This window comes from Micropruina sp., from assembly GCF_047602385.1.
Lineage (GTDB): Bacteria > Actinomycetota > Actinomycetes > Propionibacteriales > Propionibacteriaceae > Micropruina.
The window spans coordinates 1-703,388 of sequence record NZ_JASGHL010000003.1; the positions used below are offsets into that span (position 1 = coordinate 1).

The 703,388-nt window shown below is 69.3% G+C and carries 685 protein-coding genes, 2 tRNA genes, 3 rRNA genes, 35 pseudogenes and 2 riboswitches; of the genes and pseudogenes, 293 read left to right on the forward strand and 432 right to left on the reverse strand.

The features are described from left to right. Nucleotides 1-220: hypothetical protein (locus QM711_RS09430; RefSeq protein WP_415098656.1), on the forward strand; the 220-nt coding region annotated here is incomplete at its 5' end. Between the two features lie 323 nt (nt 221-543). Here QM711_RS09430 and rrf read toward each other — a convergent pair. The 5 genes from rrf to QM711_RS09455 all read right to left on the reverse strand — a co-directional run bounded on the left by rrf (nt 544) and on the right by QM711_RS09455 (nt 8,759). After that, nucleotides 544-660, reverse strand: a 5S ribosomal RNA gene (gene rrf / locus QM711_RS09435). Nucleotides 661-733: 73 nt separating this feature from the next. After that, nucleotides 734-3,855: ribosomal RNA gene (locus tag QM711_RS09440) — 23S ribosomal RNA — on the reverse strand. Nucleotides 3,856-4,182: 327 nt separating this feature from the next. Then, a 16S ribosomal RNA gene (locus tag QM711_RS09445) occupies nt 4,183-5,696 on the reverse strand. The 16S, 23S and 5S rRNA genes sit together here, the layout of an rRNA operon. Before the next feature lie 508 nt (nt 5,697-6,204). Further along, nucleotides 6,205-7,542, reverse strand: coding sequence for a tyrosine--tRNA ligase (gene tyrS / locus QM711_RS09450; RefSeq protein ID WP_415098658.1), 1,338 nt, complete (start codon nt 7,540-7,542; stop codon nt 6,205-6,207). Nucleotides 7,543-7,640: 98 nt separating this feature from the next. After that, nucleotides 7,641-8,759, reverse strand: coding sequence for a hypothetical protein (locus QM711_RS09455; RefSeq protein ID WP_415098660.1), 1,119 nt, complete (start codon nt 8,757-8,759; stop codon nt 7,641-7,643). 347 nt (nt 8,760-9,106) lie between these two features. Between QM711_RS09455 and QM711_RS09460 the strand changes: the two genes are divergently transcribed. The 7 genes from QM711_RS09460 to QM711_RS09490 all read left to right on the forward strand — a co-directional run bounded on the left by QM711_RS09460 (nt 9,107) and on the right by QM711_RS09490 (nt 17,114). Continuing rightward, nucleotides 9,107-10,336, forward strand: a complete 1,230-nt coding sequence (locus QM711_RS09460) for a lipopolysaccharide biosynthesis protein (RefSeq protein WP_415098662.1) — start codon at nt 9,107-9,109, stop codon at nt 10,334-10,336. Further along, nucleotides 10,329-11,270, forward strand: coding sequence for a glycosyltransferase (locus tag QM711_RS09465; protein ID WP_415098664.1), 942 nt, complete (start codon nt 10,329-10,331; stop codon nt 11,268-11,270). The genes QM711_RS09460 and QM711_RS09465 overlap by 8 nt, the downstream gene beginning before the upstream one ends. Nucleotides 11,271-11,488: 218 nt before the next feature. Next, nucleotides 11,489-12,688 carry a right-handed parallel beta-helix repeat-containing protein gene (locus tag QM711_RS09470; RefSeq protein WP_415098666.1) on the forward strand — a complete coding sequence of 400 codons (1,200 nt, stop codon included), beginning with the start codon at nt 11,489-11,491 and terminating at the stop codon, nt 12,686-12,688. Next, a complete protein-coding gene (locus QM711_RS09475; RefSeq protein WP_415098668.1) occupies nt 12,678-13,970 on the forward strand; it encodes a nucleotide sugar dehydrogenase in 1,293 nt (430 codons plus the stop codon). The genes QM711_RS09470 and QM711_RS09475 overlap by 11 nt, the downstream gene beginning before the upstream one ends. 3 nt (nt 13,971-13,973) lie before the next feature. Continuing rightward, on the forward strand, nt 13,974-15,122 hold the full coding sequence (locus tag QM711_RS09480; protein ID WP_415098670.1) for a glycosyltransferase family 4 protein: 1,149 nt from the start codon (nt 13,974-13,976) through the stop codon (nt 15,120-15,122). A 13-nt stretch (nt 15,123-15,135) separates the two neighbouring features. Further along, entirely contained in the window at nt 15,136-16,059 is a 924-nt protein-coding gene (locus tag QM711_RS09485; protein WP_415098672.1) for an NAD-dependent epimerase/dehydratase family protein, read from the forward strand. After that, entirely contained in the window at nt 16,041-17,114 is a 1,074-nt protein-coding gene (locus QM711_RS09490) for a hypothetical protein (protein WP_415098674.1), read from the forward strand. Before QM711_RS09485 ends, QM711_RS09490 begins: the two co-directional genes overlap by 19 nt. Nucleotides 17,115-17,183: 69 nt before the next feature. Here QM711_RS09490 and QM711_RS09495 read toward each other — a convergent pair whose 3' ends face one another. After that, nucleotides 17,184-17,813 carry an acetyltransferase gene (locus tag QM711_RS09495; RefSeq protein ID WP_415098676.1) on the reverse strand — a complete coding sequence of 210 codons (630 nt, stop codon included), beginning with the start codon at nt 17,811-17,813 and terminating at the stop codon, nt 17,184-17,186. A gap of 274 nt (nt 17,814-18,087) precedes the next feature. On the opposite strand from QM711_RS09495, the gene QM711_RS09500 reads away from it, so the two are divergent. Beyond that, nucleotides 18,088-18,963, forward strand: coding sequence for an LCP family protein (locus tag QM711_RS09500; protein WP_415098678.1), 876 nt, complete (start codon nt 18,088-18,090; stop codon nt 18,961-18,963). A 19-nt stretch (nt 18,964-18,982) separates the two neighbouring features. Here the strand turns inward: QM711_RS09500 and QM711_RS09505 are convergent, their stop codons facing one another. The 8 genes and pseudogenes from QM711_RS09505 to QM711_RS09540 form a co-directional block, all read right to left on the reverse strand. Next, the gene (locus tag QM711_RS09505) at nt 18,983-20,401 is read right to left on the reverse strand and encodes a hypothetical protein (protein ID WP_415098680.1); all 1,419 of its coding nucleotides are present in this window, start codon (nt 20,399-20,401) and stop codon (nt 18,983-18,985) included. 156 nt (nt 20,402-20,557) lie between these two features. After that, nucleotides 20,558-21,996 (reverse strand): annotated as a pseudogene (gene argH, locus QM711_RS09510) (argininosuccinate lyase). A gap of 1 nt (nt 21,997) precedes the next feature. Then, the gene (locus QM711_RS09515; RefSeq protein WP_415098682.1) at nt 21,998-22,498 is read right to left on the reverse strand and encodes an arginine repressor; all 501 of its coding nucleotides are present in this window, start codon (nt 22,496-22,498) and stop codon (nt 21,998-22,000) included. Beyond that, nucleotides 22,495-23,700, reverse strand: a complete 1,206-nt coding sequence (locus QM711_RS09520; protein WP_415098684.1) for an acetylornithine transaminase — start codon at nt 23,698-23,700, stop codon at nt 22,495-22,497. The genes QM711_RS09515 and QM711_RS09520 overlap by 4 nt, the downstream gene beginning before the upstream one ends. Further along, nucleotides 23,697-24,620 (reverse strand): acetylglutamate kinase, encoded by a 924-nt coding sequence (gene argB, locus QM711_RS09525; protein WP_415098686.1) that lies wholly within the window; start codon nt 24,618-24,620, stop codon nt 23,697-23,699. Before argB ends, QM711_RS09520 begins: the two co-directional genes overlap by 4 nt. Then, the gene (gene argJ, locus QM711_RS09530) at nt 24,617-25,771 is read right to left on the reverse strand and encodes a bifunctional glutamate N-acetyltransferase/amino-acid acetyltransferase ArgJ (RefSeq protein ID WP_415098688.1); all 1,155 of its coding nucleotides are present in this window, start codon (nt 25,769-25,771) and stop codon (nt 24,617-24,619) included. The genes argB and argJ overlap by 4 nt, the downstream gene beginning before the upstream one ends. Then, complete coding sequence (gene argC, locus QM711_RS09535) at nt 25,768-26,823, reverse strand: N-acetyl-gamma-glutamyl-phosphate reductase (RefSeq protein ID WP_415098690.1); 1,056 nt, start codon at nt 26,821-26,823, stop codon at nt 25,768-25,770. Before argC ends, argJ begins: the two co-directional genes overlap by 4 nt. A 451-nt stretch (nt 26,824-27,274) precedes the next feature. Then, nucleotides 27,275-28,054, reverse strand: coding sequence for an HAD-IIA family hydrolase (locus tag QM711_RS09540; RefSeq protein WP_415098692.1), 780 nt, complete (start codon nt 28,052-28,054; stop codon nt 27,275-27,277). A gap of 120 nt (nt 28,055-28,174) precedes the next feature. Here QM711_RS09540 and hemC point away from each other — a divergent pair. The 7 genes and pseudogenes from hemC to QM711_RS09575 all read left to right on the forward strand — a co-directional run. Continuing rightward, nucleotides 28,175-28,945, forward strand: a pseudogene (hemC, locus tag QM711_RS09545) (hydroxymethylbilane synthase); the annotation flags it as partial. Between the two features lie 261 nt (nt 28,946-29,206). Next, nucleotides 29,207-29,911 (forward strand): uroporphyrinogen-III synthase, encoded by a 705-nt coding sequence (locus tag QM711_RS09550; protein ID WP_415099948.1) that lies wholly within the window; start codon nt 29,207-29,209, stop codon nt 29,909-29,911. Continuing rightward, nucleotides 29,908-30,892, forward strand: a pseudogene (gene hemB, locus QM711_RS09555) (porphobilinogen synthase). Before QM711_RS09550 ends, hemB begins: the two are co-directional and overlap by 4 nt. After that, on the forward strand, nt 30,889-32,187 hold the full coding sequence (gene hemL / locus QM711_RS09560) for a glutamate-1-semialdehyde 2,1-aminomutase (RefSeq protein WP_415098694.1): 1,299 nt from the start codon (nt 30,889-30,891) through the stop codon (nt 32,185-32,187). The pseudogene hemB and the gene hemL overlap by 4 nt, the downstream one beginning before the upstream one ends. Next, complete coding sequence (locus QM711_RS09565; protein WP_415098696.1) at nt 32,184-32,435, forward strand: hypothetical protein; 252 nt, start codon at nt 32,184-32,186, stop codon at nt 32,433-32,435. The genes hemL and QM711_RS09565 overlap by 4 nt, the downstream gene beginning before the upstream one ends. Next, nucleotides 32,432-33,163: pseudogene (gene cobA, locus QM711_RS09570) on the forward strand (uroporphyrinogen-III C-methyltransferase); the annotation flags it as partial. The gene QM711_RS09565 and the pseudogene cobA, both read left to right, overlap by 4 nt. 156 nt (nt 33,164-33,319) lie before the next feature. Beyond that, complete coding sequence (locus QM711_RS09575; protein ID WP_415099950.1) at nt 33,320-33,691, forward strand: GNAT family N-acetyltransferase; 372 nt, start codon at nt 33,320-33,322, stop codon at nt 33,689-33,691. A gap of 52 nt (nt 33,692-33,743) precedes the next feature. Here the strand turns inward: QM711_RS09575 and QM711_RS09580 are convergent, their stop codons facing one another. The 11 genes from QM711_RS09580 to QM711_RS09630 form a co-directional block, all read right to left on the reverse strand. After that, nucleotides 33,744-34,424 (reverse strand): sugar transferase, encoded by a 681-nt coding sequence (locus QM711_RS09580; protein WP_415098698.1) that lies wholly within the window; start codon nt 34,422-34,424, stop codon nt 33,744-33,746. Then, nucleotides 34,421-35,560 (reverse strand): DegT/DnrJ/EryC1/StrS family aminotransferase, encoded by a 1,140-nt coding sequence (locus tag QM711_RS09585; protein WP_415098700.1) that lies wholly within the window; start codon nt 35,558-35,560, stop codon nt 34,421-34,423. Before QM711_RS09585 ends, QM711_RS09580 begins: the two co-directional genes overlap by 4 nt. Then, nucleotides 35,557-37,356 (reverse strand): polysaccharide biosynthesis protein, encoded by a 1,800-nt coding sequence (locus QM711_RS09590; protein WP_415098703.1) that lies wholly within the window; start codon nt 37,354-37,356, stop codon nt 35,557-35,559. Before QM711_RS09590 ends, QM711_RS09585 begins: the two co-directional genes overlap by 4 nt. 433 nt (nt 37,357-37,789) lie before the next feature. After that, nucleotides 37,790-40,327: a phenylalanine--tRNA ligase subunit beta gene (pheT, locus tag QM711_RS09595; protein ID WP_415098705.1), complete on the reverse strand. Its 2,538-nt coding sequence runs from the start codon at nt 40,325-40,327 to the stop codon at nt 37,790-37,792. Further along, nucleotides 40,324-41,427, reverse strand: a complete 1,104-nt coding sequence (gene pheS, locus QM711_RS09600; protein WP_415098707.1) for a phenylalanine--tRNA ligase subunit alpha — start codon at nt 41,425-41,427, stop codon at nt 40,324-40,326. Before pheS ends, pheT begins: the two co-directional genes overlap by 4 nt. 58 nt (nt 41,428-41,485) lie before the next feature. Next, nucleotides 41,486-42,313 carry a TrmH family RNA methyltransferase gene (locus tag QM711_RS09605; protein WP_415098709.1) on the reverse strand — a complete coding sequence of 276 codons (828 nt, stop codon included), beginning with the start codon at nt 42,311-42,313 and terminating at the stop codon, nt 41,486-41,488. A gap of 118 nt (nt 42,314-42,431) precedes the next feature. Next, a complete protein-coding gene (rplT, locus tag QM711_RS09610; protein WP_415098711.1) occupies nt 42,432-42,797 on the reverse strand; it encodes a 50S ribosomal protein L20 in 366 nt (121 codons plus the stop codon). Between the two features lie 75 nt (nt 42,798-42,872). Continuing rightward, the gene (gene rpmI / locus QM711_RS09615) at nt 42,873-43,079 is read right to left on the reverse strand and encodes a 50S ribosomal protein L35 (RefSeq protein WP_298132259.1); all 207 of its coding nucleotides are present in this window, start codon (nt 43,077-43,079) and stop codon (nt 42,873-42,875) included. A 46-nt stretch (nt 43,080-43,125) separates the two neighbouring features. Further along, the gene (gene infC / locus QM711_RS09620) at nt 43,126-43,833 is read right to left on the reverse strand and encodes a translation initiation factor IF-3 (RefSeq protein ID WP_415099952.1); all 708 of its coding nucleotides are present in this window, start codon (nt 43,831-43,833) and stop codon (nt 43,126-43,128) included. Nucleotides 43,834-44,263: 430 nt separating this feature from the next. After that, complete coding sequence (locus tag QM711_RS09625; protein ID WP_415098713.1) at nt 44,264-44,560, reverse strand: putative quinol monooxygenase; 297 nt, start codon at nt 44,558-44,560, stop codon at nt 44,264-44,266. 251 nt (nt 44,561-44,811) lie between these two features. Then, nucleotides 44,812-45,321, reverse strand: coding sequence for an SseB family protein (locus QM711_RS09630; RefSeq protein ID WP_415098715.1), 510 nt, complete (start codon nt 45,319-45,321; stop codon nt 44,812-44,814). Nucleotides 45,322-45,476: 155 nt separating this feature from the next. On the opposite strand from QM711_RS09630, the gene QM711_RS09635 reads away from it, so the two are divergent. Continuing rightward, on the forward strand, nt 45,477-45,899 hold the full coding sequence (locus tag QM711_RS09635) for a hypothetical protein (RefSeq protein WP_415098717.1): 423 nt from the start codon (nt 45,477-45,479) through the stop codon (nt 45,897-45,899). A gap of 132 nt (nt 45,900-46,031) precedes the next feature. Here the strand turns inward: QM711_RS09635 and QM711_RS09640 are convergent, their stop codons facing one another. From QM711_RS09640 to QM711_RS09655, 4 genes are all read right to left on the reverse strand, one after another. After that, nucleotides 46,032-46,523 carry a PH domain-containing protein gene (locus QM711_RS09640; protein ID WP_415098719.1) on the reverse strand — a complete coding sequence of 164 codons (492 nt, stop codon included), beginning with the start codon at nt 46,521-46,523 and terminating at the stop codon, nt 46,032-46,034. Then, on the reverse strand, nt 46,520-47,365 hold the full coding sequence (gene hisG / locus QM711_RS09645) for an ATP phosphoribosyltransferase (RefSeq protein WP_415099954.1): 846 nt from the start codon (nt 47,363-47,365) through the stop codon (nt 46,520-46,522). The genes QM711_RS09640 and hisG overlap by 4 nt, the downstream gene beginning before the upstream one ends. An 80-nt stretch (nt 47,366-47,445) precedes the next feature. Further along, on the reverse strand, nt 47,446-47,712 hold the full coding sequence (locus QM711_RS09650) for a phosphoribosyl-ATP diphosphatase (protein ID WP_415098721.1): 267 nt from the start codon (nt 47,710-47,712) through the stop codon (nt 47,446-47,448). Between the two features lie 77 nt (nt 47,713-47,789). Beyond that, complete coding sequence (locus tag QM711_RS09655; RefSeq protein ID WP_415098723.1) at nt 47,790-51,278, reverse strand: BTAD domain-containing putative transcriptional regulator; 3,489 nt, start codon at nt 51,276-51,278, stop codon at nt 47,790-47,792. 108 nt (nt 51,279-51,386) lie between these two features. On the opposite strand from QM711_RS09655, the gene QM711_RS09660 reads away from it, so the two are divergent. The 3 genes from QM711_RS09660 to menC all read left to right on the forward strand — a co-directional run bounded on the left by QM711_RS09660 (nt 51,387) and on the right by menC (nt 54,801). Beyond that, complete coding sequence (locus tag QM711_RS09660) at nt 51,387-52,703, forward strand: glycosyltransferase (RefSeq protein ID WP_415098725.1); 1,317 nt, start codon at nt 51,387-51,389, stop codon at nt 52,701-52,703. 176 nt (nt 52,704-52,879) lie between these two features. Then, complete coding sequence (locus QM711_RS09665) at nt 52,880-53,686, forward strand: GNAT family N-acetyltransferase (protein ID WP_415098727.1); 807 nt, start codon at nt 52,880-52,882, stop codon at nt 53,684-53,686. A 5-nt stretch (nt 53,687-53,691) separates the two neighbouring features. After that, nucleotides 53,692-54,801 (forward strand): o-succinylbenzoate synthase, encoded by a 1,110-nt coding sequence (gene menC, locus QM711_RS09670; protein WP_415098729.1) that lies wholly within the window; start codon nt 53,692-53,694, stop codon nt 54,799-54,801. A gap of 341 nt (nt 54,802-55,142) precedes the next feature. Here the strand turns inward: menC and mshC are convergent, their stop codons facing one another. Next, a complete protein-coding gene (mshC, locus tag QM711_RS09675; protein ID WP_415098731.1) occupies nt 55,143-56,369 on the reverse strand; it encodes a cysteine--1-D-myo-inosityl 2-amino-2-deoxy-alpha-D-glucopyranoside ligase in 1,227 nt (408 codons plus the stop codon). A 209-nt stretch (nt 56,370-56,578) separates the two neighbouring features. Between mshC and QM711_RS09680 the strand changes: the two genes are divergently transcribed. Beyond that, entirely contained in the window at nt 56,579-57,412 is an 834-nt protein-coding gene (locus QM711_RS09680) for an undecaprenyl-diphosphate phosphatase (RefSeq protein ID WP_415099956.1), read from the forward strand. A 98-nt stretch (nt 57,413-57,510) separates the two neighbouring features. Here the strand turns inward: QM711_RS09680 and QM711_RS09685 are convergent, their stop codons facing one another. The 4 genes from QM711_RS09685 to QM711_RS09700 all read right to left on the reverse strand — a co-directional run bounded on the left by QM711_RS09685 (nt 57,511) and on the right by QM711_RS09700 (nt 62,607). Next, entirely contained in the window at nt 57,511-58,476 is a 966-nt protein-coding gene (locus QM711_RS09685; RefSeq protein ID WP_415098733.1) for an aldo/keto reductase, read from the reverse strand. A gap of 68 nt (nt 58,477-58,544) precedes the next feature. Further along, complete coding sequence (locus tag QM711_RS09690; protein ID WP_415098735.1) at nt 58,545-59,861, reverse strand: M20/M25/M40 family metallo-hydrolase; 1,317 nt, start codon at nt 59,859-59,861, stop codon at nt 58,545-58,547. Between the two features lie 145 nt (nt 59,862-60,006). After that, nucleotides 60,007-61,353 carry a DUF3100 domain-containing protein gene (locus QM711_RS09695; RefSeq protein WP_415098737.1) on the reverse strand — a complete coding sequence of 449 codons (1,347 nt, stop codon included), beginning with the start codon at nt 61,351-61,353 and terminating at the stop codon, nt 60,007-60,009. Between the two features lie 24 nt (nt 61,354-61,377). After that, the gene (locus QM711_RS09700) at nt 61,378-62,607 is read right to left on the reverse strand and encodes an amidohydrolase (RefSeq protein ID WP_415098739.1); all 1,230 of its coding nucleotides are present in this window, start codon (nt 62,605-62,607) and stop codon (nt 61,378-61,380) included. 391 nt (nt 62,608-62,998) lie between these two features. Here QM711_RS09700 and QM711_RS09705 point away from each other — a divergent pair. Beyond that, a tRNA-Leu gene (locus QM711_RS09705) sits at nt 62,999-63,084 on the forward strand. A 143-nt stretch (nt 63,085-63,227) separates the two neighbouring features. On the opposite strand, the gene QM711_RS09710 is transcribed toward QM711_RS09705, so the two are convergent. Together QM711_RS09710 and QM711_RS09715 are read right to left on the reverse strand one after the other, a co-directional pair. Then, nucleotides 63,228-63,494: a Txe/YoeB family addiction module toxin gene (locus tag QM711_RS09710; RefSeq protein ID WP_415098741.1), complete on the reverse strand. Its 267-nt coding sequence runs from the start codon at nt 63,492-63,494 to the stop codon at nt 63,228-63,230. Continuing rightward, nucleotides 63,491-63,742, reverse strand: coding sequence for a type II toxin-antitoxin system Phd/YefM family antitoxin (locus tag QM711_RS09715; RefSeq protein WP_415098743.1), 252 nt, complete (start codon nt 63,740-63,742; stop codon nt 63,491-63,493). The genes QM711_RS09710 and QM711_RS09715 overlap by 4 nt, the downstream gene beginning before the upstream one ends. A gap of 413 nt (nt 63,743-64,155) precedes the next feature. On the opposite strand from QM711_RS09715, the gene QM711_RS09720 reads away from it, so the two are divergent. Together QM711_RS09720 and QM711_RS09725 are read left to right on the forward strand one after the other, a co-directional pair. Beyond that, nucleotides 64,156-64,536 (forward strand): hypothetical protein, encoded by a 381-nt coding sequence (locus QM711_RS09720; protein WP_415098745.1) that lies wholly within the window; start codon nt 64,156-64,158, stop codon nt 64,534-64,536. A gap of 410 nt (nt 64,537-64,946) precedes the next feature. Next, nucleotides 64,947-65,552 carry a hypothetical protein gene (locus QM711_RS09725; RefSeq protein WP_415098747.1) on the forward strand — a complete coding sequence of 202 codons (606 nt, stop codon included), beginning with the start codon at nt 64,947-64,949 and terminating at the stop codon, nt 65,550-65,552. A 488-nt stretch (nt 65,553-66,040) separates the two neighbouring features. On the opposite strand, the gene QM711_RS09730 is transcribed toward QM711_RS09725, so the two are convergent. Next, the gene (locus QM711_RS09730) at nt 66,041-67,204 is read right to left on the reverse strand and encodes a helix-turn-helix domain-containing protein (RefSeq protein WP_415099958.1); all 1,164 of its coding nucleotides are present in this window, start codon (nt 67,202-67,204) and stop codon (nt 66,041-66,043) included. A gap of 323 nt (nt 67,205-67,527) precedes the next feature. Further along, on the reverse strand, nt 67,528-69,051 hold the full coding sequence (locus tag QM711_RS09735) for a gamma-glutamyltransferase (RefSeq protein WP_415098749.1): 1,524 nt from the start codon (nt 69,049-69,051) through the stop codon (nt 67,528-67,530). A gap of 133 nt (nt 69,052-69,184) precedes the next feature. Between QM711_RS09735 and QM711_RS09740 the strand changes: the two genes are divergently transcribed. The 3 genes from QM711_RS09740 to QM711_RS09750 all read left to right on the forward strand — a co-directional run bounded on the left by QM711_RS09740 (nt 69,185) and on the right by QM711_RS09750 (nt 70,464). Further along, a complete protein-coding gene (locus QM711_RS09740; protein ID WP_415098751.1) occupies nt 69,185-69,412 on the forward strand; it encodes a ribbon-helix-helix domain-containing protein in 228 nt (75 codons plus the stop codon). Beyond that, nucleotides 69,412-69,759 (forward strand): type II toxin-antitoxin system PemK/MazF family toxin, encoded by a 348-nt coding sequence (locus tag QM711_RS09745; protein ID WP_415098753.1) that lies wholly within the window; start codon nt 69,412-69,414, stop codon nt 69,757-69,759. Before QM711_RS09740 ends, QM711_RS09745 begins: the two co-directional genes overlap by 1 nt. A gap of 315 nt (nt 69,760-70,074) precedes the next feature. Continuing rightward, complete coding sequence (locus QM711_RS09750; protein ID WP_415098755.1) at nt 70,075-70,464, forward strand: hypothetical protein; 390 nt, start codon at nt 70,075-70,077, stop codon at nt 70,462-70,464. Here the strand turns inward: QM711_RS09750 and QM711_RS09755 are convergent. Further along, nucleotides 70,455-70,781 (reverse strand): hypothetical protein, encoded by a 327-nt coding sequence (locus tag QM711_RS09755; protein ID WP_415098757.1) that lies wholly within the window; start codon nt 70,779-70,781, stop codon nt 70,455-70,457. The two genes, QM711_RS09750 and QM711_RS09755, sit on opposite strands and share 10 nt — an antisense overlap. A 306-nt stretch (nt 70,782-71,087) precedes the next feature. On the opposite strand from QM711_RS09755, the gene QM711_RS09760 reads away from it, so the two are divergent. The 5 genes from QM711_RS09760 (at nt 71,088) to QM711_RS09780 (ending at nt 74,964) form a co-directional block, all read left to right on the forward strand. Continuing rightward, nucleotides 71,088-71,510 (forward strand): hypothetical protein, encoded by a 423-nt coding sequence (locus QM711_RS09760; RefSeq protein WP_415098759.1) that lies wholly within the window; start codon nt 71,088-71,090, stop codon nt 71,508-71,510. Beyond that, nucleotides 71,464-71,871, forward strand: coding sequence for a DUF5615 family PIN-like protein (locus tag QM711_RS09765; protein ID WP_415098761.1), 408 nt, complete (start codon nt 71,464-71,466; stop codon nt 71,869-71,871). Before QM711_RS09760 ends, QM711_RS09765 begins: the two co-directional genes overlap by 47 nt. 50 nt (nt 71,872-71,921) lie before the next feature. Continuing rightward, nucleotides 71,922-72,608: a type 1 glutamine amidotransferase domain-containing protein gene (locus QM711_RS09770; RefSeq protein ID WP_415098763.1), complete on the forward strand. Its 687-nt coding sequence runs from the start codon at nt 71,922-71,924 to the stop codon at nt 72,606-72,608. Between the two features lie 28 nt (nt 72,609-72,636). Then, nucleotides 72,637-73,563 carry an NAD-dependent epimerase/dehydratase family protein gene (locus tag QM711_RS09775; protein WP_415098765.1) on the forward strand — a complete coding sequence of 309 codons (927 nt, stop codon included), beginning with the start codon at nt 72,637-72,639 and terminating at the stop codon, nt 73,561-73,563. A gap of 234 nt (nt 73,564-73,797) precedes the next feature. Further along, the gene (locus QM711_RS09780; protein WP_415098767.1) at nt 73,798-74,964 is read left to right on the forward strand and encodes a lactonase family protein; all 1,167 of its coding nucleotides are present in this window, start codon (nt 73,798-73,800) and stop codon (nt 74,962-74,964) included. Nucleotides 74,965-75,100: 136 nt separating this feature from the next. Here QM711_RS09780 and QM711_RS09785 read toward each other — a convergent pair whose 3' ends face one another. Beyond that, entirely contained in the window at nt 75,101-76,111 is a 1,011-nt protein-coding gene (locus tag QM711_RS09785; protein ID WP_415098769.1) for a sensor histidine kinase, read from the reverse strand. Beyond that, entirely contained in the window at nt 76,108-76,794 is a 687-nt protein-coding gene (locus tag QM711_RS09790; RefSeq protein ID WP_415098771.1) for a response regulator transcription factor, read from the reverse strand. Before QM711_RS09790 ends, QM711_RS09785 begins: the two co-directional genes overlap by 4 nt. A gap of 195 nt (nt 76,795-76,989) precedes the next feature. Between QM711_RS09790 and moeB the strand changes: the two genes are divergently transcribed. Next, nucleotides 76,990-78,090: a molybdopterin-synthase adenylyltransferase MoeB gene (gene moeB, locus QM711_RS09795; RefSeq protein ID WP_415098773.1), complete on the forward strand. Its 1,101-nt coding sequence runs from the start codon at nt 76,990-76,992 to the stop codon at nt 78,088-78,090. 65 nt (nt 78,091-78,155) lie between these two features. Here the strand turns inward: moeB and QM711_RS09800 are convergent, their stop codons facing one another. After that, nucleotides 78,156-79,013 carry a DUF5808 domain-containing protein gene (locus QM711_RS09800; RefSeq protein ID WP_415098775.1) on the reverse strand — a complete coding sequence of 286 codons (858 nt, stop codon included), beginning with the start codon at nt 79,011-79,013 and terminating at the stop codon, nt 78,156-78,158. After that, a complete protein-coding gene (locus QM711_RS09805; RefSeq protein ID WP_415098777.1) occupies nt 79,010-79,351 on the reverse strand; it encodes a PadR family transcriptional regulator in 342 nt (113 codons plus the stop codon). The genes QM711_RS09800 and QM711_RS09805 overlap by 4 nt, the downstream gene beginning before the upstream one ends. Before the next feature lie 110 nt (nt 79,352-79,461). Then, a riboswitch (cobalamin riboswitch) is annotated at nt 79,462-79,675 on the forward strand. 461 nt (nt 79,676-80,136) lie between these two features. Here QM711_RS09805 and nrdH point away from each other — a divergent pair. The 4 genes from nrdH to nrdF all read left to right on the forward strand — a co-directional run bounded on the left by nrdH (nt 80,137) and on the right by nrdF (nt 84,401). Beyond that, nucleotides 80,137-80,376, forward strand: a complete 240-nt coding sequence (gene nrdH / locus QM711_RS09810) for a glutaredoxin-like protein NrdH (RefSeq protein ID WP_415098779.1) — start codon at nt 80,137-80,139, stop codon at nt 80,374-80,376. A gap of 156 nt (nt 80,377-80,532) precedes the next feature. Continuing rightward, nucleotides 80,533-80,952 (forward strand): class Ib ribonucleoside-diphosphate reductase assembly flavoprotein NrdI, encoded by a 420-nt coding sequence (gene nrdI / locus QM711_RS09815; RefSeq protein WP_415098781.1) that lies wholly within the window; start codon nt 80,533-80,535, stop codon nt 80,950-80,952. After that, nucleotides 80,919-83,075 (forward strand): class 1b ribonucleoside-diphosphate reductase subunit alpha, encoded by a 2,157-nt coding sequence (nrdE, locus tag QM711_RS09820; RefSeq protein ID WP_415098783.1) that lies wholly within the window; start codon nt 80,919-80,921, stop codon nt 83,073-83,075. The genes nrdI and nrdE overlap by 34 nt, the downstream gene beginning before the upstream one ends. A gap of 351 nt (nt 83,076-83,426) precedes the next feature. After that, the gene (gene nrdF, locus QM711_RS09825) at nt 83,427-84,401 is read left to right on the forward strand and encodes a class 1b ribonucleoside-diphosphate reductase subunit beta (protein WP_415098785.1); all 975 of its coding nucleotides are present in this window, start codon (nt 83,427-83,429) and stop codon (nt 84,399-84,401) included. A 51-nt stretch (nt 84,402-84,452) separates the two neighbouring features. Here the strand turns inward: nrdF and QM711_RS09830 are convergent, their stop codons facing one another. Continuing rightward, nucleotides 84,453-85,145, reverse strand: a complete 693-nt coding sequence (locus QM711_RS09830; RefSeq protein WP_415098787.1) for a GAP family protein — start codon at nt 85,143-85,145, stop codon at nt 84,453-84,455. A gap of 215 nt (nt 85,146-85,360) precedes the next feature. On the opposite strand from QM711_RS09830, the gene QM711_RS09835 reads away from it, so the two are divergent. From QM711_RS09835 to QM711_RS09860, 6 genes are all read left to right on the forward strand, one after another. Further along, on the forward strand, nt 85,361-86,680 hold the full coding sequence (locus tag QM711_RS09835; protein ID WP_415098789.1) for a metal-dependent hydrolase family protein: 1,320 nt from the start codon (nt 85,361-85,363) through the stop codon (nt 86,678-86,680). Between the two features lie 65 nt (nt 86,681-86,745). Further along, complete coding sequence (locus QM711_RS09840; protein ID WP_415098791.1) at nt 86,746-88,302, forward strand: SLC13 family permease; 1,557 nt, start codon at nt 86,746-86,748, stop codon at nt 88,300-88,302. Between the two features lie 173 nt (nt 88,303-88,475). Further along, nucleotides 88,476-90,029, forward strand: coding sequence for a LuxR C-terminal-related transcriptional regulator (locus QM711_RS09845; RefSeq protein WP_415098793.1), 1,554 nt, complete (start codon nt 88,476-88,478; stop codon nt 90,027-90,029). A gap of 228 nt (nt 90,030-90,257) precedes the next feature. Then, nucleotides 90,258-91,634, forward strand: a complete 1,377-nt coding sequence (locus QM711_RS09850; RefSeq protein ID WP_415098795.1) for a threonine/serine exporter family protein — start codon at nt 90,258-90,260, stop codon at nt 91,632-91,634. Next, the gene (locus QM711_RS09855) at nt 91,631-92,950 is read left to right on the forward strand and encodes an amidohydrolase family protein (RefSeq protein ID WP_415098797.1); all 1,320 of its coding nucleotides are present in this window, start codon (nt 91,631-91,633) and stop codon (nt 92,948-92,950) included. Before QM711_RS09850 ends, QM711_RS09855 begins: the two co-directional genes overlap by 4 nt. A gap of 109 nt (nt 92,951-93,059) precedes the next feature. Next, nucleotides 93,060-93,878: an HAD hydrolase family protein gene (locus tag QM711_RS09860; protein WP_415098799.1), complete on the forward strand. Its 819-nt coding sequence runs from the start codon at nt 93,060-93,062 to the stop codon at nt 93,876-93,878. A 13-nt stretch (nt 93,879-93,891) separates the two neighbouring features. Here the strand turns inward: QM711_RS09860 and QM711_RS09865 are convergent, their stop codons facing one another. From QM711_RS09865 to QM711_RS09885, 5 genes are all read right to left on the reverse strand, one after another. Next, nucleotides 93,892-95,058 carry a pyridoxal phosphate-dependent aminotransferase gene (locus tag QM711_RS09865; protein ID WP_415098801.1) on the reverse strand — a complete coding sequence of 389 codons (1,167 nt, stop codon included), beginning with the start codon at nt 95,056-95,058 and terminating at the stop codon, nt 93,892-93,894. A gap of 49 nt (nt 95,059-95,107) precedes the next feature. Next, a complete protein-coding gene (locus QM711_RS09870) occupies nt 95,108-95,356 on the reverse strand; it encodes a DUF1272 domain-containing protein (protein WP_415098803.1) in 249 nt (82 codons plus the stop codon). Between the two features lie 217 nt (nt 95,357-95,573). Next, nucleotides 95,574-96,698 carry a DNA-processing protein DprA gene (gene dprA, locus QM711_RS09875; RefSeq protein ID WP_415098807.1) on the reverse strand — a complete coding sequence of 375 codons (1,125 nt, stop codon included), beginning with the start codon at nt 96,696-96,698 and terminating at the stop codon, nt 95,574-95,576. Beyond that, nucleotides 96,685-98,229, reverse strand: a complete 1,545-nt coding sequence (locus QM711_RS09880; protein WP_415098809.1) for a YifB family Mg chelatase-like AAA ATPase — start codon at nt 98,227-98,229, stop codon at nt 96,685-96,687. Before QM711_RS09880 ends, dprA begins: the two co-directional genes overlap by 14 nt. After that, on the reverse strand, nt 98,226-98,591 hold the full coding sequence (locus QM711_RS09885; RefSeq protein WP_415098811.1) for a YraN family protein: 366 nt from the start codon (nt 98,589-98,591) through the stop codon (nt 98,226-98,228). Before QM711_RS09885 ends, QM711_RS09880 begins: the two co-directional genes overlap by 4 nt. A gap of 199 nt (nt 98,592-98,790) precedes the next feature. Here QM711_RS09885 and QM711_RS09890 point away from each other — a divergent pair, with 199 nt between their 5' ends. Genes QM711_RS09890 through QM711_RS09900 form a run of 3 tightly spaced genes read left to right on the forward strand, consistent with a single transcriptional unit; the run spans nt 98,791 to nt 101,571 of the window. After that, a complete protein-coding gene (locus QM711_RS09890) occupies nt 98,791-100,749 on the forward strand; it encodes a histidine kinase (RefSeq protein ID WP_415098813.1) in 1,959 nt (652 codons plus the stop codon). Further along, nucleotides 100,691-100,936: a sensor histidine kinase gene (locus QM711_RS09895; RefSeq protein WP_415098815.1), complete on the forward strand. Its 246-nt coding sequence runs from the start codon at nt 100,691-100,693 to the stop codon at nt 100,934-100,936. Before QM711_RS09890 ends, QM711_RS09895 begins: the two co-directional genes overlap by 59 nt. After that, nucleotides 100,933-101,571 (forward strand): response regulator, encoded by a 639-nt coding sequence (locus tag QM711_RS09900; protein WP_415098817.1) that lies wholly within the window; start codon nt 100,933-100,935, stop codon nt 101,569-101,571. The genes QM711_RS09895 and QM711_RS09900 overlap by 4 nt, the downstream gene beginning before the upstream one ends. 20 nt (nt 101,572-101,591) lie before the next feature. Here QM711_RS09900 and QM711_RS09905 read toward each other — a convergent pair whose 3' ends face one another. From QM711_RS09905 to rpsP, 14 genes are all read right to left on the reverse strand, one after another. Next, nucleotides 101,592-103,055 (reverse strand): multicopper oxidase family protein, encoded by a 1,464-nt coding sequence (locus QM711_RS09905; RefSeq protein WP_415098819.1) that lies wholly within the window; start codon nt 103,053-103,055, stop codon nt 101,592-101,594. A 1-nt stretch (nt 103,056) separates the two neighbouring features. After that, nucleotides 103,057-103,533, reverse strand: a complete 477-nt coding sequence (locus QM711_RS09910; protein ID WP_415098821.1) for a hypothetical protein — start codon at nt 103,531-103,533, stop codon at nt 103,057-103,059. A 47-nt stretch (nt 103,534-103,580) separates the two neighbouring features. Then, nucleotides 103,581-104,282 carry a hypothetical protein gene (locus QM711_RS09915; protein WP_415098823.1) on the reverse strand — a complete coding sequence of 234 codons (702 nt, stop codon included), beginning with the start codon at nt 104,280-104,282 and terminating at the stop codon, nt 103,581-103,583. Between the two features lie 165 nt (nt 104,283-104,447). Next, nucleotides 104,448-104,759: a DUF2469 domain-containing protein gene (locus QM711_RS09920; protein ID WP_415098825.1), complete on the reverse strand. Its 312-nt coding sequence runs from the start codon at nt 104,757-104,759 to the stop codon at nt 104,448-104,450. After that, nucleotides 104,756-105,502: a ribonuclease HII gene (locus QM711_RS09925; RefSeq protein WP_415098827.1), complete on the reverse strand. Its 747-nt coding sequence runs from the start codon at nt 105,500-105,502 to the stop codon at nt 104,756-104,758. Before QM711_RS09925 ends, QM711_RS09920 begins: the two co-directional genes overlap by 4 nt. Before the next feature lie 7 nt (nt 105,503-105,509). Next, nucleotides 105,510-106,262 (reverse strand): signal peptidase I, encoded by a 753-nt coding sequence (gene lepB / locus QM711_RS09930; RefSeq protein ID WP_415098829.1) that lies wholly within the window; start codon nt 106,260-106,262, stop codon nt 105,510-105,512. Nucleotides 106,263-106,307: 45 nt separating this feature from the next. Next, nucleotides 106,308-106,658, reverse strand: coding sequence for a 50S ribosomal protein L19 (gene rplS / locus QM711_RS09935; protein WP_415098831.1), 351 nt, complete (start codon nt 106,656-106,658; stop codon nt 106,308-106,310). Between the two features lie 266 nt (nt 106,659-106,924). Then, nucleotides 106,925-107,683 carry a succinate dehydrogenase/fumarate reductase iron-sulfur subunit gene (locus QM711_RS09940; RefSeq protein WP_415098833.1) on the reverse strand — a complete coding sequence of 253 codons (759 nt, stop codon included), beginning with the start codon at nt 107,681-107,683 and terminating at the stop codon, nt 106,925-106,927. Continuing rightward, entirely contained in the window at nt 107,680-109,698 is a 2,019-nt protein-coding gene (locus QM711_RS09945) for a fumarate reductase/succinate dehydrogenase flavoprotein subunit (RefSeq protein WP_415098835.1), read from the reverse strand. The genes QM711_RS09940 and QM711_RS09945 overlap by 4 nt, the downstream gene beginning before the upstream one ends. Next, nucleotides 109,695-110,330 (reverse strand): succinate dehydrogenase cytochrome b subunit, encoded by a 636-nt coding sequence (locus QM711_RS09950; protein ID WP_415099960.1) that lies wholly within the window; start codon nt 110,328-110,330, stop codon nt 109,695-109,697. Before QM711_RS09950 ends, QM711_RS09945 begins: the two co-directional genes overlap by 4 nt. Nucleotides 110,331-110,616: 286 nt before the next feature. Next, on the reverse strand, nt 110,617-111,318 hold the full coding sequence (gene trmD, locus QM711_RS09955) for a tRNA (guanosine(37)-N1)-methyltransferase TrmD (protein WP_415098837.1): 702 nt from the start codon (nt 111,316-111,318) through the stop codon (nt 110,617-110,619). Between the two features lie 24 nt (nt 111,319-111,342). Continuing rightward, the gene (gene rimM / locus QM711_RS09960; RefSeq protein WP_415098839.1) at nt 111,343-111,867 is read right to left on the reverse strand and encodes a ribosome maturation factor RimM; all 525 of its coding nucleotides are present in this window, start codon (nt 111,865-111,867) and stop codon (nt 111,343-111,345) included. Nucleotides 111,868-111,932: 65 nt separating this feature from the next. Beyond that, nucleotides 111,933-112,190, reverse strand: a complete 258-nt coding sequence (locus QM711_RS09965; protein WP_415098841.1) for an RNA-binding protein — start codon at nt 112,188-112,190, stop codon at nt 111,933-111,935. A gap of 2 nt (nt 112,191-112,192) precedes the next feature. After that, nucleotides 112,193-112,612 carry a 30S ribosomal protein S16 gene (gene rpsP, locus QM711_RS09970; RefSeq protein ID WP_415098843.1) on the reverse strand — a complete coding sequence of 140 codons (420 nt, stop codon included), beginning with the start codon at nt 112,610-112,612 and terminating at the stop codon, nt 112,193-112,195. Nucleotides 112,613-113,114: 502 nt separating this feature from the next. Here rpsP and QM711_RS09975 point away from each other — a divergent pair. After that, nucleotides 113,115-115,901 carry a TIR domain-containing protein gene (locus QM711_RS09975; protein WP_415098845.1) on the forward strand — a complete coding sequence of 929 codons (2,787 nt, stop codon included), beginning with the start codon at nt 113,115-113,117 and terminating at the stop codon, nt 115,899-115,901. 54 nt (nt 115,902-115,955) lie between these two features. Here the strand turns inward: QM711_RS09975 and QM711_RS09980 are convergent, their stop codons facing one another. The 3 genes from QM711_RS09980 to ffh form a co-directional block, all read right to left on the reverse strand. After that, on the reverse strand, nt 115,956-117,053 hold the full coding sequence (locus QM711_RS09980; RefSeq protein WP_415098847.1) for a DNA glycosylase AlkZ-like family protein: 1,098 nt from the start codon (nt 117,051-117,053) through the stop codon (nt 115,956-115,958). A gap of 124 nt (nt 117,054-117,177) precedes the next feature. Continuing rightward, nucleotides 117,178-118,344, reverse strand: a complete 1,167-nt coding sequence (locus QM711_RS09985; RefSeq protein ID WP_415098849.1) for an amidohydrolase family protein — start codon at nt 118,342-118,344, stop codon at nt 117,178-117,180. Between the two features lie 457 nt (nt 118,345-118,801). Continuing rightward, complete coding sequence (gene ffh, locus QM711_RS09990; protein ID WP_415098851.1) at nt 118,802-120,394, reverse strand: signal recognition particle protein; 1,593 nt, start codon at nt 120,392-120,394, stop codon at nt 118,802-118,804. A gap of 133 nt (nt 120,395-120,527) precedes the next feature. Between ffh and QM711_RS09995 the strand changes: the two genes are divergently transcribed. Next, entirely contained in the window at nt 120,528-121,157 is a 630-nt protein-coding gene (locus tag QM711_RS09995; RefSeq protein ID WP_415098853.1) for a hypothetical protein, read from the forward strand. A gap of 19 nt (nt 121,158-121,176) precedes the next feature. Here QM711_RS09995 and QM711_RS10000 read toward each other — a convergent pair whose 3' ends face one another. The 10 genes from QM711_RS10000 to QM711_RS10045 form a co-directional block, all read right to left on the reverse strand. Continuing rightward, nucleotides 121,177-121,719, reverse strand: coding sequence for a dihydrofolate reductase family protein (locus QM711_RS10000; protein WP_415098855.1), 543 nt, complete (start codon nt 121,717-121,719; stop codon nt 121,177-121,179). A gap of 79 nt (nt 121,720-121,798) precedes the next feature. Next, nucleotides 121,799-122,920: a signal recognition particle-docking protein FtsY gene (ftsY, locus tag QM711_RS10005; RefSeq protein WP_415098857.1), complete on the reverse strand. Its 1,122-nt coding sequence runs from the start codon at nt 122,918-122,920 to the stop codon at nt 121,799-121,801. 58 nt (nt 122,921-122,978) lie between these two features. Continuing rightward, nucleotides 122,979-123,482, reverse strand: a complete 504-nt coding sequence (locus tag QM711_RS10010; protein ID WP_415098859.1) for an SRPBCC domain-containing protein — start codon at nt 123,480-123,482, stop codon at nt 122,979-122,981. A gap of 22 nt (nt 123,483-123,504) precedes the next feature. Further along, nucleotides 123,505-123,789: a hypothetical protein gene (locus tag QM711_RS10015; protein ID WP_415098861.1), complete on the reverse strand. Its 285-nt coding sequence runs from the start codon at nt 123,787-123,789 to the stop codon at nt 123,505-123,507. A gap of 99 nt (nt 123,790-123,888) precedes the next feature. Continuing rightward, nucleotides 123,889-127,446, reverse strand: coding sequence for a chromosome segregation protein SMC (gene smc, locus QM711_RS10020; RefSeq protein WP_415098863.1), 3,558 nt, complete (start codon nt 127,444-127,446; stop codon nt 123,889-123,891). Between the two features lie 3 nt (nt 127,447-127,449). Next, on the reverse strand, nt 127,450-128,016 hold the full coding sequence (locus tag QM711_RS10025; RefSeq protein ID WP_415098865.1) for a GtrA family protein: 567 nt from the start codon (nt 128,014-128,016) through the stop codon (nt 127,450-127,452). Nucleotides 128,017-128,140: 124 nt separating this feature from the next. Then, on the reverse strand, nt 128,141-128,527 hold the full coding sequence (locus tag QM711_RS10030; RefSeq protein WP_415098867.1) for a PIN domain-containing protein: 387 nt from the start codon (nt 128,525-128,527) through the stop codon (nt 128,141-128,143). Nucleotides 128,528-128,568: 41 nt separating this feature from the next. After that, nucleotides 128,569-128,808 (reverse strand): AbrB/MazE/SpoVT family DNA-binding domain-containing protein, encoded by a 240-nt coding sequence (locus QM711_RS10035; RefSeq protein ID WP_415098869.1) that lies wholly within the window; start codon nt 128,806-128,808, stop codon nt 128,569-128,571. Nucleotides 128,809-128,847: 39 nt separating this feature from the next. Next, entirely contained in the window at nt 128,848-129,777 is a 930-nt protein-coding gene (gene mutM / locus QM711_RS10040; protein ID WP_415098871.1) for a bifunctional DNA-formamidopyrimidine glycosylase/DNA-(apurinic or apyrimidinic site) lyase, read from the reverse strand. A gap of 27 nt (nt 129,778-129,804) precedes the next feature. Continuing rightward, nucleotides 129,805-131,085 (reverse strand): MFS transporter, encoded by a 1,281-nt coding sequence (locus QM711_RS10045; protein WP_415098873.1) that lies wholly within the window; start codon nt 131,083-131,085, stop codon nt 129,805-129,807. A 68-nt stretch (nt 131,086-131,153) separates the two neighbouring features. Between QM711_RS10045 and QM711_RS10050 the strand changes: the two genes are divergently transcribed. Then, nucleotides 131,154-131,756 carry a TetR/AcrR family transcriptional regulator gene (locus QM711_RS10050; RefSeq protein ID WP_415098875.1) on the forward strand — a complete coding sequence of 201 codons (603 nt, stop codon included), beginning with the start codon at nt 131,154-131,156 and terminating at the stop codon, nt 131,754-131,756. Between the two features lie 108 nt (nt 131,757-131,864). Here QM711_RS10050 and QM711_RS10055 read toward each other — a convergent pair whose 3' ends face one another. The 7 genes from QM711_RS10055 to rsmD all read right to left on the reverse strand — a co-directional run bounded on the left by QM711_RS10055 (nt 131,865) and on the right by rsmD (nt 135,936). After that, nucleotides 131,865-132,527, reverse strand: coding sequence for an NADPH-dependent F420 reductase (locus tag QM711_RS10055; protein WP_415098877.1), 663 nt, complete (start codon nt 132,525-132,527; stop codon nt 131,865-131,867). A 348-nt stretch (nt 132,528-132,875) separates the two neighbouring features. Beyond that, nucleotides 132,876-133,553: a ribonuclease III gene (gene rnc, locus QM711_RS10060; protein WP_415098879.1), complete on the reverse strand. Its 678-nt coding sequence runs from the start codon at nt 133,551-133,553 to the stop codon at nt 132,876-132,878. 11 nt (nt 133,554-133,564) lie between these two features. Further along, a complete protein-coding gene (rpmF, locus tag QM711_RS10065) occupies nt 133,565-133,756 on the reverse strand; it encodes a 50S ribosomal protein L32 (RefSeq protein ID WP_298130948.1) in 192 nt (63 codons plus the stop codon). 3 nt (nt 133,757-133,759) lie between these two features. Beyond that, complete coding sequence (locus QM711_RS10070; protein ID WP_415098881.1) at nt 133,760-134,344, reverse strand: YceD family protein; 585 nt, start codon at nt 134,342-134,344, stop codon at nt 133,760-133,762. A 74-nt stretch (nt 134,345-134,418) separates the two neighbouring features. Beyond that, on the reverse strand, nt 134,419-134,889 hold the full coding sequence (locus QM711_RS10075) for a hypothetical protein (protein WP_415098883.1): 471 nt from the start codon (nt 134,887-134,889) through the stop codon (nt 134,419-134,421). Then, nucleotides 134,882-135,361, reverse strand: coding sequence for a pantetheine-phosphate adenylyltransferase (coaD, locus tag QM711_RS10080; protein WP_415098885.1), 480 nt, complete (start codon nt 135,359-135,361; stop codon nt 134,882-134,884). The genes QM711_RS10075 and coaD overlap by 8 nt, the downstream gene beginning before the upstream one ends. Continuing rightward, complete coding sequence (gene rsmD, locus QM711_RS10085) at nt 135,358-135,936, reverse strand: 16S rRNA (guanine(966)-N(2))-methyltransferase RsmD (protein ID WP_415098887.1); 579 nt, start codon at nt 135,934-135,936, stop codon at nt 135,358-135,360. Before rsmD ends, coaD begins: the two co-directional genes overlap by 4 nt. A gap of 69 nt (nt 135,937-136,005) precedes the next feature. On the opposite strand from rsmD, the gene QM711_RS10090 reads away from it, so the two are divergent. Next, complete coding sequence (locus QM711_RS10090) at nt 136,006-136,419, forward strand: pyridoxamine 5'-phosphate oxidase family protein (RefSeq protein ID WP_415098889.1); 414 nt, start codon at nt 136,006-136,008, stop codon at nt 136,417-136,419. A gap of 71 nt (nt 136,420-136,490) precedes the next feature. Here the strand turns inward: QM711_RS10090 and QM711_RS10095 are convergent, their stop codons facing one another. Next, the gene (locus QM711_RS10095) at nt 136,491-137,414 is read right to left on the reverse strand and encodes an RNase H family protein (RefSeq protein WP_415098891.1); all 924 of its coding nucleotides are present in this window, start codon (nt 137,412-137,414) and stop codon (nt 136,491-136,493) included. A 28-nt stretch (nt 137,415-137,442) separates the two neighbouring features. Then, the gene (locus QM711_RS10100; protein ID WP_415098893.1) at nt 137,443-139,644 is read right to left on the reverse strand and encodes an ATP-dependent DNA helicase RecG; all 2,202 of its coding nucleotides are present in this window, start codon (nt 139,642-139,644) and stop codon (nt 137,443-137,445) included. Nucleotides 139,645-139,703: 59 nt separating this feature from the next. Between QM711_RS10100 and QM711_RS10105 the strand changes: the two genes are divergently transcribed. Beyond that, on the forward strand, nt 139,704-139,946 hold the full coding sequence (locus tag QM711_RS10105; protein WP_415098895.1) for a hypothetical protein: 243 nt from the start codon (nt 139,704-139,706) through the stop codon (nt 139,944-139,946). On the opposite strand, the gene QM711_RS10110 is transcribed toward QM711_RS10105, so the two are convergent. The 3 genes from QM711_RS10110 to QM711_RS10120 form a co-directional block, all read right to left on the reverse strand. After that, on the reverse strand, nt 139,943-141,181 hold the full coding sequence (locus tag QM711_RS10110; RefSeq protein WP_415098897.1) for an alcohol dehydrogenase catalytic domain-containing protein: 1,239 nt from the start codon (nt 141,179-141,181) through the stop codon (nt 139,943-139,945). The two genes, QM711_RS10105 and QM711_RS10110, sit on opposite strands and share 4 nt — an antisense overlap. Nucleotides 141,182-141,306: 125 nt before the next feature. Then, the gene (gene rpmB / locus QM711_RS10115; RefSeq protein ID WP_415098899.1) at nt 141,307-141,492 is read right to left on the reverse strand and encodes a 50S ribosomal protein L28; all 186 of its coding nucleotides are present in this window, start codon (nt 141,490-141,492) and stop codon (nt 141,307-141,309) included. Between the two features lie 136 nt (nt 141,493-141,628). Next, nucleotides 141,629-143,311, reverse strand: coding sequence for a ribonuclease J (locus tag QM711_RS10120; protein ID WP_415098901.1), 1,683 nt, complete (start codon nt 143,309-143,311; stop codon nt 141,629-141,631). Between the two features lie 71 nt (nt 143,312-143,382). On the opposite strand from QM711_RS10120, the gene QM711_RS10125 reads away from it, so the two are divergent. The 3 genes from QM711_RS10125 to QM711_RS10135 are packed head-to-tail and all read left to right on the forward strand — an operon-like array spanning nt 143,383 to nt 147,020. Further along, on the forward strand, nt 143,383-143,916 hold the full coding sequence (locus tag QM711_RS10125) for a GNAT family N-acetyltransferase (RefSeq protein ID WP_415098903.1): 534 nt from the start codon (nt 143,383-143,385) through the stop codon (nt 143,914-143,916). A 50-nt stretch (nt 143,917-143,966) separates the two neighbouring features. Next, nucleotides 143,967-145,952 (forward strand): hypothetical protein, encoded by a 1,986-nt coding sequence (locus QM711_RS10130; RefSeq protein WP_415098905.1) that lies wholly within the window; start codon nt 143,967-143,969, stop codon nt 145,950-145,952. A gap of 33 nt (nt 145,953-145,985) precedes the next feature. Further along, nucleotides 145,986-147,020 (forward strand): glutathione S-transferase family protein, encoded by a 1,035-nt coding sequence (locus QM711_RS10135; protein ID WP_415098907.1) that lies wholly within the window; start codon nt 145,986-145,988, stop codon nt 147,018-147,020. 274 nt (nt 147,021-147,294) lie between these two features. On the opposite strand, the gene sthA is transcribed toward QM711_RS10135, so the two are convergent. The 3 genes from sthA to QM711_RS10150 form a co-directional block, all read right to left on the reverse strand. Then, the gene (gene sthA / locus QM711_RS10140; RefSeq protein WP_415098909.1) at nt 147,295-148,704 is read right to left on the reverse strand and encodes a Si-specific NAD(P)(+) transhydrogenase; all 1,410 of its coding nucleotides are present in this window, start codon (nt 148,702-148,704) and stop codon (nt 147,295-147,297) included. Between the two features lie 170 nt (nt 148,705-148,874). Further along, a complete protein-coding gene (gene dapB, locus QM711_RS10145) occupies nt 148,875-149,609 on the reverse strand; it encodes a 4-hydroxy-tetrahydrodipicolinate reductase (protein WP_415098911.1) in 735 nt (244 codons plus the stop codon). An 80-nt stretch (nt 149,610-149,689) separates the two neighbouring features. Beyond that, nucleotides 149,690-150,637: a ribose-phosphate diphosphokinase gene (locus tag QM711_RS10150; RefSeq protein ID WP_415098913.1), complete on the reverse strand. Its 948-nt coding sequence runs from the start codon at nt 150,635-150,637 to the stop codon at nt 149,690-149,692. 156 nt (nt 150,638-150,793) lie between these two features. On the opposite strand from QM711_RS10150, the gene QM711_RS10155 reads away from it, so the two are divergent. Continuing rightward, complete coding sequence (locus QM711_RS10155; RefSeq protein WP_415098915.1) at nt 150,794-151,555, forward strand: EAL domain-containing protein; 762 nt, start codon at nt 150,794-150,796, stop codon at nt 151,553-151,555. Here QM711_RS10155 and QM711_RS10160 read toward each other — a convergent pair. The 4 genes from QM711_RS10160 to QM711_RS10175 all read right to left on the reverse strand — a co-directional run bounded on the left by QM711_RS10160 (nt 151,536) and on the right by QM711_RS10175 (nt 158,470). Further along, nucleotides 151,536-153,767 carry a diguanylate cyclase gene (locus QM711_RS10160; protein ID WP_415098917.1) on the reverse strand — a complete coding sequence of 744 codons (2,232 nt, stop codon included), beginning with the start codon at nt 153,765-153,767 and terminating at the stop codon, nt 151,536-151,538. The two genes, QM711_RS10155 and QM711_RS10160, sit on opposite strands and share 20 nt — an antisense overlap. Then, a complete protein-coding gene (locus QM711_RS10165; protein WP_415098919.1) occupies nt 153,764-155,905 on the reverse strand; it encodes a glycosyltransferase in 2,142 nt (713 codons plus the stop codon). Before QM711_RS10165 ends, QM711_RS10160 begins: the two co-directional genes overlap by 4 nt. 249 nt (nt 155,906-156,154) lie before the next feature. After that, nucleotides 156,155-158,071, reverse strand: coding sequence for a sensor histidine kinase (locus QM711_RS10170; protein WP_415098921.1), 1,917 nt, complete (start codon nt 158,069-158,071; stop codon nt 156,155-156,157). Between the two features lie 18 nt (nt 158,072-158,089). Then, nucleotides 158,090-158,470 carry a hypothetical protein gene (locus QM711_RS10175; protein ID WP_415098923.1) on the reverse strand — a complete coding sequence of 127 codons (381 nt, stop codon included), beginning with the start codon at nt 158,468-158,470 and terminating at the stop codon, nt 158,090-158,092. A gap of 98 nt (nt 158,471-158,568) precedes the next feature. On the opposite strand from QM711_RS10175, the gene QM711_RS10180 reads away from it, so the two are divergent. The 3 genes from QM711_RS10180 to QM711_RS10190 all read left to right on the forward strand — a co-directional run bounded on the left by QM711_RS10180 (nt 158,569) and on the right by QM711_RS10190 (nt 161,514). Next, nucleotides 158,569-159,219, forward strand: coding sequence for a response regulator (locus QM711_RS10180; RefSeq protein ID WP_415098925.1), 651 nt, complete (start codon nt 158,569-158,571; stop codon nt 159,217-159,219). A gap of 99 nt (nt 159,220-159,318) precedes the next feature. Beyond that, nucleotides 159,319-159,894, forward strand: a complete 576-nt coding sequence (locus QM711_RS10185) for an RNA polymerase sigma factor (protein WP_415098927.1) — start codon at nt 159,319-159,321, stop codon at nt 159,892-159,894. Nucleotides 159,895-160,077: 183 nt separating this feature from the next. Beyond that, entirely contained in the window at nt 160,078-161,514 is a 1,437-nt protein-coding gene (locus tag QM711_RS10190; protein ID WP_415098929.1) for a S8 family serine peptidase, read from the forward strand. A 581-nt stretch (nt 161,515-162,095) separates the two neighbouring features. Here QM711_RS10190 and QM711_RS10195 read toward each other — a convergent pair. The 3 genes from QM711_RS10195 to cobT form a co-directional block, all read right to left on the reverse strand. Further along, nucleotides 162,096-164,291: a polyribonucleotide nucleotidyltransferase gene (locus QM711_RS10195; protein WP_415098931.1), complete on the reverse strand. Its 2,196-nt coding sequence runs from the start codon at nt 164,289-164,291 to the stop codon at nt 162,096-162,098. A gap of 309 nt (nt 164,292-164,600) precedes the next feature. Continuing rightward, nucleotides 164,601-164,864 carry a 30S ribosomal protein S15 gene (gene rpsO / locus QM711_RS10200; RefSeq protein WP_415098933.1) on the reverse strand — a complete coding sequence of 88 codons (264 nt, stop codon included), beginning with the start codon at nt 164,862-164,864 and terminating at the stop codon, nt 164,601-164,603. A 185-nt stretch (nt 164,865-165,049) separates the two neighbouring features. Next, nucleotides 165,050-166,081: a nicotinate-nucleotide--dimethylbenzimidazole phosphoribosyltransferase gene (cobT, locus tag QM711_RS10205; protein ID WP_415098935.1), complete on the reverse strand. Its 1,032-nt coding sequence runs from the start codon at nt 166,079-166,081 to the stop codon at nt 165,050-165,052. A 180-nt stretch (nt 166,082-166,261) separates the two neighbouring features. On the opposite strand from cobT, the gene QM711_RS10210 reads away from it, so the two are divergent. The 4 genes from QM711_RS10210 to QM711_RS10225 all read left to right on the forward strand — a co-directional run bounded on the left by QM711_RS10210 (nt 166,262) and on the right by QM711_RS10225 (nt 169,338). Next, on the forward strand, nt 166,262-166,618 hold the full coding sequence (locus tag QM711_RS10210) for a YciI family protein (protein WP_415098937.1): 357 nt from the start codon (nt 166,262-166,264) through the stop codon (nt 166,616-166,618). After that, nucleotides 166,615-167,856 (forward strand): RNA polymerase sigma factor, encoded by a 1,242-nt coding sequence (locus QM711_RS10215; protein WP_415098939.1) that lies wholly within the window; start codon nt 166,615-166,617, stop codon nt 167,854-167,856. The genes QM711_RS10210 and QM711_RS10215 overlap by 4 nt, the downstream gene beginning before the upstream one ends. 602 nt (nt 167,857-168,458) lie before the next feature. Beyond that, nucleotides 168,459-168,722 carry a hemerythrin domain-containing protein gene (locus QM711_RS10220; protein WP_415099962.1) on the forward strand — a complete coding sequence of 88 codons (264 nt, stop codon included), beginning with the start codon at nt 168,459-168,461 and terminating at the stop codon, nt 168,720-168,722. Between the two features lie 208 nt (nt 168,723-168,930). Continuing rightward, nucleotides 168,931-169,338, forward strand: coding sequence for a DUF2809 domain-containing protein (locus tag QM711_RS10225; protein WP_415098941.1), 408 nt, complete (start codon nt 168,931-168,933; stop codon nt 169,336-169,338). 320 nt (nt 169,339-169,658) lie between these two features. Here QM711_RS10225 and QM711_RS10230 read toward each other — a convergent pair whose 3' ends face one another. Together QM711_RS10230 and ahcY are read right to left on the reverse strand one after the other, a co-directional pair. Next, nucleotides 169,659-170,987, reverse strand: coding sequence for a DUF222 domain-containing protein (locus QM711_RS10230; protein WP_415098943.1), 1,329 nt, complete (start codon nt 170,985-170,987; stop codon nt 169,659-169,661). 983 nt (nt 170,988-171,970) lie between these two features. Continuing rightward, entirely contained in the window at nt 171,971-173,386 is a 1,416-nt protein-coding gene (gene ahcY / locus QM711_RS10235; RefSeq protein WP_415098945.1) for an adenosylhomocysteinase, read from the reverse strand. 117 nt (nt 173,387-173,503) lie between these two features. Between ahcY and QM711_RS10240 the strand changes: the two genes are divergently transcribed. The 4 genes from QM711_RS10240 to QM711_RS10255 all read left to right on the forward strand — a co-directional run bounded on the left by QM711_RS10240 (nt 173,504) and on the right by QM711_RS10255 (nt 176,988). Beyond that, entirely contained in the window at nt 173,504-174,649 is a 1,146-nt protein-coding gene (locus tag QM711_RS10240; protein ID WP_415098947.1) for an NAD(P) transhydrogenase subunit alpha, read from the forward strand. Beyond that, complete coding sequence (locus QM711_RS10245; protein ID WP_415098949.1) at nt 174,646-174,951, forward strand: NAD(P) transhydrogenase subunit alpha; 306 nt, start codon at nt 174,646-174,648, stop codon at nt 174,949-174,951. Before QM711_RS10240 ends, QM711_RS10245 begins: the two co-directional genes overlap by 4 nt. Before the next feature lie 5 nt (nt 174,952-174,956). Next, the gene (locus QM711_RS10250) at nt 174,957-176,336 is read left to right on the forward strand and encodes an NAD(P)(+) transhydrogenase (Re/Si-specific) subunit beta (protein ID WP_415098951.1); all 1,380 of its coding nucleotides are present in this window, start codon (nt 174,957-174,959) and stop codon (nt 176,334-176,336) included. 163 nt (nt 176,337-176,499) lie between these two features. Then, the gene (locus QM711_RS10255; protein WP_415098953.1) at nt 176,500-176,988 is read left to right on the forward strand and encodes a GNAT family N-acetyltransferase; all 489 of its coding nucleotides are present in this window, start codon (nt 176,500-176,502) and stop codon (nt 176,986-176,988) included. Nucleotides 176,989-177,147: 159 nt separating this feature from the next. On the opposite strand, the gene QM711_RS10260 is transcribed toward QM711_RS10255, so the two are convergent. From QM711_RS10260 to QM711_RS10270, 3 genes are all read right to left on the reverse strand, one after another. After that, a complete protein-coding gene (locus QM711_RS10260) occupies nt 177,148-177,633 on the reverse strand; it encodes a hypothetical protein (protein ID WP_415098955.1) in 486 nt (161 codons plus the stop codon). A 111-nt stretch (nt 177,634-177,744) separates the two neighbouring features. Further along, nucleotides 177,745-178,668: a bifunctional riboflavin kinase/FAD synthetase gene (locus tag QM711_RS10265; protein WP_415098957.1), complete on the reverse strand. Its 924-nt coding sequence runs from the start codon at nt 178,666-178,668 to the stop codon at nt 177,745-177,747. Between the two features lie 209 nt (nt 178,669-178,877). After that, complete coding sequence (locus QM711_RS10270) at nt 178,878-179,243, reverse strand: hypothetical protein (protein WP_415098959.1); 366 nt, start codon at nt 179,241-179,243, stop codon at nt 178,878-178,880. Between the two features lie 109 nt (nt 179,244-179,352). On the opposite strand from QM711_RS10270, the gene QM711_RS10275 reads away from it, so the two are divergent. Then, entirely contained in the window at nt 179,353-180,363 is a 1,011-nt protein-coding gene (locus tag QM711_RS10275) for an aldo/keto reductase family protein (protein WP_415098961.1), read from the forward strand. A gap of 290 nt (nt 180,364-180,653) precedes the next feature. Here the strand turns inward: QM711_RS10275 and QM711_RS10280 are convergent, their stop codons facing one another. Beyond that, the gene (locus QM711_RS10280; RefSeq protein WP_415098963.1) at nt 180,654-182,054 is read right to left on the reverse strand and encodes an APC family permease; all 1,401 of its coding nucleotides are present in this window, start codon (nt 182,052-182,054) and stop codon (nt 180,654-180,656) included. 245 nt (nt 182,055-182,299) lie between these two features. On the opposite strand from QM711_RS10280, the gene QM711_RS10285 reads away from it, so the two are divergent. Genes QM711_RS10285 through QM711_RS10300 form a run of 4 tightly spaced genes read left to right on the forward strand, consistent with a single transcriptional unit; the run spans nt 182,300 to nt 188,289 of the window. Further along, entirely contained in the window at nt 182,300-183,097 is a 798-nt protein-coding gene (locus tag QM711_RS10285; protein ID WP_415098965.1) for a TetR/AcrR family transcriptional regulator, read from the forward strand. A 1-nt stretch (nt 183,098) separates the two neighbouring features. Beyond that, nucleotides 183,099-185,747 carry an ABC transporter ATP-binding protein/permease gene (locus QM711_RS10290; protein ID WP_415098967.1) on the forward strand — a complete coding sequence of 883 codons (2,649 nt, stop codon included), beginning with the start codon at nt 183,099-183,101 and terminating at the stop codon, nt 185,745-185,747. Further along, nucleotides 185,744-187,534 (forward strand): ABC transporter ATP-binding protein, encoded by a 1,791-nt coding sequence (locus QM711_RS10295; RefSeq protein ID WP_415098969.1) that lies wholly within the window; start codon nt 185,744-185,746, stop codon nt 187,532-187,534. Before QM711_RS10290 ends, QM711_RS10295 begins: the two co-directional genes overlap by 4 nt. 32 nt (nt 187,535-187,566) lie before the next feature. Further along, a complete protein-coding gene (locus tag QM711_RS10300; RefSeq protein ID WP_415098971.1) occupies nt 187,567-188,289 on the forward strand; it encodes a hypothetical protein in 723 nt (240 codons plus the stop codon). Nucleotides 188,290-188,318: 29 nt separating this feature from the next. Here the strand turns inward: QM711_RS10300 and truB are convergent, their stop codons facing one another. The 9 genes from truB to QM711_RS10345 form a co-directional block, all read right to left on the reverse strand. After that, nucleotides 188,319-189,206, reverse strand: a complete 888-nt coding sequence (truB, locus tag QM711_RS10305; protein ID WP_415098973.1) for a tRNA pseudouridine(55) synthase TruB — start codon at nt 189,204-189,206, stop codon at nt 188,319-188,321. Between the two features lie 70 nt (nt 189,207-189,276). After that, complete coding sequence (locus QM711_RS10310) at nt 189,277-191,274, reverse strand: FUSC family protein (protein ID WP_415098975.1); 1,998 nt, start codon at nt 191,272-191,274, stop codon at nt 189,277-189,279. Nucleotides 191,275-191,341: 67 nt separating this feature from the next. Next, nucleotides 191,342-192,574 carry a D-arabinono-1,4-lactone oxidase gene (locus QM711_RS10315; RefSeq protein WP_415098977.1) on the reverse strand — a complete coding sequence of 411 codons (1,233 nt, stop codon included), beginning with the start codon at nt 192,572-192,574 and terminating at the stop codon, nt 191,342-191,344. Nucleotides 192,575-192,612: 38 nt separating this feature from the next. After that, entirely contained in the window at nt 192,613-193,203 is a 591-nt protein-coding gene (locus tag QM711_RS10320; RefSeq protein WP_415098979.1) for a GNAT family N-acetyltransferase, read from the reverse strand. Nucleotides 193,204-193,413: 210 nt separating this feature from the next. After that, the gene (locus tag QM711_RS10325) at nt 193,414-193,605 is read right to left on the reverse strand and encodes a hypothetical protein (RefSeq protein WP_415098981.1); all 192 of its coding nucleotides are present in this window, start codon (nt 193,603-193,605) and stop codon (nt 193,414-193,416) included. A gap of 104 nt (nt 193,606-193,709) precedes the next feature. After that, nucleotides 193,710-194,147, reverse strand: a complete 438-nt coding sequence (gene rbfA / locus QM711_RS10330) for a 30S ribosome-binding factor RbfA (protein WP_415098983.1) — start codon at nt 194,145-194,147, stop codon at nt 193,710-193,712. After that, nucleotides 194,147-197,113 (reverse strand): translation initiation factor IF-2, encoded by a 2,967-nt coding sequence (gene infB / locus QM711_RS10335; protein WP_415098985.1) that lies wholly within the window; start codon nt 197,111-197,113, stop codon nt 194,147-194,149. Before infB ends, rbfA begins: the two co-directional genes overlap by 1 nt. A 159-nt stretch (nt 197,114-197,272) precedes the next feature. Continuing rightward, nucleotides 197,273-197,524 (reverse strand): YlxR family protein, encoded by a 252-nt coding sequence (locus QM711_RS10340; RefSeq protein WP_415098987.1) that lies wholly within the window; start codon nt 197,522-197,524, stop codon nt 197,273-197,275. A gap of 475 nt (nt 197,525-197,999) precedes the next feature. After that, on the reverse strand, nt 198,000-198,602 hold the full coding sequence (locus QM711_RS10345; protein WP_415098989.1) for a hypothetical protein: 603 nt from the start codon (nt 198,600-198,602) through the stop codon (nt 198,000-198,002). A 151-nt stretch (nt 198,603-198,753) separates the two neighbouring features. Between QM711_RS10345 and QM711_RS10350 the strand changes: the two genes are divergently transcribed. From QM711_RS10350 to QM711_RS10360, 3 genes are all read left to right on the forward strand, one after another. Then, nucleotides 198,754-199,254: a hypothetical protein gene (locus QM711_RS10350; protein WP_415098991.1), complete on the forward strand. Its 501-nt coding sequence runs from the start codon at nt 198,754-198,756 to the stop codon at nt 199,252-199,254. Between the two features lie 72 nt (nt 199,255-199,326). Beyond that, the gene (locus tag QM711_RS10355; RefSeq protein ID WP_415098993.1) at nt 199,327-201,333 is read left to right on the forward strand and encodes a hypothetical protein; all 2,007 of its coding nucleotides are present in this window, start codon (nt 199,327-199,329) and stop codon (nt 201,331-201,333) included. After that, complete coding sequence (locus tag QM711_RS10360) at nt 201,330-201,875, forward strand: hypothetical protein (protein WP_415098995.1); 546 nt, start codon at nt 201,330-201,332, stop codon at nt 201,873-201,875. Before QM711_RS10355 ends, QM711_RS10360 begins: the two co-directional genes overlap by 4 nt. A 4-nt stretch (nt 201,876-201,879) precedes the next feature. Here QM711_RS10360 and nusA read toward each other — a convergent pair whose 3' ends face one another. Both nusA and rimP read right to left on the reverse strand, forming a co-directional pair. Further along, the gene (gene nusA / locus QM711_RS10365; protein ID WP_415098997.1) at nt 201,880-202,848 is read right to left on the reverse strand and encodes a transcription termination factor NusA; all 969 of its coding nucleotides are present in this window, start codon (nt 202,846-202,848) and stop codon (nt 201,880-201,882) included. Between the two features lies 1 nt (nt 202,849). Then, the gene (rimP, locus tag QM711_RS10370; RefSeq protein ID WP_415098999.1) at nt 202,850-203,326 is read right to left on the reverse strand and encodes a ribosome maturation factor RimP; all 477 of its coding nucleotides are present in this window, start codon (nt 203,324-203,326) and stop codon (nt 202,850-202,852) included. 80 nt (nt 203,327-203,406) lie between these two features. On the opposite strand from rimP, the gene QM711_RS10375 reads away from it, so the two are divergent. Next, complete coding sequence (locus tag QM711_RS10375; protein WP_415099001.1) at nt 203,407-204,348, forward strand: hypothetical protein; 942 nt, start codon at nt 203,407-203,409, stop codon at nt 204,346-204,348. Nucleotides 204,349-204,358: 10 nt separating this feature from the next. On the opposite strand, the gene QM711_RS10380 is transcribed toward QM711_RS10375, so the two are convergent. After that, nucleotides 204,359-205,156: a sulfite exporter TauE/SafE family protein gene (locus QM711_RS10380; RefSeq protein WP_415099003.1), complete on the reverse strand. Its 798-nt coding sequence runs from the start codon at nt 205,154-205,156 to the stop codon at nt 204,359-204,361. Nucleotides 205,157-205,172: 16 nt separating this feature from the next. After that, nucleotides 205,173-206,951 carry a proline--tRNA ligase gene (locus tag QM711_RS10385; RefSeq protein ID WP_415099005.1) on the reverse strand — a complete coding sequence of 593 codons (1,779 nt, stop codon included), beginning with the start codon at nt 206,949-206,951 and terminating at the stop codon, nt 205,173-205,175. A gap of 63 nt (nt 206,952-207,014) precedes the next feature. Here QM711_RS10385 and QM711_RS10390 point away from each other — a divergent pair, with 63 nt between their 5' ends. Next, on the forward strand, nt 207,015-208,883 hold the full coding sequence (locus tag QM711_RS10390) for a cation:proton antiporter (RefSeq protein ID WP_415099007.1): 1,869 nt from the start codon (nt 207,015-207,017) through the stop codon (nt 208,881-208,883). 31 nt (nt 208,884-208,914) lie between these two features. Here the strand turns inward: QM711_RS10390 and QM711_RS10395 are convergent, their stop codons facing one another. Further along, nucleotides 208,915-210,369 (reverse strand): hypothetical protein, encoded by a 1,455-nt coding sequence (locus QM711_RS10395; RefSeq protein WP_415099009.1) that lies wholly within the window; start codon nt 210,367-210,369, stop codon nt 208,915-208,917. Between the two features lie 84 nt (nt 210,370-210,453). Between QM711_RS10395 and QM711_RS10400 the strand changes: the two genes are divergently transcribed. From QM711_RS10400 to QM711_RS10420, 5 genes are read left to right on the forward strand one after another with little or no spacing between them, the layout of a single operon-like run. Continuing rightward, complete coding sequence (locus tag QM711_RS10400) at nt 210,454-210,831, forward strand: YidH family protein (protein ID WP_415099011.1); 378 nt, start codon at nt 210,454-210,456, stop codon at nt 210,829-210,831. Then, nucleotides 210,831-211,178, forward strand: a complete 348-nt coding sequence (locus QM711_RS10405; RefSeq protein WP_415099013.1) for a DUF202 domain-containing protein — start codon at nt 210,831-210,833, stop codon at nt 211,176-211,178. Before QM711_RS10400 ends, QM711_RS10405 begins: the two co-directional genes overlap by 1 nt. A 51-nt stretch (nt 211,179-211,229) precedes the next feature. Continuing rightward, nucleotides 211,230-211,652, forward strand: coding sequence for a hypothetical protein (locus tag QM711_RS10410; protein ID WP_415099015.1), 423 nt, complete (start codon nt 211,230-211,232; stop codon nt 211,650-211,652). Continuing rightward, nucleotides 211,649-211,957 (forward strand): winged helix-turn-helix domain-containing protein, encoded by a 309-nt coding sequence (locus tag QM711_RS10415; RefSeq protein ID WP_415099017.1) that lies wholly within the window; start codon nt 211,649-211,651, stop codon nt 211,955-211,957. Before QM711_RS10410 ends, QM711_RS10415 begins: the two co-directional genes overlap by 4 nt. Before the next feature lie 56 nt (nt 211,958-212,013). Continuing rightward, complete coding sequence (locus QM711_RS10420) at nt 212,014-213,285, forward strand: APC family permease (protein WP_415099019.1); 1,272 nt, start codon at nt 212,014-212,016, stop codon at nt 213,283-213,285. Nucleotides 213,286-213,441: 156 nt separating this feature from the next. Here the strand turns inward: QM711_RS10420 and QM711_RS10425 are convergent, their stop codons facing one another. The 14 genes and pseudogenes from QM711_RS10425 to dxr form a co-directional block, all read right to left on the reverse strand. Continuing rightward, nucleotides 213,442-214,428 (reverse strand): Gfo/Idh/MocA family protein, encoded by a 987-nt coding sequence (locus tag QM711_RS10425; RefSeq protein WP_415099021.1) that lies wholly within the window; start codon nt 214,426-214,428, stop codon nt 213,442-213,444. A 122-nt stretch (nt 214,429-214,550) separates the two neighbouring features. Further along, nucleotides 214,551-215,606 (reverse strand): L-ascorbate 6-phosphate lactonase, encoded by a 1,056-nt coding sequence (gene ulaG, locus QM711_RS10430; protein WP_415099023.1) that lies wholly within the window; start codon nt 215,604-215,606, stop codon nt 214,551-214,553. Between the two features lie 50 nt (nt 215,607-215,656). Then, on the reverse strand, nt 215,657-217,033 hold the full coding sequence (locus QM711_RS10435; RefSeq protein WP_415099025.1) for an MFS transporter: 1,377 nt from the start codon (nt 217,031-217,033) through the stop codon (nt 215,657-215,659). 34 nt (nt 217,034-217,067) lie between these two features. Beyond that, on the reverse strand, nt 217,068-218,015 hold the full coding sequence (locus tag QM711_RS10440; protein WP_415099027.1) for a sugar kinase: 948 nt from the start codon (nt 218,013-218,015) through the stop codon (nt 217,068-217,070). Beyond that, nucleotides 218,012-218,677: an L-ribulose-5-phosphate 4-epimerase gene (locus QM711_RS10445; RefSeq protein WP_415099964.1), complete on the reverse strand. Its 666-nt coding sequence runs from the start codon at nt 218,675-218,677 to the stop codon at nt 218,012-218,014. The genes QM711_RS10440 and QM711_RS10445 overlap by 4 nt, the downstream gene beginning before the upstream one ends. A 42-nt stretch (nt 218,678-218,719) precedes the next feature. Further along, nucleotides 218,720-219,565, reverse strand: a pseudogene (locus QM711_RS10450) (L-ribulose-5-phosphate 3-epimerase); the annotation flags it as partial. 17 nt (nt 219,566-219,582) lie between these two features. Beyond that, on the reverse strand, nt 219,583-220,239 hold the full coding sequence (locus QM711_RS10455; protein ID WP_415099029.1) for an orotidine 5'-phosphate decarboxylase / HUMPS family protein: 657 nt from the start codon (nt 220,237-220,239) through the stop codon (nt 219,583-219,585). A gap of 333 nt (nt 220,240-220,572) precedes the next feature. Then, nucleotides 220,573-221,577, reverse strand: coding sequence for a sugar-binding transcriptional regulator (locus QM711_RS10460; protein ID WP_415099031.1), 1,005 nt, complete (start codon nt 221,575-221,577; stop codon nt 220,573-220,575). Between the two features lie 25 nt (nt 221,578-221,602). Continuing rightward, nucleotides 221,603-222,454 carry a GNAT family N-acetyltransferase gene (locus QM711_RS10465; protein ID WP_415099033.1) on the reverse strand — a complete coding sequence of 284 codons (852 nt, stop codon included), beginning with the start codon at nt 222,452-222,454 and terminating at the stop codon, nt 221,603-221,605. Between the two features lie 16 nt (nt 222,455-222,470). Further along, complete coding sequence (gene ispG, locus QM711_RS10470) at nt 222,471-223,622, reverse strand: flavodoxin-dependent (E)-4-hydroxy-3-methylbut-2-enyl-diphosphate synthase (RefSeq protein WP_415099035.1); 1,152 nt, start codon at nt 223,620-223,622, stop codon at nt 222,471-222,473. Between the two features lie 55 nt (nt 223,623-223,677). Continuing rightward, nucleotides 223,678-224,895, reverse strand: a complete 1,218-nt coding sequence (locus tag QM711_RS10475) for a pyridoxal phosphate-dependent aminotransferase (RefSeq protein WP_415099037.1) — start codon at nt 224,893-224,895, stop codon at nt 223,678-223,680. 67 nt (nt 224,896-224,962) lie between these two features. Further along, nucleotides 224,963-226,213 carry a glycosyltransferase gene (locus QM711_RS10480; protein ID WP_415099039.1) on the reverse strand — a complete coding sequence of 417 codons (1,251 nt, stop codon included), beginning with the start codon at nt 226,211-226,213 and terminating at the stop codon, nt 224,963-224,965. Continuing rightward, entirely contained in the window at nt 226,210-227,496 is a 1,287-nt protein-coding gene (locus QM711_RS10485) for a M50 family metallopeptidase (protein ID WP_415099041.1), read from the reverse strand. The genes QM711_RS10480 and QM711_RS10485 overlap by 4 nt, the downstream gene beginning before the upstream one ends. Next, nucleotides 227,493-228,663 (reverse strand): annotated as a pseudogene (gene dxr, locus QM711_RS10490) (1-deoxy-D-xylulose-5-phosphate reductoisomerase). Before dxr ends, QM711_RS10485 begins: the two are co-directional and overlap by 4 nt. Before the next feature lie 186 nt (nt 228,664-228,849). Between dxr and QM711_RS10495 the strand changes: the two are divergent. After that, a complete protein-coding gene (locus QM711_RS10495) occupies nt 228,850-229,563 on the forward strand; it encodes an NlpC/P60 family protein (protein WP_415099043.1) in 714 nt (237 codons plus the stop codon). On the opposite strand, the gene QM711_RS10500 is transcribed toward QM711_RS10495, so the two are convergent. Continuing rightward, nucleotides 229,544-232,099 carry a CHAT domain-containing protein gene (locus tag QM711_RS10500; RefSeq protein WP_415099045.1) on the reverse strand — a complete coding sequence of 852 codons (2,556 nt, stop codon included), beginning with the start codon at nt 232,097-232,099 and terminating at the stop codon, nt 229,544-229,546. The genes QM711_RS10495 and QM711_RS10500 overlap by 20 nt on opposite strands. Nucleotides 232,100-232,252: 153 nt before the next feature. Here QM711_RS10500 and QM711_RS10505 point away from each other — a divergent pair, with 153 nt between their 5' ends. The 3 genes from QM711_RS10505 to QM711_RS10515 are packed head-to-tail and all read left to right on the forward strand — an operon-like array spanning nt 232,253 to nt 234,488. Then, entirely contained in the window at nt 232,253-233,488 is a 1,236-nt protein-coding gene (locus QM711_RS10505; RefSeq protein WP_415099047.1) for a hypothetical protein, read from the forward strand. Then, nucleotides 233,485-234,039 carry an RNA polymerase sigma factor gene (locus QM711_RS10510; protein ID WP_415099049.1) on the forward strand — a complete coding sequence of 185 codons (555 nt, stop codon included), beginning with the start codon at nt 233,485-233,487 and terminating at the stop codon, nt 234,037-234,039. The genes QM711_RS10505 and QM711_RS10510 overlap by 4 nt, the downstream gene beginning before the upstream one ends. Then, complete coding sequence (locus QM711_RS10515) at nt 234,039-234,488, forward strand: hypothetical protein (RefSeq protein WP_415099051.1); 450 nt, start codon at nt 234,039-234,041, stop codon at nt 234,486-234,488. Before QM711_RS10510 ends, QM711_RS10515 begins: the two co-directional genes overlap by 1 nt. Nucleotides 234,489-234,498: 10 nt before the next feature. Here the strand turns inward: QM711_RS10515 and QM711_RS10520 are convergent, their stop codons facing one another. The 12 genes and pseudogenes from QM711_RS10520 to rpsB form a co-directional block, all read right to left on the reverse strand. Beyond that, nucleotides 234,499-236,001, reverse strand: coding sequence for a hypothetical protein (locus QM711_RS10520; protein WP_415099053.1), 1,503 nt, complete (start codon nt 235,999-236,001; stop codon nt 234,499-234,501). A gap of 171 nt (nt 236,002-236,172) precedes the next feature. Next, nucleotides 236,173-236,538 carry a fluoride efflux transporter FluC gene (locus QM711_RS10525; protein ID WP_415099966.1) on the reverse strand — a complete coding sequence of 122 codons (366 nt, stop codon included), beginning with the start codon at nt 236,536-236,538 and terminating at the stop codon, nt 236,173-236,175. 39 nt (nt 236,539-236,577) lie between these two features. Further along, a pseudogene (locus QM711_RS10530) lies at nt 236,578-236,949 on the reverse strand (CrcB family protein); the annotation flags it as partial. Continuing rightward, the gene (locus tag QM711_RS10535; protein ID WP_415099055.1) at nt 236,940-237,479 is read right to left on the reverse strand and encodes a universal stress protein; all 540 of its coding nucleotides are present in this window, start codon (nt 237,477-237,479) and stop codon (nt 236,940-236,942) included. The pseudogene QM711_RS10530 and the gene QM711_RS10535, both read right to left, overlap by 10 nt. A gap of 47 nt (nt 237,480-237,526) precedes the next feature. Next, nucleotides 237,527-239,098 (reverse strand): succinic semialdehyde dehydrogenase, encoded by a 1,572-nt coding sequence (locus QM711_RS10540; RefSeq protein WP_415099057.1) that lies wholly within the window; start codon nt 239,096-239,098, stop codon nt 237,527-237,529. Nucleotides 239,099-239,150: 52 nt separating this feature from the next. Next, nucleotides 239,151-240,305, reverse strand: a complete 1,155-nt coding sequence (locus tag QM711_RS10545; RefSeq protein WP_415099059.1) for a cation:proton antiporter — start codon at nt 240,303-240,305, stop codon at nt 239,151-239,153. A 48-nt stretch (nt 240,306-240,353) separates the two neighbouring features. Beyond that, nucleotides 240,354-241,484, reverse strand: coding sequence for a 23S rRNA (adenine(2503)-C(2))-methyltransferase RlmN (gene rlmN / locus QM711_RS10550; RefSeq protein ID WP_415099968.1), 1,131 nt, complete (start codon nt 241,482-241,484; stop codon nt 240,354-240,356). A 118-nt stretch (nt 241,485-241,602) separates the two neighbouring features. Beyond that, entirely contained in the window at nt 241,603-242,487 is an 885-nt protein-coding gene (locus QM711_RS10555; protein WP_415099061.1) for a phosphatidate cytidylyltransferase, read from the reverse strand. Then, on the reverse strand, nt 242,487-243,041 hold the full coding sequence (gene frr / locus QM711_RS10560) for a ribosome recycling factor (RefSeq protein ID WP_415099970.1): 555 nt from the start codon (nt 243,039-243,041) through the stop codon (nt 242,487-242,489). The genes QM711_RS10555 and frr overlap by 1 nt, the downstream gene beginning before the upstream one ends. Before the next feature lie 31 nt (nt 243,042-243,072). Further along, entirely contained in the window at nt 243,073-243,783 is a 711-nt protein-coding gene (gene pyrH, locus QM711_RS10565) for a UMP kinase (protein ID WP_415099063.1), read from the reverse strand. Between the two features lie 85 nt (nt 243,784-243,868). Further along, on the reverse strand, nt 243,869-244,681 hold the full coding sequence (gene tsf, locus QM711_RS10570; protein ID WP_415099065.1) for a translation elongation factor Ts: 813 nt from the start codon (nt 244,679-244,681) through the stop codon (nt 243,869-243,871). Nucleotides 244,682-244,713: 32 nt separating this feature from the next. Beyond that, nucleotides 244,714-245,676 carry a 30S ribosomal protein S2 gene (gene rpsB / locus QM711_RS10575; protein WP_415099067.1) on the reverse strand — a complete coding sequence of 321 codons (963 nt, stop codon included), beginning with the start codon at nt 245,674-245,676 and terminating at the stop codon, nt 244,714-244,716. A gap of 313 nt (nt 245,677-245,989) precedes the next feature. Between rpsB and QM711_RS10580 the strand changes: the two genes are divergently transcribed. Further along, nucleotides 245,990-246,916 carry a peptidoglycan DD-metalloendopeptidase family protein gene (locus tag QM711_RS10580; protein WP_415099069.1) on the forward strand — a complete coding sequence of 309 codons (927 nt, stop codon included), beginning with the start codon at nt 245,990-245,992 and terminating at the stop codon, nt 246,914-246,916. A 9-nt stretch (nt 246,917-246,925) separates the two neighbouring features. Here QM711_RS10580 and QM711_RS10585 read toward each other — a convergent pair whose 3' ends face one another. Further along, entirely contained in the window at nt 246,926-247,840 is a 915-nt protein-coding gene (locus QM711_RS10585; protein ID WP_415099071.1) for a tyrosine recombinase XerC, read from the reverse strand. Between the two features lie 269 nt (nt 247,841-248,109). On the opposite strand from QM711_RS10585, the gene def reads away from it, so the two are divergent. Both def and QM711_RS10595 read left to right on the forward strand, forming a co-directional pair. Beyond that, a complete protein-coding gene (gene def, locus QM711_RS10590) occupies nt 248,110-248,700 on the forward strand; it encodes a peptide deformylase (RefSeq protein ID WP_415099073.1) in 591 nt (196 codons plus the stop codon). 32 nt (nt 248,701-248,732) lie between these two features. Next, a complete protein-coding gene (locus QM711_RS10595; protein ID WP_415099075.1) occupies nt 248,733-249,215 on the forward strand; it encodes a YbjN domain-containing protein in 483 nt (160 codons plus the stop codon). Between the two features lie 5 nt (nt 249,216-249,220). On the opposite strand, the gene QM711_RS10600 is transcribed toward QM711_RS10595, so the two are convergent. From QM711_RS10600 to QM711_RS10610, 3 genes are read right to left on the reverse strand one after another with little or no spacing between them, the layout of a single operon-like run. After that, nucleotides 249,221-250,642, reverse strand: a complete 1,422-nt coding sequence (locus tag QM711_RS10600) for a serine hydrolase domain-containing protein (protein ID WP_415099077.1) — start codon at nt 250,640-250,642, stop codon at nt 249,221-249,223. A gap of 10 nt (nt 250,643-250,652) precedes the next feature. After that, nucleotides 250,653-251,555, reverse strand: coding sequence for a DinB family protein (locus QM711_RS10605; RefSeq protein WP_415099079.1), 903 nt, complete (start codon nt 251,553-251,555; stop codon nt 250,653-250,655). A gap of 38 nt (nt 251,556-251,593) precedes the next feature. Beyond that, nucleotides 251,594-252,391: a TrmH family RNA methyltransferase gene (locus tag QM711_RS10610; protein ID WP_415099081.1), complete on the reverse strand. Its 798-nt coding sequence runs from the start codon at nt 252,389-252,391 to the stop codon at nt 251,594-251,596. A 57-nt stretch (nt 252,392-252,448) separates the two neighbouring features. Here QM711_RS10610 and QM711_RS10615 point away from each other — a divergent pair, with 57 nt between their 5' ends. Beyond that, nucleotides 252,449-253,408 carry a bile acid:sodium symporter family protein gene (locus tag QM711_RS10615; RefSeq protein WP_415099083.1) on the forward strand — a complete coding sequence of 320 codons (960 nt, stop codon included), beginning with the start codon at nt 252,449-252,451 and terminating at the stop codon, nt 253,406-253,408. A 7-nt stretch (nt 253,409-253,415) separates the two neighbouring features. Here QM711_RS10615 and QM711_RS10620 read toward each other — a convergent pair whose 3' ends face one another. The 5 genes from QM711_RS10620 to fabG form a co-directional block, all read right to left on the reverse strand. Next, on the reverse strand, nt 253,416-254,594 hold the full coding sequence (locus QM711_RS10620; RefSeq protein WP_415099086.1) for an SPFH domain-containing protein: 1,179 nt from the start codon (nt 254,592-254,594) through the stop codon (nt 253,416-253,418). A gap of 2 nt (nt 254,595-254,596) precedes the next feature. Further along, the gene (locus tag QM711_RS10625) at nt 254,597-255,049 is read right to left on the reverse strand and encodes an NfeD family protein (protein WP_415099088.1); all 453 of its coding nucleotides are present in this window, start codon (nt 255,047-255,049) and stop codon (nt 254,597-254,599) included. Nucleotides 255,050-255,056: 7 nt separating this feature from the next. Then, entirely contained in the window at nt 255,057-255,842 is a 786-nt protein-coding gene (locus QM711_RS10630) for an ABC transporter ATP-binding protein (protein ID WP_415099090.1), read from the reverse strand. A gap of 67 nt (nt 255,843-255,909) precedes the next feature. Continuing rightward, the gene (gene fabI / locus QM711_RS10635; protein ID WP_415099092.1) at nt 255,910-256,680 is read right to left on the reverse strand and encodes an enoyl-ACP reductase FabI; all 771 of its coding nucleotides are present in this window, start codon (nt 256,678-256,680) and stop codon (nt 255,910-255,912) included. A 45-nt stretch (nt 256,681-256,725) separates the two neighbouring features. Next, the gene (gene fabG, locus QM711_RS10640; protein ID WP_415099094.1) at nt 256,726-257,451 is read right to left on the reverse strand and encodes a 3-oxoacyl-ACP reductase FabG; all 726 of its coding nucleotides are present in this window, start codon (nt 257,449-257,451) and stop codon (nt 256,726-256,728) included. A 56-nt stretch (nt 257,452-257,507) separates the two neighbouring features. On the opposite strand from fabG, the gene QM711_RS10645 reads away from it, so the two are divergent. The 5 genes and pseudogenes from QM711_RS10645 to QM711_RS10665 all read left to right on the forward strand — a co-directional run bounded on the left by QM711_RS10645 (nt 257,508) and on the right by QM711_RS10665 (nt 260,206). Then, nucleotides 257,508-257,831 (forward strand): DUF3099 domain-containing protein, encoded by a 324-nt coding sequence (locus QM711_RS10645; RefSeq protein ID WP_415099096.1) that lies wholly within the window; start codon nt 257,508-257,510, stop codon nt 257,829-257,831. Nucleotide 257,832: 1 nt separating this feature from the next. After that, the gene (locus QM711_RS10650) at nt 257,833-258,621 is read left to right on the forward strand and encodes an SURF1 family protein (protein WP_415099098.1); all 789 of its coding nucleotides are present in this window, start codon (nt 257,833-257,835) and stop codon (nt 258,619-258,621) included. Between the two features lie 10 nt (nt 258,622-258,631). Further along, nucleotides 258,632-258,790: pseudogene (locus QM711_RS10655) on the forward strand (SDR family NAD(P)-dependent oxidoreductase); the annotation flags it as partial. Nucleotides 258,791-258,860: 70 nt separating this feature from the next. Further along, nucleotides 258,861-259,391 (forward strand): SDR family oxidoreductase, encoded by a 531-nt coding sequence (locus QM711_RS10660; RefSeq protein WP_415099972.1) that lies wholly within the window; start codon nt 258,861-258,863, stop codon nt 259,389-259,391. Beyond that, the gene (locus QM711_RS10665; protein ID WP_415099100.1) at nt 259,388-260,206 is read left to right on the forward strand and encodes a putative RNA methyltransferase; all 819 of its coding nucleotides are present in this window, start codon (nt 259,388-259,390) and stop codon (nt 260,204-260,206) included. The genes QM711_RS10660 and QM711_RS10665 overlap by 4 nt, the downstream gene beginning before the upstream one ends. On the opposite strand, the gene QM711_RS10670 is transcribed toward QM711_RS10665, so the two are convergent. Continuing rightward, nucleotides 260,203-260,844, reverse strand: coding sequence for a TetR/AcrR family transcriptional regulator (locus tag QM711_RS10670; protein WP_415099102.1), 642 nt, complete (start codon nt 260,842-260,844; stop codon nt 260,203-260,205). The genes QM711_RS10665 and QM711_RS10670 overlap by 4 nt on opposite strands. 58 nt (nt 260,845-260,902) lie before the next feature. On the opposite strand from QM711_RS10670, the gene QM711_RS10675 reads away from it, so the two are divergent. Then, nucleotides 260,903-261,535, forward strand: coding sequence for a class I SAM-dependent methyltransferase (locus QM711_RS10675; protein WP_415099104.1), 633 nt, complete (start codon nt 260,903-260,905; stop codon nt 261,533-261,535). 71 nt (nt 261,536-261,606) lie between these two features. Then, nucleotides 261,607-262,809 carry a M20 metallopeptidase family protein gene (locus QM711_RS10680; protein ID WP_415099106.1) on the forward strand — a complete coding sequence of 401 codons (1,203 nt, stop codon included), beginning with the start codon at nt 261,607-261,609 and terminating at the stop codon, nt 262,807-262,809. A gap of 5 nt (nt 262,810-262,814) precedes the next feature. Here the strand turns inward: QM711_RS10680 and QM711_RS10685 are convergent, their stop codons facing one another. The 14 genes from QM711_RS10685 to QM711_RS10750 form a co-directional block, all read right to left on the reverse strand. Continuing rightward, entirely contained in the window at nt 262,815-264,896 is a 2,082-nt protein-coding gene (locus QM711_RS10685; RefSeq protein ID WP_415099108.1) for a right-handed parallel beta-helix repeat-containing protein, read from the reverse strand. Nucleotides 264,897-265,011: 115 nt separating this feature from the next. Then, a complete protein-coding gene (abc-f, locus tag QM711_RS10690) occupies nt 265,012-266,613 on the reverse strand; it encodes a ribosomal protection-like ABC-F family protein (protein ID WP_415099110.1) in 1,602 nt (533 codons plus the stop codon). Nucleotides 266,614-266,649: 36 nt separating this feature from the next. After that, the gene (locus QM711_RS10695; RefSeq protein WP_415099112.1) at nt 266,650-267,765 is read right to left on the reverse strand and encodes a ScyD/ScyE family protein; all 1,116 of its coding nucleotides are present in this window, start codon (nt 267,763-267,765) and stop codon (nt 266,650-266,652) included. A gap of 246 nt (nt 267,766-268,011) precedes the next feature. Next, nucleotides 268,012-268,491 (reverse strand): MarR family winged helix-turn-helix transcriptional regulator, encoded by a 480-nt coding sequence (locus tag QM711_RS10700; RefSeq protein WP_415099114.1) that lies wholly within the window; start codon nt 268,489-268,491, stop codon nt 268,012-268,014. Nucleotides 268,492-268,565: 74 nt separating this feature from the next. Continuing rightward, nucleotides 268,566-268,943 (reverse strand): metal-sulfur cluster assembly factor, encoded by a 378-nt coding sequence (locus tag QM711_RS10705; RefSeq protein WP_415099116.1) that lies wholly within the window; start codon nt 268,941-268,943, stop codon nt 268,566-268,568. Beyond that, complete coding sequence (gene sufU, locus QM711_RS10710; RefSeq protein ID WP_415099118.1) at nt 268,943-269,392, reverse strand: Fe-S cluster assembly sulfur transfer protein SufU; 450 nt, start codon at nt 269,390-269,392, stop codon at nt 268,943-268,945. The genes QM711_RS10705 and sufU overlap by 1 nt, the downstream gene beginning before the upstream one ends. Then, entirely contained in the window at nt 269,389-270,648 is a 1,260-nt protein-coding gene (locus QM711_RS10715) for an aminotransferase class V-fold PLP-dependent enzyme (protein WP_415099120.1), read from the reverse strand. The genes sufU and QM711_RS10715 overlap by 4 nt, the downstream gene beginning before the upstream one ends. 37 nt (nt 270,649-270,685) lie before the next feature. Continuing rightward, nucleotides 270,686-271,450, reverse strand: coding sequence for a Fe-S cluster assembly ATPase SufC (gene sufC / locus QM711_RS10720; protein WP_415099122.1), 765 nt, complete (start codon nt 271,448-271,450; stop codon nt 270,686-270,688). Nucleotides 271,451-271,455: 5 nt separating this feature from the next. Continuing rightward, entirely contained in the window at nt 271,456-271,788 is a 333-nt protein-coding gene (locus tag QM711_RS10725) for a non-heme iron oxygenase ferredoxin subunit (RefSeq protein WP_415099124.1), read from the reverse strand. After that, nucleotides 271,785-272,933: a Fe-S cluster assembly protein SufD gene (sufD, locus tag QM711_RS10730; RefSeq protein WP_415099126.1), complete on the reverse strand. Its 1,149-nt coding sequence runs from the start codon at nt 272,931-272,933 to the stop codon at nt 271,785-271,787. The genes QM711_RS10725 and sufD overlap by 4 nt, the downstream gene beginning before the upstream one ends. Beyond that, nucleotides 272,933-274,375, reverse strand: a complete 1,443-nt coding sequence (sufB, locus tag QM711_RS10735; RefSeq protein ID WP_415099128.1) for a Fe-S cluster assembly protein SufB — start codon at nt 274,373-274,375, stop codon at nt 272,933-272,935. Before sufB ends, sufD begins: the two co-directional genes overlap by 1 nt. Continuing rightward, nucleotides 274,372-275,082 (reverse strand): helix-turn-helix transcriptional regulator, encoded by a 711-nt coding sequence (locus QM711_RS10740; protein WP_415099130.1) that lies wholly within the window; start codon nt 275,080-275,082, stop codon nt 274,372-274,374. The genes sufB and QM711_RS10740 overlap by 4 nt, the downstream gene beginning before the upstream one ends. 575 nt (nt 275,083-275,657) lie before the next feature. Then, nucleotides 275,658-275,963 carry a hypothetical protein gene (locus tag QM711_RS10745; protein ID WP_415099132.1) on the reverse strand — a complete coding sequence of 102 codons (306 nt, stop codon included), beginning with the start codon at nt 275,961-275,963 and terminating at the stop codon, nt 275,658-275,660. A 67-nt stretch (nt 275,964-276,030) separates the two neighbouring features. Beyond that, on the reverse strand, nt 276,031-276,180 hold the full coding sequence (locus QM711_RS10750) for a hypothetical protein (protein WP_415099134.1): 150 nt from the start codon (nt 276,178-276,180) through the stop codon (nt 276,031-276,033). Nucleotides 276,181-276,586: 406 nt separating this feature from the next. On the opposite strand from QM711_RS10750, the gene QM711_RS10755 reads away from it, so the two are divergent. The 4 genes from QM711_RS10755 (at nt 276,587) to QM711_RS10770 (ending at nt 282,464) form a co-directional block, all read left to right on the forward strand. After that, entirely contained in the window at nt 276,587-277,678 is a 1,092-nt protein-coding gene (locus QM711_RS10755) for a sensor histidine kinase (RefSeq protein WP_415099136.1), read from the forward strand. Beyond that, the gene (locus QM711_RS10760) at nt 277,675-278,286 is read left to right on the forward strand and encodes a response regulator (protein WP_415099138.1); all 612 of its coding nucleotides are present in this window, start codon (nt 277,675-277,677) and stop codon (nt 278,284-278,286) included. The genes QM711_RS10755 and QM711_RS10760 overlap by 4 nt, the downstream gene beginning before the upstream one ends. Nucleotides 278,287-278,424: 138 nt before the next feature. Then, a complete protein-coding gene (locus QM711_RS10765; RefSeq protein WP_415099140.1) occupies nt 278,425-281,010 on the forward strand; it encodes a sodium-translocating pyrophosphatase in 2,586 nt (861 codons plus the stop codon). 179 nt (nt 281,011-281,189) lie between these two features. After that, nucleotides 281,190-282,464: a glycoside hydrolase family 32 protein gene (locus QM711_RS10770; protein ID WP_415099142.1), complete on the forward strand. Its 1,275-nt coding sequence runs from the start codon at nt 281,190-281,192 to the stop codon at nt 282,462-282,464. A 55-nt stretch (nt 282,465-282,519) separates the two neighbouring features. On the opposite strand, the gene QM711_RS10775 is transcribed toward QM711_RS10770, so the two are convergent. From QM711_RS10775 to QM711_RS10785, 3 genes are read right to left on the reverse strand one after another with little or no spacing between them, the layout of a single operon-like run. Beyond that, a complete protein-coding gene (locus QM711_RS10775) occupies nt 282,520-283,356 on the reverse strand; it encodes a carbohydrate ABC transporter permease (RefSeq protein WP_415099144.1) in 837 nt (278 codons plus the stop codon). 7 nt (nt 283,357-283,363) lie between these two features. Beyond that, nucleotides 283,364-284,296: a carbohydrate ABC transporter permease gene (locus tag QM711_RS10780; protein ID WP_415099146.1), complete on the reverse strand. Its 933-nt coding sequence runs from the start codon at nt 284,294-284,296 to the stop codon at nt 283,364-283,366. After that, entirely contained in the window at nt 284,296-285,678 is a 1,383-nt protein-coding gene (locus QM711_RS10785; protein ID WP_415099148.1) for an extracellular solute-binding protein, read from the reverse strand. Before QM711_RS10785 ends, QM711_RS10780 begins: the two co-directional genes overlap by 1 nt. Before the next feature lie 208 nt (nt 285,679-285,886). Here QM711_RS10785 and QM711_RS10790 point away from each other — a divergent pair, with 208 nt between their 5' ends. The 3 genes from QM711_RS10790 to QM711_RS10800 are packed head-to-tail and all read left to right on the forward strand — an operon-like array spanning nt 285,887 to nt 288,188. Beyond that, nucleotides 285,887-286,588, forward strand: coding sequence for an ABC transporter ATP-binding protein (locus QM711_RS10790; RefSeq protein WP_415099150.1), 702 nt, complete (start codon nt 285,887-285,889; stop codon nt 286,586-286,588). Further along, nucleotides 286,585-287,280, forward strand: coding sequence for an ABC transporter permease (locus QM711_RS10795; protein ID WP_415099152.1), 696 nt, complete (start codon nt 286,585-286,587; stop codon nt 287,278-287,280). The genes QM711_RS10790 and QM711_RS10795 overlap by 4 nt, the downstream gene beginning before the upstream one ends. Further along, a complete protein-coding gene (locus QM711_RS10800) occupies nt 287,268-288,188 on the forward strand; it encodes a COX15/CtaA family protein (RefSeq protein ID WP_415099154.1) in 921 nt (306 codons plus the stop codon). The genes QM711_RS10795 and QM711_RS10800 overlap by 13 nt, the downstream gene beginning before the upstream one ends. Here QM711_RS10800 and QM711_RS10805 read toward each other — a convergent pair. Further along, nucleotides 288,137-289,051 (reverse strand): heme o synthase, encoded by a 915-nt coding sequence (locus tag QM711_RS10805; protein ID WP_415099156.1) that lies wholly within the window; start codon nt 289,049-289,051, stop codon nt 288,137-288,139. The genes QM711_RS10800 and QM711_RS10805 overlap by 52 nt on opposite strands. Before the next feature lie 135 nt (nt 289,052-289,186). On the opposite strand from QM711_RS10805, the gene tal reads away from it, so the two are divergent. Genes tal through pgl form a run of 4 tightly spaced genes read left to right on the forward strand, consistent with a single transcriptional unit; the run spans nt 289,187 to nt 293,508 of the window. After that, the gene (tal, locus tag QM711_RS10810) at nt 289,187-290,278 is read left to right on the forward strand and encodes a transaldolase (protein ID WP_415099158.1); all 1,092 of its coding nucleotides are present in this window, start codon (nt 289,187-289,189) and stop codon (nt 290,276-290,278) included. Beyond that, nucleotides 290,232-291,839: a glucose-6-phosphate dehydrogenase gene (zwf, locus tag QM711_RS10815; protein ID WP_415099160.1), complete on the forward strand. Its 1,608-nt coding sequence runs from the start codon at nt 290,232-290,234 to the stop codon at nt 291,837-291,839. The genes tal and zwf overlap by 47 nt, the downstream gene beginning before the upstream one ends. Nucleotides 291,840-291,847: 8 nt before the next feature. Next, nucleotides 291,848-292,777, forward strand: a complete 930-nt coding sequence (locus QM711_RS10820) for a glucose-6-phosphate dehydrogenase assembly protein OpcA (protein ID WP_415099162.1) — start codon at nt 291,848-291,850, stop codon at nt 292,775-292,777. After that, nucleotides 292,774-293,508 carry a 6-phosphogluconolactonase gene (gene pgl, locus QM711_RS10825; protein WP_415099164.1) on the forward strand — a complete coding sequence of 245 codons (735 nt, stop codon included), beginning with the start codon at nt 292,774-292,776 and terminating at the stop codon, nt 293,506-293,508. The genes QM711_RS10820 and pgl overlap by 4 nt, the downstream gene beginning before the upstream one ends. A 201-nt stretch (nt 293,509-293,709) precedes the next feature. Here the strand turns inward: pgl and QM711_RS10830 are convergent, their stop codons facing one another. From QM711_RS10830 to uvrA, 14 genes and pseudogenes are all read right to left on the reverse strand, one after another. Beyond that, on the reverse strand, nt 293,710-294,066 hold the full coding sequence (locus QM711_RS10830) for an RNA polymerase-binding protein RbpA (protein WP_415083752.1): 357 nt from the start codon (nt 294,064-294,066) through the stop codon (nt 293,710-293,712). A gap of 48 nt (nt 294,067-294,114) precedes the next feature. Continuing rightward, nucleotides 294,115-294,393 carry a preprotein translocase subunit SecG gene (gene secG / locus QM711_RS10835; protein WP_415099166.1) on the reverse strand — a complete coding sequence of 93 codons (279 nt, stop codon included), beginning with the start codon at nt 294,391-294,393 and terminating at the stop codon, nt 294,115-294,117. A gap of 53 nt (nt 294,394-294,446) precedes the next feature. Next, on the reverse strand, nt 294,447-295,229 hold the full coding sequence (gene tpiA, locus QM711_RS10840; protein WP_415099168.1) for a triose-phosphate isomerase: 783 nt from the start codon (nt 295,227-295,229) through the stop codon (nt 294,447-294,449). A gap of 1 nt (nt 295,230) precedes the next feature. Beyond that, nucleotides 295,231-296,442, reverse strand: a complete 1,212-nt coding sequence (locus QM711_RS10845; protein ID WP_415099170.1) for a phosphoglycerate kinase — start codon at nt 296,440-296,442, stop codon at nt 295,231-295,233. A 41-nt stretch (nt 296,443-296,483) separates the two neighbouring features. Next, on the reverse strand, nt 296,484-297,488 hold the full coding sequence (gene gap, locus QM711_RS10850; RefSeq protein WP_415099172.1) for a type I glyceraldehyde-3-phosphate dehydrogenase: 1,005 nt from the start codon (nt 297,486-297,488) through the stop codon (nt 296,484-296,486). A gap of 198 nt (nt 297,489-297,686) precedes the next feature. Beyond that, nucleotides 297,687-298,673, reverse strand: a complete 987-nt coding sequence (gene whiA / locus QM711_RS10855) for a DNA-binding protein WhiA (protein ID WP_415099174.1) — start codon at nt 298,671-298,673, stop codon at nt 297,687-297,689. A 37-nt stretch (nt 298,674-298,710) separates the two neighbouring features. After that, the gene (locus QM711_RS10860; protein ID WP_415099176.1) at nt 298,711-299,658 is read right to left on the reverse strand and encodes a gluconeogenesis factor YvcK family protein; all 948 of its coding nucleotides are present in this window, start codon (nt 299,656-299,658) and stop codon (nt 298,711-298,713) included. Further along, on the reverse strand, nt 299,655-300,524 hold the full coding sequence (gene rapZ / locus QM711_RS10865) for an RNase adapter RapZ (protein ID WP_415099178.1): 870 nt from the start codon (nt 300,522-300,524) through the stop codon (nt 299,655-299,657). The genes QM711_RS10860 and rapZ overlap by 4 nt, the downstream gene beginning before the upstream one ends. 8 nt (nt 300,525-300,532) lie before the next feature. Beyond that, nucleotides 300,533-302,479: an excinuclease ABC subunit UvrC gene (uvrC, locus tag QM711_RS10870; protein WP_415099180.1), complete on the reverse strand. Its 1,947-nt coding sequence runs from the start codon at nt 302,477-302,479 to the stop codon at nt 300,533-300,535. A 55-nt stretch (nt 302,480-302,534) separates the two neighbouring features. After that, nucleotides 302,535-302,861, reverse strand: a complete 327-nt coding sequence (locus tag QM711_RS10875) for a hypothetical protein (protein ID WP_415099182.1) — start codon at nt 302,859-302,861, stop codon at nt 302,535-302,537. Nucleotides 302,862-302,872: 11 nt separating this feature from the next. After that, nucleotides 302,873-303,283: a hypothetical protein gene (locus tag QM711_RS10880; protein WP_415099184.1), complete on the reverse strand. Its 411-nt coding sequence runs from the start codon at nt 303,281-303,283 to the stop codon at nt 302,873-302,875. Between the two features lie 51 nt (nt 303,284-303,334). Then, nucleotides 303,335-303,988 carry an SRPBCC family protein gene (locus QM711_RS10885; RefSeq protein ID WP_415099186.1) on the reverse strand — a complete coding sequence of 218 codons (654 nt, stop codon included), beginning with the start codon at nt 303,986-303,988 and terminating at the stop codon, nt 303,335-303,337. Then, a complete protein-coding gene (locus QM711_RS10890; RefSeq protein WP_415099188.1) occupies nt 303,988-304,395 on the reverse strand; it encodes an ArsR/SmtB family transcription factor in 408 nt (135 codons plus the stop codon). The genes QM711_RS10885 and QM711_RS10890 overlap by 1 nt, the downstream gene beginning before the upstream one ends. Before the next feature lie 70 nt (nt 304,396-304,465). After that, nucleotides 304,466-307,400, reverse strand: a pseudogene (gene uvrA, locus QM711_RS10895) (excinuclease ABC subunit UvrA). 76 nt (nt 307,401-307,476) lie between these two features. On the opposite strand from uvrA, the gene QM711_RS10900 reads away from it, so the two are divergent. Next, nucleotides 307,477-308,187 carry a maleylpyruvate isomerase family mycothiol-dependent enzyme gene (locus tag QM711_RS10900; protein ID WP_415099190.1) on the forward strand — a complete coding sequence of 237 codons (711 nt, stop codon included), beginning with the start codon at nt 307,477-307,479 and terminating at the stop codon, nt 308,185-308,187. Next, a complete protein-coding gene (locus QM711_RS10905; protein ID WP_415099192.1) occupies nt 308,184-308,807 on the forward strand; it encodes an MBL fold metallo-hydrolase in 624 nt (207 codons plus the stop codon). The genes QM711_RS10900 and QM711_RS10905 overlap by 4 nt, the downstream gene beginning before the upstream one ends. 75 nt (nt 308,808-308,882) lie before the next feature. Here QM711_RS10905 and QM711_RS10910 read toward each other — a convergent pair whose 3' ends face one another. The 7 genes and pseudogenes from QM711_RS10910 to rpsA all read right to left on the reverse strand — a co-directional run bounded on the left by QM711_RS10910 (nt 308,883) and on the right by rpsA (nt 317,587). Continuing rightward, nucleotides 308,883-309,878, reverse strand: a complete 996-nt coding sequence (locus QM711_RS10910) for a TerC family protein (RefSeq protein ID WP_415099194.1) — start codon at nt 309,876-309,878, stop codon at nt 308,883-308,885. A gap of 167 nt (nt 309,879-310,045) precedes the next feature. After that, nucleotides 310,046-312,124: an excinuclease ABC subunit UvrB gene (gene uvrB, locus QM711_RS10915; RefSeq protein ID WP_415099196.1), complete on the reverse strand. Its 2,079-nt coding sequence runs from the start codon at nt 312,122-312,124 to the stop codon at nt 310,046-310,048. Nucleotides 312,125-312,276: 152 nt separating this feature from the next. Beyond that, nucleotides 312,277-313,302, reverse strand: a complete 1,026-nt coding sequence (locus tag QM711_RS10920; RefSeq protein ID WP_415099198.1) for a hypothetical protein — start codon at nt 313,300-313,302, stop codon at nt 312,277-312,279. Beyond that, the gene (locus tag QM711_RS10925) at nt 313,299-314,465 is read right to left on the reverse strand and encodes a PrsW family glutamic-type intramembrane protease (protein WP_415099200.1); all 1,167 of its coding nucleotides are present in this window, start codon (nt 314,463-314,465) and stop codon (nt 313,299-313,301) included. Before QM711_RS10925 ends, QM711_RS10920 begins: the two co-directional genes overlap by 4 nt. 164 nt (nt 314,466-314,629) lie before the next feature. Further along, nucleotides 314,630-315,367, reverse strand: a complete 738-nt coding sequence (locus QM711_RS10930; RefSeq protein ID WP_415099202.1) for a hypothetical protein — start codon at nt 315,365-315,367, stop codon at nt 314,630-314,632. Between the two features lie 25 nt (nt 315,368-315,392). Further along, nucleotides 315,393-316,019 (reverse strand): dephospho-CoA kinase, encoded by a 627-nt coding sequence (gene coaE / locus QM711_RS10935; RefSeq protein ID WP_415099204.1) that lies wholly within the window; start codon nt 316,017-316,019, stop codon nt 315,393-315,395. A 109-nt stretch (nt 316,020-316,128) separates the two neighbouring features. Then, nucleotides 316,129-317,587, reverse strand: a pseudogene (gene rpsA, locus QM711_RS10940) (30S ribosomal protein S1). Nucleotides 317,588-317,852: 265 nt separating this feature from the next. Here rpsA and QM711_RS10945 point away from each other — a divergent pair. Continuing rightward, nucleotides 317,853-318,587, forward strand: coding sequence for an NAD(P)-binding domain-containing protein (locus QM711_RS10945; RefSeq protein WP_415099206.1), 735 nt, complete (start codon nt 317,853-317,855; stop codon nt 318,585-318,587). Nucleotides 318,588-318,834: 247 nt separating this feature from the next. On the opposite strand, the gene QM711_RS10950 is transcribed toward QM711_RS10945, so the two are convergent. Then, a complete protein-coding gene (locus tag QM711_RS10950; protein WP_415099208.1) occupies nt 318,835-320,184 on the reverse strand; it encodes a dicarboxylate/amino acid:cation symporter in 1,350 nt (449 codons plus the stop codon). Between the two features lie 328 nt (nt 320,185-320,512). After that, on the reverse strand, nt 320,513-321,577 hold the full coding sequence (locus QM711_RS10955; protein WP_415099210.1) for a class I SAM-dependent methyltransferase: 1,065 nt from the start codon (nt 321,575-321,577) through the stop codon (nt 320,513-320,515). 162 nt (nt 321,578-321,739) lie between these two features. Here QM711_RS10955 and QM711_RS10960 point away from each other — a divergent pair, with 162 nt between their 5' ends. Continuing rightward, nucleotides 321,740-324,064 carry a BTAD domain-containing putative transcriptional regulator gene (locus QM711_RS10960; protein ID WP_415099212.1) on the forward strand — a complete coding sequence of 775 codons (2,325 nt, stop codon included), beginning with the start codon at nt 321,740-321,742 and terminating at the stop codon, nt 324,062-324,064. Then, entirely contained in the window at nt 324,042-324,680 is a 639-nt protein-coding gene (locus QM711_RS10965) for a hypothetical protein (protein WP_415099214.1), read from the forward strand. Before QM711_RS10960 ends, QM711_RS10965 begins: the two co-directional genes overlap by 23 nt. Nucleotides 324,681-324,697: 17 nt before the next feature. On the opposite strand, the gene QM711_RS10970 is transcribed toward QM711_RS10965, so the two are convergent. The 5 genes from QM711_RS10970 to QM711_RS10990 are packed head-to-tail and all read right to left on the reverse strand — an operon-like array spanning nt 324,698 to nt 328,997. Beyond that, nucleotides 324,698-325,159: an RrF2 family transcriptional regulator gene (locus tag QM711_RS10970; protein ID WP_415099216.1), complete on the reverse strand. Its 462-nt coding sequence runs from the start codon at nt 325,157-325,159 to the stop codon at nt 324,698-324,700. 19 nt (nt 325,160-325,178) lie between these two features. Then, on the reverse strand, nt 325,179-326,186 hold the full coding sequence (locus tag QM711_RS10975) for a sulfate/molybdate ABC transporter ATP-binding protein (protein WP_415099218.1): 1,008 nt from the start codon (nt 326,184-326,186) through the stop codon (nt 325,179-325,181). Next, nucleotides 326,183-327,061, reverse strand: a complete 879-nt coding sequence (gene cysW, locus QM711_RS10980) for a sulfate ABC transporter permease subunit CysW (protein WP_415099220.1) — start codon at nt 327,059-327,061, stop codon at nt 326,183-326,185. The genes QM711_RS10975 and cysW overlap by 4 nt, the downstream gene beginning before the upstream one ends. After that, entirely contained in the window at nt 327,058-327,963 is a 906-nt protein-coding gene (gene cysT / locus QM711_RS10985; protein WP_415099222.1) for a sulfate ABC transporter permease subunit CysT, read from the reverse strand. The genes cysW and cysT overlap by 4 nt, the downstream gene beginning before the upstream one ends. Continuing rightward, on the reverse strand, nt 327,960-328,997 hold the full coding sequence (locus QM711_RS10990) for a sulfate ABC transporter substrate-binding protein (RefSeq protein WP_415099224.1): 1,038 nt from the start codon (nt 328,995-328,997) through the stop codon (nt 327,960-327,962). Before QM711_RS10990 ends, cysT begins: the two co-directional genes overlap by 4 nt. A gap of 259 nt (nt 328,998-329,256) precedes the next feature. Here QM711_RS10990 and QM711_RS10995 point away from each other — a divergent pair, with 259 nt between their 5' ends. Together QM711_RS10995 and QM711_RS11000 are read left to right on the forward strand one after the other, a co-directional pair. After that, nucleotides 329,257-329,823 carry a maltokinase N-terminal cap-like domain-containing protein gene (locus QM711_RS10995; RefSeq protein WP_415099226.1) on the forward strand — a complete coding sequence of 189 codons (567 nt, stop codon included), beginning with the start codon at nt 329,257-329,259 and terminating at the stop codon, nt 329,821-329,823. A 64-nt stretch (nt 329,824-329,887) separates the two neighbouring features. After that, nucleotides 329,888-330,610, forward strand: coding sequence for a hypothetical protein (locus QM711_RS11000; RefSeq protein ID WP_415099228.1), 723 nt, complete (start codon nt 329,888-329,890; stop codon nt 330,608-330,610). A gap of 6 nt (nt 330,611-330,616) precedes the next feature. On the opposite strand, the gene polA is transcribed toward QM711_RS11000, so the two are convergent. Continuing rightward, nucleotides 330,617-333,298, reverse strand: coding sequence for a DNA polymerase I (gene polA, locus QM711_RS11005; protein ID WP_415099230.1), 2,682 nt, complete (start codon nt 333,296-333,298; stop codon nt 330,617-330,619). An 88-nt stretch (nt 333,299-333,386) separates the two neighbouring features. Between polA and QM711_RS11010 the strand changes: the two genes are divergently transcribed. Further along, nucleotides 333,387-333,788 carry a PaaI family thioesterase gene (locus QM711_RS11010; protein ID WP_415099232.1) on the forward strand — a complete coding sequence of 134 codons (402 nt, stop codon included), beginning with the start codon at nt 333,387-333,389 and terminating at the stop codon, nt 333,786-333,788. Next, on the forward strand, nt 333,785-334,546 hold the full coding sequence (locus QM711_RS11015; RefSeq protein WP_415099234.1) for a putative protein N(5)-glutamine methyltransferase: 762 nt from the start codon (nt 333,785-333,787) through the stop codon (nt 334,544-334,546). The genes QM711_RS11010 and QM711_RS11015 overlap by 4 nt, the downstream gene beginning before the upstream one ends. Before the next feature lie 235 nt (nt 334,547-334,781). Here QM711_RS11015 and QM711_RS11020 read toward each other — a convergent pair whose 3' ends face one another. Both QM711_RS11020 and QM711_RS11025 read right to left on the reverse strand, forming a co-directional pair. After that, nucleotides 334,782-334,961 carry a hypothetical protein gene (locus QM711_RS11020; RefSeq protein ID WP_415099236.1) on the reverse strand — a complete coding sequence of 60 codons (180 nt, stop codon included), beginning with the start codon at nt 334,959-334,961 and terminating at the stop codon, nt 334,782-334,784. 127 nt (nt 334,962-335,088) lie between these two features. Next, a complete protein-coding gene (locus tag QM711_RS11025; RefSeq protein ID WP_415099238.1) occupies nt 335,089-335,706 on the reverse strand; it encodes an ANTAR domain-containing response regulator in 618 nt (205 codons plus the stop codon). A gap of 117 nt (nt 335,707-335,823) precedes the next feature. Here QM711_RS11025 and QM711_RS11030 point away from each other — a divergent pair. From QM711_RS11030 to QM711_RS11040, 3 genes are all read left to right on the forward strand, one after another. Further along, a tRNA-Leu gene (locus QM711_RS11030) sits at nt 335,824-335,906 on the forward strand. A 71-nt stretch (nt 335,907-335,977) separates the two neighbouring features. Beyond that, nucleotides 335,978-336,628 carry a GntR family transcriptional regulator gene (locus tag QM711_RS11035; RefSeq protein WP_415099240.1) on the forward strand — a complete coding sequence of 217 codons (651 nt, stop codon included), beginning with the start codon at nt 335,978-335,980 and terminating at the stop codon, nt 336,626-336,628. Then, nucleotides 336,625-336,936: a hypothetical protein gene (locus QM711_RS11040; RefSeq protein ID WP_415099242.1), complete on the forward strand. Its 312-nt coding sequence runs from the start codon at nt 336,625-336,627 to the stop codon at nt 336,934-336,936. The genes QM711_RS11035 and QM711_RS11040 overlap by 4 nt, the downstream gene beginning before the upstream one ends. On the opposite strand, the gene QM711_RS11045 is transcribed toward QM711_RS11040, so the two are convergent. From QM711_RS11045 to QM711_RS11065, 5 genes are all read right to left on the reverse strand, one after another. Beyond that, entirely contained in the window at nt 336,902-337,888 is a 987-nt protein-coding gene (locus QM711_RS11045; protein ID WP_415099244.1) for a DMT family transporter, read from the reverse strand. The genes QM711_RS11040 and QM711_RS11045 overlap by 35 nt on opposite strands. Nucleotides 337,889-337,896: 8 nt before the next feature. Continuing rightward, nucleotides 337,897-338,670, reverse strand: coding sequence for an amino acid ABC transporter ATP-binding protein (locus QM711_RS11050; RefSeq protein ID WP_415099246.1), 774 nt, complete (start codon nt 338,668-338,670; stop codon nt 337,897-337,899). Between the two features lie 3 nt (nt 338,671-338,673). Beyond that, complete coding sequence (locus tag QM711_RS11055; protein ID WP_415099248.1) at nt 338,674-339,525, reverse strand: amino acid ABC transporter permease; 852 nt, start codon at nt 339,523-339,525, stop codon at nt 338,674-338,676. A 30-nt stretch (nt 339,526-339,555) separates the two neighbouring features. Next, nucleotides 339,556-340,440, reverse strand: a complete 885-nt coding sequence (locus QM711_RS11060) for an ABC transporter substrate-binding protein (protein ID WP_415099250.1) — start codon at nt 340,438-340,440, stop codon at nt 339,556-339,558. A gap of 65 nt (nt 340,441-340,505) precedes the next feature. Beyond that, nucleotides 340,506-341,003 (reverse strand): hypothetical protein, encoded by a 498-nt coding sequence (locus tag QM711_RS11065; RefSeq protein WP_415099252.1) that lies wholly within the window; start codon nt 341,001-341,003, stop codon nt 340,506-340,508. Nucleotides 341,004-341,158: 155 nt separating this feature from the next. Between QM711_RS11065 and QM711_RS11070 the strand changes: the two genes are divergently transcribed. From QM711_RS11070 to QM711_RS11080, 3 genes are all read left to right on the forward strand, one after another. Next, complete coding sequence (locus tag QM711_RS11070) at nt 341,159-341,623, forward strand: VOC family protein (RefSeq protein WP_415099254.1); 465 nt, start codon at nt 341,159-341,161, stop codon at nt 341,621-341,623. Between the two features lie 31 nt (nt 341,624-341,654). Beyond that, complete coding sequence (gene pruA, locus QM711_RS11075) at nt 341,655-343,283, forward strand: L-glutamate gamma-semialdehyde dehydrogenase (protein ID WP_415099256.1); 1,629 nt, start codon at nt 341,655-341,657, stop codon at nt 343,281-343,283. Nucleotides 343,284-343,387: 104 nt separating this feature from the next. Continuing rightward, nucleotides 343,388-344,881, forward strand: coding sequence for an FGGY-family carbohydrate kinase (locus tag QM711_RS11080; RefSeq protein WP_415099258.1), 1,494 nt, complete (start codon nt 343,388-343,390; stop codon nt 344,879-344,881). Between the two features lie 204 nt (nt 344,882-345,085). Here the strand turns inward: QM711_RS11080 and pyk are convergent, their stop codons facing one another. From pyk to mraZ, 22 genes are all read right to left on the reverse strand, one after another. After that, on the reverse strand, nt 345,086-346,495 hold the full coding sequence (gene pyk, locus QM711_RS11085) for a pyruvate kinase (RefSeq protein WP_415099260.1): 1,410 nt from the start codon (nt 346,493-346,495) through the stop codon (nt 345,086-345,088). Nucleotides 346,496-346,554: 59 nt separating this feature from the next. Further along, entirely contained in the window at nt 346,555-347,472 is a 918-nt protein-coding gene (locus tag QM711_RS11090) for an RluA family pseudouridine synthase (protein WP_415099262.1), read from the reverse strand. Further along, a complete protein-coding gene (locus QM711_RS11095; RefSeq protein ID WP_415099264.1) occupies nt 347,469-347,966 on the reverse strand; it encodes a signal peptidase II in 498 nt (165 codons plus the stop codon). Before QM711_RS11095 ends, QM711_RS11090 begins: the two co-directional genes overlap by 4 nt. A 32-nt stretch (nt 347,967-347,998) precedes the next feature. Next, on the reverse strand, nt 347,999-348,433 hold the full coding sequence (locus tag QM711_RS11100) for a TraR/DksA family transcriptional regulator (RefSeq protein ID WP_415099266.1): 435 nt from the start codon (nt 348,431-348,433) through the stop codon (nt 347,999-348,001). Nucleotides 348,434-348,584: 151 nt separating this feature from the next. Beyond that, nucleotides 348,585-349,064, reverse strand: coding sequence for a hypothetical protein (locus tag QM711_RS11105; RefSeq protein WP_415099268.1), 480 nt, complete (start codon nt 349,062-349,064; stop codon nt 348,585-348,587). Nucleotides 349,065-349,170: 106 nt separating this feature from the next. Next, entirely contained in the window at nt 349,171-349,641 is a 471-nt protein-coding gene (locus QM711_RS11110) for a DivIVA domain-containing protein (RefSeq protein ID WP_415099269.1), read from the reverse strand. Between the two features lie 104 nt (nt 349,642-349,745). Then, nucleotides 349,746-350,036, reverse strand: a complete 291-nt coding sequence (locus tag QM711_RS11115) for a YggT family protein (protein WP_415099271.1) — start codon at nt 350,034-350,036, stop codon at nt 349,746-349,748. Nucleotides 350,037-350,096: 60 nt separating this feature from the next. Next, nucleotides 350,097-350,615, reverse strand: coding sequence for a cell division protein SepF (locus QM711_RS11120; protein WP_415099273.1), 519 nt, complete (start codon nt 350,613-350,615; stop codon nt 350,097-350,099). A 53-nt stretch (nt 350,616-350,668) separates the two neighbouring features. Beyond that, nucleotides 350,669-351,403 carry a polyphenol oxidase family protein gene (locus tag QM711_RS11125; protein ID WP_415099275.1) on the reverse strand — a complete coding sequence of 245 codons (735 nt, stop codon included), beginning with the start codon at nt 351,401-351,403 and terminating at the stop codon, nt 350,669-350,671. Between the two features lie 6 nt (nt 351,404-351,409). Further along, nucleotides 351,410-352,603 (reverse strand): cell division protein FtsZ, encoded by a 1,194-nt coding sequence (gene ftsZ / locus QM711_RS11130; protein WP_415099277.1) that lies wholly within the window; start codon nt 352,601-352,603, stop codon nt 351,410-351,412. Nucleotides 352,604-352,787: 184 nt separating this feature from the next. Then, on the reverse strand, nt 352,788-353,510 hold the full coding sequence (locus tag QM711_RS11135) for a cell division protein FtsQ/DivIB (protein WP_415099279.1): 723 nt from the start codon (nt 353,508-353,510) through the stop codon (nt 352,788-352,790). Beyond that, nucleotides 353,507-354,907, reverse strand: coding sequence for a UDP-N-acetylmuramate--L-alanine ligase (gene murC, locus QM711_RS11140; protein WP_415099281.1), 1,401 nt, complete (start codon nt 354,905-354,907; stop codon nt 353,507-353,509). Before murC ends, QM711_RS11135 begins: the two co-directional genes overlap by 4 nt. Then, nucleotides 354,907-356,019, reverse strand: a complete 1,113-nt coding sequence (gene murG, locus QM711_RS11145) for an undecaprenyldiphospho-muramoylpentapeptide beta-N-acetylglucosaminyltransferase (RefSeq protein ID WP_415099283.1) — start codon at nt 356,017-356,019, stop codon at nt 354,907-354,909. The genes murC and murG overlap by 1 nt, the downstream gene beginning before the upstream one ends. 36 nt (nt 356,020-356,055) lie before the next feature. After that, nucleotides 356,056-357,315, reverse strand: a complete 1,260-nt coding sequence (ftsW, locus tag QM711_RS11150; RefSeq protein ID WP_415099285.1) for a putative lipid II flippase FtsW — start codon at nt 357,313-357,315, stop codon at nt 356,056-356,058. Between the two features lie 6 nt (nt 357,316-357,321). Beyond that, nucleotides 357,322-358,827, reverse strand: coding sequence for a UDP-N-acetylmuramoyl-L-alanine--D-glutamate ligase (murD, locus tag QM711_RS11155; RefSeq protein ID WP_415099287.1), 1,506 nt, complete (start codon nt 358,825-358,827; stop codon nt 357,322-357,324). Further along, nucleotides 358,806-359,879, reverse strand: coding sequence for a phospho-N-acetylmuramoyl-pentapeptide-transferase (mraY, locus tag QM711_RS11160; RefSeq protein WP_415099289.1), 1,074 nt, complete (start codon nt 359,877-359,879; stop codon nt 358,806-358,808). The genes murD and mraY overlap by 22 nt, the downstream gene beginning before the upstream one ends. Beyond that, nucleotides 359,876-361,300 carry a UDP-N-acetylmuramoyl-tripeptide--D-alanyl-D-alanine ligase gene (locus QM711_RS11165; RefSeq protein ID WP_415099291.1) on the reverse strand — a complete coding sequence of 475 codons (1,425 nt, stop codon included), beginning with the start codon at nt 361,298-361,300 and terminating at the stop codon, nt 359,876-359,878. Before QM711_RS11165 ends, mraY begins: the two co-directional genes overlap by 4 nt. After that, a complete protein-coding gene (locus QM711_RS11170) occupies nt 361,293-362,792 on the reverse strand; it encodes a UDP-N-acetylmuramoyl-L-alanyl-D-glutamate--2,6-diaminopimelate ligase (RefSeq protein ID WP_415099293.1) in 1,500 nt (499 codons plus the stop codon). Before QM711_RS11170 ends, QM711_RS11165 begins: the two co-directional genes overlap by 8 nt. Before the next feature lie 12 nt (nt 362,793-362,804). After that, nucleotides 362,805-364,640: a peptidoglycan D,D-transpeptidase FtsI family protein gene (locus QM711_RS11175; protein ID WP_415099295.1), complete on the reverse strand. Its 1,836-nt coding sequence runs from the start codon at nt 364,638-364,640 to the stop codon at nt 362,805-362,807. Then, on the reverse strand, nt 364,637-365,302 hold the full coding sequence (locus QM711_RS11180) for a hypothetical protein (protein ID WP_415099297.1): 666 nt from the start codon (nt 365,300-365,302) through the stop codon (nt 364,637-364,639). Before QM711_RS11180 ends, QM711_RS11175 begins: the two co-directional genes overlap by 4 nt. Next, nucleotides 365,299-366,264: a 16S rRNA (cytosine(1402)-N(4))-methyltransferase RsmH gene (gene rsmH, locus QM711_RS11185; protein ID WP_415099299.1), complete on the reverse strand. Its 966-nt coding sequence runs from the start codon at nt 366,262-366,264 to the stop codon at nt 365,299-365,301. Before rsmH ends, QM711_RS11180 begins: the two co-directional genes overlap by 4 nt. Nucleotides 366,265-366,413: 149 nt before the next feature. Next, entirely contained in the window at nt 366,414-366,842 is a 429-nt protein-coding gene (gene mraZ / locus QM711_RS11190; protein WP_298131917.1) for a division/cell wall cluster transcriptional repressor MraZ, read from the reverse strand. 188 nt (nt 366,843-367,030) lie between these two features. Here mraZ and QM711_RS11195 point away from each other — a divergent pair, with 188 nt between their 5' ends. Genes QM711_RS11195 through QM711_RS11205 form a run of 3 tightly spaced genes read left to right on the forward strand, consistent with a single transcriptional unit; the run spans nt 367,031 to nt 371,326 of the window. Then, nucleotides 367,031-367,981, forward strand: coding sequence for an AAA family ATPase (locus QM711_RS11195; protein WP_415099301.1), 951 nt, complete (start codon nt 367,031-367,033; stop codon nt 367,979-367,981). A 10-nt stretch (nt 367,982-367,991) separates the two neighbouring features. Then, on the forward strand, nt 367,992-369,188 hold the full coding sequence (locus QM711_RS11200; protein ID WP_415099303.1) for a DUF58 domain-containing protein: 1,197 nt from the start codon (nt 367,992-367,994) through the stop codon (nt 369,186-369,188). Then, entirely contained in the window at nt 369,185-371,326 is a 2,142-nt protein-coding gene (locus QM711_RS11205) for a transglutaminaseTgpA domain-containing protein (RefSeq protein ID WP_415099305.1), read from the forward strand. The genes QM711_RS11200 and QM711_RS11205 overlap by 4 nt, the downstream gene beginning before the upstream one ends. Before the next feature lie 5 nt (nt 371,327-371,331). Here the strand turns inward: QM711_RS11205 and QM711_RS11210 are convergent, their stop codons facing one another. From QM711_RS11210 to QM711_RS11225, 4 genes are all read right to left on the reverse strand, one after another. Then, nucleotides 371,332-371,703, reverse strand: a complete 372-nt coding sequence (locus QM711_RS11210) for a DUF3040 domain-containing protein (protein ID WP_415099307.1) — start codon at nt 371,701-371,703, stop codon at nt 371,332-371,334. 156 nt (nt 371,704-371,859) lie between these two features. Further along, entirely contained in the window at nt 371,860-373,074 is a 1,215-nt protein-coding gene (dinB, locus tag QM711_RS11215; protein ID WP_415099309.1) for a DNA polymerase IV, read from the reverse strand. After that, nucleotides 373,071-373,532 (reverse strand): SAV_6107 family HEPN domain-containing protein, encoded by a 462-nt coding sequence (locus tag QM711_RS11220; protein ID WP_415099311.1) that lies wholly within the window; start codon nt 373,530-373,532, stop codon nt 373,071-373,073. Before QM711_RS11220 ends, dinB begins: the two co-directional genes overlap by 4 nt. A gap of 174 nt (nt 373,533-373,706) precedes the next feature. Beyond that, nucleotides 373,707-374,597 carry an aminoglycoside phosphotransferase family protein gene (locus QM711_RS11225; protein ID WP_415099974.1) on the reverse strand — a complete coding sequence of 297 codons (891 nt, stop codon included), beginning with the start codon at nt 374,595-374,597 and terminating at the stop codon, nt 373,707-373,709. 112 nt (nt 374,598-374,709) lie between these two features. On the opposite strand from QM711_RS11225, the gene QM711_RS11230 reads away from it, so the two are divergent. After that, nucleotides 374,710-376,044: an FAD-dependent oxidoreductase gene (locus tag QM711_RS11230; protein ID WP_415099313.1), complete on the forward strand. Its 1,335-nt coding sequence runs from the start codon at nt 374,710-374,712 to the stop codon at nt 376,042-376,044. 37 nt (nt 376,045-376,081) lie between these two features. On the opposite strand, the gene QM711_RS11235 is transcribed toward QM711_RS11230, so the two are convergent. The 4 genes from QM711_RS11235 to QM711_RS11250 all read right to left on the reverse strand — a co-directional run bounded on the left by QM711_RS11235 (nt 376,082) and on the right by QM711_RS11250 (nt 380,067). Then, entirely contained in the window at nt 376,082-376,453 is a 372-nt protein-coding gene (locus QM711_RS11235) for a DUF1707 SHOCT-like domain-containing protein (protein ID WP_415099315.1), read from the reverse strand. A 280-nt stretch (nt 376,454-376,733) separates the two neighbouring features. Then, complete coding sequence (locus QM711_RS11240) at nt 376,734-377,576, reverse strand: transglutaminase family protein (RefSeq protein WP_415099317.1); 843 nt, start codon at nt 377,574-377,576, stop codon at nt 376,734-376,736. Next, complete coding sequence (locus tag QM711_RS11245) at nt 377,573-378,520, reverse strand: alpha-E domain-containing protein (RefSeq protein ID WP_415099319.1); 948 nt, start codon at nt 378,518-378,520, stop codon at nt 377,573-377,575. The genes QM711_RS11240 and QM711_RS11245 overlap by 4 nt, the downstream gene beginning before the upstream one ends. Next, on the reverse strand, nt 378,499-380,067 hold the full coding sequence (locus QM711_RS11250; RefSeq protein WP_415099321.1) for a circularly permuted type 2 ATP-grasp protein: 1,569 nt from the start codon (nt 380,065-380,067) through the stop codon (nt 378,499-378,501). The genes QM711_RS11245 and QM711_RS11250 overlap by 22 nt, the downstream gene beginning before the upstream one ends. Before the next feature lie 182 nt (nt 380,068-380,249). Between QM711_RS11250 and ctlX the strand changes: the two genes are divergently transcribed. From ctlX to QM711_RS11265, 3 genes are all read left to right on the forward strand, one after another. Next, nucleotides 380,250-381,182: a citrulline utilization hydrolase CtlX gene (ctlX, locus tag QM711_RS11255; protein ID WP_415099323.1), complete on the forward strand. Its 933-nt coding sequence runs from the start codon at nt 380,250-380,252 to the stop codon at nt 381,180-381,182. Between the two features lie 145 nt (nt 381,183-381,327). Continuing rightward, the gene (locus QM711_RS11260; protein ID WP_415099325.1) at nt 381,328-381,576 is read left to right on the forward strand and encodes a hypothetical protein; all 249 of its coding nucleotides are present in this window, start codon (nt 381,328-381,330) and stop codon (nt 381,574-381,576) included. Continuing rightward, on the forward strand, nt 381,573-381,902 hold the full coding sequence (locus tag QM711_RS11265) for a type II toxin-antitoxin system PemK/MazF family toxin (RefSeq protein ID WP_415099327.1): 330 nt from the start codon (nt 381,573-381,575) through the stop codon (nt 381,900-381,902). The genes QM711_RS11260 and QM711_RS11265 overlap by 4 nt, the downstream gene beginning before the upstream one ends. 36 nt (nt 381,903-381,938) lie before the next feature. Here the strand turns inward: QM711_RS11265 and QM711_RS11270 are convergent, their stop codons facing one another. From QM711_RS11270 to rpsJ, 27 genes and pseudogenes are all read right to left on the reverse strand, one after another. After that, nucleotides 381,939-382,433, reverse strand: coding sequence for an SUKH-4 family immunity protein (locus QM711_RS11270; protein WP_415099329.1), 495 nt, complete (start codon nt 382,431-382,433; stop codon nt 381,939-381,941). Continuing rightward, on the reverse strand, nt 382,430-382,933 hold the full coding sequence (locus QM711_RS11275; protein ID WP_415099331.1) for a DUF2087 domain-containing protein: 504 nt from the start codon (nt 382,931-382,933) through the stop codon (nt 382,430-382,432). The genes QM711_RS11270 and QM711_RS11275 overlap by 4 nt, the downstream gene beginning before the upstream one ends. Nucleotides 382,934-382,936: 3 nt before the next feature. Further along, nucleotides 382,937-383,773: a type I methionyl aminopeptidase gene (gene map / locus QM711_RS11280; protein ID WP_415099333.1), complete on the reverse strand. Its 837-nt coding sequence runs from the start codon at nt 383,771-383,773 to the stop codon at nt 382,937-382,939. A gap of 3 nt (nt 383,774-383,776) precedes the next feature. After that, nucleotides 383,777-384,352, reverse strand: a complete 576-nt coding sequence (locus QM711_RS11285) for an adenylate kinase (protein ID WP_415099335.1) — start codon at nt 384,350-384,352, stop codon at nt 383,777-383,779. 22 nt (nt 384,353-384,374) lie between these two features. Further along, nucleotides 384,375-385,685, reverse strand: coding sequence for a preprotein translocase subunit SecY (gene secY / locus QM711_RS11290; RefSeq protein ID WP_415099337.1), 1,311 nt, complete (start codon nt 385,683-385,685; stop codon nt 384,375-384,377). Nucleotides 385,686-385,884: 199 nt separating this feature from the next. Beyond that, entirely contained in the window at nt 385,885-386,613 is a 729-nt protein-coding gene (locus QM711_RS11295; protein ID WP_415099339.1) for a FadR/GntR family transcriptional regulator, read from the reverse strand. Nucleotides 386,614-386,772: 159 nt separating this feature from the next. Beyond that, nucleotides 386,773-387,217: pseudogene (gene rplO, locus QM711_RS11300) on the reverse strand (50S ribosomal protein L15). 1 nt (nt 387,218) lies between these two features. Next, entirely contained in the window at nt 387,219-387,401 is a 183-nt protein-coding gene (rpmD, locus tag QM711_RS11305) for a 50S ribosomal protein L30 (RefSeq protein ID WP_415099341.1), read from the reverse strand. Then, entirely contained in the window at nt 387,401-388,006 is a 606-nt protein-coding gene (gene rpsE, locus QM711_RS11310; protein WP_415099343.1) for a 30S ribosomal protein S5, read from the reverse strand. The genes rpmD and rpsE overlap by 1 nt, the downstream gene beginning before the upstream one ends. Before the next feature lie 22 nt (nt 388,007-388,028). Next, a complete protein-coding gene (rplR, locus tag QM711_RS11315; protein ID WP_415099976.1) occupies nt 388,029-388,400 on the reverse strand; it encodes a 50S ribosomal protein L18 in 372 nt (123 codons plus the stop codon). Between the two features lie 12 nt (nt 388,401-388,412). Continuing rightward, nucleotides 388,413-388,955 carry a 50S ribosomal protein L6 gene (gene rplF / locus QM711_RS11320; protein WP_415099345.1) on the reverse strand — a complete coding sequence of 181 codons (543 nt, stop codon included), beginning with the start codon at nt 388,953-388,955 and terminating at the stop codon, nt 388,413-388,415. Nucleotides 388,956-388,970: 15 nt separating this feature from the next. Further along, complete coding sequence (gene rpsH, locus QM711_RS11325; protein WP_415099347.1) at nt 388,971-389,378, reverse strand: 30S ribosomal protein S8; 408 nt, start codon at nt 389,376-389,378, stop codon at nt 388,971-388,973. A 148-nt stretch (nt 389,379-389,526) separates the two neighbouring features. Further along, nucleotides 389,527-389,712, reverse strand: coding sequence for a type Z 30S ribosomal protein S14 (locus tag QM711_RS11330; protein WP_415099349.1), 186 nt, complete (start codon nt 389,710-389,712; stop codon nt 389,527-389,529). Between the two features lie 5 nt (nt 389,713-389,717). Continuing rightward, nucleotides 389,718-390,374, reverse strand: coding sequence for a 50S ribosomal protein L5 (gene rplE, locus QM711_RS11335; RefSeq protein WP_415099351.1), 657 nt, complete (start codon nt 390,372-390,374; stop codon nt 389,718-389,720). Continuing rightward, a complete protein-coding gene (gene rplX / locus QM711_RS11340; RefSeq protein WP_415099353.1) occupies nt 390,374-390,745 on the reverse strand; it encodes a 50S ribosomal protein L24 in 372 nt (123 codons plus the stop codon). Before rplX ends, rplE begins: the two co-directional genes overlap by 1 nt. 1 nt (nt 390,746) lies before the next feature. After that, entirely contained in the window at nt 390,747-391,115 is a 369-nt protein-coding gene (rplN, locus tag QM711_RS11345; protein ID WP_298130340.1) for a 50S ribosomal protein L14, read from the reverse strand. A gap of 7 nt (nt 391,116-391,122) precedes the next feature. Beyond that, complete coding sequence (gene rpsQ, locus QM711_RS11350; RefSeq protein ID WP_298130339.1) at nt 391,123-391,404, reverse strand: 30S ribosomal protein S17; 282 nt, start codon at nt 391,402-391,404, stop codon at nt 391,123-391,125. Nucleotides 391,405-391,409: 5 nt separating this feature from the next. Next, a complete protein-coding gene (rpmC, locus tag QM711_RS11355) occupies nt 391,410-391,640 on the reverse strand; it encodes a 50S ribosomal protein L29 (protein WP_415099356.1) in 231 nt (76 codons plus the stop codon). After that, nucleotides 391,640-392,059 carry a 50S ribosomal protein L16 gene (gene rplP, locus QM711_RS11360; RefSeq protein ID WP_415099358.1) on the reverse strand — a complete coding sequence of 140 codons (420 nt, stop codon included), beginning with the start codon at nt 392,057-392,059 and terminating at the stop codon, nt 391,640-391,642. The genes rpmC and rplP overlap by 1 nt, the downstream gene beginning before the upstream one ends. 2 nt (nt 392,060-392,061) lie before the next feature. Next, complete coding sequence (gene rpsC / locus QM711_RS11365; RefSeq protein ID WP_415099360.1) at nt 392,062-392,874, reverse strand: 30S ribosomal protein S3; 813 nt, start codon at nt 392,872-392,874, stop codon at nt 392,062-392,064. Between the two features lie 2 nt (nt 392,875-392,876). Then, complete coding sequence (gene rplV / locus QM711_RS11370) at nt 392,877-393,269, reverse strand: 50S ribosomal protein L22 (RefSeq protein WP_415099362.1); 393 nt, start codon at nt 393,267-393,269, stop codon at nt 392,877-392,879. A gap of 23 nt (nt 393,270-393,292) precedes the next feature. Then, on the reverse strand, nt 393,293-393,574 hold the full coding sequence (gene rpsS, locus QM711_RS11375; protein ID WP_415099364.1) for a 30S ribosomal protein S19: 282 nt from the start codon (nt 393,572-393,574) through the stop codon (nt 393,293-393,295). 22 nt (nt 393,575-393,596) lie between these two features. After that, nucleotides 393,597-394,433, reverse strand: coding sequence for a 50S ribosomal protein L2 (gene rplB / locus QM711_RS11380; RefSeq protein WP_415099366.1), 837 nt, complete (start codon nt 394,431-394,433; stop codon nt 393,597-393,599). Nucleotides 394,434-394,452: 19 nt separating this feature from the next. Beyond that, a complete protein-coding gene (rplW, locus tag QM711_RS11385; RefSeq protein ID WP_415099368.1) occupies nt 394,453-394,761 on the reverse strand; it encodes a 50S ribosomal protein L23 in 309 nt (102 codons plus the stop codon). Then, nucleotides 394,758-395,414 carry a 50S ribosomal protein L4 gene (gene rplD / locus QM711_RS11390; RefSeq protein ID WP_415099370.1) on the reverse strand — a complete coding sequence of 219 codons (657 nt, stop codon included), beginning with the start codon at nt 395,412-395,414 and terminating at the stop codon, nt 394,758-394,760. The genes rplW and rplD overlap by 4 nt, the downstream gene beginning before the upstream one ends. Beyond that, a complete protein-coding gene (gene rplC, locus QM711_RS11395) occupies nt 395,411-396,070 on the reverse strand; it encodes a 50S ribosomal protein L3 (protein WP_415099372.1) in 660 nt (219 codons plus the stop codon). Before rplC ends, rplD begins: the two co-directional genes overlap by 4 nt. A gap of 11 nt (nt 396,071-396,081) precedes the next feature. Next, nucleotides 396,082-396,393: a 30S ribosomal protein S10 gene (rpsJ, locus tag QM711_RS11400; RefSeq protein ID WP_020488540.1), complete on the reverse strand. Its 312-nt coding sequence runs from the start codon at nt 396,391-396,393 to the stop codon at nt 396,082-396,084. A 362-nt stretch (nt 396,394-396,755) separates the two neighbouring features. Between rpsJ and QM711_RS11405 the strand changes: the two genes are divergently transcribed. Both QM711_RS11405 and QM711_RS11410 read left to right on the forward strand, forming a co-directional pair. After that, on the forward strand, nt 396,756-397,145 hold the full coding sequence (locus QM711_RS11405; RefSeq protein WP_415099374.1) for a VOC family protein: 390 nt from the start codon (nt 396,756-396,758) through the stop codon (nt 397,143-397,145). 316 nt (nt 397,146-397,461) lie between these two features. Continuing rightward, nucleotides 397,462-398,397 carry an SDR family oxidoreductase gene (locus QM711_RS11410; protein WP_415099376.1) on the forward strand — a complete coding sequence of 312 codons (936 nt, stop codon included), beginning with the start codon at nt 397,462-397,464 and terminating at the stop codon, nt 398,395-398,397. A gap of 243 nt (nt 398,398-398,640) precedes the next feature. Here the strand turns inward: QM711_RS11410 and malQ are convergent, their stop codons facing one another. The 4 genes from malQ to QM711_RS11430 all read right to left on the reverse strand — a co-directional run bounded on the left by malQ (nt 398,641) and on the right by QM711_RS11430 (nt 403,807). Further along, nucleotides 398,641-400,815: a 4-alpha-glucanotransferase gene (gene malQ, locus QM711_RS11415; RefSeq protein ID WP_415099378.1), complete on the reverse strand. Its 2,175-nt coding sequence runs from the start codon at nt 400,813-400,815 to the stop codon at nt 398,641-398,643. Nucleotides 400,816-400,922: 107 nt separating this feature from the next. After that, nucleotides 400,923-401,420, reverse strand: coding sequence for a MarR family winged helix-turn-helix transcriptional regulator (locus QM711_RS11420; protein WP_415099380.1), 498 nt, complete (start codon nt 401,418-401,420; stop codon nt 400,923-400,925). A 20-nt stretch (nt 401,421-401,440) separates the two neighbouring features. Continuing rightward, nucleotides 401,441-402,796, reverse strand: coding sequence for an MFS transporter (locus QM711_RS11425; protein ID WP_415099382.1), 1,356 nt, complete (start codon nt 402,794-402,796; stop codon nt 401,441-401,443). Between the two features lie 27 nt (nt 402,797-402,823). Continuing rightward, nucleotides 402,824-403,807, reverse strand: coding sequence for a chorismate-binding protein (locus tag QM711_RS11430; protein WP_415099385.1), 984 nt, complete (start codon nt 403,805-403,807; stop codon nt 402,824-402,826). Nucleotides 403,808-404,115: 308 nt separating this feature from the next. Between QM711_RS11430 and QM711_RS11435 the strand changes: the two genes are divergently transcribed. Then, on the forward strand, nt 404,116-404,367 hold the full coding sequence (locus QM711_RS11435) for a DUF3039 domain-containing protein (RefSeq protein ID WP_415099387.1): 252 nt from the start codon (nt 404,116-404,118) through the stop codon (nt 404,365-404,367). A gap of 6 nt (nt 404,368-404,373) precedes the next feature. Further along, the gene (locus tag QM711_RS11440; RefSeq protein ID WP_415099389.1) at nt 404,374-404,868 is read left to right on the forward strand and encodes a SixA phosphatase family protein; all 495 of its coding nucleotides are present in this window, start codon (nt 404,374-404,376) and stop codon (nt 404,866-404,868) included. 2 nt (nt 404,869-404,870) lie between these two features. On the opposite strand, the gene QM711_RS11445 is transcribed toward QM711_RS11440, so the two are convergent. The 10 genes from QM711_RS11445 to QM711_RS11490 form a co-directional block, all read right to left on the reverse strand. Then, a complete protein-coding gene (locus QM711_RS11445) occupies nt 404,871-405,887 on the reverse strand; it encodes an SIS domain-containing protein (RefSeq protein WP_415099391.1) in 1,017 nt (338 codons plus the stop codon). A 3-nt stretch (nt 405,888-405,890) separates the two neighbouring features. After that, nucleotides 405,891-406,076: a Trm112 family protein gene (locus QM711_RS11450; protein ID WP_415099393.1), complete on the reverse strand. Its 186-nt coding sequence runs from the start codon at nt 406,074-406,076 to the stop codon at nt 405,891-405,893. Beyond that, complete coding sequence (gene manB / locus QM711_RS11455; protein ID WP_415099395.1) at nt 406,069-407,430, reverse strand: phosphomannomutase/phosphoglucomutase; 1,362 nt, start codon at nt 407,428-407,430, stop codon at nt 406,069-406,071. The genes QM711_RS11450 and manB overlap by 8 nt, the downstream gene beginning before the upstream one ends. A 29-nt stretch (nt 407,431-407,459) precedes the next feature. Beyond that, nucleotides 407,460-407,804, reverse strand: a complete 345-nt coding sequence (locus QM711_RS11460) for a DUF3499 domain-containing protein (RefSeq protein WP_415099397.1) — start codon at nt 407,802-407,804, stop codon at nt 407,460-407,462. 90 nt (nt 407,805-407,894) lie between these two features. Continuing rightward, a complete protein-coding gene (locus tag QM711_RS11465) occupies nt 407,895-408,341 on the reverse strand; it encodes a metallopeptidase family protein (protein WP_415099399.1) in 447 nt (148 codons plus the stop codon). Nucleotides 408,342-408,402: 61 nt separating this feature from the next. After that, on the reverse strand, nt 408,403-409,218 hold the full coding sequence (locus QM711_RS11470) for a YhfC family intramembrane metalloprotease (RefSeq protein ID WP_415099401.1): 816 nt from the start codon (nt 409,216-409,218) through the stop codon (nt 408,403-408,405). Between the two features lies 1 nt (nt 409,219). After that, nucleotides 409,220-413,455 (reverse strand): DUF5719 family protein, encoded by a 4,236-nt coding sequence (locus QM711_RS11475; RefSeq protein WP_415099403.1) that lies wholly within the window; start codon nt 413,453-413,455, stop codon nt 409,220-409,222. 32 nt (nt 413,456-413,487) lie between these two features. Further along, nucleotides 413,488-413,751 (reverse strand): WhiB family transcriptional regulator, encoded by a 264-nt coding sequence (locus tag QM711_RS11480; protein ID WP_415099405.1) that lies wholly within the window; start codon nt 413,749-413,751, stop codon nt 413,488-413,490. 217 nt (nt 413,752-413,968) lie between these two features. Then, nucleotides 413,969-414,679 carry a hypothetical protein gene (locus tag QM711_RS11485; protein WP_415099407.1) on the reverse strand — a complete coding sequence of 237 codons (711 nt, stop codon included), beginning with the start codon at nt 414,677-414,679 and terminating at the stop codon, nt 413,969-413,971. Next, a complete protein-coding gene (locus QM711_RS11490) occupies nt 414,672-415,751 on the reverse strand; it encodes a mannose-1-phosphate guanylyltransferase (protein ID WP_415099409.1) in 1,080 nt (359 codons plus the stop codon). Before QM711_RS11490 ends, QM711_RS11485 begins: the two co-directional genes overlap by 8 nt. Nucleotides 415,752-415,788: 37 nt before the next feature. On the opposite strand from QM711_RS11490, the gene QM711_RS11495 reads away from it, so the two are divergent. Beyond that, nucleotides 415,789-416,481: a TIGR03089 family protein gene (locus QM711_RS11495; RefSeq protein WP_415099411.1), complete on the forward strand. Its 693-nt coding sequence runs from the start codon at nt 415,789-415,791 to the stop codon at nt 416,479-416,481. Nucleotides 416,482-416,488: 7 nt separating this feature from the next. Then, nucleotides 416,489-417,382, forward strand: coding sequence for a serine hydrolase (locus QM711_RS11500; RefSeq protein ID WP_415099413.1), 894 nt, complete (start codon nt 416,489-416,491; stop codon nt 417,380-417,382). A gap of 82 nt (nt 417,383-417,464) precedes the next feature. On the opposite strand, the gene QM711_RS11505 is transcribed toward QM711_RS11500, so the two are convergent. Next, nucleotides 417,465-418,505 carry a LuxR C-terminal-related transcriptional regulator gene (locus QM711_RS11505; protein WP_415099415.1) on the reverse strand — a complete coding sequence of 347 codons (1,041 nt, stop codon included), beginning with the start codon at nt 418,503-418,505 and terminating at the stop codon, nt 417,465-417,467. A gap of 77 nt (nt 418,506-418,582) precedes the next feature. Between QM711_RS11505 and QM711_RS11510 the strand changes: the two genes are divergently transcribed. Beyond that, a complete protein-coding gene (locus QM711_RS11510; RefSeq protein ID WP_415099417.1) occupies nt 418,583-418,882 on the forward strand; it encodes a hypothetical protein in 300 nt (99 codons plus the stop codon). Between the two features lie 62 nt (nt 418,883-418,944). Here the strand turns inward: QM711_RS11510 and QM711_RS11515 are convergent, their stop codons facing one another. The 3 genes from QM711_RS11515 to QM711_RS11525 form a co-directional block, all read right to left on the reverse strand. After that, entirely contained in the window at nt 418,945-420,414 is a 1,470-nt protein-coding gene (locus QM711_RS11515) for an LCP family protein (RefSeq protein ID WP_415099419.1), read from the reverse strand. A 523-nt stretch (nt 420,415-420,937) separates the two neighbouring features. Further along, a complete protein-coding gene (gene purE / locus QM711_RS11520) occupies nt 420,938-421,432 on the reverse strand; it encodes a 5-(carboxyamino)imidazole ribonucleotide mutase (protein ID WP_415099421.1) in 495 nt (164 codons plus the stop codon). Then, a complete protein-coding gene (locus QM711_RS11525) occupies nt 421,429-422,571 on the reverse strand; it encodes a 5-(carboxyamino)imidazole ribonucleotide synthase (RefSeq protein WP_415099423.1) in 1,143 nt (380 codons plus the stop codon). Before QM711_RS11525 ends, purE begins: the two co-directional genes overlap by 4 nt. Before the next feature lie 66 nt (nt 422,572-422,637). Here QM711_RS11525 and QM711_RS11530 point away from each other — a divergent pair, with 66 nt between their 5' ends. Next, on the forward strand, nt 422,638-423,354 hold the full coding sequence (locus QM711_RS11530) for a Type 1 glutamine amidotransferase-like domain-containing protein (protein ID WP_415099425.1): 717 nt from the start codon (nt 422,638-422,640) through the stop codon (nt 423,352-423,354). Nucleotides 423,355-423,359: 5 nt separating this feature from the next. On the opposite strand, the gene QM711_RS11535 is transcribed toward QM711_RS11530, so the two are convergent. Then, the gene (locus QM711_RS11535) at nt 423,360-423,788 is read right to left on the reverse strand and encodes a GtrA family protein (protein ID WP_415099427.1); all 429 of its coding nucleotides are present in this window, start codon (nt 423,786-423,788) and stop codon (nt 423,360-423,362) included. Next, nucleotides 423,785-424,270 (reverse strand): PH domain-containing protein, encoded by a 486-nt coding sequence (locus QM711_RS11540; protein WP_415099429.1) that lies wholly within the window; start codon nt 424,268-424,270, stop codon nt 423,785-423,787. Before QM711_RS11540 ends, QM711_RS11535 begins: the two co-directional genes overlap by 4 nt. 32 nt (nt 424,271-424,302) lie before the next feature. Between QM711_RS11540 and QM711_RS11545 the strand changes: the two genes are divergently transcribed. Both QM711_RS11545 and QM711_RS11550 read left to right on the forward strand, forming a co-directional pair. Then, the gene (locus QM711_RS11545) at nt 424,303-424,938 is read left to right on the forward strand and encodes an alpha/beta fold hydrolase (RefSeq protein WP_415099431.1); all 636 of its coding nucleotides are present in this window, start codon (nt 424,303-424,305) and stop codon (nt 424,936-424,938) included. Nucleotides 424,939-425,298: 360 nt separating this feature from the next. Beyond that, on the forward strand, nt 425,299-426,522 hold the full coding sequence (locus tag QM711_RS11550; RefSeq protein ID WP_415099433.1) for an MFS transporter: 1,224 nt from the start codon (nt 425,299-425,301) through the stop codon (nt 426,520-426,522). Here the strand turns inward: QM711_RS11550 and QM711_RS11555 are convergent. From QM711_RS11555 to QM711_RS11565, 3 genes are all read right to left on the reverse strand, one after another. Next, a complete protein-coding gene (locus QM711_RS11555; RefSeq protein ID WP_415099435.1) occupies nt 426,498-427,016 on the reverse strand; it encodes a mycothiol transferase in 519 nt (172 codons plus the stop codon). The two genes, QM711_RS11550 and QM711_RS11555, sit on opposite strands and share 25 nt — an antisense overlap. 10 nt (nt 427,017-427,026) lie before the next feature. After that, a complete protein-coding gene (locus QM711_RS11560) occupies nt 427,027-427,986 on the reverse strand; it encodes a DUF808 domain-containing protein (protein WP_415099437.1) in 960 nt (319 codons plus the stop codon). Nucleotides 427,987-428,103: 117 nt separating this feature from the next. Further along, a complete protein-coding gene (locus QM711_RS11565; protein ID WP_415099439.1) occupies nt 428,104-428,871 on the reverse strand; it encodes a biotin--[acetyl-CoA-carboxylase] ligase in 768 nt (255 codons plus the stop codon). 137 nt (nt 428,872-429,008) lie between these two features. Here QM711_RS11565 and QM711_RS11570 point away from each other — a divergent pair, with 137 nt between their 5' ends. The 3 genes from QM711_RS11570 (at nt 429,009) to QM711_RS11580 (ending at nt 431,934) form a co-directional block, all read left to right on the forward strand. Next, entirely contained in the window at nt 429,009-429,650 is a 642-nt protein-coding gene (locus tag QM711_RS11570; RefSeq protein ID WP_415099441.1) for a Maf family protein, read from the forward strand. Between the two features lie 172 nt (nt 429,651-429,822). Beyond that, on the forward strand, nt 429,823-430,725 hold the full coding sequence (locus QM711_RS11575; protein WP_415099443.1) for a decaprenyl-phosphate phosphoribosyltransferase: 903 nt from the start codon (nt 429,823-429,825) through the stop codon (nt 430,723-430,725). 147 nt (nt 430,726-430,872) lie between these two features. Next, a complete protein-coding gene (locus QM711_RS11580) occupies nt 430,873-431,934 on the forward strand; it encodes a hypothetical protein (RefSeq protein ID WP_415099445.1) in 1,062 nt (353 codons plus the stop codon). On the opposite strand, the gene QM711_RS11585 is transcribed toward QM711_RS11580, so the two are convergent. Beyond that, nucleotides 431,922-432,866, reverse strand: coding sequence for an EamA family transporter (locus QM711_RS11585; RefSeq protein ID WP_415099447.1), 945 nt, complete (start codon nt 432,864-432,866; stop codon nt 431,922-431,924). The two genes, QM711_RS11580 and QM711_RS11585, sit on opposite strands and share 13 nt — an antisense overlap. After that, nucleotides 432,863-433,447, reverse strand: coding sequence for a TetR/AcrR family transcriptional regulator (locus QM711_RS11590; RefSeq protein ID WP_415099449.1), 585 nt, complete (start codon nt 433,445-433,447; stop codon nt 432,863-432,865). Before QM711_RS11590 ends, QM711_RS11585 begins: the two co-directional genes overlap by 4 nt. A 406-nt stretch (nt 433,448-433,853) precedes the next feature. Between QM711_RS11590 and QM711_RS11595 the strand changes: the two genes are divergently transcribed. Together QM711_RS11595 and QM711_RS11600 are read left to right on the forward strand one after the other, a co-directional pair. Beyond that, the gene (locus QM711_RS11595; protein ID WP_415099451.1) at nt 433,854-434,363 is read left to right on the forward strand and encodes a SigE family RNA polymerase sigma factor; all 510 of its coding nucleotides are present in this window, start codon (nt 433,854-433,856) and stop codon (nt 434,361-434,363) included. After that, nucleotides 434,360-435,448, forward strand: coding sequence for a hypothetical protein (locus tag QM711_RS11600; protein ID WP_415099453.1), 1,089 nt, complete (start codon nt 434,360-434,362; stop codon nt 435,446-435,448). Before QM711_RS11595 ends, QM711_RS11600 begins: the two co-directional genes overlap by 4 nt. Nucleotides 435,449-435,577: 129 nt before the next feature. Here QM711_RS11600 and QM711_RS11605 read toward each other — a convergent pair whose 3' ends face one another. Together QM711_RS11605 and nac are read right to left on the reverse strand one after the other, a co-directional pair. Continuing rightward, entirely contained in the window at nt 435,578-436,576 is a 999-nt protein-coding gene (locus QM711_RS11605; RefSeq protein WP_415099455.1) for a magnesium transporter CorA family protein, read from the reverse strand. A 7-nt stretch (nt 436,577-436,583) separates the two neighbouring features. Then, entirely contained in the window at nt 436,584-437,483 is a 900-nt protein-coding gene (gene nac, locus QM711_RS11610; RefSeq protein WP_415099457.1) for a nitrogen assimilation transcriptional regulator NAC, read from the reverse strand. A 109-nt stretch (nt 437,484-437,592) separates the two neighbouring features. Here nac and QM711_RS11615 point away from each other — a divergent pair, with 109 nt between their 5' ends. The 5 genes from QM711_RS11615 (at nt 437,593) to QM711_RS11635 (ending at nt 442,485) form a co-directional block, all read left to right on the forward strand. Next, entirely contained in the window at nt 437,593-438,372 is a 780-nt protein-coding gene (locus QM711_RS11615) for a LamB/YcsF family protein (RefSeq protein ID WP_415099459.1), read from the forward strand. A 1-nt stretch (nt 438,373) separates the two neighbouring features. Continuing rightward, entirely contained in the window at nt 438,374-439,081 is a 708-nt protein-coding gene (locus QM711_RS11620; protein WP_415099461.1) for a 5-oxoprolinase subunit B family protein, read from the forward strand. Beyond that, nucleotides 439,078-440,121 (forward strand): biotin-dependent carboxyltransferase family protein, encoded by a 1,044-nt coding sequence (locus QM711_RS11625; RefSeq protein ID WP_415099463.1) that lies wholly within the window; start codon nt 439,078-439,080, stop codon nt 440,119-440,121. Before QM711_RS11620 ends, QM711_RS11625 begins: the two co-directional genes overlap by 4 nt. Before the next feature lie 123 nt (nt 440,122-440,244). Further along, complete coding sequence (locus QM711_RS11630) at nt 440,245-440,997, forward strand: SDR family oxidoreductase (RefSeq protein ID WP_415099465.1); 753 nt, start codon at nt 440,245-440,247, stop codon at nt 440,995-440,997. Nucleotides 440,998-441,120: 123 nt separating this feature from the next. Then, nucleotides 441,121-442,485: an MFS transporter gene (locus QM711_RS11635; protein WP_415099467.1), complete on the forward strand. Its 1,365-nt coding sequence runs from the start codon at nt 441,121-441,123 to the stop codon at nt 442,483-442,485. Nucleotides 442,486-442,596: 111 nt separating this feature from the next. Here QM711_RS11635 and QM711_RS11640 read toward each other — a convergent pair whose 3' ends face one another. Both QM711_RS11640 and QM711_RS11645 read right to left on the reverse strand, forming a co-directional pair. Further along, the gene (locus tag QM711_RS11640; RefSeq protein ID WP_415099469.1) at nt 442,597-443,271 is read right to left on the reverse strand and encodes a 4-carboxy-4-hydroxy-2-oxoadipate aldolase/oxaloacetate decarboxylase; all 675 of its coding nucleotides are present in this window, start codon (nt 443,269-443,271) and stop codon (nt 442,597-442,599) included. 17 nt (nt 443,272-443,288) lie between these two features. Beyond that, the gene (locus QM711_RS11645) at nt 443,289-444,491 is read right to left on the reverse strand and encodes an aspartate transaminase (protein ID WP_415099471.1); all 1,203 of its coding nucleotides are present in this window, start codon (nt 444,489-444,491) and stop codon (nt 443,289-443,291) included. Between the two features lie 723 nt (nt 444,492-445,214). On the opposite strand from QM711_RS11645, the gene QM711_RS11650 reads away from it, so the two are divergent. Together QM711_RS11650 and QM711_RS11655 are read left to right on the forward strand one after the other, a co-directional pair. Continuing rightward, nucleotides 445,215-446,780 (forward strand): acyl-CoA carboxylase subunit beta, encoded by a 1,566-nt coding sequence (locus tag QM711_RS11650; RefSeq protein WP_415099473.1) that lies wholly within the window; start codon nt 445,215-445,217, stop codon nt 446,778-446,780. Continuing rightward, a complete protein-coding gene (locus QM711_RS11655; protein ID WP_415099475.1) occupies nt 446,777-446,977 on the forward strand; it encodes an acyl-CoA carboxylase subunit epsilon in 201 nt (66 codons plus the stop codon). The genes QM711_RS11650 and QM711_RS11655 overlap by 4 nt, the downstream gene beginning before the upstream one ends. Nucleotides 446,978-447,023: 46 nt before the next feature. On the opposite strand, the gene QM711_RS11660 is transcribed toward QM711_RS11655, so the two are convergent. Further along, nucleotides 447,024-450,905, reverse strand: coding sequence for a PKD domain-containing protein (locus QM711_RS11660; RefSeq protein ID WP_415099477.1), 3,882 nt, complete (start codon nt 450,903-450,905; stop codon nt 447,024-447,026). A gap of 169 nt (nt 450,906-451,074) precedes the next feature. Between QM711_RS11660 and QM711_RS11665 the strand changes: the two genes are divergently transcribed. After that, nucleotides 451,075-452,829, forward strand: a complete 1,755-nt coding sequence (locus tag QM711_RS11665) for an acetyl/propionyl/methylcrotonyl-CoA carboxylase subunit alpha (protein WP_415099479.1) — start codon at nt 451,075-451,077, stop codon at nt 452,827-452,829. 25 nt (nt 452,830-452,854) lie between these two features. Here QM711_RS11665 and QM711_RS11670 read toward each other — a convergent pair whose 3' ends face one another. The 3 genes from QM711_RS11670 to QM711_RS11680 are packed head-to-tail and all read right to left on the reverse strand — an operon-like array spanning nt 452,855 to nt 455,151. Then, nucleotides 452,855-453,298 (reverse strand): hypothetical protein, encoded by a 444-nt coding sequence (locus QM711_RS11670; protein ID WP_415099481.1) that lies wholly within the window; start codon nt 453,296-453,298, stop codon nt 452,855-452,857. Nucleotides 453,299-453,306: 8 nt separating this feature from the next. Continuing rightward, entirely contained in the window at nt 453,307-454,497 is a 1,191-nt protein-coding gene (locus tag QM711_RS11675; RefSeq protein WP_415099483.1) for a signal peptidase I, read from the reverse strand. Nucleotides 454,498-454,518: 21 nt separating this feature from the next. Continuing rightward, nucleotides 454,519-455,151: a SipW-dependent-type signal peptide-containing protein gene (locus QM711_RS11680; RefSeq protein ID WP_415099485.1), complete on the reverse strand. Its 633-nt coding sequence runs from the start codon at nt 455,149-455,151 to the stop codon at nt 454,519-454,521. Between the two features lie 297 nt (nt 455,152-455,448). On the opposite strand from QM711_RS11680, the gene QM711_RS11685 reads away from it, so the two are divergent. Beyond that, entirely contained in the window at nt 455,449-456,087 is a 639-nt protein-coding gene (locus tag QM711_RS11685; protein WP_415099487.1) for a hypothetical protein, read from the forward strand. A gap of 10 nt (nt 456,088-456,097) precedes the next feature. Next, nucleotides 456,098-456,775, forward strand: a complete 678-nt coding sequence (locus tag QM711_RS11690) for a hypothetical protein (RefSeq protein WP_415099489.1) — start codon at nt 456,098-456,100, stop codon at nt 456,773-456,775. A gap of 18 nt (nt 456,776-456,793) precedes the next feature. Here the strand turns inward: QM711_RS11690 and QM711_RS11695 are convergent, their stop codons facing one another. After that, nucleotides 456,794-458,206, reverse strand: a complete 1,413-nt coding sequence (locus QM711_RS11695) for an NAD(P)H-quinone dehydrogenase (protein ID WP_415099978.1) — start codon at nt 458,204-458,206, stop codon at nt 456,794-456,796. A gap of 51 nt (nt 458,207-458,257) precedes the next feature. Between QM711_RS11695 and QM711_RS11700 the strand changes: the two genes are divergently transcribed. The 5 genes from QM711_RS11700 to QM711_RS11720 all read left to right on the forward strand — a co-directional run bounded on the left by QM711_RS11700 (nt 458,258) and on the right by QM711_RS11720 (nt 461,915). Beyond that, a complete protein-coding gene (locus tag QM711_RS11700) occupies nt 458,258-458,707 on the forward strand; it encodes a hypothetical protein (RefSeq protein ID WP_415099491.1) in 450 nt (149 codons plus the stop codon). A 199-nt stretch (nt 458,708-458,906) separates the two neighbouring features. Beyond that, a complete protein-coding gene (locus QM711_RS11705) occupies nt 458,907-459,695 on the forward strand; it encodes a hypothetical protein (RefSeq protein WP_415099493.1) in 789 nt (262 codons plus the stop codon). Continuing rightward, complete coding sequence (locus QM711_RS11710; RefSeq protein ID WP_415099495.1) at nt 459,692-460,168, forward strand: phage holin family protein; 477 nt, start codon at nt 459,692-459,694, stop codon at nt 460,166-460,168. The genes QM711_RS11705 and QM711_RS11710 overlap by 4 nt, the downstream gene beginning before the upstream one ends. Further along, the gene (locus tag QM711_RS11715) at nt 460,165-460,782 is read left to right on the forward strand and encodes a DUF3618 domain-containing protein (protein ID WP_415099497.1); all 618 of its coding nucleotides are present in this window, start codon (nt 460,165-460,167) and stop codon (nt 460,780-460,782) included. The genes QM711_RS11710 and QM711_RS11715 overlap by 4 nt, the downstream gene beginning before the upstream one ends. An 86-nt stretch (nt 460,783-460,868) precedes the next feature. Beyond that, on the forward strand, nt 460,869-461,915 hold the full coding sequence (locus QM711_RS11720) for a YihY/virulence factor BrkB family protein (protein WP_415099499.1): 1,047 nt from the start codon (nt 460,869-460,871) through the stop codon (nt 461,913-461,915). A 5-nt stretch (nt 461,916-461,920) separates the two neighbouring features. Here QM711_RS11720 and QM711_RS11725 read toward each other — a convergent pair whose 3' ends face one another. Further along, a complete protein-coding gene (locus QM711_RS11725; protein ID WP_415099501.1) occupies nt 461,921-462,637 on the reverse strand; it encodes a TetR/AcrR family transcriptional regulator C-terminal domain-containing protein in 717 nt (238 codons plus the stop codon). Between the two features lie 67 nt (nt 462,638-462,704). Continuing rightward, a complete protein-coding gene (locus QM711_RS11730; RefSeq protein ID WP_415099503.1) occupies nt 462,705-463,145 on the reverse strand; it encodes a hypothetical protein in 441 nt (146 codons plus the stop codon). Nucleotides 463,146-463,226: 81 nt separating this feature from the next. On the opposite strand from QM711_RS11730, the gene QM711_RS11735 reads away from it, so the two are divergent. Beyond that, nucleotides 463,227-464,018 carry a purine-nucleoside phosphorylase gene (locus QM711_RS11735; RefSeq protein WP_415099505.1) on the forward strand — a complete coding sequence of 264 codons (792 nt, stop codon included), beginning with the start codon at nt 463,227-463,229 and terminating at the stop codon, nt 464,016-464,018. Nucleotides 464,019-464,190: 172 nt separating this feature from the next. Here QM711_RS11735 and metG read toward each other — a convergent pair whose 3' ends face one another. Continuing rightward, the gene (gene metG / locus QM711_RS11740) at nt 464,191-465,978 is read right to left on the reverse strand and encodes a methionine--tRNA ligase (RefSeq protein WP_415099507.1); all 1,788 of its coding nucleotides are present in this window, start codon (nt 465,976-465,978) and stop codon (nt 464,191-464,193) included. Between the two features lie 151 nt (nt 465,979-466,129). On the opposite strand from metG, the gene QM711_RS11745 reads away from it, so the two are divergent. Both QM711_RS11745 and QM711_RS11750 read left to right on the forward strand, forming a co-directional pair. After that, entirely contained in the window at nt 466,130-467,350 is a 1,221-nt protein-coding gene (locus QM711_RS11745; protein ID WP_415099509.1) for an inorganic phosphate transporter, read from the forward strand. Continuing rightward, a complete protein-coding gene (locus QM711_RS11750; protein ID WP_415099511.1) occupies nt 467,350-467,631 on the forward strand; it encodes a hypothetical protein in 282 nt (93 codons plus the stop codon). The genes QM711_RS11745 and QM711_RS11750 overlap by 1 nt, the downstream gene beginning before the upstream one ends. A gap of 98 nt (nt 467,632-467,729) precedes the next feature. Here the strand turns inward: QM711_RS11750 and QM711_RS11755 are convergent, their stop codons facing one another. Then, the gene (locus QM711_RS11755; RefSeq protein WP_415099513.1) at nt 467,730-468,380 is read right to left on the reverse strand and encodes a YczE/YyaS/YitT family protein; all 651 of its coding nucleotides are present in this window, start codon (nt 468,378-468,380) and stop codon (nt 467,730-467,732) included. A gap of 61 nt (nt 468,381-468,441) precedes the next feature. Between QM711_RS11755 and QM711_RS11760 the strand changes: the two genes are divergently transcribed. Then, the gene (locus QM711_RS11760) at nt 468,442-469,869 is read left to right on the forward strand and encodes a PLP-dependent aminotransferase family protein (protein WP_415099515.1); all 1,428 of its coding nucleotides are present in this window, start codon (nt 468,442-468,444) and stop codon (nt 469,867-469,869) included. A gap of 49 nt (nt 469,870-469,918) precedes the next feature. Here QM711_RS11760 and QM711_RS11765 read toward each other — a convergent pair whose 3' ends face one another. The 10 genes and pseudogenes from QM711_RS11765 to QM711_RS11810 all read right to left on the reverse strand — a co-directional run bounded on the left by QM711_RS11765 (nt 469,919) and on the right by QM711_RS11810 (nt 482,411). After that, the gene (locus tag QM711_RS11765; protein WP_415099517.1) at nt 469,919-470,917 is read right to left on the reverse strand and encodes a phosphotransferase enzyme family protein; all 999 of its coding nucleotides are present in this window, start codon (nt 470,915-470,917) and stop codon (nt 469,919-469,921) included. Nucleotides 470,918-471,016: 99 nt separating this feature from the next. Then, the gene (locus QM711_RS11770) at nt 471,017-471,148 is read right to left on the reverse strand and encodes a hypothetical protein (protein ID WP_415099519.1); all 132 of its coding nucleotides are present in this window, start codon (nt 471,146-471,148) and stop codon (nt 471,017-471,019) included. Nucleotides 471,149-471,242: 94 nt separating this feature from the next. After that, nucleotides 471,243-472,259 (reverse strand): methylmalonyl Co-A mutase-associated GTPase MeaB, encoded by a 1,017-nt coding sequence (gene meaB / locus QM711_RS11775; RefSeq protein WP_415099521.1) that lies wholly within the window; start codon nt 472,257-472,259, stop codon nt 471,243-471,245. Nucleotides 472,260-472,510: 251 nt separating this feature from the next. Beyond that, a complete protein-coding gene (gene scpA, locus QM711_RS11780) occupies nt 472,511-474,700 on the reverse strand; it encodes a methylmalonyl-CoA mutase (protein ID WP_415099523.1) in 2,190 nt (729 codons plus the stop codon). Continuing rightward, nucleotides 474,697-476,550 (reverse strand): methylmalonyl-CoA mutase small subunit, encoded by a 1,854-nt coding sequence (gene mutA, locus QM711_RS11785; protein WP_415099525.1) that lies wholly within the window; start codon nt 476,548-476,550, stop codon nt 474,697-474,699. Before mutA ends, scpA begins: the two co-directional genes overlap by 4 nt. Nucleotides 476,551-476,678: 128 nt before the next feature. Continuing rightward, nucleotides 476,679-477,908, reverse strand: a complete 1,230-nt coding sequence (locus QM711_RS11790) for a phosphotransferase (RefSeq protein WP_415099527.1) — start codon at nt 477,906-477,908, stop codon at nt 476,679-476,681. Beyond that, a pseudogene (locus tag QM711_RS11795) lies at nt 477,901-479,273 on the reverse strand (hemolysin family protein). The gene QM711_RS11790 and the pseudogene QM711_RS11795 overlap by 8 nt, the downstream one beginning before the upstream one ends. A 62-nt stretch (nt 479,274-479,335) precedes the next feature. After that, the gene (locus QM711_RS11800) at nt 479,336-480,109 is read right to left on the reverse strand and encodes a dihydrofolate reductase family protein (protein ID WP_415099529.1); all 774 of its coding nucleotides are present in this window, start codon (nt 480,107-480,109) and stop codon (nt 479,336-479,338) included. 55 nt (nt 480,110-480,164) lie between these two features. Further along, a complete protein-coding gene (locus tag QM711_RS11805) occupies nt 480,165-481,205 on the reverse strand; it encodes a glycosyltransferase family 2 protein (RefSeq protein WP_415099531.1) in 1,041 nt (346 codons plus the stop codon). A 21-nt stretch (nt 481,206-481,226) separates the two neighbouring features. After that, nucleotides 481,227-482,411 (reverse strand): AAA family ATPase, encoded by a 1,185-nt coding sequence (locus tag QM711_RS11810; protein WP_415099533.1) that lies wholly within the window; start codon nt 482,409-482,411, stop codon nt 481,227-481,229. A gap of 200 nt (nt 482,412-482,611) precedes the next feature. Here QM711_RS11810 and QM711_RS11815 point away from each other — a divergent pair, with 200 nt between their 5' ends. Next, complete coding sequence (locus QM711_RS11815) at nt 482,612-482,860, forward strand: S1 RNA-binding domain-containing protein (RefSeq protein WP_415099535.1); 249 nt, start codon at nt 482,612-482,614, stop codon at nt 482,858-482,860. Nucleotides 482,861-482,913: 53 nt separating this feature from the next. On the opposite strand, the gene QM711_RS11820 is transcribed toward QM711_RS11815, so the two are convergent. Further along, nucleotides 482,914-483,399 carry a MarR family winged helix-turn-helix transcriptional regulator gene (locus QM711_RS11820; RefSeq protein WP_415099537.1) on the reverse strand — a complete coding sequence of 162 codons (486 nt, stop codon included), beginning with the start codon at nt 483,397-483,399 and terminating at the stop codon, nt 482,914-482,916. A 122-nt stretch (nt 483,400-483,521) separates the two neighbouring features. Between QM711_RS11820 and QM711_RS11825 the strand changes: the two genes are divergently transcribed. The 4 genes from QM711_RS11825 (at nt 483,522) to QM711_RS11840 (ending at nt 488,813) form a co-directional block, all read left to right on the forward strand. Next, complete coding sequence (locus QM711_RS11825; RefSeq protein ID WP_415099539.1) at nt 483,522-483,893, forward strand: DoxX family protein; 372 nt, start codon at nt 483,522-483,524, stop codon at nt 483,891-483,893. Between the two features lie 137 nt (nt 483,894-484,030). Continuing rightward, on the forward strand, nt 484,031-485,029 hold the full coding sequence (locus QM711_RS11830) for an aldo/keto reductase (protein ID WP_415099541.1): 999 nt from the start codon (nt 484,031-484,033) through the stop codon (nt 485,027-485,029). 197 nt (nt 485,030-485,226) lie between these two features. After that, nucleotides 485,227-487,452, forward strand: coding sequence for an NADP-dependent isocitrate dehydrogenase (locus QM711_RS11835; protein WP_415099543.1), 2,226 nt, complete (start codon nt 485,227-485,229; stop codon nt 487,450-487,452). A gap of 509 nt (nt 487,453-487,961) precedes the next feature. After that, a complete protein-coding gene (locus QM711_RS11840) occupies nt 487,962-488,813 on the forward strand; it encodes a formyltetrahydrofolate deformylase (RefSeq protein WP_415099545.1) in 852 nt (283 codons plus the stop codon). A gap of 59 nt (nt 488,814-488,872) precedes the next feature. Here QM711_RS11840 and QM711_RS11845 read toward each other — a convergent pair whose 3' ends face one another. From QM711_RS11845 to QM711_RS11860, 4 genes are all read right to left on the reverse strand, one after another. Beyond that, on the reverse strand, nt 488,873-489,391 hold the full coding sequence (locus tag QM711_RS11845) for a DinB family protein (RefSeq protein ID WP_415099547.1): 519 nt from the start codon (nt 489,389-489,391) through the stop codon (nt 488,873-488,875). A 13-nt stretch (nt 489,392-489,404) separates the two neighbouring features. Continuing rightward, nucleotides 489,405-489,911: a phosphoribosyltransferase gene (locus tag QM711_RS11850; protein WP_415099549.1), complete on the reverse strand. Its 507-nt coding sequence runs from the start codon at nt 489,909-489,911 to the stop codon at nt 489,405-489,407. Nucleotides 489,912-489,989: 78 nt separating this feature from the next. Continuing rightward, the gene (locus QM711_RS11855) at nt 489,990-493,442 is read right to left on the reverse strand and encodes an alpha-amylase family glycosyl hydrolase (RefSeq protein ID WP_415099551.1); all 3,453 of its coding nucleotides are present in this window, start codon (nt 493,440-493,442) and stop codon (nt 489,990-489,992) included. Between the two features lie 90 nt (nt 493,443-493,532). Continuing rightward, the gene (locus tag QM711_RS11860) at nt 493,533-494,153 is read right to left on the reverse strand and encodes a histidine phosphatase family protein (RefSeq protein WP_415099553.1); all 621 of its coding nucleotides are present in this window, start codon (nt 494,151-494,153) and stop codon (nt 493,533-493,535) included. 128 nt (nt 494,154-494,281) lie between these two features. Here QM711_RS11860 and QM711_RS11865 point away from each other — a divergent pair, with 128 nt between their 5' ends. Beyond that, nucleotides 494,282-495,268 (forward strand): malate dehydrogenase, encoded by a 987-nt coding sequence (locus tag QM711_RS11865; RefSeq protein WP_415099555.1) that lies wholly within the window; start codon nt 494,282-494,284, stop codon nt 495,266-495,268. A gap of 64 nt (nt 495,269-495,332) precedes the next feature. Further along, complete coding sequence (locus QM711_RS11870) at nt 495,333-496,145, forward strand: hypothetical protein (protein ID WP_415099557.1); 813 nt, start codon at nt 495,333-495,335, stop codon at nt 496,143-496,145. Nucleotides 496,146-496,277: 132 nt separating this feature from the next. Here the strand turns inward: QM711_RS11870 and lysX are convergent, their stop codons facing one another. Continuing rightward, nucleotides 496,278-499,538: a bifunctional lysylphosphatidylglycerol synthetase/lysine--tRNA ligase LysX gene (gene lysX / locus QM711_RS11875; protein WP_415099559.1), complete on the reverse strand. Its 3,261-nt coding sequence runs from the start codon at nt 499,536-499,538 to the stop codon at nt 496,278-496,280. Nucleotides 499,539-499,703: 165 nt separating this feature from the next. Between lysX and QM711_RS11880 the strand changes: the two genes are divergently transcribed. Together QM711_RS11880 and QM711_RS11885 are read left to right on the forward strand one after the other, a co-directional pair. Beyond that, nucleotides 499,704-500,771 carry an alpha/beta hydrolase gene (locus tag QM711_RS11880; protein WP_415099561.1) on the forward strand — a complete coding sequence of 356 codons (1,068 nt, stop codon included), beginning with the start codon at nt 499,704-499,706 and terminating at the stop codon, nt 500,769-500,771. 47 nt (nt 500,772-500,818) lie between these two features. Continuing rightward, on the forward strand, nt 500,819-501,658 hold the full coding sequence (locus QM711_RS11885; protein WP_415099563.1) for an SGNH/GDSL hydrolase family protein: 840 nt from the start codon (nt 500,819-500,821) through the stop codon (nt 501,656-501,658). 123 nt (nt 501,659-501,781) lie between these two features. Here QM711_RS11885 and QM711_RS11890 read toward each other — a convergent pair whose 3' ends face one another. From QM711_RS11890 to QM711_RS11910, 5 genes and pseudogenes are all read right to left on the reverse strand, one after another. Further along, complete coding sequence (locus QM711_RS11890; RefSeq protein WP_415099565.1) at nt 501,782-502,189, reverse strand: PIN domain-containing protein; 408 nt, start codon at nt 502,187-502,189, stop codon at nt 501,782-501,784. Nucleotides 502,190-502,243: 54 nt separating this feature from the next. Then, nucleotides 502,244-502,543, reverse strand: coding sequence for a DUF3017 domain-containing protein (locus tag QM711_RS11895; protein ID WP_415099567.1), 300 nt, complete (start codon nt 502,541-502,543; stop codon nt 502,244-502,246). A gap of 31 nt (nt 502,544-502,574) precedes the next feature. Continuing rightward, nucleotides 502,575-504,123, reverse strand: a pseudogene (gene purH / locus QM711_RS11900) (bifunctional phosphoribosylaminoimidazolecarboxamide formyltransferase/IMP cyclohydrolase). Then, entirely contained in the window at nt 504,120-504,698 is a 579-nt protein-coding gene (purN, locus tag QM711_RS11905; RefSeq protein WP_415099569.1) for a phosphoribosylglycinamide formyltransferase, read from the reverse strand. Before purN ends, purH begins: the two are co-directional and overlap by 4 nt. A 61-nt stretch (nt 504,699-504,759) precedes the next feature. After that, the gene (locus tag QM711_RS11910; RefSeq protein ID WP_415099571.1) at nt 504,760-506,061 is read right to left on the reverse strand and encodes a DUF6350 family protein; all 1,302 of its coding nucleotides are present in this window, start codon (nt 506,059-506,061) and stop codon (nt 504,760-504,762) included. Between the two features lie 102 nt (nt 506,062-506,163). Between QM711_RS11910 and QM711_RS11915 the strand changes: the two genes are divergently transcribed. Next, a complete protein-coding gene (locus QM711_RS11915) occupies nt 506,164-507,885 on the forward strand; it encodes a hypothetical protein (protein ID WP_415099573.1) in 1,722 nt (573 codons plus the stop codon). Between the two features lie 84 nt (nt 507,886-507,969). Here the strand turns inward: QM711_RS11915 and sucD are convergent, their stop codons facing one another. Together sucD and sucC are read right to left on the reverse strand one after the other, a co-directional pair. Beyond that, nucleotides 507,970-508,857 carry a succinate--CoA ligase subunit alpha gene (sucD, locus tag QM711_RS11920; protein ID WP_415099575.1) on the reverse strand — a complete coding sequence of 296 codons (888 nt, stop codon included), beginning with the start codon at nt 508,855-508,857 and terminating at the stop codon, nt 507,970-507,972. Between the two features lie 14 nt (nt 508,858-508,871). Next, nucleotides 508,872-510,044 (reverse strand): ADP-forming succinate--CoA ligase subunit beta, encoded by a 1,173-nt coding sequence (sucC, locus tag QM711_RS11925; RefSeq protein WP_415099577.1) that lies wholly within the window; start codon nt 510,042-510,044, stop codon nt 508,872-508,874. 318 nt (nt 510,045-510,362) lie between these two features. On the opposite strand from sucC, the gene QM711_RS11930 reads away from it, so the two are divergent. Further along, nucleotides 510,363-511,145, forward strand: a complete 783-nt coding sequence (locus tag QM711_RS11930) for a M23 family metallopeptidase (RefSeq protein WP_415099579.1) — start codon at nt 510,363-510,365, stop codon at nt 511,143-511,145. A 110-nt stretch (nt 511,146-511,255) separates the two neighbouring features. Here QM711_RS11930 and pcrA read toward each other — a convergent pair whose 3' ends face one another. The 4 genes from pcrA to QM711_RS11950 form a co-directional block, all read right to left on the reverse strand. Then, a complete protein-coding gene (gene pcrA, locus QM711_RS11935; protein WP_415099581.1) occupies nt 511,256-513,676 on the reverse strand; it encodes a DNA helicase PcrA in 2,421 nt (806 codons plus the stop codon). Between the two features lie 229 nt (nt 513,677-513,905). Beyond that, entirely contained in the window at nt 513,906-514,745 is an 840-nt protein-coding gene (locus tag QM711_RS11940; RefSeq protein ID WP_415099583.1) for a PRD domain-containing protein, read from the reverse strand. Between the two features lie 58 nt (nt 514,746-514,803). After that, nucleotides 514,804-516,261 (reverse strand): glycoside hydrolase family 1 protein, encoded by a 1,458-nt coding sequence (locus QM711_RS11945; RefSeq protein ID WP_415099585.1) that lies wholly within the window; start codon nt 516,259-516,261, stop codon nt 514,804-514,806. Continuing rightward, nucleotides 516,248-518,173, reverse strand: a complete 1,926-nt coding sequence (locus QM711_RS11950) for a beta-glucoside-specific PTS transporter subunit IIABC (protein ID WP_415099587.1) — start codon at nt 518,171-518,173, stop codon at nt 516,248-516,250. The genes QM711_RS11945 and QM711_RS11950 overlap by 14 nt, the downstream gene beginning before the upstream one ends. Nucleotides 518,174-518,296: 123 nt before the next feature. On the opposite strand from QM711_RS11950, the gene QM711_RS11955 reads away from it, so the two are divergent. Next, nucleotides 518,297-518,437: a hypothetical protein gene (locus QM711_RS11955; RefSeq protein ID WP_415099589.1), complete on the forward strand. Its 141-nt coding sequence runs from the start codon at nt 518,297-518,299 to the stop codon at nt 518,435-518,437. 45 nt (nt 518,438-518,482) lie between these two features. Here QM711_RS11955 and QM711_RS11960 read toward each other — a convergent pair whose 3' ends face one another. Further along, entirely contained in the window at nt 518,483-519,148 is a 666-nt protein-coding gene (locus QM711_RS11960) for a response regulator (protein ID WP_415099591.1), read from the reverse strand. Then, complete coding sequence (locus QM711_RS11965; protein WP_415099593.1) at nt 519,145-520,404, reverse strand: PspC domain-containing protein; 1,260 nt, start codon at nt 520,402-520,404, stop codon at nt 519,145-519,147. Before QM711_RS11965 ends, QM711_RS11960 begins: the two co-directional genes overlap by 4 nt. Before the next feature lie 247 nt (nt 520,405-520,651). On the opposite strand from QM711_RS11965, the gene QM711_RS11970 reads away from it, so the two are divergent. From QM711_RS11970 to QM711_RS11990, 5 genes are all read left to right on the forward strand, one after another. Then, nucleotides 520,652-521,908 (forward strand): PspC domain-containing protein, encoded by a 1,257-nt coding sequence (locus QM711_RS11970; protein ID WP_415099595.1) that lies wholly within the window; start codon nt 520,652-520,654, stop codon nt 521,906-521,908. Continuing rightward, the gene (locus QM711_RS11975; RefSeq protein WP_415099597.1) at nt 521,905-522,093 is read left to right on the forward strand and encodes a hypothetical protein; all 189 of its coding nucleotides are present in this window, start codon (nt 521,905-521,907) and stop codon (nt 522,091-522,093) included. Before QM711_RS11970 ends, QM711_RS11975 begins: the two co-directional genes overlap by 4 nt. Continuing rightward, nucleotides 522,090-522,374, forward strand: coding sequence for a PspC domain-containing protein (locus QM711_RS11980; protein WP_415099599.1), 285 nt, complete (start codon nt 522,090-522,092; stop codon nt 522,372-522,374). The genes QM711_RS11975 and QM711_RS11980 overlap by 4 nt, the downstream gene beginning before the upstream one ends. A 231-nt stretch (nt 522,375-522,605) precedes the next feature. Continuing rightward, nucleotides 522,606-523,829: a NupC/NupG family nucleoside CNT transporter gene (locus QM711_RS11985; protein WP_415099602.1), complete on the forward strand. Its 1,224-nt coding sequence runs from the start codon at nt 522,606-522,608 to the stop codon at nt 523,827-523,829. Between the two features lie 28 nt (nt 523,830-523,857). Beyond that, the gene (locus tag QM711_RS11990) at nt 523,858-524,817 is read left to right on the forward strand and encodes a nucleoside hydrolase (RefSeq protein WP_415099604.1); all 960 of its coding nucleotides are present in this window, start codon (nt 523,858-523,860) and stop codon (nt 524,815-524,817) included. Nucleotides 524,818-524,928: 111 nt separating this feature from the next. Here QM711_RS11990 and QM711_RS11995 read toward each other — a convergent pair whose 3' ends face one another. Beyond that, nucleotides 524,929-526,428, reverse strand: coding sequence for an FAD-binding oxidoreductase (locus QM711_RS11995; RefSeq protein ID WP_415099606.1), 1,500 nt, complete (start codon nt 526,426-526,428; stop codon nt 524,929-524,931). Between the two features lie 110 nt (nt 526,429-526,538). Continuing rightward, nucleotides 526,539-527,489, reverse strand: a complete 951-nt coding sequence (locus tag QM711_RS12000; protein ID WP_415099608.1) for a ribokinase — start codon at nt 527,487-527,489, stop codon at nt 526,539-526,541. A 107-nt stretch (nt 527,490-527,596) separates the two neighbouring features. Between QM711_RS12000 and QM711_RS12005 the strand changes: the two genes are divergently transcribed. Further along, nucleotides 527,597-528,643: a TolB family protein gene (locus QM711_RS12005; RefSeq protein WP_415099610.1), complete on the forward strand. Its 1,047-nt coding sequence runs from the start codon at nt 527,597-527,599 to the stop codon at nt 528,641-528,643. Nucleotides 528,644-528,737: 94 nt separating this feature from the next. Next, nucleotides 528,738-529,586 carry an alpha/beta hydrolase family protein gene (locus tag QM711_RS12010; RefSeq protein ID WP_415099980.1) on the forward strand — a complete coding sequence of 283 codons (849 nt, stop codon included), beginning with the start codon at nt 528,738-528,740 and terminating at the stop codon, nt 529,584-529,586. Nucleotides 529,587-529,720: 134 nt separating this feature from the next. Here the strand turns inward: QM711_RS12010 and guaA are convergent, their stop codons facing one another. Then, a complete protein-coding gene (gene guaA, locus QM711_RS12015; RefSeq protein WP_415099612.1) occupies nt 529,721-531,274 on the reverse strand; it encodes a glutamine-hydrolyzing GMP synthase in 1,554 nt (517 codons plus the stop codon). Between the two features lie 95 nt (nt 531,275-531,369). On the opposite strand from guaA, the gene cysK reads away from it, so the two are divergent. Then, nucleotides 531,370-532,299, forward strand: a complete 930-nt coding sequence (gene cysK / locus QM711_RS12020; protein ID WP_415099614.1) for a cysteine synthase A — start codon at nt 531,370-531,372, stop codon at nt 532,297-532,299. Between the two features lie 13 nt (nt 532,300-532,312). Then, a complete protein-coding gene (gene cysE, locus QM711_RS12025) occupies nt 532,313-532,870 on the forward strand; it encodes a serine O-acetyltransferase (RefSeq protein ID WP_415099616.1) in 558 nt (185 codons plus the stop codon). 658 nt (nt 532,871-533,528) lie between these two features. Here cysE and QM711_RS12030 read toward each other — a convergent pair. Next, nucleotides 533,529-534,140: a TIGR03086 family metal-binding protein gene (locus QM711_RS12030; protein WP_415099618.1), complete on the reverse strand. Its 612-nt coding sequence runs from the start codon at nt 534,138-534,140 to the stop codon at nt 533,529-533,531. Nucleotides 534,141-534,202: 62 nt separating this feature from the next. Here QM711_RS12030 and QM711_RS12035 point away from each other — a divergent pair, with 62 nt between their 5' ends. Beyond that, complete coding sequence (locus QM711_RS12035) at nt 534,203-535,177, forward strand: helix-turn-helix transcriptional regulator (RefSeq protein WP_415099620.1); 975 nt, start codon at nt 534,203-534,205, stop codon at nt 535,175-535,177. Between the two features lie 402 nt (nt 535,178-535,579). Here QM711_RS12035 and QM711_RS12040 read toward each other — a convergent pair whose 3' ends face one another. Beyond that, nucleotides 535,580-536,572: a GNAT family N-acetyltransferase gene (locus QM711_RS12040; protein ID WP_415099622.1), complete on the reverse strand. Its 993-nt coding sequence runs from the start codon at nt 536,570-536,572 to the stop codon at nt 535,580-535,582. Between the two features lie 86 nt (nt 536,573-536,658). Continuing rightward, nucleotides 536,659-536,946: a chorismate mutase gene (locus QM711_RS12045; RefSeq protein WP_415099624.1), complete on the reverse strand. Its 288-nt coding sequence runs from the start codon at nt 536,944-536,946 to the stop codon at nt 536,659-536,661. A gap of 262 nt (nt 536,947-537,208) precedes the next feature. On the opposite strand from QM711_RS12045, the gene QM711_RS12050 reads away from it, so the two are divergent. Together QM711_RS12050 and QM711_RS12055 are read left to right on the forward strand one after the other, a co-directional pair. Beyond that, nucleotides 537,209-537,466: a hypothetical protein gene (locus QM711_RS12050; RefSeq protein WP_415099626.1), complete on the forward strand. Its 258-nt coding sequence runs from the start codon at nt 537,209-537,211 to the stop codon at nt 537,464-537,466. Next, a complete protein-coding gene (locus QM711_RS12055; RefSeq protein ID WP_415099628.1) occupies nt 537,463-537,840 on the forward strand; it encodes a type II toxin-antitoxin system VapC family toxin in 378 nt (125 codons plus the stop codon). The genes QM711_RS12050 and QM711_RS12055 overlap by 4 nt, the downstream gene beginning before the upstream one ends. A gap of 152 nt (nt 537,841-537,992) precedes the next feature. Here the strand turns inward: QM711_RS12055 and QM711_RS12060 are convergent, their stop codons facing one another. The 3 genes from QM711_RS12060 to QM711_RS12070 form a co-directional block, all read right to left on the reverse strand. Beyond that, a complete protein-coding gene (locus QM711_RS12060; RefSeq protein WP_415099630.1) occupies nt 537,993-539,099 on the reverse strand; it encodes a GuaB3 family IMP dehydrogenase-related protein in 1,107 nt (368 codons plus the stop codon). Between the two features lie 29 nt (nt 539,100-539,128). Next, nucleotides 539,129-540,652 carry an IMP dehydrogenase gene (gene guaB / locus QM711_RS12065; protein WP_415099632.1) on the reverse strand — a complete coding sequence of 508 codons (1,524 nt, stop codon included), beginning with the start codon at nt 540,650-540,652 and terminating at the stop codon, nt 539,129-539,131. A gap of 146 nt (nt 540,653-540,798) precedes the next feature. Beyond that, on the reverse strand, nt 540,799-543,129 hold the full coding sequence (locus tag QM711_RS12070; RefSeq protein WP_415099634.1) for a TIGR01777 family oxidoreductase: 2,331 nt from the start codon (nt 543,127-543,129) through the stop codon (nt 540,799-540,801). A 141-nt stretch (nt 543,130-543,270) separates the two neighbouring features. Between QM711_RS12070 and QM711_RS12075 the strand changes: the two genes are divergently transcribed. Continuing rightward, nucleotides 543,271-544,167 (forward strand): hypothetical protein, encoded by an 897-nt coding sequence (locus QM711_RS12075; RefSeq protein ID WP_415099636.1) that lies wholly within the window; start codon nt 543,271-543,273, stop codon nt 544,165-544,167. 71 nt (nt 544,168-544,238) lie between these two features. Here QM711_RS12075 and QM711_RS12080 read toward each other — a convergent pair whose 3' ends face one another. The 3 genes from QM711_RS12080 to groES form a co-directional block, all read right to left on the reverse strand. After that, nucleotides 544,239-545,486, reverse strand: a complete 1,248-nt coding sequence (locus tag QM711_RS12080; protein ID WP_415099638.1) for a cytochrome P450 — start codon at nt 545,484-545,486, stop codon at nt 544,239-544,241. Nucleotides 545,487-545,583: 97 nt separating this feature from the next. After that, nucleotides 545,584-547,185, reverse strand: coding sequence for a chaperonin GroEL (gene groL, locus QM711_RS12085; RefSeq protein WP_415099640.1), 1,602 nt, complete (start codon nt 547,183-547,185; stop codon nt 545,584-545,586). A 14-nt stretch (nt 547,186-547,199) separates the two neighbouring features. Beyond that, nucleotides 547,200-547,496: a co-chaperone GroES gene (groES, locus tag QM711_RS12090; RefSeq protein ID WP_415099642.1), complete on the reverse strand. Its 297-nt coding sequence runs from the start codon at nt 547,494-547,496 to the stop codon at nt 547,200-547,202. Between the two features lie 207 nt (nt 547,497-547,703). Here groES and QM711_RS12095 point away from each other — a divergent pair, with 207 nt between their 5' ends. Further along, the gene (locus QM711_RS12095; protein ID WP_415099644.1) at nt 547,704-548,372 is read left to right on the forward strand and encodes a class I SAM-dependent methyltransferase; all 669 of its coding nucleotides are present in this window, start codon (nt 547,704-547,706) and stop codon (nt 548,370-548,372) included. 42 nt (nt 548,373-548,414) lie between these two features. On the opposite strand, the gene QM711_RS12100 is transcribed toward QM711_RS12095, so the two are convergent. From QM711_RS12100 to QM711_RS12115, 4 genes are all read right to left on the reverse strand, one after another. Next, nucleotides 548,415-548,825 carry a hypothetical protein gene (locus tag QM711_RS12100; RefSeq protein WP_415099646.1) on the reverse strand — a complete coding sequence of 137 codons (411 nt, stop codon included), beginning with the start codon at nt 548,823-548,825 and terminating at the stop codon, nt 548,415-548,417. Between the two features lie 115 nt (nt 548,826-548,940). Further along, entirely contained in the window at nt 548,941-551,148 is a 2,208-nt protein-coding gene (gene treS / locus QM711_RS12105) for a maltose alpha-D-glucosyltransferase (protein ID WP_415099648.1), read from the reverse strand. Between the two features lie 31 nt (nt 551,149-551,179). After that, complete coding sequence (locus QM711_RS12110) at nt 551,180-551,590, reverse strand: thiol-disulfide oxidoreductase DCC family protein (RefSeq protein WP_415099650.1); 411 nt, start codon at nt 551,588-551,590, stop codon at nt 551,180-551,182. 40 nt (nt 551,591-551,630) lie between these two features. After that, nucleotides 551,631-552,401: a transglutaminase-like domain-containing protein gene (locus tag QM711_RS12115; RefSeq protein ID WP_415099652.1), complete on the reverse strand. Its 771-nt coding sequence runs from the start codon at nt 552,399-552,401 to the stop codon at nt 551,631-551,633. Between the two features lie 163 nt (nt 552,402-552,564). Here QM711_RS12115 and QM711_RS12120 point away from each other — a divergent pair, with 163 nt between their 5' ends. The 4 genes from QM711_RS12120 to QM711_RS12135 are packed head-to-tail and all read left to right on the forward strand — an operon-like array spanning nt 552,565 to nt 555,335. After that, nucleotides 552,565-552,927 (forward strand): VOC family protein, encoded by a 363-nt coding sequence (locus tag QM711_RS12120; RefSeq protein WP_415099654.1) that lies wholly within the window; start codon nt 552,565-552,567, stop codon nt 552,925-552,927. Continuing rightward, nucleotides 552,924-553,310: a hypothetical protein gene (locus QM711_RS12125; protein ID WP_415099656.1), complete on the forward strand. Its 387-nt coding sequence runs from the start codon at nt 552,924-552,926 to the stop codon at nt 553,308-553,310. Before QM711_RS12120 ends, QM711_RS12125 begins: the two co-directional genes overlap by 4 nt. A 28-nt stretch (nt 553,311-553,338) precedes the next feature. Next, nucleotides 553,339-554,643 carry an alpha-amylase family glycosyl hydrolase gene (locus tag QM711_RS12130; protein WP_415099658.1) on the forward strand — a complete coding sequence of 435 codons (1,305 nt, stop codon included), beginning with the start codon at nt 553,339-553,341 and terminating at the stop codon, nt 554,641-554,643. Then, complete coding sequence (locus QM711_RS12135; protein WP_415099659.1) at nt 554,640-555,335, forward strand: MOSC domain-containing protein; 696 nt, start codon at nt 554,640-554,642, stop codon at nt 555,333-555,335. The genes QM711_RS12130 and QM711_RS12135 overlap by 4 nt, the downstream gene beginning before the upstream one ends. Nucleotides 555,336-555,415: 80 nt before the next feature. On the opposite strand, the gene QM711_RS12140 is transcribed toward QM711_RS12135, so the two are convergent. Continuing rightward, entirely contained in the window at nt 555,416-556,591 is a 1,176-nt protein-coding gene (locus QM711_RS12140; RefSeq protein WP_415099661.1) for a THUMP-like domain-containing protein, read from the reverse strand. Between the two features lie 118 nt (nt 556,592-556,709). Between QM711_RS12140 and QM711_RS12145 the strand changes: the two genes are divergently transcribed. The 4 genes from QM711_RS12145 (at nt 556,710) to QM711_RS12160 (ending at nt 560,329) form a co-directional block, all read left to right on the forward strand. Continuing rightward, nucleotides 556,710-556,985 (forward strand): hypothetical protein, encoded by a 276-nt coding sequence (locus QM711_RS12145; RefSeq protein ID WP_415099662.1) that lies wholly within the window; start codon nt 556,710-556,712, stop codon nt 556,983-556,985. A gap of 26 nt (nt 556,986-557,011) precedes the next feature. After that, nucleotides 557,012-558,151, forward strand: a complete 1,140-nt coding sequence (locus QM711_RS12150) for a glycerate kinase (protein WP_415099664.1) — start codon at nt 557,012-557,014, stop codon at nt 558,149-558,151. Nucleotides 558,152-558,349: 198 nt separating this feature from the next. Beyond that, on the forward strand, nt 558,350-559,237 hold the full coding sequence (gene mmuM, locus QM711_RS12155; RefSeq protein ID WP_415099666.1) for a homocysteine S-methyltransferase: 888 nt from the start codon (nt 558,350-558,352) through the stop codon (nt 559,235-559,237). Between the two features lie 306 nt (nt 559,238-559,543). After that, entirely contained in the window at nt 559,544-560,329 is a 786-nt protein-coding gene (locus tag QM711_RS12160; RefSeq protein WP_415099668.1) for a transposase, read from the forward strand. Between the two features lie 155 nt (nt 560,330-560,484). Here the strand turns inward: QM711_RS12160 and QM711_RS12165 are convergent, their stop codons facing one another. The 9 genes and pseudogenes from QM711_RS12165 to QM711_RS12205 all read right to left on the reverse strand — a co-directional run bounded on the left by QM711_RS12165 (nt 560,485) and on the right by QM711_RS12205 (nt 567,832). Beyond that, nucleotides 560,485-560,976, reverse strand: a complete 492-nt coding sequence (locus tag QM711_RS12165) for an NUDIX hydrolase (RefSeq protein ID WP_415099670.1) — start codon at nt 560,974-560,976, stop codon at nt 560,485-560,487. After that, the gene (tsaD, locus tag QM711_RS12170; RefSeq protein ID WP_415099672.1) at nt 560,976-562,019 is read right to left on the reverse strand and encodes a tRNA (adenosine(37)-N6)-threonylcarbamoyltransferase complex transferase subunit TsaD; all 1,044 of its coding nucleotides are present in this window, start codon (nt 562,017-562,019) and stop codon (nt 560,976-560,978) included. The genes QM711_RS12165 and tsaD overlap by 1 nt, the downstream gene beginning before the upstream one ends. Nucleotides 562,020-562,024: 5 nt before the next feature. Continuing rightward, the gene (locus tag QM711_RS12175; protein WP_415099674.1) at nt 562,025-562,528 is read right to left on the reverse strand and encodes a GNAT family N-acetyltransferase; all 504 of its coding nucleotides are present in this window, start codon (nt 562,526-562,528) and stop codon (nt 562,025-562,027) included. Further along, the gene (gene tsaB, locus QM711_RS12180; protein WP_415099676.1) at nt 562,528-563,175 is read right to left on the reverse strand and encodes a tRNA (adenosine(37)-N6)-threonylcarbamoyltransferase complex dimerization subunit type 1 TsaB; all 648 of its coding nucleotides are present in this window, start codon (nt 563,173-563,175) and stop codon (nt 562,528-562,530) included. The genes QM711_RS12175 and tsaB overlap by 1 nt, the downstream gene beginning before the upstream one ends. Continuing rightward, nucleotides 563,172-563,996, reverse strand: a complete 825-nt coding sequence (gene tsaE / locus QM711_RS12185; RefSeq protein ID WP_415099678.1) for a tRNA (adenosine(37)-N6)-threonylcarbamoyltransferase complex ATPase subunit type 1 TsaE — start codon at nt 563,994-563,996, stop codon at nt 563,172-563,174. The genes tsaB and tsaE overlap by 4 nt, the downstream gene beginning before the upstream one ends. 570 nt (nt 563,997-564,566) lie before the next feature. Continuing rightward, nucleotides 564,567-565,142: a hypothetical protein gene (locus tag QM711_RS12190; protein ID WP_415099982.1), complete on the reverse strand. Its 576-nt coding sequence runs from the start codon at nt 565,140-565,142 to the stop codon at nt 564,567-564,569. Then, a pseudogene (locus tag QM711_RS12195) lies at nt 565,140-565,559 on the reverse strand (hypothetical protein); the annotation flags it as partial. The gene QM711_RS12190 and the pseudogene QM711_RS12195, both read right to left, overlap by 3 nt. 25 nt (nt 565,560-565,584) lie before the next feature. Next, a pseudogene (locus QM711_RS12200) lies at nt 565,585-565,713 on the reverse strand (mannitol-1-phosphate 5-dehydrogenase); the annotation flags it as partial. Continuing rightward, the gene (locus QM711_RS12205; protein WP_415099680.1) at nt 565,706-567,832 is read right to left on the reverse strand and encodes a PTS mannitol transporter subunit IICBA; all 2,127 of its coding nucleotides are present in this window, start codon (nt 567,830-567,832) and stop codon (nt 565,706-565,708) included. The pseudogene QM711_RS12200 and the gene QM711_RS12205, both read right to left, overlap by 8 nt. 250 nt (nt 567,833-568,082) lie before the next feature. On the opposite strand from QM711_RS12205, the gene QM711_RS12210 reads away from it, so the two are divergent. Continuing rightward, complete coding sequence (locus tag QM711_RS12210) at nt 568,083-569,090, forward strand: sugar-binding transcriptional regulator (RefSeq protein WP_415099682.1); 1,008 nt, start codon at nt 568,083-568,085, stop codon at nt 569,088-569,090. Nucleotides 569,091-569,257: 167 nt separating this feature from the next. On the opposite strand, the gene QM711_RS12215 is transcribed toward QM711_RS12210, so the two are convergent. From QM711_RS12215 to glmS, 4 genes are all read right to left on the reverse strand, one after another. Next, nucleotides 569,258-569,914, reverse strand: coding sequence for a PTS sugar transporter subunit IIA (locus QM711_RS12215; RefSeq protein WP_415099684.1), 657 nt, complete (start codon nt 569,912-569,914; stop codon nt 569,258-569,260). 94 nt (nt 569,915-570,008) lie between these two features. Next, entirely contained in the window at nt 570,009-571,544 is a 1,536-nt protein-coding gene (locus QM711_RS12220) for an NAD(P)H-hydrate dehydratase (protein WP_415099686.1), read from the reverse strand. A 4-nt stretch (nt 571,545-571,548) separates the two neighbouring features. After that, the gene (locus QM711_RS12225; RefSeq protein ID WP_415099688.1) at nt 571,549-571,896 is read right to left on the reverse strand and encodes a holo-ACP synthase; all 348 of its coding nucleotides are present in this window, start codon (nt 571,894-571,896) and stop codon (nt 571,549-571,551) included. Further along, nucleotides 571,893-573,737, reverse strand: a complete 1,845-nt coding sequence (gene glmS, locus QM711_RS12230) for a glutamine--fructose-6-phosphate transaminase (isomerizing) (protein ID WP_415099690.1) — start codon at nt 573,735-573,737, stop codon at nt 571,893-571,895. The genes QM711_RS12225 and glmS overlap by 4 nt, the downstream gene beginning before the upstream one ends. Nucleotides 573,738-573,867: 130 nt before the next feature. Here glmS and coaA point away from each other — a divergent pair, with 130 nt between their 5' ends. Next, nucleotides 573,868-574,857, forward strand: a complete 990-nt coding sequence (gene coaA, locus QM711_RS12235; protein WP_415099692.1) for a type I pantothenate kinase — start codon at nt 573,868-573,870, stop codon at nt 574,855-574,857. A 75-nt stretch (nt 574,858-574,932) separates the two neighbouring features. On the opposite strand, the gene QM711_RS12240 is transcribed toward coaA, so the two are convergent. The 9 genes from QM711_RS12240 to QM711_RS12280 form a co-directional block, all read right to left on the reverse strand. Beyond that, nucleotides 574,933-575,766, reverse strand: coding sequence for a metallophosphoesterase (locus QM711_RS12240; protein WP_415099694.1), 834 nt, complete (start codon nt 575,764-575,766; stop codon nt 574,933-574,935). Beyond that, nucleotides 575,763-577,646 carry a putative nucleotidyltransferase substrate binding domain-containing protein gene (locus QM711_RS12245; protein ID WP_415099696.1) on the reverse strand — a complete coding sequence of 628 codons (1,884 nt, stop codon included), beginning with the start codon at nt 577,644-577,646 and terminating at the stop codon, nt 575,763-575,765. The genes QM711_RS12240 and QM711_RS12245 overlap by 4 nt, the downstream gene beginning before the upstream one ends. A 2-nt stretch (nt 577,647-577,648) precedes the next feature. Continuing rightward, nucleotides 577,649-578,530, reverse strand: a complete 882-nt coding sequence (locus QM711_RS12250; RefSeq protein WP_415099698.1) for a glutamate ABC transporter substrate-binding protein — start codon at nt 578,528-578,530, stop codon at nt 577,649-577,651. Then, complete coding sequence (locus QM711_RS12255; RefSeq protein ID WP_415099700.1) at nt 578,439-580,085, reverse strand: amino acid permease; 1,647 nt, start codon at nt 580,083-580,085, stop codon at nt 578,439-578,441. The genes QM711_RS12250 and QM711_RS12255 overlap by 92 nt, the downstream gene beginning before the upstream one ends. A gap of 198 nt (nt 580,086-580,283) precedes the next feature. Beyond that, on the reverse strand, nt 580,284-581,636 hold the full coding sequence (glmM, locus tag QM711_RS12260; protein WP_415099702.1) for a phosphoglucosamine mutase: 1,353 nt from the start codon (nt 581,634-581,636) through the stop codon (nt 580,284-580,286). Between the two features lie 7 nt (nt 581,637-581,643). After that, the gene (rpsI, locus tag QM711_RS12265) at nt 581,644-582,174 is read right to left on the reverse strand and encodes a 30S ribosomal protein S9 (protein ID WP_415099704.1); all 531 of its coding nucleotides are present in this window, start codon (nt 582,172-582,174) and stop codon (nt 581,644-581,646) included. Then, entirely contained in the window at nt 582,171-582,614 is a 444-nt protein-coding gene (gene rplM / locus QM711_RS12270) for a 50S ribosomal protein L13 (protein WP_415099706.1), read from the reverse strand. Before rplM ends, rpsI begins: the two co-directional genes overlap by 4 nt. 140 nt (nt 582,615-582,754) lie before the next feature. Next, nucleotides 582,755-583,405 carry a hypothetical protein gene (locus tag QM711_RS12275; protein WP_415099708.1) on the reverse strand — a complete coding sequence of 217 codons (651 nt, stop codon included), beginning with the start codon at nt 583,403-583,405 and terminating at the stop codon, nt 582,755-582,757. 77 nt (nt 583,406-583,482) lie between these two features. Beyond that, on the reverse strand, nt 583,483-583,830 hold the full coding sequence (locus tag QM711_RS12280) for a PadR family transcriptional regulator (protein ID WP_415099710.1): 348 nt from the start codon (nt 583,828-583,830) through the stop codon (nt 583,483-583,485). Nucleotides 583,831-584,059: 229 nt separating this feature from the next. Here QM711_RS12280 and QM711_RS12285 point away from each other — a divergent pair, with 229 nt between their 5' ends. The 3 genes from QM711_RS12285 to QM711_RS12295 are packed head-to-tail and all read left to right on the forward strand — an operon-like array spanning nt 584,060 to nt 588,371. Next, entirely contained in the window at nt 584,060-586,141 is a 2,082-nt protein-coding gene (locus QM711_RS12285) for a glycosyltransferase family 39 protein (protein WP_415099712.1), read from the forward strand. After that, nucleotides 586,138-587,379, forward strand: a complete 1,242-nt coding sequence (locus QM711_RS12290; RefSeq protein ID WP_415099714.1) for a dolichyl-phosphate beta-glucosyltransferase — start codon at nt 586,138-586,140, stop codon at nt 587,377-587,379. The genes QM711_RS12285 and QM711_RS12290 overlap by 4 nt, the downstream gene beginning before the upstream one ends. Nucleotides 587,380-587,417: 38 nt before the next feature. Beyond that, on the forward strand, nt 587,418-588,371 hold the full coding sequence (locus QM711_RS12295; protein WP_415099716.1) for an asparaginase: 954 nt from the start codon (nt 587,418-587,420) through the stop codon (nt 588,369-588,371). 450 nt (nt 588,372-588,821) lie between these two features. Here the strand turns inward: QM711_RS12295 and QM711_RS12300 are convergent, their stop codons facing one another. Continuing rightward, nucleotides 588,822-589,553, reverse strand: a complete 732-nt coding sequence (locus tag QM711_RS12300) for a hypothetical protein (RefSeq protein WP_415099718.1) — start codon at nt 589,551-589,553, stop codon at nt 588,822-588,824. 103 nt (nt 589,554-589,656) lie between these two features. Here QM711_RS12300 and QM711_RS12305 point away from each other — a divergent pair, with 103 nt between their 5' ends. Then, entirely contained in the window at nt 589,657-591,747 is a 2,091-nt protein-coding gene (locus QM711_RS12305; protein WP_415099720.1) for an elongation factor G-like protein EF-G2, read from the forward strand. Between the two features lie 100 nt (nt 591,748-591,847). Here the strand turns inward: QM711_RS12305 and QM711_RS12310 are convergent, their stop codons facing one another. Together QM711_RS12310 and QM711_RS12315 are read right to left on the reverse strand one after the other, a co-directional pair. Further along, on the reverse strand, nt 591,848-592,705 hold the full coding sequence (locus QM711_RS12310; RefSeq protein WP_415099722.1) for an endonuclease domain-containing protein: 858 nt from the start codon (nt 592,703-592,705) through the stop codon (nt 591,848-591,850). Nucleotides 592,706-592,860: 155 nt separating this feature from the next. Beyond that, entirely contained in the window at nt 592,861-593,271 is a 411-nt protein-coding gene (locus QM711_RS12315) for a YccF domain-containing protein (protein WP_415099724.1), read from the reverse strand. Nucleotides 593,272-593,475: 204 nt separating this feature from the next. On the opposite strand from QM711_RS12315, the gene trmB reads away from it, so the two are divergent. From trmB to QM711_RS12375, 12 genes are all read left to right on the forward strand, one after another. Beyond that, on the forward strand, nt 593,476-594,204 hold the full coding sequence (trmB, locus tag QM711_RS12320) for a tRNA (guanosine(46)-N7)-methyltransferase TrmB (RefSeq protein ID WP_415099726.1): 729 nt from the start codon (nt 593,476-593,478) through the stop codon (nt 594,202-594,204). Next, a complete protein-coding gene (gene truA, locus QM711_RS12325) occupies nt 594,201-595,034 on the forward strand; it encodes a tRNA pseudouridine(38-40) synthase TruA (protein WP_415099728.1) in 834 nt (277 codons plus the stop codon). Before trmB ends, truA begins: the two co-directional genes overlap by 4 nt. Further along, complete coding sequence (locus QM711_RS12330) at nt 595,031-595,654, forward strand: class I SAM-dependent methyltransferase (RefSeq protein ID WP_415099730.1); 624 nt, start codon at nt 595,031-595,033, stop codon at nt 595,652-595,654. The genes truA and QM711_RS12330 overlap by 4 nt, the downstream gene beginning before the upstream one ends. A 50-nt stretch (nt 595,655-595,704) precedes the next feature. Beyond that, entirely contained in the window at nt 595,705-596,190 is a 486-nt protein-coding gene (locus QM711_RS12335; protein WP_415099732.1) for a hypothetical protein, read from the forward strand. Nucleotides 596,191-596,231: 41 nt separating this feature from the next. Then, a riboswitch (cobalamin riboswitch) is annotated at nt 596,232-596,361 on the forward strand. Nucleotides 596,362-596,440: 79 nt separating this feature from the next. After that, nucleotides 596,441-598,027, forward strand: coding sequence for a hypothetical protein (locus tag QM711_RS12340; protein WP_415099734.1), 1,587 nt, complete (start codon nt 596,441-596,443; stop codon nt 598,025-598,027). Further along, entirely contained in the window at nt 598,024-598,893 is an 870-nt protein-coding gene (locus tag QM711_RS12345) for a hypothetical protein (RefSeq protein WP_415099736.1), read from the forward strand. Before QM711_RS12340 ends, QM711_RS12345 begins: the two co-directional genes overlap by 4 nt. Continuing rightward, nucleotides 598,872-600,017, forward strand: a complete 1,146-nt coding sequence (locus QM711_RS12350) for an energy-coupling factor transporter transmembrane component T (protein ID WP_415099738.1) — start codon at nt 598,872-598,874, stop codon at nt 600,015-600,017. The genes QM711_RS12345 and QM711_RS12350 overlap by 22 nt, the downstream gene beginning before the upstream one ends. After that, entirely contained in the window at nt 600,014-601,603 is a 1,590-nt protein-coding gene (locus QM711_RS12355; protein ID WP_415099740.1) for an ABC transporter ATP-binding protein, read from the forward strand. Before QM711_RS12350 ends, QM711_RS12355 begins: the two co-directional genes overlap by 4 nt. Next, nucleotides 601,600-602,490 carry an ECF transporter S component gene (locus QM711_RS12360; RefSeq protein ID WP_415099742.1) on the forward strand — a complete coding sequence of 297 codons (891 nt, stop codon included), beginning with the start codon at nt 601,600-601,602 and terminating at the stop codon, nt 602,488-602,490. The genes QM711_RS12355 and QM711_RS12360 overlap by 4 nt, the downstream gene beginning before the upstream one ends. A gap of 44 nt (nt 602,491-602,534) precedes the next feature. Next, nucleotides 602,535-603,149 (forward strand): superoxide dismutase, encoded by a 615-nt coding sequence (locus QM711_RS12365; protein ID WP_415099744.1) that lies wholly within the window; start codon nt 602,535-602,537, stop codon nt 603,147-603,149. 348 nt (nt 603,150-603,497) lie between these two features. Beyond that, nucleotides 603,498-604,613 carry a ubiquitin-like domain-containing protein gene (locus QM711_RS12370; protein ID WP_415099746.1) on the forward strand — a complete coding sequence of 372 codons (1,116 nt, stop codon included), beginning with the start codon at nt 603,498-603,500 and terminating at the stop codon, nt 604,611-604,613. A 28-nt stretch (nt 604,614-604,641) separates the two neighbouring features. Further along, entirely contained in the window at nt 604,642-605,400 is a 759-nt protein-coding gene (locus QM711_RS12375) for a transglycosylase family protein (protein WP_415099748.1), read from the forward strand. A 211-nt stretch (nt 605,401-605,611) separates the two neighbouring features. Here QM711_RS12375 and QM711_RS12380 read toward each other — a convergent pair whose 3' ends face one another. From QM711_RS12380 to infA, 8 genes are all read right to left on the reverse strand, one after another. Further along, entirely contained in the window at nt 605,612-606,127 is a 516-nt protein-coding gene (locus QM711_RS12380; protein ID WP_415099750.1) for a phage tail protein, read from the reverse strand. A 376-nt stretch (nt 606,128-606,503) separates the two neighbouring features. Then, nucleotides 606,504-607,070 (reverse strand): 50S ribosomal protein L17, encoded by a 567-nt coding sequence (rplQ, locus tag QM711_RS12385; RefSeq protein ID WP_415099752.1) that lies wholly within the window; start codon nt 607,068-607,070, stop codon nt 606,504-606,506. Between the two features lie 23 nt (nt 607,071-607,093). Next, nucleotides 607,094-608,098, reverse strand: coding sequence for a DNA-directed RNA polymerase subunit alpha (locus tag QM711_RS12390; RefSeq protein WP_415099754.1), 1,005 nt, complete (start codon nt 608,096-608,098; stop codon nt 607,094-607,096). Nucleotides 608,099-608,210: 112 nt separating this feature from the next. After that, nucleotides 608,211-608,816: a 30S ribosomal protein S4 gene (gene rpsD / locus QM711_RS12395; protein WP_415099756.1), complete on the reverse strand. Its 606-nt coding sequence runs from the start codon at nt 608,814-608,816 to the stop codon at nt 608,211-608,213. 27 nt (nt 608,817-608,843) lie between these two features. Further along, nucleotides 608,844-609,260 (reverse strand): 30S ribosomal protein S11, encoded by a 417-nt coding sequence (gene rpsK / locus QM711_RS12400; protein ID WP_105186150.1) that lies wholly within the window; start codon nt 609,258-609,260, stop codon nt 608,844-608,846. Between the two features lie 40 nt (nt 609,261-609,300). Further along, nucleotides 609,301-609,675, reverse strand: a complete 375-nt coding sequence (gene rpsM / locus QM711_RS12405; RefSeq protein ID WP_298131259.1) for a 30S ribosomal protein S13 — start codon at nt 609,673-609,675, stop codon at nt 609,301-609,303. Between the two features lie 216 nt (nt 609,676-609,891). Beyond that, nucleotides 609,892-610,005 (reverse strand): 50S ribosomal protein L36, encoded by a 114-nt coding sequence (gene rpmJ, locus QM711_RS12410; RefSeq protein WP_002514836.1) that lies wholly within the window; start codon nt 610,003-610,005, stop codon nt 609,892-609,894. A 98-nt stretch (nt 610,006-610,103) separates the two neighbouring features. Further along, nucleotides 610,104-610,325, reverse strand: coding sequence for a translation initiation factor IF-1 (infA, locus tag QM711_RS12415; RefSeq protein WP_298131262.1), 222 nt, complete (start codon nt 610,323-610,325; stop codon nt 610,104-610,106). A gap of 212 nt (nt 610,326-610,537) precedes the next feature. Here infA and QM711_RS12420 point away from each other — a divergent pair, with 212 nt between their 5' ends. After that, the gene (locus QM711_RS12420; protein WP_415099758.1) at nt 610,538-610,729 is read left to right on the forward strand and encodes a hypothetical protein; all 192 of its coding nucleotides are present in this window, start codon (nt 610,538-610,540) and stop codon (nt 610,727-610,729) included. Continuing rightward, nucleotides 610,705-611,124, forward strand: coding sequence for a hypothetical protein (locus QM711_RS12425; RefSeq protein WP_415099760.1), 420 nt, complete (start codon nt 610,705-610,707; stop codon nt 611,122-611,124). The genes QM711_RS12420 and QM711_RS12425 overlap by 25 nt, the downstream gene beginning before the upstream one ends. Here the strand turns inward: QM711_RS12425 and QM711_RS12430 are convergent. After that, the gene (locus tag QM711_RS12430) at nt 611,020-613,590 is read right to left on the reverse strand and encodes an AAA family ATPase (RefSeq protein ID WP_415099762.1); all 2,571 of its coding nucleotides are present in this window, start codon (nt 613,588-613,590) and stop codon (nt 611,020-611,022) included. The genes QM711_RS12425 and QM711_RS12430 overlap by 105 nt on opposite strands. 66 nt (nt 613,591-613,656) lie before the next feature. Next, the gene (locus QM711_RS12435) at nt 613,657-613,932 is read right to left on the reverse strand and encodes a DUF4242 domain-containing protein (protein ID WP_415099764.1); all 276 of its coding nucleotides are present in this window, start codon (nt 613,930-613,932) and stop codon (nt 613,657-613,659) included. A gap of 269 nt (nt 613,933-614,201) precedes the next feature. Between QM711_RS12435 and QM711_RS12440 the strand changes: the two genes are divergently transcribed. Further along, nucleotides 614,202-615,389 carry a hypothetical protein gene (locus QM711_RS12440; RefSeq protein ID WP_415099765.1) on the forward strand — a complete coding sequence of 396 codons (1,188 nt, stop codon included), beginning with the start codon at nt 614,202-614,204 and terminating at the stop codon, nt 615,387-615,389. Nucleotides 615,390-615,415: 26 nt separating this feature from the next. Here the strand turns inward: QM711_RS12440 and QM711_RS12445 are convergent, their stop codons facing one another. Next, nucleotides 615,416-616,264 carry a formate/nitrite transporter family protein gene (locus tag QM711_RS12445; RefSeq protein ID WP_415099767.1) on the reverse strand — a complete coding sequence of 283 codons (849 nt, stop codon included), beginning with the start codon at nt 616,262-616,264 and terminating at the stop codon, nt 615,416-615,418. Nucleotides 616,265-616,425: 161 nt separating this feature from the next. Between QM711_RS12445 and QM711_RS12450 the strand changes: the two genes are divergently transcribed. From QM711_RS12450 to QM711_RS12470, 5 genes are all read left to right on the forward strand, one after another. Beyond that, nucleotides 616,426-617,997, forward strand: coding sequence for a shikimate kinase (locus tag QM711_RS12450; protein ID WP_415099769.1), 1,572 nt, complete (start codon nt 616,426-616,428; stop codon nt 617,995-617,997). 254 nt (nt 617,998-618,251) lie between these two features. Beyond that, on the forward strand, nt 618,252-618,695 hold the full coding sequence (aroQ, locus tag QM711_RS12455) for a type II 3-dehydroquinate dehydratase (protein ID WP_415099771.1): 444 nt from the start codon (nt 618,252-618,254) through the stop codon (nt 618,693-618,695). Nucleotides 618,696-618,702: 7 nt separating this feature from the next. Beyond that, nucleotides 618,703-619,755 carry a Gfo/Idh/MocA family protein gene (locus QM711_RS12460; RefSeq protein ID WP_415099773.1) on the forward strand — a complete coding sequence of 351 codons (1,053 nt, stop codon included), beginning with the start codon at nt 618,703-618,705 and terminating at the stop codon, nt 619,753-619,755. 166 nt (nt 619,756-619,921) lie between these two features. Continuing rightward, nucleotides 619,922-620,173 (forward strand): AbrB/MazE/SpoVT family DNA-binding domain-containing protein, encoded by a 252-nt coding sequence (locus tag QM711_RS12465; protein ID WP_415099775.1) that lies wholly within the window; start codon nt 619,922-619,924, stop codon nt 620,171-620,173. Beyond that, entirely contained in the window at nt 620,170-620,580 is a 411-nt protein-coding gene (locus tag QM711_RS12470) for a type II toxin-antitoxin system VapC family toxin (RefSeq protein WP_415099777.1), read from the forward strand. Before QM711_RS12465 ends, QM711_RS12470 begins: the two co-directional genes overlap by 4 nt. Here QM711_RS12470 and QM711_RS12475 read toward each other — a convergent pair. After that, on the reverse strand, nt 620,531-621,472 hold the full coding sequence (locus QM711_RS12475) for a LysR family transcriptional regulator (RefSeq protein WP_415099779.1): 942 nt from the start codon (nt 621,470-621,472) through the stop codon (nt 620,531-620,533). The genes QM711_RS12470 and QM711_RS12475 overlap by 50 nt on opposite strands. Nucleotides 621,473-621,548: 76 nt before the next feature. On the opposite strand from QM711_RS12475, the gene QM711_RS12480 reads away from it, so the two are divergent. The 17 genes from QM711_RS12480 (at nt 621,549) to QM711_RS12560 (ending at nt 638,666) form a co-directional block, all read left to right on the forward strand. Next, complete coding sequence (locus tag QM711_RS12480; protein ID WP_415099781.1) at nt 621,549-622,499, forward strand: ketopantoate reductase family protein; 951 nt, start codon at nt 621,549-621,551, stop codon at nt 622,497-622,499. Further along, entirely contained in the window at nt 622,496-622,882 is a 387-nt protein-coding gene (locus QM711_RS12485) for a VOC family protein (RefSeq protein ID WP_415099783.1), read from the forward strand. The genes QM711_RS12480 and QM711_RS12485 overlap by 4 nt, the downstream gene beginning before the upstream one ends. Before the next feature lie 2 nt (nt 622,883-622,884). Further along, on the forward strand, nt 622,885-623,349 hold the full coding sequence (locus tag QM711_RS12490; RefSeq protein ID WP_415099785.1) for a MaoC family dehydratase: 465 nt from the start codon (nt 622,885-622,887) through the stop codon (nt 623,347-623,349). Next, nucleotides 623,349-624,560 (forward strand): CaiB/BaiF CoA transferase family protein, encoded by a 1,212-nt coding sequence (locus tag QM711_RS12495; RefSeq protein ID WP_415099787.1) that lies wholly within the window; start codon nt 623,349-623,351, stop codon nt 624,558-624,560. The genes QM711_RS12490 and QM711_RS12495 overlap by 1 nt, the downstream gene beginning before the upstream one ends. Continuing rightward, nucleotides 624,557-625,015, forward strand: a complete 459-nt coding sequence (locus QM711_RS12500; RefSeq protein WP_415099789.1) for a hypothetical protein — start codon at nt 624,557-624,559, stop codon at nt 625,013-625,015. Before QM711_RS12495 ends, QM711_RS12500 begins: the two co-directional genes overlap by 4 nt. Continuing rightward, nucleotides 625,012-625,386: a hypothetical protein gene (locus tag QM711_RS12505; protein ID WP_415099791.1), complete on the forward strand. Its 375-nt coding sequence runs from the start codon at nt 625,012-625,014 to the stop codon at nt 625,384-625,386. Before QM711_RS12500 ends, QM711_RS12505 begins: the two co-directional genes overlap by 4 nt. A gap of 47 nt (nt 625,387-625,433) precedes the next feature. Beyond that, nucleotides 625,434-625,661, forward strand: coding sequence for a hypothetical protein (locus QM711_RS12510; RefSeq protein ID WP_415099793.1), 228 nt, complete (start codon nt 625,434-625,436; stop codon nt 625,659-625,661). Nucleotides 625,662-625,745: 84 nt separating this feature from the next. After that, entirely contained in the window at nt 625,746-627,074 is a 1,329-nt protein-coding gene (locus QM711_RS12515; RefSeq protein ID WP_415099795.1) for a DUF222 domain-containing protein, read from the forward strand. A 745-nt stretch (nt 627,075-627,819) separates the two neighbouring features. Further along, complete coding sequence (locus QM711_RS12520) at nt 627,820-629,259, forward strand: aldehyde dehydrogenase family protein (protein WP_415099797.1); 1,440 nt, start codon at nt 627,820-627,822, stop codon at nt 629,257-629,259. An 8-nt stretch (nt 629,260-629,267) separates the two neighbouring features. Then, nucleotides 629,268-630,212, forward strand: coding sequence for a citryl-CoA lyase (locus QM711_RS12525; protein ID WP_415099799.1), 945 nt, complete (start codon nt 629,268-629,270; stop codon nt 630,210-630,212). A 22-nt stretch (nt 630,213-630,234) separates the two neighbouring features. After that, on the forward strand, nt 630,235-632,001 hold the full coding sequence (locus QM711_RS12530) for a thiamine pyrophosphate-binding protein (RefSeq protein WP_415099801.1): 1,767 nt from the start codon (nt 630,235-630,237) through the stop codon (nt 631,999-632,001). A gap of 9 nt (nt 632,002-632,010) precedes the next feature. Beyond that, on the forward strand, nt 632,011-632,871 hold the full coding sequence (locus QM711_RS12535) for a sugar phosphate isomerase/epimerase family protein (RefSeq protein ID WP_415099803.1): 861 nt from the start codon (nt 632,011-632,013) through the stop codon (nt 632,869-632,871). Beyond that, a complete protein-coding gene (locus QM711_RS12540; RefSeq protein WP_415099804.1) occupies nt 632,868-633,863 on the forward strand; it encodes a shikimate dehydrogenase in 996 nt (331 codons plus the stop codon). Before QM711_RS12535 ends, QM711_RS12540 begins: the two co-directional genes overlap by 4 nt. Nucleotides 633,864-634,032: 169 nt before the next feature. Continuing rightward, nucleotides 634,033-635,424: an MFS transporter gene (locus QM711_RS12545; RefSeq protein ID WP_415099806.1), complete on the forward strand. Its 1,392-nt coding sequence runs from the start codon at nt 634,033-634,035 to the stop codon at nt 635,422-635,424. Between the two features lie 114 nt (nt 635,425-635,538). Further along, complete coding sequence (locus QM711_RS12550) at nt 635,539-635,730, forward strand: hypothetical protein (RefSeq protein ID WP_415099808.1); 192 nt, start codon at nt 635,539-635,541, stop codon at nt 635,728-635,730. 59 nt (nt 635,731-635,789) lie between these two features. Next, nucleotides 635,790-636,467 (forward strand): TetR family transcriptional regulator, encoded by a 678-nt coding sequence (locus tag QM711_RS12555; RefSeq protein WP_415099810.1) that lies wholly within the window; start codon nt 635,790-635,792, stop codon nt 636,465-636,467. Between the two features lie 36 nt (nt 636,468-636,503). Continuing rightward, entirely contained in the window at nt 636,504-638,666 is a 2,163-nt protein-coding gene (locus tag QM711_RS12560) for a HelD family protein (protein ID WP_415099812.1), read from the forward strand. Here QM711_RS12560 and QM711_RS12565 read toward each other — a convergent pair. After that, nucleotides 638,590-639,537 (reverse strand): methylenetetrahydrofolate reductase, encoded by a 948-nt coding sequence (locus tag QM711_RS12565; protein WP_415099814.1) that lies wholly within the window; start codon nt 639,535-639,537, stop codon nt 638,590-638,592. The genes QM711_RS12560 and QM711_RS12565 overlap by 77 nt on opposite strands. 54 nt (nt 639,538-639,591) lie before the next feature. Here QM711_RS12565 and QM711_RS12570 point away from each other — a divergent pair, with 54 nt between their 5' ends. Next, nucleotides 639,592-640,680: a polyprenyl synthetase family protein gene (locus tag QM711_RS12570; RefSeq protein ID WP_415099816.1), complete on the forward strand. Its 1,089-nt coding sequence runs from the start codon at nt 639,592-639,594 to the stop codon at nt 640,678-640,680. A gap of 2 nt (nt 640,681-640,682) precedes the next feature. Here QM711_RS12570 and QM711_RS12575 read toward each other — a convergent pair whose 3' ends face one another. From QM711_RS12575 to QM711_RS12600, 6 genes and pseudogenes are all read right to left on the reverse strand, one after another. Beyond that, entirely contained in the window at nt 640,683-641,090 is a 408-nt protein-coding gene (locus QM711_RS12575) for a hypothetical protein (RefSeq protein ID WP_415099818.1), read from the reverse strand. Further along, nucleotides 641,087-641,746, reverse strand: a pseudogene (locus QM711_RS12580) (ABC transporter ATP-binding protein). The gene QM711_RS12575 and the pseudogene QM711_RS12580 overlap by 4 nt, the downstream one beginning before the upstream one ends. A gap of 47 nt (nt 641,747-641,793) precedes the next feature. Next, nucleotides 641,794-642,129, reverse strand: coding sequence for an ABC transporter permease subunit (locus QM711_RS12585; RefSeq protein WP_415099820.1), 336 nt, complete (start codon nt 642,127-642,129; stop codon nt 641,794-641,796). Next, nucleotides 642,069-642,701, reverse strand: coding sequence for an ABC transporter permease (locus QM711_RS12590; protein WP_415099822.1), 633 nt, complete (start codon nt 642,699-642,701; stop codon nt 642,069-642,071). The genes QM711_RS12585 and QM711_RS12590 overlap by 61 nt, the downstream gene beginning before the upstream one ends. Continuing rightward, complete coding sequence (locus QM711_RS12595; protein WP_415099824.1) at nt 642,701-643,690, reverse strand: formylglycine-generating enzyme family protein; 990 nt, start codon at nt 643,688-643,690, stop codon at nt 642,701-642,703. Before QM711_RS12595 ends, QM711_RS12590 begins: the two co-directional genes overlap by 1 nt. Next, entirely contained in the window at nt 643,687-645,123 is a 1,437-nt protein-coding gene (locus tag QM711_RS12600; protein WP_415099826.1) for a sulfatase, read from the reverse strand. Before QM711_RS12600 ends, QM711_RS12595 begins: the two co-directional genes overlap by 4 nt. A 155-nt stretch (nt 645,124-645,278) precedes the next feature. Here QM711_RS12600 and QM711_RS12605 point away from each other — a divergent pair, with 155 nt between their 5' ends. The 9 genes and pseudogenes from QM711_RS12605 (at nt 645,279) to QM711_RS12645 (ending at nt 652,638) form a co-directional block, all read left to right on the forward strand. After that, nucleotides 645,279-646,286, forward strand: a complete 1,008-nt coding sequence (locus QM711_RS12605) for a LacI family DNA-binding transcriptional regulator (RefSeq protein WP_415099828.1) — start codon at nt 645,279-645,281, stop codon at nt 646,284-646,286. A 350-nt stretch (nt 646,287-646,636) separates the two neighbouring features. Next, nucleotides 646,637-647,602 (forward strand): ABC transporter substrate-binding protein, encoded by a 966-nt coding sequence (locus QM711_RS12610; RefSeq protein ID WP_415099830.1) that lies wholly within the window; start codon nt 646,637-646,639, stop codon nt 647,600-647,602. Nucleotides 647,603-647,606: 4 nt separating this feature from the next. Continuing rightward, nucleotides 647,607-648,410 (forward strand): ABC transporter permease, encoded by an 804-nt coding sequence (locus QM711_RS12615; RefSeq protein ID WP_415099832.1) that lies wholly within the window; start codon nt 647,607-647,609, stop codon nt 648,408-648,410. A gap of 110 nt (nt 648,411-648,520) precedes the next feature. Further along, entirely contained in the window at nt 648,521-649,366 is an 846-nt protein-coding gene (locus tag QM711_RS12620; protein ID WP_415099834.1) for an ABC transporter ATP-binding protein, read from the forward strand. A 99-nt stretch (nt 649,367-649,465) separates the two neighbouring features. Further along, entirely contained in the window at nt 649,466-650,125 is a 660-nt protein-coding gene (locus QM711_RS12625; protein ID WP_415099836.1) for a hypothetical protein, read from the forward strand. 781 nt (nt 650,126-650,906) lie between these two features. Further along, complete coding sequence (locus tag QM711_RS12630; RefSeq protein ID WP_415099984.1) at nt 650,907-651,281, forward strand: sensor histidine kinase; 375 nt, start codon at nt 650,907-650,909, stop codon at nt 651,279-651,281. Then, nucleotides 651,278-651,616: pseudogene (locus tag QM711_RS12635) on the forward strand (response regulator); the annotation flags it as partial. The gene QM711_RS12630 and the pseudogene QM711_RS12635, both read left to right, overlap by 4 nt. A 211-nt stretch (nt 651,617-651,827) precedes the next feature. Next, nucleotides 651,828-651,965: pseudogene (locus tag QM711_RS12640) on the forward strand (sigma 54-interacting transcriptional regulator); the annotation flags it as partial. 55 nt (nt 651,966-652,020) lie between these two features. After that, the gene (locus tag QM711_RS12645; protein ID WP_415099838.1) at nt 652,021-652,638 is read left to right on the forward strand and encodes a sigma 54-interacting transcriptional regulator; all 618 of its coding nucleotides are present in this window, start codon (nt 652,021-652,023) and stop codon (nt 652,636-652,638) included. A 281-nt stretch (nt 652,639-652,919) separates the two neighbouring features. Here QM711_RS12645 and dsbG read toward each other — a convergent pair whose 3' ends face one another. The 4 genes from dsbG to dsbD all read right to left on the reverse strand — a co-directional run bounded on the left by dsbG (nt 652,920) and on the right by dsbD (nt 657,248). Continuing rightward, nucleotides 652,920-653,558: a thiol:disulfide interchange protein DsbG gene (dsbG, locus tag QM711_RS12650; protein WP_415099840.1), complete on the reverse strand. Its 639-nt coding sequence runs from the start codon at nt 653,556-653,558 to the stop codon at nt 652,920-652,922. A 110-nt stretch (nt 653,559-653,668) separates the two neighbouring features. Continuing rightward, nucleotides 653,669-654,508 carry an alpha/beta hydrolase gene (locus QM711_RS12655; protein WP_415099842.1) on the reverse strand — a complete coding sequence of 280 codons (840 nt, stop codon included), beginning with the start codon at nt 654,506-654,508 and terminating at the stop codon, nt 653,669-653,671. Nucleotides 654,509-654,793: 285 nt separating this feature from the next. Next, nucleotides 654,794-655,402, reverse strand: coding sequence for a DsbA family protein (locus QM711_RS12660; RefSeq protein ID WP_415099844.1), 609 nt, complete (start codon nt 655,400-655,402; stop codon nt 654,794-654,796). Nucleotides 655,403-655,448: 46 nt separating this feature from the next. After that, a complete protein-coding gene (dsbD, locus tag QM711_RS12665) occupies nt 655,449-657,248 on the reverse strand; it encodes a protein-disulfide reductase DsbD (protein WP_415099846.1) in 1,800 nt (599 codons plus the stop codon). A 115-nt stretch (nt 657,249-657,363) separates the two neighbouring features. On the opposite strand from dsbD, the gene QM711_RS12670 reads away from it, so the two are divergent. From QM711_RS12670 to QM711_RS12690, 5 genes are all read left to right on the forward strand, one after another. Then, a complete protein-coding gene (locus QM711_RS12670) occupies nt 657,364-657,846 on the forward strand; it encodes a response regulator (protein ID WP_415099848.1) in 483 nt (160 codons plus the stop codon). Next, the gene (locus tag QM711_RS12675) at nt 657,846-657,935 is read left to right on the forward strand and encodes a hypothetical protein (RefSeq protein WP_415099850.1); all 90 of its coding nucleotides are present in this window, start codon (nt 657,846-657,848) and stop codon (nt 657,933-657,935) included. Before QM711_RS12670 ends, QM711_RS12675 begins: the two co-directional genes overlap by 1 nt. 89 nt (nt 657,936-658,024) lie before the next feature. Beyond that, on the forward strand, nt 658,025-658,474 hold the full coding sequence (locus tag QM711_RS12680) for a hypothetical protein (protein WP_415099852.1): 450 nt from the start codon (nt 658,025-658,027) through the stop codon (nt 658,472-658,474). Nucleotides 658,475-658,566: 92 nt separating this feature from the next. Next, a complete protein-coding gene (locus QM711_RS12685) occupies nt 658,567-658,947 on the forward strand; it encodes a histidine kinase dimerization/phospho-acceptor domain-containing protein (RefSeq protein WP_415099854.1) in 381 nt (126 codons plus the stop codon). 104 nt (nt 658,948-659,051) lie between these two features. Further along, complete coding sequence (locus QM711_RS12690; protein ID WP_415099856.1) at nt 659,052-659,408, forward strand: sensor histidine kinase; 357 nt, start codon at nt 659,052-659,054, stop codon at nt 659,406-659,408. Nucleotides 659,409-659,551: 143 nt separating this feature from the next. On the opposite strand, the pseudogene QM711_RS12695 reads toward QM711_RS12690, so the two are convergent. The 9 genes and pseudogenes from QM711_RS12695 to QM711_RS12735 all read right to left on the reverse strand — a co-directional run bounded on the left by QM711_RS12695 (nt 659,552) and on the right by QM711_RS12735 (nt 666,182). After that, nucleotides 659,552-661,104 (reverse strand): annotated as a pseudogene (locus QM711_RS12695) (chloride channel protein). Between the two features lie 178 nt (nt 661,105-661,282). Next, nucleotides 661,283-661,462 carry a hypothetical protein gene (locus tag QM711_RS12700; protein WP_415100003.1) on the reverse strand — a complete coding sequence of 60 codons (180 nt, stop codon included), beginning with the start codon at nt 661,460-661,462 and terminating at the stop codon, nt 661,283-661,285. Between the two features lie 64 nt (nt 661,463-661,526). After that, nucleotides 661,527-661,895 (reverse strand): annotated as a pseudogene (locus QM711_RS12705) (aminotransferase class IV); the annotation flags it as partial. Continuing rightward, nucleotides 661,894-662,205: pseudogene (locus QM711_RS12710) on the reverse strand (aminotransferase class IV); the annotation flags it as partial. The pseudogenes QM711_RS12710 and QM711_RS12705, both read right to left, overlap by 2 nt. Before the next feature lie 33 nt (nt 662,206-662,238). Then, complete coding sequence (locus QM711_RS12715) at nt 662,239-663,012, reverse strand: amino acid ABC transporter ATP-binding protein (RefSeq protein WP_415099858.1); 774 nt, start codon at nt 663,010-663,012, stop codon at nt 662,239-662,241. Between the two features lie 28 nt (nt 663,013-663,040). After that, nucleotides 663,041-663,706, reverse strand: coding sequence for an amino acid ABC transporter permease (locus QM711_RS12720; RefSeq protein WP_415099860.1), 666 nt, complete (start codon nt 663,704-663,706; stop codon nt 663,041-663,043). 11 nt (nt 663,707-663,717) lie between these two features. Further along, nucleotides 663,718-664,383, reverse strand: a complete 666-nt coding sequence (locus QM711_RS12725; RefSeq protein WP_415099862.1) for an amino acid ABC transporter permease — start codon at nt 664,381-664,383, stop codon at nt 663,718-663,720. 228 nt (nt 664,384-664,611) lie between these two features. Next, the gene (locus QM711_RS12730; protein WP_415099864.1) at nt 664,612-665,349 is read right to left on the reverse strand and encodes a transporter substrate-binding domain-containing protein; all 738 of its coding nucleotides are present in this window, start codon (nt 665,347-665,349) and stop codon (nt 664,612-664,614) included. Between the two features lie 110 nt (nt 665,350-665,459). Beyond that, nucleotides 665,460-666,182 (reverse strand): GntR family transcriptional regulator, encoded by a 723-nt coding sequence (locus QM711_RS12735; protein WP_415099866.1) that lies wholly within the window; start codon nt 666,180-666,182, stop codon nt 665,460-665,462. 90 nt (nt 666,183-666,272) lie between these two features. Between QM711_RS12735 and QM711_RS12740 the strand changes: the two genes are divergently transcribed. Next, complete coding sequence (locus tag QM711_RS12740; protein ID WP_415099868.1) at nt 666,273-666,404, forward strand: hypothetical protein; 132 nt, start codon at nt 666,273-666,275, stop codon at nt 666,402-666,404. Nucleotides 666,405-666,489: 85 nt separating this feature from the next. Here QM711_RS12740 and QM711_RS12745 read toward each other — a convergent pair whose 3' ends face one another. Next, nucleotides 666,490-667,044 carry a LysR substrate-binding domain-containing protein gene (locus tag QM711_RS12745; protein ID WP_415099870.1) on the reverse strand — a complete coding sequence of 185 codons (555 nt, stop codon included), beginning with the start codon at nt 667,042-667,044 and terminating at the stop codon, nt 666,490-666,492. Next, nucleotides 667,005-667,487: a LysR family transcriptional regulator gene (locus QM711_RS12750; RefSeq protein ID WP_415099872.1), complete on the reverse strand. Its 483-nt coding sequence runs from the start codon at nt 667,485-667,487 to the stop codon at nt 667,005-667,007. Before QM711_RS12750 ends, QM711_RS12745 begins: the two co-directional genes overlap by 40 nt. A gap of 79 nt (nt 667,488-667,566) precedes the next feature. On the opposite strand from QM711_RS12750, the gene chvE reads away from it, so the two are divergent. The 20 genes and pseudogenes from chvE to QM711_RS12850 all read left to right on the forward strand — a co-directional run bounded on the left by chvE (nt 667,567) and on the right by QM711_RS12850 (nt 678,275). Beyond that, entirely contained in the window at nt 667,567-668,634 is a 1,068-nt protein-coding gene (gene chvE, locus QM711_RS12755) for a multiple monosaccharide ABC transporter substrate-binding protein (protein ID WP_415099874.1), read from the forward strand. A gap of 92 nt (nt 668,635-668,726) precedes the next feature. Then, nucleotides 668,727-669,161: pseudogene (locus QM711_RS12760) on the forward strand (ATP-binding cassette domain-containing protein); the annotation flags it as partial. A 511-nt stretch (nt 669,162-669,672) separates the two neighbouring features. After that, nucleotides 669,673-669,945 (forward strand): annotated as a pseudogene (locus QM711_RS12765) (ABC transporter ATP-binding protein); the annotation flags it as partial. Nucleotides 669,946-669,981: 36 nt separating this feature from the next. Then, on the forward strand, nt 669,982-670,248 hold the full coding sequence (locus tag QM711_RS12770; protein ID WP_415100005.1) for a hypothetical protein: 267 nt from the start codon (nt 669,982-669,984) through the stop codon (nt 670,246-670,248). A gap of 285 nt (nt 670,249-670,533) precedes the next feature. Continuing rightward, nucleotides 670,534-670,989, forward strand: a complete 456-nt coding sequence (locus QM711_RS12775; RefSeq protein WP_415099876.1) for an ABC transporter permease subunit — start codon at nt 670,534-670,536, stop codon at nt 670,987-670,989. Beyond that, entirely contained in the window at nt 670,899-671,462 is a 564-nt protein-coding gene (locus QM711_RS12780) for an ABC transporter permease subunit (RefSeq protein ID WP_415099986.1), read from the forward strand. The genes QM711_RS12775 and QM711_RS12780 overlap by 91 nt, the downstream gene beginning before the upstream one ends. A 398-nt stretch (nt 671,463-671,860) precedes the next feature. Then, nucleotides 671,861-672,421, forward strand: coding sequence for a hypothetical protein (locus QM711_RS12785; RefSeq protein WP_415099878.1), 561 nt, complete (start codon nt 671,861-671,863; stop codon nt 672,419-672,421). A 90-nt stretch (nt 672,422-672,511) separates the two neighbouring features. Then, entirely contained in the window at nt 672,512-672,835 is a 324-nt protein-coding gene (locus QM711_RS12790) for a hypothetical protein (protein ID WP_415099988.1), read from the forward strand. Next, nucleotides 672,745-673,050, forward strand: coding sequence for an SDR family NAD(P)-dependent oxidoreductase (locus QM711_RS12795; protein ID WP_415099880.1), 306 nt, complete (start codon nt 672,745-672,747; stop codon nt 673,048-673,050). Before QM711_RS12790 ends, QM711_RS12795 begins: the two co-directional genes overlap by 91 nt. After that, nucleotides 673,016-673,198 (forward strand): SDR family oxidoreductase, encoded by a 183-nt coding sequence (locus QM711_RS12800; RefSeq protein ID WP_415099882.1) that lies wholly within the window; start codon nt 673,016-673,018, stop codon nt 673,196-673,198. The genes QM711_RS12795 and QM711_RS12800 overlap by 35 nt, the downstream gene beginning before the upstream one ends. A 105-nt stretch (nt 673,199-673,303) precedes the next feature. After that, nucleotides 673,304-673,744: a dihydroxy-acid dehydratase gene (locus QM711_RS12805; RefSeq protein WP_415099884.1), complete on the forward strand. Its 441-nt coding sequence runs from the start codon at nt 673,304-673,306 to the stop codon at nt 673,742-673,744. A 96-nt stretch (nt 673,745-673,840) separates the two neighbouring features. Further along, nucleotides 673,841-674,215 (forward strand): annotated as a pseudogene (locus QM711_RS12810) (dihydroxy-acid dehydratase); the annotation flags it as partial. 109 nt (nt 674,216-674,324) lie between these two features. Beyond that, a pseudogene (locus tag QM711_RS12815) lies at nt 674,325-674,375 on the forward strand (hypothetical protein); the annotation flags it as partial. Between the two features lie 79 nt (nt 674,376-674,454). After that, nucleotides 674,455-675,021, forward strand: coding sequence for a dihydroxy-acid dehydratase (locus tag QM711_RS12820; protein ID WP_415099886.1), 567 nt, complete (start codon nt 674,455-674,457; stop codon nt 675,019-675,021). A 177-nt stretch (nt 675,022-675,198) separates the two neighbouring features. Beyond that, complete coding sequence (locus QM711_RS12825) at nt 675,199-676,020, forward strand: aldehyde dehydrogenase family protein (RefSeq protein WP_415099888.1); 822 nt, start codon at nt 675,199-675,201, stop codon at nt 676,018-676,020. A 112-nt stretch (nt 676,021-676,132) separates the two neighbouring features. Then, nucleotides 676,133-676,483, forward strand: a complete 351-nt coding sequence (locus tag QM711_RS12830; RefSeq protein WP_415099890.1) for a hypothetical protein — start codon at nt 676,133-676,135, stop codon at nt 676,481-676,483. Between the two features lie 118 nt (nt 676,484-676,601). Continuing rightward, nucleotides 676,602-676,988, forward strand: a pseudogene (locus tag QM711_RS12835) (hypothetical protein); the annotation flags it as partial. Between the two features lie 73 nt (nt 676,989-677,061). Beyond that, nucleotides 677,062-677,499: pseudogene (locus tag QM711_RS12840) on the forward strand (2-dehydro-3-deoxygalactonokinase); the annotation flags it as partial. Next, the gene (locus tag QM711_RS12845) at nt 677,496-677,765 is read left to right on the forward strand and encodes a hypothetical protein (protein WP_415099892.1); all 270 of its coding nucleotides are present in this window, start codon (nt 677,496-677,498) and stop codon (nt 677,763-677,765) included. The pseudogene QM711_RS12840 and the gene QM711_RS12845, both read left to right, overlap by 4 nt. A 39-nt stretch (nt 677,766-677,804) precedes the next feature. Continuing rightward, nucleotides 677,805-678,275, forward strand: a complete 471-nt coding sequence (locus QM711_RS12850; protein WP_415099894.1) for a hypothetical protein — start codon at nt 677,805-677,807, stop codon at nt 678,273-678,275. Here the strand turns inward: QM711_RS12850 and QM711_RS12855 are convergent. Then, nucleotides 678,264-679,121 (reverse strand): MATE family efflux transporter, encoded by an 858-nt coding sequence (locus tag QM711_RS12855; protein ID WP_415099896.1) that lies wholly within the window; start codon nt 679,119-679,121, stop codon nt 678,264-678,266. The two genes, QM711_RS12850 and QM711_RS12855, sit on opposite strands and share 12 nt — an antisense overlap. On the opposite strand from QM711_RS12855, the gene QM711_RS12860 reads away from it, so the two are divergent. Further along, the gene (locus tag QM711_RS12860; protein WP_415099898.1) at nt 679,120-679,398 is read left to right on the forward strand and encodes a hypothetical protein; all 279 of its coding nucleotides are present in this window, start codon (nt 679,120-679,122) and stop codon (nt 679,396-679,398) included. The two genes, QM711_RS12855 and QM711_RS12860, sit on opposite strands and share 2 nt — an antisense overlap. 115 nt (nt 679,399-679,513) lie before the next feature. On the opposite strand, the gene QM711_RS12865 is transcribed toward QM711_RS12860, so the two are convergent. The 11 genes from QM711_RS12865 to QM711_RS12915 form a co-directional block, all read right to left on the reverse strand. Beyond that, complete coding sequence (locus tag QM711_RS12865) at nt 679,514-680,056, reverse strand: peroxidase-related enzyme (protein WP_415099990.1); 543 nt, start codon at nt 680,054-680,056, stop codon at nt 679,514-679,516. A 41-nt stretch (nt 680,057-680,097) separates the two neighbouring features. Beyond that, a complete protein-coding gene (locus QM711_RS12870) occupies nt 680,098-680,607 on the reverse strand; it encodes a hypothetical protein (RefSeq protein ID WP_415099900.1) in 510 nt (169 codons plus the stop codon). Then, a complete protein-coding gene (locus QM711_RS12875; protein WP_415099902.1) occupies nt 680,604-680,912 on the reverse strand; it encodes a DsbA family protein in 309 nt (102 codons plus the stop codon). Before QM711_RS12875 ends, QM711_RS12870 begins: the two co-directional genes overlap by 4 nt. Nucleotides 680,913-681,273: 361 nt before the next feature. After that, nucleotides 681,274-682,638: an NAD(P)-binding domain-containing protein gene (locus QM711_RS12880; RefSeq protein WP_415099904.1), complete on the reverse strand. Its 1,365-nt coding sequence runs from the start codon at nt 682,636-682,638 to the stop codon at nt 681,274-681,276. Between the two features lie 483 nt (nt 682,639-683,121). Continuing rightward, nucleotides 683,122-683,583 carry an ATP-binding cassette domain-containing protein gene (locus QM711_RS12885; RefSeq protein WP_415099992.1) on the reverse strand — a complete coding sequence of 154 codons (462 nt, stop codon included), beginning with the start codon at nt 683,581-683,583 and terminating at the stop codon, nt 683,122-683,124. Beyond that, entirely contained in the window at nt 683,480-684,253 is a 774-nt protein-coding gene (locus QM711_RS12890) for an ATP-binding cassette domain-containing protein (protein WP_415099995.1), read from the reverse strand. The genes QM711_RS12885 and QM711_RS12890 overlap by 104 nt, the downstream gene beginning before the upstream one ends. A gap of 29 nt (nt 684,254-684,282) precedes the next feature. Next, a complete protein-coding gene (locus QM711_RS12895; RefSeq protein ID WP_415099906.1) occupies nt 684,283-684,522 on the reverse strand; it encodes a hypothetical protein in 240 nt (79 codons plus the stop codon). 83 nt (nt 684,523-684,605) lie between these two features. Beyond that, nucleotides 684,606-685,454 carry an ABC transporter permease gene (locus QM711_RS12900; RefSeq protein WP_415099908.1) on the reverse strand — a complete coding sequence of 283 codons (849 nt, stop codon included), beginning with the start codon at nt 685,452-685,454 and terminating at the stop codon, nt 684,606-684,608. A 204-nt stretch (nt 685,455-685,658) separates the two neighbouring features. After that, nucleotides 685,659-686,270, reverse strand: coding sequence for an extracellular solute-binding protein (locus QM711_RS12905; protein ID WP_415099910.1), 612 nt, complete (start codon nt 686,268-686,270; stop codon nt 685,659-685,661). 9 nt (nt 686,271-686,279) lie between these two features. After that, entirely contained in the window at nt 686,280-686,567 is a 288-nt protein-coding gene (locus QM711_RS12910; RefSeq protein ID WP_415099912.1) for a hypothetical protein, read from the reverse strand. A 279-nt stretch (nt 686,568-686,846) separates the two neighbouring features. Continuing rightward, complete coding sequence (locus QM711_RS12915) at nt 686,847-687,452, reverse strand: LysR substrate-binding domain-containing protein (RefSeq protein ID WP_415099997.1); 606 nt, start codon at nt 687,450-687,452, stop codon at nt 686,847-686,849. Here QM711_RS12915 and QM711_RS12920 point away from each other — a divergent pair. Continuing rightward, nucleotides 687,451-687,741, forward strand: a complete 291-nt coding sequence (locus QM711_RS12920) for a hypothetical protein (protein ID WP_415099914.1) — start codon at nt 687,451-687,453, stop codon at nt 687,739-687,741. The two genes, QM711_RS12915 and QM711_RS12920, sit on opposite strands and share 2 nt — an antisense overlap. A 640-nt stretch (nt 687,742-688,381) precedes the next feature. Here QM711_RS12920 and QM711_RS12925 read toward each other — a convergent pair. Continuing rightward, nucleotides 688,382-688,552 (reverse strand): TIM barrel protein, encoded by a 171-nt coding sequence (locus tag QM711_RS12925; RefSeq protein ID WP_415099916.1) that lies wholly within the window; start codon nt 688,550-688,552, stop codon nt 688,382-688,384. A gap of 7 nt (nt 688,553-688,559) precedes the next feature. Here QM711_RS12925 and QM711_RS12930 point away from each other — a divergent pair, with 7 nt between their 5' ends. Then, complete coding sequence (locus QM711_RS12930; RefSeq protein WP_415099918.1) at nt 688,560-688,952, forward strand: hypothetical protein; 393 nt, start codon at nt 688,560-688,562, stop codon at nt 688,950-688,952. A 26-nt stretch (nt 688,953-688,978) separates the two neighbouring features. Here the strand turns inward: QM711_RS12930 and QM711_RS12935 are convergent, their stop codons facing one another. From QM711_RS12935 to QM711_RS12975, 9 genes and pseudogenes are all read right to left on the reverse strand, one after another. Beyond that, nucleotides 688,979-689,602, reverse strand: a complete 624-nt coding sequence (locus tag QM711_RS12935) for an NAD-binding protein (RefSeq protein WP_415099920.1) — start codon at nt 689,600-689,602, stop codon at nt 688,979-688,981. After that, nucleotides 689,589-689,699, reverse strand: a pseudogene (locus tag QM711_RS12940) (NAD(P)-binding domain-containing protein); the annotation flags it as partial. The gene QM711_RS12935 and the pseudogene QM711_RS12940, both read right to left, overlap by 14 nt. Before the next feature lie 97 nt (nt 689,700-689,796). After that, a pseudogene (locus QM711_RS12945) lies at nt 689,797-690,153 on the reverse strand (NAD(P)-binding domain-containing protein); the annotation flags it as partial. Then, nucleotides 690,087-690,629 carry an ABC transporter permease subunit gene (locus tag QM711_RS12950; RefSeq protein WP_415099922.1) on the reverse strand — a complete coding sequence of 181 codons (543 nt, stop codon included), beginning with the start codon at nt 690,627-690,629 and terminating at the stop codon, nt 690,087-690,089. The gene QM711_RS12950 and the pseudogene QM711_RS12945, both read right to left, overlap by 67 nt. 259 nt (nt 690,630-690,888) lie before the next feature. Next, complete coding sequence (locus QM711_RS12955) at nt 690,889-691,857, reverse strand: ABC transporter permease (protein WP_415099999.1); 969 nt, start codon at nt 691,855-691,857, stop codon at nt 690,889-690,891. Continuing rightward, nucleotides 691,854-692,600: an ATP-binding cassette domain-containing protein gene (locus QM711_RS12960; RefSeq protein WP_415099924.1), complete on the reverse strand. Its 747-nt coding sequence runs from the start codon at nt 692,598-692,600 to the stop codon at nt 691,854-691,856. Before QM711_RS12960 ends, QM711_RS12955 begins: the two co-directional genes overlap by 4 nt. 319 nt (nt 692,601-692,919) lie before the next feature. Then, a pseudogene (locus QM711_RS12965) lies at nt 692,920-693,375 on the reverse strand (ATP-binding cassette domain-containing protein); the annotation flags it as partial. 564 nt (nt 693,376-693,939) lie between these two features. Beyond that, nucleotides 693,940-694,242 carry a substrate-binding domain-containing protein gene (locus tag QM711_RS12970; RefSeq protein ID WP_415100001.1) on the reverse strand — a complete coding sequence of 101 codons (303 nt, stop codon included), beginning with the start codon at nt 694,240-694,242 and terminating at the stop codon, nt 693,940-693,942. A gap of 100 nt (nt 694,243-694,342) precedes the next feature. Next, complete coding sequence (locus tag QM711_RS12975) at nt 694,343-694,552, reverse strand: hypothetical protein (protein WP_415099926.1); 210 nt, start codon at nt 694,550-694,552, stop codon at nt 694,343-694,345. 165 nt (nt 694,553-694,717) lie between these two features. Between QM711_RS12975 and QM711_RS12980 the strand changes: the two genes are divergently transcribed. The 12 genes and pseudogenes from QM711_RS12980 to QM711_RS13035 all read left to right on the forward strand — a co-directional run bounded on the left by QM711_RS12980 (nt 694,718) and on the right by QM711_RS13035 (nt 700,227). After that, nucleotides 694,718-695,755, forward strand: coding sequence for a LacI family DNA-binding transcriptional regulator (locus QM711_RS12980; protein ID WP_415099928.1), 1,038 nt, complete (start codon nt 694,718-694,720; stop codon nt 695,753-695,755). After that, nucleotides 695,724-695,897: pseudogene (locus QM711_RS12985) on the forward strand (hypothetical protein); the annotation flags it as partial. The gene QM711_RS12980 and the pseudogene QM711_RS12985, both read left to right, overlap by 32 nt. A gap of 67 nt (nt 695,898-695,964) precedes the next feature. Then, nucleotides 695,965-696,042 (forward strand): annotated as a pseudogene (locus tag QM711_RS12990) (hypothetical protein); the annotation flags it as partial. Between the two features lie 46 nt (nt 696,043-696,088). Continuing rightward, a complete protein-coding gene (locus QM711_RS12995; RefSeq protein WP_415099930.1) occupies nt 696,089-696,289 on the forward strand; it encodes a four-carbon acid sugar kinase family protein in 201 nt (66 codons plus the stop codon). Continuing rightward, on the forward strand, nt 696,267-696,389 hold the full coding sequence (locus QM711_RS13000; protein ID WP_415099932.1) for a hypothetical protein: 123 nt from the start codon (nt 696,267-696,269) through the stop codon (nt 696,387-696,389). The genes QM711_RS12995 and QM711_RS13000 overlap by 23 nt, the downstream gene beginning before the upstream one ends. 124 nt (nt 696,390-696,513) lie before the next feature. Then, nucleotides 696,514-696,822, forward strand: a pseudogene (locus tag QM711_RS13005) (nucleotide-binding domain containing protein); the annotation flags it as partial. After that, a pseudogene (locus tag QM711_RS13010) lies at nt 696,809-696,856 on the forward strand (hypothetical protein); the annotation flags it as partial. The pseudogenes QM711_RS13005 and QM711_RS13010, both read left to right, overlap by 14 nt. A 145-nt stretch (nt 696,857-697,001) precedes the next feature. After that, a pseudogene (locus QM711_RS13015) lies at nt 697,002-697,725 on the forward strand (class II aldolase/adducin family protein). A 200-nt stretch (nt 697,726-697,925) separates the two neighbouring features. Continuing rightward, on the forward strand, nt 697,926-698,153 hold the full coding sequence (locus QM711_RS13020) for a LacI family DNA-binding transcriptional regulator (protein WP_415099934.1): 228 nt from the start codon (nt 697,926-697,928) through the stop codon (nt 698,151-698,153). Then, a complete protein-coding gene (locus QM711_RS13025) occupies nt 698,083-698,964 on the forward strand; it encodes a substrate-binding domain-containing protein (RefSeq protein WP_415099936.1) in 882 nt (293 codons plus the stop codon). Before QM711_RS13020 ends, QM711_RS13025 begins: the two co-directional genes overlap by 71 nt. A 353-nt stretch (nt 698,965-699,317) precedes the next feature. Continuing rightward, nucleotides 699,318-699,782: a Gfo/Idh/MocA family protein gene (locus tag QM711_RS13030; RefSeq protein WP_415099938.1), complete on the forward strand. Its 465-nt coding sequence runs from the start codon at nt 699,318-699,320 to the stop codon at nt 699,780-699,782. After that, nucleotides 699,712-700,227 carry a Gfo/Idh/MocA family oxidoreductase gene (locus tag QM711_RS13035; RefSeq protein WP_415099940.1) on the forward strand — a complete coding sequence of 172 codons (516 nt, stop codon included), beginning with the start codon at nt 699,712-699,714 and terminating at the stop codon, nt 700,225-700,227. Before QM711_RS13030 ends, QM711_RS13035 begins: the two co-directional genes overlap by 71 nt. A 368-nt stretch (nt 700,228-700,595) precedes the next feature. Here the strand turns inward: QM711_RS13035 and QM711_RS13040 are convergent, their stop codons facing one another. Beyond that, nucleotides 700,596-701,384 (reverse strand): hypothetical protein, encoded by a 789-nt coding sequence (locus QM711_RS13040; protein ID WP_415099942.1) that lies wholly within the window; start codon nt 701,382-701,384, stop codon nt 700,596-700,598. Nucleotides 701,385-701,589: 205 nt separating this feature from the next. Here QM711_RS13040 and QM711_RS13045 point away from each other — a divergent pair, with 205 nt between their 5' ends. Continuing rightward, entirely contained in the window at nt 701,590-702,162 is a 573-nt protein-coding gene (locus tag QM711_RS13045) for a TetR/AcrR family transcriptional regulator (protein ID WP_415099944.1), read from the forward strand. A gap of 99 nt (nt 702,163-702,261) precedes the next feature. Continuing rightward, nucleotides 702,262-703,185 carry an MYG1 family protein gene (locus QM711_RS13050; protein ID WP_415099946.1) on the forward strand — a complete coding sequence of 308 codons (924 nt, stop codon included), beginning with the start codon at nt 702,262-702,264 and terminating at the stop codon, nt 703,183-703,185. The last annotated feature ends 203 nt before the right edge of the window (nt 703,186-703,388 follow it).

The following is a 703,388-nucleotide window of genomic DNA, read 5'->3' on the forward strand; positions in this document are numbered from 1 at the left end:
GCGGGCGTCCCTGCCCGTCCTGGACCCGGTCCGGCCGGCCGCCGCGCGCCCGGTCGTCACTGCGGCCCGCGTTGCTCTTCTCGCCACCGCGGTAGTCCGCAGCGCCGCCGGCCTGCCGATCGGCCCTGCCGTCCGTACCGCCGCGCCGCCCGTCTCGCGCTGCACCGCCCCGACCGCCGCTCGGCGCCCCGCGGGTCCCCCGAGCGGGCCCGGGTCGTGATCCGCCCGTGCCGCGCTGGTTGCCACGCTCACCGCGGCCGGACGTCGAGCCATCCGGACGTCCGCGTCCCCCGGCTCCCCAGGACTCTCGTTCCTGGCGGTTGCTACTGCGACTTCCCGGGCCGCCCTTCCGCTCACCAGCTGGCCGGTTGGCCCGATCGCCATTCGCCTTACGCACTGGCCCGCCACCGCCTCGGGACGGACGTCGCTCGCGCTCGGACGGGTGTCTTTGGTCGGTCACTCGCCCAAGTCTGCCGTTCCACCAACCGGGACGCAAAACACCCCCGTGGTGATCATTGCTGATCACCACGGGGGTGTTTAAATGTCCGGCGATGTCCTACTCTCCCACAGGGTCCCCCCTGCAGTACCATCGGCGCTGAGCAGCTTAGCTTCCGGGTTCGGAATGGAGCCGGGCGTTTCCCGCTCGCCATGATCACCGTAACTCTATGGAGTTGTCGATCGGTTCCCGACCGTTACTCAGGAACCGCACAGTGGACGCGTAACATCTTTGTAGAAAAACAAGCCCTCGGCCTATTAGTATCGGTCAGCTCCATGCATTGCTGCACTTCCACATCCGACCTATCAACCCGGTGGTCTTCCGGGGGCCTTACCAGATTAACTCTGTGGGAACCCTCATCTTGAGACGTGCTTCCCGCTTAGATGCTTTCAGCGGTTATCACTTCCAAACGTAGCCAACCAGCCGTGCTCTTGGCAGAACAACTGGCACACCAGAGGTTTGTCCGTCCCGGTCCTCTCGTACTAAGGACAGCCTCTCTCAAGATTCCTACGCGCGCAGCGGATAGGGACCGAACTGTCTCACGACGTTCTAAACCCAGCTCGCGTGCCGCTTTAATGGGCGAACAGCCCAACCCTTGGGACCGACTCCAGCCCCAGGATGCGACGAGCCGACATCGAGGTGCCAAACCATGCCGTCGCTATGGACGCTCGGGCAAGATCAGCCTGTTATCCCCGGGGTACCTTTTATCCGTTGAGTGACGGCGCTTCCACGTGCCACCGTCAGATCACTAGTCCCGACTTTCGTCCCTGCTCGAGATGTCTCTCTCACAGTCAAGCTCCCTTGTGCACTTACACTCAAAACCTGATTGCCAACCAGGCTGAGGGAACCTTTGGGCGCCTCCGTTACATTTTGGGAGGCGACCGCCCCAGTCAAACTACCCATCAGGCACTGTCCCTGATCCAGATAATGGACCTAAGTTAGATAACCAGAACGACCAGAGTGGTATTTCAACGATGACTCCACAAGAACTGGCGTCCCTGCTTCAAAGTCTCCCACCTATCCTACACAAGTCGTACCGATCACCAATACCAAACTATAGTAAAGGTCCCGGGGTCTTTCCGTCCTGCTGCGCGTAACGAGCATCTTTACTCGTAATGCAATTTCGCCGAGTTCGTGGTGGAGACAGCGCCCAAATCGTTACTCCATTCGTGCAGGTCGGAACTTACCCGACAAGGAATTTCGCTACCTTAGGATGGTTATAGTTACCACCGCCGTTTACTGGGGCTTAAGTTCAGTGCCTCGCTTGCGCTAACACGTCCCCTTAACCTTCCAGCACCGGGCAGGAGTCAGTCCGTATACATCGTCTTTCAACTTGGCACGGACCTGTGTTTTTAGTAAACAGTCGCTTGGGCCTGGTCTCTGCGACCCTCAATGCTCGAGGAGTAAATCCCGTCACACATCAGGTCCCCCTTATCCCGAAGTTACGGGGGTATTTTGCCGAGTTCCTTCACCACGATTCTCTCGATCGCCTTGGTATTCTCTACCTATCCACCTGTGTCGGTTTCGGGTACGGGCGGCTCACAACTCGCTCACGAAGATTTTCTAGGCAGCATAGGATCACCCACTTCAGGAGCCGTAGCTCCAAAAGGCATCATGTCTCAAGCACATGGGATGCGGATTTGCCTACACCCCGCCCTACACACTTACCCCGGGACAACCATCGCCCGGGATGGGCTACCTTCCTGCGTCCCTCCGCAGCTTGCCTAATACAATCGTGGGTCACAGACTCAAACCGGCTTGGACCGAAGTCCGCCACCAGCTCTCGCGTGCTTAGCATTGACTGCCTCGGCAGGGTCGTTGTTTCGCCGGTACGGGAATATCAACCCGTTGTCCATCGACTACGCCTGTCGGCCTCGCCTTAGGTCCCGACTTACCCAGGGCAGATTAGCTTGACCCTGGAACCCTTGGATATTCGGCGGACGGGTTTCTCACCCGTCATTCGCTACTCATGCCTGCATTCTCACTCGTGTGCTCTCCACGGCTGGGTCACCCCGCCGCTTCACAGCGCACACGACGCTCCCCTACCCATCCGCGCACCTGGACCACAAAGGCCTGGTTACAGCGCGAATGACACAGCTTCGGCGGATTGCTTGAGCCCCGCTAAATTGTCGGCGCAGAATCACTTGACCAGTGAGCTATTACGCACTCTTTCAAGGGTGGCTGCTTCCAAGCCAACCTCCTGGTTGTCTGTGCAACTCCACATCCTTTTCCACTTAGCAATCTCTTAGGGGCCTTAGCTGGTGTTCTGGGCTGTTTCCCTCTCGACTATGAAGCTTATCCCCCACAGTCTCACTGCCGCGCTCTCACTTACCGGCATTCGGAGTTTGGCTGATTTCGGTAAGCTTGTGGGCCCCCTAGACCATCCAGTGCTCTACCTCCGGTAAGAAACGCGCGACGCTGCACCTATATGCATTTCGGGGAGAACCAGCTATCACGTAGTTTGATTGGCCTTTCACCCCTATCCACAGCTCATCCCCTCGGTTTTCAACCCAAGTGGGTTCGGGCCTCCACGACGTCTTACCGTCGCTTCACCCTGGCCATGGATAGATCACTACGCTTCGGGTCTAGAGCACGCGACTATGTCGCCCTATTCGGACTTGCTTTCGCTACGGCTCCCCCACACGGGTTAACCTCGCCACGTACCACTAACTCGCAGGCTCATTCTTCAAAAGGCACGCCGTCACCCCCATACCAAAAGGCACAGCAGGCTCCGACGGATTGTAGGCAATCGGTTTCAGGTACTATTTCACTCCCCTCCCGGGGTACTTTTCACCTTTCCCTCACGGTACTTGTCCGCTATCGGTCATCAAGGAGTATTTAGGCTTAACGGGTGGTCCCGCCAGATTCATGCGGAATTTCAGGGGTTCCGCATTACTTGGGGTGACGCACGAGAGAGAGCGGCTTACGTCTACAGGGGTATTACCTTCTGTGCCGGAACTTCCCAGAGTCCTTCGACTTCAACACTCTTTTCTTACTCTCTGACCGGTCAACAGCCCGGTCGGTGCGGCCCCACTACCCCCAACATGCAACGCCTGTCAGCTATCACACATGCTAGGTTTGGCCTCTTCCGCGTTCGCTCGCCACTACTTACGGAATCACGGTTGTTTTCTTTTCCTGTGGGTACTGAGATGTTTCACTTCCCCACGTTCCCTCCAACTACCCTATGTGTTCAGGTAGAGGTCGCCGGACATTACTCCGGTTTCTTTCGAGGTTTCCCTATTCGGAAATCCACGGATCGAAGCTCGTTTACCAGCTCCCCGTGGCTTATCGCAGGTTACAACGTCCTTCATCGGCTCTTGATGCCAAGGCATCCACCGATTGCCCTTAGTAGCTTGTTATTTCACTACAAAGATGCTCGCGTCCACTGTGCAGTTCTCAAGAAACGGGCGGGCCCAGCTCAATCACCGACTTCCACCGGCAACCTCAACTGATCCGCTCTGTTGAAGGTGTTGCAGACGCAACCGACCCTTCAGGACCCAACAGCGTGCTCTCAGGCTTCGCTCCAGCAAAAGATGTTCCACTTCCCTTTCGGGACTGTACTGACTCTCCTGGTGACTAGGCTTCAAGTCAATGTTCCACTAGTAGCCTGCCGGCCCCACGAACACTCGCCGTGGCAAACCGTGCGCTTGGACGAGCTGATTAATTCTCGCCAAAAGGCTCCTTAGAAAGGAGGTGATCCAGCCGCACCTTCCGGTACGGCTACCTTGTTACGACTTAGTCCTAATTACCGGTCCCACCTTCGACGGCTCCCTCCACAAGGGTTGGGCCACCGGCTTCGGGTGTTACCGACTTTCATGACTTGACGGGCGGTGTGTACAAGGCCCGGGAACGTATTCACCGCAGCATTGCTGATCTGCGATTACTAGCGACTCCGACTTCATGGGGTCGAGTTGCAGACCCCAATCCGAACTGAGACTGGCTTTATGGGATTCGCTCCACCTTGCGGTATCGCAGCCCTTTGTACCAGCCATTGTAGCATGTTTCAAGCCCTGGACATAAGGGGCATGATGACTTGACCTCATCCCCACCTTCCTCCGAGTTGACCCCGGCAGTCTCCTATGAGTTCCCGGCCGAACCGCTGGCAACATAGGACGAGGGTTGCGCTCGTTGCGGGACTTAACCCAACATCTCACGACACGAGCTGACGACAGCCATGCACCACCTGTATACCGACCTTGCGGGGCACCTGTCTCCAAATGTTTCCGGTATATGTCAAACCCAGGTAAGGTTCTTCGCGTTGCATCGAATTAATGAACATGCTCCGCCGCTTGTGCGGGCCCCCGTCAATTCCTTTGAGTTTTAGCCTTGCGGCCGTACTCCCCAGGCGGGGCACTTAATGCGTTAGCTACGGCACGGAGAACGTGGAATGTCCCCCACACCTAGTGCCCACCGTTTACGGCGTGGACTACCAGGGTATCTAAGCCTGTTTGCTCCCCACGCTTTCGCTCCTCAGCGTCAGTTAATGTCCAGAGAACCGCCTTCGCCACTGGTGTTCCTCCTGATATCTGCGCATTCCACCGCTCCACCAGGAATTCCGTTCTCCCCTACATTCCTCAAGTCTGCCCGTATCGAAAGCAGGCTCGGGGTTAAGCCCCGAGTTTTCACTTCCGACGCGACAAACCGCCTACGAGCTCTTTACGCCCAATAATTCCGGACAACGCTCGCACCCTACGTATCACCGCGGCTGCTGGCACGTAGTTAGCCGGTGCTTCTTCTGCAGGTACCGTCAGTTTCGTCCCTGCTGAAAGCGGTTTACAACCCGAAGGCCGTCATCCCGCACGCGGCGTTGCTGCGTCAGGCTTTCGCCCATTGCGCAATATTCCCCACTGCTGCCTCCCGTAGGAGTCTGGGCCGTATCTCAGTCCCAGTGTGGCCGGTCGCCCTCTCAGGCCGGCTACCCGTCGTCGCCTTGGTAAGCCATTACCTCACCAACAAGCTGATAGGCCGCGAGCCCATCCCTGACCGTCGGAGCTTTCCAACCTCCCAGATGCCTAAGAGGTTCATATCCGGTATTAGCAGCTGTTTCCAACTGTTATCCCAGAGTCAAGGGTAGGTTGCTCACGTGTTACTCACCCGTTCGCCACTGATCAGAAAAGCAAGCTCCTCATCACCGTTCGACTTGCATGTGTTAAGCACGCCGCCAGCGTTCGTCCTGAGCCAGGATCAAACTCTCCGTTGAAAACTTTCAGCACCGACCGAAGCCGGCATGTGCTGTCAAAGGATTGCCTGACACTGACAGGATCCATTGCTGGATCTATCAATAATCAAAGGAATCACGTCCAAGAGACAACAGCCTCAAGGGACGGGATATTCGTTGTTCGCACACCCCGAAGGGTGCACATTGCATTGACTTTCAAGCACGCTGTTGAGTTCTCAAGATTCGGGTGCGCACCACGCCTCAGCCTCACGACCGCCGCTTGGGGCAACTCGACCTACCTTACAAGGGCTTGTGCTCGGTGTCAAACCAAGCTATCCTGCCCCACCCACCCCACAACAAACACCAGGCCTAGGCGGCTCCTGACCTGGAGACACACCGTACCCGCACTGCTCTGGATTGGAATCCCTCCGGCCCGTCCGCCCCGAATCTCTCCAGGCCGTCCGTCTCACCGAGAAGGCTTGGTAAACACTACGGAGCCGGCCGCACGCGGTCAAATCCGGCCCGACGCCCGGGCGTGTCTGCCTTCTGGCTAGGGGTGCAGCGGAGTCTGTGGCCGCAGGACCGCCGACACGGCGTCCGTAGGCGCGATCCGATCGGTGAGGCCGACTTCCACCTTCACGGCGCCGACGGTGCGACGTCCGCGGCGAAGGACCACCAACCCACCGGCCAGCACGTCGTCCGCGGTCAGCTGCATCGATGGATCGGTCACCTTCGCGTTGTTGAGGTAGGCGCCGCCCTCGGAGATCGCCCGACGGGCCGCCGACTTGCTGGCCACCACCCCCGACGCCTCCAGCGCGTCGACGATGCTGGGCAGCCCCTGGTCACCGGGCAGCAGCCGGGCCCCGAGCTCGTCCCCCACCGCACGCAGGGTGTCAGCCGGCAGACCGGCAAGTTCGCCGCGTCCGAAGATGGCCTGGGCCGCCGCCGTCGCAGCCTCGCGCTCGGTGACCGAGTGCACCAGGTCGGTGATGTCGTCGGCCAGGGCGCGCTGGGCGATCCGCAGGTGCGGCGCCTCGGCGGACCGTGCGGCAATCTCTTCGAGTTCCGCCCTGGGTCGCTCACTGAACACCTTCAGGTAGTCCAGCACCTTGGCGTCCTCGGAGTTCAGGAAGAACTGGTGGAACGCGTAGGGCGAGGTCATCGCCGGATCGAGCCAGACCGTTCCCGACTCGGTCTTGCCGAATTTGGTGCCGTCGGCCTTGGTCAGCAACGGCGTCGCCAGGGCGTGCACCTTCGCCGCCTCGGACCGGCGGATCAGCTCGACGCCTGCAGTGATGTTCCCCCACTGGTCGGAACCGCCGGTCTGCAGGGTGCAGCCGTGCCGCCGGAACAGCTCGCGGTAGTCCAGCGATTGCAGTAGCACGTAGGAGAACTCGGTGTAGGAGATCCCGGACTCGAGGCGGGCCTTGACCACCTCGCGATCGAGCATCCGGTTCACCGGGAAGTGCTTGCCGACGTCGCGCAGAAAGTCCAGCGTCGACAGCTCGGCCGTCCAGTCGTAGTTGTTCACCACCACCGCGCCGTTGTCGCCGTCGAACGAGATCAGCCGGCTGACCTGGTCGCGGATCCGGGCCACCCATTCGCCGACCAGCTCCCTGGGGTTCATCGAGCGCTCGCCGGCCTGTTTCGGGTCACCGATCAGGCCGGTGGAGCCGCCGACCAGCAAGATCGGGCGGTGCCCTGCTCGCTGTAGTGCCCGGGCCACCATGATCTGCACCAGATTGCCCATGTGGATGCTGGGTGCGGTGGGATCGAAACCGACGTAGAAGGTGATCGGTCCGGCGTCCAGGTGCGCGCGCAGCGCGTCGGCATCGGTGGAGTGGGCGATCAGGCCCCGCCAGGACAGCTCTTCGAATACGTCGGTCACGCTGGGTAAGCGTAGCGAAACGGGCCACTCCGCCAGCTGTCCGGACCACTGCCACGCGACCCCGCCGCAACGCAGCGCCCGTCTGGCGCCGTCACCGCTCAGGCCTTGGCGGCAGACACGGGGGTGCCGGCGGCCACATCGGTGTGTGCGCCGGAACCGGGAACCACCCGCTGGGACGTCCGTAACACCAGCGCCACCAGCATGCCCCACACCAGCCAGATCAACGGCCGAAGCAGATTCCCCTCGAAGCTCGACTCCACCGCGAACGACAGCAGGACGGCGGCCACGCCCACGCCGACGATCCGCTGCAGGACCGGCCTGGTGCTCGGATTGCGGCGAACCCACCACACGCCGGTCCAGACCAGGACGGCCGACAGCGCGAGCCCGGCCGGCACACCGAAGGCAAGGACCTGCTGCGCGTAGGTGTTGTGCACGTCGACACCGGTTCCCGCCCCGGCGCCCAGCAACCAGCCCCGACCCAGGTCTGCCCAGAAGCCGGCCAGCAGGTCGAAGCGCGCGTCCACGTTCGCCATGCTGAGCCTGGCCAGCACCAGCCGGCCCATGGTGGGATTCACCGCCGTGACCACGCCGGCCAGGACCACCACCGGGACGAGCCAACGCAGCGCCCGCAACACTCCCCGACGCCAGGCCTTGGTGGTCAGCAGATAGACGGCGGTGACCAGGACCAGCGCGACCAGCGCCCCGCGGCTGAAGGTGAGCACCAACGCGACCGCGGCGGCCAGGGCACAGCCGATGTCCCACGCCTTGCGGGTCCGCATCGCCCAGCTGACCAGGGGCACCAGCAGCAGCACCAGCAGCGTGGCCAGATTGTTGGACCGGCCGATCCACGGATGACTCAGCCGCACGTAGTACGACCAGTAGTCGCCCGAGCGAGGGACCACCTCACTGGGCGGTTGAAAGCCGGGCACGTGCAGCCACAGCAACACCCCGGGAACGATCAGCAGCACGAGCAGCAGCTGCGCCCACCGGTGCCAGGACCGGTCCCGCACCGAGCGCAGGAAGGTCACTGCATAGGCGAACACCAGGAGCGACTCGATGCTCACCACGATGTGGACCACGGTGTCGCCACGATCGACCGTCCAGAGCAGCGAGACCACCCCGAGCACCAGCATCGACAGGCCCAGCACCAGATAGGGTCGCGGCACCCGCGGCCAGCCCTGACGCCGGACCAGGAGCAGCCACGGAACGAACAACACCGCCACAGCCAGGTCAAAGATCGATATGGAACGACCCAAAGCGGGCACCCCGAACCGCACCGGTAAGGCGGCACAGACAAGCAACACCAGCAATGCGTAGGAGTGCGCGCCGAGACCGGCGAAGAAACGCCAAACGGCAACGCTGATCGACACTAGACGGTGTCGAGAACGTTCGATAAGCGGGGCAGCATGGGGGTGCATAGATGTGGAAGTATAGGACATGGCCCCCACCATCCGGGGCTACCATTTTCGCCGATGCATTGGACCCAGCGCTCCGAAGACAAGGGGAAAGGCATGATCCCGGCCGATCGCAGGGCAGCGGAATTCCCGCCGCTCGACGCAGCGTCGTGCTGAGGAGGCTGCGCTCGGCGATTTCGGACGATGTCATCGACCTGTTCGCCTCGCAGTTGATCGCCGTGTCGGCGTCCATGCTGCTGACGCTGTTCACGGCGAGCACCCTCGGCGCCCACGGCCGCGGGGTGTTCGCGCTGGTCATCGGAACCGCCAACCTGATCGCCCAAGCGGTGTCGTTCAGCCTGCACGTCGGGGCGGCGAACGCCTACCGGTCCGGCGACGGCGGCGCGATCAGGCACCAGCTCAAGGTGGCCGCGCTGCTCGCCCTCGCCGTGCTGGTGGTGGGGGTGCCGATCAGCCTCGCCCTGCCGCAGGGCACCACGCTCGGCCCGGTCGAGGGCGTGCTGATCTGCGTGCTGGCGGCCGTGCTGCTGATCCAGTCCTTCGCCACCGGAACCATCCAGGGCGTCGGCCTCGCCGCCGTGTACCGACGCCTGGTGACGATCAATGCCCTGCTCGGGCTCGCACTGGGCCTGATCAGTGCCTTCCTGACCCGGTCGCCGACGCCGGTGCTGTTGAGCTGGGCCGCGGCCTCGGTGGTCACCTCGCTCGCCGCGCTTCCGGTGCTGCGGCGGCTGAGTCAGGACGGCGGCACCACGATCCCGGTGCGTTCCGTGCTCACCGACTCCGCCGCCGCCCATGTCGGCAGCCTGGGCCAGCAGCTGCTCTTCCGAGCGGACATCCCGATCCTCGGCGCCTTCGCACCGATCCGGGAGGTCGGCCTCTACTCCGTCGCGTCCCCGGTCGCGAACGTCGTCTTCCTGCTCGCCCAGACCGCCAGCATGGCCACCTTCGGAGTCGGACGCGAGGGCAACTCGCTGCCCGCCCACGAAACCCGACTCCGTCGGATCCTCGGGATCTATCTGGCCGTCGCGATACCCACCGCGCTGCTGCTGATGGCCGGCGGCGCCTGGCTGATCCCCCGCCTGCTCCCCGAGTTCACCCAGACACCGCTGTTGATCGCCCTGCTGGTGCCGGGCACCGTGGTCCAGGGAGTGGCCCGGATCGGATTGGCCAGCCTGTTCGCCCGCTCGGACCAGCGGTCGTCGATGATCGTGGGCATCGGCTCGGCGCTGCTGTCGCTGGCCTACTTCCCGGCCATCATCGGGGCCGGCGCGGTCGGTGCGGCGGTCGCTTCGTCGGCCATCTACTGCGCCCAGGCCGCGCTGGTGGGCCTTGTGCTGAGGCGGACCCGGACGCCGGTGGTGAGCGCCGATGAGTGAGATCGCCGCGGTCGTGGTGGCGCACAACTCGGCCGACACGATCGGCGCCTGCCTCGAGGGCATCCTTGCCGACCCCGCCGCGCGGGTCTGCGTGGTGGACAATGCCGGCGACGCCAGAACAGCCGCGATCTGCGCGGCCCTCGCCGGGGACGGCCGGGTCGATTACCTCGACCCGGGTGCGAACCTCGGCTACGCGCGAGCGGCCAACCTTGGGCTCGCCGGGCTGGCCGGGGCCGGCTACGTCGCCGTGGTCAACCCCGACGTCCGGCTGACCAGGACGCTGTCCGACCTGATCGCGGTGGCCGACCCGGGCAGCCGCAACGTGGTGGCCGGGCGGCTGGCCTCGCCCAGGGACGCGCGCGGCGTCAACGCCCGGCCGGCCACCACGTTCCGGCGCGAGGCGGCGAAGGCGCTGCTCGGTTCGCGTGCCTACCGACTGCGGCCGGCGCCGGCCGGAACGATACGACCGGTCGACCAACTGGACGGCGCGCTGATGGTGATGAGCGCGTCGCGCTGGCGCGAACTGGGTGGTTTCGATGAACGCTTCGAGCTGTATTACGAAGACGTCGACCTGTGCTCCCGGATCCGCGCGAATGGCGCCTGCCTGCTGGTGAATGCGCCGTGGGGCGAACACGTCGGCGGGCACAGCTTCCAGCGTTCCTCCGGAACGGCGTTCGTAGCCCAACGAGTCAGCCGGGTCCGCTATGCGCGACAATGGTGGCGGCCATCCATCCTGTCCGGTGCGGCGGTGTTCGGCGTCACATTCCTCGAACTCGCTGTACGCTCGCTCACTCACCAATCCGAAGGCCAGCGAACACGCACCCGTGCGGCGCGCCGCGTGTTAGCCGAACTACATAAGCCCGGCAGCCAGACCGTGCTGATCGCCGCACCACCCCCGACCCAAACCCAGACCCCAGGGAAAAACGAACGTTGAATACCCCCATTCATCGCCGGACACTGCTCGGATTCGGTTCGCTCGCGGTACTCGCCGGATGTACCGCGGCGCTGCCGATTCAATCGACCACGCCCGCTGCGTCGCCGTCGGAATCCCCCGGCCTTGGGCCGGGCAGCCCCCGGCCCAGCGGCACGGTACCCGCCAGCCCGGCTCCGCGGCCGCCAACGGCGTCCGCGCCGCCGGCCGGGCCGCGTACGGTGCCCCAGCCCCGGTTCGCCCTGGCGAAAGCGCCGGGCGGCGGCATCGACGGCGACCGCCTCGATCGCGCCCTGGCCGCGCTGCCGCCGTTTCGCGGTGGCGCCCTCCGCCGGGTCGTGGTCCGGCCTGGGACCTACCGCAGGCGGACCGTGCTGCGGATGCCGTCCGGGGTCCATCTGGTCGCGGCCGGTGCCCGGTTCGTCAGTGACGTTCCGGGAGCCCAGGAGCCGCTGGTCGCGATCAGCGGAGCACGCGATGTCCGGATCGAGGGCGGCATCTGGGACGGCAACGCCAAGCAGGTCCGGGTTGCCACCGAGTGGAAGCACGTGATCCGCGTCCACAACTCACGACGCATCACCCTCACCGGCCTGATCACCCAGAACGCACGCGGCGACGGGATCTATCTGGGCACCCACACCACCGCCTGCCAGGACATCACCATCCATTCGGTGAAGAGCCAGCACAACTATCGCAACGGCATGTCGATCACCGCCTGCACCGGGCTGACCTGCACCGACTCGATCTTTTCCGCGAACGGGCGGACGGCACCGATGGCCGGCGTCGACATCGAGCCCAACGACCCGCGGGCGCCGATCCGGGCCCTGGAGTTCACCCGGTGCGCGTTCACCGGGAACGCCGCCCGCGGCTTCCTGCTGGTGATGCAGCGCAGCAGCCCTGACCTGCCGGGCTCGGTCCGGCTCGATCAGTGCACGGTCGAGAAGAACGCGATGCCCTCGGGCAACACGTCGCTGTGGGCCGGGATCACGCTGATCCGACCGCGCGGCGTCCTGATCACGAACAGCCTGGTGACCAGCAATCACGTCGGAGTGGCGGTGCAGAGCCGGCGTGGCACCGACCCCGCGTCCCAGCTGAATCGCGGAACCGTCGAACTCGACCGGGTGGACGTGGTGGACAGCAACCGGGAGGGTCTGAGGCTGCTCAGCGGCGTCCGGCGGCTGCGGGTGAGCCGAACCCAGTTCCTGTCCAACTCACGGGAACCGGACGGCTTCTTCAGCGGCATCCTGCTCGGCGGCGGATCGGATATGACGTTCACCGAGTGCAGTTCGCGGGGTGCCCGCAGGTTCGGGCTGCAGGCCGCGTCGACCGTGCGCAAGGTGCGGCTGACCCGCTGCGACCTGAGTGGAAACGAAGAGGGGGAGCTCGACGCCCCCCGGACGGGAGTGACCGTTGTCCAGTGAGCGAGTGCTGCCCAGTGACCCACCCACCCGGCTGGTCGTGATGGGCCAGGGCTATGTCGGGCTGCCGATGGCGCTGAGGGCCGCCGAGACCGGCATGACGGTGACCGGATTCGACACCAACACCTCCGTCACCGCGGCCCTCCAGGCGGGCGAGTCACATATCGGAGACGTCGGCCCGGACCAGCTCGCCGCCGGGCTGGCCAACGGCTACCGCGCGACGTCCGACCCGGACTGCCTGGCCGAGGCCGATGTGGTGCTGGTCTGTGTGCCGACCCCGCTCGGGCCGGGTGGCGGCCCCGATCTCGGCGCGGTGGAGTCCGCTGCGGACCTGATCGGCGCCCGGGTCCGTCCCGGCACCCTGTGCGTGCTGGAGTCGACCACCTACCCGGGCACCACCGAGGAGGTGTTCGCGCCGCGAGTCTGCGGCGATCGCCTGGTGGTCGGCTCGTCGGTGCACATCGCCTTCTCGCCCGAACGGATCAACCCCGGCCAGACCGAGTACGGGGTGCGCAACACCCCCAAGGTGGTCGGCGGACTCACGCCGGAGTGCACCAGCCGCGCCACCGAGTTCTACCGCCGGTTCGTCGACCAGGTGGTCAGCGCGAAGGGCGCCAAGGAGGCCGAGATGGCCAAGCTGCTGGAGAACACCTTCCGGCATGTGAACATCGCCCTGGTCAACGAGATGGTGCGGTTCAGTCGCGAGCTCGACATCGACCTGTGGGACGCGATCGACTGTGCCGAGACCAAGCCGTTCGGCTTCATGGCTTTCCGTCCCGGACCGGGCGTCGGCGGGCACTGCATCCCGGTCGACCCCTCGTACCTGAGCCACCGGGTCCGGGCATTGCTCGGCTACTCCTTCCGGATGGTCGAGCTGGCCGAGGAGGTCAACCACGCCGCCCCGCTGTACGTGGCGCAGCGGGTGGCCGACGAACTGAACCGGCGCGCACTCCCGGTCCGCGGTTCGCACGTGCTGTTGCTCGGCGTCACCTACAAGCCGGATGTGGCGGATCTGCGTGAGACGCCGGCCGCTCCGCTGGCAGCGCGGCTGATCCAGCAGGGCGCCCGGATCACCTATCACGATCCGCTGGTCACCGGCTGGACGGCCGGAGGCGCGGCGGTGGAGTCCGTGCCGGATCCCTATGCCGCCGCGGCCGGCGCCGATCTGGTGGTGCTGCTCCAGGCACATGCCGCCTACGACCTCGGCCGACTGGTCGCCAGCGGCGCCCAGCTGCTCGACACCCGCGGCGTCCTGGACGTGGGCGGCACAGTGACCAGGCTCTGATCGATGACCGCACAGACCGTCCTCTACGGCGTGACCGTCGGCACCAGCGTCCAGACCCTGCTCCGGGGCCAGTTGGGCTGGCTGGCCGCTCAGGGCTGGGACGTCCACCTGGCCTGCTCCCCCGGTCCCGGCCTTGATGCCGGCGCGGCCAGGGAGGGGTGCACCGCGCACCCGGTGCGGATGGCGCGCACACCGAGCCCGCTGCGCGACCTCGGCGCCTTGCTGGCCTGGTACCGGCTGATCCGCCGGGTGCGGCCCGAGGTGACCAACGTCAGCACCCCGAAGGCCGGCCTGATCGGCTCGCTGGCCGCGTGGCTGGCGCGGGTGCCCCGGCGGATCTACGTGATCCGCGGGCTCCGCCTGGAGGGCGCCAGCGGGCTGTCGCGGCGACTGCTGTGGCTGACCGAGCGGCTGACCATCGCGTTGTCGAGCGAGGTGATCGTGGTCAGCCGCAGCCTCGGCGCGGTGCTGAGGGGGGAACGGCTGCTCGGCGGCACACCGGCCCGGCTGATCGGCGACGGCAGCAGCAACGGCGTGGACGCGGCGGCGATCGCCGCCCGCGCGGCCGCGGCCGACGCTCCGGAACTGCGGCGTCGGCTCGGCCTACCGGCCGACGCGCTGGTGGTCGGATTCGTCGGCCGGCTGGTCGCGGACAAGGGCATCGGCACCCTGCTGGACGCCGTCGGCAGCGCCCGGGTCCCCCGCGCGTTGCTGCTGATCGGCAGCGTGGACGAGCCGTCGATCGCGGCGGCCCTGGCCGGGTGCGAGGTTCCCGTGGTCCACGTGCCCTGGACCGACGACGTGGCCCCGTATTACGCGTGCATGGACGTGCTCTGCCTGCCGACCCTGCGCGAGGGCTTTCCCAACGTCGTGCTCGAGGCGGCCGCGGCCGGCGTCCCCAGTATCGCCAGCGACGCCACCGGTGCGGTGGACGCGGTGGTCCACGAGGTCACCGGGCTGACCGTGCCGGTCGGCGATGCCACAGCCCTGGTCGAGGCGATCGACCGGCTGGGCGCCGACCCCGGCGAACGGGAACGCTTCGGCGCTGCGGCCGCCGAACGCGCCCAGCGGGACTATCGCCCCGAACGAATCTGGTCCGGGGTGTCCGCCGCCATGCGCGGCCACTGGACCACCGATACCGAGCTAGTGTGAATCGAGAAACGACGTGAGACTGCTGATCACCGGCGGCGCCGGCTTCATCGGATCCAACCTGGCCCGGATCGCGCTCGCCGCGGACGCCGAGGTGGCGATCATCGACGACCTGTCGACCGGGTACCGGGAGAATCTCACCGGTCTCGACGTCGAGTTCATCGAGGCGTCCATTCTCGATCCCGGACCGCTGGCGCGCGCCGTCGCCGGCGCCGACTCGATCGTCCACCTGGCGGCGCTGGGCAGCGTGCCGCGCAGCATCGCCGACCCGGTGACCACCCATGAGGTCAATGCGACCGGAACGCTGGCCGTGCTGCGGGCGGCCCGGCGGGCCGAGGTGGCGCATGTCGTGGTCGCCTCCTCATCGTCGGTGTACGGACTCAACCCGGCCCGGCCCAAGCACGAACGGGAGTGGGTCCGGCCGCTCAGCCCCTACGCGGTCAGCAAACTGGCCACCGAGCAGTACGCGCTGGCCTTCCAGCAGTCCTTCGGCCTGGACACGCTCGCCTTCCGGTTCTTCAACGCCTACGGACCCGCCCAGCGGGCTGGTCACGCCTATGCGGCAGTCATTCCGATCTTCATCGACAAGGCACTGCGGGGCGAGCCGCTGCCGGTCAACGGCGACGGGCTGACCTCACGCGACTTCACCTTCGTCGAGACGGTGTGCAGGACCCTGCTGGCGGCGGCCCAGCGCCGAGCCACCCATCCCGAACCGGTCAACCTGGCGTTCGGAACGAACACCTCGTTGAACGAACTGATCGCCGAACTGTCCCGGATCCTCGGCCGATCGCTGACCGTGCAGCACGGCGCCGAACGGGCCGGCGACGTCCGGCACTCGAAAGCCGATCCGGCCACCCTGCACCGGCTCTTCCCCGAGATCGAGCCGGTGCCCTTGGTCACCGGCCTGGAGAGGACGGTGGAGTGGTTCCGGAACCTCTGACGAGCACCGCGGACGCCGACCTGGTCGCGCTGTCCAGTTACTCGGTCCGCGCGGGCAGCACCCGGGTGCGACTGTACGACTGGTTCGCCCATCTCGGCCTGCGGGCAGAGGCCCAGTGTTACGCGGGCCTGCCGAACGGCCGCCCCGGCACCCTGGCCCGCCATCTGCCCCAGGTACTGGCCGCCGAGCGACGACTACGCCGGCTGGACCTCACCGGGCGCCGGGTGATCCTGTCCCGGTCGGCCAGCCCGCTGAGCCGCGGCGGCATCGAACGGCGACTGCTGGGGCAGTCCGCGCACGCCGTCTTCGACTTCGACGACGCCATTCACCTGGTGGTCAACTGGCGCGACCGGGTGGCTGACGCGACGGCGAAATTCGAGACCTGCGTACGTGCCGCCGATGTGGTCATCGCCGGCAACGATCTGCTCGCCGAGGTCGCCGCCGACCTGCACGACAACGTGGTGATGATCCCGTCGTGCATCGAGCCCGATGACTACCTGGTGAAGACCGACTGGTCGCTGGACGCCCCCGCCCGGCTGGTGTGGATCGGCTCGATGGCCACCGAGCGCTACCTGTTGCCGGTGCTGCCGGCGCTGGACCGGCTGCACCGTGAGCTCGGCGTCGAGCTGAAGGTGATCAGCACGGGTCGACCGAATCCGGGCTTCGGGAACCGCGACTGGATTCGCTACGTGCCCTGGACACCGGCCAGCGCGGCGTCCGAACTGAATGCCGCCGACCTGGCCATCGCGCCGCTCAGCGACACCCCTTTCGCCCGCGGGAAATGTGCGTACAAGGTGCTGCAGTACGCCGCCACCGGATTGCCCATCGCCGGATCGCCGGTCGGTGCGAACAGCCTCGCGCTGGAGCGTTTCGGCGGCCTCAGCGTCGCCGCCGACTGGTACCGGCCGTTGCGCTCGCTGATCGAGGCGACGGCGTCCGAGCGGGCCCGACTGGGCGTCCGGGCGGCGGACACGGTGCGTAAGCACTACTCGTTCGCCGCCTGGGCCGGCCAGTGGCGGGCAGCCCTGGATCTGCCCATTCTCGACGCTCGCTGAGCCCGTCCGCTCCGGCCCGAGGCGGAGCCCCCGATCCCTGGCCGGCGTCCACTCCCCGGAGTCACCCGGTCATGGCCAGCGGGCCGGCACACCCTTGGCGACCGCCTGGTCGGGCACGTCCCGGGTGACGCAGGCGGCGGCTCCGATCACCACATCGCTGCCGATCCGGAGGCCCTGCAGGACGACTGCGCCGGCACCCACCAGGGTGCGGGCGCCGATCGAGCAGTCACCCGACACGATCGCGCCGGGGTTCACCGAGGCGCAGTGGCCCAGCCGGGCGTCGTGGCCGATGGTCGCCTGGGGATTGAGGTGGACGTGGCCGCCGACCTCGACGCAGTTGGACACCGCGACACCGGCGCAGACCACGGTGCCCGCACCGAAGGTCGTGCTCGCACCGACGGTCGCCGACGGATGGATCAGCGTCGCCGCCCGCAGGCCGGCGGCCTCCAGCCGGGCGGCGATCCGCTGACGGGTGGCCGGCACTCCGATACCGACCACGAACCACTCCGCCGCAGGAGCGGCCGAATAGTCGTCCAAGCCGCCCAGAATGGGGACGTCCCGGGCGGCCAGCCGCAGACGGTTGGCGGCGGAAGGGGCATCGTCCACCACGCCGAGCACATTCCAGCGCCCCGGGCTCGCCCGATTGATCGCGGCCACCACATCGAGGGTTTCCCGGCCGAATCCCGCGGCCCCGACCACGATCAGAGAATCGCTAATCGTTCCTCCCGCTGGTGAATCCGGCGCCGGTGTAGGCGGCAGCGTCGTGATGAAACCCTAGTGCAACGCCCGGGCGGCGCCCGGGTAGGATCGGACGACCTGTAGGACGAGAGAAGGACCGGCCTTGCCCCGCCCCGGTGCGACAACTCCCCACCCCCCGACCGGTGCAGCCCAGCCATCGGCCCCTGGAGCGCCTGCCGTCACGACTCGCGCCCGACGGCGTTTCCCGATCTGGCTGCGTGTGGTCGCCGTCGGCGTGGGGGTGGCGCTAGTGATCGGCGGCTTCTACCTGACCCGTGGGCTGCTGGCGCTCGGCCAGCTGAAGCGGGATCCGGGGCTCGCCACGGACTACGACGGCCGCCCGGTCGCCGGTAAGGGGCAGAACTTCCTGGTGCTCAGCCGGTCCACCAGCGATCGCACGGACGTGGTGATCGTCGTCCACCTGAACCAGGAACGAAACCAGCTCCAGCTGGTATCCCTGCCAAGGGACCTGGAGATAACCGTGGGCGGAATCCGGGACCAACTGGCAGATTTCTCGGCGGCCGACCGCCCCGGCGTCCTGCGTGCCGTCGAAAGCCTGCTCGGAGCCCGGATGGCGCACGTCGCCCAGGTGGACATCAAGGGTTTCGTCGGCCTCACCGAGACGCTGGGCGGCGTCACCGTCGACAACCCGTACCGTTCCACCACCCCGACGGGGATCACCTTCGAACGTGGGGTGATCACCGTCCGCGGCGAAACCGCGCTCGCCTTCGTCGGCGACGACTCGGCGATCCCCGACCGTGACCGGGTGCTTGCCGAACGCCAGCGCTCGGTGCTGCGCGGGGTGGTGCTCAAGGTGCTCCGACCGGAGACCCTGGCCAACCCGGTGACCTTCAGCGCGGTCGCCGATGAACTCGTCCGCTACGTCATCGTCGACGAATCTCTGACCACAGCTGCGCTGTGGGACTACGCGACCACGACGCGGCTTGGCGGTTCCGCCGACATCCGCGCGGCCCAGCCACCGGTCCGGGGCACCAGTTCCACCCCGACCGGCGATGTGATCACCCTGCTCGACCGGGCCAAGCTGGCTGAACTGGGCGACGCGCTGCGATCCGACACGATGGCCGCCTACCAGGCCAGGTATCCCGCCTGAGCCGGTCGTGACGAGCGGGTCAGCCCATCACCAGCGTTCGCACGAATCGTGTCGCTGAGATCAGCCGCCGGCCCGAAAGCAGCAGATAGCAGACCCAGGCCAGGCCGTACCAGCCGGCCGCCGGCCACGCCGGCACCACGACCGCCACCACGACGAATACCGCCGTGACTGCGAGTTCGGCCAGCAGCCCGGTCCATGCCGAGACTCGGAGGATCCGCCACAGCACCAACTCAGCGACCGTTGCCCGCACCACGATCAGCCCGAGGATTGAGCCCACCGCGAGGTTCAGGTCACCCAGCCAGCCGACCGTCACCAGCGCGGCCGCCACGGCGAGCAGCACGCCGCCGGCGTTCACCAGCAGCAGGCTGCGCTCAGCCCGCAGGTCCTTCAGGAACGAGGTGATCAGCAGGGCCATCCGGCCCTCGAACACGAAAGCGGGGAACAGCACCGCGAGGTAGGCGAGCGTCTCGGCGTAGTCGGGCAACCAGGCGGCCAGCACCACCCGGAGCGGGAAGAAGACCAGCAGGGCCGCCAGCGCGGCCACCATGTAGACGCACCGGAAAGCGAGGAAGAGCTGGGGCTTGCGGGCCGGGTCCAGCCTGCGCAGGGTCGGAAAGACGACCACACCGACGGCGTTGACGAACACCATGAAGATGTTGCTCAAGCTCAGCGAGAGCGACACCTTGCCGAAGACCACCACGCTCCAATGCCGTTCGATGGCGAACCGGACCACACCGATCATCAGGATGCTGGAGAGATTTGCCAGCATCAGCTTCACTCCGACGACAATGCTGCGCCAGGCCTCCGGCAGGACCGGCTCGCCGCGCGGGACCCGTGCCAGGACGAGATCGCGGCACCAGACGGAGGCCAGCACGAACGACCCGCCCTTGGCGATCAGGTCGCACACGATCAGGGCGCGAAACCCGGTTCCGCCGAACCCGAACCACGCGGTCACCAGCGCGATGAACAGGATCGACTCCACGGCCAGGATGCGGGCGTACCGGGCGATCAGATTCGTCGCCTGGCACAGCAGCAGCAGGAAGCTGCGGCCGCCCAGCAGCAGCGTGGCCACCCCCGTCATGCCGACCACGAACGCCCGCTCGGGCTCCGGGGCGAGCCAGGCCGCGGTCGCCGCGAGCGCCCCGCCGACCAGCAGCTGCGTCGCGATCAGCAACCGGAACTGGCCGGCGAAGACCCCGCGGTCGAGGCTGTCGTAGTGTCGTCCGCCGTAGCGAAGGTACATCCCGTCGTTCCAGCCGAACTGGAGCACCCCGACGTAGCCGATATAGAAGACGTAGAGCTGCCAGTAGGAGAAGTCGGTCACGCCAAGCAGCCGCGGGAACAACAGGGTGCCGCCCACCGAGACCAGCGCGGCAAGCACGTTGGTCGCACCCGACTGGGAGGCGCTGATCAGGAAGTCGCGGGCGCCATGCCTCACCGGCCCGTCCGATCGCGGGCGAGGTCGGCGACTGGCGGCATCCGGACTCCTAGCTCGGTGGGGTGACGCGTGATCGCGTCCGGCAGAGGTCTACGCCGCGAGCGTAGTGGGTGTCGGTGTGGGAGCCGTCCGGACGTCCCGATCGGGGCCTCGCCGTCAGCTGCCCTGGGCCAGCCCGGCGACCCTCTCGCGGAGTTCGGCCAGCTGCTCGGCGACCCGGACGGGGGCGGTGCCACCGCGTCCGTCCCGGGCGGCGACCGAGCCTTCCACGGTCAGCACCTCGAGCACCTGGGCGGTCAGCGCCGGGTGGATTTCGGCGACCTGCTCGGCGGTCAGGTCGGGCAGGTCGATGCCGCGGGTCTCGCAGTACCTGACCGCGGCGCCGGTGATGTCGTGAGCCTGGGCGAACGGCACCCGCTGGCGGACCAGCCAGTCGGCCATGTCGGTGGCCAGCGAGAAACCGCGCGGCGCGAGGTCGGCCATCCGGTCGGTGTGGAAGGTGAGCGTGCCCACCATGCCGGCCACCGCCGGCACCAGCACCCGCAGCTGGTCCAGGCCGTCGAAGATGGGCTCCTTGCCTCCTGCAGGTCGCGGTTGTAGGCCAGTGGCAGGCCTTTGAGGGTGGCGAGCAGTCCGGCGAGATTGCCGATCAGGCGTCCGGCCTTGCCGCGAGCGAGTTCGGCGACGTCGGGGTTCTTCTTCTGCGGCATGATCGACGAACCGGTCGACCAGGCGTCGTCGAGGCTGGCGAAGCCGAACTCGACGGTGCACCAGAGGATGACCTCCTCGGCCAGCCGGGACAGGTCGACCGCGATCTGGGCCAGCACGTAGGCGGCCTCGGCGACCAGGTCGCGGGCGGACGTCCCGTCGATCGAGTTGGCCACCGAGCCGGCGAAGCCCAGGTCAGCCGCGACCGCTTCGGGGTCGAGGCCGAGTGAGGTGCCGGCCAGCGCGGCCGAGCCGTACGGGCTCTGAGCGAGCCTGGCGTCGAGGTCGGCCAGCCGCTGCAGGTCGCGGACCAGCGGCCAGGCATGGGCCAGCAGGTGATGCGAGAGCAGCACCGGCTGGGCGTGCTGCAGGTGGGTGCGGCCCGGCATCACCGCACCGAGATGCCGCTCGGCCTGGCCGGCCAGCGCCTCGATCACGCCGCCGAGCGACCCGCCGAGCACGCTGAGTTCGTCGCGCAGGTACAGCCGGATCAGGGTGGCGATCTGGTCGTTGCGGGACCGGCCGGCGCGCAGCCGTCCGCCCAGTTCGGGGCCGACCCGCTCGATCAGGCCGCGTTCCAGCGAGCCGTGCACGTCCTCGTCGGTGGGGGCGGCGACGTAGGCGCCGGAGACCACATCGGCCTCGAGGGCGTCCAGGCCGGCGATCATCCCGGTCAGCTCGTCGTCGGTGAGCAACCCTGCCGCGTGCAGCGCCCGGGCGTGCGCCCGGGAGCCGGCCAGGTCGTGCCGGGCCAGCCGCCAGTCGAACTGGGTGGATACCGACAGCGCGAACATGGCGTCCGCGGGGCCACCGGCGAACCGGCCGCCCCACAGGCGTCCGGCAGCCTCCGCGCCGTCGGTCGTCGGCTCGGCTGGGGGGTTGCTCATCTCACTCCGTTCGTGGGTTGTGGCTCATCGCCAGCATGGCCTCGGCCAGCGCGGGGCCACCGGTGGGGTCGCGGGTGATCACCGCGATGGTGTCGTCCCCGGCGATGGTGCCCAGCACCTCGGGCAGCGCCACCCGGTCGATCGCCGAGGCGAAGTACTGCGCCGCGCCCGGCGGCGTGCGCAGCACGGCAAGGTTCGCCGATCCCTCCGCCGAGACCAGCAGCTCGGCGCAGAGCCGGGACAGCCGGACGGTGGCGGCCGAGGAGTCGCCAGGAGTCTCGCCGGCCAGCAGGGCGTAGCTGAACTCGCCGTCCCCCTGCCGGATCCGGATGGCGCCGACGTCCACCAGGTCCTTGCTGAGGGTGCCCTGGGTGACGGCGACACCCTCCGCGGCCAGCAGCGCGGCCAGTTCGGTCTGGGACCGCACCGGCTGGCGTCCGATCAACTCGACGATCCGGGCCTGCCGGGCGGTCTTGGTCGGCGGCAGCCGCGATTCGCTCACCCTGCCTCCAGCAGCCTGGGCAGAGCGGCGACGAAGGCGTCCAGGTCGGCGTCGGAGATGATCAGCGGCGGTGCCAGCCGGAGCACGTTGGGTCGCGGTGCGTTGATCACGAAACCGGACGCCAGCGCGGCGTCGGCGACTGCCGCGGCGATCGGCTCGGTGAGCACCACGCCGCGCAGCAGGCCCTGGCCGCGCACCGTCGCGACACGCGGGTGATCGAGGTCGAGGATGCCGCGGGCCAGCCGCTCCCCCGCCGTCCGGACGCGGGCCAGCAGGCCGTCCCGTTCGATGATGCCGAGCACGGCGAGCCCGGCCGCCGCGGCCACCGGGTTGCCACCGAAGGTGGTGCCGTGCGCGCCCGGTCCGAGCAGGGACGCCGCCGCCCCGGTCGCCACGCAGGCGCCGACCGGGAAGCCGTTGCCGAGGCCTTTGGCGAAGGTGACGATGTCCGCGGTCACCCCGGAGCTCGCGCTGGCCAGCCAGTCACCGCAGCGTCCGATACCGGTCTGCACCTCGTCGACCCAGAGCAGGGCTCCGGCTGCCTGAGTTAGTTCGCGGACCTTCGCGAGGTAGCCGGACGGCGGCTCGACGACCCCGTTCTCGCCCTGGATCGGCTCCACGACCACCGCGGCCACCCGGTCGTCGAGGACGGCGGCCAGCGCGTCGGCGTCCCCGTACGGCACGAAGATCACTTCGCCGGGCAGCGGCTCGAACGGCTCCCGGTAGGCGGGGTTGCTGGTCAGCGCCAGCGCGCCGAGGCTGCGGCCGTGGAACGAGCCCTCCATCGCGACCAGCCGGGTCCGGCCGGTGCGCCGGGTGATCTTGAAGCCGGCCTCATTGGCCTCGGTGCCGGAGTTGGTGAAGAACACCCGGGCTTCGCGTCCAGGGTCGTTGGCGGTGGCGAAGGCCGCGAGTTTCTCGGCCAGCGCGATCTGGGTCGGGGTGGCGAAGAAGTTCGACACATGTCCCAGGGTGGACAGTTGCGCCGAGATGGCGCCGATCACCTGCGGGTGGGCGTGGCCGAGGGCGTTGACCGCCAAGCCGGCCAGCAGGTCCAGGTAGCGGTTGCCGTCGGCGTCCCAGAGATGGACGCCCTCGCCGCGGACGAAGACCCGTTTGGGGGCGCCGAAGGTGTTCATCAGCGCATGGCTGTAGCGCTCGGTGAGCTGGGCCTGGCTGGAGTCGTTGACCGAGATGGTCATGCCGTCACCTCGCCGGACTCGTCCTCGCGGACCACCATGGTGCCGATGCCTTCGGTGGTGAAGATCTCCAGCAGCAGGCTGTGGGCCACCCGGCCGTCGATGATGGTGGCCCGTCCGACGCCCTCGCGGATGGCCTGCAGGCAGGCCTCCATCTTGGGGATCATCCCGGCCTCCAGGGAGGGCAGCATCGCTTCCAGCTCGGGCGGCGTGATCTGGGCGATCACCTCTTCGCAGGTCGGCCAGTCGGCGTACAGGCCCTCGACGTCGGTCAGCACCACGAACCGCTCGGCGCCCAGTGCGACAGCCAGCGCGGCCGCGGCGGTGTCGGCGTTCACGTTGTGCACGTTGCCGTCCTCGTCGGGTGCGACGGTGGCGATCACCGGGATCCGTCCGCCGGCGATCAGGTCGAGCACCGTCTCAGGGCGGACGGTGGTGACATCGCCGACCAGGCCGATGTCGACGTGCTCGCCGTCGATGGTGACCCCGCGCCGGGTGGCGGTGAACAGCCCGGCGTCCTCACCCGACAGCCCGACGGCGAGCGGGCCGTGCGCGTTGAGCAGGCCGACCAGTTCGCGTCCCACCTGTCCGACCAGCACCATCCGGACGACGTCCATCGCTTCGGGCGAGGTGACCCGCAGTCCGCCGCGGAACTCGGACGGGATGCCGAGGCGTCCGAGCATCGACGAGATCTGCGGACCGCCGCCGTGCACCACCACCGGCTTCAAGCCGCAGCGGCGGAGGAAGACGATGTCGTCGGCGAAGGCACGCTTCAGCTCGTCGTTGACCATCGCGTTGCCGCCGTACTTGATCACCACGATCTTGCCGGCGTAGCGCTCCAGCCAGGGCAGCGCCTCGATCAGCGTCTCGGCCTTGTCGACCACCCCCGCGAGCGTCGCCCGGGTGCGTGTGGTGGGGCTCATGTGGAGTACTCCGCGTTCTCTTTGACGTAGTCGTAGGTGAGATCGTTGGTCCAGATGGTGGCGGTGGCGTCGCCGGCGTGCAGGTTCACGTCGACGGTCACCTCGCGTCCGGTGAGGTCGACCTCGGATCGGTCGGCGCCGAGCTGGCCGTCGACGAAGACGCCCACGCCGTTGAACGACACGTCGACGTGGTCGGGATCGAAGGCCGCGGCGACCGTGCCGGCGGAGGCCAGCACCCGGCCCCAGTTGGGGTCGTTGCCGAAGACCGCGCATTTGAACAGGTTGCTGCGGGCGACGGCGCGGGCGACGGCCAGTGCGTCGGTTTCGTTGGCCGCGCCGCTGACGGTGACCTCAATGTCGTGCGCCGAGCCTTCGGCGTCGGTGAGCAGCTGTCGGGCCAGCGAGTGGCAGACCCCGGTCAGCGCCTCGGTGAACTCCTCCACGTCGGCCTCCACCCCGGACGCCCCGCTGGCCAGCAGGATCACCGTGTCGTTGGTGGACATGCAGCCGTCGGAGTCGGTGCGGTCGAAGGTGAAGCCGGTCGCGGTCCGCAGTGCGGCGTCCAGCTGGTCGGGAGCGAGGATGGCGTCGGTGGTGAGGACCACCAGCATCGTCGCCAGCGCGGGGGCGAGCATGCCGGCGCCCTTGGCCATCCCGCCGATCGCCCAATGGTGGGGCGAGTGGTAATCGGCCTCCTTGGCGACGGTGTCAGTGGTCATGATCGCCTCGGCGGCCGCCGGCCCGCCCTCTTCGGAGAGATCCTGGGCGGCCAGTTCGATGCCGGCGAGCACCTTCGTCATCGGCAGCCGGACGCCGATCAGCCCGGTCGAGCAGACCGCGACATCGTCGACCTCGCAGCCGACCGATGCCGACGTCCACTCCGCCATCTGGCGGGCATCGTCGAAGCCGGCGCGTCCGGTGCAGGCGTTGGCTCCGCCGGAGTTCAGCACCACCGCGGCGAGGCGTCCGTTCGCGACGGCCTCGGCGGACCACAGCACCGGGGCGGCCTTGAAGGCGTTGGAGGTGAACACGGCGGCCGCGTGGGCGTCCGGACCGTTGTTGACCACGATCGCCAGGTCGGGGCGTCCGGATTCCTTGAGCCCGGCGGTGACACCGGTCGCGGTGAAGCCCTTGGGGGTGGTGACGCTCACGGCGCAACTCCGATCGTCGACAGGCCGGTGGTCTCGGGCAACCCGAGGGCCAGGTTCATGGATTGGACGGCGCCGCCCGCCGTCCCCTTGGTCAGATTGTCCAGGGCAGCGACGGCGACCAGGCGATTCGCGGCATGATCGACCGCGACCTGGACCTGGACGGCGTTGGAGCCGAGCACCGCCTGGGTCTGCGGCCAGATGCCCTCGGGCAGCAGGTGGACGAACGGTTCATCGGTGTAGGCGTCCGCATAGACGGCCCGCACCCGCTGGTCGAGCCCCGGTTGGTCGAGCTCGTCGAGACCCTTCCCGTCCAGCGGAGCGGTGACCGTCGCCAGGATGCCGCGCGCCATCGGCACCAGCACCGGGGTGAACGACAGCGTGGGTACCTCGGCGCCGAGCCGGCGGAAGTTCTGCAGCATCTCGGGGACGTGCCGGTGCACACCGCCGACCCCGTAGGCGCTGGCGTTGCCGAGAAGCTCGGCGGCGAGCAGGTTGACCTTGAGGCTCTTGCCCGCCCCGGACGGCCCGGTCGGGGCGACCACGACCACGTCCCGGCCGTCGGTAAGTCCGGCGGTCAGCGCCGGCAACAGGGCCAGCGTGACGGTGGTCGGGAAGCAGCCGGGGACGGCGATCCGCTTGGTCTCGGCCAGGGTTTCGCGTTGGCCGGGCAGCTCCGGGAGTCCGTAGGGCCAGGTGCCGGCGTGCGGCGTCCCGTAGAACTTCTCCCAGTCGGCGGCGTCGGTGAGCCGGAAGTCGGCACCGGCATCGATCACCAGCACGTCGTCGCCCAACTGCTCGGCGACCGCGGCGGACGCCCCGTGCGGCAGCGCCAGGAAGACCACATCGTGGCCGGCCAGGTTGTCAGGAGTAGTGTCGAGCACCTCGACGTCCGCCAGCGGCAGTAGGTGCGGGTGGTGTTCGATCAGCCGCGAACCCGCGCTGGACTTGGCCGTCAGGTTGCCGATGGTGACCTCAGGGTGCTGCAGCAGTAGGCGCAGCAGCTCGCCTCCGGCGTAGCCGGTGCACCCCGCGACAGCGATCCGAACAGACATAGGCATTACTATGCCGAACATGGAATGAATATTCCAATCAGGACGCTCTGGGATGTCGGGATCCCGCGGCCGGAGAACGTTCGGCGCCTCGGCGCGTTGGCTGACGATCGCGCCGCCCGTCGCCACGATCCCGAAAATTGCCTACTCGCTCGGTAGCCCCCAGGCTCAACGAGGCGGGCGGGTCCCAACGAGTGTGCAGTTTTCGGGATCGCCGGCGGATCCACGGGCACCGGTGGCCCGCGAGAACCCCGGTCCGCGGTGACAGACCCCACGATCGGGAGCTCGGGCCGGCCGTGAAATGGCGCGTGATCCTGGGCGCAGTGCACCGAGGCCGCCGGCCGAGGGCGTCAGATCACGCGCCATCTCACCGACACGCCAGCAGGGGTTGGATCGACCGCCGGCAAGCGGGTCGACCAGCCGAGGCGCACCTCGCGAGCAGCCCGGGCCCGGCTCAGACCTGGTCGATCAGTTCGTTCACGCCGCCCAGGATCTGATTCGGCCGGAACGGGTACTTCACGACGTCCTCGGTGGTGGTCAGTCCGGTCAGCACCAGCACGGTATGCAGGCCGGCCTCCATGCCCGCGATGATGTCGGTGTCCATCCGGTCGCCGATCATCGCGGTCGACTCGGAGTGTGCCTCGATCTTGCGCATGGCAGACCGGAACATCATCGGGTTGGGCTTGCCGACCACGTACGGCCGGCGATTGGTGGCAGCGGTGATCATCGCCGCGACGGCGCCCGCCGCGGGCAGCAGGCCCTCGCGCGACGGACCGGTGGTGTCGGGGTTGGTCACGATGAAACGCGCACCTTTGGTGATCAGCCGGATCGCCTTGGTGATCGCCTCGAAGGAGATGTTGCGGGTCTCGCCGAGCACGACGAAGTCGGGGTCGGTCTCGGTGAGGATGAAGCCGGCGTCGTGGATCGCGGTGGTGAGGCCGGCCTCGCCGATGACGAAGGCGGTCTTGGCCCCCGGCTGCTCGGCGAGGAAGGCACCGGTGGCCATGGCGGAGGTCCAGATGTTCTCCTCGGGGATCCGCAGGCCGGAGCGCTCAAGACGCGCGGCGAGATCGCGAGGAGTGAAGAGAGAGTTGTTGGTCAGGACCAGGAAGCGCTTGGACGTGTCCACCCAGCGCTCGATCAGTTCGGCCGCACCCGGGAGAGCCTGCTCCTCGTGCACGAGGACGCCGTCCATGTCGGTGAGCCAGCATTCGATGTCGCGAACCTTTCGCATACACCCATCGTAGCTCTTATTAGTCCAAACCACTAAAATATTCTTCTATTGCTTGCCGGAAGCCCATCAGTCCGACCAGTCACCGGAAGCGGGCGTCGGCGGCGTCCGCGGTGCGGCAAGATCGGAGGGGTGCAGATCAGGCTCGCGACCCGCGGTTCCCGACTCGCGCTGGCGCAGTCGGGAATGATCGCGGACGCCTTGCGCGGCCTGGGTGCCGAGGTCGAGTTGGTGCCGGTCAGGACCCTCGGCGATGTGTCGACCGCGCCGCTGTCCAGCATGGGCGGAGTGGGGGTGTTCGTGGCGGCCGTCCGTGAGGCGGTGCTGGACGGTCACTGCGATCTGGCCGTGCATTCGTTGAAGGACCTGCCCACCACCCCGGCCGTTGGGCTGGCGTTGGGTGCGATCCCCGAGCGGGAGGATCCCCGGGACGCCCTGTGCGCCCGCGACGGTCTCGGACTGTGGGGACTGCCGCGAGGCGCGAAGGTAGGGACCGGCTCCCCTCGGCGAGCCGCCCAGCTTCGGGCCGCCCGCTGGGATCTGGAGATCGTGGACATCCGGGGCAACGTCGACACCAGGCTGGGCCGGGTCGGTGCCGATCTGGACGCGGTGGTGCTGGCCGCTGCGGGTCTGAATCGGCTGGGTCGCGCGGACGCGATCACCGAGTACTTCGAGCCCGAGGTGATGCTGCCGGCACCCGCGCAAGGCGCGCTTGCCTTGGAATGCCGCGGCGACGATGCCGAACTGCTCGCACTGCTGGCGCGCCTCGATCACCTCCCCACTCGGATCGCGGTGGAGGCCGAGCGGGAGTTGATGCGGCTGGTCGAGGCGGGTTGTGCCGCGCCGTTCGGTGCACTGGCCGAGATCACCTCGGACCAGGACCCGACCCCCGGTGGTCGAGCTTGTCGAGACCCTGGCGAGACTGGTGGCGACGAGGGGTTTCGACAAGCTCAACCAACGGTGGCGCGGCTGCGACTGCAGGCTCGGCTGGCCGCCCCGGACGGGATGACGACTCTGGCCAAGTCGATCCGGGTCGGGAGCGGACCGACAGGGCTACCCCCACGCTCGCCCGACCCCCGAACTGTCGGCACCATCAAGGAGATCGTCGCCACCATGGCGCAGGACCTCGCGCCGCTGGTCGGGCTGCGGGTGCTGATGCCGCCGTCCAGGCTCGCCGAGGCGGTGGCCGTCCGGGGCGCCCAGGTGACGACGGCGACCTTCACTCGGCAGACGACTGTGACCGATCCCCGGCTCGGCGAGCGGATCGACGAGCTCGCCGCCGGTCGCTACGACTGGCTGGTGCTGACCTCGGCCCGGACTTTGGTCGCGTTCCGCGACCTCGGCGTCGACCTTGCCGCCGCCGTGCCAGAGGCCACCAAGGTCGCTGCCGTCGGGCCGGCGACCGCGGCCGCTGCCCGCGAGGCTGGGCTGCCGGTGGACCTGCTGCCTTCCTCGGGTTCCGGTGGGGCCGATCTGGCGGCGTCCTTCCCGGACGAACCCGGACGGGTGCTGGTCCCGGGAGCGGCCGACCCGGCCGCGGGGCTGGACGCCGGCCTCACCGCCGGCGGATTCCAGATCGACCGGGTCGGCGTCTATCGGACCGAGCCCGTCGACGGCCTCGATGAGGAGGTCCGCCTAGGCTGGCCGGACGGCTTCGACGCGTTCGTGGTGACCGCGCCCTCCGTGATCCGGGCCGCCACCGAGCTGCTCGATCGGCCCGGTCCCCCGGTCGTCGCACTGGGTCAGACCAGCGCGGCCGCCGCCCGGAAGGCCGGATTCACCGTGGTCGCGACCGCCGCCGAGGCAACCCCGGCCGGGCTGGTGAGCGCCCTGGCCACCCTGCGAAAGGAAGACCGATGATCGTCCGTCCCCGCCGGCTGCGCACCACGCCGGCGATGCGCGCTCTGGTGGCTGAGAACCCGCATCCACCCTGGTCAGCTGGTGCTGCCGATGTTCGTCGCCGAGGGGCTGGACGCCCCGCGTCCGATCAGCTCGCTGCCGGGGGTCGTCCAACACACCGTCGGTTCCCTGGTCGACGAGGTGCGCCGGTCCGTCACTCTCGGCTTGGGCGGCGTGATGCTGTTCGGCGTCCCCCGGCCTGAGGACAAGGACGCGGTCGGCTCGGTCGGCTCCGCGCCGGACGGCATTCTGAACCGAGCGTTGACCGCCGTCCGGGACGCCGTCGGCGACGACATCGTGATCATGGCCGATACCTGCCTGGACGAGTTCACCGACCACGGCCACTGCGGGGTGCTGGACGACCGGGGCCGGGTCGACAACGACGCCACCAACAACCGGTACGTGGAGCTGGCGCTCAGCCAGGCCCGGGCCGGCGCCCATGTGGTGGGGCCGTCCGGAATGATGGACGGGCAGGTGGCTGCGATCCGCGACGGCCTGGACGCCGCCGGCTTCGCCGATACCGCGATCCTCGCCTATGCCGCCAAGTACGCCTCCGCCTTCTACGGACCGTTCCGCGAGGCGGTGAACTCGTCCCTTTCCGGCGACCGGCGAAGCTACCAGCAGGATCCGGCGAACCGCCGCGAGGGCGTCCGGGAGGCTGATCTGGACGAGGCCGAGGGCGCCGACCTGCTGATGGTGAAGCCGGCCGGGTACTACCTCGATGTGCTCGCCGACATCGCCGTCCGGTCCCAGGTCCCGGTCGCGGCGTATCACGTCTCGGGCGAGTACGCGATGGTGTGCGCCGCCGCCGAACGGGGTTGGCTGAACCGGGACGCCGCGCTGGCCGAGGCGGTCACCGCCATCCTGCGGGCTGGTGCCGACATCGTGCTGACCTATGCGGCGTCCGAGTTGGCGGAAACTGCGATCGGGAGCAAGCGATGAGTCTCTTTCAGCGGGCCTGCCGGGTGATCCCCGGCGGCGTGTCGTCGCCGGTCCGGGCGTTCGGATCGGTGGGTGGCGATCCGGTGTTCATCGCCCGGGCGTCCGGGCCGTACCTGTACGACGCCGACGGCCGCGAGTACGTGGACGCCGTCGGCTCGTGGGGTCCGGCTTTGCTCGGCCACGCGCACCCGGAGGTGGTGGCCGCGGTGCAGGCCGCGGCGGCGCGCGGACTGTCGTTCGGCGCGCCCACCCAGGCCGAAGTGGAGTTGGCCGAGGCCGTCCGGAGCCGGGTGCCGGAGGCGGAGAAGGTGCGTTTCGTCTCCACCGGGACCGAGGCGTGCATGACCGCGATCAGGCTGGCTCGCGGCGCCACCGGCCGCGACCTGGTGGTGAAGTTCGCCGGCTGCTACCACGGGCATTCCGACGGCCTGCTGGCGGCCGCCGGCTCGGGTGTCGCCACCCAGGGCCTGCCCGGCTCGGCCGGGGTCACCGCTGCGACCGCCGCCCAGACGATCGTGGTGCCCTACAACGATCCGGACGCACTGGAAGCGGCGTTCGGCGCACACCCGGACCAGATCGCCGCGGTGATCACCGAGCCTGCGCCGGCGAATATGGGTGTGGTTCCCCCGCGGGACGGATTCAACGCGTTCCTTCGCGAGATCACCCGGCGGCACGGCGCGCTGCTGATCTTCGACGAGGTGCTGACCGGTTTCCGGGTGGGTTACCGGGGCTGGTGGGGGCTGGAGCAGTCCGGCGAGACGCCGCTGGCTGAGGCGCCCGATCTGTTCACCTTCGGCAAGGTGGTCGGCGGCGGTATGCCGCTTGCCGCGATCGGCGGACGTGCCGAGCTGATGGAGCTGCTGGCCCCGATCGGCCCGGTCTATCAGGCGGGCACACTGTCCGGGAATCCGCTCGCGACGGCAGCGGGCATCACCACGCTGACGCTGGCCGACGAGAGTGTTTACCAGCGGGTGGACGCCGCGTCGTCCGCGCTGCGGGTGGCGATCGGTGCGGCCCTGGATTCGGCCGGGGTTCCGCACCGCGTGCAGGCGGCCGGATCGTTGTTCACCGTCTTCTTCGGCGAGTTCGACGGCCCGATCGACAACTATCCGGCCGCCCAGCAGCAGGACTCGGCGGCCTTCGCCCGGTTCTTCCATTCGATGCTGGACGCCGGGGTCGCCCTGCCCCCGTCCGGCTACGAGGCCTGGTTCCTGTCCGCGGCGCACGACGACGCCGTGCTGAACCGGATCGTGGACGCACTGCCGGCAGCCGCCCAGGCAGCGAGTCGATCGTGACAACGCTGCTGGTCGAGCTTGTCGAGGCGCCCAGCCAACCGCTGGTCGAGCTTGTCGAGACCCCCAAGGAAGCGCCGACTAGTCCGCACTCTCGCTGGTTGAGCTTGTCGAAACCCTTCGCCACAAGGGTCTCGACAAGCTCGACCGACGATGACCAGCGCTCCTGGAGCCAACCGTGGGGCGAGACCTGTCCGCCGGGCTTCGACAAGCTCGCCCAACCCAAGGTCACCCTGCGAGGTCCGCGGTGACCGGGCGGGTCACCCTGGTGGGCGGAGGTCCCGGTGATCCCGGGCTGCTCACGGTCGCCGGACTGGACGCGCTTCGTAGCGCCGATGTCGTCCTCTACGACCATCTGGCGCCGCTGGCCTGCCTGGACGAATGCCCGCCCGGCGCGTTGCTGATCGACGTCGGCAAGATCCCAGGTGGACGGGCGACGTCCCAGCAGCGGATCAACGAGCTGCTGATCGAGCACGCCCGGGCCGGACGGCACGTCGTCCGGTTCAAGGGCGGCGACCCGTTCGTGTTCGGACGCGGTGGCGAAGAGGTGCTGGCCTGTGCCGAGGCCGGGCTCGGCGTCGCGGTGATCCCCGGGGTCACCTCGGCGGTCGCCGGACCGGCGCTGGCCGGCATCCCGGTCACCCACCGTGGCGTCGTCCAGGCGTTCACCGTGGTCTCGGGACATGTCCCACCGGGCCACCCCGCCTCGACCACCGACTGGACGGCGCTGGCACGTGCCGGCCACACCATCGTGGTGCTGATGGGCGTCGCGAACCTGGGCCCGATCTGCGCCGAGCTCGTCGCCCAGGGACTCGCCCCCGATACCCCGGCGGCGGTGATCGCGGACGCCTGGCTGCCGACCATGCAGACCGTTCGCGCCAAGGTCACTGACATCGCTGAGCGGGCGAAGCAGGCCGGAATCCATGCGCCGGCGATCGCCGTGATCGGTGACGTTGCGGCTCAGGAACTGCCGGTCACCGCCCTCGCAGCCGGGCCGGCTCCGAGCGGGACCGAAGAAGCGATCACCGATCAACTCCGGCCCGCCCGCGTCGAGGACGCTGCCGAGCTGCTGGTCCTGCAACGTGCCTGCTGGGTACCGGACGCCATCGTCAACGACACCTTCGAGATCCCGGCGCTGCACGAAGACCTGGCCACCGTCCGGGCGAACGTCGCGACCTACGAGACCTGGGTGCTACGACGCGGACCGCGCCTGATCGGTGCGGCGCGCGGAGTTCTGCGCGGCACCGATTGGGAGGTCGGACGCCTCATGGTCGCCCCCGACCTGCAGGGCCAGGGACTCGGACGGCTGCTGCTGCAGCACATCGAACGCCAAGCGCCCCCGTCCGCGCGTCGACTGTGGCTGTTCACCGGCAAACGCAGCGCGGCGAATATTCGCCTCTACACCCGGGCCGGCTACCAACTCGTCCCGGACGACGACGATTCGCTCCCCCACGTCCCGCAGACCGTCCGTCTGGTGAAGTCCCAGGCCGGGGACCAGCAGGCCTGATCTCGTGGCTGGACGCCGCGTCGAGGGCCGGCAGACCTTCGTCGGGCAAGGCTCAGCGAGCCTCGGTGTGCTGCTCGACGACGTCCCGGTGAGCGGAGCTTCGGTCCGGCTGCACACCCCGGAACACCGGCATGGTGGCGTGCCCGGCTGCGCTGATCCCGTCACGACGCAGCACCGCGGACACCGTGGCGGCGAGAATCCAGCCGTCCAGCCGCGCGCACCTGCGATCGACGTACTCGACGTCGAGTCGCAGCCGCTCGGCCCAGTCCACCGCGTTGCGTCCGTGCACCTGGGCATACCCGGTGATGCCCGGCCGCACCTCGTGGCGGCGAGCCTGCTCCGGGGTGTAGCGCCCCAGGTATTCGGGCAGCAACGGCCGCGGGCCGACCAGGCTCATGTCCCCGCGAATCACGTTCCACAAGGTCGGCAGTTCGTCGAGACTGGTCGAGCGCAGCCACCGCCCGAACGGCGTGAGCCGATCGGCGTCCGAACCAGGGTCCGCGAAGGATTCCGGGACCCGCATGGTCCGGAATTTGTACAAAGTGAAGATCCGGCCGTCACGTCCGGGCCTCTGCTGGGCGAAGATCACCGGGCGTCCGTGCCGGCTGGCGACAGCGACCGCGGTGATCGCCAGCACGGGCAGGCTGAGCACCAGCGCGCCGGTGGCGGCGACCAGGTCGAAGACCCGCTTGCCGGCGTCGTAACGCGTCGGCCGACGCCGGCGCGCGGTCACCGAGTGCCGCTCGCCAGGAAGTCCGCGATCGTGCCCATCACCAGCCGGCGCTGCTCGTCGTCCAGCGACGAGCCGCTGGGTAGTGCCAGCCCGGTCCGGAAGAGTCGCTCGGCTGCGCCGGTGATGGTCCCGCGGCAGCCGGCGAAGACGGGCTGCAGATGCATCGGCTTCCAGAGCGGGCGGGACTCGATGCCCTGTGCGGCGAGCGCCGACGACAGTTGAGCGGCGGACCAGCCGGTCACGGCGTCGTCGACCAGCACCGCGGTCAGCCAGCAGTTGTCCCCGTCGTCGTCGGCAGCCCCGAAGATGGTCGCGCCGTCCACCGGGGCGAACAGTTCGCCGTAGCTGCGACGCAGCTCGCGCCGACACCGGATCATCTCGTCGAGCCGGCCGAGCTGGGCCCGGCCCAACGCGGCCAGCACGTTGCTCAGCCGGTAGTTGTAGCCGATCTCGGTGTGCTCGTAGTGCGCCGCCGGCTGCCGTGCCTGGGTGGCCAGGTAGCGGGTCCGCTCGGCCAGTTCGGCATCGTCGGTGAGCAGCATGCCGCCCCCCGAGGTGGTCATGATCTTGTTGCCGTTGAACGACAACACGGCGGCCCGACCGAAGCTTCCGGCCGGCCGCCCGGCATGTCGCGCACCCAGCGACTCCGCGGCGTCGGCGAGCACCGGGACGCCGAACTCCTCGGCGATCGGCGCAATCGCGGTGTAGTCGGCGGACTTGCCCAGCAGGTCGACCGGGATGATCGCGGACGCCTCGCGTCCCGCCGCGCGCAGGCCGCAGAGCGCCTCGCGCAACAGTGCCGGGTCGATGGTGCCCGTCTGGGGTAGGCAGTCGACGAAGTAGGGTTCGGCGCCGGTGTAGACGATCGCGTTCGCGGTGGCCGCGAAGGTCATCGTGGCGGCGATCACCACGTCTCCCGGCCGCACCCCGAGCCCCAGCAGTCCCAGGTGCAGGGCGGCCGTGCCCGAACTGAGTGCGACACCGCAACCGACCCCGACGCGCTCGGCGACCTCACGCTCGAAGGCGTCCACTTCGGGGCCAAGGGGCGCCACCCACCCGGAGCGGAGCGCGCGGAGGACCGCGGCTTCTTCGGCCGGACCGACGTCGGGGGGTGAGAGGTAGATCGGGGCCGTCACGCGGTCCTGCCCGCCGCGGTCGCGGCGAGCCGCAGATGAGGCGCCGGGCTCCGCCGTCCCGAACCCGCTGAGGTCCGGACCAGGGCGGGATCGACCGGCGGCACGCACACTCGGGAGATCAGCGGGTGCGCCGTCGTCGAGGAGACCTCCGAATCGCTGAACAGCACCTCGTGCATCTTCTCGCCGCGCCGCAGGCCGGTGAAGACGATCTCGACCCGCTTGCCGGACTCGGCGATCAGCCGCCTGGCCACGTCCACGATCTTGACCGGCTCGCCCATGTCCAGCACCAGCACCGATCCGGGATCGCCGATCGCGCCCGCCTGGATGACCAGTTGGCAAGCCTCCGGAATGGTCATGAAGAATCGAGTGATCTCCGGATCGATGACAGTGACCGGGCCGCCGCGGGCGATCTGCGCCCGGAACGTGTGCAGCACCGAACCACGTGATCCCAGCACATTGCCGAACCGCACCGACAGGTAATGGCCGTGTCCCTCGGCCGCGAACCAGGAGGTGAGCTCCTCGGCCCGGCGCTTCGTCCGACCCAGCACGCTGGTCGCGTCGGCGGCCTTGTCGGTGGAGATGTTCACGAAGTGGCGCACCTTGACCGCCGCCGCACACTCCAGCACGTTGAGGGTGCCCAGGACGTTGGTCTTCCAGCCCTCCTGCGGGTATTGCTCGAGCATCGGCAGGTGCTTCAGCGCAGCCGCGTGGAACACCACATCGGGCCGGTGAAAGTCGAACACCTCCTGCAGCGCCTCGCGATCGCGGATGTCGCAGAGCACCATGTCCGGAGTGTCGAGCAGCCCGGTTCCGTAGATCGACAACTGCACCGCATGCAGTCCCGACTCGTCACGGTCCAGGCAGATCAGTTCCCGCGGACCGAAGCCGTGCACCTGCCGGGCGATCTCGGCCCCGATCGACCCGCCGGCACCGGTGACCAGCACCACCTTGTCCCGCAGGTACCCGGCGATCGTGCCGAGGTCGGCCTGAACAGGATCGCGGCCCAGCAGATCGCCGACCTCGAATTCGTGCAACTGGTCCAGGCGCACGCGTCCACCGACTATGTCGCGGACCGGCGGCAGCACCAGCAACTTCAGCTGATGTGCCTCCAACTCCTCCGACAACGCGGCGAGGAATGTGGCGGGGGCGGACGGCATCGCCAGAATGACTGTTCGGACGTCTCGCTTCCGGGCGATCTCGGCGAGCGATTCCCGACCGCCGACGACTTTGCCGAAATCGAAGGAAAGGTAGCGTTTCGACGGATCGTCGTCGATCAATCCGACCACACGGTAGGGCGCGTCCGGATCGCCGAAGATCAGCTGACCCAGTTGGCGGCCGGCGTTGCCGGCACCGTAGATGAGAACACCCTCGCGCGACGCCAGGGGTGCCCGGCGCAGCGATCGCACAACAGTGGCCCGGCCGGCGAAACGCGCGGCCGCCATAAGCGCGAGCGCACCGATCGGCACCGTGATCACCACACCGCGGGGAAAGTCACGGAAGCCGATGAGCGCGAGCAACCCGATCGCCACGCCGATCACGCCGACCACCTTGGTGACCAGCACCGCCTCGTTGAAACTGCCCACCTGGGCGGCGCCCCGGTACAGCCGGACGCCGTAACCGACGGCAAGCTGCAGCAGGGCGGCGGTCACCGCGTAGAGACCGACCTGCCACCAGGTGACCCGGCCCAGGGTGAAGTCGTAGCGCGCCGCGACCAGGATCGTCGCGGCCAGGAACCAGCACGCCACGTCGACGCCGGCCAACCATCGGCGGGTGCGCAGGGATTCCAATGTGCGCACCAAGGAATCGCCGCGCCGGAAATGGTCGCGGGCGGCTTCGGCCGGGCGGCTACACCCGGGAATCGAAGCCGGTCCAGAGCTTGCCGGAAGCGGGTTTGTCGCAACACGCGACCTGATTGACGTGGCACTCATCGATACCTGCCGACCTGGGGGGAAAGTGGGCAAATGCCGCAGCCACCACCGAGTCCACAAGTGAATGCTTGGTTCCGCGACGGCCACGAAAGGTCGCATCAGTACGGAAGTTGGGCAGTCTATTGGGGGGTGGCGCCCGACTGGTTCACAGTACCCACAACGGCCAGCGCAGGGCAAACCGTCCAAAATAGCCGGAATCTCGGGCGCGAGCAGGCATGACACGGCGCATCGCCAGTGTCTTGTTCGAGGCTATCGATGCCCCACGTCGGCGCCGCCGCAGGCGGTGGGACCGCGACCGACCTCAGGTGCGCTGAACCGCGTGGAGCCTCCGCACCGCCTCGGCGACCGCGGCGTCCCTCGCACCGGCGATCTCGGCGTCCTTCAAGGTTCGGTCGGGAGCCCGGAATCGGAGGGCGAAGGCCAGCGACTTCGAGCCGTCCGGGATCTGCGAGCCGCGGTAGATGTCGAACAGGTGGATCGACTCCAGCAGTTTGCCGGCACCGGCGACCAGGGCGTCGGTGACCTCACCGGCGCCGACCGTCTCGGCGACCACCAGGGCGACGTCCTCCTTGGCGACCGGATGCTGCGAGACCGGGTCGATGCTGCCCGGTCCAGGCGCCACCGCGAGCAGCACATCGATGCTGATCTCGGCGGCCGCCGTCCGGGCCGGTAGCCCGAACGCCTTGCACACGCTCGGGTGCAGTTCGCCGGCGTGTCCCAGCAGCACCTCGTCCCCAGCAGCATCGAGAACCAACAGTTTCGCGCAGCGTCCCGGGTGGAACGGGGGGTACGGATCGGCCTCGCGCCGCACGCTCACCCCGGCCGCCGCCGCGGCGATCTCGGCGAAGGCGATCGCCTGCTTCCAGGACGCCGGCTCGGCCGCGCCGTCCCAGCCGGCCGGACGCCAGGCGCCGGTCAGCACCACCGCCAGGTGCCGCGGCTGGTCCGGCAGCGCGGCCTCGATCGCGGCCAACTCCTCGTCAGAGGGACGCCCGTCGACGCCGGGCACCGGGGCGGCGGCACCGCTCCCGGCGCGGAACACCGAGCCGGACTCGAACAACGCCAGGTCGTCGTTGCCGCGGGAGGTGTTGCGCTGGACCGCGGCGAACAGGCCCGGCAGCAGCATGGTGCGCAGGTACGGGCTGGTCTCGGCCAGCGGATTGGCCAGCCGGACCAGCGCCCGGCGACGGTCGTCAGCAGGCAGTGCCAGCCGGTCCAGATCCTCGGCGGACCCGAACGGCAGGGTGAGCAGTTCGGTGAAGCCGTTGTCGGCCAGCGCCCGGTTGATCGCCCGCCGGGTGACCTGGCCACGGGTCAGTCCGCGGCCGGCCGGCGGCGTCGGCAGGACGGAGCCGATGGTGTCCAGCCCGATCTTGCGGCCGACCTCTTCGACGTAGTCGTAGGGGTCACGCAGGTCTCGGCGCCAGGTCGGCGGCAGCACGCTCAGCTGGCCGTCGGACGTCACATCGACGGTGATCCCACCGGCGCGGAAAATCTCCGCCACCCGCTCGGCGGGCACCTCGACACCGAGGATCTGCGACGGCAACTCGACCCGGATCCGTTGCGTCGGCATGGTCGGAACAGCACCGGTCACGGTCTCGGCACCCGACAGCACACCGCCACCCAACTCGACCAGGTAGTGCGCCACCAGGTGCGCGGCCGCGTAGGTCGCCGCCGGGTCGGTGCCACGCTCGAACCGCTTGGACGCCTCGGACGGCAACCCGTGCCGCCGCATCGACCGCGAGATGGTGGACGGGTCGAACGCGGCCGCCTCGATCACGATGTCGGTGGTGGCGGCGTCGCATTCGGTGGTGGCACCGCCCATCACACCGGCGATGCCGATCGGACCGGAGTCGTCGGTGATCAGCAGGTCGTCGACTGACAAGGTGCGTTGCGCGTCGTCCAGGGTGACGATGCGCTCCCCCGCGGACGCCTTGCGCACCCGGATCGGTCCCGACAGCTTGGACGCGTCGTAGGCGTGCAACGGCTGGCCGACTTCGAGCATCACGTAGTTGGTGATGTCCACCGGCAGCGAGATCGGCCGCATGCCGGCCATGGTCAGCCGCTGCTGCATCCAGCGCGGGGACGGCGCGGTCTCGTCCACGCCGGTCACGGTCAGCGCGACGAACAGCGAGCAGGCCGGATCGTCCAGGACGACCGGGTAGCCGTCCGCCACCGGCGCCGGCACGGCTCGGTCGACCACGTCGGTGAAGGGAACGCCGAGCGCCTGAGCAGCCTCGCGGGCCAGGCCGCGGATCGACATGCAGTAGGCCATGTCGGGCGACACGTTGATGTCGAGCACCTCGTCGCCCAGCCCCAGGTACGCCGACGGATCGTCACCCGGCGCGAGCCCGGCGTCTGGGGGGAGCACGATGATGCCGTTGTGGTCGCTGCCGATGCCCAGTTCGTCTTCGGCACAGATCATGCCGTCGGAGAGGTGGCCGTAGGTCTTGCGCGAGGTCAGCGTGAACCCGCCGGCCAGCACGGTGCCGGGCAAGCCGACCACGACCAGGTCGCCGACGGCGAAGTTGTGCGCGCCGCAGATGATGCCGCGGACGCCCTCGGTCACCGGACGCCCCTCCACCGGGGCCGGCGGACGGTCCGGGGCAAGAGCTGCGCCGACGTCCAGGTGGCACCAGCGGATCACTTTGCCGTTCTTCTGCGGCTGATCGACGAAGTCGACCACGCGTCCGACCACCAGCGGACCGACGCCGGCGCCGAACTGCTCGACGGTCTCCACCTCGAGTCCGGCCCGGATCAACACCTCGGCCAGCTCCCGGCCGGTCAACCCCTCCGACAGCGCGACCCAGTCGCGCAGCCAGCTCATCGGCGCCCTCATCGAGCAACCCCCTTCAACATGCGGCTGAATCGGACGTCACCCTCGACCAGATCGCGCATGTCGGCGAGGTTGTTGCGGGTCTGCAGGGTGCGCTCGATGCCCATCCCGAAGGCGAAGCCGCTGTACACCTCGGGGTCGACACCGGCGGCCCGCAGCACCCGCGGATTCACCACCCCGCAACCGCCCCACTCGATCCAGCCCTCCGACTTGCAGGTCCGGCAGGGCCGGTCGGGGTTGCCGACCGAGGCGCCGCGGCAGACGAAGCACTCCAGGTCGACCTCGGCACTCGGCTCGGTGAACGGGAAGTAGTGCGGACGCATCCGGGTGCGGATGCCCGCCCCGAACATGGCCTGGGCGAAGTGGTCCAGGGTTCCGCGCAGGTGAGCCATCGAAATGCCCTTGTCAACGGCCAGTCCTTCGATCTGGTGGAAGACCGGCAGGTGGGTGGCGTCGTACTCGTCGGCCCGGTACACCTTGCCCGGACAGACCACGTACACCGGCAGCTCGCGTTCCAGCAGCGACCGGATCTGCACCGGTGAGGTGTGGGTCCGCATCACCAGATGGTTGCTGACCGGCTCGACGAACAGGGTGTCGGTTTCGCCGCGGCTGGGATGGTCGGGGCCGATATTGAGGGCGTCGAAGTTGAGCCACTCCGATTCCAGCTCGGGTCCCTCGGCGATCTCCCAGCCCATGCCGACGAAGACATCGCTCATCAGGTCGATCAGCCCGGTGATCGGATGAATCGCACCAACCGGGTGCAGCTCGACCGGCAGCGTCACGTCGACCGCTTCCTCGGCGAGCACCCGGGTCAGTTCGGCGGCTTCGACCTCGGCGGTGCGGGCGGCCAGTGCGGCCTGCACCCGGCCACGGGCCGCGCCGAGCAGCTGACCGGCCTGCTTGCGGTCGGCGGGCGGGATCGCGCCGATCGCCCGGTTGGCCAACGCCAGCGGGGAACGGTCCCCGGCGTGCGCCAGTCGGGCCTCCTTGAGCGCGGCCATCGAGTCGGCCTCGGCGATCGCGGCCAGGGCCTCGGCGACCAGCGCGTCGATGCCCTCCGGGCGCAGCGCGTCCACCGGATCGGGTTGGTTCGGGACTGACATGCGTCTGTTCTCCGTGTCTATGAGGTCTCGACAAGCTCGACCGGGGTAGCCATCGCCGCTAGCCGGAAGCGTCCCGGGTGTGCTGGGCGCTGGCCGAGGCGTACAGGCAGACGGCTGCCGCGGTGGCCAGGTTGAGGCTCTCGGCCTGGCCGTAGATGGGGACGGCCACGGTGGTGTCGGCGAGTTCCAGGTGTTCGACCGGGAGTCCCCAGGACTCGTTGCCCATCACCCAGGCCGTCGGCTCGGCGAGCCCATCGGCCAGCTCGGTGAGTTCGGTGCCCGACTCGCCGTCGGTGGCGAACACCCGCAGGCCGGCGGCCCGGCAGGCGTCGATCGCCTCGGCCAGCTCGACCCCGGTCACCACCGGCAGGTGGAAGACGCTGCCCGCACTGGCCCGGACAGTCTTGGGGTTGTAGACCTCGACCGAGTCCGAGGACAGGATCACGGCGTCGGCACCGAAGGCGTCCGCGCACCGGATCACCGTGCCGGCGTTGCCGGGGTCGCGGATCTGCGCGCAGATCACCACCAGCCGGACGCCCGGCGTGACCGCCTCGGCCAGCGGGACGTCCAGCGTGCGGCAGACCGCGACCACCCCCTGCGGCGTGACCGTGTCGGAGATGGTGGCGATGTTCTGCTCGCTGACCGCGTAGTGCCGGACGCCGGCCTCGCGGGCGGCGGTCAGCAGGTCGACGTGATCGTGGACGGCCGCCCAGCGGAAGAACACCGACTCGACCACCTCCGGCTGCTTCAACGCTTCGCGGACCGCCTGCGGACCCTCGGCCAGGAACCGCCCCGACGCCTTGCGCTCCTTGCGGCGCAGCAATGCCCGGGCGGCACGCAGCACTGCCTGGGACGGCTCGGGTAGCTCCAGACGTTCGGGGATCATCGGCGATCGCCTTTCAGATGCGATGGCTCAGCGAGTGCGATGGCTCAGCGAGGGGTAGGACGGAACAGCGCGACACCGCGAGGATTCGCGGTATCGCGCTGACCTGCCGGTGGGTTGGTCAGGCGGTGGCGCCGGCGTTGGCCTTCGCCAACTCGACCAGCTTGCCGAACGCCGGGACGTCGTTCACCGCGAGCTCGGCGAGCATCTTGCGGTCGACCTCGACGCCGGCAGCCTTCAGGCCGCTGATGAAGCGGTTGTAGGTCATGCCCTCGTTGCGCGCCGCGGCGTTGATCCGCTGGATCCACAGCGAGCGGAAGTCGCCCTTGCGGTCCTTCCGGTGCGCGTAGTTGTAGGTCATGCTGTGGAGCAGCTGCTCCTTGGCCTTGCGGTACAGCCGGGAGCGCTGACCCCGGTAGCCGGACGCCTGTTCGAGGACTTCGCGGCGCTTCTTCTGGGCATTCACCGAACGCTTGACGCGTGCCATGGTGGGTTACTCCTTGTGGTGTTGATGTCGGTCCGGTGGCCGGACCGCGCGCAGTCGGGCGCGGGTGGTTGAGGTTCAGCGGGCCTTGTAGGAGCCGAGCAGCTTGCGGGCCTTCTTGGCGTCGCCCTTGGCGACGACGGCGTCGCCGTCCAGCCGCCGGGTCCGGGTGGTCGGCTTGTGCTCGTTGAGGTGCATCTTGCCCGCCTTGCGGTGCATCACCTTGCCGGAGCCGGTGAGCTTGAACCGCTTCTTGGCGCCCGAGTGCGTCTTCATCTTCGGCATCGTGCCGCTCGCTTTCTTTTCGTGGATCTCACAGCTGTGAGAGGTCTTACAGGTCGATGTCGGGGTCCATGTTGTCGGCCGGGCCCCGGCGCTTCTTGAGGCTGACGCCGCCCTGGTGGGAGGCCCGGTGCTCGGCCTCGGCGGTGCGTTCGGCCTCGGCATCGGCGGCGCGCTGAGCCATCCGGGCTCGCTTGTTCGCCTCGGCGTCCACCCGCGCCTCGGACTTCTTCTTCGTCGGCGACAGCACCATGAGCATGTTGCGGCCGTCCTGCTTGGGCGCCGACTCGACGAAGCCGTCCTCGGCCACGTCGTCGGCGAGCTTCCTCAGCAGGTTGAAACCGAGTTCCGGACGGCTCTGCTCGCGGCCGCGGAACATGATGGTGATCTTGACCTTGTCGCCGCCCTTGAGGAAGCGCACGACGTGACCCTTCTTGGTCTCGTAGTCGTGGCTGTCGATCTTGGGTCGCAGCTTCATTTCCTTGATCACGGTGTTGGTCTGGTTGCGCCGGCTCTCGCGGGCCTTCTGGGCGGCCTCGTACTTGAACTTGCCGTAGTCCATGAGCTTGGCGACGGGTGGACGCGCCATCGGGGCCACCTCCACCAGGTCGAGATCGGCCTCGCGGGCGAGCCGCAGGGCGTCGTCGAGCCGGACGATGCCGACCTGTTCGCCGGCAGGCCCGACCAAGCGCACCTCGTTGGCGTGGATGCGCTCGTTGATCCGTGGTTCGCTGATGTTTCCTCCAGTGTGTCGCAGCGTGACGGTGCCGACCGAAGCGAAAAGGCCCCCGCCGATGCGGAGGCCCACGGAGGAACCGGGCCAGCCTGCGTTGCGCAGCTGGCCGGTTGGCGACCCGCCGGCCGAGGGCCGGAACGGGTGGGAGTGCGGGACCCCACTTCGGAGGATCAGCCGAGACGGCCGATCGACGCTCGTCATCGTACCTTGTGCCGCGCCGTGATGCCCAATCGGGGCTACCCGCGGGGGTGTTCCCAGGAGGTCCGCGGGCGCCGGAGACAAGGATCCGGATCGGGCTGGTTCATTCCAGCCCGATCCGGATCCTTGAATTGACGTGCTGATCATCGTTGGCCGAGACAGCTTCTCCAGACCCGACCTTGCGGCTGGCAAGGGGTTCCGACAAGCCCAACCAGCGAAACGCTTCCTTCGCGCCCGTGTTGAGCAGTCCGCGTTACTCGGCCCGATCGCCCTCCCAGAACGCCCACTCGTAGTCGGACGTCAGCGCGCCGTCGCCGACCAAGCGCAACACCTCGGCGACCTCGGACTGGGCATTCTGCCGATCCAGCGCCTCGCGGTCCTCGAAGACCTCGAGGACGACGAAGGAGTGGGGATCGGTCACGCTGCGGGCGGTGTCGAAATGGATCACCCCGGGCAACTTCCGGCTCGGTGCCTCGACGGCTGCGATGGCCGCAGCCATCTCTTCGGTGCGTTCGGGTCTGCATTGGACCCTGAACCGGGCGAAAATCATCGCGCCTCCTCGGGTTGGACCTCGGCGAATTCTACGACCGCAAGGGCAGCATGGAGCCGGCCGGCCTTGGCTGAGTGTGAATCGAAGCTCTTCGTCGGCCGGGGTCTCGACAAGCGCTCTTTGTCAGCTGGGGTCTCGACAAGCTCGACCAACGGGGGTGAGCTCGACCAACGGGTGTGAGCTCGACCAACGGGTGTGAGCTCGACCAGCGGGTGTGTGAGCTCGACCAGCGGTGAGACCGGCGGCGAGGATCAGCGGTTGCCCAAGGGGTCGGCCAGGCTCAGCCAACCCCACCCGTCCTGCAGTCGCATCAGGCGGTTGCCGGTGGCCAGCGGCCGGATCAGCTCGCCCTCGATGGCCAGCAGGTGCGGTCCCGCGACATCGACGACGATGGCCCTGGCCCCCACCTCGACCGCGGTGGCGGCGACCTCGTCCAGCGTGCAGGGCACCGGCCGGGCTGAAGGGTCGAAGGCGCGTAGGGCGTCCAGGCCGGTGAACGCCAGGACGCCGCTGGAACCGTCCGCGGCGCTCATCAGCACGGCGGACATCTCGGCGTGCCGGCTCGGATCGGGCTCGCCGGACTCGTCGCCATCGGCCACGATGGGCAGCAGCAGCCGGGCGCCGCACAAGGCTGCGACGCCGTCCAGGTACGCCTCCGGGTCGTCCGATCCGGAAGCCCGCGCCAGCACCGAGCGGAGTTCGGCGTCCGGCTCACCGCGGTCACCGGCCCAGGCGGCATTGACCTGTCCCAGAGTTCGCACGGCACCAGCCAACCACACCCGGCTTTCGATGCCCGAACCGGGCGCTCGCGGCCCGAACCAGCCGGCCCGGTGCTGCGGGGAAGGCGCCGGCGGAACTATGCCGTCGCCCCGGCGCGGCTCTGGCACCCGAAGGGCGATGCTGGCACGCTGCTCGCATGGAACTCTCCCTGTGGGTGATGATCGTGGCGATCGGCTGGACGGTGCTCGGCCTGGTGCTGGTCGCCGTGCTGTGGTCACGAGCGCCGTGGAAGGCAGTGCTCGCCTGGCTGGGCATCACGCTGATCCCGATCGGGCTCTGGCTGGCCGGACTGTCGCAGGCTGCGATCGACGGCTGGAACACCCTCGCGCTGTGGTGGCAGGGCCTGGACTTCACGCTGCCGGTGCTGGTCGGAGTGAGCCTGCTCGGCCTGGCCGCGCTGTTGCTGGTGGTGTCGCGGCTGACGCCGAACCGGCCGCGCCGCCGACGGGATTCCGGCGAGGTCACCCCCGCCGCCGCGGCACCGGCGTACCGTCCGGCATCGCCGCGCAGCGAGTCCGAGCGGACGATGATCCTGCCGGAGAACCGCCCGAACCCCTGATCTGCCGATCATCGGCGGGCTCTTCAGATTCTGTCTGGTAACCGGTTTCGACAAGCTCAACCAGCGAATCGACAGGCTCCGCCGGCGAATCGACCGGCTCAACCAGCGAAACGGCGCATTGATGCCGTCGGTTCAGGCGTTGCCGTCGTCCGGCTCCGGCGGCGTGCCATCGGCGATCTCGGAGCGGTCCACGCCGTAGGCCTGCGCCAACCGTGCCCGCAGGTCGGCGACGTGCTCGTGCGCCAAGTCACGATCACTGCGCTGGATGCCGAGCAGCGGACGCTGCTCAATGGCTCCGCGGACGACGACGAACGGCCAGGGATCGCCGTCGCGGTACCGGAACGCCTTGATCTCTGCCCACGGCACCAGATGGGTCCGGACGCCGTTTCGCAGGGTGAGCCCATCGTCGTCGGCACGGACGTAGCTGAAGCCGAGCGCCAACGCGGTGACGATCATGATCGCCAGGAACGCCAGCAGGGTCAGCACCTGCACCGGGGTGAACAGGTTGCGGACGTAGACCGGCGTCATCGTCCAGCCCAGCACCGAGGCGAACACCAGCGACGCCGACAGCGACACCGCCATCCGCATCGCCGCCCTGGGCCGGAAGGTGATCGGCTCGCTCATAGCCGGCAGGCGACGATGTCGGTGACCAGGATCGCGTCTGCACCCACGTCCCAGAGCCGGTCCATGATCTGTGGCGCCTCGGTTCGCGGGATCATCGCCCTCACCGCCACCCAACCCGGTTTGGCAAGGGGGGACACCGTGGGCGCGTCCAGTCCCGGAGTGACTTCGCAGGCCGCTTCCAATGCTGTCTCGGGCACGTTGTAGTCGACCATGTAGTAGCTGCGGGCGGTCAGCACACCGGTCAGCCGGCGCAGCAGCCGGTCCGTGCCCTCAGGGTCGGGCGCACCCGCCCGCCGGATCAGGATCGCCTCCGAAGTCAGGATGGAGTCGCCGAACAGCTCCAGCCCGGCGCGTTTCAGCGTGCTGCCGGTCTCGACGACGTCGGCCACCGCGTCCGCGACGCCGAGCCGCACCGAGGACTCGACCGCGCCGTCCAGCTTGATCAGCCGGGCCTGGATTCCTTCGGCGGCGAGCCAGCCACCGACCAGACCGGCATACGAGGTGGCGATTCGCTTGCCGTGCAGGTCTGCGGTGGTCCACTCCGCGCCGCCCGGCGCGGCGAACCGGAACCGGGTGCCGCCGAAGCCGAGCGCCAGCACCTCTTCGGCGTCCGCCGCCGAGTCGATCAGCATGTCGCGTCCGGTGATGCCGAGATCGAGGGTGCCCTCTCCCACGTAGACCGCGATGTCACGCGGGCGCAGGTAGTAGAACTCGACGGAGTTGTCGGCGTCGATCAGGACCAGATCCTTGGAATCGTGCCGCTGCCGGTAGCCCGCCTCGCGGAGCATCTCGGTGGACGCCTCGGAGAGGGAGCCTTTGTTGGGGACGGCGATCTTCAGCAACGGACGCTCGGACACTGTGGTGACTCTACTGGGCGCCGCGGACGGTTCGCGCACGCTCCCCGGCACCGGACGGACGGCGGTCACAGGTGGCTGTAGACGTCGTCGAGGTCGATGCCGAGCGAGACCATCAGCACCTGCAGGTGGTACAGCAATTGACTGATCTCGAGCGCGGCGTCGTCCGTGGTCTGGTATTCGGCCGCCATCCAGACCTCGGCCGCCTCCTCGACGATCTTCTTGCCGATCGCGTGGACGCCGGCGTCGAGCGCGCGCACAGTGCCGGACCCCTCGGGACGCTCGGCGGCACGCCGCTGCAGTTCGACGAACAACTCTTCGAAGCTCTTGCTCACGGGCAGGCAGTCTACGGCGCGAGCCATGCCTCCGGCGCCGCCGGTCCGGCGGTGGGCCGGCGTGGCCTCGCCCCGGGTCAAGCGGCGGCGAGCGCCAGCTCCTGCTGCCAGGCGGCGGCCGCGCTCAGCAGCTGCCGGCGTTCGGCGGCGGACTCGGCACCGACCGGCAGGATCTCGCTCAGCGCTTCGGCCGCGTCCGCGGCGATCGGGACGAGTCCGGCTGCCCCCGCCTGGTGCAGCGCCGAACGCAGCAGCCGGCGGGCGGCCGGCAGGTTGCCGACCACCACTTCCAGCCGGCCGAGGTAGTAGTCGACCGGACCGAGCCACAGCATCGACCCCCACACCGCGTGCCGTCCCGAGTACGGCCGAAGGAAGGTCAGGATCCGGGCCGCGGCCATCGGATCCGCGAGTCCGGCCACCGCTCTGGCCTGGACACAGCTGCAGGCGAGCCAGCCCGACCAGCGCGGGCCGCTGACCGCGTCCATCACCGTCTCGGCACGTTGCCGGGCAAGGTTCGTCTGGCCGCCCTGCAGCAGCACTTCGACGCCCAGCCAGCCGGTGTGCAGGCCGACACTGTCGCCGATCGCGACGATGATCGGGTCCCAGGCGGCCAGCCGTCCGAGCCGCCGGTCGATCTCGGAGGCGGTCACCATCGAGTACGACTCGCGCTGGTAGAGCTGGGTGCGTTCGGTCTGCTGAACGGCCGACACGGCCAGTTCCCGGGCCCCCGCGATGTCACCACGCCCGGTGGCGATTCCCACCTCGGCCCACAGCAGTTGCGAGACGGCACCGGCCAGCCGGTGTCTGCGGGCCAGCTCGAGTGCTCGGCGGATGTCGGCGGCGCTGTCATCGACCTGGCCGTGCGCGCTGCGGCCACAGGCGCGGATCGCCAGGCCGACCAGTCCGGCCAGCGCCCAGCGCTGCGGGTCGACCCCGGGTCGGGGCTGCCCGACCAGATCAAGCAGCCGCTCGGCCACCCTCAGCTGCTCGTCCAGCACGCCCGCCTGCCAGAGCACCCGTCCGTGCTGGCCGAGTGCGGACGCCAGCGCGCCGGCGTCGCCGCTGCGCTCGGCCAGGTCGACGGCTTCGGCACCGAAGAGCAGGGCTCGCTCAGTGGCTGCGTAAGTGAGGCCCACCGCCTCCGTTCCGCGCAGTCGGGCCCGCACGGCCAGGCTCTGCGGATCGTCGGACTCGCCGAGTTCCGCGCGCGCCGCGGCCAGCCGCTCGAGCAGCTGTTCGTCCACCGAGCCGAAGGCGACCCAGTGCCAGATCCCGCCGCTGATGTCCAGAATCTCGGTGAGTTCGGCATAGGCGGAGCGCCGGCCAAGGGCAACGGCCAGGTCGAACGCCTCGATCAGGCACTCGCGCAGCTCCTGCAGCGCGCAGGCGAGCGACAGCGCCAATGCCCGCCGGGTCAGCAGCTCGAGCCGTCGCTGCCGGTCATCGGCCGGCAGAACCGCCAGCGCGCGGGCGAACCAGTACGCCGCGGTGTCGTGGGTCCGCGACGCCAGATGAGCCTCGGCGGCCGCCGCCGCTGCCCGGATCGCTGCCGGCCGGTCGGTCAGCGGCAGTCCTTCGACCAGGTGATGCGCCAACGCCGGCGAGTCCCCCGAGCCCGACAGGGCCTGGGCGGCGCGCAGGTGCCAGCGCCGGCGGGTCAGCGGTCCGGCGGCGTCCAGCACCGCCTCCCGGACCACGGCGTGGCTGAAGACCAGGCCGTCCGAGCCGGCCGGCTCGGTCAGGATGGCGAGGTCGACTGCCTGTTGCAGGGCGTCCAACAGCTCGGCTCCGATGCCGTCATCGGCCTGCGGCTCCACCACGGCCGACAACAGCTCGAGATCGAACCGCTGGCCCAGCACGGCCGCCGCCCGCAGTACGGTACGGGCCGCCTCCGGCAGCAGCTGCAGCCGGCGCTGGACGACCGCGCGAACCCCGCCGGGCAGCCCGTCGCGGTCGCCGGCGGCGATCAGCCGGGCGGTCTCGCCGACGAAGAACGGGTTGCCGCCGGCTCGTTCGACCACCAGGTCCAGGTCACCCGGCGACAGGTCGCCGCCGATCCGTGAGGCGAGCGCGCGGGCGTCCGGGGCGTCCAGTTCGGCCAGGTCGAGCCGGCGGAACCACGGTTGCCGGGCGAGGGTGGAGAGCAGGCCGACCAGGCCGGGGCTTTGCTCGGGCCGCGTGGTCAGCACCAGGGTGACCGGCGCCTCGGCCAGTTCCACGGCCAGGAAGCCGAGCAGCCGCAGCGTTTCGGCACCGGCCCAGTGGACGTCCTCGACGGTGAGCAGCAGCGGCCGCAGGCCCGACCGCTCGCGCAGCGCCGCGACGATGGACGGCGCCGCGTCGGCAGGACCGGCGCCGAGTTCGGCCAGCGCCGACTGCACCGGCCACAGCGCACCGACGTCGGCGTCCTCGTGACAGCGGCCGACGCCGACCGCGACCCCGGCCGCCGCGGCCCGGCGAGCCAGTTCCTCGGCGAGCGTCGATTTGCCGATGCCGGCCGGCCCGGTCAGCAACACGATCCCGGCGCGGCCCCCGATCGCCGCGCTCACCACCTCGTCGACCACGCCGAGTTCGCTGTGCCGGCCGAGGATGGCGCCGGCCGGTCGGGCCACCCGGGTGGTCGCCGGGGCAGCCGGTTCCGGCGCGGGGACTGCTGCCGCGGACGCCGTCGCCTGGGCCGGCGCCGAGGGGGCGTCCGATGCTGCGGGTGCGTCCGATGCTGCAGGGGCGTCCAATGCTGCAGGTGGGTCCGTGACCGCCGGTCCGGACGGCGTGACCGACGGTGCCACCGCCGGTGCGGCGAGCTCGGGGTCCTGCCGCAGCAGCCGTTCCAGCAGTTCGGCGAACGCCGGACTCGGATCGAGGCCCAGCTCGTCGGCCTGGGTCTCGACGAACGTCCGGTGTCGGCTCAACGCGTCCGCCGTCCGGCCGCTGCGATAGAGGGCCAGTACGAGCAGCCGCCAGACCGTCTCGTCATGGGGTTGCGCCCGGGCCAGGGCTTCCAACTCGCCGAGCACCTCGTCGTGCCGGCCGAGCGCAACGGCGGACTCGGCCCGGATCAGCTGGGCCGCCACCCGCTCGTCCTCCAGGCGATAGGTCGCCTCACGGACGAAGGCCACATCGAGTGCTCCGGCGAACGGCGTCCCCGACCAGAACTGCAATGCGTGGGTGGCGGCTGCCGCTGCGCTCGCGTGATCCCCGGTGGACCGCGCGGCGCGCGCGGCGGACAGTGCGCGCCGGAAGTCGTCCACGTCGAGTCTCGCCTCGGCCGGCAGCACCAGCCGGTAGCCGGGCAGCTGGGTCCGCAGGATCTCGGCATGCCCGCGGGGTCCGCGGTCGGGCTCGATCGCCCGGCGCAGGTGCGACATCATCGCCTGGATCGAGGCCTCGGGCCGGCTCGGCGGCTCCGCCTCCCACAAAGCGTCGACGATCCGGTCCACCGAGACGGTGGAACCGCGGTGCCAGGCCAGCAGCGCGAGCAGGGTGCGGCGCAGCGGCGGGCCCAGTGGCACACCGACCCGGTCGGATCGCACGCTGACCGGGCCCAGCAGTTCGAACCGCAGCACGCTCCCCCGCTTTCTGCGCCAACTCAGTATCAAGCCGGCACCAAGCCGAGTCTTGCAGAGTCGGAGCCAGCACCACCACGACCTCCTACCCAAGGAAAGAAGACCCACATGTCTCGCATCCTCGTCGGCTGCCTACCCGCGGCCGGCCACCTCCGTCCCGCGCTCCCGATCGTCACCGACCTGGTGGCCCAGGGACACGACGTTCTCTTCTACACCGGCGCCGCCTATCGCGCCCAGGTCGAGCGGACCGGCGCCACCTACGCACCGATCGTGCACGGCATCGACGCCGACGAAAGCGCCGACATGGCCGAGATATTCCCTGAGCGGGCGAAGCTGAAGCCCGGCCTGGCCACCCTGGTCTGGGACATGGAGAACATCTTCGTCGGCGGAATTCCCGCCTACGTCCAGGACCTGGAAGCACTGGTCGAGGAATTCCGGCCGGACGTGCTGGTCGGCGACTTCGGTTCGCTGGCGCTGACCGTGCTGGCCGAGCGGGACTCGCTGCCACTGGCGATGTTCGGCATCACCGCTCTGACCACGTCGAGCATCGACACCGCACCGTTCGGCTTCGGGCTGGCCCCGTCGTCCTCGGCGCTGGGACGGCTCCGCAACCGCGCCCTCAACGCGTTGATGCGCGACCAGGTGATGGGCAAGGCGCAGCGGGCGTTCAACCGGATCCGGGCGAGTTACGGTCTCGAGCCGGTCAGCCACTCCTTCCTGGACCATCCGGCCCACGCGTCCGACGTCTACCTGCAGTCGACGGTGGCCGGATTCGAGTACCCGCGCTCGGACCTGCCCGCGTCGGTGCGGTTCGTCGGTGCCGCCAAGCTGCGCGGTGTGGACGACTGGACGCCGCCGTCCTGGTGGGCGGATCTGACGCCGGACCGGCGCGTGGTCCTAGTTACCCAGGGCACCGTCGCCACCGATCCGGACGAGGTGATCCGGCCGGCGGTCAAGGCCTTGGCCGGCGAGGACGTGCTGGTGATCGCGGCGACCGGCATCGACCCCGAGGTCGCCCTGCCCGTCGCCGACCGGCCCGCCAACGTCCGGGCGGAGGCGTTCATCCCGTTCGACCGGCTGCTGCCCCTGGTGGACCTGATGATCACCAACGGTGGCTACGGCGGTGTCAGCCAGGCCCTGGCCGCCGGGGTGCCGCTGGTCGTCGCCGGCAAGTCCGAGGACAAGGTCGAGGTCAGCGCACGGGTCGCCTGGAGTGGCGCCGGGATCAACCTGAAGACCCAGCGACCGACGCCGGAGGCGATCCTGCGGGCGACCGATCGGGTGCTGTCCGACGGCTCCTACCGCCGGGCCGCGACGCGGCTGGCTGCCGAGTTCGCCACCCACGACAGCGCCGCCGAGCAGGTCGAAGCCATCCTCGAACTGGTCGCCAACCCGGCTCCGGCCGCCTCGGTGGGAGCTCGCTGAGCTGACTGCCGCTGTCCGCCCGGGAGTCAGGGACGTGCTGATCGCGGGTTGAGCTTGTCGCGTTTCGCTGGTCGAGCTTGTCGTGACCCAGTGGTGCGCTCCCGGCAAGGGGTCTCGACAGGCTCGACCCGCGATGAGCGGCGCTTCCCTGGCCGCGCTGCGGCATGCTGTCGGGCATGGAGTCGCAGCGACAGCCCGGGGTCGAGATCGGCGAGCTGACCAGTCATCGTGACCGGACCGCCGCAGCCGAACTGCTGGCCGAGATCTGGGGCGTGCCGCCGGCGGAGACACCGGTACCCGCCGACCTGCTGACCGCCCTCAGTCACGCCGGCGGCTGCGTGCTCGGCGCCTGGACCCCCGAAGGCACGCTGGCCGGGGTGACGATCGGCTTCGCCGGCGCGCCGGGCTCGGAGCGGGTCTACTCCTACATCGCCGGAGTAGTGCCCGCGTTCGCCGGTCGGGGCCTGGGGCGGCTGCTGAAGCTGGCGCAACGCGACTGGGCGCTGGCCCGCGGCGCCACCGTGCTGGTGTGGACCTACGACCCGCTGATCCGCCGGAACGGTCACTTCAACCTCAACCGGCTCGGCGGCCGGGTCACCGAGTTCGTCCGGGACTACTACCCGCCGATGCTGGACGCGGTGAACGCCGGCGACCTGCCGGACCGGTTCGTCGTCGAGTGGACGCTGACCGAAGAGCCCGGTGGACGCGCGCTGTCGGCCGGCTCCGCGTCCGCACCGGCGGTGCTGGAGCGCGGCGAGGGCGACGAGCCGGTGATCCGGCGTCCGGAGCGGGGCGGGTGGGCCGCCGAGGCCGTCCGGGTCTGGGTGCCGTCCGACATCGAGCGATTGCGGGCCGCCGACCCGGCGCTCGGACGCCGCTGGCGGATGGCCGCGCGCGAGGTGTTCGGCGAGCTGTTCGCCGACGGGTTCCGGCCGGTCGGGATGGCCGCCGACGGGTGCTACGTGCTGGTGAAGGAGTCCTGAACCGAATGTCCGCCACTGTGACCCTGCGCCGGCTGGCGATGCCGCTGGTCCGTCCGTTCCGCACCAGCAAAGGCGAGGAGACGGTCCGGGACGTCCTGGTGGCGTCCTGGACCGAGGACGGCGTCACCGGCTGGGCGGAATCTGCCGCCGACGCCGAGCCGATCTATTTCCCCGAGTACATCGACGGCGTCCGGGGCGCCATCGAGCAGGTGCTGCTGCCGCTGGTGGCGGGGGTTTCGGGAGTGTTGACCACCGGCGCACTGCGCCGGTCGTTCGCCGGCGTCCCCGGCAATCAGCTGGCGCGGGGGCTGCTCGAGACCGCCGTCCTCGATGCCGAGCTGCGCCGGCACCAGATGCCGTTCGTGGACTTCCTCTGCTCGGTGCGCCGTCCGATCCGGGTCGGGGTGTCGGTCGGAATCCCCGGCGACCTGGACACCCTGCTGGCCTGGGTGGCCGGCTATCTCGAGGACGGTTACCGGCGGGTGAAGCTGAAGATCGCCCCGGGCTGGGATCTGGCGCCGGTGCGGGCGGTGCGCGAGGCGTTCGGCGACGATCTGCCGCTGCAGGTGGACGCGAACCAGGCCTACACCCCGGCCGACATCCCCTTGCTGAGCAGGCTGGATGAGTTCGGACTGGTGCTGATCGAGCAGCCGTTCGCCCGGCACGAACTGCTCGGCCACGCGAAGCTGGCCGCCCGGCACGGCACGCCGGTCTGCCTGGACGAGTCGGTGCTGTCGCTGGACGACGCGATGACCGCGATCAGGCTGGGTGCCGCCGACGTGATCAACATCAAGCCGAGCCGGGTCGGCGGCTATGTCACCGCGCGGCAGATCCACGACGTGTGCCTGGCCAACGGCGTCCCGGTGTTCTGCGGCGGCACCCTGGAGACCGCCGTCGGCCGCGCCGCCAACCTGGCCCTGGCCACGCTGCCCGGCTTCACCCTCCCCGGCGACATCTCCGCGACGTCCCGCTACTACGCCGCCGACATCGGCCCGTCCTTCGAACTGGACGCCGACGGCTGCCTGACCCCGCCGTCCGGCCCCGGATTCGGCGTCGAAGTAGACCTGGACGCCGTCGACGAGTTCACCGTGGAGTCCACCACCCTGTCCCTCTGACACCCGGGGACGGTTCTTTTCGTTCGAATCTCGCACGTCCGGGGACGGTTCTTTACGTGCGGAAGTCGCACCTCCGGGGACGGTACCTTGGCGAGCTTCCGGAGTCAGCGGTCCCGCGAAGACTCACGCCGGAGAACCGTCCCCCGATGTTCGAAACTCGCACGGTCGAAGAACCGTCCCTATCCCACGGTTCTCGAACGAGAAGAACCGTCCCCCCTCGCGCGGTTTTCGAACGTAAAGAACCGTCCCCGGACGTGCGACTTTCGCACGTAAAGAACCGTCCCCGGACGTGCGAGATTCGAACGAAAAGAACCGTCCCGGGCGGGTCGATCCCTGGCGGGTCAGAGCCGGACGCCGAGGAGGGCGTCGACCGCTTGCACCACGGTTGCGCCCGCGTCCGGGTCGGCCCCTGGCTGCTCCGCCCAGGCGTCCATCGCGGCCAGCGCGGCGGGCGCGTCCAGATCGGTGCGGAGCGCGGCACGCAGGGCGTCGATCAGCGAGTCCGCGGACGGCGCGGCCGACCGGGCCACGGCGTCCCGCCAGCGTGCCAGGCGCTGCTGCGCCTCCCGCAGCGAATCCGCCGTCCATTCCCAGTCGTCGCGATAGTGCTGCGCGAGCAGCGCGAGCCGGATCGCCGTCGGGTCAGCACCCGAGGACCGCAGCCTGCTGACCAGGACCAGATTGCCCTTCGACTTGCTCATCTTCTCGCCGTGCAGACCGACCATTCCGGAATGCACATAAGTCTTCGCGAACGGCTGCCGGGTCGCCACCGCGCCCTCGGCCGCGCACATCTCGTGGTGCGGGAAGATAAGGTCCGATCCGCCACCTTGGACGTCGAACGCGGCGCCCAGGTGCTGCAGCGCGATGGCGGTGCATTCGATGTGCCAGCCGGGACGTCCCCGGCCCAGCCGCGACTCCCAGGACGGCTCGCCCGGACGCTCCAGCCGCCACACCAGGCAGTCCAGCGGATGCTTCTTGCCGGGACGCTCCGGGTCGCCGCCGCGCTCGGCGAACACCGCGGACGCCTCGTCGTCGCTCAGCTTGGACAGCCGTCCGAAACCGGGGGCGCGATGCACCTCGAAGTACCAATCCGGGTATTCAGCGTCGTCGACCTGGTAGATCGCCCCGGTCAGTTTCAGGGATTCGATCAGGTCGACCACGGACGGGATCGCCTCAACCGCGCCGACGTAGTGCTGCGGTGGCACCACCCGCAGTGCCGTCATATCCTCGCGGAACAGGGTGATCTGACCCTCGGCCAGCTCCTCCCAGTCGACACCGGTCGCCTCGGCGCGCTCCAGCAGCGGGTCGTCCACGTCGGTGACGTTCTGGGTGTAGACCACCCGGTGGCCGCAGTCCAGCAGCACCCGATACATCAGGTCGTAGGCCACATAGGTGTTGGCGTGTCCGAGGTGGGTCGCGTCGTAGGGGGTGATGCCGCAGACGTAGAGCCGCGCCTCGTTGTTGTCCGGCTCGATCTCGACCAACTCGTCCAGCGCGGTGTCGTGGACGCGTAGGCGGCCGCCGCGGCCGTCCAGGGTGGGGACGTCTGGCGCGGTCCAGGCTCTCACCGATTCCTCCTCGTTGGCGCGACCTCACTGGCCGGACGCCAGGGTATCGGTGTGCTCCGCTCCTCAACCGCCAAGCCCATCGGCGCATTCCAGCGCGATCGGGACGGGCCCCCCGGCGGGTTGCGGTCCACCGGGCAACGCCCCAGGGGAACCGGACGGAGCGGCGGCTAAGCTGACCCGCGGCAATCTCGCCTGGAGGGGAATCAATGATCAGCTGGTGGCAATCGATCGTGCTCGGAATCGTCGAGGGCATCACCGAGTTCCTGCCCATCTCCTCGACCGGCCACCTGACGGTCACCGAGAAGCTGATGGGCCTGCCTATCGACGACGCCAGCGTGACCGCGTACACCGCGGTGATCCAGGTCGGCGCGATGATCGCCTCGATCGTCTACTTCTGGTCCGACATCGTGCGCTTCGCCGGCGCCTGGTTCACCGGGCTGCGGGACGCCACCAAGCGCGGCCCCGACTACCGGATGGGCTGGGCGATCATCGCCGGCTTCATCCCGACCGCGGTGATCGCGCTGATCGCCGAGCCGCTGATCACCGGGCCACTGCGCAGCATGTGGGCCGTCGTGGTCGGCCTGGTCGGCTGGTCAATTGTGATGTTCATCGGTGACCGGGTCGGCAAGCAGACCCGCGGCGAGGACTCGATCACCATCCGCGACGGCATCATCCTCGGCACGTTGCAGTCGCTGGCCCTGGTGCCCGGGGTGTCCCGTTCTGGCGCCACCATCACTGGTGGCCTGTTGCTCGGCCTGGACCGGGTGGCAGCCACCCGGATGAGCTTCTTCCTCGGCATTCCGACGCTGGTGGCGTCCGGGCTGTACCAGGCGGTCAAGGAGGCCAAGCACATCTCGGACGGCGTCGGCTGGGCGTCCACCCTGCTCGGCACGGCGGTTTCCGGCTTGGTCGCCTACGCCTCCATCGCCTGGCTGCTGCGCTACGTCTCGAAGAACAACTTCACCGGTTTCATCATCTACCGGGTGCTGCTGGCCGCCGTGATCGTGGTGCTGCTGGTGACCAACACGATCAGCGCCACCTGAGCCGTCCGGATCGCTCGAACGACCCACCAGGGCCCTGCCTAACTAGTTCTGCCCTCCCGCATGTGGGAGGGCAGAACTAGTTAGGGAGGGCCTTGGGGCTAGGGAGTACGGCCGGCGTTCGGACCGCCGCTGACGTCGTCCAGGGCTGCGGTGATCTCGGCCGGCAGCTCCAGCTCCTCGGTCTCGAGCAGGTGCTCCAGCTGTTCGACGGTGCGAGGGCCGATCAGCGGTGCGGAGACGCCGGGGGCGTCCCTGGTCCACAGCAGCGCCACCTGCGCGCAGGACAGGTCGAGGCCGTCCGCGGCCGTGGCCACCGCCTCGACCACCGAACGGGAGCGTGCCTCCAAGTAGGGCTCGACGAACCAGGCGAAGTGGGCCTGACCGCCACGGGAGTCGCGCGGTACTCCCGTCCGGTACCGGCCGGCGAGGACGCCCCGGCCCAGCGGCGACCAGGCCAGCAGTCCCACCCCGAAGGCCCGAACGGCGGGGATCACTTCCACCTCGGCGCGACGCGCCAGCAGCGAGTACTCCACCTGGGTGCCGACGATCGGGGCACGTCCGGGGAACGCGGCTTGCCAGGTCGCCGCCTGCGCGGTCTGCCACCCGACGAAGTTCGACACCCCCGCGTAGCGGGCCATGCCCATCGACACGGCATGATCGATCGCCGCCAGCGACTCCTCCAGCGGAGCACTCCCCCAGGCGTGCAACTGCCACAGGTCGACGTGGTCGGTGTGCAGCCGGCGCAGCGAGCCGGCCAGGTCCGCCAGCAGCGCCGTCCGGGAGGTGTCCACCACCCGGTGTCCGTCCCGGACGCCGAAGCCGCCCTTGGTGGCGATCACCAGGTCCTCGCGGGCCAGGTCGGTGTGGATCGCCCGGCCGATGATCCGCTCGGCGTCCCCGTTGCCGTAGGCGGCGGCAGTGTCCACCAGGGTGCCGCCGGCTTCGGCGAACCGGTTGAGCAGGGCACGTGCCTGGCTGGGCGGGATGTCGCGTCCCCAGGTCAGGGTGCCGAGACCCAGTCGCGACACCTGCAGGCCGCTCTCCCCCACGGCACGACGATCCATGACGGTCACCCTAGGGCCTGCCCGCTGACGGACCGGGGTTGCCCGCGAGCTGCCGTGCGGGGTGAGGGTTAGGCTTGGTCGAGGAAACGGTCGAGTACCCGCGCACCGAACTCCAGCGACGCCGTCGGCACGCGCTCATCGACGCCGTGGAACATGGCGACGAAGTCGAGCTCCGGGGGAAGTTGCAGCGGCGCGAAGCCGAAACAACGCACCCCCAGCTTCGACCACGCCTTCGCGTCCGTCCCGCCGCTCATCAGGTACGGCACCGCGCGGCCCTGCGGATCCTCGGCCTCAATGCACGACCGCATCGCGTCGACGAGTGCCCCGGAGAACTCGGTCTCGACCGCGTCGTGATGGCTGGCAACCTCATAGCGCACCTTGTCACCGAGCAGCTCGGCGATGGTGGCGAAGAACTCGTCGGCATGCCGGGGGATGAACCGTCCGTCGATGCCGGCGACGGCCTGGCCGGGGATGACGTTCACCTTGTAGCCGGCTTTCAGCATCGTCGGGTTGGCGGTGTTGGCCATGGTCGCCCCGACCATCCGCGCCACGGTGCCGAGCCTGGCCAGGGACTCCTCCACCGAGTCGGCGTTGATCTCGATGCCAAGGGCGTCCTCGACGGCGTCCAGGAACGCCTGCTGGGCGGGATGGATCCGGTGCGGCCACTCGTGCGTCCCGATCCGGGCAACGGCCGCCGCCAGCGCGGTGACCGCGTTGTCGGCGTTGCGCATCGAGCCGTGCCCGGCGGTGCCGTCCGCGATCAGGTTCAGCCAGGCCAGCCCCTTCTCGGCGGTCTGGATCAGGTAGAGCCGCAGGTCGTCGCGGACGGTGAGCGAGAAGCCGCCCACCTCGCCGATCGCCTCGGGGCAGTCGGCGATCAGGTCGGGATGGTTCTCCACCAGCCAGTGCGCGCCCAGCCCGCTGCCGGCCTCTTCGTCCGCGGTGAAGGCGAACCGGATCGGACGCCGCGGCGCACGTCCGGTCCGGACCCGGTCGCGCACCACCGACAGCACCATGGCGTCGAAGTCCTTCATGTCGACCGCACCGCGTCCCCAGACACAGCCGTCGGTCACCTCGCCGGCGAACGGGTCGACCCGCCAATCGGACGCCTGCGCAGGCACCACGTCGGTGTGCCCGTGGATCAGCAGCGGTGGCAGCGAGGCGTCGCAACCCTCCGGCTCCCAGTGCGCGACCAGGCTGGTCCGGCTCGCTTCCGGTTCGTACAGCTGCGAGTCGATGCCGACCTCGGCCAGCTTCTCGGCGATGTACTCGGCCGCTCCGCGCTCGCCCTTGGAGCCGTCCGGCCCGAAGTTGGAGGTGTCGATCCGGATCAGCTCACTGCACAGCTGGACGACTTCGGCTTCGGGGGCGCTCTGCACGGTCATGGGATCATCCTGCCGCAACCCCACGGCTTCGTGCCCTTGGGTCGCGGGACGCGACGGCGTCCGGCATGCAGAACCACCGGCTCGACGCACGAAAGCCGGCCCGGCACCCCTTGCAGGGTGCCGGGCCGGCTCTCGCGGTGGAAGCTCAGCGACCCCAGGCGCCGAGGGCGAACTCGGCGACGACTGCGGAGAGGATGAACGACGATGCGATCGCGACGATCCCGGTCGGGATGATCTTCCAGCCGATGCTCTTCAGCAACGGAAGGTCCTTGCCGATGCCGAGACCGGCGATGGTGAGCATCGCGGTGATGATGGACAGGAAGTTCACGCTCTCGGCGGTGTGCGACAGCCACTTGCCGATCGGCGAGATGGGCGAGGTCGCCAGTGCGCCGAGGGTCATCCCCGAGACGATCGCGGGGATCCGGTGCTTGGTGATCTTGCTGAGCCAGATGCTGAGCGCGACCAGTCCCGACAGCATGGCGAAAGTCAGGACCATGTCGAACGAGAAACTCTTCTTGGCGATCATCGCGACCAGCAATCCCGCCATGCTGAAGATCAGCAGCGAGGTGCCCAGCGGCACCGACGTCCGGGTCTCCAGCAGGCTGGCCGTCGCGGCCTCCATCTCGGCTGCGTTGCCCGCCTTCTCCTCCGGCTGCTTCCAGCGCTTGGACAGCGCCTTGTACATCTTGTCCGCGACCGGCAATGCCACCCACACGCCCACGTACAGACCGAGCACGTTGGTGATCAGGTTCGATGCCGCCGAGAGCGCCAGGACCTGCTGCTGCATCTCGGGGTGCCCGGCGATGATGACGGAGGCTGCGGCCGCCATCATCGAACCGGAGCCGACGCCGGCGCCCATCGCCAGGGCGAGCGGGTCGAAGATTCCGAGCGAGGTGGCCAGGGACGCGATCAGGCTAACGATGATGGCGCCGAACACGGTGCCGAACACGTACATAGACAGCACCCCGCGATACTGCGGCGAGTCGGAGCCGTAGCGTTCGCTGACCATGGCGAAGGAACCCTCACGGTCGATCGAGAAGGTGGCGCCGACGGTTGCCGGCCCCATTCGCAGCAGGACGGCGAGCGGCAGCGCGAGCAGCAGCGTGCCGAACAGGTGGCCGACTTCCTGCAGCAGCAGTGCCGGGCCGGCCTGCAGCAGCAGCGGGATGCTGGGACCGATCTCCAGGGACAGCCGGGCGCCCAGGAAGAGCACTGCCACGCCCATGATCGAGGTGGCGGCGTCCTGCAAGTCGCGGCCGAGCGGACGCCAGCGCTGGCCGGAAATGCCGCCGGCGAGAATCAGGCCCCAGATCATCGGCAACAGGGTGACCGAGGCGATTCCGAGCGGAATGACCGCCGGGCCGATGGCCTGGGCGATACAGGCGATGACGATGGTCAGGCCGACGATGATCCACAGCCGCGGGTTGCGGAGGGTCATCACGGCCTTCTTGGCGGTCGTCGGCGCGTCGCCGACGAGAGGTTCACTGGACATGGCGGGACTCCCGGATGGTTGGGTTCAGGCTTCGAGGGTGATCTGGGTGGATCCGGCGGGACGCTCGGCGCGGCGTTGCTTCAGGTCGGCGCGAACCTCCGGGTCGAGGGCGGCGTCCAGCGTCGTCCAAGCGAGCAGCACGGCACCGTCGAGGGCGGCGTCGTCGGCCGCCGGCGTGGCCGCGGACGCGGTGAAGTTCGGGTTGTGCGCCGGGCCGGTCTCGCCGAGGAAGGCGATCAGCGGATGGATCGCCGGGACGACCTGGGACACGTTGCCCATATCGGTCGATCCACCGCTGAGCGCGCCCGGGAGTTCCACGATCGTCCGCCCGCGAGCGAGAACGTTTTTGTCCCAGAACGCAGCCAGGGCCGGATCGGAGTTGACCGGTGCGTAGGGGTATTCGGTCGGAGCCCAGTCCCAGGTGCAACCGGTCGCGATCGCGGCGCCCTCGAAACAGGCCAACACGCGCTTCTTCAGCGCCCGCCAGATATCGAGGTCGAAGGCGCGCAGTTCGACCTGCACGATGACCTTGTCGGGAATCACATTCGTAGCCTCGCCACCGTGCGAAATGAAGGCGTTCATATTTGTTGCCTTGGGCACGGTCTGGCGCAGCAGACCGATCGCGGTGAGCGCCAGGGTGGCCGCGGCCGCGGCGTTGATCCCCTGCTCAGGCATCGCCGCCGCGTGCGCGGTAAGACCGTGAAAAACCACTTCGAACCGGTCGACGGCCGTGGACGGCATCGCCGCGGCACCGATGTCGACGCCCGTCATGCCGTGCACCATCATCGAGAAGTCGACGTCCTCCCAGGCGCCCGCCTTGAGCATGGCGACCTTGCCGCCGCCGTGCTCTTCAGCTGGCGTGCCCAGCAGCTTCACCCGTAGTCCGGCCTCATTTGCAAGCGGCGCCAAGGCGAGTGCCGCACCCACCCCGGCAGTAGCGATCACATTGTGACCGCAGCCGTGACCGATCCCCGGCAGCGCGTCGTACTCCGCGCAGATCGCCACCGTCAGATCACCATCGCCGATCACCGCTTCCACCGCCGTCTCGACCCCGTAGGCACCCAACTCGGTGGTGAACCCGGCGGCGCTCATGGTGTCGGCGACCAAGGCGGACGCCGCGTACTCCTTCCACGAAAGTTCGGGATTTGCATGGATCGCTCGGCTCAACTCCAGCAACTGCTCGCGGCGGGACGCCACCTCCTCAGCTACCCGCTGCTTCAGCAACTCGCTCTTGGTGCTAACTGCACTGCTCACCGGCCGTCCTTCCGTGGGGCCACAAAATGGGTCTGGCAGATTATGTACCCCTGATTGCTACGCTGGTGTTACGTGCGGAGGACAACTTCCCGAGACGTTCACGGAGCGCTCCGCTCACACTAAGTCGTCGCGATGCGCGCATTCTCGGGCAGTTTTGGCTCAGATATCCGGGCCTACCCCTCAACCGATTGAGTTGACGGCGGGGTGTCGAACGGCGCCGGACGGCCACGGCGGACCACGGGGAGTGGTCAGCTCCGGCCCCGATGTGGCAAGTCGATGTCTGGACGTGCCCAGCAGTGCGGTTCGAGACCCGGCGAGCCGCCGAGTTGAGGAGGTGCAGCCTGCCCCGATATGCTGACGTGGTTGCCCGGTGCACCCGGGTAAGCACCCTGTCCGGGTGGCGGAATAGGTAGACGCGCTAGCTTGAGGTGCTAGTGCCCGTTATAGGGCGTGGAGGTTCAAGTCCTCTCTCGGACACAATTTCTCAGGTCGCTCTGACCAGGCAAATATCTTCTGACTAGGTGTTTCACCTCCACCCCTGCTGGACAGGTATGGACAGGTCTGCCCGTTTTGGGCTCTCAGTTCTGTCCAGACACTTCCACTCGGGACCTCGCGGCCGACTACTCGTAGTGCGTCCACATCCGCAGGACGTGCACCACGTGTTCTTCGTCCAGGACTTCGTAGAGCAGGCGATGCTGAATGTTGATCCGTCGGGAGTAGCACCCCGCGAGGTCGCCGACCAGCTTCTCGTAGCGGGGCGGGTTCGCGAACGGATCCGCGGCGATGACCTCGAGCAACTCCTCGGCCTTGCGCCTCAGCCCGGACGCCGCCAGCTTCTTGGCGTCCTTCTCAGCCAGCCTCGAGTACACCAGTCGCCAGGAAGTCACCATTCGACGGTGTCCGAGCCCGCCTCGATCCCCTCGGCGCGGGCCTGTCGCACCGACTCGGTGAAGCCGGGCAAGCCGGCCAGGAACAGGCTCTCCTGAATCGCGCGCCAGTCGTCCTCACCGATCAACACAGCGTTGCCGCGCTGGCCGGTGATGGTCAATGGCTCCGAATCCTGGTTGACCTGATCGATCAGCCGGTACAGATTCGCCCTCGCTGATGTTGCACTCACAGCCGTCACGATGAACACCTCCGCAAGCAGCGTACGTGATTCCGTACGTGCAGCCAAGCGGAGTCTTGCGGGATCCGAATCCTCGTCGCCAGTCGCGTGTGGGATCACGCGCCGCACGTGGTCTTGGCCCAGCCCGAGTTGCCTCGGATCACCACCAGATTCTGCGGCGTCGACACACCTTTGACCATAAGCGAGCGACCCCGCCTCGCAGCAACGGCCCCAGAAGCAGCCGCGCCTTCCTTCCCAGATCATCCGGCGGTCGCAGAGACCACTGGCTATGACTCAAGGAGACGTTTGAGCGCCGCGCCCGTGGAGGCGTCAGAGACGCCAAGCACGTGATCAGTACATGCCTCGCACGCGTCGGTACTGTCATCGACGTGGGCAGAGAATCAAGCGACGAGGTGTACGTCCTGAACCTATGTGATCGCGCCATGGACGAAGCCGGTTCCCGTCAACACCGATTCAAATGGCTGCTCGGCGACCCTGGCAAATCGGGCCGACGTGTGCGGCTCCCGGTAGACGCCTACTGGGCATCAGCAAACCTCGTGGTCGAATACCGCGAAAGGCAACACGACCAGCCCGTACCCCACTTCGACAAGCCCGAACGACTCACCGTGAGCGGCGTTCATCGCGGAATCCAACGCGCACTCTATGACGCACGCCGCGACGAACTCATCCCCCGTCAAGGCATCCGGCTGGTCGTCATCACGCCCGCCCACCTGGACGCAACGCCCCGAGGGCGCCTCCGCCGCAACGAGGCCCACGATCTGCCCGCGATCCGTCGAATTCTCGGGTCCAGGCTTGGAAGATGAACGCCTCGCCGACGAACCGGACGTTTGAACTCGAGTAGCGAAGTCGTGAAGGGGATGGCCCGAGCGTGAGGACGCTGGGGCGGCGCCCTGCTCAGGTGACTGCCGCCGCAGTCATTCTGCGAGTTGGCGGATCCTGCGACCAAGCTCCTCAACCGCGGTCACCTCACCCCAGCCGCTCGCATCGCCTCCCCAGGGCCATCAGCTTTGCCTTCGGGGTCAACCCACCCCGCCCGAGTTGATGGATGTCCTTTTTACGGGACGAGACCCGGACAGCTTGTTGGCGCCACACGGTGGTCGCGGGCTCCGACAGGGGCCGTGGATACGCTTGCCGCGTGTGCCCGTTGATCAGGGTTCCGTTCGGATCCGCCCTCTGGCGAGCGCGGCATGCCCTCCGTTGGAGGTGGCTAGCGTTGCGAGGCCTGACCGGAGAGTTCGACGAGCCTGAAGACAGCGATCGATGTCGGGCACTGACGGCCGCCTGGGCGCGCAACTGGCCGGACGCCGACCCGGTCGGCCATCGACTAAGGGTCGCCTATGCCGATCGTTGGGTCCGGTTCCACAACCTGCCGGAGTCGAAACGCTATGCCGAATCCCCCGAGGAACACGCCGAGATCATCCATCGGCAGCGCACCGTCCTGACAGAACTGTTGGACGGCGTCGCGCTCGAGCACTTGGTCGTGCTCGCAAAAGATTGGGGTCCACAGGATCTGGCTACCGGCCGGTCACGTCGGTACGTCCGGGGCGCGTGGCCGTGGCGTCGCGTCGACGACGACGATCCCGAACTCGGCTCCGCGTACCTGTGGGCGCGCACAGAGCTGGACGGTCCCCACTTGGACGCACTGCTCCTTGCGATCGCCGACGACCAGGCCGTCGCGATTCTGGCCGGACCGGACCTAGGTTGGCTGTTCTGCCCCTACGACGGTGGCGTGGACATCATCCTTCCGGGCTCTGAGGCCCGTGACGCACTCCGCGACCGACACACGGAATGGCTCTCGGCCCAACCATCCGGACTCTGATCCACACAATCGCTCCACAAGACCGGCACCTGAGCGAGAACTGGCTCAAGTGTCTCGCCGATACTGACCGAACTCCGAGCCGACTCGCGAACCAAACCACCTGGCTGCGGCAGATGAGGTCGTGCGCTCGGGAACCGGAGCCGGAGGCCACCCTCGCACACTCTGCGCGGCAGTTGAGGATGTTGTCAGTCGGCCGGATGGTCAGTGATCCGTGGGCGGCGGCTCCGATCACGACTCACCTTCACGCGTTGGGTTGGAGGGACCAATCATGCTGGAGTCCTGGGTCTTATGGTCAGTGCATGGAGGCGATTCCGCTGACCGCACTCCTTCCGGCAGACCTAGACCCGTCAGCGTTCAAGGTCCATTTCGCCGTGTGGAATGGGATCACTCAGCCTATGGATGCCCTCGCCACCAGTCGGGAACAGTGGCAGGCCTGGCAAATGTGGCGCGGCGCGAAGGACGACTTTAACCGTGACTTCATCTTCTCGCTAGCCCAGGACAAGAACGACCTGACCCTGTGGCTCTTCGGCGGGATCTGGAAAGTTCTGGCACGCCGACCCGAACCTAAAGCCGACTCGTACACCGTCGAGCTCTGTGAGGATCTGATGGGGCCGTTCATTCGCCGGCTCATGATCCGCCACAAACTGGTGGGCAGGAACCGACGGCGATCGATGGAAACGGTCCTCCCCGCCATGAGCGTCTCCTCGATCCTCGAGGAACCCTTCGCCGGTGACCCTTTTCCGGGGCATGACCGGATCAACCACAGCCTGGCTGACCTGCAGGCGGTTGTTGCTCAGGGGCGCGCCGATTGGCGAATCGCACTCGAGAGCATGAAAGGCGTCTACGTCATCCACGACAGGGAGACCGGACAGCGCTACGTCGGGTCCGCCTACGGAGATACCGGCATCTGGCATCGCTGGGCGACGTACGCGACCACACTCCATGGCGGCAACGTCGGCCTGCGCGAACTCGTTGCGTCGTTCCACGACACCCTTGGACTCGGGATCCCGGGGCGGTAACAGGACCAGCCGGGTCGCCAGAGTGCCCATGAACGCCGGCACCCCCTCCGAGCGGTGCCGGCCTCGGCCAATGCCCCGCTCGTTGTCCCAGATCAGGCGGCGTGGAACGCGGCCGAGTTGCTGCAGCAATAGCCACATGCCCAGCAGCAGATCCTCGGTGGTCTTGGTCGGGATCATCCGACCCAACACGAACCGGGAATACGCCAACGTGATCACCAGCACCGGCAACAGGCTGCTCGTGCCGTTCTCCAGCGGGATCCGCTTCGGCGGGAACCACAGGTCGCACTGAGCGGCATCGCCGGCCTCCCACACGATCCGGTCGGCCGGATCCCGCGGCTGGTAATCCGGACGGATCCTGGCCACGTTGTCACGCAACCACGACGACGACCCCGTCCAGCCCACCCGCTCCGCGATCACCGTCGCCGGCATGTCCGCAGTGTCGGTCAACAAGCCACGCACCCGCGTCTCGACCGCCGCGAACGATGTCACAGCCAGCGTCCGCTCGTACTTCGGTGGCCCCTCCGACTTCACCGCCTTGATCACCGTCGTCCGCGAGATGCCCAGCCGGCGCGCGATCGCCGCGTGCGGCACTCCCTCCGCGGCCAGCCTCCTAATCAGTGCCCAGTCCTCCATGGTGATCACCCTTCGATCGTGTCGGGGTGTTCACTTTTCACCGGCGAAACTGTTCAGTTTTCAAGCGGCGTCGACACTGCGTGGTGTACTCCCAGCGCCGGCCGGTGCGATCGAGTTCGGCCTGAGTGTGGACACACCACTTCACTCCAAACTCCGCACTGAGAGCGTCCGAGGGCCAGGATCATGGGGTCGTAACGCAAATGGGCTTGAGTCAGCGTCACGGTCGGTCGGCGGAAAAGTCGCATCAGCTCAGCGGCGCTCTTGACCCTCTCGAAGAACGACACATGGCCACTATTCCACGGTGTCCGGTCACGACAGCTAGCTCACGCGACGCCCACGTGCGCTTCTCGGCGGGTGTCGCCGGCCGCCTGCAGGGTGCCGTCCTCATGGCGTAGCGCGGCGCCTACGCCACCGAAGTACATGTGCGGCTCGCCGTACTCGTGGCCGGACAGCCCGAGTTCGGTGATGGCCGCGGCGATTCCCGCGTCGGGTTCATGCTCCACCACTAGGCCGTCGTCGGTGTGCCGCACGTGCAGCCGGGGGTTGGCGATGGCTTCGGCAAGTTCTTTGCCGTGCAGGCAGCTCTGGCCCAGCACGAGCATCAGGGCGGTGGTGATTCGGTCCGCACCGGGTGATCCGATGGCCATCACCTGACCATCGTCACTGCGTCCCACGGTGGGGGCCATATTGGACGCCAGCCGGGTCCCCGGTGGTGTCGCATGGAGCCCGAGCCGGTTGAGTTCCACCTCGCCCAGTGCGTTGTTCAGCAGCACCCCGGTGCCGGGAATGCACAGCCCGGCGCAGTATCCGCTGCTCATGGTCACGGCGCAGGCGTTGCCGTCGGCGTCCACCGCGGAGATGTGCGCCGTGGACGACGACCCCCGCAGCGCGGAAAGTCCGTATCTTCCCACCGAATCGAGCAGGCGTAGACCGTCCGCCTCGAGGTCGTGCGACAGGTCGTGGGTGGTGAGCCGATACGACAACACCGCCCGCTGAATTTCGATGGCGTCGCGCCAGTTCCAGTTGCCGATCCGAGCCAGCTCACCCAACATCACAGCCAGCATCGGGCCGCCCACCGCCGGCGGCGGGTTCATGCCGATCCGCCAGCGGCCCACCTTCGAGACGTGCGCCGGCCGGCTCACCGGACGGTAGCCGGCCAGGTCGGACGCGGTGATCAGCCCGTCCCGGTCGGCCATTTCCGAGGCCAGCGCCTGCCCCACCGCCCCGGTGGTGAACAACTCCGGACCCTCAACGGCAAGCTGATCGAGCACCGCGGCCAGGTGCGGATTGCTGGTCGACTCTCCCGGACCGAGCAGGCTGCCATCAGCCCTGGTAACCAGCGCATGAGCCTCAGCATCGGTGGCGAACAGGCTGTCCGCGGTGAAGGCAAGGTAGCGGGCCGCCGCCGCCCCGATCGGGTACCGACGGGCGGCGCCGGCCGCGGGTCCGACCAGATCCGCCCAGGGCAACCGGCCGAAGCGGGTTTGCGCAACACCGAACGCGGGCACGATGCCAGGGGTGGCGACCGAGCCGTGGCCGGCGTACATGGTCACCCCACCGCCGTAGGAGGTGACCACCCGGCGCAAGCCGTGACCGCGGCGTCCCGGATCACCCTCCCGACCAGGCATTTCGACATTGCCGTCGATCATCACCGGAGCACCACCGGCCGGCCAGACCGCGATGTAGCAACCACCACCCAGGCTGACCATGCCCGGTTCGGTGGCCATCGCCACCATCGCGGCGGCGAGCGCGGCGTCGACGGCGTTGCCGCCACTCCGGCCGATCGACAGGCCGGCCTCGAGGGCCTGAGCGCCCGTGGCGGAGACAGCGATGGTGGGCCTGGTCACAGCGCTATCTTGACGCAATCGCACGGCGATCACTCGATCAGCAGTCACCGTCGCACCACATCAGAGCGGCAACCCGCCACTTCAGCAGGTTCCTCCTTACCGCTAGTAGCTACACGAGTACTACCCTGGTGGCATGACCCAGGTGAAGTTGAGCGTCAGCTTGTCCCCGAGCGAGGTCGAGGCGCTCGACAAGTACGCACGCGCTACCGGCCTGAAGTCCAGGTCGGCCGCGATCCAGCAGGCGATCAAATTGCTCGGGGATCCCGAGTTGGAGGACGCCTACGCCGAGGCGTGGCAGGAATGGGAGTCGTCCGGCGACGCCCGGGCGTGGGCAGCCAGCCTCGCGGACGGGCTCAGCTGATGCTCCGAGGCGAGATACGCCTGACCGACCTGGAGCCGGCGCGGGCCAGCGAGGCCGACAAGCGGCGGCCCGCGGTCATCGTGAGCAACGACCGGGCCAACACCGCTGCGGCCAGACTGGGCAGAGGTGTAGTCACGGTGGTGCCGATCACCAGCAACACCACTCGGGTCTTTCCGTTCCAGGTCCTGCTCCCCGCCGACGAGACCGGCATCCGAACGGACTCAAAGGCGCAGGCCGAGCAGGTCCGCGCCGTGTCGGTGGAACGCATCGGACCGGTGATCGGCCGACTGCCTGCGCGGCTGATCAGTTCGCTTGATGACGCACTCCGACTGCACCTGCAACTCTGACCCGCGCAATCAGCGGCAGCAGCGGACGTTCGGATGACGGAGAGTGAGAGCGCATCGCTGGCGGCTCGGTCAAAGGACTATGACGGGCACCACGGCTGAATGGGGATGCGGGTGCTATCCGAGTAGATGTCCCATTCGATGTTTCCGCATCAAATAGCAGCGAATGCCGCCGAGTGATTCTCGATTCCTTCAGCCTGAGGCCATGACGGCGCCCCAATCAAGGCAGGAGAAGGAGCCGCGCCGATCAGTGGGTAGCCCAATCAAGACATGCGGAGGCGAACGCCACCCGCTTCGATGCCGGAGAAACTCGTTCAGATGGTGGCACGGCAGGGCTGCGGGCCACCCGACATCATCGAGCGCCTGCGACGAAACACCTGCCAGACTGTGGCGATGGCCGCCGTCCGAGGAGTCGTCACCCGCTGGTTGGACGACGCCTTTCCGGGCTGGGTCGAGTTCGCGCTGACCGACGTCGAGGGAATGGTTCACATCTTCCACGAGAAGGCCCCGGTGCTGACCCTTGAGTTGCTGCTCGCCTCGGACCCCTACCCACGAGAACTGTGGGTTGTCTGCGAGGTGCTCAGCCAGGGAGTCACCGAAGCACGTCTCCGCCTGTGGGACGGCATCGAGTCGGTTGATGGCCGCGACGAGCTCACTCTTCCGATCCAGTCGGTTCGCGATGACGACTGGACGGCTCGTCAGACCTGAACCTCGAGAGCACCGATGCTCACCACGAAGCAGTGGTCGTTCGGACAGATCCAGGCAGCGTCCGCGACCACGACCGTGGCTCGCATCGGATGACTGTCGGGGTGCCTGGGACAGACCGGCCAGTTCGTCGGCCTCCCCTCGCTCCACAACTGTTCCCACGCCCATTCCTGGACCTGCTCGGCAACCCAAGCGATCTGCTCGGCCGACGTCTCCTCAACCCGGACGCTCACGCCCATCGCGCTGCCGCCTGCACTCGCCAGCATGGCGGACGCGGTCGCGGGATCGCCGACCCAGTCGGTCTCGTCGATCCTCGGCACGGGACCACCGGTGCTTTGCAGGTCCCGCAGAACAGGGGGCCAGCGCCAACCAGACCACGTCCGTCATCGCGCCATGATGCCAGCGGCCCGAGTCTCAGCCGCAAGGGGAAACTGTCACCACGTACGGCGCGGCCCGGCCACACGGATTAGCCTTACGGCGTGACTGACGCCCTCGACAACGGTCCCTTCTTCCACGGCACTGCCGCCGAACTGCAGCCTGGGGACCTGGCGTGATGTGCTGATCTCCAAGAAGCCCGCCGAGCGAGGCGAGATCCTCAACTAAAAGGCCACGCTACGATGTAGTGCATGGTAGCGCCCACGAACATTAGGTTCACCGAACCGACCCAGGAGTCCTTGGCTCACTACGTCCGCCGGACCGGCCAGACGAAGTCCACCGTGATCAACACCGCAGTGAGCGAGTGGCTGCGCATGCAGGACCACCCAGGCGTCCGATTCGTCGTGATCGAGACCGGGGAGCGACGCGCGACCCTGGTCGACGGCCCGCAGGTGTGGACCGTAGCCGAATCCTGGCTGGCACATGACGCAACGCAACGCAACACTCAGCGCATTGCAGAGGCGGTCGGCATTCCGGCGTCCATGGTGGACGCCGCACTCAAATACTGGGCCGACTACCGCGACGAAATCGACGAGATACTCGAGCGCCAACGCGTCGCTCAAGACGATGCCCTCGCGGCGTGGGAGCGGCGCCGGGCGCTCACCAGTGCCTGACCGCGGAATCAGGCTGCTGCTCGACGAGCACTACCCCCGTTGGCTCGCCGCAGAGCTAGTCGCAGGCGGAATCGACACTCAGGCGGTAATCGAGCGCGATGACCTGCGGGGATCCACCGACACCGCCGTATTGCGTGCGGCCGCGACCGAGACGCGGGTTGTCGTAACCGAAGATGTCAGCACCTTTGCGATCGCCATGGCTGCTGTGCCCGAACACTCGGGTGTGATCTTTTGTCATCACGCCCGTTTCCCCCGAACTCGGCCGGGTCTGGTCCGGCTGGGACATTCACTGATCCGGCTCGCCCACGAACAGCCGGCCGGGCTCGGCAATCCTGGCTTCGTGTGGTGGCTGAGTCCATGACCCCCGACCGAACTCGCCCGCTTCCCACCACTGAACCAGGAGGCAGAATCATGCCCAAGCGCATTCTTTTGATCGTCACCAACGTCGATCATTACCAGACCGACCCAACGCATCCGACCGGGCTCTGGATGTCTGAACTGAGCCATGCCTACGACGTATTCGCCGAGCACGGATTTGAGCAGACCATCCTCAGTCCAGCGGGCGGAAAGGTGCCGCTCGAGCCGCGGTCGCTGAAGTTCCCCAGCTTCGACTCCTCGGCCAAGGCCTGGCACGACGACGCGTCCCGGATGGCGCTGCTCGATGACACCGTCAGCCCTGACGACATCGATTCAGCGGACTACGACGCGATCTACTTCACCGGCGGCCACGCGGTGATGTTCGACTTCCCCGCCAGCATCGGACTGCAGCGCCTCACCCGCGAGATCTTCGAACGCGGCGGCGTGGTCGGCGCGGTCTGTCACGGCTACTGCGGACTGCTCGACGTGACGCTGACGGACGGCAGCTATCTGGTCGCCGGACGCCGCCTCACCGGCTTCTCCTGGCATGAAGAAGTGCTGGCCGGCGTGGCCAAGCTCGTCCCGTACAACGTTGAGGAACGTATTCAGCAGCGCGGCGCACAGTATTCCAAGGCGCTGCTGCCGTTCGTGTCGAATGCGGTCGTCGACGGCATGCTGGTCACCGGTCAGAACCCCGGCTCAGCAAAGGAGACCGCGACGAAGGTCGCCGCCTTGCTCTGATCCGGACCCACTATTCGAAGGACGCCTCATGCAGACAGTGCTCGGAGCGAACGGTCAGATCGCCGAGGAACTCACCCGCGAGCTACACCGCACTTTCACCACCGACATCCGGCTGGTCAGCAGGCACCCTCGCCGAGTCAACGACACTGATGAACTGGTGCCGGCCGACCTGATGGACGCCGCCGCCACCGCCGCGGCCGTCGAAGGCAGCGAGATCGTCTACTTCACCGCCGGCCTGCCGATGGACTCCGGCCTGTGGGAGCGGCAATTCCCGACCATGATGGCAAACACCATCGCCGCTTGTCGCAGGCACACCAGCAAGCTGGTCTTCTTCGACAACACCTACATGTACCCACGGACGCCGGTGCCGCAGACCGAAGACACCGCGTTCGAGCCGACCGGCCGTAAGGCGACGGTACGCGCCGAGATCGCGACCATGCTGCTCACCGCGATGGACGCCGGCACGATTGATGCGGTGATCTGCCGAGCGCCGGAGTTCTACGGTCCCGGAAAGACCAAAAGCCTCACCAACTCGCTGGTCTTCGACCGGATCAGGCAGCGGCGCCGGCCACTGGTGCCGGTGAGTGCCCGCACCCTGCGGACACTGATCTGGACGCCGGACGCCAGCCGCGCGATGGCCCTGATCGGCAACACCTCGGACGCGTACGGCCAGACCTGGCACCTGCCGGTCGACCCGAATCGGCTGAGCTACGCCGGACTGATCGGGCTCGCCGGCGCGGTGATGAACCGAAAAGTCCGCTACACCACGGTGCCGCGCTGGGCGTTCACGGTCGGCAGCCTGATCAGCCCCTCGATCAAGGAAGCGGCCGAGCTGCTCCCCCGTTACGGCGAGGACAACATCTTCGAGGCGACGAAGTTCACCGCGCGATTCCCGGATTTCCCGGTGACGCCCTATTCAGAGGGGATCGCCCAGCTTCTCGCTGGCGCGAAGTGATGGCTGCGCGGGAATAGTGGCCCGGACTAATTGGTGTCGGTCGCCGTGGACGCGTTGGTCGACGCCCGCCTGCGCCACGAGCTTGGCGTCCGCTCGCTGCTCAACGTCCGGGAGCTTTAGCACGCGCTGATCGGACGTCAGATCTTCGTAAGGTCCGGTAAGCCCAGGGTCATGGAGAGCCGAGCGTCGGCCGCGTTGACTTCGATGCCAGGAACACCAACCACAGGAGGCATCGTGATCCGACGCATTTCCATCCTCGTCGCGGCAGCAACCGCCGCGCTCTCGTTGGCCACAGTGGCGCCGCCGGCGCAGGCCGCGCCCGCACCGGCGAACCAACCCGCCCCGACCGCGCAGGTCAATCGCCATGCCGGCGCGGTCTTCGTCCAGACCAATGACCTGAAGGCGAACAGCATCATCGCCTTCGATCGCGCGGGTGACGGGCAGCTTCGCCGCGCCGGCAGCTACCACACCGGCGGCAAGGGTGCGGTGGTGGCCGGTGCGGTGGTCGATCCGCTGGCGTCCCAGGGATCGCTCACCCTGGACCGGCGGCATCACCTGCTGTTCGCCGTCAACGGCGGCAGCGACACGGTCACCGTCTTCGGGGTCGACGGCAGCAGGCTGGTTCGCCGGCAGATCCTTTCCAGCCACGGCGACCTGCCGGTCTCGGTCAGCGTCGCCGGCAGTCTGGTGTACGTGCTGAACGCCCGCGGCGGCGGTTCGATCAGCGGTTATCGGGTCGCCGGACGCACGGTGGTGCCGATTCCGCACAGCACCCGGCAGCTGAAGCTCACCCCGAACGGGAACCCGGAGTTCCTGCAGTCGCCCGCGCAGGTGGCCGTGACCCGTGACCACCGAGCGGTCATCGTGTCGACCAAGACCCACGGCACGCTGCTGACCTACCCGCTGCTGCACGGCGTCCCCTCACCGAAGCCGGCTGTCACCAAGTCCGGGACGGTTCCGTTCGCGCTTTCCTTCGACCGCGCCGGACGGCTGCTGGTGGTCGACGCGACCGGGCTGGCGACGTCCTATCGGGTGCACAACAACGGCACCCTGACCCAGCTGTCCCAGGTCGGGCCGACCGGACAGCAGGCGGCCTGCTGGTCGGTGGTGATCCGCGGCACCCTGTACGCGGCGAACGCCGGTTCGAACAGCATCTCGTCGTTCCGCGTCCGGGCCGGCCGGCTCAGCGTGCTGGACGCGACGGCCGCGGCCACCGACGGCGGGCCGGTCGATCTCGCCGCCTCCCGGCACGGCCGCTACCTGTACCAGCTGAGCGGTGCCGACGGCACCGTGGACGCCTACCGGGTCGGCCGGGACGGGGCGCTGACCCGGATCGGCACCACCCACACCGGCCTCGGTGTCGCGAACGGCAAGCCGCTGGAGGGCATCGCGGCCAACTGATCGAGCTCGTGGGGGGCGAGCCGACGAACGCGGCGTCCGGGTCACTGACCCGGACGCCGCTGCCGCCTGTCCGGGCTGATCGCTGCTTGCGGCCTGGCGCTCACTGCGGAAGCGGCGCTTCCCGAAACTCGAGCGCCTATCCAGCCGCCGGGAGCTGAACGGTGAAGCAGCAGCCACCGGGAATGTTCCGGACGGCAACGGCGCCACCCTGCGCCTCGATCAAACCCTGGACGATCGCCAAACCGAGGCCCGCACCCGGGCTCAGCTCGGAGGTCTCGGGCGACCGCGCCGCAGTACCGCGGAAACCCAGGTCGAACACCCGGCCGAGGTCTGCCGGGGGAATGCCGCCGCAGCCGTCCGAAACCGCGACCCACGCCCGCGTCCCGGTCATCCCGCCGCGGATGCTCACCGTGCCGCCCGGACGGGTGTGCCGGACCGCGTTGGCCAGCAGATTCACCACCACCCGTTCCAGCTCCCGGCCCGCACCCATCGCGGTCAGCTGGGGCAACTCGACGCTCAGGCCTACGCCGCGCGAGGTGGCGATCGGGCGCAGGCTGGCCGCGAGTTCGCGCACCAGCTCGTCCAGGGCGATCGGTTCCAGTCGCAGATCCAGGGCGTCGCTGCTGATCCTGGAGAGCTCGAACAGATCGTCGACCATACCGCCGAGCCGACCGGCCTCACGCCCGATCCGGGCGCCGTAGCCGCTCACCTCGGCGGGCTCGTCGACGACCCGGTCCTCCAGGGCCTCGGCCATCGCCCTGATCCCGGCCAGCGGCGTCCGCAGGTCGTGGCTGATCCAGGCGATCAGATCCCGGCGGGCGTCCTCGCCGGCGCGCTCATGGGCACGTCGTGCCTCCAGCGCCAGCGCCCGTCGGGTGAACTGCTGCCCGAGCAGGACCGACGCGGGCACCAGCATCACCCCGACCAGCGCACAGGTGGCCAGCGTCCAGCCGAGTTGCTCGGTGAACATGAACCCGCTGATCGCCACCACGAACGCCAGGGCGGCCATCAGCGGCACCGACACCACCAGGGCGAGCGACATCGCCGGGTGCCCGCTGAGCCGGCGCAACAGCAGCCAGAGCAACGCGACCGTCGCCGCGCAGGTGAGCATCGCCCACGGCGCGATGTGCAGCAGCGGCTCGCTCATCGATCGCCTCCCGAGGGGTGATACCGATAGCCGACGCCCCACACCGTCTGCAGGCGCCGCGGCCGGGACGGGTCGGCCTCGACCTTCTCGCGCAGCCGCCGGACGTGGACGGTGACCGTCGAATCGTCCCCGAACTCCCAGTCCCAGACCCGCCGCAACAGCTCCGCGCGGCGGAACGCTTCGTCGGGGTGGGCCAGTAGGAAGGCCAGCAGGTCGAACTCACGCGACGTCATCGCCAGCTCGCGTCCCGCTCGGCTCACCCGGCGAGCGGAGAGGTCCACGACCAGCTCGCCGTCGGACAGCACGGTCGGGGTCCGGACCGGTGCAGCGCGGCGGAGCAGCCGCTCGGCTCGCAGGGTGACCTCGCGCGGCGAGAACGGTTTGACCACGTAGTCGTCCGCGCCCTGCTCGAGGCCGACCACCCGGTCGGACTCGCTGCCCAGCGCGGTCAGGATGATGATCGGCACCTCGCTGCGGCTCCGGATCCGTTCGCACACGTCCAAGCCATCGATGCCGGGCAGCATCAGGTCGAGAATGACCAGATCCGGGGGTGCGGTGAGGAAGGCCGACATGCCCTCGGTGCCGCTGGCCGCCTCCACCACGTCGATGCCCGCGCGGGTGAGGTAGCGGCGCAGCACCTCGCGGGTGGTGGGGTCGTCCTCGATGACCAGGATGCTCGCCACGCCGACCTCCTCAGCCCCGTCCTGCCGGCCGAACCCGCGGCGCGGTCGGCCCAGGGACCCGCGGCAGTCGCTGCGGTTCGGCTCGACGGTAGTCCTGACCAACGGACGCGGCCACCCCGCAGCGGGAATCGAAAGACTTCGGTAAGACGCCGCACCCCGATCCACCGATCGGCCGAGCCCTTCTAGGGTTGGTCCATGACGATGCCTCCGCTTGTGCCACCCGCCGGCGGTCTGGACGCCGACGCACTGGCGCGCTACTCCAGGCAGCTGCTCCTGGGCGAGATCGGGGTCAGCGGACAGCGGAGCCTGGCCGCGGCCCGGGTGCTGGTGATCGGTGCCGGCGGACTCGGCGCCCCGGTGCTGCTGTACCTGGCCGCCGCCGGCGTCGGCACCATCGGCGTGGTCGACTTCGACGTGGTGGAGAAGTCCAACCTGCACCGGCAGGTCGTCCATCGCGACGCCGACATCGGACGCCCCAAAGTGGACTCGGCCGCGGATGCGGTCGCCGCCCTGAACCCGTCGGTCACGGTGCGCACGCACCACGTCCGGCTCGACCAGGACACCGTCGGCGACCTGCTGGCCGGCTACGACCTGGTGATCGACGGCAGCGACAACTTCGCGACCCGCTACCTGGTCAACGACGCCTGCGTGGCGGTCGGCAAGCCGCTGGTGTGGGGCTCGGTGCTCGGGTTCGCCGCCCAGGTCGCCGTGTTCTGGGATGCCGCCCCGGACGGCAGCGGCGTCCAGTTGCGCGATGTCTTTCCCGAACCGCCGCCGGAGGGATCCGTGCCGTCATGCGCCGAGGCGGGGGTGGTCGGCGCGCTCTGTGGCCAGGCGGGCTCGGTGCTGGCGATGGAGGCGATCAAGCTGATCACCGGCATCGGACGTCCACTGCTGGGACGCGTTCTGGTGATCGACGCCCTTGCCGGGCGCTGGGATCAGGTGGAGATCCGCCGCGGCGACCCCGGGCCTGGCAGCTCGGCACCCGTCGCCGTCACCCCGCCGGTGCCGACGGTGAGCCCGATCGAGGTCGACCTGCCCGTCGCGGGGTCGATATTCCTGCTCGATGTCCGAGGACCGGACGAGTTCGCCGCCGAACGGGTGACCGGCTCGGTGAACCTTCCACTGCCCGACCTGCTGGCGGGCGATCTGGACGGCGTCCCCGACGATAGGCCGATCCTGGTGATCTGTCGCAGTGGACGGCGCGCCGAGGTCGCCGCGGCCAGCCTGGAGGCACGTGGTTACCGCGACGTCCGCGTCCTCGCCGGTGGATTGGATTCGCTCGCCCCGGCGTGATCCCGGGCACCGGCCGTGCTTCCCAGGTCTCCACGCGAGACGGCAGCGGGATGGCGCCCTCGAGTTCACCCGGGCCGTTGGACGGCGAGGTCACGCTCGACCTCAGCCCGCCGTCCGGCCCTGGCCAGGCCGAGCAGTACCCCGCCGACGCCGACGCCCAGCTGGCCGAGCAGGGACGGCATCAGCCACGGGCTTCCGCGACGCGGCCGCGCGACGGCGAGGCAGGCGCCGAGCGAGCCTGCCATGGTGGCGCCGGCGAGCGCGCCCGCACGCGTCGGACCCGGGCGATCGGCGGCGAACGCCCATCCGGCCAGGACGGCACCGCCGGCGGTCAGCGCGATGTCGACCAGCGCCGCCTGTCCCTTCGGCACCCAGCGATCGGGGTGGCCGGCGGCGTCCCAATGGGCTGCCAGGCGAGGCGGCAGCGACCGCCCGCGGACCAGGTAATGCAGCACGGTGGCGCCGGCCAGGACGACCGGGACAACCGCCGCCACCCGAAAGGCGGCATCCGGTGTGGAGGCGAACGGCACGGCTTCGGCGTCCGGCTCGATCAGCTTCAGCCGGACGGCCACGGCGCCGAGATTGACGTCCCAGCCCAGGCCGACGGCGCGGGGCAGGAGCAGCCGGGGGTCGCTCGGACGCCACCAGGTGTCGGCGATCCGGTCGAACACCCCGCGCGGCCGCAGGCCCGAAGGCCAACCGCCCCGCGGTCGTCCGCCACGATCGTCCGAGCCGAGCCCGGCCACAACCTGCTCGACGTCGCCGGGGGACGCATCCGGCGCCAGCCGTTCGCACAGGTGAGCGCTCAACTCGGCGCGCAGCTCGGCGCGTCGACCCCGCCGGGCGGCCCCGGTCGCCGCGTCCAGGAATCGCTGGGCGACCGCTCGCGCGTCCGGACGCAACTCGTCGATGGTGCGGATCATGATTCCTCCTTCAGGATGTCGCGCAGCGCGGCGGACACCGCCGCGAACTCCTCGGCCATGGCGTCCAGCCGGCGGCGGCCGGCCGCGCTGAGCCGGTAGTACTTGCGGGGCGGACCGACCGGCGACTCCCGCCAGGTCGTGGTGACCAACCCAGCTTTGGCCAGCCGGGAGAGCAGGGGGTAGACGGTGCCCGGGGTGACTGCCAGGCCCGGACGACCGGCGAGATCGTCGACCAGACTCGAGCCGTAGCGTTCCTGTGTCGCCAGCAGGCCGAGGACGGCGAGTTCGAGCACGCCTTTGCGCAACTGCGGACCCCAGTTGCCGAGTTCATCGGGCACACGTTGATGATATGACCAGCTACCTTGCATAACAAGTGAGCGCATTGGGGCGATATCGGACGCCACGCCGCGACACGCCGGTCGATCGTGTCGTCGAGTCCCGCTGTCGTAGAGTCAGGCCCGCGACTGGTTCTCCGCCGTCCCCGGACTGTGGAGAGGCAAGAGGGAACCCGGTGAGACTCCGGGACTGCCCCGCAGCGGTAATCGGGAACGACCTCCGTCATCAAGCACTGGGCCGAACAGCCTGGGAAGCGACGGACAGTAGGTGGATCGGCAGATCCGAGCCCGCGAGTCCGAAGACCTGCCAGCGCCCGGGAGGCGACCGCCGACCGGAGGCACGACCGCCAGGGACGGTTCCGCCTGACTGCCAGGGCCTACGCCCGGCATCGACGGTGACCCATCCTTCGCGGACGGCAACAACTCGCGAAGGAGAGTTGGATGACCACCAGGCGACCGCCGCACCATCGCCCCACTGCTGAGGACAGCTCCACCAGCTGAACAGTCCCGCACCGATCCGAGTCTCGGCAAACGGATGCCGAGACACCGCAAGCCCTTCCCCAATCGGTACCGCCACAGCGGGCCCCGGACCCACGCCGCACCCCGTCGCGCGATTGGTTCGGTAGTCGCTCCGGCGGCTCCTCGTCATGCCCGGAAGTCGCCCCGAACAGCAGCCCAACACAACATGTAGTGGTTGTTGCCAAGGCTGACCCATATGTGTAGTGTCCATGACTGACACCGATGGAACTACACCGGTGTAACCCACAGCCCCGGAAGGACCCGCCGCCATGACGATCACCGTCTTCAGCAAGCCATCGTGCGTCCAGTGCACCGCCACCTATCGCGCGCTCGACCGGGCCGGCCTTCCCTACGACGTGGTAGACCTCTCCGCCGACGAGCGCGCCCTCGCCCAGGTGATGGAACTCGGCTACCAGCAGGCGCCGGTGGTGTTCGCCGGCGACGAGCACTGGGCCGGCTTCCGTCCTGACCGGATCAAGGCGACCGCCGCCCGCGTCCAGGCCGCCTGACGCGTCGACACCGACCGGTTGAGCTTGTCGAAACCGTCCGCTGGTTGAGCTTGTCGAAACCGTCCGCTGGTTGAGCTTGTCGAAACCACAGGTCTCGCCAAACCAAGCCGCTGACAAACCCGCCCACCACCACGACACCAGAGTGAGGAGCCGACGATGGTGCACATCGTGTACTTCTCCTCGACGTCGGAAAACACCCATCGCTTCGTGGCCAAGCTCGGCTTCGAGGCCCAGCGGATCGGGCTCCGCGCCGGCGATCCACGGCTGCGCCTCGATCGTCCGTTCGTCCTGATCACCCCCACCTACGGCGGCGGGAACGGCCAGGGCGCCGTCCCTAAACAGGTCATCCACTTCCTCAACGATCCGGAAAACCGGGCCCAGCTGCTCGGCGTCATCTCGGCCGGAAACACCAACTTCGGTGCCGCCTATTGCCTCGCGGGCCACATCATCGCCCACAAATGTGCGGTTCCCCACCTGTACCAGTTCGAACTCATGGGCACGCCGGACGACGTCCGCGCCGTCCAGGAAGGGCTTGCCTCGCTATGGCAACGACACTGCTCACCGATACCGGCGTAGAGACCGTATCGACCGAGGTCGACTACCACGCGCTGAATGCGCTGCTGAATCTCTACGACGCGGACGGCAACATTCAGCTCGAAGCCGACCGTAAGGCGGCGCACCAGTACTTCCTGCAGCACGTGAACACCAACACGGTCTTCTTCCATTCGCTGAGGGAGAAACTCGACTATCTGGTGGAACACGGCTACTACGAGGAGCAGGTGCTCGACCAGTACGGATTCGACTTCGTCAAATCGCTCTTCAAGCGGGCCTACGCGGTGAAGTTCCGTTTCCCGACCTTCATGGGCGCCTTCAAGTACTACACGTCGTACACGCTGAAGACCTTCGACGGCTCCCGCTACCTGGAACGGTTCGAGGACCGGGTCTGCATGGTGGCGCTCACTCTGGCCGCCGGTGATCGCCAACTCGCCGAACGGCTGACCGACGAGATCATGTCCGGACGGTTCCAGCCGGCCACCCCGACCTTCCTGAATGCCGGCAAGGCGCAGCGCGGCGAACTGGTCTCCTGCTTCCTGCTGCGGGTCGAGGACAACATGGAGTCGATCGCCCGGGCGATCAACTCGTCCTTGCAGCTTTCGAAGCGCGGCGGTGGAGTGGCGCTTTCGCTGACCAACATCCGCGAGGCCGGCGCGCCGATCAAGAAGATCCAGAACCAGTCCTCGGGAGTGATCCCGGTGATGAAGCTGCTCGAGGACTCGTTCTCGTACGCCAATCAGCTGGGCGCCAGGCAGGGGGCGGGCGCGGTCTATCTGCACGCCCACCACCCCGACATCATGCGGTTCCTCGACACCAAGCGCGAGAACGCCGACGAGAAGATCCGGATCAAGACGCTGTCGCTGGGTGTGGTCATTCCGGACATCACCTTCCAACTGGCCCGCGACAACGAAGATATGTACCTGTTCAGCCCGTACGACGTCGAGCGCGTCTACGGCGTGCCGTTCACCGAGATCTCGATCACCGACAAGTATCGCGAACTGGTCAATGACCGGCGGATCACCAAGTCGAAGATGAACGCCCGCAAGTTCTTCCAGACGCTGGCCGAGATCCAGTTCGAATCGGGCTACCCGTACATCGTCTTCGAGGACACCGTGAACCGGGCCAATCCGATCGACGGCCGGATCACGATGAGCAATCTGTGCTCGGAGATCCTGCAGGTGTCGACGCCGTCCCAGTACGGCGAGGATCTGTCGTATGCCGAGGTCGGCAAGGACATCTCCTGCAATCTCGGCTCGCTGAACATCGCCAAGGCGATGGATTCACCGCATTTCGGCGTGACCGTCGAGACCGCGATCCGGGCATTGACGGCGGTGTCGGACCAGTCGAACATCGCCTGCGCGCCGAGCATCGAGCGGGGCAACGCGATGAGCCACGCGATCGGCCTGGGTGCGATGAACCTGCACGGCTACCTGGCCCGGGAGTCCATCCACTACGGCTCGCCCGAGGGCCTGGACTTCACCAATATGTACTTCTACACGGTGACCTTCCACGCGATTGCGGCGTCCTGCCGGATCGCTAGGGAGCGCGGCCAGACCTTCGACGGTTTCGAACGCTCGACGTACGCCTCGGGCGAGTACTTCGTCCGCTACATCGAAGGCGATTGGACGCCACGCACCGAGAAGGTGGCCGGCCTGTTCGCGGGTGCCGGGATCGCGCTGCCCACCCCGGCCGACTGGCGCGCGCTGGCCGCCGAGGTGGCCGAGTACGGCATGTACAACCAGAACCTGCAGGCCATTCCGCCGACCGGTTCGATCAGCTACATCAACCATTCGACGTCCTCGATCCACCCGATCGTGGCCAAGATCGAAATCCGCAAGGAAGGCAAGATCGGACGCGTCTACTACCCCGCGCCGTACCTGACCAACGACAACCTGGAGTACTACCGGGACGCCTACGAAATCGGCCCCGAGGCGATCATCGACACCTACGCCGAGGCGACCAAGCATGTCGACCAGGGCCTCTCGCTGACCCTGTTCTTCCCCGACAACGTCACCACCCGTGACCTCAACCGGGCCCAGATCTACGCCTGGAAGAAGGGCATCAAGACGCTGTACTACATCCGGCTGCGGCAGCTCGCCCTGGAGGGCACCGAGGTCGAGGGCTGCGTCAGTTGCGCGCTATGACCGGTGACCTTGGGGACGGTTCTCCCGGTCACCAGGAACGGTTCTCCCGGTCACCGGGGACGGTTCTCCCGGTCACTCACGAAGAGCTGGCTCCCGCTCCCAGTGACCAAAGGAACCGTCCCCGGTGACCAAAGGAACCGTCCCCGGTGACCAAAGGAACCGTCCCCGGTGACCAAAGGAACCGTCCCCGGTGACCAAAGGAACCGTCCCCGGTGACCAAAGGAACCGTCCCCGGTGACCAAAGGAACCGTCCCCGGTGACCAAAGGAACCGTCCCCGGTGACCGGGAGAACCGTCCCCGCCATGCGAGATTCGCACCAGAAGAACCGTCCCTCCGTACCAAGGAATACCGATGACTCAGAAACTGACACTGCTACGCGGCGTCCAGGCGATCAACTGGAACCGGATCGAGGACGACAAGGACCTTGAGGTCTGGGACCGGCTGACCGGCAACTTCTGGCTGCCCGAGAAGGTGCCGCTGAGCAACGATATTCCGAGCTGGCGGACGCTGAAGCCGCACGAGCAGCTGATGACCACCCGGGTGTTCACCGGGCTGACCATGCTGGACACCATCCAGGGCACGGTCGGCGCGGTTTCGCTGATACCGGACGCCCGGACGCCGCACGAAGAGGCCGTCTACACCAACATCGCATTCATGGAGTCGGTGCACGCCAAGAGCTATTCGTCCATCTTCTCCACACTGATCTCGACCGCGGAGATCGATGACGCATTCCGGTGGAGCGAAGAGAACGAGCACCTGCAGCGCAAGGCGCAGATCGTCCTGGACTTCTACTACGGCGACGACCCGGAGAAGCGCAAGGTCGCCTCGACCATGCTGGAGTCGTTCCTGTTCTACTCCGGCTTCTACGCCCCGATGTACTGGTCGAGCCACGCCAAGCTGACCAACACCGCCGACCTGATCCGGCTGATCATCCGCGACGAGGCGGTGCACGGCTACTACATCGGCTACAAATACCAGGTCGCCTTGCGCGAGGCGTCCCAGGCGAGGCGCGACGAGTTGAAGGACTACACCTTCGACCTGCTCTACGAGCTGTACGACAACGAAGAGAACTACACCGAGGATCTCTACGATCCGCTCGGGCAAACCGAGGACGTCAAGATGTTCCTGCGCTACAACGCCAACAAGGCGCTGATGAACCTCGGCTACGAGCCGCTGTTCCCCAAGCAGGCCACCGCGGTCTCCCCCGCCATTCTGGCCGCGCTCTCCCCCAATGCCGACGAGAACCACGACTTCTTCTCGGGCTCAGGATCGTCCTATGTGATGGGCAAGGCAGTGAACACCGAGGACTCCGACTGGGACTTCTGAGATCGTCGGCACCCGTGATGCCGGCCGGCCCGTGACCGGAAAGTGAGGGACTCAGTCGAGGATGCCCAGCCCCTGGCCGAGGAAGTACCCACCGAGCACCAGTAGCACCACGATCGTGATTGCGGACATGTTGGCCTCAAGCCAGGTGCGCAAGCTCCGCAGTCTGTCATCCAGGCTGGGGCCGCCGATCAGCGCGACAATCAGCGGAACCAAGACGCCCAGCGCTGAGATCAGCGCGAACAGCACCATCGCGATGACAGCCTCGCCGCCGTGCAGACCGGCCTCACCCAGTCGAGCGCCGGCGCCCAGGGCGAGCGGGATGTTCTTGATCACGATGAAGCCCTGCGCCAAGCCGACCCCCAGGGCGCCGAGCACGCTCAATCCATCCAGCCGGTCCAGCAGCTTCGACTTGGCTGGTTCAGCCCCTTCGGAGGCACCGTCCTGACCCTTCGGTCGCTTCACCCACGAGAGACCGGCAAGCACCAGGAAGAGCGCCGCAAAGGCGAGCTGGACGACGTCCACGCCCCCGGAGGCGTACTCCTCAGAGACCTCTTCAGCGGCTCCGACCACCCAGAACGCAATAGCGACAATCGTGAGGATCGCGGCGAACCAGCCGAGTCCGAACATTGCCGTCTTCAGCCGGCCCTTGCTGCCCAACAGCAAGACAATTCCGGTGACGATCGCAAAAGGACTCAACGCGAGGCCCATTGCCAACGGCAGGGTATCGCCGATCGACGTCCACATAGGATCCCCTTCGAATGCACGGGCGGGCACGAACGAAACCCGCCCTCATCGACGCGGTCCGGTCGCTCCAGTCTGCCGGAGGCAATGCGTCGTCGCTATTCTTTCACCCTCCCCTTCACCCTCGTGGTCACCCTGCAAAGGCAGTCGTACCTTTGTCGGCCAGGTTCGCTTCGCAGACCTGCCTGCATACCTGCGGAGTGGGGCAGACTGAGCCCATGAGCACGCCCTTTTCAGTCAGCGGTGTCTCGGTGCTGGCCACCGACGGCACCGAGACCGTCCATACCGGCTGGACCGTCATCGTGGGAGCGATGGGGACCATCGAGTACGCCGGACCGGACGCCGACGCGAGTGTTCCGGCGGGCTACCGTCGCCTTGACCGGACCGGAAAATACCTGATCCCCGGCCTGATCAATGCCCATGCGCATCTCTTTTCCGACGGCCGTCCGCTGGCCAAGATCTACCTGCGTCCGGATACCAAGGTCGCCGTCGCCAAGGTGCTGCGCAGCCGGCTCGGCCAGGTGATGATGCGGCGACGGGCGACCAACAACGCCACCACCCAGTTGCATACCGGCGTCACCACTATTCGGACGGTGGGCGATGTCGCCACCGAGGTGATCGCGCTGCGCGACCGGATCAGCCGGGGCGAACTCCTGGGTCCCCGGCTGTTGCCGTCCGGACCGCTGCTGGCCATCACCAACGGTCATGGGGCGCCGCAGATCGCCCGGGTGGCCGATACCCCCGAGCAGGCGTCGGCCGGCACCCGTGCCAACCTCACCGACGGTGCCCGGTCGATCAAGATCTCGGCGACCGGCGGGGTCACCGACGCGAAGGGCATCGGGCATGCCGGCACCCCCGAGATGAGCGAAGAGAGCATGCGGGCCGTCTGTGCCGAAGCCCACACCAAGGGGGTCCTGGTCGCTGCCCACGCCCAGAGCACCGAGGGTGTCCGGAGGGCGTTGCGGGCCGGCGTGGACACGATTGAGCACGGCAGCAGCCTTGACCAGGAGTGCATCGAGTTGTTCCTCGACAACCCGGCTTCGCTGCGCGGATGGTCGGCGTTGATCCCGACGCTGCAGGCCTGCCTGCCGCTGGTGAAGCTCGACCAGTCGATCACCGGAGTGGACGACGTGGTGCGCGCCAACGCCACCCTCGTCCTCGACGAGATGGTCGCCGGGATCGGAACCGCTCGTCAGCACGGCATCGCGGTGGGTATGGGCACCGACTCGGGAGTCACCTACGTCAGCCATTCGAACACCTGGCGTGAACTCGACCACCTGGTTCGCTTCGGTGGCCTTACCCGCGCGGAGGCGCTACAGGCCGCCACCCGGATCAACGCGCGGATCCTTGGGATGGAGGCCGAGATCGGCTCCGTCGAGGCCGGCAAAGCGGCTGACCTCGTCCTGCTCGATGAGAATCCGCTCGATGGTCTCCGGGCCCTCGAGTCGCCCCGCACGGTCGTCGTGCGTGGCACGCTGATCGAGTCGCCGGCGATCAACCGACTGCCGGAGATCGACGCTCAGCTGGACAGCTTCTGACCCGCCGCTCGGCGGGGTCCGGCTCGCTGGGACGGCATCGGTCGGAGATCTGGAGGTAGGACGCCATGGATGCGCTGGTCGCGACGACGACCATTCTGATCGCGGCAGTCATCGTGTTCATCTGGAATCGCCTCCCACCGCCGATCGTGGCCTTGGGTGTGACGATCGCCTTGTTCTTCACCGGCGCGGTGACCTTCGAGCAGGCGATCGCCGGTTTCGGCGATCCGATCGTGATCTACCTCGCGGGGCTCTTCGTGGTCAGCGAAGCCCTCGACGCCACCGGTGTCACCGCCTGGGCCGGCCAGCTTCTGACCCGCCGGGTCGGCGAGAAGCGGTCGGCGGTGCTGATCGCACTGATGCTGCTCTCGGCCGGGCTGACCGCGCTGATCAGCGTGAACGGCGCGATTGCGGCCCTGGTGCCGGTCGGCGTCATGTTGTCGGCCCGGCTTCGCCAGCCGCCGTCGCAGCTGCTGATCCCGCTCGCGTTCGCCGCCCACGCCGGTTCAATGCTGACGCTGCTCGGCACGCCGATCAATCTGATGGTTTCCGACTGGGCCGTCGAAGCCGGGGCCCGGCCGTTCGGCTTCTTCGAGTTCGCGATCATCGGAGCGCCGCTGCTCATCGGCGTGATCCTGATCACGCTGCTGCTCGGGCCCAAGCTGTTGCCGCACCGCTACCCACCGAACGCCCCGCGCGACCTCGGGGCGTATGCCGAGACCCTGGCGCACCACTACTCGCTGGACGCCGGCGAGACCGCCCTCGGCTATGAGGGCGGTGCCACCGAGATCGTGATCCCACCCCGCTCGCCCTTCATCGGTGACGAGGTGCACCCGGGGATGCGAACCGAGTCGGGCGAACTCATCATCGCCGCCGTGCAGCGCGGCGGCGTCCCGCTGGAGCGCGCCCGGTTGGCCGCTGGCGATGTGATCGTGCTGCGGGGGGCCTGGGACGCCTTGGAAAGGCAGGCCGCCAACGCGGGAGTGCTGCCGGTCGACGCGCCGGAGCGGGTGCGCAGGCAGTCGGTGCAACTCGGACGGCGCTCCTACACCGCGGTCGGGATGCTCGCCGCGATGTGCCTGCTGCTGGCGCTCAATGTGCTGCCTCCTTCGATCGTCGTGCTCGCGGCCGGTGGCCTGCTGGTCGGCTGCCGGGTCGTCACGGTGGCGCAGGCGCAGCGTTCGATCTCATTGACGACACTGCTGGTGGTCGCGGGCATGGTGCCACTGTCGACAGCCATCCAGACCAGTGGCGCCGCAGATCTCGTATCGACGTGGCTGGTGACCAGCTTCGGAGAGCGTTCCCCGCACCTGCTGCTCGCCGTGATGGTGCTCATCGTGTTCGTCCTGGGCCAGTTCCTCAGCAACCTGGCGACCGTGCTGATCGTTGCCCCGGTCGCACTGGCGGTCACCGAAGCGGCCCAGTTCTCACCGCTGCCCATGATGATGGGCATCACGATCGCCGGGGCGGCGTCCTTCCTCACCCCGGTCGCCACCCCGGGGAACCTGATGGTGCAAGAGCCCGGGGCCTACCGGTTCGGCGACTACTGGAAGCTCGGCGCGCTCTGCATGCTTCTGTTCGGGACTGTCGCGGTCGGCGTGGTGCCCCTCATCTGGCCGTTCTGAGCAGCCGGCGTGCCCGCCGGCCATCGGCGCGGATCGCTGCAGGCGCGGCACGACGGATGCACGGTCTCCGCGGCCCACCGGTCGGGCCGGCATGCGCCGGTAGCATGCGCCCATAGCGGCCGTGACAGGCTCGGCGCGGCTGATTTCTCGGCCGGGCGAGAGAAGGTGGGGAAATGGATTTCGCACAGGCTCGCGGCCAGCTTGCGGATGCGGTCGCCAGCCAGGACCCGGTGCGGATCGCAGAGTTCGCCTCGCGGCAGATCTTCCGGCTGTTCTGCGGCGACTACGCCGGGCTGCTCCGGGCAGTCCAGCTACTGCCACCCGAGGTACTCCAGCAGTATCCGGCGCTGTGCCTGGTCCAGCCCTCCGCCGGGGTAGTGGCCCGCTCGACCCGGCCGGTGGACCTGTCCGCCTTCGACTCCTACCGCGGGGTGCCGGGCGAGGAGCAGGCGATCGCGGTGGCGTTGAAGATGATCGCGGCGCGCGCCGGGGGAGACATCGTCACCGCCGTCAGCTACGCCAAGCACCTCGCCGAGCTGGTCCGGTTGGGGCGCGGCGGCCATTCCGGCGACCCGACCGGTCCACTGTGGTTCCTGCACGAGCAGATGGGTTCCACCCTGTTGTGCGCGGGAAGCACCTCCTCAGCCCTGCGCGAATTCGCCACTGCACGCCAGTACGGCGAGACCCTGGACAGTATCGACGCTCGGCGGACGACAGAGGGTCGCGCCGCCGTCGCGCTCGCCGTGCGAGGATCGATCGAGGACGCCGAACGGTCGCTTCGCGCGGCGGTCGGTTACCCGCCACTGTCGGACGCCTTCCATCGCAACGCGCTGAGCACCGAACGCACCGCTGCGGCGCTGATCGCCGTGGACCGGATGAACGCCGAAGCGGCGCAACGGGTGTCGGAACTGGACGAGGTGGACGTCTACGACGTGATCTGGCCGTTCATCTTCCTGGCCCGGGTGCGCTATCTGCTCGCGATCCATCGCGCGGAGGACGCGCTGGAGACGGCGCGGACCACCGAGGCCGCCCACGTCGTCCAACCCGGGACGTTCGCCGCCGACGTCCTTGCCGCCCACCGGGTGTCCGCTCACCTCGCGCTGGGCGACGTCGGCACCGCGGCGTCCGTCGTCGAGTCCCAGGCCCGGCCCGGGCCGGCCACGCAGTTCTCGCGCCTGAGGATGAACATCCATTCCTCGGACTTCGCCGAAGCCAGCCGGGTCCACCGGGCGTTGTCTTCGAGTTCCTGGCTCGCACCGGCGCACCGGGCCGAGTTGCATCTGCTCAAGGCATTCATCGAGATCCTTCAGCTGGGCGAGGTGAGCCCGGCGGTCGCGACCCGGATCGCCACGATCGCCGAGACCGGGCACTTCCGGCGGCTGTTCACCTCGGTTCCGGCCGAGGTGGTCGAACGGGTCCGCGAGCAACTGGACGACAGCCGCATCGGCAGCTTCGACGCGGGACTCGCCGGGCTCGGATTCCTGCCACGCTTCCAGCCACGACCTCAGCTGACCCGAGCCGAGGGCCGGGTGCTGGGTGCGCTGCAGACGGCCACGACAACGGCGGAGATCGCGGGACTGCTCGGGGTGTCGGTCAACACGGTGAAGACGCAGCTGCGCCGGCTGTACCGCAAGCTCGGGGTCAGCTCCCGGGTGGAGGCGATCGCTGCGGGTGAGCGTCACGATCTCACCACCTGGCTGCCCGACGATACGGCACCGACACCCTGAACACCGGTCCCGCGAGCCATGCCGCCAGGCGATCGAAGGCTCGTCATGACCGGTCACTCGGACCCGCCACTCCCCCGCATCGCGCCGCACCGTCCGGCCCGCATGTCGCCGGGTGACCCGCGGGGTGAGTGCCCGGGTGACAACGGCAGCATCGGCCCCGGACGCCGTGGCAATCTGGCGACGAGCCCGGCAGAACTGCCTGCGGCGCCGATCGAAACTAGGGAGCCGATGCCGACGCAGACGAGCGGCGACCCGGCCGGGAGCGAGGCCCAGTCCCGGCTCGCCGATGTCGGCGTGCTGCTGCTGGATGCGGGCCTCTCGGTCACCGACACCCGGGGTGCTCTGGTGCGGGTGGCGGCCGCGCAGTCACCTCGGGCCGGCCTGGAGTTCATCGTGCTGCCCACCACGGTGCTCGTCGGCGGACGCCAGGGTGCGGCGCCGCTGGTCGGGGGGCGCGCGGCAGCGGGTGACTTCTCCATCGTCCAGACCGCCGCGAGCCTGCGGCTGCTGAGCTCCCTGGAAAGCTGCGAGGAACTGATCGAGGACGTGGGCCGGCGCATCGCCCAGATCCGGAAGCTGGGCAGGCCGCTGGCCGGCCTCCGCTGGATCGCGGGCAGCGCACTGATCGGAATCGGGCTGGCCATCCTGTTCCGCTGCCCGTGGTGGGCGATCGCGCTGTCGGCACTCACCGGCGCCCTCGTCGGGGCGATCTCGGCGGCGATGAACCGGGTCGGCGCCGCGTCGGCGATCGTGCCCTTCGTCGCCACCCTGGTCTCCACGCTCACCGTCGGCTGCGCCGCGGCATGGCTGGGTCTCGGTCCGGTGCCACTGTTCGCGGTCTGCGCGCCGATTGCAATCCTGATTCCGGGCGCGACGATCACCAACGCGTTGCTCGAACTCACCTCCGCCGACATCGTCACCGGATCGGCCCGGCTGATCGCCGGCCTGGTGGTGCTCGGCTTCATGACGGTCGGCATCCTCGCCGGCTCGGCGTTGACCGGGCTGCATGTCGATCCGGGCTCCGCCGCGCTCATCGGGGACGTGCCGCTGCCGCCGTCGGCGAGTATCGGATGGTCCGCCCTGCCGCCGGCCTGGGCGGCGTGGACAGGCGTGGGCGCGCTCGCCTGCGGGGTGGGTGTCGCCTTCGGCGCCGGCCCTCAGCTGGCCGCGATCGGCGTCTGCGCAATGGCGGCCACCTACGCGCTGCTGGAGGTGTTGAGCCCGCAGGTCGGCAGCGTGGTCGCAACCGGCATCGCCGGCGCCACTCTCTTCGTCGCCTCCCGACTTCTCGAGCGGACCCGGGCCGCCGTCCCCTCGGCCGTGTCGTTCCAGCCTGCCTTCCTGCTGCTCGGCCCGGGCACGGTGGGGCTTGTCGCTTTGACCACGCTCGAACCGACGTCCTTATCGGCGGCGCCGCTCGCCTTCGTCAGCCTCTGCATCGGCACCAAGGTGGGCTCGGTGATCGCCGACACCGACTGGTTGCCACTGCCCCGGCGGGCTCGGTCCGCACCGTCGAGCCTGGACCGTCCGGACGCCGCACCCCACTCCGTCGACCCTCACCACAACCACCGCCCTGCCAGCAACGAAAGCGAGCCGTCCCCATGACCACACCCTTCGCGTTGACCCACGTCACCATCGTCACCGGCGATCGCGCCGGAACCACCCAACCGGATCAGACCGTGCTGGTCGACAGCACCGGCACCATCGCCCAAGTCGGGCCGTCCGCCGAGATCCGGGTGCCGTCCGGTCAACGGGTGATCAATGGCACGGGGCAATTCCTGGCGCCGGGACTGATCAACGCCCACGCCCACCTATTCGCCGACGGCAAGCCGCTGCCCGCCGTCCTCACCAGCGAATCGGCCGAGAAGCTCGTATCGACCTTCATGCACAGCCCCTTCGGCCACCGGATGCTGCGCAAGCGGACCCGCACGAATGTGGTCACCCAGTTGCACAGTGGTGTCACCACGATCCGCAGCCTCGGCGATGTCGCCTACGAGGTGGTCGAGACCCGCGACGCCATCGAGCGCGGCGAGTATGTCGGCCCGCGGCTGATCGCCTCCGGCCCGCTGATGGCGATCAGCGGCGGGCACGGCGCACCGCAGATCGCGTTGATCAGCGACGATCCGTGGACTGCTCGGCGCAACGTGCGGATCAACCTGCGCAAGGGGGTCACCGCGATCAAGATCGCGGCGACCGGCGGGGTGACCGATGCCCGCGCCATCGGTGAGGCCGGACGTCCGCAGATGACCGAGGAAGAGATGACCGCGATCTGCGACGAGGCGCACAACGCGGGCATTCTGGTCGCCGCGCACGCGCAGAGCCCGCAAGGCATCACGGCGGCGTTGCGCGCCGGGGTGGACACCATCGAGCACGGCAGCCACATGACTGACGAGATGGTCGAGCTGTTCCGGGACAATCCTCGCTCGCTGCACGGTTCGTCGGCACTCATCCCGACCCTGCAGGCCTGCCTGCCCCTGGTGAAGCTGGACCAGTCGGTGACGGGTGTCGACGACATCGTCCGGGCGAACGCCGAGATGATCCTCGACGAGATGCTGCAGGGAATCCGGGATGCGCTGGCCGGCGAGATCGCGATCGGCATGGGCACCGACTCCGCCCTCACCTACGTCACGCACTACAACACCTGGCGCGAGATCGACTATGTCGCCCGGCACGGGGGGCTCGGCAACGCGCACGCCTTCCATGCCGCCACCCAGGCGAACGCGCGCATCCTCGGCATCGACGGGGTGACGGGATCGATCGAGGCCGGCAAATCGGCCGACCTGGTGCTGCTCGGGGAGAACCCGTTGGACAATCTGCGGACCTTCGACCAGCCGCGGCTCGTTGCTGTCCGTGGCGAACTCATCGAGCAGCCGACGGTCACCCGGTTCCCCGAGATCGACGAGAAACTGGATTCCTTCTGAGCGGCCGTGCTGACCCTCGGTGCGCTCGATTCGGCCCGACTCGTCCCTGGCTGCCAAACCGGCATAGACTCGTTAGTTGAAACGTCTAATTTCAGGAGTTGCTTCGCCCGTGGGCAAGATCGTGTTCATCGATTTCGACGGAACCATCGCAGACCGAGGCGTGATCCCACCACAGCATGTCGAAGCCGTCCGCGAGGCCCGGCGCCGGGGGCACCGGATCGTCTTGTGCACCGGACGTCCCCGGTCACTCGTCACCGACCAGGACCGGGCGCTCTTCGACGGCATGGTCGGTGCCGCAGGCGGCTATATCGAGGTCGATGGCCAAGTCCTCTCCGATCGCCGCTTCCCGGCCGCACTGGGCGCCCGGGTCGTCTCGATACTCGATGCCCACGACGTCGCCTACATCCTCGAAGCTCCGGACGCGGTGCACGCCCGTCCGAGCACGCCGGCGAGAATCGCGTCGCTGATGCACGTGGATCGCGACGAGGCCTCGACCGGTCGCACCGGGCTGGACATCCTCGGCGCCCTGCAGGTGGCCGACGATCTGAAGGCCGTCTCCTTCAGCAAGGTCGCCTGCTTCGACGCCGACCTGCCGATGGCGGACGTCGCCAGCCGGCTCCCCGCCGAGGTCGGCTTCCTGCCGAGCTCGCTGGCGACTCTGGGTGAGCGGGCCGGCGAACTGCATCTGGCCGAGGTGAACAAGTCGGTCGGCATGCGGCTGGTCGCCGAACACTTCGGCGTCGACGAGGCCGATGTGGTGGCGATCGGCGACGGCTACAACGACCTGGAGATGCTGCAGGAGGCGGCCACCGCGGTGGTCATCGAGGGCGCCCCCGAGCCGGTGCTGGCCACGGCCGACCTGGTGGTGCCGCCACCGGAACGATCCGGCCTGGTCGACGCTTTCGCCCGGCTCGGGCTGACCGGCTGAGCCTGGGCGAAGATCAGCGCGGCCGCAGTCCGTCGAGCCGCCGGACCGCCTCATCGATGACCTCGTCGCGCTTGCAGTAGGCGAACCTGACCAGGTGGCGGGCGCCGGCCGGGTCGTCGTAGAACACCTGCATCGGCACCGCCACCACCCCGCACAGACCGGGCAGTGCCCGGCACAGCTGGTAACCGTCGTCGAAGCCCAGGCTGCGGGCGTCCGCGACCACGAAGTAGGTGCCGGACGGCCGGAAGGTGGTCACTCCGGCGGCGGTGAGCCCGTCGATCAGCCGGTCCCGCTTGGCCTGAAGGGACGTCCGGAATCCGTCGAAGTAGGCATCCGGCAGGGCCAGCGCCTCGGCGATGGCGGGCTGGAACGGTGCGCCGTTGACGTAGGTGAGGAACTGCTTGGCCGCCCGGACGGCGGCAACCAACTCAGCGGGGCCACTGGCCCAGCCGATCTTCCATCCGGTGGCCGAGAAGGTCTTGCCCGCCGAGGAGAGCGTCACCGTCCGCTCGGCCATGCCGGGGAAGGTGCTCAGCGGCCGGTGTCGGATGCCGTCGTAGGTGAGGTGCTCGTAGACCTCGTCGGTGACCACGATCAGGTCGCGCCGGACGGCAAGATCGGCGATGAACGCCAGGTCGCCGGCGTTCAGGACGGCGCCGGTCGGGTTGTGCGGTGTGTTGATCAGCAGCAGCCGGGTCCGGTGGCTGATCGCCGCGGCGAACGCGTCCCGGGGCAGCGCGAAGTCCGGTGGCTCGAGCCGGACCGGACGCCGGACGCCGCCGGCGAGCGCGATGGTCGCCGCGTAGGAGTCGTAGTAGGGCTCGAGCAGCACCACCTCGTCACCTGGTTCCAGCAGGCCGAGCATCGCCGCGGCGATGCCTTCGGTGGCGCCGGCCGTCACCAGGACCTCACTGTCCGGATCGAGTTCGGCGCCGTAGAACCGCTTCTGGTGGGCAGCGATCGACCTCAGCAGGGCCGGGTCGCCGGCACCCGGCGGATACTGATTGACCCCATCGGCGATGGCTTGCCGTGCGCGCTCGAGCATGCTCTGGGGACCGCCGAAATCCGGGAACCCCTGACCGAGGTTGACCGCGCCCGTGCGTGCGGCCAAGGCCGACATCTCGGCGAAGATGGTGGAGGTGAACCCGCTCAGCGCCCGGTTGAGCGGCCCTCGTGTCATGGCGACACCCTAGCGGGCGCTCCATCCGTGGTCACCGGCCACCCGCGGTTCAGGCGCTGCGCGCCAACAGCCGGCGGGTCTCCGAATGCGGTTGGACGGTCGGCACGTGCATCCGCCGGCTGAAGGAGCGGACCGGCCGCAACTGGAGACTGCCGCCGCAGTTGGGGCAGCCCCCGCTCGGGAACGTGGCCGCGCAGCCGGCGCACCAGGTGCACTCGAACGAACAGATGTAAACACGGTCATCACCGACCGCGAGTTCGCGGCCGCAGCATTCGCAACTGCGGCGATACTCCAACATGGGTCTCGTCCTCTCGTACCGTCGACCTCGAGTCGGACGAGCACCCCAGGCCCCGCACACCGGCCACGGACAGTCGCCGACGACGTCCGGGTAGGTGGAAAAGCTGAAAGCCGCAGCTGGCCGAATCGCCCCGCTCCCCCCGGACTGGAGCGATTCGGTCAACAGCGTCTAGATGTCCCCCCGACGACGATGACTTTAGCGGCACTTTGCTGCCACATCAGTCACCCGCGGGAGTGACAGCCCTCGGGGTGAGCCTCCAGCCAGAACCGCTCGACTCGATCAGGCCGGATTCGGAGATCCGGTCCAGAATCGCGAGGCAGCGACCCAGGCCGAGCCCCGCCCGCAGTGCGACCTCGCCGGCGTCAAGGTCGCCACGGGCGGGAAACGCCTCGTAGACCGCCAGTTCGTCAGTCGAAAGCGCGTCGAGCCGGCGGTGCTGATCGGGTCTGGACGGCGGTTGGCGTCCCAGTGGTCCGACCAGTTCGAGCACGTCGGCCACACCGGTACACAACACCGCTTCGGCATCACGGATCAGCCGGTGCGGGGTGGTGGAGGTGGCGCTGTGCACCGGACCGGGTACGGCGAGCACCACCCGACCACAGGCACTCGCCCAGCTGACGGTGTTGCGGGCGCCGCTGCGCCAGGCCGCCTCGACGATGATCGTCGCCGGGCAGAGCGCCGCGATCAGCCGGTTGCGGGCCAGGAACCGGGCCCGGGTGGGATGCTCCCCCGGCGGTAGCTCACTGATCACCAGTCCCTGCCCGGCGACCCGTTGCAGCAGCGTGGCATTGCCGGGTGGGTAGGGCTTGTCCAGTCCGCCCGCCATCACGGCGACCGTCGGCGCCTCGGTGGCCAGCGCGCCGGAGTGTGCGGCGGCGTCGATGCCGTAGGCGCCACCGCTGACCACACTGATGCCGTGACCGCCCAGACCCGCGGCGAGATCGGACGCCACCGACTGCCCGTAGGGGGTGGCGGCCCGCGATCCGACGATGGCGACGCCACGGGCGGAGGCCTCGGCCAGGACGGCATCCCCTTTCACCCACAGCCCGAACGGTGGACCGCCCATCTCCTGGACGGCGTCCGCCGTCGCCAGGTCGCCGAGCGCCGCGGGCCATCCGTCGTCGCCCGGGATCAGGAAGCGGAGCCGGTTGCGCTCGGCCGACCGCTGCACCAGGGTCAGGTCGAGGGTCTGCGCCCGCCGCGCCCACCGTGACCGGGAGGCCGAGCGGCGCAGCCCGGCGAACACAGCCGATGCTCCATGTTCGGCCACCGCGGCGGTCATCGCGAGATTGCCCGGCTCCACCGCGCAACACAGCGCCATCCGGGCGTCACGCTCGTCCACTTCCCACCTCCGTCAGATCGAGTCCGTGCCGCATGGCCAGGGCGGTGTGCAGATGGTCACGCTCGGGCCGATCGACCCCGGCCAGGTCGGCAAGGGTCCACGAGATTCGGATGACTTTGTCGACGCCGCGAGCCGACAGCCGGCCCCGCGCGACCGCCTCGTCGAGCAGGTCGCTGCCGTGCGGCAGCGGCAGCCGGCGCCGCAGCGCGGGTCCGGGCACCTCGCCGTTGGTGGACCAGCCGTACGGGGCGAGCCGGTGGCGTTGCCGGTCCCTGGCTTCGGCCACCCGCGCCGCCACCACCGCCGAGGGCTCGCCGCCACCGAGTGCGGCCTTGAGGTAGCTGCGCGACATCGGCCGGAGGTGGTGCCGGATATCGATCCGGTCGAGGATGGGGCCCGACACCCGCTCGCCGTAGCGGCGCACCGCCATCGGTGCGCACACGCACTGGGTGCCGGGAGTACCCGCATTGCCGCACGGGCACGGATTGGAGGCCAGAACCAGCTGGAAGCTCGCTGGATACGTCGCCTGCGCGAGCGCACGTCCCAGCACCACCCGGCCCGACTCCAACGGCACCCGCAAGGCTTCGAGCACCCGCGGAGAAAATTCGGGTGCCTCGTCCAGGAACAGCACGCCGCGATGGGCGCGGCTGATGCTGCCCGGCTGGGCGATCCGGGCACCACCGCCGACGATGCTGGCAAGGGACGCGGTGTGATGCGGGTCGGCGTAGGGCGGACGCCGGATCAGGCCGCCGTCGAGCGGCAGCCCGGCAAGTGAATGGATCGCGGACACCTCCAGCGACTCGGCCTTGTCGAGGTCGGGCAGGATGCCCGGCAGCCGTTCGGCCAGCAGCGTCTTGCCCACTCCCGGTGGTCCGTGCAGATAGAGGTGATGGCGTCCGGCGGCGGCGACCTCGACCGCCCACTTGGCCGCCAGCTGGCCCACCACGTCACTTAGGTCTTTCACACCGGCCGGCTCGGCGGCAGCGGACGGCTCGGTCGCCGGCGGCGGTTTGGGCGGCTCGCCGACCAGCACCGCCACCAGGTCGAGCAGGTCGTTCACACCCCACAACGTGAGCCCGTCGACCAGCTTGGCTTCAGCCAGCTGGGCGGCCGGCACCACGGCCGTCGCGAAGCCGGCGGAGAGCGCGGCCAGTAGGGCCGGCAGCAGCCCGCGAACCGGCCGGACCCGGCCGTCCAGACCCAGCTCGCCGAACAGCACCATCCGTTCCAGGACGGCCCGGTCGAATTTGGCGTCGGCGGCGGCCACCGCGGCGACGATCGCCAAGTCGAAGTGTGAGCCCGCCTTCGGCAGCGTCGCCGGCGAGAGGTTCACCGTCACCAGCTGAGCGGGCCAGCCGAGGCCGTGCGCATGCACCGCGGCCCGGCAACGTTCCCGTGCCTCGGCCAGGGCGGCGTCCGCGAGGCCGACGATCACCATCCGCGGCAGCCCGCCACCGATCGCCGCCTCCACCTCGACGATGGTGCCCTCGACGCCGACCAGCGCGACCGAGAAGGCGCGGGCGGGCGTCATTGGCCGACTCCTTCCAGGTGGGTGATCCGGGGACGGCCGTCGCGCGGCAACAGGACGCCGATGGCGTCCAGCCGATACCGCGGCACCCAACTCGGCTGCTCGCCCAGCCAGGTCAGCGCGAGCCGGCGCAGCCGGGCGAGCTTGTCGGCGGTGATCGCCTCGAGCGGGTCGCCGAACCCCGTCCCGGTGCGGCATTTGACCTCGCAGAAGACCAGCACCGGGTTGGGTTGCCCGGTATGGGCGATGATGTCGACCTCGCCGAGGGAACATCGCCAGTTGCGTTCCACGATCGTCCAACCCCGGCCCACCAGATGGTGCACCGCGGCCACCTCACCCGCTCTCCAGACTGCGCTTCTCTCCACGCCTTCAGGATGGGCACCTCGGCGCGAAAGTGTTCAAAATCGTCGCGGCCTGTGGATGAAGCGCTCCTCGGCGCGTGACGAAACCTGGCAGCCCTCGCCACCAGCGCGCCCATCTGGCATGGTGACCTCGACCGGGAGGGAAGCCGTGGGGCCATCGCTGCGAGCCCAGAGTTCCCAGTGGGACGCGCTGGTGATAGCCGTGTTCGCGCTCGTGTCCGCGATGATCTTTCTCGGCGGACGGCTGTCAACACCCGCCGAATGCGCCTGGCTGTCGCCGCATGCGAGTTCGTTCACGGTGGCCGGCGTGGTCCCGCGCGCGGCGGACGGCTGCCCCGTCCCGGCCGGAACCCTGGTGGTGGACGCGCAGGCAGCGGACGGGCACGTCCGCTACCTGGTGCAACCCGGCGACCGCGCCCTCGAACTGGCCCTGAGTTCGGATCGGCGTCCGCTCGCCCTCCGGTTCTGGCACGCGGCCGGGACGCTGCTGTTCGTCGCCGCCCTGTTCGGCCTGTGCGGCTATGCCCTCAGCCGGCGACGCCATGACCCCTCGGCAGGCTCCGGCCTGGTGTATTCCGCAGCACTGCTGGGCAGCACCGTCGTCACGGTGATCGGGCTGCCGCCCTCGGCGGCCTTCGACGGACCGATGCGCTGGCTCTTCGTGGTCAATGTCGGGTTCGTCTACAGCCTGGCCTGGGGAGCGATGACAGCCTGGGCACTCCAGTTCCCGGCGCCGCTCTCGCCCCGGCTGGCCGGATCGCGGGCGCGGATGGCACTGACCTGGCTGCCCGCGCTCGCCTGGGCCGCCGCGGCGGCCGCGCTGGGAGCCGGACGGCCCTACCCGGCCTGGATGGCGACGGCGGTGCCGGTACAGAACGGGATCACCGTCGCCTGCCTGGCTGTCATCCTGACCGCCGTCACGCTCCAGCTGGCCCGCAGCCGCAAGCCCGACAGCGATCCGGTGCAGCGGCAACAGCTGGTCTGGCTGGGCGGGTCGGCCATCATCTCCGGCCTACTGGTCCTGGCCCTGTGGGCGGTGCCCAGCCTGCTGCTCGACGGTCCGTTGCTCCCCGAGGACCTGATCGGGGTCCCCGGGCTGATCTTCGTCGCCGGGCTGAGCGTGGCGATGCTGCGCTATCGGCTGTTCGACCTCGACGTCGTCCTGGCCCGCACGCTGGTCTACTCCGCGCTCACCTTGGCAGCGGTGCTGATCTACCTGACAACGGTGAGCCTGCTGACCGGCTTCGTCGCTGAGCAGCCGGGCGGCATCGCGGTGATCGGCACGGTCGCCGTCGCCGTGGCGGTGAACCCGCTGCGGGTGGGCTTGCAGCAGGTGGTGAATCGCGCCCTCTACGGGGATCGCGACGACCCCTACCGGGCGCTGACCCGGCTCACCGACCTGCTCACCGCCCGAGAGGTGGCCTGGGACGAGGTGGCTGGGGCGCTGCGCGGCGCCCTGCGCGTCCCTTTCGTGGCTCTTGCCGATGACGCCGGCTCCGTGGTCCGCTCGGGAACGGCACCGGCGGACCCGGACCGGATCCTGATCGAGCCGTTGCGGCACGGGGACGCGACCCTGGGCCGGCTCGAAGTCGGCACCCGGGGCCGCGGCGAACGGTTCACCGCGGCCGAACGGCGGCTGCTGCAGGAGCTTGCCGTCCAGATCGCCGTCGCGCGACGCGACGAACTGCTCGACCGCGAGGTCCGGGCCTCGCGCGAACGCCTGGTCCTCGCCCGGGAGGAGGAACGCCGGATGCTGCGCCGCACGCTGCACGACGAGGTCGGGCCGACCATTGCCGCACTCTCGCTGCGGGCCGAGACGGTGAAGAACCTGATCGCCGGCCCCGAGGCGTCCGAGCAAGCCACCCAGGTGCTGGACCGGATCGAGCAGGACGCGACGCACGCAGCCGAGATGGTGCGGCGGCTCGCCTACGATCTGCGTCCGCCCAGCCTGGACGAGCGCGGCCTGGCCGATGCACTCCGCGAGCAGTTCGCCGCCATCGCCCGCCCCACCGTCCACCTCGCGGCCGATCCGCTGGGCACCGACGGCGCCCCGCTGCCGGCCGCGGTCGAGGGCAGCCGCCTACCGGATCGCGATCGCCGCGGTGGGCAACGTCGTCCGGCACGCCGCCGCCAGCACCTGCTGGGTGCGGCTCGGTCGTGAGCCGGGCGGTCTGAAGGTCACCATCGCCGACGACGGGACGGGGCCGCCGGCGGACCTGCGCGCCGGAGTGGGCATCACCGCGATGCGGGAGCGCGCCGCCGAACTCGGCGGCACCTGCACCGTCGCGGAGCGTCCGGGCGGCGGCACGCTGGTCCGCGCCGTGCTGCCGATCGGTGGACCGCGATGACCGGGGAGCCGCTCACCGTGCTCGTCGCCGACGACCATCCCCTCTACCGGGACGGACTGGTCGGGCTGATCGAGACCACCGGCATGGTCGTGGTCGGGCAGGCGTCCGACGGCGCGGAGGCGGTGCGGCTGGCGGCCGAGTTCAACCCCGATGTCGTGGTGCTGGACGTGAGCATGCCGGTGCTGGACGGGATCGAGGCCACCCGGCGGATCGTCGCCGCGAACCCTCAGGCCCGCGTCCTGATCCTCACCATGCTCGAGGACGAGACCGTGATCGAGGCGGTGCGCGCCGGTGCCCGCGGCTACGTGGTGAAGTCGTCCAGCCCGTCGTCGACGCTGGCCGCCATCGCGTCGGTGGCTGCCGGCGACGTGACCTTCTCGGCCGCCCTGGCGCCACGGCTGAGCGAACTGTTCGCCGCCGGCACCCGGCCCCGATCGCCGTTCAACTCGTTGACTCCGCGCGAGCACGAGGTGCTGGAACTGCTCGCCCGCGGCTGGGACAACCCGCGGATCGCCACCCGGCTCGGCATCGCCGACAAGACCGTCCGCAACCTGGTCGCGGCAATCCTGGTCAAGCTGCAGGTGTCGGACCGGGTGGCCGCGGTCGAGGCGGCCCGGCGAGCCGGGCTGGGCTGAGGACGAGCCCAACGACAAGGCTATTCGGGATGGTTGGCGTGCTCGCCGCCGACGATGAACGGGGTGCGGTAACCCTCGTACATCAGATGGGTCATCAGGCCTTCGGCGGCGTGCGGCAGGTTGTGGCAGTGGTCCATCCAGATGCCCGGGTTGTCGGCGACCATCGCCACCTCGTAGCTCTCCCCGTTCTCGACGTTCAGTGAGTCGACCAGCCAGGGGCTACCCGTCGCCCGGACGCCGTCGCGGGCCAGCACCAGCAGGTGATGTCCGTGCAGATGCATCGGGTGCACCTCGCCGCTGACGTTCGACACGCTGAACCGCACCACCTCGCCGACCCGGACCACGAACATCGGCACGTTCGGGAACATGCCATCGTTGATCGTCCACCAGGACCCGGGACGACCGTTCAGCAGCCCGAAGCGGCGTCCGATCCGGTAATCGAACCTGCGGTCCGGCCGGTCGGGGTCGAAGCGGGGCGGCAGCGGGCTGCCGTAGTGCAGCAGGTCGACGAACTCGCGCGGCGCCGGCCCGGACGGCGCCCCGTCCGCGCCCAGCACGATCGATGCCCCGGCGACCTCGACCCGTGCGCCGCCGTCCGGCACCCGGAGCTCCAGATCGGCCCGTCCGCCGGCGGTGACGAGCATCGCCCGGCCGGAGACCGGCGGCGGCTGATTGACCGTGCGGCCGTCCACCGCCACCACCCGGTAGGCGGCGCCGGTGACCCAGACCGGCATGGGCCCCTGATCGGTGTTGATCACCCGGACGCGCACTGTCGCGCCGGCGCGGGCCGACGAACGCACCACGCCGGGGACGCCGTTGATCGTCCTCAGCCCGCCGTAGAAGTGCACCAGCGCCGGCACCTCGACGCTCCGCGGCACGGCGTCCGCGGGGGCCACGATCAGTGCGCCCAGCAGGCCGCCGGTGACCTGCGGATGGGAGAGCTGGTGGGAGTGATACCAGTAGGTGCCCTCCTGCGCGACGAACCGGTAGACGTAGGAACCGCCCAGCCGGATGGCGTCCTGGGTCACCCCGGCCACGCCGTCCATGCCGTTGGGCAGGTCGACCCCGTGCCAGTGCAGCGTGATGCCGCCGGGCACATTGTCGTTGGTCACCCGGACCTCGACCAGGTCACCGGTGCGCGCGTTGATGGTCGGACCGGGCGTGCTGCCGTTCAGCGTGTAGCCGTCGAACTCGGTGACGCCGGGAAGGTTTACCCGCTGGGCCCGGGCCACCAGGTCGACGCGGACATCGGCCGGACGCGCCGGGTCGGGAACCAGCTGAGTGACCGGAATCCCTCCCGCCGAGTGATCGTGGCCGTGCGGCGTCGGAGCGGACGGCCCACCGCCGTAATCGGGGTATCCCATCGAGGTCATCGGATAGCTGCCGGGCAGCAGGCTCGCCGACCAGAACCAGGTGGCGCCGGCCAGCACGATCGCGGCCGCCGCGACCGCCACCCAGCCGGGGCGGCGCGGCCGTCCGGTCACCTCAGGCCTTGGCCAGGTCGCTCGCCTCGGCGTCCGAACCGGCGAGCACCACCGGCGGCCGGACGACACGAGCGGCAACGATTGCGCAGCCGAACAGGATCAAGGCGTTCAGCCCGTGGAACAGGGCGAGCAGTGGCAGGCCGTGGCCTTCGTAGCCGAGGGTGATCTGGATCGCGACCACCACCAGGACGATCACGGCCCAGCGGACCGCACCCTTGACCCGGACGAAGAAGGACACCACCAGCAGGGCCAGCGCGACCGCCGGGATGACCATTCCCCCGTTGATGCCATGGACGATGAAGCCCACCACCTCGGGGAAGGGCGGCGGGCCGCCGATGTCCTCCATCATCGACTTGTCCACCACTCCGCCGTTGGCGATGAAGAAGCCGATGCCGGCGGACGCCCAGGCGTGCGAGGCGGCCTGCACCCCGACCAGGACGGCGATGGCGTAGGCGAGGATCCGGTAGGTCGTGATCATCGGGTGGTCCTTTCCGGGACCGGACGCCGCGGCGTCCGGAAGTGGGATCAACGCGCGGCGTCGGTGCGCCGCAGGTGCCGGCCGAGCAGGATGTACCAGAGCGGCCAGACCAGCCAGGCCACGCCGCCGCAGGCGACGCCGGGAATCAGCAGCAGGTTGGCCGCGGTCGAGCCGAACGGCAGCAGCAGCGAGGCGCCGACCAGCACCATTCCGGCCAGCAGCGCGAGACCCGTGGTGAGGCCGAAGCGCCAGATCGCCGCCGGCACCCGCGGGTCACGGGCCCAGGTACGACTCAGCCACAGCATCCAGGCGCACTGCAGCACGATCGCGACCATCGAGATCGCAGTCGACGGCTCGAACGGCAGCACCCTCACCACCAGCAGCAGGCCGGAGACCGCGCTGACCAGGCTGGCGACCGCCGTCGTCCGGACGAAGCCGCGTGCCAGCCGGGAGCGTGCCGCATTCCGGCTGATCCGGGGCAGGACGAGAGTGAGCAGGATGTTGCCGGCAGCCGCCAACGCGTCGTTGATCGGGCCCCAGGGCGCCGTGCTGCCGCCTTGGGCGAGCGAGACGAACATCACGATCAGGAAGCCGCCGGCAACCAGGTTGACCACGCCCAGCGCCACCGAAACCTTGCCGGTGGCCCGATCCGGCGCCGGGCCGAGCACCATAACCACGACCGGCTCGGGACTCTGTTCGTCGGGCGCGTCCGAGCCCGTGGAAACTGTGGGTTGCTCGGCTGTGTTCATGGCATCCACCATCGGACGGCGATGTCCCGGGCGTCACGGGACATCCGTCCCGGGGGTTCAGGAAGTTTGCTCAGGTCGATCCGGTGACGGGGTTCGACAAGCTCGACCAGCGGCGCTCGCCCGGGTCCTCGACACGCTCGGCCAACGGAACGCTCGGCGGTGCCCTCAGAGGCTGTCGGGCACCTTCAACTCGCTGTGCGCGATCTCCTCGATCGAGACGTCGCGGAAGGTGAGCACCTTGGCAGACTTCACGAACCGTGCCGGGCGGTACATGTCCCACACCCAGGCGTCCCCCATGGACACCTCGTAGTAGACGTCGCCGCCCTCGGTGCGCACCTTGAGGTCGACCGCGTTGCAGAGGTAGAAGCGCCGTTCGGTCTCCACCGCGTAGGTGAAGATCCCGACCACGTCCTTGTACTCCCGGTACAACTGGAGTTCGAGTTCGCTCTCGTACTGTTCAAGATCCTCGGCGCTCATAGCGTCGCCACTCTATCGCGAATGAGAAGGTTGCCGGCTGAGGCCGGTTCCGCGGTCCGGGACCACGCCGGAGCCTCGTCCCCGTCCGGCCGGTCACCACGGCCCGCACTGGCCGCCGCCCGCCGGACGTTCTCGAACCTCCAGCGGTGGATCTCGCAGGGACCGTTGGCGTCCAGGTGCTCTTGGTGCAATGGCGTGCAATACCCCTTGTGGACGTCGAAACGGTAGTGCGGCCAGCGTTGATGGGCAGCGGTCATCAACCGGTCTCGGGTCACCTTGGCGATCACGGACGCCGCCGCAACGCAGCCCGCCACGGCGTCCCCTTTCCAGACCGCGAGCGACGGCGCGCCGAGGCCGTCCACCCCGAAGCCGTCGGTGAGCACGAAATGTGGCGCCACGCCCAGCCGCCAGACCGCCCGCCGCAGCGCCTGGATGTTCGCCACGTGCATGCCCAGCCGGTCACACTCGCCCGGCTCGATCAGCACCACCGACCAGGCGACAGCCTTGACCAGGATCTCGTCATAGCAGCGTTCGCGTTGGGCCGGGGTGAGCAGCTTGGAGTCCTTCAGCCCGCTCACCTGGGCGCCGGGGGTGCTTCCGAGGATCACCGACGCGGCCACCAGCGGTCCCGCGCAGGCCCCGCGTCCGGCCTCATCGGCCCCGGCGATCAGGCCGAAGCCGGCCCGGCGGAGCGCCCGCTCGTAGCCGTACAGCCCTGCGTCCCTGCGCACCACGAACGGCATCGCAGGCTCAGCAGACGGGTATCGGCCCGGTGATGACCGGTCGGTCCGGTGCGGGCGAGGTGGCGGCGGGCACCGTGGCGAAGGTGTCGGGGCGGGACAGTCCCCGCCAGCGGTCGAACGGGAAGACGATTGCTATGGCCGAGCCGACCACATCCGCGCTGGGCACGAAGGCGGCGAGACCGCCGGTGCCCTCGTTGAGGTGGCAGCGCGAATCCTGGGAGTTGTTGCGATGGTCGCCCATCACCCAGATCCGGTCCTTCGGCACCACCACATCGAAGGGCATGGTCGATGGCTCCACGGTCTGCCCGCCCTCGGCGTACAGGTAGGTTCCCTCGTCGAGAGGCTGGCCGTTGACGGTGACCCGGCCTTGGGCGTCGCAGCACTTGACGTGGTCGCCGGGCAGCCCGATCACCCGTTTGATCAGGTGATTCGAGCTCTCGTCCGGGGCCAGGCCGATGAAGATCAGGGTTTTGCGGACCGGATCGGTCTCTTCTTCCGGATCGGCCAGCCAACCCTGGGTGTCCCGGAACACGACGATGTCGCCGCGCGACCAGCCGGCGACCTTCTGCACCATCACCCGGTCCCGGATCAGCAGGGTGTTCTCCATCGATCCGGACGGGATGACGAACATCTGGGCGAGGAACAGCCGCAGCAGGGTGGACGCGATCAGCGCTCCGACCACCACGATGGCGATCTCCTTGGCCCACACGCCGACCACCCGGCCGGCCGATGGCTTGGCCGTGGGGGTGGACTCACTCACCGCGGAACTCCTGCCTCTGATCGTGCCCGCAGTACCAGGGACGGCTCAGCGGTCGCGCTTTTCCTTGATCTTCGCAGCCTTACCGCGCAGGCCGCGCAGGTAGTACAGCTTGGCCCGGCGGACGTCGCCGCGGCGCTCGACCTCGATCTTGTCGATGATCGGGGAGTGCAGCGGGAAGGTCCGCTCGACGCCGGTGCCGAAGCTCACCTTGCGGACGGTGAAGGCTTCGCCGATGCCGCTGCCGGTACGGGAGATGACCGCACCGGCGAACACCTGGATCCGGGAGCGGTTGCCCTCGACGACCTTCACGTGCACGCGGACCGAGTCGCCGGGACGAAAGTCCGGGACGTCGGAGCGCAGGGAGGCCTCGGTGATCTCGGCAACGAGCTTGTTCATGTCTTGTTTCCTCGCCGGTGCCACAGGACACCTCGTGGTTGATTCGGAGTGTGGTGCGGAGGCCTTCCCCCTGTGGCAGGGGCGTCCGGCACCGAGGGTCAAGTCTGCCACAGCCGCTCCCCCGGTCCGAAATCGGCCTCGGGGATCCCCGCCCCGCCCACTCACCGCTCGCCGAACCATTTGGGCTCGCTGAGTTCGGCGAGCCCCAAATAGTTAGGCGAGCGGTGGGGATGGAGCGGGCCGAGCGGATGGGGGTGCGAAGCGGGCTACTTGTCGCGCTTGAACAGCGAGGTCATCAGGTCGCGGTTCAGCTGGCTGATGGTGTCCAGCGGGATGCCCTTGGGGCAGACCGCCGCACATTCGCCGATGTTGGTGCAGTTGCCGAAGCCCTCGATGTCGTGCTGGGCCACCATGCCCTTGACCCGCGACCAGCGCTCCGGCTGGCCTTGGGGCAGCATCGCCAGGTGGGTGATCTTGGCCGAGGTGAACAGCATCGCCGAGCCGTTCGGGCAGGCCGCCACGCAGGCGCCGCAGCCGATGCAGGTGGCGGCGTCGAAGGCGCGGTCGGCGTCCACCTTGGGCACCGGGGTGGCGTTGGCGTCCTGGGCGGCGCCGGTGTTCACCGAGATGTACCCGCCGGCCTGGATGATCCGGTCGAAGGCCGTCCGGTCGACCACCAGGTCCTTGATCACCGGGAAGCCGCCGGCCCGCCACGGCTCGACGTCGATGGTCGCGCCGTCGGCGAACGAGCGCATGTGCAACTGGCAGGTGGTGGTCGGCACCGGCGACGACCCGCGTCCGTGCGCCGAACCGTTGATCACCACACCACACATGCCGCAGATGCCCTCGCGGCAGTCGTGGTCGAAGGCCACCGGCTCGTCACCCTCGATGGTCAACTGCTCGTTGAGCAGGTCGAGCATCTCCAGGAAGGACATGTCCGGGCTGACGTCGGCCAGCTGGTAGGTCTGCATCGCGCCCTTGGCGCCGGCGTTCGCCTGCCGCCACACCCGCAGAGTGATGTTCACTTGTAACTCCGTTGCTTCAGCTCGATGAACTCGTAATCCAGCGGTTCCTTGTGCAGCACCGGGACGTCTCCGGTGTACTCCCAGGCCGCGACGTAGAGGAACTGGTCGTCGTGCCGCAGCGCCTCCCCGTCCGGGGTCTGCGATTCGGCCCGGAAGTGGCCGCCGCAGGACTCCCGCCGGTGCAGCGCGTCGATGCACATCAGCTCGCCCAGTTCGATGAAGTCGGCGACCCGTCCGGCGCGCTCGAGGGTCTGGTTGAACTCCTCGTTCTGGCCGGTCACCTTCACATCGCGCCAGAACTCCTCGCGCAGCTCACGGATCAGCCCGATCGCCTTCTTCAGGCCCTCCTCGGTGCGCTCCATGCCGCAGTACTCCCACATGATGTGGCCGAGCTCTTTGTGGAAGGAATCCACGGTGCGGCTGCCCTGGATCGACAGCAGCGTGTCGATCCGCTCCTCGACGCTGCGCACCGCAGCCACCACGTCGGGGTGATCGGGGCTCAGCTTCGGGAACGGCGCGGCGGCCAGGTAGTCGTTGATGGTGTTCGGCAGCACGAAGTAGCCGTCGGCCAGGCCCTGCATCAGCGCGGACGCCCCGAGCCGGTTCGCGCCGTGGTCGGAGAAGTTGCACTCCCCGGTCGCGTACAGCCCGGTGATCGAGGTCATCAGGTCGTAGTCGACCCAGACGCCGCCCATCGTGTAATGCACCGCCGGGTAGATCCGCATCGGCACCTCGTAGGGGTCCTCGGCGGTGATCTGGGCGTACATGTCGAAGAGGTTGCCGTACTTGGCCGCCACCGCGTCCTTGCCGATCCGCTTGATCACCTCGGCGAAGTCGAGGTAGACGCCGCGGCGGACCATGTTCACCGAGCCGTCCGGCTGCTTCTCGGCGACCGCCGGGCCGACGCCGCGTCCCTCGTCGCACATGTTCTTGGCCTGCCGGGACGCGATGTCACGGGGCACCAGGTTGCCGAACGCGGGGTAGATCCGCTCCAGGTAGTAGTCGCGGTCCTCTTCGGGGATCTGCCGCGGATCCTTATCGCAGTCCTCGGCACGCTTCGGCACCCAGATCCGCCCGTCGTTGCGCAGCGACTCGCTCATCAGGGTCAGCTTGGACTGGGTTTCGCCGTGCACCGGGATACAGGTCGGGTGGATCTGGGTGTAGCACGGGTTGCCGAAGTAGGCGCCCTTGCGGTGCGCCCGCCAGCCGGCGGTGACGTTGCAGCCCATCGCGTTGGTGGAGAGGAAGAAGACGTTGCCGTAGCCGCCGGTGGCCAGCACCACCGCGTCCGCCAGGTGGGTCTCGATCTCACCGGTGACCATGTCGCGGGCGACGATCCCCCGGGCCCGGCCCTCGGCGACGATCAACTCGAGCATCTCGTGCCGGACGTACATCGTCACCGTCCCGGCCGCGACCTGCCGTTCCAGCGCCTGGTAGGCGCCGATCAGCAGCTGCTGGCCGGTCTGGCCGCGGGCGTAGAAGGTGCGCTGCACCTGGACGCCGCCGAACGACCGGTTGTCGAGCAGTCCGCCGTACTCGCGGGCGAACGGGACGCCCTGGGCGACGCACTGGTCGATGATCCGGGCGCTCACCTCGGCCAGCCGGTAGACGTTGGTCTCCCGGGCCCGGTAGTCGCCGCCCTTCACCGTGTCGTAGAACAGCCGGTAGACCGAATCGTTGTCGTTGCGATAGTTCTTCGCCGCGTTGATGCCGCCCTGCGCAGCGATCGAGTGGGCGCGGCGGGGGCTGTCCTGGTAACAGAAGTTCAGCACGTTGTAGCCGGCCTCGCCCAGGGACGCCGCCGCCGCACCGCCGGCCAGGCCGGTGCCGACGATGATCACCGTCAGCTTGCGCCGGTTGGCCGGGTTGACCAGCTTTGCCTCGAACTGCCGCTTGGCCCACTTGCCCTCGATCGGGCCGGCCGGCGCCTTGGCGTCACGCACCTCGGCGCCCTCGTGCCAGTAGTCGACACCGGCGGGTGCCAGGTCACGCTCAATGGTCTGGGTCGCCATCACTTCACTGCTCCGAACAGCACCGCGACGGGTGCGATCATGAATCCGACGTACAACAGGATCGCCACCGCGTAGGCGAGGATGTTCCACCACGTGCGGCTGGTCGCCGAGGTGTTGGCGCCCAGCGTCGCGAACGCGCTCCAGAACCCGTGCCGGATGTGCATGCAGACGGTCACCATCCACAGCGCGTAGGCCAGCACCAGCCACCACAGCTGGAACGACAGGACGAACATCTCATACGGGCCGGACTCGCTGGTGAATCCGGTCTTGATGGTCTGGGAGGTGAACTGGAGCAGATGGAAGACCAGGAACCCGGCCAGGATCACCCCGCCCCAGCGCATCGTCCGCGCCGAGTAGGTCTGCTGGATCGGCTTCGAGGTGACGTACTTCGAACCCCGCGCCCGCCGCGCCCGCACCGTCAGGGTCGCCGCCGACCAGATGTGCAGCACGATCGCCGCCAGCATGAACGCCCGGAAGATCCAGATGAACCAGCCCGAGGGAACGATCGGATAGAGGATGTCTCCCTTGAGCCAATGGGCGTAGTGATCGAAGGATTCGGCACCGAAGAAGACCTTCAGGTTGCCGTACATATGCATCAGCAGGAACCCGATCATGATCAGGCCGGTCACCGCCATCAGGAGTTTCATCGCCACTGACGAGCGAACCGCCCGAGCACGTGGGGAAAGAGTCGTCGTCGCCACGGAAGCCACCCTATTCCCCTTGCGACGGCCGCGTTGGCCGGTACGTCAATGTCGTCGGGACTGAGACGCACGGTCTCGTGACTCGACCAGTCGCGGCGACCGGGAGCCTCTCAGCGGGCAGCAGGCCGTGGCGTCCGGACAGTTCGTGTCCCGGTGCGGGAGCGGGCCCATGCCCGGCCTTACCGCGTATCGACGCGTGGCGCCGGCGGAGCGGCGCGGCTCAGAGCAGGTCGGGACGCCGGTCGCGGGTGAGCTCCTCGGCCCGGGCCCGCCGCCATTTGGCGACCTCGCCGTGGTGACCCGACAGCAGCACCTCGGGCACGCCCAGCCCACGCCAGGTCTCCGGCTTGGTGTAGGTCGGGTACTCGAGCAGGTTGTCGTGTCCGGGGGCGTGCGACTCCTCGATCAGTGACGCCGGGTTGCCCAGCACCCCTGGGAGCAGCCGAACCACAGCTTCGACGATCGCCAGCGCGGCCACCTCTCCCCCGTTCAGCACGTAGTCGCCGAGGCTCACCTCGGCGGTCCGCATCCGGGTGGCAGCGTGCTCGACGACCCGGGCGTCGATGCCCTCGTAGCGCCCGCAGGCGAAGATCAGCCGGCGCTCCGCCGCCCACTCGTGGGCGATCGACTGGCTGAACGGCGTCCCGGACGGCGTCGGCACGATCAGCACCGGCTCGTCCGCCTCGTGCCCGGGCAGGGCCAGCAGCTCGTCCAGCGCCTCGCCCCACGGTTCGGGCTTCATCACCATGCCGGCGCCGCCGCCGTAGGGGGTGTCGTCGACGGTGCGGTGCCGGTCGTGGGTCCATCGGCGCAGGTCGTGCACGGCGGCGTCCACCGTGCCGGCACGGATCGCCTTGCCCACCAGCGACAGCTGCAGCGGTGCGAAGTACTCGGGGAAAATCGTGACGATGTCGAGCCTCATCAGCCCTCCTCTTGTCCGTTGCCGCTATCCGTCTTCGGTCGCCCCGGAATCGAACAGTCCGGGCAGATCGACCACTTCGACGAAGCCGCCGGTCAGGTCGACCACCGGCACCAACTCGGTCACGAACGGCACCAGATGCTCACCGGTGGCCGAGCGGACGACCAGCAGATCCTGCGCCGGGTTGTGGACCACCGAGGCTATCCGACCGAAAGTGGCTCCGCCGACCCGCACCTCCAGACCGGTCAGCGCCGCATCGTGGAAGTCCCCGGAGCCGTCCTCGCCGGGCTCCACCCGTGCCCACAGCTCGGTGCCGCGCAGCGTCTCGGCCCGAGACCGGTCGGCGTAGCCGCGGAAGGCCACCAGCAGCACGCCGCCCTGCCAGCGACTGGTGACGACGTCCAGGTGGCCGCCCTCCGTGCCCGTGCTCAGCCGGGCACCGGGCGCGAACCGCTCGTCCGGGAAGTCGGTGTGCAGCCGGATCGTCAGTTCGCCACGCAACCCGTGCGGGCGTCCGATCGTGCCGACCACCACATCGACGGTTGCGGCCATCACTCCTCCTGCGGAGAACCGGGAACGCCCCCGAGCAGGCTCGGGGGCGTCCGGATGGTTATGGATCAGCGGCGGCGCTGACGCTGGCGGCGGTCGACGTCGACGAAGTCGACCCGCACCGTCTCGCGTCCGGCCAGGGCACCGACCACGGTGCGCAGCGCCCCGGCCGTCCGGCCCTGGCGTCCGATCACCTTGCCGATGTCCTCGGGGTTGACCCGCACCTCCAGGGTGCGCGGACGGCGCCGGTCGGAATCGGAGACGCGAACGTCATCCGGATTGGCGACCAGGCCGCGCACCAGGTGCTCCAGTGCGTCGGCGAGCACGATCAGGCCTCGTCGGCGGCGTCGGCCGCGTCCGAATCGGCCTTCTTCTTGCCCTTGCTGATCGCGCCGGACGCCGGGGCGTCGTCGGCCTCGGCCAGCGCGGCGTTGAACCGGGCGACCTTGTCGGCCTTCTCGGCCTGCGGCGCGATGCCGGACTCCGAGGCGTCGCCGGTGAACTTCTGCCAGTCACCGCTGCGCTTGAAGATGGTGACGACGGCTTCGGTCGGCTGGGCGCCCACGCCGAGCCAGTACTGCGCCCGCTCGGAGTCGACCCGGATCACCGACGGGTCGTTCTTCGGCTGGTAGAGGCCGATCTCCTCGATCGCCCGGCCGTCGCGCTTGGTGCGCGAGTCCATGACGACGATGCGGTAGTGCGGCGAGCGGATCTTGCCGAGCCGCTTCAAACGAATCTTGACAGCCACGTGTGTGGTTTCTCCTGTGGGAAAGCCTGGGCAACGTCTGCCAGGCTGGGCGGGTGAGGCCGGCGTCCATCGTGGGGAATGGCTGCGAGTCTCGGGTGGACCGTCCGAACCGGCGATGAGAGGGCACCGACGCGGACGACGCGCCCAACATTGTGCCAGATCGCTCCCGGAAACCGCGAACCGGTTCCTCGACGCCCGGGGACGGTTCTCCGGCGTCCGAGGTTCGCATGCCCGGGGACGGTTCTTTCCGTTCGAACCTCGCACACCCGGGGACGGTTCTTTCCGTTCGAACCTCGCACGCGCAGAACCGTCCCCCGAGGTGCGAGAACCGCACGCGCAGAACCGTCCCCCGAGGTGCGAGAACCGCACCGGAAGAACCGTCCCCCGAGGTGCGAAAAGCGCACCGGAAGAACCGTCCCCCGGCATGCGAGTTGCCGGGGTGGGGTCCCGGGCCCGGCGTCCACTCGGATATCTTGTGGCCGATCCGGTGAAGGGTGATGCCATGGCGCAGTGGGACGCGTTCATCTCCTACGCACGCTCGGCGTCCACGCTGGAAGCCCAGAAGCTGCAGACCGCGATCCAGACCTTCGCCAAGCCGTGGCACCGGCTGCGGGCCGTCCGGATCTTCCGCGACGACTCGTCCATGTCGGCGAACCCGGCGCTGTGGTCGACCATTGAGCAGGGGCTGCGGGAGGCCCGCTGGCTGGTCGTGCTGCTCAGCCCCGCCGCCGCGCGTTCGGAGTACGTGGCGAACGAGATCCGGTGGTGGCTCGAGCACAAGGACGCCGCCGCGATCCTGCTGGTCCACGACGAAGGCACCCTGGCCTGGGACCGGGTCCACAACGACTTCTCGGACGCGACCGATTGCGTGCCGGCGCCACTGCGGGGAGCCTTCCGAGAGGAGCCGCGGTGGAGCGACCTGAGCTGGTTCGACGAGCCCGGGTCCTCCGGTCCCGCCGATCCCCGGTACCGCGAGCGGGTGGCGGATCTGGCGTCGGCGATCCGCGGTGTTCCGCGCGACGAACTGCTGGGCGACGATGTCACCCAGCACCGGCGCAGCTGGCGGCTGGCGAAACTCGCGATCGGCGGCCTGAGCCTGCTGCTGATTGCGTCGGTGGTCGCGAGCATCATCGCCATCGCCCAGCGCAACGAAGTGGCCCGGCAGGCGAACAGCCTGCTCGCCCGGCAGCTCGCCGCGACCGCGGACACCCTGCTCACCCGGGATCTGCGTCGCGCCCAGCTGCTGGCCGTCCGGGCCTACCGGACCGACCCGACCACCACTACCCGCTCGGCACTGCTGCGGGCCGGTCTGGCCAGTCCTGCCCTGCGCCGGGTGGTGCCCTTCGACGCACAGATCAGCACCGTCGAGGCGTCCGCCGACGGCAGCTTCGTGGCAGTGGGATTGATCTCCGGCGAGGTGTTCGGCTGGAATCTCGCGGCCGCCGCCCCGGTCGCACGGTTCCGGATGCCGAACCGGATCCTGGCCGTGGGCGTCAGCAACGACGGCACCGTCCTGGCCGCGACCGACGGAAGCTCGGCCTACGCGACCGCGGCCTCGGGGCTGGCCAGCGTCGCCTTGCCGCCCGGACGACGTCCGCAGGCGATCGCCGTCAGCCCGTCCGGCACGGGTGTTGCGGTGTCCACCATGGCCGACCAGCAGCGGGAGATCACTCTGGTTGACCTGCCCGCCGGGCGGCAGAGCACCGTCCCCGACCCGCTCGCACGGCTCGGTGCCGGCACCGATGAGCTTCGGTTCCTGGCCGATGACCGGCTGCTCGCCGAAGGCGGCAGTGGCGTCGAGGTACGGAGCTTTCCGGGCTTCGCCCGGCAGGTCCGTGGCGAGTTCAGCTACGGCAACCATCAGCTGCGTGGACGCCTCTCCGGTGACGGCCGCTTCGCCACCGCGACCAACGGAGAGGCCGAGGTGCCGGTCTGGTCGGTGACCGGCGATCCGAACCGTCCGACCCGCTACGCCTACCTTCCGATGACCAACACCGCGGCCTCCGCGCTGGATCACGACGCGGGCCTGCTGGCGGTGGCGGACGCCGACGGCATCCGGATCGCCACGGTGCGGGAAACCCGCGCCCCGGCGGGCTTCGGGCATCCCGTCGCCCCGCCGATCACCCTCGTCGGGCTGTCCGAGGCGAACTGGCGAGGGCTGATCTTCCTCGGCGGCACCCGGCGGCTGCTCGCGGCGTCCGGCTCGGACCTCAGCCTGTGGGATCCGGATTCAGTAGGCCGAAGCGCCACCTCGGACGCGATCGAGCTGCCCTTCTCGTGCGTCGCCTGCCAGCCGCCGATCGTCCAGCTCTCTCCCGACGGCGGCGGCATCGCCGTGCTGGACGGGCTCACCGGCACCACCGCGGTCCGGAACGTGCCTGGCCAGTCCGGTGCCCTGATCGGCCGCTACGCCCCCGGCACGCCGGTCGGAAGTCTGGCGCCACCGCTCTGGCTGGCCGATGACACGGTGCTTCAGCTGGCCTCCGGCAGCCGCAGCGGGGCGCTGGACGGACCGCTGCCCGGGTTACCGGAGGGTTTCACCGGCTGGGCGATCGGACGTCCGGACGCCCCGATCGCGGCCCTGCGGGCGTCGCCGGACGGGGCAACCGTGCTGGTGGTCGCCGGCGACGGCTGGATCGGGCGGTACCAGGCCCGCACCGGGCAGTTGCTGGCAGAGGCCCGGATGCCCGGCGCCGACCTGGTCGACGACGTCGGCATCAGCCCTGATCTGGCAACGCTCGCGGTTCGGCGTCGGGACGACTCCGCCATCGTCGTCATCGACGCCGCGACGGTCGCGGAGCGGTTCCGGGTGGGGTCCGCCACGCGGGCCGCAGAAGATGCAGTGTTCGGCGCCGGCTCACTCTGGGTCCGGTACGCCGGCGGCGAGGTCGAGAGTGTGGACCCGCGCACGGGCACCCTGCAGCGGCGGCTGCCGGGACGCTTCTTCGGCTACGGCGCCCCGGTGGCCTCCGACACCTTGCTGGCGATCCCGACCGACGTCGGCGTCAGCCTCTACGACATCGCGGACGGCGCTCCGCTGGGCACCGTCGACTTCCCGGCAGACCGGCGGGCCAGCAAGCGAGGAATCGGCTTGAGCGCCGACGGCTCCCGGCTGGTCACCGTCTTCGAGGGATCCGGAGACGACGACCACGGGCTTGTGGTCGGCACGGTGCTCGACCCCGAGAACCTGGTGGCGACGGCCTGCCGGACCTCGGGCGGCAACCTGGGCCTCGAAGACTGGCGGCTGCTGGTCGGCGGCGATCCCCCGGCAGACCTGACCTGCCGGTAGGAGATCGCTCACGGCGACGGTCGTCGATGTCAGCAGGCCGGGCCGCGGCCCTGCTTACCCCTCGGCCTCGACGACCTCCAAGCCGAGCCAGTCGGCCAGCGCGACGATCTCGGCGCGAACAGCGGCAGCTGTGTCCGCCGTCCAGTCGCCGTCGGCATGGACGCGAAACACCCGGAGCACGCCGGCCTTTCGGTCGGCCTTGGCGTCCAGCTTTCCGATCAGGGCGTCGCCGTGCAGGATCGGCAACGCGAAGTAGCCCCAGCGGCGGTTGGCGGCCGGCTTGTACATCTCCAGCACGTGCTCGAACCCGAACAGGGCCTCCGCCCGGGCCCGGTCGAAGACCAGCCGGTCGAACGGCGACAGCAGGGCGGTGCGGCCGACGAACGGACGCGTCAGGTCGTCCAGACCGACCGGATCGACCCGCCAACTGCCGGGGACTCCGTCGACCACCGCCGGCTCACCCGCCGCGCCGACGTCCATCCGCTCGAGCGGCACCTCGGTCTGCTTCGCCCGGGCGATACCGAGGGACTGCAGCCGGCGTTGGTCGCGCAGGTCATCGACCTCGGCGTCCGCCACCTCAGCGACGTGCGGGTACCAGCGCTCGGCGAGATCCCACCAGCGCTCGCGGCCGGCGCGTCCGGCGATGGCGACCTCGCCCAGGCGGACCAGCAGTTCGAGCATCTGGGTCACGTTGCGGTTGTTGGTCCAGCCGGTGGAACCCCAGGGCCGTTGGGCGGTGTCGGGGATCTCACTGGTGCGCAGTGGACCTGCCTCGCGCAGCCGGACGAGGACGTCGCGGCGGAAGCCGTCGTTGGCGACCATCCAGTCCCTCGTCTGCTGATATTTCAGCGGGCGCCGCATGATCGCCCAGTACAGCGGCAGGTCGGCGATCGCCCGGTACATGCCGTCGTACTCGAACACCGATCTGTCGGTCTCGACTGCCACCTGCAACTGCGAGTGCTCGTAGCCACCACCCAGCCTGGCCCAAAGAATATGGTCCTCGCTAGGGGCGATGGCATTCGTCGGGTCGATGTTGACCACGGTGAGCTCATCGACCACCTCGGCGACCAGCGCCGGCCGCTCGGCGTCCAGCAGTTGCGCGCGGATCGCGATCCGGCGGGCGTCCCGCCGGCTCAACCGGTGCGGTTCCATCCCCGGACCCTAACGGTCGCAGCGGAGAACCCACCATCGGATGAAATACCGATTTCCGCGCTCGATCTCGATCGTGGCCCGACTCAAACGCTTGAGTTCGCATCGAGCGCGGAAATCGGTACCTCTACGGGTGAGGAATCGATTGTCGCGCGGCCGAGCCGCCCACGACTCGTCCGTTGAGGATGATCAGCACCGGTTCGCGCACCACCGAGATGCGTTGGCGCGGGTCTTCGGCGAACACCAGCAGGTCGGCCGGCGCGCCCGACTCGATGCCGGGATGACCCAGCCAGACGCGGGAGTTCCATGACGAGGCACCGAGTGCGAACTCGTTGCCGCCGACCCGCGCCAGCAATTCGATCTCCGAGGCGATCAGGCCGTGGCCGTGGACGCCGCCCGCGTCGGTGCCGGCGTAGACCCCGATCCCCGCGTCGACGGCCGCGCCGATGGTGTCGAAGCGGCGGGCGTGCAGGTCGCGCATGTGAGCCGAGTAGCGCGGGAATTTGGCCTCGCCGGCGGCGGCGAAGGTGGGGAAGTTCTCCAGGTTGATCATGGTGGGAACCAGCGAGACGCCCAGCTCGGCCATCGCGGCGATCGTTTCGGGCTCCATCCCGGTGCCGTGCTCGATGCAGTCGATGCCCGCCTCGACGAGTTCCCGCACGGACTGCTCCTCGAAGCAGTGTGCCGTTACCTGGGCGCCGTGCTCATGCGCGGCCGCAATCGCCTCGCGGGCGGCGCTCGCCGGCCACAACGGTTTCAGGTCGCCGGCGGCACGGTCGATCCAGTCCCCCACCAGCTTGACCCAGCCGTCCCCGCGCTCGGCCTGGGTGATCACTTCGCCGACCAGGCGGTCGGGTTCGATCTCCTCGGCGAAGTTGCGCAGGTATCGCTTGGGCCGCGCGATGTGCCGTCCGGCCCGGATGATCGTCGGCAGATCGTGGCGGCTCTGCAGGAACCGGGTGTCCAGCGGCGAGCCGGCATCGCGGATCAGCAACGTGCCGGCGGCCCGGTCGGTGAGGGCGTGCTCCAGGGCACGCTGCGGGGACACCGCACCGTGGGCCTCGAGCCCGACGTGGCAGTGGGCGTCCACAAAGCCGGGCATGATCCAGCCCTCGGTTGCGACGGTGACCGCATCGGGCACCGGTTCGTCGCCGATCACGCCATCGTGCAACCAAAGATCGCGCTCGACTCCGTCAGGCAGCACCACGCCGCGCAGGTGGACCGGGCCTGGGGCGTCCGTGGGTCCCTGGTGGCTGATCAGGGCGGCAGCCCGTTCGTCACGGCTTTGGGTCATGGTTCGATCCTGTCACTCCGGCCGTGACGCCGGTCGCTGTTTGGTGATTGGGGCCACGGACGTCGATCGAGAGCGCGAGGATGCTCGTCCGTCGGAACGCCGGCCGTGGCTACCGCGAATCGCCCTGCGCTCCAGACCGGTCGGGATGTCGAGATCGCTTCCCGATCCAGGGAAACCCGCCCGCTTTCGGGTCACGACACGAAATCGGCGAGATTTCCCACCATCGGACGGCGATGTCGAGATCGCCACAGCGGCGAGGTCGAGCACGGGCGGCTCGGCCTGCGTGTGCAAAGCAGATCGATCATGGCATCCAAACCGAGGTCGAGTGACCGAGAGAACCGTCCCCGCGTACCGGTACGGCAGATCGATCACGGCATCCAAACCGAGGTCGAGTGACCAAAAGAACCGTCCCCGGCGTACCGGTACGCCGAAGGACGGTTCTTTCGGTCCACTCAGGTCAGCGGGGGCCCTGGTTCTTCTGGTTGAACATCTTCTGCAGGTCGGGCGGCAGCTGGAAGTCCCCCAGCGCTTTCGCCAGTTCGGCGTCCGAGGGCTTGCCGCTGCCACCGAGGCCGAAGGCGTCCGCGGGGTTCCACTCGGGCTGCTGTTGGGCTGCGGGCAAAGCCGCCGGCCCGGCGGCGCGCTTGGCGGGGTTGCCGGAGACGCCCTTGCCGCGCTTGGGCTTGGCGACCGCGCGCTGCGGCTGCCGGCGTCCGCCACCGGGCAGGCCGGGCATGCCACCCATCTGGCCACCCAGTTGCTGCATCATCTTGCGGGCGTCGAAGAACCGGTTGACCAGGCCGTTCACGTCGGTGACGGTGGTCCCGGAGCCCTTCGCGATCCGGGTCCGGCGCGAGCCGTCCAGGATCTTCGGGTTGGCCCGCTCGGCCGGGGTCATCGACTTGATGATCGCCTCGAGCCGGTCGATCTCACGCTCGTCGATGTTGTTGATCTGGTCCTTCATCTGGCCCATCCCGGGCATCATGCCCAGGATCTTGCTCAGCGGTCCCATCCGGCGCACGGCCTGCATCTGCTGCAGGAAGTCGTCCAGGCCGAACTCGCCCTTCCCGCCCAGCAGCTTCTCGGCGGCCTTCGCGGTCTGCTCGGCGTCGAAGGTCTTCTCGGCCTGTTCGATCAGGGTGAGCACGTCGCCCATACCGAGGATGCGGGACGCCATCCGGTCGGGGTGGAAGGCGTCGAAGTCCTTCAAGCCCTCGCCGTTGGAGGCGAACATGATCGGCTTCCCGATCACCTTGGCGATCGACAACGCGGCACCACCACGGGCGTCGCCGTCCAGCTTGGTCAGCACGACGCCGTCGAAGCCGACACCCTCGGCGAAGGCGTTGGCGGTGTTCACCGCGTCCTGGCCGATCATCGCGTCGACCACGAACAGCACTTCGGTCGGGTTGACCGCGCTGCGAATGTCGGACGCCTGCCGCATCAGTTCGGCGTCGATGCCCAACCGGCCGGCGGTGTCGACGATCACCACGTCGTAGAGCTTGCTCATCGCGTGCAGGATCGACGTCCGCGCCACCTGCACCGGGTCGCCGACCCCGTTGCCCGGCTCGGGGGCGTAGACGTGCACCCCGGCCCGCTCGCCCACCACCTGCAGCTGGTTGACCGCGTTCGGGCGCTGCAGGTCGGCGGCCACCAGCAGCGGCGAATGGCCCTGCCCCTTCAGCCACAGGCCCAGCTTGCCGGCCAGGGTGGTCTTACCCGAACCCTGCAGACCGGCCAGCATGATCACCGTCGGCGGACGCTTGGCGAACTGCAGCGGCCGAGACTCGCCACCCAGGATCGCGACAAGCTCCTCGTTGACCAGCTTGATGATCTGCTGGCTCGGGTTGAGCGCCTTGTGGATCTCGGCACCGAGGGCTCGTGACTTCAGGTTGGCGATGAACTCCTTGACGACGCCCAGGTTGACGTCGGCCTCGAGCAGCGCGAGCCGGATTTCGCGCGCGGTGGCGTCGATGTCGGCCTCGGACAGCCGGCTCTTGCCGCGCAGATTCTTGAAGACCTCGGAGAGCCGGTCTTGCAGGGTGTCGAACAACGGGTTTCCTCACGCAGTCGGATTACCGGGTCACTCTACCGGCTGGGCCGAGCTGGGCGTCCGGCCCACCCACCGGGGAGGGGGCGCCAGGGCCGTCGAATCCCTAGACTGGCCGGACCGAAGGAGGTCGTCGATGTCCCAACCGATCCATCCCGACAACTCCCGCCCCTGGGATTCTCAGCCGGCGAGCGCACAGAGTTCGGACGAGCCCGGCGCGTCCTACGGTTACGGCCAGGCTGCGGGCGGGCCGTCCGGCTACTCCTACCCGGCCTATGGCGATCCGCGTCAGCAACCGGGCCCGCCGACCGGCTACCCGCAGAGCGGCGGATTCCCCCCGCCCGGGCAGCCTGCGGAACCCTTTGGCCAGGCGGCTCCGGAGTACGGCCAGAATCCTCCCCCCTTCGGCCAGCCCGCGCAGCACGGCCAGGCTCCGCCTCCCTACGGCCAGGCGCCGCAGCAGTACGGGCAGCCTCCGCAGCAATACGGCCAGGCGCCGCAGCAATACGGGCAGCCGGCCTACGGCCAGGGCGGTTGGGCCCCCCAGCAACCAGCGAAGCGCCCGGTCTGGAAGACCGTCGTGGGCTGGATCTTCGCCAGCCTGGCGATCCTGTTCACCTTGAGCGCGGTCAGCCAGCTGGCCACCGGACGGATGCGGCTCGGCGGGGGCACCGCCGCCTACAACGTCGGCTACCTGCTCGGCATCGTGCTGATGATCGGGGTGCCGGCGCTGGTGGCCTGGCTGCTGCTGCGCCGCAAGAAGTGAGGCGCCAGGAACTCCCTGGTCAGCGGCGCGGCAGGTAGCTCAGGTAGCTGACGGCGCCGAACCGGCGCTGATCGGCGAGCTCCAGCCGGCACGCGTAGCCGTCCGGGAAGAAGCGCCGGCCCCTGCCCTGCAGGTAGGGATAGACGAACATCCGGTACTCATCAGCCAGATCCTCGACGATCAGCAGATGGGCCAGCGTGATGCTGCCGGTGAGCACCATGTCGTTGCCGGGGGCCTGCTTGAGTCGGCGGACCTCCTCGATCGGATCACCGGCCAGCAGGGTGGTGTTCTGCCACCCCGGCTCGGTGAGCGTCGTGGTGATCACATACTTGCGCACCCGGTTCAGCTGATCGGCGACGCCGGTGGTGTCGTCGGTCTGCTGCGGCCAGTAGCCGCGGAAGTCCTCGAACGTCTGCCGTCCGAGCAGGACGGCGTCGCAGGATTCATCCTGCCGGCGGGTCTCCGCGGCCAGTTCCGGGTCCTGGTCACCGGGATCGAACCAGTCGTCCAGCATCTCGACGGCTCCGTCGGCGGTCACGTTCTGGGTGATGACGAGTCGCATCGGGTCTCCTCTCCCTGACCATCACCACCCTGCCGCGGGACGCCGGCGGGCCGCTACGCCCGCAACGGCGTTGCGCGACTCACTCGCTGAGCAGCGCGTCCACGAAGCCCTCCGCCTCGAACGGGACCAGGTCGTCCACGCCCTCGCCGAGCCCGATCAGCTTCACCGGGACGCCGAGTTCGCGCTGCACCTGAACGACGATGCCGCCCTTGGCGGAGCCGTCCAGTTTGCTCAGCACGATGCCGGTGATCTGCACCACCTCGGCGAACACCCGGGCCTGAATCAACCCGTTCTGTCCGGTGGTGGCATCCAGCAGCAGAAGCACCTCGGTGACCGGGGCCAGCTTCTCGATCACCCGCTTGATCTTGCCGAGCTCATCCATCAGGCCGGTCTTGGTGTGCAGGCGTCCGGCGGTGTCGACGATCACCACGTCGGCTCCGTCGTCGATGCCGCGCTGGACGGCCTGGTAGGCGACGGCGGCCGGGTCACCGCCCTCGGGCCCGCGGACTGTGGGCACGCCGACCCGGTCGCCCCAGGTCTGCAGCTGCTCGGCGGCAGCGGCGCGGAAGGTGTCCGCGGCACCCAGTACCACCGACTTCTCTTCGGCGACCAGCACCCGGGAGAGCTTTCCGATCGTCGTGGTCTTGCCGGTGCCGTTGACGCCGACCACCAGGATGACGGCCGGTTTGCCGTCGGCACCCTGCACGTTGAGCGAGCGGTCCAGGTCGGGGCCGACCAGGCTGAGCAGTTCGCGGCGCAGCACGGCCTTCGCCCGCGCCGGGTCGCTGACGCCGTCCACCACCAGTTCGCGACGCAGCGCCTCGGTCAGCTCCTGGGTGGGCCCGACGCCGAGATCGGAGGTGATCAGGGTGGCCTCGAAGTCGTCCCACACCTCGGCGTCCAGCCGGTCCGAGGACAGGATCGACAACAACCCCCGGGCCAGCGGGTTGTTGCTGCCGGCCAGTCGGCGGCGCAGCCGCGCCATCCGGGTGGTCGGGGCCTCCGGCCGCTCGAGCGTAGGTGTCGCTACCGCCGCGCCAGCCGGTTCGTCGACGGTCGGGGCAGGCTCGTCGGGGGCACTGGGCAGCACCGGACGCCGCGGACCGCGCGGCAGCGCCTGTCTGCGGACGAGGAAGATGGTGCCGGCGATGACGCCCGCGAAGGCGATCAGGCCGACGATGAGCCAGATGATCAGATCCACCGGGTCATGCTACGGGGGACCGGTGACAGCCTGGTGGCCGTTCTCGCATCCGCTGCCCTCAGCCGGCCGCCTCGACGCGCCGTCGGTACTCCGGAAGCAGTTCGGCCCATCGTTCGTCCCAATCGGGGACGGCGGCGCCATCGAGTTCCGCGGCCAGCGCCTCGGCATAGGCGTGCCAGCCCGCACCGTAACCGGCGGCCATCGCCTCGGGCAGCCCGTCATGCCGCAACCGCAGCTCGCAGCCGGACGCCGTGCCGGCCAACGCGGCGGTCACGGTGGACGTCCCGGCACCGTGGATCTCCCAGCTGACGCTCAGATGCAGTGGCGGGCGGCATTCGGCGACGGTGCCGTGCACCTGTTGTGCCGGATCGTCGGCGTCGAAGTCGATGCGGTACCGCCCGCCCGGCCGCAGGTCGCCGCGCACCGGAGCCAGCCAACGGACGAGCCGCTCGGGGTTGACCAGGGCGTCCCAGACGTCGCCGGCCGCGGCCGGGAAGCTACGACGCAGTTCCACGTCAAGCTGCGACCCGTTGCGCAGCAGGTCTGCGTATTCGTCGGACATGGTCACGCAGCGGTCGCCGTGGTCACTTCGCCGAGGTTGCGGACTTCGCCGAGGTTGCGGATTTGGCCGACGCCGCGGTCTTCGCGGAGGCGGCCGAGCCGCGACGGGACGGGATCTCTTCGAAGAACTCGACCAGGCCCTGCGGGGGCTCCGCGTCGCCGTTCAGGTGCCGGGCGGTCTCGGCCATCGCGTTGGCCAGTTCAGGCGCCCGCTCGCGGCCGGCGCCCTGCATGCCCATCGCCACGATCGCAACGACGGCGATCGCGATGGCGAGAATCACCACCATCACCAACAATGCGACAGCCACGTCTGAGAACCTTCCGGAGGATGGGTCCAGTATGCAACATCGCAGCGGGCCGTCCCGCATCGGGCGCTCGCGGATGGAATCGCCGGAGACTTCGACGCTTCAGTCGCGCAGTCGCTGGCTGATCACCGCGGAGACGCCGTCGGCGCGCATGGTGACTCCATAGAGGGCATCGGCGATCTCCATCGTCCGCTTCTGGTGGGTGATCACCAGCAGCTGGGAATTTTCCCGAAGTTCCTCGTAGATCTCCAGCAGCCGGCCGAGGTTGACGTCGTCCAGGGCGGCTTCGACCTCGTCCAGGATGTAGAACGGGCTGGGCCGGGCCTTGAACAGGGCGACCAGGAAGGCCACCGCGACCAGAGAGCGTTCGCCACCGGAGAGCAGCGACAGCCGCTTCACCTTCTTGCCGGCCGGACGCGCCTCGACGTCGACCCCGGTGGTCAGCCACTCCCCCGGCTCGGTCAGCACCAGTCGTCCCTCACCGCCGGGGAAGAGCCGGGAGAAGGAGTGCTCGAAGGCCTTTTCGACGTCGGCGTAGGCCGCAGCGAACACTTCCTGCACCCGGGCGTCCACCTGGTCGATGATCTCGGCCAGGTCGGCGCGGGTCTTGCGCAGGTCGTCCAGTTGTTCGGCGAGGAAGGCGTGCCGCTCCTGCATGGCGTCGAACTCCTCCAGCGCCAGCGGATTCACCTTGCCCAGGACGCCGAGGTTGCGTTCCGCAGTCCGCAGCCGCTTCTCCTGTTCGGCGCGGACGAACGGCACCGGCGGAGGCACCTCGTCGTCAGGCCCCAACGCGGAACCGTCGTCCCTGGTCAGCACGGGGATCAGCTGATCCGGACCGTACTCGGCGACCAGCACGTCGGCGTCCAGGCCCAGCTCGGCCAGCGCGCGCTCACCCAGCGCCTCCACCCGCAGCCGCTGTTCGGCCCGGGCCAACTCGTCGCGGTGCACGTGGGCGACCAGGTCCTCGAACTCCTTGGCCAGCTCGCGGCCGCGGCGTCTGGTCTCGGTCAAAGTGGCCTCGGCGGCCTGCCGCTCGGCTTCGGCGGCGGCACGCTCGGTGGCGGCCAGCTGCTGGGACGCCTCGATCCGGCCGAGCAGCCAGGTCGCGGCCTCGCTGACGGCGCGGGCGTCGGCGGCTTCGCGGCGCAGTTGCTCGCGCCGGGCCGCCGCCCGGGCCCGGGCCTGGCGTTCAGCGGTCGCGGCGCGGATCAGCGAGTCGGCGCGTCCGGCCAGTGCCCGGGCGCGTTCCTCGATGGTGCGCAGCGCCAGCCGGGCCTCCATCTCGGCCCCGCGAGCGGCCCGCTCGGCGGCGCTCAGCCGGTCGCGTTCGGACGGGTCCGCTTCGGTCACTTCGGTCTGCGCCGAGGCCAGTTCGAGGCGCTGCTCCAAGCCGGCCAACACCGTCCGGTTCTGCTCGCGGGTGGCCTGAGCGGCGGTGATGGACGCCTCCAGCCGGGCCGCCTCGCCCTGCGCCGCCCGGGTGGTCTGGCTGAGCGTCGCCAGTTCCTCGGCGAGCGCGGCGTGCTCGGCGTCCGACTCGTTCAGCCTGGCCAGCGCCGCTTCGGCCCGCCCGCGAGCCGCCGACAGCTCGCCGTCGGCCTGGGCGAGCGCGAACCGGGCACGCTCCAGCTCGGCCTGCACGGACGCCAGCCGGGCCTCGGCTTCGTCCACCGCGGCCTGCACTTCGATCAGGGACGGCCTGGCTGAGGATCCGCCGGCGGCGAACCACTGGCTGAGCACGTCGCCGTCGCGGGTGACCGCGGTGACGTCGGCCAGGTCGGCGACCAACGCCCGGGCGGAATCCAGGTCGTCGACCAGGGCCACCTTGTGCAGCATCCGGACCAGAGCCGGCCGCACCGGCTCGGCGCAGCTGACCGCGTCGATCGCCCAGAGTCCGCCGGCCGGAAGCTCCGGCCAGGTGTCCGCGGCGGGGTGGACGGAGCCGCCCAGCAGCAGCCCGGCGCGTCCCAGGTCCTCGGTCTTGAGATGGCCGAACGCACCCACCGCGGCGTCCAGGTCGGCCACGGCCACGGCGTCCGCCGCCGATCCGAGGGCCGCCGAGACGGCGGTCTCATACCCGGAGCGGACGCCGATCAGGGTGGCCACCGAGCCGAGCAGCCCGCCGACGGCGTCCCCGGCGGCCAGCAGCGCGGCGGATGCGTCCTTGCGCTCCAGTCCGAGCGCCAGCGCGTCCAGCCGGGCGGCCAGGGTGGCCCGCTCGGTCTGCGCCTTCGCCTCGGCCTGCCTGGCCGCGGCCAACCCGGCTTCGATCCGCTCGACCTCGGCGGCGGCGGACTCGTAGGCGGCGTCCAGCCCCGACTCGCCGTCGCTGACCCCGGCGATCCGGGTCTCCAGCGCGGCAAAGGACCGGGTGGCGGTCGCGGCCCTAGCCAGGGCGTCGTCGCGGGCGGCAGCGAGGCGTTCGATCTCGGCGCCGGCCGCCTCGGTGCGGCTGCGCAACGTGTTCACTTCGCCGGTCAGCCGGGCCAGTCCTTCGCGCCGGTCGGCGATCGCCCGCAGTTGCGCGGCGTAGCTGCGTTCGGCCCGCTCGTGGGCTTCCTCGGTCTGCTTGAGCAAGGCGGTGGCGTCGGTCAGCGCCTGCGCGGACTGGGCCACTTCGACGTTCAGCGCCTCCTCGGCCTTGCGGATCTCGGCGGCTTCGCGCTCGATCAGTTCCGGGTCGCGTCCCGGTCGTTCGCCGTCCCCGGACGCCTCCGCGTTGCGCACCCGCTCGCCGGCGATCGTCACCGTGGACGCCAGCCGCTCCCGCAGCCCGGCCAGCCCGTACCAGGTCTCCTGGGCGGCGTTGAGCCGCGGCAGGGCGTCCCGGGCGGTGGTCTCGGCCTCCGCCTCGGCGGCGCGGGCGGCGTCCAGGGCCGCTTCCACCGAGGCGCGACGGGCTTTCAGGTCGGCTTCGACGGCCAGGTCGGATTCCAGCGCCAGGGTGGCCATGATGTAGTCGTCGGCGACCAGCCGAGCCTTGGCGTCGCGCAGTTCGGCCTGGATCACGGCCGCCTTGCGGGCCACCTCGGCCTGGCGTCCGAGCGGTTTGAGCTGGCGGCGGATCTCGGCGAGCAGGTCGTTCAGCCGGTTCAGGTTGGTGCCGGTCGCCTCCAGCTTGCGCAGCGCCTTCTCCTTGCGCTTGCGGTGCTTCAGGACGCCGGCCGCTTCTTCGATGAAGCCGCGGCGGATCTCGGGGGTGGCCTGCAGGATCGAGTCCAGCTGACCCTGGCCGACGATGACGTGCATCTCGCGTCCGATGCCGGAATCGGAGAGCAGTTCCTGGACGTCGAGCAGTCGGGCGTTGTTGCCGTTGATCTTGTAGTCGGAGCCGCCGGAGCGGAACATCGTCCGGCTGATCGTGACCTCGCTGTAGTCGATCGGCAGCGCGCCGTCGGTGTTGTCAATGGTCAGCGTCACCTCGGCGCGACCCAGCGGCGCGCGTCCGGACGTGCCGGCGAAGATGACGTCTTCCATCTTCCCGCCGCGCAGGGATTTGACGCCCTGCTCGCCCATCACCCAGCTCAGGGCGTCCACCACATTGGACTTGCCCGAACCGTTCGGCCCGACCACACAGGTGATGCCCGGCTCGAAGGCCAGGATCGTGGTGGACGCGAACGACTTGAAGCCGCGCAGGGTCAGTGACTTCAGATGCATGGGCTACGGGGTCGCGACCGGGGTTTCGGACGCGGCGTGCCGGCGCCGGACGTGACGGAACGTCCACAGCTTGTTGACCAGGAAGTTGATCGGCGTGGTGATCACGATGGTCAGCAGTTGCGCCCAGTATTCGCGCGAGCGGAGGCCGGCGTTCTCGTGGAACCAGGGCTCGGGCAGGTAGAACGGCGAGGTGGGGTTGGTGAAACCGATCTTGATGAAAATGCCGATCAGCGCCGCCGCGCTGCCCACCGCGAGGAAGGGCAGGAATTCCTTCATCCACGGCGCATGATTGCCGGCCTTGAAGGTCCAGTGCCGGTTGAGCTGGAAGTTGAACAGGTTCGCCACCAGGAAGGCGACGATCCAGACCAGGATCGTGAAGCGGAAGTTGAACGGGGTGCCGGGAATGCCGAACAGGATGTTCTGGGCGTTGATCGTGCCGCCGTTGAGCTTGTTCATGACGATGGCCACCAGCATGTTGACCACCACGCCGGCGCCGCCGACCAGCCCGAATTTCACGAACTGCCGGCCGACGTAGGCGTAGCGACGGACGAACGAACCGGCAGAACTCACGAGGGGCACCTTATCTCGCCCCACCGCATCGACGGCTGTGCGCCACGAGGACGCACGGCGCGGCGAGCCGTTGCCTCGGGATGGGTGGGCTCGTCCTCGTCTACTTGGCCGGCGAAGCGCTTCCCTACTCGGCGATCAGTTCCGCCTGCACTCCGAGCGCCTGGTAGGTGGGCAGCGCTCGGGCATCCCTCGTAGCCAGCACGACGTCGTGCGCGCGAGCCGCAAGCGCCACCAGGGCGTCGTAGGACGCACCGCCCGCAACCCCGCGAAGCGCCAGTTCTCGGTGCGCTTCTCGCGCGGCGGCGCCGCTCAGCACCAGCGGATCGCCGAAGGTCGCGTCCAGCAGCGTGACTGCATCCGCCGGCTGCAGCCGGGCGTCGCCGGGCAGCCTGGTCAACACCGAGTAGCTCTCGATCGCCGCGTGTCCGCTGAGGTGCAGGGTACGATCCGACGCCCACTCCGACACCTGCCGGTGGGCGTGATGCGAGAGCAGCAACAGGGGAATGGCCACGCTGGTGTCCACCGCCCTGCGGTCGGCAGGATCCGCCACGCTCACCGCCGGCCCGCGTCCAGCAGCGAGAAGATGGTGCTGTCGGTGACCACCGTCGTGCTCTGGGCCACGAGCCGTCCGTCGACATCGTGTACCAGCCGCGCCGTTCGGCCACCGGGGGTGATCTGCACGCCAGCGCCGTAGGCGGAGACGTCGACCTTGCTGCCGGGCGCAAGCCCGAGGGCGTCGCGCAACGCTTTCGGCAGCATGACGCGTCCCATTGCGTCGATCGTCGCTTCCATGGGAGGACGTTACCAGTGAGTTCCCAGCCGGCCGCGAGCTCAGATACGAGAGTTGCGCTGCCGCTGGCACCAGCGGCAGCGGAACGACGACCGGTTCATGAACGGCTCCCGGACGATCGGACGTCCGCAGCGCAGGCACGGCAGCCCCTCGCGTCCGTAGACCGCCAACGAGCGCTCGAAGTAGCCCGAGCTGCCGTTGACGTTCACGTACAGTGAGTCGAAGGACGTGCCGCCCTGGCCCAGGGATTCGGCCATCACGTCCCGGGCGTGGCCGATCAGCTCGCGAAGTTTCACCGGCGTCAGGCTCTCGGCGGGACGGTCGTAGTGCAGCCTGGCCCGCCACAGCGCCTCATCGGCGTAGATGTTGCCGATGCCCGAGACGACCGTCTGGTCGAGCAGCACCCGTTTGATACCGCTGCGCTTGGCGCGCATCCTGCGCACGGCGGCCGCCAGGTCGAACGCCGGGTCGAACGGGTCGCGTCCGATGTGGGCAAGTTCGGTGGGCAACTCGGCGCCGCCCGGACTGAGTGAGAGGCCGCCGAACATCCGCTGGTCGACGAACCTGAGCTGGCTGGCGCTGGCCGAACTGGTCGAAACCCCATCGAGCGGACCGGCTGCCGATGTGGTGTCGACGGGCTCAGCCGACGGAGCAGCGACCCGACTCAGGTCGAACAGCACCCGGGTGTTGGGCAGCAGCGGGGCGTCCGGCTCGTCGAACCGGAACTGACCGCTCATCCCCAGGTGGGCGAGCAGGGCGTCCCCATCGACGAACGGCAGCCACAGGTACTTGCCACGCCGCCGTGGCTCGGCGAAGGTCCGGCCGGCCAGGGTGGCGGCGAAGTCGTCCGGACCGCCGACGTGGCGCCGGACCGGGCGGGGGTGCAGCACGGTGACCGCATCGATTCGGCGTCCGGTGACGATCCCGGCCAGGCCGGCGCGGACGGTTTCGACTTCGGGCAGCTCGGGCACCCGGCGATTCTGCCACCCCGGCGCGGGCTACTCGGCTGCCGTCACCGCCTCCTCGGCCCGGTCGGACGCGGTGCGCTTCGACGGGCTGGCGAACGGGACGCGGCCGAGCATCACGACAGCGCCGATCATCATCGCCGCCCCGAGCCAGTACGGCGCCGAATGCGTCAGGCTGGCGTAGAGGACGCCGGCCAGCACCGGTGCGAGCACGTTGACGCCGGTGTTCAGCGACTGCATCACTCCGGCGATCCAGCCCTGCTCGTCGTCGCCGGCCTGGTTGGACAGCACGCCGTCCATCGCTGCGGTCGCGGGGCCCTGACCGGCGCCGAGCGCCAGTGTGCCGATGATCAGCAGCCACGGTTGGGCCAGCACCGAGGCGACGATGGCAAGGGCGAGCACGCCGACGGCCTGGGTCACCACGCCGGCCACGATGACTCCCCGTTCGCCGATCCGCGGCAGCAGCAGCTGCATCAGGCCGCCCTGGATCGCGATGTCGAGGATGCCGATCGCCGCGGTGAGCAGCCCGATCTGGGTCGCCGTCCACTGCAGCTCGTCGATCGCCAGCACGCTGAAGTTGTTGACGAACATCGAGAACGGCACGCCGATCAGGATCAGCGCGATCAACAGTCCGCGCAGGTTCGGCCGCGCGAAGGCGGTGCGGAACACCTGCACCGGGTGCAGCTGCTCGAGCTGCAGGGTGGGCGTCCGGTTCTCGGGCTTGAGGCTCTCGGGCAGGAAGAAGAAGCACAGGACGGCGACCAGCAGCGCGATGCCGGCGGTCACGAACACCGGCAGGTCGACGTCCACCGCGGCGAGCAGCCCGCCCAGCGCCGGACCGACCATGAATCCGATGCCGGACAGCGCGCCGAGCAGGCCGAACCGCTTGGCTCGTTGCTCGGCCGGGGTGATGTCGGCCGCGTAGGCGAACAGGGCCGGCATATCGCCGGCGGTGACGCCCTGGATGATCCGGCCGGCCAGCAGCACCCAGATCGAGCCGCCGATCCCGAAAGTGGCGAAGCCGATCGCCGCGCCGAAGGCGGCCACCACGATGACCGGGCGGCGTCCGAACCGGTCGGACAGCCCGCCGAACAGCGGCGCGACCAGGAAGGCACAGAGCGCGTTGACGGTTTCGAGGACGCCGACCCAGATCGCGAGCTGGGACTGCTCGGGCACGTAGCGGGCGACGACGAAGGGCAGAACGGGCAGCACGACGGTCATGCCGACGACGTTGAGCATGGTGATGGCGATCAGCATGGCCCAGGCCCGGCGCGGGCTGGTGTGCTGGCTCTGCTTGAGGTTCGATGAAGTCACACCAGAACTGTACTCATACCACTTTTATTGTCAACCCAACTTCTGATCGATACCGCTAAGCTGGTTGTATGGCAACGACGCACACCCCAGGCCGCCGTGAGCGGAAGAAGGCCGCGACCCGGAAGGCGATTTCGAACGCGGCGACCCTGCTGTTCTTCGAGCGGGGCTTCGACAACGTCAGCATCCGCGAGGTCGCCGAGGTCGCGGACGTGTCGCCGACCACGGTGTTCGCCCATTTCCCCTGCAAGGAAGCACTGGTCTTCGATGAGGACGACGAGCAGCGCGACCTGCTGGTCGCCACCGTCCGGGACCGCCCCGCCGGCACCTCGATCTCGGCGGCGCTGTACGGCTACTACCGCGCGGAGCTGCTGCCGCCCTTCGACCACGACGGCACCATGCGCCGCGAGTTCCTGGCGTTCATCGACCGGACGCCGGCGCTCAGCGACTATGCCGCCCGGATGTGGCTACGGCACGAGGACGCCCTGGCCACGGTGATCGCGGCGGAGTTCGGCCAGGCCGAACCGAGCGACGAGGTGCGGACCTACGCCCGGTTCGCGCTGCAGATCCAGCTGCTGGTGAGCGCCAGTGAGGCGCCGATCCCGATGCTGGAAGCCGGCTTCCGCATCCTCGATCAGGGCTGGGAGCGCTACGAGGCCGGGTTGGCGCGCTGACGACTGGCTGGCGCTTGCGGGTTGAGCTTGTCGAAACCCCTTGTCGATGCTCCGAGTCAGGGTCCGCAAGCTCGCACGCGCCGGCAAGCTCAACCGACGGGCGATGGGTCAGACCCGGTCCACGGCATTGATCGCCCAGTTGAACCGGGCGGCGTCGGCGCCGCGTCCGATGGTGACCCGCATCCACAGCGGCATCAGCAGTTCCTGCGCCGCCGCCGTCTCGATGGTGCCCAGGTCGATCAGCTGCGCCGGCCGCCACCCCATCGCCTGGAGCAACTCCCGCACCTGGTCCTTGGCGGCATCATCGTCGCCGCTGAGGAACGCCACATGGTCGCCGGGAACCGTGGACGGCCGCGCCATCACGCTGCACGCCATCGTGCACAGCGATTTGACGACGCGAGCGGAGGGAAACGCGCGCTGCAGCCGCTGCCCCACCGAATCCTCAGCACTGACCACCGGGGTCGGGAAGCCACCGGGGGCGGGCGCCAGCGCATTGGCCAGGTCGAGCACGGTCAGGCCGGTCAGCGCCGGTTCGCCGACAGCGGCGAGCGCGTCCACCGAATGCAGCCCGTTGGTGGCGTTGATCAGCAGATCGGCTCCGGCAGCGGCGTCCGCGAAGGATCCGACGTCCGCGCCCAGCTCGGCGGCGCCGCCCAGACTCGAGGAGTCGGCGCTGCGGGCGCCCACGGTGACCCTGAAACCCAGTTCCAGCAGGCGCTCGGCCAGCGTGCGGCCAACCTGCCCGGTGCCAAGAATCCCGATCGTTTCCATCACATCTCCGATCGCCGAATGCCGCAAGCGTACGCCGGTACCGACCCTCGGCGGGCCGCTCTAGGTGCCGCCGCTCTCGGTCAGATAAGCCGGTGGAACCTGGTCGACCAGCCACACACCATTGGCGGACCTGAAGAACTCATGTCCCAGACCGGTCCGCACCGTCACCACCTCCGCCCAGCCCCCGCACTCAAGTGCGCGCCGATGCTTCCGGGATCGTGGCGCAGCACATACGAGAGCCGCTTGGAGATTCGGGTCCGAGCCGACCGGGTGGGTCCGCCGGCGTCCGAGTCAGTGGCCGTCACGACGTCGTCCGCGTTCTCCGGGGCGCCACACGATCGGGAATCGTCACTCGCTCAGCGTGTCGAAGGCGGCATGCGCGGCGCCCTGCTCGGCTTGCTTCTTCGATCGACCCTCCGCGGGTGCGAAGGTGCGGGCGCCGACCACCGCCACTGCCACGAAGCGCTTGTCGTGGTCGGGTCCGGACTCGGTGACCGCATAGATCGGGGACCCGAGTTCCTGCAGGGCACAGAGTTCCTGAAGGCTGGTCTTCCAGTCCAGGCCGGCGCCCAACCCGTTGGCGGCCTCGACCAGCGGATCGAACAGGGTGTGCACAAAGGCGTCGGCGGCGTCGCGTCCGGCTGACAGGAACAGTGCGCCCAGGACGGCTTCGAAGGCGTCCGCGAGAATGGACGACTTGTCCGCGCCGCCGGTGGCGATCTCGCCCTTGCCGAGCCGGACCAACGATCCCAGTTCCAGCCCGCGGGCGACGTCGGCCAGGGCGAACGCGTTGACCACGGCGGCGCGCAGCTTCGCCAGCCGTCCCTCGGGCAGGTCGGGGAACCGCAGGTACAGGTGTTCGGTGATCACCACGCCCAGAACGGCGTCGCCGAGGAACTCGAGCCGCTCGTTGTGCGGAATGGCGCCGTTCTCGTAGGCGTAGCTGCGATGCACCAGGGCAAGCTCGAAGAGCTGGGGATCGATCGTGATCCCCAGCTCAGCGAGTTGGTCGTGGATGCGGCTCATGGCCGCCGGTGTCAGGGCTCGAGGATCTGACGGCGGGCGGCGCGAGGCCCGTACTGGCCACACTCCGGGCACGCGGTGTGCGGCAGGTGCTTGGCCCGGCAGGCGGCGTTGGCGCAGGTGACCAGGGTGGGCACGGACGCCTTCCACTGGGAACGGCGGTGCCGGGTGTTGCTCCGGGACATCTTCCGTTTGGGAACGGCCACGGCTCACTCCTTGTTTCTGGCCATTGCGGCCTCGTCTTCGTCGTCTGGTGCTGCCGTCCACCCCGACAGGCCGGCCCAGCGCGGGTCGATCCGGTCGCCATGCGTATGGCCGGGATCGGCGTTCAGGTCGGCCCCACAGTCGGGGCACAATCCTGCGCAGTCCGGCCGGCACAAAGGCGTGTACGGCAGGTCGAGCACCACCGTGTCCCGTAGCAGGGGCTCAAGGTCGAGCAGGTCGTCCTGAAGCCGGCTGGCCTCCTCGTCGTCGGGTTCCTTGTCGGGATAGAGGTACAGCTCCTGAAGATCGACTTCCTCCGATGAGGAGATCGGCTCCAGGCAGCGCGCACACTGCCCCGTCAACGTGACCTCGGCGGTTCCGGTGACCAGCACCCCCTCCACCACCGATTCGAGGCGAACCTCGATGTCGACGGGGGATCCGGGCGGCACTCCGATCACGTCCGTGCCCACACCGTCCGGCGCCTCGGCGATCCGCTGGATCTCCTTCATGGCGCCGGCTCGTCGGCCCAGCTCGTGGGCGTCGAAGACGAGCCCGGAGCGGGGATTCAGGTGGCGATGTGACATGGTCATGACCGAAGGGAGACTTTACCGGGCGCGCTACGTCTGCGCCAATCGGCCGCCTCTTCCCTCGCCCGCCTGCGCTGTCAGGCGTCGGCGTCCAGCCCGGAACGCGAGGCAAGCCGCGAGCGCATGGTCTGGATCTGGCTCAGGGTCTTCTGCAGGCCGGCCTCCAGCGCGGCGACCCGGCCGTCCACGTAGACGTCGGCTTCCCGACGCAGGGCGTCGGCCTCGGTCTCCGACCGTTGCTGCAACTCCTCGGCCGCCCGGTGCGCGGCCTGCAGCACCTCGCTGTCGCTGACCAGGCGTCCGGCCCGCTCCTCGGCGTCTCGGACGAGGTCGGCCGCCTGCTGCTGGGCTCGCTCGAGCACGGACGGGGTGGCCTCGGCCTGTGCCCGGGTGGACTCCAAATCGGCGCTGAGGGCCGCCCGCGCGGCGGTCACCAGCGCCACCGCTTCGGCCCGGTTGATCACGCAGGACGCCGACATCGGCACCGCTTTGGCCTGCTCGATCAGCCGCTGCAGGGCGTCCAGTCGATCGGCGGTGGACTCAGCCACGGGCGTTCCTCTTCTGCTCGATGCGCTCGGCGACCAGGGCCGGCACGAACGCGGAAACGTCGCCGCCCAGCGAGGCGACCTCGCGGACCATGGTGGACGACAGGGTTCCCCATTGCGCCGAGGCCGGCAGCAACACGGTTTCCAGGCCGGTGAGCGAATGGTTGATGTGCGCCATCTGCAACTCGAAGTCGAAGTCGGACGCGAACCGCAGCCCCTTGACCACGACCTCGGCGCCCTGCGCGCGGCAGAAGTCGACCAGTAGACCGGACAGCACCTCGACCCGGACGCCGGGCAGGTCCGCCACCGACGCACGGACCATGTCGACCCGCTGATCGGTGTCGAACAGGTAGTTCTTGGCGGAGTTGCGGCCGACGGCGACGATCACTTCGTCGAACAGGGCACCGGCGCGCCGGACGATGTCGAGGTGGCCGTGGGTGATCGGGTCGAACGATCCGGGACAGACGGCCCTCATGCGCTACCTTCCGTCGCGAGAAACAGCGTCGTCTCACCGTAGCGACGTTCCCAGCGATCGCCCAACAGCTCCGGCCAGGCGAACGGCTCGCCGCGCCGGGCCCGCTCGACCACCACGATCGCGCCGGGCGCCAGCCAGCCGTCGACCAGCCGGTTCAGCACCGTCTCGACCGTGCCGTTGGCCAGCCGGTAGGGCGGATCGAGCCAGCAGATGTCGAAGGCGGTCGGTTCCTGGGCCAGGTACTTCTCGACGCTGCTCGCCACCACCCGCGCGACCAGACCCGTCTCGCGGACGTTGCGGCGGATCACGTCGGCGGCTCGCCGGTCCTGCTCGACCGCCACCACCGAGGACGCCCCGCGGCTCGCCGCCTCCAGCGCCACCGCCCCGGAACCGGCGTAAAGGTCGAGGAAGGCACGGCCGGCCAGCATCTCGCTGGCGTCACCGGCGCGTCCGAGTTCGGAGGCCAGGACGCCGAAGGCGGCCTCGCGGACCCGGTCGGACGTGGGGCGGGTGCCGTCGCCGCCCGGGGTGTGCAGTCGATGACCCTTCCGGCTACCGGCGATGATCCGCGACATGGAGTTGACGCTAGCTCATGCGGGCGACGCATCCCGGGTCGACAATGAGACATGACCCAGCAAGCTCCGGTGACCAGGCTCACGGCCGACGAGTCCTGGCAGTTGCTGCGAAGTTCGCCGGTGGGACGCCTCGCCACCGTCGTGAACCGTCAGCCGGACATCTTTGTCGTCAACTTCCTCGTCGAGGACTCGACGGTGTTCTTCCGGACGGCAGAGGGCTCGAAGCTGCTGCAGGTCACGGTGAACGCACGGGTCGCTTTCCAGGCCGACGACTGGACCGCCGCGTCCGGTTGGAGTGTGGTGGCGAAGGGTGCCGCCGCGGAGATCGACGACGCGGACGAGCGCGACCGGATCGAGCGGCTGCTGCACCCGTGGGTGGCGACGGTGAAGACCCGGGTGATCCGGATCGACGTCGACGAGATCGAGGGACGCCGGTTCGTCTTCGGTGACGAGCCCGAGCCGGAAATCTCCACGGCCTCGTGAGGACTCAGTGAATAAGGATCCGGATCGAGCTGGTCTGTTCCGGCCCGATCCGGATTCTTGTTCCACGATGGTCAGGGCTCTGCGGTGCCCTGGTGGAATCGTTGCCGCCAGTCGGTGTCCTTGACCCACAGTGAACTGCGCAGCGCCGATCCCTGAGCGCCGATCGAGCGCCAGAGCAGCAGGATGGTCCGGGCGTCCACCTTGTCGGCCGAGATCACCTCGAGCCGGATGGGCTCCGGCAGCGGCTCGAGCTCGGCCAGCGCGTCGGCGCGGCTCCACAGCCGTCCCGACCGGCCGACCTCGCACCAGTCCGGATGCAGCAGTGCCGCCACCGCCGCGGAATCGGCCCGGACCTCGTCGGTCAGCAGTGCCCGTTCCAGTGCGATCACCCGGTCGAGGTCGGACGGCTCCGGCTCGGCGAGTGTGTCCGCCATCGCCGAGAAGAGATCCTCCGGCTCGTCGGTATCGGCCCGGCGGCTCCGCCTCGGCAGGTCCTCCGCGGGCGCACGACTCGCGGTGGGTGCGGCCGACGCAGCGCCGAGGCCCGGCCCTGCCTGCGGGGCGCATCCCTGGCTGAACGCGACCGCGGCGGCATTGGCCAGTCGGTCGGCCTCCTCGTTCAGCGGGTGCCCGGAGTGCCCCTTGACCCATTCGAACCTCACCCGGCGTCCGGCCAGTGCCGCGTCGAGCTCCTTCATGATCTCGACGTTGAGTACGGGTTTTCCGTCGCCCTTGCGCCAGCCTTTGCGTTTCCAGCCCGGCATCCACTTGGTCACCGAGTTGATCACATACATCGAGTCGCAGTAGATCAGCAGGTCGTCGTCGAAGCCGGCAGTCTGCCGCAGCAGGTCGAGCACAGCGGTCAGCTCCCCCATGTTGTTGGTGCCGTGCGGCCAGCCGCCGCTCGCCCAGCGATCGGCGTCGATGTACCAGGCCCAGCCGGCCGGTCCGGGATTACCGAGGGCAGAGCCGTCCGCTGCGGCGATCAGGGTCACCGGGTCATCGTGCCAGAGCCCGCCCGGTTCAGCTGAGTTCCAGGAAGTCGCCCGCCATCAGCTGCTCGGTTGCGGCGACCGCATCCGCGAAGCCCGGCGTGGCGCGTTCCGGGTCGCGGCGGACGGCCTCGGCGGCGATCTCCTTGGCCTGGGTGATCACCTCGGCGTGCTCCAGCACCCGCAGCAGCCGGAGGCTGGACCGCGTCCCGGACTGCTCGGCGCCCAGCACGTCACCCTCGCGGCGCTGCAGCAGGTCGAGCTCGGCGAGCTCGAAGCCGTCACTGGTGGCGGCCACCGCGTCCAGTCGTTGCCGGATGGTCTCTTCGGCCAGTGCGGACGAGATCAGCAGGCAGACCCCTGGGTGCTCGCCGCGGCCGATCCGGCCGCGCAGCTGGTGCAGCTGGGAGATGCCGAACCGTTCGGCGTCCCAGATCACCATCATGGTGGCGTTCGGGACGTCGACGCCGACCTCGATCACCGTGGTGGCGACCAGGACGTCGACCTCGCCGGCGGCGAAGGCGGCCATCGTGGATTCCTTGGCGTCGGAGGCCAGCTGTCCGTGCAGCACCCCGACCCGGACGCCGGCCAGCGGCCCGGTACTGAGCCGTTCAGCAAGCTCGGTGACCCCGACGCCCTCGTCGCTGGAGTTGATCCGGGGCACCACGACGAATGCCTGCCGGCCCTGCGCCACCTCTTCGGCGACCCGCTGCCAGGCCCGCTCGACCCACGCCGGACGCAGTGCGGCGTCCACCACGACGGTGCCGACCACCTGGCGGCCAGCAGGCAGTTCGGCGAGCGTGGAGATGTCCAGGTCGCCGAAGATCGTCATCGCCACCGAGCGCGGGATCGGCGTCGCGGTCAGCACCAGCACGTGCGGACGCGCGGACGCCTTGTCGGTCAGGGCGCCGCGCTGCTCGACCCCGAACCGGTGCTGCTCGTCGATCACGATGAATCCCAGGTCGGCGAACTGCACCTTGTCGTTGAGCAGCGCGTGGGTGCCGACCACGATCCCCGCTTCACCGGACGCCGCCCGCAGCAGCGCCGACCGCTTGGCGGCGGCCGGCATCGACCCGGTCAGCAGCACCACGTCGGTCGCCACGTCGGGGGAACCCAGCAGGCGTCCGCCGGCCAGGTCGCCCATCAGCGCCCGGATCGTCGCGTAGTGCTGCTGGGCCAGCACCTCGGTGGGTGCCAGCAGCGCGCACTGGCCGCCGGTGTCGACCACAGCGAGCATGGCGCGCAGGGCGACGACCGTCTTGCCCGAACCCACCTCGCCCTGCAACAGCCGCTGCATCGGACGGGCCCGGTCGAGTTCGGCGAACAGGGTCTCGCTGACCGCCTGCTGGCCCTCGGTCAGGGCGAACGGCAGCCGCGCGTCCAACGCGTCGAGCAGCCCGTCCGGGGCCGCCCGCCGCCGGGTCGCGGTGTGGGTGGCCACGTCCGCGCGCCGGTAGGCCATGGTCAGCTGGGTGGCGAACGCCTCGTCGAACAACAGTCGCTGGGCACCCGCCTCGGCCTCGGCGATCGTGTGCGGTTGATGGACGGCGGCGAACGCGTCGGCCTGACGCATCACGTCGGCCTCGTCGAGCACCCAGTCCGGCCACGGATCGTCGGCGCCGCTCAGCGTCGCCAAACCCAACCGGCAGCACTCGGCCACCTTCCAGGTCGGCAGCTTCGCCGTCGCCGGGTACATACCGACCAGCCCCGACCGGCTCATGGTGGCCAGCCGTTGCTTCTCCTCCGACGAGCCGACGATGGCGCCAGAGGCGTCCAGCATGACGAACTCGGGGTGGGTCAGCTGCAGCTGATCGCGGAACCGGCCCACCTTGCCGACGAAGATGCCACGGACGCCCTTGCCCAGTTCCCGCTCCCAGTACTCGACCAGGTGGTCGCGGCCGAAGAAGGTGACCGCGAGGTAACCGTGGCCGTCGGTGAGGGTCACCTCGAGCCGACTCGGCCGTCCGCCGCGCCGGGACTGAGCCGGGCCACCCGAACCCCGGATGACGTTGGTGCGACTGACCCGGGCCATCACCGCCACGTGCTCACCCTCGTCGAGGGTGGCCAAATCGGTCAGTTCGGTGCCGGAGAGGTAACGCCGGGGCAGGTGCCGCAGCAGGTCGCCGACGGTGTGCACGCGGAGCTTCTCGAACTCTTTCGCGGTGCGGGCGCCCAGCACGTCGGCCACCGGCGTATGCAGTTCGCGGTACGCCTGCGTCCGCCACATCACCATGAGCGGAAGCCTAACGGGAGGCTCCGACACGATCGGCGACGCACCACTAGTCTCCTGTCATGGCCATCGCGCGGGACGAACTGATCCGGATTCTGGCCGAGGCCGACCCGGTGGGACTGATCGCCGACGGGGCTCCGGACGACGAGTACGCCGCCGAAGCGGACGCCATCCTGGCGCTACGCGGCGTCCCTCGGCTCACCGAGATCACCGGGATCTTCGGCGTCAGCTTCGCCGATCCCGGAGCCTGCACCCGGGAGACGGCCCGCTGGATCGTCGACGAGATGGGACGCCGCGCCGGCTAGTCCGGGACGGTGATGTCGGGCATGTTCGCCAGGATCCACGCTTCCGCCTCCGGCGACCACAACCCGTCGTGAGCGGCGAGGATGCCGCCGAGCGGGCTCGCCGGATCGACGGCGTCCAGGTCGATCCGGTCGAACGCCTTGTGGGTGTAGACCAGCTTCTTGCCGCCGCCGATCACCGGCTGGTCCTGGGTCGTCTCGGCGACCGCGTCGAGGCCGAGGACATGGGTGACGACCTTCGCGACGTCCAGCCGTCCCTCGGCAACGAGCTTCGCGGCCAGCGCGGCGCTGTCGGGGGTGCCGCCGGAATTCCCGACCACCCGGACCAGGTTGTAGTGGACGTCGTAGAGGTTGATCGGCACCGTGAAGGACGCGTCCTGCGGGCCGGCGAACTGGTTCAGGCAGCCGTCCCGGTTCAGCAGCCCGGCCGCCATCGCCAGCACGTCGACGACCGAGACCATCGAGATGACGTCGTCGAAGCCGCCGCCGCCCAGCCTCCGCAGTTCGGCCGCCTGTTCGTCGACGGACATGCCCGAGACGTTGACGAAGTGCACCTCGACCTCGTCGGAGGGGTACAGCCGGCGCGCCCGCTGAAGTTTCTCCTCGCCGCGTCCGGTCACCACCAGAGTCTTCGGTTTGCGGTCGGAATGCAGCGCATAGTCGACGGCGAGCAGCCCCATCGGTCCGGTCCCGCCGATCAGCAGCAGGCTGCCGCCCTGCTTGATCCCGGACACCGGCGTGTAGGTGTGCGGAATCAGGTGGATCTGGGCGTCGAACGCCGAAATGACGCAACTCAGCGGTTCGCACAGCGAGCCCTCGTAGTACGCCCTGCCCTCGAACGGGATCAGGCAGTCGAGGTCGATCACCTCGGCCGGCACGATCACGGCAGTGGAGTTGCCGCCGATGTAGCGGTAGGAGTATCCGGGGACGAAGGGGCTCTCGCGCGGCAGCGCCGGCTGCACGATCACCCGTTGTCCGGCGCTGAATCGGTGCGCCCAGGCCGCCCCCACCTGCAGGATCTTCCCGCAGAACTCGTGCCCCAGCATGACCGGGTTCGTGGCCAGGTCGGCCGGGGCCTTCTTGTGACTGCCGCCGGCCTGCAGCAGCTTCCACGACGACATGCACATGGTGTCGGTGACGATCTCGGCCAGCACCTCGTGGTCGCCGATCGGCGGAAGCTCGGTGCTCTCCAGCCGTAGATCCTGCTTGCCGTACAGATTGACCGAAATGGCCTTCATCGAACCTCCTGATCGCCGGCGCCGATGCCTGGCAGACCATTCGGACTCTAGTGTCCCGTCAGGTTGAAGCGGTGCACCAAAGCAGAAGGACCCGCCGCAGCGGGTCCTTGCTCATGCCGGTCGGGTCAGCGGGTGACCTTGCCGGACTTCAGGCACGAAGTGCAGACGTTCAGCCGTTTCGGCGCACCGGCCACCACCGCGCGGACGCGCTGGATGTTCGGGTTCCACCGACGGTTGGTCTTCTTCTTCGACCAGGGCACGTTGTGGCCAAAGCCTGGGCCCTTGGCGCAGATGTCACACACGGCAGCCACTGGTAACTCCTTGATTGCTTGGGAACGGCCCCGCGACGAGGGCCTCGTCAACGATACCCGAGAGCCTGCCGGGCCACCTAATCGGGTAGTCGCTCCGCCCGGACGTCCTGGTTGAGCCCTGCGGACGACCCGATGCTCAGGCCGCGACGACCACCGGCAGGATCATCGGACGCCGCCGGTAGGTGTTGCTCACCCAGCGGCCGACGGTTCGGCGGACCACCTGCTGCAGCCCCCGGACGTCCTCGGAGCCGTCCGACATGGCATCGATCACCGCTTTCGCGATCTGTCCCTTGACCCCGTCGAACACCGAATCGTCCTCGACGAAACCGCGGGCATGGATGTCCGGTCCGCTGACCAGGCTCATCGAATGCAGGTTCACCACCACCACGACGCTGATGAAGCCGTCCGCGCCGAGGATCTTGCGGTCGCTCAGCTCGGCGTCGCCGATGTCGCCGACGGTGGAGCCGTCCACGAAGATGTAGCCGCAGTCCAGCTTGCCGACCACCCGGGCCCTGCCCTTGGCCAGGTCGACCACTCCCCCGTCCTCGACCACGATGGCCCGCTCGCGGGGAACCCCGGTGGCGACGGCGAGGTCGGCGTTGGCGATCAGGTGCCGGATCTCACCGTGCACCGGCATCGCGTTGCGCGGCTGGATCAGGTTGTAGCAGTACAGCAGCTCGCCGGCCGAGGCATGGCCGGACACGTGCACCAGCGCGTTGCCCTTGTGCACGACGGTGACCCCGTTGCGGGAGAGTCCGTTGATCACCCGGTAGACCGAGTTCTCGTTGCCGGGGATCAGCGAGGACGCCAGCAGGACCACGTCACCCGGGCCGGCCTTCACCACCGGATGCTCGTGGTTGGAGATCCGGGACAGCGCCGACAGCGGTTCGCCCTGCGATCCGGTGGAGACCAGGACGACCTTGTCGTCGGGGTAGTTCTCGAGCTGCTTGAGTTCGATCAGGGTGTCGGCCGGCACCTTCAGATAGCCGAGCTCTTGGGCGACGGTCATATTGCGGACCATCGAGCGGCCGATGTAGACGACCTTGCGGCCGTGCCGCACCGCGGCGTCCAGCACTTGTTGGACGCGGTGCACGTGCGAGGCGAAGCAGGCCACGATCAGTTTCTGCTTGGCAGCAGAGAAGACCCGCTCCATGGCTGGTTCGATGTCCCGCTCGTGGGTGGTGAAACCGGGGGTTTCGGCGTTGGTGGAGTCGGCCAGGAACAGGTCGACCCCCTCTTGGCCGAGCCGGGCGAACCCGCGCAGGTCGGTCAGCCGGCGGTCCAGCGGGAGTTGGTCCATCTTGAAGTCGCCGGTGTGCAGCACCGTCCCGGCCGGCGTCCGGATCGCGACGGCCAGGGCGTCCGGGATGGAGTGGTTGACGGCCAGGAACTCCAGATCGAACTCGCCGACCTTGATCCGGGCGCCCTCGGCGACCACCCTCAGATCGACATCGCGCAGCCGGTGCTCGCGCAGCTTCTCCCGCAACAGGGCAAGGGTGAGCCGGGACCCGATCACCGGAATGTTCGGACGGCTGCGCAGCAGGTACGGCACGGCACCGATGTGGTCCTCGTGCCCATGGGTCAGCACCAAGGCCTGGATGTCGTCGAACCGCTCCTCGAGCAGGTGCAGGCCGGGCAGGATCAGGTCGACCCCGGGGTGGTCGTCGGAGGGGAACAGGACGCCGCAGTCGACCAGCAGCAGCTGACCGTTCATTTCGAAGCTGGTGCTGTTGCGGCCGACGTCGCCGAGACCCCCCAGGGGGATCACTCGCAAGGTGTCTCGCGCCAGCTTGGGGGGTGTCTTCAGGGACTCACGCACAACGTTCACCCTAGCGCCGTGGGCAGCCGGGCCGGACGAGGTGCCCGGCTGCGCGGCGTTAGCATGAGCCGGTGATCCCCGACTCCGTCCGATTGGCCCTGCCCGTCGAGGCCGCCCAGATCGCGGCCATCCAGCGGCGGGGCTGGTCGCAGGGACTGCCCGCCGAGGTGGCTGAGTCGGTGCTCACCAGCGTTGACCTGGACGCGATGACGCGGTCGTGGCATGCCGCGATCACCCGTCCGCCGCTGGCCCAGTTCCGGGTGCTGGTCGCGGTGACCGACGATCGGGTGGTCGGGTTCGCGGCGCTCGGACCCAGCGACGACCCGGACGCCGAACCCGGCGAGGACGGCATCGTCGCCGAGTTCGCCATCGATCCGGTCGCGCAACGCAGCGGACACGGGTCGCGGCTGCTGAACGCCTGCATGGACACGCTGCGCGCCGACGGCTTCGGCCGCGCCACCTGGTGGGTGCGCTCCACCGACGACGCCCTGCGCCGGTTCCTGACCGAGTCCGGCTGGGCACCCGACGGCGGGCACCAGGAGATCGGCACCGGCGAGGACGCCCGGCTCAAGCTGGTCCGGCTGCACACCGACATCTCGGCCTGACCGGCGTCCGGCCCGGCGAATCAAACCGCAGTCGAGTTGCTCCGCCAGGCATGACTGAATCGGAGATCGATGAGCGGACCGGTCGTGGGAGCAGGTCCGGCGATGGTGCCGCAGCGGCTCGCCCGGACGGCAGCTGCAGCGAGTGCGGCGAGCAGAATCCGCCGGGAGCCCGCTTCTGTGCGCACTGCCGCAGCTATCTGGGCTGGAGCGAGTCGGCGTCCGGCGGCGTCGGCGAGCACCTCGACCGGACGCCGGCTTCGCACCCCGGCCCGGCTTCGCCCCCCGGCCCGGCGGCCCCCGATCCCGCCGAGCCCGCGCCCAGCCGGGATCGATTCCGGCTGAACGCGCCGTCCGGCCCGGTCGACGTGCCGGCGACCGGAGAACCGGCTGTGCTCAGCATCGGGGTCACCAATCTCTCCACGATCGTCAACGGCTATCAGGTCAGGCCCATCTCGGCACCGAACTGGCTCGTCGTCGAAGCGGAACAACTCCGGCTGCTGCCGCAGGCCGAGGGCACCCTGACCATCCGGCTCCGGGCGGTCTCCCCCAGCCTGGTGATCGCTCAGCGACTACGGGTGCTGCTGGTCGTCCGGTCGCTGAGCGAGGCGCCGGCCCGGCTCGAACTACCGGTCGAGATCACCGTTCCGGCGGTCGATCGACCCCTGCGGTTGCGCGCCGAACCCAGCCTGCTGCGGCTGCGCGACGACGCACCGGGCAGCTTCATCGTCCGTGCCGACAATCCCAGCAACCGCACCGTCCGGCTCCGGCTCAGCGGCTCGGACCCCGAGCTTGCGGTCCGGTTCGGGTTCGTGCCTGAGGAACTGCAGCTCGGGCCTGGGGCGTCCGGCTCGGTTCAGGTCACTGCTCGTGCCCCCGGACCGCAGGACCAGGCGGAGATCTCCCGGCAGCTGTTGATCTCGGCCGGCGACGGCCGGGTGTCCGCGGAGGTGCCGGTGACGATGCAGCAGAGTCGCGGGGTGTCGGCGATGACGACGCTGGCCGTCCGGCTCGAGCCGAGCCTGATCCGGGTGCGCGACGCCGACGGTGCCGACGTCACCGTGGTGCTGGACAACCGGCGCGGTCGCGAAGGGCTGCGGGTCGCGCTTGAAGGACGGGATCCGGAGCAGGCGATGCGGCTGTCGTTCGCGCCGTCGGCGATCGACGTGCCCCCGGGTCGGCAGGTGCCGGTGCGGCTGCGACTGGACGCGTGGCGGCCCCAACCCGGTCACGAGGTCAGTCGGTCCTTCACCGTGGTGGCCAGCGATGGACGGACGGCGCTCGAGACCACCGGCACCCTCGTCCAGTCGTCCTCCCGGCCGGCGATCGAGACGCTCGGCCTCCGGCTCGAACCAAGCGTGCTCAGGCTGAACGGGCGCGGGCGTGGCACGCTCACCGCCGTGGTCGACAACCGCGGCGGCGCCCAATCGGCGCGCGTCCGGCTGACCGGCAGCGATCCCGAGGGTGTTTCGCGTTTCGCCTTCACCCCGGTCGAACTCGACGTGCCGGCCGGGCAGATCGGCCGCAGCACGGTGGCCCTCCGTTTCCCGCAGCCGCCGACCGGGCAGCAGCTCACCCTTCCGTTCGCCGTGATTGCCTGCGACGGAAGCTCGGAAGCCTCCGCCAACGGCTCCGTGGTCGTGACCGGGGGCGCGCGGCGCTCCGTTGCCCGGGTGATCTGGACGCTGCTCGGCGGGATCGCGATGATCGCCGGAGCGTTCGGCACCTGGTTGGCGGAGGCCCAGCTGACCGGAACCGACCTGGTGCCGGCGACGTTCGGTGTGCACCGCGGGCTGGGAGGCCTGTCGGCCGGTCACGCCCTGGCGGCGCTGGGGCTGGTCGCGGTCCTCGGGATCGTCGGGGCGACGGGCCGGCTGACCCGGGTCGCGGCGATGCTCGGTTTGATCGGTCTGGTTGCTGCGCTGCTGCTGTGCGCCGCACAGTTCGGCGGCGACGTCCCCGGCCCCGGCGCGATCGTCGCCGGGCTGGGATGCCTCGCCGCCTACGCCGGCGGACGGCGGGCCCACCGCGGACCGTGAGGCCTATTGTTGGGCCCCGGAAGGGAGTCGGCGATGAGCGAGCGAGATGAGCACTCCAAGGGTGGCAGCTATTCCACCTCCGGCCAGGAGTTCGTCCGGGACACCCGCTACATCACCGATCGGATCGTGGCCCGCCCGGACGTCCCCGGCGAGTGGCAGGTCGAGGCTGGTCGCTACCGGCTGATCGCGGCGCGGGCCTGCCCGTGGGCGAACCGGACGCTGATCGTCCGCCGGCTACTCGGTCTTGAGGACGTGCTGCCGGTCGGCCTGCCCGGCCCCACCCACGACGCCGACTCGTGGACCTTCGACCTCGACCCGGGCGGCGTCGATCCGGTGCTGGGCATCCACAAGTTGAAGGACGCCTACGAGAAGCGTTTCCCCGGCTATCCGCGGGGCATCACCGTCCCGGCCATCGTCGAGGTCGCCACCGGCGAGGTGGTGACCAACGACTTCGACCAGATCACCCGGGATCTGGCGTCGGAATGGACCGAGTTCCACCGCTCCGGCGCGCCCGATCTGTGGCCGGCCGCCCTCCGCGAGGAGATGGAGCAGGTGATGCGCCGGGTGTACACCGAGGTGAACAACGGCGTCTACCGGTGCGGCTTCGCCGGCAGCCAGGACTCCTACGACGCCGCCTACGACCGGCTCTGGACGGCGCTGGACTGGCTGGAGGAACGGCTGAGTTCCCGGCGCTTCCTGCTGGGTGCGACGATCACCGAGGCCGACGTCCGCCTGTTCACCACACTGGTGCGGTTCGATGCGGTCTACCACGGGCACTTCAAGTGCAACCGGACCAAGCTGATCGAGCTGCCGGCGCTGTGGGGTTACGCCCGCGACCTCTACCAGACGCCCGGCTTCGGCGACACCATCGACTTCGTCCAGATCAAGCAGCACTACTACGTCGTCCACCGCGACCTGAACCCGCACAGGATTGTGCCGAAAGGCCCCGACCTGTCCGGCTGGCTCACCCCGCACGGGCGCGAGGCACTGGGCGGGCGACCGTTCGGCGACGGGACGGCCCCAGGCCCCGTACGGCCCGCCGACGAGGTACCCAACCCACTCCCCTGATCGACCCTGGGGGGACGGTTCTTTGACACTGGGGGACGGTTCTTTTGGTCACCAAGAACCGTCCCCGGTGACCGGGAGAACCGTCCCCGGTGACCGGGAGAACCGTCCCCGGTGACCAAGAGAACCGTCCCCGGTGACCGCGAGAACCGTCCCCGGTGACCGGGAGAACCGTCCCCGGTGACCGGGAGAACCGTCCCCGGTGACCAAAGGAACCGTCCCCGGTGACCGGGAGAACCGTCCCCGGTGGTCACCGCGGGTCGACGAAGCTACCGGCTCAGACGGCGATCTCCTGGAACCGGCTGAGTGCCCGGAGCTTGTTGGTGGCGTCCAGGGCGGCCACTTTGTAGGCCTCCGACAGGGTCGGATAGTTGAAGACTGTGTCCACCAGGTAGTCCACGGTGCCGCCGCAGCCCATCACGGCCTGACCGATGTGCACCAGGTCGGTGGCGCCGGTGCCGAAGACGTGCACTCCCAGCAGGGTGCGGTCGACGCTGTGCACCAGCAGTTTGAGCATGCCGTAGGAGTCGCCGACGATCTGGCCGCGGGCGAGCTCGCGGTAACGGGACAGCCCGGTCTCATAAGGGATGGACTCGCCGGTCAGTTCGTCCTCGCTCTTGCCGACGTAGGAGATCTCGGGGATGGTGTAGATCCCGATCGGCTGCAGCGGGGTGATCGCGCCCGGCTTCTCGCCCATCGCGTGCATGGCTGCCAGCCGGCCCTGCTCCATCGACGTCGCCGCCAGCGCCGGGAACCCGATCACGTCGCCCACCGCATAGATGTGCGGCTGGCTGGTCCGGAAGTGCTCGTCGACGGTGATCCGGCCGCGCTTGTCGGCCTCCAGGCCGGCGTTCGGCAGCGCCAGATCCGCGGTCGCGCCCTGGCGTCCGGCCGAATACATCACCGTCTCGGCCGGAATCCGCTTGCCACTGCGCAACGTCGTCACGGTGCCGTGCGGGCTGCGTTCCACCCGCTCGACGGTCTCACCGAAGCGGAACGTCACCGCCAGGTCCCGCAGATGGAAGCGCAGCGATTCGACGATCTCGGCGTCGCAGAAGTCGAGCATCGAGGGCCGCGCGTCCACCACGGTCACCCGGGTGCCGAGGGCGGCGAACATCGATGCGTACTCGATGCCGATCACCCCGGCACCGACCACGACCATCGTTCCCGGCACGCGCTGCAGATCGAGAATTCCGTCGGAGTCGACCACGTTCTCGTTGTCGAACTCGACATTGTCCGGACGGGCCGGCTGAGTCCCGGGCGCCAGCACCACCTTCGCCGCGGTCACCGTATGCCGGTCGAGGCCCTCGATCCGGACGGTGTGCGGATCCACGAAGGACGCATCGCCGACCAGCACCGCGACGTGGTTGCGTAGCAGTTGGTTGCGGATGATCTGGGTCTCCCGGCCGATCACGTGCTGGGTTCGGGCGGTCAGGTCGGCGATGGTGATCTCGTCCTTCACCCGGTAGGAGGCGCCGTAGAGATCGCGCTGGTGCATGCCGGTCAGGTACAGCACCGCCTCACGCAACGTCTTGGACGGAATGGTGCCGGTATTGATGCAGACCCCGCCCATCATCTGTTTGCGATCGACGATGGCTACCGAGCGACCCAGTTTCGCCGCGGCGATTGCGGCGCGGTGGCCGCCGGGACCACTGCCGATCACCAATAGGTCGTATTCGTACTTCATGATGGGTTCTCCGTCCCTGGCACTGTGCCCGAGTATGGGCGGCGACAAGGACGAATGACAATGCCCGGGATGTCACGGTCGAAAGAATTCGGTGGCCTGCCCGGCCGGTTCGGGCGATCCCGGCCGGGTCGGCCCTACCGCCCGGGGGCGGGGCCGGTGGCCGGCCGCTTTCAGGCCAGGCCGAGGATGGACTCGATGCCGACGGTCAAACCGGGAAGGGCGGGGACGGCGCGGACGGCCGCGATCACCCCGGGCATGAACGACACCCGGTCGAGTGAGTCGTGCCGGATGGTCAGGGTCTCCCCCTCGCCGCCGAACAGCACCTCCTGGTGGGCGATCAGCCCGCGCAGCCGGACGCTGTGTACGTGGATGCCCTGCACCTGCGCACCGCGGGCTCCGGGCAGTTCCTGCGCGGTGGCGTCCGGCACCGGGCCGAGGCCGGCGTCCGCGCGGGCGGCGGCGATCTTGCCCACCGTGGTCGCCGAGGTCCCCGACGGCGCGTCCACCTTGTTCGGGTGGTGCAGTTCGATCACCTCCACCGACTCGAACAGCCGGGCCGCCTGGGCGGCAACGTGCATCATCAGCACCGCGCCGACGGAGAAATTGGACGCCACCACGACCCCGGCGCCGCCGGCCCCGGCCAGTTCGCGGACCTGATCGAGGCGTTCGTCGGTGAAGCCGGTGGTTCCGACGACGACGTTGATCCCGCGCCGGGTGCACCAGGCGATGTTGTCCAGCACCACGTCCGGGTGGGTGAAGTCGACCACCACCTCGGCAGCCTCGACGGCGTCCCGGTCGTCGCCGGCGTCCACGGCCGCGACGAGTTCCAGGCCTTCCGCGGCCTCCACCGCCCGCACCACCTCGGAGCCCATTCGTCCGCGCGCACCGAAAACGGCTACCTTCATCGCTCTCTCCTCCACCGGGTTTCGTCCGTGCTCACCCTACTGACCGGCCTCGACCAGCTCGACCGGCGGTGGACCTTGGCTCAGGCGTCGAACAGCGACGAGATCGACTCGCCGCTGTGGATCCGCCGGACGGCCTCGGCGAACAGCGGCGCCACCGACAGCACGGTCAGCCGTTCGAGTTCGCCGGCCACCCGGGGCGGGACGGTGTTGGTGCAGACGATCTCCTTGAGGTCGGCCTGAGCGTTCAGCCGCTCGACCGCCGGGCCGGTGAACAACCCGTGCACACAGGCCGCAGTGATCGAGTTGACGCCCACTTCGCGTAGCTTGTCGAACAACTCGATCAGCGAGCCGCCGGTGGCGATCTCATCGTCGAGGACGATCACGTCCTTGCCCTTGACGTCGCCGACGATGCTGTCGATGACCACCCGGTCGTCGGTGAGCCGGCGCTTGGCCCCGGCCGCGACCGGAACGTCCAGCAGCCGGGCGAAGTGGTTGGCTTCTTTGACGTTGCCGAAGTCGGGTGACACCACGACCGCATTCGACAGGTCGCCGTTGCTACGGAAATGCCTGGCCAGGACGTGATTCGCACTCAGATGGTCGACCGGCATCTCGAACATTCCGTGCACCTGCGGGGAATGCAACGCCATCGTCACCACCCGCTGGGCGCCGGCCTTGTGCAGCAGGTCGGCGACCAGCCGGGCGCCGATCGAGATCCGCGGCGCGTCCTTCTTGTCGCTGCGCGCGTAGGCGTAGTGCGGCATCACCACGGTCAGATGCCCCGCCGACGCGCCGCGGGCGGCGTCCAGCATCAGCAGCAGTTCGACCAGGTTCTCCTGCACGGGCGGCACCAGCGGCTGGACGATGAAGACGTCCCGCTTGCGGCAATTGCCGTCCAGATGCACCTGCAGGCAGTCGTTGCTGAATCGGGTGGTCTCTGAGGGCGACAGCGGGCTGCCCAGCAGGTCGCACACCTCCTCGGCGAATGCCCGGTGCGCGGAACCGGAGAACACGATGATGTCGTCGGTCACGGAAGGTGACCTTAACGGACGCCGCCGCGCTCGGATTGCACAGACCACGATGGCTGGTGGAAACGGCCGCTTCTTGTAGCCTTCGGCCATGTCGGATTCCACCCCCACGAACCGGCCCGGTCAGCCAGCGCGAATCAGCCGAACGGCCCTGAGCCGGTGAGCGTCGATGCCGGTGAGTTGCGCCGCGCCGTCCGCGCCGGCGAAGTCATCCCCTGGTACCAGCCGATCGTCGAACTCGCCACCGGAACCATTCAGGGCGTCGAGGCCCTGGCCCGCTGGCCGCGTCCCGACGGCATGGTCCCGCCGGACGCCTTCATCCCGGTCGCCGAGGCCGATGACCTGATCCTCGAACTCGACCTGGCGGTGACCCGGCAGGCCCTCGCCGACCTGAGCCGGTGGCAGCGCTTGCGTCCCGGCTTCGAACTGAACGTGAACCTGTCCGGACGCCGCCTCGACTCCGACGCCGGGGTGGCCGACCTGATCGCCGCCGTCGATGCCGCCGGGGTGACCCCCGGCACGGTCTGCGCCGAACTCACCGAGACCGCGCGCCCGGTCGCCGCCGACGGGGGCGCCGCCGCCCTCGACCGGTTGCGCGCGGCCGGCCTGCCGATCTGGCTGGACGACTTCGGCGCCGGCCACACCAGCCTGCAGGACGTGATCCGGCTGCCTCTGGACGGGATCAAATTCGACCGGAGCTTCGCCGGCCAACTCGACCTGCCGCGCGCCGAACCGTTGCTCGGTGCCCTGACCGCAGCCGCCCACCGGATCGGCCTCCGGGTTTCCCTGGAGGGCATCGAGACCGGCGCCCAGGCCGAGGCCGCGCGCCGGCTGGGCTGCGACCTGGGGCAGGGCTTCCTGTGGTCGCCTCCGGTGCCGGCCCAGCAGGTGGACGGCTGGCTCAGGGCCTCGGACGGGTAGCCGCGAGTTCGGCGTACAGCGACCCGAGCCCCAGTTCGCAACCGGCGGCGGCGAAGACCTCGGCCTCCGACCGGGTGCTGGCCTCGGGCGCGATCACCCGGTAGCCGAAGGCGTTGGCGGTCTCCACGGTCAGCCGCACCAGGGTGCCGCCGGCCATGGTCAGCAGCCGCCGGTCGAGCCGCACGTAGTCGAACGGCACCCGTGCCCAGCGGTCGGTGCCGCTGTCGTCGGCGCCGAAGCTGTCGGCGCAGATCCGGACGCCGAGCCTGCGGAGCTGCGCCAGGCCGTCCGACACCCGGACGTTGCCGATCTCGTCGGCGGGCACCAGCAGCATCAGCCGCTCGGCCGCCAGCCCGGCGGCCAACGCCGACGAGACGTCGGTGACGAGCGTGCCCTGGGCGAGTTGGCGTCCGGTGACCGGGACCAGCAGCACGCCGTCGCCGGGCCGTGCCGGCGCGCCGGTGTGCACCATCCAGCTGTCCAGGTCGCAGAGCTTATCCGTCCCCCGGGTCAGCGGCAGCATGTCGTGGCGCAGCCAGAGTTCGCCGTCCGGGCCGGGCACGGCGACCTCGAGTTGCTCGCCCGCCGGCCGTCCGGTCGCCAGGTCGATGATCGGGCTGGTCTCGACCGTGGCGGTGCCGTGCCGCAGCGCTCCCGCGATCGCACTGCCGACCGCCGCCCGGCGTTCCACCTCGGCCCGCAGCGACGGGGCGTAGACCTCGACCCGGCCGCGGCCGCCGGCCTTGGCCCGGAAGACGGCGTGGTCGGCCTCCTGCATCAACCGGTCCGGGTCGAGGGTGGCGTCACTGTTGATCGTCACGCCGATGCTGGCGCCGATCCGGGCCTCCCGGCCGGTGCTGAGCCGGATCGGCTCGGCAATAGCGGCGATCAGGCGTTTGGCCACCCGGACCGCGCTCACCTCGTCATCGACGGGTTCCAGCAGCACCACGAATTCGTCGCCGCCGAGCCGGGCCACCACGTCCCCGCCGCGGACCGCCTGCTGCATCCGGGTGCCGGCGACCACCAGCACCTCGTCGCCGGCGGCGTGGCCGAGGATGTCGTTGACCTGCTTGAAGCCGTCCAGGTCGATGAACAGCAGGCCGACGATCTCGCCCGAGCGCCGCGCCCGGCTCAGCGCGGCGCGCATCACCTCGATCGCCTGCGCGCGGTTGGGCAGGCCGGTGAGCGGGTCGTGGGTCGCCTGATGGGCGAGCGCGACCAGCGCCCGCTCGCGTTCGGCCTGGGTCTGCTCCATCGCCCGGACGGCGACGCCGATCCTGGCCATCACCAGCCCGCTGGTCAGTGCGCCGCCGAGCACGATCGGCCAGACCTGGATCGGCTGCCCGGTCAGCGCCTTCACCGCCAGCAGCGCACCCGGCATCAGCAGTGCCACCGCGAGCGCGGCCAGTCCGCCGCGGCTGAACGAGCGTCCGGCGTCCGGCACCGACTCGGTCGGCGGAGCCATCGAGGGGTGCAGTGCGGACGCCGCCCAAAGCAGGTACGAGGCCATCCAGACCACCTCGAGGCTGTCGCTGGAGTCCCAGGTGAGCTGCTCGAAAGCCGAAGCCAGGACGTCGGCGATCAGCAGGGTGCCGAGCGCCGCGGCGAGCAGCCAGAACGACGGCGTCCGGCCCCACGGCGTCGGCACCAGCCGGACCAGGAAGGCGGCCAGCACCACGTCGCCGACCGGGTAGGCGAGACTGATCACCGCCCCGGCCGTCGAGACGTCCAAGGCGGCCAGGGTGGGCTGGGCCAGGGCCACCCAGGTGAGGAGCCCGAGGGCTGCCACCAGGATCGCGCTGTCCAGCACGCCGGCCAGCCCCCGGCGCAGCCGGCGTCCGTTCAGCAGCGCCAGCCCGAAGGCGACGATCGGGTAGCCGGCCAGGTAGATCGCGTCCGCCGGGGCCGGGAAGGTGTCGTGGCCGAGCAGATCGCTCTCGATCGCGCCCACCGTGTCGGCCACCGCCCAGACCAGCTGGCCCAGGGCCATCAGGTACCAGGGCAGAGGGTGCACCGGGCGGTGCATCCGCACGCCCACGACGATGCCCACCGCCGACAGCACACCGAACAGCTGGAACGCCAGCGAGCGTGGCATCCCGTCCGGCAACAACCGGCTGGCCAGTGCGAGGACCGTGCCGACGGCGAGCAGCAGCCACCACCCGCGGGTGCTCCATCCCGGTGCGGCGTGCGGGGCTGCGCTCCGCCCGGTCACGTCCGTCCTGCCCCGGGTGCCGATCCACCCAGGCCGGTCCCGTACTGGGCCACCAGCGTGGGGACGCCGGCGGGACGGCGGCCGGCCGGGCGCAGGGCGACCGCGGGAGTCCCGTCCGGGAGTCCGTCGATCACCCCGGCAGGCGTGTGGAACAGCCACAGCGCGATCCCGCGGTAGGCGTCCCAGTCGCCGAAGCGGACCCGGAACGAGGCGATCTCGGCGCTTCCCACGCTGCGCACCCGGACGGCTTCCAGCGGGATCGGCCGCTGCTGGCCGGGCAGCACCAGGGAGATCTCGGAAGCCGGCGGCAACGCCCCGGTGGGCACCGACACCGCGGCCCCGCCGAGCGACAGGTCGACGAGTTCGCCGTCCGCGCCGTTGACCGTGATCGGTGCCCGCACCGCCACCCGGTAGGCGTTTCGCCGGGAGGTGGCGAACTCGACCGCCTGGATCCGCCGGATGCCCATCATCAGCACCACCCCGGCGAGCACCACCCAGGCACCGGCGGTGACGGTGGAGGACGGCGAACTCTGCCAGGGCACCAGCCCGGCGACGCCGACGCCGGCGTACAGCACCACGGCGACGATCAGGCCGAGCAGCCACCACAGGATCGCCGGGACGTGCCCCCGCCGGCGCTCCTCCGCGCCGGCCTTGGGGGTGACGTCGAAGTCGAGCGAGCGCCGGGTGAGCAGCCACCACAGGCAGGCCAGCCCGACCGGGATCCGCAGGATCCGCAGCGCGAACGCGGTGGCCCAGTGCAGGTGCCCCCGGTACAGCCGTCCGGCCCCCCACAGCCGGATCACGAACAGCGCGGTGAAGAAGGTCAGGAACAGCCACGGGTTGGCCGTGGAGACCTGGGCGCCGCTGAGCAGCACGATCACCGGGACCAGGAAACCGAGCACGGTGGCGACCCCCTCGAGCCACCACACGGTGGCGTCGAGGTACTCGTAGTAGCCGCGCCAGGACAGCCAGCGCTTGGCCGCCCACAGCCGCTCCTTGACCAGCACCTGCATGCAGCCCATCCCCCAGCGGCGACGCTGCAGCAGGTACTGCTCGGGGGTCGCCGGGGCCAGGCCGAGGGCCAGGACCTGGTGGTGGTAGGCGGTTTTCCAGCCGGCCCGGACCAGCAACATCGTGGTGTGCATGTCCTCCACGATCGTGTCGGTGGCGATGCCGCCCACCTCGGTCAGCGCGCTGACCCGGATCAGCGACGTCGAGCCGCACCAGGACGTCCCGGCGCCGGCCCGGTCGCGGGCCGGCAGCTGGACATGGAAGAAGACGCCCTGCTCGCCGGTGTCGCCGTCGTCGTCGAAGGCGCCGGAGTTGTAGTAGTTCTGCGGCGCCTGCACCAGGGCGATCTCCGGGTCCCGGAACCAGCCCAGGCTGGCGGTCAGGAAGTGCGGCAGCGGCACATGGTCGCAGTCCAGGACGCCGATCACGTCGATCGGCTCGGCACCCGCGGCGACCTCGGCGGCGAGCAGGTCGAGCGCGTTGTTCATGTTCCCGGCCTTGGCATGAATGTGCTGGTCGCGGCGCACATAGCGGGCGCCGTAACTCTCGCAGAGCTCACGCACCCAGGGCCGGTCGCCGTCGTCCAGCACCCAGGTCTGGTGGGCGGGTTCCAGAGCGCAGGCGGCGGCGATGGTCGGAGCGATCACCTCGACCGGTTCGTTGTAGGTGGGGATGAACACCGCCGCGCGCAGCCCGGGTGCGACCGAGGTCACCGGCTCGGGGCCGGAACAGTCCAGATTCCACAAGTTGACGGCGCGGATCACCAGGCCGGTGACCGGGAGCACCTCGAAGGCGACCAGGAACCAGGCCGCGACCAGGTTCCAGCCGCCGAGCGGCATGGTGAACATGATCCGCCAGGTGCCGTAGACCACGATCGCGGTGATCGACACCAGCACGCCGATGTGCGCCCACTGCCGGGACCGGGCAGTCTCGGTGCCGAGCAGCCGCAGGCCGGGAGCCCAGCCGGCAAGACGAGTGCCGGGCGCAGTCGCGACCCGCCGGACGTCGGCCCGGAACGACAGCCGGCGCAGGGTACGGGGACCGCGTTCGGCACCGTTGGGTGACGGGGTCGGGTGATCGGCCTCGACGGACGGATCGTCGAGCGAATCGGGCCGCTGGTGATACACGAGTGGGGTCTCCTCGGGTCGCCAAAATGGACTCCCCCGAGTGCGCCCCAGCCTAGATGATCCGGGCCGCACAGCGGACGTCGCGGCCAGCATCCGGCCCACGAGTCACCCAGGGGAAAGCTGTCGGCCCTCGCTGGGGGTGCGGGTTCCGCTGATCGGGCTTGTCGAAACCCCGTCGCCAGAGTCTCGACGAGCCCGACCAGCGATGATCGGCGCTTGCCCGGCCGGCGCGTCGGCACCGCGGATCCGTCAGGACCGTGGCTCCGGGCCGGCGAAGGTGGCGGTGACGACAGTCCCGTGCGGGACGGCCTCCTCGACGGTGAAGCTGCCGCCGAGCTCTTCGCAGCGCTGGCGCATCGACTCGCTGCCGACCCCGCCCGGACGCGGTCCGGCGTGGCCGCGTCCATCGTCGGCGACGGCCAGTGCCAGCCCGGTCTCCGTCCGCCGCACCTCCACCGTCACCCGGGTGGCGGCGGCGTGCCGGACGCAGTTGGTCAGGGCCTCGTCCAGCACCCGGTAGAGCGCCACTTCGACGGCTGCCGGGACGTCCTCCAGCCGGTCCGGGAGGGCCAGCTCGATGGCCAGCCCGGTCTGCAGATGCCGGTCCACGACGCCGGCCAGGGCAGCAGCGAGCCCACGATCCAGGGCCGGCGGACGCAGCCCCTCGATGGCCCGCCGCAACTCGGTCGAAGCCAGGCTCAGATCCTCCTCGATGGCCCGCATCGCGGAGTCGTTCGGGACCGGACCGAGCGCCGAGACCGCTGCCCGCAACTGCATCCGGGCTCCGCTGAGCGCGGGCCCGACTCCGTCGTGGAGATCCTTGCGCAGCCGGCGGCGCTCCTCCTCGCGGGTGGTCACCAGGCGCTCACGGGCATGCTCCAGATCGCGGATCAGCCGGACGGTCGCCGCCGGCGCCGCGACCTGTAGCGCCAGCCCGTCCAGCAGGCTGCGCTCCCGGCGGTTCCAGGGCTCATCGGCGGCGCGCTGCTGCACCACCAGGTCGCCGATCCGGGCACCCTGGTGAACCAGCGCCAGTGAGGTGACCGGCCACGGTCGCTGGCTTCCCGCCGTCCGCTCGGGCCGCTCCCCCGGCTCGAGCAGGACCGCAACGTAGGGCACCCGCAGGCCGGTGGCGATCCCTTCGACCACTTCGGTCAGCATGTCGTCGGGGGTGAGCGCAGTGCCGATCCCGCGGGCCAGCGCGGTGAGCAGCTCCATCGGACGTCCGCTGGCCCCGTACAGCCAGCGGTTGAGCAACCGCTGCAGCCAGGTCCGCAACGGCAGCACCGCGACGACGGCGGCCGCGGCGGCGAAGGCTTCGGGCACCACCGCCCACCGGGTCGCGACCACCAGCGCCGTCACCGCGGCGTAGACGCCCGCGACCACCAGGGTGAGGGTGCCGTAGAGCAGCGATCGATGCACCACGGTGTCGATGTCGTACAACCCGTACCGGGCGATCGCGATCACGCCCGCCGCCGGGAACACCAGGGCCACCATGATGGCGGTGTAGGGCACATTGACGGCCTCCAGCACCATTCCCAGGATCAGCAGCGCCGTGGAGGCCGCGGCCCAGATCAGCGGACCGCGCTCGACCGGGGCCGCCCGTTTGATCCGCACCACGATGGCGGCCAGTGCCAGCAATGCCGCCGCCGGTACGGCGAGGATCCCGACGCCGGCGAGGAGCTGATCCCAGCCCGGCGTCGCGCGTTCAGTGATCGGCCGGCCAGCAGTCCGGGCCATCAGGGCCCCCAACCCCACCAGGCCGCAGCCGAGCGCCGTCACCACCACCAGCACCATCGGACGCCAACGCGCTGACGGCAGCTTCCCGTCCGGAATGAAGCAGCCGCTCAATGCAAGCAGGGCGTAACTCGGAAATGAGGCCCAACTGGCGATCACCAGCGCTGGCCCCGAGGTGGCCAGCGACAGGCCGACGGACGCCGCGGCGAGAACGCCGACCAGCAGCAGAAGCCATCCATAGCGGTTGTCGGGCGCGTGACTGGCGATCCGGGCGCCGACGATGAGCATCGCGACCGCGAGCACACAGTCGCGAATGGCAATCTCCCCGCCGCTGAGCTGATCGACGATCAGACCACCGAGCGCCACCACTAGGCCAGCGCCGGCGGTCAGCCAGGCCAGGGTCGGGGCTCGCCCCGCCAGCACGGCCATGATCGGGTGCCTAGCCGATCAGCAGCCGAACACCGCGCACCACCACCGCCACCCCGGATTCCCGGTGTTGGCAGGGCCGTCCCACTCAATTCCATCCAGCACCGGGAGTCCCATCGTGGCGATAGACCACACATCGTCCTCGGTGCTGAAGGCGCGGTCGACAGCTCGCCAGACCGCAGCCACGGTGACCACCACCGTACCTTCGGGCAACTCCACCGGGTGCTCGGAGTCGGGTCCGGAGATGACAGGCAGCAAGCCATAGAACTCGTCGACCCAGGCTTGCAGCGCAGGCGTGGCATCGACCACCAGGCAACGGCCGGCAGTCCCCACAGGCGCCGCCGGCACCGGATCGGGGGCCGGATCGGGTTGCGGGACGGGGTTCAGGTCTTCGTCGGCCATGGTGGCTCCTCTGTAGTTCGTGACCGCACAGTACGGCCCTTCGACCCAAGGTCGGCCAGACGGCTGACATTGATACGTAGTTTTCCTACGCTTGCGCCATGGCAACGGACGCGGGGGCGGCACTGGTGCTGCTGGTCGACGACCATCCCGTCGTCCGGCGCGGCCTGGCGGCCATGCTCAACGGCGAGTGGTGGGTGTCCCGGCTGATCGAGGCCGGATCGGTCGCCGAGGCACTCAAATTCGCGGTCATCGAGAAGCCGGACGCCGCGGTCGTCGATCTGGGCCTGCCGGACGGCGACGGGGTTAGCCTGATCCGCCGGCTGCGCCACGCCGTCCCCGGCTGCGCGGTGTTGGTGCTCACGATGACCCAGGACGACGCCACCGTGCAGGCCTGCCTGGCTGCCGGCGCCACCGGGTACCTGCTCAAGGAGTCGGCCCCGGACGCCCTGCTGCCGGCCCTGCGCACGGTCCTCGACGGCGGACTGGTGCTCGGCCCCCAGGTCGCCAGCAGTGCCCTCAGCGGTGTGCGACGCGACGTTCCGGAACCGTTCGACCTGCTCAGCCCGCGCGAGCTGCAGCACGTCGGGCTGCTCGCGGCCGGACTCTCCGGCGTCCAGATCGCCGCCGCGCTGAACGTGACCGAGAAGACCGTCCGCAACCAGATGGCGGCCATCCTGGCGAAGTTGGGCATCGCCGACCGGGTGCGGGTTGCGCTGCTGGCCCGCGACGCGGGGCTGCACCAGCGGTGAACCCGGTCCGGCTGGGCCGCCCGCGCAGCCGGGCGTTCTTCCCGCCGATGGCGGGCGCATCTCCCCGCCGCCGGCCAGCCTGTGACCACACCATGAAGCATGACCTCACAGACCCTCAGCCCGGTCGAGAACCGGCAGCGCCACGAGTGGCCCGACGACCTGCTGCAGCGCCTTGCCGCCGGCGAGCCCGGCGTGTGGGACGACGTGACCCGCGCTTTCCGGCCGTGCATCCTGGCTCGCGCCGCGCAGGTGGGACTCAAGCCCTGGCAGCGGCAGGATCTGGAGCAGCGGGTCTGGCTCACCCTGTTCCAGCACGCCACAGCGATTCGCGACCCTGCCTGCCTGCCGGGCTGGCTCTCCACCACTGCCCGCCGGACGGCCTACAACCTGTTGCGCGAGGAGGGCCGCGAGCTGGTCGTCGACCAGGTGCCCGACCGGGGAGGCGAGACCGGCCGCAGCGAGGTGGAGGACCGTTGCCTGGACGCGCAACGCCACCGCGAGCTCAAGGCGGCGATCGCGCAACTGCCCGCGAGTCAACGCGCGGTGGTCCGCGGCCTGTTGCACGACCTGTCCTACGACGAGGTCTCCGCTCTGCTGGGCGTGGCGATCGGCAGCATCGGGCCGACTCGGCAGCGCGCTCTGAGCCGGTTGCGGGTCGTGCTCGAGGCGGCCTGAGCGATCTCGATCCACCGCCGATCGAGCTCGACCCAGCGCCGGTCGGGCTTGTCGAGATCGCGGGTGCCGCGACCCGGCCGAGGCGGTCTCGCCACCGTCAGCCCCGCGACTGCGCGGTCGTCCAGCCCGGCACATCGACTCTGTTCTTCACCAGCCACCGCAACTCTCCGAGAGGAACCCACCGTGCCCCAGGATCCCGTACCGACCGACACTCTCTATCAGCGACGCCGACCCTTCCGGGTGATCGTCCGGCTCAGCCGAGAGATCAACACCGACGCCTACACCGATCTCGCTGAGGCCGCCGAGGCGTCCGGCCTGCGCGAACTCGCCGAGACCCTGGCCGCCTACGGGGTGCGCGGGACCCGGCTGATCGACTCGATCTCGCCCGGCCAGCTCCGCGAACTGGAGCAGCAGAACCCGCCCGAGGACCCCAGGCAACCCAGCCTCACCCAGTACTGGCAGATCGACCTGAGCGGCAGCGAGGCCGATCCCGAACAGGTCGCGGGCCGGCTCAGCGCCCTGCCGGGTGTCGAACTGGCCTATGTCGAACTGCCGGTAATCGACGCCGGCGGACCGGACGGCGAGCCGGCGCCGGCAGCCGCGGCGGCGGTGCCGGCCAGTCATCTCGATCCGGGACCGATCGGCAGCAACGTGCGCTGGGCCTGGGAGCAGCACGGGGCGTACGGCGCGGACGTCCAGGTGCTCGACGTGGAGTCGGGCTGGATGTTCGACCACGAGGCGCTCGTCCCGCTGAAGCTGGCCATGCAGGGCGGCGTCAACCAACACGGCGTCGGCAGCTTCCGTGGCAGCCACGGCACTGCGGCGGTCGGCATCGTCGCCGGCAGCTATGTCGCGCCGCGCGGCGTCCGCGGCATCTGCACCGCCGCGGCGGTGCTGGTGGCGTCCCCGTTCAACGGCGGGGCGCCGCCGCGTCCGCTGGCATCGGTCTTGGTGGGCGCGTTGCCGGCGCTGCGGTCGGGGGACGTCGTGCTGATCGAGGTCGCCGCATTGGAAGGGGGCATCAGCACCCGGTTTCAGCGCCCGGTCGAGCGTGAGGTGGCCGTCCGGGACGCCATCGGCCTGCTCACCCGATTCGGGATCGTGGTGATCGAACCTGCCGGCAACGGCAACACCGGGCTGGACGGCCTGGGCACCGCCAACGGCCGCTGCCAACTCGACCCCGGCGGTGCCGGCTACGTGGACTCGGGCGCGGTGTTGGTCGGCGGTGCCTTCGTGGACATCTCGGCGCCGGCCGGGTCGACACCGGCACGCTGGGTGAGCGCCGACGAGCCCGCCGTCGGGTCGAATTATGGACGCCGCGTCGACTGCTACTCCTGGGCGCGGCGGGTGTACACCAGCGGCTGCCGTCCCTGGGGAAACTGCAAGCCGGCCACCAGCGCCTACCAGAACTTCAATGGGACGAGTTCGGCGAGCGCGATCATCGCCGGTGTCGCGGTCCTCGTCCAGACCATGCTCAAGTCCGCCGGGCGACCGCCGCTGACGTCCGGGGAGTTGCGCCGGATCTTCGCGGACGCCGGCAACGGCACCCCGTCGCCCCCCGGTTCCGGGATCGGCACGATGCCCGACCTGAGGCTCGTCGGCGCCGCGCTCGGTATTTAGAGACGTGCTGATCATCGTTGGTCGAGCTTGTCGAGACCCCTCTGGCAACGGGTTTCGATACTCAACCAGCGAAACTCAGCACGCATCGGCGTTTCCTTCGGAAAGCGCTGATGATCGTTGGTCGAGCTTGTCGAGACCCCTCTGACGCGGAGATTCGCCGGAATCGCCCATCCCACCATCCGCGCGCGAAGCCGCGGTCAGCCGCTGGCAACAGGTTTCGACAGGCTCAACCAGCAAACCCGCACTGATCAGAACTTGCTTCGCGAGGTGCTGGTGGTCCGTGGGGACGGACCCCACGGACCGGCTGCTGATCGAGCTGACCCTGCCGAGCGTCCGGCCCCGGTGGACAGCCAGCCGTCACGATCTCGGGATCGTCCCAGGGTGCCCAGCCAGGTCGATGATTTCGGGCTTGGACGCGAAATCGTGCGCCGAAGCGGGAATCGTGTGACGATCCCGAGATCGTGACCTTGCCGTGCCGTCACCGGACACGTCCGGGACGCGCTCAGCGGCGGCCTCACCCGTCCACAACGCCAGCGGCGCCGCACCCCGAGGGAGTGCGGCGCCGCTGGTGATGACGACGATCAGGCGTCGACCTTCTCTTCGATCACCGGGACCAGCGACAGCTTGCCGCGGTCGTCGATGTCGGAGATCTCGACCTGGATCTTCTGACCCACGCTGACCACGTCCTCGACGTTCTCCACTCGCTGGCCGTTGTTCAGCGCGCGCAGCTTGGTGACGTGCAGCAGGCCGTCCTTGCCGGGCAGCAGCGACACGAAGGCGCCGAAGTTCATCACCTTCACCACCGTGCCCAGGTAACGCTCGCCGCGCTCGGGCATGGTCGGGTTGGCGATGGCGTTGATCATCGACCGGGCGGCGTCGGCGGCCTCGCCGTTGTCGGCACCGATGTAGATGGTGCCGTCGTCCTCGATCGAGATGTTGGCGCCGGTGTCGTCCTGGATCTGGTTGATCATCTTGCCCTTGGGGCCGATCACCTCACCGATCTTGTCGACCGGGATTTTGATGGTGATGATCCGCGGCGCGAACGGCGACATCTCGTCCGGGGTGTCGATGGCCTCGCCCATCACGTCCAGCAGGGTGTGCCGGGCGTCGCGGGCCTGCTGCAGGGCACCGGCGAGCACGTCGGACGGGATGCCGTCGAGCTTGGTGTCCAGCTGCAGGGCGGTGACGAAGTCACGGGTGCCGGCGACCTTGAAGTCCATGTCGCCCAGCGCGTCCTCGGCGCCGAGAATGTCGGTCAGCGCGAGGTAGCGCATCTGGCCGTCGATCTCGTCGCTCATCAGGCCCATCGCGATGCCCGCGACCGGCGCCTTCAGCGGCACGCCGGCGTTCAGCAGCGCCAGCGTGGACGCGCACACCGAGCCCATCGAGGTCGAACCGTTGGAGCCGAGCGCCTCGGACACCTGACGGATCGCGTAGGGGAACTCCTCGCGCTTCGGCAGCACCGGCACCAGGGCACGCTCGGCGAGCGCACCGTGGCCGATCTCGCGCCGCTTCGGCGAACCCACCCGGCCGGTCTCACCGGTGGAGTAGGGCGGGAAGTTGTAGTTGTGCATGTAGCGCTTGGTGGTCTCCGGCGCCAGCGAGTCGATCTTCTGCTCCATGTCGAGCATGTTCAGCGTGCTCACACCCAGGATCTGGGTCTCGCCGCGCATGAACAGCGCCGAGCCGTGCACCCGCGGGATGACGCCGACCTCGGCGGACAGCGTCCGGATGTCGCGCGGCCCGCGGCCGTCGATCCGGATGCCGTCGGTCAGGGTCTTGGTGCGGACCACCTTCTTGGTGAGCGCCCGGTAGGCACCGGTGATCTCCTTCTCGCGGCCCTCGAAGGTGCCGCCGAGTTCGCCGTGCAGGTCGGCCAGCAGCGCCTCGGTGGAGGTCTCGCGCTCATGCTTGCCGACGATGGTCATCACCTGCTGCAGCCGCTCGGACGCGGCGGCGGAGACGGCCTGGTAGACATCGGGCTGGTAGTCCAGGAAGACCGGGTAGTTGCCCACGCTCTTGGGGAACTTCGCGGCCAACTCGACCTGCGCGTCGCACAGCGCCTTGATGAACGGCTTGGCGGCTTCGAGGCCGGCGGCGACGATCTCTTCGGTCGGCGCGGTGCGGCCGGAGCGGACCAGATCCCAGGTCTGCTCGGTGGACTCGGCCTCGACCATCATGATCGCGACGTCGCCGTCGGCGAGCACCCGGCCGGCCACCACCATGTCGAAGGTGGCGTCCTCGAGCTGGCTGTTGGTCGGGAAGCCCACCCAGGTGTCACCGATCAGGGCCACCCGGACGCCGCCGACCGGGCCGGTGAACGGCAGGCCGGCCAGCGTGGTGGACGCCGAGCCGGCGTTGATCGCCAGCACGTCGTAGAGCACGTCGGGGTTCAGCGCCATCACCGTGATGACGACCTGGACTTCGTTGCGCAGGCCCTTGACGAAGCAGGGACGCAACGGCCGGTCGGTCAGCCGGCAGGCCAGGATGGCGGCCTCGCCGGGACGCCCCTCGCGACGGAAGAACGAGCCGGGGATGCGGCCGGCGGCGTACATCCGCTCTTCGACGTCGACGGTGAGCGGGAAGAAGTCGATGCCCTCACGCGGATTGTTGGACGCGGTGGTGGCGGACAGCAGCATGGTGTCGCCGTCCAGGTAGACGCTCGCGCTGCCATTGGCCTGGCGAGCGAGCAGGCCGGACTCGAAACGGACGACGTGCTTGCCGTGCGCGCCGTTGTCGATGATGGCCTCGGTGTACTGCAGATCGGGTCCCTCCACGGGACCTCCTTTCGGGTTTGACCACCGCGGCGGCGACACGGCCACCCTTCAGCTAGCTACTGAGGCGGCGACTTGAACCCGGTCTTCGATCGAGGCCCGCGGGGCGTTGACGACCCGAGAGCCACTACCGAGGACCGAGGATTCACATGCGTTCGCGCGGTGGACGGTGGTGTGGATATTCAGTTGTTTCCCGGCGGTCGAGATCTTGGTTGAGCTTGTCGAAACTCTTCGTTGGTTGAGCTTGTCGAAACCCTGTCGAAACCCGGGAATGGGTTGAGGGGAGCAGCCGGAGCCACTCCCCTCATCAAGTCAGCGACGCAGGCCGAGCCGCGCGATCAGCGCACGGTAGTGCTCGACGTCCTGCTTGGCGACGTAGTTCAGCAGCCGGCGGCGCTGGCCGACCAGCAGCATCAGGCCACGGCGGCTGTGGTGGTCGCCCTTGTGCACCTTGAGGTGCTCGGTCAGGTGGGCGATCCGGCGGGTGAGCAGCGCGATCTGCACATCCGGCGAGCCGGTGTCGCCCGGCTTGGTCGCGTACTCTTCGATGGTCTTCTTCTTCAGATCAGCGTCCATGAAGGGTGCTGCTCTCCTCTCGGTTTCCCGTTGCGCGGCGCTGCCCTGCCGTTCGGCACGATTTCCTGGGGAGATCGGTGGGCGGCTCTTCGGAGTCCGCGGGCGTCCTGACGCCAACATCAAACTTTACCGCAGCCACTCAACCAGGGCGAATCGGCCCAGTCGGCGTCCGAACCGCTCGGCCGTCAGGCCAGGTCTGACAGCTGCGCGATGTCGCGCAAGGCCGCGACCGCCGCGCGGACGATCGGCACCGCGACGACCGCGCCGGTGCCCTCGCCGAGGCGCATCCGCAGGTCGAGCAGCGGCTCCAGCCCGAGCCTGGTCAGCGCCAGCGACTGCCCGGGTTCGCTGGAGCGGTGGCCGGCCCACAGCCAGGGCCGCACCTCGGGATGCATGGACGCCGCCACGGACGCCTCGGCGACCGCGATCAGGCCGTCCAGCAGCACCGGGACGCCGGCCGCCGCGGCGCCCAGCAGGAACCCGACCCCGGCCGCCATGTCGGCCGAGCCGAGCGCCCGGAGCCGCTGCCGCGGATCGCTGGCGCGACGACCGGCCCGGACCAGCGCCCGCTGGATCACCGCCACCTTGCGGGCCAGGACGACGTCGTCGACGCCCGTGCCGCGGCCGGCCACCGCCGCCGGGGGGAGGCCGAAGGTGGAGGCGATCAGGGCGGCCGCGACCGTCGTGTTGCCGATGCCGAGATCGCCCGCGATCAGCAGCTGGGCACCATCGGTGGCCGCCTCCGTCGCGATCCGCTCCCCCGCGGCCAGCGCGGCGTCCAGTTGATCGCCGGTGAGCGCGTCCTGGATCTCGATCGAGCCGGAGCCGCTGCAGACCTTGAACCGGCCGACCGCCGGGTCGAGATCGGTGAGGTCCGCGGCGACGGCGATGTCCACGATGTCCACCCGGACGCCGTTCGCGGCCGCCAGCGCCGATACCCCGGCGACACCCGCGGCGATCCCACGCACCATCGCCGGCGTGATCTCCGCCGGGTAGGCCGACACCCCGCTCGCCGCCACGCCGTGATCGCCGGCGAACACCACCACCCGGACGTCCTCGAGTTGTCGCGGCGGGCACCGTCGCTGGCAGCCGGCGACCCAGGCGGCGAGATCCTCCAGGACGCCGAGCGAACCCGGTGGCTTTGCCTGCCCCGCGCTCAACTCGCGGGCAGCGGCGATCGCAGCCTCGTCCGGCGGTTCGATCGTTCGGCGAAGCATCGGCTCTCCTGGTTCGTCGGATCGGGCGGACGTCCGATCAATCTGCCACGTCACCCCTCGCGACGGGTCCGCGCAGCGAAATACCGGACGCGGGCACCCGCAATCTTCTCGACCGCTGTCGATTCCGGTTCCCCTCGTGCGTTATCGGGGTGCACGCTGTTACCGATCCGAGGAGGAACCATGAAGTACGTGCTGATGTACGCCACCGATCCATCTGCCCAGACCGACATCGACCCCGAGGTAGCGCAGGAGGTCTACGGCCGGATCTACCAGTGGTTCGGCACCAACGCCGCCGTCATCACCGACAGCGGAGCCGAGCTGCTCGGACCCGACACCGCCACCACCGTCCGCTCCGGCGGCGTGGTGGTCGACGGACCGTTCAGCGAGGCCAAGGAAGTGATCGGCGGGTTCAGCGTGATCGACGTCGCCGATCTGGACGCCGCCATCGCGCTCGCGAAGACCTGGCCGGCGCTCGACCTGCCCGGGGTGAGCATCGAAGTCAGGCCGATGGTCGTCGACTACTCGCAGTTCGAGTGACGCCACCGGCCGCGGACACCGCACTGGCCGACCTGCTGCGCGAGCAGTCCGGTCGGCTGGTGATGCGGCTGAGCCGCGTCTTCGGCGACTTCGCCCTCGCCGAGGACGCGGTGGCCGCGGCCGTCGTGGAGGCGCTCGTCGCCTGGCGCCGGGACGGCGTCCCACCCAACCCGGCCGGCTGGCTTGCGCTGGCCGCCCGGCGCAACGCGCTGGACGCGGTTCGCCGCCGGGGCCGGACCAGCGCGCTGCCCGACGGCTGGTCGCCTGCGGCGACGGGGAATGAGGACGAGGATTCGTTGGGGTCGCGTACCGACGACCGCCTCGGCCTGCTCTTCGCCTGCTGTCACCCGGCGCTGGCCATCGAGGTCCGGATCGCGCTCACCCTGCGCGCCGTGACCGGCCTCACGACCGCTGAAGTGGCCCGGGCCTTCCTGGTCAACGAGGCCACCCTGGCGCAGCGGATCGTGCGGGCCAAACGCAAGATCGTCGCCGCCGGCATCGCGCTGGACGTTCCGGACGCCGCCGCCCTGCCGGCGCGACTGTCGGATGTCCGGACCGTCATCTACGCCTGTTACAACGAGGCGTTCGTCTCCACCACCGGCACCCAGGACCGGGTGCTCGGCGCGGACGCCCTCTGGCTCGCCGAGCTGGTCGCGCACGCCTTTCCCGACGACCCGGAGAACTGGGGGCTGGCGGCACTGCTCGCCACCCAGCACGCCCGGGCCGCAGCCCGGTTCACCGACGCCGGCGATCTGGTGCCGCTGCGCGACCAGGATCGCCGACGCTGGGACGCCGACCTGCTGGAGCACGGCCGGCAGCATCTCTACCGGGCGGCCGCGGCGCGACGTCCGGGGCCCTTGCAGCTGCAGGCTGCGATCGCGGCTGTGCACGGCGAGGCGACCACCTGGGCCGAAACCGACTGGGCGCAGATCGTCGGGCTGTACGACCTGCTGCGCCGGCTCGACCCGAGCCCGGTCGTCCGGCTGAACCGTGCGGTGGCGCTGGCCGAGTTCCTGCCGTCCCGGACGGCGGCGGCGCTGGCCGAGCTGGACGCCTTGGCCGAGCCGCTGGCGAAGTACCACCCCTACCACGCCGCGCGGGCCGAACTGCTGCGCCGGCTGGGTCGTCCGGACGAGGCCGAGGACGCCGACCTGACTGCGCTGCGGCTCACCCAGAACGATGCCGAACGACGACTGTTGCGCAGCCGGCTGCGGCGCGGCGCACTGAGTGAGGAGTAGTCCGCGCTACCCAGTGGCCGGTCGAGCTATCGAACCTGGCGCCCACCGACGTCCAGCCCGTCGAGACCCCCCATCACCACCGGTCGAGCCCGTCGAGACCCCCCATCACCACCGGTCGAGCCCGTCCAGACCCCCACCACCACCGGTCTAGCCTCTCGAGACCCCCCACCACCACCGGGCTAGCCTCTCGAGACGCGAGCACCGCCGGTCGAGCCCGTCGAGACCACGGTCCACCGCACTGACAACGGGATTCAACAAGCTCTGCCCCGATGCAACCCGTCGGGCACCTGCTCGGGTAGTCCCAGACCAGCGTCGCATGCTGGCGGCAGACAGCGTCAGGCATGGAGGCGTCGAACGTGAAGGAGACGACGATGATCACGTCGACCCCTTCGCCCTCGCGTGACTGAGGGCGACAAGTCCAGGCTGATCGCCTGGAGCCACGAGATGCGCACTGCCCATGAACGACTGCGCGAAGCCTTGCGGTTGACCGCATCGCGCTGGCCGGCCGTGCGTCCACCGAACCTGCCCAGCCCAACCTGCTGCTGTTCTGCCACGGCTTCTGTACCGCGCTGACCGGCCACCACGAAGGCGAGGACCGGGAACTGTTCCCGGCGATCGCCGCGGCCCATCCCGAACGTCGCGATGTACTGCGGAACCTGCAGCAGGATCACTCGACGATCGCGTACCTGCTGGGCGCTTTGCAGGCGGCGGTCGACCGGACGGCGCCGGTCGATGAGTTGGACCGGCACCTCGATGGCGTCGAAGCCATCATGGAAAGCCACGTCCGCGACGAGGAACGCAGCCTGGGCGTAGCGCTGGCGCTTGAGCTCGACACTGATCCCGGGCAGGTTCTCGGCCCGCTATGAGTCGCGGCCTCCCGGCTTCCCTGTCAGTCCGGGTCGGGCCCGCCACGTCACGGTGCCTCGGCCCCGACTCGTGCCGGCGCGCGATCCCGGGGCTCGCTCCACCCGGTCTCGCACAAAGGAGCCCGCCATCGCGCACCCCTTTCACCGGAGCGTCCGACTAGCCTGTCGAGGTGCTCCCGAGTCAACCGGATGCTCCCGGCAATACCCGATGACGACGGTCGGACGCCGCAGGCTGATCGCGGCCGGACTCACCGTGGCCACCGTCGCGGCCGGCTTGGCAGTGCGCTTCGCACTTCGCCGTGGCGCCGCGTCCGACGTCGCCGGCGATGGTCTGTACGCCATCCTCATCTACCTGATCGTCGTCGTCCTGGCGCCACGGGCTCGTCCCGCAGTGGCCGCCGTCGTCGCCGGCTCGCTCTGCGTGGCGATCGAGTTGTTCCAGCTCACCGGCCTCCCCGTTGCGTGGGCCGCAACCTTTCCGCCCATCGCCCTGGCGCTCGGCACCGGCTTCGACGCCCGCGACATCGTCGTCTACCTCGTTGCGGTAGCCGGAGCCGCCTTCCTGGACCAGGCCATCGGCGCCCGATTGAGTTCGTCAACTCAACTCCCCCGCTGAAGCGGGACGCGCTGCGCGTCGTGCACCCCTCCGTCGGCGCTCGGACTCACCCGTTCCCGACGTTGCGGACACCCTCCTGTCGACGTCGGTCGAGCTATCGAGACCTGTTTCGTCCTCGTCATCCCGGACTTGATCCGGGATCTCCGCAGAGCGACTCTCCGATTGCGGAGATCCCGGCGTCCGCCGGGATGACGTAAGCACTGAGCTTGAGCTTGTCGAAACCCTGCCCCGCCACCGTCGGTCGAGCTTATCGAGACCCATCCCATGCAGGCGCACATTTCTGGCTGAGGTCCAACCCGTGCACCCGCAATTCTCCCCGGCTATTCGGGTGGTCGGAATCGTTGATGACAACGTGGTCGTCGACACTTGTCCACGAAACGCGGCGGAATCACCTCCGCAATCCCATCGGCCGAGATTCTGATCTGCCACTGCAACTCCGGCGCCCGTTTCATGTCAGGTTCGAGCAGGTTGTGATGATGTTTACACAACAAACACAGATTCGACAATGACGTCTCGCCACCTTGGGCCCACGGGACGATGTGGTGCGCATCGCAATCAGCAGCGGGACGGTCACAACCAGGAAACACACAACCCTTGTCCCGCACATGCAGAGCATGGCGAATATCAGGAGTGACCAGGCGCTGTTCGCGGCCCACATCGAGCACCCCGGAGGGGCCGCCCAGAATGATCGGCAGGATGCCCGCATCGCAGGCGTACTGGCGTAGCTGCCCGGCGGTCAGCATGGTGCCGTCGGCCAGGCCGGCTGCGTGACAGTCACCGAGCAGATCGTCGTAGTCGATCAGCACCACTACATGGGGACGGCCACCACCATGGCGTGGTGCTTCTCGGTGGATCGCGACCCGGCGGGCCAACTCCACCAAAGCATCAGCACGACGTTGCGGCCACGACGGCTGCACCACACCCGAATCCCGTAGCTCCAGGGCGGTGCGGTGCATCTGCTGGGCGAGCGCTTCGATCTGTGCCTTGATCAACGCCGCATCAGCGGTCGGTAGGGAGCCTTTGATGGTGGTGGAACCATGACCGTCGTCGGCAAAGTTCAAATGCCGGGCCTGCTTCGCGTCCCGTAGTTCACGTTCCTGTCGTTTCGCTTCGGCTTCCTCGGCGACCTCGGGTGCGACAACCTCCAACAGGTGCCGGGAGAGACCAGCAAGTTCGTGGCTGTTGAACTCCTCGCAGAACCCGACCATGGTCGCCTGAGCCTTCGCTTCGGCTTCCACACCCAGCTCGGTCGGTAGCTTCTTCAGCACTTGGGTGATGGCTTGTGCTTGCCGGTCGTTGGCGACACCGTCGCGCAGTGCGTCGCCGATTTGGGAGAACCGGGACAGGTCGTTGGCGTGGTGCAGCATCGCAGCGGACTGACCCCGGGTGTAGCACAACTCTGACGCCAACCAGCTGACGGTCGGGACACCGTGAGCCGTCATCGCCGCTTCGGAACGATCAACCTGGCCGAGGACGGTGTGCACCACGCCCGACAGCCGCGACTGCACTTGCAACAACTCAGCCACCAGGTCGAGTTGTTCCCGATCGGCCAGTAGTGGCACCTTGTCGTAGTCGAGCTCATCGAGCAGGCCAGCCACGACAGTGGCGAAATCCGCCACCGCCGTCCCCGGCTCCACCGCGATGCTCATACCGATGACCCTAAACGCCACCACTGACAAAACCCGACCACCAGCCGGCTAGGACAAATCCCGTAGCCATACTAGTGATGCGATTCATGAAGACCACGATAGAGGCCGGGTCTGACACTTTTTGTCAGTGAGGTCGGCATCGGGCGACGATTCTGAAACTGACAACACCAGGGCGGTTTCTGACAACACTGTGACAACACACCTTCATGTCGCCTGGATCGAATCGAGAGTGCCGCTGACCATGAGTCTCGACAAGCTCGACAAACGGACTGTCGAGTGATCGATTGGCAGTTCGGTGCAAAGATTCGGGGTGTGTCGATGTCGAGATCGCTCACCGATTTCGGGAAACCTTCCGGATTTCGGGTCATAGGACGAAACCGAGACATTTTCCCGCCAGCAGTCACCGATGTCGAGATCGCTGTCCGCACCACCGTCCGTCGCTGAGATCCCGGCATCCGCCGGGATGGCGGACGCGCACGTGAGTTCGGCCACCAGCGCGAGCTCAGAGTGGGACGAAAAGAACCGTCCCCGCGTCCCAACGGCAGGGTCTCGACCGGTCGCGCTCGGCACAAGGTCGACCACCGGGTGGTGGGTCCGGCAGAGACGCAACCGGAAAGCGGAGTGGGCTGCACCCCGTCCGGGTATCGTCGCTTTGCTCCTCAACTCCGGTCGCAGAGCGACCTCCGTATAGGTCGGGCGTAAGCGCGCGAGCCTCGCCCAAGGGCTGAAGGACGAGAGCAGAGGTGGCGAGCTGCGCACGGGCGGGACGGGGTGCAGCCCACTCCGCGGAACAGAACCCAACCATCACGACCCGACCACAGAACAGGGTCTCGACAAGCTCGACCAACGGAGTCGCGGCGGTGACCAAGAGAACCGTCCCCGGTGACCAAGAGAACCGTCCCCGGTGACCAAAGGAACCGTCCCCGGTGACCAAGAGAACCGTCCCCTCGGTCCCTCGGTCTCGACCGGGGGACGCCGTGAGGTCAGTAGCGGTAGGCGTCCGGCTTGAACGGACCCTGCTCGGGGACGCCGAGATACTCGGCCTGGGCGGGCGTCAACTCGGTGAGCCGGACGCCCAACGCCGCCAGGTGCAGCCGGGCGACCTCCTCGTCCAGTTCCTTGGGCAGCGTGTAGACGCCGGTCGGGTAATCGGCGGTCTTGGTGAACAGCTCGATCTGGGCCAGCACCTGGTTCGTGAACGAGTTGCTCATCACGAACGACGGGTGCCCGGTCGCGTTGCCCAGGTTGAGCAGCCGGCCCTCGGAGAGCACCAGGATCGAATGCCCGTCGGGGAACGTCCAGCGGTCCACCTGCGGCTTGATCACCGTCCGCTCGATGCCCGGGTAGGTCTCCAGCCCGGCCATGTCGATCTCGTTGTCGAAGTGGCCGATGTTGCCGACGATCGCCAGATGCTTCATCTTCGCCATCTGATCGGCCGTCACGACGTCGCGATTGCCGGTGCAGGTGATCACGATGTCGGCGACGTCGAGCACGTCGTCGAGCCGAGCCACCTGGTAGCCGTCCATCGACGCCTGCAGCGCGCAGATCGGGTCGATCTCGGTGACGATCACCCGGGCGCCCTGTCCGGCCAGCGCCTCGGCGGCACCCTTGCCAACATCGCCGTAGCCACAGACCACCGCGGTCTTGCCGCCGATCAGCACATCGGTGCCACGGTTGATGCCGTCGATCAGCGAATGCCGGATGCCGTACTTGTTGTCGAATTTGCTCTTGGTGACCGAGTCGTTGACGTTGATCGCCGGGAACAGCAGCGAGCCCTGCCTGGCCATCTCGTACAGCCGGTGGACGCCGGTGGTGGTCTCTTCGGTGACGCCGCGCAGCTCGTTCGAGATCGCCACCCAGTCCAGCGTCGAGGAGCGCAGTTGCTGCAGCACCACCGCGTACTCCGCAGAATCCCCGGCACCCGGCTCCGGCACCGCTCCTGCCTTGGCGAACTCGACGCCCTTGTGCACCAGGAGGGTGGCGTCGCCGCCGTCGTCCAGGATCATGTTCGGACGCCGGTCGCCCCAGTCCATGATCTGTTCGGTGCACGCCCAGTATTCGGCCAGCGTCTCACCCTTCCAGGCGAACACCGGCACCCCCTGCGGATCCTCGACCGCGCCGTTCGGGCCGACCACCACCGCGGCCGCGGCCTGGTCCTGGGTGGAGAAGATGTTGCAGGACGCCCAGCGCACCTCAGCGCCCAGCGCGACCAGGGTCTCGATCAGCACCGCGGTCTGCACGGTCATGTGCAGCGAACCGGCGATCCGGGCTCCGGCAAGGGGTTTCGAATCCCCGTAGCGTTCCCGCATCGCCATCAGCCCCGGCATCTCGTGCTCGGCGAGCGCGATCTCCTTGCGTCCGAAGTCGGCCAGGTTCAGGTCCGCCACGCGATGATCCACCGGAGAATCGTAGTGCACGACACTCCGCTCCACGCCTGATGTGACAACGCCACCGCACCGGGGTTGGATGGAAATCATCACCGTCTGACAACGTCGACAGCAGGGAGAGCTGCAGCCATGGGCTTCGTTCTCGGTATTCCGGCCAGCGCCGATCCGGCTGAGCGGCGCACTCCGATCGTGCCCGATGTGGCGACCAAACTGCGAGCGATGGGGGCGACCCTGGTGATCCAGAGCGGAGCCACCGATCGGGCCCACATCACCGAGTACTCACTCGGCGAGGTCACCTGGGCGAGCAGCACCGCCGAGGTAGTGACCGCGGCCGATGCGGTCTGGACGATCGGGCCGCCGTCCGCGGAGACGCTCGCCGGACTGCGGCCGGGCGCCATCCTGATCGGGACGCTGGCGCCGTTCGCCGACCCGGGCCGCGTCCGCACGCTGGCCGAACGCGGCATCGACTCGTTCGCGATGGAACTGCTGCCCCGCATCTCGCGCGCCCAGTCGATGGACGTGTTGTCCTCCCAGGGCGCGGTGGCCGGCTACCAGTGCGCGCTGATCGCCGCGGCCCGGTGCCCCAAGTTCTTCCCGATGCTGACCTACGCCGCCGGCACCGTCCGGCCGGCCCGGGTGCTGGTGATCGGCGCCGGCGTGGCCGGCCTACAGGCGATCGCCACCGCCAAACGGCTGGGTGCGATCGTCGAGGGCTACGACGTCCGGCCCGAGACCAAGGAACAGATCGAATCGCTGGGCGCCAAATTCGTCGACACCGGGGTGAGCGCGGTCGGTTCCGGCGGTTACGCCCGCGAGCTGACCGAGGCCGAGAAGGGCGCTCAGGAGGCCAAGCTCGGCAAGGCGATCGCCCAGTGCGACGTCCTGATCACCACCGCGGCCGTTCCGGGCAGACAGGCCCCACGGATCGTCAGCGAGATGATGGTCGCGGCGATGCGTCCCGGTGCCGTGGTGGTCGACATGGCTGCCGAGCAAGGTGGCAACGTGGCTGGCACGGTTGCCGGCTCCGAAGTGCGGGTCGGCTCGGCGCATGTCGTCGGCCCGGTCAACCTGCCCAGCCGGATGCCGGTGCACGCCTCGGAGATGTTCGCCAAGAACCTGTTCAACTTCACCGCCCCGATGGTCGCCGACGGCACGCTCGCCATCGACACCGCCGACGAGGTGATCGCCGGCACCGCCCTCACCCTGGACGGCAAGGTGGTCAATCCGCTGGTGCGGCAGGCATTCGGCTTCGATCAAGGAGAGGTCCCCGCATGACCGACCTGCTCTACCTCTACATCTTCATGCTGGCCGCGTTCACCGGCTACGAGGTGATCTCGCGGGTGCCGGTGATCCTGCACACCCCGCTGATGTCGGGGTCGAACTTCGTCCACGGCGTCGTGCTGGTCGGCGCCATGTACGCGCTCGGCCACGCCGAGACGCCGCTGCAGATCGTGTTGGGCTTCCTGGCCGTGTTGCTGGGCGCCGCGAACGCCGCCGGCGGCTATGTGGTCACCGAACGGATGCTGGCCATGTTCGCGCCCAAGAAGAAGCTGCCCGGTCCGGGTCAGGGGGCCTGATCAGCATGGAATGGATCGTCAACGGGATCTACCTGTTGGTCTCGGTGCTGTTCATCGTCGGCCTGAAGGCGATGGCATCGCCGGTGAAGGCCCGGCGCGGCATTGCCTGGGCCGGGGTCGGCATGGTGCTGGCCACCGCGGCCACCTTCTTCGTGCCCGGGATGCGCAACCTGGCGCTGATCGCGGTTGCGATCGTGCTGGGCGGCGGGGTCGCCTGGTGGGCCGGACGCGTGGTCAAGATGACCGACATGCCGCAGATGGTGGCCATCTACAACGGCATGGGCGGCGGCGCCGCGGCCCTGATCGCGGCGGTCGAGTTCGCCCGCGCCGAGGTGCACGGACCGGTGGTGGGCACCCTGGCGGTGCTCGGTTCGCTGATCGGCTCGGTCGCCTTCAGCGGCTCGGTGATCGCCTTCCTGAAGCTGCAGGGCATCATGAACAAGGCCATCCGGCTGCCCCTGCAGAACCTGGTCAACATCGCTCTTGGCCTGCTGACGGTCGCGCTCGGGGTTTGGATCGTGCTCGCCTCGATGGGCACCGGCACGGCCAACCCCTTCCTGCTGGTGCTGTTCTTCCTGCTCGCGCTGGCGCTCGGTGCGGTGGTCACGATGCCGATCGGCGGCGCCGACATGCCGGTGGTGATCTCGCTGCTGAACGCGTTCACCGGCCTGGCCGTCGGCTTCGAGGGCTACGTGCTCGGCAACCCGGCGCTGATCATCGCCGGCATCGTGGTGGGCGCGTCCGGTACCCTGCTCACCCAACTGATGGCCAAGGCGATGAACCGGCCGATCCTGGGCGTGCTGTTCACCCCGATCAGCGGCGAGGCGCAGGCCGGCGGAGCGATCGAAGGCCGGCTCAAGGAGCTCACCGCCACCGATGCCGCCGCGCTGATGCGCTACGCCGAGAAGGTGATCATCGTCCCCGGCTACGGCATGGCGGTGGCCGGCGCCCAGCACAAGGTCTGGGAGATGGCCAAGCTGCTCACCGACGCCGGGGTGGACGTGTCGTTCGCGATCCACCCGGTGGCCGGCCGGATGCCCGGGCACATGAACGTGCTGCTCGCCGAGGCCGGCGTCCCGTACGAAAAGATCTTCGACCTGGACGAGATCAACGCCGAATTCCCGCAGACCGACGTGGCTTTGGTGATCGGTGCCAACGACGTGGTGAACCCGGTGGCCCGCACCGACGAGACGTCCCCGATCTACGGCATGCCGATCCTGGACGCCGACAAGGCCCACAACTGCATCGTGATCAAGCGTGGGCGCGGTGCCGGCTATTCGGGCATCGAGAACGCCCTGTTCTATGCCGACCACACCTCGATGCTGTACGGCAGCGCCCAGCAGGCGGTCGGCGACGTGATCGGCCAACTCAAGGAGCTGGAGTGAGCCGCTCAATGCCGGGCCACGATGATCGGGCGATCCCGACGGCGCGGCGCCAGCAGCCTTCACCCACCGGCGTAGGCTTGCACCGGTCTGGCAAGATGAGTCATCCGGTGGACGCGAGCCAGATCAGGCCGACTCGACCCCATCCCGATCTGCGGAGGTATCTATGACAGAGCCCATCGTGGTGCGGCTGTGCACGGCCGATGACCTCGCCGCGTTGGGACGACGAGAGCCGCATCCCAACGCGCACTACGCGCAGGGGCACTACGAGCGGCAACTCGAGGGGGACTATTACTTCGCCATCGCGGTCCGGGGCGAGGCCGAACTCGGCACCAGCGTGCTGGACTGCCGGCCGGACCCGCTGCAGCCAGAACTCAAAAGCCTGTGGGTGTACCCCGAATCCCGTCGCCAGGGTGCGGCGCGCGCGCTCACCGAATTCCTCGAGCAGCAGGCCATCGAGTTGGGCTTCGACGAGATCTTCCTGCGGGTCGACCCGCAGAACGCCGCCGCGATCCCGATGTACATCTCCCTCGACTACACCCCGACCGGCGACCACCGGCTGACCACCTACGAGTACGTGGACGGCCTGGGCAATACCCACTCCCGCGAGGAGATGGACGCCGTCTACCGCAAGTCGCTACGACTGATGCGCTGAGCATCGCTGCCCACGCCCGCGACGCCGCATTCACGACTCCGCACCGCTTTGCGGTCATCGCACCGGTTAACACCTGTGCAATGACGCGAAACGGGTGCGAGGTGGGTTCCGCCGCCCACGATCGAGGCGCCTGTTCCTACTGTGCTCGCGCGGGTTGGTTCAGTCGGCCTGGTCGATCCCGACCGCGAGGACGCTGGCGCGACCGCGTCCCCATTCGAGGTCGAGCACCACTCGGCTGTCCTCGGCGTGGTAGTCGCAGACCCGCACCTTGTGGGTGATGGCGGTGACCGCGAGCTGGCCGAGGTCGCCGACCTGGCGTCCGCGCACCTGCAACGTCGTCCCGTCGGCGAAGCACATCCGGGCCAGCCCTCGGGCCGGCCCGGGGCGGATGGCGCTGAGCGGCACGCTGCGCCGCACCACATTGCCGACCCGGTGCAGCAACACCTGGACCGGCGCCACGCCGAACTCCTGCTCGACCCGGTGACCCACGGCGGACAGCTCGGCGAGATCTGATTCGGCCAGTCCGAGGTCGGGGATCGGCAGTACCCGATCGGGCAGCCAGCGGGACGACTTGGGCCGGCGCATCAGGCCGACCACGATTCCCACCAGCGCCCCGACCACCGCGAGTGCGACCAACCCGGTCATGAACCAACTGTGCGCGCCGCGACGGCGGGACGCAAGAGTGGTGCCGATCATGCCCTACCGGGAGCTCGGCGGCAGCGGGTCAGCCCGCTGCTCGAAGCCCTGCCGCGGCGGTCAGGCGTCCAGGATCTGGTAGCTGCGGCGGACGTCCTCGCTCATCTGGTCGACCAGCGCGGCTATTCCCTCGAAGCGGACCTGTCCGCGCAGCCGAGCGATGAACTCGACGGCGATCGGGGCCCCGTACAACTCGAGATCGGTTCGGCCCAGCACGTACGACTCCACTCGGCGCTGGACGCCGTCGAAGGTCGGGTTGGTGCCCACCGAGATGGCGGCCGGCCAGCGTGCCGGCTCGTCGTCGCCCGGCAAAGCTGCTCCGTGTCCGTCCCGGCCGTCCAGCCGGGTGACCCACCCGGCGTAGACCCCGTCGGCGGGGCAGGCGAGGTCCCGGGGAACCGGCAGATTCGCGGTCGGGAAGCCGAGCTCGCGGCCGCGGTGATCGCCGTGCGCGACGATGCCGGCGAACCGGAAGGGACGTCCGAGGTGTTCGGCCGCGTGCGCCACGTCGCCGACGGCGAGGGCGTCCCGGATGATGGTCGAGCAGGTCTCCTCGTCGCCGAACCGGACCAGCCGCAGTGCGTCGACCTCAAAACGTCCGCGGCCGAGTTCGCGCAGGGTGTGGACGGTGCCGGAGGCGCGGTGCCCGAACCGGAAGTTCTCCCCCACCACGACCAGCGCCGGGTGGAGCGGCAGCAGCACGTCGGTGACGAACTGCTCGGGGCTGAGCTGTGCGAACTCGCGGGTGAAGTTCACCACCTCGACCCGGTCGGCACCGGCGGCCCGCAGCAGCGCGATCCGGTCGTCCAGCCCGGTGAGCAGCATCGGAGCCTGCTGGGGACGCAGCACCCGCACCGGATGCGGCCAGAAGGTGACCACAACGAGCGGCAGGTCGGGGCGTCGGTCCTGCGCCTCACGCAGCACTTCGACATGGCCGGGGTGCACACCGTCGAAGTTGCCGATGACCACCACCGTTTCGCTCACGAGGAGCCAGCCTAACGCCCCGCTGGTGAGGTGGCATCATCGCCCGGCCGGGATGCGCCGACTGACCCGTGCCGGACTGGCCGCAACGCTCGTAACACCTTGTCAGAGTCGAGTTTCCAAGCGTTCGGCGAGTTCGGCCGGCACAGTCGCGCTCCGGGCGGCGACCGTGAGATCGCCACCCGGAGCCGTGTTGCTCGACTGCCGGGCGGTCAGAGATTGAGCTCGACCCGCAACTCGGGGGCGTTCGCCTGGAGCAGTTCGTCACTCGAGCTGCGCAGTAGTCCGGCGAACTGCTCGCGCAGTTCGGGTGCCTCGAATCCTTGGACGAGTTCGCTGATCGCGACGATCCGGGTGATGTCCCGCGACCAGGCGCCCTGCTCGACCCCGGCCAGCCGGATGCCGTCCAGGATGTCGGTTCGTCCGCGCCATGGGTCGGGCTGCGGTCCGGCGATCTCCTCGAGGAAGTCCCTGAACCACTCCGGCGGGTCCGGCGGCCACTTGAACTTCCTCACCAGCCGCGGGATGTCCAGGCAGATGTAGGTTCCGTTGATCTCCAGATAGCGCTCGCAGGCCATGGCGGCCGTCCCTTCGTGCAGGTCCGCCGGCGATTCCGGCGGCGTTCGATGGACAGACCGGAAACTGGCCACGATTGATACATCGGGCGCTCCTGGTTGGATGGGGTGCATGGAGTTTCGTCATCTGGGTAGCTCGGGGCTCAAGATCTCCGAGATCTGTTACGGCAACTGGCTCACGCACGGGTCGCAGGTTGAGAACGAAGCAGGGCTGGCCTGCGTGCGGGCCGCTCTGGACGCCGGTGTCACCACCTTCGACACCGCGGACGTCTACGCCAACACCAAGGCCGAGACGGTGCTCGGCGAGGCGTTGGCCGGCCAGCGCCGGGAGTCGATCGAGATCATGACCAAGGTGTTCGGGGCGACCGGTCCGCGCGGGCCGAACGACAGCGGACTCAGCCGTAAGCACATCATGGAGTCGATCCACGGCTCGCTGAAGCGGCTGCGCACGGATTATGTGGACGTCTACCAGGCCCACCGCTACGACGTGGAGACCCCGCTGGAAGAGACCATGCAGGCCTTCGCCGACGTCGTCCGGTCGGGCAAGGCGCTCTATATCGGGGTCAGCGAATGGAGCGCGGAGCAGATCCGGGCAGGTCAGGGACTCGCCCGGCAGCTGGGCTTCGCCCTGGTCTCGAACCAGCCGCAGTACTCGATGCTGTGGCGGGTGATCGAGGGCGAGGTCGTCCCGGCTTGCCGAGAACTGGGACTGTCCCAGGTGGTCTGGTCGCCGATCGCGCAGGGCGTGCTGACCGGAAAGTACCTGCCCGGGCAGCCGGCGCCCGAGGGGTCCCGGGCCACCGACGAGAAGGGCGGCAAGGGCGCCATCAGCCGCCTTATGGACGACGCCATCCTCGAGCGGGTGCAGAAACTGCAACCGATCGCGTCCGACCTGGGGTTGAGCATGGCCCAGTTGGCGGTCGCCTGGGTGCTGGCCAACGACAACGTGGCCTGCGCGATCGTCGGCGCGTCACGTCCGGAGCAGGTCGCCGACAACGCCGCGGCGGCCGGGGTGAAGCTGTCGGCCGACGTGCTGGAGGCGATCGACGCGGCCCTCGGCGACGTGGTGGTCTCCGACCCCGCGCTGACCAAGGACAGCACGCCGGCGTCCCGGCCCAGCTGACCGGTCGGACCCGTCCGTCGAGCTGATCCACAGGGGCCCTCCCTAACTACCTGTGCCCTCCCGCATGTGGGAGGGCACAGGTAGTTGGGGAAGTGCTGATCAATGCTGTTCCGAGCGAGGACGTGCCCGGCGAGATGAGCGACGGCGCCCAGATCTTGTGGGCGTGTCGGGTCATACAGCGCAAGAGATGGGGGTCGTCGATCGCTCGTCGGGTGCGCCGCAGCCGGGACATGATTGATCAGCGCTTCCCTTAGGGAGGGCCTCGTGGGTCGCGGGACTGGCGGGACGGCTCAGTGCGGGCCGGTGGAGAGATCGTCGGGGTGTTGGAACTGGGTCTGCTTGTGCTGGCGCTTGTTGAACAGGAACACCAACAGGCTGAGCAGCACGCCGATGCCGATCAGGACGGCGGCGATCCAGTACTGCTCGGTGGAGCGTCCGGACCAGGGACCGACCAGGTAGGCGCAGCTGAGCGCACCGAGAATCGGCAGCCAGCTGGGTGCGACGAAGTGCTCGTGTTCGACCGAATCCCGGCGCAGCACCAGCACGGCCACGTTGACCAGGGTGAACACCCCGAGCAGCAGCAGCGCGGTGGTGCCGCCGAGCTCGGACACCTCACCCACGAAGGTGATCAGACCGACCGCGAGTGCGGTGGTGAACAGGATCGCCACCCACGGCGTCCGGCGTCCGGGGAGCACCTTGCCCAGCACCGGCGGCAGCACGCCTTCGTTGGCCATCCCGTACAGCAGCCTGGACGCCATCAGCATGTTGATCAGCGCCGAATTGGCCACCGCGAACATCGAGATGAACGGGAACAGTGCACCGATCGGCAGGTCGGGCGCGCCGGTCTGGACGACCAGCAGCAGCGGCGTGGCACCCTCTTTCGACAGCTCCCCCGGCGGCACCAGGGCCACCGCCGAGATCGACACCAACACGTAGATCAGTCCGGTGATGCCGAGCCCGGTGAGCATGATCTTGGGGAAGATCCGGGCCGGTTCCTTGGTCTCCTCGGCCATGTTCACCGAGTCCTCGAAACCCACCATGGCGAAGAACGCCAGTGAGGTCGCTGTCGTGACCGCCAGGAACATGCCCTTGTCGGACGGCGTTTCGAAGACGGTCACCCGGCTGAAGTCGGCGCGTCCCTCGGACATCGCGAAGACCGCGACGAAGATCACCAACAACAGTCCGGACAACTCGACGCAGGTCAGCACCACATTGGCCTTGACGCTCTCGCCGACGCCGCGGATGTTGACCGCAGCCACCAGCAGCATGAAGCCGATGGCGACCACCATGGTCAGCCCGTCGGCGGTGTCCATGCCGAACCCCTTCTGCAGGTTCTCGGCGAACGCCCGGGCCGCGGTGGACGCCGAGGTGATGCCCGAGGTCATCACCGTGAACGCCACCAGGAAGGTGAGGAAGTGAATGCCGAACGCCTTGTGCGTGTAGAGCGCGGCGCCCGCCGCCTGCGGGTACTTGGTGACCAGCTCCAGGTAGCTGAAGGCGGTGATCATGGCCACCACGAAGGCGATCAGGAATGGCAGCCAGACCACCCCGCCGACCTCTTCGGCCACCACCCCGGTGAGCGCGTAGATGCCGGTGCCGAGGATGTCGCCGATGATGAACAGCAGCAGTAGTCCCGGCCCCATCACCCGCTTGAGTTCGTTGGGTCGCTCCGTCGTGGCTTCGGCAGTCATCGCGATACCTCCGGTTCGGATGCCTCACCATGCCCCGACGCCGTCCGGACGGCAAGACCCCAAGGGAGGGTGCGTGCGGGGCCGCGGCCGACGCCCGCCCACGCCCTGCCCGCCAGGGCCCTCCCTAACTACCTGCGCCCTCCCACCTGCGGGAGGGCAGAACTAGTTAGGGAGGGGCTTGGGGGTGGGACGACCGGGTGGCGGACGGACTTAGGTAACCCTTAGTTATGGGGTATAACTGCGTCGTGGCGACAGTGCGGGTGAACCAGGGCGGACGGCCTGCGACCGTGACCCAGGCGTCCATCGTGGCCGCCGGACGCGAACTGGGGATGGCCGCGCTGAGCGTCGCGGCGGTCGCCGGCCGGCTCGGGGTCAGTCCGGCCGCGCTGTACCGGCACGTCCAGAACCGCTGGCATCTGGAGCGCCTGGTCGGCGAGAGCCTGCTCGCCGACCTGAGCCTGGACGCCGCAGTCGCCCCCGGCGTCCCGGACGTCCCGGACGACCTGGAGACCCAACTGCTGCGATTCGGCCGGGTGCTGCACGACTTCGCCGCGGCCCGTCCGGGGCTGGCGGACTATCTGCTTACCCTGTTCCCGCGCGGCGAGACCGGCCTGCGGCTGATGGAGACCGAGGCCGCGGCGCTGCGGGCGCACGGGCTCAGCGACGACGCCGCGGTCGCCGCCAGCAACGCCGTCGCGTCCACGGCGTTCGCCCTGGTCGCCGCCGAGGAGCGCCGCCGGGACGCGGCCGCAACCGATCACGACGGCGGGTTCGCCGCAGAACTCCAGGCCGCCACCGACCGGTTCGAGGCCCAGCCGTGGCTGGCCGCGGTCGTCCCCGCATTGCCCGAGGTGAGCGGCGAGGACTACGGACGGCTGCTGCTCGCGACCTTCGTCCGCGGCCTGGTCGCCACCCTGGGCGCCGAGCCCGGCGCCGCGACGTCCGACAGCATCGTCGCCGACCTGAGCGGCCGGCTGGTCCGGGCCGGCGAGCCACCGATCGACCCGCACCCCCGAACGACTCCGAACCCGTTGGAGGGCTGAGATGTCCCGAGGATTCCAGGGCGCGCTGATGCGCGGCTTCGGCGCCCGCGACCACGTCGCCACGGTCACCGGCACGCAGTGGCTGGCGCCGCACTTCCTGCGGTTGCGGCTGACCTCGCCGACGCTGTTTGACGACATCGAGGTCGAGACGACCACCTGGCTGCGGTTCTGGTTCCCCGATCCGGACGGCGGCGAGACCGAGTACCAGCGCGCCTACACCCTCACCGAGGCCGACCCCGACACCGGCGCGTTCGCGGTGGATTTCGTTCTGCACACCCCGGCCGGCCCGGCCTGTCTGTGGGCCGAGCGCGCCCAGCCCGGTGACACGGTGCCGGTGATGACCTCGCTGACCGCGGGCTTCACCGTCCCCGAGGAGTTGCCGGCGGGATTCCTGCTGGTCGGGGACGCCGCGTCCATCCCGGCGATCAACAGTGTGCTCGGCGCGCTGCCCGCGCAGGTTCCGGTCGAGCTGTACCTGGAGCGGCACAGCGCCCACGACGAGGCGATCCCGCTGGGCGGCCACCCCCGGCTGCGGGTTCATTGGACCGACCGCCGGGACGCCGGGTCGCTGGCTGCCTCGATCGCGGCGTCCGACTGGTCGGACTGGTACGCCTGGGCAGCACCCGAGTCGGGGTCGCTGAAGGCGCTGCAGACCCGGCTGCGGGACGAGTTCGGCTTCCCCAAGCGCGAGATCCACGCCCGGGCGTACTGGATCGAGGGCCGCTCGATGGGCAAGGTCCGCGGCAATACCGCCGAGACCAGCCCGGCGACCACAGACGCCGCAGTTGCCGGGACGCCGAACGCGCCGGTGGCCACCCCAGTGACCACGGTCGAGCAGCAGGCGGTTCCGGCACCGGAGGTTCCGGCCGCCGAACCGGCGGCGCCGTCCACCCCGGGCCGCTGGCGCTCCCAGGCCGCGGGCACGTTGCTGGCCCCGCTGAAGTCGCGGCTGATCGTCGCCGGTGTGCTGCAGGCGCTGGTCACCCTGCTCGAACTCGCCCCCTACCTGCTGCTGGTCGAACTGGCCCGCCGGCTGCTCGCCGGGGACGGTCCGGACGCCCTGTGGCCGCTGGCCGTGGGCGCCGTGGTGCTGCTCGGCGCGGGTGCGCTGCTCGGGGCCGGACTGTTGCTCTGGCTGCACGTCGTGGACGCCCGGTTCGCCCGCGATCTGCGGCTGAAGCTGCTCGACAAGCTGTCCAGGCTGCCGCTGGGCTGGTTCGCCGACCGCGGATCGACTGGGGTGAAATCCCTGGTCAGCGACGACACGCTGGCGCTGCACTACCTGGTCACCCACGCGATCTGCGACGCGGTGGCCGCCGCCGTCGCCCCGCTGGCGGTGCTCGGCTACCTGTTCGTCGCCGACTGGCGGCTCGGCCTGGTGCTGCTGCTTCCGGTGCTCACCTACCTGGTGACGATGTGGATCATGGTCGTCCAGTCCGGCGCGAAGATCGGCGCCGCGCAACGATGGGCCGAACGGATGAGCGGTGCCGCCTCCGGCTACCTGGACGGCCAGCCGGTGGTCCGGGTGTTCGGCGGTGCGGCGGCGTCCGCGTTCACCCGCCGGCTGGAGGGCTACCTGAGATTCCTCAACGAGTGGCAGCGCCCGTTCACCGGCAAGAAGACGATGATGGATCTGGTCACCCGGCCCGGCACGCTGAGTTGGCTGATCGCCGCCGCGGGCACGCTGATGGTGATCGGCGGCGGGCTCGACGTGGTCGGGCTGCTGCCGTTCCTGCTGCTCGGCACGGCGTTCGGGACGCGGCTGCTGGGTATCGGCTACGGCCTCAGCGGGCTGCGCGGCGGCCTCATCGCCGCCCGTCGGATCGGGATCGCGCTGACCGAACGCGAGCTCGACACCCGTCCCTCCGCCAGCCCGGACGCCGTCCGTCCCGCCTGCGGCACCGTCGAGTTCGACCGGGTCAGCTTCGGCTACCACCCCGGCGTCCCGGTGATCCGCGAGGTGTCCGCGGTGCTCCGGCCGGGCACCGTGACCGCGCTGGTCGGGCCGTCCGGGTCGGGCAAATCGACGCTGGCGGCACTGGTCGCCCGGTTCCACGACGTCGACTCGGGAGCCATCCGGATCGACGGCGACGACCTGCGGACGCTGGACGCCGACGAGCTGTACCGCCGGGTCGGGTTCGTCCTGCAGGACGTGGCGCTGGTCCACGGCACCGTCGCCGAGAACATCGCACTGGCCAGGCCCGACGCGTCCCGTGAGCAGATCGAGTCGGCCGCCCGCGACGCCCAGATCCACGACCGCGTGCTCAGGCTGCCGCAGGGCTACGACACCGTGCTCGGCGACGAGGTGGCGCTGTCGGGCGGCGAGAAGCAACGGCTGACCATCGCCCGGGCGCTGCTGGCCGACACCCCGGTGCTGGTGCTTGACGAGGCGACCGCCTTCGCCGATCCCGAGTCGGAGTACCTGGTGCAGATCGCGCTCGACCGGCTCACCGCCGACCGGACGGTGCTGGTGATCGCGCATCGGCTGCACACCATCGCCGGTGCCGACACGATCCTGGTGCTGGACGCCGGTGCGGTGGTCGAGTCCGGCAGCCACGACGAACTGCTGGCCCTGGACGGCCGCTACCGCAGCCTGTGGCAGGCCGGCGGGAATCCGCTGGCCGAGGACCGGATGGAGGTCCGGGCATGATCCGCACGCTGATCGCCCTGGTGCCGGCCACAGCTCGCCGCACCCTGCTCGGCTACTTGGCGCTGACGGTCGGTTCGGTGCTGCTGCGGGCGATCTCGACGGTGCTGCTGGTGCCGCTGATCGCCGCCCTGGCCGGCGGCGACTCGCGACTTGCGCTGTGGGTGCTGGCCACCCTGACCGGCAGCACCGTGCTCGGCTGGGTGGTGGACGCCGCGGCCTCCCGGATCGGCTTCGCGCTCGGCTTCGAGGTGCTGGACACCGCCCAGCACGGCATCGCCGACCGGCTCACCCGGATCCGGATGGCCTGGTTCACCGCAGCCAACGTCGCCGACGCCCGCGCGGCCGTCGCCGCCACCGGACCCGACCTGGTCGGCCTGATCGTCAACCTGGTCACCCCGATCATCGGCGCGGTGCTGCTGCCGCCGGCGATTGCCCTCGCCCTGCTCGGGGTGTCGCCGCCACTGGCGCTGGCCGCGCTCGCCGGGGTGATCCCGGTGCTGGGTGCGCTCTGGCTCGCCGGACGCACCACTCGCCGCGCGGACGCCGCCGCCGAGGCCGCCAACACCGCCCTCACCGAGCGGCTGGTCGAGTTCGGCCGCACCCAGCAGGTGTTGCGGGCCAGCCGGCGCGCCACCCCGGCCCGCAGCCAGGTCGCGCAGGCTCTGGCCGGGCAGCATGCGGCGACTGTGCGGCTGGTGCTGATGCAGATCCCCGGACAGCTGATGTTCGCCGTCGCCAGCCAGCTCGCGCTGCTGTTGCTGGCCGGCACCACCGCCGCGCTGGTGCTGCGCGGCGAACTCTCCGCCGGCGCCGCGGTCGGGCTGATCGTGGTCATCGTCCGCTACCTGGAACCGATGACGACGCTGGCCGGACTGGCTCCGGCGCTGGAGACCACCCGGCTCGCCCTGGCCCGGATCCGCACGGTCCTGGACGCCCCGCTGGCGCCGTCCGGACCCGACGAGTCGCGACGGACGCGGTCGCCGCGGATCGAGTTCCGCGACGTCGAGGTCCGCTACGGCGACGACCCACCGGTCGTCACCGGTCTCGAACTGACCCTGGAGGCTGGCAGCACCACCGCGATCGTGGGGCCGTCCGGTTCGGGGAAGACGACGCTGCTGTCGCTGATCGCCGGCCTGCTGCAGCCGAGCCGCGGACGGGTGCTGCTCGACGGCGTGGACGTCGCCGGGCTGACCCCCGAGGCGCACCGGGCCGCGGTCAGCGTGGTGTTCCAGCACCCGTACCTGTTCGACGGCACACTGCGCGAGAACGTGCTGGTCGGCGATCCGGCGGCCGGTGCCGAAGAGGTGGCCGTCGCCACCGGACTGGCCCGAGTTGACGAGATCACCGCCCGGCTGCCCGGGGGCGACGCGGCCGCTGTCGGCGAGGCCGGCGGCAAGCTCTCCGGCGGCGAACGCCAGCGGGTGAGCATCGCCCGCGCGCTGCTCAAGCAGGCCCCGGTGCTGCTGGTCGACGAGGCCACCAGTGCCCTCGACCCGGAGAACGAGCGGGCCGTGGTCGACGCGCTGACCCGTGACCCGCTGCCCCGCACCCGGGTGATCGTGGCCCACCGGCTGTCCAGCATCCGCACCGCCGATCGGGTGCTGTTCCTGGAGAACGGCGCCATCGCCGAGGACGGCAGCATCGACGAACTGCTGGCCGCCGGCGGCCGGTTCGCGGCGTTCTGGGAGCATCAGCGGCACGGCGCGACCTGGCGGCTGGGCGCCGAGCAGGTCAGGGCGTCCAGCATCCCCCGCAGCGACGAGACCCAGTCATCGTCGGCACCGTGACGACCTCCGGAGCGGCCCCGCAGCAGCCGGAGGTGCCGCTGGTCGACGAATCGAGGCTGGTCGGCGGCGAGCCCGCTTTCGGGCCCTGGCAAGTCGCCACCGCACCTGGGCTGCTGGGCCTCCTCGGGTATCCCGGGGCGGTCGGACGCGGCCCGGACTCGCCGTTCATCCTCGCCATCGACGGTCGCGGCGCCGGCGGCAAATCGACGCTGGCGCGGACGATCGTCGACGCGACGCCGCAATCCGCCCTTGTTCACACCGGCGATCTCGCGTGGAACGAGCCCTTCTTCCAGTGGGCACATCTCCTGCGCGAGGTTCTGGAGACGCTGCGCGCGGGCAACTCTCTCAATCTGCGGCCTCCGGCTTGGGAGCGTGAGGGACGTCCGGGCGCAGTGGCCTTGCCCGCCGGACTCAGCCTCGTCGTCGTCGAGGGGGTCGGGGCGAGCCAGTGCGATGTCGTCGAGCTTGTCGACGCGGTGATCTGGGTGCAGTCCGACTTCAGCGTCGCCGAACAGCGCGGAATCGAGCGCGACATCGCCGAGGGCGTGAACGGAAACCGCGACGAGACGATCACCTTCTGGCACGAGTGGATGTCGCACGAACTCGCGTTCCTGGAACGCGAGCGGCCGTGGGAGCGTGCCGCCGCCATCGTCCTGGGCACCCCCGCCAGCGGCGTGGTGCCGCCCGGGAAGCTCGCCGTGCACCTCTCTCCCGGTGCGCGCCGCTCGGCCGGCAACCGCGACTCCGGAACCTGAACGGAGGCGGGTGACGGGGACGGCTCCGCTCAGACCAGTACGGCGAGGGCGACGGCGCGTCCGGCGTCCGGCCGGTAGAGGGCGAGCAGGCGTCCGTCGTACAGCAGCGCGGTGGGATCTGCGGGCAGCGCCAGCTGCAGCGGACGTCCGTACCCGACGTCGACGGCCTGGTCGTCGCTGAGTTCGACGTGGGAGAAGCAGCGCCGCGCCACCTCGGCCATTCCGATCACGGCCGGGGTTCGGGGTGGGTCGGCGGTCAGTTCCTCGGGGGTCAGCGCGCCGTCCAGTTCGAAGCCGCCGACCCGGGTGCGGCGCAGCGCGGTGAGGTGTCCGCCGGTGCCGAGCGCGGCGCCCAGGTCGCGGGCCAGCGCCCGGATGTAGGTGCCGGAGGAGCAGTCCACGACCACGTCCAGGTCGGTGACTGCGAGGCCGCCGGCATCGGTGTCGCGGCGTCCAATGATGTCGAAGCGGGAGACGGTGACCGCCCGTCCGGCCAGCACGACGTCCTCGCCGCGGCGGGCCCGGGCGTAGGCGCGCTGGCCGTTGATCTTGATCGCCGACACCGTCGACGGCACCTGCACGATGTCGCCGCGCAGCGGGACCAGCGCCCCCTCGATCTCGGCATCTCCGACGCCGCCCGCACCGGAGGCCGTCGTCACCTCGCCCTCGGCGTCGTCGGTGACGGTGGCCTGGCCGAGCCGGATGGTCGCCGTATAGGTCTTGGTTGACAAGGCCAGATGCCCCAGCAGCCGGGTGGCCTTCTCGACCCCGATCACCAGCACTCCGGTCGCCATCGGGTCGAGGGTGCCGGCGTGTCCGACCTTGCGGGTGCCGAGCAGCCGCCGGCACCGTCCGACCACCTGGTGCGACGTCCAGCCGGACGGCTTGTCGACGACCAGGATTCCCGAGTCGGGCATTGCTCTCCTCTGCTGCGGACGGCGGCCCGAACAGGCTACGGCACCACTCGGCACGGTCGCCGTCAAAAGGTCAGCCGGCGACTGCCGATCGGCGAAGTGCCTCCAGTTGGGCCACCGCGCCGGACGTCTGCTCGACCGCCACACGAGTGTCGGGCGCCACGTCACCGTCGGTCAGCGCGTCACTGTCGGGCGTCCGGCCGTCGCCGGTCACCGCGTCCCCAGCCAGGACCCCGTCCCCCACGTGGACGGCACCCTCGGCGCCGGGCTGCTCGGCGCAGGCGAGGACGAGCAGCTCCCCGGCCAGCCCTTCCGTCGCTGAACGGACGCCGACCCGCTCGGCCTCGCTCCAATAGGGCGCCAGTGCGGACAAGGCGGCGATCTGGCGGCCGACGGTGGTGACGGCGTCCGCCGCCGGGGTCAGCGCCGCATCGTCCCAGCGGCCCTGCGGGTGCGGCGGCTCGCTGCGGGCGCTCCGGATGGCGCCGAGCAACTCCAGCCGCACCACCCTGCTCAGCACACTCGCGTGCGCGACGGCGAGCCGGCGCTCCTCGCTCTCCCCTGACCACAGCTGGTTGAGCGCCACCAGTCGGTCGGCCTCAAACCGTGCCCACTCGGACAGCAGATCGTCCAGCCGGCGGCGTTGCCAGGTGGGAAAGAGCAGATAGGCGGCGAAGCCGATCAGGCAGCCGATCACGGTGTCGATGCCGCGGGTCGTCGCGGCGAGCGGTCCAGCCATCAGCGACGAGATCCAGGCGACCAGGAAGAGCATCGACCAGGGTTGGCCACAGGTCCGGAACACCTGCAGCCCGATGTAGAGCAGCAGCAGCACAACGGTGTGCAGCAGCGGATCGGCGGGCAGGAACGAGAGCGCGATGCCCAGCAGTGCACCGGCGATGGTGCCGATGGTGCGGCCGATGCCGCGCGCGAAGGTGTCGCCGTAGTCGGGGAAGACGATCAGGGCGATGGCGACCACCACCCAGAATCCGTGGGCGGCGAAGATCGCATCCTTACCCAGCCAGGCGGCGACCCCCATGCCGACCAACTGTCCGACCACACACGCGATCGCCAGCCGGAGCGCGTGCCGGAAGATCGGCGATCCGGGCCGCAGCTCGTCGCGGACCAGCTCCGCCGACGACGGCGTCCGGCGCTGGTCGGACGCCGCCGGCGCGATCTCCCCCGAGGCAACCTGTTCGGCGATCCCGACCACCCGGCGCAACGCCTGCTGGACCCCACTCGCCGGACCCGTCGGCCAGGGAGCCGGCGACGATTCCTCGGGACCATTGGGTCGCGCGATCCGGGCGGCAATGCTGGACAGCCGCGCCGACGCCGCCTTCTGCCACTGCTCGGCCGACTCCGGACGGTTCTGCAGCGCGAGTAGCAGTTGCGCGGCCTCCTCGCCCCGCTCGACCAGCTGGACGAACCGGGTGAGCTGATCGTTGCCGTCGGCCCGCAGCAACGCCAGGCTGCGGTCGGCCGCGAGCAGCGTGGCCGCGGTCGGCGTCCCACTGGCGAGCGAGCGGTAGAAGACGCTGACCGCCGTGCGCTGGGCGGCATATCGCGGCTCGTAGGGCGGGAAGAGCTGGACGGCGAGCATGATCGCGGCACCGGCCAGGAAGCCCAGCGCGACGGTCAGCGGCAGAGCGTTCAAGCCCCGTCCCATCTCGGCGAAGGCCAGGAACAGGATGCTCATCAGCACCACCCGGATACTGATGCCGACCGCTACCGCCCGCAGCATGCCGGACGCGAAGAAGCCCAGGAAGGCCAGCACCAGCACCACCCACCACTGGCCGGACAGCGTGACGCCCAGATAGAGCCCGAACGCCTGAGCCAAGGAGCCGACGCCGGCCGCCACCAGCCGCGACCGGTTGTGCGGCAGGGTGAGCGAGACCCCGGCCAGCAGCGCCCCGACGGTGAGGATGACCTGGGTCTGCGGGCTGTGGGTCGCATATCCGACGACGGAGGCGATCACCATGCCGATCACCAGCCGGAGGATCATCGGTGGGTTCTGGAACGGACGCCCCGGGGTGAGCCCGCGGACGGCGGCGCGCTTGATGCTGCTCAGGTCCATGTCCCCCGCTCCCGGCACCGTCTCCCCTCAGGCGCCAGCGCCGATCATAGAAGCCCGGCTCCCCCGATCAGCTCCCGCCGACGTGGTGTTCCAGGAAGTTGTTGGCGAACTTGCCGTCCGGGTCGTGGCCGGCGACCAGGTTCCGCCAGTCGGCCATCCGCGGGTAGCGGCCGGCGAGCACGTCGGCGCCGGCATGGAACAATTTGCCCCAGTGCGGACGGGCGTCGAGCGGCAACAGCCGTGCCTCGATCTCGGGCAGCACCCGCGCCACCCCCTCTGGGTCGCGGTGGAAGGTGAAGTGGATCGCCAGGCTGTCACGTCCGGTGGCCGGCGACAGCCAGAGCTCGTCCGCAGCCACGGTGCGCAACTCCGACATCGCCAGCACGGCATCGATCGGCTCGCCGATCGCACGCAGCGCGCCGATCGCCTCGACGGCACGGTCGCGGGGTACCAGGTACTCGGTCTGGATCTCGGCACCCAGGCTCGGCACCCGATCGAGCCGGAAATGCGGCAGGCAGGCGCACCACGGCCCCTCCACCCCGAAGGGATTCATATTGTCCGGGGTGTCCCCGGGAGCGGGTCGGACGCCGAGCTGGTCGGCGCTGGCGATCGGGCCGCTGACCAGCGATTTCACCCAGATGTGCTCGACGGCCGGAGCCGTCCACCGGGTCAGCAGGCTGACGCTGTAGCCGGCCGCGAACACGGCGTCGAGGTCGTCGGTGAGCCGTTGCCAGGGCAGGTCCAGGTAGGCGTCCTGGCGCATCCGGTACGAGGGCTGGACGGCCAGCGTGACCCGGGTGATCGGGCCGAACGCGCCGAGCCCGACGACCATGCCCGGCAAGGCCGGATCGTCGGCACCGATGTCGATCAAGTCACCGGACGGCCCGATCAGCTGCAGGCCACGGACGGCCGAGGACAGACTGCCGAGGCCGTCCCCCGAGCCGTGGGTACCGGTCGAGATCGCCCCGGCGACGCTGATGTGCGGCAACGAACCCATGTTGTGCAGGGCCAGCCCGTTGTCCTCCAGGTGACGAGCGACGACTCCGTACCGGGTCGCGCCACCGACCGTGACGGTCATCGCGTCGGTGTCGATCACCGGGTCGGGCGGCAGCGACCCGAGGTGGATGAGGATGCCGTCGGTGTCGGGCAGCCGGTTGAACGAGTGCCGAGTACCCAGCGGCCGTATCTTGGCACTGGACGCCACCAGCCGCTGCGCCTCCTCGAGGGTCTCCGGGGCCGCGATCTGGGCGGCTCGGTAGTGGACGTTGCCGCCCCAGTTGTCCCGGTCGACGCTCACCATCGGACGTCCCTCCTCGGTGCCGGCCCCGGGGTCGGTGTTCAGCCGGACCGGGGCGCGACGGTTCGGCGCATGATGCAGCGGAACTTACCGAGATCCGGGCCGCGGGTGAAGCCGGCCCCTTCGAACATGCCGATCGAGCCGCTGAACAGGAAGGACGCCGACATCTTCCGCTCGCCCACGTCCACCCGCGGGTAGCCCTCGACGGTGCCGCCGCCCGCGGCCGCGATCAGGTCGAGGGCACCGTGCAGGGCCAGGGTGGCCACACCGCGGCGGCGGTGATTCCGGTCGACGAAAAAGCACGGCAGTCGCCATCCGGTGGGTTCGAAGCCTCGGCTTTCGTACTCCTTGCGGTGATAGATCCGGGGCAGCTCCGCGGGGGTTCCGTATTCGCACCAGCCGACGGCGGCGTCGGCGTCCATCACCAGCGCGTGATGGGTGCGGCCGAGCTCGACCAGCCGATGCTTGGCCGCTTGTCCGCCGCCGTGGCCGTCGCGGTCGGCGTCCGGCTGGAACCACATGCACCAGCAGCCGCCGAAAATGCCGTTGTGCTTGGCCACCAGCGCCTCGAACGCAGGCCAGGTCGCGGGCGTCAACTGCTCCACCCGGTACTGCGATTGTGTCTGTGTCATAGCTGCCCCCGATCGGTCCGGCACCCATGCTAGGAACGGTCCCGGACGGTATCGCTCCGGAATCCTGCGGCTCCCCGGCGGTCAGCCGACCGTACCGCCGGGTCCGCGCCCGCCCAGCGCGACGTAGCCGTAGAGGTCAGTCTGCCGCTCGTTGACCCAGATCGGCTCCCCGCGGCCGGACGATCGACCAGCAGGGTGCGTCCCTAGGACTCATCGACCACATTGCAGGTTGATGCCGGCTGCTCCGAGCCGTTCGGCCAGCGCGTCCACATCGCCGTCGTGCTCGAAGGAGAGTTCCGCGTTCGGTTCGTCGCTGCTGTCGTGGACGGCCGCCAGTCCGCCGCCGTCCGCGGACGCCTGGAACCAGCCCCCGCTCTCGCTGCGCAAGCAAACCCGACCCACAAAGGGCCCTCCCTAACTAGTTCAGCCCTCCCGCATGCGGGAGGGCTGAACTAGTTAGGGAGGGCTTTATGGGTCGGGAAGACCCGGGCGGGGGAAGACCGGGCCTACTCAGCCGGGTCGTCCTCTTCGCCGGGCTTCTTGTACGGGTCGGCCTCACCGGCGTACGTGGCGCCGGCGGCCTGGGCCGCCACCGCCTCGTCAGCGGCGCGGGCCCGGGCCAGCACGTCCTCGATCTGTGCGGCCGACTCGGGGACGGCGTCCAGCACAAAGGCGATCGTCGGGGTGAACTTCATCCCCAACTGCTTGCCCACCGTGGACCGGATCAGTCCGCGGGCCGACTCCAGCGCCTGCGCGGTGTCGGCACGCGACTGTTCGTCGCCCAGCACCGTGTAGAACACCGTCGCCTCCCGGCCGTCGCCGGTGAGCCGGACGTCGGTGAGGGTGACGAAGCCCAGCCGCGGATCCTTGATCCGCCGTTCCAGGAGTTCCGCCACGATCACTTTGATCTGCTCGGCGACCTTGATGTAGCGCGGGTTACCCATCAATCCCTCGGCTTCTCGACCATCTCGAACGTCTCGATGACGTCGTCGATCTTGATGTCGGAGTAGTTGGCCAGCGTCATGCCGCACTCGTAGCCCTCGCGGACCTCGGTGACGTCGTCCTTCTCACGCCGCAGCGAGGCGATCGAGGTCTCGGCGACCACGACACCGTCGCGCAGCAGCCGGGCCTTCGAGTTCCGCCGGATCGAACCGTCGATGACCATACAGCCCGCGATGGTGCCGAACTTGGACGACCGGAAGATCTCCCGGATCTGCGCCTGACCGCTGACCTTCTCTTCGAAGATCGGCTTCAGCATGCCCTTCAGCGCCGCCTCGACATCGTCGATCGCCGCGTAGATCACCGAGTAGTACCGGATATCCACGCCGGCCGAGTCGGCCATCTGGGTGGCCTTGCCCTGCGCCCGGACGTTGAACCCGATGATCACCGCGTCGGACGCCTCGGCGAGCGACACGTTGGTCTCGGTGATCGCACCGACACCGCGGTCGATGACCCGCAGGCTGACCTCGTCGCCGATGTCGATGTTGGCCAGCGCGTCCTCCAGCGCCTCGACCGAACCGGCCGAATCGCCCTTGAGGATGAGCTTGAGCTCCTGGGTCTCGCCCTTCTCGAGCTGCTCGAACAGCTGGTCGAGGGTCTTGCGCCGGGTGGTCTTGGCCAGCAGGGCCGCCCGCTGCCGGGCCTCCCGCTTGTCGGCGATCTGGCGTGCCATCCGGTCGTCGTCGACGACCAGGAAGTTGTCGCCGGCCCCCGGAACCGAGGTCAGACCCAGCACCTGCACCGGCATGGACGGCGGCGCCTCGGCCACCTGCTCGCCGAGATCGTTGATCATCGCGCGGACGCGGCCGTGGGCCGAACCGGCCACGATCGAATCCCCGGTGCGCAGCGTGCCGCGATGCACCAGGACAGTGGCCACCGGGCCGCGACCCTTGTCCAAGTGCGCCTCGATGGCGACACCCTGGGCAGGCATGTCCGGGTTGGCCCGCAGGTCGAGCGACGCGTCCGCGGTCAGCACGACCGCCTCGAGCAACTCGTCCAGACCCAGCCGCGCGGTGGCCGACACGTCGACGAACATGGTGTCGCCGCCGTACTCCTCGGGCACCAGGCCGTACTCGGTGAGCTGGCCGCGCACCTTGGTCGGGTCGGCGCTCTCCTTGTCGATCTTGTTCACCGCGACCACGATCGGCACCTCGGCCGCCTTGGCGTGGTTCAGCGCCTCGATCGTCTGCGGCATCACACCGTCGTCGGCGGCCACCACCAGAACGGCGATGTCGGTCGACTTGGCACCGCGGGCACGCATGGCGGTGAACGCCTCGTGACCCGGGGTGTCGATGAAGGTGATCTTCCGCTCGAGGCCGTCCACCTCGGTGGCCACCTGGTAGGCACCGATGGCCTGGGTGATGCCGCCGGCCTCGCCCGCCACCACGTTGGTGTTGCGGATCGCGTCCAGCAGCTTGGTCTTGCCGTGGTCGACGTGACCCATCACGGTGACCGCCGGCGGACGCGGGGCCAGGTCTTCCTCGCCGCCCTCGTTCTCGCCGAACTCGATGTCGAAGCTCTCCAGCAGCTCGCGGTCCTCGTCCTCGGGCGAGACGACCTCGATCGAATAGTTGAGCTCGGCACCCAGCACCTGCAGCGTGTCGTCGGCCACCGACTGGGTGGCGTTGACCATCTCGCCCAGGTTGAACAGCACCTGCACCAGCGACGCGGGATCGACGCCGATCTTCTCGGCCAGATCGGTCAGCGAAGCGCCACGACGCAGCCGGACGGTGGATCCGTCACCGGAACGGATCCGGACGCCACCAATGGTCGGCGCCTCCATCTGGTCGAATTCCTGCCTGCGCTGCTTCTTCGACTTGCGTCCGCGACGGGCCGGCCCACCGGCGCGACCGAACGCGCCCTGGGTGCCGGAGCCACCGCGTCCGCCACGGCCCCGACCACCGCCGCCACCCGCGGGCGCACCGCCGGGACGACCGGGTCCGCTGCCGAAACCGGGACGGCCACCGCCACCGGCGCCGCCGGGACGACCTGCACCGCCACCGAAACCGGGACGGCCACCGCCGCCACCGCCACGGGCCGGGGCGCCGAGCGAGGGGTTCGCCTGGCGCGGCATCATCGCCGGGTTCGGACGCGGCATGCCGGGAACCCCGGGCCGGGCGCCGGGACGCGGCGCGCCGCCGGGACCCGGACGCGGAGCGCCGGTGCGGGCATCGCTGCGCCCGGCCGGGGCTGCGCCACCCTCGGGACGCGGCCGGCGCACGCCCATGCCCTGGCTGGACGAGAACGGGTTGTTGCCCGGACGGGGGGCACCGGGACGGCGCGCTCCGGCGCCGGGCAGGCCGCCGGTGCCACCCGGACGCGGCATCGGCCGGGGAGCCCCCGGGCGAGGCGCGGCGCCACCGGGACCAGCCGCCGGACGCGGCGCCGGGGCGGCGCCGTCGCCGGGAGCTGCGGGACGCTGCTGCGGCGGGGCGGCCGGCCGAGGCTGCTGCGGCGCCGCCGCGGACCGTGCCTGCGGAGCGGCCGGCCGAGACTGCGGGGCGGCGGCCGGTCGGGACTGCGGGGCAGCGCCGGGACGGGGCTGCGGGGCACTCGGCCGGGCCTGCGGAGCGGAGGGCCGCGCCTGGGGTGCATTGGGCCGCGGCTGCGAAGCAGCCGGGGGCCGCGGACCAGGAGTGGCCGCGGCGGACGTGCCTTGCTGGGGTGCGGACGGCGCCGGCGCCGATGGGCGCGGCGTCGGGGCACCGGGCTTGGCCGCCGGGGCCTTCGCGGGCGCAGCGCTGCCGGCCTTGTCGGCCGACATGCGCTCGCTGAGCCGCCGGACGACCGGGGGCTCGATGGTGGACGACGCGGACCGGACGAACTCGCCCATGTCGTTCAGCTTCTTGAGAAGATCTTTACTTTCGAGTCCGAGCTCTTTGGCGAGCTCGTAGACGCGGACCTTGGCCACTACTCTCCTTCAGGTCCGCGGGGCGCGCGGACCAGCTAGTTCTTGTTGCTCATTTCGAGGTACTCATCGAGTGGTCATGAGCGTTAGCCCACTTTCTGGTTGGGATCCGCCGGGAGTCGGCGGAGGCGCACCGGAGAGTCTATCGCTGCGTGCCGCGATTCACCCAACCGAGTGGCCGAGCAGGATGTTGCCGACCAGAGCGTGGTCGATACTGCGGCGCAGTCCGCGTCCGATCGCCCGCGTCTTCAGCGCCCGTGGCGCACACTCCGCATGCAGGTAGACCCCGCGTCCGGGGAGCCGCTGGCGCTCGTCGATCAGGACGCCGTCGCCGCCGTCCCAGACCAGTCGCAGCAGCGTGGGCTTGTCCGCTCGGCCGCGGCAGCCTGCGCACATCCGCTGGGGGGACGTCATGCCGCTCAGGGTAGCCGGGCCGGACGGCTCACAGGCGACGCACAGTCCGCGTCCAGCCCGCTGCCGGAAACCGCCGGTTGAGTAGTGGCCATGGACGACGCAACGAACCTCAGCACCGGCCGGGCCGCGCAGTCCGCCGGCCGGGTCGCTGGGAAGGGAGGCTGCCGCTGACCCGACCCGGAGCGACAAGATTCCTCTCCCCTACCCGGCCGTCCCAATGGGCGGCCGGGTCCCCGCCGTCCGGACGCCGCCCGACGACGCAGGGGAGGAAGAAGTCGGTGCCGGGCTGGGAGCGCCTCTCGGCGCGTGGCCGCTCGCGGCGGCAAGTGTTGGAGCCCGGGGCTACCTCAGCCCGACACCGATCGACCATCATAGGTGCCGCCGCCGAGATGCCCAACTCGCCGGTGACGCGGGTCGGGCGTCCGCCAGTTGGGGTGGATCGCCGGTGACCGAAAGAACCGTCCCCGGGGTGCCGCTAGCGCAGGTCGCCGGCGCGCCAGAGCAGGGCGCCGGCGGTCAGGTCGGCCGCCATCTCCTGCAGCCTCGCCGCTCGGGCCAGCGGCTCGATGCCGTGCAGGTCCGCACTGCCCGCGGAGGTGACCAGGCAGAACGCGGCGGCGCGCTCCAATGCGACCGCGAAGTCGCCGGTGAAGGCGCCCCGCATCAGGTCGTCGGCGACCCGCCGGACGTCGTCGGGCCGCGGCGGCTCGATGCCGGCCACCACGTGGTTGGGTTCGGTGAACCGGACGCCGGCCGCGTAGCAGCGAGCCACGCCCTCGGCGTCGGTCCGCATCCACTCCCGGAGGAAGTACAGCCGCCACAGCGCGCCGGGCAGGGTCCTGGCCGGACGGGTGGCCCACAGGTCGGCCAGCGTGGACAGCCCGATCTCGCCGACCAGGTCGACCAGCCGCTCGGTCACCGACGGGTCCCCGGACGCGCGTCCGGTGTGCAGCAGCACCGCCGCCGTCTCGTGGGCGGCGTGCAGCTGGGCGATCGGGTCGGAGCCCTCACCCATCAGTTCCAGGATCATCGGGTCCCGGAACGCGGGCCGGCGGGGTCGGCTGTGGTCGGACGGCACCCGGACAGGGTAGCCGGGCACCTCCGCCGATCCAGAGCAACGACGCGGGAGCGAACTCATAGCCCGCCGACAGGCCCCGACCAGCCGGACGCCAGCGGCGTCCGGCTCACTGGAATCACCAGCAAGTCCGACCAGAACTCGAAGGAGACAGATGAACATCAAACAGAAGACCGGCGTCGCCGTCGGCGCGGCAGTGATCGGCGTCGGCGCCGTCCTGGGCGTGGGGTACGCCATGGCGGGAACCTCACTTCAGTCACAGCCGCAGGCCAGCCAAAGCGCGGACGGCACATCGCCGGGCGGCGCACCGGGCGGCGAGAACGGTGCTGCTCCGGGCGGGCCGGGCGGCCAGCGCGGAATGGGCAATCTCGCCGCGTCACTCGCCGAGAAGCTGGGACTCGACGAAACCACGGTCAGCCAAGCTCTGCAGGAGGTCATGCAGGTGAACCGGCCGGACGGCAACGGTGGCACTGGCCGGACCGACCGGGACGCCACCACCGCCAAAGCCCTGGCCGAGAAGCTCGGCGTGGACGAGGCCAAGGTCACCGCGGCACTGGCCCAGATCCGCTCCGAACAACAGGCCACTCGTCCCGGCGACACCGGACTCCCCGGCGGTGGCCAGACGGCCCAACCTTCCCCGAGCACCAGCGCCTGATCCGTCGGCGGCGGCTATTGACGCTCCGCGGAACGGCGAGAACACTGACCCCCACCGTTCTTGGGAGTCACCGTGACCGAAGCCGCCGCCGATCCCGTCCCCGCCGGCCCCACGGTCAGCCCCGACGAGGAATGCTCGCTGGTGATGAAGGGCGGGATCACCAGCGGCGTGGTCTACCCACCCGCGGTCACCGAACTCGCCGCCGACTACCGGTTCCGGCGGATCGGCGGCTCCTCGGTGGGCGGGCTGGCCGCCGTCCTCGCAGCGGCGGCCGAGTATCACCGATCCAGCACGGGGACGCCGGCCCCGGTACCCCCGCCGGCCGGCGCCGGACCCGTCCCCGACGAGTTGCGGTGGGATCCCGCCGCGGTCGGATTCGACCGGTTGCGGCGGCTGCCCGACCATCTCGGCAGCCAACTGCCGTTGCTGTTCGAGCCCTCCCCCGGCACCAGGGGCCTGTTCCAGTTCCTGATCGCCTGGATCGAGCCCGGCTGGTCGATCGGCCACAAGCTCGCGGTCTCCGTGGGCCGGCTGGTCCGCTGGGGCTGGCCCGCGTTCCTGCTCACCACCGCCGTTCTGCTGCTACCGGCGTTCCTGTCGTCCGCCGCTCTGCTGGGCGGGTTGCGGGACGAGACCTGGCTTCCGGTGCTGCGGGCCACTGCGCTCTGGCTGCCGCTGGCGGTGCTCGGCGGTTTGCTGGCCTCGTTGCTCACGCTCGGCATCGGCGCCTGGCACGCCGTCAACCGCAACGGGTTCGGCATGGTCAATGGCCATCGGCCCAACCCGTCCGGCAACCCGGAGGCCGATCACTCCAGCAATGCGCTGACCGACTGGCTGACCCGCGAGATCAACATCACCGCGGGCCGGGATCCGCGCGGCGCGCCGCTGACCTTCCGCGACCTGTGGGGAGCCGAGGCGACCGAGAAATTCCGGGAGCTGTTCACCGAGCAGCGTTCGCTGCCCGACCGGCCGGACCTGCCCGGCTTCTGGCGTTACAAGCGCAGGGCTCCCAGCATCGGTTGGGGGACGCTCGACCCAGACCTGGACCTGCGGGTGATGACCACCTGCCTCACCCACCGGATCCCGCGCAGCTTCCCGTTCTTCGACGATTCCCTGGCCTATTGCCCGAGCTGCCTTGCCGACTACTTTCCGAGGACGGTCTGCGCCCAGGTTGAGGCGACCTCGCGGGCGATGAACGCCGATCCCGCGGCGCCCGTCCGGCTCCGCTGCCCCACCCATGACGAACCGCTGCGGCGATTCCCGTTCGCACCCGACCTGCCGGTGGTGATGGCCGCCCGGCTGAGCCTGAGTTTCCCCGTGCTGATCAGCGCCGTGCCGTTCTACTACCTGGACGGCGGCCGGATCCCGGAATCCGCGGATCAGGAGCAGGAGCTGACCGTCGTCACCGCCTGGTTCTCCGACGGCGGGATCACCAGCAACTTCCCGATGCAGTTCTTCGACGACTGGCTGCCGCGGCGTCCCACCTTCGGGATCAACCTCGCCGCCTTCAACCCGCACTACCACCGCGGACAGGTCGACCTGCCCGCCGCAACGGTCAGCGCCCAACCGGTGGAGACGCCGATCGATACCGTGCTCGGACTACTGACCACGATGGTCACGACCATGCACGACTGGCCGGATCAGTTGCAGATGGACGCCCCCGGCTTCAAGGACCGGATCGTCACCGTCTGCACCACACCCGGCGAGGGCGGGCTCAACCTCAAGATGGGCGTGGAGCAGATCGCCGGACTGAGCCGGAAGGGCACCGAGGCGGGGGTCAAGCTGCGCGACGACTTCGAGTTCCCGCTGCACCGCTGGATCCGGTTCCGGATCGCGATGAACGGCCTCAGCCTGGCCCTGGACCGGTTCCGGCAGGATCTGCCTTCGTTCGAGCAAGCCGTACCACCGCCGTGGCAGGGCAGCTACGAGTTCTCCGCCGATCGCGAAGCACAGGTACGCCAGCAGGCGGACGCCCTCGCAGCGCAGGCCGACGGCTGGGCGACCGCGGGTTGGCCGGCCAACCGCGACAACCCGCCCCGCCCGGAGCCGACCCTCCGCTTCGGATCGACGACCCGATGAACGCCTGGGCCTGGCTGGCGCCCACCCTCACCTGGGTGGCCGGTCTCGCAATGGTGGCCTGGGCCTGGCGCGGCATGGCACCCGCCATGAAACGGCTCGGCAGGCCGACGATCGTCGAGCTGCAGCGGGCCGGCAACGCCGAGCAGGTCGAGCGGATCAAGGCGGCGTGGACGGGGAAGGCGGGAACGCCCGGTGAGAATCGGACGGCCGCCGCCCGGCAGAGCCTCGCCTGGGACCTGCCGCTGATCACCGGCTACGTCCTGTTCCTGGCGGGTCTGGCCTGGTGGTCGCTCGATCCTGCCTACCGGACGCTGGGCGGCTGGGGCGCGGTGTGGGCCGGCCTGGCGATCCTGGCGGCGCTCGCCGCCGGCGGCTGTGACCTGGCCGAGGACAAGCTGTGCGGCAGCCTGCTGGACGAGCCGGCGACGGACGCCCGCGCCAAGGCCGTGAAGAGACTCGCCATGGCCAAATTCGCACTGCTGGCGTTCGCGGTGGCGATGCTGGTCTTCGTCCTGCTGCCGATGGCGGTGGTCGCCGGGTAGCCGCCTATGCCTGGGTGTCCGGGCGGATGTCGATCCGCCACCCGGTCAGCCGCGCGGCCAGCCGGGCGTTTTGGCCCTCGCGTCCGATCGCCAGCGACAGCTGGTAGTCGGGGACGATGGCCCGGGCGGCCCGGGCGGTGGCGTCCGTCACGATCACCTGGCTCACTTTCGCCGGCGACAACGCTTCGCGGACGAACTTCGCCGGATCGTCGGAGAAGTCGATGATGTCGATCTTCTCTTCGTTGAGCTCGTGCATGACGGCACGGACCCGCTGGCCCATCGGGCCGATGCAGGCACCCTTGGCGGAGACGTCGCGATTGTGCGAGAGGACGGCGATCTTGGTCCGGTGCCCGGCCTCGCGAGCGATCGCCTTGATCTCGACCACCCCCTGCTCGATCTCGGGCACCTCGAGCCGGAACAGTTTCTGCACCAGGTTCGGGTGGGTCCGGGAGACGACCACCTGCGGTCCGCGCAACTCACGGCGCACCGACACCACATAGACCCGCAGCCGCTTGCCGTGCGAGTAGTCCTCGCCGGGCACCTGCTCGGCCAGCGGCATGATCGCCTCGATGCTGCCCAGGTCGACCCGGACGGTGCGCGAATCGCGGTCCTGCTGGACGACGCCGACCAGGATGTCGCCCTCGGCCGCCGAGAAGTGGCCGAATTTCTGGTCGTCCTCGGCCTGCCGGATGCGCTGGTAGATCACCTGGCGCGCCGTGGTCGCGGCGACTCGTCCGAATCCCTCCGGGGTGTCGTCGTACTCACCGATCTTCTCGCCCTCTTCGTCGAGTTCGGGCGCGAACACGGTCACGTGGCCGGTCTTGCGGTCGAGTTCCACCCGCGAGCCGGGGACGGCGCCGTCGGTCTTCTCGTAGGCGTTCAGCATCGCGTCCTCGAGCGCGCCGACCAGGATGTTCATCGGGATCTCGCGGTCGCGTTCCAGGGCCCGCAGGGCCTCCATGTCGATGTCCATGTCACTGTCCTTCGTCGTCGATGCTGCGATTGAGTTCCACCTGGACCACGGCCCTGGTGAGTGAGTCGATGGGCAGGGTGCGCGAACTGCCGTCGATGTCGAGGGTCACCTCGGTCTCGGTCGCCCCCAGAATCCGGCCGGTGATCGCACCGTCGTCGGTGCTGGCGGCGATCAGCCGTCCGGTGTTGCGCCGGAAATGCCGGGCAGCGGTGAGCGGACGGCTCACCCCGCGGGAGGAGACCTCGAGCGTCCACGGCCGCTTCCCGAGGGCCGGGGCGTCGTCCAGGACGCGGGAGATGGCGCGGGTGGCGTCGGCGATCTCGTCGAGGGAGGGTCCGCGGCCCTGCGGCCCGTCGCCGTCGAGGTAGATCTGCACCACCCGGCGGTTGCCGGCCGCGATCACCTCGACTCGGTCGACTTCCAGCCCACGCGGGGCGACCACGGGCGTCACCAGATCGGAGATGGTTGTTGAGTCCATGGGTTCTCCTCGATCCGGTTTTGTCCTGCAGTTGTCGGCCGGTGCGACCGTGGGGCAGTTTACCCGGTACCGTCGGGGCCGTGATCGGACGCCGGCTGCTGCTGCTCGGCGGCGCGGCGGCGCTGGCCGGGTGTACCGGCGACGGCAACCCTCCTCGGCTGCCGTGGAGCCCGCCGAGTCCGCTGCCCGTCACCCTGCCGGACGGGCTGGCCGGACGCCTCGGCCGGACGGCCGCGCTAGCCGGACTGCTGGTCGGCAATGCCGCCGCCTGGAAGCTGACCGCCACCCGGGTGCACACCCTGGAGTGGTTCCGGACGGCGTCCCTTGAGCACCTGCTCGTGCTCACCTCGGCCGACCCGGCCCGGCGGCAGCGGGCCGGCGTGATGCCGACCGAACCGTCCGCGCCGGCCCTGCGCACCGTGGCCGCGACGCAGGCGGCCCTGTCGCGGGAGCTGCTGGCCCTTCAGGGGGTGCATCGTGCTTCGGCCCGAACCGCCACCGGTCCGGCTGCGCTGCTGTGGGCGTCCCTGGCGGCGTTCAGCGCAACGATGGCCGCCGTGCTGCCCCACGGTGTCGGCGCCTTGGGCGATGACGGCACCGACCGCACCCCAGACCTGACCGCGACCGACGTCCACCGCGTCCTGCTGCTGACGGCGCAGGCCGTCTACAGCTACGAGATGGCGCTGGCCGCGTCCGGGCTGACCAAGGCCGATCGCGGCACCCTGCGCTCCCGGCTGCGGCAGTGGCAGGCGCTGCGCCCGATGATCCTGTCGGCCGCACCCGACATCGAACTCACCGCCCCGTCGATCGGCTACGACCTGCGGCCGGCCCGGGACCGCTCGATGGCCTGGCAGATCGCCGTGCACACCGAGAGCGCCGCCCTTGAGCTGCTCGGCGCCTGGATCGCCGGGCCGGCCACCCCCGCGCAACGCCGGATCGGCGTCGATGCGCTCGCCGCCACGAACGCCGCGCTGGTCCGGTTCGGCGGCTCGGCGCTGCGCTGGCCGGGCTGGCCGGGTTGATCGGTCGATCTCAGCCGAAGTAGCTGAACCAGGTGTCCCAGGCCAGCTTGACCGCCAGCGCCGACACCACGACCAGGAAAACCCTGCGGACGAAGGTGTTGCCCTGCTTCAGTGCCGTCCGGGCGCCGAGGAAGCCGCCGGTCAGGTTGGCGGCGCCCATCAGCAGCCCGAGCCCCCACAGGATGTTGCCGGTGACCGCGAACGCCACGATCGCCGCGGCGTTGGTGGTCAGATTGGCGAGCTTGGCCAGCGCGCTGGAGGCCAGGAAGTCGTGGCCGATCACCGAGACCAGGGCGATCACGAAGAAGGTGCCGGTGCCGGGCCCGATGAAGCCGTCCCAGGCGCCGACGACCAGCCCGATCGCCGCCATCCGCAGCCGGGCGTCGTTGCCGGTGTGCTTGATGTGCCCGTGCAGGCCGAGTTGTGGACGCCGCCAGGTGTACCAGCCCACCCCGACCACGGCGGCCAACACCAGCGGGGTGAAGTGCTGCCGGGGCAGAAAGTGGGTGAGTTGGGCGCCCGACCAGGAACCGACCGCCGCCATCGCCAGCAGCGGCCAGGCCAGCGTCCAGTCCACCCGGATCGACCGCAGATAAGTGGCGGCAGCGGTCGCCGTGCCCAGGAAGGACGGCAGCTTGTTGGTGCCGGCGATGGTCGCCACCGGCGCCTCGGCCGGCAGCCCGATCAGCAGCGCCGGCAGCTGGATCAGTCCCCCGCCACCGACCACGGCGTCCACCCAGCCGGCGACGAAGGACGCCGCCACCAGCAGCGCCAGGGTCAGCAGCGGGAGTTCCAGGCCGGTCACCATCGACGGTGCCGCACCGTCACGAGCGCAGCAGCGCGATCAGCTCGTCGGCCGCACCCTCGGCGCCGAGTTCGGACCGCTCGCCGGTGGCCCGGTCGCGCACCTCGATCAGCCCGGACGCCAGCCCGCGTCCGATCACCACGGTGGTCGGCACGCCGAGCATCTCGGCGTCGGTGAACTTCACCCCCGGGCTGGCCTTTCGGTCGTCCAGCAGCACCTCGAAGCCGGCCGCCGAGAGCTCGATGGCGAGCCGTTCGGCGTACTCGGTCATCGCGGCGTCCTTACCCGCCGGGACGAGCTGGACGTCGAAGGGCGCCAGCGTCCGCGGCCAGGCCAGTCCCCGCTCGTCGCAGTGCGATTCGGCGACCGCGGCCACCGCCCGGGACACCCCGATGCCATAGGAGCCCATGGTGACGGTGACCAGCTTGCCGTTGGAGTCGAGCACCTTCAGGCCCAGCGCCTCGGCGTACTTGCGACCGAGCTGGAAGATGTGACCCATCTCGATGCCGCGGGCCAGACTGAGCGGCCCGGAGCCGTCCGGAGCCGGATCGCCTTCGCGGATCTCGGCGACATCGAGGACGCCGTCGGAGCGGAAGTCGCGCTCGCAGACCAGGTCGTAGACGTGGTGACCCGCCTCATTGGCGCCGGTGATCCAGCGGGTGCCGGCCACCACCGCCGGGTCGGTCAGGTACAGCACCGCGCCGGCGGGCGCTTCGTCGCCTTCGAACTCGCCGATGCCCAGCGCTCCCGGGCCGATGTAGCCCTTCACCAGCTTGGGGTAGGTCGCGAAGTCGGCCTCGCCGAACGGCTCCACCTCGGACGGTTCGACGGCGGCTTCGAGCCGCTTCATGTCCACGTCGCGGTCACCGGGCAGGCCGATCGCCAGCGGCGTCCGGGTGCCGTCGGGACTGCGCAGCATGAACAGCACGTTCTTCAGCGTGTCGGACGCCTGCCAGGCCCGGTCCGGACGCGGGAAGCGGGCGTTGCTCAGCGCCACCAGCGACTCGATGGTGGGGCTGTCCGGGGTGTTCTCGACGTGCGCGGCGGGGGCGGCTGACGCGTCCTGGGTGTCGGCCAGCGGACGCCGCACCGCCTCGACGTTGGCGGCGTAGCCGCCGGGCGAGCGGACAAAGGTGTCCTCACCGGATTCGGCGATCGCCAGGAACTCCTCCGACGCCGAACCACCCATCGCCCCCGAGGTGGCCTTGACGATCACATACTCCAGCCCGAGCCGGTTCATGATCGCGATGTAAGCGTCCCGGTGCGCCCGGTACGAGGCGTCCAGGCCGGCCTCGTCGATGTCGAAGGAGTAGGAGTCCTTCATCACGAACTCACGGCCACGCAGAATGCCGGCCCGGGGCCGGGCCTCGTCGCGGTACTTGGTCTGGATCTGGTACAGGCTCAGCGGCAGGTCCTTGTACGAGCTGTACAGGTCCTTCACCAGCAGGGTGAACATCTCCTCGTGGGTCGGCCCGAGTAGGTACTCGTTCTCCCGGCGGTCCTTCAGCCGGAACAGGTTCGGGCCGTACTCGGTCCACCGTCCGGTGGCCTCGTAGGGCTCCCGGGGCAGCAGCGCCGGGAAGCGCACCTCCTGGGCGCCGATCGCGTCCATCTCCTCGCGGACGATCGCCTCGACCTTGGCCAGCACCTTCAGGCCGAGCGGCAGCCAGCTGTAGATCCCCGGCGCGGCACGCCGGATGTAGCCGGCACGAACCAGCCACCGGTGGCTGGCGACCTCGGCATCGGCCGGGTCGTCGCGCAGCGTGCGGACGAACAACTTCGACAGGCGGGTGATCACCGGGTCAGCCTAACGGTCAGACGTGATGAGATATCCGCGAGTACCGACCTCGGAGGGCGTCCCATGGAGATCCTGCTGCTGGTGGTGGGCTGCGTCAGCACCGTGCTCGCCGCCACCTGGCTATGTCGCCGGGTGCCGATGCCGGCCCCGCTGCTGTTGCTGATCATCGGCGCCGCGGCGTCCTATGAGCCCTGGTTCCCGCTGCCCGAACTGACCGCCGAGATGGCCCTGTTCGGCTTCCTGCCGCCGCTGCTCTACGCGGCCGCGGTGAACACCTCGCTGGTCGACTTCCGCACCAACCTGCCGGCGATCGGGTACCTCTCGATCGGGTTCGTGCTGTTCTGTGCCCTGGGCGTCGCACTGGTGATCACCGGGCTGCTGCCGGTGCCGTTCGCGGCCGCCTTCGCGGTCGGGGCGATCGTCGCGCCACCGGACGCCGTCGCCGCGGTCGCCGTCGCGCGGCAGGCCGGCCTGCCCAGACGGGTGGTGACGATCCTGGAGGGCGAATCGCTGCTCAACGACGCCACCGCCCTGGTGGCGCTGCGGACCGCGGTGGCCGCGCTGGCCGCGTCGGTGACGCTGGCCGAGGTGGGCACCGACCTGGCCCTGGCCGTCCTGGTCGGCCCGCTGGCCGGGTTCGTGGTCGCGAAGATCTCGATCTGGCTGTTCCGGGTGCTGACCGACGCGATCGCCAGCACGACGCTGACCTTCCTGATCCCGTTCGCCGCCTACGCGCTGGCCGAGAGCTTCCACGCCTCCGGCGTCCTGGCCGTGGTGGTGGCCGGGCTGATGGTCGGCCATGTCACACCGGTGGTGCGGTCGGCGCCGGCCCGGGTCTCCACCTGGATGAACTGGTCCACCATCCAGTACGTGCTCGAGCACACCGTCTTCCTGCTGATCGGGCTGCACACCCATCAGATCCTGGACGCGGCGGCGTCCTATCCGGTGTCGAACCTGAGCATCGCCGGAGTGTCGGTGGCGGTGCTGGCGGCGGTGATCGGTTTGCGGATCGTCTACGTGATGGCCGTCCGCCCGTTCCTCGGCCGCAGCCATCGCCCCTTGTCGTGGCGCGAGGCGGCGATCATCTCCTGGGCCGGCATGCGCGGCGTGGTCACCCTGGCCGCGGCGCTGACCCTCCCCGCCGACACCCCGCTGCGTCCGGTGCTGCTGCTGATCGCCCTGGTCACGGTCGCCGGAACCCTGCTGATCCACGGGCTGACCCTGCCGCTACTGGCCCGGCGGCTCGGCGTCCACGGTCCCGATCCGCGCGAGGACGCGCTGCAGGAGGCGATGGTCACCCAGCGCTCGGTGATCGCCGGCATGGCCGCGATGAAGGAAGCGGCCGGACCGGACGACGGCGAGCTGATCGCCAGGTTGAAGCAGGCCGGCAAGCGCCGGGTGGACCTGCAGTGGGAACGGCTCGGCCACGCCCGCGCCGGCGGCGGCGCCGAGAGCGGGGCGATGGCCTACCGCCGGCTGCGGCTGATCGGGCTCACCGCCGAGCGGGCCAAGCTGTTGGAGATCCGCGACCGCGGCTTCGCCGACCACGAGGTGCTGAGCGCGCTGCTGGCCGAACTGGACGTCGAAGAGGCCACGTTGCTGATCCGCGAGGACCGGGAGCGCGAAGTGCGCGAAGCTCCGCCCCGGGCAAGCGGCAACGCACCGTGCGTCCACCTGGACGGCGCACCCGCCGAGGTTGACTTCGAGGCGCATGGCGACTGCCTGGACTGCCTCGCGACCGGCCAGGAGCCGGTGGAGCTGCGGATGTGCCTGAGCTGCGGGCACATCGCCTGCTGCGACTCCTCCCCCGGTAAGCACGCCGCCCTGCACTTCCGGCAGACCGGACACCCGGTGATGCGCTCGATCGAGCCCGGCGAGCACTGGCGGTGGTGCTACATCGACCAGTTGCACGACGAAGGCCCCGGAGAATGATCCCCGAGGCCTCGCGCCGAGTGAGACAGGCTCAGTAGTAGCTGATGCTGATCTTCGATCCGGTCATCAGTGCCGAGAAGCCACGCAGCTTCACGTCCTTGTACCAGTAGCGACGGCTGATCCGGGCGTCCCGGGCGTAGAAATGCACCTTCGCCGCCATCTTCGCCTCGACGTAGTCGGCGCCCTGCAGCGACAGCTTGGCCGAGCCGAAGTTCGCGCCGCCGCGCTTGGTCCACTTGATTGTGCTGGTGCGCAGCTTCACCCCGCCCGGAACCCGGACCGCGAAACCGCACCCGGACGGCCGGACCGACTTCTGCTTCAGGCACCAGGAGTACTTGGACTTCGCCGCCTTGATGATCGCCGACTTCCCCGCGGAGCTGATCGCCAACTTCCCGCCCGCCGGGGTCTGGGCGCCGAGGTCGCTGACGGTGACCTTGACCGAGCCGTAGCTGAGGTTCCGGTTGGCCGCGGTGACGGCGTACACGCCCGGGAAGAGCGACACCACGCTGCCCGGCGCGGTTACGCCGGCCAGCTTGACCGGCGCCTCGGACCGCTGCATCCGGGACAGGTCGACGCTGGCAGCGATGTCGGTGAGCCGGAACTGGTCGCCGACTCTGGTGACGTCGAACGTCGCCGACACCGGAGCACCCGCCAGGGTGTAGCTGGCCGAGACGCTGGTGGCGTTGGGGTCGCTGACGTCGGCGACCTGCACGTTGGACAGCTTCCCCGCGGTCGCGGCAGCGAGCACCCCATTGGTCAGAAACGTGGTGTCGCCGGTGGGGGCGGACGCCGCCAGGCTGAGTGCCGTCGTGGCATCGCCGGCGCCGAGTGCCCGCAGGTAGGAAACCACGGCGTCCGAGGCCTTCGCGGTGGGCACCGTCGGCTGGGTGGATTGGGACGGACCTGAGGTGCCCGAGGTGGAGACCGTCGGCGACGGCGTGGGCGTCGCGGAGTTGTTGTTGCGGACCACCCAGACGACGCCGACGATCAGTGCCAGGACGACCGCCGCAGCGACCAGACCGATCAACAGCCGCTTGGAGTTGCCGCCGCCCGGCGAACCGGGGCTGGGCGGCGGAGCACCCCACTGCTGCGGTGCGCCGTAGGCCGGCTGCTGCGCGGTTCCGTAGGGGCCGGAGCCGTACTGACCCGGCTGCGGTCCGGACGGCTGGCTCGGTGGCTGCTGCCCCCACCCCTGGCCCGGCTGCGGTCCGGACGGCTGGCTCGGCGGCTGCTGTCCCCAGCCCTGGCCCGGCTGCGGTCCGGACGGCTGGCTCGGTGGCTGCTGTCCCCAGCCCTGGCCCGGCTGCGGTCCGGACGGCTGGCTCGGTGGCTGCTGTCCCCACCCCTGACCCGGCTGAGCACCTCCTGGTGGCGGGTAGTTGCCGGGCCCACCCGGCCAGGCTCCGGGGCCCGGGTTGGCCGGGTTCGGCTGTGGCTGCTGGGGGTCGGGGTAACCGCCGCCCGGAAAAGATCCGTTGTGACTCACCTGCGCGTCCTTTCCCGCTGTGAGGCGACAGTGTACGGTTCCGCGGCGTCAGTCCGGCGACGACCCGGCGCTATTCTCAGCGGCATGCAGCACGAGGACGTGAGCACCCGCTGGCCGGGGTGGGTGTACGGGGTCGGCGACGAGCCCGATCCACGATTCAGCCTCGCCAACGAACGCACTTTCCTGGCCTGGATCCGCACCGGTCTCGCCTTCGTCACCGCCGGCCTCGGCATCGCCGCACTCGCCCACTTCGCCCCCGCGGCCGGCAGCCGGTTGGTGATCGCCGGCGTGGTGATGCTGTGTTGCGGGGTGCTGTGCGGAGTCACCGGCTTCTCCCGCTGGGCTCGCAATGAGCGCGCCATGCGCCTCGGATCGCCGCTGACCCGGCCGTCCGTGCTGCCGATGTTGTCGCTGATCCTGTTGCTGATCGCCGGACTGGCCGTCTTCACCCTGCTCGGCTGATGAGCGGCCGCTTCGAGTTGCCGGACCGGGTTTGGGACCCGGGGCTGCAGCCGGAACGGACCTCGCTGGCCTGGCAGCGGGTCAACCTCGCCGGCCTGGGCGCCAGCCTGGTCAGCGCCCGGCTGGTGGTCGAGGTGGCGCCGGCGGTCGGCTACACGCTGGCCGCGCTGAGCGTCGGCGTCGCCGGGGTGGTCACCTTCGTGCACAGCCGCCGCCTCGGCCGCACCCTGGCCGCGTTGTTCGCCGGACGGCGGCTGCCGGATGCCCGGGTGCACGCGCTGCTGGTGTTGCTGCTGGTGGTGATCGCGCTCGGCGGACTGGTCTTCGTCGCCGGGACCACACCCTGAGTGATTAGGAAAGTACTTTCCTTATTGGAAAGTACTTGCTAGATTGGCGACATGGAACCGATGAACTACGAGACCGCACGTGCCCAGGTCGACGAGATGGCCGTCCGTGCCCGGCGGTCGGCACGCTGGCTGGCCCGCTACTACCTGGTGTTCGGAGTCGCGTCACTGCTTGCCGCAGTCGGGTTCGGGGTCCTGCACGGCTTGGTCTGGACGATCGTCCTGACCACCTTGTGGGGGGCGCTGATCGTCGCCATCACCGTCTACGCCGCCCGGCAGCGCACGATGGTCCGCGGCGGCGGCCGCCTCCACGGCTGGGTGATGGCTGTCTGGACGGTGCTCTGGGTCGGCACCGTGGTGATCGGCAGCGGCTACGACCTGGCCTGGCCGTGGTGGCTGGGCGGCGGTGTCGCGCTGCTGGCCACCTGCACCGTCGGTGCGTGGGCGGTGCTGCGCCGGACGGACGGCGGCCGGTGAGCATCGACGAGCAGTTCCACTCGCCGGTCCGGTTCGCCATCATGGCCACCCTGGTCAGCCTCGACCGGGCCGAGTTCGCCTTCGTCCGGGACGCCGTCTCGGTGTCGGACTCGGCGTTGTCCAAGCAGGCCGGCGCGCTGGAGGCCGCCGGCTACCTGGCCATCACCAAGGGCCATGTCGGCAAGCGGCCGCGCACCTGGTATTCGCTGACCGAGCATGGCCGGACCGCCTTCCGAGCCCACCTGGACGCCCTTCGCGCGCTCGCCGAGGCAGCCGCCGGCTACGCAACCCACGGCCCCGGCTGACGTCGTCGACCGGGTAGTCTCCGCGAGCCGGAGAAAGTGTGGACGAGGGGGGCCCGATGACGCAGCCGGAGGCGGGTACCCCGGGCGCCGGGCACCTGTCGGTGGGCCAGGGAGCCGCGCTGAGCATCGGTGCGGTGCTGGGCACCGGCGTCCTCACTCTGCCGGCGCTGGCCGCCGAGATCGCCGGGCCGGCCAGCCTGTTGTCCTGGCTGGCGCTGATCCTGCTGTCGGTGCCGCTGGCCGGCACCTTCGCGACGATGGGTGCCCGCTACCCCGACTCCGGCGGCGTGTCGACCTACGTGCGCCGAGCCTTCGGCAACCGGGCCGCGGCGATGGTCGGCTGGTGCTTCTACACCGCCGTCCCGGCGGCCGCACCGGCGGCGGCGATGATGGCCGGACGCTACGTCGCGGACGCCACCGGCGGCGGCCGGGCGAGTGAGCTGGGCACCGCCGCGGTACTCATCGTGGTGGTCTGGGCCTTGAACGCGGCCGGCCTGCGGCTGTCCGGACGCGTCCAACTTGCCGTCGCCGCCGTCCTGGCCGCTCTGATGGTGCTCACCGTGGTGGTGGCCCTTCCCCACGTCCGACCGGACGCCATCGGCCCGCTGCTGCCGCACGGCTGGGGCTCGGTCGCCTCGGCGGCCGGGCTGCTGGTCTGGGCCTTCGCCGGCTGGGAGGCGATGTCGTCGCTGGCCGCCGAGTACCGCGACCCTTCCCGGGCCGTGCCGCTGGCTACCGCGATCGCACTGGTCGCGGTCGCCGTGCTGTACCTGGCGCTGGCCGCCACCACCATCGCCGTGCTCGGCCAGGACGCCGGCGCCAGCCACGCCCCGCTGTCGGACCTGATGGCGCTGGGCATCGGGCCGCTGGCCCGGCCCGCCACCGCGGTGGTCGCGGTGCTGCTGACCGTCGGCACGATGAACACGTTCTTCGCAGGTGCCGCGAAACTGGGTGCCGCCCTGGCCCGGGACGGAGCCCTACCCGGCTGGTTCGCCGAGGGCAGCAGTGCCGGCGCGGTGCCGAGGCGCAGCTTGCTGATCGTCGGCGGCGGCGCCCTGGTCTCGCTGACCGTGACCGCGGTGGCCGGGCTGGACCTGACCGCCACCATGTTGTTGGCCACCAGTTCGTTCACCCTGGTCTACCTGCTGGGCAGCGCCGCCGCCGTCCGGTTGCTGCAGCCGGGCTGGGCGCGGCGGGCCGCCTGGGTCGCCGCGCTGGCTTCGGTCGGCCTGGCGGTCAGCATCGGAGCGCCGATGCTGTGGCCGGCCGGGGTCTCGGCAGCTGCCGCGCTCTACCTGGCAACAGCAGGACGCGGTGCGCCGAAATGACACTTATCGCGGCCCGCGGTCGGTGTCGTCCTGATCCTCGCGGCGAACTGAGCGTTATGCGGCGACCCGGTTCCGCTCAATACGCTGATAATTCCGCGGCCCGCTCCTGGGAGCCGAAGGCTCCCGATCAATACGCACGAAATCCGGCGGAACGGTTCAGCCGTCCTCGGGAAGCACGCAGCCCACCTGGCGACGCAGCTCGTCCAGCACCTCCATCACCGCGATGCTGTCGTCGAGGGTGAGCCGCGGACTTTCGGTCAGCCCCTCGCGCAGGCACCGTTCCACCTGGAGCGCCTGGAAGTGCATGCCGCGCGAGGTGCGCTGCGGCTCGAAGGTCTCGGCGAGTTCCTGGCGTCCGGTGTAGCGGCGCACCGTCGTCCAGTTGTAGAAGGCGCCGTCGAGTTCGAGGTAGCCGTCGGTGCCGATCACCACACCCCGGGACGGCCCGGCGCTGAGCATCGTGGTGTGCGCCTCTGATCGGGCGCCGCCGGCGTGGGTCAGCACCATCGAGACCTCGCCGTCCACACCGGTCGCGGTCAGCGTGCCCCGCGCCACGATGTCGGACGGCGCACCGAGCAGGTCGAGCGCGAACGAGACGTTGTAGACGCCGAGATCGAGCAGCGCACCGCCGGCCAGCAACGGATTGTGCAGGCGTCCAGCCGGGTCGGGGTTGAGCTTCTGGCTGTGGTCGGTGATCACCGCGCGCACCTCGCCGATCGAGCCGTCGGCGATCCGTTCCCGGACGAAGCCGGTGGACGGCAGGAAACGCGTCCACATCGCTTCCATCGCGAACACGCCGCGGGTGCGGGCGGCGTCCGCGACCCGACGGGCCTGGGCGGCGGTGACGGTGAACGCCTTCTCGACCAGCACCGGCTTGCCGGCCTCGATCGCCAGCAGCGCGTGCTCGGCATGGAAGTTGTGGGTGGTGTTGACATAGACGGCATCCACGTCGGGGTCATCAACCAGCGCCTGGTAGCCGGCGTGCGCGGTGGGGATGCCGAACCGGTCGGCGAACGCCTGCGCCTTCGCCCCGTCCCGGGCCGCGACCGCCTGGATGTGGAGACCCTCGGCGATCAGGTTCTCGGCGAAGGTGCCGGCGATGCCACCCGCCCCCAGCAGTCCCCAGCGGATCCGGTCGGTCATCGCGGTCTCCTTCGATCGGCTGAAACCGAGTCTTTCAGATGGTCGCGATGTGCAGCCGGCTGCGCCCCGGCCGAGACAGTGCCCGGGGCGCAGCCTTACCGGTCAGGCCGGCGAGGTCGCCGTCACAGGATGGACGGGAACGGCACGTTCTGCTCGTCGGTGAACGCATCCTCGAAGCCGCGGCGGTAGTGGTATTTCCGCTTGTCGACGTCGTTGGGGAAGGTGAACCGGCCGCCGACGTCCCAGATGAACGGCTTGAACCGGTACTGCAGCACGTCCTTCTTGATGTTCCACAGGTCGACGATCTCTTGCGGGTCGGCCTTGAAGTTGGTCCAGACGTCGTAGTGGAACGGGATCACCACCTTGCACTGCAGCGCCTCGGCCATCCGCAGGATGTCGATGGAGCTCATCTTGTCCTGGTTGCCGATCGGGTTCTCGCCGTAGGAGCCGAACGCCACGTCGACCTGGTGGTCCTTGCCATGCTTGGCGAACCGGATCGAGTAGTGCGAGTCGCCACTGTGGTAGAAGCTGCCGGCCGGTGTCTTGAACAGGTAGTTGACCGCCTTGTCGTCCATGGTCGGCACCTTGCCGGCCAGCGGCTCCTCGGCGGTGACCAGCACCGTCCGGTCGAACGAGTCGAGCATGTGGATCTCGACGTCCTTGATCTTCACCACGTCACCGGGCTTGACCACCACCAGCCGGTCCTCGGGGACGCCCCACTTGCGCCAGATCTCCGCGCAGCCCTCCGGCCCGATGAACGGGACGTCGTCGGCGCAGTTCTGCAGCACCGCGGCGGCGAAGAACGGGCAGATGTGGTCCTGGTGGATGTGGGTGGCCAACACCGCGTCCACCGTGGTGATCGCGAACGGGTCGATCACGATCGGGGCGGCCCGCAGGTTCGGCTGGGTCGCCCGTCCGCCGGTCATATTGCGCATCTGGTGATAGGGCGCCATCTCCTTCACCTTCTGGGTGCGCTTGCCGTTGCCGAACCAGGCGTCGGTGACGATGTTGGCCCCGCCCTCGGTCTTCAGCCAGATGCCGGTGTTGCCGATCCACCACAGGTCGAACGTGCCGGGCTCGACCACAGTGGCGTCGATCTCTTCGTTCAGCCAGGTGCCCCATTCGGGAAATGCGCCGAGGATCCAGCTCTCGCGGGTGATCTCGTCGATCTTGCTCATGTGTGAATAGCTCCTTCGAATTGTTCTAGCGGGGTTGAGAAAGGTAGGGATCAGATGGAATCGAGCGAGCGGCCCTTGGTCTCCTGGGCGAACATGTAGGTGACGCCACCGATGACCAGCAGTGCGGCGAAGAAGATGAAGGCCGGCGGAATCGAGGCCAGGGTGACCTTCTCTCCGAACATCAGGCCGAGCATCACCGGTCCGAAGACCTTCGCCGAGGCGCCCAGGCCGTAGCCCAGGCCGAGACCGGTGGCCCGGGCCTCGTTCGGGAATTGCTCGGCACCGATTGGGTTCAGCACGCCGAAGGCGCCGTCGCCGAACACCATCGCGATCAGGATGCCGGTGAAGAACACCCAGCCCGCGGTCGAGGCGTCCCATCCGGCGCTGGTGGTGATGGCCACCGAGCCGGCGGCGATCAGCAGGCCGAGGGCACCGATCAGGCCGTAGCTGAGCATCACCCAGCGGCGTCCGATCCGGTCGGCCAGCCAGGCCGACGACAGCCGTCCGAGCAGGTCGCCGAGCGAGACCACCATGAACAGGCCGCCGACCATCTGGGCGTTGAAGTGGAAGCCGGAGCTGAGGATCGACTGCCCCCAGGACTGGATCACCGACGAGCCGAAGATGAAGCAGAACGACCCGAGAGTGACGATGACCAGGGCTTTCAGGTACTTGCGGAAGATCAGCGAGTAGGACGCCGAGGCGGCATGGGTGATCTCGGGCAGGGCACCGATCTTGTCGGCCGGCATCTCCAACGCCCAGGCCAGCGCGGCGCGGGCCTCATCGGTGCGGCCCTGGGACTGCAGGTAGCGCGGCGACTCGGGCACCAGCCGCAGCCAGAGCAGCAGGAAGATCGGGACGCCGCCGAGGCCGATCAGCAGCCGCCAGTTGTCGCCGGTGGCGATCTGCGCCACCGAGCCCAGGAACAACCCGACCGGGATGAAGACCGCGGTCAGCCCGGCCAGCAGGCCGCGCTGCTTGGCCGGAACGAACTCCTGCACGTACGGGATCGAGACGATGTTCAACCCGCCCACGCCGATGCCGACCAGAACCCGCAACACGGCCAGCAGTACCCAGCCGTTGTCGGGGGTCAGCACGCAGGCGAGGGTGAACACGGTGAACAGCAGCACGCACCAGAAGAACGCCTTCTTGCGCCCGATCTTGTCGGCCATCCTGCCCCACAGAATCGCGCCCAGCACGGTGCCGAGACCGGACATGGCCAAGATGATGCCGGCCTCGAAGCCGTGCAGCGTCCATTTGGGATCCTTCAGCAGGCTGCTCACGGCGAACCCGATCAGGAACATGTCGAAGAACTCGGAGATATTGCCCACCACGGCGAGCGAGATCAGGTTCTTCTGATTCTTGGTCAGCGGACGGGAATCGATCTGTTGCAGGGCGGTGAGCGCCCCGGTGGTAGGTTTCGAAGTCATCGTTAACTCCTCAGGAAATGCCCGGGACGCCGGGTCAACGGACGATGTCGGTGGAGGTGGGAATCGCGAGCTCGGCCGGCGACACGTGGGTGAGGTCGCCGTGGTGGGTGAGCGCGAATTTGGACGTGCGCAGGCCGTAGTTGATGCCTTCGCGCACGCTGTCGTCGAGGTAGCCATGCAGCGTGCCACCGACGAACGAGTCGCCCGCCCCCGGCCGGTCGACCACGGTGACGCCCTCGACCTGGAAGACCTCTTGGCCCTCGATGCCGCTGTAGTAGACGCCCGCGGTCGAGTCGGTGGACACCACGTGGTCGAGCCCGTACCGCTCGCGCAACGTGGAGTTGATCGACGGGCCGTCGCCAATCAGGTCGAACACCTTGACGCCGTCCAGCCGGGAACAGAACAGGATCGAGGTCTTCGCCAGCAGCGGCTCGAGCACTTGGCGGGCCCGCTCCGGGCTCCACAGCAACGAGCGGTAGTTGACGTCCAGGGCCACCTTGACGCCTCGCTCGTGGGCCGCGCTGACGGCGTGGGTGATCACCCCGGCGGTGTTCTCGGTCAGCGCCGCGCTGATGCCGGTGACGAACAGGAGGCGGGTGTCCAACAACCGGTCCCAGTCGAACAGATCCGGGGTGATCTCGCGGAACGCGGTATGCAGCCGGTCGTAGGTCACCTTGGCCGGCAGCGGCGCCTGCCCGGGTTCCATGAAGTACAGCGCCATCCGGCCTTCGCACGGCACACACATCGACAGGTCGACGCCGACCCCGCGGTACTCGTTGGCGAACCGCTGGCCGAGATCGCTGGTCGGCAGGGTGGAGGCGAACGCGGTCTTCCGGCCGAGCTGGGCCAGCAGGCCGGCCACGTTAGCCTCCGAACCGGCTGGCGATAGTCGCAGGTCGTTGGAGGTGGCGAGGCGTCCGCCACGATGGGCGGTGAGTCGGATCTGGGCCTCGCCCAGGGTGGTCAGGTCGTAGCTCGTCATCGGGTCAGTCCTTCACTCGCGGCGTCGGTGCCGTATCGGTTGCTGTAGCGGTCGTAGTTGGCGGCGATCTCGTCGTCGGGCAGCCGGGTGAGTTCACCCAGCCCCTCCGCGACGGCGACGGTGCGGGCGATGTCCTCAACCATCACCGCCGCCTGGAGCGCCTTGTTGATGGAAGCACCCACGGTGAACACTCCGTGCTGCTTCATCAGAATTGCCGGCGAGTTGCCGATCGAACGGACGATTTCGTCGCCGATCTCGTTGCCGCCGATCGAGGCGTAGGCACCCACCGGGACGTCACCGCCGAACTCGTCGGCGATCGCGGTGAGCACGCACGGGATCGGACGCCCGGTGGCGGCGAAAGCGGTGGCGTAGCGGCTGTGGGTGTGCACGATCGCCATCACGTCCGGACGCCGCCGGTACACCCCCAGATGCGAAGCGGTGTCGGAACTCGGGCCGCGGGTGCCGTGGACGATCCTGCCGTCCAGATCGACGACGACCATGTCGTCCGGCGCCATCTCGTCGTAGAGCACCCCGGAGGGCTTGATCACCACGTGCCCGGTTTCGGGGTCGCGGGCCGACAGGTTCCCGCCGGTCCAGGCCACCAGACCCGATCGGGGCAGGGCCAGATTGCCCTCGCAGACCGCTTCCCGCAGCGTGCGCAGCGACTCCGGCAGGGCGTCCGGCTCGGCAACGGCGCGCACCGGTTGGTGCACCGCGATGCCGGCTGCCCGGAGCCGGTCCTCGATGAACCGCCGTGCAGCCGCGGAACGCTCGGCCGAGTCGTCGGCGTCGTCATTCCACATCTCGATCATCAGCCGTCCGGACCAGTTCTGCCGGGCGAGCTCGGCGAACGCCTCGTCCCAGTCGACGATGCCCTCACCCATCGGCACCCGGCGCGGCTCGCCGCGCCGGACGTCCTTGGCATGCATGGCCACCATGTGGCCGGCTCCACGCCGCAGCTCGGCCGTGATCGGCTTGCCCTGCTCGGCGATGTTGCCGATGTCGGGGTAGACCTGCAACCACGGAGAGCCGACCTCGTCCACGACATCCATGGCGGCCGAGATCGAGACGATGTCGGTGCCGTCCACGTTCTCGATGCCGAGCAGGACGCCACGCCGGGCCGCGTACTCCGCGCCGTAGCGCAGGCAATCGACGTACCGCTGTCGGGCCCGCGGGCTCGGCTCTTCGTAGAAGGCGTAGTAGCCGGCCAGTTGCAGGACGGGGATGTGCAGGTCGGCGCACAGGTCGATGCCGTCGACGAGTACTTCGCGGGCCCGGCGCCGCACGGCCGGGTCGGCCGAACCGGGCGCGATCCGGCGGTGCACCGACAGGCACAGCCCGCCCAGCGCCACCCCGGCCCGCTCCGCGGCGGTGCGGACGGCCGTCCGTTCGGCCTGCGACCAGGAAAGCCGAGCCTCGCGTTCGGGGGTCTCGTCGACGGAGATGTCGACGAAGGAGAACCCGCCCCGCGCGGCCTGGCCGAACAGGTCGGCCCAGGAGCCGTTCCATTGCAGCGCCTTCTCGTAGATGCCGAGCTCGACACCGGCCATCGGTTGGCTGTCGCTGCTCATGGCCACACGCTCGCGATCTCGGTCTGCATACGGTCGGCAGCCGCCAACGGGTCGTCCGCCCCTGCGACCGAGCGGCCGGCGATGATGATCCCGACCGGATGCCCGGCGAACACCTCCAGGTCGTCGGCCTTGATGCCCCCGGTGATGGTGACGGTGAAACCCATCGCCGCGAGTTCGTCCACCCGGGCCAGGTCGTCCGGGCCCCAGGACAGGTCGCCGGCCGCCTCGCGGTCCCGGGACCGCTTCACGATGACGTGTTGGGCCCCGGCCGCGCGCCAGCGGCGGGCCTTGTCGGCGTCGTACCACTCGTCGGCGAGCTCGATCTGTACTTCGCCGCCGTGCTCGGCGGCGACCGCGCACACCTGTTCGACGGTGGTCATCGACGCGCCGGCGACCACCGAGACCAGGGACGCCCCGGCCTCGAACGCCATCTGGGAGAGCAGCTTTCCGGCCTCGGCGATCCGGATGTCGGCCAGGATCTCCTTCTCCGGGAACAGTGCCCGGATCTCCCGAACGACGCGTAGGCCTTCGGCCAGGATCAGCACGGTGCCGCACTCGATCACGTCGATGCCGGACGCCGCCTGCTGCAGCGGGGTCAGTGCGCTGGGCAGATCCTTGAAGTCCAGCGCGATCTGGAGCCGGGGTCGCCGCATCGCGAGTCCCACCCCCGCAACCGGTGAGGATCCGCCCACCGGTCTTGTGTCGGAATACATGAAACCTCCTATTCACCGGTCGCCTCGTCGCGATCCGGAATGAAGGGCCGGAGTTCGTCTCCGGTTACTCGGACGCTACGGGCGGGAGGTGGTCGCCAGCCATCGGTGACTGAACATCCGCTCAGAAGAGACTTGATTCACGAGCAAGGCCGCGAGTAAAAGAGCTTGTCAAAAGCGATTAACAGACGCGCCTCAGCGGGATATTGAGCATCCGTTCACATCGCCCCAAACCTGCGCGCGGATCGGTCGAGACTGGTATTCGATCGGGGGGCGTCAGCCGACGGACTTGAGCAGGCTGATCGCGGTGGCCAGGTCGGTCACCAGCGCAGACAGGAAGCCGCCCGTCATGGCCGCCGCCAGGGCGTCCACCTTGTCCTCGCCCCAGGCGACCCCGATGGCGAGCGGGATCTCGCGCAAGCGTTCCGGCTGCACCGACACGGTGCGTGGGCACAGTCCGGTGCGCAGATGCTCGCCGTCGGCGGCGAGATGATGCCCGCAGATGTGGGCGACGGCACCCGCGCGGCGCAGGTCCTCGGTGGTCTCGGCGTCCTCGTGTTCGCGCAGGATCAGTCCCGAGTGACCCATCCGGACGGCGCCGACGCCCAGCAGTGCGAGGTCCGCCCGGGCCGCCAGCTCCAGCGTGGTGGCGAGCTGGTTGTCGGCGACCAGTGCGGCGGCGATGGCAGCGTCCTTGACCACCAGCGGTGCCGGCAGCGGATGGAACGAGCCGCCCAGCTTGCGGGCCATCCGGCGGCAGGTCTCGGGCGAGTCGAGCAGTCGCTCGGACTGCCCGGTGCTGCCGATCATCTGTACCACTCGCGATCTGGGCCAGACCAGTTGGGGCATCGCGTCGACGGTGGCCGTCACCGCCATTCCGTTGGACACCGCGATCACGGCGTTCTCGGCGGCGTTCTCGATCAGCAGGTCTGCGGCACATCGGGCGACGTCCGCCTGCGCCGCGGAGGGATCGGCCGGGTCGGCGACCCGGGCCTGCTTGAGACCGAACGCCCTGGTCAGGGCACGTTCGACACTGACCACCCGCTCCAGCGGATGGCCGATCCGGAACTGGACGATCCCCCGCTCGCGCGCCTCGGCGAGCAGCCGGGACACGGTTGCCCGCGAGAACATCGCTTCGCGGGCGATCTCGAGCTGGGTGCGTCCCTCGGCGTAGTACTGCCGGGACACCTCCAGCAGCAGCGCGATGTGCTCACGGGCGTCCGAGGTGCGCGAGCGATGCGTGGAGAGGCTCATCCGCGACCCGTCCCCGCCAACGCTCATCGAAGCAGCATAACGACGCGCTCTCTCAGTAGAGCACGGTGGCGAACTGGCCGGCGATGGTGAAGCCGGTGCGCAGATAGGTCCGGACGGCCCGGACGTTGAAGTCGTTGACGTAGAGCGAGACCGCGTGATGGTCGGCGAGGATGCACTGGGTGGCCGCCGCCATCGCCGGGACGGCGAGGCCGCGTCCCCGCAGCCGGGGGTCGAGCCATACCCCCTGGACTTGGGCGATGCCGCCGCAACTGATCCCGACGTCGGCCTTGAACACCACGTTGCCGGCGTCGTCGGCGATCCCCCACGCCCGCCCGGTCTCCACCAGGTTCTGGCAGTGCAGCTTGTAGCCGGCCCGTCCACCGCCGGCGTTCGGGTCGACCCCGACCTCCTCGGTGTACATGGCGACCGCGGCGGCGTGGTACGAGGTGAACTCGGCCATGGTGATCCGCCGCACCGGGGCGTCCGTCGTCGTTGCGGTGACCTCGCGGGCCACCATCAGCGGTTGCCGCGGCCGGATCTCGCGCTGTCCGGCATAGCTGGGGGTGCGGGCCGCGAAGGCTCGGTGCAGGGCCAGAGCGATGTCGCTCTTGCCCACGATCGACTGGCAGGACCGGTACTGACCGGCGATGTCACCGAAGGCGGTGATCGCGGCGTCCCGTTCGTCGTCGGCGCAGTCGCCGAACACCGGCGCCAGGTTCCACCCGGCGTGCAGCAGGTGCCTGGGCTTGTCGGCCGGCCAGCCGTAGACGGTCGCGGGGACCGTCCGCCAGAGCACCCCGGCGTCCACTCGGGAGGCGACGAACAGATTGGCCAACGGGTCGGCGGCGAGCAGGCGGCGGACCAGGGCGTCGTCGCGCGTGGTGAGTACCCGCGCGCGTTTCATCCCCCGGATTCCCGGGTCAGCTGACGGAAACCATCGGCGCACCCTCGGGCGCGCCGTCCGGGGCCTCTTCGGCGAGCCGGTTCGCTTCGGCGATCAGGGTCTCGACGATCTGGTCCTCGGGGACGGTCTTGATCACCTTGCCCTTGACGAAGATCTGGCCCTTGCCGTTGCCGGACGCCACGCCCAGGTCGGCCTCGCGGGCCTCGCCCGGACCGTTCACGACACAACCCATCACAGCCACCCGCAGCGGCACCTGCATGCCCTCAAGGCCCTTGGTCACCTCTTCGGCGAGGGTGTAGACGTCCACCTGGGCGCGTCCGCACGACGGGCAGGAGACGATTTCGAGTTGACGGGGGCGCAGGTTGAGCGACTCCAGGATCTTGATCCCGACCTTGACCTCCTTGGCCGGCGGCGCCGACAGCGACACTCGGATGGTGTCGCCGATGCCCTTGCCGAGCAGCGCACCGAAGGCGACGGCCGATTTGATGGTGCCCTGGAAGGTGGGGCCGGCCTCGGTGACGCCGAGGTGCAGCGGGTAGTCGCACGCCTCGGAAAGCATCTCGTAGGCGCGCACCATCACCACCGGGTCGTGGTGCTTCACCGAGATCTTGAAGTCGCGGAAGCCGTGCTCCTCGAACAGGGACGCCTCCCACAGCGCCGACTCGACCAGCGCCTCGGGCGTCGGGGCGCCGTACTTGGCCAGCAGCCGCTTGTCCAGCGAGCCGGCGTTGACGCCGATCCGGATCGACACCCCGGCATCGGACGCCGCCCGCGCGATCTGCTTCACCTGGTCGTCGAACTGGCGGATGTTGCCCGGATTGACCCGGACGGCCGCGCAGCCGGCGTCGATCGCGGCGAACACATACTTCGGCTGGAAGTGGATGTCGGCGATGACCGGGATCTGGCTCTTCTTGGCGATGATGAACAGCACGTCGGCGTCGTCCTGGCTGGGTACGGCGACCCGGACGATGTCGCAGCCGGTCGCGGTCAGCTCGGCGATCTGCTGCAGGGTGCCGTTGATGTCGGTGGTCTTGGTGGTGGTCATCGACTGCACCGAGATCGGCGCGTCGCCACCGACCAGCACTTTGCCGACCCGGATCTGCCGGGTCGGGCGACGCGGGGCCAGGACGGGCGGCGGGGTGGCGGGCATGCCCAGGTTGACGGTCATGGACTCCTCGTTCGACATCAACTGCGAGCGGCCCGAACGACCGCCGCCAGACAGCCTACTCGCGCCACTCAGCCAGGAACTCCGCGATCCGGCCCACCGCCTCGGTGAGCACGGCGGCGTCCGGCAGGGTGACCAGCCGGAAGTGGTCGGGCTCGGGCCAGTTGAACCCGGTGCCGTGGGTGACCAGCAGCTTCTTGGTGCGCAGCAGGTCGATCACGAACGCCTCGTCGTCGGCGATCGGGTAGACCTCGGGGTCGAGCCGCGGGAAGCAGTACAGCGCCCCCATCGGCTCGACGCAGCTGACCCCCGGAATCTCGTTCAGCAGCCGCGAGGCCAGCTTCGACTGCTCGTAGAATCGGCCGCCCGGCACGATCAGCTCGTTCACCGACTGGTACCCGCCGAGCGCGGTCTGGATGGCGTGCTGGCCGGGCACGTTCGAACACATCCGCATGTTCGACAGCAGGGTCAGGCCCTCGAGGAAGTCGCTGGCCAGGTGTTTGGGTCCCGAGATCATCACCCAGCCGGCCCGGTAGCCGCAGACCCGGTAGGCCTTGGACAGTCCCGAGAAGGTGAGGCAGAGCACGTCGTCGCCGGCAAAAGTCGCGGCGTGGTGGTGGACGGCGTCGTCGAAGATGATCTTCTCGTAGATCTCGTCGGCCATCACCACCAGGTCGTGCCGGCGGGCGATGTCGATCAGCCCGCGTACCGTCGCCTCGCTGTACACCGCGCCGGTCGGGTTGTTCGGATTGATGATCACCAGGGCGTGGGTGCGCTCGGTGATCAGTGACTCGATCTCGGCCAGGTCGGGGTTCCAGTCGTTGGCCTCGTCGCAGCGGTAGTGCACCGGGCGTCCGCCACACAGCGACACCGCCCCCGTCCACAGCGGGTAGTCGGGCGCCGGCACCAGGATCTCGTTGCCGTCGTCGACGAAGGTCTGCAGCACCATCATGATCAGCTCGGAGACGCCGTTGCCGATGTAGACGTCGTCGACGCTGGTGTGGGTGAGGCCCTTGGACTGGTAGTACTGCGCCACCGCGGTGCGCGCCGAGTAGATGCCGCGGGAATCGGAATAGCCCTGTGACGAGGGCAGATGGTGCACCATGTCGGCGAGGATGCGTTCCGGGGCGTCGAACCCGAAGGGTGCGGTGTTGCCGATGTTGAGCTTGAGGATCTTGTGCCCCTCGGCCTCCAGCCGCTGAGCCTCGACCAGGATCGGTCCCCGCACGTCGTAGCGGACGTGTTGCAGCTTCTTGGACTGGACGATGCGACGCATGGGGATCAGTCTGGCAGCCGCGACGGTGTTGGTTTCGACAGGCTCAACCAGCGGCTCGTCGTTCCGGTCACCCGTCGAGTAGGCGGTCGAGCTCCGCCAGAACGGCGGCGGTGCCGTCGGCACGCGCGGCGCTCTCCCCCACCTCGGCCGCCCGTCGACGGTGGTCGTCCCCGGCGACGCCCGCGATCAGCCGGGCCAGCCGTTCGGCACTCAGCCCGTGCAGCGGGACGGGCTCGGGACCGACGCCGAGCGCCGCGAGCCGGCGTCCGTGGTAGCCCTGATCGAAAAGTGCGGGCACCGCCGCGGAGGGGACGCCGGCCCGCAGCCCGGCAGCGGTGGTGCCGGCACCGCCGTGGTGCACCGAGCCGGCCAGCAGCGGCAGCAGCGCGTCGTGCGGCACCGCCCCCACCGTGCACAACCACTCGTCCACCACACCGCGCGCCCCGCCCGGCACCCCTGGGGCGACGATCCGGCGTCCGGCCAGCCTGGCGGCCTTGCCGAGCAACTCCAGCCACCGCACACCACCGGCATCGTTGAAACTGCCCAGCCCCACGTAGACCGGTCGCTCACCGGCCTCCAAGAACGACCGCAGCGGTTCGGACGGCTGCCAGTCCGGCTGCGGCGACGGCCGGATCGCGCCGGTCTGCACGCAGCCGTCCGGCCAGTCGGACGCCGTGGGCACCAGCACCGGATCGGCGGCCAGCCAGGTCGGGAACTCCCCCGCTGCCGCGGCCAGTGCGGCGGCGCTGTGCCGAGGCAGCCCGGCATTGCGGCGGAACGCGCTGCCGGTGGCGCGGGACAGCCCCTGCACGGTGTGCCAGTACCACGCCACGAAGCGCCGCCGGGCGGCCGTGGGGCCGCGCAGCCGGTGTCCCTCCAGGTGACTGTCCGGCTGCAGGGTGGGCAGGACGGCGGTGTGCAGCACGGTGGCCATCCGGCAGCCGCGGTCCTCGACCAGGGCCAGGGCGGCGTCACGGGAGGCGATTCCGGTGACCACGACCGATCCCGCCGGCACCTCGTCCAGGGCGGACGCCAACGGCTGCGCCAGACCGGCCAGCCAGCGCCGCAGCAGTACCGGCTGCAGCGTGGTCGTCCGGTACGCGAGGCGTCCGAGCCAGCCGGAACCGAGCCGTGCCACCTCGGCCATCGCCGGCCCGATCCCCCGGAACGCGGCGCCGTGGGAGCGCACCAACTCGGCATAGTCGTCGACCGCCACCACCGTCGCCGGACGACCCCGGGCCACCAGCGCGCCCGCCAGCACAGCCAGCGGCTCGACGTCGCCGCGGGAACCGATCGCCAGGAAGGTGACCGGCGTCACCGGAACAGCTGCATCGGACTGACGATGTCGGCGACGATCAGCACCGCGCCGCTGAGCAGCAGGAAGCCGCCCACCAGGTAGGCGACCGGCAGCAACTGGGCGGTGTCGAAGTGCCCGGGGTCGCGCCGTCCGAACAGCCGGGCGGTTCCGCGGCGCAGCGCTTCCCACAGCGCGCCGGCGATGTGCCCGCCGTCCAGCGGCGGCAGCGGGACGAAGTTGAATAGCGCCAGGAACAGGTTGACCGCGGCCAGCAGCGAGCCGAACAGCACCACCTTGTCGGTGCCGTCGATGCTGGTGCTGGCGGCCGCTTCGCCGGCCGCCCGGCTGGCGCCCAGGATGCTGAGCGGGCCGTAGATGTCGCGCGGCTTGCCCTGCACCATGTCGGCCAGCACGTGGTACACCTTCACCGGGAACTGGGCGATGGCGGCCCCGCTCTGCACCGTCAGCTGCCACATCTGGACGACCACGTCGCCCGGTCCGCCCTTGACCAGTACCGAGGTGGGGGTGATGCCGAACCAGCCGGCCGGGATCCGCTTGCTCGGGTCGAGCAGGTCGGGCACGCCGGTGACAACGGTGTTCACCGGTGTCAGCGGCGTCCGGACGCCGTCGCGCAGGACCACAAGCCGGGCCTGCCCGTCGAGGTTGGCCCGGATCAGGTCGACCAGTTGCGGGTAGCTGGTGATCGCCACGCCGTTGAACTCGACGACGGTGTCGCCGGCCCGGATGCCGGATTTGGCCGCGGGCGTGTCGGGCACCAGGCACTGGGTGGTCGGCTGGTTCTCCCGGATGATGCAGGACTGGATCTCGGCGACCACAGGTTGCGGCTGCCAGCTGCCGTGCAGGCCGAGGATCGACCAGAACAGCACGAAGGCGATCAGCAGGTTCATCGCGGGCCCGCCGGCCATCACGATCAGTTTCTGCCAGGTCTTCTTCTGGTAGAACAGCCGGTCGTTGGCGATGTCGCCGGGGGTGATCTCGGACCACTCGTAGGCTCGCGCCGAGTCGGCGAACCGGGTCAGCCGGCTCTCCCGGCGGCGCTGCGGGGCCGGCGGGTACATGCCCATCAGCCGGACGTAGCCGCCGAGCGGGATCCATTTGAGGCCGTACTCGGTCTCGCCGCGGGTCGTCGACCAGATCGTCGGACCGAACCCGACGAAGTACTTCGGCACCCGGATGCCGAACGCCTTGGCCGGCACCATGTGGCCGATCTCGTGCAGCGCGATCGAGACCAGGATGCAGGCGAAGAAGAGCAGCGCGAAAACGACGGTGAGCAGGGTGTTCATGCGTGGGCCTGGGCTCCCACGGCGATCAGTTCGGCGGCCCGGGCGCGTCCCCAGGCGTCCGCGGCCAGCACCACCTCGACACTGAGCGCCGAATCGGACGGCGTGGCCAGGTGCTCCTCGACCACCGCGGTGACCGTGTCGACGATGTCCAGGAAGCCGATCCGGCCGTCGCAGAAAGCGTCCACGCAGACCTCATTGGCAGCGTTGTAGACCGCGGGCGCGGTACCGCCGGCGTGCCCGCAGCGACGGGCCAGTTCGACGGCCGGGAACGCCTCGGAGTCGAGCGGCTCGAAGCGCCAGTCGATGCCGCGGCTCCAGTCGAAGCCTCGGGTCACCCCCGGAAGCCGGTCCGGCCAGTTCAGGGCCAGCGCGATCGGCAGCTTCATGTCCGGCGGCGAGCATTGCGCGATGGTGGAGCCGTCGCAGTACTCGACCATCGAGTGCACGTCGGAGGTGGGGTGCACGACGACTTCGATGGCGTCCAGGTCGACGCCGTAGAGCAAGCCGGCTTCAAGCAGTTCCAGGCCCTTGTTCATCAGGGTGGCCGAGTTGATGGTGATGATCCGGCCCATGTTCCAGGTCGGGTGGGCCAGCGCCTGCTCCGGGGTGACCGCGGTCAGTTCGGCCCGGGTCCGGCCGCGGAACGGCCCCCCGGATGCGGTCAGGATCAGCCGGCGGACCTCCTCGGCGCGTCCGGCCCGCAGCGCCTGGGCGAACGCGGAGTGCTCGGAGTCGACGGCGACGATCTGGCCGGGCGCTGCCGCGGCGGTGACCAGTTCGCCGCCGATCACCAGGGACTCCTTGTTGGCCAGCGCCAGCGTGCTGCCGGCGGCCAGCGCGGCCAGGGTGGGCTCCAACCCGGCGGCGCCGGTGATCGCGTTGAGCACCACGTCGCAGGGCAGTGCGGCGAGCCGCTGCGAGGCGTCCGGGCCGGCCCAGACGGCGGTGGTGGCCGGCCAGCCGTCCTTCCAGCGCGGCAGCAGCGGCCGGGGTGGGGACGGCGACGACGTCCGGTTTCCAGGCGGTGGCCTGGGCGGCCAACCGGTCGAGGTTCCCGCCGCCGGCGGACAGCCCGATGACCCGGAAACCGTCGGGGTGGCCGGCGATCACCTCCAGGGTCTGGGTTCCGATCGATCCGGTACTGCCGAGCAGGACGACGTCACGCACCGAGCCAGGCTACAGGTGGACTGTGCTGCATCATCCGGAGCGCTGCTCCATCAGATCGGGCAGGAAGGAGGCAGCCATGACTGCACAACTGCTGGACCAGTCCAGCCTGATCGCCCGCGACCCGGAACCCGAGGACGCCGAGGAGCCGTTCCCGGACATCGACGACGAGGACGCGGAGGAGCAATCATGACCAGCGCGACGACGTTCATCACGCTGGCCCGCAAGCAGGTCGGCAAGCGCTACATACTCGGCGCCGAGGCTAAGCCGAGCAACCCCGACCCGGCGAGCTTCGACTGCTCGGAGCTCGTCGAGTGGCTGTTCCACCGGGCCGGTGCACCGATCACCGACCTCGCGGCCGCGCAGTTCCACGCCACCGTCAAGGTGACCGGCGCGCCACGGACCGGCGACCTGGTGTTCCTGCGGAACAACCCGGCCCGACCCAACGGAATCGGCCACGTCGCCGTGATCACCGCGAAGCTCGCGCACGGCGACTTCGAGGTGGTCGAGGCTCGCGGACGGAAATTCGGGGTGGTCCGCAGCACCCTCAGCTACTGGCGCAACCGCCGGCACTTCGCCGGCGTCCGGCGCTACCCGGGCCTGAAGCTGACCGGCGCCGCGATGAGCAAGTCGGCGCCCTTCCAGAGGCTGCAGGTGGACGGGCAGTTCGGCCCGAAGACGATCCGGGCCGTCCAGCTCTGGACGAAGTCGACGCCGGACGGCTTGTGGTCGGTGCGGGCTCGCAAGGCGCTGCAACGCACGCTCGATGTCACCCAGGACGGCGTGGTCGGACCGATCACCGTCCGCGCGCTTCAGGTCAGGGTGGGCGCCGAACCGACTGGCGGGTGGCGCTCAGACACCACCCGGCGCCTCCAGGAGTTCCTCAACAAGACGCTGGGCTGAGGCCGGCACCGAAGCAGACGAAGGCGCGCCGGCCGGGAGGCTGACCGGCCTGGGCGTCGGCAAGGGCGGCCGCCGGGGACACCCCGGCGGCCAGTCCGGCGTGCAGGCGGATCATCACCTGTTCGGTGCCCCCGTCCGGCACCGGGGCGACCGGTGCGATCAGGGTGCGCGTCCCGCGGACCAGGCAGGCGGCGGTGAAGCCGAGCAACGCCTCGCCCGGACGCGACACCGGGCGTCCGCTGTCGCAGCTGGCCAGGATCAGCGTGTGCGGAAGCCGCGGCAGGGTGTCCAGGTGATGCACCAGCAGCGCACCGTCCGACATGGTCAGTTCGGAGAACTGCGGATTGTCCGGGCGCAACCAGCCGTGGGTGGCCAGGTGGGCCAGATCGGCGGTGGCGAGCCCGTCGAGCACCCGCTGGACGCCGGCGTCCGGGTCGAGCAGCGGCGTGATCCGGTAGCCGGCTGCGACTGCTTCGGCCTCCCGGCGGCCGCCGGGGAGTCCCGGGCCGGCCGCCACCATCACCCTCGCCGACGACGGTGGGCCGGCGGAGGCCGCTCGGGACCACTGCCGCACCGACGAGGCGACCACCACGGGGCGTCCGGCCAGTCCGGGGAGTTCGTGCCAGGGCACTTGGTGCAGGAAGGCCGGCGGGATCAGCACCAGTTCGCGTCCGGCCACCTCGGGCAGGGCGGCGAACAGAGACGACTCCACCTCACCGGACGCGGCGTCGAGCAGAGCGTGCAGGGACGGCCCGAATCGTCCGTGGTCAAGCCCCTCGGCGGCCAGCCGGGGCATGGCGAAGCTGAGCCGGCCGACCGCGGTCCGCAGCGACCGATCGGCGCCGAGTTTGTGCAAGCGGGTCCGCCCGGCGACCCGGGTCAAGGCATGCAGCCGGTTGCCACGGGCGAACCAGGTGATCAGCCCGCCGGCGCCGAGCGCGGCGTCCAACTCCGACATCCGGACCGGACGCAGCAGTTCGCCGGCGCCGCGTGCGGTCCGGCTGCGATCTGCGATCCGGGCAGCCAGCGCGGCCCGATCGCGTTCGGTCCGCGCCGCCCGGTGCCGGCTCAGCAGCTCGGCGAGCTCGGGATCCGCGGGGGGCCGGACGGCGTCCCGGACCAGCACGGTGGCCCGAGCCCGTTCGACCGCGTCGAAGACGTCGCCGGGACCTCCCCGGGCCAGGGCCAGGTCGACCCCGAGACCCGCCAGCTCCAGCCGATGCCGGGCCAGGCCCGCCCTCAGCTCGTCGGCACCGACGCCGGTGAGGTGGTCATCGAGGATCGCCAGGCCGCGTCGGACGGCCTTGCGGGCACGCTCCGGACGGTCGGTCTCGAGCAGCGCCTGGGCGTACCAGGCTCGAGCCCGGACCAGAGCAGGCCCCCGCGCGCGGCGTCCGACCAGCGCGGTCAGCGCCTCGCTTCGGTAGGGCGCGGGCGCCCCGGTGGCGATCAGCAGATACGCCTCGGTGGCGAGCTCCCACCAGTTCGCCGCCGCCAGCGCCTCGGCGTCCCTTGACAACGGGCGCCAGAGCGGAGCCCGGCCCAGCAGCCGATCGGCTCGGGCAACCTCCAGCCCGGCCGCCGCTGACCAGGTCGCGCGCCCTTGGCGCCGGAAGGTGGCTCTCGCCAGTCGGGCCTGGTCGCGGGCCAGCACCGGATCTCCCGATGCGGCGGCAGCCCGGGCCAGCAGCAGCCGGGTCTCGGGGATCCGCAGGCTGCGACGTTCGCGCTGGGCCTCACCCAGGGCCGCTTCGGCGTCGATCCGGGCATCGTCGGCAAGGCCCACCCGCGCCAGCAACTCGGAACGATCGATCAGGACGCCGGTGAGGTCGATCCCCAGCTCGCGCAGGATCGCCTCTGCCTGGGTATAGCGGTCCAAGGCTTCAGGCACCTCGCCCGCCTTGGATGCGGCATACCCGAGATTGGCGAGAATAAAGCCCTGCGATGTCCGCCGGCCACCACGAATCGCGAGTTCTTCGGCCTCTTTCAGATCCTCCACCGCGGCACGCACGGCCAGCACGTCGATTTTCACCAATGCCCGGTTGACCAGGGCCCGTTGCAGGCCCACCTCGTCATTCATCAGGCGTAGGCCGTTCACTGCCCGGTCGAGATCGACCAGCGCGGGTGCGAACCGTCCGAGTTCGCGAAGGATGAGCGCACGGGTGCTGTGCGCCCGGACCCGATCGTTGTCGGTGGACACGCTGGACCGCAGCACCCAGTTCGCCAGCCGCAACGCCTGCGGTAGTGACCCGGTGAGCAGTTCCGCGTGCGCCATCTTCAGTCGCGCGGCAGCGATCACCTCGTCCTCGCGAGACTCGTCGGCGAGCCGGACGGCGGCACGCAAAGTTGTCGTGGCCTCGTCGAGCCGGCCAGCGGCCAGCAGCGCGTGACCCAGCGCTCGGAGCGCGATCGAGCGGGTGCCTGGATCCGCCTGGGCGACCGTGCCGACAACGCTGCGAAGCGCCGGCGTCGCGGCCGAGAGCAGCCGATCGGCCATCTCGACCGCGTCCTGGGCGATCTCGCGCGATGTGGGCACGCCCCATTGTGGGCGCGCGGCCTGCCGGGTGCATCAACTTCGGCGCCAGGAACTCTGTCAGGAAACCGGGCCGGGCATCCGGCCCTTCCCAGCAGTAAGCGATTGCGGCAGGATGACCGAAATCATCCTGCTCGATGGAGGAGAGGCAGGAGCATGACCCAGACCACCGCCGCGAAAGGGCCGGCATATCCACAAGTGGTTGTCGACAGCGATGCCGCGAGCATCGTTGAAGAGGTGCTCTCGTCGCTCACCGTGACCGCGACCGCCGGCGAGCCGCATCCGGAGTTGCGCCTTACCCGGCTGACCATCGAGCTCGGCCCGGATGACTCCTTGGACGCCCTCTTGGCGGAGCTGCGCCGCCGGATCGCCGAGCAGAATGGGGGCTGGCTACCGAGTATCGGCAAGGATCGAGAAGCATCGTCGCCGATGGTGACCGGCTATTCCCGAATCATGAGCTTCACTCCCACCGTCGTTCCGGTCGACGCGCATGGCGGGCACCCCAGGGTCGTAGCCGTTGGTGGGCCGTCCTCCGCCCATGGCGGGATTCCCAAGATCATGGCGATCCCGCCCGCGATCTACAGCGAGAGTCCGGGCGCCGATGACGTCGGCTACGAGATTCTGAGCACGTCCCCGGCGACCTCGGATGACTTCCATCCGCCCGTCGACGGCGGCGTGCGGATCGGTTGGATCGACACGGAACTGGCGGACCTCGAAGTTGCTCCCGGAGGCGACGCCGCGGACGCCTGGCGGGCGCACTCCGCGTTCGTCCGGGACCTGATCCGCCAGGTTGCTCCCGATGCCGAGGAGCCGGTGCTGCGCGGTGTGCTGAAGGAACGGGGCGGGCGAGGAGACCTCTGGGACGTAGCAGTGGCGATGGTCGACCTCGTGCTCCACGCGAAGGTCGACATTCTGCTCCTCCCGCTCGCCACCTACACCGCGGACGGTCTGCCGCCGCTCCTGCTCAGACGCGCCCTGGAGGTGATCTCTGGTCGCTGCCTGATCATCGCTGCCGCCGGCAACCAGCTGGTCATGGACGGATGGAAGCGGGACCGTTGCCGGACGACTGCCAGCTGGCCGGCTGCCTTCCCCCAGGTACGCGCCGTGGCCGCTCGCTTCGACGGCCCGTCGCACCCGCTGCCGCAATGGGTGGACGCCTTCACGCCCAGTGCGTACTTCGAGGCGCGGTTCTTCACCGGCATGGTGAGGATCGAAGCGGACACGCCGGCCACCGAGTTCTATGGGGCGGCGACCTGGGCGGGCACGTCGTTCAGTGCAGCCCACGCCGCCGGACTGGTAGCGGCACGAATGAGTGCCACCGGACTCACCGCCACCCAGGCCTGGGACGCTCTCGTCGCGGAGGGCGAGCAACTGATCCTCGATCAGCCATGACCACCGAGCCGGTAGCCGACCTGGTCGCCGCCGTTCGCGGCGGCGACCAGGAGGCGTGGAACCGGTTGGTGACGCGGTTCGCACCCCTGCTCGGTTCGGTGTGTGCGAAGTTCGCCCTCGACGCACATGACCGGCAGGACGTCGCGGCCGGAGTGTGGTTGCGGCTGCTGGAACGCCTGCACACCCTTCGCGAGCCGGCCGCGCTGCCCGGGTGGCTGGCCACCACCACCCGCAACGAGTGCCTGGCGCTGCTGCGCGCCCGACGCCGGACGCTGCCCACCGACTTCGACCACGACCTGCCCGACGACTCCGCCGAGGCCGGCACCGACCTGATCGCCGAACTCCGCCGGCACGCCCTGCGGGAGGCCTGGGCCGGTCTGTCGGAGCGCTGCCGGGAACTCCTCAGCATGCTGTTCGGCGACCCTCCGGTGCCCTATGCCGACATCGCGACGCGCCTCGGCGTGCAGGTCGGCACCATCGGTCCGACCCGGATCCGCTGTCTCGCTGTCCTGCGCCGGCAGCCGGCGCTGGCGTCCTGGGGAGGTGTCTGATGGAACCCGATGAGATCCTGCTCGGCGATCTGAGTGCGGCGCTGAACGAGGCGTCCGGGGCCGAGGACGTGGCAGCCGTGGGGCGGTCGTTGTGGGCCTGGCGGGACGCCGACGCCGGGCTGGCCGACCTGATCTCCGACTCCGCGGTCGAGCCGCTGGCCGGCGTCCGGTCCGCCGGGGACGCGCGGCTGCTGCGTTTCACCGCGGACGGCGTCGGCATCGACCTGGAGATTCTGGACGGCCATCTGCGCGGGCTGGCCCTGGCCGCGGATGCTCAACGCGTCGAGTTGTCGGACGCCGCCGGCGCCACCTTGGCCACCGCTGACTTGGACGCGTCCGGTTGGTTCGATCTCGCTTTGCCGCCGCGGGTGAGCCCGGGCGCGCTCGTCCGGTTGGGGCTCAGCGACAATGCCGGAAACCAGACCTGGACGGCCTGGTTCCGGTTGTAGGCGCCGCATTTCACGCAGCTGTTGATCTCGCCCGCCGCTCGGACATGCTGAGCATGGTGGTGCCGTTGTCGGTGCGTAGATATCGATGCCCGACGGGTGATTTCCACAGGTATTCACCGGGGCCGATCATCTCGTAGCGCCAGCCGGTGTGAGTTTTCAATAGGTGGCGTAATCGGCATAGGCAGGCAAGATTGTCGGTCGATGTTTCCCCGCCGGAATCGTAGGCTGTGATGTGGTCGGCGTCGTGACTGTATTCACCGGTTCGGTGTTGCCTGACCGGATGCGCCACCCGATTGCAGTGCGGAAAGACGCAGGTCCGATCGCGCAGCGCGATCTGTTCACGCATCACCTCGGTCGGCTGATATCCGCGCGTCTTGCGGCTGGTGTTGAGGTCGATCACCGGACGGATGGTGATGCTTCCCGCAGCCGCGCACCAGCGTCGGATCTGCTCGATGCTGACCAACTGCCCGGTGCTGCCGACCTCGGTCACCCCGCCGCAGCCGCTGGCGAGTTGGTGAGCATCGAGGTGCAGGTAGATCATCACCGGACGTCCCATCGCGCGGGCGAACGGCCCACACCCGGCGCGCCCGGCACGGTGCGGCCCCGCCGTGCTCAGCCCACCACAGCGCCCACCGTCCCACGCGGGACCTCCGCTGCCGCCGGGGAGGCCATCTTCAGACCGTGGCGCCGGTGCCTCCGCGGCGACGCCATCCATCGTGGGCGCAGTGCCTTGGTAGCCGCCCGCCGCTTGGCAGCCCGGCTCCGGGACGACTGCATCAGGCTCGGTGGCAGTCGGTCCCCCGCTGGTTTCAGTTGGCAATTCCGGCTGACCCAGCATTCGGCGGGCCATCACTCCTAGTGCCTGCGCCCTGCGCAGATCCAGATCGGCAGCCTCGTCAAGCTCGGCGGCGATCAGCTGCAGTGCGGCGTCCAGGTCGAGAGCATCCGGGGTGTCCAGGCACCCATCGATCCAACTCCGTCCGTCGGCGGTGTCGATGCCGGTGCCGATCCGCACCCAACGCTGCCGCGCCGGATCCTTCACCGTCTCAGGTTCGAACCGGGCCTGCGCCAGCAAGACCAGCCGGCGGATCGTCCGCACCCCCAACCTGTCCCCCAGCATCGCGGCCTGGGCATCCACCCACGAGGTGGCCTCGTCACCCAACGACGCGACCGCCTGGGCCAGCAGCCGGGCTTTCCAGGCCGGCAACCGCAGACTCGTCATCTGACGCCAGCAGCGGGGCAACCGGTCCCGCAGCGCGACTGCGTCGCCGATCAACTGCCTGCCCGCATGGGTCGACACCCCACGCGCCGCGGCGAACTCGGCGATCGCCGCCACCGCGACCCCGGTCGCCTCATCGATCAACGAATCGACCACCGTGTCATAGGGCTGCGCGGCGATTCCCGGGTGCAGGTTGGCCCAGATCACCGCCAACTCCAAGCGACGAGCCGAGGCGGCCCGCTCCGCGTGATCACAGGCATGCAGTTCGGCTAACACCAGCTGCGGTGTCGCCATTTCCTGCACCCCGATTCCCATGCCACAAACCTACCGGCCGGCACCGACAAAAACAGTACCGCCCCTCCGACTGACAACACTCAAGGCACTATTGACAACACCCTGACAACACCTACGCCAACGTAGGTCGAGAAATGCAGGTGCGCTGATCGCGGAGGCGCATATTCGGGCCTACAGCGACATCACCCAAAGCCCCAGCGTCGCCGCGACCAGGCCGGCCACGAGCCCACCCCCGGCATGCACCATCGCAGCAACCGGACGCCCGGCGCGCACCAGCCGGACCCCTTCGACGCTGGCCGTGCTGAAAGTGGTGAACCCGCCCATGAAGCCGGTCCCGGCGAACGCAGCCCACTCCGGAGCCCCGGCGTGGAACAGCACATACCCGGTGATCAGGCCGAGCAGACCCGAGCCGACCGTGTTGATGGTGAGCGTGCCCAACGGCATCCGCACCGAATGCAGTCGGGCGATCAGGGCGTCGGACTGAAACCGGGCGACGGCGCCCAGCCCGCCGGCCAACGCCACCAGCAACGCGATCATCGCGACCACCTGGCAGCGACCCACATGCCCGCGAAGGCAGCTGCCCAGACCGAGCGTCACGCTGCCCAGCGCATAGCCGAGCCCGACGAACATCGCTCCCCCGCCGAGGCCGAGCAGCCGCACGGTCTCCACCGCGAAAGTGCTGTACGTGGTGTAGCCGCCCATCACCCCGGTGCCCAGACCCAGCCGCAGGTAACGCCGGAGTCCGGCGTCCGGGCCGCGGCGGCTGAGGGTCTCCAACAGCAGCCCGAGCAGGAACGAGCCGGTGACATTGATCGCGAAGGTCGCCCACGGCCAGCCGCCAGGTTGGGCCGGAAAAGCCGACTCGAGCACCGCCCGGACGGCCGTGCCCACCGCTCCCCCGGCCAGCACCACCGTCGACGAGAGCCCGCGAAAGGGTTTCAGGCCCACGGCATCGGCGCCTTCCAGTCGACCACCGACAGCGGCACGGCCAGCACTGGCCGGTGCTGATGCTGGGCCAGTTTGAGCGCCAGCGCGCCGTCCAGGAACTCCCGCACCTTGGCGCCGTGCTCCGGCGCCCGGTTGCCGACCACGATGACCGCGGCGTCCACGGCTCGGGCCAGGTGGGTCAGCGAGCGATCCGGACGCCCGGCCAGGTACCGGAACTGCCAGCCGACGCCCGCACCGGCCAGCAGACCGTCGAGCTCTGCTTTCAGTTCGGCCTCGACCTGCCGCCAGGAGTCGTCCGCAGCGTCCGGGTTGAGGTCACTGTGCTGGACGGCGCCGTCGGCGAACTCGCGCTCGGTGAAGCGTTGCTCGTCCACATAGGCAACGAAGAGCTCACCGCCGGTCGCCCGGGCCAGCGCGGCCGCGGTCAGCACCACCAATGGATCGCTGCCCGGCCGTACCCCCACCACGAGCGTGCCGCCATCGAACGGGGTCATCCGCTCGGGTCCGGGCTGGGGAACCTGATGGGGCATGCCGGTCTCCTTCCGTCACGCTCACGGTAGTCCTGCCGACCAGTTGCTCAGTGCAGCCCGGAACGCCGGGCGGCCACCAGCATCCGGCAGAACCAGTCGACGAAGCGCCGCTGCGCCGGCGCGCCCCGGGTGCCGAGCACCCCGGCACGCTGTTCGGCGACACTCTGGACGACGGTGTAGCCGAGCAGTCCGTCCGGCCCGTGTCGCGCACCGGTCCCCGAATCGCCCCGGGCACCCATCGCCGCCCCCACCGCACCCCAGGACGCGGCGTAGGACTCGTTGATGCTGACCGTGCCGGTGCGCAGCAGCGGGGCGAGAGCGCGGGCCGACGCCCGGTCCCCGCTGACGATGGTGGCGTGCAACCCGTAGTCGGAGTCGTTGATCAGGCGCACCGCCGCGTCGTCGCCGTCCACTCGATAGATGCTGACCACCGGGCCGAACGTCTCGGCGTCGCGGACGTCCATGGCGGCACTGACGCCTTCGAGCACTGTCGGCTCATACACCCAGGGTCCGATCTCGGGACGGCCGCGGCCGCCGGTCAGCACCCGGGCACCGCGACGGCGGGCGTCCTCGACGTGCCCGCTCACCCTCTCCAGTTGCTCGGGACCGAACAGCGAGCCCATGTCGTAGCCGTAGTCGAGTTCCACGCCGATCCGCAGCTCGCGCACCGCGGCCACGAACAATCGCAGGAACTCCTCGGCGATGTCGCGGTGCAGCACGATCCGCTCGGTGTGGGCACAGAGCTGCCCGGCGGCGGTGAAGGCGCTGCGCCGGGCGATGTCGACCGCCCGCGGCAGGTCGGCGTCGGCTCGCACGTAGAGCGCGTTCTTGCCGCCGAGTTCCAGCGCGCATCCGATCAGCCGCGCGGCGGCCCGGGCCGCGACGGCGCGTCCGGTGCGGGTGGACCCGGTGAAACTCACGTAGTCGGCACAGCGCACCACGGCGTCCCCGATCGAGTCGCCGTCGCCGACCACGACCTGCAGGACGCCGGACGGCAGCCCGGCCGCAACCAGTTGGCGCAGCCCCCACAGCACGCACAGCGCTGTTCGTGGATCGGGCCGCAGCACCACGACGTTCCCCGCCAGCAGCGCCGGAACGGCCTCGCCGAAGGCCAGCGAGAACGGGTAGTTCGATGGTGTGACGATGCCGACCACACCACGGGGCAGCCGGGTCTGGACGGCGGTCGCCAGCACCGGCAGCACTCCGGGCCGGCGTTTCGGGGCCAGCAGCTTGGTGGCCGTCCGGGCGTAGTGACGCGCCACATTGGCGACCTCGGCCACCTCTTCGAAGGCGTCCGCACGGGTCTTGCCGGTCTCCAGCTGGATCAGGTCGAGGAGTTCCTCGCGGCCGGCGAGCAGCCGGTCATGGAAGGCCAGCACGATCGCGGCCCGGCGGCGCGGTCCGAGTTCGCGCCACTGCCGGGCCACCGCGCGGGCAGACTGGACGGCGCCGGCGACGTCGGCCGGCGTGGACTGTGGAATCTCCCCTAATGGGCGGCCGGTAAGCGGGCTGCGCACGGTGCTGGGTGGGGTGTCCCGGGCCGCCACGATGAGGGCGGTCAGTGCGGCGACCCGGTCCGGCGGGAGGACGAAGTCCGTCCCGATGACCGTTTCGTGCATGGTTCAGGGTAACCGCGCGGCGGCCCGGCGTCTGCCCGATCGACGGCATCCGTCAACGTCCGGACGCCGGTGCGGCCGGGGCGGTCACCGCCCGGATCAGCCGGTCACTGAAGACCGCGACCACCCCGATGGTGAGCAGTGCGCCGAGCAGCATGGCGGTGGATTCACCGGGCCGCAGCACGCCCGTGGTCGTCCCGAGCGCGGCGGCACCGACCGGGACGCCGAGCTGGGCCGCGGTGCATACCGCGACCGGCAGCGGCTGCCGGGTGAGCGCGAGCAACCCGTGCGCGAGCACCGCCGCGACGCCCAGCGCCACTCCGAGCCCGATCGCCTGCGGATTGCCGGCGAGCTCCCGCAGATCGAGCGAACTGCCTAGCCAGACGAAGAAGATCGGGGCGAAGAAGCCTTCGGTGAGGGCGAAGGTCTGATTGGCGATCCGGCGCGGTTCGCCGACCGCCGCCATCGCCAATCCCATCGCGAAACCGGCCAGCATCACCGACACCCGCACGGTGGCGGCCAGCGCGGCGAGGGTGAACAGCATGGTGAGGGTGATCCGCAGTTCCATCGCCAAGCCACGCTTCTCGCTGAGTTCATGCAGGTGCCGGCGGCGTCCGGACCGTTCCGCCCAGCGCAGCACCACGAAGAAGAGAGCAGCCAGCGCCAACACGCCGAGCGCCCCCAGGCCCGCCGTCAACGCTCGGGACGGGTCGAGTACCAGCGGCAGCACCACGATGCAGGCGGCGTCCGCGATGGCGAGCTGGACCAGCATCTCCAGCCCGGAACGGGCAGTCACCGCCGCGCCGCCCAGGGCGGGCATCACGATGCTCGCCGACGATGATGCGATCAGCACCGCGTACAGCGGTCCGTGCCCGGTGTCCCACACCGATGCGATCAGCAGTCCCAGCGGCGCCGCGATCGCCGCCACTCCGAGCGCCCGCAGCAGGCCGTTGCGCAGCCCGCCGATCATCGCCGGCTCCCGCAGCGGGACGTGGGTGCCGGCGACGAACATCACCAGCGCGAACCCGACCTGGGCGAGGAACTCCAGCGTGGGGTCGTCGGGGTTGATCGCGCCGGTGCCGGTCCGGCCCAGCAGGACGCCCACGGCGAGTTCGCCGATCACCACCGGAATGTGCACCATCCGGTTCAGGCTGACCACCGGACCCAGCATGGCGACGGCGCAGATCAGCGCCAGGACCGCGAAAGTCACGGGCACACTGTAGGCCCGACCCGTCCGGGTCGGAACGGCCGCGGCGAGCTATTCGGCGGCCACGCTGGCGGCCAGCTGGCCGCAGGCTCCGTCGATCTCGCGTCCCCGGGTGTCCCGGACGGTGACCGCCACCCCGCGGCGCTCCAGCGCGGCGACGAAGGCGGCCTCGTCGCGGCGGCGCGACGCCGTCCACTTCGACCCGGGCGTCGGGTTCAGCGGGATCAGGTTGACGTGTACCCAGCCGTGACCGCCGTCGCGGCGCAGCACATCGGCGAGCAGCCCGGCCCGCTCCACCTGGTCGTTGACGTCGCGGATCAGCGCGTACTCGATCGACACCCGGCGCTTGGTGGCCACGAAGTACCCATAAGCGGCATCCACCAGTTCGGCGACGTTCCAGCGGGTGTTGATCGGGCACAGCTCGTCGCGCAGTTCGTCGTCCGGCGCATGCAGGCTGACCGCCAAGGTGACCGGGACGCCGGCGTCCGCCAGCTGGTTGATCCGCGGCACCAGGCCGACGGTCGAGACGGTGATGCCGCGGGCACTGATCCCCAACCCGTGCGGCGCCGGCGCGGTCAGCGTGCCGATGGTCGCCATGATCGCCTTGAAGTTGGCCATCGGCTCGCCCATACCCATGAAGACGATGTTGCTGATCCGGCCGGGTCCGCCGGGAATCTCGCCGTCGCGCAGCGACCGGGCCCCGGCGACGACCTGGGCCAGGATCTCGGCGGCGCTCAGGTTGCGCTGCAGCCCGCCCTGCCCGGTGGCGCAGAACGGGCAGGCCATCCCGCAGCCGGCCTGCGACGAGATGCACAGGGTGGCCCGGTTCCGTCCCGAGCCGGACGAGCGGATGCCCGGCACGCCGTAGCGCATCAGCACCGACTCGATCAGCGACCCGTCGAACAGCCGCCAGAGCGTCTTCAGCGTCGTGCCGCCGTCGCAGGACAGCGGCCGCACCGAGGTCAGCAGGGAGGGCAGGAACGCTTCGGCGACCCGGGACCGGACGGTGGCCGGCAGGTCCGTCCAACCGGACGGGTCGAGGTCCAGATGGTCGAAGACGTGCCGGGAGATCTGGTCGGCGCGGAAGGCGGGGAGGCCGAGCTCGCGGACGGCGTCCCGGCGCTCGTCGGCAGTCAGGTCGAGCCAGTGCCGCGGCGGCTTGCCGCGTCGTGGCGTCGCCATGGTGAGCGGCACGGTCGCGCCGGCCCGGACCCGGTCCTCGAGCGCCGAGTAGGCGCTGATCTCGTCGGGCCGCAGGCCGTCGGCGGTCGGAATCGGTTGATCGGTCATCGACGCCTCGTCAGTTGGGAACCAGCAGGTACAGGATCAGCCAGGCCACCGGTGCGGCCACCAGGATCGAGTCCAGCCGGTCCATCGCGCCACCGTGCCCGGGCAGGAACGACGACATGTCCTTGATCCCGACATCGCGCTTCACCAGCGACTCGATCAGGTCGCCGCAGGTGCCGGCGGCGACGATGGCCAGGGCCAGCAGCAGCCCGATCCACCATGCCGAATCCAGCACCCAGACGGTCAGCGCCACCGAGACGACGGACGCCAGCGCCACCGAGCCGGCCATCCCCTCCCAGGTCTTCTTCGGGCTGATCTGCGGTGCCATCGGATGCTTGCCCCAGCGCGCGCCGACCGCGTAGCCGCCGGTGTCGGTGCCCATCACCACCAGCAGGATGGTGGCCATCTTGGCCGCGCCGTTGTGCGAGGCGAGGATCAGGCTGGTGAACGATCCCAGCAGCGGGATGTAGCCGATGGTGAACAGGCTGGCGGCGGCGTCCTTCACATAGCCCGCCGAGCCGGCCGGCATCCGCCAGATCAGCGCCGCGAGCGTGGTGGCGCCGAGGAAGCCCAGCAGCACCGAGTGCCACGGCAGCCCACTCAACACCTCCTGAGTGGCGGCGGCGTACGAGCCGCAGATCACCGCGACCGTGCCGGCCACGATCGGGATCACCGCCGAGTTCATTCCGATCCGCTTCAGCGCGTCGTGCAACTCGACGGTGCCCAGGGCCAGCATCGCCGTCACCAGCAGTACGAAACCCCAGTGCCAGTAGAGCAGGGTGAGCACGACGGTCGCCGCCAGGGCGAGACCGACCATGATCGCCGCCGGAAGATCGCGGCCAGCGCGCGACTTCCGGGCGACGGCTTCAGCCGCCGAGGCCTCCTGCTCGCCTGACATCAGACTTCCAGCAACTCCGCTTCCTTGGCCTTCAGCAGCTCGTCGATACCGTCGACGTACTTCTTGGTGATGCCGTCCAGCTGCTTCTCGGCGCCGCGGGCGTCGTCCTCGCCGACTTCCTTGTCCTTGACCAGCTTGTGCACCGAGTCGTTGGCGTGCCGGCGGATGTTGCGCACCGCGACCCGGGCCTCCTCGGCCTTGCTCTTGGCCAGCTTCACGTAGTCACGGCGGCGTTCCTCGGACAGCTGGGGCATCACCACCCGGATCACGTTGCCGTCGTTGGCCGGGTTCACCCCCAGGTCGGAGTCGCGGATCGACTTCTCGATGCCGGCCATCGACGACCGGTCGAACGGGCTGATCAGCACGGTGCGCGCCTCGGGCACCTGGAAGGTGGCCAGCTGCTGCAACGGAGTCGGCGCACCGTAGTAGTCGACCATCAGCTTGTTGAACATGGCCGGGTGGGCGCGTCCGGTGCGGATCGCACCGAACTCGTCACGGGCGTGCTCGACCGCGCCCTTCATCTTGGTCTCGGCATCCTTGATGATGTCGGGGATCATCGTGAACCTTTCGTGTGTGGTGCTCGCCTCAGGCGTGGACGGTGGTTCCGATCTTCTCACCCTGCACCGCACGCAGGATGTTGCCCTCGACACCGAGGTCGAAGAAGACCATCGCCAGGTTGTTGTCGCGGGCCAGGCTGATCGCGGTGGCGTCGGCCACCTTCAGGTCGCGAGCCAGGTACTCGTCGTAGCTGAGCTCGTCGAAGCGGACGGCGGCCGGGTTCTTCTTCGGGTCGGAGTCGTAGACGCCGTCGGTGCCCTGCTTGCCCATCAGCAGCACGTCGGCGCCGATCTCGAGCGCGCGCTGGGCGGCGACGGTGTCGGTGGAGAAGTACGGCATGCCCGAACCGGCACCGAAGATCACCACCCGGCCCTTCTCCAGGTGCCGCTCGGCACGGCGCGGAATGTACGGCTCGGCGACCTGGCCCATCGCGATCGCGGTCTGCACCCGGGTCTGCACGCCGGCCTTCTCGCAGAAGTCCTGCAGGGCCAGGCAGTTCATCACGGTGCCGAGCATGCCCATGTAGTCGGCGCGGTCGCGGTCCATGCCGCGTTCGGAGAGTTCGGCGCCACGGAAGAAGTTGCCGCCGCCGATCACCACGGCGACCTGGACGCCGGCGTCCACCACCGCCTTGATCTGGGCGGCGAGGTTGGCCACCACGTCCGGGTCGACCCCGATGCCACGGCTGCCGCCGAACATCTCGCCGGACAGCTTGAGCATGATGCGGTGGTAGGTCATGGTTCTCCTCGCTCAGGGGTGGGTTCGGGGCTTATAGCGACGTGCGCCACGAGGGATGGCTCGTGGCGCACGTCATGGTGTCGGGTCAGGCGCCGGCGGCGAAGCGGACGAACCGCTTCACGGTGACGCCGTTCTCCTTGAGCAGCTGGCCGACGGTCTTCTTGTCGTCGGAGACGCTGGGCTGCTCGATCAGACAGACGTCCTTGAAGAAGCCACCCAGCCGGCCCTCGACGATCCGCGGGATGATCTTCTCGGGCTTGCCCTCTTCCTTGGCGGTGAGCTCGGCGATGTGCCGCTCGTGGTCGAGCACCTCGGCCGGCACCTCGTCGCGGGTGACGTACTGCGGCGACATGGCCGCGATCTGCATCGCGATGCCCCGGACGAAGTCGGCGTCGCCGCCTTCGTGCTCCACCATCACGCCGACCTGCGGGGGCAGGTCCGAGGACCGCTTGTGCAGGTAGATGGTGACGTCGCCGTCGTAGTTGGCGGCGTTCGCGACCTCGAGCTTCTCGCCGATCTTGGCGGCCAGCTCGGCCACCGTGTCGGCGACCGTCTTGCCGGAGGCCAGGACGACCGCGTTGGCGGCGGCCACGTCGGTGGCGCCGGCGGCGTCCGCGGCGGCGGCGATCTCGTCGGCCAGGGCGATGAACTCGGCGTTCTTGGCCACGAAGTCGGTCTCGGCGCCGAGCTGGATGACGCTCTTGCCGGCGGCGGCGACCAGGCCGTTGGAGGCCTCCCGGTCGGACCGCTTGGCCATCTTCGCCTGGCCGGTGACCCGGAGGATCTCGACCGCGGCCTCGTAGTCGCCCTCGGCCTCGGTGAGGGCCTTCTTGGCGTCCATCATTCCGGCGCCGGTGGCGTCGCGGAGCTTCTTCACATCAGCGGCAGTGATTGCCATTGTCTGCTCTCTTGTCCTGTTCGTGCGATGGTTCAGTTGGTCTCGGTGGCGGCGGCCTCGATCGCCGGGTCGACGGTCTCGCCGGCGGCGGCCTCGGCAGCCTGGACGTCCTGGGCGACCTCGGTGGACTCCTCCGCGGCACCGGCGACGGCACCCTCGACCGCGTCGGCGATCTGATCGGCCTGCAGGTCGGAGCCCTCGACGGCCAGCGCCTCGGACGCCGGCGCCTCGTCGGTGGCGCCCAGCAGCTCGCGCTCCCAGTCGGCCATCGGCTCGGCTTCCTCACCGGTGCTGCCGGCGGCCCGGCTGCGGGCCAGCAGTCCGTCGGCGACGGCGTCCGCGACCACCCGGGTGAGCAGTGCGACGGAGCGGATCGCGTCGTCGTTGCCGGGGATAGCGAAGTCGACCTCGTCGGGATCGCAGTTGGTGTCGAGGATGCCGACGATCGGGATCCGCAGCTTGCGGGCCTCGTCGATCGCCAGGTGCTCCTTCTTGGTGTCGACCACCCAGACCGCCTGCGGCAGCTTGCCCATGTCGCGGATGCCGGACAGGGTCTTGGCCAGCTTGTCCTTCTTGCGGCGCTGCTGCAGCAGCTCCTTCTTGGTCAGCCCGGACGCGGCGACGTCGTCGAAGTTGAGGCCTTCGAGCTCCTTCATCTTGCCGATCCGCTTGCTGATGGTGGCGAAGTTGGTCAGCATGCCACCCAGCCAACGCTGGTTCACGTACGGCATGCCCACCCGGGTGGCCTGCTCGGCGATGGCCTCCTGGGCCTGCTTCTTGGTGCCGACGAAGAGGATCTGGCCGCCGCGGGCGACGGTGTCGCGGACGAAGCCGTAGGCCTGATCGATGTAGCTGAGCGACTGCTGCAGGTCGATGATGTAGATGCCGTTGCGCTCGGCGAAGATGAACTTCTTCATCTTCGGGTTCCAGCGGCGGGTCTGGTGCCCGAAGTGGACACCGCTCTCGAGCAGCTGACGCGTGGTGACGACGGCCATTGCCGTTCCTTTCTGCGCGGGTCGGCGCGGCGCGCGGAACCCGCTGTAGGTTGTCCGGGCCGACGTCTTCGGCCCGCCTGATGCGACCGTTGCGATTCCACCCCTTGCGGGGACCGCGGAGGCAACCCGTCGAGCGCGACGGTTCGAGGTGCATGCGAAGTCGACCCGGATCTGCCGAGTCGCTGAGCCGATTCTACGACGCAGCCGGTTGGGTTGTCGAAATCGGCCTGACCCAGTGGCTTGCGTCGGCTGCCCGACGAATTTGAACACTTTCGCACTCCCCTGGCCGGTAATGAGGGCGGAGGTGGTTCGAATGGGTCGTGCGGTCGTCCGGCTGGGCTCGGTGCTGATGCTGTCCTGGCTGTTGCTGGTCGCCGCAGCGCCGGCGGGGTGGGCGTTCGGGTCGGTGCGTCCAGTGCCCGGACCGGTGCTGCGCGGCTACGACCCGCCCGACCAGAACTGGCTGGCCGGGCATCGCGGCGTCGACTTGGCCGCGCCGGTGGGCAGTCCGGTGCGCGCGGCAGCAGCGGGACGGGTCAGCGTCGCCCAGGTGATCGCCGGGCGCGGTGTGGTCACCCTCGTGCACGGCGAGCTGCGGACCACCTACGAGCCGGTCAAGGCCGTCGTGCGGGTGGGCGATCAGGTGGCGGCCGGCGATGTGATCGGCACGGTCGAGGCCGGGCACTGTCCGTCCGGCTGCCTGCATTTCGGGCTGAAACGTGGCGATCAGTACCTGGATCCGCTCGGCGGCTCCGAGGTGCGGCTGCTGCCCGAGTCCGCAGTGGCGGCGGCCCGCGAACTGGCTGCCGCACGGGCGGCGGCACCGCCCGCCGGCCTGATCGAGCCGACTGGGTCGGGGGTGCTGCTGAATCCGGTCGGCGGGCCAATCAGCTCGCCCTTCGGGCGCCGCTTCCACCCGATCTTCCACGAGTGGCGGCTGCACGCCGGGGTCGACCTGCGGGCCACCTGCGGCACGCCGATCCGGGCGGCCGCGGACGGCGTGGTCCGGTCGGTCTCCTACGACTCCTCCGGTGGCCACCGATTGGTGATCGCGCATGCCGGCGGGCTGACCACCCACTACCTGCATGCGCTGAAGCGCTACCAGGTGCGAGCCGGGCAGAAGGTGAAAAGCGGCCAGGTGGTCGGCCTGGTCGGTAGCACCGGCTGGTCGACCGCCTGCCACCTGCACCTGACCACCAAGATCAACGGACGCCTCGTCGACCCGGCCCGGCTGCTGTGATGGGTGGTCTCAGGCGCGCGGATGCGCCTGGGCGTAGGCGGCGCGCAACCGGTCGGTGGTGACGTGGGTGTAGATCTGGGTGGTCGCCAGCGAGGCGTGACCCAGCATCTCCTGCACGCTGCGCAGGTCGGCACCGCCCTCGAGCAGGTGGGTGGCCATGGCGTGCCGAAGGCCGTGTGGACCGAGATCGGGGGCGTCCGGCAGTTGGGCGAGGGCCCGGTGCACCAGCCGTCGCACCACCCGGGGGTCGATCCGCCCGCCGCGGTCACCGACGAACAGTGCGTCGGCCGCCTGCGGGCCGGCGATCAGGTCCCTGACGCGGCGCCAGGCTTCGATCGCCCGGGCCGCCGGTTCGCCGACCGGCACGGTGCGTTCCTTGTCGCCCTTGCCGAGCACCCGGATCAGTCCGCGGGCGCCGTCGAGGGCAGCGGCGTCCAGACCGCACAACTCCGCCACCCGGATTCCGCTGGAGTAGAGCAGCTCGACGATCGCCACATCGCGCAGTGCCCGGGCTCGCTCGACCGGATCTTCCAGCGCAGCCCCTTGCCCGGCCAGGCCCTCCAGCAGCCGTCGGGCCTGGCCGGCGTCCAGGGTGGCCGGCAGCTTCCGGTCCACCCGCGGAGACCGCAGCCCGGCCGCCGGGTCGGCGGCGACGCGTCCGGCCGCGACCGCCCAGGCGAAGAAGACCCGGACAGCCGCCGCCCGGCGCTGCATGGTGGCCCGTTCGGCGCCCGCGGCATGCATTCCGGCCAGCCAGCGGCGCAGGGTGCGCAGATCGACGGCGGCGAGATCACCCGATTCGGTGCGGTCCAGGTATTCGACCAGGTGCGCCAGGTCACCGGCGTAGGCGCGCACCGTGTTCGGCGACAGGTTGCGCTCAGCGCTCAGGTGCCGCACCCACGCTTCGACCAGGTCCGCGTCCACGCCGCTGAGCCTACGGCGGACGACCGGGGCATTCGGTCTCGACAAGCGCGACCGACGAGAATCCGCGCGTCCTTGGGAAGTGCTGATCAACGCTGTTCCGCGCGAGGACGTGCCCGGTGGGATGAGCTGCGACGCCCAGATCTTGTGGGCGTATCGGGTCATACGGCGCAAGAGATGGGGGTCGCAGATCGCCCACCGGGTGCGCCGCCGCCGGGACATGATTGATCCGCGCTTCCCTAGTAGCGTTGTCGGCCGAGAGAAGGGCGGCCATGACCGACGATCTGACTACCGGCGGCACCGTGCTGCCGATCATCCGCTGGGGCACCCCGGTGATGCACGAGAAGACCCGCGCGATCGACACTTTCGACGACGATCTGCGCGGACTCGTTCGGGACATGTTCGCCACCATGCGCGCCGCCCACGGCGTCGGGCTGGCCGCCACGCAGGTCGGTCTGGACATCTCGGTCTTCGTCTACGAGTGCCCGGACGCCGACGACGAGATTCATCGCGGCGTGGTCTGCAACCCGGTCGTCACCGTCCCGGACGCACGAGACCGGAACCTGGACGCCGCCGAGGAGGGCTGCCTGTCCTACCCGGGCGGCTACCAGGTGCTGGCCCGTCCCGACACCGCGGTCTGCACCGGCCAGGACGCCGACGGCAATCCCGTCCGCATCGAGGGGACCGGACTGCTGGCTCGCTGCCTGCAGCACGAGACCGACCATCTGGGCGGCACCGTGTTCGGCGATCGGCTCTCGACCCGGGCCCGTCGGCTGCTGAGCAGGCAGCACAAGGAACTTGCGCACCTCTACCCCGACGACTGGCCGGTGAGTCCGCGCCGAACCTCGGCCGACGAGAGCTAGTAGCGTGGCGGGCAAGCGAAAGGATCCAGCAGATGACGATGTTCAACTGGGGCCCGACTCAGCCCAACCCGCCGCAGGGGCCGCAGCCGTTCAACCGGGAGCGCTGGGACGCCATCCTGACCAGTCTCGAGATCAAATTCGACACTGACGACGACGATGACCGGTTCGCCGACTGGGAGACCATGCGGATGTGGTTCCTGGTCGAGGGCAACAACAACGACCTGATGGCGATGCGCTCGATGTGGGACATCCGTCCCCCGGTGGAGTCCTACGACTTCATCCTGGAGGCGGTGAACAGCTGGAACCGCGACCACTTCTGGCCCAAGGCCAGCGTGGTGCGCGGCGAGGAGCATCTCGGCGTGTTCGGTGACCTGGTGATCGACATCGAGACCGGCGTCGACGACGACTTCCTGCGCCAGCAGGTGCGTTGCATGGTCGGCACCTCCGGCCAGATGTATGAGTACCTGGCCGAGCAGTTCCCCGAGTCCAAGGACTGGTTCAACGCCGGGGAGTGATCCTGCTAGATCGGGAACGACACCGCTTCGAACGGATCACTGCCGGTCAGCGGGACGAGTCGCCAGTCGAGCCGGACGCTGTCGGTTGCCGGATCGATCGTGACCAGCACGGTGTGCGGCGTCTCGATCAGCCGAAGCTGCGCCCCGAAGACGCCGGAGCGCCAGCCGCCACTGGCCAGCACCGGCAGCTCCGGTCCGGCCGGCGTGGCCCAGCGTGACTCCAGCCATTGGCCGTCGCCGATCATGGTGACGAGTTCGCCGCTGGGGTGTTCGATCGTCAGCAGATGCCGACCGCTCGCGGTGGTGTGCAGTCCGGCGGCCCCGTACGCCTCCGGCAACTGGGAGGCCGGATCGCGCCGGACCCGCAGGCCCGGCCGTGGTTCGCCGCCTGACCAGGGCCGATGCTCCAATTCGGCGAGTCGGACGGCCAACCGCGCGTCGGCGTCCGGATCGGGTATGCCGCCGACCGCCGGCAGCAGATGCTGCCACAGGCGGTCGAGCACGTCCTGCATCACGTCGACCTCCGAGGTGATCGCCACCGCCACGTCCTGCTCGGGCAGCACGATGGCGAACTGGCCGAAGGCACCATCGCCGCGGTAGCCGCGGCTGGCTCCCCAGAACGAGTGCCCGTACCCGTAGGACCAGTCGCCGACGTCGTCGGAGGAGAGCGAGGCCGTGGTCGGACGCGGTGCGAGCCTGGCGTAGTCGGCCGGCACCAATGCCCGGCCCTGCCAGACTCCGCCGTCGAGCCAGCTCTGGGCCAGCGCCAGGATCGACTCGGTGGTGACGTGCAGGCCGCTGAACCCGAGGTCGCGTCCGTGCGGGGTGCGCTGGGCACGTGCGCTCCGGCAACCGAACGGGTCGAGCAGCAGCCGCCGGACGTGCACCGAGACCGGTTCGCCGGTCACCGCCGCGATGGCCTGCGCGACCAGATAGGTGGCCACCTGGTTGTAGGCCCACCGCCGGCCAGGTTCGCCGTCGGGGTCACGGGCCAGGATCAACCCGAGCAGCGGGTCGGATTCGCCGTCGAAGGCGACCGCGCGGGCGTGGTCGCCGCGCCACTCCCAGGCGTCCGCGGTGTGCCCGACGGCCATCGTGATGCAGTCCCGGACGGTCACCCTCCGCCACTTCGCCGAGGCCGACTCCCACGCCCCGAGGTAGGACAGCACCGGGACGTCCAGGTCGATCAGTCCGCGCCCAGCCAGGTTGCCCAGCACGGTGGCGGTGAAGCTCTTGCTCAGCGAGTAGCCCAGATGCGCCCTGCCGCGGGTGTACGGCGCCCACCAGCCCTCGGCGATCACCCGTCCGTGCCGCGCGACCATCAGTGAGTGGTAGCCGTGGCCGGGGGTCTCGAAGGCGTCCAGCAGGGCGAGCAGCCCTCGTCCGTCGACGCCCTCGGCGGCGGGTGTGCTGCGCGGCATCGTCATGGCTGCCAACCTAGTGTGCGCCGCCTCGCTCCACGTTCTTCAGCCGTTCGGCCAGGTCGGCGTGGCCGAAGTGCGCGGCCCAGCCGGCCGGGGTCAGCCCGAACCGGTCGTCGACGGCGCGGGGGTCGGCACCGTGGGCGAGCAGAGATTCGGCAGTCGCACGCTCGTCCGCGGCCGCGGCGTAGTGCAGAGCGCCGTCGGTCGGCGCACCGCCCTCGGCCAGCGCGGCGACCACCTCCCAGTGCCGTAATCCGGCAGCCTCGGCGGCCAGGCTCGGGCGCGCCCTGGTCACGTCCCGGCCCCGGACGGCGTCGGCGTCCCCGGCCAGCGCGGCGGCGACCAGCGGATCGGCGGCGTCCCGCTCGGCCCGGTACAGATCCCGCAGCAGGCAGATCTCGGCACCGTGAGCCATCACTTCGCGATTGATGTGCAACACCAGCTGGGCCAGCGAACTCTCCGCGAATGCCGCGCCGCGCGGTCCGAGCGGACGAGCCAGCGCCTCGTCGTCGCGGGCCGCGGCGCCGTCGCGCCACAGCCGGTAGGCCAGGTCGAGTTCGGCGAGGGCATCGGACGCGGTCGCCGGACGCGGCTCAGGCCAATGCCGCTCGTCGTACATGTCGATGTCTTCGGCGTCACCGGCCGGGGACCCGCCGAACAGAGCGCGCGCCCGCTTGCCGAGCACCTCGCGGGCGACATGGTCGAGCCGCCAGGCGATCGTGGTGACCGGCGGGATCGGCGGTTCGGGGACCAGGAAGTCGGCGACCAGCCGGCCCTCGGCGTCCGGGCGGACGCTCCACATGCACGGCACCGGCTCCCAGAGGTACTCCTGATCGCTCAGCCCCTCCAGTCGCGGCCGGAACTGGGCTGTCCAGTAGAAGTCCAGCTGGTCGATCAGGTCGGCTCCCCAGGTCATAGGGCGACCGTAGTCGGCCCCGCAGACAGTTCCGCGAATCAGCGCAACACGTAGCCGGCGATGGCGCTGGCTGCGGCGACGTTGAGCGAATCGATGCCGGCCCGCATCGGGATCCGCGCCACCATGTCCGCCTGCTCGATCCACCGGGTGGACAGTCCGGCTCCCTCGGTGCCGAGCAGCACCGCGACCCGCGCACCCGGGGGAAGTACCGCGGCCGCCGCGTCCAGATCGACCGCTCCATCGGCGAGAGCGAGTGCGATCACTGTGAATCCGGACGCCCGCAGCGCCGGCACCATGCCGGCCCAGTCGTCGGCCCGCGCCCAGGGCAGCGAGAACACCGCACCCATCGACGTCTTGATCGCCCGCCGGTAGAGCGGATCGGCGCAGCGCGGCGACAGTAGGACGCCGTCCCAACCGAGCCCGGCAGTGTTGCGCAGGATCGCACCGACATTGGTGTGATCGACGATGTCCTCACAGACCATCAGCCGCCGGACGCCGAGCAGGTCGGCCATGGTGTGCCGGGTCTCCCGGTGCAGCGACGCCAGCGCGCCGCGGTGGACATGGAAGCCGCTGACCCGTTCCGCGGTCTGTTCGCTGACCCGGTAGACGGGAGCCTCGCCGATCACGTCCCGCAGCGAGTCCAGCCAGCGGGCCGCCAGCATGAACGACCGCGGCCGGTAGCCGGCCTCAATCGCCCGCCGGATCACCTTCTCGCCCTCGGCGATGAACAATCCCTGCTCGCTCTCCAGGTGCCGGCGCAGGGACGCGTCCCGCAACCCGACATAGTCGGCCAGCCGCGGGTCGCTCGGATCGGCGATGTCGATGGGATCGGGCACCGCCACAGTGTGGCGTATCGCGCCACCGGCAGGCCCGACACCACTAGGGTTTTCGCCATGGGCTGGCTGAAACGACTCGACCGGTTCCTGCTCGCCATCGTCTGCGCGGCGGTGATCGCCAGCCTGCTGCCCGCTCAGGGCGTGATGATCAGCGTGCTGGACTGGCTGACCAAAGTCGCGGTGGCCGTGCTTTTCTTCGTCTACGGCGTCCGGCTCAAGCCCGACCAGGCGATCGCCGGACTCAAGCACTGGCGGCTGCACCTGACCATCCTGTCGATCACCTACCTGGCGTTTCCGCTGGTCGGCTGGTCGTTGCAGGTGCTGTCGCCGTGGCTGCTCAGCCCCGCGCTGTACGCCGGCCTGCTGTACCTGACCCTGGTGCCCTCAACCGTGCAGAGCTCGATCAACTTCACCTCGCTGGCCAAGGGCAACGTGGCCGGCGCCATCGTCAGCGCGTCGGCGTCCAACCTGCTGGGGGTGTTCCTCACCCCGCTGCTCTGCTGGGCGTTGATGACCACCTCCGGCGGCATCGCCTTCGACCCGTCCTCGATCCTGGACATCGTCGGCCAGCTGCTGGTGCCGTTCCTGCTCGGCCAGCTCTCCCGGCGCTGGACGGCCGGCTGGGTGGCCGCCCATCCCCGGCTGAAGCTGTTCGACAACGGCGTGATCGTGCTGGTGGTGTACTCGGCGTTCTCGGCCGGCATGCGCGAACACATGTGGCAGCAGGTCGAGCCGCTGGCCCTGCTGGCCCTGCTCGGGGTCTGCCTGCTGCTGCTCGCCGCGATGCTCGCCTTCAGTTACTGGGTCGGACGCCGGCTCGGGTTCAGCCGGGCGGACGTGATTGCGATCCAGTTCTGCGGCACCAAGAAGTCGCTGGCCACCGGCCTACCGATGGCGAACGTGCTGTTCGCCGGCTCACCGGTGGGACTGCTGGTGCTGCCGCTGATGCTGTTCCACCAAGCCCAGTTGATGGCCTGCGGCTCGCTGGCCGCGCGTTACGCCAAACAGGTCGACTGACGACCGCTCACTGGGCCTGATCCGGCGCCGGCTGCTGCACCGGTCCCGCCGGTGACTCCAAGGCCGGCTCGGACGCCGCACCGGCGTCCAACTGGGCGGGCGGGCTGTTGATCCCGGCGCGCCGGGCCAACCGGTTCTGCTCCATCTGCTGCGCCTCGGCGATCGCCTGCTCGACGGCCCGGCCGGCCTCACCCTCGGCCTCGACCTTCTGCTGGGCGATCTCGGCGAACACGTCGATCTTCTCGGGCGCCTCGAACTCACCGTCGGTCTGCCCGTAACCCGCGCCCTTGAGCAGGTCGCCGGCCGTCCGGCCGAGTCCCTTCAGGGCGTCGTTGAGTTCGGACGGCACGATCCAGACCTTGTTGGCGTCGCCGCGGGCGATGTTGGGCAGCATCTGCATGTACTGGTAGGCCAGCAGCGACTGGTCGGGCTTGCCGGCATGAATGGCGCCGAACACGGTGGTGATCGCCTGGGCCTCGCCCTCGGCCCGCAGCATCTTCGCCTGCCGGTCGGCCTGCGCCCGCAGCACCGCCGACTCCCGCTCGCCCTGGGCCCGCAGGATGGACGCCTCCCGGTCACCGGAGGCTGACAGGATCTGGGACTGCCGCTGGCCCTCGGCCAGCAGGATCGCGGCACGCTTGTCGCGCTCGGCCCGGGCGCCTTTCTCCATCGCGTCCCGGATGGTGGCCGGCGGCTCGATCGAGCGCAGTTCAACCCGGTTGACCTTGATCCCCCACTTGCCGGTTGCCTCGTCGAGGACGGCGCGCAGCTTGGCGTTGATCTCTTCGCGCGAGGTCAGCGTCTGCTCCAGGTCAAGACCGCCGATGATGTTGCGCAGCGTGGTCATGGTGAGCTGCTCGATGGCCTGGATGTAGTTCTGCGCCTCGTAGGCGGCCCGGACCGGGTCGACCACCTGGAAGTAGATCACCGAGTCGATGCTCACCATCAGGTTGTCCTCGGTGATCACGCCCTGCGGCGGGAACGGGACGACGGCCTCACGCATGTCCATCGTGTAGCGGACGTTGTCGATCAGCGGCACCAGCAGGTGCGGCCCCGGATCGAGCGTGCGGCGGAATTTGCCCAGCCGCTCGACGATGCCCACCTGTTGCTGGCGCACCACCTTCAGCGCTTGGGTCAGAATCGCGACCGCCAGCACCACGATGATGAGGGGAAGTATCCATTCCATGGTCAGGGCTCCTTGGGGTAGACGACAACGGTGATCCCGTCGACTTCGAAAATCTCCACCGGCGCGCCGGCCTCGATCTCGACATCACCGAAACTACGCGCCTGCCAGACCTCGCCATTGACCTTGACCTCGCCCGAGCGACCGCTGATCGCGGTCATCGCATGTCCGGTGCTGCCCACCATACGTTGCAGCGACGAACGGTAGCCGGGGGCCGAACGGACCTTCTCGAGCAGCGTGGGGCGCAGCAGGAACAGCAACGCGAAAGCGACCACGACGGCGACGATCACCTGCACCAGCACCAGGCCCGGGAAGATCAACGCGATGCCCGCGCCGGCCAGGGCGCCGGCGGCCAGCATCAGCAGGGTGAAGTCCAGGGTCAGGGATTCGGTGACGGCGAGCAGCGTCGCGGCGATCAGCCAGACCGCCCACCAGTTACCGCTCAGCCACTCCCACATGCATCCATCATGCCCGGGCGCGGGCGCTCCATCGTCGGTTCGTGTGGCTCACGTCCAGCGCAAGCTCGAAGGTCTCGCTCAGCCGCTCGGCGGTCAGCACTTCCTCGATCGGTCCGGCGGCCAGCACCGCGCCCTGCTTCAGCAGCAGCGCATGGGTGATCCCGTCGGGGATCTCCTCGACGTGGTGGGTGACCAGCACGGTGGCCGGCGCGAACTCGTCGGCGCAGAGTTCACTGAGGGTGCTGACCAGACCCTCGCGTCCAGCCAGGTCGAGGCCTGCGGCCGGCTCGTCGAGCAGCAGCAGTTCGGGGTCGGTCATCAGGGCGCGGGCGATCTGCACCCGCTTGCGCTCCCCCTCGCTGAGGGTGCCGAAGGTGCGGTAGGCCAGGTGCCCGACTTTCAACTGCGCCATCAGTTCGACGGCGCGCTCGAAGTCGGCCTGCTCGTAGCTCTCGCGCCACCGTCCCATCACCGCGTAGGCGGCCGACACCACCACGTCCGCGACCCGCTCACTACGGGGAATGCGGTCGGCGAGGGCGGCGGACGCGACGCCGATCCGGGGCCGCAACTCGAACACGTCCACCGCGCCGAGTACCTCGCCGAGGATCTCGGCCACTCCGGACGAGGGATGCAGCTGGGCGGCCAGGATCTGCAGCAGGGTGGTCTTGCCGGCTCCGTTCGGGCCGATGATCACCCAGCGGTCACCCTCGTCCACCCGCCAGTCGACCTTGTCCAGCAAGGTGGCCTCGCCACGCACGATGGACACGTCCGCCAACTCCGCAACAGCCGCCATGCGGCCAACCTACCGGCTGGCGGCAGTGCCGCGAGCGGGGACTCGCGGCCGGCAGCAGGCGCCTTGCTCAGGCTCCGGTGGAGTGCAGGCCGCCGTCGACGTGGACCATCTCACCGGTGGTCGCCGGGAACCAGTCCGACAGCAGCGCGACCACGGCGCGAGCGGTCGGGTCCAGGTCCTTCGGATCCCAGCCCAGCGGCGCGCGCTGCGCCCAGATGTCGTCGAAGGTCTCGGCGCCCGGGATCGCCTTCTTGGCGATCGTCGACAGCGGCCCGGCGGCGACCACGTTGCAGCGGATGCCGTCCGGCCCCAGGTAGCGGGCCAGATAGCGCGAGGTGCTCTCCAGCGCGGACTTGGCCACGCCCATCCAGTCGTAGGTGGGCCAGGACTGCCGGGCGTCGAAGGTCAGCCCGACCACCGAGCCACCGCTGGACATCAGCGGACGGCAGGCCATCGTCAGGCTGGCCAGCGAGTAGGCCGAGACGTGGATCGCGGTTTTCACGTCATCGGCGGGGGTGGTCAGGAATTTGCCGCCCAGCGCGGTCTCCGGGTTGGCGAAGGCGATCGAGTGGACGACGCCGTCCAGGTGGTCAACGTGCTCGCGGACCTGATCGGCCAGTCCGGCCAGGTGTTCGTCGTTGGTGACATCGAGTTCGAGCAGCGGCGGCTCGGGGTCGAGCCGTTTGATGATCCGCCGGGTCAGGCTCAGCGCCCGCCCGAAATTGGAGACCAGGACGGTGGCGCCCTCGCGCTGGGCGATCTCGGCCACCCGGTAGGCGATCGAAGTGTTCATGGTCACGCCCGCGACCAGGATGTTCTTGCCCTCCAGGATTCCCATTCCGTTCCTTTCCTCAGTGCCCGAATGCCCCAGTGCCCGAATGTTTCAGTGCCCCATGCCCAGGCCGCCGTCGACCGGGATGACGGCGCCGGAGATGTAGCCGGCGTGCTCGCCGGCCAGGAAGGCGACGGTGGCCGCCACCTCACGGGTGACGCCGAGGCGTCCGGCCGGAATGGACGCCTGGTAGCCGGCGATGACCTCCGCGGAGAGCACCGCCGTCATGTCGGTCTCGATGAAACCGGGCGCGACCACGTTGGCGGTGATCCCGCGTCCACCGATCTCGCGGGTCAGCGACCGCGCCATGCCGACCAGGGCCGCCTTGGACGCCGAATAGTTCACCTGCCCGGGCGAGCCGTACAGCCCGACCACCGAGCCGGTGAAGACGATCCGGCCCCAGCGGCGGCGCAGCATCGAGCGGCTGGCCCGCTTGGCGCAGCGGAACGCGCCTTTCAGATTGATCTCCAGCACCAGGTCGAAGTCGGCCTCGGTCATCCGCAGCACCAGGGTGTCCCGGGTGACTCCGGAGTTGGCGACCAGGATCTCGGTGGGGCCGTGCGCCTCCTCGGCCTGCTTGAACGCGGCGTCCACCTGGGCGCCGTCCGTCACATCACAGGCGATGCCGAGCGCACCCTCGGGTGCGTCGCCGCCGCGGGAGAAGCTGGCCACCCGGTGACCCTGTTCCAGCAGCGCCGCCACGATGGCCGCACCGATGCCCTTGTTGCCGCCGGTGACGACGGCGTTCCGGCCGCCGATGCCTTCCGTATCCGTCACGCAGGACAACCTAGTGCACCGGCGTCACCGACTGCCCGACGACATACAGTGGGCGGGTGAGTACTCGGGCGCACGCGCACGGCCGGCCGGCGCTGATCACCAACGCCCGTCAAGCCCGGTCGCTGGACGCCAACCAGCGCAACAAGCGCTACCTGGCGACGATGGCCGTCCGGGTGGCCTGCTTCCTGGGCGGGGTGCTGTCCCCGACCCCGTGGAACTGGGTGCTGTTCGTCGGCGCGGCGGTGATTCCGCCGATCGCCGTCGCCCTGGCCAACGCGGTCGACCTGCGCCGCGCACCGGAGTCCGTCGACGAGGAACAACCCGATCGCAAGGAGCTGTCCTCCGGCGGGGTCGTCCCCGGTTCGGTGGAGGACGACTGAGGTGCCGAAACTGGGCACGATGGGCGAGGTCCCGCAGGGCCGTCGGCTGTGGTTCCGCTGGGCGGCGATGGGGGTGGCGGTGGTCTGCCTGGCGGTCGCCTTCGTCAACCTGGGCCGCTGGCAACTCGACCGGCTGCAGCAGCGCCGGGACAACAACGGCGTCGTGGTCGCCCACGAGAGCGCGGCGATCGTCGACTGGCGGACGGTGTTCACCCGTCCGCTCACCGACGCCGACCAGTGGCAGCGGGTCCGCGTCCAGGGCACTTTCGACCCCGAGCATTCCTATGTCGTCCGTTACCGGTCCAACGGCGACCAGACCGGCTGGGAGATCGTCACCCCGTTGCGCACCGCGGACGGCAACGTCCTGGTCAGCCGCGGGTTCGCGGCGCGTCCGTCCGCGCAGGACTTCCCCCGGACGGCTCCCCCACCGCCGACCGGCGAGGTCACCGTCGTCGGCTACGTGCGCCGCGACGAGCAGGGCGGCACCGACGCCATCACCCCGGTGGACGGCCAGATGCGGCTGATCAACTCCGTCGCGGTGGCCGGCACCCTGCCGTATCCGCTGGTCAACGGCTACATCGGGGCCACCGAGCTGAGCCCGGCGGTGAGCGACGGACTGGTCGCGGTGAACCCGCCCGAGCTGACCGAGGGCAATCACTTCTCCTACGCCCTGCAGTGGTTTTCGTTCGCGTTGATCGCCGGGGTCGGTCTGGTGGTGCTGATCCGCTCGGACCTGCGGGACCGGCGCAAGGCCAGGCAGGTCGCCGCGGCAACCGCCGAGCGGCACTAATCTGAGCCGCATGGATCTGGGGCTGAGAGACCGGGTGTTCGTGGTGACCGCCGCCAGCGGGGGCCTGGGCCGGGCAACTGCGGATCAGCTGGTGGCCGAGGGGGCCCGGGTGGTGCTGGTGGCCCGGCGCGCGGACGTCCTCGACGATGTGGTTGCCGACCTGGGCAGCGCCAACGCGGTCGCGCTGGCGTCCGATCTGGCCGATCCGGGGACCGCCCAGGCAGCTGCCCGACTTGGCGGTGCGCACCTTCGGCAGGCTGGACGGCGCCCTGGTCAGCGTCGGCGGACCGCCGCCGGGCGCGGTGCTGGACAACTCCGACGAGCAGTGGCTGGCCGCCTTCGACTCGGTGTTCCTGGCCGCGTTGCGCACCGTCCGCGCGGTGCTCGCGACCGCGTCCGGCCCAGCAGCCATCGGGCTGGTGCTGTCCAGTTCGGTGAAGGTGCCGATCCCCGGACTGGCCATCTCGAACGGCCTGCGGCCGGGGTTGGCGACGCTGATCAAGCAGCTCGCCGACGAGACCGGGCCGGAGGGAAATCGCGTCTTCGGCTTGATGCCGGGCACCGTGCTCACTGAGCGAATCCGCTTCCTGCACGGACGCAGTGGCGATCCGGCTGCTGCCCGGACCGCTGCCGAGGCGCAGATCCCGCTGCGCCGGCTGGGTGACCCGGCCGAGTTCGGACGGGTGGCCGCCTTTCTGCTGTCGCCGGCGGCGTCCTATCTGACCGGGTCGGTGATCGCCGTCGACGGCGGCGCGCTGCGGGCATTGTGAGCCTGGACGCCGCGCGCGAGCTGTTGGCCTGCCCGCACTGCGGCGAACCGTTGGCACCCGCCGACCGGGCCTGGGCCTGCACCTCCGGGCACTCCTTCGACGTGGCTCGCCAGGGCTACCTGAACCTGTCGGGCGGACCCGAGCCCGCCAACGCCGACACCCCCACGATGCTGGAGGCCCGAGCCCGGGTGCAGGCGTCCGGGCTGTTCGGCTTCCTCTCCCGCGCCCTGGACGACGTGGTCCCGGCCGGCGCCCAGACCCTGCTCGAGGTCGGGGCCGGCACCGGGCACTACCTGGCCGGGCTGGTCGAATCCCGCCCGGCCGCCCGGGGGGTGGCGCTCGACGTCTCCCGGGCCGCGGCGAAGCGGGCCGCGCACGCGCACGACCGGGTCGCCTCGGTGATCGCCGACGTCTGGCGGGGCATCCCGGTGCGCGACAACTCCCTCGACGTCGTGCTGTGCGTCTTCGCGCCGCGCAATCTGGCCGAGTTCGCCCGGGTGCTGCGCCCCGGCGGACGGGTGGTCGTGGCTGCACCGGCGACCAGCCATCTGCGGAGCCTGCGTGAGAAGTACGGGCTGTTGGGAGTCGATCCGGACAAGCAGGAACGCTTGCTGGCGGCGGCGTCCGGCCACCTCGTCCACCTGGCCGGCGTGATGGCGAAGAGCACCACGACCGCTGCCGCCGATCTGGTCGACGACCTGATCGGCATGGGCCCCAACGCCTTTCACGCCCCGCCTCGGGCGGCGGCAACCGAACGGCTCGAACTGGCCGTCCGGCTCGAGGTCTTCGGTCCGCTCCGCCAGGGAGGAGCCTAGGGGCGGGTGCCCAGAATCGCTCCCCCGACGCTGCCGACGTACCAACGCCGGAAGTCCGTGGCGTCGAAGCCGCGCCGCCGGACCAGCCAGTCGTAGTTCCGGACGTCCATCGCGAGCACGAGCACGCTCACCACGGCGTCCCGGCTGAGATCGGGGCGCACCTCGCCGGTGGCGATCAACCCGGCGGCGAACATCGTCATGGCGGCGAGACGCTCGGCGCTGTTCTTGGCCAGGATTGCCGCCGCGTCGGCGTCCACGGCCGCGGCGCGTTCCAGAGCCAGCAGCACCCCCGCGACCCGGTCCATCGTCACCCAGAGCTCATCGGCGTAGCGGCCGAGCTTGTCGCGCGCTGCCGGCAGGGCATTGATGTCGTCGACGAATGAGCGGCCGGACATCGGGACCGGCTCGTCGTCGCCGGCGATCGAGACGTCGAGTACCGCCGACAGCAAGCCCTTCTTCGAGCCGAAATGCGCGGTGATGGTCGGTACGGCCACGCCGGCCACCGCCGCGACGTCGCTCATTCGGGCGCCGGCGTAGCCGGGCTCGACGAAGAGCTCGGCGGCCGCGTTCAGAATGGCCCGCCTGGTCCGGCGCGCGGAGGCCTGCCGTTTGCTCGTGTCGTAGGGCCTCTTGACCACGGGCCGAACCCTAGTGCACATTGGATATGTGTAAAACATATCCAATAAGGAGAGGCCCATGTTCGACGTTCACCAGGACGCCCATGCGTTCTTCGCCGAGGCGTACCGGACTGGATTCGTGCCCTGGGAGCGAGCCGCGGCGGCAGGCATGGAACATGAGTCGACGATGTTCGACCGCGAGGAAGCCACCCATCCCGAACCGGGCCGGCGCGCCCTCGACATCGGCTGCGGACGCGGTCGTGACGCCCTCCTGCTCGCCGAGCGTGGCTGGCGGGTGACCGGCGTCGACTTCGTCTCCGGAGCGATCGAGGCGGCTCGCGGACTGCCGGGCGCTGAGCGGGTCGATTTCGTGGTGGGTGACGCCGCCGATCTCACTGCCTGCGTAACCGGGAGCTTCGACTTCTTCCTCGACGGCGGCTGCTTCCACGGCCTCAGCCCCGCTGAGCGCGCCGGCTGGGGACGCGGTGTTGCCGCGCTCGCCGCGCCGGGAGCGACCTTGTTGATGGTGGCCTTCGACCCGTGGGCGGCCGGGCAGCCGACCCCGCCGAACGTGCCCGCGGGCACCACCCTGGAGGAAATTCTGTCCGTCCTGCCGGGCTGGACACTGCTCTGCGACGAGCTGATGCCGGACGCCTACCGTCCGGTCCCCCAGCCCGCGCACTTCTATCGGCTGCGCAACACAGAGGGCTGAGCGCGAGTCATCCGGCCAGATCCGTGACCCTCGACCGGCACTGTCACGTCGAGGCCGTAAACTGCCGCACCGTGACGTCCGCCTGGCCCAACCCTCACGCATGCACCCTGATCGAGCAGCTCATCGCCGGGATCGACCAGGTTCTCCCCCAGGCCCGGGCGCTCCGGCGTGCCATCCACTCCGACCCCTACATCGGGGGCTTCGAGCAGCCAACGGCCGACCTGCTGCGCGCCGCGCTGGGCCGCCCCACCACCTCGGTGGCGGACACCGGCTTCTGGACCCGGCTCGGCCCGGACGGGCCGAGCATCGCTGTCCGCAGCGAGCTGGACGCCCTGCCGATCGCCGAGGACACCGGGGTCGCGTGGGCCTCGACCAACGGCGCCATGCACGCCTGCGGGCACGACGTCCACATGGCGGCGGTCTGGGCGGTGCTCAAGGCGGCCGAGAAGGTCAGCCTGCCGGCCGGGCTGCTCGGCGTCTACCAGCCACGGGAGGAGTGCCAGCCTTCCGGAGCCCCGGACATCCTGCGCACCGGGCTGCTCGCCGATCACGACGTTCGCTCGGTGATCGGCGCGCATGTACAGCCGAGGGTGGCGTCCGGCCTGGTCAGCACCGGAATCGGCGGCGTGAACGCGGCCGCCGACGCCTTCGACATCGTGATCCGCGGGCACGGCGGCCATGGCGCCTACCCGCATGTCACGATCGATCCGCTGCCGGTCCTGGCCTCCATCGCGTCCGGTCTGTACGAGCTGGTCGGACGCCTGGTCGACCCGACCCATGCGGCGCTGATCAGCATCGGCAGGATCGAGGCGGGAGCGACGCACAACATCATTCCGGACTCCGCGATGCTGCAGGGAATCGTCCGGACCATGCATGAATCGGACCGGCGGCTGCTGCATGCCGAGATCCGGCGGTTCGCCGAGCACACCGCCGCCGCGCGCGGAGCCACTGCCGACGTGACCCTGCTGCGCGGCGACCCGGTGCTGGCCAATGACCGCGACCTGGTCAAGACGCTCGACCCGATGCTGGAAGCGGCCGGGCTGCCGGTCGCCGCTGAGCCGTTCCGGTCGCTCGGCGCCGACGACTTCAGCCACTTCGGTCAGCATGTGCCGATCGTGATGATGTTCGTCGGCACCGGCGAGGAGGCCGGCACCCGGCACGACACCGGTCTGCACCACGCCCGGTACCTACCGGACGAGGACACCATTCGCACGGTCGCAATCGCGCTCGCCTCGGGATACGTCGCCGGCGCCAGGCTGGCCGGCGCCCTCTGAGCGGCTCAGCTCTTGCGCTTGCCTAGGACCTCGACCGACCCGGGTTCACAGCCGCTGCCCTGCGGACGGGCCTGGCCGCGCTGATCGACCGCCAGCGTGCAGGACGCCGGTGGAACCAGGCCGACCAGCGGACTGGAGTTCGCCGGCAGATGGGTAGCGGTGAGCCCGCCGTTGCTGGCCAGCGGGCCGAGTTGCGGATCGGCCAGGCTGACGACATCGGTCGGATCGGCGGCACACGCATTGTCGTCGGTGAACGTGTAGCCGCCGGACGCCAGCGACGCGGCCGCGCCGAAGGAGCACCCCGGCCCGGTCGCGGCGACGAGGATCGAGGCGCGGATCGTGACCACACCGCTGCGCGCGCCCAGATTGCCGCCTTGCGGCGCCCGGTTGCCGCGCACGGTCGTGAACTCGATCGTGACGCCATCGACGGGGACCCTGGGCCTGGTGACCGTACCGGCCTGGATACCGCCGCCGGAGACGTCCGCCCGGTTGGCCGAAACGGTCGAGTTGCGGAAGGTGACCAGGGCATTCTCCGCGACCAGCACGCCGCCGCCGTACTCGCTCGCCCGATTGCGGTGGACGGTGGTGTCGGCGATGATCGCCCAGACGACGCCCGTCCGGCCCGCCAGATAGACGCCGCCGCCGCGGGCGGCCCGGTTGGACGCGATGGTCGACTTCTCGATCAGCAGGGGTGTCGCCTCCCGCGCCCACAGCCCGCCACCGCGACCCGACAAGCCGGTCGTGTTCTTCGTCACCTTGCTGCGCAGCACCTGAACCGCGCCGTCGCTGTCCAGGTAGGCACCGCCACCGTGCGCCGCGGTGGAGTTGCCGGAGATCGTTGAGTAGATGATGGTGGCGCCGTGCCTAGCCGAGGTCAGGCCGTCGGCGTCCGGCACGTAGTAGATCCCCCCGCCGGACGGCCCGCCGACCCGGCTGCTGCCGGTGCTGTTGGCGTTGATCGTGCTGTTCTCCACCCGCAGCTTGCCGACCCGGCTGTACACGCCGCCGCCGTGGCGGTTGCTGCCGGTCGTGGTGTTCCCGGAGATCGTGCTCTGGGCGACAGTCAGGATCGGCGATACGCCGTCGGAGGGTGCCGGCTGGATCGTGGTCACCGAGATCCCGCCGCCCGGCCCGGACGCGGTGTTGTCGCTGACCGACGAGTCGGTGAGGGTGATGTGCCGGTCCGGCCCCACCGGGTCGAGGTCGTAGCTGAAGTCGATGCCGCCGTCCCCGTTGCCGTCCACCGTACTGCTGGTGAGATCCAGGCTGCCGCAGGCGCTGCAGAGCAGGCCCGTCAGGCCGTTGCCGTTGATCGCAGACCCGGTCACGGTGACCCGGGTGTGGCCCTGGCCGGTGGTCCGCAGCCCGTATTCGCCGTTGTCAGAGATGGTGCTGTCGGTGATCGTCGCCGGCGTCCCATCGGTCAGGTTCACCCCGGCGCCCCCGTTGCCGGTGATCGTGCTGCCGGTCAGCACGAAGCTGACGTTGCTGCCGTTGACGCCGTCGCTGTCGTTGCCGGTGATGCTGGAGTTGAGGATGGTGACCGGCGCGCCCGGCATGTTGTTCGAGCCGGTGACGGCCGCGGACGCTCCGGACGGTCCGCCGTCCACGCCGGTGATGGTGACCGTGTCCAGGTTCACGGTGCCTTCGCCGTAGACACCGGCACCTAACACGAACGCGCCCGAGTTGGGTCCGCCGACGATGCCCAGACCGGTGAGGGTGAGTGTGCTCGCGTCATCGGTGCTCTCGATCACCCCGGTGTCGGCGCAGGTCTGGGCGATGGTCGCCCCATTGCCCTGCACGGTCAGCGCCCGGCCCTCGGTGTGCGACAGCGGTCCGGTGCACAGGGTCAGGTTGTAGTTGCCGGCGGCCAGCACGATCGTGTCGTCCACTCCATTGGTGCTCGCCGAGGCGAAGGCTTCGCGCAGCGAGGTGAGGCCATCCACCGGGTTGACCACATCGGCGAACGTGGTCACCGTGAAGGTCGCCGCCTGGGCCGGCGCCTGGCCGACCAGCTGCGATCCGGTCAGCGTCAGCAGGAACAGCCCGGTCAGGGCAGTGGTACGCGCGCTACGAGAGTTGGACATGGATGACCCCGATTTCCTGGACGCGCCCCCGCGCGTCTGCTCAGCCTACGAACCAGGACCCGCCAGGTCTGTACGTGATACTGCGTAGCCGCTGCGCCTGAGCGCCGCAGGCCGCTCAGGCCAGGGAGATCAGGTCCGCGTACTCGGGCGTCCAGAGGTCTTCATCGCCGTCGGGCAGCAGCACCACCCGGTCGGGTTCGAGGGCTTCGACGGCACCCTCGTCATGGGTGACCAGGACGATCGCGCCGGCGAAGGAGTGAATCGCGGCCAAGACCTCGGCGCGGGACGCCGGATCGAGGTTGTTGGTCGGCTCGTCCAGCAGCAGCACGTTCGCCGCCGACACCACCAGCATGGCCAGCGCCAGCCGGGTCTTCTCGCCGCCCGACAGCACCCTGGCCGGCTTGTCGACGTCGTCGCCGGTGAACAGGAACGAGCCCAGGATCTTGCGGGCGTCGGTGGGCGTCATGTCGTCGGGCGCCGCGGTCATCATGTTCTCCAGCACGCTGCGCGAGACGTCCAGGGTCTCGTGCTCCTGCGCGTAGTAGCCGAGCCGCAACCCGTGACCGGGCTGCACCGTGCCGGTATCGGACGGCTCGAGGCCGGCCAGCACCCGCAGCAGGGTGGTCTTGCCGGCGCCATTCAGGCCCAGGATGACCACCCGTGAGCCCTTGTCGATGGCCAGGCTGACATCGGTGAACACCTCCAGCGAGCCGTAGGACTTGGACAGGTCCTCGCCGCGCAGCGGCACCTTGCCGCACGGTGCCGGGGTCGGGAACCGGATCTTCGCCACCCGGTCGGACGCCCGCTCGGTCTCGACCGACGCCAGCAGCTTCTGTGCCCGCTTCGCCATGTTCTGGGCCGCCACCGCCTTGGTCGCCTTGGCGCGCATCTTGTCGGCCTGGGCGAGCAGCTGTTCGGCCTTGCGCTCGGCGTTGGCCCGCTCGCGCTTGCGGCGCTTCTCGTCGGTCTCGCGCTGCAGCAGGTAGCGCTTCCAGTCCATCGCGTACTGGTCGAGCTCGGCCCGGTTGGCGTCCAGGTGGAACACCTTGGTGACGATCGCCTCGAGCAGGCCGACATCGTGGGAGATCAGGATCACCCCACCCGGATAGGCCTTGAGATAGTCGCGCAGCCAGACGATGGAGTCGGCGTCGAGGTGGTTCGTGGGCTCGTCCAGCAGCAGGTTGTCGGCGCCGGAGAACAGGATCCGGGCCAGTTCCACGCGCCTGCGCTGGCCACCGGACAGGGTGCGCAGCGGTTGGCCGAGGACCCGGTCGGGGAGGCCGAGGTTGGCGGCGATCCGGGCGGCCTCCGACTCGGCGGCGTAACCACCCGCCGCGGCCAGCTCGGCCTCGGCGCGCGCATAGGAGCGCATCGCCGCGTCCTGGGCCTCGCCGGTCGCGGTGGCCATCTCCATCGAGTACCGGCTCAGCCGGGTCAGGACGGCATCCAGCCCGCGAGCCGAGAGGATGCGGTCCTTGGCCAGGGTGTCCAGGTCGCCGGTGCGCGGATCCTGCGGCAAGTAGCCGATCTGTCCGGAGCGGGTGATCTGCCCGGCCGCCGGCAGCGCGTCACCGGCCAGGATCTTGGTCAATGTGGTCTTGCCGGCGCCGTTGCGGCCCACCAGGCCCACCTTGTCACCCGGTGAAACCTGGAACGAGGCCGGCGCCAGCAACAGCCTGGCGCCCGCCCGGACTTCGACTTCCCTCGCGACCAGCACGAGGGGAGACTCTACCGGGCGGACGCCGCTGCACTCCTACGTGCCAGCCGGGTACGCCTTCCCGTGCACGATCTTCACGATCGTGCCTGGGGCCTTCGGGTCCTCGTTGGCCATGGTCGCGGCCCACAGGCTCCCGTCCGGACCGGTCTCGACCGCGACGACCCCCGGCAGCGACGCCACCGTGGAACGCGTGCCGAGCCCCACCTTGGTGATCGTTCCAGCGAACAGTTCAGCCACGTAGAAGGTGCCCTTCTTGCCGATCGCCAGGTTGGTGGCGCCAAGGAAGCCGCCGGCGATCTCGGTGGCCTTGCCGTTCCACGGGTTGACCTTCCAGAGCTTGCCGCGGGCACCCAGCGCCGGGCTCTCCGGGCCGCCCGGCAGCGTGGTCACGTAGAGGAAGCCATCGCGTCCGACCTCGACGTCGGTGGGCACCGACTCGAAGTTGTAGGTCACATCGATGAAGCAGTCGGGCAGCCCGAGTGCCGACGCGGCCTGTGCGTCGAAGGTGAACGGCTGCGGCGGCAATACGGCAAGGGTGCCGATCTTGCCGGACTTCGACACCGAGAACAACGCGTTGGCTCCGGCGTCCGCAACCACCCAGCGACCGCCCTTGAGCGCCGCCACCGAGTACGCGTGCGAGTCGATCTGACCCTGGTAGCTGACCGGGAACTGCATGGCGGTCAGGGCGTCCGACACGCACTTGCTCGGGTTCTTCACGCCGTAGTGGTACTTCTTGTCCGGGTTTTTCTTGGTTTCGTACGCGTAGGTGTCGGCATAGATCCGCTTGCCCCACGGGCCCCACAGGTTCAGGCCGCTGGCGGTGTTCTCGAAGGTCTGCGGATTGCTCACCGTGGTGGTGAAGGCCAACCAGCGGCTGTCCTTCGACCTGGCGACCCCGGACGCGCCGGGCTGGTTGGCGGCGATCGTCGCGATGGTGCCGTTCTTCTTGAGCTTTCCGACCAGGTTGAGTCCGCCGTCGGCGACCAGGACCGAGTTGCGCCGAACGTCCAGGTTGAACGGCGCGATCACAGCGGATGATTTGATCTCCGGACTGGGCGCGGGCTTGGGCCCGGCCGTGGCGACGCCCGGGACGACGAGCAGCAGACTCGCCGACAGTCCGCCGGCGGCCATGATGAGATTGCGGGTACGCATGCCTCCCCCTTTGTGCCCGGCTCTGCCCGGACCGAATCGAAGGTGCGGCCACGGACGCCCCCGCGTCCCGCCGGCCGCTCGACGAGTCACCACGAACGGGACTCAGGGGTCATCCTGTGCGCAGGCTGTGCCACGGGTCAATGACTGCTGAGAAGACCCCACCCCAAACGGCGTACGCACAATTGCCGACTTGGTCGGAGCGGGTCTCGACCGGGTCGTCCGGCGCAGAGCTCAGCCCGCGAGGCGTCAGGAGAGGCCGGACAGCGGCGGGCGATCCGGTGTGATCGCCTGCGCGACTCGCTCGAAGACGCGAGTGAGCACCGCCTGCTCGTCGGCGTCCATCAGGTCCAGGAAGCTGGCCCGGACGGTACCGACGTGACCCGGCGCGGCAGCTTCGATCCGGGCTCGTCCCTCGTCGGTGATGGTGACGACGGTGCCGCGGCCGTCCTCTTCGGCCCGGCTGCGCAACACCAGGCCGCGGCTCTCCATCCGCCGCAACTGATGCGCCAGCCGGCTGCTCTCCCAGCCGATCCATTCCCGCAGCCGGCCGACCCGGATGCCCGCCGCGTTGCCCTCGCTGAGGCCCACCAGGACCGCATAGTCGGCGTGCGATAGCTCGCTACCCGCCAGATCGGCGGAGATCACCCGGTCGAGATCCTGCTGGGCGAGGATGAAGTTCTGCCACAACGCCAACTCGTCCCGGCTCAGCCACCGCACCTCATCCACAGCCGAGATCGTAGGCCACCAGCCCCGTCAGCCCCAGCACCATTCCGAGCCCCGGGCTTGTCGTGGCGACAACCTCAGACGTTGTAACCGATCGCCCGCAGCTGCTCGCGGCCCTCGTCGGTGATGTTCTCCAGCGTCCACGGCGGCAGCCAGACCCAGTTGATCTCGACCGAGTTGACCAGGCCGTCCAGCGCCATCTCGGTGTCGAACTCGAGCCGGTCGGTGAGCGGGCAGGTCGGCGAGGTGAGCGTCATGTCGATGGTGCAGTTGTTGTCCTCGTCGAGGTGGATGCCGTAGACCAGGCCCAGGTCGACGACGTTGACCATCAGCTCGGGGTCGACCACGTCGCGCATCGCCTCGGTCAGGTCTTCCAGCGAGGGACGCGCCGACGGCGGCGCGGTGCTGTCCGGGAAGGTGTCGTCCACCAGGTCGGACGGTCGCAGTTCGGTCATCATGACTCCTTAGTCTTCGCCAACGCCTGGACGGCGGCGTCCTTGAACGCCGACCAGCCCAGCAGGGCACATTTCACCCGGGCCGGGAATCGCGCCACCCCGATGAACGCGATGGCGTCCTCGAGGCGGTCCTCGTCGGGTTCGATCTCGCCGCGGCTGTGCATCATTTCGGTGAACTCTTCGTGCAGGGCGAGCGCCTCGGGCACCGTCTTGCCGATCACCAGCTCGGACATCACCGAAGTGGACGCCTGCGAGATCGAGCAGCCGACCCCTTCGTAGGAGACGTCGACGACCCGGTCGCCGTCCAGCGCCACCCGCAGCATCACCTCGTCGCCACAGGTCGGGTTCACATGGCTGACCTGTGCGCCGTACGGCTCGCGCAGCCCGCTGTGATGCTTGGCGCGGTAGTGGTCCAGGATGATCTCCTGGTACATCGCCTCGACGCTCACGCCGCCCTCCCGAAGAACCTCTGGGTGTACACGAGCGCATCGACCAGCTGATCGATCTCGCGCTCCAGCGTGTACAGGTAGAACGACGCCCGGGTGGACGCGGTTATTCCCAGCCGTTCGTGCAGCGGACGCGCGCAGTGGTGGCCGCCCCGGACGGCGACGCCGCGGGAATCGAGGAAGGTCATCACGTCGTGCGGATGGATGTCCAGCCCGTCGGCGGTCGCCAGCGTGAATGACACCGCACCGCCGCGGCCCTCCGGCCCGACGTCGGTGGTGCCCAGAATCCGCACCCCGTCGAGTTGGCCCAATGCCTCCAGCGCGTAGCCGGTGATCGCCCGCTCGTGTGCGGCCACGTCCGCCATGCCCAGTTCGTGCAGGTATTCGGCAGCCGCGCCCAGTCCGACCGCCTCGGCGATCGGCGGCGTTCCCGCCTCGAACCGGTACGGCGGCGGGGCGAACGTCGAACCGGTCATCCGCACGATCTCGATCATCTCGCCGCCGCCCAGGAACGGCGGCAGTTCGGCGAGCAGATCGTAGCGGCCCCACAGCGCTCCGATGCCGGTCGGGCCGACCATCTTGTGCCCGGTGAAGGCCACCAGGTCGGCGCCCAACTCGGCCACCGACGTGGTCAGCTGCGGGACGGCCTGCGAGCCGTCCACCACCATCACCGCGCCCACCGCGTGCGCCTGCGCGGCGATCTCGGCGATCGGGTTCACCGTGCCGAGCACGTTGGACACCCAGGCCAGCGAGACGATCCTGGTGTTGTTGTTGATCAGGTTCTCCGCCGCGGCTTTGGCCAGGTCGAGCCGTCCGTCGTCGGTGATGTCGAACCAGCGCAGCGTCGCCCCGGTGCGGGCGCAGAGCAGCTGCCAGGGGACGATGTTGGAGTGGTGCTCCATCACCGAGATGACCACCTCGTCGCCGGGCTGCAAAGCAGCGCCCAGGGAATGCGCGGTCAGGTTGAGCGCCTCGGAGGCGTTCTTGGTGAAAACCACCTCTTCGGCGCGCGCCGCACCGATGAAGGCGGCCACCTTCTCCCGCCCGCCCTCGTAGGCGGCGGACGCCTCGGCGCCCAGCACATGCATGGCCCGGGCCACGTTCGCGTTGTGCCGCTCGTAGTGGTCGACCATGGCGTCGATCACCACCTGCGGCTTCTGCGAGGTATTGGCCGAGTCGAGATAGGCCAGCGGGTACTCCCCCACCCGGCGGTCCAGGATGGGGAAGTCTCCGCGGATCAGTTCGACGTCGTAGCTCACGGCTCTCCTGTCGTCGGCGCCGCTGGGGCGCCGGGACTCAGTTGGCGGCAGCAGCCTTGACGAACCGCTCGTAGCCCTCGATCTCGAGGTTCTCGGCCAGCTCGGGGCCGCCCTCCTCGGCGATCCGGCCGTCCACGAAGACGTGCACGAAGTCGGGCTTGATGTAGTTCAGGATGCGCGTGTAATGGGTGATCAGCAGGACGCCGCGGTCGCCCTGGGCGTGAAACCGGTTGACCCCCTCCGAGACGATCCGCAGCGCGTCGATGTCGAGGCCGGAGTCGGTCTCGTCGAGGATCGCGAACTTGGGGTTGAGCAGTTCCAGCTGAACGATCTCGTTGCGCTTCTTCTCGCCGCCCGAGAAGCCCTCGTTGAGGGACCGGGCCGAGAAGGTCTGGTCGAGGCCGAGCCGGTCGAGGGCGACGTTGACGTCCTTGACCCAGGTGCGCACCTTCGGCGCCTCGCCGTCGAGCGCGGTCTTGGCGGTGCGCAGGAAGTTCGCCACCGAAACCCCGGGCACCTCGATCGGGTACTGCATGGCCAGGAACAGGCCGGCGCGGGCCCGCTCGTCGACGGTCAGTTCGGTCAGTTCGACCCCGTCGAGGGTCACCGAGCCGCCGGTGATGGTGTACTTCGGGTGACCCGCGATGGCGTAGGCCAGGGTCGACTTGCCGGAGCCGTTGGGGCCCATGATGGCGTGCACCTCGCCGGACTTCACCGTCAGGTTGACCCCCTTGAGGATCTCCTTGGGGCCGGACTCGGTCTGGACGTCGACGCGCAGATCGGTGATGGACAGAGTGGACATTCGGTTCAGTTCTCCTGATTGATCGGGTTGTCGATGTCGACGTAGATGTCGGTGCCGTCCAGCCGCACGGGGTAGACGGGCACGGGTTCGGTGGCGGGCAGTTCCAGCGGGAAGCCGGTGCGCAGGTCGAAACGGGAGCCGTGCATGTAGCACTCCAGGGTGCAGCCGTCGACGTCGCCCTCGCTGAGCGGAACCTCGGCGTGGCTGCAGACGTCGCTGATGGCGAAGACCCCCGCGTCGGTGTTGACCACGGCCACCTCGGCGTCGCCGCCGAGGTCGACCGCGATCGCCGAGCCGACCGGGATCTCCGCCAGGGTGGCGGCGTGCCGGAAGGTCATGCGTAGGCGCCCATGGTGACCGAGAGCTCGCGCTCGACGGCCGCCATCATCCGCTCCTCGACCTCGGGGACGCCGATCCGGCGGACGATGTCGGCGAAGAAGCCGCGCACCACCAGGCGTCGTGCCTCGGCCTCGGAGATGCCGCGCGAGCGCAGGTAGAACAGCTGCTCGTCGTCGAAGCGTCCGGTGGTCGAGGAGTGCCCGGCACCCTCGATCTCGCCGGTCTCGATCTCCAGGTTCGGCACCGAGTCGGCCCGGCAGCCGTCGGTCAGCACCAGGTTCTTGTTCGACTCGTAGGTGGAGATGTTCTCGGCCACCTTGCGGATCAGCACGTCGCCGATCCAGACGGCTCTGGCACCCTCACCCTGCAGCGCGCCGCGGTAGTCCACGTTGGAGTGGGTGTGCGGGGCGTTGTGGTCGACGAACAGCCGGTGTTCGATGTGCTGGCCGCCGTCGACGAAGTACAGCCCGAACTGCTCCAGCGAACCGCCGGGGCCGGCGAACCGCGCAGTCTCGGCGAGCCGGACAACCTTGCCGCCCAGGCTCACGGTAACCGTCCGCACCTCGGCGTCCCGGCCGACCAGGACGCTGTGGTGACCGCCGTGCACGGCATCGTCGGCCCAGTCCTGGATGGACACGAAGTTGACCTTCGCGCCGTCACCGACCAGGACATCCACCTTGGTGGCGTAGCTGGCGGAGCCCTCATGGCGCAGCAGGATGGTGCCCTTGGCGTGAGCGCCGACCTTGAAGACGAGATGACCCCAGACGTGCTGCCCGGTGCCGGTCAGGGTGATGCTGACCGGTTCGGTGAGCTCCGCACCGGCCGCGATCTCGACCACCTTGGCGCCGCCGGAGCGGTTGGCGGCGAGCACCGAGACCCGGTCGATCGGCGCCTCGACGACCAGCCCGCGGGCTTCGTCGGTGCTCACCGTGTGGCTGCTGACGCCGGCCGGCAGCGACTCGTCCCACTGCAGGTGGGCGTCGCTGGGCTCGTCGGTCAGCAGCGACTTGATCCGCCGCAGCGGGCTGAACCGCCAGATCTCCTCCTGCCCCTTCGGGTAGGGGTGATCGTCGATCGTGAACGACGGGGTCGGGTGGAGGTGCGACTCCAGGGCCTCCACGGCCTCCATCACGGGTGCGGCCATCAGCCGACGGCTCCTTCCATCTGCAGTTCGATCAGGCGGTTCAGTTCCAGCGCGTATTCCATCGGCAGCTCGCGGGCGATCGGCTCGACGAACCCACGGACGATCATCGCCATCGCCTCGTCCTCGCCCATTCCGCGCTGCATCAGGTAGAACAGCTGGTCGTCGCTCACCTTGGACACGGTGGCCTCGTGGGCCAGCGACACGTCGTCCTCACGGACGTCGACGTAGGGGTAGGTGTCGGAACGGCTGATGGTGTCGACCAGCAGCGCGTCGCACTTCACCGAGGACGCCGAATGGTGCGCACCCTCCTGCACTTGCAGCAGGCCGCGGTAGGAGGAGCGTCCGCCGCCCCGGGCCACCGACTTGGAGATGATCGAGCTTGAGGTGTGCGGTGCGCAGTGCACCATCTTCGAGCCAGCGTCCTGGTGCTGACCCTCGCCGGCGAAGGCGATGGACAGGGTCTCGCCGCGGGAGTGCTCGCCCATCAGGTAGACGGCCGGGTACTTCATGGTGACCTTGGATCCGATGTTGCCGTCGATCCACTCCATGGTCGCGCCCTCTTCGCAGGTGGCGCGCTTGGTGACCAGGTTGTACACGTTGGTCGACCAGTTCTGAATGGTCGTGTAGCGCACCCGGGCGTTCTTCTTGACGATGATCTCGACCACCGCGGAATGCAGCGAATCCGAGGAGTAGATCGGCGCCGTGCAGCCCTCGACGTAATGCACGTACGAGCCCTCGTCGGCGATGATCAGCGTGCGCTCGAACTGACCCATGTTCTCGGTGTTGATCCGGAAGTAGGCCTGCAGCGGAATGGTGACGTGGACGCCCTTCGGCACGTAGACGAACGAGCCGCCCGACCACACCGCGGTGTTCAGCGAGGCGAATTTGTTGTCGCCAACCGGAATAACGGTGGCGAAGTATTCCTGGAACAGCTCCGGGTGCTCTTTGAGGCCGGTGTCGGTGTCGAGGAAGATGACGCCCTGACGCTCGAGCTCTTCGTTGATCTTGTGGTAGACCACCTCGGACTCGTACTGGGCGGCGACGCCGGCCACCAGCCGGGCCTTCTCGGCCTCGGGGATGCCCAGCTTGTCGTAGGTGTCCTTGATGTCGGCGGGCAGGTCGTCCCAGGTCTGGGCCTGCTTCTCGGTCGAGCGGACGAAGTACTTGATGTTGTCGAAGTCGATCTCGCCCAGATCGGCGCCCCAGGTGGGCATCGGCTTGCGATCGAACAGCTTCAGCCCGCGCAACCGGGTGTTCAGCATCCACTCCGGCTCGTTCTTCAGGGCGGAGATGTTGCGCACGACGTCCTCGTTGAGCCCGCGCTGCGCGGCGGAACCGGCCACGTCGGAGTCGTGCCAACCCCACTGGTAGTTGCCGAGCGCCTGCAGGTGCTCTTCCTGGGTTGCCCCCAGGCCGGGGGCCTGCGGTGCAGTGGTCGTCATGAAGCGGCCTTTCTATTCGGATGGTCGGATGGCTTCACCGGACGCGGCACGTGGGTGGTGCACACCCCGTCGCCGTGGGCGATGGTGGCCAGCCGCTGGACGTGGCTGTCCAAGAGCTGCGCGAAGACCCTGGTCTCGGCCTCGCACAACTCGGGAAACTCGGCCGCCACCAGGGCGACCGGGCAGTGATGCTGACAAAGCTGCTTGCCGGTGGCCACGGGGTGGGCCGAGGCGACATAGCCGGCATCGTTCAACGCCTTCACCAACGCGTCCGCGGGATTGTCGTATTCCCCGCGGATCTCATGGAACCGGGTCTCGATCCCGGCGACGAACTCTTCGGCGAACCGCTGGACGCCGTCCGCGCCGAGGGCGTTGCGGACGAAGTCGAGCGCGTCGATGGCCAGCGCGTCGTAGGCGTGCGGGAACTCGGTGCGGCCCGCGTCGGTGAGCTCGAACACCATCGCCGGACGGCCCCGGCCGCGGGCACCGTAGACCCGCTGCTGGCGCGAACTCAGGTGACCGACGCCGATCAGCACCGAAAGGTGCCGCCGGACGGCCGCCGGCGTGAGGTGCAGCCGTTCGGCCAGTTCGGACGCCGTCGACGGCCCGTGCTGCAGAATGGACCGGGCGACGCGAGCCCGGGTGGACGCGTCGGACTCGACCATCGGCGTCTGAGCGCCGATCTTGCTGGTCTGGTCCTTTTTCACAAGACCATTCTTGTCGAATCCGCGCAGGGGTCAAACTTCTTAGGATCGCCTAACTGTCAACCCGGCGTCAGGCGGGGTTCGGCGTCCCGCAGGCTGATACGGGGCGTCAGCGGCCGCTGGGCGAGCCCGCCGAGACCTGGAGACCCACTGGCCGGACTTCAGGATGGCGGCTCCACCTTCGTGGTGGTGAGCACTCCGCCTCATTCGCCTGTCCGACGACCGCGACGCTCTCGGCCCTCGCTCCCCTCTCGTAGCCGACGGACCTCGCTGCGGCGCCACGCGCTGTTCAGCCGACGACTACGGTCCTCCGGCGGGCGTGGGTCGACCAGGGCCGCGAACACGTCGTTCACGCTCAGCTGATAGTGACCGGCTGCCGAGTCCGCGTCCGACCGGACCGCGGCAGGACCATCGGAGATGGATCAGATTCTCACCCTCCGGCACCGCGAGCCGTCCTTTGGCCTCCCACCGGCAGCGCCCGTCCCCGGTCGACCTCCGACTTGACCTAAACCTGCTGCGCCCGAGGTCCACTGGTGCGAGTTTCACCACTCTGGTCTCAAATCAAATGCGGGTAGAACTCAAGGGAACCGGTAGAATGGCCCAGGCTCTTGCTCGGAAGTGTTTTTTTTAGTCCACAGATGCGGGCTGGTCTCGCCGTCAGGCATCTGCCCGATCGCCACCAAGATCCGCTCGTCGGTCAACGCCGCCACCTCGACCGGGGAATCCTGACGCCTTCGCCTTTCCATCGCCTGCGCCCGGGTCAGCTTGCCCTCTTGGCGGGCGGCGCTGGGGGTGGCGTTTCGGCCGTCGCCGCGGGCGTAGCGGCCCCGATAACCATTCCGCTGCAAACCAGCAGTGCCAACAGACGAAAGCGCGGAACGCACCTCGCCCCCGTTGACGGCCGGCTGGGTTCCCCGTCCCGTCGTCTTGATGCGACGATCCTCAAGCCCATCAAGCTGCGGGCCTGAGGCCGTCACTGGGTCGAGGTCTGCTGATCGGGCTCTGTCGCAGCGGACGCCGGGTCAGGCAGCGCACCGCCTTCACGACCACCAGGAGAATCCCGAGCGCGGCGGCGCCGGCCAGGAACCAGACGTCAACCATCTTCCCTCCGGACGCTTGTCGCTGGTCGGCGGCGCCACCGCGGCCCTCCCAGAGCTGCCTGGCCGGGCTACACGGGGCAGCCCGGCCAATGGGGGTACAGGTCGCACCAGCCCTCGTCTATCGACCGGTTGGCACCGACCCCCACCATCACCGACGCAGCGATCAGCACAGCGGCCACATGTGGGACAAGCATGCGGACGGCGCGACCGTGGCGTCGATGAGGCTTCGGCATGCCCAGACGCTCTCATCCGCCGGCCCGGACACGCCGTCAACTCCGGGGATGCTGACCTTTCGTCTGACCGATCTGGCGAGATTCGGACGAAAGTACAGTCCGTTGATCGTCCTGAACTGTCCAGATTGACAACTGCTCGTCCCCGTCCACGACGGAAGCAGGTTGAATCGCACTATGCGCCCCCGCGGGATTCATCGACTGCTGGTCGGCGGCACGCTCGATCTCGTGCTGGCGACCTTCGTCGCCGTGCTGAGCGTGGTTGGCGGCCTGCCGGCCGGCTTCACCCTCGGGGTCGTCGTCGACCTCGCCGCCTGCGTAGCGGCCGCGCTTACCGTCCGGTGGCCGCGAGCGGCCGGCGCCGCACTTGCCGCGATCCTGCTGATCTACCTGGTGGCACCACCGGACTGGGCCGAGTCCGGTGAGTATGCCGCGCTGATTCCCGTGCTGGGCACCGGCGTCCGAAATCAGCGCCGGGAGCGACTGGTGCTGACCGTCGTCTACTGGGTGATCCTGTCGACCCGCCAGCTGGCTGCCTACCGCGATCTGCTGCCCGGCGCGCTGAGCGCTCTGGTCTGGGCGATGCTGTTCACCCTGATGTGGCTGCTCGGAGGGGCGATCTCCGCGTTCCGCCGCGCCGAGGAACAGGCCCGGATCGCCGCACTCGCTCAACAGCGGCTGGCGCTGGCCCGAGACCTTCACGACACGGTGGCCCGCAGCCTGGCCCGGCTTTCCCGGCAGGCCCATCAGGCGGCGTCCGCGGGTGACGCCGACCAACTGCGTCCGATCGCCGACGAGATCGGACAGGCGGTCGGGCAGCTGCGCTGGGTGCTCGGTGCGCTCCGGGACTCCGACGCCGACAACACGCTGAGTTCCGAAGGCTCCCTGGCGACCGCGGTGCGGGACTGCCTGGAGCAGCTGCGGGCCCATGGATTCCCGGTGACGGCCTCCATCGAAGGAAGCCTGGACGACGTGCCTGCCGAGGCCGGCGCGGTGCTGGCCGAGATCGCCAAGGAGGCCACCGCGAACATCGAGCGGCACGGCGCGCCGGGCCGTCCCTGCGTGCTGATGGCCAGCATCGACGAGCTCTCCGCAGATCTGGCCTTCATCAACGAGGTCGCCGACGCCAGCACTTCGGTATCCGCACGCCCCTTCGGCCTGCTCGGCGCCGCCGAACGGCTGGCGCTGGTCGGTGGGCAGCTGGAGGCCCGGCAGCAGGGCACACACTGGATCACCCGGGCCAGCGTCCCGACCGGAGGCCGGCGATGACCCGGGTGATCATCGTCGACGACGACCTGTTCGTCCGGACCACCCTGGCCAACGAACTGCGGGCGGCGGGCATCGAGGTACCGGGACGGTATGCCTCCGGGTTGGACGCGGTCGCCGCGATCCGGCACGACCGGCCGCACGTCGCGCTGGTGGACGTGGTGATGCCCGACCCGGACGGCCCGGCCACCACCCGGCTGCTCCGCGAGGCCTCCCCGCGCACCCAGGTGCTCGCCCTGACCTCGCTGACCGACCCGAAGGCGGCGTCCGCGATGCTCAACGCCGGGGCGCTCGGCTTCCTGCCCAAGGATCTGTCGCCCGAGGCGATCGTGCACGCCGTGCAGTCTGCCCGGCACGGTCTGGCTGTGCTCGGCGGGGCCGGAGCCGGCATGGTCGAACGACGGCACCGCTCCGACGTCGCCGACATGCTCACGCCGGTCGAGCGCCAGATCCTGGTGATGATTCGGGAGGGCAGCACCACCGAGGAGATCTCCCGCGCGGTGTTCTTGTCGCAGTCCACCGTCAAGTACCACATCGCCGCACTGATGGAGAAGCTCGGCGCCTCCAACCGGGTGCGGCTGGCGATTCGGGCCTACGAGCTCGGGCTCTAGCCGGCCGACCGCCGGCTGAGACGGCGGCGACCACCCAATGACCCTGCGGCCGAACCCACAGCCCTCTACGACAGTCGGTAGTAGTTTGAGGTCGAGACGGCCTGACGGCCGTCCGGCAAATCCCGGTGAGGACCCCTGGTGACCACGGCTTCGAACTCTCTCCATCGGCGGACGCCTGCCGCCGCCCTGCTTCTCGCTCTCGCCCTGACCGGATGCTCGGGCAGCGCGACCGCCCCGCCGGCCGCGGCCGGCGGCGGCGAGGCCAACCTGGCCTTGCCCGACCTGGCCCAGGCGACGTTCCTCAACCTCCTCAGCGGCAAGCAGTTGCTGGGCATCGGTTTGCTGATCGCACTGGCCGGTCTCGCCTTCGGCATCGTCCGGTTCGTCCAAGTGAAGCGACTCCCGGTACACGCCGCCATGCGGGCTGTCTCCGACCTGATCTACGAGACCTGCAAGGCCTACCTGATCCAGCAAGGCAAATTCCTGCTCGTGCTGTGGGCCTTCATCGGCGCGGTGATTCTGGTCTACTTCAAGTTCCTGGCCGGGCTGAGCTGGGGGCGGGTCGCAATCGTGCTCGCCTTCAGCCTGATCGGCATGGCCGGCTCCTACGGCATCGCCTGGTTCGGCATCCGGCTGAACACCTACGCCAACAGCCGCACCGCATTCGCCGCGCTGCGCGGCCGTCCACTGGCCCTGCACCAGATTCCGCTGAAGTCCGGGATGAGCATCGGCATGGTGCTGATTAGCGTCGAGCTGTTCATGATGCTGTCGATCATGCTGTTCCTGCCGGCCGAGATCGCCGGCTCCTGCTTCATCGGCTTCGCGATCGGCGAGTCGCTCGGGGCGTCCGCGTTGCGGATCGCCGGCGGCATCTTCACCAAGATCGCCGACATCGGCTCCGACCTGATGAAGATCGTCTTCAGGATCAAAGAGGACGACGCCCGCAACCCTGGCGTGATCGCCGACTGTGCCGGGGACAACGCCGGCGACTCGGTCGGCCCGTCCGCCGACGGCTTCGAGACCTACGGGGTCACCGGGGTGGCGCTGGTCACCTTCGTGCTGCTCGCGGTGCACGAGCCACTGGTCCAGGTACAGCTGTTGTGCTGGATATTCTTCGTCCGGGCGATCATGGTGCTGGCCTCCGCCGCGTCCTATGAGTTGAACAATGTGATCGCCCTCGCCAAGTACCGCAATCTGCGCGAGATGGACTTCGAGCGCCCGCTGACCAACCTGGTCTGGATCACCTCGGTCGCCTCGATCTTCGCCACCTACCTGACCTCATACCTGCTGATCGCCGACCTCGGCGACGGCACGATGTGGTGGAAGCTGTCCACCATCGTGTCCTGCGGGACGCTGGCCGGGGCGCTGATCCCCGAGTTGGTCAAGGTGTTCACTTCCACCTCTTCGGTGCACACCGAAGAGGTGGTGAAGAGCTCCCACCAGGGCGGGGCGTCGCTGAACATCCTGTCCGGCCTGGTCGCAGGCAATTTCTCGGCCTTCTGGCTGGGCACCGCGATCATCGCGCTGATGGGGGCGTCCTTCCTGATCTCCGGGCTCGGCGTCGGCACCCTGATGGTGGCGCCCGCAGTCTTCGCGTTCGGGCTCGTCGCCTTCGGTTTCCTGGGGATGGGACCGGTGACCATCGCGGTGGACTCCTACGGTCCGGTCACCGACAACGCCCAGTCGGTCTACGAACTGAGCATGATCGAGGACGTGCCCGGCGTCGCCGATGAGATCGAGGCCGGCCACGGGTTCCGGCCGCGCTGGGACCGGGCGAAGGCGCTGCTGGAAGCCAACGACGGAGCCGGCAATACGTTCAAGGCGACCGCCAAACCGGTGCTGATCGGGACCGCGGTGGTCGGCGCCACCACGATGATCTTCTCCATCATCATGGGCCTCACCCACGGCATGACCGCGAACCTGGACAAGCTGTCGCTGCTGCACGCGCCGTTCCTGCTCGGCCTGATCACCGGTGGCGCGATCGTCTACTGGTTCACCGGGGCGTCCATCCAGGCCGTCACCACCGGCGCGTTCCGGGCGGTGGAGTTCATCAAGACCTCGATCAAGCTGGACGGCGACGCCCGGGCCTCGGTCGAGGACTCCCGCCGGGTGGTGGAGATCTGTACCCAGTACGCCCAGCGCGGCATGCTGAACATCTTCCTGGGGATCTTCTTCGCGGCCCTTGCCTTCGCCTTCGTCGAGCCGTACTTCTTCATCGGCTACCTGGTGTCGATCGCCCTGTTCGGCCTCTACCAGGCGATCTTCATGGCGAACGCGGGTGGCGCCTGGGACAACGCCAAGAAGATCGTCGAGACCGACCTGGCCGCCAAGGGCACCGATCTGCACGACGCGTCCGTGATCGGCGACACCGTGGGCGATCCGTACAAGGACACCTCCTCGGTCGCACTCAACCCGGTGATCAAATTCACCACCCTGTTCGGGCTGCTGGCCGTCGAACTGGCGGTCAGCCTGAACGCGCAGGGCCAGTACCTGCTCACCTGGGCGCTCGCCGCGGTGTTCTTCGTGGCCATGTGCGCGATGGTGTGGCGGTCGTTCTACGGCATGCTGATCGACCGCGACCTGCCGAGTGCCGAGGAGTTGGCCGATCAGCCGGATGCACCCATGCGCGAGGCCCCGGACGAGTCGCCCCGAAGGCGGCCGGCCATCGAGCCGACGCCGCTGCCGTCCGCGGTGGTGATCGTCGCGTCCCGCCCCGAAAGCTGAGCCCGGATCCAGGCGGGGCCGGGCGTCCGGAGCGGGTGGCGAGGCCGTCCACGCACCGGGACCGGGGTCGGCTGCGGAGGCGTCCGGACGGGCCGGCACAGTAGAATCGGCGGGCACCCGAGCTGATCCGGTCTCACCGGCAGCGTCCACTTTCCGCCCGTTCGAAAGGCACTCGTCGAATGCTGCCCGGCCAGCCGTGCGAACCGAAGTCCGCGCCGTCCCATCCCGCTCCCCCCGCGTACCATCTGCGTCCCGGCCGAGGCTGGCTGAACGATCCCAACGGGATGGTGCACCACGACGGGCGTTGGCACGTCTTCTATCAGCACAACCCACACCTGCCGACCCACACCGACATCCACTGGGGACATGCGAGCAGCGCCGACCTCATCAACTGGCAGCATCACCCGGTGGCGTTCGGCCCCACCCCCGGCGGGCCGGACTCGCACGGCGCCTGGTCGGGAGTGTTCGGTTCCGGACTGGAGCGCCCGGCCATGCTCTACTCCGGCGTCGTCGATGCGGGCGCCCACAGCACCGTGGTGCTGCGCTGGGGATCGGCTGACCTGGACGATTGGTCGGAGCCGATCGTCGTCGGCCGGACGCCTGAGGGCGTCGGCGTCCAGGTGATGCGGGATCCGTTCCTGTTCGACTGGAACGGACGGCGCTGGGCGCTGCTCGGCGCCGGGATGACCGACGGCAGCGCCGCCGTGATCGTCTTCGACTGCCAGGACATCCTGGACTGGCACTACGCCGGAGTCTTCCTGGCCGCATCGTCCCACCCCATGTTGCAGACCCCGGTCGCCGACATCTGGGAATGCCCGCAGCTGAGCATCGGCCCGGACGGCAGCGCCGCCATGATGCTCTCGCTGCAGTACGAGAAGGTGCTCGGCGATGTCCTCGGCGTGGTCGGCCGGGTGGTCGACGACGGCGGGCATCCGGCGCTGGTGCCGTCCGCATCCAACATCGTCGACCTGGGCACCGCGTTCTACGCCCCGCAACTGGCCCAGGACCCGTCCGGTGCCGCCCCCCTGGTGCTCGGGTGGGTGCGCGAGCCGTCCCGGGACGGCGAGACCGAGGGCGTCGCCGGCAGCATGAGCCTGCCGCGACGGCTCACCGTCGCCGGCGACCAGGTGGTGCTGCGGCCCGACGCCGCGCTCGCTGGTCTCGACGTCGGCCCGTCGCTGAGGTTCGGTCCCGGCACCCACCCGCTTCCGGCCGGCGCCCGGGTCGAGGTCGCGCCCGGCACGTCGGGCGTCCGGGTGGCGGGCTCCGACGACGCGATCGAACCGCTCAGCCTGCCGGCCGGCGATACCTGGACCGACTCGGCTGTGGTGGAGAGCTACCCGGCCGAGCCGGCGGCGCCCAGCACCTGGCGGATCCCCGCCACCCCGCTGCGGCTGATCGTGCCGGCGGGCGCGTCCGTGACCGTGACCGAGGTCACCGGCCACACCGTCTGAAGCACCACGATGCCCCCGGCCCTGGCGGGCCGGGGGCATCGTGGGTGTGCGTGGCCTACTTGCCGGCGCCGGCCGTGAGTCCCTCGCGAAGTGGCTTCTGTCCGAAGATGAAGACCAGGAGTGCGGGGATCATGGAGAGGATGACGCCGGCGAGGACGGTCGCGACCGATCCTGAGCCGAGTTTGCCCTGTAGGGAGACCAGGCCGAGCGGGAGAGTGAAGTTCTGTTCGCTGATCGTCATGATCAGCGGCCGGAAGAACTCGTTCCAGTGGTAATTGAAGGCGAGGATGCCAACGATTGCGAGGCCTGGGGCGGACAGTGGAAGGTAGATGGAGAAGAAGGTCTTCCAGGGACCGGCGCCGTCGATCTCGGCGGCTTCGCCGAGTTCGGCGGGCAGGCCCATGAAGTACTGCCGCATCAGGAAGGTACCGAACGCGGTGGGCAGGGCCGGGATGATCAGGGCGAGCAGGGTGTCTGCCAGGCCCATGCCGCGGATCAGCATGAACACCGGCACGATGGTCACCTGCATCGGGACCATCATGGTGGCCAGGATCACCGCGAACAGCCCGTTCTTGCCCCGGAAGTCGAACCGGGCGAACACGTAACCGGCCATCGCGGCGCTGATCATCTGACCGGCGGCGGCGAGCAAGGTGACCAGTGCGGTGTTCCACAGGTACAGCCAGACCGGGATCTTGGTGAACACGTCGGCAAACGCGCTGAAGCCGGGCGTGACCACATGGGTGATCGGGTCCTGCGGGTTGAGTGCGGTGTACAGCGTCCACACGACGGGGCCGATGGTGAGGAACGCGCCCAGGGCGAGGACCACATATTTGGCGAAAGTACCGATCCCGGCGAGCGGGGAGCGGGTCGTGACTGCATCGATTGTGCTCATCGGATCCTCACCCGTAGAAGACGTAACGCTTGCTGAGTTGGAACTGCAAGGCGGTGACGGCCATGATCACCAGGGTCAACACGATTCCGACCGCGGAGGCGCCACCGAAATCGAGCTGTCTGAACGCTGACTCATAGATCACCATCACCGCGGTGCGGGTGTCGTCGCCGGGTCCGCCACGGGTCAATACCCAGGGCTGATCGAAGATCTGCAGGGCATTGATGATCGCCATCACCGAGGCGACCAGCATGGTCGGGCTGATCAGCGGGATCGTGATGTGCCGGAACTGGGACCAGCCGACCACGCCGTCGATCGAGGACGCCTCATACACCTCCTTGGGAATACCGGCGATGCCACCGATGAACATCAGGAACGTGAAACCGAAGTTCTGCCAGACGTACACCAGCAGCACCACGACCTTGGCGCCGAACCCGGTCGTCAGCCAGCCGACCTTGCCCACGCCGATCATGGTGAGGAATTGGTTCACCAGACCGAACTCATAGTTGAACAGGTACGCCATGATCAGCGAAACCGACGCCGCCGACAAGATCAGCGGGAAGAACAACGCCGAGCGAAAGAACGTTCGCAGCCAGGCGGGCATCTTCGACTGGACCAGGATCGCCAGACCCAACGCGACCGCCAGCTGGACGATGACGGCCGCGACCACGAATCCGAGCGTGTTCAGGAAGGACACCCGGATCGTCGGGTTGGTTCCCATCTGGGCGAAGTTGTCGAACCCGACGAACTGCGGCGCGGTGATGATGTCCCAGCGGAAGAAGGCAAGCACGATCGAGCCGATGATCGGCAAGACGCTGAACAGGCCAAGACCGATCACCGTCGGAGCCAGGAACACTCCGATCAACAAGCGGTTCCGCGACCGGGCGCCCGTCTTGGCAACAGCCGCGGTAGCGGCAGCAGAGGAAGCAGTGGTGGTGGACATCAGCGTCCCTTCAGAGCGATCTCAAGGTCACGCTGCATCAGTTCCAGCCCGGGCCGCACCCCGGTCGGGCCGTTCATGATGGTGCTGACCACGTTTTTCAGCAATGCCGACTCGACCGCGGCCTGCTGCGGCGGTGCCGGCATCGGGCCGGTCGTCGGGAACTTCACCAACGTGTCATAGAACACGTTCCAGTGCGCCGGACCCACTCCGGCGCCGTAAAGCTTGTCGTTCAACGATTTCCGCGGCAACGACGAGTCCGGCTTGTTGTGCGCGATCGACATGCCCTCGATCGACACGCAGTACTTCAGCCACTCCCAGGCTTCGTCCTTGCGCTTCGACACATCCATGATCGCGTAGCCGCCGGCACCGAACTGGTGTCGCTGCCCGTTCATCGCCGGGAAGAACGTCACGTCGTAGGCGTCGTTGGCAACCCCGGCCTCCTTCAGCCCCTGCACCCAGTAGCCACCGGCCGGGGTCATCCCGACCGCCCCGGTCGAGAACAGGGCGACCAACTCGTTCCCGCCGCCCTGGGCGGGGTTGGCCGCCAGCCCCTCGCTGACCAGCCGCTGCAGCACCGAGAAGCTCTCCACCGCGGCATCGTTCAACGCGTCCGCCCGCTCCCACAGGTAGCCCCCGCCCCGCGGCGTCTCGTTCGGGTAGAACCGCTTCCAGAACCAGTCGCCACCGGGAGCCTTCTCCTCGGAGAGGAAGCTGGCCTTGTTCACATACAGCCACGGCACCACGCCGCCCCACAGACGGTTGTTCCAGAAGTATGGAAGGAAACTCCCCTGGCCCGCCTTCTTCATCGCCCGGGCGACCGTGAAAAAGTCATCGATCGTCCAGTTCTCATTCGGCCGCTCCAAACCAGCCCGCTGCAGAGCCTTCGTATTGTAGAACACGTTCGCCGCATTGAAATTGTCTGGCAACTGGAACAGGCTGCCCTTGTACAAGAACGATTCGATCAGCGACGGATGCACGTCGTCGAAGTATTCCTGCATCTCCGCGGCATCCCGCTGCACGTATTCATCCAGCGGATACGCCATCCGCGACGCGAACAGCTGCGTCCCTTCCGTCGCCACCGTCACCACGTCGGGCGGCGTACCTGCTGCGATCATCGTCAGAATCTTCGCGAAGTATTCGCTCCAGTCCTGACCTTGAATCGCGACCACACGCACCGGAATATTTGGATGTTTTCGCTGGAAGCCGTCAATGAGACTCTTGCGCTGCAACGCATCCTGCTCCGTCCCGAACAACGCAATAGTCAGCGCACTCTGCCCACGACCCGGAATGTCCGCACCAATCAATCGCGGAAAAGACACCGCCGTGCCGATAACGCCCAAACCAACCACACCCAACATCGCTCTACGAGTCAGATCAACCACAATGTTGCTCCTAGATGCCTCAGACGGGAACCGTCGCAGTCAGCCCGTCGCGACGCCGCCAAATGGATTTAGCACTTGCATGCTAGACACTGCCCGAGCCCGCGTCTAGACCTACCGGAGAGTCGGTGGCCCGATGCCCGGCGGCCGGGGCATGCCGGACTGCTGCCGCTGAGCAGGCCCGGGGCGGCGCAGGTCATATGCTGACCGGGTGACCACGCCGTACGCCATCGAGTTGGACGGCGTCAGCGTCACCCTCGGCGGACGCCGGGTGCTGGATTCGCTGAGCTGGACGGCCGCCAGCCACCAGGTCACCGCGTTGCTCGGCCCCAACGGTGCCGGGAAGACCACCGCGTTGCGCTGCGTCACCGGTCTGATCCGGCCGGACGCCGGGGTCGTGCGGGTGCTGGGCGGCCAGCCGGGCGGCGCCGACGAGCGGCTCGGACTGATGCCGCAGTCGGTGGGCGCCTGGTCGGCGGTGCGGCCGGGTGAACTGCTGCGTTACCTGGCCGGGCTGTACCCCGATCCGGTGCCGGTCGGCGAGCTGGTCGCGGAACTGGCGCTGGGACCGCTGCTCAATCGTCCCTATCGCCGGCTCTCCGGCGGCGAGCAGCAGGCGGTCAACCTGGCCGGGGCGCTGGTGGGACGTCCCGAACTGGTGCTGCTGGACGAGCCGACCGCCGGCATGGACCCGCACGCCCGTCGCCGCACCTGGGACGTGATCGGCGGACTGCGCGACCGCGGCGTCTCGGTGCTGCTGACCACTCACGACATGCCCGAGGCGGCCCGGCTGGCCGACCGGGTCTGGATCATGGACGCCGGACGGGTGACTCTCTCCGGCACTGTGGCCGAACTCACCGCCGAGGCGTCCCTGGAGGACGTGTTCCTGCGCCATACCGGAGGTGCCCGGTGAACCCGGCGCGGGTGGTCCGGCATGCCGCGATGGAACTGCGGATGCTGCTGCGCAACGGCGAACAACTGCTGCTGGCCTTCGCCATCCCGGTCGGCCTGCTGCTCGGCGGCCTGGCCTGGGGGGCCGGACTCGGCCTCGACCCGGCGGTCTTCCCGGCCTCGGTGGTGGCGGTGGCGACCTGGTCGACGGCGTTCACCGCGGTGGCGGTGGCGACCGGCTTCGAGCGCCGCTACGGCGTCCTGGAGCGCCTGGTGGCGACGCCGCTCACCCGGGCCGACCTGATCGCCGGAAAGGCCCTGGCGGCGACGGCGCTGGTCGTGGCGCAGGCGGTGATTCTGGTGACGATCGCGCTGGCCTGGGGCTGGCGTCCGGTCTGGACGCCGGCCGCGGCGGCGTCCGCGCTGGTCGCGACGGGCCTGGCCGTCGCGGCCTTCGCCGGGCTCGGGCTGTTGCTCGCCGGAACCCTGAAAGCCGAGGTCACCCTGGCCCTGGCCAATCTGATCTACCTGGCGGGACTGGTGCTCGGCGGCCTGATCGCCGAGCAGCCGCCCTGGCTGCCGACGGCCGCGCTGGGCGCTGCGCTGCGGGCCGCCGCCGAGGGCGGGACGGCCCCGCTCGCGCTGGCGATGCTGGCCGGCTGGGCGCTGGCGCTGACCCTGATCGCACGAAAGGCATTCCGATGGACATCCTGACCGGACGCCGCAGCCTGCGCCGGTGGGCGGTGGCGAACCTGGTGGCCAACATGATGATCGTCTGGACCGGCGCCCTGGTCCGGCTGACCAAGTCGGGGCTGGGGTGCTCGACCTGGCCGCAGTGCGATCCCGGTTCCTACGTGCCGCATCCCGAGGCCGAATGGCACGCCTTCATCGAGTTCGGCAACCGGTTGCTCACTTTCGTGCTGATCGCCGTGGCCCTGGCGACGGCGATCACCGTCTTCCGCACGGTGCGGGAACGACGGATCCGCGCCCTGTCGATCGCGGTCGGGCTCGGTATCGGACTGCAGGGCGTGGTCGGCGGCATCACCGTGCTGACCGAGTTGAACCCGTGGGTGGTCGGCCTGCACATGGTGCTCTCGGTGGCCCTGATCGTGGCCTGCGTGACGATGGTCAACGATGCCTTCGAACTACGCCCGGAGCCGGCGTCCCGCCGCCTATGGCTGGGCACCCAGGGCGTGTTCTGGCTGTCGCTGCTGATGATGTACCTGGGCACGGTGGTGACCGGGGCCGGGCCGCACTCGGGCGACGGCGGCGCCCAGCGCAACGGCTTCGACCTGAGCGAGGTCGCCCGGCTGCACTCGGTGACCATGTGGATCACTCTTGCCCTGACCAGCTGGCTGGCCTACGCCGCCCGCGGCGTCCGGCGGATCCAGCGGGCCGCGCTGCTGGTGATCGGCACCGCCTGCCTGCAGGCGGTGATCGGGTACACCCAGTACTTCCTGGGGCTGCCGATGGCGGTGGTGTTCGCGCACATGGTCGGGACGACGCTGTACACCGTGGCGATCAGTCAGCTGTGGCGCTCGGCGGCCCCGGCCGGCCGGCACCGAACCGATCAGAAGATCAGCGGGTCGACCGCGGCGGCCAGGAAGACCACCGCCAGGTAGGAGTTCGAGAGGTGGAACAGCCGCATCGGCTTCAACGCCGCCTCGGTCATGCCCGCCCGGGCGCGAGCCAGTAGCTGGGCCGACTCGACGATCATCATGACGCCGGCGATCAGCGCGACCGCCGGGTACAGCCAGCCGGTGTGCGCCACCGGCCACAGCACCATGCTCACCGCGACCGTGATCACGGTGTAGATCAGGATCCGCCAGGCCACTGCCGGCGGGGCCATCACCACCGGCAGCATCGGCACATGCGCCTGCCGGTAGTCCTCCTGGTAGCGGAAGGCGAGCGCCCAGGTGTGCGGCGGCGTCCAGAAGAAGACGATCGCGAACAGCACCAGCGGCGGCCAGTCCACGCTGCCGGTGACCGCCGTCCAGCCGATCAGCGGCGGGAAGCAGCCGGCGATGCCGCCCCAGACGATGTTCTGCGACGTCCGCCGCTTCAGCCCCATGGTGTAGACGAAGACGTAGTAGGCGTTGGCCGTCATCGCCAGCGACGCCGACAGCCAGTTCGCACCGAAGCCGAGGGTGAGTGCGGCGAGCACGCCGAGCACGGCGCCGAAGATGTACGCGCGCGCCGGCGGGACGCTATTCAGCGCCATCGGACGCCGCCGGGTGCGTCGCATCTCGGAGTCGATGTCGGCGTCCAGCACGGAGTTGAAGACATTGGCGGAACCCGCCGCCAGGGTGCCGCCGACCAGCGTCCAGATCACCTTCTGCCATTCCGGCACACCGCCGGCGGCCAGGAACATGGCGGGTACTGTGGTGACCAGCAGCAGTTCGATGATCCGTGGCTTGGTGAGCGCGACATAGGCTCGCACGGAACCCGTGGTCGTGGCGTCAACCGTCGGCGCCGATGAGTGCATCCCCGACCTCTCCTCCTCGCTCGGATCGCGAGCAGTCTAGCCCGTCGCGACCGCGGAGTAACACGGCCGCGACTAGAGTGCCTCACCGGCACCCGCCCGAGCCGCAGGCCGGCCGCTACGAACAGGAGTTGATCGATGACAAACCAGCGTCTGGAGGCCCTGGCCGCCGCGGGAGTGAGCATCTGGCTCGACGACCTCTCCCGGGGGCGGCTGACCAGCGGCAACCTGGCCCAGAGGATCGCCGAAGATTCCGTCACCGGCGTCACCACGAATCCCACGATTTTCGCGGCCGCCCTGACCAAGGGCGCCGACTACGCCGAGCAGCTGCGCTCGCTGCACTCCGCCGACGTGGACACCGCGATCAAGCAACTCTGCTCGACCGACGTCCGGAACGCCTGCGACCTGTTCGCCGCCGTCTACGCATCCTCCGACGGCCACGACGGCCGGGTCTCGATCGAGGTCGCGCCGACGCTGGCCAGGGACACCCAGGGCACCGTGGCACAGGCCGCGGAACTGCACGATCTGGTGGGTCGCGAGAACGTCCTGATCAAGATCCCGGCCACCGAGCCGGGGCTGCCGGCGATCACCGCCACGATCGCCGCCGGCATCTCGGTCAACGTGACCCTGATCTTCTCCGAGGCCCGCTACCGCGGGGTGATGGACGCCTACCTGAGCGGCCTGGAGCAGGCCGCCGAGGCCGGCCGGGACCTGACCACGATTCACTCGGTGGCGTCGTTCTTCGTCTCCCGGGTGGACGCCGAAGTCGACAAGCGCCTCGCCGCGGTGGGATACGCCGAACTGCGGGCCAAGACCGGCATCGCCAACGCGCTGGTCGCCTACGGCGCCTTCGAGGAGATCTTCGCCTCGGACCGGTTCAAGGCGTTGCAGGCCAAGGGTGCGAACCTGCAACGTCCGCTGTGGGCGTCCACCGGGACGAAGGATCCGCAACTGCCCGACACCCTGTATGTGACCAACCTGGTCGCCGACGGGGTGGTCAACACGATGCCGGAAAAGACCATGGACGCCTTCGCCGATCATGGCGAGGTCGGCCCCTCGATCGCCGGACGCGCCGCCGAAGGGCGTTCCGTGCTCGACCAGGTGCGGGCCGCGGGCGTCGACCTGGACGACGTCTACCGGGTCCTCGAAGACGAGGGCGTGAAAAAATTCGTCGTTTCCTGGCATGAGTTGGTGGCATCGGTCGAGCAGGCAATTGCCTCGGCCGAGTGATCCGCGAAACGATGACCCGGTGAGCGAGCAGACGACGTCGGCCAATCCGCTGCGCGATCCCCAGGATCGCCGCCTCCCCCGCATCGCCGGCCCTTGTGCGCTGGTGCTCTTCGGAGTCACCGGTGATCTGGCGCGGAAGAAGCTCATGCCCGCCGTTTACGACCTGGCCAATCGGGGGCTGCTTCCGCCCGGTTTCGGGCTGATCGGTTTCGCCCGGCGCGACTGGGACGGCGAGGACTTCGCCAAGATCGTCCACGACGCGGTCAAGGAGCGGGCCCGCACCCCGTTCCGCGAGGAGGTCTGGAAGCAGCTGCTGGAAGGCATCCGCTTCGTCCCCGGCACCTTCGACAGCGACGAGTCCTTCCTGGAGCTGAAGAAGACCCTGACCGAGCTGGACGAGAGCCAGGGCACCGGCGGCAACCACGCCTTCTACCTGTCGATCCCGCCGAAGGCGTTCGACCAGGTGATCTCGATGCTCTCCAAACACGGCCTGGCCAAGCGCGACACCAAGGACGCCTGGAGCCGGGTGGTGATCGAGAAGCCGTTCGGCCACGACCTGGCCAGCGCGATCGAGCTCGAACGCCGGGTCTCGTCGGTCTTCCATTCCCAGTCGGTGTTCCGGATCGACCACTATCTGGGCAAGGAAACCGTGCAGAACATGCTGGCGCTGCGGTTCGCCAACCAGCTGTTCGAACCGATCTGGAACCGCAACTACATCGACCACGTCCAGATCACCATGGCCGAGGACATCGGCATCGGCGGCCGGGCCGGCTACTACGACGGGGTCGGCGCGGCCCGCGACGTGATCCAGAACCACCTGCTGCAGCTGCTGGCGCTGACCGCGATGGAGGAACCCACCTCGTTCGACGCCGAACAGCTGCGCTCGGAGAAGAAGAAGGTGCTCGCCGCGGCCCGGCCGCCGCGGGACATCGCCGCGCATACCGCCCGCGGCCAGTACCTCGGCGGCTGGGCGGGCGGCCAACAGGTGCTCGGGTACCTGGAGGAGGAAGGCATCGACCCGGCCTCGCAGACCGAGACCTACGCGGCCATCCGGATCGACATCGACAACCGTCGCTGGGCGGGGGTGCCGTTCTACCTGCGTTCGGCCAAACGGATGCCGCGCCGGGTGACCGAGATCGCCCTCAACCTGCGGCCCGCCCCGCACCTGCCGTTCAGCCACACCGACATCGAGGCGCTCGGCAGCAACGCGCTGGTGATGCGGATCCAGCCCGACGAGGGCATCACGCTGCGGTTCGGCGCCAAGGTGCCGGCCACGCTGATGGAGATCCGCGACGTCACCATGGACTTCGCCTACGGCACCTCATTCGCCGAATCCAGCCCGGAGGCCTACGAGCGGCTGATCCTCGACGTCCTGCTCGGCGACCCGCCGCTGTTCCCGCAGCACGACGAGGTCGAACTGGCGTGGAAGATCCTCGACCCGATCCTGGACTTCTGGGCCGATCAGAACACCCAGCCGGAAGGCTATCCGTCCGGGTCCTGGGGACCCCCGTGCGGCAAGGCCATGCTTGCCCGCGACGGCTTCGTCTGGCGCCGGCCATAGGAGAATCGATGATCATCACCGTTCCGGACACCAACGCCACCGGCATCCACATGGCCTTGGTGAAGGCCCGCCACAGCATCGGCGTCGCCTCGTCGATGGTCTTCACCATGATCGTGGTGGCCGAGGGCCGGCATTACGACCGTGCCCTGGCAGCCTGTGAGGACGCTGGCCGCGAGCATCCCTCGCGGATCATCCTGGTCACCAACGGCGACGCGGACGGCGACCATGTGGACGCCGAGATCCGGCTCGGCGAGGAAGTGCCGGGCGAGATCATCTCGCTGCGCTTCCACGGCGAACTGACCCAGCACCGCGCGTCCGTGGTGCTGGCCCTGCTGCTACCCGATTCCCCGGTCGTCGCCTGGTGGCCGGGAAGCGCCCCGGACAAACCCGGCGACGACCCGGTCGGGAAGCTGGCCACCCGCCGGATCACCGATGCGATGGGTTCGTCGCGACCACTGGCGGCGATCGAGCGCCGGGCCCGGCACTACTCCCCCGGCGACACCGACCTGACCTGGACCCGGCTGACGCCGTGGCGGGCGCTGCTGGCGTCCGCGCTGGACTCCTATCCGGCGAAGATCACCGGGGTCTCGGTCGAGGCGGCCCCGGACAACGCGTCCAGTATGTTGCTCTCGGCCTGGCTGGAGGACCGGCTCAAGGTGCGGGTCGATCGTCGTGAGGGCAGCAAGGGGATCGGGATCACCAACGTGACCCTGAGCACCACCAAGGGCGACATCGTGATCGCGCGCGAGGACGGCCGGACGGCCACCTTCTCGGCGCCCGGGCTGCCGCGCCGGCAGGTGGCGTTGCGGCGCCGCGAGCTGAATGCGCTGATCACCGAGGAACTGCGCCGGCTGGACGTCGACGACATCTTCGCCTCCGCGATGCAGACCCTGGTCCATCGGTGCGAGCGACGGGATGCCGAGCAGGCGGCGCGGTGAAGGACCAGGTACTGCGCTTCGCGGGCCCGGTGGAGCTCGCCGAGCGAGCGGCGTCCATGCTGGTCGCGCGGGTTGCCGCGGTCCAGGCAGATCCCGACCGGATCGTCCACATCTGCCTGACCGGCGGCCGGATCGCTCACCGGCTGTACGAGGGCTTCGGACGCGGTATCGACGGCTCCGGGGTCGACCCGGGACGGCTGGAACTGTGGTGGACCGACGAACGGTTCACCGCCACCAACGATCCGGCCCGGCATGCCGGGGTGGCCCTGGCGATGCTCGCCGGCCAGTTCGCCCTGGACGCGGCACGCACCCACCCGATGCCGGCCGCTGACGGGGTCGCCGACGCTGACGCCGCGGCCGCCACCTACGCCAAGGAACTCGGCGACGTCACCTTCGACATCTGCCTGCTGAGCATCGGCCCCGAGGGCCACGTGGCCAGCATCTTCCCCGAGCACCCGTCCTTCGACCCGGAGGCGACCCAGACCGTGATCGGGCTCACGGAGTCGCCCAAGGGCTCCGACGACCGGATCTCGTTGACCGTGCCCGCCCTGTCCCGGTCGCGCGAGGTCTGGTTCCTGCTCAGCGGCCCGGACAAGGCCGACGTGGCCGTCCCGGCGATGACCGGCTCCACCGACATTCCCGCCGGCGTCGTCCGGGGCGCCGAGGACACCCTCTGGTTCGTCGACTCCGACGCGGCGTCGAAGCTGCCCTGGTTCCGCTGCGCCCTGTAGAACCCCGGGGACGGTTCTCCACGTTCGAGACTCGCACCTCCGGGGACGGTTCTCCACGTTCGAGACTCGCACAACAAGAACCGTCCCCCGACGTTCGAGATTCGCACAACAAGAACCGTCCCCCGACGTTCGAGATTTGCACAAAAGAACCGTCCCCGAACGTTCGGGGACGGTTCAGGTTGGCGGACGCCGGCGGCTCGGTCAGTAAATGACCTCGCCGGCGGCGCGGCGGGCGCGCAGCCCCTCCAGCGCCTCGGTCAGGATGGCGGCCGCCTCGGCGTCGCTGCGGCGCTCCTTCACGTAGGCCAGGTGCGTCTTGTAGGGCTGGATCTTCGGCGGAGGGGGCGGGTTCTCCGAATCCAGATTCGCCGGGAGCCCGCATCGCGGGCAGTCCCAGGTTTCGGGGACGACCGCGTCGGCGGCGAAGGCGGGACGGGTCTCATGCCGGTTCGAGCAGAAGTACGAGACGTACAGCCGGGGTGCTGAGTCCCCGCGCTCGGCCTCGCCCATCGGCCCGGCACCAACCCGGCTACCCCGGATCGCGCTACCACCAACCACTTGTGTTTCTCCTTGTCAGATCGCCCCACCAGGCAGGGCAGAGGAAGTTCAGAGCGTGCCGAAGTCCGGGAAGAACCGGTACAGCGCCAGCAGCCCGAATACGGTCACCAGCCAGATCAGCCCGATGATCACCGTCAGCCGGTCGAGCGTGCGCTCTGCTGCGGACGAGCCGCCCATCGAGGTCGACATGCCGCCACCGAACAGATCGGACATGCCGCCGCCACGGCCCTTGTGCAGCAGCACGAACAGCGAAAGCACGACACTGGTCAGGATCAGCACGATCGACAGGGTCAGAATCGGCCACGTCAACAGGGGCACAACAATCACAGGGGGAATCCTAACCTACCCGCACGACGACTCCGGCGGACGCCGGCCGAAGCTCAGGCCTGCTGGTAGAAGGTGACGATCTTCGCGAACTCCGCGGCGTCCAGGCTCGCGCCGCCGACCAGGGCACCGTCGACGTCCGGCTGGGCCATGATGTCGACGATGTTGCCCGACTTCACCGAGCCGCCGTACTGGATCCGGACGGCGTCCGCGGCCTCCTGGCCGACCAGCTCGGCCACCCGCACGCGGATCGCGCCACAGACCTCCTGGGCGTCCTCAGGGGTGGCCACCTCGCCGGTGCCGATCGCCCAGACCGGCTCGTAGGCGATCACCAGCGCACCCACCTCGTCGCCGCTCAGCCCGTCCAGGCATTTGTCGACCTGGGCCAGCACGAACGGCACCTGATTGCCCTCTTTGCGGACGTCCAGCTTCTCGCCGACGCAGACGATCGGGACCATCCCGGCGGCCTGCACGACCTTGGTCTTGGCATTGATCGACTCGTCGGTCTCAGCGTGGTAGTCGCGCCGCTCGGAGTGGCCGATCACCACGTAGTCACAGTTCAGCTTCGCCAGCATCGCGGCGGAAATCTCACCGGTGTAGGCGCCGGAGGCGTGTACCGAGACGTCTTGGGCACCGAAGGCCAGCGGCAGCTTGTCGCCCTCGATCAGGGTCTGCACGGTGCGCAGGTCGGTGAACGGCACGATCACCGCCGCCTCGGACTTGCTGGCGTCGTACTTCAGGTCGTCGAGCGTCCAGGCGAGCTTCTGGACCAGACCGGTGGCCTCCACGTGGTCGAGGTTCATCTTCCAGTTGCCGGCCATGATGGGCGTGCGTGCCATGTCAGTTGCCTTCCTCGAGCACCGCGATGCCCGGCAGTTCTTTGCCTTCCAGGTACTCCAGCGAGGCTCCGCCGCCCGTGGAGATGTGCCCGAAGGCACTGTCGTCGTGACCGAGTTCGCGCACCGCGGCGGCCGAATCGCCACCGCCGACGACGCTCAGGCCGTCGACCTCGGTGAGCGCCTGGGCAACCGCGGCAGTGCCCCCGGCCAACTCGGCGATCTCGAACACGCCCATCGGGCCGTTCCAGACCACGGTCTTGGCCGACTTGATCGCGTCGGCGAACAGCTTCTCGGATTCGGGGCCGATGTCGAGGCCCATCTTGCCTTCGGGGATCGCGTCGGCGGCGACCACTTCGACCTCACCGTTGACGGTGCGGCCGGCGAAGTCGGCCCCGTCGGCGATCCGGACGTCGACCGGCAGCAGAATCTGCTTGCCTTCGGCCTCGGCGGTCGCCAGGTAGCCCTTGCAGGTCTCGATGCTGGCCTCGTCGAGCAGCGAGGAACCCACCGGGTAGCCCTTGGCGGCCAGGAAGGTGTAGGCCATGCCGCCGCCGACGACCAGGGTGTCGGCGAGCTTCAGCAGGTTCTCGATGACCGCCAGCTTGTCGGCCACCTTGGCGCCGCCCAGCACCACCACGAACGGCCGGTCCGGGTCGGAGAGCACCTTGGAGAAGACGTCGACCTCCTTCTTCACCAGGGTGCCGGCCGCGTGCGGCAGCAGCTTGGCCACGTCGTAGACGCTGGCCTGCTTGCGGTGCACCACGCCGAAGCCGTCGGAGACGAAGACGTCGGCCAGCGCGGCCCACTTCTGCGCCAGGGCTTCGCGTTCGGCGTCCACCTTGGAGGTCTCGCCCGGCTCGAACCGGACGTTCTCGAGCAGTGCGATCTCGCCGTCGGCCAAGCCGGCGACGGTCTCTTCGGCGCCCGGCCCGGCGGTGTCGGAGGCGAGTTTGACCTCTGCTCCGATCAGCTCGCCGAGCCGCTTCGCCGCCGGGGCCACCGAGTATTTCGGCTCGGGGGCACCCTTGGGTCGGCCGAGGTGAGCCAGCACGATGACCTTCGCGCCGGCGTCCTTCAGTTGGGTCAGGGTCGGCAGCGCCGCCTTGATCCTTCCGTCGTCGGTGATCGTGTCGCCGTCGAGCGGGACATTGAAGTCGCAGCGGATGAGTACCCGCTTGCCCTTCAGATCACCAAGATCCTGTACTGACTTCACCGTCGGCCTTCCTATGTCGATCTATCGAGTGGTAAGCGGGATCAGAGCTTGTCGCCGACCAGAACGGTCAGGTCGACGAGGCGGTTGGAGTAGCCCCACTCGTTGTCGTACCAGCCGACGACCTTCACCTGGTCGCCGATCACCTTGGTGAGGCCGGCGTCGAAGATGCAGGAGTGCGGGTCGGTCTCGATGTCCTTGGACACGATCGGGTCCTCGGTGTAGGCCAGGATGCCCTTCAGCGGACCCTCGGCGGCAGCCTTGATCGCGGCGTTGATCTCCTCGACGGAGGTCTCCTTGCCGGCCTGGAAGGTCAGGTCGGTGGCCGAACCGGTGGGGGTCGGAACGCGCAGCGCGTAGCCGTCGAACTTGCCCTTGAGCTCCGGCAGCACCAGCGCAACGGCGGCGGCGGCGCCGGTCTTGGTCGGCACGATGTTCAGGGCGGCGTTGCGCGAGCGGCGCAGGTCGCTGTGCGGGCCGTCCTGCAGGTTCTGATCGGCGGTGTAGGCGTGCACCGTGGTCATCAGGCCACGGACGATGCCGACGGTGTCGTTCAGCACCTTGGCCATCGGGGCCAGGCAGTTGGTGGTGCAGGACGCATTGGAGATCACCGTGTCGGTCTCGGGGTTGTAGTCGCCCTCGTTGACACCGACCACCACGGTGATGTCCTCGTTCTTCGCCGGGGCGGAGATGATGACCTTCTTGGCGCCGGCCTCGACGTGGGCCTTGGCCTTGGTTGCGTCGGTGAAGAACCCGGTGGACTCGATCACCACGTCGGCGCCGATCTCGCCCCAGGGCAGGTTCTTCGGGTCGCGCTCGGCGTAGGCCATGATCTTGTGGCCATCGACCGTGATCGACTCGTCGTCGTAGCTGATCTCGCCGGGGAAGCGGCCCAGGATCGAGTCGTACTTCAGCAGATGGGCCAGCGTCTTGTTGTCGGTCAGGTCGTTGACGCCGACGACCTCGATGTCGGCTCCGGACGCAGTCAGCGCACGGAAGAAGTTGCGGCCGATTCGGCCGAAACCGTTGATACCAACCTTCACCGTCATGTGATGGTTCCCCTTCGTTGAGAGATTTGCCCGGCACTCACGGCGCAGGCAAGGGTGGACGGAAGCCACACTACAGAAAAAGCCACCGCGCGGAAGCAGGTAGGGAAACCTCGTTCGATGGCTGGTCAGCCCCCGCCGAGATGGCGTTTGTACGCAGCCGGACGCGTGGTCGGGACTCGCGTGGTGCCCGGACCGGGTTCAGTCCCGGTCGTCCAGCATGTCGCGGGAGAGGTTGGCCTCCGTGCCCGGGATGCCGAGCTCGGCGGCACGCTTGTCGGCGGTCGCCAGCAGCCGGCGGATCCGGCCGGCCACGGCGTCCTTGGTGAGCGGTGGGGTGTGCAGCTGGCCGAGTTCTTCGAGCGAGGCCTGCTTGTTCTCCAGCCGCAGCAGGCCGGCCACCTTCAGGTGCTCGGGGATCTCGTCGCCGAGGATCTCCAGCGCCCGCTCGACCCGGGCACCAGCAGCCACTGCGGCACGTGCCGAGCGGCGCAGGTTGGCATCGTCGAAATTCGCCAGCCGGTTGGCGGAGGCTCGTACCTCGCGCCGGATCCGCCGCTCCTCCCAGGCCAGCAGCGACTGGTGGGCGCCGAGCCGGGTCAGCATCGCGGCGATCGCGTCGCCGTCGCGGATCACCACCCGGTCGACCCCGCGGACCTCCCGCGCCTTCGCCGCGATGCCGAGTCGACGCGCAGCCCCGACCAGAGCGAGCGCGGACTCCGACCCAGGGCAGGTGACCTCCATCGCCATCGAACGGCCGGGTTCGGTCAGCGAGCCGTGGGCCAGGAAAGCGCCGCGCCAACCGGCGGCGGAGACGTCCAGTGCGCCGCTGACGAACGCGGCGGGCAGGCCGCGGACGGGGCGTCCGCGATTGTCGATCAGGCCGGTCTGGCGAGCCAGCGATTCGCCGTCGCGGATCAGCCGGACGATGTAGCGGGTGCCGCGGCGCAGCCCGGACGAGGTCACCACCACGAACTCCGAGGTGAAGCCGAACAGCTCGGCGATCGCCGTCCGCAGCCGGCGTGCGGCGGCGCCGGTGTCGAGTTCGGCCTCGACGACGATCCGTCCCCCGGCCAGGTGCAGGCCGCCCGCGAACCGCAGCGTGGCCGCAACCTCGGCGCGGCGGCACAGCGGCTTGGTCACCGGCACCGTCGCCAGTTCCGCCTTGACCTGCTGCGTCATCGCCATGGGCACTTCCTTACGTCCTGGGGGGTCGGGTAGAGAGTCACTGCTGCATGAGTTCGGCGTAGACCGCGGCCAGCCGATGGGGATCGTGCCGGGGCGAGCCGTCGCGCATCCGTACATTCTCTACCACCAGCCGGGCACCCAGTGACCGGGTGAACCGTTCGAGCGGGGGATCGTCGGCGGCGAAACTGGGGTCGACGATCACCGTGTCGAGCCGCAGCGCCGGGCAGTGGTCGGCCAGCATCTCCAGGTGCCGGGACGCCGGGAAACCGTCGGTCTCGTCGGCGGGAACCAGGTTCATGGTGAGGATCCGCTGCGCCGAGGTGGAAATGATTGCCTCGGCCAGCTCGGGCACCAGCAGGTGCGGAATCACCGAGGTGAACCAGGAGCCCGGTCCGAGCACGATGTGGTCGGCCCGCAGCACGCTGTCGACCGACTCCGCGCAGGCCGGCGGATCGGACGGCGCCAGCCGCACGGCGCGGACGTCGCCGCGGGTCTTGGCGACCGTCGCCTGCCCGCGCAGCAGCGAGAGGTCGTCGGGACGGGTGGGGTCGGCGCCGACCACATCGGCCTCGATGGTCAGCGGCACGGCGGCCATCGGCAGCACCCGGCCCTGGATGCGCAGCAGCGCACCCACCATGTCCAGGCCGGCGACCGGGTCGTCCAGACGCTGCCACAGCCCGGCGATCAACAGATTGCCGATCGCATGGCCGGCCAGCGGTCCGTCGCCGCCGAACCGGGACTGCAGCACGTCGGCCCAGGTCCGCCCCAGCTGGTCGTCGGCGCACAACGCGGCCAGCGCCATCCGCAGGTCGCCGGGGGGCAGCATGTCGAACTCGGCCCGCAGCCGTCCCGACGAGCCGCCGTCGTCGGCGACGGTGACCACCGCGGTGAGGTCGGGGGTGACGTACCGCAGCGCGCTGAGCGCCGCGTACAGCCCATGACCTCCGCCGAAGGCCACCACGGCGGGAGTGCGACGCCGGGTCACTCTTTGCCCAGATCTCGGTGGAAGACCTGGCTGGCCACGCCCTGCTCGCGCAGTCGCCGGGCCAGTTCCACGGCCATCGCGGTCGATCGGTGCTTTCCGCCGGTGCAGCCCACGGCCACGGTGGCCAGCCGCTTGCCCTCACGAAGGTAACCGGGCTGGATCAGGGTGAGCAGGTCGGTGACGTGCTCGAGGAACTCGGTGGCGCCGGACTGGCCGAGTACGTAGCCGGACACCGCCTGGGAAAGCCCGGTCTGCGGCCGCAGGTCGGGCACCCAGTGCGGATTGGGCAGGAAGCGGACGTCGAAGACCATGTCGGCGTCGATCGGGATGCCGTTCTTGAAGCCGAAGGACATCACCGTGAACAACAGGTCGGGGTTCTCATCGGAACCGAAGATGTGGCCCACCCGGTCGGAAAGCTGGTGCACGTTCAGACCGGAGGTGTCGATCACCACGTCGGCAGAGGCCCGCAGGCTGGCCAACAACTGCCGCTCCCGGTCCGCCCCGTCGAGCAGGCCGCCCTCCCCCTGCAACGGCAGCGGCCGCCGCACCGACTCCTGGCGCCGGACGATCGCCGCGTCGTCGGCGTCCAGGAACAGAATCTGAGGGACGACGCCGGCCCTGCCCAGCGCATCGAAGGTCGACGGAATCTGCTGGAACGCCGACCGGGTGCGGACGTCGAGGCCGACTGCCACCTTGGCGAAGTCCCGCTCGCGAGCGATCTCGACCAGGCCGGGCAGCAGCTCGGGTGGCAGGTTGTCGACCACATACCAGCCCAGGTCTTCCAGGGTGTGGCAGGCGGTTCGCCGGCCGGCGCCGGACATTCCGGTCACGATCACGAACCGGAGCACGGCGGCGGGTGAACTCATGGTGGACATTATCCTCGATCCAGCACCTCACCGGTGGTGAGGTTGATCGCCTCGGGAACGGGTCCGGCCAGCGCCTCGACGATCGCCGCAGCCAGCCGCGGACCGACGCCGGGGACCTGGGCAAGTTCGTCGGTGGTCGCGGCGCGCAGCTTCTTCAGCGAGCCGAAGTGTTTCAGCAAGGTCCGGCGCCGCACCTCGCCCAGGCCGGGGACGGCGTCCAGCACCGACTCGACCATGGACGCGCTGCGGCGTCCGCGATGGTGGGTGATGGCGAACCGGTGGGCCTCGTCGCGGATCCGCTGCAACAGGTAGAGGCCCTCGCTGGTGCGGGGCAGGATCAGCGGGAATTCCTCGGCCGGCACCCAGACCTCTTCGAGTCGTTTGGCCAGGCCGATCACCGCGACGTCGTCGATGCCGAGTTCGGTCAAGGCCCGGACGGCGGCGGCCACCTGGGGCGCACCGCCGTCGACCACCACCAGGCCGGGAGCGTAGGCGAATTTGCGGGCCGCGCCGGTCGTCGGATCGACCAGCAGCGGCCCATCCTCACTCGGCGCCTGCTGTTCGTCGAGGTAGCGCCGGAACCGGCGGGTGATCACCTCGTGGATCGCGGCCACGTCGTTCGAGCCGTCGATGCCGCGGATCACGAACCGGCGGTAGTCGCTCTTGCGGGCCAGGCCGTCCTCGAAGACCACCATCGAGGCGACGATCTCGGTGCCCTGCAGGTGCGAGACGTCGTAGCACTCGATCCGCAGCGGCACCGTGGGCAGCGTGAGCGCCTCCTGGATCTCTTCCAGGGCCTGGTTGCGGGTGGACAGGTCGCTGGCCCGTCGGGTCTTGTGCAGCGCGAGCGCCTCGGCGGCGTTGCGGGCGACGGTCTCCATCAGGGTCTTCTTGTCGCCGCGCCGGGGCGTCCGGACGATCACCCGGGAACCGCGGGACTCGGTCAGCAGCTCGGCGATCAGTTCGGCGGTGCCGGGCACCTGCGGGACCAGGATCTCGGGCGGCACCTCGGTGCCGTCCACGTCGGAGTACAGCTGCAGCAGGAAGGTCTCGATCAGGCCGGCGGTCTCGGTGTCGTCGGTTCGATCGGCGACCCAGGCGCGCTGGCCGCGGACCCGTCCGTCGCGGACGTGGAAGATCTGGACGGCGACCTCGAGCGGGTCCTCGGCGAGCGCGATCACGTCGGCGTCGGTGCCGTCGCCGAGCACGATCGCGTTCGAGTCGGTGGCCTGGCGCAGCGCGTGCAGCTGGTCGCGCAGCACCGCCGCCTTCTCGAACTCGAGGTTGACCGAGGCGTCCTGCATCTGCCGCTCCAGCCGCTTGAGCAGGGCGTTGGTGCGGCCGGCGAGGAAATCGCAGACGTCCTGGGCCAGCGCGCGGTGCTCGTCGGGACCGATCCGGCCGACGCAGGGCGCCGCGCACTTGCCGATGTAGCCGAGCAGGCAGGGCCGTCCGGACGCCGCCGCGGAGCGGAACACGCCGTTGGTGCAGGACCGCATCGGAAACGCGCGCAGCAGCGGATCGAGGGTCTCGCGGATCGCCCAGGCGTGTGCGTAGGGCCCGAAGTACCGGGTGCCCTTGCGCTTCGTGCCGCGGCCGACGAAGACCCGCGGGAATTCCTCCGACCAGGTCACCGCCATCCACGGGTAGGACTTGTCGTCGCGGTACTTCACGTTGAACCGCGGGTCGTGCTGCTTGATCCAGGTGTACTCCAGCTGCAGCGCCTCGAGCTCGTTGCGGACGACCGTCCACTCGACGCCGGCCGCGGTGCGAACCATGGTGCGGGTGCGGAAATGCAGCAGCGCCGGGTCGGCGAAGTACGAAGTCAGCCGCTGCCGCAGATTAACCGCCTTGCCGACGTAGATCACCCGTCCGGCGGCGTCGCTGAACCGGTAGACGCCCGGCTGGGTGGGAATGGTGCCGGTCGCCGGGCGGTAGCTCTCCGGATCAGCCATGGCGGCCAGCATAGGTCGGGCCACCGACAGGATCGGACCGGGTCCGGTCCGGGGCTCAGAACGCCGGCAGGCCGGGACCGGCGGGCTCGGGACGAACCCTGATCCAGGGCCGGCGGCGCAGCACATAGCGCGAGCCGTTCGCGCCGGACGCCTCGCTCGAACCGACCTCGACGACATCGGTGGCCCCCGCCGCGGTCTCGGTGGACACGTCGTCGGCCACCTCGTACTCGGCGTCCTCGTCGGTGTCATCGTCGAAAGCGGCGGCCTGGGCGATTCGCATGGTCGCCGGGTCGCTCTCGCGTCCGTCGAGCCGGTCTAGTTTGACGAGCAGACGCGCGATATCGACGTCGGCGTCCGAGACCAGCAGCCGGCGATCACTCATGGCGCACCTCCCTACGATGATTCTACGTTCGCCTTCGAGACGATTCCAGGGGGTGCTTCGAGGCTCGGTGGCGGGGTGCCGGGGGCCCTGACGACCAGCGAGGCGCGCTGCGCCTGGGCCGCGACGGACGCGTGGGCCGACCGCAGCGAGGTGTGCACGAAGGCGCGCACCTGCGGGTCGGTCGCCCAGAACTGCTCCATCTCGAGCAGGTGGGCGACGCCCAGCCGCCGCACCGACTCGTCCTCGCTGACCAGCCACTCCGAGGCCTGGTGGGCGTTACGCCACTGCTGCTCCAGGGCGGCGGCATCCCGACTCCCCCGCCGAGCCTCCCGCGATTGGTACCAACCGACGGCGAGCGTCGCACCGGATCCGACGAGCGCACCGAGGGCGGTGCACATGGCGGCGATGACGACGGGCTCCATGGACGCCGACATTAGTGGCCGGCTCCGACAACCGGGCTCGGCGGTCTCCGATCACATCGGCGCGTCGCCGACGTAGACGGCGAAGACCGCGTCCGCGGCGGCCCGGGCGAGGCCGGGATCGGCGCCGTCGGCGGTGTGGGCCAGCGCCCAGCGGTCGGCGGCCAGCCGGTTGAACCGCCGGCCCTGCGGACCGAGCTGCCAGGCCATCGGATCCTCCGGACGCTGGCCTGGTGCCGTCAGGTGCAGGCTGAGGCCGAGCAGCGCGCCGTCCCAGCCCAGGCCGGTGGCGCCGGGGCCGAAGCGGTTCCAGAGCTCCTCCGGGACAGCGTCGGCGGGCGCGCTGTGCTCCAGTTCCAGCCGGGTCGCCTCGCCGCCGGTCGCCTGCAGCCGGACGGTCAGCCAGGTGACCCCGCCACCGAACTCCCAGGTCACCCGGAAGTGGGCCTGCTCCGCGTCCGGCGGCTCGCACTCCAGTACGGTGCCACCGGCATTGCCCTGCAATTGGTACCGGCCGCCGAGGGTGAGGTCGCCGTCCACCGGCAGGAACCAGCGGGCGATCCGCTCGGGCGACGTCACTGCGTCCCAGACGTCGGCGAGCGGCGACGGGTAGCTCTGCGCGAGGGTCTGCACCCGCAGCTGGGTTCCGTCCTTCTCGGTGCTGGTCACTGCGCGATCCACGGCGGCGATCTGGCCTTCGATGTCCATCAATGCTCCTGGTTTGTTCGGCGGTCGTCGGTGTCGGGATCCGGCTCGGACGCCGGCGGCGGATCGGTCTGCTCGGCGGCGAGCCGGCGTTGCCGTCGTCCGCGGGCCAGTTCGGTGCCGAGCGCCGCCAGCGGGGGCTCCCAGAAGGCGCGGAAGGCGGCCAGCCAGGCGTCCACCTCGGCCAGCCGGGCCGGCTCGAGCGCATAGAGCCGGCGGTTGCCCAGGGCACGCACCCGGGCGAAACCCGAGTCGCGCAGCACCCTCAGGTGCTGGGAGACGGCTGGTTGGGAGATGCCGAACTCGCCCTGCACGATGCCGGCGATCTCGCCGGCGGCCGCCTCCCCGGAGCCGAGCACCTCGACGATCCGTCGGCGCACCGGGTCGCCGAGGATGTCGAGTGCGTGCATAGCCTCATGATTGCGTCTCAACTTATATAAGTCAAGACTAAACTTGATCGCTCGGCAAGGACGGACGCTCTCAGCTCGCCTTGCGCCGGCGTCTGGCCGGGGCGGGCCTGGGCACCTCGACCAGCGGTTCGGGCGGCTCGGCGACCGTCACGTGATGCCCGCGCAGCACATCGCGGAGGAATGTGCCGGTGTGCGACTCGGGCGTCGCCGCGATCTGCTCGGGGGTTCCCTCGGCGAGCACCAGGCCGCCGCGGGAACCGCCTTCGGGCCCCATGTCGATCACCCAGTCGGCGGTCTTGATCACGTCGAGGTTGTGCTCGATCACCACCACCGTGTTGCCGGCGTCGACCAGCCGGCCCAGGACGCCGAGCAGCTTGCGGATGTCCTCGAAGTGCAGGCCGGTGGTGGGCTCGTCCAGGACGTACATGGTGCGCCCGGTGGACCGCTTCTGCCAGCTCACTGGCCAGCTTCACCCGCTGCGCCTCGCCACCGGACAGTGTCGTTGCCGGCTGCCCGAGCCGGACGTAGCCGAGCCCGACGTCGACCAGGGTGCGCAGGTGCCGGGCGATCGCCGGGATGGCGGCGAAGAACTCGACGGCCTCTTCGATCGGCATGTCGAGCACTTCGGCGATGGTCTTGCCCTTGTAGTGCACCTCGAGCGTCTCCCGGTTGTAGCGGGCGCCGTGGCACACCTCGCAGGGCACGTAGACGTCCGGCAGGAAGTTCATCTCGATCTTGATCGTGCCGTCACCGGAACAGTTCTCGCAGCGTCCACCCTTGACGTTGAACGAGAACCGGCCGGGTTGATAACCCCGAACCTTCGCCTCGGGAGTCTCGGCGAACAGCTTGCGGACGTTGTCGAAGACACCGGTGTAGGTGGCCGGGTTTGACCGCGGCGTCCGGCCGATCGGCGACTGGTCGACGTGAATGGCCTTGTCGATGTGCTCGATCCCGGTGATCGCACGGTGCCGGCCCGGCACCGTGCGCGCGCTGTAAAGGTGCTTGGCCAGCGCCGTGTAGAGGATGCCGTTGACCAACGACGACTTGCCCGAACCGGACACCCCGGTGACCGCCACGAACTGGCCCAGCGGGAACGACACCGTGACGTCGCGCAGGTTGTTCTCGCGCGCCCCGCGGACGGTGATCGCCCGGCCGGTGCGTGGCCGGCGGCTGGTCGGCATCGGAATGCTGCGGCGTCCGGAGAGATAGGCACCGGTCAGCGAATCGGGGCTGGCCAGCAGCTCGCTCACCGGACCGGATACGACGACGTGCCCGCCGTGCTCACCCGCGCCCGGACCGATGTCGACCGCCCAATCGGCGGTGCGGATGGTGTCCTCGTCGTGTTCGACGACGATCAGGGTGTTACCCAGGTCGCGTAGCCGGACCAGGGTCTCGATCAGCCGCCGGTTGTCCCGCTGGTGCAGGCCGATGGACGGCTCGTCGAGCACGTAGAGCACGCCGACCAGGCCCGAGCCGATCTGGGTGGCCAGCCGGATCCGCTGCGCCTCACCGCCGGACAGGCTGCCCGCCGACCGGGACAGCGTCAGGTAGTCGAGGCCGACATCGAGCAGGAACCGCAGCCGCTCGTTGATCTCCTTGACCACCCGCTCGGCGATCTGCGCCTCGCGCTCGGTGAGTTCGAGCGACCGCATGAAGCCGGCCACGTCGTCGATGGACATCGCCGACACCTCGGCGATGCTGCGGCCACTCACCGTGACCGCCAGCGAGGACGGCTTGAGCCGGGCCCCCTTGCAGGTCGGGCAGGGCACCTCGCGCATGTAGCCGGCGAACCGCTCGCGGGAGTTCTCGGACTCGGCCTCGTTGAACCGCCGCTTGATGTAGGGCACAGCGCCCTCGAATTTGGCCCGGAAGGAGTGTTCACGGCCGTGCCGCGAGCGGGTGTGCACCTGAACGGTTCCCTTCACGCCGTGCAGGATCAGCGCGTGCACCCGCTCGGGCAGCGCGCTCCACGGGGTGTCGAGAGAGAATTTGTGGGTCTCAGCGAGCGCCTTGAACAGGGTCTGGAAGTAGCCGGCCACGTACACCGACGTCCAACACGAGACGGCGCCGTCGGCGAGGCTCTTGCCGGTGTCGGGAACGATCAGCTCGACGTCCACCTCGCTGGTGGTGCCGAGGCCGGAGCAGGCCGGGCAGGCACCCCACGGACCGTTGAACGAGAACTGCCGGGGCTCGAGCTCTTCGATGGCGATGTCGTGCTCGTTGGGGCAGGCCAGCTTCTCGGAGTAGCGGCGCTCACGCTCAGGCGAATCGGCGGGCCGGTCGACGAAGTCGATCGCCACCACGCCGGCGGCGAGCCCGAGTGCGGTCTCGACGGAGTCGGTCAGCCGCTGCTTGGCGGACGCCTTGACCGCCAACCGGTCGACCACCACGTCGATGTTGTGCTTCTTCTGCTTGTCGAGCGTGGGTGGGTCGGTCAGCTGATGGGTCTCGCCGTCGACCCGGACCCGGCTCAGGCCCTGGGTGGCCAGCTGGCGGAACAGGTCCTGGTACTCCCCTTTGCGGCCGCGGACGACGGGGGCGAGCACCTGGAACCGGGTGCCCTCGGGCAGCCCGAGCAGCCGGTCGACGATCTGCTGTGGGCTCTGCCGCGCGATCGGCTCGCCGCAGACCGGGCAGTGCGGGCGGCCCGCCCTGGCGTAGAGCAGCCGCAGGTAGTCGTAGATCTCGGTGATGGTGCCGACCGTCGAGCGCGGATTGCGGCTGGTCGACTTCTGGTCGATCGACACAGCCGGGGAGAGGCCTTCGATGAAGTCGACGTCGGGCTTGTCCATCTGGCCGAGGAACTGGCGGGCGTAGGCGGACAGCGACTCGACGTAGCGGCGCTGGCCCTCGGCGAAGATGGTGTCGAAGGCCAGCGACGACTTGCCCGAGCCGGACAACCCGGTGAAGACGATCATCGCGTCCCTCGGCAGGTCGAGGCTCACGTTGCGTAGGTTGTGCTCGCGGGCGCCCCTGACGATCAGCCGTTCATTCACGGCGATCATGCTAGACGCCGGTTCTGACAGTTCTCGAAGCGGTTGGTTCGGCACCGTCCGGCACTAACCCCTTAGGGTGGCCATCATGACCGAGCAGACGTTCACGGCACCGCTGGAGACGCTGCGGAAGCGGGTCCAGGAGGCCACCCAGCGACTGCTCGGCGAGACCATCGGCATCTCCGACGGCGACTGGAACCGGCCCAGCCTGCTGCCCGGTTGGTCGCGGGCCCAGGTGGCGGCACATCTGGCCGCCAACGCCGATGCGCTGGCCGCGCTGATCGCCGGAGCGGTCGCGGGTGAGGCGGTTGCGCTCTATCCCGACGAACAGGAACGGACGGCCGGCATCGAACGCGGGTCGAGCATGACCGGGCTGGAACTCCAGATCAGCCTGGACACCTCCGCGGGCCGGCTGGAACGGGCGATGGACGCCGTCGAGGACTGGTCGACGCCGGTGGACCTGCTCGGCCGGCAGCTCACCCTGGCCCAGGTGCCGATGGCCCGGCTGTCCGAGGTGGTGGCGCACCACCTGGACCTGGACTGCGGGTTCGAGGTCGGGCGGATCGATCCGGCGTCCGCCGGCTGGCTGTTGCGCTGGGCGCTTTCCCTGGCCGAGGAGTCGGATCTACCCGCCGTCCGGCTGGAGAGCACGTCCGGACTGACCGGAGAACTCGGACCGGACGGCGATCGCCGCACCGTCACCGGTAGCGACGCGGCGCTGTGGGGCTGGCTGATGGGCCGGACGGACGCCGCCGAGCTCGACGGCGCGGACGGCCTCACCCCGGCGCTGCGATCATGACCGGCCTGCCGATCGGGGCCGGTTTGCGGCTGACCACCAGATCAGTCGGACCGATGGACAACAACGCCTACCTGCTGGTCAACGGCCCGGACGCGCTGCTGATCGACGCCGCCGCCGAGCCGTCCGCATTGCTGCAGATGATCGCGAAGATGAACCTGGTCGGCGTGATCACCACCCATCGGCATGCCGACCACCTCCAGGCACTGGCAGCGGTCGTCCGGGCGACCGGGGCGCCGGCCTATGCGGGCAGCCCGGACGCCGCCACGATCACCGAGGCCACCGGGGTGACCTGCCGGGAGGTCTGGGACGGCGACACGGTCGCGCTCGGCGACGTCCGGCTGCAGGTGATCGGGCTGGTGGGCCACACCCCGGGATCGATCGCGCTGGCACACACGCCGGACGACGCGCCGGACCGGTTGTTCACCGGGGACAGCCTGTTCCCCGGTGGCGTCGGGAAGACCCACCGTGCCGCCGACTTCGACAGCCTGCTCAACGATGTGACGTCCAAGCTGTTCGACCGGTTCGGCGACGACACGGTGGTCCATCCGGGGCACGGAGCCCCGACCACGCTGGGCGCCGAGCGTCCACACCTGGACGAGTGGCGGGCCCGCGGCTGGTGACCCGACCGGGCTACTGCCGGAGGCCACCAGCTGGCTCGAGGTGACCGAAAGAACCGTCCCCTCGGTCCACCGGCGTCACTGCTTGGGCTGCTGGTAGGCCTTTTCCTTCTGCAGGTCGTGCCGTGACTTGATCAGGCTGGCGACGGTGGTCACCGTCAGGGTGGCGATGATCACGGTCAGCGAGAGCCAGATCGGGACGTCCACGTTGATCCCCCAGGCATCGTCCAGGTGATACTCGTGCAATGCGTGCAGGACCAGCTTGACGCCGATGAAGGCGAGGATGAACGACAGCCCGACCGACAGGTAGACCAGCCGCTGCAGCAGCCCGCCGATCAGGAAGTACAGCTGACGCAGACCCATCAGTGCGAACACGTTGGCGGTGAACACCAGGTACGGCTCCTGGGTGAGGCCGTAGATGGCGGGGATCGAGTCGAGGGCGAAGAGCAGGTCGGTGCTGCCCAGGGCGACGATCACGAAGAACATCGGCGTGATCAGCCGCTTGCCCTGCTCGACGATGGTCAGCCGGGTGCCGTGGTACTCCTCGGTCGAGGGGAAGGTGCGCTTGACCCAGCGCATCGCGAAGTTCTCGGTCTTCTCGTCGTCGTCCTCGGGATGCAGGTAGTCCATGAACAGCTTCCAGGCCGTCCAGATCAGGAAGGCGCCGAACACGAAGAACACCCACGAGAATCGTTCGATCGCTGCCGCGCCCAGCGCAATGAAGATGGCCCGGAACAGCAGAGCCAGCACGATGCCGAACATCAGCGCGTACTGCTGGTACTTCCGCGGCACCCGCAGGTTGCTCATGATGATCACGAAGATGAACAGGTTGTCGATGCTCAGGCTGTACTCGGTCAGCCAGCCGGCGAAGAACTCACCGGCGTAGCGCGGTCCGGAGACGGCCCAGACGCCGAAGCCGAAGGCGATCGCCAGGCCGACATAGATGCTGATCGCGATCGAGCACTCGCGCATCGAGGGTTCGTGCGGACGGCGGCCGATGATGATCAGGTCGAACGCCAGGATCGCGATGGTCACCGCGAGGGTGATCAGCCAGGCGGTAGGGGTGACGTGCAAGGGAGGGCCTCCTCAGGCTCAATCTCTCGGAGGTCTCCTGCCACTGTTTCCAGCCGAGGCGCCGGGACGGGCGGCCCGATCCGTGATGACGACATCCTCGCTAGGGAGTACTCCCCTCCGCCGATGATTCTCCCACCTGGCAGCAAGGGTTGCCAATCGCGTCCGGCTCACTTCGTCGCCGCCAGGGTCTGCCGGATCATCTTCTTCAGGTCGGCGATCTCGTCGCGGAGCCGGGCGGCCAGTTCGAATTGCAGCTCAGCTGCCGCGCTGTGCATCTGTTCGGTGAGCTCCTGGACGAGGCCGGCCAGCTCGCTCGCAGGCATGCCGTCGGTGTTCCGCGGCTGGTGGCTGCCGAGCGGCACCGGGGAGACCCGGCGCCCGCCGGCCCGGGTCATCAGTCCGGCGGTGTCGGCGTCCTCGCGGGCCAGCATGTCGGTGATGTCGGCGATCTTCTTCCGCAGCGGCTGCGGATCGACGCCGTTGGCGAGGTTGTAGGCGACCTGCTTGGCACGGCGGCGGTTGGTCTCGTCGATCGCTGCGGCCATGGACGCCGTGATCGAATCGGCGTACATGTGCACCTGTCCGTTGACGTTGCGGGCGGCACGTCCGATGGTCTGGATCAGCGACCGTTCCGAACGCAGGAAGCCCTCTTTGTCGGCGTCCAGGATGGCGACCAGGCTGACCTCGGGCAGGTCGAGACCCTCGCGCAACAGGTTGATGCCGACCAGCACGTCGTACTCGCCGAGCCGCAGCTCGCGCAGCAGCTCGATCCGCTTCAGGGTGTCGACCTCGGAGTGCAGGTACCGGGTGCGGATTCCGTTCTCCATCAGGTAGTCGGTCAGATCCTCGGACATCTTCTTGGTCAGCGTGGTGACCAGGACGCGTTCGTTGCGTTCGGCGCGCAACCGGATCTCGCCGATCAGGTCGTCGATCTGGCCCTTGGTGGGCTTCAGGATCACCTCGGGATCGACCAGGCCGGTGGGCCGGATCAGCAGTTCGACCGGCGGCCCGGAGCGGGCCATCTCGTACGGACCGGGGGTCGCCGACAGGTAGACGGTCTGGCCGATCCGGTCGCTGAACTCCTCGAAGGTGAGCGGACGGTTGTCCAACGCGCTGGGCAGCCGGAAGCCGTGCTCGACCAGGGTGCGCTTGCGGGACGCGTCCCCCTCGTACATGCCACCGATCTGCGGCACGCTGACGTGCGACTCGTCGATGACCAGCACGAAGTCGGCCGGGAAGTAGTCGATCAGGCAGTTCGGCGCGCTGCCCTGGCTGCGGCCGTCGATGTGCCGGGAGTAGTTCTCGATGCCCGAGCAGGTGCCGATCTGGCGCATCATCTCGATGTCGTAACCCGTCCGCATCCGCAGCCGCTGGGCTTCGAGCAGCTTGTGCTCGCCCTCGAGCTCGGCCAGCCGCACCTCGAGCTCGGATTCGATGCCGGTGATGGCCCGCTCCATCCGTTCCGGGCCGGCGACGTAGTGGGACGCCGGGAACACCGCCACCTCGGTGTCGACCGAGATCACCGTGCCGGTGAGCGGGTGCAGTGTCGACAGCGCTTCGATCTCGTCGCCGAAGAACTCGACCCGGACGGCGTTCTCTTCGTACATCGGGAAGATCTCAACCGTGTCGCCGCGGACCCGGAAGGTGCCCCGGGTGCCGGCCAGGTCGTTGCGGGCGTACTGGATGTCGACCAGTGCCCGCAGCAGGGTGTCGCGATCGCGCTCCTCGCCGACCCGCAGCCGGACCATCCGGTCGACGTACTCCTGCGGCGTGCCCAAGCCGTAGATCGCCGAGACCGTGGCCACCACGATCACGTCGCGCCGGGTGAGCAGGGAGCTGGTCGCCGAGTGCCGCAGCCGCTCGACCTCCTCGTTGAGCGAGGAGTCCTTCTCGATGTAGGTGTCGGTCTGCGGAACGTAGGCCTCGGGTTGGTAGTAGTCGTAGTACGAGACGAAGTACTCCACCGCGTTGTCGGGGAAGAAGGTGCGCAGTTCGTTGGCGAACTGGGCGGCCAGGGTCTTGTTGGGCTGCATCACCAGCATCGGGCGCTGTAGCCGCTCGGCCAGCCAGGCCACGGTGGCGGTCTTGCCGGTGCCGGTGGCGCCGAGCACCACCACATCGCTTTCGCCCGCGGTGATCCGGTGCTCGAGCGCGTCGATGGCGGCCGGCTGGTCACCGGCGGGGACGAAGTCTGCCTGGACCTTGAACGGCGCCACCCGGCGCTGCAGATCGGTTGTCGGACGCATGACCGCAAGCGTAGGCGTCCCCGCCGACACTATTCGGCCGAGGCCGGCTCGGACGCGGTCGTGAACGCAGATCGCCCTGGTTCAGGCTCCTTCACCAGGTGTGAACCAGGTGAAAGCGCCCGAACCAGGGCGACGTCGGCAGCTGGCCGGCCTCAGGCCTGCAACTGGCTGTTGAGCATGGAGTTGGTCATCGTCAGGTAGTCGTCCTGCAAGGAAGCCACCGTGGTGCCCGCCGGCACGATCAGCGTCGACATCACCGTGAGTCCGTCGTCGCGGACCGCGATGATCGATACGTAGGACACCTTGACCGAGCCCTGCGAGGTCGCCTTGGTCCCCGCCCAGCTGGCGATGCCCGCCGACAGCCGGTCGTTCTTGACGTCCAGCACCTCCGGATTCCGGGTGGTGACGCCGGTCAGGCCCGCGGTGATCTGCTTCATGTACTGGGTGACCACGTCCTTGCCGGTGACCTGGCCCTCGACCCGGAACGCCTGGGTGGCCAGGAACGCCTTGCCGTTGCTCAGCTCGGTGTAGTTCTTGAGCTCATTGCGGCTGGACTGGCGCCACCCGTCGGCCGGAGTGATCGACACCCCGAGTCCGACCTCGACACCGCCTCCCGGATTGGTGTTCGTCGTCGTGGTCGGGCTGGGCTGAGGGGTCGGATCCGTGGTCGGATCGGTGCTCTGGGTCGGCTGCGGAGTCGGGGCCGTGGTCTGGGTGGAGACCGTCGGCGACACGGTGGGAGTCGGGCCCCCGCCGCCCGGACCGAGCAGCGTCATCAGCAGCCAGCCCGCCAGCGCGACGACAGCCAGCCCGGCGACCACGATCCCGATCACCATGCCGTTGCTCTTCGGCTTCGCCGGCGCCGGAGAGAATCCGCCGCCCCCGGGGTAGCCGCCCGTGCCGGGCTGGCCGCCGAACGGCGCCTGGCCGCCCGCGGGCGGGTACTGTCCGGCCGGACGGTAGCCGCCGCCCTGCTGCGGGTAAGACGGACCGCCCTGCGGTTGGCCGCCCTGCTGCGGGTACTGCGGGCCGCCCTGGCCCGGGAACTGCCCGCCCTGCGGATAAGGCTGAGCACCCTGCGGCTGACCACCGTGCGGGAACGGCTGCCCGCCCTGCGGCTGGCCACCCTGTTGCGGATACTGGGGGCCGCCCTGGCCCGGGAACTGGTTGTGGCTCATGCCTGGGCCTCCCCCTGCTCGGCACGGACGTGGGGCACCTTGGCGGCCGCCCGGACGCTCACCCCGCAGTTGGAGCAGAACTGCGCACCGGGAAGCAGCGGCATCTCGCAGGACGGGCAGAACTCCAGCCCCGGTCCGACGCCGCGCGCACGGGCGGTGGACTCCAGCGCGGCCTCCATCAGGCCACGGTGCAAAGCCGTCCGGATTCGCAGCACCAGCACCGCCAGGATCGCCAGGCCCCACAGGATCGACAGCACCAGCCCGAGCACGGGATTGCCCAGGAAGGTCAGCAGGTACAGGCCGCCGGCGAACAGCACGTTCGCGCCGATCGCCTCGGCGACGCCGCGGAAGTAGCGCGGGGTGAACCCGTCGTAGCCCTCGCCCAGGCCGGAGAACTCGGCGCAGGCGATGCCGGTGGCGGTACCCATCAGCAGGGGCTTCACGAAGCCTTCGAGGACCAGCAGCGAGATCCAGGTCGGGGCGTCGGACGTGCCGGCGTAGCCCCCGGTGATCAGCGGCCAGTGCTTGACCAGCGTGTCCGCGGTGGCGAAGCCGACGCCCGAGATGACGCCGAAGGTGAGGCCGTCCATCAGGTCGTCGAACTCGGGTCGGGCGGCCAGCAGGACCGGCCCGAGCTGGCGGATCGCCTCACCGATCACGGGTGCGAGCACCGCCGCGACCAGGAAGCCGGTGAACGAAGGTGCCAAGCCCGGATCGTCCCAGGAGGACGCCGGGGTGAGCGGCCCGCGCAGCGACAGCCAGAGCCACGTCCAGACGCCGCCCAGCACGGCGGTCAGCAGGAAGGCGAGACCGGTGACCAGGACGGGTTCGTCCTCCCACAGGTTCACGTCGTAGAGGTAGACGATGTAGACGATCGGCATGGCCAGCGCGGCGATCAGCACCGCGATCGGCAGCGCACCGGTGGCGGCGACGATCACCGTCACCAGCAGGGCGAGGCCGAGGGCGAATTGGTAGGTCATCGGCCGGACGGCGGCGCCGCGCGGCATGATGGTCGAGACGAGTCTGAGGGACACCACGGACTCATTGGGCTTCGCGGCGAACGATGCCTTGCGGGCGCCGTCGTCGGTGTGGGCGTCCAGCCCGCACACCTGACAGTAATGCGCCGCGTCGGGTACATCCGCGTGGCAACGAGTGCACTGCACGACAGAGGTTCCTTCCGGTCGGTTGACGGCTCGGACCCGGAGCCGTGTCGGGTCAGTCTCTCAACACCAAGGGTCGCCCACCTGGTTTGGGATACATGCGTCGCGCTATTCGGCCATCGGAGATTTCGCCGCTCCGGAGCCGCCGGTGGGACCGGACGAGGTTGTCAGCCGCTGATCTGGTCGAGGAACCGGCGACGCATCCGGGAGATCTGGTCCTGCCGCTGGCCGGACGTGCCGGACGGCTGCAGGACGATCACCGCCATAGCCTCGCCGTCCTCGTCGCGGTCGATCGCCACCCGGGCCTCGGCGTCGACCGTGCGGCCGTCCCGGGTGCCCGATGCCGCGGCGGTTCCGGTCTCCACCGATCCCCTTCCGCCCTTGGTCGTGCGCACGACGCTCCGCTTGCGCAGGCTCACGGTGTGCCGGGTGAGCAGGCGCTGCGCCTCCTCGACGGCGGTCGCGTCGTCACCGGCGGTGAACACCCGGAAGATCATCGTCGCCCCGCCGCCGACGAGCACGAGCTGGTTGTCGCCCAGGTCGTCGATCGTCCAACCGTCCGGCCAGGAGACGGTGTGACCCTGGACATCCGTTGCGTTCTCGGAGTCGTCCGGCTCCTCCGCTGAGGTGGACGCACTGTCGACAGGCCAGGTCGGGCCGGACTCCCGCTGCTGGCTGCTGAGGATTCCCAGCACCGCCAGACCGGCCACCGATCCGCCGATCACCGCCAACACCCGCCGCCGGGACGGGTCGGACGGTCCGCCCGGCGGGGGTCCGGACGGCGCCCGTCCCGGCACCAGCCGCGAAGTCGACCGCGGCGCGGGATCCCGCCACTGTCCGGGCTCAGCGGGCTGGGACGTCGAACCGGGATAGTTCTCGAACGTCGGCGGCGGGGTCCTGCTCATGCCGTCACGATGCCACGGCCCGGGCCTACGTCCGGGGAAGCCGGACGAGTCGGTTCCACAACTCGTCCACCGCGACCGTCAGCTCCGCGGGCGAACCGTTGTTGTCGACCACCTCGTCGGCAGCCTCGAGCCGCTGCTCGCGTCCGGCCTGCGCCGCGATCCGGGCCCGAGCCTGCTCGGCGCTCAGCCGGTTGCGGGCCATCAGCCGCTCGAGCTGGACGGCCGGGTCGACGTCCACCACCACGACGACGTCGAACGCGTCCCGCTGGCCGGTCTCGACCAGCAGCGGGATGACCTGGACGACGATCGAACCGAACGGCGCCGCCCGGGTGAGTTCCGCCGCCCGGGCCCGGACGGCCGGATGGACGATGCCTTCGAGGTCGCGGCGGGCGTCCGGATCGGCGAAGACGACCGCCCCGAGCGCGGCCCGGTCCAGCTCTGCCGGCTCGCCGGGGCGCAGCACGCCGCGTCCGAACCGGGCGACGATCGCCGCCAGGCCGGGGGTTCCGGGTGCCACCACCTCGCGCGCCAGCAGATCGGCGTCGATCACCACCGCGCCGTGCTCGGCCAGCTGGTCCGCCACCGCCGATTTGCCGGACGCGATCCCGCCGGTCAGCCCGACCAGCAGCACACCGGGGAACTCGTCACTCATCCGGCCAGCATGCCCGGCCGGCACCACCGCGTCCATCGGCCCCGGAAACGCCGGCCGGCCCGGCTCCCCGAAGGGAACCGGGCCGGTCGAGCAATCGTGTCCGGACGGCTCAGCGGCTGCCGGTGAGCCGATCGCGCAGAGCCTGCAGCGCCTCGTCGGAGGCGAGCGAACCCTCGGCCTGGGTGGTGGGCGCACCGCCTGCGGAGTACGCGGCCGCGCTGACCTCGGCCACCGCAGCCTCGGCGCCGGCCGCCTCGGCGTCCTTGACCTGCTGCTTGTGCGCCTCCCAGCGGGCCTGGGCCTCGGCGTACTGCCGCTCCCACGCCGCCTGCTGCTCCTCGTAGCCGGGCTTCCACTCCTGGGTCTCGGGATCGAAGCCCTCGGGGTAGATGTAGTTGCCCTGGTCGTCGTAGGACGCGCTCATGCCGTACAGCGCCGGGTCGAAGTCGTCGGCATGCATGTCGACGCCCTCGTTGGCCTGCTTGAGCGAGAGCGAGATCCGGCGACGCTCGAGGTCGATGTCGATGATCTTGACCATCACCTCGTCGTTCACGCTGACCACCTGCTCGGGGATCTCCACGTGCCGCTCGGCCAGTTCGGAGACGTGCACCAGGCCCTCGATGCCCTCTTCGACGCGGACGAACGCACCGAACGGCACCAGCTTGGTGACCTTGCCCGGCACGATCTGGCCGATCTGGTGGGTCCGGGCGAAGGTCTGCCACGGATCTTCCTGGGTCGCCTTCAGCGACAGCGAGACGCGCTCGCGGTCCATGTCGACGTCCAGCACCTCGACGGTGACCTCGTCACCGACGGTGACCACCTCGGACGGGTGATCGATGTGCTTCCAGGACAGCTCGGAGACGTGCACCAGGCCGTCCACGCCGCCCAGGTCGACGAAGGCACCGAAGTTGACGATCGACGAGACGACGCCCTTGCGGATCTGACCCTTGGCGAGCTGGTTGAGGAAGGTGTGACGGACCTCGGACTGGGTCTGCTCCAGCCAGGCCCGACGGGACAGCACCACGTTGTTGCGGTTCTTGTCCAGCTCGATGATCTTGGCCTCGAGCTCCATCCCGACGTACGGGCTGCAGGTCGCGCACCCGGCGCATCTCGACCAGCGAGGCGGGCAGGAAGCCGCGCAGACCGATGTCGATGATCAGACCGCCCTTGACCACCTCGATCACCTTGCCGGTGACGACGCCGTCGGACTCCTTGACCTTCTCGATCGTGCCCCAGGCGCGCTCGTACTGAGCCCGCTTCTTGGACAGGATGAGGCGGCCTTCCTTGTCCTCCTTCTGCTGGACCAGGGCCTCGATCTCATCGCCGACCGCGACGACCTCGAACGGGTCGACGTCGTGCTTGATGGAGAGTTCCTTGGAGGGGATCACGCCTTCGGTCTTGTAACCGATGTCGAGCAGGACCTCATCCCGATCGACCTTGACGACGGTTCCGGTGACGATATCGCCGTCATTGAAGTATTTGATGGTTGCATCCACCGCAGCCAGGAAGGCTTCGGGGGAACCCAGGTCGTCGATGGCGATCTGGGCTGCCTCGGGAGAGGAGGTCATGTAGTAGGGCTCCGATTGATGATGGGACGTCGTGGGCGCGCCGCAACCCTGCTCCTTCAGAATCGCTTCGCCGGGGATCCCGAGAAACTTCATCCATGGGGCGTGCGGTACCTGCTAGGTCTGTAGGCCCACAGATTGCAACGCTGCACCACCCTACCCAGCGGCCGCGAAAAGGGTCAATTTCGCGCCCACCAACGGGGGCGTCCCGGCCCGGTTCCGCGTCTTGGATGTGGAAGTCTCGCAGGGCACCCATCGAGGAGGACGTATGACGCAGGACACCGCCGAGTATGCCGTGATCGGGGTGGGCTCGATCGCGGAGGCTATCGTCACCGGATTGAGCCGTTCCGACGAGCCGCCGACGATCCTGCTGTCCCCGCGCAGCCGGCAGCGGACGGCGCGGCTGGCGGCCCGCTACCCCGCCGTCCGGGTCGCCGCAGACAATCAGGCTGCGGCGTCCGGGGCCGGAACGGTGCTGCTCTGCCTGCGACCGCAGGACGCCGCCGAGACCCTGGCCACCCTGCGTTTCCGCGCCGACCAGCGACTGATCAGCGTGATGGCGTCGGTTCCGTCGGCCGAGCTGGCCCGGTTGACCGGACCCGTGGCCGAGATCTCCCGGGCGATCCCGGCAACCGCGGTCGCCGCCGCCGGTCATGGCTTCACCCCGGTTTTCCCCGGCGGCAGCGCCGCCCAACGGCTGTTCGACGGCCTGGGCGGCTCGATGGTGCTGGGCTCCGAACAGCTGCTGGACGCGGTCTCGGTGGCCAGTGCCACGGTGGCCGCCCATCTCGCCTACCTGCAGACGGTCTCGTCCTGGCTGGTCGGGCAGGGAGCCGGGTTGGAGGACGCGCAACGACTGATGGCGTCCGTGTTCGCCGGCGCCACCGCCGAGTTCGCGGACGAATCCGATTTCGTCGCGCTCGCCCGGCACCACGCCACCCCGGTGGGCTCAACGAGCACTTCGAACGGTCGCTGCGGGGGGCGGGGGTCTTCGCCGCGGTGACCGGCTCGCTCGACTCGATGCTCGACGGGCTCCCCTCCTGATCCGGAGAGTCCCGCGCTCGGTCGAGCTCGTCGGGACGCCGTAACGCCACTGTCCGCGGTGACCGCGGGAACCGTCCCCGGTGACCCTGGGGACGGTTCTCCTGGTCACCGGGGACGGTTCTCCTGGTCACCGGGGACGGTTCTCCTGGTCACCACCTGCGCACGGAGAAGGGTGACGAAAGCGCAACTGGCGGCGAGGAACCGGCTCAGACCGCGGCCGGCTCCGGCTCAGCCGCGCGGGCCGGGGTCTGGACGCCGTTGTAGACGTCCTGGTCGAGGATGCCGTTGCGCTTGGCGACGATGGTCGGCACCAAGGCCTGACCGGCGACATTGGTGGCCGTCCGGGCCATGTCCAGGATCGGGTCGATGGCCAGCAGCAGGCCGACGCCCTCCAGCGGCAGCCCCAGGGTGGACAGGGTCAGGGTGAGCATGACCACGGCACCGGTCAGCCCGGCGGTGGCGGCCGATCCGACCACGGCGACGAAGGCGATCAGCAGGTAGTGGGTCAGGTTCAGCTGGATGCCGAACAGCTGGGCCACGGTGATCGCGGCCAGCGCCGGGTAGATCGCGGCGCAGCCGTCCATTTTGGTGGTGGCGCCGAGTGGCACCGCGAAGGACGCGTACTCGCGCGACACGCCGAGCTTGTCCACGGTGGCGCTCTGGGTCAGCGGCAGCGTGCCGATCGACGAGCGGGAGACGAAGGCGAACACGATGGCCTCCCAGGCGCCGGCGAAGAACCTGCGGACACTCAGCCCGTGCAGCTTGAGCAGCACCGGGTAGAGGCCGAACAGCACCAGCGCGCAGCCGAGGTAGACGTCGACGGTGAACACCGCGAGCGGTGCCAGCAGATCCCAGCCGTAGGTCGCGACCGCCTTGCCGATCAGCGCCGCGGAGCCGATCGGAGCCAGCCGGATCACCCACCAGACCAGCTTCTGGGCGACCGCCAGGACGCTCTCGGCGAAGCCGATGAACGGGGCCGCCTTCGCGCCGGCGGCCAGCGCGGCCGCACCGAGCGCGATGCCGATCACCACCAGTTGCAGCACGTTGAACGACAGCGAACTGCTCACCGCGATGGTTCCGGCGGTCTCGGTGGCCTTGCTGCTCACCTCGAGGCCGAGGATGTTGCCGGGGATCACCGACTTCAGGAAGTCGAGCCAGCTGCCCTGGGTGGCGACCGCCTTGGCGCCCACGGTGCCGATGGAGGCACTCGAGCCCGGGTTGGTGAGCAGGCCGATTGTGATCCCGATGACCACCGACACCAGCGCGGTGATGGCGAACCAGAGCAGGGTCTGGAGCGCCAACTGAGCGGCGTTGGCGACCTTGCGGAGTTGGGTGATCGAGACGATCAGCGCGGCCAGCACCAGCGGCACCACCAGCACTCGGAGCAGCTGGACGAAGATGGTGCCGACCGTGTTCATGGTCTCGGTGAGCCAGCCGAGACTGAGGCTGCGGGCGAGGAAGCCGAGCAGGATGCCGGCCGCCAGGCCGACCAGGACCTGTGCCCAGAACGGGAATTTACGGCGTGCCGAAACGGCCGCCGTTGCGGATGAGGACATGTGGAAGTGAACCTTTCGAGTGGGGGTGGAAGATCGGGTGGGGGCGCGCGGGAACGTCCGCTCAACCGCGCATCAACACAGGCAGCTGGCGTCCAGCCGGTGGTCAACCACCCGGCAACTCCACAACAGCGGCATGCAGACACCCGTCCCTTCCACCTCGCGACAACCGGCACCAGTCGAGGCCTATTCCCGATCCGGAGAGGAATTCTGCGTCGCTTCGGACGCCCCCACCGGCACGGCGCGCAAAGGGCCGTCCCCAGTGACCGTGGGGACGGTTCCTTTGGTCACCGGGGACGGTTCTCTTGTCGGCACCAGCGCCTGCCCGGGGTCAGCCGTGCAGGCGGTAGAAACGGAAGATGTCGTGCTCGATCGGGAGGATGTCGACATCGGCGAAGCCGGCCCGTGAGGCGTACTCACGGAGCATGGCCGGGCGCAGCACGGTGCCGGTCGCGGCCGAGTCGGGGTGCGAGCGGCCGTCCGGCAGGCAGATCATCACCGAGTAGCCGTAGAGCAACTGCTCCACCGGATCCCCTGCTCCGGTGAAGGTCTCCGGCGCGCGCTCGTCCATCACGATCACGGCGCCGCCGGGTGCGCAGAGTTCCCGCATCTCGGCGAGCACCGCGACCGGGTCGGCCATGTCGTGGACGCATTCGAAGGCCACGACCAGGTCGTAGGAGCCGGGACGGTCGATCCGGGAGCCGTCCAGCAGGTGCGAGCGGACCCGGTCGGCGAGGTGATAGCCGGCCGCATGCTGGTTCGCCGCCCGGACCGATTCGGCGTCGATGTCGAAGGCGTCCACCCGGACGTCCGGGTAGGCCAGCGCGATGCCGACCGACGACCAACCCTCGCCGGCGCCGATATCGGCGACCCGTCCGCCGGCCAACAGTGCCTGGTGGACGTCGGGGATCGACGGCAGCCAGTGCTGGCCGAGCACGGTGAGGAAGAGCGCCCGGTTGCCCTCGGCCTGACCGATCCGCATCTCGGGACCGTAGCTGGACCAGGGCACCCCGGCACCGGTGTGGAAGGCGTCCACCACGGCCGGCAGCTGGGTGCCCGCCGCACAGATCGCGTTCAGGAACGGCGGGAAGTAGGCCAGGTCGTCGGTGTCGACCAGGACCGGGACGTGGTCGGCCGGCACGCTGAACCGGCGGTCACCGGCGTCCAGCGCCGGGTCGGCGACGTCCAGCAGTCCGGCGACCGTCTGCTGCTCAAGCCACTCGCGGACGTAGCGGACGTCGGTCTCGGTGCGCGCGGCCAGCTCGCCGGCGGTGCTGGGGCCGGCCTGGTGCAGCGCCCGGTACAGGCCGAGCCGGCTGCCGATCGTGACGGTCAGCGCGTCCAGGGCGCCCAGCGCCGAGCCGAACATGCGCTCGGCAAGGGTGTCGGTGTTCATGGTTGCTCCTCTGTTTCGGTGGAGCCCTCCCCCACCGCTGCCGATCAGCCTGGTGGCGGCGGCTGACGCCGTCCTGACCACGCCTGACACCGCACTGACAGCCGGCTGTCGCGCCGCCGGTGACCCCTGGACGGGCGGACCTCGCTGCGGCAGGGTGACCGAATGGCGGATGCGGCACAGCCGACGTTGCGGGCCCTGGTGCTCGGCGAGCCGACGGTCGTGGTCGGAGGCGTCGCCACCGGGTTCCCGCCCGGGCGCCCGGGTGAGCTGCTCGCGGTGCTGCTGCTGGCCCGCGGCCGGACCGTCTCGACCGGGACGCTGATCGACCGGATCTGGTCCGTCGACGACATCCCCGCCGATCCGCGCGCCGCGCTGCACACCACCGTCCGACGGCTCCGCCGGGCGCTCGGGGAGGCGGGCCGGCTGATCGTCCAACGTCCGCCCGGCTACGCGCTGCCCCGGGAGTCGGTCAGCGTCGACGCCGAGGACTTCGCTGCTGCCCTCACCACAGCGATCGGCACGGAGGACCTGGGCGAACTGGAGGGCGTCCTGGCCGGCTGGCGCGGCGAGCCCTGGGGCGGTTTCGCCCCGGGTGCCGCCACTGAGGAGGTACGCCGGCTGCGTGCCCTCGTCGACCGGGCCCGGACGGCGCGAGCCGATCTGCTGCTCCGCGACGGCAGGCACCCCGACGCCGTCGCCCAGGCCCGCGACCTGGTCGCCGAGGCGCCGCTCGCGTCGGCGCCGGTGGCGGTGCTGATGCGCGCCCTGGCGGCCTGTGGCGATGTCGCCGAGGCCCTGGCCGCGTTCGGGGAGCACCGCCGGCGGTTGGCCGACGAGCAGGGCCTCGACCCGTCGGCCGACCTGCTCGCCCTCCAGCAACGGATCCTGCGTGGGGAACCCGGTGCGGCACCACGACTGACCGCCACCGACGCCGTCCCAGCACCGGTGCCGTCCGCCCTGCCCCGTCCACGACAGCGGCTGCACGGACGGGACGCGCACCTGCGAGCCCTGGCCGGCATGCTCGAACCCGGCCGCTGCGTGACGGTGGTCGGTCCCGGCGGGGTCGGCAAGACGGCGGTGGCGGCGAAGCTGTGTGCCGATGCGCCGGGCCCGGCCTGGTGGGTCGACCTGGCCGAACTTCGGTCGGAGTCGGACGTGGTGCCGGCGGTGGCCGGTCAGGTCGGCGTCCGGACCCTGGGCGGCGATCAGCGCGACGGCCTGCTGGCCGCGTTGCGCGGCACCCGGGGCCTGCTGGTGCTGGACAACTGCGAACATCTGCTCGGCGCCGTCGCCGAGCTGGTCGAGACCGTGCTGGCACCCGGCGCGGACGTCGCGGTGCTGGCCACCAGCCGCGAGCGGCTCGGCGCCTCGACCGAGCAGGCGTTCCCGCTGCCGCCGCTGCAGTTGCCCGGCCCCGCCCGCACGCCGGCGTCGCTGCAGGAAGCCGTGGCCGGATCGCCGGCGGTGGCGTTCTTCGTCGAGCGGGCCGCCGCGGCCGATCCCGGACTGGTCTGGGACGCCGCCGCCGTCCGCGAGGTCACCGAGTTGGTGATCGAACTCGACGGGCTGCCGCTGGCCATCGAGTTGGCCGCCGGACGCAGCGCCGCGATCGGGTTCGCCGAGCTGCGGGAGCGGCTGTCCGGCCACCTGGGCCTGATCCGGTCCGGTTCGCCCCGGCTGCCGGCCCGGCACAAGACACTGACCGCGACCCTGGACTGGTCCTATCAGCTGCTCTCGGACGCCGAGCGCGACGTGCTCCGGGGACTGGCGGTGTTCGCGGGCTGGTTCGACCTGGCTGCCGTGGACGCCGTGCTCGGGACGGACGCGGCGGCGATCGTCCCCGATCTGGTGGAGCGCTCGCTGCTCGTCCGTAAGTCCGACGGCGGAACCAGCCGGTACCGGATGCTGGTGACCATCCGCAGCTTCGCCGCCGCCGTCACCGGCGACCGGGAGCGGCGCAGCTCGGAGTCCGCGCACGGCGCCTGGGCGCTGGGGTTGGCCGAGCGGGCGGCGTCCGGCCTGGAAGGCCCCGATGAGGGCTACTGGGCGGGGGTGGTGGAGGCTGCCCTGCCGGACCTGGCGGCCGCATTCGGCAACGCCCTCGCCGCCGACGACACCGGCCTGGCCGCCGCACTGGTCGGCTGGCCTGCACCGTTGGGGCGACTACCGGGTGCGGCCGGACGTGCTGGGCTGGACCGGGCAGCTACTCGGCCGGCGGCGGGACGGCTGGCCGCCCGGGGTCTACCTGGCCGCCGCCACCCACGCCTGGATGCAGGGCAGTCCGCGCGACGGGCTGGAACTGGCCGACCTCGCGGTGCGGGCGGCCCGCGAGGTCGGATCGCCGCTGCTCGAGGGTCGCGGCCACGAGGCTGCGGGCGACCTGTGGCTGGCACTGGGCGACCTGGACGCCGCCGCCGCCGCGTACCACCGCGCGGAAAGCGCCGCCACCGAGGCCGGACACCCGTTGGATCCGCTCCTGGCCGCTGACGGCGTGCTGCTGGCGCTGGCCTGGTCCGGTGCCCCGGTCGCCGGCCAGGTACGTCGGGTGCTCGACGCGCTGCCCGCGGTGACCAATCCGACCGCCCGCTCGCTGAGCCTCTATTGCGTCGGCGAGGCCTGGGCGAGCAGCGATCCGGCGGCCGCCGTCGACGTGCTGACCGAGGCCGTCGGCATCGCCGAGCGGGCCGGCTGCACCCTGGTGGTTTCGGTGGCGACCACGGCGCTGATGGCGCTGGTCAGCCGCTCCGGCGCGTCCACCGACAGCGACCTGGCTCGGCTCAGTTCGACCGTGCGGGCCCTGGTCTCCGCCGGCAACCACAACCTCCTGGTCACCCTGTTGCGCAATCTGTCCTCGTTGCTCAGCAGCCGCCGGCAGCACGCTGCCGCACTGGAGCTGCTGGCGGCGCTCGAGGTGGCCGCCGGCCAGCGTCCCTCCTGGGGTGCGGAGGCGGAGGCGATGCGCTCGGTCGAGGCAGCCGCCCTGACCGGGCTGGACGTCGGCCAGGCACGGGCGGCCCGGCTCCTCGGGCAGGCCCGCAGCCTGACCGACGCGGCGCGCGAAGCCGTCCGGGCGCTCACCGGACCCGACGCGGCCACCGATTGACCGGCACGGAGCGTTCCTCAGCGGCTGACCCAGGCGTCCGGCACCTGGGCGAGCTCGCGGACGTGCGCCGGCAGCCGGCCGGTCCGCAACTGCTCCAACGAGGTGTCGTCCAGCACCTGGCGCAAGCTGGACCGGACCGCCACCCACAGCACCGGCAGATGCTCGGCGACCCCTTCGTAGGAGGTGTGGTGCGGACGCCGTCCGCGGACCTCGGCGAGCGGGCCGTCGACGGCCCGGAACACCGCACCCACCGGTATCTCTGACGCCGGCCGCGCCAGCCGATAGCCGCCGCGGGCCCCCTTGGTGCTGATCACCAGCTCGGCCCGGCGCAGGTCGGCCAGGATCGCCTCCAGGAATTTGCGCGGCAAGCCCTGCGCCTGGGCGAGGGCGTCCACCGAGACCGGCAGGTCGGGTTCGCCGGCCTCGGCGAGCTGCAGCATCGCCCGGACGGCGTACTCGGTCTTGGCGGTGATCTCCACGGTCCTCATTGTGGCCGGTTCACACGGCCAGCGCGGGGAACTCCTCTTCACTCGGCAACGTCCGCGTCGGCACCACCCAGACCAGGTGTCCCACCTCGAGCTGCAGCGCGGCCGCCTCGGACCGGGTCAGCTGGGCGAAGAAGCTCTCCCCGGTATGGGTGTGCCGAAGCTCGACCCGCACCTCGAAACCGAGCCGGACCAGCCGCTCGACCTCGGCCTCGGTGACCCGGACGCCGGTCGAGCGGGCAAGCTCCTCGGCGGTTCCGGCGTCCCGCTCCAGGCGCAGGTCGTGCGGCCGGGCGACCTCACCGTTCAGCCGGGAGACCGAGCCCAGGAAGGACATCACGAACGGGTTCGCCGGGCTCTCGTACAACTCGTCCGGGGTGCCCACCTGCTCGATCCGGCCCTGGTTCAGCACCGCGATCCGGTCGGCGACGTCCAACGCCTCCTCCTGGTCGTGGGTGACCAGCACGGTGGTGACGTGGACCTCGTCGTGCAGCCGGCGCAGCCAGCGCCGCAGGTCGTCGCGCACCTTGGCGTCCAGGGCGCCGAACGGTTCGTCGAGCAGCAGCACCTGCGGGTCGACGGCCAGCGCCCGAGCCAGCGCCATCCGCTGCCGCTGCCCACCGGAGAGTTGGGCCGGGTAGCGGTGCTGGAAGCCGGCTAGGCCAACCACCTCGAGCAGTTCGTCCACCCGCTTGGTGATCTCGGCCTTCGGCCGCTTGCGGATGCTCAACCCGAAGGCGACATTGTCGCGCACGGTCATGTGCTTGAAGGCGGCGTAGTGCTGGAAGACGAAGCCGATCCCGCGCCGCTGCGGCGGCAGCCGGGTGACGTCGTTGCCGGCGATCACCACCGCACCCGAGTCGAGTTCCTCGAGTCCGGCGATCGCCCGCAGCAGGGTCGACTTGCCCGAACCGGACGGCCCGAGCAACGCGGTCAGGGTGCCGGACGGGATCTCGAGCGAGACGTTGTCGAGCGCCTGAAAGGTGCCGTACGCCTTCCGGGCGTCGGTGACGGAGATCATGAGCTGCTCCTTGCATTGCTTTCGTCGAGAACGGGGGTGGCTGCAACCACGGCCGGCACGGCTGTGGTGTGGACGGTCGGCCGCTTGCGGTCGAGCACGGTCATCAGCAGCAGGGTGACCAGGGCCAGGAACATCAGCAGGGTGGCCGCCGCGTACGCCCCGTGGGTGTTGTGGTCGTCGATGTAGCGGCTGTGCACCAGCAGGGTCAGCGTCTGGGAAACTCCGGGGAAGCCGGAACTGACCATGATCACCGCGCCGAACTCGCCCAGCGCGCGGGCGATGGTCAGCACGACGCCGTAGGTGAGGCCCCAGCGGATGGCCGGCAGGGTGATCCGGGCGAAGGTCTGCCAGCGGGACGCGCCGAGGGTGGCGGCGGCCTGCTCCTGCTCGGTGCCGATCTCGTGCAGCACCGGCTCGACCTCGCGGACGACGAACGGCAACGTGACGAAGATGGTGGCGATCACCATGCCGGGCAGGCCGAAGATGACCCGGATGCCCACGTCCTCCAAGCCGCCGAACCAGCCGTGGACGCCCCAGAGCATGATCAGCGAGACCCCGACCACGATCGGCGAGACCGCGAACGGCAGGTCGACGATGCCGGACAGCAGCCGGCGTCCGGGGAACCGGCCCCGGACCAGCGCCAAAGCGGTGACCACGCCGAAGATCACGTTCACCGGCACGGTGATGGCGACGATCAGCAGCGACAGGTTGAACGCCGAAATCGCCGCGGGCGTCCGGATCGAGGCCCAGAAGGCACCGAAACCTGGCTCGAAGGTTCGCCACAGGATGGTGACGATCGGCACCGCCAGCAGCACCCCGAGGTAGAGCAGGGCGACCACCCGCAGGGTGATCCGGGTGGGGGTTGAGACCTTCACTTCGACCGCTCCTCGCGCTCTTGTCCGCGCGAGGCGAAGAACCGCAGCACCAGCAGTGTGGCGAACGAGATCGCCAGCAGGGCGACCGAGACGGCCGCGGCGTTGACCGGGCGGTCGATCTCGATCTGTTGCTGGATGTACTGGGACGCCACCTGGGTCTCGCGCGGGATGTTGCCGCCGATCAGCACCACGGAACCGTATTCGCCGATCGCCCGGGCGAAGGCGAGCCCACCGCCGGAGATGATCGACGGCGCCAGGGTCGGCAGCACGACGCGCCGGAACGTCGTCCAGTTGCCGGCCCCGAGCGAGGCCGCGGCCTGTTCGACGTCGCGGTCGAGCTCGATCAGCACTGGCTGCACCGAACGCACCACGAACGGCAGCGTCACGAAGGCCAAGGCGACGATCAGCCCCCACCGGGTGGCGTTCAGTTCGATGCCGATCGGGCTGTTCGGCCCGTACAGCGACAGCAGCACGATGCTGGCGACGATGGTCGGCAGCGCGAACGGCAGGTCGATCAGGGCATCGACGAATCGCTTCCCCCAGAACTCGTCCCGCACCAACACCCAGGCGATCAGGGTGCCGACCACCACGTTGAGCAGGGCGACGACCGCCGAGACCAGGATCGTCGTGCCGAGCGCGGCCACAGCGACCGGAGCGGTGACGGCGCCCCAGAAGCCGCCCCAGCCGTCCTCGAACGAGGTGACGGTGAGCGCGGCGATCGGCAGCAGCACGATCAGGCTGAGCCAGGTCACCACCACACCGAGGGTGAGGCCGCTGACCCGCCCGGACGAGCCGGGCCGGACCAGCGGAGACCGGCGACGCGGCGGGCGGCCGTTCGGCGCCGCCTCGCCCGGCGTCGCCGCGGTGGCGGCGCCGGGCGAGGCTTCGGTGGCGATCGTCATGACGTGGCCTTGTCGTAGATCACCGCGATCGTGCCGGTGTCCTTGCCGAACAGGTCCTTGTCGACGGTCGGCCAGCCACCCAGGTCGTCGATCGTCCACAGCTTCTTCGGCGCCGGGAACTTCGCCGCGAACTCCTTGGCGACCGCGGCGTCCACCGGGCGGAACCCGGCTTCGGCCCACAGCCGCTGACCGGCCGGGGTGTAGAGGTAGTCGCGGAACGCCTCGGCTGCCGGCAGGTTCTTGCTGCCCTTCAGCACCGCGACCGGGTTCTCGATCTTGAAGGTGCTGTCCGGGGTGACGTGCTGCACCTTCTCACCCTGGCCTTCCAGGAACAGCGCCTCGTTCTCGTAGCTGAGCAGGACGTCGCCGGTGCCCTGCAGGAAGGTCTCGCTGGCCTCGCGGCCGGACTTCGGCTGGACCTTGATGTGGTCGCCGACCAGCTTGGAGATGTAGGCCAGCCCGGCGCCGGGGTCCTTGCCACCATCGCTCTTGGTCGCATACGGAGCCAGCAGGTTCCACTTGGCCGAACCGGACGAGAACGGGTTCGGGGTGACCACCTCGACGCCCGGCTTGAGCAGGTCGTCCCAGTCCTTGATCCCCTTCGGATTGCCCTTGCGGACCACGATGGTCACCACCGAGCCGAACGGGATGCCCTTGTGTTCCCCGGCGGCCCAGTTCGGGTCGACCAGGCCGGCGTCCACCAGCCGGGTGATGTCGGGGGTCACCGAGAAGTTGACGATGTCGGCCTCGGCGCCCGCGGCCACCTTGCGGGACTGGTCGCCGGAGGCGCCGTAGGACGGCTGGAATCCGATTCCGGCACCCTGCGGCGTTGCGGTGAAGGCGGGGATCACCTTGTCGAAGCCCACCTTGGGAACGGCGTAGGCGTAGAGGTTGAGCACCTTCGACGCACCGGCGGACGTCGACGAAGAGGCGCCTCCGGTGACATCGCTGGCCCCACCCCCGGCGCAGCCGGTCATCGCCATGGCGACGGCTGCCGCGGCGACGGTGAGGACGGCTCTACGTGAGTGGGTCATGGAGGGACTCCTTGTTCTGGTCCGGGCTGGGCCGGACGATTGCCTGCGATTCGGGTTGGATTGGTCTAAGCAACTAACTCCTACGGGAGCAATAGGAGTTTGCACCAGTCCATCCTTCGGGTCAACTCGGCCGTGCTGCGTCTCGCCGATCGGGCACCGCCGCCGAAGCCGGCTCGGCCGGACGAGATGGCGTTCCATGTACTACTAGTCGTAGTAGAGTGCTCTTCTGTACGGACGCCTTGTCCCGAGGGAGGAACCGATGAGTGGTACCGCGAAAATCCACGACGCCGAACTGAAGCCGTCGAAGCTCGAACTCCTGGCCGGGTGGCTGCCGGGCCAGTCCTGGTTCGCCGGGGATGCCGGCGACCTGAGCCGGGTGGCGGCCTATCGCTTCATCGATCCCGAAGGCGAGGTCGGCATCGAAACCCTGCTGGTCGCCTCCGCCGGCGGGCTCTACCAGGTGCCGCTGACCTACCGCCCCGAGCCGCTGGACGACGAGTTCGCGGTGCTGGTCGGCACCATCGAGCACTCCGACCTGGGCACCCGGTACTGCTACGACGCGACGTCCGACCCGGTCTATGTCGCCGAGCTGATCCGGGTGATCCACGAGGCCGACAACGAGGCGGAGCTGTCGCTGGGCGAGAAGTCGATGACGGTGCGCGGCAGCGGGATCACCGTTGTGTCGAACGCGTCGATGGAGGCCGCTCGGCTGGTCCGGGTACTGGACGGCAGCCACGTGCACACCGCCCAGCCGTTGGGCACCCTGACCGGCACCTGGACCCAGGACGGCGTGGAACGCACCGAGATCCTGGCCACCCTGCGCTGAGAGGCTCGCGGCGGAGCCGTCGATCGAGCCGGTCGAGCACTCCGCCGATGGCAGAGTGACCGGCATGACCGACACCGCCACCCACCGGTACCAGCGGCTGAACGCCGTCAACGTGGTCGAGACCACCCGCACCCTGCAGCGGCGGGTCGCCGCCCGGTTTCCCGACCGCGGGCTGCGCCAGGTGGCGGATCAGCTGATCAGTGTCGCCGAACAGGTCGCCGGGTCGGCGTCCACCGCGCGGGTGCGGCTGCGCCGGATCCGGGTCGGCTCGCGGGCGCTCAGCCTGGTCGTCGTCCTGGTCACGATCGTCGCGCTCGTCCTCACTCTGAGGGACGCGGTCAGCAACGGTCCCGAGCGGTCCTTCGAGTGGCTGCCGCTGATCGAGTCGATGGTCAACGACATCGTCTTCGCGGCGATCGCGGTGTACTTCCTGTACGCGCTGCCGAACCGGATCGAGCGCAGCTACCTGCTCGGCCAGCTGCACCGGCTGCGGTCGCTGGCCCACATCGTCGACATGCACCAGCTGACCAAGGACCCCGAACGGCTGCGTCCCGACTTCCGCTCCACCCCCGAGACCCTCGACATCGAACTGTCCACCGCGCAAGCCATGGAGAACTACCTGGACTACTGCTCCGAGATGCTCAGCCTGCTCGGCAAGATCGCCGCCCTGTGCGCCGAGGAGAGCCAGGACTCGGTGATCCTGGACACGGTGAGCACCATCGAGGCGCTGACCAGCGGCATGAGCAACAAGATCTGGCAGAAGATCTCACTACTGCCCGGACGGTGAAACTCGTCAGTGGGCGGCCTCGTGCCAGGACCGGCCAGTGCCGACCGAAACCTCCAGCGGCACGGTGAGATCGACGGCGTGGCCCATTTTGTCGCGAACCAGGGCGTCCATCGCCTCGGCCTCGCCGGGCGCGATCTCGAAGACCAGTTCGTCGTGCACCTGCAGCAGCATCCGGGACCGCAGCCCCCGCTCGGCCAGCGCCGATTCGACGTCGAGCATGGCGACCTTGATGATGTCGGCGGCCGAGCCCTGGATCGGGGCGTTGAGCGCCATCCGCTCGGCCATCTCGCGGCGCTGCCGGTTGGACGAGGTCAGGTCGGGCAGGTAGCGGCGACGGCCGAGCAGGGTCTCGGTGTAGCCGGTCTTGCCGGCCGTCCGGACGACGTCGCGCAGGTAGTCGCGGACGTTGCCGAACCGCTCGAAGTACTCCTCCATCAGGCCCTTGGCGTCGGAGACCGGGATCTTCAGCTGCTGGGACAGCCCGAAGGCGCTGAGCCCGTAGGCCAGGCCGTAGTTCATCGCCTTGATCCTGGCTCGCATGGTGGTGTCGACCTCGTCGGGGCCGACCGCGAACACCCGGGACGCCATTGCGGTGTGGAAGTCCTCGCCGGAGTGGAACGCCTCGATCAGTCCGGCGTCGGCGGAGGCGTGCGCCATGATCCGCATCTCGATCTGGCTGTAGTCGGCGGTCATCAGGGTCTGGTGGCCGGCGCCGACCACGAACGCCCGGCGGATCCGCCGGCCCTCCTCGGTTCGGATCGGGATGTTCTGCAGGTTGGGGTCGGTCGAGCTGAGCCGTCCGGTGGCCGCGATGGTCTGGATGTAGGTGGTGTGCACCCGGCCGTCGTCGGCGATCGACTTCTGCAGGCCTTCGACGGTCTGCCGCAGCCGGATCTGGTCACGGTGCCGCAGCAGGTGTGCCAGGAACGGGTGCTCGGTCTTGACGAACAGCGACTCCAGCGATTCCGCGTCGGTCGTCCAGCCGGTTTTGGTCCGCCGCGTCTTCGGCATGCCCAGTTCGTCGAACAGCACCTCTTGCAGCTGCTTGGGTGAGCCCAGGTTGATCGGCCGGCCGAGCACCGCGAAGGCGTCCGACTCGGCGGTGCGGACGGCGTTGTCGAAGTCGGCGTGCAGCGAGTCGAGGTAGTCGGCGTCCACCGCGATGCCGTCGCGCTCCATGGTGGCCAGGGTGCGCAGCAGCGGAAGCTCGACGTCGGCGAGCAGCGACCCCTCCCCCCGTTCGGCGAGTTCGCCGGTGAGCGCCTGGGCCAGGTCGATCACGGCCCGGGCCCGGATCATCGAGTCCTGCCCCGCCTCGGCGTCCTCGAAGTCGAAGGCGAGCTGGTCGGACGACGCGGCCGCCGGCCCCTCGGCGCTGAGTTCGCGCTTCAGGTGCCGGGCGGTCAGGTCGCCCAGGTCGTAGACCCGCTGGTCGGGACGCAGCAGGTAGGCCGCCAGCTGGGTGTCGCTGGCCAATCCGTTCAACTCCCAGCCGCGCGACCACAGCGCCAGCAGCGGCCCCTTGGCGTCGTGCAGTGCCTTGGCCGCGGTGGCGTCGGCCAGCCAGTTCGCCAGCGCCTGCTCGTCGGCGGGGATCAGTTCGGTCACGTCCAGCCAGCAAGCGGCCCCGTCGGCCGCCGCCAGCGCCAGCCCGGTCAGGTCGCCGGCACCGGCCCGCCACTGCCCGGTGACATCGAGGCCGGTCAGCTCACCGCGTCCGTGCTCGGCCAGCCAATCGGCCAGCGCACCCGGTTCGAGGACGTCGCCGACCACCTCGAAGCCGCCTTCGGGGCCGGTCTGCTCGGCCGGCAGGGTCTCGATCAGCCGGTCCCGCAACACCCGGAACTCCAGCCCGTCGAAGACGGTGTGTACAGCCTCGCGGTTCCAGTCCCGGCGTTCCAGTTCGGGCACCGCGACGGGCAGTTCGAGGTCGCCGACCAGGGCGTTCAGCTCCCGGTTGCGGACGACGTCGTCGAGGTGGGCCCGGAACGATTCGCCGGCCTTGCCGGGGATCTCGGCGGCCCGCCGGACGATGTTCTCCAGCCCCTCGTAGGTGGCGATCCACTTGGCGGCAGTCTTCGGGCCGACCCCGGGCACGCCGGGCAGGTTGTCGGACGTCTCCCCCACCAGCGCGGCCAGCTCGGGGTACTGGGCGGGCGGCACGAAATAGCGATCGAGCACCGCCTGCGGGGTCATCCGGGCCAGGTCGGAGACGCCCTTGCGCGGGTAGAGCACGGTGACGTCGTCGGTGACCAACTGCAGGGTGTCGCGGTCGCCGGTGCAGATCAGCACCTTGAGGCCCTGCGCGGCGGCCTGCCGGGCCAGCGTGGCGATGATGTCGTCGGCCTCGAAGCCGTCCAGCTCGACGTGGGTGACGTTGAGCGCGTCCAGCACCTCTTTGATCAGCGCCACCTGGCCGGTGAACTCCTGCGGGGATTTGGAGCGATTGGCCTTGTAGTCGGTGTACAGGTTGCTGCGGAAGGTCTGCCGGGAGACGTCGAAGGCGACCGCCAGGTGGGTCGGCTGCTCGTCGCGCAGGACGTTGATCAGCATCGAGGTGAAGCCGTAGACCGCGTTGGTGTGCTGGCCGGTGGTGGTGGAGAAGTTCTCCACCGGCAGCGCGAAGAACGCCCGATACGCCACCGAATGGCCGTCGATCAACAGCAGGGTGCCCGGGGTTTCGCTCACCTCAGCGAGGGTAGCGGAGGCCACCGACAAAGTCCGAGGGCACCGGACGCCGGGGACGGCCCGGGAGCGATGTGGGATCGTAGGCGGCATGAGTCTGCCGGAGTGGGCCGTGGGGATCCGGAGCGCCCTGGACAACAAGATGGGCCTCGAGCTGATCGAGGTCGGTCCGCGGCGCACCCGCGGCCGGGTGCCGATCGAGGGCAACACCCAGCCGTTCGGACTGTGGCACGGCGGGGCGTCCTGCGTGGTCGCCGAGACCCTGGCCTCACTGTCGGCCTACGCCGAGGTCGGCCCGCAGGGCAGGGCGTTCGGCGTCGACATCAACGCCACCCACCACCGTCCGGGCACCTCCGGCTGGGTGCATGGCGAGGCCACCGCACTGCACATCGGCGGCCGGCTGGGTAGCTGGGAGGTGGTCCTCACCGACGACACCGGCGAGCGGATCTGCACCGCCCGGGTGACCTGCGCCCTGGTCCGGCCGCGGAGTTGACGACGCCGGACGACGTGGTGGCCGCGCTGCGGGCGGCCGGCTGTGTGTTCGCCGAAGAGGAAGCGGAGCTGCTGCTGGCCGCACCCGGTCCGCTGGCGCCGCTGCTGGAGCGAAGGGTCGCCGGCGAGCCGCTGGAGCAGGTGCTGGGCTGGGCCGGGTTCGACGGTCTCCGGGTGGCGATGGCGCCAGGCGTGTTCGTCCCTCGACGTCGTTCCGAGCTGCTGGTCCGGCTGGCGGCGGACGGCGTCCGGGCCGGCGACGTGGTGGTCGACCTGTGCTGCGGCAGCGGGGCGCTCGGGCTGGCCCTGAGCAACCGCGTCCCCGGCGTCGACCTGCACGCCTGCGACCTCGACCCGGACGCCGTGCGCTGCGCCCGCGGGAACCTTCCCGGCGCATCGGTCTGGCAGGGCGATCTCTGGGGCGCCCTGCCGGTCCGGCTGCGCGGGCGGGTCCAGGTGGCGCTGGCCAACGCCCCCTATGTGCCGTCCGAGGCGATCGCGCTGATGCCCACGGAGGCCCGCGATCACGAACCCCGGCTCACCCTGGACGGCGGCGGCGACGGGCTGGACGTCCATCGCCGGATCGCCGCCACCGCCCGGGATTGGCTGGCTCCCGGTGGACGGCTGCTGATCGAGGTGTCGGACGCCCAGACCGGCCCGGCAGTCAGCCTTTTCGAGCGGGTCGGGCTGCTGCCCGCCGTCCACACCGACGATGACTTGGACGCCACCGCGGTGGTGGGCACATCGCCACTCGAGTAGCGCAGGTGACCGGGAGAACCGTCCCCGGTGACCAGAAGAACCGTCCCCAGTGACCAAAAGAACCGTCCCCGGTGACCAACAGAACCGTCCCCGGTGACCAGAAGAACCGTCCCCAGTGACCAAAAGAACCGTCCCCGGTGACCGAAAGAACCGTCCCCGGCATGCGGCTGCGCCGGCCCACCGATGGTGCGGTGGACCGGCGCAGTTCTCGTCGTCAGTCGATCGAATCCGGGTCTCAGGCTCCCGGCCCGTCGAACCCGGCGGCGATCAGTCGCCGTAGGATCCGCGGGTTGCCGTCATCGGTCGCGACCCCGTGGTCGGTGTCGTCGGCGGCCACCGCATTCCGGATGGCGCCCTTGATGCCCTGGTAGAAGCGCCCATCCCGAAGGGATGCGAATGCCTCTGAGCTGTTCACTTGTCCTCACTCCTTGCGTTGAATACCCGTCAGTATACCGAGTTGCGTGCGGCCCCGCCACTCGCTGACGGGGGCGAGCCGCGCGATCAGGATCGACGCGGGCCATCCGCTCGATCCACCGATCGAGTCAGCGCTTGGGCTTGGCGCCGGCCTTGGAGTGGCCGATGACGCCCTCGGCGACCTCGCGCATCGACTTGCGCAGATCCATCGCGGTCTTCTGGATCCAGCGGAAGGCCTCCGGCTCGGTGAGCCCCAGCCCCTCCATCAGCAGGCCCTTCGCCTGCTCGACGATCTTGCGCGACTCGAACCGCTCCTGAAGGTCCTCGACCTCTTCCTCGACAGCCCGCAGTTCGGCGTACCGGGCCATCGCCACCTCGATCGCCGGCACCACGTCGGAGGCATCGAACGGCTTCACCACGTAGGCCATGGCGCCGGCCTCGCGAGCCCGCTCGACCAGTTCGCGCTGGGAGAACGCGGTCAGCATGACCACCGGAGCGATCCGCTCCTCGGCGATCGCCGACGCCGCCGAGATGCCGTCCATCTTGGGCATCTTGACGTCCATCACCACCAGGTCGGGCTCGAGCTGACGGGCCATCGCCAGTGCCTGCTCGCCGTCGCCCGCCTCGCCGATCACCTCGTACCCCTCGGCGGTCAGCAGCTCGACCAGATCGAGCCGGATCAACGCCTCATCCTCTGCGACAAGGACTTTCGCGCGGCCGGCAGGCTGTGCAGCATCGGACGTCATTGTCTGCCCTTTTCTGTCGTCGAGACGGTGGCCGGTCGAGGCCCATGGAGCACCTTACTCCGTCGCGCACCGCTGATGAGATCGCGACCGCGAATGTGGCATGATCATAGGGCTCCAGCCGGGGTGGCGGAATGGCATACGCGGACGGCTCAAACCCGTCTGCCCGCAAGGGCATAGGGGTTCGACTCCCCTCCTCGGCACTGACCGGATGAACGCCCGCCGGAGGCCCGGCCGCTGTATCCTCGCCGGTATACCTGTCGAAGGAGACCCGGTGGCCACTCAACGATCGACCCAGACGATCGCGGCCGATGCCGTCCATGAACACCTCCGCAACGCGATTCTGAGCGCCGAGTACCGGCCCAACCATCGCCTGGTCGAGCAGGAGCTGTCGACGCAGCTCAAGGTCAGCCGGACGCCGGTCCGCGAGGCCCTGCTGCGGCTCAAACAGGAGGGCCTGGTCGTCCAGCAGAAGGGCTGGGTGGTCCGCGACCACGCCCCGCACGAGATCGTCGAGCTGCTCGAGGCCCGGGTCGAACTCGAGGCCGCCGCCGCTCGGCTGGCCGCCGGCCGGATCAGCCCCGAGACCCTCGCCACCCTGCTCGAGCTGATCGAGAGGATGGAGCACACCGAGGCCCGGGTCGAGGTCAACCAGCTCAACGACGAATTCCACTCCCTGATCACCCGGTCCGCGGGCAACCACGTGCTGGCCGATGCGGCGCGCAGCACGATGATCAACTACTGGAACTTCAACGCCCCGGTGGTGTTCACCGAGAAGGACATCCGCACCGTCAACGAGGAGCACCGGGCGCTGCACGCGGCGCTCGCGGCCGGCGACGGCGAGGCCGCCGGCGTCATCGCCCGGACCCACATCCAGCGGACGGCCGACATCATCACCCGCGCCCTGCGACTGGATCCTCGGTGACCGACCGCCCATTGCCGCTGACCGCCTCACACAGCCATCTGTTCCGCGGCGCGCGGTTGCGGGCGCGCAGACCCGCGCTGGAGGTGCCGCTGCGGCCGGCGGACGTCCGGCTGGCGTTCAGCGACGGCGTCGAGGTGACCGGCGAACTGGTGGGGACCGGGGACGGCGACGTCCTGTTGTCCCTGCCCGGCTATCGGACGGCGGCCGGGGCGTCCATCGGCGCTGCGCTCTGGCCGGTGCTCGAGGTGGCCGACGACACCGATCCCGGGTACCTCAGCCTGCGGCTCGGTCCGCGGCTTGACGGCTGAGCGGCCGGTCCGGACGCAGCGTGCTGACGCCGAACAGCGCGACCCCGGCCAGCACGATGCCCATCCCGGCCCAGGCCTGCCAGCCGGGTCGTTCGGCGAGCACCAGGACACCCAGCGCGATGCCGACCAGCGGCTGCAGGTAGGTGTTCAGGCTGGTGATCGTCGAGCCCCAGGTGGCGATGAAGTAGAAGAACATCACGTAGCCGAAAGCCGAGCCGAGGACTCCCAGCTCCAGCACGGCCAGCAGTGACGGCCAGCCGACTTCGGTGGGCAGCCGCCAGTCCCCGGTGATCAGCAGGACCGGCGCCAGCCAAAGGGTGCCGAAGCCGAGCTGCAGCAGGGCCGTGAGCAGCGGGTGCAGCTGCGAGACGAAGCGCTTGGTATAAACGTTGGCCACCGCGTAGTTGGCCGAGGTCACCACGATGATCGCCGACCAGAACAGGCTGTTCGACCCGGCCGGCGCACCCAGGGTCAACACGACCACGCCGGCGAAGGCGAGGGTCACCGCGAGCATCCGGCCGATGCCGAAGACCTCCGTCCGCAGGCCGAGGGTGGCGATCAGGAAGACGAAGATCGGCGTTGTGCTGGACAGCACGATCGCGGTCGACGAGTTCACCCAGACCTGGGCCCAGGTCAGCAGGGTGTACGGCAACGCGATGCTGATCAGGCCGAGCAGCACGAAATGGGCCCACAGCCGGGCGCTCCGCGGCCATCGGGGCCGGATCACGGCGACCACGCCGGCCAGGATCACCGTGGCCAGCAGCATCCGGATGAAGACGATCTGGAAGGGCGTGAACGCGTCCAGGGCCAGCGCGGTGAAGAAGAAGCTCGAGCCCCACACCGTGGTCATCACGGCATACAGCACGACCCGGCCCGGGGTCACCGGGCCGGGCACGACGGTGTGGTGCGGGCGATCGGCCCGCACCACACCGGTCTGGGATGAGTCGGTCACGATAGTGGTCAGGACTCCATCGCGGTCAGGAAGCTTCTGGTGCGGTCATGCTCCGGCTGGGTGAGGATCTTCTCGGCCGGCCCCGCTTCGACGACCCGGCCGTCCACCATGAAGATGATGTAGTCCGCGATGTCGTGCACCAGGGGGATGTCGTGGGTCGCCATCAGCATGGTGGCCTTGTTGGCGGCCATGCCTTTGATGACGTTGGCGACCTCGACCCGGAGTTCGGGGTCGAGGGCACTGGTCGGCTCGTCGAGCAGGATCATGGTGGGATTCATGGCCATCACCCGGGCGATCGCCACCCGCTGTTGCTGGCCGCCCGAGAGCTGCGCCGGATAGCGGTCCTCGCGTCCCACCAGGCCGACTCGCTTGAGGGCGTCCATGGCCGTCGCCTCGGCTTCGGCCTTCGGCCGCCCGAGCACCTCGATCTGTCCGTACATGACGTTGGAGACCGCGGTCATGTGCCGGAACAGGTTGAAGTTCTGGAACACCATGCCGATCCGCGCCCGCTGCGCGGCAGCTTCCTTGTCGCCCAACGGCTCCAGGTAGTCACCGACCTTGCGGTAACCGATCAGTTCGCCGTCCACCTCGATCGTGCCCGAATCGATCGGCTGCAGATTGTTGACGCAGCGCAAGAAGGTCGACTTGCCGGCACCGGACGGCCCGATCAGGGCCACCACCTCACCGGAATGCACCTTGACCGAGACGTCGTGCAGAACCTTGACCTCCCCGAACGACTTGTAGACGTGCTGGGACTCCATTTTCAGTGTTGGTTCAGACATGGCTTACCTCGCTGGGTATCGGCGCTCAAGGAACTGCTGGAGGAACGTGATGATCGCCGTCAGCACGAGGTACCAGAACGCCGCGACCAACAGCAGCTCGAGGTACTTGAAGTTGGAGTAGTAGATGCGGCTCACGGTGAGCAGAAGCTCCATGTACCCGATGGTGTAGGCCAGGGAGGTGTTCTTGATCATCATGATGTACTGGTTGCCGGCCGACGGAAGGATGATCCGGAAAGCCTGCACGAGAACGATCTGGGTGGTGATCTTCCGGCGCGGCAGGCCCAGTGCCGTGGCGGCGTCCCGCTGGCCCTGGTCGACGCCGAGGATGCCCGAACGGACCACCTCGGCCATGTAGCCGGTCTCGGCCAGTGACAACGCGAACAGGCCTGCGACGAACGGCGTGAAGAAGACGCTCGCCGGCTGGTCGACCCACACCACGTCGGTGAACGGGATGCCGATCCGGACCTGGCCGATCATCCGCGGGATGGCGTAGAACCAGATCAGCAGCTGAACCAGCATCGGCGTCCCCCGGAAGAAGAACACGTAGGCCGCGGCCACCCCGGAGAGCACCCGGTTGTTCGAGATCCGCATCAGCGCGACCAGGGTGCCGAGCACCAGAGCGATCGCGGTGGACAGCGTGGCCAGGCTGACCGTGCCCCACAGGCCGGCCCAGATCTGCGCGCCGAACAGGTAGCGCGCCACCGTTGCGAAGTCGAAGACGCCCGAGATCGCAAAGCTGACGATCACCCAGCCGACGATGACGATGACCACCGCGGCCTGGATGAACTGCCCCCAAGGAAACTTCGCCCGGACCGGGAAGTAGACGCCCGTGGACGCCTCGGTCGCGGTGGTCATGGCAGCACCAGCCGCATCACGGCGAGATGATCACGGCTTCGCATTGAGGTCACCGTTCAATGCCGGCTTCTTCAGCCCACCGCGGTCGATGCCCCACTTCTCCAGGATCTTGTCGTAGCTGCCGTCGGTCATCATCTGTTGCAGGGTGTTGTACACCGTATTGCGCAGCGCGGTGTTCTGCTTGGTGAAGGTGTAGTTGATCAGGTAGTCCACCAGCACGTAGTCACCGATGGTGACCAGGTTGTTCGGGTCCTGCTTGACGATGTACTGGCTCTGCGCCACGTCCGGGGTGTAGGCCACGATCCGCTTGGACAGCAGGCCCTGAACGCCGAGGTTGGTGTTGGTGTAGGGCTCGACCTGGATCGGGTTCCCCCCGCACTTCTCGTTCTCCTTCGCGATCGCCGCGGCCAGCGTCGTGGAGCCCTCGAGCATGCCGATCTTCTTGCCGCACAGATCCTGGGAGGTCTTGTACTTCCCCTCGTCCTCCTTGCGCAGGATGTAGGTGGCGCCGGACTGGAAGTAGCCGACCATATCGACCTGGGCGAGCCGATCCGGGTTCGGGCTCATCCCGCCCGAGCCCATGTCGAACTGGTTGGACTGCAAGCCGGTGATGATGGCCGAGTAGTCCACCTGCTGCCATTCCACCTTCAGGTTGAGCCGCTTGCCGATCTCGTTGATGAAGTCAACGCTGAAGCCCTGGACGGTGGTGTCACCCTCTTTGAAGAACTCGCCGGGAATGTAGGCCTGCTGTGAGCCGACCTTGAGCACGCCGGGCGTGAGGGTGTGAACCTCGGCCGTCGTTCCCGACGGCGAGGAACTGCTGCTACTGCTCGGGCCGACGCATGCGGTCAGCAATAGGGAGGCCGTCGCGACGGCGGCAGCCGCGCGCAGGCCGGTACGAAGTGTGCGCAACATGGTGCTGCTCTCTTTCTCTGGTGCGGATTGATGCCTTCTGTCGGGTGTGAGTGCGGATCGGTGGTTCATCGGGTGTCGGCGGAACGGCCGGGCGCCACGGCGGGAGCCGGCCGGTCGAAGTCAGGGCACTCGGCAGCGGAGTCGAAGATGGCCTGAACCTCGTGCCGGTAGTCCAGCGGGAACTCCTGCTCGGCCAAGCCGTCGGGGACGCGCTGCCAGTAGAACCGCGGCGGCCGCATCGGCTTCCCGGGCCGGCTCAGCACATAGGTGAACGCGTCGTAGGTCTCGCCGTCGTCACCGCGGACGGTCAGGAAGATGATGTCGAAGTCATCGAAATCATCGTTGACGCGGTCATCGTTCACCTCGAAGACGATGCCCCGGGCGGTCTTGCCGAGGGTGCCGACATCAGCGAGGTGACACCAGCCCCGGTCCGTCCGATCCCCCGCGGCACGGAACTGGATCTGATGATTCGGTGCGGTGGCCTTGGTGATCGCCACCGCCTCGGGAAGGTACTTGCGCAGCTCGGCCTCGAGCAAATAGGTGCAGTAGCCGAAGTAATACATACCGGTCTCCTCCCGGCGGCACACCCTGCGCCGCCTGTATGGTGCACCGTACACGACTTGGTATACATTGCCTAGATCACGCGTCGCCGGTGTTCGCGCGGCAGCCGCTCAACCGGCGTGACCAGGTACCCGTGCCCCGACGGAAAGGGATCGAAATGACCGATCTGTTCACCGAACTGCACCACGTCTGCATCGTCGTCCACGACCTCGATCGCGCCGTTTCCGCTTATCAGCGACTCGGAGTGGGTCCGTGGTTCGACTATCCGAAGGGATCTGCGTACGTCGAGTACGACGTCCCCGACCCGGCCGGTTCGGCGGGCATGAAGTACAAGTGTTACGACTTCGTGAATGTGCAGCTGCAGCTGTGCCAGCCCGGCCCGGAAGACACTCCACAGCGCCGATTCCTGGACGCCCACGGCGAAGGCGTCTACCACCTGGGCTTCGAGGTTCCCGATCTGGCCGGTGCCGTCGCCACTGGCGAGGAGCTCGGCCTGGAGGTGATCGCCAAGGGCCGGCGCGCAGACGGCTCCGGCTTCTGCTATTTCGACACCCGGCAGGCCAATGGCGTCACCCTCGAAGTCCGCAACACTCCCGCCGAACCCGTTCCCGCCCACGACTGATCCCGATCCGACCCGAAAGGACACACCTCGCATGGACGCCGTGACGACTCCCCCGCCGCCGACCAACGAGCCCAACCTCAGCTATGCCCCCGGGACGCCCGAGCGGTCGGCGCTGCTGGCCGAGGTGGACCGCCAGCAGTCCGCGCAGCACCCCTTGGACGCCTACATCGGCGGCCGCTGGCAGCCCGGCGGCGGTGCAGAGATCCCGGTCGTGCAGCCGCATGACCACCAGCACGTCCTCGGGGTCCTGCGCAACGCCACCACCACCGACGCCGAGCAAGCCATCGCCGCGGCGTCCGCGGCCGCGCCGGCCTGGCGGGATCTCTCCTTCGACGAGCGCGCGGCGGTGTTCCTGCGAGCCGCCGACCTGCTGGCCGGACCGTGGCGGCAGCGATTGAACGCCGCCACCCTGCTCGGCCAGGGCAAGACCGCCTATCAGGCCGAGATCGACAGCGCCTGTGAGTTGATCGACTTCTGGCGGTTCAACGTACACTTCGCCGCCCAGATCCTGGCCGAGCAGCCGATCGCCAACGCCCCCGGCGTCTGGAACCGGACCGATCACCGTCCGCTGGAGGGTTTCGTCTACGCGATCACCCCGTTCAACTTCACCGCGATCGCCGGCAACCTGCCCACCGCGCCGGCGCTGATGGGCAACACGGTGCTGTGGAAGCCGTCCCCGACCCAACAGCTGGCCGCCACGCTGACCATGCAGTTGCTCGAGGAGGCCGGGCTGCCAGCCGGCGTGATCAACATGCTGCCCGGCGACGGGCTGGCCGTCTCCGAGGTGGCCCTGGCCAGCCCGGACCTGGCCGGCATCCACTTCACCGGCTCGACCGGCACCTTCCAGCGGCTGTGGGCCGAGGTCGGCGGCAGGATCGGCAGCTACCGGTCCTATCCCCGCCTGGTCGGCGAGACCGGCGGGAAGGACTTCGTCATCGCGCACCCGTCCGCCGACGACGATGTGCTGCGCACCGCACTGATCCGCGGCGCCTTCGACTACGCCGGGCAGAAGTGCTCGGCCGCTTCCCGGGCGTATATCCCGCGCAGCGTCTGGAACCGGATCGGCGACGACCTGATCGAGGCCACGGACGCGCTGCCGATGGGCGACCCGCGCGACCTGGGCAATTTCCTCGGCGCCGTGATCGACGACCGCGCCTTCGCCAAGCAGCGGACGGCCATCGAACGCGCCCAGGCCCATCCGGATCTGCGCGTGGTCGCCGGCGGCCAGCTGGACGACTCGGTCGGCTGGTTCGTCCGGCCCACCATCGTGCTCGGCGACGATCCCAGCGACGAGGTCTTCCGCACCGAGTACTTCGGTCCGGTGCTCGCGGTGCACGTCTTCGACGACGGGGACTTCGAGGCGGTGCTGCGGCAGGCCGAGTCCGCCTCGCCGTACGCGCTGACCGGCGCCCTGATCGCCAGGGACCGGACGGCCATCGAGGCGGCCGGCCGCACCCTGCGGTTCGCCGCCGGCAACTTCTACGTCAACGACAAGCCCACCGGTGCGGTGGTCGGCCAGCAACCCTTCGGCGGCGCGCGGGCGTCCGGCACCAACGACAAGGCCGGCTCGGCCCAGAACCTGCTGCGCTGGACGAATGCCCGCTCGATCAAGGAGACCTTCGTGCCGGCCATCGAGCACCGCTATCCGCACATGGGCTGACCGCCCCCTCCCCTGCACCATCGGCTTCGAATACCGTTCGGGTTGGGCGGGCAACGAGGACGCGTCCCCGGCCGGGCAAGGATGCTCGCAGAGAGGAGCCTGAGATGGCTAGGGACAACAGGCTGGTGATCGGGATCGATTTCGGCACCGGCAGCTCCAAGGGTGTGCTCGCCCGCCTGAACGGAAAGGTCATCGCGACCTCCGAGGTGGCGCACCGGACCTCGATGCCAAGGCCGGGTCACGTCGAGCACGACGCCGACGGCGTCTGGTGGGCGGACTTCCTGGCCATCGTCGCCGACCTGCTGCGCAAGGCGAGCGGCCCCGTGGTCGGCATCACCACCTCTGGGATCGGACCGTGCAGCGTGTTCTGCGACGGCGACGGTCGCCCGCTGCGTCCGGCCATCCTGTACGGCGTCGACACCCGCGCCTCTGCCGAAGTCGCCGAGCTCACCGACCAGATCGGCGCCGAGGCGCTGGTCGAACACTGCGGCAATGTGCTCACCTCGCAGTCGCAGGGGCCGAAGTTCCTTTGGACCGTCCGCAACGAGCCGTGGGTCTGGGAGAAGGCGAAGTACTTCTTCATGGCGCAGACCTACGTGGCGTTCAAGCTGACCGGGGCCTACGTGCTCGACCACCTGTCGGCGTCCATGTTCGATCCGATGTATTCGCCCAGGACCCAGGACTGGATCCCCCAGTGGTGCGAGCTGGTTGCCCCGGGCCTGCCGCTGCCCGAACTCAAGTACTCCAACGAGATCGCCGGCCACATCACCGCCGAGGGCGCCTACCTGACCGGCCTGCCCGAGGGCATCCCGGTCGGGGTCGGCAGCACCGACGCCTTCAGCGAAGCGCTCAGCGTGGGGGTCAAAGAACCCGGCGACGTGATGCTGATGTACGGCTCGACGATCGTCGCGAACCTGGTCGCCAGCCAGTTCATGGCCCACCCCAATCTGTGGGCGATCACCGGGCTGTACCGGGACACCTTCGCGCTGGCCGGCGGCCTGTCGGCGTCCGGAGCGCTGACCACCTGGCTACGCGACATCACCGGCGGCACCGAGTACGCCGTCCTCTCCGAAGAGGCCGGCGACGTCCCCCCGGGGTCCAACGGCCTGCTGGCGCTGCCCTACTTCGCCGGCGAGCGGACGCCGATCAGCGATCCGCGGGCCCGCGGCGTGATCGCCGGGCTGACCCTGAGCACGACCCGCGGCGAGTTGTACCGTGCGCTGCTCGAGGCCACCGCCTACGGCACCCGGCATCTACTCCGGTCGATCGAGGAGGCGGGCGGACAGGGCAAGCGGTACATCGCGGTGGGCGGCGGCACCAAGGGCGGCCTGTGGACCCGGATCATCTCCGACGTCTGCGGCATCGAGCAGGTGCTGCCGAAGCTGGCCATCGGCGCCAGCTACGGCGACGCGCTGATCTCGGCGCAGAACGTCGGCGAGGCCGACGAGTCCACCACCTGGCTCAAGGTCTCCGCGCACGTCCAGCCCGACGAGGAGAACAAGGACCGCTACGACGACTTCTTCGGTCGCTACCTCGAGCTCTACCCGGCCACCCAGGGCATCGCCCACTTCCTGGCCGATCACCAGCTCGCCGAGTAACCTCCAGCGCGATGAGAGCGGACGCGGTAGTCGCGTCCGCCGTCGTCAAGAAGGTGACCGAAAGAACCGTCCCCGCGGACACCGGACGGAAGGTGACCGAAAGAACCGTCCCCGCGGACACCGGCGGAAGGGTGACCAGGACCGTCCCCGCGGACACCGGCGATCGAGCTTCGTCGAGATCCGTGCCGGCCGACGGTCGACCGGTCAGTCGTGCAGCTCGTAGATCCGCACCGAGTTGGTCTGGCCGCCGGTGCCGGACGGGTTGCCGGCGACGATCACGATCTGGTCACCGGGTTTGACCCAGCCGGTCTGCTTCAGGGCGTCCTGGACCGACTGCACCATCGACTCGGTGGAGACGAACTCGGGCGTTACCCAGGACTGGACACCCCAGCACAGGGTGAGCTCGAGGGCCGTGCGCGGCTTCGGGGTGAACGCCATGATCGGGATCTCACAGCGCAGCCGGGCCAGCCGGTGCGGGGTGTCACCCGAGATGGTGAATGCCGCCAGGTACTTCGCGCCGACCCGCTCGGCGATGTCGACCGCCGCCTTGGAGATGACGCCCGAGTGGGTGTGCGGGTCCCAGTCGATGTGCCGGATGTTGTCCAGGCCCTGCTCTTCGGTGTAGTTGATGATCCGGCCCATCACCTTGACGGCCTCGATCGGGTACTCGCCCATCGCCGTCTCGCCGGACAGCATCACCGCGTCGGCGCCGTCCAGGATGGCGTTGGCGACATCGGAGGTCTCGGCGCGGGTCGGCTGCGGGGCGTTGATCATCGACTCGAGCATCTGGGTCGCCACGATCACCGGCTTGGCCCACTTGCGGGCCTCTTCGATGATCCGCTTCTGCACCGACGGCACCTGCTCGGGAGGCAACTCCACGCCCAGGTCACCGCGGGCCACCATCACCGCGTCGAAGGTGTCGATGATGTCATGCAGATTGTCGATCGCCTGCGGCTTCTCGATCTTGGCGATCACCGGGACGTGCCGGTCCTCCGAATCCATGATCGCGCGGACCCGGTCGTAGTCGGCCGCGCTGCGGACGAAGGACAGCGCCACCATGTCGACGCCGTGCCGCAACGCCCAGCGCAGGTCGTGCTCGTCCTTCTCGCTGAGCGCGGGCACCGACACCGCCACTCCGGGCAGGTTGATCCCCTTGTTGTTCGAGACTCGGCCGCCGACCACCACCTCGGTGACCACGTCGGTGTCGGTCACCTCGACCGCGCGCAGGTGGATCCGGCCGTCGTCGACGAGCACCTGGTCGCCGGGCCGGACGTCCATGGTCAGGGTCTTCAGCGTCGTCCCGCAGCGTTCGGCGGTGCCGAGCACGTCGTCGGTGGTGATCACGAACTGCTGCCCGGCCTCGAGGATGGCGAAGTCGTTCTCGAACCGGGTCAGCCGGATCTTCGGGCCCTGCAGGTCGGCGAACACACCGACCGGGCGGCCTACCTCATGGGACGCGTCCCGGACCAGTTTCAGCCGCCGCATGTGCTCCATGTGATCGCCATGCGACATGTTCAATCGGGCTACGTTGATGCCGGCCTCCATCAGGCCGATCACCTTCTCGAGGCTGTCCGTCGACGGACCCAGCGTTGCAACAATCTTTGCTCTGCGCACGCTCAGCACCCTAGCGGACCGAGTCGACGCCAAGGTTGCGCCGGCAGCGGCATTCGGGTTCAGCTGTTACGAAGCTGTTCCAATGCGGCGGCCAGGTCGTCGGGATAGGCGGACTCGAAACGCACCTGTTCGCCGCTGCCCGGGTGCTCGAAGCCGAGCTCGACCGCATGCAGCCATTGCCGATCGAGGCCCAACCGGGCCGCGAGCACCGGGTCACCGCCATACAGCGGGTCCCCCGCGCACGGGTGCCCGATGGCTTGGGCGTGCACTCTGATCTGGTGGGTGCGCCCGGTCTCCAGATGCACCTCGAGCAGGGTGGCACCGCGGAACACCTCCAGGGTGTCGTAGTGGGTGACGCTGTGCCGGCCGCCGTCGACGATCGCCATCTTCCAGTCGTGGCCCGGGTGCCGCGCGATCGGGGCGTCGATGGTGCCGACGTGCGGGTCGGGGAAACCCTGCACCAGCGCGTGGTAGATCTTGTCGACCGTGCGATCCCGGAACGCCCGCTTGAGCAGGGTGTACGCCCGCTCGCTCTTGGCCAGCACCATCAGCCCGGACGTGCCGACATCAAGCCGCTGCACCACACCCTGCCGCTCGGCGGCCCCCGAGGTGGAGATCCGGAAGCCCGCGGCCGCCAGATGCTCGGTGACCGAGGGGCCGTCCCAGCCCAGGGACGGATGCGCGGCCACTCCGGCCGGCTTGTCGACGACCACGATGTCGGGGTCGTCGTGCACGATCCGCACGCCGGCCACCTCGCGGGGAGTCACGGAGACCGCGACGGCCGGTGCCGGCAGGTCGACCTCGAGCAACTCGCCGCCGCGCACCCGGGTCGACTTGGTGACCGTGCTGCCGTCCAGCTGTACGTGCCCGGACGCGATCAGGTCGTCGATCCGGCTGCGGGAAAGCCCGGTCATCCGCGCCGCCGCGCTGTCCACGCGCTGGCCGGCCAGGCCGTCCGGCACCAGGTGGACGCTCACGACTGCGTCTTCCCGGCCGGCGAGCCGCCGCGTTCGACCTTCTCACCGGCCAGATTGACGCCGGTGATCAGGGTCAGCCAGATCACCGTGGCCGCCGCGAAGGTGATCCAGATGTCGGCCACGTTGAAGATCGCGAACCACGGCACCTGCAGGAAGTCCACGACATGGCCGTGGAAAGCTCCCGGTTCGCGAGTCAGCCGGTCGAACAGATTGCCCGACACCCCGGCCAGCAGCAGCCCGGTGGCCACCGCCCACCCGGTGTGCCGCACCCGCGGCACCATCCAGGCCAGCAGGAACACCATCGCGGCGATGGCCAGGCAGGTCAGCACCACGGTGAAGCTCTCGCCCATGCTGAAGGCGGCGCCCGGGTTGCGGATCAGCCGCAGGTAGAGCTGTCCGGGAATCACCGGGACGGCGGACGCGGGGTCCAGGCTGGCCAGCGCCCACTGCTTGGTCGCCCAGTCCAGCGCGAACCCGGCCGCGCCGATCGACACCGCCGTCAGGCCGTAGCGACGAGGACTCCCGGCTATCGCCGCTCCTCCCGCTTCTTGCAGGTCATGCACAAAGTGGCCCGCGGGAACACCTGCAGCCGGTCCTTGCCGATCGGCTGGCCGCAGGACTCGCAGGTGCCGTAGTTCCCGGAGTCGAACAGCCGCAGCGCGAGTTGCGCCTGATCCAGCATCTCGCGGGCGTTGGCGGCCAGCGACATCTCCTGGTCGCGCTCGAAGTTGGTGGAGCCGACGTCGGCCGGATCGCGTCCGGCGCCGTCGCTGCCGTCGGAGAAGAGGTCCTGAAGTCCCGCCTCGGCAACCGCGATCGCACGCTCCAGCCGGGCCACCTCGTCGGTGAGTTCGTCGCGGACCTCGGCGAGTTCGTCAGCGGTCCACGGATCCTCGCCCTCGGCGACCGGAATGACGGCCGGACCGTCGGCGACGGGGTCCGTCTTGCGAGCCGTAGGCATGGCGTGGAACTCCTTCAGATGGTGGTCCGAGCGGAGAGAGTACCACCCGGGTCGGCCCGGCCGAAGAGCCGGACATTCCGCCCGCTCAGTGAGCGCGGGCCGGGCTCGCCGAGGCCATGGCGGCTGCGAGCCGGCCCGGTCGACCGGCTGGTCAGTGCTGGTCGTTGAGCAGCGCGTCCAGCCGCGGCGTGGCGGACGGGCCGTCCGGCTCGCTGAGCAGTTCCGGAGCTTCGTCCGGCTCGGAGCGGCCGGCCAGCGACTCCAGGTGCGCCTGCAGCTGGCTGGTGAGGCTCTGCCGGTAGCGGTCCTCGAACGACCGCAGCTGGTCGACCTTGCCCCGCAGCTCGTCGCGCTCGGATTCCAGCGCTCCGATCAGCTCGGCCCGGCGCTCGGTGATCTCGGTGGTGAGCGCCGCGGACCGCTGCACGGTCTCGGCGTCGAGCGCCTCGGCGGCCGCACGGGCCTGCTGCTCGATCTCGTCCGCCCGGGTGCGTGCGCCGGTGAGCGCCTCGTGCGCCTGCCCGGCCGCCTCCTCGACGGTGCTCTCGGCCTTGGCGGACGCCTCGGAGGTGATCCGCTGAGCGTCTTCCTCGGCCTCGCCGACCAGCCGCTCGGCCTGTTCGGTGGCCATCTGCAGCAGCTTGGTGACCGCCGGGGCGGCGTCCGGCGCCGCGGTGACGACGATGTGCTCAATCTTGGAGGTGCGCTCGGCCTGCGCGGCCTGCGCCGCCGACAGCTCAGCCCGGACGCCGTCCAGCTCGCGGCGGGCGCCGTCGGCCTCCGCCTGCAGCGCGGCGATCCGCTCGTCGCGTCCGGATAGCTCGCCCCTGGCGCCGTCGAGTTCGCCCTGCCAGCCGCCCGACCACCTCGCCCTGGTCGCCCTGGGTCAGCGCCGCCCGGGCACTCTCCAACTCACCGGAGCGGCCGTCCAGGTCGGCCCGCAACCGCTCGATCTCGGCGTGGGCGTCGGCCAGCTGCTGGCGCAGTTCGTCGGAGCCGGAACCGGTCTCGTCCACGGCCGGGGCCAGGCCACCCTCGCTCGCCGCCAAGGCCTCGACCTGCTTCTTGAGGGTCTCGTTCTCTTCGCCGAGTTGCGCGAGGGTGACTTCGACCTTGTCGACGAAGTTGTCCACGTCCACCGGTTCGTAGCCGTTGCGGCGAGCCAGATGGAATCGGGTCTGACGGACCTGCTCCAGGGTCAAGGTCATGCTTCACCTCACGAGAACGGACGGGGAATGGCGTTCGTCAGGCTATCGGTGGGCGCATCCGAACACAAAGGAAAATCGGCCCTCGGTGCGGCCGGGGAACGGGTTCAGACGAAGACGAAGGGGATCAGTCGCTGGACGAACGACAACGCCAGGAACAGCACCAGGAAGCCCAGGTCCCAGCTGGTGCCGCCGATCCGGATCGGCGGGATGATCTTGCGCATGAATCGCAGCGGCGGGTCGGTCAGGGTGTAGACGAACTCGGCGATCACCAGCATCAGGCCCCGTGGCTGCCAGTCCCGCACGAACAGCGGGACGAAGGACAACACGGCCCGGACCATCAGCACGGCCAGGTAGGCCCAGAGCAGATACCACAGGACCAATCCGACCAACTGCACAGCCACTCCCCTGGGTGATAGAAGCCTTCGGCGATCGAGCCGCGGGGCGATGGCGCCTCGTCAGCTCTGGTTGTAGAAGCCTCCGGCGATGCGCTCCTTGTCCTCGGCCGTCACGTTGACGTTATGCGGCGAGAGCAGGAACACCTTGCTGGTGATGCGTTCAATACTGCCATGCAGTCCGAAGATCAGCCCGGCGGCGAAGTCGACCAGCCGCTTGGCATCGGCGTCTTCCATCTCGCCGAGGTTCATGATCACCGGCACGCCGTCGCGGAAGTTCTCACCGATGGTGCGCGCCTCGTTGTAGGTGCGCGGGTGCACGGTGATGATCCGGCTGATGTCGGCGGTGCGCGGTGCCGGCGAGGTCGGCCGCCGGGACTCGATCTCGGTCACCGTCGCGGCTGCCGGAACCGGCGCGGCCGGCACGGCCGCCGGAGCCTGCGGGGTGCCGGTGGCCTGGGGCTGCTCGCCGGGCCGGTGCACCTGCTGGGTGACGTCCTCGGAGCCGTATTCGGACTGTGCGTAGTTGTTGTCCGAAACCAGCCCGAGCCAGACGGCCGCCTTCTTCAATGTGTCAGCCATTTCAACCCCTCGTCCGCGCGTACACCTGCAACCTAACCCATGGTGGCAGGCGGTCAGCCGGCTGCATTCGTCCGACACGCAGCGGCGCGCCAGATGATCCCGGCCTGTCGCCCCGACGCGGCGGCATCGCGACGGTGCGAGTGCAGGGTCGGGGTCTGCAGCGTGCACCGGCTGACGTCTACCACCTGCGCCCCGAGACCGGCCAGGACGCCGTGCGCGCCGGCACCCAGGTCGAGCCCGGACGTCCCCGCCGCGGTCCGGGTACGGCTGCCCGGCACGGTGGCGGCCACCTCGGCGGCCATCGCGTCCGGCACCTCGTAGCAGCTGCCGCAGATGTGCGGGCCGATCCAGGCGGTGATCGCTCGGGCGCCGGCCTCGCGCATCGTGGCCACCGTGGCCTGCAGGACCCCGCCGGCCAGCCCGACCCGGCCGGCGTGCGCCGCGCCGATGACCCCGGCGGCGGCATCGGCGAGCAGCACCGGCACGCAGTCGGCGACCCGGACCGCCAAGGCGACACCGGCCCGGGTGCTGACCAGGGCGTCCGCGCTGCGGCCGGCCAGACCGGTCAGCTCGGTGCCCTCGTCGACCACCGCGACCGCACGGCCGTGCACCTGCCGGACCACCGCCAGCGGGACGCCGAGATCTGCCTCGATGGTCGCCAGGCCTGGGGCGCGTCCGGCGGCTCCGTGCGCACCGCCCAGGCTGAGCACCGAGCCGTCGGCGGCCACTGCGTCGGAAAAGGCGACCCCGACGCCGTCGGCGCCGGGGTCACGGTAGAAGTCGTACATGGCCGCTTACTTCAGGAAGTCGGGCACGTCCAGGTCGTCGTCGGCGGGCGGCTGCACCGGACGCGGCGCATAGCTGGGCCGCTCGGCGACCGGCTGCTGCTGCGGCCGGGGGGCCGGCTCGGGTGCCGGCTGCTGGGCCGGGCGGGCGAACGGGTCCGGACGGCTCGCCGGCGCGGCCGGAGTGGTAGCCGGACGGCTCTGCTGCCGAAGATCGGGAGCCCGGGTGATCCCCGGCTGGCGCCGCGGCGGCTGCCCGCCGTCGAAGCCCGCGGCGATCACCGTGACCCGGACCTCGTCGCCGAGCGCATCGTCGATCACCGTGCCGAAGATGATGTTGGCGTCCTCGTGGGCCGCCTCCTCGATCAGGTTCGCGGCGGCGGAGACCTCGAACAGGCCCAGGTCGGAGCCGCCCGCGATGGACAGCAGGACGCCGTGCGCACCGTCGATGCTGGCCTCAAGCAGCGGAGAGCTGACCGCCATCTCGGCGGCGGCCCGGGCCCGGTCCTCGCCGCGGGCCGAGCCGATACCCATCAGCGCCGAGCCGGCGTTGCTCATCACGGCCTTGACGTCGGCGAAGTCGAGGTTGATCAGGCCCGGGGTGGTGATCAGGTCGGTGATGCCCGAGACGCCCTGCATCAGCACCTGGTCGGCCTGCTTGAACGCGTCCAGGATCGCCACCTGGTGGTCGGTCATCTCCAACAGCTTGTCGTTGGGGATGACGATCAGGGTGTCGACCTCTTCGCGGAGGCCGGTGATGCCGTTGTCGGCCTGGGTGGCCCGGCGCTTGCCCTCGAACGAGAACGGCCTGGTCACCACACCGATGGTCAGCGCGCCGAGCGAGCGGGCGATCCGGGCCACCACCGGCGCGCCGCCGGTGCCGGTGCCGCCGCCCTCGCCGGCCGTGACGAAGACCATGTCGGCGCCCTTCAGCACCTCTTCGATCTCGTCGGCGTGGTCCTCGGCGGCCTGCCGGCCCTTGTCCGGGTCCGCACCGGCACCCAGCCCGCGGGTCAGGTCGCGGCCGATGTCGAGCTTCACATCGGCGTCGCTCATCAGCAACGCCTGCGCGTCGGTGTTGACGGCGATGAACTCGACGCCACGCAGGCCCGATTCGATCATCCGGTTGACGGCGTTGACGCCACCGCCACCGACGCCGACGACCTTGATGACCGCCAAGTAGTTCTGGGATGCACTGCCCACGAAGATTCCCACCTCAATAGCGCTTTTGCGGTTGCCGAAGACAAGTCTCAAGTTGCGGTGGAGACCCCAGGGAAGGCAACTCGGTCACGTCGGATGCAAGGCTACTTAGCCCCAACAGCCGCGTCCAACGCGGCGTGCCCCATCGGCGCGTCCCTCAAGTAGTACTTCAGGGTTGTCCTAGACCTCAGCGAGTGACCGGATTGGACGGCGCGGAGACGTCGTAGACCCGGTGCTGCGCGGTCATCAGCCGGAGCAGCACCTGCACCTTCAACGGCGACTGCTCGGCTCCGCCCCAGATCACTGTGGTGCCCCCGGTGAGCTCCAGGGTGATGCTGTCCGGGGTCTGCGCGGTCAGCAGCCGCACCTTGCCGCGGAGCTCGGCCGGCAGCGCCTGCACCACGGTCGCCAGGTCGCGGATCAGCCGGGGATCGCCCGTCGGCACCCGAGCGGGCAGCACGCCGCGCGGGACCTCGGCGGCGGAATCGAAGATCACCCCGTTGTCGTCGACGATCCAATAGCCGCCGGGGGTCTCGGCCGCGAATGCCGGCACCCGCTCGGTGATCTGGATGCCGATCGTGTTCGGCCACTGCCGGGCCACCGCGACCTTGCCCACCGCAGGCAGCCCCGACACCCGAGTGGCGACGGCGTCCAGGTCCACCCTTGCCAGCGGCATCCCGGCCGGCACGTCGGCGATCCTCAGGACCTCGGCGGTGGACACCAGTTTGGCGCCGCGGACCTCGACCGCGCGGACACCCAGCACGCCGGAGCCCAGCAGCAGCCAGGCCAGGCCAGCGGCGGCGAGCAGCACCGCAGCGGCCATCACGACGACGACCAGCCGGCGGCGGCGTCCGCGCCGGCGGCGCAGGGTGATCCGGCCGGTGGCGTCCCCGATGCCGGTCATCGTCATCGGACGGCCTCCAGCGCCGCCGGGCCGATGGCCGTCACGTCACCGGCTCCGACGGTGAGCGCCAGGTCACCGGGCCGCAGCAACCGCGCCAGGACGCCCGGCGCGGCGGCCTTGTCCCCGACGTAGGTCACGGCGGCGCCGGCGTCCCGGGCCGCGGCGGCGACCAGTTCGCCGCTCACGCCGGGGATCGGGTCCTCGCGGGCCGGATAGATGTCCAGCACGACCACCTGGTCGGCGGCGGCCAGCGCGGTGCCGAACTCGGTGGCGAACTCGCGGGTGCGGCTGAACAGGTGCGGCTGGAAGCAGACCACCAGCCGTCCCTCGCCGGCCAGCGGACGCGCGGCGGCGAGCAACGCGCGCACCTCGGTCGGGTGATGGGCGTAGTCGTCGTAGATCCGGGCACCGTTCAACTCGCCGACATAGCTGAACCGGCGATAGGTGCCGCGGAACGCCGACGCCGCGGCCCGCAGCGCGGGACCGTCGTGGCCCAGCGCCCATCCAATGGCGTAGGCGGCGGCCGCATTGGACAGGTTGTAGTGGCCGGGCACCGACAGCTGCAGCGGCCCCGAGTCATCGGACGCGGTGAGCGTCGCCGAGGCGGTCGGCGAGCTGGTCCGCAGCTCGGTCAGCCGGACGTCGGCCCCGGCGGATTCGCCGAAGCTGAGCACCCGCCGGCCGTCCCCCTCGATCAGCGGCCGGAGCGCACGGGTCCCCGGATCGTCGGCCGACAGCACCACGGTGCGGACGCCGGGGGCCGTCGCCAGAGCCACGAAGCCCTCGAAGTAGGCCTGTGGCGTCCCCCAATTGTCCAGGTGGTCGGCCTCGATGTTGGTGATCGCCACCACCTCGGCCGGATACTGCCGGAAGGAGCCGTCCGACTCGTCGGCCTCGACCACGAACGCGTCGCCGCCGCCGAGCCGGGAACTGCGGCCGGTACTGGCCAGCGGCGAACCGATCACATAGGACGGGTCGGCACCGACGGCGGTGAGGATCTCGGCGGTCATCCCGGTGGTGGTGGTCTTGCCGTGGGTGCCGGTGATCGCCACCCCCCGCCGGCCCAGCATCAGCGCGCCCAGGGCGGCGCTGCGATGCCAGACCCGCAGGCCGCGTCGCCGGGCCTCGGCCAGCTCGACGTTGGACTCCCGGATCGCCGACGACACCACGACCGTGGCGGCGTCGCCGAGGTGGTCCGGGTGATGGCCGACATGGACGTCGACGCCCGCTGCCGCCAGCTGGCGCAGCGCCGCCGAGTCGGCCTGGTCGCTGCCCGAGACGGGCACGCCCAGCGCGGCGTAAGCGGCGGCGATGCCGCTCATCCCCGCCCCGCCGGCGGCGATGAAGTGGACGCCGCCCAACTCTGCCGGCGGCAGCAGCGGTACGGCGGTGACGAGGGCCATCAGACTTGCTCCGCACCGGTCCGGCCGGCGATGGCCAGCACCCGCTCGGCCAGCCGTCCGGACGCGTCGGCGGGCACCAGGTCACCGCTGGCCCGGCGCATCGCCGGCAGCGCGCCGGCGTCGTCGAACAGGCCCCGCACCTCGCCGGCCATCCGGGCGGCGTCGAAGTCAGCGTTGTCGATCAGCACCGCGGCCCCGCCGTCGACCAGGAAGGTCGCGTTGCGGGCCTGCTCGCCGTTGCCGTGCGGCAGCGGGACGAAGATCACCGGGAGCCCGACGGTCGCGGTCTCCATCACGGTGCCGGCGCCGGACCGCCCGACCATCAGGTCGGCGGCGGCGTAGGCGTCCTCCATCGCGTCGACATAGCCGAGCGGCAGGTAGCGGGCACCGGTGTTCTCGTCGGCCACCACCACATCGGCGGCGGTGATGTTCTTCGGACCGAGCACGTGCAGGATCTGGATGCCGGCGGCCAGCAGCTCGGCGCAGGCACCGAGCGTCGCGGTGTTGATGGTCTGCGCCCCCTGCGAGCCGCCGGAGACCAGCAGGGTGGGCCGGTCGGCGTCGAGGCCGAAGCCGGCCCGGGCGTCGGCCCGCCGGGCTTCTGCGTCCAGTTCGGCGATGCCGCGTCGGACCGGCAGGCCCAGGTACTCGGCGCGCGGCAACGGGGTGTCCGGGAAGGACACCGCGACCAGCTTCGCGAACCGGGCGGCGACCTTGTTGGCCAGGCCCGGCAGCGCGTTCTGCTCGTGGATCACCACCGGGACGCCGAGCGTCCGGGCGGCCAGGTAGACCGGCAGCGAGACATAGCCGCCAAAGCCGACCGCGACGTCCGCCGCCTCGCGCTTGAGGATCCGGCGGGCCTGCCGCACCGAGTCGAACAGCCGCCAGGGCACCTTGAGCAGTTCCGGGGTCAGCGAACGCGGCAGCGGCACCGGGGGGATCAGTTCCAGCCGCAACCCGGCGGCCGGCACCACCGTGGTCTCCAGTCCACGGGCCGTCCCGATCGCGACGATGCTGCCGGCCGGGTCGCGCTCGGCGATCCGCTCGGCGGTGGCGATCAGCGGCGAGGTATGCCCGGCGGTGCCACCACCGGCCAGCACGACGTGAGCCATGGTCCTCCTCGTGGTGTGTCTCTCAGGTGGGGCCCGCTACCGGCGGGACTCGACCACGGTGACCGCGCCGGCCGATTTGCGCTTCTTCCGCTCGGCCAGCCTACGGGCGTCCGGCTCGAGCTTGGCGCAGGCCAGCAGCAGGCCGATGGCGGCCAGGTTGGCCATCAACCCGGAGCCTCCGTAGGACAGCAGCGGCAGGGTGACGCCGAGCACCGGGATCATCTTCAGCACCACCATGATGTTCACCAGGGCCTGGATCATCAGCCACGACGTCACCCCGGCGGCGAGATAGCGGCAGAAGGCCAGGTCCGAGCGCAGCGCGATCCGGAACCCGGCGTAGCCGAGGACCAGGAAGAGCGACAGCACCACCAGGGTGCCGACCAGGCCGAGCTCTTCGCCGACGATGGCCAGCACGTAGTCGGTGTGGGCTTCGGCCAGCGAGCCCCACTTCTGCCGCGAGCCACCCAGGCCCAGACCCCACCAGCCACCGGACGCCAGAGCGAAGACGCCCCGCATCGGCTGCATGTTCACGCCCATGGTGTCGTGGTCGGCGTTGAGGAAGCCCATGATCCGGCCCATCCGGTTGCCGGAGGTGATCACCAGGACGAGCACCGCGGCCGCGACGGTGACACCGATCCCGGCCAGCATCTTCCACGAGGCGCCGACGTACCACAGCATCGCCACCACGATCGCGCCCATGATCATCCCGGTGCCCAGGTCGTGCTGCAGCACGACCAGCCCGATCAGCAGCGCCGAGACCGGCACGAACGGCACCAGCAGGTGCTTGGGCTGGTCGAGCAGCTTCTGCTTGCGGGCGAACAGGTCGGCGCCCCACATGATGATCGCCAGCTTGGCCAGCTCGGAGGGCTGGATGCGGAAGAACGAGGTGCCGAACTGGACCCAGTTCTGGTTGCCCTTCGCCTCGCCCCAGCCCAGCGGCGTGAAGGTCAGGATCTGCAGGATGAGGGCAGAGATCACCAGGCCCCAGCCGAGCACCTTCAGGGCCCGGGGCTGCAGCCGGGAGAGCACCACCGCGGCGACACCACCGACCGCCAGGAAGAAGACCTGGCGCTTGACGAAGTAGTAGGCGTCGCCGAAGCGCACGCTGCCGAGCACGCTGGACGCCGACAGCACCATCATCATGCCCAGGCTGAGCAGCAGCACGGTGGGCACCAGCACCAGGAAGAAACTGGCCCGGGGATGGGCCAGCGCATCGGCGATCGGGGTGGAGCGGGGACGGCGCCGCGCGGCGCCGTTCGACTGCTTACGATCCAGTGGGGAAGAGAGGATCGCCACTATGTCTCAGCCCCTCTCGTCGGCTCCGGTGATCGCTCGGACGGCCTCGGCGAACGCCGCGCCGCGCGCGTCGTACCCGGTGAACATGTCCTTGCTGGCACAACCCGGAGCCAGCAGCACCACGTCACCCTGCCGGGCCAACGCGCGTGCGGCCGTGACCGCCTGAGCCATCGCACCAGTGTCGGGCGAATCGATCACTGTCACGGGGATCTGCGGCGCGTGTCGGGCGAGTGCCTCCGCGATCACCCCTCGATCGACGCCGAGCAGCACCGCCCCGCGCAGCTTGTCCCCGTAGTCCCGCACCAGCTCGTCGAAGCTGGTGCCCTTGGCCTGGCCGCCGGCGATCCAGACGATCGAGTCGAAGGCCCGCAGCGAGGAGGCCGCGGCATGCGGGTTGGTGGCCTTGGAGTCGTCCACCCAACGGATGCCGCCGTGCTCGGCGATGGTCTGGATCCGGTGGTCGCCCAGCTCCAGCGTCCGCAACCCGTCCCGGACGGCAGTGGCCGGCACCCCGAACGAGCGGGCCAGGGCGGCCGCGGCCAGCGCGTTCTCCACGTTGTGCGGTGCATAGGGCACGACGTCGGACAGCTTGCCGATCTCCATCGCCGAATCCCGGCGCTGGGCGACGAAGGCCCGGTCGACCAGCAGGTCGTCGACCACGCCGAGCTGGCCGATGGCCGGGATGCCGAGGGTGAAGCCGATCGCCCGGGCACCCTCGGTGACTTCGGCGTCCTCGACCATGTGCAGGGTGGCCTCGTCGGCCACGTTGTAGACGCAGCTGTGGGTGACCCGTTGGTAGATCCGCGCCTTGTCGGCGGCATAGGCGGCCATCGCGTCCGGGGCCTGGCTGTCCCAGCTCGCCGGATCGGCGTACCACTCCAGGTGGTCGGGTTGCAGGTTCAGCACCGCCGCCGAGTGCAGCGCCAGCGAGTGGGTCGCGTGCAGCTGGAAGCTGGACAGCTCGACCGCCAGCACGTCGTAGCTGACCTCGTCCAGGATCGCCTCGACGATCGGACGGCCCACGTTGCCGACGGCGCTGGTGGTCAGCCCGGCGGCGGTCAGCATCGACTCCAGCATGTTGACCGTGGTGGTCTTGCCGTTGGTGCCGGTAACGGCCAGCCAGGACACCACCCGGTCCGGCTGCATCATCCGCCAGGCCAGTTCGACCTCGCCCCAGACCGGAACCCCGCGGCGCCGGGCCTGGGCGATCAGCGGCGCCCGCGGCGTCCAGCCCGGGGAGACGACCAGCAGGTCGGCATCCGGCAGCGTCGCGGTCGATCCCGGCCCGAGCCGCACCTGCGCGCCCAGCACCTCCAGGATCGCGGCCTTCTCGGCGTTGGCCGGTGAGTCCGCGTCGTCCAGGACGAGCACCTGGGCACCGAGTTCCAGCAGCCCGTCCGCCGCCGCGTAGCCGGACGCCGCCAGCCCGGCCACCACGACCCGGGCCTGCGGCCAGGGCGACAGCCGGGTGGCCGCCGGCAACCAGTCGATCACTGCAACCCCACCGTCCATTCGGCGTAGAAGATGCCCAGGCCCAGCGCGACGCACAGCCCGCAGATGATCCAGAACCGGATCACGATGGTGATCTCGGCCCAGCCGAGCAGCTCGAAGTGATGCTGCAGCGGGGCCATCTTGAACAGCCGTTTGCCCTTGGTGGCCTTGAACCAGCCGACCTGCAGGACCACCGACAAGGTGATGATCAGGAACAGCCCGGCGATGATCAGCATCAACAGCTCGGTGCGGGTGAAGATCGACAGCGCGGCCAGGCCGCCGCCGATGGCCAGCGAACCGGTGTCACCCATGAAGATCTTGGCCGGGCTGGCGTTCCACCACAGGAAGCCGAAGCAGGCGCCGGCCAGGGCCAGCGAGACCAGGGCCAGGTCGCTGGGGTCGCGGACCCAGTAACACTGCGGCCCGGCGGTGGACGTGGTGGCGCAGGACTGGTTGTTCTGCCAGATGTTCACCAGTGCGTAGGCGGCGAAGACCATGGTCGCCGCGCCGGTGGCCAGCCCATCGAGGCCGTCGGTCAGGTTGGCAGCATTCGACCAGGACGCGATCACCACCATGATCCAGATCACCGCCAGCCAGATCGGCAGTTGCAGCCAGCTGATGTCACGCAGGAACGAGACGGCCGCGCTCGCCGGGGTGATCCCCTGGTCGTCGGGGAATTGGAAGGACAAGATGGCGAAGGACACCCCGACGATCGCCTGGCCGGCCAGCTTCGCCCGGCTGTTCAGGCCGAGCGAGCGGGCCTTGGAGATCTTGATCCAATCGTCGGCGAAGCCGACCAGGCCAAGGCCGGTGACCAGGTAGAGCACCAGGATCCCCGACGCCGTCGGCGGCGACCAGGTGATCAGGTGGGCGACCGCGTAGGCGAAGATGACCGATCCGATGATGACGATGCCGCCCATCGTCGGCGTGCCGCGCTTGGTGTGATGCGCGGTCGGGCCGTCGTCGCGGATGAACTGGCCGTAGCCGTTCTTGACCAGTACCCGGATCGCGAACCGGGTGCCGAGCAGGGTGCCGATCAGGCCCAGCCCGCCGGCCAGCAGGATGCTTCTCATGCCGGCCCTCCCGTCCTGTCACCGGCGCCGGACGCCAACGCGTCGGCCACCACCTCCAGGGCCAGTCCCCGGGACGCCTTCACCACCACGACATCCGACGGTTGCAGATCGGCCCCCACCACCGCAACCGCGGCGGCCCGGTCCGCGGCCACCCGGGCCGTCCCGCCGGCTTCCCGGGCGCCGCCGGCGAGGGCCTCGGCGAACTCCCCCAGGGCCACCACCTCAAAGCCGAGCCCGGCGGCCAGGACGCCGAGCCGGCGGTGCTCCTGGGCCGCGTCCTGGCCCAGCTCGAGCATGTCGCCGAGCACGGCCAGCAGCCGGCCGTCCGGACGCCGCATGCCGGCGACCGCGGTCAGCGCGGCCCGCATCGAGTCGGGGTTGGCGTTGTAGGAGTCGTTCACGATCAGCGCGCCATCGGGGCGCGGGCACAGCTGCATCCGCCACCGGGAGCGCGCGGTCGCCGCACTGAGGGCGTCCGCGATCAACGCCGCGGGCAGGCCGAGGGCCAGCCCGGCGGTGGCCGCGGCCAGCGCGTTGGCGACCTGATGCCGTCCGGAGCCCCGCAGCCGGACTCCGACCGACGCCTCGGCGGCGCCGGCCGCGCGCAGCGTGAAGGTGTGCCGCTGCAGGTCGTCGGGCTCGATGTCCTCGGCCCAGACCCGCAGTTCACCGGCGTCCGGTTCGCCGGCCAGTGCGAAGGTGGCCAGCCGGGCCCGGGTCCGGGAGGCCATCCCGAGCACCAGCGGGTCGTCGGCGTTCAGCACCGCCCAGCCGTCGGCCGGCAGCGCCTCGACCAGCTCACCTTTGGCCTGGGCGATGCCGGCGACCGAGCCGAACTCGCCCAGGTGGGCGTGCCCGACGTTGAGCACCAGGCCGACCCGCGGCGGGACGATGCCGCACAGCCAGGCGATGTGCCCGCCGCCGCGGGCGCCCAGTTCGCTGACCAGGTAGCGGGTGCCGGCGTCCACCCGCAGGGCGGTCAGCGGCACCCCGATCTCGTTGTTGAAGGAGCCTTCCGGGCTCACCGTGGGGCCGGCCGCGGCGAGCAGCTGGCCGAGCAGGTCCTTGGTGCTGGTCTTGCCCGACGAGCCGGTCACGCCGACACAGACCAGCCCGGACGCGGTCGCTCGCGCCACCACCCCGCGGGCCAGGTCGGTGAGCCCGGTCAGCGCGTCGCCGACCACCAGGTGCGCCACGGCGGCGTCGGTGGTCCGGGTGCAGATGGCGGCCACCGCGCCCCGGGCCGCCGCGGCGGCGATGAAATCGTGGCCGTCGGCCCGCTCGCCGGGCAGGGCCACGAAGACCGCGCCGGGCGACGCCAGCCGGGAGTCGATCACCACGTCCGGGCCGGCCGTCCGGTCGTCGTCGACCGGACCGGCGCCGGCCAGCGCCGCCACCTCTGAAATCGTTGCCTCACGCACGTTCGTTGTTCCCCCCAACGAGTCGCTGCCATTCGTCGCGGAGTACCGCCACGTCGTCGAACGGGCTGATCACGCCCGCCCTGTCCTGCCCGGTCTCGTGCCCTTTGCCGAGCACGGCGACCCAGCCCGCACCCCCGGCGCGACGCAGCGCCAAGGCGATGGCGGCGCGTCGGTCGCCGCCGTCCACGGCCTCGGTCGCGCCGCCCTGCCGGGCTCCGGCGAGCACCGCCGCCCGGATCGCCGCGGGTTCCTCGGAGCGCGGGTTGTCGTCGGTGACCACCACCAGTTCGGCGTTGGCCGCGGCCGCGGCACCCATCGGCCCGCGCTTGCTGGGGTCGCGGTCGCCACCGGCACCGAGGACGGCGATCCGGGGCCGCGGCAGCGCGGCCAGGGCGGCGGCCACCGCTTCGGGGGTGTGGGCGAAGTCGACCACCGCCGCGGGCGCTCCCGGCCCGAGGTCGACCCGCTGCATCCGGCCGGGGACGGCGGCGGTGGCGAAGGCGGGAACGGCAGCGGCGACGTCCAGCCCGGCGGCGGCCACCATCGCGGCGGCGGTGGTCGCGTTGGCCACGTTGAACGAACCCGGCATCCCGACGGTGAAGGCGAGCCGGCCGTGCGGGGTGGCGAGCTCGACAGCCGTGCGGCCGTCGGCGTCCGGATCGGCACTGAGCAGCCGGAAGTCGGCCTCCGCCGCGCTACCGGTGGTCAGCAGCGGGGTGCCCTGGGCGCGGATCAGGCCGGCCAGCCGGCGGCCCCAGTCGCCGTCGGTGTTCACCACGCAGGCTCGGGCGCGACCGTCCAGGAAGAGTTCGGCCTTGGCCGCGAAGTAGCTCTCCAGGTCGTGGTGGAAATCGAGATGGTCGCGGCCCAGGTGGGTAAACCCGGCGACGTCGAAGACGATCCCGCCGACCCGGCGCAGCGCGAGAGCATGCGAGGAGACCTCCATCGCCACGCTGCTGGCGCCGGCGTCCCGGAGCTGGCCGAGCAGCTCCTGCAGGTCGGGCGCTTCCGGCGTGGTGACGGTGCTGCGGCTACGGTCGATGGGCTTCCCGGCGAGCCGGAAGCCGATGGTGCCCACCGTCCCGACCCGCTCGCCGAGGGCGGCCAGCGCGGCCTCCAGCAGGAAGACGGTGCTGGTCTTGCCGTTGGTTCCGGTGATCCCGAACATCCGCATCGCCCGGGCGGGGTGATCGTGAACGGCGGCGGCCACCTCGGCCAGGGTTGCGCGCGGGTCGTCCACCACCACGACCGGGACGCCGGCGCCGGCCGGCCCGGCACCGATCAGTTCGGCGCCGGCGGCATCGGTGAGCACCGCGATCGCGCCCCGCCGGACCGCTTCGGCCGCGAACCGGGCGCCGTGGGTGTGCTGCCCCGGCAGCGCCGCGTAGACGCCGCCGGGACGGACCACCCGCGAGTCGAGGCTCACACCGGTGATCTGGGCCACCGGAACACCCGGCAGCAGCCGGGACAGGCGAGATGCGCGCTCAGCCATGGCTCGACCCTATTACTGGAGCGGGAGCTTGACGCCCTTGGTGGACGACGGAGCCACCGCGTAGCGGGGCAGCGCCAGGGAGAGCACGTCGTGCATCACCGGGGCCGCCACCGCCGCGCCGGAGCTGCCCTTGCGGGGGTTCCACACCACCGCGTAGACCAGCACCTGCGGGTTCTCAATCGGCGCGACACCCACCGTCGAGACCACCAGCTTGTCCCGCGAGTAGCAGTTGCAGCCGGCGTCGAACAGCCGTGCCGTCCCGGTCTTCGAGCCGATCCGGTAGCCGGCCACGGTGAAGGCGGAACTCTTCTGGTTCAGGGCCTGCTGCTCCATCAACGAGCGGACCTGCTCGGAGGCGTTCTCGCTGATCACCCGGCGCGGGGTGGTGTCCTGGTTGGGCCGGGTGTAAGGCTGGCCGTCCAGGGTCGAGATCACCGTCGGGGCGTGGTAGATGCCGCCGTTCACCGCCGCCCCGAGCGCCGCCGCGTTCTGGATCGCGGTCACCGACAAGCTGGTGCCGAAAGCGATTCCGTCCCGGGTGTAGTCGGCCATCGTGGCCTTCGGCAGCAGCCCGGCGGACTCGCCGTTCACCCCGATGTTGGTGCGTTTCCCCAAGCCGAACGCCGTGTAGTAGGAGTGCAGCTGCTCCTTGCCCATCTGCCGGGCCAGCGTGATGGTGCCCAGGTTGGACGATCGGGCGAAGACGCCGCGGGCCCGCAGCGTGATGGTGCCGTGGTTCCAGGCGTCCTTGATGGTGAACTGGTCCTGCTTGATGAACGGAGGCACCACGACCTTGTCGTCGGCCTTGGCGGTGCCGGAGTCGAGCAGCGCGGCGAAGGTGAGGACCTTCTGCACCGAGCCGGGCTCGTAGACGTTGTTGGTGATCCGGTTGCCCATGTTCGCGGCCTCGCCCTTGCCGGGATCGTTGCTGTCGAAGGACGGCGCGTTGGCCATCGCCAGCACCTCGCCGGTGTTCGGGTTGGTGACCAGGACGGCAGCCGCCTCGGCACCGCTGTCGGCCAGCGCCTTGGCCAGCCGCTGCTCGGCGAGGAGTTGCAGGGTCGAGTCGATGCTCAGCCCGACGTTGTGACCGTTCTGCGGCGGGATCAGGACGTTGTCGCCGAGCGGGATCTTGCCGTTCGGCGAGGAGTCGTAGACCTCTTTGCCGTCGGTGCCCTTGAGCAGCTTCTCCAGCGACAGCTCCAGGCCGCCCGCCGCCTGGCCCTGCTCGTTCACCCAGCCGATCAGGTTCGACGCCAAGGTGCCGTTGGGATAGCGCCGGGTGGGGGCGGTGATCCGGCGCAGGCCGAGCAGCTTGGCCTCGTTCATCTCGGTCTGGATATCGGCGAATGTCTGCGCCGGGACCCGCTTGGCGACCACCCGGTAGGACGACTTCGGGTCGGTCAGCTGCGGCAGGTACGACTCCGGGGTGTTGCCCAGGTGCCTGGCCAGGATCTGCGCGAGCTGCTGGGGTGCCGCGGCCGCCACCTCCCGGTCACGGGTGGTCATCTGGGCGTCGGCCATCTTGCCGTTGGTGCGGATCATTCTCGGGTCGGCGACCACCTGCACGGTGTCCTCGGTGAACGCCAGGATGTCGCCGTAGCGGTCGCTGATCTCGCCGCGGGAGGCCGGCAGCACCTGGGTCTTCCGCATCGCCACGGCGGCATCGGTGGCGTAGGTCTGGGCATCGAATGCCTGCACCTGCAACGCCCGGCCGGCGCACATCGAGAACACGACCGCGATCACGATCAGCAGCACCCGCATCCGGCGGATCGGCGAGGCCAGCGGCAGCCGGGCGCGGCGCAGCCCGGAGAGTGCCTTGGCCAGACCCGACTGCGGCGCCGTCACCGGCCGCTCCCGTTCTTCTTGGCAGCCTTCTTGGCCGCGGCCTTCTTCTTGGCCTCGGCGTCGGCCTTCTTCTTCGCCGCTGCCTTCTTCGCCTCCTCGGCCTTCTTCTTCGCCGCTGCCTTCTTCGCCTCCTCGGCCTTCTGCTTGGCCTCCTCGGCCTTCTGCTTGGCCTCCTCGGCCTGCCTGGCCATCGCTTCCTCGCGGGCCTTGGCGATCGCCGCGAGCTGCTCGGGCGTCCGGTACCGGACGTCCGGCACCTCATTGCCGGTCATCGCGGTCGGGTCGCCGACGATCCGGCCGCCGGGCAGCGGCAGGTAGACCGGATACGGGTTCGGCACCATGCCGAGCTTCGTGGCGGCGATCGCCAGCCGGGTGCTCGAACGCGCCTCGGTGACCTCGGTCTCCAGCGATGCCAGCCGGTAGCCGAGCTGGGTCGCCGTCCGCTGCTGGTCGCGGACGGCGAAGGCCTGCTCCTGCAGCGCGGTGTTGAGCAGCAGCAGCCCGACCATGCCCAGTGCGAGGAACACCCCCAGGCCCAGGATGAACGAGACGTTGCCGACTCTCCGTTCGGGCAGCCGCACCTCGCGCAGGCTCCACCGGGGCGCTCGCTCCTCGGGCCTGCGTTCGCTCGGACTGGGCTTGGGGGCCAGGAGTGCCGTCATGCTGCCACCTCGTCGATCCGTTCCCCCGCGCGCAGCCGTGCCGAGGCGGCACGCGGATTGATCTCTACCTCGTCTGAATCGGGACGCTCGGCGCCGCGGGTGAGCAGCACCAGCCGGGCCCGCAGCGCCGCGGGCACCTGCGGCAACCCGCGGGGCGCTCGGTCGGTGGCGGCCTCGCGCAGCGCGTTCTTGACCAGCCGGTCCTCGCCCGAGTGATAGGCCAGCACGGCCAGCCGGCCGCCCGGCGCCAGCGCGTCGATCGCGGCCGGCAACAACCCGGTCAGCGCACTGAGTTCGTCGTTGACCGCGATCCGCAGCGCCTGAAAGCTGCGCTTGGCCGGATGCCCGCCGCCGGCGGCGCGGGCCGCGGCGGGGATGGCCTGCTCGATCACCCGGACCAGCCGGGCCGACCCCGAGAACGGCTCGGCGTCGCGCTCGGCGACGATCCGGCGGGCGATCCGGTCGGCGAAGCGTTCCTCGCCGAACCGGCGCAGGATGCTGGTCAGCTCGCCGGCGGACGCGGTGTTCAGCAGGTCGGCGGCGGTGAGTTGCTGGGTGTCGTCCATCCGCATGTCGAGCGGGGCGTCGGTGCGGTAGGCGAAACCGCGCTCGGTGCGATCGATCTGCATCGAGGACAGGCCCAGATCCGCCAGGATCGCCTGCACCCGCGGGCGTCCCGCCTCGGCGAGCACCTCGGGCAGCTCGTCGTAGCGGGCCTGGAAGAGCGAGACCCGGTCACCGAACGGCGCCAGCCGGGCGGCTGCGGCGTCCAGGGCGTGCCGGTCGCGGTCGATGCCGATCAGTCCAGCCTCCGGGCAGGCGGTGAGGATCGCCTCGGCGTGTCCGCCGAGACCGAGGGTGCAGTCGACATAGACGGCATCCGGCGCCTGCAAGGGCACGCTGAGCAGTTCGACGATGCGCGTGCACATCACCGGCACGTGCTCTACCTGCCGCCCGTCCATCTCGACCCCTTCAGCTGCCCTGGATGGCACCCTCGCGTGCGCTGTGGTTTCAATCCGTGGGATCCGCCTGGCACCGGGGAAGGTGCGCCAGGAGGCGTCGCCCATCGGATTGAAGCCGCACCGCACGCGACGGTGTTTGCCTCGGCGGGTCACCCCGCTCCGAATACCTCTTCGTCCATCTGTGCGAAGGCCTCTTCCTGCGCCGCGGCGTAGGAAGCCCAGGTCTCCGCGTCCCACACCTCGATGTGGTCCAAGGCGCCGATCACGACGATCTCCCGGCGCAGGCCCGCGTAGTTCCGCAGGTGCTCCGGCACGGTGATCCGGCCCTGGCTGTCCGGCGTGGACGAATCCGCGCCGGAGGCGAACATCCGCTGCACCGAGCGCACCTTCGCCAGGCTGGACGATCCCGCGATCATCCGATCGGCAGCCGCCTGGTAGGCGGCTGGGGTGAAGATCGCCAGGCAGCGGTCAGGCTGCCTGGTGATGACCAGGCCCCCGTTCAGTTCCTCGCGGAACTTCGCGGGGAGGAAGAAGCGACCTTTGTCATCGAGCTTCGGCGTGTGGGTGCCCAGGAACATTCGGGACCCACCCCCTCGACTCTGTCCTCCACTTGGCGCCACTGTACTCCACTTTCCTCCACCAGACGAGATTGGCGGGTCGTCCTGCGTGGTTCTCCTCCCGCCCGGGGGCCCGCGCGGGCCGCTCTGAGCCGCCCGGTAGGGTGGCGACAGATCGAAGCCGAGGGGGGATCGTGGAACGCAGCCCGATGAGTCAGGTGGACGACCTGCAGGCCGTCGCGCAGGACATCCGGGCCGCGGCACACACCGTCATCGAGGGCAAACCCGAGGCCATCGAACTGGCGCTGATCGCACTGTTCTCGTCCGGGCATCTGCTGATCGAGGACGTCCCGGGGGTCGGCAAGACCATGCTGGCCAAGACCCTGGCGCGAGCCATCGACGGCACCGCGCAACGCATCCAGTTCACCCCGGACCTGTTGCCCAGCGACATCACCGGCGTGTCGATCTTCAACGCCGAGCGGCGCGACTTCGAGTTCAAGCCGGGCGGCGTGTTCGCCACCATCGTGATCGGCGACGAGATCAACCGCGCCTCACCGAAGACCCAGTCGGCGCTGCTCGAGGCGATGGAGGAACGCCAGGTCACCGTCGACGGAGTGACCCACCCGCTGCCCGATCCGTTCATGGTGATCGCCACCCAGAACCCGATCGAGATGGAGGGCACCTACCCGCTGCCGGAGGCCCAACGGGACCGGTTCATGCTGCGGATCTCGATGGGCTATCCCGCCCGTGCCGCGGAGGTGGCGATGCTCGACCACCATGGCGGCGGCGATCCGCTCGCCGATCTGCGGCCGGTCACCGACGCGGCCAGGGTGTCCGAACTGGCCGCCGGGGTCAGGGGGATCTTCGTGCACGCCGCCATCAAGGACTACCTGGTCGCCGTGCTGGACGCCACCCGGCACAACCCCGACGTCCGGCTGGGCGGCTCGCCGCGGGCCGGGCTGCAGCTCCTGCGCGCCTGCAAGACCCGCGCCGCGCTGCACGGCCGGCACTACGTCATCCCCGACGACGTCCAAGCGCTGGCGGCGCCGGCGCTCGCCCACCGCATCCTGCTCAGCCCCACGGCGCAACTGGCCCAGCGCAGCGTCGAGGACATCGTCCGGGCCGCCGTCGACAGCGTCGGCGTCCCCGATCGGGACTAGGTCCGCGACGATGATCCGGCTCACCCCCCGCGGCCTCGGCCTGGCCACCGCCGGCGTGGTGCTGCTGATCGGCGCCGGCACCACCGGGCTGCTGGGCCTGGCCTGGCCCGGTGGACTGCTGCTCGGCCTGGTCGGGACGGCCTGCGGGGTGGCGCTGATCTCGACCCGCCGGCCGCGCGCCCGGCGCCGGTTGGTCCCCGACCGGGTGCCCGCCGGATCCCCCGTCCGGGCCGCGCTGGACCTGGACCGCGGCAGCGCCGGGCTGGGCGGGTGGGGGGTGGTGGAGGAAGCCGTCCCCGAGGGCCTGGGCGAGGCGCCCGCGCTGCCGGTGCTGACCGGCTGGGGGCGGTTGCGCAGCCAGTACTCCTATCAACTCGCCACCTCCGTGCGCGGCCGGTACCGGATCGGGCCGATCCTGTGGACGACGGTCGACCCGCTCGGCCTGGCCAGCACCAGGCACCAGCTCGCCGAGCGGACCCTGCTCACCGTGACACCGGCCGTGCTACCGCTCAGCCGGGCAGCCCACGGTGCCGGCACCGGTCTGGTCGGAGAGGCTGCCGAACGCCGCAGCAGCGTGATCGGCCCCGACGACGCGCTCATTCGCGAGTACCGGCCGCGCGACGAGCTGCGCCGCATCCACTGGCCCTCGACCGCCCGGACCGGGACGCTGATGGTGCGCCGCGAGGAGCACGCCTGGGAGCCCAGCGCGCTGATCCTGCTGGACAACCGAGCCAAGAGCCAGGTCGGCCACGGACCCCGGTCCAGCTATGAGTGGGCGGTGTCGGCGGCGGCCTCGATCGCCGTCCACCTGCTGGACGCCGGCTACGACGTGACCCTGGCCGAGGCCGGTGGACGGCAGCTGGCGGCGGCCGGAGAGACGGGGCGGGAGGCGGTGCTGGATCAACTGACCGACAGCACCCTGACCACATCGGGTGATCTCGGCGCGGCGCTACGGGCCCGCGCGGGCACCCGGGCCCAGCTGGTGATCGCCATCGTCGGACGGCTGTCGCGCACCGACGCTTTGGCGCTGACCACGGCGCGGCCACACCCGGCCCCCTGCCGGGCGATCGTGCTGCAGCCGCCGGCACCGGAGGCCGCGGACCCGGCCGAGATCCTGATCGCGGACGGCTGGCGGGTGGTCGCCGATGCCCGTCGGCTCAGCGTCGGTCGAGCCTGGGACCTGCTCGATGAGGCACCGGGCCGGTGAGGGCGTCCGATCTGCTCGGTGCCGCTGTCGCCGCGGCGATGGCGCTGGCGCTCACCGCGCTGACCCCGATCACCGCCGACAGCGGTCTGTTTCTGGACTGCCTGGTGCTGATCGCGGCGATCGGCGGTGCCGGGATCCTGGCCCGCCGGCTGATCCGCGGCGACGGCATGGCCAGCGCGGTACAGGCGACGATCGGGGCGGCGACCTGGTTCGCACTGGCCCTCGGCGCCGGCCTGACGAGTCCGTTCGCGCTGCCCCGGGTGCTCGCCGACGGCGTGCAGTGGACGGTGATCTCGAGTGCGCCGATGGGACCCAACCTCGGCGTCCGGCTGGTCACCGGCGCCGCCGTCGGCGTGCTGGCCTTCCTGGCCGATCAGCTCGCAGTGGCCCACGGGCAGGCGTCCTGGACGCTGCTGCCGCTGGGAGTGCCCTACCTGCTGTCCGCGCTGGCGCTGCCGACCACGACCTCCCTCGGCACCTTGCTCGCCCTCGCCGCCGGCTACCTGCTGGTGTTGCTCGCCGACTCGGCCACCCGCCGTCCGCGGTTCGCCGTCGCGGCTCGGGGCACCCTCGACCTGCTGACCGGGGGGCTGGTCTGCCTGCTCGCCGCCGCGCCCGTGGCGGCACTGGCCGGTGTCGTCACCCCCGGGATCGACCCCGACCGCCCTCCCCCGTTCACCGGGCGCGGGCCGGTCCAGATGGGCGATCCGTCCCTGGACCTGCGGCGCAACCTGCAGCAGCCGGTGGATCGGCGGATCCTCACCTACACCACGAGCTCGCGGGCGGGAGCGCGCCTCCGGCTCACGTCGCTGCCGGTCTTCGACGCCGGCGGCTTCCACCTCAGCCCGATCGAGCTGTTCGACGGGCCGCTGCCCGCGCCGCCCGGCGCCCCGCTGGGACGTCCCCGGTTCCAGATCGACGTCGCGGTCGAAGGCTTCAACTCAGAGTGGCTGCCGCTGCCCTACGCGCCGGCCGACTTCCGGGCCGGCGGTGACTGGCGACACGATCCGGTCTCGCTGAGCGTGCTGGCCACCTCGCAGCAACGCGGCTCCGCCACCAACGGGCTGCGCTACCAGGCCACCATCGTCGATGTCGAGCCCAGCGCGGAGCAGGTGGCCGCGGCCCGCGCCGGCACGCCGTCGGACGCCGGGTCGACCGCCGTCCTGCCGGCCGACCTGCCGCCCCGCGTCCGGGCGCTCGCCCAGGAGATCACCCGCCGGGGCAGCACCGACGGCCGCAAAGCCGTGCTGATCCAGAACTGGCTGCGCTCGGCGGCCTTCACCTACAGCACCGACCCGGCCCCCGGCTCGGGCTACGACGCATTGACCCGGTTCCTGTTCGACGACCGCACCGGCTATTGCGAGCAGTTCGCGGCCTCGATGGCGGTGCTCGCCCGGGCCGTCGGCATTCCGTCGCGGGTGGCCGTCGGCTTCCTGCCCGGCAGCCGTGCCGGCGACGGCTGGGAGGTGTCGATCCGCGATATGCACGCCTGGCCCGAGCTGTACCTGGAGTCGCTGGGCTGGGTCGCCTTCGAGCCCACGCCGTCGGTGGCCAGCCCGCCGGACTATGCCGGCGGCGGGCCCAGCGCGGCACCGACCCGGTCCGCGACGCCGGAGCCCAGCCCCACCGTCGACGAACCGACGCCGCAGACCGAGGAGCCGGCTCCGGCCCCCGAGCCTGAGCAGCCGGCGGCGGAGCAGCCCGGTCCGGACTGGCCGGTCTGGGCCGGCGGAGGGGCGCTGGCCGCCGCGGTGGCCGCAACACCGTGGGGACTGCGCCGGCTGCGCCGGGCGCGGCGACTGTCGGCGTCCGGTCCGCGACAGGCCGTCGCCGGCGCCTGGGACGAGATCCGGGACAGCGTGTGGGACGCCGGCGGCCGGTGGCCTCACGGGTCGGCACGACAGATCGGCGACCTGGTGTCAGCGGGCCTGCCGAGCGACGCGGCCGCGGCACTGGGCCGGGTCGCGGTGCTGGTCGAGCAGGCCCGCTACGCGCAGACGCTGGGCGCAGTCGACGGACTGCGCCCAGACGTCCAAGTCGTCCGCGCGGGCCTCGTCGCGAACCTCACAGGTCCGCAGAAGTGGATGCAGGTGGTGCTGCCACGGTCGTTGTGGCGACGCCTGTGGTGGCGCGGCTGAAAGTGCTACTGGCCTTCGTCCTGGCGACGCCGCCAGCGTTCTTCCATCTTGTCCATGAATGCCTTCTCGCTTTGTGGCGAGCGGGCTGCCGGGCGGGTGACGGCTGCATCGCCGACGTGACGCCATGAGGTGATCGCCACGACGGTGGCGGCGAGCATGATCACGAAACCGGCGATGCTCAGGGCGATGCTGACCTGCATGCCACCGATCAGGCAACCGATGCCGATCAGAAATCCGACCCCGGCCAGGGCTGCTCGACGACGATGCAACCGGCGAGTGGTCGTTCCCCGCAGGGTGCTGGCCAGCTTGGGATCCTCGGCTGCCAGAGCCTCCTCCAGTTGTGTGAGGAGTCGCTGTTCGTCCTCGGAAAGAGCCATGCCAACCTCCCTTCGGTTCAAATGTGCGCGCTGCGATGGCGCGAACCAAGTCTAGGCGGGCGGTCCGGCAAACGGAACAAATCGCCCGAACGGTTCACCTCAATAGAGGCCTGGCCGGCGCTGGACGTGGTGGCGGCCACGAGACCGGTGATCCGGCTAGTCGCTGCGGGCGAGAACCGCCCGCTCCAGGCACTGCGGACCGAACTTCCGGCGCACCGCGTCCATCGCCACCTCCGCCTCACGCCAGCCGCGCTCGGGCGCGTCCAGGGTCGGCTGGCAGTACGCCTTTCCAGCCTCCACCAGACCCTGGACCCGGACGCCCACCCGGCGGATCGGCGTCCCGGACGCGCGGAGCCGGTGGTACAGCAGCATCGCCTGTGCGTGCAGTTCATCGGTGGTGTCGGTGAGGCCGGACAGCGTCGCCGATTTCGATGCCGTCTGGAAGTCGGCGAACCGGATGGTCACGGTGAGTACCCGGCCGAGCACGCCGGCCCGACGCATCCGGCGCGCCACCGTTGCGCACACCCGGAGCAGTTCGGTCCGCACCCGGGCCGGATCGGAGATGTCGTGGGCCAGGGTCCGCTGGCAGCCGACGCCCCGCTCGCCGGCCCGGGCGATCACCCGCCGGTCGTCGCGACCCCAGGCCAGGTCGGCCAGCAGGGCGCCCTGATGGGGCCCGAAGGCCCGCCGCAGCGTGCCGACCGGGGTGTCGGCGAGATCGCCGACGGTGACGATGCCCAACCGGTGCAGCTTGCCGGCGGTCGACTCCCCCACGCCCCAGATCTGCTCGACCGCGAGCGGATGCAGGAAGGCCGCCTCGCCGCCGGGCGGCACCTCGACCAGGCCGTCCGGCTTGGCCTGGCTGGAAGCGACCTTGGCGATGAATTTGTTGCGGCCGATGCCCACCGAGCAGGTGATGCCCTGCTCGTCGTGGACCAGCGCGCGCAGCAACTCGCCGAGCGCGCGGGCGTCGCCGCAGGGACGCAGGCTGCCGGTCACATCGAGGTAGGCCTCGTCGATGGACGCCATCTCGACCCGGCCGGTGACCGACTCGAACACCGCACCGATGCCGGCCGACACCTCGGTATAGGCGTCGAAGTCCGGCGGGATGGCCACCGCCTGTGGGCACATCCGGCGGGCCTTCGCCGACGACATGCCGCCGGCGATCCCGAACGCCCGCGCCTGGTAATTGGCGCTCAGCACCACCCCGCGCCGCTCGCCGCCGACGTAGACCGGCCGGCCGACGAGTTCGGGACGCCGGCGCAGTTCGACCGAGGCGTAGAACGCGTCCATGTCGACGTGCATGATCACCCGCTCGCGGGCCCGCGACGACGGGCCGGGCCGGAGCCCGTCGTGGCTCGGAGCTGTCACGAGACCTCCCGCCGGGCCGGCGCCGGCGACAGCCGGCGCGCCACCCGGTCGTGGAAGATGCCCACGTCACGCAGCAGGTCATCGGCCTCGCGGGCGCTGACCATGGCCACCGCGCCGGCTCGGACCGCTTCGCGTTTCAGCGCCGAGGCGGCGAAGAAGCCGGCCCATTCGGCGTACTCGGGCGCGGTCTCGGCGAGCAGTTGCCACACGTCACGCGGTCGGGCGCGACCAGCGCCGCCGGAGGCCCGGCAGGCCAACACCACCGCTGCCACCCGCAGCGCCGCCAGGTGCGCCAGCAGGAAGCGCTCCGCCGGACGTTCGGCCAGCTCGGCCTGGGTGAGCGCGGCCAGCGCACCGGCCAGCTCCGGGACGGCCATCACACCGCCACCGACACCGACGGCCGGCGCCGGCCACCGCCAGGGCTGGTTGCCTGCGGGCTGCACATCATCGACCTCCATGACTTGCAGGGGGCGCCGGGAACGGACAACCCCGGCGCGGACGGGGGTCGAGGTCCGTCCGCGCCGGGGAGCTGTGAGCCCTTCCCCGACTCGATATCGAACATCTGTTCGATGCGCCCAGCATAGCCCCCGAATGCCGGAACGCGTCAAGCCTGCCAGCCGGGACCGACAGAATCAGCGATCGCCGTCCCCCAGCAGCCGATCGAGGGTGCGCAGGCCCAGCCGATGCATCGCCGGGTTGCTCACCCGGTAGTACCAGACCAGCCCGACCGCCTGCTCCAGCGCCCAGCCGCGGCTGCGCTGCCAGTCGAGCTCGTCGGCGTCCACCTCCGAGCGGAACCGTTCGCGCGGGCCGGCATCCAGCATCGTCCAGGCCACCATCAGGTCGAGCGCCGGGTCCGCCGGGCCGAAGCCGCCGACGTCCAGCAGGCCGGCCAGCCGTCCGGCACGATCCAGCAGCACGTTGCCCGGGGTCAGATCGGTGTGCGCCATCAGGTCGGGAGAGTGTCGCGGCAGCCGGCGCAGCCGCGTCCAGAGTGCGGCCACGGCCGGGACGTCGAACAGGCCGGCACTGCGGTCCAGGCAGTGCGCCACCCACTCGTCATGCGCGGCGAGGTCGCCGCCGCGGCCGGTGCCGGTGAATCGCCGTCCGCCCACCTCGATGCTGCGCATCGCCCGGACCAGCGCGGCCAGGTCGGACGCGCAGTCCGGCGACAGCCGGCGGTCCCAGGCCGGCTGGCCCGGCAGCCAGGTCTGCACCGCCCAGGGCAGCGGGTAGCCGGGGCCGGGGCGTCCGAGCGCCACCGGTTCGGGGGTCGGCACGCTCACCCGGCCGAGGAGCTCCGCGGCCGCGGACGCCTCCCGCTCCAGGGTTGCCCGGACGGCACCGGGGTCCTCCGGTCGCAGCGGGAACCGGGCGACCAGGCCGTCCCCGATCCGGAACAGCGCGTTGACGGTGCCCATCGCGGCCACCGGGCGGATGGCCAGGCCGCGCCATCGCGGGAACTGGCCCGCGACCAGCGCCGCCACCACGTCGGCGTCGATCGACAACTGGTCGTGGTGCATCACCCCGGCGACCCTACGCGGTGGGCGTGGAATCGCGGCGGCCGTAGGGTGACGCCATGAGTTGTCCCGATCCGTTGGTCAGTGCACCGGAGCGGCCAGGAATCCGGGCGAGATGAGTGAGGTCGCGGTCATCGGCGGGTCGCTGGCGGGGCTGGCGGCTGCCGCCCGGCTGGCCAAGGCGGGCCACCGGGTGGTGCTGTTCGAGGCCGGCGACCGGCTCGGCGGGCGTTGGGCCGAGCCGGGTGTGCTGCCGCCGGTGCTGACCTTCCCGGCACCCTGGCGGGACCTGTTCCGCAAGTCCGGGCGTCCCTTCGATGCCGAACTGGCCCGCAGCGGCCACGCCCTGGTGCCGGCGCCGGCCGCCGTCCATCACTTCGCCGACGGCAGCGTGCTGAAGCTGCCCGCCGACCGGGGTGACCAGTGGGGGGTGCTGTCCGAAGCCTGGGGTTCCGGCGCGGCGAGCCGCTGGCGGGATCTGCTGGACGACCTCGACGAACGCTGGCAGTTGCTGCGCCGGCTCGGCCTCGAGGACGAGTTCGACGACGCCGCGCTCACCCTGGCCCGGCGTCGCCGGCTCGGTGTCAACCACAGCGTCGCCGCCCTGGCCCGCCGCTCCGGTCATCCGCAGGCGGACGCGCTGCTCCGCTCGAGCGCGTGGCGAATCGGCTCCCGGCCGGAGCGGACGCCCGAGTTCGTCGCCGTCCGGCTGGCGATCGAACGCACCTTCGGCCGTTGGCAGCTGACCCGGGACGGCGTCCCGGTGCCGGGCGCGGAACTGATCGATCTACTGGCTGCCCGGCTGGCGTTGCGCCGGGTGGAGGTGCGGCTCGGCCAGGTCGTCACCGGAATCGCGCCCGGCCGGGTCCAGACCGCCACCGGCACGGTTGAGGTGGACGCGATCGTCGCCACCGTGAACCCGTGGGAGTACCTGCGGCTGACCGGCCGGAGCGAGCCGGTGCTGCGCCGCCGGACGGCCTGGACCCGGCCCGCGCTGGCTCCACGGATCGTGGTGACGTCCGACCCGGCCACGGCCGGCACACAACTATCCGGATCAGGCCGGTCTGACCCTGCGCGATCCGGATCCTTGTCGTCTCCGGATCCGGGGCCGCCCGGGGTGGTCAGCGAAGACGTCCACCACAGCCCCGGCGGGGTTCGAGTGGAGTACCGGATGACGACGGCCGAGGGTCCGCTGTTGATCGTGCACGACCACACCGCCGGCTCACCGGACCCGGGATTCGGCACCCGCTGGGCGTCGGCGCGAACCTGGCTCCGGCAGCCGCCGCTACGTCCGCAGACCACGACGGTGGTGCTGGCCGGCGCCTCCAGCCGGGGCGGCAGCGACCCGTGGGCACAACTGCTCTCCGCCGCGCTGGCCACGTATGTGACTCACGAGAACCTGACCGGTGCCGACATCCGCCCCACCAACAAGGCGGTCAAGGTCCGCTAGCCCGGCCGGTGGGCGGCTGCGGCTGCGGCTGCGGCTGCTACAGCAGGATCAGCACCAGCAGCAGGATCGCGACCGCGATCCCGGTGCCGAGCCCGGCGGCCATCAGCACCGCGCCCTTGTTGCCCGGCCGCTTGGCCGGCAGCAGTTCACCGGGAGCCACCGTGCCGGTCTCGATCACCGCCGGGACGGCGAAGGTGTCCTTGGCCGGCAGTGCGGCCACCACCTCCGCGACCTCCCCGAGGGTGTGGGCGGCGAACACCCGGTCCAGCATCGCCCGGTAGTCGTCGGTGTCGATGGCTCCCCGCGCGAACTCCTCGTTCAGCCGTCCGGCCAGTTCTTCGCGCTCGCCGTCGCTCAGCGGCTCCAGCGGCCGGGACCGGTACTTCGACGAGATCGGGAGATTGTCCACCCGTCCAGGCTAGCCGGGCTCGTCGGCGTCACCAGCCACTCGCCCGGCTTCCCGGCGTTCGGCGATGTCGAGATCCGTGACCGATGGAGAGGTGGCTCGCCGATGTCGGGTCGCGACACGAAATCCGTCAGGCAACCCTCCATCGGACGGCGATGTCGAGATCGCCGGCCCCGGCGGGACGTGACCCATCCTCAGGACCCGGCGGAGTCGTCGCCGAGGGACAGTAATTCCGGCGACCGGACCACTGGGTTGCTGGCGCTCGGCAGATGGGACGTCCGGCCTACTCGAGCACCGTCATCTCGACCTCGACGTACATCTCGGATTCGGCAGCCCCGGAGTAGATGCCGCGCAGCGGCGGCACGTCGGTGTAGTCCCGGCCGACGCCGACCTCGACATGGAACTCACCAGGAGCGGAGTCGTTGGTCGGGTCGAGGCCGACCCAGGCGCCGTCCCAGTACTGCAGCCAGGCATGCGACTCGGCCTTGCGGGCCTGGCCGGACACCGGGTCCTTCGCCGGCATCAGGTACCCGGAGACGTAGCGCGCGGGGATGCCCACGCTGCGCAGCGCGCCGATGGCGACGTGCACCATGTCCTGACAGACGCCGGCGCGGGCGTCCCAGACGTCCCTGGCTCGGGTCCGGACGTGGGTGACGCCGGTCATGTACTGGACCCGGTCGCGGATGGTCGCGACCACGGCGGCGACGGTCTCGGCCGGGCTTGCCGCCCGCGCCACCCCGGCGGCGAACCCGCACAACTCGGGGCCGGGGTCGATGTGCTCGCTGAGGGTGAGCATCTCGACCATCCGGTCCTCAAGCCCCGGATCGGCCAGTTCCTCCCAGCTCGCCCCGGGGCCGGGCTCGGCGGCCCGGGTCACCTCGACCGTCGCCGTCGACGTCACCCCAAGCCGGGAATGCCGCTCGCGAATCTCGAACGAGGTCACCTTGGTGCCCCAGTAGTCGCGGTAGCTCAGCACCCAGGGCGAGGGCTGGATGTCGATCCGCGACGACACCACCCACTGCTCGCGGGTGGTGCGCGGAGTCATCCGCACCTCGTTGTACGAGCCCAGCACCGGCTCGCGGTACGCGTAGCCGGTGTGATGGACGATCCGGATCTGCCTGGTCACTGTTCGCCTCCCCGCCACACGGCCGCCGTGGCCCCCTCGAAGTACCGCTGACTGATCGCCGTGCTGGCCTGGTTGCAGACCCACTGCAGGTCGGCCATCCGGCTGGGCAGGTCGTGCAGCACCTCCCCCGGTGGCCGGTACTCCAACTCGGCCCGGGCGGTGCCCAGCAGCCGCTGCGCGGCGTCCTCGATGCCGGCCCGGCGTTCGGTCTGGCCCAGGTCGGCCAGCGCGTCCTCGGCGGCGGTCAGAGTGAACACCAGCGAGCGCGGGAACAGCCGGTCGAGCAGCAGGAACTCCGCGGCGTCCCGGTCGGTGGTGACGCCGCCGTAGGTCCGCAGGAAGGCGTGATGGGCACCGCAGCCGCGCAGCACGTTGTTCCAGGCGCTCTGCGAACCCGAGGTGATGGACGCCGACTGGATCAGCCGGGCGATCATGTCGGCCCGCTCGATGGAGCGGCCGAGCACCAGGAATCGCCAGCCCTCGTCATGGCTCATCGTGGAGTCGGCGGTCCCGGAGATGACCGCGCAGCGTTCCCGGATCAGCTTGAAGGCGGTGGCCGGACGCATCCGCTGCAGCCGTCCGCCGCGCACCGAGTTCCAAGTGGTGTTGATCGCCTCCCACATCTCGGTGGACACCGTCTCCCGAGCCCGCCGCGCCGACTCCCGGGCGCCGCCCAGCGCGGCCGCCACCGACGTGGGCGAGCCGGAGTCGTAGCAGAGCGCGTTCAGCACGTACTGGACGTCGGACGTCCGGCCCTCGGGCGGCGGATAGCCCATCACCTCGAGCAGCGACTGGCCGGCCGCGTCCTGGTCGACGCTGGGGTCGTCCAGCAGCAGCTGCAGGTGCACCTCGACGATCCGGCAGGTGTCCTCGGCGCGCTCCAGGTAACGGCCGATCCAGAACAGCGACTCGGCGATCCGGCTCAGCATGACGACCCCATCCACTGGCTCTGCTGTTGCTGTTCCTGCTGCTGTTGAATGCTCTCGTCGCCGATGTCGGCCAGCGGGACCACCATCGGCATCGCCTTGGGCCGGGTCCGTTTGCGTTGTCCGCGGACGCCGTCGCGGGCCAGCACCCAGGTGTCCTTCGAGCCGCCGCCCTGGGACGAGTTCACGATCAGTTCGCCCTCGGGCAACGCCACCCGGGTCAGGCCACCGGGCAGCACGTAGATGCTGCTGCCGTTGTTCACCGCGAACGGCCGCAGGTCGACGTGCCGGGGACGCATCGAGCCGTCGATCATCGTCGGCACGGTGGAGAGCTGCACCACCGGCTGGGCGATCCAGCCGCGCGGGTTGGCCAGCACCGCCGAGCGCAGCTTGTCCAGCTTGCGTTGGCTGGCCACCGGCCCGATCACGATGCCCTTGCCGCCGGAGCCGTCCACCGGCTTGAGCACCAACTCGTCGAGCCGGTCCAGCACCTCCTCGCGGGAGTCCCGGTCCTCCATCCGCCAGGTGTCGACACCGGGGATGATCGGTTCTTCGGAAAGGTAGTAGCGGATCAGGTCGGGCACGTAGGTGTAAACCAGCTTGTCGTCGGCAACCCCGTTGCCGACGCAGTTCGCCAGCGTGACATTGCCGGCCCGGACGGCGTTGATCAGACCCGCGCAGCCCAGCATCGAGTCGGCCCGGAAGGTGGCCGGGTCGAGGAACTCGTCGTCCAGGCGCCGGTAGATCACGTGCACCGGACGCAAGCCCTGGGTGGTCCGCACCCGGACGCGTCCGGCCTGGCAGACCAGGTCGCGGCCCTCGACCAGCTCGACGCCCATCATCCGGGCCAGCAGCGCGTGCTCGAAGTAGGCCGAGTTGTAGACGCCCGGGGTGAGCACGACGACCGTCGGGTCGGTGATGCCGCTGGGCGCCGCCGCACGCAGCGCCGCCAGCAGCTGCAGCGGGTATTGCTCGACCGGTCGGATCCGGTGCCGGCTGGTCACCTCGGGCAGGGCCGAGAACATCGCCCGCCGGTTGGTCATCACGTAGGAGACCCCGGACGGCACCCGGACGTTGTCCTCGAGCACCCGGAAAGTGCCCTCGTTGTCGCGGATCAGGTCGATCCCCGAGACGTGCACCCGGACGCCGTTGGGCGGCACGACGCCGTGCATCACCCGGTGGAAGTGCGGCGAACTGGTCACCACCCGGCGCGGGATGACGCCGTCGTCGAAGACCTTGCCGTCGCTGTACACGTCGGCCAGGAAGGCCTCCAGCGCCTTGACCCGCTGGGCGACGCCGGCCTCGACCACGGCCCATTCGTCGGCGAGCAGGATCCGCGGCACGATGTCGAGCGGGAACGGGCGCTCCTCGCCGCCGATGTCGAAGGTCACGCCCTGGTCGAGATAGGTGCTCTTCAGGTAGTCGGCCCGCGACCGGACCTCCGTGGCCTCGAGCTTGCCCAGCTGCCGCAATGCGGAGGAGTAGGCCGTCCGGACGCCCTCGCTGGAGATCATCTCGTCGAAGGCCGGCCCCGTCGCCTGATAGTCCGAGAACAGTGCGCTCACGGGGGTCAGGGTATTGCGGAATTGTTTCGGAGTGGTATCACCGGGCTCGGAGCGCCGGACGTGGTCGGGTATCGTGCTCTCGCGTCCCCGGTGGTGCGTTCAGGCAGTCCGCACCGGCCAGCCTCTGGCGCCTGGTTCGGTCGGACCTGCCCCTCAGACAGCCGGATCAGAAGGGTTCGCCGATGAACTACCGCAATGTCCAGGCGCCGACCGCCGTGGTGATGGTGCGCCCGCACCGCTTCAGGGTCAACGCCGAAACGCTCGCTGACAACGCCTTCCAGACGGTTCCGGCCGGCGATTACGCCACCGAGGCGATCGCGACCGCCGCGCGCGCGGAGTTCGACGCCGCGGTCGATGAGTTGACCCGGGCCGGCGTCACCGTGCACGTGTTCGACGACTTCGGCCAGCTGGACACGCCGGACTCGGTGTTCCCGAACAACTGGTTCTCCACCCACCACGGCGGACGGATCGCGATCTACCCGATGTATGCGCCGAATCGCCGCCGGGAGCGGCGCGCGGACGTGATCGAGCTGCTGAAGAGCACCTACCGCGTCCAGGAGGTGATCGACTACTCGGGTCTGGAGTACGACAACCTGTTCCTGGAGGGCACCGGCGCAATGGTGCTCGACCACGCCGAACGGCTCGCCTACGTGGCGAACTCGCACCGCGCCGATCCGGTGATCCTGGAGCGCTTCTGCACCGCGTTCGGCTACGAGCCGATGGCGTTCCCGACCGCCGGGCCGGACGGCCGTCCGGTCTACCACACCAACGTGATGATGGGCATCGCGTCGGAATACGTGCTGATCTGCCTGGACGCGATCAGCGAGCCGGCCCGCCGCGCCGAGGTGGCCGGACGACTCGCCGACAGCGGACGCACGGTGCTGGAACTGAGTTTCGCCCAGGTCGCCGACTTCGCCGGCAACATCCTCGAACTGACCGGCTCGAACGGACGCGTGCTCGCGCTTTCCGCCCGGGCCGCCGACGCGCTCACCGACGAGCAGCGGGCCGTCATCGAAGAGTCGGCCACCCTGCTGCCGCTGGCCATTCCGAGCATCGAACGCGCCGGCGGATCGGTGCGCTGCATGATCGCCGGGGTGCACCTGACCCCGCGCTGAGTCCCCGATCATCGTGGGTCGAGCTTGTCGAGACCCCGGCCCGTGTTCCGTGAACGAGGTCTCGACCAGCTCGACCAGCTCGACCAGCGAGAAAGCCGCATCGATCAGTGCGTCCCAACTGCCACATTCGTGGCATGATCGTGGCATGGCACGGCAGCGTATCAGTACGACGGTGGACGCCGAGTTGTTGGCACGGGCACGAGCACTCGATCACACCGGCACGGACGCGAGCATGATCGAGCGGGCCCTCCGGGCCCTGCTGGCCGAGGTCCGGGCGGTCGAGATCGATCGGGCCTACAGCACCGGCTACGCCGCCCAGCCGATGAACGCTCCCGACGAGTGGGGCGATCTGGCCAGCTTCGGCGCCGCCGTCCGGACGTCCGGTCCGCGATGAGCCTTCCCGAGTGGGGTGAGCTGTGGTGGTGTGAGCACCCGGACATCGGACGCCGTCCCGTCGTCATCCTCTCCCGGACCGCGGCCATCACGGCTCGCCGGCTGGCGATGATCGCACCCTGCACGACGACGATCCGCAACCTGCCCAGTGAGGTTCGCCTCGAACCCGGGGAGGATCCGGTCCCCCGTCCGTGCGTGGTCAACCTCGACTCGGTGGAGCAGGTGCCGGCCGGTCTGCTCGTCCAGCGACTCGGACGGCTGGCCGGCGACCGCATGCACGCGGTGTGCAACGCCCTTGCGATCGCCGTGAACTGCACGAACCGCTGAACCGGAACGCGAGCACACAGCGAACCGAACCGATGGCTACAGCAGACCGTCACTCAGCTGTTCGAAGATCAGCGCCCACCAGTCGTCGGGATCAGCGAAGGCCGACGGGTCGAGTCGTAGCAACTGCTGACGAAGCGTCGCCACCGACCGGTCGATCTGGTCGTCGTCCAACTGCGCGAACCGGGCCAGGACGCCACTGGTAAGAGCCAGGAACTCGGCGAAGGAGGCGAGGTCGGCGTTCACCCGGCGAACCGGGCCGCCGTCCGCTCGGACCGACAACACCTCGCCGTCGGGCGGGCGGACGCAGATCAGCGACCCGAAGTCGGTGCCGACCTGGATGGTTCCCGCTCCCGGTCCCGAAGTGATCGGGCGGGGCCGCACGGCCGCGAACAAAGGCTCCGCCGAAACCGGCAGACCCACTCCGACGAGGACGTCGGCGGCGCCGCCAATCAGACCCAGCTTGCCTACCGGCCCGGCAGGAGTCCTGAGCGGGTTCTCCCAGGCCCGCGCCGCTTCGGTTGGATCGATCATCGAGGGCTCGGCAGCCGGTAGTCACGCCCGTCCGGACTGCGCAGCAGGCACCCGGCGTCCACCAGGTAGCGGCGCAGCGCGACCGGGTCGTCGGCCACCTGGGCCAACCGGGAGGTGAGCTGCTTCTCGTCCAGACACTCACCGGCGGCCAGGACGCGGCCGGCGAGCCAGCCGAACAACTCTGCCCGGTCGCGAGCCCGGCGCGGCAGCCCGGTGAGCCGTCCGCCGGTCAGGAAACGCTCCGGGCCCTCGGCCGCGCGGGGCGGATCATCGCGCAGCAGGCCGGCGAATATCTCACTCGGTCGCAACTCGTCCTGCTCGACGGTGACAAGGCCGGCCGAGGTCAGCGCCCGCAACCGTCGCGCGCCGGCGGAATCCAGGTCGCCGGCGGTCAGTGCGCGGCCTTCGGCATCGGCCACCACGATGCGGGCATAGAGCAGCCGGCGATCAGTGTCGGCGAGGCTGGCCGTCACCTGGCGCCAGTGCCCGGACCTGGCCATGGCTCAGTCGGCCAGCGGTCCGAAGGTGGCACCGAGCGCGGTCAGCTCGGCCTCGCCGCCGTCCTGCGCGGTCAACACCCACAGGCCGTGCTTGGTGAGCGCCATGGTGTGCTCCCAGTGGCAGGCCCGGGACCGGTCCCGGGTGACGATGGTCCAGCCGTCGTCCTGGGTCGCCGTGCCCTCGCCGCCCAGGGTGAGCATCGGCTCCACCGCCAGGCAGACGCCCTCGACCAGCAGCGGGCCGCGACCACGGCGTCCGTGGTTGGGGACGTCGGGGGCCTGATGCATCTGCGACCCGATGCCGTGGCCGGTGAATTCGCGGACGATGCCGTAGCGTTCCCGGCGGCTGCGCACATAACCCTCGACGGCGGCGGAGATGTCGCCCACCCGTCCGCCGATCCGAGCGGCCGCGATGCCGCGCCACATCGATGTCCGGGTGACGTCGCTGAGCCGGACGTCGTCGGCGCGAGCCTCGCCGATGCTGAAACTGATCGCCGAATCGCCGTGCCAGCCGTCCACGATGGCCCCGAAGTCGACCGAGACCAGATCGCCGTCGGCGAGCACTCGGGAGCCGGGGATCCCGTGCACGATCTCGTCGTTGACCGAGATGCAGGTGACTGCCGGGAACGGTGGGACGCCCCAGCCGCCGCCGTAGTGCAGGAACGAGGACGTCGCACCGGCGCGAGCCAGTTCGTCGCGAGCGAGGCCGTCCAGCTCAGCGGTGGTGACGCCGGCCGTAGCCGCGTCCCGCACCGCGGCCAGCGTGTTGGCGACCACCAAGCCGGCGCGCCGCATGGCGCGCACCTGCTCGGGGGTCTTGATCTCGATGCCACCCGCCACGGATCAGCGACCGAGCCTCTCGGCCAGCGCTGCCAGCACCCGCGCCGACACCTCGTCGACGGTGCCCATGCCGTCGACCTCGACCAGCATGCCCCGCTCGCGGTAGATGTCCAGCAGCGGGTCGGTCTGCTCGTGGTAGACCTCCATCCGGTTGCGGATGGTCTCTTCGTTGTCGTCGGGACGGCCCTCGATCTCGGCGCGCTTCAGCATCCGATGGATGATCGCTTCCTCGTCGGCGGTGATCGACACCACCGCGTCGAGGGCGGCCCCGTCCTTGGCAAGCTCGGCGTCCAGGGCGTTGACCTGACGGGCGGTCCGGGGGAAGCCGTCGAGCAGCCAGCCGTCGGCCGCGTCCGGCTCGTTCAGCCGGCTGACGACAACCTTCAAGGTCAGGCTGTCGGGCACGTAACCGCCCTCGGAGATGATCCGCTTGATCCGCTCCCCCAACGGCGTCCGGTTGGTGATCGCCAACCGGAAGATGTTGCCGGTGGAGATCGCCGGGATCCGGTAGTGCTCGCCGATGATGGCGGACTGGGTTCCCTTGCCGGCTCCCGGAGGTCCCATGATCAAAAGTCGCATCGCGTCCTGCCTCACCGTCGAGTTAGCGGAGGAATCCTTCGTAGTTGCGCTGCTGGAGCTGGCTCTCGATCTGCTTGACCGTGTCCAGTCCAACGCCGACAACGATCAGAATGCTAGTGCCACCGAACGGGAAGTTGTTCTGGGCGTTGAAGAAGATGAACGCGATCGCCGGAATCAGTGAGATCAGCGCCAGGTAGAGCGACCCAGGCGCGGTCAGCCGGGACAGCACGAACGCCAGGTATTCCTCGGTCGGCTTGCCGGCCCGGATGCCCGGGATGAAGCCGCCGTACTTCTTCATGTTGTCGGCCACCTCGACGGGGTCGAAGGTGATCGCCACATAGAAGTACGTGAACGCGATGATCAGCACGAAGAAGATGGTGTTGTACCACAGCCCGGTGCCCCGGACCAGGTGGGTCTGGATCCAGGCCGAGATGTCGTTATCGGGCTGGAACTGCGAGTACAGCACCGGCAGGTAGAGCATCGACGAGGCGAAGATCACCGGGATGACGCCGGCCTGGTTGACCTTCATCGGAATGTAGGTGGTGGTGCCGCCGAACAGCCGCCGGCCGACCATTCGTTTGGCGTACTGGACGGGGATCCGGCGCTGCGCCTGCTCCATGAAGATGACGCCCAGCATCACCAGCAGGCCGATCCCCATCACCACCGAGAAGGCCAGCCAGCCGGCGGCGCCCTCGCGGCTCTCCTTGATCGCCCACAGCGAGGCAGGGAACTGGGCGGCGATCTGGGTGAAGATCATCACCGACATGCCGTTGCCGACGCCGCGCTCGGTGATCAGCTCGCCCATCCACATGATCAGGCCGGTGCCCGCGGTCATCGTCATCACCATCACCACGATGGCGAAGATGCCCTTGTCGTAGACGAGGTCGCGGGTGCAGCCCTGGAAGAGCTGCCCGTTGACCGCGAGGGTGACGAAGGCGGTGGCGTTCAGCACGGCCAGCACCAGGGTCAGGTAGCGGGTGTACTGGGTGATCTTGGCGGTGCCGGAGGCGCCCTCCTTCTTCAGCGTTTCCAGCCGCGGGATCACCACCGTCAGCAACTGCAGGATGATGCTGGCGGTGATGTAGGGCATGATGCCGAGCGCGAAGATCGCCAGCTGCAGCAGCGCACCGCCGGAGAACAGGTTGATCATGGAGTACAGGCCGGCGTTGGCGCCGGAGGCCGCCTCGACCCGGCAGGCGTTGACATTGACCAGGTTCACGTTCGGCGTCGGGATCACCGAACCGAGCCGGAAGACCGCGAGGATGCCGAGCGTGAACAGGATCTTGCGGCGCAGATCTGGCGTCTTCAGCGCGTTGACGAAGGCCGACAGCATCCGACCAGTACTCCTCTACCGATAGCTCAGCGCGCGGGAGCCCGCGCACAACCTGACAGACTCTACCAACTTCCGTGCGCCGACCCGAGCCGAGGCTGATCGGCGGTTGCCAGGGGGCGCGCCGATCAACCAGGTCCCGGTTTGCGCCGCACCCGGCGTGCGGTCGAGACACCCCAACTCTGGTGGGCCGGCTGACCCGCTAGACCGACCAGTGATCGGAGCTGGCCGACTCGGCGATCGACGGGCGGGCGCCGACTCGCGCGGTCATCCCCGCCAGGCCTTGCGCGGCCTGCGCCCGGGACGCGATCCGGGCGGTCTCGCCGTCCCCGGCGGCCACCGCCGCGGCGATCCGGCGATACCGCTCGGCCCAGACCAGGCCGGGTTCGGGGGGCGGCGGGCGATCCTGGCCCTCGACCAGCCGGACCACTCCGGAGAAGCCGGCGAACAGCTCGTTGGCGGTGGACCGCAGTAGCAGCATGTGGAAGGCCAACTCTGCCTGGGCGCGAGCAGTCTCATGATCGGGCTGCCGGCTGGCGCGGACGATCTCGTCGGCCAGTTCGACCAGTCGTTCGCGCTGCTCGGCAGTGGCGTTGCGAGCCGCCAGCTCGGCTGCCATCGGTTGCAGCGCGACCCGCAGCTCGGTGACGTCCAGTAGCACGCGGTCGTGCTCCTCGCCGCGCAGCCGCCAGCCGACCACGAGCGGGTCGAGGACGTTCCAGCTGGTCCGCGGCCGGACGGTGATGCCGACCCGTCGGCGGGAGCGGACGATGCCGAGCGACTCCAGGATCCGCATGATCTCGCGGGCCACCGTCCGCGACACCGTGAACCGCTGCTCCAGATCGGCCAGGGTGAGCACCGAGCCGACCGGGCGGGCGCCGTCCACGATCTCCTGCCCGATCGCATCGAGGGCAGCGTGATGGAGATGCACGGAGGCCATGGTGTGGGGGTGTTCCCTTTCGGTCCCGGTCAGGATAGCGGCGGCTCCGGCGCGCGCCCGCCCCGGAAGGAACCGCGGACGGCACACCTCCCCGGACGGCACGAGGGCGGGACGACCACAGGTCGTCCCGCCCTCGCGGTCTGGATCAGCTCACAGCTGGGTGGCGGTGCCCCCGGCTGCCCTCGATCTTGCTCTTGGCCGATGCGGAGAACGCGTGCGCGCTCACCTGCAGGGCCACCGAGACCTCGCCGTTGCCGAGCACCTTGACCAGGTTGCCGTCGCGGACGGCACCGGCGGCGACCAGCTCGGCCACGCCGACCTCACCGCCGTCGGGGAACAGCTCGCCGAGCTTGGCGACGTTCACCACCTGGTACTCGACCCGGAACGGGTTCTTGAAGCCGCGCAGCTTGGGTAGCCGCATGTGCAGCGGCATCTGCCCGCCCTCGAAGTTCTGCGGCGTGTTCTTGCGCGCCCCGGTGCCCTTGGTGCCGCGGCCGGCGGTCTTGCCCCGCTTGCCACCCTCACCGCGACCCACCCGGGTCTTCTCGGTCTTTGCACCCGGAGCCGGGCGCAGATGATGCAACTTCAGCGGCATGTCAGTCGACCTCCTCGACGGCGACCAGGTGCGAGACCGACTTGGCCATCCCGACGAGCTCGGGACGGGCCTCGATCACCACCGAGTCGCCGATCCGCTTGAGACCGAGCGACCGCAGGGTCTCGCGCTGGTTCTGCTTGCGACCCACGCCGGACTTGACCTGGGTCACCTTGATCTTGCTCATCAGTGCTTCGCCTCCTCACGGGCGCGCAGCAGCGCGGCCGGGGCGACGTCCGCCACCGGCAGGCCACGACGCTTGGCGACCTGCTCGGGCTCTTCCAGGCTCTTCAGCGCGGCAACGGTGGCGTGCACCACGTTGATCGCGTTGTCCGAGCCCAGCGACTTGGCGAGCACGTCGTGGACGCCGGCGCACTCGAGCACGGCGCGGGCCGAGCCACCGGCGATGACGCCGGTACCCGGGGACGCCGGGCGCAGCATGACCACGCCGGCCGCCTTCTCACCCTGGACGGGGTGCGGGATGGTGCCCTGGATGCGCGGCACCCGGAAGAACGCCTTCTTGGCCTCTTCCACACCCTTGGCGATCGCGGCCGGCACCTCGCGGGCCTTGCCGTAGCCGACCCCCACGGTGCCGTCGCCGTCGCCCACCACGACCAGCGCGGTGAAGCTGAACCGGCGGCCACCCTGGACGACCTTGGCCACCCGGTTGATCGCCACTACCTTCTCGAGGTAGTTGCTCTTGTCCTTTTCGGCGTTGTTGCCCCGACGGTCCTCGCGGCCACGACGCTCGCCACCAGCGGCACCGCCTCCGCGGCGCTGGTTTCCATTCATCGTTGTTTCCTTTCGAGTTCCGTCAGAATCCCAGGCCGGCATCCCGGGCGCTGTCGGCCAGCGCCGCGATCCGTCCGTGGTACTTGTTGCCGGCCCGGTCGAAGACCACCGTGGAGACCCCGGCGGCCTTGGCCCGGTCGGCGATCAGGGTGCCGACCTGCTTGGCCACGGCCGTCTTGTCGCCGGTGGCGGAACGCACCGCCGCCTCCATCGAGGACGCCGAGGCCAGCGTGCGGCCCTGGGTGTCGTCGATCACCTGCGCGAACAGGTGCCGGGCGGACCGGGTGACGACCAGCCGCGGACGCTCCGGGCTGCCGGCGATCTTCTTCCGGCCCCGGACCTGACGGCGCAGCCGCGCCGCGACCCGGTCGGCCGTCGCCTTGTTGTTCGACAGCGAGAATAGCCATCACTTACCAGCCTTTCCAACCTTGCGGCGAACCCGCTCGCCGGCGTAGCGCACGCCCTTGCCCTTGTAGGGCTCCGGCTTGCGGATCTTGCGGATGTTCGCCGCAACCTCGCCGACGGCCTGCTTGTCGATGCCGTACACGGTGAACGCGGTCGGCCTCTCGACCGAGAAGGTGATCCCCTCGGGGGCGTTCACCACCACCGGGTGGCTGAAGCCGAGGTTGAACTCGAGCTGGGTCGGGCCCTTGGCGATCACCCGGTAGCCGACGCCGACGATCTCGAGCTTCTTCTCGTAACCGGTGGTCACTCCGGTCACCATGTTGGAGACCAGGGTTCGGGTGAGCCCGTGCAGTGAGCGGCTCAGCCGCTCGTCGTCCGGACGCGTCACCTCGATCTCGCCGGCCTCGTTGCGGCCGACCTTGATCGGCTGGGCCACGCTGTGGCTGAGGGCGCCCTTGGGGCCCTTCACCTCGACCAGCTGGCCGTCCAGTTTCACCTCCACGCCCGCCGGGACGGCGATCGGGAGCCTGCCAATTCGCGACATGTCAGTACTCCTCTCTCACCAGACGTAGGCGAGCACTTCGCCGCCGACGGACTTGGCATTGGCCTCGGAATCGGTGAGCAGGCCCGCCGACGTCGAGATGATCGCGATCCCCAGGCCGCCCAGCACCTTCGGCAGGCCGGTGGACTTCGCGTACACCCGCAGGCCGGGCTTGCTGATCCGGCGGACGCCGGCGATCGAGCGCTCCCGGTTCGAGCCGTACTTCAAGGTGACGGTCAGCGTCTTGCCGACCTCGCCGGCCGCCGGCTCCTTCACCTCGAAGCCACTGATGTAGCCCTGAGCCTGCAGGATTTCGGCGATGCCGACCTTGATCTTGCTGTGCGGCATCGACGTCGAGTCGTGGTACGCCTGATTGGCGTTGCGCAGACGCGTGAGCATGTCTGCGATCGGATCAGTCATGGTCATGACTTGTTTCTTCTTTCTCGGACGGTTTCAGGTCGCCGTATCCCAGGCGCCTGACCTGTTCGGGTTTAACGGTCAGTGGGTCCGGACGGACCCGGGGTCTCGACAAGCTCGACCAACGTGCGGTCTCGACAAGCTCGACCGGCGATTGTCACCAGCTGGACTTGGTCACCCCGGGCAGCTGGCCGGCGTGGGCCAGGTCGCGCAGGCAGACCCGGCACAGGCCGAACTTGCGGTAGACCGCCTTGGGCCGGCCGCACTTGCTGCACCGGGTGTAGGCGCGGACGCCGAACTTCGGCTTGCGGGCCTGCTTGACCTTCAGCGCTGTCTTGGCCATCTACGTCACTTCCTCTTCAGGGACTTCTTCTGGGCGCTCTTCGAAGCACCCTGGGGACGCCGCTTCTTGGCGACGGCCTTCTTCGGGTCGTTCTCCGGCGCCTTGAACGGGAAGCCCAGCTGCTTCAGCAGCGCCCGGCCCTCGTCGTCGTTGGTCGCCGTGGTGACGAAAGTGATGTCCATGCCGCGCACGCGGTCGATCCGGTCCTGGTCGATCTCGTGGAACATGACCTGCTCGGTCAGACCGAAGGTGTAGTTGCCCTTGCCGTCGAACTGCCGGGCGGACAGCCCGCGGAAGTCGCGGATCCGGGGCAGCGCCAGGCTGAGCAGCCGGTCAGCGAACTCCCACATCCGGTCGCCGCGCAGGGTGACGTGGCAGCCGATCGGCATGCCCTCGCGCAGCTTGAACTGCGCGATCGACTTGCGGGCCTTGGTCACCGACGGCTTCTGGCCGGTGATCTGGGTGAGGTCGCGGACGGCCCCGTCGATCACCTTGGAGTCACGCGCGGCGTCGCCGACACCCATGTTGACCACGATCTTGGTCAGGCCGGGGATCTGCATCACGTTGGCGTAGCCGAACTCGGAGTGCAGCGCCGGCGCGATCTCTGCGCGGTACTTCTGCTTCAGCCTCGGCAGAGTCTTCTCTGCGGTGCTGGCGGTCATCAGATTTCCTTCCCGGTCTTGCGGGCGATCCGGACGCTCCGGTGAGCGGAGTATTCGGTGCCGTCCGGACGCCGCTTGGTCACCTCGCGACGCTCGTAGCCGACGCGGGTCACGACCTCGGAGCCGTCCACCTTGACCACCAACTGCACGTTGGAGGCGTCGATGGGGGCCTCGGTGGTGATGATCCCACCCTTGTCCTTGCCGCCCTGGGCGGAGCGGTCCGGGGTGTGCTTCTTGACCACGTTCACACCCTCGACGACCACCCGGCCCTGCTCGGGCAGCACCTCGATGATGTCGCCGACCAGGCCCTTGTCCTTGCCGGCGATGACCTTGACCCGGTCACCCTTCTTCACATGCAACGAGTTCGCCATGTCACAGCACCTCCGGTGCCAGCGAGATGATGCGCATGTAGCGCTTCTCCCGCAGCTCGCGGCCGACCGGACCGAAGATGCGGGTGCCACGCGGCTCCCCGTCACCCTTCAGGATCACGGCGGCATTCTCATCGAATTTGATGTAGGAGCCGTCGGGACGACGGGTCTCCTTCACCGTGCGGACGATGACGGCCTTGACCACCTCGCCCTTCTTCACGTTTCCGCCCGGGATGGCGTCCTTGACCGTGGCGACGATCTTGTCGCCCAGGCCCGCGTAGCGACGCTTGGAGCCACCGAGCACCCGGATGCAGAGGAGTTCCTTCGCACCGGTGTTGTCCGCGACCTTCAGCCGCGTCTCCTGCTGGATCATCTCTGCCTCACTTGGCCTTCTCGAGGATCTCGATCAGACGCCAGCGCTTGGTCGCTGAGGTCGGACGAGTCTCCATCACCCGGACGCGGTCGCCGACGCCGGCGTCGTTCGCCTCGTCGTGCGCCTTCAGCCGCTCGGTCTTGGTCATCACCTTGCCGTACAGCGGATGCTTGACCCGCTGCTCGATGGCGACCACGACGGTCTTGTCCATCTTGTCGGACACCACGACGCCCTCACGGACCTTGCGGGCTGCCAATCGATTTGACTCCGCGCGCTTGCTCTCACTCATTGCTCTCACTTGTCCTGATCGGGATCGGGAACGATGCCGAGGTTGCGCTCCTGCAGCACGGTGTAGACCCGCGCGATGTCCTTGCGGACCTCGCGGAGCCGTCCGTGCGACTCGAGCTGACCGGTGGCGGCGGCGAACCGGAGGTTGAACAACTCCTCCTTGAACTCCTTGACCTTGGCGTTGAGCTCGTCGCGGCTGAGGCCGCGCAGGTCGGACGCGGTAGACGTCTTCGCCATCAGATCTCACCTGCTTCCCGCTTGATGAACCGTGCCTTGAACGGCAGCTTGTGGATCGCCAGGCGCATTGCCTCGCGGGCGGTGTCCTCGGCCACGCCGGACAGCTCGAAGAGCACCCGGCCCGGCTTGATGTTGGCCACCCACCATTCCGGAGAACCCTTGCCGGAACCCATCCGGGTCTCGGCCGGCTTCTTGGTCAGCGGACGGTCGGGGTAGACGTTGATCCACACCTTTCCGCCACGCTTGATGTGCCGCGTCATGGCGATACGGGCGCTCTCGATCTGCCGGTTGGTCAGGTACGAGGACTCCAAGGCCTGGATGCCGTAATCGCCGAACGCCAGCTTGGTACCGCCCTTGGCGGCGCCGTCCCGCTTGGGATGGTGCTGCTTGCGGTGCTTGACCCTACGGGGAATCAACATGCTCAGGCTCCTGCATTCTCGGTGACCGCCTCGGCCGCGGGGGCCTCGGCAGCCTCGGCGCGGCGGCGTCCACCACGCTCGGGACGGTTGTCACGGCCGCCCCGGTCGTCGCGGCGCGGCCCACGGCCGGGACGGCGCTGACCACCGGAGGTGGCCCGGGCGGCCCGCTGGGCGGCGCGCTCGGCGCGGTTGCCCGACAGGTCACCCTTGTAGATCCACACCTTCACGCCGATCCGGCCGAAGGTGGTCTTGGCCTCGAAGAAGCCGTAGTCGATGTCGGCGCGCAGGGTGTGCAGCGGCACGCGTCCCTCGCGGTAGAACTCCGACCGGCTCATCTCGGCGCCGCCCAGACGTCCGGAGCACTTGATCTTGATGCCGGTGGCACCGGAGCGCATCGCGGTCTGCTGGGCCTTGCGCATCGCGCGGCGGAACGCCACCCGGGCGCTGAGCTGCTCGGCGATGCCCTGGGCGACCAGCTGGGCGTCGGTCTCGGGGTTCTTCACCTCGAGGATGTTCAGCTGCACCTGCTTGCCGGTGATCTTCTCCAGCTCGCTGCGGACCCGCTCCGCCTCGGCGCCGTTGCGGCCGATCACGATGCCCGGACGCGCGGCGTAGAGGAAGATGGTCACCCGCTCGCTGCGGCGCTCGATCTCGACCGAGGAGATCCCGGCCCGCTCCAGCGTCTTGTGCAGGTAGGCGCGGATCTTCACATCCTCAGCGACGTGCTCGGCGTAGCCCTTGTCGGCGTACCACCGGGTCTTGTGGTCGGTGGTGATGCCGAGCCGGAAGCCGTTCGGGTTGATCTTCTGACCCATGCTCAGGCCTCCTTCGGTTCGACGACGACGGTGATGTGGCTGCCCCGCTTCAGGATCCGGCTGGCCGAACCCTTGGCCCGCGGCCGGATCCGGCGCAGGGTCATGCCCTCGTCCACGAAGGCCGCGCTGATGTACAGCTCCTCGACGCGCAGGTCCTCGGTCTCGGCGGCGTTCGCCGAGGCGGACGCCACCACCTTGTAGACCGGCTCGGACGCGGCCTGCGGGGCGAACTTCAGCACCGTCAGGGCCTCGGTCACGGGCATCCCGCGGACCAGGTCGACCACCCGGCGCACCTTGGTCGGCGACATCCGGACTCCACGCGCGATGGCGTACGAGCCAGGACGATCGCCGAGCAGGCGGGAACGCCGACTGGGCCGGTTCTCCTTGTTGCTCATCTCTTTATCCTTTTCTCGCTCGCTCAGCGGCGGCGGGACTTCTTGTCTTCCTTGATGTGCCCGCGGTAGGTGCGGGTGGGGGCGAACTCGCCCAGCTTGTGGCCGATCATCGACTCGGTGACGAAGACCGGGACGTGCTTGCGGCCGTCGTGCACGGCGATGGTGTGCCCGATCATGTCGGGGATGATCATCGACCGGCGGGACCAGGTCTTGATCACCTGCTTGGTGCCCTTGGCGTTCTGCGCGTCCACCTTCTTGGCGAGGTGGTCGTCGACGAAGGGACCCTTCTTCAGGCTGCGTGGCATTTTGTTAGCTCACCTGTTCCAATCAGCGCTTCTTGCCGGACTTGCGGCGACGGATGATCAGGCGAGAACTCGCCTTGTTCTTGTCCCGGGTGCGACCCTCGGGCTTGCCCCACGGGCTGACCGGGTGACGGCCACCGGAGGTGCGACCCTCGCCACCACCGTGCGGGTGGTCGATCGGGTTCATGACCACACCGCGGACGGTCGGGCGGATGCCCTTCCAGCGGTTGCGGCCGGCCTTGCCCCAGTTGATGTTCGACTGCTCGGCGTTGCCGACCTCGCCGACCGTCGCCCGGCAGCGGACGTCCACCATGCGCATCTCGCCCGAGGGCAGCCGCAGGGTGGCGTACCTGCCCTCGCGGGCGACCAGCTGGATGCGGGCACCGGCCGAGCGGCCCATCTTGGCGCCGCCACCGGGGCGGAGCTCGACGGCGTGCACGGTGGTGCCGACCGGGATGTTGCGCAGCGGCAGGTTGTTGCCGGGCTTGATGTCGGCGCCCTCACCGGCCTCGACCGGCGCACCCTGCTTGAGGCCGTTCGGCGCGATGATGTAGCGCTTCTCGCCGTCGGCGTAGTGCAGCAGCGCGATCCGGGCGGTGCGGTTCGGGTCGTACTCGATGTGCGCGACCTTGGCCGGAACCCCGTCCTTGTCGTAGCGCCTGAAGTCGATCAGCCGGTAGGCCTGCTTGTGGCCGCCGCCGATGTGCCGGGTGGTGATCCGGCCGGAGTTGTTCCGGCCGCCGGTCTTCGGCTTCGGCACCACCAGGGACTTCTCGGGCGTCGAGCGGGTGACTTCGGAGAAGTCGGACACGCTCGAGCCACGACGGCCCGGGGTGGTCGGCTTGTACTTGCGAATAGCCATGTCTAGGTCTCCTCTTCGCTCAGACGCCGGCCGAGCCGAAGATGTCGATCCGCTGGCCGTCGGCGACGGTCACGATGGCCCGCTTGGTGTCGGGACGCTTGCCCGTGCCGGCCCGCGTGCGGCGCTTCTTGCCCTGGCGGTTGATGGTGTTCACGTTCGTGACCTTGACGTCGAAGACGGCCTCGACGGCGATCTTGATCTCGGTCTTGTTGGCGGCGGGCGCGACCAGGAACGTGTACTTGTTCTCGTCCAGCAGCCCGTAGCTCTTCTCGGAAACGACCGGCGCGAGCAGGATGTCCCGGTGGTCGCGGATCTTGTGGTCGCTCACTTCGACCCCTCCTCGGTGGTCTCGGTCTCCTCGGCCGGCTCGGCGCCGGTGAAGGCGGCCAGCGCGGCGGTGGTGAACACCACGTCGTCGCTGTTCAGCACGTCGTAGGCGTTCAGCTGGTCGACGGCCAGCGCGTGCACGCTGGCGACGTTGCGCAGGCTCAGCCAGGCCACGTCCTCGTCGCGGCTCAGCACGACCAGGATCTTGCTGCCGGCCACCTCGGCCAGCGCCTGCAGCGCCGCCTTGGTGGAGGGCGTGTCGCCGGCCACGATCGACTCGACCACGTGCAGGTTGCCGCTGCGGGCCCGGTCGGACAGCGAACCGCGCAGGGCGGCCACGATCATCTTCTTGGGCGTGCGCTGGCTGTAGTCGCGCGGTTGCGGGCCGTGCACGATGCCGCCACCGGTCCACTGCGGGGCCCGGCGGGAACCCTGGCGGGCACGTCCGGTGCCCTTCTGCCGCCACGGCTTGGCGCCGCCACCGGCGACGTCACCGCGGGTCTTGGTCGCGTGCGTGCCCTGGCGGGCGGCGGCCTGCTGGGCCACCACGACCTGGTGGATCAGCGGCACATTGGTCTGGACGTCGAAGTAGTCACCCGGCAGGTCGGCCGTGGCCTTCGAGCCCAGCACCTGGACGGTCTGCTTCTCGCTCATTCGGCAGCACCCTTCTTGGCGGCCGTGCGCACCACGACGAGCGAACCCTTGGGGCCGGGCACGGAGCCCTTGACCAGGATCAGCCCGCGCTCGGCGTCCACGGCATGGATCGTGAGGTTCTGGACGGTGACCTTCTCGACACCCATCCGGCCGGCCATCCGCATGCCCTTGAAGACCTTCGAGGGGGTGGAGGAGCCACCGATGGAGCCCGGCGAGCGGTGCTTGCGGTGCACACCGTGCGAGGCGCGCAGGCCGTGGAAGCCGTGCCGCTTCATCACGCCGGCGGTGCCCTTGCCCTTGCTGACGCCGGTCACGTCGACCACCTCGGCGGCGCTGAAGACCTCGGCGGTCAGCTCCTGGCCCAGGGTGTACTCGGCGGCGTCGGCGGTGCGCAGCTCGACCAGGTGCTTGCGCGGGGTGACCCCGGCAGCGTCGAAATGGCCGGCGGCGGGCTTGGTGACCTTGGTCGGCTTGACGGCGCCGAAGGCCAGCTGGACGGCGGAGTAGCCGTCCTTCTCGGGGGAACGGACCTGCGTGACGACGCACGGCCCGGCCTGGATCACGGTGACCGGGACGACCTTGTTGTTGGCGTCCCAGGTCTGGGTCATGCCGAGCTTGGTGCCCAGCAGGCCCTTCAATTTGCGTTCGTTAGACATGTTCGGCGACCTCAGGGGAGCTTGATCTCGATATCGACACCGGCCGGAAGGTCGAGCCGCATCAGCGAGTCGACCGTCTTCGGCGTGGGATCGAGAATGTCGATCAGCCGCTTGTGCGTGCGCATCTCGAAGTGCTCGCGGCTGTCCTTGTACTTGTGCGGAGAACGGATCACACAGAACACGTTCTTCTCGGTGGGCAACGGCACGGGGCCCGCCACCTTGGCGCCGGTACGGGTCACGGTGTCGACGATCTTCTTCGCCGAGGAGTCAATGACCTCGTGGTCGTAGGCCCGGAGTCGGATCCGGATCTTCTGTCCCGCCACTGATATTCCTTCTTCTCGTCGGATACTGCTGCTCCGACCCCCGCGGTCGGGCGTGTCGGACCGTTCAGGGCCGCACACGATCGCAATTACGTTCGTGGTAGGGCCCGGCTGACGACTCATCCGCCTGGGGGCGCCACGGCATACCGCCGCGGAGCAACCTGACGATTCTGTCACAGCCCGCCGTACGGCTTCAAATCCTGGGTGCTCCGGCGTCCGGTTTCGGCGTGTCGCGGGGTGAGGTGGACCGCGGGGACGGCTCCTACCGGTCCGCGTCGGGTGTCGGAGCGCCCTCGCCGAGCGTTCAGCGGAACGGAAGAACCGTCCCCTCGGTCCACAATGGGTGCCGACCCGAGGAGGGAACGATGAAGCTTCATCACGTCCAGGTGATCATGCCGACGGGCGGTGACGACGGCGCCCGGGCGTTCTGGCGGGACGCGGTTGGGCTGACCGAAGTGACTCCCCCGCCGGAGCTGGCCGGGCGTCCGGTGCGGTGGTTCCGGGCCTTCGACGAGTTGGGAGCGATCACCCTCGAGGTCCACGTCCTGGCCGACGAGCATTTCGTCCCGGCCCGGCTCGCCCACCCGGCGATCCTGGTCAACTCGGTGGCCGAGCTGGAAGCCCTCGGCCAGCGGATCGCGTCCAGCGGCTTCGAACTCAGCTGGGACCAGCGGACGACATTCGCCGGCTATCAGCGCTTTCACTGCTGGGACGCCTTCGGCAACCGGGTCGAGGTGATGACCCCCGACCAGTGACCCCGGGGACGGTTCTCTTGGTCACCGGGGACGGTTCTTTTGGTCACCAGGGACGGTTCTCTTGGTCACCAGGAACGGTTCCCTCGGACACCGGGGACGGTTCCCCCGATCACCGGGGACGGTTCTCCCGGATACCGTCTACACCGGCCAGCGGCCAGTCTCCGGCGCTGAGGTGACGGCGGAGCGGATCATGGTGATCGGGGCTGTGCCGAACCGATGGCTCGGGTGCCACGTCCAAGCGGCGGCCAAGTCGGCGCCAAGCCAACTGGTTGATCGTTGCTCTGACAGCGCAGACAACCAGCAAGGAGCAGATCCCGTGTTCGCAGCCAACTCTTCGTCCACCCGTACCGTCCTCGTCCTCGGCGGCACCGGCCTGATGGGACGCGAGGTACTGGCGGCCCTTGCCAGGCGCGGCGCACCCGCCCGGGTGATGGTCCGCGACCCCGGCAAGCTGGCCGGCCGCGACGGCCTGGACGTCCGGATCGGCGACCTGCGCGACCCGGCCAGCCTGCGCGCCGCCATCGCCGGGGTGGACGTCGTGTTCCACATCTCGCCGCACGAGTCCGACGAGGTGGCCCTCACCCGGGGCGTGATCGACGCCTGCGAGGCCGAGGGTGCCCGGCTGGTCTTTGCCGGCGTCCATGTGCTGGCGGAGAACCCCGTCGCCGGCTGGTTCAACCGGACCCTGTTCGGCCTGCTGCTGCCCCGCTACCGCGGCAAGATAGCCATCGGCGCGATGATCGAGCGGTCGGCCGCCAACCCCGTCATTCTCGCGGTGAGCAACTTCATGCAGAACGACCAGTTGATGCTGCCGACCATCCGGGACGGCGTATTCGCGCACCCGTGCAGCCCGAAGGGCCTGAACCGGGCCGACCTGCGGGATCTTGGCGACATCGCGGCGAGCATCCTGCTCGACCCGACGTTCCCGTCCGGCAGTTATCCGGTGGTCGGCCCACGTTCGCTGACCGGCCCGGAGTGCGCACGGGTGTGGGCGGAGGCGCTGGGCCACCCGGTCCGTTACCTCGGCGACGACGACACGGCCCTGGACGCCGCGATCGATCGGCACGTCTCTGGCTACCGCGCCGAGGACTTCCGCTCGTCGATGCGCAAGCTCCGGACGCTCGAATGGCCTACCTTGCCAAAGGACCTGGCCGTCACCACCCGGCTGCTCGGCCGGGCGCCGACGGACTTCACCGAATTCGTCCGGCGGGTGGTTGCGGAGCAGTCAGCACGCGCACCGGTTCGGCCTTGACTTGGGCAGCAGCCCGCGATCTGAGCGGGGCGAAGCCAGCCGGATCCTCACAAACTCGGCGACCACGCTGCGGGGACGGTTGCCGGTGACCAAAAGAACCGTCCCCAGTGACCAAGGGAACCGTCCCCGGTGACCAAAAGAACCGTCCCCAGTGACCAAGGGAACCGTCCCCAGTGACCAGAAGAACCGTCCCCAGTGACCAGAAGAACCGTCCCCAGTGACCGGGAGAACCGTCCCCGAGGGTCAGTCGTGGCCGATGATGAACTCGGACGTGGAACGGTGCGCGGTGGGCGGGACGACGAAGCCGTTCATCACCGCCGACAGCCGTAGCGCGTGCTCGGAGTGGAAGACGTCCTCGAGGCTCATCGGCTCGCCGTCCGGTCCGGACAACGGCACCCGCCAGTTCGGGTACTCGTCGACAGTGCCGGGCTGGTTCTGGGTGCGGTGGTCGCCGACCGCGTCGGGCAGCGCCGCGCACAGCATCCGGGCCGGCGTGGCGACCAGGAACCGGTGCATCGCCAGCACGATGTCCTCGGTGCTGGGGGCGTCCCCGGTCAGCAGGCCGCGCTCGCGCAGCACCCGCAGCCAGTCCTCGCGTTCCCGTTCGGCGCCGGCCAGTTCGACGTCCAGGTCCTCGGTGAGCAGGCCGAGCGAGTGCTGCAGCTTGACGTGCGCGGCGTCAAGGTAGCCGGCGGTCGGCGGCAGGTCGTGGGTGGTCACCGAGGCCATGCAGTACTCGCGCCACGACTCCGGCGGCAGGATCTGGCCGTCGTCGCCGCGCTCGAACCAGGCGATCGAAGTGCCCAGGATGCCGCGCTCGCGCAGGTAGACCCGAACCCACGGCTCGACGACGCCCAGATCTTCGCCGACCACCACCGCTCCGGCCCGCTGCGCCTCGAGCACCAGGATGCCGACCATCGCCTCATGGTTGTAGCGGACGTAGGTGCCATGGGTGGGACCCATCCCCTGCGGCACCCACCAGAGCCGGAACAGCCCCATGATGTGGTCGACCCGGATGCCGCCGGAGTGCCGCAGGATGCCGGCCACCATGTTCCGGAACGGCGCGTAGCTGAGCTCGGCCAGCCGGTCCGGACGCCAGGGCGCCTGGCCCCAGTCCTGCCCGGTCTGGTTGAAGTGGTCCGGCGGCGCGCCGACCGAGACACCGCGGGCGAAGGTATCGCCCAGCATCCAGGCCTCGGCACTGTGCCCGCTGACGCCGACGGCCAGGTCGTTCATGATCCCGACCCGCATCCCGGACGCCTTTGCGGCCGACTGGGCGTCCCGCAACTGGTCGTCGGCGACCCACTGCAGCCAGGAGTAGAAGACGATGTCGCTGACGTGCGCCACCGCGAACGCCGCTACCTCCGGAGAGGACGGACGGCGCAGCTCGACCGGCCATTCCCGCCAGTTCATCCCGTAGACGTTGACCAGCGCGCACCAGGTGGCGAACTGGGAGAGCGGACGTCCCTCCTTGCGGACGAAATCGTTCAGGCTCATCAGCCGGGTCGGCTTCAGCCCGGCGTCGAAGATCACCCGGAGCGCCTTCAACTTGGCCGCCCACACCTCGTCCCGCTTGATCAGCGGCTCGTTGACCAGCTTCTTGGCAAGCTTGCCGCGCAGCTGGACGACCCTGGCCCGCTGCCGCTCGTCCAGGTCGGCGTACTCGGCGATCGCCTCCGGCCGGATGTAGATCGGGTTCACGTAGCGTCGTGAGGTGGGCAGATAGGGCGACGGCTCCAGCGGGGTCATCGGCTGCGCCGCGTGCAGCGGGTTCACCAGCACGTAGGAGGCGAATTGCTGGGTCGCCGACCAGATCGCCAGGTCGGACAGGTCGGCCAGATCGCCGATCCCCCAGGACCCCTCCGACCGCACGCTGTACAGCTGGGTGGCGTAGCCCCAGACCCGCTTGCCCCCCATGCTCGCCGGGAACCCGAGGAAGGGCGGCGAGACGATCAGGCTGGCCTCGGCCGTCCATTCGGCGGTGCGGCAGCCGATCCGGTGGTACCCGGGTGGCAGGTCGCCGGGCACCTCGAAGCTGGCCTCCCCCATCTGCTTGCCGTCGACCAACCGGGACGGCTCGTCGTTCGGCAGCTGCCGCAGGTCGCGGCTGCCGCCGTCCTCGAGCCGGACCCAGACGTCCACCCAGGCGCCGTCGGGGACGTGCACCTTGACCTCATGCGGCGCGCCCTGCTGCATCACGGTGCAGGGTGGCAGTGCCCGCCGCCACGGCCGCAGCCGGCGTTCGGCGACCGCCGCGGCGGCGGCTTCGGCCGAGCTGGCGTCGATCTCCATGCCGGCCAGGACGGCGATCACGGTCTCGTCGGAGATCTCGGTGAGCCGGCCCTTCCAGTCCCAGAACTCCGTGGCGATGCCGAACTCGGCAGCCAGTTCGGCGAGGTACGGGTTCGACAGGGCCATCGTTTGGATTCCTTGTGGGTCGGTGAACGGCAACCACCCTAGTGCTGCGTCCGCCAACCGGGCTGACGCCGCCCCGCGCTGGAAACGCTCGGCCGCGAAGACGCCGGTCAGTCCGTCCCGGGGGCCTCGAAGTCGGCCAGCAGAGTCCGCAGCGACGAAGCCAGTTGGCGCTTGGTGGACGGGCTCAGCGGTGCCAGGATGTCGCGCTCGACGGCGACCAGATCCACCATCGCCGCGCCGACCATCCGGGCACCCTCGGCACTCAGCCGGACGCGGACGCCGCGCCGGTCCGCCGGGTTCGCCAGCCGCTCGACCAGGCCCCGCTCGGCGAGCCGGTCGATCCGGTTGGTCATCGTGCCGCTGGCGGACAACGTCTGCTGGATCAGGTCACCCGGGGACAGCTCATAGGGCGGTCCTTCGCGGCGCAGCGCGGCCAGCACGTCGAACTCCCACACCTCCAGCCCGTGCGCGCCGAAGCAGCGTTTCCGGGCCAGGTCCAGATGCCGGGCCAGGCGGCTGACCCTGGACAGCACCGCCAGCGGCTCGGTGTCCAACTCGGGGGCCTCGGCCCGCCAAGCCGCGATGATCCGGTCGACCTCGTCCATGGCGGAGTCCATCGCGGACGCTAGTCCTCGGCGGCACCGTTGGCGACCGGGCCGATCCGGTATGCCATCAGCACCGCGATCAGCCCGACCACGACCATCATCACCATCAGCCCGCCGAAGGTGAACGGCAGTTCGGCGGTCAGGTGGAAGTGCGCGAACCAGGCGCCGGCCAGGCCGGTGAACAGGCTGCTGCCCAGCGATTCGCCGACCTGCAGCGAGGACGTGTTGCGGCCCAGTTCGGCGTCGTCGGAGAGCTGCATGACGGCCAGCGAGGTGCTCGGGTTCTGCAGGCCCATGCCGAAGCCGGCGATGATCCAGGCGATCATCACCAGGCCGAGCCAGGACTGCGGGAAGTAGGCAGCCACCGCCAGCACCGCGACCCCCAGCGCGATCGCCGCGACGCCGACCAGGATCATCTGGTCGCGCCGCCAGGACAGCCAGCTCTGCGACTGCAGCAGCGCGCCGGCCATCCAGCCGACCGAGCCGATCGTCAACGTCACGCCGGTCATCACCGCCGCAAGTTCGCGGGATTCGGTCAGCATCAGCGGCAGGAACGACTGGGCGCCGAAGAAGGCACCGGCACTGAACAGCCGGGCACCGACCACGCCGGAGATCCCGCGTCCGGTCCAGTCGATGGTCTTGGGCAGCAGCGGCGGCAGCCCGAAGACCACCGCGGCGAGCCCGACGGCCGCCCACAGCGCCGACCACAGGTCGAGCTCCTGGCCCGCCCACTGAATCAACGCCAGGCCGGCGGCGACCGCGGCGGCCAGCACCATCAGCCGCTTCTTCAGCTCATGCGGCTCCTCGGGAGCCAGTTCGATATGCCGCAGCGGACGCAGCACCAGGACGCCGCCGACCGCCATGAACGGCAGCACCGACCAGAACACGAAGTGCCAGGAGCTGACCTGGACGATCCAGCCGGCCAGCGGCGGCCCGACGAAGGCGGGCAGCATCCAGCAGGCCGAGAACCACATCATCAGCTTGGCCCGGGCGGCCTCGTCGTAGGCCCGGGCGATCAGCACCATCACCGCGACGTTCATGGTGCCGGCACCCAGGCCCTGGGTGAACCGTGCCACCAGCAGCACCCACATCGCCGGTGCCAGGGCGGCCACCACCAGCCCGAAGGCGAAGATGCCGAAGCCCCACATCATCGGCTGGATCGGGCCGTACCGGTCGCTGAACTGGCCGGAGGCGACGATGCTGAAGGTCATCGCGATGACGAAGGCGGTGAAGGTCCAGGCGTACAGCCCGAGGTTGCCGAGGTCGCGAGCGGCGGCCGGCATGGCGGTCAGGACGGCGTAGGACTCGAACGAGATGGCCATCACGCACATCATCAGCCCGATCGTGAGCCATCGGCGATCGGCGTTCCCGCTCACGGCACCACCCTCTGCACGGCTCGGAGTCTACGATGCCGGACCAGCCCCCCGGCCAGTACGCGCCGGTCCGCCGGACACCACGGCGAGCAGGTTGGCCGCTTTCAGCTCGGTCTCGGCCCATTCACCGGCCGGGTCGGAGTCCCAGGTGATCCCACCACCGGTGCCGAGATGGAGGGAGCCCTCGGCGGCCCAGAAGGTGCGGATCGCCACGTTCAGCTCGCCCTCGGCACGATCGGCGTCCACCCAGCCGACGGCACCGCAGTAGACGCCACGCGGCACCGGCTCCAAGCTGCGAATCACCTCCACGGCCGCCAGCTTGGGCGCGCCGGTCACCGAGCCGGGCGGGAAGGTGGCGGCGACCAGCTCGGCCCAGCCGGCGTCCGGCCGGAGGCGTCCGCGGACGGTGGAGACCAGATGGAACAGGCCGGGGTGCTGCTCGACGCCGAGCAGCGCCGGCGTTTCCACCGAGCCGGTCAGGCAGACCCGGCCCAGGTCGTTGCGGACCAGGTCGACGATCATCACATTCTCGGCGGCATCCTTGGCCAGGAAGCCGTCCGCGCTGGCCGCGGTGCCCTTGATCGGCGATGACCAGACCATGTCACCGCGCCGCCCGAGGAACAACTCCGGGGAGGCGGACGCGACGTGCACCCCCTGCTCCGGAAGCTGGACGACTGCGCTGAACGGTGCCGGGTTGCCGTTGGCCAGCGCCGCACCCAGCGCGGCGATCGACCAGCCGGACGGCAGCGGCGCGCTCAGCCGCCGGGTCAGGTTCACCTGGTAGACGCCGCCGGCGGCGATAGTCCGCCGGATCTTGGTGACTCCCTCGGTGAAGCCGGCCTCGTCGATGGAGGAGGTCCAGGCGTCGCGGGGCGGGCCCTGCCAGGGCCGCCCGCGCCAAGGCGTCGCCGGCCGGACGTTGTCGAACCGGGCGCAGACCGGCTCGCCCTCGAACGGGCAGCACCACCGCCCAGAAACCGGACGAGTCCAGCGCGGCGAGATCGGCGGTGACATCGCGCAGGCCGGTCGCCAGCCGACCGCCGACCACCGCGAGCGCCTCCACCGTTCCATCCCACCACGGCTGATGCCGGCCGCCCAAGCGCGCCAGCCGGCGGTCGACGCCGCCGCCGAGAAACGCGCGTAATGATCCGGCCCTCCCGCGATTTCGAACCGGGACGCGGAAGTCTGCGCGTAATGCGGGCCTGGGAGTGCCGCCATAACGCTCGTATCGGCGCGACCAGCGCCGACCCGGCCCCGAGCCGCCGGCATAACTCGCGAATCGGCGCGCGACCCCGGCGGACGGCGCGGTTAGAGTGTGGGCCATGACCGAACTGGCACCCGGCGCGCAGACGATTCTCGACGAGCGCACCGATCTGCGCATCGACGAGGGCGACCACGAGCGATTCAGCCACTACGTGCCGAAGAACAAGCTCACCGAGGCGATGGTGATGGGCACCCCGGTGGTGGCGCTGTGCGGCAAGGTGTGGGTGCCCAGCCGCAACCCCGACAAATTCCCGGTCTGCCCCGAATGCAAGGAGATCTGGCAGTCGATGCGGCCCGGTGACAAGGACTAGCCGGCCATGACCCACTCGCTGATCGTCATGCGCCATGCCAAATCGTCGTGGAGCACCAACGACCCCGACCATCGGCGGCCGCTCGCACCGCGCGGGCTGCGAGATGCGGCCGCCGCGGGCCGGATCCTCGCCGAGTATCCGATCGGGGTGGTGCTGTCTTCCTCGTCGACACGCACCCGGGAAACCTGGCAGACCGCGGAACTCGCCGGTGCCAGCGCGGACCGGGTGGACTTCACCGATGCCCTCTACGGCGCGTGGGCCGAGTCGGTGGTCGACCTGCTGCGCGAACTGGACGAGTCGGTCGGGATCGCGATGGTGCTCGGCCACGAGCCGACGATGAGTTCGCTGATCGAGTTCCTGGCCGAGCCGTCGGAGTTGTCCGAGGAAGCCTCGCGACACTTCCCGACCAGTGCGCTCGCCGTCTTGGACATCGACGGCTCCTGGGCCGATCTCGGCGCCGGTCGTGGACGCGTCGCGCGCTTCGAGATCCCGCGCGGCTGAGGTCAGGACGGCGTCCGGCCCAGCCCGATCTGCAGGTAGGCCGCCCCGAACAGGCCGGTGAGGAGCACGGTCGCATAGCGTTCCACGACCGAATCGGCGGCATGCTCCAGGTGGGTGACCCGGATGTCGGCCGAGCGCGCCGTCCGCTCGAGCCGGATCCGCGACTCGGCGGCAGCCGCGTCGTCCATGCCGTCGTCGATCAGCACCAGGCCCGGCCGCCGCTCCTGGACGCCCTCTTCGAACGGGTCGGCGAACGGGTCGCGCGGCGCGGCCTGCTGGAGCAAGGCCACCAGGTCGGAGGAGTCTGCGGCCAGCCCGACCCGTCCGGACGCCTGCCGCAGCGCCTCGACGATCCGCCGGCTGGCCCGGGCGGCCAGCACCGAGCCACCCCACACCAGCGGGGACGCGTCGGCGAGATCGAGTGCCATCGCCTTGGCCGGGTTGACCGACACGTCGGTGCGAGCGGCACAGCTCTCGGCGACGGCGTCCATGGCGGCCGCGATCGCGTCGGGATTGATGCTGGGGCCTAGTCCGAGCCGGTGCAGCGCGGCCAGGCACAGCACCGCCGCCGCGAACGGGTCGCCGGTGTGCACCGGCAGCACGGTGGTGGATCGCGAAGCGGCCTGCTCGGCCAGCAGGGAGTCCGCCGGGCAGGCGACGATCAGCCGGCAACCCCGGCGCACCGCCTCGTGGGCCACCGCCAGGCTCTCCGGCCCGCGGCGTCCGATCAGCAGCACGATGTCGAGCGGGCCGACCCAGCCCGGCAGCCCGAGGGCGGGCCAGGCCACGAACGGCACCGGGCAGACCGGCTCGAGCACGGCTCGCAGCAGCCGGGCCTCCGGCCCGTAGGCGATCACCGCGCGCGGCCGGTCGGCGTCGTTCAGCTCGATCAGCGCGGCATCCGCCAGGGAAGCCTCGCGCCGCACCCGGGCACCCGAGGAGGCCAGGTTCATCAGCAGCGGGGCCGCGGCGGCCAGTACGTCCGGATTCTCCAGCCGGGAGTCGTCGAAGTCGAGCATCGTTCAGCCGCGGGACGGCCGCCGGGCCTCGTCGATCAGCAGAATCGGGATGCCGCCCCGCAGCGGGTAGGCGAGGCCGCAGTCGACGCCGGTGCAGACCAGTTCGGACGCCTCGTAGTCCCAGGTGAAGGTGCTGTGGCAGGCCGGGCAGACCAGCAGTTCGAGCACGTCGTGGGTCAGGTCAGGCATCTGCGTCTCCTTCGATGATGGCCAGGGCCTCGTCGCGCAACGCCACCAGCTGTGCCTGGTCGGCAGCTTCGACGTTGAGTCGTAGTAGGGGTTCGGTGTTGGACGCCCGGACGTTCACCCACCAGCCGTCGCCGGTGATGGTGAGCCCGTCGTCGGTGTCCTGGACGCCGCGGCCGGCGAAGGCCGCGGCGAGCCGCGCCTGCACCCCGGCCGTGTCGGCCACCGTGGAGTTGATCTCGCCGGAGTTGGCGAAGACGGGAAGCCCGGCCACCAGTTCGGACATGGTGCCGCCGCTGCGGCCCAGCAGCGCCAGCACATGCAGGCCGGCCAGCATCCCGGTGTCGGCCCCCCAGAAGTCGCGGAAGTAGTAGTGGGCGGAATGTTCGCCGCCGAAGATGGCGTGGTGCTTGGCCATCTCGGCCTTCACCGAGGTGTGCCCCACCTTCGACACCACCACCTTCCCGCCGGCCTCGGCGACCACCCGGTCGACCGCTCGTGAGGTGATCGTGTTGATCACGATCGTGCCGCCCGGCTCGCGCTTCAACTCCTGCTGGGCGATCAGCGCGGTGACCAGCGACGGGCTGACCACCTCGCCGCGCTCATCGACGATGAAGCAGCGGTCGGCGTCGCCGTCGAACACCAGCGCCACATCAGCGCCGTGTTCGAGGACGGCGGCTTGCGCGTCCACCAGGTTGGCGGGGTCGAGGGGATTGGGCGGATGGTTCGGGAACGAGCCGTCCAGCTCGGTGAACAGCCCGATGGTCTCGATGTCGAGCGGCCCGAGGACGGCCGGCGCGGTGTGCCCGGCCATCCCGTTGCCGGCGTCGTAGACCACTGTCAGCCGGCGCATGCCGTCGAGCGAGACCAGGCCGTGCAAGTGGGCGGCGTAGTCGGCCAGGACGTCCCGCTCGCGCCGGGTGCCGGGCTGGGCGACCGGGGTGGGTGCAGGCCCCATCGCCAGCTCGGCGATCCGCTTGAGCATCGCCGGCTCGATCGGTGCGGCCTCGGCGAGGCAGAATTTCACCCCGTTGTAGGCAGCCGGGTTGTGCGACGCGGTCAGCTGCACCCCGGGCATGCCGAGCAACCCGGACGCGAACCAGAGCTGATCGGTACTGGACAGTCCGATGTCGACCACGGACGCACCCTGGGCGAGCGCCCCCTCGGTGAAAGCGGCGGCCAGTTCAAGCCCGCTGGTTCGCATGTCGCGGCCGAGGACGAACTCGCGGCCGGCCAGGCCCAGCACCTCGACGAATGCGGAGCCGACCGCGCGGGCGCCGGCGGCGTCCCACTCGGGTCGGTCACCGGTGACCACACCTCGAATGTCGTTGGCCTTGAAGATGGACGGATTGAGCACGTCGGCAGCCTAGTGGGTCGCTACGACGCTCACAGGTCGGCGAGGACCGCGAGGTGACCCTTGCGGCGACTCACCGCGGGCTCGGCGAGCACGGTGACCTCGTTGCCCAGGCCGGCGACCCGGACGGCGTGCGCCAGGGCGAGCAGATCGTCGCTGGACGGTCCGGGGTCGACGGTCGCCTCGGGCAGCCGGATCACCTCCCAGCCGCGGGGGGCCGACAAACTGGCGCTGTGCACCGCGCACAGGTCATAGCAGCCCGGCTCGGCACGCAACGCGAGGGGCCCGAGGACCGCCGTGGAGTCGGCGTAGACATACGTGAGCGTGGCGACGGCGCGGGTCGAGCACCCCGTTCGCGAACACCCCCGTGATCTCACTCGCGTGACACTACCCGCCAGCCCCGCGTTCGTCGCGGAGGCCGGGCGCGAACCTCCAGGACAGGTGCAGGGTTGGCTGGGACGCGGCCTCTACTCCCAGTCGTCGTCGGTGGCCCAGCCCTCAGGGTCGAGTTCCTCCATCGGGATCTCGGTCAGCGCGTGCAACTGCTCGACCAGGGTACGGAAGACCAGGATGCGCAGCCCCTTGCGGGTGCGGGCCCGATGCTCCAGCGGACGCCGGTACAGCACCACCTGGCCGGTGTGCGGCGGTTCCGGACCGATCGCCGCGGCCAGCGGCACCCGGTCGCGGCTCCAGCCGCCGACGGTGGTGGGCACGTCCTCGACGCCGACGTCGATGCCGACCAGGGCCCGCGGGCAGGACGCCGTCACCCGTCCGACCGCCTGCCGGACACAGGCGGTGAAGTACTCGGCCCGCTGCGGACGCCCCCGCAGCGGCACCGGATCGCCGGTCAGCGGGTTGGGCAGCGCCAGCGGTCCGCGCAGGCCGCGGCCATGACGTTCCCTGCGATGTGCCATGTGGCTCAGGCTATCGGGGTCTCGATCGGCAACGGACAAGCTCGATCGACGAACAGCTCGATCAACGACTCGGTTCGGGCGCGACCGGGAACCAGGGTCGGGAGCGCCAGACGAAGAGCACCCAGAACGCCGCCACCAGCACCAGCAGGACGCATTCGGCCAGCAGTGAGGCACCGGGCAGCCCGGAGGTGGCGAGTAGCACGGCGGCCAGGTTGCAGACCCCGTGGATCGCCACAGCCACCACCCAGGCGAGCGCCCGGCGTCCGGCGACGATCCCCCACAGGATCAGCACGCTGAGCCCGGCGTGCAAGCCGATGGCGGCGATCCGCTCGACGCCGGCCAGATAGAAGTCGAGCGGCGAGGTCTGGGTGAGCGCGGTCACCACCCGCTCTCGCGAGGCGGCCGGCAGCTGGTCGAGCGCGGCGGTCTGGCCCGAGTTGATCATCAGCGCCAGGCCCAGGTTGGACAGCTGGGTGAGCCCGATCAGCAGGATCGCCTCGAGCCCGCCGTGCCCGAGCCCGAACGAGACCCCGTCGATCCAGCGGCGGAACCGGCGCAGCAGCCACAGCATCACCAACAGCCGCCCGGTCTCCTCGAACAGCCCCGCGCTGAAGCTGGCCACCGGCGCCGAGATCAGCCATTGCGCCCAGGGTGCGGACTGAGTCGACAGCCATGCCATCAGCGGAATCCGGGTGAGCACCTGGGAGACCGCAAAGGCGAGCATGCCGGCCGCGAAAGCCCTTGCCACACCGGGATAACGGGGTTCGCCTGCGGTGCGCCGGGTGCCCAGCCAGATCAGTCCGCCGAACGGCACCAGCACACAGATCAGCAAGGTGATGACCATTCCGACGATCGAAGCCTGGGGAACCATGGGCATGTCAGGAGCCTAACCGCGGGTCGTGCCGGACCGGTGGCAACTCGACCGCCGCGAGACCGCCCGGCACCGCCAGCGACGCGACGCCGGCCACCTTCCCGAGCGGGACGCGGACCGCGACCGAGGCGTGCACCGGGCTCGCCGTCCGGGGCTCCAGGGTGACCAGCACGTCGGCGGCCGCCGGCAGCGCGACGCTGACATCGGCGGACCCCGGCACGTTGACCACCCTGTCCAGCAGCGTCTTGCCGCCGCGCGCCGCCCGGACCAGCACCCGGACGCCGACCGGGTCGGTGCCGGCGGCGGCCAGGTGCAGCACCGGCGCGGTCCGCTGCCCGGGGGTCAGCGCCAGGACCCCCGGTCCCGCCAGCGGCGTGGTCGCCACCTGCGTGGAGATGTCGGACGCCTCGGCATCGCCGCCGTTGTCCGCGATCACCGCGGCGGTCACCTTCTGCTCCGAGATCAGCCGCAGTCCGACCGGCGCCTCGGCCAGCACGCGTCCGAGCGGGACCACCCGGCTGGTGCCGGGCGGAAGCTGCAGGGTCTCCAGGCCGGGGACCGCGCTGGCGCCGTCCGCACCCAGCACCTGGAGTGCGACACTGGCCGTCCGCTCGCCCGGGTTGACTACGACCAGGTCGCGTCGGCCCTTGCCGGACGGCAGTCCGGGGATGACCACCGCGCTCGCGGGCTCCGTGGTCGGCGGCAGCCAGTCGGCGCCGGCGGTGCGGTCGCCGCGCAACACGCGCTGGCGGACCATCGCCGCCACCCGTCCGGCGGAGGTGCTGACCTGCAGCGAGACCGGCTGGGCGGCGATGAACAGCGGTCCCAGCGGCACCACCCGGCTGCTTCGCGCGGCGACCACGATGCCCCGCGACCCGGGGGCGGCCAGCCGCCCCTGCGGCCCGTACACCGCCACGTCGACGGCGGCGTCCTGGGCGTCGGCGTTGAGCAGCACCAGCTCGGCGACGCCGGCGGCCGAGGAATCGACCCCGGCGAACCACTGCGAACTGCTCGGTCGCGGGCACGAGGCCATCGAGAGTCCGCGGTCGGCGCCTTGGCTCGAGGCCGTCCGGGTGGTTGCCGAGAACGGGTCACGCCGTGGTGCGCTGACCACCAGCGGCGCGCTGGCGCCAAGGTCGGCGTAGCTGGCCGCGGGGCTGGCGATGGGGCTGTCCGGGTCGCCCAGCGGCGCCGGCTGCACCCCGCCGCCCGGTGAGTAGGCGGCGATGCCGGACGGGAGGTCGGCCACCGTCGGGCACACCACCGCGAGCCGCGCGCGATCGTCGTCGGCAGCAATCACCGGCGCGGGAAACTGCACCGGCACACCGGACGCCCCCAGCACCGAGCCGGCCACCACCAGCGCCGCGACCAAGGGCACCGCGGCCCGGCCGATGCCCGCCCTCACTGTCGCCTCCGCACCCGCGGCGAGGCGAGGATCGCCAGCAGCACCACGCCGGCCAGCTGCGACCATGCCCACAGCGGCGACGCTCCGGGCAGCCCGAACCGCAGGACGCCGCCGCCGGAGCCGAGCGCGAACGCCTGCCGTCCGTCGGGCAGGGTCCGGGGTGCGAGCGGCCGGCCGTCGACGGTGGCCCACCAGCGCGGATCCGCTGGCTCGGCCAGCACCAGCTCGCGGGACTCGATACCGGCCGGAATCGTCGCGCCGTCGCCGGTCGCCGCGATCTCGGCGGCCACGATGGTGGCGCGGGCCGCGTTCGGCACCGGCCAGGTGGCACCGCCCTCGTCGCCGGTCCCGACGCCGAGCCCGGGCACGTTGCCGATCGCCGTCCGCAGGCCGGCGTCGCCGCCCTGCAACCAGAGGTAGCCCACGCCCAGCCGGGCCAGATCGGCGCTCAGTTGATCGTCGGCGCTGCCCGAGAGCAGCCGGTTCACCACCGACGCCGCCAGCCCGCGCTGCGGCTCGACCGAGCCGGCCAAGCCCCGTTCGTCTTCGCCGAGCCGGGGCAGGTCGCCCTCCAGCAGCGCCCACCGGACGCCCCCGGACTCGCGGGCGATCGCCAGCGTCCGGACCGGGGCGGGCGAAGTCATCGCCACCCGGACGAACGGTGGCAGCACCTCGGACGTGGTCCGCTGCCAGCGTTGCCGTACCGGCCCAGGCCCACCAGCCGGCGCCCACCCCGACCGCTGCGACCACCACCGCCGCCAGCGCCAGCACGGCGGCGTGCCAGCCGCCCAGCGTCCGCCGGCGCAGTCCCGCGGTCAACCCGGCCAGTCCGCGTCCGGCCGCCAGGATCAGCCCGCCGAGCATCAGCACCAGCCAGGGCAACACCTGCGGACGCGCCTGCGTCCCCGGCGGGACGGTGACCACCAGCCGGCTCAGGCCCAGCGCCAGGCCGAGGCCGAGGATCGCCGCGACGAACCCCGGAACGGCTGCCCGCGGCCGTCGGTACAGGCCGAGCAGCGCCGCCACCCAGGCCGCCCCGGCGACGGCGGCGCACACCCACAGCGGTGCCACCCCGATGCCGCTCGGGTGGGCGAGCAACAGTTCCCAGCCCTGGGAGAGCTCCTCCGTGGCGAGGGTGGGCGAAGCGCCGGTCAGGAAACGACCCGGGAAGGACCACCAGGCCACCACGGTCGGACCCAGCCCGACCAGCCCGGACGCCGCCACCAGCCCCGCCTGGCCGACGCCCCGCCAGCTCCGCACGGCCGGGGCCACGGCCATCGCGAGCAGCACCAGCGCCCAGGTGAGCGGCACTTCGACGATCGCGAAGGCCAGCCACAGCCCGATCGCGCCGGCCGCCCGCCAGCTGCCCTCGGCCACCCAGGCGGCGAGCGCGTGGGCGAGCAGCGGCAGCAGCACCGCCCAGGTCAGCACGCCCAGCCAGCCGCCGCCCAGCGCCCCGACGATCACCGGCGCGATGCCGTAGCCGAGCGCCCCGATCACCGCTGCCGGGCCCTCGACGCCGACGTGCCGCAGCAGTCTCAGGGCCAGGATCCAGGCCAGCGGCACCGCGATCAGGAAACCGCCGGTGACCAGCCATTCGACCTGGCCGAAGGTGACCAGTGCGGCCAGCGCGGTGCTGCCCAGCCAGGGCGGTCCGGTCAGGTTCGGGTGGCCGGCGACCGGATCCAGCCAAGCATGCAGCAGGTCGGTCCACCCCTCGCGCGAGGGCAGCAGCCCGGCCCCGGTCAGGCGTCCGTCGCCGAGCAGACGCCAGCCGGCGATCAGGGCCAGGATGCCGACCAGGTAGGCGCCAGCGCTCAGCGGGGAGAGCCGGCGCAGCCGCGAGCGGTCGGCGAAGTCGTCACCGGTCAGTTCGTCCAGCGAGGTCTCCGTCCCGGCGTCGGCGAGGTCGGCCCAGGCCTCCGCGAGACGGCCCGCGGCACGGTCGACGAACTGGCCCGCGAGCCGGCGACGGGTGGGGGTCAGGCCCGGGAACGTGACGCCCCGCACCGCACGGCTGCGCAGCACCGCCGCTGCCGGCCGGTCGCCGAGCCAGGCCGCCAGGGCGCGCAGCTCGGCGGCGGCGCGGCCGGCGTCCTTGCCGAGCAGGAAGCCCAGGGCGGCGAGCAGGCTGCCGATCAGCAGTCTTGATCCGGTCCAGGCCGACCGGCCGGCAGCGGCCATCCGCAGTTCCCAGGCGCGTTGCTCGACCGGGTCGGCCTGTCCCGGCGCCGCCCGGGACACCCGGGCCGCGGGCTCGGCGACCACGGTGAACCCGAGCGCGTTCGCCCGGCGGCCGAGTTCGACGCCGGCCAGGGCGTCCGGCAGCTCGGTCAGTGCGCCGTCGAGCTTCGCCCAGGCGTCGCGGCGGACCAGCGCGGCGGAGAGATCCACGCCGAGCACGGACATGGTGGACAGCTGGCCCTGGTCGAGTTCGCCGCCCTCGACCGCCGGCACCATTCGGCCGGCGGGGGTCACGGTGAGGCCGCAAGACTCGATCCGGCCCGCCCGCGCGCGCCGCTGGGAGCGCAGCATCAGCGGACCGACCAGCGCGACCTGCTCGGACTCGATCCCGCTACGGACCAGGCGCTCGAGCGCGTCCGGTGCCGGAGCAACGACGCGGGGAAGCAGCCACAGCCATTCGCCGGTGGCCTCGGCGACGCCGGCGGCCAGGTTGTCGCAGATCACCAGTTCGGCGGGCGGCAGGCTCTGCTCGGCCAGCAGCGGCCGCAGTTCTTCGGCGACGTCGGCGAGCACCACGGCGCTGACCCCGTGCATCCGGAGGTCGGTGACCGCTTCCTCAGTGTCGGCGTGCAACCACGCCCAGGGATCGATCACGCTGACCTAGGGTAGCGGTCGGCGCCGACGGTTCAGCCCGCCTGCTTTTTCAGCTTGCGCCGCTCGCGCTCGGACAGACCGCCCCAGATGCCGAAGCGCTCGTCCTTGCTGAGCGCGTACTCGAGGCACTCGCTGCGCACCTCGCAGCTCAGGCAGACCCGCTTGGCTTCGCGGGTGGACCCGCCCTTCTCGGGGAAGAACGCCTCGGGGTCGGTCTGAGCACACAGCGCGCGCTCCTGCCAACCGAGCGCTCCTTCGTCGCCGTCGTCAAACTCCAGTGCCACCAGCTCATGCATGGCAATCCTCCTCGACCCGGTGCAGCCCGGCTGAACTACATGGAGGAAATTACATGCCTGTTGTTCAGGTAAGTCAACCCGGTTTCTGTGCTATGGGCGTGTCTAGCTTGACTAGCGAAGCGCTGGCCGTCGTTGGTCGGGCCTGTTGAGACCTTGCTGGCAACGGGTTTCGGCGGGCTCAACCGGCGGTGATGCGTTGATCCGCGATTTCCTGGCCTTACCGGTCGGGATCGTTGCGCGGACGCCAGCGCGACTCGGGCTTGGCCGTGGGCAGCTCCTCGGCGGCGTCGGCGGGGACCGCTCCGATGTCCGGACGAGCGCCGCTGGCGGCGTCCCGGGCGCTGCGCCAGGCGGTGCCGCTGGCCTGCTCGGGCTGCCACACCGGCGGCGTCCGCGGCGCTTCCGCCGGCTCGGGCGCGGTCACCTCGACGACCGCGGGGGCCATGTCGAGCCGTCCGGAGCGGACGCCGCGGACCAGCACCCACAGCACCCCGGCCGCCACCGCTTTGAGCACGATGTCCAGCAGTCCGCCGAGGATCTCCATGATCACGCCGAAGGCGTTGGCGGTGGCCGCCAGGCCCATGATCAGGCTGACCAGTTGCAGCGCCGTGCCGATCGCGATCGCCCAGGCCGAAAGCTTGGCCAACCGGACGGCGTTGCCGGCCGCCGGCGGGACGAACAGGCAGGCGCAGACCAGGCCGACCAGGGCGATGACCAGCGACAGGCTCATGATCGACTGGCCGATGCCCTGGAACGCGTCGAAGACCGGTTCGTGCTGCTGCACCACCAACAGCACCAGCCGGGTGACCCCCAGCAACTGGCTGGCGCAGATGACCGCCAGCACCGCCCAGGTGACCGGCTGCCGGATCCGCTTGAGGTTCTCCAGCATCGCCCGTCCCTTCGAGGCCTGCGGGTCCCGGTCAGACATAGCGTTCCCCCGCCTCAGCCCGGACCAGGGCGACCAGCTCGCGGACCCGTTCGGCCGCGTCCACCGGAGTCACCATGGTGATCGACGGGGTGGTCACCACCACCATGCCGGAGCAGCCGAGGACGCCGACCAGGTGACCCTTCCCGGTGGTGTTGATGATCACGTTGTCGGCGGCGTCGAGCCGCACCGAGGAGCCGATCAGGGCATTGCCCGCGGCGTCATGGCTGAGGGTCTCGGCCAGCGAGGCGTAGCCGCCGACGTCGCGCCACTGCACCGGCAGGGCAACGGCGACCACGTGCGCCGTGCCGGCGCCGGCCGCGACCGGCTCCATCACCCCGTAGTCCACCGAGGTCTTGTGCAGGGTCGGGAAGATCTCGGCGATTCGCTCGGGGAACTCGGCCAGTTCGAGCACCGAGGCATGACTGGCCGGATGCAGCGCGGCCAGCTGCGCCAGGAAGGTGCTCGCCCGCCAGACGAACATGCCGGCGTTCCACCAGTACTCCCCCGAGGCCAGGTACTCGCTGGCGGTGACCAGGTCGGGCTTCTCCCGGAACTCCAGCACCCGGTGGGTGTGGTCGAAGCCGGGCACTGACTCACCGCGGCGCAGGTAGCCGTAGCCGGTGTGCGCGGTGGTCGGCACCACCCCGAGGGTGACCAGGGCGTCCGGGTCCGATTCGGCGACCTCGAACGCCTCGGCCAGGGTGGAGGTGAAGACCGCGACCGGTTCGATCAGCTGGTCGGCGGTGACCTGGGCGATCACCGCGTCCGGGTCGCGGGCGGCGATCACCGCCGCCGGCCAGGCGACGGCGTTCAGCGAGTCACGTCCCTCGGGTTCGCCCAGGATGTTCCCGGCCGGCAGCTCGGGCAGTTCGGTGGCCACCTGGTCGGCGTAGGCGGCGCCGGTGCAGACCAGCACCCGCTCGGGCGGGACCAGGTCACCGAGCCGCTCGAAGGCGATCCGGAGCAGCGACGTGCCGTCGATCATCCGGAGGAGTTGCTTGGGGGTGCCCTTGCGGGACAGCGGCCACAGCCGAGTCCCGGAGCCGCCGGCCATGATCACCGCAAACCGCATGCCCTGACGATATCGGCCCCGCCACTACCCTTCGGGGATGGACATTCCGGTGGTACTGGCGGCGTTGCGGCGGCGAGCCCGGACGGCGGGCGCCGAGCCACTGCTCACCCATTACGACCTGGACGCCGGCGGTCGCACCGAACTGAGCGTCGCCACCTTCGCCAACTGGGTGGCCAAGACCGCGAACCTGGTCGAGGACCTGGGCGCCGACTCCGGGCTGGTGGGTCTGCCGCTGGCGGTCGAGCGTCCGGGGCACTGGATGACCCTGCTCTGGCCGTTGGCGGCCTGGCAGCGGGAATGCGCGGTCAGCGTGGACGTCGCGGCCGCCGACCTGGTGGTGATCGGCCCGCTCGATCCCCGGCCGGTGCTGCCGGGCGCGACCCTGGCCTGCTCGCTGCACCCGCTCGGGCTCGGCCTGCGGAACCTGCCGACCGGTGTCCTGGATTTCACCACCGAGGCGCTCAGCCAGCCGGACCTGGCCGGCACCCTGCCCAGCGCAGCGAGCGCGCCGGCCTGGATCGACGGCGCGACGGTGCTCAGCCACGCCGAGCTGGCTGAGACGCCACCGGTCGGCGGACGGGTGCTGGTCCGGCCCTCCGATGCGCTGGGCACGCTGCGGGACGCCGTCCTCGGGCCGCTGCTCGGCGGCGGGTCGGCGGTCGTCGTCGAAGGGACGGCCGACGACGCGCGGCTGGCGGCGCTCCGGGCGTCCGAGCGCTGCGTGGAATGATGGCGCGGTGAACCCCGGACTCTCCTCCCCCTCGTTCTCGCCTCCGTTCTCGCGGCGGACCGGACTGCTTGCGCTCGGCGGCCTCGCGCTCGCCGGACCGGTGCTTACCGCTTGCAGCAGTGGCCCGGCCGTGCCGACCCCGACCGCGCTGCCGACCGGACCGGTCCGCGACCAGTTGCAGGCGGTGCTGAACGTGATCGCCGCCGGGCAGGACAAGCTCGGCGTCGCCGTCCAGGACCTGCGCACCGGCGCCAGCTGGGACTTCCGCGGCGACTGGGCCAGCCAGAGCGCGTCGATGGCGAAACCGATGATCGTCTCGATGGCGCTGCGCAAGGCCCGGGCCGACAAGTTGGCCCAGCCGCTGCCGCCGGAGCAGGCCGGGCAGGCCGAGAAGGCGATCAGGAACTCCGACAACGACTCCGCCGATGCGCTGTGGAAGTGGGCGGGGGGGCGTCCGGGCTATGACGCGCTGGCGTCCGACCTGGGCTTGAAGGCCACCCGCAGCGCCCCCGAGAAGGACTTCTGGAGTTGGACCTGGACCACCCCGGACGACCAGCGCGCGTTCTTGCGACAGCTGGTCAAGGGTGACACCAAGGCACTCACCGACGCCGAGCGGAGCTACCTGTTGGGCCTGATGGGCCAGGTGCAGGACGACCAGACCTGGGGCGTCGGCGCCCCGCGCAGCGGCTCGGTGCAGGTGCAACTGAAGAACGGCTGGGTACAGTTCGAATCCACCGACAAGCTGTGGGCGGTGAACTCGATCGGCCACGTCGCCGGCGACGGCCGGGACTACCTGCTGACCATCATGACCCGGACGCCGACCTTCGACTTGGGCAAGGCCTACTGCACCGCGATCGGCGACTGGGTGTTCCGGGTGTTCGGCTCGGGCGAGTTGCGCTGACGACTTCCCCCTTCCCCGGCCCGCCCGCACCCCGAACTATTTGGGGAGCGCTTGTGGGTCGGGCCGTTCGGGCAGGCATCGATCAGACCTCGGTTTCGGTCCGGACGCCGAGGGCGCGCGACAGCAGGCTGCGCCGCGCGTGGCTTCCGGTCTTGCCGAAGATCGACTTGAGGTGGTCCTGCACGGTGTGTTCGGACAGGAACATGGTGCTCGCGATCTGTCTGGTGGACGCCCCGCGGGCCAGCAGCTCGACCAGCTCCCGCTCACGTGGGCTGAGCCCGTGGCAGCGGGCGAACAGGTCGAGCCGGTCGGCCGGCGAGCTCGGCTCCATGGTGACCGCGATCAGGTCGCTCGGCGCCACCCGCGCCGCCTTCAGGGTCAGCCAGAGCCCGCCGGTCAGGTGCACCCGTCCGACCGCCGGATGACCGTCCACCCCCGCCTCGGACGCGATCAACTGAGCCGCGACGTTGAGAGCCGCGGCCGGCACCGGATCCGTCCGCTCGCCGGGCGGCAGCAGGACGGCCAGCCAGGCGCTGGAGGTGGGTGTCCGTCCGATGATCCGCAGCTCTGGGTCGAGCAGCAGCACCGCCGCCTCGGCCGGTGCCGCCGGCAACTGGGCCGGCTGCCCGAAGTAGGCCGCCTGCCTGCGGCGCAGTGCCTCGGTCAACACCGGCGTCACCTCGGCGAGCAGCCGCAGCGCCTCGTCCGGGACGCGATCGCGGCACCACAGATCGAGGAAGGCCCAGCAGCCGAAGGCGTCCCGGAAGACGACCGAGGAGATGTCGGCCACCCCGTGCCGCGACTGCATCCGCGTCCAGAGCTCGCTGGTGTGGCGCTGCTCAGCCAGGGCCGTGGCAGCGGTCAGGGTCGTCCAGCGATTCCGCCGGGTGAGGTACTTCAACCGCACCAGGACGGGAAGCTCTGCGAGATCCGGGACAGCCGCCAGCGGGTCGACGCCGACCTCACTGGCCGGATCGGTCAACACCCAGACATGCCAGTCGAAGTCGATCACCCGGCGCAACACCGTCAGCGCCGCGGCGCGGAAGCTGCGAGCGTCGGCGGGCCCCGAGGCGCAGAGCCGCTCAATCGCGGCGCGTGCCGACCGGCGGTCCGCTGCTGCCATGCCGTTCAGCGTAGGGCCGGCGAGAACCCCACAAACCTGGGATGCCGTCAGCGGCTCCGTCGCCGCACCATCGGGGGATGACCACGCTGCATATCGAGCATCCGGTGACCGACTTCGGCACCTGGAAGCAGGCATTCGACGGATTCGCCGCGCTGCGGCGCTCGGCAGGGGTGCGCGCGCACGTCGTCCGGCGTCCGGTCGACGACCCCCGCTACGTGCTGATCGATCTCGACTTCGACAGCACCGCGGACGCCGCAGCGTTCCTGGAGGTGCTGCGGAGGAGGATCTGGGCGTTACCGGCGAACAGCCCGGCACTCGACGGCGAGCCGATCACCCGCCTCCTGACGACCGTCGACGCCGCATCCAGCGCTCCCTGAACTATTGAGGGCTCGCTGAGTTCAGCGAGCCCTCAATAGTTCGGGAGCGATTGGCGGCGGGGTCAGCTGACCGTGCAGACCTGATCGAGGTCGTCGGTCTGGGTCTTCACCTTCGGCGTCCCGGACGGCTTCGACGACGAAGTGGACGGGCTGGCGGTGGGTGAGGTGGAGGTCATCTCGGGCTTGTCGCCGGCGGCCTCCGAGGCCGCGATCTTGGTCTTCACGATCTCCCGGATCCTGGCGAAGTCGGGCTTCACCGGCCGGATCAGCGGCGGGGCGAAGCTGACACTGCTCAGCGGCAGGGCGCGTCCCTTCTGAGCCAGGTCGAGCATGGTGCCGATCTGCGAGGTGGGCAGGTCGGTGGCCACGATCTCCTCGCCGGCCTTGGCGATCTCCTGGAATTTGGTGACCACGGTGAGCGGATTGAGTTGCTTGGCCATCGCGTTCAGTACGCACTTCTGCCGGGCCATTCGCTCGTAGTCGGTCGAGCCCTCGCGCGAGCGGGCGAACCACAGCGCGTTGTACCCATTGAGGTGCAGATCCTTGCCGGGGCCGATGTAGCCCAGGATCGGGTACTTCTTGCCGGTGGTGAGGTTGGTGCCGCCGCCGATCGGAACCTTGCGTGCAACGTCCAGGTTGATCCCGCCGACCGCATCGATCAGCGCCTGAAAACCCTTGAGGTCGACCAGCGCCCAGTAGTTGATGTCCAGGCCGAGAATGTTGCCGATCACTTCTTTGGTGGCCTGCACGCCCGGGTTCTTCACCCCCGGGTAGAGATTCTTGTGGTTCGTCGCGAGCGTGTAGACGGCATTGAGCAGGCACGATTGATCGCGGCACCAATAGCCGTTCGGGTACAGCTTCTTCAGCGGTGAGGAGTCCGGGAACGGCGCCCACTGCAGGTTGCGGGGCAGGCTGAACAGCACCGTCCGTCCGGTGTTGGCGTCGATGCTGGCGACGATCATGGTGTCCGGACGCAGGCCCTCGCGGTCGGCGCCGGCGTCGCCGCCGAGGAGCAGCACGTTGTAGCGCCCGCCGGAGGTCTCGGCCTTACCGCCACCGGTGAAGACGTTGCCGAACAGCCGGCTCTGCGCATCGAAGGCCGAGGCCAGCGTCCAGGAGCTGAATCCGACGGCGATTGCGAGCAGGAACGCGATGCCTGGGATGACCACTTTGGCGCGCGGCCCCTGCGCCGGCGGGTTGGCGATCCGCCAGGCATTGACGAACAACAGCGCCCAGCCGATGCCGAGCACCAGCGACGCCCACCGCAATACCTGCAGGGTTACCGGGTTGGCGTACAGACCGATCGCGAATGACCGTGCGGTGAGAAAGAGGACGCCGAACAACACCGCGAGGACGATCAGGGTGCACCAGATCCGCAGCGCGAGGCGTCCGAGCCTCTCGTTGCCGCCGGCCAGCTGCGCCGAGCCCGGCACGATCAGCGTCATCCCGAGCATCGCCAGGCCTCGACGCAGGGCGACGCCCTGGCTTCGGGTCTGCGCGTCCGGGAGCGGGGAAGTCACGACGGCAGTCACCGAACCAGTATGGCTGGCTGTTCCGAACGCCCCGGTCTCGGCTCGCCGTCAGCCCACCGTGCGGGTCCCGCTGTTGAGTCTGCCTCGAACACCGGGGACGGTTCTTCCGGTCACCGGGGACGGTTCTCCCGGTCACCGGTGACGGTTCTCCCGGTTACCGGGGACGGTTCTCCCGGTTACCGGGGACGGTTCTCTTGGTCACCGGTGACGGTTCTCTTGGTCACCGGGGACGGTTCTCTTGGTCACCGGGGACGGTTCTCTTGGTCACCTCGATGGGCGTGACCCGTTGTCCGAGGCTCGTAGGGGACCGGGAGAACCGTCCCCAGTGACCGAGTGACCGGAAGAACCGTCCCCAGTGACCGAGTGACCGGAAGAACCGTCCCCAGTGACCGAGTGACCGGAAGAACCGTCCCCAGTGACCGAGTGACCGGAAGAACCGTCCCCAGTGACCGAGTGACCGGAAGAACCGTCCCCGGTGACCGGGAGAACCGTCCCCAGTGACCGGGAGAACCGTCCCTGGGGGTTAGTCGCCGCGGACGACGGCGCCCTTGGCGCGGGCGGCGTCGCGGAGGTCTTCCTGGAAGCTCAGCATCTTGGCCTGCAGGGTGTCGTCGGACGCGGCCAGGATCCGGACGGCGAGCAGGCCGGCGTTGCGGGCGTTGCCGACCGCCACCGTCGCGACCGGGACGCCGGCGGGCATCTGGACGATGGAGAGCAGCGAGTCCATGCCGTCCAGGTACTTCAGCGGAACCGGGACGCCGATCACCGGCAGCGGGGTGAGTGCGGCCAGCATGCCGGGCAAGTGCGCCGCTCCCCCGGCGCCGGCGATGATCACCTTCAGGCCGCGGCCATGCGCGGCGCGTCCCCAGGCCACCATGTCCTCGGGCATCCGGTGCGCGCTGACCACGTCCGCCTCATAACGGACGCCGAACTCGGCGCAGGCATCCGCGGCGGCCTTCATCACCGGCCAGTCCGAATCGGACCCCATCACTATCCCGACCAGGGGATTCACACTCATCGCTGGACTCCCATCAGGTGATCGGCGGCGGCCTGCGCGCGAGCCCGGACGTCGTCCGGGTCGTCGCCGACGACGGTGACGTGACCCACCTTGCGGCCCGGAACCACGCTCTTGCCGTAGAGCTGGACCCGCGCGCCCGGCTCGGCCACCAGCACCTCGGCCTGCGCTTCCAGCAGATCGTCGCGCGCACCACCCAGCACATTCACCATCGCAGCGTGCGGCTGCCTGGCCTCGGTCGGTCCGAGCGGCAGGTCGGCGACGGCCCGCAGATGGTTCTCGAACTGGGACGTCCACGCCCCGTCGATGCTCCAGTGGCCGGTGTTGTGCGGCCGCATCGCCAACTCATTCACCACCACGGAGCCGTCCGGGCGCTGCATCAGTTCGACGGCCAGGATGCCGGTGACGCCGAGTTCGGCGGCGATCCGCAGCGCCATCGCCTCGATCGCGTCCCGTTGTTCGGCGCTCAGGCCGGGCGCCGGGGTGAAGGTGTGGGTGCAGATGCCGTTGGTCTGCACGGTCTCGCTGACCGGGTAGACCCGTTCCTCGCCGGACGGACGCCGCGCCACCAGCACGCTCAACTCACGGGTGAAGTCGATGAACTCCTCGGCCAGGATCCGCACGCCGGGCTTCAGGTTCGCGAAGGGCTCGTCCGCGTCCGCCGGGCCGTCGAGCTTCCAGACCCCTTTGCCGTCGTAGCCGCCGCGGGAGGTCTTGGCGATCACCGGCCAGCCGGTCCGTTCGCCGAATGCTCTCAGCTCGTCGGCGTCCGAAACCACCGCGAAGATCGGGCAGGGCATCCCCAGCCCGGTCAGCCGCTCGCGCATCACGACTTTGTCCTGGGCATGCAGCAGGGCGTCCGGACCGGGGTGAACCTGCTTGCCACGGGCCTGGAGCTCGCGCAGGATCGGCGGCGGGACGTGCTCGTGGTCGAAGGTGATCACGTCGCACCGTTCGGCGAAGGCATAGACGGTCTCGGCGTCGGTGTAGTCGCCGACGTCGGTGTCGGCGACGACCTGCGCCGCTGAGACGTCCGGTCCCTCGGCGAGCAGGGCGATCCGGACGCCGAGGGGAATGCTGGCTGCATGCATCATCCGGGCCAGCTGGCCGCCGCCGATGATGCCGATGGTTCGCACGGTCACCGGAGGGACTCTAGTGTCTGCTGTCGATCACCCGCGCAGCCGCCCGCGGCGCTTTAGGCTCTGGACATGACCAGGCACCTCGTGGCCATGGGCGGCGGCGGCTTCTCGATGTCCCAATTCGGCGAGCCCACGGCGTTGGACCGCTATCTCGTCCGGCTGACCGGCTCCGACCACCCACAGGTGTGCTTCGCGCCCACCGCGTCCGGCGACGATGCCGGGTACATCCACCGCTTCCTCACCGCCTACGGAGCGCTCGGCGTCCGGACGTCGGTGCTGACGCTGTGGACCGGCGCGGCCGAAGCGGTGGACCGGCTGGCTGTGGCTGATCTGTTGTTCGTCGGCGGCGGCAGCACGGTGAACCTGGTAGCGCTGTGGCAGGCGCACGGGGTGTCCGATGTCGTCCGGCTGCGCTACCAGGAGGGCTCGCTGGTGCTGGCCGGCATCTCGGCCGGTGCCACCTGCTGGTATCAGGGCTGCGTCACCGACTCGTTCGGCGACCTGCGGCCCTGGACGGGTGGGCTGGGCCTGGTTCGCGGCAGCTTCTGTCCGCACCTGGACGGCGAACCCGAGCGCGACCCGATCTACACCGCCGCGGTCACCTCCGGTGAGCTGCCGGGCGGTTACGGTGCCGACGACGGAGCCGGCGTGCACTACGTCGACGGCGTCCCGGCTCACTTCATCTGCGAGAAGCGTGGGCAGCAGGTCTACCGGGTGCTGCCCAATGACGTTCCGGGCCCCGCGGTGATCCGCGAGCCGCAGGAGATGATCGTGCTGCCGTCCTGACCGGTTCAGGCCTTGAAGATCACCGCACGCTGGACGACGAAGTTCACCGCGGTCGCCACGCCCTGGGCCACCACGAAGCCGAGCAGCTGCGCCCAGTTCATCTTGGGCATGAACTCGGCACCGAGCCCCAGCGAGACCAGCCAGGGGTACAGCGGGGTGAAGATGCCCACCTGCAGGGCGAAGGTGATCGCGTACAGACCCATCACTGCGGCGAATTTGCGGCGCGAGCCGTCCGAGTTGAACGTCCAGCGCCGGTTGATCAGGTAGGCCGTGGTGGTGCCGGCGACGAACGACACGATCTTGGCCGGTGTGTGATCGACGCCCAGCGCCATCAGCGCCACCAGCAGTCCGTAGTCGACGATCGCCGACAGTCCGCCGGTGAGGACGAAACGGACCAGCTGGGTGCGCAGGCCGAGCTGGGTGGCTTCGGTCACGCGCGCACCCCGAACAGCAGGTTCGAGATAGCCACGCCGACCTCTTCGACCTTCGGGATGTCGTACAGCACCACGGGGGCTTCCGCCGAGGTGGTGAAGACCAGGGAACCGCAGCCGAACATCCGGTCGCTCAGGCTGCGCTCGTAGGTGACGTTGCTGATCCGCGAGACCGGGACATCGTGGCCGACCTTGGTGATGATGCCCGAGCGGGTGATCAGCCGATGATTGGTGAGGGTGTACGTGGTGGTTCGCCAGCGCAACAGCGGCAGCAGGTAGACCGGAATCGCCAGGGCCACCGCGAGCAGCGTCACCACCCAGCCCGAAACCGGACGCCAGCCGACCGGCAGCATCGCGAAGACGGCACCGAACAGGGCAGCCACCACCACGAGCCAGATCGTGGGCTTGATCATGGTCTTGCCGTGCGAGCGCAGGTGCAGCAGTTCCTGCTCGCCGGTTCCGAGCAGCTTGGCGGGCAGTCCCATGGCCCCCATTATGTCCGTGGTTCGATAGGGGCATGTCCGTACCCCTGCTGGTGTTCCTGCACGGCCTCGGCCAGAACCCACCGTTCTGGCAGGACCAGGTGACCGCCCTGCCTGCCGGCACCCGGGCCGTCGCACCCTGGCTGGAAGGCCTGCGCCCAGGGCGTCCCGACGATTTCGACCTGACCAAGAGCGCGGACGCGGTGCTGGCGCAGCTCAACCGGTTCGGCGTCGACTCGGTGGCGCTCGCCGGGACCGGGCTCGGCGCAAGTGTCGCGGTGGCGGCGGCCGGGCGATCCCCGGACGCCGTGTCGCACTTGGTGCTGTCCGACCTACAGCCGCGGGTGCCGAAGCTGGCCGGGCTGGCCCAGCGATTGGCCGTCCGGACCATGCCGGCCGGACGGCTGGCAGACGCGGGCCTGGACCGAGCCCGGATGCTGCGGCTGGTGAGGGCGGCGTCCGGCATCGACCTGCGTCCCTGGCTGGGCGCGATCACCGCGCGGACGCTGCTGATCTCCGGCGGTTCGGACGCCGCGGGCTCCGCCGCCGCGAAGGATCTCGCCACCGGTCTGGACGGCGCCACGGTCGAGGTGATTCCCGGCACCGGGGCACCTGTGCCGGCCGAGGCGTCCGAACAGTACAACCGGCTGCTCTTCGACTTCCTGGGCTGACTCAAGCTCCGCCGGGTTTCATCGACGCTCGGGTGCGCAGCCGAAGTGGACCAAAGGAACCGTCTCCGGTGACCGGAAGAACCGTCCCCGGTGACCAAGAGAACCGTCCCCAGTGACCGGGAGAACCGTCCCCGGTGACCGGGAGAACCGTCCCCGGTGACCAAGAGAACCGTCCCCGGTGACCAAGAGAACCGTCCCCAGTGACCGGGAGAACCGTCCCCAGTGACCAAGAGAACCGTCCCCCGGTGACCGGGAGAACCGTCCCCGGTGACCGGGGTCGCTGCGAGGGTCCGGGATCTCCGAGAGATTTCATCGGACGGCGATTTCGGCGTTCCCGCACGGCGGTGCGAGAATGGTCGGATGCGTGCCTACCGGGAGATCCTGACCCTTCCCGGCGCCTGGCAGTTCAGCGCGGCCGGCCTGCTGGCCCGCTCGGGCGGCGCGATGATGGGCATCGGCCTGGTGCTGATGGTGTCGGCCCTGTACGGCAGCTACGGGTTGGCCGGAGCGCTCGCGGCGTCCAACGCGGTGTCCTGGGCACTCGGGACCGCGGCGCTGTCGAATCTGGTAGACCGCTACGGGCAGCGCCGGGTGATGTACCCGGCCGCGATCGTCTCGGCCGCCACCCTCTCGCTGCTGATCGTCTTCGCCATGCTGCAGCTGCCGGCCTGGACGCTGTTCGCTCCGGCGATCCTCTGCGGCGCGACCGGGGGTGCACCCGGCGCGCTGGTCCGAGCCCGCTGGACGCATCTGGTCGATGACGCCGATCAGTTGCACACCGCGTTCTCGCTGGAATCGACCCTTGACGAGGTGACCTTCATCGTCGGGCCGGTGGTGGCGACTGCGCTGGCCACCGGCGTCCACCCGGCCGCGGGACTGATCGCGCCGGTGATCTTCGCCCTGACCGGCGCCCACCTGTTGTACGGTCAGCGCGCCACCGAGCCACCGGTCACCCGGCCCGGGCCGAGCCCGCAGCAGGGCCGTCGCCGGCAACGCCTGGTGCTGCTGACACCCGGTGTCGCCGCGGTGATCGCGGTGAATCTGCTGATCGGCTGCGTGTTCGGGTCGATCGACGTGTCCGTGGTCGCGGCGGCCACCCAGTGGGGGGTGCGCGAGGCGTCCGGACTGGTGCTCGCGGTGTTCTCACTGGCGTCCGGACTGGCCGGCTTCTATTACGGCGCCCGGAAGTGGCGCTCGCCGCTGATCACCCGCTTCCTGGGCGGGGTCGCGGCGATGTGCGCGGCCTGCGTGGCGCTGATCGGCGCCCACTCGGTGCTGCTGCTGTGCGTCGTCGGCGTGCTGGTCGGGGTGACCATTGCACCGACCCTGATCAACGGCAACACCCTGATCGGCAGCCTGGTCAGCCGCGACCGGCTGACCGAGGGACTGTCCTGGATGGGCACCGGGATCGGCATCGGCGTGGCGATCGGCTCAAGCGCGTCCGGTCAGGTGATCGACCGCTTCGACTACCCCGGCGGCCTGGCGACGGTGGCGTTCTTCGGCGTCCTGGCCGCCGTGATCGGCTTCGGTGGACGCCGCGCGCTGCTACGCGCCACCGGTCAACCCAGCAGCCCGCGCAGGTAAGCCAGCTGGCCGACGTGCTGCGCGGCGTCGTCCACGATGCTGACCAGCCGGACGGCCACCGTCACCGGCGGGTCCCAGGAGCGGTCGACCACCCGCGCCAGATCGTCGTCGGCGAGTGTCTTGATCGCGGCGACGGAGCGGGCATGCACCGCGTCGTAGTAGTCGACCAACACCTCGGCACCGGTGACGTCGAAGGCGGCCACCTCGTCCGTGGTCATCCCGTAGCCCATCGCCTCGAGGTGATAGGGGACGCCGGACCGCCGGCGCCAGCCCTCGTCCCACACCTGGTCGGCAGCCGAGAGGGCAGCGATCTGGACGTCCTCCTGGCGGGCGAGGTGCCAGGCGATCCAGCCGATCGAGTTCCCGCGCACTCCCTCGACGTCCGGACGCCAGCGCAGGGCTTCGCGGTCGAGCCCACCGACGGCTTCCGCGAGCAGTGGTGGGATCCGGCCAAAGGCGTCCAGCAGCAGATCGGTGGTGCGCACGGTAGCCATGCCGCCGACGCTACTCCGCGGTGTGCTCGGCCGGCGCCGCCCGGCCGCGGAGGCGTCCGATCGCCTGGATCACCGCCAGCACGATCGCGCCGGCGATCACCCCGAGCAGCGCGGACGCCGCGGTATTGGTCACCCAGGCCAACGTCTCACCGGCGAATCCGGGGACGGCGTGAGTGATCGCCTCTTCGGCGTGATGAACGAACTCGTAGGGCGGGTGCCAGCCGAGGTCGTTCAGGCCGACCAGCAGGATGTGCCCACCGACCCACAGCATCGCCACGATGCCGACGTTCGACAATGTGGCCAGCACCTTCGGCATGGCGGCGACCAGGCCACGACCCAGCCCCGCCACGGCGCCGGAATGTTCGGTGGCCAGGTGGAGCCCGACGTCGTCCATCTTCACGATCACCGCGACCACGCCGTAGACCAGCACGGTCATCGCCAGCGCGACGATCAGCAGGGTGACGGCACGGGACAGCAGGGGTTCGGCGGCGACCTCATTGAGCGCGATCACCATGATTTCGGCGGACAGGATCAGGTCGGTGCGAATCGCGCCGGCGACCATCGCCTTCTCGTCCGGACCGCCGACCACAGGCGCGGCCTCGTGGTGGCCGTGTCCGCCGAACTTCTCCCACAGCTTCTCGGCACCCTCATAACACAGGTAGGTGCCGCCGCACATCAGGATCGGGGTGAGCAGCCAGGGCAGGAACTGACTCAGCAGCAGCGCCGCAGGCAGGATGATCAACAGCTTGTTCCGCAGCGATCCGATGGCGATCTTCTTGATCACCGGCAGTTCCCGCTCAGGGCTGAAGCCGTGCACGTAACGCGGGGTCACCGCGGTGTCGTCGATCACCACCCCAGCGGCCTTGGCGCTGGCCCGGCCGGCGGCCAGGCCGACGTCGTCCAGCGAGGCGGCAGCGAGTTTCGCCATCGCGACGATGTCGTCCAGCAGGGCGAAGAAGCCTCCGCTCACCCGGTCAGCACCTCCTGGGCCGTTGAGATCGGACGCCCCACCCTAACGCCCGGGGTACCGCCCGCGGCAGCATCCGCGTCCGCCGGAACGCCTCGACGTGGACCGCTGCATCTCCGGTCAGCGCAGGTGCATCACGTCGCCGGCGGCGAAGGTTCGCTCGCCGGTCGGGGTCCGGACGCGGAGCCGGCCGAAGCCGTCCACCCCGATCGCGTTGCCCTGGACCGCGCTGGTCTCCGATTCGAGCACCCGGACGTCGCGGCCCACGGTGGCGCAGCGTTCGCCGTACCAGCGGGTCAGGTCGGCCGACGACGCCCAGCGCCGGTAGCCGGGCTCGAAGGCGGCCAGCACTTCGGCGACCACCTGGGTTGCGGACGCCTCGCAGCCCTCGAGCCGCAGCGAGGTCGCGGTCGGCACCGGCAGTTGAGCGGCGTCCAAGCTGGTGTTGATGCCGATGCCGATCACCGCGGCGTCCCCGACCCGCTCGGACAGGATGCCGCACAGCTTGCGGCCTTCGACCAGCACGTCGTTGGGCCACTTCACCTCGGCGCGGACGCCCAGCGTGCCCAGCGCCTCGGCGACCGCGACGCCGGTGATCAGCGGCAGCCACAGCCAGCGCTCGGCGGCCACGGCGTCCGGACGCAGCAGCAGCGAGATCGCCACCGACGTCCCCGGTGGGGCCTCCCAGCGGCGGGCGAACCGGCCCCGGCCGGCGCTCTGGTGCTCCGCGACCAGCACCGAACCGGACGGCGCACCGGAACGCGCGGCGGCGGCGAGGTCCGCGTTGGTCGAGCCGGTGCTCGGCACCCGGCTGATCGCGGTCCACAGGCGTCCGGGACCGGCGAGTGCGGCGCTCAGCGCGGCCGCGTCCACGATGGATTGGGTCACGCCGCTCAGCGTAGAAGGTGCCCGAGCCCCACAATGGTGCCGAGCGCGGGGACAGACCCTCGGCCCGCCGGACGACCTCCGATGGGCTGCGGAGTCGCCTCCCGCGCACCGCCCAGACCCGACCGAAGGAGTCCGTCGTGAACGGAGCAGAACCCGTCCCGACCAGGGTCGTGCTGGCCTCGGCCAGCCCGGCACGACTGGAGGTGCTCCGGCGGGCCGGGATCGCCGCCGAGGTGGTCGTCTCCGGCGTGGACGAGGAGGCGGTCCGGGTCGCCGACCCGGCCGCGCTGGCACTGACCCTGGCCCGGATGAAGGCGTCCGCGGTCGCCGACCGACTGTCCGCCGACGGCGGCGGCCGCCGGGTGCTGATCGGCTGCGACTCGCTGCTCGAGATCGATGGGCAGGCCCAGGGCAAACCTGCCGACGCCGCCCAGGCGGCGCAGCGGTGGCGTGCCATGCGGGGCCGGACCGGCGTGCTGCACACCGGCCATCGGGTGATCGTGACCGAGGACGGCGACGACCGATCGACCGAGGCGGTGGCGTCCACCGTGGTCCACTTCGCACAGCTGAGCGATACCGAGATCGACGCCTACGTCGCCACCGGTGAGCCGTTGTGGGTGGCCGGCGCCTTCACTGTGGACGGTCTCGGCGGCCCCTTCGTGACGAGGATCGAGGGCGACTACCACAACGTGGTGGGACTGTCCCTGCCGCTGCTGCGCACCCTGCTGGCGGAACTGGGGGTCGACTGGCCGGCGCTGTGGCCGCCGGCGCCGGGCTGAACGTCCGGCACCGCCCAGCGCTGCCAACTCTCCTGTCGATCAACACGAAATGTCCACACTCAACGGAACGCTCCAGGCGCCCGCCGCCGCGAGGCACTCGACGAGTGCAGACATTTCGTGTTGGTTCGATGGGAGTCGGTGGGCCGGTGGTCCTGCGATAGCCTGTCGGGCGATGTCCCAGAACTCTGTCGTCGAAGTCAAGCGGTCTGCTCTCCCAGCCTGGCTGCGGGCGATGCGGCCCAAGCAATGGGTCAAGAACATCCTGGTGTTCGCCGCCCCGGTGGCCGCCGGGGCGCTGTTCGACACCCGGGTGCTGATCAACAGCCTCTGGGCGTTCGTGGCGTTCTCCCTGATCAGCGCGTCGATCTACCTGATCAACGACGTGCGTGACCTGGAAGCCGACCGGCTGCACCCGAAGAAGCGGTTCCGGCCGATCGCCGCCGGCGAACTCGGCACGACTCCCGCGGCCATCCTGGCGACCGTCACCATGGCGGCCAGTCTTGCCATCGGTTTCACGGTCGCGCCGATGCTCGGCATCACGCTGGCGGTCTATTGGGTGCTGCAGGTCGGCTACTCGATCTTCCTCAAGCATCAGCCGATCATCGACCTGGCGATGGTGTCCTCGGGCTTTCTGCTGCGCGCGGTCGCCGGCGGCGTGGCGTCCGGCATCGAGCTGTCCCAGTGGTTCCTGCTGGTGGCCTGCTTCGGGTCGCTGTACATGGTGGCCGGCAAGCGCTACTCGGAGATGAAGGAACTCGGCTCCGAAGCCGGCACCCGCGCCTCACTGGAGCGCTACTCGCTCAGCTACCTCCGATTCGTCTGGGCGATCTCCTGCTCGATCGTGATCATGTCCTACAGCCTGTGGACCTTCGAGCACCGTGCGAACGAGCCCTGGGGGGTGCCCTGGACGACGATCTCGATCGTGCCGTTCACCCTGGCCCTGCTCCGCTACGCAATGGACATCGACGCCGGCAACGCCGGCGAGCCCGAGGACGTGGTGCTCAACGACCGGGTGCTGCAGGGCCTGGCCGTGCTGTGGCTGATCCCCCTGGGCATCGGCATCTTCGTGCACTGAGCCCCGCCCGGGGACTGACGCCGGCGGTCGCCAACATAGTGTGAATCCGGGCACCGAGTTCGGTGCCCGGATTCACACTGTCTTCGGCCTCTGGCGACCAGCGGCCGCCCTCCCCCACACTTGACCCGAAGCGATGAGGGGACCTACATGGACACCACCGGCTGGACGACCTGGACGCTGCCCGACCCGCACCTGGGCATGCCCGTCCTCGGCCTGCGGCACCCTCCGGACTGGACTGCACAGGGCCAGGTCACCTGGGTGCCCGAACAGGCCGAGTCACCCGAGCACCACTGGTTCCAGGTGACCCATCCCGGCCGGGTCGCGATGCTGCAGAGCTGGCCGCGCTTCGACTTCACCTGGCCCGGGGGTGTGCCGTGGCAGCCGAACGGCCAGGGCCGCAGCTATCTGCCACCCGACTCCCCCGACCGGCTGCTCGGCGCCGTGCTGCCCCAACTGCTCGGCCAGGGTGCCCAGCAGCCGTCCCGGTTCGAGGTGCGCCCGCTGCCGGACTGGGCGGCGCGGTTCCGCATCCCGCCCGACCAGCTCTCCCCGGGCGTCGTCTACACCGGGCTGCACGCCCGGGCCGAGGCGTCCGTGAACGGCCAGCACCGCCGGTTGGAGATCCTGGGCTTCCACTACTCGGTGACGAACCAGGCGGTGTTCTCGACCATCACCAACCATGGCCTGTTCCTGGCCGTGCTGAGCGCCGCCGCCGACCGGTTCGACGAGCTGCGCCCCACCCTGTACGCGATCCTGGACGCCACCACGCCGAACCCGGCCTGGACGGCCGCCACCAACCAGGTCGGCCAGCAGAACACCGAGGCATTCCAGGCCCGCGCCGCCAGCGCCCGATGGGCGGCCTTCCAGGCCGAGCAGTCCAGCATCGCCGCGGTCGGCGCCGCCGCGGCGGACCTGCGCGCCACCCAGGCGTCCAACGCGCAGGCGCAATTCGACCAGGCGATGCGGCCACCGCCACTGGCGGGCACTCCCGGCATCTCGGCGCAGGAGGCGTGGCGCAACGTGCTCGGCGGCGTCGAGGCCGTCGACGACCCGAACAGCAGCCAGGGCAACACCAAGTACGTCTCGTCGAGCACCGCGGTCACCTGGCAGAACGAGAAGGGCGAGGTGATCGAGACCGACGACGTGAACCTCGACCCGAACATCAACTCGCACACCACCTGGAAGGTGGTCCGCCGCTACGGGCAGTGAGCGGACGGCTCACCCTCGTTCGACCGGCTGAAAACCGGTGCCGCGAGCGTGCGCGGGTCCAGCGCCAGGACCGCGAGCGCAACGCCCAGGACGGCCAGCCCGATCCAGCCGAGTGGAGTCAATCGCTCCCCCACCACGACCACCGCGAGCACCGCGGCCACCGCCGGCTCGCTCAACGTGATGGTGGTCGCGGTGCTGGGTGACACCCTGGTCAGTCCGAATCCGAACAGCAGATAGCCCAGGAACATCGGCACCAGCGCCAGGTAGGCGGCGACGGAGAACGCTGCGACCGAGGCGACCAACGGGGCGCCGGTGAACAGCAGCACCGGGATCAGCAGTGCGCCGCCCGCGCCGAAGACCGCCCCCATTGAGGCCGTCCGACCAACGCCGTGGCCGATCAACCGGTGCGCGACCCAGGAGTAGACCGCGTAGCAGCCACCCGCCGCGAGCCCGAGCGCAACGCCAAGGCCCGTCGATGCGGTCGTGGACGTCGCCACACCGGGCTTCGACAAGCAGAGCAGTGTGCTGCCGAGGACGCCCAGGCCGGCCGCCACCATCCACCAGCGGCTGAGCACCCGGCGCTCCACCAGCAACTCCAGCAAGCCGGACGCCAGCGGCGCCGAAGCCAGCGACACGACCGTGCCGATGGCGACACCGGCCTGCTGCATTGAGCTGTAGAAGGCCAGCGGGTAGACCGCGACGGCCACAGCCCCGACGATGAGCAACCCGCGGTGCCGGCGTAACGACGCGGCTCGCCGCACCAGCGGCCCGATCGCGATCAGCCCCTGCAACAGCCCGCCGATCCCGAGCGCTGCCGCGCCGATCGCGAGCGGCCCGGCGGCGGGCGCGAAGGTGGCCGCCGTCCCGGTGGTGCCCCAGAGCAGCGAGGTGATGCTGACCGCCCCGATGCCGGCGAGACGCTCGCGGTTCACAGCGCGTCCAGCAGGCCGGCCGCCAGCTCACGTGCGCGTTCGAGGCGTTCCGGGCTGCCCTCCAGCCCGGCGCGCGACATGGCCCCCTCGAGCAGGAAGGCGCAATGCTCGGCCGTTCGGGCAGCGGTCGGCGGGTCGGTGAGCTTCGCCAGCGCGTCCGCCAGAATCGTTTCCACCTGCTCTTTGTGTCGCCGGACGGCCTCCCGGCCGGGTGCGTCGACCGGCAGTTCAGCCGCGGCATTGAGCAGTCCGCAGCCACGGAACCCGTGATCGTAGGCGGCCGAGGCGTGGTCGAGGTAGGCGTCGAAGACAGCCAACACCTCCTCGGCCGCGGTGCGGGCCGCGCGTGTCCGAGCCGCCCAGAGCTCCAGCCACTCCTGGTGACGCGCCTCGATGTATGCCAAAACCAGGTCGTCCTTGGAGGAGAAGTTGTTGTACAGGCTCATCTTGGCGACCCCGGCGTCGCTGATGATCCGGTCGATGCCGGTGGCCGCGACCCCGTCGGCGTAGAAGAGCCGGGCGGCACTGGCGAGCAACTTCTCGCGTGCCGGGCTGGCCCTGCGGCGGCCCGGATCCCTCATCGAACTCCTTAGATAGGTAGACCAGTCTACCTATATGGGCTGGTTCTGTCGCCCAGATCGCAGGACCTGACAACCATTCCGACCCGCCAGACGGTTTCTCAAGGAGGTGCTGATCCTTCGTCGATCGGGCTTGTCGATACCTGGAGGTGTGCGCTCCCGGCGAGGGCTTCGACATGCTCAACCTGCGGTGGTTGCGTTGATCGGCACTCCCCTGGGAAGTGCTGATCGATGCTGTGCCGAGCGAGGACGTGCCCGTCGAGATGAGCGACGGCGCCCAGATCGTGCGGGCGTATCGGGTCATCCGGCGCAAGAGACGGGGGTCGTCGATCGCTCGCCGGGCGCGCCGCAGCCGGAACATGATTGATCAGCACTTCCCCAGGGTGAGCGGAGAACGATGGTGGAGGCGATGGCAATGAACATCGCGTCGCAGGACGAAGAGTCCTGGAGCTTCGACGCGTTCGTCAGCGCCCGATCGGCCGCGCTCTGGCGGAGCGCCTGGCTGCTGACCGGCGACGCGCAGCGGGCCGAGGATCTGGTTCAGACCGCGCTGAGCCGGACCTACCCGCACTTCGACCGGATCGGTCCGGACGGCTTCGAAGGCTATCTGCGCACCACGATGTACCGCACCTACCTGTCCTGGTGGCGCCGGCGCTGGACGGGCGAACTGCCCGTCGAGGTGGACGCCGGTGGAGTCGATGATCCCGATGTCGCGATGCGCCACGACGTCCGGCGGGCGCTTGCCGCACTGCCCCGGCAGCAGCGCGCGGTCGTGGTGCTCACCTACTTCGACGACCTGACCGGCCCGCAAGCGGCGCAGGTGCTGGGGGTCAGCGTCGGCACGGTGAAGAGCACTCTCTCCCGCGCCCTGGCCAAGCTACGAACCTCTCCGCTGCTCACCGACGGGAGCGACCGATGAACGACGACGAGCTGCGAACCCGGCTGCACCGGGCGGTGCCCGACTCGCCCGACCCGTCGGGCTGGGCCGACCGGGCGCGCCGGCGGTCCGCCACCCGATCCCGCACCTGGCTGGCCGGCGGGGTGGCGGTGGTCGCACTGGTCCTGGCCGGCGCCGTTGGGTGGCCTTGGCTGAACCAGGCCGGACAGCGGGCCGTCCCGGCTGCCCCGCCGTCCGGTACCGCCAGCACCACCCCAGGCACAGGGACGCCGGCCGGCCCGACCGCCACGCCCACGACGGCGCCGCCCAGCAACGCGGCCAAGGAGTGCGGGCAACTGAACGCCGCCACCCGTGCCCCAGTTCCGGCCCGCGCCGACCGGCTGCGGCTATGCCCAGCGGACCTGTTCACCAGCGAGTTCCGCTACCCGCTGCTCACCGTGCTGGACGGCGAGCGGGCCGACGCCGTGCTGGCCGTCCTGGCGGACCAGAAGCCACTCGATACACCCGCCTGCAAAGCGGACGGCGGTCTCGCGTTCTGGCTGGTCGCCGAGACCGCCGGCGGCCGCCCTGTCGTGATGAAGCTCCACCTCTTCGGCTGCAGGGAGGTCGGCACCGCCGACGATGTGCGGACCGGGTCGGACGCCGTCCTGGCGGAGTTTCTCCGACAGGTGCCACGCCAGCGGCAGCTGCTCGGACCGGCCGGCCCGGCCTGGACGCCGGCGACCCTGTGCCGCGACCTCACCGCCACGCCCCAGTCCCTGGTCCCGGCCGAGCCCGCGACGATGACGTCGGTCACGCTGTGCCGTTACTCCCTCCAGGGCAAGGCCGACTCGATGACCCCGCTCAGCGTCGCCGACGCCCGGGCCATCATCGCCGATATCTCCGCCCATTCGGCCGAGGCGCAGCGCCTGCCCTGCCCGACCGCACCGCCCGGGACCGAACCGCACGCGTGGCGGCTGGCCCTCAGCAACGGCTACGGCGATGCGATCCTGATCGAGTCTTCCTGCGCCGGGCGGTTCTTCTACACCTCGGGGACCGGCGCCGAACGGCAGTGGGTGCCGTCGTCGTCCGTGGCCCGTCTGCTGGACCGGATCAGCGCTCGCTGACGACTGCGGCCTGGGCTTCGACACGCTCAACTCGGCGGGGGTTTCGACAAGCTCAACCAACGACAGGCCCAACCAGTGGGGGTTCGACAAGCTCAACCAACGACACGCTCAACCAGCGGCGTGTGCGGGTTACAGCCAGTCGTTGCGCCGGAACAACCAGTACAGCCCGATGGTGCCGACGATGATCAGCACGACGCTCTGCCACAACCCCCAGGTCGAGGAGAACCCCCAGTAGGGCAAGTTCTGGCCGAACCAGCCGGTCACCGCGGTCGGGACGGCGATGATCGCACCCCACGAGGCGAGCTTCTTCATGATGGTGTTCAGCCGGGCGTCCTGTAGCGACAGGTTGGTCTCGAACACCGACGTCACCATGTCGCGCAGCGACTCGGTCCATTCGGCGGCCCGCAGCACGTGGTCGTAGAGGTCGGCGAACTCGCCGTCGAGTTCCCGGGCGCTGTCCGAGGCGTCCAGCAGCCGGTGCCGCATCACCGCGGCGACCACCTCGCGCATCGGCAGCACCACCCGGCGCAGCGTGGTCAGCGCCTTGCGCAGCGCGAACACCCGGACCTGGATCTCGCGGGTCCGGACGGTCTCGCTGAACAGCAGATCCTCGAGTTCCTCGAGCCGGTCGTCCATCGCCTGGACGGCCTCGAAGTGGCCGTCGACCAGGAAATCCAGCAAGCCGTGCACGAGTGCGCCGACGCCATGGCCGAGCAGCCCGGCGCCCTCCCAGCGCTCGACCACCTCGCCCAGGTCGACCTCGGCGCCGCGGTCGACCCGCACGGTGATCAACCCGCGCGGCATCACGAACGCCGAGATGCGTCCGATCGCCAGCGCAGGCAGGCCGTCGGCGCCCTCGATCAGTGCCGCGGTGTAGCAGGTGAGAAAGGTGTGCGTGGCGTGCCGGGTGGCCTTGGGCCGCTCCCGCGGCGCCACCGCGTCCTCGATGGCGTGCCGATCCAGGCCCAGTTCGGCGGCCAGCTGGGCGAGCACCTCGCCGCCGGGATCGCACAGATCCAGCCAGGTCAGGGTGGACGAGTCGGCCAGGTGGGCGTCCAGGTCGGCCAGCGGGACGTCGGTCGCCACCAGTTCGCCGTCGCGCCAGACCCGTCCACGCAGCTGGGTCATCGGCCCCTCACTGCGTGCCCAGCAGCGTGGCCGCGACCACGTGCCGCAGCAGGTCCCGGACGCATTCGGCGGCCCGGGACAGCGGCAGGCTGGACGGCGTCCCGAGCGACAGGTGCACCTCGATGCCCGGCGTGATCCGCACCTGGCGCAACTCGGAGGCCCGGGTCAGCCGATCGGCGACCGAACGGGGCAGCACCGTGGCCCCGACCCCCGCCGCGACGGCCTGGCCCATCAGTCCGACCGACTCGAGCTCGGCGAGCACCAGCGGCTGGACGCCGGCCGCGTCGCAGGCCCGGTTCACCGCCTTGCGGATGGTGTGCAGCGGGCTCGGCAGCATCAGCGGCAGCTCGGCCAGACCTTCGACCGGCACCTCGTCGGCGACCGGCACGTCCGGCGAGCAGACCAGCACCAACTCCTCGGTGATCAGCCGCTCGAACGTCAGGCCCTTCACCGGACCCGAGTCGTAGAGGATCGCCAGGTGCAGCCGTCCGGTCATCATCGCCTCTGAGAGCACCATGCCGAAGTTGTCGGTGACCCGCAGCAGCACGTGCGGGTAGCGGGCCCGGACGGCTTCGACCAGCGGCAGCGCGATCAGGTTCGCGGTGCTGTACGGCGCCAGCCCGACGAACACCTGGCCGGCCACTTCGCGGCCGAGCAGTCCCACCTCGGCGACGGCGTCGTCCAGCTGCTTGAGAATGACCTGGGCGTGCCGGTACAGCGCCTCGCCGGCCTCGGTCGGCTCGACGCCCTGCTTACTGCGGATCAGCAGCCGCTGGCCGAGGTCGGCCTCGAGCGCGTTGATCTGCTGGCTGAGCGCGGGCTGGGCGATGTGCAGCACGTCCGCGGCCCGGGTCAGGCTGCCGACGTCGACGATCCGGACGAAGGTCGCCAGCCGCCTGGTCTCCATGGCACCCCCTTCACCCATCGCGACGCGGTATCACATCAGCGAAATTACGTCTTACCACAGTGCGGCGCCCAATCCATACGGTCATCACATCCGACCGAGGAGGAGGGTCATGCAGTCACGGATCGACCTGGTCGCCGACCTGGGCGAGGGGTACGGCGACTGGACGATGGGCGACGACGCGTCGCTGCTCGAGATCGTCTCGTCGGCCAATGTGGCCTGCGGCTTCCACGCCGGCGACCCCAGGATCATGGACGCCACCGCGCGGGCCTGCGCCGAGCGCGGAATCCAGATCGGCGCCCACCCCAGCTTCCCGGACCTGGTCGGGTTCGGACGCCGCGCCATGGACCTGACCGCCGACCAGGTGCGCACCGACGTGCTCTACCAGGTCGGCGCGCTGTCCGCGTTCGCCCTGGCGAACGGCACCAAGGTGAAGCACGTCGCGCCGCACGGACGGCTGGGCAACCTGGTCGCCGTCCGCGCCGACTACGCCAAAGCTGTCTGCGACGCGGTCTGCGCCGTCGATCCCGAGCTGATCGTGGTCGCCCAGGACGGCGAACTCGCCGACGAGGCCCGGCGCCGCGGCCTGAGCGTGGGAATCGTCGGCATCGTCGACCGCGCCTATCAGGCCGACGGCACCCTGGTGCCCCGGTCCCAGCCGGGTGCGGTGATCCACGACCTCGACACCCTGGTGGCGCGGGCGATCCGGATCGCCACCGAGTCCACCCTGGAAGCCGTCGACGGCACCGTGCTCGAGGTGCACGCAGACTCGCTGCTGCTGCATGGCGACAACGCCGGCGCGGTGGCCACCGCCCGCGCGATCCGCGACGGGCTGACCGAAGCCGGCGTCACCATCGCCCCGATGGCCGACGTCCTCGCGGACAAGGGCTGACATGCCGGGCCCCGCGTCGAGTCATCCGGTCCAGGTGCTCGATTGCGGGGATTCCGCCGTCCGGGTGGTGATCGGCGAGGCCGACCGCGAACTGGGCTGGCGGCTCGCCCACGGGATCGCCGCGCTGCTGCGGCAGGTGCCGCCCGCGGGGCTGCTGGGCGTGCTGCCGACCTACGACTCGGTGCTGGTCGAGTTCGACTGCACCGTCGCCGACCATGCTGCGATCCGTGCCGCGGTGACCGACTGCGCCGAGCGCGCCGACGGCGTCCCGACCCGCACCCCGCGCACCTTCACCGTGCCGGTCGCCTACGGCGGCGAGCACGGCCCGGACCTGGACGCGGTCGCGGCCCTGCTCGAGGTGACGCCTGAGCAGGTGATCGCCCGGCACACCGCGGAGCCGCTGCTGATCCGCTGCTTCGGCTCGCCGGCCGGCGCCCCGATGATGGACGGCCCGGCCTTCGGCGCTCCGATCCCCCGGCTGGCCAGCCCGCGTCCGCGGGTGCCGGCCGGTGCGGTGGCTGTCGCCGGACGCCAGGCGGTGGTGTCCGCCTGTCCCGCGCCGGGTGGCTGGCGGGTGCTGGGCAGCACGCCACTGCGCCTGGTCGACCCGTCCCGGGAGCCGCTGGCTCCGTATCTGCCGGGCGACTCGCTGCGCTTCGTCCCGATCGCGGCGTCCGACTTCGAGGCCCACCGGGGGGTGCTGTCGTGACCGGGCGGCTGCGCGTCACCCGTCCGGGCATCAGCGCGGTCACCGACCTGGGCCGTCCGGACGGCGGCGCGGTCGGGCAGATGACCGGCGGCGCGCTCGACCAGTACAGCGCCCGGGTCGCCAATGCGCTGGTGGCGTCCGACCCGCGCGCGCCGCTGATCGAGATCGTCGCCGCCGACTTCGCCGCGGTGACTTCGGTCAACCTGCTGGTCGCGGTCACCGGCGCACCCGCCGACGTCGCCGTCGACGGCGTTCCGTTGACCCAATGGGAGCCGTTCTGGTGGCCGGCCGGCACCGAACTCAGCGTGACCTCGATCCGGCGCGGCGTCCGGGTCTACCTGGCCGTGCACGGCGCGCTGCAGGTGCCGCGGCTGCTCGGCAGCTGCGCCCCGGACAGCGTGCTGGGGTTCTCCGGTCCGCTGCACCGACGGGACGCGATCGAGGTCAGGCCCGGGGCGCTGCGGCTCGATCACTCCCCCATCGGCTGGCCGATCCTGCGCGGAGCCGCCCGGCCGCCCCGGTTCACCGACCATTGGCGGATTCCGGTCACCGACGGCCCCGACCGCGACCAGTTCGGGGCGAGCGCCGACCAGCTGACCCGGGGCACGTATCTGATCGGCGAGAAGAGCAACCACGTCGGGCTGCGGTTCCGGCCCGGTCCGGGAGCCCTGCTGCCGGTCAGGCAGCACCGCGACGAGATCCTTTCCCGCGGGGTGCCGATCGGCGCCGTCGAAGTGCCAGCGGGCGATGAGTTGCTGATCCTGCACCGCGGCCGCGGCGTCACCGCCGGTTACCCGGTGCTGGCCGTGGTCACCACCGCCGGACTGTCGCGCCTCGGCCAGGCCCGGGCCGGGCAGAGCGTCGAGTTCGTCCGGGTGTCGCTGGCCGAGGCGGTCGCCGCCGCCCGCGCCGAGCGGGCCGCCATCGACGAGGTCACCCGGCGGATGGCCCAACTGATCGCCGCCCGCCGCGGGGCGACAAGCGATCCCCTCCCTGCTCCACCTCGCCTCGCGGCCGACCCGGCACAGGTGGCGTCATGAGGTCGCGCGGAGCTCCCGTCCCGGATCCCTCCGGACGCCGTGCACCCGGTGAGCGAGCACGCCCACCACCCCGCCTCGACCGTCCCCGACCACCATTCGATCCCCTATCCAGGAGAACCGCCAATGCCCATCAGTGACTACCGGACCGCGCTCGTCACCGGCGCGAACACCGGCATGGGTGAGGCCATCACCCGCATGCTCAGCGCCGGCGGGGTGCAGGTCTACGGCGTCGCCCGCAACGCCGCCAAGCTTGAGGAGGTCGCGGACGCCACCGGCATGCGTCCGATCGTGGCCGACATCTCCGACCCGGCCGCAATCGAGGCCGCGGTCGCCGGCCTGGAGATCGACATCCTGGTCAACAACGCCGGGGTCTCGGCCACCGGCAACATCCTGGACGCCACCGCCGAATCGGTGGACGCGATGATCGACGTGAACCTGCGCGCGGTGTTGCACCTGTGCCGGCTGCTCGCTCCCGGCATGGTGGCCCGCAACCGGGGCCACATCGTCAACATCTCCTCGATCGCCGGCACCTACAACTTCTTCGGCCACACCGCCTACCACGCCACCAAAGCCGCGATCCACCAGGTCTCCCGGCAGTTGCGCAACGACATGCTCGGCCACAAGGTGCGAGTCACCGAGATCTGCCCCGGACGCGTCGAGACCGAGATCTTCGGGCGCAACCTGGGCGGCAGCCCCGAGGACCTCAAGCGGGCCTGGGAAGAGTTCTACGAGCACTACGAGTCGGTCACCACCGCCGACATCGCCGGTGCCGCCCGGTTCGCCCTCGAGTCCCCCGAGCACGTCAACGTCGGCTTGATCGAGATCATGCCGACCCTTCAGGTCCCCGGCGGCCTGACCTTCGATCCGAGCCGGTAGGCCGCCGGCCGGATCTCCATCAGCCCGGACGCCCGGCGTCCCCACACACCGCCCCAGCAGAGTTGTCCCCGGATACCGGGGTCACATCGAAATGACCCATCGAGAATGCCCATGGAGGCACCAATGACCGTATCCACGCCACACCAGAAGACTCCAGCCAAAGCGACAATCGCCTCCTGGGTAGGCACCACGCTGGAGTATTACGACTTCGCCGTCTACGCCACCGCGTCCGCGCTGGTCTTCAACGTGATCTTCTTCCCACCGGCGCTGCCCGACGGCGTCCGGCTGATGCTCAGCCTGGCCACGCTCGGCGTGGGTTACCTGGTCCGTCCGCTCGGCGCCTTCATCCTGGGCCCGATCGGCGACCGGCTCGGGCGGAAATTCGTGATGCTGCTGACCCTGTTCGGCATCGGCGCCTGCACCTTCCTGATCGGCTGCCTGCCCACCTTCCACGACATCGGCATCTGGGCACCGATCCTGCTGGTGCTGATCCGGATGATCCAGGGACTCTCGGTGTCCGGCGAGCAGGCAGCCGCGATCACCATGACCCTGGAGCACTCGCCGGAGAAGCGCCGGGCCTTCACCACCAGCTTCGTGACCAGCGGCTCCGCGGCCGGCGGCCTGCTCTCGACCGCCATCTTCATCCCGTTCGTGACCCTCCCCCAGGACCAGCTGATGAGCTGGGGCTGGCGGGTCCCGTTCTGGCTGTCGGCCGTCGTCGTCATCGTCGCCTACATCATCCGGCGGACGCTGGAGGAGCCGCCCGCCTTCCTGGAGACCCAGGCCGTCGAGGTGAGCCTCTCCCCGCTGAAGCAGGCCCTGCAGTTCCATTGGGGCTCGATCATCCGGATCGCGCTCTGCGCCATGGTGGCCGGCATCAGCTACATGTTCGCCACCTTCTCCATCGGCTTCGCCACCACCGGCTACAAGCTGGACCGGCCGACCATGCTGTGGGTCCCCGTCCTGGCCAGCCTGCTCGCGTTGGTCTACACCCCGGTCGCCGGGCTGCTCGCCGACAAGATCGGACGCCGGACCGTGTTCGTCATCGGAGCCTTCGGGGCGGCGATCACGACCGTGCCGTACCTGTGGGCCATCACCCAGGGCAACTGGCCGCTGATCTTCATCCTGGGCGTGTTGTGCAACGGCCTGTTCTACTCCACCGCGAACGCCGCCTGGCCGTCCTTCTTCGCCGAGATGTTCCCGAACCGGGTCCGGGTCTCCGGGCTCGCCGTCGGGACCCAGATCGGCTTCGCACTGTCCGGCGCGATCGCGCCCGTCATCGCCACCGCCCTGGCCGGTCCCGCCGTCACCCAGTGGACCGGCCCGGCCATGTTCGCCGTCGCCCTGGGCGTGGTGGCGGGCGCCGCCGCGCTCACCGGCAAGGAGACCAGCAAGCTGACCCTCGACGAGATCAACGAGACCAAGCAGAGCGACCGCGAGAAGGCCGCCGTGGCCGCCGCCACCGTGTCCTCGCCCGCGACCGCCTGACACCGGTCACCCTGGTGCTCTGACCCGCAAACCCCCTCCCTAACTACCTGTGCCCTCCCGCATGCGGGAGGGCACAGGTAGTTAGGGAGGGCCTAGCGCCGCCGGCAGCGGTCACTCCTCGACCAGCAGCCCCTTCGCGGCGAGCTTGTCGACCAGGTTGCACAAGTCGATCGTGGTGCCGCCGGCGCGGTACTTCTCCCGCAGGTCGGCCTCGGCGGCCTCCCGCTCGGCGCAAGCCTCGATGACCCATTCGACGTCGGCGGCCTTGACCAGCACCACGCCGTCGGCGTCGCCCTTGACCAGATCGCCGGGCTCGATCAGCTGGCCGCCGAACACGAGCGGGTGGTTGATCGGGCCGAGGGTCTCCTTGACGGTGCCCTTGATGCAGACGCTGCGCGAGAACACCGGTAGGCCCAGTTCGATCAGATCCTTGGTGTCCCGGACGCCGGAGTCGGTGACCAGGGCGGCCAGGCCCTTGGAGTGCATCGCGGTGCCGAGCACATCACCGAAGGTGCCGGCCTCCTTGAACTCCCCGGCCGAGACGACCAGCACGTCGCCGGCCTGCGCGTAGTGGATTCCCACCTGCAGCATCAGGTTGTCCTGCGGCGCGCAGACCACGGTGGTGGCCGGGCCGCAGAACGACATCGTCCGGTCGATCGGCTTGATGTCGGAGTTCAGCGCACCGCGGCGTCCCTGCGCCTCGTGGATGGTGGCGCTGGAGAACTCGCCGAGCTGGGCGACCAGTTCGGCGGCGGGGCGCTGGACCTTGGTCCGGACGTGAATCATGGCTTCGGTGATCCTGTTCAGTTGAGTTGGCGGACGGCGTCGGCGATGGCGTCCATCGCGGCGGCCAGGGTTTCCTCGTCGGTGGCGAAGGAGACCCGGAAGAACGGCGAGAGCCCGTAGGCGCTGCCGGTGATGGTGGCCACCCGGGCGTGCTCCAGCAGGTAGCCGACGAACGCGTCGTCGGAGTCGACGACGGTGCCGGACGGGGTGCGGCGTCCGATCACCCCGGAGCAGTCGATGAAGACGTAGAAGGCGCCGTCCCCGGCCAGCGCCCTGAGACCGTCGATGGCGTTGATCCGATCGGCGACCAGGTCACGGCGAGCCTGGTACTGCTTCGCCGCGGACGCGACGAACGACTGGTCCCCGCTGAGCGCCTCGGCGGCCGCCGCCTGGGAGATCGAAGACGGGCAGCTCGACATGTGCGACTGCAGCTTGTTGATGGCCGCGACAAGGGGTTTCGGACCGGCGCAGTAGCCAAGTCGCCAACCGGTCATCGCGTAGGTCTTGGAGACGCCGTTGACCAGCAGCACCCGGTCCCGCAGCTGCGGCGCGACCTCGAGCAGGCCGGTGCAGCGTCCCTCGCCGAGGAACACCTCGTCGTAGATCTCGTCGGTGAGCACCAGCACGTCCGGGAACTCCTCGAGCACCGCCGCCAGCGCGGCGAGTTCGTCGCGGGTGTAGACGGCACCGGTCGGGTTGGACGGCGCGTTCAGGATCAGCCAGCGGGTGCGGTCGGACAGCCCTTCACGCAGCCGGGCCGGGGTGAGCTTGAAGTCGTCGGTGATCGGGCAGCGGACGATCACCGGGGTGCCGTCGTTGAGCACCACCATGTCGGGGTACGACACCCAGTAGGGCGCCGGGATCAGCACCTCGTCGCCGGGGCTCAGGGTGGCCATCAAGGCGGTGAAGATGACGTGCTTGGCGCCGGAGCCGACCGAGATCTCGGCGTCGGAGTACTGGATGCCGGTGACCCTATGCAGACGGTCGATGATGGCCCGGCGCAGCGCCGCGGTGCCATTCACCGCGGTGTACTTGGTATCGCCGCGCTCGATGGCGGCGATGCCGGCCGCCTTGACGTTGTCAGGAGTGTCGAAGTCCGGCTCGCCCACGGTGAGGTCGAGCACCTTCACCCCGCTGTCGCGAAGCTCGCGCGCCTTGGCCGCGGCAACGGAACTCGGCGACGGGTGGACCCGGGTCATCCGGGCAGCTTCAACGGGCATGGCGATTCCTCGGTGATTGGGGTTCCCTACGATCGTAGGAGCCGGACGCGGCCAGGCGCCAAGACCGAATCTGGGTGCTGTCATAACGGTCGCTTATGCCGACGCACGGACGAGCGCCCGGGAAGGCCGGTACGCGGGGACGGTTCTTTCGGTCCACCGGCGCAGCGGATCGCTCAGGCTCTGAGTTAGGCCGACCTGTCGACCATCGCCGGGGCTGACCGTGCAAACGCCCCGAGGGTGCGTTCTACCTGTTCCCGCAGTAACGCGGTGCCGATCGGGTTGGTCGAGCTGGTGGCCCACCTGCGTGCCCGCGGGGCTTTGCTGACGTACTGATCATCGTCGATCGAGCGTGTCGAGACCTCTTCCGCAACGGGCTTCGACAAGCTCAACCAGCGAACCAGCGCATTGATCAGCGCTTTCCCATCAAGCTCCCGCCGCGATTCGCGCGTTCTGGGCCGCGACGGTCGCCACGAAGCCCAGCTCCGCGGAGAATCGAGCGTTATCCGGCACTGCCGGTGGCGCCAGAACGCTCAGATCGTCGCGCCAGCACGACCATCATTCGAGGAGCTTCGTCAATACGCTCATCTTTCGGCGTCGCCGCCACCGCCGGCGCCTTCCGGCGGGTGATCGTACCGACACCGGATGACCGCATACGGATCGGCTATGGCCGAACCCCCGGACGGGGCATGCTCACGCCTCACGCCAAGGACTAATGTGCCGCCCATGACCTTCGACCCGCACACGACGTCCGGCAAGCTCGCCGAACTGGAGCGTCGTGACCGGCAGGCGAAGCATCCGGCGTCCGAGGCCGCGGTCGAGAAGCTGCACGCCAAGGGCAAGCTGACCGCGCGTGAACGGGTGCTGGCCCTGCTCGACGAGGACAGCTTCACCGAGTTGGACGAGTTCGCCCGGCATCGCACCACCGCCTTCGGGATGGACGCCAAACGCCCCTACACCGACGGCGTGATCACCGGCTTCGGCACCATCGAGGGCCGCGACGTGGCGGTGTTCTCCCAGGACGTGACGATCTTCGGCGGCGCACTCGGCGAGGTGTACGGCGAGAAGATCTGCAAGGTGATGGACCTGGCGCTGCGCACCGGCATCCCGGTGATCGGGCTGGTCGAGGGCGGCGGCGCGCGCATCCAGGAGGGCGTGGTCAGCCTGGGCCTGTACGCCGAGATCTTCAAACGCAACACCCACGCCTCCGGGGTGATCCCGCAGATCTCGGTCATCCTCGGCGCGGCCGCCGGCGGGCACGTCTACTCCCCCGCGCTGACCGACTTCGTGGTGATGGTCGACCAGACCTCGCAGATGTTCATCACCGGCCCGGACGTGATCCGCACCGTCACCGGCGAAGAGGTCACGATGGAGGAGCTCGGCGGCGCCCGCACCCACAACACTCGCTCCGGCAACGCCCATTACCTGGCCTCCGATGAGAATGACGCGCTGGAGTTCGTCCGGCACCTGCTCAGCTACCTGCCGCAGAACAACCTCGACGAACCGCCGGCGCTGGAGCCCGATCCGGAGGCCGAGGTCGACACCGAAGCTCTCGACGCGCTGATCCCGGACGCCCCGAACCAGCCCTACGACATGCACGAGGTGATCACCCGGGTGCTGGACGACGGCGAGTTCTGCGAGGTGCACGCCCGGTTCGCGGCCAATATGATCTGCGGCTTCGGACGGGTCGAGGGCCGAGCCGTCGGGGTGGTGGCCAACCAGCCGATGGTCTACGCGGGCTGCCTCGACATCGACGCCTCCGAGAAGGCGGCCCGGTTCGTCCGCACCTGCGACGCCTTCAACGTGCCGGTGCTCACCTTCGTCGACGTGCCCGGCTTCCTGCCCGGCACCGACCAGGAGTGGAACGGCATCATCCGGCGCGGCGCGAAGCTGCTCTACGCCTACGCCGAGGCGACCGTGCCGCTGATCACCGTGATCACCCGCAAGGCCTACGGCGGCGCCTACGACGTGATGGGTTCGAAGCATCTCGGTGCCGACCTCAACCTGGCCTGGCCGACCGCGCAGATCGCGGTGATGGGCGCCGAAGGCGCGGTGAACATCCTCTACCGCCGCGAACTCGCCCAGGCCGACGATCCGATCGAGCGTCGCGCCGACCTGGTCGAGGCCTACAACGACGAGCTGTCGAACCCGTGGATCGCCGCCGAACGCGGCTATGTCGACCGGGTGATCGCACCGCGCGCCACCCGCACCGAGATCGCCAAGGGGCTGCGGCTGTTGCGCACCAAACGCGCCCAGCTGCCGCCCAAGAAGCACGGGAACATTCCGCTGTGACCGGCCCGATCGTCGTCCGGGGACGCCCGAGCGATGCCGAGCTGGCGGCGCTGACCGCCGTCCTGCTGAGCGCACCGCCTCCCGCGGACGAGCCGAAACCCGAGCAGTCACCCGTGCGTTGGGGCTCGCCCCGCGACCGGCTGCGAGTGGCGCCCCGTCCGGGTCCGGACGCGTGGCGGAGCAGCCTCAGGCACTGACCCCGGCCCTTTTTCGCCGTCACCGTCCGAAGAAGATCAGCCGGCATCAGTCCAGCGGGTCACCGACCCAGAGGTCGTCGATCCGGAAGACGGCTCCCGCGTCGGCGCTCGCCGAGACATGGGTGACCAGCCCGATCCCACCCTGCTGCGGCAGTTCGGCGCCGTCATCGGTCGCCGTCACGGTCCACGACGAGGGTGCCTCCTGGTCAGCCTCCCAGACCTTCGCCCGGACGGTCACCGGGCCGGTCCCCGATGTCTGCAGGCGGACGGTCAGCCGCTGACCGGGCCGGTAGGCGATGCCGGCGACGGTGGCCGAGTCGAGAATGGTCTCCACCCCGTTCACCGTTCGGCATAGGTAGACCTGCACCGCCCCCGCGGCGGTCAACCGGATCTTGGCCCGGTAGTCCGAGCGGTCGGCGACCCGCGACAACAGGCTGAGGTACTGGCCGGAGCCGCTCGGCATGGTGTCGGTGGTGATCGTGGCCTGTGCCTCGCTGGAGGACAGATTCACCGGCAGTTGCGCCGTCCCGCCACCACCCGGTGTCGCCCGGTGAGTGCCGGCACCCGCCCCGACCGCCCAGGTCGAGGCGGTGCCCGAGGTCCGCCAGCTGCCGCCGATCTCGGCCGAACCCCAGCCGCCTGCTTGGACCCGCTCGAATCGGTCGCGTCCCGCGGTGCTGTCGGTGACCTCCTTCGTAGCCGTCGTTTCCGCGCCGTCGTCGTCGGTGACGGTCAGCCGCACCCGATAGCTGCCCGGTTCGGCATAGCGGTGGCTGACCCGGGCGCCGGACGCCGTCGTGCCGTCACCGAAGCTCCAGACGTAGGACACCAGTCGCCCGTCGGCGTCGGTGGACCCGCTTCCGTCGAATTCCGTTGTGATCCTGCTGGGCCCGGCTGCGATCCGGGCAGTCGGCGCCTGATTCGCCGGCGCCGGCGGCTGTGCGGAGCGCACCGTCAGATCGTCGGCCAGCATCGTCACCGGGGCGTTGGTCGCGCTCGCCGCCAGGTAGGGGTGCAGCGCCACTGATCCGGGGGCCTGCAGGGCGGCAGTGCCGTCGCTGTCGGTCAATTGCCATGCCGCCGGCTCTGCGGAGCCCGCCGGCCACGCCTTGAGCCGGATGGTCGTCGGCGACCGGCCGACCACCTGCAGCCTGATCCGGATCCGGGTGTTCGCAGCCGCGCCGACTTCTGGCAGGACGCCGCTGGCGAGGTCGGTGCCGACCGAGTCGAGTCGTCTCACCAGGAAGCCGGTCACCTTACCGTCCGCCCCGAACCGGAGCTTTGCGGAATACCCGTTGTCGGCGTCGAGATACCGCCCGACGACGGAGTAGAACTGGCCGCCGCCGGTGGGTGCCTTGTCGGCGCCCAGCGTCACAGTCACGTCGTTCCCGGTGTCGGAGCGCCCGCCCAGCACCGCGGGCGTCCCGTTGCCCGCCCCGGCCAGGTAGACCCCGGCTCCGCCCGCGACCGACCACCGGCTGGTGAAGCCGGACACCGTCCAGGGCTGCCCACTGTCGGCATTCCCCCAGCCACCGCTCTCTGTCCGGCTGAAGGTGTCCTCGATGGCGGCGTCCGGCGGCGGCTCGGGAGCGCTCCCGGTCCCGATCGCGTGATGGCGTGCGATCGCCCGCTCGTCGAGGACGAACGGATAGACCGCGACCTCGTCCAGATCACCGGCCAGCGCGGCATTGACCGGCTGGCCGGGCAGATTGGCCGTCGAGTCGGCGAGCAAGCGCCAGTAGCCGGCGAACTGCGCCAACTGAACCGACTGCTCGCCGGCGACTCGCCTGCCATCCACCCAGAGCTGCGTCGACCCATCGCCGGCGGTTGCCACCAGGTGGTGCCAGGCCCCGTCGGCGACGCTGACCGGTCCCACCACCGCGGTGGTGGCCGCCGGTTTGTCGGGGGTGGTGGCAAAGGCCGGCCGGCCCACGGCGTCCAGGTACAGCACGGTGTCGTTGCGATAGGCGCTGCTGGCCTGGGCGTCCGAGCCACGCCCGATGATCCGCCCGCCGCCCGCCGCGCTGGTTCGCACCCATGCCTCGACGGTGACCCCGGCCGTGCTGCGATCGGTGGCGCGACCGGTGAGGACCGTGCCCGCACCCGCACCGATGGCGGCACCGGCCACCCCGGGCCGGCCCGGCATCACCGGGCCGGTGACGGTGGCCCCTCCGGCACGGTCCGCCAGTACGCTCCCGGCGCCGTCCATCGGCCAGTAGTGCGCTGGCCGATCGGCCAGCACAGCGGCTCCGTAGTCGGTCTCGGGAGTGGCCGCTCCGGCCGGCTCCGACTCCGGACTCGTCACCTGGTTGCCGTCGGGGTCCGTGACCTGCACCGAATACCGGCTGCCGCGATGGTCGCCAGCATCCAGCGCGGTGAGTCCGGGAAGGTGCCAGAACGCGCTGGCGGCGTCGAGCCGGGCGATCGGGCGGCCGTCGCGGAGCACCGTGTAGGACAGGGTCGCGTCGTCGGCGTCCCAGCCCGCCGTCCAGCTGACCCGGACGCCCTCGCCGCGGACGTCGAGTGCCGGCGTGCTGCCCTCGCCGATGGACGGACCGCTCAGCCGCGGCCCGACACTGGGTAGCGCGAACCTGGTGAGACCCTCCTGGGCAGTGCCGTTGACCCGGGGAAACTCCCCACCGAGCACGACGTAGCCGTTGGCTGCTGAGACCGTCCAGGCCGCCTGACCGGACGTGGTCGCGGTGCCGAAGGCTAGATCCGGGTACCACTGCAGCAGGCCGGCGTAGCTCAACCCGCGGAAGTCCCACTTGTAGTCGTCCAGCTCGGTGATAGTGCCGCGGGGCTGGTCGGGGATCGCGGTCGCCTTCAGCCACCGCGACCGGGGCACGGTGTCGCCGAACTCGCCAATGGTGCGGCAGTCGTGATTGTGGTGGACCGAGTACACGACGCCGCCCATTGCCGCGGTGTCGTAGGAGTCGCCCAGGCAGTCGTTGACCCAGATGATCGTGCCGTCGTCGGGGTTGGCGGAGAAGGTGCCCTCGAACCGTGCGGCCGGATCGGAGTACGACATCCCGGTGCCGAAGATCGAACGTCCGTCGGTCCGCACTGAGGTGATCGCGCCGCGCAGTCCCGAGGTCTTCAACCGCTCGTCGGCCGCCCAGGGCCGCACCTTGCCGTCCAGGCCCACCTTGCCCATGCCGGTCGCCTCGGCGCCATCGATCAGGTCGAAGCCGCCGCCGAGCACCAGGGAGTCCCCGCGTGGTGCGACGACCATGGCGTACACGACCGGGCTGGCCCCGCCGACGATCGGATGCCAGTCCCGCTGGGCGCCGTCGCCGACGGCGAAGGCTGCCAGCGAGCGAATTTCGGAGAGCGTGCCGGCGGCCTCGAAGTTGCCGCCCAGATAGACGGTGTCGGCAGTGACCGCCAGCGCCCGGACCTGACCTCCCACGTAGGGACGGAAGCCGGCCACAAGCGCATTGGTCGCGGTGTCGAAGGCTGCAACGTGGGCGCGCGGCGTCCCGTCCACCGTGGTGAAGTCACCGCCGACATAGACGCGCGAGCCGTCCGGGCTGGCGCGCAGCACCAGTCCCTGCCCGTTGAGTGCATGACTGAACCCGGGTACCCGCGCCCCGGTGCGCAGGTCGAATGCGAACAGGTTCGCCGCGTCCACTTCGCCGGCGCCGCCGCGGGCAACCCCGGGCGGACGCGCGCGGCTGAATTTCCCGGTCACATAGACGGTGTTGCCAACGATCGCCTGGCTCCAGACCACGCCGTTGACCTGCCAGGTCGGCAAGGCATCGGCACCCACGGTCTCGGGCAGACCGGGGGCCGCCGCGGGGATCTCGGCGCCGTCGCGAGGTTCCGCAATCGCGGCCGGGGTGGCGAGTCCCGTCGCCACGGTGGTGGCGACCGCTACGATCAGCAGCCGCAGCGTGGTCGCGATCCGACCGGCCCGAGTTCGCATGCGTGGGTTCCCTCCGATGAGAGTGATCTGAGGGATGCTAACAGTCGCAGCCGCGGCCGGATCCAGGCTTCTGCCGTCCGATCGTGGCGCTGTTGCCGGCGGGGCGGTTGATCATCTCGCCGCAGCCCTCCGTGGGCGCGTCGAAGGGCCGTCCACTAAGCTCTGACCCGTGTTTTCCAAGGTCCTGGTGGCCAACCGAGGCGAGATCGCCGTCCGGGTGATCCGTGCGACCGCGGACGCCGGACTGGCCAGCGTCGCGGTCTATGCCGATCCCGACTCCGATGCGTTGTTCGTGCGAATGGCCGACGAGGCGTTCGCGCTGGACGGCAGCACGCCGGGCCAGACTTATCTGGACATCGACAAGCTGCTGGACGTCGCCCGCCGTTCGGGTGCCGACGCCGTCCACCCCGGCTACGGCTTCCTCTCCGAGAACGCCGGCTTCGCCCGGGCGGTGATCGAGGCCGGGCTGACCTGGATCGGCCCGCCGCCGGAGGCGATCGAGGAGCTCGGCGACAAGGTCCGGGCCCGGCACCTGGCCGCCCGAGTCGGTGCGCCGCTGGTACCGGGGACCCCGGACCCGGTGGCCGGTGCGGACGAAGTGGTCGCCTTCGCCGAGCGGCACGGCCTGCCGATCGCCATCAAGGCCGCCTACGGCGGTGGCGGACGCGGGCTGAAGGTGGCTCGCACCCTGGCCGAGGTGCCCGAGTTGTTCGAGTCGGCGACCCGCGAGGCGATCGCCGCCTTCGGTCGCGGCGAGTGCTTCGTGGAGCGCTACCTGGACCGCCCCCGGCACGTCGAGACGCAATGTCTCGCCGACGCTCACGGTGGGGTCGTGGTGGTCTCCACCCGGGACTGTTCGCTGCAGCGCCGGCACCAGAAGCTGGTCGAAGAGGCGCCGGCACCCTTCCTGACCGAGGCCCAGCGCGACGAGCTCTACACCGCGAGCAAAGCGATCCTGCGCGAGGCCGGCTACGTCGGCGCCGGCACTTGCGAGTTCCTGGTCGGGACCGACGGCACCATCAGCTTCCTGGAGGTGAACACCCGGCTGCAGGTCGAGCACCCGGTCTCCGAAGAGGTCAGCGGGCTCGACCTGGTCCGCGAACAGTTCCGGCTGGCCGCGGGCGAGGCGCTGGGCTACGACGACCCGGAACTGCGCGGGCACTCGATCGAGTTCCGGATCAACGCCGAAGACCCCGGACGTGGCTTCATGCCGGCCCCCGGCACGCTCACCGACTGGCGGCCGCCGTCCGGTCCCGGCGTCCGGGTCGACGAGGGCTACCTGGCCGGCATGACGGTGCCGGGGGCGTTCGACTCCCTGGTGGCGAAGATCGTCGTCACCGGAGCCGACCGGCAGCAAGCCATCCAGCGTGCCCGGCGGGCGCTGGCCGAGAGTGTGCTTGAGGGCATGCCGTCGGTGCTGCCGTTCCACCGCGCGGTGCTCGACGAGCCGGCCTTCGCCGCCGCCGACGGCGCTTTCGGCGTCCACACCCGGTGGATCGAGACCGAGTTCGATAATCGGATCGAGCCGCACGCCGGCGCCGTCGCCGACTCCGAACCGGCGCAGCGGCAGAGTTTCGTGGTCGAGGTGGACGGACGCCGGCTCGAGGTCCGGCTGCCCGCCGACCTGGCCGCCCCGTCGGCGAAGGCGGGTCCGCAACGCTCGCGTCCGGCCCGCCGCGGCGGCAGCGCCCGGACGGCCGCCGCGTCGTCCGGCGATCTGACCGCACCGATGCAGGGCACCATCGTCCGGGTCGCGGTCGCCGAGGGCGACCAGGTCGCCGAGGGTGATCTGGTGGTGGTGCTGGAGGCGATGAAGATGGAGCAGCCGATCGCCGCACATCGCGCCGGCACCGTCCGCAATCTGCATGCGGCAACGGGTGCGACCGTCACCAGTGGCGCGGTCCTCTGCACCATCGCAGAGTGAGCCGCGCGGCGCCGCCGCCATCGACTCAGGGCACCGAGCAGTCCGGAATCAGGCCGGTCAGCACGTAGATCCTGCCGGCGAGCTTAGTCGACTGCCACTCCGGGGTAGCCACGTTGCTCACCGCCCAGACGGTGAAGTTGGCAGTTCCCAGCCCTAGCGTCGGCACATCAATGACGACCGAGGTCGCTCCCGCGGCCAGCGTTCCACTCCGGGTGAACAGACCGCTGACCGCCCAGGAGTAGCCGCTGCGGGTCGCCCCACCCGTCGTAGGTGTCAGCCAGCTGAAAGTCACCCGGCCGGAGATCACGTTCGCCGAGCAACTCAGGTTCCGTGGCGGGCGAACGGACGACGCGGTGAATGTCCCCTTGCCGTACTCGCTGTTCGTCCAGCTGGCCAGGGTCGTCCGGCTCAACTGCGGCAGGGCCAGCAGCAGGCTGATCATGCCCACGGCGGCGAGCACCGACAGCATTCGTCGCCTCATCGCGCCCGCCGCCGGAGCAGCAGGACGCCGCCCACCGCGAAGGCACTGACTCCGGCCATCAGCAGCCAGCGCGCCGCCGTCGTCCCGGTCTGCGGCAGGTCGCCCGGCCCGGTGTCCACCCGGTCGCCGAAGCCGGTCGCGGTGATGGTGACCGTCCCGGCGCCGTGTTGCTGCCCGGCGGTCGCCAGCCAGGCGGTGACCTGGAGCCAACGCTCGTCGCCGGCCCGTAGCCGTCCTGCTGGCATCGCGGCCCTCGCGAACCGGGCGGCCGGGCCTTCGGCCAGGACGGCAGCGGGCCCAGGTCCGCAGCTGCCCGCCACCCACCGGGACGGACAGCTGTCCACCCGCAGCTGAAGTCCGGTCGCCTCTTCGGCCAGCGGCCCCGAGGTCTGCACGGTCAGATCGATCTGCCCCCGGTCCGGCGGATCGCTGGTCACCCCCACCTGCCAGGTGACCGGCCGACCCGGGCTCAGCGAGGTCATCGCCTCCTCGTCGCCGACGGCGATCAGAGTGATCACCCGGCCGCGGATGGCACGCTCGCTGATCTCCGCCCGGGCCGGAGTTGCCGCGGCGACCCAGGCACCGAGCAGTCCCACCGCCATCGCGGCCCCGACCACCCGGGCGGCCCGGCGCGGCGGGGTGCCGGGGCGTCCCGAACCTGAGGGGTCGACGGGTGGCGGACGCCGGGGCCAGAACGCCCACAGCACCAGCAGGGTCGCACCCAGGGTGAGCGAGCCCACCACGACCGGGTTTCCCAGCCCGACGATCCAAGGGGCGAGACCGGGGAGGGCGACCAACACGATCCGGACGCTGCTCACCTGGTAGGTCTCAATGTCGTCGTAAGCGTTGGCGTCTCCCCGCAGGGTGAGTACGCGGGCGTCCCCCGGGCCCGGTGCCACACCGCGGACCCGGTGGGTCACCGGAAGTTGTCCGGCGCGATCGACCGTGACAATATCGCCGACCCGGATTTCACCGGCCGCGATGGTTCGCACGACGGCCACCGAACCGGCCTCGATGGTGGGCGCCATCGAACCGGTGGAGAACATGATCAGGCTGACTCCGGCCAATAATGCGGCGAGGGTCGCAAGAATGCAGAGCAGGCCGAATCCGGCGGCCGCGGTGAGCGCCCAGTCACCGGCGGTCGCCGCCGACCGGCGAAGAACCGGCCTCGCCCGTCGAGGCCGCACCGCGAATGTCCTCGCCGCCGGTCAGCTGGTCGACGTTGCGGTGATCTGCCAGGTCGCGCTGCCCGTTTGGCTCTGCACCAGACCCGCCCCGGCGGTGACGGCGAAGCAGAGGAAGACAGTCGAGCCCGCGTTGGTCACCGGGGATCCCTTGGTCAGCGTCCACCCGGTCGGCGACCCGATCGCGGACAGCGCCGTACCGGCCGGGATCACGACCGTGCCGCCGGTCACCGCTGCCGCGTTGCAGGTCATCGATGTAGTCCGGACAAGGGCGTATGTCACATTGGTCACGGTCCCGGTGTTGGTCACCGCAGCCACTGTGACGGAGGCGTCGGTCGAAGTGTTGGCGGCCAGCCGGACGGCGAAGGGGGCGTAGACCACATCGCCGGGGGCCAGATTGGCCGGGTTCACGGTGAAACCGAGGGTGGCGGCCGCGCCGGCGGTGGCGTGATCGGAGAAGCTGGTTCCGTCGGTACTGCCCTCGAGGTTGAAGGCACCGGCCGAGAAGGTGCCCCTGGCGTACTCGGAATCGTTCCACGCGGCCAGGGTGAGGGTCGCACCCAGGCCGAGCACGACCCCGGCCGCCAGGACCGCCCGCAATTTGCGGGCGCGGTCGCGGGCGGGCTCGGTGGACTGAATGGGATTGTCGGCACTCATGACATTCCTTTGGGGTGGGGGTGAGTTCACACGGAACCGTTGCCGAACATTGTCACATTGCAATTCATCAGTCAATCTAGCGATCCTACGTAAATGCCGCGCGGGTCTAGTACCTGTGGCGTCAGAAACTGCGGACGGCGCCGCCGGGAGCCCTCGCGGGAGGTACACCGGCCCGCACTCCCTGGGCGGACGCGAGCTCGTCTGCCGGCACGGCATCGCCTGCGACTGCGTTACGTCGCAGGGAAATTCACCGGAAATTCTTGGTGACATGCCAGCTTTTGTGTGCACAATGACCGGGTGGATTACCTCGGCGTGGTGTTGCTGGTGGCCGCTGTGGCCGCCGCCTTCGTCGTGATCGCTCGCCGCGTCATCGGGCGAGGACGCCGCGCACGCGCCGAGCGGGACCGCCAGCTGCGACTGGCGCGCAGCGCGGCCGAGGCCGACGTGAACGGATTCGGCGACGAGATGGCCCGACTGGCCGCCCTCGCCGAGGCCGACCCTGCCGCGGCGGACCTCTACACGCTGGTCAGTGCCCTGCATGCCCGCGCCCAGGAGTCGCTGCGGGAGGCACGCCAGCCCGACGAGTTCAGCCGGGTCACCGAGGTGCTCGAGGAGGGCCGCTGGGCAGCCGCCCGACTGGCCGCCCGCGCGGCCGGGCAGCCGATGCCGGCCCGCCGTCCGCCCTGCTTCTTCAACCCGGGCCACGGTCCCTCCACCTGCAACATCGTCTGGCGTCACCGCAGCCTGCCGTCCTGCGCCGCGGACGCGATCCGGGTGCGCGCCGGCGCGGACCCCTACATCCGCACTGTCGAACGCGGCGGACGGCGGGTCCCCTACTGGGAGGGCGGACCTGCCTACGCCGGCTGGGCACGCGGATATTACTCCTCCTGGTGGGGCAACGGGCTGGTGTCCGACATCGCGCTGACCAAAGTCTGACCCACCGCTCATGCGCCGCACCCTGCGCAGCCTTGCCTTCGGCGGCCTGGTCCCGCTGGTGATGGTCGCGGGCTGCTCTCCGCCCGAGTTCCCCGGGCGCACCTCGGCGTCGCCGAGTTCAGCCGGCGGCTTTCCCTGCCCGCCGGTGGATCGGTCGGCCTCGACGTCCTCGCCGCCGCCGGTCGAGTCCGGACGGGTCAAGATCGGCCGGGTGTCCTATCCGGTGGCACCGGCACCGTACTCGCCGCCGTCCGGCACTGTGTACATGGCGTTCGCATCGCACAGCGCCGGCCAGAGCGCGGTCGTCGAGCAAGCCACCAACTCCTCGATCGGCTGGAACTCGGTGGTGGCCCTGGCCCGGCTGAGTTCCGTGGACGGCGCCTGGGGCGCACAACAGGCGGCCGAGGTGATCGGCCAATGCTCACTGTCGATGACCTGGCTCGGGATCGACTACCACCCCCGGCCGCGGCGCGACGAACCCATCACCGTCGACGGCCATCCCGGCTGGATCCGGGTCACCGACCTCAGCTTCGCCGTTCCGGGCATCCGCGCCACTCGCGAGGTGCAGACCGTGGTCACCCTTGACGCAGGCGGCGAAACCTATGCCTACCTGAGCTATCTTCCCGACACCGCCGATCAGCTGAAGGCGTCCCTGGACGCCACCCGCGAGGGGCTCCGGGTGGACTGACCTGACCGACCCCGCAGGTCAGTAGACCGAGCCGGCATCAGCGGCGGAGTGCGTGTGCAGCCGGCGCGCCGCCTCGGCGATCGATCCGCTCAGCGACGGGTAGACGGTGAAGCTCTCGGCCAGCTGGTCGACGGTGAGCTTCTCTCGCACGGCCAGCGACAGCGTCTCGATCAACTCGCTGGCGATCGGCGCCACCACCACGCCGCCGATCACGATCCGGGTGGTGGGCAGGCAGAACACCTTCACGAAGCCGTCGGTGATCCGCCGCATCTTGGCACGCGGGTTGGTCCGCAGCGGCAGCATCACCGCGTGCGCGTTGACCAGGCCCGCGTCCACCTCGGCCTGACCCACGCCGACGGTGGCGATCTCCGGCGCGGTGAACACGTTGGCGGCGACGGTGCGCAGGTCGAGCGGGCCCACCGCGTCGCCCAGGGAGTGCCACATCGCGATCCGGCCCTGCATGGCGGCGACGGAGGCCAGCGCGAACACCCCGGTGCAGTCGCCGGCCGCGTAGACACCGCGGGCGGTCGTCCGGGAGACCTTGTCGACGGTGACGTAGCCGGCATCGTTGCAACTCACCCCGGCCTCGGCCAACCCGATCCCGGCAGTGTTGGGCACCGAGCCGACCGCCATCAGGCAGTGCGATCCGCTCACCGTGCGCCCGTCGGCCAGCCGCACGACGACCTCGCCGCCGGCCACCTTCGCCGACTGCGCGCGGGAGCGGGACAGGATCGACATCCCGCTGCGTTCGAAGACCTGCTGGACGACCCGGCCGGCGTCGCCGTCCTCGCCGGGCAGCACCTGGTCGCGCGAACTGACCAGCACCACGTCGGCGCCGAGGGCGTTGTAGGCACTGGCGAATTCGGCTCCGGTCACCCCCGATCCGACCACGATCAACCGCTCGGGCAGCTCTCGCAAGCCGTACAGCTGGGTCCAGGTCAGGATGCGTTCGCCGTCCGGGCGGGCTTCAGGCAGCTCCCGCGGGGTGGTGCCGGTGGCGAGCAGAATGATGTCGGCGCTCAGTCGCTCCTCGCCGTCCGCCGTGACGGCGATCACCGCCTCGGTGCCGTCCAGGCGTCCGGTGCCGTCGATCAGCCGGACGCCCTCACCGCGCAGCCGGGCACCGATGTCTCTGGACTGGGCCGCAGCAAGGCGCAACACCCGGCGGTTGACTGCGTCGAGGTCCACGCTGAACGCCTCGGCGAGGTCGTCGGTACCGGCCAGCCGCAGACCCAGATCATGCGCGCCGCGCAGCGTGGTCATCACCTCGGCTGTCGCGATCAGGGTCTTGGAGGGCACCACGTCGGTCAGCACGGCCGCACCGCCGAGGCCGCGACGCTCGATCAGGCTCACCCGGCCGCCGAGTTGGCTGGCCACCAGGGCGGCCTCGTAGCCACCGGGTCCGCCGCCGATGATCACCACGTCCGTCACGAGCGGCATTCTCTCACCTCGGCGCAAACACCACTCGTCTACTCTCGTCGGGTGCCGCGCGACCGTTCCACCCTGACCGTTGCTGTGCTGAGCGCCGTCCTGGTGCTTGCCGCGGTGCTGATGATCGCCGCCGGACTCCCCGAGCGGACGCTGCTGCAACGCCGGCTGTTGCAGCTGTACTCAGTGCCGTTGTCGGGAGCGCTCGCGTTGGGCGTGGTCCATGTCGCCGGCCGGCTGCCGCAACTCGATCGCCGGACCCGGCTGGTGCTCGGCTTCGCGGCCGGCGCGAGCCTGCTGGGGATAGCCGGCATGGCCGCCGGACTGTTGCTCAGTCAGGATGCCCTGCTGCCGGCGTCCCAGGCGATCATCTGGCTAAGCCTCGGTTTCGCGCTGCTCTGGGTGGTGGCCCAACTGCCCAGCCGGGTCGAGGGCCGGACGTTCGGACTGCGCCCGGTCGATGACGAGGATCCGGAGGAGCCGGACGATCCGGGCCAGCACTGAGCCCGCCTGCCAACCCTTGACGCTGCCTCGAATCGAGTCGGCGGCTCCCCCGTCCATCCCACTGCGCCGGCTGTCGGTGCGGGGACCCGCGAAGCTACCCAAAAGGGTGACTTACGGCGTAAGACAGCTGCTTACACTGTAAGTCAGCCCTGCTTCCCAGGGCATCCGTCACCGATGGAACACTCCGAGGAGTCGCGCCATGACCGATCACCCGCCCGTCCACGACGACCTGCCGAACCCGCCAGCTGCTCCCACCGCCGACGGTGGCGGGTCGACAACCGGGCTCGACCGGCCGTCCTTCGGCTCGGAGTCGCCGACCGCAACCGACGCGGCCAAGCAGGAAGCGTCGCGGGTGGCCAGTACGGCGGCCGATGCGGCCGGCGAGGTGGTCGCCGTAGCCAGGGATTCCGCGGCCAACCTGGCCGCGGAGACCAAGGAACAGGCGAAGAGCCTGCTGAGCAGCGCCGGCGACGAACTGAAGTCGCAGGGCGCCGCACAGCAGCAGCGGGTCGCGGCCGGCGTCCGCTCGCTCGTCGACGAGCTCGCCGCCATGGTCGGCAGCTCCGACGGGTCCGGCCCGTTGACCGATCTCGCCCGGCAGGCCGCTGACAAGGGCCGGGACCTCGCCCAGTGGCTGGAGGACCACGAGCCCCAGGACGTCCTCGGCGAGGTGCAGGCGTTCGCCCGCCGCCGGCCGGTGGCCTTCCTGGCGATCTGCGGTCTGGCCGGGGTGATCGCCGGCCGGATCACCCGTGGTGCCGCGGCGGCCAGGTCCGGCGATTCGGCCAGCCACCCAGGCGCCTCCGCGGCCGGCCCGGGCCCGGCCAGTGGGTCCGGGTACCGCACCGAGCGGCCGGTGGACCCGTGCAGCGACCCCGCCGCGTTCACCGCCGAGCAGTCCGCGACGTACGGATCGGACGCCGGCAGCAGCGGCGCCTTTCCGCAGGGCGCGGCCCGGACGTCCGAATCGTTGGACGAGTGGCGATGAGCCAGTCCGAACGTCACGACGAAGCCCGCTCGCTGCCCGAGGCGGCCGCCGCGGGGTACCGCTCGCGGCGTCCTGCGCTGGAGTCCGGGGACGGCCGCAGCATCGGCGAACTACTCGCCGACGTCAGCGGCAACCTGTCCACCCTGCTGCAGCAGGAGATCGCGTTGGCCAAGGCCGAAGTGCGACAGTCCGGCACCCGTGCCGGCAAGGGAGTCGGCATGTTCGCCGGGGCCGCTGTCGGCGGGCTGTTGTTCCTGGTGTTCCTCTCGGTCAGCGCCTGGTGGGGGCTGGGTCGCGCCATCGGCAACGAGTGGTCGGCACTCGTCGTCGCGGCCGTCTGGGCGATCGTCGCCGGGGCGCTGGCACTGGCCGGCAGGAAGGAACTGCAGCGGATCCGCGGTCTGCAGCGGACCGCCGAAACGCTGAGCAAGATACCCAACGCCGTAACGGGCCAAGAGGAGGAGAACCGATGACCACCAGCAAGGACCCCGACGAGATCCGCGCCGAGATCGAGCGCACTCGCGCCGAGCTCAGCTACAACGTGGACACGCTCACCGACACCGCCAACCCCAAGCACATCGCCCAGCGTCAGGTGGACAAGGTCAAGGACGCCGCACGCGCCGTCCGGGATACGGTGATGGGCTCCCCCGAGGACGACGCCAACGCCGGACGGCTCGGCGAGGCCCGGGCGGCCGCCTCGGACGGCGCCCGTGCCGTGGGCGACGCGGTCAGCCAGGCGCCGGCCAAGGCCAAGGACGCCGCCCGCGGCAACCCGCTGGCGGCCGGGTTGATCGCCTTCGGGGTCGGCCTGTTGATCGCCTCGGCGTTCCCCGCCTCGCGCAAGGAACAGCGGGCCGTCGGCGAGTTGCAGCACAGCCTCGAGCCGCTGCGGCAGCAGGCCACCGATGTGGTCAAGGAGGTGGCCGACGCTCTGCGCGGACCGGCCGAGGAAGCCGTCGAGGCGGTCAGGTCGACCGCGACCGAGGCCGCCGCGAACGTGCAGGACCAGGCCCGCTCGGCCGCCGACGACGTCCGGACCGACGCACAGCGGGCCAAGGACGCGGTGCAGGACTCGACTTCCCGCTGACGGCGCTCCGGTCCGGCCCGGCTGGGGAATCGCTTTCCCAGCGGGACGGACCGGAGCATCGGCACGATCACACCGAGGAACCGATCATGAATGCTTCACGACCCGACCGAGGTGCCGAGCAGCGCACCGCTGACTCTGCGGAGTCCCGCCCGGGGGGCGCAGAGCCGTCCCCGTCGGACTCCGGCGGCGTCCCGGGCGGTGACGCCGACCAGCCCCAACAGATTCCCTGGAAGGGCTGGGTCCAGATCGCCAAACGCGGCTGGGCCGAGGCGAAGGCGGACCAGGTTCCGCTGCTCGGGGCGGGGGTGGCCTTCTACGCCTTCCTGGCGTTGTTCCCCGGCATCATCGCCCTGGTCACCCTGTACGGCTTGTTCGCCGACCCGCAGGTGATCGCCGACCAGGTGAACTCGCTCGCGGCGATCCCCGAGGAGGTGCGCCGGCTGATCGTCGACCAGGTGAACGGGCGCAACACCGCCGCCTTGGGCTGGAGTGCGGTCGTCTCCATCCTGATCGCCCTGTTCAGCGCGTCGGGCGGGGTGAACAACCTGATGACAGCGGTGAACGTGGCCTATGACGAAGAGGACCGGCGCAGCCCGATCCGCAAGCGGCTGATCGCGCTGGGCATCACCGTGGGCGCAATCGTCTTCCTGGCGGTGATGCTGGGCCTGGTGGCCGTGGTGCCGACGCTGCTGAGCGCGCTGCTCGGTGACAACCCGCTGGTGGCGGTGCTGCTGCAGATCCTGCGCTGGGTGGTGCTGATCGCCCTGATCATGGTGGCGCTCGCGGTGCTCTACCGGGTGGCGCCCGACCGCGACGCCCCCAAGCTGCGCTGGGTGTCGGTCGGCGCCGTCGCCGCCACCCTGCTCTGGCTGCTGGCATCGGTCGGCTTCTCGGTCTACGTGTCGACGTTCGGCAACTACGCCAAGACCTACGGCGTTCTCGCCGGCATCGTGGTGCTGCTGCTCTGGCTGTGGATCACCTCCTATGCCGTCCTGCTGGGAGCCGAGATCAACGCCGAGGCCGAGCAGCAGACGGCGTCCGACACCACCCGCGGCCCGGCCAAGCCGATGGGCGAACGGGACGCCGTCAAGGCCGACTCGGGACCGGGCGACCGGCCGCACCGAGACGACTGAGCCGGCTATTGCGCGATCGACAACTCGATCCGGTCGAGCAGGGTCTCCAGCGAGATCTCGAACTCCTCTTCCCCGTGGTCCTCGCTGAGCTTCGGCCGCAGCCTGAGCACCTCGCTGTCGGCGGCCAGTTCGACCTGCTCGTCCCGGTTCGGGATGTCCGCCCCGCCCTCGTCCAGCGGCTCCTCCACCGGCGAGGTCTCGGCGCCGTGCAGGGTCGCCTCGAGCAGCAGATGGCCGAGCAGGAAGCTGCTGAACGAGCGGTAGACACTCACCGTCTGGTCGTCGCTGAAGCCGAAGTCGCGCAGGGTGCGCAGGAAATGCTCGACCACCTCCAGGCTGCGTAACGGGGGCCGGAGCCAGGGAGCGGCTGGGTGCCGGGTCGCCACCAGCGGGAAGACCCGCGGGTGCTGCAGGGCCAGTTCGCGCATGGTGTGGGCCAGGTTCTGCAGGTATCCCTGCCAGCTGCTGGAGAGCTGCTCGTCCAGTCCTTCGGTGATGCCGTCCAGCAGATGGGCCACCACCGCTTCGAGCACATCCTCCCGGCCGGTGACATAGCGGTACAGCGACATAGCCTCGACGCCGAGCTCCTGGCCCAGTCCGCGCATGGTGAGACCTTGGGCTCCATGCCGGTCGATCGCCCGCAGGGCCCCCCGGACGACCACCTCGCGATCGAGCCCTCGGCCCACATTCCGCGGCCCGGTGGCTTCCCTGTCCGTACCCATGAGGCCAAGTGTCGGCCTTGATGCCCTCGGACGGCTACCGATGCCGGTGCCTTTGAGCCGACTGGGGTCAGCCGCAGTGCACCTTGTTGACGGCCCGGCGGTACGAGATGCCGCCGTTCATCACCTCGGCATAGAACGAGATGCACCTGCCGTTGGTCTTGGTGAGCTTGACCGGGCCGGCATAGGTGTAGAAGCGACCGGTGTCGGTGCGAGCCTTGCCGCCGGGCTTGGCGAACGCCAGGCTCACCGTCATCCGGTGCTTGCCGGGCGCGTCGTCATAGACCAGCACGCAGTTGGTGCCGCCGCTGGCCGAGGAGTACCAGACCTCGATGTGCCCGTGCCGGAAGTGGTCGGCCACCTCGCCGCCGGCGTACAGCTGGTACTTGCCCACCCGGGTGCCGGGACACGGCGAGGCCGCCTGGGCCTCGGGCGCGACGGCGACCAGCGCACTGCCGGCGCAGAGCAGGGCGAGCCCGGTGGCGACCAGGCGGGAGCGGATCGACTTCATTGGACGTCCTTCCAATCGATGGCGCAGACAACGTAACCCAGCCGGCACCGCGACACCGGCAGCGACCCGTATCGTCGCGGCATGGACGACCCTTATCGTGCCGCCGCCCTGGCCGCGGCCGCGCTGCGCCGGCGTTTCGGCATCGACCGGATCGAGCTGGCACTGGTGCTCGGCTCCGGCTGGGCGCAGGCCGCCGAGGGCCTCGGCACGCTGGTGGACGAATGTCCGCTGGCGGAGTTGCCGGGTTTCGCGGCGCCGGTGGTCACCGGGCACGGCGGCGCGCTGCGACTGATCCTCACGGCGTCCGGCTCGCTGGCCGCGGTCTTCACCGGCCGTACCCACCTCTACGAAGGACGCGGCGTCGCCCCGGTCGTCCATGGCGTCCGGACGGCGGCAGCGGCCGGGGCGTCCAGGGTGGTGCTCACCAACGGTTGCGGTGGCATCGACCACCCGCCCGGGGCGCCGGTGCTGATCGCCGACCAGATCAACCTGACCGGAGCGACGCCGCTGGCCGGAGCCCGGTTCATCGACATGACCGAGGTGTACAGCCCGCGGCTGCGGGCGCTGGCCAGGGACGTCGACCCGAGCCTCGCGGAAGGCGTCTACTGCCAGTTCCACGGGCCTGCCTACGAGACGCCCGCGGAGGTGCGGATGGCGAAGGCGATCGGCGGCACCCTGGTCGGCATGTCCACCGCGCTCGAGGCGATCGCGGCCCGCGAGGCCGGCCTGGAGGTGCTGGGCATCTCACTGGTCACCAACGCCGCCGCCGGCATGACGTCCGAACCGCTGACCCATGCCGAGGTGATCGCGGCCGGACGTGCGGCGCAGCCCAGGCTGCGGACGCTGCTCGGCGGGCTGATCGAACGGCTGTGATCGGCTGGCTCCTCGGAGCCTGCGATCGGCTTGCCACGGTGATCGGTGGTGTCGACGTCAGGAACCCCTTCGGTGGGTGATCAGAGTCGACAACTGAACAAGTCCGCACTCACTGTGAATCTCGGCACCGAGTTCGGTGCCCAGATTCACAGTGTCTTGTCGAGTGCCGGGTTCAGCCGATCGGCGCCCACTCCGGACCGGTCTCGGCCAGCTTCGGGTCGAGCTTGGTGAAGATCGGGGACGGCTTGGCCAGCGGCGTCCCGACGGCGATCGGACGCGATTCCCAGCGGGCCTGCTGGTTGACGTAGTCGCCGCGCAGCACCGGGTAGGACGCCTCGGCGCCCGGCTCGGTCACCTCGGTCAGCTCGGGCTGAGCCGCCCAGACGCCCGCACCGCCGAGTGCCTCGAAGACCTTCTGCGCGGCATGCGGCAGCAGCGGGGTGAGCAGCGTGTTGCAGTCCTGGACCACCTGCAGCGCCACGTGCAGCACGGTGTCGCGCCGGGCCGGGTCGTCCTTCAGCTTCCACGGCTCCTGGTCCGAGATGTACTTGTTGGCCAGCCCGACCACCCGCATCGCCTCGGTGGTGGCCAGCTTGAATTTGCACCGGCCCCAGGCGTCGCCGACCACGGCGTAGGCGTCCTCGGCGGCCTGCAGTAGTGCCTCGTCGTCGGCGGTGAGCTCACCGGCGGCCGGGATGGAGCCGACGTTCTTGTGTGCCATCGAGATCGACCGGTTGACCAGGTTGCCCCACTCGTTGGCCAGTTCGAAGTTGATCCGCCGGACGAACTCCTCCCAGGTGAAATCGGTGTCCTGGTTCTCCGGGCCGTTGACCGCGATGAAGTAGCGCAGCGCGTCCGGGCCGAAATCGCGGAGGAAGTCGCGGACATAGATGACGTGCCCGCGCGAGGAGGCCAGCTTGGAGCCGGACATGGTCAGGAACTCCGACGACACGATCTCGGTGGGCAGGTCGAGCAGCCCGAACGCCGACGGCTCGCCGCCCTTATCGCCCTGGCCGTTGGCGCCGAGCAGGATGCCGGGCCAGATCACCGAATGGAAGGTGATGTTGTCCTTGCCCATGAAGTAGTACGAGCGGGCCTCGTCGTTGCTCCACCAGCGCGTCCAGGCATCCGGGTCACCGCTTCGCTTGGCCCACTCGATGGACGCCGACAGGTAGCCGATCACCGCGTCGAACCAGACGTAGATCCGCTTCATCGGGGCGTCCTCCCAGCCCTGAAGCGGGATCGGTACCCCCCAGTCCAGGTCGCGGGTGATCGCCCGCGGCCGCAGCTCGGCGAGCAGGTTCTCGCTGAACTTCAACACGTTCGGACGCCAGTCGGTCCGGGTCTCCAGCCACTCGCCGAGGGCGCCGGCCAGCGCCGGCAGGTCGAGGAAGAAGTGTTCGGTCTCGATGAATTGCGGGGTCTCGCCGTTGATCCGGGAGCGTGGGTCGATCAGGTCGATCGGGTCGAGCTGGCGTCCGCAGTTGTCGCACTGGTCGCCGCGGGCGCCGTCGAAACCGCAGTGCGGGCAGGTGCCCTCGATGTACCGGTCGGGCAGGGTCCGTCCGGTGGAGGGACTGATCGCGCCCAGCTCACGCTGCGCGGTCACGTACCCGTTGGCGTGCAATGCGCGGAACAATTCCTGCACGGTGGCGCGGTGATTGAGTGTGGTGGTCCGGGTGTAGAGGTCGTAACAGCAGCCGAGCCCGGCCAGGTCCTCGGCGATCACCCGGTGGTACTTGTCCGCGGTCTGCTGCGGGGTCAGCCCCTCCTTCTCGGCCTGCACCTGGATCGCGGTGCCGTGCTCATCGGTTCCCGAGACCATCAGCACGTCGTTGCCGGACATTCGCATGTAGCGCGAGAAGACGTCCGAGGGGACGCCGAAGCCGGAGACGTGGCCGATGTGCCGCGGACCGTTGGCATAAGGCCAAGCCACCGCGGTCAGGATGGGAGAAGTCATGATCGGCATCCTAAAGGCTCCCCGCCCGCCCCCTGCCCGCGCTCCCCCGCGGTGGCCGTCCGGGCTAGGTGAACCCAGGATTAACAAGGGGTTACAGTAGACTCTCAACCAACTGTTTCCGCGGTGACGAGAATGTCCCTACGATGAACACGTGTCCCCCGAGCTCATCCTCTTGGCGCTCGTCGTCGTCACGGCTCTGGCCTTCGACTTCACGAACGGATTTCACGACACGGCCAACGCAATGGCTGCGTCGATCGCCACAAAGGCGCTGACCCCGAAGACGGCCGTCGTGCTGTGTGCGGTGCTCAACCTGGTGGGCGCATTGTTGTCCGTCGAAGTGGCGCTCACCGTGACCAACGCGGTGATCAACCTGCAGAACGCGGACGGCACACCCCGCCCCGAACTGCTCGCCGACGGGGGCACCCGGCTGCTGCTGATCCTGCTCGCCGGACTGGCCGGGGCGATCATCTGGAACCTGGCCACCTGGCTGTGGGGACTGCCGTCCAGCTCCTCACACGCGCTGTTCGGCGGCCTGATCGGCGCCACCCTGGCCGGCCTCGGCTGGGGCGGCGTGAAGTGGGTCGGCGAGGGCAGCAAGCTCGACGGCGTGGTCGGCAAGGTGATCCTGCCCGGATTGATGTCACCGGCGATCGCCATGATCGTGGCGTTGGTGGGCACCAGCCTGGTGTTCAAGGTCGCCGCGCGGCTCACTGAGAAGTACCGCACCCAGGGCTTCCGCTGGGGACAGGTCGGCGCGGCGTCGTTGATGTCGCTGTCGCACGGCACCAACGACGCACAGAAGACGATGGGCGTGATCACCCTTGCCCTGATCGCTTCGGGCCAGTGGACCAACACCCACGAGGTGCCGCTGTGGGTGAAGCTGGCCTGCGCGATCACCATCGCGCTCGGCACCTATCTGGGCGGCTGGCGGATCATCCGCACCATGGGCAAGGGGCTGGTCGAGATCGAGCCGCCGCAGGGGATGAGCGCCGACATGTCGTCGGCGTCGGTGATCCTGGCCTCCAGCCAGCTGGGCTTCGCACTGTCCACCACCCATGTCGCAACCGGTTCGATCCTCGGCTCCGGGGTCGGACGGCCCGGCGCGCAGGTGCGCTGGGGCGTCGCCGGACGGATGGCGTCCGCCTGGCTCACCACGCTGCCGTCGGCGGCGGCGGTCGGCGCGGCGATGTTCCTGATCGGCAACGCCCTCGGCGCGGGTCTTGGCGCCAGCGTCGTCTTCCTGTTGCTCTGCGCTGCCGGCGGCTACATGTGGCTGCACTCGCGCAAGGAACCGATCGGCCACCACAACGTCAATGACGACTGGGCGCCGGCACCGAAGAACAAGCCCAACAAGGAAGAGGTGGGGGTCTGATGTGGCTCACCGCCCTCGATGACGGCTGGCGCGTCCTGGCCGCCGGGCTGCTGCTCGGCGCCGGCCTACCCATCCTGTTCGCGCTCGGCGTGAAGTCGATCGCCTGGGCCAATGGCGATCTGCCCGGCACCGGTCGCAACCCGTTCGGCCGGGTGGTCGCCGTCGCCCTGTTCACGATCGTGCTGCTGGCGATCGCCCTGGGCATCGGCTACATCGTCGCCCATGGCTTCGGCTACACGCTCACCTTCAACGGCGTCCTGCCCACCTTCGTCAAGCGCTGAGCGCCTCGGCCTCCGCACCCAAACCCCTCCCTAACTACCTGTGCCCTCCCACATGTGGGAGGGCACAGGTAGTTAGGGAGGGTTTTGCGGGACCGGGGTCAGTCGGCTTGCGATCGGCGGACCAGGGTCCACGGCAGGAAGAACTGGGTGAGCGGACCGACGGCGAGCGCGAACACCGCAGTGCCGATGCCGGCCGTGCCGCCCAGCGCCAGTCCGACGCAGAGCACCACCACCTCGATCAGGGTGCGGACCAGCCGCAGGCTGCGACCGGTGCGCCGGGCCAGCCCGGTCATCAGCCCGTCGCGCGGACCGCGTCCGAGCTGCGCGCCGATGTAGATCGCGCCGGCCAGCCCGTTCAGCACTACGCCGGCCAGCATCAGCGCGGCTCGGGGCAGCCAGCCGTCCACGACCGGAAGCCAGACCAGGGACGCGTCCACGGCCAGGCCGATGATGAAGGCATTGGCCAGGGTGCCGATCCCGGGCCGCTCCCCCACCGGTATCCAGAGCAGCAGCACCACGAAGCTCAAGGCGATGGTGATCTGACCGAAGCTCAGCGGGACCCAGCGGGTGACGCCGACGGTGAGGACGTCCCACGGCGCCACCCCGAGGTTGCCGCGGATCATCAGCGCGATCGAGAAGCCGAACAGCACCAGGCCGGCGAACAACTGCACCAACCGTCGGGGCAGGCGGCCGGAACGCAGCTGACGCACTGGGCCGAGATTCGAGATCTCGATCGGACGGGCACTCATGTGCACAACCATCCTCCGCAGTGGCCTTGTTTGAAAGAGCCAATCTTGAGAGAGTGGCCTGGTGAGTGGTTCCATCTCCCTCGGCCGGCTGGCCAATCTCGTGGGCGAGCTGCCCCCTCCGGCTTTCAGCGGACTGGCGTCGCGGCTCGCATCGCTGATCGCGGACGGCCTGCTTCCGCTCGGACGCCGGCTGCCGAGCGAGCGTGACCTGGCCGCCACCCTCGGACTCTCCCGGACCACGGTCACCCGGGCCTACGGGCTGCTGCGGGACGCCGGCTACGCGGCGGCGCGGCAGGGTGCGGGCACCTGGACGCAGGTCCCCGGCGGTTCGGCGCGAGGCCTCGATCGCGCCCTGCTGCCGCAGCCGGACCGCCCCGCCTCGACGGACCTCAGCTGTGCCGCGCCGGTGGCCGCCCCCGGGCTGGCCAGCGCGTACGCGTCCGCGGTCGCCGCATTGCCCGCCTACCTGACCGGCCATGGCTACTTTCCATTGGGTCTGCCCGAACTGCGCGAGGCGATCGCCGCTCGCTACCGGCGCCGCGGGCTGCCGACCTCCCCCGACCAGGTGCTGGTGACCTCGGGGGCGATCGCCGCGATTGCCGCCGCCGCTCAGGCCTTGATCGGGCCGGGCGATCGTGCCGTGGTCGAATCACCGGTGTACCCCAACGCGGTCACCTCGCTGCGGCGCGCCGGGGCGCGGGTGATGCCGGTCCCGGTCGACCCCAGTGGCTGGGACCTGGACGCTATCGAGGCGACCCTGCGGCAGGCTGCCCCCCGGGTGGCCTACCTGATCCCCGACTACCAGAACCCCACCGGCCTGCTGATGGACGACGCCGGACGCGCCCGGCTCGGCGCCGCGCTGTCCCGCGCCCACACCACCGCGATCGTCGACGAGAGCCATGCCGAGCTGCGACTCGACCAAGCCGCACCTCCGCGTCCGTTCGCGGCCCACTGTCCGTCGGCGGTGACCATCGGCGGCTCGTCCAAGGCGTTCTGGGGCGGCTTGCGGGTGGGCTGGCTACGGGTTCCGGACGGCCAGCAGGCCCGGTTCACCCAAGCGCGGCTCAGCATCGACCTGGGCGCGCCGATCCTGGAGCAACTGGTGCTGACCGACCTGCTGACCGGCCCGGACGCCGACGCGACCCAGCAGCGGGAGCGGCTCCGGGATCAGCGCGACGCTCTGGTCGCAGCCCTGCGGGAGCGGCTGCCGGACTGGCGGTTCGCCGTCCCGGCCGGCGGGTTGTCGCTGTGGTGCGAGCTCCCCCGCCCGGTCGCCGCCGCGTTGTCGATCGAGTGCGAACGCCGCGGCCTGGTGATCACCCCCGGATCGGTGTTCGCACCGGAGGGCGGGTTGGCCTCGTTCGTCCGACTGCCCTACACCCGGCCGGTCGCCGACCTGCTGGCCGCCGTAGAGGTCCTGGACGCCTCCTGGCACGCGCTGGACGACCGAGCCACGGCGTCCGATCCGGTGCGGATCCTGATCGCCTGAGCGACCGCGACGAAGGCCACCCGGCGCACGCTCGGCCGGGAGGTCGCGCTCACCCCGGGAGGTCGCGCCGGTACCGTCCGGTCTCCAGCCAGGCCCGCAGCCGGCGCACACTGGCGGCGGTGTAGGCGGGGATGATCGCCCGCAGGTCCGCGTTCTGCTGCTCGAGCAGGTCGTCGACCAGCAACAGATTGCGGCCCGCCACCATGCCCTCGAACACCTCGTCGTCGACCTCCGGCAGCGGCCGGACGGCGGCGTAGCCCTGCCGCAGGGCGTCCTCACCGACGGCGTCGTCGCGCAGGTAGTAGATGGAGATGGCCAGATCGAGCGCGGGCACGCCCAGCCCGGCGTCGTCGAAGTCGAAGACGCTGAGCCGTCCGCGGTGCCATTTCAGGTTGCCGCCGTGCAGATCGGCGTGCAGCGGGATCACCCCGCCGGCGGCGAACGCCCGGACCTGCAGTTCCTGCGCCCGCGCGTGGGCCTCGGTCAGGACGGCGCGGGCGCCGGCGTCCAGCATCGGGTGGTCGGCGAACCGGTTGGGCAGATCGGTCAGGACGTCGTCGAACAGCGGCAGTGCGCCGTCGGTGGGCGGCCGCCAGGTCGCCGCATGTTCGTGCAACAGCGCCATCGCCTCGCCGGTGGCCCGCAGCTGACGCGGACGCGGGCTGCGGCCCAGGTTGCGGCCGTCCAGCCAGGAGAACAGCACCACCGGCAGGGCGCGGCCGTGATCGGGGCTGTCGACCCGCGCCGACCAGGCGCCGTCGCGGGTGGGCTGCGGCGTCGGCACCAGAAGTCCGGTCTCGGTCGAGAGCGCCGCCAGCCAAGCGACCTCGGCCGTCAGATGCGCCTCGGTCTTGGTCGGGATCACGTTGACCCGCAGCGCGAACCGGCGGCCGTCGGCGGCGTCCACCCGGAAAGTCGTGTTGTAGCCGTGATGGAGCAGCCGCACGGCGGCGTCGTCGAGCCCCCAGGACGGCAACGCACGCCGGGCCAACGCCCGCAGTCGCGTCACCTGGGTGCGGGCGGTGACGTCCGCGAAGGGCTTGCGCATGACCGACACCGTAGTGGCCCGGGCGGCCTGGTGCGTGCGGGCATCCCCCACCTGGCTTGGGGGCTCACGCCATCTGCGGCCCTGCCGTCCGCGCAAGCTTCAGGACGGCTCGCGGGCGGCGAGCTGCCGGCGCAGGGCAGGGGTCAACCCGCCGACCGCTACCGGCCCGGCGGACGAAACTGTCGGCGTCACCACGACCCGCAGCCACCCGAGTCGCTTCTGCCCGTTCATCGCCACCTGGGTGCCGTCCCACACCGGTACCCGCAGCGCCGCGAGACCACGCCTGATCCGATTCCGGAGTCCGACTCCGGGTAGCCGGCGCGGATCAGTCTCCCGAGGCGTCCGGCCAGAGCGCTGGGACGTCCGCGACGAACCCTCGGACGAGCTTCTCCGCGCCCTCCAGCGCGGAGACTTCGTTGCGCGCGATTGCGGCCTCGATGCCGTCGCGCGAGGCGCGCACCCGCGGCGAGGCGCGGACGGCGTCCAGCACCTCACCCTCGACCAGCGACCACAGCCACTCGATCTGCTGGTGGGCTCGGCGCGGCTCCAGCCCACCGTTGGATTCCAGGTAGCCGCGGTGATCGAGCACCGCTTGCCACACCTCGTCCAGGCCCTTACCGGTGAGCGCCGAACTGGTCAGCACCGGTGGACGGCGGGCGTGCGGGTCAGAGCTGATCAGCTTCATCGCGATGGTCAGCTCGCGGGCGGTCACCCGGGCTTCGCCCTCGTGGTCGCCGTCGGCCTTGTTGACCGTGATCACGTCGGCCATCTCGAGGATGCCTCGCTTGATGCCCTGCAGCTGGTCACCGGCGCGGGCCAGCGCGATCAGCAGAAACGTGTCCACCATGCCGGCGACGGCCACCTCGGACTGGCCCACCCCGACGGTCTCCACCAGCACCACGTCGAAACCGGCGGCCTCCATCACGACCATCGACTCGCGGGTGGCCCGGGCCACGCCGCCCAAATGCCCCCCGGACGGCGACGGCCGCACATAGGCACTGTCGGACGCCGCGAGGGCGGCCATCCGCGTCCGATCACCAAGGATCGAGCCCCCGGTGCGCGATGAGGACGGATCGACCGCCAGCACCGCGACCTGATGCCCGGCCTCGATCAGCCGGACGCCGAGCGCGTCGATGAACGTCGACTTCCCCGCCCCCGGAACGCCGGTGATGCCGACCCGCACCGAGCGGCCGCTGTCTGAAGCCAGCAGGCGCAGCAGCTCCTTGGCCTTGTCCCGGTGGTCCGGACGCGACGACTCCAGCAAGGTGATCGCCCGGGCGATGTGCGGACGCGAGCCCTCCCGGACCCGCCCGGCCAGCTCGTCCGGACTCAACCTACGCATACAGCCACCCTCTCAAACCCCCGCACGTTCGGGGACGGTTCTTTTCGTTCGAACCCCGCACGTTCGGGGACGGTTCTTTCGGTCACCGGGCGACCAACGCACACTCGGGGACGGTTCTTTCGGTCACCAAAGTGACCAGAAGAACCGTCCCCAGTGACCAGGAGAACCGTCCCCGGTGACCAGGAGAACCGTCCCCAGTGACCAGAAGAACCGTCCCCAGTGACCAGGAGAACCGTCCCCTCGGTCCACGGTCAGCTCTCTTCGAGCCGATCGAGAAGCTTGTGCAGCAACTCGGTGGCGGCGGCCGGGATGACCGTGCCGGGCGGGTAGATCGCATCGGCACCGGCGGCCCGCAGTTCGTCGAAGTCCTGGGCCGGGATGACGCCGCCGACCACGATCATCATGTCGTCGCGGCCCAGGGCGTCCAGTTCGGCGCGCAGGGCGGGCACCAGGGTCAGGTGGCCGGCCGCCAGGGACGACACGCCGACCACGTGGACGTCGGCCTCGACCGCCTGCCGGGCGACCTCACCGGGGGTCTGGAACAGCGGGCCGACGTCGACGTCGAAGCCGAGGTCGGCGAACGCCGTCGAGATCACCTTCTGGCCACGGTCGTGCCCGTCCTGGCCCATCTTGGCGACCAGGATGCGCGGACGCCGTCCCTCGACCTTCTCGAAATCGGCGACCAGCTGCCTGGCCTCCTCCACACCGCGGGACTCGCCCGTCTCACTGCGGTACACGCCAGTGATGGTACGGATCTGCGCGGTGAACCGGCCGAACTGCGACTCCAGCGCGCTGGAGATCTCACCGACGGACGCCCGGGCACGGGCCGCGTCGATGCTCAGCTTGAGCAGGTTGCGGTCCGGATCGCTCGGATCGGGATTGACCGCCGCCCAGGTCAGCCGCTCCAGGGCCGCCTTCGCCGCTGCCGGATCCCGCTCGGCCCGCAGCCGTTCCAGCTTGGCGATCTGCTCGGCACGCACCTTGGCGTTGTCGATCTTCAGCACCTCGGGCGGCTCGTCGTTGTCGACCAGGTACTTGTTGACGCCGATCAGCGGCTGCCGTCCGGAATCGATCCGGGCCTGGGTGCGGGCCGCGGCCTCTTCGATGCGCATCTTGGGGATGCCGGCCTCGATCGCCTTGGCCATGCCTCCGGCGGCCTCGACCTCCTGGATGAGGCCCCAGGCCCGTCCGGCCAGCTCGTAGGTGAGCCGTTCCACGTAGGCCGAACCGGCCCACGGATCGACGACGCGGCAGGTGCCCGACTCCTGCTGGATGAACAGCTGGGTGTTGCGGGCGATCCGGGCCGAGAAGTCGGTCGGCAGCGCGATCGCCTCATCGAGCGCGTTGGTGTGCAACGACTGGGTGTGCCCCTGGGTGGCGGCCATCGCCTCCAGGCAGGTGCGGCCGACATTGTTGAACACATCCTGGGCGGTCAGCGACCAGCCGGACGTCTGCGAATGCGTCCGCAGCGACATCGACTTGGGATTCTTCGGGCCGAAATCGCGGACCAGCCGCGCCCACAACAGCCGGGCGGCGCGGAATTTGGCGACCTCCATGAAGAAGTTCATCCCCACCGCCCAGAAGAACGACAGCCGCGGCGCGAACTGGTCGACCTTCAGGCCCACCGATTCGCCGGCCCGGATGTACTCGACGCCATCGGCCAGCGTGTACGCCATTTCGATATCGGCGGTCGCACCGGCTTCTTGCATGTGATAGCCGGAGATCGAGATTGAGTTGAACTTCGGCATATTGGCGCTGGTGTAGGCGAAGATGTCGGAGATGACCCGCATGGACGGCGCCGGCGGGTAGATGTAGGTATTGCGGACCATGAATTCCTTCAGAATGTCATTCTGAATGGTCCCGGCCAGCTGCGCCGGCTGGACGCCCTGCTCTTCGGCGGCCACCACGTACAGCGCCAGCACGGGCAGCACCGCACCGTTCATCGTCATCGACACGCTCATCTGGTCGAGCGGGATGCCGTCGAACAGCTGGCGCATGTCCAGAATCGAATCGACCGCGACCCCCGCCATACCCACGTCACCGGTGACCCGCGGATGGTCGGAGTCGTACCCACGGTGGGTGGCCAGGTCGAACGCGATGGACAGCCCCTTCTGCCCGGCCGCCAGATTGCGCCGGTAGAACGCGTTGGATTCCGCCGCGGTGGAGAAGCCGGCGTATTGCCGGATCGTCCACGGTTGATTCACGTACATGGTCGCGTACGGTCCGCGCAAGAACGGCGGAATGCCCGGATACGTGCGTAGGAAATCAAGGCCGTCGAGCGCGTCCGAGCCGTAGACGGGCGGCACCAGAATGTGCTCGGGCGTCTGCCAGCCCTTGCTGTACGAAGGCACCTGGTCGATCAGGTCCTCCCACTGCTGCGCGGAATCCGCCGGCGGCGCAGTGTCACCCAACTCGATCGTGTCAAAACGCGGAATGCTCACCGCTCCACTCCCAACTCGTCCAGCGTGCCGGCCAGGAAGCCGGCCACGTCCATGCCGTCGAAGATCTCACCGTCGATGACCCCGGCGGCATTGTCGGCACCGGTTTCGGTGCGGCGTCCGGCGATCAGCACCGTGGCCACTCCCGCTTCCTTCAGTGCGGACGCCACCTCGAGCGCCTGCGCGGCGTACACCTTCGCCGACGAGCACAGGATCACGATGCGTGCGCCCGCGGCGGCCACCTGGCTGACGATCTCGGACGCCGTCCCGCCCTCGCTGGACGGGTGGCCGATTCCGGCGACCTGCAGCACGTTGGCGGTGAACTGCTCGCGGGGCCCGAAGTCGCGCCGGGCGCCCAGGCAGGCGAGGAACACCACCGGGGCCGGGTCCGCCGCTGCCACCCGGTCGCGCAGCTTCTCGAACATCTCGCTGTCGCGGTGCGGGACCAGCCCGCCCAGCAGCGGACGCTCCGGCCGCGGCCGCACCTCCAGCGGGGTCTCGTTCACGGCAGGGAACATCGACACCCCGGTGACAGGCTGCCGCCGGTTGGAGAGCCGGACGCCTCGGGCGGCGACGGTGGCGTCGATCCACTCGGCCACCCGGCCGTCGGCGAGTGCCGCGGCCATCCCGCCGGCGGCTTCGATCTCGCCGAACCGCGCCCAGGCGCGTCCGGCCAGTTGATCGGTGAGGTCCTCGACGTACCAGGAGCCGCCGGCCGGGTCGGCGACCCGGCCCAGGTTGGACTCCTCGGCGGCCAGCAGCTGAATGTTCCGCGCCATCCGCCGGGAGAAGTCCGTCGGCAGGCCCCACGCCGTGTCATGCGGCAGCACGGTGATCGACTCCGCACCGCCGACCGAGGCCGCGAAGGTCGCGATCGTTCCGCGCAGCAGGTTGACCCAGGGGTCGTCACGGGTGACCATCCGCCACGAGGTGACCGCGAGCTGGACGGCGCCGCGCGCGTCCGCCGGGACGCCGCTCACCTCGCCCACCCGTGCCCACAGCCGGCGCAGCGCGCGCAGCCGGGCGATGGTCATGAACTGATCGGCGTTGGCCGGCACCCGGAAGGCGATCTGGCCGAAGGCGTCCGCGGCGGCGATGCCGGAGGCTTCCAGGTCGCGCAGATGCTCGACCCCGGTGGCGATGGCAAAGGCCAGGACGTCGACGTCCCCTGCTCCCGCGTCGTCGTAGACCAGCGAGTCCACCGCGATCGCCCGGGCCTTCGGGAACTCGGCGAGGGCGGTCGCGACCCACTCGCGCTGCGGTCCGAACTCGGGCGCCGCACCGGTCAGCGCGGCATGGCCGAGCGCGTCCAGGCCGAGGCTTCCGCCGACCTCGGCAGCCCTGCCGCTGGCCCGCCAGAAGTCCGCGAGCGCCGACGCGGCAGCAGCCTGGTCGGTGCGGCTGCTGACCCGCAGCCGGGCAAGCTCGGGCAGCACCCCGGTCAGCACGGCCGCGACGTCGCGGGGTGCGATGGCGTCGGGGTCGACCCGGAGCCACAGCGAGGTGGCCCCCCGGGTCAGGTCGCCCAGGACGGCTGCGTTGCTGTAGGCGACGTCCGGGTCCTCGTGCAGCTGGGTGATGTCCCAGGCGTGAATGGTGCCGGTGCGCAGGCTGGTCCCGCGGGTGAACGGGGTCACCCCGGGGTGCCCCAGGTCGCGGTCCGTCTGCAGGTAGAGCGGGTCGATGACGAGGCCGTCCACGGTCGTCGTGGTGAGCCGCTTCATGGCTTGCTCGATGGAGAGTTCCTTGCCCTCGGGACGGCGCCGGTTGAGCACCCGGAGGACTTCGGTTTCCCAGTCCTGGCGGCTCGGCGCAGCGAAATCGCCGGCCAGGGCTAACGGGGATTCGGTCATACTACGGAGCGTAGTACTCGTTGCTCGACGACGTCGCCGGTCCGGCAGGAAGAGTTGGCAGATGAGCACCCCGGTCTCGCGATGCGAAACGTGAGGTGCGCCGCCGGACGTGGGTCGAGCACCGGGCGTCAGCTCACTTGGCGGACCAGCGCCTCCGCGGAGGCGATCATCCGCAGCGTTTCCCATTCCCAATCCGGCTCCTGGCCGCGGAACGGGCCGGTGGCCAGCGAGATGATCACCGCCGCCGCCCGCAACCGCAGCTCGGTCGGGTCGACCCGGGTGTCGAAGACCGGGACCCAGCTGCGGATCAGCCGATGCACCCGAGCCTCCTGGGCGGGACTCATCCGCTGAATCGTCGACAGGTGGGCGATCAGGCAGGCCAGGTCATCGGCGCGGCGTCCGGGACCGACCGTGTCCACGTCCAGGACGCCGACGATCCGGCCGTCTGCCACGTGCACCTGGCCCTCGTGGAAGTCGCCGTGGGTCGGCTCATTGCCCAGCGGGACGGGGCCGAGCCCCCCGGTGATCTGCGTGGTCAGCCAGGCGAGCTTCGGCCCCGCCGACGGCACCGCGGCGGTCACCATCTGGGCGTAGTGCTCCACGGCGTCCGACCAGGGCGGCCGGCGCTCCAGCTGCGCGACACTCATCGGCATCGCGTCCAGCAGCTGGATGAGTTGCTCGGCGGTGCACGGGTCGTCGGAATCGAAGATCGCCTGCGCCAGCGGCCGGCCCGGCACATTGCGCAGCACCATGAGCGCATCGGGCGTAGTCGCAGCCACCTCGGGGGCGGGGACGCCAGCGGCCAGCAGCACCTCGTGGCGCCGCACCACATCGCCGAAGACCCGCTCGCGCAGCACCTTGCAGTACAGCGTCACCGCTGCGCCGGACGGCTCATCGACGTCCACCCGCAGCACCGCCCGCCGCCGGGGCCGGTAGCCGATCATCCGCAACCTGACCTCCGCGCCGGTGACCGGACGGCCCAGCACCGCGGCCTCGGTGAGCACCTCGGCCATCCGCTCGGTGTAGGCAGCGCGAGCCAGACCCGGCAGGTCGGGATCGTTGGGGTAGATCCACACCGCCACTTCGCGATCACCGTCGGCGAAGATCTCGGCCTTGCTGTCGGAGGGCACCGGACCGCCGGCCCGGGCGCTGACCCCGAGCAGTTCGTCCCGCTCGCCGTAGGGCCACCGCACCGATGCCGAGTAGGTCGCGGTCGTCGACTGCAGCGGGTTGGCGTCGACATGGTCGAGCGCCCAGTTGAGCAGCGTGCCGCCGGCGTGTGCGACCGCGGCCTCCAGCAACTCGCCGACCTCGGGTGAGGTCAGCAACCGAGAACCGTCCGGATCCTGCTCAGGCACTGCACACCTCCTCGTCCGGACGCGTCCGGGCCGCTAGTCAGCCACCGGCACCGTACCGAGTCGACGCAGCCGCAGTCGCGCGGCGCGGCGTCCATCGAGTTCGGAGACGGTGAACTCGAACCGCTCGGGACGATCCTCGTCGGCGGTCTCGACCGGCTCCAGCACCACTTCGATCGCCTCGCCGAGTTCGGGAAGGTGACCCAGATGCGCCATCACGAAGCCTGCCACCGTGTCGTAGGGGCCCTCGGGAAGCACGAAACCGTGGTCCTCGCCGAACTCCTCGAGAGTCTCCAGCCCGTCCACATCGGCGTCGCTCGGGGAGGCCGTCCGGCTGTCGGAAGGACCGTCGAACTCGTCGGAGATGTCACCGACCAGTTCTTCGACCAGGTCCTCCATGGTGACGATGCCGGCGGTGCCGCCGTACTCGTCGCGGACGATGATCAGGTGCGCGTTCGCCGCCCGCATCTCGGACAGTGCCCGGAGGATCTTCATCGTGTGCGGCAACGACACCACCGGCCGCACCAGTTGGCCGACCGGAGCGTTGCGGGCAGCCGGGTCGAGGTCGAACAGGTCCCGGACGTGGACGAAACCGAGCACGTCGTCGACGTCCTCGCCGATCACCGGGTACCGACTGTGCGGCTGCTCATGGAAACTGCGAATCGCCTTGTGGGCAGGCAGGTCGCCGGACAGGAAGTCGACCTCGGTGCGCGGCACCATCGCCTCCCGCAGGCTGACCTGGCCGGCCGCGAACACCTCGTCGACGATCTGGCGCTCCTCGTCGCCCAGCGTCGGCGACGAGGTCACCATGGCCCGCAGCTCCTCGTCGGTGACCTCTTCGCGGCCGGCCTTCGGATCGCCCCCGAGCACCCGGACCAGGCCGTTGGTGGAGACGCCGAGGAACCAGATCACCGGACGCGCCACGCTCGCGATCGCGTTGACCAGGGGCGCCAGGCCCATGGCGAAGGTCTCGGCGCTCTGCATCGCCAGCCGCTTGGCGGTGAGTTCGCCGATCACGATCGAGAAGTAGGAGATGACCGCCGTGATGGTGACCAGCGAGAGCGGGCCGGCAACACTCTCGTGGACGCCCCACCCGATCAGCACCTGCGACATCGGCTCTTCCAGGGTCGCGCCACCGAAGGCGGCGGACAGGAAGCCGGACAGGGTGACCCCGATCTGTACCGCGGACAGGAATCGGTTCGGATTGGCGGCCAGCGCCGCCACCGTGCGGCCACGCTGACCGCGGGTGGAGAGTTGTTTCACCTGGCTCTCGCGCAGCGAGACCAGCGCCATTTCTGCGGCGGCGAATACTCCGCCGATGATGATGAACAGGAAGATCAGCAGAATGTTGCTGATGATGGAATTCATCGTCTGCCCTCGATCACCGGCTCAGCCTATCGGTCCTCGTTTGGGGTGCCGGCCGAGCCCGCTCACCGGCCGGCCGCCGGCCCGCTCTTCGGGCCCACCTCGTTGAGCACCCGGTAGCGGGTGCGAACCAACCCGTCGGCTGTGGCGCCGCAATCGATCAACTCGAGCCGGATCGGCAGTTCGGCGGGACCGAGCGGATCGCCGTCCATCACCGACGGGGTGCCCACCCCACCGATCAGGCCGGGCAGCGTCACGATGTCGATCTCGTCCACCAGCCCCGCCCGCAGCAAGGCCGCGTTGAAGGTGCCCCCGGAGTCGGCGACCACGACCTCCGCGTGCAGTGCCGACGCGATCTTGGCCAGGCCCAGCGTCAGGTCCACCTGTTCGGCGCCCGCGGTCAGATGCCCGATTCCGCGGTCGTGGAGGAGTTGCAGGTAGCCCAGCGGCGTGGCCTCGCAGACCAGGACCACCAGCGCGGTGTGCTCGTCGCCGGCGAAGGTCCAGTCCACCCGTCCTCGGCTGTCGGCGACGACGAACCACGAGGGAGCGGTCCGCGGAATGCTGTCGGCGCGCAGCACATCCTCGGCGAGCACCGCCGGCGGCAGCGTCAGGGGCCGGCTGCCGGCTTCGACGAAGCTTCCGCTCCCCTCGATCGTGACCGTGGCACCGTGCTCCGCTCGCCGGGCGGCGAACAGCGCCTCGGTTCCCGGCGGCTTCATCACCGCCCACCGGACGGCCGTCTCCGGTTGGAGCAGCAGGGTGTTCCGGCTGAGAGCGATGCGTCCGTCGGCTGAGGCCGCCGTCGTGATGACCACCCGTGGCAGTGCTGAGCTCATGGCCCGACGCTAGCCGTCCCGGGTCGGTCGACGGCCTGGCGCACCGACCCTGAGGTCAGCGCCGGGTCAGCCGGGATTTGTCGACCGTCGCCGCAGCCCCGGTGACGATGCCGCGCAGGAAGCCCGCTCCCCAGGAGAGATGCATGATGCCCAGGACCGCGACATTCAGCAGCCATTCGGACGTCGAGTCGGCACCCAGCGACTTCTTCGCGACGGCCGCCAGACCCGCGGCATAGGCGATCGGAGCAGCATGGACGACAGTCGCCGCGGCCGCCGGACCTCCCCGCAGCGCACCTGCCGACTGCGCCACGGCCACCGTTGCTGACGCCGCCAGCCCGAGCACCACCACCGGCGGGGCGACGTACTTCCAGGGCGTCTTGCCGCCCTGGTCGCGGACCAGGTGTCCCCGCCATACCCCGGTGGCGAACATCTGCCGGCGCAGCGTGACCGGGGTGGCCCGCGGCCAGTAGGTGACGGCGACATCGGGGGTGTACCAGACCAGATGGCCGGCGGCGATGATCCTGGAGTTCAGTTCCCAGTCCTCTGCCCGGCGCAGGCTCTCGTCGTAGCCGCCAACCTCGTCGAGCACCTCCCGGCGGAATACGCCCAGGTACGCGCTGTCGGACGGCCCCGCCTTCGCCGCACCGTGGTACTGCCCGCCGCCCAGACCCCAGGGCGAGTTGTACGCACGGGCCACCGCCGACTGGAACGGGGTGCGGCCCTTGGCGTGCATCACTCCCCCGACGTTGACCGCGCCGTGCTCGTTGAGCAGATCAACCATGGTGCGGGTGTAGCCGGCGGGTAGCTCGGCATGGGCGTCGACGCGGACCACGATCGGGTGCCGGCTGGCCGCGATGGCCAGGTTGAGGCCAACTGGAATGTCGTTGCGCGGGTTGTCGACCAGGATGATCCGGCGGTCCGCGGCCGCCAGCTCGTGGGCGATCTCCGTGGTGCCGTCGCTGGACGCCCCGAGCGCCAGCACCAGTTCCGCCTCGGCCGGATACTCCTGGGACAGCACCGCGGCCACCGCGTCGGCCAGGTAGCGCTCCTCGTTCAGCACCGGCATCACGTAGGAAACCGCGGGGTACTCGCTCACCGGGCGAGGCTATCGTGCCGGTCATCGCCGTCCCCACTGCCACGTCGGACGGCTCAACAGTCCCTGCCCCTCGACCTCGGTCTCGCCGTACGGCTTGACGAGTTCGTGGTGCAGCGCGCCCGCGCCGGCCAAGTCGTCCACCAGGCCCCGGGCGTGGGTGACGACCACCACCTGACTGCGTTCGGCCGCGGTCACCATCAGCCGGTTCAGGGCGGGCAGCACCTCGGGGTGCAGCGAGGTCTCCGGCTCGTTGAGCACCATCAGGCCGGGCGGACGCGGACTGAACAGCGCGGCGGCGAGCAGCAGGAAGCGCAGCGTTCCGTCGGAGAGTTCCCGTCCGGTGAGCGGGCGCAGCATGCCGGGCTGCTGCAGTTCGACCTCGAAGCGTCCGCCGTAGTCGGCGACCGATACCTCGGTGCCGTCGAAGGCGTCGGCGACCGCGCGCCGAAACGGCTGCTCCCAAGCGGACTCCAGGATCGTGGCGACGGCGGGTGCCAGGTCGTGGCCGTCGGCGGCGAGCACTTCGGTGCGGGTGCCGACCTGCGGTTGCCGGGCCGGGGCGTCCGGATCGACCCGGAAGCTGTCGTAGAAGCGCCAGCCCCGCACCACATCACGAATGGCGGTCACCTCGGGCCGGTGCACCGGGTCGACCAGCTCGTCCAGCACGCTGGCCCACGGCGGCAGGCCGACCTCGATGTGGCCGCCGGCCCGGTTCGCGGCGCGTCCGGCGTCCTCGGCGACCCGGACGCCCCGCGCCGTCCGTTCCAGCAGGGTGGCCGCGGGACGCAGCACCGGACCGGCCCAGATGAGCTCGCGTTTGATGATCGGGTCGCGCCCGAAGATTGACGGGGGGTGCTCCGGCACCGGCAGCCCGACGTCGATCAGGTAGCCGAGGTCGTCGGCGGTGAAGCCGAGCTGCAGGCTGATCGGCGCCTTGCGCGAGCCGGTGCCCTGGACGGGTGCCTCGCCGCGCCGCATCGCGCCGGAGATCTGCTCCGGCCCGGCCCACAGCACCGACGACAGCCCGCCGGCGGCGGCGATCGAGCCGATCAGCCGTCCGGACGCCACGTCGGCCAGCAGGTGGAACGCCCGGTACAGGTTGGACTTGCCGACCCCATTGGCCCCGGTGACGACGGTCAGCCGCTGCAGCGGCAGCGCGATCTCGCGCAGCGATCGGTAACCGTGCACGGCCAGCGTGGTGATCATGACGCGAGCCTAAGAGCCGGCACCGACACTCCTGTCGGCGCGCGTCCGCGGCGGGTCTAGCCTTGCCGTCATGACTGCCGGGTCGGCCACCAGCCGCTGCACGGAAGGTTCCCCGGCCCTGCGGTGACCCTCGGGCGGCGGGCCAGGGGCCCGCCCTCCCGCGCACATCGACATCGAGTGCGTAGGAGAGGAGGTGAATCATGAGCACAACGCACAATCCGCCGGCCGATCGGGCCTGGCAGGCCTTCGTCGCTCGCCGCAGCGAGATCGTCGAGGGCACCGTGGTGACGGTGCTGCCGTTCGGGGCGTTCGTCCGGGTGGACGAAGGCGTCGACGGCCTGCTGCCCGCCACCGAGACGGTGACCGCGGTCGCCGTCGGTGACCGGGTGCGCGCCCGCGTCCTGCAGGTCGACGAGGAGACCCGCCGGTTCAGCCTGCGCCAGGCGTGAGCCGAGGCGGGACGTTCGAAGTCACGACTCCGGGCGTCCCGCCGCCGCGACGGTCAATTCGGCTGGCACTCGCCGCCGGGATCGATGGCCAGACCGATCCGTCGTCCGATCGCGGCGAGTTGCCTGACTTGGGCGCGGGTGAGCGGGTCGATGACCAGTCGGCGCACCTCGGCGACGTGACCCGGCGCGGACGCCACGACCCGCTGCCAGCCCAGATCGGTCAGCGTGGCCAGCGTCGACCTGCCGTCGGCGGGGTCGGCGGCGCGCCGGATGAGGCCTTTGGCCTCTAGTCGGGCCACCACCTGCGAGAGCCGCGACAGCGAGCCTTCGGCGACCACGGCCAGCTCGCTCATCCGCAGGGTTCGCTCGTCCTGTTCGGAAAGCCCGGCCAACACCGAATACTCGAACAGGGTGAGCCCGGCGTCGCGGCGCAACTGGGCGTCCAGCGCCGGTCCGAGCCGCATCAGCAGCCCGGCCAGACTGAGCCAGGCCGTTCGCTCCTCGGCGTCCAGCCACCGGGTCTCGGCCGCGTCCTCCACCCGGGCATGGTAGCCCCGACGCCTCATCGCGCCCACCCATCTGCTGCCGATCAACTTGAAGCGTGAAGTAATCAGCAGTAGCGTTTTACTTCATACATGAAATAACTTGGAAAGTGGACAGCATGAACATCACCTTGTGGATCGTCGCCGGACTGCTTGCGCTCGCCTTCCTTGGCGCCGGCGCGATGAAGGTCACCCGACGCAAGGACGCGCTCGCGGCGTCCGGACTGGCCTGGACGGAGGACTTCTCCGCGTCGACGGTGAAAACCATCGGGACCCTGGAGATCCTCGGGGCGCTGGGCCTGATCCTGCCCGCCGTCACCGGCATCCTGCCGGTCCTCGTTCCGGTCGCGGCGCTCGGCCTGGCCGCCATCATGATCGGCGCCATCGTCGTCCATCTGCGCCGCCACGAGACAATCGTTCCGCAAACCGTCCTGCTGGTCCTGGCCGCGTTCGTCGCGATCGGACGCTTCCTGGTGCCGTTCGGCGGCTGACGACGCAAGACCGGTACGCGAGGACGGTTCTTTCGGTCCACTTCGGTACGGAAAGAACCGTCCCCGCGGTCCACGTGGCTCGCCGGACTCGCCCCGGCCCGCTTCCCTCAGCGGCGCCTCGGGTGTTGGCTGGAGTCATGACCACACAGATCCCGACCCGCACCCTTGGCTCGGACGCCGCCGCCCTGACCGTGTCGGCGCTCGGCCTGGGTTGCATGGGCATGTCGGAGTTCTACGGCAGCCCGGACCACGCCGGCGGCGTCGCCACCATCCGGCGCGCCCTCGACCTCGGTGTCACCCTCTTGGACACCGCGGACATGTACGGGCCCTTCACCAACGAGAAGCTGGTCGGCGAGGCGATCGGTGGACGCCGTGACGAGGTCCAACTGGCCACCAAATTCGGCAACGAACGGCGTCCGGACGGCACCCGCCTGGGTGTCAACGGACGCCCCGAGTACGTCCGGGCCGCCTGCGACGCGTCCCTGCAGCGGCTCGGCGTCGACCACATCGACCTCTACTACCAGCATCGGGTCGACTTCAGCGTGCCGATCGAGGACACTGTCGGCGCGATGAAAGAGCTTGTCGAAGCCGGAAAGGTGCGCTTCCTGGGGTTGTCGGAGGCCTCGCCGGAGACGATCCGCCGGGCGCACAAGGTGCACCCGATCACCGCGCTGCAGACCGAATACTCGCTGTTCACCCGCGATGTCGAGGAATCGATCCTGCCCACCCTGCGCGAACTCGGGATCGGCCTGGTGCCGTACTCGCCGCTCGGCCGCGGCCTGCTCACCGGCGCGATCACCAGCTCGCCGGACGAGGGCGACAGCCGGGCGACGGCCTACTTCCCCCGCTTCCAGGGCGAGGCGCTGGAGGCGAACCTGCGGTTGGTCGACCGCGTCCGCGAGTTGGCCGGCGCCCACGGCTGTACGCCCGGCCAACTCGCACTGGCCTGGGTGCTCGCCCAGGGCGACGACGTCGTCCCGATCCCTGGCACCAAGCGGGTCCGCTACCTGGAGGAGAATGCGGCCGCGGTCACCGTCTCGCTCACTGCGGACGACCTGGCCAGCCTCACCGAGGCGGTCCCGCGCGACGCCGTCCGCGGTGCCCGCTACGGCGATATGAGCACCATCGACACCTGACCGCTTTGGGTTCCGCCGCGATCGACGGTTCCGCACCGCAACGTGGCAGCAGGCCTGGTCCCGGATGGCCGCGGCGCAACCCAGTGCGATGCGGGTTCCCGGACGCTGACCGTGCCCCTGGGCTGAGCGGCCAGGAATCGTCGGGCGTGATTGGTAGTCTCCTGCCGTCAGGCAACCTCCAGGCATGAAGGGTCACGATGAGTCCGATCATCTACACGCACACCGACGAGGCGCCGCTGCTGGCGACGTACTCCTTCCTGCCGATCGTCCAGGCCTATGCCGCGGCAGCGGGGGTCGACGTCGAAACGCGCGACATCTCCCTGGCCGGCCGCATCATCGCCCTGTTCCCCGAACGGCTCACCGCCGAGCAGCGGCTGCCGAACGCGCTGGCCGAGCTCGGCGAGCTGGCCAAGACCCCGGACGCCAACATCATCAAGCTGCCCAACGTGAGCGCGTCGATGCCGCAACTCAAGGCCGCGATCGCCGAGCTGCAGAGCAAGGGCTACGACCTGCCCGACTACCCCGACAACCCGTCCGGCGAGGCCGAGGCCGAGGTCAAAGCCCGCTACGACAAGGTCAAGGGCAGCGCGGTCAACCCGGTGCTGCGCGAGGGCAACTCCGACCGCCGCGCCCCCGAGTCGGTGAAGAACTACGCCCGCCAGCACCCGCACTCCATGGGCGCCTGGAGCCCCGATTCGAAGACCAACGTCGCGACGATGGACGCCGACGACTTCCGGCACAACGAGAAGTCGGTGGTGGTCGAGGCCGACGACGAGCTACGCATCGAACTGGTGCCGTCCGACGGCGGCGAGACCGTCGTGCTCAAGGCGTCCGTGCCGGTGCTGGCCGGCGAGGTCGTCGACGGCACCGTGATGCGCGCCGAGGCGCTCGATCGCTTCCTGGCCGCACAGGTCGCCGAGGCCAAGGACGCCGGCGTGCTGTTCTCGGTGCATCTGAAGGCCACCATGATGAAGGTCTCCGACCCGATCATCTTCGGCCATGTGGTGCGGGCGTTCTTCCCCACCACCTTCGAGAAGTACGGCGACGCCCTGGCCGCGGCCGGGCTGAGCCCCAACAACGGTCTGGGCGGCATCCTCGCCGGACTGGACGCCCTGCCCGACGGTGCCGCCATCAAGGCGTCCTTCGAGCAGGAGCTGGCCGACGGACCGGCGCTGGCGATGGTCGATTCCGATCGCGGCATCACCAACCTGCACGTGCCGTCCGATGTGATCGTGGACGCCTCCATGCCGGCGATGATCCGGATCGGCGGCCATATGTGGGGCCCGGACGGAAAGGAGGCCGAAACCCTGGCGGTGATCCCGGACTCGTCCTACGCGGGCATCTACCAGGCGGTCATCGACGACTGCCGAGCCAATGGTGCCTACGACCCGGCGACGATGGGCTCGGTGGCCAACGTCGGGCTGATGGCGCAGGCCGCCGAGGAGTACGGCTCGCACGACAAGACCTTCGAGATCGGTCAGGCCGGCACGGTGCGGGTGGTCAACCGGGCCGGCGACGCACTCATCGAGCATGCTGTCCAGCCTGGTGACATCTGGCGCGCCTGCCAGACCAAGGACGTGCCGATCCGCGACTGGGTCAAGCTGGCGGTGACCCGCGCCCGCGCCACCGGCGACCCGGCTATCTTCTGGCTCGACGAGAGCCGCGCCCACGACGCCAACCTGATCGCCAAGGTGACGACCTATCTCGGCGACCCGGACATCGCCGGCGACAGCACCGGGCTGGACATCACCATCGCGTCCCCGATCGAGGCGACCACGGTGTCTGTCGAGCGCATCCGGCAGGGCAAGAACACCATCTCGGTGACCGGCAACGTGCTGCGCGACTACAACACCGACCTGTTCCCGATCCTTGAGGTGGGCACCTCGGCCAAGATGCTTTCGGTGGTTCCGCTGATCAACGGCGGCGGGCTGTTCGAGACCGGCGCCGGCGGGTCGGCGCCCAAGCACGTCCAGCAGCTGGTCAAGGAGAACTACCTGCGCTGGGACAGCCTCGGCGAGTTCCTGGCACTGGCCGAGAGCTTCGCCAAGTACGCCGAGGTCACCGGCAACGCGTCCGCCCAGGTGCTGAGCGTCACCCTGGACCGAGCGACCGGCACCTTCCTCAGCGAGAACAAGTCGCCGGGACGCCGGCTGGGCACCATCGACAACCGCGGCAGCCACTTCTACCTGGCGCTGTTCTGGGCCGAGGAGCTGGCCGGGCAGAGCGATGACCAGACGCTGGCCACCCGGTTCGCGCCGCTCGCCGAGACGCTGCGCGCCCAGGAGGCGACGATCACCGCCGAACTGCTCGCGGTGCAGGGATCCCCCGCCGACCTGGGCGGCTACTACCGGCCCGACGAAGCGCTGACCAGTGCGGTGATGCGTCCCTCGACGACGCTGAACGCCGCCATCGACGCCCTCTGATCCGCTCAGGAAGCGCTGATCAATGCTGAGATTCGCTGGTTGAGCTTGTCGAAACCCGTTGCCCGCGGCTGACCGCGGCTTCGCGCGCGGATGGTGGGATGGGGCGATTCCGCCGAATCTCCGCGTCAGAGGGGTCTCGACAAGCTCGACCAGCGCTTCCCTGACGAAGTGCTGGTCTTGGTTGGTCGAAACTTGCCGGACCCGGGTCGAACTGCCACCCGCGGAGATTCGCGCGTTTTCGCCGCGAGCGGTCGACCAGCTGCGTTCGCCCGCGCAGCAATGAGCGTATTGAGCGGACCCGGGCCGGCCGAGAATGCGCATTTCGCCGCGAGAGCCGGATCCACGACATCTGCGGTCGGTGTTAACGGGTGTTTCGCCGCGTGACACGGCACGGGTGCCGCGAGCCCACGCCGTCAATCACCACCGACGGCTCTCGCGGCGGCCGCAGGCCGACCCGGGTGCCGTTGAACACCACGCGGACCTTGCTCGGTGGCCGGTACCCTTGCGCGGTGATCGACTCCACCCACTGGTTGCTGACCCTGGCCTGCGACGACCGGCCCGGCATCGTCCATGCCGTCACCGGGGCGATCGCACAGGCCTACGGCAACATCACCGAGCTGCAGCAGTTCAGCTCGCCGGAGTCCGACCGGTTCTATATGCGCGTCCAGGTGCAGTCCGGTTTCGACCGTTCGGTTTTCGAGCACGCAGTCACCCCGATCGCGCAGTCCCTCGGCGCCGAATGGGTGCTTGACTACGTCGGACGTCCCCGTCGCACACTGATCCTGGCGTCCAGGGCCGGACACTGCCTCAACGACCTGCTATTCCGGGCCCGCTCGGGCTACTTGCAGATCGAGGTGCCGTTGATCCTGGCCAACCACCCCGATCTCGGTGATCTGGCCGCGTTCTACGGCGTCCCGTTCGAGGATCATGTGGTACTGCCGCACACCAAGGCGGCGTTCGAGGCGAGGGTGATCGAGGCGGTCGAACAGCACGACATCGAACTGGTGGTGCTGGCCCGCTACATGCAGATCCTGTCGCCGGAGTTGTGCGAGCGGCTGGCCGGACGCGCGATCAACATCCACCACTCGTTCCTGCCCGGCTTCAAGGGCGCCAACCCGTACCGGCAGGCGCACAGTCGCGGAGTGAAGCTGATCGGCGCCACCGCGCACTTCGTCACCGCCGACCTGGACGAGGGCCCGATCATCGAGCAGAACGTCCGCCGCGTGGACCACACCGTCGATGTCCCGGAACTGGTGGCGCTCGGCCAGGAGCAGGAGTCCCGCACCCTGACCGACGCGGTGAAGCTGTTCGCCGAGCATCGGATCATGGCCGACGGCCAGCGCACGGTGATCTTCCGCTGAACCCGCCCAAGCGCTCCTCGAACTTTTTGGGGAGCGGTCAGTGCGGGCCGGGGAGTAACTCAGCCAGCGTCCTCCGGCGGCACGCCGAACTGCGCCCCGGTCATCGTCGCCCCGTCGATCTGTTCGCGAAGGATGTCGGCGTGACCCGCGTGGCGGGCCAACTCCCGAATCATGTGCAGATAGATCCAGCGCAGCGTCACCACTCCGATGCGCTCGTGGTGGACCTCGCTATCGAGGTCGTCGACGCCGGCGGCTATCGCCCGGCTGCGGGCGCAGGCGTGTTCGAAGCGCTGGACGGCGGCGGTGACGGTGAGATCGTCCTCATAGCCGAAGCTGGCGTCGTCGCCATAGGCGTAACCGTCCCATTCCGAGGACGGCAGGCCGGCCAGCCTGCGCTGGAACCAGGAGCGTTCAGCAGCGGCGGCATGGGTGAGCAGACCCAGTGGGGTGGTCAACGAGGGCACCAGACGCCGCCGCGCATCGGCATCGCTCAAGCCGGCGAGGCATCGGACCAGATCGGCCCGGCTCTCATCGAGCACCGCCTCCAGCAACTCCCGTTCTGTGCCGACGGTGAGCATCGGGGCCCGCTGGCTAGCGGACGCCGTCCACCGGCGGCAGCGCCGACCAAGGGAAGACGATCCAGGCGTCGGTGTCCTTCCACACGTAGTCGACCCGGTAGATCGAGGTCGGCTTGGTGTACAGCGCAGCGGTGCGCACCTCGGCGCCGTGCTTGAGCAGGATGTCCATCACCAGTTGCAGGGTGCGTCCGGAGTCGGCGACGTCGTCGACGACCAGGACCCGGCGCCCGGCGATGCTGTCGATGTCGAGCAGCGGCGCCAGCAGCACCGGATCGGGCAGGGTCTCGGCGACATCGGTGTAGAACTCGACGTTCATCGCGTCGGCCAGCTTCACCCCGAGCGCGTAGGCCAGCGAGCCGGCGAGCAGCAGCCCGCCTCGTGCCACAGCGACAATAACCTCCGGACGGAAGGAGTCGCCGACGACCTGCTCGGCCAGCTCACGGCTCGCCTTTCCGAAACCCTCCCAGGTGAGGACTTCCTTGCCTTCGGTATCGCTCGCCTCAGCGTGGTAGGCCGTCATGCGCACAGCCTAGGGGTGCCGGCGAGGTGGTCTCGGTGTGCTTCGACCAACGGGACCGGCTCGACCTCCGGGGCTCCGCTACGCCCGTTTCAGTCCGGTGGCGTCGACCAGACGTCCCTGATCGTCGTACATGGCGACCGCGACCTGGCCAGCCAGCAGCCGTTTCATCCGGATCGCTGCCGCCGGTTCGACGCGCAGCACGATGGCGTTGGCCAGCTCTGGGTGCGCACGTCGGAAGCTCACCAGTAGCCCCCGGCTGACCCGGGTGAGGGTGTACACCTGGCCACCGACGACCGCTTCGGCGTCGATCGCGAGACCACCCTTGGCGGAGGCGTGCAGCCGCCAGGTGAACCCGGACGGCGATGCTCCCGCCGGCACGGCATGGGCGGGGTAGGCGATCAGTCCGTCACCGACCAGCACCGCCCGGGCCACGGACAGGTCCGGGGTGGCACTGGGCTGGGCGACCGACACCGACACCTGATGGGTGGCCAGCACGTAGGTGATGGTGACCTGCATGCCGTCGGACGGCACCGTCAGCGGCACGTTGTCGGCGGGATAGGTCTCGTCGGTGGTCAGGCCATGGGCGATCTTGAACTCATAGCTGCCCTGCGGGATCTTCACCGACGCCCAGGTGTAGGTGCCGTCGCCGTCCAGGTCCTGCAGCCAGGGCCGCATGCAGTCCGGCTTCCAGTCGGAGGTACAGCCAAGCTCACTCTGGAAGCTTCCGGGCGCGGTCAGGATCGGCCCCTGGGCGCTGCTGGTCACCCAGTGCGTGGCGTGGTCGTAGTAGAAGCCGACCGTGCCACCGGTGGGTTTGACGTTGATGTTGGAGCCGTTGCGGGCACCGCCGGCGCCGTAGTTCTCGTCCCAGCCGCCGTTCAGCGCCGCCTTGTAGTCGTAGTCGCCGGCGGGAAGATTGAAGGAGGCCTTCCAGATCTGGTCCTCGGCATCCAGGGCGAGTTTCGCCTTGTCGCAGTCAGGCAGCCAGTCGGCGGCACAGCCCAGCGAAGCGTTGAACGAGCCGGGGACAGAGACCGAGCCGGGCTGCTTCGCCGGCGGGTCGTAGCTGATCGTGCCCGGTCCGGACGACCCGACCGGGTCGCCCACGAACGCCCAGCTGGAGGTGGCCGAGTAGCGTCCGGAGAGGTCCTTGGCCACGATCCGGTACTCCAGCAGGGAGCCCTTCGGCAGCCCGGTGACGTCTTGGTAGACCCGGTAGCGCGGGTTGTCGTCGGTGCCGATCAGCTTCCAGTCGGTGGTTCCGGCGGGCCGGTAGTAGAAGCTCACCTCGGCGAACTGGCTGGTGTCGGCCAGCGCCACCGACAGCTCGGCGCGTCCGCCGACGGTGCCGCCGGCCTTCGGGGTGAGCGGCACGATCACCGGGGCGGCGGACGACCCCGGCATCGGCTTGGTGGCCCGGAACACTCGCACGCCGAGCGCCGGCACCCGCACGGTCACCCGTCCGGCGCGATCGGCGCGGACGTCGCCGCCAGCGCCCAGCAGCGCGTCGAAGCGGGTGTTCGGCGAGTAGCTGGCGAAGGTGGCCGAGGCGGGCTCGGTGGCGTTGTTGGTGACCACCAGGTACTCGCGCCGGCTGGCCTTATCGATGCGGCTGACGGCGAAGATGCCGGCCTCGTTCGAGGCGTAGCGGTGCACCTGGGCACCGTCGGCGAGGGCCGGGTGCCTGGCCCGCAGCTTGGCCAGTTGCGCGACCTGCCGGTACAGCGGAGCGGAGGTGTTGTACCGGTCGCGCGACCCGGACGGCCCGCCGATCACCTCTTCCTTCGCGTACGCGGGCACTTTGGTGGCGAACATGTCCTGCCGGGACGCCTTGTCACCGCCGCTGCCGGCGAAGCCCTGCTCGTCGCCGTAGTAGACCACCGGTTGACCGCGAGTCAGGTACATCAGCGCGTTGGCCAGCTTGAGCCGGGTCAGGGTGTCGCCGGCGCTCACCCCGGACGAGCGGAGCAGGTAGGACATCCGGCCCATGTCGTGGTTCCCGGTGAAGGTCGGCAGTTGGTAAGCGTTGCTGTCGGCGTCGGTGTACCAGTCGTCGCCCGCGTACAGGTCGCGCAGGCCGGTGGTCGCTTTGCCCTGGGCGAAGCCGAGCGCGGCGTTCTGGAAGCCGAAGTCGAGGGTCGCCTGCAGCCGTCCCGTGGTCGTGTACTGGCTGGTGTAGGTCGGCGAGCTGTCGTAGACCTCGCCGAACATGAAGAAGTCGTCGTTCTTGGCCTTGGCGTGGTTGAGCACCGAGGGAATGAACTGCTGCCAGAACTCGGTGTTCACGTGCTTGACGGTGTCGATCCGGAACCCGTCGATGCCGAAGTCGGCCCAGGTTTGGTAGACCTTCTCCATGCCCTCGACCACCGTGGGGTTCTCGGTGAACAGGTCGTCCAACCCGACGAAGTCGCCGTAGGTGGACGACTCACCGGCGAAGGTCGAGTTGCCGCGGTTGTGGTACAGCGTCGGGTCGTTCAGCCAGGCCGGCACCTTGACGGTCTTGTCGGCCTCGGTGCGGAACGTCGGCGTGTACGGGAAGGACGTCGCGGGGTCGAGCGCCGGGAACTGCTTGTTCACGTAGTCACGGTCGTCGAAGTCCTGCCCGCCGGCGGTCCTGTACGGCGCCGTCTCTTTGTTGATGTAGGTGTAGGGGGTGGTGCCGCCGGCGGTCGGGTCGGCGTAGTCGATGATGTCGGCGGTGTGGTTGGTGATGATGTCGAAGAACACCTTCATGCCCTTGGCGTGTGCCTTGGCGATCAGGGCCTTCATGTCGGCGTTGCTGCCCAGGTGCGGGTCGATCTGGGTGAAGTCGGTGATCCAGTAGCCGTGGTAGCCGGCGCTCACGTCGCTGCCGGAGCCCTGCACCGGGTTGTTCTTGAACGACGGCGTCAGCCAGATCGCGGTGGTGCCGAGACCCTTGATGTAGTCGAGCTTGGCAGCCACGCCCTTCAGGTCGCCGCCGTGGTAGAAGCCGCTGTCGGTCGGGTCGAAGCCGGTCTTCAGCGGCCCGCCGACCAGCCCGCCGGTGTCGTTGGATTTGTTGCCGTTGGCGAACCGGTCGGCCATCAGGAAATAGAACCGTTCGCGGGTGAGCGCTTCGCGCAGCGATCCCACGGCCAGCTTGCGGTCGGCGGCGGTGGTCGAGCCGGGCAGGTCGAGTGGCTTGATGGTGACCAGGTGGGTGGCGTCGTCGTAGCCGAACAGCAGCCGGGCCGGCTTGGTCAGCGCGAGCGGGATGTTCGCCGAGCCGCCCTGCGCGCCGTAGCTCTCGTTCCAGGAGTGGTTGATCACGACCTTCAGCTGCCACTCGCCGGCCGGCACGGTGAAGGCACGGCTGTAGCCGTTGCCGTGCTGCACCAGGTCGGTGCCGGTGCAGACCGGCTGCCAGTCGGCTGAGCAGCCCAGCTCGCTCTGCAGGTCGCCGACCAGGGTGACGACCCGCTGCTGCGCGCGGGCCGGCGGCGCGGCGGCGAACCAGCCCAGCATGAGGGCGAGGACGACCAGGAGGGCGAGACCCTTGCGACGGTGCATGACGGATTCCCTTCAACGACTCCCGGTGGGCAACCTAATCGCTGCCACCGACAACTACCAGGGGTCGCCGGTTCCACACTGCGTGGAGGCTCAGCGCAGATTGGCCCAGCCGTCCTGGGGGTCGGCCGCGGGAAAGTCGATCCCCCGCAGCGTCCAGCCGTTGTCCGGGTCGCCGTCGGCGACGATGACGGTGGTGTTCGGCAGCCCGCCGGCGCCGAGGATCCGGTGCACCTCGGGCATCGCGAACCCGGCCCAGGTCCGGATCGCGGCACCGTGGCTGACCACCAGCGCGACGTCATGACCGCCTGCCGCGACCCGGCCGATGCCGTCGGAGAAGCGGTCGAGGAACTCCGCGCCGTCCTCGCCGCCGACGATCCGGACGCCGTGGTCGCCTTCGCCCCACGACCGCAGCGCCATCACGTAGCGCTGCAGGTGGGGTGACATCTCGTCCTCGCCGGCGCCGATCTCGCGCAACTGGATCAGCTCGTGATGCGGCACCCCGAAAGCCCGGACGGTGGGCACGCCCGTCTGCACAGCGCGGACCAAGTCGGAACTGTAGACGGCCTCGATCCGCTGCCCGGCAAGGCGTTCCGCCAGGGTGGCCGCCTGCGCCATCCCGACCACGTCCAGTTCCGGCCCGGGCGGCGCAGTGTCGAGCAGCGCGGCCACGTTCGAGGCCGTTCGGGCATGTCGGGCCAGCAGCAGTCGCACGGCTGGAGCCTAGTGCCCCGGCCACCAACGTTCGGCCTGGCGAGCTGCGTCCACTGGATCGCCGGACGCGTGTCAGCCACCGCTGATAGCGTGAAATCCGTCACCACTCGTCGTTGAGGAGAATCACCGTGAGCACACCCGTCAAGGTCGCCGTGACCGGCGCGGCCGGCCAGATCTGCTACAGCCTGCTGTTCCGCATCGCCAGCGGTGCGCTGCTCGGTCCTGACCGGCAGGTCGAGCTGCGGCTGCTCGAGATCACCCCGGCGCTGAAGGCGCTCGAAGGGGTCGTGATGGAGCTCGACGACTGCGCCTTCCCGAACCTGGCCAAGGTCGAGATCGGCGACGATCCGACCAAGGTGTTCGACGGGGTCAACCTGGCGATGCTGGTCGGCGCCCGGCCGCGTACCGCGGGCATGGAGCGCGGCGACCTGCTGAGCGCCAACGGTGCCATCTTCACCGCGCAGGGCAAGGCATTGAACGCGGTGGCGGCCGACGACGTCCGGGTGCTGATCACCGGCAACCCGGCCAACACCAACGCCCTGATCGCGATGAAGAACGCCCCCGACATTCCGGCCGAGCGGTTCAACGCGCTCACCCGGCTCGACCACAACCGCGCGGTCAGCCAGCTCGCCGCCAAGGCCGGGGTGCCGGTGACCAGCGTGAAGAAGATGACGATCTGGGGCAACCACTCGGCCACCCAGTACCCGGACGTCTTCCACGCCGAGGTCGACGGAAAGAACGCCGCCACGCTGATCGACGATCAGGCCTGGATCGAGAACGACTTCATTCCCACCGTGGCCAAGCGTGGCGCGGCCATCATCGCCGCCCGCGGCGCCTCGTCCGCCGCGTCGGCGGCGAATGCCACCGTCGAACACATGCGCGATCTGCTCGCCGGCACGCCGGCCGGTGACTGGGTGTCGATGGCGGTGCCGTCGGATGGCTCCTACGGTGTCCCGGAAGGGATCATCTCCTCGTTCCCATGCACCACCGCGGACGGCAGCTACAGCATCGTCCAGGGCTTGGAGATCGACGACTTCAGCCGCAGCCGGATCGACGCCACCGTCGCCGAACTGCAGGACGAAGCCCAGGCGGTCTCCGAGCTCGGCCTGATCTGATCGACCAACCCGGTCGCGAGCCCACGGTCAGTCGGACGGCGCGCGGATCGGGCACACTTGCCGGATGCTGGTGGTCAGCTGGGTGGCAGCGGTCGTCTGTTGCCTCGGCTACGGGATCGGATCGGTGCTGCAGTCGGTCGGAGCGAAGCGGGCCGCGACGGTGACCGGCGTCTCCGGGATCGCGGCGATCGTGACCCAGCTGCCCTATCTGCTCGGATTGGGCGCGGACGGCGTCGCGTTCGTCGCGAACGTGGTCGCCGCCCGGGAGCTTCCACTCTTCCTGGTCCAATCGGTGATGGCCGCGTCCATCGGGGTGACCGCGATCATCGCCGCACTGCGCGGCGCCCGGCTCGGCAAGCGGGACTGGACGGCACTCGGCACGCTGGGTGCGGGACTCGTCCTGCTCGCCCTGAGCGCCAGCGCGGATACTCCCGTCGCGGCTGACTTGGGCGTGGAATGGGCGATCCTGGCCAGCTGCGCGCTGCCGTCCCTGGTGGGAGCGGCCGGGCTGCGGCGGACCGGCCGGCGGTCCTGGATCGTACTCGCGATAGCCGCCGGTCTCGGGTTCAGCGTGGTGGGGGTCGCCTCGCGCGGCCTGGGCGCGCTACCGGTGACGCCGCAGCTGCTGGCGCACCCGCTGCTGTGGTCCTTGATCGCCGGCGGCGTGCTGGCGATGGTGTTCTTCGCGATCGCCCTGCAGCGGGGACCGGTCACCGCGGTGACCGGTATCTCGTTCGTGATCGAGGTCGTGCTGCCGTCGATCACCGGCCTGCTGCTCTTCGGGGACCGGGTCGGACCTGGCCTCGGACCGCTCGCCGGGCTCGGTTTCGCGCTGGCCACTGCCGGAACCATCGCGCTCGCCAGGTTCGCCCAATAGGAGATCGCGTCCTGGCCGCCAATCTTCGTTGGTCGAGCAAGTGGACCGAAAGAACCGAAAGAACCGTCCCCGCGTACCAGCCTCGGGTGCCAGGTGGACCGAAAGAACCGTCCCCGCGTACCAAGTCCGGTGCTACTGCTCCCGGGACGGCCGGACGAACGGGAAGCTGAGCACTGAGCGGATGTTGAGCCCGGTCAGCAGCATCACCAGCCGGTCCACGCCGATGCCGAGGCCACCGGTCGGCGGCATCCCGAGTTCGAGGGCGGCCAGGAAGTCCTGGTCGAGTTCCATCGCCTCCGGGTCGCCGCCGGCGGCCAGCAGCGACTGCCGGGTGAGCCGCTCCCGCTGGTCGACCGGGTCGGTGAGCTCGGAGTATCCGGTTGCCAGCTCCATGCCGCGGACGACCAGATCCCAGCGCTCGACCAGGCCGGGGGTGTCCCGGTGGGCGGCGGTCAGCGGCGAGGTCTCCTCGGGGAAGTCGATGTAGAAAGTGGGCGGGCCGGTCACGGGCTCGACCAGTTCGCCGTACAGTTCCTCGATCACCGCACCGGCGCCCCACTGCTCGGCGACCACGACCCCGTGCTGCCGGGCCACCTGGCGAAGCTCGCCGATCGGGGTCGACAGGCTGAGTTCGACGCCCACCGCGTCCGACACCGCCGCGAGTACCGGCACCGTGCGCCACGGACCGGTCAGGTCGACCCACTCCTGACCCGATCCGGCCGGCGGCAACACCGGCCGGCCATGGACGGCGGTCGCCGCCGCGCGGACCAGCCGCTCGGTCAGCGTCTGCACCGTACGGTAGTCGCCACCGGGCTGGTAGGCCTCCAGCGAGGTGAACTCCGGGTTGTGGGTGGCGTCCGCGCCCTCGTTGCGGAAGTTCCGGCCCAGTTCGTATACCCGTCCGCAACCGGCTACGACAAGGCGTTTCAGGTAGAGCTCGGGCGCGATCCGCAGATAGAGATGCTGACCGTAGGCGTTGCTGCGGGTACTGAACGGACGCGCCGTCGCGCCGCCGTGCACCGGCTGCAGCACGGGCGTCTCCACCTCGAGGAAGCCGTCGGCGTCCAGGGTGCCGCGCAGCGCCGACGTCACCGCCGCTCGTTCGCGCAGCGTCCGGACCTGCTCGGGGTGGACGATCAGGTCGGCTGAGCGCTGGCGCGCCCGGGCCCGCGGATCGCTGAGCCCGCCGAACGGGATCGGCAACACCGCCTTGGCGGCCAACCGCCAACTCCGGACCAGCACCGACCGAGTGCCGGCCCGCGAGTTGCCGGCGACACCGCCGATGGTGAGCAGATCCCCGGTATCGAGATAGCGCCGGAACGCAGTGATGGCTTCGCCGAGCTCGGACGCCTCGAGCACCAGCTGGACGGTGGCGCCGCCACCGGTCAGGTCGGCGAACACCACCCCGCCGTGGTCGCGGATCGCCTCAATCCGGCCCGAGCACGACACAGCCGCGCCGGGCAACCAGGGCTCGCGCAGCATCCGGGCCACGTCGACGTCCAGCGCCGGATCCGGATCGGGCGCGGGGCCGCGGCCGAGGGCGGCCAACGTGGCGAGATGGCGCAGTCGTTCCCTGCTCTGCACGCTTCGTGCCGGCGCCGGCGCGACCGGCTCGGGGGCCGTCCCCAACCCCGCCAACAATTCCAGTTCCGCCGCACTCAGATGCCCGGACTCGGCGCGCGACCGCCACGGCCAGGGCAGGAAACCCTCCGCCGCACCGACCGCCGCCAGTACCTGCGGCAGCCCGACCCGGTCGTCGAAACACAGCGCCCGGGGCACCCAGTCCGGGTGGTATTCACGGGTGGACCGGTAGAGCCGCTCCAACTGCCAGAACCGGTCCAGCAGGCCCAGCAGCGAGGCGTTCAGCCGCGGGCCGGTTTCGAACTCCTCGGCTTGGGCAAACACCCGGCGGAACATGCAGAAGTTCAGCGACACCCGCTGCACGCCACGCTCCGGCGCTTGGGCGAGCAGCTGGCTGACCATCAGCTCGGTCACTCCGGACGGCGCGTCGGGGCTGCGCCGCATCACGTCGAGGGACAACCCGGCGGCACCCCAGGGCACGAAGCTGAGCAGTCCGACCAGGCGCCCCGCGGCGTCCGAGGCCTGGACGAAGAGCAGTTGCGAGTCGGCGGCGTCGCCGGCCCGGTTGAGCGCCATCGAGTAGCCCCGCTCGGTGCCTCCGTGCCGCCATCGATCGGCCAGTGCGGACAGCTCCGCGACAGCCTCGGCCGGCAACTCGGACTGCCGGCAGACCCGGACCCGCACCCCAGCCCGCCGAGCATGCTGAGCGGCCCGCCGGACGCCGGGGGCGGGAGCGAAACGGCGCGCCTCCAGAACCGCTTCATCGCCGAGCGGGAGCACCCGCAGCCCAGCCCGGGCGTACGCGCGGGCGCCCTCGACGGAAGCGCCCAACACCGCCGGGATCCAGCCGTATTCGCGCAACTCGCGGTGCCAGGCATCGATCGCCGCCGGCCACGATCGCGGATCGCCGACCGGATCGCCGGAGGCCAGCGAGACCCCGGCGATCAGCTGGTAGGTGATCACCGCCCGGCCGTCGGGGCTGAAGATCGAGGACTTGTCCCGGCGGGTGGCGAAGTACGCCAACGAGTCGGCCGCGCCGTGGTCGCGGATCAGCCGGCGGATCGCCAACTCGCGCTCTCCCGACCAGCTGGTGGGATTGTCCGCCGTCCGCAGGAAGACGGCGACGGTGGCCAGCAGAGTGACCGTCAGCAGCAGCGAGGTCACCTCCGGCACCCAGGACGGCACGGCTGCCAGCATCGCCCGGTTCAGCGGACCGGTGTCGCCGAACAGCCGGGCGAACACCGCCGCCAGCTCGTCCGCTGTGGTTCCCGGGCCGCCCGGGTGGCCGGCCACCAGCAGGTAGCCGACGATCCCGCTGAGCATCAGCCCGGCCACGGCGACCAGGCCGGCCCGGAGCACCGAGCCACGCCGCACCCGGGCCGGGAACGCCGGCCGAAGCGTCCACAGCCAGACCAAGGCGGCGGCGCCGAGCGGCACGGAGGCGATGTCCAGCCAACCGGCCAGCGTGTGCTCCAGCCGCCAGGGCCGCAGCCACGGGCTGACCGGCGCGTTGATGAACAGGCTCAGCCCCAGGTACATCCCGATCAGCTGGCACACCATCACCGCGATCAGCGCCACCCGCTTGCGCAGCACCAGTGCCGCGGTGATCAGGGCGAGCAGCGCCACCGAGGCGATGGTCCGGGAGAGCGGAATGTTCGCCAGAGTGACCAGTTCTTCCAACCAGTAGAAACGCTGGTGTCCCCAATGTCCGAACAGCCACGAGATCGCCGCGATAACGGTCGACGCGGCATAGGCGCCGGTCACCCAGCGGGCTCCCCACAGCGGCTTCGTCCGATCTCCCTGACCCGGCACTCCAGCAACTCCAGTCCCGCGTCCGCGACGCGCCCAACCGGAGGCTACCCCGCGTCCCGCAGCCTCCGACGACAGTCGTAGATTCCCCCGCGGAGCTTCTCCGCTCGTAGTCGCGAGCTACATTCAGTTCGGCGCCCGCCACGCGGGCGGCGAAGGGTGAGCATCATGTTCGAACTGACCGGACGTCCGTTGCAGGTGATGACCGTGGTTGCGGCGGTGATCCTTCCGCTGCTGGTCGTCTGGCTCTGGTCACGAGGTCGGCACAACCTCGGCGGCCCGCTGCGCCGCGCGCTGTCCGTGGCAGGACGACTCGGTGTGGTGCTGCTGGCCCAGGTCACCGCGATGTTCGCATTGTTCCTGTACGTCAATGACGAGTACGAGTTCTACGCCTCCTGGTCCGACCTGTTCGGCATCCAGGACAAGGCACCGCAGCACCTCGATCCGGCCACGTTGAACGCCGGCTCCGGACGGATCGAGACGTTGCCGGTCCGCACCGACGCCGGGGTCACCGACGACGTGCTGGTCTGGCTGCCACCCGGCTACGACGCCTCCGCGCCGCGGAGGTACCCGGTGGTGGAGGTCCTGCCCGGGCAGCCGTCCTCGCCCAGCCTGCTGTTCACGCACTTCGATTTCGGGACGGTGGCCAGCGAGGCCATCGCCTCGGGGCGGGTCAAGCCGTTCGTCGCGGTCCTTCCGCCGATCATGATCAGCCCGCCGCGGGACACCGAGTGCGTCGATGTGCCGAACGGCCCGCAGGCCGGAACCTGGGTCACCCACACCGTTCCGGACGCCGTGCTGCCCCGATTCCGGGTGGAGCCGATGGGGCGGCACTGGTCGATGATCGGCTTCAGCGCGGGCGCTCAATGCGCGGCCAAACTGCTGTTGCGCAACCCCACCCGGTATGGGGCGGCGGTTGCACTGGCCGGCGACTACGTGCCCTACACCGATGACACCACCGGGGACCTGTTCGGCAACGACAAGGCGTTGTGGAATCAGAACTCCGCCAGCTGGCTCTACCGCCAGCATGGTCTGCGCGGCACGAAACTGATGATGGTCGCCAGCAAGCAGGACGGCTGGTCGGCCCGGCCGACCGGGGCGATGGCCAAGGAGACCCATGGCGACCCGGGAGTGACCGTCGTGATGCTGCCGGCGGGAGGCCACAACTACCACGTCTACGCCCCTTACCTGCCGCAGGCGCTGAACTGGCTCGGTGCGCAGGGCGTGTTGGGCTGATGGTTGCTCGGACGCGGCAGCGCATGCTGGCCACCACAGTGGTCGTCGTGATCGTAGCCGTCGGCCTGGCGTTGGCGGCGGCCTGGACGCTGAGCACGCCCGGCACTGCCGCTGCTGGCTGGCTGCCGACCGGCGGCGCCGGGAGTTCGCCGCCGGCGTCCGGCCCGACGATCACGCCGTCCAGCGCCGCCGTGGCGTCCGGACCGGCCACGGCGTTGCCGACGCCGTCCGGGCCGATCCGAGTGGTGGGCCTGGGCGACTCGGTGATGGCAGGCACCAACTGCGACTGCGACGGGATCACCGCGGGTCTGGCCGCTTCGCTGGAGGCGTCCTGGAAGGTGCCGGTCAAGCAGGTCAACCTGGGAGAGTCCGGGGCCACCACCGACGACCTGCTCGACGACCTCACCAACGACCCGCGCACCATGTCCGAGGTGACGCACGCCGATGTGGTGGTGGTGATCATCGGCGCCAACGACCTCACCGACGACCTGGACACCTGGCGCCGCACCGGTTGCGGCCGGTCCTGCTACCTGCCGCATGCGCAGCAGGTGGGCACCCGGCTGGCCAAGATCCTGCGCCGGGTCGAGAATCTGGAGGCGGGCCGGCGCTTCACTCTCGCCGTCGACGGCTACTGGAACATCCTCGCCGACGGACAGACGGCGCTGGCCCAGGGCGGCTGGCCGCAGCTCAGCTGGAGCCGTTCGGTCACCGCGGCGGTGGATTCGGCCATCGAGGATGCAGCCACCGCGGCCGGCGCGCGCTATGTCGACCTGCGAGCGGTGTTCACCCACACTCCCGACCCGCTGCTGGCCGACGACGGCGACCACCCCAACGCCGCCGGCGTTGCGGCGATCGTCAAAGCCAATCTGCACGCACTTCGTCCGTGAGGTCGGCCAAGGAAGCGCTGGTCGAGCTTGGCGAGACCGCTCTGGCAACGGTTTCGACAGGCTCAACCAGCGAAACCCGCTTTGATCAGCGCTTCCCTGGTCCCCCGCAGCCGCAGACGCCGGTCAGCGGAACGGATTGACCACCCGGACGCCGTCGTAATCCTGTCCGTCGCTCAGGTCTTCGGAGAGCAGTTCGTCGCAGCCGAGGGCACGGGCAGCCTCAATGATCGCGCTGTCCCGATATGAGAGCCCGAAGCGATCACGTGTCTGCATCGCCGCTCGGACGATCGGCAGGGTCAGTTCCTGGACACGGAAACGGGTGAACGACTCCACGAGCGCGTACGCCTGCACGTGCGACAGCCGATCCGGCCGGCTGGCGCGCGTCGCCTGCGCATGGAACTCCTGCAATACCTGCACCGAGAACCCGACGTCACCTCCGCCCAGGATGACGCGCGCTACTTCTGACTTGCCTGCCTCAGCCGGATCCCGCGAGATCGCGTACAGCAGGACGTCGGTGTCAGCGAACCGCACGGCTGTGCACGTCATCGCGCGCTAGCCGATCCCCGGCTCGAAAGACGCGGCGACTCAGTTGCGCAGGGCGGGTACCGCCCAGGCGAGCACCGTGATCCCGATGCCGACCCCGAGCAGCACGATGGTGTCCAGCGCTCTGTTCCGGACGGCCAGCAGACCCACCCGGCGATTCGGCAGCAGCCGGAACAGCCCGCCCATGGTGATCGACAGCCCGATCAGAGTGCTGCCGGTGCGCCAATGGCTGAACGCCACCACCACCAGTCCGGCGAAGACCCCGAGCAGCACGCTGGCCAGCGGCCACTGGCCGAGCACCTGCTGCACCGGACTCTTCGGCGGGCGCTCGGACGTGGTCATGGCTCCGATCGTGCCACGGCTGGCCGGCACCTCAGTGGAAGAAGTGCCGGGTACCGGTGAAGTACATGGTCACGCCGGCCGCCTCGGCTGCCTCGATCGTCTCCGGATCCCGCACCGAACCGCCCGGCTGGACGATCGCCCGGACGCCGGCCTCGATCAGGATGCCGGGGCCGTCCGCGAACGGGAAGAAGGCGTCGGACGCCGCCACCGAGCCGGCGGCCCGGTCGCCGGCCCGCTCCACCGCGAGGCGGCAGGAGTCCACCCGGTTGACCTGACCCATGCCGACCCCGACCGAGGCGCCGCCGGCGGCCAGCAGAATGGCGTTGCTCTTCACCGCCCGGCAGGCCCGCCAGGCGAACGCCAGGTCGGCCAGGGTCGCCTCATCGGCGGCCTCGCCGGCGGCCAGCGTCCAGTTCGCCGGGTCGTCGCCGGGGGCGTCGATCCGGTCGGGCTGCTGCAACAGCGCGCCGCCCGAGATCGGCTGCAGCTGCCGTTCGCGATGCTCGTAGGGCGCCGCCTGCAGGCAGCCGGATGTTCTTCTTGCGGCTGAGGATCTGCAGCGCCCCGTCGTCGTAGGACGGCGCGATCACCACCTCGGTGAAGATCTCGGCGATCTGCTCGGCCAGCTCCACCGACACCGGACGGTTGGTGGCGATCACCCCGCCGAACGCGCTGACCGGGTCGCAGGCGTGCGCCTTGCGGTGCGCCTCGGCGACGTCTGCGCCGACCGCGATGCCGCACGGATTGGCGTGCTTGATGATCGCCACCGCGGGCTCGGCGAAGTCGTAGGCGGCCCGGTAGGCGGCGTCGCCGTCGGTGTAGTTGTTGTAGCTCATCTCCTTGCCGTGCAGCTGCTCGGCACCGGTGATCCCGGACGGCCCGCCCGGGTAGCGGTAGAGCGCCGCCTGCTGGTGCGAGTTCTCGCCGTAACGCAGCCCGCCCACCTTGTGCCAGGTGCCGCCGATCCAGGCGGGCCAGGCGCCGGGGCTGAACTCCTCCCCCATCCAGGACGCCACCGCGATGTCGTAGGCGGCGGTGTGCCGGAACGCGACGGTGGCCAGCGCCCGCCGCTCGGCCAGCGTGAAACCGCCCGCGGTCAACGCGTCGCACAGCGACGGGTACTGCTCGGGCGAGGTCACGATGGCCACCGACGGATGGTTCTTGGCGGCGGCCCGCACCATGCTCGGCCCGCCGATGTCGATCTGCTCGACGCACTCGTCCGGGCTTGCGCCGGAGGCGACGGTCTCGGTGAACGGGTACAGGTTGCTGACCACCAGCTGGAACGGCTCGATGCCGAGGTCGCCGAGCTGCGAGCGATGCGATTCCAGCCGCAGGTCGGCGAGGATGCCGGCGTGGATGTGCGGGTGCAGGGTCTTGACCCGACCGTCCAGGCATTCGGCGAAGCCGGTGACCTGTTCGACGGGGGTGACCGGGACGCCGGCGTCGGTCAGGGTGCGGGCCGTCGAGCCGGTCGAGACGATCTCGACGCCGGCCCCGGCCAGGGTGCGGCCGAGTTCGAGCAGTCCGGTCTTGTCGTACACCGACAGCAGGGCGCGGCGGATGGGCAGCCGGTCGGTCATGAATGCTCCTTGGCGGCAAGGTCGTTGACGGTGTGGACGAGCAGGACGCGCTCGGCCACCTTGATGCGTTCGTGCAGCGATTCGACGGTGTCGCCGGGCAGCACCCGGACGGCCTCCTGGGCCAGGATCCGGCCGGTGTCGACACCGGCGTCCACCTCGAAGACGGTGACTCCGGTCACCTTGACGCCGTGTTCGAGGGCGTCGCGCGGGCCGTGCATGCCGGGGAAGCTGGGCAGCAGCGCGGGATGGGTGTTGATCGTCCGGCCGCCGAAGCGGTCCAGGAAGGTCGGCCCGACCAGCTTCATGAAGCCGGCCGACACCACCAGGTCGGGCTTGTGGACGGCTACCAGCTCGGTCAGCTCGGCGTCCCAGGCGGCCCGGTCGGAGCCCCAGGCGAACGGGTGGACGAACGTCGGCACCCCGGCCTTGTCGGCCCGTTGCAGGCCCTGGGCATCGGCCCGGTCGGACCCGACCACGACCACGTCGGCGTTCAATTCGCCGGCGGCCCGGGCGTCCAGCAGGGCCTGCAGGAGACTCCCGGTGCCCGAGATCAGCACGGCGATGCGGAAGGCCATGATGGGCAGCCTAACGGTTGTCGCCGATGCTGCCCGCCGCCACAACCGCCCCGGGACGGCGTCAGTCGCGAGCCAGCGAGACGGTGTCCGCGTCGAGTTGCTCGGTGGGCAGGTCGTCGATGATCGCGGTGCTGGCCTCCGCGGGATCGGACGCCGGCAGGTGCCGTCCGCGGACCAGCCAGTGGGTCAGCGCGGACGCCGCACCGCCGACCAGCATCGGCAGCGGCGCCAGCAACAGCAGGCTGAGCATGACCGGCCCCATCCCGATCAGCCGGCCGGCTCCGAGGTCACCGCGGGAGAGCGCCGCCACTGCGACCACGACGATCGCCACCACCAGTCCGGCGGTCGCGCCGCGGATCAGCCAGGTCGTCAGGCTGCGTCGCCGGGCCGGCGCCCGCACCGCCGCCACCCAGCCGGCGACCGCACCGACCAGGACGCCGCTGGCGAACCACGCGTAGGCCCAGGGTCCGCCCGGTCCGGCTTCCGGGACCGCACCGAAGGCGGGAATCGCGGGCAGCATGCCGGCGGTGGTCAGCATCGGTGACACCAGCGAGCCGACGCCGACGCTGATCCCGGCGCCGAGTGCCCAGCTCGCCGCCCAGGCCAGCAGGTTCGGCAGGTAGAGCAACTGCAGGGTGACCAGCAGCCAGGAGCCGACGGCGTCCGGGGCCAGGGCGTCCTCGATCACCGAGATCCGCTGGCTGCCGAGCAGCAATCCGACCAGCAGCACGACGGCCGCGATCGCGGTCATGGTGGCCAGCCCGGCCAGCACCGCCCGGCCCAGGCCGCGCAGTGCCACCGGGATCGCGACCAGCGGACGCAGCCGTCCGGCAAGGGACCACGCCGCACCCAGCGCGCCGATCACGGCGCCGCCGAGCAATGCCCACCCGACCCGAGGCCCGGCGCCGGAGGCCAGCGCCACCACCGAGGCCACCAGCGCGTAGCCGGCGGTGGCGAGCCCCCAGGCGGTCAGCGCACCGCGCCCGTCCAGGTTCTCCGGCGCCGTCCCGCGCAGCCCGAGTCCGGTGACCAGGCGGGCGAGCAGCACGAACAAGCAGCTCAACCCGAGCGGGGTCAACGTGACGGGAAGTCCGCCGATGAGAGCACCGGCACCGTGGCCGGCCAACCAGAATTGCCCGGCGAAGCCCAGAGCGACCGGTACCGGCATCGCCATCGCGGTGAACCAGCCGGCCATCACCAGGCCGGCGACCAGCAGCCAGCCGGCCAGGGCGGACGCCGCGCCGGCGCCGAGTGCCACCGGCAGCAGCGGGAACTCCGGCGCTGCAGCCGCCTGCTGATCGGCGGAGACCTCGGCCACCGTGAGGCGCACCCGAGGGCGTCGGCGTTCGGATCGGATCGGCATGATGACCCATCGTCGCCGAGCGGCCAGGCTCTGCCGGGTGGGACACGCCCGCCCGCACTAAACTCGGCCGGGTTCACCAGCGCAGCCGAGCATGAGGACGAGATGAGCGACACCGATCCGGACCAACCGCGACGAGCGGCCGACGACGCCGACGAACGTCCCGATCAGACCCGCGACGACGGCAGTGCCCCGCGGTCCTGGGTCCCCACCCAGGAATCCGGCGCCGATGGGGCCGGCGGCGTCGAAGTGACCACGCCGATCCCGCCGCCGGCACCGACGCTGCCCGAGCCGGCCCAGCCGGTCTCCGCCGGGCGGCGGTTCTCGGCAGAGGACCTGCCCGAGGACTGGCGCAGCGCCGCTCCGCGTCGCTCGGCGGTCAGCGTCTCGTCGCCGCCGTTCTCGCCTGGCGAAGTGTTCGGTACGGCCTCCGAGCGTCCTGCCACCTCGGACGGCACCGAGCCCGATCCGGCTGCGGCCGGCGCGGGCGAACCGGATGCCGTGTCGGAGGTGTTCCTCGCTCCGGAGACGCCCGCTGCGGCACCTGACCCGCGCCGGCGCGCGCTGGCCTGGGTGGCCGGGATCGCCGCCGTCGCGGTGGTGATCGGGCTGATCGCCTGGTCGGTCGCGGCGCGTCCGAGCCCCACGGCCGCCGTCCCCGCCGCCGTCGAGACGGCCTCCTCCACGCCTACCGCGTCCGCGACGCCGCCACCGGCCCTGGTCGACACCCAGCTGATCGTCGCAACCGAACTGGCCAAGCTGCGCAAGGGCCTCAGCTGGACGCCGCAGGACGCCACGGCGACAACAGCGGCTCCGCTCCAGCCAGGCTGCCTGGAACTGTCCAGCACCGGCGGCGCCTCGCCGGACACCGAACTGAAGCGGCTCTTCACGGCCACCAAGAGTGGCGGCAGCCTGCTCCAGGTGGTCCAGTCCTGGCCGAGTGCCGAAGCCGCTACAGCGGCGCGGGAGGCGCTCATCGCCCAGGCCGGCGCCTGCGAGAACGGACTGCTGCTCTCCGCCGACCGGGTCACCGGACTCGCCGACTCCGCGGACGCCCTCACCCTCCGCACCGCGGACGGGGTCACCCACACGCTGCTGTTCGTCCGCACCGGTCGGTTCCTGTCGATCCTGGACGCCGCCGCGGTGAAGACCGACCCGTTCAGCGCTGCCGCGCTCGCCACGGCGGTCGTGCCCTCACAACGGCGGCAGTGTGGCCCGGCCGCCGGCGCCTGCCCAGGATCGGTCAAAGCCGTCGCCACCACGCCGCCCCTCACCGAAACCCGCGGCTGGCTGGCCTGGGTGGACCTCTCCCTGCCCACCGCCGGCTCCGGCAGATGGACGGCGACCGACCCGCTGGCACCCAAGCTGGTCGGCAGCCAGTGTGAGGACCTGGACCTGAACAAGCTGTCCGGAACCTCGACGGCGCTGCACCGCACCTACCTGTTGACCAACGACCCCAAGGCTCCCGAGGGCTTCGGCATCGACGAGGCGATCTACACGTTCCCGAAAGAGTCCAGCGCTGCCGCCCTGGCGAAACAACTCGACCAGAACTTCGCCGGCTGCGGTAAGCGCACCCGCACCGCCTCGGTGAAGGAGGCCGCCGTCACCGCGGCCGCCGCCAACGGCAAGAGCCTCACCGCCACCAGCTACCTGGTCACCCAACGGATCAGCGACTCCAAGACTGTGGCCTTCCGGGTCGGCCTCGCAGTCGTCGGCAACCGGATGGTCTACCTGCTCGCCAACCCCTCGGGCAGCTTCGACTTCAGCGAGGACGCCTGGCGCGCCATCGTCGGCCGGGCCACCCAGCGGGTGACCCAACTCGGCTGAGTCCGGACCGGCAAACCAACGGGAGCCGACCCGGCACTCATCCAGTGCGGTCGGCTCCCGTTCGTCGTTCGGGTCGGGACGTGATCAGTCCCGGCCCTCCATGATCTCGCGAACCAGGGACGCGGTCTCGCTCGGCGTCCGGCCCACCTTCACCCCGGCCGCCTCCAGCGCCGCCTTCTTGGCCTGGGCGGTGCCCTTGGAGCCGGACACGATGGCGCCGGCGTGGCCCATCGTCTTGCCCTCGGGCGCGGTGAACCCGGCCACGTAGCCGACCACCGGCTTGGTGACGTGCTCGGCGACGTAGGCGGCGGCCCGCTCTTCGGCGTCCCCGCCGATCTCGCCGATCATCACGATGCAATCGGTGTCCGGGTCGGCCTCGAACGCGGCGAGGGCGTCGATGTGGGTGGTGCCGATCACCGGGTCGCCGCCGATGCCGATCGCGCTGGAGAAACCGATGTCACCCAGCTCGAACATCATCTGGTAGGTGAGCGTGCCCGACTTGCTGACCAGCCCGATCCGGCCCGGCTTGGCGATGCCGGCCGGAATGATGCCGACGTTCGACTTCCCGGGACTGATCAGGCCCGGGCAGTTCGGGCCGACCAGCCGGGTGCTGCCGCTGGCCGCGGCGTAGCTGTAGAACTCGGCGGTGTCCTTGACCGGGACTCCCTCGGTGATCACCACCACCAGTTCGACGCGGGCGTCCACAGCCTCGAAGACCGCCTTCTTGGTGTAGGCGGCCGGCACGAAGATCACCGACACGTTGGCCCCGGTCGCCGCCTTGGCTTCGGCCACCGAGTTGAACACCGGCACCGGGTCCTCCTCGAAGGTCACCGTCTGCCCACCCTTGCCAGGGGTGACGCCACCGACCACCCGGGTGCCGGAAGAGATCATCCGCTGGGTGTGCTTGCGCCCCTCGGATCCGGTCATGCCCTGCACGAGCACCTTGGAGTTCTGGTCCAGCCAGATCGTCATCGACTGATGTCCTTTCAGTTCTTGCTGGCCAACTCGGCGGCCTTGCGGGCGGCGGAGTCCATGGTCAGTTCCATCGTCACCAGCGGATGCGCCGCCTCGGTCAGAATGTGCCGACCGATCTCGACGGCGTTGCCGTCCAGCCGGACGACGATCGGCTTGGTCGCCTTCTCGCCCAGCATCCCGAGCGCCGCGATGATGCCCTTGGCGACCTCGGAGCAGGCGGTGATGCCGCCGAACACGTTGACGAAGACCACCTTCACCTGCGGGTCGGACAAGATGATGTCCAGGCCGTCGGCCATCACCTGGGCGGACGCGCCGCCGCCGATGTCGAGGAAGTTGGCCGGAGTCGGGCTGCCGGGGAACTCCTTGCCGGCGCCGGCGACGACGTCCAGGGTGCTCATCACCAGGCCGGCACCGTTGCCGATGATGCCGACGCTGCCGTCCAGCTTCACGTAGTTGAGGCCGCGCTCACGGGCCCGGATCTCCAGCGGGTCGTCGCGGGACTCGTCCGACAGATCACTCCAATCGGCATGCCGGAAGGCGGCGTTGTCGTCGAGCGACACCTTGCCGTCCAGCGCCACGATCCGGCCGTCGCCGGTCTTCACCAGCGGGTTCACCTCGACCAGGGTGGCGTCGTTGTCGCGGTAGACCTCGCCGAGCAGCACCAGCACCCGGGCGATCTCGGCGCGGTCCGCCTCGTCGAACCCGGCCGCGGCCACGATCTCGGCCGCCTTGGTCTCGTCTAGTCCGGCGATCGGGTCGACCTCGACCCGGGCCAGCTTCTCGGGGTGCTCCTCGGCGAGCGTCTCGATGTCCATGCCGCCTTCGACCGAGCACATCGCCAGGTAGGTCCGGTTGGCCCGGTCGAGCAGCATGCTGAAGTAGTACTCGTCGGCGATGTCGGCACCCTCGGCGACCATCACCTGCTCGACGACGTGGCCCTTGATGTCCAGCCCCAGGATCTCGGAGGCCCGCTCCCGCGCCTCCTGCGGGCTGCGGGCCAGCTTGACGCCGCCGGCCTTGCCGCGGCCGCCGGTCTTGACCTGCGCCTTCACCACCACGACGGAGGTGCCCAGGCTCTGGGCTGCCTGCTCGGCCTCCTCAGGCGTGCGGGCGACGATCCCCCGCAGCACCGGTACCCCCTGGGATTCGAAAAGATCCCGTGCTTGGTACTCGAATAGATCCACCGACAACTCCGTCCGTACTTTGGCAGTTCCGGCCCGCGGGGGCACGGAAGGTCACCGCGTCACGATAGTCGGCGGGGACGACGACGCGCACCCCGTGGACGGCCGTGGCGGAACTCATCCTCGACCCTCCGCAACAGCGCCGCAGCGCAGCCCGCGATCCGGTCGCGACAAGGCACTGGGGCCTCGCCGGGCGACTCGGCAGCCAGCACCCCCAGGTCACCCGAACCACCGATTCTGAGATATCCCTAAGAAATGCTAAGGTGGCGGTGTGTCCGGCTCTCGGACCACCATTCACCGTTGCGACAAGGAGATACCCGCGTGCGCCCATCCGAGGCTGAACCCCAAGCGCCCAGCTGGATTCGTTCTCGTCTGCTCCGCGGCACCGTCGCCACCTTCACCCTCGGCGCACTGATCGCCGGACTCTCGCACAGCGCCGCGCCATCCGCGGCAGCACCGGTCCCTCCGCCGGCCGTCGGCAGCTTCGACGCCTCGTCGATGGACGCGCGCGACGGCCAGGTCAGCCGGCAGGCCGGCACCAGAACCCAGCTCCCCCAGGCCCTGGCCCAAGCGCGCAGTACCGCGCTCGACGAGACCGCGCAGCAACTGGCCGACACCCGGGAGAACACCGCGCTGGGTAGCCGGAATGCCGCGCTTGATGCAGCCGCGGCCAAGATCGCCGCCCAGTCGAAGATGCTCAACGACAAGTCCAGCTTCCTGATGCCGACCGCCGGTGAGTTCAGTTCGGGCTTCGGGATGCGGCTGCACCCGGTGCTGCACTACTACCGGATGCACAACGGTCAGGACATCGGCGGCACCTGCGGGCAGCCGATCTGGGCCGCCCAGGACGGCAAGGTGATCAAGGTCGCCACCGATGGCTACAACGGCGGCTCCGGCCACAACGTCCGGATCGACGGGGGCGTGCTCGAGACCGCCTACCTGCACATGGACAAGATCGTGGTCAAGGTCGGCGACACGGTGCACAAGGGCGAACTGCTCGGCACCGTCGGCAATACCGGCGTCTCCACCGCTTGCCACCTGCACTTCTCGGTGTACAAGGGCGGCAAGGCCGTGGACCCGGTCCCCTACCTGAAGAAGAAGTAGCCGCTGGTCGAGCTTGTCGAGACCCACGATTTCGACACACTCGATCAACACCGCTGGCCGAGCTTGTCGAGGCCCCTGGCTTCGACCACTCGATCAACGACGAAGCGGCGCTACAGCCTCTCCATCGGGGAGTGCTTGAGGCTGAGCCGCTTCACCCCGTGGCTGCCGAAATCGACGTCCGCCTTCGCCGCGTCGCCCATCCCGCTGGTGGCGATCACCGTGCCCATGCCGAAGTGCGTGTGCAGCACCCGATCGCCGGGCTCGACGCTGGGCACCGCCTTCGGCAGGGACGGCTTCGTGCCGTAACCGACCGTGTTGCGCCAGGCCTGCTCGGTACGCGCCTTCGCTCGGGACGCGAACCCGACCTGCGCGGCGCCCAGCCGGCGCCAGTCGAACAGATGCTGCGGGATCTCGTCGGTGAACCGGCTGGGCGGGTTGTACTGCGGCGTCCCCCACATGGTGCGGACCACCGCCCGGGACAGGTACAGCCGCTGCCGGGCGCGGGTAATGCCGACGTAGGCGAGCCGGCGCTCCTCCTCCAGTTCTTCCTTGCTCTCGTGGGTGCGCTGATGAGGGAAGATGCCGTCCTCGAAACCGGTCAGGAAGACCACCGGGAACTCCAGGCCCTTCGCGGTGTGCAGCGTCATCAAGGTGACCACCCCGGTGCCGTCGCCGTCGGCGTCCGGGATCTGGTCGGAGTCGGCGACCAGCGCGATCCGTTCCAGGAAGGCGGGCAGCGAATCGTCCGGTTCCGGCGCACCGGCGGCCAGTTCGCCGCCGTCGGGGGGCAGGTCGATGGTGTGTGCGGCCGAGACGAACTCCTGCGCCACCGAGACCAGTTCGATCAGGTTCTCCAGCCGGGTGGCGTCTTGGGGGTCGTCGGAGTTCTTCAGTTCGTCTATGTAGCCGGACTTCTCCAGGATCGAGGTGAGGATCGTGTCGGCGGCGTCGCCGGCGTCCATCATCGCCCGGTGCTCACCCAGCAGGGTCGCGAAGCCCTGGATCTGGGTGAGCGAACGGGTGGCCAGCCCCGACGCCTCGGACGCCCGCGCGACCGCCGCGCCGAACGGAATCCGCTCCGACGCCGCCAGCACCTCGATCGCCGCCTCGGCCCGCTCGCCGATCCCGCGCCGCGGCGTGTTCAGGATCCGCCGCACCGACACGTCGTCGGCCGGGTTCGCGATCGCGCGCAGATAGGCGATCGCGTCGCGGATCTCGCGCCGCTCGTAGAACCGGACGCCGCCGACCACCCGGTACGGCATGCCGACCCGGATGAACACCTCTTCGAAGGCACGGGACTGGGCGTTGGTGCGGTAGAAGACCGCGACGTCGCCGGGCTTGGCGGCATCGGAGTCGGTGAGCCGGTCGATCTCGTCGGCGACGTACTGGGCCTCGTCGTGCTCGGTATCGGCCACCCAGCCGACGATCCGCTCGCCGTCGCCGGCGTCCGACCAGAGCCGCTTCTCGGGACGTCCCGGGTTGCGGGTGATCACCGCGTTGGCGGCGTTCAGGATGGTCTGCGTCGAGCGGTAATTCTGCTCCAGCACGATCGTGGTGGCGCCGGGGAAGTCGGCCTCGAAGGCGAGGATGTTGCGGATCGTGGCGCCCCGGAAGGCGTAGATCGACTGATCCGAGTCGCCGACCACCATCAGCTCCGGTGGCTCGACCGCAGCCATCCCGTCCGGCACCGGCAGTTCCGCGCACAACTCACGGACCAGCGCGTACTGGGCGTGGTTGGTGTCCTGGTATTCGTCGACCAGGACGTGCCGGAAGCGCCGCCGGTACTGCTCGCGCAGGTCGGGGAAGGCCTGCAGCAGGTGCACGGTGGTCATGATCAGGTCGTCGAAGTCGAGTGCGTTCGCCGTTGTCAGCCGCCGCTGGTATTCGCGGTAGGCGTCGGCGTAGATCTTCTCGTTGGCGGTCTCGGCCTTCGCCGCGGCGGTCTCGTGGTCGACCAGTTCGTTCTTGCAGTTCGACACCCAATTCATCACCGTTCGGACGGGGTACCGCTTCGGGTCGACCTCGGCATCGCGCAACACCAGGGTCATCAACCGCTTGGCGTCGGTGTCGTCGTAGATCGAGAAGGTCCGGCTGATGCCGAACCGGTGGATGTCGGCCCGCAGCATCCGCACGCAGGCCGAATGGAAGGTGGAGACCCACATCAGCTTGGCCCGGTTTCCCACCATGTCGACGACCCGGTGCCGCATCTCCGCGGCCGCCTTGTTGGTGAAGGTGATCGCCAGAACCGACCCGGGATGGACATGCCGGAACGAGACCAGATGAGCGATCCGGCGGGTCAGCACCCGGGTCTTGCCCGAACCCGCGCCGGCCACCACCAGCACCGGGGACCCGGCGTGCAGCACCGCCTCGCGCTGCGGCGGGTTGAGGTCGGCCAGCAGCTCGTCCTCGGTCATCCGCTTGCGTCGCGGACGGCCCTCCTCCGTGGCCGGGGACGCCTCGGGCGCCGCAACCGGCGCCGAGCCGGGCTCGGCGGAGAAGTTGAACAGGTCCGGAAACAGGGTGTCGGTCATCGCGTCCCAACCTTAAGCTCTGGCTCCGACAGCGTCGTCGACGGACATCCCGGTGACCGGGCATCGACCTGCCGAGCGCCGACGGCGGGAGCGCCTAGCCGACCCCGTCGCTCGTCAGATTACGCCCGATTCCCGGGCGTTCCCCAGCTCCGGAGGCGCAGGGCGTCCCGAATCGGACGTAATCCGACGACGCACCCCAGGGCAATCGAGGCGGCCGTTCGGTCCGCGGCTACCGGCGCTCACTCACCCGTTGAATGTGCAGCGCCAGGTAGGCGACCTCCTCGTTGGGGAGAGCTCGCTGCTGCACACCCGCGACATGCGAGCGGACGCGTTCCGCGCAAGCCATCGCCTGCGGGTACCGCTTGCGCAGCTCATGGAACAGGAAGTCGTCCGCACTCGTCAGCATCCGGTCGGCGAAGAAGCGATCGGCGAAATACCGCATGTGCGTGACGAACCGGGAGAAGTGCACGTTGTCGGGACTGACCGACACCCCCATGCCGTAGGTAACGATGGTGACCACCTGGTCGATGAGCTTGGCCGCCTCGAAGGCGTTGAACGCCGTCAGTTCGTCGACGTGCCGTGCATTGGCGATGTGGAAGGCAAGGTTCGCCGCCTCTTCCTCGGGAAGTTCGACCACCAGGCGTTCCCGCAGCAACTCCCGGCCGAAGCTCCCGATCCGGTATTCCTCCGGGTAGTAGCTCTGGATCTCCCAGGCCAGCCGGTTGACCACGGTGAGTCCGGAGCGAGCGCGTTCCACCGCAAAGTGCAGATGGTCGGTGAGCGCGACGTACAGATGGGGGTGCAGGGTCGTGTGTAACTCGCGTTCGGCGTGATCGATGATCTCCCGGGCGAGTTCGAGGAACTCCGGCGGAATCGAGTTGAGCAACTCCAGCAGATCCTTGGCCACCGGATGCCGCAGGGCCAGGAAGACCTGGTCCTGGGCGTCCTCAGGAACCTCGGCACCGGGCTTTCGGCCGTAGCCGATGCCCTTGCCGAGCAGGATCAACTCGGCGTCGTCGGCATCGCTGACCAGGACGACGCTGGAGTTGAGCACCTTCTTGATCCTCATCGGCGCTGACGCACCCCGCTATCGCCGACAGCCAACGCCCCAGCCACACCCACCGGTGTCACTGCTCGTCCAGCGCGGCACCGTTGGTCGCGATCACGCGCTGGTACCAGGCGAAGGAGTCCTTCTTGCGCCGCTCGCCGGTCCCGCGTCCGAGGTCGTCGTAATCGACATGGATGAAGCCGTACCGCTTGGAGATCTGCGACGACGACGCGCTGATCATGTCGATCGGCGACCAGCTGGTGTAGCCCATCAACTCGACCCCCTGCTCGACCGCGGTGCGCATCTCCCTCAGATGCGCCTGGAAGTAGGCGATCCGGTACGGGTCGTGGATGTTCCCGTCCGGAGTCACCTCGTCGCGTGCGCCCAGCCCGTTCTCGACGACGAAAAGTGGCTTGCGGTACCTGTCGTACAGCTCGATCAGGGATATCCGCAACCCCACCGGGTCGACCTGCCAGCCCCATTCGCTGGACGGCAGGTACGGGTTCTTCACCCCCAGCACGGTGTTGCCGGGGGTGCGCTCGGCGTCCGGGCGGACCGACTCAGTCATCGACATGTAGTAGCTGAACGAGACGAAGTCGGCGGTGTGCGCGGCGAGCAGTTCCTCGTCGCCGGGCAGGATCGGTAGCCGGATACCCCGCCGCTCCAGGTCGGTGCGGATCAACCGCGGATACGCCCCGAAGGTCTGGACGTCGGTGTAGAAGTGGTTCTCCAGGTTCTTGGCCTGGGCCGCCGCCACGTCCTCCGGCTCGCAGGTGTTCGGGTAGGTGACCAGCTTGGTCAGCATGCAGCCGACCTGGCTGCCCGGGATCAGTTCGTGACACAAGCCGGTGACCAGGGCCGATGCGACGAACTGGTGGTGCAGCGCCTCGTAGACGGCCTGCTCGAACCCCTGCGGGCTGCGGTCCTCGATCACCCCGGCGGTGGTGAACGGGTGCCGCCGGATGCTGTCGATCTCGTTGAAGGTCAGCCACAACCTGACCAGCGAGCCGAACTCGGTGAAACAGGTGGTGGCGAACCGGACGAACAGATCGACCACGCGCCGATCGCTCCAGCCGTTGTAGTTGACGGCCAAGGCGATCGGCATCTCGTAGTGCGACAACGTGACCAGCGGCTCAATGCCGAGCTGGCGCATCTCGGTGAACAGGTCGCGGTAGAACGCGACGCCCCCCGGGTTGGGAGTCACTTCCTCGCCGGTCGGGTACAGCCGGCTCCAAGCGATCGAGACCCGCAACACCCCGAAGCCCAGTTCGGCGAACAGCCCCAGATCCTCGCGCCAGCGATGGTAGAAGTCGATGCCGCGGCGCTTCGGGTAGTAGGTCACGTCCGGATCGGCCAGCGCCGCCGTGATCCCGGCCGTGGTCACCACATGATGCGCGGCGTACTCCTTGGGATCGACATCCGGCTTGTAGGTGGCGATGTCGGCCACCGAGGGACCGCGGCCGTCAGCGTCCCAGGCTCCCTCAGTCTGGTTCGCAGCCAGCGCGCCACCCCACAGGAATCCGTCAGGAAACGGCATCGGCGGACTCCTTCCGGGTCAGCGCCAGGATCGGGTCGCCCGCGGCGACTTGGCCGGTGGCCAGCGGGATCAGCTCGTAGGCGCCGGTGTTCAGCACCACGATCGGGGTGGTGGTGTCGTAGCCGGCCTCAGTGATCGCAGCCAGGTCGACGGTAGCGAGCAGGTCACCCGCCCGGACGTGCTGGCCGTTCTCCACCGCCACCTCGAACGGCGCCCCCTTGAGCTTCACGGTGTCCAGACCGATGTGGATCAACAACTCGGCGCCTCCATCGGTGACCAGGCTGATCGCATGCTTGGACTCGAAGACGGTCACCACGGTGGCGTCCGCGGGAGCGACGACGGCGCCCTCGGACGGGACCACCGCTACGCCCTGGCCCAGGGCGCCGGAGGCGAAGACGGCGTCCGGGACGTCGGTCAGCGCGATCACGGAGCCGGTCATCGGGCTACGGACGTCGACATCTGCGGTCACCATCGAGGTGCTCGCCGGCGCGGCGGTCGAAGCTGCCGCGGGCGCGGCCACGACGTCGTCGTACTGGCCGCCGACCTCGAGGGAGGCGGAGTCGGAGTCGCGCCAGAGCAGCAGCGAGGCGACCAGCGCACCGACGAACGCGATTCCGAAGCCGATGAAGGCGTTCACGATGTTCATCGGGTTCGCCGGGTTGATGAACAGCGACATGCTGGCCAGGCCGGGGCCGACGATGGCATGACCGGTGACGTGGGTGAGGCCGACGTAGGCGCCGCCCAGGCCGGCACCCACCAGAACGCTCCACAGCGCTCGCTTGTTCTGGATGGTGACGCCGTAGAGCGCGGGCTCGGTGATCCCGAACAGCGCCGAGATGCCGGAGGACACCGCAGTGGAGCGCAATTCCGTGTTCTTCGTGCGGAATGCCACACCGAACATGGCGCCCGACTCGGCGATGTTGTGCGCCAGCGACGAGGCGAGGTAGAGCGGCTCAGATCCGGTGGTGGAGTACTGATTGATCGCATACGGCAGGAACGGCTTGTGCATGCCCAGCGAGACCAGGAACGGCAGGGCCATCGCCAGCAGCGCGGTGGCCACCCAGCCGAAGGTGCCGAACACCCACAGGATCGCCCCTGTGAACACCAGGCCCAGGTTGTAGCCGAGCGGGCCGAGCAGCACCAGGCCGACCGGCACGGTGATCAGCAGGCTCATCATCGGCACGAAGAAGATCCGGATCGGCTTGGGCGACACCCGCGTCCAGAACCGCTCGTTGACAGCCAGGAACAGCACGATCAGCAGCGACGGGAAGACCTGCGCGTTGTAGGGGACGTTGGTGATCGGCAGCCCGAAGACGCTCAGGCCGGGATCCTTCATCTGCGCGGTCAAGGCAGGCAGCACCAGCGGGGCGACGGCGGCGATCGCCACCAGTCGGTTCACCCCGAGCTTGGTCGCCGTGGTGCCGGCCACCATCAGCGGCAGGAAGAAGAAGGTAGCGTCCGCGATCGAGGACAAGACGATGTAGGTGGGGTTCTTGGTGCTCAGCCAGCCCAGCGACGAGACCAGCAGCAACAGTGACTTCAGCACGCCGGCACCGGCGATCGCCGGCACCAGCGGCTGGAACACCCCGACGATGAAGTCGATCAGCACCGCACCCCAGTTGCGCGTCGCCTTCGTTCCCGGTGTCGCCGGCGCCGAACCGCTCGCGCCCAGACCGGGCAGCTTGCGCAACGCCTGGTAGACCTCGACCACGTCGTTGCCGATGATCACCTGGGTCTGCGCGGTCGACACCACACCCATCACCCCGGGGATCTTCTTCAACGCTTCCAGGTCTGCCTTGGCGTCGTCGGCGAGGGTAAAGCGCAACCGGGTCGAGCAATGCTCCAGCGCACTCACGTTGGACGCGCCGCCGACCTTGTCCAGAATGGCCTCGGCCGTCTTCTGGTAGTCCATCGAGTCTCCTTTGTCAGATGGATTCCGACCGCGTCCGGGCAAACAAAAAGGACCCAACGGCGGTCCGCGTCCGAGGACGCGAAGAACGTTGGATCCTGCCTGCATGACCAGTCACATGTCCGAGTGCCGATTCTCGGCGAGCCGGTCGTCGATGTCAACCGGGACCAGGACGAGCTCGAGCACGTCGCTCCGGCCGAGGTCGCGCTTCAGGACATCGCGCGATCTCCCGAATTCCGCGCTCGATCCATCCTCTCGGCTGGCTGAAACGGTTCAGCAAAATCGACCGCGGAGATCGGCCCGAGCAAGTGGTCAGACCAGCCGGCGGTCGGTCGCCCAACGGGTCAGCTGGTGCCGGTTAGACAGCTGGAGCTTGCGCAGCACGCTGGAGACGTGGGTCTCCACGGTCTTGATCGAAATGAACAACTCCCGGGCGATCTCCTTGTAGGCGTAGCCGCGGGCGATCAGCCGCATCACCTCGCGCTCCCGCTGGGACAGCCGGTCGAGTTCCTCGTCGACGCTGGCGATATCGATCGAGCCCGAGAAGGCGTCCAGGACGAAACCGGCGAGCCGGGGCGAGAACACCGCGTCGCCCTCGGCGATCCGGCCGATCGCGTCGACCAGTTCGTCGGCCGAGATCGACTTCGTGACATAACCCCTTGCCCCGGCCCGAATGACGCCAATCACGTCCTCGGCTGCGTCGCTGACACTGAGCGCCAGGAATTTGATCTCGGGCTCGGTGGCGTGCACCTGCTTGAGCACTTCCACCCCGCCGCCGCCGGGCAGGTGCACGTCGAGCAGCACCACGTCCGGCTGGGCCTTCAGCACCGCGGCGACCGCGGAGGGCACGTCCTCGCCCTCACCCACGATCTGCACCCGGGAGCCGATGTCGTGCTTCACCCCACTGCGGAACATGGCGTGGTCGTCGACGATCACCACCCGCCGGGCGGCCTGGGTACTCGTCTGCTGCTCGGTCATCGCTTCATCTCCAGTCGTACCTCGGTGCCGTGTTCGGCATCGCTTCGAATCGTCGCATTGCCCCCGGCGCGCCGCAATCGCTCGATGATCGAGCCCCGGACGCCCATCCGGTCGGCCGGCACCTCCGCCAGCACGAATCCCCGGCCGCGGTCGCGGACGAAGACCTCGACCAGCCCGTCGTCCAGTTCGGCGTAGACGTCGATGGTGGCGACCCCGGCATGCCGGGCGGCGTTGACCATCGCCTCGCGGGCGGCCTGCACCAGCGACTTCAATTCCGGGTCGAGTTCCCGGTCGCCGACCACCACGATCTCTACCTCGACGCCATGATCGTCCTCGACCTCGGCGGCGGCCGCGACCAGGGCCGCCTTCACCGTCGCGGCATCCGTGGTCTCGCCGTAGAGCCAGGCCCGCAGCTCGCGTTCCTGCCGCCGGGCCAGGGACGTCACCGCCTTCGGGTCGGACGCCTGCCGCTGGATCAGCGCCAGGGTCTGCAGCACCGAGTCGTGCAGGTGCGCGGCCATGTCCGCCCGGGCGTCGGCCAGCATCGTCTCCTCGCGGGCCGCGGCCAGCGAGCGCCGCACCCGGATGATCCACGGCGCCGCGGCCAGCAGCAGCGTGGTCACCACCAGGCCCAACACCAGCAGGGTGCGGACGGTCTCGGGCAACTCCGGCAGTTGCGCGACGGCCAGCGCGATCGCGGTGCCGAGCGCCCCCAACCCCAGGGCGATCCGCAGGATCCGCGACCAGTGCGCGGTCAGCGGGGCGAACCAGCGCCGCAGCCCGCTCTGCCGCCGGATCGACCGGTTCGAGATGTGGTCGGCCTGCCACCAGATCAGCATCAGCCCCGCGGTCCCGGTCAACGCCGGCCAGAGCACCCGGACCGGCAGCCCCGCCCCGACCGCCTGGACGAACCAGAGCAGCCCTGCCCCGAGCAAACCGACCGCGGACATCACGCCCCAGTCGGCCGGCATCCGGGCCGGACCCTCGATGGTGCGCAGGCCACGGCGTCCCGCCGCCTCCAGCCCGGGCGCCCGGACGGTCTCGGCCGCCAGCGGCAACGCCAGCCACAACGCCAGATAGACGATCACGCCGATGCCCATGCTGGCCGTCAACAGCACGAAACCGACCCGCAGCACCAGCACCGGCCAGCCCAGATGGGCCGCCAGTCCATTGCACACCCCGGCGAGCCAGGCGCCCTGCAGCCGCCGGTCGGCGCGGTGTGCCGCCACCGCCGCGGTGTGGGGAACAGTCGTCATGGCAGGGTTGTGTCGGGGGTCGAGATGACCGACCCCCCTAGCCTCACACAGCCGCCGGGGTGCGACCAGCCGAACTCGGGGCCGCATGGGGTACGCCGGGGCGCACCTCTCAGTCCACCCTGCCGGGCCTCGCCCGGCGATGAGGGTTTCGACGAGCTCGACCAGCGGCCGCCGGCAGCGGCTTTGGGGGTCGGCTCAGGACGCCCCCCGATGGTCTGACCGTGCTGCGCCGACGAGAGTGGGCCGCATGGAACTCACCCCGCTGCGCCGCGCGTCCTCGGGCGCCGTCCTCGGTGGGGTGTGCGCGGGCCTCGCCCGGCGCTGGCAGGTCGACCCGACCGTGCTGCGGATCGCGATGGTGTTGCTGGCCCTGCTCGGCGGCCTCGGTATCGCCTTCTACGTGGGCGCATTGCTGCTGGTCCCCAAGGACGGCTCCACCGACTTCCCGCTCTACCGGCTCGCTCCGTTCACCCGCTCCTGGTCGCCGGCGGCGGCGATCGGCGCGGTGGTCGGCCTCGGCGTCCTGATCACCGTCGTGGTCGGCTCCTGGCTGCCGTTCGGCGTCGCGCCGATCGTCGGCCTCGGCTTCCTGTGGTACTTCGGCTTCCACCGCCGCCGCCACCCCTCCCGTCCGGACGCCGACCCGCAGTCCGCCGACGCAGTCGCGTCGCCGGCCGTCCCCGCCGGGTCGCCCGGTGCGCCGGCCCCGTCGATCGGACGCGAGCCGGAGACCGACTTCGAGCGCGCCGCAGCGGCTTGGCGCGAGCGGGTGGCCCAGGAGCGGGAGGTTTCCGCAAGCGCGCTCTACGCCCCCAGTCCGCTCAACGACCCGACGCCCGTCCAGGGCAGCATCGACCCCCGTCCGGTGCCCCCGGCCGTCCCGTACTGGACGCCACCGGTCGCCAGGACGCGGCGGAACCGTCCGCGCTGGCTGTGGCCGGCGGTGCTCTGCCTGACCGGCGGCGGTCTGGCCACCCTCGCCGTGCTGGCGGCGTTCGGCATCGCCGTGCCGGGTCTCGCCTACGTCGCGGTGGTGCTCGGCGCGCTCGGCCTCGGCCTGGTGGTCGCCGCCTTCACCGGACGCCCGCGCGGCCTGTTGCCGCTGACTGTCGTCGCCGGGATCGCCACCATCGCGATGCTGGTGCCGATGCCGCATCCGGGCCGGGTCGGCTCCGAGTCGTTCAGCTACTCCACGATGGCCCAGTTGCCGAGCACTGAGCAGAACTATGCCGCCGGCGAGGTGACCATCGACCTGCGCGACCTGGACGTCACCGATACCCGGACCGTCCGGTACTCCCAAGGGGCTGGCACCCTCGGGTTGACCCTGCCCCGCACCGGGAACGTGATCGTGGACTGGTCGATCGGAGCCGGCGACTACAAGGGACCGGACGCCGCCCGCGACGGCATCGACCTCAAGGGCAGCTACCAGCGCATCCTCTCCCCCGGCGCACCCGTGTTGACCGTGGTGCTGCACGCCGGGGTCGGGGAGGTGACCGTCTCATGAGGCGCGTCGATGTCGCCGCCTTCAACGTCGGCCTGTTCAGCCTCGGCCTGGCGGCGCTCGCGCTGTGTGCCGCTTTCGGCACGGTCGATTGGAAGCTCACCTCGATTCTCGCCCCCCTCGGCCTGGTCGTCATCGGCCTGGCCGGCCTACTGCTTTCCCGCAATTCGACGAAAGGAAACCGATGAACGGAAAGACCCTGACCCGCTCGACAACCGACAAATTTCTTGGCGGTGTCTGCGGTGGACTCGCCCGCTTCCTGAACCTGGACTCCGGGCTGGTTCGCATCCTCACCGTTGTGCTGGCGATCTTCACCCAGGTCGGCTGGATCGCCTACCTGGTGCTGTGGGCCGTCCTGCCCACCGACAACGGCGGACCGACCGGCTTCGACCAGGCCAAGAGCGCCTTCACCACCAGCGGTGACCGGCCGGCGGACCGGCCACAGCAGAATCCCGACGACCTCCGCTGAACCGAACCTGAAGGGGGTCCGGACGCCATCTGCGTCCGGACCCTTTGGCGTCTCGTCCCGAATCCGGCTGAGGTTCGGCCAGGTCCCGACCTGGAGTGCGGCACGCCGATGCCGGCGGTGTGTCCAACCGGTGACGATTGTTTCCGCACGGCATCGAGACGAGTGAAATACCTTGCCAGCGGCTCCCTTACCGCCATATGGTCCGAGTGTCCGCTCAGCTGGAGGGTAAAGATGGAGAGACTGCAAGGCCTGTTGGGGGTCGTGCTGATCCTCGGGATCATGGTGCTGTTGTCGAAGCACCGGACCAGGATCAACTGGCGGATCATCGGTGCGGGGCTCGCGCTGCAGGCGTTGACCGGCTTCCTGGTGATCAAATGGGAGCCCGGCGCCAAGGCGCTGGAGGCATTCTCCGCCGGCGTCACCCACATCATCGACTACACCAAGGCCGGGACCGCGTTCGTCTTCGGCCCGTTGGTGGATCTCCAAGCCACCGGGTTCGTCTTCGCCCTCCAGGTGCTGCCGGTGATCGTGTTCTTCGGCACCATCGTTGGGCTTCTCTATCACTTGCGCGTCCTGCAGTGGTTCGTCGAGATCGTCGGCACCGCGCTGAAGTGGGTGCTGGGGACGTCCAAGATCGAATCGGTGTGGGCGGCGACGGTGGTGGTGCTGGGGATGAGCGAGGCACCGCTGGTCATCCAGCCGTACCTGAAGCGGCTGACCAAGTCCGAACTCTTCGTCTGCATGACCGGCGGCCTGGCCTCGGTGGCCGGCACCGTACTGGTCGGCTATTCGCTGCTCGGGGCGCCGATGCCCTACCTGCTGGCCGCGGCCGTGATGAACGCGCCGGCCTCGCTGCTGATCGCCAAGGGGCTGTGGCCCGAGACGGAGGTCTCCGACCTGGACGCGTCCGTGCGCGACGTCAAGGACACCGAGTCGGTGAACATCATCGACGCGCTCGCCCGTGGTGCCCTGACCGGCGGCCACCTGGCGGTGATCGTCGGCTGCCTGCTGATCGCGTTCATCGCCGTGATCGCGATGCTGAACGGTGCACTGGGTGGCATCGGCGGCTGGTTCGGCATGCCGCAGCTGTCCTTCGACATGGTCTTCGGCTGGATCTTCGCGCCGGTGGCGTGGCTGATCGGCGTCCCCTGGCACGAGGCCGGGATCGCCGGGAACTTCATCGGCCAGAAGACCGTGCTCAACGAGTTCGTCGCGTTCTCGAACTTCGGCCCGCTGGTGCAGGCCGGCACGCTCGACCCGAAGACCACCCTGATCACCACCTTCGCGCTGTGCGGCTTCGCCAACTTCGGCTCGATCGCCATCCTGGTCGGCTCGCTGGGCAGCCTGATTCCGGAGCGGCGCTCCGAGGTGGCCAAATACGGGCTGCTGGCCCTGCTGGCCGCCACCATGACCAACCTGCTGAATGCCGCCATCGTCGGCGTCGTCGGCAGCTGAATCCAACAGACTCACGAAAGGAGGGGCAATGGCCCCCCGTCCCGTCTACTTCGACTGCGACACGGGAGTCGACGACGCGCTCGCGCTGGTCTACCTGATGGCCTCGCCCGAGGTCAGCCTGGCCGGAATCGGCACGGTCAGCGGCAACATCGACGCCCGGCGAGCAGCCCGCAACACCCTCGACCTGCTGGCCCTCGGCGGCCGCGGCGATGTCCCGGTCGCCGTCGGCGCGATGGACCCGCTGACTCACAGTTTCGACGGCGGGGTCCCGCACATTCACGGCCACAACGGAGTGGGCGAGGTGGAGTTGCCGCCCGCGGAGCGTACGCCCGAGGCCGAGTCGGCGGCCGACATGCTGGTCCGGCTGGCGCACGAACACCCCGGCGAACTGGACGTGATCGCGATCGGGCCGCTGACCAACCTGGCCGTGGCGCTCAAACAGGACCCGTCGATCGCCGACCTGGTACATGAGGTGATCATCATGGGCGGTGCGGCCCTGGTCCCGGGCAACCTGTCCGCCGTCGGTGAGGCGAACATCTACAACGATCCCGAGGCCGCGCAGGTGGTGATGGAGGCGCCCTGGCAGGTGGTGCTGGTGCCGCTCGACGTCACGCTGGAGAACACCTTCGAAGAGTCCGACCGGCTGGCGCTGGCGGCGTCCGACTCGGCGCTGAACCAGGCACTGGCCGACATTCTCGATCTCTACTTCGACTTCTACGTCGGCGAGTACGACCGGCGGATGTGCGCCCTGCACGACCCACTGGCGGCGGCGATCGCCACCGGACAGATCACCGCCACCCGTGCCCCGAACGTGCCAGTTGTCGTCGATGACACCCAGGGCCCCGGACGCGGCCAGACCATCTGCGACCTGCGCTATCAACGCAACGGCCCCAAGGACGTCGAGGGCGCCCACGTCCGGGTCGTGCTGGAGACCGATCAGCCCCTCGGCCCGGTGCTGCTGGAACGGCTGCTCGGCTACACCGGCTGATCCGCTCCGCAGGGACGGTTCTTTCGGTCCACTTCTTGGTACGCAGGGACGGTTCTTTCGGTCCATCTGCGGCTCCGTCGTCCGCGTCGGCTCGGCGCCGCGGACCACGGTCTACGCGAAGCGACGGTAGAAGTTGTTCATGAACAGCAGGCCGGGGTCGTGGCGGCGCTTCAGCGCGAAGAACTCCTCGATCCGCGGATAGGCGCGAGCCAGGTCGTCCCGGGTGTAGTGCTGCTGGTAGGGCAGATAGAACGTGCCGCCCGCGGTCAGCGCCCGGTCGACCAGGGTGCGGGTGAGGACGGCCATGTCGCGGTTGCCCTCGGCGGAGACCTCCTGACTGAGGTAGAGCACCACCGAGTACCGGTCGCCTCTGGCGTAGTCGAGCAGGATCGGTTCGGCGTGCACCATCCGGACGGACGCGTGCAGCAGCACCGCGTCGCTGCCTTTCAGCGCATCGGCGGTATCGCGAAGGAACCGGACGAGGTCCTCCGGCGGCAGGAAGTATTCGTGAAGGATGTCGGTGTATTGGGGGATCTTGTGGCGCAGCAGGACCAGGTCGCTGTACATGGCCTGGCTGCGCGAGACCAGGCAGGCCTCGGCCGCGCGCAGCGCCTCGTTGCGTGAGCTGTCGCAGTGCCGGACGCGGGGCAGCAGGTCGCGCTGCGCCGTCCACTTCAGCCATTGTGCGGGCCCGGGGTGCCGGGCCAGGTTGAACAGCAACCGGGCCGGCGGCGAATCCGGTTCGTGCTGCAGTTCGGGGATCGGCTCGTCGGCGGCACCCGGGAACCTCGAGTAGGTGTAGACGATCGCCTGCTGCATCAGCGGCGAACCGGCGGTGGCCAGATCGGCCGACATCAGCCGGTTGTTCTCGTCGGACCTGAGAGCGTCCAGCACGCTCGGCAGATCGGCAGCGGGCACCACCCGCTGCTCAAGGCGGTACAACTCGTCCGGCACGGTGGCCAGCTCGGCCTCGACGATGACACCGAACAGCCCGTAGCCGCCGATCACGGCGTGGAACAGGTCGGGATCGTGACCGGCGTCCAGAGTGACGACGCTGCCGTCGGCCTTCATCAGCCGCAGGCTGCGGACGGTTCCGGCCAGCGAACCGGTGCGGAAGTCGGTGCCGTGGGCATTGACCGAGATCGTGCCGCCGACGCTGAGCACGTCGATGCTCGGCATGCCGGTGACCGAGAGCCGGCGCGGGTGGAGCACTTCGAGCACCTGCTGCCACAGCGCCCCGCCGCCGACCCGCACCGTGCCGGACGCCTCGTCGACGACGATCCGGTCCATCGCAGTCAGGTCGATGATCAACCCACCGGGCCACGACGTCTGCCCACCCATGCTGTGCCGGGCGCCGGCGAGCGACACCTTCAGGTCGTGCTCGCGGGCGAAGGCCAGGGCGCGTCCGAGCTCGGCCTCGTCGCTCGGCCGCACCACCCCGTACACGTCGGTGCGGTTGAGGCAGCTGGCGTCGTTGACGGCACCGCCGCGCTGGCTGAGCCAGCTGGGGTAACTGGTCGATTCGACGACGGCATCCTCGGGGTTGGCAGCGAGTTGACGCAGGATGCAGTCGCGCGGCCGCACGGCGAGTCCACCGTAGGTGTCGATCATCGACGAACCGTAGGAAATCACGATCAGTCCGCAGAACGCGGCGCAGGCGTGCCGGACCCGGAACCGGCTTCGGCTCGGCTTCGCTCCCGGGGTGGACACCATGCTGCCGGTCAGGGTTGCCAGTCGGCGAGCTGCTGCGCGGTCGGGTAGGAGTTCTGGGCACCTTCGCCGGTCGCCGCATAGGCACCGACCCGGACGGCGAACGCGCTGGCCGCCGCCAGGTCGTCGCCGGCAGCGAGCCGGAAGGCCAGCGCGGCCAGGAAGGCATCCCCGCAACCCGTGGTGTCGACCGGCTTGATCGGCGGCGACGGGATCTGCTCGGAGACCTCGCCCGCGCTCAGGTCGATGATCCGGGCGCCGTCGGCACCGAGCGTCACCACCACCGTTCGCGGGCCCGAATCGCCCAGCGCGGCACCGGTCGCCTCGATCACCGAGGTCCAGTCGCCCAGCGGCTCGAACTCCGCCTGCCCGGTCAGGTCGGCCAGTTCATGGTTGTTCACCAGCAGGATGTCGACCAGGTCGAGTAGGTCGGCTCCCACCTTCTGGTAAGGGGAAATGTTCAACACGACGGTCGCGCCGCGGTCCCCGGCCCGCCGAGCGGCGGCCTTCACGGCGTCCAGCGACACCTCCAGGCAGAGCGTCAGGACGGCACCGGCGTCCGCGGAATCGAAGAACTCGGTGGCGTCATCGATGTCGGTCTCGCTGAGGTGACCGTTGGCGCCGGGGCTGACGATGATGAAGTTCTCGGCGGCGTCATCGACGGCGATCATCGCCGAGCCGGTGGCTACCCCGTCGAGCACCCGGACCTGCGAGACGTCCACGCCGGCGGCCTTCAGGCTGTCCAGCAGCATGGTGCCGTTGCCGTCCCGGCCGACACAACCGAGCAGCGCCACATCGCCGCCGAGCTTGCCCGCCGCGGCTGCCTGGTTGGAACTCTTGCCACCCGGCACGATCACCAGGTCGGAGCCGGTGACCGTCTCGCCGGGGCCGGGGAGCCGGGCCGTCCGCACCACCAGGTCTGCGTTCAACGAACCGACCACCAGCACACGTCCTGACGCCATGACACCACTCTCCTTCGAGTCCGCCCTTGCCACGGCCGAATCTAGTGGACGCCGACAGCGCGGTCGAGACGACGCCCACCCGCGCGAGGGCGGGCTAGTGTCGAGCCATGCGCCCCGAGGATCTGCCCCTGCTCACCAGTGTGTCCGCGCCCGCCGTCCACCCGGACGGCTCCTCGGCGGTGGTCGCCACCAGCCGGCCCGACTTCGGCGCCGACTCCTACGTCGGACAGCTGTGGCAGGTGCCGCTGCGCGACGGCGCACCGCGCCGGTTGACCCGTGGGCAGAGCGACAGTCGCCCGCGGTTCTCTCCCGACGGGTCGTTGATCGGCTTCCTGCGCGACGGGACGAACGACCGCCCGCAGGTGCATCTGATCCCGAGTTCGGGTGGTGAGGCGCTGCTCGTCACCAATCAGCCGCTCGGCGTCTCCGACTTCGCCTTCTCGCCCGACGGACGGCTGCTCGCGTTCGTCGCCCGGGTCCCCGAAGAGGGTCGCTACGGCACGGTGGACGGCGTCGAGGCCGGCCAGGAGGATCCGCGGCGGATCAGCTCACTGGCGTTCCAGTACAACGGCCTGGGCTGGTCCCGAGACCGGCGCAGCCAGCTGTTCGTCGTTGAGGTGCCGGACGTCTTCGGCGAGCCGGCGGTGACACCTGTCGGCCGGGCCGCCACTGTCCTCGGCGCGGAGGCACTGAAGGACTACGGCGTCCCGGCGCCCACCCGGCTGACCAGCGCCGATGTCGATCACAGCCACCCGTGCTTCACCGCGGACGGCGGCGCGGTGCTGGTGGTGGCCGGCCGGCCCGGCGAACCGGAGAGCCTGATCAACGATCTGTTGCGGATTCCCGTGGACGGCAGCGAAGCGGCCCGGCTCACCGAGGCCACCGTGGACGTCGCCGCTGCCGTTGACGTGGACGGCACCATCTGGTTCACCGGGCAGCGAACTGGGCGCGTCCGGCCTGGAGTTCGTCGCCGCGCAGCCCTCGGTGTACCGGCTCTCCGCGGACGGCCCGCAGCGGCTGACCGACCCGGACCTGCTGATCGAGGGCGACCTGGTGCCGGCCGGGGACGGGGTGCTGGCGATCACCGGGTCGCGCGGGGCGTCCCAGCTGCTGAAGGTGACCGCGGACGGTGCCGAGATCCTGCTGGACAGTGACGCCGGCGTGGTGCTGACCGGCTGCGGAACCCTCGGCGACCGCCCGGGCGGTGCGGGCGCCGGAGTGGTGGCGTCCTACCACACCGGAACCAGCATGGGTGAGGTCGGCCTGATCGCCGGCGGCGAGGTCACGCCGCTGACCGACTTCTCTGCGTCCCTTCGGGCCGACACCGAGGTTCGGCTGCCGCGGGAACTGACGGCCACGTCCTCCGACGGTCACCCGGTGCACGGCTGGGTGGTGGCCCCGGACGGCGCCGGCCCGCACCCGGTGCTGCTGATGATCCATGGCGGGCCGTTCGCGCAGTACACCTCGGCATTCTTCGACGAGGCCCAGGTGTACGCCGCGGCCGGCTACGCGGTGGTGATGTGCAACCCGCGTGGCTCCGCCGGCTACGGACGCGCGCACGGCCGGGCCATCCAGGGCGCCTTCGGCGAACTCGACTCGGCCGACGTGCTGGCCTTCCTGGAGCACGCGGTGGCCTCGGTGCCCGGGCTGGACGGCGACCGGGTCGGCATCATGGGCGGCTCCTACGGCGGCTATCTGACCGCGTGGATCATCGCCCACGATCACCGCTGGGCCGGAGCTATCGTCGAGCGCGGCTACCTCGACCCGGCGTCCTTCGTCGGCAGTTCCGACATCGGCTGGTTCTTCCCGCAGCAGTACAACGGGTCGAAGGAGCAGATGGACGCCCAGTCGCCGATGCTGCTGACCGATGCGGTGACGACGCCGACCTTCGTCATCCACTCCGAGCAGGACCTGCGTTGCCCCTTGTCACAGGCGCTGCGCTACTACACGCAGTTGAAACAGGGTGGGGTGGACGCCGAGTTGCTGGTGTTTCCCGGCGAGAACCACGAGCTCTCCCGATCGGGGACGCCCTGGCACCGCCGCCAGCGGTTCGAGGCGATCCTGGACTGGTGGAAGCGACACCTCCCGAGCGAGTGATCGATTGATCCGGCTGGCGGGTCCGCGGCTCGATAAGGCCCTCCCTAACTATCTCTGCCCTCCCACCTGCGGGAGGGCAGAGATAGTTAGGGAGGGCTCTACGGATCGCTCAGGGTGTCCGGGTCGCCAGCGGATCACTCCCACTCGATGGTGCCCGGTGGCTTCGAGGTGATATCGAGCACCACCCGGTTCACCTCGCGCACCTCGTTGGTGATCCGGGTCGAGATCCGCTCCAGCACGTCGTAGGGCAGCCGTCCCCAGTCGGCGGTCATGGCGTCCTCGGAGGTGACCGGACGCAGCACCACCGGGTGCCCGTAGGTGCGGCCGTCGCCCTGCACGCCGACCGAGCGAACCTCGGCCAGCAGCACCACCGGGAACTGCCAAATCTCGCGGTCCAGACCGGCCTCGGTCAGTTCGGCGCGGGCGATGGCGTCCACCTCGCGGAGCAGGTCGAGCCGCTCGGCGGTGACCTCCCCGATGATCCGGATCGCCAGCCCGGGGCCGGGGAACGGGTGCCGCCAGACCATCTCGTCGGGCAGCCCGAGCTCGGTGCCGACGGCGCGCACCTCGTCCTTGAACAGGGTGCGCAGCGGCTCGATCAGCGAGAACTGCAGGTCGTCGGGCAGTCCGCCGACGTTGTGATGGCTCTTGATGTTGGCCGCACCCTCGCCTCCGCCGGACTCCACCACGTCCGGGTAGAGGGTGCCCTGGACCAGGAACTCGATGTCCTTCTCGGCGTTCAGCGCGCGGGCGGCGTCCTCGAAGGTGCGGATGAACTCGCGGCCGATGATCTTGCGCTTGGTCTCCGGGTCGCTGACCCCGGCCAGCGCGCCGAGGAACCGGTCGACCTCGTTGCGGACGACCAGGTCGACCCCGGTGACCGCCACGAAGTCACGCTCCACCCGCTCGGCCTCGCCCTTGCGCAGCAGTCCGTGATCGACGAACACACAGGTCAGCTGGTCGCCGATCGCCTTCTGCACCAGTGCCGCCGCCACCGCGGAGTCGACCCCACCGGACAACGCGCACAGCACCTGCTTGTCCCCCACCTGGGCGCGGATCGCGGCCACCGAGTCGTCGACGATGCTGGCCGGCGTCCAGTCCTGCCGGCAGCCGGCGATCTCGATCAGGAAGGACTCCAGCACCGCCTGGCCGTACTCGGAATGCCCCACCTCGGGATGCCACTGGACGCCGGCCAGGCCCCGGTTCAGGTCTTCGAAAGCGGCCACCGGCGAGCCGCCGGAGGTGGCCAGGCAGGCGAACCCGGGCGGCGCGGCGTAGACCGCGTCGCCGTGGCTCATCCAGGCCCGGAAATCGGACGGCAGGCCGTCGAGCAGGGTGCCCCCGGCGTCCACCCGGACGCCGGTGCGGCCGAACTCGGACAACCCGGTCTGCCGCACCTCGCCGCCCAGCGCCCTGGCCATCGCCTGGAAGCCGTAACACATGCCGAAGGTGGGAATGCCGGTGGTGAACAGCGCCGGGTCGACCTGGGGTGCGCCCGGCGCGTACACCGACTGCGGCCCGCCGGAGAGCACGATTGCCTTCGGTTTGCGGGCCAGGATCTCGGCCACGGACGCGGTGTGCGGGACGATCTCGGAGTAGATCCGGGCTTCCCTGACCCGGCGGGCGATCAGCTGCGCGTACTGTGCGCCGAAGTCGACGACCAGGACCAGTTCATGCTCGTGGCTCATGGGACGCCAGTGTAGGGATCGCGAATGGTGACATGATTGAGCACCGAGATTCGTGAACGCGGAATAGCCGCGCGATCCATCAGTTAAGGACGGACATGCAGATCTACGACGACGTGACCACGCTGGTCGGACGGACCCCGCTGGTCCGCCTGAACCGCATCTTCGGCGACACCAAGGCAACGGTGCTGGGCAAGCTGGAGTTCTACAATCCGGCCAACTCGGTGAAGGACCGGATCGGGGTGGCGATGATCGACGCCGCCGAGGCGTCCGGGCAGCTCAAGCCGGGCGGCACCATCGTCGAGGCGACCTCCGGCAACACCGGCATCGCGCTCGCCATGGTCGGCGCGGCGCGCGGCTACCGGGTGGTGCTGACCATGCCCGAGACGATGTCCAAGGAGCGCCGGGCGCTGCTGCGGGCCTTCGGCGCCGAACTGGTGCTGACCCCGGGTCCCGAGGGCATGCGGGGCGCGGTGTCGCGCGCCGAGGCGATCGGCGCCGAGGAGGGCGCCGTCCTGGTCCGTCAGTTCGCCAACCCGGCCAACGTGGACATCCACCGCAAGACCACCGCTGAAGAGATCTGGAACGACACCGACGGCACCGTCGACTACGTGGTGGCCGGCATCGGTACCGGCGGCACCATCTCCGGCGTCGGCCAGGTGCTCAAGGAGCGCAAGCCCGAGGTCAAGATGATCGCCGTCGAGCCCAAGGAGTCCCCGATTCTCGAGGGCGGCAAGCCCGGCCCGCACAAGATCCAGGGCATCGGTGCCAACTTCGTGCCCGAGATCCTGGACCGCTCGATCATCGACGAGATCATTCCGCAGAACGCCGAGACCGCCGTCGAGTTCGCCCGGCTGGCCGCGTCCAAGGAGGGCCTGCTGGTCGGGATCAGCTCCGGCGCCGCGCTGGCGTCCGCCGGTGAACTCGCCGCCCGCGAAGAGAACGCCGGCAAGGTGATCGTGGTGATCATTCCGTCGTTCGGCGAGCGGTACCTCTCCACGATCCTGTACTCGGATCTGATGGACTGATGGCCCTGCGTCGATGACACTTCGTGCCCTGATCTCGTCGGCGCGGTTCCGACTGAACGAGGATCTGGACACCGCGCTGCGGGAAGATCCAGCGGCGCACAGCAAGCTGATGGTGGGGCTGGCGTACCCGGGCGTTCATGCGGTCTGGGTGCACCGGCTCTGCCACAAGCTGTGGGTGACCAGCCCGGTGCTGCGGCCACTGGCCCGGCTGCTGTCGCAGGTGTCCCGGACGCTGACCCAGGTGGAGATCCACCCGGGTGCGGTGATCGGCCGCCGGTTCTTCATCGACCACGGCAACGGAGTGGTGATCGGTGAGACCGCCGAGATCGGCGACGACGTGCTGATGTACCACCAGGTCACCCTGGGCGGACGCTCCCGCGGCCGGTTCAAGCGGCATCCCACGATCGGCAACAACGTCCTGCTCGGTGCCGGCGCCAAGATCATCGGGCCGATCACCATCGGCGACGGCGCCAAGGTCGGCGCCAACGCACTCGTCGTGAAGGACGTCCCGCCCGGCTCGGTGGTGACCGGCATCCCGGCGAACACCACCGCCGGCGACGTCATCGCCTGAGTTCTGCGCTCGTGCTCGTCGTCGGTCGAGCTCGTCGAGACCCTGCGGTGCCTGGACTTGCCGTTGGTCGAGCTCATGGAGACCCTGCGGTGGCTGGGTTGCGATTGTTGCGTGTGCCTCCGCGGAGTGGGCTGCACCCCGTCCCGCCCGGGGCGCTGCTCGTCCTACTTGGTCATTCGGGTGCGCCGTCCGGCAGGGGACGAGCGTCGCCTCACGCCCGCCACACCCCGACGGGGTGCAGCCCACTCCGCTTTCCGATTGCGTCCCAGCCGGACGCCTCTCGGTCGAGCTCGTTCCCAACTTTGGCGACCATAGGGGACGGTACCGCTGGTCACCGGGGACGGTCCGCTGGTCACCGGGGACGGTTCCGCTGGTCACCGGGGACGGTTCCGCTGGTCACCGGGGACGGTACCGCTGGTCACCGGGGACGGTACCGCTGGTCACCGGGGACGGTACCGCTGGTCACCGGGGACGGTACCGCTGGTCACCGGGGACGGTACCGCTGGTCACCGGGGACGGTACCTCCGGTCAAGACGAGACCCTGTTTCACCGGCTTGGTTTCGACAAGTCGGCTCGTCAGCTAGCGACCGATTTCGGACCTGTTCACCCCTGATAAGGCGAAACGCCTCCCGAATCGGTCGCTAGCTGACGAGCTGAGTCAGGACTGGGGCGTCCACTCGGGGTCGCGTCCGACCCAACCGACCAGCCGGGCGTACGCGGGTGCATCGTCGGCAACCGGGACCACCTGTCCGAACGGAATGCCGATCTCGGCTCCGCGCGGTTCGGCGGGAAGAGCGCCGGTCATCGGGCCAACGACCGCCGCCGCGATCTCCTGGTTGAGTTCGCTGTCCCGGCCGACCGCACGCGCCAGATCCCAGGCGTGCACCGCCAGTTCGCTGGCGTAGATGGCGATCGCCTGGAAGCCGGGCATGACGCCGGCAGGATGCACCCACTCGCGGCCCAGCAGGGCGTCGTCGGCCAGGGCGTCCTGGAGCGGCGCGACGCGGGTGCGCCAGGCGTCCGACCAGTCGGTGTCGGCGATGCCCTCGACGATGGACGGCACCTCGAAGGGCTTGCCGCCGCCGGCGATGTGGACGATGCGGTCCTCGACCGCGACCAGGTGGCTGAGCAGATCGCGGACCGTCCATTCCGAGCAGGGCGTCGGCCGGTCGAGATCGGTGCTGGTCAACGCGTCAACCAGCGGCGCGATCTGGGCGAGTGCGGAGCGGAACAGGGGCCGGGTGTCCGGCAGGGTCTGGGTTTCGTTCATGACTCCATCTTGGTGAGCTAACCAGACATCTTCTGTCCGGTTTTAGTGGCAGGATTCAGAATGTGCGAGCCGACCGGTTGCTGCAGATCCTCGCCCTGTTGCGGCGGCACGGACGGCTGCCCGCACGCCGGCTGGCCGAGATCCTCGAAGTCTCCGAACGCACCGTGCTGCGCGACATGGAGGCCCTCTCGGCGGCCGGCGTCCCGGTCTACACCGACCGAGGTCGCAACGGCGGCTGCTCGCTGCTGGACGGCTACCGCACCGAGGTCAGCGGGCTGAGTCCCGGCGAGGCGCAGGCCCTGTTCGCCTGGACGTCGGGCACAGCGGCCGCCGATCTCGGGCTCAGCGGCGAGCTGAGCTCAGCGCTCACCAAGCTGTCGGCCACCGTCCCCGGACCGGCGCTGGAGACCGCCGAGGCACTGGCGTCGGTGGTGATGGTCGACCGGCGCCGCTGGTTCGCCGCCACCGAGGAGGTGCCGCTGCTGCCCGTGCTGCGAGACGCCGCCACCCGCAAGCGGCGCCTTCGGCTGCGTTACGCCTCACCCCGGCGCGATGGCCAGCCCGGCACCCGGACGGTCGACCCGTACGGCCTGGTCGAGAACACCGGACGCTGGTACCTGCTGGCCGCGCACCGGGGCCAGCAGCGCACCTACCGGGTTTCCCGGATCGTCACCGCCATGGTGCTGGACGAGCCCGCTCGGGTGCCTGACGACCTGAACCTGGCCGACGCCTGGGCACGCCAGCGCGCTGCGTTCGAGGACCGGGGACCCGGTTGCACCGTCACGGTTGCGGTCGATCCGGCTGCGGTCGGATTCTTCACCACCTACTCCCAGTTTCAGTTGGCGCCCGGAACCACCATCGCGCGGCTCGGCGAGGACGCGGGGTGGCCCGTCGTCGAACTCACCTTCCGCGCCCGCCGCGCCGCGTTGGCCATCGTCCTCGCCTTCGGCGGCGAAGCCCGCCTGCTTGCCCCGGACGACCTGCGCGCGGACGTGATCCGGCTGGCGCGAGCCACCATCGACTCGCACGACGTCTAGGGATGGGCTGGTCGAGCGTGTCGAGCTTGTCGAGACCCCTTCTGGCAACGGGTTTCGACTGTCGCGAGCCACCATCACGTCGCACGCGGTTTAGGGACGTCCGATCGACCCAGCCCGGCACGGGTAACAGGGCCGGTCGACGCTGGTGAACCGTCCCTGGTCGTCACGACCTCGGCATCGTCACACGGTGACGGCTTCAGACGAAGATTTCGCGCTGGAGTCCGAAATCATGCACTGGGCTGCGCACCCTGACAGGATCCCGAGATCGTGACGCACCTCGGACAGCAGCTGCCCTGGGACGTGATCGGACTCGGCTGCGGGTGGGACGAGTTCGACCCACCAGGACTGGGAAACAAGGATCCGGATCGGGCCGGTCTGTTCCAGCCCGATCGGGATCCCTACTCAGCCGAGACCTGGCCGCGGCCGCCCACGGTCGTGCAACACCGGAACGATGTGTGGACGCGCGGCGAGCGCCTCGGCCACGTCCCGAAGGCCGGCGAGTTCGGTGAGCAACGTCCGCGTCGGCGGCAGCAGCCGGAGCTCACCTCGCCCCGCCTCGCTCAACAGGTCGCCGGGCCTTCGCCACACCGTCCGCACCGCCTCAGTGGTGGTGTTCCGCCAGTCTTGTCCGGACCGGGCCGCAGTGAGGAAGAAGGCCACGTCGAAGCGACGCCGTCCGCCGGGCGGGGTGACCCAGTCGTCCCATGGCACCAGTTCCTCGGCGCGCAGCAGCACACCACACTCTTCTGCGACCTCCCGGATCGCCGCCGCGGCCAGCACGCCAGGCCCGGGTAGCTCGGTCACCACCCAGGCCACGTCATGCGTCGCGGGCACCGTGACGGGGGGCTCGCCGGGCAGCACCCGGCCGCCCGGGAACACCACCGCGCCCTCGGCGAAGTCCATGGTCGAGGCGCGGTACTGGACGAACACCTCAAGCCCGGCGGCGCCGTCCCGCAGCGGCAGCACGCTCACCGCGGGTAGCGGCGTGGCATGCTCGGCGACCTGCTTGGCCAGGGTCACGCGAGCACCGGCCCGGAGCAGTCCGAGCCGTTCCTCGGCGTCCAGCAGCGCGGCCATCGCCACCGGCAGTTCGGCGTCCACGTAGCCGTGGCGGCGGTAGAACGGGGCGTTCCACCCGACGTCGGCGAACGTGCGCAGCGTGACCACCGACCCTCCCCTGGCCCGGATGCCGTCCTCGGCGGCCGCCAGCAGCGCGGCTCCGACGCCGTGTCGCTGGTGGTCCGGATGGACGCTGAGCTGCTCAAGATGGAAACGCGCGTCGAGCTCCAACACCTGGACGAAACCGAACGGACGGCCATCGTCGTCGACCGCGACCAGGGTGAATCCGCGGGCGCCGAGTTCCGCGCTGCGTAGACCCGGCGAAGGTGGCAGCACGAGAACACCCTCGAACAGCGCGTCAGCCGCCGACTCGATGACGTCCAGCGTCGGCCAGTCGGCCCGTGTCGCGGGGCGGATCGCGGTCAGATCGCCTCCCTGGCGATCCGCTCGTGATGCCGGACGACCTCCGACACGATGAAGTTCAGCAGCTTCTCGGCGAACTCGGGGTCGAGGTGCGCGTCCCGGGCGACGGTGCGCAGGCGCTCGATCTGACGGGCCTCCCGGTCCGGGTCGGCCGGCGGCAGACCCACCTCTGCCTTGAGCTCACCGACCCGGCGGGTGATCTTGAACCGCTCGGCGAGCAGGTAGATCAGTGCCGAGTCGAGGTTGTCGATGCTTGCCCGCATCCGGGCGAGTTCGGGATGCGTCATGATGCCGAACCCTCAGGGCAAGGCTGATCAGGGCGGCCACCGCTGGTTGAGCTCGCCGAAACCCCCGCCAGCGACCGCAGGTTCAGGTCTCGACACGATCGACCACCGGCGAGCAGTGCTTCTCTTGCTGCGCGGGACGAATCGAACGCTGAGCCCGGTGCGGGCAGGGGGGACGCGGCCATGTGCGCATCGTAGCGACGCGGGAATGGCAGCCGGGCGTCCGAGCCTGTACCACCTTGATCGAAGGTGACACACTTGGTCCATGCCGACCACACTCGTCCGGATTCAAGTCACCCGAACCCCTCCGGTCGCTCGCGCGCTGGAGATCGCCGCCAAGGAATGGCCCGGCGTGCCACGCGCCGAACTGATCGCCCGGCTGATGACCGCCGGCGCGCAGTCGGTCGAGGCCGCTCGTGCCGAACGGCGCGCCGCCCGCCGGAAAGTCCTCGAGGAAACCCGCGGCTCCATCGACTACCCGCCCGACTACTTGGAGGAGCTCCGAAAGGATTGGCCGGAGTGATCGTCCTCGACGCCAGCGTGCTGATCGCACATTTCGCGATCCGCGACGCGCACAGTGCGCGAGCACTCGAGCTGCTCGACACCGAAGAAGAACTGGCAATCCATCCGATCACCCTCGCGGAGGTGCTTACCCGCCCCGCACGAGACGGTCGCGCAGACTTCTATCGCGAGCAGATCGCCACCATGGGAGTCCAGCAATTGCACGTGCCCACCGAGCAGCCACTCGCCCTGGCCAAGCTGCGAGCGAGCACGTCGCTGAAGCTTCCCGACTGCTGCGTACTGGCCGCCGCGATCGAGACCGGAGCCACCCTGGCAACCTTCGACGCCACCCTGGCGAAAGTGGCGTCCGAGCACGGCGTCCCGGTCGCTCAGTAGGTCTGGGGCCTCACTACCCTGCTCACACACCGAGAGCGGCAGAAAACACACGCACCCAGCGGCAGATCGCCCGCGCCGCACCCGTCTATTGCCGAAAATCAGAGCCCGCTATTCCCGTGGGATGGGTCTCGACATCTCGACCAACGGCGGCCTCAGCGGTGGACGACGATCTCCACCCGTTGGAATTCCTTGACCTCGGTGTAGCCGCAGGTGGCCAGGGCGCGACGCAGGGCGCCGACCAGGTTCATGGTGCCGTCCGGGGTGTGGGACGGCCCGTGCAGAACCTGCTCCAGGCTGCCGATCGCGCCGAATTTGACCCGCTCACCGCGCGGCAGGCTGGGGTGCCAGGCCTCCGGCCCCCAGTGGTAACCGTGCCCCGGCGCCTCGGACGCCCGGGCCAGCGGCGACCCGACCATCACCGCGTCCGCACCACAGGCGATCGCCTTGGCGATGTCGCCCGAGCGGCCCAGCGCACCGTCCGCGATCACGTGTACGTAGCGGCCGCCGGATTCGTCCATGTAGTCCCGGCGGGCCTCCGCCACGTCGGCCAGCGCGGACGCCATCGGCACCTCGACGCCGAGCACGTTGCGGGTGCGTTTGGTCGCCCCGCCGCCGAAACCGACCAGGACGCCGGCCGCACCGGTACGCATCAGGTGCAACGCCGCCTGGTAGGTGGCGCAGCCGCCGACGATCACCGGGACGTCCAGGGCGTAGATGAACTCCTTGAGGTTCAGCGGCTCGACGCTGTGGCTGACGTGCTCGGCGGACACGGTGGTGCCGCGGATCACGAAGAAGTCCACCCCGGCCGACTCGACCACCGACGCGAACGCCTTGCAGTTCTCCGGGGACAGCGCCCCGGCCACCGGCACCCCCGCCTCGCGGATCTCGTTCAGCCGCCGGGTGATCAGCTCGCCCTGGATCGGCGACGCGTACAGCTCCTGCATCCGCCGGGTGGCACTCACCTGGTCGTCGATCGCGGAGAGCTCGGCCAGCAACGGCTCGGGATCGTCGTAGCGCGTCCACAGCCCTTCCAGGTTGAGCACGCCGAGGCCGCCGAGGCGTCCGAATGCGGCCGCGGTGGCCGGCGACATCACCGAATCCTGCGGGGCCGCGACGATGGGGAAGTCGAAGGTCAGGGCGTCGATCGTCCAGTTCAGCCGGACGTCCTCGATGTGCCGGGTGCGCCGGGTCGGGACGATCGCGATGTCGTCGAACGAATACACCGGTTGGGCACGCTTGGATCGCCCGATCTCGATCATGGAGGCTCCTTCGCCAGGGTCGATGGGGGTCAGTTGGGCGAGGCGTAGTTGGGCGCCTCGATGGTCATCTGGATGTCGTGCGGGTGCGATTCCCGTAGTCCCGCCGAGGTGATCCGGACGAACCGGCCGCGTTGGTGCAGCTGTTCGATGGTCGGGGCGCCGGTGTAGAACATGGACTGTCGCAGTCCGCCGACCAACTGGTAGGCGACGGCGGCCAGCGGCCCGCGGTAGGCGACCTGGCCCTCGATGCCTTCGGGGATCAGCTTGTCGTCGGAGGTGACGTCGCCTTGGAAGTAGCGGTCCTTGGAGTAGGACGCCCGGCGTCCGCGCGCCGCCATCGCGCCCAGCGAGCCCATCCCGCGGTAGGACTTGAACTGCTTGCCGTTGATGAACACCAGCTCGCCGGGGCTCTCGTCGCAGCCGGCCAGCAACGAGCCGAGCATCACCGTATCGGCGCCGGCGACCAGCGCCTTGGCGATGTCGCCGGAGTACTGCAGGCCACCGTCGCCAATCACCGGGACGCCGGCCGGACGGCACGCCCGGGCCACGTCGTGGATGGCGGTCACCTGCGGGACGCCGACCCCGGCCACCACCCGGGTGGTGCAGATCGAGCCCGGTCCGACGCCCACCTTGACGCCGTCAGCGCCGGCGTCGACCAGCGCGGACGCCCCGGCGTAGGTGGCGACGTTGCCGCCGATGATGTCCACCCCGGCGGCCGCCGGTTCGGACTTCAGCCGGGCGATCATCTCGAGCACGCCGGTGGAATGCCCGTGCGCGGTGTCCACGATGATGGCGTCCACCCCGGCCTCGACCAGCAGCATCGCCCGCTGCCAGGAGTCGCCGAAGAAGCCGACCGCCGCACCGACCCGCAGCCGGCCCTGCTCGTCCTTGCAGGCCAGCGGGTACTTGTCGGACTTCACGTAGTCCTTGAGGGTGATCAGGCCGCGCAGGGTGCCGTCGGTGTCGACCAGCGGCAGCTTCTCGATCTTGTGCCGGGCCAGCAGCCGCAGCGCCTCGTCGCTGGTGATCCCGGGCCAGCCGGTGACCAGCGGCATCGGGGTCATCACGTCGGCGACCCGGCGATGCTGGTCGTCCTCGAACCGCATGTCGCGGTTGGTCACGATGCCGAGCAGCTTCATGTCCTCGTCGACGACCGGGACGCCGGAGATCCGGAATTTGCCGCACAACTCGTCCACCTCGCCGATGGTGCGGTCGGCGGTGATGGTGATCGGCTGATCGACCATGCCGGCCTCGGACCGCTTCACCCGGTCGACCTGGGACGCCTGCTCGTCGGCCGGCATGTTGCGGTGCAGGATGCCCATGCCGCCCTCGCGAGCCATCGCGATCGCCATCCGGGCCTCGGTGACGGTGTCCATCGCGGCGCTCAGCAGCGGGATGTTCAGCCGGATCCGTTTCGACACCAGCGTGGAGGTGTCGGCCTGGGACGGGATGACGTCGCTGGCATTGGGCTGCAGCAGCACATCGTCGAAGGTGAGGCCGAGCGTCGCGAACGGCGCGGGCACGCCGGCCGAGGTCAGATCGGACGAGGACATCGAGGCACCACTCCTATCGCGCGGAATGGTCAGTCTATGCCGCGCGACCGGACGGCCCGGCCGCGTCCAATGCGCTGCCGTTGGTCACCGAAGGGTTTCGACACGCTCGACCAGCGGGGCTTTCGGCACCCTCGACCCGCGGGACGTCAGGCGACGTCGGCCAGGGTCTCGGCGAGCCGGGGATGGTCGAAGGTGAAGCCGTCGTCGAGCAGCCGCCGGGGCTGGACGCGGGTGCCGCTGAGCAGCGCCTCCTCCACCATCTCGGAGCCGAACATCAGCCGCAGCGCCGGCAGCGGGATCGGGATCAGCGCGGGCCGATGCAGGGCGCGGGCGAAAGCGTCGGTGAACTCCGCGTTGGTCACCGGATTGGGCGCGCACAGATTGACCGGCCCGGTCAGCGCGGAGGTGAGCAGGTGGGCGACCGCGCGGGTGTAGTCGTCGATGTGGATCCAGGACAGGAATTGCCGGCCGGAGCCGATCCGTCCACCCAGTCCGAGCGTGAACGGCAGTCGCTGCTTGCCCAGGAATCCGCCCTCCGGCGTCAGCACCTGCCCAGTGCGCAGGAACGCGGTCGGGACCGGGGCAGCGTGCGCCGCGCGTTCCCAGTCGGCGACCAGCTGGGCGAGGAAACCGGCGCCCTGGGGGGTCCGCTCATCGACCATGGTTTCGCCGGTGTCGCCGTAGTAGCCGATCGCCGAACCGTTCAGCAGCCGTTGGCAGCGACCTCGCGGATCCAGTGCGGCCGCCAGCGTGGTGGTGCTGTTCAGCCGCGAACTGCGCAGTTCGGCTTTGCGTTCGGTGCTCCACCGGACGTCCGCGATGCCGGCGCCGGAGAAGTTGATCACCGCGTCCACGTCGTCGACCCCGGGGGCCGCGATCCGTCCCGCGTCCGGGTCCCAGCGCCGCTCGTGGGGTCCGGACGCCTCGCGGCGGACCAGGGCGAGCACCTCATGTCCGGCGGAACGCAGGTGGGCGGCGGTCGCGCGTCCGAGCAGCCCGGACGCACCGGCGATGGCGATGCGCATCAGCCCAGAGTAGTCAGCGCCTCCGGGCCTCGGTGTGACCGCTCCGAGGCTCACACCACCGAATGCCAGACCACGGTCTGGATCGCGTTCCAGACCAGGAAGGCGACCGCGAAACCCGTGACCCAGCGGAATTCGACGCGTGCTGAGCGGGACCAGCGACAACAGCGCCAGCGACCAGGGGACGTACCACGGGTGCATCGACTGGCCGAGCACGCTGACGGCGAGCGACCCCCAGGCCACCGCCGCGAGCGGGCGGTCGGCGAACCGGATCAGCACCCACCCCAGTACCGCCAGCAGCGAGAGTGTGGAGACCGCCCCGATCAGCCGTAGCCAGCCGGTGGGGTCGCCGCCGTTCAGTTCGATGAGCTTCTCCCCCACCTGCGCGAGCACCGAGAACGGCGCGGCGGTGCCTGCCTTGCCCATCAGGGAGAGCCATTTCGTCCAGCCGAACCCGAGTCCCGAGGCGAGCGAGATCAGCACGAAGGCGAGCACCGCGACGCCGGTCGCGACGACGCTGCGCCTGGCCAGCAGCAGCACCCGCCCCAGCAACGGCTCCGACGCCAGCCGCGCGGCGACCGGCAGCCCGGCGCAAGCCAGCACGGCGAGGCCGGCCTGCGGCTTGAACGCCATCGCCAGGCCGATCACGGCCGGCCCGGCGACCAGGCCCCAGCCCCATCCCGGACGCCGGATCGCCAGCCAGATCCCCACCAGGGCTGCCGCGACCATCAGCACATCGTTGTGGGCTCCGCCGATGAAATGCACCACCACAAGCGGGTTCGCCATCCCCCACCAGAGCGCGCGATCGGCGTCCAGGCCGAGTTGGCGGGCGAGCCGGGGCACCACCCAGGCGATCAGCGCGAGCGCCAGCAGTACCGGCAGCCGCATCGCGATGATCCCGCCATAGCTGGAGAACCCGCTGAGCGTGACCACGATCGCGTTGGTCAGCAGCGCCAGCGGCGGGTAGGCGACGCCGTTGCCGGCCCACAGCGGATCGACGTGCGGGGCGTATGGCCCGCCCGCACCGGTGAGGCCGACCAGGTAGGGGTTCTGGCCCTGATGCACGATCCAGCCCAGGTCGGCGTAGAGCACCGCGTCGGCCGAGAGCACCGGTGGCACCAGCAGCAACGGCAGGCTCCACAACGCCAGGGCCGTGAGCAGCCGGCGGCGATAGGCCGGTTGCGAGGATGCCGATCCGGCGGCGGGGGCAGGTCGCAGCAGCCACCAGACGGCCACCACCAGCACGACGCCGGCCACGATCGCCACCCGGTTGACGGGCATCGGCAGCGCCGACCCGATCGCGTTCACGGTTGCCGACGGCCAGCCGTGAGGACCGTGCGCGAACTCGGGATGGCAGCTCCCCCAGCCGATCAACAGGGTGCCCAGAATGCCGATCACGATCGTGGGGGCCGGACGGCTCAGCCGCTGCCGCACGGGATCCAGGACGGCGAGCACCCGGACATCGTACTGATCGCTTCCCGGGAATCCCTCCCCCAGATAAGGATCCGGATCGGGCCGGAACAGCCCAGCCAGATCCGGATCCTTGATTGGCCCCGATGCCGGGAGTCGCGCCGAGACGGCTCTACGCTGAGCGCCATGTCCCTGGCCGCTCGCCTGCAGTCCCTGTTCACCGACGGCACGGTCGTCGTCGCCGCCCCAGGCGCGGGACCGGGCAACTGGTCCGGGGCGCCGGCGGCGATCTGGTCGGACGGCTGGTTCTGGCTGGCCTACCGGGTTCGGCGACCGCTGGACGCCGGCCGTGGTGTGACCACCGTGGTCGCCCGCTCGCGCGACGGCGTCGCCTTCGAGACGGTCACCGAACTGCACCGGGACGCCTTCGGCGCCGAGTCGTTCGAGCGGCCCGCGCTGGCCCGGCTCGATGACGGCGGCTGGCGGCTGTATCTCTCCTGCGCGACCCGGGGCTCGAAGCACTGGTGGGTGGAAGCGGTCGACGCGGCCAGCCCCGAGGAGTTGCCGTCCGGACGCCGCACCGTCGTGCTTCCCGGCAGCGATCACGTCGGAGTGAAGGACCCAGTGATCGTCCGCGACGGCGAGACCTGGCGGCTGTGGCTGTGTTGTCATCCGCTGGACGTCCCGGGTGCCGAGGACCGGATGACCACCCGGTACCTGACCAGCCCCGACGGCCTGACCTGGACCGATCACGGCGTCGCGCTCGCCCCCACCGGAGCCGGCTGGGACGCCCGCGGCACCCGGGTGACCACCGTGCTCTCCCTCGACCCCCTGCTGGTGTTGTACGACGGGCGTCCGGACGCGGCGTCCAACTGGCACGAGCGCACCGGAATCGCGCAGGCGAACGATGCCGGGCAGCTGGAGCCGGTCGGGGACGGCCCGGTAGCGAGCTCGCCGCTGTCGGACGGCGCGCTGCGTTATGCCAGTGCGGTACGGTTACCGGACGGCGGCGTCCGACTGTATGTCGAGGCGGCCCGCGCCGATGCTGCTCATGACCTGATGACCACGCTCTGGCCCGGCTGAGCAGCCCGGCTTCACCCCGGAACGCGGGAGCCGATCGCTGAGGGACGAGTGACTCCCTGGTTCGAGTCTGCTCAGGCCGCCCGGATCAGCAGCCGCCGGTAGGCCGGGATCAGGACGCCGCAGGCCGGCGTCCGCTCGATCACCCGCCAGGCACCGGCGTCCAGGAACGAGCCGAGCACCAGCCGCAGTTCGGCCTTGGCCAGGGACGAGCCGAGGCACAGGTGGCGGCCCGCGCCGAACCAGAGTTGCCGGGTCTCGGGCAGGTAACCGCGGTCCAGCGAGAAGCCACCCGCCCCGGAGTTGGCCGCGTAGACCAACGCCACCACCCGATCACCGGCCCGCAGGCGGCGTCCGTCCACATCGAAGTCGGCGCGGACGTGCCGGCCGATCATCGGGGCCGGACTGGTCACCCGCAGCCCCTCGCGGATGGCGACCTCCAGCAGCTCGGCCCGCTCGGTACCGGTCGCCGCGGCCAGCCGCCGGACCTCACCGCTGTCGGCCAGCAAGGCGGTGGTCCGCCCGATCGCACTGGAGGCGGTACCGGTGCCAGCCACCAGCAACAAGGTGGCCAGGCCGGCGGCCTCGGTCTCGGACAGGCCCAACTGACGGCAGCGGCCGAGCAGGGTCTCCGGCCCGGCGCAGCGGTAGGTCTCGGGCACGCCACTGGTCAACTCGGCGATGATCCGCCGGGCATGCGCGATCGCGTCCGGGCTCAGCCTGGTGTCGCCGGTGGTGCCGACCGCGACCTTGGTCAGCTCCTCGGCCTCGGCGAAGATCGCCCGGTAGGCGCCGTTTCCGTCGAAGTCCAGACCGGACGCGGCGGCGCGGCCGCGGAACGGCGCCGCGTCCAGCCCAAGAAGCTGGGAGATCAGCCGCCCGACCATCACCCGGCCGACATCGGCGGCGTCCACCGCCTCGCCGGAGCGGAGCCGTTCGGTCACACCGGCGAGCAGGTCCCCCGCCGCCGCGGCCACGGTGGCTTCGGCTCGCGCCTGGCTGAACAGGTCCTTCGCTCGGGTGCGCAGCCGCAGATGGCCGGGTCCGTCGAACGAGTCATGCACCCAGTCTCCCAGCAGCTGTGCCCACAGGTGTCCGACGCCGCCCTCGCCGAGCAGGGTGGTCGAGGAGTGGTCGAGCAGGATCTTCCGGATCAGCCGGGGATCGCGGACCACCCAGCCGACGCGCGGCAGCTTCGCCATCGCGGGCGCCACCTGGGCAGCGGTCATCAACGCGCCAAGTCCGGGATGCGCCGCCCAGAGCAGCCGCCGTTCGTTCCACGCGGCGGTGAGGCCGGCCCGCGTCGGCACAGCGAAAGACATGGGGTTCACCGTACGGGGACGGGGTGGCGGGAACGCAGATTCCCCCGCTACCGGCGAACCGGTGCGGGGGAATCGTGCGAATCAGCCGAAGCTGGGCTCAGTGCTTGTGCCCGTCGCCCTCGTCCTCTTCGGGCTTCTCCACCACCAGGGTCTCGGTGGTGAGCAGCAGGGCGGCGATCGATGCGGCGTTGGCCAGCGCGGAGCGGGTGACCTTGACCGGGTCGATCACGCCGGCGCTGAGCAGGTCGCCGTACTCGCCGGTGGCGGCGTTGTAGCCCTGACCGGGCTGCAACTCGGCCACCTTGGAGACGATCACGTAGCCCGGCTCGCCGCCGTTCTCAGCGATCCAGCGCAGCGGCTCGACGACGGCTTTCGCGACGATGCTGACGCCCGTCGCCTCGTCGCCGGACTTGCCCAGTCCGCCGTCCAGCACCTTGGCGGCATGGATGAGGGCGGAGCCGCCACCGGCGACGATGCCCTCCTCAATGGCCGCGCGGGTCGCCGAGACGGCGTCCTCGATGCGGTGCTTCTTCTCCTTGAGCTCCACCTCGGTGGCGGCGCCAACCTTGATCACGCAGACGCCGCCGGCGAGCTTGGCGACCCGCTCCTGCAGCTTCTCGCGGTCCCAGTCCGAATCGGTGCGGGCGATCTCGGCGTGCAGCTGAGCCACCCGTCCCGAAACCTCCTCGTGCGCACCGGCGCCGTCGACGATCGTGGTGTTGTCCTTGGTGACCACGATGCGGCGAGCCCGGCCCAGCACATCCAGCCCGACCTGGTCGAGCTTGAGGCCGACCTCGGGAGCAACCACCTTGCCGCCGGTGAGGATCGCGATGTCCTCGAGCATGGCCTTGCGGCGATCGCCGAAGGCCGGAGCCTTGACGGCCACCGAGGTGAAGGTGCCGCGGATCTTGTTCACGACCAGCGTGGACAGCGCCTCGCCGTCGACGTCCTCGGCCACCACGAACAGGGTGCCGCCGGCGCCGATGACCTTCTCCAGCAGCGGGAGCAGGTCGTTCATCGAGGAGATCTTGCCCTGGTTGATCAGGATGTAGGGATCGTCGAGGACGGCCTCCATCCGCTCCGGGTCGGTCACGAAGTACGGGGACAGGTAGCCCTTGTCGAACTGCATGCCCTCGGTGAACTCGAGCTCGGTGCCGAAGGTCTGCGACTCGTCGACGGTGATCACGCCGTCCTTGCCGACCTTGTCGAAGGCGTCGGCGATGAGCCGGCCGATCTCGGCGTCGCGCGCCGAGATGGTGGCCACGTTGGCCATGTCGTCGGTGTCGTCGACCTCGCGGGCCAGCTCACGCAGGCGATCGCTGACGGCCTCGACGGCCGCCTCGATGCCACGCTTCAGGCCGACCGGGTTGGCCCCGGACGCGACCGCGCGCAGGCCCTCGTGGACCAGCGCCTGGGCCAGCACGGTGGCGGTGGTGGTGCCGTCACCGGCCACGTCGTTGGTCTTGGTGGCGACTTCTTTGGCCAGCTGGGCGCCGAGGTTCTCGTAAGGATCGGTGAGCTCGACCTCTTTGGCGACGGTGACACCGTCGTTGGTGATGGTCGGAGCGCCCCACTTCTTGTCGAGCACCACGTAGCGGCCCTTGGGGCCGAGCGTCACCTTCACGGTGTTGGCGAGGATGTCGACACCGCGCTCCAGGGAACGCCGCGCCTCCTCGTCGAACTGAAGGATCTTGGGCATGGTCTGCGGATTCCTTACTTGGAGACGATGGCGAGGATGTCGCGGGCGTTCAGGAGCAGGTACTCCTGGCCGTCGTACTTGACCTCGGTGCCGCCGTACTTGGAGAAGATCACGACGTCACCCTCGGCGACGTCGAGCGGAACGCGGTTGCCGTTGTCGTCGATGCGGCCGGGGCCGGTCGCAACGACCTTGCCCTCCTGCGGCTTCTCCTTGGCGGTGTCGGGGATGACCAGGCCCGAGGCGGTGGTCTTCTCGGCCTCGAGCGGCTGGACGAGGATGCGGTCCTCGAGCGGCTTGATCGTGACTGCCACGTCAAAACCCTTTCTTGTGCTGGGCACGCAGCCCGTTGCTTGTCGGATTTCAGCCGGGGCGTCGTCGCGGGTGCCGCCGGCGGCCGTTCGCACTCTCGAGGTGAGAGTGCTAACTGCGAATCTATCGCGGGCTTAGCACTCGTTCAACCCGAGTGCCAACGACGTGTCCTGCCAACGCTCCGCCGCGACACCCGGCAGACTGCCTCGATGGAACCCTCGGGGACGACGAAGCCGATCGAGCGGGTACTCACCGGTCTGAACGCCTTCAACGCGGCGCATCCGTGGAACCACAATGAGCGGCTGCACCCCTGGCTCCTCCGCAACCTCCCCGAGCGGCGCGAGCGTGCACTCGACATCGGCTGCGGACGGGGCAAGCTGCTGGCCGAACTGGCCGTCCGGTTCACCGCGGCTCACGGCACGGACGTGGACGCCGCTATGCGCGAGGCGGCTCGGCAACGCTGTGCTCGGCTGCCGAACGTCGTCGTCGACGGTGCCCAGCTCGCCGACCTGGACGGCCACTACGACCTGATCACCATGGTCGCCGTGCTGCACCACCTCGACGCCCCGGACGCCCTGCGTCAGGTGGCGCGGCTATTGGCACCGGGCGGTCGTCTGCTGGTTGTAGGCCTTGCACCCCCAACGACGCCGGTCGATCTGGCGTGGGAGATGTCCTCGCTGCTGCTCAACCCGGTGGTGGGATTCATCAAGCACCCACGGCGCGCCGCCGGCGTCGGTCCGCGTCCTCCAGTTCCGGTGCGGGACGCCACGGCGAGTCTCGGGGAACTGAAGCGGATCGCCCACGACCTGCTGCCGGGTGCGGCATTCCGGCGCCGGCTGTTCTTCCGGCACACGATCCGTTGGACGAAGCCGGGCTGAGGGCCCGTGATCGTCCATGGCGGTCAGGCTACCGCCACCGGGTCAGGCTGCTGCCCCGGCCGTCCCCGCCGACTCGGCCAGCCCGCGCTCGAGGGCCGCAGCCGCCGCGATCAGCGCCCGACGTCCCTCGGCGCCGGGTCGCGTGGTCGCGGACGCCACCAGGCCAGCCATCGCCTCGCGGGCCCAGCCAGCCGGACGGCCGCGCAGGTGGCCGGCCAGCAACAGGCTCACCCGCAGCGCGCTTCCCGGGCGCACCCGGAACACCATGGGTCGGGTCACCGCGACCCGCAGGTGGGCGCGGGCGGCCCGCAGGTCGGCGTCCGGCTGCTCGGCGGCAGCGTGGCCGGCCACCAGCAGGAAGGCCTCCGCCACCTCGGACGGCAGGGCGGCAGCGATCTCGACGACGGCCGGATCGGCCAGGTACGCACACGTCACGGAATTCTGGTCAGTCACACTAGAAGTGTAGGGCCGGATCCAGGTCGCGCCCCTCCCCGACCGCTCGCCGAACTATTGAGGACTCGCCGAGTTCGGCGAGCCCTCAATAGTTCGGCGAGGGGTTCAGAGTGGCTCAGTCCTCCTTGACCAGGGTGGCCACCCCGCCGAACGGCGGCAGGGTGACGGTGAAGCCGCCCAGGCCGTCCACGTCGGCGATCTTGCGCCGGGTGCTCAGGTCGAACACCCGTCCGGCCGGGATCTGGTCGGACTGGACGCGTCCCTCGATCGGCTCGGGGCCGAAGTTGAGCACGGTGATCTGCGCCGCTCCGATGTAGAGCCGGTTGACCAGGATCAGCATCTCTTTGTGCGGCACGTCGGGGACATCGCGCAGCGTCCCGGTGGACAGGCCGTGCTGCTTGCGGACCTCCAGGATCGACGCCAGCCGGGACGCGAACGAACCCGGATCCTGCAGCTGCTGCGGCAGCGGCCCGTAGAGCGCCCGGGCCGGCGGCATGCCGGAGGTCGCGCCGTCGCGAGCCAGGCCCATCAGGTCGTAGGCACCGCGTTCGATCCACCGGGTGTCGCCCGTCGAGATAAGTCCCGACACCGCGTCCCGCGGCAACGGCAGCGCGCCGACCAGATCCCAGCCGGAGAGCGCGAAGACGCCGGGCTGCCAGGCGTTGTACATGCACAGCAGCAGGTGGGCGTCCTTGATCTGCTCGACCTGTTCGGCGGTGATGGCGTCCAGGTCGGTGATGCCGAGGCTGGCGGTGATCACCGACGCGGTGGTCGAGGCGATCCCGTTCTGGGTGAACAACGCGTTGTACGGCGCGGCCGCGCCGGTGATCCGCTGCCGGAGCGTCTCGCGGATGTGCTCGGCCAGGTCGGCGCCGGTGTAGTCGACGCCGCCGAGCGTGTAGTGGTCGGCGGCATGGCGGCCGGCGAAGTGCACCAGCTCATAGGTGAGCTCGTCGTGGTTCTGCAGGGCGTGCACCAGGGAGGCCTGGTCGATCCCGGCAGCGATCGCCTCGCGCAGGGTGATCCGGAGGAACTCGGTGTCCCCGGTCGCCAGCGCGACGTGGTAGGCGGGCCGGGTGACGAAGTCGTAGGACAGATCGGGACCGGCCTGGGCGGTTTCGGCGATGTCGTCGATGCCGAGGTTCAGCTCCTGGAAGGTGAACCCGCCGACCTTGCGGACCATCGAACCGATCAGCTGGTTAGCCGCCTGCGACAAGGGGTGACCCTCGGACCAGGCTGGACCGCCGGCGTTCTTCTCCACCCCGAGGAAGCCGTTGGCGTCCAGCCGCAGGCCGCCGGAACCCAGATCGAGCAGCGAGTGCAGCGCGTCGCCCATCACCAGCCGCATCCCGGCGAAGGTGGGGTCCAGCCAGTTGATCGACGGCTGGCCGTCCTTGAAGTAGTGCAGGTAGACCCAGCGTCGCACCACACCGGTGTGGTCGTGGATGGGTGGGGTGGCCGACCAGTTGGTCTCTTTCAGGCCGGGTTCGTAGAAGATCACCCGCTGCAGTTCGCCGATGATGTAGCCGGCCTCGGCGAGCGCGCGCTCGTGGGACGGGGAGAGGTTGACCGAGTCCTTGCCGGGCGGGACGTCGGGCAGCAGATGCCAGGCGTCCGCGGGGATGTCCACCATGTGGTAGATGCCCGGGTAGTCGCGGTAATTCAGCTCCGCCAGCCGGAAGTCGGCCCCCTTGCCGGTGTGACCGGGGACGATGTCGTCGATCACCGTGCCGCCGTGCCGGGTCGCCACCTCGCACATCGCCCGGAACTCGTCCTCGGTGCCGAACAGCGGGTCGATCGCCATGCTGATCCGGTCGAAGTGGCCGTCCACGCTCGGGGTGAGTTTCCAGCCCGAAATCCCGCCGGCCAGCTTTACCGGGCCGGTGTGGACGCCTTCGATGCCGATCTGCTGGAACATCCGCCACAGCTCTTCGTCGCCGATCGTGCCCAGGAACGACTGGCCGGGGGCGGTCACCAGCGAGAGCGGATAGGCGGTGAACCAGACCGAGGTCTTGTCGACCGCGGCCCGGGGGTCGGGGTCTGCGTAGGGGTTGCTCCACATCGTGTGCAGGCCGGCCAACTGGCGGGCCATGGTGATCGAATCGCCCAGCATCGACTGATTGACCAGCCATTCCACGTAGGCCCTGTTCCGGCCGTCCGGCTCGAACGGCGGCGGCCCCATCGCCTTCAACATGTCCTTGCGGCGGCGGGCCGCCGGCCGCAGCTTGGCCGGACGCGCCGGGTAGCGCTGGGCGTCGAAGGTCGGCTCGGACAGCACCTCGTCGTGGTCGGCGTGGACGGCTTCCTCAGGCTCGGCGGTCATGGCGCCAATCTAGTGGTGTCGGCGCCGGAGATCACCGGTGATCGCGGCGGGGCGCCGGCCGCTCGCGGTCGATCCGGCAGGCCTGGGACCCTCCGGGCAGCCGGTGCCGATGCCGGGCGAGGAGCGCGTAGACCGCCGCGGCCGGCCAGCAGACCGGCGGATGCAGCAGCAGCCACCCGGCCAGGCGCCAAGGAAACGAGCCGGTGGTCAGCGCGCCTGCGATGGCCCGGTGGCCGTAGCTCACCCGGTACCCGGGAGCAGCACGCTCCACCAGCGGAATCTCCCGCGCCGCCCGGTCCGGATCGACCCCTAGCGCGGCCAGGTCGGCGTCCTGCAGCGGCTCGACGGCCACCGCCAGCCGGCGTCGCCTCAGCCAGTACGCGCTGGCCGTGCAGAAGCCGCAGTCGGCGTCATAGAGCAACACCGCGGTTGGCTGGCTCACGGGCATCTGGTCACCGCCGGGCGGCTCGATCCGGGCCGGTTCAGCGCAGCGCGGTGAGCAGGGTGAGGTCGTCGCCGGGCAGGTCATCGACGGTGGCGCCGACCTCGATCCCGGTCAGCGACAACGACCCGGACAGCGTGGTCAGGAAGGCGGTGTCGGCGGCGTCGCGGCCGGTCGCGATCCGCAGCAGGCTGGGACGCGGCGCCAGCGCGGTTGCGTCCACCACCCACCACTCGCCGTCCACATAGGCCTCGGCGACGGCATGGAAGTCCATCGGATCGAGGCCGGGCGCGTAGACGGCGGCCAACCGGGCAGGCACGTTCAGGCCGCGCAGCAGCGCGATCACCAGGTGGGCATAGTCGCGGCACACGCCCTGCCTGGACAGGTAGGTGTCCACCGCGCCGTCGATCGGCTTGGACGAGCCGGGCACGTAGCTCAGGTGAGCCCCGACCCAGCTGGAGACCGCGTCCAGCAGCGCCTTTCCGGCCAGCCCACCGAACTCGGCCTGGGCCACCGGCATCAGCTTGTCCGAGTCGCAGTAGCGGCTGGGCCGGGCGTACTCGATCCGGTCCAGCGCACCCGGCACCTCGACCGGCGCGATGCCGTCCACACTCGCCGCATAGTCCACGACCAGCTCGCCCGAGGGGACCCCGCTGACCAGATGGAGCCGTCCGCCATGCGGGGCGGCGACCTCCTCGGTGACCAGTTCGACACCGTCCAGGGTGATGGACAGCTGCTCGGTGCGCGCCGGGCCGTCGGCGACCGCGATGGACAGCAGCAACTCGGCTGGTCCCGCAACTAGCCCGGTCACGTGTGCTGATACTCGACGTTGCATGGCTCCATGCTGACAGCGGATGACTCCCCGGCCGGACCGCATCCACCTAACGACCACCCCGGGGCCAGCGCAACGGGAGCACTCCGATCGTCGACCCGCGGTCCCGCCTACAGTAGGAGCGACCAACGGAGGTGTGGGGATGAAGCTCATCCAGGTGGCCCAGCATGCCAGCGACCTCGATCGCGCCGCCGAGTTCTACGCGTCGCTTCTAGGCCGCCCGCCCGCGGCGCGGTTCGATCCGCCGGGGCTGCTGTTCTTCGATCTGGACGGAGCCCGGCTGCTGCTCGATGCCAACGCTCCCTCGGCGTTGCTCTACCTGCGGGTGGACGATGTCGCCGCCGAGGTGGCCCGGCTGGAGGCGGCGGGTTTCGAGGTCGTGTCGGCACCGCATCAGATCTTCAGCCACACCGACGACGCCCTCGGCCCGGCCGGCACCGCCGAGTGGCAGGCGTTCGTCCGGGACAGCGAGGGGAACCTGGTCGGCCTGGTGGAGTGGCGATGACCGCGCTGTTCCGCACCTTGATTCCCAAGGTGTTCTACGCCGACCTGGCGATCGGCCGTGACCTGTTCGTCGACGGGCTCGGCTTCGAGGTGCTGCACGACGACGGCGACTTCGTCGTCGTGGCGCGCGACGGCTGCAAGCTCTACCTGGTGCAGGACGCCGTGTTCGCCGCCAAGGACCGCCCGGAGCTGGCCATCGAGACCGAGGACATCGACACCGTCTACGCGGACATCTCGACCCGGCGTCCGGACCTGCTGCATCCCACCTACCCCACCGGCGGCGGGATCGTCCGCCGGGAGTACGGCGCCCGCGAGTTCGCCGTCCTGGACGCGACCACCGTCGGGGTGGTCTTCCGGGACTGGACGCCGGAGGCGGATCGATAGACTCGGGCCGGCGAGACCGAGGAGACCGATGGACTGGACGGCACACGTCATCTGGTGGCACTGCTACCCACTGGGCTTCGTCAACGCTGAGGACACCGCCGTCCACCAGGTGCGGCACCGGCTCGGGCAGCTGACCAACTGGCTGGACTACCTGATCGACCTGGGCTGCAACGGCATGCTGCTGAACCCGATCTTCGCCTCCGCGACCCACGGGTACGACACCCTCGACCACTACGCCATCGATGCCCGGCTGGGCGACGACGGCGACTTCGGTGAACTGATGTGGAAGGCGAAGGAGCGCGGCATCCGCGTCCTGCTGGACGGCGTGTTCAACCACTTGGGCCGCGAGCACCCGGTGGTGCAGCGGGCGCTGGCCGCCGGCCCGGGCACCCCGGACGGCGACTGGCTGCGCTGGGTGGACGGCCACCCCCGGGTCTTCGAGGGTCACGAGCCGCTGGTCGAACTCGATTTCGGCAACCCGGCCGTCCAGGACTTCGTCGTCGACATCATGTGCCACTGGCTGGACCGCGGCATCGACGGGTGGCGGCTGGACGCCGCCTACGCGCCGGGCGCGGCGGCGTGGCGTCCGATCGTCGAGCGGGTGAAGGCCGCCCACCCGGACTGCTGGCTGCTGGGCGAGGTGATCCACGGCGACAAGGACGAGTTCGTCGCCGAATCGGGGCTCGATTCGGTGACCCAGTACGAGTTGTGGCACGCGATCTGGCAGTCGATGAACCAGGGCAACCTGTGGAACCTGGACTGGGGGCTGCAGCGGCACCGCCGGTTCTGCGCCCGGTTCCGCCCGCAGATCTTCATCTCCAACCACGATGTGACCCGGATCTCGTCCAAACTGGACGACCGCCGGCACGTGGCCCATGCCGCCGTGCTGCTCACCATGCTGCCCGGGGTGCCGTCCATCTACGCCGGCGACGAACATCGCTTCGAGGGTGTCAAACTCGACCAGGCGGGCGGCGACGATGCCGTCCGGCCACCGTTCCCGGCGACCCCCGACGGATTGTTGCCGTTCGGCGCCGACACCTTCGAGTTGTACCGGACGCTGATCGGCCTGCGCCGTCAGCATGCCTGGGTGGTGGACGCGGTGGTGACCACCCGCGATCTCACCAACGAGTCGGTGGTGGTCGTGGTCGCCGGACCGGACGAGGTGATCGAGCTGGGGCTGAACATCTCCGACGGTGTCGGGCCGATGCCCGAGGGCGCGTTGCTGCTCGCCAGTGAGGGCTGCGCCGAGACGGTGCCCCCGCACGGCTGGGCGATCGCCGTCCGGCCCCGGAACGACGACGATGCCGAGTATCTGGTCCGGACGCCGCGATGAGTGCCGCGCTGCTCTCGGTGAACCTCGGACACGCCGCGGCGGATCGCGGCAAGCCGGCCAACCGGACGGGCATCGACAAACGTCCGGTGCTCTCGGCAGCGGTGGCGGCGCCGGGCCCACGCGAGGTCACCCGGAGGCTTTCTCCGGAGTCGCGGGGCGGACTCGCCGGTGATTTCATCGGCAGTGGCCGGCACCATGGCGGTGACCGCCAAGCGGTGTACGCCTGCGCCCGGGAGGACCTGGACGCTCTCGGCGAGCTGGTCGGACGGCGGTTCCCGGACGGCAGCTTCGGTGAGAACCTGACCACCGTCGGCCTGGACGTCACCGGAGCCCTGATCGGCGAGCGGTGGCGGATCGGTACCGGCCCGGACGCCGTCGAGGTGCAGGTCACCTGCCCGCGGATTCCGTGCAACACCTTCCGGACGTGGATCGACGAGCGCGGCTGGCTCAAGACCTTCACCCGGGCGGCCCGGCCGGGTGCCTACTTGTCGGTACTGCGTCCAGGGGTGCTGCGCCGCGGCGACCCGGTCGAGGTGATCTTCCGCCCCGAGCACGAGGTGACCATCGGCGTCCTGTTCCGCTCGCAGACTCTGGAACGCGAGCTGGCCCCGCTGGTCCTCACCGCGATCGACTACCTGGACCCCGAGTCGATCGACTACGCCCGCCGCGGCAAGGTGTTCAGCATCGGCTGACACCGGCCGTCCCGCCGCCGTGTTCGCCCCTACCTTCCCGGTCAGCGCTCGCTTAGCCATTTGCCGCTCGCGCTCCCCAACTATTCCCCGGCGAGCGGTGGGAGGCGGCGGACGACGAGGGCGCGGACGCCGTCCACGGTGGGGCTGAGCAGCAGGGTTGCGCTGGCCCGTCCGGACGGCTTGAGCCGACGCCGCAGCACCGCGGGGTCGACGTCCACGCCGCGCTTCTTGATCTCCAAGGTCCCGATGCCCTCACGACGGACCCAGGCACGCAGCGTCTTCTCGCCGGCGTCCAGCACGTCGAGCACCTCGAAGGCGGTGGCGAACGGGGTCGGACGGTAGTCGACGGCGATCAGGTAGGCGAGCCCGGGTTGCAGCCGGACGGCATCGAGGGTGGCAGCGAGACCGTCGACCAGGCCGGCCCGGATCACCGCCGGATCGGGCTCGTACAGCACCGCTCCCGCCTCCGGACGAGCGAACCCGGCCGGCGCGGCCGGCTTGCCGGCGTCCGCCAGCACCTGCCCCGCGGGCAACAGCACCGCGCTGCGTCCCGGCGTCCAGTCCCCCGACCAGAGCGACAGTTCCACCAGATCGCCACCGTCGCTGACCCAGGTGGCGGCCACGCCGTCCGGGATCAGCGCGTGCGGCAGGCCCGGCCCGAGCTTGACGCAGGCGATCCGCTCGGCGAGCAGCGATTCCACGAACGACCAGGGCGGGCTGAGGTCCTCGACCCGCCAGCTGCGCGCCGAGGACGTCCGCCGGGCCGGGTCGCAGAACACCGCGGTCGCCGGGTCCGGCGGCGGCAGCAACTCGACGGCATCGCCGACCTCGACCTCGATGCCGAGATTGGCACCAGCCAGGATCGCGGTCACCTCGTCAGCCTCGACGGCGGCCACCGCCAGGCCCGCGTCCAGGCAGGCCAGCGCGTCCGCACCCAGCCCACAGCCGAGGTCGACCACCGCACGGACCCCGGACGACCGCAGCCGGGCGGCTCGCCAGGCCGCCACTCGTGGCCGGGTGGCCTGCTCCAGGCCGTCGGCGGTGAAGAACATCCGCTCCGCCCGGTCACCGAACTTCGCCCGGGCGCGGCGCCGCAGCGCGAGCTGGGCGCTCACCACGGACGCCCGCTCGGGCGGCAGCCGCCGGCGCAGTCGTTCCGCGGCTGCCAGCGAGCCGGGGTCGGGCTCGGTGGCCGCGGCGGCGAGTTCCGTCGCTGCCGCCGGACCGACCAGCCAGCGGGCAGTTGCGGCGTCCATACCCGCGGTTCTACCGGATCGCCCCGGCGGCGTCGAGCGGGGTCGTCACGATGATGTGAATCTGGGCACGGAACTCGGTGCCCAGATTCACATCATATTTCGGGCATAGGATTCCGTCATGAAGCTCCTGGCCCGCGTCCTGCTGATTGCCGCCGGCGTCGCCCTGGTCGGCGCGATCGGTGTGCTGTCCTACGGCGGCCTGGAGGTCTGGAAGCAGTTCATCGCCTTGTCGGCCAACCGCAGCATGGCCTTCACCAATCCGGTCGGGCTGATGATCGGCGGCGCCGCGCTGGCGCTGCTCGCCGGACTGCTCGGCGGCTACGCCCTCGGTCAGCCGCGGAAGCCCAAGGAGATCGCGCCGCCGGCCCGTCCGGCCGAACCCGAGTTGCGCTGACCGGCGGGACGCCTGACGTGCGGGTGGTGATCGCGCCGGACAAATTCCGCGGCACCCTGGAAGCCGCCGATGTGGCCGAGGCAGTGGCGTCCGGACTGCGTGCGGTCCGCGCCGATCTCGACATTCGCTGCTGTCCGGTTGCGGACGGCGGCGAGGGAACCCTGGCCGCGGCCCTGGCCAACGGCTGGCAGCCTCGCGTCGAGCCGGTGACGGGTCCGCTCGGAGAAGCGCGGACGGCATCGTTCGGTCTCGGCACGCTCGCCGACGAGCCGGCTGCCCTGGTGGAACTTGCGCTGGCAAGCGGACTTGCCCTGATCCCGGCTGACTCGTCCGGGGCCCGGCGCACCGATCCGCTGGCGGCCGGCAGCCGCGGCACCGGTGAACTCATTCGGGCGGCGCTGGACGCCGGCAGCAGCACGGTCGTGCTCGGCATCGGTGGCAGCGCCTGCACCGACGGGGGTGCCGGCCTGCTCAGCGCGCTCGGCGCTCGGTTCCTGGACGCCGGCGGCACGCCGATCCCGCCCGGCGGTGGCGGGTTGGCGTCTCTGGCCCGGGTCGACCTGAGCGGTCTCGACCCGAGGATCGCCCAGACTCGCTTCGTGGTCGCCTGCGATGTCGACAACCCGCTGAACGGACCCCGTGGTGCAGCGGCGGTGTTCGGACCGCAGAAGGGCGCGCGTCCCGGCGACGTGGCCGCGTTGGACGCCAACCTGGCCCGGCTGGTCGACGTGCTGGCGCAGGATCTCGGCGAGCCCGCCCGGACCGGAGCCGTCCGAGCCGGGGCGGGTGCTGCCGGTGGGGTCGGGTATGCCGCGATGACCGTGCTCGGCGCCGAGCCGCGTCCCGGCGTCGACGTGGTGCTCGGCCTGGTCGGCCTGGAGGCCCAGTTGGACGGTGCGGATCTGGTGATCACCGGCGAGGGCAGCCTGGACGAGCAGAGTCTGGGTGGCAAGACCCCGCTCGGTGTCGGACGGCTCGCCGCTAGGCACGGCGTCCCGGTGATCGCGGTGAGCGGGCGCTGCACCCTGACCGCGGAACAGCTCGGGGCTGCCGGCTTCGCCGCCGGCTACGCGCTTGCCGACGTCGACCCCGTCCGGTGCTTCACCGACCCCGCCACCATGCTGACCGAGGTGGGCGCCGAGATCGGCCGCCGGCTCGCGCGCTGACTTCCTCGGCCAGGGGAGCAGGCGGTCCGCGGTCACCTACACGAAATGTCTGCACTCAACCGATGGGTCACGGCGCGCTGCGCCGCGAGGCTCGCGTTGAGTGCAGACATTTCGTGCTCTGGGCTCACCGATCTCACTAACGGCAGCCGGAGGTGGCCCAGGGATCGCAGTGCCCGAGCTGCCCGCTACGGTGATGCCATGGTTTCGTTCGCCTCGGCGCTGGCCGATCGCGCCGTCGTCCTCGACGGCGGGCTGGCCACCCGGCTGGAGGCGCGCGGGCATGATCTGAGTGACACGCTCTGGTCGGCCCGGCTGCTGCTGACCGACCCTGCCGAGATCCGCGCCGCCCATGAGGACTTCTTCGCCGCCGGGGCCGAGGTGGCCACCACAGCGTCCTATCAGGTCAGCGAATCGGGATTCGAAGCCGCCGGCCACACCGCCGCCGATGCCCGCGAAGCGTTGCGTCGAAGTGTCCGGCTGGCGGTTGAGGCGGCCGAGGCGTTCGGTGGGCCGCGCTGGGTGGTGGCGTCCGTCGGACCCTACGGCGCCACCCTGGCCGACGGCTCCGAATATCGCGGCGACTACGGGTTGAGCGTCGCCGAGCTGCGCGCCTGGCACCGCCCCAGGCTCGAGATCCTGGCCGAGGCCGGTGCCGACCTGCTCGCGGTGGAGACGGTCCCCTCGCTGGCCGAGACCGAGGCGCTGGCCGCCGAACTCACGTTGCTGGGCGTCCCGGCCTGGATCAGCCTGACCACCGTCGGTGACCGAACCCGGCTGGACGAGCCGGCGTCCGAAGCCTTCGCAATCGCCGCCGAAGTACCGAACGTTGTGGCCCTCGGCGCCAACTGCTGCGAGCCGGACGATGCCGCCGCCGTGGTGAGCGCGGTCGGCGGACGTCGTCCGGTGGTGTTCTACCCGAACAGCGGCGAGGCCTGGGACGCCAAGGCCCGCAGCTGGACGGGCAGCGCCGCCGTCACCGGCAGCGCCCGAGCCTGGCTGGCGGCCGGCGTCCGCGCCCTCGGCGGCTGCTGCCGGGTCACGCCCGAGCAGATCGCCGCGATCTCGGCCGAAGTGACCGCCTCCTGACCCGTCTCGGACGTCGCCGTCACTAGACCGCAGCACCGCGCTCACGGTTCTCCCGGTCACCAGGGACGGTTCTCCCGGTCACCAGGGACGGTTCTCTTGGTCACCAGGGACGGTTCCTTTGGTCACCGGGGACGGTTCTCCCGGTCACCAGGGACGGTTCTCCCGGTCACCGAGGCTCCTTCCGTTGGCTGCAACCCCACTCGAGCTCCTGCTTCTCGATGGAGTTATCCACAATTTGCTGCCGCGGCCCCTTGACGAGGTCGTCCCGTGCCTAGGCTCCTACCTCCACTGACTACTGGAGGAGCCATGCCCCGTCACTCTCGACAACTCGCTGACTCGGCCGTCTACCACGTGATGGCTAGGGGCGTGAACCGCGACGCCATCTTCTTGGACAACGAGGACTACGAGCGCTACCTCTATGCGCTCCAACTCACCAAGGATGTCTCGAACTGCGCAGTGCTGGCGTACTGCCTGATGCCGAACCACGTTCATTTGGTGATTCGAGCCGTCGATGAACCGCTCGCGCTAGTCATGAAGCGCCTCGGTGTCAGGTATGCCGGCTGGTTCAACCGCAAGTACGGACGTGTGGGTCACCTGTTCCAGGATCGCTTCCGGAGCCGTCCGGTTGAGAGCGATGAGTACCTGTTCGCACTGGTTCGCTACGTATGGGACAACCCTGTGCAGGCAGGTCTTTCCGGCCGTCCGGAGGACTACCGATGGAGCAGCAGACGATTGCTCGAACGGAAGTCGAGCTTGGTCGATGACGCTGCGCTCAAGAGCCTCATGATGGACGGCGGTCTCACTGAGATCGCCGCCGGCCACCTACGCGCTTCGGCCGAGATTGACTTGCTCCACACCCGCCCGCCTCGTCATACACCCGATGAGGTTGTCGAGCTACTCCAGCGGTCGTGCGGCACAGCTAATCCGGACGGCTTCCGCCACCTTCCCCTACCCACCCGGCGACGGGTGATCCGCGAGCTCCGGATGCGAGGCGTCCGCTACGCCCAGATCGCGTCCGCGACCGGGATGAGCAAATCCGGAGTGCTGAAGCTGCACGCTACCGAAGGGCCGCCGGCGGGTACGTTCGGCTGACTTGGGCGGTCCTAGGTGACCAAAAGAACCGTCCCCAGTGACCAACAGAACCGTCCCCAGTGACCAAAAGAACCGTCCCCAGTGACCGGGAGAACCGTCCCCGGTGACCGGGAGAACCGTCCCCGGTGACCAAGAGAACCGTCCCCAGCAGTCGCTCAGCGGTGGAAGGTCCAGCCGGTCGCCTCGCCGTCTACATACGGCATCACCCCGTGGAACGGACGCGGGTCGTCGTCGAAGACGAGCGCCAGGAAGTGCCGGTCGCCGGGCCACATCGGCAACGGCTCCCCCCTGCCGAGCAGCTGTTCGACCGGCACCCAGTGCAGCGGGCCGTCGTCGTTGCGATCGGGCGCGGTTCCGGTGAAGCTGTCCACGACGAAGATGAAGCCGAACCAGTCCTCGCCGCCGGCGCCGAAGCCGGGCCAGGAGATGGTGCCACGCAACCGCTCGGCGGTGACCGTGATGCCGGCCTCCTCCATCAGCTCGCGGTGCAGGCAGCCGATCACGTCCTCGTCGTTCTCCAGCTTGCCGCCGAGCCCGTTGTACTTGCCCTGGTGGACGTCCCCGTCGCGGCTGCGCAGCACCATCAGCGCGCGCCCGCCGTCCGGGTGCAGCACATAGCCGAGCACGCCGATGATCGGGGTCAGCATCAGACCAGCACCGTCGAGACCGGCAGCCCGGAGTCGGCGCCGATGTCCAGGGCCGAGGGGCGCAGCCCGCGGCTGATCACCTCGGAGCCGAGCACCGCCATCATCGCGCCGTTGTCGGTGCACAACCCCGGCCTCGGACGCCGCAGTGCGATGCCGCGTTCGGCCGTCCGCTGCTCGAGCAGTGCCCGCAGCCGGGAGTTGGCCGCCACCCCGCCGCCGATCAGCAGGTCGGAGACCCCGAAATGCTCGCAGGCATCCACGGCCTTGGCGGTGAGCACGTCACAGACCGCCTCCTGAAAGGACGCCGCCACATCGTCCACCGGAACGTCCTCACCGTCGCGGCGCCGAGTCTCCACCCAGCGCGACACCGCGGTCTTCAACCCTGAGAACGAGTAGTCGAACCGGTGTTTGACCAGGTCCTTCTGTGCGGTCAGCCCACGCGGGAAGCGGATCGCCTTCGGGTCGCCGTTCGCCGCCGCTTTGTCGATCACCGGCCCGCCCGGATAGGCCAGCCCAAGCACCCGGGCCACCTTGTCGTAGGCCTCGCCGGCGGCGTCGTCGATGGTCGAGCCGAGCTCGACGATGTCACCGGTGATGTCGTTGACCAGCAGCAGCGAGGTGTGCCCGCCGGAGACCAGCAGCGCCCCGCACGGCTGTGGCAGCGGTCCGTGATCGAGCAGGTCGACCGCGACGTGCCCAACCAGGTGGTTCAGTCCATAGAGCGGCTTGTTCAGCGCCACGGCAAGGGCTTTCGCCGCCGACAGCCCGACCACCAGGGCGCCCATCAGGCCCGGCCCCGCGGTGACGGCGATGCCGTCCAGTTCGGTCAGGTCGACATCAGCGGTGGCCAGCGCCCGCTCCAGGGCCGGACGCATCGCCTCCAGGTGGGCGCGCGAGGCGATCTCGGGCACCACTCCCCCGTAGCGGACGTGCTGCTCGACCGAGGATGCCACCTCGTTGGCCAGCAGCTCGTGTCCGCGGACGATCCCGACCCCGGTCTCGTCGCAGGACGATTCGATCCCCAGCACCAGTGGGCCGCTCATCGGCATCAACTCTCCATTCCGTGATCTCGTCCCGTCCCGGTCGTGCGCTGCATCACCAGCGCGTGCCGTCCGGCACCGTAGTAGTCCTTGCGGCGGGCCAGTTCGGTGAACCCGAGCCATCGGTAGAGGGCCAGCGCGGGGGCGTTGTCGTGCTCGACCTCCAGCAGCACGCGACCACCCCGCCGCTCCTCGACCCAGGCCAGTCCGGCCTCGATCAGCCCGCGTCCGATGCCGTGCCGGCGATGCTCGGGAGCGACCACCACCCGGTGCAGGTCGGCGACGTCGGCGACCAGTTGGAAGGTGGCGACACCCACCAGTTCGGCAGGGTCCGGTTCCGAGCCGCCGGACCTGCACTCGGCGACCAGCACGCACCGATCACCACCGGCGAACTCCGCGGCCCATGAGTCGCGGCTCCACCGGGACGCCTCGTCGAAGCCGGCGACCTCCAGCGCCAGCAGGCCGTCCAGATCGGCCGGTTCCGCCGTCCGGATCACCGCCTGATCGGTCATCACCGGGTGGCGCCGCGCGCCAGCCGGGGCTGCAGCAGGGTGGACTTTCGAGCGGTCGGCACCTCGGCGTCCGGACGCCGCAGATACAGCGGGGAGAGCCCGGCGTCGCCCAGGCCGGGGCCGGCCATAGCCAGCACACCGCCGTCCAACGGGGTGGCGGCGGCACCGGCCAGGGCCGCGCCGGGACCGATCACCGGCAACTCGGGCAACTCGGACGCCGGCGCCACGAAGGGTCCTTCGACGCGGCGTCCGTCGGCGGCGTAGCGCGCCCAGTAGACCTCGCGACGGCGCGCGTCGCTGACCACCAGGAACTCGCCCGCGGCCTCGGCGCGGTGTCCGGCGGCGACGGCGTCCAGGGAGCAGACCCCGCGCACACCGACGCCGAGCGCGAAAGCCAGAGTCTGCGCCGTGACGACGCCGACCCGCAGCCCGGTGAACGGACCGGGTCCGACGCCGACCACGATCGAGCCGATGTCGGCCAGAGTCCGGCCGGCGTCGGCCAGAGTGGCGTTGACCAGCGGCATCAGTTGCTCGGCGTGGGCCCGGTTGTCGGCGACCGCACCGGCGGCCAGGACGACCCCCTTGTCGGCGAGACCCACCCGGACGTCGGTCGAGGTGTCGATTCCGAGCGTCAGCGTGCGGCTCATCGCAGTTCCTCCAGTTGCCTACCGGCCCAGCGCGGACCGATACCGGACAAGAACACCAGCCGGGTCTCGTCCTCGGGGTCGAGCCCGCGCCTGATGTCGATCTCGAGCCGGTCATCGGCCAGCCCCTCGGCGATGCCGCCGCCCCACTCGATCAGGGTTACCGCATCGGCCAGGGACGCCTCCAGGTCGAGGTCCTCGAGTTCGTCGAAGCTGCCCAGGCGATAGGCGTCCACATGAACCAGGGCGGGGCCGCCGGCGACGCTCCGATGCACCCGGGACAGTACGAAGGTGGGTGAGATGACCGGGCCGAGCACGCCGAGGCCGGTACCGATGCCCTGGGTGAGGGTGGTTTTTCCCGCCCCCAGGTCGCCGGTGGCGATGATCACGTCCCCGGAGGTGAGCAGGGCCGCGAGCCGTTCGCCGAGGTCGCGCATGGCGTCCGCGGTCGGTGCTTCGACCAGCACCGGGAGGCTGCGCTGCAACAGTTCGAGCGGCGGCTGCTCGCCCACCCAGGCGAAGCCGTGCCGGCGCCACCAGCGGCCGAGCCCGGGAAACTCGGTACGCACGCCGAGCCCCAGCGTCCGCGTGCCGCGAGCGGCGAGCAGGTCAGTCGCGCACAGCACCAGCGCGCTGGCAATGCCGCGATGCTGATGGTCGGGGTGCACCGCGACCCGGGTGATCGTGGCGGTGTCGCCGTCCAGCGCCACGATCAGCGCGGCGGCGGGTTCGCCGTCCAGTTCGCCGAGGACGCCGAAGCCGGTGGCCAGCTTGTCGGCGATGGTCCGCTCGGTGTCGGACAGCGCAGCTGGCCGGCGGATCAACCGGCGGACGCGCGGCGAACGCGGCGTGCACCACCCGCAGCACGTCGGCGGCGCGGGACGCGTCCACCCGCAGGATGCGCAGGTTCCCGCCGTCGGGCAGGCCGGCCTCGGCGACGACGGTCGCGGACGGGGCGGACATGGCGATTCCTTTGATTGGCGATTGGGGCCGTCCCACTGTAGTCCTCGCCCAGGATCACCCCGTCCGGATGCCAGGGGACGGTTCTCCTGGTCACCGGGGACGGTTCTTCCGGTCACCGGGGACGGTTCTTTCGGTCACCACGCGCGCTGGTCCGCTCTTCAGGTCACCAAGCGCGCGCTCGTCCGCTCTTCAGGCCACCTAGCGCGGCGGCCGTCCGCTCCGGAGCGCCGGATGACCGCAGAAGGTGACCAAGAGAACCGTCCCCAGCGACCGGAAGAACCGTCCCCGGTGACCAAGAGAACCGTCCCCAGTGACCAAGAGAACCGTCCCCAGCGACCAGGAGAACCGTCCCCGGTGACCAGGAGAACCGTCCCCAGCGACCGAAACGGCGCCCCGGGGAACCCGGGGCGCCGTCCGATCGTGCGGGTAGCTCAGGCCTGGCGGGCCGCGAAGACCTCCAGCACCGCTGGGTAGAGCGGGTGCTCCGGCTCGAGGCCGGTGATCTGCGCCACCGCGTCCTCGGGGGAGAGTTCGCCGAGCAGCCGCTGCAGTTCGACCGCCTCGGGGTCCTCGCTGGTGTCGAACTGCAGCCCGGCACCGATCGCCGCCAGCAGGCCGTCGCAGGACATGCCCCGTTCGGCCAACTGGGACGCCGGCGAGATGAACCGGTCGTGCCGGCTCAGCTTGCGCAGCGGTCCGCGTCCGACCCGCAACGTGGTGTCGGGCAGGAACGGGTTGGCGAACCGCTTCAGGATCTTCGACACGTAGGCGCTCTGCACCGCGTCGTCGACGCCGTGCTTGGCGACGATCAGCGATTTGGTGTCGGCCAGGGCGTCGGCCACCTTCGCCGACACCGAGGGGTCGGCGAGCGCGTCGGAGATCTTCTCGATGCCCGCGGCGTAGCCGAACCAGGCCGCGGTGGCGTGGCCGGTGTTCACCGTGAACAGCTTGCGCTCAATGTAGGGCTCCAGGTCCTCCACCCAGGTGACTCCGGGGATCTCGGGCACCGCACCCTCGAACGGCGGGGTTTCGATGGCCCACTCGAAGTAGTTCTCGACGGTGACGTCGAGCCCGGCGTCCGGCGCCTGCGCGGGGACGATCCGGTCGACCGCGGTGTTGGCGAACAACGCCCGGTCAGCCAGGTCGTCGCCGGGGTAGGCCAGCTCGACTTCGGCCTTGAGGATGTCGGTGCCGTTGATCGCGTTCTCGCACGCCATCACCGCCACCCTGGGCCCGCCGGCCGGACGCGCCGCGATCCCGGCCGCGATCGCCGGGGCCACGAACTTCAGGATGTGCGCCCCGACGGCCGTGGTCACGATGTCCGCCGATGCGATGGCGGCGGTGAGCTCCGCGGCCTGTTTCGCGGAGTTGAGGGCGGAGTACCCGCGCACCACAGTGGTGCGCGGGTCGTCCCCCACTTCGTGGACGGCGTAGGACTCGAGAGTTCTGCAGTCCCTCGATCAGCGCCTCGGCCACATCGGCGAACACCAGCTCGTAGCCGGCGTTTCGGAGCAACAGCCCGACGAATCCACGACCGATGTTGCCGGCCCCGAAGTGCACTGCCTTCATGTCAGCCATTCACCTTTCCGAACGCGTCCCGCACCTGCGCCGGCGTGGTCGCCTGCTCCAGCTGCGCGATCTGGGCCTCGTCGAGGAACACCTCGGCGATCTTGCCCAACAGTTCCAGATGATCGTTGCCGGCACCGGCGATACCGATCACGAACTTCACCGGATTGCCGTTCCAGTCGATGCCGCCCGGGTACCGGGTGACCGAGATCGACGACTTGGTGATCATCGACTTGGCCTCGTTGGTGCCGTGCGGAATGGCCAGCAGGTTGCCCATGTAGGTGGACACCGACCGCTCCCGCTCGTGCATCGCCGCGACATAGCCGGCATCGACGTTGCCCGAAGCCACCAGCAGTTCGCCGGCCTCGGTGATGGCGCCGTCGCGATCGGTCGCGGAACCCTCCAGCACGATCGAGGAGAGCTTCAGCACCGCGTCCGCCTCGTCGACCTCGGCCACCTGGGTGGCCACCGCGGCAGACATCCCGCCCACCGACGCCGGGGCACCGGCCGCCGGCAGCGGTTCAGCCGCGGGTGCAGGTGCGGCTGCGGGCGCGCCGCCGCCGTTGGTCTGCTGCAACAACTCGACCACCTCGTCGTAGCGCGGGCTGGCCATGAAGTTGTCCACCGAGACGTGGATCGCCGACGGGGTGCCCTGCTTGGCCCGGTCGGTCAGGTCCTGATGGCTGACCACCAGGTCGAAGGTGTCGGTCAGGTTCGAGATCGCCTTGTTGACCACGCTGACGTCCTTGAACCCGGCGGACTGGATCTTCTTGCGCAGCACCGAGGCGCCCATCGCTGAGGAGCCCATCCCGGCGTCGCAGGCGAAGACGATGCTCTTGATCGGGCCACCGGCGACACCCGGGCCCGAATCGCCGAGCAGGGACGCCGAGACCGACGACTTCTTGCCCTTCATCTGCTCCATGGACGCCGTCGCGGCGGCCAGGTCGTCGTCGCCGCCCTTGGCGGTCTTCAGGATCACCATCGCGATCAGGAAGGTCACCGCGGCCGCGGCCAGCACCGCCAGGGTGACCCCCAGGTAGCTGTCGGTCGCAGTCTGGGCGTAGATGGCGATGATCGATCCCGGTGCCGCCGGCGCCCGCAGGCCGGTGCCGAACAGCTGGTTGACCGCCACACCGGACGCGCCGCCACCGATCATCGCAACCACCAGCACCGGCCGCATCAGCACGTACGGGAAGTAGATCTCGTGGATGCCGCCGAAGAAGTGGATGATCGCCGCACCGGGCGCCGAGCCCTTGGCCGAACCCTTGCCAAAGACCGAGTAGGCCAGCAGCAGGCCGAGACCCGGACCCGGGTTGGCCTCGAGCAGGAACAGGATCGATTTGCCGGTATCGGCTGCCCGCGCCAAGCCCAGCGGGGTCAGGATGCCGTGGTTGATCGCGTTGTTGAGGAACAGGATCTTGGCCGGCTCGATCATCACCGAGGTGAGCGGCAGCAGGTGGTAGTTGACCAGCCAGCCGACGCCGGCGCCCAGGATGCCGCTGAACCCGGACACGATCGGGCCCATGACGAAGAAGCCGAAGATGGCCAGGATCATGCCCCAGATGCCGGCCGAGAAGTTGTTCACCAGCATCTCGAAGCCGGGCCGGATCTTGCCGTCCCAGATGGCGTCGATCTTCTTCATCGTCCAGCCACCCAGCGGGCCCATGATCATCGCGCCCATGAACATCGGGATCGAGGTGCCGGAGATGACGCCCATGGTCGCGATCGCGCCGACGACGCCGCCGCGGACGTCGTAGACCATCTTGCCGCCGGTGTAGGCGATCAGCAGCGGCAGCAGGTAGGTGATCATCGGCCCGACGATGCCGCCGTAGGCGGAGCAATGCTGCAGCCCATCGGCGAGGGCCTGGGACTCGCCGCTCGGCAGCATGATCTTCGCGGCACAGGTGCTGGCGTCGACGCCCCAGCCGCCGATCTTGGCCACCCAGCTGTCGTTGGGCAGGGTGCCGTTAGCGGCCAGGTTGATCCAGCCGGCTTCGATGAAGATCGCGGTGATGAAGCCCCAAGCGATGAAGGCGGCGATGTTGGGCATCACCATGTTGGACAGGAATGTTCCGAACTTCTGTACGTGGATGCGCGCCGAGCCCTTCGGCGCAGCGGTAGTGGTCGACATATATGTCTCCTCAGTGCTCGGCGCGGGCCCTGCGGCACTGCTCTCGGGCCACGCGCGCGTGATCCTGAAACACTAGACCGGGTCCGCGAAGAGAGCCACACAGCGACGCCCGACACGAGCGAGAATGAGGCTCGCGCACTCATCTGTGCGGCGCTCCGCCGACGCGCCGAGGGATCCGGCCGGCTCCGGACGGGGCGCAGGGTCGCCGGCCGGGGGCGATCAGCCGCCTTCTGATAGCGTCAGCCCTCAAATGAGCGCACCCGAGCAGCCGTCCGCGACGGTATTCAAGGGCCCAGCCGAACTCGTGCTCGCCGCCGAGATCGCCCGGCGGCACTATCTCCGGGGCCAGACCAAGGTCGAGATCGCCGACGACCTGCGGGTGAGCCGGTTCCGGGTCGCCCGGCTGCTGCAGGTCGCCCGCCAGGCCGGAATGGTCCGGATCGAGATCCAGCAGTCCGGGACGATCGACCTGGACCGCTCGATCCGGCTGCGGGAGCGGTTCGGGCTCGAGCACGCGGTGGTCGTCGACTGCCCCGAGCGGGACCAGCAGTCACTGCGTTCGATGCTTGGCCGGGCCGCCGCCGATCTGCTCGCCGAAGTGGTCACCGCGGGCGACCTGATCGGGCTGGCCTGGGCGCGCTGCGTGCAGTCGATGGTCCGCCAGGCGCAGCGGATGCCGCAGGCCTCGGTCGTCCAGTTGACCGGGGTGCTGCCGCGGCCGAACGAGCGATCCGGGTCGATCGAGGACGAGACGGCGGTCGACATCGTCCGCGACCTGGCCCGGGTGTGCCGCGGTCCGGCCTACCTGTACTTCGCGCCGTTCCTGGTGCCGGACGCCGCGACGGCTCACGCGCTGCGGCGGCAGCCCGAGATCGTCCGGGCTTTCGACAAGGCGTCCTCGGCCGACGTCGCGGTGGTGGGGATCGGCGGTTGGGCACCCGGACTGTCCACGCTCTACCAGGCCGCCACTCCGCCCGAGCGGGCCGAAGGCGCCCGGGCCGGCGTCTGCGCCGAGATCGCCGGAGTCTGCCTGGCCGCCGACGGCGAGCCGCTGCACACCCCGCTCAACGAACGGATGATCAGCGTCACCGCCGCCCAGTTCGGGGCGATGTCGCAACGGATCGCCATTCCCTACGGCAGCGACAAGCATCCCGCCGTGCTGGCCGCGCTACGCAGCGGCTTGGTCACGATGCTGGTCACCCACTCGTCGCTGGCCGAGGCCCTGCTCGAGCGGGACCAGCCGTCCGGGACGCCCTGAGGAAACGCAGATCATCGTTGGTCGAGCGTGTCGAGGCCTCATCGACCACGGGTTTCGACAGGCTCAACCAGCAGTGACTGATCATCGTTGGTCGAGCGTGTCGAGACCTCACCGACCGGGTTTCGACAGGCTCAACCAGCGAAACCGGGGTAGCGGGAGCGCGAGCCTCAGCCGTTGATCTTGGCCAGGATCCGCCAGACCTGGTCGGCGGAACTCGCCTGCTCGAGCTGGGCGACCTTGGCCTCATCGAGGAAGGCCTCGGCGATCCGGCCGAGCAGTTCCAGGTGCTGGCCGTTGCCGGCGGCGATGCCGATGACGAATTTGACCGGGTTGCCGTTCCACTCGATCCCGTTGGGGTAGCGCACCACCGAGACGGCCGAGGACTGGATCGCCCGCATCGCCTCGTTGGTGCCGTGCGGAATAGCCAGGAAGTTCCCCATGTAGGTGGACACGGACCGCTCGCGCTCGAACATCGACTCGATGTAGCTCTCGTCGACCGCGCCGGCCGAGACCAGCAGCCTGCCTGCCTCGGGGATCGCCTCCTGCTTGTTGGTCGCGGTCCCGTTGAGCTCGATCGCCCGCAGCTTGAGGATGGCGTCGGTGTCGTCGATCTCGGTCGGCTCGGAGACGTCCAGCACCGTGATGGCCGGCCCGGCGGCGGCTTGATCGAGCAGCCCCTCGGCGGTGACCGGCGGCGCGGAGGGAGCGGGGGTCGCGGGCGGCGTCGCAGCCGCGGCCGGTCCCGGCTTCCGCTTGCGCATCAGATACATGGTCGCGATTGCCACCGCGGCGACGATCAGCACGATCACCAGGGTCTGTTCCATCAGGTTCTCCTCGTCGACGGGGTGTCGCTGGCGCGGCACGGAGCGCCACCCCCGGATTCTGTCATCTCGACGGCGTGGCGGCGATCCTCGGCCGCTATCCGGCCAACCCAGCGGACGCGACCGGCCCGGCGAGTGCGCCGATCACGTCCGGAAGCCGCTCGGCGAGCCATTGCGGCGGGTGCGGACCCGGGTTCAGCCGGGCGGCCAGCGCCTGGACGGACGCCGCGGCCAGTGCCGCCGTCGCGGGGGCCAGACCGGCGGCGAGCAGGGTCCCGCAGACCCCGGCCAGCACATCGCCGGAGCCGGCCTGCGCCGTCCAGGACGGTCCCGGCACCGCGACGCTGGCCGCGCCGTCCGGGCCGCAGACGTACTGGGTGGCGCCTTTGAGGAGCACGGTGGCCCCGAACCGGGTCGCGGCGCTGCGGACCGCGGCGAGCGGGTCGGCGCTCACCGCGGCGCGTTCGATCTCGAGCAGCCGGGCCAGTTCGCCGGCGTGCGGGGTGAGCAGCACCCGCTCCCCCAGTTCGCCGGGCGGTAGGAAGCGCAGCGCGTCGGCGTCCAGCACCAGGGGAAGCTCCTCGGCCAGTGCCTGCTCGACCACCGCGGCGCCGTCCGGCCGCTCACCCCAGCCGCAGCCGAGCACCCGGGCCTGGACGCGTCCGGCGCCGAATACCACGTTGGGCGCCGCCTGCCGGATCAGGCCAACCGCGCCGTCCGCACCGGCGAACCGGACCATGCCGGCGCCCGCGTGCACGGCTCCGAGCGTGGAGAGCACGGCAGCGCCGGGGTAGCTGTCGGAACCGGTGTCCAGGCCGACCACGCCCCGGGAGTATTTGTCGCTGGTGGCGTCCGGCACCGGCCAGGCGGCCGCGACGTCCGAGCGTTCCCAGCAGCGCAGGTCGGGCGTGGGCAGGTCGAGCCCGATGTCGACCAATTCGACCACCCCGCACGCGGACGCGGCCGGCTCGAGCACCTGGCAGAACTTCAGCCCGCCGAAGGTGACGGTGCGGGTGGCGGTGAAGTGCGCGGCCCCGCTGGTCGAGCCACCGCTGGTCGAGCTTGTCGAGACCCCACCGGACGTGGTCTCGACAAGCTCGACCGACGGCAGGTCCGCGCCCAGCCCGGACGGCAGGTCGACCGCCACCACCGGGACCCCGGCGTCGGCGCAGGCCCGGGCGAACAGGGCGACCGGTTCCCGCAGGCCGGGACGTCCGCCGATGCCGAGCACGCCGTCCACCACCAGGTCGGACGCCGGCAACTCGTCCAGCGCGCCGAGCGGGTCGACCTCACGGCCGCCGGCGGCCAGGAACGCCCGCCACGCCTGTTCGTGCACCGACGAGCCGGTCCGCCACGCCTGTTCGTGCACCGACGAGCCGGTCCGCCACGCCCGCACCCGCACCCCGCGGCGCAGCAGCCGCACCCCCGCGTACAGCGCATCGCCGCCGTTGTTGCCGGACCCGGCCAGCACCAGCACCCGGGCGCCGTAGGTCCGGCCGCGAATCGCCGACAGCTCGCGCAGCAGCGCTGACGCCAGTCCGGACGCCGCTCGCTGCATCAGCACCCCGGGCAGCGCGGCCAGCAGCGGCTCCTCGGCCGCCCGGATCGTCTCCGCCAGATATGCCGCCCTCACAGGCTCAAGCCTCGCAGACCACCACCGCGGCGGCGATGCCGGCGTCGTGGGTGATCGACAGATGCACGGTGGCGATGCCCAGTTCGGCGACTCGCGCCGCGATCGTCCCGGTGTAGTGGAAGAAGGGCTTGCCGAGGTCGTCCTTGCGCACCTCCACGTCGTGCCAGGAGAGTCCGGCCGGCGCGCCGAGCGCCTTGGCCAGCGCCTCCTTGGCGGCGAACCGTCCGGCCATCCGGTTCATCGACGTGTCCCGCTCGGCCGGGGTGAACAGCCTGGCCAGCAGGCGCTCCCGGGCGGCCGCCGAGGCGAACCGCTCGACCGGGCAGACGTCGATGCCGATGCCGACGATCACTCGACCGTGACCGATTTCGCCAGGTTGCGGGGCTGGTCGACGTCGTAGCCCTTCAGGGTGGCCACCTCGCAGGCGAACATCTGCAGCGGAATGGTGGCCACCAGCGGCTGCATCAGGGTGGACACCTTGGGCAGCCGGAACAGGAAGTCCGCGTACGGCGTCACCTCGTCGTCGTCGTCCTCGGCCAGCACGATGGTGAACGCGCCGCGGGCCCGCACCTCCTGGACGTTGGAGATCACCTTGTCGTGCAGCTGGTCGCGGCCCTGCGGCGGCACCACGACGAAGATCGGCAGCTGGTCCTCGACCAGGGCGATCGGGCCGTGCTTGAGTTCGCCGGCCGGGAACCCCTCGGCGTGCAGGTAGGCGATCTCCTTCAGCTTCAGCGCGCCCTCCAGCGCCACCGGGTAGCCGACGTGCCGGCCCAGGAAGAGCACCGACTCCTGCTCGGCATACTTCGCCGCCAGCTCCTTGATCGGCTCGATCTCGTCCAGCACCCGCTGGATCAGCCCCGGCGTCTCGGCCAGCTCGCTCATGATCGCGGCGATCTCGTCGCCGAACTTCGTCCCCCGCACCTGGGCCAGGTAGAGGCCGAGCAAATAGCAGGCGGCCACCTGGGTGAGGAAGCCCTTGGTCGAGGCGACGCCGATCTCGGGGCCGGCGTGGGTGTAGATGACGGCGTCCGATTCGCGCGGAATGGTGGCGCCGTTGGTGTTGCAGATCGCGATCACCTTCGCCCCCTGCTCGCGGGCGTGCCGGATCGCCATCAGCGTGTCGGCGGTCTCACCGGACTGGCTGAGCGTGACCACGAGGGTCCGGCCGGTGATGATCGGGTCGCGGTAGCGGAACTCGGACGCGATCTCGACCTCGCAGGCGATCCGGGTCCAGTGCTCGATCGCGTATTTGGCGACCATGCCCGCGTAATAGGCGGTGCCACAAGCCACGATGATGATCTTGTCGATGGTGCGCAGCTCGGCTTCGGGAATGTGCAGCTCGTCGAGCTTGAGCGAGCCGTCGGTGTTGTAGCGGCCGAGCAGGGTGTCGGCGACCGCCTGCGGCTGCTCGTAGATCTCCTTGCGCATGAACCAGTCGTAGCCCTGCTTCTCGGCGGCGGAGAGATCCCAGGTCACCTCGAACGGACGGCTCTGGGCCGGACGCCCGGCGAAGTCGGTGACGATCACCTGCTCGGGGGTGACGTCCACCACCTGGTCCTGTCCGAGTTCGATCGCCTGCCGGGTGAACTCGATGAATGCCGCCACGTCGGAGGCCACGAAGTTCTCGCCCTCGCCGACCCCGACCACCAGCGGCGAGTTGCGCCGGGCGGCCACCAGCCGCCCCGGCTCGGCGGCGTCGATGGCGACCAGGGTGAAGGCACCGTGCAGCCGGCCGCAGACGGCTCGCATCGCATCAGCCAGGTCGGCGCCCTCGTCCACGGCCCGTCCGAGCAACTGGGCGGCCACCTCGGTGTCGGTCTCAGAGCGGAACTCCACACCGGCCTGCTGCAACTCGGCCCGCAGCGGGGCGAAGTTCTCGATGATGCCGTTGTGGATCAGCGCGACCCGGCCGTTGCTGGAAACGTGCGGATGCGCATTGAAGTCGGTCGGGCCGCCGTGCGTCGCCCACCGGGTGTGTCCGATGCCGGTCCCGCTCACCGCCAGCGGACGGCCCGCGGTCTCGGCGTCCAGGTTGGCGATCTTGCCCGCCTTCTTCCGGACGTCGAGCGCACCATCGGCGACCACCGCCACGCCGGCCGAGTCGTAGCCGCGATACTCCATCCGGCGCAGGCCCTCGACCACCACCTTGCTGGCATCGCGAGGACCGACGTAACCGATGATTCCGCACATGCCGGGAACTGTACCGAGGTCTCTGCCAGCGCACCGGCAGGTCGGGCACCGCGGACAACACGCCGCAAACCTGCCGCCAGTCGCCTCACCGACGGGCAGACTGGTGGCGCACATAACCCAGCGAGGTGTCATGGATCAATTGCCGATCGTGCTTCCACCGGGAATGCCGCTCGCGCCCGAGGACGACCCCTACGGTCCCTATGTCGCGCTCAGCCGCGGCCAGTGGAGCGAACTGGCCGAGGCGGTCCCCTGGGAGCTGGACGACCACACGCTGGCCCGGCTGCGCGGCCTCGGCGACCCCACCGACGCCGACGAGGTCAGGCAGGTCTACCACCCGCTGACCCAGCTGCTGAACCTGTACTGGGAGCGCACCGGCGCCCTCTACCGGACCAGTCACGACTTCCTCGGCATCAACCACCGGCAGGTGCCGTTCGTGATCGGTGTCGCCGGGTCGGTGGCTGTCGGCAAGTCGACGACGGCTCGGTTGCTGCAGGAACTGCTGGCCCGCGGGCCGCGGCGTCCCAAGGTCGACCTGGTCACCACCGACGGCTTCCTGTATCCCAACCACATGCTCGAGGCGATGGGGATCGCGCACCGCAAAGGCTTTCCCGACTCCTACGACCGGCACGCGTTGCTGCAGTTCGTCATCGACGTGAAATCCGGCAAATCGGAGGTGACCGCGCCGGTCTATTCGCACCTGATCTACGACATCGTCCCGGACGAGCGGATCGTGGTGCGCGACCCGGACATCCTGATCGTCGAGGGGCTGAACGTCCTGCAGCCGGCGCGTCGGCGCTCCGACGGCAGCACCGCGCTGGCGGTCAGCGACTTCTTCGACTTCACCGTCTACGTGGACGCCCGGACGGCGTTCATCCGGCAGTGGTACGTCGACCGCTTCTTCGCCCTCCGGGAGACCGCCTTCCGCGATCCGCAGTCATACTTCCGCCGCTACGCCGAGATGTCGGAGGCCGAAGCGCTGACCACCGCCACCACCTTCTGGGACACCATCAACGGACCCAACCTCGAGCTCAACATCCGGCCCACCCGGGGCCGGGCCACCGCGATCCTGCGCAAGGACGAGAACCATCAGGTCAGCTGGGTCCGGATCCGGAAGGTGTGAGGCCCTCACCGCCTCCTTGCCGACCGACCGCTCGGTACACCGGCCGCCGGGACCCGGCCACCGGAGCGATCCGGCTCACCCGGGCAGCTCGAACGAGCGCCAGAGCCGGTCGCCGAGCGCCCCGTGCCCCGGGTCGATGCCGACCAGTCGGCCGCCGGGCAGGGTGATCACGACGTGTTTCGCCTCGTCGTCGCACACAGCCGCGGCGCGCAACTCGTCGTCCAGGTGCCAGCGTCCGGTCTGCCAGTTGTAGGCCGAGCTGTGACCGTGCACCTGGCTGAACGGCAGTTCCCGGCCCGACCAGCTCGCGGCGACCTCGGTGCCGGCTGCCGCCCAGACCGGCCCGGCACTGTGGTCCGGGTCGCGCCAGCCGAGCATCGTGCCCGGCTTGAAAAGGGCCCGGCCCCGGCGCCGGGCAAGGGAGTTGATCGCGTCGGCCGCCGCGACGACGTCGGTCGGGGCGCCGAGCACGTCCTGCCAGAAGCCGCGAGTGAGCCCGGCGTGGCTGACCAGCAGGTCCTCGCCGCCGGCCCTGATCGCCGCAGCCGGACGCATCAGCCCAGAACTCCACCAGCGCCGCAGGGTCACCGCGGTGGGGCGCGACACCCGCTCGTCCCAGCTGAACTGGCGCCGCCGCAGGTAGAAGGCCTCGTGGTTGCCGACCAGCTGGATCCAGCGACCGGGCGACTCCGCCAGGTGCCGGTCGACCAGACCGACCACGCCGGCCGAGTCCGGGCCGCGATGAATGAGGTCGCCCACCTGCACCACGAACAGGTCCGCGGGCAGTGGCCCGGCCCCGTCGCCGCTCACCCCCAGCCGGGCCAACTCGGCGCGCAGGGCGTCGGCATGGCCGCCGATGTCGCCGATCACGGCGACGCGCTGACCGGCACCGAGGCGCAGCAGGCTCATTGCCAAGGGTCGCTGTCCGACTGGGGGTCGGGCCGGCCCCAGTCCTCCGGATTCTCGTAGCGCGACAGGTTCGCCATCCGCTGCTGCACCGTCGCGATCTCGCGGACGGCGCGCGCGATGATGCTGCCGTCGATCGCCGAGATCCGGTCCAGGCGCAGCAGGTCGGTGGGCGTCCGGCCACGCTCTACCTGTTTGAGCTGGCGGCGCAGCCGGATCGACTGCAACACCTCGAACACCTCGACCAGGGTGTCGGCCTGCCGCCCCGGCAGGATCGACGACCCGGACGCCGCCCGCAGCCGCTGGGTGGTCGGCAGCGCGCTCGAGCCCACCATCAGCGCCGCCCAGCGGGCCAGGTTGACGATCGGCAGCAGGGCCTCCCGCTTGATGTCGAACGCCTCCCGGCCGGGAAACACCCGGCGCAGCGGACGCAGCCGCGCCCGCTTGGACAGGGACTCCTCCAGCAACATCCGCATGCTGCCGGCGTGGGCCCGCAGCTCGGCGACCATGTGCGCAACGCCCGGCACCGCCGGGTCGCCGTGGATGGAGCGGGCGTCGAGCAGCAGCGACACCATCATGGCGCCGTTGTCCTGGCTGGGATCGGCGACCCACTCCCCGGCGATCTGCTCCCAGGAGGCGCTGCTGCGGGCGAACAACTGGTGCGCGGCGGTGGCGCCGTGGCCGTCGCCGGTCAGCCCGGCGTCGGCCAGTGCGCTGATGACCTCGAGGAAGACCTCCCGGTAGCGGTCTATCTCCGCTTGTGGGAGCGGCTCGTGGAAGGCCACCGCGCAGTCGACGTCCGAGCTGAGGGTGGACTCGCGGCGGCCGTTGCTACCCAGCGACAGCCAGCTGAAGGCGTCCAGCGACACCTCGGGGTGCCGGGCGAAGACCAGCTCGAGCATCCGCCGGGTGACGGCGTCGACCAGAGCGGAGTACACGCTCAGCACGCAGGGGCCGGCCAGTCCGCCGGCCAGCAGGTTGGCGAGCAGCGCCGGCATCCGGCGGGCCTGCGCCACCAGCGCGGGGATCTCGTCCGCCCGCCGGATCCGCTCGTGCAGCAGCAGCCCGGGGGTGACCGGCGACCCGATGAAGTCGCGGGCCTCGACCGCGCCGACCGGCGAGCCGTCCGATCCGGTCACCAGCACATGGTCGGCCCGGGAGTCGAGCAGCAGGACGACGGCTTCGGTCGCCGACGCGTGCCGGTCGACCCGCGGCAGATCGGTCACCGCGACCCCCGCGACCGGGGAGTCCGCGGTCATCCCGGTGGCGAGCACCTGCCGCCGCAGCGAGCGATCGGTGACCACCCCGAGTCCCCCGCCGGGCAGCCGGACGCCGGCCACCCCGGTTCCCGCCATCGCTACCGCGGTCGCGCGAATGCTGGCCGAGCCGTCCACGACGACCAGGGGATCCACGCCGACATCGTCCAGCCGGATCCGGCCCCCGGCCTCGGCCAGGTCGTCGGGGACCATCGTTGTGCCGGCCATCGCCGGCTCGCTCTCGGGCAGCGCCCGGGCCACCCGCTCCGACGGCACCCGCAGCACCCGGACCGGAATGTCGGCGACCACCAACGGGCCGATCGCCTTTCCCGACAGCGTCGCGTTCAGCCCGAACACCTCCCCCGGCCCGGCGAGTCGCTCGGGGGCCGCGGGGTCGTGCGGGCGGTCGGCGTCCTGCCAGACCCGGACGCGCCCGGAGACGACCACGATGATCTCGCCGGGCTGCGCCCGGAACGCATCCAGGATCAACTCACCGGCGCGATATTCGGCGATCCGCGAACCCGCGGCCAGGGCCTCGATGGTGCGGGCGTCCAGGCCGGCGAACGGTGGCGTGGCCGCGAGCGCGGCTATCGCCCGGACGAGCACGCCCGGGCGACCACCGACCATTGTCACTTGCCTGGTGTGGGCGGATTGGGAATCTTGTACCCGGACGGCCCCACATTTCGTTCCAGCGACGCCTTCCAGGATCCGTCCGCGATGTAGCTGGTCAGGGCCTGGTTGACCTGGGTGACCAGCTGGTCGGAGCCCTTGCGGATGCCGATGCCGTACGGCTCGTCGGAGAAGCCCTGGCCGAGGACGCGCAGCACGCCCTTATTGGCCGGCAGCGCGGCGAAGCCGGCCAGGATGACGTCGTCGGTCGTCACCGCGTCCACGTCGCCGTCCACCAGTCGCTTGACGCACTCCGAGAACGTGTTCGGCTGAACCAGCGCGACGTCACCGTGGTACCGGTTCAGCACGTTCTGCGCCGAGGTGGTGTTCACGGCGGCGCAGAGCGTCCGGCCCTTCAACCGGTCCGGACCGGTCAGCTCCTCGTCATTGCGCCGGACCAGCAGATCCTGGTGCGCGACGAAGTACGGGCCGGCGAAGTCGATCCGGCGCCGCCGCTCGTCGTTGATGGTGTAGCTGGACAGCACCAGGTCGACCTTGTCTTCTTCCAGCAGCCGCTCGCGGTCGACCGGGTCGGCCTTCACCCAGGTGATGGCCTCGGCGGGTACCCCGAGCGCCTTGGCCACGTAGGTCGCGGTGTCGACGTCGAAGCCCTTGGGGTCCTTGCCGAGGGTGACGCCGTCCGACTCACCGGTAGCGGTCGCCACGCCGATCCCCGGTTCGTCGAACGAGATGCCGATCCGGAGCTTGCTGAAGGTGGTCGCGCCGGCGATCGGGGTGGGGTTCTTGACCTCACCGGGGTTGCTGCAACCGGTCAGCAGCAACGCGATGGACGCCCCGGCGGCGAGCAGCAGCCGGGTCAGTGAATGTGTCGTGATACGCATCGATGTGGTCCTTCCGCCTCAGTGGGCCGGGGTGTCGGCATCGGGGTCGGCGACGGTGGCATCGCCATACCTGGGTCCGGTGTCGGTCCAGACCGACTCGATCCGGCCGCCGGTGTCCGCGATCACTCGTGGCTTGACCAGCCGCCAGCCGAGGGCGAGCAACCCGCTCAGCACCGGGATGCCGAACACCACCACCAGGAAGTTGATCTTGTGCGAGAACTCCTCGGCGCTCTGCCAGCCCGAGAATCGCGATCCCGACCACGACGAAGACCAGGAAGGCCAAGCCGATATAGGACGTCCAGGGTGAGCCTGGCGCTGGGAACGGTGTCGGTGGCACCACGCCTTTGTCGATTAACTGGCGCAGCCTGATCTGGCAGGCGAAGATCGTCGCCCAGGTGAACACGATCATGATCGCGGTCGCCTCGATGGCGAGTTCGAAGGCGTTCGGGACAAAGGCGTTCAGCACCGCACCGAGGGCCATCACGGCGGCGGTCATCACGATGCCGGCCCAGGGCACACCCGAGTTGCTCATCTTCAGGGTGAACATCGGCGCCTGCTTCGACATGCCCAGGCTGCGCAGCACGCGTCCGGTGGAGAACATTCCCGCGTTCAGGCTGGACATCGCGGCAATGATCAGGATCGCCTGGATGAGGGCGCTCATCCAGTCCATGCCGAGCTTGCCGAACACGGTGACGAAGGGGCTGATGCCCGGCTTGTAGTCGGAGGTGGGCAGGATCGACACCAGCAGCAGCAGCGAGCCGACGTAGAAGATCGCGATCCGCATGATGACGGCGTTGACGGCCTTGGGCACCTCGCGGGCCGCGTTCTGCATCTCGCCGGCCGCCACGCCCACCATCTCGATGGCCGCGTAGGCGAAGACCACACCGGACATCACCAGCAGCGGGCCGTACCAGACATAGGGCGACTCGGTGGGCCAGAAGCCACCCGGGTTGCTCCACAGGTTGTGGAACCCGGCCTGGTGTCCGCCGACGTTGAAGCCGCCCACCACCACGACCGTGCCGACCACCAGGAACACCGCGATGGCGCCGACCTTGAGGATCGCCGCCCAGAACTCGAACTCGCCGAACGCCTTGGCCGACATCAGGTTGACCGCCAGCACGACCACCAGCCCGACCAGCACGGTGATCCAGGTGTCCAGCGTCGGGAACCAGAACTGCATGTAGAGACCGACCGCGGAGAGATCCGCGACGCCGGTCAGCACCCAGTTCATCCAGTAGATCCAACCGGTGGTGAAGGCCCACTTCTCGCCGAAGAACTCACGCATGTACGACACGAACGCACCCGAGGTGGGCCGGTGCAGCACCAGCTCGCCGAGCGCTCGCATCAGGAAGTAGGCGATCAGGCCGACCAGTGCGTAGCTGAGCACCAGGGCCGGGCCGGTGTTGTGCAGTCGCGACGCCGAGCCCAGGAACAGGCCGGTGCCGATGGCGCCGCCGATCGCGATCATCTGGACGTGGCGGCGTCCGAGGGTTTGTTTGTAACCGACCTGTTCGGCGTCCAGCGCCGACAGCTGGGGGGATTTGGTATCTGTCATGTGCATCCATTTCTCGGACAAGAACCCGGATCCGGAGGCGGCCGATCCAGCCGCGGAACCATGATGGCTGGGGGCGTGCTCCCGATTCCAGGCACCCTGCCAGTCACCCAGGGCTACTGGCAAGCACTTTTGCAGACATTCCCGGCATCCGCCGTAAAGGCTTCGTTACGGCCGGTGGTGGCCGCAGAAGCTTCCGGTCTAGAGCCCGAGGCGATCCCGGACCACGCCGACCAGGCGTTCGGCGATCTGCTGGGCCTGCTCGTGGCTGGCCGCTTCGACCATCACCCGGACCAGCGGTTCGGTGCCTGAGGGCCGCAGCAGCACCCGTCCGCTCTCGCCCAACTCGCGACCGGCGGCGGTGACCGCCTGCTGCAGCACCGGATCGAGGCCGGCGCGGACCTTATTCACGTTCGGCACGTTGATCATCACCTGAGGCAGGCGGGTCATCACCGAGGCCAGCTCGGCGAGCGACTTGCCGGTCCGGGCCATCCGCGCGGCCAGGTGCAGCGCGGTCAGCACGCCGTCGCCGGTGGTCGCGAATTCGCTCATGATCACGTGCCCGGACTGCTCGCCGCCCAGAGTGAACCCGTTGGCGTTCATCGATTCGAGCACATAGCGGTCGCCGACCTTGGCCTGGTCGACCCGGACGCCGTGGGAGCGCATGGCGATGATGAAACCCAGGTTGCTCATCACCGTGGCGACCACGGTGTCGCTGTGCAGCGCTCGGTCCTCTTTCATCGCCAGCGCCAGGATGGCCAGGATCTGGTCGCCGTCCACGACCTCGCCGGCAGCGTCCACCGCGAGGCAGCGGTCGGCGTCGCCGTCCAGGGCGATGCCGAGGTCGGCCCCGTGTTCGATCACGGCCGCCTGCAGCGACTCCAGGTGGGTCGAGCCGCAGTTGTCGTTGATGTTCAGCCCGTCGGGCGCGGCGTGCAGGGGCACGACCTGCGCGCCCTGGGCGTCGAAGGCGGCCAGCGCGGTCAGCGACGCGGCACCGTTGGCAGTGTCGATGACCACCCTCAGCGGGGCCAGCGAGGCATGCTCGCCGAGACTGGAGACGAGGTGGGCGATATAGCCCTCGACGGCACCCAGGTCGTCGCGGACGCGTCCGACGTCGGCGCCGGTGGGCCGGGTCCAGGACTCGCCGAGCCGCTGCTCGATGGCGTCCTCGACGGCGTCGTCGAGCTTGACGCCACCGCGGGAGAAGAATTTGATCCCGTTGTCGGGCATCGGGTTGTGGCTGGCCGAGAGCATGACGCCCAGGTCGGCGTTGAGCGCCCCGGTGAGATAGGCGACCCCGGGGGTCGGCACCACGCCAAGCCGGATCACGTCCACCCCGGCCGAAGCCAGTCCGGCGACCACCGCGGCCTCCAGGAACTCCCCGGACGCCCGGGTGTCCCGGCCGACGACCGCGAACGGCCGACGGCCCTCGAACACGCCTGCCTCGCCCAGCACGTGGGCGGCGGCGACGGCGAGGTCGAGGGCCAATTCGGCGGTCAGCTCGGCGTTGGCTCGTCCCCGCACCCCATCGGTGCCGAAAAGCCTTGCCACGCCGCGATCAGCGCTTGCTGTACTGCGGAGCCTTGCGGGCCTTCTTGAGTCCGGCCTTCTTGCGCTCCTTGACGCGGGCGTCACGCGTCAGCAGGCCGGCCTTCTTCAGCGCCGGGCGGGACGCCTCGGCGTCGACGGCGTTGAGAGCGCGGGCGATGCCGAGCCGCAGCGCACCGGCCTGGCCGGTGACGCCGCCGCCGACGATCTTGGCGATCACGTCGTAGGAGCCGGCGACCGCGGCGGTCTCGAAGGGCTCGTTGACGGTCTGCTGGTGGAGCTTGTTCGGGAAGTACTCCTCCAGCGAACGGCCGTTGATCTTCCACTGGCCGCTGCCCGGGGTGAGCCGGACGCGGGCGATGGCCTCCTTGCGGCGACCGGTGGCGTCGGCCGGGGCGACCACGGCCGGGCGCTCGCCCGGCGCGGCCGAACTCGGCGCGGCTTCGGCGCGGTAGGCGATCTCGCGCTCACCCTCGGTGAACGGGGTGAGCTCCTCGGTGGTCTCCACGGTCTCGGTCACGGTGCTTCCTTCGGCTCTCACTGAGCGATCTGGGTGATCTGGTAGGGCTGCGGCTGCTGGGCGCTGTGCGGGTGCTCGGGACCCGCGTACACCTTGAGCTTGCGGATCAGCTGGCGGCTCAGCTTGTTCTTGGGCAGCATGCCCCAGACCGCGCGCTCGACCGCGTGCCGCGGATCGTTGGCCAGCAACTCGCCGTAGGGCACCGACTTCAGACCGCCGGGACGACCGGAGTGCCGGTGCGCCAGCTTGGCCGTCCGCTTGTTGCCGGTCAGGGCGATCTTGGAGGCGTTCACCACGACCACGAAGTCGCCGGTGTCCACGTGCGGCGCGAACTGCGACTTGTGCTTGCCGCGCAGGAGCGTGGCGGCGGTGACCGCGAGCCGTCCGAGAACGACATCGGAGGCATCGATCACATGCCAGTTCCGGGTGATTTCACCCGACTTGGGGCTGTACGTAGACACGCTCGTGGACCACTTCCATAGGTAGCTGTTCTGTCGGCAGTGCGGGATCTGCTCAGGCAGACCACAGCGCAACAGCGATTTAGGTTACCCGGCCGTCCGGGGGTGGGTCAAAACGAGCCCGGCGGATGGCCTCGGACGCCTCAGATCAGCCAGAGCAGGACCGCCAGCAGCAGGGTCGCCGCCGGGATCGGCAGGGCCGTCCAGACCCAATGCCGGACGCCGGGCCGGGGCAGCCGACTACCCGGTACGGGCGAACTGACCACATCTGGCTCGGCGGCCCCGGCCCGGACCGCCATCCAGGTACCGATCGCCAGGGCGACCAGTCCGATCAGCGCCGTCGCCGGGCGGGGCAGTTCGACCACGGTCCGATCCAGACCGAGCCGCCCGGCCGCGACCAGACCGGCGGCCAGCGCACCCAGACCGAGCATGGTGACGCCGAACACCACCACCGGACGCTCGACGATCGCCCGCAGCACCCGGTCGCCGAGGGCGACCACGACCACCGGGAGCAACGCCGCCACGGCCAGGCCGGTGAGCAGGGTCGTCGTGACGCCGACCGCGTCGGCACTCCACGGCACGGTCGCGATGACCGCGATCAGGCCGAACAGCTGGATCAGGGTGGGCGCGACCGCCTTCAGGGTCGCCGCCCGCGACTGCTCCGGCTCCGGCGTCAGGCCGAGCGAGCGGGCGTACTCGACCGGGTCGCCGAACGCCTCGTCGGCGTTCTGACCACTGTCGACGACATGCGCCTCGACCTCGGCCAGAGCGGCACCGATCCGCTCCCCCGACACGCCCTGCCAGCCGTAGCTCGAGCAGCATTGCTTCCACCCAGTCGGGTTCCACGTGGGGTGCGACGGCCCCTCGGATCTCAGTCATGGACACTCTCCTTCTCGTTGACGATGGCATGGACGATGCCGGCGAATGCCCGCCACTGCGCCCGGCGCCGGTTCAGTTCCTGCAGCCCGGCGTCGGTGAGCGCGTAGTACTTGCGCCCCGGACCGGACGCACCGGCGCGCCAGTCGACCCGGACCAGTCCGGCCTGTTCGAAGCGGGCCAGCAGCGGGTAGAGGGTTCCGCCCTTCACCACGCCGAGGCCCGCGTCGGCAAGTTTGCTGGCGATCGCATAGCCGTAGGTCTCGCCTCGGGCGATGACAGCCAGGGCACACATCTCCAGTGCTCCCCTGAGCCACTCGGTGGGCCATCCGCTCGCGGTCATAGGTAGATGGTACGACTATCTAGTAAGACGCGCAACATAGATGGGCGAGCGATTTAGAGAGGTGTCGTCTGGCGCTCCCACCGTTGGTTGAGCTTGTCGAAACCACTCCCAACAGCCCTTGCCCGAGGTCTCGACAAGCTCGACCAACGGCAGTCGAGCTTCTTGCCTCACAAGCGCCCCACAGGCACCCCTCAGAGGCGCAACAGCGCCGTGACCGAGCGTGGTGGCCATGACAACGACAACCCTTGGTCCCGTGGCCGCCGCGACGCCGGCCGGCTCAGTGGGCCTGACTTCCAAGCACCTATCGCCGCTGGTCAGACGCGGGTCGCTGGCTCTCACCCTGCTCGCGGTGGCCGCGCTCTACACCTGGAATCTGGCCGCCTCCGGCTGGGCGAACTCGTTCTACTCCGCTGCCGTCCAAGCGGGCACCCAGTCCTGGACGGCGTTCTTCTACGGCTCGCTGGACGCCGGCAACTCGATCACCGTCGACAAGACCCCCGCCTCGCTGTGGCTGATGGAGCTGTCGGCTCGCACTTTCGGGCTCAGTTCATGGAGCATCCTGCTGCCGCAGGCGCTGCTCGGGGTGGCGTCCGCCTGGATCCTGTACGGCACGGTGCGGCGCTCGCTGGCGCGGGGCGGTTCGGCCTGCCGGGCGCACTGGGCCGGCATCGTGGCGGCGCTGGCCTTCGCGCTGACCCCGGCGGCGACGCTGATGTTCCGGTTCAACAACCCGGACGCCCTGATGGTGTTCTGCTACGTGGCCGCGGCGGCGCTGACCCTGCGCGCTGCCGAGACGGCGTCCCGGTGGCGGTTGGCGGCAGCGGGTGCGCTGGTCGGGCTGGGTTTCCTGGCCAAGATGCTGCAGGCGTTCGTGATCCTGCCGTCACTGCTGCTGGCCTACGCGGTCGGCGCTCCGGCACCCTGGCGGAAGAAGATCGTCGACCTGCTCACCGCGTTCGGCGCGATGGTGCTGGCCTTCGGCTGGTGGGTGGCGATCGTCGAACTGGTGCCGGAGTCATGGCGTCCCTACATCGGCGGCTCGCAGAGCAACTCGATCCTGGAGCTGACCTTCGGCTACAACGGGCTGGGCCGGCTGAACGGAAACGAGACCGGGTCGGTCGGCAACGCGTCCGGACGCTGGGGCCAGATCGGCCTGCTGCGGATGTTCACCACCGTGTCGGGCGAGATGGTGTCGTGGCAGATCCCGACGGCGTTGCTGCTCGGCCTGGCCGCACTGCTGTTGCTCGGACGCCGCGGCTGGGCGACCACCTTCCGGACCGGCGCCGAGACCCACCGCACCCGGACCACGGCCGCCCTGGTGCTGTTCGGCAGCTGGCTGGTGATCAACACGCTGGTCTTCAGCTTCATGGCCGGCATCTACCACGACTACTACACGGTGGCGCTGGCACCCGCGATCGGCGGCACCCTCGCGCTCGGCGGGATGGTGGCCTGGACGCATCGCCGGACCTGGCTGGGACGGGCTGCGTTGGCGGTGGCCGCGGTGTCCACCGGCGTCTGGGGAGTCGCGCTGGCGTCGGTCGCCGGCGGGATCTATCTGTGGATCTCGATCGCCGCGGCGGCGGTGCTGGTCGGCTGCGCGGCGGTGTTCCTGTTCGGGCGTGCCGTGGTGCGGGCACTGCAGACGGCGGCGATCTCCGCCGCCATCATCGCGGGACTGGCCGGACCGGCCGCCTACTCGGTGAACACCGCGGCCACTCCGCACACCGGTTCGATCGTCACCGCGGGACCGGCCCGCACCGGGCTGTCGGGCGGCAACGGCGGCCCGGGTGGCGGCATGGGACGTCCGGGCGGCACCGGTCAAGGCCAGACCGGTCAAGGCCAGGCCGGTCAGGGTCAACCGGGACTGGCGCCCGGCGGCACGCAGAATCAGCCGGGTGGCACGACCTCCACGGGTAGGGACGGCGGCGGCCGCGGCGGCGGTGCTGGCGCCCTGCTCAACGGCGCGTCGGTCTCGGCCGAACTGCTCGCCGCGCTGCAGGCGAACGCGTCCGACTACACCTGGGTGGCGGCCACCACCGGCGCCCAGAGCGCAGCCAGCTATCAGCTGGCCAGCGGCTACCCGGTGATGGCGATGGGCGGCTTCAACGGCTCCGACCCGTCCCCGACCCTGGCCCAGTTCCAGGAGTGGGTGGCGCAGGGCAAGGTGCACTACTTCATCGGCGGCGGCAACTTCGGTGGCCAGAACGGCGGCAGCCGGGCGGCGTCCGAGATCGCCAGCTGGGTGCAGCAGAACTACACCGCGACCACCATCGGCAACACCACGGTGTACGACCTGACGGTGGCAAAGTGAGCGCCGCGATGACCCTGGTCGAAGACACCCGGGGACGGCGGGTCCGGCCCGTCCGGCAGGCCAGCGTCGAGATCGTCATCCCGGTGTACAACGAGGCGGCCGACCTGGAGCGTTCGATCCGCCGGCTGGCGGCGTTCCTCGACGACGCCCTGCCCTACCGGCACCGGGTCACCATCGCCGACAACGCGTCCACCGACGACACCCTGGCGATCGCCCAGCGGCTGTCCGCCGAACTGGACGGCGTCCGCGTCGTCCACCTGGACGCAAAGGGCCGCGGCCGGGCCCTGAAGCAGACCTGGCTGGCCAGCGACGCCGACGTGGTCGCCTACATGGACGTCGACCTCTCCACCGACCTGAACGCGCTGCTGCCGCTACTGGCACCCCTGGTCAGTGGGCATTCGGACGTCGCGATCGGCACCCGGCTGGCCCGCAGTGCGCGGGTCGTCCGGGGACCGAAGCGGGAGTTCATCTCGCGGACCTACAACCTGATCCTGCGCGGCACGCTGCGGGTCTCGTTCAGCGACGCCCAGTGCGGGTTCAAGGCGATGCGGGCGGACGTGGCACAGCGGCTGCTGCCACTGGTCGAGGACACCAACTGGTTCTTCGACACCGAGCTGCTGGTGCTGGCGCAGCGGGCCGGGTTGCGGATCCACGAGGTTCCGGTCGACTGGACCGACGACCCGGGCACCACCGTCGACATCGCCGCCACCGCCACCGAGGACCTCCGCGGGGTTTGGCGGCTGCTCCGCGGGTTGAGCACCGGACGGATCCCGATCGGCGCCGTGCGCGCCGAACTGGCCAGGCGCCCGGTCGGCGCGGTGCCGGGGGTGCCGTCCGGCCTGTTCGGCCAGGTGGTGCGGTTCGCGGCGATCGGGGTGGCGTCCACCCTGGCTTATGCGGTGCTGTACCTGCTGTTGCGCACGCTGCTGGACGCCCAGGCGGCGAACCTGCTGGCCTTGGCGGTGACCGCGGTCGCCAACACCGCGGCCAACCGGATCGTCACCTTCGGCGTCCGCGGCTCCGACGGCCTGCTCACCCATCACGCCACCGGCCTGCTCGCCTTCGCGGTCGCGCTCGGCCTGACCAGCGGCTCGCTCGCCCTGCTGCACCTGGCCGTCCCGGACGCCGCGCACTGGGTCGAGCTGGCCGTCCCGGCCGTCGCGAACGCGGTCGCCACCGCCGTCCGGTTCGTGGCGCTCAAGCTGGTGATGGGCGGGCGACCGCGGACGCCCAACTGACCTCCCCGGGGTCGCCGACGCGCCACTACACTCCGGGCGTGGTCAATCTCGGCGATCCCCCGGTGGTGGCGCAGGTCGTCCGCAACGGTTTCGTCGAGTCCGCGCATCGCGGCATCATCGTCGTCACCCGCGCGGACGGCTCGGTTTCCTACGCCAAGGGGGACTACTCCAGCGACATCCTGCCGCGCTCATCGCTGAAACCGATCCAGGCGCTGGCCATGGTGCGCTGTGGGCTGGACGTGCCGCCCGACCAGCTGGCGGTGGCCTGCGCCAGCCACAGCGGCGAGCCGATGCATCTGCAGACGGTGCTCGACCTGCTGCACGGCGCGGGGCTGGAGGAGTCCGACCTGCGCAACACTCCCGACCTTCCGCTGATGGACGCGCAGCGCAACGAGTGGATCGCCGCCGGCCGCGCGCCGTCCTCGCTGGCCCAGAACTGTTCCGGCAAGCATGCGGCGATGCTGGCGACCTCGGTGCTCAACGACTGGCGCCGGGACACCTACCTGAACCGCGGGCACGCCGCCCAGCAGGCGGTGATCGAGACGGTCCGCAGCCTCGGCGCCCGCGTCTCCTGGACGTCGATCGACGGCTGCGGCGCGCCCGCCCTGGCGGTCAGCCTGGTCGGCCTGGCCAGGATGTTCGGCACCATGGCGGCCGCCACCGGCGGCGCCGAGAAGGAGGTGGCGGACGCGATCCGCAGCCATCCGGAACTGGTCGGCGGCACCGGACGCGACGTCACCGACCTGATCCGCGGAGTCCCGGGCATGATCGCCAAGGACGGCGCCGAGGGCGTCTACGCGGCCGGTCTCCCGGACGGCCGCGGGATCGCGATCAAGATCGCCGACGGCGGAATCCGGGCCCGTCCGGTGGTGATGGGGGCGGTGCTGCGCCGGCTGTGGCTGGGCGACGCGAAGCTGCGCACCCGGATGATGGACGCCCCGGTCTACGGCCGGGGTCAGGTGGTCGGCGCGGTGATCCCGATCGACATCTGAGTTCTTGGTTGCCGCGGTGGGCTTGGCTGCCGCGGTTGGCTTGGTTGCCGCGGTTGGCTTGGTCGCCTCCCTTGCCGCGGTGGTGGGGGATGGCCGCGCCGCCCCCTTACGGCCCGCTGACGCGTGCCTCCAGACGCCCACCTACCTGCCGCGCCCATCCCCCACCACCGCTTCAGCGTTGCGTAAGCAGAACCTGACCACCGTTGGTTGAGCTTGTCGAAACCCCGCCGGAGCGCACCGATTAGGTCTCGACAAGCTCGACCGACGGAGCGCACCGATCTGGTCACCACATGCTCGACCGACAGAGTGCACAGACTTGGTGTCGACATGCTCGACCGACAGAGTGCACAGACTTGGTGTCGACATGCTCGACCGACAGAGTGCACCGATTCGGGTCTCGACAACCTCGACCGGGAAAGAGGCATGCTCGACCAACGAAGCGGAAGATTCCTAGTGGCCCTTGGGGTCCGGGGCGTTGTCGTCTGGTGAACTCGCTGGCGCAACCGGCCCGGTCCCAGCGGCGCTGGTGGCCGGGAGACCCAGGCCGCCCGCGGGTCGGGCGCTGTCCCCCGGCCCCAGGTCGACCACCGGGTCGGGGTCGGGCGGCACCCGCCGTCCAGTGGACGGGGTCATCACCACCGGCACCGCATGCGGGACGCCGAGTCCCGGGGGACGGGCCTGCTTGGCTCGCGGCGGCTGCGACGGCGTCCGGGCGCCGGGTGCGCCGGAGGAACGGGAAGAACTCGGGCTCACCACAGCCGGCCCGCCGCTTGGCACGGCACCCGGTGCGGGATCCAACCGCCCCGAGACAGACCCTTCGTGCAGCGGATCGGGTACGGCCGACGGGCCGGCGGGAGCCTGCGCGGACGGGGCCGCACCCGCCTGCGCCCGGGCCGGGAAACCGGCCGACTGGCCGATCCCCCAGATGTAGGCCAGCGCGGCCAGGAACGGCAGCAGGTGGCCCGACCAGGTCACCCAGCCGGCGACGTCCCCGGCGGCGTTCGGCGAACCCGCCTGGTAGGTGGTCCAGCCGAAGCCGACCAGCCAGTGCAGCGCCAGCAAGGTGGTTCCGGTCCACAGCAACGGCCGGCCGCGGCCGATCCGGCGTCCGATGTAGACGGTGGCCGCGACCGTGGCCACCACGAAGATCAAGGTGCGCAAGAGCGCCAACACGATATCCATCCGGGTGCCTCCACATCGGGGTGCGTACTCACACCCTAGACGAGCGGGGACGGGTTTCGCGGTTGCCGTTGCAGGCCCCCCAAGCCGGGTGTTAGGTAGGTTCATGAGTTCGAAGGTGAACGCGACCGCCATCCAGCTGACCAGCCCGGACGATGTCCGCAACGTCGTCCTGATCGGGAACGCGGGGTCGGGAAAGACGTCACTGTTCGAGCAGCTGCTGAAGGCCCGGGTGCCGGGTTACCGCGGCGAGAAGGAGGACGCCGAGCGGGCGTCCCAGCTGTTCCTCGCCTCGTTCGTCACCGGCGACACGATCGTCAACCTGCTGGACGCCCCCGGTCACCCCGACTTCGTCGGCGAGCTGCGGGCCGGCATCAGGGCCGCGGACGCCGCCATCTTCGTGATCTCCGCCGCCGACGGCATCGACGGCGCGGCCCGGGCGCTGTGGGAGGAATGCCGCGACGCCAACCTGCCGCGGGTCATCGTGCTCACCAAGCTGGACGCCGGCCACGCCGACTTCGACACCTCGGTCGCCGAGTGCCAGGAACTGTTCGGCGACGGCGTCCGGCCGACCCATGTGCCGACCTTCGCCGGTCCCGGGCAGGTGGTCGGCAACATCGGCCTGCTCACCCTGGAAGAGCACGACTACTCCGGCGGCGAACGGGTGGTGCGGACGCTGAACGCCCATGACGACCAGGTCGAGATCTACCGCGGCCCACTGATCGAGTCGATCATCGCCGAGGCCGAGGACGAGGGCCTGATGGACCGCTACTTGGAGGACGACGAGCACCTCGACCTGGCCGATCTGCTCGACGACCTGATGACGGCCGTCGCCACCGCCAACCTGTTTCCGGTGCTCCCGGTACAGACCGGCACCGGGGTCGGCATCGAAGAACTGCTGGCGCTGGTCGAGCACGGCTTCCCCACCCCCGGCCTGCACCCGAATCCGGCGCTGACCACCACCGACGGCGAGGTGCTGCCGCAGACCGACTCCGACCCGGCGTCCCCGCTGGTGGCGCAGGTGATCCGGACCACCACCGACCCGTTCGCAGGGCGGCTGTCCATGGTGCGGGTGTTCTCCGGCACCCTGACCACCGACGACATCGTGCACGTCTCCGGGCATCGCTCCTGGGTGCTCGGCCATGACGACAACGCTCATCCCGACCACGACAACGAGGAACGGATCGGCCTGATCCAGGGTGCGGTGGGCACCGAACTGAACCCGCGGCAGCGGGCCATCGCCGGCGAGATCGTGCTGCTGCCCAAGCTCAGCACCGCCGAGACCGGCGACACCCTGTCGGCGAAGGAACGGCCCGGCGTGGTCGAGTCCTGGCCGCTGCCCGATCCGCTGCTGCCGCTGGCCATTCGGGCCGCCACCCGCAACGACGAGGACAAGCTGGCCGGCGCCCTGCAGCGGCTCGCCGTCGAGGACTCCGGCGTCCGGCTCGACCGGGGCGCCGGCGACCAACTGGTGCTGTGGACCACCGGACAGGCGCACGCCGATCTGCTGCTCGGCCGGCTGGTGGAGCGCTACCAGGTCCGGGTCGAGCAGGAGGAGTTGAAGATCCCGATGCGGGAGACCTTCACCGCGAAGGCCACCGCGCTCGGCCGGCACGTCAAGCAGTCCGGGGGCCACGGCCAGTACGCCGTCTGCAACATCGAGGTCGAGCCGCTGGAGCGGGGCGCCGGCTTCGAGTTCGTCGACAAGGTGGTCGGCGGCGCGGTCCCCCGGCAGTTCATCCCGTCCGTCGAGAAGGGCATCCGCAACCAGCTCGACAAGGGCGTGTTCGCCGGTTACCCGATGGTCGACGTCCGGGTGACGCTGTACGACGGCAAGGCGCACTCGGTGGATTCCTCCGACATGGCCTTCCAGATGGCCGGTGCGCTGGCGATCAAGGAGGCGGCGGCGTCCGACGGCGCGGTCGCCCTGCTCGAGCCGCTCGACCTGGTCACGGTCACCGTCGGCGATGAGTACCTGGGCGCGGTGATGACCGATCTGTCCGGACGCCGCGGGCAACTGCTCGGCTCGGATGCGGTCGACGGCAAGGCGGTGGTGCGAGCCCTGGTGCCGCAGGCCGAGCTTGCCCGTTACGCGATCGATCTGCGCGGCATCGGCCACGGCTCGGGCACCTTCACCCGCGAGTTCCACGGCTACGAGTTGCTCCCCGGCCAACTGCTCGCCAAGTTTCGCAAGTAGTTCGCAGCCACCCAACACGAAATCTCTGCACTCAACGGAACAGTCCACGCTCGCCAAGGCGGCGGTAGCTCGTTGAGTGCAGAGATTTCGTGTTGGTCGGTCAGGCGACGAGGTTCTGCATCGCTGTGCGTACCACGGCGATGAACTCGTCCGGATCGTCCAGAGCCTCGGCCGCGAACGGCAGCACCGTCCAGGTGGCGGCGCCGAGCCGTGCGTAGCGCCAGCGGTCACGGGTGAAGGCTGCCCGGGTGCCATGAAACTCCCACCCGTCGATCTCAATGACCAGCCGGAGTGCCGGGAAGGCGATGTCGACGAAGAAGACCGCATCGCCGATCGTGATCCGGTAGTTCGTCCGCCATCCGACAATCCCAGCGGCCCTGAGCAGCCGGTGCGCCGTGCGCTCGGCCTCCGACCAGGGCTCATCCCGTGAGTCGTGGAGCAACTCACGGCGCAGCGCGTTCCCGCGACGGCGCCGAGTCAGTTCGAAGGCATCCCATAGGCCCTGCAGGGTGACCGCCCCGCGCCGCAGGCCCTCATCGATCACCCGTCCACCGAGAACCGGGATCAGGTCGAGCACAGACAACTCGGGGCAGGCGATCCGGAGTTCGTCACGTTCCACGATGAGATCGGGGGCGACGCTGCGGCGTTCCCAATTGAAACCTGAGTAGGGCTGACACACACCGTCCGGCACAGCCACCGAGACCGAGTCGATGGGACATTCGGGCCACCACAACAGCATCGCGGCCGCGGCCCCGGTGATGACACAGTCCGGGCGGAAGGCGCCGACGGCCCGGATCTGCGCCTCCCAGGTCGGGTCGTGGGTGGTGTAGATGCCGGGAAGGATGGCTTTCAGGTGCCGTTGCTTGACCGCCCAGTCGAGTTGACCGGCAATCGAGGCGTGCCGGCGTCGCGACAGCACGCCGTGCTCCGCCCTGAGAAGTTCGAAAATTCGCTCCATACAAGAGAAAGCACTTTTCGGACCCCGTTTTGTGAGCGCCACACGAAATCTCTGCACTCAACGAGGCCATCCAGCCTCGCCACGGCGGCAGTAGCTTGTTGAGTGCAGAGATCTCGTGTTCGGCCCCCGAGGATGCCCAGAGCGATGGGGTTCGGTCAGAACGAATAGACCGGACGGCTGCCGTAGGGGACGCGGTCGGCGTCCACGATCTCCTTGCCGAGCGGCACGCAGGTGACCGGGATCATCTTGATGTTCGCGATCGCCAGCGGGATGCCGATGATGGTGATCGCCTGGGCGGCTGCGGTGGTCAGGTGGCCGATGGCCAGCCAAAGGCCCGCGACCAGGAACCAGATGATGTTGCCGAGGGCCGAGCCGACACCGGCGGACGGCTTGGCGACGATGGTCTTGCCGAACGGCCACAAAGCGTAGGCGGCCATCCGCATCGAGGCGACGCCGAACGGAATGGTGATGATGAAGATGCAGGCCAGCAGGCCGAAGAAGAAGTAGCCGATGGCGAGCCAGAGACCGCCGAAGATCAGCCAGATGAGGTTCAAGAGAGTGCGCATGAAGTGAGTGCCTTTCGTCGGGCGCCCCTGCGCCACCGCTCCAGTCTGCCCGCCGCGATCCCGCCGGACCGACGCCACGGGGACAGCTCAGGGACGAGTCCGGGATGGGCCGCCCCGCCGGGAGACAGCGGTTCGGACGGCGGGCGGACGAGAGGCGGGCGGACGTGAGGCGGGCGGCCAACGAGCCGCCGATAACCTGACCGCATGGCAACGGCACACCCACGGGTCCATCGCGAGGTCGTTTCCTTCGTCCGGCGCAGCTCGCGGATGAATGCCAGCCAGCAGAAGGCCTGGCGCGAGCAATCCGACCGGGTGATCCGGGTGCCCGCCCGGGACACCGACACCTCGGTCGCCGCGGACGCCGAGATCGACTGGCCGGACGCCTTCGGCCGGCCGGCCCCGCTGGTGGTCGAGATCGGCGGCGGTACCGGGGACGTGATCTCGACGGTCGCCGCCAAGCACCCGGACCTCAACTACCTGGCCTTCGAGGTGTTCGAACCGGCCGTGGCCAGCACGCTGTCCAAGTGCGCCCGGGCCGGCGTGAACAACGTCCGGGTGGTCGTCGCCAACGGCGTGGACGCCTTGGGCACCCTCGTCCCGGACGGCTCGCTGACCGAGCTGTGGACCTTCTTCCCGGACCCGTGGCACAAGAAGCGGCACCACAAGCGACGGCTGGTGTCGCGTCCGTTCGCCGACCTGGTAGCCGCCAAGCTGTCGGACGGCGGTGTCTGGCGGCTGGCCACCGACTGGGCGGACTACGCCCTGGCGATGCGCGAGGTGCTCGATGACCATCCGGCGCTGGTGAATCGCTATGACGGTTGGGCACCCCGGTGGGAGGATCGTCCGCGGAGCAGGTACGAGGCCAAGGGAATCGCAGCCGGGCGGACCATCTACGACCTGTGTTACGGCATCCGAGAAGGGGGACGGCGGTGAGGCTGCGCCTCGACATCGCCTATGACGGCAGTGAGTTCCACGGCTGGGCGGCCCAGCGCGGGCTGCGCACCGTGCAGGAGGAGCTGGAGGCCTGGATTCCGCGGGTGCTCCGGCTCAGCGAGCCGGTCAGCCTGACCTGCGCCGGGCGCACGGACGCCGGGGTGCACGCCCGTGGCCAGGTCGCTCATCTCGACCTTCCGGACGCCGGCGACGTCGCGACGACGATCGCCGAACTCACCTACCGGCTGCGCAACGTGCTGCCGTCCGATGTCGTGGTGCGCCGGGTAAGCCTGGCGCCGGCCGGTTTCGACGCCCGGTTCTCGGCGATCTGGCGTCGCTACGTGTACCGGATCGCCGACTGCACCCCGGACCCGTTGCTGCGCATCCACGTCACCCCGCTGCGCACCGAACTCGACCTGCAGAAGATCAATGCGGTCGCCGGGCGGCTGCGCGGGCTGCACGACTTCGCGGCGTTCTGCAAGCAGCGCGAGGGTGCCACCACGATCCGCAACCTGCTGCAGTTGTCGGCCCGGCGCACCTGGGGCGATGTTGCCGAGATCACCGTGAAGGCGGATGCCTTCTGCCACTCGATGGTCCGCTCGCTGGTCGGGGCCCTGGTCGCGGTCGGCACCGGACGCCGTGACCCGGACTGGCTGGTCGGGCTGCTGGCGGCGCGCGAGCGGGTGGGCGACATCCGGGTGATGCCGCCGGGCGGCCTGACCCTGGAAGAGGTGGGCTACCCGCGCGATCGCGAACTGGCCACGCGAGCGATCGAGGCCCGCGCCCGGCGCACGCTGGACTCGCCCGACAGCCCGGGATCGCCGGAGTGAGCCACTACTTCAGCCAGCCCTCGTCCGCGGAGCGCCGGCGCCAGATCGACGTCCGGTTCTGGGACACCGATTGGCGCTTCACCACCGCCAACGAGGTCTTCTCCGCGGACGGCCTCGACCTGGGCACCGGCGTCCTGTTGCGTTCCGCCACGCCCCCGGCCGACGCCAGCCGGCTGCTCGACCTGGGCTGCGGCTGGGGCGTGCTGGCTGTCGCCCTGGCCACCGCCTGCCCCCGCACCATCGTGGACGCCGTCGACGTCAATCCCCGGGCCCTCGCCCTGTGCGCCGACAATGCTCGCGCGCACGGCGTCGGCGACCGGGTGCGTCCAGCGCTTCCGGAGGCCGCCGACCCCGATGCCCGCTACGCCGAGATCTGGTCGAATCCACCCATCCGGATCGGCAAGGACGCCCTCCACCAGCTGCTGCTGACCTGGCTGCCGCGGCTCGAACCCGACGGCGTGGCACGACTGGTCGTCGGCCGCAACCTGGGCGCCGACTCGTTGCAGCGGTGGCTGGTCGAGCAGGGCTGGGCCTGCGCGCGGACGGCGAGCGCCAAAGGTTTCCGGGTGTTCGCGGTGACCCGGACCGCCAGGCTGTCCGCAGGCGGCGCTAAGCCATAGGGTTGGCGCCAGGCCAGGCGGTCTGGCCGGCGCGGGAGAGGAGTTTCAGCATGGCTGACGAGGAAGCTGCGGGCACCGGCAAGTTCCTGGACGACCTGGTGGCGAAAGCCAAGGACGTCGGTGGCCAGGTTCGGGAGTTCACCGAGGACGCCTTCGACCATGTGCGTGAGTTCTCCAGCGCGACCGGCGAGAACATCAAGGGTCTCGCGGCCGACGCGGGCGAGAACATCAAAGGCTTCTCCAGCACCGCGGGCGAGAACATCAAGCACTTCGCCACCGACGCCGGCGGCAATATCAAGGACTTCGCCTCCGGCGCCCGGGAGAAGGGCCAGCAGGCGTTCGACGGCATCAAGCACAAGCTCAGCGGCGATGCCGTCCAGGATCAGCTCAGCAGCGTCAAGGAGGCCGCCCAGGACGCCGTCGAGACGGTCAAGGAAGCGGTCACCGATGCGGTCGACACCGCCAAGGAAGTCTCCGACATCATGTACAACGGCAAGCCCAAAGCCGACGGCGGCACCGAGGACACCCAGAGCTGAGCGAGGGTCCCGGGCGAACTTCGCAACGCGTCCGTCCGGACGGCGGTGGTGGGTTAGTCTGTGACCACCTGAACCGCTGCAGGGGAACCCGGTGCGAATCCGGGACTGACCCGCAACCGTGACGCCAGCGATGGCCAAGTCGGAATGCCTGCACACGTTCTGGCTCTGTCAACCGTCGTGGCATACGGGTGAGCCGGATGGACCCCGGGTCCGGCCTCGCGCGACTGCCCGTGCGAAAGGATCCATCCATATGCGCACATCGCTGAGGCGCTCCCTTGCTGTCGGGACTACAGCAGCCCTCGCCCTCACCGGCCTGATCCAGGCCGCGCCGCCCGCGGCCGCGGTACCGGCGGCGAACGCCACCAAGGCCGCCAACTTCATCGCCCGGAACCTGCCCGGCACCAGCGACGGGGCGGGTGCGGCGATGACCGCCGCACTCGGGCTGGCGTCCACCGACAACGCCTGCACCTACGCACCCGCGCTCCGCACGCTGGTGAAGCAGGTGGAGAAGAATGCGAAGTCGTACCTCTACCCGGGCAAGAAGCTCAACCAGGCGCGGGCCGCCAACATGGCGATCACGGTGAAGGCGCTCGGCCTGAACCCGAGCAAATTCGCCGGCTACAACCTGACCTCGCTGGTCACCAAGAGCCTGCCCAAGAGCGGCCAGGTCGGTCCGAACAGGTCGGCCTTCAGCCAGAGCCTCGGCATCATCGCGCTGCAGCGAGCCGGTGCGACGATTCCGGTCACGTTGCTGACCAACCTGCTGAGCCAGCAGGGCGAGAACGGCGCCTTCGGCTACGAATTCCCGGCCGGCACCTTCAACGCAGACCCCGACACCACCGCGATGGGCATCGTGGCACTGAAGTCGCTCGGCCAGCTGGATCCGCAGCTCAACAAGGCCGTGGCCTGGGCCAAGTCTCAGCAGAAGCCGGCCGGCTATTGGGAGAACTACTCGCCGGTCGACTCCACCGGACTGCTCGGCTCGGCGCTGGGCAGCGGCTCGGAGGTGACCAAGGCCAAGGACTGGCTGGCCACCGTGCAGAACGCGGACGGCGGCTTCCCGAACTCCCTGGACGACGGCACCCCGTCCGACGTGATGGCCACGGCGAACGCCCTCTACCTGATCACCGGCAAGTCGCTGCTGGACGCGTCGGTCAACCTCAGCAAATGCCCGAGCCCGCCGTCGCTGCCCAAGTCGACCACCTCGTGCGCGGGCGTCTGGGTCGTGGTCGACCGCGGCAACAGCCAGGACACGGTCCGGTGCGCCACCAAATACGGCGACGGGCTGGCCGCGCTGAAGAGCGCCGGCTTCTCCATCCAGACCACCCCGACCAACTTCGGCCCGTTCCTGTGCCGGATCCAGAGCTTCCCCGGCACCTGCACCTCGACCGCCGACACCTTCTGGGGCTACTGGACCGCGGAGCAGAAGCCGGACGGCAGCTGGGGCCCGTGGCAGGAGTCGCCGATCGGCGCGTCGCAGTCCGAGCCGAAGAAGGGGGTCGCTGAGGGCTGGATCTATGGCCCCTGGCTCGACGGGGCGCAACCCGATCTCGCAACCCCGCCGTCGGGCTATGCCGCGTCCGCGACCCCGACCATCTCCGGAACCACCAAGGTCGGCAAGACGCTGACCGCGGCCGCGGGTAGCTGGGATCCGCAGCCGTCCTTCAGCTACCGGTGGTACCGCTCGGGCAAGGCCATTTCGAAGGCCACGAAGTCGACCTACAAGCTGACCAAGTCGGACGCCGGCAAAACCATCACGGTGAAGATCACGGCAACGAAGAGCGGCTACGAGACGCTGAGCAAGACGTCCAAGGCGACCGCGAAGGTGAGCAAGTGAGGCGAATCCTCGCCACGGCGGCGCTGGCGGCGATCCTCGCCGCCGGCGTCGCACCGGCCACCGTCGGGCCGGCGTCGGCCGGCCCCCTGCCGCAGCAGGCGGCGTCCTGCAGCGGGGTATGGGTAGTGGTCGACTTCGGCAGCCTCGGGGGTGGTATCTCCAGCCGGTGCGCGACCAGCTTCGGCACGGGTTCGGCTGCCCTGCGCAGCGCGGGCTTCTCGCCCACGATCACCGAGGGCTTCGTCGACAAGATCAGCGGCAAGCCGGCCAAGCCCGACATCAATAAGGCCTACTGGTCGTACTGGCACGCGACCCGGACGTCCAACGGCAGCTACGGCAGCTGGAGCTATTCCAATCTGGGCGCCAACAGCTACAAGCCGACCGCCGGCAACGCCGAGGGTTGGCGCTACCAGTTGCTGAGCGACGGAAAGCTCCCGCCGGGATCGGCGCCGCCCGCCGCCACCAACTCCCCGAAGCCGACGCCGAAGCCGTCCAAGTCGAGCAAGCCGAGCCCGAAGCCGAGCGCCACGAAGAAGGCGACCGCCAGCAGCAAGCCCAAGGCGAGCACCAAGGCGTCGGCGACGACCAAGGCGAGCAGCACCGCCAAGCCGAGCAGCACCGCCACGGCGACGGCGTCCCCGACCTCCACGCCGTCCGGGCGCGCCGGACAACCGAGCACCTCGCCGCCCACGACCCCGCCGGCCGGCACCGACACCGCGCAGGCCCAGCCGGCTCCGGCATCGACCCCGGTGGCCGCGGACGCCTCGGGCTCCGGTTCGCCGGTCGGCCTGATCACCACCGTGGGCATCGTGCTGGCCGCTGCGGCCGGCCTCGGCGGCTGGTGGTGGAAGGGCAGGAAGTCCTGAGACCCGTCCACCCCTGGGCCTGGTGGTGCTGGGCGATCGGCACCGGGCTGGCCGTCAGCGGCACCACCAACCCGCTGCTGCTGGCACTGATCGCGATGGCGGTGATCGTCGTGGTGATCATCCGGCGGACGGCGGCGCCCTGGGCCCGCTCGGTGCGCGCCTACCTGCTGTTGTCGCTGTTCGTGATCGGCATGCGGGTGTTCTTCCAGATCGTGATCGGCGGCAGCGGCGGCGAGACCGTGCTGTTCACCCTGCCCGAGGTTCCGCTGCCGGACTGGGCGGCCGGCATCCGGCTGGGCGGCACGGTCACCGCCGAAGCTCTCAGCTACACCCTCTACGACGCGCTGCGGCTCGCCGTGATGCTGCTCTGCATCGGCGCCGCGAACGCGCTGGCCAATCCGCGCCAGGCGCTGAAATCGGTTCCCGCGGCGCTGTACGAGGCGTCCGTCGCGGTGGTGATCGCACTCACCGTGGCGCCCCAGCTGATCGAAAGTGCGCTGCGGGTGCGCCGGGCCCGCCGGCTGCGCGGCGATCCGGTGCGCGGGCTGCGGGCGCTCGGGCGGATCGCCCTGCCCGTCCTCGGCGACGCGATCGAACGCTCGATGGCGCTCGCAGCCGGGATGGAGGCGCGCGGCTTCGCCCGGACCCGTGGGCTGGCCGCACCCGGGGCACTGCCGTTGATGGTCGGTTCGGTGCTGCTGGCCGTCTTCGGCGCGTTCCTACTGCTCAGCACCCCGTACTGGGCGGCCGCCACGGTCGCGCTGATCCTCGGGATGGCGGGTACCGGCTGGGGATTGCGGCGCGCTGGCAGCAACCTGCGGGTGACCAGCCACCGTCCGCACCCCTGGTCGTGGCGATCCACCGGGGTCGCTCTCGCCGGCGTCGGCGCGGCAGCGATCATACTCACCCTCGGCTGGCTGGAGAGCAGCTACGAGAGCGTCTTTCCGACCACCGATCCGCTGGTCTGGCCGGAACTGACGATGCCGATGCTGCTCGCCGCGGCGTTCTGCCTGGCGCCGCTGGCGCTCACCGTTCCGCCGCAGTTCCGACCGGTCGGCGACTCCCGCGCCGACACCCGGGTCCGGACGCTGCGCGCCGCCGCCGCACTGCCGGACGCCAGATGATCGGCTGGCAGGACGTCACCGTCCGGTACCCCGAAGCCGGCCGGCCCACCCTCGCCGGGGCGAACCTGGAGATTCCCGAAGGTGACCTGTGCCTGGTCGTCGGACCGACCGGCAGCGGAAAGTCGACCCTGCTCGGGACGATCAACGGCCTGGTGCCGCACTTCACCGGGGGCACCCTGGAGGGGCGGGTCACGGTGGCCGGACGCGACACCGCCCGGCACCGGCCGCGCGAGCTGGCCGACCTGGTCGGCTACGTGGGCCAGGATCCGCTGCGCGGCTTCGTCACCGACACCGTCGAGGACGAAGTCGCCTACGGCATGGAACAACTCGGGATCCAGCCGGTCGCGATGCGCAAGCGGGTCGAGGAGACGCTCGACCTGATGGGCATCGCCGAGTTGCGCCGGCGTCCGTTGGTGGAGTTGTCCGGCGGCCAGCAGCAGCGGGTGGCGATCGCCGCGGTGCTGGCCGCGCAACCGCGGGTGCTGGTGCTCGACGAGCCCACCTCGGCGCTCGACCCCACCGCGGCCCAGGACGTGCTGGGAGCGATCACCACCCTGGTGCACGAGGTCGGACTCACCGTGGTGCTGGCCGAGCATCGGCTGGAACGGGTGATGCAGGCGGCCGACTCGATGATCTGGCTGCCCGGCGACGGCAGCGCCGAGTACGGATCGCCGGCCGAGATCCTGGGCCGCGCCTCGGTCGTCCCGCCGCTGGCCGCGCTGGCCCGCACCCTGGGCTGGCCGGCCGTGCCGCTGAGCGTGCGCGAGGCACGCCGCCGGGTCCAGTCGTCCGGAATCACGGTGGCCCCGGCCCCCGCGCCGCCGGCGATGCCGCGTCCGGTCGCGCTGAGCGCACAGAACATCGAGGTGCGCTACGGCAGCATCACCGCCGTCCACGAGGTGAGCCTCGACCTGCACGGCGGCACGGTGACCGCAGTCCTCGGCCGCAACGGCGCCGGCAAATCGTCGCTGTTGTGGGCGTTGCAGGGCGCGCTGAGCAGCGCCGGAACCATCACCGTCAACGGCCAGGACCCACGGCGGTTGTCGGCTGCCGAAGCCCGCCGGCTGGTCACCCTGGTGCCGCAGACCGCGTCCGATCTGCTGTACCTGCCGACGGTGGCCGCCGAGTGCGCCCAGGCCGACCGCGAAAGCGGCGCCGAACCGGGCACCACCCGCGACCTGATCGCCCGGCTGGGTCTGGACCTGCCGCCAGGACGGGACCCGCGCGATCTGTCCGAGGGCCAGCGTCTCGGCCTGGTACTGGCCATCCAGCTGGCCGCCCGTGCCCCGGTGCTGCTGCTCGACGAACCGACCCGCGGCCTCGACTACGCCTCGAAGGCGCAACTGCACGAGATCCTGGACGCGCTGGCCGCCGACGGCATCGCCGTGGCGCTGAGCACCCACGACGTCGAGTTCGCCGCGCTGGCCAGCCGGCGGCTGCTGCTGATGGCCGACGGTGAGGTGATCGCCGACGGCGGCACCGCCGAGCTGCTCACCTCCTCCCCCGCCTACGCCCCGCAGATGGCCAAGGTGTTCGCCCCGGCGGCCGTGCTCACCCCTGCCGATGTCGGACGGGCGCTGCGGTGAGGCCGCCCCGCTGGCAGTCGGCACTCGTGCTGAGCGTCGCCGTGCTGACCGGCTCGGTCGCCTTCGCCTGGCCGCTCTTCCTGCGCCCGGAGGGCAGCGCCAGCCCGCTGCAGGCGCCGATGGTCTTCGCCCTGGCGCTTCCGCTGGTGCTGGCGATCGTGCTCGCCGAGCTCGCCGGCGGCAGCATGGACGTCAAGGCGCTGGCGATGCTCGGGGTGCTGGCGGCGGTCGGCAGCATCCTGCGTCCGCTCAGCGCGGGCACGGCCGGCTTCGAGCTGGTCTTCTTCCTGTTGATCCTGGCCGGCCGGGTGTTCGGCGCCGGGTTCGGCTTCGCGCTCGGTGCCGTCACCCTGTTCACCTCGGCGCTGATCACGTCCGGCGTCGGGCCGTGGCTGCCCTACCAGATGCTGGCCGCCGGCTTCGTCGGCCTGTTCGCCGGCTGGCTGCCGAAGGCGTCCGGACGCGGTGAACTGGTGCTGCTGGCCGGCTACGGGATGGTGTCGGCCTTCGCCTACGGGTGGCTGATGGACTTCTCGTTCTGGCCGTTCGCGCTCGGTGACGGCACCCAGCTCTCGTTCGACCCGGCGGCGTCCCCGCTCGAGAACCTGCACCGGTTCGTCCTGTTCAACCTGGCCACCTCGATGGGCTGGAACCTCGGCCGGGCGCTCACCAACGCTGCGGTGATCCTGCTGGTCGGCGCACCCCTGCTGCGGCTGCTGCGACGCAGCGCCCGGCGGGCCAACTTCGCGACCGTCGGCGACCTGGGAACCACGTCCGTACCGGTCGAACCTGTCCCGGTATCGGTGGTGACCTCATCGGCCGGCACCGACACTCTCCCCCGTCCAGAGGTTTTGCCCAACCGGCGGGCAGGGAATACTGGGCCGTGAACGGTGGGTTGACCCAAGCAAGTAGCCCCTACGAAGGAGTACCGATGACGTACACGCTGCCGGACCTCGATTACGACTACGGCGCACTCGAGCCGCACATCTCCGCGCAGATCATGCAGCTCCATCACGACAAGCACCACGCGGCCTACGTGGCCGGTGCGAACACCGCGCTGGAGAAGCTGGCCGCAGCCCGCGAGAGCGGCGACTTCGCCGCGATCAACAAGCTCGAGAAGGATCTCGCCTTCCACCTCGGCGGCCACATCAACCACTCGGTGTTCTGGAAGAACATGTCGCCGGACGGCGGCGGCCGTCCCGACGGTGAGATCGCCGCCGCGATCGACGAGTTCTTCGGCTCGTTCGAGGGTTTCCAGAAGCAATTCAACGAGGTGGCCAATGGACTGCAGGGCTCCGGCTGGTCGGTGCTGGTCTGGGACACCCTGGGCAAGCGGCTGAACATCAACCAGCTGTTCGACCAGCAGGGCAACCTGCCGGTGGGCCAGCTGCCGGTGCTGCAGCTGGATATGTGGGAGCACGCCTTCTACCTGCAATACCTCAACGTCAAGGGCGACTACGTGAAGGCGTGGTGGAATGTGGTCAACTGGACCGACGTCACCGAGCGCTTCACCAAGGCTCGCCGGGCCAGCACCGGCCTGTTCTGACGAACCGGCCGCGTCCTTGATCGACGCAGCGAACGGCCCCCGGGTAACCACCCCGGGGGCCGTTCGCTCTTCCTCGGCCAGCCCGTCCGCGCTCCCCGAACTACGTAGGGAAGCGCTGGACGGGCGCTGGGCCGTAGCCGTCCGAACCCCTCGGATGTCCCCACTCACCGGATGTCCACCCACCGGACAGCCGCAGGTCGCCGACCCGGCGCTGACTACCGGACCCACCCCGTCAACTCCCAGCGGTCTCTGAGAGATTTGCGCGATTTCTCAGCTTCAGTCACACTCATTCTCAGGTTGTTCTTATGAACGCCTCCCAATCCCCGAGTAGCTGGAGCTTGTACACCCGTGATCTGGTCCCGGAAACTGACCGCCCTCGCCGGCGCCGTCGTCCTCGCCGGTGGCGGCATCGCCGCCACCTCGCTCGACAAGACCGTCACCCTCTCCGTCGATGGCCAGGCCTCGACCAGCACCAGCTACGCCGGCACCGTCGGCGACGTGCTGCGGTCCAACGGCATCGAGGTCGGGCCGCGTGACCTGGTCTTCCCCTCGGTCGACTCCCCGGTCAGCGACGGCAGCAGCGTTCAGGTGCAGTACGCCCGCAAGGTGACGCTGCTGGTCGACGGCAAGCCGACCGAGTTCTACACCACCGCCACCACCCTGGACGGCGCCCTGGCCACCGCGGAGTTGCGCGGGCTGGACGGCGCCGCGTTCTCGCTCTCCCGCTCGGCCGGGATCGGTCGCGAGGGCCTGACCGTGGACGTCCGGACGCCCAAGCAGGTCACCCTGAAGGTCGGCGGCAAGGCTGAGCGGTTCACCACCACCGCGGCGACCGTCGCCGATCTGCTGGCCGAGCGGAATCTCACCGTGGGCAGCACCGACCGGCTCAAGCCGGGCCTCGCCACGGTGGTTTCCGACGATCAGAAGATCGTCCTGGACCGGGTCAAGGTGCAGACCCGGACCGTGACCGAGAAGGTGAAGTTCAGCACCGCGAGGTCGAAGTCCGCGTCGATGTACATCGGCCAGACCAAGGTCACCAAGGCCGGTCGCAACGGCAAGGCGAGCGTCACCTACGAATACACCACGGTGAACGGCGACGACGCCACGAAGAAGGTGCTCAAGCGAGTGGTGGTCGTCGCACCGGTCAGCCAGAAGGTGACCGTCGGCACCAAACGCGCTGCCAGCACCGGCGGCGGTGGAGGCGGCGGTGGTCGGCTGAACCTGGCCCGCGCCGCGATGTGGGACCGGATCGCCAAGTGCGAGTCCGGAGGTCGCTGGAACATCAACACCGGGAACGGCTACTACGGCGGGCTGCAGTTCGCCAACGCCTCCTGGCGGGCGAACGGCGGCGCCGACTTCGCTCCGCGCGCCGACCTGGCCAGCCGCGCCGAACAGATCACCGTTGCCAACCGGTACTACGCCAAGGCCGGCCTGCAGCCCTGGGGCTGCCGTCACGCGGCCTGAGTCGCGTCCAACCAGAAGGAGCTTGTAGATGTCGTTCACCATCAAGGGTGCCGCCGTTGCGGCGTGCGGCACGCTGCTGCTGGCCGGGCTGACCATCGCACCGGCCGCCGCGGCCACACCCGGAGCGGTCACACTGAACCTCCGGTACGGCGGTGTGTCGCGGACGGTCGAGGTGCACGGGGTCGACACCGTCGCCGGCGCTCTCGCCCAGCTCAAGCTGGAGGTGGATGCCGATGACGTGGTGGCTCCCGGCCTCACCACCACCCTCAGCGACGGCCTCGACCTGGTGGTGGACGTGGTCAGCACGAAGACGTCCACCAAGAAGGTGACGCTGAAGTACAGCACCATCAAGACCGCCACCAAGAAGCTCTACAAGGGCGATTCGAAGGTGGTCAAGAAGGGCCGCAACGGCAAAGCGATCCGGACCTACCTGACCACCACGGTCAACGGCGAGTCCAGCACCGTGGTGATCAAGGAGAAGATCACCAAGAAGGTGATCAACAAGAAGGTGCTGGTCGGTAGCAACGACAAGCGTGCGATCAACCTGGCCCGGTTGGCGAAATGGAACAAGATCGCCAAATGCGAGTCCGGTGGCCGTTGGCACATCAACACCGGAAACGGCTACTACGGCGGCCTGCAGTTCAACCTGGCGACCTGGCGCTCGGTGAAGGGGCAGCACTTCGCCAAGTACCCGCACAAGGCGTCCAAGGCTGAGCAGATCACCGTAGCCAACCGGCTCTACGAGAAGCGCGGATTCAAGCCGTGGAGTTGCCGCCGGGTGCTCTGAAAACTTCCGCCGCGGCGACGCCGCTGCGGGCCGGCCTCTCATTCCCCCCGAGAAGACCGGACGCCGGGCAGCCCTCACTCCCCCCGAGGTTCTGTCCCTAGGAATGGGCTCCCCGCGCCGGGAGCCCATTTCCTTTGCCGGACGGACGGTCCCGCATCCGCCCGGCGCCGGAAACCCGTCGGGCGCCTTGGGTTCGGACGCTTCGGCCGGTTCAGCTGCGCGGCGGATAGAGCCCCTCCAGCGCGATGCACCAATTCGTCGCCAGGTACGGGGACATATTGTCGTGTGGCTGATTGCCGCCGCCGCTGGGCGGGATCATTCCGGCATTCATCGGAGTCGATGGCGTCGAGCTGTAGGACGAGCCGCCCGCGGTAACCCCCGGGACTGCGTTCGTCGGGCTCTTGGTGCTCGCATCGGTAGCGCCCATCACCGTATGCGTGTGCGGCGGGATCTGCGCCGCGGTCAGGGTCACCTGCTCCTCGCCGCCGACCTCGCCGAGTTCTCGCGGGCTGAGGCCGGGGCCCTGGCCGAAGCCGATCGGTGCCCGGCCGCGCAGATCGGGCAGCCCGAAGGTGGTCTGGCCATTGCCGCCGTACATCGTGCCGAGAAGGGAGAACAGTGCGGTGTTCTGGGCGATCGGCAGTAGCTGGCCCTGGCAGTAGGCCCACCCACGGGGTGGGTAGTTGAAGCCGAAGCAACGCAGTTCGCCGAGATACGGCTCGGTCATGAAAGCCTCCATGGGGGTGAGAGTGAGCACGGGTCGAGGGTGGCCCGAGCGAGCACATTGTCGTGCCCCGGACGCGCGCCACGCCAGCGGCCTCCCCCGTATTGGTCGTCCCCCAGAGCCGCCCGCGCCATTTCGCGCGTATTGGCCGGCCGGCCCGACGGCTCGCGCCACTCCCGCCGAGAATTGAGCGGAATGCGCCGGTGACGACCCACCCAAAACTCTCAGTTCGCCGCGGCCGAGCGACCAGGCCGTGAAGGCGTCCGGAAAACGGTTGTTTCTCGGCGAACCGACCAGAAACACCGAGCGCCCGCCGGATCGGCGGGCGCTCGGTGCGAGAGCTGGGACCCCCGGTCGCGGGGATTCCGATGGGCCTGGATCAGGCCTTGGGTGCCTCCTCGGCGGACGGCGCCGAAGGAGCCGACTCCGGGGAAGGAGCCGACGGTGCCGACTCCGGGGACGGGGCGGACGCGGCCGGAGCCTCGGCCTCGATGGCCCGCTTCGGAGCCTTCTTCGCACCCTTGTCGGCCTTCTTGGCCGGGGCGGACGCGCCCTTGGCCTTGGCCTTGTTCTTGCGGGACTCCTCGACCGACTCGGTGATGATCTCGATCACCGCCATCGGGGCGTTGTCGCCCTTGCGCGGGCCGATCTTGGTGATCCGGGTGTAGCCGCCGTCGCGATCGGCCAGCTTGGGCGCGATCTCGGTGAACAGGACGTGCACCACGCCCTTGTCGGTGATGGTGGTCAGCACCTGGCGCCGGTTGTGCAGGTCACCGCGCTTGGCCTTGGCGATCAGCCGCTCGGCCAGCGGCTGGACCCGCTTGGCCTTGGCCTCGGTCGTGGTGATCTTGCCGTGCTCGAAGAGCTGGCTGGCCAGGTTGGCCAGGATGATCCGCTGGTGCGCCGGCGAGCCGCCGAACCGGGGGCCCTTGGTTGGCTTGGGCATTTCGGGTTTCTCCTATTCGCGGATCAGTACTCGTCGCCGAAGTCGGCGTCGTCGTTGTAACGGTTCAGCGCGGCGAGCGGGTCGAAGCCGGGCGAGCTGTCCTTCAGCGACAGGCCCATCTCGTGCAGCCGCAGCTTGACCTCTTCGATGGACTTCGAGCCGAAGTTGCGGATGTCGAGCAGGTCCTGCTCGGAACGCGACACCAGCTCGGAGACCGTGTGGATGCCCTCGCGCTTGAGGCAGTTGTAGCTGCGCATGGTCAGCTTGAGCTCCTCGACCGGCAGCGCCAGGTCGGCGGCCAACTGCTCGTCCACCGGGGACGGGCCGATCTCGATGCCCTCGGCGTCCACGTTCAGCTCGCGGGCCAGGCCGAACAGTTCGACCAGGGTCTTGCCTGCGGACGCCACCGCGTCGCGCGGGGTGGTCGACGGCTTGGTCTCGACATCCAGGGTGAGCCGGTTGAAGTCGGTGCGCTGCTCGACGCGGGTGGCCTCCACCTTGTAGGTGACCTTCAGCACCGGGCTGTACAGCGAGTCCACCGGCACCCGGCCGATCTCGGCGTCCAGGTTCTTGTTCTGGGCGGCGGAGACGTAGCCGCGGCCACGCTCGACGACCAGTTCCATCTCGACCTTGCCCGTGTCGTTCAGGGTGGCGATGTGCAGATCGGGGTTGTGGATCTCGACCCCGGCCGGCGGCGCGATGTCGGCGGCGGTGACCGCACCCGGGCCGGCCTTGCGCAGGTACATGACGACCGGCTCGTCCTCTTCGGAGGAGAGCACCAGGCCCTTGAGGTTCAGGATGACCTCGGTGACGTCCTCGACGACACCCTCGATGGTGGTGAACTCGTGCTGGACGCCCTCGATCTTGATGCTGGTCACGGCCGCGCCCGGGATGGACGACAGCAGCGTGCGGCGCAGCGAGTTGCCGAGGGTGTAGCCGACACCCGGCTCCAGCGGCTCCACGACGAAACGGGAGCGGTAGTCGTCGATGACCTCTTCGGTCAGGGTCGGACGCTGTGCGATGAGCATGGAGTTGTGTTTCCTTTCCTGCCGACCGCTATATGACGGCAGTCATGGTCCCGCCCGAGTCGGTCTCGGGCGAGGTTCGGGGACGCCGGCGTACCGGCGTCCCCGAGGGGCCTTACTTGGAGTAGAGCTCGACGATCAGCTGTTCGGCGACGTCGATGGTGATCTGCTCGCGAACCGGCAACTGGTGCACCAGGATGCGGCCGCGGTTCGGGCGGGCGGTCAGCCAGCCCGGCACGGAGCGCTCGTGGTGGGTCTCGCGGGCGATCACGAAGGGCAGCGAGTTGATCGACTTCGGCGCCACGTCGATGACGTCGTAGGCGCTCACCCGGTAGGACGGGATGTTGACCTTCTTGCCGTTGACCAGGAAGTGGCCGTGCACGACGAGCTGGCGGGCCTGCCGGCGGGTGTTGGCCAGTCCGGCGCGGTACACCACGTTGTCGAGGCGCGATTCGAGGATGATCAGCAGGTTGTCACCGGTCTTGCCGGCCAGCCGGTTGGCTTCCTCGTAGTAGCGGCGGAACTGCTTCTCGAGCACGCCGTAGGCGTAGCGGGCCTTCTGCTTCTCCCTGAGCTGCAGCAGGTACTCGCTCTCCTTGGTCCGGCCGCGGCCGTGGACGCCGGGCGGGTAGGCGCGTCGCTCGAACGACTTGTCGTTGCCGACCAGGTCGGTGCCGAGCCGGCGCGACTTCTTGGTGATGGGTCCGGTGTAGCGGGCCATTGTTGGTGTCCTTCTCTCTGCTCGGGCTCAGACGCGACGGCGCTTGGGCGGACGGCAGCCGTTGTGCGGCACCGGGGTGACATCGGCGATCGGGCCGATCTCCAGGCCGACGGCACCGAGCGAACGGATGGCGGTCTCGCGGCCGGAACCCGGACCCTTGACGAAAACGTCCACGCGCTTCATGCCGTGCTCCATGGCGCGGCGTCCGGCGGCCTCGGCGGCCATCTGGGCGGCGAACGGGGTCGACTTGCGCGAGCCCTTGAAGCCGACGGTGCCGGCGGAGGCCCACGAGATCACCGCACCGGTGGGGTCGGTGATGGTGATGATGGTGTTGTTGAACGTCGACTTGATGTGCGCCTGACCGGCGGTGACGTTCTTCTTCTCTTTGCGACGCAGCTTCGTCTTGGAAGCTGCCTGAGCCTTGGTGCGGCCTGCAGTAGCCATGTGTTCTCAGTACTCCTGGTATCTCGTGTGAGACGCCGCGTCAGCGGGTCTTCTTCTTCCCGGCGACGGCCTTCTTCTTGCCCTTGCGGGTGCGGGCGTTCGTCCGGGTGCGCTGACCGCGAACCGGGAGGCCCATGCGGTGGCGACGGCCCTGGTAGGAGCCGATCTCGATCTTGCGCCGGATGTCGGCGGCGACGGTGCGGCGCAGGTCGCCCTCGGTCTCGTAGTTGGCTTCGATGTGATCGCGAAGCGCGACGAGCTGCTCGTCGGTCAGCTGGTGGACACGGATGTCGCCACTGAGGCCAGTGGCGGCCAGGGTTTCGGCGGCTCGGGTACGACCGATGCCGAAGATGTAGGTGAGGGCGATCTCGAGGCGCTTCTCGCGCGGTAGATCGACCCCGATGAGGCGTGCCATGAGGCGTTTCCTTTCAGTTCCGGACGGGGCGTCGGCCCGGCCCGCGGAGGTGTCTGGCGTGATGCGTTCCCTCGCCGCCTCGGCGTGGGCCCCGGCCTCCGACCGGGGGTGGCAGCTGGATTGCTCCGGCTGGTGCGATCACGTTGTTCAGTTTGGCCACCCGGAGGTGGCTGGACGGCGTGCCGTCCGGTGCTGCGGCCTGCGGCGCAGACCAGGTCAGCCCTGGCGCTGCTTGTGCCGCGGGTTGTCGCAGATCACCATCACGCGACCGTGCCGGCGAATGACCTTGCACTTGTCGCAGATCTTCTTGACGCTCGGCTGAACCTTCATCGAGCAACTTTCTGACTCGTCGCTCCGGACAAAGCTGTCCCCGGGCACGAGGGCTCGGGGATCAACGGCCGGAACCGGTGGTGGATGATGTCGTGCGGTCACTTGTGCCGGTAGACGATGCGGCCACGGGTCAGGTCGTAGGGAGACAGCTCGACGACGACGCGGTCGGCCGGGAGAATACGGATGTAGTGCTGCCGCATCTTGCCGCTGATCGTGGCCAGCACCCGATGGCCGTTCGCCAGTTCCACCCGGAACATCGCGTTCGGCAGTGCTTCGACGACCTGGCCCTCGAGTTCGAGGGCGCCTTCCTTCTTCGCCATTGCTCCCAATCTGAATGTGGACGCACCTGAGACACAGGTGACCGAGGGTCAACTCTAGTCCAGGAGGCGATGACCGCCCAAATCGGACGGTCGGCGACCGCCGCGATCCCTAGGGAAGCGCTGGCGAGAAACGTAGGGAGATCGTCCGATGTGGGGTGGGTGGCCCCGGCCCGAGCCTGGTGGTGTCCACAACGACACCACGAGGAGACCTTATGCACAACCTCTACCTGACGGATCTGCTCCACCTGCATCGCCAGGAACTGGCCGAGGAGATCGCCCAGCACCGGGCGGTCCGCGCCGCCCGCAGAATCCGCCGGGCCCGCCGGAACGATCGGGTCGGCGCCGCCACCGTCGATCTCGGCCTGAAAGGACGGCAGTCGTGCTCGCCAGCCTTCCCGTCCTAGCCGGAATCGCCTCGACGGCGATCTTCGCCGGCAGCACCGTGCCGATGCTCGGCAAGGCGCTGCGGACCCGGAACCTCGGCTCGTACAGCCTGGGCAACCTGCTGCTGGCGAACGCCGGGAACCTTGTCCACTCGGTCTACGTCTTCAGCCTCGAGCCCGGTCCGCTCTGGGCACTGCATTCCTTCTACCTGGCCAGCACCGCCTTCATGCTGACCTGGTACCTGCGGTTCGAGTTCCTGCCGCAGCGTCGCCGGGGCGCCGGCCCGGACGCCGCGGCGTCCACGGAAGAGTCAGACCAGGCCCAGCCGGGCGGCGTCGACCACGACGGCGCGGCGGTTGGGCAGGGCGAGCTTGGTCAGGATCGCCGAGACATGATGGTCGGCCGTCTTCGGTGAGATGAACAGCCGGCTGGCGATCTCGGCGTTGGAGAGGCCGCGCGCGACGAGTTGCGCGACCTCCAGCTGCCGGTTCGTCAGCCCGGCCGGGTTCGCCCGGGTGCTCTCCCGCGGGCGCTGCGGGACGACCGCGAGCCCCTCGTGGCGCAGCGCCACTCGAAGCCGGTCGGCGGTCCCCACCGCGCCGATCGAATCCAGCAGCCGGATGCCGGTCACCCGGTCGTCGGGGTCGGCCGAGTCCGTCCAGGTCATCGCCTCCGCGAACGGATCGCCCAGCTGCCGCCACCAGTGCGCCGCGTCGGCGATCCGGCCCTGCGCCACCAGTCGGTAGGGCAGTGCGGCGGTGGCCGACTCGGGCACCGGATGCCCCAGTCGCTGCAACCAGGCAGCCAGCTGGCCGGCACCCCACTCGGCGCCGGGATGCGCGGCCAGCTCCGGTAGCTGGCTGACGGCGTAGCCGGACACCCGGTCGTCGCGGCGTGCGGTCATCCAGGCCGCCTCGGCGAGCCCGGCCAGCACCGAGAGCCGGCGCAGCGGCTCGTCGATCTGCTCGGCCAGCGTCCAGGCCTCGTCGAGCACACCCAGGTCGGCGTCCGCTCCCCTGCGCAGCGGAACCAGGACGCGCACCAGCCGTGGCCACAACGTGGCCAGCGGCATGCCGTCGTTACCGATCACGGATTCGGCGTCCTCCAGAGCCGCCTCCCACCGGCCACGCTGGAACTGCAGCCGGGAACGCACCCCGACCTGCCAGTGCCGGCAGATCGGGATGTCGCGCTCGTTCGCGAACGGAATGGAGACCTCGAGCAGTTGTTCGGCGTCGCGATAGCGGCCGTGCTCGACGTCGATCCAGGCGACCTGGGAATAGACCGTGGACGCCAACTCGTCCCAGCCACGATCGCGGGCCGCCTCCAGGTGGGTCAGCAGGACCGGCCGGGCGGCGTCGTCACCGCTGACCAGGTCGCTGGCGCTGACGACGATCTCGCTGCGCAGTTCGAGCAGCCCGAGCTGGTTCCGCTCGGCCAGCTGGTGCGCCTCGTCCGCGAGACTCCGGGCTCGGGCGAGGTCGCTGCGCAGATAGGCCAGGAAGCCCTGGGTGGCCCGGGCCGATCCGTAGCTGGACGCGATCGAACCGCCGAGGGCGATCCGGGCAGCCGCGTCCGAATGCAGCTCGGCCTTGCCGCGATGCGCGCTGTAGTACTCGAACAACGCGACCGCATCGTGCGCCGCGGCGAGTCCCTGCTGGTCGTTCGCCTCCTCCCACAGCCGGAAGGTCGCCCGAGCGTTCGCGATCGCCTCGGGCAACCGGCTGGTCATGTACTGCTGATGGGCCAGTTCATGCAGCAGGTGCGCCCGCTCGACCGGGTCGGACGTCTGCAGGTGCTGCAGCGCGATCTCGAAGAACGCCGCCGCCTCACTGTGCGACGCCGCCGCGCTGGCCTGCTGGGCGGCGCGTCGCGCGTAGGTCGTGGCGCGGGCGCTGTCGTGGGCACCGACCGCGTGGTGGGTGAGCACGGCCGGATCGACCGGCTGGATGCGCTCGAGGGCGTCCAGCAGCCGCAGATGCAGCGGCGAGCCGCCACCCGGCGGAATCGTGCTCTCGACCGCCTTCCGGGCGATCTCGTGCCGGAACATCAGGCCGTCGTCGGTCCGGGTCAGCAGGGTGGTCTCGTGCAGGCGTTGCAGGGTGGGGAAGTCGATACCGAGGTGCGGCAGTGCCCGGTGGTCGAGCCGGTCGGGAGCCACCGCGATCAGCTGCAGGGCCTGGAAATCCTGATCGGTGACACCCGCCGTGCGAGCCAGGACGGCGTCGCGGACCGAGTGCGGCAGCGGCAGGCCGGGCGCCTTGGCCACCTCGGCCACGAAGAACGGATTGCCCCCGGTGACCGCATAGACCCGGTCGGCGTCCAGGTCGTCGCCGACCATCTCGCGGACGCCGGCGGCCGACAGCGGCCGCAAGGCGAGGTGGGTCATGCCCTCCACGGCGGCGATGTCGCCGAGCAGCGGACGCGCCGAGTGCCGCGGCCCGATCTCGTCGTCGCGATAACTGAGCACCAGCAGCAGTGGCACCGATTCGACCCGCCGGACGAGGAACCGCAGCACGTCCACCGTCGCCGCGTCGACCCAGTGGATGTCTTCCACGATCAGCAGGGTCGGCTCACGGCCGACCGTCTCGAACACGCTTTCGCACAAGGTGGCCAGCGACTGCTCGGCGAGCACTGGCTCGCCGGCGCCACCGACCAGCTTCAGGTCGCGGAACGGGCCGAGCGGACGAGGCGTGTCGAGGGGGTCGCAGTGTGCCCGCAGCAGGCGCAATCCGACGCTGTCGGCAGCGAGCGCGTCCACCAGCGACGACTTGCCCAGCCCGCCGCCGCCGGCGAGGGCCACCCCGCCACCGCTCCCGCGCCGGACCTGCTCCCGCAGCGCCCGCAGGACACTCAGCTCGGCGTCGCGTTCCTGGAGACGCATGCGCTGAGTGTAGGGGCGCGACACGGGGCCCCGGCAAGCTGCCGGGGCCCCGTCACGGAGACGCTCTCAGCCCATCGCGGTGTGCGGACCGAACTCGGCCAGGACCGGCATCACCCGGTCGGCCGGGAAGCCGCCGCGGCGGGCGTGCTCGCGGATGGTCTCGGCGTCCTCGGCCTCGTGGACGCAGAAGATCGCCTCGTCGGTGACGTAGCTGACGCACCAGGTGTAGGGCACGCCGAGCGATTCGACGGCCGCGTTGGAGGTGCGGGCGATCTCGACCAGCTGCTCGTGGGTCAGGTTCTTCGCGTCGGGGATTCGGCGCTCGATGATGAAGCACTGCATGGCATGACTCCTTCGGTTCTTCCGGGGCGTTGTGCTCCGGTGCCTCAAGACTCGCGGCGCCGCGCGTGGGGCACATGGGGACCGGCACCCCATTCATGGCCGGACCGGTCCCCCAGGTTTCGGCGGTCCGGCTCCCTATCGCTCGCTCCGCGTCCGGAGGTACTGCGCATGCTGGTCCGAGCGAGAACCTGGGGGCGGCGACCCGGCCGCGGTCGGTAGGGTCAGCTGGATGACTGGAGGACCTCGATGATTCAGTTCGGCCATCGCGGATGAGTGACCGGGAGGGCCGGCCGTCACCTGCCGCACTGGCCGGCTGGAGCGTTCCTCTGCTGACGTGGCTGGCATCCACCGCGCTCTTGGGGCTGACGGCGGTGCTGTCGGGGCAGAGCTTCTGGAGCCCGCAGGCACGCCAGCAATGGGATTCCCAGTGGTACTTGTCGATCGCCTCCGGCGGCTACGAGTCGTTCCGCTGCATCGAGCGCTACTCCAACTTCCCCGACGTCTGGTGCGGCAACACCGCCTGGTTTCCCGGGTATCCGATGGCCATCCGGGCGGTTTCCTGGCTGGGTCTGCCCGAGGGCGCCGCGGCGGTGGTGGTGAGCAGCGGGTGCCTGCTCGGCGCCTTGGCGATCCTGTGGCACCTGCTCGACTCACGGCTCAGTTGGAGGTCGGGGTGCGCGATGGCGCTGGCCGCCTGCTTCCCGGGCGTCGTCTACTTCCATGTCGTCTTCCCGACCGCGATGTGCCTGCTCGGCCTGCTGATGGTGGTGCTCGGCATCCGTCGCGAGTCCTGGCTGCTGGCCGGCATCGGCGCCTTCGTCGCCTTCTCCACGCATCTGGTCGGGGTGATCGGCGTGATCGCGCTGGCATTGTCGATCGCCGTTGGCTGGCATCGTTTCGGCTGGCCGGGACGGCTCTGGCGGGTCGCCGCCGCGACCGCCCTCGGCCTGCTCGCCTACCCCTGGACGATGTGGCTGATCCATGCCGGCACCGGTAGCTGGACGATCTACTGGGAGCACCAGCAGGAGGCCTACGGCAACGCCGGGCTGCGCAACCCGCTCGCCCAGATCGTCCAGTTCTGGAACATCCCCTTCGCCCTGTGGTATCCACCGGCTCCGGACGCGGCCTGGCTGGTGACCCAGACCACCACCGCCCATCAGGCCCAGCTGGCGGTCAACCTGCTGTTCGCCGCGGTCGTCGTCGGGACCGCCGGCTGGCGGCTGTTCCGGAAGGATCTGGCCGCCTGGGAGGTGGTTGCCGTGCTGATCGCGGCGGGCGCGGTGCTGGTGCCGCTGCTCACCGGCGCCTGGTCGGCCTGGTACCGGCACAACGCCCTGATGCTGGTCGCGCTGCCGGTGCTGCGGCTGCCCCGGCCGGTGTGGCTACTGCTCATCGCCGGCTGCGCGGTCCAGGGCGTGCTGCTGGGCAGCATGTGGTTCGGCGGGTCGCTGATCTGAGGTGTCTCGGTCCGCCGACGGCGTCCTCACTCGGTCACGGACGGCGTCCGATAGCCCGAGTCATCGTTGACGTAGGCGTAGTAGAGGCCGATCAGGAAGCCGCCACCGATGAAGTTGCCGACCAGTGCGATCCCGACGTTTCCGACCGCCAGCAACACGTCGATGCCGTCCCGGAACGCCGCCACCGTGAACAGCACGGTATTCGCCACCGAGTGCTCGAGCCCGCCGAAGGCGAAGACGAAGACCGAGACCACCATCACCAGGCATTTGGTCAGGTCTTCCTTGATCAGCCCGTTGTAGACCAGCAGCATCGCCATGTTGATCATGAAGTTGCACAGGATCGCCCGAACCAGCAGATCGGTCCAGCCGAAAGGCCCGCTGGACACGTATTCCAGCTTGTGCTCCACCGATCCGAGGACCTCGGCCAGCACCCCGCCGGTGACCAGGCTGCTGAACGCTCCGAGCAGCGCGATCAACAGCCCGCCGAGGAAGTTGCCGACGAAGCAGAGACCGAGCAGCCGCATCGCCCGCGCCCAGCCGGTCCGGCGGTAGTAGGCACCGATCGAGACGATCATCATGTTCGAGGTGAGCAGCTCGGACTTCGAGTAGTAGATGAACACCAGGGCCCAGCCGAAGGCCAATGCGCCGACCAGACGGCCGATCGGCCGCAGGCCCGGATCGACCGCCACGAAGCCGGCGATCACGGTGTAGTTGATCAGGTAGAAGACGCCGATGATGATGCCCGCCATCGCGGCCCGCTGGAGGTAGCGGCGAGTCATGCCGCCGCTCATCGCGGTCTTGGTCTCGAGGGCGTCCAGCACGGTGGAAATGAACTTCTTGCCGGGGAAGAGTTGGCCCTGGTCTGCAGTCGGCATACCGAGAACTGTGTCACCGGCGACCCGAGTTCGCAGGCCAATCCGGCAGATGCGGTCACCCTCCGAGTCCCGGGCCGGCCGCTCCTCCCGGGCCAGTAGACTCCCGGGCGACCAGCCGTCCGCATCGAGGCGGGGCCCGAACGCCCGACCAGGAGCACACCGTGATCGTCCTCATCGGATTCATGGGCGCGGGCAAGACCACCATCGGACGGCTGCTGGCCGAACGGCTCGGTCTGCCGTTCGTGGACAGCGACCTGGTGATCGAACATCAGCAGCGCCGCAGCATCTCGTCGCTGTTCGACGAGCTGGGCGAACCCGGCTTCCGCGGCGTGGAGGAACGCACCATCGCCGACCTGTTGGACGGCCAGGCCTGCGTGCTCTCGCTGGGCGGCGGCGCCTGCGGCTCGCCCGCGACCCGCGAACTCCTTCGCCGGCACACGGTCATCTACCTGCACGTCGAACTCGCCGAAGCGCTGGCCAGGGTCGGTGGCGACACCTACCGCCCACTGCTCGGCCGGCCCGGGCTGGGCGACCTCTACACCGCCCGGCTCGACATCTACGCGACCACGGCGTCCGTCACCTCGTTCACCACCGGACGCCGCGTCGAGGACGTCGCCTTCGAGATCCTGGCCCGGCTGACCGCGACCGCCGAACTCGACGGCAGCCCCGGCATCCTGGTCGCCCCGCCCGGCGGCAGCTACCGCGTCCATGTCGGTCACGGTGTCCTGGACGAACTCGGACGGCTGCTGCCCGAGCTTCCCGAGGTGCGGCAGGTCGTGGTGATCTCCGGCCCCGGCGATGACCAGACCGGAGTCCGGGTCGCGAAAGCCGTAGCCGGAGGCGTGTCCGAGGTCCACCACCTGCGCCTGCCCGCCGACAGCAGCCCGGCTCAGGTGAAGAGCCTGGAGCTGCTCGGACGCCTCGCCGGTGAACTGGCCGACCTCGCCATCCACCGCGGCGACCTGCTGATCGGGGTCGGCGGCGAAGCCACCGTCGACCTGGTCGGATTCCTCAGCGCCACCTACCACCGCGGCATGCGGTTCGCCCTGGTGCCCACCACACTCGAAGCCCAGGCCGATTCGGCGATCGGCGGCAAGAACGCGCTCGACCTGCCCCAGGGCCAGAACCTGCTCGGCCTGGTGCACCAGCCGGTGCTGGTGATGTGCGACGCCGACCTGGCCACCGGACGTCCGGACTACCCGTCCGGGCTGGCCGAGATCGCCAAGCACGCACTGCTGGCCGACCCCGACCTGCTGGGCTTCCTGGAGCATCGCGGGTCCGACCTGACCGCCGCCGAGCCGGCGACCCTGCTGCACGCCGTCCGGCGCAGCGTCGAGATCAAGGCCGACATCGTCACCTCCGACGAGCGCGAGCAGGGCGCCCGCGCCCACCTGAACTACGGCCACACCTTCAGCCGGGCCTTCGAAGCGGCCTCCCCCGGCCAGCCCGCCGGCGCACTCAGCCTCGGCATGATGGCCGCAGCGCATCTCTCGCACCGGCTCGGCTGGCTGCCCGCCGAGGGCGTGGATGCGCACCGCACCGTGCTCACCTCGCTGGGCCTGCCGACCAGTGCCGCGTTCTCGATCGAGCAACTCGAATGGTCGCTGGACCGCGACAAGAAGTTCCGCGACGGCTGGCGGTTCATCGTGCTGCGTGAGCTCGGCCAGCCGGTCGAGGCGCATCCGCCGCGCGAATTGGTGGAGTTGGCACTGAGCGATCTGGCGTCCGGCTGAGCCCACACGCTCGGGTTTTGGTAGTTACCCCCCGGATTTTGGTAGTTAACCCCCCCTCGACTTTGAGGAACCTCCGCCATGGCAGCCGGTTCCGCGCCGGCATCGCTCTTAGCACCGGACCGCGTTCCTACACCTACGAAGATCGCCTCCACGTCCCTCCCGTTGACCGGTTGTGGCTACCGGTCGGACCACACCTGGCCGACCCCGGATCCAACTGAGAGCATGTCCCCACACCGCAACCGAAGGAAGCTCGCATGTCCATCCTCGTCATCAACGGCCCCAACCTGAACCTGCTCGGCACCCGCGAGCCCGGAATCTACGGCGCCACCACCCTGGCCGACGTCGAGGCCGCCGCGATCGCCCAGGGCGAGGCCGCCGGTCACCAGGTGGAGTGCTTCCAGAGCAACCACGAAGGCGCCATCGTCGACCGGATCCACGCCGCCCGCACCGACGGCACCCAGTTCGTGATCATCAACCCGGGCGCCTACACCCACACCAGCGTCGCCATCCGGGACGCCTTCTCGGGTGTCGCGATCCCGTTTTGCGAGGTGCACATCTCGAACGTGCACAAGCGCGAGGCGTTCCGGCACCACTCCTACCTCTCCGACGTCGCGGTCGGCGTGATGGCCGGTTTCGGGGTGATGGGCTACACCCTGGCGCTGGAGTTCGTCATCGAACAGTTGAAGAACCAGGACTGAGCGAGTCGTGGAGCAGGTCCGGCTCGCCGTCGCCGGTGCCGGACTGATCGGCAGGCGGCATCTCGAAGAGATCGAACGCAGCGACGGCGCGCAGTTGCACGCGATCGTGGAGCCCGGACCGGACGGCGCGGCGCTGGCCGCACAGTACGGCGTGCCGCTCTACGACTCGCTCGCCGAGCTGTTCGCCGCCGGTAAGCCGGACGGCGTCATCCTGGCCACGCCGAACCGACTGCACGTCGAGGGCGGCCTGGAATGCGTCGCGGCCGGCGTCCCGACCATCGTCGAGAAGCCGATCGGCGACACTGTCGAGAACGCGTCCCGGCTGGTCGAGGCGGCCGAACGAGCCGGCGTCCCGGTATTGACCGGCCACCACCGCAACTACAGCCCGGTGATGGCGAAGGCCCGCGAGATCGTCGCCAGCGGACGCCTCGGGCGGCTGGTCGCGGTGGTCGGCACCGCGATGTTCTACAAGCCGGACGACTACTTCGACGTCGGCGGCGGCTGGCGGCGGAAGCCGGGCGGCGGGCCGATCCTGCTCAACCTGATCCACGAGGTGAGTAACCTGCTGTCGCTGGTCGGCGACATCGTCCGGGTGCAGGCCGTCACCTCGACTGCCACCCGAGGATTCCCGGTCGAGGACACCGCCGCGATGGTGTTCACCTTCGCCAATGGCGCGCTCGGCACGTTCCTGCTCTCCGACACCGCCGCGTCCGCCCGCTCCTGGGAGCAGACGGCGCGCGAGAACCTCAGCTATTCCACCTTCCCGGACGAGGACTGCTACCACGTCGCCGGCACCGACGGCTCGCTGTCGGTGCCGACCATGCGGGTCCGCACCTTCGCCGGCACCCGCTCCTGGTGGGAACCGATGGAGACGACCGTCGAAAGCGTCGACCGAAGCGACCCGCTGGCCAACCAGATCACCCACTTCGCCGCGGTGATCAGGGGTGAGGCCGAGCCGATCTGCAGCGCCCGCGACGGCCTGAAGACCTTGCGGGTGGTCGAAGCCGTGGTCGAGGCGGCACGCACCGGAGCGCCCGTCGACATCGTGGATGTGACCTGACCCTTCGTTGGTCGCGCTGCCGACTCGCACATCGGGGACGGTTCTTTTCGTTCGAGTTTCGCACGCCGGGGACGGTTCTTTTCGTGCGAGTTTCGCACGTCGGGGACAGACCAGCGCGCCCTCGACGCTTCGGTAAGGTACAATCGCCTTACCGGAAGGACTGCGTATGACCACCCTCACCATCACCGCCAAAGGCCAGATCACCTTGCGCAAGGACATTCTGCGAGCGCTCGGCGTCAGCCCTGGGGACAAGGTGGACGTCCACGTGCTGCCCAACGGGCAGGTGACCCTGAGCCGCTCCCGCCGGTCCGGATCGATCGACGATTTCATCGGCGTCCTTCACGATAAGGCGACTCGGCCGGTGTCGATCGACGAGATGAACGAGGCCATCGCCGCGGGCTGGGCGGGCGAGCAGTGAGATTAGCCGCCGACACCAACGTCCTGATCCGCGCCGCCGTCGGCGACGATCCTGAACAGGCACGCCTGGCGGCCACCGTATTGCGTGAGGCCGAACTGATCGCCGTGCCGTTGCCGGTGTTGTGCGAGTTCGTCTGGGTGCTGAGGCGTGCCTACCGGATGTCGACCGACGACGTGGCGCTCGCCCTCGACCGCCTACTGTCGGCGCCGATTGTCACCTATGACGAACAGGCCGCCGAGCATGGTCTTGCAGTTCTGCGACGCGGCGGCGACTTCGCCGACGGCGTGATCGCCTACTCCGGACGTCAACTCGGCGCCACCGAGTTCGTCACCTTCGATCACCAAGCGGCTCGGCTGGCTACCGAGTCAGGTCTGCGGGCGCGTCTGCTGGATTCGCCGTCCGGCTGAGCGAACCGAACAGTCCGGCGACCAACTCCCGGAGCCAGCGGCTGCCCGGTTCGTTGTCGAAGCACGGGTGCCAGTACTGACCGACCTCGAACCGGTCGACCGGCACCGGACACGGCCACAGCGCCAGGCCGTTGCCGTGAGCCAGCGTGGTCCCGCTGTGCCGCGGCAGCGTCGCGAGCAGATCGGTGCTGCCGATGATCGCGCCGAGTCCGAGGAAGCCGGGCAACTCCAGGACAACCCGGCGCTCGATCCCCTGGGCGGTCAGCGCACGCTGCAGTAGCGTCGCGCCGGTGCCGGCGGTGATCGACACATGCCCCTCAGCGACGTAGCGGCGGCGTCCGAGCCGATTTCGGACCCGGGGGTGCCGGGAGTTCGCCAGGCAGACCCAGTCCTGCTCGAACAGGTCCTGCCTCGCGATCGCGCCACCTAGCCAGGGCAGGTAGCCGATCGCCAGATCGGAATCCCCCGAAGCCAGCGTCCGTTCCGTGCCGTCGTCGATCCCAGCCGCCTCCAGCCGGACGCCGGGCGCCAGTGCCCGGACCCGCGCGAGCAGCGGGGGCAGCAGGGTGATGTGGCTGGCGTCGGTCATGCAGATCCGGAACCGGCGGGTGGCGGTCGCCGGGTCGAAGGCCGGCTCGGCCGCGGTCAACCGTCCCAGCGAGGCGAGGATCTCGCGGCACGGCCCGATCAGGGCGTCCGCGCGTGGGGTCGGCGTCATCCCAGCGGGCGTCCGGACGAACAACGGATCACCCACCTGGTGCCGCAGCCGTCCGAGCCAGATGCTGATCGTCGGTTGACTTTGGCCGAGCCGTCCGGCGGCCTTGGTGACACTGCGCACCTGGTAGAGGACATCGAACAGTTGCAGCAGCTTGGTCTCCGGCAAATCACCCACCTGATCATTGTGATTCACAATGATGAGATTGCCTCCATTGCTCCTTGCAACACGGGCCCCCTACCGTGCGGGCACCATGACCACAGCGATTCTCGGCGCCGGCACACTCGGCTGCACCATCGGTGCCGCGCTCACTGAGGCGGGCCACGACACCTGGCTGATCGGACGCCCCGGACCCCACGTGGACGCGCTGCGCACCGACGGACTCCGAGTCGAGGACGACGCCGGCAGTCGTGTGATCGCCGTCCACGCCACCGCGAACGCCGCCGAGGTAGGCGGGGCCGAGTTGGTGATCGTGCTGGTCAAGTCATTCCAGACCCGGGACGCGATGTATGCCGCGCGGAGCCTGGTCGGCCCCGAGACCGCGGTGCTCTCGCTGCAGAACGGCCTGGGGCACGAGGACCTGCTGAGCGCTGTCATCGGACGCGAACACGTCCTGCTGGGCAGCACCCTGGTCGGCGGGGTGCTGCTCGGACCTGGGCACATCCGCACCGGGACGGCGACCCGGCAGACCTGGATCGGCGAGGCGGAGGGGCCTGGCGCACCGCGGACCCACGCCGTGGCCGCGCTGCTGAACAGTGCCGGGCTGCCCACCTCTGTCAGTGACGACATGATCGCCACCCGCTGGGAGAAGCTGCTGATCAACGTCGCCACCGGCGCGATCGCGGCGCTCACCGGTCTGAGCTACGGCCAGCTCGGCACTCAACCATTGCTGCTGGCCACCGGCTCGGACGCCGTCGCGGAGGCGATGGCGGTCGCCGCTGCGGCCGGCGTCCGATTGTCGACGAACGATCCGGCGCTGGTCTGGCAACGAGCGACCGCGGGGCTACCGGGCGGCTTCCGGACCTCGATGCTGCAGAGCCTGGAGCGCGGCCGGCCCACCGAGATCGACGTGATCAACGGCGCCGTAGTGCGGCTCGGCGAACGACACGGGGTGCCCACACCGGTGAACAGCACCCTGGTCGCTCTGGTCGGGGGCATTGAGCGGGCGCACGACGACCGGCGACAACGAGAGGAGTGCGGATGACCACCGCCTATCTGGAACATGCCGCGATCACGGTGTGCGACATCGGCTGGCACATTCGGTTCTTCGCCGAGGTCTTCGGCATGGGCTGCCGCGAGGTGGACGGCGACCCGGCAGCACCACGCCAGTACTGGACGGTCGGCGGCATCCAGCTCATCCACGACCCCGACCATCACGCACCCGAGGGACGGCTGGCTCATCTAGGCCTGATGTGCGAAGACCTGGACGCCGCACTCACCGCGGCCCGCCGGTTCGACGTGATCGAACTACCCAAGGGACGCAACTGGCTGCAGCTCCCCGACGGGCTGCGACTGGAGTTGATGCAGGCCGCGCCGGCGGCGTCCGTAGCTCAGGCGTTGGCCATCAATTCGCGAGCAGAGGCCTGACCATGACGATCGTCGAACGCTATTGGGACGATGCCCGCGAGGGCGATGAGGGCCGCAGCCCGACCTACACGGTGACCAAGGAGCGCATCCTGGCCTACGCCGACCTGACCGGTGACCACACCCCGGTGCACGTCGACGAGGAGTATGCGGCGGCGAGCCATTTCGGCGGCATCGTCGCCCACGGCCTGTTCGGCCTGGCCATCGCCGACGGCTTGAAAACTCGGTCCGACTACCGGTTTCTGCCCGGCATGTCGCTGGGCTGGACGTGGGACTTCCGGCTGCCGATCAGGGTGGACGATGTGCTGCACGTGGTCTTTCGGGTGGGCAGCATGCGGGCCAGCCGAAGCCGTCCGGACTGGGGCATCGTGGTGCTGCCGACCGAGCTGATCAACAAGCACGGCGAGGTGGTGCAGCGCGGCGAGCATCGGTTGATGGTGCCGCGCCGTCCCGGCTCGGAGGTGAGCTGATGCACGACCGCCCGCTGGACGGCGTCCGGGTCATCGACTACAGCCACTTCCTGGCCGGTCCCTACGTCGGACGCTGCCTGGCCGCGCTCGGCGCCGACGTGATCAAGGTGGAACGGCCCGGCACCGGCGACGCCGGACGGCAGCACGCCACCGTCCTCGATGACCGGCAGAGCGGCTATTTCCTGCAGCTCAACATGGGCAAACGCGGCTTGAGCGTGAACGTGAAGGATCCGCGCGGCCGCGACCTGATGCTCAGGTTGTGCGATTCCGCCGACGTCTTCGTGGAGAACTACCGGCCCGGCGCCCTCGACCGCGCCGGCCTCGGCTATGCCGAGTTGTCGGCCCGCAATCCGGGCCTGGTCTACTGCTCGATCTCGGCCTACGGCCACACCGGCCCGGACGCCCACCGCCCCGGCTTCGGGCTGATCGCCGAAGCCAAGAGCGGCATCATGGCGATGGTCGGGACGCCCGGCGAACCTCCCCCGCTGCTGCGGATCTCGCTCGGCGACATGTACACCGGCAGCCATGCGGTGGCCGCGATCACCGCCGCGCTGCTCGGCCGGGTGCGCAGCGGACGCGGTCAACACATCGACCTGGCGCTGTACGACACCCTGTTCTCGATGCACGAGTACGCGGTGCAGAACTGGACGATCGGCGGCGTGCTGCCCGAGCAGACCGGTCATGACATGCCGGCTTCCACCCTGTACGGCGTCTTCCGGGCCGCAGACGGCGACCTGGTCATCGCCGCCCAGCAAGACGACAGTTGGCGCCGCTTCGCTGACCTGCTGGGAGCCACCGGCGGACCGGCCGGCTTCGGCACCGACACCCGGTTCCACAGCTTGCCGGGCCGCAATGACCACCGTGAAGAGATCCTCTCCGGGGTGCGCCACTGGGTCGCCGCCCGCGGCGTCGCCGAGGTGCTCGCCCAACTGGACGCCGCCGACGTCCCCTGCGCCAAGGTGCAGCGGATCGACGAAGTGCTGGACGATCCGCAGATCCAGGCCCGCGGCATGGTGATCGAACAGGAACATCCCCGCTACGGCACGCTGCGACTGCCCAACCTGCCGTTCCGATTCTCCGACTGCGACACCACCATCACCGAGGTGGCGCCCGATCTGGGTCAGCACAACGCCGAGATCGCCGCCGAGCTGGGGTTCGGCCCGTCCGAGATCGAGTCGCTGCAAGCCGACGGCGTCCTGTTCGCCGCATGACCGATCGCTACGCGCTGTTCGGGCATCCCGTCGGCCACAGCAAATCGCCACTCATCCACGGCTGGTTCGCCGAATCCACCGGAGCAGACCTGGACTACCGCGCGATCGACGTGTCGCCCGTGCCGTCCACCGGGTTTCCCGATGCCGTTTCGGCGTTCATCGAGACCGGCGGCAGGGGCGCCAACGTGACTGCCCCGTTCAAGCAACGGGCACTTGCATTGGCCGGCCGGGCGAGCCGGACGGCACGACTGGCCGGCGCCGCCAACGCACTGCGCTTCGAGCACGGCACGGTCCACGCCGAGAACTTCGACGGCGCCGGGCTGCGGCGCGACCTCGAGATCAACCTGGACGTCCCGATGGCCGGGTTGCGGGTGCTGCTGATGGCTGCCGGCGGCGCTGTCCGGGGAGCTCTGCTGCCGTCCTGGACGCTTCTCCCGCCGAACTCGTGCTGGTGAACCGCACCGTCGCAAAGGCCGAGGCCCTGGTCGCCGAGGTCGGCCACCCGTCCGTCCTGCACGCCTGCGGTTACCCGGACCTGGCGGCAGCGGGCCACTTCGACCTCGTGGTCAATGCCACCTCGGCCAGCCTGGCCGGCGAACTGCCGCCCGTTCCCACGTCGGTCTTCCGCGCCCCCGGGACGGCCTATGACCTGGTCTACGGCAAGGACCTCACCCCGTTCCTGACCCTGGCGCAGCGGGCCGGTGTCGGACGGCTCGCGGACGGCGTCGGCATGCTCGTCGAGCAGGCAGCCGACTCGTTCGCCTGGTGGCGTGGCGTCCGCCCACCCACCCGACCCGTCATCGAACGCCTGTCCGGAACTGGGTAGCCCCGGTGGCGGGACGCGCGCCAATCCGTCGCAGCCAGCCTTAACGCATGGTCGAACCGTTGTCGTCGAATGCACGTCAGATCCGTGCCCGCCCAAGCGATATCCAGTGGGTCGAGACTCCTTCTCCGTTGATTTCCGCAATCCTTGTTGAGCGAAAAGATGTTGTCATAGGTGTTGTCACAAACGATCCGGTGTTGTCAGTTCCGCTGAGCCTTGCCGCCCGGGGCGGTACGAGCCGAAAACTGTCAGTGACGGTCTCTAGCCTGGCTTCATGAATCAGTCGATCAGCCTGGCTACGGGATTCATTCCCTGCCCGGCTGGTTGCGAAAACTGTCAGTGGCGACGTTTAGGTTGATGACATGAGTATCGAGGTAGGCATCGGGACGGCGGTGGCGGATTTCGCCACGGCCGTGACCGGTCTGCTCGATCACCTCGACTACCACGATGTGGCGCTGTTGACGGATCGGAAACAACTCGACCTGGTCGCTGAACTACTCACAGTGCAATCCCGGCTGGCCGGTGTGGCGCATACCGTGCTCAGTCAAGTCGACCGTGGCGAGGCCGCCATGACCGCCCACGGCATCCCGACGGTGTCGTGGTTGGCGTCCGAGTTGCGCTACACCCGCGGTCAGGCCTCAGCGATGGTGCATCACGCGAACGATCTGCACCGATTCAGCCAGCTCGGCGACGCCCTACGGGACGGGCGAGCACACGAGCGGCAAACCGTCGCGGTCACCCAGGTGCTGAAGAAACTCCCCACCGACCTGGACGCCCAAACAGAAACTGCCGCGCAGACCACCATGGTCGGCTACTGCGACCAGTTCGACAGCCGCGAACTCGCCGGCCTGTCACGGCACCTGCTGGACATCGTTGCTCCCGAAATCGCCGAGCAGACGGAAGCGAAACGGCAGGAACGCGAACTACGCGACGCCCGCCAAGCCCGGCACCTCAACTTCGCCGACGACGGCCACGGCTCCACTTTGATCAAGGGTTCTCTTCCGAGCGCGGACGCCGCACTGATCAAAGCCCAAATCGAAGCCCTCGCCCAACAGATGCACCGCACCGCACTGGAGCTACGCGACCCAGGAGTGGCACAACCGTCCTGGGCGCAACGCCGCGCTGACGCCCTGGTCGAACTGGGCCGCCGGATCGCGATCCAGCAGGCGGCACCCAAGCATGGTGGGGACCGGCCACACCTGGTGGTGCTGATCAACTACGACGATCTGCTCGGCGACTGCCACGGTGCCGGCCTAGCCGACGGCACCCAGCTGACCGCCGGCCAGCTACGCCAATACGCCTGCGACGCCGGCATCCTGCCCGTGATTCTCGGTGGCCCCTCCGGTGTGCTCGACGTGGGCCGCGCACAACGCCTGGTCACTCCCGACATCCGTCACGCCCTGCATGTCCGTGACCGTGGTTGCGTGTTTCCCGGGTGTGACCGGCCGGCGGCTGACTGCGACGCGCACCACATCACCCCCTGGGCTCAAGGTGGGTCAACCTCACTGTCGAATCTGTGTTTGTTGTGCAAGCATCACCATAATCTGTTGGAACCCGACCGGAAACGAGCTCCCGGGCTGCAATGGGAGATTCGCATCTCAACCGATGGAATACCCGAGGTGATTCCACCACGATTTGTGGACAAACACCAACGACCACGATGTCATCAACGATTCCGGTCACGGGAGTAGCCGGACGGCTCCGACCGCGCGAATAGTCGGGGATATCAATCCCAACCGAGTGAAGCTGCCGCGGGACTCCGGGCGCACCGGAATGGACCTCGGATGGCAATCGACCTCGTCGGCAGCAGAAGGGAAGAACGCGACCCGAAATGCACAGCACCTTGGTGGCGCGCACTGACGGTCGTTCCATGACGCATGCTGCCCGCAGCCACCGATCACGCGGATTCTCCAACTCGTTGCCTAGTGCCCAATGGCCGCATTATGCACAGCACGCTCCCCAACCGGACCGGCACACGGAGCCCTGTCCCGATGGCGCCAAGATCGACTCCCCTCGCCGGCACCAAGGACACCCCGCTGACGTCAGGTTCCTGACCCAGAGTCAAGATGCCCCAGAGCGTCCTGGGCGCCATCGGCCTCGTCAAGAACCTGAAGCCGACCCATGTGGCGTTCACTCGGCGCGGGGTGCAGGACCCGGGGGTACAGAGCCGCCAGCAGGGTGCGCCGCAGCCGGGACACGATCGATCAGCGTGCCCAGCCAGCATGGACGGCAGACACGCAGACCGAAGCCCCCAAGAGGCTGACCCAGAGGCCAGGAAGCCGCTCCGAGAGCCACCGGATCCACCCCGACACCGGACCGCACTCAGAACCCTCCACACCGATCAACACTTCTTAACTAACCAGATGGTTCACAAATGGCGATTTTGTCTGCATACTGATCCCCACGACCCGCGATTCACACCTGGGAGACGCACTGATGGCATCGACGCCAAGCCAACCGAAGCCCCTTCGGCCCGAGCAGGAGCAGGAACTCGCCGATCTGCTGGCCAAGGCGCGCGCCGCGCAGAAGATCATCGAGACCTACGACCAGGCGAAGGTCGACCGGCTCTGCCAGGCGGTCGCCTGGGCGGTGTCCAACAAGGTGACCTTCACCCGGCTGGTGCACGAGGGCATCGAGGAATCCGGGCTGGGCGACCCGGTCAGCCGGATGGGCAAGCGGATGAAGATCCGCGGCGTGCTGCGCGACGCGCTGCGCCAGCCCAGCGTCGGCATCATCGAGACTGACGAGGCGAAAGGCCTGGTCAAGTACGGCAAGCCGGTCGGCCTGATCGGCTGCATCGTGCCCACCACGAACCCCGATCTGACCCCGGCCGGCAATGCGATCTACTCGATCAAGGCCCGCAACGTGGTGATCTTCTCCCCGCACCCGCGCTCGAAGAAGACCACCTTCGAGACCGTCCGGCTGATGCGCGAGGCGCTCGAGCGCGAGGGCGCGCCGGCCGACATCCTGCAGTGCATCACCCAGCCCAGCGTGGCCATGTCGCAGGCGCTGATGGCGGCGTCCGACCTGGTCATCGCGACCGGCGGCCAGCCGATGGTGCGCGCCGCCTACAGCTCCGGCACCCCCGCCTACGGCGTCGGCGCCGGTAACTCGACGATGATCATCGACGAGACCGCCGATGTCGAGATCGCGGCCCGCAACAGCCGCATCTCCAAGACGTCCGACTTCGGCTCCGGCTGTTCCGCCGACGGCAACCTGATCATCCACGAGTCGATCTGGGACGACATGATCGCCGCGCTGCAGGCGGAGGGCGGCTACCTCGCCGAGGGCGAGCAGCGCGCAGCCCTGGCCACGGTGATGTGGGACGACGAGGCGCACCGGCTGCCTGACACCGTCGCGATCGCGCCGGCAGAGCTGGCCAAGCACGCCGGCTTCGAGGTGCCCGAGGGCACCACCTTCCTGTTCGTGAAGGGCGACGGCATCGGCGACGACTACCCGTTCTCGCGCGAGAAGCTGACCACGCTGCTCACCGTGCATCGCTACGAAGGCGAGTTCGAGAACGCCCTGGACGCCATGCGCGCCGTCTACGAGGTGGGCGGCAAGGGCCACTCCTGCGGCATCTACTCCCACGACGACGACCACATCCACCGCCTCGGCCTGGCCGCGCCGGTGTCGCGGATCATGGTCCGCCAGCCGCAGTCCAAGGCCAACGCGGGTGCCTTCAACAACGGCATGCCGATGACCTCGTCGATGGGCTGCGGCACCTGGGGCGGCAACGTGACCAGCGAGAACGTGCACCTCAAGCACTACCTGAACACCACCTGGGTGGCCCGTCCGATCCCCGAGGACAAGCCCAGCGACGAGGAACTGTTCGGCGACTTCTACGACGCTGCCCTCGAGCCCGCGGACGCCTGAGGCCACCGATGACCCAGTCCCCCGAAGAGTTGGTCGAGGCCGCCCAGAACTGGTGGTCGACCGACATCATCGACATCCACCCCGGCAAGATCGGCGTCCGGGGCTACCCGATCGAGCAGTTGATCGGCCGGATCAGCTTTCCGCAGATGATCTGGCTGATGCTGCGCGGTGAGCTGCCCAGTGCTGACCAGGCGTCCCTGCTGGAGGCCGCGCTGGTGGCGTCCGTCGATCACGGGCCGCACGCGCCGTCGATCGCGATCAGCCGGATGTCGGTCACCTGCGGACTGCCGCTGAACGGGGCGATGGCGTCGGCGATCAACGTGCTGGACGACGTACACGGCGGCGCCGGCCAGCAGTGCATGGAGCTGTACCGGGACATCGACGCCGAACTGACCGAGCACGGTCACGGCCCGGACGCCCCACTCGCCGAGGCCGACGCCGTCGCGGCGGCCAGCACCGTCTGGGCGCGCTGGAACGAGCGCGGCGTCAAGTACGCGCCCGGCTTCGGGCACCGTTTCCACCCCCTCGACCCGCGGGCCCCGCGGCTGCTCGGCCTGGTCGACGACCTCGCCGCGAAGGGCGAAGTCAGCGGCCGGTTCGCCACCATCGGACGCGCCGTCGAAGAGGCCATCTCGGCCGGACGCAGCCGACGGGTCCCGATGAACATCGACGGCGCCACCGCGGTGATCTACTCCGAACTCGGCTTCGCCCCCGAACTGGGCCGCGGCATCTTCATCCTGTCCCGCTCGGTCGGCATCCTCGCCCACGCCTGGGAGCAGACCAACCAGGGCGGCCGGATCAAGGGCCCGATGACGCCGAAGATCCCCTACCGCTACACCGGCGAACCCCGCCGCGACCTGCCGGACGCCGACCCGAGCGGTACGGAGGGACGGTTCTTTTCGTTCCACTCCGCCGCCGCGCCGTCCGACCCCACCGACACCGAATCCGCCTGAGCACCGAACCCAGGAGTCACCGATGACCACCGACCTGATCTCGCACCAGCTCGTCCGCTACCTCGAGTACCGCGGCGTGAAGCATGTCTTCGGGTTGTGCGGGCACACCAATATCGCGGTGCTCGCGGCGCTGTCGAAGTCCGACAGCATCGAGTTCGTCAACACCCGGCACGAGCAGCTGGCCGCCCACGCCGCGGACGGCTACGCCCGGGCCACCAACCGCGCCTCGGTGGTGCTCAGCCACCTCGGCCCGGGCCTCACCAACGCCGCCACCGGCGTCGCCAACGCCGCCCTCGATTCGGTGCCGATGGTGGTCATCGCCGGTGACATTCCCTCGCACTACTACGGCAAACACCCGCACCAGGAGGTCAACCTGCACGCCGACGCGGCGCAGCACGAGATCTACCGGCCGTTCGTGAAGCGGGCCTGGCGGGTGGAGTCGCCGCACCTGTTCGCCGAGATCATCGACAAGGCGTTCCGGCTCGCCGAGAGCGGACGCCCCGGCCCCGTCCTGGTCAGCGTGCCGATGGACATCTTCTCCGCCGAGGTGGACGTGGCCACCTTCGACAAGGCGATGGCCGGGACCACCGAACTGGCCAAGCCGGGCCTCGACCCGGCGGTCGCCGAACAGATCGTGACCAACCTGCTGGCCGCCGAGCGTCCGCTGCTGCACGTCGGCGGCGGCATCGTGCTGGCCGACGCCGCCGATGAACTGGCCGCGCTGGTCGATCACCTGCAGATCCCGGTCAGCCACAGCCTGATGGGCAAGGGCGCGGTCGCCGACGACAACCCGTGCGTGCTGGGCATGACCGGCTTCTGGGGCACCGAGTTCGTCAACGCCTCGACCCGCAACGCCGACTGGATCCTGGCCCTGGGCGTCACCTTCGCCGAGGCCGACAGCTCGTCGTGGGAGGAGAAGTACACCTTCCGCATCCCCGAGACCAAGCTGATGCAGATCGACATCGACCCCGAGGAGCTGGGCCGCAACTACCCGTTGCAGGTCGGTGCCGTCGCCGATCTGAAGCCGGCCATCGCGGCCCTGGTCGCGGCCGCCAAGCGGCTTGCTCCCGAGGGCGTGCAGCGGCCCGAACTGCTGGCCGAGATCAAGCGGCAGCGCGACGACTTCCGGGCCCGCAACGCCGAGGCGGTGGCCAGTGATGCCTGGCCGATGCGTCCGGAACGGATCCTCGCCGAGGTGCGCGAGGTGCTGCCCGCCGACGCGATCATCACCACCGACGTGGGCTGGAACAAAAACGGGATGGCCCAGCAGATGGACATCCTCACCCCCGGCTCGGTGTTCACCCCCGGCGGCTTCGCCACCATGGGTTTCGGCGCCCCCGCCGCGCTCGGCGCCAAGATCGCCTGCCCCGAGCGGGTGGTGGTCTCGCTGGTCGGCGACGGCGGCTTCGGCGCCAACCCGAGCCTGCTCTACACCGCCCGCGAGAAGGGCATCGCGGCGGTCTGGGTGGTGATGAACAACAACGCGTTCGGCACCATCGCCGGGCTCGAGAAGGCGCACTTCGACACCACCTACGGCACCGTCTTCGAGAATGCGGACGGCCCGGTCACCACCGACTTCGGCGCCATCGCCCGGGCCTACGGCGTCGAGGGTGTCACGCTGACCAGCGCGGACGAGTTCAAGCCGGCCCTGGCCAAGGCGATCGCAGGAAGTGTCCCGGTGGTGATCGACGTGTCGATGATCAATGTGCCGACCCCGACGTCCGGGCACTGGAACATCATGGACATCTACTCCCCCGGCGCCGGCATCCACCACGCGGCCACCTCGTAAGCACCGATCATGACCGCCGCCGCCATCGTCGAACCGCAGGGCCAGCAGTATTCGCTGGGACACCTGACGATCATCGACACCCCGACTCCGGAGCTGGTCCGGATCGCCGCCCGCACCGGCTACGACTTCGTCAGCCCGCGGCTGATCTGCGACGGGCTGCCGGGGATGGACCACTCGCTGGCCCGCAACCCGGCGTCCCTGCGGGCGACCAAGGCGGCGTTGGCGCAGACCGGCCTGCCGGTGCACGACATCGAACTTGCCCGGATCGCCGACGATGTCGATCCGGGCAGCTACGAACCCGAACTCGCGGTCGGCGCCGAGATCGGCGCGAGGCACGTGCTCTCCAGCATCTGGAGCGCCGACCACGGATACTCGGTGGACGCCTTCGGACGGCTCTGCCGGCTCGCCGCCCAGTACGGCCTGACCGTCAACCTGGAATGGCTGGCGCTGGCCACCGTCACCACCATGGCGGACGCCGTCGCCGTGCTGCGCGAGGTCGACGAGCCCAACGCCCGGCTGATGATCGACCTGCACCACTTCCACCGCTCGCAGGAACGCGTCGCCGACCTTGCCGGCCTGCCTCGGGAGTGGTTCGAGTTCGTCCAGATCTGCGACGCGCCCGGCCCGATCCCGTCCGAGCGCGACGAAATGGCCAGAATCATCCGCGAAGGACGCAGCTATCTGGGCGAGGGCGGCACCGACCCCGGTGCGGTGCTGGCGGCGCTGCCACCGATGGTCTACTCGGTGGAGATCCCCAGCGCGGACGACGTGGCGGCCCGCGGCGCGGAGGGCCATGCCCGCCGGTGCCTGGAGACCGCACGCGCCTACCTCGCCCGCCAGGGCCGGACCGAACGAGAGGCCACGCGATGACCGGAACCGACTCGATCGGAGCGCGCCTGGACCAGGCGCTGCTGATCCGACGGCCCGATCCCGAGACCGGCGCGCCGTGGCCGGCCCCGGACGCCGACCGCCATCCCGCACCCAGCCCACGCAGCGGCTGGGCTGCGGGTGCCCGTCCCGCGATCCACCGGCTGTTCCTGCTCGGCGAGGGCATCGGCGCCTCCCGGACGCCGGCACTGCACGAGGCCGAGGGCCGTGAGCAGGGTCTCTGGCTGTCCTACCGGATCCTGGACAGCCTGGAGTGGGGCATCACCGCTGCCGACCTGCCCGCGGTGATCGAATGGGCGCGGACGTCCGGCTTCTCCGGGTTCAACGTCACCCACCCGTTCAAGCAGGCGATCATCGAGCATCTCGACGGCTTGTCCGATCGGGCCGCCGCCCTCGGCGCGGTGAACACCGTCGTGTTGCGGGACGGGGCGGCGATCGGTCACAACACCGACTGGTGCGGGTACCAGACCCCGTTCCGGGCGGCGCTGCCCGGCGCCTGCACCGGCACCGTCGTCCAACTCGGAGCCGGCGGAGCCGGCGCGGCGGTCGCCTACGCGATGCTCGATCTGGGCACGCCCCGGTTGATCATCCACGACCTGCAGACCCAGCGCGCTCGCGAACTCGCGGACCGGATGAACCGCCTGTTCGGCGCCGACCGTGCCCAGGTCGGCACGGATCTGGCTACCTCCCTCGACGGGGCCGAGGGCCTGGTCAACGCCACCCCGATGGGCATGGCCACGCATCCCGGCTGCCCTGTCCCTCCTGAACTTCTGCGGCCCGACGTGTGGGTCTCGGAGATTGTGTACTTCCCACTACACACTGAACTGCTGTTGCAGGCCCGCGAAATGGGCTGCCACACAGTAGACGGCGCTGGAATGGCGGCAGAACAGGCCGCCCAAGCGTTCGAGCTGTTCACCGGCGTCACACCCGACGCCGCGCGGATGCATGCTCGGGTCCGGGCAATGGCTGCCTAGACCCGCCGTCGTTTTACCTGAAGTGGCTGGCGAGCGAACACCAGCCACTCCGAGACCCGCATCCGCAACGTAGGCGGCCACGAGTCTTACCAGCCCACTGGGCAGGTCAACAACAAGGCAACGCCGCTCTGTTCATTTTGACACCGGCGCTGAAAGAAAGGTTTCCCGGATGTCATCACACGGTGAAGGCAACCAATCCAAGAAGGCGGCGGCCTCCGCCTGGATCGGTTCAGCACTCGAGTATTACGACTACTTCATCTACGCCGCGGTGGCGGGCACGATCTTCCCGCAGCTGTTCTTCCCGCAGGGCGATCCGACGATCGCGATGGTCGCCGGCATGGCCACCTTCGGCGTCGGCTACGTCGCCCGTCCGATCGGCGCCTTCGTCCTGGGTCACCTCGGTGACACGATCGGACGCAAGAAGGTGCTGCTGTTCTGCATGTACCTCATCGGCATCTCGACCATGGCGGTCGCGTTCCTGCCGACCTATCCCCAGGTCGGCATCATCGCTCCGATCCTGTTGGTCGTGCTGCGGCTGATCCAGGGATTCGCGGTCGCCGGTGAGATTTCCGGCGCCTCGTCGATGGTGCTGGAGCACGCGCCCTACGGCCGCCGGGGCTTCTTCGGATCGTTCACCCTGCAGGGCGTCCAGGCGGGCCAGATCCTGGCTGCGGGTGTGTTCATCCCGTTGTCGGCCTTCCTCTCCAAGGAGAACTTCGAGGCCTGGGGTTGGCGCATCCCGTTCCTGCTCAGCGTCTTCGTCGTCGTCGCCGGTGTGATCATTCGCCGGACCGTCCACGAAACCCCGGTGTTCAAGCACGAAGAGCAGTCCGGCGACAAGCCGAAGTCGCCGGTCATCGAGGCCTTCAAGTACTCCTGGCCGAACATCCTGCGGGTGATGACGATGGCGCTGATGAACACGATTCCGATCGTGGCCACCGTCTTCGGCTCGCTGTACGCCACCCAGAAGTCCTACGGCATCGGTATTCCGGTCAGTGTCTATTTCTGGATTCCGCTGCTCGGCAACATCGTGGCCTGTGCGGTGATTCCGTTCGTCGGCAACCTGTCCGACCGGATCGGGCGTCGTCCGGTGATCATCGGCGGCTGCCTGCTGTCCGGACTCGCCTCGTACGCCTACCTGATCATGATCCAACAGGGCAATGTGGCCGGCGCGATCGTCGCCTCGCTGGTGATGTGGGGCGCGCTCTACCAGGGCTACAACGGCGTGTTCCCGGCCTACTTCCCCGAGCTGTTCCCGGCGCACACCCGCGTCTCCGGGATGGCCATCGCCCAGAACACCGGCACCATGATCACCGCCGCCGTGCTGGCACCGCTGTTCGCCGCAGTGGCTCCTCCCGGTTCGAACGTGCCGATGATCGTCGGCAGCATCACGCTGGGTATCTGCGCACTCGCGGCCTTCGCCGCGTTCTCGGCCAAGGAGACCTACCGGCTGCGGGTCGAGGATCTCGGCACCGACGCCGTCCCGCCGAGCAAGGACGAGTACGAGCGCGCTCGCAATGAGGCGATCGCCGAGTACAACCTGGCGAACGCCAAGGGCTGACGGTTCAACCTCGCAGCGGCCCCGCGACCAATGTCGCGGGGCCGTCGCGTCCGCAGTTCGAATCCCCAGGAGCATGTCCGAGGCAAGCGCCTCCTCAACTGAAAGGGTCGTTGGATGCCTCGAAGGAAACAGGTTGGGAATCCGCTCGCCGCCGCGATCGTCGGCGTCGTCATCGCCGGCATGGGGGTGTACCTGATCGTCCGCGGCGACAGTGAGGTGGCGCGGGTGTTCGGCACCTTGCTGATCGTCTTCGGAGCCGCCGGCGCCATCGCCAACCTGTGGCTGCGCGGCCGGCTCCGACGCTGACCAGGACGCCGTCGCGGGCCTGTCCGCCGCTGCCGCACGGCTCGCGTACAGTGACCGCCATGTCGGCCGAGCCCACCTCCCCGCCGAGCCCCGAGCCGTCCGGACGCCCCGGACGGAAGGCCCGCAGCGCCAAGCGCTCGCGGGCCGAGTTGCTCGACGTGGCCACCGCCGAGTTCGCCCGGATCGGCTACTTCGGCGCCCGGGTGGACGAGATCGCCGCCAAGAGCTCCACCACCAAACGGATGATCTACTACTACTTCGGCGACAAGGACGGCCTGTTCACCGCCGTCCTGGAGCGGGCCTACGCCGACATCCGGGCCGCCGAGAAGGCGCTCGACCTGAGCGACCTGCCGCCGCGCGAGGCCCTCGCCCGGCTGATCGACCACACTCTGCGCTGGCACGCCAGCCATCCCGAACTGGCCCGGCTGGTGGCCTCCGAGAACGCTCTGGACGCCGTCCACCTGCGCCAGTCCAGCCGACAGGCCGACACCAATCTGCCCATCCTGGCCACCCTCGACGACATCCTGACCCGTGGCCGCGCCGATGGCAGCTTCGTCCGCGACGTCGCTGCCGTCGACCTGCACCTCTACATGAGCGCCGTCGCGCTGTTCCGGATCACCAACGCCCCGACCATCGCGGCCACTTTCGGCGTCCGGATGGACACCCCGGAGTCGCTGGCGGCGACCGTCGCCGACCTGACCGAGATGGTCTACGCATGGCTCGCCGCACCGGCGTAAAGTAGGACGCCGGCAAAACGGCAAGCAGGAGGTTTCTTGACCCAGCCAGCCTCAGCGCTCGACCGCGAACTCGCTGTCGAGCAGGCACACGTCGATCTCGTCTACGCCCAACTCGCCAAGGCGGCCGTCTCCGCCCGTCGGGCGGCGAACGCCGGGCGCGCCATCTACACCTCCGACCGCGGCACCTGGGCGCGCGAGGAGGACGGCACCGCCATGTTCGAGCGCGACGCGTTCGCGTTCCAGGCGGCGAAGCGGCTGGCCGTGCTGGACGCCGAGCACGAGGGCCTGGTCTTCGGCCGGCTGGATCTGGCTGACGGCGATCTGCGCTACATCGGCCGGATCGGCGTCCGCGACGAGGAGTACGAGCCGCTGGTGATCGACTGGCGGGCCCGCGCCGCCGAGCCGTTCTACCGGGCCACGCCGTCCAACCCAATGGACGTGACCCGCCGTCGCGTGCTGCGCTGCCGCAACGACAAGGTGATCGGCATCGAGGACGACCTGCTGGACGCGGCCGAGGCCGGCGACCTGGTGGTGATCGGCGAGGGTGCCCTGATGGCGTCCCTGCAGCGCGCCCGCGGACGGCACATGCGCGACATCGTGGCCACCATCCAGGCCGAACAGGACGAGGCGATCCGGGCCGAGCCGCAGGGCGTGACCGTGATCTCCGGCGGTCCCGGCACCGGCAAGACGGTGGTGGCGCTGCATCGGGCCGCCTACCTGCTCTACTCCAACCGGCGCCGGTTCGAGCGGGGCGGCATCCTGGTGGTCGGGCCGTCCGCACTGTTCATGAACTACATCGAGCGGGTGCTGCCCTCGCTGGGCGAGGACTCGGTGACCCTGCGCTCGATCGGCGCGGTCGCGTCCGATGTGCTCGGCTTCGCCGCCGATCGCAACGACGACGCCGCGGCGGCCGGCATCAAGGGCTCGCTGCGGATGGCGCCGCTGCTGAAGCGCCTGGTCGACCTGCCGCTGGTCGATCCGGGACCGGACGGCGCCCGGTTGCTGCTGACCGTGAAGGGCGAACCGGTCGGCCTGGGCGCCGCCGCGCTGGAGCGGCTGCGCTCGGCGGTGCTGGCCCGGCACACCGTGAACCGCGCCCGGGAGGCCGCCGAGAAGGCGCTGCTGAACGAGCTGGCCACCCAGGTGCCGGCCGAACTCGAACTGGACCGCGAGACGATCGACGACCTGATCACCGCCAGCGCCCAGTGGCGGATGTTCATCAACGCCTGGTGGCCGACGCTGACCCCGACCGAGGTGCTGCGCCGGCTGGACGACGCGGCCACCACCCGCCGCGTCTCGGTGGGCCTGCTGGACGCCGATGAGCAGCGGGTGCTCACCGATTCGTTCCACGCCGAAACCTGGTCGGTGGCCGACATCGCGCTGCTGGACGAACTGGCCGCCCTGCTCGGTCCGGTGCCGGCCGAACCGGATGCCGAGGATCCGGTCTTCATCGAGGGCGGCGAGGCCGCCGAACTGGTCACCGTCGCCGACCGGTTGTCGCGCCAGGTCGTCGAGGACCCGGACGCCGAGGCGTACGACGAATACGCCCACCTGCTGATCGACGAGGCCCAGGACATCACCCCGATGCAGTGGCGGATGCTGCGCCGCCGCGGTGCCCACGCGTCCTGGACGATCGTCGGCGACCCCGCCCAGAGCAGCTGGCCCGACCCGGCCGAATCCGACCGGGCGGTCGCCGAGCTGATCGGGCACGCGCCGCACCGCTCGTTCCGGCTGAGCGTCAATTACCGCTCCCCCGCCGAGGTGTTCGCCCTGGCCGCGGACGTGGTGCAGCGCGGCTTCCCGGGCGCCGACCTGCCCGAGGCCGTCCGCCGGACCGGGGTCGAACCCGAACTGCTGGCCAGCACCGCCGACGGCCTGACCGCGCTCGTCGCCGAGCGGGCCGCGGCACTGCTGGAGGAACTGCCGGGCACGGTCGGGGTGATCGCACCGCCGTCGCGGCTGGAGGCGGTCCGCGCCGCGCTGGCGCCGCTCGCCGAACCGCGGCTGGTGGTGGTGACCCCGCTGCAGGCCAAGGGCCTGGAGTACGACGGGGTCATCGTGGTCGCGCCCGACGACATCGTGGCCGAATCGCCCGGCGGCGTCCGGGTGCTCTACGTCGCGCTCACCCGTCCGACCCAGCGGCTGGTGTGCGTCGATCCAGACCCAGCCGGCGGAGATTGGCGAGAATCGCTGCGGTAGCCCGCGACCGGTTCAGGGTGAAGAACTGCAGGCCGGGCGCCCCGCCCCGGAGCAGATCGGCGCTCAGCTCAGTGGCGATCTCCACGCCGACGGCCCGCACCGCCGCCGGGTCGTCGCCGACCGCGTGCAGCCGGCTGGTCACCCGCTCGGGCAGCTCGGCGCCCGAAAGCCCCGCGAACCGGTTGATCTGGGCCAGGTTGGTGACCGGCTGGATGCCGGCCACGATCGGCAGGGTGCAGCCGATCGCCCGGGCCCGCTCGACCATCCGGAAATAGGCACCGGCGTCGAAGAACAGCTGGGTGACGGCGAAACTCGCCCCGGCCTGTTGCTTGGCCAGCAGCAGCCGGGCGTCCAGATCGGGATCGCGGCGCTCCGGGTGAGCGTCGGGGAAGGCTGCGACGCCGATCCCGAAGTCGAAGTTGGCGGCGATCAGGGCGACCAGTTCGGTGGCGTTGGCCAGGCCGTCCGGGTGCCGCACCCACGGCACGGTCGGGCCGCCCGGCATGTCGCCGCGGATCGCCAGCACGTGCCGGACGCCGGCCTCGGCGTAGCCGGCCAGGGTCGCGAGCAGTTCGTCGACCGACTGGCTGGCGCAGGTCAGGTGACCCACCGTCTGCGCCTCGGTCCGGGTCTTGATGAACCGGGTGGCGCGGATGGTCCGGTCACGGGTCGCACCCGAGGCGCCGTAGGTGACCGACAGCCAATCCGGCCGGCCGGTGGCGTCCAGGTCGAGGATGGTCCGAGCCAGCACGTCGGTGCCGGCCTCGTCCGCGGGCGGGAAGAACTCGAAGCTGAAGGTGGGCCTGCTGGTGTCGGCGAGCAGTTCGGCGATGGCGGGGGGGCGCTCGGCTTCGGCAGGGTTCACGGACACGGGGACCCACCCTAGTGGTCGGCGTCGCCGCGCCCCGCCCCGTAGGCTCAGGGGATGGGCATCTTCGCTGCTGACGACCCGATCGGTCAGGAGTTCCGGGAAGCGGTCGGCGACACCCTGAGCGACTTCCTCACCGGGCAGGCGGGCCGGCTGCCGGGCGCCGGCGGGCACACCGCCGTGCTCGGCGAGTTGGCCGCCGCCTTCACCGCCGGCGGCAAGCGGCTGCGCCCGGCGTTCTGCTGGTGGGGGCATCAGGCGGTGGCCGAGAGCACCGATCCCAGGCCGCTGCTGCGAGCGTCCGCCAGCCTCGACCTGCTGCACGTCTCGGCGCTGGTCCACGACGACGTGATGGACGCCTCGGACGTCCGGCGCGGGCTGCCGGCGGCGCATCGCCAGTTCGAGGCCTGGCACGCCCAGCACGGCCTGACCGGTTCGCCGGAGACTTTCGGCCGCGCCGGCGCCATCCTGCTGGGCGACCTGCTGCTGGTCTGGTCGATGGAGCTGTTCACGGCGTCCGGGCTGGCCGCCGAGGCATTGGGCCGGGGCATCCCGCTGCTGGACGCGATGCGCACCGAGGTGACCTGCGGCCAGTTCCTGGACGTGGTGGCCCAGGCCGAGCCGATCGGCACCACCGACCTGATGGACGTGGTGCCGCAGGTGGTCGAGTTCAAGACCTCCCGGTACACGGTGATCCGGCCGCTGCAGATCGGCGCCGCACTGGCCGGCGGCTCGGACGAGACCCTGGCCGCGCTGGCCGGCTACGGCTCGCCGCTCGGCCGGGCCTTTCAGTTCCGCGACGACGTGCTCGGCGTCTTCGGCGAACCGGACGTGACCGGCAAGCCCGCCGGCGACGACCTGCGCGAGGGCAAGCGGACGGCACTGGTCGCGCACGCGCTGCAGTTGGCGTCCGAGACGGCGAAGGAACGACTCACCGGCCTGCTCGGCAGCCCCGAACTGGACGCCACCGACGTCGCCACCGCACAGGAGATCATCGTCACCTCCGGCGCCCTGGCGGCCACCGAGCAGCGCATCGCCGAGGATCTGGAGCGGGCCCTGTCGGCCCTGCAGGACGCCCCCCTGCGCGACGAGGCGGTCGTCGCACTGCGCCGGCTGGCCGAGCTGTCGACCAGCCGGACCGCGTAGCGCTACTCGGACTGGAACCCGCTGCAGAGCAGGTCGATCGTCTCGATCGGACCGGCTCCGGTGGTGAACACATGCTGTTCGGCGGTGCGGTGAGACCGGGAGCCCTCGCCCGTCATCCGGACCCGCCACCTCAGATAGTGCTTGGCACCCACCTCGGCGAAATTCAGGCTTCCGGCGCCCATTGCCTGAATCTGAAGAGGGCCGTTGGTGAAGACCTTGATGTTCGGTGTCAGACCTTCCGCCTCCCAAAGCTTCTGGTCCTTGGCGATCGCCAATACGCTGCCGTTCGGAAAATCGGGAATGTAGCCGATGGTCAGCTCGTCCGACTGGGCGCGCGCCCGGCCGACGAACGGCAATGTCGCGGCGGTGAAGGCGCCGGCCTGAAGCAAACTGCGTCTGGTAATCATCATCCCATCTCCCTTTTTGGTTGATCGTTGGCCGGCCGCGGTCTTACGAAGCCGGGTGGTAGACGCTTCGCCATACCTCGTTGCGGATGCTCGGCGAATTCCGGTGAAAGGCGAATCTCTTCGGTACGCGGATAAGGCAGGTTGACCGGGATTATCCGGTGCAGCCGTCCCGGGCGCGCCGCCATGACGATGACGCGGTTGGCGAGATAGACGGCCTCGTCGACATCATGGGTGATGAACATCACGGTGCGCCGTTCCTTGCTCCAGGTATCGAGAAGCTGGTCCTGCAATTGAACGCGGGTTAGCGCGTCGAGCGCGCCGAAGGGCTCGTCCATCAGCAGGATCTTCGGATTGGCGGCATAGGCGCGGGCGATTGCGCAACGCTGCTTCATGCCGCCCGAAAGCGTCTTCGGCAAGGCATCGGCGAACTCGGCTAGTCCGACGAGATCGATAAATCGGTCGGCGATCCGCCGGCGTTGCGCGCGCGGCACGCCCGCGATCCTAAGGCCAAACTCGACGTTCTGGCGCACGGTAAGCCACGGGAAGAGCGCATATTGCTGAAAGATGACGCCACGTTCCGGGCCGGGCCCGTTGAACTTTCGCGCCGTCGACGATCACTCTCCAGTCGTCGGTTCGATGAGCCCGGCGGCAATATTGATTGCTGTGGACTTGCCGCAGCCGGAAGGGCCGACGAGCGGTTACGAATTCACCGTCCTCGATATCGAGATTGAAATCGGTCAAGCGCGCTGAAACCGCTTTGCCCTGCGATGGCGAAGTGTCTTGGAAACGTTGCTGGAAGGAGATTTTCGGTGGTCATAGCCGCTCCTGCCAGGACGTAAGCCACCGATCGAGCGCCATGACTATGCGGTCCATGACGAAGGCCGAGGACGCCGATCGCGATGAGGCTGACGAAGATCGTCGGAAGATCGTAGTAGAGCTGTGCCTGCTGCATTCGGAACCCGAGGCCCGATTGCGCTGCAATCAGTTCGGCGGCGACGACGGTAGCCCAGGATGATCCGAGCCCGATCCGGACGCCGACCATGATGATAGGGCAGTCGAAGCCGGCACGACGACACGCCGGAAGATGGTGAAATCGCCGGCGCCGAGCACCCGTGCCGCATTAATCAGCGTGCGGTCGACATTGATCACGCCCTGATAGGTGGCGATGACGCTGGACAGGAAAGAGGCGAGGAAGATGACGAAGATCTTCGGTGTCTCGTCAATGCCCATGGTGACGATGGCGAGCGGGATGATGGCCAGTGGCGGGATCATCCGGAAGAACTGCACATAGGGCTCGATGATCGCCCGGGCGATCCGGTACCAGCCCATCAGGAAGCCGACCGGAATCGCGATGATGATTCCGAGCGCGAAACCCGTCAGCACGCGCCCCAGGCTGGCAAGCGCATCGGACCACAAGAGCCCGTTGCCGGCTTGAACGACCGCCTGACGCACGACGTCAGCCGGCGTTGGCAAACCGATAACGCCGCGTGACGTCGCCAGGGCCCAAAGCAGCAATCCGGCCGCGATGGCGGCTGCATTGATTGCCAGCATACCCGCCCGGCCGCCCGGAAAAACAGAATGCCGATGTCGGTGGATCCCGCTGAGGCCGCGCATCAGACATTCGTGTCCCTCCCGTGGTCCGGCCGAATGACGCAGCGAAAACCGAGGTGAGAGGTGGCGCTGTCCTCCATTTGCGGCTGCCTCGCCGCCGGCCGGTAACGACGACAGTAATTTGGTGCGCAGAGATGCGAGCCGCCCTTCAGCACACGACGCGCAATGCGGATATCGCTCTGGTCCGGGTCGTAGCTCGCCTCGGCATCGGTCTCACGCGGGTTGAGCGGGATGCAGCAAGGCTTCGCCGCCTGATCGCGATGGCGGCCGGTCCAGAAATCGGTTGTCCACTCCCAGACATTGCCGATCATGTCGAGCAGGCCGTAGGCATTTGCCGGATAGGTGCCGATGGCGGATGTGCCGGCCGGCTTGCGCCCTTCGCTTGGCATGGGAAAGGGGCCGTCCCAGATGTTGGCAAGGCGCTGGCCCTGTGGCGCGAACTCGGAGCCCCAACTGTAATCGGCGCCGTCAAGACCACCGCGGGCCGCATACTCCCATTCGGCCTCCGTCGGCAGCGATTTCCCGGCCCAGGCCGCATAGGCCTCAGCATCCGCATGGCAGATGTGGACGACGGGATGGTCTTCCAGCCGTCCCTCCACACCGTCGACACCATCCGGTCGCCGCCAGCTTGCGCCGGGCACGTAATGCCACCAGTCACCCCAGAAGCGCATGTCCTCCAATCGTCGCGGCGCCTGAAACACCAGCGAGCCGGCCACCAGCATGGCGGGGTCGGCTCCGGGATACAGCGAGGGATCGGGCGAACGCTCGGCGACCGTCACATAACCGGTCGCATCGACGAAACGAGCGAAGTCGGCATTCGTGACGGGCGCGCGGTCCATCCAGAAACCATCAACCCGAACCCTATGGACGGGCGCTTCCTCCGGATAGAAACGATCCGAACCCATCTGAAAGACGCCACCATCGATCCACGCCATTCCGGCAGGAACGGGGTCGTCAATCGGACGTGACGGATATGGTTCGGGCAGGCTCATCGCGCATCTGCCATGAGGTCACGTGTCCTGAAGTTGGATTCGATCAGCCAGTCCCGCATGACATCCAGCAACTCACGCTTCTGATCGGCGTAATCGGGATCGCTCCAGAGATTGTTCACCTCCTTCGGGTCATTTTCGAGATCGAAAAGCTGCCCGTCAGTCGAGCCCTTGAAATGCACGAGCTTCCATCGCTGGCTGCGTACGCCGGTCATGAACTCCACGCCGCCCGCCATTGCCACGTCACCGATCTGCTCGCAGAATACGTGGGTGCGGGGTGTCCAGTCCTGACCTTCGAGCGCGGGTTTGAGGCTCTTCGCTTCGAAGGTAGCCGGCGGTGTGATGCCGGCATATTCGAGGATCGTCGGACCGAGGTCGAAAAGCTGGCAAAGCCCGTCGAGCGAGCGCCCGCCTTCGAAACGATTGGCGGTCGACCAGATGACGGTCGGTACGCGTGTGACGATATCATACATCGACCACTTCTGGATCAGGCCATGCTCACCCAGGCATTCGCCATGATCGGACGTGAAGATGACGATTGCATCCTCCAGATAGCCACGCTCTTTCAATGCCTCGAGCAGTTCACCGATCTTCTCGTCGATCAGCGTTACATTGCCGAGGTAGTGTGCCCAGAGCCTCTGCATCTGATCCGCGGTCGGATCGAGGCTCCAGACGACGGAATCGTGATCGACTTCGACGTCGTGCTGACGCTTGTCTTTCAATTCCTGATGCAGTGAATCCAGTTCCTCCCTGGAGGGCTTGGGAAGCGGCAGGTCGGTTCGCTTGAGATAGGGTTCGCTATAGCGAGCCGGCGGATCGAACGGCGGATGCGGCCCGGGAAAGCCGACCTGAAGGAAAAGCGGTTCGGTCGTTGGGTAGGTCTCGACCCACCATTTCGCGAAATTGCCGACAAAGGCATCGGAATGCAGGTCTTCCGGCAATTCCCAGTCGAAGCAGCCCAGACGTTCGCGGTAGTCATCGCGCTGGCGATAGAGTTCGCGCTGCTGCTTGACGAGGCCGTTGGCGGCTAGTGCCTTGTCCCACTCATCGAAATACCAGCGGCCTTCCAGATAGCGGTCCTTGTTTTCCACGACATAGCGTTCATGGAACCCGCTATCTGAATTGTAGGGAATGGTGTGCATCTTGCCGACATTGACGCAGCGATAGCCGGCATCCCGAAGCTGCTCGACCCAGGTGTGCTGCCATTTCTGGCCATTGGCGAGCACGCCGGTCGTATGCGGGTAATAGCCGGTAAACAGGCTGGCGCGCGAGGGAACGCAGCTCGGCGCGGTGATATGACAATTGGTAAGCGCCACACCCTGTTTCACGAGAGCGTCGATGTTAGGGGTCGCGGCATAGGGAAAGCCGAGCGCGGCGATGGAATCGTAACGCTGCTGGTCGGTCATGATGAGAATGATATTAGGCTTTTGAGCCATTTGACTACCTTTGTCCCGTGTCGAGGAGAATGTTGAGAATCCGCGTCGAATAGAAGGCAGGGTTTTCTTATATACAGCGATTCGATGAAAAAAGTTATCGTTAACTCAGCGATGCGTTTTGTCACGAAGCAAGCGAAATCGTGTATGAGAGTCGCATGGATTCAAAAGCGCCGCCGACTTTAGCCTCGATTGCCGAACGGGTAGGCGTTTCCGTCAACACCGTTTCGCGGGCGCTCAGGGCGCCGAACACGGTTCGTCCCCAGCTTCGACAGCGGATCAATGCGGCAATCGAGGAACTGAACTATGTTCCGAACCGATTGGCGGGGGGACTGTCTGCAACGCGATCGGATATCGTCGGCGTCGTTGTTGCGTCGCTTTACCATTCCGAGTTCGCCAGCATCGTCGATGCGCTTCAAGCCGCGTTGCTGACCCAGAACCTTCAGGTCATGCTTGCCAATACCCGCTACGATCCCGACCAGGAGGAGAGGCTGGTGCGCTCGGTGTTGAGTTGGCGTCCGGTGGCGGTGGCGATCGTCGGCATTGACCATCCGGCCAAGGTCTCCGTGCTTCTGAAGGCGGCTGGTGTGCCCATTGTCGAAATGTGGGATGTGGGCGGGCCTGTCATAGACAGCGGGGTCGGCTTCGATCATGTCGCGGTTGGGCGAGCGCAGGCCATGCATTTGATAGAGCGAGGCTATCGGCGCCTTGCGTTTCTCGGCAGCCTGCGGGATAATGATCGTCGTGCCTACAAGCGATTGCAGGGAGTACGCGAAGCTGTCTCTGCCGCTGGGTTAGGGGAGATCGCCGTGGCGACGATGCCCCATCCCGGTAGTCCCGATCTTGGCGAAGCTTTGGCAACCGAATTGCTGGCGCAGTCGCCGGAGATCGATGCGATTGTTTGCAATAGCGACGTCGTTGCGTTCGGCGTTCTCCGTGCTCTTCGGAAACTCGATCGGAAGGTGCCTTCCGAAGTCGGTGTCGTCGGCTTCGGCGATAACCCTGCATCGAGTTGTTTGACCCCCTCGTTGACGACGATACGGCCGGACCGAGAGGCAATCGGGAGATTGAGCGGCGAGGTCGTTATTGCGCGGCTGAATGGTGAGGAAGGCCGCGTGTGTTTCGCCGACTGGTCCCTTGTCGAAAGAGAAAGCACTTCAAGCTGATTTCTCTCTTTCACGGGGAATGAATAGCATTCCAGAAAGGTGTCATCACGCCACCAAGCCGGGTTCCCGCGAGCCGGGAATGCCGGGGCGCGGCAGGCACGGAATGTTCAGGCAAATTTTTGCCGTCATCCTGATGAAGCAGGCAAGATATTGCCGGTTTTCGTGGGCTGAACACCATGCCGGCATGTCGCCCGAGATGAAATGCCGGCCGTGAAGCCTTCTTATGCCTATGTTTAAAAATGATTTTTCAAATCTAACCCATAAAATGAAGCGGATAATTATACTTCTGGCACGGTCATTGCTCCCATTAGACCGATCTGGATTCGGATCGACCTATTGGGAGGAACATCATGAAATCGCTTTTGCGCCACCTGACGGTGGCTACCCTTGCCGTGCTTGCCGCCACCTCTGCCGACGCGGCGGACAAGGTGCGGCTCGCCAATCTGAAATTCGCGCATTACGGCGCGATCTCCTACATGAAGGAGCTTGCTCCGAAATATAATCTTGAGGTCGAGGAGCGCTTCTTTGCCAAGGGGATCGACATATTGCCGGCTATTGTCGCCGGTGAGGTCGATATCGCTGCCAGCGCCGTGGATGGGGCCATCGCCGGGCGGGCGCGTGGCGTGCCGATCTATGCCGTGGCCGGTTTTGCCAAGGGCGGTGCGCGCATCGTGGCTGGAACCAAGACCGGCATCAAGTCCATCGGGGACTTCAAGGGCAAGAAGGTGGGCGTGGCGCGCGGCGGCGCGCAGGAGCTTCTGCTGCTCGCCGAACTTGATAAAGCCGGCCTGACCTTCTCGGAAAAACCGGGCAAGGATGTGCAGATCGTCTACATGGCCTTCGCCGATCTCAACCAGGCGGTGATGGCGGGCGACATCGACGCCATGTGCCAGTCCGAGCCGCAGGCCAGCCAGGCGATCAACAAGCAGTTCGGCGTCGAAATCCTGAAGCCTTACGATACGCCGCTCGGCATGCCCGTGCGCTCGCTTGTGTTCTCGGAGGAGTTCTACAACAAGCGGGACGTGGCCGAACGCACGATGAAGCTGTTCGTCGAGGCAACGAAGACCTTCATCGACAAGCCTGACCTGGCGGAAAAATATGTGATTTCCGACATGTTCAAGGGCCAGATCACCGAACAGGACTTCAAGGATGCGATCGACAATTCGCCCTATTCCTACGAAATTTCGGCGGATCATGTGCAGATTACCACGGACCTGATGATGAAATATGGCGTGGGCAAACTCTCCAATCCGCCGAAGGCCACCGAGTGGGTGAAGACGGACCTTCTCGACGACGCCCTCAAGGCGGGGAACTGAGCCAATGACGCGCGCTTTCCGTAATCTGGCGGTTCCGGTCGTTATTCTCGCGATCTGGCAGGCGCTGTCCATGGCGGGCTTCATGCGGGCGGAAATCCTGCCGTCGCCCGTCGCTATCGTGGAACGGCTCTGGCTTTATCTGGTGCCGGAGCAGTCCTTTGCGGAAAGCGCGGGTCTTCTCGACTGGCTGCGCTCCAGCGAATTGCTGAGCGATCTGATCGCCAGCCTTCGCCGCGTGGTGCTCGGCTTTGTCGTCGGAGCCGGGCTTGCCCTGCCGCTCGGCCTGCTGATGGGCACGGACCGCCGCATCGAAGGCTACCTGAATTCGATCGTGCAGTTCCTGCGCCCCATTCCGCCGATCGCCTATATTCCGCTGGCGATCCTGTGGTTCGGCCTCGGCGATCCGCCGGCGGTGTTCCTCATCGCCATCGGCGCGTTCTTCCCGGTGCTGATTAACACGATCACCGGCGTGCGCAACGTTGACAGCATCTATGTGCGGGCGGCGACCAATCTTGGCGCCAACAAGCTCACCATGTTCCGGCGCGTCATCCTGCCGGCCGCCACGCCCTACATTCTCACGGGCATGCGCATCGGCATCGGCACGGCCTTCATCGTCGTGATCGTCGCCGAAATGATCGCAGTGAACAGCGGGCTCGGATACCGCATTCTCGAGGCGCGAGAATATATGTGGTCGGACAAGGTGATCGCCGGGATGATCGCCATCGGCCTGCTCGGCCTTGCGATCGACCTCGCGGTCAACCGGCTGAACAATCACCTGCTGCGCTGGCACCGCGGCATCGAATCCTGACAACCGGAGGAGGAGCGGCCCGGTTCGGCCGGGCCGCCGGAAAATTTCGAATACGGGAGAAGGTTCGCGCGCGGTCGAGAGGGGCCGCCGGTGCCGATATGGAGGAAAGAATGTCCAGCATGCCCCTGAATGTCGCCGATACGGCGCCCGCTTCCCTTGCGGCCGATCCGCAGATCCACATCGCCGACGTTGACAAGATCTTCGGCGAGCCGCCCTATGCCGTGACGGCGCTCAAGGATATCACGCTCGATATCCAGCCGGGGGAGTTCGTATGTCTTCTCGGCCCCTCCGGCTGCGGAAAATCGACGCTTCTCAATGCTATCGCCGGCTTCTCGCTTCCCACCTCCGGCACGCTGGAGGTCATGGGCAAGCCGGTCACCGCGCCGGGCCCGGACCGAGGCATGGTGTTCCAGGAATACGCGCTGTTCCCGTGGATGTCGGTCGAAAAGAACATCGCCTTCGGGCTGGAAATCCGCGGTGCGCCCGTCGCCGAAATCGCCGCTACGGTCGAGCGGCTGCTGGAAAAGCTTGGCCTCAAGGAGTTCCGCAACCGCTTTCCCAAGGACCTGTCGGGCGGCATGCGCCAGCGCGTCGCCATCGCCCGCGTCCTGGCGCTCGATCCGCCGATCATGCTGATGGACGAGCCCTTCGGTGCGCTCGACGCATTGACCCGCCGTTCGCTTCAGGACGAGCTTCTGCGCATCTGGCAGGAGGTGGGCAAGACGGTGGTGTTCGTAACCCACTCCATCGAGGAGGCCGTCTATCTCGGCTCGCGCGTGGTGATCCTCACCTATCGTCCCGGCACCATCAAACGGGACGTGCGCATCGATCTGCCCTATCCGCGCGACAGCAACTCCGCCGCCTTCAACGAGATCAAGAAGGACCTCGCCACGGTGGTGCATGACGAGCAGAACCGCTTCACAACCGACGAGCGCAAGGGATTGACGCTGGATTGAGATTCCACCAAGCCCGGATATTCGTGATGCCGATTCGACCAGCGGCCTGTTGCGGCCGGTCGAATGAGAGGTATATCCGAGTGCAGTGGAGATCATGCCATGCGCCGCAAATATCTTCTTTTCCTGCTCCTGTTCCTGATCGCGTTGCTGGGCGCGTCGAAATTCGTCTACGATGCCACCTTCCGCAACGGGCTCGACGATCTCGCGCGCAGCTCGCAGGAACGCCTGAAGCTCATCGCCGCGACGCTCTCGACCCGGATCGAGCGGTTCCGTTATCTGCCGGAGGTCATCGCCCGGTCCCGCGAGACGGAGGAGCTTTTCCTCGTGCCCGACGATGCCGGGCGCATCGGAGAGGCGAACCGGCTGCTCGAGCGTATCGCGAATGCCTCGGGCGCCCTTGCCCTTTTCGTGACCGACGTCTCGGGGCTGACGATTGCCGCCAGCAATTACGGCCGGCCGGGCAGCTTCGTCGGCGAGAACTACAGCTACAGGCCCTATTTCAGGAATGCCCTGTCCGAAGGGTTCGGCCGCTACTATGCGGTTGGCGCCACCACGGCCCAGCCGGGTTATTTCCTTTCCCGTGCCGGTCAACGTCAATGGCGTTGTCAAGGGTGTGGCCATCGTGAAAATCGACCTGCTGCCGGTCGAGGACCAATGGCGCGATGCCGCCGAAACGGTGGCGATGAGCGATCGGCAGGGCGTGATCTTCCTTTCGTCGCGTTCCAGCTGGCACTATCTCGCGACCCGCGGGCTGGATGAGGAAACCGCCGCGCGGCTGCGGGAGGAGCGTCGCTACGGCGATGCGGAGATCGTGCCAGCTGATTTCAAGGGCGAGATCGTTCTGGACCACGATATCGTCGATATGAACGACGGGCGGGGGGCCATCTGGCTGCGTTCCGTGACACCCTTCGGGGAGGATGGCTGGGAGATGAGCTATTTTGCCTCGGTGGAAGAGACGAGGCGTCAGGCCGCCGTTGCCGCCGGGGCGGTCGCCATGGGGATGCTCCTGATGAACGCCGTCGCGGTGATCGCTTTCCAGATCCGCCGGAGCCGCATGGTGGCCCGGCAGGAATTCGAGAGGATGGAGACCCGGGTGGCCGAGCGCACGCTTGCCCTGTCCAGCGCCAATGCCCGGCTCCAGGAAGAGATCGCCGAGCGGCAGGAGGCGGAGCGCCAGTTGAACGTCACCCGCAGCAACCTGTCGCAGGCCGAGAAGCTGGCGCTGATGGGGCAGGCGCTTGCGGGTTTCTCGCACGAAATCAACCAGCCCCTTGCGGCGCTCGCCACCTATGCCGCTTCCACGAAACTGCTCTTGCAGCGCGGGCAATACGATGCGGTGGGCGCCAATATGGACACGATGGGCGAGGTGATCGCGCGGGTGGCCGGCCTTACCACGCAGCTCAAGCGCCTTGCCCGCCGCAACGAGGACAAGCTGGTGGAACTGGACCTCGGGGCGGCGGTGGAGCGTATCCTCAACCTGCTCAAATACAGGTTTGCCGATCTGGGCATCGCGCTGGCCTACGAGATCGAGCCGCAACTCATGGTCTATGGCAGCGCCTCGCAGCTCGATCAGGTGTTCCTGAACCTGCTGAACAATGCCATCGATGCCGTTCGCGACCGGAAGGAGCCTCGAATCGAGGTGTTCGCCTTCGTCGATGACGACTTCTGCAAGGTCGCCGTCCACGACAACGGCGCGGGTCTTGCTCCCGAAATCAGCGCGCATATATTCGAGCCGTTCCACACGACGAAGGCGCGGGGGTCGGTCTCGGCCTGGGACTCTGCGACGGCGCACAGGATCGTTTCCAATCATCACGGCACCCTTTCGGCGGATCGTTCGCCTCTGGGCGGCGCGGTGTTCACGATCAGCCTGAACCGGATCGCGGCCCGGCAGCCAGGGTTGGAGACCGCAATATGAGCAAGAGCCGTTCCTCCGTTCTGCTGGTCGAGGACGATGCCGTGCTGCGCCGTTCCCTGGCGCAATGGCTTTCGCTCAACGACCTTGAGGTCGTGGAGGCCGGCGGTGGCAAGGATGCCCTGAAGGCCCTTGAAAACGGCGGGATCGATGTCGTCATATCCGACGTGCGCATGCGGGGCATGAACGGGCTGGAACTGCTCGAGATCGTTCACAAGGACCGGCCCGGCCTGCCGGTCATCATCCTCAGCGGTCATGGCGACGTGCCGATGGCGGTTTCGGCCATGCAGGGCGGTGCCTTCACTTTCCTGACCAAGCCTTATGTTCCCGAACAGCTTCTCGGCGCGTTGCGCAACGCGCTTGAGCAGGCGCGCCTGCGCGAGCGGGTGGTTTCGCTCGAGCGCGGCCATGAAAGCCGCTCGCTGATCGATGAAAGGCTGCTTGGCGAGGACCCGTTAACGCTTGCCGTGAAGGCGATGCTCGCGCAACTGGCCGCCTATCCGGTCGATGTGCTCATCATCGGCGAAACCGGCACGGGCAAGGAGGTCGATGGCGCGGCTCCTGCACGATTGCAGCGAGCGGCGCGACGCTCCCTTCGTCGCCATCAATTGCGCGGCACTTCCGGCCGATATCATCGAGAGCGAGCTGTTCGGCCACGAGGCCGGCGCCTTCACCGGCGCCTCGGGCATTCGGGTCGGCAAGCTGGAGTTCGCCAACAAGGGAACCCTGTTTCTCGACGAGGTTGAGAGCATGCCCCCTGCCGGCGCAGGCCAAGCTCCTGCGCGTTCTTCAGGAGCGCACGGTCACGCGGCTGGGATCGAACCGCGAAATTCCCATCGATATCCGCGTGGTTTCCGCCACGAAGGAGGATCTTTCGCAACTTTCCGCCGAGGGGCAATTCCGGGGCGATCTCTGTTATCGCCTGATCGCCGCTGAAATCACGCTCCTGCCCCTGCGGGCGCGGGGGCATGATGCTGCCATTCTGCTGTTCGAGCACTTCATGAACCGGATGGCCGAGCGGCCGGGGCGGACGATCGAACCGCTCACCGTTCAGGAGGCCGACTGGATTCTGTCCTATGCATGGCCGGGCAATGTCCGCCAGCTGAAGCTGCTCGCCGAGCGAAGGGCGCTCGGTTTCGAATGGCGGCCGAGGGAAAAGGCGACGGCACCGGCCGATGCCGATGCTTCCCTGCCGGAGCAGGTGGACCGGTTCGAGCTGCGCCTGATCGAAAACGCTCTCGGCGCATCGGGCGGCAAGACAAGCATCGCCGCGGAACGCCTGAAAATTCCCCTGCGCACCCTGAACGAAAAGCTCAAACGCCTGTCCGGCCGCCGTGAGGGAACGGAGAACGACGGTTGAGGCAACCAACGCGTTGACGATGTGGCGCAATGGAGGCGGAATGAAAGCCTCGAAACCCCGTCGCTTTCCCTGCTACGGGGTTTCGAATGGAATGCCGGGGTGGCTGGATAAACCCGCTAGCGGGGGCCCAGAACGGTTTCCAGAGCCGCCCCCTGCGGCAACCCGGGAAACCGTTCCGATGGTGCCGTCATCGTTCTTGTAGATGATTGCGGGCGTTCCGCCGAAACCGAGTTCGGTCATCAGATTTGCATTGCTCTCGAGCTTCGCCGTTGTCTCGCTTCCTATCGATTGCAGGGGCGAGATGCCGCCTTTCTCATGCTGCGTCTCGTTTTGAGTGAGGGCTTCCTCGGGTGATTTCGCCTCGAAATCGCAGCCGCCTTGCCGGGCAAATCCTGCCGTATGACGCCGACCATGACATGGCGAAGCTGAACCTTGCCCGTTTCCACCCAGGGTCGGGCGGCATGCCAGAATTTATTGCAATAAGGGCAGTTTGGGTCCGTGAAGGCGTAAACGATCCTTGGGGCATCTTCCTTCCCGTCCCGGACCCAGGTTGACCGTTCGAGTTTCTGCCACTCCTCGGCTTTCAACGGCGCTTCGAGCAGTGTCTTCAATTGCTCCGCCGCCATATCCTGCCCGTATGCGTCGACAAGCGTTCCGACGATCACATGCTGGTTGTCGGGTGTGAGATAGATCGCGAGAGGCTGTGCCCCCGCCTTGGCCGCGAAGGCCCGCAGCCCGCCCGGAACCTCCATCTCTCCGACGATCCGGATGCCTTGTTGCTCGATGGTGCGCAGGATCGGAGGCCGTTCGGCGGTTGGCTTCGATTGGCTGTCCGCGAAGCCGCTTGCCGGCGAGAGGACTATTGAAAGTACAGCCGTGAAAAGTGTTCCAAGGGTTCTGATGCCGTGAATTGAACGCATTCGTGGATCCTTTCTGTCGGCCCTTGCCTTGGCGGCTGAACCTTAAGTCAGGATTAAGGGCTTCCGCTCTTTTCGCGGACAGCGCTGGCGAAGGCTCTCGAATACCATGATTATTTGCCTAGCGCCGCCCGGATGGCCCATTCGAAGCCCGGTTTTACGGAACTCACATGATCTCTGTTTTCTATGACGGTCGAGGTGATCCGAAGGCCGTCATAATGTCGGGAGAGAAGGCGCGCTTCGAACGTGCGCATGCCGGCAACCATGTCCCGGGTCTGGCCTTTGCGAGCGGAATCATAGCGTGCCGTTTCCAGCCCACCGACATAGAGCAGCACATTGGCCCTGAGCCGCCGGTGTTCGGCGGCATAGCTATCTTCCAGGCCATTTATCGCGCCATCGTCGAACCAGAACGACGGGCTGCCGAGCATATAGGTCTGAAAAAGCGATGGCTCCGTCAAGAGAATGCCGGCGCCGAGAAGGCCGCCATAGGAGTGCCCCCAGAATATCCTTCGGTCGGCGGCGATGCGGTAGCGATCTTCGATGTATCGAATGACGGTGTTCCGCAAATAGCGCTGGTAGGCCGCGGCGCCTCCATACGCCTTGCCACTGCCTTTGAGCGGCGTGGGGGTATAGTCACGGCGTCGGCTGTTCTGCAGGTCCTCGCCGAGCGCATAGGACAATCCGACGACGACGGCCTGCTCGATGGAGCCCCTGGCGGCCAATTCTCTTGCCTCGCAGGCGAGCTTCGGAAAGGCGCGGCCGCCGTCGGCGAGGATCACCAGAGGATAGGTGCCTTTCGGGTTCATCTCATAATCCGGCGGCAGGCTGATATAGATTTCGTAGCGCCGCCCGGAAACCGGGTCGGGTAGCGGCACGGTCAGCGAGGCGGGCTGCGAACACAGCGGCTTCGGCGCGGCAATCGAGGGGAGAAGCAGCGCCATCGCGAGAATCATCAAGAGAAGGCCAGTGCGCTGGAAATGGGAGCGAGGGAAAGCGAGCATCATTTTATTTTCGAATATGCATGGAAAAGGACCGGCCCCGGAACGATGCATCGCTGGATGTTTACGGCGAATGTTCATGAGTCATGGAGATCGCGCTGGCAAGCGAGACTTCCCTTTTCGTGGAAAAGAACTGGCCACGTGTTTCACGCGGACAAGTGTCCCCAGCTTTGTGGAAGCAAGACCTCGCGATTGAGCGATAGTTCACCGCGCAGCGTCAGCCCTTCGTACGATGATGCCTTATCCTCTCGCCTTGGCGATGGCGTCCTTCAGGCCTTTTTCGTCGAGAACGCCGGGAAAGATCGCCGAGCCGATAACGAAGGCGGGGGTGCCGATGAAGTTGAAGGCGAGCGCCTGGCTGTAATTGCGGTCGAGAATCCCGGATATCTTGGCATTGTGCTTGTTCACGGCCGCGGCGATGTCCTTCATCGAAAATCCGGCGTCCGTCAGCCGTTTTTCGATCTCCTCGTGGGTCAGCTTGCCCTTGGTCTTCATCAGGGCTTCCATGGCAACATCGTATTTGCCGATTTGCGCGGCGCCGAGCACGGCCTGCGCGGCAAAGATGGAGACCTCGCCGAAGATCGGCCAATCCTTCAGGACGAGCCGCACATTGCCGTCCGCCTTGACGACGTTCTCCACCATGGGATGCGATTTCTTGCAGTAGGGGCATTGATAGTCGAAGAACTCGACGACAGTGACGTTTCCCTTTGGATTGCCGAGAACGGGCGCGTCTTTGTCGAAGAAAACCGCTTTCCTCGATACCTGCTGGGCGTGGGAAGCCCGTGGGCCGATCACCGAAGCCGCCGCCGTGGCAAGCGTCGTCGTCAGAATGGTTCTGCGTGTGAACATCGGGTTTCTTCTCCTGGGTATTCGTTGGGGCCGAGAGCGACGATATTCACCGGCGCAGCGCGTCTTTCGCCGTTCTGGCCGATTCGGCCAGCGATGCGGTCGTGATGTCGCCAATGAGGCGGGTGCCGGAGATCTCCCTGTGTGCGCCGTCGAAGAAGATCATCGTCGGCGGACCGATCACCTCGAGAGATTGCATCAGGGCGCGGCGGTCCTGGTCTGGCGTCGTGACGTCGAGGCTCGCGAGGCGTATGCCTCCAAGGGCCGACTGAACCTCCCGATCCTTCAGAACGGAGCGCTCGATCGCGCGGCAGGTAACGCACCAGTCGGCGGTCACATAGAGAAGTGTCGGCTCGTTCGTCGCGGACGACGCTTTCAGGTGCGAGGCAAGCGCCTCGCTTGAACCGATCTTCGTGAAATCGGTCTTCTCGATAGGCGGGTTCGTTTCGGTGCCGGCTACGCCCTTCAACGGGCCGAGAGGTGTCAGAGGGTCACTTGCGCCGAGGCTGAAGCCGATGAAGAGAAGACCGCCCCAGAGGAGTGAGATGAAGGCGATGGACCGGAGCATGACGCCGTAGCCGCCTGTCGGGCGCAGTCCTTCGTAGCCGGTGGCATAAATGCCGAAGACCAGCGCCAGAACGGCCCACGGCAGAAGGGTGAAGCGTTCGGGAATGAGGGGCGTCGCGAGCCAGATGGCTGTGGCGAGAAAGATGAACCCGAAGACGTGACGGATCGTCTCCATCCAGCGGCCGGCACGGGGCAGCGCCTTGCCGCCGGCGGTCAACATGATGACCAGCGGAAGGCTTTTGCCGAGGCCAAGGGCAAAGAGGGCGAGGGCCCCGATCAGGACATCGCCTGTCCGGGCGATGTAAAGTAATGCGCCCGCAAGCGGCGCGGTCACGCAGGGGCCAATGAGGAAGGCGGAGGAGAAACCCAGCAAGGCGGCGCCACCCAGCGAGTTGCCCTTGCCGCTTTCGGAATTGAAGCGATTGCGCAATGCGACAGGAAGCTGGAGATGGAACAGGCCGAAATTGGAGAGCGCCAGCACGATGAAGAGGGCGGAAATCGTCCCGATCGCGAAGGGCGATTGCAACGCCATCTGCAGGTTCTGCCCCGACCATGCGGCCGCCATTCCGAGAAGGCCGAAGGCCGTGGCGAGCGCCAGCCCATAGGTGGCCGACAGCAGGAAGCCCTTGCCCGCCGTGAGGCGGCTGCCCTCTCGTGACAGCATGGCCGCCACGATGGGATACATGGGAAAAACGCAGGGTGTGAAGGCGAGAAGCAGCCCGAAGCCGAGAAAGCCGGCAAGGAGCAGGGCAAGTCCTCCGTCCCTCATCAACTGGTTGACGGCGGTTGGCGCGCGGCCGCTCGCAATGCTGAAGCCGTTGCCGGACGTTGCGTCGGAGGAGGGGAGGACAGCGCTATTCGCAGCCGGAACGCTGGCCGTCATTGCGGCGACGTCGATGATTTTCGTTGTCGGGGGGTAGCACAGGCCGCCATCCTGGCATCCCTGATAGGTCAGCCGGACTTTCGGCGGAGGTTCGGCCACGGCGGCGGACGCCCTTTCATAATAAACCTCGGTGGTGCCGAAGCCCGGATCGTCCTTGACCTTGCCGGGCTCGGTCTCCAAGCTCAGGGCTTGGCCGCCGTCATCTTCCGCCGCAAGATAATCCCGGTAGAGGTAATACCCCTTCGCGATCCGCCAGGTGATGACGAGGGCGCCGTCGTTTCTTTTGTCGAAGGCGGGCGCAAAGGCTTTATCCATCGGGAGCGGTTCTTCAAACGCCTGTGTCGGCATCACCGCCGCAATGAGAACCAGAACCATCGCCAAGAGGGTGGCCTTGCGCATCCTTCTCCCTTCCCCATCGTTGCCAAGAGGCGGGGAGGGATGTCGCGGCCAGCTTAAGGCAGGCTTAAGGTGGGCGGTGCAGGTCCGGTGCCGGCGAAGAGTTCACGGAGGTGTGATGCGCATTCTTGTTGTCGAAGACGATGCGGTGCTGCTCGACGGATTGAAGGTCGGCCTCGGCCTTTCAGGCTTCACGGTTGACACCGTGTCGAGCGTTGCCGATGCGACGGAGGCCCTTGCGACGAACCGCTTCGATGCCGTCGTTCTCGACCGCATGCTCCCGGATGGATGCGGTCTGGATGTTCTGGCGCGGCTGCGGCGGCAGGGCGACCGCACGCCGATCCTGGTGCTGACCGCCAAGGATGAAACAGCCGACAGGATCGGCGGACTGGACGCCGGAGCCGACGACTATCTCGGCAAGCCGTTCGATCTGGATGAGGTCGCCGCGCGGCTGCGGGCCATCACGCGGCGCGGCGCGGGGAGAGCACACCCCGAGCTGCGGTGGCAAGCCTTGTCCTCGACCTTGCCGGAATGGCTGTTCGCAGAGAGGAAAAGAGCATTTCCCTTTCCCGGCGCGAATTCTCGATTTTCCAGACATTGATGGAGAACCCAACCATGATCCATTCCAAGCAGATGTTGGAACAGCGGCTTTACGGCTGGCAGGAGGACGTGGAGAGCAACACGGTCTGAGGTTCATGTTCATAAGCTTCGAGCCAAGCTCGGCTCCTCCGCGATCGAGACGTACGCGTGGCGTCGAGCTACTGGATGGGAGCGCCCGAATGACCTCGATCCGTCTTCGCCTGATCGTCATCCTGCTTATGACCACCGGTGCGGTCTGGTGCTGCGCCGTATTCTGGACCTATCTCAGCACGCAGCACCAGGTGGAACGCGTGCTGGATGCGCGGCTGACCGAGGCGGCCCGCATGGTGAGCTCGCTGATTACCCACTGCCATGATATCGATGTTGCCGCCGCCGTGGATGGCGCGCGGTCGCGATCCACGTCCATCAGCTTTCGCCGTCGGCAAGGCGATTACAACCGTCAGCTCTCCCGCCAGATGTCGGCTGGCAGGTCGGCTTCGGCCAGCCGGTCGAGGCGGTCACCTCTTTCGCGGGATCATGCCAGTGGATATGAAGATACCGTGATCGATGGAACGGTGGCGGGTCTATGCCGTGGTCAACCCCACGCTCGGCGTTCGGGTCCTTGTCGGCGACAGTCTGGCGATGCGTGACAAGCTGGTGGATGATGTCGTCAAGGGCCAGCTGGTGCCGGCGCTTTCCATTGTGCCGGTTCTTGCGGTCCTGATCTGGCTGGGCGTTGACCGTGGCCTTGCTCCGCTTAACCGCATCGCCGCTTCGCTGTCCGGCCGGTCGCGGATGCGCTTCATCCCTTCGAAGAGAGCGTGCGCCACGGGAGGTTCAGCCGCTTCTTGGGTCTCTCAATGCTCTCTTCAGAAGGGTCAGCGAAACGCGGGAACGGGAGAAGACCTTCATCGCCTATGCCGCGCACGAGTTGAAGACGCCGCTGGCCGGCCTCAAGACCCAGGCGCAGATTGCGCTGCGCAGCGACGACAACACGATCCGCGAGACGGCCTTGCGCCACATTTCGACGAGCGTTCCACCGCACTGGCCGCCTCGTTCGCCAGCTTATCGATATGGCCGCCGTCGACTCGGTGGATGTATCGCGTGCCGCCGATACGACTGACATTCCCGCCCTCCTTGCCGAAATCCGCTCCGATCTCGAGAGTTTGCGGGTGATGAGAGAATGTCAGGATCGAGGCCCATGTCGAAGACACGCTGGAACCGATCATGTTCGATCGGACGCTTCTTGCTCTTGCGCTGAAGAACGTGCTTGAAAACGCCATCCTTTATGCCCCTCCTGAGTCAGAGATCGAGGTGTCCGTGCAAAAAACCGGAAAGGAATTGCACATAGCCACCATCGACAAGGGGCCGGGAATGACGCCCGAAGAGGCGAGGCATCTCACGGGTCGCTTCAATCGCGGCAGGCATGGGCGAGAAGGGACGGGACTGGGCTTATCGATTGTCGATATGGCGGTGCGGAAACTTGGCGGCCGGTTATCTTTCGAGAAGCAGGCGAAGAGTTTTGCGGTGCAAATCGTGCTTCCGTTGAACGGCACGAAATTCGTGGAGCCCGTTCGCAATTGAAGAGGTTCATCTTTTTAAGGCCGAAGGCTTGATGCCTGCGAAGGAAACGAAACCCTTGACGGTTCGAGCTCATGTATATGGGTTTGCCTCATTCTGCCGCCGGTCGAGTTCCTCGTTGTATCGGCGCAGAGCATGCTGTTCCGTCAGAAGCCCGATGACTTTACTCTTCCGGCTGGATTGTCGATGACTGCCAGAGCATCCGCTTCAGCGGCGGCGAATGCTTTCATTGCCTCTTTCACGCTGAGGCTCGGCAAAAGAGCTATATCGGCGAATTGCACCAGATCTTTCGCTGTTACTTGCCTCCGAAGCTGTCGCGGTGAAGTTCCGGAACGAGGATAATGCCGACATAGCGGTTTTCGTCGTCGACAACGATCAGCCGTTGCGCTGAGCCGAGAGGGAAATCGCGCTTCAGGCGGGTGATATCGATGTCGGCCAGTAACGGTTCGGATGTCCTTGCGCATCATTCGTCCGACGGTCAGTTCCCGCATCCAGCCGATATCGGCGGCGCTGCGGATGGATTTTCCGCGAAGATGGAAGCGCCAGGTGGCGAAGGAGTAGCCGAACAGGCGCCGCACGGTGATCGAAGACACGACTGCGGCGGCCAGAACGGCGATGGTGAGGGGCAGGCTGCCGGTCGTTTCGAGCGCAAGGAAGGCCATCGTCAATGGTGCGCCGAGGACTGCGGTCGCCATCGCGCACATGCCGATGATGGCTACGACCAGACCCGGTATCTTGAGGCCGAAGACGACCATCCAGCCGAGTGCGACGAGCTTGCCGAGCATGGCGCCGAGAAACAGCGAGGCGAAGAACAGGCCGCCGCGGAAGCCCGAGCCGATGGAAATCGCCGAAGCCAGAACCTTCAGCCCGATCAGCATGACGAGGACCGGCGCCGTATAATAGGCGCCGAAGCCGACATGCAGCGCAGAATGGCCGGACGACAGGACGGCGGGGGTGATGAGGGCGAGGCCGCCCACGCACAGTCCGCCGATGGTCGGCCGCATCCAGACGGGAACCGGCTCTTGCCGAAGAGCGTTTCGACGAGCGTCACGGTGCGCATCATGACGATGGCGACGAGGGCGCTCAGGATCGCCATGACGAAGACCAGGCTATAGTCCGTCGCCGTCAGCGTGCCGGCGAAATCCACCTGGAAGGATTCCTGCGGCAGAAGGAGGCGCATCGTGCCGACGGCCGTGATGGAGGCGACGACGACGGGGGCGAGTGTCGCAATGGAATAAGTTGAGATGATGAGTTCGAAGGCGTAGAAGGCGCCGGTCAAGGGTGCATCGAAGGCTGCGGCGATTGCGCCGGCCGCGCCGCAACCGACCAGCGTTCGAAGATCGTTTCGGCGCACGCTGAAAATCTGGCCGAGGCGGGAGGCAATCGCCGAACCGATCTGGGTGTAGCCGGCTTCCATGCCAATGGACGCGCCGAAGCCGTTGGACATCATCGTCTGAAGAACAAGCAGCAGGCTGCCTTTCATCGGAATGCGCCCGCCGTGGAGCGCGTTGGCTTCGACCGGATCGATGATCGGAATGCGGGCGCGGCGCATCGACAGCCAGCCGATTACGCCGAGAATGATTCCGCCGATGGTTGGTATGAGAGCGGCACGCCACGGGTCGATGAAGGCGGTTCCGCTGACCTCATGTCCTTCGATTGCGAAGAGGACATGGTGGAGCGTCTGGATCATCGCGACCATGAGGGCGACGCAGGTCGCCGGCAATCACACCCACGGCGGCCGCGAGCACGACGAGCCATGTTTCGTCCGCACGGACGATGGCGCGCAGGCGGGGCGGGATGCGAAAAGGCTATGGCCCGGCGGATCCTGGCGGCTCTTCCTCCGGACTGGTCGAGCGTGACCATCGCGTCACCTGTTCTCAGCCTTGCAGATAGGCGGCGTAGAGGCTAGCAATGCGTTCGGTCACCGGGCCGGGCTTGCCGCTGCCGATCACGCGTCCGTCTATTCGCGTGACAGGAGTGATCCCGCCAAGCGTGCCGGTGACGAACGCCTCGTAAGCGCCATAGACCTCGGCGAGCGTGAAATCCTTCTGATGCACGATATGATCCGGCCTTCGCATAGAGGTGAATGACTTTCTTGCGCGTGATGCCGTTGAAATTGAAGCGGCCGGTGGACGTCCACAGTTCCTCGCCGCGAACGATGAAGAAATTCGTGGAGTTGCAGCTGGCGACGAATCCGAATGGATCGAGCATCAGGGCCTCGTCCGCACCGGCGTTGATCGCCTGGATGAGCGCGTGGATGAAGTTGAGGCGGCTATGGGAGTTGAGCCGCAGATCGAAGACGTCGGGCGTGCTGCAACGGATGGCGGAGGTCAGCAGCGTAAGGCCGTTCGCCTTGGATTCCGGCTTCGGAACCTTGAATTCCGCGACGATGACGATGGTCGCCTGTCCGAGCGCGAAACGCGGGTCCTGGTTCGGCGTCTTCTTCTTGCCGCGCGTCACCATCAGGCGCGCATGGGCGCCGTCGGTCATGCCGTTCTTGTTCGAAGGTCTGCCGAAGCGCGGTCGTGAGCTCCTCCCGTGTCATGCCGATGTCGAGCTGGATTGAGTTGGCGCCCTCGTAGAGTCGGTCCAGATGCTCGTCGAGGGCGATGATCCTGCCATTGACGAGGCGCACGCCTTCCCAGACGCCGTCGCCGAGTGCGAAGCCGGCGTCGAACACCGAGATCTTGGCCTCGTCGCGCTTGAAGAATTCGCCATTCACATAGACCAGCACGTCGTCGTTGCGGCTGTCTGCGACATAGCCTTGAGAACTGGTGCTGCTGGCGGCAACTGCGTTCATGATCCTATTTCCTTTCCAGAGTGTTCAGTTAGCCTAAAAGGCGAATTCGGTGAAGCGGTTCAGGAAGGCGCGGGTGCGTTCCTGCTTCGGGTGCTTCAGCACCTCGTCCGGCGTGCCGACCTCATGGAAGACGCCGTCGGCCAGAAAAATGACCTTCGTCGCGAAGTGATAGGCGAAACCCAGTTCGTGCGTGACGAGCAGCATCGTGCGTCCTTCCTCGGCGAGCTGGCGGATCACGCGCAGCACTTCGCCGACCAGTTCCGGGTCGAGCGAGGAGGTCGGTTCGTCGAAGAGCAGGATTTCGGGCTCCATCGCAAGCGAGCGGGCAATGGCGACGCGTTGCTGCTGACCGCCCGAAAGCCGGCTGGGATAGGCATCCAGCTTGCCGTCAAGCCCGACCTTTTCCAGTTCCTCCGCCGCCTTTTCCCGTGCGGCGTCCCGCTTCATACCCTTGACGGTCACGAGACCTTCCATGGCATTTTCGAGAACGGTCATATGCGGAAAGAGGTTGAACTGCTGGAACACCATGCCGACGCGCTCACGCACCGTGCAAAGTTCGGATTCCGGGTAGCGGCGCGCGCCGTCCTTGCCGTAAGGCTTGCCGATTTCCTTGCCGTCGAGGGCGATCGTGCCGCTGGTCGGCATTTCCATGAAATTCAGGCAGCGCAGAAAGGTGCTCTTGCCCGATCCGCTGCCGCCGATGATGGCGATACGTTCTCCTGCTTCGACGGAAAAGTCGATCCCCTTGAGAACATGAAGATCGCCGAACCATTTATGAAGGTCAGAGACGCGAAGAACTAGGCTCACGCATTGCGGTATCTCCGTTGAGGCAGGTTCAGGCTTTTGCCGCAAGACGCCGCTCGAGACGGGCGGAGAGCCAGGTGCCGGGATAGATGAGGATGAAATAGATTACGGCGACGGTCGTCAGGATTTCGAGCGGACGATAGTAGGTCGAGCTGAGGAGGCGGCCCTGATACATGAGTTCGTGGACCGAGATGACCGAGGCGAGGGAAGACATCTTCGCCACTTCGATTGCGCGGTTGGTGAAGGCGGGAAGCATGCGCTTGAACACCTGCGGCAATATGATGCGCTGCAGGATTTTCGAGCGCCGCATGCCGAGTGCCCGCGCTCCTTCCCATTGCCCCCGGGCAATGGACTGGATGCCGCCGCGGTAGATTTCCGCGCAATAGGCCGAAGTGTTGAGGGAAAGGCCGAGCAGAGCCGCGGTAAAGGGCGAGAGCTGCACGCCGATGACGATCGGGAAGGCGTAGAAGAACCAGATGAGCTGGATCAGGACAGGCGTATCCCGGAACAGCTCGATATAGACAAGGCTCGGCACGCGCAGGATCGCCCGGTCGGAAAGCCTTGCAAGGGCAAGGAAGAAGCCGGCGGCAAGGCCGATGACGATGCTGGGAATCCATAGCTCTATCGTCACGAGCAGCCCGCGCATGAGAACCGGCAGGCTCTGCAGGACGAGGGCGAAATCGAACTGATAGTCCATCGTCATTCTCCTTAGCGGTAGGCGGTCAGGCGCGCTTCGGCGACGCGGGCGAGCGTGCTGGCCGTGACGAGCAGGATGACGTACATGAGGGCGATGGTGGTGTAGACTTCCAGCGGGCGGAAGGTTTCGCTGTTGACGATCATCGCCTGGTAGAGGAGGTCGGCATAGGCGAGCGTCGATGCCAGCGCCGTGGTCTTGATTAGCTCGAAGGAGCGCTCGACAAAGGGCGCGAACATGCGGGTGAGCGCCTGCGGCAGGATGATGCGGCGCATCAGCTGCGAATGCCGCATGCCGAGGGCCTTGGCCCCCTCCCATTGGCCCTGCTCGATGGAAACGATCCCACCGCGAAATACTTCCGCGTAAAAGGCGCCCGATTGCGTCGAGAGCGCCAGGACGGCGGCCACGAACGGGTCGAGGCTGATATTCGCCAGGACGGGCAGGGCATAGTAGAACCAGAAGAAGTGGATGATCGGCGGCGTGTTCCGATAGAATTCGATGAAGGCCGTCGCCGGCGCGGAAAGATATTTCCGTGGCGAGAGTTTCAGGAAGGCCAGCATCAGGCCGACGATCACGCCGAGGACAATGGAAATCGCCGCGATCTTGATCGTATTGACCAGGCCGACAAGCAGCAGGTCGTATCTGGCCCAGACGCCGGAAAAATCCCAATCATAACCCATGCAAGCGATCCTTTTGAACGTGCGGAACCGGGATCGCGCTGGCTTTGCCGGCGAGATCGTCCTGTCATCGGAGACTGACGGGAAACCACGGAAGAGAATGCGCGGAGGCAGCCCTTCCGTGGCCGGATCGATTATTTCCAGGCTTCTTTGACAAGACCGGGAATGCCGGTCGGATCGATGTTCTTCGATTTCAGATAAGCGTCGAAGATCTGGTCGGGAACGCCGTCTTTATAGAGCGTGGCGAATTGTTCGCTGACCCAGTTGCGGAAGGCGGGGTCCGCTTCCTTTCCTGAGGCCGGCACTGGTCTGAACCGGATCGACCGGCGAAGGCAGGATGACCTTGCCAAGCTTCAGGCGGGAATATTGCACGACGAGCGCCGGGTGGAACTGCACGACGACATCGACACGCTTGGAGGCGAATGCGGCGATGGCTTCGTCATTGTTGGAGAAGCGGTTGATTTCCGCGTTCTTGACGAGGGCGGTGATGTTCTTGTCCAGCGACGTGCCGAGCGTGACGCCGATGCGCGTGCCGGCCTTGTCGAGGTCTTCCCAGGTCTTGGCGTCGGACCCTTCGGAAACGAGCGCGCCCATGGCATAGTAGAAAAGCGGGGCGTCCGGGAAGTCGACCGCTTTCCTGCGTTCCTCGGTGGGGTCGAGCACGAACATGAGGTCGATCTGGTTCGCCTGAAGCGCGGCGACGGCATTCGCCCAGGTGGTTTCGACCGGAACCAGCGTTGCGCCGAGATTGGCCGCCAGCTTTTCGCCCATCGCCACGCCGACACCGGTCCACTTTTCGGTCATCGGATCCTTGAAGAACCAGGGCTCGGCGGAGGTGACCCCGATGCGAAGCTGCTTGTCCTGCTTGATGCGCTCCAGCGTCGAGGCGTTCTGGGCGAAAGCCGGCAGCGCGAAGCTGGCGGCCGCCATGGCCGTCAGCGTGATGAAGGTTCTGCGATTGGTGTTCATCCGTCAATCCTCTGTGGTTTTAAACCTGTTCAACGGCCTTTTCGGCTTCTTGGAATTGGAGTTCTGTGAATGGGTCGCATGCGTCGCATGCAAAACGTGTCCGATGTTCCTCAAACGCGCCTCAGCGCGGGCCCCTTCGACTTTGCTTCTTCCTGTTGAAGGTTCACGAGGAACGTTTCGGTCTGTTCACCGCCGCGCGCCATATGTCCCTTGATTTCCGCGCGCATGGCCTCCAGGTCCGGGCCGAGCGCATTGGCAACGTAGCTGTCATGGCCGTCACGACGCGGGCCCCGAATGCCATGGGCGCGATGATGGGCCGCCCAGTAGAGCTGAAGCCGACCCTTGATGCTCTCCCACGTCTTCAGGAGGATTTTGTGCCCGGAGACCTCATAGACGAAGCCGTGCAATTGAAGCTCCGCATGAATACTGCCGACATCGTCGCCAGCATCAATGCAGCGCGTCAGCGTGGCGTGGCGGGCGCGCAGACCTTCATGGAACGCTTGGTCGCGCCTTTCCCATACCAGCTCGAAGGCGAAGATTTCCAGGTTCACGCGCATGGAATAGATTTCGCGGATATCGTCGACCGAGAGATCGACAACATGGGTGCCCGTATAGGGCACGGTCACCAGCAATCCTTCATCGATGAGCTGACGCATGGCTTCCCGCAACGGCCCGCGGCTAACGCCGAATTGTTGAGCCAGGCTTGATTCCGTCACCTGCGCGCCCGGCGCGATCTCGCCGCTCAGGATCGCATTGCGAAGGCTATCGAGGATATGCTCACGGAAGGTCGCTTTGGGGATTTGAGCGAAACCCTGCGCTTGCTGGCCAGCCATTATGACCTCGGCTAAGTTTGTGATCGATTGTTGACAATCAATCACGTGTAATTACGAGAGTCAAGTATGCGGTCTGTTTGTCATGACAGTATGGATGACGTCATGGGCGATGGTGGCAGCGGCAAGCTGCTTAAGCCATCGCCAAAAAAATATGGTTGGGCCTGTGTCTTTGACGTGTGGCCTTTGTCAATCGGCTTGGAACCGCTGAACGATCAGGATTGATCTCTGATTGTCATAGTTTCCATCAATGGATCGCGTGGAAGGGGAACCACGCTCCTCGTCGCCTCTGGCGCCGTTCTTTTCTCTTTCACACCCGTGCGCGGGTGATTTCCTCGATGACCATGGCGTAGAGGTTCTGCGCAGCGGGCGAAAGCCGCCGGTCGCGGCGGGTGATGACGTGGTAGGGCGAAACCTCGATGGGAATATCGAGATCGAGCGAGGCCAGCACGCCGCCGCTCGTTTCCTCCATCAGCCGGGCGACCTCCAGCGACATCGGCGCGATCAGGTCGGATCCGGGGATGAGCGCCATCATCAGGACGAGGGAGGAGGTGGCGATCACATCGTCGGGCACGGTGAGGCCCTTGCCGATGAAGGCGGCTTCCACCGCCTGGCGGATCGGCGTGCCGCGTTCCTGGATGATCCACGGATGTTCCTTGAGATCGGCGAGCGGAACATGGCGGCGCCCGGCCAGCGGATGGCCGTGGCGCACGAGACAGCGCACCCTTTCGATCTTGCCCGGCACGATCTGGAACGCCTCGGCGTCGGAATCGGGCAGAAGGCGGCCGATGACGAAATCGTATTCGCCTTCCTCGAGCCCGCGCATCAGCTGGATCGACGGACCGACATCGATGCGCAACTCCACTTGGGGTTGTCCGCCTTCAGCTTGCGCGCCGCCGGCACGAGACAGGCGACGGCCGGGCCGGTGACCGCGCCGATCTGCACCAGGCCGCTGCGCCCCTCGCGCTCGGCCTGCAATTCGTGGGAAAGATCCTGCATTTCCATCAGCATGGCATGGGCGCGGCGCACGAAGATCGCGCCGAGCGTCGTCGGCGTCATGCCGCGCGGATGGCGCTCGAACAGCGGCGCGCCCACCAGCTTCTCGATTTCGGCCAGCGCCCGCGAGGCGGCCGGCTGGGTCAGCGTCAGGGCCTGCGCCGCCATCTGGATCTGGCCATGCTCGGCAATCGCCGCCACGAGACGTAAATGCGACAATTTCAGATAGGGCAGGCGGAAAGAGCGAGGGAGCCATCTAATCGCATACCAGTTTTGATATGGCGTAAGGAGATAATTCGATTTGATCGGCATGTCGAGAGTGTCTATTCCTTCGCCATCCGTATCGCGGATGATGACCCGGGTCTGAGGACGACCCTTGAGGGAGGATAGGATGAAACTGAAATTTCTCGCGGCGACTGCAGCGATTGGCGCTTGTCTCTTTGCTGCCCAGGCCTATGCGGCCGGCAAGGGCCTCGTCGGTATCGCCATGCCGACCAAGTCGTCGGCTCGCTGGATCGACGACGGCAACAACATGGTCAAGCAGCTCCAGTCTGCCGGTTACGACACCGACCTGCAATATGCCGAGGACGATATCCCGAACCAGCTCGCCCAGATCGAGAACATGGTCACCAAGGGCGTCAAGGTTCTGGTGATCGCCTCCATCGACGGCACGACGCTGACCAACGTTCTGGAAAACGCCGAAGCCGCCGGCATCAAGGTCATCGCTTATGACCGCCTGATCCGCGAAAGCGGCGCGGTGAGCTACTACGCCACCTTCGACAACTTCAAGGTCGGCGTGCAGCAGGCCACCTCGCTGGTCAACGGCCTCAAGGAGCGCTTCCCCGACGCCAAGCCGTGGAACGTCGAGCTGTTCGGCGGCTCGCCGGACGACAACAACGCCTTCTTCTTCTATAACGGCGCCATGTCCGTTCTCCAGCCGCTGATCGACAAGGGCGATATCGTCATCCCGTCGGGCCAGTCCGGCATGGACAAGGTTGGCACGCTGCGCTGGGATCCGGCCACGGCTCAGGCCCGCATGGACAACATCCTGTCCGCCAAGTACGACGACAGCAAGCATGTCAACGGCGTCCTGTCGCCCTATGACGGCCTGTCCATCGGCATCCTGTCCTCGCTCAAGGGCGTCGGCTACGGTTCCGGCGACCTGAAGATGCCGATCGTGACCGGCCAGGATGCGGAAATCCCCTCGGTCAAGTCGATCAAGGCCGGCGAGCAGTATTCGACGATCTTCAAGGACACCCGCGCGCTTGCCGCCGTCACCGTGAAGATGGTCGACGCCGTGCTTCAGGGCTCGGAGCCGGAAATCAACGATACCAAGACCTACGACAACGGCAAGAAGGTCGTTCCGTCCTACCTGCTCGAGCCGGTGCCGGTCGACAAGTCGAACTATGAGAAGGTTCTCGTGGAATCCGGTTACTACAAGGCCGATCAGCTTAACTAAGCGATCGCTTTCCGGTTCGCGGAAAGATCTGGCAGGGCGCGGCTTCCGCGCCCTGTCGTTCCGGAGGAGTTTTCATGACAGCCATTCTGGAAATGCGGGGCATCGGCAAGTCTTTCCCCGGCGTCAGGGCGCTGAACCGTGTCGACCTGACTATCGAAAAAGGCGAAATCCACGCCATCTGCGGCGAGAACGGCGCCGGCAAATCGACGCTGATGAAGGTTCTGTCCGGCGTCTATCCCCACGGGAGCTACGAAGGCGAGATCGTCTACGAGGGCCGCCCCATGGCCTTTCGTTCGATCCGCGACAGCGAGGCCGAGGGCATCATCATCATTCACCAGGAACTGGCGCTTGTGCCGCTCCTGTCGATTGCCGAGAACATCTTCCTCGGCAACGAAGTGGCGAAGAACGGCGTCATCAACTGGCCGCTCGCCTTCCGTAAGACCGAGGAACTTCTGAAGAAGGTCGGCCTTTCCGAAGCGCCGGGCACGCCCATCGAAAAGCTCGGCGTCGGCAAGCAGCAGCTTGTCGAGATCGCCAAGGCGCTCGCCAAGGACGTGAAGCTGCTAATCCTCGACGAGCCCACCGCCGCCCTTCAGGAAAACGACAGCCAGAAGCTGCTCGACCTGATGCTGGAGCTGAAGGCCCAGGGCGTCACCTCGATCATCATTTCGCACAAGCTGAACGAAATCCGCCGCGTTGCAGACCGCGTAACCGTCATCCGCGACGGTTCGACCGTCTCGACCATGGCGCGCGAGGAAATCACCGAGGAACGCATCATCCGCGACATGGTTGGCCGCGACATGGAGCACCGCTATCCGCATCGCGACGCCGAGATCGGCGAAGTGCTGATGGAGGTCAAGGGCTGGAATGTCGGCCATGCCGACCAGCCGCGCCAGATGATTAAGGATGCCGCCTTCACCGTCCGCAAGGGCGAGATTGTCGGCATCGCCGGCCTGATGGGCTCGGGCCGCACGGAACTGGCCATGAGCCTGTTCGGCCGCTCCTACGGCCGGTTCCTGTCGGGCGAGGCGACGCTCAATGGCAAGAAGGCCGATCTTTCGCACGGTCAGCCGCGCCATCGATGCCGGGCTTGCCTATGTGACCGAGGACCGCAAGGTGCTCGGCCTCATCCTCGAGGAGCCGATCACCCGCAACGTGACGCTCGCCAACCTCGCCGGCGTCGCCACCGGCTGGGTGCTCGGCAAGGGGCGCGAGCACTCGGTGGCCGAGGATTACCGCAAGGCGCTGAAGATCCGCACGCCGAGCGTCATGCAGCAGGTGGTCAACCTGTCGGGCGGCAACCAGCAGAAGGTGGTGCTGTCCAAATGGCTGTTCACCGATCCGCAGGTGCTGATCCTCGACGAGCCGACGCGCGGCATCGACGTCGGCGCCAAATATGAAATCTACGCCATCATGAACGATCTCGCCGCCCAGGGGCGGGGCATCGTGATGATCTCGTCGGAGATGCCGGAATTGCTCGGCATGTGCGACCGCATCTACGTCATGAACGAGGGGCGCATCGTCGGCGAGCTTTCCCGCGAGGATGCCAGCCAGGAACGCATCATGAGCCTCATCATCCGGGACGGACAGAAAAACGGGGAGAAAGCAGCGTGACGAGCGCCAAGGAAACCCTTCGCACCCAGCTCGGGGGCAATCTTCGGGAAAACGGGATGATGCTGGCGCTGCTCGCCATCGTCTTCTTCTTCCTCATCGTGGTTCGCGCCACCCAGGATGTCGATTTCCTGTCGGCGCAGAACATCACCAACCTCTTCCTGCAGAATTCCTACGTCATCATCATGGCGCTCGGCATGCTGCTTGTCATCGTCGCTGGCCATATCGACCTGTCGGTCGGCTCGGTCGCGGCCTTCACCGGGGCGATCGCCGCCACGCTGACGGTGCATGCATGGTTGGCCGGTCTGGGCGGTCATCCCGGCGGTGCTGATCGCCGGCGGCGTGATCGGCGCGGCGCAGGGCTACTGGATCGCCTTCTGGCGTATTCCCTCCTTCATCGTGACGCTGGCCGGCATGCTGGTGTTCCGCGGGTTGACGCTGTGGCTGCTGGCCGGCCAGAACATCGGCCCGTTCCCGCGCGAATTCCAGGCGCTGTCCACCGGCTTCGTGCCCGATTTCTTCGGTGTCGGCCGGCCGAACATGACGGCGATCGCCGTGGTGCGCCGGTCGCGATCCTCGTCATCGTCTGGCAGAACCTGCGCTCCGCGCAACCGCGAGCACGTCCTTCGGCATGCGAATCCGGTTCGATGGGCATGTTCTGGCTCAGGCATGTCGTCGTCGCTGCCGTGCTGCTGTTCGTCGGCTGGAAGCTCGCGAGCTTCCGTGGCCTGCCCAACGTGCTGATCATCATGTCGGTGCTGATCGTCGCCTATAATTTCTTCACCAACCAGACGACGACCGGCCGCCGCATCTATGCGCTGGGCGGCAACGAAAAGGCGGCAAAGCTTTCCGGCATCAAGACCAGCCGGCTGGTGTTCCTGACTTTCGTCAACATGGGCGTTCTCGCCGCGCTTGCCGGCATGATCGTCACCGCCCGCCTCAATTCGGCGACGCCGAAGGCCGGCGTCGGCTTCGAACTCGACGTTATCGCGGCGGTGTTCATCGGCGGCGCCTCCATGTCCGGCGGCGTCCGGCAAGGTGGTCGGCGTCGTGGTCGGCGCGCTCATCATGGGCGTGATGAACAACGGCATGTCGATCATGGGTATCGGCATCGATTACCAGCAGGTCATCAAGGGCCTGGTGCTGCTCGTCGCCGTCATCTTCGATGTCTACAACAAGACCAAGCAGGGGTAAGATCATGCTTCTCAGCCAGTTGAAATCCGGCGGCGTCGCGGTGCCGCGACGACGCGCGACGGCGGCCGCACGGCTCGTTCCCGGCGCGACCATCCTCGGTTTCGCTGAGGAGGCCATCAAGGCCGGCAAGCCGCTTTCCGCGAGTCATCCCGGCCGGCGGCGAGACGGTCGACGTGGCCGAACTCGCCGCGAAGGGCGCGCTCGACGTGCCGCTGCGCCACCCCGAGCCGGCCCGCATGTTCCTGACCGGTACGGGCCTCACCCATACCGGATCGGCCGCGACGCGCGACGCCATGCATGCGCCGGCCGAGGGCCTGTCGGACTCGATGAAGATGTTCCGCATGGGTCTCGAAGGCGGCAGGCCGGACGCCGGGCAAGGTCGGCGTCCAGCCCGAATGGTTCTACAAGGGCACCGGCGTCAATGCCGTCGCCCCCGGCGATCGCGCTCATGTCGCCGGCCTTCGCGCTCGACGGCGGCGAGGAGCCGGAGATTGCCGGCTATCTACCTGATCGGCCCGGACGGCACGCCGTTCCGCGTCGGCTTCTCGCTGGCCAACGAGTTTTCCGACCATGTGACCGAGCGATCAACTACCTGTTCCTCGCCCATTCCAAGCTGCGCCCGGCCGCCTTCGGCCCGGAACTGCTGGTTGGCGACCTGCCGGCCGATATTCGCGGCACGAGCCGCATCCTGCGCGGTGGCAAGGTTCTGTGGGAAAAGCTCTTCCTGTCGGGCGAGGCGAACATGTCGCACACCTTCGCCAATCTGGAGCATCATCACTTCAAGTACGGCCTGTTCTGCCAGCCGGGCGATCTGCATGTCCATATGTTCGGCACGGCGACGCTTTCCTTCGCCGACAAGATCAAGCCGGAAGCGGGCGACGTGTTCGAAATCTCGGCCCCCGATTTCGGCGTGGCGCTTTCCAATCCGCTGGCGATTGCGAAAGGCAGCGCCGACGACGCCGTCAAGGTACGCGTGCTATGACCGGCCCGGTCGCAGCCCCTTGCGATCTACCCCGATCTGGCGGGCAAGGTCGTCTTCATTTCGGGCGGCGCGACGGGCATCGGGGCCGAACTGACGGAGGCCTTCGCCCGGCAGGGATCGGTCGTCTGTTTCGTCGACATCGCCGTGGCGGAGGGTGAGGCGCTCGCCGCCCGGCTTGCGGTCGAAGGCCTGAAGGCCCGCTTTGCCGCCTGCGATATCACGAAGACGGCGGATTACCAGCAGGTCATCCACCGCTTCGGCGGAGGAGGAAGGCCCGGTCCGCGTGCTCGTCAACAATGCCGCCAACGACCAGCGTCATTCGCGTGGACGATCTGTCCGAGGAATTCTTCGACCGCACCATCGCCGTCAACCTGCGTCACCAGATGTTTGCGGCGCAGGCCGTGGTGCCGATGATGAAGGCGGTGGGCGGCGGTTCCATCGTCAATTTCGGTTCGGTGTCCTGGATGATCAAGAGCGGCGAACTTCCCTCCTACGCCGCCTGCAAGGCGGCCGTGCATGGCATGACGCGCTGTCTCGCCCGCGACCATCGGCGGCGACGGGATTCGCGTCAATACTCTGGTCCCCGGCTGGGTCATGACGGAGAAGCAGTTGAAGCTGTGGGTCAATGATGCGGCCCGCGAGGCGATACGCACGAGCCAGTGCCTTCCGGGACAACTTCTGCCCCGGCATATCGCGCAGATGGCGCTGTTCCTCGGTTCCGAGGCCTCCGCCATGTGTACCGCGCAGAATTTCATCGTTGATGGAGGTTGGTCATGACCGACGAACGTAAACCCTTCACTCCCGCGCCCTGGCCACGCCAGCTCCGTTCGCAGCACTGGTATGGCGGCACCAGCCGCGACGTCGATCTATCATCGCGGCTGGATGAAGAACCAGGGCTATCCGCATGATCTGTTCGACGGCCGCCCGGTGATCGGCATTCTCAACACCTGGTCCGACCTCACCCCCTGCAACGGCCATCTGCGCGAACTCGCGGAAAAGGTGAAGGCGGGCGTGTGGGAGGCCGGCGGCTTCCCGATGGAAGTGCCGGTCTTCTCGGCCTCCGAAAACACCTTCCGCCCGACGGCGATGATGTTCCGCAATCTCGCGGCGCTGGCGGTCGAGGAGGCGATCCGCGGCCAGCCGATCGATGGCTGCGTGCTGATGGTCGGCTGCGACAAGACCACGCCGTCGCTGCTGATGGGCGGCCGCCTCCTGTCGACCTGCCCTCCATCGTCGTCACCGGCGGGCCGATGCTCAACGGCTATTTCCGGGGCGAGCGCGTCGGCTCCGGCACCCATATCTGGAAGTTCTCCGAAATGGTGAAGGCCGGCGAGATGACGCAGGAGGAATTCCTCGAGGCCGAGGCGCTCGATGAGCCGTTCGTCCGGCACCTGCAACACGATGGGCACCGCCTCCACGATGGCTTCGATGGCCGAGGCGCTGGGCATGTCGCTCTCCGGCAACGCCGCCATTCCCGGCGTCGATTCCCGCCGCAAGGTGATGGCCCAGCTCACCGGCCGGCGCATCGTGCAGATGGTCAAGGACGACCTCAAGCCCTCCGACGTGATGACCAAGCAGGCCTTCGAGAACGCCATCCGCACCAATGCGGCCATCGGCGGCTCGACCAATGCCGTCATCCACCTGCTGGCGATCGCCGGCCGCGTCGGCGTCGACCTCACGCTGGACGACTGGGACCGCTGCGGCCGCGACGTGCCGACCATCGTCAACCTGATGCCCTCGGGCAAGTACCTGATGGAAGAGTTCTTCTATGCCGGCGGCCTGCCGGTGGTGCTGAAGCGGCTGGGCGAAGCGGGCCTCCTGCACAAGGATGCGCTGACGGTCTCGGGCGACGCGCATCTGGGACGAGGTCAAGGACGTCGTCAACTGGAACGAGGATGTCATCCTGCCGGCCGAGAAGGCGCTGACCGCGTCGGGCGGCATCGTGGTGGTGCGCGGCAACCTCGCGCCGAAGGGCGCGGTGCTGAAGCCCTCCGCCGCCTCGCCGCATCTGATGGTCGCATCGCGGCCGCGCCGTGGTGTTCGAGGATATCGACGACTACAAGGCCAAGATCAACGACGACAATCTCGATATCGACGAGACCTGCGTCATGGTCATGAAGAATTGCGGGCCGAAGGGCTATCCCGGCATGGCCGAGGTCGGCAATATGGGCCTGCCGCCGAAGGTGCTGAAGAAGGGCATCACCGACATGGTGCGTATTTCCGACGCCCGGATGTCCGGCACGGCCTATGGCACGGTGGTTCTGCATACCTCGCCGGAGGCCGCCGTGGGCGGTCCGCTCGCCGTGGTGCAGAACGGCGACATGATCGAGCTGGATGTGCCGAACCGCCGCCTGCATCTCGACATTTCCGACGAGGAACTGGCGCGGCGTCTCGCCGAATGGCAGCCGAACCACGGCCTGCCGACCTCCGGCTATGCCTGGCTGCACCAGCAGCATGTCGAAGGGCGCCGATACCGGCGCCGACCTCGATTTCCTCAAGGGCTGTCGCGGGAACGCGGTCGGCAAGGACAGCCACTGATTCTTCCCATGTGCATCGGAAGGACGAGGACATGGTTTTCACACCGCGGGGCAGGCACCTGATCGCCGGCGAATGGGTCGAAGGGGAACCGAGCCTTTCTCTACCGATCCGGCAACGGGCCCGTCGCGCCGCTTCGCCGTCGGCGACGCCGGCGCATGTCGACCGCGCGGTCAAGGGCGGCGGAGGCGGCCTTCTGAGAGCTACGGCTGGCTCCGCGCGAGACGCGGGCTGGCCTGCTGATGGCGATTGCCGACGAGATCGAGGCGCGTGGCAGGCCGCGATCACCGAAATCGGCACGGCAGGAAACCGGCCTGCCGGCCGCGCGGCTGGAGGGCGAGCGGGCCCGCACCACCTTCGCAGCTTCGGCTCTTCGCCTATCACATTCTGCAAGGGCGACTTTCTCGACCGGCGTTTCGATGCGCGCCTTGCCGGACCGCAAGCCGCTGCCGCGGCCCGAAATCCGCCTGATGCAGCGGCCGGTCGGTCCGGTCGGCGGTGTTCGGCGCCTCGAATTTCCCGCTCGCCTTCTCGGTGGCGGGCGGCGATACCGCCTCGGCGCTGGCCGCCGGCTGCCCGGTGGTGGTCAAGGGCCATCCGGCCCATCCCGGCACGGGCGAGGTGGTCGCGGAGGCGATCCGCGCGGCGCTCGGCCGCCTGCGGCGCTGCCGGAGGGCGTCTTCTCCCTGATCCACGGCGGCCGCGCCCGCGAGATCGGCGCGGCGCTCGTCACCCATCCGCTGATCCGCGCCGTGGGCTTCACCGGCTCGCTCGGCCGGCGGGCAGCGCGCTCTTCGACCTCTGCTGCCCGGCGGCCCGAGCCGATTCCCTTCTTCGGCGAGCTCGGCTCGGTCAACCCGGTGTTCGTGCTGCCCGCCGCGCTGGCCGCCCGGGGGCCGCGGCTGATCGCCGAGGACTGGGCCGGCGTCGCTGACCCTCGGGCGCCGGCCAGTTCTGCACCAGATCCCGGCATCGTCGTGCTGGCCGAGGGCCGAGGCGGCGAGGCTTTCATCGACGCACGCCCCGCCGCGCTGGAACAGCGCGCCCGCCGCAGACGATGCTGACCGAGGGCATCGCCGACGCCTACCGCCGCGGCGCGGCGCGGCTTGCCGACCGCCCTTCGGGGTCGAAGCCGGTCATCGGGACCGAAAGCGAGGGACGCACCGCCGCGCCGTCATGTTTACGAGACCACGGCAGAAGCCTTCGTGGCCGATCCATGCGCTCGCCGACGAGGTCTTCGGCCCGTTCGGCCTCGTCGTGCGGGTGCGCCGATGGCGAGGCGATGATCACGGATGCCCGCAGGGCTTCGAGGGGCAGTTGACCGCGACGCTGCTCATGGACAAGGCCGACACGCCGCTGGCCCGCCGGCTGCTGCCGGTGCTGGAGCGCAAGGCCGGCCGCATTCTCGCCAACGGTTTTCCGACCGGGGTCGAGGTGGCGACGCCATGGTGCATGGCGGGCCCTATCCGGCCTCGACCAATTTCGGCGCCACCTCGGTCGGCACCATGGCGATTCGCCGTTTCTTAAGGCCGGTGTCCTACCAGAACTTTCCCGACGAAATCCTGCCATCGGATATCCGCCCATGACCTACGCCGCCTGTATCGCCGCCGACTGGGGCACCAGCAACCTGCGCGTCTTCGCGCCGATGCGGGCAGGGCCGGCCGATGGCCGAGGCCTCCAGCGACAAGGGCATGGGCAAGCTGACCCCGCCGGAATACGAAGCGGCGCTTCTGGACCTGATCGACCCCTGGCTCGATCCGGCCCGCGTCACGCCGGTCATGGTGTGCGGCATGGCCGGCGCGCGGCAGGGCTGGATCGAAGCCGCCTATCGCGCCGTGCCATGCTCGCCGGTCGGCGGCCCCTTCGCGAAGCCGAGCTTCAAAGCCCGCTGATCGAGGTCTTGATCGTGCCCGGCCTGTCGCAGGACGACCCCGGCCGATGTGATGCGGGGCGAGGAAACCCAGATCGCCGGCGTTCTCGCGCCCGCCCCGGCTTTTCCGGCGTGATCTGCCTGCCCGGCACCCATTCGAAATGGGTGGTGAGTCCGCGATGGCGCGTCGAGCGGTTCCTGACCGTGATGACCGGCGAACTCTTTCGCGCTTCTCTCCGCCCAGTCGGTGCTGCGCCACGGCATGGCCGACGACGGTCGGCCACTGGACGAGGAGGCCTTCGCCGCTGCGGTGCGCGAGGTGGTGGCCGATCCGGCCGCCTTCGCCGCCTCGCTGTTTCGCCTGCGGGCGGAGGGTCTGCTGCAGGGCCTCCCGCCGGCGGCGGCGCGCAGCCGTCTTTCGGGCTTGCTGATCGGCCTTGAGATGGCGGCTGCGCGCCTTTTGTGGCAGGATGTGCCGGCGCTCGTCGTCGGTAACGGCCGGCTGGCGGCCCTCTATGTCAAGGCGCTGACCCTGATCGGCGGCGCGGCCGAACCGGTGTCGGGCGAGGCCATTGCGCTCGCCGGGCTGGAACGAGGCCTTCGAAAGCATCGGACCCCCCCCCCCCCCCCCCCCCCCCCCCCCCCCCCCCCCCCCAAAGGAATAGATCCATGAGCCGTACCATCATCGCCATCCTGCGCGGCGTGAAGCCGGAGGAGGTGGAAGCCCATGTCGAGGCGCTGATCGCCGCCGGCATCACCACCATCGAGGTGCCGCTGAACTCGCCCGACCCCTTCGACAGCATCGAGCGGGCGATCGCCCGCTTCGGCAGCGCAGGCCGAAGATCGGGGCGGGCACGGTGCTTACCGTTTCCGATGTCGAGCGGCTGGCGAGGATGGGCGCGGCCGTGGTCGTCTCGCCGAATTGCGATCCGGACGTGATCCGCCACCCGTGCCGCCGGCATGGAATCCTGGCCGGGCGTGTTCACGCCCACCGAATGTTTCGCGGCGCTGAAGGCCGGCGCCACGGGGCTGAAATTCTTTCCCGGCCTCGCTGATCGGCCCGGCCGGGCTTTCCGCCATCAAGGCCGTTCTGCCCAAGGGCGCGCCGCTCTATGCGGTCGGCGGGGCCGGAGCGCGAACAATTTCGGCGAATGGCTGAAGGCCGGCGCGACCGGCTTCGGCATCGGCACGGCGCTCTATCGCCCCGGCCAGACCGTCGGCCGCAACGGCCGCCGCGCCGGCGAAGATTGTCGCGGCCTACGATGCGGCCGTGGCGGCCTGATCCTTCCGGATCGATTGCTCCCTCTCTGGCCTGCCGGCGGTTTTCCCCAGCGGTCTTTCGTTTACGCGAAGGTGCTGTCCGCCAGTCTCGGCAGCATGAAACGGAAGGCGATGCTGCGGGCGCTCTGGAACAGGATGAGCGCGATCCATAGCCCGTCATTGCCGTAGAGAGGCTGCAGGACCGCCCAGGCGGCGAAATAGATGACGAGCGACGCCGACCATCAGGTTGCGCATCTGCCGCGACCATGTGGCGCCGATATAGACCCCGTCCATCTGGAAGGCGACGATGCCGAACACCGGCAGCGCCACCACATAGGGCAGATAGGCATGAGCCATTGCCGTGACGTTTTCGGTCGGCGCGGTGAGGGCGATCACCCAGCCGCCGGAGACAAGGAAGGCGAGCGACACCAGCGCCGCGAAGACGAAGCCCCAGAGCGTGGTGAGCTTGATCGTCCGGTCGAAGGCGGGTCGGAAGCGCGCGCCGACGGCGCGGCCGGCAAGCTGTTCGGCGGCGGTCGCGACGCCATCGATGAAGGCGACGCCGAAGAAATAGAAGCGCAGGAGAATGGTGTTGGCGGCGAGGATGTCGATGCCGAGCATGCCGCTCTGGCGGGTGAAGAAGGACAGGCCGATGAGCAGCGCGAAGGAGCGGATCATCATGTCGCCATTGACCATAAAGGCGCGGCGGAAGGCCGCTATGTCCGGCAGGCTCCACAGCGCGCTCGGTGCGTGGCGAGGATGAGACAGAGGCCGGCCAGCGCGGTTACGCCTTCGGCAACCAGCGAGGCGATGGCGACACCCGCCACCCCCCAGCCGAGCCCTATGACCCAGTGCCAGGCGAGCGCGGCGTTCAGCACATTCAGCAGGGTCTGAAGCGCCATGCCGTACGATCGCCTCGCCGCGGCCAATGATCCAGCCGAACACCACGAAGTTGAACAGCACGAAGGGGGCCGACCAGATGCGCCAGTGGAAGTAGGTGGTGGCGGCTTCGGCGACCTCGCCGTCTGCGCTCATGGCGGCTAAGGCCAAGCGCGCCGATGGGCTTTTGCAGCAGAAGCAGCGCCAGACCGGCAACGAGCGCGATGATGAGGCCGCTCGGCAGCATCTTCTGTTCCTTCACGCCGGTCGCCGGCGCCCGATCGCCTGCGCCGTGAAGCCGGTGGTCGCGCCGCGCAGGAAGTTGAACGACACGAAGATGACGTCGAAGATGACCGCGGACAGCGCCACACCGCCGATCAGTGCCTCGTCACGCAAATGCGCGATCGACGCCGGTCGCGATCAGGCCGACTAGCGGCGTGGAAAGATAGGCGATCATCATCGGTAGCGCGATTGTCAGGACATCGCGGTGGCCGATGGAGAACGGGCGGACAGCTGCCTCGGTCGCCGTAATGGGCCGTTGCCTTCACTTATTCTTTCCGATGTGGTTCGCCAAGCGTGTGCATCAGCCGGTTGGCCCAGCCGAAGATCGCGATGGAATGGATGAGGTCGAGGATTTCGAGGTCGTCGAGCCCGGTCTCGCGCAGGTGATAGAATTGGTAGACGCCAACGTTGTCGGGATGGGCGGTGAGGTCCACGCCGAAATTGAACAGCGCCTGCTCGAAATCCGGCAGATCGGCGTCGAGGCCGTTGCCTGTAGTATTTCGTCGACGACTTCGGGGCGTTTTTCGAGCTGGATGTAGCGCGTTGCATGCACCGCAGGCGCAATAGATGCAGTGATTGACGAAGGAGGCGGCGAGCGCGCCGATCTCGCGGCCGCCGCGTGATAGTCCGCCTTCGCTGTACATGATGTCGTTGAACAGCGGGGTGCGCTCGTTCAGCGCCTCGCGGCTCGTTGGCGAGCACCAGCACGTAGTCCGGATATCTTCTTGTTGGAAGGCGTGACCTTGATGGCTTCGAATTGTTCGGGCGTCGCCGTGGCGGGGTCGACCGTCTTGACATAGGGCTTCCAGTCAAGCGCTTCGAGGGTGAATTCATGAACGGGTTGGACATATCAATTGTCCCTCATCATCTTGAGGCCGGCCACCACCAGCACCTGATAATTGACGAAGGCGATCAGCCCGGCGAGCGTGACGATATCGCGGTCGTCGAGCCCTGCGCGTAGAGCTTTTCGATTTTTCCGCGCGTCGCGTCTCTTCGGGGTGAGCGTGACGAGATCGACATGGTTGAGGATTGCTGCGAGGCGCGCGTCGTCGCCGCCCTTGAATGCCGGGTCGGCGATGGCTTCGTAGGTCGGAGCGTTGCCCCTTCCTCGGCGAGCCGCGCCTTGTAATGGGCGGCGAGTTCTTCGGCGTTCCACAAACGCGCCATGCGCAGAGCAAGCGCGGCGCGCAGCGCATAGGAAAAATTGCGTGGCATCGGCGGGCTCGAGCGCCGCCTCGTAGCTGGTCTGGGTCAGGTGCTTGAGCTTTTCGCGCTTCTCGCGGAGCAGCGAGAATGGGCGAGGATTCGTCGAGGCCGAGCACGCGTCGATGACGTTCTGGCGTGGTAGGTCATGGGTCAATCCTCCGAGAGCGCTTCGTCGAGGAAGGTCAGGCGATCCTGCCCCCAGTAAAGCATGTCCTTGTAAACCCAGGTCGGCGTTCCGAACACGCCGCGCCGGGTCGCTTCCGCATGGCTGTCGTTCCAGGCCGCAATGATTTCCGGCTTGTCCTCGATCGCCTGCAGTCTGCGGCCGTCGAGGCCGAGGCTGTTGGCGACCGCGATGCGCACGGCCGGGTCGGTCACGTCCTTTTCCTCGCTCCACAGGGCGCGCAGAAGCGCGTGGCTGAGGTCGAGCGCGGGCAGGCCGAGCCTGTCGGCCGGCAATCACCATGCGGGCCGAAAACTCGTTGTTGGTCGGATAATATTTCGGCTTCAGCACCAGCGGCATGCCCAGCCGCCTGCGCCAGCGGTCGAGTTCGACGGCATGGTAATCCTGCCGCGGCTGAGGCTGCGAGCGCAGCGGCACGCCGCCGTTTTCCGGTACGATGCGGGTCGGGGCGGACCACCACATCGAGGTCGTGCTTCTCGATCAGCGCCTTGAACTGAGGCCAGCCGAGATAGGCCCAGGGCGAACTCAGCGCATGGTAGTAATAGACGGTCTTCCTGCTCATCAGCTTTCCTCCTCAGGCTGTTTTCTGCGTGGTGGCCCGGCGCGTCGGCGTCGGTCCATTCGGAACCGTCGAGCTCAGGTTTTTCGTAGGCGAGCAGCGCCTGCCAGTGCTGGTCGATATCGCGCGATGAACAACGAGGCGGCGATACCGCGCGCCAGCCACAGCGCGCCCTCGCTGATCGCCGGAATATCGCCGGAGACTTTGCCAATGCTGACGGATGAGCCGTAATTGAAGCAATGGATATCCTTCAGCCACGGCGCGGCGCCGGCTCCTTCTCGGTGAAGGAGAAGTCGTCCTCCAGCCAGGGAAAGCTGGCGAGGCCGGGATTTTCCTCGCCTGACTGGCGGTATGTAGCGATCTTCCCAGCAGGCAATCTGTCCTGATAGGGGGTCGAGTTCCGCGCGACTGACCGGATCGATTGAAAAGCCGGTGCCGAGAATGACGAAATCGGTGCTGAAGACGCGGCCATTGATTGTGGTGATGACCACCTCGCCATCTTCTTCCTTCATCGAGTTGGATACCGCAATCGAAGTGGAAGATAGGCATTGGGATGGTCGGCTGACGCGCAGCGTCGAATTGTGGGGCGCGGGCGTCTGCTGCTTGGTGGAATAGTCCATCAGCCGCCAGCGCCATTCCGGATCGATCTTCGCGAAGCCGGCGGTGACGCCGTAGGAGCCGATGCCCATCAGCTTGTTGATCTGTCGGCATTGTTTGCGTCTGGCGAGAAGCCGCACTTCCCCGGCGCCGGCTTCCAGCGCTTCCGCCGCATTGTCCACCGCCGACGCGCCGACGCCGATGACCACGACGCGTTTGCCCTTCAGCCGGTCAAAATCGATCGGATCGGCCGAATGCGCCCAGAGCTGATGGCGCTCCAGCCCTTCGACGAAGCCGGGAATGGTCGGTTCGCCGAGGCCGTCGCGGCCCGTCGCCATCACCACGTTGCGGGTGAGGATCGACGGCCTTTCGCCGCCGGCGATCTGCAATTCGATCAGGCCATCCGGGCGGGGCATGATGCGGGTGACATGCGTGTCGTTCTCGACCGGGATCTGCATGACCTCGCGATACCATTTGAGGTATTCCATCCACATCGGGCGGGGAATGCGGAACAGCTCCTCCCATTCCGCCTCGCCGTGCAGGGCGGTAAACCAGGCGCGAAAGGTGAGCGAGGCCATGCCGAGTGCCGGTCCGAGCAGGGTTTTCGGCGAGCGCAGCGTTTCCATGCGGGCGTAGGTCACCCACGGGCCCTCGTAGCCTTCCGGCGCCTGGTCGACGATGCGGATATTGGCTATCCCGCCGCGCTCAGCGCATGCCAGGCGACGAGGCCGCACATGCCGCCGCCGATGATCGACGACATCGCTGGCCGCTGGCCCGTCTGAGCTTCGACCGACTTCGACCAGTTTGCGGCGGGATAGTTGAGATAGGACGAGATCCTGCGTCACGCCGGGCATTGAGGGCGAGCTCCGGTCCGGTCTTGCTGTTCTTAGGTCATCAGGTTCCTGTATCCTTGTCAATCGGCCAGAACCACGGCGTCCGCGTTCACGCCAGCCGACCCAGACTGTGTTCGCCTTCGGAGATGCGAGAGCGCCACGGGATCGAGCTGGGCGACAGAAGCGTCGCGCCGTTATCCAGACGGACAGTGAGCGTCGGTGTGCGCGCCCTTGAACATACGGTTCTCGATGGCGCCGCGCAGCGAAAGATCGACCGGCTCTCGCGGCAAACAGAAGATAGTTTCCGGACGTAGCGCAATCGTAACGTGGTCGCCGAAGGAATGATGGTGGCCGTTAAGGTCGGCATGGATGAAATTGCCCTGCCAGTCGAGCGTGGCGGTGCCGCTCTCGACAGAGACTAATCGGCCTTCGAGGAAATTGCTCTGGCCGATGAAATCGGCGACGAAGCGGCTGCGTGGCCGGGCGTAGAGATCATCAGGCGCTCCCCATCTGCTCGATCCGGCCGTTGTTCATCACCACGATGACGTCAGACATGGTGAGCGCTTCCTCCTGGTCGTGGGTGACGAAGATGAAGGTCTTGCCGGTGGTCGCGCTGGATGGCGCTTCAGCTCGATCTGCATGTCGTGGCGCAGCTTGGCGTCGAGCGCCGACAGCGGCTCGTCGAGCAGCAGGACGTCCGGATCCGGCGCCGAGCGCCCGCATGAGCGCCACGCGCTGGCGCTGACCGCCGGACAAGCTGGTCGGGCATGCGCTCTGCGAAATCGCCGAGCTTGACGAGGCCGAGCAGCTCGACGACGCGCGGTCGATCGACGCGCTGTCCATGCCCTTCAACTCAAGCCCGAAGGCGATGTTGCGGGCGACCGACAGGTGCGGAAACAGCGCATAGTCCTGGAAGACGATGTTGACGTTGCGCTTGTTGGGCGGCAGGTGCGAGATCGGCTTGCCCGTCGAGATGGATTCCGCCGGAGGTGGGCGTTTCGAAACCGCCGAGCATGCGCAGCGTGGTCGACTTGCCGCAGCCGGAGGGGCCAAGCAGCGTAACGAATTGGCCGCGGCGCGATGGCAAGGTCGCAGATCTTCGACAGCCGGAGACGCCGCCATAGGTCTTGTGGACGTTTTTGAATTGGACGACTGGCTCGCATGCACTCAGTTCCTCGAACGGCGGGTGAAGTGCTCGGCGTAAAGGCCGATGGCGGCGGTGACGATCAGGACGATGGTCGCCATGGCGTTGATTTCGCGGCGACATGCCGCCCTGCACCTTGGCGAAGATCAGCATGGGCAGCGTCGGCTTGTAGCCGCCGAGGAAGAAGGTGCGGACGAAATCGTCGATGCTGGTCAGGACGCAGAAGATCATGCCGCCGATCAGGGCCGGCATGAGATAGGGGATCGTGACGCGCATGAAGGCGACGAAGGGATCGGCGCCGAGATCGCGGGCCGCGTCAACGAGGTTCGACGGCATGGAGCGCAGCCGGGTCAGCACCATGATGACGCACGAAGGGCACCGCGTGAACCGTGTGGCGAGAGCATGATGGCGAAGGTGCCGGTCGGAATGTCGACCGGCCCGGATGAAGATGCGCATAGAGATGGCGTTGATGAGACCGGGCACCACGGCAGGCAGGCAGGCGAGCGCGAAGATCAGCAGCCTTGCCCCAGATGCTTCTCGGCTGGAGACAGCAGCGCGATCCACACGCCGACGACGGTCGCGGCGATGGTGGTGGCGAGCGCGATGCCGATCGAATAGAACGCGGCTTCGATGAATTGCTTGTCCTGAAGCACCTTGCGCATACCATCTGAGCGGTCCACTTCGTGATCGGGAAGGCGATGAAATTGTGCGTCCTTGAAGCTCATCGCCATCATCAGCGCCAGGGGCAGCATGCAGATAGACGGCAAACAGCCAGTAGGCGGCGCCGAGCGCGGTTTTCGGCATGTCGTTGAAGGCATGGCGCATGATCGTCTCCTTACATCAGCCGCACGGAACGGCCGCCGACCACCCGCATGAACAGGCCGACCGTGGCGAGCGAAACCACGAGCATCAATATGGCGAAGGCGGCGCCTTCCGGCCATTTGTCGTTCGAGGAGTGGAAAAGCTGGGCGATCACTTCCGGGAAGATCACCGCGTTCGGCCCGCCGAGCAGAAGCGGCGCGGCGAAGACCCCGACCGAGGTCAGATAGACGAGGCTGCACCCGGAGACGATGCCGTCCTTGGACAGCGGCAGGATGACCCGCCGGAAGCGCTGGAAGGGGCCGGCGCCGAGATCGGCGGCGGCGTGGACCAGCGAGGTCGGGATTTTCTCGATGGCGGAATAGAGCGGCAGAAGCATGTAGAGCGCCAGCAGGTAGATCACCCCGAAGCTCAGCGAGAACGAGGTGTAGAGCATGGGGATCGGCCGGTCGATGAGGCCGATTTCGCGCAGGAGCACGTTCAGCGCGCCGCGGTTGGCCAAGAGCATGATGACCGAGAAAGTGCGGATAAGTTCGCCGGCCCAGAAGGGGATGAGCAACAGAAGCAGCGCCCGCACGCGGTTCTTTGGCTGCACCACCTTGGCCACGTAATAGGCGACGGGATAGACGATGACGAGCGTCGAGACCGTCACCACCGCCGCGAAGACGAGGCTGCGGATGAACGGCTGGAAATAGAGCGGATCGGAAAAGAACAGCCGGTAATTGGCGAGCGTATAGGCGACGGGCTTGTCCGGCTGCGGCGGGTAATCCGCCATGAAGCTGATATTGGCCATCTGGAAGATCGGGCCGATATGCAGGAAGGCGATCCAGACGAGGGGCACGCCGGCCAGGAGCGCGAGCCTCACCATTCGGCTGTCGGCAAGCCGGCCGATGGTGTGGCGATAGAGGCCGGCAGCGGGTGGCTCTGCCGATCCACCCGGCATAACGGGCCGCGGCGGGGCTGGTTTGCGTTCATCGGTTTCCCCTCGTGTCTTTTCGTTTGCCGTTCAAGCGCGCTTTTGCGGGGGCGACCGGCCGGGGCGGCCGGTCGCGGTTTCAGGGGCGGGGCCTCAGGCGGCCTTGATTTCGGCGGCGGCCTTGTCAACCATGTCGTTCTTCATCTTGCGGTTGAGCGAGGAGAAGAACTGGATGCGCTCCATCTGTTCCTGCGGCAGGGCCATGGCGGCGCGCTCCTTGTCGTTCAGCGCCTTGTCCACGCCGTCGAAGGCCGAGGCGAAGCCCGACTGGCGGGTCATCGCCGCGCCGATTTCCGGCGAGGACAGGATGGCGTCGAGGAAGGTGTAGGCCGCATCGGCGTTCGGGCCGTTGTTCACCACGTTGAACGAATAGAGGAAGCCGTAGGTGCCTTCCTTCGGCACCGAAAGCTCGATCGGTTGGCCGTCCATGATGAGCTTGGCGGCCGGGCCGGACCAGGCCTGGGCGAGGTAGATGTCCTCGTTGACGAACATCTGCTGCACTTCCGAGCCGGCGTCGTAGTACTTGCGCACCTTGTCCTTGTTCTTGATGAGGAAGTCGCGCGCCTTGTCGGTGGCGGCCCGCGCCTCTTCCGGCTTGTTCTCGTAGGCCACGTAGTCGCCGTCATTGCCCTGGTAGCGCATGACGATCGAGATGAAGTCGGAGATGATGTAGGAGGTCAGGCCCTTGAACTCGTCATCGAACATCACGCCCAGCTATCGCCGGCCTTGGTGTATTCGGTGTTGCGCACCAGGCCCTCGAAGCCGGCGAGCAGCGGCAGGCCGTAGGTCTTGCCGTCGATGGTAAGCTGCGGCGCGCCCTTGTAGGCGGAAGGCCAGCTTGTCCCAGTTCTTCAGGCGGCCGGTGTCGAGCGGGGCCAGCAGGTTGGAGGTGAGGAACTGCGACAGGCGGTGGCCGGTGACGGTGACGATATCGGTGGAAGGCTGGGCGCCTTCGGCCGAAAGCAGGTTGTACTGCTTGCCCTGGTCGTCGGTCAGGCGCACGCGGATCTCGATGCCGGTGTCCTTCTGGAACTGGTCGATGAAGGATTGCGGGATGAACTTGTCGTAGGTCGTGATGTTGACGACCTTGCCCTGGGCGCGGGCCGGGCGGATAGAGCGACGGGGCGGCGAGCACGCCTGCCCCGGCGGCGAGAAGCTTCAGCGTCGAGCGGCGGTTTGCGATGAAGTCAGTCATGGCACTCTCTCCTGGTTAAGTCTGGCCTGTTTGGTCTGGCGGGTTCAATGGTATGGCAAGGGTGGCATCATGGCTTTCCCCGAAGGTCATGTCGGCCACGCGGTTGATGTTGGCGCGGATCGTGCGCGATGAAGCCCGGCATGCGGGCCGAGGCGATCTGGATGATCGTCTCGATCAAGTTCGTGGGCGGAGGCCGAAAGCGGCCGGCCCTGGGCGGAAAAGATGGCCCAGAGAAAGGGAATATCCACATCGAGCGGCCGGATCTCGACATTGGCCAGCCCCAGCCCGTAACCGGTGGCGGGCTCGATGATGGCGACGCCGAGCTCCGTCGAGGCGATCTTCACGGCGTTGATCGCCGCGCCGGTGGCGATGAGGCGGCCGGGTTGGACGTTGGCGGTGGCGAAGGCGCGGTCGACGCGTCGGCGCAGCCGGAACGGATTGGCCATGGTGGCGACGGTGGCGGCCGGCGAGATCGGCGATGGCGATGGTCTCGCGCGCCGCCAGCGGATCGTCGGGTGCGACGGCCACCACGCCAGCGGGTTCTGGAAGAAGCCATGGGCTTCGAGCCCCGGCTGTTCGGCCGGCAGCGAGGTGATGCAGAAATCGGCGGTGCGGGCGAGAACCGATTGCACCGCCGCCTCGGCCGGCATGCCATGCAGCGAGATCGACGGCGGCCGCTTTCTTCCCGGCATGGCGGCGAGCGCAAGCGGCACGATTCCACTTGGCGAAGGCCGGCGTCGCGGCGATTTCGATGGGTTTCGGCTGCTTCTCGGCAATGGTGCGGGCTCGCTCGCGCAGATGGCCGATGCCGCTCAGGAAGCGCTCGGCATCGGCATGGAAGGCGATGCCCTGGTCGGTGGGGGCGATCTTCGGGCCGTTGCGGTCATAGAACAGCGGAAAGCCGAGGGCGGTCTCCAGTTTCCTGGATCAGCCGTGTTACCTGGGATTGCGAACGGTCGAGCATCCGCGCCACGCCGGTGATGCTGCCGGTTGAACATGACTGCCAGAAACGCTTCGAGTTCGCGGATTTCCATGGATTATGCGCTTTTTGCATTATGACAAATTTATACTGCATAAAACGAATTCTAAACGCCAGACGCAAAGAACAAAATTTTGATAAAATCTCGTTCCTGGAAAAATGACAGATGAATTTTCGATTTTTGAGGAATATATATGCTGATTGCCTTCCGTTTCGGCATTTTCCATATTGTCGGAAGGTTTGGCCGAGAATCCGGAAAGAGCGCGCATCGCAATCGGGCCTAACCGGAGCGCCCGCGGAATTTCACCTTTCCGTCCCATTGCGCCATTAAGCTTCATCTCATGCGCATATTCAGGTATCGGCGGCGGCCGACGGTTTCAACGTGTGAGCCTATTTGATGAGGACGCGGAAGGCGCCGCACGAAACCGGAGGCCGAATGATCCGCGTGCCGATCCTCTAAAGCGCCCGCATCCAGCCGAGCCCGTCCTCGGTGCGGCCGGCCGGGCGGTATTCGCAGCCGATATAGCCCTGATAGCCCAGCGCGTCGATCTCGGCGAAGATGCGTGGCGTCGTTCAGTTCGCCGGTGCCCGGCTCGTTGCGCAGCGGCACGGAGGCGACCTGGATATGGCCGATGCTCGGCATCATCGCCTCTCAGCGCCATCGATCACGTCGCCGTGCAGGATCTGCCGGTGATAGATGTCGAATTGCAGCTTGACGTGCGGCTGGCCGACTTCATCGATGAAGGCCAGCGCGCGGTCGAAATCGTTGAGGAAATAGCCGGGCATGTCGCGGCCGTTGATCGGCTCGATCACCAGGCCGATGCCCGCTCTCGCCGGTCCTGTCGGCGGCGATCTTCAGTGCCTCGCGATAGTTCTGCACGCGCTGTCGCGGCGATTGCGGATCGGCAATACCGGCCATCATGTGCAAGAGCGGCGTGCCGATGACGCCGGGCATAGCGGACGGCGAGATCGACGCGCGGCAATGAAGTCGGTCCGGCGGCCGGCAAGGGCGGCAATGCCGCGCTCTCCCGCTGCCCAGTCGCCGGGCGGCATGTTGAAGAGGGCCTGCTTCAGGCCGGCGCGCTCGCGCCGCTCGGCGACCTCTTCGGCCGGGAAAATCGTAGGGAAAGAGATATTCCACCGCCTTAAAGCCGGCATCGGCCGCCGCCTGGAAGCGGTCGAGGAAGGGATACTCGTTGAACATCATGCGTGAGGTTGGCAGCAAAGCGGGGCATGGCGTTATTCCTTCTCGGTGCCGGGCAGGTCGAGGCCGGCGATCTTCGCCAGCAGGCGGGCAACCGAACTGTCGTCGTCGCGGCCCATGCCGGCGGCTTCGGTCATGACGAAGAGTTGCAGCGCCGCGCTGGCGATCGGCAGGGGAAATTTCTGCTTGCGGCCGATATCCGAGACGATCCCGAGATCCTTGGTGAAGATCGATACCGCGCTGTGCGGCGTGTAATCTCCGGCGAGCACATGCGGAATGCGGTTCTCGAACATCCAGCTGTTGCCGGCCGATTTGGTGATGACGTCGAAGACGCGGGAAATGTCGAGGTCGAGGCTTTTGGCGAAGGTGATCGCCTCGCAGGCGACCGCGATATGGACGCCGGCCAGCAACTGGTTGACGATCTTGAAGGAGGAGCCGACGCCCGGCTGCTCGCCGAGCTCGTAGACCGTGCCGGCCATCGCGTCGAGCGCCGGCCGCGCCAGCGCGAAGGCTTCGGCGGCGCCGGAGGCCATGAAGGTCAGCTCGCCATTGCCGGCCTTCACCGCGCCGCCGCTGATCGGCGCCGTCGATATAGTGCAACTGGCGCGCGGAGGCGCGGCTGGCGAAATCCTTGGCCTCGGCGGGGGCGATGGTGGCACAGGAGATGACGACCGCGCCGGGCTTCAGCGCATCCACGATGCCGCCTTCGCCGAACAGCACCGTTTCCGTCTGCGCCGCGTTGACCACGACCACCACCGCGACATCGCTGCCCGTTACCGCATCCGCCGGGCTGTTGCAGGCCGTGCCGCCGGCCTCGGATCAGCGCTTCGAGGGCCGCCGGGTTGACGTCGAAGCCGCGCACCGAATGTCCGCTGCGCAGCAGTGAGCGCGCCATGCCCAGCCCCATCGAGCCAAGGCCGACGACGGCAATCGTTTGTTTTGCGGAGGACATCAGTTCCTGCTCCTTCTTAGGGTTCGCGACAGAAGCATCGAGAGAATGATGACGCCGAAGACGATCTGCCGCAACGCTTCGGGCATCTGGAGAACGGATAGGATGGATGACAGGAGCGTGATGAAGATCGCTCCCGCCGACGCGTCTCCGCCATAGCCGCCGCTGACCGCCGAGGATCGAGGTGCCGCCGATCACGACAGCGGTGATGACGGGCAGCGATATAGGGATCGCCCATGCCCTGATAGGCCTGGTTGGCATAGCCGGCCGAGAAGAATGGCGCCGATGGCCGGTGAACAGGCCGGCGGCCGACGAAGGTCATGGTCGTGATCAGCCGCACCCGCACACCGGAGAAGATAGACGGCCTTTTCGGAATTGCCTATGGCGATCAGGTATAGTTGCCGTAGCATGGTGCGCCGCGGGTGAGCCACAGCACGAAGGCGATGACCGCCAGCCAGCAGCAGGAAGGCGTTGGGAATGCCGAGGCTTCTTTCCAGCGACAGCGTGACCGACAGCGGCGGGGCGACGCCGCGCGGTTTGAAGCCGCCGGTGAAGAAGACGATCGTGCCGACCAGCATGGAGTTCATCGCCAGCGTCCACACCATGGAGGGCAGACGCAGGAAGGCGACGCCGAGGCCGTTGACAAGGCCGATCAGCGCGCCGGCCGCCAGCCCAGCCGGAATGGCGAAGGTGGCGATGGCGGGATTGGCATGGCCGGCGACGGTCGTCGTCAACACGGCGATGGCGGTGATCGTAGGCCGGCACAGACAGGTCGATATGGCCGAGCAGGATCACCAGCGTCGCGCCGGCGGCGATGATGCCGAGGAAGGCGGCGATCTGCAATTGCTGGAGCAGGTAGCCGGCGCTGAGGAAGGCCGGCAGGATGGCGCCGCCGACCGCCAGCAGGATGCCGCAGCCAACGACGACCATGAGGATGGCCGGGTCCATGGAGGGGCGGAACGGGCCGCCGGTTCTGGAAAGGCGGGGCTGCTTCGATCATTGGGTGAACAGTTTCAGCTTGTTGCGGACGCGCAGGATGCCGAGAGAGCCGAAAGCGATGGCAAGCGCGAGGATGAAGCCTTCGAAGAAGGGTTGGGCCAGCGGCGGCAAGCCGGAAAAGAACATCAGCGCGGCGATGGTCTTGAGCAGCATGGCGCCGATGACCACGCCGAACACGCTGCCGATGCCGCCGGCCAGCGATACGCCGCCGAGCACGATGGCGGCGATGGAATTCAGCGTGTAGGTGGGGCCGATGCCGGCATCGCCGGTCAGCGTGACCATGGCGACGTAAAAGCCGCCGAAGCCGGCGCAAAGCCCGCCGAGCGTGTGGGCGAGAATGCGGGTGCGGGCGACGTCGAGCCCGGTCAGTTCGGCGGAATGTTCCGACGATCCAAGCGCATGGAGCGACAGGCCGAACACACTGCGCCGCATGAGCCAGGTGCCGGCGACAACGATGGTGACGACGATGACGAGCGAGGTCGGAACCGGCCCGATGGCATAGGTCAGGGCATCGGAGAGCGCCTCGTTCACCGCGCCGCCCGGTGTCGGGCGCAGCCAGAGCGCGATGCCGGAATAGATGGCGCCGGTCGCCAGCGTCGCGATGATCGGCGGAATGCGGCCGATTGTGACGATCACGCCACTGAGGAAGCCGCAGACGGCCCCGGTCGCCAGCACCAGAACCACGCCGAGGGCGACGGGGATATGGGCGCCATCCAGCACATGCGAGGCGACGACATTGCTGAGCGCGATCATCGCGCCCACCGAAAGGTCGATCCCCCGCACCAGAACGACAAAAAACTGCGCCAGCGCCGCGAAGACCAGCAGCGCCGACTGGTTCGACCAGATGGTCAGGACATAGGTGGAGAGCCCGCGCGGATGGGTGGCGATATAGAGGACGAAGAGGAGCGCGAAGGCCACGGTCGGAATGACGACGCGCAGGTTGCGGGCGAGGAAAGTGCCGGTCATGCCGCGTCTCCCAGCGTTTCTCCCTCGGCAAGCCCCATGGCGGCCGAGATCAGGTTTTCCGGCGTCAAGCTGGCGCCCGACAGTTCGCGGGCGATGCGCCCGCCATAAAAGACGGCCACGCGGTCGCAGAGATGGACGAGTTCCTCGTAATCGGTCGATTGCAGCACGATGGCCACGCCCTCCAGCGCCAGATCGTGCAGCAGGCGGTAGATCTGCGCCTTGGTCTTCACGTCGATGCCGCGGGTGGGGTCGAGAAGCAGCAGGCAGCGCGGCTGAAGCGCCAGCCACTTGGCCAGCAGCACCTTCTGCTGGTTGCCGCCCGACAGCGAGGAGACCGGATCGGACAGCCGGCCGTAGACGAGTTCGAGCCGTGCCAGCAGGTCGTGGTAGCGCCGTTCGCGGGCTGTGGGATCGCCGGCTGCGCCAAGTCCGGCCAGCCGCATATTGTCCTCGATGGACAGAGGCTGGATCATGCCTTCGGTCTTGCGGTCCTCCGGCACGAAGGCGACGGCGAAAGCCGGGTCCTTGGCGCGGAAGGGCGAACGGCCGCCGAAAGACTTGCCGCCGATCTCGATCACGCCGGTCACGCCCGACAGCGTGCCGAAGATCGCCTCGGGAACCCTTTGCTGACCCTGTCCGTCGAGACCGCCGAGCCCGTAGATCTCGCCGGGGCGCACCTCGAAGCCGACGCCGGACAGTTCCTGTCCGAAGCCGACATCGGCAAGCCGGAGCCGTGGCGGCACGGACCGCTCGACCGGCGGCGCGCGGCGGCGGAAAAAGCTGCTCCATCGACTGGCCGATCATCAACGCCACGATCTCGTCCTGACGCATCGTGCCGGCCGGAAAGGTTTTGACATGGGTGCCGGCGCGAAACACCGAGATGCGGTCGGCCAGCGCCTCGACCTCGTGAAAGCGATGGGAAATGAACAGGATGCAGCAACCCTCATCGCGCAATTGGCGGATGACGGAAAACACCTTCTCGACGGCGGCGGCGCCGAGCGCCGAAGTGGCTTCGTCGAGAATGAGAAGGCGGGGCTTCTGGTAGAGCGCCTTGGCGATCTCGACCAGCTGACGTTCGGCGAGCGTCAGTTCATGAACGGGCTTGTCGAGCGCGATCGTGTCCGCGCCGATGCGGGCGAGCGCCTGCCGCGCGCCGTCATAGGCGCTGCGGCGCATCAGGCCGAAACGGGTTTCGGGCCGGGCCAGCACGATATTGTCGCCGACGCTGAGGCCCGGCATCAGCGATAGCTCCTGGAACATGCAGACGATCCCCCGCGACGACGCATCCCGCGTGCCGGAGAAGCACGCGGCCTGTCCATCGACGCGGATTTCGCCGGCGCTCGGCGCGATCGCGCCCGACAACAGCTTCATCAAGGTCGACTTGCCGGCGCCGTTCTCGCCGAGAATGGCGTGGATCGTGCCGGCGGCGGCGGTGAAGTCGACCTCTTTCAGCGCCTGAACGGGGCCGTAGGATTTCGAAATCCCCGAAAGCTCTATCAGGGGAGCGGTGGCGATCATGGTCTTGTCCCGAAAGGCCGGGGCGCGCCGCGCGGGACGCACCCCGGAAGCTGAGGATCAGGTGTTGTCGGGGGTCTGGCCCAGCAGTTCTTCCGGCGTGAAGACCGGGAAGCAGGCGGGATAGCCGGTGGTGGTGTAGAAGGTATCCGGCAGCTTCGGGGAAATAGTCCGTGCCTTCCTTCAGATCGGCATTGTCCTTGTGCGGAATGGGCAGGGACACCTTCTGCGGCAGGGCATTGCCTTCGAGCAGCGACACGGCCGCTTCGAGCGCCACCGCCGACATGACCGGCGCCTGCGCGGCGGTCACGCCGGGATATTTGCCCTCGGCGATCAGGCGGCGGGTGCCGTTGCCGGCGTCACCGCCGAAGGGAACGACCGGATGGCCGGCATTCTTCAGCGCGTTCAGTGCGCCGATCGAGCCTTCCTGCACCATCACGCCGTCGAACTTGCCGTTGGTGGCGAGCGCATCGGCCGTGCACCTTCTGCACGGTGCCGGCATCCCAGTTGCCGACGACCTGCACGACTTTGAGGCCCGGATGCTTGTCGAGCACCGAGCGCATGCCGTCATGGTTGTCGCGGTCGGTGGCGTTGCCCGGCAGGCCGGAGACTTCCAGCACCGGTGCCCTCGACCTTGCCCTTGGCCTTCTGGATCGCGTCGACCACGGCCTGCGCCTTCATGGCGCCAAGCTCGAACTGGTTTTCGTTGACCTGAACGATGGCGTCGGTGTCGAGCACGTTGTCGAAGGGCACGAGAACGGTGCCGGCCTGCTGGGCGCGCTTGATGACCGAGGAGAAGGCCGTCGGGTTGACGGCGATGAAGGTGATCGCGTCGTAGCCGGCGGCGATGAAGTTGTCGATGGCGGCGATCTGGGCGGCGCTATCGTTGCCGACCGAGACGACGGTGAATTCCTTGAGCTTGGCTTGTTGTCAGGCCGCGCGGCCCAGGCCTTGGCGCACTGAATGGCGGTCATGCGCCAGTCATTGCCGGCAAGCCGTTGACGAAGGCGACCTTGTAGGGGCCATCACGCTTGTCATGCTTGATGACCTTGGCGTTGTCCGGCGCCGGCGCGAAGCATTCCGGACGATAGGTTTCGGCCGCCGTGGCGGCGGTGGCGAGTGTGGTGCAGGCGCAGAGTATCGAGGCCATGGCGACCATGACCTTGCGAGACTTTTTCACGGCAATTCCTCCCAGAAAAGCGAAAATTCCTCCCGAAAGCGCTTATCTCAGCGCTAACATCTTTTTCTAAGCAGATTGTCTAGCCAAGATCAAGTAAAATATGTTAGCGCTGAGATAGGGAAGGGAGAACGCAGGCATGCAGACCGGAACACCGACGCTCGCCGCATGTGGCGCGGCTGGCGCGAGGTCAGCGAGAACACGGTGTCGCGCGTCATCCGCAACAAGGGCCCGATTGCCGAGGACACGCGGAGGCGCGTCTGCCGCGCCATCGAGGAGCTCGGCTACGTACCCAACCGCGCCGCCGGCTCGCTCGCCTCGTCCGTCCTCGCTCATCATCGGCGTCGTACTGCCGTCGCTCTCCAACATCGTGTTCCCCGAAGTGCTGCGCGGTATCCATGCCGCGCTGGCCGCCACGCCCTACCAGCCGATGATCGGCGTGACCGATTACGATCTCGACGCAGGAGCAGAAAATCCTCGCCTCGCTGCTGGCCTGGCAGCCGGCCGCCATCATCACCACCGGCTTCGAGCACACCGACGGCCAGCCGCCGCATGCTGCAGACCAACCGCATCCGCGTCGCCGAACTGATGGAGATCGACGCGACGCCCGATCGATCTCGCCGTCGGCCTGTCGCATCGCGAGGCGGGCCGCGCGACGGCCCGCCACCTGGCTGTCGCGCGGCTATCGCCGCTTCGGCTATGTCGGCCACGACTGGACGGCCGACCGGCGCGCCCGGCTGCGCTATGACGGCCTTTGCGACGGGTCTCGCGACGGCGGGACTGTCCCTCGTCGCCGAGCAGCTGCTTCGACGGCCCGAGCTCGACCCTGGCCGGCCGCGAGACGCTGGCCGGGCTTGCTGGCCGGCGACGCGAAGATCGATGCCGTGGTCTTTTCCAACGACGACATGGCGGTCGGCGGCTTCATGCACTGCCTGGCCGACGGGCATAGCTGTTCCCGAGCGATCTGGCGCTTTTCGGCTTCAACGGGCTCGAGATCGGCCAGGCGCTGCCGAGGCCGCTGTCGACCATCCGCTCCAACCGTTTCCTGATCGGCAAGACGGCGGCCGAGAAGCTGCTGGAAACGGCCGAGCGGCCGGCCGCGCCGCAGATCATCGATACGGGTTTCGAAATCATCGAGGGCGCAACGGCCTGATCGCATCATGGAGGAATGCCCATGCTGCTTGGCTGCAATCGCAGACGATCTGACGGGCGCGACCGACCTGGCGCTGATGCTGGCGCGCGGAGGGCATGCGCACCGTGCAGGTGGTCGGCGTGCCGCCCGAAGGTTTCGATTATCGGCGAGGCCGACGCCGTGGTCGTCGCGCTGAAATCGCGCACCATCCCGGCCGAGGAGGCGGTGGCGCAGTCGCTCGCGGCGCTCGCACGGCTGCAGCGCCGCCGGCGCGCGGCAGATCATCTTCAAATATTGCTCGACCTTCGATTCCACGCCCGCAGGGCAATATCGGCCCGGTGACCGAGGCGCTGATGGCGGCGCTCGATGCGCCGACCTGACGATCGTCTGCCCGGCCTTCCCCACCAATGGCCGCACCATCTATCAGCGGCCATCTCTTCGTCGGCGACCAGCTGCTGTCGGAAAGCCCGATGAAGGACCATCCGCTGACGCCGATGACCGATTCCAATCTCGTGCGGCTGATGCAGGCGCAGACAACGCTTCAGGTCGGGCTGGTCGGTCGCGATGTGGTGGCGCGGGGCGCCGATGCGATTCGCGACGGCCTTTGAGGCGGCCAGAGCGGCGGGCGAGCGCATTCTGGTCGTCGATGCGATCACCGACGACGACCTGCGCGCCATCGGCGCGGCGCTCGTCGGACATGACCGCTGATCACCGGCGGCTCCGGCATCGCGATCGGCCTGCCGGAGAATTTCCGCCGGCGCGGCGAGATCGGCGCCGACGCCGTGCCGGCAACGCTTCACCGCGCCGCGGCGGCCGGGCTGTCATGCTGGCTGGTTCCTGCTCCGAGGCGACGCGCGGCCAGATCGCAGCGGCGATCGAGCGCGGGCACGCCTGTCTTCAAGGTCGATCCGTTGGAGATCGCTCCGGACGCTTTCCGCCGAGCAGGCCGTCGACTGGGCGCTTGCCGTGCAAGGACGCCATTCCGCTGATCTATTCCAGCGCCGATCCGGACGAGGTGCGCGCCGCGCAGGACAAGCTCGGCCGCGACCGGGCCGGCGAACTGGTCGAGCACTTCCTCGCCGATGTCGCGGCCTCGCTGCGGGCGCGGGGCTTCACGCCGCTTCCTCGTGGCCGGCGGTGAGACCTCCGGCGCGGTCGTCAACGCGCTCGGCGTCTCGGCACTGTTCATCGGCCCGGAGATCGATCCCGGCGTGCCGTGGACGCTCAGCCTGGGCGACGGCGCGGCCGGTGGCGCTCGCCCTGAAATCGGGCAATTTCGGCGCGCCCGACTTCTTCCTCAAGGCATGGGAGCGTGCTGGCATGACGGCGATCCTTTCCGAGGAGACCCGCCTGCGCGACGAGATCGTCGAGGTCGGCAGATCGCTGTTCGACCGGCTGTTCACCTTCGGCTCGACCGGCAATATCAGCGCGCGGCTTTCGAGCGGCGAACTGCTGATGACGCCGACCAATGCGTCGCTCGGCAGAGCTCGACCCGGCGCGGCTTTCGAAGCTTTTCCGCCGAAGGCGTGCATGTCGGCGGCGACAAGCCGACCAAGGAAGCCTTCCTGCATCGCTGCATGTATTGCGAGCGCAGCGAGCGCCGGCGCGGTGGTGCATCTTCACTCGACCCATGCGGTCGCCGTCAGCATTCTCGACGGGCTCGACCCGGACGACGTGCTGCCGCCGCTCACCGCCTACTACGTGATGCGCGTCGGGCGCCTGCCGCTGGTGCCCTATTTTCCGCCGGGCGATGAGGCGCTTGCCGAGGCCGTCGGCGCTCAAGGCCCGCGACAGCCATGCGGTGCTGCTCGCCAATCACGGCCCGGTCGTCGCGGGCAAGACGTTGCGCGAGGCGCAATATGCGACCGAGGAACTGGAGGAGACGGCCAAGCTGTTCCTGATGCTGACGGGCGACCGATCCGGCCGCTACGGCCGGAGGAGGTCAGCGCGCTCAGGTCCCGTTAGGGTTTCCGCCGCTCGCTCCGGGCCTCGACGATGGCCCGGCGTCTTCCCCTGTCTTTTCCCCCAGATCTTCCGGGACTGACCGACTGGCCGGACCTTGACTCTCCCCACCGCCGATGGCACGTCTATGGAAATGTAACCGGTTACATCTAAGGAAATCGTTCAAGTGACGTCGGAACCCAGCGTCATATACCGCTTGTGTCTATCGGGCATAAGTTCCCGCTCTCGCGGTGGGGCATGCGCCGGAATCGAGCCGGCGCGCCGCCCGTGGGCTCTGCGGCGATGACGCGAAAGCCGCCTTCGACCATCCGGGACGTGGCGACGGTCGCTGGCGTGTCTATCGCCACGGTCTCGCGGGCCTTGCAGCAGCCAGACCGGGTGCGCGAGGAGACGCGGCGCAGGGTGTTCGAAGCCGTGGAAAAGACCGGTTTCGTGCCGAATGCGCAGGCCCGCAGCTTTCGCCGGCAATCGAAATCGCACGGTCATCCTGTTGGTGCGCGATATCGGTAATCCCTTCTATCTGGAAATCTTCAAGGGGGTCGAGGAAAGCGCCGGCGCCGCCGGCTACAAGGTGCTGATGGGCGATGCCCGCAACGACGAGGCCCGTATCGTCGAGCATGTCGATCTGGTGCGCCAGCGCCATGCCGACGGGCTGATCCTGATGACCGGCCATCTTCCGGCCGATCTCATCCGCCACCCCGAACGGCTGCCACCGCTCGTCGTCGCTTCCGAGCCAATCCCCGGCCTCGACATGCCGATGGTCAGGATCGACAGTATCAGCGCATCGCGGCAGGCCGTCCAATATCTTCTCGAAAAGGGGCATCGCCGCATCGCGCATCTTGGCGGCCCGGCCGGCGAAAGCCTCGCCGCCGAGCGGCGCGAGGGATACCGCCAGGCGCTTGCCGGGGCGGGTCTTTCGCCGTCGCCGGAGCTGGAGACTAGTGGCGATTACAGCGTCAAGGCGGGCCGGCGGGGCGTACGCGACCTGCTGGATGCCGGTCACGGCTTCACGGCCATTTTCGCGGCCAGCGACCAGATGGCGATTGGCGCCATCAGCGAATTGCGCCGCCGCGGACTGGCCGTGCCGGCCGATATCTCCGTCATCGGTTTCGACGACATCATCTTCGCCGATGTTTTCGAGCCCGGCCTGACGACCGTGCGCCAGCCGCGCCACGAAATGGGACGGCAGGCCATGGCGCTCATGGTGGCGCGTCTTGCCGGCGAGCCGGTGAAACCCGTCGTTCAGCTGGAAACGGAACTTGTCATCCGGGGTTCGGTCGCAGCGCTCGGGCCGGCTGAAACCGCCAAGGGAAGCGCATGAAGACCATACGCGCCACCGGGCGCGCCTTCGACGATTTTGCCAATAGCGGTGTCAACACCGCTGCCAACCGGCGCCTTCTTGGCCTGTGAAAGGAATGAAATGACTGGAAAAACTTCGGGCGCCGCATTCGTCTCGGCATGGTCGGCGGCGGGCAGGGTCCTTCATCGGCGGCGTACACCGGATCGCCGCGCGGCTCGACGACCGCTATGAACTGGTCGCCGGCGCATTGTCGTCCGATCCCGAACGCGCCAGGGCGTCGGCCCGCGATCTCGGCATCGCCGAGGACCGGTCCTATGACGGCTTCGAGGCGATGGCGGCGGCCGAGGCAGCCCGGCCGGGACGGCATCGAGGCCGTGGCCATCGTGACGCCGAACCACCTGCATTTCGCGCCATCCAAGGCGTTTCTCGAAGCCGGCATCCATGTCATCTGCGACAAGCCGGTGACCACGACGCTGGCGCAGGCGAAGGCGCTCGAAGCGGTGATCGCCGCCTCGGGCAAGCTGTTCATGCTGACGCACAATTACACCGGCTATCCGATGATCCGGCAGATGCGCGAAATGGTGGCCGCCGGCGCCATCGGCAAGCTTCGCCATGTGCAGGCCGAATATGCGCAGGACTGGCTGACGGAAGCGGTGGAGAAGCAGGGCGCCAAGGGCAGCGGAATGGCGCACCGAACCCGGCCCGTTCCGGCGCGGGGGGCGCCATCGGCGATATCGGAACCCGGATGCCTTCAACGCTGCGGCCTTCGTGACGGGGGAAGTGCCGGACCGCCTCTATGCCGATCTGACCGCCTTCGTGCCCGGCCGCGTGCTCGATGACGACGCCAATATCCTGTTGCGCTATCCGAGCGGGGCGAAGGGCATGCTGTGGGCGAGCCAGATCGCCGTCGGCAACGAGAATGCCCTGTCCTTGCGGGTCTATGGCGAAAGGGGTGGGCTGGAATGGCATCATGCCCGGGTCGATGAACTGTGGTTCACGCCCTATGGCGAGCCGAAGCGGCTGATAACCCGCGCCGGGGCGGGGGCCGGCGGCAGCGCCAATCGCGTCAGCCGGGTGCCCTCCGGCCATCCCGAAGGCTATCTGGAAGGCTTCGCGACGCTCTATCGCGAAGCGGCCGATGCGATCATCGCCGCCCGCGACGGCCGCCCATGCGATGAGGCGGTCATGTATCCCGGTATTCGCGACGGCATCGCCGGGCTGGCTTTCATCGAGGCGGCCATCCAGTCGAGCCGCAGCGGCGAGTGGGTTTCCCTCGACCTCTGATCCATTCGGGGCGCGCGGACAAGGCGCCCCGGACCGGTTTTCCGTGGGCAGGCGAGGCTGCCCTATTCCATTAAGGCGCTCATGATGGATGCCACCGCCGCAAGGGCGGGCACGGCCTCGTGAATGCCCTTGTCTTTCTGGCTCGCCGCCCAGGCCGATTGGACGTCGCCGGTATCTCGTGACGGCCTCCCACTGGCCTGCCTCATCGGGATCGAGGCTGCGCACGGTAGCGCCCGCTTCCTTCAGGTCGCGCAGCTGCGCGTCGAAGCTCGTTTCCATGACCGGGCCGAGGGCGCGATAGGATGCCTGCCCGGCGCGCTTTATCGCGTCCCTGTCTTCCTGGGAAAGACCGTCCCAGACGCGTTTGTTCATCGCGAGAATATAAACATGGCCAAGCCAGAGGTCCTTCGAAACGAGCACGTTCGGCGCGGCATCGTGAACGTCAGCATATAGCCGCTGTCAACATTCACCATGAGGCCGTCGAGCGTCTTCTGCTTCAGGGCATCGTAGATTTCCGGGCCCCAACACATGGTAACAGGCGTCGCGCCGGCATTGCGCAGGAAATCCTGATGCCAGAAACTGGCGGAGCGCCATTTGCCGTCCTTCAGGCCCTCCAGATCCGTCATCGGCTCGGTGCTGAAGAAGGCGACCGGATATCCGGTTCCGAAAAAGAGTTGGACGATATCGTTCTTCGCCAGTTCCGCCGGAAAGGCGGGAACCTCGGCATAGACCCGTTCGAAGAAATCGATCTGCCTGCCGCCCGTGGGGCCTGTCGGGAAGCTCTTGAAAATCTGGTGGAGCGGCAGTTCCTTCGCCGTATATTCCGGCACGACGGTTGCCATCTCCGTGGCCTCGCCCTTGCCGACCGCCCCCAGCGCGTCGTAAGCCTCGGCGATCTCGCCGTTCCAGTGGTCCTCGATCTTCAGGCGGCCGTTCAATTCCTTCTCGATGGCCGGGAACAGGACCTCCTTGAGGAAGCGGGTGCGCATGCCGCCAAGCGGCTCGTGGTCGCTGAACCTGAGAAGGCGCGGAGACGGGGATGCCGCCCGCGCTTTCGCGGCTGGCAGCAGCGCGGAGGATGCGGCCGCGCCGGCGGTGGCCAGAAACAGCCTGCGGCTCATGGCATCCGTTGCCGTCTTCTCGATTTCCTCGGTCATCTTCGCCACACCCTTCGCTGATTGCCGGTTTTGCGCGCAATGAAGCCGGAAACGGTATGGCCATTGGCTTGATCGGCGCGGTCCCCTCTGTTGTCTGCCTCTTGAAGGGATTCCTCAGGTTGGTATTCGCATTTTGGAAAGTCCGGTTCCCAACGTTCCCCGGCGCCTGAAGGCCCGGAAAGCCCCCGTTCAGGCTCGGTCTGGTGTGACGGTCGATGCCATTCACGAGGCCGTGATTCAGGTTTTGCTGACGGAAGGGCTGACGCGGCTGACCACCACCCGCGTGGCCGAGCGGGCCGGCGTTTCGGTCGGAACGCTCTATCAGTATTTCCCGAACAAGGAGGCGCTGCTTTACGCGGTCCTGCACCGTCATTTCGAGGAACTGGCGGCCGCCATGGAAGGGATTGCCCTTCATGATACCGGACGACCGGTCGCCGATCTCGCCGGCAGCATCGCCGACGCCTATGTCTCGGTCAAGATTGCCCGCCCCGAAGCGACGATGGCGCTTTATGGTGTCGCGGGCGCGATCGATCAGTTCCGCTTGCCCACGGATATCCATAGGCGGCTGGAGGGCGCCGTCGCCCGCGTTCTGGCGAATGCCTCCGACGCGTCGTTTGCCGAGCCCGGGCGCGTGGCTTTCACGCTTCTGTCCGCCCTTGCCGGCGTGTCGCGCGGACGCTTCGCGAAGCTCGCATCGCAGCCGGAGGCGTTGAACGGCTTTCCTGATGAGGCCCGCCTTCTGGCCGGGGCCTATCTCGCGGCGGCGGCCGCGCCTTAATGTTCGGCAAGGTCCCGATCCGTCCCTTGAAACCACGGCCTTCACTCGCTATTCGGTCCCGATGGTTTGAAACGAAAAACGTCCGATAGGTTGACCGGCATGGCTCTCGATTTCCTAGTAACGCATTCCGGCGGCTTCCATGCGGACGAGTTGTTGTCGAGCGTGATCCTGACGCGGCTGTTTCCGGCGGCCCGCCTCGTCCGCAGCCGCGCGCCGGAATGGATTACGCCGGGAAGCGACAGGATCGTCTACGATGTCGGCGGGGCCTACGATCCGACTGCCGGGATTTTCGACCATCACCAGCGCGGCGCGCCGCTGCGGGATGACGGCCAGCCGTTTAGTTCCTTCGGGCTGGTCTGGCGGCACTTCGGACGGGATTACCTGGCGGCCTTCGGCGTTCCCGGCGCCGATGTCGAGGCCCTGCATGCAAGCTTCGACCAGGACTTCGTGCTGCCGGTCAACCTGGTGGACAACGGGGCGCTGAACCCATCCGTCGCCGGCCCGCTGGCCAAGCTGACCTTGCCGGTTCTTCTGGAAACGCTGAAACCCGTCTTCGATGACAGGGAGCTGGGCGCCGACGACCGGGCCTTCCACGACGCGCTTTCGATTGCGCGGGGTTTCGTGGAAGCGACGATAAGGCAGGCCGCCGCGAAACTGCGCGCGGAAACGATCGTGCTCGGGGCGATTGCGGCGGCCGGCGAGAACCGGGTGCTGGAGCTTCCCATGGGCATGCCCTTCCGCCCCGCCATCGTGAAGGCGGGCGCCGATCATCTCCTGTTCGTCGTCCATCCGCGGGAGACTGACTGGTGCCTGACGGGCATCAGGCGTTCGAGTGACGGATTTGAACAGCGCGCCGATCTACCGGCGGCCTGGGCGGGGCTGACCGGCCGCGATCTGGCCGCGGCCTGCGGCGTGGACGAGGCGACCTTCTGTCATAATGGCCGTTTCGTTGCCGCGGCGAAGACGCGGGAGGCGGCGCTCGAAATGGCGAGGATCGCCGTGGAAGAGGCGCTCGCCGGATAAAACCATCGCTTCCCGGCCGTTGACCCGCTACGGGTTTTCGGGGCCCGGCATGCACAGGAAAGGAAGAAGAATGCGCATTGCGATCCTTGGCGCCGGGGCGATTGCCTTCGGCATGGCGGCGTTTCTCGGCAAGGCGGGGCATCAGCCAATTCTAGGTGCTGTTCGGATTCTATCGTGTTTCCCTATTAACCTTAGCAATACGT

Coding starts and splice junctions, on each gene's coding strand:
- QM711_RS11605 (WP_415099455.1), bottom strand. CDS start 436,576: ATGACCCAGCTGCGTGGACGGGTCTGGCGCGACGGCGAACTGGTGGCG.
- QM711_RS09840 (WP_415098791.1), top strand. CDS start 86,746: ATGGATGCGCTGGTCGCGACGACGACCATTCTGATCGCGGCAGTCATC.
- QM711_RS12545 (WP_415099806.1), top strand. CDS start 634,033: ATGTCATCACACGGTGAAGGCAACCAATCCAAGAAGGCGGCGGCCTCC.
- QM711_RS12785 (WP_415099878.1), top strand. CDS start 671,861: ATGCCGTCGCCCCCGGCGATCGCGCTCATGTCGCCGGCCTTCGCGCTC.
- moeB (WP_415098773.1), top strand. CDS start 76,990: ATGACGATGCCTCCGCTTGTGCCACCCGCCGGCGGTCTGGACGCCGAC.
- QM711_RS10905 (WP_415099192.1), top strand. CDS start 308,184: ATGACCGGCCTGCCGATCGGGGCCGGTTTGCGGCTGACCACCAGATCA.
- QM711_RS12575 (WP_415099818.1), bottom strand. CDS start 641,090: ATGATGATTACCAGACGCAGTTTGCTTCAGGCCGGCGCCTTCACCGCC.
- QM711_RS12125 (WP_415099656.1), top strand. CDS start 552,924: ATGACCGCGCTGTTCCGCACCTTGATTCCCAAGGTGTTCTACGCCGAC.
- uvrB (WP_415099196.1), bottom strand. CDS start 312,124: ATGCGTCCGACAACCGATCTGCAGCGCCGGGTGGCGCCGTTCAAGGTC.
- QM711_RS12845 (WP_415099892.1), top strand. CDS start 677,496: ATGAGCCGTACCATCATCGCCATCCTGCGCGGCGTGAAGCCGGAGGAG.
- QM711_RS12515 (WP_415099795.1), top strand. CDS start 625,746: ATGAGTATCGAGGTAGGCATCGGGACGGCGGTGGCGGATTTCGCCACG.
- QM711_RS10805 (WP_415099156.1), bottom strand. CDS start 289,051: ATGCACTCATCGGCGCCGACGGTTGACGCCACGACCACGGGTTCCGTG.
- QM711_RS11125 (WP_415099275.1), bottom strand. CDS start 351,403: ATGTACGACTTCTACCGTGACCCCGGCGCCGACGGCGTCGGGGTCGCC.
- uvrC (WP_415099180.1), bottom strand. CDS start 302,479: ATGGCTGATCCGGAGAGCTACCGCCCGGCGACCGGCACCATTCCCACC.
- truB (WP_415098973.1), bottom strand. CDS start 189,206: ATGCCCGACTCGGGAATCCTGGTCGTCGACAAGCCGTCCGGCTGGACG.
- QM711_RS12130 (WP_415099658.1), top strand. CDS start 553,339: ATGGACTGGACGGCACACGTCATCTGGTGGCACTGCTACCCACTGGGC.
- QM711_RS11815 (WP_415099535.1), top strand. CDS start 482,612: ATGAGCACAACGCACAATCCGCCGGCCGATCGGGCCTGGCAGGCCTTC.
- QM711_RS12495 (WP_415099787.1), top strand. CDS start 623,349: ATGCACGACCGCCCGCTGGACGGCGTCCGGGTCATCGACTACAGCCAC.
- QM711_RS12955 (WP_415099999.1), bottom strand. CDS start 691,857: ATGACCGGCACTTTCCTCGCCCGCAACCTGCGCGTCGTCATTCCGACC.
- QM711_RS09925 (WP_415098827.1), bottom strand. CDS start 105,502: ATGCCGTTCGTGGTGCGCAGGGACGCAGGGCTGTACGGCTACGAGCGG.
- trmD (WP_415098837.1), bottom strand. CDS start 111,318: ATGAGGCTCGACATCGTCACGATTTTCCCCGAGTACTTCGCACCGCTG.
- QM711_RS10290 (WP_415098967.1), top strand. CDS start 183,099: ATGTCCCGAGGATTCCAGGGCGCGCTGATGCGCGGCTTCGGCGCCCGC.
- QM711_RS12210 (WP_415099682.1), top strand. CDS start 568,083: ATGAGCGCACCCGAGCAGCCGTCCGCGACGGTATTCAAGGGCCCAGCC.
- QM711_RS12625 (WP_415099836.1), top strand. CDS start 649,466: ATGCGCCGCAAATATCTTCTTTTCCTGCTCCTGTTCCTGATCGCGTTG.
- QM711_RS11100 (WP_415099266.1), bottom strand. CDS start 348,433: ATGCCTACGGCTCGCAAGACGGACCCCGTCGCCGACGGTCCGGCCGTC.
- QM711_RS11070 (WP_415099254.1), top strand. CDS start 341,159: ATGACCGATCTGTTCACCGAACTGCACCACGTCTGCATCGTCGTCCAC.
- QM711_RS11000 (WP_415099228.1), top strand. CDS start 329,888: ATGACCGACACCGCCACCCACCGGTACCAGCGGCTGAACGCCGTCAAC.
- QM711_RS09855 (WP_415098797.1), top strand. CDS start 91,631: ATGACCACACCCTTCGCGTTGACCCACGTCACCATCGTCACCGGCGAT.
- QM711_RS10460 (WP_415099031.1), bottom strand. CDS start 221,577: ATGAGCGTTGGCGGGGACGGGTCGCGGATGAGCCTCTCCACGCATCGC.
- guaA (WP_415099612.1), bottom strand. CDS start 531,274: ATGAGCCACGAGCATGAACTGGTCCTGGTCGTCGACTTCGGCGCACAG.
- QM711_RS12905 (WP_415099910.1), bottom strand. CDS start 686,270: ATGTTCGATGACGAGTTCAAGGGCCTGACCTCCTACATCATCTCCGAC.
- QM711_RS11960 (WP_415099591.1), bottom strand. CDS start 519,148: ATGACCGAGCAGCAGACGAGTACCCAGGCCGCCCGGCGGGTGGTGATC.
- QM711_RS09605 (WP_415098709.1), bottom strand. CDS start 42,313: ATGATCCCCGAACGTCTGGAGCTACCCGAGCCGTCCCAGGCAGTGCTG.
- mraY (WP_415099289.1), bottom strand. CDS start 359,879: ATGAGAAGCATCCTGCTGGCCGGCGGGCTGGGCCTGATCGGCACCCTG.
- tal (WP_415099158.1), top strand. CDS start 289,187: ATGACAAACCAGCGTCTGGAGGCCCTGGCCGCCGCGGGAGTGAGCATC.
- QM711_RS10960 (WP_415099212.1), top strand. CDS start 321,740: ATGGCGGATGCGGCACAGCCGACGTTGCGGGCCCTGGTGCTCGGCGAG.
- QM711_RS12050 (WP_415099626.1), top strand. CDS start 537,209: ATGCCGACCACACTCGTCCGGATTCAAGTCACCCGAACCCCTCCGGTC.
- QM711_RS11870 (WP_415099557.1), top strand. CDS start 495,333: ATGCTGGTGGTCAGCTGGGTGGCAGCGGTCGTCTGTTGCCTCGGCTAC.
- QM711_RS11465 (WP_415099399.1), bottom strand. CDS start 408,341: ATGGCACATCGCAGGGAACGTCATGGCCGCGGCCTGCGCGGACCGCTG.
- QM711_RS09760 (WP_415098759.1), top strand. CDS start 71,088: ATGGTAGCGCCCACGAACATTAGGTTCACCGAACCGACCCAGGAGTCC.
- chvE (WP_415099874.1), top strand. CDS start 667,567: ATGAAACTGAAATTTCTCGCGGCGACTGCAGCGATTGGCGCTTGTCTC.
- QM711_RS09785 (WP_415098769.1), bottom strand. CDS start 76,111: ATGAGCGAGCCGCTGCTGCACATCGCGCCGTGGGCGATGCTCACCTGC.
- QM711_RS10555 (WP_415099061.1), bottom strand. CDS start 242,487: ATGTCAGGCGAGCAGGAGGCCTCGGCGGCTGAAGCCGTCGCCCGGAAG.
- rpmJ (WP_002514836.1), bottom strand. CDS start 610,005: ATGAAGGTTCAGCCGAGCGTCAAGAAGATCTGCGACAAGTGCAAGGTC.
- QM711_RS12730 (WP_415099864.1), bottom strand. CDS start 665,349: ATGAACACCAATCGCAGAACCTTCATCACGCTGACGGCCATGGCGGCC.
- QM711_RS09665 (WP_415098727.1), top strand. CDS start 52,880: ATGGAGTCGCAGCGACAGCCCGGGGTCGAGATCGGCGAGCTGACCAGT.
- rplE (WP_415099351.1), bottom strand. CDS start 390,374: ATGACCGCCAGCACCGCAGAGAAGACTCTGCCGAGGCTGAAGCAGAAG.
- QM711_RS12480 (WP_415099781.1), top strand. CDS start 621,549: ATGACCACAGCGATTCTCGGCGCCGGCACACTCGGCTGCACCATCGGT.
- QM711_RS10505 (WP_415099047.1), top strand. CDS start 232,253: ATGACCCAGACCACCGCCGCGAAAGGGCCGGCATATCCACAAGTGGTT.
- coaA (WP_415099692.1), top strand. CDS start 573,868: ATGGATCAATTGCCGATCGTGCTTCCACCGGGAATGCCGCTCGCGCCC.
- cysK (WP_415099614.1), top strand. CDS start 531,370: ATGCAGATCTACGACGACGTGACCACGCTGGTCGGACGGACCCCGCTG.
- rpmD (WP_415099341.1), bottom strand. CDS start 387,401: ATGAGCAAGATCAAGGTGACCCAGGTCAAGTCCGGCGTGGGTCGCAAG.
- QM711_RS10600 (WP_415099077.1), bottom strand. CDS start 250,642: ATGACGATGCCGCGCAGCACACCCGCCGCCGAGGGCGTCGACGGACGA.
- QM711_RS10475 (WP_415099037.1), bottom strand. CDS start 224,895: ATGCGTCGCATCGTCCAGTCCAAGAAGCTGCAACACGTCCGCTACGAC.
- QM711_RS09950 (WP_415099960.1), bottom strand. CDS start 110,330: ATGGCGGTGACCGGCCTGATCATGATCGGGTTCCTGCTGATGCATATG.
- QM711_RS12860 (WP_415099898.1), top strand. CDS start 679,120: ATGGCGGCTAAGGCCAAGCGCGCCGATGGGCTTTTGCAGCAGAAGCAG.
- QM711_RS11060 (WP_415099250.1), bottom strand. CDS start 340,440: ATGTTGCGCACACTTCGTACCGGCCTGCGCGCGGCTGCCGCCGTCGCG.
- QM711_RS12550 (WP_415099808.1), top strand. CDS start 635,539: ATGCCTCGAAGGAAACAGGTTGGGAATCCGCTCGCCGCCGCGATCGTC.
- QM711_RS11895 (WP_415099567.1), bottom strand. CDS start 502,543: ATGACCACGTCCGAGCGCCCGCCGAAGAGTCCGGTGCAGCAGGTGCTC.
- QM711_RS11850 (WP_415099549.1), bottom strand. CDS start 489,911: ATGACGGCCTACCACGCTGAGGCGAGCGATACCGAAGGCAAGGAAGTC.
- QM711_RS12340 (WP_415099734.1), top strand. CDS start 596,441: ATGCGCACATCGCTGAGGCGCTCCCTTGCTGTCGGGACTACAGCAGCC.
- QM711_RS10525 (WP_415099966.1), bottom strand. CDS start 236,538: ATGATCGCGTTGCTGGTGGCGTTGGCCGGCGGGCTGGGCGCCGTCGCC.
- menC (WP_415098729.1), top strand. CDS start 53,692: ATGTCCGCCACTGTGACCCTGCGCCGGCTGGCGATGCCGCTGGTCCGT.
- rplN (WP_298130340.1), bottom strand. CDS start 391,115: ATGATCCAGCAGGAGACGCGGCTGAAGGTCGCGGACAACACCGGTGCG.
- QM711_RS11710 (WP_415099495.1), top strand. CDS start 459,692: ATGAGCCAGTCCGAACGTCACGACGAAGCCCGCTCGCTGCCCGAGGCG.
- QM711_RS12995 (WP_415099930.1), top strand. CDS start 696,089: ATGGCCGCACCATCTATCAGCGGCCATCTCTTCGTCGGCGACCAGCTG.
- rplQ (WP_415099752.1), bottom strand. CDS start 607,070: ATGCCCAAGCCAACCAAGGGCCCCCGGTTCGGCGGCTCGCCGGCGCAC.
- QM711_RS12490 (WP_415099785.1), top strand. CDS start 622,885: ATGACGATCGTCGAACGCTATTGGGACGATGCCCGCGAGGGCGATGAG.
- QM711_RS11550 (WP_415099433.1), top strand. CDS start 425,299: ATGCGTGCCTACCGGGAGATCCTGACCCTTCCCGGCGCCTGGCAGTTC.
- QM711_RS11880 (WP_415099561.1), top strand. CDS start 499,704: ATGTTCGAACTGACCGGACGTCCGTTGCAGGTGATGACCGTGGTTGCG.
- QM711_RS12830 (WP_415099890.1), top strand. CDS start 676,133: ATGTTTACGAGACCACGGCAGAAGCCTTCGTGGCCGATCCATGCGCTC.
- mutA (WP_415099525.1), bottom strand. CDS start 476,550: ATGACCGAATCCCCGTTAGCCCTGGCCGGCGATTTCGCTGCGCCGAGC.
- QM711_RS11260 (WP_415099325.1), top strand. CDS start 381,328: ATGGCACGGCAGCGTATCAGTACGACGGTGGACGCCGAGTTGTTGGCA.
- dsbD (WP_415099846.1), bottom strand. CDS start 657,248: ATGCGCAAGGCCACCCTCTTGGCGATGGTTCTGGTTCTCATTGCGGCG.
- QM711_RS12045 (WP_415099624.1), bottom strand. CDS start 536,946: ATGACGCATCCCGAACTCGCCCGGATGCGGGCAAGCATCGACAACCTC.
- QM711_RS10995 (WP_415099226.1), top strand. CDS start 329,257: ATGAGTGGTACCGCGAAAATCCACGACGCCGAACTGAAGCCGTCGAAG.
- QM711_RS12520 (WP_415099797.1), top strand. CDS start 627,820: ATGGCATCGACGCCAAGCCAACCGAAGCCCCTTCGGCCCGAGCAGGAG.
- QM711_RS10890 (WP_415099188.1), bottom strand. CDS start 304,395: ATGCACGCACTCGACATCCTCGGCGACCCGGTGCGCCGACGGATCGTC.
- QM711_RS10435 (WP_415099025.1), bottom strand. CDS start 217,033: ATGACTTCGAAACCTACCACCGGGGCGCTCACCGCCCTGCAACAGATC.
- QM711_RS10990 (WP_415099224.1), bottom strand. CDS start 328,997: ATGACCCACTCACGTAGAGCCGTCCTCACCGTCGCCGCGGCAGCCGTC.
- QM711_RS12080 (WP_415099638.1), bottom strand. CDS start 545,486: ATGTCTTTCGCTGTGCCGACGCGGGCCGGCCTCACCGCCGCGTGGAAC.
- QM711_RS10580 (WP_415099069.1), top strand. CDS start 245,990: ATGGGTCGTGCGGTCGTCCGGCTGGGCTCGGTGCTGATGCTGTCCTGG.
- QM711_RS10170 (WP_415098921.1), bottom strand. CDS start 158,071: ATGGCCGTGCTGGCGGGGCGAGCCCCGACCCTGGCCTGGCTGACCGCC.
- rimP (WP_415098999.1), bottom strand. CDS start 203,326: ATGGACTCAACAACCATCTCCGATCTGGTGACGCCCGTGGTCGCCCCG.
- QM711_RS12525 (WP_415099799.1), top strand. CDS start 629,268: ATGACCCAGTCCCCCGAAGAGTTGGTCGAGGCCGCCCAGAACTGGTGG.
- QM711_RS10110 (WP_415098897.1), bottom strand. CDS start 141,181: ATGAAGGCCATTTCGGTCAATCTGTACGGCAAGCAGGATCTACGGCTG.
- QM711_RS11225 (WP_415099974.1), bottom strand. CDS start 374,597: ATGCACCACGACCAGTTGTCGATCGACGCCGACGTGGTGGCGGCGCTG.
- QM711_RS10975 (WP_415099218.1), bottom strand. CDS start 326,186: ATGATCTCCGTCACCGACGCCCGGAAGGCGTACGGCACCTTTCAGGCG.
- QM711_RS09845 (WP_415098793.1), top strand. CDS start 88,476: ATGGATTTCGCACAGGCTCGCGGCCAGCTTGCGGATGCGGTCGCCAGC.
- QM711_RS10630 (WP_415099090.1), bottom strand. CDS start 255,842: ATGGCGGCTGTTGCGGAGTTGGCGGACGTGTCCATCGTGCGTGGCGAG.
- QM711_RS10685 (WP_415099108.1), bottom strand. CDS start 264,896: ATGTCCAACTCTCGTAGCGCGCGTACCACTGCCCTGACCGGGCTGTTC.
- QM711_RS12310 (WP_415099722.1), bottom strand. CDS start 592,705: ATGGAGCGAATTTTCGAACTTCTCAGGGCGGAGCACGGCGTGCTGTCG.
- QM711_RS11440 (WP_415099389.1), top strand. CDS start 404,374: ATGACCCACTCGCTGATCGTCATGCGCCATGCCAAATCGTCGTGGAGC.
- QM711_RS11120 (WP_415099273.1), bottom strand. CDS start 350,615: ATGGCTGACACATTGAAGAAGGCGGCCGTCTGGCTCGGGCTGGTTTCG.
- rplS (WP_415098831.1), bottom strand. CDS start 106,658: ATGAACAAGCTCGTTGCCGAGATCACCGAGGCCTCCCTGCGCTCCGAC.
- QM711_RS11650 (WP_415099473.1), top strand. CDS start 445,215: ATGACCTTCGACCCGCACACGACGTCCGGCAAGCTCGCCGAACTGGAG.
- QM711_RS09850 (WP_415098795.1), top strand. CDS start 90,258: ATGCCGACGCAGACGAGCGGCGACCCGGCCGGGAGCGAGGCCCAGTCC.
- QM711_RS11505 (WP_415099415.1), bottom strand. CDS start 418,505: ATGGCAGCAGCGGACCGCCGGTCGGCACGCGCCGCGATTGAGCGGCTC.
- coaD (WP_415098885.1), bottom strand. CDS start 135,361: ATGAGGGCCGTCTGTCCCGGATCGTTCGACCCGATCACCCACGGCCAC.
- QM711_RS12335 (WP_415099732.1), top strand. CDS start 595,705: ATGGCTGACGAGGAAGCTGCGGGCACCGGCAAGTTCCTGGACGACCTG.
- QM711_RS10240 (WP_415098947.1), top strand. CDS start 173,504: ATGGGCTTCGTTCTCGGTATTCCGGCCAGCGCCGATCCGGCTGAGCGG.
- QM711_RS12610 (WP_415099830.1), top strand. CDS start 646,637: ATGAAATCGCTTTTGCGCCACCTGACGGTGGCTACCCTTGCCGTGCTT.
- QM711_RS11105 (WP_415099268.1), bottom strand. CDS start 349,064: ATGGCCACCGAACAGGCCGAGCGGCTGGTCGGCGAGGCCGAGGAAGAC.
- QM711_RS10485 (WP_415099041.1), bottom strand. CDS start 227,496: ATGAACACCCTGCTCACCGTCGTTTTCGCGCTGCTCTTCTTCGCCTGC.
- QM711_RS11735 (WP_415099505.1), top strand. CDS start 463,227: ATGGACGACCCTTATCGTGCCGCCGCCCTGGCCGCGGCCGCGCTGCGC.
- QM711_RS09730 (WP_415099958.1), bottom strand. CDS start 67,204: ATGGAGGACTGGGCACTGATTAGGAGGCTGGCCGCGGAGGGAGTGCCG.
- rlmN (WP_415099968.1), bottom strand. CDS start 241,484: ATGGCGACGCCACGACGCGGCAAGCCGCCGCGGCACTGGCTCGACCTG.
- QM711_RS10705 (WP_415099116.1), bottom strand. CDS start 268,943: ATGACCGAACTGCGACCGTCCGACCTGGTGGACGACACCTTCCCGGAC.
- pyrH (WP_415099063.1), bottom strand. CDS start 243,783: ATGACCTACCACCGCATCATGCTCAAGCTGTCCGGCGAGATGTTCGGC.
- QM711_RS10360 (WP_415098995.1), top strand. CDS start 201,330: ATGAACGCCTGGGCCTGGCTGGCGCCCACCCTCACCTGGGTGGCCGGT.
- rpsE (WP_415099343.1), bottom strand. CDS start 388,006: ATGAATGGAAACCAGCGCCGCGGAGGCGGTGCCGCTGGTGGCGAGCGT.
- QM711_RS12775 (WP_415099876.1), top strand. CDS start 670,534: ATGCATGGTTGGCCGGTCTGGGCGGTCATCCCGGCGGTGCTGATCGCC.
- rplV (WP_415099362.1), bottom strand. CDS start 393,269: ATGAGCAACAAGGAGAACCGGCCCAGTCGGCGTTCCCGCCTGCTCGGC.
- QM711_RS11770 (WP_415099519.1), bottom strand. CDS start 471,148: ATGAACGGGCAGAAGCGACTCGGGTGGCTGCGGGTCGTGGTGACGCCG.
- rplB (WP_415099366.1), bottom strand. CDS start 394,433: ATGGCTATTCGCAAGTACAAGCCGACCACCCCGGGCCGTCGTGGCTCG.
- QM711_RS11450 (WP_415099393.1), bottom strand. CDS start 406,076: ATGCCTGACCTGACCCACGACGTGCTCGAACTGCTGGTCTGCCCGGCC.
- QM711_RS12585 (WP_415099820.1), bottom strand. CDS start 642,129: ATGGTCGGCGTCCGGATCGGGCTCGGATCATCCTGGGCTACCGTCGTC.
- QM711_RS09520 (WP_415098684.1), bottom strand. CDS start 23,700: ATGACCATCTCGGTCAACGACTCCAGCCAGGCCCAGCTCACCGAGCGC.
- QM711_RS11660 (WP_415099477.1), bottom strand. CDS start 450,905: ATGCGAACTCGGGCCGGTCGGATCGCGACCACGCTGCGGCTGCTGATC.
- QM711_RS10510 (WP_415099049.1), top strand. CDS start 233,485: ATGACCACCGAGCCGGTAGCCGACCTGGTCGCCGCCGTTCGCGGCGGC.
- glmS (WP_415099690.1), bottom strand. CDS start 573,737: ATGTGCGGAATCATCGGTTACGTCGGTCCTCGCGATGCCAGCAAGGTG.
- QM711_RS12800 (WP_415099882.1), top strand. CDS start 673,016: ATGACGGAGAAGCAGTTGAAGCTGTGGGTCAATGATGCGGCCCGCGAG.
- QM711_RS11530 (WP_415099425.1), top strand. CDS start 422,638: ATGACCAGGCACCTCGTGGCCATGGGCGGCGGCGGCTTCTCGATGTCC.
- QM711_RS10455 (WP_415099029.1), bottom strand. CDS start 220,239: ATGCGGCGACCCCGGCTCCAGATCGCGCTGGACTTCAAGGATCTGCCC.
- QM711_RS12620 (WP_415099834.1), top strand. CDS start 648,521: ATGTCCAGCATGCCCCTGAATGTCGCCGATACGGCGCCCGCTTCCCTT.
- QM711_RS12750 (WP_415099872.1), bottom strand. CDS start 667,487: ATGCCGATCAAATCGAATTATCTCCTTACGCCATATCAAAACTGGTAT.
- def (WP_415099073.1), top strand. CDS start 248,110: ATGACCGACGATCTGACTACCGGCGGCACCGTGCTGCCGATCATCCGC.
- QM711_RS11855 (WP_415099551.1), bottom strand. CDS start 493,442: ATGCACCGTCGCAAGGGTCTCGCCCTCCTGGTCGTCCTCGCCCTCATG.
- QM711_RS12570 (WP_415099816.1), top strand. CDS start 639,592: ATGGGCATCTTCGCTGCTGACGACCCGATCGGTCAGGAGTTCCGGGAA.
- QM711_RS10495 (WP_415099043.1), top strand. CDS start 228,850: ATGACCAGCGCGACGACGTTCATCACGCTGGCCCGCAAGCAGGTCGGC.
- QM711_RS09720 (WP_415098745.1), top strand. CDS start 64,156: ATGGACGAAGCCGGTTCCCGTCAACACCGATTCAAATGGCTGCTCGGC.
- QM711_RS10400 (WP_415099011.1), top strand. CDS start 210,454: ATGCAGCACGAGGACGTGAGCACCCGCTGGCCGGGGTGGGTGTACGGG.
- QM711_RS12365 (WP_415099744.1), top strand. CDS start 602,535: ATGACGTACACGCTGCCGGACCTCGATTACGACTACGGCGCACTCGAG.
- QM711_RS10440 (WP_415099027.1), bottom strand. CDS start 218,015: ATGACGAGCTACGACCTGACCACCCTGGGCGAGGCCCAGATCCGACTC.
- QM711_RS11715 (WP_415099497.1), top strand. CDS start 460,165: ATGACCACCAGCAAGGACCCCGACGAGATCCGCGCCGAGATCGAGCGC.
- QM711_RS12740 (WP_415099868.1), top strand. CDS start 666,273: ATGGATGACGTCATGGGCGATGGTGGCAGCGGCAAGCTGCTTAAGCCA.
- aroQ (WP_415099771.1), top strand. CDS start 618,252: ATGTCCATCCTCGTCATCAACGGCCCCAACCTGAACCTGCTCGGCACC.
- QM711_RS11915 (WP_415099573.1), top strand. CDS start 506,164: ATGAGCGACACCGATCCGGACCAACCGCGACGAGCGGCCGACGACGCC.
- QM711_RS09770 (WP_415098763.1), top strand. CDS start 71,922: ATGCCCAAGCGCATTCTTTTGATCGTCACCAACGTCGATCATTACCAG.
- QM711_RS12165 (WP_415099670.1), bottom strand. CDS start 560,976: ATGCTGACCCCGATCATCGGCGTGCTCGGCTATGTGCTGCACCCGGAC.
- QM711_RS09835 (WP_415098789.1), top strand. CDS start 85,361: ATGAGCACGCCCTTTTCAGTCAGCGGTGTCTCGGTGCTGGCCACCGAC.
- QM711_RS09800 (WP_415098775.1), bottom strand. CDS start 79,013: ATGATCCGCACCATCGACGAGTTGCGTCCGGACGCGCGAGCGGTCGCC.
- QM711_RS10315 (WP_415098977.1), bottom strand. CDS start 192,574: ATGGTGAGCGTCGACCGGGACAACTGGGGCGGCAACGTCCACTACCGA.
- QM711_RS11275 (WP_415099331.1), bottom strand. CDS start 382,933: ATGGCCAGGTCCGGGCACTGGCGCCAGGTGACGGCCAGCCTCGCCGAC.
- groL (WP_415099640.1), bottom strand. CDS start 547,185: ATGCCCAAGATCCTTCAGTTCGACGAGGAGGCGCGGCGTTCCCTGGAG.
- QM711_RS12600 (WP_415099826.1), bottom strand. CDS start 645,123: ATGGCTCAAAAGCCTAATATCATTCTCATCATGACCGACCAGCAGCGT.
- ulaG (WP_415099023.1), bottom strand. CDS start 215,606: ATGAGCAAGATCGACGAGATCACCCGCGAGAGCTGGATCCTCGGCGCA.
- QM711_RS13000 (WP_415099932.1), top strand. CDS start 696,267: ATGCGATTCGCGACGGCCTTTGAGGCGGCCAGAGCGGCGGGCGAGCGC.
- QM711_RS11730 (WP_415099503.1), bottom strand. CDS start 463,145: ATGAAGTCGATCCGCTCCCGCCTGGTCGCCACCGGGCTCGCCCTGCTC.
- QM711_RS11615 (WP_415099459.1), top strand. CDS start 437,593: ATGCAGTCACGGATCGACCTGGTCGCCGACCTGGGCGAGGGGTACGGC.
- QM711_RS10410 (WP_415099015.1), top strand. CDS start 211,230: ATGGAACCGATGAACTACGAGACCGCACGTGCCCAGGTCGACGAGATG.
- tsaD (WP_415099672.1), bottom strand. CDS start 562,019: ATGAGCGGCCCACTGGTGCTGGGGATCGAATCGTCCTGCGACGAGACC.
- rpsC (WP_415099360.1), bottom strand. CDS start 392,874: ATGGGTCAGAAGATCAACCCGAACGGCTTCCGGCTCGGCATCACCACC.
- QM711_RS10105 (WP_415098895.1), top strand. CDS start 139,704: ATGGCCATCGCGCGGGACGAACTGATCCGGATTCTGGCCGAGGCCGAC.
- QM711_RS12060 (WP_415099630.1), bottom strand. CDS start 539,099: ATGATCGAGATCGGGCGATCCAAGCGTGCCCAACCGGTGTATTCGTTC.
- QM711_RS09775 (WP_415098765.1), top strand. CDS start 72,637: ATGCAGACAGTGCTCGGAGCGAACGGTCAGATCGCCGAGGAACTCACC.
- cysT (WP_415099222.1), bottom strand. CDS start 327,963: ATGACGATCGCCACCGAAGCCTCGCCCGGCGCCGCCACCGCGGCGACG.
- QM711_RS09980 (WP_415098847.1), bottom strand. CDS start 117,053: ATGGAACCGCACCGGTTGAGCCGGCGGGACGCCCGCCGGATCGCGATC.
- QM711_RS10880 (WP_415099184.1), bottom strand. CDS start 303,283: ATGGAGCCCGTCGTCATCGCCGCCATGTGCACCGCCCTCGGTGCGCTC.
- QM711_RS10605 (WP_415099079.1), bottom strand. CDS start 251,555: ATGACCTGGGGAGCCGACCTGATCGACCAGCTGGACTTCTACTGGACA.
- QM711_RS11630 (WP_415099465.1), top strand. CDS start 440,245: ATGCCCATCAGTGACTACCGGACCGCGCTCGTCACCGGCGCGAACACC.
- QM711_RS11265 (WP_415099327.1), top strand. CDS start 381,573: ATGAGCCTTCCCGAGTGGGGTGAGCTGTGGTGGTGTGAGCACCCGGAC.
- QM711_RS10050 (WP_415098875.1), top strand. CDS start 131,154: ATGGCAACGACGCACACCCCAGGCCGCCGTGAGCGGAAGAAGGCCGCG.
- QM711_RS12005 (WP_415099610.1), top strand. CDS start 527,597: ATGCGCCCCGAGGATCTGCCCCTGCTCACCAGTGTGTCCGCGCCCGCC.
- rplF (WP_415099345.1), bottom strand. CDS start 388,955: ATGTCGCGAATTGGCAGGCTCCCGATCGCCGTCCCGGCGGGCGTGGAG.
- QM711_RS11065 (WP_415099252.1), bottom strand. CDS start 341,003: ATGTATTACTTCGGCTACTGCACCTATTTGCTCGAGGCCGAGCTGCGC.
- whiA (WP_415099174.1), bottom strand. CDS start 298,673: ATGGCGATGACGCAGCAGGTCAAGGCGGAACTGGCGACGGTGCCGGTG.
- meaB (WP_415099521.1), bottom strand. CDS start 472,259: ATGCGTAGGTTGAGTCCGGACGAGCTGGCCGGGCGGGTCCGGGAGGGC.
- QM711_RS11580 (WP_415099445.1), top strand. CDS start 430,873: ATGGACACCACCGGCTGGACGACCTGGACGCTGCCCGACCCGCACCTG.
- QM711_RS12000 (WP_415099608.1), bottom strand. CDS start 527,489: ATGGCGTCAGGACGTGTGCTGGTGGTCGGTTCGTTGAACGCAGACCTG.
- QM711_RS13025 (WP_415099936.1), top strand. CDS start 698,083: ATGCGCAGGCCCGCAGCTTTCGCCGGCAATCGAAATCGCACGGTCATC.
- QM711_RS12145 (WP_415099662.1), top strand. CDS start 556,710: ATGAAGCTCCTGGCCCGCGTCCTGCTGATTGCCGCCGGCGTCGCCCTG.
- QM711_RS12240 (WP_415099694.1), bottom strand. CDS start 575,766: ATGAGCCTGCTGCGCCTCGGTGCCGGTCAGCGCGTCGCCGTGATCGGC.
- QM711_RS09995 (WP_415098853.1), top strand. CDS start 120,528: ATGTCCCAACCGATCCATCCCGACAACTCCCGCCCCTGGGATTCTCAG.
- QM711_RS13050 (WP_415099946.1), top strand. CDS start 702,262: ATGGCTCTCGATTTCCTAGTAACGCATTCCGGCGGCTTCCATGCGGAC.
- QM711_RS11845 (WP_415099547.1), bottom strand. CDS start 489,391: ATGCTCACCGTCGGCACAGAACGGGAGTTGCTGGAGGCGGTGCTCGAT.
- QM711_RS10820 (WP_415099162.1), top strand. CDS start 291,848: ATGATCATCACCGTTCCGGACACCAACGCCACCGGCATCCACATGGCC.
- QM711_RS10010 (WP_415098859.1), bottom strand. CDS start 123,482: ATGTCCGACGAATACGCAGACCTGCTGCGCAACGGGTCGCAGCTTGAC.
- tpiA (WP_415099168.1), bottom strand. CDS start 295,229: ATGGCACGCACGCCCATCATGGCCGGCAACTGGAAGATGAACCTCGAC.
- QM711_RS11485 (WP_415099407.1), bottom strand. CDS start 414,679: ATGTCTGACCGGGACCCGCAGGCCTCGAAGGGACGGGCGATGCTGGAG.
- QM711_RS11230 (WP_415099313.1), top strand. CDS start 374,710: ATGAGTGAGGTCGCGGTCATCGGCGGGTCGCTGGCGGGGCTGGCGGCT.
- QM711_RS11690 (WP_415099489.1), top strand. CDS start 456,098: ATGCGCCGCACCCTGCGCAGCCTTGCCTTCGGCGGCCTGGTCCCGCTG.
- nusA (WP_415098997.1), bottom strand. CDS start 202,848: ATGGACATCGACATGGAGGCCCTGCGGGCCCTGGAACGCGACCGCGAG.
- QM711_RS11055 (WP_415099248.1), bottom strand. CDS start 339,525: ATGACCACCGCGACCGAGGCGTCCACGGGCGTCTACTTCCCGGTCCGG.
- QM711_RS10920 (WP_415099198.1), bottom strand. CDS start 313,302: ATGAGCCACAACCAGTTCCCGGGCCAGGGCGGCCCCCAGTATCCGCAA.
- rapZ (WP_415099178.1), bottom strand. CDS start 300,524: ATGAGTTCACCCGCCGCCGTGCTCCGGTTCGTGATCGTGACCGGAATG.
- QM711_RS12205 (WP_415099680.1), bottom strand. CDS start 567,832: ATGTCGACCACTACCGCTGCGCCGAAGGGCTCGGCGCGCATCCACGTA.
- QM711_RS11490 (WP_415099409.1), bottom strand. CDS start 415,751: ATGCGGTTTGCGGTGATCATGGCCGGCGGCTCCGGGACTCGGCTGTGG.
- QM711_RS12120 (WP_415099654.1), top strand. CDS start 552,565: ATGAAGCTCATCCAGGTGGCCCAGCATGCCAGCGACCTCGATCGCGCC.
- QM711_RS11720 (WP_415099499.1), top strand. CDS start 460,869: ATGAATGCTTCACGACCCGACCGAGGTGCCGAGCAGCGCACCGCTGAC.
- QM711_RS12390 (WP_415099754.1), bottom strand. CDS start 608,098: ATGCTCATCGCACAGCGTCCGACCCTGACCGAAGAGGTCATCGACGAC.
- QM711_RS12980 (WP_415099928.1), top strand. CDS start 694,718: ATGTGGCGCGGCTGGCGCGAGGTCAGCGAGAACACGGTGTCGCGCGTC.
- QM711_RS11810 (WP_415099533.1), bottom strand. CDS start 482,411: ATGATCACCACGCTGGCCGTGCACGGTTACCGATCGCTGCGCGAGATC.
- QM711_RS12160 (WP_415099668.1), top strand. CDS start 559,544: ATGCCCCGTCACTCTCGACAACTCGCTGACTCGGCCGTCTACCACGTG.
- QM711_RS11180 (WP_415099297.1), bottom strand. CDS start 365,302: ATGACGGCACTCCTGGCCCCCAAGCCCAGTCCGAGCGAACGCAGGCCC.
- dsbG (WP_415099840.1), bottom strand. CDS start 653,558: ATGCGTTCAATTCACGGCATCAGAACCCTTGGAACACTTTTCACGGCT.
- QM711_RS10515 (WP_415099051.1), top strand. CDS start 234,039: ATGGAACCCGATGAGATCCTGCTCGGCGATCTGAGTGCGGCGCTGAAC.
- QM711_RS11750 (WP_415099511.1), top strand. CDS start 467,350: ATGTGGCTCACCGCCCTCGATGACGGCTGGCGCGTCCTGGCCGCCGGG.
- smc (WP_415098863.1), bottom strand. CDS start 127,446: ATGCATCTGAAGTCACTGACCCTGCGCGGCTTCAAGTCGTTCGCGTCC.
- QM711_RS10945 (WP_415099206.1), top strand. CDS start 317,853: ATGACGCAGGACACCGCCGAGTATGCCGTGATCGGGGTGGGCTCGATC.
- QM711_RS10775 (WP_415099144.1), bottom strand. CDS start 283,356: ATGAGCACAATCGATGCAGTCACGACCCGCTCCCCGCTCGCCGGGATC.
- purN (WP_415099569.1), bottom strand. CDS start 504,698: ATGGCCTTCCGCATCGCCGTGCTGATCTCGGGCACCGGGAGTCTCCTG.
- QM711_RS09870 (WP_415098803.1), bottom strand. CDS start 95,356: ATGTTGGAGTATCGCCGCAGTTGCGAATGCTGCGGCCGCGAACTCGCG.
- malQ (WP_415099378.1), bottom strand. CDS start 400,815: ATGGCCCTGTCGAACCCGTACCTCGCCGAACTGGCTGCCGAGTTCGGC.
- QM711_RS12725 (WP_415099862.1), bottom strand. CDS start 664,383: ATGGGTTATGATTGGGATTTTTCCGGCGTCTGGGCCAGATACGACCTG.
- QM711_RS10070 (WP_415098881.1), bottom strand. CDS start 134,344: ATGACCATGTCACATCGCCACCTGAATCCCCGCTCCGGGCTCGTCTTC.
- QM711_RS12780 (WP_415099986.1), top strand. CDS start 670,899: ATGTTCTGGCTCAGGCATGTCGTCGTCGCTGCCGTGCTGCTGTTCGTC.
- pheS (WP_415098707.1), bottom strand. CDS start 41,427: ATGTCAGTCCCGAACCAACCCGATCCGGTGGACGCGCTGCGCCCGGAG.
- QM711_RS11420 (WP_415099380.1), bottom strand. CDS start 401,420: ATGGACGAGGTCGACCGGATCATCGCGGCTTGGCGGGCCGAGGCCCCC.
- infA (WP_298131262.1), bottom strand. CDS start 610,325: ATGGCGAAGAAGGAAGGCGCCCTCGAACTCGAGGGCCAGGTCGTCGAA.
- QM711_RS11050 (WP_415099246.1), bottom strand. CDS start 338,670: ATGTCTGAACCAACACTGAAAATGGAGTCCCAGCACGTCTACAAGTCG.
- QM711_RS12735 (WP_415099866.1), bottom strand. CDS start 666,182: ATGGCTGGCCAGCAAGCGCAGGGTTTCGCTCAAATCCCCAAAGCGACC.
- QM711_RS11705 (WP_415099493.1), top strand. CDS start 458,907: ATGACCGATCACCCGCCCGTCCACGACGACCTGCCGAACCCGCCAGCT.
- QM711_RS11940 (WP_415099583.1), bottom strand. CDS start 514,745: ATGAGGATCAAGAAGGTGCTCAACTCCAGCGTCGTCCTGGTCAGCGAT.
- QM711_RS11435 (WP_415099387.1), top strand. CDS start 404,116: ATGACCGAACTGGCACCCGGCGCGCAGACGATTCTCGACGAGCGCACC.
- QM711_RS10540 (WP_415099057.1), bottom strand. CDS start 239,098: ATGCACGAAACGGTCATCGGGACGGACTTCGTCCTCCCGCCGGACCGG.
- QM711_RS10130 (WP_415098905.1), top strand. CDS start 143,967: ATGACTGAATCGGAGATCGATGAGCGGACCGGTCGTGGGAGCAGGTCC.
- QM711_RS12920 (WP_415099914.1), top strand. CDS start 687,451: ATGGCGGCGAGCGCAAGCGGCACGATTCCACTTGGCGAAGGCCGGCGT.
- QM711_RS12930 (WP_415099918.1), top strand. CDS start 688,560: ATGCCCGCTCTCGCCGGTCCTGTCGGCGGCGATCTTCAGTGCCTCGCG.
- QM711_RS09635 (WP_415098717.1), top strand. CDS start 45,477: ATGGAACTCTCCCTGTGGGTGATGATCGTGGCGATCGGCTGGACGGTG.
- rplC (WP_415099372.1), bottom strand. CDS start 396,070: ATGTCTAACGAACGCAAATTGAAGGGCCTGCTGGGCACCAAGCTCGGC.
- QM711_RS12245 (WP_415099696.1), bottom strand. CDS start 577,646: ATGGTCGGTGGTCGCCCGGGCGTGCTCGTCCGGGCGATAGCCGCGCTC.
- rbfA (WP_415098983.1), bottom strand. CDS start 194,147: ATGGGTAACCCGCGCTACATCAAGGTCGCCGAGCAGATCAAAGTGATC.
- QM711_RS12535 (WP_415099803.1), top strand. CDS start 632,011: ATGACCGCCGCCGCCATCGTCGAACCGCAGGGCCAGCAGTATTCGCTG.
- QM711_RS09690 (WP_415098735.1), bottom strand. CDS start 59,861: ATGACCGTGCAGAGCGCCCCCGAAGCCGAAGTCGTCCAGCTGTGCAGT.
- QM711_RS12010 (WP_415099980.1), top strand. CDS start 528,738: ATGGGTGAGGTCGGCCTGATCGCCGGCGGCGAGGTCACGCCGCTGACC.
- QM711_RS11405 (WP_415099374.1), top strand. CDS start 396,756: ATGAAGCTTCATCACGTCCAGGTGATCATGCCGACGGGCGGTGACGAC.
- nrdF (WP_415098785.1), top strand. CDS start 83,427: ATGACTCAGAAACTGACACTGCTACGCGGCGTCCAGGCGATCAACTGG.
- QM711_RS10310 (WP_415098975.1), bottom strand. CDS start 191,274: ATGGACCTGAGCAGCATCAAGCGCGCCGCCGTCCGCGGGCTCACCCCG.
- QM711_RS11595 (WP_415099451.1), top strand. CDS start 433,854: ATGGCAATGAACATCGCGTCGCAGGACGAAGAGTCCTGGAGCTTCGAC.
- QM711_RS09765 (WP_415098761.1), top strand. CDS start 71,464: ATGCCCTCGCGGCGTGGGAGCGGCGCCGGGCGCTCACCAGTGCCTGAC.
- QM711_RS11835 (WP_415099543.1), top strand. CDS start 485,227: ATGAGTCCGATCATCTACACGCACACCGACGAGGCGCCGCTGCTGGCG.
- QM711_RS10625 (WP_415099088.1), bottom strand. CDS start 255,049: ATGTGGGAGTGGCTGAGCGGTAACTGGTGGGCGGTCTGGCTGATCGCC.
- QM711_RS09695 (WP_415098737.1), bottom strand. CDS start 61,353: ATGTCCAGTGAACCTCTCGTCGGCGACGCGCCGACGACCGCCAAGAAG.
- rpsO (WP_415098933.1), bottom strand. CDS start 164,864: ATGGACGCTGATCTGAAGAAGAAGACCATCGAAGAGTACGCGACCAAG.
- QM711_RS10750 (WP_415099134.1), bottom strand. CDS start 276,180: ATGGTTGACGTCTGGTTCCTGGCCGGCGCCGCCGCGCTCGGGATTCTC.
- rpsS (WP_415099364.1), bottom strand. CDS start 393,574: ATGCCACGCAGCCTGAAGAAGGGTCCCTTCGTCGACGACCACCTCGCC.
- QM711_RS10420 (WP_415099019.1), top strand. CDS start 212,014: ATGACGCAGCCGGAGGCGGGTACCCCGGGCGCCGGGCACCTGTCGGTG.
- rplX (WP_415099353.1), bottom strand. CDS start 390,745: ATGGCGAACTCGTTGCATGTGAAGAAGGGTGACCGGGTCAAGGTCATC.
- QM711_RS11680 (WP_415099485.1), bottom strand. CDS start 455,151: ATGAGTGCCGACAATCCCATTCAGTCCACCGAGCCCGCCCGCGACCGC.
- QM711_RS10100 (WP_415098893.1), bottom strand. CDS start 139,644: ATGGTGATGTGGCGGACGCAGGCGTACCGCGAACTGCATACGCCGGTG.
- murG (WP_415099283.1), bottom strand. CDS start 356,019: ATGGCTCACGTCGTGCTGGCCGGTGGTGGCACCGCCGGGCATACCTCG.
- QM711_RS12530 (WP_415099801.1), top strand. CDS start 630,235: ATGACCACCGACCTGATCTCGCACCAGCTCGTCCGCTACCTCGAGTAC.
- QM711_RS09625 (WP_415098713.1), bottom strand. CDS start 44,560: ATGATTTTCGCCCGGTTCAGGGTCCAATGCAGACCCGAACGCACCGAA.
- QM711_RS09465 (WP_415098664.1), top strand. CDS start 10,329: ATGAGTGAGATCGCCGCGGTCGTGGTGGCGCACAACTCGGCCGACACG.
- QM711_RS12215 (WP_415099684.1), bottom strand. CDS start 569,914: ATGGAACAGACCCTGGTGATCGTGCTGATCGTCGCCGCGGTGGCAATC.
- QM711_RS12670 (WP_415099848.1), top strand. CDS start 657,364: ATGCGCATTCTTGTTGTCGAAGACGATGCGGTGCTGCTCGACGGATTG.
- metG (WP_415099507.1), bottom strand. CDS start 465,978: ATGACTTCTCCCATCCTGACCGCGGTGGCTTGGCCTTATGCCAACGGT.
- QM711_RS10000 (WP_415098855.1), bottom strand. CDS start 121,719: ATGCGACTCGTCATCACCCAGAACGTGACCGCCGACGGAGCCGTCGAG.
- QM711_RS10885 (WP_415099186.1), bottom strand. CDS start 303,988: ATGGACATCGAAGGCCAGATCGCCGCCGTGGATCGCGCAGTGACCAGC.
- QM711_RS10340 (WP_415098987.1), bottom strand. CDS start 197,524: ATGACGTCCCCCCAGCGGATGTGCGCAGGCTGCCGCGGCCGAGCGGAC.
- QM711_RS10955 (WP_415099210.1), bottom strand. CDS start 321,577: ATGAACACCGACACCCTTGCCGAGCGCATGTTCGGCTCGGCGCTGGGC.
- pheT (WP_415098705.1), bottom strand. CDS start 40,327: ATGAGGGCGCCGATGAGCTGGCTGCGCGACTGGGTCGCGCTGTCGGAG.
- QM711_RS11825 (WP_415099539.1), top strand. CDS start 483,522: ATGAACATCACCTTGTGGATCGTCGCCGGACTGCTTGCGCTCGCCTTC.
- QM711_RS11545 (WP_415099431.1), top strand. CDS start 424,303: ATGTCCGTACCCCTGCTGGTGTTCCTGCACGGCCTCGGCCAGAACCCA.
- QM711_RS12175 (WP_415099674.1), bottom strand. CDS start 562,528: ATGACCGATCAGGCGGTGATCCGGACGGCGGAACCGGCCGATCTGGAC.
- QM711_RS10520 (WP_415099053.1), bottom strand. CDS start 236,001: ATGGCGACACCGCAGCTGGTGTTAGCCGAACTGCATGCCTGTGATCAC.
- sufB (WP_415099128.1), bottom strand. CDS start 274,375: ATGACGACCACTGCACCGCAGGCCCCCGGCCTGGGGGCAACCCAGGAA.
- QM711_RS12420 (WP_415099758.1), top strand. CDS start 610,538: ATGCACAACCTCTACCTGACGGATCTGCTCCACCTGCATCGCCAGGAA.
- QM711_RS11910 (WP_415099571.1), bottom strand. CDS start 506,061: ATGCCGATCCGATCCGAACGCCGACGCCCTCGGGTGCGCCTCACGGTG.
- QM711_RS12630 (WP_415099984.1), top strand. CDS start 650,907: ATGGTCTATGGCAGCGCCTCGCAGCTCGATCAGGTGTTCCTGAACCTG.
- QM711_RS12895 (WP_415099906.1), bottom strand. CDS start 684,522: ATGCTGCCCCTGGCGCTGATGATGGCGATGAGCTTCAAGGACGCACAA.
- mmuM (WP_415099666.1), top strand. CDS start 558,350: ATGGTTTCGTTCGCCTCGGCGCTGGCCGATCGCGCCGTCGTCCTCGAC.
- tsaB (WP_415099676.1), bottom strand. CDS start 563,175: ATGAGCCGCACGCTGACGCTCGGAATCGACACCTCGACCGACGTCCGG.
- QM711_RS11640 (WP_415099469.1), bottom strand. CDS start 443,271: ATGATTCACGTCCGGACCAAGGTCCAGCGCCCCGCCGCCGAACTGGTC.
- QM711_RS09640 (WP_415098719.1), bottom strand. CDS start 46,523: ATGAGCGAGCCGATCACCTTCCGGCCCAGGGCGGCGATGCGGATGGCG.
- rplT (WP_415098711.1), bottom strand. CDS start 42,797: ATGGCACGCGTCAAGCGTTCGGTGAATGCCCAGAAGAAGCGCCGCGAA.
- QM711_RS09985 (WP_415098849.1), bottom strand. CDS start 118,344: ATGACCCAAAGCCGTGACGAACGGGCTGCCGCCCTGATCAGCCACCAG.
- hemL (WP_415098694.1), top strand. CDS start 30,889: ATGAGTCTCTTTCAGCGGGCCTGCCGGGTGATCCCCGGCGGCGTGTCG.
- rsmD (WP_415098887.1), bottom strand. CDS start 135,936: ATGTCGCGGATCATCGCCGGTAGCCGGAAGGGTCATCGACTGCACACC.
- sufC (WP_415099122.1), bottom strand. CDS start 271,450: ATGTCCACTCTGTCCATCACCGATCTGCGCGTCGACGTCCAGACCGAG.
- QM711_RS10175 (WP_415098923.1), bottom strand. CDS start 158,470: ATGGCCGACGAAGACCTGAACCCCGTCCCGCAACCCGATCCGGCCCCC.
- QM711_RS13020 (WP_415099934.1), top strand. CDS start 697,926: ATGACGCGAAAGCCGCCTTCGACCATCCGGGACGTGGCGACGGTCGCT.
- QM711_RS11980 (WP_415099599.1), top strand. CDS start 522,090: ATGAACGGAAAGACCCTGACCCGCTCGACAACCGACAAATTTCTTGGC.
- QM711_RS12690 (WP_415099856.1), top strand. CDS start 659,052: ATGTTCGATCGGACGCTTCTTGCTCTTGCGCTGAAGAACGTGCTTGAA.
- QM711_RS10930 (WP_415099202.1), bottom strand. CDS start 315,367: ATGAGCAGGACCCCGCCGCCGACGTTCGAGAACTATCCCGGTTCGACG.
- QM711_RS09660 (WP_415098725.1), top strand. CDS start 51,387: ATGTCTCGCATCCTCGTCGGCTGCCTACCCGCGGCCGGCCACCTCCGT.
- QM711_RS11575 (WP_415099443.1), top strand. CDS start 429,823: ATGTCCCAGAACTCTGTCGTCGAAGTCAAGCGGTCTGCTCTCCCAGCC.
- QM711_RS12430 (WP_415099762.1), bottom strand. CDS start 613,590: ATGCGTCTCCAGGAACGCGACGCCGAGCTGAGTGTCCTGCGGGCGCTG.
- rpsK (WP_105186150.1), bottom strand. CDS start 609,260: ATGGCTACTGCAGGCCGCACCAAGGCTCAGGCAGCTTCCAAGACGAAG.
- QM711_RS11270 (WP_415099329.1), bottom strand. CDS start 382,433: ATGATCGATCCAACCGAAGCGGCGCGGGCCTGGGAGAACCCGCTCAGG.
- tsf (WP_415099065.1), bottom strand. CDS start 244,681: ATGGCAATCACTGCCGCTGATGTGAAGAAGCTCCGCGACGCCACCGGC.
- QM711_RS10260 (WP_415098955.1), bottom strand. CDS start 177,633: ATGACCGGGTTGGTCGCACTCGCGGTGGTCGGGGCGCTGGTGGGAATC.
- QM711_RS11470 (WP_415099401.1), bottom strand. CDS start 409,218: ATGCCCATGGTTCCCCAGGCTTCGATCGTCGGAATGGTCATCACCTTG.
- QM711_RS10035 (WP_415098869.1), bottom strand. CDS start 128,808: ATGGAAGCGACGATCGACGCAATGGGACGCGTCATGCTGCCGAAAGCG.
- QM711_RS11200 (WP_415099303.1), top strand. CDS start 367,992: ATGATCCGGCTCACCCCCCGCGGCCTCGGCCTGGCCACCGCCGGCGTG.
- QM711_RS11985 (WP_415099602.1), top strand. CDS start 522,606: ATGGAGAGACTGCAAGGCCTGTTGGGGGTCGTGCTGATCCTCGGGATC.
- QM711_RS12720 (WP_415099860.1), bottom strand. CDS start 663,706: ATGGACTATCAGTTCGATTTCGCCCTCGTCCTGCAGAGCCTGCCGGTT.
- QM711_RS10755 (WP_415099136.1), top strand. CDS start 276,587: ATGCGCCCCCGCGGGATTCATCGACTGCTGGTCGGCGGCACGCTCGAT.
- ispG (WP_415099035.1), bottom strand. CDS start 223,622: ATGACCGTCAACCTGGGCATGCCCGCCACCCCGCCGCCCGTCCTGGCC.
- QM711_RS09745 (WP_415098753.1), top strand. CDS start 69,412: ATGCTCCGAGGCGAGATACGCCTGACCGACCTGGAGCCGGCGCGGGCC.
- rpsB (WP_415099067.1), bottom strand. CDS start 245,676: ATGGCCGTCGTCACCACGCGTCAGCTGCTCGAGAGCGGTGTCCACTTC.
- QM711_RS12300 (WP_415099718.1), bottom strand. CDS start 589,553: ATGGATATCGTGTTGGCGCTCTTGCGCACCTTGATCTTCGTGGTGGCC.
- QM711_RS10275 (WP_415098961.1), top strand. CDS start 179,353: ATGGAGTTTCGTCATCTGGGTAGCTCGGGGCTCAAGATCTCCGAGATC.
- QM711_RS10245 (WP_415098949.1), top strand. CDS start 174,646: ATGACCGACCTGCTCTACCTCTACATCTTCATGCTGGCCGCGTTCACC.
- QM711_RS10270 (WP_415098959.1), bottom strand. CDS start 179,243: ATGGCCTGCGAGCGCTATCTGGAGATCAACGGAACCTACATCTGCCTG.
- QM711_RS12315 (WP_415099724.1), bottom strand. CDS start 593,271: ATGCGCACTCTCTTGAACCTCATCTGGCTGATCTTCGGCGGTCTCTGG.
- QM711_RS12510 (WP_415099793.1), top strand. CDS start 625,434: ATGGTCGAACCGTTGTCGTCGAATGCACGTCAGATCCGTGCCCGCCCA.
- coaE (WP_415099204.1), bottom strand. CDS start 316,019: ATGAGTGACGAGTTCCCCGGTGTGCTGCTGGTCGGGCTGACCGGCGGG.
- QM711_RS10780 (WP_415099146.1), bottom strand. CDS start 284,296: ATGTCCACCACCACTGCTTCCTCTGCTGCCGCTACCGCGGCTGTTGCC.
- QM711_RS12660 (WP_415099844.1), bottom strand. CDS start 655,402: ATGTTCACACGCAGAACCATTCTGACGACGACGCTTGCCACGGCGGCG.
- QM711_RS12595 (WP_415099824.1), bottom strand. CDS start 643,690: ATGAGCCTGCCCGAACCATATCCGTCACGTCCGATTGACGACCCCGTT.
- QM711_RS12030 (WP_415099618.1), bottom strand. CDS start 534,140: ATGAACGAAACCCAGACCCTGCCGGACACCCGGCCCCTGTTCCGCTCC.
- dapB (WP_415098911.1), bottom strand. CDS start 149,609: ATGAAGGTAGCCGTTTTCGGTGCGCGCGGACGAATGGGCTCCGAGGTG.
- QM711_RS12380 (WP_415099750.1), bottom strand. CDS start 606,127: ATGACCGAGCCGTATCTCGGCGAACTGCGTTGCTTCGGCTTCAACTAC.
- QM711_RS10405 (WP_415099013.1), top strand. CDS start 210,831: ATGAGCGGCCGCTTCGAGTTGCCGGACCGGGTTTGGGACCCGGGGCTG.
- QM711_RS09550 (WP_415099948.1), top strand. CDS start 29,207: ATGCCGCCGTCCAGGCTCGCCGAGGCGGTGGCCGTCCGGGGCGCCCAG.
- QM711_RS09915 (WP_415098823.1), bottom strand. CDS start 104,282: ATGAACACAGCCGAGCAACCCACAGTTTCCACGGGCTCGGACGCGCCC.
- QM711_RS10615 (WP_415099083.1), top strand. CDS start 252,449: ATGGGCTGGCTGAAACGACTCGACCGGTTCCTGCTCGCCATCGTCTGC.
- rplP (WP_415099358.1), bottom strand. CDS start 392,059: ATGTTGATTCCCCGTAGGGTCAAGCACCGCAAGCAGCACCATCCCAAG.
- QM711_RS12805 (WP_415099884.1), top strand. CDS start 673,304: ATGAAGAACCAGGGCTATCCGCATGATCTGTTCGACGGCCGCCCGGTG.
- QM711_RS10595 (WP_415099075.1), top strand. CDS start 248,733: ATGACGATGTTCAACTGGGGCCCGACTCAGCCCAACCCGCCGCAGGGG.
- QM711_RS13040 (WP_415099942.1), bottom strand. CDS start 701,384: ATGACCGAGGAAATCGAGAAGACGGCAACGGATGCCATGAGCCGCAGG.
- QM711_RS11945 (WP_415099585.1), bottom strand. CDS start 516,261: ATGCCGTTTCCTGACGGATTCCTGTGGGGTGGCGCGCTGGCTGCGAAC.
- QM711_RS10280 (WP_415098963.1), bottom strand. CDS start 182,054: ATGACTGCCGAAGCCACGACGGAGCGACCCAACGAACTCAAGCGGGTG.
- QM711_RS11170 (WP_415099293.1), bottom strand. CDS start 362,792: ATGGCTGAGCGCGCATCTCGCCTGTCCCGGCTGCTGCCGGGTGTTCCG.
- QM711_RS09920 (WP_415098825.1), bottom strand. CDS start 104,759: ATGAGCGCCGAGGATCTTGAACAGTACGAGAGCGAACTCGAACTCCAG.
- treS (WP_415099648.1), bottom strand. CDS start 551,148: ATGACCGCCGAGCCTGAGGAAGCCGTCCACGCCGACCACGACGAGGTG.
- QM711_RS11495 (WP_415099411.1), top strand. CDS start 415,789: ATGGACATTCCGGTGGTACTGGCGGCGTTGCGGCGGCGAGCCCGGACG.
- nrdI (WP_415098781.1), top strand. CDS start 80,533: ATGGTGCACATCGTGTACTTCTCCTCGACGTCGGAAAACACCCATCGC.
- rpmI (WP_298132259.1), bottom strand. CDS start 43,079: ATGCCGAAGATGAAGACGCACTCGGGCGCCAAGAAGCGGTTCAAGCTC.
- QM711_RS12615 (WP_415099832.1), top strand. CDS start 647,607: ATGACGCGCGCTTTCCGTAATCTGGCGGTTCCGGTCGTTATTCTCGCG.
- cysE (WP_415099616.1), top strand. CDS start 532,313: ATGACACTTCGTGCCCTGATCTCGTCGGCGCGGTTCCGACTGAACGAG.
- ctlX (WP_415099323.1), top strand. CDS start 380,250: ATGAACTACCGCAATGTCCAGGCGCCGACCGCCGTGGTGATGGTGCGC.
- QM711_RS10725 (WP_415099124.1), bottom strand. CDS start 271,788: ATGACCTTCCGGCACGCCGCCACCCTGGCGGAGATCCCGGTCGGCTCG.
- QM711_RS12255 (WP_415099700.1), bottom strand. CDS start 580,085: ATGACAGATACCAAATCCCCCCAGCTGTCGGCGCTGGACGCCGAACAG.
- QM711_RS12075 (WP_415099636.1), top strand. CDS start 543,271: ATGTCCCTGGCCGCTCGCCTGCAGTCCCTGTTCACCGACGGCACGGTC.
- pcrA (WP_415099581.1), bottom strand. CDS start 513,676: ATGACCGACACCCTGTTTCCGGACCTGTTCAACTTCTCCGCCGAGCCC.
- QM711_RS10620 (WP_415099086.1), bottom strand. CDS start 254,594: ATGGAATGGATACTTCCCCTCATCATCGTGGTGCTGGCGGTCGCGATT.
- fabI (WP_415099092.1), bottom strand. CDS start 256,680: ATGGGAATCCTGGAGGGCAAGAACATCCTGGTCGCGGGCGTGACCATG.
- rpsH (WP_415099347.1), bottom strand. CDS start 389,378: ATGACCATGACTGATCCGATCGCAGACATGCTCACGCGTCTGCGCAAC.
- QM711_RS09740 (WP_415098751.1), top strand. CDS start 69,185: ATGACCCAGGTGAAGTTGAGCGTCAGCTTGTCCCCGAGCGAGGTCGAG.
- QM711_RS12500 (WP_415099789.1), top strand. CDS start 624,557: ATGACCGATCGCTACGCGCTGTTCGGGCATCCCGTCGGCCACAGCAAA.
- QM711_RS12355 (WP_415099740.1), top strand. CDS start 600,014: ATGATCGGCTGGCAGGACGTCACCGTCCGGTACCCCGAAGCCGGCCGG.
- QM711_RS10210 (WP_415098937.1), top strand. CDS start 166,262: ATGAAGTACGTGCTGATGTACGCCACCGATCCATCTGCCCAGACCGAC.
- rplD (WP_415099370.1), bottom strand. CDS start 395,414: ATGAGCGAGAAGCAGACCGTCCAGGTGCTGGGCTCGAAGGCCACGGCC.
- QM711_RS10800 (WP_415099154.1), top strand. CDS start 287,268: ATGGACATCCTGACCGGACGCCGCAGCCTGCGCCGGTGGGCGGTGGCG.
- QM711_RS11975 (WP_415099597.1), top strand. CDS start 521,905: ATGAGGCGCGTCGATGTCGCCGCCTTCAACGTCGGCCTGTTCAGCCTC.
- rsmH (WP_415099299.1), bottom strand. CDS start 366,264: ATGGACGGGCGGCAGGTAGAGCACGTGCCGGTGATGTGCACGCGCATC.
- QM711_RS12485 (WP_415099783.1), top strand. CDS start 622,496: ATGACCACCGCCTATCTGGAACATGCCGCGATCACGGTGTGCGACATC.
- QM711_RS10185 (WP_415098927.1), top strand. CDS start 159,319: ATGACCTCACAGACCCTCAGCCCGGTCGAGAACCGGCAGCGCCACGAG.
- guaB (WP_415099632.1), bottom strand. CDS start 540,652: ATGTCCTCGTCCGATCTGACCTCGGCCGGCGTGCCCGCGCCGTTCGCG.
- QM711_RS12855 (WP_415099896.1), bottom strand. CDS start 679,121: ATGAGCGCAGACGGCGAGGTCGCCGAAGCCGCCACCACCTACTTCCAC.
- QM711_RS09480 (WP_415098670.1), top strand. CDS start 13,974: ATGACCGCACAGACCGTCCTCTACGGCGTGACCGTCGGCACCAGCGTC.
- argB (WP_415098686.1), bottom strand. CDS start 24,620: ATGAGCCCCACCACACGCACCCGGGCGACGCTCGCGGGGGTGGTCGAC.
- QM711_RS09750 (WP_415098755.1), top strand. CDS start 70,075: ATGGTGGCACGGCAGGGCTGCGGGCCACCCGACATCATCGAGCGCCTG.
- zwf (WP_415099160.1), top strand. CDS start 290,232: ATGAGTTGGTGGCATCGGTCGAGCAGGCAATTGCCTCGGCCGAGTGAT.
- QM711_RS11025 (WP_415099238.1), bottom strand. CDS start 335,706: ATGACGTCCGATGCTGCACAGCCTGCCGGCCGCGCGAAAGTCCTTGTC.
- mraZ (WP_298131917.1), bottom strand. CDS start 366,842: ATGTTCCTGGGCACCCACACGCCGAAGCTCGATGACAAAGGTCGCTTC.
- QM711_RS12440 (WP_415099765.1), top strand. CDS start 614,202: ATGAGTGACCGGGAGGGCCGGCCGTCACCTGCCGCACTGGCCGGCTGG.
- QM711_RS11600 (WP_415099453.1), top strand. CDS start 434,360: ATGAACGACGACGAGCTGCGAACCCGGCTGCACCGGGCGGTGCCCGAC.
- QM711_RS11285 (WP_415099335.1), bottom strand. CDS start 384,352: ATGCGACTTTTGATCATGGGACCTCCGGGAGCCGGCAAGGGAACCCAG.
- QM711_RS11755 (WP_415099513.1), bottom strand. CDS start 468,380: ATGAGTGCCCGTCCGATCGAGATCTCGAATCTCGGCCCAGTGCGTCAG.
- QM711_RS09910 (WP_415098821.1), bottom strand. CDS start 103,533: ATGATCACGACCTACCGGATCCTCGCCTACGCCATCGCCGTCCTGGTC.
- QM711_RS10350 (WP_415098991.1), top strand. CDS start 198,754: ATGAACATCAAACAGAAGACCGGCGTCGCCGTCGGCGCGGCAGTGATC.
- QM711_RS11480 (WP_415099405.1), bottom strand. CDS start 413,751: ATGCATGAGCTGGTGGCACTGGAGTTTGACGACGGCGACGAAGGAGCG.
- QM711_RS10950 (WP_415099208.1), bottom strand. CDS start 320,184: ATGTCCTCATCCGCAACGGCGGCCGTTTCGGCACGCCGTAAATTCCCG.
- QM711_RS11010 (WP_415099232.1), top strand. CDS start 333,387: ATGAGTCTGCCGGAGTGGGCCGTGGGGATCCGGAGCGCCCTGGACAAC.
- QM711_RS12280 (WP_415099710.1), bottom strand. CDS start 583,830: ATGACCGCGAGCGGATGGCCCACCGAGTGGCTCAGGGGAGCACTGGAG.
- QM711_RS10535 (WP_415099055.1), bottom strand. CDS start 237,479: ATGCCCCATCAGGTTCCCCAGCCCGGACCCGAGCGGATGACCCCGTTC.
- QM711_RS11430 (WP_415099385.1), bottom strand. CDS start 403,807: ATGTCACCGCCGATCTCGCCGCGCTGGACTCGTCCGGTTTCTGGGCGG.
- rpsD (WP_415099756.1), bottom strand. CDS start 608,816: ATGGCCCGCTACACCGGACCCATCACCAAGAAGTCGCGCCGGCTCGGC.
- murD (WP_415099287.1), bottom strand. CDS start 358,827: ATGGACGGTGGGGTTGCAGTGATCGACTGGTTGCCGGCGGCCACCCGG.
- QM711_RS12095 (WP_415099644.1), top strand. CDS start 547,704: ATGGAACCCTCGGGGACGACGAAGCCGATCGAGCGGGTACTCACCGGT.
- QM711_RS10675 (WP_415099104.1), top strand. CDS start 260,903: ATGTTCGACGTTCACCAGGACGCCCATGCGTTCTTCGCCGAGGCGTAC.
- QM711_RS12285 (WP_415099712.1), top strand. CDS start 584,060: ATGACAACGACAACCCTTGGTCCCGTGGCCGCCGCGACGCCGGCCGGC.
- QM711_RS10250 (WP_415098951.1), top strand. CDS start 174,957: ATGGAATGGATCGTCAACGGGATCTACCTGTTGGTCTCGGTGCTGTTC.
- QM711_RS10180 (WP_415098925.1), top strand. CDS start 158,569: ATGGCAACGGACGCGGGGGCGGCACTGGTGCTGCTGGTCGACGACCAT.
- QM711_RS12435 (WP_415099764.1), bottom strand. CDS start 613,932: ATGCAGTGCTTCATCATCGAGCGCCGAATCCCCGACGCGAAGAACCTG.
- QM711_RS10465 (WP_415099033.1), bottom strand. CDS start 222,454: ATGAAACGCGCGCGGGTACTCACCACGCGCGACGACGCCCTGGTCCGC.
- QM711_RS10760 (WP_415099138.1), top strand. CDS start 277,675: ATGACCCGGGTGATCATCGTCGACGACGACCTGTTCGTCCGGACCACC.
- QM711_RS10900 (WP_415099190.1), top strand. CDS start 307,477: ATGACCGAGCAGACGTTCACGGCACCGCTGGAGACGCTGCGGAAGCGG.
- QM711_RS10770 (WP_415099142.1), top strand. CDS start 281,190: ATGCTGCCCGGCCAGCCGTGCGAACCGAAGTCCGCGCCGTCCCATCCC.
- QM711_RS11620 (WP_415099461.1), top strand. CDS start 438,374: ATGCCGGGCCCCGCGTCGAGTCATCCGGTCCAGGTGCTCGATTGCGGG.
- QM711_RS12465 (WP_415099775.1), top strand. CDS start 619,922: ATGACCACCCTCACCATCACCGCCAAAGGCCAGATCACCTTGCGCAAG.
- rpsQ (WP_298130339.1), bottom strand. CDS start 391,404: ATGAGTGAGAGCAAGCGCGCGGAGTCAAATCGATTGGCAGCCCGCAAG.
- QM711_RS11950 (WP_415099587.1), bottom strand. CDS start 518,173: ATGGACTACCAGAAGACGGCCGAGGCCATTCTGGACAAGGTCGGCGGC.
- QM711_RS11965 (WP_415099593.1), bottom strand. CDS start 520,404: ATGACGACTGTTCCCCACACCGCGGCGGTGGCGGCACACCGCGCCGAC.
- QM711_RS10135 (WP_415098907.1), top strand. CDS start 145,986: ATGAGCGAGCGAGATGAGCACTCCAAGGGTGGCAGCTATTCCACCTCC.
- QM711_RS12305 (WP_415099720.1), top strand. CDS start 589,657: ATGAGTTCGAAGGTGAACGCGACCGCCATCCAGCTGACCAGCCCGGAC.
- QM711_RS11195 (WP_415099301.1), top strand. CDS start 367,031: ATGAGTCAGGTGGACGACCTGCAGGCCGTCGCGCAGGACATCCGGGCC.
- nac (WP_415099457.1), bottom strand. CDS start 437,483: ATGGAGACCAGGCGGCTGGCGACCTTCGTCCGGATCGTCGACGTCGGC.
- QM711_RS11830 (WP_415099541.1), top strand. CDS start 484,031: ATGACCACACAGATCCCGACCCGCACCCTTGGCTCGGACGCCGCCGCC.
- QM711_RS12915 (WP_415099997.1), bottom strand. CDS start 687,452: ATGCCGGGAAGAAAGCGGCCGCCGTCGATCTCGCTGCATGGCATGCCG.
- murC (WP_415099281.1), bottom strand. CDS start 354,907: ATGGCCCTCGTCACCGCCGTACCGCTGCTGCCGCCGGCAGAGTTGGGC.
- QM711_RS12375 (WP_415099748.1), top strand. CDS start 604,642: ATGTCGTTCACCATCAAGGGTGCCGCCGTTGCGGCGTGCGGCACGCTG.
- QM711_RS12250 (WP_415099698.1), bottom strand. CDS start 578,530: ATGCGTATCACGACACATTCACTGACCCGGCTGCTGCTCGCCGCCGGG.
- QM711_RS11080 (WP_415099258.1), top strand. CDS start 343,388: ATGGCTAGGGACAACAGGCTGGTGATCGGGATCGATTTCGGCACCGGC.
- sufD (WP_415099126.1), bottom strand. CDS start 272,933: ATGGCCGCACCCGTGATGGAGGCCGTGGAGGCCCTGGAGTCGCACCTC.
- QM711_RS11555 (WP_415099435.1), bottom strand. CDS start 427,016: ATGGCTACCGTGCGCACCACCGATCTGCTGCTGGACGCCTTTGGCCGG.
- QM711_RS11590 (WP_415099449.1), bottom strand. CDS start 433,447: ATGAGGGATCCGGGCCGCCGCAGGGCCAGCCCGGCACGCGAGAAGTTG.
- gap (WP_415099172.1), bottom strand. CDS start 297,488: ATGACGGTGAAGGTTGGTATCAACGGTTTCGGCCGAATCGGCCGCAAC.
- sthA (WP_415098909.1), bottom strand. CDS start 148,704: ATGAAGTACGAATACGACCTATTGGTGATCGGCAGTGGTCCCGGCGGC.
- QM711_RS11970 (WP_415099595.1), top strand. CDS start 520,652: ATGGAACTCACCCCGCTGCGCCGCGCGTCCTCGGGCGCCGTCCTCGGT.
- QM711_RS10225 (WP_415098941.1), top strand. CDS start 168,931: ATGACGACGGTCGGACGCCGCAGGCTGATCGCGGCCGGACTCACCGTG.
- QM711_RS12655 (WP_415099842.1), bottom strand. CDS start 654,508: ATGATTCTCGCGATGGCGCTGCTTCTCCCCTCGATTGCCGCGCCGAAG.
- QM711_RS11990 (WP_415099604.1), top strand. CDS start 523,858: ATGGCCCCCCGTCCCGTCTACTTCGACTGCGACACGGGAGTCGACGAC.
- QM711_RS11765 (WP_415099517.1), bottom strand. CDS start 470,917: ATGCGCAAGCCCTTCGCGGACGTCACCGCCCGCACCCAGGTGACGCGA.
- QM711_RS12675 (WP_415099850.1), top strand. CDS start 657,846: ATGGAGAACCCAACCATGATCCATTCCAAGCAGATGTTGGAACAGCGG.
- cobT (WP_415098935.1), bottom strand. CDS start 166,081: ATGCTTCGCCGAACGATCGAACCGCCGGACGAGGCTGCGATCGCCGCT.
- QM711_RS11135 (WP_415099279.1), bottom strand. CDS start 353,510: ATGACGATGACCGGCATCGGGGACGCCACCGGCCGGATCACCCTGCGC.
- QM711_RS10390 (WP_415099007.1), top strand. CDS start 207,015: ATGGAGATCCTGCTGCTGGTGGTGGGCTGCGTCAGCACCGTGCTCGCC.
- QM711_RS12605 (WP_415099828.1), top strand. CDS start 645,279: ATGGATTCAAAAGCGCCGCCGACTTTAGCCTCGATTGCCGAACGGGTA.
- QM711_RS09880 (WP_415098809.1), bottom strand. CDS start 98,229: ATGACGCCCGCCCGCGCCTTCTCGGTCGCGCTGGTCGGCGTCGAGGGC.
- QM711_RS11330 (WP_415099349.1), bottom strand. CDS start 389,712: ATGGCCAAGACAGCGCTGAAGGTCAAGCAGGCCCGCAAGCCGAAGTTC.
- QM711_RS11210 (WP_415099307.1), bottom strand. CDS start 371,703: ATGGCTCTTTCCGAGGACGAACAGCGACTCCTCACACAACTGGAGGAG.
- QM711_RS12140 (WP_415099661.1), bottom strand. CDS start 556,591: ATGGACGCCGCAACTGCCCGCTGGCTGGTCGGTCCGGCGGCAGCGACG.
- rnc (WP_415098879.1), bottom strand. CDS start 133,553: ATGAGCCGCATCCACGACCAACTCGCTGAGCTGGGGATCACGATCGAT.
- QM711_RS12555 (WP_415099810.1), top strand. CDS start 635,790: ATGTCGGCCGAGCCCACCTCCCCGCCGAGCCCCGAGCCGTCCGGACGC.
- QM711_RS09540 (WP_415098692.1), bottom strand. CDS start 28,054: ATGCGAAAGGTTCGCGACATCGAATGCTGGCTCACCGACATGGACGGC.
- trmB (WP_415099726.1), top strand. CDS start 593,476: ATGGCAACGGCACACCCACGGGTCCATCGCGAGGTCGTTTCCTTCGTC.
- QM711_RS10695 (WP_415099112.1), bottom strand. CDS start 267,765: ATGCGTACCCGCAATCTCATCATGGCCGCCGGCGGACTGTCGGCGAGT.
- QM711_RS10230 (WP_415098943.1), bottom strand. CDS start 170,987: ATGAGCATCGCGGTGGAGCCGGGGACGGCGGTGGCGGATTTCGCCACT.
- QM711_RS11445 (WP_415099391.1), bottom strand. CDS start 405,887: ATGCTCGACTTCGACGACTCCCGGCTGGAGAATCCGGACGTACTGGCC.
- secY (WP_415099337.1), bottom strand. CDS start 385,685: ATGCTGTCGGCCTTCGTCAACGCGCTGAAGACGCCAGATCTGCGCCGC.
- QM711_RS11800 (WP_415099529.1), bottom strand. CDS start 480,109: ATGAGCTCAGCACTGCCACGGGTGGTCATCACGACGGCGGCCTCAGCC.
- argC (WP_415098690.1), bottom strand. CDS start 26,823: ATGTCTGTTCGGATCGCTGTCGCGGGGTGCACCGGCTACGCCGGAGGC.
- QM711_RS10875 (WP_415099182.1), bottom strand. CDS start 302,861: ATGAGTGATCGCCGGCTGCTGGTCTCGGACGCCGACGTCGATATCGCG.
- QM711_RS09975 (WP_415098845.1), top strand. CDS start 113,115: ATGGCGCAGTGGGACGCGTTCATCTCCTACGCACGCTCGGCGTCCACG.
- QM711_RS09685 (WP_415098733.1), bottom strand. CDS start 58,476: ATGGATCGTCGTGCCGTGGGGGAGAGCGGCCTGCAGGTGTCGCGACTG.
- QM711_RS09830 (WP_415098787.1), bottom strand. CDS start 85,145: ATGTGGACGTCGATCGGCGATACCCTGCCGTTGGCAATGGGCCTCGCG.
- rpmC (WP_415099356.1), bottom strand. CDS start 391,640: ATGGCGAAGACGTCTACCGCGTCCGACCTGCGCGGCCTCAGCCGCGAC.
- QM711_RS11510 (WP_415099417.1), top strand. CDS start 418,583: ATGACCACGCTGCATATCGAGCATCCGGTGACCGACTTCGGCACCTGG.
- sucD (WP_415099575.1), bottom strand. CDS start 508,857: ATGACGATCTGGCTGGACCAGAACTCCAAGGTGCTCGTGCAGGGCATG.
- QM711_RS12445 (WP_415099767.1), bottom strand. CDS start 616,264: ATGCCGACTGCAGACCAGGGCCAACTCTTCCCCGGCAAGAAGTTCATT.
- QM711_RS10255 (WP_415098953.1), top strand. CDS start 176,500: ATGACAGAGCCCATCGTGGTGCGGCTGTGCACGGCCGATGACCTCGCC.
- QM711_RS10295 (WP_415098969.1), top strand. CDS start 185,744: ATGATCCGCACGCTGATCGCCCTGGTGCCGGCCACAGCTCGCCGCACC.
- QM711_RS11110 (WP_415099269.1), bottom strand. CDS start 349,641: ATGACCTTGACCCTGGAGCAGGTCCGTCAGACCCGATTCCATCTGGCT.
- QM711_RS11670 (WP_415099481.1), bottom strand. CDS start 453,298: ATGCTGTCGGTGCTCGCCGCCGTGGGCATGATCAGCCTGCTGCTGGCC.
- QM711_RS12825 (WP_415099888.1), top strand. CDS start 675,199: ATGGCGATTGCCGACGAGATCGAGGCGCGTGGCAGGCCGCGATCACCG.
- nrdE (WP_415098783.1), top strand. CDS start 80,919: ATGGCAACGACACTGCTCACCGATACCGGCGTAGAGACCGTATCGACC.
- QM711_RS11995 (WP_415099606.1), bottom strand. CDS start 526,428: ATGATCGACACCTACGGTGGACTCGCCGTGCGGCCGCGCGACTGCATC.
- purE (WP_415099421.1), bottom strand. CDS start 421,432: ATGAGTGTGAATCCCCTGGTCGGGATAGTGATGGGGTCCGATTCGGAC.
- QM711_RS10055 (WP_415098877.1), bottom strand. CDS start 132,527: ATGGAAACGATCGGGATTCTTGGCACCGGGCAGGTTGGCCGCACGCTG.
- QM711_RS12680 (WP_415099852.1), top strand. CDS start 658,025: ATGACCTCGATCCGTCTTCGCCTGATCGTCATCCTGCTTATGACCACC.
- rimM (WP_415098839.1), bottom strand. CDS start 111,867: ATGGCCGCAACCGTCGATGTGGTGGTCGGCACGATCGGACGCCCGCAC.
- nrdH (WP_415098779.1), top strand. CDS start 80,137: ATGACGATCACCGTCTTCAGCAAGCCATCGTGCGTCCAGTGCACCGCC.
- QM711_RS09900 (WP_415098817.1), top strand. CDS start 100,933: ATGACCGGGGAGCCGCTCACCGTGCTCGTCGCCGACGACCATCCCCTC.
- pruA (WP_415099256.1), top strand. CDS start 341,655: ATGGACGCCGTGACGACTCCCCCGCCGCCGACCAACGAGCCCAACCTC.
- QM711_RS11635 (WP_415099467.1), top strand. CDS start 441,121: ATGACCGTATCCACGCCACACCAGAAGACTCCAGCCAAAGCGACAATC.
- QM711_RS10425 (WP_415099021.1), bottom strand. CDS start 214,428: ATGACCGACCGGATCCGCTGGGGACTGCTGGGGGCGGGTGGCATCGCC.
- QM711_RS12135 (WP_415099659.1), top strand. CDS start 554,640: ATGAGTGCCGCGCTGCTCTCGGTGAACCTCGGACACGCCGCGGCGGAT.
- QM711_RS11725 (WP_415099501.1), bottom strand. CDS start 462,637: ATGGGTACGGACAGGGAAGCCACCGGGCCGCGGAATGTGGGCCGAGGG.
- QM711_RS10320 (WP_415098979.1), bottom strand. CDS start 193,203: ATGACACAGACACAATCGCAGTACCGGGTGGAGCAGTTGACGCCCGCG.
- QM711_RS11220 (WP_415099311.1), bottom strand. CDS start 373,532: ATGGAGGTCGATGATGTGCAGCCCGCAGGCAACCAGCCCTGGCGGTGG.
- QM711_RS12540 (WP_415099804.1), top strand. CDS start 632,868: ATGACCGGAACCGACTCGATCGGAGCGCGCCTGGACCAGGCGCTGCTG.
- QM711_RS10380 (WP_415099003.1), bottom strand. CDS start 205,156: ATGGTGACCGGCCTGGAACTCCCGCTGCTGACCCTGGCGCTGCTGGTG.
- QM711_RS12590 (WP_415099822.1), bottom strand. CDS start 642,701: ATGCGCGGCCTCAGCGGGATCCACCGACATCGGCATTCTGTTTTTCCG.
- QM711_RS09865 (WP_415098801.1), bottom strand. CDS start 95,058: ATGACACGAGGGCCGCTCAACCGGGCGCTGAGCGGGTTCACCTCCACC.
- rpsM (WP_298131259.1), bottom strand. CDS start 609,675: ATGGCACGCCTCATCGGGGTCGATCTACCGCGCGAGAAGCGCCTCGAG.
- QM711_RS11645 (WP_415099471.1), bottom strand. CDS start 444,491: ATGCCCGTTGAAGCTGCCCGGATGACCCGGGTCCACCCGTCGCCGAGT.
- QM711_RS11540 (WP_415099429.1), bottom strand. CDS start 424,270: ATGGGACTGCCCGCCAAGCTGCTCGGAACCGGCGAGCAGGAACTGCTG.